The following is a 922,746-nucleotide window of genomic DNA, read 5'->3' on the forward strand; positions in this document are numbered from 1 at the left end:
TGCTGCTGGATTTTGATCGCATCCTGGGCTTTGATCTCTATACCTATCTATTTAGCGAGGCGCCACGACAGGAGCGCGATCCGGCTTTCTCGCTTTCGCTGCTGGCCAACAACGTGAAGGCGACGGTGCTACAGCGCGACCAGTTACGCCAGCAGAGAGAGTACGCCCGTGCCGACCAGTTGCGACAGGAGGTTAATCAGGCGGGCTATGCGCTGCGCGATACACGGACGGGTACGCAGGTCCTGCCGCGCCGTCTGGAGGATGAGTTCCACGTTCTCTCCAGTTCACGCGATGTGCCCGACGAGAGCCTGCAACCGGATCTCTACGATTTTTCTATCAACCTGATAGCCCACAACAATCGGGCGGACCTGGAGCGCTGCATTCAGAGTATCTGTCAGCATGCCAGTGATCAGAAGATTGAGATCGTGATCATCGAGAATGGCTCGACCGATGATACGCTGGCCTATCTCCAGCACCTGACCCGCCAGCAGGCTCTAATCGACCGCAAAGATCAATCAGTGACCATCACGGTGCTTTTTGTCGATCATAATATGGGCTTCGGCGCCGGAAGAAACGTGACGCTGCGGGCCAGCCGTGGCAAGTATATCGTTCTGCTAGACACCTCGATTGAACTTAAAGCAGCGATCTGGCCGCTGCTGCGCCATACGCTGGACGATCCACAGGTGGGGCTGGCCGGACCCTATGGTCTGGTAACCACGGACCTGCGCGAGTTCGAGAAGGCTGCGGGACCCGCCGTAGATGCGATTGAGGGCTACCTGATGGCGTTCCGCCGCTCTCTGCTACACGAGGTCGGCTGGTTCAATGAGAAGTTTCGCTTCTATCGCCTGGCCGATGTCTATTATAGCTTTATGTTTAAGACCTCCGGCTACCAGGTCGTGACGATCCTGCAATTACAGGAGCAGATCATCAAGCATCCCCATCGTGAGTGGTACAGCCTCAACGAGGAGGAGCAGCGCACGAAAAGTAAGAAGAACTACGATATCTTTCGTACGCGCTGGCACCATGGTCAGAGCCTGCTGACCGCGAACTATCAGCCAGAGCAGCGCTGGTTCGGCCACGATCATCCCTATCACCTGGAAGGAGACCATACCCATTCCGCTGAGGAACTTCCGGCCCCGGGCACAATGCATAGCCACAAACACCAGCACTGGCCCGACCACGACCACGAGCATCCCCATTATCACACGTATAAATAATGGGTACATGCTCCTCGTCTGGACCACCTCGCGCGGCGGGCGGCCCAAACAACCGTGAATTCGTAGGCTACAGGCGCAGGGTGAAGCCGGACTCCTCCCTGGCTTTGCTGAAGATCTCTTCGTCCAGAACCAGACCAAAACCGGGCGTGGCGGGCACGTGGACCTTCCCTTCCTGGAGGCTATAACCGGGGGCACTCAGGCCGGGCGTGGTAGCCTCGTCCCATTCGAGATAGAGAAAGTTTTGAATGGCTCCCGCCAGGTGGGCTCCGACATAGTTGCCGTAATGGGTACCATAGTGATGGGGGGCGACACGCGCGCCCCAGCGATCAAGCTGGCTACCGGTGGCGAGCCAGGAGGTAAAGCCATGGCTGAAGAGATCATACTGGATCACGTCGACCAGTCCGATGCGCGCCCATTCCAGCAGGTGGGGATCGGCGGCCCCTTCACCGTCGCTGATCAAAACCGGGAGTTGCCGGTCCTCCAGCCATTCACGCAGATCCTCATATAAAATGGCGTCTTCGTGGAAGGGTTCTTCGATCCAGAAAATGGTGTCTTGCGCCGTTTCCTGCAAAACACGTTTGAGAATATTCAAGTTGTAGCCGTTATTGGCATCGATCATGATTGGCAGGTCCGGCCCGATCTCCTTCCGCACCGCGTGTATGACGGCGATGTCACGCCGGGTACCCTGCTCCAGGGGCATATGCCGCGCTCCGCGTCCGATCTTGATCTTAAAGGCGCGGTGCCCGCGTTCATATCCCTCGCGTGCCTCACGGGCGATCAATTGTGCCGCCTCGCTATCATCGGCAATCTGCAGATCATCCATATACAGCGAGGTATCATAACAGAGAACACGCAGTGGTTCATTCACCCTGGCGCCCGTGACAGCGGCGGCCAGGGCATACACCGGTTGCCGTTGGCGCTGCCCCACCAGGTCCCAAAGCGCATAGTCAAAGGCCTGCCATGCGATGGCGGTCCCGTGTCGGGCATCAAACACATCGTTCACCCGGCGGCCCAGCAAGGCCGCGGCCTGCTCTTCGTCAGCATGGCACAGGCCAAAGCCACGAGCCCCATCTTCAGTGGTCAGACGAACTAATGGTACACGCACACGGCTCCCATGAGCTCCCAGACGTGCATTATTCCCGACCATCCTGGGACGTTCTCCCTCCAATGAACCCCATTCAATCGCTGCGATGCGTGGATTTTCCATGTGAATGCCCTCCCAGACTTCAAAACAGTATCTGTGCTGCCTGTAATGCCATATAGTTACAACCACAGCTTACCATATCAGGCCGTCGTTCATTTCCTACCTTCTATTATGAGCCATGATCAGAAACAGGCGCCACCTGCACCATATCACCGCCTGGCAAGCAATGCATAGTCCGGGCTGATGTATCACTAAATGGTTGTTAAAGGTGTACTGGATTGGCTGTTGCCTCACCTCACTCAACCTATCTATACTCGCTGTAACGATACTTCAGCTTGCTAGAAGATCTACTTCTCGGGAGGATTCTCAGATACCATGACCGTAACCATACGCACACTATATGACTCAGACCTGGATGCGGCAGACGCAGTGCAGATGGCCGCCTATAACATTCCCAATAGCAGGAAGAGCGCACTCCAGACATACCTGCGCCTGCAGCCTGATGGGTGGATGCTGGCTTTGCAGGACAACGAACCGGTGGGATTGGGTGGATTGGTCGATTACGGTCCCTTTGCCTACCTGGGCATGATGTCGGTCTTACCGGCGGCCCAGGGCAAAGGGATAGGCAAACAACTGGTGAGCCATCTACTGAGGTGGGCCATAGATAGGCAGTGTCCCGCGATCCTACTCGATGCGACGCCTGCCGGCTCCTATCTCTATAAGTCTTTCGATTTTGTGGAGATCGACAGAAGCCAGCATTGGCGACGCCTGGACATTGATAAGATGATTCTGCCCTCCCAGGCCAACGATGCTGTGACAGCCATTAGCGCCAATGACCTGCCCGCCCTGGCGGCATTTGATACTCCCTACTTTGGCGCGTCACGCATCCATGTACTTGAAGCGATGCTTGGCCAATATCCTCAGCGCGCATTCGCTGTATGGGATAAAGCCGACCGGGTCAATGGCTATCTGTTCGCTCAGGAGAGGAGTATCGGCCCCTGGGTCGCGCGTACTATGGAGGATGCGGAACATCTGCTGGCGGCGGCGCTGAAACTGCCATTTATAGGGAATGCTATATCAGTAAATGTATCCTCGATCACCAATCAGGATGCGATCCAATTATTGGAGCGCTATGGTTTTAAGCTCCAACGTACGCTCAGCCATATGCGAAGGGGAAGGGCCGTGGAACGCGATCTGCGAAATATATATGGACAGACCGCCTTCGCGCTTGGATAGGCGTTCCCTACCGAACAGGTTGCATCATGCAAGTATAATATGATAGCCCCAGGGTAATACTTTCGCTCGTAGCCGTATGTGACGATAGTAAATAGGTATGACGTCAGGTTGTCGGACATCATCAATAGGTGCCCATATATGGTAGTTGTCAGGCTAGCGCATTGGAGTTCAGAGGCTATGAAAAAGCTGGGACATTATTTCGCCCTTTCTTCGTTGTGTGTATGCACCCTGGCAACTAATCTGGTCGCCTGTGGTCCCTCAACAGTCGTCCACCATTTTCCGAGGCACCTATCTGCCAGCCTGAACCACGCTATCAAGGCTACCGACGGTTTTAGTCCGCATAGCGGGGATGGCTATACGATTAACTATCCCGATGGCTGGCAGTTCGGTACCAATCCCAATATCGGCAATTATACAGGCGACTTTTTCACGGACCCTACGGGGAGCTATATCTTCCATGTCTACCCCAGCCAGGATCAAAGCTCGGCCGCAACGATCCTGAATCAGTTTATGACCGGTGATATCCATAGCCGCCTGCAGCCAATTGCTCCTACGATTACGGTTAACGGCATCGTCTGGCAACAGGGGAAGGCCTTGACCACTGATCCAGTAACGGGCAAGCCGATCGAAAAAATTGGCTGGGTGACGAGGAATACGGTCAACCCGCAGCGTATCCCCTATTTCGTGCTGCACGCCGATGGTGATCCCGCTGCTTTCGATCAGTATACCAATACATACTTCCTGCCTATGTTGCGCTCCTTTCAGTTTACTCAGTAGCGCACACACCATTTCTCGCCTGGGATAAAGGCATGCCATCCCGGGTATAAAGATGTTTATCAGTTACTATCTCAACAAGATTAGAAATCTTAAAGCTCATTTTAGGAAATGATTAAAATTCCCGCGATGCTGCAAAAATATGTATCCCTTTCCATTTACGTATCCGTATAATACTCAGAACGGAGAAACAAATAAAAGCTTCTCCAGATTGAATAATCTTTTAATAACCGAATGCTATTCTCATAAGTGAAGAAAAAGGAGAAACAACATATGTTTGCTGCTACAACTCTTGCTCTTGGCGCTATTGATGCTACTGGTATTATCTGGTGGCTGGTGGTTGGTCTGATCGCTGGTGCCCTGGCTGGCCTGGTCATGCGCGGCGGTGGTTATGGTATCGTCGGCGACATCATCGTTGGTCTGGTTGGCGCCCTGGTTGGCGGTTTCCTGGCTAGCTTGATTGGCCTGGGTAGCAGTGGCTTGATCGGTACGATCATCATCGCGTTCATCGGCGCCTGTGTCTTCATCGCTATTCTGCGTGCCGTTAGTGGTGGCGCCCGCCGCGTATAACTTACGCTGCAATATTCAGAACTACCAAAAGCGGAGAGCTACGGGACTGCAAGTCCCGTAGCTCTCCGCTTTTGGTAGTTCTCCTCCTATTTTTCCCAGCGCAGGGAGCGTTCAACGGCGCGCTTCCAGTTGTTGTAGTTGTGGTCACGCTGATCCTGGCTCATCTTTGGCTCGAAGGTGCGATCGACGGCCCAGTATTTGGAAACCTCCTGCATACTACCCCAGAAGCCAACGGCCAGACCCGCCAGGTAGGCCGCCCCTAAGGCGGTAGTCTCGGCGACCTGGGGACGCTGCACCGGCACGCCCAGGATGTCAGCCTGAAATTGCATGAGCAGGTTGTTGGCGACGGCCCCACCATCTACACGCAGGGTCTTGAGATGGGTACCGCTATCAGCGATCATGGCTTCGAGTACATCACGGGTCTGATAGCACATCGATTCCAGCGTGGCGCGCGCGACGTGCCCGATAGTTGAGCCACGTGTCAGGCCCACAATGGTGCCACGGGCATAGGGATCCCAGTGGGGAGCCCCCAGACCCACGAAAGCCGGTACCAGATATACACCACCATTATCTTCTTCCGTCGCGGCCAGGGCCTCGACCTCAACACTACTCTGGATAGCCCGCAAGCCATCACGCAGCCATTGGACCGCCGCACCGGTTACAAAGATACTACCTTCCAGGGCATAGGTGATATCCGCGTGCCTGGGGTCTCCCAGGCCCCAGGCGATGGTTGTCAGCAAACCGTTCTTCGATGGAACATCTCTGGAACCGGTGTTCATTAACATAAAGCTACCGGTGCCGTAGGTGTTCTTGGCCATGCCAACTTCATAACAGGCCTGCCCAAAGGTTGCCGCCTGCTGGTCACCGGCGATACCGGCCATTTTGATCGGACCCCCAAAGAACTCAGGATCGGTCTCACCGTAGATGGTACTGGAAGGCATGACGGTCGGCAACATGGAACGTGGCACGCCAAGCTCCTTGAGCAACACATCATCCCATTCGCCGGTATGAATGTTAAACATCAGGGTGCGCGATGCGTTGGTATAGTCGGTGACATGAATGCGACCTTTGGAGAGTCGCCACTGTAAGAAGGTATCAACGGTTCCAAAGAGCAGCTCGCCACGCTCAGCCTTGTCGCGCGCGCCCTCAACATTGTCGAGAATCCACTTCACTTTGGTGCCAGAAAAATAAGCATCGGTCACCAGGCCCGTGCGTTCTCGGATCTCTTTGTCGAAGCCTTTGGCTGTAAGCTCATCGCAAATCGGGGCGGTCAGGCGGCTCTGCCATACAATAGCATTAAAGACTGGCTTCCCCGTAGCTTTCTCCCATACCAGAGCGGTCTCACGCTGGTTGGTAATACCTAAAGCCGCGATATCGGCCGCGGAGGCGCCAACTTTCTTCATCACCTCCTGAGCAACTGCCAGCTGACTGGACCAGATAGCCTCAGGATCGTGCTCTACCAATCCAGGAGCGGGATAGATCTGGGGAAATTCCTGCTGCGCCACGCCTACAATGGCTCCATCATGGTCGAAAATAATCGCGCGCGAACTGGTTGTGCCTTGATCCAATGCTAAAATGTACTTTGCCATCTAACCCTTCTTTCTCAAGAACATCTCTCTCAACAACAACGTAGCAATAAGCGCAGGCAGCGGTGTCTCCGCTTACCTAATAAAATAACTGTACTTCCACTTAATTGATAAAAGTAGGTAAGATCTACTATCAATCTCTATGCTAGCATTGATCAGTGTATACCAGATAGAGAAGGAAACGCATTTGTACATTATATGCCCTGAAAAGCTTCCTTAGCTACGCGAAGCATCCTACATGGGCGGCCGCTGGCGCGGCCACCCGGTTTGTTTTGTGTTGGTGCATGGCGGCGCGAAGGCTCACATATGCACCAACGCAAAGCTGGCTGTTGATCATCATGGAACCGAAAACGTAGACATGCAGCAGGAGCGCGTTTGCGCTCCTGCTGCACTATAGGGGACAAACGCAGCCGTTAATCTACGGAGAAGGAGAGAGCAGGTCCAAAGACCTCGTAGTGGATATGCTCCATGGGATGGCCCTGACGCAGCAGAGTTGAGATCATGACCTGCATGAAGGGACGCGGACCGCATACATAGACTTCTGCATTGCCAGGAATATGCTGCTCAAGCCAGGCGGCATTGATGCGCCCGATATAGGAACAGCGCCGCTGCTCAACGTCTTCTTCAGTCCCATTTTCGTAAAAAATGGTGCTGGACACTGTGGGAGCCCCCTCTGCGAGTTGCTTGAGGTCATCAGCAAAGGCATGGAAGTGATGATCGCGCACCGCGTAGGCCAGTTGTACTTCACGATCCGGCTGCTGCTCAGCTACAGTGCGCAACATGCTCATGATCGGAGTAATACCAACGCCTCCGGCGAGCAACGCGACCGGGTTGGTCAGCGTGGTATCCAGCGTAAACACTCCCGCTGGCGCACTGACCAGCAATGTATCTCCAGCACGGACATGATAATGTATATATGATGAGACAAGGCCAGCCCGCTGTAGCTCTCGACTGGTATCCTCGAACTTGACCGCGATACGATAGGTATGGTGAGAGCCGGGCACGTCGCAGAGGCTATACTGACGCAGATGCTCAAAACCATCCTTCTCAATTTTAACCGTTACATATTGTCCGGGAAGGTAATCCTCAATAATGGGTTGTCCATCGGCGGCCTCAAGTTCCAGGGCAACAATATCCTCGGCTACCTGTTGCCGGCTTTTGACGGTAAAGGGACGGAAACCAGCCCAGCCGCCACGGCACTGCTCCTCTTCCTGATATATCTGCTGCTCAAGCTGAATAAAAGCGTCCGAGATCATCGTGTAAGCCTTCTTCCAGGCAGAGAGAAGCTCGGGTGTCACCACATCACCCAATACATCCTGAATGGCCAGTGTCAGGTATTTGCCCACGATCGGATAATGCTCTGGCTTCACACCCAGACTACAATGCTTGTTAGCGATATGCTTAACCGCAGGCAGAATCGCAGTCAGGTCGTCAATATTGGCGGCCGCCGCGTATACCGAGGTGGCCAGCGCCTGCTGTTGTAAACCGTCGCGTTGATTGGAGTGGTTAAAAATGTTGAGCAGTTCGGGATGGGCTTCAAACATCTTCGCGTAAAAGCGCGTTGTGATTTCGCTGCCATGTTCCTGTAACGCCGGAACCAGCGATTTTACTATGCCTATTGTCGGTGTATCCATGATCATCTACAATTATCTCCTTACAGGATCATTATTTATCAGATTCGTTTCTAAAGTAGTAGGCAAGTGCCTGCCAAAAGATGTATATTAAATACATCTTTAATATACACTGCAATGAAGAAAAATGCAACCTGCAAAAAAGACAGAAGGAGATGCTCTATGCGTTTAACACAATATACCGACTATGCCTTACGCACCCTGATGTATCTCGCGAACCTGCCTGAGGGCCACCTATCGAACATTCAGGAAATCACAACGGCCTACAATATTTCAAACAATCACCTGGTAAAGGTGGTACATCAGCTGGGAAAGTTGGGCTATATCGAGACGTTACGTGGACGTGGTGGCGGCATCCGGCTGGCCCAGGTGCCGCAGGAGATCAATATAGGTCAGTTAGTGCGGCAGACCGAGGAGGATTTCTACCTGGTAGAATGCTTCAATGCAGATAAAAATCACTGCTTTATCACGCCCGAGTGCCAGCTACGTTCCGTCTTCGCGGAAGCGACGCAGGCCTTCCTGGCAGTTCTCGATAGCTACACCCTGGCTGATATCGCTCGTAATCAACTACTGGCTCAACACATTATCCAGATCGAGCCAACCCGGCGTAAACCGGCCTCCAGTCAGGCGGATGCACTATAAATAACACCGAACCAACAACTAAAAGTCGCCATCATCTCACCGGATTTGCATATATCTTTACAACTCTTTTACAAACAACTTAATCATTTCTGATAGAAGCATTCTATACTCCTATTCAGGTACCTGAAGGGCTTTCTCCTGATTTTGATTGGGGAAGCCTGTTTTGAGTTCCACTAATCATCAACAAAAGGATGTAGGGAATATGGACATCATCATACGCGGCATGAGGAACGTGCTGCGTAATCCGTTACGATTGTTGCTGGTGGTGCTTCTGCTGGGAGCGAGCCTGATGCTGGTGGCAGCGATGGTCAGCCTGAATAGCAGCGCGCAGCAACAATTGACCAATGTGCATAAAGAAGTAGGTACGGCCATCACGATCAACTACACGGCCAACGAGAGTCAAAACGACACGCCCGCAGCCGGCGGCCCGGGCTCCACCAATAGAGGTGGCAATGGCGGCGGCTCCTTCAATCGACAGTCCCCTACCCCAATCCCCAATAGCGTCATCACGACCGTGTCACATCTCTCAGGTGTCAGCAGTGTCGAGACAAATCTGAGGCGCACTGATACAAACAGTACACTCAAGACCAGCTCAATCCAGACCCCCAATGGCCGCTCGATCTCTATCCCTCCGACGGTCAATGGTATTTCTACTGGCGCCACCCATTTTACTCTCACCGGTGGCAGCACGCCTACGCTGGTGTCGGGACGCAGTTTCCAGACCAACGACGCCAATACAAATGTGGCAATGGTGAGCCAGACGCTGGCCAGCAGCAACAATCTGTCGGTTGGCTCTACCTTTACCTTGCAGGGAAAGACATTTACCGTCATTGGTCTCTTCACCACCGATCAGCAGTTTGCCAATAGCGCACTGGTGATCCCGATGTCGACCATGCAGAGCGTCTTCTCGGTGAATGGCGTAGATTCGATCACGGTTTACGCGCAAACCTATGAACAGGCCGATGCCGTGGCGGCCAAAATACGCACCACCCTTGGCAAGTCTTATGACGTCGTTACTGAAGCTTCAACCTATACCAGCACCATTAGCGCGCTCAACGCCGCCCAGAACAGCAGCAAGCTAGCGCTCATTGTGGCGATCGTCACCGCGACCCTGGTCATTATCTTCGCTGTCTTTATCACGGTCCACGAGCGTACAGTCGAAATTGGTACCCTCAAAGCGATTGGAGCCTCGCACTGGCAGGTAATTCGCCAGTTCTGGGGTGAAGTGCTGGCACTGAGCGTGGTAGCGGCATTGATCGCGGTATTTTTGCTGGCGACGCTGGGATCAGTCATCACGCGAGCCTTTGATGTCTCCTCACCGACCGCAGCGACAACACCTACTCCAGGAGGCTTCGGCCGGGGCGGCTTCGGCGCTGGACGTGCTCTGTTCGCGCAACAGGCCGCCAACCTCAACGTGCACCTGTCTTCCGCCACCTTAAATGTGCAGACGCTGTTGATCATTGTGGGGCTCGGCATGGGACTGGCGGTGCTCACGAGCGTTATCCCGGCCTGGTACGTGGCGCGTATCAAACCGGCCGAAGTGTTGCGCAGGATGTAATCGAGCCGAAGAAAGACGAAGGGGAATACACATGGATACAGACCTGACCCCCATAGATGATCAGGAAGACATTGAGTTCAATGAGGCGTTGACACCGCTGCAATCGGAAGCACAAGATGGCCGGCGCGTTACAGTTACCGCCAGCGGCTTGAGCAAGATCTTCATCCACAAAGGTGGTGAGATCAAGGCGGTCGATGATGTCAGCTTCACGTTTACCGAGCGGCAGTTTATTACCATCATGGGTCCCAGTGGTTCTGGAAAATCGACGCTGCTGTATCTCCTGGGTGGCATGGACCAGGCTACTGGCGGAGAACTGCATATCGATGGTGTCGATGTCCGGCATCTCTCCGAGCAGCAGGAGCATACGTTCAGACGTGAGAAGCTGGGCTTTGTCTTCCAATCCTTCCACCTGATCTCCAATCTGACAGCATTGGAAAATGTAATGCTGCCCATGCAGCTGGCGGGAGGACATACACCTGCGTATATGCGTGAACGGGCGCGTTCGCTCCTGCTAGAGGTGGGATTGAATGAGGACCGCCACAGCCACCTGCCTGGCAAATTGTCCGGCGGACAGCAGCAGCGCGTCGCCATCGCCCGCGCCTTAGCCAATGATCCCAGCGTTATCCTGGCCGACGAACCAACCGGCAATCTGGATGCACGCACGGGGGCGCGCATCATCGAGCTACTGAAAAAGCTGGCGGAGCAGGGCAAGACCGTTGTGGTGGTAACCCACGATCGTGGCATCGCACGCCTGGCCGATGTGCGTCTGGAAATGGACAACGGCCAGCTTAAGCCAATGCCAAAATACGTTGGCGCGCAGGATGCCAGCACCAGAACAGCGGTGGTGAAATCGTGGGACGACCTTCCGATAACAGTTAGCGCCGAGGGACTGAGCAAGTATTTCACGTACCGCAACCAGACCATCAAAGCGGTCGACAAGGTAAACTTCGCGTTTAAAGAACAACAGTTTATCAGTATTACCGGCCCCAGTGGCTCAGGTAAATCGACGCTGCTGTACATCATAAGTGGATTGGATCAGGCTACCAGCGGCGATCTGCTCGTCGATGGCGTGGAAGTCAGAAGCCTCTTCGGACGCAAAGAGAATCACTTCAGGCGCGAAAAGGTCGGCTTTGTCTTCCAGTCCTATCATCTGCTCTCCAATCTGACGGCACTGGAGAATGTGATGCTGCCTATGCAGATGGTGCGCGGCAAGTCGGCGGAAGAAATACGCGAGCGGGCCCGCAATCTGCTCTTCCAGGTAGGATTAAACGAGGATCGCCACAGCCATCTGCCCGGCAAATTGTCCGGCGGACAGCAGCAGCGCGTCGCCATCGCCCGCGCCCTGGCCAACGATCCTCGCGTCATCCTGGCCGACGAACCAACCGGCAACCTGGACGCCTATAACAGCAAGCGCATCATCGAATTGCTCAAGCAACTGGCCGAACAGGGCAAGACCGTCGTGGTCGTGACCCACGATCGCAGCATCGCGCGCGTGGCGGATATCCGCCTGGAGATGGAAGGTGGTCGGCTCACAGGGATGGGTAGCCAGATCGCTCCGGTCCGTCCCGTCACCACTGTGCGCAAGAAAAAAAGCAAAAAGAAATAAAAGTAAGCCCATCCATGTCAAAGATCATCTTTGACATGGATGGGCTTACTAGCTTAAGCCTGCGCGACATCAACCTCATGATCTTTGAAGAAGGTGTGCCAGGGGCCGCAGTCAACGATGAAAGGCTGCATCAGCGCGCGCTCCGCCTGGACAGTGTGGTTCAGGTCGTGCGCGGCCCACGTGCGCAGCATCTGCGCCAGGAATACCGTTCCCAGCTTTGGATGCTGCACCGTTCGCTGCAGGTCTTCCTCCTTCAACTGCGCGATCATGGCCAGATTTTCCTGCCGGTAGCGCGTGAAGGCGGCCACCTGCTGTTCAGGTGTCTGCAGGTCGGCATCTTCGATCCGCTGCTGGGGATCGAAATCAGTGAAGTTTTGTCCCGCCAGAAAAGAGCGCACACGGACAGGAAAGAGCGCGCGCTCTGCGTTCAATATGTGCTGTAAGCAATCAAGCGCCGACCACTCGCCTGGGGCGGGTGGACGCGACAGTAGATCAGCGGGCAGCGTGCTGATCAGTCTCTGCCAGCGCTCGGGGGTAGTAGAGAGGATTGCCTGTACATGTTCTAAAGTGGTAAGCAATAGATACCTCCTTCTAGCTTTTCCAACAAAGCCAGACCGGTCTAAGAAACGGTTTCTCTGTGCTCAAACGGCCTGAAAATCTGATTGCCAGAGCGAAAATAAAGATACTGCTTGGCAGGAAAGCGCTCATATGCTACCATTCTGCCATGAATAGAACAGTTCTGCCAGTGGCAGAAAGGACAAGGAGCATCAAAAAACTGCCATGCATACCGTTGCGGTCCTCATTTATGATTCCGTTAATCCCTTTGAGCTGGCAGTAGCGACAGAGGTCTTTGGCTTCGACCGGCCCGAGTTGGCTGTGCCCTGGTACCGCTTTCTGGTCTGTGCCTGCGAGCCGCGTCCTATCCGCTCCGCAGCCGGCTTTCTGCTCACAACACCCTATACACTTGAACAGGTTGAGGAGGCGGATACCATCATTATTCCCGGTTCACGCCCCGGTGTTGTCCCTGTTCCAGAACCGCTGCTCGCCACACTGCGCCGATCCTATCAGCGTGGCGCGCGCATCATCACACTCTGCACCGCAACGTTTATCCTGGCAGCCGCCGGTCTGCTGGATGGTCGCTGCGTCACCACCCATTGGGCCTGGGCAGCCGAGCTGGCCGCGCGCTATCCCAGGGTACAGGTCGATCCCAAAAGACTATATACCGACGATGGCCAGATCCTTACCTCGGCCGGAACTGCGGCGGCGATCGATCTCTCGCTCCACGTGGTGCGCCAGGACTATGGGGCCGAGGTAGCTGCGGCCGTCGCCCGGCGCATGGTCGTGCCACCGCACCGCGATGGCGGCCAGGCACAATACATTCAGACGCCACTACTCTCTCTCCGTGAGCAGCATGAACCATTTGTAACCACACTCGAGTGGATCACCGCCAACCTGCATGAAGACCTTACGGTGGAACAGATGGCAAAGCGGGCGGCTATGAGCCCACGCACCTTCGCACGCCGCTTCCAGGCGACCATCGGCACCACACCCTATCAGTGGCTACTCCAGCAACGCATCACACTCGCTCAACGTCAGTTAGAAACCACCGATGAAACCATCGAACGCATAGCCACCTGCTGCGGCTTCAGATCGGCGGCCACATTCCGTCTGCACTTCCAGCACCTCCTTCACGTGTCCCCCCAGAGATACCGTCAGTCCTTCCATTATGCCAGGTAAAGTATCTTTGGCATCAAAATAATACCAAAGGAATAATTGGTTATTAAATTGATTTGAAGGATAGATAACCTTTACTTAACAAAAAAGAAGTACACTGGACATTAGTGTTCAATGAACACGCTCCTACCATTCATGTCGGCGCCTGGGTAAGAGCTTCTTTTTGCGCCGCGTATTTCTTCATATTTACTGGGTAGGAAATCTTGTATGTTTCAGGGAAGACATTGTCTTGAAAAAACATCAAGGCAAACCAAATGGCAAAAGCACACTATCTTCAGTGTAATTTTTATCCCACTTATTTTCACACTGCTGGGCAACAACGCTGCTTATGCCCGGACAAGCATAACCCATAGTCAGCATCAGGACCCGGCACATCTTGCCAACACATCCTGGCTCCCTTCAACTCCTCCTAACTGGCCCGTTGTGGTGGATGAACACACTAGTCTTCAACAACAACAGGTCACCAATGGAGTGACTGTCTCCAGCGATCTGCTGGAGACGGTCGGTGGTCCGGAACAAACTCATCAGCTCAACATCGACCTTGCCAACCCCAATGTGCGCCTTGGCGTTGTGCAAGCCCACGATACCCTGTTCAGTCAGGATGAGCCGGTCAGTTCGATGGCCAATCGCACGCATGCGGTGGCGGGCATCAACTCCGATTTCTTTGAGATCTACGGGACCGGTGACCCGATCGGTATGGTCGAGATCAATCATCGGATCATCCAGAGCCCCGCCTCATATGCGGTTCTGGGCATCACTGCCTCCGGCAAGCTGAGCATCGCCGACGAGAGCTTCTCCGGTACCGTCACAGATGGCAGCGCCAGCCATGCACTGAGCTCGGTCAACCGCTATAACGATACCAAAGGGGATCGCCTGGCCCTGTTTACGCCGGATCTGGGCAGCGCGCTGACCCTGAGCGGAAATACGGTCGCGTTCCTCAAGGCCGTGACTGGCAGTAGTGATACCTACACGGTCCAGTCGATCCAGGCGAACAACAATTCATTGCCGGCACTGAGCGGTGAAGATGCCCTGGTCGCCAGCGGTAGCTCGGCCAGCTGGCTCTCGACCAGCGTTCACGCCGGTGACAAGATCACCCTGTCCGAGCAAATCTCGCCCGATACGAACCTGGTCCACGCCGTCGGAGGTGGAAATATCCTGGTCAAGGATGGCGCCTATTTCGACGATCCTCAGAGTGTATCGAAGGGAGAGAGGGACGTTCAAAATCCGATTACCGCCCTCGGTATCACCAGAGATGGCAATCATGCCTTCATGGCTGTGATCGATGGTCATGAGGCGGGCCCTAACAAGAGCCGTGGCGTGACACAGCCTGAAATGGCCGGCTACATGATCGCTCATGGCGCCTATCAGGCCATTATGTTTGATAGTGGCGGCTCTTCTGAAATGGTCGCGCGCCTTCCGGGCCAGCAGCAGGTCTCAGTCATCAATACGCCATCAGATGGTCATGAGCGCCCGGTCGCTAACGGCCTGTTTGTTTATAGCACCGAAAGCGCCCCTGCTCCCGCAGCAAAAGTAGTGGTGAATAATGGTCAACCCCTGACGATGCTCTCCAACACGAGCATTCCCCTGGCCAGCTACGCCCTCGACGCGCAGGGCAATCCAGCCTCCACGCCAGTTGAGGTGAGCGTCTCTCCATCCAATCTGGCCAGTGTGAGCAACGGCACCATCACGGCCAAAGGGACGGGACATGGCGTCCTGAAGATCCAATCGGGCAATGCTCGTTCGTTCGAACCGTTGACCGTTGTGGATCACCTGTCTTCGCTCACCATTTCACCAGATAGCGTCGATCTGGCTAATAAGCAGACCCAGCAGTTCCAGATCACGGGCAAGGCCAGCAACGGCGCCAGCGTACCCATACCAACCAGCGCTGTGCAGTGGAGCGTTGATCCATCTTCCATGGGCGGGGTCGATCCGAACGGGCTCTTCACGGCTTCCGATACGGCGAACGCTCTGGGTAAAGTAACGCCCACCATTGGAGGAACCAGCGCATCCGCCAGTGTGGCGGTTGGGCAGGTATCGAAGAATATCGCACCACTGACCGATGTGGATAAGTGGAGCGTGACCGATAAGTATATGAGCAATTATCCCAGGGCCGTTCCCAGTCCGGGGCCGCAAACGACGTCAACCGGCAGCATCTCATTAAGCACTACTGAGAAGCATGCGCCAGGCGATAGTGGTTCGCTCGATCTTCACTATACTCTGGCTGGCGGCAAGCACGTTTTGGACCTCAATGCCTATCCCAATGATCTCAATGAGATTCAGGTTCCTACATTGGATAATAATCAGGCACCTACCTCGATCGGTATGTGGATCAAAGGGAATGCGGACCTTGCCAAAGGCTCGGGTAAGCCGCTTGATCCGGGGACGCTGACCTTTACGCTAGGTCTCTTTGGCTCCGATAATCAGACCGTCAAATTCTATCCGACGGCCCTGACTTTCGATGGCTGGCAATTCGTGACCGCTCAACTCCCGGCGGGACAATCGTATCCACTACGCTTCAATTACCTGGGAGTGGTGATTATCAATCCGGCGACCACGATGATCGGTGATATCTATATCAGCGACTTCCAGGCGCTGTATTCACCGCGTCCGCCTAAGCCATATGTGTATCAGCCTATCCCCAACAATCCATCCTGGCTCCAGTACACCGAGAATCCGGCTGATTTCAAGCAGGAAGGAACCACCATCGCCAGCCTGGACGATGCTCACGTTCACGCCGACGATCCCGGCTCGACGGGCAGCGTGGCTCTGCAGCAGGTAGGCCAACAGTTCAAGCAACTTCCAACGCAGGCGCAGCCCTCGGCGGTACAGACACAGGGTGACATGGTCGACGCCGGAACAGTGCCGAATCTGCAGTACCTGAAGTCGATGCTGGATGGCTTCGGAGTCCCCTATCACGAGGCGGTCGGCAACCACGAGATTACGCAGGGGGCCGATCCAGAAACGAAGAACTACGCGTCCGTCTTTGGCCCGACGCACTACGCGTATACGGCCGGAAAGGCGAACTTCGTGGTCCTGGATAGCGCGCATATCGGTATCCTGCCCTCAAACAACTTCCAGACGCCAGCAGAGGAACAATACCAGTGGTTGATCAACCAGCTGAACTCCAATACATCTCCAGTGGTCTTTATCACCACCCACGTTCCGGCATACGATCCACACCCGGTCAAGACCAGCCAGTTCGCGGATAGCTACGAGGCTCAGATGTACGAGCTGCTGGCGGAGCGCTATCAGCAGTTCCATCCCAACGTTCACGTCATTATGCTGCTCGGCCACGCGCGTGGCTTCTCCGAGAACCTGCTCGATCAGTATGGGAACAACGATGTTCATGGTCTACCCAACTTCGTGATCGCCGACGTTGGCGTACCAGCATACGCGCCAGCTGATCAGGGTGGATTCTACAACTACGCACTCTTCCACGTCCTGCCCGATGGGAAGGTGCAGTTCTCGGTCATGCCCCTGCTCAACAAGATCGACGTCACAAGCCCATCTTCAACCCTGGCAAAGGGGAAAACCCTGCAGTTGACCGCGCTGGGAACCGAACCCAACGGTAACGACCTGGCCCCGCTCCAGTTGCCGATCAGCGATCCAGCCTCGCACTACTGGATCAGCTCAGACCCCCACATCGCCAGCGTTGACCGCAATAGTGGCAAAGTAACGGCACACCAGGCAGGAACCGTCACCATCACCTGCACATCAGACCTGATCAGCGGATCAACAAAACTGACTGTTACCCCGTAGCGCAAAAAACGATATACAACAAACCATCTTTCTCCCGCGCCGGGCTGCTCAACGTTGAGCAGCCCGGCGTCTTTTAATCGACAACCAACATCCGCCAGGAAACGTGAAGAATGTAGTGAGATAATTCGTTTAGCGTGGGGTATGGGCCCTACCATAGGAATTCGCGCCAACGCAACTCGTCATCCAAAGAGAGGAGCGGGAAAATGAAACCCAACATTGATCAGACAGCCTTCGGCTCTATCACCATTGAAGGCACCACCTTCGACCACGATGTGATTATCAGGCTGGATGGCCAGGTCAAAAAGCGGAAGAAAAGGCTTTCAAAGGCAATCTACGGCACGTCACATATCCTTTCACTTGATGAAGCCAGGCACGTCTATGAACCAGAAGTTAAACGATTGATCATTGGAAGTGGACAGCAAGGAAACGTTCGACTTTCAGAAGAAGCCGCGGCATACTTCAAACAAAAACAATGCCAGATCGATCTTCTGCCAACACCCGAAGCGATCCATGTCTGGGATGAAGCCGCAGGCCCTACTATCGGCCTGTTCCACGTTACCTGCTAGCAAAAAACACTTTCAATGGCAGATTCCGCATAATATCGCGGAGCCTTGACAGCAGCGAAAGTAGTCAGTTATACTCTCTTTACGAGTAAGTTAAGAAACTTACTTAACTTACTCGATGTCCATTCAGGCAGTGACGAAAGATAGAGAGCAATGACATCGTTTCTTGAGATACCAGCCATTCCTGGCAGCTTGCGGCAGATCAATCGCCTGACCGTCTTGCGGCTGTTGCGCAGATTTGGCCCTATCACCAAGCCTGCGCTGGCCGAATATAGCAGGATCAGTCGTCCGACTATCAGCAAGCTGGTCGACGAGCTGGAAGAGCAGGGATTGGCGGAATGCGTTGGCGTGGCTGTGCCGACCCCCAGCGGGGGTAAGCCCGGTGCGCTCTATCGCTTTAACGCGGAGGGCGTGCGGAGCGCGGGAGTTTTCCTCACCGTAGATACCGTACGCGTCGCGCTGGTCAATGGAAACGGACGAGTGTCGGGGAGCCTCGAGCGCCCACTGGGTCAGGATCGACGACCGGAACCGGTCATCAATGCAATCGTTGAGACCTTGCAGGAACTCCTGACCTCTCAGCAGGTTATCCTGGCACAATTGCTCGGTATCGGAGTCGGGGTACCCGGTCTGACCTCGTTCGCGACCGGGGTGGTGCATTTCGCTCCTCATTTCCCGCAGTGGCAGGATGTGCCGGTGCGAGATCTGCTCAAAGCCAGGCTCGGCATAGAGGTATGGGTGGACAATGACTGCCATGTGCAGGCGCTGGCCGAACGTCATTTCGGCGCAGGCCAGGCCTGTACCGACTTTGTCACAGTGGAAAGCGGCATCGGCGTCTCCGCCGCCTTCTATTTACAGGATACGCTCTATCGTGGCGTGGGGGAGACCGCCGGCGAGATCGGCCATATGACGATCCAGGAAGATGGGCCACTATGCGAGTGCGGCAATCACGGCTGCTGGGAGACCCTGGCTTCAACCACCTGGATGGTCGAGCAGGCCTCGGGCCTGGCTCTGTTCAGCCACTCCTATGATGAGCTGATTGAAAAGCTGGAGCCTGATGTTATCAATACCCTCGCACACACGATCTTTCGCGCCGCGCAGGATGGACAAGCCGATGCCATCGAGCTTGTTCGCCAGCACGCCATGCACTTTGGTGTCGGGCTTGCCGCCCTCATCAATGTGCTCAATCCACAGCGTATTATTATCTGGGGCGACTCCATCAACGGCGGCGAACTCTTTCTGGAGACCGTGCGTGCCGTCGTAGCGCAGCGCGCCATGGCACGTCCACGTGAAATGTGTAGCATCATCTTTTCATCGTTTATCCAGGATGTCGGCGTGATTGGCGCGGCGAGCCTCGTCATAGACGCGCTGTTCACCCACTATCAGCTAGCAGCATAATATATGTAAGCGCACGATCCGGCAAAGCTCCATGGTGGAACTTTGCATTATATAGTTCAGAGAGGATAGGAGAAAACATGACTCAGACCAAAGAAGCAACCAGCAATCAGTATACTCCAACGAAGGCAGACAAATTTAGTTTTGGCCTGTGGACCGTCGGCAACCAGGGACGCGATCCCTTCGGTGATGTCGTCCGACCCGCACTTAAACCAACGTACAGCGTACAAAAACTGTCCGAACTGGGAGCCTGGGGCATCAACCTGCACGATAACGACCTGGTCCCCTTTGACGCTACGCTCCAGGAGCGCGATCGCATCGTGCGCGAATTTAAGCAGGCCCTCAACGACTATGACATGGTTGTTCCGATGGCGACCACCAACCTCTTCTTCCATCCCGTCTTCAGAGACGGTGCCTTTACCTCGGTGGATCCCAGCGTACGCGCCTTTGCTCTGCAAAAGACCATGAAAGCTATTGACCTGGGCGCGGAACTGGGCGCGAGCACGTATGTCTTCTGGGGCGGCCGTGAAGGTGTGGATGCCGAGGCAAGCAAAAATCCCGTCGACGCGCTCAAACGCATGCGCGATGCCATCAACTTCCTGTCCGAATACGCCATCGATAATGGCTACAATATGCGCTTCGCTCTTGAACCCAAGCCCAACGAGCCCCGTTCCGACACCTACTTCGCGACCATCGGCCATATGCTGGCCTTCATCTATACCCTTGACCACCCCGATATGATGGGCGTTAATCCCGAGGTAGCCCATGAACATATGTCGGGACTCAATTTTGTCCACGGCGTAGCCCAGGCATTGGAAGCTGGCAAACTCTTCCATATCGACCTGAACGACCAGAAGGGTCCGCGCTACGACCAGGATCTGCGCTTCGGCAGCGAAAGCATCAAGAGCATGTTCTTCCTGGTCAAGTTGCTGGAAGACAACGGATACACGGGTCCGCGTCACTTCGATGCCCATGCCTATCGTACCGAGGATGAGCAGGGAGTGTGGGACTTCGCGGCTGGCTGTATGCGTACCTATAACATCTTCAAAGAGAAGGCACGTCGCTTCAACACCGATCCTGAGATCCAAGCCTTGCTGCAGGAGATCAACGGCGGCGACGCCAGCCATGCCTCCCTCTTCAGCGGCGGCTACAGCAAAGAAGCCGTCAATCAGCTTAAATCCATCGACTTCCAGCCCGACACACTGGCGCAGCGTGGCTTCAAATACGAGAAGCTCGACCAGCTCACCATCGAACTCCTGCTTGGCATCCGCTAAGCCTAAAACATCTACGCAGAGCGACGGAGGCTCACGTCCTCCGCCGCTCTTTTTCCTGGTACGTTCGCTCTACATACCCACGAACATGCTCCGCATCATGAACCGGTGCTGTACACTCCTCAAGAATTTCACGCCTTCCATGCATTCTTTATGCATATATGCTACAGTAGTATCAGATGCTCTATAATTCCCTTTCACGAAAGGAACTCACAGCATCCATCAAGCGTATCTCTTTTTGAGGATATCGTAATGCGTCGTCCATCAACATCTTTAATCTGAACATTTCATCCGTGTGGCCTTAGATATACAAAAAAGAAAGGTTCCTAAGATGATCCCAACCCTCTCGACTGTGGAAGATAGCCAGAAAATGTATCAGTGGTTTGAGCAGATGCGCCAGACGCTACCTGTCTGGCTGGACGAGGAGAGCAACTGCTGGCATGTGTTTCGCTATGATGATGTGAACACGGTCATCACCGATTACCAGCGTTTTTCGTCCGAGCGCAGGATGCAGCGCGAAGCGATCGTAGCAACTGCTCGCTCTAACAATGAGCGTCCACCACGCACCGGGCGAAGTATCATTGCGATGGACCCACCCCAGCATCGGCAATATCGCAACCTGGTTACATCCGCCTTTACACCACGTGCGATCGATAAGCTGCGCGGCCGCGTCGCCCAGATTACGCAAGAGCTACTTGACAAGGCGACCGCCAGTGGCAGCATGGATTTCGCCAACGATATCGCCTATCCACTCCCGACGATCGTGATCGCCGAGATGCTGGGCGTACCCGTCAGCGATCGGCCGCTCTTCCAGAGTTGGGCCGATGGCCTGCTCAGACGCCAGTTGAGCGATGCCGAGGTGTTCCGACCGACCGACGAGCGGCGCAACAATCCAGAGCTGCAGCGCTTCACGCGCGTATTTGAGGAGATGTCGGACTACTTTGAGCGCATGCTTGAAGAACGCAAGCGGGAGCCACGCGATGATATGATGAGCGCTCTGCTGCAAGCCGAGGTTGATGGTCAGCATCTGAGCATGGATGACACCATCAGCTTCTGCACGCTCCTGCTTCTGGCCGGACATGTCACCACCACCAACCTCCTGGGTCAGGCCATCCGCTGCTTCGATGAGCATCCCGACGCGCTGGCACAGCTCTATAGAGAGCCTGAACTGATACCGTCCGCGGTGGAAGAGGTCCTGCGCTACGCCTCACCCGTCTGGCGCCTGATCCGAACCACGAAAGAAGAGGTAACGCTTTCAGGGATAACCATCCCGAAGGATGCCGCCGTTTTCGCCTGGCTGGCCTCGGCCAACCGTGATCCCCAGCAGTTCACCGAACCGGAACGCTTTGACATCACGCGCACACCCAACAAGCACGTCGCCTTTGGCCACGGCATCCACTTCTGCATCGGTGCGCCACTTTCAAGGATGGAGGCAGCGGTCGCGTTGCCAATCATCCTCAAGCAGCTGCCCAACCTGCATGTTAACCGCAGAGGTGCCCGGCTATTTGAAGGCCGTTTTCTCTTCGGCTTCAAGCACCTGCCCATCACCTTCGACGTAAAGACGACGAAAACAGCCTGAGTAATCAAACACCTTGCGAAATCCCCGACACCCATACGGTATAGACTGGTAGTCATAAACGCTACCAGTCTATGAAAAACCATACATCATTGCGCTTTTGCCTCTCCACTCGCCTGCGAAGCACGATCCGCCTCCCAGACAGAGCGAAGAATGGCCATAACCAGTTTGTTATGATAGGCACCATCGCGATAGCATGCATCGCGCAAGATACCCTCTTGCTGGAAACCGGCCTTCGTATACGCTCTCACCCCGGCGGTATTTGGTTCAGAAACCGTCAGCATGATCCGGTGCAGATTCAAGCTGGCGAATCCATAGTCAACGATCAGGCGCGTCACCTCCGTCCCATACCCTCTGCCCCAACTCTCTTTCGCCCCCAGAAAAATGTAGTATTCACCCGAGCGATTCATCAGACTTATCGAGGCAATCCCGGCATAACCAACCAGGGAGCCTCTTTCTTTTTCCACCACACCAAGCGAGAGCGTCTCTTTATCCAGCAGCGTGCGCTTCAACCACTGTTCCGTTTCATATCTCGACCACGGAAACAACCATACACCCATCGAATATCTTGTGGCCTCCCGATCCGCGAACCACCCCACAAATGCCTCCAGATCATCCATCTCAAGTGGACGGAGCAGAACGCGCTCCCCGGCCAGAAATACATTCATCCTTATAATGTTCCTCTATTGTATTTCCTTATGTAGATAGAGCATAACACAACAGGAGCAGTAGGGAAAACGGCCTTTGCTCGAAAAACCACCCAAGCTCAGCATTATTACTAGCAATACATTACATAGGCTTAACGTCACATTAAATTCCGAGTGTTATGCTTCAGCGAGAAGTTAGAGGTAGACAATAAATGGATCCTTAATCAAGTAATTTCTTTTATTCTGCCTTTACAGCAAACTTACTATTTTATTTTCCTTTATATACCTGGAGGTATCCTAATGAGTAGCTCCGAACAAGAGCTCATGCGTAATTTATTCGGCCCGCAGGATCGTCGCGGTTTTCTGAAACAGGCCGGGGCGCTAGGTCTTTCTGCATCTGCCTTCGCTACATTCCTGGCGGCATGCGGTAACACAAATACAAGCAGTACAAACGCTGCTCCTAATGTTAATATGTCTGGTCCTACTGACATGAAGACCCTCATCGCGAATGCGAAAAAAGAAGGTGGCATGCAGGCAGTTGGTATCCCACCGGAATGGGCTGACTATGCTGATATCTTGAAAAACTACGCATCCAAATACGTGCCGGTGGACTACAAAGCTGATGCAGAATATTCCTCCGCACAGGAGATCCAGGTATTCAAGCAGTCAAAGAATCATCCCTATGGGGATATCGGAGATGTCGGTTTTTCCTTTGGTCCCACGGTAATTAAGCAGGGTCTTGTTAGCCCATACAAACATGCCCACTGGGACGACATTCCCGCCGAATTAAAGGATCCCAAGGGTAACTGGTGTACGGAGTACTGGGGCGCGCAATCCTTTGTGGTCAATACCGATATTGTGAAGAATCCACCAACGTCGTTTAAAGATCTGCTCAATAACAACTACAAAAATATGGTTGGTATTGATGGCGATCCCCGCCAGGCTACCGATGCGCTCTATGCGGTCTATTCTGCCGCCCTGGCTCAGACTGGAAACGTTGATAGCATTCAACCCGGTATCGATTTCTTCGCGCAATTGAAGAAAAAAGGCAACTTTACTCCTGCGCGTTCCAGTGAAGCAAACATCGTTAAAGGCGAGGTTGCCATCGGCGTAATGTGGGACTACCTGGGCCTGGGCTTCCGTGATAAATATGCCTCAAGCCACCCGAATCTGAAAGTTATTATTCCAACCGATGGCTCAATCGCGGGACCTTATATCTCGATCATCAATAAATACGCTCCACATCCCTACGCGGCCCGCCTCTGGAATGAGTATATCTTCTCGGATGAGGGTCAGCTTTTCTACCTGAGGGGTTATGCCCATCCGGCACGCTACCAGAAATTGCAGGCCGCGGGCAAGATTCCAGCCGACCTGGCGGCGAAGCTTCCTTCGGCTGATGAGTATAAGAATGTGAAGTTTGTGAGCGACACAACGAAACTGAGTGCCGCGACCCAGGCATTGAGCCAGAACTGGCAATCTCAGGTCCTTGGTCAGTAATGTCTCTATCCACTTCATTTCTACTCCAAAAGAAACAATGCTATCTCTGGTTGCGACAACCAGAGATAGCATGCCTTGCGGCGTTCGATTTCAGGAGAAAGCATAATGCAACTACCCGGCTCCACTGATAGAGCTGAAACGGAGGCCACCACACCATCATTGGCAGCCAGTTCCAAACGATCCACGATAAATAGAAACCAGCCATGGAGTGTCGCTTTTACAAACTGGTTGGGATTTGTCCCATTCGCGCTCTTCTGCTTGCTCTTTGAGATTCTGCCGGCCGTTATGGTGATTGAGGGCAGCTTTGCCGATAGTGATACTGGTGCGTTTACCTGGAATAACTATCAGCGTATATTCTCACAGCCCAGCAATTTACACGCCTTCCAGACCAGCATTTCACTATCCCTGGTTACGGCTGTGATCAGCGCGGTGCTCGGTTTTTTCGCGGCCTACGGACTCTATCAAGTGCGTGCGAACTGGGTACGCAATATCGTTGTCGCGTTTTCAAGTATCGCCGCCAATTTCGCGGGCGTCCCGCTGGCCTTCGCTTTTATTTCGACACTCGGCGTTACTGGTTTTGTGACCGTGTTCTTGCTGAACTGGTTCCACATCGATCTGTATCATACCCTTAATTTCAGTGTCTATTCATTCTGGGGCCTGGTACTAACATATAGCTATTTTGAACTACCTCTGATGATATTGATCACACTACCAGCGCTCGATGCCTTACGTCCAGAATGGCGCGAAGCGGCAACCAGCCTGGGAGCGTCAAACATAACCTACTGGTTCAGGATCGCTCTCCCTATCCTGTTTCCGTCTTTGATCGCTGCCGCCATGCTGCTCTTCGCCAATGCATTCGCTGCGTTCGCGACCGCCTATGCGCTGGCACAGGGTGCAATCAATCTGGTACCCATTCTGATCAGCTTTGTTGTCAATGGCAATGTGAATATCGATACCGGGCTCGGCGATGCCCTGGCGGTTGGCATGATTGTCATTCTCCTTGTTGCATTCTCATTCTATACAGCGATGTTGCGCCGGGTGGGTCGATGGCAAGGGAGATAAAAAACGTATATATGAATGAAGAGGAGAAGGTATATTAAATGAGTCTTTCCGCACGCAAAGCCTCTCCATCACTACCTGAGATGAGTGCCAGGCCCCGAAAACATGTATACTTTGGTATCGATACGCTGGTACTCATTCTGGTCTTGCTGTATCTGTTGATACCCCTGGGTACGGCGTTCGCCTTTGGTATTTCCAATGGAAAAAGTATCGATCTTAGCTCATATCAACAGATTTTCAGCGATGGTGATTTTTATCAGACATTGTTGTTCTCACTTGGACTTTCACTGGCGACGACCTTTCTGACGATTATCGTCGTGACTCCAACTGCGTACTGGGTACAGACACGCCTTCCCCAGGCTCGTCCCATCATGGATATACTGGCACTCATCCCTTTCGCGATGCCCGCGATCGTGATGGCACTGGGGCTGGTTCAGGTCTATGGTACCCCCAATACGCTGATCAGCATTCTCTCGTTTGGACTGGTACCGCTGTTGAGCAATCCACCATTCAACGTTATTAATACACCTCCCCTACTGGTGTGCGCGTACCTTATTATCTCCCTCCCCTTCGTCTATCGTCCGATTGACAATAGCTTGCGCGCCATCAATACGCAAACATTGACGGAGGCAGCCTATAGCCTTGGCTGTGGCTGGTGGAAAACGTTCTTCGCTATTATTCTCCCGAATATTCTACCGGGCGTGATTAGCGCCTCACTCCTGACCTTTTCTACCGCTATGGGTGAATTCACGCTGGCCAGTTTGTTTAGCATTACGACATTTCCCATTTATTTGAATGTGACGGGACAGAGTGATCCACATAAAGCTGCCTCGCTGACGATAGTAAGCTTCATGCTAACACTGATCTGTGTGCTTGCCATGCTTCTCCTGGTGAGACGCAGGTCCAGCGGTACAAAAGAGAGCGCCAGTCTAGACATTGTTGCAACAAAATAAGAAGGAACATCTCATGGCATTTCTTGCTTTAGAACATATTACAAAACACTTCGGCCGCAACATAGCCGTTGACCAGGTAGATCTCCAGGTTGAGCAGGGGGAGTTCTTGACGCTGCTTGGACCCAGCGGCTGCGGCAAGACGACCATATTGCGCATGATCGCGGGTTTTGAAACGCCAGGCGCGGGTACTATCTCACTCGATGGTTCCGATATTACCAGGACGCCTGCCAATAAACGGCCGATAGGCATGGTTTTTCAGTCATACGCTCTGTTCCCACATATGACTGCGGCGCAAAATATCGCGTTCGGCATGAGTATCAGACGCCAGCCTCAGAATGTTATTCGACAGCGTTGCGCTGAATTGCTGGAACTGGTTGGTCTGAGCGAGAAGGGCGAAAATTTTCCACATCAACTCTCCGGTGGTCAGCAGCAACGCATCGCGATCGCACGGGCACTGGCTGTCGAACCCAGCCTCCTTTTGCTCGATGAACCCCTTTCGGCACTCGATGCCAGGGTGCGCGTTTCGCTCCGCAATGAGATCCGCCGCATCCAGCAACAATTGAAGATCACGGCTATCTATGTGACACATGACCAGGAGGAGGCTCTGGCTATTTCAGATCGTATCGCCGTCATCTCCAAGGGCAAAATCGAACAACTGGATCAGCCTGAAACCATCTACAATCAACCTCGCTCGGTCTTCGCTGCCACATTTGTTGGCATCAGTAATCGCTTTGAGGGACTGGTTGAGTCCGCAGAGGATGGGGTTTGCCGTATCGGCGATCAACTGCTGCATGTTCCAGCACCGTTACAGCTCACAAAAAACGAGCCGGCACTAATTCTTGTGCGTCCAGAGGCTGTCACATTGCAGCAAGCTCCTGGAGCCACAGCAAGTACGCCAGGCACGCTAAACCAGATCTCTGGTACCATCACGCTGCGTACATTTCTGGGTCCATTCACACGCTTCCATGTCCAGACCTCTGGAACCGATACGCTCCTTGCTGATATTCCGAACCAACAGGCACACAACTTCCATACGGACCAGCAGGTAACGCTCTCGTTCCCGCCTTCGGCCTGCCAGGTACTCCCGCTGCACGAACCCACCCTGGTTGTATAAAACCGGAGGTTCGCTAAAGCTGCTTGCCTTAGCGTGATTGTAACTGCTCCTCGTACAGGCGCGAATAAAGGCCGCCTTGCTGGAGCAGTTCGGCATAAGTACCACGCTCGACGATGCGGCCAGCCTCCATGACCAGGATCAGGTCGGCTGAGAGGATCGTCGAGGCAAGTGTTACTTATCCACCTGACTATGTCAGCTCCAATATATATGAAAAGCCTGATTATCCCTGCGCTGTGGGGCGGATGATAATCTCACCGACATCTATATCGGCTGGCTGCTCGATGGCGTAGGCGATAGCACGAGCGACCGCATCCGGCGGCATAGCGAATCTGTCTCGCTGGGCGACCAGTTGCGCTTGCATCTCGGGATTCGTTACGCCTTCCGCGAAGTTCGTATGGACAAAGCCTGGCGAGACAATCGTTACGCGCAGCTTATCACCGGCCTCCTGACGTAAACCCTCGGAGATGGCGCGCACAGCGAACTTCGTTCCGGAATAGACCGACTGGTTCGGGACCGTCTTATACCCTGCGGTCGAAGCGATATTGACGAAATGCCCAGATCCCTGCTCACGAAAGATCGGTAGTGCCGCCGCGATGCCATAGAGAACACCTTTGATGTTGACGTCGATCATCTCCTCCCAATCCTCAACGCGTAGCTCATCAAGTGGAGATATCGGCATTACACCGGCATTATTGATGAGCACGTCAAGCTTGCCATACCGCTCGTACGCCAATCTGACAAGATTGGAGAGGTCATCACGCCGCTTTACATTGGTGGATGCATAGGCAATTTTTCCACCAGCATCTGTGATGCGTGCCGCCAGAGCCTCAAGGCGGTCGGCCCGGCGCGCCCCAAGGACGACTGTCGCGCCACGTTCAGCGAGCAGAAGCGCGGTCGCCTCACCAATTCCACTACTCGCGCCCGTGATAACGACAACTTTTCCACTGATATTTGACATATGCTATCTCCTGTTTCTCTATCGATTCTTTCTCAATGTCGTCGAAGAAGGCAGATCCCTCACTGGTCTTTGCCTCTTCGATGGCTCCCCCTCACCTCAACCGTCGATAGTGTATAATGAGGAACAGGCCTTAACGAGACAGGTGTTAATCAGTCCGACCTTGCGAGACTTCCTCGATCAGCTTGACATAATCCCAGCGTGCGTCGTTGACCCTCGTTTAAATATCGTGGCGTGGAATAAAGCCTTTTGTGTTGTCTTTGGCGACTATGCAAAAATGTCGGAGAGAGAAAGAAATATCATCTGGAGACTTTTCACATTACCTTCCAGCCAATCCGGCGAGGAGTGGGAGGCGCATACACGTGCGTACCTGGCTCAATTTCGTGCTGAATACGGTCGTTTTATTAAAGATCCCTGGTGGACTCAACAGATCGAGGAATTGAGCCAGGTTAGTCCCGAGTTTCGAGCACTGTGGGCGCGTCATGATGTACTCAATGTTCCCGAAGGTCAGAAATCAATGCACCATCCGCTCGTGGGGGAAATGACCTTCGATTTTCTCTTTTTCCAAGCTGTTGATGCTAGCGACCTTCGGCTACTGATCCATACTCCACACCGCGACTCCGCAACCGCCACTAAAATCAAGCAGCTTCTAGCCCTTGGACATGGTCAGATATAACCTCAAGTGAACCATAACAATCATAGGTGCTGGGCTTGCCTCAGCTTTGCTGCAAAACGGCCCCGTTGATCATGTCCCCAACATGCTCGCCCACGTGTGCACATTCCACCAACGACCATATCATTCAGCCAGAAGTATGCGAACGTGTCAAGTTGAAGATATTAGCCCTTACGGCTGATTGGAGCCGTAAGGGGAGCGTTAGAACTGGTGACGGGTGTGGCTGAAGGACCCCTTGCCGAAGGCGAGGATTTTTGTGGGTTTGACCGCGAATACCAGGGATCTACCACCCTCAGAATGGTAAAAGGCGCCGTCGCGCACCTCGAATTTCCAGCTTCCTTCCCATTTGGTGGCCCACGCCTCGGCGAGGCGTTGCAACATGGCGTTATCGGTACACGGCACGGCGTCACCCTCAACCATGACATCAAGCCCTTCCTTCCAGTCGTTACAGCCGGTCGTCAACACCACGTGCGGATTCTGGCGCAGGTTGATGGCCTTCTGTTCTTCGGGGCCGGTCGAGAAGTGGAGCACCCCATCCAGCCATACCGCGACAAGCGGGGTAACATGAGGACGTCCATCGCTCCGCATCGTTGAAATCCAGAACAGCTGGGCCGTTTCGAGCACCTGCTGCGTCTTCTCCCATGGAGTTGCAACAGCCTGGGGATCGCTAAAGCGCGGATCAATTTTTGTGACAGGTTCTTTCATCAACAACGTTCCTTTCGATCACTCGATCAGTAGTTCTCATACTTCATGCCTGCGAGCATAGCATACAGGCCTGCAAAAAACTTCTTTTCCTTTGCTCATCCTGAGAGGCCGCCGCTTTTCCATATCTGAATCCAATGGTTTATCTACCTCATATACCTTTCCCTATATCAAGGAAAACTTTCCTTTAACAATCGTTGTTTGTGGAAAGGGATTTTGGGAATAATGCTTATTCCCGTAGATTTGGTGGCTTTTATGCTTGACTTCATGGCGTACATTGGGTAATCTTCGATTATGATATTGGTGTGTTTCTATTTAATCAGGAAACATTTCCTTTGCACTAATAACTAAAGGGAAGTAATGAACTCGTGTCTGAACCGGATGAACAATTATTTGATTTAGCGCCGCAGCCGGGGCAAAACGTCACTTTGCGCGATGTCGCGCAAGCCGCGGGTGTGACGTTGGGGACAGCCTCTAAAGCTATTAATGGGCGTGGAAAATTAAGTTCCGAAACGCGTGAGCGTGTGCGTGCCGAAGCTCTGCGCCTGGGCTTTCGCTTTTTTAGCCTGCAAGAGGATGTTCCAGCGACTCAAGGCGTTATGGTGGGGGTGTTGACCACCGACAGCTATGGACGCTTTAGCCTTCCACTCTTGATGGGCATTGAAGATGCTTTCGGGGCACGTCCGGTCTCAGCTATGCTCTGCAATTCACGCGATCAAAGCCGCGAGCAACAGCATCTGCAACTGTTACTGGCGCGCAAAGTTGACGGCATCGTGGTATCGGCCCGGCGCGAGGATGCGCGCCCTCCCATCGATCTCGGGAGGCCAAACATACCGGTCGTCTATGCCTTTACCCATGTTACAGATTCTAACGCTCTGTGCGTCCTACCCGATGATGCGCAGGGCGCCCGGCTGGCAACCGAGCACCTGATCAGCCTGGGGCGGCGCCAGTTCGCCCATATTACCGGCCCCGGCTATTTTGAAGCGGCCCGCTTACGCGAGGGTGCCATGCGCCAGGTGCTCACGGAACATGGTATTGCGCTTCCCGACTACCGTGTCCTGTCGGGTCCCTGGCAGGAAAGCTGGGGATATACAGCGACGAATTACCTCTTTGATCAGGATGCCTCGATCGACGCACTTTTTTGTGGCAGCGATCAACTGGCAAGGGGCGCGATCGATGCGTTGCATGCACGCAACATCCGTGTTCCAGCCGATGTCTCGGTCGTAGGTTTTGACAATTGGGAGCCGATGGCCTGCGCCACGCGCCCCCCATTGACGACGGTAGACATGAATCTCTCACAGGTAGGGCGCTATGTAGGCGAGAGCCTGCTGGCATTGTTTGCCGGTGAGCAACGCTCCGGCGTTGTGCGCCTCCCCTGTAGTCTGGTTATACGCGGTTCGAGCGATCCTTTACAGCAAAGTTAGCAAACAAGAAGGGAGGCGCACGCAACAGGATTTGATGGTGGAACATACCTCGTTATAATTGGTTTTTCTGAATGATAACAACATCCCTCAATGGAAGAGGATGAGATACCCCTCTGAGAGAGTTTCGGTAGCTATCATCATGATAAGGAGGTCGTAGATGACCCACAATCAACGAGCACACCTGGCAGATATGATCACCGAAGTTAGTGCGGGGCGCATGAGCCGTCGCACCTTTATGGGCAGAGCCGCAGCTATAGGGATTGGTTCCAGCGCGGCATTTACACTCCTGGAGGCGTGCGGTGGTACCTCTGCTGGCAGCGCCAGCCCCAGTTCTGGACCCGTAACGCTGACTATCTGGGACTATTCTAACCCGCCCGGCGCCGGCTATTTAAAGATTTTGTCCGACTATCCTAAAGTCAAACCAAATGTAAAGATTCAGCGTACGGCCATTCCTTTCGCAGACCTCAAACAGAAGATTATTCAGGGGGCAGCGGCCCGCCAGCTTCCTGATATCGTGATCATCGATAATCCCGACCATCAGGCATTTTCTTCGATGGGCATCCTCGCCGACTTGACCTCACAGATCTCTACCTGGGGACAGGGCAATGACTATCTGAAGGGCCCCTGGACATCAACCACGTGGAAGGGGAAAAATTACGGCGTTCCCAACAATAGTAACTGCCTGGCACTCTACTATAATGTGGATATGCTGAAGAAGGCCGGTGTCAAGCCTCCCACAAACTGGGATGAATTGCATAGCGCGGCTCAGAAGCTGACCACCAAAGGGGTTTACGGGCTATCCATGGCCCTGGTACAGAGTGAAGAGGGCACGTTCCAGTTCCTGCCATTCCTGTGGGAAGCTGGCGCGGACCTGAACACGCTGGATAGTCCTGAGGCCACAACCGCCCTCCAATACCTGGTCGATCTCACCAAACAAGGACTGCTCTCACGCGATGCCCTCAACTGGACGCAGCAGGACGCGATGACGCAGTGGACCGCCGGCAAATCCGCCCTGTGTATCAATGGCCCCTGGAACCTGCCCGCGGCCCGCTCGAATGCTAAGTTCAACTGGGACGTTGTTCCTCTGCCACAGGGCAAACAAGCGGCATCTATCCTGGGTGGCGAGAATTGGGCCATCACCACGACGAGCCAGCATCAGGCCGATGCGTGGGAGTTTATCAAGTGGACGCAGGAGCAGTCTGTTCTTAAAAACTACCTGCTGGGCAACGGAACACTACCCAGTCGTACGGACCTGGGCGGCGACCCGGCCTTCATCAAAGATCCCAAACAGGCTGTGTTTGTGAAGGCTCTGACAACTGCCAAGCCTCGCGCCTATGGCCCTAACTATCCAAAGATCTCCAATTATGTTCAGCAGGCCTTCCAATCCGCGATTAGCGGACAAAAATCAGCTTCCGCTGCTCTTCAAACGGCCAGCCAGGCTGTGAAGCCTTTACTACCATCCTAATGATCCTGCTCACTTTGGATAAAGAGCTGGCGTATTTCTCTACGGTGAGAAAGCGCTTACTCTTTATCCCGCGCCTGACTCGATCATAGTAAGGAGGATTTTTACCGTGTCTACGCTCGTCAACTCCTCTCCATCCGTGTCGGAGACTATGACTCAGCGTCCGGTGAGGCGGCGTATCTTTAAATCGCTGGGCCCATATCTGTTCTTGCTACCCGCGATCCTGTTCCTGCTTGGCTTTCTGGTGTATCCGGTTATCACGATGATCATCTATAGCTTTGAGCAGGTGAATGTGGGAAGTCTGTTGACTGGCAATACGCCATTTGTTGGCCTGGATAATTATCATACCGTGCTCTCTGACCCTGGTTTCCGCTCTTCGCTGATCGTCTCGCTGATCTTTACCATTGTCTCGCTGATCTTTCAATATGTGATCGGCTTCGCGATGGCGTTATTGTTCAATCGGCGTATCCCGCTGGTTGGCGTGATGCGTGGTTCGGTCATGATCGCCTGGATGCTGCCAGTGATTGTTAGCGCGACGATCTTCAAATGGATGCTGCAGAGCGACTCTGGCATCGTGAACTACATCTTGCAGAGCCTGCACATAATCTCCTCTCCCATTAGCTGGCTGACAAGTCCGCAACTGGCCCTGTGGGCCGTGATCATCGCCAATATCTGGATCGGTATCCCTTTTAACATGTCGCTGCTCTTAGCCGGTCTGCAGAGTATCTCAGATTCGCTGTACGAGGCGGCGGTGGTTGATGGAGCAAACGGGTTCGGACGCTTCTGGCATATCACGGTCCCCCTGATGCGTTCAACCAGCCTGACGGTTCTGATGCTGGGTTTCATTTATACATTGAACGTGTTTGATCTGATCTATGTGCTGACCGGCGGTGGCCCGGTTAACGCGACTGAAGCCATGCCGTTGTATGCCTATCGTATCGCCTTCGGCCAGTTTGATCTGGGCTCGGGCGCGGCCATCGCGACGCTGATGTTCCTGCTCCTATTGGGCGTGAGCGCGATCTATCTGTTCCTGCTGCGACGAGAGGAGGTAGCCTGATGATTACCACGCAAAATTCATATCGCGGCACGAAGAGGCCCGCCCTCAACCGCCGATCCTGGAACACGATCATGCTGACGGTGCTGGGAATCTTCTTTACGGTGGTGATGATCTTTCCTCTCTACTGGGTAATCGTCAGTTCACTTAAAAATACGTCGGAATTGTTCAGCACACCACCGACCTTCTTTCCACACCAGATCGATTGGAGCCCGTATATCTCCAATTTTATTCAGAATACGGATATGTGGCACTATATGGGCAATAGTCTGCAGATTGCGCTGGGCACGATGATATTAACGCTGGTACTGGCCGCGCCGATGGCCTATGGCCTGGCACGCTTGCCGATCAAGGGAAAACAGGGTCTGCTGCTGGTCTTCCTGGTGGTGCAGATGTTTCCCAGTATCATGCTCGCCCTGCCGCTGTTCGTGATTTTTTCGCAGATCGGCCTCGTCAATTCTATCCCGGCGGTGATCCTGGCAATCACGACGCGTACACTACCATTTGCCACGCTCGTGATACGCCCCTACTTTTTAAGCCTGCCGCGCGACCTGGAGGATGCGGCCTTTATCGATGGCTGTAATCTATGGGGCGCATTCTACCGCATCATCTTGCCGCTTTCACGTCCCGGCATGTTGACCGTGGGCGCCCTCACCTTCCTGATGGGCTGGAGCGACTTTCTGTTCCCGCTGACGCTGATCTCCGACGATAGCAGACGTCCCCTGACGCTGGGTATCTACAAGTTTATCGGCGAATACGGGGTGCGTTGGAACGATCTGATGGCGGTCTCAGTGATCGCGGCCCTGCCGATTATCCTGGTGTTTATCTTTGGCCAGCGCTACATCACTTCCGGACTGGTGGCCGGCGCGGTGAAGGAATAAAAGATGATAGGGCGGTCATGGATGACTGCCTACACAATCTGCGTTTGGTACACACTTAGCAATGAAGGGAATGGACAATGACACTATCTTCTCCATCATCGGCTCAACAGGCGGAGGCGAGGCGCAGTTCCAACGCGCTCGCGCATACGGCGGTCACCATCGAGGATGCCTTCTGGGCCCCTCGCCTGCGCACGGTGCGTGAAAATACGCTACCAACCATGTATGAGCAGATGAAGCTGAATCACTATTTTGATTCTGAGAAGCGGGGATGGAAACGGGGCATGCATCCCATCCCCTACGTTTTCTGGGAGACAGATATTACGAAGTGGGTTGAGGCGACAAGTTTGAGCCTGGCCACGCATCCAGACGCGAAACTGGATGCGCTGCTCGATGAGACGATCGAGTTTATTCGTTCCATTCAGCAGCCGGATGGCTATCTCAATATCTGGTTTACCGAAGTGGAACCGGATAAGCGCTGGTCGAATATGCGCGATCTGCATGAGCTCTATTGCGCAGGACATCTGATTGAGGCCGCTGTGGCGCACTTCCAGGGGACCGGCAAGCGCTCGCTGCTGGAGATCGTGTGCCGCTACGCCGATTACTTGGATCGCACCTTCGGCCTTGAAGAGGGAAAGAAGCGGGGATACAGCGGACATCCGGAGATCGAACTGGCATTGGTCAAGCTCTATCGCGCCACCGGCGAGCAGCGCTACCTGAAGCTGAGCCAGTACTTTGTTGATGAGCGTGGCAAACAGCCTCATTACTTTGATCAGGAAGCACGCGAGCGCGGCGATACTCCAGATAAATTTTGGGCGAGGACATATGAGTACAACCAGTCGCACCTGCCCGTACGCGAGCAGACCGAGGTGGTTGGTCATGCCGTGCGCGCCATGTATCTGTATAGCGCGGTCGCCGACCTGGTTAAGGAACAGTATGACGAGGCACTATTCCAGGCGGGTGAGCGCCTCTGGCACCATCTCGTAAGCAAGCGGCTCTATATCACCGGTGGCATCGGCTCAACCGCGAAGAACGAGGGCTTCACGGAAGACTATGATCTGCCGAACCTGACGGCCTATGCGGAGTCCTGCGCCTCAATTGGTCTGGCGATGTGGAACCACCGCCTGCTACAGCTCGACGCCAATAGCCGCTACGCGGATCTGCTTGAGCGCGCGTTGTACAACGGGATGCTGAGCGGTATCTCGCTCGACGGCAGTAAATACTTCTATGTCAATCCGCTGGAGAGCAAGGGCGACCATCACCGCGTCGGCTGGTTCAAGTGCGCCTGCTGTCCTCCCAATATAGCGCGCACATTGATGTCGCTGGGCCAGTATGTCTATACGGCAAACGATACTGACATCTTCACGCATCTCTATATTCAGGGGACAGGCAAGCTGTCAGTCGCCGGTCGCGACGTGACGCTACGGCAGGAGACACAGTATCCCTGGGATGGCGCAATCCGCCTGACGGTGGCGCTCGATGAGCCAGTTGCATTTGGCCTGAATCTGCGCATCCCCGGTTGGTGCCAGGATGCACAACTCTCTGTGAATAGCGAGGCCGTCTCGCTCGATCAACTGCAAAAGGGCTATGTGCGTATCGAGCGACGCTGGCAGAGTGGCGACCAGGTTATCCTCAACCTGGCGATGCCCGCGACGCGCGTCTATGCCCATCCTGATGTGCGCAAAGATATCGACTCCATCGCTCTGCAGCGCGGCCCACTGGTCTACTGCCTGGAAGGCGCGGATAACGCAGTACCCCTGCATCACATCCGCCTGCCCGAAACGGCGACACTGGAGAGCCACTTTGAACCAGAGCTCTTAGGAGGCATCGCCGTCATCCAGGCTCCAGCCACCGCGGTAGACAGCACGGACTGGTCGGATACACTGTATAAAACGACGCCGCCGCAATCTCACCCACACACCCTCACCGCCATCCCCTACTACGTCTGGGATCAACGCCAGCCCGGCGAGATGCGTGTCTGGATCTACACGAAATAACTGACGAGCCAAACATCACTGAGACCCTCTGTTATATCGTGACAGGGGGTCTCATAAACTTCCATTACCAGAAAGTATGGTACTAACTGCCATTTTTACCAGGATTACTTCCCCATTAAGGAATGCCTCTTATACAGGATTATTTGATTGTTCTGTAATAAATTTACGCAAAAGAGGAAATCATCCATGGGAAAGGATTCATGGATTTATTATGCTCCTTATCAAGACAATATCTATCAGGCATTTATCGATCTCAAGAGAGCCGAAACTATTGTAGATATTGAGAGTCTCTCTCTATTTCCTCAGCGTTACGCTGGCTGTACACTGGACGAACATCTGGTTGAACGCTTCTATGAAGCTGATAAACGTTACCATATTTCTTTTGGCGAATTACCATTTGACCTGGCAGCAGAACTACCGCAGCATGATGCCATCTGGGGATACGTACAGATGTATATCGAGATGACCATCCAATGGGAGCAAACCGATCCTCAACAACCTCGTTCACTACCGCCCCAGCTATATGCAATTTCACCCATCACCCTTTCACGAGAAGAAATACTTGCATACTTTTCTCAACATGTTTCCGCTCAGCGACAATTAATCTTCTGGATTAGCATCTTTCTCTATCAAGCACCATTTAATGATCAAACCGTCATCTGGCCTTTATCAGCAGAGCAGATTCTCGAGTTCTTTGGCACCTCGACGCCTACGAAAGAACTAGCACGCTCTCTGGAAAACCGTCTGTGGGATCTTCCACTGTGCTGGTATACGATCCTTTATGACGGTGATCGCCCCTCAGAGATCCTGTTCGTTGGCGCCTCTGGAGATTGAGTTCTTCTCGATAACCGGCCAACGCACTTCTTTAAATATTTTCTTGTCTTGACAAGAGCTTTTTTTAGGTATGCTGATTCCGTAAACGATTACGGAAAATACTTACGCTCATCAATTATATTTTCCGCTTGTGATTGCGTAATCGGTTACGCGTAGGATAATGGCAGCGGTACAGTCTCAATCCAGTTCACCGCAGTCGTCAACTATGCCAAAATCTGTGGCATTGAGGTTATCCCACAATAGAGCGCGACCGTCTGCCCACCTTGCATATCGGACGGGCAGGCAACGACTCAAACACTGGCATGTTATCTATCAAGGTAGGCCCGGGGAAGGTTCTGGGCCTACCCTGTGCTTTAACCCGAGACGGCTTGCTTGTGGCGATCAGGAGTCTGGAGAGCTCGTTTTGAGAGCTTTTTGCAGGTATCACGAATCATCAGGTTGGTGGGCAGTTGAATGCGTGGGGCGTATTCGGTCAAATCCTGCTTTTTATCTTCAGGTTGTTGTCGATAATAGAGATGCGGCTCTTCTATCAGCTGAAGCAAGAGCTCAATCGCCTGCTGGCCCATCTCGGTGCACGGCTGCTGGACCGTGGTCAGGGCCGGCTGCATATGCGCGGATGAGGGATTATCATCAAAACCCATCAACGAAATGTCTTTCGGGATACTTAAGCCAAATTCAGCCGCCGCCGACATCACCCCATACGCCATCAGATCGCTCTGGGCGAAGATGGCGGTTGGGCGTTCCGCCTTCGGACGCGCCAGCAATTCTCGGGCACCCTGGCGACCACCAGACGGCATAAAATCGCCCTCCAGCACTAGTACAGAATCGAGCGGGATGCCAGCGTCCCGCAGTGCATCCTGGTATCCCTGGTAGCGATCGCGCGAGACCTTATACTTCATGGGACCTTGAATGCAGGCGATACGTTGGTGCCCCAGAGCGATAAGGTAGCGCGTCGCCTCATACGCGCCTCCACGGTTATCCGCCCCGATCCAGGGAACGCCTTCCACCGGAGCATGCTGGTCATCGATCAAAACCACAGGAAAACCCTGTCGCTGCAGGTGGGTGAGATGCTGCGCCGATTGGCCCGGAAAGATCGCCAACATGCCCGCTGTCAGTCGCGTCGCCAGAATGCGGTCGATTACCTTGCCACAATCACTCAGGTGATTCGAGCTACTGATACTATACAGCACGATTTCATACGGGGTGCCCTCCACAATTTCGGCCACCTTCACCATCATCTCCGGGATCAGCGGCCACGTCAGCGCCGGCACCAGCACGCTGATTAAGCGGCTCCGTCCTGATACCAATCCAATCGCTGTACTACTGGGGACATATCCCTGTTCCTCCACGATGCGCAAGATACGTTCGCGTGTCGCCGGACTGACATCGGGTTTGTTATTTAACACACGCGAAACTGTGCCCGTCGAGACGTTGGCCAGGCGCGCAATATCCTGGATGTTGAGTTTTTCAGACATGAGATCCTTTCAGGCGCAAGTGTGTGTATGCCATCACCCCGGGAAAGTAGAAATGGTAAAAATAACTATTACCCCGCGACTTCATGAAAAGGGTATAGTTATTCGCATTTTATCACAAATAAGCTATACCAATGGTTCAGAGGTCTGTTCTTCTTCTTCAATCAGGAGGCGATCCTTTTCTTGTTGTGCTTTCTCCTGTTGCAACATCCAGCGTAGGAACAGCACGCTGGTGACCACAACCAGTAGAAAAACCCCACCAACCACCCACATCAGCAATCCACCCAGCTGCTGATCGGTCGCCGACACTGCCATCTGCATAGCGGGATTGGACATCGTAAACGTGTAGAGGGGCGGAGAAAAGGTCATGCCCGCTCCCAGAAGCATCATCGGCATATCGCTGAAGAACAGATAGGCCAGTTTACCCGCCAGAGGGAGATCCTTGCGCCCGAACGTCAGCCCCAACAAGGGGCACCAGAATAAAAAGCCGGTAACCAGGTAGAGAAGATTGGTCGCATCGTGAATAAATGCACTACTCATCATTGCTCGCATCAGCACAGGAGCGTGCCAGAGCCAGATATTGCCATTAAAAATGAGGGAGGCAACCACCGGAATCGTTAAGAGTGCCAGGCAACGCTGGAGCAGGGAATGGCGATCCAGGAAATTTTGCAGGCTTTCTCGGTGAAGACCCAGGAGAATCAGGGGCGGCGCCACAAGCGAAAGCAAGAGGTGCTGTGACATGTGAACACTAAACATGTATGACATGCCAAATATATCCATCGGTATTAAAAATGCCACGATCGCAATCAACCATCCCACAAGCAATAAGATGGTCCACTTGCCCATCAATGGTTTTTCTCTTACACTCGCCCGCATCATTCTATATCCTTTCAGAGGTGAATCGCTTTAATTCAGGATCACATCGTCTTGCCCCTTTCGAAGAAGGAAGATCCTATCTTCCGATTCTATATCCTTCACTTCCCCCCGGTCAAGATCGCTTCATTCGCTATACGCTTTCCCGCCTCAGCACGGCAGTAAAAAAGTGTGCCCGGCACATTTATAAATCATATATGCATTAATATTTTTTTATTGTTTAATTCCCTCAGTTTCTACAATATAAATTAAATATTCAATCAGCATAGTACACAAATAAGCTCAGCATAGCATTAAAAACCAACATTGACTTCCTTGTATTAATCTGGTACATTTTACGTATCCTGTATTTTATGTTCATTGACAATGCTGTCAACGTGTTTCATCGCTACATCCACGGTGCCCATTACTGGTGGAGGTCTACATGACAGGGATCCATGGTATACTGGCTGGTTGTCGTCTCGTACAGCCTACTGGCATTATCTTAATGGGCCACATTCTCATTGTATAAGCAATACATTTCCTGTCTCAGCCCCCTTTCAGTAAGAGCCCCCCGATCTTTATGCGTATCGCAATCGCAATGCAGATTGCTGATACGCTTGACGGTGAAAGGAGATCGCCATGACAGATCGCTTTACATTTTCGAAGGTGAAAATTGTACCGCTGCTATTGCTAGCCGCGCTGTGCCTCGGCATGCTGGCCGGGTGTGACAGTGGAACTGGTTCTAGTACTAGTTCAACTGACAATAGTACATCCGGAGGAGGAGGTCAGATCACCCTGACATTTTGGAACTGGGTCACCGGAGTTGATAAGGCGGCGGCCGAGTACACTAAGCTCCATCCAAATATTCATGTGAACGTTATCAATGTAGGTGGTGGCACGAACGAATACAACAAGCTCTACACGGCGATCAAAGCCAATAACGAGCCCGATCTGGCACAGATCGAGTATCAGGTCTTGCCAACATTTGAAACAACCGGCTCCCTGATCGATCTATCCAAATATGGCGCAAACGACATTAAAGATCAGTTTGTACCATGGACCTGGAACCAGGTCTCACTGGGTAACTCGGTCTACGCAATCCCTCAGGATACAGGTCCCCTGGTCCTCTATTATCGCGAGGATCTCTTCCAGAAATATAATCTGCCCATACCAACCACCTGGGCTCAGTACGCCGATGACGCCGTCAAACTGCATGCCGCTGACCCCAGCGCATACATTACCGATTTCCCTGCCAGGGATCCGGGATGGTTCAATGGACTCGTGTGGCAGGCGGGCGGACAGATGTTCAACATCGATGGCCAGTCCTGGAAAGTAGACATCAATAACCCCCAGGCTCAGAAGGTTGCATCTTACTGGCAGGGACTGCTCGGCAAGAACCTCGTCAAAACCGAGCCAGACTTCGCGGATGCCTGGTACCATGACATTGGCTCCGGTACTCTGGCCACCTGGATCTCTGCCGCCTGGGGCGCGGGTACCATCAAACCTAATGCTCCTCAGACGGCTGGTAAGTGGCGCGTGGCCCCTCTTCCACAATGGCAGGAAGGTCAGTATGCCAACGGAAACTGGGGTGGCTCTACCACCGCTGTGTTCACCAGTTCCAAACATCCTAAAGAGGCCGCCGATTTCGCCCAGTGGCTCAATACGAACAAACAAGGCGTTGAAGAGATGATCAAGGGGAACGCCATTTACCCCGCAAGCCTGTCAAATCTGGACTCGCCCCTGGTGAACGGCCGGCAGTCTTTCTTTGGGAATCAGAACGTCGGCGCTTTGTTTAAAGTTGCCTCGCAGCATGTGAATCCCAAATATCAATGGGGCCCTACCATCAACCAGGTATACAACGACTTCGGTGACGATTTTGCTGGTGCCGTCAACAATCAAGGTACTCTACCGAGCAGCCTGAACTCAGTTCAGCAGAGCACCATCCAGTTCATGCAAAATCAGGGCTTTACTGTCAAATACTGAGCAAGAGAGGAGAAAAAGCAATGGCGCTCGCAGCAAGCTCCCGTGCGTCCACGAGTAGACGCCAACATTCTATTGCATGGAAGCGGGTACTCACGCCCTACCTGTTTATACTTCCATTCGGGGTGCTTTTCATCCTGTTCTTTCTCGCCCCTATCGTCTATGCCATTGTGCAGAGTACCTTCCATTTCCAGCGTACAGGACTGGGATTGAGCGGGGCGACCGTCGGTTTCAGCGGCTTGAGCAACTATTTGGCTGTGCTTAGTGACGCGAAATTCTATGCCAGCATCGGTCGTATGTTGCTCTATGGCGTAGTCCAGGTCCCGATAATGCTGATTCTGGCACTCGTGCTGGCTCTCTTGCTGGATTCGACCGTGGTGCGCTTCAAGGCCTTTTTCCGCCTGGCCTTCTTCGTGCCATACGCCGTCCCGGGCATTATCGCAGCTCTGCTTTGGGGCTATCTCTATGATCCAGCCCTCTCACCTATCGTCAAGGGATTGCAGACGATGCATCTGCCAGCACCAGATTTCCTCGGCTATAGCACTGTGCTCTGGTCAATCGCGAATATCGCGGTCTGGGCCTGGACAGGCTACAATATGCTGATTATCTTCGCGGCCCTGCAGGCCATCCCTCAGGACATTTATGAGTCCGCGCGCCTGGATGGCTGTTCGGGCTTGAACATTGCCTGGTTTATCAAGGTGCCTCTGGTGGCTCCGGCCCTGGTTCTGACGGGCGTTTTCTCGATCATCGGGACCCTGCAGCTCTTTGCTGAGCCACAGGTGCTCGCGTCGATCTCGAACAACATTTCAACGTCCTTCACACCGGTGCTCTATGCCTATAACAGCGCCTTTGCTTACAACAATTACTACTATGCGGCCGCGCTATCGGTTATCCTGGCCCTGGTAACCTTTGTCTTTTCTTTCGGTTTCTTGCGCGTGACACGCCGACAGGCAGGAGTGTAAATATGAGTCAACAAACCGCTTCGGCTCCGGTATCGATCAATCAGGAACAAAGAAACTCGCAGGTCAAAAGGCATGGTTCCCGCCAGTTTTCCGGTAGCGGCCTGATAGCTATGGCGTTCTTGATCATCTGCACGCTGTACTTCCTGATCCCGTTCTTCTGGCTGATCGTCTCGGCTACCAAAAATACAGGAGATCTGTTCAACACCTTTGGCCTCTGGTTCGCTTCCAGCTTTAACCTGTGGAGCAACCTGCAACAGTTGTTCACCTACAGCGATGGTCTCTACGTGCACTGGCTGCTCAATACACTGCTCTATGCGGGGGTAGGCTCAGTTGTGGGCACATTCCTGGCGACCATGGCTGGCTACGCCCTGGCCAAGTATAATTTCCGCGGACGCGATCTCATCTTCGCGGCGATCCTGGGTGCCATCCTGGTCCCGGCAACAGCCCTGGCGCTGCCATTGTACCTGATGATGAGCGGAGTAGGCCTGACCAACACCATCTGGTCGGTGCTCTTGCCCAGTCTCGTCAGTCCGTTTGGAGTCTATCTCTCACGTATCTATGCGTCGTCTTCCGTACCCGATGAACTTGTAGAAGCGGCCCGCATCGACGGAGCTGGCGAGTTTCGTACCTTCTCAACGGTTGCCATGCGGCTCATGGTCCCTGCGCTGGTGACGATCCTGCTCTTCCAGTTTGTGGCAATCTGGAACAACTACTTCCTCCCGTTGATCATGCTGAGCGACCAGAATCTCTTCCCGATCTCGGTCGGACTGGAAACCTGGAATATCACCACGGGTGGAGCGAATAACTTCCTCTATCCCTTGATCGTGGCGGGAGCTCTGGTCTCCTCGATCCCGCTGCTGATCGGTTGTATCCTTCTGCAGCGCTTCTGGCGCGGCGGTCTGGGAGCCGGCAGCGTCAAAGGATAAGTCATACTGCAATAAATCACCATCAAAGCAGCAGGAGGTGCGGCGTGTAAATACGCCGCACCTCCTGCTGCTTTGATGGTGATTTATTGCAGTATAATAGCCAATAGTATGTATACGCGCATATGTATCAATATAATCAGAATCACAAACGGACACACAATGAAGGTTTATGCTATTAGTGATCTGCATCTCGGTGTTCCAGTCAATCGACAGGCACTGGCAGAACTCCCTTTCTATCCAGAAGACTGGCTTATTGTTGCGGGAGACGTTGGAGAGACAACAGAACACCTCCACTATGCTCTTTCAATCCTGACGGCTCGCTTCGCCAGGGTAATCTGGACACCTGGAAACCATGATCTGTGGACAATTCCTTCGTCAGGAGAGAATGCTTTTGCAGGCGAGGAAAAGTATCGCGCCCTGGTCGCCATTTGCCGTTCCTACAACGTTGCCACCCCGGAAGATCCCTATCCTGTCTGGCCGGGCAGCGACGAATCAACAGTTCTGGCACCACTTTTTCTCCTCTATGATTACAGCTTTCGTCCAGCCCATGTCCCTATGGAACAGGCTGTCGCCTGGGCAGAAGAGTCAGGAGTGGTGTGCAATGATGAATTCATTTTGCATTCAACCCCCTATTCCTCGCGCAGTGAGTGGTGCAGGGTACGCACAGCTTATACAGAAAAACGCCTGGCTTCTCTTCCTCCCACATCCTCTATTGTTCTGATTAACCATTTTCCTCTGCGACAAGAATTTGCTCGCGTCAAAAATATTCCGCGTTTTTCTCTCTGGTGTGGCACGACCCAAACAGAAAACTGGCACACTCGCTTCCCTGTTACTGTAGTCGTCTATGGTCATGTACATGTTCGGGCTACGGACTACCGGGATGGGGTGCGCTTTGAGGAGGTTTCGCTTGGCTACCAGCAAAACTGGCAACGAGAGAAAGGTGTACGAGCATATCTACGCGAAATTTTACCTGGCCCTCAGGCACCCACCAATGTGACAGAAACACAGTGGTATCGATAAACATGCCTCAGTACAGAAAACAGCCTGGCTTTCATTTAAAGAGAGCGTGGTGTGGACGTGATCCTCTTCGTGAAGAGGATCACGTCCATCCCTGGGACAGTTATACCCAGAGCATCCTGCTACCTGGCGACCACATGTACGCGGGCGGTAGATCCACAGGAGGTCGAAACAACCACCTGGAGCCCGGCATTGGTGTTGCGCAGGGTGTACGCGACTTTCTGACCGTTGAGGGTGACGTTCAAGATGCGGCTCCCTGCTGGCAACGTCGCGCCAACATGCGGCGTCGCGCTCAGGTGAGACGTTACCGTGGTTGTCCAGCTACTTCCATGGTGGGTAGCCTCGACGTCGATCGAGCCGGTGCCAACGCGGATGTTTTGGGCCGCAACAGTCGATTGGCCGTTTGGAACACTCGGGAGCACCTCGAGCAATCCGTTACCAAGCTGGGGATCAACCCCGAGCTGCTGGTGTACAACAGGCCACAAGATGCCATAGGTGCCTCATGCCTGCTCAAGTGACGAGCGCTCATTAAACGGCTGATCGATGTTGGCGGTGAAGTCCGGCGAGGGTCCAATCTCTGGCATCGCGCCGGGCTGCTCGGCGACCGAACCGAGCTGAAGCTGGGCCAAGTCGTCGGTATAGCGCTGCTGCTGACCAGGACCATACAGACCATAGTTCCTGAGCGCGACGGCCATTACGGCGGTGTTGAGCGTATACGCTTGCTGTGACTTCCCTGGTACGTGCCTGGATCACACCCTGGCTAGAGATGCAATTCATACTGATGAGTTAATAGATGGATTAATGAGGAGCTGATTTCACCGCCGCAGGAATATTGAAACCTTGTTTCCCACTACTCCGTGCCAGAGGATGAAGTGATTCGACTAAAAAAAGGAGTCCCATCCTATGAATAACACCATCAATGCCGCGGCCAGTGGTCAGTTCACCATTGGCGGCGACATTACTATACATCGTCTTGGCTATGGAGCTATGCGCATCACCGGTAAAGGCATCTGGGGAGAACCAGAGGATCGTGAGGAGGCGCTGCGTACACTGAAACGGCTGCCAGAGCTTGGCATAAACTTTATTGATACCGCGGATAGCTATGGTCCTGAGGTCAGTGAGAACCTGATTCACGAGGCGCTCTATCCCTATCAGGGAATGCTTATCGCGACCAAAGGTGGTTTAACCCGTCATGGACCAGATATCTGGCCTCCGCTGGGGCGGCCAGAATACCTGCGGCAGTGTGTACTGATGAGCTTGCGCCGCCTGGGCCTGGAGCGCATCGATCTCTGGCAACTGCATCGTATCGATCCCAAGGTACCGCGCGATGAGCAATTTGATGCCATCAAGCAGATGCAGCAGGAAGGCTTGATTCGCCACGTTGGTCTCAGTGAGGTCAACGTTGAAGAAATTGAGGCGGCCCAGAAGTTCTTCAAGGTAGTAACGGTACAGAATCTATATAATCTGGTGACCCGTCAGAGCGAGGATGTTCTTGATTATTGTACCAATCATAATATTGGTTTTATACCGTGGTTTCCGCTGGCTTCCGGCGATCTGGCACAGCCAGGAACCCTCCTCGATACCCTCGCCAAAAAACACAATACCACGCCCAGTGGCATCGCTCTCGCCTGGATCCTAAAGCGTAGCCCTGTTATGCTACCAATTCCTGGTACCAGCAGCGTGAAACACCTGGAGGAAAACGTCGCCGCAGTAAACATCCAACTCAGCGACGAAGACTTTAAGCAGCTCGACCAGCAAGGTCGCAAATCCCAATAAAAGGTGATTTGCGATGTATGGGTGCATATGGTGCGCAGATGCGCACCATATGCACCCATACATCACTGACCTGGAGTAAGACCCGTGGCAGGAGTTATTTGCGGATTTTTGAAAAATCCGCAAATAACTCCTGCCACGAGGAAACCTTGTTAAAGGTTCCGCAACCTGGGGAGAACATCACGTGCATAATCCTGGATAAAGGCCCGCTGATCAGGACCAGCGGTATGGAAGATGAGGCAATCAAATCCCAGGTCGATGTATTGTTTGGCAGAGGCAACGTGATCATCGGGGTTTGCAGAAAAACAGCCCATCTTCTTGAGGGTGTCGGGCCCAACCACTTCGCCATTTTCTTGCGACATCTCTGGCGTATAGATCTTCTGATCAAACAGCGCCGGGACATGACCACCCGCCCAGTACTTTAGACGCTCCTGAATAGAGGCATCGATATCCTGTGTGTAGCCGACCATCAGTTCGATGCAGCGTGGCATCCGTTTGGGATCTTTTCCAGCCTCACGGGCGCCCTGCTCAAAACTACTGATGACATCCTGATATATCTGCGGCTGCTTTCCACCAACGCTCCACAACCCATCGCCGTACTGGCCCGCGAAATGGGCGCTATGGGGAACGAGGGCAGAGATGATGATAGGAATCGGTCCCGTGGGCGGGGTATACAGCTTCGCTTTCTCTGTCTGATAGTACTTGCCTCGAAAGCTCACCTCTTCTCCGCTCCACAGGGCGCGTATCAATTCGATGGCTTCCGCCAGGCGGTCACGGCGCTCGGCATACTCGGGCCATTGTCCGGTCGCGGCATACTCGTTGAGCGCTTCTCCGGTTCCCAGGCCGAGCGCGAAGCGGTTGGGGGCGAAGTGCGTCACGGTGGCGGAGGCCTGGGCGATGATTGATGGATGGTAGCGCAGAATAGGACAGGTAACGCCGGGGCTCAAAGTGATGCGCTGTGTCTGGATCGCAGCCGCTCCGAACCACGTCCAGGTGAAGCTCGCCTGCCCCTCTGGACTCCAGGGTTGAAAATGATCGCTGGCGTCAAGAAAATCAAACCCGGCCTTATCAGCTTCAACCGCGTATTGCAGTAATTCGACGGGAGGATACTGTTCAGGACCGGCTTTCCAACCAAATTGTACCATGTGCCTTTTCCTCTCTAAAAAAATGAGAATATCTTCCTTATAATTGTTTGAATCTAGTATGGGGGCATTCTGATGCTATCTAACAACTCACGCTTTCAGCTCGTTAAAGGTAACAGGAAAGAGTTCATCAGCAAGCGATGAGAAGCTATAGTTTCTGAAGCCAGACGTGCTGAAACCAGTATCTTCAAGGGAAAGCCAGATTAACATTTTGATGCTCTATTTTGATGCTATATAAGGAATTTCACAGTGATAGAAGTTATAATTTAAATAGAGCGCATAGTTTTTTTAGTGGATACGCGCCAAAAATATTATCATGCATTTATTTTCAGCTGGCCCTGACGCTTAACGGGGCCACAGCATGCACGCCAAGAACGCAAGGAGTAGCATCTCGTGCAAAGCACCATCTTTTTACATACAGAGATCCCTATCTTCAAGATCTGGACACCCGCGTCAACCGGGAGCCTCACATATAGCGTGGCCGATCGCAGCGGTACAAAAGTGGTAGAGGGCCAGGTCGATGTGCAAAGCGATCAAACGATCATATCATTGCAGCAATGCCGTCCGGAATACTATGTACTGACGGTCACCAACCATACCGCGAATGAGACATCGGTACGCACAATCCCATTTGTGGTAATCACGTCTACAGCGCTACCGGTCGATAGCAGGTTCGGTGTCAGCGCCCACTTTTCCGGCAAAAATCCGTTGAATGGGACGCGGGAACTTATCGCCATGGGAGCCAGCATGGTGAGGGAGGATGCTCTCTGGGCCGATGTCGAGGCCAGCCCGGGAGAGTATGATTTTACGCCTATTGATAGATACATGAGCGCGTTTCAACGTAGTGGCTTGCATCCGTTGCTCATTATCGATTACAACAATCCTTTGTATGATGGTGGCCTGACACCCCATGATGAGGTTGGTTTTGCCGCTTATGCTAATTACGCGCGAGCGCTTGTCAGTCACTATCCGCAGCTACACGCGGTCGAGCTGTACAATGAATATAATGGCAAGTTCTCAACCGGACCGGGCGAGCATGATCCGGCCAATTACGCGCGCATGGTCAGCGCGGCCTACCAGGCGATCAAAGCCGTGCGTCCCGATGTCACGGTGGTGGTTGGAGCGACCTTTGGTATTGACCTGGATTGGTTGAAAAGGCTTTTCACAACGGGCGCATTGACATACGCCGATGCGATCTCGGTTCATCCCTACTCTATCGTTTCCGTCGATCCACCAGAATTCCGCAATCTAGCGCAGCACCTGCAGGCATTGCAGGACCTGATCAAGGCACACAATAACGGTCAGGCAAAACCGATCTGGATTACCGAACTGGGCTGGTCGGATGCCTTCAACATCACCAACGAAGTTGAACAGGCGCACTACCTTGTGCGCAGCATCGTGCTCAGCCTATCAGTCGGGGTGGATACATATTTCTGGTACGACTTCATTAACGATGGAACGAATAGCTTTGATCTGGAACAGAATTTTGGCTTGATCAGATTGCCCGACGCGGACGGATACTATACACCCAAACCCTCCTATATCGCCTTTGCGGTACTTACGCGTCTGCTAGCGGGTCGTTCATTCCTGGGCCGCGAGATAGCAGAATTTAATGTGTATCATATGTGCTTCAGCAACAATCTACATGTGCTCTGGTCAACGCCGTTTAATCAAAAAATCGAACTGGCCTCAAATGGTCCCTTGACCTCCATCAGCATGACGGGCAAAACTCAGATACTTCAGCCCACAGGTGGCAAGGTAACGCTGCGCCTGACGCCAGAGCCCATCTATATCCTGACGGAGACTGAACAGTTCACGATGCATCCATTGGAACAAGAGCGGCCATCATGAGCGTGATCCACTGTTTTATACGAACGGGGCGTAAAACCCCTGTGTTTTAACCAGGGGATAGAAGCCCGTTCCTTCTGGTGGCGCGATGGGTTGGGTATACTGTTGAATTTTTACACAGTACGTGCTACAATGTAACGTATGAGTATACAGAAACGCGCCTACAAATACAGATGTTATCCGACCGATGAGCAAAAACAGATCTTTGCTCGGACGTTTGGCTGTGTACGATTTACCTACAATTGGGCGTTGCGCCTCAAAACGGACGCCTTCTACAAAGAACAGACGCGCCTGTATTACAAAGACCTTTCTTCGATGCTCACCGACCTCAAAAAGCAGGATGAGTATCGCTGGTTGAATGACGTGTCCAGTGTTCCCGTCCAACAGGCATTGCGCCATCTGGACAAAGCCTTCATCAATTTCTTTGAGGGTCGTGGAAAGTATCCAACGTTCAAAAAGAAGCGCAATAAACAGTCGGCTACGTACACCTCGAGCGCCTTTACATTTCGCAATGGCACCCTGACACTGGCAAAAATGAGAGAGCCGCTGGCTCTTGTGTGGTCACGTCCCTTGCCTGAAGGAGTTACCCCATCCAGTGTCACCGTCAGTAAAGACGCCAGTAACCGCTATTTCGTCAGTTTGCTGGTAGAAGAGAGTATCGCGCACCTGACCCCCTGTGGAACCGCTATTGGTGCCGATCTGGGCTTGAAGTCGTTCGTGGTGCTCTCTGATGGAGAAATCGTTGGCAATCCCAAATTCTTCCACAAGGACGAACAAAAACTGGCAAAGGCGCAACGCCGACACGCGAAAAAGAAAAAAGGGTCCAAGAATCGGGACAAAGCGCGCCACCACGTTGCCAGAATCCACGCCCGGATTGTTGACCGACGTTCTGACTTCCTCCACAAGCTCTCCACACGGCTGATCCGTGAAAATCAAACGATCTGTGTAGAGAGCCTTCAGGTCAAGAACATGGTCAAGAATCGTTCTCTCAGCAAAGCGATCTCGGATATGGGGTGGAGTCAATTTGTGTCCCTGTTGGAATACAAAGCAGACTGGTACGGTCGAAATCTGGTCAACATTGACAAATGGTACCCATCCAGTAAACGCTGTTTCGACTGTGGATATATCTTCGACTCCCTCACGCTCGACGTACGCCAGTGGACGTGTCCAGAATGTGGCGTGCATCATGACCGAGATCGCAATGCAGCAAAGAATATCAGGTCCGTGGGGCTCACGGTCCTCAATGCCTGTGGAGAGTCCGTAAGACCGGGGGCGGTGAAAACCAACTCCGGCACGTCTCAGCGAAGCAGGAAACCCAAGAAGTGATTCTTGGAATCCCCCGCCTTTTCAGCGGGGGAGGATGTCAATTAATGGCCTGATATCTGTAGAGGAGTCGTAATGTAGCAGACCTGCTGGGAGGTCGCCTAGACCTCATGTGTCCGCGTTGTTTCGTTCCAGGTCAGTTGAAAGCCCAGGTCATTGACCAGCATGGCCTGAAAATGTGCCAGGTGCCGGGGAGTATTGCGTACCTGTCGCGGAATTACCCCGTTCTCCAGGCAATAGACCGCCAGCGCCCCGGCTGCTTCGCCGACGTTCCATTCGACGGGGTGGAGACGATAGCAGCCATTGGTTATGTGCGTCACTCCCAGATTTTTATTCGCTGGAAGCAGATTCTCAACCCGTTGCGGGATGAGAGCTCCTAGTGGAATCTGAAAAGGATAACTACTTATATCTACATAGTTGCGTTGCCCAGTACCAGGGTGAAGGTCAATGCGATAGGAGCCAACACCAACACTATCATCAAACAACTCAGACCCTTCAGGCAACCCCATCACTGCACGCGCCTGGACGCCTACATGCTGTTCCAATACTGTGAATTCTGCCTTAATGCGTCGGCTTTCTCTAATATAGAGAGATTTTGCTAACCCATCGGTGGTTCCCATGATATCATTTCGTAAGCGCAAACCCCGATACCCATATCCTCCATCCAGACGTGGAGCCTCAGTTTGCATCCAGTAGAGCATGGATAGGCTAAGTTGGCGTGCGCCCCTCACATGTTTTTGCTTTTCTTCATCCGAAACCCCCAACAAGGGACCAAGCCAGTAATCAATCTGGGGCCAGTTTACCAGGGTGATATCGCTGGGGTAGCGGCCCTGACGGTAGTGCTGGCGGTAGAAAATACGCCGATAGTGCCAGAGGTCTTGCCCCTGCTCACGGTCAGTATCACCATCAAAGATGGCACGGTGACGCGTTTTCAGCGTAACGGGATCGCAATCAATCCAACCAAGCTGGGGTCCCGGCCAGAAGTCTGCCTGGTAGCGTCGCCAGAACTCATAATCTTCTGGCCGCGCAATGGTATGATCCTCATCGGGGAGATAGTCGAGTGCAAAGCACCAGCTCACAGCTTGCTGATCAAGCGGCTGCGCCTCACCTACAAGCGCGTGTAGTTCACCAGTCTGCGCCTGACTCTCGGCTCCGATCACATATTCTATATCCGCCAGGGGCAGGACATCGCCCAATTCCGTTGCATCCAAAATATAGGGGGCATGAATGACCGTTTGTTCACCTGTTTGATCATCCTGGATGGTCAATGCCTCTAAACGATCCCCATCACGCTCCGCTGCCACCAGTCGATGGTGCAAGAACACTTCTATCTGGCGACTGGCACGGTAGGGCGCGAGCATCTCTTCCAACACGGCCAGAGCGACGCGTGGCTCGTGGCAAAGGCGGCTCACTCCCCCCTGACCAGGATTGAGCGTTGATTGATCTTTAATTACGGGTCGCAGCGGATAATTCCGCCGATAGTACGCGCGAATGCCTTCGCGTAGACAACGGTAGCTTGCTGTACAACCTTCCTGTTCAATCCAGCGATTCTCATCTGGCGGCACCGCCTGCGCAGTGAGTTGGCCCCCGATCCAGTCAGTCTCCTCAGTCAGAATCACGCGCTTCCCCAGACGCAAAGCGGCAAGGGCCGCAGCGACACCTCCTAGCCCACCACCTGCAATCAGAATATCCGTCTGTCGTTCTCGCATCAATAATACTCCTTATGGGCAGGCGTCCTAGCGGTTGAGGAGCGGCAACACCTCATGGGCTAACATTTTGAGCGTAGTCAGGTTGGGAAAGTCGCTGGTGTCGATAATAAAGTGATCGAAACCCAGATCAATGAAGGGACGCAATTGCTCAACGATCTGCGCGGGTGTGCCAGAGAGAGACCAGTTGGGATTCACCTTTTTGTCGCCGATGATCTGCCTGAGCTCTGTTTCGGTTGGTGCGCAGTAGCAGCCTAACTGCAGGAGACGTTTGATGCTTGTTTGCTCACGGCCGATTCTATCGCATGCCTCATTTAAGGACGCGACCTGCGCAGCGATTTTTGGTATCTCCGTTCCCTGAGTCACCCACCAATCGGCATGACGAGCAGTAAGACGCATCATGCGTGGTTGGAAAGCGGCAACCATGATAGGGGGAATCGGATCAGGCTTTGGCTGGCAGTTCGCATCCTTCACGCTGTAATGTTTGCCCTCGAACGTCACATGATCCTCACGCCACAGCGCTTTGACAATCTGAATCGTCTCTTCGAGCTCCTCAATACGCACACCAGGGGTTGGAAACTCAAAGTTATAGGAATCGCACTCTTCTTGGTGCCATCCGGTGCCCAATCCAAGAACAAACCGTCCTTCGCTCATATACTGTAGGGTTGCGGCCATTTTTGCCAGCAAGGCAGGATTGCGAAAGAGTTGGCAGAGAACGAGATGTCCAAATGTGATAGTTGAAGATCGTGCCGCCAGGTAGCTCATAGCGGTCCACGCTTCAAGGATAGATTTCTCGCCGAATTGCACATGATCGCCCATCCAGGCAGTATCAAAATGGCCAGAGATAATATCGAGGCCCTGTTGATAAGCCGTGAGTTGCTCTGTGCGAGATCGATCGCCATCTTCAAATGGGATACACCAGCCAAATTGAATATGAGCCATTATATCTCTTTCTAGTTACTGGGAACGAATATCAGGAGCACGTAAACGGGCGAAATCATGTGGGTGACACAAGCTATCCCGTACCAAAACACAACGTTTATTTTATAAAGTATAGCATATGCATATTGTGCATGCAGAAAGATCCACTCGCGCCGCCACGCTCGTCAATATGCACCATCAGGCAGATCGTCTCCTTGACGGTGTAGAGCAATCTATCGCTTTTTAATGTTAATATTATATATGCTGTAGTATATCAGGAGTAAAAGGAAATCAGCCTTGTGGCATAGCGGCCAGTTGAAAGGGGAAGCGATGAAAATTGTCGAAATGCGAATCGTACCGGTCGCGATCGCCGATCCGCCGCTGCGGAGTGCCTTCGGTTTGCACGCGCCTTATGCGCTGCGCACCATTGTCCAGTTGAAAACCGATGACGGATTGACCGGGCTGGGTGAAACCTTCGGCGGCAGTATTCCGCTGGGGGACCTGGAAGCGGCACGGCCCCTGGTCCTTGGTCAGGACCCCTACCGCCTTACGCGACTTGAGGAGGCCATCGTCGGCGATCCTGTAGCCGCGCGCAACGCGGACCGCCCATGGGAAGGGAGGCTCACGGTTCCGGCACAGACCTTCGCGGCCATCGAGGTGGCCTGCTACGACATTATTGGGAAGGCCACCGGCCGGCCGGTAGCAGATCTGCTTGGAGGCCGCTTTCGTGACCAGGTTCCTTTCTGCGCCTATCTTTTCTACAAACATGCGGGCATTGGGGGAAGCGATGGCCTGGCGCACGCATCTTCCGCTGCCAGAGAGCGGGATGACTACCTGGCACGTGAAGCTCTTTCGCCCGAGGGGATCGTCCGACAGGCACAGGATTTCGTCCGGCTGTTTGGCTTCAAGAGCATCAAGCTCAAAGGAGGGGTGCTCGAGCCCGCGCAGGAGGCCGCGACCATCCATGCGCTTCGGGAAGCCTTTGGGACGGATATTCCCTTGCGTCTCGATCCCAACGGCTTCTGGAGCGTAAAAACGTCCGTTAATGTTGGGCATGAGCTTGCCGGAGCATTGGAATATCTGGAAGATCCAACATCGGGGAAGGTCGCGATGGCAGAGGTCGCCAGACAGGTGCCAATGCCTCTGGCCACCAATATGTGTACCACGACCTGGGCGGACATACCCGAGACGGTCGCGCGCGGGTCCATACAAATTCTGCTGACGGATCTGCACCTGTGGGGTGGCCTGGCGGCAACCGTCAGGCTTGCCCATCTGTGCCGCGTCTTTGGCTGGGGAGTTTCGATGCATTCCAATTCGCACCTTGGCATCAGCCTGATGGCCATGGCCCACGTCGCGGCCGCTATCCCCAATCTTACTTACGCCTGCGATACCCACTATCCCTGGCAGGCGGAGGAGGTCATCGCTGGAGGCAAGCGTCAGTTTACGGATGGCGCGCTGCGCATAGATGACACCCCGGGATTAGGCGTGGAACTGGATGACGCGGCCCTGGAGCAACTCCACGCACAGTACCTGGCCGCCGGCTTGAGCAAGCGGGACGATGTCGCTGAGATGCAAAAAATTCAACCCGGTTGGAGTCCTGTTTACTGGTAACAGGCAATGGAGGGAACGTGGCGCGCGCTATGTCACCGTTACCCTGGAGTCCTTACTTGTCCCGGCGATGCGAACCTACCTGCATGGGGTTCACGAATAGTGACGCCAAAAACTGGTGAGGCTCTCCGGAAAGACCTTACCAGGAGAGACCGAAACGAGTACCTGTACTCCTTCGGCAGTATTGAGAAGGGAAGACTGATGACGGATTTTCAACAACTCTTTCGCGACCCACCCATAGATTATCGCCTGGTGCCATTCTGGTTCTGGAACGATGCCATGGAGGAAGAAGAGATTATCCAGCAGATCAAAGAAATGGCGGAGAAGGGGGTGGGTGGTTTTTTCATCTGCGCACGTCAGGGGCTGGAGGTTGCGTACTTATCTGAACAGTGGTTTCAACGTGTCGCCGTGGCGGTAGAGGCGGCCCGGCGCTATGGACTACACACCTGGCTCTACGATGAATATCCCTATCCCAGTGGCATGAGTGGCGGCGAGGTCACCCTTGAGCATCCCGATGCCAGGCATCGCCAGTTACTACATCAGTCCCTCATCATTGAGGGACCGCAAGAGCTTTCCCACGCGCTGCCCTGGACAAAGGTGCTCTTCGCCAGGGCGCTTCCCCTGAACTCACAGGAAGGAACGCTCGACTGGTCGCGCGCGCACGATCTGATGCCTCACGTTGGGAGCGTTCCGGCGGCGTCTATCTTTCAGTCCACTGGCCTCACCGCCTACACCAGGAAACGCTTCTTCACCGCCTCTCCCCACAAACAGCTGACCTGGAGCGTCCCGCCCGGCCGCTGGCAGCTCGTTTTTTTCCTCGAAGATGAGATCCATAATTTCAAATACTTCGGAACCTATGTAGACCCCTGCCATAAAGAGGCCGTCCAGACGTTTCTTCAGACCACCCACGAGCGTTACGCCAGTCATTTTCAGGAGCACTTCGGACAAGCGATCAAAGGCGTTTTTACTGATGAGGTTGGCCTGCTGGGTCATATCCCCTGGTCGGCACAGCTCTCAAACGCTGTACAAGAGCAAGATGGCAGCTCATTGATCGAGAGCCTGCCGGCGGTCTTTTATCCACCAGACGAGCAAAGCAAACAGGCTCGCTATCGCTTTTTTCAACGCCTGCACCAGTTGCTCAGGGAGAGCTATCATCAACAAATAAGCAGCTGGTGCGAGCAACACCATTTACAGTACATGACCGAAGTACCATCTATGCGTATGACGACACAGCTCTTCAGCCACATTCCCGGTGGCGATAGCGCCCATGAGAAAATCGGACGTTCGCTGGAGTGGATTCTTGATGAGAATGCCGCCAATCTGCGCGCTGACCCGAAGATCGCCAGCTCCCTGGCCAATCAGCTGGGAACTGAACGGACGATGATCGAGTGCTTTCATAGCCTGGGCTGGTCTATGACCTTGCAGGACGCGAAGTGGATGCTGGACCGGCTCGCCGCCATGGGAATCAATTTTTATGTCTTTCATGCCTTCTTCTCCTCGATCGATGGTCTGCGCAAACATGACGCGCCCCCGTCGCAGTTCCAGCAAAATCCCTACTGGCCACATTTTCGGCAGCTTGCCGATTACGCGGGACGGCTTGGCTACGTCATGAGTCAGGGGAGCCCAGGCATCTCTGTCGCGGTTGTGCATCCCGCGACCAGCTTCTGGACCCATATGGGCAATCCATTCCATCAGTTTCGCTACTGTGGCAATGATCCAGCGGAAGAGCAGGCCCTGCAACGCCTGAAAGGGGATTGGACCTTTCTGTGCAAACAATTGTTGCTCCACCAGATCGACTATGATCATCTGGACCCGGAACTGCTGGCACAGGCGACGATTGAAGATGGGCACCTGGTGATCGGCCACGCCCATTACGAGACACTCATTTTGCCGCCGTTGACGAATCTCGAGGTCGCGGCCTGGTCGCAGGTGAAAGCCTTTTTACAGGCCGGTGGCAAAGTGATTAGTGTAGGATTATTGCCGTATGAGCAGATTGAGCCGGGAGAGGATATTGAAAGAGAGGTACTGCAATGGTTTGGCCTGACAACGTCCCCGCGCCAGAGTTACTGGCAAGACGCTTCTGCTTCTCAGGAGGAAGGCCCGGCAACAACCGGAAGCGAGAGATTTCCCCAGACAAAAGGGGCCCACACGGCCTATTTTCTCCCCAGCGCAGGCAAATTCCAGCATACACAGGTAATCGATCGCTTGCTTGATCTTCTGCGGCAATGCACCTCTCCGGAGATGGATCTGGAGCCTGTTATAGGAGACCGTGGCTCATTTCTGGTCCGGCAGAGAAGTCTGCCTGATGGGACACAGATTGTCTTTATCACCCACCAGGAAGGGATGGAGAAAGTGCTGCGTCTACATCTGCTACGCCGTCCCGCCGGGCAGGTTGTAGAACGCCTGGATCTCACATCGGGACACATAACCCCTCTGCCCGTAGAGCAGACGGACCGTGGCTGGACTATTACCCTGCCCTTTGCATCCTATGAAGCTCATCTCATTCGCTACCAGACTCGGGAAGAGACCCAGCCAGCGAAAGCGGCACCGACCACGCAGCAAGCATGGGCATGGTCGCTCGCGATCCAACAGCCGTGGAAGATCAGGGCTCAACAGGACAATATCCTGCGTTTGGGGAAGTTTCACTTCCTGGCTGACTACAATCACACAGGCTCAACACATCACGGTGCTGAAGGAGAAACATGGCCAGTAGTGGAGGTCAAGCCGCTGATCAATCAGTGCGCCGATGTCGCGTCGTCCCACACCATGCCCATACAATTCACGCAGTCCTTTGGCCTGCCTGTACAAAGTTCCCTGGCCTATCCACTCCACTGCTGGTATCACACCACCTTCGTGGTCGAACAGGCACCGTTGGGATGCAAGCTTTTGATGGATAAGAGCGCGATCGGTGGAGATTACACCTGTTACCTGAATGACCATCCAATCACCGCGCAAGATTTTACGGATCTCTCCCTCCATGGGTTCCCACAACAAGGATGCGAGGTAGGACCATGGCTGCAGCCGGGCCTCAATCGCCTGGCCGTCCGCGTGGAAGGGCAACGCGATGAAGATGGATTGCGCGATCCGCTCTATCTCAGCGGTGACTTTGGGGTTTCGTTTGATCCCGCTGGCACGCCAGTGATCGGCCCAATCCCCGAAACCGGGGAACCCAAAAGCGGCATCCAGGTCGGCTATCCCTATTTCGCGGGCACCCTCTGCTTTACACGTGAAGCAGTTCTCGATGCACTGCCTCGCGAACGAACATTCGCCCTCGCATTCGATGGTTGGGATCAGCACCTGCATGATTGTGTTGAAGTGCTGGTCAATGGGCATTCTCTCGGCGTGTGTTGCTGGTCACCGTATCATTGGGAGGGAGAGTCCGACATCTTGCGCCAGGGACAAAATGAGATTGAGGTCCGCGTAACCAACACTTTGAGCGGTATGCTGGAAGGCTCGTATTTTGAGCCTGCCACTCATCAAATAGTTACGATATAAAGGAGGGGAGACATTATGCCAGAGGTACATCCAATGTCGATCAGTGATGATCAATACCCATCTGGATACTCGTACAAGGGGGAAGCGACTCGTCATGTAGCAATGCCGCTGGGCGGGATTGCTGCTGGCCAGATTGCATTAGGCGGCGATGGGGGACTGAGGCAATGGCAGATCGTCAATCAGATCAATCACCAGGGATTTGTCCCCGATAGCTTCTTCGCGATTCGCGCAACCTGTACCGAGCCACCAGTAAACGAGATACGTATCCTGCAATCAGGTGAGCTCGCGAACCAATCACAGGAACGCACGCCCCTGGTCACCGATAATGAGATTCCCGCGGATCAGCTGGCCCTGCTGCAGCAGATACCGGGTGTAGAGCGTACAACATTTACCGGCAACTATCCCTTTGCCCGTATCGCCTATGAAGATGCGCAATTGCCCGTGGAAGTCTCGCTAGAGGCCTACTCTCCCTTCGTTCCCCTGGATGCTGAGAGCAGTGGGCTCCCGGCCATCCTCTTTACCTTCACCATCCGCAATCGCTGGGCACAGGCGGTGTATGGCAAGCTTGGAGCAACACTACAAAACGCCGTTGGTTGGGATGGCCTGACGCCTATCTCCGGCACTCGCTGTCCGCTATATGGTGGCAATGTGAATCGCGTGCAACGACGAGATAGCTATACCGCTATTGTCATGGAGAATGCGGCCCTGCCAGATGATCATCCGGGTGAGGGGCAGATGGTACTCTCCTGCCTTGCTCCGGGAGGCGAGCCCTTTGAGAACTGGACAACACCCGCCCAGTTCATCCAATTCATGCAGGGTCCCCAGCCACCGCTGGAGCAAAATACCATACGGCCCCGCGCGAGCAAAAACCGGCTGATGGGAGCCACGGGAGCCAGCCCGGCCGGAGAAACCTGGAATGGGGGCCTGGCGGCGCCTTTTCATATCGCGCCCGGCGAGACAACCACCATCACCTTCGTGTATAGCTGGTATTTCCCAAATCGCTACTTGAACTTTGACCAGTTCGGCCCGCGGCGAGACTATGGCAAGAGCCGCTTCTGGCTGGGAAATGCCTACGCGACCCGTTTCGCCGATGCCCTGGCGGTAACAGAGTATCTCATAGAGCATCGTCAGAAGCTGGAGGAGGCATCGCGCAAGTGGGCCGAGGGCATCTACACCAGCACATTACCGGATTGGGTCGCAGAGGCACTTGGCGCGCAGGGGACGCTCATGCGCAGTCCAACCTGCTTTTGGACCGAAGATGGCAGGTTCTATGGTTTCGAAGGGTCGCTCGGGGCCTCGACGGCGATGTGGAATGCGACCTATGGCGGCTCGTGTCCGCTCAATTGCACGCATGTGTGGAACTATGAGATGGCGCTCTCCAAACTCTTTCCGGCTTTGGAACGGAGTATGCGCGAGACCGATCTTGAACATGCACAGGCCCCGGAGGGATATATCCCGCATCGAACCGTCCTGCCTCTCTATTTGCCCCAGTTCTGGGATGAGCCTATTGGTGGCCCGACCAACCCGGCGCTAGACGGTATGCTGGGTACGGTCCTGAAAGTGTATCGCGAGGTGCGTCAGGGCGCGGGCCAGGATTGGTTCAACCGGCTCTGGCCACGCGTGAAGCGCCTGGTCAACTACATCGTCGCCCATTGGGATGAGAACAAGGATGGGGTATTAGAGGGGGAACAGCCCAACACCTACGACATCGCCTTCTTTGGTCCCAATATGTATATCGGTGCGCTCTGGCTGGCGGCGCTCCGCGCCGCTGAGGAGATGGCGAAACTACAGGAAGATCGGGACCTGGCGCAAGAGCTGCGACATCTCTTTGAGCGAGGGAGCGCTCGCTATGATGAATTGCTGTGGAATGGCGAGTACTATATCCAGATCATCGATCAGTCGATGCCATTGGAGAACCAGTTCGGTGAGGGCTGTCTTGCCGATCAGTTGTTTGGGCAATGGTGGGCACACCTGCTCGATCTGGGCTATATTCTACCTGAAGAGCATGTGAAAACTACCCTGCGCTCGATCGTGAAGTATAATCTGCGTCACGGCTTCCGCGATTTTCAACATGGTTACCGTGTCTTTGCCGATAACGACGATACGGGCCTCATCGTCTGTACCTGGCCCCACGGAGGGCGTCCGGAGATACCCGTGCGCTATTGCGATGAAGTCTGGACCGGCATGGAATACCAGGTAGGCACGCATTGCCTGCTGGAAGGTCTGACAGAAGAAGGCATGAGCATTCTGTCAGCATTACGGCAGCGCTATAACGGCACACGACGCAATCCGTACAACGAGATCGAGTGCGGCGATCACTATGCCAGGGCAATGGCAGGCTGGTCGATGCTAGAAGCGCTCAGCGGCTTCACGTATGACGCCAGCACAGGTGAGCTTGCCTTCTCACCTCCAGACGGAAACGAACCATTTCGCGTACCTTTCATCACAGGTTCGGGCTGGGGTACCTTCGAGCAGGACAGCACCGGCAAGGAGACGCGCATATCCCTGACCTGCGCATACGGCGATGTGCGTATACAGCGCCTCTACCTGGGCACACGCAATCATGAAAACGCAAAGCTCATGCTGGATGGCCAGCAGATCAAGGCGCAACGTCAGCCAGGGGCAACGGTGCTCTCCCTGACCTTTGATCAGCCCTGTGTGCTCAAAACAAACGCAACGTTGGAAATTGTGCTGGAGCCATAGGCAATCTCCAGGTCAAAGCCCAAAAGCGAAATCAACATTCTGTTGCGATACGACGCGGCGGATCGATGGAGTCATGTCAGACATTGACGTTTCTCCATCAGATCTCGCCGCGCACAGGAACGCAGCTCGCAAAAGACAATTTGAATGGCAAGCGGCGGTTAAAAGAAGGTAAAGGAGAACAGAGCATGAAAGCAGTCCGACTGATTGAGGCTCAGAGCCCCCTGCAAATGCAGGAGATCCCCATGCCCTCCATTGGCGAAAGAGATGTGTTGATACGAGTGCGAGCAGCAGGCATTTGCCACAGCGATGTTCACTATCGAACAGGGCAATCGCCTGTGCAGCCCTTGCCCAGGACGCTGGGACATGAAATTGCGGGCGTCGTTGAGCAAGTAGGCAGCCAGGTGACGACTGTCAGGGTTGGTAGCCGCGTCTGTGTGCATTATGTTTTAAGCTGCGGTGAGTGCTCATACTGCAACGCCGGTCATGAGCAATTTTGCACACGAGGGTCCATGGTAGGACGTTTTGTCGATGGTGGCTATGCCGAATACGTGGCGGTACCTGAGCACAATACCGTGCATCTGCCAGATGAAATCCCTTTTGAACAGGGCGCGATCCTGATGTGTTCGTCAGCGACCGCCTTTCACGCCTTGCGCAAGTCCAGGCTCAAGGGAAGCGAGACGGTCGCCATCTTCGGGATAGGTGGATTGGGAGCATCAGCAATACAGCTTGCCTATGCCTTCGGCGCACTCGATGTCTACGCCGTCGATATCAATGCGGATAAATGCAAAATCGCCGAACAATATGGCGCGATTGCGGTGAATGCCAGCACAAGTGATCCGGTCGCCGAGATTCGCAGACGTACTCAGGGCAAAGGAGTGGATGTCGCGCTTGAGGTCATCGGCCTCCCTCAAACGATGAAGCAAGCGGTACAATCTCTGGCGGTCATGGGGCGCGCCGTTGTGGCAGGGATCAGCCACAGGCCCCTTGAGATAGATACCTATCGGGAACTGATTGGCAGAGAAGGTGAAGTGATCGGCGCGAGCGATCACCTGCTTCATGAACTGCCACTCCTGCTCGAATTGGCGCGGTGTGGAAAACTCACTGTTTCAGAAACCGTCACGCGCACGATCCCATTGGATGCCGGTGCAATTAACCAGGTACTAGATAAGCTCGAACAGTTCCGGAGTGATGTGCGCACGGTGATCGTGCCATGAGCAATATAAGGTCAACCCAGAATGACCGAGTCAAGGGTTTTAGCCCGCCGCAAACCGCAGGGTTTTAACCCAAGCGGTTAGGCGTCGTGGTTTTACCCAGAAACCTCTTGACAGATGGTCTAATTCATGGTCTAATTAGACCATGAAACAGCCACTTGAGTATCAGAGAGATGAGCATCACGTTCATCTCATTGTTTATCATCTCATCTGGTGTCCAAGGAGAAGGAAACCCGTTCTGGCTGGAAACGTTGCAGAGAGGTGTCAGCAGCTCATTGAGGAGAAGTGTGAAGAGAAAGGGTGGACCATTCTCACGCTGGCTATCCAACCAGACCATATCCATCTCTTTGTGAGGTGTTTCCCCTCTACAAGTGCAGCAGAAGTTGTGAAAGAGTGTAAAGGCAAAACTTCCTTGGTGTTGCGAAAGGAATTTCCTTCCCTCCTGAAACTCCCTTCAATGTGGACAAGATCTTACTTTGCAAGTACAGCAGAAACTATTAGCCACGATACTATTCAGAAGTATAGAGATGCACAGAAAGGAAGGCGCTAGAACCATGGCAAAAGCAACGACTACCATTCGGCACGTTTTGAACCATAAAGCGGCTCATGGTGAGTGGTTGCACGCCAATCAAGCTCTTTTCAATCGGGTTGCATCCTTCTACTTTGATGTGATCCAGGCGCATAGCAACATCTTGGATCTTTCTCAGAAAGAAGCACTCACCGCCCTTGAGAAGCTCACTCATACCACCGAACTCAATCCTCACCCAGTGATGCCTCTTTGCGAGATTGAAGAAGATATTCCAGCCATGTTCCGACGAGCTGCTATCAATGCGGCTCTTGGGTCGGCCCATTCGTTTTACGGCAATCGAGCACGATGGCAACGGGCCAAAGCGAAAGCAGAGGCAAAAGGCAAGAAATGTCACGAGCGACCTCCCGTCCCCCCACGAACTTGGAACAAATCGGTGACGCTCTATGCTAGCATGTGGAAAGAACGAGTCGGTTCCTCTGTCACGATCAAGGTCTGGACAGGGATGTGTTGGAGTTGGATTAGAGTGCGCAGTACAGGGCGTGAAATTCCAGAAGGGTTTGATCTATGTAGCCCTCAATTGGTGTATCGTGGCGGTCACTGGTACCTGCATACTCCTGTCGAGAAGAAGATCAAGAACCCCGTCAAAATCGAAAAGCAGATCAAGACAAGAAGCGACACACGTCTCTGTGCAGTCGATTTGAATATTAAAGAACAATTAGCTGTGTGTACGATACGAGATGTTGAAGGTTCGACTCTTGCCACGCTCTTTATTGGAGGTGGGCAACGAGTATCCGGCTTTAGGAAGAAACAGCTCGGTCGTATCGCACGCAATCGTCATCTCACTGGCAACATTGCAGAGAACGAACAGGACAATGCAGATATATGGGCAAAGATCAGAAATGGAGATGATCATATGGCTCATCTGATCTCCCGCCGCATTGTCCAGTTCGCTCAGAAACACGAAGCAACGGTGCTCGTGTTTGAGCACCTGGGCAACCTTCAACCAGCCAAAGGGAAGTACAGCAAACGAGGGAACGAGAAACGGGCGTATTGGATGAAAGGCCGTATCTTCAACTATTCCAAATACAAAGCCTACAATGCTGGTATACTCACAAGTCGAGTGAGCCCGAGGAATACCAGCCGTGAATGCGCGTGCTGTGGTGGGATGGTCGCTCGCTATGCAGAAGGGCAAGAACCCAAGGGGTACACCTATGGTGCTCCACTGGTCTATTGTGCAACATGTAATATGCGTGGCAATGCAGACAGAAATGCCAGTTTAATGATCGGAAACAGACTCTTCGCACGCTTCCAGGAAAAGCCTCAAACGAGCACTCGTGCTCGGGTAGAGCAATCTACGGGTGTTGTTGTTCTCCAAGAGCCGAACGTCCAAGTTGTGGGCCAGCTATCCCTTTGGACGAGGCATGAGAGCAACAACGGGCATGGCACCGCCCAGAGCAGTATCCCAGGGTTGGCTGGGTCTGCTCGCGATTTCACCGATCCACTACACTGCCCAGGGAGCCATGGCTACGCCACACCTGCTCAGGACAGCGACTACGTCGGGGAGTCAGAAGCCGCTGGTCTTTAGGCCTGCGAAGTGTCACAGCATAGCCCTATACTGGTATACTTGCTCTATATATGCAGCGCACCGTCTCCCTTGTAAACAGGCGGGCAGGCAAAGGATGCGACTGCAACTTTAAAACTTCGGAGGTATCCGATCTATGGGTTCTATGGAACAGCCAGCACAGGAGGCGAATGTTCCGCAACATGCGGCGTCATCTCATTCGCCTGGATCCACACAGGTGACAAAAACACCCAGCCCTGGTTCAGCCGATACAGCGGAGGACCAGGAGAAGATCCGGAGCACAGCCGCCTTTCGCGCGTTATGGACGCGACGATTGATCGTTGGCGCGGCAATCCTGATCTGGGGTCTTATCTTCTACTTCTTTTTTATGGCCGTGGCGCGTGTCGGAGCAGCGCTTACACTGATCTTCGCAGGTGCGCTCCTGGCATACCTCATTTATCCGATTGTGCTCTTTCTCCAACGTTTCATTCCACGTGCTATCGCAATCGTGCTCGTCTTTGTGATACTACTCATCGCTTTATGCCTGTTGGTTGCCAGCGTTGGGCAGGCGGTCTTTAATCAAGTCGCCACATTACCAGGTTTTATCAGCTGGTTGCAAGGCAAAGAAGGACAACAGCAGATTCAAGGCATCTTGAATAACCTGAACAAGATTGGCGTTTCGAGCACTCAGATCAACGCAGTAGGCGACCAGATCTTTGTGCAACTCCAACATTTCCTGTATGGCCTTATCCCATTCTGGCAAGGGACATTTAATATCCTGATCGATATTATTGTGGTGGCAACCCTGGCGGTCTACTTTATCCAGGCTGGCCCTCGTATGATCCGCTGGATGCGTGAGCAATCCTTTTTCTCGTATCAGAAAGAGGTCAATTTTCTGCTCGATGAAATCGATCGCGCCATCGGGGGCTACTTTCGCGGACTCTTTATCGTAGGAGCTATCGCTGGCGTGCTGACCGGGCTGGTCCTCTGGTGGCTGGGCGTCCCCTATGCTATCTTATTAGGCTTGATCGTCTTTGTCTCCAATTTTATCCCGGTGATTGGTGGCTATATCGGTGGACCCCTCTGCATCCTGATGGCAATTCCGCAGGGTTGGGTCACCGTCCTGATTGTAGCGGTCTTTGTGGTTCTGCTTCAGGGAGTCTTTCTGGGCCAAATCCTGAGCCCGCGCATTCTGGGAGACGCGGTCGGCATCCATCCTATCCTGGCTATCTTCGCGTTGTTCGCGGGCAGTGAGCTCTTCGGAATCGTCGGTGGTATCCTGGCCGTCCCCATAGTCGGAATCATTCAACATATCATTGTGGCCGCCTGGAGTAAGCGTAAGCAACTCCATCCAGAAGAGATCATCCAGGAGCTCATCTCCTGACGATACCCTCTTTGCTTCAGGGCACACATATATGGCTATACACAGGCTAGCACTAATATATATGTGTGCCCTACCATAAGGTAGAGCACCTGACTATAAGTAGCGCGACCAGCCAAAGGATAACGAATAACTGCTTTTGGGGACGCGTTAAAGCAAGGTCACACTTACTCCTTACCTGCTCTGGAGCTTGCCTGAGATGAACTGGAGAGTTGTGTCCACCTGCGCTTCGGCCAGGCCATGAATGATCAAAGGGCCGGGAAAAGCCCTGGCCTGAAGCAGGCGCAGATAGTGGTCATAGTCGAGAATCCCCTCTCCAGCCGCGCGGAAGGTATCGTCCGCGCTCCGATCTTTGGCGTGGGCGATGACGATCTGCTCTCCCAGTAGGTCAAAGGCCTCATCGAGCACCTGGCGCATCGGTCGTTCGCCGCCTGGGACGATCAGATTGGCGGGATCGACCACCACCTTCAAGTGTGAGGACCCCATGGTGGCAAGCAAAGCGTGGCCGCGCGCGGCGGTATTCACCACATTGGCTCGCTCCGGCTCAAAGGCAAGGGTCACCTGCTCTTCCTCGGCGATGCGCAGGGCCGCCTCCATCGCGTGTAAGAGATCAGACCAGGCCTCGGGAGATGCGTTTTCTGGATGCCAGTGCCACATGTCGAGGGGATCGCGTGTCCCTGTACACAGCGTGATAACGGTCGTTCCCAGATCCTGACAGGCGGCCGCTAACGTACGCAAGCGGCGCAGTCCCTGCTGGCGCACCGCTGGATCGGGGTGGATCATGTTGTAGGTACCAGAGACAGCCGCGATCTCGATGTCTCTGCTCTGCGCGGCCTCGCGAATACGCCTGCTGAGGGAAGGAACGATCTCCTCTGGCAGGGACGGCACACCCGCGCAGGCCAGATTAAACTGCACATACCTCAAGCCATGTGCCCTCACCGCGTCGAACACCTCTTCAACGCTCGGACGCGCAAACGTTTTGGCAAAGATCCCCAGCTGCATCATACGCCTCCTGTCACATCGGACACAGAGATCCACGCGCCGGTTTCGACGGAACGTGAGATAGCCACCAGGGTCCGTATAGCCGCGACACCGTCTTCGATCCCCGCCCCATGCTGTGGCGCTCCCTGCAGAATCGTCTCGGCGAAGCCCTCGATCTGTCGCTTGTAGACATGTCCATCGGCACCTAGAACGCGATGATATTGTCCATCGTGTGCACTGAAACACTCCACTTCACTGGAGCGCAGATGCCAGGGATTGAAGGTCTTACCAATCACGCTGCCATGTTCGCCATACACCTGAAAGCCTTCATGCCAATCCATGCGCACAGCGATCGTCAGGTCGAGATGACCGAGACTGCCATCGGCGAACTCGGTGTCGACAAACCAGCAATAGGCGCCAAACTTCTCGACGAGTCTGGCCTGGACACGGATGATCTCACCACCCAGAAAGCGGGCCGTATCGACCAGGTGGCTGGCATGCCCCAATAAGTAGTAGCGCTGCCGGTCTGCCTTCGGATTGCCTGCTGGTCGTCTGGCATGGGTGCTGCTGATCATCATGGGCTGAAGGTTGTCCGTCACCGTGTACCGATACGTCGAGTCGCAGTACCAGGCTTTGAGCGCGAGAAGTTGGCCGATCTCTTCCTGGATAAACTGGTGGGCAAAGGCGATGCCGGGATCAAAGCGCTTCATCGTCCCGACCTGGAGTACGAGCCCCGACGACCGCACCTGCTCACGGAGCGCCTCGCACTCCTCAACGCTGACCCCCAGTGGTTTTTCCACCAGCACATGCTTCCCGGCGGCAAGAGCCTGAGCGGCCATGGCGACATGGAACTGATCGGCGGTCGCCACAATGACCGCTTCGACCTGCGGATCTGCCAGCATCTCGTTGTAGTCGAGATAGGTGACGCGGGGATGGTGGATGGCGGCCATATTCGTGACCAGGTCTTCCGCCAGGTCGCAGATGGCATACAGTTCGGCATTGCGCGCTCTGCGACAGGACTCAAAATGAGCGGCCTGCGCGATCTGGCCTGCTCCGACAACCCCAATTCTCAGTAATCGTGCTTCTTTCTCGATCATCTTCTTCCTCCACCTGATCTGTTACAAATACTTACTCGTCAGCGAATGCTCAGCACCGAGGAGCTCTCGCGGTGTTCCTTCGAAGATGACCATGCCACCCTTATTGCCACCTTCCGGACCCATATCAATGATCCAGTCGGCGTTGCGAATCACATCAAGATGGTGCTCAATCACAATCACGGTGTTGCCGCCATCGACCAGCCGGTTCATGATGGTGAGCAGGCGGCCAATGTCCGAGAGGTGTAGACCCGTGGTGGGCTCGTCCATGACGTAGATGCTGCCCCGCTTGTGGAGTTCGCTGGCCAGTTTGATACGCTGGCACTCACCACCTGAGAGAGTGCTCATGGGCTGACCGAGGGTCAGGTAGTCCAGGCCCACATCGCTCAAGGCCTGCAGCTTTGGCCGCACTTCTTTGATCTGCAAAAACGCCAGGGCCTGCTGAACGGTCATATTCAAGACATCGGCAATGGATTTGCCGTTCAATGTGTAGGCCAGCACCTCGTCCTTGAAGCGCCTACCACCACACACGTCGCAAGGAAGCTTGACCCCTTCAAGGAAGCCGAGGTCGGTGTAGGTCACACCCAGACCCTGACAGTTAGGGCAGGCGCCTTTTGAGTTAAAGCTAAACAGGCCGGCATCAACCTTGTTGGCTGAGGCGAAGGCCTTGCGCACATCATCCATGATGCCGGTATAGGTGGCAGGATTGGAGCGGCTGGAAGTGCTCAGGGATGCCTGGTCAATCACCACAGCTTCCGGATGCTGACTGAGAAAGGCTTCATTGATAAGCGAGCTTTTGCCTGAACCAGCCACGCCGGTGATGACCGTCAGCACGCCGGCGGGAATATTCACGCTGACATCCCGTAAATTATGCACCGTCGCGTGGACGATTGGCAGCGTCCCGGTCGCCTGGCGGAAGCTCTCCTTCAGCGGCCTCTGACGCAGCAAATGATTCCCGGTCAGCGTATCGGCCTTGAGCAGACCGCTGTAATCGCCTTCATAGACAATCTGGCCTCCTTCGCTCCCGGCGTATGGTCCCATATCTACCACGTAGTCGGCGATTTTGATCACATCAGGATCGTGCTCCACGACAATGACCGTGTTCCCTTTGTCACGCAATTTTTCCAGCAGTTCGTTCAGACGATGGACATCGCGCGGATGCAGTCCGACGCTGGGCTCGTCAAAGATGTACATGACATCCACCAGGCTGCCGTTGAGCTGTTTGACTATTTTTACACGCTGCGACTCACCGCCGGATAGTGTATCTGTGGTTCGATCCAGGCTGAGATATTCCAGGCCAATCTCCACCAGGTGCTGCAGACGGTCGGTCAACGTGCGCACAAGAGGCGCCGCAGCCGGTTCCGTGATACCCTTGACGACCTCTAGCAACTCATCAATCTCCATCGTGTCCATATCAGCGATATTATACCCATTGATCTTACAGTGTAAGGCGGCCTGGTTGAGCCGGGCACCCTTGCAGAGCGGACAGAGGCCGAGCTTCAAAAACGGCTCGACCTTTTGCCGGATACGAGGCGAGAGCGTCTGGATGTCGCGCGCGATAAACTTGCGATTGAACTTGTACACCAGGCCCTCATAGGTATTATAGGGCAGATCAGTATGCCTGCGCGGTTCGCTGTAGAGAAGCAGGTCCAGTTCCTCCGGAGGATAATCGGCGATCTTCTTATCGTTGTCAAAGTAGCCAGAACGCGCATAGATATCGCTTTCCATATTGGTCAATCCTGGGGCGATGACAGCTCCCGCGTTCAGCGATTTTGTCATGTCAATCAGCGCTTCAAGGCCAATGCCGATCTTGCGGCCTACACCACCACACTCGGGACATATACCCTGTGGATCGTTAAAGGAAAAGGCATTGGCGGAGCCCACATAGGGTTGGCCAATGCGTGAAAAGAGCAGGCGCAACACGGGCGCGATATCGGTAACAGTACCCACCGTCGATTGCGATCCCCCACCCAGGCGTTTCTGATCCACAAGCACCGCCATGCTCAGGTTCTCAATCGCATCGGCGTCTGGCTGGGGATAGCGTGGCAAAAAGTTGCGAACAAACATGCTAAAATTCTCGAATAGCAGCCGCTGTGCTTCGTTGGCGATGGTATCAAACACCACCGATGACTTCCCCGAGCCCGATACGCCGGTAAAAATGGTGATTTCGCGCCTGGGCAGCCTCAGCGAAACATTCTTGAGGTTGTTCTCGCGGGCGCCGCGAATCTCGATATATTCTTGAACCATGCGGATAGAGGTTCCCTCCAGATCTTTTAATCACGTATTTCTTTACCGAATTGCTGAGCATACTCAGAATTGAGCCGGGGCCAATCGAACTTCATCGCCTCGCCGGCAACGATGCGACCGAGGGGGGTTCCACTGAGAAGATGATTCAGAACATCAAAACAAATGTGCCACCCGGCAGCACCCATTGAGATGAAGCGACGATCGATGTTGTGCCATAGCGTCAGGCGCGTGCCGCCACCAGCGGCTTCGAGTTCCCACCGCATATCGTTGCCACCCCAATTGTATTCAAGCAGCCTGGGAGCCTCGGCTCGCGTCACCCGTGTTTCGGACACCTGCGGCGTGGGAGCGCCCACCGTGGTGAGCTTCACCGTGGCGCCGGGCGTGCCCAGGCTCTTATCAGCATCAAAGGGTGCCCACTCGCGCAGATGCGCGGGGTCGGTCAGTGCCTGCCAGACCTTCTCCGGCGCGTGGCGCAGTTCTCTGACGAGAATGAGCGTCCACTGCTCTCCATCCTTGCGTATCTGCGCCCCGCAGGCCGGACCCGGTGTGTACTGCTCGCGATCGGTCGTCATCTTCTTCTCCTTGTCTTCCTATTCGTTGGTGGTAATTAATCCATGCGGTCGAGGTGGCGTTCGAGGGCATCCACGTGGGTGGACCAGAACCGACGGAACGGAGCCAGCCAGGCATCCACATCCTGAAGCGGTTCCGGTCGCAGCCGGTAGACACGGCGCTGCGCGTCCACCGTGGATTCCACAAAACCGGCCTCGCGCAGCACGCGCAAGTGCTTTGACACGGTTGGCTGCGACATATGAAGTTGACGCCCGATATCTCCAACCGACTGTTGTGATGAGGCCAGCAGGCTCAATATCGCGCGGCGGTTCGGTTCCGCAATGATTTCGAACACGGTTTCCATATTTTAGTATACTCCACAGCGCAGCCGAGCGACCGTTCTTAGTAGCGTGCCAGCTGCGCAAGCTGAATGAGGTTGCCACAGGTGTCGTTCAGCATCGAAATGGTTGAGCCGGTCACGTCGGTAGGCGGCATCGTGAACTCAGCGCCACGGGCCTTGATCCGCTCGTAGTCCCCTTTGACGTCGTCGGTAAAGAACATAACTGCAGGCTGGCCCTGTTGAAAGATCGCCTGCTGATACGCTTTGGCCGCGGGATTGTCGTTGAGCGCCAGCTGTAACTCGGTGCCGTCCGGCTCCTCGGGGGAGGCCACGGTCAGCCAGCGATAGGGGCCCTGACTGAAATCAGCCTTCTTAGCAAAGCCCAGTACCTCCGTATAGAAGCGCAGTGCCTTGTCCTGGTCGTCTACGTATACCGTGGTCAATTTGATCTTCATCTCATTTCTCCTTTGTCATGCTCGCGGTTTGGGCCGCATCATCCAATGATTCGAACATAAGTTCCACTTCCATAGTATACCCCATTGGTTATATACGTGTCAAGGCATATACAAGCCATTACTCTGATAACGAGTATACATATGCTTTCGCTCTCCATGAAATTGTGGCAAGTTCAGACACCTTCTCGCGCCTCGCGCAAATGCTTGTCTCACATGGGCTGGTATGCTACACTGGATGAGGTTGTTTTCTCCGCTGCTTATCCAACATAACCCGCTCGGAGCACAAACGCATGATTTTCTTTGATGAGCAAAGACCCTCGAGCTCGCCTTTTGTCGAACTGATCTGGCGCAGCCATAGTGAAGACACGCACCCATTCCTCTCTATCGCCGTCAACCGCATTGAGTTGGTCGTGAGCAAACTCCAGGGCAAGACCACTCTGACGGTGCGAGGACCAGAAACCAGAGCTACCCCAGTTGGAGACTGTCCAGCCGATGGAGAATGGCTTGGCATTTTGCTGAAGCCAGGGGTGTTTTTATCTCACCTGCCCATAAGGTCGCTGGTGGATGACTCGGTAGATCTGGAAGCCGCGTCCACGAAGACCTTCTGGTTAGGTGGATCAACCTGGCAATTTCCGACCTATGAGAATGCCGATACATTTGTCGACTGGCTGGTACATGAGGGACTGCTGGTTCGTGATCCCCTCATCGAGGCAATCCTTCAAGGTCGCTGCAACGATCTGACCCCGCGCTCGGTCCAGTATCGGTTCTTGCGCTCTACCGGAATCACACAGAACGCGGTCCGGCAAATCGAACGGGCGCGTTCCGCTACGTTCCTTTTACAACACGGCGTCTCCATTGCCGACACCATTGTGCAGACTGGCTATTACGATCAACCACATCTCACCAGATCACTGAGGCACTTCATCGGACAAACACCCGCTCAACTGCTTCATCATAGCCAGCCTGAACAGCTTTCGCTTTTGTACAAGACAATCCCTTTTCCTTGAGGCATACTATTCGTGTCTGGGGAATCACATACACATATTCCAATAAAATACTGGATAGAAACAATACGGAGGGAATCATGCGAAAAATTGTTGTCTCAGAGTTTGTATCGTTGGACAATGTCATACAAGCACCTGGCGGGGCAGAAGAAGACACCGAGGGCGGCTTCACCCAGGGTGGATGGACACATCCATTCTGGCACGATGACATTGGCGCGCACTTCTTCGAAGCAATGAATCAGAGCGACGCCCTGCTTCTGGGGCGCAAAACATGGCAGATCCACGGTGGAGCATTTGAACCAATGCCAGATGGAGATCCCTTCGGCGATGCCATGAACGCAAGGCAAAAATACGTTGTCTCCACAACCCTGACTACAACCTCGGCCTGGCGCAATTCAACCTTGATTCGTGAGAATGTCGTCGAGGAAATACGCGCCCTGAAAGCACAACCCGGCAAGAACATCGTCATCGATGGCAGCAGCGTACTGGTGCATACCCTGGCCAGACACGACCTCATCGACGAATATAGCCTGTTGGTATATCCGATAATTCTCGGCGGCGGCAAAAAACTGTTCCCCGAAGGACTACATCTTCCGCTGCGCCTGATTGAGTCCAAACCACTACCATCAGGCGTTGTTCTCATGCGCTACACACGCGCATAACTGCACTGCGATCGTTCCTGCTTTCTGGCTGTTCTACAGTTTAGAATCAACCAGCATAGCAAGGATCGATCTTTTTTTCATTTCTCTCGATTTTCAAAAAGCCCTGATTATCCGTACCGCGTTCACTCTATATCCGAACGAGCAGTTTATACCGCTTGCGGAGGACGCGGTACGCATGCACGATGGCCTCGAATCCTCAGAAAAGACATCCTCTGCACTCCTCACGATGAAGCGAAATTGGTAAGACTGGTATAAGACCAGGTACATCTTGTTGTATTTCTTCACAAAAAAGAAGAGCCCCGCTGTGTTTTGCGCTAGAAAAATTTGGTTGTATCTCTCTTTTTGTCAAACAGATGCTTAAGACGGCATTAAAAACACAGAAAAAACGGCGTGCGCGTTGGGAAGTTCTGTGGGAGATCGTAGAAAGCTCCTCCACGTATACTCAGTTTCATCAGAGGCCAATAAAACCCAAATAGAGTGGAGGATGTCCAGATGAAAAACACGACGTTAACCGACGCGGCACAGACCAAAACGATAGAAGCAATGCGCATTGAGGCGGACCCGGAAGTGCTTAGCCTGAATGATTCTTCTCGTTTTTATCGCTATGAGATCGGGCAGGTGGATCTACTTTCTTCAGACGAAGTGAAAAATCTAGCCCAGCGGATCGAAAAGGCTCGGGTAGTGACAGGGAAGCGGCAGCGCGGTCTACAGCGTACCCCGAAGGAGCCAACAGAGGTCGCGGCAGCTCGTGAGGCCGAGGAAGCTAAACGACAGCTGGTCGAGGCGAATCTTCGCCTGGTCATGCATATCGCCCGCAAGTACAAAGGCTTCGGTGTTGACCTGATGGACCTCGTCCAGGAGGGCAATATTGGACTGATGCATGCCGTGGAGAAGTTTGATTATCGCAAGGGCTATCGTTTCAGTACTTATGCGACCTGGTGGATTCGCCAGTATATTACACGCGCTCTGGTTGAGCAGGCCCATATGATTCGCGTGCCTCTCTATAAAGTAGAGGAGATCAAGCGCCTGGGCCGTGTACGCCGCCGCATTCAGCAAGAGCATGGGCTGGAGAGTGAGCCAACATTGGAGCAGTTGGCCAACCAGATGGAGGTCAGCGTGCAACAGGTTATTTCACTGCTCTCAACCCATCAGGAAACGATCAGCCTGGATATGCCTCGTAAAGGAGGCGACGACGAGATTTCCTTGAGCGATGTCCTGGAGGATGATCCTATTTATTCGCCCGAACGTGTCGTCATCACCGAAACGTTGAGAGAACATATTCACGACCTGCTTGGCGAGTTATCCCAGCGTGAGAGGAGGGTCCTACAACTCAGGTACGGCCTGAATGGTCAGGGTGAACATAGTTTATCGGAGACTGGTAAAAAGTTAGGCCTGAGCCATGAGGCGGTGAGACAGGTGGAGTTTCGCGCCCTGCGTAAGCTAGACCCACCCAGTCGCAGCAAAATGCTTCAGGACTTTTTGGGGTGATGCGATTGAGCCATTTCGATGATGAGGAACAGGAACATAGCTAGTTCCTGGATGAGACAAGGTTGAGCCACTTTAGCGCCCGCCAAGCGCACCAGGCTCGACCTTTTTTTTATGCCTTCATTCCCTTGAAACAAAAATAAACATGATTCGTGTAAAGTTGTGGCGAATGATGCCAATAGTGCCCAATGGCGCACTATTGGCATCATTCGCCACAACATATTTTCTGGGATGCCTGGTCAGGTTTCCGCGTTGTACTCAACCGCACAATTCCTTGCCAGGGAATCTCCCACTCTGACCAGGCATCACTCGATGATGAGTGATTCTAGTCTACCATAGCCTCTGTTCCAGGTGAATGAAAAAAACATTAAATAAAATATTGACATATTCTGACCTATATGATAAAATAATGACTACAGAGTCATAAAATTACTCAATATCCAATACATATTCATCATGGTCACAAAAGGACAAGGAAGTCACAAAATTGTCATGTGGTCATACAGTAAAGGAAGTTTATTAATGCCATCGGTTCATACACATACTTCGCTTAAAGAGCGGCAGCGTGAGCAGCGTGAGCAGCTTATTCTGCAGGTCGCGGAGGAGGTGCTACTTGAGAAGGGGTATTATGAAACTTCGATGGAGGAAATTGCTGCCCGTGTTGGTATCAGCAAAGGTACAATCTATCTACACTTTCGGAGCAAAGAAGAACTCATTACAGCGATCCTGCAACGAGATTTGCGTATTGTGCTCGATAATCTAGATGCAACCATTGCCCGCTATACAACAGCAAAATCAAAATTCGAAGCATTACTCACGTATCTCAATGCTGGCCTCCTGTGCAAAAATTCACAGTTGTTTTCTTCAATCTACAGCGGTGTAGATTTACAGCGCAAGCTGAAAGAGCAGTCGAGCTTCTTCAGGGAAGTGATTGAGTTCCTTTTTCAGCGAATCACCAGAATTATAGATGAGGGCAAAGAGGCAGGAGAGATTACGAAGGAGATTTCAACGCCGATTATGGCGCGTACATTTCTGTCTTTGATCGCTCCAAGAAGCTATGATGCATTGCTGCAACAACAATATCATATATCTATGAACTCTGATGAAGCACTCAAGCAAATAGGAAAGATCTTTTTCGACGGAATTGTAATTCAAAAGTAAGTTAGCGTAATAAAAAAAGTGGGAAGTTTATAGAATGAAGAGTCCGACACAAGCAAAGCCAATGGATGGGGTTGCCGTCGAGCGCAATGCGATTCCTCCATTGTCTGTTGAAACACCAAACGTGGATCAACCACGTTACACGCAAAAAGAGACACTCCTGACGATGCTGGGTGTGCTGCTGGTCATGCTCCTGGCTTCGCTGGACCAGACGATTGTCTCAACGGCTATGCCGCGTATCATCTCCGAGCTGCAAGGCTTTGATCGCTATACCTGGGTCACCACGGCGTATATGCTGACATCGACCGTGATGGTACCCATCTACGGAAAACTATCAGACCTCTTCGGACGTAAATCGATTTTCTTGATCGGGGTCAGCATTTTCCTATTCGGCTCGGCCCTCTCGGGTGCGGCCCAGACTATGAATCAGCTGATCGCCTTCCGTGCCCTGCAGGGTCTGGGAGCCGCCGCCCTGCTCCCGATCGCCATCGCGGTCGTCGGAGACCTCTTCACACCGCGAGAGCGCGGCAAATGGCAGGGTGTCACCACCGCGGTCTTTGGACTCTCGTCGATCCTGGGTCCGGCAGTCGGCGGATGGATCACAGAAAATACAACGTGGCGCTGGGTCTTCTATGTCAATCTCCCTATCGGCCTGATCGCGCTGGGAGTACTGATCTTCCTGATGCCCACCCTGCATAGAAAAGTAGCAAAGACAAAGATTGACTATATCGGTGCCGTGCTGCTGGTACTGGGAACGGTGCCAATGTTGCTGGGTTTCACGTGGGCTGGAGGAGATCTGCCCTGGCTGTCGGCACAGATTATCGGCCTCTTTGGCTTCTCGCTGGTAGCACTTGTCGGCTTCTTCGTCTATGAGATGAGGCTGGCGCATCGTGGAGAGCAGCCCATTATCGATCCACGCCTGTTCAAAAATAGCATCTTCAGCATCTCGATCCTGGTCACCATGATCACGAACATGGGCATGTTTGGCAGCATCTTCTTCCTGCCACTCTTCGCACAGGGCGTAATGGGCGTATCCGCCACCAATAGCGGTCTGCTGCTCTCGCCGATGATGATCGCCTTGATGATCAGTAGCATCATCTCGGGTCAATTGATTTCGCGCTTCGGCAAATATAAATGGGTCGCCATCGTTGGTCTGCTGATCACCATCGCTGGTATGTACCTCCTGTATCGCCTGAATGTGCATTCGGTGAATCTGGATCTCTCGATCGCGATGATCGCCGTTGGCCTGGGACTGGGCTTTGGTATGTCGACCTACACCATCGCCGTGCAGAATGTGATGCCGGACAAAATTGGTGAGTCAACTTCGGCCCTGACCTTCTTCCGCTCGATTGGTAGTACGGTGGCGCTGGCGGCCATGGGCTCGCTGATGTCATCGGCCTATGTGCCAGCGTTCCATAATGCTCTGCCCGCCAGCCTGAAGCAGATGCTGCCTGCGAAGCTGATCAGTGCGCTCGATAATCCAAACATCCTGCTCTCACCCGATGCGCAAAAACAGCTGCTACAGCAATTCAGCAAATATGGCCCACAGGGGAAGGTCATCTACAATCAGTTGATCGAAGCGGTAAAGGTTGGATTAACCCAGGGCATCCACAACGTCTTTATCCTCAGCCTGGTGCTGATGGTGATCGGCCTGGTCGCTGCTCTCTTCTTGAAAGAGGTGCCGCTACGCGGTAGCCGAAGTAGAAAAAAGACGCAGGACGTCGATGATTTCACAACGGATATTGAGAGTGTCAGCCCATCAATGCTACACTAGGTATAAAAATTGCCGGGCCAAAGGCCTTGATTTTCGCCCGGTAATCAGTTATACTTTATAGGTAAGTTTAAAGGAGCCGCAAAAGTGGCTCCTTTTTTTTGAGCCATTTACAAACACCACAGTTAATATTTATACCTGCATATTTGTGATTGGATTGTGAGACTTCACTCCCGCGTTGAGAGGTTGCAGAGAAGCAGTGTTGCTTCTCGGCTGCCAAACAGCGACAACGGCCCCTGAAGTCCCAGGGAGGAATACAGGCATGTTTACCCATATTCTTGTTCCTCTAGATGGATCAATGCTAGCTGAACGCGCACTTCCCGTCGCTGCACGCCTTGTCCGCGCCTCCGGTGGACGTATCACGCTGCTGCAGGTACTCGACACAACCGATGAACTAAAATCAGAGGAACCACCCAGATTGTTAGACTGTACCGAGGCCACCCACTATCTAACACAGCTTGCAGCGTCTCCTATCTTACGCAATATCCAGGTCGAACAGCTTACAACTGTCGGTGATGCAGCCTCAACCATTCTGTCAACAGCCCTCTCTTCGCAAGCTGACGTGATCGTGATCAGCAGGCACTGTAAAACCAATCCACGGCAGTGGCGTTTAGGCAACGTCGCGGAGCAGATCGCGCGCTACTCTTCGGTTCCAATCTTTCTTCTACGTGAGAATGCATCATCACCCATAGAAGCCCCATGCGACCTCACGCAACCCTTACGTATGCTGGTTCCACTCGATGGAACTGCACATGCGAAGGTCGCACTCAAGCCAGCAATCTCATTGATCACGGCACTCGCGCATCCCGCCCCGGGAGCACTCCACCTCGCCATGGTTTTGAAACCACTCGCGACATATCAACGCAAGGAACACAATACAGCTATGCAACAGGCGAAGCAATATCTTTGTCATGTGCAGGCAAGCATTCAGGATCAACTTGCGGTCCCGCTGCAAAACAAGAGGCATACTTTTCCAACAATTACCTGGTCCATCACCTTCGCGACGGATGTGGCAGTTACCATTCTTGAAATAGCAGAGATCGGCGCGAGCATCGGCGGAACCGGCATTCCTGGTGGTTGCGATGCCATCGCCATGTCTACCCACGGGCTACACGGCCTGCAGTTGTGGACAATAGGAAGCGTAACCGACTGTGTTCTGCATACAACAAAATTGCCAATCCTCGTGATGCATCCTAAAAAGCATCCCTTCCCTTGAAAAATGATCTGGGAAGGGATAACCAGTTACCCGAGCAGGGTGCCATTGAGGGCACGATCCAGGTTATAGCATGCGCTAATTAATGCAAGGTGGGTAAAGGCCTGGGGGAAATTACCGAGCGCCTCGCCAACCTGGCTGGTCTCTTCCGCGTATAAACCAACATGGTTGGCATAGCTCAGCATCTTCTCCAGAACCAGGCGTGCCTCGCTCAGGCGTCCCGCGCGAGCCAGCGTCTCAACCAGCCAGAAACTGCAGGGGCTGAAGGTTCCTTCGTTCCCGACCAGACCATCGTTGGCGGCCCTGGCCGGAATATAGCGATAGACGTGGGAATCAGTCGTCAGTTCTTTCAGGATGCGATCAAGAGTACTGAGCATCTGGGGATCAGTCGGGCCGCAGAACTTGGTCAGGACCATGAGCAGGGAGCTGGCATCTACTTCCTCGCTGCCATAATATTGTACGAAGCTCTTTTTGCCGGCATGCCAGCCATTCTCCATCACATCATCATAAATTTCAGCACTGATAGCCGTCCAATCAGCGATGGGGGCGGGCAGGCCCCGGTGGCGCGCGATACGCAGGGCACGATCAAACGCGACCCAGCTCGTCACCCGCGAATGCAGGAATGGTTTGGGGCCTCCACGCACCTCCCAAATTCCTTCGTCTGGCTCACGCCAGTGATCCTCCAGCCACCCCAATAGATGCCGTAGCTGCTTCCACAGATCATAGGAGATGTCCTGGTGGCGATTAAAGATATAGATGGAATCAAGCAGCTCGCCATAGATATCCAGCTGCTTCTGCCGGTACGCTCCGTTGCCGATACGGACGGGACCACTCTGGCGATACCCTTCGAGATGATCGAGGGTGAACTCCTCCAATTGGGCACGACCATCAATACCGTATATGGGCTGCAATGAGCCATTGGGTCCCAGGTCGTGGCAGCGATCATCCAGCCAGCCCATAAAGGCTTCTGCCTCGTCACAAAAGCCGAGCGTTAGCAGGCCGTAGAGGGTAAACGCGGCGTCGCGCAGCCACGCATAGCGGTAATCCCAGTTGCGCGGCCCCCCGATACTTTCCGGCAGGCTGGCCGTAGGAGCCGCCACGATCGCCCCTGTTGGCGCGTATGTCAACAGCTTAAGCACCAGGGCCGATCGTTGTACCATCTCGCGCCAGCGGCCCTGATAGGTGCACTTAGAGAGCCAGCGCTGCCAGAAATCCATCGTTTCCTGAAAATCATCCTGGAAGTGCCGTGTCGTCATGGGATGCAAGCTGACATCGCTCTCACTTGTACATTCCAGCAAGAAGTACGCCCGGTGGTGGGCATGCAGCGTAAAATGCGCGTGTACGCCACCCTGTCCATCCTCGGTTAATGGGATATGGGTCGCCAGGCCCAGGCAGAGATCCTTGCTATAGAATACAGCACCATGGTCAAAGAGGCGCACGGTATGCTCGTCACGGGCATAATTGAAGCGGGGGCGGCAGATCATTTCAAACGGCAACGATCCCTGTATAACCGCAACAGAGCGAATAATGTGATGCGGGTGACCGACATCCCATGACTGCCTGATCGGCATAAAGTCAATAATTTCACCGATACCATTGCTGGTCAAAAAACGTGTCACCAGGATATTCGTCTCAGGTAAATACATCTGCCGTGTCCGCACATCGACGGCAGGCAGGTCAGGGGCAATCTTAAAAAAGCCACCCTTCTGCGCATCCAATATGGCCCCAAAGACGCTGGGAGAATCAAAGCGGGGGATACAGCACCAGTCGATAGAGCCATTCTTCCCGACCAGGGCGACGGTATGCAGGTCACCAATGACACCATAATCCTCAATGGGCTGATATGCCGCAGATCGTACCTGTTCCATCATTATTCCTTCCACAACTCTGGTGAGATTGCCTCTCACCAGGCAACCAACAACAACTCGCTACAAGGTGATGAATAAACAAAGCACGTCTAGAAAATCAGACGCCCACAGTATCAATCGTACCATGTTGTACAACAAAACCGGCCCCACTTCCAAATAAACTGAACAATGATCTTCAATCAAGAAGAATAAACTCTCTTCCGGCAATGCCGCAGCGATAGCCCATTTGGAGCGACTTAGATTATTCATGCAAACTGTCCGTATAAGACAATGAGGCCTCCAATATAACGGCCACATCCATCTGTATGCCTTATTGCGCTGGCCTGCAATCAAAAAAAAATGAAGATAAAGGTATGACGTATGCTTATTCATTCACAGATTGTTGAATTTAAGGCGGCGGGAAGATCAACATTTGGTTACCTGGCTCACCCCAAAGGGGAAGGGGCGTTTCCGGGTGTTGTCGTGCTGCAAGAGTGGTGGGGCATCGATACCCATATGCAGCAGGTAATCGAACGACTGGCCCAGGAAGGTTTTGTAGCGCTGTCCCCTGATCTGTATCATGGCCAGGTGGTCACAGATGCGGAGGAGGCCCAGCAGCTCGCGCAACAGCTTGATCGGCAGAGCGCCCTGCAGGAAATAGAGCAATCCATCGCATATTTAGAGAACTCGCCCCTGGTTGATCCCAAAAAAATTGGCCTGCTCGGTTTCGGCATCGGAGGCAGCCTGGCCGCCATGCTCGCTTCGACCGGGCACGCCAATCGGGTAGGCGCACTGATTATCTTCTATGGCGGCCAGGCTGATCCCGATAATCCCAGCCATGAGCAAGCCATTCAGGCGACCGTGGCCCCCTTCCTGGGCATCTATGGTGGCGAAGACGAAACGATCTCTCAGGACTACATCCGCTGGCTACAGGAGAAACTGGCCACGCATGAGAAGAAACACCATATTATCGTTTATCCACAGGCCAGGCGTTCATTTTTCCATACCAACCGCGACACCTACCGGGCGGATGACTCTGCCGACGCCTGGGAGCATACCTTATCCTGGCTCAAAAAATATCTCGTCAAAGCCTGATCCCATCGCTATAGTGATCGTGCCGGGCCGACGAGGTGTCCGGTACGGTCGCCAGCTAAACATCAATCACCACCACGCTAATATTGTCACAGCCACCACCACGCAACGCCATCTGCACAAGCCGATCGGACGCCGCAGGGGCGCTATCACTTGCCCGCAGCACGCGCTCAATAGCTGGATCACGTACCATCTCCCATAGCCCATCTGAACACAACAGCAGGCGATCGTGCGGCTGAAGATCAACCACGAACGAATCTATGTGCAGTTCCTCGCCCTGACCAACGCTACGGTAAATCTTGCTGCGCTCGGGGTGGGTATAGATCTCATCCGGGGTAATCTCACCAAATGCCACCAGGGACGCCACCAGCGAATGATCGCGCGTCACCTGCGTCAGGCCGCTGCGATCACGAAACAGGTAAGTACGGCTATCGCCCACATTCACCACATAGGCCCGCATGTTTATCACCAGCGCGGCCGTCAGGGTGGTGCCCATTTCGGTGCCATCGGCCTGCGCCCGCTGGAAAATGGCCATGTTGGCCCACTCGACCCCGCCCACCAGCATATCGATAAAGAACTCGTTGCTCAATTCGCGTCCCATGATGATGTTCTGCAAAACGGTATGCGACATACTCTGCATGGCGATGCGGCTGGCCAGCAGACCATCCGCGTGACCACCCATGCCGTCGGCGACCACAAACAGGCCAAACGGCAATAAATGGCCCTGGTATGTATACATTCCCTGGAACGCCACGATATTGTCTTCATTGGGAGAGTCACGGCGCACCAGGCCCGTATGCCAGCCGACGCCAACGCGCAAAGGAAGCGCCGCCGGATACTCAGAGGGCAGCGCTTCCAGCGGCACGGTCAGACGAGCAGGCTCAGCTGCCGGACGCGTTGGCACATCCGCCACGTCTCTGGCTACCGGGCCGCGTGGCAAGACCAGCGATCCAGAGTCACCAGAGAGAGGAGAACGCTGTGGCAGACGTAAACGCGGTACCGTTATTCCCAGGCTATCACTACCACCGTGTAGCTGAGGTGAGACCGCCAGCGATAACTGGTTAGCTGGCAACCAGGATCCGCTTAACTGCCGGGCCATTTGCGCCGACAGCTGCTGATGATGCTGAAACAGGGCCTTGCAGACTCTTAACGCCACGTACCACAGACATCCCCAGATCACCGACCAGATCAACGGGTTCACCACATGTGTCAGGGCAGAGATACCATGAGCAGGCCACAGAGCCGGTAACATCGATACGCTCTGGATCAAAACCAGCCAGGACTGTGGGGGAAGGCCGCCTTCAGCCACCAGAAAAAAAATGAACAGCAAGCCCAGGCCGAGCCAGGACACATAGCGTAGCCAGCGATGAATATCATACATTGTCAAAAACTCTGCAAACATGCTCTTTTCCTCTGGTGTGCTCAAAACGTCGCAAGCCATACATACCGGGATGAATCGCAAAACAAGCATCTACAAGCAAGCACTACAGAGCGATAACATTCACACACTACACGGTCTCAGCCACACGCTCCATCTCTTCCATCGTCTGGATATACAGTTCACACACCACCAGCGTCGCGTCGCTCTCGCCCAGATGATGGGCCAGCCGGTCCTGGCACACACCCACACGATCCATGCGCGCGCGAATAAAGGCGTGACGAGCATCGCCACAAGACAGCCCTGACAGACCACGGCGCATCGCCACCAGTTCCAACTCGATTTGCTGACGCAGCTTAGCAACCTCACTCATAACAAGTAGATCCCTTCTGAACACACACAGTTCCTGGCAAAGCACAGCTCAAAAAATGAATAGATAGACAATTCAAAGCGAAAGGACGATACAAAATGTTTCAACATAGCTTGCAATATACACTGCAATGCAAAGAACATGTTCAAAGTATAAACAGAGAACATTTCTACAAACTCCCAAATCGCTTTTCAAATAAAAATCCAGTACAGAGGAGATGAAAAGCTCTTCGCACCAACGCCATCACCACTAGCTCCAAAAATGATTGGCATAATGGGCATGGACAGTAAAGAGTATATTAATTGGTAATAAAAACGTATGGGCTAGAAAAATTGTCGAACTTGATGAAGAATCTTAGAGGAATCTGTTGACAGTCCTATGCTTCTAGAGTGAAGCAGGTTTTACACTACTGGATAGGAGATATAAAAAAGTGATGTGGAAAAAAACACAAAAAAAGATTAAAAAGGGCCCGACCCGTCAGCAATAGCTCTTTTTCTCTTACCTGGTTAAATGTCTTGTACATCTTATACCATGTCTTATCATTTTGCTTTCCTGGAAAAGACATGTTAAGGTCAGAAAGCATTTTATGCTTCTATTCTTGTAAGAGGGGCCGGCTATTGCCACCAGAACTTTCTACGTCACATAATGGGAAGATAATAACGCAACGAGAAAGAGGTAACAGGGATGGAACTCATACTCGCCCAGCAATCAGATTATCAAGTTCATGTAACATGCGATGGCCAGTTTTCCCATACATTTGATCTGCAACCGCTACGGCTCCTCGGTCACTGGCTTGAACGCATCACCAACGACCCAATCAGATATGGGCAACTCCTCTTTCAAGCACTCTTCCCACCAGAAGCTAAAGCATGGCAGGCATTGAATGCTCATCCTGAACGCATCGTGCTGATCAACATGGATGATGAGCTGGATACGCTTCCCTGGGAATATCTCTATGGGCTCGATGGTTTCCTGGTACTCGGCATTCCATTTGTCCGTGGTCTGCCGAATGAACAACGCATTCCAGCGCCGACACTTGATATGTCCTTGCATATCGTCGCCATCCCCTCCAATCCTTTGAGCAATCTGGTTGAGCCACTCAATATCGATGCGGAATGGCAACATCTCACCGAGGTGATCACTCCATTGCCGTTTGATATCACCCTGGAGCGCGTTCGCCCTCCTACCCTGGAACAGGTACGTCATCTGATCGCCAATACACAGCAGCGAGTTATCCACTTCATGGGCCATGGAGGGCAATTTGACAATGGAGCGTTTCTCTGCTTTGAAAGAGAAAACGGAGAACTGGATCTCATTGAAGCCCAACAGCTCCTGCCAGAAATAGAGGGCTCGCCTTTTTTGATCTCGCTCAACGCCTGTGTCAGCGCATCGCCCGGACCAACGGAATTCAGCAACCTGGCGGCCTCCATCGTCAAAGCAAAGGTTCCTTATGCGCTCGGCATGCGCTTCCGCATCTATGATGATGATGCCCTCGTCTTCTCCCGCATGCTCTATACTGAACTGGCGCAAGGCGCGCCCATCGAGACAGCTCTGTTGCACGTCCGCCGTTCGCTGGCCCAGAGGCCACGAACGTGGACCGTTGGCGTCCCCGTTCTCTACACGTCTCTGGCCACACCAGCAGGTGGCTTTGTACAACGCACAGGTGCCTCGCACATCGACGAGCATCAGCCTCCTATCGATGCAAGCAGCATCGTCCGGGCTAGGGGCACTTTCCAGGGGCGCATAGAGGATCTGAAACGTCTGGGCGATTTACTCACGGGAGAGCACCGACCACCCATCCTTACCATCCACGGAGGTGGAGGACAGGGCAAGACCGCTCTGGCCCGTGAAGCCATGGAACGCTTTGCTTATGCATGGCCAGGGGGCATCTGGGGGACCATGCTGGATCCCCTGCCAGAACGTTCACAGTTTGTAAACCAGCTGGCACAATTTTTAGGGGTTCCCATACAGGAGGTCACCAATCCAAAAGATCTGGAAGGCCAGGTCTTATGTTCCCTTGGCTCAAGGCGCACTCTGCTGGTACTGGATAATGCTGAAACACTCGTTCATGCAATGGAGAGCAATGATTCCGCAGCCATAGCCCTGGCTGAGTTTTTGCACCAACTGCCTGCTACAACGACCAGCCTGCTCGTCACCTCACGAGTCCAGCTCGGCTGGTCTGGTGAAATCACCCATGAACTTGGTGGATTGACAGCAAAAGAAGGGGCGTTTCTTTTCCAGCAATATGCACCTGAACGTCTGGCAAACATCTCGATACAGGAAGCTCAAACGCTTAGTCAGAAAGTTGAAGGGCATCCATTGGGTCTGCGTCTGCTCGCGGGCGCCTTCAATGCCAGTGATCTTTCTTTGCAGCATTTTATTCAGAGTTATGAGCAGCAGTTAAGCCAGGCCGAAAACGCATATGTCGGCAAGGAACATCGGCATCGCAAGCTCTACGCCAGCATTGAAACCAGTATTCGCTATCTGAACAATGATCTACGTGCTATCCTTGGCAATCTCTGGATCTTTCAGGCCCCCTTCTTACCAGGTATCGCGCGCTCCATCTTTGATCCAGACACGGAAGAAACAGATAACAGGTCCTCTCCAGTGGATACTCAGCTAAAGGTCCTCTGGCAGCGTGGATTATTGGCGCATATGGCAGTGACAGCACACGACGGCTCAGCCGAGCTTTATTATCTCTTGCCCACCACGCGTCCATACATCGAAAAACACCTAACGGGAACGATCCCTCGCGAACAACTTCAACAGCGCTACGGAGAAGCCTATAGAACATTTATAAATGAGGCATACGCTATACTCGAGTACAATACCCTTCTCATCACAGTAGCACGCTACATGGAAAAAGACCTGGAGCGAAGTATCCACTATATAGCTGATCCAGAATACAGGCGTGATAGAGCACACTGCGCGTGGATTCTCTTCCGCTTAGGAAAATTACGCGAAGCCCGGATGATCTTCGAAGATATTCTGGAGCAAGCACAGGGGCAGGATCAATTACTCGAATTAGAGGTAAGCAATCTCTTAGGCCAGCTATATCAGGCGGCTGGCCAACACCAGCACGCGCTCACCCTCTTTCAACACATCCTTCCTTCTATCGGTAAGGTGGGTAATCAAGCAGATGAAGCGGGCGTCCTCTACAATATGGCAAAGGTATATCAGGCTATCGGCCAACCCCAACGCGCGCTTGAACTCTATGAACGAGCACTTCCCATCTTACATGAAACAGGGCGCCTGGCAGATGAGGCGGCCACCATTAGCAATATAGCCATGGTATACCAGACCACCGGCCAGCCTCAGCGTGCACTCGAGCTCTACGAGCAAGCTCTACCTATATTGCGCGACGTAGGGCGCCGGGCGGATGAAGCAGCTGCCATCAGCAATATAGCCATGATATACCAGACCACGGGTCAACCTCAGCGTGCACTTGAACTCTACGAATATGCGCTCTCTATTCAGCGTGAAATCGGTAATCGTGGTGGCGAAGCTATCGCATTGAGCAATATAGCAGCAATCCATCAAAACGATGGACACCTCCAACGCGCTCTCTTACTCTTTGAACAGGCACTCTCTATTCAACGAGCAATTGGCGATCGTGGCGGCGAAGCTACCACTCTCAGCAATATTGGTCTGGCATACAAAGATCAAGGTCAGCCTCAACACGCGCTTACTCTAATGGAACAGGCCCTCTCTATCAGGCGTGAAGTGGGTGATCGCACTGGTGAAGCTGCTACTCTCAATAACATAGCATCGGTATACATGGATCTTAGACACCTCCAACGCGCTCTTGAACTCTTTGAACAGGCACTCCCAATCAGGCGTGAAGTGGGGAATCGAGCCGGTGAAGCTGCCACGTTGCATAATATGGCTGGTATATATGAAAACATGGATCAAACTCAACAGGCTCTCTCATTGTATGAGCAGGCCCTCTCTATCAGGCATGAAGTAGGTGATCGCACTGGTGAAGCCATCACGCTCCATAATATAGCTGGCATACATTATCGTGACAATAACCAACCTCAACATGCGCTCTCACTGTATGAGCAGGCACTGGCTCTATTACAAGAGGTACATGACCATGATGGCGAAGCCCGCACACTTATTTCTATGGCACATATCTATCAAACGATGAATCAACCACAGCGCGCACTGTCTTTGTACGAACAAGCCCTTTTTAGCACACGTAAAACAACCGATCATGTTAGAGAAGCCACTGTTCTACTGAATATGGCTGAGATTTATCAGGCCATAGGTCAAAATCAACGAGCGCTCGAACTCCTTGAACAGATACCTTCTATCACACACAAAACTGATAGCCGTACAGATGAGGCTACTATTCTCAATAGAATGGGCAGAACGTATCATCAGTGCCATCAACCACAACATGCGCTCGCTCTTTTTGAACAGGCACTCGCCATCTCGCGTGAAGTCAATGACCGATTAGGGGAAGCTACCGCCCTCAGCAATATCGGTCTGGCATATCGAGCACTCAACCAGCCGAAGAAGGCAATCTCGTTTTATGAGCAGGCGCTCCCCATCTTGCGCGAATGTAACTACCGGGTACAAGAAGCAAATGTGCTGAGCAACATGGCCATGGCTTATTATGTTATTGGTCAATTGCAGCGAGCCATTGAGCTCTTTGAGCAAGCCATTCCCGTCCTTAAGGATGTGGATGATCATGTGGGCCAGATCACCGCACTCAACAATCTGGGACTGATCTATCAGGATAGCGGTCAACCACAGCGAGCTCTCTCACTCTATGAGCAGGCACTTTCCATTGCACAACAGATAGGACGCCGGGCCAATGAAGCATCTATCCTCAATAGCATGGTCATAGCATATCAGGCCCTTGGTCAGCCGCAATACATTATGGCTCTTCTTGAGCAAGCTCTTTCTATATTTCGCGAATTGGGTGATCATATGAGTGAAGCCGCAACACTCAATAGCATGGCTGTTATTCTCTATGCAGACCTGAAGCGTCCGGCAGAAGCATTGCACCGTCTACAACAGGCCCGGCACATATTCGAGCAATATGGCCTTGTGCAGGATACAGCCAGAAATACATTAGAAAAAATGAACAGCTTCCAGTGGGTAATACACCAGGGATTACCGCCAGGACCACTAAACATTCAACGATCGACGCTTATGCCATCTGAAAGACAACGGCAAATGATGGTCAACACCATTGCCGTTATGACGAAATCGCCAGAGCGCCACCAGGCATGGCGTCAACGAGTGATGACGTTTCTTGAGGAGTCACAGGCAAAAAGGCAAGGCAACAATATAGAAGCGGATTTTTATCGATCACTACTTGATATTCTAGATGGCAAAGCCCTCTCCCTCTCTCCCGATCATCCTTATATTTCAGCTCTAACAACGGTCCAAAATAGCATCACAAAGAAACAGGACATGGCTGCTAAAAACACACAGGATGAAGCATCGTTCCTAGAAACAAACAGTAAAGAGATAATAACGATTATAAATAACACACTTGCTGTATTGAGCCAGGCAAAAAATCAGAAACAAGAATGGAGGACACATCTAGCTGCCATGCGGCAAGCACTCGCACAGCAACAAGAAATCAGCGATTTCATAATATTTCTTGATACCCTCATAACGCTGTTGGATACAAATGGGGATCCAACAGGCCTGGGAAAAACATTGACCAGCACCTATATACCAATCTGGCGAGAACTACTGTACCAGCTTGAGACCATCAGGCAACAAGATAACTGATTATATGAAAAAGAAAGCGAACAAAACACAATGACCCCACGTATTTTTGTTTTATCAGTTCCAGAAGATGCTGCCTGCGCACAACAGATCCAGCGCGGCTGCGCGGATGCAGGCTATCAAGTCTGGACGCCATCATCATCGTTCCAGGCATCTGGAATCCTTTCTCCCGTAAGCCAGGATTACATGATTATCGGTAGCGCCGCCATCATCTTGATCTGGAGCCAGGCAACAGCGAGAATAGCAGAGGTGGGGCGGCTCCTGCTTTTTGCTCAGCGGCTACGGAAAAACATCATTGTTTTGACCCTGGATTCCACTCCACTTCCAACACCAATGGCAACGCTGAAACCAATCGCGGTACACCGTCCCTGCGATCACTGCATGGACCAGATCGCGCCGCTGCTGCCGCCAGCGAGCAGCCAGGATGCGTTGCAAGCGCTGGTAGAGCGAGCTGCGCATGAGTATATCCGTGAGCGCAAAGCCGCCATTGAGCAGGCAGCCGCGATGCTTCAGCGCAACGAGCAGAGGGAAGCGGTATTAGCCTTGCTCGAGCAGATCGCGCAACATGATACGATCACCAGTGTGCGCGACAAGGCACAGGAAATATTGAATGCATATACCCAACCAGCGGCACAGCTATCGACCAGTCCGCCTCAAAATATGGACCCGAACGCCATTTTTGGCGTGCGCTGCAAAAACGGGCATGTCTCCTATTTTAATAAACGCTCCGTCTGCAAAGCCACCTACGATGTGCCACGAGGCATGAGCCAGCATGATAGCAAAAATCTGGACGAGTTGATCCTTTCCTGTACAACTTGCGGAGTAACCATCGTTGCCTATGTGGATTGTGAAGGGTACAAATAATGAGCAATCAGCAAGATCCGATCGAGATCCAGGATAGCCAGGAGTTATCGGGGGAAGGGAAACAACTGGTCCAGATCTTCACCGATATGAGAAGCAAACAGCTGGAGTTTCTCGACGACTCCGGCAAAAGCATGATCGAACGCATCGCCACCTTCCTGGCGATTCTCTTTGCCATCACCGCCTTTAGCGGCAACTTTCCACCTCCCTATCTCAAAGGCAATCTACCAGCAAAAATCATGGTCATCGTCACCATGATTCTGTACCTGCTCGCAATGGCTAGCGCCATCCTGACCATCCAACCACGCATGTACGATATTCCGCGCTATAACGTCACGGAGATGGGCAAAAAATTAAGGGATATCACCACCTATAAGATGCGCCATCTACAAATAGCCGGCGTCTTATTCGCGCTCGGCTCAATTGCGCTGGCGATCCTGATTATTGTCATCATCATAGGGATATAAGTTGCGTGTAGTGCGAATGCACTTTGTTTGAAGAGACATGAAAGAGCGCATCTGGATTTCTAGAAATAGAACTTGAAGCCGTACAAATACTTGACATCACATCTGGCTACAACATATGCTTTGTGTGATGAAGATAAGTACTCCGGGTAACCCAATTGGGCTGTGCTCTTTCGGTTCAAACAGCTTGTTGAGCGCTAACGCACCTCGCCAACATGGCCATCGCGTGCGGAAAGGGAACATTGGCGCAACGTGGGAACATTTAGCGTTCTCTCTTGAACATGCTGGCACTAACATCGCGACATAGAATGGACTGTATCGATTTCATATGTATAGTGATTGTTGTATCGACATTCGGAGCCGAGACACGTCAACGGCCCGCTGAAACACTCACGGAGGCATAGAAATGGATCTTAAGTTCGAAGCCGTCATTATCCCTGTCTCGGACGTGGATCGTGCGAAAAAGTTCTACAAAGAAGCCCTGGGTTGGAGGGAAGATATCGACTATCGCGCCCCTGCCTACGAGAAGGCCATAGGCTTCAGGCTTCGCGGCGCAGAGAGCTATCGCATCGTGCAACTGACCCCGCCGGGATCGGAATGCGCGATCTTGATCGGCACAGGGATCACACAGGTGACGCCAGGAACATACCAGGGAATGCATCTGACCACATCCGACATCGAGGCCATGAGGACCGAACTCGTCAATCGCGGAGTAGAGGTAAGCGAACCCTTTCACTTCGGACCTCAGGGGCAAACACCCGGTCTCGAACCCGGCAGGGCCGACTACAACAGTTACATGTCGTTCCGCGACCCCGATGGCAACGGCTGGCTGATTCAGGAAATCAAGCAGCGCGCTCCCGGGCGGTAACCCCTTTTAGCAAGGATCTACAGGCACGTCGAGAAGATTTAGAACAAACACCCCCCTTCATCGAGTAGTGCAACTTGAGGATGTGGCAAAACTGGTTGTTCATTTGATGCTGATAAGCGGAGCAAGTTTCTATTCAAATTGCGCAAGAATAAAGGCGATAGTGAATTTCTTCTCAGGTATCCTTATAGCAAGAGAAAGGGATTATCTTCTTTTCCTTCAAGGACAAATATTTTACCACCAGGGATGGAGCCGTGGAGAATGGCTTATGGAGAGGGACATGCCTATGTATCAAATGAATGATTCCCAGCAAATGGAAGAGCTCCACCTTATCGTCGAAATGACTCCCAACCTGATCTGGGTCGCAGCTCCCGATGCTTCTATCACCTTTTGTAATCAGCCCCTGGCTGATTATACCGGATTGAGGTGCGAGCAGATCATAACAGAGAACTGGTTACACTTGATACATCCCGATGAACAACGCGCTGCCGCCGCCGCATGGAATGAAGCCGTACACACTGATTCAGCGTATGAGGGGAAGTATCGTCTCGGCAATAGTGCTGGAGGAGCGTACGACTGGTTCCTGGTGAGAGCCGTTCCGCTCAAAAAAGCGGGAGGGGGCACCATCAAATGGCTTGGAGTCTGCACAAATATTGAGAAGCAGGCGCGCCTGGAAAAGAGTTTACGTGTCAGTGACGCTTGTTTCAGAGCATTGTTTCAGTCCAATATTCTTGGGTTGACGATCTCTGACCACGAGGGCCTTATTCTCGATGCGAATGAGAATTTTCTCTCCATGCTCGGCTATACCCGAGATGAGCTGCTTAATGGTGCGTTACGTGTAGAGGTCGTGAGCCCACCGGAGTCTCGTTCCCTGGACGAACAACTGGTGCACGACCTGCTAGAAACGGGCTTTGTCTCAGCAATAGAAAAAGACCATCTAAGCAAAGACGGCAATCGTGTTCCCGCTCTTGTGGGGGCTGCACTGCTTGACAGTGAACAGCGCCAACACATTACATTTCTGCTCGATCTGACGGAACGCAAGGAGTTGGAGCGACGCAAAGATGAATTTATCAGTATCGCTAGCCATGAGTTGAAAGTGCCATTGACGGCCTTGACACTCTTATCCTCTCGTCTGAAAAAGAAACTGGCTGGACATGATAATTTGGCGGCAGAACAAATGCTCACACGGATGGATGAGCAGGTGCGAACACTGACCCATTTGATCAATGACTTGTTAGATGTCTCCAAAATTCAGATGGGGAGATTTGATTACGTGGATGAACCACTCGATCTAGGCCCCCTCATTCATGACATTGTTGCAGAATGCCAGCACACTACCACTACCCACACCCTAAAAGTGCATGGATCTCTCTCGGGCTCATTTGTAGGAGACCAAGATCGATTGAGGCAGGTGGTAATGAATCTTTTGATAAACGCGGTGAAATATTCTCCTCAGGCCAATGGCGTAGATATTCACCTGGATTACTCATCCGGCTATGCGCGTATTCACATCCAGGACTACGGGGTAGGTATTCCTAAAGAACACCAACGAAATATCTTTGAACGCTTCAACCGGGGCACCTACTCTCGCAAAGAGCGAGCCTTCCCAGGGTTGGGTATGGGCCTGTATATTTCGCAAGAAATCGTCAAACATTATCAAGGAGAGATTCTGGTAGAAAGTGAAGTGGGAAAAGGAACCATCTTTACTATTTCACTTCCAATGGCGTCATGATCCAATCTTTTCAATCTCCACCCGCAATCAGGCAACCTACGTCAGCTAAAGAAAAGAAAGGACAGCATCCCTGACGGGATGCTGTCCTCTGTGTGAAGGTTACTGGCGAATCAGTCCTCGTTGAGGCGCAGGGCCTGCCCGAGGGTGGGGCGCGAGACAACGCTGACCATAGTGATCAGGGCGATCGCATACAGCCCGATCAACGCGACCAGAGCCCAGATGAGGGTGGAAGGAAAGATGATCCGGGTAGGAAAGGCCGACTGTAGCGAGTAGAGCTGATCATTATTGGCCAGAGTGCTGTTCAAGTCAGTAAAGGACAGCGCGGGTATCATGGTATTGGCCAGCACCAGTCCAAAGCCAACGCCCAACAACAATCCAATGCTATAGACGATGGCCTGCTCCCAGGTAAGCATGCTGGCGACTTCGCGCGGCGTCGTGCCGATGGCGCGCAGGATGGCGAAGTTGGTCAGGCGCATACGCGCGCTCAACCAGGATGCCAGTAGATCACCAACCAGGGCCAGCAAGAGGGCCGTAATCGTGCCCACTATCATTAATCCGGTCAGGATCAGGTAGAGGGGATCGGTGTTGAGGGAGGCCAGGATCTGCCAGCGATCCTGCATATTCTGCAGCCCATACTGCGGCTGCTTCAACGCCGTTCGCACACTGATCAACGAAGCATCATCAGATTTTGTGTGCAGCCAGACGTGATTGATGGCCGGAACATCGGGTATGACGATACTCTTGTTTGCCTTATGCAATTTATTGTTGTAAATCGTCGTGTAGGTCGTGTAATCCATCAAGACACCACCGGGAATGATACTGCCCTTACCACCCACAGCGATACGATCGTTGATGGTGGGGATATGCGGCACAATCCCAACCACGACACAGGTCATATCAGAGACATTCAGGCCATTGATGCGCACCGTCAGGTCAGAATTATTATGCAGCAAAAGTGCATTGGCGGTATTCCTATCAATAATAACTGGCACCACCCCTAGCTTGATCGAAAACGAGCTTTTGGAGAGCAACTGCTTCAGGAGAGCATCACCCTTTTGCGCCTCCTGCTGGGAGGGCCAGATGACCGTCGAGCCAAAGGTGCGGGAATCGACCGCGCGCAATTCCATGGTGATGCCACCGCCACGGCCACCAACCGCCTGCGTCTGATAGCCGGAACTGGCCGATATTACGCCGGGAACGCTCGTGTAACGGCTCGTCAGTTTGGCTGGATCATGCATATTGACCTGTGTGTAGGTTTCACCGCTGATGTCGGCACCAACCTGGTAGATGGAGATATCCTGAATATGCTGGGCCTGGGTCGCCATATAGACCAGCGTAAACAGGGCAAAGGCCGTCGCTAGCGCCAGCAACAGCGTCATGCGAATCGACTGCCGTGGCGTACGTCCAATCTGCGCCAGCGCCAACATAGAGACGGCACCGCGCCCACGGGTCACTATTGAGGCCATCAGGCGCAACAACAACGGGAACACACGCAGGAACAGGAACATTAAGCCAACAATCAAAAAGAACGGCGCGATGATGGAGAGCGGCGTCGCAATCAAGGTTTTCGCATCACCCTGGATAACATTGCTCAGACTGGTCAGGTAGTATGAAACCCCATAGCCAGCCAGCGCGATGATGGCCGCGATTACATCCAGATTCAAACGCTGCCACAACGGTCGCTTGTTGCTGCGACTAGACTGACGACGAATAGCCAGCACATCCGAGCGTGAGGCACCAAAGATGGAGAGGCTCATCGTCAACCAGACCACCAGGATCACCGCCAGCGCATACCAGATACCCCGTTCCAGCGCGGCAAGCGGGCTGTTGGTAATCACATTTAAAGCATCGCGAGAAGCCTGTGGCAGGATGCGCCCCGAAATCGGAACAATCAGGAAGACCGCCAGGGGCAGGCCGATCAGCAACGCCAGAATGCCCAGTCCGATACATTGCGTCATCAATGCCCAGAAAATCTGACTGCTACTGGCGCCACGCGATCGCAGGACCGCGATCGCCTCGGACTGGCGATCGACCAGCAGATTAGTCATCAAGCTCACGAAAAAGAGGATCAGTACCATGATCATAATCGTCAACACGGCCGCGGGGATCTGCGCCACCGAGATGCGGCTACGAAAACGTTCAAGGTTGCTGGGACTATCCGAATAGCTAAATAGCGTACTCTGCAGATCCATCTTGGATACATACGGAAAGGTATTGCCCGCATCCTGGACAAAGGTGCTATCGCCATAATTAGCCTGATACTGATTCTGTAGCAAAGCCAGTTGATTGATCAGGTTATCAAGGTTGCCAACTGTAGCCATGGAGGGATTCAGATGATAGGACCACAGACACGAATAGGCACCCAGGGTAGAGAAGACGCCGTTCGCCTTATTCAGGGTGAGCACCTGCTCTATAATGGAGAGCAGACGATCCTCAGAAACCATAAAGTTATAGGAATAGGCGGTATGGCCCTGAGCAGAAGAACTGGTCGGCTGAAAGGTGTTGCCATGCCAGTAGGCACTGTTGGCGGGATCGATATCAAAGGTCCCTACGACGCGCCCGGTAATAAGGAACTTCCGTTGCGGGGGTGCAGGATCATTAGAATATGGGCCGGGCTGTGGCTTTGCGTAATAATTCAGATACAGCGGAATAGTAGAGCCAATCTTTACACCCAGACGCTTAGCCGTCAGAGGCGTCAGCATCACATCGATAGTATTAGCCTGGGTATTGGTAGTCGCAGCCATTTGTCCTTTTAAATGAGCGACGTGAGACGCTGTATGGGCCGTATTCACAGCACTCACAATCAACGAACGATCCTCCTTTGAGGGTGTAGCGAATGACAGATCACCACTCACAAAGGAGAATTCAGGATCCTGCACAAATGAGCCCAGCGCGGGCTTCACCAACGATTGAAATTGATCATGAACGGCAGCAACAGAAGCGGACGACAAAGCAACCACATTCGCCGTGGCCATAATCTCCGAATCATCTGGAGTCGAACGCAGCGTTGTACGTAATCCCGCCGTCGACATCACATCCGAAAAGAGCGGAATAGCACCCGCGATCAATACAGCGGCGATCATGCCGAGGGCAATGATGCTCATCAAAAAACCAGTTTGTCTCCAACGCCACAATGCCAGTGTCACCACAGACGAAAAAGGGGAAAGGCGACGACTGCCTCGTTGGGATCGTGTTGAATCAGCCATGAAATCCTCTTCTTAACTCAGGGACAAATAAATAGTAGATTGAAATGTACTTATATCCACTTTAAATGTTTGTGCTCTCTAGTATGCACCGTCTTATTTAGATAGGTCAATGCCTATAATAAAGCAGGCAGCGGAGATATTCCTTTCTTCTTCGTATCGCCTGCCAAAGGTGCACGTAAATCAGCAGGTAGAATCTCTCAGCCTTATATCGAGCAAAATAAATCCCATCATAAGATATATAGCAAAAAAATGGAACAGGAGTCCCATCATAATGTACAGTCTCCACATGCGATCTATAGACGTAAAGTACAGGCGCAAAGTACCTGAGCACAAACACAAGAAGCTATATACTCCCGGTTAAGCAGAACAGCTAGAGAAAAAAACAAATAAAGCAGGTGCTCCACACATAAACAAGATGAGTTACACTATCAAATATCAGAACAATCAGGAGGAGAGAGCATTATGGTACCGCTTGTGGTTGTTGATGGTCATAATTTGTTGTTCAGGGCCGCCTTCGGCTTTCCAGCCCCTATTAAAAGCCGTTCCGGTGTGGATCGAACGGCCATCTTTGGTTTCTTTGCTATCGCGCGTAAAGCGGCACAGGAGATTGGAGAAGCCGAATGGGTGATCTTCTTCGATGGCATACACGGGACCAGCAGTCGCCTGGCGGAACATGAGGAGTACAAGGCGCAGCGTGTACTCAAGGATCCAACTATCTTCACCGCCATGCCCGATATTAAAGCTGGCCTGGACGCGCTACAGATTCGCTGGATAGAACAAGAGACGCGTGAGGCAGATGACCTTATTTCAACGCTGGTTACCGATGAGGCGCAGAAGGGCCGAGATATCTACATTATGTCGACCGATAAGGATTTCTATCAACTGGTCAATGAGACTATAAGAATTCTCAATACCGCCCGTAAGAGAGCGCAGTGGATCATCCAGCACGAAGATATCCTGACCCAGTTTGGCATAGTCCCCGCGCAGTGGTGCGATTTCAGAGCCCTTACCGGCGATCCATCCGACAACATCAAAGGGATCTCGGGCATTGGGCCACGCACGGCGGCGCGCCTGCTGGCCGATGGACTCCAGCTAGAAGAGTTAGTAGCAAGCGGTAGGTTAAGCAAGACGTTAGAAGCAAAGGTACTGGACAGTTGGGAAAAGATCGAGTTGAACCGCAGGCTGCTCAAAATGCGCTACATCACCGATCCTGTATTCAGTAACCTCACCACAGGAATGGTCAGCAACTGGCCGCCGGCCCAGGATGTGCTAAGGCAACTTCAGCTCTGGGACTGACCTCGCGAGCGACAAAAAAACCGATCATTTTTCAAGGGGATGGCGGATCCGCGATGGATAAGGTGCGTTCCTGGTATACCTGGGAACCTGCTTCAACAGAGAGCGCGCCGGGCGCGTTATGTCTGAGATCACAATCAGCAATGATGCCCCGCCCACCCTGAAAAACAGCGATCCCTGGATACGTATGATGATGAATCGAGCAGCGGCGAATAATGGGATTGCTTTCCCACATCACCTCGATACCAGCCATCGCATTATCAAAGATCTCACAATCCTCGATAATACCCTGGCTCACGTCGCTCACCAGAATACCAGACCACTTGCCTTTATATATCCTGCACGAGCGAATAATGGGAGAACTATGATGCTTAATCTCAATCGCGGAGCTGAGATTGGCGTACACTTCACAATCCTGTACCAGCCCACGAGCCTGCTGATAGAACGTCACGCCACTCCCCCAACCATGATGCAGTTTACAATCCGAGACATCAGCGATGCTCTCCTGAAACACAGCCACCCCTGCCTGAGAGTTGGCATAAATATCGCAGCGCAAGAGGCGCCCCTGGCTACAATCTTGAATCAGGACACCATAGCCTTTCCCCTCACACAACGTACAATCCTGCAACGACAAATCGCTGTTCTGGAACGCAGCCGCCTCAGCCAGCCCATTACGCTGGATGGTACATTGCTCAAGCCTACAACTCCCCACAGTGCTCACAAGCACCCCATAACCATCACAATCATGGATGCGGCAATTTCGCACGTGGGCAGTCACCTCGGGTCCGGAAACAGCCAGACAGGCGTAGGAAGCTGATGAGAGATCACAGTCCACAAGCTCCACCTGTCCACACGACACATCCACCGCCCCGTAATGACTTGGCTGTACCGCCAGGTGATTGCGCACAGTAATGCCCTCAATGCGCACGTCATGCGCCTGTAGAGAGAGGCAGGGAAGATCGATACTTTCAATGGTGACCGCCGTAGGACCACCACATCCAACCAGGCAGACGTCTTTATCAATAACCACAGACTCACGATAAATACCGGGCTCAACCAGAATGGTATCGCCATTCATAGCAGCCTGTAAAGCGGCCGTTATAGAAGTATAAAAAGCAGGATTCTGGGATGATAAAGATACTATACGTAATTCTAAAGTATCATCCATATCAGAGAATGATTGTGAATACAAAGCATATTGCTCCAAAAAGCACCTCCAACACCTCAACCACATTAGTGCAACAATTAGAGAATTTTACATGAATGTATATGTTTTATATGAATCAATGATTTTCAAAGTACAACGTAAAACTTGTACCCTCAAATGATTTATATACGGTAGCATAATTCAAGTGAGCTTAATTTGTCAAGAAGTTGATCAGAAATAACCAGTACGGATTATTTCCGATCAACTCCCTATTTTACAGAGGCAGGCTGGATTTGAAGCGTTGCCAGTTGTCCACTACCATGACTTCCAGGGATACGGGATACGTAAACTTATATGTATGGGCGAGTTCCCGGCCAACACGACCAATAATAGAGCGATGAAGTTCAATAGCAGAACAAAGTTCAGGCAAATCGCGAATCGGCGCCCCCAGCATCCTCAAAGCATCTGGTCCAAGAGACCGCTCAATGGTACGAGCAATGTGAGAAAAGCTATGAATTGTCTGCTGGCGCTGATCTCCACAATCCTCGCCGCTCACCTGAATATACCAGAGTCGCATGATCATGTTGGTCTCAATAGAAAGCCCTAAAGGCGCCATAAGAGAGAGATCGCGAAAAAGGACTTTGCGATGCTTATGGGTGCTAATCCAGAAATCTACCAATAATTGTTCCACCGCAGCCGCTACCACAGGCAAGGGTTTCCGGACGGTCAATCGATTCTGCTCAGCTAACTTGAGCTGAAGCGGTTGAGCGCGGCACCCCAACACCAGCAAGGGTTCCGCCGTGGGAAGCCTCTCGGTACTCTGGACAAAGAAATCAAAGATCTCGCCATTTGAAAAGACGAGATGATGAAGGAACGCATCATCCCCAAACTGAATAAAAGAGTGACCCAGCACAGCAATCTGCGTAAACAATTGCTCAAATGCGGGCTGACGCCAGTTATCCAGATCAGAAGGGGAGACAGCGACACGGAAATCGACATCGCTCATGACATCACCAGCGCCACTCGCCAGACTCCCTCCAATCCAGAGAGCAAGCACATCATCTCGTTCCCAGAGCATAGAGGCCACCTGTACAATCGTTGCGCATTGAGGGAGGTCGGGCAACGCATCAAGAGACAGAGATTGCATCTTCAAGCACCTTTTTTGAGAGTATTGCTCCTCAATAAAATACAGTACCGTTTTTTATGCATTGTACCTGAAAAAGAGCAAATAAAAAAGGGCATCAACTTGTGATACTATAAACTCAGTCTAATAAATGTTACTCCCTAACGAATAGCATCTCTACCAGATTCATTTCTATTCCAGAAGAAGGCAACAGGGGTATATCATGGCAAATATCGAGAGTATCGTGGACAATACCAACAACGAATTTGAGCGCGTCTATCCAACGCAACCGATACCAGAGGGGCAGGTGCTCTGGTTCCCCTTTCAAGGCCAGAAGCTCATGCTGAAAACCGAGGATCAGGATGCGGCCATATTGCAAGCGGATCAGACACTGCTGGATAATATAAAACACGAAGAAATACTGTACATCGGACGTTACAGGGGCCAGCCGTGCCTGGCCAGCGCGCTCGATCCCGAGGCATCGCTACCAGGTAAGTGGAAGGCCGTTGGCTTACGCGAGCTCTATAACCTGATGCCGGGCAGCGAATACAACATCGCCACCTATGCATCCCAGCTCATCAACTGGTACCAGACCAGCCGCTACTGTCCGGTCTGTGGCTCGCCCATGGAGCCGGTTGAAGGAGGGTGGGGCAGAAGCTGCGTGAAGGGCCACTATACCGGCTACCCCGCCGTGGTTCCGGCCATCATCATCTTGATCCACGATGGCAAGCGCGTTCTCATGGCCCACAAAACCGGTTGGGGAAAACGCTACGGACTCATCGCGGGCTTTGTTGAGCCAGGCGAGACGCTCGAAGAATGCGTTCGCCGGGAAGTGAAAGAGGAGGCGGGCATTGAAATCGAAGACCTGGAATATAGATGCAGCCAGCCATGGCCATTTCCCAGCCAGTTAATGATCGGTTTCATGGCACGCTATAAAAGTGGGACCGTTCATCCTCAGGACAACGAGCTCGACGACGTGCACTGGTTTAGTCCCGATACACTGCCTGAACTTCCACCGCCTTCCAGTCTGGCCTATATGCTCATTTCCAGCTGGCTCCAGCAATACGGCAATCAACAATAACCTCTGCCAGCAAGCTTTATCTGACCGGTTCAAAAAAGTTACCGGGTCGTATCACGTATCGCGATACGACCCGGTAACTTTTTGAACCAGGGCAATCATAGATGCACAAAATACACAATTATCGATGTTTAAGCTATCTATTAGGATATAATAGCTATATATATCTCTATATTCTTCAAAAGCTCCCCGCATTTTTATAATGGATACAGCGTGTGCTCTCGCAAAATCAAAATTGTAGCAATAACAAAAATAGATTCATAGGAACCTTTTGCTGTTGCTCACGATACCCATCGATGAAAAATTTCTTTCATCAAAGAGCCGCGCGTCAACCGCTGAAAACCAGAAGCTTTTTGAGGATATATGAAAGCAGAGATTATTACCGATCGCCAACAATGGAACGACTTTATCGCATCATCCAGTGGATGTAATATCACCCAGACGTATGAATGGGGAGAGCTGCTGTCAACGCACAACAGGCAAGCACTCCCGATAGGAGTCATCAACGCCGAGGGACAGTTATGCGCCGCCATATTAATCCTCATCGTGCGCATCTCAATCCTGCCATTCCCCTACTTCTATGCGCCGCGTGGTCCCCTGATCGATGATCCGACCGGACCTGCCATGGATATCTTACTGGCATGTGTTGAGGCCGAGGCGAAGAAGCGCCACGCATTTATGCTCAAGATAGAGCCTGGCATCCCGGAACAGGACCAGGCATGGCAGGATGCACTGAAAAAGGCTGGCTTCTGTACCAATCCAGAGGCGCGCCATCTCAGACATGAATGGGTACTCGACATCCGTCCCGAGGAGTCAGAACTGCTGGCCGGCATGAGAAAAACCTGGCGCTATTGTATTCGACTGGCCGGCCGCAGGGGAGTCCAGGTTCGCGACGGACAGGGACAGGCAGATCTGGATACCTTTTACCAGCTCTTGCGCACAACCAGTGAGCGCGATAATTTCTTTATCTATGGTAAAGATTTTTACGCAAGGCTGCTGGCACTCTATGGGGAACGAGCCAGGCTATTGATCGCAGAGCACGAAGGAAAAGCCCTGGGCGCGGCCCTGCTCATCGCGCATGGGCGCTGGTGCTGGTACATGTATGGAGCCTCCAGCAACGAGCAGAGAGAATGCATGCCCAACCATTTACTGCAATGGAACGCCTTTCAATGGGCCAGGCAACAGGGCTGCTGGTACTATAACTTTCGCGGCATTCCCGATCAGTTAGAAGCAGGTCAGCCCATGTGGGGAGTCTACGTTTTCAAAAGCGGCTTCGGCGGCTATCCAATGCGCGCCATAGAAACCCATGATCTACCTTACAACCCTGCCATCTACCAGATGTACCGGACCCTCTTAAAGACGCGCACGTGGTATAGCAGCCAGAAAGAGCTGAAACGGTCCACAACGATTATAGGCGAACCAACAAAGGAACGGCAACCGGCCGAGCGCGTCGCGCCAGCACACCGTCAAACAACAGCTATCAGCGACGCATCCGTGGAAGTTCAAAAAGAGAATGCGTTCATCACAACCAGAACAGCGCATTCCCAGAAGCCATAACGCCATTCTTGTTGATACCAATCGTGCGCCGTATATACGATTGGTATCAACATAGCATACGCTCTTGGCTAGGAAGGCTGCTTCGCGATCCCACGAAAAAAGATTTTTTGCACGCAAGAGAGTACCTCTTGACGCGTATACCCCTCCTCCAGAAACAGCCGGCGATGGGCGCGTGGAGACAGCACGCTGAAAAAGCTATTGAGTAAGATATCGGTAGGAATGTTGGGATCAAACTCGCCACGCGCCTTCCCCTCCTCCAGGTACGCCCTGACTTTATCAGAGATGCGCCGCAAGGTATCCAGGGATTTCTGCTGCAACGTAATTTTAAAATCCTCGCTATTAAAAAGGATAAAGAGGAGATTGGCCCGCTTGCCAGAAGCGTCCTTATGCATAATATTGACAATAGCCTCTAGCTTTGCCCGAGCACTCATCTCTGCGGTAACAGGCAGTTGCTCAATGGTCTGGAGAATCTTCTGCATTTCCCGTTCAAAAAACGCCAGCATCAGATCCTCTTTTCTGGCAAAATGCAGATAGAGCGTTCCCTTAGCAATGCCAACGCGCGCCGCAATCTCATCCATAGAGGTATCGCGGTACCCCTTCTCCAATACAACATCTTGCGCAACCTGCAGGATAAGTTCTTCACGTTCAAGGCGTTGCTTTTCCTTGAGCGATCGATGCTCCGGCACCTTCATACGGCTGCCTCCTTGCTTAATCGGCCAAATCTGATCGTTTTCGTGACTATCTGTTTTAATTTATGACTTCTCAGTCAACATTTTAACTATTCAGTCATAAAATGTCAAGGAGCAGAAGAAAGTTCAGTTCCATAGGAGAGTTGTCCTTTGTCAGTTGACAAGTATTCTGAACAGCAAGTACAATCGCAATATCTTTTGTAGCCTCCAGTGAAATTTCGTATTTCATGAACGAATGTCAGTATACATATCAATATATTAGCCACTACCATATACAGCAACTGTTAGGTAAAAGTGACCTATCAGAGGTTTACCTTGCCGAAAATATGAACGATCAAACGCGGGTGGCCTTAAAATTGCTTTATGGGGATTGGAAGGGCGAAAGCGCGGAAAGGTTCCTGACGCAAACTGGCACGTTAACACATCTTAACCACCCAAACATCGTCCCTATCCTTGACTTTGGTGTAGAAGATAATGTCGCCTTCATAGCCATGCGCTACATTCCACATGGAAGCCTGCGCCAGCGCCACCCACGTGGAACGCAGATCGATTTAGCGACCGTGATCAGCTATGTTCAGCAGATCAGTGTCGCCATTCAGTATATCCATGATTTAGGGTTTGTCCACCGCGATATCAAGCCCCACAACCTTCTCTTAGACAAAAACGCTGGCATTATGCTCAGCGACTTCGGAACAACCATCGTATCACACAGCCTGAGCCCGATTCATGTATCTTTGCGCGAATTTGAGGGAACCGCCCCATACGCGGCCCCCGAACAGCTTCAGGGCAAGCCGTGTAGGAACAGCGATCAATACGCGCTGGGCATCATGATCTACGAGTGGCTCAGTGGAGACTGGCCATTTAACGGATCTTTTTACGAGGTGACCCACCAGCATCTGTTTGTAAAGCCTCCAGCCTTCAAAGAACGTGGACTAAACTGTCCTCCTAATGTCGAACAGGTCATCTTCCGTAGCCTGGAAAAAGAGCCAGCCAGGCGCTTTCCAAGCGTCAAACGCTTCGCCGAAGAATTAGCCTGGTCCGCCAGGGTCGCTCAGGCCAAAGGGCTAACCGTTGGCCCCATCACCATGGCGCCAGCAGATGCTTCCCCACAGATAGTTCAAAGCAAACGCCAATTTCGATCGCCCTTCACATTTAAGCCTGAATAACTTGTACCGCAGCAAGATCAACTAAAACCTGTAACCTCAAAAAAAAATGTAAATCCTCAACTTATTAGTACCAATTATCTAGCGCCAGTTAAGTATGGTTAAGATATCTTAACCAAAACTGGTACTTTTATATCAATTCTTTACCATAGTACGCCAATCCCTTATGAAACGTGCTACTATCCTAAACAGAGCCTCATCAAAAGGCATCAGCACAGTCCAAACTGTTTCAAAGCATGCGAACATATAAATATATTTACTCGCTCACCTGTTGCAGTGGAAGAAAGAGGATCCCGGCATGCAAAACGAGAGAGTGTACAGAGAGAAACATCTCGATAAACAAGAGCCAGCGATGAGGGAGATAAGCTAGCTGAAGAGAGATCATGACAGTCGGCTCACCTGTACAATATTTTCTGAGGCAGGCTGACAGGAAGTAATTCAGCTATACAAGCGAACAAACGGTTGTCTATACCTAACCCGATCAAGTCAGGGAAGCGGACGTCAAAAAACCAGGATTCTTACAATTTAAAAACGAGGTTCAAAACCGTGCAAACACCAACCAAGCCAAAGCGTAGTGTGGGTCCCGATACCTTACTCAAGCGCAAACATCAGAAACGTTTCTCGCCACTGATGCTCATTGGCATTAGCGTGCCCTTGCTCGTGATCATCGTCGCGGGTATCATCTTTGTCGTCCCACGCATCAACTCTCATGCGGCGGATGCCAACGCAAACTGTTCACTGATTGTGCCACCCAATCCTCTAAGTGCTCAAGGATTGGCCACGCCATATCAACTGGTTGCGACCGATCCCAACGCGGGCCCCTGCAATGAAGCCAACGTTGGGCAGGCGGCCTTTGTCCAGGGCGCGATCATTGATCCGGCAACCGGCCAGATCTCCCTGTACAATCCACTTGTGGTCGATAAAGGGACGCAACCTGCAGTTAAGCCAACCGCACCGACACTGCCTGCCCACGCAGTCGTTGGCCTCTGGTTTGGCTTTAACGGCGACAATCTGACACTGCAAAACAACAACCGTAGCCTGGCGATGGGACGCTGTACCAACGGAGCCGACAACTCCATCTTCGGTCAGTTCGCCTACTGTAATGCGAAGGAATTCTTCGCCGTAGCCAACTTCGCCATTCGCCGTGGTCAGCTCAAGGTGCCAGCCCTGGGCATGGCCGCTGATGGTATGACATGCCCTACGCTTCGCGATTTCAGTGTCATCGACATGGACCAGAGCGACAATGTCACCACGACCTATCTCGTCACCAACAATGGCATTGCTCAGAATACGGCCGCCAACGCGGCAGCGCTGCAGAACGCCCAGGCTCAGACCAACGCCAGCGACAACCGCCTGCTAGATGTTGCGCTGGATGGCGCGCTCAACTGCCAGCCATGGATGGCGCCTGACCTGGCCGATAATGGCAAAATGGAGCCATCGCTGCCACTCAATGAATTACAGGCGGCGGCTCATCCTCCAACCCCCATGGCTGTTGTTCCATTGGGAGATCCAATGACACTCAATAACGGCAACCGCGATCAGAATAAAACCAATCAGTACCGCCTTGGTGTCGATCAGAATCCCATTAACCGGGCAGATAACGGCAGTACTACAACCTATTGTCAAAACTACCTTAACATCGCGCCAGCACGCATCCAGTTAGATGCCCAGTTCACCAAGAATCGAGCCTCGCCAGATCCAGCTGCCGCCAACTCACTGTTCACCTTCCTGGCCCAGCGCTTCAACCAGGCCTTTGGTGATCAAGGTCTAAATTGCACCAAGCTGCTAAATAAGCAAAGCCCGATTCAACTGACCACGGATGGTAATGGCATCGTTACCGATGCGACTTTCAACCTTGGTAATGGCAATAATGGTGGCGGCAACGGCGGCAACAATGGTGGAAATGCCGCGGCGCCAAATTGCTCGGTCAATGGCACCGTTATCAACGGCTGCACAGGTACCACAACCATCAATAACCAGACCTGCCAGGTATCGTTTGATAAAGCTACCAACCAGGTAAACATTAACTGTGGTGGCAATCAGACACCACCTGGACAGAATCAACCCACACCGGTACCGCCGACGCAACAGACTCCTGTACCACAGGGTCAGCCGACGCCCACGCCACAGGTTCAACCCACACCGGTACCGCCGACGCAACAGACTCCTACGCCACAGGGTCAGCCGACGCCCACAGCTCAGAATCCACAGCCACAGAGCCAGCAGCAGTCCTCGACGACCCAGGCGATGCAGGTACAGAATCAGCAGGTTCCTACAAACACAACAGTGCAGACTCAGAGCTTGCAGATCCCAGCCAATCCGTCTAACCAGACACAAACACAACAGCAGACAATCACCAATACTACTCAGGTATCGGCTGAAGGTACTACAACCACCAGCCACAAGCAGATGCTCAAAATAAACTAGCCGAGCGACAAAAGGAAGAGGCCCGCCACCTTTCAATCAATTGAAAGGTGGCGGGCCTCTTCCTTTTTCATGTACGTCATCATCGCGCAACACTAAAAAAATAAGTCCCACACTCGTAAAGAGCAATGGGACTGTAAAGTCTGATAAGCCTTACGCTTTCTGGCTAGAAAGGATGCGAGTCAGCTTGGTACCGCAGACTGCGCACGTACCCTGCAAGGCAGGTTTACCATTCTTCATCGTAATCTGGTGGGCCTCTTTCATGTCGCGTTTTTCTTTACACTTAACGCAATATGCGATATCTGCCATGAGCTATATCTCCTCACTAATAATCTTGAGATTTCTGGTCTGCATGAGCCTGATGTTAAGAGGCAATCATGCGCTTCTCTTGTTGTAACGGTTCACAACCGCAACGAGACTCACTTCCAGAATTTTCACATTCCAAATGGACAAAATAATGCGTAGCAGAAGCCGTTTTAAGGCCGCATCATATTGCCAAAATTTGTGAAACTCCTCCTGGCTATTCGGGCAACAACACACTAAAAGGTAAATGGTGCACTAGCTCTAATTATACTGCTGAACCACCGTTTTTCAACAAGCAGGCTATTCAACACGGATAAAACAGCCAATCAGTACTATGAGAGCGGAATGCCACACGCGGTCAAGCTATGTCATGACGGTGCACACGCATATAGAGCACACTGATCAAAGAAAGTATGCCCAGCACCACGGAAAAACCCATCAAGCCGTAGAAACCAGCCAGGTCTACCATCAACCCACCAATCGAAGCACCAATAAATTGTCCCAGGCCAAGAACCACTGAATACAACCCCATAACCGCTCCCCGTTTCCCTGGCATACGCTCTGAAATTGACGCCATCTGTGTCAAGGAGGCGGGTGTAAAGCCACTGAGCAATACAACGCCAAAGACAACGAGCGGCAACAGGGTCCATAGGATGGTCCATGAGCTTCCCGTCAAAGTGGACATATTTTCACCCAGGCCATTAATGATGGTGAGCGCAATCACACACAGGCTCAGGCCAATCAGACCAATAATCATGACGGTCGTGCGACGCATACGAGGTAAAATTAACATCCAGATCCCCATACCAACCAGGAAGAATAGCGCGAAGCCTCCCAGAGCCAGCGTGGCACTATCTTTCCCAAAACCACCATACAAGAGCTGGTGCGGATGGCGAAGATCGGCGGCCGGATTGGGATAGGTCAGCATAATGATGATCAACGTAATCCAGGCTCCGACCAGTGTATTAATAGATAACCAGGCAGGCAAAAAGGTAAAGATATATTTATTGCGCAACAACTTCAAGCTCTCCACAAGCGAGCCATGGCGCCTGGATAGCCGGGATCGATAATGGCTCTCTTCTATGCCGAAGAGAACGATCAGCAAGTTCAGCACATGTAGACCAATCACAACCAGAAATCCCCAGTAACCAAACCACTTGCTGAGCTGACCACCACATGGAATTGCCAGGGCCAGACCACCCACTGTGGCAACCTCAAAAGCCGTCATTACACGGGCACGTAAGCGGTCAGAGCCCACAGTCATATCAGTAATGTATCCCAGGCAGGCCGGCGCATTCAGGGCGGTCATAGCGCCTTCTAATAGCCGCCCACACAGGATAAACAGCAGTAGCAATACCAGATGCATATCTATATGCGCAGCGTCCGGTCGAGGGAAAAAGCAGGCAGCCAACAAGAGGCAGAAAGCCGCGAAAGCTCCCATCACAGGAGCCAGGATCAAAAATGGCTTTCTCCCCAAACGATCAGATAGGCTTCCGGCAATCGGGGCTAATATCAGCTCGCTAATATAGAATGCCTCCAACACCAGGGCAACCAGCGTGGCCGAAGAAAAATGCTCGCCCAGGTAAAAACCAAGCAATACAAAGCTGAGACGACTGGCAGCACGCAAAAGCAGGGTTGAAAAGATATTTGAACTGATAGATAAGTAAGACTTACGACTATATGATATAGAGAGCGCAGTACCTTCCTGCACAGCCGAAGATTGGTAAGAAGGAGGCGCTGCCGATTTTATTGTATCGTCTTTCTGCATAATATTTTGCTTCATAAAATGTTCCACCTACCTCGCTTATGCACACAGTTGATCGATATTCATTAGAAACCATCACATAAACAATGATAAAATAAGCATGTCATAGCAGTGTCACAAGAATGTGACAAAAATGTCGCAAAACTGTCTTTTCGCCAACAACACTTGTTCTAGGTTCAACAATCGTATCAATAATTTACTATACCTGCTCAGGATAATATCTTCATGAAGGGTGTAAATCATATATAGGCTATAAAGAATGCGTCTTGCTCTCGTTACCTTGGTGGACACGGGATAGCCCCCGCACGCGCGTCCGCGCTGGTTTTTGTGTTGGTGCGGCAGGAGCGCATCTGCGCTCCTGCCGCACCAACACACCATGGAAACATCTACCTCCTACTACGGCTTACGATAGCATCCATAACTGAAGTAGGACTTATCAGGTAATTCATCTTCTGCATGATACACTCTATTGGAAAAGGTAATTCCCTGTATGAAAAATCCAGACCCCAACCAACATATAGAGATGCGGGTAGAACCGCTACAGGCTCAAGCCGATCAGAAAATAGATATCCAACTCAGCAGGCTGGCTCCGTACCAGGAAGTAACCGTTACAGCCAGCACGCGAGACGACAGCGGCATGCTCTGGCGCTCAACAGCCACCTTTCAAGCCAACGCACAAGGAATAGTCCAACTAGCCAACCAACGTCCACTCAGAGGTACCTATCAGCAGAGGGATCCGATGGGACTTATCTGGTCTATGTATCCCAGCAACGATAAACAGGATCTCACGCTGTTTGCCAAAAAGGATGTAGAGCCTTTATATATTTATTTCAAGGCAGAAATAGCAGGCTATACCAGCGACGAAATAAGACATAAGCGTATGTTCCTGGGACAGGGCGTCAGGAGAGAGCGAGTTGAAGGAGAGGGATTCATTGGAACGCTGTATGCGCCTGAAGTTGGAGGTCCATATCCAGGTATCATCCTGCTCAGCGGCTCCAGCGGGGTCAGCAAAGATCAAGAGGCGGCCTTGCTAGCGGCCCATGGATATAACGCGCTCACCCTAACCTACTTTGGTGTCTCGCCATTACCAATCAGCCTGCAGGAGATTCCATTAGAATATTTTAAAAGAGCCATTGACTGGCTACGTAGCCGATCATCGGTTCAACCGACCCAGATAGTGCTCTTAGGATTATCCAAAGGCGCGGAGGCGGCTCTGCTCGTAGCGGCTACGTATCCCGAGGTCAAGGCCGTCATTGCGTATGCGCCCAGCGCATTCGTCCATCAAGGATTAGGAGCCACCGCAGAGGACAGCAGAGAGCGCTCCTCCTGGACTTACCGGGGGAAGCAGTTGCCTTTCCTACCCTACCGTCCCACTGCAGCCTTTCAGGAATACATTACGAAGCAGCGCCAGGCTGGATTACCCGTAGCCTTTCGGCGCGCGTACATGGAGAGTCTGCAAAACCAGCCATATCTCCTACCGGCCACAATCGCGGTTGAAAAGATCCGAGGGCCCATCTTAATCCTTTCGGGACAGGATGATCAGATGTGGCCATCAACGCTCTTCGGGGAGATGATCGATGAACGACTCACTAAATATCAATATCCCTATCTCCATCAGCATATCAGCTATGCTGATGCCGGCCACAAAATTGGCTATCCATACATGCCAACAACTATTGATCAGGCGCGTGGAAACGCCTATGGAGGGACGCCGGCAGGCAATGCCTATGCGACAGAGCAGTCCTGGCAGGCGGTGCTCACTTTTCTGAAACTCATATTCTCCTGATAAGCTCTCATAAAAAAGATTCAACCACTTCACAAGGCGCATGCAATATGCTACCCTTACCCATAAAGCACCAATATAGGCAAAAAGATAATAGCAATTTGTATCGATCATCTACCCGCTATTATCAAAGGGGCACATAAAGAAACGCGAAGTCACCCGGTACAATACTAATATGACCAACCGCTTTCGCAGGCATATAAAAATGTGTGTCATTCTACAGCAAGCATCCTGAAGGGGATTCTGATGGAAAAACATCAACAGCAGGAACTCAATCTCGTTCCAACTGAAGACAATGAAGCATTCATTACGGAAGAAATCGAAAGCGATAGCGAACTCTCGACCCTCCTTGATCAGACCCTTGCAGGTATCACTGATTATATGACCGAGGAAGAGGCGACAGAGTACATCGCTCGTATCCTGGATGGCGTGGAGATCGAGAGTGAGAACACGCTCTTTGAGAACGTCACCCCGTATATTCCCGAAAATATTAAAGTTACCAACTATCGACCAGATCAGGCGGTACGCGAAGCATCACTGGCCCAAAAAGCATGTGGAAGCCTGGAGATGGGGAGATATCGTATCTGGCTTCTAATACACTTGAGGTCTATCTAGGCACACCTGAGCGTCCGTTGGAGATCCCCCAGGCCCTCAAGCAGATTCGTCAACTAAGCGAAAGCACGGTGCTGACAGCACGCATCGTCCTGGGATTGTGGAATATCCGCCGCCACAACGATCGTGTCTCCAAAAATGGGAGCGTAGCAATCCTGTTAGAAGAGATTCTGCAATGGCAGGGCGTACAGAAGCATAGCAGGGTCGCCCATCCTGGCACCAACAAGCGCTATACAGATGGATACCGCACCGAACAAAAGCAGCGCGTCCTCCAGGATCTGGCGCTCCTGGCCTCCTGTAATGTACGGGGGAACTGCACGATCACCGTCAAAGGCAAATCGGTCTCGATTCAGGTGGATGGGACCTACATGCGCTATTCGGTTGTCAGCCGCAAGACGCTGCTCAATGAAAGGATCATCGTTGGCTTCCTGGTATCGCCCGGAGACTGGATCAGCACTTATGAGCAACATCAAAACTACTACCTGGCAGAGGTTGATACCCAAATCTTCAAGCTCAATCCTCAGAATGATCGTTATGCGCTGCGTATGGCCCTCTATCTCACCGAGCGCTGGCGTGAACAAGCCAAACAGGGTGATTTTAGCACCCCGCTTATGATGTCAGAGCTCCTGGCAGCCAGCATGATCGAGGTAGATGAACGGCATATGACCTCGCGTTTCGTGCCACGTATCGAGGCATCGCTGGAAAAACTGGAAAAGATGGGCATTATTGGCAAGCAACAGTGCCTGACCGAGGTTGACAGAAATCAGACACGTTGGAGCAAGGATTGGTTGGCTTCGCGTTGGGAAATCTTGCCACCCCTCAAACTGATTCAGGAATATCAGGCGATGAATAATAACTTGCGCAAACGCTTACGCAATAAAGCACGCACACGTGAGCGCGAGCAAACACAACAGCATTAATTGGTCAGGGAATATCCCCCATCTCATGAGTATCATATTGAGCTCAATAAGGGCCGATATCCCGACTAGCAGCGCTACACCCCACCAGGGTGTGGCGCATTTTTTATAGTAAAGCCAGCAGAACCCCACCATGGCATGGTGCATTTTGTATTCTGCAGTCATCTTATCCCCACCAGGGTCTGGTGCAAATATATGTAAATACAGAAAAAAGATCTGCCGAAAGTTACCCAAACAGTATCTGAGAATGGAACCGTACCCCCACCAGGGTCCGGTGCATTTCTGGTGGTGAAATCTGGCATATCCCCACCAGAGTTCGGTGCATTTTAGTTCGCCGTACTACCACTTATCCCCACCAGGGTCCGGTGCATTTTCCTCTGGCACAACAGTATTTATCCCCACCAGGGTCCGGTGCATTTTTCAGTTATCAAAGCCTCATTACCCCCACCAGGGCCCGGTGCATTTTTGAAAAGCCTATTGGCCATTACCCCCACCATGGTTCGGCGCATTTTAGCTGGCCGCACTATCATTTACCCCCACCAGGGTCCGGTGCATTTTTTCACGTCAGCAAAATTCCAATTTTATATTTGCCAGCAAAAATATAAAACCCGCGTCAAACAGCATATACCTATATATAAGAACTCATTAAATGTATATTCATAAATCAACCCCACCGGAGTATGGAGCATTTTTGAAAAGACCTCATTCATAAAATACGGATATTCCTACCTTTAGCTATGGGCATATCAAAATTGAAAAACAACATTGTTCAACACGTACATATATATAAGTAGGGAAAGGCTAAAATATCTTCACATGATATCCCCACCAGGGTTTGGTGCATTTTGGTCTCAGACAAGAGAAAAAACCACCTTACAAATCCCAATGGATAAGTAACATACCCCCACCAGGGTCCGGTGCATTTTCATTGCGACCGTGATAAATATCCCCACCAGGGTCCGGTGCATTTTGGTCAGATATATCACTACTTACCCCCACCAGGGTTCGGTGCATTTTGGTTAGTCCCGCTGATAAATACCCCCACCAGGGTTCGGTGCATTTTTCTCGTCATCAGCGATAGATACCCCCACCAGGGTTCGGTGCATTTTCGTTGTGCAAACAGAAAAATACCCCCACCGAGGTCTGGTGCATCTAGACTAGCAATACTTTGACATACCCCCACCAGGGTTCGGCGCAAATTCTACCTAATGTGATAAATGGTCAAAGAGGAGGCTAAATAATTTGTATAACATTGGAGGCCATAAAATCGATAAATATCGATTTTAACATTTGGGCCATAAGGATCAACATGTGTAGTTGGGAACGCAAAGAGGGCGATAAAAGAAGCGATCCTGTTCAGGCAAACAGTAAAGCCAGGCAGCTAATACACTAACGATCGACGTTTATACCAGAAGTACTGTGCTCAAAAACGTCATCCCCACCAGGGTTAGGTGAAAACCCCACCGGGGTTAGGTGAAAACCCCACCATTGTTAGGTGCATTTTTGAGCGTAAAACCATCAGAGTAATAAGTAATTACTAAAAGACACTGCCACTAGTAAAATGCGATTTCGCAAGGTACTATGTACATCACGACTTGAAGTGCGTGCACCAGAGCGAATACACAATAGGTTTACAAAGAAATTTAGTCTCTGTACCCCATGGGGGGAAACCAATATTTTTATAGCGGTTTCTTGCTCATCAGGCAAGCAAGCGATAAAAGCCAATAAATAAAAAAATATGTGGAAGGTGTAGGAAAGATGGGGGGTATTGCAAACGAATATTCCAATGTTATGCCACCAAAATTTTTTAGTGAGGAAGCGGCAACGTATATGCAGCAAAGTACGATAGAATTTCAAAACATGCATAGCCAGGCGATGAACCAGCCTGAGCAAGTGCTGTCTACTGATGCTGCCCAATTTACAAACTACGAGCGAGTAGATCCATCCACGCTAAAGGTTATCTCCACCCTCTTCCCAAGCGGTGGATTAGAATTTCTTGCTCGGTTATTACAACACGCGACAATCAAACAGGCGACGTTGCCAGGGATAGGAAGATTCGGAGAATATGTTGCGGTCATCAACGCACGTACGCTACGCGCACTGGCCAAGACCATCAAATGGGGATACGACACAACTCACAAATATGTGTCACTGTTCGATGCTGTAAATCTGCTAAGCAGGGTTAAAGACGGCAAAGAGCTCAAAATCGTTGTCCATATGGGTTCATACCAATCACCTAAAAATTTACAAAGGCTTGATAAGTTAATCAGCAAGAGCCGCCCAAAGGTTCAACAATTCGCCAGGAACGTCAAGGGACGCCTTCTAAGGCATAATCTGCTATCTACGTCACCTATGCCCTCAGACGAGGCTCAGGCGTTCTCAGAATGCGATCCACAGCTGCAACAAAAATTCTATGATCCTATGTTAGACATTATGGAGTCAGAGGGCATAGACCGCGCAAAGGGGCAACACGTTCTATTTCGTATGGTCAACGAAGTACTGGGAAAAATGTTGTTTCCCAAACTGGCCGATGAGGCTAAACAATCACTCACGTCCACCATGACCACACAATCAAAGTCAGGAGTCTACCACTCCCAGAGCCCAAAGGACTCAGAAGTCTACCACCCTCAGAGCTCAAAAAACTCAAAAGTCTACCTTTCTCAGAATGTAGGACACACAAAATATCAGGGATATACTCAGTCAGAGTCTACCAGGTCTACCAATTTGCAGCAAAAAGTCTACCCGGAAGGTAGACTTTCACCAGAAAATAAAATAAGTCCATCTGAAAAGTCTACCGACCTTGAAAAGTATTCCTCATCAGAGCAAAAAGTCTACCTGGAACCGCAAAATGAGTCTACCTTACAACCTTTAAGGGTAGACTCGATGTCAGAGCTCCTTTCTGTCTATGGTGATTTACTCAATGATCAAACGGTAGACTGGGAACAAATGGGTCTACCGAAACAGTTTTTTGAAGACGTCTATGAGCAGATATATGCTTACTATGTTCGTTTGCATAATACAGGACTACTTACGCGTACAGTGCGCAATGTCTGGCAGTCTGTAGAGGTCAGTATTATAAAAAAACAGTCTGTAGTCTATGAGGTAGATAGCACAGCAGCCTGTATATATGTCTTCCAGTGCACAGGACGCGAGTATCATCCACCAGTAACACAATCCGAAAAAGTCTACCCTGCTCCTGCTTCTCAATCTGTAACGACAAAAAAGCGCTTCTCACGTGATGAGTATCCGGACGACTGGTATCAGCCGCCTACTCATCGCGATGATCGTAAGGTAGACTGGTTGCAGCTCAAAGTAGACCCCCAGAAAACATTGGTAGACCTGGAGGCCGAGCAAGAAGTAGACTATGAGAATGAAAAGTCTACCACTCAGGAGACTTTTTCAGATAACTGCGACGCTGAGTCTACCATCAATGCAGATAATCACAGCAGTGAGTCTACCGCCAACGAGCCACAAATTGAAAAGTCTACCCGGACGGGAGACTTTTTCGAGCAAGAACCTAAAAAAGTCTCCCGTTTGAACGCCGAGATAGACCTGAAAGCTTATGGAGATGAATTCTATAACGTAATACGTAACGGTAATATATATATATTATTTAGTAATATATATAATAACGTTACGTTACGTAATAGCGCAGCCAGGTTTTTAGCACGCTTATTTGACAATAATGAGAGCGAGAAGATTTGCAAAATAAATAGGGCTCTCTTGAAGAAATACAGTCCTGAAAATATTACAACGGCTTTTATCGAAACTGTTTTGTCGATGCATGAACCTGGTTATGACTCACTACAAAATCCAGGTGCCTATTTCACGTCTCGCTGCAAATATTATAGCGGTCAGAGTGCCAATGAAGAGATATCACGTATCGTTGAAATTTATTCAAGCATGACGTATGAGAAGTTGATGGTAGAAATGAAGTCAGTCCTCAACAGCGGAAAGAGATTGCGCGAAAAGGTTTACCATAGCCGTGAAAAGTTTTGATCTTCTCTGAGCGACTTTTTTATCCCATGGAGCTCTGATAGCTCTTTGTTGCCTGCTTTTTGTGCCCTGCGGTCTTCTACCATCGGTTTCTGTGCCAACTTGTAATACAAGGTTCGCTGTGAGGCTGATTAGCGACCATCAGGATAAGAAGACTAGTAATGACTGCTAAAAAGTACCTGAGGCTATTTCTTGAGCCTCTCAGGGCCAAATAAGATAGGTTAAAGTGATTATCCTATCCGTTAAGCAACTACGCTATTGCAAAATGGTAGATTAAACGGCTATAACAACTCTCGCTTTATCGTCCCTTTTCGTGTACAATTTTTCTGGCAATAAAATGGACCTTGGTCCATTTTATTGCCAGAAAAAGCAATTCTAGAAGGGTATTTACATGGCTGGATTCTCAGGATCTGATCAACCAGAAACGCTCAATGATATGTGTGTCGTTCAAGAGGCTGCTCAACTGCTAGGTATAAAAACCAGCCGTATCCATGCGATGATTGAAGACGAAACTTTACCTTCTCGTCTGGCGTCGCTGGAAGAGATCGCGCAGCTGCTCTTCAGCAAACGTATCAAAGGCGTACCTGGCTCTGGTATTCGACTTATTCCCCAGTCGGCCGTCGCTGCAGCTGTTGGGCGTCGAAAAAGAGGTTGGCCAAAGGGTGTTGCACGTCATCAACATAACATATAGATAACGTGTACGTGTACGTGTACGTAGATGTGTACGTCTACGTACACGTACACGTTATTTGAGCTCAAAACAACTAAAAAATCTCCCTTTAACGCCTGAAAAAGCCTTTTATTAGCTCACTAATATATGTTACAATGCTCGTGGCTATGCGTTTTTATTGTAGGACGTGTACGTATACGTATACGTGTACATCTACGTATACGTGTGCCACGAATCGGCAAAAGAGGAATAATTACGGACCTTTTAAGAGACAAACCGTTCCTTATATATAAAGGATGACTATGAGCCGGGGTGGAGTCAATGAAAAGGCGACCGGGACATATGTGGATGCTTGCATGGAGAAAAGATGTCCCTATATATATAAGGAACGGTTTGTCTCCGTATGAGCGGTAGTAGGAGGGGCCAGATAACCGGTGGTGCCTTTAGATATTGAAGCAGGTCTTTAATCGCGATCGAAATGGATAGATCACGTTATTTGAAAGGAATAAACGAAGAAGCATGACAAGAATATTTGCACTCTGCAATAACAAAGGTGGAGTGACGGTGCGTCCGTAAGGCGCTCTTTGTATTGCCCCCAAGGGGGTCACGGGTGGAGAGAACCCGTGTGATCGACGAGCTTACCGGAGATGGAAACGTCACAAGGGAACACAGCATGCTCGTAACGCGTCGAGCCTGGAAGTCAGCCTACAGGCGGTGATGCAAGATCAAGAAGTGGCATGGCTAAAGCTGGATTGCTTTAAACCCAGTTCCTTGGCCCTAACCAGCCGGGGTGCGCGAACGCTGATTGATAACGCGCACAGAGGAGTTTACAGGAGCTATTTGTGACGACACCTGTACTCTCCAACATCCTCTCAGCGTACCAGAAAGTACGTTAAAGGAATGAACGGGAGCCTAAACCACTTGAAGAGACAAAGAGAGAGCTAAACGGAGATCACCTACGTCGGGATGCCAGGACTTTCTGGCTATGGAGGTAGCTCCTGAAAACTCGATATGGTGACGGAGCTTCCATAGTAGTCCGAGATGGGTAATAACCATTACATGGCGAAGGGAAGCAGGTCATTCAATTGATAGCACGCGGAGGTATGCGCAATGCAAGAAGCCGAAGTGGTTCTGTCAATGCTAGGTCGAAAATCAACCGAAAACAGTGAGTTTGTTTTTGACAGGCTGTACAGAAACTTGTTCAATTCGGATTTTTACCAGCTGGCATATAGCAACATCTATGCCAGGGAAGGAAATATGACCCAGGGGATAGACGATAGTACGATCGATGGTTTCAACAAAGCCAGGGTAGAGAAGCTCATTTCTTTACTCAGGCAGGAAACCTACTATCCAAAACCGGTCAGACGAACATACATTCCTAAAAAGAATGGTGGTCAGAGGCCGCTGGGAATACCTTCATTCGAGGACAAGCTCGTGCAAGAAGTCATCCGGCTCCTGTTGCAAGCGATCTACGAACCAGTGTTTCAAGACACTTCCCATGGGTTTCGACCCAACCGAAGCTGTCATACAGCACTGATGCAGATCAAAACAACCTGTAAAGGAACGAATTGGGCCATTGAGGGAGATATTAAGGGGTTCTTTGACGACATCAATCACAAGATACTCTTAACACTTCTCTCTCGAAAAATCAGTGATGGAAGATTGCTCAACCTGATTGAGCGTTTTCTCAAAGCGGGATACATGGAATTTAAGCAGGTTCACAATACACTCACAGGAACTCCGCAGGGAGGAATCGTGAGTCCAATACTGGCCAACATCTACTTGCATGAGTTGGATCTGTTCATGAAAAAAATCTGTGAGCAGTATACAACAGCAAAGAGAATCCGTAAAAAGTATCAGCCCTACCAGGAGCTGAACATGCAACGGTACTACGCCAGAAAAAACGGAGACTACGTACACGCCCAGGCACTGCTCAGACAAATGCGAACCATGCCATCCATAGACCCACTCGACCGAGAGTATATCAGAGTCAACTACATGAGGTACGCAGACGATTTTGTGGTTATGATCAATGGGAGTAAGAGCTTAGCGGAACAGATACGGAAGGAAATTGGTGCATTTCTCCAGCAGGAACTCCAGTTGGAGTTAAGCATGGAGAAAACACTGATCACGAACGTATCTGACCAAAAAGTGCGCTTTCTAGGATACGAGATAGCCAAGTCCCTGGAAAATACGGCTATCACAACGGACGCCAGAGGCCGAAAAAAGCGAACTGCCAATGGGGCCATACAACTGCTCGTACCAGGCGATGTAGTAAGAGAAAAGCTTAAGCCATTTGTGGCGAATGGAAAAGCAGTCCATCACAACGCCCGAATCAACGTTCCAGCACTCGACCTCCTCCAGCAATACAATGCGGAGATACGGGGGCTCTACGAGTACTACAGCCTTGCAACAGACGTAAGCACGAAAATGAGCAAGTTCAGGTATTACCACTACTACAGTCTGTTAAAGACAGTCGCCCGTAAGGAAAAATGCTCGATAAAGAAAGTCTTAGACAAGTATGGCGTGAGCGCGAAGGTGAAACAAGGAACCGGCACCAGGAAAATCTTTGGCGTCATCTATGAAACCAAAGAAGGTCTAAAGACCATGACCTATTTCAATGAACCGCTCAAGAAGAAGGACAAACCACACGAGGGAAGAAACGCCAATGGCATCATTGAAACAGTCATCCCTCAGAGGCATCAAATTCTGGATAGGATGAATGCCGGAAAGTGCGAGCTCTGTGAGCATGAATCAGCAGATCTGACCGAATTTGAGGTCCATCACGTCAGAAAACTCAAAGACATCAAGCAGAAATACGCGAAACGGGGAAGCCATATACCCAACTGGGTGCTGGCAATGAGCAGCCTGAACCGGAAAACCCTCGTGGTATGCAAACCATGCCACGATGCTATCCACGCAGGCACCAATGCTCACAGTATCAAGAACACTGTTAAGGGGAAAAATGAGAACTAGGAATGGCTGGAGAGCCGGATACATTGAAAGGTGTACGTCCGGTTCGGAGGGGGGTTCACGCAAACCTGCTGTAGCGATACAGCAAGGCGGCGGGTTCCTACCCTACAAGACGACAACAACTGTTAATCTTGGGCATGGCCTGGCGCGTGCTGGCAAGCGTGTGCTGGTGATTGATACAGATGCTCAGAGCAATAGTACATATAGCCTTTTAGGCAGCCTGGATCAAGAGCAGACCCTGTTTGATGTCTTAACGCAAGGTGCTCGCATGGCTGATATTATTGTGGAGTCTGTTGGACAGAAAAGATTATTTGTTGCTCCTGGCTCGATTAATTTGAGTGCCGCCGATCTGTTGATGGCTTCCGCACCTGGCCGTGAGCGCAAACTTGCCCGTGCCCTCAATCAGGTAAAAGATGACTTTGATTATGTCTTGATTGACACTCCGCCCAATCTGGGCGTATTGACAGTAAATTCATTTATTGCTTGCACCGATGTCATAATTCCTATCGCTTTAACGACGTATGCTTTGATTGGTATTAGCATTCTCGAAACTACTATGCAAGAGCTTCGCGAAAATCTGGATGTTTCATTGCCAATTTTTGGTGTAGTGGCTAATTTAGATGACCATACACGTTTGAGCGCCGATGTCCTGAGTGCCGTGCGCGAACACTTTGGGAACATGGTGTTTGATACAGTAATTCCTCGTAATATTAAAGTAGAGGAAGCCCACAACCAGATCGCTTGTCTTTTCGATTATGCCCCCACCAGTACGGGAGCAATAGCCTATTCAAAACTGGTGAAGGAGGTACTCCAGCGTGCCGAAGGAAACTAAAAAGTTTATTAATCCCTTACTTCGTCCAAGTCCGAACGCAGACGGCAAGTCTGCGCAGTCCTCTCAGTCCGCGGTTGTTGAGGACACAGAAGAAAAACTCATAAGCGAGCCTTCAGCAAAGCGCTTGGAAGCACAGCCCGAATCGGCTCAGATAGAGGATGCTCAATTGCCTGCCGCAACTACCAGGCAGATGCGTGCTAATGAAAAAAATGCTGAAAACGCTCCTTCCGCGGTAGAATCCTCGTCGGGCTCTGCACGCCGTAACTCGGCAACCAGGTCTCAGTCTCCCCGAGAGGAAACACAGGCTCGTTCAAACCAATCAGCTCCGAATGAAGACACCATACCCGATGTGAGGAGCCGATCCCTGGCTGAGCCAATCAATCTCTCTTCAGAGGACTATGCACTGGAAGAAGCCTTCGCGAACTATGATCCAACAACCTTTACAGAGGATAGCCGCGCGGCAGCCCGTCGTCGCCGTAATCCACAACAACCCTTTGAGACGACCCATGAACGCATTACCCTCTGGATGGATAAGCAGTTGAAGCAGCGCTTTGAAGCTCTGGCCTCCCAGCGAGAATTGCCAAAAACAGCCCTGATCAACGAAGCTGTCACTGCCTTGCTTAAAAAATATGAAGCCCGTTAGCGACGGATAATAAAGAATGGCTGGCTCTTTTTGCGAGCCAGCCATTCTTTATTATCCGTCGCTCTTTGATAATGAAGAACGGTTCTCAGAGCGTAAAAAAACTCCGCCAAAAACTATATGAATTGTATTGATGATATAGAATTTAGACTCAGATAAGTAACTACTGATATAGCCGCTGTTGTGCATCGCCTATAAAATAATTAATTTTAAATTTATCAAGTAGGGTAGGGAGCGTTTCTATGTACACGTAGACGTACACGTAAACGTAGACGTACACGTACACGTAAACGTAGACGTACACGTACACGTACACGTACACGTACACGTACACGTACACGTACACGTACACGTACACGTAGACGTACACGTAGACGTACACGTAGACGTACACGTACACGTACACGTAGACGTACACGTAGACGTACACGTAGACGTACACGTAGACGTAGACGTACACGTAGACGTAGACGTAGACGTAGACGTACACGTAGACGTACACGTAGACGTACACGTAGACGTAGACGTACACGTAGACGTACACGTAGACGTACACGTAGACGTAGACGTACACGTAGACGTACACGTAGACGTACACGTAGACGTACACGTACACGTACACGTACACGTACACGTAGACGTACACGTAGACGTACACGTAGACGTACACGTAGACGTACACGTAGACGTACACGTAGACGTAGACGTAGACGTAGACGTACACGTAGACGTACACGTACACGTAGACGTACACGTAGACGTACACGTAGACGTAGACGTACACGTAGACGTACACGTAGACGTACACGTAGACGTAGACGTACACGTAGACGTACACGTAGACGTACACGTAGACGTACACGTACACGTACACGTACACGTACACGTAGACGTACACGTAGACGTACACGTAGACGTACACGTAGACGTACACGTAGACGTACACGTAGACGTACACGTAGACGTACACGTAGACGTACACGTAGACGTACACGTAGACGTACACGTAGACGTACACGTAGACGTACACGTAGACGTACACGTAGACGTACACGTAGACGTACACGTAGACGTACACGTTTTCGCTGCGATTTTGCATAAATTCGATAGAGGCATGAAACGGGGGAGCCGTGACTCTTGGAAATGCCGCTATTTGTAATTCTAAGGCTCTTCAGCGGCCTTTAGGCTATGGAGATATAAAAGTATACCTTTTATCCGCTTAAAGCCCTTTCTTGATTCTCTGAATCCATTTTAGCTCAAGCATAGTGGTGAATTTTGATGTAGGGCTGACGGCGCTCGATCTGGAGTCTCTGATGATTAACTAGACGATGATATAACTTACGTAGACGTACACGTACACGTGTACGTAAAATAATTTCTTATATACATTTTACCGTGCGATTATTTTATATTTATCATGATGAATGAAGATCTTTTCGTTTTCTTTATGCCTTTATCAGAAATAGAGTAAGAGTTTATATTCGTATCAGTATGAAAGGGGTTATGGCTATGCAGGCGGAAGCTTTGATTAATATTATAGTTGAGCGTGTTAATCATATTAAAAGTGTAAAGGCTATTGTATTGGGAGGTTCTTACGCGAGCAATACACAGCGGCCTGATTCTGATATCGATATCGGTCTGTACTATGGATCTGATCAACTTTTGGATGTTGAGGAGGTGCGCGCTGTGGCGCAGGAGCTGAACGATTTTCCAGATCCTACTGTGACCGCATTAGGTGGCTGGGGTACCTGGGTGAATGGAGGTGCCTGGTTAACTATCCAGGGGCAGCGTGTCGATTTTCTTTACCGCGATCTCAATTTTGTGGTGGCTGCCATTGATGATTGTCTGCATGGCAAGGTCGTTTCTGATTACTGGCAGCAGCCTGCCTATGGCTTTCATAATTTTATGTATTGTACTGAAACGGCCATATGTAAGCCGCTGTATGATCCAGAGCACATCATTGAGCCCTTAAAGGCCAGGGTTACTCCTTATCCTTCACAGCTCCAAAAAGCGATTATTAAGAATTTTCTCTGGAGCGCGCGTTTTACACTGGAAAACATGTATAAGCCAGCGAGGCGCGGGGAAGTCTATATGGTTGCTGGCGGATTGGCGCGGGCTATGCATTGTCTGGTACAGGTGTTGTATGCTCTCAATAAAGTCTACTATTTGAGTGAAAAGAGATTAGCGGCAGATGTCGCTACTTTCGCTATTAAACCAGACAATTTTATAGAATGCATTACAGTTTTACTTGGTAAGGTTGGTACCACTAGCGAACAGTTACAGGCATCCATTGTTGCGGCGGAAGAATTATATGCGCAGGTTGATCAATTAGGGAGTGATGTTCTCAATCAAGTCGCGGATACTGATCATTGAGCGACTTGATTGAGAATTGTGGGCATATGCGCAGCGGATACGGATTATTCAGGACAGCTCTGGCCATGCTACCAGGGGCAAGTGTGTCTCGTTTTCGATTTCTAATAACCGATTATACTTTGCCAGACGCTCACCATGGGTAATTGAACCTATCTTGATCTGGTCGCCGGACCAGCCAACCGCGAGATCAGCCAACCAGTTGTCCTCAGTCTCGCCGCTGCGTGCGCTGATGGTGACACGCCAGCCAGCTGAATGCGCTAACTGATAAGAGCGCGCAGCTTCGCTGAGTGTGCCGATCTGGTTGACTTTCAAGAGCAAGGCGTTGGCGGCTTGATTGGCGATGGCGCGTTGGATGCGCGTAGGATTGGTACACAGGAAGTCGTCGCCCAGTATGAGGGTTTGTGCGGCAAGACGATTATGCAGCTCTGACCAGTTATCCCAGTCATCCTCGGCCAATCCATCTTCAATGCTGACCAGGGGATAGCGCGATGACCAGTCAGTCAGGCGCTCGATCATGGCTGCGCTCGATAATTGTTGCCCGTCGAGATGATATTGTCCCTGCTGAAAAAAGTGGCTGGATGCCACATCGATCGCCAGCGCGACATCTTTTCCCGCTGTATATCCGGCCATCTCTATCGCTTCGACGGCATCGGCCAGCATTGTCTCAGTGTTGGGAAAGGGAGGAGCCAGGCCACCTTCGTCCGCCGTCAGGCTACGAGTACCATATTTTTTATAGGTTAGCTCGGCGGCGGATTGATAGACAGCGAAGGTTACGGCCAGTGCCTCATCCATCGTTTGCGCCGCCGATGGTACCAGCAGTACATCCTGGATGTCTACCTGTCCACCGGCATGTTTGCCTCCGCTAAAAAGGTTAATGGTGGGTCGTGGCAGCGTACGCAAAGAAAGTTCCTGGATATCGGCGAAGTGATGATAGAGTGGACGTTGTTGCTCCATAGCTACTGCGCGCGCGAAAGCCAGGGAGACGGCCAGGATGGCATTGGCTCCTAGACGAGATTTATTCGGTGTGCCATCCAGTTCAATTAACATGGTGTCCAGTTCTTGCTGACCGACCAATGGACGTCCACTTAGCGCTTTATGTATCTCTCCATTGATATTCGCGACTGCCTTACGGCATCCCAGACCCCGATAGCGGGCGGGATCATTATCGCGCAATTCATGCGCCTCGGCCGCTCCCGTTGAGGCTCCCGATGGGACGGAGACGGTGCCGGTTGCTCCGCTATCTAATGTACACCGGGCCTTGACCGTTGGACGCCCCCGGCTATCCAGAATTTCCCAGGCGCTAAGCTGTTTGATCGTTGTCGTCATACTGATTGATCCTCTCTATAAATTGCTCGATAAGTGCGTTGATAGTGGCCGGCTGGTCAGCTATGAGGCTTAAGATGACCTGGCGCTGCCGTAGGCGCTGCTGGGGAGAGAAATATTCTAGCGTGGAGCGGCCAGCGACCCGGGCCAGCATGCAGGCCAGTGTATGACGAACCGCCCGTGCTTCCAACGGCTGCGACCAGGGTACATCGCCAAGTGACTTCTTATAGTTTTGCCAGTACATGTTGGCGGCCCGCGCAAAATCCTCTCTTTGAACGGTTAGGTGATGTGCTTTGCTTAAGAGATGAGTGAGTGAAAAACCGAGATCGAAGGCGGGATCGCCAAAGTGGATGACTTCGTGATCCAATAAAATAAGTTTGTTGTCATGTACCAGAATGTTTTTGGGGCTGTAGTCGCCATGTACCAGCGTTAAATGGTTGGCGCGGGTCTCCTGAACCAGTCCCTCGATAAAGGCGTTGGCCTCTGGAACCTGCGTGGCGGTATAGAGATAATATGGTTCAATGCGCAGTGATTCAAAAAATGAGGTATCGTCGAATACACGGGCGATCTCCTCTTGTTGTTCGTAGGCATGACGATGGATATTGCCCAGCAATTCACCAAATTGCACGATGTGTTGATCCTGTAACTGTCCTCCTAGCAGCAGCATTTTCCAGTTGGCGTGTGGCTGAGGCACAGCCTGCATCGCTAGCAAATGCTGGGTATGGTCCTCAAACACAAAGGGGGTAATCGTACCTGAGGGTGCCAGTTGTGAGAGCCAACGGATGCCGAGCGCCTCGCGATGGATACGCTCGGGACTGCTAAACCAGTCCGTGGCTACGCGCAGCTTTGCCAGCGCCTGCTTGATGACCCAACTCTCTCCGTTGGCGCGCTGCACCAGTACGGTACGATTCGAGATTCCTCCGGCCAGTACCTGAATAATTGGTTCTTCTCCGGGCTCTATACGTCCATGGGTCTGTAAGTAACGCTGAAGCACTCCTGGTTGCTCAATGTCTAGAGCACCATCATCGATATTCTGTTGCATAAGTGCCCTCCCTGCAAGTGTGTTAATTTCAGTGGAAATGTAAGAGAACAGTTCTGGATGCGATGGAAATGAGGCGCGATATGCAGTGTAGACGGACAAAGATGATTATCAACGCAGCATTCACAAGAGATGTTTCGCCCTTGTGGATGCTGCATCTGATCTAATTATTGGGCAGCTGGTCGTTCAGCCTGCCGATACTGCCAATCCTGCTTGAAGAGATCAAAGAAGACATCTTTATGTGGATGTGTGGCGATGAAGTCTTCGTTCAGCTTGATGCCCAGTCCTGGTCCCGAGGGTAACGGGAAGCTACCATCAGCTGGATCAACTTCGGGCATACCGGTGACTACGTCCTTCACCCAGGCGTCGGCGAAGTCGTTAAAGTGCTCCTGGATTTTGAAGTTGGTGGTACTGGCTGCCAGGTGCAGGGCCGCCGCTGTTCCAACCGGACCACATACATTATGTGGCGCGATCAGCATATAATACGCATCCGCCCAGGCGGCGATCTTTTTGGTTGCCAGCAGGCCACCGGTATGCGTAATATCCGCCTGGACGATGTCCGCCGCCTGTAGTTCAAATAGTTCGCGGAACTCGTATGGCGTATGCAGACGTTCGCCGGTGGCGATGGGAATTCCCAGTGGACCGGTGGCGTCGCTAACCTTCTTGAGAACCGCCAGATTTTCGGGTGGTACTGGCTCTTCAAACCAGCCGGGAGTAAAGTGTGCCAGTTCCCGCATCATTTCCGTCGCGGTGGCGGCGTTGAAGCGTCCGTGCATCTCTATAAATATCTCTATCTCTTCACCAACGGCCGCGCGTATGGCCTCGATGAGTGAGATGGCGCGCCGTTTCTCACTACGACTCAGCTCATAGAAGCCGGCACCGAATGGATCAACCTTCAGCGCGCGATAGCCGCGTGCCGCGACCCTTTTCGCGGCCGCGTGGAATTCCTCCGGCGAGCGTTCTACCGTATACCACCCGTTGGCATAAGCCGGGATGCGCTCTCGTACGGCGCCTCCCAGCAATTGGTAAACCGGAACGTTGAGCGCCTGCCCCATGATGTCCCAGCAGGCGATCTCAACGGCGGCGATCGCCGACATCATGATCTCGCTGGGCCGCGCGAAGTCACGTCTGAACATCCGCTGCGTGAGATCCTCGATCCTGAAGGGATCCGAGCCCAGTATGTGGTGCCTGGCCGCTTCATTTAGATAGCCCAGGAGCGACTCGGTATGGTTAACCATGCGCACCTCTCCCACACCACGCAGCCCTTCATCCGTCTCGACGACGACATAGGTTAGATTACGCCAGGGCGTACCAAGAACAAGCGGACGTACCGCACTGATTTTCATCCTATACATCCTTTTTTGTATCGCTTCATTCTACACGCAGGACGATTTTTGTGGCCGCCACACTGCCGGCGATCAATTCGGCGAATGCGTCGGCGCCAGCGGCCAGCGGACGTTCCTCCAGCCAATCTGTTTCAGCCTGCAGCAGACCCTGCTTCAGGTACCCGAAGGAGAGGTCAAAATCGGCTGGCGTGTAGCTAAAGCTTCCGCTGATGGTTACCTCTTGTCGGACCAGGTAGTTCGCTTCCAGCGGAGAAGATTCGTGATGGAGACCAATAAAGACGACCTGCCCACCGGGAACCACAGCCTGGACCGCCTGCGCGCGTGTGCTGTTCAATCCTACCGCGTCGATGACTGCGTCGACACCACCCGGAAAGAACTGCTGGATGGTTTCCAACACGTTTTGCTCGCCCGCGTTGATGGTCGCCTGCGCACCCCAACGGCTCGCGATAGCCAACCGGGATGGTGACATGTCGCTGATCACGATGTTCTGTATTCCCAGCGCCTTCGCGGCGGCCAGACAGAAGAGTCCAATGGGTCCCGCGCCCAGAATGAAGAGGCTCTGCTCCGGCTGGAGATGCGCGATAGAGACGGCTCTTACGGAACAGGCCAGTGGCTCGGCCAGGGAGGCGATCGAGGTCGACATGCTATCTGGTAAGGGATAGCAGAGTTGAGCGGGCACGGCCACATAACCCGCGAAGGCGCCCGGACGATGGATGCCAATGATCTGGCGGGTGCGGCAGAGATTTGGTCGATTGGCTCGGCAGCGATCACAGCGTCCGCAGGTGATCAAGGGATTGAATGTGACCCGCGTATCTATGCTGACCAGGCTACCATCGTGAAAAGTTCCATCCGTTACCTGCACAACCCGTCCGGCGGCTTCATGTCCCATCACTAATGGGGGTTTACGCAGGCTATTTTCACCCAGGTAGCCGCTCAGCTCTGAGCCGCAGATACCGGCTGCGCTTACTTTGATCAATACCTCGCCCGTTTTGGGTTCAGGTATCCCGGTCGCGCGCATCTCCATCATACGCGGACCCAGCCAGGTCAACGCTTCCATCTGTTGCGTTGTACTCATCCCTCTATCCTTTCACTGTATTTGTTTCTGCTGTATCCGAAAAGACAGGCTTTAGCGTAGGACGTTCGTCAATCTACCCAGGTTGCCGACCTCGATCGCGATCTGGTCGCCCGCCTTGAGCCATTGGGGTTCGGCATAGCCCGAGATGACCCCTTCAGGTGTACCGGTGACGATCGTGTCGCCCGGCTCTAGCGTAATATACTGGCTCAGGTAGCTCACGAGATAGGGGACCGAGAAGATCATGTCTGAGGTATTGGATTGCTGGCGTACTTCGCCATTGAGCCAGAGCTTAATGCTCAGGTTTTGTGGATCACCGACTTCGTCGGGAGTAACCAGGTATGGGCCGATGGGCAGGAATTTGTCTACCGTCTTGCCAAGCATCCACTGCGAGGTACGGAACTGGAGGTCGCGCGCGCTCAGGTCGTGTCCGTTACAATAGCCCAATACGTAATTAAGGGACTCTTGCTCCGAGACATTGTGGGCGCGGCGTCCGATGACCAGCGCCAGCTCCGCTTCATAGTCATATTGCGTGGCGTTAGTGGGCAGCGGAATCTCTTCACCAGAGCCCGCCAGTGTGTTGGCATATTTGGGGAAGAGCACCGGCGATTCTGGTACGGGCATCTTCGACTCAGCCGCGTGGCGGCGGTAGTTCAATCCGACGCAGATGATCTTGCCATAGCGTGAGGCGCTGGGACCATATTGGATGCTGTCCTCTGGTAGGAGCCAGTCGCCACTTTTGCCTTCGGCAGCGCTAACCAGCTGGCGTAATCCCTGCAGATCAACAGCTTCCCCACTGCAAAGCTCCTCAAAAGTAGCGGGGACTCCCTGTATATTGAACTCCGTACTGGCGGCGGCCACATCAATGATGCCGCGCTCAGTTTTGATTCCTAACTTTAAACCTGCCGGCGAATGAAACGTTAATAAACGCATGGAAGATCCTTTCCTTAAAACTATGCAGGTGCATAGTGACAACACTACTAGAGCTATTCACGAACGTTCAGCATGCCTGCCTGATTAAGGTTGTTCCTCAAGCAGGCGTTGCTCAATATGTTCGAGGTGGGTAAGCATCGCATTATGGGCGGCCTGAGCATCGTGAGCCTGCAAGGCGTTGATGATCCCCTGGTGGTCTTGAATGGTCTGGGCAAAAACCCCAGGCAGCGTCGATGTGCGCTGACGACTGGCGCGGCCAAGGCTGCGAATACTGACCATGAAGCGCTTTAAAAGGGATTACGCGCGGCTTGCGTGATGATTTCGTGTAGATCCAGGTCGGCCTGGAGATATGCTTCTGGATTGTCGGGACCCACTTTAGAGCGTTCGACGCAGGCCTCGAGTTGGGTGAGCTCTTCTTCAGTAATGTGCCGGGCCGCCAGTGCGCAAATACCAGGCTCCAGAATCTTGCGGGTCTGAAAGAGCTGTAAATATGTGGAGTCATCCAGCGAAAAGACGAAATCAAGATGCTCAACCAGTGCTGATGGCTCGAGCGCTGTAATGTATGTGCCTGACCCATGGCGCAGCTCAACAACCCGCATGATCGATAGCGTACGTAACGCTTCACGCAGAGAGGGCCGACTCACCTGCATCATCGCGGCCAGTTCCCGTTCAGGAGGCAGTTTATCTCCAGGCCGCAACTTTTTTTCTCGAATCAGCAGCAGCAGATGACTGACAATATCTTCCGCTACCGCGGATTTTGGTATAACCTGGAATGATGACATCACATACCCTATCCGTCATAAAACTAAAATTGGTAAGATGACTTGTCCAAAACGTACCATGACAAAATCTTATTGTCAAGTAATGCGAGAGCAGAAACAGAGCTTTTTCATCTTCGTGCAGAAGATCGTTGGGAGTGTGGAGTGTGTGTGGTGGGCGGCCGCGGCCGCCCACCACACACACTCCACACTCCTAACCCGGCGCCGTAGGCGCCAAAGAGGAAGATTTAAAAGCTCTGGAGCGGAAATGCTGGAAGCGAGCAGGAGGACGCTCCTGTGTATTTAAAGGGTTGTGACGCGAACAGAGCTCAAACGCAAGATAACTTTGCTACCGGTGATACGAATGGGACCATCTGATAGCGTATCGGTTTTGATACTGAGCGCATCGCTGATGGATCTATCGTCGATTAAAAGGCTGGCCCGCGAGCCCGAGACCTCTACGCGGAATATATGCCACTGGGTACCCGGTTCGTAATCCATGGTTTCAAAGCTTCCTCGATCCATAGAACCACTGGGATCAATATAGGCCTGCACCTGGGGATGGCTGCCATTTGGGCGAACGTTCGTCTGGAGGAGATTAAGAATTCCCGCGCGATATCCATCTTTATTGGGTTGTCTATCGGCACTGATGAGCACCTTACCACCATTACTTGCGACATGCACAATCTGCAGCCGCGCTTCAACCGCGTAATTAGAGACCTTAGGTTGGTAAGGGATGGTCAGCGATAGATTATCCATAGGCTCGGTCTGTAAATTCTTACCGAGTATTTTCCAACCCGGTGAAGCGTGCCAGTGGTCCAGGCCCAGGGACCAGTTGGATTCATAGAGTAGGGTATTGGCGGGCACCGGTGTCGCGGTGGGCTGGCGCGGGGTTGGAGTAGGTTTGGCTGATGTCGTTTCTCCGATGGTTCCGCAACTGGCAACGTAGAAAGACAAAAAAGCAACGAGGGCTATACTCATAAAAACTTTAATGTGTTTGATCGAGTAGTACATTATCCTTCCACTTCCTTGTGAGTCTATCTGAAGACAGGTAAAGCTACCGATGAGAAGTAGGTCTCTTCTTTTTCCTGTGCTTTACGCACCCTGAAAGGAGATACCACATCTTCTCTGCATATGTATACGACGCTGGTCTAGCGGATCTCCCATAGCAAACTTGTCTGTTTTGCCCGACCTCGTTATACTGATTGCATACCTTTGTGTTGATAATAGATGGTGAGCCAGGCCGCTGCGGGCCGGTGGTGATGGGATGGCGGTGTGTGTGGAGGACCAGTTTGGTGAGCAGGCCGGTGTATGGTGTGAGCAGGTACGGGCGGCGGTAGAGCTACTGCTAGCAGCTATAGATGGCGTTCCCCCGGATGATAAACAGCACTTGTTTAAGACGATCGGGCGCGAGGTTGATGGTACATCCCTTTCTTTGCGTGATACGCTAGATGCGCTTTACCAGGCCAGCATCACTATCATTATGCGGTTGGTCGTACTTCTCTATATGCGGTCGCGCTATCTCCGGCCTCTTTCAGGGATGATGAATCAGCTATCTGGCGGTCTCAACATACTTGATCAGGTATTGCACTACCCGGCCCCGCCAGGACGATATGATGCCTGGAACCACCTGAAGCAGTTTTTTCTTCTCTGTGATCAGCCTTTAGATCCCTGCTCCGGTGACCTTGCTACCCATTACACTCGCCTCTTTTTGCCAGGAGATCGGCATAGTACCCGCGCGCTGCGGCGGGCGCTGGCTGTTTTGGAGTCGTGGGATATGTGCTTTTCCGATTCCTGCGTCAAACAGTTGCTAGTTGTCCTACAAACCACCTGTTCCAGCGTACCTCCTGCCCCTGGTGGCTTCAAAGATTTCCCTGTAGAAGCAATCGGCCTGGCGCATCAACATCTGCTGGACTGGCAGCTTTGCTGGGATGATCAGCAACTGTACCTGCAGCAGAGGGAGGGGGCGCGCAAAGCTTCGGGTACCTTCTATACTCCACCTACATTGGTGAGGACATTGACTGAACGCACCCTGGAGTCGCTGATGTATAGACGTGATAAGCAGGGAATGCTTGTTCCGAGGACGCCAGAAGAGATTTTGAGCGTGAAGGTCTGCGATCCAGCCTGCGGGTCCGGTTTTTTTCTACTGGCCGCCTTACGCTATATGACCGATGCTCTCTGTAAAGCTTATCGGCTTTATCGTTGTTCACCTGTCGCGATGCCCGAACAGCAGCGATCCGGGGCGGCCGTATCGGTGGCGCAACAATGCCTGTATGGCGTCGACCTCAATCTGTTTACGGTTGAGCTGGCCCGCGTCAGCCTGTGGCTTGAGGTGCGTGATGATCGTACCCCTTTGCATTTTATCGACCACAAGATCAAGTCCGGAAATGTTCTGGTCGGCACCTGGTCTCACTTGTATCAGGAATATCCCGTTATGGCCTGGCAGCGCGAGGAAGGGGACGAGAACCATACCCATGGTGTACACTATCGCGCGCGTCAATGGGGCGCCGATCGATTAAAGGTGCGTAGAGAGGTTGTGAAACCAGAGCTCCAGCAGATGCTGCTTCACGATCAGGAGAAGATTGTCGGCGCGGTCTGTCCTGAGGATGGTACCCTGGAAGACTATGAGGGCCAGAAGCGTCTTTACGATCGCTGGTGCGCGCTCTGGTTCTGGCCGCCCGAACACCTCGATATCGCTCCCACCCCGGCTACCTTTGCTCGGAGCAGTGCGGCGGTAGAGCGGATCGTAGCGACCGTGGCCGAAAAAATAGGCTTTTTCCACTGGGAGCTAGAATTTCCGGCTGTCTTTCAATCGGGAGGTGGCGGCTTTAGCGCCATGCTGTCCAATCCTCCCTGGGAAACGTTAAAGCCCTGTTCGCGCGAGTTCTTTCAGCGCTATGATCCGCACTACTTGAGCTACAATAAACAGGAAGCTTTGTTGGTCCAGCAGCAGCTGTTCGCGCGAGACAAAAAGATTGAACAGGACTGGCTGGCATACCAGGCGCATTTCAAGTATATGGCCAACTGGGTCAGGCATGTGGCCTCTCCATTTGGGGATTCCTCGATGTCTGATGGTGGCGCTTCTTTCAAGCTGGTTTCTGGTCCTCTGAACGAACAATTGCACGCTATCTGGCGTGAGCGGCGCGCGCGGCCAGCACACGACATGCCTTCTCCTTTCCGTTACCAGGGCAGCGCTGATCTGAATAACTACAAGCTCTTTTTAGAACTGGCCCACTACCTGCTCCGGCCTGAGGGACAATTGGGTATGCTGGTGCCCGCCGCTATCTATACGGATCAGGGGACGGCCGCGCTCCGGCAATTATTTTTGGAGCGCTGCCAGTGGCGGCTGCTGTTTGGTTTTGTGAATCGGCGGCGCATTTTTGCCATCCATAGCTCTTTTAAGTTTGCCGCTATTCTGCTAACGAAGGGCGGTCGCACCACGCAGGTCGCGCTAACCTTTAATCAAGAGGCGGCGCAGGCATTGACCGCTCTGCGTGAGCCACAACTGTTATCCATGTCGCGTCAGCAGATTCTCTCACTCAGCCCGGCATCGCAGTCTATCCTGGAGATTCAAGACCCGCGTGATCTGGAGATCCTGGAGAGGATATATCCACATAGCGTGTTGTTGGGTGCGCAGCATGAGCAGAGCTGGCGACTGCGTTACGCGCGCGAATTTGATATGACCAATGACTCTCATCTTTTTGCTCCGGTGTCGCACTGGCAGTCGCGCGGCTATGCGCCCGATGTATCAGGACGCTGGATCAATCGTGAGGGGAAGATGGCCCTGCCTTTGTATGAGGGGCGCATGATCGGCGCCTTTGATCCCGCCCTCAAAGGCTGGGTGCGCGGTAGAGGACGGAGCGCGCAGTGGCGGGATCTGCCCTGGACACACAAGCAGTTGCAACCTCAATTTCTGATGGCGGCCGAGATCTATCGGGATAGCTCGACGGCTGTCAGGGGCAATAAGCTGGCGTTTATGGATGTCTGTTCTCCCAGTAATGCGCGTTCGATGTATGCCAGTATCGTGAATGGCTTACCCTGTGGCAATGTGACGCCGGTGCTGCAGCCGGTGAACAGCAGTATCATCAGCGTGGCGGCGCTGGCGGCCAATCTAAACTCGTTTGTGTATGATTATTTGCTGCGCTGTCGCCTGGGTGGCGTCCATCTGAATTATTTTATTATCGCCGAGACACCTCTGCTATCTCCCGAACGATTATGCGCGACCTGCTGCCCCCTGATGGCGGCCCGGCTTAATTTGATTCTGCCTGGATGCGCGCCGCAATGGCTGGAGCTGCGATTCCTGCTGCCAGAACTGGGTCAGCAGAACTGGCGTCAGCTCTGGGCAGTGACCCAGCATGAGCGTCTGCGCTTGCGCTGTATGCTGGATGCCATTGTGGCCGACCTGTATGGACTCGACTACGCGGATCTCTGCTGGATTCTGCGCTTAGATCCTCGGCACATCAAAGGCTTCTGGCGTATCGATAAAGAGAAGCCAGAGCCACTGCGCCAGACTACCCTGACGTTGCGGGCTTTTAAGCACCTCAGGTGCGTGGGGCGAGAAGCATTTGAAAGGGAAGGCTGGCAACTCCCGGCCGATGTTGCCCACCACCTGGGACCACGCTTTACATCCTGGCAATGCGAGGGAAGTATCGCGGAGAGTTGGCGGGAGTGTGAAATTCTGGCCGATCTGATCTGTAAATCAGAGGTAAACAGGTGCCAGCAGGTAGGGTTATAAAACTTTGTCCCCATGTAATGGCCCGATCGCATATACTTATATTATCGAATAAAGAGATGTAGTCAGAGACTATGGCTGAGCAGTTGAGGGATCACCGGGCTGATTGGCAATGAAGGGAGCGATATTCTATGTATAGCGATCAAGCACATGGGCAAGCCGTTAAACAGACCGCTTACCTGTGGACGTGGTGGCAAGATGATCCCGTACCGTCCTTCCCCGAGATTCAGGGTTGGCACGTAGAGACCTCGGACGATGTATCTATGGTGGCCAGATTGTCGAATATCAGCAAGAAAAGTGCCGAGGCGCGTTTCCAGATGGGGCATCTGCCATACCTTGCGTATCTGGATAAGAATCTGGTGGCCTACGGGTGGTCCGCTGTTCGCGAGGCTGAATTTGGTAGCCCCAGCGTCCATTTCCGTCTTCCCCCTCATAACCTTTATCTTTACCACTTTATGACGCTGTTGCCGTGGCGTGGTCACGGTTTCTATCCACGCCTGATACAAGAAGTCATCAAGCGCTCTCAGGCGGACTATCAGCGTTTCTGGATTATCCATCAGATCTCCAACCAGGCCTCAAGAAATGGCATCGCCAGGGCTGGCTTCTACATCGCTAATAGCATTGTGCAGGTGGCGAAAAGTGGTCCGGCTCTCTTACCCGACGACAATGAAGAGCGATCACGGGCCGGCGCGGAATTGCTGGGCCTGCCATTGCTGGCGAGACGTTGAGTTTTTCCTGTTCTATGTTATGCTGTGTTTTCAGAATGAAGATATTGAACGGAGACACAGCCTATGCAAAAAACGATAGAATTCGATCAGTTGACCATTCGCAGCGCCACGCGTGCCGATGTGCCCACTATCGTTCATCTGCTGGCCGACGACGTGCTGGGTCGGCAGCGCGAATGCGATCAAGATCCGTTGCCCCAGGCGTACTATACAGCTTTTGAACAGATTGATCGCGATCCAAATAATGAGCTGATCGTGGTCGAACTGGCTGGAGAAGTGATTGGCGTCCTTCAATTTACCCTTATCCCGTCGCTCAGTTTCCAGGGTGGGACCCGCGCCCAGATTGAATCGGTCCGTGTAGATCAGCGCTATCGTAGCCACGGCATCGGCCGCTATCTATTTGAATGGGCGATTGAGCGGGCTCGCCAGTCCGACTGTCGCATGGTGCAGTTGACGACCAACGCCAGCCGTGGTGATGCGCACCGCTTCTATGAGCGCCTTGGTTTTGTCAGCTCACACGTTGGAATGAAGCTGGATCTCGCCAGAACGCTATCTACTCATCAGGCAGGATAGCAGATGCGCCTGGCCGGGTTGTAGATATGATGATCAGCCTGGTTGGCTGGCGTAGCTGGTGGAATATGGGCCAGCTACTCCGGCGAGGTTATAGCCTTGAACTCGGCACCAGGCAGATCCTTTGGGAACTGTCTTGTTTGTCCAGGGTGTGGTGTTATCGGTCGCGCATTGATCGCAGATGACCTGCCAGGGTCCATTGGCACCAGCTGTGGAGCGTTCCACACTATATTTAACGGCCAGGTCGGCACCATCTTATATCTCTTCTGCACTATTTCCTCCCTGAAAGCGTGTCTTATGGCACAAAAGGAATTGCCCTCAGTTTAACATAAGAGCAAGCTGGAAAGGAAGGTAATGTTTATAGAAGACAAAAAAGGATTGCGCCATCCATCCATAGAAATGCACAATCCCTAAGTTTGTACACTATCCATCCATAGAAATGCACAATCTTTGTCCTGTATATGTAGCCGCGCAAGAGACCCCTACACCAACCCGAATTACTACATCCGTGTGGCATTCTGGAGAGCGCGTGAGCCGTTTTCCTCACCCGGCCAGATACAGCGTAACGAGGTAAATAGAATGAACCGCAATGCTCTGTATGCTCCTCCCAGAAGCTCTACAGCACATACTTATGGCAGCCCAACTATATGACCAGGCCTTGTAAATACAAGTGCTTCCCTCATCCCTGAAGGATAGTGGTAAAAGATAACTGAATGGCTGATTTGCTTCTGCGTCAGATACCAGCGTTCCACACTGAACAGAGATAGCAGACGTGCCACAAAATAAGATATGCCATTAGTTGCTTTACCTGATAAAAATATACACTAAAAATATCAGGATGTCAATATAATTGAAGATATTTTTCCTCACTTTAATGTAATAGTCATAAGTTTTGTTTATAGTGTTCGCGAGCTCGTAAAAATGGCGTGAATAGCTAACACTTCTGAAGATGCGAGCGAATAGCTCACAAATGCAGAAAGAAACATCAGGCCAACCACGCTGTTTCATCCCACAGTGTTAGAGGGACAATGTACGGTGCCTGTGCGGCGGCATGGCTGCTCAGTAGATGAGAGACTGTGACGCCGACCAGGCGCACGCGTCTGGGCTCTCTGCTGAACTGTTCATACACAATGGGAGTGAGGAGCGCGACCATAGTGTCTGCGTCCTGTAGCGCGTGGGGAACGGTGATGCGCCGCGTCATCAACTGGAAGTTGTTCCAGCGTAGTTTTAGGACGACCGTCTTTCCATACAGGTCCAGTTCCCGCAAACGGCGTTCGACCTGCTCCGCCATCTGGCGCATGATCTGGATGACGCGTTCGGGATCGCTGATGTCGTCCACCAGGGTGGTTTCTTTGCCGACCGATTTGCGGATGCGCGTCGGCTGAACGGGACGTTCGTCTTCACCGCGTACGTAGTGGTAGAGGATGCTGCCCTGTTTGTGTAAGAGCCTTTGTAGTTCTGGTTCGGTCAGGCGTTTCAAGTCGGCGCCGGTCTCGATCTCCATTTCGTGTAACCTGGCGGCCGTTACTTTTCCGACCCCAAAGAACTTATCGATCGGCGTCTGTTCCAGAAACTCGATGGCATGCTCAGGAGGAACCACCGTCAGGCCATCGGGTTTGCGGTAATCGGAGGCGAGCTTGGCAATAAATTTGTTGAACGAGACGCCGGCTGAGGCGGTGAGATGTGTTTCGGCGTAGATCTGCTGTTTGATGGCGCGCGCCACCACGGTGGCCGAGGCAATGCCCTGGCGATTATTGGTGACGTCCAGGTACGCTTCATCCAGCGAGAGGGGCTCGACCAGTTCAGTGTAGCTGCGGAAGATCTGCATGATCTGATTGGAGACCGCGTGGTAGATGTCGAAGCGTGGTCGTATAAAGATGGCATGGGGACAGCGTTGATACGCCTTCTGCGCCGACATGGCGGAATGGATGCCATATTTACGCGCCTCATAGGAGCAGGTGGCCACGACCCCTCGGCGCTGTGGATCTCCTCCCACCACTACCGGTTTGCCGCGCAGCTCGGGATGATCGCGTTGCTCGATCGAGGCATAGAATGCATCCATATCTATGTGTATAATTTTTCGTGTTGGCTGCATCCTCGTCTCCAGCTCTTGAAGCTCCTTATCATCATTGCTAGCTCGTCTATAGTGCTATTATAGCAACAGATCCCATAATATCATGTGTGATTTTCCATTGCTAGAGTTTGTGTTTACTCGTGCGTTTGCGTAATTCTTCATATTTGCTGCGCGCCACCGGATCGTGTGGGTCCAGTTGTTGCGCACGTTCATAAGCCATGAGCGCTTCTTGATGGCGACCGAGGCGCCGCAGTATGGTTCCCCGGTCACTATAGGTCTGCGCCAGCATTGGATTAAAGCGCAGGGATTGATCGTAGGCTTCCAGCGCTTCCTCGTATCGCTTCAGGCTATAGAGAATTTTGCCTTTATTGATGTAGGCTGTGGCATCTGTTGGTGATAGGCGGATAATATGCTCAAAGACCGCCAGTGCTTCCTCATAGCGATAGAGCTTGCGCAGCGTTATGCCCTGGTGATAATAGAAAAGCGTGTTTTTGGGATCGAACTGGATGGCTTGCGCATAGATGTCCAGGGCGGCCTCATAATGCTTGAGTTCATGTAGTACTTCGCCGTGCTGTTCTAGCAGGTTGAGATAGCTTGAGTAGATACTCTCGTGTTCTGGATGGTGTTTGAGCCAGGCCGCGGTCGCCTGTAGCGCTTGCGCGATCTGTTCGCTATTGCCATATTGCTTCATGATGGTCAGATAGGTTATCCATACTGGGGGCTGTTCTGTATGTTGCTCAAGCCACGTGGTTAACTCTTGCAGCATGTTGTTGCGTTGTTCTTCGCTGCCGTGCTGTTTGAGGAGCTTCAGATAGGCGGTCCAGACATGGATACAATCTTTGTGTCGGGATAGCCAGTTGCGGGTGCGGACGATCTGCTGCTCAATAGTGCTGGTTGTTCCATGATGCTCAAGCAGGCGTAGGTAGGCCGCGCGCACAAAGATATTATTCTGGTGCTCGTCCAGCCATGAAACGGTAAAGTTGAGCATCATCTGTATCTGGTTTTCAGTTCCGTAGTACTTCAGGAGCTTTAAATAGACAGCCGGGATAGCGATCTCTTTTTCGTTTGCCATCGATAGCAGGTAATTGGTGGTGGTGTTCAGGGCACGCAGGATCTGCGGCGTAGAGCCACAGTATTCTACCAGGTCCAGGTACGTTTCCAGCACAAAGGCGTCCAGGCAATTTGTATCGAGCCAGGCCGTTGTTATATCAAGCGCGCTCAATATCTGTTCGCGGGAGCTATAGCGCCTGATCAGGCTGAGATACATGGTGAGCAGATAACCGTCGGACGCCTCGGTGGTCAGCCATTCGGTTGTAAAGCATAGCGCTTCATAGATCTGTTCGTCCGTACCGTGGTATTTGATCTGTTGTAGGTACACGGTGAGCAGGTAAGGATTGGCGCTATGCAGTGTGAGCCAGCTGCTGGTGAAATTCAGGATGCGCTGAACCTGGGCTATCGATCCATGGCGTCCGATAAGATTCAAGTAGGCTGAGAGCAGATACGCGCTGGTGTCTGCCAGCGTTAAAAGCTGCTCGGTAAAACCCAACAGCTCTTGAATGGTTTTCTTCCCTCCATGTTTGCTAACGAAGTTCAGGTAGTGCACCAGGAGATTATCATCCGGCGTATTGTCTTGTAGCCAGTTTTCCATCAAAGAGATGAGCTCCTGGATCTGTTCTCTATTTCCGGCATGCTCGATCAGCTCGACCAGGTGCGTCAGGGCGTTACTGCTCTGCTGTAGCAGTGGAGACCAGTTGGACAGCGCGGCCAGAAATGCCGCGATCTGTGTGGGAGTACCGGCATGGTCCAGCAACCTGATATATGTGGTGAGGATATGCATGTTTTTTGTGTGTCCAGCCAGCCATTCTGTCAGGGCGTTAATCAAAGCTCTGAGCTGCGCCGGGGAGGCATGGTGCTCGGCCAGCTCTAGATACGCTTTGACTTCGCTGCTCTGGCGCCTGGGCGTTAACCAGTTAATAGCTTGCTCGATCGCCAGCGTGGTATGCCCTGCATTGCCCCGGTGCAGTACCAGGCTCATATATGCTATGCGCACCACCGAATCCTGGCTGTGGACCGCTGGCAACGTGGTCGTCGCGACAATGGCTGTGTCGACCTGCTGGGTGTCTCCGTAGCGCTCGACCAGTTTGAGATAGGTGGCCCTGAGCCGGGTTTCGTCGGGATGGATCGCCAGCCAGCTGATTGTGGCATCGATTACCTGCTGAATAGTCTCCGGTTCTCCATAGCGATAGAGGAGTTTAAGATAGGCGTTGCGGACGTAGGGATCCTGTGGATGGGCGATCAGCCAGCTGGCCGTCTGCTTCAGTGCGTCTGTGATTGCTTCTTGCGATCCCCATTGTCCTATCAAATTGAGGTACAGGGCGCGCGTGTTGACGCTCTGTGGGTTCATCTGCAGCCAGGTCTGGGTGGTGTCAATGGCGCGTTGCACCTGTTCGGTCGTACCATACTGCTCGACTATCTTGAGATATGTGGCGCGGATGGCGCTGACCTGGGCGTTGTTCTCCAGCCAGGTCGCAGTTTCATCGATCACCTGCGCGATCTGTTCGGGATGGGCGTAATGGCTGATCAGTTCTAAATGGGTTGTGCGGATGGCATGGTTGTGGGGATGGGTAGCCATGGCATTGGTGGTTAGCTCGATGGCGGCCACAATCTGTTCCTCGGTCCCGTAGTGCCGCATGAGATCCAGATAGGTACGCAGAACATTGGTATCTGGGATATTCATGATAACCTGAAATTCCTCTACATTGAGGATGGTACTGATGAGCTCTTTATTGCCACGGCGTTCCAGCGATTTCAAGTAAACCTGGCGTACATAACAGTCCTGGGGATTGGCGGCCAGCCAATCGGTGGTATTGGCGAGCAGGGCCATGACCTGTTCGTGGGCACCACAGTGCTCTATAAATTTAAAATATGCCTGCCGAATATTGGAGCAGGTGGGATGCTGTTCGAGCCAGCGGGCTGTGCTCTCAATCAGATTGGTGATCTGTTCGGCGCTGCCGCAGCGTTCAACAAAGGTGAGATAGGCCTGACGCACATGGGTATCTTCTCTGTGTAGCGAGAGCCAGTTGGAGGTCTGCTCAATAACGTGCGCGATGGTTTCTGGTGAGCCGTTGCGCTCGACCAGGCCGAGATAGGTCTGACGAACCTGCGTATCGTCGGGATTTTCCTGTAACCATTGCTCGGTTGACCGCAGCAGGTCCTCCATCTGTTCTGCGGTTCCCCAGTGTTCGATAAATTTCAGGTAGATCTGGCGCACGTTGACGTTTTGGGGATTGGCGTCTAACCAGGATGCGATCTCTTGAATCAGATGGGAGATGTCGGCCAGCGTTCCATGGCGCTCAATAAAGCCCAGGTAGGCATGGCGTACATTGGTATCTTGCGGATTGGCTTCCAGCCAGCATTCAACCCTATTTATGAGCTCTGATGTTTGCTCCGCGCTGCCTTTCTGCTCCGTCTGCTTGATGGCGGCTACCCAGTCTAATTCGGACTCTGGCATCCTGTCCAGACCCATCTGGGTAACCTGTTCGGCTCTGTCGTTATCCCCTGCCATGCTATAGAGCTGTGCCCAGTTGATTAATTCGGCGTTACTGCAGGACTCGATCAATGCTTGTAGGCGGTCTTCGTGTTTGGACAGCATATGGTGCACAGCCGAAAGCGAGGTTTCGCGTGCCACATGCTCCAGCAGACGTTGCAGAAACATGCGTTGCTCACGTTTGTGTATGCTGGTGGCCACAATACAACTGTCGAGTAGCCGCTCCGCATCCGACTGGTAAAAACAAATAGCGCTATGGGCGACACGAGGACTTACGGTGCGGATGAGTCCGGGAACATTGCTGTCACGAAAGATAAGCCCCTGGTTGGCGCTATGTGCCAGGGCGCTATCAATGAATAGCCTGGGGTTCAATTGCGCCAGCAAAGATTCCGGCATAGCCAGTTCGTATTGACCGGCAAAATAAATGTATTCAAACAACTGGTAGAGTTGCTTATGATAACACTGCAATAGCGACAGACTCTCGTATACGCTAGAGGCGAAGTCTTCTTCCGTTAGGGGGCCAGCAATGGCAGATAAGTAAGCAAGAGGTGCTGCATTTGTCAGGTGATCAAGCGGCATGTTTATAATCGAATCACTATTGTCGTTCATGGGCCAGTACCTTCTCTTGCTAAATCCAACCAATGTCGCTGGTATTTTGTTAATCTTCGATTGTTTCCGCCTACGGCGGAAACAATCGAAGATTAACCGACTATCATATTGCAAATTAGTGATGTTTAATATACTAGAAATTTACTGACAATACAATAAAAATAAAACAAAGAAAATATTTTTGTTGCCTTTTACACAAGGAATATGGGTAAACAGAACTGAAGAGCTAAAAGATGAAAATGGGCGATACCCCGCGGACTTATGAGGTGTCGCCCAGAATAAGATCGAAAAAATAATTGGCTGCAATTAATCAGCGATGACCGGGAGCTTACGCAAGTACTGGGTATCGGTTAATTCTTTGAGCATGAAGGCGGCCAGGTCGGTGCGGCGCGTTCTCTGGTCTTTGGACGTTGGACGCAGCGAAATGCGATATTCATCGGTGCGTGGATAATCTGATAGGCGCGCTGGTCGTACTACGACCCAATCCAGATTACTTTTGCTGATCTCTCGCTGCATCAATTTCATATCTTCATGTGTTTTTCTCCAGATAAGCGGAATCTGAATGGTGCCATACAATCCCTGCGGGGTGTATTGATCGTCGGCAGCGGCCGCCGTAACGCAGACCAGGCGGCGAATGCCATTTTTTTGCATCGCCTGTAAAATATTTTTGATACCCTGTGAGTATAAGCCCTGGGGCTTGTAGGCGCCTAGCAATCCTCGTTTGCGGGGGCCGACCGTAGATAGGACCGCGTTTTTGCCCTGCATCGCGGCATCTACCGAAGGCAGGTCAAAGACATCTGCCTTGACGACATGCAAGCGTTCATGCCGTAGTGGAAAGTTGTCCGGATTGCGTACGCCGGCCGTGACATCATGCCCCGCTTCGAGCGCTTGCTCAACTAGAGCCCTGCCAGTTCTTCCTGAGGCTCCAAAGATTACCAGTTTCATGCGTTTCAATCGTGCGGAACCTCCTGCCGCAGAGGAACGGGGAGGAAGCACGCCTCCTTCTTTCTAAATAATCGCTGGGAACGCGTTTCTGCTTCATTATACATGATTGCATACATGATTGTGGATTTTTTTGTTTCCGCAGGAATACGACCTGAGATCGATGCTTGCGATCACGATAGTGTGTGCTTTGCTCTCACATTTCCCATGGAGATGCTTTTGTTTTTGTCTGTGGTGTCACATTTGTTATTCTGAGGGCGTGTTGATATATAGTCAGAAATGGTTGAATCATACTCGTTGCGTAAACGATGGAACATACAAAGCCGTGAAGGATGTGACGTGCGTGCCCGCCTGCCTGCACCTATGCTGGCAGCGTGCGCGCATGGCCCACAACCGGAAAGGGATTTGATATATGCGTAATGATAGCGAAGCGGCACACATTGCCCGCATGTTAGCAAGTATCGGACAGCGTACATTGTCTAGTTGTGAAGTACTGCCAGACGATCTATTGCAGTATTCTCCACCTTTTTCAGACATCGGTTCCCCGCTGGCAACCGCTATTGACCTGGCCCGCGATATTGAAAAGTGGGTGCTCGTCCCTGTTGGTGGAAGGGAGCCACTCCTCAATCACTCGCTTGAGATGAAACCGATCGGTTCATTGTTGGCCCTCTCGCGTTGTTATAGCCAGTGGATGAAAAGCGTCCACACTATTTTAGATAATATGCCCGATTCTTTTATGGGCCTGCTGGTAGAGGCGCGCTCTTTACAGGGGAAGATGCGTGGCAGGCAACGCCCGACTGTGCGCGCCTGCCTGCTGACCGCGGTTGAGAGGAGCGCGTACCATCTGGGTCGAATCGAGACAATCAGCCAGATGGTAAACCAAAACAGTATGCCCCTCTCGCCCGCTAATCTGGTTCACCTGCGCGGTATCCACAATACTACCGTTAGCATCCATCGCTCATAGTGTATCGCCAGGCAGATAGCTACTTTAAATGCTAGCTATCTGCATGCGCATGAGCTGTCGATAAGACGAGCTCGCACTTCTCTTTTAGTGCTGGCGTGATCTATTGCCAGGGTTCTTCTGTGTCGTGGTATTTATGTTATGTCTGCTTTGATGACTTAGATTCTTGTCGGGATTTTCTGTACTGGTCGAAGGTGGTGCGGTTCGTTTGGGGGCGCGCTCATGTTCTGGATTGCCCGCCTTGCTTTCTTCAAATGTTTCAACTGGCAAATTCAGGGGCTCATAATCCATCTCTTCTGGCGTGCTCTCATATTTGTAGAGCCTGGTGTGCGTTGCCGGCTGAGAGGATGGTTGCCTGCCTGTTGTAGATGTGTTGAGCGGTAATGTAATAGGTTCATTGTCTCTCTGACTTTGAGATTGTTGTGTGTAGCGACCGCCAGACGTACCGGTTGAGCTCTGTCCGAGCTTTGAATTTGATGCTCTCTCCTGCAACTGTTTGAAGCGCTCCTTGAGCTTGCCACGCAACTCTTCACCACGCATAGGTGCGATCAACAGGCCTATCGCGGTCCCAATAAATAGGCCTCGGAGAAACTTTCCCATCTTGTTTGCCTTTCTATGCAACTGTATCTACCTGTGTAGTTTATGGCACAGGTGTGAGTCATTCCTATCAAAAACACGTTTTGTCCTGCGATGAAGTTTCATGGATCCCGTGTTGTAATAGCAGCCTTAGACTTTGGAAGCTCTGCCGCATGGACTTCTACCAGGGCGCTCTAGCCAAACTGTTGCTCACCTAGCTGAACCTTGACCGCCATTTGCTGATTGTCGCGATAGATCTGTAGCGTTACGGTCTGACCTGGAGTCTTGTTGATCAGGAAATCCTGCAGCGTGGCCGTATCCTGGATGGATTGATTGTTGGCTTCGACAATGATATCACCCCGCTTTAAGCCTGCCATGGCGGCGGCGCTATCGGGTTTTACATTGACGATTAACGCTCCATGATTCACCGGTAACTGGGCCTGATCCGCGATGTCCGAATCGACGCTGACGACGTTGACCCCTATATCGGCGCGTCCAGATTGGACGACATGACCCGAGTTAATCAACTGTGGTACGATGAATTTAACGCGATTAGATGGGATGGCGAAGCCGACGCCGGACGCCGGCGTTTTAAATTCGGGATCGATGGGCACGAGTGTGGGGATGCCAACCAGGTTCCCCTGCATGTTTACCAGGGCTCCGCCACTGTTGCCGGGATTGATGGCGGCGTCGGTCTGGATGGCGTTGATGATGAGGTTATTCTGGCCCTCATTAATATTGCGGCCCAGCGCGCTGACGATGCCACTCGTGACAGTCTGCGTAATGCCAAGCGGATTCCCGATGGCCAGTACCGGTTGTCCCACCTGCAGGCGCGACGAGTCTCCAATATTTGCTACCGATAGATGTTTGGGCGGAGTGATCTTTACGACCGCCAGGTCATCGTTGGGATCGGTGCCGACTACGTTCGCGGGCAGCCTGGTATTGTCGTAGAGTACGACCTGGTAGTTGAGGCCGTTGTTAACCACGTGATTGTTGGTGACGATATAGCCGCGTGGATCAATGATGACGCCCGATCCCAGTCCTCCTCCTGCCTGGGTCTCGACGTTGATCTGTACTACCGATGTGCGAAATTTGGCGGCGACCTGCTCAATCGATTGGCTGGCGCCCGGGAAGACGGCGCTGGCGGAATGGGTGGCGGCCCCGGCGGCGAGCCAGCCGCCCAGCGCACCCATCAGGAGCGCGATCAATGGCAGGGCGATGAACTTCATTTTGTTGTTTGTGCCGGTCCGCTGGCCGGGTGTGCCTCCAGGAGGTGGAAAACCTTGGGGCGCCGTACCCTGTGCCTGGTAAGCGTACTGCCCTGGCGGTGGTGTGGCTGGCGCGTTGGGCGGCGGCATGCTTGATGGCACATTGCCGGGAGGGGTACCCGCGCCGGCCCCTGGCGTTGGCGGCCAATCGGGCGGATAGTAAGAGCGATATGTCGGTTCCGCGTAAGGCGATGGCCTGCTGGTTGGCGGTTGTCCCTGGGCCTCATTGGATCGATAGATATCTGCTTCCGCGTCGAGCGGTGCGTATCCGGCAGGCCGTTCAGTCGGGCCGCGATATGGTGGCGGTTGCGTTGGCCCACCCTCTGTACCACCCCTGGACGGATCGTTTAGAAAGGGTGGCGTGTACGACCTGGACTTGTTCTGCTCAACGGGTTGTTCTGAAGATGCGTCTGTTGCTCGCTGTGGTATATTGGATGATTCGGAAGGATCTGGCTTTTGATCTGGATGTGACATGTGGAAATCCTCCTCAATCAGGATCGGTTAGAAGCACAAGAATGACGATAAGTCCACGAAAATAACTATAGCGTGTAAGCCCCTATTTGTACTCCCCCAAAAGATGGATTGCTGGTAACCCTCCATTGCGTGTCCGCTGAAGCAGCACGCGTTATCAGGGACTGGCATTCATCAAACGCGATGAGCATGATATAGTATGGATAATTACTGATCACATTCTGTTTTGAAAATAAGGATAACCATGGTACAAAAGCACTCTCTATCATCTGCACCCGGCACGGTTGCTCTTCTGGGATCTGGCGAATATTTACCCGTGATGAATGAGACCGATACCTACTTACTCGCTACCCTCGGAGAAGCTGAGCAGACACACATTGCGTTATTGCCGACGGCCAGTGGACTTGAGCCGGGCCGGCCTCAGTATTGGAACTCTCTGGGTTTTGAGCACTTCAAGCAACTGGGCGTGCAGGATATCCGCTTATCGTCCATTATTGACCATACGGGCAGCAACGATCCTGAGCAGGTTGCGCTGCTACAAGGGGCGAATTTCTATTATTTTTCTGGCGGCAATCCGCGCCATATTTTAGAGAGTCTGCGTGCCACGACTGCCTGGGAAGTTATCGCGGCCGCCTATCGACGCGGCGCCATCCTGGCTGGCTGTAGCGCCGGAGCCATGGCGCTTGGTTCCGTCTTGATCTCGCCCCGTGACGTCTACGCCGACCAGGCCCCCCAATGGCTGCCCGGACTCGGTATTGTGCCGAAGATCGCTGTTTTTCCACATTTTGATCGCATGCAGGGTAATGAGATCTGGGCCAGCGGATTTAAGCGTATCCTGGCCTCTTTACCCGAGGATCATCGTGGCCTGGGTATTGATGAGGATACCGCCCTGGTTAGAATGCCGGTTGAGGCGGAGGCAGGACTTGCCACCTGGAAGGTGATGGGCCTGCGTAGCGTTACGCTCTTCGAAAGAAATGGGTGCGCCCGCGTCTTCCACGTTGGCGAAACCATTGTTGATCTTTAAAACCCGTCAACTGCATATAGTCATTTTGCCAATGAGATCTGGTTTGTCTGGTGGCATTGGCGCGACCGGCTATTAGAAGTGCTGACGCAACTCCGAGAAGCTTTTCAGGGTAAGGTGTTTACCAGGACCAGATGTCTCGATGGCCTGGAACTCCACCGACCAGGTATGTGGATGGGGAATGTATACCGTGTTGAGATTGGCGGCGCGCGCCGAATTGATATCTGAGCGCGGCGAGTTCCCAACCATCCAGGTGCTGGCTGTCTGTAGTTCGAGCTCTTGTACCAGTTGAATATAGGCGGCGGGATCCTTCTCGGGCACGACAATCGCATGCTCAAAGTAGCCCGCCAGGCCGGAGCGCTCAATTTTTAATTGCTGCTCTTCGGCATGCCCCTTGGTGAGCAGAATAAGCTGATGTCGATGCGTCAGATCGACCAGCGTCTCCTCAACACCAGGCATGATCTCTAAAGGATGGCTGGATAGTTGCTGGCCAAAGTCGCGAATCTGCTCTATGTCAGCCTCGCTTACCTCGCGTTCCGCCAGTTGCTTATATACGGCGATCAGGCTGCGCGTGAAATTGGCGAAGCCATAACCTGTCTTTAACTCAACCTCATTAATCACAGCCTGTATCTCCGCCGGCTGGAGCGAAGAATGATTCAAGAAGCGGATAAAACTGCTGGTGGCCTGTTCGAAGTAGATGTTATTCTCCCACAACGTATCGTCAGCATCAATGAAAAGTGTATATGACATAAGTGTTCCTGATTTATATATAAGGTTGTATAGAATGAGCTGGTTCTCTACCTCAGATAGATCGTACCCAGGCATATGAAACTCTATCAAAGTACAACCATTTCCGCAAGAGCGGCTCTTCCTCTGTGTTGGCGAACGTGAGCGCCCCCGCACAGGCGCTCGCATGCGCGGCCGCACTCGTGTTTGTGTTGGCGAACGTGAGCGCCCCCGCACAGGCGTCCGCATGCGCGGTCGCACTCGTGTTTGTGTTAGTGCAACAGGGGCGCGGATGCGCCCCTGTTGCACTAACACAAACACGGCTATCTGAGCACCGTAGGTGCGTAGTGTCAGGGGCCGAAGGCGTGAACCTTCCTTTTGAATAAATGTAGCCGCTATATATACGTCCTTCTATATAGAGAAGGAAAAATGCAGCTTGAAAAGCAATTTCTGCATAGGTTGATGCTTTTACTATAGTGAGGGCGGCCATCAAGAGACCGCCGCGAACGGGCGGTAGATGTAAAGAACAGGTACATAAGTATCCTGGAATACTGGCTACAGTTATGATTACGAGCGACATCGTTGTATACTAGACTACGGTAAGATGAAGGATGAGATATGCTGTGCATAGGGTGCCAGGTTAGCGAGAATTTGTGATGGCTTACAGAGAAGAGATGACTGCGCGCTACAAGGGGATTACCATCTGGGTCGAAAAAATATCTGAGCATGAGTACGATGGTGTCTTCAAATGGAATGAGCGCGTTATCAAAACGGATCCTGCTTATGAATATTCCGCGACCCCGTCGGAGGCCATTGAGAGCGCTAAAGGAGTTATCGATATTCTGATCGAGCTGCGGCGTAGCGGTATCAATGTGGCCGGGGAGGATGAGGAGTAGTTTGTTGTATAGATTGCTGCCAATCACGGACGGGCTTGACGCCCGTCCGTGTTGCTATTATGTGGGATTGGGAGGAGGTGCCAGCGGTAACGTAAACCAGAAGGTTGAGCCATGACCCGGGGTGCTTGTTACGCCGACCTCTCCATGATGACGCTGAATGATCGTCTGGCAAATGTAGAGCCCCAGGCCCAATCCTTGCTGATTATTGGCGAGCGTGGACGTCTCTTTGATCTGGTAGAAGCGGCGCCAGATGCGTTTCTGCGCATCTGCGGTGAGCCCCGGCCCTTCGTCCTGCACCCAGACCGATACCTGCTTTTCCTTCTGCTCCAGGCCAACGCGAATAGGGCGTCCCGGTTCCGAATATTTCATCGCGTTGGTCACATAGTTGTTAATGACCTGCCCGATGCGATCGGGATCTACCTGCACATAGATCTCTGTATCCCGCGGAGTGAGCATCTGCAAGGCGTGCCCGGTCGTGGTGGCCTGTAGATCCTCAATAGTTTCCTGGATAATTTTGATCAGGTTACAGCGCCTCAGATGTAGCTCTAGTTTATCCACCGCGATGCGTGAGACATCGAGCAGATCATTAACCAGGCGCGCCTGCACATCGATCTGGCGCAGCGCATTGTTCATGTCATCCTCATTTTTCTGCCAGATCGTTGCGATGTCGGCCGGAGTGGCATCGGGGGAGGACGCTATACGTTTCATGCGGCGCTGAATGAGCTGGAGGGAGCCTTTGAGGATAGTGAGTGGGGTGCGCAATTCGTGGCTGGCGATACTCAGGAAGACATCTTTTTGTTTTTCTACTTCTTTACGCGCGCTGATATCCAGTACGATGGCTACGCCCAGGGTAGAGGAGCTCTTGAGTTGGGCAATAGCCATCATGATTGGAACCTGCTGCCTCTGCTTATTAAGAATGGCGATCTCAAACGGCTTACTGACGCCGGTTGAGAGGAACTCCTCGATCGCCTGGGCCTGGCGCGGCAGATATTGCTGGGTGGTCATGGCGGTCCATTGCAGATTTCGTTGCTGGATCTCTTCCTCGCTATAGCCAGTAATGTCTCGATAGGCCTGGTTCGTTTCGTAAATGTTGCCATAGATGTCGGCGACCAGTACGCCAATGATGTTGGATTCTACGAAGCGACGGAACTTGAGCTCGCTTTCACGCAGGGCTCGCTCGATGCGCTTGCGCTCGGTGATGTCCTGGTAGTAGACCGATAGCCCCTCGGACGTGGGATAGGCGTGCACCTCGAACCACTTTTTTTGTGGCAGAGAAAACGCTTCAAAGTGATTGGCCTGCTGCTTTGTAATCGCTTGTCGGAACTTGCGTGTAAAGAAAGGATCGGCAAAGGCCGGCGTGACGTCCGCGATGGGCTGGCCCAGGAGATCGGCTAGCTTTTTGCCCAGAAGCTTTTCGGCGTGAGGATTGACATAGGTGTAGCGCCATTCGCTATCAATAGTGAAAAAGGCGTCGCTGATGCTTTCGAGAATTGAGGTCATCTTGCTGGCGGTCGCCAGTTGCTGCGCCTCAGCTTCTTTGAGGGCGGTAATATCCATGACCGCTGCGATCATGCGTACCGCGACACCCTGCTCATCATACAGCCAGCGCCCTCGTAATGTGAGCCAGCGGATCGATTGATCGGGACAGATGTGGCGATACTCGATACTATATTCTGTTTTTTCCCTCAGCGCTTCCTGGATCGCGTGATCTCGCTGGTCCAGATCTTCGGGATGAATAGCGGCCATCAGTTGCTCGTAACTGACCGTATGCCGAGGGGAAAAGCCAAACAGGATCTTGCACTGCTCATTAAGCGTCAGATGATTGGTGCGCGTATCCCAATCACATAGACCAATCTTGGCGGCACCTACAGCCAGGCGCATCTGTTCCTCGCTCATCTGCTGATAGTGCCGCTGCTCGGTAATATCTTTACCGTGAGCAATGATCTGGGAGAGCTGACCTTTGCTATCCTGGACAGGAACAAAATGAAGTCGGATCAGTCGGTAGCTGCTATCACTTCTACGCATCCTGCATTCTGTCTCAGCCGCTTGCCCGGATTGAACCGCCTGCGTAAAGGCGGATTGCGCACAGTCGTTGTCTAGAGGATGGACACAGTCCAGCCAGCTTTGCTGTTGTTCCTGTCGTGCACCGACAAAAATCTTCCAGTTGGAGGAATCCAGAGAGTCAAAATCACCATAGGGCGTCATGAGCCAGAAGATATCGGCGCTGTTATGAGCCAGTGCCAGGAAGAGATCTGCACTCGTCTGTTGTATGTGCGCCCCTCGCTCGAGAGGCATAGACTCTTGTGTTCCGGACGTACGTTGGTCAGATTCCATTGACTGAACCTCCACGTAAAAAAACGTTCCTCTTTCTATATACTATATATACCTCGTTATAGACGCTCTGAAGGGAAACCGTGAACAGGTTGTGTTGGTGTAGATTGCCTTTGGAAGCGGCGCCAATCAGTTCTGTTAAAGAAAGCATTTCGCCTCGTGTCACCACGAGGCGAAATGCTTTCTTTATGTGCGAACTTCAAGATTTGACCTTGTAGATAGTGACATCCTGGTTGTGATAGACGACTTGCATAAATGACCCAAAACGATTCAGATTGGCCTTGCTATAGGTGCTGCGTTCTAACGTGCCAACGTAGAGATACTGCGCATGATAGCGCGCCATCGTGGCCAGCACATTCTGCGGATTGGGATCGGTATAAATCTCGGTGACCTCGTCTTTGCGGCTATTAAATTCGGCGGCGTTGGCCGGATTGCGATTGAACCATTGGACGCGCCACTGGTATTCGTGCCCGATCCAGCCCATAATGGTCGGCAGGCCGGTTAAGCCTGAGACGCGAGCGTAGTAGGTATAGTCATCGCCCACCGCTTCCACGATGACCGGTGAGCCGCTAATGTTGGCGTTCAGCCAGCGGATCGCGTTGTAGTCCCCGACCGAGGCCGGGTCCCTCTGCAAGTAGTTCAGACCATCCAGACTGTTGGTGCGGAACATCCCGGTCTGTTGTGTTGCCGGATCAAAGCGGACAAAGCGGTAGTAGGGCGCGACAATGGGATAGATGGAACTGGTCAGCACCAGGACCAGCAGGATGGCGCCCCAGACAATCTTTCCTCCCGTTACCACGTAGCGCAATGAGCCCTGCAGGCGTTCTTTGATCTGGAAATTCTCCAGGATGTAGTAGAAGCCGGCACCACCGGCGATCGAGAGCAGGATCCAGGCCTGAAAGTAGAATTTGAAGACGCTATTCATGCGTGGATTGCTATCGACAAAGACGTCGCGCAGGAAAAAGATTTCACAGCCCGCGATCAGGGCGAAGGCGACCGCGCCCAGCAGGAGTGTAAAGGCGTGCGCCCGGTCATCTATCTTCTGCATGATGGCGACGATGGCCGTGATCGTGATGCCCAGCGCGATGAAGAGTGTTACATTGGCGGGATCGAAGAACTGGCAGGCCAGTCCGATGACGATAAAGCCCAGACCCGTCATTGTGCCGATAAAGGGCCAGGAGAGATATGCTTCCTGCGGCGCCGTTTCCGACCCATCAGACTCTGGCTCTGTAGTAGCCTCTATATTGGAGGTGGGCGCCGGTCTAAATGTACGTGTAATGATATCGCTGAAGAGCAGCGAGAGAAAGACAAAGGCCAGAAAGGTGTAGATCAAGAGCTCATTGCGTAAAGATGTGCGTTCCGACAGTGGAGCGATCCCGATGCCCTGTGAGGGAGAGATGAAGGTGAGATGGAAGGGTACAAATAGCAAGATCGCCAGTACGGCCAGGGCCAGCGAGGGCGCGGCGACATCGAGGACGAGCCGCCAGCTGAAGCGGCGCTTATTCAGCAACCACTGTTGTAGCGCGATACATACGATGACCAGCCCCATATAGGTTGGCAGATCCCAGCCATTCATCACAAAGAGTCCGCCGAGAGAGAGGCTTGTAGCGCCCAGTGTCAGGGGGAGACGCCAGCCACGCCCAAAGAGGAAGATCCCTTTGCCTTCATGCTCCAGCAGCAGGTTTAACGCCAGGCCGATGGCCATAATGGTAAACGCCAGCGAGAGCACGTGGGCGTGAAAATCTGAGAGCAGGAAGCTGAAGGCCGGGAATTCATTAATGGTGCGTGGGATGATACGCGTCGGGTTGAACCAGTCATAGCCGTTCGCGCTCCCTCGATCGTGGAACCACTGAAACGCCGAAGCCAGATTGCCAAACATCAGGGCCATGATCACGGTAATCAGCCCGAACGGAATCCCTATTTTGAGGGCGCCAGGGATGGCGTGAATCGGTTGCTCTTGTGGCTCATCCTGCTCCTTGTCGACGACTATCTGCCGCTGCCGGCGCAGGTGGCGCGACCAGGAGACCAGGTTGCTGGAGACACCGAACAGGCTGACCGCTGTGAGGCCATAGAGCATGCTGATACCGGTGTTAAAGGCTACCGATGGCAGTTGCCCCAGCAGTTTGGCCAGGAAGCCAACGATATAGTGGGCATAGTAGTAATAATTGATCGAGTAGCCGGCATACCACATGTCTGGTGGCGGAAAATGCTGGCTGCGCATGATGGAGGCGAGAAAGCCTTCATCCATGAACATCTCGTAGGAATGAATATCAGGTCCAAAGGAACGCAACCAGCCTAGCAGGAAGACCATAACCAGGAAGACCGCTTCAGTAGCAATAATATACAGGCTATTAGAGCGCACCATCCTGAGTATGGTCTGGCGCGTACGCAGGAAGCCAACCACATTCAATGCCAGCAGCACCAGCACTACCGTGAGGATGAAGATCCTGCTGAATGGGAGCGCCTGGATAACCATCAAGGGCCACCAGACACAGAAGGAGGTTACCAGGACTGCCAGAGCCTTACTCCAGGCCCAGCCCCGATCAGGAATATTGTGGAAAACCGTGACGGTGAGCGGTAGAAAGATGATCCCAAGGACCTCTACCAGTGCCCACATCTGCAATAACTCTAACATATATGCTCATCTCTACCAGAATATCTGTCCTGCATATGGACAGGGCCGTTCTCAGCCCTGTAAACCTATTATACTTGCTTCAGGCTATTCTCTGCATTGTTTAAACTTTATCATATTCTAGCGTTGTTTGGATGAGGTGGGACCCGTAATAGGGCTTTTGGCTAGTGCTCTATATAACCCAGTGGCCGGTAATAAACTGGGTGAGCAGAAAAAAGAAGAGCGAGCCGGAAACGAGCAGGTAACATTGGTTGACCAGGCGATTTTTGCCGATGATAGCCAGCGTTATAAAGGCCGGGAATATTTCAAGGAGATAGCGCGATAATGCTTCCAACGGTGGTGTCATAGGGCGAAATGTAGGATACATCTGCACATAGGCGAACACGATGAGACCATAGACGACGTATACCATCTGATCGCGTCGTAAACGCCATGGCCCAACGATGGCGAGTATCAGCACTATAAATATGAAGATATCTGGTAACGCGTCCGTGAGCGTGCGTAAGGTTATAAAACTCAAGATGCCGCCCCCGTGTTCCAACATGAATTGAAAGCCGAGCCAGAGGTTATAGCCGGGGAATACCAGTTGTCGATACCAGTTCTGTTGCGCGGTCGCGAATGAGAAGAAAGAGCCAAAATACAGGTAGCAGTAGCAGCCATAGGCGATCAGGGCCGCAGGAATGAGTGCCACGCTGAGGATGTCAAAGCGGATGTTGCGGATCTGAAAGTGCCTCTGCCTTAGATATTCATAGAGAAACGGAAAGACCAGCAGGATACCAACCGAGCGGCTGAGCATAGCGAAGATCCCGCAGATGCCCGCTAACCACCATCTCCGATGTCGCATGCAGTAGAACAGCATGATGGTAAAGCATAAAAATAAGGATTCATTGTACGCTGCCAGGTAGAAGAACGCCGTTGGAAAGATCGATATGTAGAGCACAGCCCTGCGCGCCTGCTCCTGACCCACTTCCTCGTAGACTAATTGGTACAGCACAATGAGCATTACCAGGTCGGCTATACTGGAGATGAGCAGACCGGCCAGCAGCCCGTCATTGAAGGTAATGATCTGTACATATTTTATTAACAATGGATAGAGGGGGAAGAATGCAGTATTGACCTTTTCGATATAGCCCTGATTGGCAAAACGTATGAAATTACCTGTATCCCATCGGTTCCATTCTCCCCATATCGTGTACAATGGAAAGACCTGAGAAGAATAATCCTTGACCGTGAATAATATGGCCATGCAACTGGCTACAAAGACAGCCAGGTGGATGGCGATGAAGGTCGGTAATGTGTCGATGGTGGCGTGCCGCCATTTTTTCCATGTAGATAATCTTTGATCTTCTTCCTGTGTATCCTCCTGCTTGCTTTTTAACTCATTATCGGGTGGTGATTGTTCACCTGGTACAGTTAATGGGTCTGATGTCATATTTGATGATTTATTCTCCACATGCATTTTTTCCATCACCACTCCTATAATGAGAAATATGTTGCAATTAACTTATTAATTCATACATTAGAATGCATGAATTAATATTCGTAAGTCGGTGTCTGACTCTTTAATCTTTACACGAATGTATGTTATTTTTAGGACACTTTATTGTATTTTTTTGTGTTCTTTGCATAAAAGTGGCTTCCTTTGAGTGAGAAGGCAAAAAAACAATGGGAGGTTCTGCCAGTTTCAAAAGACTTGCTATAGACTATATGGGTCCATAGTTCTCGACTCTCATTTGAGAGATGAAGAAGCGCGCGATGTCCATCAGAATATAGATGGAGATTATACTAATAGAATAATTGACGCCTCTATGCAGGAGGCTGTAATCACCCGCTCGCGGCTTATAATTTCTAGCCCGGCTGATGAGTGTTCACCGAGGTGCTTTGACTATTCTATCAAGGAGCTACGCGTTGATATAAAAAAGCATCTGAATGGGCTATTTAAATCATGGGATAAGCGGGCAGGCAGCGGTATTTTGTGTTTGCATTTCTGGATTTTCTTTTCATTTGCTAATATTTATATTGACTTTTTTTAATAAAGCAGTTACACTCGATATGATTTTATTCCTCAATTATCAATCGCGCAATTATGTAACCTGTTTTAGCTCAATAAGAAAGGGCGAATCTTGTTATATGGTGCCTGCACCCGGTGAACCACCTTCGTTTGATTCTGCTGATGTTTTAAAAAAAGCACGCGAGCATGTTCTTTTGATCATTGATACAAACGAAGTTCGGTCTCAGTACCTGGCTCGCCTCCTTACGCTGGCCGGGCTACGAGCAATTATTACCTCGACTTCCTACCAGGCGTTTGACCGTTTCCTGAAAGAGCATTTCGTTCCCCGTCTCATTTTGCTAGGTCAACAGGAAGAGACAACAGGCCCTATTTTTACCCGCCTCCTGCAGCGTTTAAACCACGAAATACAGCGAGACGTTCCCGTTATGCCGCTATCTTTCATATATCTGCCTGATGGTCTGCTTCTATCGGCCGAGGATACGATTTCAAATACCATGCACTGTATCTCTCCACCAAATAGCCTGATTTTACGGCGCATCTGGCAATTTTTACCGTCGGCGCAGATACCGCTGAAGACGGCGGAACATACCATGGTGCTGGAGTCTTTGCCGAAGCTAGGCTTTAAGCCACGCGTGGCCCGCTCCAGGCGGTCGTTTTCTTCGCATATGCATCTTGAGTTGAAGGCGGCCAGGCAGGTTATCCCTGCCGACCAATGGAATACTTTGTTGACCGATGTCGGTCTGGCCCAATTTTGTAAAGAAGAACAATGGCCACCTGAGGTCGATCAATTTACAATTCCGCCTCAATATTTTTCATTACTGATGCGGGCGGTGATGTTTTCGGCGCCTACGCAGCCTCTGCGGCAGGTATATCGCTGGGCGGGACAGGTCGAAGCGGATACCTTGCAAAAGGCTATCTTCCTCTTTCTTATGCAGCAGATCCCTAAAGTGATTGGTGCTGATCGCACGATGCGCACGCTATTGACCATCCTGGCGAATGAGGTCGATAGCCGGCGCGGCGAAAAGCTGACCGAATGGAAGCGCTTCGACGATGGCTCATTTGTTTTTGTGTTCTACAGCAATATATTTGCCTATAGTGTCATGGGGGCTGAGCAGCCATTGTGTATGCCGTGGCAGTATTCGTTTGACCTGATGTTGCGTCTGGTGAAACAAGAGCGGCAGTGGGAGATACGCGAGGTGGAGTGCAGCGCCCAGACGCATACCGGGCACTGCGTCTTCCTTATTTCACCCAGAAAAAGTTAGCCGGTTTTAATTGGTCTTGCATCCCATGGTGCTGGCGCGCGCATGCAGATGAAATGGTACATAGATTGACTCTGGCTCCTGCGTGCGTCGTCCCGTAATACGTTCGAGCAGCAAGTGTACCGCTATGCGTGCTATCTCATGCTTGTCTGGCTCGATGGTGCTGAGGGGCGGGTTGGCGTAGCGGCCATCTTCAATGTCATCAATACCGATGACGGCGATATCCTCTGGAATACGACACCCAGCTGCTCCTAGTACAGAGATAGCGCCGAGAGCCATCAGGTCGTTGAAGCAGAAGATGGCATCGGGCCACTCTTCGCGGGGACGTGCGAGCAGCGCTTGCATTGCTGCCGCACCATCGGGCCGGTGCCAGAGTCCCCCATCCATGAAAAGCGATTGATCTATAGGTAGATGAGCTTCCGTTAGCGCCTGCATAAAGCCCTGCAGACGTAGCGATGGGGCCTCACTACGTGCCTTCTGGACTCCGATGGCGGCGATCTTGCGTTTCCCCTGTTCGATCAGGTGCCTGGTGGCTGTATATGCCGCCGCTGTATTGTCGATGAGCACGTGGTCTAGCGGCGCGCCAAACAGTCTTTCACCAAGCAGGACAATTGGACCACTCGTTTGTATCTGGCTCATGTCTTCTACGTCAAGCGCGTGTGAGTCCAGAATCAAGCCATCGATGAGATGGGGGCTCATCCCGGCCAATATATTGAGCTCTTTGTCGCGTTCAGAGAAGGTGTAATCCAACAGGACCGTGTAGTTGCGCCCGGCGGCCTCGGTGGCGATGGCGTGACCAATATCGGCAAAATAGGGGTTGGAGAGATCCGGGAAGGCGTAGGCCAGCACATTTACCTGGGCCTTACGCAGATGGCGGGCCGCGTTATTCGGCTGATAATTCAATTTTTTGATGGCATCAAGTACCAGCGCCCGCGTCTCCGGTCCTACGTGATCATAATTGCCGTTGACCACATTGGAGACAGTCTTTATCGAGACGCCGGTATAAGCCGCGATATCTTTTAAATGCACTGCCACGGTCGTTTTGCCATTCCTTCTCTTACTCAGCTTTATGTTTTTGTTCAAAATAGTAGCACCCCAATTTACCTCATGTCAACTTATCACTTTCCCTAAGAGGTGCGTCAGACTCCCCGGCGAGAAATTTGTTTCACGGAATCCTTGACAGGCACGTTTTTTGGATGTTATACTACGTTCAACGTTGAACGAACTCAACTGATCAGCGGTACATATCAGCCAATGACATTGTCTGTCTGCCAGCTTTTCGTTTATTGTGCAGCATAAGCATGACCACAATATCACGTTATGTCTGGACATCAGTATGAGTTTGCCTCTTTTTTTGATGAATTCGTCTTTATTTATGCATTGTAGCATGGAGCTTCCAGTATTTCTCGTTATGAGAAAGGGGATGAACACGGATGTCGAAACAACAGGATATTTTCAAGCAATGGGATGCTCTCTCGTCTCAGTATGCTATCTCGCGACGCTCTTTTATTAAGTCTTCCGCTACTGTTGGAGCGTTCGCCGCTGCCGGCGGCTTGCTGGCCGCCTGCGGGTCGCCTTCAACTGGAGGGGCCGCTAGCGGCAATGCGACCGCCAATGAAGGTACCGTGACTATCTGGGATCGCTCGGGCGATCTGTTCCAGGTGTTTGACGCTACCATTGAGAGCTTCAATAAGAAGTATCCCAAGATCAAGGTGAAGCATGTATCGGTAGATGTCGATGCGAAGCTGCCCACAACCCTCAATACCGGCGTTAATGTGCCGGATGGCTCTTTCTACGAGGATAATAACCTGCCAACGCTGGCTTCGCACTACTACGATATTACGGACTGGATTCAGCCGTACGTGAAAGACATCGTGCCGTTTAAGCTGCGCGTCAATACCCATAATAATCGCATCGTTGGTATCCCCTGGGACCTTGATCCAGGGCTGCTGTACTATCGCGAAGATATGTTACAGGAGGCCGGCGTCGATCCTACATCGATTCAGACCTATGACGATCTGCTCGCGGCCGCCAAAAAGGTGCAGACGAAGTTCGGCCCCTCCTGTAAGCCGATACACCTGGAACAGGATCCTGGTCTGACGCAGCTGTGGGTTGAGATGTTTGCCAACCAGCAGGGAACCAGCATGGTGGATGCCAGCGGTAAGCTGCAGATTAATACGCCGGCCTACCTCAATATTATGAAATTCTTGAAGGCGGTACGCGATCAGAACCTGGGGACGCGTGCGCAATATTATGGACCTGGCGACGTGGCGGCGATCGAGAATAATCAGGTGGCGTTCTATCCCTGGGCGGTCTGGGCTGTGTATGGTCCTGATCTGCTCTTTAAGAAGACCAAAGGGAAGTGGCGCGCGATGCCTCTGCCCGCCTGGACTACAGGTGGGGCTCGTGGGGCCGTGATGGGTGGTAGCTCGTTTATCATCCCGAAAAAGGCGAAAAATCCTCATCTGGCGTGGCTCTTCTATGAGCACCTCGTCTTCAGTAAAGAGGGCTATACCTCCGTCTATGGACCCAATAAAGTCTATCCCGGCGGTATCAATACCTCGATCCCTTCGTATATGCCCGCGCTTGGGACACAGCTGTATAAAAATTCCGAGGGCCTGGGTGGACAGAATCTGTGGCAGACGGTGACCGGTACCGTCAAAGATATTCCTGGCAATTTCTATATTGCCCCCTGGTACAACCAGGCTGTACCCTACTTTGGCACCAATGTTCAGCGTATGCTGGATGGGCAGTTGACGCCGCAACAGGTGCTGCAGAAGTCTTCGGATGATATTCAGACCAAACTGGTTGCCCGCCAGTAGGAGCTGCGTGCTTATCTACAGGTCATGGCCCGGGAGGGCTCATATCGTTATGAGCCCTCTTTATCCTCAGGGAGGAGTTTTTCTGTTATGGCTGTCGCTACATCCCAGCCAGGCTCTGCTACCCCTTCTCCTATGCCTTCTCGTTCGCCGTTGGAACGGTTGCGTCGCTGGCTAGGTGGTAGCTTCTCGCCCTATCTATTTATCGCGCCTTTTGTGATTTTCTTTTGCGCTTTTTCACTGTTTCCGTTTCTCTATTCGTTCTTTTTGAGCTTTACCCATTGGCATGGTGATGCTGATCCTCGCTTCATCGGCCTGGATAACTATACCTTTTTATTGACGGATAGCTCGTTCTGGCAGTCGTTGGGAAATTCGGCCGTGCTGTGGTTTTTGATTGTGCCGGTGCGCGTGCTGGTGGCTGTGGTGATCGCTGCCCTGCTGTCCTTGCCTGGACTGCGTCTGCGCGGTTTTTTCCGTACCTCTATGCTGCTGTCCTATGTGGTGCCTCTGGTGGCGATTGCCCAGGTCTGGCTGGTGCTGTTTGACCAGGATTTTGGGGCGGTCAATACGCTCTTGCATATAGTACATCTGCCCTCGATCGGTTGGTTGACGACCAGTATGTGGGCCAAGCCGACGTTGGCGTTGTTGGTGCTGTGGGGCGGGAGCGCCTTCGCGATGTTGACGATGCTGGCCGCGATCCAGGCGATTCCGGTGGAATATTATGAGGCCGCCTCGATCGATGGCGCCGGAGCGGTACGACAGTTCTTTTCACTTACGCTGCCGCTGCTGCGCCGCACCGTTGGTTTCCTGGTTGTCTTTAGCACGCTGGGTGTGGTGCAGATGTTTGCTGAGCCAAAGGTGTTGACGAATGGTGGTCCCTATAATTCGACGACGACCGCCGGTTATCTGCTCAATTCCTACATTGCCAATTCTGATTTTGGTACCGGCGCCGCCAATTCGTTTCTGCTGACAATTTTATTGGTTCTGCTTTCGCTGTTTATGCTGCGCTTCTTGCGGGCTGGAGAGGAGAGGTAGGATGGCTGTAACAACTTCACAGTCCCATGACAAGACGGCTCGCCAGATGCTCACTGGCTCGTCAGGTATACGCCGTCGTCACTTCCGGTTCAGTAGTGTACTGGTCTATATTATGCTGGCTATCGCCGCGTTGGTAACGATCTTCCCACTGGCCTGGATGTTTGTTTCGTCTTTGAAGCCGGGTAGCGAGATCGCTACGACGCCGCTGGGCCTGGATCTGCATACGCTCTCTTTTCATAACTATACCGCTTTGCTCGCTGCCGTGCCGATGTGGGTCGGATTTCAGAATACCTTTATTGTGCTGATTCTGCAGGGAGGCGCGACTATGCTCTTTTGTCCCCTGGCCGGCTTTGCCTTTGCCAAGTTTCAATTTCGGGGCAAGAAATTTCTGTTCGCGTTTGTACTCTCGACCATGATGGTCCCCGCCATCGCGATGATCCTTCCCCTCTTGCTGGAGATGGGCGCCCTCAACTGGGTTGATACCTACCAGGGATTGATCGCGCCCGGACTGGTCAACGCTTTCGCCATTTTCTGGACGCGGCAGCAGATCGCGGATGTGCCGGATGAACTGTTGGAGGCGGCCAAAGTGGATGGGTGTACCCCGTTCGGTATGTACTGGCGTATCGTTCTTCCGCTGATGCGACCCGCATTGGCGGCGCTGGCGATCATGACCTTCCTGGGCGCCTACAATGATTTTGTCTGGCCGGTGATCGTTACGGGGTCCGATTCGATGCAGACCCTGCAGGTGATGCTGTCAAACCTGGCAACTCAGATCAATAATTCGAGCCCAGGCACGACCGGCCATGATGCCTGGGGTATGATTATGGCCGCCAGTACGGTGGCTACGTTTCCTGTTCTGGTTCTGTTTATCGCGCTGCAGCGCCAATTTGTCAGCGGCATGCTGGCCGGGGGTGTCAAGGGATAGCTTATGCATATATCTTCTAAACAAGAAAACAGATCACGGCTGGCCTGTGGGCAGCGTTCAGCCTATCCTCGTCCGGATTTTGATCGGTCACATCGCTGGCTGTGCTTAAATGGTTCCTGGGATTTTTTGCCCGATCCCGATCAGCAGGGATTGGCGGAGCACTGGGAAGAACCCTGCCATGCCAGTTGGGCGCAACAAATTCAGGTTCCCTTTGCCTGGGAGACGGTGGCCTCCGGGATTGGACAGGAATGGTTGCCAGTTGGCTGGTACCGTCTGCGCATACAGCGCCCTTCGGAATGGAGCGGTGAACGGACCATCCTGCACTTTGGCGCGGTGCACTATCTGTGTCAGGTGTGGGTGAATGGTCTATGGATCGGCGAGCACCGTGGTGGCTACCTTCCTTTCAGTTTCGATATTACCGAGGCGTTGCGCGATGGGGCTGGTGAGCTGATCGTGCGCGTTGAGGCGCCATTGGATAAGCTCGCTATCCCACATGGTAAGCAGCGTAGTCGTCCCAATGATGATTATTATGAATGTCAGTTTACAGCGAACAGTGGCATCTGGCAGTCGGTCTGGCTGGAGGGGCGCCCAGAGACGTTTATCCAGCATGTGCGCCTGTTGCCGTCTCAGGATTTAACGGCTATTGAGGTCCAGATGGAACTGCAGGGCGATGCGTTGGATGGCATCACGCTTTCCGTCCAAATCGAAGGTATGCCAGAGCAGGTTGTTTCCATTCAGGATCGTATCGTGCGCTTGACCTTGCCTGTCGAGCAGCCTCGCCTCTGGTCGCCGGAGGATCCGCACCTCTACTATGTGACGTTCAAGCTGACGAGCGGCGCTGGCGTCGATCAGGTGAAGTGCTATACCGGGCTGCGCTCGATTGAGACGCGGGGCAACCGACTGTTGCTGAACGGTGAGCCGCTTTATGTGCGTGGTGCGTTGGAGCAGGGTTACTGGCCGGAAAGCGGCTATAGCGCTCCCAATGATGATGCCCTGCGCCTGGATGTTGAGCTATCGCTGCAGGCGGGCTTTAATCTGATGCGCAAACATATCAAGCTGGAGGATCCGCTCTGGCTCTACTGGGCCGATCGGCTGGGCCTGCTGGTGTGGGCTGAACCTCCCTGCTATGGTCGTTTCTCTGAGGAGGCCGCCGCCCTGTTTGAGTCGCAACTGCCGCTGATGGTGGAGCGCGACCATAACCATCCCGCCATTATTCTGTGGGGTATCTATAACGAGGAATGGGGACTGGATTGGCGCAGCGGCCAGGATATAGAGAAGCAGGAGGCGGTGATCCGGGCATACGATCTGCTGGTCGCCCACGATCATAGCCGTCCCATTCTTGATGATTCCGGCTGGAATCACGTCAAGACCGATGTGCTGGACTGGCATTATTACGATGAGGATAATCAGCGCTGGCGCGATGTGACGGCGGCCCTGGCCAGCGATAATACAACGTGGTTTGGTCACCAACTGGGCGTGGACCACTGGTATGAGACGCAGCTGTGTGTTACCGGCCATGAGCATCAAGAGATTCCTCTATTAAATGGCGAATATGGCGCGGGCCGGACCGATGAGGAGCGCGGCTGGTATTTTCGCTGGCAGACGCAGGAGCTGCGGCGGCACGCGGCTATCAGTGGCTACATCTATACCGAGCTCTATGATGTTGAAAACGAGCTTTGTGGCCTCTATGATGCCTGGCGCCAGCTTAAGCCGCTGGGTTATGATCCCCGCATCGTCAATGCCGATACGCTCATTATCTTTGACCTGGTGCCGCATCAGCCCGGCCTGGACTACCTGGTGGAACAGGCCGAACTATCCATCCCGTATCAGATCTCGCATCAGGGCGCGCAGGCTATCCATGGTCATCTCCTCTGCTGGTGGAATGATGATAGCACGCATGGGAGCCGGGCAGACATACACATAGAGCCCTATACGATCACCGCCCGACAACTATTACACTTTACCCTGCCGTCTGGGCCTGCCAGTGGTCGTTTGCATGTCCAGTTACAGGATGAGCATGGCCATAGCTGCGCCTATGCTTTTTGGATCTGGCCCCAATCAGCCAGTATCCATCCAAGGAAAATCAGCAGGCGTCGCAAGAGAATTATGCCCTCTCTGAAAAAGACCTGCCGCAGGTCACCAGAGAATAGCAAGCATGAGCTCCCACGAGTTGAGAGCTCGTCCCTATCTCCATTGGTTGGTGCATGGAGCGCGAACGCGCCCCACGCACCAACCAAAAACGATGCAGCCGTGTATGCGGACGACTGTACAGGAGCACTCAAGATAGAGACATTTTTTCCGTATGAGCTCCCACGAGTTGAAAGCTCACCCAAACCTTAATCTGTTGGTGCACGGGGCACAGTCGCGCCCATGCACCAACCAAAAAACGAATGCGGCCGCACATGCGGACGCCCGTACGGGGGCGCTCAAGCCCCCGGTAAAAAGTATGTCTGACATTTAAATAACCATGAAAGGAAAAGATGCATATGGCCTCTGGTGGACAGAAGAATAGGGGGCACAAAATATATTTGCTCGCCTTGTGGTTGCTGTGCTTTTTCATGATCGCCTGTGCATCATCTACGAAGCCCATGTCAAAATCTGTTGTCGCTCTCCATAACCCATTGGCCCCTGTGGCCGATCCTTTTATTGTCTATCACAATAAGAGCTACTATTTAACCGGTACCCATACCGGCAATTCGCTGGAAATCTGGCATGCGCCACGTCTGGAAGATGTGAGCCATACCTCAAAGACCATATGGAGCCCGGCTTCTGGTGAGCCCGCCTTCCAGGTCTGGTCTCCTTCCATGTTTTTGCTGGATTATCAGGGGAGCCGCCACTGGTTTGTGTATTTCACGGCGGCCCTTACCAATACGAATGAAGACCATCGCATCTATGTCTTGCAGAGCCAGGGGGAAGATCCTCTGGGACCATATACATATAAAGGCCAGTTGACCGGGACCGATAGTACCACGGCCATCGATGCCTCAATTCTACAACTGCATGGCCAACTCTATATGATGTATGTGCTGGAGAAAGGAACCAATGCGACCTACCTGGCTCCTATGCGCGATGCGCTAACCGTCAGCGGGGCGCCACGCCTGATCATCGATCCCGATCAACCCTGGGAGCAGGGATTCCAGGCCCACTCCACCTACCCGGTAGCGGAAGGACCCGAGGCCCTGTATCACGACGGCAAGACGTTTATCGTCTATTCGGCCAGCGATACCGGCAACTATAATTATTGTCTGGGGCTGATGACGTATGTGGGCGGTGATCCACTTGAGCGTAGTTCCTGGCAGAAAAAGGGGCCGGTCTTTGAATACAATAGCGACAACGGTGTATTTGGTCCCGGACGCGCCCACTTCACGACCTCACCTGACGGCAAGCAGTCCTGGATGGTCTATCACGCCAAGACCAGTTCTGACTTTACCTACGCGGGACGTGAGGTACGCGCCCAGCCTTTTACCTGGAATGCCGATGGCAGCCCCAATTTCGGTACCCCGGTTAGCCTGAAAACTCCTCTGGCGCCGCCCTCTGGAGAATAACGGGCAATAGCCAATAGCCGGTATATAAAAGTGGCTCCCCGACTCGTCGGGGAGCCACTTTTATATACCGGCTATTATAACTTCAAGACGCGTTCGGCGTTCAGGTGACTGATCTTTTCTTTATCGGCGGGACTGATGGCGGCGTGATCCAGAAATGCGCGTCCCTGTTCATTGCTGCTATAGGGATAGTCGACGGAGAAGATGATGCGGTCGGCCCCGACCGTCTGCAGGGCGAGCAGTAGCGGAGGATCTGAGAAGAAGCCGCTGGTCGTGATGGTGAAGTTGTTCAGGAAGTACTCAAGCAGCGGCCGTTTGAGATTCTTGACCAGCGGGGCCAGGGTATTGCTGATGCGATCCAGCATGAAAGGCAGCATCTCTCCCATATGCCCGATGATGATCTGTAAATTGGGGAAGCGATCAAATACGCCTGCCAGGATCAGGCGCAAGGAGTGAATACCGACCTCTGAGTGCCAGCCCCAGCCAGCCGTAGCCAGCGAGAATGAAACAGCCGGGTCGAAGCCGCCATAATAAGCGTCTCTTACCACCGTGGGTGGCTCGCCAGGATGAATATAGATCGGCACTCTCAGGGCGGCGGCCTGTTCCAGGATGGGGCGGAATTGCGGATCATCCAGGAAGCGCCCCTGCGTCGTCCCATTAATCATGGCGGCCTTAAAGCCGGGCAAGCGTAGCGCTCGTGCTAATTCATCAGCCGCGGCGGCCGGACTCCTCATTGGGAGGGTGGCAAAGCCCGCGAAGTGCTCTGGATGTGCGGCGATGGCCGTGGCCAACTGATTATTGGCCTCCCGCACCAGTTCGATCTCCTGTTCCTGTGGAACTGATAATACGCCCATGGCGGTATGAGAGATGACCTGCAGATCAATGCCGTTGGCGTCCATATCTTTGAGACGTGCGTCGCCAAGGTCACTGAGCTTTTCCTGTATCTGGGATAGCATGGTTGGCGTTGGGCTGGAGCCCTGTGCGGCGTGTAGCGCCGCTTTAAAGCTGGTTGACAAAAAGTGTTCTTCGATAGTGATTGTACGCATAAGCAGTCCTCACGATATTTCGTGCCAGCACTGCTCTTCCCTGAATCACTGTGCACGACCTGATAATCGATTCCGAGCACGTAAAAATAATGCTCTCTCCCGGCATCTTGATAATCAGTTGCCACGATCAGGAACGATATGTATGTATGTTTTATCTACTGAGAAATTTTAGCTTTATAAGCGTTCCATTGCCGTTCATTGAATCCCAGTTCGCGTTTGAGCATGCTTAGCTCTTCACTATCAAGAAACTCCTCGGCCAGGAAGCAGCAACGACCAATATGCTCTTCTTTGACGATGCGTGACATGGGGAGGACAAACCAACCGCGTTTGCGTAACTGTCGGAGCGCTTGTAGATCCTGCACAAAGAGGGTCTGCAGGGTATCAAATGCATTATTCGTCTTCATCGCCTTTGCCTTTCCTTCTCAGCAGTGAGCAGGTTAAAAGATGCCGGTGCGTTATTTCTGCCTCTAATATATCACACGGAAGTTTGCAGGTGGAATAGAAAAAGGGGTGAAGTTCTAAGATCACATATGGATACTATATCCATGTGTGATTATGTTTTTACATGGCTCGCACCTGTGGTGCTCAAGTCATTTATATATTGCTGCATGGGGGGCGCATCCGCGCCCCCCATGCAGCAATATATAAACGCGGCCGCGTAGCGGACGCGCGTGTGGGGGGGCACACATTCCTAATGTGGATGAGAAAAAAAGTTCTTAATTGTATAACGCGGGATCGAGTTGATTGATTTTTACCAGCATGCCATCTGGATCTTCTAGCTGTAGCTGGTAGCCAAAGCCTTCATCTCCCGTGGGACGCGCGATGGTGACGCCGTCGGCGCGCAGCCGTTTCTCTAACTCTTCTAACGATGCGCCATATTCAAAGTTGAGCTCAACCCGGCCCTCGTTCTGTTCGGGATTGGCCGGATGCGCCAGTAGTCCCAGTTCGGTCTTGCCAATTCGCAACAACGCCCAGTCTCCATCCCGGCTCCCATGAACGATGGTTGCACCGAGCTTGCTATAAAAATCTAGCGCCCGCCCCATCTCCTCGACATGTAGCATAGGCTGCAGGCGTAACGTCTCTTCTGACTGCTCAACTTCAGACGCTTGTTGTGCACGATGATTCTCGCCTGTGTCAGCCAGGTATGCGCTAAAAACTTTTTCTACCAGGTCGGATAAAGACAACTGCTCATCAATGGAACGATGTTTCATCTTTTTAACGGTCTCAGGGGTGAGGTACACATTAAATTGCTGCTTCGCTTCTTTCATCCTTGGCCTTCTTTCCTGACAACTAGAATGCTAGCATACTACCATGGTAGTATGCTAGCATTCTAGTTGTCAATAGCGTATCGCTGTGGAGGACAGAGCGTTTATTGTACCGTCAGCGCAACATCATCCACATAGAAACTAGAGGTAAGCTGAGCGTCGTTCGTACCTAAGAAGGCGACTTGAACCTGTTGTCCTTTGTAGCTTGATAGAGACGATGTCACATCAAACGTATACTGTGTCCAACCCTGTGCATCGATATTACACTTTGTCTGGACCGTTGAGATCGTTGATCCGCTGGTTGTGCGCAGGCGGGCACGGAAGTAATCGTAGCAGGTACTGCCGGTCTCATTGGTTGTGATATTGATCCAGTAGCTCAGCGTAATTTTGGTTGCACTCGATGGAATGGTGACTGTTTGATAGATCGTATCAGAACAGGTGTTGTAGCCACACAGATAAGCGCTATTGCTACCTGTGTGAGGATTGTTGTTATCGACGATCTCATACCCACCTGAAGAGCTTTCTGTCCACGAGGTTGATCCACTCTCAAAACCACCATTGGTCAGGATATTGCCACCACCAGTAATTGGTGTCGGTGTGGGTGTCGCGGCGGGAGTGGGCGTGGGTGTCTTGCCTGGAGTGGGTGTGGGCGTGGGCGTTCCTCCGGTCCCGAACTGAATGTCGAGTATAGCGTGTAGCTCTATGCCGTTGGGTGCAACGCCCGCCTGACCATGCAGGAAGTCGAAGAAGCCTACACCGGTTACGGTCACAGGTACGTTCGCGGTCTGAAATGAACTATTGGGCGTGTAGCGGGCATCAAATTCCGCACGTGCCTTTTTGATGCTGGACAGCAAAGGGCTGGATGATCCAACGCAGGCCGGATCTGGAATCTCGACGATCATGGTCTTGCCGGAACTATCGGCAAGAATCAGGTGGTAGTCAGAATCGGTCTCAAGTTTGTACTGCGTGAGGGTGTCCTGCAGTTGGAATACGGTTGTCTCGGTTGGCTGAATGCGGTTGTTGGAAGGAAGGCTACTGGGAGCGGTTAACGCTCTCAGTGCTGAAATTGTGGTTGGTGTCACAGATTGGAGATTGATCTTGCTCACATCGGCATCCGTGCCGGTTTTGACGGCCCATCGTTCGACTCCACAGGATCCACTGGTGCTCTGCGGATTGGTATGGAGTGCTTCCTGGTCCGTATCTGTGTCTTTAATTGGTCCTGGATGAGGGTCGGGCGGGGTTTGTGGCTGTGTGGCATATGCTGAACCTATCCCTACAAGGATCAATAAGATGACAGCTGCAAGGGCCAGAAGAACGCGTCTTCGCATGTTGAAGCTCCTTCTCACTGAACAAAATATATGAGTCGCTTAACGCATGTGAATCTTCCCGGCAGCAGATAAGAAGATTCGTAATTATAAGTATGATTATGCTGCCAGAAAAAGTATACACTAAAATTGTTATTTTTTTATTATCTAGTCTTTATATGCATATTATGTTGACTATTTTATTAGGTTAGATAAAGTGGAAGTTGGGGCAGTAGGGGCGCACCCGCGCCCCTACTGCCCCAACTTCCACTTTATCTAACTATTATGAATAACCTTGACGTTAACGTTAATCTTGTTGTATACTTAGAGCGTGGTGGAAAACGTTTCCTCGATTCACCATGACTACTTTTGACTTCAAAGCTATAAATGATGCTTTTATGCCATTGTTAATTCGCACTATTCTTTTAAGAATAGAAAAGGATGGTTCGTATAGCGGAAATTATATTCAAACTCAAAAATCTATAGATCGGAACTGTTCTGAATGCAAACTACCAAACAAGAAAATATGCAACTCTCTTCTGGCCCTTTGATGGAGCCACAGACCGGGAAATTCCTGCAGATGTTTCCCGCCTTACGCCAGCGCAACTTCAGATTATTCTGGTTTGGGCAGTTTATCTCATTGATTGGCACCTGGATGCAAACTACCGGTCAGGCCTGGCTGGTGTTGCAGTTGACGCATAACGACCTGGCTTTGGGAACCGTTGGCGCGTTGCAATTTTTGCCAGTGTTGCTATTCACCCTGTTCGGCGGAGTAATCGCCGATAGACTACCCAAGCGTAGGGTGCTCTTAGGTACGCAAACATTTGCCTGTCTGCTGGCATCTACCCTCTTTATCCTCTATGTGACACATACTATACAGATCTGGCATATCTATATCCTGGCTTTCTTGCTGGGTATCAATAATTCGCTGGATATGCCGACACGACAGGCTTTCGTTGTGGAGATGGTCGGTCGTGATGCGCTGGCCAATGCTGTGGCTCTGAACTCTTCAGTCTTTAATATGGCCAAAATTGTGGGACCTGGCATCGCCGGGCTGATTATCGCACGCTTCGGCGAAGGACCTCTGTTCCTGGGTAACGCGATCAGCTTTATCCCGGTTCTGTTCAGCTTGATTTTGCTCGATCCGACGAAGCTCTTTGCTGTACAGCGCAAGACTTCGGCGACCCCGATTGGACCACTTCAGAGCCTGAACAATGGTCTGAAATACGTGTGGAAGACGCCGGCAATCTTCTTGATTATCGCGGTGGTTAGTATCGTCTCGCTGTTTGGCATTAACTTCAATGTGGTTGAGCCGCTGGTTGGTACCGAACTGCTGCATCAGGGCGCGCAGGGCTTTGGCTTGATCTCGTCATCCTTCGGTGTGGGTGCTCTGATCGGCGCTCTCTCCATCGCGACCGGCAATAAGGTGCCCAGCTTTAAGAAGATGCTGACACGCGCGGCGATGTTCTGCCTTGGACTTGCGCTGGTCGGTCTCTCGCATAACTACCTGTTATCGCTGGGTCTGGCGATGTTTACTGGTTTCAGCATGATTACCTTTACCGCGACCGCTAATACAACCTTGCAGACGATCGCACCTGATCACCTGCGTGGTCGCGTGATGAGCGTCTACATGCTGGTCTTCAATGGTACCACACCGATCGGCAATCTCTTTACCGGCTGGCTGGCTGGTCTGGCTGGTATCTCGATTGCCCTGGTCGTTAATGCTCTGGCCAGCTTCATCGCTGTGCTGGTCGGCTGGATCAAGCGTGGACCCGCCGAAGCCGATTTGAAGCAGTCCCTCTCTCCTAAAGAATTATAATCATATACATACAAAGAGGCCGCTCCCCACAACCGGGAGCGGCCTCTTTGTATGTATATTGACCCAAATTTCCAATTGTACCTATGCTGACACGATTTATGGCTGTGCTCCATATTACAATTGATATGGTCTGTATACGACGATTTTATCTCTTGGTAGGCCGGATGTATAGAAAGACGCCCGGCTTGAAAGGTTGATCATTCATGCAAGCGGCTAACGTTTCATTGCAGCAAGCGGCGGATCTGCTGGTGCATAAGAGGACGCATTTCGCCTTATGGCGGCCATCGGTGACCGATCCCGCTCCTGAATTGGTAATCGGGAGCTTTGCACCGGGCGATCCGCCGACGCTCGCGAACACACAAACATTTCCGTTATCTCCTTCGGCAAAGGGGCCTGATTTGTGGGATATTGCAGCCAGAGATTGCCTGCTTGAGAATGGTAAAGTCTATCACTACTGGTTTAAGGTAACGGATAGCAATCTGTATAAAGAGAGCCATCCGCGCATCCTGTGTACCGATCCTTTTGCTACCAGCGTCGATTGGCGCCTGATGGGTCCGCGTCCCGATGATCCCGCGTTTGGCGAGGAGGATCGTTATCCGGCCAGCGTGGTGCTATATAAGGATGGCGAACTGCTGCCATGCGATCCCGATGGACAGCAGCCCGACTGGCGCAATGATACTCCGCTGGAGCAGCTGCCGGTCAATACACAGCTGGTTATTTATGAGCTACCAACAGCCTGGGCGCGTACGCGTAAGGAGGGAGGGATCATGGTGGCGGGCGGCACCTTCCGCGATGTGCTGGCCCTGGTCGATCCGGCGGCGGTCCCCTTTAGCTTCTTCGGCCTGGCCGTGCTGCAGGAGGGACGGGCGCATCTACGTGACCTGGGAATTACCGCGCTGGAACTGCTTCCGCCAGCGGATAGCTTTGTCCACGGCGGCTGGGGATACGCGACCACCAACTACCTGGCCGCCGATCACGATCTGGGAATCTATGGCAGAGATCGCAAGTCGGCGCCTATGACCGAACTGGCGCGCCTGATTCGTGCCTGCCACCAGATGGGTATTCGTTTCTTCTCCGATATGGTCATGGCCTTTTCGGCCCGCAATCCCTATCGCTCCATTAATTTTCCTGATTTCTTTGTGAAGGCCGATGCTGGCGATCCTGAGGAATACTCAAACGGGGAGCGGCGCGATGGCTTCGGGAGCGATCTCTTCAAGTATCATTATGAAGTCGAAACCTACGATCCATTTTCAGGTGAGAAGCAGAAGCTGGTGCCGGCCAGTGCGTTTATGGTGACGTATCTTGATCACTGGATGCGCTTCTATCGTATCGATGGGGTGCGCATCGATAGCATCGTCAATATCGCCAGCTGGGATTTCATCCAGCACTTTAAAAACATTGGGCACCGCATCTACCAGGAGCGATGGAGCGCGCAGGGACATAATCCCGATGAGGCGGGGGCACGCTACCTGGTCACGGGCGAGGAACTGGCTATGCCGCTGGACCTGATCCATCAGCAGCGCATCGATAGCCTGTGGAATGAATACTTTAAGCGCTATGTGCGGGCCGCTATTCTGGGCCACAACCATCCCAACGAACAGAACTTTGAGGATACTGTGAAGAAGATGGTTGATTGCCGCCTGCTTGGCTATGGTGATGGCTCGCAGGCGATCAATTATGTCACTTCGCACGATGTGGAGGGGTACGGCAATGAGCGCCTCTATGATTTTCTGGAGAATAGCGGGATTGCCGAGAAGGAGCAGCGCATCAAGCTGGCTTTTAGCTGCCTGATTACTTCCGTGGGCGTACCTATGATCTTTGCTGGCGAGGAGTTTGCCGACCGGCACGATGTACCGGCTGAGGGACCCGATAAGCAGCTGGATGCCGTCAATTTTGAGCGGCGTGACGATCCCTGGCGAGCGCGCATCGTAGACCATGTGACGCGGCTGGTACATCTGCGTACTTATTATGAAGCGTTATGGACTAATGATACGACCTTTATCCACAGTGATTTCTCCGATGGGAAACGCGTCATGGCCTGGGTGCGAGGCCAGCCTGGCAGTCGCGATATGGTGGTGATCGTGGCTAACTTTAGCGATTATATGACTCCCAATGCGCGCGATAAACATTCCGAATACGTTGTCAATAACTGGCCCCAGTTGCCCGAGGGCTTGCGCTGGTACGAGGTCACTCAGGATCGCACCGTCTCCATACAATGGGCCGGCCGTGAGCCTATCTTCCCCTGGGAAGCCAAAGTGTACGCCGCGGTTTAACCTTCGCAACAGCAGTGGAGCCCGGGTGCGTGTATGCACCGGGCTCCACTGCTGTGTATTTCACTCTCTGTATTAAGAGCGCTGGAGCTTTAAGGCGATTACGAGGTCATTCAGGAATGAATTTTCGTTTGGAGATATCTGCTCTCCTCCAAAGAAACCCAGGAAGCCGCCTTCGCGCCCGGCCGCGGCAACGTTGTAGGCGAAGGAGTAGACGAACTGCTTGAACGACATGGCATCGCGCGGCGAGGTTTTTTCAAGGATGGATGCGCTACGCTGGCAGGATGCCAGTGCGGTGTTGCGCGCTATTTCTGGATTCTGGGACAGCTGCCGGATGTCGCCAAATGGACTTTGTCGTCCACTACGCATGTCCTCTAACCCCTTGGTCAGTTGCTGGCCGATCTGTGTCAGCATTGGACTGAGGCTACCCTGAGTTTGCAGGGCCTGCACACTCTTTCCGATCGCCATCGCTTCCTGGATCAGGCCAAGGAAGCCAGAGGGGGCTATGGCCATCATTGCCAGGCTGACCTGTATGGGCGTGGCGACCAGCGTCTGCCACTCTTGCTGATTAAATGGTAGGCCAGTGGGAACCGAATAGTCGGCGGCCGTAACCTGTCCAGGCTGGCCCGCTACTCCGCCACCCACGGTGGCTCCCTGACCGGGTTGGCCCGTGGGTGTCCCGCGATACTGCTCCTGCCCCGGCTGACCCCAGACTGGTTGTTGTTGCGCACCTTGCTGCCTATATTGCTCTTGTTCCGGTGTAGGTGCGGCCTCTCGTCTAAATGGCTCCTGACCAGGCTGGGTGGGTTGAAACGGATTTTGATTGGGAGGATTCATGTCGCTCTGCCGATAAGGACCCTGCCCCATATTTTCCGGTGTCCCGCCTTGCAAGGGGTTCTGATTAGGATTGTCCATCCCTTTATTTGGATTCTGCATGTCATACTCCCTGGCCAGTCCCTGCCCACGCTAAGATCCATTTGTACGTAACTGATGTAACCCATATACATATATGTACTGTCTATCCTACGCTTGATCGTACTCCAGGGCCAGGTTTGCTCCCCTCTATTATAATCGTCCAATGCAAACTCTTGCATCAATCAATGTACTAACTCCTCAAAAATAAGGATGATTTTTTGACTTTTTGGTGTTCCAATAATTAGAAGAATATAAAAATATGTAGTTAGATGGTCTGGAGTCCAATGAATGCCTCGTCTTCACATGAACCCCAAAATTTCTGTTAGTGTTGTCTTTGTTGCCGCGATGTTTATGAGTATTATGGATGGAACGATTGTTACCGTCGCTCTACCTTCGCTGGCGCGGCAGTTTGGTGTGTCTGGTACCGGGATTGATGCGGTGGTGGTGGGCTACCTGGTAAGCCTGGCGGTGGTGATCCCGGCTTCGGGTTGGTTGGGTGATCGCTTTGGAAACAAGCGTATCTTCTTAAGCGCCCTGGCGCTGTTTAGTGTTACTTCTGCGATGTGCGGGCTGGCGCCAAGTTTGCCGATGCTTATCCTATTTCGTGTCTTGCAGGGACTGGCAGGTGGTGCGTTGACCCCTGTTGGTACGGCCCTTCTGTATCGCACCTTCCCGCCTGCGGAACGTGTACAGGTTTCGCGTATCCTGAATATTCCTACCGTATTTGCTCCCGCGATGGGGCCCGTTCTGGGTGGCTTATTGATCACCCAGTTCTCATGGCGCTGGGTCTTCTTTGTCAATGTTCCCATCGGTATTCTGACCGCGCTGTTTGGCCTGCTTTTCCTTGATGAGTATTACGAGAAGTCGGTGGGCGGCTTTGATGTGATGGGCTTCTTTCTGGCCGGCATTGGTCTGGGATTGGCCATGTACGCCTTGAGTGAAGGACCAAACTATGGCTGGACCTCGATTGGCATCCTGAGCAGCGGCGTGGCTGGCGTGCTTGTTCTGGTGGCCTTCGTTTTTGTCGAATTGCGAGCTTCACATCCAATGCTCGACCTGCGGCTGCTGCGTAACCGCTCTTTCCGCACCTGTAATATGCTATCTCTCTTCTCGGGCGCGGGCTTCCTGGGACTGCTGTACGCGGCACCTTTGTTCTTGCAGGAGGGACGCGGTGTGTCGCCCCTTACTTCAGGTCTGACCACGTTCCCTGAGGCGCTTGGTGTGCTGGTTATGACCCAGATCGCGGCCCGCCTCTATCCATATGTGGGACCTCGACGCTTGATCGTCTATGGCCTGGGGGGCGTAACCGTTTTTATGCTGCTGATGAACCTGATGGGCCAGGATACCAGCCTGTGGCTGATGCGTGGATTGATGTTTCTGATTGGAGCGGGTATGGCCAACTCATTCCTACCGGTGCAGGCGGCCGCCTTCGCTACCATCTCTCCCGCCGCGACCGGTCAGGCATCCGCGCTGAGCAATGCTCAGCGTCAGATCGGTTCCTCGCTTGGAGTCGCTATCATCAGCACCGTGATCAGCCTTGTTGGCATCACCCAGATGAACGCCCATGGCGTGGCTGTTCCCAATCTGAATGCCTACCATGCGGCCTTTATTACCTCCGCCATCCTGGTCCTGATCGCTGCCCTGATCGGACTCACGGTTCGCGATAGCGATGCCGCCTCCACCATGCAGCGCACCGGATCATCAACCCGGCAAAAAGCTGTTATCGAAGCTACAGCTAGCGCCGAGGCCGGTATGTAAATAGTCGTCATAAAGTTATTGAGGGAATGGGACAATGCCATGGGTGGGTGCATTCGCACCCACCCATGGCATTGTCCCATTCCCTCAATAACTCTTACTTTTGCTTTCTTATGCGCTTACGCAAGAATGGCATCTGATGATAGCCATCCGCGACGACCTGGTAACCGCAGGAGCTGGAGATCATACACACAAACATGTATGCCTCTAGCGCTGGCTTGTAGGGAGGTTCCAGAATGTTATAACTGGTGCCATATGTCGCCTGAACCGCTTCGACATAATTTATATAGGCCGTTCGATGTCTGAGACGCAAGATATTCTCTTCTTCTGGCGTCAGATCGAAATCCATTTCGTCTAACAATTCGCGTGATGCGGGGACCCCTCGGCTGACCCATGGGGAGAAGCATCACGCGCTCCTTCATATATGAAGTTTATTTATAACACTCTTTAACAATTGTTGAGGCAACTAGGCATATTGAGATTTTTTGCTTTTATAAATGATTATATCTTATTTTATATATCTGAACAAGCATATTAATTGTATACCTCTGCTTTTAATAACGCTCGTTTAATTGTATTGATATGGCATAGAGAACAAAAAGGAAAACAAAACTAGCAGAAGCGCCATGGCTTCTCCTATACACAGGAGAAGCCATGGCGCTTTATAGATGGGCTATATTGTGTAGAACGTGTCAGGGATTATGGTTACTGCTGTGCTTAGCAGATGTGGCAAACATCATTTTCCCACCATACATGGTGATGATGGTGGAAGTGGAAGCGATGGTAGAACTGGCCATAGCAGCAAGTCTCTAATTCTATTCCACAGCAGCCGCCAATGTGCCCAAGAGCTCCCGTTACTTCCGTGAGGTCCTGGTCGTTCAGCTCGATTACATTTGACTGTGCGTTTTCTGCCTGCGTTACATTGTTCATGTGAAAATCCTTTCCTTTATTACATGTTGTAAGAGTCATCATAGGCATTGACTACTATTGCGATAGGGATTGGCTATTGTTCTAAGAACGTGCTGGTTAGCTGCGTTTCTTATGGGGCTATTTTATGCGAGAAGAATATGGGAATCCATGGATTGGGTCACAAATTTACCGTGTGCCATATTATAGAATTTTAATTAGGCAATATGTTATAATAGCACTCTAGTGCATTAAATAAATGCATATGAATATACTGTTGAAGATGGATGGCGGCACGTCAGGTTGTTGGACAGGTTAAGGCCTGATCGGGCGACCGATGATAGTGGCGAGCATGGTGGCGCAGACCTGTTCGCGATTATCGTTGAGGGTGATGACCTCTCCCTGGCAAACGGTGATGGTGCGTCCGGGTTTGAGGACTCGTCCATGTGCGATCGCTAGCGTGCCGCGCGCAGGTGCCATAAAGTTGACTTTATACTCGATTGTTAGCACGTCCGTGTCTGGAGGCATGAGCGTGAGGGCAGCATAGCCGCAGGCCGAGTCTACGATGCTGGTGATGGCTCCGGCATGGAAGTAGCCGTGTTGCTGGGTGAGACTGTGCTGATAAGGCATCTGGATACGAACGTAACCCGGTTGGACGTCTTCCAGCGTTGCTCCCAGGTGTTGCATTAATCCCTGACGCATAAAATTGGCGCGTACGATCTGCGGAAACTCGTCGTTGGTGACCTGAAAATCAGCCATGATGCTTCTGTTCCTCCTTGAGTAGGTAGTGCTGTTTCAGAAAACTGGTGAAGGCCAGCATCTCTGCCTGGTAGCGCTGTAGATTGCGAGCCTGAATTTCTGATGGGTATTGAGGCTGGTATTCGAGGCCATGGGATTGCAGGCGACTATAGCCGAAGCTGTCGTTATGCAGGTAAAGCTGTTGATCGTAGGGCGCGTGGTGAGCTTCATAGAAGGCGATCAGCGCCTGGTGTACCAGCCGGGAGCCGCGATAGTAGGCGATATTCTCATCACGGGCCAGTCTGAACATCTCTTCGTTTAGCTTGCTTAATACTTCTGGCGCGGCCTGCTGTTCCTCGGCTTCCTGCAGACGCCTGGTTGCCTCGCGGGCCTGGCGGCGTATTGTCTCGGTCCCTACGGCGTGAAAATCGACCCACGGTCCGGCATAGCCATGGTTTAGATGTCCCTCACAGGAGGCGTTGGTCTCGACCCCCAGCACGTTAAGCGCGATCACCGTCTCCATGATGCCCGGGTCAATGGGTGCGCCCGTTGGATCGGTGGCGTCGGCCAGCTTGTGAGCCCATGCGGACCAGCCCTCTGGCAGTGGTGCCGATTGATCTGGCATGCTTTCTTTATCCTTCTTTCACGCAATTTCTGCTGATATCTATTTCCGCTATTGTGGACCAATCTTCGCGCCACTGTCAACTCGCGCCGTATGCTCCCCTGCCATGAAGATATAGATAGGGCGGATCTCGTTGTTCTTGATGCTCTATGACAACGAGGTCCGCCCTGTGAAAATGTGATAGGTAGGTGAGGATGTGCGAATTAATCGACGGCGATCAGGAAATCACGGATCTCGTAGCCGGTGACGAGATCACTCCAGCTGACCTTTGGTTTCTGCTTGATGTGCAGTGTTGGCAGTGCCAGCAGGCGGGTCAGGAAGATATCGGTCTCCTGAATGGCCACATAGGCGCCGGGACAGCGATGGACGCCATCTCCAAAGCTCATCAGCATTTCGGGAACCTTGTCTCCCTGCAATTCGCGACCGGGGCAGATGACACGTGGATAGTCCCCGACCACCTTTTCGTCGCTGTTAGATCCGTGAAGGTGAATATTGATCATTGCATTGTTGGGGATGGTGATCTCTTCGCCGTTATGCTTCAGGGTGATGTCTGTGGTGGCGCGCCGCTGCAGGTTACCAACGATCGGCTCCAGGCGCAGAATCTCGTGCAGGATCGCGTAGCGCTCTTCTTCTGGCGCGGCCAGGTAGCGCTGGCGCAGTTCTGGCTGTTCCAGCAGGTGCCAGGCGGCTACGCTAATGAATTCGCGCGTTGTAATCATGCCGGCGGCCCCGTAGGTGACACACTCGGTCAGAATCTCTACCTCGCTATATTTCTGTTCGAGCAGATGCGAGATCACGTCCTGCTTTGGATTGCGCTTGCGCGCCTCGATGGCCGGCTTGACATCCAGATAGAAGAAGTTGAACATTTTGCGCTGCGACCAGATGGCGCGTATCTTCTCGCTCAGCTTGCCGGTCCCCTGCTCGAAGCCACCATCAAAGAAAGCCTCGATGCGGCGGTCCAGACCCGGGATGCGGCTATCGGTCAGACCCACGATCTCACCGGCTACGCGTACGGCCAGCCTCATGCTTAGCTTGCTGAGGTCAACCTCTTTTTTGCGCTTGAGCTTTCTGACCAACTCGTCGCTTAGATTCTCCATCAGTTGGCGATAGTTATCGCTCACAGCTTTCGGCGTGAAGAAGCGCGCCGTCTGCTTGCGCTGCTGCTGGTGGACCTTGCCCTCTTGATAGAGGATGGGAGTGTTCTGCTGGCCTGGGATACGCGTGATCAGCTCGGCATTGAAGCCGGCCTGCTTTGTATTAGGGCTGCGCAAAATCGTGCGCGCGGCCTCGAAGCTACGCACGTGCCAGATGTTGGCTGCCTCATCGTATTCAATCGCCGCGCCGACCGGCTCGATTAATTTTGGCGTCTTCTGCTGCGAGATCGCGCTATGATCAATTGGACAACGGGCCGGCATGTCATTCGCACCTTGCTCCGTGGCCCCTTCAATCGTCTTCTGCATTATTATTGCTCCAACTTATACATACCCGTTTACATAAAATCCTTACATGCCTGGGAACTTATGGTATATCATGTATCATATGATATACTGTAGATCATAAAGTGGCACACGTCAAGAGGTATGACCAATCACCTTATGTAAATACTACGATTCAATGGATTCTATCGGCTAATCCCATCCTTCAACCACACATCTTTAGGGAAGATGTTTATTCATGACGATGAGCAGATGGCATTGATGGCGTTGAGTTCAAGGGGACTAAACTCGAGGTTCTGCAGGGCGGCCACGTTCTCTTCGATCTGTTCGACGCGGGAGGCGCCGATCAGGATGCTGGTGACGGCAGGATGATAGAGGCTCCAGGCGATGGCCATCTGGGCCAGGGTCTGGCCACGCTGTTGCGCCAGCAGGTTGAGTTGCTGGACCTTATCGAGCTTGGCCCGGCTGCTGACCTCGTGCAGGCTTTTCTTGCCCCAGACGTTGAAAGCGCGCGAGTCCTGTGGAAGTTGGCTTCCCAGGTACTTGTCTGAGAGGACGCCTTTGGCGAGCGGGCTGAAGGCGATGACGCCGATGCCGTTGCGTTCGGTATGCCCAAAAAGGTCTTGCTCACAACTGCGATCGAGCAGATTGTAGCGTTGCTGGTCGATAGTGATCGGACACAGGTTCATACGCTGCCTGACCTGTATGGCCTGCTCAAGTTGCGCGCCTGAAAAATTGCTGACGCCAATGTATAGGGCTTTGCCCTGGCGCACGATCAGGTCCAGGGCCGCCATGGTCTCTTCCAACGGCGTTTGTGGATCGGGCCGGTGAGCATAGAAGATATCCACATAATCAAGCTTGAGACGCCGCAGTGATTGGTCCAGGCTGGCTATCAGGGACTTTTTCGAGAGCCATTCCCCGTATGGCCCTTCCCACATATGGTAGCCAGCTTTGGATGAGATGATCAGTTCGTCGCGCGGCATGCTTTTGAGGATCTTGCCAACGATCAGTTCAGCTGTTCCCGGTGGTCGTCCATAGTTGTTGGCCAGGTCAAAATGGGTGATGCCCAGATCGAAGGAGCGATACAGACAGGCTCGCGTGATGTCTTCATCTCGATAGCTGCCGAAGGTTTCATGTGCTCCCAGTGAGATGGCGGGTAGCATGAGACCCGAGTTTCCGCATCTGTTGTAGAGCATCCTGTCATAGCGGTCATCCATAAAAGACATAAGATGTTCATTCATGGCCGTTTCGCTCCTCTCCAATCACTATATTCATCAGGGGCACTACAAGCACCGATGTCGCCTCTTCTTATAGTTTACACCGTCAAAAAAATATATGTGCTACCCGGTGTGACTCTTTATTGATGTCCTTTTTAGGGTATAGTTATGCTATGACATGCATCAATTTGAGCGTTTAAGTATGATGTCTGGAGGTTCTGCTATGGTTCAATGGACGGATAGAGATATCCCCGATTTGCAGGGGCGCGTGGCGCTGGTAACCGGCGCGAATAGTGGGCTTGGATTGGAGACGGTGCGGGCGCTGGCGGCGAAGCGGGCGCATGTGATCATGGCCTGCCGCAATCTAGAAAAAGGTAGTCAGGCGCGCGACGAGCTGTCGCAGGCTTTTCCCCAGGCCTCCCTGGAACTGATGGAGCTCGATCTGGCTTCATTGGAAGCGGTAAGGACATTCGCGCGTAATTTGGCTGCAAATCACGCCCGGCTGGATCTGCTATTTAATAACGCGGGTGTAATGGCGATTCCGCGCCGTGAGACCCGCGATGGTTTTGAGATGCAGTTTGGTACCAATCACCTGGCCCACTTTGCCCTGACGGGCCTGCTGTTGCCGACCCTGCTGGCTACCTCGCGCAGCCGTATTATCTGCACGACCAGCGCCGCCCGCGCCATGGGGAAGATCCGCATTGACGATCTCAATCGCACGCGTTCGTATGGCCGCTGGGAAGCGTATGGGCAGAGCAAGCTATCGAATCTGCTCTTTGCCTTCGAGCTCCAGCGACGTCTGGAGGCAGCGGGAGCCGAAACCATCTGCGTAGCGGCCCATCCCGGCTACGCGGTTACAAACCTGCAGACCACCAGCGCTACCCTTTCCAATGCCACCCTTGAAACCCTCCTCTACACGAAGCTCGGTCCACTCGTCGGTCAGACCGCGCAGATGGGTGCCCTTCCCCAACTCTACGCGGCCTTCTCCCCAGATATCCATGGTGGCGAACTGGTTGGTCCCGGCAGCCTGGGTGGACTGCGTGGCTATCCCCGCGTCGAAACCAAAGCCCAGAAAGAATACGACAGGGCCACCGCCCGGCGCCTCTGGGACGCCTCCGTCAAACTCACCAGCGTCGATTACTCCGCCCTCCAATCCCCCGTCGTCTAACGCCATATGGCGAGAGTCTTCTCCTCCCCATATGGCGCGCCCCCCTCACCATATGGGGGGCTCCCTTTCCATAAATGAGGAGGTCGCAGGCGCGTCAAGCACCCCCTTCGCTCTATGATGAGCCCCTCCCCCGCCATAGGGCGAGCCCCTCTTTCCATAAATGAGGAGGTCGCAGGCGCGCCGAGCCCACCCCTTTCCTCATAGGGCGAGCCCCCTTTCCATATATGAAGAGGTCGCGGGCACGTCAAGCGCCCCCTTTTCCCCATAGGGCGAGCCCCCTTTCCATATATGAAGAGGTCGCGGGCGCGTCAAGCGCCCGCGACCTCTTCATAAAAAAACGTGCGGCCGCGTACGCGGCCGCCTGTGCGGGGGCGCTTAACTCTCCCCACAACTCACACCCACACACACGAGTGGAATCATGCACCATGCATGATTCCACTCGCAATCTCCACCTTTTGGTTGACGGTACATCTCCCCTTATCAGCTATATTCGAGTAGCGGCGAATATTGTGCATTGACGAGTATTAGCTGATTAAAGGAGAACGTGAATGTCTACGAAGCCCAATAAAAATAATATGCTGGTAGTCGGCGTGTTTGAGGATGTAGCGAAGGCAAAGCAGGCCCAGAAAGAGATCGAGGTCTGGGACGAGACTCAGTCGGACATTAAGCTGGGTGGCAGCACCGTGATCTATAAAGACGAGAAGGGCAAGATCAAGGATGAGCGCAGCAGTAAGTTCGATTGGAAGAAGGGGGCCCTGATAGGTCTATTGCTGGTTCCTCTGACTGGTGGATTGCTGCTCCCTGTTTACGGCGCGGTAGCCGGCCTGGCCGTAACCTGGTTGAAGGGTATCAAGCGTGAGGATGCCGACCAGGTGGCCTCGGCGATCAAGCAGGGGAACGCGGCCCTGGCGGTTCTGTGCGATGAATACGAAATTAAGCCGGTGTCGGAAGAGCTGAAGCGGCTGGGCAGCAAGAATGTGGTCGGCTACGCGGTACCGGAGTCGACATCTGCCCAGGTTGAGCATGCCGTAAATGAGGCGGCCTCCAAGGGTGAAATCACACCCGAACGCCAGGTGAGCCAGTAAGATAAGGTCGACAAAACAAAAAGTGTGATTCCTTCTCTCATTGGGAAGGAATCACCATATTATGAGAGATGAATGCGGTCGCCTGCCAGGTGAAAGTGTAAGCTTATTGGACCTATTTAATCCCGCTCGTTTTTCCATTGCATCTGTGCCTGTTGCAATCCCAGCAATTGCTGCTCCAGCGCCATGATCTCTTGCTGTAGGCGCTGCTTTTGTTGCTGTGGACCCATTAGCCGCATGTCCTCTGTGATTTTATAGCCACGCCTCAGTAAGCCATGCGGCACGAAGGCCGCCGTCTGATTATACTGGGCCCGCGTTTTGGACATGCCGGTATTGATCTGCTTCAGGTCCAGCTTTAGCTGCCTGATCTGCAGCTTTAACTGGCTGATCTGATCTTTGTAGGGATCAGCCTGCTTTCTCAGCCCACTCCGGCCAAAAGATACTTTAGACGATCCATACGGCGTAATGGCGCCGGGCTCTTGTAGCGGTGCGCCACAGTGCTCACAAAATCGTGCTCCATCTTTGACACTCTGACCGCAGACAGAACAGAACATATTCGCAACTCCCTTCCTCACATTTTATCTATCTATGATACGGTTGAGGTGCTGAAAAAGTCGACTGTTCGAATTTCCCTCCTCCCGCTGCAGGCGGGAACTGGTAAGGATGAAGAATCTCAATTATTGAATTGATGATGCTTTTGTAGTATATTCTCACTATTGTAGAGTGCCAGATAGGATTATGCATGGCTTTCTTAAGTGTGTGTAAGATACTTTCTATGCGCAAAATGTCGGTCATGGAGAGGAGCAAAATATCTATGCTTGAGGATGATGATTTGGATACGCTGCGCGACGGATTGATTGTTACGAATTCACAGCCTGACGAAGACGAGGAGGATGGCACGCGAGGCATAGGAAGTGGTAACGTGTTGCGCTGTCCGCGCTGCCGTCGTACGCGGGGATACCGGCCCATTAACGTTCTCAATGACATCAAAGGGCTGCTTTGCTTGAGTTGCGGAGCTGAACTGTTACAATGCCCTTTTTGTAGTCAATTCAATATCCTACCACGTAGAGGCGGCAAAGCCGCGCTGACCTGTCAGCATTGTGGAAAACCACTGGCATGCTAACATTCCCCACACAGCCCGAGCAATCCTGGGTCAAGGGACGTGGCCTCTCGCTCTATATCCTGTGGAGGCGCAGTAGCGCAATCTCTCCTGTTCTGCCCGAGCATGATGCTATCTGGAGCCATCAAACACCGGTTAATCTCTGGATGGTGACACAGTGCCAATGGACTCCCGATGTACAGGCAGCAGATGCATGGCTATCTCTGACATCCCTGCTGGAAGGCTGTGACGCCCTGCATTCCTATCTGGCGACTGTACGCCAGTCGCTCAATGATGTGGCCTACGTGATTTTGCATCTGGAAGAGACACAGGTAAATGTCCCGGCGGATGTGGTGAGGAGCATGCGGAAGCAGAAGCAGCATCGCAAGCGGGCGCTGATCGAGAGCATGGATGGCGCGGTCGAAGAGATGCTGGATCTGCTGCAGCAGCGACTGCGTTTGAACGAGAACGCTCTGGAACAGGGCTGGGCCCCCGGTCGCTTCATCCATTTCGATCGCGAGACCGGGCGGCGTGGCTGGCTGATCGTTTCGCCCCGTGAAGCCATCGCCGTACGCCTCTCGGTGCAACAGATCTACAACTTTAGTAGCCTGCTGCAGCCGCAGGATATCGAGTGGCCTGATCAGCAGGAGGCGCGTATCAGCGCGCAGCGCTATGGTCCGTTCTATGAGCGCGTGATGCAATGGAACGCCACCAACGATATTTTTGAGACCGTGGCCCAACTGGAGGCGATAGTGGAGGATAGCCAGAAATCGACCGATGGCCAGCTCTGGCTCAATTTTGCCCTGGCTGGAATCGGCGTCTTATTGTCCCTCTTCTCCATCTCCCAGTTCAGCTGGTTCCCTATCCTGGCGATCAGTGGATTGGCGATCGCCTCGATTTTTCATGCCTTGTATGCTCGCTCTGGTAAATATCCATTTCAGGTTGCGGGCTGGCTCTTCTTCGCGGCCTCTCTATTGCTTGTAGTATTGCTCTACATTCTAAAACAGCCGGTCCTGAAGTAATCTTGGAAAGAGAATGGGCCAGAGCCGCCCTTAAGAAGCAATGTTAGATCACCTCGGCCCTCTCAGGGTATGCATCATATTTTTGCAGAGAGAAATGCGACAAGAAAAATGGAAATGCCCCCGTAGGTGCTGGGGCAAAGCCCAGCACCTACGCGAGCACATTCTTGTTTCTTGTCGCCTTGTCTTTTTGCAAGAATATAAATTATGCTCCCTCTCTATTTATGAGAGCATAAAGTGGAGATCCCGGCGCAGGATCTCCAGTTGATGTTGGGTGTACCAGCTGGGCGGCCGTTTCTGCAGGCTGCGCGAGAGTATCCTGATATTGATCAGGATGCTGTCAAAGCAGATGCGCTGTTGATAATCTGCTGGTAGCGCTTTGACGCTATCGTAACCCTGGAGGAGGGGTGTCTGCAGATCAAGGGGCAGGCGCTCTCCTTCACGCAGATGGAAGTGGGCAAGATCATACCACTGATGTGCCCCTCGGATCTCACCAAAGTCAATGATGCCGCTATAATGGCCGCCTAGCTGATAGATATGCGTGCTATCAAAGTCTCCGTGGGCTATGTAGCCCTGTTCAGCGTTGAGATAGGCATCGTAGCGCCTCAGCAGTTGCGCGAGCATGGCCGTCTCTGTTTGAGAGAGCATGCCGTATTGAGCCAGGAAGGCCAGATCTGCATCCCAATATTCAAGGGCGAAGGCGCGCTGTCCGGACCATTGGGCCCGCAGATCATGGCCCACCTGCGGATCACGCTGTATCCAGCCAAACCCAGCGACCGGCACGCTATTGATCATAGCCAGGTCTCGGCCTGCCTCGCGTACTATCTCCTCCAGTTTTTCCCTGCCGAGCTCTGTGGATTGGCTAAGTGGCTGACCTTTGATCTCACTGGTTGCCATAATGGAGCGCTGTAATGTCTCATTGTATGGCTCAACATGGATGACGGCGGGAGCTTTGATGCCCCTGGCTCGCAGTTCCCCATGAAGCGCGGCCTCTGGGACGAGGCTTGCATCCTCTTCTGGCAAAACCCGCAGATATAGCGTCTCTGACTCGGTAGTTATGCGATAGACGCAGGTCGACATCCCTTCCGTCATCCTTTCCACCTGCAATGGATCGATCTTCAAGTTGTGGCGGATCACGGTCTCGACGAGCGCTTGATCTTCATATGGATAAGGCGTGCTCTCCTCCTTCCTTACATTCCAGAACCAGGTCCTGGTTCTGACGTGTTAGTGTTGAGCTCACGACGCTGAAAGGGTGATGAGGAGAGCGGATAGGTTGGTTGTGAAAGATTGCAGCCGAGCAGTTCGCTGATCAGGGGATCCATGTCGGTGCCCCCGGGCATGAGATAAAAGTTGTTGTGATTGCGCTTGCTTTCACGCACGTTCTGGATTACTCGTCGAAGCTCTTCTTTGATCCTGGTGAGTTCCTGTTCGTTCATAGTGGTACGCTGCAGACGCGATACGAGCATGTTGACCGCACTACCAACCTGCCAGAGAACATTTTCTTGCGAATAAGGGGCTCGTATATTAAGATTGCCATTGGCCGCTTCAACCAGCGTTTGTAAGAGTTGTTGGATGCCTGTATCTAGCTCCCTCTTTTGCTGGGCCATGTCGCGCTCTAACTGCGCGATAAGCTCGGCCTGGTTGGCTTTCTCAATCGCCCGATTGGCATTGCGCACCCAGATATAGGTGACGAGGGCTACGATAATTTGAATGGCCAGCGGTCGGAGGAGGATGGTGTAGTTGGTTGTAGTGAGGGCGTTCTGCAGATCGGCGGTGTGCGGCTGGAAAATCATATCAATGGTTATAAATAAGCAATTAAATAAGGTGGTAAAGACTACTCCTTGTCCTGGGAGGAAAGAGACCGCGATAATCACTGAGAGCACAAATAGGTCATAGATAGGCATGGCATTCTGGGGGAGCACAAATTGTGGATAGGTGAGCAAAACCGCGATCAGTGTAGCGTTGACCGCGACCGCGATCAGCGCTCCCAGTGCCTGCACTTTCCCCTGCCGATTGAGAAATATGGCTACGAGGGTCACTGCCAGTAAACCCAGTACGGGCGGCAGCACATGGTAATTCGTACTTGATAACCCGGCGGGTATGAATGCTATACACGTCAGGAGGGATATAAGGAGCAAGATGCTTGCTACCCTTGTACGATGTAAAGGATCATTTTGAGCAAGGGTAATGCTATCCCTGGGCTCCACCAGCTGATACCACCATGACAACATAAAGTTTCTCTCCTCTTTAAATTCTGGATAGAATATGTAGTTTGTAGAATTGCGGGGATATTGGGGTATACCTGATAGTGCGTTTCATCTCCTGCGGCCTGCCTGTGTTTTTGCACCTGCGGTGCTCACGAGTTCATTGTATGTTGTTGCATGCAGCAACATACAAAAACAGTACGGCCGCATAGCGGACGCATGTGGGAGTGCTCGCGTGTCTCCCACGATGACGGGAGTAAGACACGCTCTTATCTATATATAAATAGAAAGATTTATATATAGTTGTGTTTATAACCAGGCGATATAGTATCTCTAAAACGGAGGTGCCAGAAAAATTGGTTCTGTTTTGAATAGTAACAATAAACTATGTATTTGTCAATAGATACATATTTGAATGCGTAATTGCTCTATGTGTATGTTGCACTATGTATCATCGTTTGCCTCAATGATTATATGCTATCATGTCTTTGTTGAGCTTACTGCTGCTGAGCGTTCTTTTCGGGATTCATGGCGGGTAGTAAGGATCTGATTCATTGTTTGCAGGTTGGTGATGATACGGCGGGAGGCATGCAAGACAAAGCTGAGCGTGGTGAAGGTAGCCGGATCTGTCTGCCGTATCTCTTTGCGCATCTCTTCAAGTTCCTGAATTTGCTGCTGGATATCTTGTATCGATGGCGCTGGCTGTTCGGTATAGATGGCGCGAGCAAATAAGCGCATTGCCCGGGCGATGTTTCGTGAAAGTTGCTCGACCATGGGCAGGGGTGGTCGGTCGGAGATCGACAATAAATATGCTTCAAGTGAAAGCACGGTTTCCGCGATATGATCGGATTCGGTGAGCAGGCACTGTGCCATATTTTTATCAAATGGATGAAGCTCGGGCTCACTTAATGCGCGCTCAACCGAGGCATCGACATTGGTGCGCTCCAGGTGCGCGGCGTGCCGACGTTGTTCGATGCGGCCCGCATCATACCTCTCTGGTGCTATATAGGTATCCATCACCTCCAGGTAGTATCTCTGTAGCGCCTCCAACCGCCTGGCGATGTTCTCTCCGACCCGCTGATGCTCCCAGGTCGGCCAGAGCAGATAGATCGATAGTGCCAGGCTACCACCGATGATGGTATCAATGGTGCGCAAGAATTCTAGTTGAGGTAGAGGCAGGTCGACAAAAGAGAGCAGGATGATGATCACCATGGTGATAAAAAAGGAGAAGAGGCTGTAATTGGCAAAGAGGAGCGCATAGGCGCAGAAGGTGAGGACGGCTTCTAAGATGATCAATATGAAGTGGGATGGGGCCACAAAGTGCAAGAGCAGGGCGATCGCCAGCGCGCCGCATGTTGTTCCGATCATGCGAGCGAATCCGCGTGTGATGGTTGAGGTAAAGTCGGGGCGCAGGACGAACAGGGCCGAGATCGGTATCCAGTAGCCGCGTCCGATCGGCGCGAAGCGATAGATGCTGGCGGCAATGACCATCACGACCGTCAGACGGATGGCGTGGCGGAATGCTGTTGATTCCAGCGAGAGATTGGCCTTCAATGTCGCCAGCGGACTTCTCATATCCAGTCGGGGACGCCGGGGTACAAAGATGCGCCATGACAACGATGGTCGCCCCGGACGCAGCGAACTGGCCAGCTTTTCCGCTGATCTTAGATGTGAACGGAGCGTTTTGTAGTAACGTTCGATAGCCTGTAACTTATAATTCGATTTGTCTTCCTTTACTACCTCTTGTATTAATCTATCGAGGTTCTGATAACTGGCGGATAAATCGCCCGCCTTTTGATACGTTTTGATGTTTTGTGCGATGGCGCGCAAGATATGTTCTATTTGTTGCTGAATATGCTCCACTCGCTGTGCATAGCGTTCACGATCCTGATTCGCTATGACGTTGAGAATATCGAGAAAGAGGGTGAGTGCCAGACGAATATCGATGGCCTGCTGGAGTAGCTGGGCTGATTTGCGTGTTTTGTTGCGGCTCGATTGGCTATTCTCCAGTGCGTCCTCGGTGCGTTTTAATTCAACTTTGATCTGCCGGATATAACTGATGTTGTCGGCATCCATGGCATAATCAGCTAGCGCCTGGTAGGCATTGGCGAGCATGTTGCGCTCCGATCCCACGGTCTGCCAGAGTGGGATAACCGAGAGCAGGACCTGAAATAGCGCTCCACTAAACATGAGCAGGGCTTCCAGCAGCGCCTGCGTTGGACTGAGATTAAAGTGCGTCAGGATGATCAGGGCCAGCGTCGATTGCAGACCAATGATCATTGCTCGCTGGCTGATAACTACCAGGAGTCCCGCTATAAAGCTCCATAAACCAATAGCGATAATCGAAGGCCAGGGATAAGGATTCATCAGGGCGCCGACACATGCTGATACGGCTATGCCCAGACTGGCCATAATCATGGTGCGCACGCGAGCCCTGTGCGTCGCGTTCAGACTAACTCCTCCCAGGCTGGACGCACCACCGGCAATTATTACCCCTTCAATAACGTGCCCGCTGGCTACGCCGATCGCCAATGGCAGGATAAAGCCAAAGGTACTCACCAGTGAGCGCACAATTATGAGCTGTGAGCGATCAAAGTGAAACGTCATCCTCAAGGCGTGCTGTATCGCTTCTAACCAGGTGGCCCGTTTACTGCCTGCTGCTCGCCTATTGGGTGTGGCTTCGTCCCTGTAGGTAGTTTGTGCCATAATTATCCATATTCTCTATAATAGCCACAACATAATGTGTTACGGATAGGTTTTCTATACTCACGGCTATCTACTATCCATGGATACATCTAGAGTATCATTTATCGATAAAACTCGCTCATCTATTTACCTGTTTCGCCCGTATATTAAGAAAACCGGCTTTACATCATGTTGGGCCGTAAATTTTTGTATTTCAAGAAATGTCATCGCTGTTCATCGTCTTTCAGAATGTGTCTTATTCTCATGATCATCGCCTGGGTCTGCATGCGTTTTCGCACCTGGGGTGCTCACAAGTTCGTGTTATATTGGTGCATGGGTGCGCGGATGCGCACCCATGCACCAATATAACAAACGAGTGCGTCTGCTACGCGGCCGCCTGTGCGGGGCGCTCGCGTGCCCCCGCAATAACGGGAGTTTTCGCACTGGGTTGCTCACGAGCCACCTTTATGTTGGTGCATGGGTGCGCATCCGCGCACCCATGCACCAACATAAAAAAACGAGTGCGGCCGCGTAGCGGACGCGCGTGCGGGGGCGCTCACATGCTCCAAGGTGACGAGAGTAAGGCCCATTCTCAGAATGAGCGATGACTTTATATGGGCTAGAGGAGTCAGCTACCATGCCAACGGATACCACAGGTTTTACGCTAGGCATTGAAGAGGAATATTTGATCGTTGATCCTGAAACGCGTGAGCTGGACTCAGCGGCGGCACGCGTCTTGCCACGGGCCCAACGGGTGCTGGGAGAGCAGATTCAGCCGGAGCTACAGCTCTCGCAGGTCGAGAGCGTCTCCCCTGTCTGCCATAGTCTGGCCGAAATCCGTCAGTCTTTGATCCAGCAGCGACGTTCCTTGATCGAGGCTACGGCGGCCATCGATAAAAAGCTTGCCGCCACGGCCACCCACCCTTTTTCGCACTGGAGCGATCAGCAGGTGCATCCTAAGGAACGCTATCAGTCGCTCTTGCGCGAATTCCGACAGCTAGCTCGTGAACAGGGTATTCAGGGCTGTCATGTGCATGTGGGATTTCCCGATCCCGAGCGCGCGCACTCTGTCTTTAGTCGGTTGCGTGGCTGGCTGACTCCTTTGCTGGCTCTGACCGCCAATTCGCCTTTCTGGCTTGGTGAAGATAGCGGCTATGCCAGTTTCCGCACCGAGGTCTGGATGCGCTGGCCGCTGTCGGGTCCGCCTCCGGCATTTGCCTCATTGGAGGAGTATCGTGAACTGGTGCAATCGCTGGTGTCCGTCAAAGGGATCGAAGACGCGACCAAGATTTACTGGGATCTGCGCCTCTCGGAGCGCTATCCAACCATCGAGTTTCGCGTGGCCGATGTCTGTCTGACGGTTGATGAAGCGGTGATGATGGCTGGCCTGGCACGCGCCCTGGTGCGTACCTGTGATGAACAGGCGCAGCAGGATACGCCCTTCACCCATATTCATCAGGAGCTTCTGCGTGCCGCCCACTGGCGCGCCGCCCGCTACGGTCTGGATGGCGAATTGGTCGATGTACATACCCGCGAGGTCGTCCCCGCGCCTGAACTAGTCGAGCGTTTAATGACGCTGGTGCGTCCGGCTCTGGAGGCGGAAGGCGACTGGGACGAGATTTCGGCCCTGGTGCAGCAGACTTTGCGGCAGGGCAATGGGGCCAGTCGGCAGCGCGCCGTCTACCAGCGTACAGGCGATATGTTCGCGCTGGTCGATTTCATCATCAACGAGACCGCCTGTGGCGTCCTCTAAGTATCGTCTATGACGCGGAGCTGACTCTATTGGCAATCTGTTAGCGGGCTGGTATACTCTTTGCATTGGGATAGGTAGGAACGAAGAAGGCGAGCAGTATTGTGTCGGTACCGCAAGAAGACGTTGGCAAACACGTTGTTCAAACGAACAATACAGAACATATCCAGGGTATTGTTGAGCGGGTAACATACCATGCCGAAGATTCGGGCTATACCGTTGCGCGCATGAAATTGCCATCGGCGCGTGACCTGGTAACGATTGTGGGTAGCTTTCCTGAGATCCATGCCGGTCAGACGCTGCGCCTGACCGGCTACTGGCGCGAACACTTGAAGTACGGTCAGCAGTTCCAGGTGGTGCACGCGCAGGAGACAAAGCCGGCGACTCTGACGGGGCTGGAGAAATATCTGGGTAGCGGCCTGATCAAGGGGATCGGACCGGTAACGGCGAAGCGTATCGTGGCCCATTTCGGTATGGATACGCTGGATGTTATCGAGCAGCATAGCGAGCGTCTCTCCGAAGTGCCGGGTATCGCGCAGAAGCGCATCACCATGATCGCCCAGGCCTGGCAGGCGCAGAAAGCCATCAAGGAAGTGATGATCTTTCTACAGGGCCATAAGGTCTCCACCACCTACGCGGTAAAGATCTTCAAGCACTATGGCGATAGCGCCATCGATAAGGTGTCGCAGAATCCCTACCAGCTGGCGACCGATATTTATGGCATCGGTTTTATTACCGCCGATACCATCGCGCGCTCTTTAGGCATCGCGCCCGATTCCTCTTTCCGCTACCAGGCGGGCATCCTGCACATTCTTCAGCAGGCCTCCGACGATGGTCACTGCTTCTTACCACAGACCACCCTGGTTGAGCAGGTGGTTGAGCGGCTGGCGCTGCCAGATTGTCCCGTTGACGCTGATAAGGTTACCGCTTTGATCACTGAGATGACCGAGAGCGGCCAGCTGATCAGTCAGCCCGGCTACGATGAACTGGCCGAGCAGACCATCTGCTACGCGCCGGCTTTTTACCATACCGAGGTGGCGCTGGCCAAACGGCTGGCGGGCTTTGTCCAGGAGCCAATCGAGGTCGATGCGCAACGTGTGCAGCGCTGGATCGATGGATACACGCAGAAGAAGGGCATCCAGCTTTCTGAGGAGCAGCGCCGGGCCGTTGAACTGGCGGCCTCCTCACGCATGTTGATCCTGACTGGCGGCCCCGGCTGCGGGAAGACCTTTACCACCCGTACCATCGTAGCTTTATGGAAAGCCATGGGCAAGTCTATCGTGCTGGCTGCCCCCACCGGGCGCGCAGCCCAGCGGCTGGCTGAGATGACGGGCCGCGAAGCCAAGACCGTGCATCGCCTGCTGGCCTTTGATCCCAAGACTATGCAGTTTCGCTACAATGAACATAATCCGCTGGAGGCGGATGCGCTGGTGGTGGATGAGACATCAATGCTCGACCTGTTTTTGGCCCATTCGCTGGTTAAAGCCATTTCAACGCGCGCGCAGGTCCTCTTTGTGGGCGATATCGACCAGCTGCCAAGCGTCGGACCTGGCATGGTGCTGCGTGACCTGATTACGTCGGGACGTCTTCCGGTGGTGCGCCTGACCTCTATCTTCCGCCAGGCGGCTGAGAGCCACATTATTACCAACGCCCATCGCATCAATTCCGGCCAGTTTCCCCATCTTACACCTACGACGAAGTTCGCCAGTTCCGATTGCCTCTGGCTGGAGGCGCCGGAGCCCGAGTTGGGGGCCGAAGGGATCAGCCACCTGGTCAGCCACTATCTGCCCGCGCACGGAATAGATGCTGTACGGCAGGTGCAGGTGCTCTGTCCCGCCACGCGCGGTGAAGCGGGCACCCGCAATATGAATACCCGACTCCAGCAGCTCCTCAATCCCTTAAAGCCGGGCGGCGTTGAACTGACGCGTGGCGGCCACACCCTGCGTGTCGGAGATCGCGTCATTCAGCAGGTCAACGATTATCAGCGCGAGGTCTTTAATGGTGACCTGGGCACGATTACGACGCTGAACCTGGAGGATCAGGAGGTCAGGGTGCGCTTCGCCGAGCGCGAAGTCAGCTATGACTACGCCGACCTCTCAGAGCTGTCTCTGGCCTGGGCTATCACCATCCACAAATCCCAGGGGAGCGAGTACCCCATTGTGATTATCCCTATTTTTATGCAGCACTATATGCTCTTAAGCCGCAACCTCGTCTACACCGGATTGACGCGCGCCAAAAAGCTGGCCATCCTGGTTGGACCCACCAAAGCGATCGCGACCGCCATCCATCGCGTCACCGATCGCGAGCGCTATACCGCCCTCGCCAACCGTTTGTGAAAATCGGAGGCGTGCTTCGAATCTATAATGCATATGGGGAGAACTTTTCTTTTGCTTGAAACGTGTACTCCATGAAGTGTGTTAGTGATATTAGCATAAGAAAAATAATTTCTGAAAGTCAGGTAGAGATATGGCTGGCCAGGATATTGTGGTGGTAGGGGCATCAGCCGGAGGCGTTGAGGCGTTAATGACTCTGGTGAGCGGTTTGCCACGGAACCTTTCGGCAGCGTTGTTTGTTGCGTTGCATCTATCGTCTGACGGTCCGAGCCGCCTGCCAGAGATTTTGAGTCGCGCTGGCGTTTTACCGGCGGTGCACCCGGCCGATGGTGAACCTATTGAGTATGGAAAAATTTACGTTGCCCCCCCGGACTATCATCTGTTGCTTGAGCGCGGATGCGTCAAGTTGATACGGGGTCCTAAAGAGAACCGCAATCGGCCCGCGATTGACCCGCTATTTCGTTCCGCCGCCCATGCCTATGGGAGGCGTGCTGCCGGGGTTATTCTTACAGGTGGGTTGGATGATGGAACATCCGGACTCTTTACGATCAAGCAAAAACGTGGACTAGCGGTTGTGCAGGATCCGCAGGAAGCTCTCTATTCAAGTATGCCTCGGAGTGCTCTGGCACATGTCGATGTTGATTATGTACTCCCATTACATGAGATCGCCCCACTTTTGACGCGCCTGGCGAATGAGCATCGCGATGGCGAAGATCTGCGCGCTACGGATCCATCCCAGGATGAGTGCCAGGCAGAAGACAAGGTAACCAACATGGAGAACAATGACCTTCAGCGGGAAGAGCTCAAAGGCGATCCGTCTGCCTTTTCCTGCCCTGAATGCGGTGGTGTCCTTTGGGAAATGAAGAATGGCACCTTGCAACGGTTTCGCTGTCGCGTAGGTCATGCCTTTTCGGCGGAAAGTATGCTTGTTGAGCAATCTGAAGAATTGGATAAAGCGCTCTGGATGGCGTTAAAGACCATGGAAGAGAAGGCGGAATTGCTGCAGCGGATGAGGGATAATGCGCATCAGCATAGTAACTCGTGGCTGGCACAGAGCCTGGAGACACGGTTTGTGGAAGCTCAGAGGCATTCGCAGACGTTACGCCAATTGTTGGTGGAAGGGGGGCTCAAATTATCCGAACCCGGATTTGATCAAGAACTTCAAGTACCGCCTTCCAGGGAATAAAGGCACTACGTTCCTTTTCCTCTGCAGTGCATTTCTTACCATGAAATAGTTGACAATCCTGTTTGATCGTCCTATAGTAAATAAGCATCGCGCATTGTCAACGCTGGTTTACGTCGTCTTTTTAATGGGAAGAAATCTTTCATGAGTGAAGCTGGAACGCAGGACGAGCCTGTCTCTAAAAGTTTGATTACCGTGGGCTCATCTGCCGGGGGGGTAGAAGCGCTATCTATCTTTGTTAGCACCCTGACTGTCGATTTTCCTGCTCCTATCGTACTTGCGCAGCATCTTGATCCAGATCGCGTAAGTTCACTTGATACTATCCTGCAGCACCGGACCCAACTTCCTGTGGAGGTGGTGACGTCTCGCAGTCAGTTGCAGGCAGGCAGAATTTACGTTATACCGTCTAATCGCCTGGCCTCTATCCACGATCATTATGTCGAGGTAAAGGAAAATCACGCAAGGGGCCCGCGTCCATCGGTGGATACCTTGTTTTCTACCGCATCCGAGGCGTACGGTGAAAATTTGATTGCTGTGATTTTGACCGGCTCCGGCACGGATGGATCAGTTGGCGCTGTCGATGTGAAAGATAAGGGTGGTATGGTGATTGTGCAAGATCCACAGACAGCCCGCTATCCTTCTATGCCCGCTTCATTGCCCCCTACTGTAGTTGATTTCGAGCTTCCTATCGAGCGGATCGGCCCTTTTCTCCAGGAACTGTTGCACGATGAGCATATCCATCAAACTGAAGAGAAGGCGGAAGATGTTTTACGCGATATCCTTGAACTGGTAAGCAGGCAAGCGAGCATTGATTTTCGACCATATAAAACATCAACTATCCTGCGTCGCGTGGCCAGGCGCATGGCTGTCACGCATAGTCGGAGCATGCGCGAATATGCCCAGTACCTCAAGACCACCCCAGAAGAGGTGGGCGAGCTGGTCAAGGCCTTCCTGATTAATGTGACGCAGTTCTTTCGCGATGCTGAGGCTTTCTCCTACCTGAGAAATGAAATTCTTCCCAAACTGATCGCACGCGCGCGCACGCGCAATCGTGTCCTGCGCTTCTGGACCGCCGGGTGCGCGACCGGTGAAGAGCCTTATTCACTGGCCATGTTGCTGACCGATATGCTGGGGGCGGAACTGCTGGAGTGGAGCGTGAAGATTTTCGCGACCGACCTGGACGAGGCCGCGATCAACTTCGCTCGTCGCGGCGTCTACGCGGAAAGCCTGCTGAAAGGGATACCAAAGGAGTATCGCGAGCGTTTCTTTGAGCCGATCGATAACGGCTATCGCATCTCGAAAGCGTTGCGCCAGATGGTCATCTTCGGTCAGCAAGATCTCAGTCGGAGCGCCCCTTTCCCACGTATCGACCTGGTCTTGTGCCGCAATGTCCTGATCTATTTTACCCCTGAACTCCAGGAGTATGTGCTCAATCAATTCGCCTTCTCCCTCTCGCCCGATGGTTATCTCTTTTTAGGGAAGGCCGAGACTGTACGTCCCGTACAATCGTTTTATGAACTTATCAATAAACAGTGGAAGGTGTATCGCTGCATTGGCAATGGATTACCCTCAATGCGCCATCAGCTTCTTTCCGAGCGCATAAGTCCTTACGTGGAAAGACAAGCCATGAAGCAGCAAAATATGATGTCAGGAAAATCAAACAACGAGCAGGATTCACCAAATCTGGCATTGGATGTAGGTCAGTTACGCCGTTTCAACGAATTGCTGCTGCGTTTCTTACCCATTGGCATTGTGGTCATCGATCGCTCGTATCGCATTTTGACCGCTAATGGATCAGCCCGGCGTCTGCTGGGGTTACGTGAGATTGGCGCAGAACAGGATTTCCTTCACGCCGTACGCGGCATTCCCTATCACGATACACGGGCCGCTATCGATAGTGTCTTTCGAGAACGTAATTCGGTTAGCCCTATGGAGGTTGAACTGGATATGGCCTCCGGCGGTAACGGGCGCTATGTGAGCCTTTCAATCTCTTTGATGCAGCTTGAGTCAGACTCCCCTACCCTGGCCGTGATCAGTATCGCTGATGTCACCCAGCAGGTACAGTTTCGGCGTCAGCTGGAGACGGTGCAGGCGGAACAGACCCAGTTGATGAATGAGCTGAGCACCGCCAATAAGCGTCTGAGTGATGTCAATAAAGAACTGGTGGATGCGAACGAGGAATTGCAGGTTACCAATGAAGAGCTGATGCTGACACACGAGGAGCTGCAGGCCAGCATTGAGGAGTTCGAGACGACCAACGAGGAACTGCAGGCGACCAATGAAGAGCTAGAGACTAATAATGAGGAGCTGCAGGCGACCAATGAAGAGCTAGAGACGACCAATGACGAGTTGCGCGCGCGGAGCAGTGAACTGCAGGAGATGACCGCTACCATGGAAAGTGAGCGCGGTCGGCTGGCGAAAATGATTGAACTGGCTCCCTTCTATATCCTGGTTTTGCGCGGCCCCACCCTGATCGTCGATGCGTATAGCCCGCGCTACGCGCGCCTACTTTCTACACGCTCTGTCTATGGACACGCTCTCGACGAGGTGCTTGACATCTTCTGGGACAAAGGTATAGAGATACTGAATCTGGCTCGCGATGCCTACCGGCTTGATGAGCCGCGCACATTGGATCACGTGGTGACCCCGTTGCCACAGGGTGATGCTGGTGGACCTGTCGAGGCTTATTTCTCATACACGTTAATCCCTTCACATGATACCAATGGCAAGGTCGATGGCGTTATCATCTACGCAGTTGATGAGACCGAGAAACGCCTGCTAGATGTCGAGCATGAGCGCGAGCAATTCGAGCTCATCTTCCGAAATTTCCCTGCGGGCGCCCTGGCCCTCTTCGATGCACAGAGCCAGCAGCTCTTGCTCGCCAGTTCACGCTACCTTGAGAGCGTTGCTCGCGTGACCGGTTTGCCACAGGATACGTTAATAGGTCGTCTCTGGGGAGATCTGCGTCTGGCATTACCGGAGGAGAGGCGCCAGGCTATCTGGGAACAGGCTTTGACACATCGCCAATCCGTGCACATCGCTGATCTATCGGTGGTTGAGTATGATGATCACCGGATTGTCTGGGACTACACGCTTCTTCCGGTTATGGATACGATGAATGCTGAGCGCGTGCGCTACATGCTCGTCGTTGCCATCGAGATGACCGACCAGGTGCTGGCCCGTGAAGAACTTGAGAAGGTCGATCAGTTGAAAGATGAGTTTATCTCACTGGTCACCCATGAACTGCGGAACCCGCTGTCTTTGATCCTGGCTAATGTGCAACGGGTACAGCGAATGCTCAGCAAACGCTCGACAGATGGAACCCGGCATGCAGAGCAATCATTTGAACCAGAGGTGGCCCTGCTTGAAAAGATGACCTACCAGGTAGGAAGAATGAACAAACTGATCTCTGAAATGTTTGACGTGGCCCGTATTCGCGGTGAAGTCTTTGAATTGCATGGGAAGGAAGAGGTCAACCTGGTGGAGTTGATACGGCAGATTTGTGAGCAATATGCCAGCGGAGAGCAACAAGATCGCATTCTCGTACAATCGCAGGAAGATGTGATCAATGTTGTGATCGACAAAAGCTACATCGAGCAGGTTTTGCATAATCTCATCTCCAATGCGTTAAAATACAGTTCTCAACAGTCTGAAGTGAGGATTGAGGTGCAGAATATGCCGAATGAGGTTGTGGTGGCGGTCCATGATAAGGGACGGGGCATCTCTAAAGAAGATCAGAAGCACCTCTTTGAGCGTTTCTACCGCAGCCACGATGAGAACGAGCGCGTGGAAGGATTGGGCCTGGGCCTGTATATCGCCCATGCTATCATCACCCAGCATGGCGGTCGCCTCTGGCTGGAAAGCGAGCCGGGCAAGGGCAGTAGCTTCTACTTCTCCCTCCCTCTTCATCCCTCTTTGTAGTTATAACAATGGTGGTGCGATGCGCGTGCGTTCGCACCACCATTGTTATAACTCCCTACATCTTTTATGTTATAGTAAAGAAGACGTTTTCTTTTTTGTAAGGAGATCTTTGTATGATCACAGCTTGCCTTATTGGGGTATCGGGCTTTGGAAATGTTCACTATCAGGATCTGATGCGTGCGGTGGAGCGCGATGAGGTTCGCTTGCTGGGCGCGACCGTTATCAATCAGGATGAGGAGGCCGAGAAATGTCAGCATTTGCGCTCCACCGGCTGCCAGATATTTACCGATTTTACGCAGATGCTGGAACAGTTTCGGGGTCAGTGCGACATTTGTTTCATTCCTACTGGTATCCCTTTGCATACACCGATGACGCTGGCGGCGCTGCGCGCGGGAGCAAATGTTTTTGTGGAGAAGCCGGCGGCGGCAACCATTCAGGATGTGCTGGCTATGCGCGCCTGTTCTGAAGAGGTGGGACGCTTTGTGGCGGTCGGTTTTCAGACGATGTATGCACATGAGACGTTCTGGATGAAGCGGGCGATCCTGGAACAGCAGATTGGGAAGCTACAGAGCATCAAGTGCTATGCCCTCTGGCCTCGTCTGGATGAGTATTATGCGCGCAACGGCTGGGCGGGTCGCCTGCAGGTACATGGCGCGTGGGTGCTGGATTCGCCATTTAGCAATGCCGTTTCCCATCAGTTGAATATGATTTGTTTCCTGGCGGGTAGCGAACTGACGCGTTCCGCCACCCTGCGCAGCGTCGAGGCTGAGCTCTATCGCGGACACGAGATCGAAAGCACGGATACCGCTTGCATCCGCGTCACTACAGAGTCCGATGTTCCACTCTATTTTTATGTCACCCATTGTTCTGTCCAACTGGCCGGGCCCGAGATTATCGTGCGTGGCGATCGCGGCAGCATCCATTGGACGACGGATCGCGTGGAGATTACCCGCGCTGATGGTACGCATGAGGAGATGGATTGCGATACCGGTCTGCAGCTTCGTAATCGCTTGATGCAGCACCTCTATCGTAAGGTGGCTGACCCACAAAGCTTTGTCTGTGATCTGGATATCGCCGGCGCCCATGTTCTCGCCTTCGACGGAGCGCATGAATCCTCCTCCATTCATCAACTGGAACCAGCCCTGCTGAGCCGCTTTGAAGAGTCCGGCTCGATCAAGACGGTCATCGAAGGTATCGACGACATCATCAAGCAGGCATTTACGCAAGAAAAGCTGTTTAGCGAACTGGCAACCGTGCCCTGGGCCCGGCCCGGAAAAGTGATTCCCCTGTCCAACTACACCCATTTCCCCTCATCTAATTATTAAAGAGGTAGAACACAGCACCAGGGGTGAGTGCATCAGCACTCACCCCTGGTGCTGTGTTCTACCTCTTTAATAAGAAAAATAGCTAAAGTTGCTTTTATTTTTATACTGATAGTATAGGCCCAAATAATAATGTATTTCTTGAAAGGTCGTGCTAACAGTATGATGAAAAACACCAGCGGCGCTCTATGGAACGTGCAACGGCTTACCGGAAGGCAAAAGCTATGCCTGTCACTCTTTCTGGGTTTCCTCTTCATTTTTGCCTGCGCATTCCGCAGTGCCGGCGCTCCTGTTACCCTCACACAGGCGAACAATGGGAGCCTGGTTACCGTGGCGCCCAATACACTTATTGTTGTGCGACTGCCTTCTAATGCAAGTACAGGTTATTCCTGGAGTGTCGCGCCTCCGCTCAGCCCTCTGCTGCGCTTCCAGGGTCAGCATTATATCGCCCCTACGCCGACTGTACCTCCTCGGGTGGGAGCCCCTGGTACGGAGGAGTTTACCTTCCTTGCTCAAAGCCTTGGCACCGCGCAGTTACGCCTTGTCTATAAACACCCCTGGGAAACCATGCAGCCTCCGGCCCAGACTTTCTCTGTGACCATTCATATTCAGACCTTTCCCTACTGTATTACTCCCGGCAGTAAGCCCAAACTTGTATGGCCATTATCCTGTAGCTAACGCCAGGATTGCCACGACAGGGAGCACTATAGGAGAAGAAACAGGTTCCCGAGTTTTTTATGTTGATGCATCGCGTGCTCATCCGCGCACGCGATGCATCAACATAAAAAAAACAGCGCGGCCGCCTATACGACAGCGATGGGGTCTCCAACAGGGATGAAGGTGATTTTGATATCGGGAACCTTTGGTTGTAGCCAGTCGACCAGGTAGTGCATGCCGGCCTCTTCGCTGGTGGCGTGGCCCAGGATGATCAGGGCTTTCTTCTGACCGGCGGTGATGGCGTCGCGGATATATTCGGCGGTCTGCCACTCGGTCGTCTCACCACATAGTGCTACGTCCAGATTCGCCAGATGGAAGGCTTTAATCTGGTTGGTTCCACCGATCGCTCCCAGGAGCATGCCGATACGCTGACATGGCATCGCCATATCCCCGATGACGCGCATCGTGTTTGTACCGAGCTTCTGCTTGAGGTGATCAATCAAATCTCCAACCGTGGTGGGCGGAATATGGATGATGTAGCGGTTGTCGGTATGCTCATATTGTTCCCAACCCAGCACTTTTTCGACTCCAACCTGGATGCCGTCCGGATCGTGCATGTGCCAGTAATCGTGGAAGCGCCAGATAGTCAACCTGTGCTCCTCGATAAAGGTACGCTTGGCGGCGTAGACCGGGTCATCATCCAGCCAGTCGGTGTTATCGCGGTGATCGTAAAATGTGGGTTCATGGGTAATGATCAGGTTGGCTCCCAGTTCGACCGCGCGCCGCAGTACATCTAGTGTCGCTGTAAACGTTGTGACTATACCGCTGACCTCTTGTCTGGGATCGCCGCATTTGAACGTGTCAACCGAATCTTCTAATGGTGCATTGGGAATCTCCGCAATGATGAGATCAATAACTTCTTGAATCGTTTTTGCCATAAACGTTATTCTCTCTTCCTCATCGAATATTTGCCCCTAAGCTGGTCTTTTATTTGTCTAAAGCATAGCATATTATGAAATGGAACAGCATATGGTTGTTTATTAACAAGAAGGAGATGCTAGATGGCATCATCAACTGAGGCAAAGGTGCAGGTAGGCGACGAGGCGCCTGACTTTACATTACCGACCCAGGATGGGAAACAGGTGAGCTTAAAGGATTATCGCGGCCAGAAGGCCGTGGTGCTCTACTTCTATCCAAAGGATGAGACACCGGGATGCACGGTGGAGGCCTGCGCCTTCCGCGATAGCTATGAGGTCTTTAAGGAGGTGGGCGCCGAGGTGCTTGGTGTCAGTTCCGATTCGGTGGAGGCGCATCAGAAATTTTCGACCAGGCATCGACTGCCGTTTATATTATTAAGCGATAAAGGTGGCGCGATCAGAAAACGCTATGGTGCTGTCTCCGCTTTTGGCTTGATACCGGGGCGCGTCACCTATATTATCGATAAAGAGGGCATTGTACGCCATGTGTTCTCATCGCAACTGGCGGCCGAGCGCCACATCGATGAAGCCTTAAAGACCCTGCGTGCCGCTCGCTAAGATCCGTGTTGTATTGGTGCGGCAGGGCGCAGCTGCGCCCTGCCGCACCAATACAACACGGTAAGAACCTTATGGTTTGCTGGCTTCCACCGTAGGTGGCTCTTCTTGCAGCGGTATTGCTGGCGCGTCATGGACGCTGGCGGTAACGCCAGCTTTTTGTGATTGTTGTACGCGTTCCACGCGCTCCATTTCTGTCTGCGAGCGCTCTTTGCGGCGTCGGGCTCGGCGCATATCCAGCAACATATTCCAGATCTTATACGGTAATGGCCTGTAGACATAATCCTGGGTGTTGATGATCATGCGTGAGAAGCCGCCGAAGCCCTTTTTAAACTCGTAAACGCCCCACATCTCTTCGCCCGGTTTAAGGACGTTGGGGATGGCGCGGAAGTCAAAAAAGCTACAGCCCTGCTCTTTTGCCCATAGGAAACAGTGGTACTGGATCAGGTAGGTCGCTCTGAGGTTGCGTTTGTTGTTGCTTGAGCCTCCAAACATGTCCCAGCACCAGTCCCCCATTTTGATGAGCATCTTGGCGGCGAGCGCCTCCTCCTCATGTTCAACCAAAAGGATGATCGCTTGTTCGTTCTGCTTGTAGCGCGTGAACATCTCTTTATGATAGTTCTTGCTGTGAATAAAGAAGTCGTCGCGCTCGCCGGTGAGCGAGAGGATGTGGTAGTAGGTGTCAAAGTCGGCGTCGCTGGTCGCTTCGCGAATGGTGACGCCTTTGCGTTGTGATGAGCGCACATTTTGCCGCCAGGTGGTTTTGAAGTTGGCCAGCAGCTCCTCTGCGGTTGGACGGAGATCCAGCACCCAGCTACGGCGCGAGACGCTGGTATGGGTGTTGGTGTGAAAGCTTAGACGCTGAAAGGCCTGCCGCCAATCGGTCACCTGCGCATCATCGTCTGGAATGTTTGGATCGATGCGTAATACTACCGCGTGTTCTTTACGTGCGATTGTCTGGGCGTGCTTGACCAGGGCGGCCAGGGCCGGAGAGTCAGGCGACTCCAGTACAGGTCCACGGATGCAGTACAGATAGTTGAGACGCAGTAGAGGTAGTGGAATAGATACCACGTGCAACTGCATCGCACCAATCAACTGGCCATCCAGCAGGGCACCAAGGCGATAGATGCGGGCTCCCAGATATTGGTTGAGCTCTCCCCATTCGTAGGATTGCATGATGTGCGCGTAGCGCTGCTGACGTACGAATGTGTCCCACTGTTCCCGGTCGGTGATGGTTTGAATAACGATGTTTGTCGATATGCTCATGGTTATCTGTACTTTCCGTTGTATTGTGTTGAGATGGTTCCTTTGTGTTTTGCAGCCCATCTTTTCGCGCTGCAGAGCACTGCGTCTCTAAAGCATGTTCATTGTATACCATACTTTAGAGCCAGCCTATCCATAGCCAGTGCTTATTGACTAGCCCAATGGATGGACATATGCGCTTTTGGGGAAGTTAAAAAAAGCTTTTTTCAATACAGCCATTGCTTTGTCCTGCTTCTTCTTCGAGGATGCTACGCCTTGCTTATGGTGCCGCGCTGCCTGGGGAAGTTACCGTTATGATGAAGTGTCGGTACAAAATATAAACTTTCTCGGAAATCCATTGGCGTTCATACAGATACGCCGCTTAAGCCACTTTATTGTATCCTCCTCTCTTGTGTCCAGGTAATAACTTGTAGTAATTCTTTACCCTAAAACGTTATATTCAACGTCTAGATTCTATAAATTGAACTGTGTATGCATTTCTAGTGTTTTTAGGATAGATGCATTGGCGTAAAAATAATCAACTTGTTTTTATGCGTTGCATATCCTTAGGAATGCGATCACTATGCAGGTAGTGTCCAAACCTGCTTCCAGTTCGGACATTGGACCAGGGTTTCGGTTACCTTCGGTCGCTGCATTGAGAGCGCGCGCAGTTTGATTTGCGGAGATGTGCTTGTTGAAACACGCACTTTGTTCTATAGTAGAGGCGTATTTGTTCAGTGATAAAGGAGGTCAGTGATGGCCCGACACAAACAAACAGATATTAAAGAAGAGCGCAACGTAAATGAACCTGAGATGGGCGGTGATCTGCTGACGGTTCGCGAAGTTGCACGTCACTTGCGGGTGGATGATACAACTGTGCGTCGCTGGATTAAGTCTGGCGCGCTGGAAGCGGTTGCCCTTCCGCATAGTGGGAAGCGGTGCGGATATCGTGTACGCAAGCACACACTTGATGCGTTATTCAACACGGGAACACCATCAACGGTTTAGCGTGAAATGTGAAACAGGAGAGTGGCGCACATTGCGCCACTCTTTTTTTGATTTGATATTTTGAAATTGCTAACGTTTAACTATCTGTCCCATAATATATGGGGCATGGTTCCCTATGGCCTTTTTGGGAATCATATCGGCTGGGTTGGGGATTTATGTGGATGTTGCGTCGACTATACTTTGTTAAGGAGCGACTGGATGTTTCATTGGTTTACTGCGATTGGCGGCATCGTATTGTCGGATCTGGTATTGAGTGGCGATAATGCCCTGGTTATCGGGGCGGCGGCGGCCGGTTTGCCGCGCCATCAGCGGCACTGGGCTATCTTATTGGGGGGCGGTGGCGCGATTATCTTGCGCATTATTTTTTCTATCGCGGCCACCATGCTGTTGCAGGTGCCTTTCCTGGGCGTCTTTGGCGGCATTATTTTGATTGTGATCGCCATTCGCTTACTTACCGATCGTAGTAAAGATGCGCTCAAGACAGATGATGAGAAGCAGTTGGAGCAGGAAAAGCTAACCAGGCGCGGCTCAAACGGTATCTGGGCCTCTCTCCTCACAATTCTGGTGGCGGATGCGACGATGAGCCTGGATAACGTACTGGCGGTTGGTGCCCTGGCGGAGGGTAATATTGTTTTTCTGGTTATCGGTCTGCTGTTGAGCATTGCTATTTTGTTGCTGGGAAGCTCACTGATAGCGAACCTGATGGATCATTTGCCCTGGCTGCTCGATGTGGCATGTCTGATCCTGGCCTGGACGGCATCCCGTATTTTCCTGGGCGATGATAGTCTGGGACCTTTTTTTAATAGCCATCCATGGGTGCAGTTTGTGGCACCTGTCGTCACCGTTCTTATTGTGCTGTGCGCCGATCTCTATTTGCGCCGACGAGACCGCAAAGTTCAGCAGTCGTTGACATGACAACACGTATCTCACGTAAAGAGATACGTGTTGTCATGTCAACGGCCGATGTATGGCCGGCCGTTCAGGATATATGCGGAACGATCAGGGATATTTTGTTGGGCCCGGCTGCGAGAGATGTACCCCTTCGGTGGGGAACTGAGGGTAGACGGTCTCTTTCTGTGATAGCGGCGATTGTGTGTAGGCCAGTGTTTTGCCCTGTAGTACCGCGATCAGTGGATCGATGGCCGTCTGGGTAAAGGCGAGGCGCGGTGACCGGTGTTGCAGTTCAGCATGCTGGACTGCACGCACCGAAGCCGAGACCGCCTGTTCGACGCGTTGTAGCTCTTTCTCCGCGAGCACGGCGCGCTGAAGCCGTACCAGCAGGGTATTGAGGGCCCGGGCGATCTGCCAGAGCGCGTTGTCCTGCGTTAGCGGCGCACGCGCGTTGTAGTGACCATTGGCGACCGCGACATGGGTCTGCAGAATCTGTTCGATCCCTTCCTCCAACTCCCGTTTTTGATCTCCTAGAGCGTGCTCCAGTTTCGCTACCATCTCGGCACGGTCGGCACGCGCAATGGCTTTGGTCGTGCTCTTTACCCATACATATGAGACACCGGCGACGATAAATTGGAGCGCGACCGGCCTGATAAGCGTAGGGATGAACTGGGTCTGCATATCTATATTGAAGAATGCGGTATGCGGCTGGTACAGCAGGCTGGCTATGATGATCAAGCAGTTGCAGAACGCGAAGATGAATACGCTGCGCGCGGGTAAGAGGGAGACTGCCAGGAGCTCACCCATGATATAGAGATCGTAGAGCTGGATGCTTGGTTCATCCAGCGGTGTGATAAGCCCCAGGGCAAGGGTGAGCATCAATTCAAACATGACTACGACCGTTAAGGCCGCGATCAGCGCGTATCCTTTGCGGTTCAGGAAGAGTGCGCCAATGCTTGAGATTACCAGCCCGGCATCAGCCCAGACAATGGCCGGTTGGGGGAGCAGCAGGCAGCAAGGCAGAAACACTATGACGACGATGATGTAGTAGAATAAGACAGTACTGAGCAACTGCGATCTGCGCACCGTTTCACGCTTGACGAAGCTTGCATCCGGGCCAACCTCTGGCATGGCGGTGGTTCTATACCACCAGCGAACAAGAGAGTTTCCGTTGGGTGTGTCTTTCTGGACGACCTCGGTAGGCGACCAGTTTTTTCCAGGCTGCGGGGTTTCAGGGGATGAAAAGTTTGCCATGATAAGCTTCCCTCCTACATTACACCGAGATAACTATCAATTTCATTGCCAGTAAAACACGCAGGGCCTCTTCGGTCATCGATGGCGGCAGAGGCGAATTGGATTTGATTTCTTCGATGTTGGCGGTACCATTGATCAAACCATAGACAATAGATAGCATTAACTTTTGCTTCGATGTCCACCCTTCTAACCCGTCAAGGTCAAGAGGTGCAACGGTCTTTGGTACCGGTGAGTTTGGTATAGGACGAGCAGGTATGGCCGTCCTGGGATCTGAGGAAGGCGGTGCTGGATGCGGTGATAGCATCCATTCAAATGGGCCGTGCTCGCTATCAACCTTGACGAGGATGGTACTGCTCGATGCGTGACGATGACCCTCTTTGTCTTCGATATAGCAAGCCACGACTTTCCCCTCAACCAGGTGCAAAAATCCCTTACAACGTCCACGGATACCTGGTACATGATGCACTTCGGCGTGTAACAGCCCGTTTTTTCGATACTTTTCGAACAGCGCAAGGCTAAAGGCCAGGCCCAGGCTCGCATCGATATGTTCTTTACCCACAATGCACCTTTGTTTTGCTACTACGTATGACAATCAGTTCTATAGCATACCTTTTCTACCCACTATATCTTGTGATACTCTCTTTATAGGATGGGGCAGCCATATTTATACTAAGCATACTATAAAGCTAATTGGCTCTGTAGAATAAAATCTACCATATAATTGTGTATTAAGTCTATTAATTCTGTGTTAATAACGGGAATATGTCAAGAATCTGAACATTTTGGCCTATCATTGCAATTGCAATGATAGGCCAAAATGTTCGCTATGTATGCATATAGATCTAGCAATGTATAGGGCGCGAAGCCTTGCGAGCGGTTAATAGAAGATATGCTATACTAAAAAGTACTTATAGGCATCTAGTAGGTCATGGACCCCGGTTTGAAAACCGGGGCGTGTAGCAATCCGAGCGATTGACACACGCCTCACCATTTTTCGACCGCAACATGAGCAGACTTGGCCCGAAAGGGCTCCGTTGGGGGCGAATACAACATTAGGTACCGGTGGGTGCGCGGCCAGCCCACCGCGTGCGACCCGTTCACGTGAAACCGTGGCAACATGGGGGATACGTGGCAAAGTTTGTACTTTGACAACTTGATGTTCGATGTTGGGTGAGACAACCGCCAATCCCCAACCCTTTGTGAATGAGGAAATGCTCCTTCCCCAGGGTAGCGACTGACCCTCAATCCCTGAAGCGGGAAGGATGTAAAGGAAACCTGAATCCAACAGGACTCCTCTACATGCAGGTCGTCATGGAAAGCGAAAGCGAAGTACGTTGATTCATCGTCACTGGCACCAAGCCTACGTGGATTATTGGCTTGCCCAAAATGGGAAAGGATAGGGGCCTGGCTCAGCGGTAAAGACCAGGATTCACCCCCATTAAACCCGGTGAAAAGTACTCTCCTAAAACGACGCAAAACGAACATCAGGAACGGGATAACCAGCATTGAAGCTCTCCCAGATGGTCGATACTGGGAGTAGGGAGTCACCCGCAAGCGCAATGCTGGCAGGATTGTCTCAGAAGCAAAGGCTCAGAGTAATGTCTGAGATATGCTGACAGAGACACGATAGTTTGGACGATAGAGGCTCAAGTAGGAGTCAAGAAGCTATGAGCATGACAATGTATAGATGGGAAGACTTGCCGTGGGAAACCATTGAACGGCAGGTATTCAAGCTCCAAAAGCGCATTTATCAAGCCTCACAGCGTGGCGATGTCAAGACAGTCCACAGTTTGCAAAAACTTTTGATGAAATCCTGGTCAGCCAAATGCCTTGCGGTACGTCGGGTAACGCAGGACAATCAGGGCAAGAAAACCGCCGGAGTAGATGGAGTGAAATCCCTCACGCCACCACAACGATTGGCACTTGTCAGAGGATTGGAACTGGTCCCGAAAACGCGCCCTGTACGAAGGGTATGGATACCAAAACCTGGAACACAGGAAAAACGCGGTTTAGGGATACCCACCATGTACGAAAGGGCATTACAAGGACTAGTCAAGCTCGCACTGGAACCCGAATGGGAAGCCAAGTTCGAGCCAAATTCCTACGGCTTTCGACCAGGACGCTCATGCCACGATGCGATGACGGCCATTTGGATCGGTATCAACAAACTGGATAAATATGTCCTGGATGCGGATATCGCCAAATGCTTTGATCTCATCAACCATCAAGCCCTCTTGGACAAACTCTCGACTACGCCGAAAGTCAGACGAATCATTAAAGCCTGGCTCAAAGCGGGAGTCATGGAAGGGGAAACCCTCTTTCCAACAGAAGAAGGCACACCTCAAGGTGGCGTGGTGTCACCTTTGCTTGCCAATATCGCCTTACATGGACTGGAAACCGCAGTAAGAGACGCCTTTTCCGACACGAAAACGGTGAAGGGAAAGAAGATCTACAACTGGAAACCATTGGTCATCCGGTATGCCGACGATTTCCTGATTGTGCATAGGGATAAAGCGGTCATAGAGGAGGCTAAACAAGTAGCGGCAAGATGGCTTGCAGGCATGGGTCTCGAACTGAAACCGAGTAAAACGAGAATTACCCACACCCTTCATACTCATGAAGGAAATGTCGGGTTTGATTTCTTGGGATGGCACATCCGCCAATATCCTGTAGGCAAAACGCATACCGGAGAAACAGGCGGACCAGCCTCTCGACCACTTGGTTTCAAAACAATCATCAAACCGAGCAAAGAAGCGGTACACAGGCATCTCCTGAAGATTAAGGAAGAGATCCAGAAGCACCAGTCTCACAAACAGGAGCATCTCATTGGAGGTTTAAACCGAATTATCAGGGGGTGGTGTAATTATCATTGTAGAGTAAGCGCAGGCGAAACGTTCGCAAAGGTAACACACCTGACCTGCCTAAAGCTTCTGCGTTGGGGCAAACGCCGTCACAACCATAAATCTGCCCAATGGCGACACAGGAAATACTGGTCGGCAGGGACAGAATGGCGATTTGGGATACCTGGTGGAGAACAATTGCTGAAGCACTCAGATTTCCACCAGGTAGACCACATCAAAGTAGCAGGGAACAGAAGCCCCTTTGACGGCGATTGGAGTTATTGGGCGACCAGAATGGGACACCACCCTGATCTGCCTGCCAATAAAGCCAAACTGCTTAAGCAACAGCAAGGCAAATGTGCAAAGTGTGGGCTGTACTTTAAAGATGGAGATTTGCTGGAAATCGATCATATCATCCCAAAATCGCAAGGTGGCAAGGATGAATACAAGAATATGCAATTGCTCCACCGACACTGCCATGACCAAAAGACAGCAGAAGATAGTTCGGCTGCCAGAGGTACTCATGACAAGAACCAAATTATTGAGGAGCTGGATGAGTCGAAAGGCTCCCGTCCAGTTTTGAAGACGAGCGAGAAAGGCGACGAACTCGCTTAGTTTAACTCTACGGCCAGTGGTTAAACAGATCGAGGGTACGGTCAGTGCTTCTGGCACACAAACCGCTTCCAACATTGTCGAGGCCACCATTACCCGCGCAAGCGGAGGCTCCGCAAGGAGCATACGGAGCTGCTATGTCTCACGTGTTTGTCGTGGATACCAACAAAGAGCCACTGGCCCCGGTCCATCCCGGGCATGCCCGCCTGCTCTTAAGGCAGGGCCGAGCCGCGGTGTGGCGACGCTATCCCTTCACCGTAATGTTGAAAGGTGTTGTCGCTGCCCAGGAGGGGCAATCGTTGCGCCTCAAGATCGATCCAGGCAGCAAGACCACCGGCCTCGCGCTGGTCAACGACGAGAGCGGGGTGGTCGTTTTTGCTGCAGAGTTGGCCCACCGGGGGCAGCAGATCACGAAGGACCTCAACACCCGAAGAGGAGCCCGGCGGGGACGCCGCCAACGCAAGACCCGCTACCGCCCTCCCCGCTGGCGCAATCGCAGGCGAGAGCGGGGCTGGTTGCCGCCCTCGCTTTTGAGCCGTATCCACAACGTGGTCACCTGGGTCGAGCGTCTGCGCCGTCTGGCTCCCATCCAGGCGATCAGCATGGAACTGGTCCGCTTCGATATGCAAACCATGCAGAACCCGGACATCAGCGGCACGCAATACCAACAAGGCACCCTCGCAGGGTACGAGATCCGCGAATATGTGCTGGAAAAGTGGCAGCGGACATGCGCCTATTGCGGGAAAGAAGGGGTTCCTCTGCAGGTGGAACATATCGTGCCACGCGCCAAGGGAGGCAGCAACCGCGTGAGCAACTTGACGCTTGCGTGCGCCGCCTGTAACACGAAGAAAGGCACGCTGGATCTCTCTGTGTTCCTCAAGAAGAAGCCTGAGGTGGTGAAACGCATCCAGGCACAGGCCAAAGCTCCCTTGAAGGATGCTGCCGCCGTCAACGCCACACGCTTGGCGTTGCTCGAACGGTTGAAAGCGGTGGGTCTGCCGATCGAGTGTGGCAGTGGGGGACGCACCAAATACAACCGTGTCATGCGCAACCTGCCGAAAACGCACTGGCTCGATGCGGCATGCGTGGGGGCCAGTACGCCCGACGTCTTGCAGGTCGCAGGGGTCCATCCCTTCCGCATCGAGGCGTGTGGGCATGGTTGCCGGCGCATGCGCAACGTTAATAAGATCGGTCTGCCGTGTTCAGCTCCCAAAGGGCCGAAAAAAGTCCAGGGCTTTCAGACGGGCGATATCACCAGGGCCATCGTCACGAGGGGCAAAAAGCAGGGGATCTATGTGGGCCGGGTCCTGGTGCGTGCGACGGGTTCGTTTGATATCACCACCCGGCGTGGGCGTATTGCCGGGCTGGATGTGCGCTTTTTCAGCCATCTCCACCGTTCAGATGGCTATAACTACGCGTAAGGAGAAGGTTATGCACATCTCCCTGTCCAATCCATCCCGAAATCGAAATAAATAAGGGACGGCCATTCCTCCCCCGCGTAAAAGACGGGGGCATCCTGGCCCAGTCTAGTGAATAAGGAGGCAATCTCTATGACACAGTGGCGTGAAGAGACGATGAACGTCAATGGTATTAACATCCATTATCACCTGACGGGTGATGCACAGCAGAAGCCGGCTATTGTCCTTTTACATGGGGCGACCGATAGCGGATTGTGCTGGACGCATATCGCGCATGCATTAGAAGATGAGTACGCGCTTGTTATGCCGGACGCACGTGGCCATGGTCATTCTGAGAGGGGAGAGGCGGGATTGGATCAAGAGAGCCTGGCGGCCGACGTGGCGGGACTGATTCAGGAGCTGCGCCTGGATCGCCCATATCTGCTCGGCCATTCTATGGGAGGCTCGACGGCCCTGATGGTGGCGGCCCGCTATCCAAAACTTGTGCGCGCTATTTTGCTGGAAGATCCTCCTTTGATAGATCGAAGCGAGAATACGGCCGATAATCAGCGGCCGCCCGCTGGGATGCCGCCCTGGCTGGCACGTTTAAAGCCAATGACGAAGGATGAGATGTTGACGCATATCCGTGCTGAAAGCCCCCAATGGGATGAAGAGGAGTACGAGCCGTGGGTCGATTCAAAGATTGACGTTGATCCAACTATTTTTGAGCACCGGAGATCGCTGCCTTCCTGGCGCGAACTGGCAGCTAAGATCCATTGTCCGGTGCTTTTGATCACGGGCGATCCCTCTGCGCATGCCATCGTGACTCCTCAAATAGCTGTGGATGCTTTGCACTACTGGCCGGAGGGACAGTTGATTCAGGTGGCGGGCGCCGGCCATAACATTCGTCGCGATAAGTACCCCGAGTTTATACGGGCGGTCAAGGCTTTTCTGCAGCAGATGCAGACCCAGCAAGCTCATCAGTAATCGTATCGCTGTTTGGCGAACATAAAAAAGCGACATCACGGTCCGGATCTTTCTCTTTATGATCCTGAGGTGATGTCGCTTTTATCGCCGCGTTGCTATCGATCTCTACCTCTCCTTTGAAGGGCCACAAGTAGCCTGCTGTAACATAGTATCACTGCTATCGATACTAGATGTGCTGCTGCAGGCGCCTTAACCATTCAGGACTATTGAGGCTGTCCCGACTATCAATTCCCCAGCGCAGTGCCGCTACATCCAGTACAATAATTCCAAGCAGTAAAAACAGGATCTCCATGATTTTTCCTCTCGCTTTTGCCTATAGTTATGAATAAACTATAATTGCTATACAACTACTTTTATCTTCTTGTATTTAGTATAGCCGTGTGTTATTATCGAGTCAAGGAATTGTTTTTGATGCCATGGATCAAAAAAATCGATAAGAGGATAGGCTATGGAGTTACGCCAGCTGGTGACATTTCGTATGGTTGCCACCACTCTGAGCTTTAGTCGCACGGCTCAATCGCTGAACTATGTACAATCCAGTGTTACGGCCCAGATGCAGGCGCTGGAGGAAGAATTAGGGGTGCGTCTGTTTGATCGTCTCGGCAAGCGTATCGCGTTGACCGATGCGGGGAAGCGTTTTCTACCGTATGTGGAGAAGATTCTAGGCCTCACTGAAGAGGCGCGTGAGGTTGTGACTGATGAAGATGTGCCCAGCGGGTCTCTGGTTATCAGCGCCCCTGAGACGCTGTGCATCTATCGTTTGCCGACGCTGCTGCGCCTGTTTCGCGATCGCTTTCCCCAGGTAAAAGTGATCTTTAAACCCTCCCCCTATGAAGAACTGCGGCGCAGGGTCAGTGATGGTATGGTGGATGTCGCTTTTGTGATCGATGAGCCACAGCGCTCGACGGCGCTGATGGTTGAAGAATTGATCATGGAGCCCCTATTGATCCTGGTTTCGCCGGATCATGACCTGGCGCGCCTGCCATCTCTCCAGGCACAAGACCTGGATGGGGAATCGTTCTTGCTCACAGAGACCGGGTGCGGCTATCGCGTCCTGTTTGAGCGCGCCCTCAACGAACAGGGGGTCCATCCAACCACCAATCTAGAATTTACCAGTGTGGAAGCGATCAAACAGTGTGTGATGGCCTCGATGGGTGTCGCGTTCCTCCCCGAGGTAACGGTGGCCAGAGAAATTGCCCAGGGGCGGCTTGTGGCGCTGAACTGGATCGGTCACAGCTTCCATGTCCACACCCAGATCCTATGGCATAAAGAAAAGTGGCTCTCCCCAGCCCTCAATGCCTTCCTGGAGGTGACCCGCGAATGCATGTCCAAATCCCCCACCCCCGTCCACTCCTGACCTATACCTGGTCAAACAGTAACCGATCAAAATGAAGATGGGGCGGCATAAAATGTTTTATGCCGCCCCATCTTCATTTTGATCCCAAAAAGCCTTGACAAAGAACGATCGCCGATATATTATAGATATATCGATGACATATCGATATAGAAAAACAGAGGAGTGTTAACATTTATGAGAACTTTTGAATTGAGCCGGGGACCCTGGTTTGGGCCGGCAAGAGGTTTACATTCACGAACCATGCATATGTCGCGTGAGCATGGTGATCCGCGTGGTGAAGGCTTTGGAGAATCTAGACATCCCGGCCGTCGGGGAGGTCGCAGGGAGCGCCCAGAGGAGTTTGGGCGCCATGAGCAACGTAGCCACCGTGGATTTCACGGCGAAGAGTTTGGAGAGATAGGTCCCCGTGAGCACCCTGGGAGACACCATACCGGTCCTCTTGGGCCGGAACACCGGGGACCCCGAGGACGCCGTGGTGAGCGTGGCGGCCCACGCATCGGACGCGGTGATGTGCGTTCGGCAACCCTGTTGTTGTTGTCAGAACAGCCATCGCACGGTTATCAGATTATTCAGCAGGTTGGTGAGCGCAGTGGCGGCCTCTGGCAGCCCAGCCCTGGCTCGGTCTATCCAGCCTTACAGATGCTTGAGGATGAGGGGGCTGGTGCGCTCAGAAGAGCAGGAAGGTCGCCGCGTCTTCAAATTGACTGATGAGGGACAGGCGTATGTGGCGGCGCATAAAGATGAGCTCTCTGGCGTCTGGAAGTCGGTCAGTGATACAGTCGATAGCAGTCAGATGGAGCTGCAAGATCTTTTCCACCAGGTTGGCAAGGCGGTCAGGACGGTGGCACAGGAGGGCACAGCCGGACAACTGGCCGCGGCCCGCGAACTGCTCAGCACCACCCGTCGCCAGCTCTACCTGATCCTGGCGGGCGAGGATAACACCTCCGATACTGATCGCCCATAACTAATTTTGTTCCAGGCACGAGATGACGCGCATATCGCCATCGATATACGCGCCACCCCAGGGTCATAAAAAAGGCGGGTTCCTTCCCTTTCCTCGGCAAATGGGTTTTATGAGACTTTCGTCATTTTGCCTTTATCGGTCGCGCTGGCATTGGCCTGCGCTTCCGCTCGATTGCTGGCCATCTCTTCAACCGTTTTAACGTGCAGGCGGGCCGCCCCTTCGGTCTCGACGGTTTTGACGCGGGTGCCATTTTTGACCGCCGCCTCAAGTCGAGCCTGTGCCTGGGGGATCTCCGCCTGGTACTGAGGCAGCCACTGCGCCTGCGCGATCAGCAGCTCGTCGGTCATCTGCCAGACTTCCTCGGGATTGCAGACGGCTCCTACCAGTGGATCATGCAGCATAGCTTGCTTGAGCAGCGTGACGTCACCATGTACCGCCGCCTCCATACCCATCTGCTGCACGCGCACGCTGGCGGAACAGGTGGTCGCGCAGGCCATGGGCAGGTCTCCCACCACCGGCATATTGATGCCGTTCTTATCGACGTACCCCGGAATCTCGATCACACAACCGTTAGGCAGGTTAGTGATGTGATTCTGATTTACTACGTTGAAGTGGCCGCGATAGATGCGACCGGTCTCCAGCGCCTCGATGATGTAAGAGCCATGTTCCTCACTACGCCTGTCCGCCGTAATGGGTTTGGGCTCTTCTTTCAACCAGTTCGGAAAATCTGTCTCGAACCAGTTGCGCCCTTCCGTGCAGACCCGCAGGTAGCCGCCGGTCTCACCGTTGATCCAGCTGGAGAGATCGATCCACTGGGAGATTTCATTGGTTCGTTTGCGATACCAGGGCAGGTATTCACTCAGGTGCCCGTTCGATTCGGTGCTGTAGTAGCCGAAACGGCGCAGGACATCGATGCGCACCTTTTCCGTCTGCGGAAACTTTGGATGGGCCTCGAATAGTTCCAGCAGTTTCGGCAGCATATCCATGCCGCGCCACTGCACCTTGATGAACCAGGTCTGGTGGTTGATGCCGGCGGCGATCACATCGACGTCGCGCCGGTGGAGATGCTCATCTTCTTTGAGCAGACCCTCTTTGTGCGCCCACAGTTCGATGCACTGTGTAATCTGCCAGTGCGCGCCCTGCACCCCGTGGCAGAGGCCAATGGTCTTCACGCCACCATACTGATTGCAGGCCCACACGTTCATAGCCATTGGGTTAGAGTAATTGAGGAACAGCGCCCCCGGTTTGGCGACCTCGCGAATATCGGTACAGAAATCCAGCAGCGCCGGAATGGTGCGCTGCGCGTACATCAGGCCGCCCGCGCACAACGTATCACCAACGCATTGATCGACACCATACTTCAGCGGAATATCGATGTCTGTCTGAAAGGCTGCCAGGCCTCCTTGTCGGATGGTACTGATAACATAATCACTATCTGCGATGGCCGCGCGCCGGTCTGTGGTCGTCTCAATTTTTGCCGGTAACTTGCTGGCCGTGATCTCTCGCTCACAGAGTTGCCTGACCATGTCAAGGTTCTGCTCAGATATATCAGTGAAAGCGAATGTGGTGTCCGCCAGCTCTGGCACCGCCAGAATATCGCGCAACAACGTACGCGTAAAGCCAATCGATCCAGCACCAACCATCGCAATTTTAATCGCCACGCTATTCTTCTCCTTTGAATTAAGTGGGGTGAATGGCTTAAATAATTGTAAAAGCGTAACATTTAGAAAGGATATGATGAAGATATTATTCGGATGAAACAATTGTAACCTCTATATGCTATATATGTCAATGCTTTGATGCTTGACAATCGATTTGATTTTGTGTAATAGTGGTATCTGCGATGTTACATGTGTACATACGCGCATATGGATCAATTATAGGGACAAAAATAAACAGGCTGACGCGGCAGGAGAATATATTTCTATATGGTTACCAGTGAACAGGTTGCACGATTGGCTGGTGTATCGCGGGCAACGGTATCCCGCGTTCTCAATGGTTCTGCAAAGGTGAGTGAGGAGACGCGGCAGCGCATCTATGCCGCCATTACCACGCTTGGCTATGGCTCCAATATTTTTACGAAGGCGCTACCTCCCGGCCGTTCGCGCTTGATCGCGCTGGCGATGTTTGGTGGTGAAGGTGGCTTAAACTTTGCCCAGCTTTCTCTGACACAGTGCCATTATTACCTGGAACTGCTGCGCTTTATTGAGCAGGCGGTAGCTGAGGCTGGTTATGACCTCTTCCTGCCGACTCGTCCGTACACCGCCTTTGACAGTGAGAGCGATCCCACCTTGAATTACGTGTTGTCGCTGCAGGCGCGCGGTGTCGAGGGGGTGATTACCATGGCGCTGGGCGTGGACGATCCTCGTACGCAGGGATTGTACAGCTCGGCGATGCCAACGGTCTTTATCGATAACCTGTTTCAAGGGAGCCACACCACCTATGTGAAGTCGGACTACAAAAGGGGGGCGATCCAGGCGACCGAGCATCTTTTGCGGCTTGGTCATCGGCGCATCGCTTTTTTCCCCGGTTCACTCTTCTCCATTACCGGGACCGAGCGCTTCATGGGCTATCAGCAGGCCATGGCCAGTGCCGGGCTCTCGGTTGATCAGCGCCTGGTCTGCCAATCTGGCTGGGAGATACAAGATGCCTATCAGGCGGCACTTGCCCTGCTCGCCGAGCGACGCGACTTCACCGCTATCGTGGCCAATAGTGATATGATGGCCTTCGGCATCTTGCGAGCGCTCAAAGAGCATAATCTTCGCGTACCAGGCGATGTCTCTCTTATCGGTTTCGACAATATCGATCACAGCCAGCACTCCGATCCACCCCTGACTACTATCCACCAGGATAAGCAGGCGATCGGCAATGGAGCAGTCGCACGGCTGCTGCAACTAATCAGCGGCGAAGAAACCATCTCACCGTTGATCGTACCAACTCAACTTGTTGTACGTGCCTCAACCTCAGCCCTCAACCCCGCGCGCTAGAGCAGGAGGCTGTACTATTGTGACCCGCGGCTTAAAAAAGATAGAATACATAGAGAGATCTCTTTGAACCGTTTACTGGTTCAGCGTATTTATTCAGCGTGGCTGGATCTATAAATGGGGAGCAGGTTGCGTAAACAGGCAAAAATCGGCATCAAGGTTGGCATTATCATTGTTCTGTTGCTTATTCTGGAAGCGACAGTGACGCAGGAGTGGTCTATTAACGATGTTGTGCGGCTAATTCGGGGCGCGCAGGAGGCAAGCTTATCGCTGGCGGGCGAAAATTCATTCTTTTTTCAAATGTCACCGCCGTGGGGAAAAGCTGTGCTGGATGGTAAGCCCGTGGATCATCTGCCGCAGGCAACCACGGAGACGCCCCTTAGTCTTGCTCCTGGACAGCATACCCTGCAGTGGAATGCCTATCCTTTTCCTTCTCAGAGCTGTACCTTTACGGTCCCTGTCCACACATTGCCCGCACAAAACTGTGTGCTGGGTGAGGTGACGGATGGCTCGCAGGCGAATGCTACCTATATCGTCAGTTTTTCATCGCGTCCCTCGTTAACATCACTGGCTCCTGAGCAGCGGCAAGCGCTACTGCAGGCCACCCAGGCTTACCTGGACACGTTGCAATCACAGGAGACGGTTCGTGCTGGTGAACCATTTACTTACAATGCTAGCTCACCTGTTCATACTGCCACCCATCCCCTGACCGCCAACCTGCGTTTTCTGCTGGATACCGACGTAAGCGCCCCGGCAGCCTGTCAGGGTCCCTTGATTGGTATCTCTTGCCAGAATAGCCTGGGGAACGATTGTCGCCTGTTCTGTACCCAGTACTCTTCCCAGCCAGAAACCTGGCACGGCATCCCCGCATGGGAGGTATTCGTGATTACGCGTCCCACCTGGACCTATCGTGATCCTGGCGTACCCTCCACGTCTCAAAACAACCTGGAGGGACCGCCTGGAGATCAGCAGTATACCTTTCTCCAGGTTTTTTGGGACCAGGATCAGCATGGCTGGCATGTGACGGCCCATCGGGCGGGGGATAGTTCCTTTGATGATCCTAATTGTACGCTGATGATTAGCAAGGTGCTTGCGCTGCCTGAAACGGTTACCGCGCAGTCCTCGGGCGCCAGACGTTCGCTGTCGCCTATCCAGCAGCATTGGTCGTTTACGTCGACCCGGAACCGGGCGTTGGGCTGCCTTGCCACCGTCCCGCTTCTATCCACGGTTACTGGTAAAGCCGCACCCGCACAGCAGGAAAACGCCTATTTTCTCTGGCGCTTTAGTGTGTTTAGCGCGGCCGATACCCTGGCTCACCAGCTCCAGCCACAAGATCCGGTTGTCCCGCCCGCGCTCCAACCAACCATTGAGCAGATTAAACAAAATCCCGCCATCATCTCATAGGCGTTGAACATGGATGGCGCCTCCTCTGCGTGCAGAGGAGGCGCCATCCGTTGAAACTGGTATGTCAGTCTGCCTCTACCAGCCGCCATGATGGTGGTGATGACCGTGATGATGGTGGTGACCATAGAAGCCACCGTCATAATAACCGCGGCGCACATATGGACTGCGGAAGAAGAACCATGGTCGGTATGGACGATAGTAGCCATAACCCATCCAGCGTCGGGGCCGTAATAGTCTGCCCAGACTGGCAAAAAGGATAATCATAAAGAAGATTATGAGTAGAAAAAACATACTGGTCTCCTTATATCTGCTGACCGTTTATCTTCAAGTTATGTACAGAACAATTTCTCTTTATATCTGTATGAACGTAGAAATAGCACCAGCATCAAATAGTTACACTGCTGGCCCCTGGCTCGATCACAGAATAACATTCATGCGTTGGTGCCTCGGGGGCGCTCATCCACACCAGTAAAAAGTGTACCTGACATTTTCTATAAACCTATTGATATAATTTATCCGCTGTATGGTTAAGGAGAATAGAAATAGCGTATTTACATCTACTCTCTTCTTCCTATTGTTGTTTCCATATATTTAGTTTTATTCATTTGCAAGGTATAATAAAAAAAAGCAGGGTAAAAGAAAATTAAGGATGTAAATAGTGTCTGATATGGGTTTGCCAGAACAATCCAGGGTTCGTCCCCTGGCACGTCATGGATCGACATTGGTCTATGTTGGTCAGCTTCCGCGCTCGGAGCGTGAGGTCGTTCTCAAAATATGCTTCACGCCATTTATGACACCTTTACAGCAGCAGCAGGCATATCTCCACCTGCGCCAGGAAGTCAGTCGTCTTCAGACATTAAAAAATTCGCATATACTGACCCCGTTGATGGTACGGAAAACGTGGCAGGGGCTGGTGTTCGTTAGCGCGTATGCGCCCGCGGGTTCTCTGCAGCAGCTTTTGCCGGGGCCACTGCCACAGTATAGAGCGCTGACGATTATACGCCAGATTGGTGAGGCACTGCAGGCCGCGCATCAACAAGGCATTGTCCATGGCAATCTGATGCCCAACAATGTGCTATTTATGCAGCGCGCACCCGAAAAGGCAGTTGACGACGCGTCCAGAGATCAAGGTCAGCTATCCGGACCGGAGCAGAAGGATCACATAGTCCTGTCAGATTTCTATTTACCTTCGCTGGCTTCGACGCAGATTGTCAGTAGTGGCAATGAGCAGCCGCAGTTACGCCATTATATGGCGCCAGAGCAATTCATGGGCCAGCGGAGCGCGTTGGCCGATCAATATGCGCTGGCGGCCATCGCTTACGAGCTGTTTACAGGCAAGGCACCCTTTGACGGGGCGGCGCGCACCACGCTTCAGCACAAACATACATACGTTACGCCACCCGCTCCCGATATGCTTAACCCTGATCTGCCAGCCGTTATCTCGCGCGCCATTAGCAAGGGGCTATCCAAAGATCCTGCCGCCCGTTTCGCTTCCGTGCAGGATTTTTTGAACGTCCTCGATGCTATTGAGCCGCCGGTGGTGGATGCTGTTGCTACATTACCTATTGGGGCAAAGATCACCGGTTCACCATCTCCAGTTGGAAGTGCCGGTGTGGCTCAATCGCTGAACGCGCCGCGCCGATCACGTACACGTATACGTAAACGTTTGTTGCTGATGTCGGCCGCACTGCTGGTTTTACTGCTGGCGACCGGCGCTTTTTTCGCCACTGGTGCGTCTCTTTTTAACGGCAGATCCGAGGTGAAGGTTGTTCCTACCAGGTTGGCAACCACCAGCCCAACTATAACGCAGCAGGCGCGGATCCAGACCACGGCTATCGCGACTCTGTCTCCGACGCCGATGCCGACGTTTCGGCCCACTATCGGCGTTACCTCCACTCCGACCGCGACCCCTGTGCCTCTATCGACCGCGACCCCTACTACCCCGGCGCCCACGCCGGTAATACAGGCCGCGCCAGCGTCCACGCCAACGCCCGTCCCCACCAGCAATCCAGTTAGTTCGCCGGTTGCACCCGGCACCGTCAAGCCGATTCTTGAATGCGTGCATCTACAGGGAGCAAACGGCTATGTAGCCAAATTTGGTTATCTCAATATCAGCAATGATAATGTAACCATCCCGGTTGGGGACAATAATATGATTGTCCCTTCCCAGTATAGTGGCTCGCTCCCCACAGATTTTGTGCCGGGTCGGCAGTACGCGGTGATGCAGATTAATGCCCGCAGCAGCGATGTGTTGGTCTGGGCGCTCAACGGTGCGACCGCGACCGCCAGCACCCTTTCACCTCGCTGTTAGCGAACCAGCTGTGGTGGTTCCGAGGTTACGAGCTGACCATCTTTTAACTCCCAGATGATGCCGCCGATGCGCTGCATAAACCAGCGATCGTGGGTAATGGCGATCACAGGGCCCGGAAAGTTCTGGAGGGCGTGCTCAAAGGCCTCCAGGATGTCCAGGCTGATATAGTTGGTGGGCTCATCCAGTAGCAGTACGTTGGGATTGCGCGCCATCAGCCGGGCGATCTCAAGCTTGCGCTTCTGGCCCAAACTGAGTTGCGCGATCTTCTTTGGCATGTCTTCGAGTTTGAAGAGCCCGTAGCCGATCAGCCGTCCCGTAAGCTCATCCTCGAAACCTATCTGGTCATAGCGATAGGTTTCGATCACCGTTTTTTTCGGGATCAAGCAAGGGATCTTGCGGCAGGTAACCGATGCGTGCGCTGGGCGAGAACTGGATCTCACCGCCGTCTGGCGCTTCCAGTCCCATGATCATTTTGAAGAGCGTGGTCTTGCCGGCTCCGTTCTCCCCGGTCAGCAGGATACGTGCATCGGCATTCACTTCCGCGTTGATGTGTTGCAAGATCGCTCGCTCTCCAAAGCTTTTAGAGATCTGTGAGAGTCGGATGACGACCTCCGATTGTATGGTCTGCTCCGGATTAAACTGGGAGTTGACCCGCAAGATCTTAGGCGGCCTGGGTAGCGCTTCCGCCTCTAACTGCTTGAGCTGCTGTTCCGCGCCGCGCAGCCGACTGGCCGATGAGTTTTGCTTGCTCTGGGTATGACCGTAGAGCGCATTCTTGTCGTTGTCGCGTGGGGGACCAAAGCTGCCGCGGCTGGCGCTTTGCCTGAGCTCTCGGATGCGCTTGCGCAGCTGCTGCATCTCTTCCTGCTGCCGCTCGTACGTTTCCTCCCATTGGATGCGCTCAGCTTTTTTGGCCTCCACATAGGCGTCGTAGTTGCCGGTATACATCTTGAGCTGGTGCTGATGGTCATCGATCTCGAAGATATGGTTGACGGCCTTATTTAAAAAATGGCGATCATGTGAGACAACCAGCAGGGCGCCATGGTAATCAGCCAGGTAACCTTCCAGCCAATCTATGCTGGCGAAATCCAGGTGATTGGTGGGCTCGTCCAAAAGGAGCACGTCGGGTGAGCGCAGGAGCAGGGCCGCCAGGCCGACGCGTGCCTTTTCACCTCCCGATAGCGTACTTACCGGTTGTGTGCGTGGAAGATAATCGATGCGCAGACCAGCCAAAACCCGGTCGATACGATGATCGAGCTCATACCCTCCCCGCTCTACAAACTGCGTTGAGACGGTGTTGTACTCTTCCAGCAACTGATCCAGCTCTTCCTGCTCGCCGACCTGCGCCATCAACTGCTCCAACTGATGCATGCGTGTCTCCAATTGACGCAGGTTGCCCACTGATTCTAGCAGTAGATCATCGATGGTGCGTCCATAGAAATTGGGAGTGCTCTGAGCCAGAAAGCCGTACTCAACGCCATGAGCATACGAGACGCTACCCTGGTCAGCGTTTTCCTGCCTGGTAAGAATATGCAGTAGTGTGGATTTTCCGACCCCGTTCGGCCCCACCAGGCCGATGCGCTCCTGGCGGTTGAGCACAAAAGAGATATCATTGAGAACCGTAATAATGCCATATGTCTTGCTAATATTTTTGACTGCTAACAGCATAAAACCGCGCTTATCTACATGCTTTTTCAGCATGGGTAGTGCTAAAAGCGTGCTATGCCTGCGCATAGTCGCCCATATGTAAACAGTGCAAATGAAAAAATGTAGGCAGGACAACGTCACGCGGTATCTGGGATGCGATGCATATTAGCTATGCGACCAGAGCGAATAATTCTACTACAGTTGCGCGGTTAAAGTCTCTGAAGAACAGCAATACATACTGGCGCTGAGGTAGCAAACGAAAAACGGTGAATCTGTGATAGAGAAGAGAGGAGGAGTGCTACCCTGCTCATGAGCACAATAACACAGGCAACAATAATGAGTAGAAGCTTCGTCAATGGTAAAAAACAAGGAAGTGACGATGCCTTATTGCCTGATAATTGCGATCACCAAGGGTCTGTTCTCCTGATTGAAGTATAAAACGTAATTTCTATGCATCATTATAGCGGACCTGCTTATCATTGTCAACAGCACGCCAGACCTGAAAAAAGACAGGGCCGCAGCATCATAAGCAGAGCTTCTATGGGATATACTTAGAGCGTGCCCAATTCTTGTTTGTGTTGGTGCACGGGCCGCGCATTTGCGCGGCCCGTGCACCAACACAAACAACCAGTGCATCTTTTTTTGAGGATACGTTTCGCGAGTAAAAGGATAGCTGTACGTGGACGAGAAAGATACCAATCGCCTGGAGGCATTTAGCGATGGGGTGTTTGCTGTGGCCATCACATTGCTGGTGCTGGATATAAAGTTCTCTCCTTTTGATGCCAACCATTTGAGGGATGATTGGGCAATGTGGAGAGAAATCGGGCAGCAGGGGCCGACGCTGTTCGCCTTTGTGACCAGCTTTTTTACCATTGGCGTGATGTGGTTGAATCATCATCGTGTCTTCAAGCACATCAAGCGCACGGATACCACTCTGCTTTTTCTCAATATTCTGTTATTGATGATCATCGTCTTTATCCCTGTGCCTACCACCCTTCTGGCTGAGTATATTACTGAACCTCAGTATCATACCGCCGCTATTTTATATGGCATCACCTTTTTAGCTATGGCGACCTGCTTTAATCTCATCTGGCGCTATGCCTCGCATAAGGGTCGTCTGCTGGGCAACAAGGTAGATGTGCATGAAGTAAACAAGATCAGCCGGCAGTATTCCTTTGGTCCGCTGCTGTACGTGGTCTCGATCGCCATTGCGCTGTTCAGCGCGCCTTTGAGCGTGGCCTTTAGCTTTTTACTGGCCGTCTTTTTTGCTTTGCCTGAAATATCTCCACGCCGCCGCAAGCAGCCTGATCGGCTTGCGGATAGCGATACTGTAGCTGAATAAGGATCATTGGTTGCTTTTTGACTGGAAGTGGTACAATGAATGAAGTTCATTCAATAGGGAGGTGGGTATATATGGATCAGGGCAAATTATCTGCGGAATCGCGCTCAAAGCGTGAAGCTATCCTGGCGGCCGCGCGCACACTGTTTGTGCAGAAGGGCTACGAGGAGACCACCATCGCCGATATCGCCAGGGAGGCGAATACCGCGGTTGGTACGGTCTACCTCTATTTTCGCAATAAGCGCGATGTGTATACAGCCGTGGCGGTTGACGTGGGCGAGATGATTGCCGCATCGTTTCTGGATCCAAAGCTACAAAGCCTGCCTTTTGCCCAGATTCCAAGGGCGCTGGTGGATGGTATTTTTCGGGTCAGTCGCGAACAGAGAAACTTGATCACTTTTTTGCAGACCGATATGCAGTCTTCAGAAGAGATGTTGCAGCATAAAGATTCCAATGATCGCATCAGCACGATACTGGCCGAGATTTTTCAGCGCGCCATTGATCGTGGCGAACTGGCCCCGTTTCATACAGAGATGTATTCACGGCTGCTATGTTTATTGGGCGACAATGTGATGTATCAGTGCTTCGCGGTCGAAAATGGCGAGCGTGAGGAACTCTACCATGACTATCTTATTGAGATGGTTGAGCGCCTGTTCCTGGGCCCCTCTTTACGTGAAGGCCCGAAGCGATCCTCAGCAGATAGCTAAATGCTCGTATCTAAAAACTACAACCTTTTCCGCTATGCGGCGTAATCTCTAATGAATGAAGTTCATTCATTAGAGTCATTGCCCGCGTACTGCATGTGCGTGCGCGCAAGCGGACGCCCGTGCGTACCCCTGTAGATCCATTCTAAATATTATTGATGGCTATTGGTGAATGAACTTCATTCACCAATGAAGGAGTAGAATTATGAATTCGGTAGACCAGCAAGCACAGGCTCTCCCATACGATGCTATTCCCTATGTAACTATGCCAGATGATTACCAATTGCACCTTGGACAATTGCTGGCCGAGGCCTATACAAAGCATGGACCCATCTTTCGCTCAGGGTTCTTCGATATGCCGGATATCGTCTATATGGTTGGACCGGAGGCGAATCGTTTTGTGATGGTGAGCAATCGTCAGAAGTTCTCTAATTTTGTGGGCTGGGGAACGATCTTCTCGGTGGTGGATATGTTCGGACGTGGCCTGCTGAGCATGGATGGGGCCGAGCACGACCAGCAGCGCAAGGTGATGAATCCGGCCTTTACCGTGAGCTATATGGATCGTTACCTGCCCTTGATGAATCGGGTGATTCGTGAACAGGTGGCGAGCTGGGCCGAGCGTCCCGAGGTCAACGTATATGAGGAGACGCGTAAGCTAACCTTTGAGGTGGCGGCCGAGGCGTTGACCAGCCTGAAGCCAGGAGCGGAAGTTGATCGTTTCCGTGAGCTCTACATGTCTTTGCTGGAAGCACCAGAGACGATCACCACGCAGGAAGAGTTTATACAGCATCTGAAGCGTACCAATTATGAGATCGCCCAGTTGCTGCATCCAAAGATCGAGGAGCGCCGTCGCCATCCTGGGGACGATGTCTTTAGCCTGCTGGTCAATGCCCGCGATGCCGCCGGCAATGCTATGAGCGAGGAGCAGATCATCGCCCACGTCAACATTCTGCTGATTGCCGGCCATGAAACTTCGACCAGCCTGAGCGCCTGGCTGCTTTACCTGCTGACGCAGTATCCCGACTACACACAGCGCATCCTGCGCGAGCAGGAGCAGATCCTGGGGCAGAAGGCTGATCCAGGTTTAGAGGATATCAAGCGTATGAAGGTGCTGGAGAACGCGCTCAGCGAGGCCGAGCGACTCTACGCTCCAGTTCCCAATGGACCACGCGGCGTGACCGAGGACTTTGTCTTCAACGGCTATCACGTGCCGGCTGGTTCATTCCTGTTCTACTCCATCATTGGCTCACACATGTTGCCACAGATCTTCAAAGATCCTGAGAAATTTGACCCCGATCGCTTCGCGGCTCCTCGTGAGGAGCATAAGAAGAATCCATACGCCCTGGTTGGCTTTGGTGGTGGACCACGCATCTGCATCGGCATCAACTTCGCCCAGGTGGAGATCAAAGCCATGGCCTCCCACATCCTACGCAACTATAACCTGGAGCTTATCCCCGGCCAGACCATCGTCCAGGCCTATGGTGTTACCGGCATGCCCCTGCACGGCATCTACATGCGCGTGACCCGCCAATAGAGGGTCCATTTTAAGTTGGTGCATGGAGGTGCGAAGGCGCACCTCCATGCACCAACTTAAAAAAAGAGTGCGACTGCCTGCGGACGCTATGCGTTTTTGCACCTCCAGTGCTCAGCAGCCCATGTTATGTATGTGGTGCAGCAGGGGTGTGCTTTCGCACACCCCTGCTGCACCACATACATAACAACCAGCGCGGCCGCGTAGCGGCCGCGCGTGTGGGGGGCGCTTACGTCCACCGGATTTATAGTACCTTCTGGTAATTTACCCCCAATATAATTTTAAATGCTTATATGCTTATGAAGCTGCTCCTCACCTTACTTGAGCATATGGCTGTATGAAAATCTTTATGGGTTTCTTATATCAATGATTGTGTATACTGTGTGTGGATATCTGGCATGAACATGTTGGTAGATCTGGTAAGGGGGTACCATGAAGATGGAAATGGGTGTATCTACGCCATATCGTATGTTTCTGCAGTTTTTAAACGGTCCGCTGGCTCGCCAGAGATATGAGATCTCTTCCTCGCTCTCGATTTCAATTGGTAGCTCATTGAATGATACGATTCGCATACCCGGCCTGCAGCCCGGCCACGCGCATATCTGGCAGGATCATGAACATTTGATGATAGGCGTTTCCAATGTGGCCAGTTACCTGGCGATTAATCAGAAGCGAACACATCGCGGTGAATTACACGATGGAGATACGATTACGCTGGGTGACTTTGGGGTGAGGTTTCAGTTAGTGGCGGTGCGGCAGACTGCCAATGAGCAACCGCCCACCAGCAGGCATGCTACCGGCCGGCGACCTATCAGTGAGTTCGTGGCTACCGCGCAACCTTTCCCAAGGGCCGACGCCGTCGAGATGGAGATAGAACAGGCGCGGGTCCCACCCATGATGCCAGGGCATAGTATTCCCCGTGTCCCATCTGTCGAGGCCGAGACACCGCCGCCTGAAATGACCTTTCCCGGCTCTGCCGAGGTCACGCGCTATCTCTGTATGGCCGCTTATAGCGATGAGGCGTTTTGTAACTATGTCAATAACAATATTATCCATGAGAATGTGCGTGCCTTTGGTGATACTTCTGGCATCAGCGTGTATACGATTGCTCGCTGGGCGCTGGCGGCCCGGCGACGTTTCATCTTGCGCGACATGGCGCTACTGGTCGCTTTTGTGTTGGGATGTTGGCTGATTATTCCGGCCTTTTCAGTTGTAAGTTTTATCGCCTATGTCATACCGTTCGTGCTGGCCTGGATTGTGATTATGTTCGAGCGTTGCTGGTGCTATTATGGGCCCGATGTGTATAAGCTCCGCCGGAATAACTTTGTCCTTGATACTGGGAGCACGGCCTTACCACCGGCGATCGAATGGAATCTTAATACAGGTCTGTCAGAGAATCCAGCCAATGTAGTGGTTTACAGTGGGTTTTCGCCGTTCGCTGGTTCGGGCGTGCACGTGAAGAGCTGGTCGTTCGTGATCGATATCTCTCGTGGGAAGACACTGCTGGGGAAGAATGCTCATCCGCGGGCCTTTACATTAAGCGAGCTCTATGACACTCTGGGCAACGATATGGCGAAATTGAATCTAAGCAATCTGCTGGTGGAGGATCGGTTGTATGTCGATGGGAAAGCGATTAGTGAACGCAGGGAATTTCTGCCCAACCCCTTTGCCCATCCGGTGACGTGGCTGGAGGATGAAATTGTGCGCATGTATAAAGATGGGACCGCTTCTGAGCTTACCAGTCCATGCGACCAGATGAGCGATGATGCAGTTCGTTATTATCAATGCTATCGCATAGATTCCTGGCAGGGGGACCTGGTGTTATCTTTTTTCCTGCGCTTCCATCGTAGCGGCAATAATCTGTTGATTGAGGGCCACTATCATGTTCTGCCACCGATCGATGCGCGCTATCGGGAGATCGATGAGCTGCGCACGCGACTCGACCTGCGTTGCCTCTGGAAACTATTTGGTCAGGTCGCGGTTCCCGCGTACGCGCTGCTGATCTTGCTAACCCCATTTCGCCTGGTGGGACATATGCTGAAGGACTGGCTGTGGATCAGGCGGCGACGTACCCAACAGGAGATTGAACATAAGCCCACGTTTGACTATGGGGCCGCCACCAGTCTGCGCGAGATGGCTTGCTCCACAAATTATCAGCGCCACTTTCAGCAATTGGACAAGGAGCACTATCTCAAGCTGATTGAATATCAGCTCTTTGTTTCACTTACGGCCTTTCTGGATGCCCATGCTATTGATAGCATGCAGTTCCGTGAGCGGCAAAAAACGATGTTGAATACCAGCATCATTACGCCGTGATCCGTACGCTTCATGCCCTTACGTTTGTGGCTTGCGTATACCCGCGATACCATGCGACGGTGGCGCGGATCGCATCCTCAAAGGGGGTGGGCTGCAGATCAAATGTCTGTGTGAACGTGCGTGAGTCAACGATCTGTGGTTCGGTGTACTGGTAAAACAGCTCGGCGTACTCGCGTGCGAAGGTCTCATCCATGATGCCCATGGTCTGGATCTGCTCCATAGTTGGCACGTTGAAGATCTGTGGCTGTTGTCCGATGACCTCGCCTATGATGCGGAACACCTCGCGGGTCGAGATAGCTGGATTGACCGGTAAGAGCCAGTCGCGTCCCAGTGCTTGTTCGCGCTCACCCAGCGTTGCCAGGCCTCTGGCGATATCCGGCATATAACTGTAGCTATGGGGAAGGTCAATGTTACCCATCGTCAGCGCGGGCTGATCGGACAGGATGGTCGGGAAGACATATTCCCCGAGCGACGAGTTGAGGACGCGGGGTCCAAAGAAGTCGGCGGCCCGACCGATGGCTACGCGTGCCTTGCCGGTGCGATATGCCTGCAGATAGCCCCAGGCCAGTTCGGCGCGCAGACGGCCTTTGCGCGATGTGGCGATATGTGGCGTAGCCTCGGTCATCGGTTCACCATGGGTCTCTCCATACATATAGAGCGTGTCGATTACTATCAGCCTGGCTCCCGTTGTCGCGGCCCCCTCGATCATGTTTTCTTGTAGACGGGGAAGCGTCTCCGGCCAGGTGTGATAGGGCGCGTGGGTGCAATTGTACATTACGGCGGCCCCCTGGGCCAGCTCCTGAACCTGTTCCAACTTCGATGCATCACCAACTACCAGTTCAACCCCATCTGTTACCTGCCCTTTTCCACTGCGATTGACGATGCGAACCTGTTTGCCCCGCGCCAGTAACTCGTCGGCCAGCGTCGTTCCAACGGGTCCGCTACCAAAAATGACGTGTAATTCCTTAGCTATATTGTTCATGTCTCTTCCTCTTTCTGAATAAAGTAAAAAAATTTAACAACGTTCGATAATACGTAAAAAAAGACCGATTGATGCTTTTACGAAACTTTCCAGCCTGCGAGTTGGCTTTGAATAGCGTGGTGCATCATATTTCTGGCGCGTTCCTTCCCCTTCTCGACACGGTCAACCAGCGTAAGGCTCACCAGTCCATGTAGCAGGCTCCAGATGATCTCTGTTGCCCCCAAAGGATCTGATATGGCGACGTTGTGCTCTTCAGCCCAATCAACTATGGCTTCTTGCGCGACTGTACAGCTCGCCTGTACAGCCTGTGCGATCACTGTTTTGTCCAGTGACACTCCTGCCAGACCGTGCATGAGTTGGTAGAGTTCCGGGTTGTTCATGGCAAACTGCCAGTACGCATCCGCTATCTCCAACAGGCGGCGCTCTTCATCGTCTGCGGTTGAGATGCTGGCTTGCTGCATGCTGGCCGTCAATTGACGGAACCCATCTTGCAGAAGTTCCAGCAGCATATCTTCTTTGTTTTTGAAGTACTCATAAACCATGGGGGCGCTATATTCGATATGCTCGCCAACCTTGCGAATGGTGAGCGCGGACCATCCATCTTGCCGTGCGATCTCTAACGCAGCAGCCAGAATAGCCTGTCTGGTAATGTATTTCTCGCGTTCGCGTCGCTCTTTGATCCCCATGGTTTTATCCCCGATAAAAAATTTAACAACGTTCGATAAAGTATATATACCAGACATATCGTGCGCTGTCAAGCCTCACCGACAATTCGACAGGGCGCCTACTATTTTATTCATTAAAATTGTGCTTTCGATCGAAGATATAGCTAGTAGATCGTCTAGGAATTTTTACCTATCAATTTTTTGCAAAGGCAGTAAAATGAAAATATACTGTAGTTTGCAGCTATATTGTTTTTTATTGGTATTTTGGCCCCGTTAAGGCGACTATTGGATGCGGTAGTGTTGGCGGGAGGAGTATATGTATGTCGCTAATACGTGCTCGCAAGCGATTAGCCCGGCACGGTCATCAATCTCGGCTGGCTGATCATGGTGGCGATGTACGTATCGATAACGTACTGGTTGCTGAGTGTGTGCGACCTGAGCCAGTGACATCTGTGGTTCCGGCATCGATGTCGGAAGAATTGATGGCTCTCTGTATAGATATGAGCGAGGTCGTGGGTGGTGGTACCGTTGTCAGCGCGGGCTATCTTGGATCGACGCTGATTCGCTATGTTGCGAACATACTGATGGCTCGCATGGTTTCACCGGCTGTCTATGGCATGTTTGGTGAAATATTTAGCCTGACCTATATTCTGGGCTGGATCGCTAAATCAGGCTTTGACATTGTCTTTGTCCGCCTCCTTCCTCGTTATCTCTTAAAGAGTGAGCTGAGATTGGTTGTGGGCCTGACCCGCTTTATTCTGTTGATTACTACAGCCCTGGGCCTGTTCTCTGGCCTGCTCTTCTTTGTTTATGCTCCCCAGATCGCGCGGTTCTTTTATCATGATGCTTCCTGTACCCTGTTGTTGCGCGAGGTGACCGTACTGATACCATTGATCGCCCTGCAGACGGTGATCGCGGCGGGTCTGCAGGCTTTTAAAGCAGTGCTCTGGAAGATGTATATCGAGCGCATGTTACAGCCGATTCTGACCCTGATCATGCTAGCGCTGGCTTTTCTTCTGGATTGGAAGGTGGAGGGGCTCAGCTTCTCAACCATTGTGGGCTATATATTCGCGGTGGGGATTGGCTACGTGGTGCTGAGGCGTATCGTGAAGCGGCATACGCCGCATGGCGTGTCTGCCAGCTACCAGGCGCGCCGCTGGTTGGCGTTGAGCTTGCCTATGTTTTTTAATGGACTGATCTACGCGTTAGCGGATACGCTCAATGCCTTGCTGCTTGGATTGCTGGCTACCCCTAGCCAGGCAGCTGGCTACCTGGTCGCCGAACGGGCCGCGATATTTGTCACCATGCCGCTGGCGGCGCTCTCTGTCCGTTATACCCCTTTGATTGCCGAGTATCACTATCACGGCCTGCCAGTGCGCATCACGCGGATGTATGCCGCGGTAACGCGCTGGTCTCTTTCGTTGAGTCTGCCTGTCTTTCTCTGGCTCCTGATCTTCCGGCAGGCAGTGCTGCAAGGCTTTGGGTCCGCCTATGCCGGTTGCGAAACGGTGTTGATCATTATCTGCGCTGGCTTTTTGATTTATGCCGTGCTGGGACCCGCCTCGTACATCTTCGTTATGGTGGCGCCACCGCGCCTGATTATGATCAATAGCACGCTTTCTATCGGTGCTAACATCTTTCTTTCATATATCCTGATTCAGCTTTATGCTGCCCTGGGAGCGGCGCTCAGCATCTTTCTTTCCTCGCTTGTTACCTATGGGCTGAGCTTTTGTTGGGTCAACTGGTACCTGAAGATGCAGCCGTTGCGCTGGAAATTGTATAAACCAGTACTGGCCGGTGGCCTGGCAGCGCTGGTCTGTTACCTTCTCCTGCACTGTGTTCAATTTGAGTCAGATGTGCTTCGCATTCTGGTTACCCTTGGCACAATGATCCTTTTCATTATCATCTACTGTTCCGTCCTCATCCTCCTCCGCTTCTCTCCTGAGGATCTGTTTGTCTTTGCCCGCCTGCTCGGTAAATTCAGTTTGCGCCCGGCCTCGTGATATCTGATGTATCTTGTCGCGGGAAAATAAAAGGGTGTTTTGGAGCTAATATGGTATTATTGCATAAACCGATAAAAATGTAGCGCATCCTCTCATGCATCTGCCACGCCGTTGTGTGGAGATGCAAGCACCCACTGTCGGAGGTTTTCATATGGCTTTTGGCCCATATCGAGATACCTATCAATTATTTTCTTCTGTCCCTCTGCCGCCGTTGCAGTTGTTGCGGCAGCGGTTCCCGCGACCTCGCGTTGAGGATATCGCCGGCGCTGTCGTAGAGGCCATCGAGTCCCGAAATTTAAGGGAGCAGATCAGGCCGGGGGCGCGTATCGCGATCACGGCAGGCAGCCGGGGCATCGCGAATCTGGCGTTAGTTGTGCGTACCGTGGCTGAGACTTTGAAGCACTACGGTGCCGAGCCCTTTATCGTGCCGGCCATGGGTAGCCATGGCGGGGCGACACCCGAGGGCCAGCGTGAGATTGTGGAGAGCCTGGGCGTGACCGAGGACTATTGCGGAGCACCCATCATCTCTTCACTGGAAGTGGATCTGCTGGGTACCCTGCCCAATGGACTGCCAGTCCACATAGATCGCGCCGCCAATGCTGCGGATGGCATTATCGTGCTCAATCGCGTCAAGCCGCACACCGATTTCACCGCTCCTATCGAGAGCGGCCTGTCCAAGATGCTGGCTATCGGCCTGGGCAAGCATAAGGGCGCGTTGACGCTACACTCCTGGGGGCTGGATGGCCTGTGCGTGCAACTCCCAGAGGTGGCGCGGTTCTCGGTCTCCCATGCGGCTATCCTGTGTGGATTGGCGATCGTTGAGAATGCCTACGATGAGGTGGCGGAGATCGCCTGTGTCCCTCCCGAGGGCATCGGTGGCGAGCCTGAGCGCCTGCTTTTGGGGCGTGCCCGCGCCTTGATGCCACGTCTGCCATGGGATGAGCTGGATGTTCTGGTGGTGGATGAGATAGGGAAAAATATCAGTGGGGCCGGCATGGACCCCAATATTGTCGGCCGCATGCGCTGGGGACCCCAGAAGGGGACGGCGGTGGAGGCGACGGCGATCGCTGTGCTGCGCGTTACCGAGGCTTCGCACGGTAACGCGATCGGTATGGGAATGGCCGATTTTACGACCGCCCGACTCTATGAGCAGCTGGATAGCCAGTCGTTTTATATTAATAGTCTGACAGCCGGCGTGATCGCTTTAAACTCTACCAAGCTGCCTCCGATAATGGAGACCGAGCGCGAAGCCGTGGCGGCCGCGATCCGCAGCTGCGGCAGACCGGATCTGACCCAGGTCCGCCTGGCGCGCATCAAGAATACCTTGAGCCTGGAATACCTGCTCGCTAGCCCGGCCAATCTGGAGCACCTGCGCTCTGATTGCGACATTGAGCTGTTGGGAACCGCCGAGCCATTTTATGTAGCGGATGATAATACCCTGACACCTTTTGAACATATTTTGCGCTCTTACGCCTGATTGTTGTAGAAAAGATCGTCGCCCGGATTGCAGGGATTGAAGCTTTATCGAATATAGAATAGAACATATAGAAATAGAATGGAGCCTATCTAATGGATACGAGAGAAGTATCGACAACGTCTGCGCCATTACACACCATTCAGACCGGTGTGGCGGCGCGTGGAGAACCGGTTGATTTGAATGAGGTGGCGATCTTACTGCATCCGCAAGATGATGTGGCCATCGCGCGTGTCCCGCTGAGCCGGGGCGTGGTTTTGCGCCTGCCGGGCGAGTTGGGGGGACAGGTAGAGGTGGTGCAGCGGGTGCTCTCTGGCCATAAAGTGGCGCTGCACGCCGTGGCCGAGGGTCAGCCAGTGCGTCGCTATGGATCGGTGATCGGTTTTGCCTCGCGACCTATCCAGCCGGGCGAGCATGTACATAGCCACAATCTGTCGGTTGGCGAGTTGAAGCAGGACTATCAATATGGGGTGGATGTACACCCCGTGGATTATGTGCCGGAGGCGCAGCGCCGTACGTTTATGGGCTATCGACGTCCCGATGGTCGGGTGGGGACGCGCAACTATGTGGCGATTATCAGCTCGGTAAATTGTTCGGCCTCGACGGTCCGCGCTATTGAGCGGCACTTTGGTTCTGAGATTATGCAGGCCTATCCCAATATCGATGGGGTCATCGGCCTGACGCATAAGAGTGGCTGCGGCATGCGTACGGGGAGCGCGGCGGTCGAGCAGCTGCAGCGGGTGCTGGCCGGCATGGCCCTGCATCCCAATGTGGGCGCCTACCTCCTGGTTGGTCTGGGTTGTGAGAGCAATCAGCTACAGGAGATGATCCAGGCCATGCGATTGGACGACGCGCAGCAGTGGAAACAGCCGCACTTTTTAACCCTGCAGGAGAATCATGGCGTCGCGCGTACCATCGCCGAGGGGGTGCGTATCATCGAAGGGCTGCTGCCACAGGTGAACGCTGTGCAGCGCGAAGAGGTTCCCATCTCCGAACTGAAGCTGGCACTGCAGTGCGGTGGTAGCGACGGCTGGAGCGGCATCACCTCGAATCCCGGCCTGGGCTTCTGTGTTGATGAACTGGTGCGCCAGGGTGGGACCGCGGTGTTAAGTGAGACCCCCGAGATTTACGGTGCTGAACATATCCTGCTGCGGCGCGCGCGCAGCCGCGAGATCGGTGAGAGCTTCGTGGAGCGTCTGCGTTGGTGGGAGCACTATACGGCTATCAACGACATGGAGATGAACAACAATCCATCACCCGGTAATAAACTCGGTGGCCTGACCACTATCTACGAGAAGTCGCTGGGGGCGACCGCCAAGGGCGGCACGACACCCCTCAACGCGGTTTATAACTATGCTCAGCCCATCACGGAGCGCGGCCTGGTCGTGATGGACACTCCCGGTTATGATCCGGTTTCGGCTACCGGCCAGGTAGCTGGTGGCTGCAACATCATCGTCTTTACTACCGGTCGCGGTTCGATGTTTGGCTTTAAGCCGGCCCCCTCGATTAAGGTCTCTTCCAATACCGCCCTGTACGAAAATATGCCCGACGATATCGATATCGACGCGGGCGTCGTGCTCGATGGTGTTAGCCTTGAAGAGGTTGGGCGGCGTATCCTGGATGAGGTGATCGCCGTGGCCAGCGGCAGGCCCAGCAAGAGTGAGGCTCAAGACCTGGGTGAAGAGGAGTTCGCCCCATGGATTCTTGGGGCTACTATGTAGTGTTTATATATGGGAAGACATCGGGTGCGCCTCGGCGCACCCGATGTCTTCCCATATATTGAGATAGATTTTTTGGCAATAGAAGCGCTTATGCCAGTGTTGTTACTGATTGTTCTGTGGAACATTGGCTTTGCCAGTGCCGGGGGAGCAAGGGGACTTCGATGACGGTTGGGCCGGCATGGCGGGTGGCGTTTTGGATGGCCTGGCTCAGTTCCTCGGGTGAGTTGACGCGGATGCCTTCGGCGTGGAAGGCTTTCGCCAGGGCTACATAGTCGGGGGCCAGCAGGTCGGTGGCGATATAGTGGCCGTTGTAATTGCGCCGCTGGTCGGTTTTGACCCTGGTGTAGGTTGCGTCGTTGAAAAGGACGACTATGATCGGGAGCTTTTCCTGGGCCGCGGTGGCCAGCTCGCTGCTATTTAAGAGGAAGCCACCATCGCCGCATAAGGCGATGACCGGGCGTCCTGGATGCGCGATCTGGGCTCCAATGGCCAGGGGCAGGCCGCTTCCGATGGTGCAGAGCTCGGCTGGATGGATAAAGGTGCGTGGCTGGCGCATGGTGAGATGCTGGGCCGCGGCATAACCGAGCATGGTCATGTCCGCTACCACCATGGTGTCGGACGGCAATTGTGATAGCGCGTCCTGGACGCCCTCCAGCATGGTGAAGTTCTCTCCCTGGAACGCTACCGTATGCAGATAGAGGGCCTCGCGCAGGTCATCCAGGGCGCTATATGGCGCGGTACGTTCGTGGGGATATTCTTTCAAGAACTTGTAGAGCGCCTCCAGGGCTACCCGGGCGTCTGAGATGATGCCGACCTGGGTGCGGTAGTTGTGTCCAATCTCTGTGGGATCGATATCGATATGGATCATGCGCTCTGGCAGTGGCAGGCGCCGATCGGCGGTCCTCTCCGCGCCCAGTTTGCTGCCCACGACCAGTACCGCGTCACGGGTCGCTGTAAAGGCATCTAAATCCAGCGGCAGATTGTCATTGGTCGCCAGTACCAGTGGATGATTGGTTGGTAGTACGTCGTGGCTCTTGCTGCCGAGCAAGACCGGTGCCTGCAGGAACTCGGCCAGCTGCAGTAGCTGTTGATTGGCGTTGGCTGCTGTAACTCCGGCTCCCGCCACGATCAGTGGACGTTCTGCTTCACGTAAGATCTCTACCGCCTCCGTCAGTGATTCAATAGAGGGGAGTGGACGCTCGAAGGGACCGGGGATCGTAATGTCTACATCGGCCTGCAAGCTGAGCAGATCGCAAGGGATCTGAATGTAGGCGCCGCGCGGCCGTCCCTGCTGCATGACGCGGAAGGCATCATGCACCGCTTCCGAAATCTCTTCAACATAGTTGACGGAGCGCGTCCAGCCTACCAGCGATTGCATCAGGCCCAGCTGGTCCTTCACCTCGTGTAGCTCACCGCGTCCGTGGCCCTGTGACGCACGCGACTGGGAGCTACTGATAATTAATAATGGGATAGAGTCGGCATAGGCACTGGCAGCCGGAGTGGTGGCGTTGGTGGCGCCGGGCCCAGTGATGGTAAGGACCACACCGGGACGTCCTGTAGCTCGTGCGTAGCCTTCGGCCATAAAGCCAGCACCTTGCTCGTGGCGTGCCAGGATATGACGCATTCCAGGTTCATTATAGATCGCGTCATAGATCGGTAATGTATGTACACCTGGAATACCAAAAACGGTATCCACGTTGTTTGCGCGTAGTGCTGCGATGACTGCTTGAGCGCCAGTAAGATGCTGCCTGTTGGTCACGCGAGAGACTCCTCAATAATAAAAATTAACAATCATTATATATAAACACAGTGATAGGACGTCCAGCCAGACGTCCCATTGATATATGTGATGCTCTTCTTTTTTACTAGCTTACCACATTCTGGATGATCGGGCACCTTCAATGGGACTGGTATCTTATTGCTCGAGAGACGCGACGATTGTTCTTTTTCAGAAGTTGGCCATGATAAACATCCACACGTGTCATTTTCTCTATGTAAGGTACCCAAAAGAACTGTTTTTCGCTTCTGGTTGCGCTTATTATTGTGACTTTTGGGGGAACATGATATATAGATAGAGTGAAAAATATAAACTATATTGCAACAATAAAAGTAGAGGAAAAACCGACTTTCTGGCTATTCTTCTCTTTTTTTGGTATCTTTAACCGAATATTATCTATGTTTTGAACGTGATATATGTAGCCGGAGTTGTCAATTTATGAAGAAAAGCGGTAGAGAAAGGTTCTTGTAGCACCTTATGAAATCACTATTCAACTTAAAGCGTCTCCGTATTGGAAAATACGAAAAAAACCTGTTGTGTATCATTGTTTTTGCTACAGCGCTGCGCTTTATCCTCATCTATTTGAACTGGCCTGGAATGAATAGCGACGAGGCTAATATGGGCCTGGTTGCCCGCCATATCGCCTATAATGGAGAGTGGCCGATCTTCTTTTTTGGTCAGCCTTATATGGGTCCGGTGGAGGCGTACCTGGCCGCGCCCCTGTTTCACCTGTTAGGTCCCTCATTGTTTGCTTTGCGGCTGGAGCTCTTGCTTTTCTTTGTCTTATTTCTGGCTGGCATGTATGCTCTGACCGCTTTGTTGCATACCCCAAAATTCGGATTGTTTATCTGCTTGCTCTTTAGTTTTGGAACGACGGATGTCATTGGCCGGCAGCTGAGGGCCGTGGGCGAGTATCCAGAAACCGAATTTTTCGCCGTAGCCATTTGTGTGATTACCATCTGGCTGGCGCTATACGCGTATCGAATTGAGCCTTCCCGGCGTACTAATACGGGCCGCATCTGCCTCTATGCTCTGCTTGGGTTTATCATTGGTGTATCGATATGGGTAGATATGCTGATATTGCCATTTGTGTGTATGGGGTTGTTCTTCCTCTTGCTATTTTGCCGTCGTGAATGCTTTTCCTGGGCGGGCGTGGCCCTGGTATGTGGTACACTTATCGGCCTTATTCCCCTCATTATCTACAACGTGAGTGTTCCATTTAGCCAGAACTCTATTGCTGTACTGCTGCATATCCACAATACCGGCACAATTGGTCATCCATCGCTGCGGCAGCAGTTCATCGGCGCCTTTGGCATCGGTATGCCGTCCGGCCTGGGCTATGATGCGAGCTGTACCCAGGGTCAGTTTCCTTACTTCGGACATACTGTGTTGTCATGTGTGGTGGCACATCTCAGTTGGAGTATGGGTTATCTTGTTCTGTGCTGCATCGCTGCCGCGCTATCGCTAATAACTATCTGGAAGATCTGGCGTGCGCGACCGGGCACATCATTGTGGCATCCTGAGTGGACATTTGAGCAGAGCCGTCAGCTGATTATTGCGTGTGGGCGTCTGATGGTATTAATTTGCGCCATTGGAACCCTGTTCCTGTTCGTGACCAGTCCGGCGGCTGGTTCAGCACCTGGACCCACCGCACGGTATCTTACCTGTATGCTTATCTCCATACCGATGATTTTGTGGCCTCTGTGGGACGGCCTGGGTGAGTTGCTGATCAAGTTGAAAGCCAGGGCGATGTTTTCCCTGTTTGTGCGGCTGGCGATCCTTGGATTGGTACTCTTCACTTATGTAAATGGTACGATCAAGCTTTTTGTGCATGATGTACCAGTGGTCCAGTCCGAGTACCAGCGTCAACAGCAGACGGTTCAGAGTTTAGAGCGGCTGCACCTGAATTATGTCTATTCGGAATACTGGACCTGTAATAACCTGATGTTTCTCAGCAATGAGAAGATTATCTGTGCCGTGGTAGACGATCACCTGAACGATGGCTATAACCGCTATCCTGCTTTCCTGACCAGGGTGAAAAATGCATCGCAGGTGGCATATATCCTCCCACTGGGTACAGACGCCGATAAATACCTGTTCAAGCTGGCGAATACGAAGAATCTGCCAGCGGCGTACCGGGTTATACGTATTCCTGGCTATCACATTTTTGTGCCAGTCTAGCTGCACCACCTCTCAGTTCCTTCGTTATGATGACGGCAAAATGGGTAATTGATTTTTATGCCCTTGAATAGATATATTTTGATGGTACGGATGCCGATTGTTCATAATGAAGCTGGTTATAGGGCCAGGATACGGTACAGGTGAATTGAGGGGGTGTTGTTTGTATGGAATGGATGCGTTTTCATAAATATGGGTATATGTGGATGTGGCGCAGATGGTGCCGTGTCTGGAGTGGAACTGCGCGTGTGCTGTCAGCTTTGATAGCCATTATCGTGACTGGTTATTTCCCAGCGCTGGCGCTGGCAAGCTCCACACCAGCCACGTACGCGGAATATGTCAATTCCAATCCCACTATGAATGCCCTCTTGCCGCAGCCACCGACCACCGTTGCTGTCCATTTCTCTGCTCCCGTAGATATCCAGCATAGCACGCTGGCGGTTCTGGATGTTAGCGGCAAGCGGGTCGATACGGGCTCCATGCGCGTAGATAAGGCCGATCCTGCCACCCTGGTAATTGCCATGCAAGGAGATCAGTCGGAGCTCTACATTGTGAACTGGCATACCATGTCCGCGCAGGGCAGCTATCGTGATGGTGGCAGCTTTCGCTTTTTTGTTCACATCAGCCCTGTCCTGAAAAATACGCTGCTCAGCACTCCATCCGGCCCGCCATCTTCCACGGTGGTATCACGTCCCGATCGTATCGGCGTTCCCCTCTGGGTGACCGGCCTGATTGGGCTAGTGGGATTGCTAATGGGTGCCGGTGTTATGTGGTCATTCTCACAGCAGGCGGTGTATCGCCGTTCCATCGCTTTGATTCCGCCAGTTGATGATGAGTGAGATATGCCACCCCCTATATTCTTCGTCGCAGGGTGGTTCGCCGGGCACCGTTGTCCGTATACTCGATGGTTTCGAAACCTAGCCGCTGCCAGAAGCGCAACGCCTGCGTGTTTTGCGCGAGCACGGCCAGGCTGATCGTTTGCGCGCCCTGCCTCGCCGCCCACTCCGCGAAGATATGATAGATCTTTTCCCCCAATCCTCTATGGCGTTCTTGCGGATCAAGTAATAACAGGTTGAGATACCATTCTTGCGTGGTGGGATAGTCGCGAATGGCATCGATGATGCCGATCAATCTGTCGTCTGGCGTGAAAATACCGATAAGCAATTTGTCATTATATGTTTTGCCGGCGGGAATTTCTGTGAAGATCCGCTGGGCCGCGACCGATTCTGGTTTGTGGCCGCTTACCAGCTCTACATAATCCGCGCAACGCTCATAGAGGTCCTGCACGCTGGACGTATCTGCCAGCGTCAGATAGCGGAACGCGTAATCGGTGATCAGAGGGAGTGTTTCTTTTCTCATTCGATCATTACCTCTACTTTTTATCTCATCTTTTATCAGTACCACTTCTACGATACACCATAAAGCGTGCTCTTACCAGATGGCAGTGGTTCTTGCTTCTAGCGGCCGTAGCGAAAAACTTGATTGTAACTGTTTTCATTCGTCTATTTAATGCAGCCTTAATATAGCCATTTTTATGGTGTTACGCTCTTCTTTGGAGAGGGAAAAGGAGTTTCCAGATGACAGATATGTCTGCTCAAAATCCTCAGTCTGACCCCAATGTTACAAGAGCGATTCAATGTACGAATTGTAAGAAGACTTTTATGATTGGTCTTGCCGATGGTGGCAAAGATATTCATTTCTTAAATATGATTAGCTGGGACTGTCCGTCCTGTAAGAAGCGCAATCTGACGCCTTTCCTCACTACCGTTGCCTCTTAATGCTTAGAAGGTATCTTACTCCTGTCATCACGGGGCACGTGATAGCCCCTGCACGCGCGTCCGCTGCGCGGCCGCGCTGATTTTGTGTGTTGGTGCATCGGGGGCGCATCCGCGCCCCCGATGCACCAACACATGGAAGAGCACTGAGCATCTAAGTGCTCACGAGTCAGTTGTATGTTGGTGCATGAGGCACGCATCCGCGCCCCCGATGCACCAACATATGGAAGAGCACTGAGCATCTAAGTGCTCACGAGTCAGTTTTGTGTTGGTGCGTGAGGCGCACATCCGCGCGCCTCACGCACCAACACAAAATAACAGCGCGGCCCCGCGCAGCGGACGCACGTGTGGGGGCGCTCACATGCGCCAGAAAGACGAGAGAAATACCCTCCCCCCTCTGCCCACGCCGAAAACTTGAGCAAGCCAATTGTTTATCTTGCTTCCACCCTTTTGTTGATTTATAATCTAGCAATACTCCAACTCATGTGAATATATACTGTACTATTGTGGTGCAGATATGCATGAGAAAAAGTGGTTTTCCCCGAACAAACAGGCTTTAACGGGTTATCATCTGGTATTTAGCCAGCAAGCAGTTGAGAGGAGGAGAAGCGTGAGTATGGCCGGCACTACCTCTATGTTTTCTGTTGATCTAGCAACCTGCGATCAAGAACCTATTCACATTCCCGGTTCTATTCAGCCGCATGGTGTTTTGTTGGCGCTTGGTGGGCCTGACTTGACTATAGTACAGGTGAGCAATAATAGCCGGGACATACTGGGTGTGGACCCGGAGGCTATGCTGGGTACACCTCTGAAAAATTGGTTGGCCGCCGAACATGTTGCGGCACTCCATAGGCTTCAGTTGGAGCAACTAGAGCAGAATCCTGTCTATCTATTTACCGTGACGTTGTTCAATGTGCCGCGGCGTTTCGATAGTATTGTTCACCGCGTGAATGATGTGCTGGTCCTTGAGTTGGAGCCGATCGAGGAGACAGGGCTGCCCGCTAATGTTACATCCTCAAAAGATGTCTATTATACTATTCAGACCGCCTTCGCGCGGCTTCAGCAGGCATCTTCAGTCTCGATGCTATCACAACAGGTAGCCGAGCACGTACGTGCACTGACCGGTTTCGATCGCGTGATGATCTATCGTTTTGAGGCCGATGGACACGGTGTCGTGTACGCGGAGGCTAGACGCGAAGATCTGAGCCCGTATCTTAACCTGCATTATCCGGCCTCCGATATTCCTGCCCAGGCCCGGCGGCTGTATCAGTTGAACTGGCTGCGCCTCATTCCTGATCGCAACTACAGACCTGCCGCGCTCATTCCATCTGTGAATCCGCTGACCAATCAGCCTCTGGACATGAGCCAGGCCGTGTTGCGTAGCGTTTCTCCTATTCACCTTGAATATCTCGGTAACATGGGTGTAGCGGCCTCTATGTCGATCTCGTTGATTGTTGAGGATACGTTGTGGGGCCTGATCGCCTGCCATCATTATACTCCCAGGTACGTCCCATACGATCTGCGTACCGCCTGCGAACTGATTGGGCGTATTATGTCTCTACAGTTGCCGTTGGTGGAGGAGCGTGAGGAGCGTGAATATGTGGTACGTCTTCAAAACAGGCATAGTCAATTGATCGAAGCGATCTCTACCGAGAAGTTGCCGCTGGCCGATGCCTTTACACGCCACGCTCCCACGGCGCTGGAGTTTATCGCGGCCGGTGGGGTGGCTGTATGTGTGGATGGGACGTGCCGGATATCGGGTCAGACGCCATCGCCTTCTCAGATTGAGAAACTGCTCGACTGGCTCATGCAGCAACCGGAGGATCAGATACTGGTTACCGATAAGCTTCCCTCGCTCTATCCCGCGGCTGCGGCGTTTCAAACGGTGGCCAGTGGCTTGCTGGCGCTTGTGCTTTCCAGGTCGTTGCGTCACTATATACTCTGGTTCCGCCCCGAAATCGTGCAGACGGTTCACTGGGGGGGAGATCCGCATAAACCGGTCGAGGTAGCACGACCGGGCTTTCAACTCTCGCCGCGCCGTTCCTTTGAAGTATGGAAGCAGCAGGTGTATGGCATGTCCCAGCCCTGGCAGCACTGCGAAGTAGAGGCCGTCGATCGGCTGCGATCCGCGATTATTCATGCGTTGCTCCGGCAGGCTGAGGAGTTGGCTCGGGTGAACCGCGAGCTAGAGCGTAGCAATATCGAGCTGGATACGTTTGCTTACGCGGCCTCTCATGACCTGAAAGAGCCTCTGCGCGGTATTCATAATTATGCCCATTTTCTGCTGGAGGATTACGGTGAGCAGCTAGACGAAGAAGGGGTTCATAAGCTGCGCACGCTGGTCTCTTTGTCCCAGCGTATGGAAGATTTGATGAACTCATTGCTGTACTATTCACGCGTGGGACGTGGGGATCTATCGATGCGTGAGACGGATTTGAATCTCGTGTTGCAGCAGGCGATGGCATTATTGCAGGCTCGTATTGAAGAGAGCGGCGCCTGTATTCGCGTTCGGGCCCCTCTGCCATCGGTGGTTTGCGATGGTTCCCGCGTCGGCGAGGTGTTCATGAATCTCATCGGCAATGCGATCAAATATGCGGGTGAGCAGATACCCCAGATTGAGATTGGCGTGCTTTCAGCTCGTGAGCAGCGAGAGCATCTGGCCTATCTGAAGGCCAGGGGACAGTTAACGCCGCAAGCAGAACAGGCGCTTGGTCATGGCCTACCCGTCTTTTATATTCGTGATAATGGTATTGGCATCTCCTCCGAGCATTTTGAAACCATTTTCCGTATCTTCAAACGCCTGCATGGCCGTGATGCGTTCGGTGGAGGGACAGGCGCGGGCTTGACCATCGTGAAAAAAATAGTTGAGCTCCATGGAGGAACGATCTGGGTCGAGTCAGTTGAGGGCCAGGGCTCGACATTCTTCTGGACCCTGCGTTCGATAGAGAAGGAGGTGTGATGAACGCGCCATCGATCCTGATCGCTGAGGATAGCGATGAAGATTTCTTTACGTTAAATCGCATCTTCAAGAAACTTGCCATCTCTTATCCCATTGTGCGCTGCGCCGGAGGAGAAGAAACGCTGGACTTTCTCTATCGGCGTGGCAAATACACTTACCTGTCGGATACCTCTTTGCCATCATTAGTTTTGTTGGACCTGAATTTGATTGGCCTGGATGGACGCGTTGTGCTGGAACGCATAAAGCAAGATCCGGTCCTGAAGCGGCTTCCCGTGGTAATTCTGACAACTTCTTCTAATCCCCGGGATGTTGCGTTCTGTTATGAGTGTGGTGCGAACAGCTATGTGCTTAAACCTGTGCATCTTGATCATTTTACGCGAACGATGCAGTTGCTCGTTGGCTACTGGTTCGAAGCAGTCCTTCTGCCATGAAGTCTGGAGCCGTCCCGATGTCGCAATCACAACAGTACAGACAGATTCTGATCGTTGATGATAGCCCGGAAGATTGTGTGACGATACGCCGCTATCTCTCGCGCGATCAGAGCATGCTTTACACGATCCATGAGGCCCATGATGGGAAGCAGGGATTGAGCCTGTGCCAGGAGGTCGCGCTTGATTGTGTGCTCCTGGACTATAATTTGCCTGATATGAATGGCGTCGCCTTTCTTGATCGACTCCATACATTGTTCAAGCAGCCATTGTTGCCGGTGGTGGTTCTTACAGGCGGTGGTAGCGAGATGATTGCTGTGGAGTCGATGAAGAGTGGTGCGTTAGATTATGTGCTCAAAAAGCAACTTACACCTGAACTGCTGCGACATTCCATCACCAATGCGATAGAGAAGATGCGCATGCAGCAACAGGTAGAGGCTCAGCATGTAGAACTGATGCGGCAGCGTCACGCCTTTCAGACGCTGGCTGAAAACGCCTCCGATATTATTTCCCGTTACGATCCAGCATTACGGCATATTTATGTTAATCCTGCGGTAACGAAGATAACGGGCCTGCCTGTGGAAGCTTTCTTGAACAAAACGAAATGCGAGATGGGTTTCCCCGAAGATTTTTGCGCGACGTGGGAAAAAAATCTGCGCGAAGTATTCGCCACCGGTAAGATCACTCAAATCGAATTCAGCTATTCCTCAACCATTGGCCTGCGCATCTTCCAGGCAAAGCTGACCCCCGAGTTCGACAGCGCCGGGCAGGTGATCTCCGTTCTGAGCATCAGCCGCGATGTGACAGAACTAAAAGAGACGGAGGCCGCTCTGCGCGAAAGCGACGAGCGGCTGCACCTGGCGTTCTCTGCCGCCAGTATGGGGACGTGGGATTGGAATATCAAAACAGGAAAAGTTTTCTGGTCTGAAGACATGGAAGCCTTGTTGGGGATGGCGCCCGGAACGTTCAGTGGTACCTACGAGGCGTTCTGCGATCTGGTTCATCCCGATGATCTCGTCCGGGTTACCGCGCCGTTGCAGCAGGCGCTGCAACAAAAAAGTTTGTACCAGGCAGATTTTCGTATGCTGCGTGTGGATGGCAGTGTTCGCTGGGTTACCTCTCGTGGGCACGCCTTCTATGATGATGATGGTCAGCCTGTGCGCATGATAGGCGTTGACCTGGATATTACGGAGCGTAAGCAGTCAGAGCAGCAGGCTACCGAGCGGGCCAGTGAGCTAGAAGCATTTTTTGAAGCCATCGGCGACGGCCTGTTTATACTGGATACTCAGGGTAATCCGGTACGCCTGAATCGAGCAGCACGAGGCCTCATGGGGGTAAAAACCGGTATGCTGAGCGAACGGCTCTCTATCCCCCCGCTCCCGTTTGTAGATGAGCAGGGCCGGCCCTTGCCTGATGAGCAGCGTCCGGAAACCAGGCTATTGCGGGGAGAGCATCTGGCGGGCCCTACAGCATCTGATATGCGCCTGCGCCGCGCGACAGGATCTGAGGTAGAGCTGAGTGTGACAGGAACACCGCTCCTGACCGAAGATGGAGAGGTGGGTGGCGCGATTATGGTAACGCATGATGTGACGAGGCGTCGCCGCCTGGAACGGCGTACCCATGCCGCGCTCGATGCCCTGTTGATGATGGCTAAAAGCCTTATCTCCACTGAAGGGCCGTCCGTACAAACCGAGCAGACCGGCCGTGCCGTGATGCAACGCCTGGCCGAGCTAACCTGCCGTGTTCTGGATTGTGAGGGGGCCCTGTTATTTGTGCTAGCACCTGGGACCGAGAGGATCGAATACAGCGTGGGTACTGGCTTTGATGCTTCTCTGCTCTCCCCCCTGCTCAATCGTGTTCAGGGAATGTCCCTGAAAGATTTGTTCCAGATACCTGCCGTCAGGCAGTTGCGCGAGGGTGGCGTGGTCTCGCTGGATGTGAGCCAGCCCCCCTACCATGAATATCAATTGCACCCCCACCTGCACCGGGCCATACTGGCCCCGCTTTGCCTGCATTCCGATCTGATTGGTATGGCTATCGTTTATCCAATGGATGTATATCATCGCTATCTGACAGAAGAAGTGACCCTGGTGACGGCGGTTGGGCAGTTAGCCGTGCTGGTGATCGAGCGCGAGAGGTTATTGCGTGAACGGGAAGAGGCCCGCGTCAGAGAACTGACGGCGCTTGAAACCACGCGTCGTATCGATGATTTCATCGGCATCGTCAGCCATGAGCTTAAATCCCCGCTGACGGCGGTGCGTGCGAATGTTCAACTGGCCAAGCGGCAACTGAACCGTATTTTATCCTATCAAGGCGAGCCGGACGGCGGAGCCGTGCCAGATATCGCGACCATCGGCAATTTCCTTGAGCGCGCGGAGCGGCAGATCATGACCCAGACCAGGTTGGTAAACGACCTTGTGGACTCTACACGCGTCCGGATGGAAAAGTTGGATCTACAGGTTACCCGCTGTGACCTGCAAAAAGTTGTACAGGAGACTATTGAGGATCAGCGCCAGGCTTCCCTGAAGCATGCCATTCAGTTTAGCGGCGTCGAAGGGGAGGTCTTTGTATGGGCGGATGCCCAGCGTGTTGGCCAGGTCATAACCAATTACCTCTCCAATGCCATCAAGTACTCGGATGAGGATACCATGATCACTGTGCGCCTTGAGCGATGCGGCTCATCTGTGAAGGTATCAGTGTGCGATCAGGGACCGGGCCTGCCGCTGGACGTGCAGCAGCATATCTGGGATCGCTTCTATCGCGTTCCCGGCGTTGAGGTCAAAAGTGGCACCGGCGTTGGCCTGGGATTGGGATTACATATCTGCCGCACCATTATTGAGCGCCAGGGAGGAACCGTGGGCGTATCCAGCACACTAAACCAGGGCTCGACCTTTTGGTTTACCCTACCACTCTACGCGAACGCAAACGAACTCCCATTGAAGGAGGAGCATACCCCTATCCCAAATTAATCACCAAATGCCAACTTTTCGTATATATGCCTGAACCAGCGGTACTCGACAACCCATTTTTATATTGGTGCGAAAGGGGCGCATCGCGCCCCTTTTGCACCAATATAAAAAAACCTGCGGCCGCGCATGCGGCCGCCCGTGCGGGGGCGCTCACGCCCGCTGACTATGATTGGCGCATATGCTATCAGCATATGCGCCAATCATAGCTATGCTTTCAGCATTTTTGTCTACTTCCCTGTACTCCGGAAGTGCTGGTATGATAGTGGCAGAGATAAAGAAAAGGATGTGGCATGTATGAAACTTCTTCTTCTAGGTGGAACAGTTTTTCTGGGACGTGCTCTGGTTGATAGTGCCCTGGCGGCCGGTCACAAGGTGACGCTCTTCAACCGTGGTACCCACCCCGATGTGGAATACTCTGGCGTTGAGCAATTGCACGGCGATCGAACGCGCGATCTCTCCCTTCTTGAGGGAAGGGAGTGGGATGCCGCCATTGATACCAGTGGTTACCATCCCGATGTGGTACGGGCTTCGGCCCGCTTGCTGGCGGGGAGCGTGAAGCATTATACCTTCGTCTCCAGTAAATCGGTCTATGCCGATTTTTCTCAGCCGGGCGTGGATGAGTCGTCTCCGCTGGCGACTGTGACGGATGAGCAACTGGCCTCTACTGAGCAGATGCAGCCTCCATATGGTGAGCTCTATGGACCTCTCAAGGCTCTGTGCGAGCAGGCGGCGGAGGAAGAGATGCCAGGTCGCGTGTTCAATGTTCGCTCGGGCTTGCTCGTGGGACCATACGACGGTACCGATCGCTTTACATACTGGCCGGTACGCGTAGCTCGTGGCGGAGAAGTGCTGGCTCCTGGACGTCCCGATAAGATGATCCAATTCATCGATGTGCGCGATATGGCCGATTGGATTGTGCGCATGGTTGAGGCGGGTCAAACAGGTACGTATAACGCTAATGGGCCGGTTGGCCAGCTGACTATGCGGCAGTTTTTAGAGCAGTGCAAGTCTGTCAGTGATAGCGATGCCACCTTTACCTGGATCGATGATGCTTTTTTGAACGAGCACAAGGTTGGCATGTGGATGGAACTGCCGCTCTGGATTCCTGATAGCGAGGCCGATATGGCCGGTTTTATGCTAGCGAGCGTAGATCGTGCCCAGGCCGCCGGATTAACCTATCGACCGCTGGCTACCACTATCAGGGATACTCTGGCCTGGAATCAGACCCGTCCCACTGGTCCGCGCCGCGCCGGTATGGATCCCGAGCGTGAAGCGCAGCTATTGGAGCTCTGGCATCGGCGCCCCTCGGCCTGATGGGCATAAAGGGCACTATCAGGCTCATCTGATAGTGCCCTTTATGCATGTTTATGCGTATAAAATAACGATGGTTAGACGTGAATCAGGGCCACGATTACAAAGACGACGGCGGTGATGACGTGCCAGAGGCGGATATTTTTGTGCAACGTTCTATTGCGCAGAGCGGACTGATAGCGCAGTCCGAATACAACCAGGCAGGCCAGGATAATCCAGGCCACTATCCCGGTCTGCATGCGCGGAGTGAGCCGCGTGAAGGGCAGGAAATAGTAGGCTGCGTGAATGGTCGCGGTCGTCAGCACGATCCAGCCCCATAAAGGATGTGATTTGCGGAAGAAGAGAAAGAACTGGCGCAGAATGCCCTGAAAAGGCCTGATATTCCTCTTTTTGATCAAAATATACAGTTGCCTACATACCCAGAGTGCCAGCGAAGCTAGCATTACAATAACCGCCACCTTCCCCGCCAGGTTGCTAACCTTACCTAACCAGAAGCTTTCATCGTGTGGTAGTAACAGAGAAGCAATAGCAATGGCATTTACAAGCATATGAATACGTATTCCTCTTGGCATTTATTAAATTACATAACGTTACTTCAAATAAGATTATTTTCCCTAAATGAGAGCAAGATGAAAATAGCAGCGAATTAAAGTGGAGCTTTAATTTTTCTCTTACATTGACATGTGCAATTCTATATGCTACATTTTTTTTTATATCCAGAATAGCGTAATAAGATGAGTTAAGCTTGAGATTATCGGTGAGATCCAAAATCGCATCGCGCTTGTTTTAAATCTCAAGCACTTAAAAATCCTGTGGACTGTGCTGAAAAGCGTCCCTGTAGCTTTGTTGTTCCGATGGAGCGCGCAACCCTCTGCGTAGCGATCGTACCTTTCCTTAATGGCCGGCCAACCACCGAATAGAGAAGATTTTTGTCCAAAGAAGGAGAAAATTATATGGCAGGCAATAAATGTGTCGTATACATCGAACCGGGGAAAGTTAAGGTTGAAAATATCGAGTATCCCAGGCTAGAACTCGAGGCACAGCATCGTAAGTGCGAGCATGGCGTGATTCTGCGTGTGATCGCTACTAACATCTGTGGCAGCGATCAGCATATGGTACGTGGACGTACTACGGCACCAAAGGGACAGACCCTGGGCCATGAAATTACCGGCGAGGTAATCGAGACGGGACGCGATGTCGAGTTCATTAAAGTCGGGGATATCGTATCGGTTCCGTTCAATATCGCCTGTGGACGCTGCCGCATGTGTAAGGCTGGTCACACCGGCGTCTGTCTGAACGTCAACCCCGCTCGCCCAGGCGCTGCTTATGGTTATGTCGATATGGGCGGCTGGGTCGGTGGGCAGGCCGAATACGTGATGGTGCCCTATGCCGACTGGAACCTGCTGAAGTTCCCGGATAAACAGCAGGCGATGGAGAAGATGACAGATCTGACCATGCTTTCAGACATCTTCCCCACTGGCTACCATGGGGCTTTTACCGCCGGCGTAACAACCGGATCGACCGTGTACATCGCTGGGGCGGGGCCCGTCGGACTGGCCTGCGCGGCTTCCAGCTTGCTTTTGGGCGCGGCCGTCGTTATCGTGGGTGATGTGAATCCCGAGCGTCTGGCCCAGGCGAAAAGCTTCGGCTGCGAAACGGTCGACCTGCGTAAAGATGCCGAGCTACCCGATATGATTGCGCAGATTGTTGGCGAGCCGCTTGTCGATGCCGCCATAGACTGTGTTGGCTTTGAAGCAAAAGGCCATGGACAAGGAGCTACCGAGGCGCCGGCCACCGTTTTGAATGACGTGATGACCATTACACGCGCTGCCGGACGCGTGGGCATTCCAGGCCTGTACGTGACCGGCGATCCTGGGGGCATCGATGAGAGTGCGAAGAAGGGCCGCCTGGGTGTCGATATAGGTCTGGGCTGGGCCAAGTCCCTCTCATTCACCACCGGTCAGACGCCGGTGATGCGCTACCATCGGCAACTGATGATGGCCATTTTGAACGATAAGGTTCAGATCGCTAAAGCGGTGAACGCCACTGTTATCCCGCTGTCCGACGCTCCTCAAGGCTACCAGGACTTTGACAAGGGCGCCGCGAAAAAGTTCGTGCTGGATCCCCACGGGTTGATCAAAAAATAACCTGGTTTGTAAGGAGATAGCGCAACACCACGGGCGCATGCATGCGCCCGTGGTGTTGCGCTATCTCCTTACAAACCAGGTTGCATTCTTACATAATACGTATTTATAATCCATATTTATGCAATTTTTGAAATTGATAAATAGTCATTTTATTTTAATAGTTACAACTTTATGCCTCCGTGATTCGTGTAATGGGGAGAGGAGGATACAATGATAAATAAACAAGTAGCTAGAATAGGCGTGGTGGGGATGGTTGCGTTTTTGTTCGCGATGCTGTTTATGGTAAGCCCGGCTGGTACATTCTCTGCCAGGGCGGCAACCACGGATACCGGTGGAAGTAAAGTGATCGATGTCAATCTTACGCAGCAGAAGTTGACGGCATTTGAAGGTGGTAAGGTGGTCTACACGACCCTGATACTGACGGGGCGCGCCGGCCTGCAAACTCCGGTCGGCACCTATCACGTCTTTGCCAAGGAGAGTCCGACCACATTTTATTCTCCATGGCCGGCAACTTCGCCCAACTACTATCCTCCGACCCATATTAATTATGCACTGGAGTGGAAAGCGGGTGGCTACTTCTTACATGATTCCTGGTGGCATAGCGCCTATGGACCGGGTACCAACGGTTGGCATGACGATCCAACCTATGGCTGGCAGGATGGGTCCCATGGCTGCATCTCTATGCCGAACGTGGCCGCGCAGTGGCTTTATAATTGGGCTCCTATCGGGACAATGGTACAGATCCATTCCTGATAGCGAGATCATTGAATAAAAAGCTTTTATCAAGATGAGCTTGTTTCGAGCCAAATAAGCTTCCATGAATTGAGGCATCGGGTACGCATAGCGCACCCGATGCCTCAATTCATAAATTCGTGCGGCTGTGCATGCGGACGCCCATGCGGGGCGCTCACGCACGCCAGAAAAAAGTGTGCCTGACACTCTTAATGTTTATTTAGGGTGACGGTGCCGGAGGCTGGCACGTTGAGTACGTGCAGGCCAGAACTCAGGGCCAGTTCTGCTTGCTGGATGCTCTGGCCGCGGCAGTCGCGAATATGCAACTGGCGCGATCCACTATCCGCTGTGACCTCCAGAACGAGCCGCTGTTCCTGACTGCCATTGATGACGATGAGCTCCTCCGGCATGGAGTCTGGCAGCGTTATGACGTTGTCTTGATAAGATACGATCAGGTGTTTATCCTCGGTGGCGGCGCTGACCATAGGATAGAGCACTTCTGGATGCGCGGGCATGAGCGTTCCATCCATCAGGATGTCACGATGTTGACGCCAGAAGGCCAGCCAGTAGCGTACCACTTCGAGATGCATGGCTGGTAGCTTATCAAGCAGAACCGATATCTGCGGGACCGAGAAGAGAACGTTGATTAATTGCTGGGCTACGACCTCGGCCGGTTCATTCGGATGCCACATCAGCATATCGGCATGGGCGGCGGTCTGTCCGCACAGCAGGCGAATATCCAGTGTGCGCACGCGGTTGGTGATGAACTCGTAAGGACAATCTCCTGCGCGGAACATGTTGCCATACTTGCGCATCAGCGGTCCCACATACGACTGTCGGAACTCAATCAAGATGTCGGGTTTGATGGCTCTGAGGCGTACCATGACATCGGTGAGCAGGCGATCCACGGCCTTATCGATCGATTGTTCGTCGCGCCCCTCCTCCGGGGTGGCCGGGGACGTTGAGGCCAGTGGAGGCTGGGGGAAGCGCGGCTCGGCCCGGAAAGCATCTACGAAGTCCAGTTTGAAGCCGTCCAGATCCCATTCGACCAGGGCTTTTTCGTAGAGCTGGATAAGATATTCGCGCACCTCGGGGTAGCGCGGATCAAGTACACCAGCCCCCAGGCGCTCGATGGTGTGCAGCATGCGGTTGTTGAAACGCGACCACGCCTTGCTGTGCTGGCCCACGAAGGGGACCGAGTACCATAGGACGTATTTCATGCCCAGTTCATGCACCCTGGCGACGTGGGCCTTCATGTCTGGTATCTTCTCTGTGGCTACTTCCCAGTCACCACAGTAGGCGTAACCACGCTCGTTATTGATCGTTTGCCAGCCATCATCCACGATGACCGCCTCACAGCCAAGCTCTTTGGCGATGCGGCACTGGGCCTCGATGGCGGCGGGCTCTAGCTGCTGGTGGAAGCTATACCAGGTGGAGTACATGGGAAGGCGCGCCGGCTCTGGTACCGGGGCCGGTTCGTATCCTGGTTGCTCGGCCCACCACCGCTGAACATTGTCCAGGGCTGTGTAGTAAGGGATGGCACGCGTATCCAGGCGTAGCGTGGCTGTATAGTCAGCCAGCTCGGGTGAAGATTCCACAAACAGATTGAGGGAGCAATGCAGCTCGCCAGTCTCTTCACTTACCCCCGCCTTGATCTCGACGGCCTCTAGCGCGTCTGAGAAGGCCGCGGTCAGCCGGTTTTCTCCATGGTAGCTATAGAAGCTGACAACCGGCATCTGCGACGTCACCTTCGCGATGTTCCCACGCGACCAGTCGGCCGGAATATTTTTGTTGCGATCGCTGCCCGAATGCCAGAGGCTATAGATATCGTGCATGGGCAGCGACCAGCTGACGCTGATGCGCGGAGCCGGCCGCGCTTGCCCATCGTTGGCCGTAATATGTAGTTCGATCAACGACAAACCGGCGTTTACCTCTGTCACCGTGTGCCGTGCCGAAAAGTTGTCTCCCGTACCCGTGATAGAAATTGTCGATGCCACACCAGAAATAGTTGTCATAATATTTAACTCCATCGTTGTACAATACATTATGGAAAGTCTACCATATCTATGCGTCCTTTATCTATCCAGATCACAACGGTGTGGGCACAATTATAGCCAGGATTTGATTCTATGGGTATACTATAAAGAGGATTTGTTGCATTTTGCTCACATGGGGAATTTGCTTCGACTGCATTGTTTTATTTACAATAGCATCTGGCAAAGGATATAGCGCGCTGATTGATGATCCTCGCTTTGAGACGCGCTGCACAAAGGAGACTACGTGGATAGTGTTGAGTTCGTCGATTACATCGAACCTTATATCGAAGCATCTGTAGATTTTATTATGTTGCACATGCAGCGGCGGCAATTGGATCCAGGCCCTCGCAATGGCACGTTCTGGCATGGGCTGTTTGAAGAGATCAGGCACTTTCTGATACGGACGTATGATACCTATGAAGTTGAAGAGCTGATCGAGACGGATGGTACGATGTGCTGGGCCTTTGGCTACAACGACTCTATCGGGGGCTGGAGCTGGATACGAGGCGAAGAGCAGCACGCGCGCCGTGAAGGTGGGCCGATCTTGCCCGCCCTGGTTACTGCCCGGCTCAATGTGCTGGCATTTGATACACGATTCCCCAAACAGCATTGGGTTGAGATCTGGTACGGTCCAGGCACGGTCAAGTTGATCAAGCACGAAGGTGAGCGCGCACAGGTAGCGCTACCGACCTTTATCGAGGCGCATATCGATCTGCTCCAGCGCCAGCTTAACGCCTACTACGTCAAAAATCATCAGCAAGAACGGGAACTCGAAGCGGAAAATGCCGAAGGCATGGTGGTCAAAATTCGCCAGAGGCAGCTCGACGATCAGCAAGGATTTCAGTACACATGCCAGATCGAGCGGCCGCGTGGACTGGTCCAGTTCAGTAGCGCCAGATTCCCCTCCAGATCGCTGGACGAACTGATATTGATGCTCTGCTCAGATGTGCCGGGCTTCGAGCGCTTCTTCACGCGCAATCGCTTTGAAGAGCTGGTCGGCCCCCACGAGCCGGGACACAAAGTTTTCAATCCAGGCTGGCAGGTGCTCGCGCAGGCCCAGCAAAAGGTAGCCGAACGCATCAAAAAGCAAAAAGACGACGACCGCCGGGCATAACCGCATACCCCCCGTAGGTGCCGGGCTTGCCCCCAATACCTTCAATTTAAAAAAATGAGAAAATGAAAGCCAAAGGAAACGAACATCGTAGGTTCGGCCCTTGCGGCCGATTTCTCCTTCACGCACGAACACGCCCATCGTAGGTTCGGCCCTTGCGGCCGATTTCTCCTCGCCGCATGAACAGGTATCCCACATGTGTTTTCGTGGCCCTCGCCCCGGCTTTGTCGCGAAGCGATCCCATGCCCTGAATACGCGGTACCCGGCGGTCCGCCATTTAATAAGCCGGTTGCCTGTCGAGGGTTCGCTGCTCACGCATGAGCCAGACATAGCCATCTTCCAGTCCCGGTTCGGTTGGCGTAACGCTGATACCCGCCAGTTGACGGATGGCGCTTTCCTCACCGACCACGCGGTACTGCATGCCTTGCGCCATATGCAGGGTTGAGACTACAATAAAGTCCCCCTGTGGCTTCTGTCCCTGTGTGGCGGTGAGCAGCCAGATCTTGTCGGTCGTTTGCTGTATCAGGTCGGCTGTGGTGCCGTGGAAGATGATTTCGCCCGCGCGCATGACGGCCAGTTTATGGCATGTCTGCGCGATGTCTTCCACGATATGGGTCGAAAGTAACACGGTACGATTGCCTCCCAGGTCGCTGAGGAGATTACGAAAGCGGATGCGCTCCTCTGGATCGAGTCCAGCTGTAGGCTCATCAACGATTAAGATCTGTGGATTGTTGAGCAGAGCCTGCGCGATGCCGACGCGGCGTTTCATACCGCCTGAAAAGGTTTTGATCTTGCGCCGGGCGACATCGCTCAATGCAACCATCTCAAGCAGCTCTTCGACCCGAGCCTTACGCTGCTGACGCTGATCTAAACCCTTCAGGATAGCCACGTAATCTAGAAACTCGCGCGCGCTGAGATCGGGATACATACCGAGATCCTGGGGGAGATATCCTAACATGCGCTTGATCTCTGTACGCCCTCGCTCGGTCGTTCCATCGTATGGCCCCACCTGGATGCTGCCCGAGGAGGGATAGAGGATGCCAGCCAGCAGACGCATGAGGGTCGTTTTGCCAGCCCCGTTGGGTCCGAGCAGACCAAACATACCGCTCTCAATCGTTAAATCTACCCCTTTTAATGCCTGTACATTGCCTCGATAGTTCTTGGTCAGGTCTTCAATCACTATTTGCATGCTGAAAAGCTCCTTGTCGTGTGATAGCTATAACGTTATTGCCGGGCCTGCTGCCAGCGCAGCACCAGCCATAGTACGCACAGAGCCAGCCCCGCCAGGCCAATCAGTAGCGAGAGGCTCTCCCAGCCCTGGATTGGAGAGGCAATTATCCCGCTATGCTTTGGATCCAGGCCGAAGATGCCGGCCGCCATGAGTTTGCCTGACGGTGTCAGGATGGTATCGCTGAGGGTTGGAATACCGTTTCTCGGACCCAGGAAGTTGCCCCAGAACCAGTAGCCAACAAAACAGAACTGATAGAGAGGCACCCACATGATGGCGGGACAGGCCAACGAGAAGGCGCTGATGAAGAGGATTCCGGGCAGGATGATGACGGCAAAAGCCGCGAGCGCTAGCGGTATACACGCCATGTCCCCTGAGTGGTAGAGGACAAAGCCTGTGCCGAGCAAAAAGAAAACAAGCACCGGTATCAGGGTGGCGCAGACGCTGCCAAGGTATTTTCCGATCAGCCGTACACCTGAGGACTGTGGCATGGTCATCAATAGTTCTTCCACCCTGGTGCGCCGATCTCGCGGGAGGCGATCGGCGATCAGACAACCAAAGGCGGCCGGCAAAAGGGTATTCACCATCAGAGCCAGCTCGGCCATGGTCTGGTTGATCGGTATTTGAAAGTAGAGATTGATGAGCGCGTTCAGGTGCGGTACATAGATCATGATCTGAAGTAGCCCTACGAGCAGTAGACTGATCCATAAAGAGCGCCGCCGTATCTGCATCAAGAATTCATAGCGAAAGGCGCCTCCGCACGCAGTTATACCGTTATTCATTCTTCTGTACTTCCTTTCAACATTCTTTCGGCGTTACGCAAAAGGAGCCAACCTATAATCAGGATGAGGGTAGTGATGGCGAGCAGCTCGTAATGCGGCTGCAAAAAGTACATGTTGTATTGCTCTGGTGTCGCGTTGGTGGGTGGAAAACCAACCAGTGTAGCGGGAAAAAGCAGGAAGGGACGTAGCCAGTTGTTTAAAGCAATAAAGTCTTTAAAGACGATCTCTGCGATCCAGATGGCGCATAAGAGCGCGACCCCGGCCGTACGGCTTTGCAGAAGAAGCGAGAAGCAACCACCAGCCGCCATACACCAGAGTAAGGGGGCCAGCCAGATCAATTGTATGACCAGAAAGATGCTGAGCGGCGACCACTGCTGGGTGAATTTTGGCAGGTAGAGCATGTGTACGGCCGCCAGTGTGTTGATGTAAATCACCGATAGTACCACACCCAGTACGAGCAGGCATAAAAAGCGCAGGATGCCGGTGTGATGATATTTGCGCGGCACCGTCAACTGCAGCTCCAGAGCCGGATCCTGAGCAATGACGGTCCCAACCATAGAGCCGATGGCGATCGGTATCATCATTTCCACTCCACCCTGTAAGGTGCGCGCGGGATCAACGTGCCTGGCATTAAGTATAAATGCCAGCAGCACAAAGCCGATGACTAAGAGAAGAGGTGTGAGCAGTGCCTTCTTCCCTAAAAGTTTGATCTCATAGTAGAGCCGATCAACGAACATAGTTCTTCCTCATAAAGCTGGTGATCATATTTCTAATTACATTTCCACCAGGCGTGGTTGCCGGGGCGCATAGACGATCGCCACCAGCAATAAGGCTGCGGCGACCACAAAGAACATTGGATTGATCTGCCAGTTCGCGGGTGCGGCCAGGTAGATACTGAAGACGCCCGTATCTATGTGCAGATTCAATGCCCGCGAGGCGTTGATGAGTAGCGTAATCAGTACTGCGACCCAGGAACCCAACAATAACGAGATAGAGAAGGCCGTCATAGCGAACAGTATCATGGGAGCCAGCCAGAGATGGATGATGCCCCAGATGTTTCCACCTTGCAGCAGGGCCAGGATGCCAGATGCTAGCAGGGAGAGGAGCAGGTTATAGCCCACAAGCAGCAGAAAGCGGAACAGCATCACAACACGTATCGATGTCGGCGTGGCCATAGTTAATTCTAAACCCGCGTCGTTCTCGCCGCCGTACAGGAAGGCGGTCCCCGAACTGGCGGAAATACAGGCGAATAGAGCCAGGTAGAAGGTGGTGTTGTGCATGCCCGTTTTCTCTAGCGCTACAATGCTCAAGATGGTGCCGAACAGGATGATTACGAACGACCAGAGCCAGATGGTCTTATGCAGCAGGGCGCACTGCCTGTGCAGTAACAGAACATAGTGCCAGCATGGATTTCCTATATTCTTGCTGATGCTGCTAATGTGTAAGGATGGTGGTGCTATCCTGGTTGTTTCTGCTTCCTCGATTGCGGAAGTGTCGGATACATCAGCGGTTGCCCGGGATGCCTGTTCGCTATGATTGCAGGACAGGGCATAGCGGGCGGCATCGCGAACAACCCCATCGGAATCGTGTTGAGCTACACGTAGCAAAGCGGGGAACAGATCCACCGTCTGTGTCTGAAGCTCTCCCAGTGCCAGTACGGCCATCTCGCGGACCTCCCAATCCCTGTCCGACAGTGCGCGCAACAGATATTCCAGTGGGATATGCTTTTTCATATGACCTGCCACGTGTAAGGCCGCGACCCGCACCAGGCGATGCTCATCCTCTAATGCTGTACGCAGCAACTCAAGTGTGGGCGCATCGTCTTTCCCATCCAGCGCGCGTACGGTGGCGGCGCGTATCTCCCAGGCCGGGTGGATGAGTCCGGCTCGCTGCTCTGCGAGCGCTAAATCGGATTGTAGATAAGGCTGCCGCTGTTCGAGCCGTGCCAGTACATCGGCTAGAAGGGTTTCTGGAGCTTGTTTCTGGGCGCGCCAGGTGGCCTGGTTTTCTCGTGCATCATGATCTTGTGGATTCATCGTTTCTCCTTTCTCCCTTCCTGTTGTGATGTTGCCTCAAAGAGCGTACGTAGCTGGCGTATTCCGCGCGAGACAGAGGACTTCACCGTTCCGAGAGGTTGATCCAGCAGCTCCGCGATCTCCTGGTATGTGAAATGCTCGAAATAGTAGCAGGTAATGCAGATGCGATATTTATCTGGTAGCCGTGCGAGCAAGCATGCCAATTCTCGCTGCTGCTCTATCTGCTCGAAGAGGCATTCCGGCTGCTCCTCGGGGCGATCCGCGATCTCTAGCATAGGACTGTCCCCAGTGGTGTCCAGCGGAACGACGTGCAGGCGTGTGCCACGCAGTGAGTGTGTATAAACATTCAGCGTGACCCGGTAGAGCCAGGCACGGAGCTTTAGCGTACGTATACGTTCAGGCGTATAATTTTCGAGTGAAACATACGCGTTAACGAATGCTTCCTGCACAATATCTTCTGCATTCTGCTGGCCGGCGCATAAACGATAGGCAAAGGTATAGAGGCGATGTTGATAGCACAACACCAGCTGCTGAAAATGTTGATGCAGATTTGCGGCGAGCAGTATCGGCAATTCTTCTTCCGTCACGTTCATGGTTATGTTATCCCAGGCGATCAGTATTGCTGGCCTATGCCTGACTGTATGCAACACGCCTGATCTGATAGCGTCCTTTCTTACCAGATTTGTCTTTCCACCCTGTAAATACCAGAACATTGATCAATGGTTGCACTTTAGCGCAGATGTTTTTATAATTGGGCTTAATGCATTGTTCAACGTCTATATATTCGTCCCGAAATTTTGTATGCGTTCCGCGTTTTTATGATGTGGGGCCAAACATCAATCTTCCATGGCATGAAGTCCAATCAGCAACAAATGTATCGAAATTCTCATATATATTGTGGTGAAAATCATATTCTTTTAAAACTATATGAGGTAAGCTAACATTTGTCATCGTTCTCATACTTTGTGGATTTATTTTAGGTATTCTGAAAAAATCAGGTGAGGAGAAAGTATATGCAGTGTCGTGTTTGTGGAGCGCCCATTCCCCCTGGTGCTAATGCGTGCCCTTCGTGCGGTTCAGCAGTGCCACCATCGAATGACAATCAGCAGGGACAGTTGCCGCCAACCGCTTACGCGGGGCCAACGCCCCCAACGAGCTATGGTAGTACACCTGTACCACCACCACCCAGCTATGGCGGCGGCTCCTACCAATCAGGTCAGCAGAGTTCATCGCCCTATAACCAGAATTATTCGTCGGCACCATATAATCAGCCGGGACAGCAGCAGTATCCGCCCTATAATCAGCCTGCGAATAATTTCCAGCAAGGTAGTGGCTATCCTGGTGCTCCCGGACCTCAGCCACCTTACTCGCCCCCACGCAAAAAATCAAAGGTAGGCCTGATTATCGGTATCGTAGCGTTGCTGCTGGTGGTGGCCTGTATCGCTTCTGTGGTTTTCGCCACTAAGTTTTCGGGTGTAAGTCAAACCGACTCAACCCCGACCGCCGTCGCGACCAAGACGCCGACGCCAGCCGGTGTTACACCAACCCCGACAACGGGCACCACTACCCAGACCAACAATAACAATACGCCTTCTGGCAATCCAATTGATCCGGTGGCCGCATCGATCATTATCCATCCACAGACGGCCAGCGACGTTGATAAAGATACGTTGGAGCCCAAGGCGGGCACGGTCGGCACGACCTTCAAAATCAATCAGCCGATCTATGTCACGTTCCACCTCGATCCCGGTAAGTATGATATTACCAAAGAACAAGATTGGGTGAATGTGCGCTTCTATCGCGGCAGTGAGAGCATCTTAAAGGATGATCCTCTGAAATTGGATAAACAAGAGACAGTGGGTTACTTTGGCGCGAAATATTATCTGGCGACCACAGATGGGGCGGCGGAGATATACTGGTGCCATACCTCCACCTGTAGCGATGGGAAACTGGCCCAGGTCGTCCATTTTACCGTCACCAATTAAATGTCTTCGCGGAAGGAGCGCCCTCCAGGGCGCTTCTGACCCGCCTCTGATTGATAATTATCCCCGCGTCATACGTTGCTGACAGTGTTTGTATGGTGGATGTGGATGCTATGGGTGACATGCACGTCGGCGTTGAGCATAGCTCCGACGGAGCAATACTTCTTTTCTACCAGTTCAAGCGCCCTCCGAACCACGTCTTCATCTATGCCAGGCCCGCTAAAGTGGTGCTCGACCGTAATGGTGTGAAAGATATATGGTGGCTGTAGTGTTTTTTCTCCGCTAACCTGTATGGTATAGCTTTCGATGCCCTGCTTCATTTTTTGCAGGATCGGTGTAATAGCCATGCCGGCGCAGCCTGCCAGGGCCGCTAGCAGCAACTCGGTTGGGCAGGGACCAGCGCTCTCTCCCGGCTCAAGATCAACTGTATCCAGCAGCATACTATGGCCCGAACCTGTATCGATGGCGAAGTTAAGCCCTGTTCCACGCGTGGCCTGAACATGCATTGTTGTCTTCATTATGTAGATTCCTCCTATTTAATTATCTTTACGCTTCGGGGAGAGGCAGGTTATCAACTGTTTACCTGGAAGGACGATTTTCTTAATTTTGTGAGTGGTATGGCTCACGAATGAAAAAGTGGATCTTCGCATGCGCTTGCCTGTTACGTATAATCTGCTTGAACCATTTGAGCGGAAAGGATGCGAGAACGTTTATGATGCAGATTGAGCCGGTCACATTGACAGGAAATGTGATACGTTTAGAGCTGCTACAGTTGAGTCATGCGGAAGATTTGTTTGAGGCGGCCCAGGAGCCTGAAACATGGTTGTATATGTCCTTCAATCCGAGCACCTCGCTACAGGCTATGCGGCATTGGATCGACGAGGCTTTGCAGTTGCAGCAGTCGGGTTCGGTTTTGCCCTTCGCCATCATCGATCAGCGCAGCGGGCGCGCCATTGGCTCGACACGCTACCTGGCCATTATGCCGAAGGATTACGGTTTGGAGATTGGCTGGACCTGGATCGCTCCATCTGTCCGGCGTACCGGCGTTAATACCGAGTGTAAGTATCTATTGTTGCGTTACGCCTTTGAACAGGCGCACGCGATCCGCGTGCAATTGAAGACCGATAGCCGCAACCTGCGCTCCCAGCGCGCCATCGAACGCATCGGCGGTGCCAAAGAGGGAGTGCTGCGCAACCATATGATCATGCCCGATGGCCATTATCGCCATTCGGTCTACTACAGCATCATCAATACCGAATGGAAGCAGGTAAAAGAGAACTTGGAAGAGAAAATGCGTTAAAAACGCATTTTCTCTTCCAAATTTGGGGCTAGAAATCAGGGGTGTTTTTCCCGTGCGCCCGGCGCACGGGAAAAACACCCCTGATTGATTAGGGTCAGCAACCCTGGATACCTTTTAGGATACTTTTTGCAGGTGCAGGATGCAGCTGGCGTAGGAGCTGCGGCTCAGCGGGAGTGCGATTCCCTGGTGCATGAGGGAGGCTCCTGAGTATTGCTGCGGTTCTGCGTCGGGCTGTCCCATGAGCTGGACGCGGTAGGTGCTGTTGGGCGTCAGTCCTTGCAAGCGCAACCTGGGCGTGGTTTCCCAGAAGGGATTGGTGCGCCGATAGACGAAGACGACCGCTTCACTGGCGTCTGGTGCGACGCTCTCCACGGCGGCCCAGTCTCCCGCTGTGGCGCTTGGCGAGATTAGCCAGTACTGATCACCGTCCTGTACCAGCGGCCGGATCTGCTTGTAGACGGCGATCCAGCGTCTGGCCTCAGCCAGGTCCTCTTCACTCCAGTGCAGCAGGTGACCGCCGATGCCGAGCATACCCATCATTGCGACGTGGAAGCGGTAGGTGAGCGGGATCTCATTCTGGACGCGGTCGCTGGGGGTGTCGGTGACCCAGTCACCCATGACGCGGCCCGGCAGGATGTGCGAGATGCCTTCCTGGATGAAGAGGCGGGCGTCGGGATGGGTGTTGTCGCTGGACCAGACCTGGTCGGTGCGCTCCAGGATGCCCAGGTCGGCGCGACTGCCGCCGCTTGCGCAGGATTCGATGCTCAGGTTGGGATGGCGTGCCCTGAGCGTATCCATGATGGTGTAGACACCTTCAACGTGGCGCACCCAGATTTCGCGCGCGTTATGGCCGGCGGCGACATATTCGGGCCAGCCAGGCTCGGAGATGGGACGATTCATGTCCCACTTGATGAAGTCGACGCCATGATCACCAATTAATTTGTCTAGCAGATCAATCAGGTATTCCTGCACGTCCTGGCGACCAACGTTGAGCACCAGCTGGTTGCGTGCCTCGCTGCGTGAACGCGTGGGGAAATGGTAGATCCAGTCGGGATGAGCGCGGTAGAGGTCGCTATCGGGATTGACCATCTCTGGCTCGACCCAGATGCCGAACTGCATGCCCAGTCCATGCACACGATCCACCAGCGGCTGCAGGCCATTGGGAAACTTCTGCGGATCGACGCGCCAGTCGCCCAGCCCGGCGTGGTCGTGGTTGCGCGCTGGAAACCAGCCGTCATCAACCACGAACAGCTCGACCCCCAGGGCGGCCGCGTGTTCAGCCAGCTTGCTCTGTCCCTCTTCGCTGACATCAAAGGTGGTGGCCTCCCAGGAATTATAGAGGACCGGCCGGGGCTGGCTGGCCTGTGGCTGTGGTAGCACATGCTGCCGCACATAGTTGTGGAGGCGATGGCGCCCTCCATTAAATCCGTCCTCGGCGAAGCCGGCGACGAAGTCAGGTGTGGTAAAGCTCTGTTTGCCCGCCAGCACCCAGGCGAAATCATGCTCATGAATGCCGCCAGCGATGGTGGTTTCGCCGGTGATGCGGGTGCTGATGCGCAGGTTCCAGTTGCCGCTCCATGCGATGGTGCCGAAATAAACCTCGCCCTGCTGCTCGGTGGCCTGGGTATCGATGGCGAACCAGGGATAGGCCGTGGATCCGGTTACACCTTTGCGCGACTCGATCTGTACTGAGCCGGCCACGATGGGCTGTTGCTGGACGCGGCTCTCGCCCGCCCAGTGTCCGGCCAGCGTGGTCAGACGGCGCGAGGAGAATTGCTGTGGTAGATGCCAGGCCGCCGAAAAGGCCCGCTCCAGCAGGATCTCTTCGTCGCCCAGATTGTGAAAGCTGGCGGCGCGGATAATCAGATCATTTTTGCTATCGACCCGGTAGCTAAGGGTCACTTCTAAAGGGTAGGCAGCGTCGCGCAGATGCAGACGCAGCTCTGGTAATCCTTGTTTCTCTCCTATCTCCGCGCTGGCGAAGCGTAAATCAATGTCGCGCGTGCCGTCGGAGAAGACCGCCTGGGCCGCGATCTCCCCGTAACGTAGTCCACCCATCACGGGATAAACCTCGGGCGCCAGCGTCAGGGCGACATCCTGTGAGCTGCGTTCCCTGGGGAGACGGGCCGCCGCGATATCGGTCCCAAGAGGCAGGCGTGCCCCCCAATAAAGTTGCAGGAGTAAGCCTTCTTCGCTGACTCCCAGCGCATAGGTGCTATATTCGGTGACCAGCAACCAGCTCTTCCCGTCGGGCTGCTGATGAATTCCAGACGTAACTCCCTGGATAATCTGATCGGTCTGCATATGGAACTTCTATCCTTCTGTTTGTAAAGTATAACTATTTTTATATAAGGTAGCTTCTCTACCGTAACCTGTCAATGCCCGCTTGTTTTTGCACAGGGAACGATATCACCTTTGGTGGAGCGTGAGCGTTCGGGAGCCGGGCGCTTCGCGACAAGTCGGGGCAAGCCCGACACCTACGTGTATGTTTCCTTGCGAGGCAATATTCCATCTTTTATGCTATACTTTGAATAACTCTTCTGTGATGGCAGATGCAGGTTGTTGGGTCATGCAGACCTGAAGAGGGAAGTTGGTGGGAGAATGTGGTGGAACGGAGGGGAACATGCTTCCTGAGCAACATGGTGCCATTGTAATTCCCAATAACAACTTTTTTGCTCATCGCGATGGCTTTCGCCCGCGCTATGTCATTCTCCATGGATCGGCAGGCGGCCGCCGGGCGCAGGATCTCGCAGCCTATTTGGCCTCCACCGAGGGCACATTAAATCCTGTGAGCTGTCACTATATTATTGGTCAGGATGGCGCCCTCGTACAATGTGTATCCGAGCGCGATGGTGCCTGGTCCAATGGTCAGTTAACACGGGGACACGATAACTTTTGGAACACCTCTATCAATCCTAATCTCCTCACTATTGCGATTGAGCATTGCAAACCATCGCTTGACAATTCAGATGCTCTGACCGAGCCGCAGCAGCTTACCAGCTTTGTGCTTGTATACAGCATCTGTCAGCGCTGGGGTATCCCTATGCGTAAAGCTGACGCCGGGGGTGGCATTACCGGTCATTTTTCGCTTGATCCTATCAATCGCAGACGTTGCCCGGGAAACTATCCCTGGGAACGTCTGTGGACATTTCTGGAGGACAAAAAGATGCTCGACCTGAATGATCCAGTTGTCAGGCTATTCTTTACCGATGGTGGTCACGGGACCTGGCGCTGTAAAAACGGTGTCATATTGCAGGGAGCAAATCTGACCTTCTATCGTAGCCATGGTGGCCCTTCTATATTTGGTCTCCCCCTTGCCAATGAAATACACCTGCCCCAATACCCGAATACGGCCATTGTTCCCTGTGAACGCGCGCTGATCGCGTACGACCCCGAGCGTAAAATTGATTCCCCACCGATCCATGGCCCCTGCTATCTCCTCCATATCGATTCTGGCCTGGGACAGCAGCTCCTGCTCCAACGCTCAAATGCCCTCATCCATACCCTATCTACCAAACTGACCCAGATCCACTCCCTCTCTGAAATATAAAGACACGAGATGTTTTCATGCCGCATTGCAGCATGAAAACATCTCGTGTACATAATTGCCATAACCTTGACTAATTAGAGCTTTAGATGGTATCTTCTAGAAGAATATGGTTGACATATAAACAGTTGCCATGCCAACATTATGGTTGACATTATTTAATGCAGATGGACATAGCAGGATCATCGTCTGGCGTTATTGCTTCTTTGCCTCATCCATGATGTGGGTAACGCGATCCTACCACAGTATTTTCCAAGGAAGGGAAACCCATGACCACTGGAGTGAATGGCTTCAATGCGAAGAAAGCATTGAAAGCCTGCGTTACTACTGTGCTGCTCGTGCTGCTGACGACGGCTATCTTTGCCCAATCGGCACCTGTTAAAGCGGCTGGAACAGTTCCCAATGTCTCTGTGACCGTGCATTATTTCAGGCCAGATAATACCTACGATCAATGGAATCTCTGGATGTGGAATATTGATACCGCTGGTAATGGTCACAACGGGGCGAGCTACAATTTTACCTCTCAGGACAGCTACGGTGCTGTCGCGACCCTGTCGATTCCTCCGGACACAACTCAGACCCTGAATACCGCCCAGGTTGGTTTTATTGTGCGTAAAGGTGATTGGCAGGAGAAGGATATCGACGCCAATCGCTTTATCAATATTACCAATGGTAAGGGTGAGGTCTGGCTCGTTTCGGGTGATCCCAACGTGTATACGACGTTGAACGACGCGCTGGACGCGCGCAAGCCGCATGTGGTGAACGCGTTTCTAGAGGATAATCGGACCGTGGTGGCACAGCTCTCGAACCCGATTAATTTTCCCTATGCCCCTGCCGATGCCAGTGTGGTCGATATCACCAGCGGCAAATCCATCTCCGTCAATAGCGTGACACCTTATGATCCTACCAAAACGACGTCATCCAGCCTGGTAACCCTTAAGCTGAATGGCGTGCCGGATGTCACACATAGTGTGAATGTAGCGCTCAAGGACGTTAAGGCAAAAACGATTATTCCACGCAACGTCTTAAATCTTCCACAGTATACCTATAAGGGCGACGATCTCGGCAACCGCTATGATGAGTCAGCAACGGCGTTCCGTGTCTGGGCACCGACCGCTTCGGATGTGAATCTCCAACTCTTTAATAGCGAGAGTGGACCGCTGACGCAGACGGTAGCCATGCATAAAGGCGATAAGGGAACCTGGCAGGCGCGTGTGCGCGGCAACCTGAAGAACTGGTACTATCTCTACCAGGTGACCGTGCAGGGCCAGACGCAGACGGCGGTCGATCCCTACGCGACGGCCATCGCCGTTAATGGCACACGTACGATGATCGTTGATCTGCATGATACCAATCCCGCCGGCTGGCGCTTCGATACGCATAAGACACCGGCCCAGCCGGAAGACGCGGTGATCTATGAGGTCCATACGCGCGACTTCACTATCAATCCGAACTCTGGTGTGAAGAACAACGGGAAATTCCTGGCCTTCACCGAAACGGGAACAAAGGGACCCGGCGGCGTTTCTACAGGCGTGGATAGCCTGAAGGAACTGGGCGTGACCGATGTGCAAGTTATGCCTGCCTACGGTTTCGCCAGCATTGACGAGAATAATCCCGACCAGTATAACTGGGGCTATGATCCACGCAACTACAATGTGCCCGAGGGTGCCTACGCTACTACTCCCCACGGTACCACGCGCATCACCGAGTTTAAACAGATGGTGCAGGGCCTGCACAAACAGGGCCTTGGCGTGATCATGGATGTGGTCTATAACCATACCTTCACCACCAAGATCAGCGATTTCGATAAGATCGTGCCGGGCTACTACTACCGTACCGATTTCTCGGGCGCCTATACCAACGGCTCTGGCACCGGCAACGAGATCGCGGCCGAGCGTCCCATGGTGCAGAAGTTCATCCTGGACTCGGTCAAGTACTGGGTTAACGAGTATCATGTCGATGGCTTCCGCTTCGATCTGATGGCCCTGCTGGGCGTCGATACCATGAAGAAGATTTCGACTGAGCTGCATGAGATCAATCCTGGCATCCTTATCCATGGCGAGCCATGGACCGGGGGCACCTCCGCGCTGCCGGCCAATCAGTTGCTTACCAAGGGTCAGCAGAAGGGGCTTAACCTGGCCGTCTTCAACGATAACCTGCGCAATGGTCTCGACGGCAACGTCTTTGACAAGAGCGCCCAGGGCTTTGCTACCGGGGCGACCGGTCTGACGGATGTGATCAAAAAGGGCGTGGAGGGCAGTATCAACGACTTTACCGCCTCCCCGCGTGAGACGATCAACTACGTTACCAGCCACGACAACATGACGTTGTGGGATAAGATCGCGGCCAGCAATCCCAATGATAGCGCCAGCGATCGCATCAAGATGGATGAATTGGCCCAGGCTGTTGTTATGACCTCGCAGGGCATTCCATTCATGCAGGGTGGCGAGGAGATGCTGCGCTCAAAGGGTGGCAACGACAATAGCTATAACGCCGGAGATGCCGTCAATCAGTTCGATTGGTCCCTGAAGGAGCAGCATAAAGATGTCTTTAGCTACTATGCGGGCCTGATCAAACTGCGCGACAGCCATCCAGCCTTCCGCATGACGACCGCCGACCAGATCAAGAACGACCTGGTGTTCTTGAACAGCTCGGATAATACCGTGGCTTTCATGCTTAAGGACCATGCCAACCATGATGCCTGGAAAAACATTATGGTTGTCTACAATCCTAACAAGACCGCCGCCAATGTGACGCTACCCGCTGGCAACTGGAACATCGTCGGCACCGCGAACACCATGGGACAGCAGGTGCTTGGCCAGGCAACGGCCAGCGCCACCGTTCCGCCGATTACTACCATGGTCCTCTACCAGAAATAATCTCTGTTCGGGATTCCTCCGAGAAGGAGGAATCCCATCTATGACCTTCCCCTCGCCAATGCCCGGCAACATTGATATCCCGAACATATCCCTCTTTTTTTCCTATCTTTTCTGGTTCTTACCGGGTGCTGTCATCTGGAAATTATGCCGCGCGTGTACAATGTATAAAAACATGATGTAGAAATTTACTTATCAGCTTACTTTTTGAGGATGAACTGTGTGAGTGATATAGAAATGCATTGGAAAGGAGGTGTACCAGTTTTTTAGCGTTCCCTTGTATTGTATATGCTCTCTTTGTTGATGGGTGGAAGTAGATGTGGTTGTGACGACAAAGGGTGGTGTGGCTGGTTGATAGTGAGTAAATTGTGGTCTCGTTACCACAAGGGAGGAGTAGTACAATATGAAACAGATGACACTGACACGCATACATATTGGCCCGGTTCAACTCGGTATTATCGTGTGTACCCTGGCTACGGCACTGATTCATCTTTATGAGGCCGTACAGCCTGGGGAAGATTTACGCAACTGGTTTATCCTCAATTGTATCGGCTACCTGGTTCTGCTGGTGGCATGGTTTCTTCCACAGTTGTCGGGCTTTCATCGCCTGGTTCGCTATGCCTTGATCATTTATGCCGCAATCACTATTCTGATGTGGCTCTTGATAGGTCAGCCCTCTGAGCCGATTGGATACGTGACCAAGGCTATTGAAGTGCTCTTGATTATATTCCTGGTGACAGAGGATGTGCAGGACCGGCGGCACTCCTTAAGCTATTCTGCATCATAAAATGACCTTACATCTATCATATGATATCGGTTATTAAGGGATTAATGCACTATTGGGCGCAGGGATGCATCGCCTCCTTTTCATCCAGTGTTAATGGCAGGGATATGTGGAATTGGGGAAGGACAAAGGGTAGATATTGAGCGCTGAAGGATGTATCCTAATCTCGACTTTCTTGATAGCGATTATCGGTGTAGCGCCTGACTACTTTGCGCCAGAAGGCCTGCGCAGCCTCATTCTCGACATCTTGCCGTACGCGCCAGCGGCCCGGAAACATATCAAAGATATGGTGCGCGACCACCTGCCCTAATCCCTGTTGCCGATATTTGCGTAGTATAAAGAATTCGACCATGCTATAGGTAGCGGGTTCCTCATCTAGTTTTTGCACCAGTACAAAACCAGCCAGCTTCTGATCCACGCGAATTAAAAAGGGGAAGCGGTTCTCGTCGGTCCAGTAGTGATCTAAATAGGGATAGTCGAAGAGACCGTGGTCGCCAATATTCCTGGAGGTGAATTCAGTGTAATCGTACTGACAGAGCTCTAGCAGGTTTCGGACGATAAATTTTTCCTCGCGTGCCGCAAGATTGATTTCAACCTTCATACTATAGGCGCCTTTTCATATATCTATTCAGACAGTGTGGATGCGAATCTGGCAAAGGCTGATTGTGGTTGTTGCTGGATGCGCTATGTAGCACATCCAGCAACAACCATACCTATGGGTAGGATGTTAGGCTTCCCTGGCCTGGCGCATGATTTCTTTGAGCTGATCATAGTGCATCTGGCCATGCAGAATGCCAAGCACGTAGCAGCCAATGGCGTTCATGGGACCGATGAATGGTATGCGCGTGACTGTTGCGCTGAGATCGGGATTGTCGGGCCACGCGTCCAGATAGGCGTTGCAGAGGCGGTTGCATTCGCGCAGACGCGCCTGTAGCTGCTCAACCGTTGTGATGCTTTCCCAGGGTGTTTCGGTGTGGAAGCGTTGTTCAAGGGTAAAGCCGCGTGCGAGCAAGGCGGACGTGGTTGCCTGTTCCTCTAGCGAGGCTGTCAGGTGGGCGATCACATGTCCCAGGGTCCAGCCGTGCTCACCTTCGCCGGCCTGGGAATCCTCTGGTACCAGCGTGACGGCCGCGTCCGTCGCGTTTGCGATAATGGTCTGGATGTTGTTAAATAATTCGCTGGTTTCGGTACGTAGATCGGCGTGGCTGATGGCACTGGTAAGATCAGTGTACGAGGCCGTCCCTGCGCGTAAAGTTGCAAGATCGATTTGTAACATATACAAAGCTCCATCATTAAAGGTTGTAGTGTTAATGAATAGATTTTATTCTGATTAGCACTACCTCTCTTATATATGCACAAAAAGCGCCGCATTGCCAAATACTCCGGGGAGTAGGGAACGCAGGCGTCCCTATACTCTGTTTTTGTAGTGGTGTATCAGAGGCGCATTCACGCCGCAGGTGCACTACTACAAAAACGGCCTCTGCGCGCCGTAGGTGTCCAGAAATAATATGTACGGTAACAGGGGCGCGATGTGCCCCTGTTACCGTACATATTATTTCTGGATGGGCGTTGGTGTTGGCGTGGGCGCCTTTAGTGGCAGGTTGAATCCCCAGTCAAGCAGTTGAGGGGCATCTGTGAAGCGATCGTTTTTGTCTTTTCCCTGTAAGAGTACGCCGATCAGGGTGTGCCTGGCATTTTTGGCGGCAAATACCAGGCAGGAGCCGGCTTCAAGGGTGAAGCCCGTTTTGACACCGATAGTGCCTGGATAGGCTTGCAGCAGGTCATCGGTGGTGTCCCAGTTGTAGGCTCCGTGGTCGGCGGTGGCCGGCAAATGGTAGTGCTGGATCTGTACGATCTGGGCGAATATGGGATTGCGCAGGGCGTAGCGGGTGAGCTGGGCCAGATCGGCCGCGGTACTGTATTCGTTGGGATCGGGCTTTTTATCGGTCCCGGTGTAGTATGTCAACCCGTCTGGATTGATGTAGTGCGTGTTGTTCAGGTGTAACTTGTGGGCATAGGTGTTCATGACCTTGACAAAGTTGGCGGGTGAGCCGCTGATGGTGTCGGCGATGGCGATGGCCGCGTCATCCCCGGAAGGGAGCAGCAGGCCGTAAAGGAGATCGATCATGCGTACCTTGTCGCCTGCCTTGAGGTCGGCGGTACTGCCAAAATTGTCTTTTACCTCTTTGACCGCATCATCTTTGACGGTGACTATCTGGTCCGGTTGGCTCTTCTCCAGCGCGATGACCGCGGTCATGATCTTTGTCGTACTGGCCACGGGCAGGCGTTCATTGCCACGGACGTTGTCCAGCACGTCGTTGGTATCGGCATCCAGTAGATAGGAAACCGGCGATTTAAGCGTGGGGGGCGTCTGCCCGCTGGCGCTTAAAACCGGCTGTGGAGTAGGTGTCGGGGTGGGATTAAGGCTGCCCAGTATGGTAGGGCCGATGGGAGTAAGAAGCATCAGCGGGATAGTTAGAAGGAGTTCCAGGGCGAGCATAATTAAGACTGTTGCAACGACGACTCGTTTCATCAGAAAATATTAACCTCGTATTCTAGCCATTTTATTTATAAGCGTGATTTGACTTCATCTTGCAGGGCACATGAGCGGCCGCGCTGGTTATGAGAGTTGGTGCGACAGGGCGCATTCGCGCCCTGTCGCACCAACTCTCAATATGGCTGTGAAGCACCGCAGGTACGAAACATGACTGTGGCGCGCCGCAGGTGCGAAAGCCTGGTTTTATAGATACTTATATATACTCTATAACGAGCATGATTTTGCTTGTCGATCCTACATCATAAAGCGTAGAGGGGCTAGAATATGCTCACTAAGTTTGGTATACCAGGGCCGGTGATGCCAGTCTTCAGCGCGAAGCTCGATCACATCTTCTGTATCGCAGGCGAAAAGACGCTCCATCTGTTGCGCGAAATCTGAACTATAGATCTCCAGGTTAATCTCGTAGTTGCCGATGGAACTCAGGCGATCCAGGTTGGCGGTTCCGATAGTGGACCACTGTCCATCGATGGTACAGGTTTTCGCGTGCAGCATGGCGTGGCGATAGCCCAGAATGTGGATGCCTGCGTCTAAACACTCGCTGAAGTAGCTATGCGAGATCCAGTCGGTGACCACGTGGTTAGATGTCCAGGGGACGAGGATGCGCACATCGACGCCACGCTGGGCGGCCGTTTTTAATGAGTCCAGCAGCGATCCATCGGGTACGAAATAGGCGTTGGAGAGGTAGATCGAGTGTTCGGCACGATTAATGGCCTCGATATACATATCGCGAATGGGGAAGGTCAGGCGCAGGGCATCGTTGCCATGCAGATTGATCAAGGGATCAAATCTGCGCTGATAGTGATGCCGGATGGGATCGTGCCTGGGACCAAAGCGGTTCCAGAAATCAACAAATGAGTGAGCAAGCTCAACTGAGGCTGGCCCCTGGATGCGCACGTGGGTGTCACGCCAGTAATCGGCGTACAGGCTGCCGATGTTGTAGCCGCCGATAAAGCCTGTCTTGCCATCTACGATCAGCAATTTGCGGTGATCCAATGCGTAGTGGCGTGGATCAACAACGTGCCGATACGTGCCGAACGCCTGGTATTGCATCAAATGGATAGAGGGATCAAAGGACTTTTTAAACTGGCGTGGCACTACCAGGTTCCCGATCATATCAAAAATAACATAGACCTCGACGCCTTCGGCCGCCTTGCGGGCCAGGTGCGTCTTGAAGTCCCAACCGGCCTGGTCATCTTTCCAGATATACGATTCGATGTAGATGCTTTCTTCGGCCTGGTCAATGGCCTCTAACATCGCTTTATAGAGGTCCTTCCCATAGCCATACAACTGCAGACGGTTGGCACCGATCTGCACCTCTTTGAGCTCTATGGTGGGGAATTTGCGTTGCTTTTTGTTGTGGTCACGGATGGCCGAGATCGCGAGCAAAATTCCTGCTGTCAGGACCTGGGCCGAGAAGATGCCGATTATAATGTTGCGAATCAGCCTGGTGAATGAGAAGTTTTGCCACCAGCGCTCCCACACAGATATATTGAGCTGTATTTTTTTTGTTGGGATGCGGCGCCTGCGCCTTTGTATCTTCATCCCGATTTTTTGCATTTTCATTTAATTCATCAATCTATTATGGATGTATAGCGACAATAATATAAGGTCATTAGTTGCTATTATAGCATGGAGTAGCAGGCCGGGCGCACAAATAAGGGATAGGAGGGGGAAGAATAGGTAACATAAACCACCCACAGTTTCTCTATGAAAGTGTGTCTGACGCACTCTAACTATTAGAGAACTGCATGACCAGCTACATTATTGGATACGTTGAATGGGCCAGACCAGTACGTCGAGGCGTTTGGAATAATAAAGCAAGGGAGCTGTGTCGGGTAGATGAATCTTGTGCGAGGCGGCCATGGTGTCGCGGGTGACCTCCATTTCGGCTGGCTGGAGCGGCCACGGGAGATGGTGGATATCGGCCCGGTAGAGGTGAGAGCCCAGATTGGTGTAGAGGCAATAGCGATCGGTGAGCCAGGATTCGATCGAGTGCGGCTGCGCATAGTTGACCTCGCCGGTGGGTCGGTAGCGGCCGATGAAGTCGGCGGGCGGGGCGCCTCTGTGAGTGCGCTGGCTGCGGTAGTAGATGGTATCATCGATGCGCTGCGTTCGCATCAAGGCATTGTAGTATGGTAGATGGAAGATTGAGCGCGCCAGGGCCACGGCGATCGGATTGCCTGCCTCCAGACTAAAAAAGTAGACGCCGGGCCGTCCATCTAGTGATACATAGGTGCGCACATTTAGCTCTGGAAATGCCGAGAGCGCGGGCACCGCGAAAAGTCCCCGTGGCCGGACACCACTCATGCGGAAAGGAACGACCCCTACCCAGGCCTTGCCCTCAAAGGTATCAACCTTAAAGGCTGAAGGCATCAAGGCCTGCAGGTTTGCCGGGGCGATCGGCCAGTGCGCGAAGAGCAGTTCATGCCAGTTCTGCTTCATGATCCAGGGTCCCGCTGGCAATGGATAGTTGCGATGCTGAGTCGTATGGAGAATCTCTTCTGTGCGCACGTGTTATTCCTCTCATTGGTCGGGGGATACCAGGGATTCCCTCCTGTAGCTGGACGCGAGGCAGGCATGCCGTGAACATGACTCTCCTCGCTCCATCCCCCCTATTTCTGTTGTGCCTAGCGAATCTGTGGCTGGTAAGGACCGCTGATGCGCTCAAAGCGTGGGCGATAGCGCTCCTCGTGGTAGTCGGCTGGATCGACACGACGGGCCGGAATATCCTTGCCGGGAATATCTGTGACGATGTAGTCTCCATTGCGGTGCGCAGCCATCACATTATGCATCCCTTCGCTGACCTTACTCATGACCAGGTTGGCAAAGTGGATCGCGATATCTTTGTCATACACCTCTGGCTCGCCACTTCTCAAGAAGTAGGTCAGATCGATCGGCAAGAAGCGTACCCCCGAGATGCGCTCGGTTAGCTGGTCCGCCAGGAACTCCGCCACATTGGCTTTTTTCTTGTGACCATAGGCATCGGCCTCACCGACGGTAGGCACCGGAACACCCATGTTGGCACCTTCGGACATGACGACGAATGAATATCCTTCGGGATTCTGCCGGTCCTTCATTACCAGGTCAGCCAGGCGATCAATGTTGATGGGAACTTCAGGGATGATCAGGCGGTCGGCCCAGGTCACGGCCGCCGTTTCGAGCGCGGTAAAGCCCGCATCTCGCCCGAACATCCGGAACAGCACGGTCTGCCGATGAGAGCCCGCGGTTGAGCGGATACGGTTAATAAACTCTCCGGCGCGGCTGATGGCGGTCTGGAAGCCGATGCAGTAATCGGTGCCGGGTACATCATTATCCATTGTTTTGGGGATCGCCCAGACGGGAATGCCGACGGCGGCTAGTTTGGAGCCGTAACTCAACGTGTCGTCACCACCGATCGCCACCAGGCCATCAAGGCCCAGAAACTCCAGGTTGGCGATAACCTCTTTCGTCAGGTCGACGCGATCCTCTGGTTTGTGTCCTTCGCCATAAGATTTCAGATGGGGAGGTAGCTCGCTCACACGCATATTGGCAGGATTGGTACGTGAAGACTGCAGTATCGTGCCTCCCTGGCGGTCGATGCTGCGGGTATTCAGGCGTGTCAGGGGCATCAAATAGCCATGCTTCCAGGTGCTGGGGTCTTCATCCTGGAAGATCAGAGCCTCCTGTCCCTGTGACCGATCCAGGAAGGTGATCCCTTCCCAACCGGCGCGTAAGCCCATAACGCGAATACCCATTGTCTCTGCGCGGTATACTAATGCTTTAATTGCCACGTTGAGCCCTGGCACGTCGCCGCCACCGGTTAGCACGCCGAGCGAGCGAATGGGGCTTGATACATGTCCTGGCATGGGAAACCTCTTTTCAACTGAGACTTACTCTCTATTACTTACGACCCCCGGCCGCTCGTGATGGCGGCCCGGGGGCGTTTTCCGTCCACTCTTGATGGTGAGAAGCGCTTCCCCACCACAAAGATGTATAGAGAAAATTATATCACTCGTGTCGATCCGAAACCTGCTATCGGCATAGAACTATATCACGATTCATTGCCGCTTCTATGTGTGGTATTCACACATTTGATCGCGGCCCGAATTTTTTTGTATTTGCGTTTCTTCTATGACTGTTGTATCTGTCCCTTGCAGGTATATAGTATCAATGTCCCCCTGTTTTCTATGGTACCCGGTATTCCAAAAGTCTATTGAATATTAATGGGTTGGCGCAGTACAGCGGGTGGATGCGAATGCATCCACCCGCTGTACTGCGCCAACCCATTAATATTAGGCTCGTTGAGAGGAGTGGTTGTGTTGTAGTGCCTGCCAGGTGGGACCGTCAGGATAAGCATACTCTTGCAGAGAGGAGGAATGCATGGTGATGCTATAGCCGGGGGCGGTAGGGGGCATGTAGTGTCCGTTGTGAATAGCGACGGGATGCTCGAAGTGCTCGTGCAGGTGGTCGACGTATTCCAGGATACGGTTCTCCAGGCTGCCGCTGATGCAGATATAGTCGAGTAGCGAGAGATGCTGGACATATTCACACAGGCCGACGCCGCCGGCGTGGGGGCAGACCGGGATGCCGAATTTCGCCGCCAGCAGCAGCACGGCCAGTACCTCGTTGACTCCACCCAGCCGACAGGCGTCGATCTGACAGAAGTCGATCGCTTTTGCCTGCAATAGCTGTTTGAAGATGATGCGATTCTGGACATGCTCGCCGGTGGCTACTTTTATAGGCGCGATGGCACGAGCGATTGCGGCGTGCCCCAGGATGTCGTCTGGGCTGGTCGGTTCTTCGATCCACCAGGGATCGAACGGCGCCAGCTGTCGCATGTAGGCGATCGCCTCTGGGACATCCCAGTACTGGTTGGCGTCCATCATCAATCTGCGTTCTGGGCCGATGATGCCGCGCATGATGCGGGCGCGCCGGACATCGTCGGTTAGACTGGAGCCCACCTTGAGCTTGAAATGCGTCCATCCCTGCCCGATCGCCTCGCGGCAGAGCGCCTCGATCTTCTCATCGCTATAGCCGAGCCAGCCGGCCGAGGTGGTATAGGCCGGATATCCTATCTGTCGCATCTCTTGTTCGCGTTCAGTTTTGGTCTGTGCCCGCTCTTGCAGGATGTGTAACGCCTCATCGGGGGTCAGGGCATCGGTGATATAGCGGAAATCGATGCAGGCAACCAGCTGTTCTGGTGTCATATCCACCAGCAACTTCCACAATGGCTTCCCTTCCGCCTTCGCATAGAGGTCCCAGACCGCGTTAATCACGGCCGCCGTTGCCAGGTGGATGGCCCCTTTTTCCGGACCGATCCAGCGCAACTGACTATCCCCGGTCAGCAGGCGCCAGCAGGCGGCCATGTCGGCGGTCAACGATTCCAGCGTCAGCCCAACCAGCATGGGCGCCAGCGCCTCTATAGCGGCCACGCAGACCTCATTGCCCCGGCCAATGGTGAAGGTGAGGCCGTGACCTTCCAGTCCTGGCTGGTCGGTATAGAGAATCACGTAGGCGGCCGAATAGTCCGGATTTTTGTTCATGGCATCCGATCCGTCAAGTGCCAGCGAGGTGGGGAAGCGAATATCGTGTGTCTTGAAGTGGGTAATGGTGATCGGGGTGGTGGCCACGAGCTTTATTCCCTTCACTAAAATAAGTATGACTCATTTTTTAGCATGGCTGTGAATTGATAAATAATTATATGCGCTATGTTTTCCACATGCTATATCGGAAGAGCTTGCATGAGCCACACTCAATGCACGTTTATTTTTCATATACTACCATATGGATGTGGATGCTGACAAGCTAAATGCGGAGTCTGCCGTTAAGGTGGTTCTAGATTTGCATGGCTGGATCAATTTTATTGACATATAATAAGTATGTCTTATTTCTATATTAAGGATCGTTTTTTACGCGTGCTCAGGCGGCGGGGAGCAGAATGTGGAAGACGCTGCCTTTGCCCATTTCGCTTTCGGCCCAGATGGTGCCGTTGTGGAGCTCTATGATACGCTTGCTGATGGCCAATCCCAGTCCCAGTCCCCTCACTTCGCGTGTCAGACGCGTATCGATGCGGTGAAACACCTCAAAAATTTCGTTCAGATGTTGAGGCTCAATGCCTATGCCGTGATCGCGAACCCAGATCTCGACCATACGTTGACTATGGGTGGCGGTGGTACCATGTGCCTGAACCTGGTTCCGGGCGTTGGTGGGCGGCATGATTGGCAGTATTTGGTCCATGCTTATCGTGCGGACTCCCACCTCGATGCTTCCCCCACGCGGCGAATAGAGCAGGGCATTTTCTAAGATGTTCCTGAGCACTTCCCTCAGGCGTTCGCGGTCCGCATAGATGAACTGGTGTGAAGTTTCCTGCCTTTCTGTGCAGCCGGTAATCTCGAACTGAAAGACGGGATAGGGGTCTGCGGGATGGTTGTGTTGAAAGCGCAGTGAGTGCTGAGCTGCATGCCGGGCATCGTCCACTGCTTCGTTGATAAGCTGGCAGAGATTTACCTGCCTCTGTTCCAGGATGATAGGCTCCGCCTCAAGCTGTTGAACTTCGATGATCTGATTTATCAACACCTCCAACTGCTCACTGGCCTGCTGGATCGCCTGCAGAAATTCCAGGCGTTCCCTCTTTCTCAGATGTTGTTCATGCCGTACCAGAGTCGACGTATAGCCTTTGATAGCTGTCAGAGGGGTCCTTAATTCATGGCTCAGGGTCGTGAGCAGATCTATGGCGGATCGGTTTTTTTCTTCTATCATATCTCTCATCCACCGCCTCCTTCTCGTGTTACTTTTTTGCTTGCTTTAATCCTCAAGGTTGACCATTGGTGGAGCGGTAACAATGACATCTTTATGGGCTGCGAAAATTTTATTTGCTGATATGGCCTAGTATAGATTTCAGCACTCACAAAGAGAGCACAGAGCGTATTACACTATCACAATGGCATCACAGAAAATGTAGCGGTCGAATATTGGTAAATGTATACTGTTAAGCTTGCTCTAGTAATGATTTATAGTGTTACATACATATTAGAAGTAATGTCGTGCTGAGTTTAATGGGGAGGGAGCGGTACTGTTGCCGCGCTATACGAGGTGAGTTGTTATGGCTTCAACGGCGATCAATAATTCTGATTGGAATGTGGATACATCCAGGCGCGGCGCTGCCTTTGCCCGCACAGGCATGGCGTTGATGCGCGAAACCGATGAAGGACGATTAATCGAGCATATAACCAGTACCTGTTGCGCGGTCGCAACGGCGGAGATGGCGGCCTGCTCTTTGTGTGATGTCGATGCGGATGGAAAACCGGTTGATCCAGGGGATGAGAGTTTTTTCCATATCGCCAGTGCGGTGGGTGTGAGTGATGAGCAGCGTGCATTTGCCCGCTCCGTTCCTCTTGGGAGTATCGGTCTGTTACGCCCTATTTTTAAGCATGGTTTCCCGGTACGCATCGATGATATTTTTGCTCCTGATCTGACGGCCTATTGCTCATATTTGACGGAGAGTGAGGCTAGCGGCGAGATGTTTAGTCCACATGTGCGCGATCCCCGCTGTGCCGAGTCATTGCAGACCCCCTTGCCTCCCGAACATCCTCCTATACGTAGCTTTCTTGGCGTCCCTCTGCTAAATTATGATGGTGCCGTTATCGGCGCTTTACTGCTAGGGCATTCGCAGCCGGGACATTTCTCTGTCTGTGATGAACTGCTGGTGACTGGCCTGGGGACGGTGGCGTCCGTGTCTCTTGAAAACATTCGTTCATGCCATCGTGCGCAGTTGTGCACTACGAACCAGCAGGTGCCGCAGGAATTAGAGGCGCAAAGGTCCGTTTTGCAACTCATCCTCGATGAGATGCCCGGCCGCGTCTATCTGGTGCATGGGCCTGAAGCGCGCCTGGTATTGATGAATCGCGCGGCGTCTGCTTTGTGGCAAGGTCAATGGATGCCTGGACAGCCGTGGGGTGAGTTTTTGCGGCAGAGCCAGATTACGATCTTCGATGAAAATGGCGTGCCCATTTCTTTGGAACAACTGGCTATTATGCGAGCGATACAGCAAAGGAAAACGACGTATCGGCGACTGGAAAAAGTGCATTATGCCGATGGTCGCTATGTACCCATGAATGTGAGCACCTCTTTGATCGGTATCCCACGCTGGCTGTGGCCGACAATGCGCAACGTTCTTTCTTTGCAAGATCGGGGACCTTTAGCTGTTGTTGTGCATCAAGATATAACCTTATCGATCGATGTCGAGCGTTTGAAGGATGAGTTTATTGATATCGCGGCCCGTGAGCTCCTCTCTCCCCTGTCAACCCTACGCGGTTGCACGCAAACCCTGGTGCAGCAGATTAAGCGCGGCCGTGGGGCTGCGCTGACGAATCGGCAGCTGGAGGCTATTGAAGGTATTGAGCAGGCGACCGTCAGAATGACCGAGCTTTCTGATCATTTGTTGGACGTTACACGCCTGCAGGCGGGCTGTCTGAACATACAGCCGGAGCCACATGATCTACTCGCCCTGGTACGCCGGGTTGTTCAGCGTGTCCAGCCAACCGTTGCCAGGCATCAACTCAACATCCGTACCGTGCCGGATCACCTGCTAGTGGAGGTTGATGTCGAGCGTATAGAGCAGGTGCTGACCAATTTGCTTCATTATGCGATCACCTATAGTCCCACCGGTGGCCCCATCGATCTGGACATCTCGGTAGGTCTTGAATCGGCCCAGGTCGGTGTCGCAGTTGTGAGCATACAAAATCCTGGACTGCGCATCCCTGTCGAGCAGCAAGCAGGAATGTTTAAGCGTTTCAATAGCACCCCTGATGCTCACAACTGTGCTGGTACCGGACTCGAGCTCTATCTCTGCCGCGCCCTGATAGAACTGCATCGCGGTCAAATCTGGTTTGAGTCATTTGAAGAAGATCGCCCTACCTGTACCTTCTACATTACCCTGCCTATTTATTGTGAAGAAAGATCTACCACCTGCCGCCTGCCAGACATACTTTAACCCATCAGGCACCCTCTCTTGCTGATTGGTGCTGCCTGCCAAATATATGTTTAGCTATCAGCATCCTCTCTGGTTTTTTTGATTAGTGCAGCGGGGGGCGCATCCGCCCCCGCTGCACTAATCAAAAAACCAGTGCGGACGCCCATGCGGGGGCGCCCACTTCCCCCTCATCGTCTGCGGCTTGCCTGTATGTTCGCACCCACAGTGCTCAACAGCCCCTAGTATGTAGGTGCAACATTCAAACCAGAAGCACTTACCGATGGGCAAACAACCCCACAGTGCTCAACAGCCCCTAGTATGTAGGTGCGACAGGGGCGCATCCGCGCCCCTGTCGCACCTACATAAAAAACCAGTGCGGAGGCGCACGCGGCCGCCCGTGCGGAGGCGCCCACTTCCCCCTGCAAAAAGAGAAGTACAATCACATTCTTACCGCATTCTAACCCCTGGCTGGTATCTTTCTTGCGAGATGATGAGTGGTATCGATAAACAATGACTCCTTCCCATCAGAGACGTTTTTTACGGCATCACGCCGATGTGATCGTCATGCAACAGCAATCGCATCTCAAGGACATGCTATATATGTTGCGGCAAGCGCATTGATGAGCGCGAGCATTAGAAATACGAAGGATCTATGATGAAAGAACAGAATGTAGTCGCGGTCAATGCCGAGGCTCTGCCAACGAGCCGTTGGGCGCACCTGATGCCCCTGGCATTTATTACGTATAGTCTTGCCTACCTTGACCGCGCAAACTTTAGCTTTGGAGCGGCGGGAGGATTGGAGAAAACGTTAGGGATTACTTCGTTTATTTCTTCCTGGCTAGGAGCGCTTTTCTTTTTAGGATACTTCTTTTTTCAGATTCCTGGTGCCAATTTCGCGGAGCGCAGGAGTGCCAGAATGCTGGTCTTCTGGGCCCTGATCGCCTGGAGTATCCTGGCGGCTCTGACCGGGATTATCACCAATGTGCCGCTGCTGATGATCGACCGCTTCCTTCTGGGCGTTGCTGAGAGCGTCGTCTTCCCGGCGATGCTGGTCTTTCTGACGCACTGGTTTACCAAGCGCGAACGTTCCCGTGCCAATACCTTTCTGATCCTTGGTAACCCGATAACGGTCTTATGGATGTCGGTTATTTCTGGCTATCTGATTCAGGCCCTGGGCTGGCAGTGGATGTTTATCCTGGAGGGAGTTCCTTCGCTGATCTGGGCTTTCATCTGGCTCAAGCTCGTTGATGATCGGCCGAGGGATGCCGCCTGGCTCTCACGTCCGCAGGCGCAAAGCGTCGAGCAAACGCTGGCGGACGAGCAGCAGGGATTGAGCCAGGTCAAAAATTACTGGGCCGCCTTCCGCACGGGACGCGTTATCCTGCTCGCGCTTCAGTACTTCTTCTGGAGCATTGGCGTGTATGGTTTTGTCCTCTGGCTGCCCTCGATCATCAAAGCGGGCTCGAATCTCAAGCTCGGTGTGACAGGGTTACTCTCGGCATTGCCTTATCTGCTGGCGGCTATTCTTATGCTTGTTGCTTCGTACTTTTCTGATCGCACATTACAACGCAAGCTGTATGTCTGGCCCTTCTTGCTGATAGGTGCCGTGGCCTTCATGATATCGTATTTTGCCGGACCCGGAAATTTCTGGCTGGCCTTTCTGTTCCTCGTCATCGCTGGCGGGTGTATGTACGCCCCATATGGTCCATTCTTTGCCATTGTGCCCGAGATTCTGCCCAGTAACGCAGCTGGTGAATCGATGGCACTGATCAATGCCATGGGCGCGCTGGGTTCATTTGTCGGCGCCTTCTTCGTAGGCTGGCTCAATGGTGTAACGGGCAGCTCTGGTGCCGGCTTCATCTTTATGGCCGCCTCACTGATCCTGGCAGTGATACTGACCATACTGGTGAGAATGCCCAAACAACGCAACCTTGAAGTAGCTCCTGGCGACGCAATGGAATCGCAAGCCTCCAGACTTGCTTAATTGACAGGTGAAAAATGAGCCCTGGCGCCAGACAAAAGAAAGGACCCACTCGGAATATGTTCCGAGTGGGTCCTTTCCTCAGGGGGAGGAGAGAGACCTTCAAAGAAGGATTGATCTTTTTAGAGAGTGTATTTATTTTTTAGGCTTTACACTGCCACTGGGTCCAGCGGAAGCCATCGTTTTTAAACAGTTCATAAGCAGCGCGAGCATTGGCCTGTGGATCAAACGGTGACTTGCCGGCCTGCGAGGTACCGTTCCAGGTGCTGGGATAGAGGATCTGGAACAGACCAGAGGCGTAGCTGCCGCCGATGGCCATGCTGTTGCGCGCATTTGGATTCATAGTTGATTCACATTGCGCGATGCGCATCGCCTGGCCAGAATATTGACCAAACACGCTGTGAATAATGCTGGCCAGGTAGGTCTCATTGGTCGCCGCATGCGTGGTACTGGCTTGCATGCCCATAAATGTCCCGGCCAGTGTAAAGGCAAACATCACGGCCAATGCGATTCCCAGGATACGCTGTTTGAAGGATCGGTTTTTATGTGTTGTATTCATAGTGTTTTTATGTGTATTGTTCATGGTTTCTCCAGTGTATTTGTTTGAAATCAATGTATATGCTCCTCTTTACAGCTCGATATACAGTCCCGGTAACCTGTCAGGACATACATACATAATTATGTATGTACCAAAGCTTTCCTTCTGTTGTCTATCCGTCGCAGCGGCGGACACGACTAATTAGGGTTTATGGCATATTGGAAAAGGATTCCCTGTTGTTGTCTAAACAGGAAGATGAAATCCTGTGGTTTTTATCTTAACTTTGGAAACTACTGGTAGCGTCGGGGGATGCCGTAACACCTACCGGGTCATGCATACGAACTTACTGGATTACTACAACACCGACTTAGCGTCCCTGTGTGTATCTGCTTACTGGTTATCGATATTCTGTGGATGGGAAACTGGTATTTCCCTGTGAATGTCTATACCCTGGTCCAGATCCGTCGCGTCCTACAGTCAAATCCTGGGGGCAAATGGTCTACTACTACTGCGTGCTCTACGATAACGGACTACTCTGAGTATGACTCAAATTTGTTTTCAATCAACAAACTGTATCGATATCTGGTATCTGTTGGATACCTCTGGAGGATTTGTGTTTTCACTTCTAGTTGAGTGATATCAACAGTATGCAATCAATGATTTATACAGTCAAATCTTATAGGTACTTGGTACTATTTTTTTTAATTTCCAGGCCTTCTCTGTGCTCCGAAGCACCTGTAAACTTTTAACAGTATGCAATCGTAAAAGCAAGCTGTCAATTTTATAGCTACTTAGTACCTGTCAATGTTTTTTTCGTGGTTCGCTCACGCTCAAAAACATTTGTAAACTGTTACCAGTATGCAATCGTAGAAGCAAGCTGTCAATTTTACAGGTACTTAAGTAATGGAGCTTTGTAGTGTGGCCTGGACACCGCAAGGCCACACTACAAAACAAAAAAGATGCGGCCGCGTATGCGGCCACACGACACAAAAAGAACGAGGTCCTATTTTCCATAGGACCTCGTTCTTTTTGTGCCTCGTAAAGCTATGCTTACTGGAGCAAGCCTTCGCTGCCCAAAACTTTGTTCAGGGTTTCGCGTTTGATGCGATAGGCCTGACGTGCATTGACGTGGGGAAGCACAACAGCTTCGAGCGCACCCTGTTTGACCCAGCGGCGAACAGTAGTGTCATCCACACGAAGAATCTCGGCCACTTCTGATACGGTTAAAAGATCACTCATTTATTTAAGACTCCCTTTTGGTTTTGTATATTCGTTCACTCATTTTTATCTATATTAGATCAAAATGGTGTGAAACAATGTTGTAATTTATTATTACGTGCACATTGTATAACAATGTTATGGAATTGTAAAGCCGTGATAACTTATGTCGAACGGGACTTGCTACATCCTCCCTTTCGTGACTTAGAAGTGCAAGGAATGGTATGCCAATGGGGTAACGCGCAATGATCGTTAAAACGACTTTATAAGCGCAATCATAACCTCTTCGACATATCTTAGCAAAGCACTCTATCCTGGCTGAAAGACGGGTGTATGAATCGAATATGCCATACCATATGGGGGGGTATGTTTCTTCAAGGAATGTCACCATGGGGAACTGATCGTAGCTGTATTTCATTATATCACATTCTTTGTTGATTAGCGTTCTATGCCTCTGGGAAATACTTTTTTGGCAGGAATATCTTACATGCAGAATAAATTTTATAATTACGTAATATTATGCGATGTTGTGAAGAAGCAGGCGCCCGGGCGCCTGCTTCTTCACAACATCGCATAAATAAAAAACGACTCGGGCGCGTCAGCGTCCGAGTCACAAGAAGACACGTTGTATCCCGGCACACCGGGATACAACCTTCCTCCCTTTATTTGTACTGGCTGGTGTTAGCGCAGGTCGAATTATTGTTGATATAGATGGAGCCCCAGTCATCCGGTGGGGTCAATCCCTGCGCATTATCAACCACACCCACTACGCAAGGTTTTCTCACCGAGGTGGAGATCTCCTGGGCGGTGGGAATCCAGGCTACATCGTTGATCAGCGCCTGCTCGGCGGTATTGTACTGCTGCATGCGCTCGGTGGTGTTGGCATTGGCGTCCGCCTTCACCATCAGGGCTTGATTGGCCTGCTGCTCAGCGGCGTATGATTGCTTGTTCTGACCATAGTTCATGCCATTTTTGGAGGCACCGTTCCCAAAGAGCAGCGTCAGCCAGTCCTGTGGATCTGGATAGTCGGCGTACCAGTCGGCATACCACATCTGGATGCCCTTTGGATTGTTGGCGGCCGCATTGGCCTGGTCCAGCAGGGTATTAAAGTCGGTATCGCGTACCTTGACATCGATGCCCAGTGCGTTTTTCCACATCTGCTGCATGGCGCTGAAGGCATTGGCGGCATCCGAAGATCCTTCGGTCGCGACCGTGAAGACCACTGGAGGGAAGTTGGCCCGGGTATATCCTGCCTCTTTCATCCCTTCCTCAAACAGCTGTTTGGCTTTGGTGGCATCTCCTTTGGTATCTTTGACGCCTTGTGGACCGGTCAGGTTTTCATTATAACCGGGCATACCCTGCGGCACGATATGGTTGGTGGCGACGTTGGCGTCTTTCCCAACGTTATGTGCCAGAGCGTATTTGTCCAATGCCAGGGCGAAGGCCTGACGAATCTTGATATTATCAAAAGGCTTGGTCAGGTAGTTCATCGCGATGAAGTCGATAGCCAGGATCGGTATCTGATGATACTGATTGTCGGGTAGCGTTTTGGCGGTCGCGACCAGTGATGAGGGAACACCAGTGATGTGGACCTGGCCATTCTGATAGGCCTGATACGCTGTCTGGCTATCTTTGTAGAAAGGCACGACAATCTTTTTCAACTTGGGAGCGGTCCCGTAGTAATTCGTGTTTGGCACAAACACGATCTGTTTGCCGTGGTCAAACTTTTGTACCTTCCAGGGACCAGCGCCGCCGCCCTCGTCCAGGTGGTCGGTCCAGTTTTTGCCGTATTTGTCGACGAGCTTGCGCTCGACCACAAATGAAGTGTTATATGTCAGGGCTTCCAGAAAATAGGCCGCCTTCTGCGTGGTTTTCAAGATAACCGTCTGATCATCAGGGGTAAGGATGCTATCATTGATCAGGGTATTGATCTTGCCCGCGCCGCGCTTGTCCGAATCTTTGATCAGTCCCAGATAGGTGCTGGCAACGCCCGAGCCCACCTGGGGGTCCAGTGCCCGGTCAATGCTGTACGCGACATCTTTGGAGGTAAGGGGGGTTCCATCGCTAAACTTCAGACCGGGTTTTAACTTGAAGGTCCACGTCAGCCCATCCGGACTGGCTTCATAAGATTGAGCGAGCTGCTTTTGCACCTCAAGCTTGTCGTTAAGGGATACCAGGCCGGTAAAAACCTTGCTGATGGCATTGATGGAGGGGATATCGCCAGCCAGCGCTGGATCAAAGGTTTTGAGGTCCGCGCGACCAGTGATGGGTTGGATTAAAATCTGTTTGTCATCTGAGGCTTTGCTACTGTTGGTATTCGAATTGGTGGTAGCCGGTGCCGTACCGCCGCAGGCTGCGAGCAGCACAGCTATGATACATAGCAGGGCTGGAAGCAAACGGCGACTGGACAATGCATGTGATTTCATGAGTGTCTCCTGACTCTACGAGGTGAAAATTTCGGGCTGAAATAATTCCTTTACCAAAACTCTTCACTGTATACTACGCTTTTGCCCGATTAAATCTCTCACGTAATATAAATACATATAGAAGTATAGACAACATAGCCACTGCATGTGCTCAAAAAATGGAGCTATTTTCTATCCTGCCGCCTCTCTTCACTCTCAATGCGGGAGAACCCTGCACCCCTTAAGTTAGTACATAGGGCCGGGTGCTATAATAGAGCCAAAAATAATATAGAAAAGGTATATATATGAAGATTAGTAGAGAGGATATTGAGCAGGCGGCCCGGCGCGTGGCCGCTTATGTGCGGCAAACCCCTGTCATCTCGCTTGAGCGCGGTATCTGGAACTGTCCCGGCCATCTTTCATTGAAGTTGGAGCAGCTCCAGCATTCGGGCTCGTTCAAGGCGCGGGGAGCCTTTAACCGGCTTCTGTCGCAGCCGGTTCCTCAGGCGGGCGTGATCGCTGCCTCCGGTGGCAACCACGGCGCGGCGGTGGCTTACGCGGCCCAGCAGCTGGGATATCACGCAGAGATATTTGTACCTGAGATCTCGGCGCGCGTGAAGGTGGAGCGTCTGCGCTCGTATGGGGCTGATGTGCATATTGTTGGGGCGACATATGCCGATGCATGGCTGGCCAGTGAGCAGCGGGCCAGGGAGACGGGCGCGCTGGTGGTTCATGCCTACAATCAACCAGAGGTGGTGGCGGGCCAGGGAACGGTGGGTTATGAGTTGTCGCGGCAACTGCCGGATCTGGATACACTGCTGGTGGCTGTGGGCGGTGGAGGTCTGATTGGTGGGATCGCCAGCTGGTTTCAAAATACGGTGCGCGTGATTGGCGTTGAGACCGGAGGAACCGCCAGTATGTATCGGGCTTTACAGTCCGGCGCCCCGGTCGATGTAGAAATTCATGGCCTGGCGGCGGATGCGCTGGGGGCGAGACGCGTGGGCGAACTGGCCTTCGAGATCGCGCAGCGCTATGTGGAACGCGTTGTGCTGGTGGACGATGAGGCCGTGGCCCGCGCTCAGCTGTCTCTGTGGAACGATCTGCGTCTGGTCGCTGAACCCTCGGCGGCGGCCGGCATCGCGGCCCTGCAGGCCGGTGCTTATAAGCCCGCGCCCGATGAGCACGTCGGCGTCCTCATCTGCGGCGGCAATGCCCAGCTGGAAGCCTTTCTAATCAAGTGAGCATCTCTGTATCAAAAGAGCGGTACCAGGAAGTTATTTCTGTATTAGTACAATACAGAAATAACTTCCTGTTCACGTTAGCCAATTTCTTGCTGAGCACCTTCTTGTGGGATGGAGTCTTCTTCTGGCCTGGATAGCCATTCTGTTCCCCAGCGTTCGATGGCTTCAACAACCTCGCTGAGGGCTTTGCCCTTCTCGGTCAGTTCATATTCAATGCGTACCGGTATCTCATTGAAGACCGTTCTTTTGATGATCTCCTGCTCTTCCAATTCTCGCAAACGTAGGGATAGCACCCGGTCACTGATATGACCAACCATGCGCGCGATTTCACTGTAGTGGCACGGTCCCATCAGCAATACTCTAAGGATGAGTGGCGTCCAGCGCTTGCTTATCAGGTTGGCCGCCTGCTGATAGCGTGTGCACATCGGCCTGTCTTCTGCCATGATTTATAAGTCCCCTACATATTTTTTATCCTGGCTATTCTGCCATTATACTAACATAAAATTAGTAACTTGACAAATATTAGATCGTAGTGTATCATACTTTCATCGTAGACGTTACTAACAATAAGTAAGTATAGATTCCATCTCCTGGAGTCGAAAGGAAATAGCATAATGTCTTTATCAATTGGCCTTCTTATCTTGCGCCTTGTGGTTGGCCTGTTGTTGATGGGCCATGGTGCGCAGAAGCTTTTTGGCTGGTTTGGCGGACATGGCTTTGCCGGAACGACGGGCTGGTTGAAGTCACAGGGTTTTGTCCCGGCCGCGTTCTGGACTGTGCTGGGCGCTGGCGGTGAGTTCGTGGGTGGCCTGCTCTTTGTTCTGGGATTGCTGACGCCTCTGGCCGCGATTGCGATTATTGCCAGCATGTTGATGGCGGTGGTTCGTTTCCACTGGTCAAGTGGCCTGTGGTCGACCCAGGGTGGCTATGAGTATCCTCTGGTGCTGATGTTCGTAGGTCTGGCTGTCGCTTTAACCGGACCAGGTGCCTATGCGCTTGATGCCCTGATCGGTTTCGCGCTCCCTGCGGTGCTGTTCTGGATTTTGTTGCTGGTGGCTATCGTAGTGGTTGTCGTTGGCACGATCAGCAGTAATCGGCAGGCCGCGCAACAGGTTTCGCGCCAAAAGGTTGCCTGATAGGCAGACTGGCTACATAATTTGACTGGTTAAAAAGGTCATCTTCAAGGCATGGTCACATGCCACGGGGATGGCTTTTTTTATCAAAGCGCGCCGTAAAACCCCTGGCTTTAGCCATGAGGAGAGAAGGCGCGTTCCTTTTGGTGGCGCGATGGGGGCATGGTACTGTTGACTTTTTACACAGTATAGGTTACCATGTAAAGTATGAGTACACAGAAACGCGCCTACAAATTCAGATGCTACCCGACCGACGAGCAAAAACAGATGCTTGCTCGGACGTTTGGCTGTGTACGCTTTACCTACAACTGGGCCTTACGCCTCAAAACGGATGCCTTTTACAAAGAACACACGCGTCTGTACTACAAAGACCTTTCTTCGCTGCTCACTGAGCTCAAAAAACAGGATGACTATCGCTGGCTGAATGAGGTATCCAGTGTTCCCGTCCAACAGGCATTGCGCCACCTCGACAAGGCATTCATCAATTTCTTTGAGGGTCGCGGCAAGTATCCGACCTTTAAAAAGAAACGGATGTGGATATATCTTCGCATCCCTCACGCTCGACGTACGCCAGTGGACGTGTCCAGAATGTGACGTGCATCATGAGCGAGATATGAATGCGGCAAAAAATATAAGGTCCGTGGGGCTCACGGTCCTCAATGCCTGTGGAGAGGCCGTCAGACCGGGGGCGGTGAAAACCAACCCCGGCAAGTCTCAGCGAAGCAGGAAACCCCGCAAGTGATTGTGGGAATCCCCCGGCGAGAGCCGTGGGGAGGATGTCAAGTGGATTACGCGGTGATCGGCAGTGAGAACCAGAAAGTTGAACCTTTTCCCTGTTTGCTAATGAGGCCGATCTTGCCATGGTGGCGTTCAACAATCGTACGGCAGATATAGAGTCCCAATCCCAGTCCCGTACCTGAGCCATACTGTACTTCGATGCCTTTGGCGCGGTAGAAGCGCTCCCAGACATGCTCCTGAGCCTCTGGCGAAAGACCTGGACCCTCATCGTGTACCTCTACACGCGCCTGCCCCCGACCGGTCTTCAGATAGACATCCACCTGGCATTCCAGGGGAGAATATTTAAGCGCGTTGGTAACGTAGTTATGAATGACCATGCTGATGCGATCGACATCAGCATGGATGGGTATGGATTTGGTGGCTGGCAGGCATAGGTTGATCCGCCTGTCTGGCGTTACTTTCTGTAGATCTTCAACTGTGGTGCATACGATCTCTTTCAAGTCGCATGGCTGTGTGGTAATGATAAATTTATCGGCGCGGATGCGTGATGCGTCTAACAGGTCGCCGATCATACGGTCTAGCGTTAGAGAGCGGTTTAAGGCATCCTGAAGTGGTTGTTGAATACGTTCATTCTCGCTCAACATAGATACTTCGATGGTCTCGACGCCTTGCTTCTTGAGCTTCTCTATGCGGCGTAACACTAGCTGTACATTGCCATAAATACCGGTGAGGGGGGTACGTAACTCGTGGCTGGCGATTCCGAGGAATGTGTCAAAGCGGTGATTGAGCTCCTGCAGGGCTATCTCATTGGAATGCGCCTGGGCCCATTCATCTGAGATCCGTACCCGTTCGATAGCCAGCGCATTCAGCTTGGCGATGGCTTTGATCACGGCGATTTCTTCCTGTGTATACGGGCGCTTCTCATCCCTATCGATAAAGCAGATCCCAATCAGCTGCGTGCCCATTACCATCGGCGCCGTGAGCAGGTTAGACATGCCGAAGGTAGATCGTCCTTTAAAGGGTTGTTGTCTTACATTGTGTACGATAGCGCGGTTGGCATAGAGGTTATGGATATCCGCGTCATCGAAATAGTCCGCCAGCATTGATTTGCTGACTTCCTTTTGGGCCGCCTTTGCCTGTTCAAGGGGGAGCCCGCTAATACCCAGCAGTTGTAGTCGCTGGGATGGGGCCACGGACGAGATTCCCACCAGGCGACATTCAAGAACCTGGTGGAGAATCTCTGCCAGGTATTGTGCGGTGGAGTTGCTGCCTGGAAAAAGATCAGCATTTGTTTTGTGCGTGCTAGAGCCCTGTTCGGGGATGCGTACGATCTCTTCTGCGACCACGAGTAGCGATGCCAGGGTCTGCAGAGCCTGGCGCGATTGTTGGCGCTGCTCTGTAACGTCTCGGAAGACACATACGCCCCCTACCATCTTTCCATGCTGATCAAGAACCTGTGAGGCTGCTATGTTGAGCTGTTTCTCGCTGCCAGATGGCATCTGTATGATGATATCCCGCGTTTGATCGCTGTTATAACTGTCCGAGTTGCTCATGGCATGGTCGAGCCAGAGTTGCTGCGCGACGAGCTGATTTCTATTTTCATCAAAAATGTGGTGGTGATCAAAAAGCTGGAAGCACTTATGACCTATCACGCTTTGTGCTGAATCACATTCAAAGAGGGACAGCGCGGCCGGATTAATGTGGAGTATCGCTCCGTCCAGATCGTAGACAAAAACCGCATCTGTAATAGCTTTGAATACGGCTTCGAGCCACTGGGCTAACCCCTTTACTTCGGAAGGTTCACCTGCTGTATTGTCCATCGTCTCTCTTCTCTCGTGTAACGCGTAAAGTAGTCAGATTGATCTACCATATTATTGATGGGATTTATGACCTTCGCGTAGTGATACATAAATGCTACTTCGCAGATAGCATTTATTGCTGTACACAATTGACCTACGATGCATCAAAGTGACATAAATAATAATAATGTATCTACTTTGATTATGCATACATTTGACAGTACATCATATTCGTGAAGTGGTAGAGGATGTCAAGCTTATCCATGCAAGAACCGCACTCGCGCTATATCGATGCGGCACAGACAACATCCATAGCTCGTGTGCTGTATCGATGCGGCACAGACAACATCCATATGTGAGTTGGTGCGACATGAGCGCATTCGCGCTCATGTCGCACCAACTCACGTAAACCAAAGGCGGCCGCGTATGCGGCCGCCCGTTCGGGAGCGCGTACGCTCCCTCATTCTAATACGATTCTTTGGCGTGCACGCCAACCATCATCCCTTTTTTGAACATACGATCGCGCGTCTCCTGTGGCTGCCGCATGCGTGTGGTGAGTACGACACGTTGCTGAGCAGCCTGACCCCGCTGCAGGTCGCCAGCTGTCTCGATCTGCTTGAAGATCATCATACCCTTTTTGAACTGTACCATACTTTCACCTCTTCGCCTGAATGTCTGTTTAATGACGTTAGATTTCTAACACAGACCCTTGACGGTCGAGCCAACCATCATCCCTTTTTTGAACATACGACCATTGGACTGACGGACCTGCTGGATCTGCGTGCCGAGCACAACGCGCTGCTGAGCAGCCTGGTTGAATTTTAAACCTGTTGTCTGCTCAACCTGATTAAAGACCATCATACCTTTCTTGAATTGGATCATATGTTCACCTCATTCTCACTTGTGGCCGGATGCCGATTTACACTATTGCTACGGCTAGCGGGGCGGTCGTTGCGTTCACGACTTCGGTATTTTCGCTTTACCTGTTTCTCTGTTCTACTAAACTATTCTGTTTTGCCCGCTCAAAAACGGTAATTTTTCCAGCATTTCTATCACCTTTTTCGATTTCTCCTCCGCTTTCACCTGGCCGCGGAAGGCATCTCAATTGAGCGCGAAAGAGTACCAGATTACACTATAAGTGTAAAAAGTTGCGTGTATAGATCGATCCATGATACGCAATTATTGCGGCATAGATCGTCTACCGGCCTGCAGTTAGCGTTGATGTGCTGACTGTAGCGAGCGGTTCTCTTTTCTAGCGGGCATTAAAAAACAAAATTGGGAAAATGTACCTCAGACACCATTCAGGTCGTCACACGAGGCAAAGACATAAGAGAGCTGACGAAGTCGCCTTTATAGGTTCGAGCAACCGGCGTCCGATTGATAGATGCCTTTACCACTCAGGTCTGTCAGACATCTTTCAGCAAAGAGGTATAAGTGATGGGATATCAAGACAGACGAGGTGCGCCAACTAAAAAGCATTGATGCCTTCATGTGGTTTTCCCCTCTCTTTCTATCTTGATACTTAAAAAGTAGCAGAATCTTTTCTTTCGTTATTGTATAGTACAAAGATAGCATAAGGCACAACCATTGTCAAGCTAATTACGGACAAAATTGACAAATATTTCACTTATGTAAAAAAATGTCGTCACATTCATTTCATAAAATGGGGTTTATTTTGTAATGTTGAATGGAGCATTACAAAATAAACAGTTATCCTTTTAGGTAGTAGCGCATGAGGTGGCGGCCAGCAGGGCGTCTAAGGCTGAGCATTGGCGGGCGGCATCGCTGCTATCGGGCGGTTCGGACCACTTGAGCCCAAACTGGTAGTTGCCGGGGGGATTGTTGGAGACGATGGCTCTGGCATTGTTGTGCATGAAGCGCTGGTAGCTGGCCTTTGGCAGTACCGTATAGAGGTTGGCCAGGTTGCGCATAAAGATGCCTTTGAATTGAGGTCCGTCCGCTCCGCAGTCACCATCTTCGCAGGGTTCACGCAGGATGCCATTGCGATCTACCAGGATGGCTATGGTGGCGTCGGCGATGCGTTCGGCCACGTCAAGATAGGCATGGTCGTTCGTGATGCGATACATCTCCGTCAGGCCACCCAGAATGACGCCCTGATTGTAGGTCCAGGTGACGTCGCCGTTGTTCTGGCAGAATTCATCCAAGCCGTCGTTGACCAGGTAGTTGTGATTAATGAGGCCGCTGCGCCAGAACCAGAGCCAACTCTGATAGGCGCGTCCGAGGTAGTAGGTGCGCGCGACCTCATCCGCTACACGGTGCTGGAGGTAGGCGGCGACCGTAAAGAAGAGCTCATTGGCGATGGCATTTTTATACGTGCGTTCCTTGGACCACCAGATGCCACCTCCACAGTAGCCATCCCAACCGCCCTCCATATCCGCGAAAATAGTGCGGGCCATCGCTAAATATGCTGGCTCTCCGATCTGGTCATAGGCTTTAATCCAGGCCAGCGCCCACCAGCCTTCGTCATCATAAAAGTCGTTGATGAAATTGCCGCCGCGGTGCTTTGCAAAGATCTCGCGTATAGTATTCAGGTAGACGGGATTATGGGTACGTCCCAGGTAGTCAGAAAGCGTCCAGACTATGTTGGCGGCATTCCACCATCCGGTACTCTCCCATAAGCCGCGTTTGGGATTATACCACTGCTGAAGCGCGGTTAGTCCACCCTCTATATGCGATTGATAGTTATACATGGAAGCGCCCCCTGTAATACCTGTGCGTTACTCTGATATGCATTGCCCCTACCCTCTGTTCACGCCCCAGCCCCGGTCGCGTTACAGGGCACTGCATGAACGTGCGCTGCCCATAAATTTTTCCTGTTATGTCGATAGCGGAGCTTTTTTGCTTGACACAGGAAAATGGGAATGGTACACTCTTGCTATATCAATGCACTCAAAGGAGGTAAAGATGAAATTGTTCACCGTCATGATTACACCCTCCGCTCGTTCTGGGCGTGCGTTCCTGCCCGTGAGGTCGGGGTCCGCCCGGAGGTAAGTGCATCTTTTCACCACCATCATCCATATCATTCCCCTTGTGATGACGCGGAGATAGGGATACTTTGTGCCCGGCGCAGGTATCGCTGTCTTCAGATCGCACGCGCGCTACTTGATGGACCACTGCTGCACTTTGCCGCCTGTGGTTTTTTATGAGCAGTAGATCACAGGTACAGAGCTTCCCAGGTGTGTGCCGTGGTCGCGCTGTGCCCGCGTGAATCCCATTTCCTTGTTGTGCATGTCCGCTCTCTATGCGCCTGCGCTTCAAGCGACCACCAGCCAGTGTCCTTGTGCCACACCAATCTGCTCCCAGCTTCCACTATTCAGTACCCGCATGGGTATAGAGGATCAACTATGCATGTTTTTTGTGTGCTCACACGTCGCATGTGTGATGTACCCGCCGCCGGATGTGGCAACGTTGTTTTGTGTGTAAACAGGGAAAAGGAGCATGGGTTATGGTAAAGAAATATTCAAAGCAGCACTATCAAGATCATATTGACCTGGAAGGAGATGAGGAGGTGCCGGCGCGTTGGGAGCCCATTCGGCGTCCCGAGGTCCATGTGAAGCAGACAAAGAAGAGCAGCTATGAGAGCAACGCCGACGTGCAGCGCTGGCTGAAGGAGCAGGGGATCGATGTTAACCAGCCTACGGTCTTCAATCCTACTTTCCTTTCCTCCCAGCGCGATGCTCCCTGGATTCTGTCGTCGTTGACTCCTCTCTACGAGCAGAAGTTGATCCTGGATATCCTGCACGTGGTCAAGAGTGGTAAGGAGGCGACCGTCTTTTGCTGCTCGGGCCATCCTGATACCGATCGCCAATACCTGGCGGTCAAGGTGTATCGTCCGCGCATGTTTCGCAGCCTGAAGAACGACGCCGATTATCGCAATAATCGTACCCAGCGCGATGAGCAGGGCCAGGTGGCTCATGGTGAGAACCGCCTGCGCGGTGTGGCCCGTAAAACCGCGCGCGGTCACGCGGCCCGCGTGCAGTCCTGGATCGAGTACGAGTTTGAGACCCAGCTCAGACTCTTCCAGGCCGGCGTCCATGTACCTCGTCCGCTGGCATACGTCGGCAACGCTGTCCTGATGGATTACATCGGCAGTGAGGGGAACGCGGCTCCGTTGCTGCGCGATGTCAGACTGGCTGAGCAAGAGGTACAACCATTATTCGACCGTCTGCTGGCGGATATCGAGCTGTGCCTGGCTCATGGCCGTATCCATGGCGACCTTTCGGAATACAATATCCTCTACTGGCAGGGAGATGTAACGATCATCGACTTCGCCCAGGCCGTGGATACCATTCACGACGAGGTCTTCCCCATCTTTGCCCGTGACGTCGCTCGCGTCTGCCAGTACTTTGCCCGTTACGGCCTCGAACGCGACGCCGAACAGCTCGCCGCCCAGATCTGGACGCGCCACCTCGGCGGTCGCGTAGAAGACATAGTTCTATAAATAAAAGTTATGGTGTTTCACATGCCATGCGCTAATGCGCATAGCATGTAAAACACCTAAAAAATATTGGAGTCGTCAGCGCCTTTATGCATATAAAATTTGGAGGAGGGTGCAGTATGGGGGGCGTTCACGCCCCCCATACTGCACCCTCCTCCAATAAAAGATTAGGGGCATCAGCGCCCCCAGGCTGGCTCTATGGAAAAAAGCCCGCGCTGTGCGCGTCTCTATTCAGAGACCGCCAGCGCAATCTCATTCTCTTCTTCAGTGTCGATGATGCTCAGGAGTTTGAGCGAGGGAATCCAGAGTTCGGCGCTTTTCAGCTCGGCGCGCGGATGGGTGTTACCGACCGCGATGGCCGGGATGTGGGCGGTATGGGCCGCCTCAATGCCCGGCAGAGAATCTTCGATCACCAGGCACTCCTCGGGCTCAGCCCGCATCAGTTCAGCCGCTTTCAGATAGCCTTCTGGATCGGGTTTGCCTTGCTTGACGTCATGGGCCGAGATGAGCAGGCGCGGCAATGGCAGTTTTGCGGCTCGCAAGCGTGCCCGGGCCAGTGTGGCCGGACCCGAGGTGACGATGGCCCATTGCTCGGGCGCCAGCTGTGCTAACAGCTCAGTTGCCCCCTCCGTGGCTACGACGCCATTGGTGTCCAGCGTCTGTATATCATCCAGGTAGCGTGCCTCGTTGTCGGCTTGCAATTTCGGCGCCACCAGGCGAATCGTATCAATGGTGCGGCGTCCATGGATCGACGACAGTACTTGCTGAACGTCTAATTGATGCCGCTTGGCCCATTCACTCCAATGACGCTCTACGTTGGCGATCGAGTCGACCAGTACACCATCCAGATCAAATAGAAGTATACGGCAGATGAGAACTTTACTGTAATCTTTTTTTCTTTGTCATAGGTAAATGTGCTTGGATTATCCTTTCTATTGCCTCGGGTCGTTTTGTTTGTAGTCTTTTAAGTTCATTGAATAAGTGAACGGGATATATGTTTGACTGTGGGGCTTCCAACCAGGACCATAGCGGAGCGGAGCTCTTGCTGCAAGATTTGCAGGACGTGTTTGACTCCTTCAGATCCTCCGACCGCCAGTCCCCATAAGATGGGCCGTCCAATCATGACCGCCTGGGCTCCCAGCGCCAGGGCCTTCAAAACATCGGTTCCGCGCCGTATCCCTCCATCCAGATAGACCGGGCACCGACCATCGACGGCCGCGACGATCTCTGGCAGGGCTTCGATGGGAGCAATGGCTCCGTCTAGCTGTCTCCCTCCGTGATTGGAGACGATAATACCTTCGACCCCGTGCTGTACCGCCAGCACGGCATCTTCCGCCGTCAAAATGCCTTTGAGTATGATCGGCAGGCTGGTCTGCGTGCGCAGCCAGGCGATGATGTCCCAACTCAGTGTGTGTCCCACATAGGCGGCACGCTCATCATCGTCGATACTGCCGTTAAGGCTATTGTGAACATTGCCAGTAAATGCCCCCGGATAATAGATTCGTTGGAAGCTGCCCATCTTGTTGCGTATATCACGCTCGCGCCGCGACAGCAGCGGCGTATCTACGGTCAGAACAATCGCCTGGTAGCCCGCTGCCTCGGCGCGCTTAACTAGCTGTCGCGCTTCGGGTTGGGAACGGATATAAAGCTGATACCAGCGCAATCCCTGGCTGACCTTGGCGACCTCTTCCATGCTGCGTGAGGCATCGTTGCTGACAATCATGCCACTACCCACCGCGTCGGCACCCTGTATGGTCTCACACTCTCCCTTGCTATGGGCCATGCCATGCGCCGCTGTGGGGGCGACCAGGATGGGCATCGAGAGCTCTCTTGTTAGTACGGATGTCGCGGTATTGCAGTTGTTGACATCTACCAGGACGCGAGGTCGCAAGCGCAGTTGGGCAAAGGCGGCGCGATTGTTCCGTAGAGAGATTTCGTCGTCGCTGCCCCCTTGATAGTAATCCCATACGGGTCTCTGTAGACGTTTCTGGGCGAGCATCTCATAATCATGCAGGTTGATCGGTTGCATCATACACTACTCCTAATCATCTTGAACGCTCTGAAGGCTGAGTTTTTTCTGCCTTTTACCTGCAGGGATACATTAGCGTGGGGCCCAGAGATAGGTCTGGATGCTGCAGCATTCCTGGAAGCCAAGTCGGGCATAGATGCTATAGCCGGTTGGCGAGGTCTGCAACACACCAATATTGTATCCTAAAGTGCGTGCGACTGATAGAGGGGCTAAAGAGATGGCGCTGCCGATGCCTTGCCCGCGCGCTTCTGGAAGGGTGCCAACGGAAAAGATGCCCGCGACTCCCGCGCCCAGAAAAATGGAAGAGGTGGCGACCGCTTTTCCGTGCAGGCGGCCGAGGAAACGCCGGTATGGCAGGTCTTTTCCCCAGCCCAGACATTGTTCAAATTTAATGTACTCGGGATCAATGTTGCTGGCGGCACCTCCAAAGGCAATGGAGGAGACCTCTATCCATTCGCTCAGGGCGGTGGCATTTTCTACTTCTTCGAGGCTAAAGCCATCGATGGCGGGCAGATCGGTTGGGAGTCGAGAGAGGTCGATCATCATTCCGGGCTCGCTGCCGTTATATTGCAATCCGCTACGTTTGAGATAATAGCCTAAATTGGCAGGTTGAGCATGGGGGAAAATCAACCACAACATTGGAATCTGACGCGCCTGAAATGGGAGCATGACCTCTTTGATACGGGTCATAATCGTCTGCTCATCCATCTTTACGCCCATCACAACATTGAGGGATGGTTGCGGTATGCCAGTAATGGCGGCAATATGATCAACGCTCTGATAGGCCTGAGCCCCGGGTATACAGCTACAGTACATAATAAATTCAATCAGGTTCTTCTCCATGGCCGCAATGACGCCTGGATAGCTGTTTTGCTGAAAAATCCTACCGCTCATGCTCATGCAGTGGTCCGTTCTTGAAGATAATAGATTGTCATGGCTTCCCTTTGTATCCTACCATGCTGCTTTCTCTACAAGCAAGGAGGGGATCAGGTGAGGAGATAGCCTCCATCTACGGTGAGCAGGCTGCCCGTCATGTAGCTGGCGGCCTCGCTAGCGAGGAAGAGAACCACCCTGGCGATATCATCGGGTATGCCCAGACGGTTGAGTGGAATCTGCTGCAGGAAATCGCTGGTGTTCATATCGGTGACGCCCGCCTGGTCCAGTGTTTCTGGTGAGACGGCGGAGGTGCCCGGCGTGATGATCTCTCCTGGCGCGATGGCGTTGACGTTGATGTGGTGTGGCCCTAATTCGAGGGCCAGCGTCCTGTTGAGGGCGATCATGCCTCCTTTAGAGGCGTCATAATGACTTAAGAACCGGGTAGGAGCCAGACCGTTGATTGAGGATATGTTGATGATGCGCCCGCCGCGCCCCGCCTTGATCATCTGTCGCGCTGCCTTCTGGGCGTAGAAGAATGCGCCTTTAAGATTAATGTCCAGCACTTGATCCCAGGCGGCTTCCGTCATTTCCAGGACAGATGAAAAAGGATAAATGCCGGCGTTGTTGACCAGAATATCCAGACTGCCAAATGTTTCTACCGTTGCCTGAATGATCGTATTGATGCTCTGTACCTCGCTGACATCTCCATAGAGTGTAGAGGCCCGACCGCCCCGCGCCTGGATGTCTTGCGCCGTTGTCCGGGCGGCCTCTAGATTAATGTCGACCAGCATGGTTGCGGCCCCCGCTTCCGCGAGTCGCCGGGCGCAAGCCTGCCCGATGCCCAGCGCGCCACCGGTAATCAGCGCGGTCTTTCCATGCAGATCAAACAGGCTGACAATACTTTGTTGTTCCACCGTATGTTCCTATTCCTGGCCGCCCGGACCTTTCAGGAATCCGACCTGCGGTAAGTGGCCGTAAAATCAAAGCTATGTCCTACAGCGATTAACCAGCGCTCTCCTTCCTGGACGACAAGGCATCTCTTTCTATAGTGAATTTGTTGCATCTATGAATAAAACGTTTCACCCTGCATTATGGTGGACTAATTAGCTCAGGAATAGTATACTTATTTTCCATGCAATGTTTTTTTTCACGTTATCTGTGGTAAGTTATTCGTTATAAAAGCTATAAGGGGTATGTCATCTTAGGATGAATGTGTTGTATTTTTTCAGCACTAGGCACCTACGTAGGTGCAATATAGGAAATTGTCGATGGCCAATACTGTAATGCATGAAATACCGTTTTCCTTTGATCAACCGGATCAAGTTTTGAATTCTTTACTCAAGCTCTTGCAGCAAAGGCTAAGACAGCCTCTCGCGACGAAAACATCAAAGGAGATTGTTGTTCGTAATGCACTTACTGTTCTCATTATTGATGCATACCAGGAGCGCGCCCAGTATATTGGTGGCTTGTTAACCGCTGTTGGTTATCGGCCTGTGGCGGTGTCGAATGAGCTTGATGCATTTACCGCGTTTCTGCGCGGCAGTTGTCTGCCCCTGGCTATTGTGCTTGGACGGGAAGATGGATCGAATCGCTTATTTGTAAATCGCCTGCTGCAGCAGTTGTTACAGCGCTATGATTGGGAGCCCCTGATGATTCGCCTGCAGGACTCGCGTCCCGCTGCCTTTGGTTCTTCCCCCTCGGGTGAGTTTCTCCCTCCATCTGTACAACCTGGTAGTAGCCCCTCTCAATCGCGCACCCCTTATCCACACACAACCAGACCCTTATATAACCGTTTTGGGGAACAGAAAGAGGGCTCTGGCCAGCCTGCGCGGCCAGCTATGCATGATAGCCGTTCTCTGCTTGAACCTCCCCCGAGTAGCGGTCCTTTGCCCAAGGGGCCCACTTCTATGCCCACGCGTGGTCCTGCTTCAGACGCTTCGCATCCCCCTATAACGCCACCATCTTTTACGGTATCAAAGGGGGATCAGGCCACATCCCCATCTGGTACTAGTTGGCCTTCTATGAATTCGGTGCATACGGAGCCGCCTGTTTCCAGGGATGTGAAAAGCGAGTCTCGTACGGATAAAGCTGAACTTCCTAAAAAGGAGAAGGTGTATCTGGATGGGCAGAGCCTGGGGCGCTATCAGATTCGGGCTCGCCTGGGGAGCAGTATGTATAGTGAAGTGTATCGTACCTATGATCGCTTGCGCGAGCAGGAGAGCGCGTTGAAGGCGATTCAGGTGGATATGGTACCGTTTTATGTGATGAAGGATTCGGTTGAGGAGGTGACCGTCTTTCAACAAGAGTCGGAACTGTTGGGCCCCCTGCAACATCCTCATATCTTGCCCGTGCTGAACTGCGGTAAATCATACATCAGCGGCACGAATTTTATTTATAAAAATATGCCTTTTTGCGCTGAGGGCTCACTGGCTACCTGGATACGCCGCTATGGTGGTGGAAACCCGTTTACGCTGAAGGATGCATTGCCAATCATCCTGCAACTGGCCGATGCGTTGCAGTTTGCGCATAATTATCATGTAACTTACCAGAACTTTAAGCTTTCGAATATTCTGGTACTGAATCAGAGTAAGAAGATAGCTAAAGTGGAAGTGGCCCTGGCCGACTTTTCTGTCGTGCAGGACGGCTCATATTTCTCGAAACTACCCGAGGGTTTTCCTTATATGGCCCCCGAACGCTGGGATGGAGCGATTTACCCGGCTTCTGATCAGTATGGTCTCGCCGCCATCACTTATGAGTTGTTGACCGGACGTCCCCCATTTCAGGGTAATGCCGAGCACGTAATGAAGATTCTGCACACCACGAAGTTCCCCCGCCACCTACGACCTTCAATCCTAAATTGCCTTCGTCTGTCAATGCGGTACTGGCGGCCGCCATGGCGAAGAAGCCGACGGAGCGTTTCGGTTCGGTATCCCTGTTCGTACAGACCCTCCAGCGCTGCTGAGCCACCCTCGTTACAGACTCCCGCACATGTTTTAGGTAATGAATAATACAAATGATGCGCAATGCGCATCATTTGTATTATTCATTACCTAAAACATACTTCCTTCGCAAGTTGAAAAGAACGGATATCCTTTGTAGGATATCCGTTCTTTTCAACTTGCGGTCAACTACTCATGCTGTGGCATAGTTGATCATACGTACGTACGTTACACAAATCAGACGTGTGTCAGTTCGCTCTGACCGGTCAGCAGCTTGTCGAGGGTCTCGCGTTTGATACGATAAGCCTGGCGCTCATTCACATGCGGAAGAATGATCGCCTCCAGCGCACCCTGCTTCACCCAGCGACGAACCGTGGTGTCATCTACCCTTAAGATATTTGCAACTTCCGATACAGTTAATAGCTCGCTCATGTGGTATTTCTCCTTCGCAAATGTTCTACTATTTAGATGCCGTTTCAAAACGGCGCTTTATTCAAAAACAGAAAGACTATCAAAATTATCTGCTAATGAATAAACTATGTGGAATTTGTTTTTATATTGTATCGCAAGTAAAGACATTTGTAAATATCTATCTATGGAAAATAATATTGATTAACGTCTTTATAGCGATGAATTGTCTCCTGTTGTATTCTGAACAATAACGGCAATGAAGAGAAATTTTCTCCTGGCCACTATTAAATTTAATAGTTTATTGCCTCATATTTATTACACGTGTGAATAGGCGAATAGGTTACGCGAATATTTCAATTATGTTGGCATGGTTCGGCGGCTAGGAGATATAAAAGAGAGATGTTATTGTGCCGCAGGTGACAGTTAAATGTATATTCTTTATAGAATTATACTAAGGGCAAACCATTTTTATTGCGATAGTGAATAGAACATCAGTTTTACCCCAAAAGGGTTCTCTCTGTTTCTTTTGTCCTTAGATATGAGTCGGGCTAGAAGATGTTGGCGACGCGGCTGATCAGGACCGCGACAATCATAAATGAGATTAGCCCCTCTAACATCATCAATACTTTGGCCCGACGACTGAGTGGGGAGGTATCGGTGGGACTGAACGCGGTGGCTCCCGTAAAGGCGACAAAGAGGTAATCAAAGAAGTGCGCCTCCCACGAGGCTCCATTCGCTTGCTGCGGGAACAGGAAGTCGCTGGCCTGGTGCGCGTTTTCGTGCCGCTTGCGTGGACCTCCACCATCGATGTTCCAGTACCATACCGCGAAGACGAGCACATTGCTGATCCATAGCAGCGTCGCTGAGCGTAGCAGGATAAAGCCGCTGTTGAAGGTCGATATTTTGATGATGAGCAGCGCCATTTCAACGATCAGGGCCAGCGTGACAAATCCCATCGCGGCCAGGGTGAGCGGTCGCGCAATGCGATGGGGAATAGCATGCCCGGTGACCCAGTATTGCCACATAGGAATGAGCAGGAGGATTTCTATCGCCAGCAATGACCATTCTGGCCCGATCCTGAGCGTGGGTGGCAGAAAAAAATAGCAGATCCCGATCAACAGCAATGTGAGCGATACAAGTAGTTTTGGCACCTGCCCTACCAGTTGATGCTCTGCTACCCTGTGCTTTTGCGCTATTGAGGATTTGTGATCCGCCTTTTCTTGTTCCATCTTTCCCTTCTATTCCATTACGCTTGCTTGAGATATTATAATTGTGGCAGGTTTGAAAAGCAATTGTGGGTTTCATTCGGCTTTGCGGCCAGCCTGAGAAAGTAGATTTGTATAATTTTTATGCAGCAGAATATAGATGATCAACAATTCTATGATAAGCAGAGAGCGCGAACCACTATTCGGAGAGAGTATCGCTTGCAGCGCTGGGCCTTTCGACTCTATCTTGCTATCGTCGCGCTTCTGTTGCTATGTATTGTGATCGGTGCTATCGGCATCAAGACTTCGTGGGGCGCCTTTATCGTTGATGGCTCGGTACCCTGGAAATGGATCTTACCGTGCGCCCTGGTGCTGGGCTTCGCGTTTATCTTTACAGATACTTTTATCCAGAATCAGGAAGAGGGTTGGTTTCGCAGGTATGGCACCCAGATCATGGCGACGGTGGTGGCGTTTGAAGAGGTGCGTATCTGGCGCTGGCCGCGCCGTTTCTTCTCCGGTGGGAGTGAGTATCGGCTGCAATTAGAGTGGACCTCTCCTCAGAATGGCAAAATCTATACCTTCTCACGTCGCGTGCGCGATAGCAAGCTGCCTGTGTCAGGCTCTCAGATTCCCGTTATTATCGATGCCGCCGATCCAACCGATTATCTGCAAGAAGATTTTAAACGCTCCTATGATTGGTAGCCCACTCGGACGCCCTGTGTTGTACTTAATAGGAGTTGGTGCGAGAGCAGGGATGGCTGTATTCGCGGCCATCCCTGCTCTCGCACCAACTCCTATTAAGAGAGTATTTTGACCATCGTGTAGTAACAAGATCCGGGGGGATAGTCCTCGACAACTCCTACCACTTTGTAGCCATGGCGCTCGTAGAAGGGGCGAGCGTGGAATTCAAATGTGGTGAGCAAAACTTTTTGCGCTCCGTTCTCGCGCCCTAGCTGTTCGACCTGTGCCAGTAAAGAGCTGCCCAATCCATGCCCACGCAACTCTTCGGGGAGCCAGAAATCATTGATCTCCAGCCAGTTCCAGTATTGTTCGGCGGCGATGCCGCCCAGCCATTGTCCCTGTTCATCGGTCACTATGGCGCTAATCTGCTTGACGGCACCTTTGGCACGGGCCGCCTTGTGATGTGGTGAGTGCTGATTATTGAACTCTCTGATTCGCTCATGGATGAAGCTCGCGAATTGTTCCTGCTCTCCCTGCGTAACTGAAACGTTGTAATTCATATATTCAACCTTCTGGAAAATTTTCATCCCTGAGTATACCTGTTGCGCCGTTTGAAGACAAGCGGGAAACCGCGACGGGCTGCTCTGCTGCGATCTTTTTTTTGTCTGTGGCGTTATTTACTTAGAGAACCTCGCTTTGTGGCAGGTTTCTTCGTATTGATCTGATGTGGATGTATGGTTATGTAGAAAGTTGAGGATGAAGCTATGTCAGGTGTAAGGAGAGCGTCTGTCTCCCGTTTTTTTCCGATCTTATCAGGTATCGCGCTGGTGCTGTGTTTGTTCTCGGGCAGCAGCGCGGCCGCGTCTGTCCCAAAGGCGACTCTGGTCTCTCATTTCGTTCCCTCTGGCGTGCGTGCTAATTTAACTTCGACGGCGGACTGCTGGGTAACCTCGCTGGCTGCGCCCCGTAAGGACGCTTGGCGTTGTGCTGTGGAGAGTATTATTTATGACCCCTGCTTTAGCTCGGCCAACTATCCGAATGCTGTCATCTGCGATGCCAATCCCGCAAGGTATACGCGCGGGCTGAAGGCTACGCTGGCGGGTAAACTTCCCGTGACTACGGCTGCCGAGGCGAGCGCGCAGCCCTGGGTGTTGCAACTGCCAAATAATGTGTACTGTACGTTTGCGACTGGTGCTACCTGGATTGTTAATAATGAGCGCGTCGATTATGGCTGCACCGACAATACTGTTATTGCTGGATTGCCTAAACAGGGAACCATCTGGACCGCCAATGTGGTTCCCCAGGGACAGATGACGCGTACGGTGGTGACAACCGTCGTTCACGCCTGGTATTGATCGATTGCTCCTCTATTTATTCCTCCTCCTGCGTGGCCGCCAGAGTATCCATAATGGTGTTGATAAAGTGACGTGCGGGCTGTGCTATGCGGCGGAAGCGAGGATAGACCAGGGCGAAGACAAATTCTTCGCTGAGATCCTCGATAGGTAACAGGACAACCTCGCGATCGATCTCAGATGAATAGAGCAGGGCGGGCAGCATAAAGGTGATGCCCCTGCCCTGCCTGACCAGTTCTTTGAGGCCGGCCAGGGATTCGATCTCTACCACGGGTTGAATGGTGATGCGGCGGGCCGTGAAGGCACGATCTACCGCCCGCCGTAGACGCGAGGTCTCCCCCAGCAAGAATAACGGTTCCTGCAGAATTTGAGCCAGCGTGACGGGGACCGTTTTATGCTGCGCCAGGGGATGATCTGCCGCGACCATGATCTGTAGCGGTTGGCGAAAAAGCTCTTTGACGACCAGAACTTCGGGATGTACGTTGGGATTAAAGATGAGCCCGAGGTCCAGTTCACCATGCTCGATGAGCCGGAGCAGATCGTCGGTGCGGCTGACGCGTACCTTGAGCTGGATGTTGGGGTAGCGTTGGTGGAAGATGGGGAAGATGGTAGGCAGAAATACCGTGGTGAGAGGCTCGATGCTGCCGATGTGGATCGTGCCATGCTCACCGTCCTGCAGACGCGCCATAGCCTGCTGTCCCTGCTGCAGGTGATCCAGGGCGTCACGCACGTAGGCGGCGAACTCCTGTCCCGCCGGAGTAAGCACCACGCGCTGCTTCACGCGACGAAAGAGCTCTACCCCCAGTTCGTCTTCCAGCGCGGCGATCTGGCGACTCAGTGCTGGCTGCGCCACCAGGCAGATCTCGGCCGCCTTGCGAAAGTTCTGGGTCTGCGCAGCCGTTAGAAAATAGGTGAGCTGTCGTAGTTCCATCTCCCCCCTTTATGTTGATAACCTACAGGCATCAACCTTAGCTATAATAGGTATTAGACATATCAATTGTATGTTATTATACTTCACATAATAACTGTCGCGCACGCCTCTATGCGCGCGCTGTGGTCCCTGTTTTCGCCAGGGGACGTTGGTACTCAGGAGAAGAGGTACATATGGTAGCTGACAAGCAAGCAGTGGATAGCAATACGACGCGACGTCCACAAACCCTGTTTGATAAAATCTGGCAGTCCCATGTAGTCAAGGATCAGCCCGGTGAGGCCACTCTTATCTATATCGATCGTCACCTTGTGCATGAGGTGACTTCTCCCCAGGCGTTTGCGGGCCTGCGTTCTGCCGGATTGCCGGTGCGGCGTCCGGATGCGACGGTGGCGGTGCTGGACCATAATATTCCGACTACCCAGGGGCGCCGTAAGCTGGATATCGTTGATACGGCGATCTCTACCACCATTACGACCCTGGAGCAGAATACACGCGACTTCGGGCTGACCTTATTTGATATGCAGGATGCGCGGCAGGGGATCGTGCATATTATCGGTCCGGATCTAGGCCTGACGCTGCCCGGCATGACGATTGTATGTGGCGATTCCCATACCTCGACCCATGGGGCCTTTGGCGCCCTGGCGTTCGGCATCGGGACCAGCGAGGTTGAGCATGTGCTGGCCACGCAGTGTCTATGGCAGGAAAAGCCGAAGACGATGAATATTCGCGTCGAGGGTAAGCTTTCGGAGGGCGTAACGGCGAAGGATCTGGCGCTGGCGATTATTGGTAAACTGGGGACGGGCGTTGGAACCGGCTACGTGATCGAGTTCAGCGGCCCGGCCATTCGCGCTCTATCGATGGAAGGCCGCATGACGCTGTGTAATATGGCCATTGAGGCGGGCGCGCGCATGGGTATGGTAGCTCCCGATGATACGACGTTTGAATATATCAAGGGTCGTCGCTATGCCCCACGGGGCGAGCAGTTTGAGCAGGCGGTCGCGGCCTGGCGTCAACTGGCGAGTGATCCTGGAGCGCAGTACGACGCGGTCCACGAAGTAAATGTGGAGGGTTTGGGACCCCAGGTGACGTGGGGCATTAATCCTGGCATGGTGCTGGATGTCACCGGTAACGTGCCCGATCCCGCGCAGCAGTCTGACCCTCAGGTACGCGAGAGCTATGAGCGCGCCCTGAAGTATATGGGCCTGAACGCGGGCCAGAAAGTGACCGATATCCAGGTGGATACGGTCTTTATCGGCTCCTGTACCAATTCACGCCTGGATGATCTGCGCATGGCGGCTCAGTATGTCAAGGGCAAGCATGTGGCTCCCAATGTGCGTGCGCTGGTGGTTCCTGGTTCAACCAATGTGCGCCGCATCGCCGAGGAGGAGGGTCTGGCCGATATCTTCCGCGAGGCGGGTTTTGAGTGGCGCGAGGCCGGTTGTAGCATGTGTATCGCTATGAATGGCGATCGCCTGAGCGAGGGCGAGCGCTGCGCCTCCACCAGCAACCGTAACTTTGAGGGACGCCAGGGACGCGGTGGCCGTACCCACCTGGTCAGTCCAGCTATGGCGGCCGCGGCCGCTGTCACCGGCCATTTTGTTGATATCCGTTCCTGGTAGTGAAGAGGAGCTAAGAAGAGATATGCAACCATTTACCACGCATAGCGGGCTGGTGCTGCCCCTGAATCGTGTGAACGTCAATACCGATGAGATCCTGCCCGCGCGCTTCCTGAAGACGGTCAAGCGTACCGGCCTCGGCGAAGCCCTGTTCGCTAACTGGCGCTACCTGGATGAGCAGCAGACGCCCAATCCAGAGTTCGTGCTGAATGAGCCGCGCTATCAGGGGGCCAGTATCCTGGTGGCCGGTGATAACTTCGGCTGCGGCTCATCGCGTGAGCACGCTCCCTGGGCGTTGGCCGAGTACGGATTTCGCGCCATTATCGCCCCTAGCTTCGCCGATATCTTCTACAACAACTGCTTCAGCAACAGCATCCTGCCGATCGCGGTCCCTGAGGCGGTGGTCAACGCATTGATGACGGAGGTCGAGGCCAATCCCGGCTATTCGCTGGACATCGACCTGGCCGCCCAGACCGTGACGCGTCCCAACGGTGAGGTGATCCGTTTCGAGATCGATGCCTTCAGGAAAGAGCGTCTGCTGAAGGGACTGGACATGGTCGGCTGGACCCTGCAGATGAAAGACGATATTGCCAGCTATGAGCAGCGTCGTCGGCAGGAGGCTCCCTGGCTCTTTTCCGATTCGCTGATCGCGCGCTAACTGCTTATTCTCTCGTTATAAAGCATGCGGCCCTTTGTTTTCGGAAACAAAGGGCCGCATGCTTTGTTCCTGTTACAGATCCGGTCAGGAAGAGTCGCCTTAAGCCGGTGTGTTTGCAATCTTTGATTATGACCAGGTACCGGCTTCCCGAAATACTGCTGAAGCCAGCACGGCTATTCTCGTCGCCATTTTCCCAGGCGTATACGCTTGTCCCTGCTCCAGCCACCAGGTGATCGCCTCTACCAGCATCGCGGCAACCAGATCTGGCACAAACGTATCAGGAAATGGATGGGCCATCTGCGCGGCATGCTTGGAATCAGCCGCTTCTGGCGCTTCCTCTAAACTTCCATGTTGCTGGATCAGCTCGGCAAGACGTGCGCGCATCTTTTGCGCGAACCAGGGGCTGCCTTTTTTGCCCAGCAGCGCCCGATAGAGCCGATCATACCGGGCGATTTGCTCAAAGAAGCGCACCCATACGTCTGTGGGATGCTCGCGCCCGAATTCACCGATCGCATGAAACAATGTATTCATGGCCTCGTCAAAGATCTGCTCGACCAGGTCGTATTTATCCTGGTAATGGCGATAGAACGCGGCCCGGCTGACCATCGCCCGCTCGGTCAATTCGCCAACCGTGAGATTATCGAAGCTACGCTCCTCGATCAGGGCAATGAGCGCTTCTCGCAGCAGGATTCTGGTGCGTCTCACACGCAGATTCTCAGCCTTCTGAGTCATTTTCCGCTCCTTGTCTCATTCGAGACAGATCTTGCTGATTGATGCTTGTACTCTGCCAAGCGCCGGACTACACTTTTTCTTAGATACGATAGTCCATATGAGACAGTATGTCTCTTCTCAGCTATACTGTCAACATATAAAGGAAGATATGATGAGAACGAACGTGATGGGCTCCTGGAAAGCAATCTGTTATTGGGTGGCGACTTTTATTACCGTGCTAGAGCTTCTGGCGGGTGGGGTGGCGGATCTGACCCATGGGAAGGCCGCGCTGGTGGCTAGTGAGCCGGTTACCGAGGTTCTGGCGCACCTCGGCTACCCGGTGTACCTGCTCACGCTTCTCGGCGTATGGAAACTCCTTGGCGCCATCGCCTTGCTCGTCCCGCGTTTTCCGCGACTCAAAGAGTGGACTTATGCCGGCGCCCTCTTCGATTATACGGGCGCCATTGTATCGAGTCTGATGGTAGGCGACTCGCTTGCCTCTACTTTGCCACCTCTTATGCTGGCCATCTTTGCACTCGCTTCGTGGGCGCTTCGACCGCAGAGCCGTATGCTGGGCGTTCTCTGGCCGGAGAACCGCCCACGTCGCGCATCGGTTTCCTCTCCTCAGCCCACAATGCGCTGAGAAAGTAAGGAGCAAGAGCACGGCCTGTTTCTGGATGTGTGCTCTAGCGGGTGAGGGTGATCTTGTTCAGACCACGAGGCGTGTCTGGCTGCAGTCGCTTGGTCAGGGTCAGGTGCAGCCCAAATAACTGACCTGGGATGATGGCGGTGATCGGGCTGAGCCATTCAGGTATGCCGGCGGGCATGGCGAAGGGCGTCTGGGCCATTTTGAGCGCCTCCTGGACGTCGGAGATGATCAGCAGCTCGGCCTGGCGCTTCTGGAGATCCTGGGCCAGTTCGACCATGTCGGCGTAGGCGGCCCCGCCTGGCATGACCAGGATGGTTGGCAGCTCCTCCTCGACGGTGGCGATGGGACCGTGCCGGAAGTCCGCCGATGAGTAGGCGGTGGCCATGACATAGGTGAGCTCCTTTAATTTGAGTGCCAGCTCGAAGGAGGTAGCGTAGTTGTAGCCGCGCCCCACCACAACGCACTGGTTCATGTAGCGATAGCGCTCTGTGCGCTGCGCGATCTCAGGCGCGTTCTGCAGCGCTTTCGCGATGGCTTCCGGTACCTGCTGTAGCTCGGCCAGTCGCTGCTGGTCGCCGCTCCAGGCGGCCGCGAAGAGCATCATGATAGCCAGCTGCGCAGTATACGTTTTGGTGGCGGCGACGCTCTTCTCCTGCCCGGCGTGCAACTCTACCACATGTTCGGCCGCCATGGCCAGTGCTGAATTGCTATCATTGGTGATGGCGATGGTCGGACGTCCCTGGCGCTTGCCCTCTTCCAGCACCGCCACAATGTCCGGCGATTGACCGGATTGTGAGATGCCCACGACCAGCGCGTTATTCATCCGTGGAGGCGCGGCATACAGTGTATGTACGGATGGCGCAGCCAGCGCGACCGGATAGCGACCCATTGTCTCCCAGGCATAATTAGCATAGGTCGCCGCGTGATCCGATGAACCACGGGCCGCGATCAAAATATAATCAAATGCCGGCAACTGCGCCACAATCTGCTGGATGTGCCGCGTCTCCTTATCCAATAGCCCCGCAATAACCTCGGGCTGACTCAGGATCTCCTGCTCTAACAATGATGACATCTGTAATCCCCTTTTATAATTGAAAATGAACGGCGAATATGGACGTGCGTCGACGGGAAATCGGCCACAAGGGCCGAACCTACGGTTTGGGTTTACCCTATATCTGTCTTCCTTTTACGATTCATTTTGCTTTTTCTTACTATACCATATTTTCTGGTATAGTGGTCTAGACGACTTGATCACCTTATTACCTCATATTTTCCCGTACGCCGTTTTACCATGCAAAACAATAATAAAGGTGATCACACCGTAGGTTCGGCCCTCGCGGCCAATACTTTCAATTTTAGAGCAAGCAACAAGAAAAGAGACAAGAGTACGTGCGGGGCTTGCCCCCGCTTGCTTCCTCGCCGCGCGAAAAAGCAACAAACATGATGTGGTGCATCACATGCAATCGTCCTTGATCGCTTTGAGGTGCCTTTCCTTTTGGGGTGCAAAGAAGCGGGGGCAAGCCCCGCACGTACTGTGGTCGTTTTTCTTCATGCCTTTTCTTAAGTTGAACGTATGGGTCCTCGCGGCCGATTTCCCTTGATGCATGTCCATGTCGGCCGTGGAGCGGCCCTCTCGGCCGATTTTTCGTTGATCGGGTATATCTATTGACAAAGCACAACATATTGGGTAATTTATGCGTATAAAGAAGAATAGCAGTGTGGCATTGAACAAGGAAAGTAGGGTTGTTGGGGATTGCAGAGAGTCGGCGGCTGGTGAGAGCCGATATCTGAGGCAACCTGAAGCTCCCTTGTGAGCCGTGCCGGTGAAACATTCCGCAGGATAAAAGTAGCTGGTTCCGGGTACTCCCGTTATAGGGTTCGGGTGTGTTGGCACCCAAAAGGCCGTCGTCGCGAGACGATGGTGAACAAGGTGGTACCGCGAAAGTGGGTTTGTGCGCACTTTTCGCCCTTGCCAGGGCGGAGGGCGCTTTTTTGATGCCTGCATTGCGGCCGCATCACTGATCCCTGTCCTCCGCGCAATGTTCTCTCTACGTTCATTAAGGAGGATCTTGTGTCTGAAGCGAGATTTCCCGCCGCTGTTACTGGCGCAGCATCAACTTCTACCGAAGCCGCCGCTGAGCAGGCTGTTAGGCGTATTCGCGCTCCCCGCTATGATTTTGCCCGCTTTGAAGCTAAGTGGCGTGCCCGTTGGGAAGAGCAGAAGATCTATCAGGTAGACCTGCGGCAGGCGCCACGCCCCTACTACAATTTGATGATGTTTCCCTATCCCTCCGCCGAGGGCCTGCACGTGGGCAATTTTTATTCCTATGTGGGCTCGGATCTGCATGGTCGCTTGATGGCGATGCAGGGCCACTCCGTCTTTGAGCCGATCGGTTTTGATGCCTTTGGCATCCATAGCGAGAACTTCGCTATCAAGCGTGGCATCCATCCGCGCATTCTGACGGCCCATAACGTTGAGCATTTCCGTGAGCAACAATTGAAGCGTATGGGCAATCGCTTTGACTGGTCGCATGAGCTGAATACCACTGATCCTGATTATTACCGTTGGACGCAGTGGATCTTTGTGCAGCTGTTTAAGGGTGGACTGGCCGAGCGTAAGGCCGCGCCCGTCAACTGGTGTCCCCATGATAAAACCGTGCTGGCCGATGAGCAGGTAATCAATGGCCATTGCGAGCGCTGCGACTCTATCGTTGAGCGGCGCTGGCTGGAGCAGTGGTTTCTGAAGCTGACCAATTACGCGGGACGCCTGCTGGACAACCTGGATAGCCTGGACTGGAGTGAGCGTGTGAAGGCCAGCCAGCGCAACTGGATCGGTCGTTCGCAGGGGCTGGAGTTCCGCATGGAGATCGAGGGGAAGCCTGGTAGTTATGTCGAGGTCTATACGACGCGGCCCGATACCATCTCTGGCATGACCTTTGTGGCGCTGGCCCCTCATCACGCGCTGGTGACTGAAATTACGGCTCCCGCTTATCGCGATCGCGTCAGGGCATACCAGGAGACGGTGAACAGCCTGCGCACGCAGCAGGAGCAGACGATGACCGGCGCCTTTACGGGCGCGTATGCCATTCATCCGTTCTCGGGTGAGCGCATTCCAATCTGGATCGCTGATTTTGTGCTGGAAGGCTATGGGGCTGGTGCCGTGATGGGTGTGCCGGCGCACGATGAGCGTGACTTCACCTTTGCGCGCCAGGAGGACCTGCCGGTACGTGTGGTGGTGCAGCCCTCTTCGGGGCCGGCAATCGATGCCGCGACCATGACAGAGGCGTTCACGCAGGCGGGCGTGCTGGTGGACTCGGGCGCGTATACTGGCATGTCCTCGATACAGGCCCAGGAGGCCATCAGCGATTGGTTTGAGCAGCGGCCCCTGGGAAGGCGCAGCGTAAAATATCGCCTGCGCGACTGGCTGATCAGCCGCCAGCGCTACTGGGGACCGCCCATCCCGATCATCTATTGTCCTGAGCACGGAGCGGTGCCGGTCCCCGAGGACCAGCTGCCGGTAGTGCTGCCAGACGTGGAGCAGTGGATGCCAACCGGCACCGGTGTCTCTCCTCTGGCCGCCATCGAGGATTTCGTCAACACCACCTGTCCTGTTTGCGGCCAGCCGGCCCGGCGCGAGATCGATGTCAGCGATAACTTCCTGGATTCCGCCTGGTACTACCTGCGCTATCCCTCTTCAGATGATCAGCAGCAGGCCTGGAATCCCGAGATGACGAGGCGCTGGCTGCCGGTGGATATGTGCATTGGGGGCGCCGACCATAGCGTGCTGCACCTGATGTATGTACGCTTCATCGCCATGGCCCTGCACGATCTGGGTCTGCTGGATTTTAGCGAGCCGTTCCGGCGCTTTCGCGCCAACGGCACCATTACCCGTGATGGTGCCAAGATCTCCAAGTCGCGCGGTAATATGATCAATCCCGATCACTACGTCGAGCACCTGGGCGCGGACGCCTTCCGCATGTACCTGATGTTCATGGGACCCTACGAGGCCGATGGCGATTTCAGCGATCGCAATATCGGTGGCGTGGTGCGCTTCCTGGATCGTGTCTGGCAGCTGGTACAGCAGCACCGGCAGTTGACCGCGGCCCAACAATCGGTGACGCGCGAAGATCGGCGTATGCTGCATGTCACAATTAAGCGCGTCACCGAAGATCTGCAGACCTTCAAGTACAATACCGCCATCGCCACCCTGATGGAGTATCTGAACACCCTGACGCGTAGAGCCCATGCCACAGACCAGGAGATCGAGACGCTGCTGCTGCTGCTGGCCCCGATCGCTCCCTTCATCAGCGAAGAATTGTGGGAGCAGACCGGCCATACCAGTTCCATCCATACGGCTCCCTGGCCTGTTTACGATCCCGAGGCCATCCAACAAGAGACGTTCTGGCTGCCCATCCAGGTCGATGGACGCGTCCGCGACCGTATCGAGGTGCCTGCTGATACCTCTGAAGAGGCCATCAAGCAACAGGCGATTGGTACCGCTCGCATCCAGCGCTATATCACTGATCGTTCTATCCAGAATATCATCTATGTACCCGGCCGCCTGGTTAACATTGTCACCCAATAGCTAGCATATAGATGTCTCCAGTGCGCAAAAGCCGCTTCTAGGATGGTGCAACAGGGGCGCAAAAGCCGCTTCTAGGATGGTGCAACAGGGGCGCAAAAGCCGCTTCTAGAATGGTGGGTGCAGAGGGGCACAAAAACCGTTTCTAGGATGGTGCAACAGGGGCGCTCTCGCGCCCCTGTTGCACCATCCTAGAAAACACGGGCGGCCGCGCAGCGGCCGCCCGTGCGTGGACGCCAAATTCTGCTGGCGCCCACGTTTTATTATAAAGTACTCATTTGCTTATTTGTTATGAACTTTGTATCATTGTGTGCTATATTGATGATAGTGTTTTCATTAGGTCGATAGGCGCTGGTAATATTCGGGCGTTGATCCTCTGATAATTCCAGGGAGAGAGAAGTGATATGGCGTTAGAAGGAACATACCTTGGTCGCTATCGCCTGCAGCAGCAGTTGGGAAGTGGCGGTATGGGTGAGGTCTACCTGGCGGATGATACTCGTATTAAGAGACGTGTGGCGGTAAAAGTGGTGCGGAACGATTCTCCTATGTATCACACATCAGGAAACGTTCAGAAGTCGACCCGGCTTTTTGAGCGCGAGATGCATGCTATCGCTGGCCTGGATCATCCAGCGATCCTGCCTCTGTTCGATTATGGAGAGCAAGAGGTCAACGGCGCTACCCTGACCTATATGGTGATGCCCTATCGACCTGAGGGCTCGCTCTATCAATGGGTAAGGGACCGCGATGATCACGATTTATTGCCGCCGTTAGAGGTGGCACGCTTTATTTCTCAGGCCGCGGGCGCCCTGCAGCATGCGCACAGCCAGGGCATCGTGCACCAGGATGTGAAGCCTGATAACTTTCTTTTGCGCATCCGGCCTGAGCAGCCCTCACAGCCGGATCTGCTGCTGGCGGACTTCGGCGTGGCCCGTTCGCTGCTGGTCACTTCGCATACCAGCCAGACCATTCGTGGCACATTGACATATATGGCTCCAGAGCAGTGGGATGGTCATCCTGTCTTCGCTACCGACCAGTATGCACTGGCAATTATGGCCTATGAACTGCTGGTTGGTCAGCCGCCCTTTGATGGCGCGCCGGGCCAGATCATGTATAAGCATATGCACGTGCCGCCGGAGCCGCCATCACGCTTGAATCCCGCGCTCCCTCCCGGCGTTGATGCTGTTTTACTGCGTGCACTGGCCAAGCGGCCTGAGGATCGTTTCCCCTCGGTGTTCGATTTTGCCCAGGCTCTTCAGAAGTCTCTGCAGGCCAGCGCCTCCGGCAGACTTCCCTGGCTGATGCCCAACCGGGACCCTGCTGAAGACAATGCTGCCTCCGTGCGCCTTGCGCTCATGGATCATAGCACCCCCACTATAGCTATTTCTGGTGGAGGTCCTTCGCAGCGGCAGGATGCTGTCATGCCTTTGCCGTATCGGCGTTTCCAGCCCGCGCAAGATTTCTCGACGCGTAAGATGACCTTGATTTTTCTGGTCGCGCTGGTTCTGCTGGTAGGCGGCGCCGGTTGGGCCTATGCCTTTACCTTAAGCCACCCTTTAGGGAAACTAGATCTTTTTGCCACACCCGATCATGCGGCGACGCAGACGGCAGTGGCCAGGTCACTGCATAATATCAGCGCTACCCAGACGGCGGTGACGCAGCGCGATGTCGCCGGGACCGCGCAGGCCCAGTCCCATCTCAATGCCACGGCGACGGCGGTGACGCAGCAGCATATTGCCGCCACAGCGACGGCGGTCGCTGTCTCTCAGCTATTGCAGGCGGATAAGACCTCATTTCAAAACCTGGATGGCTGCTCGACCATGGGTTTCGGCCTGGCAAGCTGCCCGATTACCTTAACCAACCGTAGCAATAACGATGTGCACTGGGTTGCTACCTCGAATCTTCCGAACTATCTCGGCTCGATTAATTCTGAGAATGGAGATAATAATCAAGGGACTGTGGGGGCCCAGGATTCACAGATGGTGAATGCTAACGTGGCTTTGCGCTGCGGCTTCGGGAACGGCGGTCAGACCAGCCAGCGCGCGCGTTTCACCATTCAGGGCCCACACAATGCTATCACCATCACCATCACCTGGCAGTGCCGATAACATGAATAACTCCTCTATACTCAAGCGGGAAGCAAGGAAGCGCCCGCGGCTTTTGATCTTATCAGCCTTGATCGCGTTCCGCTTTATTATCCGGCACCAGGGTTTTCCATGGTGCGTCGATGTTTCCGGTACTCATCTCTTCTTCGCTGATGGGCTCATATGGATTGGGCATATCAGCTGGCGGTAAGTTCCCGGTAAAGATGGGCTGTTTGTTCTCTTCGATCCTGGCCCGTAGCTGATCGCGACGCATCGGCTGGGTCTCCTGCTTTTCCAGTGCCAGGCGATTATCGACCTCATTCAAGAGGATAACGATTTCAGGCCGTAGTTTGCGGTTGCGTTCAGGGATGCGGCTCCATTGGGCCATGGCGGCTGGATAGTAGCCCGCGCGATAGCAATAGAGCCCGAGCATGGCGCGCGCATCAAAGATCGTCATGCGCTGCCATAGGGCCAGCTCTTCGGCCGGTGTCTCGATTACATCTTCACTGGCTTCGATGCTCTCAACGTGATGATAAAGGTTGATGCCCATGATGCTCAAGGGATAGCCATAGTACAGGGCCAGGCGGCGGTGCCGGTTGCGTCCAGCTATCGATTGTTTGCCGACAAAGTAGCACTTGGACCAGGTGCCGCTGGACCAGATAACCCCCATCAGAACGAAGCCCAGAAAGCGGGCCAGGTAGCGCTGCCAGCTGATGGTATCGACCGAAATCAGCACGCTCAGTCCCGCGAAGATGGCTCCCAGCGTCCATGCACAGTAGACGAGCCGCTTTCTGTCCCATCCTAGCAGATCGAAGTGATGGTGCAGGGGCGCGGCCAGGAATGGCAGCGGAAACTCGGTGTGCGGGACGAATTCCTTTTTATTCTCGAAGCGCAGAATCCTTAAGCGGCGACGGTAGAATGGTGTGAGGACGCGGGTGGAGACGATGACTGAGAGAGCCTCCAGTACGAAGACTCCTCCAATGGTGGTGAGCAGCAGGATTTCGTTGCGCGAGAAGAGGGCGATGATGGCCAGCAGGCCGCCCAGCGCCAGCGCTCCACTATCTCCCATGATGATGCGTGCGCGCCGCTTGACAATGCCGCTACGCCTGGCCGCCCACGACGAGGGCCAGCACCAGGGCAGGAATCCCAGCACCCCTCCTGCGCAGACCAGGGCCAGTAGCTCCAGTACGATACCCTCAGGATGCGTCCCCAGATCACTTAAACGACCGGTAATGGCCAGGGCTAGCGCGATGGCGGCGCTGACCACCAGCCCACCGGAAAGCCCATCAAAGCCATCGCTGAAATCGACCGATACGGCGGTTGCCGTGCCGGTGAAGCCTACCAGCAGGACCAGGAAGATAAACCAGCCAAAGTAGGCCAGCTGTGGGAAAACGACCCGGCAGGGCTGGTCGATTGCGACCGAACTGCTACAGATCAGCCGTCCCAGAATCGGCAAATCTTTCCACAGGCTGTAGGATTCTTGTCCCGCCGAAAACAGGAAGAAGTAGCAAACGGCCGCGGCCACCGAGACCAGGAAGACGCCGGCAAATTTCGCCGATTCGGATAAACCTTGATTACTATAGACTTTACGCCAGTCATCCAGAAAGCCAACCATAGCGTAGCCGATGGTTGCCCCTAAAGCGATCAAGAGAAGGTTCCATTGATTTTGATTTAAATGTAAAATGTAACCGGCGCTGATACCGCTGCCGACAATGGCTATGGTGAAGGCCGGCCCACCGACCAGCGGGAGCTCGACTGTTTTAATGGCGCGTCCACTGCTCGTCGGCATGTCTGTGCGATGCGTGCCCGGCTTATGCTCACCACTGCGAAACGTGGGGAAGAGCTTGCGGGCCAGGCCGCATAAGAGCAGGCTGCCCGCGAAGCAGAGTAGAAAGGCGAGCAATAACCAGCAGATCTGATCAAATTGTATTGAATTCATAATTTAAACAACTCTCAAGATCGATTTATAGGCTTAAAAATATTTTTTCCTAACGACTTGGAACGACTGGTTTTATATGTATGTAACTTTATCTCTTTGATACTAGGAGAAAGGTACGTACTTGCTGGCCATTGATACTGCCTTTTCTCTTACTAACCTGCATGTTTATGCAAGCTGCTTCCTACTCTATAAGTACGCACGAACCCCCCGAAATTACGGCCTGCTTTTGTATGCTGGTGTATGAGATGCTCACAAGTCCTTTTTGTGCTGGTGCATGGGGTGGCGTGCGCGGCCGCGCACGCCACCCCATGCACCAGCACAAAAAACAATTGCGGCCGCGCAGCGGACGCGCGTGCGGGGGCGCTCATGTGCCACCAACATGACGGAAGTCAAACACATTCTTTATACACAATCAGCCCCTGAATCAGGATGTCCCCATCAATAATTTGAGAGCGTTGATTGGCTAATGTAAGGGCGTGCTTCATTGTGGAGAGGCCCATGCCTCCGATGGGGGACGGAGCACCGTGACCACCGATCAGGCGTGGAGCGATAAAAGCGGCCACCTGATCGATCAGGCGTTGATCAAAGGCCCGGCCTAAGAGCTGGCTCCCGCCTTCAATCAGCACATGCATGAGACCCTTTTCCTCCAGCAGCGAACTGAGCGTCTGCATATCGATGAGGCCCTCCTGATTCACTTCGGCGCGCATGACCTCGGCGCCGCTGGCGCGCAGGCGATCGATGTTCTCAGGGGGAGCGCCCTCTCCAACGATGATGCAGGTACCGTTGGCAAGTGCTGGTTGTAGCAGCTTGAGATGCGCCGGAAGATCACCATGAGTGGAAACGACCACCCGCAGTGGTCCACCGGGGCGATTGGTGCGGGGATACCAGTGTTGATGCGGCTCAAGCCGCACGGTTAATTGTGGATCGTCGAGGCGCGCCGTCGCACTACCGATGATAATCGCATCGACCTCCTCGCGGAAGTTATGGACCCAGACGCGGGATGCTTCATTACTGATCCAATACGCGTCGCCGGTATAGGTCGCGATCTTACCGTCAAGGGTCATCGCCCACTTGGCGCTAAAATGGGGGCGATGCCGGGTGATAAAGGTCGAGAACGGGCGTATAATTTCCTGCGCTTCAGCCGATCCGGGACCAACAGTTATCTCTACTCCGGCCTCGCGCAGTTGCGCCACGCCACGTCCAGCGACCAGGGGATTGGGGTCGAGCGTCGCCACTACAACGCGGCGTATGCCGGCCTCCAGAATGGCGCGTGTGCAGGGAGGGGTATGGATCGTTACGCAACATGGCTCAAGCGTCACATACAGATCCGCCCCTCCGGACAGCTCACCAGCCTGCCGGAGCGCGTTCACTTCCGCGTGTGGACCATAGGGCGGATCGGTCGCGCCCACGCCGACTACAGCGCCATCCCGCACGACCACCGCCCCCACGGGGGGACGAGGACTGGTGCGGCCGATAACCGAACGGGCGCGGGCAAGTGCCTGCGCCATAAATTCAGCGTCCCCGGTATTGTTATGTATAGGCAATGGCTCTTGCATTGCTACTGAGAATCATCCTTTCTAGATTTATCCACCTGCAAGAATTATATACCCATAATTTGATAATTTCTTGTTGAAAAAATATGCTCGCGCCCATAGACTGCTCAGGCCCGGAGCAATTCCCTGGCGCTGCTGATTACCTCGTCGCTGCTGATATCTGTAATTAGCGAGGCCAGGTGGCCACAGTGCCCATAGAGTTGGTTGTGATCGCATGTGGGGCAGTGAAGTTGCCATGAGATAAAGGGGAGGTGGCGCTGACGATTGAGTGGTCCGCTGGAGAGCATGTTGACGCACCAGTAGAGGCCAATGGTGGCTGTCCCTACACAACTGGCCAGTTGTTGGATGGCGGCATCATTGGCGATGACGAGGCGACAGCGGGAGAGCAGGCCGCAGAGACCGGCGTATGACAGCTTTCCCGCTACGTTTAGTGCAGGAGCCCTCATTTGCCGCGCGACACCGGTGGCGAGGTCGACTTCCTGCTCGCTGCCCGTGATTGCAATGCGCATTCCTTCACGGGCCAGGGCGTCTCCTACGGCGGCGAAGTGCTGACCGGGCCAGCGACAACGTGGGTCGTCGCTACCCGGATGGAGCACTACCAGGGGGCGTGGATCTGCCGCTACCACTCGCAGTGATTCTTCCAGGTCTTTTGCTATCACGACCAGCTCAGGTTGTGTGCAGGCCTCTTTGGCAACTCCCACCAGAGTGGCGACCTCCTGCCAGCGCAGAATCTCATGCTGAAATGGTGTGTATAGAAGACTGCGATCCAGTTGAGGGCCATCGGATGTGGCGTAGCCGGCGCTAACGCGAGCTTGTAGCCTGAGCAGGAAGGTGCTGACGTCTCGACCACCACGCTGCATCTGTAGGGCCAGGTCGAAGCGCTCCGCCTGCATGCGTGCAAAAAAACATGTCAGCTCGTTCACTTCTTGATCACTAAGATCTGTCTCGTGCGCGCCACAGTAGTCTGGCACAACCACGACCCGGTCGATCGGTGAGGGGCGACCATGCAAAAATGTGGCGTGCCATTCCTGGCCGAGCAGGACGAATTCGGCCCTGGGATAAGTATGGCGTAACGCTTCCAACGCTGGCAGCGTGAAGATGAAGTCTCCTGGTGCACTGGCCTGTAGGATAGCTATTTTCCTGACCCGAGCGAGCTTGCCAGCTATCTTAATTGCCTGGCGTGACCTGTCGTGGTACTTCATGTTCACTGCGTTCCTTTCCTCGCGCCCGGCCCTGTTTGCGAGCACAAAAAACAAACCCCTGGTCTGTCTGGAGCCACTGATCACATTGTGGTAAGCACCTGGAAGTATGCCCGATGGGGATGGCATATCGAGCTAGCGAGCGGCTCAATCCATAAATTGAGCCTTTAGTAATTGTTACGCCTGACAATAGCAAAGGTGGACTCTGCTGTTATCCAATTTCTTGTTTTGCTACGATCCAGCCTATCAGGAGCGGCAGGCCTCGCAGCGCCCAAAGAGGGAGAGGGAATGCCCCTCGATTTCAAAGTTGGTCTGATTACCAATGGCGTTGAGTTGTTCGGGAGGGAGGCAGAGGTCAACTTCGACCACTCGGTGACATTGGGTGCAGGTCAGGTGATGGTGGTGGCTCCCTCCGCAGACCCGGTAGTGATGCGTACCATCGGCGAACTCGATGCGGTCGAGCAACTCTTTGTCGACCAGCTTTTCAATCGAGCGAAAGACGGTGGCGCGACCAATCTTTGGCTCGATGGCACGCAGTTCTTGCCAGAGATCATCGGTGGTGAAGTCGTGTCCCGAGTTGGCTAGTTGGACGAGCCGCTCAGCGATGATCCGGCGTGGACGGGTGTTGCGCTGACTCATCTCGTCAAACGCTGTATAGATTTTATCCGTTATCTCCTTTGACATTGCACTTCTCCGTTTAATATCTGCGCTCTTGTGCTGTTATCTTGCTTCCTCCATACACCATCAGTTTCTAATGATGTTCCCCGTTTGCAACGCCGCAAGTATGTTTGTGGTTATTATAGTTTACCACAACAGCCATAAGCTAACTACTCTTTATCTATTGTGTTGATACTTATTGATAATCTGGCTGCATTCGCTCTTTACAATCGGTACAGCGAACAAATTTTTCCACGCGTTGAGGTGTATGAACAATCCCCAGGCGACTGATGATGATCGAGATAAAGTAGAATGCCGCGGCTATGGCTGAGATATAGAAGCCTACCGGCAACTGCTTGCCGAAGCTACCCGTGAAGGCCAGTATGAGCCCACTCCAGGTACAGGCCAGGCTGAGGATGATGGATAGGATCAGCGAGTGACGCGGCTGATGGGTCAGGCGGAGCGCGGTGGCGGCGGGCGCGATCAGCAGCGCGATGATCAGCAGGACCCCCACAACCAGGATGGAGATGGAGACCGTGACCGAGAGCATGAGCAGGAAGATGATCGAGAGGGTGCGTACCGGCACGCCTCGCGTCTGTGCTACCTCTGGATCGATGGATGCGAAGAGGAGTGGACGATACAGGACCATCAACAAAATTAATAAGCAGATCCCACAGCCCAGCGCTATCAAGACATCCGAGCGTCTGACGCTCAGAATCGAGCCGAAGAGGATGCCCACACCCGAGTTGACGCCCGCGCTGCCGGTCTGGGTGTAGATGCTCAGGAAGAGCACGCCCAGGCCCAGGGCGAACGAGAGCACCATCCCGATCTCAACATCGCGTCCTCGGATACGTTCTCCCAGCGCACCCATGCCGAGTGCGGATAGCATGGAGAAGACGAGCATGCCGATCAGCGAGCTGAAGCCGAAGATGATGGCTCCGGTGGCCCCGGCAAACCCGATATCAGAGAGCGCTTCACTGGCAAACGTCTGTGAGCGCAGCACAACAAAATAGCCGATGCAGGCAGCGATGATCGCTACAATGGTTCCAGCGCCAAATGCGTTCTGGACGATTTCGTAATTAAAAAGTTCTAGCATATTCTGTTTCCGGTGCCTTGATTGATTGATCAACTGGCGGTCGTTCGCGACGACCGCGCTTCCCCAGCCAGCGTGGCGATAAAACGCGCACGGGCAGATAGACAGCAAATGAGATGGTGGCGATAAAGAAACTGGCCGGCCAGAGCCCGTTGGCGACCGACAGGAAGATACCCGCCCACATATAGAGCAGCCCGAGTCCAATCGCGATCATGATGGCTGTGATCGGACGCTGGGCGATGCGGATGGCGGTCGCGGCAGGTCCAACCAGCATGGTAAATATCAGGAGCGCGCCGACGATCTGGATGGCGATCGAGACCGCCATGGCGACCAGGACCAGGAAGAGGACGGCGATGCCGCGAATGGGAACGCCACGGGCCTGCGCCACCATTGGATCAAACGAGCTAAATAAGAGCGGGCGATACAGGGCGATGATGGCGATGATGGTCAGTAGACAGGTGATCATCATGGTCCACACGTCGTTTACACTGATGCCGAGGATGGTGCCAAATAGCACGCTGTAAACTCGTTCAGCATAGCCCGAGTAGAGCGAGAGAAACATCAGCCCCAGCCCGAGGGCGCTGGTCATGATGATGCCAATGGAGATATCCCGCTCGCGTACCTCTTTGCCCAGCAATCCGATGATGATGCCCGCGCCGATGGTAAAGGCGAACAGACCATAGACCGGACTGAGCCCGAGTAAAACCGCTCCGGCGGCGCCCCCGAAGCCAATATTCGGTAGCGCGTGACCGGCGAAGGTCAGGCCGCGCGCGATCAAGAAGTAGCCCGTGATGGCTGCTACGATCGCAATGCATGAGCCGGCAAGCAGAGCGTTGCGCACGAATTCGTATTGTAGGGAGTCCATGATGGAATACAGCATTTATATCTCCGCTCCAACTACAAACACTCGCCCGAGCGCTCTGACTACTTCTACCGGTGATCCATAGAGGCGTGTCAGGGTTTCACTGGTAATAACTTCCTCCGGCGTTCCGATGGTGCAATGCTGGTTCGCCACATAGATAACCTTGTCCACCACATGCAGCAATGGATTGACGTCATGCGCGACTAGCAGGACCGCCACGTTGCGTGCGCGGCAGAGGTTATTGACCAGGGTGACGATCTCCTGTCCGCGCGCGATGTCCAGGTTAGAGAGCGGCTCATCGAGCAGCAACAGACGCGGATTGGTTAGGAGCGCCTGCGCGATCAGGAGCCGCTGCTGCTCGCCGCCCGAGAGCTGTCCCACCGGGGCGTCGGCGAAATGCAGGGCGTCAACCTCTTGCAGCGCCTTTTCGATGGTCGCGGTGCGCTTGCGGCTGGGCCAGCCGGGACCCCAACGATGACCGTCGAGCCCAAAGCCGACGACGTCGCGGGCGCGCAGCGCCAGGTCCGCTTCCAGTACCCGGTGCTGTGGCGCATAGCCGATATCTGTATTTCCCCGGCGCGGCGGCCGTCCCATGATCCGAACCGTGCCCGCTTCCGCCTTGATTAAACCCAGTAGCAGCTTGAGCAGGGTGCTCTTGCCCGCTCCGTTTGGACCCAGGATGGCGACAAACTCGCCCGCATTGATGGACAGGTTGATATTTTCCTGGATCGTACGCTTCCCCAATTGGATGCGCACGTTCTCCAGTGAAATTATCGGGGTTCCCCGTTCCACAATAGTATTATTCACATTCATTTCTACCCATTTTTTCATCATCCATTATTGGCGCTGGCCCAGACTTTGTTCCAGTGTATTTAGCTGTCCTATCATCCAGCTCTGATACGTTTGATTGCCCGGCATTGTTTCGGTTACGGCCATCGTAGGGATGTGCTGTGCCTGCGCCTCACTCTGTAGCCTGCTGGTGATAGTCGATTGGGCCTGTTGGTTATAGATAAGCACTTTGATCTGACGCCTGGTGATCTGATTTTCAGCGGTAATCACCGTATTAGCCGGGGGATCATTGTTCTCGGCCATCGCTTTTTGGAACTCGGTGGGTGTCAGCACGTTGAGACCCATCGGGCCGGTTTGATAGAGAAAGATGGTCTCGGTTAAACCAATTGGCGTCCCAGCGTATTTCGCTTTAATGGTCGCTAGCTTCTGATCGATCTTCATGCTCTCACTTTTGAAGCGTTGAAGATTGGCCTCGTACTCGGCCGCGTGGTGGGCGTCGATCGCCTTTAGATTATCGGCGATGGCGGTGGCAATGGTTCTGGCGTTGGCTGAACTATACCAGATGTGCTCGTTGTCGGGCAGCTTTACCGTGGCCAGGTCAAAGCCTTTGAGTACCCGGCGACTCTCATCTGGTGTGCTGGATATGAGCTTGTCCATCCAATCGTCATACCCACCGCCATTGGCCACGATCAACCTGGCTTTAGCAACAGCTTTTACCTGATTGACATTGCTCTCATACGTATGCGGATCTACATTGGGATCTGATAATATACTTGTTACACTGACATGCTTGCCGCCAATCTGGCTGACGATATCCCCATAAAAATTTTCGGCCGCCACCACAGGAATCGTCCCGTTGCTCGTCTGTCCCCCTGTATTGCCAGTAGCTGGATTGCTGCAGGCGCTCAGCAAAAATAACCCCACCAGCGCCACAATCAAACCCGCAGCCTTGCTACGTTTGATAATCATAAAATAAATGCTCCATCGTGGGCACTATCAATACTATTTACCAGTACCAGGTATCATTATTAATGATACACAATCTCTATATGCTGAGAGGATACCATAAGCGGGGATTTTTTGTCAATGAGATATATTCTCATTAACGTTGCGTAATCTCATATCATCCTCTGTCCATCTCTTCAAAACAGCGTCGCCACACGCTTTATTTCTGTTTTGGCATCATAATTATAATTAAGACATAGTATCATTAGCATCGTTAAATGACATGATGCTTGTCATGATCGTAACGAGCCATTTGCGTAGGTGCCGGGCTTGCCCCGGCTTAAAAGAAAGGATTTAGATATGTCGCTCAATGTACCATCCACACTGCTTGAGCAGGCTGAGGCCGGCGAGATACGGGCCAGCGATTTCCTTCAGTGCATCAAAGAGTCGCTCCCCTATGCCTGGGAACTGGTGGCACAGCTGGCCATGCGTCTGCAGCAGGGAGGAGCCGCTTTCGTCGATAACCAGGTGCCACCACCCAGCGAGCAGGCGCGGGGGCAACTTTTGCGCCTGCTCGCCAGCGACTCTATGCGCAACGCTATAGAGCAGCACTACGGGGTGAAGCTCGCGTTTCAAAACTGCCATCGCGTGGCGCTCTTCCCCCGAGAAGCCCTGGGAGAGGAATACACAGAGTTCATCACGCCGCGCAGCCAGATTCTCAATCAAAGTCCTGAATTGCGCGATTGTTAGTCTCCAGTAATTTAGATCAGGAGCCAGGCGATGGTTGTCTGGTTCCTGATCCACCGGGTTGGTGGCTTGTCCCCTTGTTTTGCTAGGAATTCGTGTAAGAAGGAGAATTGATGTTTTGTTAAATATGGTTGCGCCTGTCGTAGGACCAGAATAGTCGGCATCCGCTGGTGGGCAGGCAGCACTAGCGAGGGGGAAAGGACAACCTGTATGGCTGAGGGAATCTTGTTTGCGAGCACTAATCCGGGCTGTTATGCGCTTGGTTCGGCTGCGGGCCCCGATATTGTGAATGGGCAGGCGCTGGAGATATTCCTGGGTGGACACTGGGTCGTCGGTCGCGTGCGACATAGCCGCAAGCCTGTAGACGTTCCGGACCTGGGTACCCAGCACGCGGGTACATACAATACGGTTGCCGGGGATGAGGATACGGTGACCGAGGCTTCCGAAGAATCGTTTCCCGCCAGCGATGCACCGGCCTGGGCGGGCATGCGGGATAGTTCGTTGCATGCTCAAGACGCGGTTAAAGCTTTAAATGGCCTCTTTTTTGTGTCCGACGAGGATGGTAGTATCTGTGGCCTATGCGTTGGGATGAAGGTGCGCTCAAAGTAGTGATGCATCTTTAAATGAGTTGCCTGGCATCGCGCAGCCACTATGTATGCATGGATTGAGAGACGGCCATGTGATCAAAAAGCGACCTCTGCATTATACATAGCAAAACATGGTAAAATATCGCAGAGGTCGCTTTTTGATCGCGGTATTAAAGGGATTCCTGGAGGGCAGGCGCTTCCAGACGCTCTTCTTCAATGTGCAGACCCAGTCGTGTCAGGCGGCGAATAATTGAGCTGTAGCCGCGCTCGATCATCTGGGCGTTATCGATGATGGTTTCTCCTTCCGCCACCGAGCCAGCGATGATCAGTGCGCTACCGGCGCGCAGGTCATGTGCCCATACGGTGGTACCGGTTAATGGCGTGGGACCCGCGATGACGGCCGAGCCATCTTCGAGCTTGATATTCGCACCCATGTTGTTGAGGTCATTGGCCACGCCGAAGCGCTGGTCAAACAGCGTCTCACGAATGTAGGAGGTTCCTGAGGCCATACAGGCCAGGGCCATAAGCGGCGATTGCAGATCGGTCGGGTAGCCCGGGAACGGCCAGGTAATCACGTTGACGGGACGCAGGGCGCCACGGCGCTGCACCCGAATGACCGGACCATCTTCCTGCAACTCTACCCCCATCTGCTCCAGCTTGGCGCGTACGACCGCAAAGTGGCGCAGGTTGGCTCCGATCAGAGCTACATCACCCTGCGTGGCGGCCGCCAGGATGGCCATGGTTCCGGCATCGATGCGATCGGGCATGATGGTATATTCGACAGCTGAAAGCTCTTTGACCCCTTCAATCTGGATGACGCCCGTGCCAACTCCCGAGATTTTTGCTCCCATCAGATTCAGGAAATTGGCCACGTTGGCGATCTCTGGCTCCAGAGCGGCGTTTTCGATAATGGTCGTTCCCTCTGCCAGACATGCAGCCGTCATCAAGTTCTCTGTACCTGTGTGGCTGGGCGTGTCCAGGTAAAGGTAGGCGCCCTTTGGTTTCTCCATGCGTACAGAAATGGCGCGCTCATCCTCGACCACTTCAGCTCCCAGGCGTACAAAACCACGATAATGGAAATCCAGGCTGCGCTTGCCCAGGTTACAGCCTCCCACCTTCTCGATGCTTACCTGGCCCGTGCGCATCATGACAGGTGGCAGGAACAGGACCGAGCCCCGGATCAGGTTGGTAAGCTCGGGTGAAAGGTTACTGGTGGTGATGTTTGACGCATCAATGACCATCACCTGCTCTTCTTCATGCAATTTTATTTTCGCGCCTAGCGCGCGAGCAATCTCGATGGCTACATATACATCGTTGATCAACGGCACGTTATGTAAGATGGTCTGCCCTCTTTTCGCGAGCAGAGAGGCGGCAATAATTGGTAATGCGGCATTTTTAGCCCCCTGTATAATAACCGTTCCTTCAAGGCGTTGGCCGCCACGCACGTGATAGCGAACTGGTTGGCGTATCGACATAGAATTAGATTCCCCTTTAATGTATGTGCATAATCTATGCGTAATTAGCATATCATATCGTTAGGGGTTCGATAGGAATGCCAGTATAAAGGACTAGTAGGGGTCCCATCTGGCGACAACCTTATGGGTGAACAAGTCGTAAATGAATAGAAAAAGAGAATTTTCTCTGCGTTTTAAAGATATATGCGCAAAAATATGGTCGCTTTTGTGATTAAATAGGTACAAAGTACTGTGACTTTACCTGCTGATGCCTGGAGGCTGTGTCAAAAGCACGGGTTATTGGCGCTATTTATAAGGAGTTGATGAGGATGTTGCTGGCATCGTTGATTTCGCTACAGGCATTGCAAGACGCTTTACACGTGATTGGGTATCCTGCCATTGCTTTATTTATTATGATTGAGTGCATCGGCATCCCGATACCGGGCGAAACTATGCTGCTGCTGGCCTCTTTTTATGCCGCTACCGATAGTCGATTGCAGATTCCAATCGTTATTGCCTGCGCGGCCTTCGGCGCGATTATGGGCGACAATATCGGCTACTATGTTGGCCGCACTGGTGGCCGTACCTTTGTGAGCCGTTTTGGTCGCTACTTTTTTATCAAGCTCAATCACCTGGACTACGCGGAGCGCTTCTTTCAGCGTCATGGGGCCAAGACGGTTTTCTTTGGGCGCTTTATTTCTATCTTGCGTATCTTCTCCGCCTTTCTGGCCGGCGTCAATCGGATGGAGTGGCGTACATTCCTGGTTTATAATGGCCTGGGAGGTGTGATCTGGGCTACCTACGTTGGCTTGCTCGGATACATCGCCGGCCATTATTTTCACGAACATTTTGACCAGGTGGAGTCGATGGCCAGAACGGTAGGCTGGGTGGGCTTTGCTATCGCGATTATCATTACTGTTGCCGCCGTTATCTTCGTTAAGAAGCGCATCGCGCACACCATTGCTTCCTCCGAAGTCGCCGATGAGTCAAAAGAGCACTCCCTCCGCTAGAATCACTTTTTATGGTGGTGTACCAGCGGTGCTCTACGGTTGTATGAGAGTGTCTTACTCCCACGATCATCGCCTGTGGCCTGCATGAGTTTTCACACCAGCGATGCTCAGAAGTCAGTTTTATGGTGATGCATGGGGGCGCAATCGCGCCCCCATCCGCACTAACTTAAGCAGAGAGTAGCCTCTCTGCGCTCTCAAAGCGGGAGAACCCTGCACCCCTTAAGTTGGTGCATGGGGGCGCAATCGCGCCCCCATGCACCAACTTAAAAAACCAGTGCGGCCGCGTAGCGGACGCCTGTGCGGAGGCGCTCACGTATCCCAATAAGGCGAAAGTAAGGTTCATTTTGAATGTAGAGATGTTTTTTTGTTATAATGCAAAAAAAGAATAAAAAAATTGTTAGTGGTTGTTGGATCAGGAGGTTAAGGATGAAAACGCGTATTATCACTATTGTGTTGCTATGTGCGGTTATGCTGGTGGCTGGTGTGCTATGGACCAGTTGTGCCCTCTCGAAACCGGGTGAGACGGTGCCGCAGGCCGTAATCGCCCAGACGAGACTTCCGCATCCAGATCACGTGGTGGTTGTTATTGAAGAAAATCATAGCTATTCGGATATCATTGGTTCTTCCGAGGCTCCTTATATTAATTCCCTGGCCCGCAGTGGGGCCGTCTTTACCAACTTCCATGCTGAAACCCATCCGAGCCAGCCGAATTACCTGGCGCTGTACTCGGGTTCAACGCAGGACGTGAGCAGTGATGCCTGCCCCAATACATTTTCGGGACCCAACCTGGGCCGCGCGCTGCTCAGCGCTCATCTCAGTTTTGCGGGCTATTCGGAGGATATGCCCTCGGTGGGCTATACGGGGTGCGCCGCCCCCAGTTACAACAATGCCCTGTACGCGCGCAAGCACAATCCCTGGACCAACTTTACCAATGTCCCCACCGGCAGCAATCTGCCGTACACCCGGTTTCCCACCGACTACAGCAAGCTTCCTACCGTTTCCTTTGTTATTCCCAACCAGATCCATGATATGCATTCCGCCTCGGTTGCGGATGGCGACATATGGCTCAAAAATAATCTGGATCCCTATGCCCGCTGGGCCAACACCCATAATAGCCTGCTGATTGTCACCTGGGATGAAGATGATGGCTCCGATGTCAATCAGATCCCGACCATCGTTAGTGGCTCAATGGTCAAAACTGGCCGCTACTCTGAAAATGTGAATCACTACCACCTGCTGCGCACGCTGGAAGATATGTACAAACTTCCCCGCCATCAACCAGAGCGCCACCGTTCCCTCCATCACCGACATCTGGCGCTAGTGTCTTGTTAGATTCAATTAAATACGGGGAAAGATCGTCCGACGCTGCCGGACGATCTTTCCCCGTATTTAATTTTTTTTCTTAATTCTTTATGAGATTTTGAGACAAAAAGGCACGGTTTTCAAGTAAACTAGAGGGAGGTGAGGCAATATATATAAAAATAAGGGGTGGTGTATGAATAAAAGCGCATTTCTTTCCGGCGTGGAAAAAACCATTTTAGAATTGAAACATACGACTGACTCTATACGGGAGACAGCCGTCTATTACAGCATGGCATTGGATGCCGATCAAATTGTAGAGCCGCTCATCGCCGCCTTTGCCGCTGAAGGCAACGCAACCATTCGGGCAACGATGGCGAGAGCCCTGGGAATTCTGAAAGACAGACGAGCTATCGAACCTTTGCTGCTGGCTGTAACGACCGACAGAAGCCCTGTCGTACGTCATGAAGCAGCCAATGCTCTTGGAGAACTAGACGGTAGGGAGGAGGTGGTTGAGCCGCTCATTGCTGTCCTTTCAGCTCCAAATGAACACAAAGGTAATAAGATGGATGTAAACGTTGTCTCGAGTATTGTGTTCGCATTGCGGAAGTTGAACGATGCGCGCGCGGTTGAGCCATTGATCGATGCGCTTGAGCGAAAGGACGAGCAGACGCGTGCCGTGATCGCGCTCTCCCTGGGCAGCTTTGGTGATATTCGCGCGGTTGAACCCTTGCTCAACCTTCTGTATGATGATGAGCCCTTGATCCGCCGCGCCGCTGCCTGTGCCCTGGGCGACCTGAGTGATCAGCGCGCTGTCCTCCCCTTGATTGACGCGCTTACTGATCCAGACTTCGAGACGCGCAGCGGCGCGATCAAATCCCTGGGGCTACTCGGCGATCGGCGCGCTATTGAGCCCTTATGTTCGCTGTTGCAACAGGACCGCATACCTTATCGGCGCGTCTTTATTATTGGGGCCCTGGATCGTCTGGGCGCTACGCAGGCGGTGAGGCCGCTGATCGCTCTGCTGCAGAATTCGTTGGAAGAAGAAGAGGTGCGCGCGGCCTCTATCGAAACCCTCGGCCATTTAGGTGATAAAAGCGCTACCCCTTTCCTGCTCAACTTTGTTACAGATTTTGTGGCGGGCGATGCCAATGAGCTCCGCTGGCGCGCCGTCGTCGCTTTAGGACAACTTGGCGATACCCGTGCCATCGACAGGCTTAGCAGATATCGCACTGATCCGGAGCCTGTTATGCGCATGGCTGTCATCTCCGCCTTACGTCAGTTGAAAACGGCTCAAACCGCCGAATTGCTTCCCGATCACCCATAACACAAAAAACTGAGCCAGAACTGGTGACTATCTCTTTCTGTAAACCGTCTATGGATGTGAGCGATATAAAAAGCTCTCTAAATTTTTATTTTTTTTGTATAGAAATGTCTGCGCGATGAGCATAGTTAAAGCCTGGCGTCGCGCCATTCTTTAAATCGCCTAAAAGTGGAATTGGAAGATAGCTCTGAGGATATAGACCATTAAGGTGCAATGGATGCCCCTTCTTCTGCAGTGAATTGCTCGTACTTATCCCTTCTCTCCATCTCCTACTTGTCTGAAGCAGCAAAAGAGAGATATGAAAAATACCACTGTATCTACGTGGCGACAGCCGTTTGTGCGCGATCGCTTTACCGTGCTGGCTTATGCCTTGCTGGCAAGTTTCTGCTATTTACAGGCCTCGCCTGGCTCGCTGGTCCCATTTTTGCATGCGGAGATGCACCTCAACTATACCATTGATAGCCTGCATATGAGTGGTATCGCGCTTGGCATGATCGTGGCCGGTCTGCTGGCGGACCGCGTTTCCGGCCGCTGGGGCCGTCGATTAACGCTTTGGGGTGGTGCCTCTGGCCTACTGGTTGGTGCCTTGTTGCTCATGTTCAGTCACCATCCCGCGATCAGTATTTTCGGTATGTTTGTGATTGGTCTGCTGGGCACCTTTTTGATGGTGACGGTCCAGGCCTCCTTGTCCGATCACCATGCTGAGCATCGGGCGACAGCGATTACCGAGGCCAATATGATCGCCAGCCTGGGGGCGGGTCTGGCCCCGATCTGCCTGGGCGGCATGGTACTACTGGGTGCTGGCTGGCGCGGTATGCTCTTTGTGCCGATGGTGATCGTACTGCTGCTGGCTCTCTGCTTTTTCAAGGTTTCGGTGCCGGAGGCGCGGGCGTTCGCGCGTAAGCAAGAGGCCGGTGGACGTGTGAAGGCGCCGGGCGCTTTCTGGCTCTACTGGCTGGCGATGGTGATGGGTGTGGCCGCCGAGTGGAGCGTCTCTTTCTGGGGCTCCGGCTACCTGACCAACGTGGTCGGCATCGAGCGTACCAGTGCCGCGACCCTCATGAGCCTGTTCTTCCTGGCCGCCGTGATCGGTCGCTTTATCGGGAGCCATCTGACCCGGCGCATCGCCGTCGAAAGGTTGCTGCTGCCTGTGCTGATCGTGGCGATACTGGGCTTTACCCTGTTCTGGCTTGGCCCATCGGTTCCATTGCATGTGGTTGGATTGTTCGTGGCTGGCCTGGGCATCTGCAATCTCTTCCCTTTTACCTTCTCCGCCTCGGCCAATCGCATTCCACAGTACGCGGACCTGGCCAGTGCTCGTTCCGCCCTTGGTGGCGGATTGGCCATATTCTGTGCTCCTCTAGTGCTGGGACGCCTGGGGGACATGGTGGGTCTGCGCAGCGCTTATAGCGTGATCTTAGGCCTGTTTGTGCTGATGGGTGTATTCATGGTGCTGGCCGCTCGCGCCACTGTGGATCGGTCCACCACACAGACCGTGATCGCCGAAGATATGCTGGCAAGTGATACGCTCACAGAGGATTCCACCAACCTCATTGTAGATCCTGTATAATTCATCAATTTATAAAGCATTGGCGCGAACATAACACACGATATTATGTTCGCGCCAATGCTTTATAAGCTGCGTCTCATCTCTATAAATTCTCGCTCGCCATAACGTTCGCTTTTCTGTATATAGCTTCCACTTCGCTTGAAGCCGACCTTCTCGTATAGGCGAATGGCCCGCTGATTAAAGGGCAGTACAAAGAGGCGTACCTGCTCCGGGGCAAAGCGTTCTCTGGCGAATTCCAATATGGCCGTCACGAATGCCGTCCCCAATCCCTGACCGGTCAAATCTGGTCGCATCCCCAGACCAATGGCGATCGTCTTCTGATCCTCGTCGTAAATGGCTGGGGTAGTGCTCGACCAGACCAGGGCAGAGGTGCCAAAGCTGGCAAAGCCGATCAATTGCTCTTCTTCATCCCTGACCGTGTAGTGTGGGCTGCGCGGGTCCAGCATTTCAGCCAGAGCATCATCGACATCAGCATCCACCATATTATAGATGTCATATGGTTCTTCATAACGCCATTGAGCTATGAGACGCACATCCTGTTCAGTCATGGGTACGAATTTAAAGGTCATCTCCACTTACTTTCTAACAATCATTTCTATCTTGAATATCTTCAATAGTATGCTAAAATTCGCAGCCTTTTTCAAGAAAAGTTTTTTGAGGATGCTGCTGCTATGCTCCTGCGGTTCTACCTCTCTGTCGTTGATGGCGGTAAGAAGTAAATGTGTAAAGCTCTGGTCTGGTCAATCTCCTGCTTGACTTTTTGAATCAACATATGGTATTGTTGCATCTGTAATTACTACATGTTGTGCACTATCGCAATAAAATACAGAAAAGCTCATAGGGCCAGGCTGTCGTGGTCTGGGTACAATGGGGAAAGTCCGGTGTGATTCCGGCGCTGTCGCGCAACGGTAAGGCGGAGGATATGTGATCCGCTAAGCCCGAATGCCCACCTGTGATGCTATGGATTGATCCCTTCGCGTGAAAGGGTAAGACCAGCAGGGGCCTGTGTCTGCTTTGTTTGCATACCTGTCAGACAGTTTTCGCCTTGTTGCCTGTCGGCCTGTTCTCGCGTGGGAACAGGTTTTTTGTTGTCTGTGGAGGTATGTGTTATGATTCCAAGCCGGTTTTCCGAGTCATTCTCGGCGCCGAATATGCCATCGATTACTCTTGATGTGCCCATGCTTATCACCGAGGCATGTCGCGACCTCGCTCCCGATGTGGATGAGGTACGACTGCTTGCCAGTGTGCAGGCTACCATCTATCCAGGAGCATCGCAAGACGAGGTGTGGCAGGCGCTGGTAATGTCAGCGCGGGCCTGTATCGAGTTGGAGCCCGCCTATACGTTTGTGGCGGCCCGTTTTTTGCTGCTTTCCCTTTACAATACGCTCCAGCCTGAGGAATCCCCTCAATTGGGACTGAGTGATGCCTCTGCGTTCTATGCCGATTATTTTGGAACCTATGTGCGACGAGGCATTGAAACACATCTGCTCGATCCTCGCCTGGCTGAATTTGACTTGCCCAGGCTTGCGGGTGCGATCAGACCTGAGCGCGATCTATTCTTTGCTTATCCTGGACTGCAAACGTTGTATGATCGCTATCTATTGCAGTACGAAGGCCGACGCTTTGAGCTTCCTCAATTGCTCTGGATGCGTGTGGCGATGGGCCTGGCCCTGCGCGAAGAGCACAAGGAGGCGCGGGCGATCGAGTTTTATGAGCTGATCTCGCAGTTTCATTTTACGCCCGCTACGCCTACACTCTTTAATGCTGGTACCTCTCATCCTCAACTGTCATCCTGCTATCTGACCACTGTGCAGGATGACCTGCGGTATATCTTCAAGAGTATTCAGGATAATGCTTTGCTTTCCAAATGGGCAGGTGGACTGGGAAATGATTGGACAAATGTACGGGCATCAGGTTCTCATATCAAAGGTACCAATGGCACCAGTCAGGGAATTATACCGTTTCTCAAGGTGGCGAACGATACTGCGGTCGCTGTCAATCAGGGCGGTAAGCGTAAGGGGGCCGTCTGCGCGTATCTGGAGAACTGGCACCTGGATATCGAGGATTTTCTGGATCTGCGCCGTAATACCGGTGATGAACGGCGGCGCGCCCACGATATGAATACCGCCTGCTGGATCTCTGATGAGTTTATGCGCCGTGTACAACAGGGTGATAATTGGACCCTGTTTAGCCCTGATGAGGTGTCTGACCTGCACAATCTCTATGGAGAGGCGTTCGCCCGGCGCTATCGGGAGTATGAACAGCTGGCGGATGAGGGCGGCGTGAGGCAGTTCAGACGCCTGCCGGCACTGGATCTGTGGCGTAAGATGTTGACCCGGCTGTTTGAGACAGGTCATCCGTGGTTGACGTGGAAGGACGCGGCCAATGTGCGCTCGACCCAGGATCATGCAGGGGTGATTCATAGCAGCAATCTTTGTACCGAGATCTTGCTTAATACTTCAGCAGAAGAGACGGCTGTCTGCAACCTTGGTTCGCTCAATCTGGCGGCCCACCTTGTCGGTAATCAATTGGATCTGCCCCGACTGCGTTCAACTATCTCGACTGCGGTGCGTATGCTGGATAATGTAATTGATATCAACTATTATCCTACGCCGGAGGCGCGCCAGGCCAATCTGCGCCATCGTCCGATTGGCCTGGGGTTGATGGGCTTTCAGGATGCTCTCTATCGTCTGGGTATGAGCTATGCCAGCCACGAGGCGGTCGAGTTCGCCGATCATAGTATGGAGGCTATCTCCTACTATGCCATTCTGGCCTCTACGGAACTGGCGGCCGAGCGTGGGTGCTATGCCAGTTATCAGGGCTCTAAATGGCAGCGTGGCCTGCTGCCATTGGATAGCATTGCCCTGCTTGAGCAGGAGCGTGGCGAGCCGCTTGAGATGGATCGTAGTACGCGTCTGGATTGGTGGGTTGTGCGCACTGCCATCCAGCGGTATGGCATGCGCAATAGCAACGTGCTGGCTATCGCTCCCACTGCTACCATCTCTACCATTGTCGGCATTAGTCAATCAATCGAGCCAGAATACAAAAATTTGTACGTCAAGAGCAATCTCTCTGGTGAATTTACCACTATTAATACGTTCCTGGTCAATGATCTGAAGCAGGCGGGTCTGTGGAACGCTGATCTGCTGGAGATGCTGAAGTATTACGATGGCTCGCTGGCGGCGATGACGCCGTTGCCTGTGGAGCTCAAACTGCGCTACCAGACCGCGTTCGAGATCGATGCTTCCTGGCTGATTGAGTGCTCCAGCCGCCGGCAAAAATGGATCGATATGGGGCAGTCGCTGAATCTCTATCTGGTCGAGCCGGGCGGCAAGAAACTACACGATATCTATACCCTGGCCTGGCGCAAAGGGTTAAAGACCACTTACTATTTGCGTACGGTGGCGGCGACCCAGATTGAAAAATCAACTATTGATGTCAATCGCTGGGGCATTCAACCACGCTGGATGAAGAACAGCAGCCCCTCTAGCACCATTCAGGTAACTCGCGAATCCGCGGCTAAACCGTTTGCCTGCTCACTCGATGATCAGTGCGAGGCGTGCCAGTAATTTGGCAATCAGAAATGAGGTTAAAGTATGAGCATTTCGTTTGAAGATGAATCAGCCGTGGAGCAGAAGCGATTATTGAATGGTCGCCAGGTGACCGTGAATCAACTGTTGCCGCTGAAGTATCACTGGGCCTGGGAGCACTATCTGAATGGTTGCGCCAATCATTGGATGCCCAATGAGGTTCCCATGAATAAGGATATTGAGATCTGGCGTGGCGCGTCCCTTAGCGAGGCTGAGCGCCTGGTTATTATACGCAACCTTGGCTTTTTTGCGACCGCTGAAAGCCTGGTGGGCAATAACCTGGTACTGGCAATCTTTAAGCATGTGACCAATGCCGAGTGTCGACAATACCTGCTGCGCCAGGCCTTTGAAGAGGCGGTCCATTCGCATGCTTTTCTGTATATAGTTGAAAGTCTGGGGCTCGATGAGCGCGAAATCTTTACCATGTATCACACTATCCCTGCGATCGCGCGTAAAGATGGTTTCGAGATGAAGTTGACCTCGGCGCTGCTGGACCCCAGTTTTTCAACGGAGACACTAGAGGGGGCACAGACCTTTCTGCAGAATCTGATCGGTTACTATGTCATTATGGAGGGCATCTTTTTCTATAGCGGCTTCGCTATGATCCTTTCGTTTCATCGCCGTAATAAAATGACCGGTATTGGCGAGCAGTTCCAGTATATCTTGCGTGATGAGACTATTCATCTGAACTTCGGCATTGATTTGATCAATGGTATCAAAGCTGAGCAGCCGGAGATCTGGACCCCTGTGTTCCAGCGGCATATCCTGACCTTGATTCAAGAAGCAGTGGAACTGGAGATCGCTTACGCGCAGGATTGTTTGCCGCAGGGTATCCTGGGACTGCAGCCGGACGCGTTCCGCCACTATGTACAGCATATCGCCGATCGTCGCCTGGAGCGTATTGGTCTGCCAGTGCACTATCATTCACCCCATCCTTTTCCCTGGATGAGTGAGACCATTGATTTGAGCAAAGAAAAGAACTTCTTTGAAACCCGGGTGACTGAATATCAGTCCGGGGCCACATTGCGCTGGGACTAGGTTATATTGCGCATACCAGCGAGGTCCTCCCCATCATGGGAGGACCTCGCTCTTTGCTTAATCTCCGCGCATAGCGTGATCGATGGTAGAAGGGGTGGAGGGCAGGAAATGATCCCAGGCGCTGGTCTGCCAGTCGTCAACGCGCTCACCCCTTTGGATCCAGTCGGGTAGTGGTATCAGTAGATGTTCGGAGAGGGAGACGAGGAACGGTTCATAGGTGCTGCGAATCTCCGCCAGTCGTCGCTCTGCTGTCTCCTCATTCGTGAAGACCAGCCCCGCTTCGGCTAGCTGCTCGCGCAGTGCAATGAAGTCTTCTGACGATAGCCTTTTGCCGTCACGGGTTGGTGGTGTGCCATAGGTCTGCGCCAGGTCGACCGCGGCATGGCGCGCGATGGCAAAGGTAAATTTCATCGGTTTGACCGGCAACTGCTCAATGCCGACCAGGGCCAGGGCGCCGGCATCCAGTACGGTTGTGAGGGCGGCTAACCAGGACTGGCGTTCATGCTGCGAACGGTAGTAGGTCAGGACCGGGTATGAAATATGGCTTTCGAGCAGCTCGGCGCACCATTTTTCCCAATCGCGCATAAACTGGAGGAGCTCGTCTGGAAAGTGACTGTGAGAGTGCCTCCTGAGCAGCTCCAGCGCCGTTGGAGGGGAGCCCGCTCGCGCGTCTAGCAGGGTGATATTTGTTTCGCGGCGCGAAAAAGCCTGATAGATAACGGGAAGATAGCCGATAATCAAGGCCAGAAAGGCCAGTCCAAATCCTGCTTCTATGGCGACCAGCCCTCTACCCATGCTGGAAAGGGGGATGACATCTCCCAATCCGAGCGTCACAAAGGTGGTGCCGCTCATGTAGACATAGGTTGCGAAGGAAATGGATGTATCGGGTGAGTGGAGCGGCGAGGCCAGGCCCCATTGTAGCAAAGCAAAGCTAAAGACGAAGCCAGAGGCCCATACCGCCAGCAGGAGCAGCAGGGAGAGCGGGCCGTAATAACTTAAATATTGGCCGCGTCGGCCATTGGGACGCATTTTGCGCGCCAGGGCCGACCATAGCTGCCATGTAGCGCTGTAAAAGAGCCGGGCCAGACGAAACTTTCGTGCTACTCGCCTCGGCAGAACCACGGTCTCAAAGCCATCTTGCGCAATCACCACAATAAGTAGTATGCCGATAATGATTGCAATAATCCGCATAAGTTGTCCTCATCTTAAAACTCGGTTTTGTGGAGACCCCTGACTTCAGTCATGGGGAGGAAACAAAGCCGCCCCATACGCATTAAGTTAAGACCCAGTCGAGTCCTTCAAGGAGGATCTGAGCCAGACAGGGTTCAGCTACTCGACGATGGACCCGACAGCCCGATTGCATCATGGCACGCCCTTTGCGGATCACCTGATGCAAGTGACGAGTGCCAGAGAGCACCTCCAAGAGATCTAAAGCGAGAGCGCGAACGACGGCAGCAGCTTTGAACAAACTGCGCCAGGGATCGTGCCAGCAGCCAAACAAGAGGAGCCAATGTTGAATGACTACGGCAATCAATTTCGCGTACAGTTCGCACAACGCCTGCCAGGGCAGAGCCGAGCGCCAGGTGTCAAGGTGACCATGACTCTTCCAGAGTTTGAAAAGCAACTCGATCAGCCAGCGTTGGCGCAGCAAGATGAGCGCCTGCTCGGCAGAGATCTGCCTGGCCGAAGTATTGGTGACAATCAAGGTCCACTCGGCCAGCTTCCACTGCACCTCGCTCACGATTTTCCCTTTGTCGGTAGCCTCCTTCTTCAGGTGCTCACGCCGCTGCTCGGCGACCTCGGGTGGCACGCGCATCATGATCAAGCGCACCGGCAGAGGTTCCTGTTTGCCCAGCGACACGTACAGAATCTTGATCTGTCCACACGTTCGAGGCAAAGCGGTTTCCAGATCGATACGGTGGCCTTGCCGATCATAGAACACGGTGTTGGCCTTTGGATGCAGGCAAAAGCGCACACCCTGCTCGGACAACTCGCGCAAGCGAGCGAGACTCCAATATCCGCGGTCGGCCACATACAAACTTCCAGCCGACACGATCTGCTCTCTCAGTGGCCCATGCAGTTCATGCACGCGCCCAGCCGACAGATACGGACCAAGGAGCCAGCCATGTTTGAGGTCCAAGCGCACATGCAACTTGAGAGCAGAAGCCGTATGTGCCGTCGTAGTCGCACTGCCTCCCCCGCATCCGGGCCACAGATCCGCCAGTTCTTCCGGCAGGACGATGGTCGAGGCATCTTCCAGAATCACGTGCTTAAAGCGCTTGAACATGGCCACGGGGACCGCTTTGACCGTGACCACCTGCTGCACCAACTCCCAGAGGACTGCTTGCAGAAAGGTCGCTGCTGCTTGGGTGCACCGTTGGTGCAGGCCCGATGCACTGATCTGTACCCCGCAAATGTGCGCACCTTGCGTCAATTGTTCCAAGCTCGCTTCCGGCTGATGCAGATGGCCCAATGCCATCACCTGCACAAACGTGGCTCCTGTCAGTTTGCGCTCGCGTTTGACAAAGCCAGTTTCTTTGGCCAGCACGTTCGCTCGCTCATTCAAGATCTGGTTCAACATGGCTTCACACTGTGTTACACTCGTCGTCATAGGGCTCCTCGGCTGATGAAATGTTTGATTTCTTCATCTTCCGCTCAGGAGCTTTCTTTTGTCAGCAGACCTAAACTTAATGCCTATGGGGCTACGAGGAGACCACCATCGCCGATATCGCCAGGGAGGCGAATACCGCGGTTGGTACGGTCTACCTCTATTTTCGCAATAAGCGCGATGTGTATACAGCCGTGGCGGTTGACGTGGGCGAGATGATTGCCGCATCGTTTCTGGATCCAAAGCTACAAAGCCTGCCTTTTGCCCAGATTCCAAGGGCGCTGGTGGATGGTATTTTTCGGGTCAGTCGCGAACAGAGAAACTTGATCACTTTTTTGCAGACCGATATGCAGTCTTCAGAAGAGATGTTGCAGCATAAAGATTCCAATGATCGCATCAGCACGATACTGGCCGAGATTTTTCAGCGCGCCATTGATCGTGGCGAACTGGCCCCGTTTCATACAGAGATGTATTCACGGCTGCTATGTTTATTGGGCGACAATGTGATGTATCAGTGCTTCGCGGTCGAAAATGGCGAGCGTGAGGAACTCTACCATGACTATCTTATTGAGATGGTTGAGCGCCTGTTCCTGGGCCCCTCTTTACGTGAAGGCCCGAAGCGATCCTCAGCAGATAGCTAAATGCTCGTATCTAAAAACTACAACCTTTTCCGCTATGCGGCGTAATCTCTAATGAATGAAGTTCATTCATTAGAGTCATTGCCCGCGTACTGCATGTGCGTGCGCGCAAGCGGACGCCCGTGCGTACCCCTGTAGATCCATTCTAAATATTATTGATGGCTATTGGTGAATGAACTTCATTCACCAATGAAGGAGTAGAATTATGAATTCGGTAGACCAGCAAGCACAGGCTCTCCCATACGATGCTATTCCCTATGTAACTATGCCAGATGATTACCAATTGCACCTTGGTGATGGCATTGATGGAGGGGATATCGCCAGCCAGCGCTGGATCAAAGGTTTTGAGGTCCGCGCGACCAGTGATGGGTTGGATTAAAATCTGTTTGTCATCTGAGGCTTTGCTACTGTTGGTATTCGAATTGGTGGTAGCCGGTGCCGTACCGCCGCAGGCTGCGAGCAGCACAGCTATGATACATAGCAGGGCTGGAAGCAAACGGCGACTGGACAATGCATGTGATTTCATGAGTGTCTCCTGACTCTACGAGGTGAAAATTTCGGGCTGAAATAATTCCTTTACCAAAACTCTTCACTGTATACTACGCTTTTGCCCGATTAAATCTCTCACGTAATATAAATACATATAGAAGTATAGACAACATAGCCACTGCATGTGCTCAAAAAATGGAGCTATTTTCTATCCTGCCGCCTCTCTTCACTCTCAATGCGGGAGAACCCTGCACCCCTTAAGTTAGTACATAGGGCCGGGTGCTATAATAGAGCCAAAAATAATATAGAAAAGGTATATATATGAAGATTAGTAGAGAGGATATTGAGCAGGCGGCCCGGCGCGTGGCCGCTTATGTGCGGCAAACCCCTGTCATCTCGCTTGAGCGCGGTATCTGGAACTGTCCCGGCCATCTTTCATTGAAGTTGGAGCAGCTCCAGCATTCGGGCTCGTTCAAGGCGCGGGGAGCCTTTAACCGGCTTCTGTCGCAGCCGGTTCCTCAGGCGGGCGTGATCGCTGCCTCCGGTGGCAACCACGGCGCGGCGGTGGCTTACGCGGCCCAGCAGCTGGGATATCACGCAGAGATATTTGTACCTGAGATCTCGGCGCGCGTGAAGGTGGAGCGTCTGCGCTCGTATGGGGCTGATGTGCATATTGTTGGGGCGACATATGCCGATGCATGGCTGGCCAGTGAGCAGCGGGCCAGGGAGACGGGCGCGCTGGTGGTTCATGCCTACAATCAACCAGAGGTGGTGGCGGGCCAGGGAACGGTGGGTTATGAGTTGTCGCGGCAACTGCCGGATCTGGATACACTGCTGGTGGCTGTGGGCGGTGGAGGTCTGATTGGTGGGATCGCCAGCTGGTTTCAAAATACGGTGCGCGTGATTGGCGTTGAGACCGGAGGAACCGCCAGTATGTATCGGGCTTTACAGTCCGGCGCCCCGGTCGATGTAGAAATTCATGGCCTGGCGGCGGATGCGCTGGGGGCGAGACGCGTGGGCGAACTGGCCTTCGAGATCGCGCAGCGCTATGTGGAACGCGTTGTGCTGGTGGACGATGAGGCCGTGGCCCGCGCTCAGCTGTCTCTGTGGAACGATCTGCGTCTGGTCGCTGAACCCTCGGCGGCGGCCGGCATCGCGGCCCTGCAGGCCGGTGCTTATAAGCCCGCGCCCGATGAGCACGTCGGCGTCCTCATCTGCGGCGGCAATGCCCAGCTGGAAGCCTTTCTAATCAAGTGAGCATCTCTGTATCAAAAGAGCGGTACCAGGAAGTTATTTCTGTATTAGTACAATACAGAAATAACTTCCTGTTCACGTTAGCCAATTTCTTGCTGAGCACCTTCTTGTGGGATGGAGTCTTCTTCTGGCCTGGATAGCCATTCTGTTCCCCAGCGTTCGATGGCTTCAACAACCTCGCTGAGGGCTTTGCCCTTCTCGGTCAGTTCATATTCAATGCGTACCGGTATCTCATTGAAGACCGTTCTTTTGATGATCTCCTGCTCTTCCAATTCTCGCAAACGTAGGGATAGCACCCGGTCACTGATATGACCAACCATGCGCGCGATTTCACTGTAGTGGCACGGTCCCATCAGCAATACTCTAAGGATGAGTGGCGTCCAGCGCTTGCTTATCAGGTTGGCCGCCTGCTGATAGCGTGTGCACATCGGCCTGTCTTCTGCCATGATTTATAAGTCCCCTACATATTTTTTATCCTGGCTATTCTGCCATTATACTAACATAAAATTAGTAACTTGACAAATATTAGATCGTAGTGTATCATACTTTCATCGTAGACGTTACTAACAATAAGTAAGTATAGATTCCATCTCCTGGAGTCGAAAGGAAATAGCATAATGTCTTTATCAATTGGCCTTCTTATCTTGCGCCTTGTGGTTGGCCTGTTGTTGATGGGCCATGGTGCGCAGAAGCTTTTTGGCTGGTTTGGCGGACATGGCTTTGCCGGAACGACGGGCTGGTTGAAGTCACAGGGTTTTGTCCCGGCCGCGTTCTGGACTGTGCTGGGCGCTGGCGGTGAGTTCGTGGGTGGCCTGCTCTTTGTTCTGGGATTGCTGACGCCTCTGGCCGCGATTGCGATTATTGCCAGCATGTTGATGGCGGTGGTTCGTTTCCACTGGTCAAGTGGCCTGTGGTCGACCCAGGGTGGCTATGAGTATCCTCTGGTGCTGATGTTCGTAGGTCTGGCTGTCGCTTTAACCGGACCAGGTGCCTATGCGCTTGATGCCCTGATCGGTTTCGCGCTCCCTGCGGTGCTGTTCTGGATTTTGTTGCTGGTGGCTATCGTAGTGGTTGTCGTTGGCACGATCAGCAGTAATCGGCAGGCCGCGCAACAGGTTTCGCGCCAAAAGGTTGCCTGATAGGCAGACTGGCTACATAATTTGACTGGTTAAAAAGGTCATCTTCAAGGCATGGTCACATGCCACGGGGATGGCTTTTTTTATCAAAGCGCGCCGTAAAACCCCTGGCTTTAGCCATGAGGAGAGAAGGCGCGTTCCTTTTGGTGGCGCGATGGGGGCATGGTACTGTTGACTTTTTACACAGTATAGGTTACCATGTAAAGTATGAGTACACAGAAACGCGCCTACAAATTCAGATGCTACCCGACCGACGAGCAAAAACAGATGCTTGCTCGGACGTTTGGCTGTGTACGCTTTACCTACAACTGGGCCTTACGCCTCAAAACGGATGCCTTTTACAAAGAACACACGCGTCTGTACTACAAAGACCTTTCTTCGCTGCTCACTGAGCTCAAAAAACAGGATGACTATCGCTGGCTGAATGAGGTATCCAGTGTTCCCGTCCAACAGGCATTGCGCCACCTCGACAAGGCATTCATCAATTTCTTTGAGGGTCGCGGCAAGTATCCGACCTTTAAAAAGAAACGGATGTGGATATATCTTCGCATCCCTCACGCTCGACGTACGCCAGTGGACGTGTCCAGAATGTGACGTGCATCATGAGCGAGATATGAATGCGGCAAAAAATATAAGGTCCGTGGGGCTCACGGTCCTCAATGCCTGTGGAGAGGCCGTCAGACCGGGGGCGGTGAAAACCAACCCCGGCAAGTCTCAGCGAAGCAGGAAACCCCGCAAGTGATTGTGGGAATCCCCCGGCGAGAGCCGTGGGGAGGATGTCAAGTGGATTACGCGGTGATCGGCAGTGAGAACCAGAAAGTTGAACCTTTTCCCTGTTTGCTAATGAGGCCGATCTTGCCATGGTGGCGTTCAACAATCGTACGGCAGATATAGAGTCCCAATCCCAGTCCCGTACCTGAGCCATACTGTACTTCGATGCCTTTGGCGCGGTAGAAGCGCTCCCAGACATGCTCCTGAGCCTCTGGCGAAAGACCTGGACCCTCATCGTGTACCTCTACACGCGCCTGCCCCCGACCGGTCTTCAGATAGACATCCACCTGGCATTCCAGGGGAGAATATTTAAGCGCGTTGGTAACGTAGTTATGAATGACCATGCTGATGCGATCGACATCAGCATGGATGGGTATGGATTTGGTGGCTGGCAGGCATAGGTTGATCCGCCTGTCTGGCGTTACTTTCTGTAGATCTTCAACTGTGGTGCATACGATCTCTTTCAAGTCGCATGGCTGTGTGGTAATGATAAATTTATCGGCGCGGATGCGTGATGCGTCTAACAGGTCGCCGATCATACGGTCTAGCGTTAGAGAGCGGTTTAAGGCATCCTGAAGTGGTTGTTGAATACGTTCATTCTCGCTCAACATAGATACTTCGATGGTCTCGACGCCTTGCTTCTTGAGCTTCTCTATGCGGCGTAACACTAGCTGTACATTGCCATAAATACCGGTGAGGGGGGTACGTAACTCGTGGCTGGCGATTCCGAGGAATGTGTCAAAGCGGTGATTGAGCTCCTGCAGGGCTATCTCATTGGAATGCGCCTGGGCCCATTCATCTGAGATCCGTACCCGTTCGATAGCCAGCGCATTCAGCTTGGCGATGGCTTTGATCACGGCGATTTCTTCCTGTGTATACGGGCGCTTCTCATCCCTATCGATAAAGCAGATCCCAATCAGCTGCGTGCCCATTACCATCGGCGCCGTGAGCAGGTTAGACATGCCGAAGGTAGATCGTCCTTTAAAGGGTTGTTGTCTTACATTGTGTACGATAGCGCGGTTGGCATAGAGGTTATGGATATCCGCGTCATCGAAATAGTCCGCCAGCATTGATTTGCTGACTTCCTTTTGGGCCGCCTTTGCCTGTTCAAGGGGGAGCCCGCTAATACCCAGCAGTTGTAGTCGCTGGGATGGGGCCACGGACGAGATTCCCACCAGGCGACATTCAAGAACCTGGTGGAGAATCTCTGCCAGGTATTGTGCGGTGGAGTTGCTGCCTGGAAAAAGATCAGCATTTGTTTTGTGCGTGCTAGAGCCCTGTTCGGGGATGCGTACGATCTCTTCTGCGACCACGAGTAGCGATGCCAGGGTCTGCAGAGCCTGGCGCGATTGTTGGCGCTGCTCTGTAACGTCTCGGAAGACACATACGCCCCCTACCATCTTTCCATGCTGATCAAGAACCTGTGAGGCTGCTATGTTGAGCTGTTTCTCGCTGCCAGATGGCATCTGTATGATGATATCCCGCGTTTGATCGCTGTTATAACTGTCCGAGTTGCTCATGGCATGGTCGAGCCAGAGTTGCTGCGCGACGAGCTGATTTCTATTTTCATCAAAAATGTGGTGGTGATCAAAAAGCTGGAAGCACTTATGACCTATCACGCTTTGTGCTGAATCACATTCAAAGAGGGACAGCGCGGCCGGATTAATGTGGAGTATCGCTCCGTCCAGATCGTAGACAAAAACCGCATCTGTAATAGCTTTGAATACGGCTTCGAGCCACTGGGCTAACCCCTTTACTTCGGAAGGTTCACCTGCTGTATTGTCCATCGTCTCTCTTCTCTCGTGTAACGCGTAAAGTAGTCAGATTGATCTACCATATTATTGATGGGATTTATGACCTTCGCGTAGTGATACATAAATGCTACTTCGCAGATAGCATTTATTGCTGTACACAATTGACCTACGATGCATCAAAGTGACATAAATAATAATAATGTATCTACTTTGATTATGCATACATTTGACAGTACATCATATTCGTGAAGTGGTAGAGGATGTCAAGCTTATCCATGCAAGAACCGCACTCGCGCTATATCGATGCGGCACAGACAACATCCATAGCTCGTGTGCTGTATCGATGCGGCACAGACAACATCCATATGTGAGTTGGTGCGACATGAGCGCATTCGCGCTCATGTCGCACCAACTCACGTAAACCAAAGGCGGCCGCGTATGCGGCCGCCCGTTCGGGAGCGCGTACGCTCCCTCATTCTAATACGATTCTTTGGCGTGCACGCCAACCATCATCCCTTTTTTGAACATACGATCGCGCGTCTCCTGTGGCTGCCGCATGCGTGTGGTGAGTACGACACGTTGCTGAGCAGCCTGACCCCGCTGCAGGTCGCCAGCTGTCTCGATCTGCTTGAAGATCATCATACCCTTTTTGAACTGTACCATACTTTCACCTCTTCGCCTGAATGTCTGTTTAATGACGTTAGATTTCTAACACAGACCCTTGACGGTCGAGCCAACCATCATCCCTTTTTTGAACATACGACCATTGGACTGACGGACCTGCTGGATCTGCGTGCCGAGCACAACGCGCTGCTGAGCAGCCTGGTTGAATTTTAAACCTGTTGTCTGCTCAACCTGATTAAAGACCATCATACCTTTCTTGAATTGGATCATATGTTCACCTCATTCTCACTTGTGGCCGGATGCCGATTTACACTATTGCTACGGCTAGCGGGGCGGTCGTTGCGTTCACGACTTCGGTATTTTCGCTTTACCTGTTTCTCTGTTCTACTAAACTATTCTGTTTTGCCCGCTCAAAAACGGTAATTTTTCCAGCATTTCTATCACCTTTTTCGATTTCTCCTCCGCTTTCACCTGGCCGCGGAAGGCATCTCAATTGAGCGCGAAAGAGTACCAGATTACACTATAAGTGTAAAAAGTTGCGTGTATAGATCGATCCATGATACGCAATTATTGCGGCATAGATCGTCTACCGGCCTGCAGTTAGCGTTGATGTGCTGACTGTAGCGAGCGGTTCTCTTTTCTAGCGGGCATTAAAAAACAAAATTGGGAAAATGTACCTCAGACACCATTCAGGTCGTCACACGAGGCAAAGACATAAGAGAGCTGACGAAGTCGCCTTTATAGGTTCGAGCAACCGGCGTCCGATTGATAGATGCCTTTACCACTCAGGTCTGTCAGACATCTTTCAGCAAAGAGGTATAAGTGATGGGATATCAAGACAGACGAGGTGCGCCAACTAAAAAGCATTGATGCCTTCATGTGGTTTTCCCCTCTCTTTCTATCTTGATACTTAAAAAGTAGCAGAATCTTTTCTTTCGTTATTGTATAGTACAAAGATAGCATAAGGCACAACCATTGTCAAGCTAATTACGGACAAAATTGACAAATATTTCACTTATGTAAAAAAATGTCGTCACATTCATTTCATAAAATGGGGTTTATTTTGTAATGTTGAATGGAGCATTACAAAATAAACAGTTATCCTTTTAGGTAGTAGCGCATGAGGTGGCGGCCAGCAGGGCGTCTAAGGCTGAGCATTGGCGGGCGGCATCGCTGCTATCGGGCGGTTCGGACCACTTGAGCCCAAACTGGTAGTTGCCGGGGGGATTGTTGGAGACGATGGCTCTGGCATTGTTGTGCATGAAGCGCTGGTAGCTGGCCTTTGGCAGTACCGTATAGAGGTTGGCCAGGTTGCGCATAAAGATGCCTTTGAATTGAGGTCCGTCCGCTCCGCAGTCACCATCTTCGCAGGGTTCACGCAGGATGCCATTGCGATCTACCAGGATGGCTATGGTGGCGTCGGCGATGCGTTCGGCCACGTCAAGATAGGCATGGTCGTTCGTGATGCGATACATCTCCGTCAGGCCACCCAGAATGACGCCCTGATTGTAGGTCCAGGTGACGTCGCCGTTGTTCTGGCAGAATTCATCCAAGCCGTCGTTGACCAGGTAGTTGTGATTAATGAGGCCGCTGCGCCAGAACCAGAGCCAACTCTGATAGGCGCGTCCGAGGTAGTAGGTGCGCGCGACCTCATCCGCTACACGGTGCTGGAGGTAGGCGGCGACCGTAAAGAAGAGCTCATTGGCGATGGCATTTTTATACGTGCGTTCCTTGGACCACCAGATGCCACCTCCACAGTAGCCATCCCAACCGCCCTCCATATCCGCGAAAATAGTGCGGGCCATCGCTAAATATGCTGGCTCTCCGATCTGGTCATAGGCTTTAATCCAGGCCAGCGCCCACCAGCCTTCGTCATCATAAAAGTCGTTGATGAAATTGCCGCCGCGGTGCTTTGCAAAGATCTCGCGTATAGTATTCAGGTAGACGGGATTATGGGTACGTCCCAGGTAGTCAGAAAGCGTCCAGACTATGTTGGCGGCATTCCACCATCCGGTACTCTCCCATAAGCCGCGTTTGGGATTATACCACTGCTGAAGCGCGGTTAGTCCACCCTCTATATGCGATTGATAGTTATACATGGAAGCGCCCCCTGTAATACCTGTGCGTTACTCTGATATGCATTGCCCCTACCCTCTGTTCACGCCCCAGCCCCGGTCGCGTTACAGGGCACTGCATGAACGTGCGCTGCCCATAAATTTTTCCTGTTATGTCGATAGCGGAGCTTTTTTGCTTGACACAGGAAAATGGGAATGGTACACTCTTGCTATATCAATGCACTCAAAGGAGGTAAAGATGAAATTGTTCACCGTCATGATTACACCCTCCGCTCGTTCTGGGCGTGCGTTCCTGCCCGTGAGGTCGGGGTCCGCCCGGAGGTAAGTGCATCTTTTCACCACCATCATCCATATCATTCCCCTTGTGATGACGCGGAGATAGGGATACTTTGTGCCCGGCGCAGGTATCGCTGTCTTCAGATCGCACGCGCGCTACTTGATGGACCACTGCTGCACTTTGCCGCCTGTGGTTTTTTATGAGCAGTAGATCACAGGTACAGAGCTTCCCAGGTGTGTGCCGTGGTCGCGCTGTGCCCGCGTGAATCCCATTTCCTTGTTGTGCATGTCCGCTCTCTATGCGCCTGCGCTTCAAGCGACCACCAGCCAGTGTCCTTGTGCCACACCAATCTGCTCCCAGCTTCCACTATTCAGTACCCGCATGGGTATAGAGGATCAACTATGCATGTTTTTTGTGTGCTCACACGTCGCATGTGTGATGTACCCGCCGCCGGATGTGGCAACGTTGTTTTGTGTGTAAACAGGGAAAAGGAGCATGGGTTATGGTAAAGAAATATTCAAAGCAGCACTATCAAGATCATATTGACCTGGAAGGAGATGAGGAGGTGCCGGCGCGTTGGGAGCCCATTCGGCGTCCCGAGGTCCATGTGAAGCAGACAAAGAAGAGCAGCTATGAGAGCAACGCCGACGTGCAGCGCTGGCTGAAGGAGCAGGGGATCGATGTTAACCAGCCTACGGTCTTCAATCCTACTTTCCTTTCCTCCCAGCGCGATGCTCCCTGGATTCTGTCGTCGTTGACTCCTCTCTACGAGCAGAAGTTGATCCTGGATATCCTGCACGTGGTCAAGAGTGGTAAGGAGGCGACCGTCTTTTGCTGCTCGGGCCATCCTGATACCGATCGCCAATACCTGGCGGTCAAGGTGTATCGTCCGCGCATGTTTCGCAGCCTGAAGAACGACGCCGATTATCGCAATAATCGTACCCAGCGCGATGAGCAGGGCCAGGTGGCTCATGGTGAGAACCGCCTGCGCGGTGTGGCCCGTAAAACCGCGCGCGGTCACGCGGCCCGCGTGCAGTCCTGGATCGAGTACGAGTTTGAGACCCAGCTCAGACTCTTCCAGGCCGGCGTCCATGTACCTCGTCCGCTGGCATACGTCGGCAACGCTGTCCTGATGGATTACATCGGCAGTGAGGGGAACGCGGCTCCGTTGCTGCGCGATGTCAGACTGGCTGAGCAAGAGGTACAACCATTATTCGACCGTCTGCTGGCGGATATCGAGCTGTGCCTGGCTCATGGCCGTATCCATGGCGACCTTTCGGAATACAATATCCTCTACTGGCAGGGAGATGTAACGATCATCGACTTCGCCCAGGCCGTGGATACCATTCACGACGAGGTCTTCCCCATCTTTGCCCGTGACGTCGCTCGCGTCTGCCAGTACTTTGCCCGTTACGGCCTCGAACGCGACGCCGAACAGCTCGCCGCCCAGATCTGGACGCGCCACCTCGGCGGTCGCGTAGAAGACATAGTTCTATAAATAAAAGTTATGGTGTTTCACATGCCATGCGCTAATGCGCATAGCATGTAAAACACCTAAAAATATTGGAGTCGTCAGCGCCTTTATGCATATAAAATTTGGAGGAGGGTGCAGTATGGGGGGCGTTCACGCCCCCATACTGCACCCTCCTCAATAAAAGATTAGGGGCATCAGCGCCCCCAGGCTGGCTCTATGGAAAAAAAGCCCGCGCTGTGCGCGTCTCTATTCAGAGACCGCCAGCGCAATCTCATTCTCTTCTTCAGTGTCGATGATGCTCAGGAGTTTGAGCGAGGGAATCCAGAGTTCGGCGCTTTTCAGCTCGGCGCGCGGATGGGTGTTACCGACCGCGATGGCCGGGATGTGGGCGGTATGGGCCGCCTCAATGCCCGGCAGAGAATCTTCGATCACCAGGCACTCCTCGGGCTCAGCCCGCATCAGTTCAGCCGCTTTCAGATAGCCTTCTGGATCGGGTTTGCCTTGCTTGACGTCATGGGCCGAGATGAGCAGGCGCGGCAATGGCAGTTTTGCGGCTCGCAAGCGTGCCCGGGCCAGTGTGGCCGGACCCGAGGTGACGATGGCCCATTGCTCGGGCGCCAGCTGTGCTAACAGCTCAGTTGCCCCCTCCGTGGCTACGACGCCATTGGTGTCCAGCGTCTGTATATCATCCAGGTAGCGTGCCTCGTTGTCGGCTTGCAATTTCGGCGCCACCAGGCGAATCGTATCAATGGTGCGGCGTCCATGGATCGACGACAGTACTTGCTGAACGTCTAATTGATGCCGCTTGGCCCATTCACTCCAATGACGCTCTACGTTGGCGATCGAGTCGACCAGTACACCATCCAGATCAAATAGAAGTATACGGCAGATGAGAACTTTACTGTAATCTTTTTTCTTTGTCATAGGTAAATGTGCTTGGATTATCCTTTCTATTGCCTCGGGTCGTTTTGTTTGTAGTCTTTTAAGTTCATTGAATAAGTGAACGGGATATATGTTTGACTGTGGGGCTTCCAACCAGGACCATAGCGGAGCGGAGCTCTTGCTGCAAGATTTGCAGGACGTGTTTGACTCCTTCAGATCCTCCGACCGCCAGTCCCCATAAGATGGGCCGTCCAATCATGACCGCCTGGGCTCCCAGCGCCAGGGCCTTCAAAACATCGGTTCCGCGCCGTATCCCTCCATCCAGATAGACCGGGCACCGACCATCGACGGCCGCGACGATCTCTGGCAGGGCTTCGATGGGAGCAATGGCTCCGTCTAGCTGTCTCCCTCCGTGATTGGAGACGATAATACCTTCGACCCCGTGCTGTACCGCCAGCACGGCATCTTCCGCCGTCAAAATGCCTTTGAGTATGATCGGCAGGCTGGTCTGCGTGCGCAGCCAGGCGATGATGTCCCAACTCAGTGTGTGTCCCACATAGGCGGCACGCTCATCATCGTCGATACTGCCGTTAAGGCTATTGTGAACATTGCCAGTAAATGCCCCCGGATAATAGATTCGTTGGAAGCTGCCCATCTTGTTGCGTATATCACGCTCGCGCCGCGACAGCAGCGGCGTATCTACGGTCAGAACAATCGCCTGGTAGCCCGCTGCCTCGGCGCGCTTAACTAGCTGTCGCGCTTCGGGTTGGGAACGGATATAAAGCTGATACCAGCGCAATCCCTGGCTGACCTTGGCGACCTCTTCCATGCTGCGTGAGGCATCGTTGCTGACAATCATGCCACTACCCACCGCGTCGGCACCCTGTATGGTCTCACACTCTCCCTTGCTATGGGCCATGCCATGCGCCGCTGTGGGGGCGACCAGGATGGGCATCGAGAGCTCTCTTGTTAGTACGGATGTCGCGGTATTGCAGTTGTTGACATCTACCAGGACGCGAGGTCGCAAGCGCAGTTGGGCAAAGGCGGCGCGATTGTTCCGTAGAGAGATTTCGTCGTCGCTGCCCCCTTGATAGTAATCCCATACGGGTCTCTGTAGACGTTTCTGGGCGAGCATCTCATAATCATGCAGGTTGATCGGTTGCATCATACACTACTCCTAATCATCTTGAACGCTCTGAAGGCTGAGTTTTTTCTGCCTTTTACCTGCAGGGATACATTAGCGTGGGGCCCAGAGATAGGTCTGGATGCTGCAGCATTCCTGGAAGCCAAGTCGGGCATAGATGCTATAGCCGGTTGGCGAGGTCTGCAACACACCAATATTGTATCCTAAAGTGCGTGCGACTGATAGAGGGGCTAAAGAGATGGCGCTGCCGATGCCTTGCCCGCGCGCTTCTGGAAGGGTGCCAACGGAAAAGATGCCCGCGACTCCCGCGCCCAGAAAAATGGAAGAGGTGGCGACCGCTTTTCCGTGCAGGCGGCCGAGGAAACGCCGGTATGGCAGGTCTTTTCCCCAGCCCAGACATTGTTCAAATTTAATGTACTCGGGATCAATGTTGCTGGCGGCACCTCCAAAGGCAATGGAGGAGACCTCTATCCATTCGCTCAGGGCGGTGGCATTTTCTACTTCTTCGAGGCTAAAGCCATCGATGGCGGGCAGATCGGTTGGGAGTCGAGAGAGGTCGATCATCATTCCGGGCTCGCTGCCGTTATATTGCAATCCGCTACGTTTGAGATAATAGCCTAAATTGGCAGGTTGAGCATGGGGGAAAATCAACCACAACATTGGAATCTGACGCGCCTGAAATGGGAGCATGACCTCTTTGATACGGGTCATAATCGTCTGCTCATCCATCTTTACGCCCATCACAACATTGAGGGATGGTTGCGGTATGCCAGTAATGGCGGCAATATGATCAACGCTCTGATAGGCCTGAGCCCCGGGTATACAGCTACAGTACATAATAAATTCAATCAGGTTCTTCTCCATGGCCGCAATGACGCCTGGATAGCTGTTTTGCTGAAAAATCCTACCGCTCATGCTCATGCAGTGGTCCGTTCTTGAAGATAATAGATTGTCATGGCTTCCCTTTGTATCCTACCATGCTGCTTTCTCTACAAGCAAGGAGGGGATCAGGTGAGGAGATAGCCTCCATCTACGGTGAGCAGGCTGCCCGTCATGTAGCTGGCGGCCTCGCTAGCGAGGAAGAGAACCACCCTGGCGATATCATCGGGTATGCCCAGACGGTTGAGTGGAATCTGCTGCAGGAAATCGCTGGTGTTCATATCGGTGACGCCCGCCTGGTCCAGTGTTTCTGGTGAGACGGCGGAGGTGCCCGGCGTGATGATCTCTCCTGGCGCGATGGCGTTGACGTTGATGTGGTGTGGCCCTAATTCGAGGGCCAGCGTCCTGTTGAGGGCGATCATGCCTCCTTTAGAGGCGTCATAATGACTTAAGAACCGGGTAGGAGCCAGACCGTTGATTGAGGATATGTTGATGATGCGCCCGCCGCGCCCCGCCTTGATCATCTGTCGCGCTGCCTTCTGGGCGTAGAAGAATGCGCCTTTAAGATTAATGTCCAGCACTTGATCCCAGGCGGCTTCCGTCATTTCCAGGACAGATGAAAAAGGATAAATGCCGGCGTTGTTGACCAGAATATCCAGACTGCCAAATGTTTCTACCGTTGCCTGAATGATCGTATTGATGCTCTGTACCTCGCTGACATCTCCATAGAGTGTAGAGGCCCGACCGCCCCGCGCCTGGATGTCTTGCGCCGTTGTCCGGGCGGCCTCTAGATTAATGTCGACCAGCATGGTTGCGGCCCCCGCTTCCGCGAGTCGCCGGGCGCAAGCCTGCCCGATGCCCAGCGCGCCACCGGTAATCAGCGCGGTCTTTCCATGCAGATCAAACAGGCTGACAATACTTTGTTGTTCCACCGTATGTTCCTATTCCTGGCCGCCCGGACCTTTCAGGAATCCGACCTGCGGTAAGTGGCCGTAAAATCAAAGCTATGTCCTACAGCGATTAACCAGCGCTCTCCTTCCTGGACGACAAGGCATCTCTTTCTATAGTGAATTTGTTGCATCTATGAATAAAACGTTTCACCCTGCATTATGGTGGACTAATTAGCTCAGGAATAGTATACTTATTTTCCATGCAATGTTTTTTTCACGTTATCTGTGGTAAGTTATTCGTTATAAAAGCTATAAGGGGTATGTCATCTTAGGATGAATGTGTTGTATTTTTTCAGCACTAGGCACCTACGTAGGTGCAATATAGGAAATTGTCGATGGCCAATACTGTAATGCATGAAATACCGTTTTCCTTTGATCAACCGGATCAAGTTTTGAATTCTTTACTCAAGCTCTTGCAGCAAAGGCTAAGACAGCCTCTCGCGACGAAAACATCAAAGGAGATTGTTGTTCGTAATGCACTTACTGTTCTCATTATTGATGCATACCAGGAGCGCGCCCAGTATATTGGTGGCTTGTTAACCGCTGTTGGTTATCGGCCTGTGGCGGTGTCGAATGAGCTTGATGCATTTACCGCGTTTCTGCGCGGCAGTTGTCTGCCCCTGGCTATTGTGCTTGGACGGGAAGATGGATCGAATCGCTTATTTGTAAATCGCCTGCTGCAGCAGTTGTTACAGCGCTATGATTGGGAGCCCCTGATGATTCGCCTGCAGGACTCGCGTCCCGCTGCCTTTGGTTCTTCCCCCTCGGGTGAGTTTCTCCCTCCATCTGTACAACCTGGTAGTAGCCCCTCTCAATCGCGCACCCCTTATCCACACACAACCAGACCCTTATATAACCGTTTTGGGGAACAGAAAGAGGGCTCTGGCCAGCCTGCGCGGCCAGCTATGCATGATAGCCGTTCTCTGCTTGAACCTCCCCCGAGTAGCGGTCCTTTGCCCAAGGGGCCCACTTCTATGCCCACGCGTGGTCCTGCTTCAGACGCTTCGCATCCCCCTATAACGCCACCATCTTTTACGGTATCAAAGGGGGATCAGGCCACATCCCCATCTGGTACTAGTTGGCCTTCTATGAATTCGGTGCATACGGAGCCGCCTGTTTCCAGGGATGTGAAAAGCGAGTCTCGTACGGATAAAGCTGAACTTCCTAAAAAGGAGAAGGTGTATCTGGATGGGCAGAGCCTGGGGCGCTATCAGATTCGGGCTCGCCTGGGGAGCAGTATGTATAGTGAAGTGTATCGTACCTATGATCGCTTGCGCGAGCAGGAGAGCGCGTTGAAGGCGATTCAGGTGGATATGGTACCGTTTTATGTGATGAAGGATTCGGTTGAGGAGGTGACCGTCTTTCAACAAGAGTCGGAACTGTTGGGCCCCCTGCAACATCCTCATATCTTGCCCGTGCTGAACTGCGGTAAATCATACATCAGCGGCACGAATTTTATTTATAAAAATATGCCTTTTTGCGCTGAGGGCTCACTGGCTACCTGGATACGCCGCTATGGTGGTGGAAACCCGTTTACGCTGAAGGATGCATTGCCAATCATCCTGCAACTGGCCGATGCGTTGCAGTTTGCGCATAATTATCATGTAACTTACCAGAACTTTAAGCTTTCGAATATTCTGGTACTGAATCAGAGTAAGAAGATAGCTAAAGTGGAAGTGGCCCTGGCCGACTTTTCTGTCGTGCAGGACGGCTCATATTTCTCGAAACTACCCGAGGGTTTTCCTTATATGGCCCCCGAACGCTGGGATGGAGCGATTTACCCGGCTTCTGATCAGTATGGTCTCGCCGCCATCACTTATGAGTTGTTGACCGGACGTCCCCCATTTCAGGGTAATGCCGAGCACGTAATGAAGATTCTGCACACCACGAAGTTCCCCCCGCCACCTACGACCTTCAATCCTAAATTGCCTTCGTCTGTCAATGCGGTACTGGCGGCCGCCATGGCGAAGAAGCCGACGGAGCGTTTCGGTTCGGTATCCCTGTTCGTACAGACCCTCCAGCGCTGCTGAGCCACCCTCGTTACAGACTCCCGCACATGTTTTAGGTAATGAATAATACAAATGATGCGCAATGCGCATCATTTGTATTATTCATTACCTAAAACATACTTCCTTCGCAAGTTGAAAAGAACGGATATCCTTTGTAGGATATCCGTTCTTTTCAACTTGCGGTCAACTACTCATGCTGTGGCATAGTTGATCATACGTACGTACGTTACACAAATCAGACGTGTGTCAGTTCGCTCTGACCGGTCAGCAGCTTGTCGAGGGTCTCGCGTTTGATACGATAAGCCTGGCGCTCATTCACATGCGGAAGAATGATCGCCTCCAGCGCACCCTGCTTCACCCAGCGACGAACCGTGGTGTCATCTACCCTTAAGATATTTGCAACTTCCGATACAGTTAATAGCTCGCTCATGTGGTATTTCTCCTTCGCAAATGTTCTACTATTTAGATGCCGTTTCAAAACGGCGCTTTATTCAAAAACAGAAAGACTATCAAAATTATCTGCTAATGAATAAACTATGTGGAATTTGTTTTTATATTGTATCGCAAGTAAAGACATTTGTAAATATCTATCTATGGAAAATAATATTGATTAACGTCTTTATAGCGATGAATTGTCTCCTGTTGTATTCTGAACAATAACGGCAATGAAGAGAAATTTTCTCCTGGCCACTATTAAATTTAATAGTTTATTGCCTCATATTTATTACACGTGTGAATAGGCGAATAGGTTACGCGAATATTTCAATTATGTTGGCATGGTTCGGCGGCTAGGAGATATAAAAGAGAGATGTTATTGTGCCGCAGGTGACAGTTAAATGTATATTCTTTATAGAATTATACTAAGGGCAAACCATTTTTATTGCGATAGTGAATAGAACATCAGTTTTACCCCAAAAGGGTTCTCTCTGTTTCTTTTGTCCTTAGATATGAGTCGGGCTAGAAGATGTTGGCGACGCGGCTGATCAGGACCGCGACAATCATAAATGAGATTAGCCCCTCTAACATCATCAATACTTTGGCCCGACGACTGAGTGGGGAGGTATCGGTGGGACTGAACGCGGTGGCTCCCGTAAAGGCGACAAAGAGGTAATCAAAGAAGTGCGCCTCCCACGAGGCTCCATTCGCTTGCTGCGGGAACAGGAAGTCGCTGGCCTGGTGCGCGTTTTCGTGCCGCTTGCGTGGACCTCCACCATCGATGTTCCAGTACCATACCGCGAAGACGAGCACATTGCTGATCCATAGCAGCGTCGCTGAGCGTAGCAGGATAAAGCCGCTGTTGAAGGTCGATATTTTGATGATGAGCAGCGCCATTTCAACGATCAGGGCCAGCGTGACAAATCCCATCGCGGCCAGGGTGAGCGGTCGCGCAATGCGATGGGGAATAGCATGCCCGGTGACCCAGTATTGCCACATAGGAATGAGCAGGAGGATTTCTATCGCCAGCAATGACCATTCTGGCCCGATCCTGAGCGTGGGTGGCAGAAAAAAATAGCAGATCCCGATCAACAGCAATGTGAGCGATACAAGTAGTTTTGGCACCTGCCCTACCAGTTGATGCTCTGCTACCCTGTGCTTTTGCGCTATTGAGGATTTGTGATCCGCCTTTTCTTGTTCCATCTTTCCCTTCTATTCCATTACGCTTGCTTGAGATATTATAATTGTGGCAGGTTTGAAAAGCAATTGTGGGTTTCATTCGGCTTTGCGGCCAGCCTGAGAAAGTAGATTTGTATAATTTTTATGCAGCAGAATATAGATGATCAACAATTCTATGATAAGCAGAGAGCGCGAACCACTATTCGGAGAGAGTATCGCTTGCAGCGCTGGGCCTTTCGACTCTATCTTGCTATCGTCGCGCTTCTGTTGCTATGTATTGTGATCGGTGCTATCGGCATCAAGACTTCGTGGGGCGCCTTTATCGTTGATGGCTCGGTACCCTGGAAATGGATCTTACCGTGCGCCCTGGTGCTGGGCTTCGCGTTTATCTTTACAGATACTTTTATCCAGAATCAGGAAGAGGGTTGGTTTCGCAGGTATGGCACCCAGATCATGGCGACGGTGGTGGCGTTTGAAGAGGTGCGTATCTGGCGCTGGCCGCGCCGTTTCTTCTCCGGTGGGAGTGAGTATCGGCTGCAATTAGAGTGGACCTCTCCTCAGAATGGCAAAATCTATACCTTCTCACGTCGCGTGCGCGATAGCAAGCTGCCTGTGTCAGGCTCTCAGATTCCCGTTATTATCGATGCCGCCGATCCAACCGATTATCTGCAAGAAGATTTTAAACGCTCCTATGATTGGTAGCCCACTCGGACGCCCTGTGTTGTACTTAATAGGAGTTGGTGCGAGAGCAGGGATGGCTGTATTCGCGGCCATCCCTGCTCTCGCACCAACTCCTATTAAGAGAGTATTTTGACCATCGTGTAGTAACAAGATCCGGGGGGATAGTCCTCGACAACTCCTACCACTTTGTAGCCATGGCGCTCGTAGAAGGGGCGAGCGTGGAATTCAAATGTGGTGAGCAAAACTTTTGCGCTCCGTTCTCGCGCCCTAGCTGTTCGACCTGTGCCAGTAAAGAGCTGCCCAATCCATGCCCACGCAACTCTTCGGGGAGCCAGAAATCATTGATCTCCAGCCAGTTCCAGTATTGTTCGGCGGCGATGCCGCCCAGCCATTGTCCCTGTTCATCGGTCACTATGGCGCTAATCTGCTTGACGGCACCTTTGGCACGGGCCGCCTTGTGATGTGGTGAGTGCTGATTATTGAACTCTCTGATTCGCTCATGGATGAAGCTCGCGAATTGTTCCTGCTCTCCCTGCGTAACTGAAACGTTGTAATTCATATATTCAACCTTCTGGAAAATTTTCATCCCTGAGTATACCTGTTGCGCCGTTTGAAGACAAGCGGGAAACCGCGACGGGCTGCTCTGCTGCGATCTTTTTTTTGTCTGTGGCGTTATTTACTTAGAGAACCTCGCTTTGTGGCAGGTTTCTTCGTATTGATCTGATGTGGATGTATGGTTATGTAGAAAGTTGAGGATGAAGCTATGTCAGGTGTAAGGAGAGCGTCTGTCTCCCGTTTTTTTCCGATCTTATCAGGTATCGCGCTGGTGCTGTGTTTGTTCTCGGGCAGCAGCGCGGCCGCGTCTGTCCCAAAGGCGACTCTGGTCTCTCATTTCGTTCCCTCTGGCGTGCGTGCTAATTTAACTTCGACGGCGGACTGCTGGGTAACCTCGCTGGCTGCGCCCCGTAAGGACGCTTGGCGTTGTGCTGTGGAGAGTATTATTTATGACCCCTGCTTTAGCTCGGCCAACTATCCGAATGCTGTCATCTGCGATGCCAATCCCGCAAGGTATACGCGCGGGCTGAAGGCTACGCTGGCGGGTAAACTTCCCGTGACTACGGCTGCCGAGGCGAGCGCGCAGCCCTGGGTGTTGCAACTGCCAAATAATGTGTACTGTACGTTTGCGACTGGTGCTACCTGGATTGTTAATAATGAGCGCGTCGATTATGGCTGCACCGACAATACTGTTATTGCTGGATTGCCTAAACAGGGAACCATCTGGACCGCCAATGTGGTTCCCCAGGGACAGATGACGCGTACGGTGGTGACAACCGTCGTTCACGCCTGGTATTGATCGATTGCTCCTCTATTTATTCCTCCTCCTGCGTGGCCGCCAGAGTATCCATAATGGTGTTGATAAAGTGACGTGCGGGCTGTGCTATGCGGCGGAAGCGAGGATAGACCAGGGCGAAGACAAATTCTTCGCTGAGATCCTCGATAGGTAACAGGACAACCTCGCGATCGATCTCAGATGAATAGAGCAGGGCGGGCAGCATAAAGGTGATGCCCCTGCCCTGCCTGACCAGTTCTTTGAGGCCGGCCAGGGATTCGATCTCTACCACGGGTTGAATGGTGATGCGGCGGGCCGTGAAGGCACGATCTACCGCCCGCCGTAGACGCGAGGTCTCCCCCAGCAAGAATAACGGTTCCTGCAGAATTTGAGCCAGCGTGACGGGGACCGTTTTATGCTGCGCCAGGGGATGATCTGCCGCGACCATGATCTGTAGCGGTTGGCGAAAAAGCTCTTTGACGACCAGAACTTCGGGATGTACGTTGGGATTAAAGATGAGCCCGAGGTCCAGTTCACCATGCTCGATGAGCCGGAGCAGATCGTCGGTGCGGCTGACGCGTACCTTGAGCTGGATGTTGGGGTAGCGTTGGTGGAAGATGGGGAAGATGGTAGGCAGAAATACCGTGGTGAGAGGCTCGATGCTGCCGATGTGGATCGTGCCATGCTCACCGTCCTGCAGACGCGCCATAGCCTGCTGTCCCTGCTGCAGGTGATCCAGGGCGTCACGCACGTAGGCGGCGAACTCCTGTCCCGCCGGAGTAAGCACCACGCGCTGCTTCACGCGACGAAAGAGCTCTACCCCCAGTTCGTCTTCCAGCGCGGCGATCTGGCGACTCAGTGCTGGCTGCGCCACCAGGCAGATCTCGGCCGCCTTGCGAAAGTTCTGGGTCTGCGCAGCCGTTAGAAAATAGGTGAGCTGTCGTAGTTCCATCTCCCCCCTTTATGTTGATAACCTACAGGCATCAACCTTAGCTATAATAGGTATTAGACATATCAATTGTATGTTATTATACTTCACATAATAACTGTCGCGCACGCCTCTATGCGCGCGCTGTGGTCCCTGTTTTCGCCAGGGGACGTTGGTACTCAGGAGAAGAGGTACATATGGTAGCTGACAAGCAAGCAGTGGATAGCAATACGACGCGACGTCCACAAACCCTGTTTGATAAAATCTGGCAGTCCCATGTAGTCAAGGATCAGCCCGGTGAGGCCACTCTTATCTATATCGATCGTCACCTTGTGCATGAGGTGACTTCTCCCCAGGCGTTTGCGGGCCTGCGTTCTGCCGGATTGCCGGTGCGGCGTCCGGATGCGACGGTGGCGGTGCTGGACCATAATATTCCGACTACCCAGGGGCGCCGTAAGCTGGATATCGTTGATACGGCGATCTCTACCACCATTACGACCCTGGAGCAGAATACACGCGACTTCGGGCTGACCTTATTTGATATGCAGGATGCGCGGCAGGGGATCGTGCATATTATCGGTCCGGATCTAGGCCTGACGCTGCCCGGCATGACGATTGTATGTGGCGATTCCCATACCTCGACCCATGGGGCCTTTGGCGCCCTGGCGTTCGGCATCGGGACCAGCGAGGTTGAGCATGTGCTGGCCACGCAGTGTCTATGGCAGGAAAAGCCGAAGACGATGAATATTCGCGTCGAGGGTAAGCTTTCGGAGGGCGTAACGGCGAAGGATCTGGCGCTGGCGATTATTGGTAAACTGGGGACGGGCGTTGGAACCGGCTACGTGATCGAGTTCAGCGGCCCGGCCATTCGCGCTCTATCGATGGAAGGCCGCATGACGCTGTGTAATATGGCCATTGAGGCGGGCGCGCGCATGGGTATGGTAGCTCCCGATGATACGACGTTTGAATATATCAAGGGTCGTCGCTATGCCCCACGGGGCGAGCAGTTTGAGCAGGCGGTCGCGGCCTGGCGTCAACTGGCGAGTGATCCTGGAGCGCAGTACGACGCGGTCCACGAAGTAAATGTGGAGGGTTTGGGACCCCAGGTGACGTGGGGCATTAATCCTGGCATGGTGCTGGATGTCACCGGTAACGTGCCCGATCCCGCGCAGCAGTCTGACCCTCAGGTACGCGAGAGCTATGAGCGCGCCCTGAAGTATATGGGCCTGAACGCGGGCCAGAAAGTGACCGATATCCAGGTGGATACGGTCTTTATCGGCTCCTGTACCAATTCACGCCTGGATGATCTGCGCATGGCGGCTCAGTATGTCAAGGGCAAGCATGTGGCTCCCAATGTGCGTGCGCTGGTGGTTCCTGGTTCAACCAATGTGCGCCGCATCGCCGAGGAGGAGGGTCTGGCCGATATCTTCCGCGAGGCGGGTTTTGAGTGGCGCGAGGCCGGTTGTAGCATGTGTATCGCTATGAATGGCGATCGCCTGAGCGAGGGCGAGCGCTGCGCCTCCACCAGCAACCGTAACTTTGAGGGACGCCAGGGACGCGGTGGCCGTACCCACCTGGTCAGTCCAGCTATGGCGGCCGCGGCCGCTGTCACCGGCCATTTTGTTGATATCCGTTCCTGGTAGTGAAGAGGAGCTAAGAAGAGATATGCAACCATTTACCACGCATAGCGGGCTGGTGCTGCCCCTGAATCGTGTGAACGTCAATACCGATGAGATCCTGCCCGCGCGCTTCCTGAAGACGGTCAAGCGTACCGGCCTCGGCGAAGCCCTGTTCGCTAACTGGCGCTACCTGGATGAGCAGCAGACGCCCAATCCAGAGTTCGTGCTGAATGAGCCGCGCTATCAGGGGGCCAGTATCCTGGTGGCCGGTGATAACTTCGGCTGCGGCTCATCGCGTGAGCACGCTCCCTGGGCGTTGGCCGAGTACGGATTTCGCGCCATTATCGCCCCTAGCTTCGCCGATATCTTCTACAACAACTGCTTCAGCAACAGCATCCTGCCGATCGCGGTCCCTGAGGCGGTGGTCAACGCATTGATGACGGAGGTCGAGGCCAATCCCGGCTATTCGCTGGACATCGACCTGGCCGCCCAGACCGTGACGCGTCCCAACGGTGAGGTGATCCGTTTCGAGATCGATGCCTTCAGGAAAGAGCGTCTGCTGAAGGGACTGGACATGGTCGGCTGGACCCTGCAGATGAAAGACGATATTGCCAGCTATGAGCAGCGTCGTCGGCAGGAGGCTCCCTGGCTCTTTTCCGATTCGCTGATCGCGCGCTAACTGCTTATTCTCTCGTTATAAAGCATGCGGCCCTTTGTTTTCGGAAACAAAGGGCCGCATGCTTTGTTCCTGTTACAGATCCGGTCAGGAAGAGTCGCCTTAAGCCGGTGTGTTTGCAATCTTTGATTATGACCAGGTACCGGCTTCCCGAAATACTGCTGAAGCCAGCACGGCTATTCTCGTCGCCATTTTCCCAGGCGTATACGCTTGTCCCTGCTCCAGCCACCAGGTGATCGCCTCTACCAGCATCGCGGCAACCAGATCTGGCACAAACGTATCAGGAAATGGATGGGCCATCTGCGCGGCATGCTTGGAATCAGCCGCTTCTGGCGCTTCCTCTAAACTTCCATGTTGCTGGATCAGCTCGGCAAGACGTGCGCGCATCTTTTGCGCGAACCAGGGGCTGCCTTTTTTGCCCAGCAGCGCCCGATAGAGCCGATCATACCGGGCGATTTGCTCAAAGAAGCGCACCCATACGTCTGTGGGATGCTCGCGCCCGAATTCACCGATCGCATGAAACAATGTATTCATGGCCTCGTCAAAGATCTGCTCGACCAGGTCGTATTTATCCTGGTAATGGCGATAGAACGCGGCCCGGCTGACCATCGCCCGCTCGGTCAATTCGCCAACCGTGAGATTATCGAAGCTACGCTCCTCGATCAGGGCAATGAGCGCTTCTCGCAGCAGGATTCTGGTGCGTCTCACACGCAGATTCTCAGCCTTCTGAGTCATTTTCCGCTCCTTGTCTCATTCGAGACAGATCTTGCTGATTGATGCTTGTACTCTGCCAAGCGCCGGACTACACTTTTTCTTAGATACGATAGTCCATATGAGACAGTATGTCTCTTCTCAGCTATACTGTCAACATATAAAGGAAGATATGATGAGAACGAACGTGATGGGCTCCTGGAAAGCAATCTGTTATTGGGTGGCGACTTTTATTACCGTGCTAGAGCTTCTGGCGGGTGGGGTGGCGGATCTGACCCATGGGAAGGCCGCGCTGGTGGCTAGTGAGCCGGTTACCGAGGTTCTGGCGCACCTCGGCTACCCGGTGTACCTGCTCACGCTTCTCGGCGTATGGAAACTCCTTGGCGCCATCGCCTTGCTCGTCCCGCGTTTTCCGCGACTCAAAGAGTGGACTTATGCCGGCGCCCTCTTCGATTATACGGGCGCCATTGTATCGAGTCTGATGGTAGGCGACTCGCTTGCCTCTACTTTGCCACCTCTTATGCTGGCCATCTTTGCACTCGCTTCGTGGGCGCTTCGACCGCAGAGCCGTATGCTGGGCGTTCTCTGGCCGGAGAACCGCCCACGTCGCGCATCGGTTTCCTCTCCTCAGCCCACAATGCGCTGAGAAAGTAAGGAGCAAGAGCACGGCCTGTTTCTGGATGTGTGCTCTAGCGGGTGAGGGTGATCTTGTTCAGACCACGAGGCGTGTCTGGCTGCAGTCGCTTGGTCAGGGTCAGGTGCAGCCCAAATAACTGACCTGGGATGATGGCGGTGATCGGGCTGAGCCATTCAGGTATGCCGGCGGGCATGGCGAAGGGCGTCTGGGCCATTTTGAGCGCCTCCTGGACGTCGGAGATGATCAGCAGCTCGGCCTGGCGCTTCTGGAGATCCTGGGCCAGTTCGACCATGTCGGCGTAGGCGGCCCCGCCTGGCATGACCAGGATGGTTGGCAGCTCCTCCTCGACGGTGGCGATGGGACCGTGCCGGAAGTCCGCCGATGAGTAGGCGGTGGCCATGACATAGGTGAGCTCCTTTAATTTGAGTGCCAGCTCGAAGGAGGTAGCGTAGTTGTAGCCGCGCCCCACCACAACGCACTGGTTCATGTAGCGATAGCGCTCTGTGCGCTGCGCGATCTCAGGCGCGTTCTGCAGCGCTTTCGCGATGGCTTCCGGTACCTGCTGTAGCTCGGCCAGTCGCTGCTGGTCGCCGCTCCAGGCGGCCGCGAAGAGCATCATGATAGCCAGCTGCGCAGTATACGTTTTGGTGGCGGCGACGCTCTTCTCCTGCCCGGCGTGCAACTCTACCACATGTTCGGCCGCCATGGCCAGTGCTGAATTGCTATCATTGGTGATGGCGATGGTCGGACGTCCCTGGCGCTTGCCCTCTTCCAGCACCGCCACAATGTCCGGCGATTGACCGGATTGTGAGATGCCCACGACCAGCGCGTTATTCATCCGTGGAGGCGCGGCATACAGTGTATGTACGGATGGCGCAGCCAGCGCGACCGGATAGCGACCCATTGTCTCCCAGGCATAATTAGCATAGGTCGCCGCGTGATCCGATGAACCACGGGCCGCGATCAAAATATAATCAAATGCCGGCAACTGCGCCACAATCTGCTGGATGTGCCGCGTCTCCTTATCCAATAGCCCCGCAATAACCTCGGGCTGACTCAGGATCTCCTGCTCTAACAATGATGACATCTGTAATCCCTTTTATAATTGAAAATGAACGGCGAATATGGACGTGCGTCGACGGGAAATCGGCCACAAGGGCCGAACCTACGGTTTGGGTTTACCCTATATCTGTCTTCCTTTTACGATTCATTTTGCTTTTTCTTACTATACCATATTTTCTGGTATAGTGGTCTAGACGACTTGATCACCTTATTACCTCATATTTTCCCGTACGCCGTTTTACCATGCAAAACAATAATAAAGGTGATCACACCGTAGGTTCGGCCCTCGCGGCCAATACTTTCAATTTTAGAGCAAGCAACAAGAAAAGAGACAAGAGTACGTGCGGGGCTTGCCCCCGCTTGCTTCCTCGCCGCGCGAAAAAGCAACAAACATGATGTGGTGCATCACATGCAATCGTCCTTGATCGCTTTGAGGTGCCTTTCCTTTTGGGGTGCAAAGAAGCGGGGGCAAGCCCCGCACGTACTGTGGTCGTTTTTCTTCATGCCTTTTCTTAAGTTGAACGTATGGGTCCTCGCGGCCGATTTCCCTTGATGCATGTCCATGTCGGCCGTGGAGCGGCCCTCTCGGCCGATTTTTCGTTGATCGGGTATATCTATTGACAAAGCACAACATATTGGGTAATTTATGCGTATAAAGAAGAATAGCAGTGTGGCATTGAACAAGGAAAGTAGGGTTGTTGGGGATTGCAGAGAGTCGGCGGCTGGTGAGAGCCGATATCTGAGGCAACCTGAAGCTCCCTTGTGAGCCGTGCCGGTGAAACATTCCGCAGGATAAAAGTAGCTGGTTCCGGGTACTCCCGTTATAGGGTTCGGGTGTGTTGGCACCCAAAAGGCCGTCGTCGCGAGACGATGGTGAACAAGGTGGTACCGCGAAAGTGGGTTTGTGCGCACTTTTCGCCCTTGCCAGGGCGGAGGGCGCTTTTTTGATGCCTGCATTGCGGCCGCATCACTGATCCCTGTCCTCCGCGCAATGTTCTCTCTACGTTCATTAAGGAGGATCTTGTGTCTGAAGCGAGATTTCCCGCCGCTGTTACTGGCGCAGCATCAACTTCTACCGAAGCCGCCGCTGAGCAGGCTGTTAGGCGTATTCGCGCTCCCCGCTATGATTTTGCCCGCTTTGAAGCTAAGTGGCGTGCCCGTTGGGAAGAGCAGAAGATCTATCAGGTAGACCTGCGGCAGGCGCCACGCCCCTACTACAATTTGATGATGTTTCCCTATCCCTCCGCCGAGGGCCTGCACGTGGGCAATTTTTATTCCTATGTGGGCTCGGATCTGCATGGTCGCTTGATGGCGATGCAGGGCCACTCCGTCTTTGAGCCGATCGGTTTTGATGCCTTTGGCATCCATAGCGAGAACTTCGCTATCAAGCGTGGCATCCATCCGCGCATTCTGACGGCCCATAACGTTGAGCATTTCCGTGAGCAACAATTGAAGCGTATGGGCAATCGCTTTGACTGGTCGCATGAGCTGAATACCACTGATCCTGATTATTACCGTTGGACGCAGTGGATCTTTGTGCAGCTGTTTAAGGGTGGACTGGCCGAGCGTAAGGCCGCGCCCGTCAACTGGTGTCCCCATGATAAAACCGTGCTGGCCGATGAGCAGGTAATCAATGGCCATTGCGAGCGCTGCGACTCTATCGTTGAGCGGCGCTGGCTGGAGCAGTGGTTTCTGAAGCTGACCAATTACGCGGGACGCCTGCTGGACAACCTGGATAGCCTGGACTGGAGTGAGCGTGTGAAGGCCAGCCAGCGCAACTGGATCGGTCGTTCGCAGGGGCTGGAGTTCCGCATGGAGATCGAGGGGAAGCCTGGTAGTTATGTCGAGGTCTATACGACGCGGCCCGATACCATCTCTGGCATGACCTTTGTGGCGCTGGCCCCTCATCACGCGCTGGTGACTGAAATTACGGCTCCCGCTTATCGCGATCGCGTCAGGGCATACCAGGAGACGGTGAACAGCCTGCGCACGCAGCAGGAGCAGACGATGACCGGCGCCTTTACGGGCGCGTATGCCATTCATCCGTTCTCGGGTGAGCGCATTCCAATCTGGATCGCTGATTTTGTGCTGGAAGGCTATGGGGCTGGTGCCGTGATGGGTGTGCCGGCGCACGATGAGCGTGACTTCACCTTTGCGCGCCAGGAGGACCTGCCGGTACGTGTGGTGGTGCAGCCCTCTTCGGGGCCGGCAATCGATGCCGCGACCATGACAGAGGCGTTCACGCAGGCGGGCGTGCTGGTGGACTCGGGCGCGTATACTGGCATGTCCTCGATACAGGCCCAGGAGGCCATCAGCGATTGGTTTGAGCAGCGGCCCCTGGGAAGGCGCAGCGTAAAATATCGCCTGCGCGACTGGCTGATCAGCCGCCAGCGCTACTGGGGACCGCCCATCCCGATCATCTATTGTCCTGAGCACGGAGCGGTGCCGGTCCCCGAGGACCAGCTGCCGGTAGTGCTGCCAGACGTGGAGCAGTGGATGCCAACCGGCACCGGTGTCTCTCCTCTGGCCGCCATCGAGGATTTCGTCAACACCACCTGTCCTGTTTGCGGCCAGCCGGCCCGGCGCGAGATCGATGTCAGCGATAACTTCCTGGATTCCGCCTGGTACTACCTGCGCTATCCCTCTTCAGATGATCAGCAGCAGGCCTGGAATCCCGAGATGACGAGGCGCTGGCTGCCGGTGGATATGTGCATTGGGGGCGCCGACCATAGCGTGCTGCACCTGATGTATGTACGCTTCATCGCCATGGCCCTGCACGATCTGGGTCTGCTGGATTTTAGCGAGCCGTTCCGGCGCTTTCGCGCCAACGGCACCATTACCCGTGATGGTGCCAAGATCTCCAAGTCGCGCGGTAATATGATCAATCCCGATCACTACGTCGAGCACCTGGGCGCGGACGCCTTCCGCATGTACCTGATGTTCATGGGACCCTACGAGGCCGATGGCGATTTCAGCGATCGCAATATCGGTGGCGTGGTGCGCTTCCTGGATCGTGTCTGGCAGCTGGTACAGCAGCACCGGCAGTTGACCGCGGCCCAACAATCGGTGACGCGCGAAGATCGGCGTATGCTGCATGTCACAATTAAGCGCGTCACCGAAGATCTGCAGACCTTCAAGTACAATACCGCCATCGCCACCCTGATGGAGTATCTGAACACCCTGACGCGTAGAGCCCATGCCACAGACCAGGAGATCGAGACGCTGCTGCTGCTGCTGGCCCCGATCGCTCCCTTCATCAGCGAAGAATTGTGGGAGCAGACCGGCCATACCAGTTCCATCCATACGGCTCCCTGGCCTGTTTACGATCCCGAGGCCATCCAACAAGAGACGTTCTGGCTGCCCATCCAGGTCGATGGACGCGTCCGCGACCGTATCGAGGTGCCTGCTGATACCTCTGAAGAGGCCATCAAGCAACAGGCGATTGGTACCGCTCGCATCCAGCGCTATATCACTGATCGTTCTATCCAGAATATCATCTATGTACCCGGCCGCCTGGTTAACATTGTCACCCAATAGCTAGCATATAGATGTCTCCAGTGCGCAAAAGCCGCTTCTAGGATGGTGCAACAGGGGCGCAAAAGCCGCTTCTAGGATGGTGCAACAGGGGCGCAAAAGCCGCTTCTAGAATGGTGGGTGCAGAGGGGCACAAAAACCGTTTCTAGGATGGTGCAACAGGGGCGCTCTCGCGCCCCTGTTGCACCATCCTAGAAACACGGGCGGCCGCGCAGCTGCGCCGTGCGTGGACGCCAAATTCTGCTGGCGCCCACGTTTTATTATAAAGTACTCATTTGCTTATTTGTTATGAACTTTGTATCATTGTGTGCTATATTGATGATAGTGTTTTCATTAGGTCGATAGGCGCTGGTAATATTCGGGCGTTGATCCTCTGATAATTCCAGGGAGAGAGAAGTGATATGGCGTTAGAAGGAACATACCTTGGTCGCTATCGCCTGCAGCAGCAGTTGGGAAGTGGCGGTATGGGTGAGGTCTACCTGGCGGATGATACTCGTATTAAGAGACGTGTGGCGGTAAAAGTGGTGCGGAACGATTCTCCTATGTATCACACATCAGGAAACGTTCAGAAGTCGACCCGGCTTTTTGAGCGCGAGATGCATGCTATCGCTGGCCTGGATCATCCAGCGATCCTGCCTCTGTTCGATTATGGAGAGCAAGAGGTCAACGGCGCTACCCTGACCTATATGGTGATGCCCTATCGACCTGAGGGCTCGCTCTATCAATGGGTAAGGGACCGCGATGATCACGATTTATTGCCGCCGTTAGAGGTGGCACGCTTTATTTCTCAGGCCGCGGGCGCCCTGCAGCATGCGCACAGCCAGGGCATCGTGCACCAGGATGTGAAGCCTGATAACTTTCTTTTGCGCATCCGGCCTGAGCAGCCCTCACAGCCGGATCTGCTGCTGGCGGACTTCGGCGTGGCCCGTTCGCTGCTGGTCACTTCGCATACCAGCCAGACCATTCGTGGCACATTGACATATATGGCTCCAGAGCAGTGGGATGGTCATCCTGTCTTCGCTACCGACCAGTATGCACTGGCAATTATGGCCTATGAACTGCTGGTTGGTCAGCCGCCCTTTGATGGCGCGCCGGGCCAGATCATGTATAAGCATATGCACGTGCCGCCGGAGCCGCCATCACGCTTGAATCCCGCGCTCCCTCCCGGCGTTGATGCTGTTTTACTGCGTGCACTGGCCAAGCGGCCTGAGGATCGTTTCCCCTCGGTGTTCGATTTTGCCCAGGCTCTTCAGAAGTCTCTGCAGGCCAGCGCCTCCGGCAGACTTCCCTGGCTGATGCCCAACCGGGACCCTGCTGAAGACAATGCTGCCTCCGTGCGCCTTGCGCTCATGGATCATAGCACCCCCACTATAGCTATTTCTGGTGGAGGTCCTTCGCAGCGGCAGGATGCTGTCATGCCTTTGCCGTATCGGCGTTTCCAGCCCCGCGCAAGATTTCTCGACGCGTAAGATGACCTTGATTTTTCTGGTCGCGCTGGTTCTGCTGGTAGGCGGCGCCGGTTGGGCCTATGCCTTTACCTTAAGCCACCCTTTAGGGAAACTAGATCTTTTTGCCACACCCGATCATGCGGCGACGCAGACGGCAGTGGCCAGGTCACTGCATAATATCAGCGCTACCCAGACGGCGGTGACGCAGCGCGATGTCGCCGGGACCGCGCAGGCCCAGTCCCATCTCAATGCCACGGCGACGGCGGTGACGCAGCAGCATATTGCCGCCACAGCGACGGCGGTCGCTGTCTCTCAGCTATTGCAGGCGGATAAGACCTCATTTCAAAACCTGGATGGCTGCTCGACCATGGGTTTCGGCCTGGCAAGCTGCCCGATTACCTTAACCAACCGTAGCAATAACGATGTGCACTGGGTTGCTACCTCGAATCTTCCGAACTATCTCGGCTCGATTAATTCTGAGAATGGAGATAATAATCAAGGGACTGTGGGGGCCCAGGATTCACAGATGGTGAATGCTAACGTGGCTTTGCGCTGCGGCTTCGGGAACGGCGGTCAGACCAGCCAGCGCGCGCGTTTCACCATTCAGGGCCCACACAATGCTATCACCATCACCATCACCTGGCAGTGCCGATAACATGAATAACTCCTCTATACTCAAGCGGGAAGCAAGGAAGCGCCCGCGGCTTTTGATCTTATCAGCCTTGATCGCGTTCCGCTTTATTATCCGGCACCAGGGTTTTCCATGGTGCGTCGATGTTTCCGGTACTCATCTCTTCTTCGCTGATGGGCTCATATGGATTGGGCATATCAGCTGGCGGTAAGTTCCCGGTAAAGATGGGCTGTTTGTTCTCTTCGATCCTGGCCCGTAGCTGATCGCGACGCATCGGCTGGGTCTCCTGCTTTTCCAGTGCCAGGCGATTATCGACCTCATTCAAGAGGATAACGATTTCAGGCCGTAGTTTGCGGTTGCGTTCAGGGATGCGGCTCCATTGGGCCATGGCGGCTGGATAGTAGCCCGCGCGATAGCAATAGAGCCCGAGCATGGCGCGCGCATCAAAGATCGTCATGCGCTGCCATAGGGCCAGCTCTTCGGCCGGTGTCTCGATTACATCTTCACTGGCTTCGATGCTCTCAACGTGATGATAAAGGTTGATGCCCATGATGCTCAAGGGATAGCCATAGTACAGGGCCAGGCGGCGGTGCCGGTTGCGTCCAGCTATCGATTGTTTGCCGACAAAGTAGCACTTGGACCAGGTGCCGCTGGACCAGATAACCCCCATCAGAACGAAGCCCAGAAAGCGGGCCAGGTAGCGCTGCCAGCTGATGGTATCGACCGAAATCAGCACGCTCAGTCCCGCGAAGATGGCTCCCAGCGTCCATGCACAGTAGACGAGCCGCTTTCTGTCCCATCCTAGCAGATCGAAGTGATGGTGCAGGGGCGCGGCCAGGAATGGCAGCGGAAACTCGGTGTGCGGGACGAATTCCTTTTTATTCTCGAAGCGCAGAATCCTTAAGCGGCGACGGTAGAATGGTGTGAGGACGCGGGTGGAGACGATGACTGAGAGAGCCTCCAGTACGAAGACTCCTCCAATGGTGGTGAGCAGCAGGATTTCGTTGCGCGAGAAGAGGGCGATGATGGCCAGCAGGCCGCCCAGCGCCAGCGCTCCACTATCTCCCATGATGATGCGTGCGCGCCGCTTGACAATGCCGCTACGCCTGGCCGCCCACGACGAGGGCCAGCACCAGGGCAGGAATCCCAGCACCCCTCCTGCGCAGACCAGGGCCAGTAGCTCCAGTACGATACCCTCAGGATGCGTCCCCAGATCACTTAAACGACCGGTAATGGCCAGGGCTAGCGCGATGGCGGCGCTGACCACCAGCCCACCGGAAAGCCCATCAAAGCCATCGCTGAAATCGACCGATACGGCGGTTGCCGTGCCGGTGAAGCCTACCAGCAGGACCAGGAAGATAAACCAGCCAAAGTAGGCCAGCTGTGGGAAAACGACCCGGCAGGGCTGGTCGATTGCGACCGAACTGCTACAGATCAGCCGTCCCAGAATCGGCAAATCTTTCCACAGGCTGTAGGATTCTTGTCCCGCCGAAAACAGGAAGAAGTAGCAAACGGCCGCGGCCACCGAGACCAGGAAGACGCCGGCAAATTTCGCCGATTCGGATAAACCTTGATTACTATAGACTTTACGCCAGTCATCCAGAAAGCCAACCATAGCGTAGCCGATGGTTGCCCCTAAAGCGATCAAGAGAAGGTTCCATTGATTTTGATTTAAATGTAAAATGTAACCGGCGCTGATACCGCTGCCGACAATGGCTATGGTGAAGGCCGGCCCACCGACCAGCGGGAGCTCGACTGTTTTAATGGCGCGTCCACTGCTCGTCGGCATGTCTGTGCGATGCGTGCCCGGCTTATGCTCACCACTGCGAAACGTGGGGAAGAGCTTGCGGGCCAGGCCGCATAAGAGCAGGCTGCCCGCGAAGCAGAGTAGAAAGGCGAGCAATAACCAGCAGATCTGATCAAATTGTATTGAATTCATAATTTAAACAACTCTCAAGATCGATTTATAGGCTTAAAAATATTTTTTCCTAACGACTTGGAACGACTGGTTTTATATGTATGTAACTTTATCTCTTTGATACTAGGAGAAAGGTACGTACTTGCTGGCCATTGATACTGCCTTTTCTCTTACTAACCTGCATGTTTATGCAAGCTGCTTCCTACTCTATAAGTACGCACGAACCCCCCGAAATTACGGCCTGCTTTTGTATGCTGGTGTATGAGATGCTCACAAGTCCTTTTTGTGCTGGTGCATGGGGTGGCGTGCGCGGCCGCGCACGCCACCCCATGCACCAGCACAAAAAACAATTGCGGCCGCGCAGCGGACGCGCGTGCGAGGGCGCTCATGTGCCACCAACATGACGGAAGTCAAACACATTCTTTATACACAATCAGCCCCTGAATCAGGATGTCCCCATCAATAATTTGAGAGCGTTGATTGGCTAATGTAAGGGCGTGCTTCATTGTGGAGAGGCCCATGCCTCCGATGGGGGACGGAGCACCGTGACCACCGATCAGGCGTGGAGCGATAAAAGCGGCCACCTGATCGATCAGGCGTTGATCAAAGGCCCGGCCTAAGAGCTGGCTCCCGCCTTCAATCAGCACATGCATGAGACCCTTTTCCTCCAGCAGCGAACTGAGCGTCTGCATATCGATGAGGCCCTCCTGATTCACTTCGGCGCGCATGACCTCGGCGCCGCTGGCGCGCAGGCGATCGATGTTCTCAGGGGGAGCGCCCTCTCCAACGATGATGCAGGTACCGTTGGCAAGTGCTGGTTGTAGCAGCTTGAGATGCGCCGGAAGATCACCATGAGTGGAAACGACCACCCGCAGTGGTCCACCGGGGCGATTGGTGCGGGGATACCAGTGTTGATGCGGCTCAAGCCGCACGGTTAATTGTGGATCGTCGAGGCGCGCCGTCGCACTACCGATGATAATCGCATCGACCTCCTCGCGGAAGTTATGGACCCAGACGCGGGATGCTTCATTACTGATCCAATACGCGTCGCCGGTATAGGTCGCGATCTTACCGTCAAGGGTCATCGCCCACTTGGCGCTAAAATGGGGGCGATGCCGGGTGATAAAGGTCGAGAACGGGCGTATAATTTCCTGCGCTTCAGCCGATCCGGGACCAACAGTTATCTCTACTCCGGCCTCGCGCAGTTGCGCCACGCCACGTCCAGCGACCAGGGGATTGGGGTCGAGCGTCGCCACTACAACGCGGCGTATGCCGGCCTCCAGAATGGCGCGTGTGCAGGGAGGGGTATGGATCGTTACGCAACATGGCTCAAGCGTCACATACAGATCCGCCCCTCCGGACAGCTCACCAGCCTGCCGGAGCGCGTTCACTTCCGCGTGTGGACCATAGGGCGGATCGGTCGCGCCCACGCCGACTACAGCGCCATCCCGCACGACCACCGCCCCCACGGGGGGACGAGGACTGGTGCGGCCGATAACCGAACGGGCGCGGGCAAGTGCCTGCGCCATAAATTCAGCGTCCCCGGTATTGTTATGTATAGGCAATGGCTCTTGCATTGCTACTGAGAATCATCCTTTCTAGATTTATCCACCTGCAAGAATTATATACCCATAATTTGATAATTTCTTGTTGAAAAAATATGCTCGCGCCCATAGACTGCTCAGGCCCGGAGCAATTCCCTGGCGCTGCTGATTACCTCGTCGCTGCTGATATCTGTAATTAGCGAGGCCAGGTGGCCACAGTGCCCATAGAGTTGGTTGTGATCGCATGTGGGGCAGTGAAGTTGCCATGAGATAAAGGGGAGGTGGCGCTGACGATTGAGTGGTCCGCTGGAGAGCATGTTGACGCACCAGTAGAGGCCAATGGTGGCTGTCCCTACACAACTGGCCAGTTGTTGGATGGCGGCATCATTGGCGATGACGAGGCGACAGCGGGAGAGCAGGCCGCAGAGACCGGCGTATGACAGCTTTCCCGCTACGTTTAGTGCAGGAGCCCTCATTTGCCGCGCGACACCGGTGGCGAGGTCGACTTCCTGCTCGCTGCCCGTGATTGCAATGCGCATTCCTTCACGGGCCAGGGCGTCTCCTACGGCGGCGAAGTGCTGACCGGGCCAGCGACAACGTGGGTCGTCGCTACCCGGATGGAGCACTACCAGGGGGCGTGGATCTGCCGCTACCACTCGCAGTGATTCTTCCAGGTCTTTTGCTATCACGACCAGCTCAGGTTGTGTGCAGGCCTCTTTGGCAACTCCCACCAGAGTGGCGACCTCCTGCCAGCGCAGAATCTCATGCTGAAATGGTGTGTATAGAAGACTGCGATCCAGTTGAGGGCCATCGGATGTGGCGTAGCCGGCGCTAACGCGAGCTTGTAGCCTGAGCAGGAAGGTGCTGACGTCTCGACCACCACGCTGCATCTGTAGGGCCAGGTCGAAGCGCTCCGCCTGCATGCGTGCAAAAAAACATGTCAGCTCGTTCACTTCTTGATCACTAAGATCTGTCTCGTGCGCGCCACAGTAGTCTGGCACAACCACGACCCGGTCGATCGGTGAGGGGCGACCATGCAAAAATGTGGCGTGCCATTCCTGGCCGAGCAGGACGAATTCGGCCCTGGGATAAGTATGGCGTAACGCTTCCAACGCTGGCAGCGTGAAGATGAAGTCTCCTGGTGCACTGGCCTGTAGGATAGCTATTTTCCTGACCCGAGCGAGCTTGCCAGCTATCTTAATTGCCTGGCGTGACCTGTCGTGGTACTTCATGTTCACTGCGTTCCTTTCCTCGCGCCCGGCCCTGTTTGCGAGCACAAAAAACAAACCCCTGGTCTGTCTGGAGCCACTGATCACATTGTGGTAAGCACCTGGAAGTATGCCCGATGGGGATGGCATATCGAGCTAGCGAGCGGCTCAATCCATAAATTGAGCCTTTAGTAATTGTTACGCCTGACAATAGCAAAGGTGGACTCTGCTGTTATCCAATTTCTTGTTTTGCTACGATCCAGCCTATCAGGAGCGGCAGGCCTCGCAGCGCCCAAAGAGGGAGAGGGAATGCCCCTCGATTTCAAAGTTGGTCTGATTACCAATGGCGTTGAGTTGTTCGGGAGGGAGGCAGAGGTCAACTTCGACCACTCGGTGACATTGGGTGCAGGTCAGGTGATGGTGGTGGCTCCCTCCGCAGACCCGGTAGTGATGCGTACCATCGGCGAACTCGATGCGGTCGAGCAACTCTTTGTCGACCAGCTTTTCAATCGAGCGAAAGACGGTGGCGCGACCAATCTTTGGCTCGATGGCACGCAGTTCTTGCCAGAGATCATCGGTGGTGAAGTCGTGTCCCGAGTTGGCTAGTTGGACGAGCCGCTCAGCGATGATCCGGCGTGGACGGGTGTTGCGCTGACTCATCTCGTCAAACGCTGTATAGATTTTATCCGTTATCTCCTTTGACATTGCACTTCTCCGTTTAATATCTGCGCTCTTGTGCTGTTATCTTGCTTCCTCCATACACCATCAGTTTCTAATGATGTTCCCCGTTTGCAACGCCGCAAGTATGTTTGTGGTTATTATAGTTTACCACAACAGCCATAAGCTAACTACTCTTTATCTATTGTGTTGATACTTATTGATAATCTGGCTGCATTCGCTCTTTACAATCGGTACAGCGAACAAATTTTTCCACGCGTTGAGGTGTATGAACAATCCCCAGGCGACTGATGATGATCGAGATAAAGTAGAATGCCGCGGCTATGGCTGAGATATAGAAGCCTACCGGCAACTGCTTGCCGAAGCTACCCGTGAAGGCCAGTATGAGCCCACTCCAGGTACAGGCCAGGCTGAGGATGATGGATAGGATCAGCGAGTGACGCGGCTGATGGGTCAGGCGGAGCGCGGTGGCGGCGGGCGCGATCAGCAGCGCGATGATCAGCAGGACCCCCACAACCAGGATGGAGATGGAGACCGTGACCGAGAGCATGAGCAGGAAGATGATCGAGAGGGTGCGTACCGGCACGCCTCGCGTCTGTGCTACCTCTGGATCGATGGATGCGAAGAGGAGTGGACGATACAGGACCATCAACAAAATTAATAAGCAGATCCCACAGCCCAGCGCTATCAAGACATCCGAGCGTCTGACGCTCAGAATCGAGCCGAAGAGGATGCCCACACCCGAGTTGACGCCCGCGCTGCCGGTCTGGGTGTAGATGCTCAGGAAGAGCACGCCCAGGCCCAGGGCGAACGAGAGCACCATCCCGATCTCAACATCGCGTCCTCGGATACGTTCTCCCAGCGCACCCATGCCGAGTGCGGATAGCATGGAGAAGACGAGCATGCCGATCAGCGAGCTGAAGCCGAAGATGATGGCTCCGGTGGCCCCGGCAAACCCGATATCAGAGAGCGCTTCACTGGCAAACGTCTGTGAGCGCAGCACAACAAAATAGCCGATGCAGGCAGCGATGATCGCTACAATGGTTCCAGCGCCAAATGCGTTCTGGACGATTTCGTAATTAAAAAGTTCTAGCATATTCTGTTTCCGGTGCCTTGATTGATTGATCAACTGGCGGTCGTTCGCGACGACCGCGCTTCCCCAGCCAGCGTGGCGATAAAACGCGCACGGGCAGATAGACAGCAAATGAGATGGTGGCGATAAAGAAACTGGCCGGCCAGAGCCCGTTGGCGACCGACAGGAAGATACCCGCCCACATATAGAGCAGCCCGAGTCCAATCGCGATCATGATGGCTGTGATCGGACGCTGGGCGATGCGGATGGCGGTCGCGGCAGGTCCAACCAGCATGGTAAATATCAGGAGCGCGCCGACGATCTGGATGGCGATCGAGACCGCCATGGCGACCAGGACCAGGAAGAGGACGGCGATGCCGCGAATGGGAACGCCACGGGCCTGCGCCACCATTGGATCAAACGAGCTAAATAAGAGCGGGCGATACAGGGCGATGATGGCGATGATGGTCAGTAGACAGGTGATCATCATGGTCCACACGTCGTTTACACTGATGCCGAGGATGGTGCCAAATAGCACGCTGTAAACTCGTTCAGCATAGCCCGAGTAGAGCGAGAGAAACATCAGCCCCAGCCCGAGGGCGCTGGTCATGATGATGCCAATGGAGATATCCCGCTCGCGTACCTCTTTGCCCAGCAATCCGATGATGATGCCCGCGCCGATGGTAAAGGCGAACAGACCATAGACCGGACTGAGCCCGAGTAAAACCGCTCCGGCGGCGCCCCCGAAGCCAATATTCGGTAGCGCGTGACCGGCGAAGGTCAGGCCGCGCGCGATCAAGAAGTAGCCCGTGATGGCTGCTACGATCGCAATGCATGAGCCGGCAAGCAGAGCGTTGCGCACGAATTCGTATTGTAGGGAGTCCATGATGGAATACAGCATTTATATCTCCGCTCCAACTACAAACACTCGCCCGAGCGCTCTGACTACTTCTACCGGTGATCCATAGAGGCGTGTCAGGGTTTCACTGGTAATAACTTCCTCCGGCGTTCCGATGGTGCAATGCTGGTTCGCCACATAGATAACCTTGTCCACCACATGCAGCAATGGATTGACGTCATGCGCGACTAGCAGGACCGCCACGTTGCGTGCGCGGCAGAGGTTATTGACCAGGGTGACGATCTCCTGTCCGCGCGCGATGTCCAGGTTAGAGAGCGGCTCATCGAGCAGCAACAGACGCGGATTGGTTAGGAGCGCCTGCGCGATCAGGAGCCGCTGCTGCTCGCCGCCCGAGAGCTGTCCCACCGGGGCGTCGGCGAAATGCAGGGCGTCAACCTCTTGCAGCGCCTTTTCGATGGTCGCGGTGCGCTTGCGGCTGGGCCAGCCGGGACCCCAACGATGACCGTCGAGCCCAAAGCCGACGACGTCGCGGGCGCGCAGCGCCAGGTCCGCTTCCAGTACCCGGTGCTGTGGCGCATAGCCGATATCTGTATTTCCCCGGCGCGGCGGCCGTCCCATGATCCGAACCGTGCCCGCTTCCGCCTTGATTAAACCCAGTAGCAGCTTGAGCAGGGTGCTCTTGCCCGCTCCGTTTGGACCCAGGATGGCGACAAACTCGCCCGCATTGATGGACAGGTTGATATTTTCCTGGATCGTACGCTTCCCCAATTGGATGCGCACGTTCTCCAGTGAAATTATCGGGGTTCCCCGTTCCACAATAGTATTATTCACATTCATTTCTACCCATTTTTTCATCATCCATTATTGGCGCTGGCCCAGACTTTGTTCCAGTGTATTTAGCTGTCCTATCATCCAGCTCTGATACGTTTGATTGCCCGGCATTGTTTCGGTTACGGCCATCGTAGGGATGTGCTGTGCCTGCGCCTCACTCTGTAGCCTGCTGGTGATAGTCGATTGGGCCTGTTGGTTATAGATAAGCACTTTGATCTGACGCCTGGTGATCTGATTTTCAGCGGTAATCACCGTATTAGCCGGGGGATCATTGTTCTCGGCCATCGCTTTTTGGAACTCGGTGGGTGTCAGCACGTTGAGACCCATCGGGCCGGTTTGATAGAGAAAGATGGTCTCGGTTAAACCAATTGGCGTCCCAGCGTATTTCGCTTTAATGGTCGCTAGCTTCTGATCGATCTTCATGCTCTCACTTTTGAAGCGTTGAAGATTGGCCTCGTACTCGGCCGCGTGGTGGGCGTCGATCGCCTTTAGATTATCGGCGATGGCGGTGGCAATGGTTCTGGCGTTGGCTGAACTATACCAGATGTGCTCGTTGTCGGGCAGCTTTACCGTGGCCAGGTCAAAGCCTTTGAGTACCCGGCGACTCTCATCTGGTGTGCTGGATATGAGCTTGTCCATCCAATCGTCATACCCACCGCCATTGGCCACGATCAACCTGGCTTTAGCAACAGCTTTTACCTGATTGACATTGCTCTCATACGTATGCGGATCTACATTGGGATCTGATAATATACTTGTTACACTGACATGCTTGCCGCCAATCTGGCTGACGATATCCCCATAAAAATTTTCGGCCGCCACCACAGGAATCGTCCCGTTGCTCGTCTGTCCCCCTGTATTGCCAGTAGCTGGATTGCTGCAGGCGCTCAGCAAAAATAACCCCACCAGCGCCACAATCAAACCCGCAGCCTTGCTACGTTTGATAATCATAAAATAAATGCTCCATCGTGGGCACTATCAATACTATTTACCAGTACCAGGTATCATTATTAATGATACACAATCTCTATATGCTGAGAGGATACCATAAGCGGGGATTTTTTGTCAATGAGATATATTCTCATTAACGTTGCGTAATCTCATATCATCCTCTGTCCATCTCTTCAAAACAGCGTCGCCACACGCTTTATTTCTGTTTTGGCATCATAATTATAATTAAGACATAGTATCATTAGCATCGTTAAATGACATGATGCTTGTCATGATCGTAACGAGCCATTTGCGTAGGTGCCGGGCTTGCCCCGGCTTAAAAGAAAGGATTTAGATATGTCGCTCAATGTACCATCCACACTGCTTGAGCAGGCTGAGGCCGGCGAGATACGGGCCAGCGATTTCCTTCAGTGCATCAAAGAGTCGCTCCCCTATGCCTGGGAACTGGTGGCACAGCTGGCCATGCGTCTGCAGCAGGGAGGAGCCGCTTTCGTCGATAACCAGGTGCCACCACCCAGCGAGCAGGCGCGGGGGCAACTTTTGCGCCTGCTCGCCAGCGACTCTATGCGCAACGCTATAGAGCAGCACTACGGGGTGAAGCTCGCGTTTCAAAACTGCCATCGCGTGGCGCTCTTCCCCCGAGAAGCCCTGGGAGAGGAATACACAGAGTTCATCACGCCGCGCAGCCAGATTCTCAATCAAAGTCCTGAATTGCGCGATTGTTAGTCTCCAGTAATTTAGATCAGGAGCCAGGCGATGGTTGTCTGGTTCCTGATCCACCGGGTTGGTGGCTTGTCCCCTTGTTTTGCTAGGAATTCGTGTAAGAAGGAGAATTGATGTTTTGTTAAATATGGTTGCGCCTGTCGTAGGACCAGAATAGTCGGCATCCGCTGGTGGGCAGGCAGCACTAGCGAGGGGGAAAGGACAACCTGTATGGCTGAGGGAATCTTGTTTGCGAGCACTAATCCGGGCTGTTATGCGCTTGGTTCGGCTGCGGGCCCCGATATTGTGAATGGGCAGGCGCTGGAGATATTCCTGGGTGGACACTGGGTCGTCGGTCGCGTGCGACATAGCCGCAAGCCTGTAGACGTTCCGGACCTGGGTACCCAGCACGCGGGTACATACAATACGGTTGCCGGGGATGAGGATACGGTGACCGAGGCTTCCGAAGAATCGTTTCCCGCCAGCGATGCACCGGCCTGGGCGGGCATGCGGGATAGTTCGTTGCATGCTCAAGACGCGGTTAAAGCTTTAAATGGCCTCTTTTTTGTGTCCGACGAGGATGGTAGTATCTGTGGCCTATGCGTTGGGATGAAGGTGCGCTCAAAGTAGTGATGCATCTTTAAATGAGTTGCCTGGCATCGCGCAGCCACTATGTATGCATGGATTGAGAGACGGCCATGTGATCAAAAAGCGACCTCTGCATTATACATAGCAAAACATGGTAAAATATCGCAGAGGTCGCTTTTTGATCGCGGTATTAAAGGGATTCCTGGAGGGCAGGCGCTTCCAGACGCTCTTCTTCAATGTGCAGACCCAGTCGTGTCAGGCGGCGAATAATTGAGCTGTAGCCGCGCTCGATCATCTGGGCGTTATCGATGATGGTTTCTCCTTCCGCCACCGAGCCAGCGATGATCAGTGCGCTACCGGCGCGCAGGTCATGTGCCCATACGGTGGTACCGGTTAATGGCGTGGGACCCGCGATGACGGCCGAGCCATCTTCGAGCTTGATATTCGCACCCATGTTGTTGAGGTCATTGGCCACGCCGAAGCGCTGGTCAAACAGCGTCTCACGAATGTAGGAGGTTCCTGAGGCCATACAGGCCAGGGCCATAAGCGGCGATTGCAGATCGGTCGGGTAGCCCGGGAACGGCCAGGTAATCACGTTGACGGGACGCAGGGCGCCACGGCGCTGCACCCGAATGACCGGACCATCTTCCTGCAACTCTACCCCCATCTGCTCCAGCTTGGCGCGTACGACCGCAAAGTGGCGCAGGTTGGCTCCGATCAGAGCTACATCACCCTGCGTGGCGGCCGCCAGGATGGCCATGGTTCCGGCATCGATGCGATCGGGCATGATGGTATATTCGACAGCTGAAAGCTCTTTGACCCCTTCAATCTGGATGACGCCCGTGCCAACTCCCGAGATTTTTGCTCCCATCAGATTCAGGAAATTGGCCACGTTGGCGATCTCTGGCTCCAGAGCGGCGTTTTCGATAATGGTCGTTCCCTCTGCCAGACATGCAGCCGTCATCAAGTTCTCTGTACCTGTGTGGCTGGGCGTGTCCAGGTAAAGGTAGGCGCCCTTTGGTTTCTCCATGCGTACAGAAATGGCGCGCTCATCCTCGACCACTTCAGCTCCCAGGCGTACAAAACCACGATAATGGAAATCCAGGCTGCGCTTGCCCAGGTTACAGCCTCCCACCTTCTCGATGCTTACCTGGCCCGTGCGCATCATGACAGGTGGCAGGAACAGGACCGAGCCCCGGATCAGGTTGGTAAGCTCGGGTGAAAGGTTACTGGTGGTGATGTTTGACGCATCAATGACCATCACCTGCTCTTCTTCATGCAATTTTATTTTCGCGCCTAGCGCGCGAGCAATCTCGATGGCTACATATACATCGTTGATCAACGGCACGTTATGTAAGATGGTCTGCCCTCTTTTCGCGAGCAGAGAGGCGGCAATAATTGGTAATGCGGCATTTTTAGCCCCCTGTATAATAACCGTTCCTTCAAGGCGTTGGCCGCCACGCACGTGATAGCGAACTGGTTGGCGTATCGACATAGAATTAGATTCCCCTTTAATGTATGTGCATAATCTATGCGTAATTAGCATATCATATCGTTAGGGGTTCGATAGGAATGCCAGTATAAAGGACTAGTAGGGGTCCCATCTGGCGACAACCTTATGGGTGAACAAGTCGTAAATGAATAGAAAAAGAGAATTTTCTCTGCGTTTTAAAGATATATGCGCAAAAATATGGTCGCTTTTGTGATTAAATAGGTACAAAGTACTGTGACTTTACCTGCTGATGCCTGGAGGCTGTGTCAAAAGCACGGGTTATTGGCGCTATTTATAAGGAGTTGATGAGGATGTTGCTGGCATCGTTGATTTCGCTACAGGCATTGCAAGACGCTTTACACGTGATTGGGTATCCTGCCATTGCTTTATTTATTATGATTGAGTGCATCGGCATCCCGATACCGGGCGAAACTATGCTGCTGCTGGCCTCTTTTTATGCCGCTACCGATAGTCGATTGCAGATTCCAATCGTTATTGCCTGCGCGGCCTTCGGCGCGATTATGGGCGACAATATCGGCTACTATGTTGGCCGCACTGGTGGCCGTACCTTTGTGAGCCGTTTTGGTCGCTACTTTTTTATCAAGCTCAATCACCTGGACTACGCGGAGCGCTTCTTTCAGCGTCATGGGGCCAAGACGGTTTTCTTTGGGCGCTTTATTTCTATCTTGCGTATCTTCTCCGCCTTTCTGGCCGGCGTCAATCGGATGGAGTGGCGTACATTCCTGGTTTATAATGGCCTGGGAGGTGTGATCTGGGCTACCTACGTTGGCTTGCTCGGATACATCGCCGGCCATTATTTTCACGAACATTTTGACCAGGTGGAGTCGATGGCCAGAACGGTAGGCTGGGTGGGCTTTGCTATCGCGATTATCATTACTGTTGCCGCCGTTATCTTCGTTAAGAAGCGCATCGCGCACACCATTGCTTCCTCCGAAGTCGCCGATGAGTCAAAAGAGCACTCCCTCCGCTAGAATCACTTTTTATGGTGGTGTACCAGCGGTGCTCTACGGTTGTATGAGAGTGTCTTACTCCCACGATCATCGCCTGTGGCCTGCATGAGTTTTCACACCAGCGATGCTCAGAAGTCAGTTTTATGGTGATGCATGGGGGCGCAATCGCGCCCCCATCCGCACTAACTTAAGCAGAGAGTAGCCTCTCTGCGCTCTCAAAGCGGGAGAACCCTGCACCCCTTAAGTTGGTGCATGGGGGCGCAATCGCGCCCCCATGCACCAACTTAAAAAACCAGTGCGGCCGCGTAGCGGACGCCTGTGCGGAGGCGCTCACGTATCCCAATAAGGCGAAAGTAAGGTTCATTTTGAATGTAGAGATGTTTTTTTGTTATAATGCAAAAAAAGAATAAAAAAATTGTTAGTGGTTGTTGGATCAGGAGGTTAAGGATGAAAACGCGTATTATCACTATTGTGTTGCTATGTGCGGTTATGCTGGTGGCTGGTGTGCTATGGACCAGTTGTGCCCTCTCGAAACCGGGTGAGACGGTGCCGCAGGCCGTAATCGCCCAGACGAGACTTCCGCATCCAGATCACGTGGTGGTTGTTATTGAAGAAAATCATAGCTATTCGGATATCATTGGTTCTTCCGAGGCTCCTTATATTAATTCCCTGGCCCGCAGTGGGGCCGTCTTTACCAACTTCCATGCTGAAACCCATCCGAGCCAGCCGAATTACCTGGCGCTGTACTCGGGTTCAACGCAGGACGTGAGCAGTGATGCCTGCCCCAATACATTTTCGGGACCCAACCTGGGCCGCGCGCTGCTCAGCGCTCATCTCAGTTTTGCGGGCTATTCGGAGGATATGCCCTCGGTGGGCTATACGGGGTGCGCCGCCCCCAGTTACAACAATGCCCTGTACGCGCGCAAGCACAATCCCTGGACCAACTTTACCAATGTCCCCACCGGCAGCAATCTGCCGTACACCCGGTTTCCCACCGACTACAGCAAGCTTCCTACCGTTTCCTTTGTTATTCCCAACCAGATCCATGATATGCATTCCGCCTCGGTTGCGGATGGCGACATATGGCTCAAAAATAATCTGGATCCCTATGCCCGCTGGGCCAACACCCATAATAGCCTGCTGATTGTCACCTGGGATGAAGATGATGGCTCCGATGTCAATCAGATCCCGACCATCGTTAGTGGCTCAATGGTCAAAACTGGCCGCTACTCTGAAAATGTGAATCACTACCACCTGCTGCGCACGCTGGAAGATATGTACAAACTCCCCGCCATCAACCAGAGCGCCACCGTTCCCTCCATCACCGACATCTGGCGCTAGTGTCTTGTTAGATTCAATTAAATACGGGGAAAGATCGTCCGACGCTGCCGGACGATCTTTCCCCGTATTTAATTTTTTTTCTTAATTCTTTATGAGATTTTGAGACAAAAAGGCACGGTTTTCAAGTAAACTAGAGGGAGGTGAGGCAATATATATAAAAATAAGGGGTGGTGTATGAATAAAAGCGCATTTCTTTCCGGCGTGGAAAAAACCATTTTAGAATTGAAACATACGACTGACTCTATACGGGAGACAGCCGTCTATTACAGCATGGCATTGGATGCCGATCAAATTGTAGAGCCGCTCATCGCCGCCTTTGCCGCTGAAGGCAACGCAACCATTCGGGCAACGATGGCGAGAGCCCTGGGAATTCTGAAAGACAGACGAGCTATCGAACCTTTGCTGCTGGCTGTAACGACCGACAGAAGCCCTGTCGTACGTCATGAAGCAGCCAATGCTCTTGGAGAACTAGACGGTAGGGAGGAGGTGGTTGAGCCGCTCATTGCTGTCCTTTCAGCTCCAAATGAACACAAAGGTAATAAGATGGATGTAAACGTTGTCTCGAGTATTGTGTTCGCATTGCGGAAGTTGAACGATGCGCGCGCGGTTGAGCCATTGATCGATGCGCTTGAGCGAAAGGACGAGCAGACGCGTGCCGTGATCGCGCTCTCCCTGGGCAGCTTTGGTGATATTCGCGCGGTTGAACCCTTGCTCAACCTTCTGTATGATGATGAGCCCTTGATCCGCCGCGCCGCTGCCTGTGCCCTGGGCGACCTGAGTGATCAGCGCGCTGTCCTCCCCTTGATTGACGCGCTTACTGATCCAGACTTCGAGACGCGCAGCGGCGCGATCAAATCCCTGGGGCTACTCGGCGATCGGCGCGCTATTGAGCCCTTATGTTCGCTGTTGCAACAGGACCGCATACCTTATCGGCGCGTCTTTATTATTGGGGCCCTGGATCGTCTGGGCGCTACGCAGGCGGTGAGGCCGCTGATCGCTCTGCTGCAGAATTCGTTGGAAGAAGAAGAGGTGCGCGCGGCCTCTATCGAAACCCTCGGCCATTTAGGTGATAAAAGCGCTACCCCTTTCCTGCTCAACTTTGTTACAGATTTTGTGGCGGGCGATGCCAATGAGCTCCGCTGGCGCGCCGTCGTCGCTTTAGGACAACTTGGCGATACCCGTGCCATCGACAGGCTTAGCAGATATCGCACTGATCCGGAGCCTGTTATGCGCATGGCTGTCATCTCCGCCTTACGTCAGTTGAAAACGGCTCAAACCGCCGAATTGCTTCCCGATCACCCATAACACAAAAAACTGAGCCAGAACTGGTGACTATCTCTTTCTGTAAACCGTCTATGGATGTGAGCGATATAAAAAGCTCTCTAAATTTTTATTTTTTTTGTATAGAAATGTCTGCGCGATGAGCATAGTTAAAGCCTGGCGTCGCGCCATTCTTTAAATCGCCTAAAAGTGGAATTGGAAGATAGCTCTGAGGATATAGACCATTAAGGTGCAATGGATGCCCCTTCTTCTGCAGTGAATTGCTCGTACTTATCCCTTCTCTCCATCTCCTACTTGTCTGAAGCAGCAAAAGAGAGATATGAAAAATACCACTGTATCTACGTGGCGACAGCCGTTTGTGCGCGATCGCTTTACCGTGCTGGCTTATGCCTTGCTGGCAAGTTTCTGCTATTTACAGGCCTCGCCTGGCTCGCTGGTCCCATTTTTGCATGCGGAGATGCACCTCAACTATACCATTGATAGCCTGCATATGAGTGGTATCGCGCTTGGCATGATCGTGGCCGGTCTGCTGGCGGACCGCGTTTCCGGCCGCTGGGGCCGTCGATTAACGCTTTGGGGTGGTGCCTCTGGCCTACTGGTTGGTGCCTTGTTGCTCATGTTCAGTCACCATCCCGCGATCAGTATTTTCGGTATGTTTGTGATTGGTCTGCTGGGCACCTTTTTGATGGTGACGGTCCAGGCCTCCTTGTCCGATCACCATGCTGAGCATCGGGCGACAGCGATTACCGAGGCCAATATGATCGCCAGCCTGGGGGCGGGTCTGGCCCCGATCTGCCTGGGCGGCATGGTACTACTGGGTGCTGGCTGGCGCGGTATGCTCTTTGTGCCGATGGTGATCGTACTGCTGCTGGCTCTCTGCTTTTTCAAGGTTTCGGTGCCGGAGGCGCGGGCGTTCGCGCGTAAGCAAGAGGCCGGTGGACGTGTGAAGGCGCCGGGCGCTTTCTGGCTCTACTGGCTGGCGATGGTGATGGGTGTGGCCGCCGAGTGGAGCGTCTCTTTCTGGGGCTCCGGCTACCTGACCAACGTGGTCGGCATCGAGCGTACCAGTGCCGCGACCCTCATGAGCCTGTTCTTCCTGGCCGCCGTGATCGGTCGCTTTATCGGGAGCCATCTGACCCGGCGCATCGCCGTCGAAAGGTTGCTGCTGCCTGTGCTGATCGTGGCGATACTGGGCTTTACCCTGTTCTGGCTTGGCCCATCGGTTCCATTGCATGTGGTTGGATTGTTCGTGGCTGGCCTGGGCATCTGCAATCTCTTCCCTTTTACCTTCTCCGCCTCGGCCAATCGCATTCCACAGTACGCGGACCTGGCCAGTGCTCGTTCCGCCCTTGGTGGCGGATTGGCCATATTCTGTGCTCCTCTAGTGCTGGGACGCCTGGGGGACATGGTGGGTCTGCGCAGCGCTTATAGCGTGATCTTAGGCCTGTTTGTGCTGATGGGTGTATTCATGGTGCTGGCCGCTCGCGCCACTGTGGATCGGTCCACCACACAGACCGTGATCGCCGAAGATATGCTGGCAAGTGATACGCTCACAGAGGATTCCACCAACCTCATTGTAGATCCTGTATAATTCATCAATTTATAAAGCATTGGCGCGAACATAACACACGATATTATGTTCGCGCCAATGCTTTATAAGCTGCGTCTCATCTCTATAAATTCTCGCTCGCCATAACGTTCGCTTTTCTGTATATAGCTTCCACTTCGCTTGAAGCCGACCTTCTCGTATAGGCGAATGGCCCGCTGATTAAAGGGCAGTACAAAGAGGCGTACCTGCTCCGGGGCAAAGCGTTCTCTGGCGAATTCCAATATGGCCGTCACGAATGCCGTCCCCAATCCCTGACCGGTCAAATCTGGTCGCATCCCCAGACCAATGGCGATCGTCTTCTGATCCTCGTCGTAAATGGCTGGGGTAGTGCTCGACCAGACCAGGGCAGAGGTGCCAAAGCTGGCAAAGCCGATCAATTGCTCTTCTTCATCCCTGACCGTGTAGTGTGGGCTGCGCGGGTCCAGCATTTCAGCCAGAGCATCATCGACATCAGCATCCACCATATTATAGATGTCATATGGTTCTTCATAACGCCATTGAGCTATGAGACGCACATCCTGTTCAGTCATGGGTACGAATTTAAAGGTCATCTCCACTTACTTTCTAACAATCATTTCTATCTTGAATATCTTCAATAGTATGCTAAAATTCGCAGCCTTTTTCAAGAAAAGTTTTTTGAGGATGCTGCTGCTATGCTCCTGCGGTTCTACCTCTCTGTCGTTGATGGCGGTAAGAAGTAAATGTGTAAAGCTCTGGTCTGGTCAATCTCCTGCTTGACTTTTTGAATCAACATATGGTATTGTTGCATCTGTAATTACTACATGTTGTGCACTATCGCAATAAAATACAGAAAAGCTCATAGGGCCAGGCTGTCGTGGTCTGGGTACAATGGGGAAAGTCCGGTGTGATTCCGGCGCTGTCGCGCAACGGTAAGGCGGAGGATATGTGATCCGCTAAGCCCGAATGCCCACCTGTGATGCTATGGATTGATCCCTTCGCGTGAAAGGGTAAGACCAGCAGGGGCCTGTGTCTGCTTTGTTTGCATACCTGTCAGACAGTTTTCGCCTTGTTGCCTGTCGGCCTGTTCTCGCGTGGGAACAGGTTTTTTGTTGTCTGTGGAGGTATGTGTTATGATTCCAAGCCGGTTTTCCGAGTCATTCTCGGCGCCGAATATGCCATCGATTACTCTTGATGTGCCCATGCTTATCACCGAGGCATGTCGCGACCTCGCTCCCGATGTGGATGAGGTACGACTGCTTGCCAGTGTGCAGGCTACCATCTATCCAGGAGCATCGCAAGACGAGGTGTGGCAGGCGCTGGTAATGTCAGCGCGGGCCTGTATCGAGTTGGAGCCCGCCTATACGTTTGTGGCGGCCCGTTTTTTGCTGCTTTCCCTTTACAATACGCTCCAGCCTGAGGAATCCCCTCAATTGGGACTGAGTGATGCCTCTGCGTTCTATGCCGATTATTTTGGAACCTATGTGCGACGAGGCATTGAAACACATCTGCTCGATCCTCGCCTGGCTGAATTTGACTTGCCCAGGCTTGCGGGTGCGATCAGACCTGAGCGCGATCTATTCTTTGCTTATCCTGGACTGCAAACGTTGTATGATCGCTATCTATTGCAGTACGAAGGCCGACGCTTTGAGCTTCCTCAATTGCTCTGGATGCGTGTGGCGATGGGCCTGGCCCTGCGCGAAGAGCACAAGGAGGCGCGGGCGATCGAGTTTTATGAGCTGATCTCGCAGTTTCATTTTACGCCCGCTACGCCTACACTCTTTAATGCTGGTACCTCTCATCCTCAACTGTCATCCTGCTATCTGACCACTGTGCAGGATGACCTGCGGTATATCTTCAAGAGTATTCAGGATAATGCTTTGCTTTCCAAATGGGCAGGTGGACTGGGAAATGATTGGACAAATGTACGGGCATCAGGTTCTCATATCAAAGGTACCAATGGCACCAGTCAGGGAATTATACCGTTTCTCAAGGTGGCGAACGATACTGCGGTCGCTGTCAATCAGGGCGGTAAGCGTAAGGGGGCCGTCTGCGCGTATCTGGAGAACTGGCACCTGGATATCGAGGATTTTCTGGATCTGCGCCGTAATACCGGTGATGAACGGCGGCGCGCCCACGATATGAATACCGCCTGCTGGATCTCTGATGAGTTTATGCGCCGTGTACAACAGGGTGATAATTGGACCCTGTTTAGCCCTGATGAGGTGTCTGACCTGCACAATCTCTATGGAGAGGCGTTCGCCCGGCGCTATCGGGAGTATGAACAGCTGGCGGATGAGGGCGGCGTGAGGCAGTTCAGACGCCTGCCGGCACTGGATCTGTGGCGTAAGATGTTGACCCGGCTGTTTGAGACAGGTCATCCGTGGTTGACGTGGAAGGACGCGGCCAATGTGCGCTCGACCCAGGATCATGCAGGGGTGATTCATAGCAGCAATCTTTGTACCGAGATCTTGCTTAATACTTCAGCAGAAGAGACGGCTGTCTGCAACCTTGGTTCGCTCAATCTGGCGGCCCACCTTGTCGGTAATCAATTGGATCTGCCCCGACTGCGTTCAACTATCTCGACTGCGGTGCGTATGCTGGATAATGTAATTGATATCAACTATTATCCTACGCCGGAGGCGCGCCAGGCCAATCTGCGCCATCGTCCGATTGGCCTGGGGTTGATGGGCTTTCAGGATGCTCTCTATCGTCTGGGTATGAGCTATGCCAGCCACGAGGCGGTCGAGTTCGCCGATCATAGTATGGAGGCTATCTCCTACTATGCCATTCTGGCCTCTACGGAACTGGCGGCCGAGCGTGGGTGCTATGCCAGTTATCAGGGCTCTAAATGGCAGCGTGGCCTGCTGCCATTGGATAGCATTGCCCTGCTTGAGCAGGAGCGTGGCGAGCCGCTTGAGATGGATCGTAGTACGCGTCTGGATTGGTGGGTTGTGCGCACTGCCATCCAGCGGTATGGCATGCGCAATAGCAACGTGCTGGCTATCGCTCCCACTGCTACCATCTCTACCATTGTCGGCATTAGTCAATCAATCGAGCCAGAATACAAAAATTTGTACGTCAAGAGCAATCTCTCTGGTGAATTTACCACTATTAATACGTTCCTGGTCAATGATCTGAAGCAGGCGGGTCTGTGGAACGCTGATCTGCTGGAGATGCTGAAGTATTACGATGGCTCGCTGGCGGCGATGACGCCGTTGCCTGTGGAGCTCAAACTGCGCTACCAGACCGCGTTCGAGATCGATGCTTCCTGGCTGATTGAGTGCTCCAGCCGCCGGCAAAAATGGATCGATATGGGGCAGTCGCTGAATCTCTATCTGGTCGAGCCGGGCGGCAAGAAACTACACGATATCTATACCCTGGCCTGGCGCAAAGGGTTAAAGACCACTTACTATTTGCGTACGGTGGCGGCGACCCAGATTGAAAAATCAACTATTGATGTCAATCGCTGGGGCATTCAACCACGCTGGATGAAGAACAGCAGCCCCTCTAGCACCATTCAGGTAACTCGCGAATCCGCGGCTAAACCGTTTGCCTGCTCACTCGATGATCAGTGCGAGGCGTGCCAGTAATTTGGCAATCAGAAATGAGGTTAAAGTATGAGCATTTCGTTTGAAGATGAATCAGCCGTGGAGCAGAAGCGATTATTGAATGGTCGCCAGGTGACCGTGAATCAACTGTTGCCGCTGAAGTATCACTGGGCCTGGGAGCACTATCTGAATGGTTGCGCCAATCATTGGATGCCCAATGAGGTTCCCATGAATAAGGATATTGAGATCTGGCGTGGCGCGTCCCTTAGCGAGGCTGAGCGCCTGGTTATTATACGCAACCTTGGCTTTTTTGCGACCGCTGAAAGCCTGGTGGGCAATAACCTGGTACTGGCAATCTTTAAGCATGTGACCAATGCCGAGTGTCGACAATACCTGCTGCGCCAGGCCTTTGAAGAGGCGGTCCATTCGCATGCTTTTCTGTATATAGTTGAAAGTCTGGGGCTCGATGAGCGCGAAATCTTTACCATGTATCACACTATCCCTGCGATCGCGCGTAAAGATGGTTTCGAGATGAAGTTGACCTCGGCGCTGCTGGACCCCAGTTTTTCAACGGAGACACTAGAGGGGGCACAGACCTTTCTGCAGAATCTGATCGGTTACTATGTCATTATGGAGGGCATCTTTTTCTATAGCGGCTTCGCTATGATCCTTTCGTTTCATCGCCGTAATAAAATGACCGGTATTGGCGAGCAGTTCCAGTATATCTTGCGTGATGAGACTATTCATCTGAACTTCGGCATTGATTTGATCAATGGTATCAAAGCTGAGCAGCCGGAGATCTGGACCCCTGTGTTCCAGCGGCATATCCTGACCTTGATTCAAGAAGCAGTGGAACTGGAGATCGCTTACGCGCAGGATTGTTTGCCGCAGGGTATCCTGGGACTGCAGCCGGACGCGTTCCGCCACTATGTACAGCATATCGCCGATCGTCGCCTGGAGCGTATTGGTCTGCCAGTGCACTATCATTCACCCCATCCTTTTCCCTGGATGAGTGAGACCATTGATTTGAGCAAAGAAAAGAACTTCTTTGAAACCCGGGTGACTGAATATCAGTCCGGGGCCACATTGCGCTGGGACTAGGTTATATTGCGCATACCAGCGAGGTCCTCCCCATCATGGGAGGACCTCGCTCTTTGCTTAATCTCCGCGCATAGCGTGATCGATGGTAGAAGGGGTGGAGGGCAGGAAATGATCCCAGGCGCTGGTCTGCCAGTCGTCAACGCGCTCACCCCTTTGGATCCAGTCGGGTAGTGGTATCAGTAGATGTTCGGAGAGGGAGACGAGGAACGGTTCATAGGTGCTGCGAATCTCCGCCAGTCGTCGCTCTGCTGTCTCCTCATTCGTGAAGACCAGCCCCGCTTCGGCTAGCTGCTCGCGCAGTGCAATGAAGTCTTCTGACGATAGCCTTTTGCCGTCACGGGTTGGTGGTGTGCCATAGGTCTGCGCCAGGTCGACCGCGGCATGGCGCGCGATGGCAAAGGTAAATTTCATCGGTTTGACCGGCAACTGCTCAATGCCGACCAGGGCCAGGGCGCCGGCATCCAGTACGGTTGTGAGGGCGGCTAACCAGGACTGGCGTTCATGCTGCGAACGGTAGTAGGTCAGGACCGGGTATGAAATATGGCTTTCGAGCAGCTCGGCGCACCATTTTTCCCAATCGCGCATAAACTGGAGGAGCTCGTCTGGAAAGTGACTGTGAGAGTGCCTCCTGAGCAGCTCCAGCGCCGTTGGAGGGGAGCCCGCTCGCGCGTCTAGCAGGGTGATATTTGTTTCGCGGCGCGAAAAAGCCTGATAGATAACGGGAAGATAGCCGATAATCAAGGCCAGAAAGGCCAGTCCAAATCCTGCTTCTATGGCGACCAGCCCTCTACCCATGCTGGAAAGGGGGATGACATCTCCCAATCCGAGCGTCACAAAGGTGGTGCCGCTCATGTAGACATAGGTTGCGAAGGAAATGGATGTATCGGGTGAGTGGAGCGGCGAGGCCAGGCCCCATTGTAGCAAAGCAAAGCTAAAGACGAAGCCAGAGGCCCATACCGCCAGCAGGAGCAGCAGGGAGAGCGGGCCGTAATAACTTAAATATTGGCCGCGTCGGCCATTGGGACGCATTTTGCGCGCCAGGGCCGACCATAGCTGCCATGTAGCGCTGTAAAAGAGCCGGGCCAGACGAAACTTTCGTGCTACTCGCCTCGGCAGAACCACGGTCTCAAAGCCATCTTGCGCAATCACCACAATAAGTAGTATGCCGATAATGATTGCAATAATCCGCATAAGTTGTCCTCATCTTAAAACTCGGTTTTGTGGAGACCCCTGACTTCAGTCATGGGGAGGAAACAAAGCCGCCCCATACGCATTAAGTTAAGACCCAGTCGAGTCCTTCAAGGAGGATCTGAGCCAGACAGGGTTCAGCTACTCGACGATGGACCCGACAGCCCGATTGCATCATGGCACGCCCTTTGCGGATCACCTGATGCAAGTGACGAGTGCCAGAGAGCACCTCCAAGAGATCTAAAGCGAGAGCGCGAACGACGGCAGCAGCTTTGAACAAACTGCGCCAGGGATCGTGCCAGCAGCCAAACAAGAGGAGCCAATGTTGAATGACTACGGCAATCAATTTCGCGTACAGTTCGCACAACGCCTGCCAGGGCAGAGCCGAGCGCCAGGTGTCAAGGTGACCATGACTCTTCCAGAGTTTGAAAAGCAACTCGATCAGCCAGCGTTGGCGCAGCAAGATGAGCGCCTGCTCGGCAGAGATCTGCCTGGCCGAAGTATTGGTGACAATCAAGGTCCACTCGGCCAGCTTCCACTGCACCTCGCTCACGATTTTCCCTTTGTCGGTAGCCTCCTTCTTCAGGTGCTCACGCCGCTGCTCGGCGACCTCGGGTGGCACGCGCATCATGATCAAGCGCACCGGCAGAGGTTCCTGTTTGCCCAGCGACACGTACAGAATCTTGATCTGTCCACACGTTCGAGGCAAAGCGGTTTCCAGATCGATACGGTGGCCTTGCCGATCATAGAACACGGTGTTGGCCTTTGGATGCAGGCAAAAGCGCACACCCTGCTCGGACAACTCGCGCAAGCGAGCGAGACTCCAATATCCGCGGTCGGCCACATACAAACTTCCAGCCGACACGATCTGCTCTCTCAGTGGCCCATGCAGTTCATGCACGCGCCCAGCCGACAGATACGGACCAAGGAGCCAGCCATGTTTGAGGTCCAAGCGCACATGCAACTTGAGAGCAGAAGCCGTATGTGCCGTCGTAGTCGCACTGCCTCCCCCGCATCCGGGCCACAGATCCGCCAGTTCTTCCGGCAGGACGATGGTCGAGGCATCTTCCAGAATCACGTGCTTAAAGCGCTTGAACATGGCCACGGGGACCGCTTTGACCGTGACCACCTGCTGCACCAACTCCCAGAGGACTGCTTGCAGAAAGGTCGCTGCTGCTTGGGTGCACCGTTGGTGCAGGCCCGATGCACTGATCTGTACCCCGCAAATGTGCGCACCTTGCGTCAATTGTTCCAAGCTCGCTTCCGGCTGATGCAGATGGCCCAATGCCATCACCTGCACAAACGTGGCTCCTGTCAGTTTGCGCTCGCGTTTGACAAAGCCAGTTTCTTTGGCCAGCACGTTCGCTCGCTCATTCAAGATCTGGTTCAACATGGCTTCACACTGTGTTACACTCGTCGTCATAGGGCTCCTCGGCTGATGAAATGTTTGATTTCTTCATCTTCCGCTCAGGAGCTTTCTTTTGTCAGCAGACCTAAACTTAATGCCTATGGGGAGGAAACAAAGCCGCCCCTTTCTTTATGTTTGGGGGACAAGCCAACTACGCCATGCAACCCATGTTTTGACGTTGCATGTCGCAGGCTTCGCTCCCTGTGTCAGGCGTGTATTCGTTCGATAGGCATGTAAGCTCACCGTTTGCTTTTTGCGGTCAAAGCCACCTACCGTACAGAGGCCATATTTGGCGTGATGCACCAACGTTCCCCGCTTCAAGCCAAGTGAACGCGTGCCCCCATAGGGCTTGCGCACACCTCCTTTTGAGGCTTGCAAACGATGGAGTTGGCGACGGTGCAACACGGCTCCAATCACATACCAGAGCCGTTGGCAGGTCGGTTTTTCTGCCCCACTCTCTGAAGCTGCTAAGACCCAACTATCGACGCAATGCGAATCAAAGCTTCGTTTGGCTTTCTGGTTTGTTTTTTTGAGGCCATACTTCTCGCGCAATTGTTTGGTTTCCCATCCTTGCTTGAGATGCACCTGCAGGCCCATATCAGTGAGCAGCCGATACAGATGGTCTTTGCCAACCTGGACCGGACTAAAGGAAAGATTCCATGTGCCTTCTTTCCCAGTTCTGGTGACCGCTTGCACATCCTCTACCACCGCATCCGTTAGGGGGAGCAGATGTGTAAGATGCGCCACAATGCGAGCCTTGGCTTCCCATCGGCTTCGTGTCGATGGTGGGATGCGTTTTCTCCGATTGAGACGATTGTGTGAACGCATGGGACGACGCCATTTGCGATGCCGACGTGCTCGGCGCATCGTTCTGCGGGTTTCCACGGCATCTTTGACATGCGTAGGCGCTTCGACCATGACATTGAGCACTGTATCATGCGTGCCAACCACGCTAAAACCCTCGAATGTACTGCCGGGATCAACCCCGACGACAAGAAGTTGGTTATTGGGTTCCTGCTCATAGCACAACTGGACAAAGAACATGCCAAGCCGATTGCGCTTTGGACGAGCATGACCGCTCTTGAATAATTGTCGTGCTTTCGCAGAGGTGCAAGGCATCAATACTACGCCTCGACAATCAACTACAGGTATACGCATACGTGAAGGATTCCCTTCCCTCCTGGTCAAAGCCAGGGTAATATTCCCCTTCGTGAGAGCGAGGACGGGCTTAACCCCAAAGGGTGCCAGCTTGGGCGCGGCTAGAAGAGGTTCAAGCGAGGGGGGTACTCGAACGTTCTTGAAAAGTAGCCCATCCCGCGGCTGCTACCGAAGTAGCCCACTAGACATAACTTACGTTGTCTTAGCCCTTCGACAAGCCCCTGCCTTTAGGCCTGATTCTTACCCACATTTACAAATGGAATCTGTGAAACGGCCATCAGGGTTTCTTGCCACTGTTGACTGTTTCACAAGCCCATCTCTTGCGATTGGCTTTTCAAGCTTGATCAAAAAGATGTGGGTAAGAATCAGGCCTTTAGGCATGGGGTTCATGACTTACACTGCTTGAGTTATTGGTTACGTCTCTTTCGAGCCTACTATCTTTAACCAATTTCAGATGTATTGTATTCACTTGAGGATAGCTTGTCTAGTGGCTCAAGTGAGATCACTTTGTGATGCCAGGACAGGGTTTTTGAGCGTCACGGATCGTCTTTTCTAGTAAAGACGGTAATTTCTAGCTACTTGAGGGATGCTATGACTACCTGGTGTGATGCCGCTACCGCCGTACAGGCCGTTTCATCTGGCGACCGCGTCTTCATTCATGGCGCGTGTATGACGCCGGGCCCCTTGATCGATGCCCTGGTTGCCCGTGGCGATGAGTTGTTTGATGTCGAGTTGACCCATCTGCATACGTATGGCCCGGTTGCCTATACTGATGAGAAGTGGCGTGGCCACTTTTCGACCCGCGCACTCTTCGTCGGCGAGAATATGCGCCAGGCGGCGAATAATGGACGCGCAAGCTATACACCCGTTTTCCTGTCGGATATTCCGGCGCTGTTTGAGCCGTCTGGCTCTCTGCCCATCGATGTGGCGTTTATCCAGGTCTCGCCTCCCGATAGCCATGGCTATTGTTCGCTGGGCGCTTCCGTGGATGTGGCGCTGGCGGCGACCAGCCATGCCCGCGTGGTGGTGGCGCTGATCAATCCTCGTGCGCCGCGTACGCATGGTAGCGGCTTTGTACACATCTCGACCATTGATTACGCGGTTGAATGGGATGGACCTCTATATGAGGTGATGCGGCGCCGGCCCGATGAGGTGCAACTACAGATTGGGCGCCACGTGGCCAGCTTAATTGAAGACGGTGCTACGCTGCAGCTAGGCATCGGCGCTATCCCGGACGCTGTTCTGCAGGCTATCAGCGATCATCGCGCGTTGGGCGTGCATACGGAGATGTTCTCAGATGGCATTCTGGATCTGGTGGAACGTGGAGTGATCACGGGCGAAAAGAAGATTATCGATCGTGACAAGATTGTGGCCAGCTTCGTGGTGGGCTCGCGCCGCCTGCTGGACTTTATCGATGATAACCCCACCGTCGAGATGCGACCTGCTGATTATACGAATAATACGGCTACTATTCGCCAGTTCGAGCGTATGGCGACGATTAATAGCGCACTCCAGGTGGATCTGACGGGCCAGGTCTGCGCGGAGTCGATCGGTACCCGTTTCTATAGCGGAGTGGGCGGGCAGATGGATTTTATGCGCGGGGCCGCCCTGGCGAAGCGGGGTCGTCCCATCATCGCCTTGCCGGCTACGGCGCGCGTTCCACGCGGCAACGAACTGTCGGCCGCCGTGCTGGATACGCTGCCGGGCCTGCTGAAGCCGATCGATAATGTGGCATCGCGCATCGTCCCCATCTTGACGCCTGGAGCGGCTGTAACGACCTCGCGCGCCCACGTGCATTATGTTGTCACTGAATATGGCGTGGCTGCCTTACATGGCCGTGATCTCGCCGAACGGGCGCGGAGCCTGATCTCGATCGCCGCCCCACAGTTCCGTGAAGAACTGGAGCGCGCCGCCTATAACCTCCACCTGTTGAACTAAACACACAATGATCCCCGGCTGTCCAACTGATTAAGGAAGCCGGGGATAGATTTTGGCTGTTTGTGATCGCTAACCGGCGTTATTCTGTCCCTGCACGACTTCAAACAGGAACCACTTGCGGCGTTCGGCCTGATCCAGTAAATCCTCCAGCGCGTTGGCGGTCGCAGTATCGTGATTGTCTTCCACAATCTTGACCGCGGCGCGTAGCATCTGCGCCGAATGGGCGTTGTCGTCCATTAAACGTTTGGCCATCTCGCCGGGCGGCACAAACTCATCGTTGTCGTCCTGAATCGTTTGTAGCTGGCTGATATGTTTGATACTGCGGATCGTGGTGCCGCCGATGCGTCTGACACGCTCCGCCATCACGTCGATCGATTTCAGAATGTCTTTCGCCTGCTTGTCGAACAGGAGATGGTAATCTCGGAAGTGTGAACCGGACAGGTGCCAATGGTAATTCTTGGTCTTGGTGTAGAGGGCAAACGCATCAGCGACCAATGGATTGATGACCGTAGTTACGGACTGCACCTCTTCTGGCGTCAGGTCGGTTACGGTCGCGAGCTGAGGCGCGATCGCTTTTTGCTGGGTAGCGGTATGTCTGCTGGTTGGTTTCTCTCTTGTTGTCATCGGTGTTACCCTTTCTCAACCTTCAGATGTAAATCCTGTGAATCGGTTTTTTCTTATCTTGCTATCAGCCTTCGACATGTGTTCATTACACGACCTCAAAATGAGATGGGTAACAGGGGGCTTCTTGCTCCTTTGATCCAGGGGATGTCACCACTAAATGTAGTGGCTTAACAGGCAGGTGCAGAGCAGGGCCAGGATCGCAATGCTCAACAATGCCTGCTGAATCGGTAATGCTAGCAGCGAGCCGTTTATATATAATCCTCCATAACAGAAGATCCCTGCCAGTACTTCAAGAAAAAAGAGATGGGTCCAGCGTCTGATTAATGCGTGACTGATAGGCGAATTCTCTGTTGAGGACATGGTGCGCGCCACGATGCGTGGTCCCAACAAGAAGAGGAGAACCCCACAGCAGAGCGTCAGTAACGAGCATACTATCTTTAAACTAGCGGGCAGTGCCGTAAAGTCGTTTATCATCATCATGATCTCCTCCTATCCTGATTGAGCAGGAAAAGAACTTTGTCTTCCGTTTTCGTTTGCTGTTCATAGCATAGATTTTATATGTCGCCCTTGTATCGCTAGATTGTCGCAACTTTGTCGCAAAGTCTGAAAGAGCCATTTCAAATAGGGGACAGGTGTTTATCCCCTGCTGTTTTAAGGTTATAATTGTGTTAACACAACAGGAAAAGATTGAGAGAGGGATAGATGCCAACAATATTGCTGGTTGAAGACGAGGCTGACCTGGCCCAGGTCGTTTTGCGCGAACTGATCGCCTCTGGCTATGCGACGCTCCATGCCAGTGATGGCCTCAACGCGGTCAAGATGCATAATAACTCGCAGGTGGACCTGGTAATTCTAGACTGGATGCTGCCAGGATTGAATGGCCTGGATGTATTGAGGCAGATCAGGCAGGTGGCCTCTACCCCGGTGCTGATGTTGACGGCCCGTAGTGAAGAGGCGGATCGCGTAGTCGGCCTTGAGGTCGGGGCGGACGACTATCTGACGAAGCCTTTCAGTGTACGTGAGCTCATTGCCCGTGTGCGCGCGCTTCTGCGCCGCAACGAACTGATCCTACAGACGCTGAATGCCGATCGGAGCGTTGCCGCTGCCATGCTGGTGCGGGGACCGCTCCGGCTTAATCCGCAGACGCACGTAGCGACCCTGAATGGCTCGACCCTGGATCTGAGCCCGACCGAGTTCAACCTGTTGCAACTTTTGCTGCGCAGCCCCGGCCGGGCCTTCAGCCGGGCCTATCTCATCGAAACCATTTGGAGCGAAACCTACATCGGCGGCGACCGCTCGGTAGACAACGTCGTGCTGCGCCTGCGCAAAAAACTCGGCAAAGTCGGAGACGCCATCGAAACCGTCTGGGGCGTCGGCTACCGCCTCAAACAAGAAAGCCTCACATAAAATTGCGGGGAGGTGCAGGAGGGGCGGCGAGCCCCTCCTGCCGGGGTGCGGGGTGTCCCCGCCCTTCTCTCTCTAGCAAGGGAAAATTTGGTGCCTTATGATGAATAAGCAAGCATGGCGACAAAACCCTTTGACGCACGCCACAGTGGGGCGGGCTTTTTTAGAGATGCTGATTATTCAAAGCGCGATGGCACTGATCCTTCCGGCGATCTCACCGCTTACAGATAGCCGCAATATCCCGATCAATGGATACGGAATCCAGTTTTTCACACTCTATTGCCTGTTCTCGGTTCTCTGCCTGGCTTTCCGCTGGCGCCTGCGGCCTGCCCGGCGTACCGTCTGGCAGCAGCTACTGACCGAGATCGAGGTCACGGGTGTCTTATTATGTGAGCTATTGTTTAGCGCCTGGTTTTTTCTCTGGTTCTTTCATCAGCTCAATTTTCTCTCCCTGGTGAGCATTTCGGAGGGTAGCCGGATCGGTTTCTTCGCCGTTACTTTACTGGGCTGTATAGGTTTCTTCTTGCTACGTATCGTGCTGCACGCGTTGGCGTTCTGGGATCGCCTACGTCTGAAGCGTTTGCGCTGGGAAGTCACACACTCACATCTGATGGTCGTGGTTATTGGTGCGGGTATTATCAGTGCCGTGATTGTGTTGATCCTTCTGGCGGTTGATTTCGGCACACTCTTTACAGATACACGCCCGCTCTATCTTATCATCTCTTTCCTGTTCGTCATGTTTATCTGTACTGTTTTTACTATCGCCTGTGTCTTGCCGCCCTCCATCCTGTCCTCCTATATCTTTACCCGCCGCATTACCAGGAGGATCGAGCAGCTGGCACGGGCTACCAGCATGCTGCGTAGCGGTGATTATAGCATTCGTGTGAACATTGAGGGTGAGGACGAGATCGCCCATCTGCAGGCTGACTTTAACGCGATGGCTTCAGCTCTTGAGCGGACCATGCGGGAGTTGAAGGAGGAGCGCGACAATGTGCAGACGCTTCTCAATGCGCGCCGTGAGTTGATCGCCAGCGTGTCTCATGAACTGCGCACTCCGGTGGCGACTGTACGGAGCTACCTGGAGTCTAGCCTGGCGAACTGGCAGCAGGATCAGCCTCCGGCTACGCTCAAGCAGGATATGCAGACGATTGAGCAGCAGACGATACGTCTGCAGTCATTGATCAATGACCTGTTTACGCTGGCACGGGCCGAGGTGGGTCGGCTGGAGATGCGCTGTCAGCCGACCAATATTGAGCTCCTGGTGACGCGCGTGGTAGAGACGATCGCTCCTATCGCGTGGCGTGGTAGCCGGGTGGAGGTTGTCGCTGAAGTGGAATCTATCAGCCCATCCTTCCCATATGCCCTGGTGGACGGTGACCGGCTGGAGCAGATCCTGCATAACCTGATCCACAATGGCGTTCGGCATACGTCTCCCGGCGGCATTATCGCCGTCGCGACCCAGGCCAATGAACGGCAGATCATTTTGCAGGTGAAGGATACCGGGGAAGGCATCGCGCCAGACGATCTCGCCAGGATCTGGGATCGCTTTTACCGCGCCTCGAATGCCCAGTACGGCAGTGGGACCGGACTGGGCCTGGCGATCGTCAAAGAGCTCTCCGAGGCGATGGGAGGCTCGGTCGCGGTCGAAAGCGTGCTCGGCCAGGGATCTTGCTTTACCATCTGCATCCCCCGTGCCCAGGCCGCCACCGAGTCAATTTCCGACGACGTCTTTATGCCCACACAGGACATTAAAACGCGCCCCCTGCCAATGCCTTGACGGTTTGTCTATCATCTTCTCTCGTGCGTTTTCGACTGATCCCAATATTCTAACGGCCGCGCCAGAGGAACCATGGCCGCGAAGTAGTCAAGCAGGAGTCGATGCACGAAGATGTAGCCGCCGCCGACTTTGCGCAGCAGGATACGCTCCGTGGCGAAATCAAGAAATCTGGCGTAATTGCGCGGCATAGCCTGGCTACGCCAGAGCAGAATGCGCAGGACGATATGCTGGATGCAGGCCCAGCCACCAATTAAGAGCCCCACCAGCAAGCCACAGGATGGCCCGATGTAGAGGGCATTGTGTAGCCCAAAGCTCAAGACCTCGTTGACCCCATCATCAAGCAGCATGTTGAGCTGCTGTCCTGGATCGCTGCTTAACATCATGGCCAGGCCCTGACTGAACAGGTAGTAAGCCCTGGTGAAGATGAGCAGCATTAAGATCTGGATGCTCCAGGTAGCGAATGTGCAGATGAGCCCAACGATAAAGCCGTTGCGCGCCGAGCGTCCAATTCCCTGGTTGGGGGTCAGTCTACGATGTTCCTCAAGCCTGTGATTGGAGAGACCATTTAATAGGCCTAAAATAAAGCCATAACTCAATCCAATGCTTAATCCGGTACTGAGTCCAAAGCCGAGGCCGACGAGGGCGCGATAAATAAGTTCGGCGTCGTTTCCAAGGGTGAGCAGGTTTTTGAGCTCAAAGCTCAGACTGCGCGCCAGCGCTACGCTGGGACCAAAGATCAAGGCGTTGCTGAGACCAATGCTCAATCCGACCAGCCCACTTACCAGCAGACTTTGCTTGATATAGCGAGTGCTCAATAGCCCTTTGAGCAGGTTCCTTGGATGCCAGGTGATGATCTCTGTGAGCTGGATGGTTGGACTCCTCTGTGAGAAGAAGAGCAGCAGGAGCAGAGAGATCAGCGCGAAGCTGATGCCGATGATCGAGCCAAAGCCTATCCCGATGATTGGTCCGATCAGGAAGCCAAAGCTGAGCCCGGTGCTCAGGCCAATTAAGGTGCCGATCAGGACACTTTGTTTAATGAGCGTATAGGTTCTATGCGTGCTTTTGGTGCTGGGTACAGGCGCCAGTAAAATACTTAACAGCGTGCTGGTGATGCCAAGGGCCCCTCCAACTATGATGCCTTTGAGCGGATCATACCATGTATAGCCTCCAGGAATGAGAATGGTGATCAGGGTAATACCTACGCCATTGCGCGTGGGCCCATTGCTGATGAGCCTGTTCAGCCAGCCGGATACGCCCCGCCTGAACGGTGGGATGGTCGATTCTGGTAGCGGCTCAAGTGTTCTGCCGCTCAGCAGACCTCCCAGGAGCCCCCCCATCAAGCCATAGATGGCGCGTATGGTGATGGTTAAGCTTCCCAGAAACAGGAGGCTGACAACCAGGCTGATCAGGACTCCGACGCAACTGCCAATCAGCTGTATGGCCAGGCGTTCGTAGATGCGCTGCGTGCGCGGCTCCTCCAGCCAATCTGGTTGGATATGTTCGATATAAAAGACACTTTGATTCTGTCGCTTCATCTGGCGGGCGAGATAGGACAGCCAGTGGATGGTCTGGGCCGGTGGATGACTGGTGGATGTGCCCCGGCGTGTAAGCATGCGCTGGACATAGGTGGCGAAGATCTGCCGCCGCTTGTTTTCTAGTGTATCGTTTTGCAGGATCTCGTCCAGTGGCATGCCGTGATAGGCCAGGGCGAGTACGCTGAGCATCAGGGGCGTTGTCGCCAGCTCTTGTAGATAGAAGTCCTGCTGCAGCGCGATTCTTAATGCTTCCAGGGGCCGGCCGACGTTTTTGAGATATTGTTCGATCTGCCGAGGAGTCAATGGTTGTATGACCACGGCCATCTGCAGGCTCAGTTGTGTGGATAGACTGTGGTACTCTGCGCTGCGACTGCATACTACTATCGGCACCATCCCATGTTTCTGGCGGAATGTGTTGATGGCATCGATGCAGGTGCCCCTGTGGGTGGCGTTGACCTCGTCAAGACCGTCCAGAAGGAGCAGAATATCTTCGGTGTCGATCCAGCTTTGTCCGACTTTGCGTGGTACCTGGTATTTGTCATGAAGCTCATCAATTAACCAGTCACGTAGCGGCAGGCGCCTGGCGGCCCACGATGAGAGGTTGAAAACGACGGGCAGGAGATGAGTCTCGTCTTGCTCGGCCCTGTTGAGCAGGTGACGCGTGAGTTCCAGCAGCAGGGTGGTTTTCCCTGCTCCCGGCTCACCCAGTATGAGCAGGGCGCCATCGGCCTCGTCGTAGACCTGCGTAATCGATGTGTGCGCGGGTAGTGTTCTTTTGGCCTGCGCCGATTCTTGTAAAAGATGCCAGGGGTTAATCAACGCATCTGGCCTCGTCTGCAATCCTAGCTCGATCAGCGTGGCATGATGCAGCGAATGTTCGAGCACATCTGTAATCCAGAAGCGTCTGACACGCTTGAGGAGATGCAGGCGGTTATTTTTCTCCTGCGGTGAGTGGGCGGCTCTTGTATTTCTGAATATTGTGTGATCAATGCCTGGCGGGGCATAATACAGCGGTGGCATCTCTCTTTCTGGTGTGAGCGGTTGATGCTGAACGCTGTGATGCTGTGGATATCGTCCCAATAGTCCTGTGCGTGGTATCGCTGGCCTTTTTGCATCGCCAGGTATTCGTAGCAAGGTCTCCTCACCACCTGCTACTGTTTTGTACAGATCGTCTTCTCCCATCCCTTTCTCCCTCCTTACACATTATCCTCGAGGTGCTCCTCCACCCTGCGCCCTTCTGCTGTACGGCGTTTTCCTACGCACTCATTGAACGATGCAAGAACATTATAACATGCTAACCGTTGTTTCGTCTTTGTTGTTCCTATTTTTCCTATATAATATCACTTTTATATCTTGTATAACTGGTATAATATTCCTACTCACTTATGAAATCGTTTTGAATTATTGTATATTGTATTCAAGCGCCAGAAGTGTATTGATCAATTAATGTATGCCAAAAATGAATTTCGTCAAAAATTATAATGTTATAAGTAGTTTGTGATCTTTTTAAAGGGGATGTGTGCGATGATAGGAGAGGGGCATAAGACGACGGTTGGCATACCTCAGCAGGCAATTCCAGCCTCGTGGTATCGCGCCCTGACATTGCCTGAGCGCATTGCGTTATGGCGGGCTGATGATGAGAAGAAGATTCCCTTGGATCAGCTCAATACCGATCTGGCGGCGAGTAAGTTGCGCTGGTGGAAGGAACTGCCAGCCTTTCAGCAGGGAGACCAGTTTGCTCAGCGTCTGGCAATTGATGGGTTGGTAGAAGAAGATCTCCTCTATCTGCTGGCCGAACCTATCGAGGCGGTGCAGCAGCGATTTTCGGGCGACCTGATCTGGCTGGATAAGTTGCAGCAGGCCTTCTCTATGGATGATAAGGATATGCCGTGCGCCCTTCCCCCTCTGCAACAGGAAGAAGGTATAGACTTACTCATTCGTGCGATTCTACCCCTTTTGCGTAGCGCGTGGAAGCGCGTCTATGTAGAGATGCAGATCCTGTTGCAGCGTCAGCAGAATCCTCCGTTTGAGCCCCTGGTTGTGATGACCCAGCTGTTTCAGCGCCTACCAGGTCAGCTGTTTCTCAAGGTGAGCAAGGTGCTGGCCCTTGAACTGAACGTCATGCGTCTGGAGGGGCGCCTGCGCGGCGCAACACCCGAGGAGCGCTTCGCTTTTTTCGCTGATTGGTGTAGTCAGCCGCAGGTGATGCTTTCGATCCTGGCCCGCTATCCCGTGCTGGCGCGTCAGCTGATGACCCATCTTGATCAGTGGCGTGAGACGTCGCTGGAGTTTTTGCAGCGCTTATGTGCCGACTGGAAAGAGATCCGTGCCCTCTTTTCGCCTGATGCCGATCCTGGCTTTCTGATCGAGGTGCTCAGTGGAACGGGAGATGTTCACCGGGGAGGCCGCAGTGTTTTTCTCCTGCGCTTCCATTCTGGCTTGCGGCTGGTCTATAAGCCCAGATCTCTTTCGATCGATACCCATTTTCAGACCCTGCTCCAGTGGTTGAATGTGAGAAGCAAGTTGCCACCATTCCGCTTATCGCGTTTGCTGGATAAAGGTACATATGGATGGTGTGAGTTTATTGAAGCCCATGATTGTAGCGAGCCCGAACAGGTAGAGCGCTTTTATATCCGGCAGGGAGCATACCTGGCCCTGTTGTATATGCTGTCGGCGACCGATGTACACGCGGAAAATCTGGTAGCTGCCGGCGAGCAGCCAGTATTGGTTGATTTAGAGGCGCTGTTTTGTCCACGTATCCGTCGGCAAGAAGATCAGCCATCTGCCTGGACCGAGGTCGATGATGCGTTGCAGTCGTCGGTGCTCTCGGTGGGTTTGCTGCCCTACCGCTTCTGGTCAAGTGAGCGCGCGCCCGGCATGGATATGAGTGGTATGAGTGAGCTACAGGGCCAGGTAGTTCCGGTGGCGATGCCCCGGTGGGCCCAGGTGGGAACGGATCAGATGCGCATCGTGCGTGATTTCGCGACCATGGGGGGGCGTCAGAATCGCCCGCGTTTACGGGGCCAGCCGGTAGATCTCTGCTCTTACCAGCACTGTATCGTGTTTGGTTTTGTTTCTCTGTATCGATTGCTGGTTGAATGCCGCGAAGAGCTGCTGCAGACCGTGCTGCCCGGCTTTGCGCGTGATGAGATACGCGTGATTTTACGACCGACGATGGCCTATAGCCTGGTATTGCAGGAGAGCTTCCATCCCGATGTGCTGCGCGATGCGCTCGATCTCTATCGTTATATGGATCGCTTGTGGACGATTACGCGTCAGCAGCCATATATGGCCAGCGTTATAGCGGCCGAACAGGCGGATCTTCTCTCTGGCGATATCCCTTTCTTTCTGACGCGGGTCTCCAGCTATGATCTGTATACGAGTCGGGGTGAACGGGTGACAGACTTCTGTTCCCATAGCGGGATGGATATGGCCGTGCGGCGCCTGCAAAAGCTGGACGATACCGATTTGATGCGACAGGTATGGATTATTCAGGCTTCACTGGCTTCTATTACAGAGCAGGAGCTGCATTTTCAACCTCCTACCCTGCAGTTGCGCGAGCCTGCCGCGCCTGCGACCCCTGAGCATTTGCAAACGGCGGCTCGTGCGATTGGCCGTCGCCTGGATACCCTTTCCTTTCATCAAGGGGACATGCTGAGCTGGTTGACCCTGACTCCGGGACGGCATCGCGAGTGGTATATTGGCGCCGTTGGCTGTGATCTCTATAATGGTCTGGCGGGCCTGGCCCTGTTCCTCGCCTACCTGGACAAGTGCGACGGGCATGAGGAATCGACCACCCTGGCGCGCACTATTGTATCCTCCCTACGCCAGCAGTTGGAGTCGTCATCGTCGGTACCTCTGTTGATGCAGGGCGTAGGAGCGTTCGCGGGCTGGGGATCGCTGCTCTATCTCTTCTCCCACCTGATTGTGCTTTGGAACGAGCCATGGCTTGTAAGCGGGGTGGAGCGCGTGCTTGAGCAGATCGAGCCATTGATTGAGCATGATCAGCAGCTCGATGTTGTTCATGGTTCCGCTGGCTGCCTGTTAGCCTTGCTGAGCCTGTACCAGGTTCTGCCTACGGCACGTGTGCTGGCGAACGCGATTCGTTGCGGTGATCATCTGCTGCAAGCTCTGCATTTAACCTCGCCAACACCATCAGTAGCTGCTCTGCTCCAGAGGGGTCTGTTAACCGGATACGCGCATGGGGCTGCTGGTATGGCTTTAAGCCTGATGAAGCTCTCCGCCGTCTGCCAGCAGGAACGATTTCGTATAGCTGCTAACGCCTTGCTCTCTTTTGAGCGCCAGCTGTTCTCAAGCACCCACAATAACTGGCCCGATCTGCGACCTGAGTCGGCTGCGCGGGGAGCGAGTGAGCCGAACGAGGACGCCGCGTCACGTTTTGTGGTGGCATGGTGCCACGGCGCCGCCGGCCTGGGCTTGAGCCGAATGGAGCTGTTGCATTATGACGATACCGCTGTAATGCGCCAGGAGGTGGAGATAGCGCTTAAAACAACATTGAAGGAGGGATTTGGCTTTAATCATTCACTCTGTCATGGGGATCTAGGCAATCTAGAATTGCTCCTGACTGCGACACAACGTCTGGGCATGACTGAATATTTGGAGCCACTGGCCCAACTGACCGCGATGCTGCTGGAATGCGGCGAGCGTACAGGTTGGACAAGTGGTCTTCCTCTCGGTGTCGAAACTCCAGGGATGATGCTGGGGCTGGCTGGTATCGGTTACGAATTGTTGCGCCTGGCGCAACCTCAGTCCGTTCCAAACCTGCTTCTTCTGTCTCCTCCCACGCGTACGGTGGCTGAATGAGGTCATCGTCATGGGGATTCGACGCATTTCTTGTTTGTGTCTCTGGCTGTAAAGCCACTGGTTGTACGTACTGTTGTAGCCCATATGTTGTAGTGGTGGAATACTTTGTTTATTTCCACACAGAAAGGATGTTCCCATGTCTTCTATAGACGTTGTGCGTGCCTGGACGGATGAAGCATATCGCCGCAGTCTGGAACCCGCTGAATTAGCGCAGCTACCGGCCAATCCGGCGGGCGAGATCGAGCTGATCGATGCTGATCTGGCGGCGATCTGTGGCGGGGACGGCATCAGCCTTGGCATCGGCGTTGGCCTCGGCATCGGTATGAATCGTCCGCATGAACAGCAGTTTTCTCTTGGTTGCTCGGCTGACTGCCTGAAATCGTCTTATTGCTTTACATTTGGACCCTGTTGTTAGCATGTGGCCGTGCCGATCTGTTCCGGAGATCAATGTATTGCATCTGTGGTATCGTTCATTTTGTTCTGTGCGGATGCACCCCGTGGCAGCCGCACAGGTCTTTATTGTGTGCATGTTATCCATGTGCCAGAGAGAGATTCCCTCTTTTTAGATTAGAACATGGCCTCGTCGGCCTGCCCAGAATGCAAGAAGTTGAGCACATGTTTATTGAATAAGGGGGCCTGCTCAAACATACAGACATGTCCCGCGCGGGCCAGTACGATAAGTTGGGCCTGAGGAATCTCTTTGATGAGCAACTGCCCCAGTTCCGCCGGCACGAGGGTATCGTGCTGACCCCATACAAGCAGGGTCGGCATGCTGAGGGCGCTGATATGCTCATGATCCCCCTGGGCCATGAGTTGACGGGCTGCGTTAAGCAGGGTCAGGGGACCGGTACGCATGGCATCGTAGGTGAGGATCGGCCAGAAGGCCGGTGAGGTATGGGTGATACCCAGGCATAATGGAAGGAGATAATGGCGCACCTGGCGCGCGGGCGGCATAAACGCCGGCGCTACCAGAACCAACTTCCCCACCACTTCTGGACGCCGCGCGGCAAGTTCAGCACAGATAAAGCCTCCCATGGAGTGGCCGATAAAATGCGCCTTCGTCAACTCGACCTTCTCCATCCATTGTATGAGCCACGAGGCGGTCTGCCTCAGATGGAAGTGCTGACGATGCTGGCGCATCGAACCAAATCCAGGCAGATCGATAAGGTAGAGGCGGTAATGTTGTGCCAGCGGCGCGATATTGCGCGTCCACCAGTAGCTGGAGGCACTGAGCCCATGCACCAGCACAATCGCTTCCCTCGACGTCCCCTGCCTATCCCCCGGCGTATCTACCACCTGATAGCGCACAGGACGCCCCTCCACAAAAACCGTATGATTGCTGATCTCGCGATACATCTTCATACTATATATGTACACCCGCGCATATTAAAATGCAAGCATCCTGCAAAAAGACCCTGTTTTTTTTATGAGCCATCCCGGATTTTTCAAAAATCCGGAATGACTCATAAGTTTTTTGAGGTATGAGTGCAACACAGTGAATGGGTGCATTAGCACCCATTCACTGTGTTGCACTCATACCTCAAAAAATCAAGTTGAGCGCCGTAGGCGCGTAGAGTCATCGCCGAAGGCACCAAAAGCAGACATAAGAGCGCCGCACATCGCTATGTGCCGCCCTCCATCAAAGGCAACGAAAACCAAAACGTAGACCCCTTCCCCTTCTTGCTGGTAACTCCTACCTGGCCTTGATGTCGTTCTATCAACACCTGGCAGATATGCAGACCAAGACCGAGGTTGACCCCCGTAGTCTTTTTACCCCTGGCGTGGTTGGTACGATAGTAGCGATTCCAGATATGCTTTTGTTCTTCCTTCGACATCCCTTCGCCGCGATCGTGTACCCATACATGCGCCTGCGCGTCGTCCACTGTTATCTCTACGGTAATGGGCTCTTCGGGGTCTGAATATTTGAGCGCGTTGCTGATATAGTTCGCCACTACCTGGCTGATGCGATCACTATCCATGAGTGCCGGTATGTATCGCTGCTCTGGCAGTACCAGGTAGATGGGATGGTTGCCCTCGGTGTAGCGCAGATCTTCGACCGTTTCCTTAACGACGCTGATCAGATTGCCGGGCTGCATAAATAATTCAAGCTTATCGATTGCCAGTCTGGAAACATCCAGCATATCGTTGATCAGACGGTTTTGCACGCGTGTCTGGCGTAATGATTGTTCCAGCAGCTTGCACAGTTTGTCGATCATCACCTCTACATCAGATGGTAATTTGTCGGGACGATCCTGTAAGAAGCGTTGGATACGGCGCTGGGCGAGTTGGATACTGCCATTAATGGCGGTCAGCGGTGTGCGTAATTCGTGTCCCACAATGCTCATGAAAGTATCTTTTTGCTTTTCTAATTCTTTCTGGGTCCTTAAATCAACGATGATGGCAGCGCAGAGAGGACGGGTATTTTCCACTATGGTACCGGTCATCAGTACGGGCACCCGCTGCCCGTGCTTGTTGCGGTATTCTTTTTCGACGGGCATGAAAACGCCGGTCTCTAGCAAATCTTTGACCGCCTGGTAATCAATGCCCCTGTATTCATCAGGTGTGACCTCGCGCCAGTTTAGGCGACCGGCCGCGAGGTCTGCTTTCGTGTACTCAAGCATTTTAAGCAGTTTGTCGTTGGCCTCGATAATTTTTCCATCCAGTTCGGCCAGTGTAAAGCCGATGATATTGGCATCGATCAATGCTTTGAATTTGTGTTCGCTGGTGCGTAACGCGATTTCTGTTCGCTTGTAGGCTGTAACATCATTATAATTGACGGATAGACCCTCTGCCGTGGGATGGAGATGAACGTCGTACCAATGCCGGTTGGGGGCGAAGAAAGCCTCGAATTGGATGGCTTTCTGGGTCTGAACGGCTTCGTAGGCTTTCTCTTCGAAGATGGTGTTTTTTAAGCCCGGAACTTTTTCCCAGATATTGTGCCCGATCAGGTCATCAGCCGAATAGTGGACCAGTCTGGCGGCCTGCTGATTCACATAGATGAGGTGCCATTGTTTATCAACGAGAAAGAAGGCATCCTTGAGACTCTCCAGGATGGTGTGAAGATAGTGGTTTGAGGCATGGAGCCTGTGCTCTTTCTGCTTTTGCCTGGTGACATCGATAGCTATCCCCATCATTTTGATGGGGTTGCATTGTTCGTCAAAGTAAACGCGGCCCTGGACCTCGATCCAGTGCTTGTGCTTACTGGCGTCGGTAAGTATGTATTCATCTATGTATTTGTGCCCGGTTTTTAAAGCTTGCTGCAGGACACGTTTTGTGTTAGCTGGATTGGCAGCCTGGACCGTCTGCATCACCTGCGCGCCATTAGGAGGGTCTTCACGCGGCTGGTGATCGAACGCGGATAGTATCTGGTCGCTAAGACTCTGCTGGTCGTCAAGGACGTTCCAGGACCAAAAGCCAATGTTCTGGACGCAAGCCGTCACGCTAACCTGGTCCTGTAGACTTTGTTCCGGTTTTTTTGAGGTAGTGATATCCTGATTGACTATTAAAATATGATCAGGGTAGTCGGTGTCGTCCTTGAGAATGCTTTGACGGCTTTTGACTACTACCAGTTTGCCATCACACTTGGTCTGGAGTAACTCGCCTTCCCACTGGTCTTCTTGCAATAACTGGAACATACTATCAGCATCTTGTTTGCTGGGCCTGCTTTGGAGCAATTCATGATAGAGGCACCCGATAGCTTCTTGCTTTGCCCAGCCGTATAGTTCTTCTGCGCTACCGTTCCATAGTTGAATGTGCTGTTGAGGATCGCAAATGATCATTGCCTCATGCGACATCTCGATGAGCCTGATGTATGTCTGGTCTTCAATGTGATGGCATGGAGCCTGTTCACATGTGTCCCCATTGTGTTGACCTGGTTTGATTCCCGCTTGCGAAGGAGCAAGGGGTGTTTTTTCTTGCTTCAATGCTTGCCTCAAAAATATATCTGATACAGGATATATATGAACCAGTTATTACCAACGTATTGTACCATGAAATTACCAGTCTATGTACTTTCCATTGCTCTATAAGTTGTGCTTTATGTGTAGAATATACATATAAATACTCCGGATTGACCCCGTTGGCGAGTGCCTTCCAAATTAAAACCCTCTATTGTTTTAGAAGCTGATTGATGAATTATATAAGCTATAAATCTCTTTCTGTTATTTGGTATTACCTGCTTATGATTTCTTTTAGTACTAGTACTTTAATTTATGCTGTTGATGAGGTATGATAGAGATGATTCAATTGGTTTCCGGCTATGGTGGGTAGCGCAGCCTTGTTGGGCGCTCGCTTGATTATTCGTATTTTGCAGAGGATTCTTATGAGTGTTCAGAATATGTTTCCCTGGCATTCTCAATATTAAGCTAATAAAGAGTGCGCAATGATCAATATTTTACAGCCTCAGAAACGGCAGAATAGGCAGCAGCGTAGTTTAATTGTGCATTTGCGCAGGCGGCTCTTCATATCGATAGTTTTCCTGGTATGCTTCCTGCTTCTGAGCTCCTCAGCCAGCTTCTATGTTGCCCAGAATCAGCAGCAGCTGGGTGATCAGCGTGTGGCATGGCATGATAACGTTAATGGCCTTTTGCAGGCGATGATCGACCAGGAGACCGGCCTACGTGGCTATATCGCTACAGGTGATGCGTCGTTTCTGCAACCATTTAATGATGGTCAGCGGCATTTTGCCTCCTACTTGCAGCAATTAAAAAATGCGAGCGCGTCTGAGGGTTTTCATCCAACCGAACTGGCCGTGACACGTGTGGAGGATCGCGTAACGCATTGGACCAACCAGTATGCTAATCCACAGCTGCAAAATATGCGTAAGGGTGACCTGAAGGCGGCTCGTGCCGATAAGATTAACGCTCTGGGCAAGGGATATTTCGATGGTGTGCGCTCAGCGGTGGCATCGCTGCAGGCGACCAGCGATCATGATCTGGGGGCACTGCAAAGTCAGGTTATTACCCGGAACTGGATGTTTTTGAGTATATTGATTGCGTTGACGCTTATCGTTTTTGCTTTTCTCTGGAATACTTTTCGCCTCTATATGGCTGTGCAACGAGAGCAGCTGGATGATTTTAAGGTTGCGGCTACCGCTTTTCGGGATGGCGATCTGACGGCACGGGTAAAGGAGAGCCGGGATAGCGAGTTTAACGAAATTGTACAGACCTTTAATGGGATGGCGGATGTGTTGCAGGAGCAGCAAAGTGTGTTGAAGGATCGCGATATTCTGGAGCAGGTGATGCAGATGAATACGTTGCTGGCCGGAAGTCTCGATCTCGCTGATCTGATGCGGCATTTCTTTCAAAAGTTGTTGGAACTGCTGGATGTGCAGATCGCGGCCCTGTATTTGTACGATGATGAGCAGAAGCAGCTGAATCTCTTCTCTTCACGTGGCCTCCAATTCTCGGGCAGGCAGAGTTGTTTCGCCGTGGGAGAGGGCCTGGTCGGGCAGGTGGCGCTGGCGCGTGAGCCCTTGCTGGTGACCCGGCATAGTCCCGCGACCGAGGTTTTTTCCATCAAGACTATGGTTGGCGAGGTGCTGCCTTCGACGCTCTATCAGGTGCCGCTTGTGCAGGGGAATGAACTGCTGGGGGTGCTGGCCGTTGGCTCCGTTTTTACGATGAGCGAACGGGCACGCAATGTGATTCAGGTCGTGGCCAGCAGTCTGGCGACCGCTGTACGCAATACGCAGACGTATGCGCATACGCAGCGGCAGGCGCAGGAACTGGCTGAATATGCGCACCAACAGGCGGAGAACAATCGGGCTCTGCGTCAGCAGCGCGATGAGCTCACCGTGCTGAACGCCGCGCTGGAAGAAGCCAATCGGGTACGCAGCCAGTTCTTATCTACTATGTCGCATGAACTGCGCACCCCGCTGGCCTCGATCATCGGTTTTAGCCAGATTATCATGCGCTCGGAACAGAAGTCACCCTTGACCAGCCGCCAGCATGACAATATCGAGCGCATCCTGAAGAACGCGCAGCATCTGCTGAGTTTGATCAATGATGTGCTGGACCTCGCCAAGATTGAAGCCGGCCGCATGGATATCAAGGCCTCCGAAGTGAATGTAGAAGAACTGCTGAGCTCTGTGATGGATGAGACGCGCTCGATGGCGCTCGATCGCCATTTGAAGCTGGTTACCTCTGTGGAAGAGGGGATCTCGACTATTGAAACCGATGCGCGCAAGTTGCGCCAGATCCTGCTGAACCTGATCTCGAATGCGCTGAAATTTACAGAGAATGGCTCGGTCACCGTGTCCGCCGTGCACCGGCCTGTCGCCAATGCCAATGATGGTATCAGCGGGCAGATCGCTATCTCGGTGACGGACACCGGTATTGGTATCGATCGCGAGCGCCAGGAACATATTTTTGAAGCATTCTATCAGGTGGATAGTAGCAATAGCCGTAGCTACGGTGGGACCGGTCTGGGGCTCTCGATTGTCCGTGAGCTGGCGGTGTTGCTGGGCGGTAAGGTTGAGATCCAGAGTGAGAAGGGGGTCGGCTCTACGTTCACGATCGTGTTGCCTACCCGCCTGCGCGACCAGCGCCTTATTCAAGATATGCGCCTGAATACGTTGCCGGATCAGAAGAATACTACCAGTACGTTACCGAAAAATGAATTGCCGTTGATCACCGATTCCGGCACATTGCGGGTGGTGCGCAATGCGGAGCCTCTTACGGACGATTCCTATCTGGTGGTTGCGGTTGATGATAATCCTGATGTGCTGCAGTTGATCTCAGCGTCTTTAGAGCAGACCCCCTATCGTGTGGTTGGTGTGCAGGATTCTAGTAAAGCGATCAAGGTTATTCAGGAACTTCGCCCCAAGGTGATCACGCTGGATATTATGATGCCCCGCATCAATGGTTGGCAGATTCTGCAGCAATTGAAATCGAATCCTATTACCGCTTCTATCCCGGTCATTTTGCTGACTGTGTTGGAGGATCACTCGGCTGGCTATGTGTTGGGTGCCGATGAGTATCTGGTTAAGCCGGTTGCGCGCGATTCCCTTTTGCGTGTGCTGCAGCAATTGACCGCTAGAGAGCCAGCGCCATTGCAGCATGCGGCGGCCGCGTCTCAGATCCCGGAAGTACTATCTACAATCCCATCTATCAATGCTGAGGCCCTTGTGCCCGGGCAGGATACCGGTGTCGGTTTGAGAAAGCCAATTTTACTGGTGCATAATGAACCCGATATCCATGGGCTCGTTGATAAATTGAGGGAGAAAACCGGCTATGTATTGCATAAAACATCTGAGGGACAGGATCTGCTAGCTCTGATCGAAAAGACGCATCCGGACCTCCTGATGATGTTGCTGCATGCTGATGATGGTAAATTCCTGGGAGATCGGATAAAATCTGCTATAGAGCAATCCTCCTCTTCACCACTTACAGACGATTCTACTGGTTCTGGTGTATAGCGAAATATTTGAGATAAGGATGAGTTATGGATAATCTTGCGCGGGTGCCAGCACGGAAGCGCATTCTGATCGTTGATGATAGTGAAGATATGCGCCAATTGATGCGGCAAATTCTAGAGGAAGAAGAGATCTATGATCTTTTTTTTGCTGAAAACGGCTCGCATGCCATTGAGCAGGCCCTCAAGCAACTTCCTGATCTGATTTTGATGGATATGTCGTTGCCGGGCATGAGTGGCTGGGACGCGGTCGTGCACCTGCGTAAACTTTCGACCTTTCGCGAGATACCCATTATTGCCGTGACAGCCCACGTGACACAGGCTGATCAAGAACGAGCGCAGGCGATCGGCTGCACATCTCATCTTGGCAAACCTTTTGATGTGAATGCCGTGCTGGATATGATCGCCTGTTTTCTGGCTTAGCCGCGTTTCCCTCCGCATAAATAATGGTCAATCATGTGATTGCTGCCCCTTTTTTGTTAAAGTATCCTCCTCCTTTTGGATGATGGGAGAAGAGAACGTCTGGTCTGTGATAAATGCTCTTTTTGGGCGATGGCATTCTGTGCCTCTGTGATTTACACTGAACGTATTCGAATCTATGCTATCTGGTTATGGTCTGCTGGAGAAAGGATGCGTTTGATGGCACAACAGCTTTCAGGACCACGCCTAAATACGGCCTCTGCTGACCTCTTTGTTCATGGGTGGTTGCCACAAACCTGGCAATTGGTGCTGTGGGACCTCTTTCACCTGCGGCAACGTGGTATGTCCAGGTGGTTGGCTGGCCTCTTCTTCGGCGGCTATGCCTTGCTCTTGCTACTGACGATTATTTCCCATCTGTTCCTGGCATCCAGTTCGGGTCCGCGCGTGGGCTCCGATCCTGTGGTCGCCCTGGTCTTTCCTGGTTCGCTACAATTCGCCCTGGGCTACCTGGGCTTGCTGGCACCTATCTTCCTCTGCATCGTGGCCGGGTCCCTGGTTGGTGGTGACTATACCTATGGCATGCATCGTCAGATGCTGACGCGGGGCCTGAGTCGGGGCCAGGTCTTTACCGCCCAGGCCGTAACTCTGGCGCTGGTGGCTTTGCTGGTGGTTGCGTTTGTCATGCTCCTCTCGACGCTGCTTGGTTTTTTGCTTGGCCCGTTGTTTGGCTTGCGGCCCACGTTGCTGCCACCTTTAGGCTGGATCGGCTTTGTACTGACCTGGGTGATGCAATCGCTGCGCTATTTTATCTATATGCTCATCGCTGTGCTTGCCGCCACTATTGGTCGCTCTGCCATTGCCGGTATTGGCTTTTCGATCGGCTATGTCTTTATCGAGTTTCTGGCCACTAATCTTCTTTTTAGCCTGGTAGGCGGATTGAGCGCTCCTATTGGCCGTGCGATCGTGGCCTTTGTCAACAGCCTTCCGGGTACGGTATCTAACTCGCTCAACACTTACGCAACTACCTTGATCGCTGGACAGCCGATGCCAGGCCTTGACCAACTCCCCCTGCAACTTGTTATGACCCTGGCATACGGTCTCATCCTGCTCGCCCTTAGCTATATTATCTACCTGCACAGCGATATCTTCGACTAAGTGGTGCTATTTATATACATTAAATGAAAATATCCTGATAAATGAATTCTCCGATATAAAGATATTTTAACAAATTATTAATGCCAAAGAGCGGCCTGTGGACAGCAAAGAGTTTATAATCTTTTTATGCTGCTTTAGATATATTAAGATGCACAAAGCCGCATAAGGAAGGTACAATTGATGCAAAATTATCTTAAATGTTTTACATATACTTCTGCTACACGCCTCTCACGCCGCTCTCTATGTCTGGCGGGTCTGGGAATGATATCGGTAGGTGCCAGCCTCAATATCAGGCATGTTGTTGGTGCGAGCAGCCGGGCTGCTTCACCCGATAACCACCTGCTGCTGACGCGACAGAACAGCCATAGTACCGCGCTGGCGTGGTCTCGTGATGGTGGTTGGATCGTTTCGGGAGGTAAGACGTCGCCCGTTGAAGTCTGGGATGTGTCTACTGGAAAGACGCGGGCTTCTCTGACCGCCAGAGATGGAGTGTTGCTCGACTGCTCGCCCGATGGTCGTCACATTGTAACGGCCGGCGGCATCGAGGTTGGAGATGCGTCCAGTTCGACGGCAGGATTGCCACAAACCTTTTCAGAAGTTGTGATCTGGGATGCCGCCAGTGGCGCGCGCCTGGTTACCTACAATGGTATGTCGTATATCAATGCGGTGGCCTGGTCGCCCGATGGTACGCGTATCGCTCTCGTCGGCAGCGACGCGGATGGAGCCACGATCCATGTATGCGATGCGCTGGCGGGGACGTTGCTGCTGGCGTATCGGCAGCATGTGGCTTCGCGCCTGGCCTGGTCTCCCGATAGCCGCCAGATTGTCTCAAGCATCGATAGTATCATCGGTGGCGTTTTTACCCGTACGACGCGGATATGGGATAGTGTTACCGGCCACGACTCCGTCGTGCTGAACAATAGCGCCAATGCCTTATCCTGGTCACCTGATGGTCGCTTTATTGCCTGTGGCGATGCGGAGGTGATTACTTTGCGCGACGCCCGGACAGGATCTGTGACCACTTCCTACAAAACCAATAACGATCAAGCGCCGGTATTGGGCGTGGCCTGGTCTCCGGATGGCCGCTTTATCGCCTGTGTCGGTGGCAGCCCCCAATTTCCCGATCCCAAGGGCTTTGTGCAAGTACTCGAGCAGGCCACAGGACAGGTTACCTCCTTCCATGGGCATAAGGTTACCGTAGCAGCCCTGGCCTGGTCTCCCGACAGCTCTCGCCTGGCGAGCAGCTCTTATGATGAAACGATTCGCATCTGGCACATCTGATCAACACGTTGGAGTATCCCCCAGGATTGCCTGAGGTGCGCTCTCCATGCTGCACCTCAGGCAATCCTGGGGGATACTTCTATAATCCAAACTTTCCTCCCACAAGTGAGTACAGTGTGATATTATTTTGTGGTACCTTGAATGAGTGCTTGCCTGAACATCAGGCAGATCTTACTGTGAAGGTGCTGTTTACCTTTATTTTTATGTGCAAAGGTCGATTAGATATAGGCATATATAGATATCTTTTCGGATTTATCTGTCGCGGACAAAGCATCACTATGTCTACGACCGTTACAATGAAGTGTGCTGTTTTAGACAGTACTTATCGAAAGGTTGCGCTTAATCATGTTACTGGCTGGTGACATTGGAGGAACCAAAACCAATCTGGCTCTATATGCCTCGAAAGAGGATCTTCGTTCGCCAACGAGAGAAGCAACACTGCCGAGTGCGCAGTATCCTACGTTGGCCGCCCTGGTTAACGACTTTCTCAAGAAGATCGATCTTCCTAAAGTTACTATTGATCGAGCTGTCTTTGGAGTGGCTGGACCAGTCGTTGGAGGCAAGGCGAAGATCACCAATCTCCCCTGGCACATGGAAGAAAAGCAACTGCAGCAGACATTGAATATTCCTTCTGTGACCTTGCTGAATGACCTGGCCGCTATGGCAACGGCTATCCCTCTCCTGAAGCCGTCTGATCTGCATACGCTCAACGCGGGAAAGTCCGCCAAGCATGGCACCCTGGCCGTGGTTGCTCCTGGCACCGGTTTAGGGGAAGCAATTTTGACCTGGGATGGCGCTCATTATCGCGTGCATCCTTCGGAGGGCGGCCATGTAGACTTTGCTCCTACCAATCCCTTCGAAGTTGGTTTGCTGGTGTATCTGCTCGAACGCATGCAGCATGTCAGCTATGAACATGTGTGTTCAGGTATTGGAGTACCCAATATTTACGCCTATGCCAAAGCATCGGGCCTGTTCGATGAACCTCGCTGGCTGTCGGACAAGCTATCTCAGGTTAAAGATATAACACCCATTATTGTGCAATCCGCCATGGCACCCAAAGACACCGAGGCTGACTCGAATGCCGAAGGTAGCTACTCGGCTATCTGTGCCGCTACCGTCAGGGTCTTTGCTTCGATTCTGGCCGCTGAAGCTGGCAACATGGCGTTAAAAACGCTGGCCACCGGTGGCATCTATCTCGGTGGAGGATTGCCACCACGTATCCGCCCCTTCCTGGAGGACCCCGAGTTTATACACGTCTTCCAGAGCAAAGGTCGTTTCTCCGAAATGCTGGCCGACGTGCCCGTACACGTCATCCTGAACAGCAAAGTGGCTCTGCTCGGCGCAGCCTCCTACGGCTTCGAACAATAATCTAGTTGAATGAAGTGTTGGGGACCTGGTCGCTGTGCGACCAGGTCCCCAACACTTCATTCAACTAGATTGTGCCATACACCTTCTAAAAGGTGTATGGCACAATCTCATCGATCGCCTTCAATTCTTCGGCGCTGAAGTCGAGATTTTTGAGGGCGGCGACGTTCTCGTCGATCTGCTCAACTTTGGAGGCGCCGATCAGGACGCTGGTAACGGCCGGCAGGCGCAGATTCCAGGCCAGCGCCATCTGGGCCAGCGTCTGACCGCGTTCCTTAGCGATGGAGTTCAAGCGATTCAGCTTGTCCTGGACCTCGCCCTGCACCACTTCCTCGTTATTCTTACGACCCCACCAGGCGGCCGCGCGTGAATCCTCGGGCAGATTGCTGCCGAGATACTTGTCGCTCAGGAGTCCCTGGGCCAGCGGACTGTAGGTGATGACGCCGATACCGTTGCGCACGGTATGATCGAACAGATTATGTTCGGGCTTGCGGTCCAGCATGTTGTAGCGTGGCTGGTGGATGGTAATCGGCGCCAGACCCATCTGCTTCGTAATCTGTACCGCCTGCTCCAGATGATCGCCCGGAAAGTTACTGACGCCCACGTACAGAGCTTTGCCCTGGCGAACAATCAGATCAAGGGCGGCCATCGTCTCTTCCAGCGGCGTCTCAGGATCGGGACGGTGGGCATAGAAGATATCGACATATTCCAGACCCAGGCGTTTGAGGGACTGATCCAGGCTGGCGACCAGGTATTTCTTCGAGAGCCCGTCGCCATAGGGGCCCGGCCACATGTAGTAACCCGCTTTACTGGAGATGATCAGTTCATCGCGTGGCATGTCTTTCAACACTTTACCCACGACCTTTTCGGCATTGCCTGGTGGGCGCCCGTAATTGTTGGCCAGGTCGAAATGAGTGATACCTAGATCAAATGCGCGATAAAGACAGGCACGCGCAATCTCTTCGCCGCGATACCCACCAAAGGTCTCCCAGGCTCCCAGCGAAATAGCTGGCAACTGCAATCCTGAGCGACCAGAGCGGCGATACTGCATGCTATCATACCGGTTTTCAGCAAACTGCTGTGTATCCTGTTCTGGCATGGTAAACGTTCTCTTTCTTGCTTAAATAACAAATAATACATATGTATTGGTGCGAATGGGGCGCACAATTGCGCGCCCCATTCGCACCAATACACAATCAGTGCGGCCGCGCATGCGGACGCCTGTGTGGGGTGCTCACGCACCCTGGAAAAAGTGTGTCTGACACGCTTTAAAGCTATTTTTCCAGGGCAGGGGTGTTGCCGCGAATCAGCTTGCGGGTCGCGGTCGGATTGGCCCAGCGCACGGCGTTGCTAATAACGAGCTGAACCTCTGGATGATGATAGGTGGGCAGCGTCTCGTGACCGGGACGGAAATAGAAGATTCTGCCCTGCCCACGCGTGTAGCAGCAGCCGCTACGGAAAACCTCTCCACCGGTGAACCAGCTGACAAAGACCAGCGTGTCCGGTTCGGGAATACCAAATGGCTCGCCGTACATCTCTTCATGCTCGATCTCGATGTAGTCGCCGATGCCTTCGGTGATAGGATGGTTGGGCGCAACGACCCACATGCGCTCCTTATCATTGGTCTCGCGCCACTTGAGATCACAATCTGTGCCGAGTAGCTTTTTGAAAATCTTGGAGAAGTGGCCGGAGTGCAGGACTACCAGGCCCATTCCGTCCAGTACGCGTTTGTGCACCTTCTCAACAATTTCGTCGCGCACCTCTCCATGGGCCATATGACCCCACCAGAGCATGACATCGGTATTTTCCAGCACTTCATCGGTTAATCCATGTTCCGGCTCATCCAGGGTGGCGGTGCGTACGGTATAGCCCTTTTCGCTGAGCACTTTGGCCAGCGTGCCATGAATCCCCTCTGGATAAATCTTTGCGACCTCTGGTGATTTGCGCTCGTGGCGGTATTCATTCCAGATGGTGACACGGATGTTTGCTGTCATTGTATGCCTCTTTCTAAGTCGTTACAGTGGCACTGTTGTCGCCTCATCGGGATGTATCTATCTTGCTCATGTCTTCTAGCAGATAGATGAGAAGAAGATGGCTGACCAGAATTGACACTTCAGAGCAAGCACATCTTAGTTCGCTTTTATTGTAACACGTGCTTCCTGAAATTGCATGGCGCTCACATCGTTTTTTCATTTTTTAAGATGTTTCTGACATTTGGCCTGTGTTTGTATGCTGATTATGTAATTCTATTTGTGTCATGATGTGCTTTATGAAGGGATAAGTTTATGAGTCAGATACAGGAGAAACCACCGCAAAGGGAATCTGAACAATCACTGTGGCGACGCTATCGTAGCTCGAAAAAGGCGCGCCGCATTACCGCCATTGTTTTATATCTGTTGCCCGTCGTGGTGCTGGTGACATTGATGTACACCGTGTTTATTCGGCCCCCCTTTAATCCCAATGAGGGAAAGCCGACGCCACAACCGGTGACGAAAAACCATCAACCAACGGCGCAACCGACTCCCTCCAGGACGCGTATCAAAGATCTGGATACTATCGCAACCCAGGTGCTCAATGATATGAACGCGCATAGCTGGGATGATCAGCTGCACACCACTTTGATCAACTGGCGTAAAAGCGATGTTCACCAGGTGAACTGTAGCCCTGATCGCTGTGATCAGCGTGGACATTCCACCCGCCGCGATAGCCTTAATGACCTGCGTATCCTGGACAATATGTACTGGTATAAGATGCGTCATCCCGATGATAAGTCAATTGACCAGTATATCGCTCGTATGCTGCCGACTACGCAGCGTGAATGGGGCCATACCGTCCTGAACAAGGGCTGGGTCTACTTTACGTTGCTGCATATGCGAGACTTCAGCCATGATACCGATTACTGGAATCACACCATGATTGGTTGGGCTACATCCGAGTTTAAGAGCATTGACTCCAACCTGGGCGTGCAGCATGGCGATCTGGATACCAGCGCCGGCGGTGGCAACGTTCATCTTCATGATGGTTATCGCGTCGATCACGCGCTGGAGACCAGCCTGGCTCTGGTTGATGCGGGAACACGCTTCCAGCACCCCGAATGGGTGGCCGCCGGCAACCGGGGAGCGGAAGCCGTCATCAAGCAGGCATATAATCAGCGCTACCACCTTTTTGGTCGTATCTACCTGCTGAGCGATTCCCGCTATGGCACCAACAAACTGCTGGACACGCAGGCGCGTATGGGCGAGACCGGTCAGGAACTCGAAGCACTGATCAGGACCGGCGCTTATACGCACAACCAGACCTATCTGAATCTGGCTAAAGAGATGCTGGACGGCCTTGAGACCTCGCCGTTACGCGACCGGACCAATGGTGGCTTCTACTTCAAGCTGTACCTGGGACCCTATCAAGGCTTTAATACAGGCTATGTTGATAAAAGCATCAAAGAGACTCGTCAGATGCACGTTCTGATCGCTGTTCACCTGGCCAATCTGGTCTTCAACGACCGCTGGGCTGATTTAGAGAAAGATCTCATCCAGGTCGCGACCCAGCGCCTGTTCTTACCCGCGCCTGTACCTGGCTTCAGCTATCGGGTACTCCCCAACGGCGATATGTATCCCTGCCCTTCCTGTACCGTAGCCCCCAAACTGGAAGACTGGGTTACCTCTGAGGCCGACAACATCAGCCTCGAAGCCTTCCAGACGGTCCTCTCGCACCGCCAATGGCTCTTCCCTACCAAATAGCTGGTAGTGCACTTCCCATGGGGAATGGGAAGTGCACTATTATGCTTATATATTGTGGTCAATGATGCAAATGACGCGCATTGCGCGTCATTTGCATCATTGACCACAATATATAAGCAAGGGCGGCCGCGTATGCGGACGCCCGCGAGGGGGCTACCCGCGCCCACCCACACCAGTAAAAAGGGTGTCAGACACCCTCCTAACCGCGTAGATTAATGCGGAAGTGATATTCGTTGTTGTGGTTGCCGTAGGTGCCGTCGAGATAGTTGCTGAGCGGATTTCCTCCACGCGGTACGATAAATGTGGGTGCGTGGCAGAAGTCGTCATCGGTGCAGCCGGGGAACTTCGATATGTCCAGGTGGATTGGTGCTTCCAACTGGGTCCCGTCGGTATCGCTGGCTGTTCCCGGATAGATGTTGATGCTCTGCCCCTGATCGTCCATTGAGATGAGATAGAAATGGCCGATGGCATCCTGAATAATACGTACCTTATTGGGGGCCGTCACATTCTGAATCACATTTTTAATGATGGTGCCATGATCGACGATGACATGATGGACGCCGTCATATTGATTGCTGTAAATGATATGGGTACGCCCCTGCGTATCCATATAGGCATCCGTAAGGTAGGTGACGTCGGAGTCATCATTGCTGCGTGGCTGTATCTGCGTTAATGGCAGCTGCAGCATGACAGGATTATAGACGTTGCCGATATAAAAGTACCTGATCTCATTGAAGATATAGTTAAAGTCCTGAGAGCTGGGATAGCCCAGGCGTGGACGCAGCACGTCACGCATGGCGACCATGGTCAGATCGTTGTTATAGCCGGGAAAGAAGAAGGCGTAGGTATGGCGATAATCCATCTGACTGGTATGAAAGGTCCAGGTATTGGTATTTGGCGAATAGTAGGTCCAATAAAAGATGCCCGGCACGTCATCGCCGGTCTGAAAGAAGACAATGTCTCCCAGTGGATTGATGGCGGCTCCGCTATAGCCCTGATCGCTGGACCATTGTCCTTGTAAGATCTCCTCTTTAAAGGTCTGGCCCAGGTTGGTTGATACAAAGTGATGGGCTTCCTGGTTCGTGCCAGGCCAGGAGAACAGGTGAATCTCATCGTGGGGGCCACGGATAATATTGATAGGTTCACTGCCAGCATTGCCCTGCTTTAGCTCGGTCCAGGTGCTGCTGCCGGGTGCCTGGTGCATGAGATGCCAGGTGCGGTTCTGCTGATCGCTTCCTTCCGAAATAAATACCGTAAATAGATCGCCGGAGGTTGTGCGGATAATACGTAGTTTGTGTGCGCCCCAGCTGTTGGGTACATAGTCGCCTTCATTGCCAAAGGCCTGGTCCGTTACCTGGTCCAGCTGGTTTAGCGTAGGTACCCCTGGTATGGTCGGCTGAATGATCGTAGATGTTGGGGCGGATGTGGCCTTTGGCTTTGGCTGTGGTTTCGTGACCGGAGTCGTTGCGTGCGGAGGTACCTGGAATCCAATACCAGTGGGTGCTGGCGTTGCGGTCGGCGCTGAGTTCTCCGCTGGCTGCGGATGCGAATGGGTCTTTTGCGTATAGATAGATATGGAGACGGCGATAACCAGTATGGCTGCGAGTGAGTATATAATGGCCCTTTTTCTACCGCTGATGGCACTACTTCCTTTGAACTTATCTAAAAGTGGCACTTTCAATATCCCAAACCCCCTTATTGAGCTTTTCGATGGAAAAGCCATATCTATCTATATTAAGAATATTGACGTTGTGTTGAAAACACAATAATCTCCAGATATATTAAACGAGAGCCACACGCCTTTCTATCCTGCTTATGACTTTCTGCCTATTACACCTTTCATAATACGGCAAAGCCTTTTTCTGTCAACAATGTTTAGCATAATTGAAGAGCATGATAAGCAGATTAAAAATCTGGTCGTACAGCATCTGCTGCATCCATTTTCGATTGTACTGACACTATGAAAGTGGATTGTTCTGTCATTGTGGGGCACATAAGCATCTTCACATGCGCGTTTACGCTTGTTTTTAGGTTGGAGCAGCAAGTGCGCGCATGCGCGCACTTGCTGCTCCAACCTAAAATGGACTCATGGGCACGGCAAGTGCGACACCTCGTGCTGGTTATGCTTGCCGTGCTTAGATGTCATGTGTGGATGTACCAGGGGCGCATCCGCGCCCCTGGTACATCCACACAAAATCCAATGTGGCCGCGTAGCGGACGCGCATGCGGGAGCGCTCACGTACCCTGACAAGAAGTGCGTCTGGCACTCCCCAACTAAGGAGTCGAAATGTATGGCCTGTACGTCAATAAAGAAAGAAGACTTTATATTTACTTTTTGACAAGGATCGATTAATGGATAAAAAAGTAGAGATTCTGGAGCAGCGGGTGCTGCTGAATGATTTCTTTAAAATCGAGGAGGCCCGTCTACGCTTCAGGCGTTTTGATGGGCAGATGAGCGATCCAGTTCGTCGGCTGGTATTGGAGCGTGGTGACGCTGTGGCGGCTCTACTGGTGAATACCGATACCCGCAAAGTGTTGATGACCAATCAATTCCGCTACCCGACCTGGGACAAAGGACCCGGCTGGCTGCATGAGGTGGTTGCCGGTATGATCGATGAAAATGAGCAGCCGGAGGATGCAGTCAGGCGCGAGATTCATGAAGAGATCGGCTACCAGGTTCATGAGCTGACGCCGATTGCTACCTTTTATGTTTCGCCCGGTGGCTCCTCGGAGCGTATATTCCTCTTTTACGCCGAGGTGACCAGCGCCGATCGTGTCTCAAATGGAGGCGGTCTGGCCACCGAACACGAAGATATCGAGTTAATCGAGGTATCCTTTGATGAATTGTGGGACGTACTTAAAAGAGGAGAGATCCGCGACGCCAAAACCCTGATCGCGGTCCAATGGCTGCAGCATAAGTGGCAGACCAGTTCCCAGGCATAGATAAGATTGTGAGGAGTTGGTGCAATACAGGAATGGGTGCAAATGCACCCATTCCTGTATTGCACCAACTCCTCACAACAGTTCATTCAGGGAATCGATATAGAATTTTGCGAATTCGCATATATAATACTCATAGATGCTTGCTATGAACTATCTTCTCCTTTCTGTTCTTTAGTAGAACAGCGGGGTGCAGGGGCGGCAGCCCCTGACGGAGCGCGAGGTGTCCTCGCACTCCTCTCTCTCCGTCCCTTCCGGAGGAAGGAAGGAGAGCAAAAATTTTTCCTTTTGACTAGAGGTTGTGACGTTTGTAGGGTATTGGTTGATTTATATATTATAGATGAGTTGTTTTTGTGTTTGTATTGAGTAAAGAACAGGGGCCATTTTGAGTACATTGATCTGTGAATTTACGTCGGTAACAGCGACACTACCTGGCAATAACACCGTGGAGAGTTTCCATTATGCGGGAGCAACGCAGCAGTTTTCTACCCTGATGGCTAAATCGACCCCTAAAGCTGTGAATGCCCACCAGTCAACGTCAGCGGTAAGGCATGCCCCGGTCGGCGTCGCTTCGACGGTGGCTACGACCGGTGGCGCCGGCAATACAGATATGGCGGTCAGCGTCTCCTTTAATCCGACGCTGTTTTTTCTCGGCCTCTTCCTGCTGGCGATCTCTATCGCCATGGTCTGGTTCATCTTGAAGCGCGCCGGGCAGAATAAGATCGATCTCAACGAGATCGTTTCATAAGCTGGACCAGTAAGCCCTTTTATATAGCATGCACAAATAAAAAGGTCCAAAGTGGGAGACCTCCCACCTTGGACCTTTTTATTTGTGCATAACCCTTATGCCATCAGGGTTTGGTCGCGGTTGGGACCGACGCCGACGCTGTGGATGCGTACGCCAACCAGTTCCGACAGACGATCCAGGTAGGCGCGGGCGTTGCGGGGCAGGTCCTCTAGCGTTCTGGCCTGCTGGGTGGATTGCTGCCAGCCGGGAAGTACCTCGTAGACGGGCTCACATTTTTCGTGGATGACGGGATCAGGCAGGTGCTCGATCATCTCGCCTTTATAACGATAGCCGGTGCAGACCAGGATCTCGGCTAGCGTGTCCAATACGTCCAGCTTGGTGATGTTGAGGTCCGTGCAGCCGTTGATCTCGGTGACGTAGCGGGTGACGACGGCATCAAACCAGCCGATGCGACGGGGCCGACCGGTGGTGGCGCCAAATTCTCCTCCCAGGGTGCGCAGATTTGTTCCCATCTCGTCGTGTAGCTCGGTTGGCATGGGCCCTGTGCCGACCTGGGTACTGTACGCTTTGGCTACGCCGATGACGCGGTTGATGTAGCGCGGCGGTATACCCGATCCGGCGGAGGCGCCCGCGGCGGTGGGGGAAGAACTGGTGACAAACGGATAGGAGCCCCAGTCGATGTCTTTCATGGCGCTGAGCTGGCCTTCGAGTAAAATATTTTTGCCTTCCTGCAGCGCTTTGCGTACGATCGGCATCGTGTCTACAATGCGCGGTTTGAGCTGCTGCCCCCAGGAGAGCGCGGACGCGATCAGTTCCTCGGCGTCAAATGGCTGCTGCCCGTAGACGTGCGTGAGGATGGCGTTATGCTTTTTGATGACGGCGCTGAGCTTGACGCGGAGAATCTCCTCATGGAGCAGATCATGGAAGCGAATACCAATGCGCCCAACTTTATCGGTATAGGCTGGTCCGATACCGCGTCCGGTCGTATCGACGCGATACGCTCCTCGAGCCTCATCTTCTACTTTGTCGAGTAACTTATGATAGGGCATAACGACATGCGCCCGATCTGAAATCAGCAGTTGATCAACGGAAACGCCTTTGCTGGCGATGGCTTCCATCTCTGTGATCAGATCTTGCGGATCGATGGCGGTTCCTGTCCCCATGACGCAGATACAATCGGTGTTAAAAATGCCGCAGGGTACAAGGTGGAGCTTGAATTCACCATAGTTATTGACGACTGTATGGCCTGCGTTGCCACCGCCCTGGAAGCGCATGCATAGGTCGGCCTCGTTGCTCAGAAGGTCTACAAGCTTCCCTTTCCCCTCATCTCCCCATTGTGTGCCTACAACTACGGTTACTGTTCCAGCCATGACGGCTACTCCTCTCCAAGATGCAAGGCATCTCGCGTTGATGTATGTAAATTTGATGGTAGGTTGATTGGTTGCGATCCCATGGTTGCGATAGCGACGAGCTGTTCGGCGTCCTGCGCGGGCAGCAGGCTGCGGCGCAGATTGACCATATGCGGACCAAAGGTGGCCTCTAGCTCGGGCGAGAGCTGCTCATAGATGGCCGCCAGGTAGGCTTCGTCGCGAATGAATTTTTCCACCATGCGAACCATGGTGCGGTTCTGGGTGACGACGCCGGTGGCCGGAGCATCCAGCGAAGCGACCAGAGCCTCTTCGAAGTCGATTGCCAGCGCGATTACATGGCCTCCTACTACCTTTTCGGGTCCCTCGTGCTGATAGATCATGGCGTAATCGGCGCTGGCCTCACCAAATAAGTTCAGAATTATCGTGCAGCCCCGGTCTCGCGCCTGCTGTAAGACGTCGCTCAGACGGTCGAGGTCCTCGGCCCAGAGACTGGCCGCGATCCGCTGCCGGGCCGATGTGATCAGTTCGCGCAGACGCGCCTCAATCCGACTGTACTCATTGAGCTCCCAGAAGTGTCCTACGTTATCTGGCTGCTCCAGCGCGGTCAGCTGCTGCTCCAGGCTCTGGCAGCGTTGGGCGGTCTCCTCCTCAATGCGCTTCAGCAGCCGTGCCGGTGAGACGGGCGCGTAGCGCACCGGGTCAGCGCTAACAGCTGTAACACGTTCCTTGGCGGTCAGAGTTTCAAGGGCCTGGTAGGTATTGGCTCTGGGCAATCCAGCCCCCTTGCTGATCTCATAGCCCGTCGAGAGTGGGTGCTGGAGCAAGAAGATATAGATCTGTGCTTCGGCGCCGGTAAATCCGAGATGCTTCATCTCCTCAACGGTCGACATCGTCACAACCCTCTCCTTCTTTCTCTTACATTAGTAGTAGCTCCAACTACTACTATAATAATCGGCTCCCCAATTGTCAAGAGTTAGAGAGTGTCAGACACACTTTTTACCGGGCGTGAGCGTCCCCGCACGGGCGTCCGCTACGCGGCCGCAGTGATTTTTTATGTTAACGTATGGAGTGCGCATTTGCGCACTCCATACGTTAACATAATTTGACAGATTTTGTTGGTTGGTGCGGCAGGAGCGCATTCGCGCACTCCATACGTTAACATAATTTGACAGATTTTGTTGGTTGGTGCGGCAGGAGCGCATTCGCGCACTCCATACGTTAACATAATTTGACAGATTTTGTTGGTTGGTGCGGCAGGAGTGCGAATGCGCTCCTGCCGCACCAACCAACAAAAGACTGTTGCTTTTGCGTGCGATGGGTGGTAGTCTGTTCAGGTTGTGAATAGAAAGGGGATAATGGGTTTATGTCTGAGGAGAAGGTTGTGAGGGAGAGCGCCAGGCTGTGTACGCGTGAGAGCCTGGCCCACGATTTGCGGGAATTGGGGTTGCGGCCGGGGATGACGGTGCTGGTCCATTCATCGTTGAGTTCTTTGGGTTGGGTCTGCGGGGGACCGGTGGCGCTGGTGGAGGCATTGATGGATGTTGTTACGGATGCGGGTACCCTGGTGATGCCGACGCAGACCGGCAATTATTCTGATCCGGCCAACTGGCAGCATCCGCCGGTGCCGCAGCCCTGGTGGGATATTATCTATGAGGCGATGCCGGCCTTTCGGCCCGAGGTGACGCCATCCTATAAGATGGGTGTTGTCGTGGAGGCGTTTCGGACCTATCCCGGTGTGCTGCGCAGCAATCATCCGCAGGTTTCGTTCGCGGCCTGGGGCCGGCATGCCCGTCAGATTATTGACGATCATGGACTGGAATATGGTCTGGGCGAGCGGTCGCCCCTGGCACGCATGTATGAGCTGAATGGCTGGGCATTGTTGCTTGGGGTTGGCTACGATAGCAATACCACTTTCCACCTGGCTGAGTATCGCATTCCAGGCGCGCAAGAGGTGACGCTGGGTGCTCCGATCATCGAAAATGATCGGCGTATCTGGAAGCGCTTTAAAGATATCGAGCTTGATGCCGATATCTTTCCGGCCATCGGCCTGGATTTTGAGCAGACCCGGCAGGTGTTGTGTGGCAGTGTCGGGCAGGCGCCTTGCCGTCTTTTTCAGCAGCGGCCCGCCGTCGACTTCGCGGCCGCGTGGCTAAAGCGCCAGCGAGGATTGTAATTCCGCGCGGCGCTCTAGTCGTTTGCCGGGTTACCGCTGTTCGTTCCAGCGTTCTACGACCTCATCGATACCTCCGACCATATAGAACAAGCTCTCAGGAATATCGTCGTGCTCACCGGCCATGATCGCCCTGGCCCCGCGCAGCGTTTCGGCGATCGTGACGTAGCGCCCCTCCATATTGGTGAAAATCTGGGCGACGCTGAGTGGTTGCGTCAGGAAGCGCTGCATCTTGCGGGCGCGTGTGACCGTGAGCTTGTCTTCGTCCGAGAGCTCTTCGACTCCCATGATGTTGATGATGTCCTGCAACTCACGATAGCGCTGCAGTAATCGCTGTACGTCGCGCGCGGTGTTATAGTGTTCCTCGCCTACCACGCTGGGATCCATGATGCGGCTGGTTGATGCCAGGGGATCTATGGCTGGATAGAGCCCTTGCTCAAACAGGGAGCGTTCCAGCGAGACGTTGGCGTCCAGGTGGGCGAAGGTTGTGGCCGGGGCGGGATCGGTGTAGTCGTCCGCTGGTACGAAGACGGCCTGCAGCGAGGTGATCGAACCGTCCGCGGTGCTGGTGATGCGTTCCTGCAGATCCCCCATCTCTTCCGCCAGGTTGGGCTGATAGCCTACCGCCGATGGCATCCGCCCAAGCAGCGCCGAGACCTCGGCGCCGGCCTGCGAGAAGCGGAAGATGTTGTCGATGAAGAGCAGCACGTCTTTGTGCTCTGCGTCGCGGAAGTATTCTGCCATGGTCAGACCCGTCAGGGCGACGCGCAGCCGTGATCCCGGCGGTTCGTTCATTTGCCCATAGACCATCGAGACGCGATCGATGACGCCGCGTTCGATCATTTCGTGATAGAGCTCGTTGCCCTCGCGCGTGCGCTCTCCGACGCCGACAAAGACGCTGTTGCCCTGGTGCTGTTTTCCAATGTTGTTGATGAGCTCTTGAATAATCACCGTTTTGCCGACGCCAGCACCGCCGAAGGCGCCGATCTTGCCGCCTTTGACGAAGGGGCAGATCAGATCGATAATTTTGATGCCGGTTTCGAGGATCTCTGCCTTGATGGTCTGGTCCTCTAAAATGGGCGCTTCGCGGTGGATGGGCCAGAGCGGCGCATCGGTGATCGGCTCACCGTTGTCGACGGTCTGTCCCAGCACGTTGAAGATGCGCCCCTGCGTCTGAGGTCCTACCGGCACCGAAATGGGATGCCCCATGCTGATGACCTCGGCCCCTCGCTGCAAGCCATCCGTCGCTCCCAGCGCGATACAGCGCACCCAGTTATTGCCCAGATGCTGCTCGACCTCAAACGCCAGCGCCTGCTCGATGTCTGGTTGCTTTAAGCGCAGCTCATCATAGATCTTTGGCATCTCGGCGGCCTCAAATTCGATATCGACGACCGCGCCCAATACCTGCACAATTTTTCCGATTGGATATGACACCACTGCCATATGCTGCCTCCTTCATGGCTCTCTTCACTTTTTTCTTCTGTCCCTACTGTACCGAAAAAAGGAGGGCCGCATATGACTTATATAACGTAGTTTTGGGGGTGTAGAAAATGGGATATTGAGTCCTGAGAGGTAGGCAAAATAACGTAGGTGTTGGGTTTGCCTCGACTTTGTCGCGAATCGACCGGTCCCGGGCGAGCACGTTCCACCAACGGTGATATCGTTTCTTGCAAGCGTCGATCAACGCAAGCGTGGACCATCTCTTGATGCATCCTTTTCTGGGAACGCTCGTGTCTTGGAAGAAACGTCTGCGACGGCGTACGGGGCCGCTGCGCGGCAATCGGCCGCAAGGGCCGAACCTACGTGTACGTTTCTTTGTTTTGTCTCGGTTGCTTTTCGCAAAAAAATGCATGGCACTTGATGACCACCATTGCATTTTTCATGCGGGCCGCATATTCTATGATTGAATATCATCGATCCAATTGCGGCTATGTGATGGAAGGAGAAACACATGCCCCGTGAGCATGAATATGTGAAATTCTGGCAAGATGCCACCTTAAGTAACCTTGAACTGCTTCACGCGACCTATGTCAGGCATTCGTTTGCTCCCCATACCCATGAGGGTTATGCGATTGGAGTCATTGAGCAGGGGGCGGAGCAGTTCGCGTATCGGAGACGTCAGCATGTAGCGCCGGTCGGGAGCATTGTGTTTATCAATCCTGGTGAGGTGCATACCGGTTCGGCGGCGGCCGAGCATGGCTGGACCTACAGGATGCTCTATCCATCAACCGAGCTTTTACAACAGGCGGTTTCTGATCTTACTGGCCGGTCACGCGATATCCCCTTCTTCACCGAACCGGTGGTGCATGATCCTGACCTGGGAGCCGAAATCTCTCTTACTCATCGAGCTCTGGAAGAACACGCGTCGACTCTTGAGCGGGAATCGCGGATGTTGTGGACCCTCGCGCGCCTGATTTTGCGCTACGCCGATGATCATCCGCGCCCACGCCTGTTCACCAAAGAGCATATGGGCATACAGCGCGTTCGTTCCTACCTTGAAGAAAACTACGCCGAGAATATCTCGCTCGACCAGCTGGCCGCGATCGCCTGCCTCAGTCCATTCCACCTGCTGCGCTCATTTCGAGATCAGGTCGGCCTGCCTCCTCATGCCTATCAGATCCAGACACGCATATGCCACGCGAAGTCTTTGTTAAGCGTCGGTGTATCCTGTGTGGACACCGCCATCACCGTAGGCTTTGCCGACCAGAGCCACTTTACCAAAAACTTTAAACGCATCGTTGGTGTCCCCCCAGGGCTCTACGGCTCAATCCTCCATTCATAATCTTTAATTTAAGAGTGTGCCTTAATCTTTTGTGTTGGTGGGTGGGGTGCGCATTCGCGCACCCCACCCACCAACACAAAAAACAGTGCGGCCGCGTAGCGGACGCGCGTGCGGGAGCGCTCATGTACCCCTGTAAGACGAGAGTAAGAAAAATAGCAATATCAGACAAGACGGGCGCCGTTTTTATTCTCTATAATGGCTCCATGAAAAAAGTATCACATTTTGAGTTCCTACACGGGGTCAGGGACGAACTGCCAATCTTACTCGGCGTGGTCCCCTTTGGGATGATCTATGGGGTGTCGGCGATCAGTGCGGGCATCCCGGCGAGCATCGCGCAGGCCATGTCGTGCATCGTCTTCGCAGGCTCGGCACAATTTGTGATCGCTCAACTCATCGCGGCCGGCACGCCCGCGCTGGTTGTGATCCTGACCGCCTTTATCGTGAATATCCGCCATGTGCTCTATAGCGCGTCGGTCTCTCCCTATACGCACAGGCTTCACATGCTCTGGAAGTGGCTGCTGGCATACCTGCTGACCGATGAGGCGTACGCGGTGACCATCTTGCATTATCAGAAGCCGGGCGACGACGGGCGGAAGCACCTGTATTTCCTGGGGGCCGGACTGGCTCTGTGGACAACCTGGCAACTGAGCACCGCCGCGGGCATCTTCCTTGGCGGACATATCCCGGCGAGCTGGTCGCTTGATTTCACCTCTACATTGACGTTTATCGCCCTGGTTGTGCCAGCGCTTAAAGACCGCGTGAGCACAGCTTCTGCGCTGGCCGCCGCGCTGACCGCGCTGCTCGTCATCGCCTTGCCCTTGAAACTGGGGATCGCGGTCGCTGCCCTGGTTGGCATCGCGGTCGGCCTCATCCTGGAGTTGAAGAGAAGAACATCGCTATAGCAAGCAAGGAACTGGATATGTCACAGCAATGGCTCTGGATCACTATCATCATTATCGGCTTGTTAACCCTGGCTACTCGCCTGTCATTTATCGTTTTCATGGGTAAGATGCAGGTCGCACCCATTGTTCAGCAGGCTTTGCGCTTCGTGCCGATCGCGGTCCTCTCGGCGCTCATCGCGCCCACGCTCTTTTTCCCGACCGGCTCGCTGGATATATCGCTAAGCAATGCTCGCCTCATCTCTGGCATCCTCGCCATCCTGATCGCCTGGCGCACCAAAAACGTCTTGCTCACCATCGGCGGCGGCATGGCCTGCTTGCTCATCTTACAAATGTTGGTTTTGCATCATTGAATCGCTTCTCTAAACCAATTTGTGTTCGAAGGCGAAGCGGCTGGCGGCCGTGCGTGAGGTGACGCCGAGCTTGGCATAGATTGAGCGTAGATGGGTGTTGACGGTGCGTGGACTCAGGACCAGCTTCTGCGCGATCAGTACATCAGTCAGTCCTTCGGCCAGGAGCCGCAGGACATCTACTTCGCGTGTCGTTAGTCCCGCGGGATAGGCCGCCCTGGATTTTTCCGCAACCGCTTCGTGCTTTTTGTGCAGGTGGATGTTGGCGATCATGCCCAGGGTCTGGGGCAGACTCATGTTGCGGCCAACGCTCCAGTTTTCGCTGAATGCTTTTTCGCTGATGTTTTTCTTATAGCTATCTATCTGTTCCGTATAGCTGGCCTGGTGTACTTTCTCGATGGGGGCGGACACCCCTTCGCGCAGGATAGATGCGGTACCCAGAAATTGGACGGCGCGTTCAGGCAGGTCTACCTGCTGGCATATCTGGGCGAATCCTTCCAGAGCGATGGCCATGCCGAGCAAGTCCCCGTGCTGAAATGCGTGGTGTAGCGCCTTGCGAATCTCTATGCCTGCCTGCTCGTAATCTTGTTTTGCCAGTGCCACGCATCCCAGCCCGTAGAAGATGGAGATCTTAGAGACCTGGTTGCCCATGCCGGCCATCATACTCATACTCTCTTCATAGTGGGCGCGGGCGTCATCATACTGGCCGTTCAGGCGGGCCAGGTCGCCGAGACTGCTCAGGACGGCTACGATGCCGGAGGGATAGTTTATCTCTCGGGTGATGTGCAGACTTTCTTTGAGGCGCTGGCTGGCTCGCGCGAGGGAGCCGGTACTGATGTCTAGCTTGCCCAGTCCCAGCAAAGCATTGGCCCGTTCACGCCTGGTACCCAGGGCCGTCGCCAGCCCCAGGCAGGCGTTCAGCGCCTGCTGCGCTCCCTCGTAGTCACCGCGCAGGCGTAGCGCGTTCCCGATACTGCTCAGGCAGACCACCTGGCCCCAGCGATCATTGAGTTGTTGATAGAGCGGCAGACCTTTCTGATAGAGGAAGACGGCGGTAATCAATTTGCTGCGCTGACTCATGACGTCGCCTACGTTGATCAGAACATCGGCCTGACTGCGGATATCTCCGGCCTGGCGTAAGAGGCGTAGACTCAAGGCGTAGCGCACCTGGGCGGCGGTAAAATCGCTTTGCTGGCTGGCGATATTGCCGCAGATGCTATAGAGCATGCCGCGACACCAGATGTCGGATGAGTCGCGTAGCGTCTCCAGGCTGTCTTCCGCCAGCTGGCGCGCGCGTTCGTAGTGACCCCGGTGTAGATCGAGCAGGGCCAGCGCTCCCTGCGCCAGGGCGTGGGTGCGTATGTCACCAGTCTGGGCGGCTATGCGGTTGCACTCCTCTAATCTGCTGCGAGCCAGGGCCAGGTTCCCGTGCAGGTGGGCCATGGTGCCCGCGCTATAGTAGATGCGGGCCAGAAAGTGGTTGGGCTGCGTGCTAGAAGATATGGCGATAACCTCTTCTAGCCAGCTGTAGCTCTCATTTAAGGAACCGCGCAATTGCAGGAAACGACCGAGATTGCTGGCCAGTTGCTGCGCAATATCGACTTCGAGCTGATCAATGACCCGGCGCAGCGCCAGCCAGATGTTGGCCGCCTCAAGATCGAGTCGGGCCAGCCATAGTGGCTGTTCGTTGCCATACAGGTATGGCTCGCAGCGCTCGACCAGCGCTGTGAAGAAGCGCGCGTGACGCTTCTGGGCCTCGAGCAGTTCCCGGTTCTGTTTCAGGCAGTCCAGCGCGTACTCACGAATCGTTTCGAGCAGGCTGAAGCGGGTCTCTGGCCCCGTATCGTCGGCGACGCGCACCAGGCTCTTGTCGACCAGCGAACCGAGCAGGATTAGCGTGTCTTCTTCAAATACCGCTTCAGACCGGGCGATGGCCGTTGCGGCTTCCAGCGTCCAGTTGCCCGTCAAGATGCCGAGCTGCCGAAAAAAGTATCTCTCCTCTTCATTCAGTAGATTATAGCTCCAGTCCAGCGTGGCGCGCAGGGTCTGCTGGCGTGGCGAGAGGTTGCGTGCGCCACCGACTAATGTGCGCAGACGGCTATGCAAACGTTCAAGCAGTTCCTGCAAACTCAATAGCTTGCAGCGGGCGGCGGCCAGTTCAATGGCCAGCGGCAGGCCATCTAGTTGAATACAGATCTCCGCGATGGTCTGGATGTTGTCTTGTTTGAGGGTGAAGCCGGGTTTAATGGCCTGCGCGCGCTCTACAAACAGCCGCATGGCGTCTGATGGTTCGTCTAGTTCTATCTCCTGCTGTTGGTTGGTCGCGGGCAACGCCAGTGGGAGGACCTCGAACTCATGCTCGCCATAGATGTGCAGGGCTTCGCGGCTGGTTGCCAGAATTTTGAGATCAGGGGCAGCCGCCAGCAGATCGGCGATGGCGATGTTGGCCGCCATCACATGCTCAAAGTTGTCCACTATCAGCAGCATGTGCTTGTTGTGTAGATATGCCTGGAGCTCGTCGCTGATAGAGTATTGGCCCGTCTCTTCGATGCCGATGGATCGCGCGATGGTGGGGAGCACGAACGTATGATCGCGCAGCGGGGCCAGCTGTACAAAAAAGACCTCTTCAGAAAAGAACGCGCGCATCTGCCGGCCGATCTCCAGGGCCAGACGCGTCTTGCCCACGCCACCGGGGCCGGTCAAGGTCAGCAGGCGTATGTGTTCGTTGCGCAGTAATGAAGTCGCCTGGAGCATATCAGCGTCACGGCCGATCGTCGTATTCATCTGAGCGGGTAAGTAGCGGTGTGTCTGGACTCTGTGAGATGGATTGTGCTGGTTCATCATCTTATCCTTGCTGCAGTCCGGGGGCGCGGCCGTTCTATACTCAACTATCATTCCTATTTTAACAGGTCATGACAACGTATGCATGCCGCTGTGATCGAATTGTGATGTGTTTAAGCTGAAGTGTGAGGGTGTCGTGATTGACACGGGCTATAATCGCTTAAGATGGAACAAGAGATTTAGCCCACTGGAATCTTTCTCCGTGCGTCTAATACGGTACTCATCTTGTTTTATCTTTGCCTTCTGGAAGCGAATTGTGTGCCCTCCAAGCTACATGACTTGCATCCGGGATTTGATGTTCGATCGTACCCATTATGACAATGAAGTTATGAGGGGTACGATCGAACATTTTTTATATGAAATACAAAAAACATCTCTGTGAGCAGTCCTTTCCATACAGCGTGCATGCAACAATCCATCAAACGAAGTTTGACAAAAAAGCACTAGTACTACTAGACATAAACATAAAAGAGATAGACATAAATAAAGAAAGAAAGTATACTGATGTCGCTTTTTGGTATTTTTTTGAAGAGAGGTATTATGAATGGATAGGGATAGGATGTACCTTTCCTCTCACGTACATGTTCCTGAAAAACTGATAGAGGAAGAAGGGCTTCCACCAGATCACGTCAATGCCGCTCGTCGCAAGCAAGCACCGGCCTGGTGGATGAGTTGGGAGTTCTATCTTATTGTTTTATTAGCAGTTGGATTACGACTCTATCGTATTGATACTGCTCAATATATGACTGACCACAATACGTTTTATCAGATGGCTCATGACGCGGTGGCGCACGGATTATGGCCCATTAGCGGCAACCGATCGTCGACGGGTCCATTGATTCCACCTCTGTTTATCTATATCATGATGCTTCCTGCTGCTATTACTGCTGATCCTGTCGCTGGAAATATTCTTATTGCGCTCTGTAATAGTGCGGCGGTGATATTGACGTATCTGTTTGTGCGGCGCTATTATGGACGGCTTGCCGGGACGATTTCGGCTCTGTTGTACGCGACGGCGGTCAATGTCATTATCTTCAGCCGCGATATCTGGCAGCCGGATCTGTTGCCGCTCTTATCGGTTTTGTTGCTGTTCCTGCTGTTTCGGGGAGTGGTACAGAGGAAGCCGTATTGGTTTGCCCCGGCGGTCTTGCTGCTCGCGGCGATGTATCAGCTCCATTCTACTGCGGTCTATCTCGCCATCCCTTTTCTGGTGGCGCTGGTCCTGGCCTTCAAAACGATTCGCTGGCGCGAGCTGCCATTAACGGTTCTGGGACTCCTGTTGCTCTTCGCGCCCTATCTCTACCTGGAACGTCGCCGACATTATCAAGATATTGTTGATTTGTTCCGTGTAGCTACTAAGCCCCCTGTTTTTAGCAAAGATGCGCTATTAATGTATGATACGTGGATTCATTCTTTTGTGCGCAACCAATTCTATAGCGTTATGCCATCACACCAAAGCGCTGATACACATCTCATTCCCAGTAATGCGCATTCTATCTTGCTGAACACACCACTACAACTGATCGCGCAATTGAGCCAGCCAGAGAGTCTCCTGATGAGTGTGTTGCTTGTGGGTGCATGGTTGATGGCGGCTGTACTGATCCTCTGGCCATTCGGCTCTGCTCAGAAACAACCTGGATTGATGGGCTGGTGGAAAAATCTGTGGCACTCACCACAACGCCATGGATTGCTCCTTTTGCTGGTCTGGCAAGGAACAGTCCTGCTTCTGCTGCGTCACTCGTCAAATGTTTATATTTATATCCACTATCTGATCTATCTTTTGCCCGGCCCTTTTATCCTCATCGGGCTCTTGCTGGCAAGGATAATTCAGTGGGTGCGCCACCTGCGTATTTCCTGGCAGTGGCCGCTAAGGTCGGGCTTCTACGTGCTTGTCGGCTTGATTGTTCTCGTACAAACGGCTGGAAGTGCCGGCTGGTTGATTGATCATGCGCGCGGCAATTTCGATAATACGTATGCCTTTCCGCAATATTTTGATCTGGCAACCATGCAGCGGATCGTGCACCAATCCGACCAGCTGGCGCAACAACATCAGCTTTCGCGTGTCTACATCAATATTCATGGGGACGATGTCCCTTCGGTAACGTACCTGGCACAATTCGCGCATACGCCAATCTCTGTCACTGATGCGGCTCAGTGCCTGACGATCCCCGATGTAGCGAGTGGTCCGGTGGTGTATGTTACCGATCCCAACCGGCCAGACATCGATGCCTTATTGAAGCGTTATACGACCATAACGTCGGTTGATACAATCCAACATCCAGGAGGTGCGCCCCTCAAGATGTATGTCCTGAGCGCGAAGCCAGAATCGCAGCCCGCTCTACACTTGAGCGAGGGTCTGCAATTACTTTCACAGCAGGCGGATGTCGTATCAGCGGGAGATGGCAATCCACACACGCTGGTGACGCGTTGGAAGATACAGAACTCGACGGTTCCTGAGCCACGTAAGAGCTATAATTATCGCTTTCAGGTACCGGAGAATCTGGGGTTAATGGCGCGTGACTTTCGCAATACCTATGGTGCTAATAGCGCACCATCCTGTAGTTTGTCAAGAAACTGGTCCGGCGATGAGCTCATCCCGTTAGTCGCGTTTAACGGCCCTGAGCCACAACATCTCAGCATGGAGATTGAGAAGTTCGTCACGACACCGCAGCATTATGATCATGGTGCTCTCAAGATGGTTACCTTTGATGTCGTCAATGGACCACATATCTCTTTACAAACGGCAGATGGGACAGGCACGATCCCATTTTCGGTCACAGATCAAACATAGAAAACGGTACAGCGGTTTCCGCTGTACCGTTTTCTATGTTTGATTTATTGACCATGCAACTCTACGTTGAGCTCCAGATTGACGTTGAATTTCTCTTGGACGCGGCGGTGCATCTCTTTGATTACATTCAGAATATCGCTGGTTGTAGCTCCGCCATTATTGACGATATAATTGGCATTGCGATCCGAGACCTGGACCGGACCCATGCGAAGTCCCTTCATGCCCACCTGCTCTATCAGCTGGCTGGCCGGCTGGCCGAGAGGATCTTTGAAGATGGAGCCAGTGTGATTGTGTAGCGGCTCATGTTCCTTGCGCTCCTGCTGATATTGCCTGAGCTTCTCTTCTAGCCGCTGGGGCTCCTCGTGGTATAGTTGGATGCCTAGCGTCATTACTATTTCCGCTGGCTCGATCAGGCGATGTGGAACCGACAGGATATTGCCCTGCTCATCAAATACGCTTTCATGTCCAGCACGGAAGCGACTATAGCGATAGCTAAGATCCAGTTCCTCCCTGGTGTAATGGCGTCTGAGAGGGAGGGAGAGCGCGTCCCCTTCGAGGTTACAGCCACGAGCATCCAGAACATCGATCGATTCCAATACTTCGCCCAGATCGTGGTTGTGAGCGCCCGCATTGCTGACGATGCCGCCGCCTAACGTACCAGGAATGCCGATCCCAAACTCTACACCCCCCAACCCAGTGGAGCCAGTTCATGGGCGATGCGCGGCCAGTTTGAGCCCGCGCTCACATTCAAAATGACCTTGCCGTCGGGCTCCTTATTGATCTGATACTCATGACCCGCCATCCTGGCCACAATACCGCGCACACCGGCATCGGTAAAAATAATATTTGAACCATTACCAATGAGCAGCAGGGGCCAGTGCTCTTCAGCGCACAGGTTAACCAGCCCGATCAGTTCGTCTCGCGACTCTACCGTAACCCAGATGTCGGCCGTTCCCCCAACTCCAAAGGCGCTATGTGGCGCGAGCGGCTCATCTCGGTGCACCCGCGACCCGAAACGCTTCTGCAAATGCTGATAGACCATATCCGCCTTAAAGGCCGCGCTATGTGCCAGGTCAAACAGCGGTACGTTGCCCGCCGGGTAGTTGTTATGAGGTGTCATATCTTGCATGTAACCCAGCTCCCTTTTATATATAAACCTATAAACCACATCGGTAAAATAGATGGATCATCTGCACAGTCAGGCAACGGCGGTAGCGAGAAACCGTAGAACGTTATTCCTGTTCACGGCAGCCAGGATCAATGCCGGTGATAATTCTACAGGTCTATCTCTTATTCTGCGCTTCTATGCACCCGCCGTTGTTTCTTCTATCATAGCCCTGCCCCATCACAGAGCTATCACTGCAGTTCCCCTCTATATCACAGGGATATCACGCCCCCCCAAACCCCAAAGTTACGTCTACGCATAAAGAATCTGGATGGTTAGTTGTGTGGTTGGGCGCGCATCCGCGCCCAACCACACAACTAACCATCCAGATTCTTTATGCTCCTCTCAATAATGAGGGGGTTGTGAGTGTGGTGGGTGGCGCGGATGCGCCCCCACCACACTCATAACTAACCATCCAGGTTCTTTATGCTCCTCTCAATTATGAACAAGGCGCGGTGAGGCGCATCCGCGCCCCACCCACCCACGACCAACTGTCCAGGTTCTTTATGCTCCTCTCAATTATGAATAAGGCGTGGTGAGGGGCATTGGCGCCCCCACCGTACACCTCTGAGATGATTAAGTCCATGCCGTAGAAGCCCCAACCCCACCAATAATGAGGGTGATGTGAGTGTGGTGGGGGGCGCATCCGCGCCCCCCACCACACTCACATCACCCTCATTATTATTAGCCCGCGCCGCAGGCGCGGGCCATGCCTTCAGGCACCATGACGAAAGTCATGGTGCCATATCCCTTTTTGGACTTTATTTCTTCTATATATGCACGTTATACTTTGCATGAGCTTGAGAGAGCGGCACAACTTTCGGCTATGAGGAGCGTTTATGCAGGAATCAATAGAATCAATATCAACAAATATCAATGGAAATATGAGGGAAGCGATCCACCTGCCGGACGGTGGACGAGAGGTTGCCGTCGAGGTACAGCACCTGGTCAAGACCTTCGGCAAACATGAGGCGGTGAAAGATGTCTCGTTCACCATCGGCAAAGGTGAAATCTTTGGCCTGCTGGGTCCCAATGGGGCGGGCAAAAGTACGACCATCAATATGATGTGTGGATACCTGAAGCCTACATCTGGTGATGTGAGCGTGAATGGGCTCTCGTTGTCCAGCCATATCCGCGAGGTGAAGCGTATCATCGGGGTGGTGCCGCAGGAGATCGCGCTCTATAAAGATCTGAATTCACTGGAAAATCTGGAGTTCTTTGGCAAGATCTATGGTTTATCGAAAAAAGAATGCCAGCAACGATCCGAACAATTATTGAATTTTGTGGGACTTTATGAGCGGCGTAAGGATGAGGTGAAGACGTTTTCAGGTGGTATGCAGCGGCGTATCAATATGGCTATCGGCCTGATCAATAATCCCGACTTTCTGATGATGGATGAGCCGACCGTCGGCGTCGATCCTCAGTCCCGTGAGCACATCTTCGCTACGATCGAGCAGATTCGCGATCAGGGGACCACACTCCTCTACACCACACATTATATGGAAGAGGCCGAGCGACTCTGTGATCGTATCGCTATTATGGATGAGGGCCAGATTATCGCTCTGGGAACGCTTGACCAGTTATTGGCGCTACGCGATCAGCGGCAGCAGGTGCAGCGACCCCATGGTCTGCAAGAGCTGTTTATTCAATTGACCGGAAAAACGTTGCGCGACTAAAGGTAAAGAAAATAATGAAGACACTCTGGTATATTGCGAAAAAAGACCTGTTGCAGGTTGTGAAGGATAGAAACGCGCTTGTCTTGATGCTGGTCGTTCCACTGGTGTTGATCACAGTGGTTGGCTTTGCTCTGGGCAATCTTTATGGTAATAACTCCTCCCAGATCAAGATCAAGGTGGCCCTGAGCAATCATGATGCAGGTATCGGTACAGTTATCGCCCGTTCACTCAAGGTAGATACAAAGAATCTCTTGATTACCGTCAGTGAGTATCCCGATACCGCTCAGGTGACCGCCAGTGTTAATGCCTCCAATGACGCGGCGGATGTTGGGATCGTTATCCCCGCTGGCGCCAGCCAGGCTATACTGGATGCCGGTCAGCCTGCCGGCACGACGAAAAATTTGATCCAGTTTTATACCTTGCCTAATGCGACTGGCACCTCCGTTACCATCGTGCGCAGTATCGTCGATAATGTTGTGCAGGAGCAGCGTATCGCCAGTGTCTCGGCGCGCCAGGTGCACCAGGTGTGTGGCCAGCCGGGAAATACATGCGCGCCACAGACCATCAATGACGCTGCGATTAGCGGCGCGGTCGTTAAAGCCAGTCAGACCAGCGATCAGACTATCGTTGCGCAGACGGTGGGACAGGCCTCGAAAGCGAGCGCGTTTGACCAGGTGGTGCCCGGTTACGCCATCTTCTTTTCGCTCTTTGGCCTGAACGCGGTGGCCGCCACGATCCTGCAGGAGCAGGAGGACGGGACCTTCCGCCGGCTGTTGATCGCGCCGATCCAGAAATACGCGCTACTGGGCGGCAAGATGCTGGCGCAGTTTCTGCTTACCCTGGCTCAGCTCACCGTCCTGTTCTTGGTCGGCTACTTTGTCTTCAAAATGCATATCCCTTCCTGGCCAGCCGTTATTCTGCTCTTGATCGCCACCAGCTTTGCCGCTACAGGATTGGGCATCCTGCTGGTGTCGGTGATCAAATCGCGGCGCCAGATCAATCCCGTGGTTAGCCTGGTGACTCTTATCACCTCGGCCATTGGTGGCGCGTGGTGGCCACTTTATACCGAGCCAACCTGGATGCAGCAGCTGGCCAAAGTCGGCATCACCGCCTGGGCCATGGAGGGTCTGAACGGCAGCATGCTCTTTGGCAAGAGCCTTTCGGGAGTGCTTCCTGATATCCTGGGATTGATGATCTACGGCGGCATCTGCTTCGTGATCGCCCTGCGCCTGTTTAGTTTTCAGCCCAAAACCGCTGTGGCCTGATCTCTCTATAAATTATAAGGGAAGATGATCTGGCGGTTTGACAGAACCATCTTCCTCATTAATAATGGATGAGCATAACAGAGCCAATGCACACGAAAGATACGACACTATGACCAATGATATTACTATCCTGATCTGTGAAGACCAGACCTTGATGCGCCATGGCCTGCGCACGATCCTTGAACTGGAGCTGGGCATGAAGGTAATTGGTGAGGCGGCCGATGGGGAAGAGGCGGTCGCATCCTATCAAGCTTTACGTGCCAGAAATACAGCCCCGGATATTGTGTTGATGGATGTAGAGATGCCACGCATGAACGGCGTGCAGGCTACCACTGCGCTGATCGCCAGCCATCCGCAGGCCCACATCATTATCCTGACGACTTTCGACTATGAGGATTATGTGTTTGATGCTATCAAAGCCGGCGCCATGGGTTACCTGCTCAAAGATGTGCCAGCTACTGATCTGATGGCTACCATTCGCAAGGTACACTCCGGTGAACCCTTTATCCAGCCCAGGCTCGCCAACAAGCTGCTGATCGAATTTGGGCGCAAAGGGCGTAACCCCGCCAGGCCGCAATCTTACCATTCCTCAGATGATTTAAGTCCCCGTGAAATTGAGATTCTCAAGCTATTGGCCGAAGGTGCCAGCAATCGTAAGATAGCGGAGCAACTGGGACTGGCAGAAGGCACGGTCAAAAATCATGTCTCAAATATTTTGAGCAAACTTCAGATCGAGAATCGAACGCAGGCTGCCCACCTGGCACGTGAACGTAAGTTGTTCTGATACTTTGATGCTACATGCGATCAGGAATGCGCAGAGTTGAGAGAGGAAAAAGCACCATGAGCTCCGAAATAGAGACAGGTGATATTGTATTTTATCGTTCTTTTAATCGGACAATGCTGGGCTTCGTTATTCTATGTTTTTTCTATCTATCCACCATAACTTCGATTGTACTTATAAGTGAGCCCGTTTATTGGCACGATTGGAGGGGGGGGCCTGCGTTGGACTTTCGATTGTTGCATTTCTTCTGTACGCAATTCACATCCTGTTCAAGAGCCCGCGCCAGCAGAGTTGGCCCCCATCCTTACCCTATGCCTTGTCTATATGGAGCGGCATGTATCTGTCGGTTTTCCTGCTCGTCTTAATTAATCGCAATTTCGTCTGGAATTTCTATATGGTCTTTGGCCTGTGTTTTGGCCTGTTTAGTTCCCGTCGCTTGCTTTTGATGGTGAGCCTGATTGCCCTTACCATCTTTGCGTTTCAAGGATTATTGGCATGGCCTGTAAATGCGGTAGGATTTTTCAATATTGTTAGCCAGGGACTGACTATTTATAGTCTTACGTGTATGAGTATGCTGTTCCAGAAACTGATTGCGGAACGTTTTACCCGCGAAAGACTCTTTCGAGAACTTCAACATACCAACACCCGGTTAGAGGAGGCCCACCGGCGTCTGGAACAATCGGTGGCGCAGGAGCAGGAACTGGCGGTCTTGCGTGAGCGGACGCGGCTGGCGCGCGAGATGCATGATACGCTGGGCCACGCACTGGTGCTGATCGCTGTCAAATTGGAGGCGGCGCAGCGCCTGCGTGAGCGCGATCCCAACCGCTGTAATCAGGAGTTGGAATCTACTAAAGCTATTGCGCGCGAGAGCATGGCGGGTCTGCGCGCCAGTATTGCTGACTTGCGCTCACCGGTGCTGGAGCATGAACGCTTTCAGCAGGTTCTTGAGCGTTCGGTGAGCGAATTGAGGCGACGTGCTGGTTTGCATGTGACCTACACCCTGGAAACAGATGTGACCAGCTTGCCTGAAGCATTAGAAGAGGTGCTATGGAAGGTGAGCCAGGAGGCACTGACAAATATTGAGAAGCATGCCGATGCTACACATGTTGATCTGCGTATCGGCCAGCAAGGGGATCAATTAACGTTGCTGATTCATGATGATGGGATTGGCCTGCCCGGTGCTTACTACAAATATCGTGAGGATGGTCACCTTGTCTGCCTGAGTCCGCAGGGGCATTATGGGTTACGGGGTATGTTTGAGCGCGTCGAGCATGCTGGAGGACGATTCGCTGTGCGTTCGACGCCCGGTGGGGGCACAAGCATAGAAGTTACGTTGCCGATCATGGCTGTAGAGAATCAAGTTGATAGCAAAAAAGCACAGGAGACGCAGCTATAAGCTGATCATGTGCTTTTTTATGTTCGTCTCGTATCCGTATTTATGAGAGGTGCAGCAGCTCTCTCTGCGTGTGCGCGTTGATGGCTACGTTAGTGTGATGACTCGAGCAATGTACGCAATAGGAATGTAGCACCGAACTGTGGTTACGCTTGATCGCGCAGGCGTGGCGGCTGCAGATAATCTTGCCGCAATCCATACAGGACTGGCTATTCCACCATTTTAATGGGGCATTGCAAAGGGCGCATGTATGTTCACCACGTAATTGCTTCATCGTTCTCTTCTCCCTTGAACGAGCGCTATCAACTTATACATTTAAGCCTGGCGATATATAAAAGCGTCAAACTGTATATAAAATATCATCTCATTGCTGTTATCTATCGGTCACTTGATGAGAAGTGTTAGCACATGCTAATATCCGACGGATCTACTAAGATATTAGCACGTACTAACACCGAAGTCAATATTAATTGTAACGAAAAGTTGCTATTGCCTGCAATAATACTATCTCAATTAGTGAGATCTTTATTGAAGCGCAGATAGGTATGGCCATCTCTTACCGCGTTGCCCGCCGCCGCGAAGCCTGCTCGCGTAACTACTCCGATGGATTGGGTGTTGTCGGGTTCTACCATGGCATATAGCCGTCGAAATCCAGCGCTCCGGGCGCTTTCGCAGAGCGCTATCACCGCGTTGGTCATGATACCACGGCTCTTGCTGCTGGCCCAGTAACCTATCTCCGCTTCATCGGCATTATTGGATTTGATATCGATGGCGGCGGCGACATGGTCCAGGGGATCAAGGATGAGGAAGACGAACCAGCCGTGGTTGCGCCAGCCGTCCCGGGCCCAGCTGAAGAAGTAGCGGGCGTTCTCCACATTGTATGGCTGCCCCTGCAGTCGCTCGCGGAAGAGCCGGTTATAGAGCAATGGCTCATTGCAGATGGCGATGATCTCTTGTTGAAGCTCGGGGGGGTTGGGAAAGCTATCATCGATGGAGCGCAGACCATAGGGCTGGTTGTCTGGAAAATGTAAGACGATACGCCTGAACGGGGCAAAAAAGTTTGCGGTTGTCATCTAACGGTCCCTTCTCGTTGTGGTTGAGTATCTGACTATTCTACTCTTCCGTACCACATATGAAAAGTCTTTTTTATCCTGGAGTGCCGTTCGATGAAAAAATCTAAACAACTGGACCAATATGTCTCTTTAGTGGGTGAAGATATCCTAAATGTTATCTACGAGAAGGCATCAAAGTTACGTGGATTGCATATACTGCATATCAATACTACTGCGAAGGGTGGCGGTGTGGCGGAGATTCTGGAAGGTTTGGACCCGATCGCGCACGAGTTTGGATTTACCCAGAGCAGAAAAGTCATCCAGCTGGATGAGAGCACCAGCCATTTTATATCCCACCTGGTGGATATGCTGCAGGGGAGCGAGCCGGGAGAGATTTCAGACAGGGAACGTGATCGGTTTTTAGACTGGCTCGGTCAGTCCAGACTGTCCAAACATGACGATCACGCTGATGTCTACGTGGTGCACGACTACCAGCTCGCCCCGCTGGCCCAGCTCTATCCGTGGCTACGACCGGCTATCTGGTTCTGTCATGTCGATACCGCCCAACCCAATCCACACGCTAAAAGCTACATACAGGATTTTCTGGATGCCTATGAGCTCTGCGTTTTTAATAGCGCGCCATCGGTTTTTCCCGAGATCCGGCCAGAGCGGGCCCACGTGATGACACTCGGAATCGATCCATTCCGACGCAAGAATGCTCCGCTGGAGCATGAGCGTGGGTTACAGCTCTTACACAAATGTGGTATCGACGTTCGGCGTCCACTCATCACCCAGGTGGCGCGCTTCGATCGTTGGAAAGATCCCTGGCAGGCAGTCGATGCGTATCGCCTGGTGAAACAGCAGATGCCAGAGGTCCAGCTCGCCTTTGTTGGCGCGATGGAGGCGACCGATGACAAGGGGGCGGTCGAGGTGCTGCACGATCTGCAGCGCTATGCGGGAGATGATAAAGATGTTCACCTGCTGTCCGACCCTGCCGTTATCGGCGATGATGAGGTTAATGCCTTCCAGCGCTATTCAAGCGTGATCCTGCAGCGCTCAACGCGCGAGGGCTTTGGCCTGACGGCGACGGAGGCGATGTGGAAAAATCAGCCAGTCATAGGTACATCAGCAACCGGCCTGAAGATTCAACTGGTCGATGGAGAGAACGGTTATATCGTGGATGATACGCAGTCCTGTGCTGAACGTACGCTGGAACTTCTGCGAGACCGTGATCGCTGGCATCAGTTGGGACGCAATGCGCACGAGCATGTACGCAAACACTATCTTCTTCCCATGATGGTGCTTAGCTATCTGGATGCCCTGGAAAAGGTGCATCAGCGCTCACTTCAACCGTCAGGCGTTGAGCAATCCTCCAGGTCAAGTGATAGTGCGGCCGCTGATTAACTATTACCCCCTGCTGGGGCCGTTTGTAGTACGAGAACACTATTTTGCCGGAAACCCTCGGAGCGAGGTTGTTTCCGGCAAAATAGTGGATATTGATAGCTGCTCTAACTAGCGGCGATCCCGGGAATCACATTCACAGTAGGTGAATGTATTGGAACAGGATGGGCAGTAGTACTGCAGGTTGCCGTCGTCATCCGTCTCGGGTATCACCTCTTCCAGGTCAGTAAGTAAAATGCCTTCTTCTTGATCATAGGGACATGTCTGATACTTAATGCGCTCTAGATTCATGACGTTCTCCCTTATTGATGTTGCTTGCCTCGCCACAATGTAAGCTTCCGCGAGGTGATATTCTTCAACCGTCCAAGCGCGAAACCCTGTTTCATCGCTTTCAATGGTGACTTTATATGATGTTTTTCATATCCTCAATTTTTGGTACCATTTGCCCATGAAGTACTACCTTCTATCAGCGAAATCATAAATATAAAAAATTGTATCTCTTGTTGGCTGGACTTCCGTATACTTTATTAGAATATAGAATAAGTGTTCTATATGGAAATGTATCTGACATCCCTCTTTTCTGGCGCATGAGAGCCCCCGCACGCGCGTCCGCTGCGTGGCCGCACTTATTTTTTGGTGTTGATGCATCGCGGGCGCGTCCGCGATGCATCAACACCAAACGGACCCGTGAGTACCGCAAGTGCGAAACCTCATGCGGGCAGCAGAGATGATCCTGGGAGTCAGGCACGTTTTGACGTAGTAGCGCAGTGGGGGCGCATCCGCGCCCGCGATGCATCAACACCAAACGGACTCGTGAGCACCGCAAGTGCGAAACCTCATGCGGGCAGCAGAGATGATCCTGGGAGTCAGGCACGTTTTGACGTAGTAGCGCAGTGGGGGCGCATCCGCGCCCGCGATGCATCAACACCAAACGGACTCGTGAGCACCGCAAGTGCGAAACCTCATGCGGGCAGCAGGCGATGATCCTGGGAGTTAGACACGCTCTGACGTAGTGGTGCAGTGGGGGCGCATCTGCGCCCTCACTGCACCACTACAAACCAGCGCGGCTGCGCAGCGGACGCGCGTGTGGGGGCGCTCACGTATCCCTACGATGACGGGAGTCAGACACGCGCTGGTTTGACATAAAGAGTTGATTACTGTAGTTCTGTTTTACGTTTGAAACCATATAGTGTGTTTCTCTTTAGAGAAAGTGGAACACGATGAACTGGCCTGTATCGGCCCTTAAATAGTACATTCTACTCATAAATGAGTAGTAAAATATAAAAAAGCCCGTAAAAATGTTAGAGTAATATTAATGGAATGATAATAGGTGGCCCGTATTGTCTCCCGATGTATAGCTGCTTTCGTATTATTCTCTACATAGTAGTGCTGTCTGATATATAGAAAGACGCAATATTGGTTTGTTGGATTTGGAATATGAAATATTGGTAGTGCTGTTCGGCGAGTACATGTTGGACAGATGTAGTCCTGATTGTGAATATGCTGAACAATTACATGGGAAATACAGATGATACGTGTATTGATGGGTCGGCCGTTGTTGCCTAGCAGGAAAGAAGTGGGACGATGACAAAGCATTTACATAAGCCGGTGCCGCTGAAGATGGTTAGTGCCTGCCTGGCGGGCGTACAGTGCCGCTATAACGGCAAGGCGAAAACGGTTCCGATGCTGAAGAACATGGTGCAGCGAGGCGATGCCATCGCCCTGTGCCCTGAACGGCTGGCAGGGCTGGCTACGCCACGACGGCCGGCCGAAATAGTGGGCGGAGATGGCTATGCGGTTCTGGATGGCAAGGCACGCGTGTACAACGATCGTGGCGAGGATCTGACCGGCGCTTTCATTATGGCCGCGTATAGAACTTTACACATATTACAGGCGGCCGGTATCAGCGAGGTGGTGCTGAAGGAGGGGAGCCCTTCCTGTGGCAGCCGGGAAATTTATGATGGAACTTTTTCAGGCACCAAAAGAGATGGCGTCGGCGTCACGACCGCGCTCCTGCTGCGTTCGGGTATCCGGGTCTACTCTGAACAGACGCTTCTGGGCGATTCTCAACCTGAGCCGATTTTGAGCAAGATGTAGCTCTTGACCTCTCTGGTAATCAGCGGCAATAGCAGCGATGCATAGATGCGGTCATCCGATCTCCTATCGCTCTTTGCCGCTGGCGTTCTCCTGTATTTCTTCACACTTGCTCCCTCCTGATGTGTCTTTCTTTGTTACTCCCGATGTGATGGGATCGTGATGTGTGCATAGATACGTGCTGTCATATTTGTGTTATAAAGAAATGTATCCAGAGTTAGAAAAAAGTGGCTTAAAGTCGGTCCCTGGTAAGCAACTGACTGTAAGGGGACTTTTAGATATCTTCGGAGGCTGGTTGTATCTATGACTCAAACAAAAGCATATGCTTTAGCTACAGAAACAAAAGAGGACGAGGTCAGGCGTCTGACCGAAAAACTGGGGACGCTGGTAAATCTGCGCGCCATTAATACTACGCTCGACGAGGTGCCGCTGGCGGAACTGCGCGATGTGGAGGTTCTGCTGCCTTTTATCCATTCTAAAGTTGGTCCGACCGAGCTCGATGCGATGCCCAATTTGAAGATCATTGCTACGCGATCGACGGGCTTTGACCATATCGATTTGAACGAGACCGAGGAGCGTGGCATAACGGTTTGTAATGTGCCGGGCTATGGCGAGACCGCGGTTGCCGAGTATACGTTTGCTCTCCTGCTGAATATTTCGCGTAAGGTTCACCTGGCCGATTCGCGTACCAAGCGTGGCGACTATACCCTTGAGGGGTTGCGCGGCTTTGATCTCTATGGGCGCACGATCGGCGTGATCGGTGCGGGTGCCATTGGCCTGCGGGTAATCCGTATCGCGACCGGCTTTGGGATGCGTGTGTTGGTCTATGATGAAGTCCAGCGTAAGCGCAATCGCTTGCTGGCCGAGGTGCTGGGCTTTAACTTTGTGCAGCTGGACGAGCTATTGAGGGAAGCTGACGTGGTGACCCTGCACGCGCCGAGCTTGCCCAGCACGTATCACATGATTAATCGTGAGGCTCTATCGAAAATGAAGCGTGGGTCGTATCTGGTTAATACCGCCCGTGGTACGCTGGTGGATACCCACGCGGTCGCCTGGGCTCTGGATACAGGTATTCTGGCGGGCGTGGGCCTGGATACCTTTGAGGGCGAGGAATTTCTGCAGCGCGAGGAAGAACTGCTGGGAGAGAGCGGCGCCGAGGAGAAGTTGCGCATGCTGGTACAAAATAATATGCTGCAGCGCCGTCCCAACGTTATTATTACCCCCCATATGGCCTTTAACTCCAATGAGGCGCTGCTGCGCATTCTAGATACCACCATTGAAAACGTGCAGGCCTTTCTGACTGGTGATCCACAGAACGTGGTTCGACCTCGCAGATAAGAACACATAATTTAGCAGGTAGAGTAACGCGGTGAGCGGGTGCCCATGCACCCGCTCACCGCGTTACTCTACCTGCTAAATTATGTGTAGCCCATAAGTACGTGGAGAAATGATTTTCTGCAACCTTCGCCGTTTATCTGGTTATAAAGAGAATAAGGATAGATATAATGGATAGGATAAGATTATAGTATACCGCATGCCTCTTTTAGATACTCTCTGTGCCCGATTGTTCTTTCCATGGTGAAAGGAGCAAAGGATTGCTTAAGATGTATTTATTCCCGCGGCTATTAAAACAATTGCCTCTTGATGGTGCCTGGCGTCTATGCGCCTTGAGCTCTTTGTTATGCCTGGTTGTTTTAATGTCTGGCCTGTTAGTGCCATTTCATCAAATCGCTCTATCTTTACTGATTATCTCTGTGGCGTCTCTAGCCTGGTATTTTCACCTCCCCTTTCCTTATCTCTGTGTTGGTGGCGTCATCTGCGCGCTGCTCTTATTTTTGATCTGGATGATGACTCTGTTCTGGCCCCGGTTGCTGCCGCTGAATGTGCTGCTTGAGATCGCATCATTTTTTTTGGCGGCGTTCGTGGTAAGCTGTATCCGCACCGCCTTTAACGCCGTCCAACTCGCGCACCACAAAACCGAGCTGGCGGAACAACAACTGGCACTGGCGGCCGCCCGGCACCAGCGCCTCAACGATCTCAAAGATCAATTCTTGCTGAATGTAAGTCATGAGTTGCGCACCCCGCTCACCGAGGTCAAGGGCTACCTGGAGCTCTTGCGCGAAAATTACCCGCAGCTCGATGCGGATAGCGCCGCGAACTTTCTTGACCATGCGTGCCATGGATGCGGCGAATTAGAGTCACTGATCGATAATATCCTTGAAGCTACGCAACTGGACATCAGTATATCCTCTGCTGATATAGCTGTTATTTCGCTGGCCGAAATTGCTCAAGGGGTGATTGATCGGCTGGATAGTCAGCAGCACGAGATACAACTGGATATCTCTGATGACCTGGCCGCGCGTGCCAGCCGCCAGCAATTGGAGCGCGTACTGCACAACCTGCTATCGAATGCGATCAAATATTCACCGGCCGATACCAGGATAACGGTGAGCGCCACCTTGATCTCTAACCGGCTACCTGCCTGTCCTGATATCTGTATCCGGGTACAGGACATGGGAGAGGGTGTTCCGGCAGCCGATATGCCGATGCTTTTTCAGAAAGTAATGCGCCTGAAGCGTGATATGACCGGCTCGGTCCGTGGTACCGGTCTTGGGCTGTTTATCTGCAAACACCTGGTAGAAACAATGGGCGGACGCATATGGGTAGAAAGTACTGGTGTCCCGGGACAGGGCAGTTGCTTCTGCTTCACCCTTCCCGGTGTCCCCATCACCCTCCTCCCCCTATCCCTGACCACCTGATTAGCGTCTGCAGCAGCACGTTTGGCGTGGCGGCCAGGTGCCCAACCCTCTCTTATGCTTGCTGTTGGATCGGGTGCGCGTACCGCGCAACGCCAGCCGCCCAATCCTCTCTTCTGTTGATGGATGGGTCGCGTACCGCGCAGCAGCCAGCCGTCCAATCCTCTCTTCTGTTGATGGATGGGTCGCGTACCGCGCAGCAGCCAGCCGTCCAACCCTCTCTTCCGTTGATGGATCGGGTGCGCGTTCGCGCACCCGATCCATCAACCCAAAAATAGGGCGGCCGCCCGTGCGGGGGCGCTCAAGCTCCCATCAGCATAAGAGCTCAAACCAAAACCAGAAGGCAGGTCCCCGCTCTGGGGGCCTGCCTTCTATAGCATAGCATCGTAAAAAAGAACTGATATGTACTTATTTTAGACACCATTCATATGTATTTGTATTGAGAAGTTCCTTGAAGCCGCCTAGTAGCCCCACTTCCAGCCTCTCATAGTATCCTCGGCGACTGTTCTCCACCCACGGGCGGACGCCTCAGACTTGAGACCAGCCTGTTCGGCTAACTCGGCATCGCTAATATTCGGATTCTTCTTCAGAATTTGAATAATTTTGTCTGTAACCTTGTGCGTTGATGTTGACTTTTGTTCGGATGTGTTCACTACCAAACCTCCCTTACAATGCGGAATACCTTAAGAATAACAACGCTCTACAGGGATGTAACCGTACCACGTACGCTTTCTTTCCTTCCTGTCCGATGGCAGTTGGTGCGTATATTTAAAAGCACCTATGTAATAGGGCATAGGGGCATGTAATTTTTTCGTGGTACCCCTATTGTACAACTTTTGATGGCCGCTAGCCACTCTTTTCTCCCTTTTACCAAATTGGGTGAAAATTATTCAGGAATTGGGCGACACCACCGGTGGGTGCATCCGCACCCACCGGTGGTGTCGCCCAATTCCTGAATAAAAAAAGTGTGCATCCGCGTCCTTGCTTCACCGACACACCAATAGTCCCCAGCATTTACCGTGCTCAAAAGTTATTAAGCTCCCCAGCATCTACTGTGCCCAAAATTCTTAAGGGAGGTAGTGCGGCCGCGCACGCGGACGCCCGTGCGGGGGCGATCACGTACCCCTGTACGACAAAAATAAAAATATTCAAAAAAAAGCTTTTTAGTGACCAGAGACGATGGTAGTTCGTCAGAATAAGTGGGATGGACACTATAGAAAATCCATCTTGCTTGTTTTGAAGCTATGTCCTCGTTTTATCCATGTAAAATTGGGCCGGAATGGACCGGCAAGGAAGTGGGGAAGCATCAATATATGATTATAAAAATTATTCTGGTTCGCCAAGGCAGTAGATCAATGTAGTTCTTGCAGCAGTGTGGTTACTTGGTGTGCCCTCTTTGAAAAAAGAAGGAATCATCATGAACCTGTTCGGATTTTGGAAACGTCAATCTTTTGGAGCACCCGTAGAAGTTATTCAAGCCGCTTGTGATTTTTATGGCACCTCACCGGAACGTGTCCCGGCCGTCAAAGCTGAAAAGCTGAAGGCCCTTTCTGATAACGTCTGGGTAGTAAAATTGAACGAAAAGGCAAGTGCCGTGGTTGCCTACACACCCAAGGAAAAAGAGCATACCATTACCGCTCCCTGGTATGGTGAGTAAGTAGTCAAGGTACTTCTTAAGATAAAGCGACATTCACCTGGTCATCGGAACGATCCGATGGGCCAGGTTTTTTAATATAGGTTGGGGATGATGGTCAGATTGCGCAGTTGCGCAATCTGACCATCATCCCCAACCTATATTGGCTTTTTTCCGCCCTGATTAAGACGATATGTATTGTAATAGCAGGATCAACATATTATACATTTGCGTGCCGATTGGGGGAAGCTGGTATGGTGAAGAGTTTTAAGCGGGGCTGCTTTATTTTATGTCTCCTTGTGCTTGTGTTAACCGCGTGCCGGGGTCCGGCTTTTTTGCCTATGCTCGGTACTGATAGCGATGGCAGGATTACGATGACGCTCTGGTACTGGAATCGGGCCATCGATGATCGGCTGCTGGCCCAGGTGGAACGGCACTTCCCTCACGTGCGCTTTCAGGCGCTGAAGATCGGTGGGGGCTATGATGCGAAGCTGCGCACGGCCCTGGCCGGCCACGCGAATATACCGGATATCGTGGGCATCAATGCCAATATCGCTACCTATTTTCCTGATGCCGATCAATTCGCTGATCTGCGTTTGCTGGGAGTGAGCCGGATCAGCCAGGCGTACCTGGATTGGAAGTGGCAGCAAGGGATTGCCCCCGGTGGACGAGTGATCGCGCTGCCGATGGATACGGGCCCGACCGCTCTGTTCTATCGTGCCGATCTATTCAAGCGGGCCGGCCTGCCGTCCGATCCCGCTGCTGTGGCCGCGCGGCTGAAGACATGGGATGACTATCTCCAGGCGGGCGTGCGGATGCGACAGGCCACCGGTGGCAGGGTGCATATGTTTGATAACATCAACAATGTTTTTACGCAGATCATGGGTCAGAGCAGGCAGCAATATTTTGACGCGGCCAATCATTATATCGGGGATCAGCCGGCGGTCAGGCGGGCGTGGGATTACGCGGCCAGGGTTCACCAGCTGGATCTGAGCGCGAAGGCGACCTCATATTCGACCGATTGGAGCGCCGCCATCAGCAATAGCTCGATTGCGTCCTTCGTGGGCGCGGTCTGGATGAAGCATCGCCTGAAGGATGCTGGTCCAGAGACGGCCGGCCTGTGGCGCATCGCCCCGGCTCCCGGTGGACCTGGCAATGCTGGCGGCTCGTTCCTGGCCGTGACGGCGGCCTCGCCGCATCCACAACTGGCCTTTGCTATCGCCAGTTGGTTGATGTCGGCCCGCAATCAGCTCACAGCCTACCTTGACACCGGACTCTATCCCTCCGCGCGTGCCAGCCTGGATAGCCCTCAATTACAGCGTCCCGAACCATTTTTCGGGGGACAGGTGACCACGAAGATCTTTAGCCAGGCGGCGGCCAATGTTCAACCGGTGCCGAATAGTCCCGATGCCGATGTGGTACAAAACGTGCTGCAGCGCGGGCTGACCCTGATTGAGATGCAGAACATGAATGCGCAGGCGGCCTGGAACGCGGCCCAGCAGCAGGTACAGCGAGAGCTCTCTCATTAGTCTTGTGAGCGGAAAGGAGTGCCGGGTTATGAATGTGATGAGTCGTCCACCGGTGATGGCGCCGCCTCCGGTGCCCGTTTCCGCGCCCAGGTCCCGCCGGAAGAGCGAGCTACTCCGTAGCTTGCCCCTGTACCTGTCGGTGGCCCCGTTCTTTGTGCTATTCGCCATCTTTGGCCTGTTCCCGCTGGCCTTCTCCCTCTATCTCTCCTTTCAGAAATGGGATGGCATCGGGCCAATGCGCTTCGTGGGCTGGAATCAGTTCGCTTACCTGCTGACAGATAGCTATTTCTGGCAGGCGATCGTCAATACGCTGGAGATCTGGCTGCTGGCGACCTTTCCCATGATCTGCATATCGGTGGTGCTGGCCTTCTTGCTCTCCTCACCACTCGTCAAGGCCAGGGGCCTGTACCAGATCGCGTTTTTCCTGCCCCACATCACCTCGATCGTGGCTATCGCGCTCGTCTTTGGTTCGCTGTTCAGCAATCAGTTTGGCCTGCTCAATGCATTGTTGACCGCGCTGGGGCTGGGACGAGTAGCATGGCTGAGCCAGCCGTGGGGAATGAAGTGCGCGATCGCCGCGATGATCCTGTGGCGCACGATTGGCTATCACGCGCTGATCTTCCTGGCAGGTATTCAGAGTATTCCCTCCACCCTGTATGAGGCGGCACGCATCGATGGCGCGGGCTCACGGCAGATCTTCCTGAGTATCACGCTTCCGCTCCTGCGCCCCGTGATGCTGTTTACCGTCATCACCTCGACCATCAGCGGCATGCAGGTCTTCACCGAGCCACAGGTACTGCTGGGCAACGACGGTGGACCCGGCCGCGAAGGCATGACCATCGTACTCTATCTCTACCAGCAGGCCTTCGGCAGCTACCACTTCGGCTACGGAGCCGCCATCGGCTGGGGACTCTTCGTACTGATCGCCCTATTCTCCCTCCTCAACTGGCTCCTGTTCCAGCGATCCTAAGTAAATGTATGTGTCTGTTGGTGCAGGTCGCTATGCGACCTGCACCAACAGACACATACATTTACTTTTTTGAGCACCGTAGGTGCGTAGTGTCAAGGGCCGAAGGCACAAACCTCCAACCTCTTCGGCAGAAAGGAACACAAAACAGCATGATCGGATCATGGACCAAACACAAATATATCCTTAAAAAAACAGCCCCGCGCACGCGGACTAAAACAGCTCTCGCTGCACCTCATCTTGCTACTGGTCACAGCCATCTCATTCTTCCCATTTTACTGGCTGCTGGCTATGGCCACCAACAGGACCAGCGACATCTTCGCCTATCCACCCAGGTTAGCCTTTGGCTCCCGCCTGGTCGAGAATATCAGCAATGTGCTGACAAACATCGATTTCTTCGCAGCTTTCGCCAATACCGTGTTCGTGGCCGGCGTAGAGACCACGCTGGTGCTCTTCTTTTGCTCCCTGGCAGGCTTTACCTTCGCCAAATTTAGCTTTCGCGGTCGCAGACTGCTGTTCGTGCTGCTGCTCGGGACCATGATGATTCCTTCGCAGCTCTCAGCTGTGCCGTCGTTTGTGCTGATGGCGAGGCTGGGCTGGGTCGGCAGCTTTAAGGCGTTGATTGTGCCGGGCATGGTGAGCGCCTTTGGCGTGTTCTGGATGCGGCAGTACGCGGAATCAGCGGTGCCGGGCGAACTGGTGGATGCTGGACGCATCGATGGCTGCGGCCACCTGCGTCTCTACTGGCACGTGGCGCTGCCGATCTTGCGACCAGCCCTGGCCTTCCTGGGCATCTTTACCTTTATCCGTGTCTGGAACGATTATATGTGGCCTTTGATTATCCTCAATGATCCGGCTAAATATACCCTGCAGGTCGCGCTCTCGCAGCTTGACAACGTCTATGGCTCCGATTATGGTATGGTCATGGCTGGGACGCTGATGGCGACGGTACCTCTGCTCCTGGTCTTTTTAATTGGCAGCCGCCACTTTATCGCCAATATCGCCGTCGGCGCCCTGAAAGAGTAACACAATCAGCTATTGTCAGGAGGAATCTTCAACGCATGGAAGCATCTTTACTGGTCAGGCCGGCACGGCCCAATGAAGTCTCGTATATCGTTGATCTGATCGATCGTGTACAGCAGAGGCTGATCGACATGGGGAGCCTGCAGGTGATCGGTCCTATTCCGCAAGAGCAGGTCTGTGAGTATGTCGCGTCGCGCACGGCTTTTGTGCTCGAAGAAGACGGTGGCAACTTGCTGGGTAGCGTATTTGTCAGCCCTGTGACGGTTGAGACCTTTCCCTTCCTGGTGAAGTGGCAACTGGCGGATACATTGGAGCATCCGTGGTTTTTACGTACGCTGGCGCTTGAGCCAGCCCAGCAGGGACGCGGGCTCGGCCTGCAGTTTCTCATTGGATTGAAGAACCTGCTTGCCCGGTCGGATCCCCGTGCCATGATCTTTCTGGATTGCTGGGCGGCCAATACCAATCTGCGCGCTTTCTATACCCGCGCCGGCTTCAAGCTCCACGGCGTCTTCCCCGAGCATGACTACAGCGTGGCCGTCTTTACCTCTCCCGTTGTATAGGCGCATGGTTCTCACAATGTTGCCCTCGCGTGTTGATGTTATGCCGACAATCATTTTGCATTCGCAGCGAAATATTTAACATCATAGCATTTTTGCCGCTACATTTTATATCACAGGTGAGTTATTCGTCTTTAAGGATAGAGTTCGATGGCATGTATTGTGTTCGATAGCATTTGATGGTATTCGATGGTGTTTGTCAATGATGTGGGACATTTACAATAGCACCAGATAGTATGTATAGAACAAAAGTTCCAATAGCGGTTTTGTGTGTGGCACAGAAATGAGGACAACTAATGAATGCGTACCCTCCAAAAGAGCATCAATGTAAGCATGGCCATGGTAAGGGAGTATTACTGGTAGATATCGAAACCGAGACCAGGCCGGTTCTCGACACCCATGGTCACTGGCAATATTATTGCCTGCATGGGCGTCATGTATTCGCGGTACGGCCGGCCATGGCCGAGAGCGCGGAAGAGGAAAAGCAAAAAGTTATCAGCATGGCTTAACCGATGCCTCCTCCCTTCTACTTCATCAACATCATGATGTGACTATAGGGCGCTTTGATCCTATAGTTTACATGCCTCGTTATGCCTCCGATCTGCTTTTTTCATCGGCACATCCAGATATGTTGCTATACGCGTATCATATATAAATATATAAAGTATGTGCCTTAAAACCGTAAGTTTCGCGCCTGTGGCGCTCAATTGGTTTTTTGTTGGTGCAATACCGGGGCGGGTGCAGTCGCACCCGCCCCGGTATTGCACCAACAAAAAAACGAATGTGGCCGTGCACACGGGCGCCTGTGTGGTGACGCTCACGTACCTCTGTAAGACGAGGGAAAGACACATTCTAATGCGGAGGTCACAATGCTCAAGCAGGACCCAAATATCTGGCGCTTACGCATCGAGTCTGTTATATATCTCTTGCTCATTGGTAGTTTTCTATGGAGTGTCTTCAATAATTTATTTCATGGGGAAAATGCTGAAAACACTACATTAATTGCTAGCCTTCTCTATTCAGTGGCCTTTTTATATGCGCTTTACAACGTATTTGTACGCCGTGAACGCTACTGGCGGCGCTTGAATTGGGTGCGACAGGATGCGGCTGATCACAATGCTTCTTACGCGGCGGCAAAGCAACCTGACATCGATGGATCTTCGCTAGATCTGCCTGCGACAATCACAACGCGTCCAGTGCGCTTTTATGGACTATTTTGTGCGTGCTGGGTATCGGGTCTGCCATCGCGTTGCTGGTCATCGCAATAATCACTATTATGCAGCAAGGTCAATTGGATATTGTGCAGTTCATCATTGGTATTATTTGCGTTCTGGCATTGGCAATATTGATAATAGTATGGATGTTATTCCTTGAGCCCTCCAACAATTATTGCCCGAAATTTGTCATCAATGATGAGGGGATAACGGCGCACTATTCGTTGCGCAGGGCTTCGCTGCACTGGAATGAGGCTCGGCTCTTTGCCAGTTATTATACTTACGGTAAACCTCTCTTTACTTCGTATATCCGTGTCAATGAGCTCTCCGGCGAACACGCCTTTATTAGCTGGTCCTGGAGTGTTCTCAATAGCCCCTGGTGGTCCGTGCGCGTGAACGGACGGGCCGTCGATGCCGGCTATAGCAAGCTGTTTGTCAAACAGTTCAATCGGACTATTGTTGGACATAGCAAGTTGCCACTATGCGAGCTTGTCATTACCGGCATAAAGACGCCCGGAACTAATCCTGCGCGTCCACTGCATGGATCTTCATCTGTTCGGGAAAAAGGACATTCGTAGAGAACACAGCGCCCCAATCTGTTGTGCTTACCCAAATGCCGCCGCTGAAAGCCCCTGAGCTTGCAGCCACGGGGATGAAAGCGGCGTTCTTTGCGTTGCGGGCTGGGGCTTGGGAATACCCATAAGGAACGCATGTTCTTGACACGAAGCGTTTCTGGGCGTACACTGCTGGGGCAAGGAACCTGATCAACACGATCACTGAGCCATGAGGAAGGGATCACGTGAGCAACCTACGCACGTCCAAGCGCAAGCCCACGATCAGAACGAAACCATCCACGAGAACCTATCAGTTTCGGCTCTATCCCACGCGCAAGCAACAACGCGTGTTGGAGCACTGGTTGCGGCTGTGCTGTGAGACCTACAATGCCGCCCTTGATGAGCGCAAAAGCGCCTATCGGATGGCAGGGGTCTCGCTCTCGTTTGAAGATCAATGCGCCGAATTGCCCGCATGCAAAGCGGTGCGCCCCGATCTGGCTGAAGTGCCAGCCCAGGTCCTACAGGATGTGGTCAAGCGCGTGGATCTGGCCTTTCAAGCCTTCTTTGGGCGCGTGGCTCAGGGCAAGACTCCAGGCTTTCCGCGCTTCAAATCGAGTGGGCGGTATCATTCGTTGACCTTCAAGCAGTATGGCAATAGCTTCAAGATCCATCCGCAGGACCAGCACAAGCGAGGCATCCTGGAATTGGCCAAGCTCGGTTACATCAAAATGGTGCTGCATCGTGCGGTCATCGGAACGCCGAAAACCGCCAGTGTCAAACGCACGCCGACCGGCAAATGGTTCGTGAGTATCACGGTAGAGCTCTCAGAGCAGCAAGCCCAGCAGAAGCGCTTGCCGGTATGCGCGGAAGCCGTGGGCATTGATGTCGGTTTGCATTCCTTTGCGTACTTGAGTACCGAAGAAGCGATTGCCAATCCCCGCTTTTTCCGCCAGGAGGAGGCGAAACTGGCACGAGCCTCTCGCAAGCTGTCCCGGGCTGCCAAAGGTACCAATGCACGAGCGAAACGACGCAAGGTCGTCGCTCGCATCCATGAACGTATTGCCAATCGGCGCAAGAACTTTATTGAGCAGGAAGTCAGGAAGCTGGTCGCCCGCTTTGGGTTGATTGCCGTGGAAGCGCTCGTCGTGCGTAATATGGTCAAGAACCCGCGTTTGTCAAAGTCCATTGCCGATGCATCGTGGTCACAGTTTTTCATACGTCTGCAGGCCAAAGCGGAAGAAGCTGGGAGGCAGGTCGTGAAAGTGGACCCGGCGTATACATCTCAGACCTGCTCGGCTTGCCGATATCGGCAACCGATGCCGTTGTCAGTGCGGGTGTATGAGTGTCCCCACTGTGGTCTGGTCATCCACCGTGACCACAATGGGAGTCTCAATATCTTAGCGGAGGCGTTTCAAGCCTGTGGACGAGCAGGCCGAGTCATTGTGCGCCGTTGCGCTTTCATGGCCCCTACTGGAGCATCCAGTGTTACTAGGGCAAAGGTAACTAAAGCATCACCTGACCTTCGACCCGAAAGGGAACGGGGGGGACTGTAGCATGGTGAGAAAAGGCAATTGAGGGAGAATGTCCACTCCCGAGAAGGATTGTCAGCTAGGCCGTATATGGTTAGACCTGAAGGGTCGAACTCTCGGTGAGCCGGGGCTGTCGGCCACCCCTCTCGTAGGGACATTGTTACGGGAGACACGGGATTATTAGTTCAGGAATGACGAGCTAGTAAATGCCCTTCCTGTGGGCGCTCGTAGGGAGCGAGGAAACCACCCAAGAGAGGACCTAAGTACGGAGCGGGACCATGAAAGAACTACGGGATCGCCTAAACGCCGTGAGGCGCAAGGCGACGGAGGAGTCGCAGTACTCAAATGCTCACCGTAATGGGTGAGACACGGGGAAGGACTCTAGAGAACACATTCCACTTGAAAGGGGTTGACTTGGATGAGTCAAAAGATCCCAGAGAGACTGGAAGCTTTACGAAAGCTCAATAGTAGCAGACAGTGGGTAAACAATGATCTCTATAGGTTGATGTTCAAAGAAGACTTGTACATCATTGCCTACGAACGGATTAAATCAAAACCCGGAAACATGACTCCCGGAACAGACGGAGAGACCATTGACGGTTTCTCACTCTCAACCGTTAGGGAGATTATCGAAGCGATGAGATCCGAGTCATTCCGATTCCAACCCGTACGCCAGAGTTTCATACCAAAGGCCAACGGAAAAATGAGGAAACTCGGTATCCCAAGCGCCAAAGATAAAATCGTACAACAGGCTATCTACACGATCTTGGAGGCGATCTATGATAGCCCTCAAACTCCCTACTTCTGTGAAACGAGTCATGGATTCCGACCTAACCACAGTTGCCATACGGCCCTACGAGAAATCAGAGAAGCATGGTCAGCCGTCAATTGGTTCATTGAGGGAGACATACGCTCCTGCTTCGACGAAGTGGACCACCAAACCCTGGTCTCTATTCTGCGCAAAAAGATCAAGGATGAACGTTTTCTCAACCTCATCTGGAAACTCTTGAACGCAGGATACATGGACCTGCACGGAGCAAGAAAGGATAGTCTTGTTGGAACTCCACAAGGCTCAATTGCTAGCCCAATTCTCGCCAATGTGTATCTCCATGAACTGGATGAATTTGTAGAAACGCTACGCACAAAACGAGAAAAAGGCAAGGTAAAAGCCCGAAATCCTCTCTATCATCAACTCTCTGAAAAAAAACGGAGAATGGCGAAGCAAGGCAAAACCAGAACCCGTGAATTCAGAGAATTGGTAAAGCGCCTGCGCACGCTCCCATCAGTGGTAGTGGATGATCCACACTTCACTCGCCTCAAATACCTGAGATATGCCGACGACTGGATTATCGGACTCTGCGGAAGCCGAAAGCTCGCAGATGAAATCAAGCAGGAAATGAAGGACTTCCTGAAAGAGAAGCTCAAGCTCACTCTCAGTGAAGAGAAGACCCGTATAACCAATGCCAAGGCCGAAGAAGCATTCTTTCTAGGAACGATCCTCAAGATCGGGAACGGAGAAAATGCCAAGGTAACACTCTGCACCAGCCGATCAGGAAAGAAAGTCAAACGTCGATCCACCGGATGGGAAACGGTTATGGAAGCCCCAATGCCTAAACTCACCAAGAGATTAAGCGAGCGAGGCTTCTGTACAGCAGAAGGTTTCCCTATTGCAAAAGCAGGTTGGGCGTACCTGGACACAGACCAGATCATTAACCTGTACAGCAGTATCAACCGAGGCATACAGAACTACTACGCGTTCGTAGACAATTGGTCCAAACTCAGCCGCATCCAATATATACTCAGGTACTCGTTAGCAAAAACCCTGGCTATGAAGCATAAGATCTCACTTCCCAAAGTCTTCAAACGTTTTGGAAAGAATCTCACCATCGTCATCAAGGGAAAAGAGGGTAAGAAAGACAGAGAAGTCTCTTTCCACTCTAACCAGAACTGGTCTAAGGACAGGGATGCCTTCCAGGGCAGCACAGCTCCAAACGTAGATCGAGTACGAATGGCGACACAGATGAGAACACGATCCAAGCTAGGGTTGCCGTGCTGCATTTGTGGAGAAAGTGCAGAACAAATCGTAATGCACCATGTTCGGCATATACGGAAGCTCTCTCATCGAAGAGAACCAACAGGCTTCAACCGGATACTCCGAAAAATCAATCGAAAACAAATCCCTGTCTGCGGGAGCTGTCACGGGAAAATCCATCGAGGCGAATACGACGCAGTAAAGCTCACGGACCTGGCATACATCCCAAGCTAAAGAGAACGAAAAGTGTTCTTGGCGAGCCGTGTGCATGGAAATCGTGCCCGCACGGTTCTGAGGGAGACCGTTGGAAAAGGACCATATCTTCACGGTTCATGGACAAAAGGATATGGCACCTCGCTGGCGGTCTACCCTACCCAGAAGCCCTCGGCTTGTAGCCGTAGGGAGTCGTCACTCGATTGGTTGAATATTGCGGGCGCTTAATCCATGCTGGCCCGAGATGATCTCGAAGCGCACCGCTGCTCCTGGCTTGATGGTGCGATAGCCCTGGCCTGGAATCGCTGTGAAGTGGAAGAATACATCCGGCCCTGCATCGCCTCGGGCCAGCATGCCCACACCTGTATCAACGTCAAACCAGCGCACGGTTCCCTGTGCGACTGGGAGCCCATTTGCCCCTGGTGTGGGCGCGCCATGCTCCCATTCCTGCTGGGGAATGCGAATCTGGCGTATGGCCGGATCGGCGTACGCTTCATAGCGATAATCAGCACGCATCTCCATGATGGCGCGCAGGTCGTGACGCAGTTCCTCTAGGGTTGGCCGACCCACGAAGAACCAGCCGTTATAAATGGTGTGAATCTGGAGTGAAGGGCGCAGCACAAATGTATATGGCTGCGCCCGATAGGCATATTCGCCCTCCGTTTCGTCCAGGATATTGATCTGTTTGATGAGTTGCCTGGACTCGTCGGACAAAAAAGGCCAGCGCGCATTGAGGCCGACGCGAAAGGCCGCATTGACCTGCGGAGGGTCCGCGCTGATCGTGACTACCCTGGCGTAGTTGACGGCCAGTTCCGCCTGGAATTCCACCATCTGACGCATCTGCTGCTGATCGCGAGGACAGAAGAAGCCGCGCAGAAAAATGAGAATGAGGGGACTACCCTCTTGAAAGCCTAGATACTGATCCAGGAGGCCAGGCCGGGTCAGGTGCGAAAGCTGGATCATTTCATTTTGATGATCGGGCAGGACAACATCCGGAAATTGATCGTTTACGCGCAACGACGTTGCCATGGCAGTGCTCCTTTCATTGGATACCTGGCTGTTTATTTGTCAGACCCTGCGGTTCTATATCATACTATGTGAGCTTGAGAATATGATCAGCGACCTCGCTTAAATTGTGCCCATTGATGATTGGGGCCGGGAAGAGCGGATTCAGAACCATGCCGGGTCGGGCGACAAAGGCGGTGGTATAGCCGACGTTCGATGCGCCTGCGATATCCCAGGCATGGGCAGCGATCAGCATGAGCTCGCTAGTCGGGACTTGCAACCGGGCGGCAACCATCTGATATGTCTCAGGGGCTGGTTTCAGGCGCTGCACGCTATCAACTGAAAAAATGTGCTCAAAGTATTGGGCCAGTCCCGCATTGGTGATCTGCATGGTTGCTACTTGCCGAGTAGAGTTGGTGAGTGTGACCAGACGCCGGCCAGCGTGCTGCAGGCGCGCCAGGCTTTCCGGTACCTCTGGATGAGCGGGCAGGTGACGCATGGTATCCAGGATGGCGCTGCGTTCCTGGGCTGAGATGGTCACTCCCTGCTGTTCCGCCAGCATATCCAGGGCCGAGGCGCCCAGGGTTCCAAAATCACTGTATTGACCGATGATAGTAGAGACGAAAGCGTTCTGGAGCATCTGGTTAAACCAGTTCCGGCGCAGATTGCTATCGCCGAAAGCCTGCTCGAAGAGGGGATCGAGCACATGTAGATCGAGCAGCGTTTCATTGACATCAAAGACACAGATCGGGGCCATTTCGTATATCCTTTCCACTGAGACTATATCACGTGGGTTACTGTTTGGTGGCTGCGCAAAGAGAGCAGGCGCTTTAGCGCACGATGGGAAAGCCATGGCTGTCAGCCGGGCGCACCAGCAGAACGGGGCAGGGAGCGTGATCGAGGACAAAGCGGGCGATGTGACCGACCGATTTGGGGCCGATGGCGGGCGCCAGGTGCTGGAAAGAGCGGGTCCCGATTACGATCAGATCGGCGTTCCAGGCGGCTGCCGTATTGACGATCTCCAGCTCTGGTCGTCCCTGCCGCTGTATGGTCTCGGCCCGCGACAGGTTGATCTTGCTCTCGTAGAAGATATCCTGGGCCGCCGCCAGTTCCGCCGCCTCAATGCGCTCTTCTTGCGGTCCGGGTGATCTTAGCGGCCTCAACAACTGTGAGCGCTTGCGTCCGATCTCGTCGCGCGGACGTGTGTCTATGACATAGATTAACCCGATCACTGCCTCACTGCTATTGACCAGCGTGTTGATGGCTCGCTGTATCTGTTCGCTATTTGTTCCATCCAGACAACCGAGAATACGCATCTGATCCCCCTTTGCATTGTTGGACATTACTGCGCTGTATGTATCTGTGTACGACGTTGTTATTTTGAATACGGATAATCGGTGGATATAGTGTTGCTGTCAATCTTGTTTAGAGCAAGAGCCAGATGGTCAGTGCCCCCACGATGAGTAGAAGCGGGGTCGTAATAATGCCGACTTTAAAATAATCCCAGCCGGAAACGTCCAGGTTGCGCTGGCGCAGGATGAGCAGCCAGAGCACGGTAGCCAGCGAGCCCACGGTCGTCAGGTTGGGTCCCAGGTCGCAGCCAAAGATGGTGGCGGCCACGAAGCCATGCTGGACGGCCAGCGAGGAGTGCTGCACGCTCTGCAGCGATGACGTGAGTACGACGGCCATTGGCACGTTGTTGATCAGGTTGGTGCCCAGCGCCGAGCCCAGCGTCCCCACCATCACCGCACCCAAGGGCGTGTTGCCCGAGAGGTGGAGCAGGAGCTGTCCAAACTGTGTCGTCAGTCCAGTGCTTTCCAGCGCCTGCACGACGATGAACATGCCGGCGATAAAGCCAAAGATGCTCCATGAGAGCTGCTTCCCCAGCTTTGATATGGTGATCTGCTTCCAGCCGAGCGCGCCGATGAGCAGCAGCAGGGCGCCCCCCAGCGTGACGAGCGAGAGGGGAAACTGGGTGGCGGACGCCACGATATAAGCGACGCCAACGCAGATCAGCACTCCGCAGGTATAGCGGAAATAGGTCTTGTGTCCGATGGTCTCCTCTAAGTTAGGGAGACGCTTGAGATCGAAGTGTCCGCTTAACTGGCGGCGATAGAGCAGGAAGAAGATGCCGATGTTGAGCCCGATCACCAGCAGCGATGGCAGGAAGAGCAGGCGCAGAAAGGCCCACAGATCCAGCGGGAAGCGAGATGTGACGATGATGTTGATCGGATTGCTGACCGGCAATAAGAAGGACGCGGTGTCGGCAATAAATGTGCAGGCAAAGAGAAAGGGCAGGATCGGTAGCCTGAGCCGGGTTACCAGCGTGTAGACGATCGGCGTCAGGATCAGGGCGGTAGCGTCGTTTGAGAGAAACATCGAGATCAGGGTGCCCAGTAAGAAGGTATTAAAGAAGAGGCGCCGGGCGCTGCTGCCTGAGAGTCGGGCCGCCTGAAAAGCCAGCCAGTCGAATAAGCCAGCCACCTCGGCCAGCGCGGAAAGGCTCATCATGCCCAGAAAGAAGAAGAAGGTATTCCAATCGCCGACCAGCGTGAAGAGCGCCTTTTGCGGCGTAATTAACCCTAGTAGCAATAAAAGAGCGGCCCCCAGCAGGGCCACCTGAGCTTCATTCATTTTCCAGGGTCGCAGCATAATACCAAGCAGGGTAACGACCGTAATGATGGCGATGAGTATCGTACGCACCTGGTTCGACAGATGAAAGAGAAGTGCCATGTTTTTTTATTCCTTACAGCACAGGTTATTGGATTATGTCTATAACACGCCAATCTCATGAAAAAAGTTGGAATTTGTGCCTACTCGTGCCTATAGGAGGTTATCACGGTCCGGTTCCGGGTATCACAATTGGGTAGTTGCCTGCTGGTGACGTAGTTGGGTGGGTGAAATCCCGAAGGCCCGATGTATGGTCTTGTTGAAGAGGTGAAGATCGCTGATACCAACTTCGATGGCAATGGATTTGATGGAGCGGGTAGAGGTGGTGAGCAGGTGATGCGCCCTGTTGATGCGCCGCTTTTGGATATAGCCAGAGATGGTGCAACCTAAAGAGGTCTGGAAGAGACGCGCCAGGTGGTTATGCGAGAGCCCTACCTCCCGTGCCAGGTCCGAGATATAGATGCGCTCGCCGATGCGCAGCTCGATCATTTGTATGACCTGCTCGACGGCGGGATGCACGCTCGGTTGCGCGGTCGAGATGACCGGCGTTCGCTCGCTGATCTGCCAGAGGATGTCCCAAAGCCTGGCCGTGGCCCGTGCTGGTCGCGTCGGCCAACTCACGACTGCATGGGTGAAGTCGGACTGGAGCGGCCTGAACTCGTCCTCCAGATCTTGCATGGCTAAGATCGAAATAGTGCTCTGTCCCGTGGGCCGGCTGGAAAACGAAAAATGGGCATACAGGTGCTCCGAGCGCCCCAGGTAGTGGTACTCCAGGCGGGCATCTGGTGGGGTGATACTAATGTAGCCGGGGCGAATGGGGAACGTGGTCCCATCGATCCATAACTCTCCGATATACTCGTAGAGATGCATACACCATAATCCCTCCAGTTGATAGCGCTCAACCGGCAGAGAGCCATGGACGGCGTAGCCCATATTCAGAACCTGCGGCTGGCACTCCAGTGGGATCGGCCAGCGCCTTTCAGATGCAAACATGGTGATATTGTACCAACAATCATAAATGTGGGCAATTGTTCCTCGGCCGGTTCATGGGTATATTTGATCTTAACGGTGATGATACGTGTCGCCAGTGGAATGCTGGAGTAGATCATGATGTTGCGTTAGAAGGAGGCCGGTCTCATGACGAGCGAACAACGTATAGCTGGTAGCCTGACCGAAGAACAGGTCGCTTTTTATGAACGTGAGGGCTACCTGGTCTTGCCCCAATTTCTGACCGCCGAGGACCTGGCACCTGTGCGTGCCGCCTTAGCCGAGAAAGTTTCCTGGATCGCTGACGACCTTTATCACGATGGGCTGATCGCCGATAAGCTCGAACAGCGTCCGTTTGAGACGCGCCTGGCGGATCTCTTCGCGGACTTAACGGATAAAGAATTCTTGCGCTATGGCCGTGGCTGGCGCGATCGGCAGCCTGGCCTCTTTCACCTGATCAGCCAGCCAAAAATTTTGGATGCCATTGAATCCTTGATTGGCGCTGAGATCTTTGCCAATCCTGTCTATAACGTGCGCCCGAAAGTGCCCCACGTGGCGGCAGGCGCCGTGCCGTGGCATCAGGATAAGTCGTACTGGCCCGATGCCAACTCGAATCCGGTGATCACCGCCTGGGTGGCGCTGGTCGATGCCAATGAGGAAAATGGCTGTTTACAGATCATGCCCCGTACCCATAGGCAGCGGGTGCTTTCCTACCATGCCGAAACCTATTCTGGTACCGGCTATACCGAATTAGATGAGCAGCATGTGGCTAAGAAAAATCAGGTCATCAGCCTGCCCCTGGCGGCGGGTGGAGTCATCCTGTTTAATGATCGCTGCATCCATATGTCCACCATGAACAACTCTCAGGTCGTGCGCTGGAGCGTGGACCTGCGCTACCAGCCAACGGATCAAGATCCCATGCCACAGCACGGCATCGGTTTTCTGGCCCGCAGCCACCAGCATCCCGAGCAGGTCGCGACCCTGGAGGACTGGCTGGCGCAACGGCCAACCCATGAGCTACCTGGAGTAGCCAGTTGATAGGAGAATCCATGTAATTCCTCACCACACGCGGGATGAGTTCGTATGCATAGAGCGCACTTTTAGTGCGCTTTTTTGCGTTTGACAATCGGACTGTTTGAACGTTGACACAAATTGTGAAGGGGTTCATATGTTAGTAGATCGATGCAGTGTTACAATAACGAATAGCAAGCAACTGAACCATTTCTACACTATCGCGATAAAAAAAGACGTATTGTAGATCCTCAGAAAAGCAAGGCACGCGTCTGAGGTGATAGGAGGTTATGTATGCCTGGCATCCGTAACGTGGTTTCAACTTTGACCGACAATGGCGAGGAAATGATGGGGCCGGATATTCTCCTCTGGCACTATCCTCACAATGGGATCATGAACGGTTCGCTGCTGACCGTCGAGAGCAACCACTTCTGTGTCCTTAAATCACGCGGAGCGATCCTCAATGTCTATGAGACGGGGCAATATACCATCCAGACGCCCGATCACCCTCTGTTTGGCTCTATGCAACAGGCTTTCTATGGAGGGCAGAGTCCATGGCAGTACGAGGCGCTCTACATCAACCGCGCCAAACTGGTGCTAAAGACCAGTGGTATGGCGCTCTCGCGCGAAATGGCCGAGATGGTGTACAGCGTCGACTACTATATTCACGTTGAGACGCGCGAGGCCGCAGTACAGCTTGTCCAGCACATGCCCTACCGGGGGCATGCGTTGACGACGCAGGAGATCAACGCGTACGCCGGACCCGTTATCGAGCAGGCCGTCAACCAGATCGTGCAGGTCACTCCTCTTGAAGCCGTCAATGAAAAGATTCACGATCTTTCGCAGATTGTATTTCAGCACCTGCAACAGTTTCTGTCCATTTATGGGATCGCGCTGAACACAGTGAAGGTCCTGGTGTTCCCCCGCGATGAGCGCATGAAGGCACTTATCTCGCTGAAAGCGTTCGGCTTGAGCGAAATAGATGCGGTACGCTACTATACCGCGATGTTGATGGCGGAGAAAGGGATCGTTTCGGCTCCCAATATGGCGATCGGCCAGCCCTTCAACGTCAACGGAGTGCAGGCCACCACGAACGCTGATCACTACGTCTCCCCCAATTCTGTAAGGGCGCCGGCATCTTCACAGGTATCCGCGTCAAATCCTCCGCACCCACCAGCACAGCCACCGCGCTAAACCAATTATCGTCATTACAGGTAATGGGCAAGGAGTATACATGATACACTTGCCCATCTGTCAGGAGAAAGCAAGATGAGTTCTCAACCATCCAACAACGTGCTTGTCCAGCAACTCCAATTGTTACTCACCGGCTACGGGTATAACTTTTATAACCGGACCAATCAAGCACGCGCGGATGATCTGCTGGTGCGTGAGCGTGCCTCCTATTTTCTTGCGCAGGCGGTATCCGCGCTCGCGCAGTTGCGCAACGACTACCACACCCGCTTTATCCCTCCTCTGACGCGGGCCAATCCCGATCCACCTCAGGAGGCGATGACACAACTGCGAACCATCGAGGCCGCCCAGCAGGCGCTGGCTAAAGTTGAATCCGGCATTCGCGGCATGGCGGTCCCTTCTCAGGATCGTATCTGGTGGCGTTTCCGCCAGGAGCAGGCCTTGTTGATGCAGTTGCTCAACTTTGACCTGGCCCTTGTGCGTGATAGCGAGCAGATCTATCAATATGTTTCGCGCATGACCCCTGAGGATTGGTCGCAGCAGAGCGGCGCGTTGCAGCAGATGACGCGGCAACTGGCCCATACTGTGACCGAGCGTGAGCGCTTCTTGCTGTTGCCGCTTTGATACAAAAAACCTGAGGACAGAGGCTGGCCTTCAGATTTACTTTTTCTGCAGGTAGGGCGAGAGCTTCAACATCTGGCGCCGAACTGTCGGGCGCAGAAGTGGCATGAGCAGGGCCACTACGCCTTTGGGACGCGTGGCATCGGCCACATCGCGCATGATCTCGTCGAAGGTGTGACGCTGGTATTGTAGGAGCGCCTGACTCTCGGTGGTGTCGAGCCAGTCGGTGCAATAGGGCTTGCTATCGGGCGCGAAGGCTTCGTCGGGCGGCGGCTGTATGCCCACCTGGGCCAGTGAACGATAGAGGTAGTCACGATAGCGGATCTGACACTCAGGGCCGCCGCCGATCAGCCACACCTTGCCCCAGATAGGACTGCGCATGCCATTGGCGATGGCCAGGCCCACATCATGTGTATGGATCATTTCCAGGCGCGTGTTCAGGGGAATGGTGTACATGATTGGATGTATCTGGCGCGGCTCCAGCGGCGGCACATCCCCGAAACGGTAAATGGCCCACTCCAATCCGGAGCTCTTCAGCATCTCTTCTCCGGCTAGCTTGTGTTTCGTATATTCATCGGTCGCCATGACAGGGTCGGTCACATGGCGTGGCGGCTCCTTATCCTGCGTCGGACCGAAGACGTCGAGGCTAGAGCTGAAGAGAACCTTCGGTGGCTGCGGCTGCGCTTTGGCGGCTTCGATCACATTACGTGTCCCCTCAACGTTGACCTGTTGGGCCAGCGTAGGATTCTCATCAACGGCGGGAGGAATGATATAGGCCAGGTGGACGATTACTTCCTGTCCCTTTACGGCTTCGGCGACGGACTGGGAATCGCGGATATCGCCCCAGATAGTTTCGACTTTGCCATGGACACGGTTGGCCTTCTTCTCCGTCGCTTTGGTGCGCCGATCAAAGGCGCGCACTGTATGTCCCTGCTCTATCAGCGCCTGGATCGCGCTAAATCCAACATTGCCAAAGGCTCCAGTAACTAGAATACGCATAAATATTACTATTCCTTCTAATATCTAATATGTAGAAATATGAAAACTAACACACTCTAGTAGAGTGTATCTTACGCTCATGACATCGCCTGCGGCCTGCATGCGTTTTCGCACCTGCGGTGCTCAAAAGCCAGGTTTATGTTGGTGCATGGGGTGGGCATCCGCCCACCCCATGCACCAACATAAACAACCAGTGCGGCCGCGCACGCCGACGCCCGTGCGGGGGCGCTCATGTACCCCAGTATGACGAGAGTAAGATGCTCTGTTAAAAATGTTGCTCTGAAGAGACTCTAAAGTGAGATTGTGGATGTGTAACGGTACTACGCGCCGCATTGTTGAGCTCGATAATGATTGGATCGAGTGGAGTACCTGTCGTTGGTAGATGCAAGTTGGCGAAATTCCCTGTTGCGGTGGCCTGATGAAGTATATTTGAGACCTGGTAGGCTGCCTGGCGTGTCATCGCCAGCGTATCCGCATCTGTTTTCATGCGCTGCATGCGGTTGAGCAGATTATTCAGCGACCCGGCGACGTTCCAGAGCATATTTCCCTCATCCAGATTCACGCGCACATTCAAATCGCCATTGCTGATACGCGCGTGTGTCTCGGCAATCTTATAAAAGCCCTCTTCAAGTTGCTGCTTCTGTTGCATCTGAGCACGAACGTGCTGCGCGATCTCTTGCTGCAGCGAGACAATCTCCTCAGCTCGGTCGGCACGCCGGATGGTCTCGATCAGGTTGCGCATAATAATGTAGGTCACAATACCAGTTATCAGTTGCACCATAATGGGTACGATCAGCGTGACCGTAAACAGGCCCTGATCTACCATTTTCTGATAAGCGGCGGTGTGTGGAACAAATATGCTAATCAGGACGATATCCACACAGCACAAAATACCAACGATCAGCGCCGCGATTGGCGGCATGAGCGCACCCGCAAAGATAATAGAGATAGTAAAGATACCAAAGAGAGGCAGCAGCGATGGATCCAAAGGATTCGTCATCATCACGGCGGTGATGCCAAGTATGTTATAGCTGACGATACAGGCCGCGGACAGAATGTTTCGCCCCCATTTGCCGAAAAAAAACGAGCACAGGAACAGAGAAATCATCATGAGAGCGATCGGGGGCGACGATGGACTGTTAGGCGAATCAAAGATCATGATTGGCGCGACAGGCAAAAATAACAGACCAAGGATCAGGAGAAAGCCACTTGTCAAGCGCGCATAGCGTGTGCGCTCTCGCTCACCTGGTGTCTTATCCGGCCCTCGCTTTGGCAGCGAAAAGGCATACCACCAGGCCAGAAACCATTTCATAGCGTAATACCTCCACATTTATTCAATAATATTTAGGGCGCGCAAATACTCCAGAACGCTCTCGACCGTTCCTGGAGAGAGTTGCAATTGTGCTTTGATCTCCTCGACGTTTCTCCTTCCATTCACCATTGTTAATACCATGCGTATAACCATGCGTTGACGAGAGGGAATCGCCATAAACTCCTCTTGCGAAAATCCGCGCTTCATCACCGGGAACCAGTTCATGGGCACGTTCGATCTCTGTTGTCCCGGCCTTTGACCATCCGGCGTGTACGGCCGTTGTGTGGGTGACTGGTTATTTGGTGGACTCGGATATAGCGGAGGTCCCTGTCCGCTTATAGGACCACGCCTGAACGTGGGCAACGGCCCGCTCGGCGATCCGGGTTTGGGCGCGGGTGACTGCTCAGCGGAAAAGTTTGGCCCTGGCGCGGGCGCTAGCGGACCCGATTTTATGGGTGGGAGGGGTTGGCTGTAAGATGTCGCAGGAGGAGGGCCAGGCGAGGATACCGATGGAGGAGGCATGGCCTGCTGTTCATTCTGTAATTGCATATGCCACTCGGAGTATTGCTTTAATATTTTATAGGCCGGCTCGCCTTGTCGCACAACCTTTTCACCCTCAATGATGTAACAGGTAGCCATGACACCACCGCGCACAACAACGTAACCCATCTGCTTCCGCTCCTTCAGAACCGTGCTCAATATGCAAGATTCTCCATGTACAGAGAGATTGTCAAGCAGCGTTTGCAGGTCGAGATAGTAGGCCTTCCCGTTCATCAATGGCTACTCTCCTAATGCTTACTGATTGGGATGATGCAAAGATACGATCAAAGCCAGTGCTCTCCTTGCGGGTGAAGTCTTTATCGGGTAGTATCTCTTTCAGCCTCAGCGGCCATTCTATCATTATAGATTGATATAGGTCAAATTGCCAATTAAAGGTTAGTACGTTTAGTTTATATTAATGCGCAAGGCCATAACGTTCTATATTATAAAGAAATATATAAATGGTGGTGGATATGGGTGCGCCGGGCGCACCCATATCCACCACCATTTAATTACAAGCGAGCGCCGCAGGCGCTCGCATCCCGATTGTATCGGAATCATCTCCCCATCCGTAATCAAAAATAAGACAACCTCACTTATAAGGCATCCTTAGTGGAAAAGCCGAGAAGATTAGAATTTTCTCAGGTTCCATTAAGGATGTTTTTAATTTCTTAAGTTTATGCTTAGACTGCCTTATAGCAGAGCTTATAAGGCCCAAAAATGCTTGCATTATGCTCACAAAAAATCTATGCTAAGGGGGACGAAAGAAAGTGAGGTTGATGAAATGCAAGTTCGGGAACATACAAAAAATAATATGCAAAATACGGAATTTTCTGATGGAACTCTGGTAAAACAAACTCTGGCAGGCGAGCAGGCCGCGTTTGAAATGCTAGTTCGCCGCTATAATACGCCTATCTTTAATTTTATCTGCCATTTACTCAATGATTATGATCTGGCATGTGATGTATCTCAGCAGGTGTTTACACAACTGTATATTTCAATGCCCACACTGCGAACCGGTGAGCCTTTGAAAGCCTGGCTGTTCCAGGTAGCCCGCAATCGTTGTCTGGATGAACTACGCCGCAAACGCGCCATCCACTTCTCCGAATTAGAGTCCGCGCATGACGAAGAGGATCTCTCTCCATTGGCTATTATCCCTGATGGTGGTCCGCTGCCCGATGAACTGGCCGAGCGCAGCGATTTAAAATCTAAATTGCGTGAGGCGATTGATGCGCTCCCTCCCAAATTTCGCATGGTGGTGTTGCTGCGATACACTTCTCAGTTAAGCTTTGCTGAGATCGGCAAGACGCTAAGCATGCCTGAGGCTACCGCGAAGACATACTTCCAGCGTGCCCGTCCACTGCTGCGTGCTTCAATGTCCCAGCACTGGCAGCCTAGGACCGCGCACTCAGCATCTTAATTTTCTCTGACATTTTTAAGTTTTCTAATCTTAAGCTTGGAAATCTGAAACTTCCTTCTTATGTTTATCGTATTAAAACCAGACGATTACAACGATGAGCATAAGAGGGAAGGTTAGTATGAACAACGTTTCTTTAGATTTCTTAAATAACGATGTAGAGTTAAACGATGCTGAGTTAGATGAACTGTTTATGAATGGCTTGCACGTAAATCCACCTGAAGATATGGTTGCGCGTGTTATGAACGCGGTATCTATCTTGCCGCAGCCTAAGCCCTTACCTCAATGGCAAGGTTTTGACTTCTTCGTCGCCGACGATACCCACGATCAGCTTTCTTAGAAACACAGGTAAACACACCTGTGTTTTTTTTATGCCGTTGATCCCGCTGTCCTATTCCCAACTATCCACTCAGTACAAATTAAGCCAACTGATGGATCGTCACCTCAGATATTTATCAAGGATGCGCAGCGCGTTGTGCATATAACTCTCATAGTCTTTCCCCCCTTCAAAGCCAATAGTGATAAGTCTTTCCCTCCTTCAAAGCCAATAGTGATAAGTCTTTCCCTCCTTCAAAGCCAATAGTGATAGTCTTTTCCCCTTTCAAAGCCAATAGTGATAGTCTTTTCCCCTTTCAAAGCCAATAGTGATAGTCTTTTCCCCTTTCAAAGCCAATAGTGATAGTCTTTTCCCCTTTCAAAGCCAATAGTGATAGTCTTTTTTGGCGAGCCTCCCCTCTCACTTTCTATCGAAAATAGAGCTGAAGCTCCATTACATTCTTTATTATAGAGAGCGGGTGCACTGTCACATGGGGTGCATTCGCACCCCATGTGACAGTGCACCCGCTCTCTATAATAATAGCTGAGCGCCGTAGGCGCGTAGTGTCATGGCCGAAGGCACTAAACCTCCAACTTCCAGAAAAAAACAGCTTATTAGCATGTTTGTCTTTAATCAGTCTTCTTATAAGAGGACCTTAGAGCTATATCTTTGCGTGCTTTACCGAAACAATATATAAATTTATGGGTATATAGCGTTCTTGTTTTTGAGAGTGCGGTATTTCCCCATATCTGATTTTGATAGCTTTTTCAGAAACTTTCTGATCACCATAATTAATGAAGAAGAGAAGGATTTAAAACATGAAGGCGCAAATCATTACTGATCGCCAGCAATGGAATGACTTTGTGGCGGCGTCGGAATTATGTAATCTTACCCAGACATATGAGTGGGGTGAGCTGATGAGTAAGCGCCATGCCGATTCGTTGCACGTCGGAGTGGTGAATGAAGATAGCTCGCTCTGCGCGGCCATGCTGGTGCTTGTATCTACCGTCCCCGGCCTGCGTGTCCCTTATTTTTACGCTCCGCGTGGTCCCATTATTGACAACCCCGCGTCGCCAGCGATGACGATTCTGCTTAATTTTGTCAAGGCGGAGGCGCATAAGCGTGGCGCCTGTATGCTGAAGATAGAGCCGGGTGTGCCCGATGAGGATAAGACCTGGCTGAACGCGTTGCGCCACTATGGTTTCCGCTCCATCCCTTATGCCCATCACCTGCGCCACGAGTGGGTGACAGATATCCGTGGTGATGAGCAGGAATTGATGTCCAAAATGCACAAGAAGACGCGCCAGTACATTCGTACATCGGCACGTACCGGCACGGTTATTCGCGAGAGCCATGAGCAGTCCGCCCTCGATGCCTTTTACCGCATCTATCGCGATACCGGCGAGCGTAGCGAATTCATGGTGCTCGGCAAAGAATATTATGAGAATTTCTTGCGCCTGTACAAAGACAACGCCGCCCTGCTGATCGCGGAATACGACAACCGCATCATCGCCGCCGCCATCGTGGTACGCCTGGGACGCTGGAGCTGGAATATGTACGAGGCGGCCTCCGATGAGTCCCGCGAAATGCGCGTCAACTACTTGTTGCAGTGGGAGCGCATTCGCTGGGCCAAATCCCATGGCTGCTGGTATTTCAATTCACGCGGTATCCCCGATGTATTGGAAGAAGGCAACGAGCTCTATGGCGTCTATAACTTCAAACGCGGCTTTGGTGGCTACGCCATGCGCTCCCTGGAGACGCAAGATCTCGTCTACCGTCCTCTTGTCTATCAAACCTATCGCAAGCTGCTGGACGGCAAGCACTGGTACGACAGCCAACAGGCCGCGAGGAGAAAAGCCAAAGAATTGAAGGAGGCCGAGGAGAAAAAAGCTGCCCGCGAAGCCGCCCAAAAACCGCCGCCGCATCCTCTCCTGTCGCCGGCCCGGAGGTTGCCCCTGAGGCACCTAAAACACCGACGAAATCAGCCAAAGCCACGAAGACGGCCCCCGCAGTACCTAAAACACCAGCTATCAGCGCCGACTTTGCCGCCGAGGTACCTAAAACACCAGCTATCGGCGCTGACTTTGCTACCGATGTCCCCAAAACACCGGCTATTGGTGCGGACATTGATGCCGATGCTCCCACAACACCACTCCCAGCGATCAAAAAGCCCAAAAACAGAAAAAGGTGGCTGAGCAACCTGAAATATAATCCCTCGCAGAGGTGGTATCGCGTATCTCTCGCGATACCACCTCTGCTTTTTTTGCCCCAGACCTGGCAACGCTTTTAATGGGCCAGCGCGTGTTCGTCATACATGTGGCGGATGCGCTCAGGATTCGTGACGTCCGCCAGGCTAACGGGATGCAGGGCCTGGAAACCGGTCCGGGGGAGAATGAAGAGCCAGGCGCTCAGGACGAAGGGGCCCGTTAATGCGGGCATACCAAGTGGTGAGAGCAGGACACTGATCGCGGCCATCGCAATCGCCGAGATCAAGGCACACAACAGGGCATAAATTGCTGATTGCCAGCTCAGAACATAGAAGACACCACCGATGGCAATTGCGCTCAGAACAGCGTTAAAACCATACAGGCCATGATAGATCCAGTGCCCGTTACCACCCAGCAGGAAGAGCGCGGTCAGCATTCCCACCAGCGAGCCTAGCGCGGCAAAGAGTGCTGAGATGCGTGAGTTGATGAGGATGGCGACCAGAAATATGATGCCTGTAAGGAGATTGTCCTGAAAGAAGACCTCTCCGATGCCGCGGAAAAAGGCCTCCACGAGATTGAGCGGTGTCAGACCCGCGCCTGTCAGCGACATTGGCAGCGGCCTGAGGTCGGTCTGTACCGCTGCGCTGGGCTTTAGCAAAGCGGGCTGTATCGCCTGCGTCGGCTGCAGATGGTTAAACAGAAAGACGGCGAACAGAAAGATCCAGCCTGTAATCACGAAGGGGGCGGTCAGCGCTGGTACATCGCGCGGTCCCAGCATATTGATCAGTCCCATCATCACGATACTGCTGAGGATGCTGGCCAGAATAATATACACCGGTAAGGTAAGGTTCCACTTGAGGAAGAAGGCGATCCCGATGCCAGTCAGGATGCCATTGTAGCCGAAGAGGCCCGCGCGAACGGCACCACGGTCCGCATTGAGCACCACCGCCGTTAAGGTACTCACCACCACCCCGATGATTCCAGCTAGTCCCAGCAGCGCTGAATTAACAAAGATTCCAACCAAAAATAAGAGGCCGGTGAGAGGATTGTTCTGGAACATTACCTGTCCGCAACCACGCAGGAGCGAATCTATAAAGCGGAGTAGCCAGTTCTCATTCGTCATTCGCTCCCAGGGAGTGGTCAGGCGCTCCATGGATATTGCGTGTTCCATCTTTATCACCTCCATATGGCCCGGATGCTGTCGGTAGCAGCATCCGGGCTGGAGAAAAAGCATGACCACAGAGCAAACTTGCGTTTAGCTGGTGACAGCTACCTGCCTTTTCTGAGAAACCGAGTGCTTCATGGGTTCAACATCGCGCTCGAAAATCTCGGTTGGCAGGTACAGCGAGCAGCAGGCATTCGGAATATCCACAATACCGCTGACGCGGCCCTCGATTGGCGCGGCGCCCAGGATGATGTAGGCCTGCTCGCCGGTATAACCACATTTTTCGAGGTAGCTAATCGCGCTCAGACACGCGTTTCGATAGGCGATATGGGCATCCATGTAATACTGTTTGCCTGCCTCGTCGACCGATATACCCTCAAAGACCAGGAAGTTAGAGTAGCGGGGTTCCAGCGGACTACTCCTGAAAATGGGACTCAGCATGCCGTAGGTGTTGACACCGCCTTTAATCAGATCTACCTGCAGGTCAATATAGCCGGCCATCTCGATCGCTCCGCAGAAGGTGATCTCACCATCTCCCTGCGAGAAGTGGAGATCGCCCAGCGACAGATTGGCGCCTTTGATATAAACCGGGAAGTAGACGCGTGAGCCACGGGTAAGGTTTTTAATATCGCAGTTGCCGCCATGCTCGCGCGGTGGTACGGTGCGAGCCGCTTCACGCGCCGCATTCTGCATGTCGCTTCCCTTAAGCGAGCCCATCACCGCGTTCTTCTCCTCTGGTGGGAGGGCCAGCGGTGGAACGCGATTGGGATCGGTCGCGATCAGATCGGCCTCGCGCCTGTTCCAGGCGTTGAGGAGGTCGTGAGATGGGGCGCAGCCGATCAGCCCTGGATGCGGAATGCCTACAAAACGTACGTCAGGAACGTGCCGTGATGTGGCCACCACCCCGTTGAGGTCCCAGATGGCCTTGTGCGCATCGGGAAAATGATCCGTCAGGAAGCCACCACCATTGTCATGGGAGAAGATGCCGGTGAAGCCCCAGGAAGTCGCTTTACCCGGGAATGGAGCTACGTCGAGAATGTCGACGACAAGCACGTCTCCAGGCTCCGCACCCTCAACGGCGACCGGGCCACTAAGCACGTGGGGGACTGAAAGATCAATATCGCGTACATCGTTCGCACTATCGTTGTTCTTAATCTGTCCATCCGTCCAGTCCTTACATTCCATCCTGAAGATTGTCCCTGGCTTTACCGAAGCTATCGCGGGGATGTCTGGATGCCAGCGGTTATGGCCAACTAGTTGTTGCTGGCTCATAGGTTTGTCCAGATCTATGCCAAATAACACTTCAGGTCTCATCGTTGTGGTCGTCGTCATGATCGTTTTCCTTTACATGTGCTATCTAGTAACGCAGAAAGGTGCATCAATCTAAAGCTTGACGTGGTCCATACGATTGAACTATTACGTGATGCTGGCATCCTATATATTGATATGTAGAAAAAGGAATCCGCATGGGTAGTACCCCTAAACATAGCTGAAACCCAGGTTTACACTTCCTTTTCTTTCGCCGCGTACGCTAATACGGTAGTCTAAAAAAAGTTCTCTGTCAAGCTAAAGCAAGCGTTTTTTAACTTATCAATAGAAAGATGGTTTGCAAATAGTCAACGAATTTATATACTATCTTTGTGTGGATGGATCGATATATTGAAGAAGAGTAAGCAGTATGGAGAATGAGTATGCCAAGATATGAATTTTGCTGCGAGCAGTGTGGTTCATTCGAGTGCTGGCGCTCGCTGATCGATGCTGCCACTCCCATGTACTGTCCTGTCTGCCAGCAGGAGGCCAGGCGGGTTTACACTGCTCCGGGACTGGTGCGTACGCCACCAGCACTGGCCCGGGCCCGTTATCGTGCCGAGAAGAGCGCTTTCGAGCCAGAAGTTGTGCGCAAAGAGGCAGGAAAGCCGCGCGAACTGACCGCTCCCTCTATCATTCAACGCTCGCATGGACGCCCCTGGATGCTTGAGTAGCGATGCGTGCCCGGCATACCTTTCTGGTCCTGGCACCCGGTGCCGCGTGAAGGCACTGAAAAACACAGGTGCCCGCGATTCTACACGTAGAGTCGCGGACACCTGTGTTTTTGGGTAGGTTAAAAGCGAAGTTGTCTATAACTGGATTAAAAACAACAAAATTATTTAATTCTATCCCGGGACGCTATGCTATTGGCACGTCCATTCACGCCAGCTATAGCCGTCACGCACGAATATATCGTGGGCGGCAATGATATTAGCCCGGGCGTTATATGGGGATGCACCAGCCTGCGAGGTGGTGTACCATGTGCTTGGATACAGGACCTGGAAGAGACCCGCGGCGTGACTTCCACCAACCGAATAGGAATTGGTGGCACCGGGATTCATACCTGACTCACACATGGCAATATGTTTGGCACCCGCAGCATAGGGCCCAAATATTTCATCAATCATGCCATTGATGTCGCCGCTTTGCGTGGTTGCGGGGGCTGGCGCGACTGGTGCCGGAGCCTGCTGTACCGGAGCGGGGGCTGGCGTTGGTGCCGGAGCCTGCTGCACCGGAGCGGGGGCTGGCGTTGGTGCCGGAGCCTGCTGTACCGGAGCGGGGGCTGGCGCGGGCGCACTCTGAGGAGTTGCCGGGGCGCTCTTAGCTACCTTACTGACAGCTGTATGGTCGATACAAATTTGTTGATCTACAAAAATGAGATTTGGATTGGCAATGCTATTGACTGCTGCCAGCGCTAACCAGCTGACCGAGTAACGTTGACCAATCTGACTCAATGTGTCACCAGCTACCACTGTGTAGACTTTGGGGCAAGCAGAAGCCGCCTGTGTCGTGCTAACCGTAGCTGTGTGCGCTGTACTTGTTGCCGCGTGCGCCACATTAGGAGTTACTGCATTTACTCCCAGAGTAGCACCGAGCAAACCTACTGTTCCCATAACCGCAATAAAATGACTTTTCTTCGACTGCTTTGACTTTTCCGATTGTAAGAGATTCCTAAGGGTCTGATATACCTGCAATGTTTCCTCATTTCAAGTAGACAACTTCCTGTACCGCTCGCTTACGCGGTGTTCCTCATCCACATAACCAATGGATATAACCAGTAGCCTGTTGCTCAGGCGTTGCGGGAACATTAGTAGAATACCATGAAATGCAGTGGTATACCTAGAAATACAATGTAAATTAGCCCTAATTACCTAGTTGCGTAGTTAATAATATGTAAAAGGACTGCAGATAGTATTTTCAATAAGCGCATTAAAGAAGCCAATTCGATTATTTGCCTGTATACTTGTGTTATTCTCTATGACCATGTATCGCACCATACATGCTATACACTTGTAATAGATACTACATCTTTGTTGGATTACTGTAGGTGTAAAATTTTAATAGTGAAATATTACCTTTTCAGACTGTTAACAAATTAGCTCTTCAATCGATAGTGTTATTGGATGTATCTTATAAAAAAATTTCTGTTATTAGACGGGAGCTTGTGCATGGAACGCCGTGTTTTCGCCATTGTCATAGTGGTTATTCTTTTACTCTTTGGATCTACCTGCCATATCTTTACATTTACACCTGTGAATGGTCAGATTATGGATGCGTTGGGGTCTTTAAATCCGACGCCGACGCCAACCCCTACTCCGACACCGGAGCCAACGCCGACGCCGGAGCCGACGCCGACCCCTATCCCAACCCCGACGCCGACTCCTCGTGGTATGATGCCTCAGGCCCAGGCCGATGCTATCTACATGGTGGATGGCAATACGAATACTGTGCTGTCCAACGTAAATGGAACCAAAGTGATGCCGATAGCCAGTACCACCAAGATCATGACCGCCATCTTGACTATTGAGAGCGACGTGAATTTAAACACCAAAATCACCATTTCGCAGGATGCGGTTGATCGTACCGCTGATGGTACCGCCAGTACCGCGCAGCTCCACCTGGGCGATGTCATCAGGATCAGGGATCTCTTGTATGGCGCGTTGCTGCCCTCCGGAGCTGATGCTGCGACCGCGCTGGCCGATTATGTTGGCGGTTCCACGCCGAATTTTGTGGTGATGATGAATAATAAAGCGGCTAACCTGGGCTTGACACAGACGCATTTTGTGGATCCCGACGGCCTGACGATTGATGGCGCTGTCAGTACGAGTAGCGCGGCCGATCTGACAAAACTGGCTGAATATGCCATGACGAATCAGACCTTTGCCAGCATTGTTGCGCAGACATCTTATAGTCTGGCACCGACGATGTATCATCGCAAATATGACTGGACGAACACAAACGGCCTGCTTTCGACGTATCCCGGCATGCTGGGCGTGAAAACCGGCCATTCCAGCATCGCTGGCTATTGCCTGGCCTTTGCCGCCGCGCGCGATGGACACTATATCGTTGGCGCTATCCTCAATAGCGCGGATGAGGCACAGCGCAATACCGATGTCTCAAATCTCCTGGACTGGGGCTTTCTGAAATTGGAGGGCAAACTTTAGCCGGGTTGTTTGTACAACAAAATAACGTGAGGGCAGAAAAAGTCTCAAAATAGCTGGCCTGAGACCCCCAATGTTTCTCCACCGGTAAGTTTAGATATTATGTAGCTGCCGTTGATGCTACTCATATGACCACAAATTGCGTTGTGGCTTATTGTGGTTTATTATGATATATGTATTGACCGGTTGTGTTTGCGTGCAGTCGCATGCGTATTTGGTGTGTTCTGGCTGAGTATTATGGGGGTATATTTTCAATCGGATTCTCTCCTGACTTTGTCTCAGCACTCATCTCTCTATCTACGTTTCGAAAAGCGAGGTTTTAAACTATGTCTGCCCGTATCTTGGTCATCAACGATGAGGAATCGATCCTTGACTTATTTCGTATGCTGCTTGAAGGCGAGGGATATGAGGCTGTGACCTCCGTGGAAACGATGGAGAATGTTGCAGATGTTGAGCGTATCAAACCTGATCTCGTCATTCTTGACTTAAAAATGGGGGTACAGCAAGAGGGCTGGACCATGATGCAGAAGCTACGCATGTATCCTCCCACCAAGGCGATCCCTATCATTCTCTGTACCGCCGCCCTCAATGAGGTGCGCGAGCAGGAATCGGTGCTGGAGGATAAAGGTATCCCGGTGGTTTATAAGCCCTTCGATGTTGATGAAATTCTGCACGCGATTCACAGCGTGCTGCCCGACTCTGACAAAAAAGCTTCTTCACAGAAGAAAGCATAGGGACTTTCGTTTTTGCAGGCGGTCGCGCATGCGCGACCGCCTGCAGTGGGGATAGGGCATGGGGGACACCCCCAACCCCGGCAGGAGGGGCTCGCCGCCCCTCCTGCACCTCCCCGCTTTACTGTGCTTCGAAATTAAAATTTCAGGGCGCCGGCCGAGATGTTGGCGATGAATTGGCGCGCGCCGATGAAGAAGATGATGATCAGAGGGATCGTTGCCATGAGGGTTCCGGCCATGACCATGCTGTAGTCGGTGCTATAGACGCCGTTTAATTGTGCCAGGGCGATCTGCAGGGTATACGTCTTGGGATCGTTGAGCACAATCAAAGGCCAGAGGTAGTCATTCCAGGCGTTGATGAAGGTGATGACGCCCAGGAAGCCTAGCGCGGGCCTTAGGGTTGGCAGGGCCACGTTCCAGTAGAGGCGCAGGTGGCTGCAGCCATCGAGGCGGCCCGCGTCGATCAGATCGCTCTGGATCGCCGAGAGCGAGTACTGGCGCATCCAGAAGATGCCGAAGGCGGTTACCATGCTGGGTATGATCAGGGGCAGGAAGGTGCCGATCCAGCCCAGGTCGGCCATGATGACGAACGAGGCTACCAGCGAGCCGGCCGAGGGGATGATCATGGTGCCCAGCAGGATGACGAACAGTACCTTTTTGCCGGGAAACTCGAATTTGGCGAATGTAAAGCCCGCCAGTGAGCAGAAGAAGAGGACCAGCACCGTGACGCTGACGGCGATCAGCAGGGTGTTGCCAAAGTTGGTGAAAAAGTCAATATTCTGCAGCACATGCGAAATGTTGACCCATAATTGACCGCCAAAGATGATCTTTGGTGGAATGCGATAGATGTCGCTGGTCATGTTGGTTGACATCACGATCATCCAGTAAAATGGGAAGATGGACGCGACCAGGAATATTAATAGGATGATATGTGTGATGATACGCTGGGTACGTGTGCCATAATCTTTCATTGATCGACTCCTCTGTCTTCTTAGTTATCGCCGCGCTGTACGATCTTCCAGTTGATAAAGGTAAAGGCCAGCAAGATGAAGAACATGATCCAACTGACGGCCGCACCGTATCCATAATGGTAGGTGGAGAAGGATTGCCAGTACTGATACAGCGACATGGTCAAGCCCTGGTTGCCGACGCCTCCGTTATCGCCGTAGAGGATCTTTGGCTCGGTAAAGAGGGTCAGACCTCCCAGGGTGGAGGAGATGACGGTAAAGAGAATGACCGGTCTGAGCAGCGGAACTGTGATGCGGGTGAAGATGTTGATGGTGTTCGCACCATCCATGCGGGCGGCCTCGTAGAAGTCGCTTGGGATGCTTTGCAGACCCGCCATGTAGACCAGGGCGTTATAGCCGACCCAGCGCCAGATGACGAGGATGGCGATGGCCCACTTCATGGCCCAGAAGCCGCTGAGCCACTGTACGGCTGGCAGGTGCATGGCGGTCAGCACCGTGTTGATGAGGCCGAACTGCTCGCCAAATAACGAGTTGAAGATCAGTGTAATGGCCACAATCGATGTGATGTTCGGCAGGAAGTAGGCGATCTGATAGGCGAACTTGGAGCGGGTCCGCTGGTTGAGCAGGAAGGCCATGATCAACGCCAGGAAGAGCATAGGAATGGTTGACATAAACCAGATCTCAAAGGTGTTGAGGATGGCGATGCCAAACTTGGGATCGGAGAGAGCAAAGGTGAAATTGTTGAAGCCAATAAAGCTCATCTGACCGATGCCATCCCACTTCTGGAAGGCCAGGTACAGCGAGAAGATGGTGGGTATGATGCTGAATGCCAGGAAGATGATAAAGTATGGCGCGATCGACAGGTACATGGGTAGATATTTGCGGAATGCGCTCTTGGGCTTCATCACAGCATCTGGCCGGGCCTGACGTTGGGGGACCGCGATGGGACTGACACTACTCATGTGTCTCTCCTTCTTCTAGATAATGAATAACAGGGGTAACAGCAGATGCTTGCTACTACCGTAACAGTTGTCTCTGAATTTCTGTTTGAGCGTCATTCCAGGCCTGCTGCGGATCTTTGTTTTGCTGTGCAATCAGGCTTAGTTGATCGCTATACGCTCCGCCGACGATGTCGCTGTACTCATTGAAGTAGAAGCGAGGAATGTCTTTGGCGGCCACCGAAAAGATCTGGTTGGTGTCCTGCCCGCCGTAAAAGTCTTCTTTCGCGCTCATACCGGGTTGATCGAGCGTGCTGATGGTCGAGGGAAAGAGCTGGAGTGACTTGTACGAGGTCAGCTGGTTGGTAGGATTTTCAAGCCATTTGATCACTTCAAAGGCCTCTTTGGGATGGGCGCTGGCTTTGGTTACGGCCAGGAAAGAGCCGCCGGAGTTGCCGTCTCCACCAGGGTTGCGGGCAATGCGCCATTTGCCTTTGGTGTTGGGTGCGGCATCCTGCAATACCTGCTTCATCCAGACGGCCCCCACAAATGAGGCGATCGTGCCGTTACTGACGCCCGCGTTCCATTCAGTGCTCCAGTTAGTGATGTTGGCGCTGATGCCGGCCTTGTTTACCTTACTGGCGAGTGCCCATGCCTGCTTAACGCTATCCTGGGTGCCGATGTATTTATCGGAGCGATCAAAATATTGTAGTGCTTGCTGACCGACCGTCTGACTGAAGACGTTGTTGATGTTGTCAAACATAAACACCTTGCCGTTGGTAGCCTGCTTCATTTTTACGCCCGCCTGGATATAGTCATCCCAGCTTTTTAACTGGTCGGTGACCTGCTGCGGATCGGTTGGCAGTCCGGCTTTGGCGAAGAGGTCCTCGCGATAGAAGAGGGCGGTCGGACCCGTGTCCATCGGTAGCGCGATCAGCTTGCCACCGGGCGCCACACCCAGATTCCATTTCCAGTCCAGATATTGCGATTTGATGGAATCGGCACCCAGGGTGCGCAGGTCGACAAACTGGTCCTCATCGGGAAAATAGGTGGCGATGTTGGAGTTGATGCCCAGAATGTCAGGGACCCCATGATGTCCCGCCATGGACGTTCTGACTTTGCTATCGTAATCGGTGATCTTTTCAGCTTGCAGATCGATATTGGGGAATATCTTGCCCACCTGTTGGATGAGCGAGTCATCGATTGAGCGGTTCCAATACCACAGGGTGAGCTGAATCTTTGGACTGGAGCCTGGACCCGAGCAGGCGCTTAGCATGACCGCGAAGAGCGATAATAAGCATGCGATGCTTACCATCGAGATCGCGACCTTGCGCGAAGGACGATTCGGAGTGTGCTTCATGCAGAACCTCACTTTCGTGAAACTTGAACCCATTTATTCCTGGTAGTGGGAGAAAACGTTTTCTCCTGTAGAAAGAACTATCTATGTTCCCCCCTTTCACAGATTTTGTTTATAGAAGAAGTGGACCCGTTGACGCGCCTTCAAGGAGCGTGGCGGGTAACACAATCGACTGCGAAGATGTGGGATGATCGATGTTGTGTAGCAAAAGATTGATCGCCTCCGCCGCCAGCATCTCTCTATCAACTTTGATGGTGGTGAGTGGCGGCGTGGTGTAGAGTGCAATAGAGATGCCGTCAAAGCCGATGATCGATAGATCGCGTGGAATCTGAATATTCAGTTCCCAGGCGGCCGCCATCAGGCCGAGAGCCATCATGTCATTGGTCGCGAATACCGCGCTTGGACGGTCGGGCTGCGTCAGGAGTTCATAGCCCGCGCTCTTGCCTATCTCTACATCGGATCGCCCGTTTTTGATCAGGCGGCTATCAAGCATCAGGTTGTAAGCGGCCAGCGCCGCCTGCAATCCTTTGACGCGGGCTACGTGGCAATACTGATCTTGATCGCCAAGGTCGGTAAGCAGACCGATATGCCGATGTCCTAATGATAGAAGATGCTCTCCTGCTAATTTGCCACCCTGGAAGAAGTCATAGGAAAGAGCTGGAAAAGGACAGGGTTGCATCTCTTCTTCCAGACAATAGATGATCGGTAGATGCGGCAAGGACAGCGACTGAATAATATCAAGGGAGATGGCGGCCGAGAAGATAATCACGCCATCCACACGTCGTAGGGCCAGATCTTTGAGCATCTCCTGCCCGGTCTGGTCGCCATTAGAGAATGTCGAGACAAAAATACGGAAGCCAGCCTGGTAGGCCAGCCGCTCCATCGCTGCTGTGATTTCCGCGTAGAAAGGGTTATCGATTGATGGGAATGCCAGTCCCAGTACGCCTGTTCTCCCTTTGATCAGGCTGCGCGCAACCAGATTCGGACTGTACTTCAGCTCTTCTGCGCATTGCATCACCCTTGCGCGCGTGGCCGAACTTACCGAACCTTTGCCCGACAACACATTGGAAACGGTTGTCGCCGTCACACCTGCGGCCCTGGCAATATCATAAATAGTTGTCATGGAGCTCCTTCATCCTTGTAGAAGCCAACGCAAGTTAATCGATAAACGTAATGTTAAATTGTAATTAACATATTTTTCCCGCCAAGTCAATACTTAACTTATCAGGAATGATTTTCATGCTGGTGCCTCGGGTGTGCATTGCACACCCGAGGCACCAGCATGAAAATCATTCCTGTGTGATACTCCAAAGTCGTTTGAGTAGAGAGCAAGAGGTGCGTATCCGCGCACCTCTTGCTCTCTACTCAAAAAGAGAATGGGGGCGCCTGCGTCCCCCGAGCTACACATAGACAAATCCATCATTGTTGGGTACAATTATTAACTGAAGTTTACATTCATAATATCGCCTTAATATTTTTTGCCCCTGCGATTCATGCATATAAAAGCTATATGGTAAATAGGATTTTAAAGGAGTTATAATGTTACGCATGCCTGCCCTGATTTCACGCATAGAAGATCTGCCGCGCGCACAGGTCTACCTCGTTGCCGGGCCAGCCGCTTCAGGTAAGACCACCTTTTCGACACAATTGGCACAGTACTTTGATGCCGCGGTGCTCTCGATGGATCACTATTTCGTGGATGAGGCAGATATCACGATCGAGCAGGACGAGATCTATGGGGCGGCCCCCCAGTGGGAGAGCCCGGAAGCCTACGACATGCGTGCAATAGGACGTAACATTAAAGAGCTCTTGCAACAGGGGCAGACATTGATTCCTCAATATAGCTTTGTTGCCAACCGCCGTGTCGGCTATCAGCCGATGCATCTACGCCCACAACAAAAATTAGTCATCGAGGGACTGTATACGATTCGCAGCGAACAATTCTTTCGTGATTACGCGCACTCCATCGTCAAGATTTTTGTGGTGGCCGACCTGGAGATTCGACGTGCGCGGGCGCGCGTACGCGATGTGGAAGAGCGCGGCAAGCCGATCGAAGTCTTTGATGCACGCCGCCACTTTGTCGAGCTCGGCGAACGCCGCTGGATCCTCCAGCAGGAGCGCGACGCCGATTTCATGCTCGAAATCCACGACACCTTCTCCTACGACACCTTCTTCAACCGCGACGCATAACATCTTATGCGTCAATCCCTATACGCCTTTCAAACATAAATCATCATATAATGCAACAATACACACGACCCCGTAGGTTCGGCCCTTGCGGCCGATTTCTGTTGACGCACGAGAATGCCGGCCCTTGCGGCCAATTTCTCCTCTCCGCTCGAAAAAGGAGAAATTGGCCGCAAGGGCCGAACCTACGTTGATCCGCTTTTATTCGGGGCGTTGCAGGGTTGGTAATTGGCCGGCAGGCACCTCTTTAAAATCGGGCGCCGTCTCCAGGACTCGTTCGGCTCCGGCTGGATTGTACAGGGCGATCAGGCGCAGCGGCTCCCAGCCTGTGTTCAGGGTGGAGTGATAGACGCCGAGGGAGACATAGATGGTGTCACCAGCCTTAATTGGGAACGGCTCTCCATCATTGATCATCTGCTCTCCCTCGCCCGAGAGTACATACAGGATCTCTTCAGATTCAGGATGATTGTGGCGTGCGTGTCCCTTGCCTGGCAGCAAGATGACCTCGCCGAAGGTCAGGCCTGTGCCCACGGTGTATTCAGGCTTGACCAGCCATTTGATAATGCCCCAGTCAAATGTCTGTGTGGGGACGCTGCGGGGATCAATGGGCTTTTCCATGCTTTTATTCTCCTCTCTGAATGGCCTTAAAGCGGCGGGTGTTCTCGGTGATGGCGATCTCTGTGGGGAGGCGCTCCATGCTGGATGCGCCAAAGAAACCGGCGATGCCCCTGGTACGTTGCAGAACATATGCGGCATCCTCTGGTTCGGCGATGGGACCACCATGGCAGAGGACCAGCACTTCAGGGTTGACTTTTTTGGCCGCGTCATGCATGACCTGGATGCGCGTGACCGCGTCGTCCAGAGTAACAGCGGTCTGCGCGCCGATCGAGCCCTTGGTGGTCAGTCCCATGTGGGGCACCAGGATATCGGCGCCCGCCTCAGCCATGGCGCGCGCCTCATTGGGATTAAAGACATAAGGGGCGGTGAGCAGATCCAGCTCGTGCGCGGCATGGATCATGTCGACCTCCAGCCCGAAGCCCATACCGGTCTCTTCCAGATTCTGGCGGAACGTACCATCAAACAGCCCTACGGTAGGAAAGTTCTGCACGCCGGCGAAGCCCATCTCTTTTAGCTGGCGCAAGAAATAGGGCATCATGCGAAACGGATCGGTGCCGCAGACACCGGCCAGCACGGGGGTATTTTTGACCACCGGCAAGACCTCGTTGGCCATCTCGACCACGATGGCATTGGCGTCCCCGTAGGGCAGTAATCCGGCCAGGGAGCCACGACCGGCCATACGGTAGCGACCCGAATTATAAATGATGATCAGATCGACTCCACCCGCCTCCACGCACTTGGCAGAGAGTCCGGTTCCGGCTCCCGCCCCCACGATCACTCCACCCTGCTTGACTGTCTGTTGAAGTCGCGTCAGTGCCTCTGTTCTTTGCACAGTTCTCCTCTTTCGTTTATCGCTCTGCTCATCATGACGCGCTGGTCACATGTCCCGGCTGCTTGAGCCGGGGCTGGACATATTCATCCAGGCGGCTGGCCATGGCGCGGGCAAAGCGCGGATCGTTGATGTCCATATCAAGCTTATGCACCTCTATCTCCGGTTTGAGATTGGTGGTGAGGTTGTCGATCAGTGCCTGGTCCGCCTGTGGATCATGGAAGGGGCCGCCCTCAACGTCGATCAGCGAGACGCCCCGCAGGGGGATAAAGACCACGACTGGTCCACTGGCTTGATTGAGCTTGCGCGCTATGATGCGTCCCAGTTCGACATTCTCTTCAACGGTGGTGCGCATCAGCGTGACGGTCTCATTATGCTTGTACAGGTTGCGCTGTTTGAACTTCTCGGGCACGCTATCCATCGGTCCAAAATTGACCATGTCCAGCGCTCCCAGAGAGACCACCTGGGGGATGCCCTGGGCGCCCGTAGCCTCCAGGCGATGTGGGCCGGCACTCAGGACGCCACCCACCAGTTCATCGGCCAGTTCGGTGGTGGTGCAATCCAGCACACCCGCCAGGAAGCCATCTTTGACCAGTGTCTCCATCGATTGGCCTCCGGTACCCGTGGCGTGAAAGACCAGCACCTCGTAGCCGCGCGCCTCCAGATACTTACGCGCCTCATCTACGCATGGCGTGGTGACCCCGAACATGGTGGCGCCGATCAACGGCTTGCCGCTACTGGCCGCCTTAAAGCTCTCATAGGCATGGGCCATCCCGCTGATGCCGGCGGCCGCGTTGGTCAGGATGCGCTCAGAGATGCGATTGATGCCCGCGATATCCACCACCGAATACATCATCGTGATATCGGCCGATCCCACATAGGGACGTGTATCGCCGGCGGCCATCGTCGAGACGACCAGTTTGGGCACGCCGATCGGCAGCGCGCGCATTACCTGTGACACGATGGCGGAGCCGCCGGAGCCACCCAGACCAAATATGCCATGCACCCGACCCTGCTTGAATAGATCCAGCACAATCTGCGTCGCGCCACGTGCCATCGCCGTTACGGCCGCGCCCCGATCACCTTGCGCCGCCAGCTGAGCCACGTCGATGCCCGCCGCCTGCGCCACCTGCTCATGAGGAATATCCGGTTGCACCTGGGGTGAACCTCTGACGCCCGCGTCGATCAAAATAACTTCGCAGCCCAATTGCTGCACACGCTGGCGCAAGTAATCATATTCCACGCCCTTAGTATCCAAAGTTCCCAGAAGTATAACAGTAGCCATGATATCCATCCTTTAATCTCTACAAGTGAACACATCATCGTATAGCGAATATCATGCCCATAGTATAACTTATAAACATGAGCCAATGAATCTACCGTAGGTGCCGGGCTTGCCCCGGCTTCATGCGCGCTCAGGGACGGGGTCCTTACAGGTATAGGTTTTTTGGAGCGGGGTCCAGGGGCGGTAGCCCATGGCGGAGTTTCAGGGGTGTCCCCTGATTTCCTCTCTCCTTGTGCCGCCGTCAGGCGGCACAAGCGGGTTCAAGGGGCAAGCCCCTGAAAACCTATACTTGAAAGGGGACGGGGTCGCCTTCGGCTCCAAGCCGGAGCGAGCCCGGCATCTCCTTACCCTTTTTGTTTGTGGACGTCGTCTTATGTGATTGGACACAAACTGGTATACTGGGTATACCTTTCCAATGAGATATCTGACGAGGCACCCGGTTCATGGAGCAAACTACATCACAACCTTTTCCATATATCGATCCACCAGATAAGCATATACATTTTCCGCTTGAGGCACCACGGGATGATGCGCATCTCGTGACCGGCACCCTGGCTGAGCAGCAGGCTACCATGGTAAGTGAGCTTGAAACCGTGCTGGAAGCGATTCCAGATGCTATTTTTCAACTGGACCTGCAGGGGGCTATCGAGTCCTACAATATGGCGGCGCAGTCTTTTTGTGCGCGCATCCTGCCGGCGTTTCCACAACATTTATCCGAGGTGATGGACGTTTGTCGTCAGGATGCGGATGGGGAGTCAGGGCAGCTATTTGCGTCTGATAGCATGCCGCTGGCACGTTTGCTGCGGGGCGAGACCCTGCTGGGCTCGGTTGCTCCCACGGTGCGCGCTCGGGACCTGGATGGACAGGAGATGTATTTGCAGATCAGTGGTAAGCCGTTGCAGGATGAGCAGGGGAGATTGAGTAGCATCCTGGTCGTGGTGCGCGATGTGACGGCTCCTCATCAACTGCGGCGCGACCTTGAGCATACGCTGGAGCGGCGTTTGCTGGAGCAGCGCCACCTGCAGGAGCGCCAGCAGCGGGTGCTGCACCTTTCCAGCTCCCTGGCCGAGTATGCCTATGTGTGTCAGATCGCACCCGATGGCCAGTTGCGTCGCGAGTGGGTCTCTGATACGTTGCTGAACCTGCTTGAATATAGCGGAGAAGAGCTGGATGCCATGGGATGGAATATCGTGCAGTTATGTCATCCCGATGATCTGCCAAAGGCCGCCGCGCGCATCGCCGCCATGCATGCTGGCCTGGCTGATGAGCAGGAGTGGCGCGTCATCTCTAAATCTGGCGCCATGTACTGGCTGCATGACATTTGCTATTGTGTGAAGGATGAGGCGGCCGGTTTTACGATGGTCTACGCGGTGGCGAAAAATATTACCGAGCGTAAAGAGGCGGAACAACAGGTGTGGCAGCTACGCCAGCAGCTGGATATCACCTTTGAGGCGATCGCTGATGGCATTATCGTCATGGGGCCGGATGGCGAAATTATACGCTTGAATCCGGCGGCTCGCGACCTGATACACCAGGTTTCGCCGGATGCTGATTTTTTTAGCTATCCACTGGAGAATCGCCTGGCGATATTGCGCTTGCAGGATGCGCATGGCCAGCCTTTATCTCTGGAACAGACGCCACATTATCGTGTTTTGCATGGCGAAGTGTTGGAAAAAGCGGGCACCGAGGATATGCATATGGCGGCTCTGGATGGGCGCGATCTGACCGTGAATATCGGTGGCTCACCTATTTATGCCGCCGATGGCCAGCTCCTGGGCGGGGTCCTGATCTTGCGCGACGTCTCTTTCCGTTATCAGCAGGCGCGCCGCAAACGTGAAGCATTGCTCACCCTGTTACATATGGCCGAGTCCCTGGCTCGCTTCCCCGATCAAGGTGATTTTTCCGGAGACGCGAGGAGCTATAGTGATAGCCGTGAAGTCGCCATCGAGATGCTGACATTGACCCGCGATCTCTTTGAGAGCCAGCTTGGCTGTATCGTGACGATTGACGCGCATACCGGACGCTTCCAGCCGCTGGCAGTCAGCGGGAGGAGCGCGATTGAGCGCGCGAATATGTATGAGCGTCTCTCAGCCTACCACCTGGCGACGTTTTTCGAGTTGGAGCAACTGGCAGCGTTACAGGCGGGTGAGGCTATGGCATTAGAGGTCGAGCGCTCTCCGGCTCTGACCACCATTCTGGCGGCCTGCAGCGTCAAAACAGTTATGATCGCTCCGCTGTATGTCAGTGGAAGCTATCCCGGTCTGATCTGTATCGATGGGAGCGACGTCGAGGAGATGTATCCTCTTCATGAGGCCCTGGCACTGTTAAAGGCGGTTGGCAAGCTAATTGCCCTGTTGATTGAGCGTGAACGGCTCATGCGCGAGCGAACGGCGGCCGAGGCTCGTGCCGTGGCTGAAGACGAGGTGAGCCGCCAGCAAGATGAGTTTATCAACCTGGCCAGGCATGAATTGCGGTCTCCCCTGGCGACCATCAAGGCCAGCATCCAGATCACCCGCCGCCGCATTAAGCGTCTTAAAGAGGTGGTATCGATCAAGGATAACGAGCAGGCCATGCTGCTAATGGGACAGGTTGTTGATATGCTGGAGCGTGGCGAGCGACAGGTGACGCTGGAGCATCGCCTTATCGACGATATCCTGGATGCATCCTATATTCAGGGGCAGTGCCTGGATCTGCATCCCACACTCTTTAATCTAATCGATCTTGTAAAACGTATAGTAATTTTAGCGACGGTTGAAGATGATGCTCAACCCATCATTCTGCACTCGTCGGACACCCAACAGCCGATTTTTGTCATCGCCGACGAAAAGCGTATCGAGCAGGTTCTATTAAATTACATCAATAACGCCAGTAAATACAGCCCTGCTGATGCTCCTATTGGGATACGCATCTGTGTCATGGAGGACGTAGTAAAGATAGAGGTGCAGGACCAGGGACCCGGTGTGCTACTGCAAGAGCAGGCGCGCATCTGGGAACGCTTTTACCAGATACCCAGGCGGATTATCTATCACGGATCACCCGGTATGGGTCTGGGACTCTATATCTGCCGTGGTATCATCTTGCAACACCATGGCCAGGTCGGTGTGGATAGCACCCCACCCTCAGGCTCAACGTTCTGGTTCATGTTACCATTAGTGCATAAACCGTAATTATATTTATATGCTGTGGCGAATGATGCGCATCGTGCATCATTCGCCACAGCATATAAATCATACAGATAAAAATGATACAATGACTAAAAAACTAGAAAAGAGCGTTTTATGAATGCTGGCTCCGAAGCCCCTATCTTGCTGGTGGAAGATAGTGAGGAAGACGTAGAACTAATCAAATGGGCCTTCAGAAAAGTGAATATTCTCGTGCCTATGATACGCTGCTCCGATGGCAATGAGGCACTGGATTATCTCTATCACCGTGAAGAATTTAGCGACCCCAGCTCTTTTCCACGTCCCTCCCTCATTTTGCTGGACCTGGATCTGGTCTCTGTTGATGGCTTTGAGGTTCTGCAAGAGATTAAGAAGAGCGAGGATCTACGTATGATCCCGATCGTGATCTGGACTACGTTCTCCGATGCTCAGTATGTTACTGAAACGATGCTGCAGGGAGCCAGTAGCTACATTTTGAAGCCTATGAATATTAATCACTTGCTGGCTGTGGTTAAGACGTTGAAGCTTTACTGGTTTGATTGTGGTATCCTGCCTAAAACTCTGCCTGATTACCTGTGACATCACAGCCATTTTTGTGTTATACTACTATATGGAACTATGAGTTAAAGTCGTTTTGCCTCATATGCCAGTGCTACGCCGTCCTTTGGTAGCACCCGCGTTTCCAGAGCATTTATTTTTCAGCGCCGAAAACTCCTGCTGCTTTTACCCATCAATGTCCTGATGTTTCTTCCGCTGCCCGGTATGCATTGCCTCTACATGCGCAATGCTTTTTTATGCGCAAAATTTTATTATTATTTGGCATGGGAAAATGAATGAAGTATTCTGACGTATTGCTTACCTATATTACGACTAATCTACGCCTTGACCGCTCGTCTGTCATTAGTGGCGTGCGTATTACCGCCATTACCGTTATTCCGCTTCTACTGGGGATGGTGCTGCATAAAGCCGAGTTGGGGATGATGTGCTTCTTGAGCGGACTGTATGTGGTGCTGGCCGATGTGGGTGGTCTTTATCGGACCCGCGCGTTCGCGATGGGTGCGGCCACCCTGGGTGTGGCTGTGGCCGCTTTTGTGGCGACGCTCTCTGGCGGCATCTTCTGGCTGGCCGTTCCTCTGATGTTTCTCTGCGCCTTTGGCTTTAGCATGCTGGGTATCTTCGGCAATATGGGCTCGAAGGTTGGCTTTGTCGTGATCGGCATCTTTATCCTCCTGCTGGGGCAACCGGGCTCTCTGGCGGTAGCGGCTGAACGCCTGGTGGCGTTTCTGGGTGGTGGCCTGTGGGCCATGCTTCTGACGCTGTGCCTGTGGCCCTTGCAGCCACACCAGCCGGTCAGGCAGGCTATCTTTAACTACTATCAGTCTCTGAGCACCTTCCTGACCGGTGCCTGTGTCCTGCCGGGTGAGCAGGAGCGGACAACGTTTGAGCGCTGGAATCAACGTGTCGCGCGCGAGCGGGGGCTGGTGCTGGCCGCGCACGATGTGGCGCACTCGACGATCATCACGTTCCGCGCGGCGCGCCAGGGATCCAGTCCGATCGGCCAGCGCTTCTTCTTGCTGATCCTGACCGCCGACCGCTTATTTAACGCATCGATCGCGCTGGCCGAGGGGATCGAGATCGCCAACAATCAGACGCGTGTCGCCCAGGTGGGGATGTCGCTGGATGAGTGTATCCGCTATGTTGCCGCGATGGTGGCTCGTTTTGCCGCCATGATCAGGGCGGGCCGTTCTCTGGATGCCGCCGATCTGCAGCGTGACCTGCAGTGGCTGGAGGAGCGCGAAGCCCTGCTGCGCGATACCCTGCCGCGCTTCATCGATGACTATGCCGCCCTGGTAAGCGTGCGCAACGTGTTGCGCCTGCTGCAGGCTGTGATCGAAGAGGTTCGCGTTGCGGGTGGTCACCTGTGCCAGTTAAATGAGGGGCTATTGAGCGATGCCATCGTCGAGGAGTCCGTGCCTACCTTCACCGTACGGGTACAGAGAATGTTGGCCGCCACCAGAAACTCATGGGAACTGCTGAAAGATAACCTGACGGCACAATCGCTGGTCTACCGGCACGCGCTCCGCCTGGCCCTTTCCAGCGCGCTGGCCGTGTCCATCTACATGTTGTTCAATATCCCCCATGGCTTCTGGATACCTCTGACCATCCTGTTTATCCTCAAGCCAGACTTTGGCGGGACGCGTAAGCGCGCCCATCAGCGCGTCTTTGGCACGGTCTTTGGTGGCATGGTGGCGGCCCTGCTGGCGGCCGCAATCCATAACGAACTGCTTCTCGTCGTCCTGCTGATATTGATGGGTTTTTATGCCTTTGCACTCTTGAACGGCAACTATGGGGCCTTCGTCGCTTTCCTGACCCTATTCGTAGTACTGCTTCTGGACATATCGATGCCTGGGAACTGGCAGATCGCTTGCATACGTATCATGAATACCATTCTTGGTGGCCTGATCGCGCTTGCGGCCGGTTACCTGATCACTCCCCTCTGGGAGCGCGAACGCCTCCCGGTGCAACTGGCCCGCACGATCGCGGCCAATCGCGTCTACTTCCAGCACGTGCTGGCCGCTTACCTGGGTCAGACCGGGATGGATGAGCAGATCCGCCAGGCCAGTAAAAAGGCGCACCTGGAAAACGCCAACGCGGCGGCGGCCTTCCAGCGCATGCTGGGCGAACCCAAAACCAAGCAAGGCGATGTCGAACGCTTCTACGCGCTGGTCACCTACAACCAGCATTTCAGCGATCGCATCACCACGCTAGCCACCTATCTCCACTCCCTGAGCGGCAAGCACCGTTTGCCTGGACTCGCTAGCTTCACTCGCCAGACCGAGCAGGCGTTGCAAGCCATCGAAGGAGCGGCCCTCTCGGGCCATCATCTCAGCCAGTTTGACTCATTGGAAGAGAGCCTGAAGACGGTGCAGGAATCCCTGCAAACCCTGCTGCAGCAGCGCACCCACGAACTGGCCGAGCAGAAGATTGACACCCCCAACCGCGAAGCCGTTCGCGACTTCATCCTGGTCGGCTCACAACTCGATCGCCTGACCAACGACATCTCCGCCATGTCCCGCTTATAAACAAATTGGAGCAAGTAGAAAGTGGGAGGTGCAGGAGGGCGACTAGCCCTCCTGCCGGGGCGCGGGCGAGCATGCTGGGGGCATGATCAAGTCCCCGCACCCCCTTTTTTATCTTCGCCGCCGCAGGCGGCACCTCTTACTGGAAAATAATGGGGATTAACTCTTTGAGGATCAGCGCGTTATCCACATCGGCCGTAAGCACCTCAAACCAGGGATGATCATGATCCTCTTTGCTGTAGACGCGTGTATAGGTTTCGCCTACCTCGATCGATTCCACCTCATCCCATGGAAGCTGTTCCTCTTCGTCGCTATTGGGGCGTACATGGCTGATCTCTTCTCGATTGATGATCAGATCGCCGAACTCCAGGTCCTCGCCCAGGCGATAGAGCTCAAGCATCCCTGGATAGCGATAATTGGTGTAGGCGCGCTCAATCGTATCACAGAGCTCGGAGCGCTGCTGCACCTTTGGCTCCAGGAGTAGCTGGACATCCTTATCAGTGATGAACGAGAGGGTATCGCCGATGATGTGGCTGGGATGCTTGGGATCGAGGGTGCCGCGCATGAGGCTTTCAATGTTGTCCCAGCGTAGCACATGGCTCTGTTGCCGTCCCTGCAGGAAGACAAAGCCATCCTCAAATATGTGCACCTGCTCACGGTGGCGATAGCGATATTCGCGCAGGTTGCGCCAACCCTGCAAAAAGCAGCCAAGGAGGATAATCAGACTGATTACCCCGATGGCACCGATGGAGCGCAGGGTAGGAGGATCGGCCAGCGTCTGACTGAGCGTGATCTTGCGCGCAGCATCGATCAGAAAGAGGAGACCAATGACACTGATGACGAACCAGACAATGGCGTTAATGAGTAATCGCGCGCCATTAATTGTGGATTGGGTGTAAGATGAACGCCTCTCTCCCAACGCATAGGCGGTTGCCAGTCGTTGTACTTCGGCGTAGTATGGTGATGATAACTCATTATCAATATTTTGTGTATCTTGTTGTGACTTCACGCTTTTGTCTGGCCTCCGTTCAATGTCCTTTGCTTTGTCGTATTATACATTATATATCCCACCTCTGAGTATGCATATACATACGCTGGGTGGCGTCCATATGCGCGTGCGCAAGACACGACCGGATTTTTCACAACAGAAGGAACTAGTACTGTGGGGTTCTCAGGGGCTGAGCAGCCCCTGAGAACCCCACAGTACTAGTTCCTTCTGTTCCCTTTTAGCTATTAATTGGTCGTTTGACCCACCTTGCCTGGATTGAGGGCGAATTGATAGCCGATGCCGATCTTGGTCAGGATATAGTTGGGGTGGCTGGGATCTGGCTCAACCTTGCGGCGCAGGCGGTTGACGTTGACCTGGAGCATATGGCTCTCACCGATATATTCATTGCCCCAGACGTGCTCAAGGAGCAGGTCCTGGGTGATGACGCGCCCGGCGTTCTGCGTCAGATAGGCCAGGATGCGATATTCGGTCGGTGTTAGAATGATCTCTTTTTCACCCATCATGACTTTTCGCTGTGCGTAATCGATGCTCATCTCGCCGATCTGGGTGACGGTGCGGACCGCGTGTGTCTGCTCTTGCGACATAAACTGTGTGCGCCGCAGGACAGCGCGGACCCGTGCCAACAGTTCCTCGATACTAAATGGCTTGGTCAGATAGTCGTCGGCCCCCAGATCGAGCCCTTTTACTTTATCATTGTCCTGCCCGCGCGCCGTAATGATGATGATCGGCACCGCCGAAAACTCACGTACGTGCTGGCAGACGGTCAAACCGTCCATACGCGGCATCATCACATCGAGTAGAATCAGGTCGGGATGATGCGCCCCGATCAACTCCAGGGCCTCCTGTCCATCACGGGCGGTTATCACCTCGTAGCCATCAAACTCCAGGTTGCGCGAGACGAGTCGGAGTAACTGTGGATCATCGTCGGCCGTCAGGATTCTGGTCTTTTTTGAAGTCATAGGGTCTAATCCTTTTAATAAATACTATATTAGGGATAATGGCTTTACGCTAATGAACTGCTCGTGGGCAAAAGGATATGCATGGTGGTCCCACCTCCAACCGTGCTTTCCGCCCAGATGCTACCCTGGTGAAGCTCGATCAGGTGCTTACTGATCGTTAATCCCAGGCCCAATCCATTGACCTGACGTGTCAGACCCAGGTCAACGCGCTGGAAACGGCCAAAGATCTGTTCGAGCTTATCTGCTGGGATGCCTGTGCCGTAATCGCGTATAGTAACGGCGACCATCTGGCTGGCATCCACATCCTTGTACGCCGTCAGGTGTTCTTTTTCCTCATCCGTACATACAGGTGAAAGCGTAATCTCGATTGCGCTATCCGAATATTTGAGCGCGTTATCAAGAATGTTTTCAAAGGCGATCAATAGACGAGATTGATCCGCCTGAAGTAGTATATCATGTTCGAAGGGCGAAAAGTCACAGGAGATTTGTGAGAAGTGAAATTGACGCCCTGGAACCGTACGTTCAAATTTTGTAATGACTGTACGAAGAAGATGAGGTAGGCTGATGGTCGTGGGATGAAGCGCGATGGCGCCACTCTCCATCTGCGCCAGTTCCATTAACTGATCGATACTGGCGGCCAGACGATCGCTTCCCTCATCGATGGCTTTGAGGAAATCAGCGCGTTCAGCCTGGTCGATCATGTGATCGTAGCGTAAAAGCGTGGTTACATAACCTTTTATAACGGCCAGTGGACCGCGTAATTCATGGCTGAGCGTTGCAAGTACTTCCGCCTGTAAGAACTGTGCCGAATAATGCTGGTCTAGATAGATTCTGGGTTGTTTATTTCCTATATGCTCATCGGTCATGAAGACTAAATTCCTTGCCGCTTTTATTATCAAATCCTGATCTTTCCCTGGCATGACTTCTCTATTATTTCCACCTCTATGTGTTGCCCGTGTTAGTCCGTTAGTGGTGGTGCATGGGATAGGGTGCGCAACCGCGCACCCTATCCCATGCACCACCACTAAAACCAGTGCGGCCGCGCTCAGGAGTCACCGCAATAACGGGAGGTTTCTCACTTGCAGTGGCTCTCAGGTCAGTTTTATGTTGGTGTATGGGATGGGGTGCGCGGTTGCGCACCCCATCCCATACACCACCACAAAAACCAGTGCGGCCGCGTAGCGGACGCCCGTGCGGGGGCGCTTATGTGCCACACTGTGACGAGAGTCAGGCACATTCAAGTCCAAACCCCTTGTCAGTAGTAAGCTTGTGCTTTACTATAGATTATAGATTGGAATGCTCTAAAGAGAAAGAGTAGGATGCCCACTGGCATCACAATACAGTCACAATGTACGTGGCCGGAGCGTGATAATACATATGTTCATGTGGAAAAGGGCGATGTCATGGAACAATTTCAGAAGAAGGTGCTCTCAGAAGTAGAGCGTTTTGATGCTCTCAGTCGGGTAAGTGTAGCCCTGATGAGTGAAAAGAACGAGTCACGCCTTCTTCACCTTATTGCTCAGACGGCAACAGATCTGACCGGGGCGGCCTATGCGGCCTTTACGCTGCGGCCTGTGAATGAACAGGGTGTGGCGCTGGTGCCTTCGGAGGGGAATCTTTTCTACCTGGCGGCCGTAATCGGAGTAAGCAAAGAGCAAGAAGAGTTTTTTCGCAAGATTCACCTGGGTGGCGAAGGACTACTGGCCCCCATCTTTCGCTATGGGGTGCCTGTGCGCGTAGGCGATGCCATGAAGATGGCGTCCGTGCATACTGATCGTCCTACCTACTCGCATGAAGAGGCGCGCGAGGCGGCTCTGCGCTTCGCCCATGGCAATATGCCCGTCGATGAACTGCGCCAGGTGGGGGTGCCATCGATGCATCCCGTGATCTGCAGCTTCCTTGGCGTGCCTCTACTCGATAGCAATAACGAGGTACGCGGTGGCCTGCTGCTGGGACATCCAGAACCTGATCGTTTTAGCGCGGACGACGAGCGGCTCCTGCAGGGTCTGGCCGCCCAGGCGGCGGTCGCTCTGGAGAACGCGCGCCTCTACCAGGCCATGCAGATGCGCGCCCGTGAGATGGATGCGCTCTTCCAGAGTATCGCCGATGGGGTGATCCTGGTTGATCAGCGTGGCAACATTATCCGTGAGAATGAGCGTGCCCGCGATCTGCGCCAGCAGCTACTGCAATTGCCCGATGGAAAACAGATCATGGAGCAGATGCTCTACCAGCCGGCGGCCACTGTCCTGAGCAGACAGATGAAGGAAGAGACCACGGTTACCGTCATCGATGGCTCCCATGAGCAGCGCGATTACGTGATCAATGCGGCACCTCTCCCCTTGAGCGAGCTGTATAAAAATTCCGCTCTGCTGGGCGATGCGAGCCATGATGCGGAACAGGATGCCCATTCCGAGGCGGTCGTGGTCTGGCACGATGCGACCGAGGCGCAGCGACTGCTGCATGAGCGCCAGGTCCATGCCGATACCGAGGCCAGGCGTTCCCTGCTGCAGATGATTCTGGATGAACTGCCCACCAGCGTATACCTGGTACGCGGTAAAGATGCTCGGCTCGTGATGTCTAACCACGCCTCGCGCACGGTCTTTGGGGCGGAATGGAAGCCGGGGCAGTCGATGCTCGAATTTCTGGGTGAGCACCAGATCCGCATCTTTATGAACGATGGCCGTATCCTGCCCAATGAACAACTGGCTACCTTGCGCGCGGTTCAGAAGGGTGAGACGGTCTACCAGCACCAGGAGGTTATCCGTCACGCCGATGGCACCACGTTGCCCGTACTGGTCAACGCGATCGCGCTCCCACCGAATAAGTTTCGGGTTCCGTCGCTGGTCGCTTCGGGAATAGAGGAGCCGGAGCTATCGGCGATCGTGGTCCACCAGGATGTGACCGCGCTCAAAGAGGCGGAATATTTAAAGGATGAATTTATCGGGATCGCGGCCCATGAGCTGCGCACCCCCCTGGCCGTTCTGCATGGCTGCGCGCAGACGTTAATCGTGCAGACCGCACGCGGCAATGGCTCGACCCTTGCGGACTGGCAGATGGAATCCATCCAGGATATCGATCAGGCCACCAGGCGCCTGGTAGAACTGACGGAAGACCTGTTGGATGTGTCGCGTCTGCACGCTGGTCATCTGGAACTACAGATGGAGGCCATCGACATGGTTGCTCTGGCACGGCGCGTCATTAAACGCACGCAACTGACGACGGAGCAGCATCAGTTAAAGGCAACATACGGGGCTGAATACCTCGTTGTTAATGCCGATAGCCGACGCCTGGAGCAGGTCCTGACCAATGTACTCAACAACGCCATCAAATATTCTCCCGCCGGCGGTGTCATCGAAATCGCCCTGGCGAAATCCCCCGACCAACAGCACTGCCTGCTTGCCGTCAAAGATTCGGGTATAGGTATCCCTGTGCAGCAACAGGCCCGCATCTTTGGCCGCTTTATGCGCGCCGATAACGTGCGCGGCATCAGCGGCACCGGGCTTGGCCTTTATCTTTGCCGGGAGCTGGTTGAGCGCCACAATGGTCGCATCTGGTTCGAATCGATTGAAAATGTCGGCACCACATTTTATATATCATTGCCTCTTGTCGATGATATACATATGGCGTAGGCTCGTCCCTCGCGACCAATACGTTCAATTTTAGAGCAAGCAACAAGAAACACAACCCCAGTACGTGCGGGGCTTGCCCCCGCTTTCTTCTTCGCTGCTCGAAAAAGTAGCATCGCATGCAACCGTCCTTGATCGCTTTGAGGGTGCCTTTCCTTTTGGGATGCAAGGAAGCGGGGGCAAGCCCCGCACGTACTGGGGTCTTTTCTCGTTTTGCCGGGCCTATTATCTTCCAGGCCGGTAACACGACTATAAATCAACGATCAGCTTGACTGTGAATCGCTTATAGGGTACTAATTAAGCTGTAATCATAAATCTTCAGTGCAAGAGCTTTAGAGGGATAGCGTTTTTGTATGGGTGTAATCCTGCAGCAAGTTGAATAAGGGCACAGGAGCAATTTCTATGTGTGCATGTTGAGTGGGGTGGATCTGGCACGGTGCATAGATAATCTGGCTTCTGTGTTTTTGTCATATGACTGCTCTCAATGTGGCGGGGTAATCAACAAACCTATGATGCAACAGAAAAAACGACCTCTTTTCCGGGAGCACGCGTTACAGCATTATATGCGCAGGCGCGAAGAAGATATTTTACCGCGCATCGTCTCACCACCGATCTTCCTCTTTGTCTGGGTGTTGTTTCTGCTGGTACTGGGAAGTGGGATTATTGCCTGGATGGAACGTATCCCTGTCTATGTCAATGGCGCGGGCATTGTTCAGCAAAACTCGCATAGCATCAATGCGCAGCAAAGCGAGGTTGATGTCCTGGTCTTTGTGCCCGTCTATTCCAGCGACCATGTTCGTCCTGGTATTAGCGGGCAGGCACAGTTCGCCTCGGGGGCGCACTATTATGATAGCCGGGTAACCAGCCTGGAGCCCCTGGTGCTTACTCCAGAGGCGATCCAGACGCACTATCAACTCAGTTGTAGTGCCGCGCAGATCGTCACGGCTCCTTCGGTGGCGGTACATATGAAGGTAATAGTGCCGGCGCAGTACCACGTCTTTAGTGGCACACTGTTGCAGGCGCGCATCCAGACCGGTACGCAACGGGTACTGTCGCTCATGCCTGGTTTTGATAGGCTGATGGGAGGTTCCTAAATGCAACGGACACAAAATGATGTTCAGCCAGATCCTCAATCACAACCCGAACGCCCTTTCATACCCCCTCCAGCCCCGTGGGAGCCGCCGGCCTTTCTACCGCTCTGGCTGCAGCATACGCTGCTCTTTCTGTATGGTATGCGGCGGAAAAAAGTACCCGTTATTCTCCAGATGAACGCTGTAGAGTGTGGCGCCGCCTGTCTTGCCATACTCCTGACCTACTACGGACGCAAAACGAATGTGGCCGACATCCGGAATCTTTATAATATCGGACGCGACGGTCTCTCGGCTCGCAGCATCGTGCAGGCGGCACGCAACTATGGGCTGCGCGTGCGCGCGATCTCGATGCAGAGCACCGATTTTCGTTTCGTGAGCTTGCCCGCCATCGTACACTGGGAATTTAACCACTTTATCGTGGTTGAGCGCTGGACGCCGCAGCATGTCGACGTGGTTGATCCGTCGATTGGCCGCAAACGCCTCACCGCCTCCCAGTTCAACGACGGCTTTACCGGCATCGTGCTGATGATGGAGCCCAGCCCTACGTTCTCGCGAGCATCCGAGCCGCGCGTGCTGACGCTGAGAAGCTATGCACGCCAATACCTGAAGCGCGCGCCGATGGTCTTCTTTCAGATTCTGCTGGCCTCAATCGTGCTGCAGGTCTTTGGACTGATTATTCCGTTGCTCACCAAAGTCATTATCGACCAGATCCTGCCCCTGCGCCTGACCAGCGTCATGCCCATCATCGGCATTGGTATGCTGGTGTTAATTCTGACTGAAAGCCTGATCACGTTGCTACGCTCTTTTCTGCTGGTCTATCTGCAGAACCGCATCGACACCAAGGTTTTTCCTGATTTCTTCGAGCATATGCTACACTTGCCATTGAGCTTTTTCCAGCAGCGCTCCAGCGGCGATATTATGACGCGTATCTCAAGTAACGCTGTGGTGCGTCAGACCGTTAGCTCGCAACTGGTCTCTAGCTTGCTGGATGGCGGCCTGGTCATCGTCTATATGTTCATCCTCTTCGGACTCTCCTGGGCCTTTGGCGTGCTAGTGCTGGTCATTGGTGGTCTGGAGATAATCATTATGCTCGCCTCCAACAAGACCAATATGCAGTTCGCCACCCAGGAACTGGAGGCAACCGGTAAATCCCAGGGTTACGTTACAGAATTGCTGACCAGTATGGAGACCGTTAAATCGGCTGGCTACGAGATGCAGGCCTTCCACCAATGGCTCAACTACTTCTATAATCAGTTGAATATCTCCAATCGGCACAACATCTATACGTCCATCATCAGTAGCTTCGTGTCTCTCCTGGAGATCGCGGCACCTCTCTTCTTACTCTGGTTAGGTACCGTGCAGGTGTTGAACGGACAGCTGGAGCTGGGCACCATGCTGGCCCTGAATTCGCTGGCCGCCACCTTCCTGTCCCCTCTGACCTCGCTGGTGAGCAGCGCCATGCAGCTGCAGGTGGTGCGCTCGCATATTAACCGTATCAGCGACGTCTATAGTGCGGGCGTTGAGCAAAACGTCTACGAGGTCGAGCCTCCACCGGTCCTGACGGGCCATATTGTGGTGGATAACGTGAGCTTCCGCTATGATCCCCAGCTACCGGATGTGCTCACAGACATCTCCCTCACCATCGAGCCGGGGCAGAGAATCGCCCTGGTGGGTCAGACCGGTTCGGGCAAGAGCACGCTGGGCAAACTGATGCTCGGCCTGTATCCGCCAACCGGTGGCGACATTCTCTACGATGGCATCTCGCTGCAGACGATGAATTATCAGGCTGTACGTGAACAGCTTGGCGTTGTTATTCAGGAGTCGGGTGTCTTCAGCGGCTCTATTCGTCAGAATATCTCCTTTGCCCATCCAGATGTCGACATGGAGCAGATCATCGAAGCCTCAAAAAAAGCCTGCCTGCACGAAGAGATCTCGATGATGCCGATGCGCTACGAAACCTATGTGGCCGAAGGCGGCAACGCCCTGTCGGGTGGACAACGTCAGCGTCTGGCCCTGGCGCGTGCCCTGGTGCATCAACCACGCATTCTGCTGCTGGACGAGGCCACCAGTTCCCTGGACGTGGTCACCGAGCGCGAGGTCGAAAAAAATCTGTCTGAGCTTGCTTGCACCCAGATCATCATCGCCCACCGCCTGAGCACGATCCGCAACGCGGACACCATCATCGTGCTCGACGCGGGACATATCGTAGAGCGCGGTACCCACAACGACCTGCTCAAACTGAACGGCTACTACGCCCACCTGGTACACAACCAGATCGAAGAAGAGCTGTCCTTCTAAAGAAGAAGGGCGCTTAATGAGTGTTTAGTGAGGCAGCAATGCCTCACTAAACACTAAGGGCGGCTGCGTATGAGGATTGCTGTAAGGGAGCGCTCAGCCTCCAGTACGGTGTATGGTAATATCTCCTCGATATATTTGATCTATAGAATATATTTGCGTGCTATATATTATAGGTATTATGGGAGAGCTTATCGATGAATAATCAGGAATCTATGTTTTCGCCTCACGAGGAGACAGAAAAGCAGCCGGTGCCTGATATGACATATCAGCCGCGCATCATTAATAACGATCCTCACGAACAGGAACCAGCTATTCAGCAGCCCTGGCTGCCGCCACTGTCCTCTGATCCTGACTCCTCTGAGCATTCATATGGAGAGGGCTATGCTAACTCCCAGCAGCAGGAGTCGATGGGCGAGAAACTTCGGCCACAGCAATTTAAACGGAACGAAAAATGGATCTACCTGCTGGTCGGTATCGGCATCGGCATCGTTATCGCATCGTCATCGGGCGCCAGCGTGAAGGGACTCTTTCCGCTCATCTTCCTGCTTATTGGAGGATTAGCGTTCTGGGTCTTTACAGGTAAGCGTGAGATGGAGGAAGAGCCGATCAGGACATTTTCAGTTCAGAATATGGCAGGGCTGGTTGTTGATAATCCTGTTGGCACTATGCGTATTCGTCGTGGCGACTCTAACAATATCGTGGTCAAAGCCACGAAGAGGACCCAGGGACGCTACGCGCGTATGGAAGATCTCAATGTGGTATATATTCAGGAAGGCGACCGCTTAACGATCAAGGGTGGAAATAACGCCAGGCATACTGGCGTCTCCATGCTATCTGGCATCGACCTGGATATTGCCGTCCCTCAGAACTGCGATGTTCAGGCGTATCAGCACATCGGTTCGATAGAACTGGATGGTGTCAATGGACAGTTCCAGCTCAAATTGAATATCGGTTCGATAGAAGCCAGGGATGTTGTCCTGCGCCGCCAGAGCTCTATCACCAATAATATTGGCGAGTTTAAGCTCTTTGGCGAGCTTGATTCAACCGGTACATATGAGTGTCACACCAACATTGGTGACATCCAACTGCATCTGCCGTCAACATCCGCTTTTGAGGTGCATTCACATACTAACATAGGATCTTTTGAAAACCAGTTTGCCAGCAACGTCGTTGGCGAAGCGCCCCGCGCCCGCATCAATACGCACGTCAATGTAGGCGCCGTCAACATCTACAAAATCCTCTAAACACCATATGTACGGACCTCGCGTCCGATTATATCAGGAAAGGGACAGGGATGATCTCCTTTTATAGCGTGCGAGAGGAGCCGTATGGCTGCTTCTCCAATTTTTCCAGGCATGGCTTCAAGATTGATGGTGTCTGGTGGCCGACCAGCGAGCATTACTTCCAGGCTCAGAAGTTCGCGGGCACCCCGCATGAGGAGTCGGTGCGCCGGGCCTATAGTCCCAAACTGGCGGCCGAGATGGGCCGCGATCGCAAGCGCCCCTTGCGTCCCGATTGGGAGAGCGTGAAGGATGACATCATGCGGAGTGCCGTGCTGCGCAAGTTCGAGACCCACGCCGAAATTCGGGATCTGCTGTTGTCCACCAGCGACGAAGAGATCGTTGAGAACGCCCCCGGCGATTACTACTGGGGCATCGGGCGCGACGGCAGCGGCCGCAACAAGCTCGGCCAAATCTTGATGGAGGTACGCTCAATATTACGGGAGCGCGCCCAATAAAGCATAAAGAAAGAAGAGGCGCGGTCATTCGACCGCGCCTCCGTCGTGTTTAAACCGCGGGTACGGGTTCTTCGGCTGTGTTTTGCTCTTCGATGGCTGGCGTGGGGAGGGCTCCGCCGGAGCGGCCACGGATGCTTTCGACGATGACGTACAGCGTTGGGACCAGTAGCAGGGTGAGGATGGTGGAGGTGGTCAGTCCTCCGATGACCACGATAGCCAGTGGCTGCGAGATGAAGCCGCCGGAACCACCAAAGCCAAGCGCCATCGGTAGCAGGGCCAGGATGGTGGCGATGGCTGTCATCAGGATGGGGCGCAGGCGATGGCGTCCACCCTCGACGACCGCCGATTGCGCGTCCATGCCTTGCGTGCGATACTGCCGCACCAGGTCAAGCAGGACGATGGCGTTGGTGACGACGATACCGACCAGCATCAGGAAGCCGATCAGGGCGGCCGCACCCAGCGGGGTCCTGGTGATCAGCAGCAGGACGAACGAGCCGGTCGCCGCGAACGGGATCGAGATCAGCAGGATGAGCGGCTGCAGCAGGCTGCGGAAGGTAGCTACCATGATACAGTAGACCAGCATGATGGCGACGGCCATCGCCAGCAGCAGGTTTCTGAAGGTGTCGGACTGCTGCGAGGTGACACCACCCAGCGAATAGGTCGCGCCGTTGGGCAGGGTCAGTTTGGACAGGCGCTGCTGTACCGTGCTACTGACGGCGCCCACGTTGGGGTCGGTGATGGTGGCGGTAACCGAAGCGGTGCGATTGCCGTCGATATGGGTGATCTGCGTGGGACCGTTGGCGCTCTGTACGGTTGCCAGGTCGCCTACTTTGGCGCTACCCAGCGTGGTCGGGATGGTCAGGTCACGGATCTTATCGACCGTGTTGACCGGGGTACCGTAGTAGAGGTTGACGTCGAGCTGGGTACCATTGATCGTCAGTTTGGTCACGCCGGGGGTACCACTATAGATCGCGCGCAGATTCTGAGCGACCTGGGCGGCCGTCATACCATATTTTAGCGCCTTCTGCGGATCAACGTTAATCTCGATCTGCGGCACGGCGTCGGACAGGTTGCTGGAGACGTCGGTGAGACCCGAGATCTTTGCTACCTCGTCTTTGACCTGCTGCGATGCCGCGCGCAGGGTGGTGTCGTCAGATGCTTTGACGTCGACCTCCAGGTTGGAGCCGTTGAAGCCGCCACCACCACCGGACGAGACCGTCAGGGCACCAACATTTTTGAGCCCGTTGATGCGATCGCGCAGATCCTTCTCAAATGTCGCCTGGTCCGCGTTCTCGTCCGTGGCCAGGGCGAAGGTCGCCGTGTTGGTGCCACCGCCGCCAAAGAAGCTGGAGAGGCCACCATTCGAGCCCACCACGGTCTGCCGGGTAGCAACGTGTGGCAGTCCCTGCAGGGTCTGCTCTACCTGCTTCGCGGCCTCATCGGTCTTCTGCAGGCTGGTCGCTGGCGGCATGGTCAGGGTGACCGAATAGGTGTTCTGCCCGGAAGAGCCGAACAGGTTGGTCTGCAAGCGACCGAGCAGACTAAAGGTGCCGACCAGGATAGCCAGGGCCAGAACCAGCGTGAGGGCACGCTGCCAGCCGCGACCCGTAACCCAGCGTACCAGGGCGGTATAGCCACGCTCTAGCCACGCGACCTTTTCCGCTTTGTGCTCCTTGCCGGGTTTGGGTGATTTCAGGAACCAGTAGGCCAGTACCGGGATAATGGTCAGGGCCACGAACAGCGATGCCAGCAGGGCGATGGTGACCGCGACCGAGAAGGAGCGGAACAGCTCTCCTACAATGCCGCCGGTAAAGGCGATGGGCAGGAAGACGGCTACTGTGGTCAACGTTGACGCGGTGACGGCACCAGCCACCTCGCGAACCGCCGCGGGAATGGCTATGTCTTTCCTCTCCCCCTGTTGCAGGTGGCGATAAATGTTTTCAAGTACCACAATCGAGTCATCGACCACGCGACCGATGGCGATGGTCAGGCCGCCCAGCGTTAAAATGTTCAGCGTATAGTTGCCGACGTAGATACCGATCAATGCGATCACGATCGACAGCGGGATAGAGATCGCCGTTACCAGGGTAGAACGGACCGACAGCAGGAAGATCAGGATCACGATGATGGCGAAGACGGCGCCGATCAGACCCTCGCGCGTCAGATCCTGGATGGATTTGCTGATCGACGGTGCCTGGTCAGAGACGATCGAGATGCTGGCGTTGTGTCCCAGATTATTCTGCAGGGTCTTGAGCTGGTCGCGTACCGCGTTAGAAATGGAGACGGTATTGCCACTGGGCGATTTGACGATGGAGAGTCCCAGGCTGGGCTTGCCATTGGTGCGCGTCAATGATGTCGAAGGAGCAAGCACCTCTTCGACGGTCGCGACATCTTTCAGTTTGACCAGCGTGACCTGGGGAACGGCAGCCCCTGTGGTTGGCGTAGCAGCGCCAAAGCCCGTGCTACCGGAACCCTGATAGCTGCTGCTACCACCGGCACTACCAGCGCCGCCAGCACCAGAATAGCTACCGCCGGTCCCACCGGTGCCACCGGCGCCGGGAAAACTACCAGTGCCACCTGTACTGCCAGCGCCTCCGGCTCCAGGATAGCTGCCAGTGCCACCGGTCGCGCCACCGACGCCAGGGGTACCCGTGACACCTGTGGTATGCGTGCCCACTACCAGATTTTTCAGATCATCCAGCGAATTGAGCGTATTGCCAACTTTGATAGGGACCGTTTTGTCATTGGCGGTTACATCACCGGCCGGGATGCTCAGGTTGTTGGCCTGCAGCGCGCCTGAAACCTGCGTGGAGCTGATGCCATCGGCCTTCATTTTGGCGGGATCAAGCGTAATGCTGACGATCTGGTTGCGCACACCAGTTACATTGACGGTTCCAACGCCATCGATGCGCTCCAGGCTGGGCACCACGTTTTGTTTCAGCTGCGTCGCCAGGGTCTGGGCATCAGCATCGGAGGTCACGGCCAGCTGCATAATGGGCAGGTCGGCGATGCTAAATGACTGCACCTGGGGCGTTGTGTTGCTGGGCAGACTCGACTGCGCCTGCGAGATACGCTGCGAGAGCGTCTGGCGCGCCTTATCGAGATCGGTTCCGTAATCGAATGAAACGGAGATGATCGATGCACCCTCGTTTGAATACGAGGTTATCGTCTGCACGCCCGCGATCCCTTGAAAGTTCTGTTCAAGTGGATTGGTGACGTCATGCTCAACGATCGACGGCGAGGCACCCTGGTAGATGGTGACTACTGAGACCGTAGGAAATGAAATGGACGGGAATAGCTCTTGCTTAATCGAGGGGATCGTTAAGCCACCAAAGACAAGGATCGCAATGGTGACCAGCGCTACTATACTTTTATTGGCAAGGCTAATCCTCGATAAAAAGGACATTACCGTTGCTCCTTTCGGATGATCTGGATATGGCTTGATAGCTGTACTTATTAAACGTTTATTAAGTTCGCATTATAATAGACGGGTTTATCGGGTTATCAGGGTATGCGTTTAGCGATCAGTTTATCAATCTGCTTTTTTGACGATACCATCTAAGAGGCAGCTGACCACCATCTCCGCCATGAAGGGAACATCAACCGGGGCCTCATCTTCTTGATCGACGTTAAAGTGCCGTTTGAATTGTATGCCCATCATAATGCCTTCGAACATAGAGATATATGTCTCGGCTGGTACATCCGCCCTCAGCTCTCCGCTATCGATTCCCTGCTGGAAAATATCCTGGAGGTACTTGCGGTCCTGACGATTTTTCCTGAATAGCTCTCTTTTCCCTGGTTTATCCCCACAAAACTCTTCAATATCTCGGATGAGCGCGAAAAAGTTGCTGAATTGACGTGAGAAAAAGGCCTCCGCTACCCTGGTAAGTTTGGCGCGCGTGCCTTCAACACGAGAAACAGCCTCAAAGGTCTGCCTGGTCCAGTTGTCGATCCATTGCTGGACCATATTGATGAATAGCTCCTGCTTGCCGCCGGGAAAGTAATAGTAGAGCGCAGCGGCCGTGACCTGGACTTCATCGGCGATCTCTTTCATCGATACGCCCTTGAAGCCTTTGGCGAGGAAGAGGCGTTCGGCGACTGCCAGAATGCGGCGCTGCGTTTCCGGGTCTCGCTCCGTATGGCGCTTGTCTCCATTGGCGCTTCTTTGATCAAAAATCATGTATATTTACCAATAGCTGAGTCACTTAATGAACATTAAATAAGTGCCATACAGAATATACCTGTGGCAGAGAAAAAATGTCAAGAGGGATAAGTACACTACCTGAATCTCCTATGCCACACCTCTTTTGAAACAAAAGCACCGGTTTTTTTATCTCAAGAGTGATGTCCTTTTTAGGAACAAGCATCTGGACATTCAAATATGCTGTTGCATAAAAGAACAATTGCCTGTTCTCCGCCCTTTAGGAGGAAAGCGGGGTGCAGGGGCGGCAGCCCCTGACGGAGCGCGAGGTGCCCTCGCACTCCTCTCTCTCTGTCCTTCCTCTGGTTGGAAGGACAGAGAGAACAATTGCCTTGCCGACCGGATGCCATAAACACATCAGTTGATTCGACACATGATATTGATTTCAATATCACAAGTTATACATTTTGTGTATTAAGGAAACCGTGAATGAAGAAGACTGCATTGCTCACCTTACCTGGCAATGACACCTCTCTGGAACAGTACACCTCTGAAACCTCTAACCGTGATTTTGCTGAGTTAAAGCGCATCGTGAAAAGACGCGGCCTGTTAGCTAAGCAGCCAGTTTACTATACGTATCGCGTGCTGTTGCTGATCGGTTTACTGGCACTCAGTATGGTCTTTCTCCTCGTTGTTCATTCTTTCTGGCTACAACTCATCAACGCCATTTTTATGGCCTTTGTCTTCGCTCAAATCGGTTTGCTCAGTCACGAGGCTGGTCATCGTCAGATGTTTCAGCGCTCCTGGAAGCATGATCTGATCGGGTTGATTGGCGGAAATTTATGTATCGGCATGAGTTATGCCTGGTGGCTTGATAAGCATAACAGTCACCATAGCCATCCCAATCAGGTTGATATGGATCCGGATATCGAAATTCCTTTTCTTGAATTTACCGGGAAAGAGGACCTGGCACAGATTGGCAAATTCAGGCAATTTCTGGTGAAGCATCAGGCCTTTATCTTTTTGCCAGCGTTAATGACTGTGTCATTGGGCTTGCAATATAACAGCGTGGTCTTTCTGCTGCGCAACAGGACCAGGTTTTATGCATTTGAATGGGCCACGATGCTCGCTCATTTTATTCTGTATTTCGCGGCTATCTTTTATAGCATGAATGTCTGGCAGGCAATTATCTTTATTGCTTTGAACCAGGCAGTCGCTGGTTTTTACCTTGGCTCTATCTTCGCGCCCAATCATAAGGGCATGCCAGTTCTGGATAAAGAGAGCCAGGTGGGTTTCCTGCATCGCCAGGTGTTGACCTCGCGCAACATCTACGGCAATCCCGTCATCGATTTTATTTATGGCGGCTTAAACTACCAGATCGAGCATCATCTCTTCCCCAGTATGCCTCGCAACAAGTTAAAAGAGGCGCGCGGCGTAGTGAAGCTCTTCTGTGAGGAGCGCGAGATTCCCTACCACGAGACCCATGTTTTGCAGTCCCTTAAAGAAATTCTTCAGCACCTGCATCAGATAGGCGCCCCCCTGCGCCACATCTCTTAGCATGGGTCTTACTCCCGTTACCCTGGAGGGGCACGTGAGTGCCCCCGCACGCGCGTCCGCACTAGTTTTTTGAGTTGGTGCATCGGTGCGCATCCGCGCACCCGATGCACCAACTCAAAACAGACTCGTAAGCGCTGCTAGTGCGAAAGCTCATGCGAGCAGCAGGCGATGATCATGAGAGTTAGACACATTCCTGGAGAACGCATGAACCATATACGATTACAGGTCGGTATGATCTATCTCCTGCAGAGCCTGCTGAACGAGATCATATCTGTCTTTTAGGATACTGTTGAGGTCCCGTAATTTTTCCAGGGTCTGGACATCAAATGTGTCGCTGATCCACTGCTCTACCTGGTTAAGCTGGCTCTGCTGTTCAAGAATCCAGAAGCGGATGCGCTGTAGCAAAAAGGGGAGATCGCTATTTTGGGCCGGAATATAGCCGATAAATAGTTCATCTGTATCATTTTGTTCGAGCGAGATCTGCAGCATTTCTAGAGGTGGCTGATCCGCTGGCATCTGTACCTCACGCACATGGAACTTCCCGTATTGCTTGATAGTAATACCTGTTTTGGGTAAAGCTTGCATAAAACCCTCCCTGACTGATCCCGATCTTCTATTTTCATTATATGTGTAGCCTTAAATGCTATTTTGAGATGCTTATATATGGCCTACCCCGCTGAGAATATTTAAAACATACCTTAAAAACTTATACGTGAAGGGGTGCTCACACGCACTAGGAAAAAGTGTGTTTGACACTTGTTTAGATGTTACTTAATATAGTATTCTAGCGTATGAATAAATATCTCCCTGCTTTCTATCCCGCTGGTTTTTCTATGCTCGGGAGCTGAAACAAAGATGTTATTATACATACTTGATTGCATACAAGACCCGATCATCATAAATGAGTTTATGTTTGAGGAATAATATATGATGCAACATTCAGAACAAACTTCTTTCTCCCATACCACTGCCTTGCCTGCTGATTTGACTTCTCAATATCAGGTTGAGAATGATAATATCTTTGTGGGGCCGGACAAACATAAAAAGACTCTGACCTTTATTAAGTATGCTCTGCAACTGGAAGCTATTGATGAAGGCTGGTTGTATGAGCAGCAGGGCTGGATGTTTAATCAACTCCAGCGCTATCGCGAGGCTTTGGAGGCTTTTGAGCGGGCACGCCACCTGGGCTATGGCAACGATGGCTGGCTCTACAAGCAGAAGTCCTATGCCCTGACTCGCCTGGATCGCGTTGAAGAGGCGTCGGAGGCTGGAGAACGGGCGCGCAAATTAGGCTACGTGAACGAAGAATAAATCACCTGCCCCACGTATTTAAGCGCATGTTTGAGGCGGTAGGCATTTTTGTGCCTTCTGGCTAAGTGATGCGTTTTTGTCGACGTAAGTACTAGTTCGAGCTCGGAATAACTGACAATGGCCGCGCAAGTTTTTATACTAAGGGGAGGGGCTGGATGTTCTCAATTTAGCGTGATAGGGTGAGCTATGGATTCTGCGTGGTCTGTAATAGAGTTTCTGGTGGCGAACCATTTGACCTTGCTGCTCGGAGGCGTGGCCGCATTTATATTAACCTATGTGGCGACGTATGCTGTGCTGGCATTATGCCGGAAGATGAACTGGTTTGAGCCGGTGGTGGCGCATAAGATACATAAGAAGGCGCTCCCTCGCCTGGGTGGGCTGGCCATTTTCGCGGCATTTCTGCTGGCTTCCTGGCTCTTCTATCTGCCTACCCTGGCGGTGCAGCCAGGTGCGACCGAAACGATCTTTGGCCACCCGGTCTCAAAAGAACTGGTTATCTATAGCCTATTTTTGGCAGCATCGCTGCTGATTGTGCTGGTGCATGCCTATGACGATATTAAGGGTATGAAGCCGTTGCCAAAGATGCTGGCTCAGACGGTGGCGGTATTGATCTTGATGGGCCCCGGCCTGCACAATTTTCATGGCATCCTCTTCTTTGGCTTCCACAATCCCTTTGTTCACCAGTCGTCCGTGGCGGGCGTCCCGCTTCCCTGGTATCAGCAGAGCGAGCTGACATTATTTATTCGCGAGCCCGTTGTGTCCTGGCTGGCCATCCCGGCCATTCTGTTTACCTGGTTCTGGTTCGTTGGTATGATGAACGCCGTCAACTTTATGGATGGTCTGGATGGGCTGGCCGGCGGCATCGTCGCTATCGCGGGCCTGTTTATTACGGTTATCAGCCTGGAGCTCTCCCAGTATACCATCGCTACCCTGGCCGCTATCTTTACCGGTGCCGTAGCCGGCTTCCTGCCGCATAACTGGCATCCCTCACGCATCATTATGGGGGATAGCGGCTCCCAGTTTTTAGGGATCACGCTGGCCATGTTATCGATTATGGGCGGCGCCAAGTTCGCCCTGATTCTGATGATCCTGGGCATCCCCATCCTGGATATCGCCTGGGTCGCGGTGAATCGCCTGCGCCGTGGACAGAATCCGATGCAGCGCGATCTGTTGCCACAATATGCCCATAAGACCCACCTCCACTACCGCTTAGCGTTTGGGGGGCTCAGCGCCCGCCAGATCTGCTACGTCTTTTATGGGATTACCGCCCTGTTCGGCCTGAGCGCGCTATTTTTGACCGGCATCTTTAAATTTCTTGGCTTCGGACTGGTTGGTCTGAGCGTATGTGTGCTGTTCTGGATTAGCATTTACCTGCAATACAAGACGGAGCGCACCAGGCAGCATCAGGCCTGATTACTGGTTGCCTGGTTGGTATGACTTTTGTGCACGCAAAATGATATAGCTTGACAAACAAATGAATGCTTACTACACTTTGAACTAACTGGAAATTATTTAACCTGTAATTAGACAGTCTGATTATTGATTTTAACAGGGGCGCTCGTTGGAGGATCGACAAGAAAATTCTCGTGTACGCGAATCTCGTGCACTCATATGGGATGTGGCCCGCAAATCGGGTGTTTCTATCTCAACGGTCTCAAGGGTATTGAATGGTCGCCCGGATGTATCTGTGGCGACGCGCGATAAGGTCCTGGCGCATGTACGGGACCTGGGATATAACTCTCATCGCAATACCCATACCGTCGTGCGCGCGCCTCTGCAGCGGGTCGGGGTCAGTATTCCTAACGAAGAGCATTTCATGGGCATGCTCCATGGCATTACCGATGCCCTTAACAAGCAAAAGGTTCAGCTGTCTTTCTGCTCGCGTTCATCCTGCGGACCCACGCAAACGTTGAAGGAGCGCCTGCAAGCCGATGGCGCGGATGCCGCCTTGCTGGTTCTGCCCAGGGAATCGGATGAAGAGTTGCTGGAATTGTGCCACGCCGGATTTCCCTTTGTCGTCATTGATCCCCGTACCCCTTTGAGTGATGATATTCCAACGGTTACCGCGGCCAATATCGGTGGCGCCCGCGCGGCCACCAAGCATCTGCTGTCGCTTGGACACCGCCGCATCGGTCTGCTGGTCGGAGATGCGCGCTGGTGCATGAGCATCGATCGGCTGGCTGGTTATCAGGCTGTCATGTTTGCTACCGGACTACCCCATGATCCGGCGTTGATCCGTGAGAGCGATTTTACGCTGGAAGGTGGCTACCAGGCCGCCATGGAACTGCTCAGCCTGCCTGAGCGGCCGACTGCCATCTTTGCCTTTAGCGATGATATGGCTGTGGGTGTGCTGCACGCGGCGCTTGAACTGGGTCTGTCGGTTCCGCGCGATCTCTCGGTGGTTGGTTTTGACGACGCGCGCTTTGCCTCGTTTGTCACCCCCGCTCTCACCACCGTGCATCAGCCGCGCTACGAGCTTGGCTATACCGGCGTCGATGTCCTCTTCCGCAACCGCGCCGAAGCACGCCTGGATGCTATCCACACCTCCCTCTCCACTCGCCTTGTCGTACGCCACTCCACCGGTCCCAGTCCCGAATCTTTTTGAATCCCTTCGGCGGGAACTTGTAGCAGTTCTGCGGCGTCTACTCCTGTAGAGTAAGTTTTATGTGTGTTCATTACATGTGCTGAGTGAACAATACTTTAAAAATACGTGATGATTGTTTTGCTTACCCCGAACAATTTATATCCTCTAAAGGAGCGGATCTATGCTGCGCATATGGGTATCTTATCAAAGATTGTGGCTGTCTGGTTGTGCCCTGCTGTTGGCTGCTTTGCTGGTCGCTTGCAGTTCAGGTGCCGCAAGTAGCGGCACTTCCAACTCGGTGCCGGCTCAAAATTCGTCTGTTCACCAGGCACCTAATACCACCGGAAGCAATGGTGCCAGCAATTCTAGTTCTTCCTCTTCGACAGCTTCCAATCAAAAGAGCACAGCGGGAAGCTCTACGGCGGATGCGGGTCCTCAATACCTGATTAAAACGTTGAATGTGACTATGCAGGTAAAGGATACGCGCAAAGTCGCCAGCGATATCCAGGCCTGGATATCGGCTACCGATCCGCGTTCCAGTTCAGCTGGTGCCGATTATACCCAGGTTGGCGACAAATACTATAATGTCTCGCTCACCTTTTCGGTCCAGGCCACCATGTATCCACAGATCTACAACTACCTGCGCGACTATAATGTGCAGGGCTCAACCGGGGGGAAACTGGTTGCATTTAAAGAGACGGTGCAGGATGTGTCAAATGACTATGTCGATACGCAGTCACGCATCAAGAATTATAAAGGAGAGCAGACGCGCCTGCTGACCCTGTTAAGTCATGCACAGGCGGTTGGCGATATTGTGACGATCGATCAGAAGTTAACCGAGGTAGAGAGCAATATCGAGACGTCCGAGGCGCACCTGAAATTGCTCTCCGGCCAGGTGACCTTCTATACCGTTAACCTCTACCTGCAACCGATCATCCCCAATGTGCCCGCACCGGCTCCACAGACCGATACCGGCTGGTCGTTCAGCAGCGCTTTCGGTGGGGCTTTCGCGGCCTCGCTCAGCTTCGGACGCGCCCTGCTAACGTTCCTGATATGGTTGCTGGCGTTCAGCATCTATGTGGTTCCGGCCGTGATCATTGCCTGGTTGATCAGGAGGTATCGCGTAGCGATCGGGCGCTTCGTCTCGCCGCTGCTGGCTACCTCCAGACCCACACCGCCCGCACAGCCACATTCATAAGGATGGGTCTTACTCTCGTGTTCATCTCATGTGGCCTGCATGAGGCTCCGCATCTGCGTAGCTCACGTATCAATTTTATATGAGTGCATGGGGTGCGCATTCGCGCACCCCATGCACTCATATAAAAACCAATGCGGCCGCGCAGCGGACGCGCGTGCGGGGGCTATCACATTTCCCCCTGATGATAGTAGCTGTATAACTATAGCGGGGGCAATGGGGTTCAGCTACTCATCACCGGCGCGTTTCAGCTCCGCTGCAAGCTGATCTGGCGTGACGCTTTCGTAATCTGGATGGAGCTTGAACGTGATCGCGTGGATATTTTTTATGCGCCGGGAATATTCTATACCCGATAGGCGTGAAAGAGATGCCAGCAGCCGGTCGACATGCTCAGGAGTTCCCTGATTCTGCTGATCCAGCAGGATGACAGCTCGTGGATCAATGTTTGTATCTTTAATCAACAGGTTGAGCGTAATATTGTGCCGCAAGCGGGCTTCCCTGAATGTCATATGTATTTGATTCATCATTTTCCCTTACCATCTTCCCATATAGCAAGACGAGCGGTACATTCCATATAATAGTTTTATACACATCCGCCCTCATTTATTTAGACGATTTAAAAGTCTAAACACATGCTAAATCATCAAGAATGAACCAAAAATACTTTATGAGCGTATCTGGTGGACTGTGGGGACCAGGCGACCTCCGCAGCTGCCGCAGAAGGTGTCGCTTAAGTGGAGGGGACCATGGCAAGTGGGACAGAGATAGTCGGGATCATCGATGGTGTTGTAGCTGTCTGTGGTATATCTGACCCGCGGGGCCGCTAGCATGGGAACGTTAACGATTGGTGGCCGGCTGATAGGGGGCCGACTGGCCGCTGGCCATGCGGCAGGTGGCCGATAGACGGTGGACGTTGAAGGGAGCGCCTGTTGCCTGATATTTGCTGGAGGACCGCTATAGACGGTGGATGTTGAAGGGAGCGCCTGCTGCCTGATATTTGCTGGAGGACCGCTATAGACGGTGGATGTTGAAGGGAGCGCCTGCTGCCTGATATTTGCTGGAGGACCACTGTAGACGGTCGGCGGAGCGGGCGTGAAGACCGCATGGGTCGCGGTCCCGCAGTAGTGGCAGTAATTATCGCTGCGACGCAAGCGTTTTAAACAGACTGCACACTGCTTGCTCCCGATCCATTGGAATATGATGAGCGTGAGCAGAAAAACGACCAGACCGCACAGGAACAGGGCAATATAGATAAGGCTGATTGATACCAGCGTAATGGTTGCTTCTGTCAGATAGGACGCTTGAGCCAACGTGTACCTCCAGATCAGGTAAGCCTGTAGAGCCAGGGTCTCGCGTATGTGTTCTTCACCTCTGCTCACACGAGTGATAGGCACTTTATGCTGTTGATGAATATATTACATGCAAAATACCTGCTGGTCAATACGGCAGACTTATAATGTGAACTACTTCACAATTTAGCCTGAGAGGGCAGAGATGGCTACCATCAGTTCTGAAGCCAGTTTATTGCAATACCATGCATATAAGAGGAGAAAAATAAATTCTCCTCAGGATTGGGGTGTAGATGCCTTGTTTTGAGTTTGATTGCAGTAAGCCTGTAGAAATTGGGCGTTCTGTAAAAAGTTCTCTCGCTTGGTTGGCTTGATCATATAACTATTCGCGCCCTGCTGGAAGCAATCGGTGATCCTGTCGTCGTTGCCTGAAGACGTCCAGATAATGACGGGAATGTGTTTCAAACGCTCATCAGACTTGATCTCGTACAGGATCTCTAGGCCGTCCATATCCTGTAGTGTCAGGTCAAGCAGGATAACGGCTGGCTGTGCGAACTGTTCTGGCTGGCTGCTAATGGAATGTAGGAAGTCCAGAGCCTGTGTCCCATTCCTGAAGTGTTGCAGGGGTGTTTGATTGCCTGATTTAGTGAATGCCCACTGCAAAATTTCAAAGTCATACGTATTATCTTCAATGACCATGACCGCAGCCTTGTTTGCGCTGTGCATCTGTATTTCCTTTCTGGCTAGCGAAGCAAGAAAAGCTCTTTCCTTTTTCACACCGATACCATGGTGCGTGCTTTTATGTTGTTACTGATCGAGAAGTTGATTGACAGTATCCAGTAACTCGTCGAGATCGAATGGTTTGGCGACCCCGATTACCTTGAGTTGTGCAAATTCGCCGTGTGGCAGATTCGCACTCATCAGTATAATGGGGGTCTCGCAGAAATCCTGTTGCATGCGAAGTTCATGACAGAGCCGCAAGCCATCCATTTCAGGAAGTTGATAGTCCAGGATGAACAGGTCTGGCTTGACGGATTCAATGACCTTCAGCGCCCGTTCGGCTGTGGGGACAAGAATTGAGCGATACGGTGTCTCCTCGGAAAAGGCCAGGGTGAGGAATAAGCCAATCGAATTATCGTCCTCGACAATGACTATCGTTGTTTGCGTATTTTTTGTGTCTTCGGTTTTCTGTAGCTCAAGATGAGGCACAAATCTCCTCCCGGATACGCTTCAGTTCATAAATCAAAAAAGCCACTGCTTCGCCGGCAACGTGTAAGGGTACCGGAAAAGGTGTCTGCTGGGTTTGTTGCTCAGGAAGTTTTGATGGGAGAGATGGCGAGCAACTTTTTTACCACCCTTAAGAGATCCTCGACATCGAACGGTTTGAATACGATGTCGATGGTCGGCGTTTTTAGCGCGTCAATCTTATCTCTCAATTCATGCTCCGCAGCCGTGCATAGCAGGAGTGGAATGGAGGCGGTCCTGGTGTCTTTTTGTAGTGATTCTAAGAATTTCCATCCTTCTTGCTTGAACCCAATCATTAAATCTAGCATAATTAATTGCGGTTGCATACGCTCTACTTCAGTCAGATCTTTGTAGACAGTATCGGTTGCATATATTTCATACCCTTCGCCCTCAAGGAGCAAGCGGTAGAGCTCTAAAATATCTGGTTCGTCTTCTATGACAAGAATGCGTGCGGTCACGTTTATACCTCATTATTTGAATGCGTACAATGTTATCACAAGTGAGCTTATTGTGCACAGCGAAATGGCTAAGATAACTTATTATAATACCAGGAGGTAGTACAACACAACGGGCGGATGCACCCGCCCGTTGTGTTGTACTACCTCCTGGTATTATAAAATTGGTACCTTCTATGTACATAGCAGGGTATTTATGTTATGGTTGTGACATGGTCTGGACGGTGGAGACTGGTAGCTTCATTTTATTGTCATCGGTGCATGCTGCTGCTGGATATTGCTACCAGCAATGCCTGCTGGATATAACACCTGCAGCCGTCGATTCAGATATATAAGGAGCACTGATTGTGCTGGTACCTTTGTGCATAAAGCGGTTACCTCTGTAATACTTTATCGTATTAGACAAGTGTAGCGTTTATGTAACCCGGATTGCGAGCATCTGAAAATGCAGACATATTGAGTGTAGAATAATTTATGAGTAAAACGATAGAAACAGGGCGATCAACACCTGATCAGGTAGCGGATCAAAAAAATGCTCGGCCATGGCTTATAATTTTTTGTGTTCTGGCTTTCGTCGTATGCATTTTGTTAACCACCACGCCTATCGCTCGTCTGAAGAATGTCGGCTATACCAGTTTGACCGAGGATATCGCGACTCCTCGGAACTTTACGCCGCCTGCGATGCCGTTTTTGACCGGCTGGGGCCGTTGGCTGCCGATGCATTTTTCGCACGCGGACAATGTAGCGATCTATCTGACGGGCAACCTTGAGGTATTGGTGTTGCTGGGGCTGGCCTTTGTCATTTATACGCTGGCCGCCTATTTTATTGCTCGGCGCGTGAGCGATGAGCAGATGCGGATTGTGCGCCGCTGGATGTGGATCGGCACTATTATCGCGGGCGTGATTTTTGTGCTGACGCCGGGCATGGCTTCCAAAGATCTTTTTGTGTATGCCGACTATGGCAATCTGGTGGGGGCGCATGGAGCCAATCCCTATTTTTCTACTCCCAGGCAGGTCGCTTACAATGATCTGCTGACGCACATCGATGGCTGGAGCGATGCCCCATCCGCCTATGGACCTGTATGGGTCTACCTGTCTGGCCTGCTCTCGCTTATCTTCGGTGATAATCCCCTGCCGTACTTTTATATCTATCGCGGCCTGGGACTGCTCTGCCATGTGTTGAATGTGCTGCTGATCGGGCGCATCCTGCGGATGAATGGCCGCTCGGAGCGTACCGTGACGCTGGGTATGTTCCTCTACGCGTTAAATCCTTTGATGCTGTTCGAGGGGCCGCTGGGGGCCCATAACGATGTCTTTATGAGTACGCTGCTGCTGTATGGCTTCGCCCTTTGCTTTCGCGCCAATCAGCTCGGCTTTACGCGTCTGAAAAACTATTGGCCGGCGCTGGTGATGTTGACGCTGGCGGTGCTGGTCAAGTTTACCTCGATCCCGGTGATCATTTTTTTCCTGTTTGTGCTGGCGGCGCAAACATTGGGCGCCCCACGCAAGCTGACGCGGGATCTGCCCTGGGGGGCCGCCCTCAAAAATGTCGCCATCGCGGGGGGACTCTTCGTGGCGATTACACTGGTAGCATATTTACCGTTCTGGATCGGTCATGGACCGGGCGAGATCGTGCGTAGCTTTGGTACGCCGCCGTCCTCCAGTGGCGCTCAAAACTCTTTGATGCGCGTGGCGATGAACTGGCTTTTCGTCCACCCGCATACCTCAATTCCGGTGGTTACCTTTGTCGCCCACGCGTTGGCCAATCGTGGCTTCTGGAGCAAAGTTGATATCCTGGCGATGGGCGTGGCTGTGCTGGTAGGAGCCTGGTATACCTGGCGTTCACCCTCGATGCGCACGCTGGTGGTTGGTAGTCTGACAACCATGACAATTATCCTGGTGGTTACCCCCTGGTTCTATTCCTGGTACGTTGTCTGGCTGGTCGCGCTGGCCCCCATCATGCTGGCCTTTTCAATGGGCCGCTTCACACGCGCGCTGGTGGCTTTCTGCTTCGTTTTCTCGGCCAGTGCTGTTATCACGTACATGAATCTGGCCTTCTTCCACGTCTCCGGCTACCAACTGGCGATCCGCTATGTGTTGATGATGGCGCCGCCAATTATCGCCGCGCTGGTCGTGTACTTCTATGTCCGGGCGCGCCAGAAGCGGGCCCCTCAGGCGGAAGAGCTTTCCTCGCCTGCGGGATCTGAAGACGCCAGTATCATGCCCAGATAAACATCCACATATCACGCACAAAACAAGCGGCCTTGCCTCCAAGACCGCTTGTTTTGTGCGTGTAAATCCGTAAGTGGCAGGCGTGCCCCGGCTTGTTTTGTGCGCGTACATCGGTCCTGAGAGGTTTTCTTTATCGTTATTGGCATGATAGACTTTTGATGGTGAACAAAAATATTATGTAAAGGTTGCCTGTATTTATGAAAATCTGTACCTGTGGAAATTGTGAAGAATGTCATGTGCGTGGAGCGTTGCTGGAATTTGCGCGTCAACGTGAGTATGCTGCCTTTGAATGGTTGCCAAGTTCGACCATCGTAGGCAGCGAAAAAGGATGGCATGCTTTCGCGCGTACGCATACGGTACGCGAGCTGTTCTGGGTCCTGCACGTCGCTAAAGAGTCCGAAGGTTATATAGCCGCGCTCGAGTCCACAGCCCAGTAAAATAAATATCTATATCGCCGCACGTAGCTGACCGCATACATGGAAAGGATTATCCTTGATGCCTGAATTTTATCAATCTACTCCGCGCGTGCCTGTGACGTATGAAAATTATCTTCATCTGCGTTATCCCTCCGATCCCGTGATCTCTCCCGATGGGAAGCAGGCGGCTTTTGTGGTGATGATGCGTGAGCCCGATTCCACCAAATGGCGCCGCCGTATCTGGCTGACGAATACGTCGGATGCGGAGCCGCGTCAGTGGACGCGCGAGGAGCGCAATGAGCGAGAGCCGCGCTGGTCGCCTGATGGAACGCAACTGGCTTTTGTGGGGGAAGAGAATGGGAAGTTTCAGCTGTTTGTGCGTTCGCTGGATAGTGAACACTCCAGGCGCGTCTGTACGCTGCCTGGCGGCGTGAGCGACATCTCCTGGTCACCGGATGGGAAGCGGCTGGCCTTTATCTCTCAGGATCAGCAGGAGAAGACCAGCGATCCGATCGTGCTGGGGCCTGGACCTGTTCGCCGCCTGTGGACGGTCCAGGTGGAGAGCGACCAGCCCGCTCCGGTGACGCCCGATGGGGTTACCGTGTGGGAATATCGCTGGTCGCCCGCTGGCCAGTCGTTCGCGCTGTATTTCTCGTACGGCTCGGATGAGACCGATTGGTATAACGGTCAGGTCGGCATCGTGTCAACGCTGGGCGGCATGGTCGGGCAGATTACGCAGTTGATGCGCCAGGCGAGCTCCCTTGCCTGGTCACCCGATAGCCAGCAGATCGCCTATATCTCTGGCGAATGGAGCGATCCTGATCAGGGCGGGGGCGATATCTATGTTGTGCCCGCCGTGGGTGGTGAGCCGCGCAACCTCACGCCGGGCATCGATGCCAGCCCCAACTGGTGTCGCTGGTTGCCTGATGGTGAGCGCCTGCTCTTCCTGGCCCTGCATGGTGTAACCTGCCAGCTAGGGATTGTGCATGCTCAGGATGGGACAATTACCATGTTGGATCCAGATTTCGCGGTCGATGTTTATGAGGCCCGCCTCTCTGTCACGACCGATCTAGGTCAGTGTGTGACGGTGCACTCGACCTCTCAGCAGCCACCAGATGTGTGGCATGGTGAACTGGTGCTCTCTGATGCGCACAGAGAGGGGATGCACTGGCGGCGGCTCTCGCGTTTGAATGTGCTGGCTGAAGAGTCGTTCGCGCTCTCACCCAACCGGCGCTTGCGCTATCCAGGCGCGGATGCGTGGCTGATCGATGCCCTGTTCACTCCACCTCTCAATTATCAGGGTGACGGCCTGCCTCCATTGTATGTTGATGTACATGGCGGACCCTCGGGCGCCTCGCTGGATAGCTGGTACCCTTCCGCCCAGATTCTTGCCTCGGCCGGTTACGCGGTGCTACGGCCGAATATGCGTGGTAGCTGGGGGCGTGGCGTCGCTTTCGCCGATGCGGTGCTGGGTGACATGGGCGGCAAAGACTTCCAGGACATCATGCACGGCGTCGATTTCCTGATCGAGCAGGGCCTGGTGGATGCCAGCAGGATCGCCATCGGTGGCTGGAGCAATGGTGGCTTCCTGACCGCCTGGGCCATCACGCAGACGGGACGCTTTAAGGCCGCGATGGTCGGTGCTGGTATCACTGACTGGCACAACATGCACGCGCAGACCAACATCGCAGACGCCGATGTGCGCCTGCTCAAGGCCAATCCTCTGGAGAATCCAGATGCCTATCGGCGCTGCTCGCCGCTGACCTATGCTGGCAAGGTAACGACACCCACCCTGATCGTCCATGGAGAGAATGATCCTGCTGTCCCGGTCGCTCAGGCCTATGCGTTCTATCGCGCCCTGCGTGAGGTCTCGATCCCGGTTGAATGCGTCATCTATCCCCGCGAGGGCCATGGCCTGAGCGAGCCCGAGCATAACCGTGATTATTATAAACGCCTACTGGCGTGGCTCGACCGGTACGTATAATCGGACGCGAGGTCCGAACCTATGGAGGGCATGGCGCGCATAGGTTCGGACCTCGCGTCCGATTTCACATCTGGGGGCGGAGGGTGAGCTGTTCGGCGGGGGAGAAGATGGTTGTGCGTAGCAGCAGCCCGCCGAGGAGTCCGGTGAGGGTGCTGGCGGCAAAGAGCATGGCGATGGCGGCGAACTGGTATTCGGCGGCATAGATCGGGTTGGCGCCCGCCAGGAGCATGCCGCTGGCCAGTCCTGGGATGAAGACGATGCCCAGCGAGCGCATGGTGTCGACCGCCGGGATGATGCTGGCATAGACGGTGTTGTTCATATAGCTTGCGATGACCATGTTCGGAGGCGCGCCCAGGGAGAGTCCCGCTTCGATCTGACCGGTGTGCGCTTCGATCTCGGCGCGAAAGCGGTTGAGAGCCAGCGAGTTGGTGCGCATGGAACTGGAGATGATCATGCTGCCAACGGGGATGAGGGTGGCAATCCTGGGCTCGATCACTCCTACCAGTGCCATAATCACGACGGTAATGCCGGAGCCTATCCCGATGGCGAGCAGCGAGATCTTGAACGCGCCCGGCAGACCTTTGGCGCGCCGCTGGGAGAGGACGGCGGCGAAGACGATCATCATGGCCAGTACCAGGTAGCCGAAGATGATCGATGCGTTAATGATCATGACCAGGATGAGGCCCACGATCAGGATCTGGATGAGGCCGCGCACCATCGAGGTGACGGTCTCTGTGGCGAGCTTGACCTTGTTAAACTGGGCGATCACTACGACCGCCAGGACCAGCACGGTGGCGGCCGCGATCTGGAGCAGACCGTTGATGACCTGGGGCGTGGTCAGCGATATGAGCATGTTACGCAATAGGTTCATTGAGCACCTCTTCTGCCGTCCCGATGCGTTTTAGCCGGGCCGCCTGGATGACGGCGATGCGATCGGCCATGCGTGTGGCCTGGGCCATGTCGTGAGTGACGATGATGTTGGTCAGACCCTGGCTGTGCATGATCGTGTTGATCAGCTCTTCAACGCCCGCGCGCGTGGTCTCATCCAGGGCCGAGGTCGGCTCGTCCAGCAGCAGTACCTCGGGATCGTTGACCAGCGTGCGCGCCAGCGAGACGCGCTGCGCCTCACCACCCGAGAGCCCACTGATGTCGCGTTGCTGGTAGCCCGCCAACTGCACGTGTTCGAGCAACTCTTCGATCCGTTCACTGGAGACTTGCTCGCCGCGTGAGCGCGGGCCGAAGCTGATATTTTCGGCCACCGTGCCCGGAAAGAGATAGGCCGACTGCATGACCATCCCGACCTTGCGGCGCAGGGTACGTGGGGAGATGGTGGTGTAGTCAACCCCATTCAGCAAAACGGTGCCGCTGGTCGGCTCATCCAGCCGATTGAGCAGACGCAGGAACGACGATTTGCCCGAGCCTGATGGTCCCACGATCGCCAGCGTCTCACCCTTGCGCACCGCCAGTGAGATGTCGTTGATGATAACTTTATCCTTATCCACCACGCGCCTTAAATTTCTGGTCTCTAACACAATTTCTGACTGATCTGCGGATGTAGCTTTATCCATATAAACGATAATCCCTGTTCTGTGTGAATTTTGAATTGAGGACTGGTCGTCTTATTACGCAACTTACGCGATCATTCCCCGGTTTTTCAGGGCATCCATTACTATCTGTAACACGTTTGAGCAGCGATCGCGCTCCTGGTAGCTCAGCAATGCTACCTCCTCGATCTCGTTGGCGGCCTGTAACTGACCCGTGTAGTCAGCCTGATAGCAGGTAGAGATGACGATCGTTCCCTCAGCTTTCCCATGGGCCTGTGCCGTGAAGGTATCAAGGTAGCTGACTGTCTCAGGTTCTAAGTCTACGCTCAATTCCTCTCGCACCTCACGTACCAGGGCCGCCCGATCAGTTTCACCCGGCTCACGTTTCCCACCCGGCAAATAAAACAGATCCTTCCCCTTTGAACGTGTTGCCAGCAGGCGCTTATCGTCAATATGTATCCAGGCCAATTTATCAATGGTGTTGGTCATAAAATTGTATCTATCCTATCCATGCTTATACTATCTGTTTATAGGCATACAGCTATCTATTGTATCCACCTGGTATGATATGGTCAAATCGAACCCGTCACCGAGCAAAAAAAGGAGCCGTTAGTGATCACAATTTATGGTTTTCTAGAAGGGCCGGCCCCAACCGGCGGCTGGGAAGTCACCGTTACCTGTCAATGCGGGACGCGCCTGCTCCGGCATATCTCAATGAAAGCGGAAGACGCTCAACACGATATTGGTGTGACCTCGCAAGAGCAGCATGATCTCTATCAGGCTCATTGTTCTGAGCGGCATCAAGGGGAAGCATTTAACGTAAGGTGGGTTGATGATCCATCAAATTATCAAGGGGTACGCCAGTCTGACGTCGAGGTCGTGGCCTGGAGCGAGGATGATCTCGCCTCCCTGGCCAACCAATTCAAAAAAACATTTCCAGTCAACCACGAAAGCTCGGCAACACCCCCGGAAGAGGATCGCTAACCGTCCCACGTATGGGCATGCGGGTTTTCCAAAATTTCGCCCCCCATACGCGAACGGGGGCTTTCGACGATCGCGTTCCCCGTAGGCGGCATAGGCCTGCTGCTTGTTCATGAATTAAGCGTGTTTAATGGGCCGCAGGCCTATGCTGCCTACGGAGACAAAATCGTGTTGAGGAGACGTTTCGCATGGGGCCGATTTCGAGTTATCCTGAAACGTTCCCTCAGGTTTACGCATGCCGCTCTCGTATATCATTAATTACGTTTCGCACGTCTTGTACAATGGACACCATCGCACTATCTTCATCTTTCCATGCTGATACTGGTTTCTTCTGGCGTGGCAATGCAAAAAGGTTTCCAAAGAGCTTATCTTTGTCCCAATCAGCGGTTTCAGAGACAATGATTGGGATAACGCGACTCAAGCCCTTCTCACGCCTATCTATAGCTGGCCGAATTTCATTCTCGTAAATACTATCTGAAGAAAGGAAATCTTTACTAACTAGTAGTAGGACAATGTCTGCACTATTCAAATAATGTACTTTCTCAATGATGTCATCTCCGGCTGCTGTACTATTAGCATGCCAGATTGTAATGTCACCATTTCTTCTCATGGTCGTGAAGTGTTTTTCCAGGCTCGCTCTGAATTTTTCATCTTCGGGAGCGTAAGATATAACAATCGAAACGGGTTCTTTGGTAGTGTTTGATGTGGATGAACCTGTTGCCGAGGATCTTTGCGTTTTTTGTTGCGAAGATGGGGTGGTTGGGGCTATGAGATAACGCCAATCTGCCTGGTTGGCGTCCAAACCTGGGCGCACAAAAAGCTGAGGAATATGCGCGGCTGGGATATTTTTGATTTGAAGTTGAGCGATTCCCTGTTCAAATGAATTTTGAATAGAATTGCCAAAAGCTAATGCCTGATAAAAAGCCGAAATAAAATTTATGGCCGCTCCATCTCCGATGAGATCTTCCATCCCAATTACGAAATCTACTTCTTGCGCAATCATTTCTGCCTGTATTGATGAATTACAAGCGTTTAAAACAACAAGTCTGGCATCATTTTTAAATATACGCATGAGAGATTGTAGTGATTCTCCCGCGACAGGTCTGAGGGATCGATCTTGCCCTTCTAAAATTAATTCACCTGTACTTGTACCATGACCGCTAAAATGCACAATTTGAGGGTGATGCATATTCATAAGATAGAGCAAATCGCTATCTCTAACTGCCCACTCGCTCTCTATTTTAAAATTCTCACGGTACGTAGAGCGCTGAATAAATTCTTTGATGGATCGATTCTCAAGGTCTAACTGTAATCGTTTTGTTTCTTTTGGGGAGGCAGCCAGGAAGAGTATTTTGACAATGTCATTGTTGCCCACAAGCATTTTCCTCTCAAAGACTATGATGCTGAATTTGCAGCATTATTGTAGGTCACAGTGAATACGAAGTCAAGAATTGAAATATATCAATTTGAATGGTGTGAATCGTTGAGAGGAGGCAGGTGAGAGGGTAGAAACGCTACGTTGTCACAAATAGACGGGTCAATATGAATATATAGAAAAAGGTGGCCGGGAAAAAACACGGCCACCCTTTTTGTTGAAATTTTAGCATTGCGCGTTGGCTAGCGGCTTCTGACAACCACTGTGTGAGCAATTTTGTCACCCAGACGCTGTTTTTGTGAAGAGGTCCAGATTACAATCGCACCTATGATATAAGCAGTTGGCAGTAGATCAATTATGCGTACTAGGTTGCGGATGATTGATTCATTCCAGCTAATGGGCGCGCCATCTTCGCGCACAACGCGCAGGCCGAGTATTTTCTTACCCAGTGTAGCGCCCCCCATAGTCGCTTCCAGGATAAGGAAATAGAGAATGTAGATAATTCCGCTTACACTAATCCCTAGTACAGCTTGTTTTGTACCTAGAATCGCCGTAATGAGGGCGGTAACAATGCCGATAAGAATTCCATCAATGAGTACGGCAAGGAAGCGTGGTCCCACGCCAACGCGCTCTTGAGAGACAGCCTGGGGTGCGTATGGTGCTTGCATCGAAGACCTCCAATGTTTTTCTATTGGTAAACTGAAAAACGGCTAGTAATCTCTTCTTTTAAGATACATTAAAATATATGTAATTGTCAATTATATTGATTGTGCCATGTTATGTCATTAATGTTTTGTACGCATTAATATTTAATGAAGATAAATTTTATTTATAGGCAAGCGGTTTTTGCTGCAAATATATGTAAATATTTTTACACATAGTTATCATAATTGCTCTGGACCTGATTTTTATACTTGAGGAAGCATAGAGATAATGGTTGAGATTGTGATGGTGGGCTAATACGTATATGCGGGCTGGTTCGTGATAAGATAACATAGCGCCCATTGTTGTGGGCTGGCTATCTTCTATATAAAGTGATATTTCAAACGAAGGAGTGCGAGCTATGCAGATTAAGCGTCTCGGTGGTACGGGTCTGAAGGTGAGCGAGGTTTGCCTGGGCACGATGACATTTGGCAATCAGGCGGACGAGGCGAGGGCGTTTGAGATTATGGATACGGCCGAGCAGGGCGGCATCAATTTTTTTGATACGGCCGATGTCTATCCTGGTGGCGAGAAGGCGTTGACAGGCACGACTGAGGAGATTGTGGGGAACTGGCTGCGCGAGCGCAACGCGCGCGATCGCATCGTGCTGGCGACCAAGTGCTTCGGTAAGATGGGGTCTAACCCCAACGATCAGGGGTTGAGCCGCCGCCATATCATCGCGGCCTGCGAGGCCAGCCTGAAGCGCCTGAAGACCGACTATATCGATCTCTACCAGATGCACCAGTTTGATGCGCAGACCCCGATCGAGGAGTCCCTGCGCGCGATGGACGACCTGGTGCGTGCCGGTAAGGTACGCTACGTGGGCTGCTCGAACTTTCCCGCCTGGCGCTTGGCCGATGCCCTGTGGATTAGTAAGGTCAATGGGCTTGAGCGTATCGTCTGCGTGCAGCCGCGCTACAACATAGCCTTCCGCATGATTGAAGATGAGCTGTTGCCGCTGTGCCAGGAGCATGGCGTGGGCGTCATCGTCTACAATCCGCTGGCCGCCGGCGTCCTGACCGGCCGCTATGTGGAAAAACCAGAGGCCGAGTCGGGGACACGCTTTAAATCCCAGAATCCCAACGATCTGTATCGTCGTCGCTACTGGAACGAGACGCTGCACGACCAGGTGCGGCAGCTCGCCGAATTCATGAAGGGACGTAACAAGTCGCTGACGCATGTGGCCGTGGCCTGGGTCTTGTCCCAGCCAGCTGTTACCTCGGCCATCCTCGGTGCCAGCCGCCCCGATCAGCTCAAAGACAGCCTGGGCGGCGTCGGCCTGACCCTGGATGAAGAGGAACTGCGCGCCTGCGACGACCTCTGGTATAATCTGCCGCGCATCCGCGACAAAGAGATCGCCCGACGTTAATGTCATAAACGCGTGATATTACCTGACTGACATATATTATAACCGGCCTGGATATCGACGTTCTATAGAGAATTTTAGAGATACCTCATCCAATGTATCCGAATTTCTCTGTGGAGCGTCTTATCTATGGGTTCCACCTGATGTATGCGGGCTATTTCGAGAGAAAGCGCCGCGAAAGGAAGCTCAGTCAGTATGAATATTCATAGCTGTGTTATCAGCCCGCGCCTTAAGAGTGCGTTGTCACCCCACGCTCAGTCGGTTGAAGGTACCCAGAGTAAGTATGGCCGTTTGTTTCCGAGCCTGCCGTCTCTAACTGTCGATGAAGCTCTCTTGCTAAAATTGGGACGTGCCGATTCTGCCATGGATCTTGCTGCCCACCCATCTGACGATCGCGACACACTGACCGATAATCCTCGCATCCCGGCCGGTTTTACGTTTCTTGGTCAATTTATCGCTCACGACATTACGGCGGATCGTAGCCTCCTGTTGCATCATGCCCGTTTGAATGAATTGCGCAATTTCCGTCAACCAAGATTGGACCTGGAGTGTGTCTATGGTGCCGGCCCATCGGGTGATCCCTTTCTCTATGATCTAGAGGATCCCGATAAATTTTTGCTGGGCATCAATGACGCTGGCAATTCTGATGACGTGCCGCGTAACCAGCAAGGAAGGGCGCTGGTTGCAGATCCTCGCAATGACGTACATCTGTTTATTTCACAACTGCACCTGGCTTTGCTCAAGTTTCACAATCGCGTCGTGGACTATCTGCGTCTGCAGGGAACGCCAGCGGCCTCTGTGTTTGAGGAGGCCAGGCGCCTGGTGCGCTGGCACTATCAGTGGCTGATCGTACATGAATTTCTTCCCCTGACGGTTGGCGAAGAACTGGTTGAAGAGATACTGAAGGTGGGGCCGCGCTTCTTCGCTGCCGAAGAGGAGCAGCAGGTTTACATCCCTGTCGAGTTCGCGGATGCGGCTTATCGTTTTGGTCATAGCCAGATTCGTCCTCGTTACATGCTTAATAGCCGGGGAGCGAGCGGACAGGTTTTCCCTGATTGTGCCGGCACCTGCCCGGTTGAAGCTGTGCGTACCCTTGAGTGGTCCTATTACTTTACTATTCCTGGACGCTCTGCTCCACAGGCCAGTAAACGGATCGATAGCTGGATGGCGCATCCTTTGCTGGATCTGCCGGTGCGCGTGGTGGGTGAGACGGATATCCCTGAGCAGAAGTCGCTGGCTTATCGCGACCTTGAACGTGGCGAGGCCCTGGAGCTGCCATCGGGTGAAGCTGTCGCTAGATTGATGAATGTACGCCCATTGACACCCCAGGAAGCAGGATTGAGCAATCTGGGCTGGCAAGGCGAGACCCCCCTCTGGTATTATCTGCTGAAAGAGGCAGAAGTGTATCATCAGGGTCAGTATATGGGTCCGGTTGGAGGACGTATCATCGCCGAAGTTCTGCTGGGTCTGATGCTCTACGATCCCACATCGTACTGGCAGGCTCCCGAAGAATGGACCCCCACACTACCGTCCGCCGAGCCACAACAATTTACCATGGCCGACCTGTTGCTTTTTGCTGATGTCGCATAGCACTTTTGGAGAAGTAGCCATATCATGAAATGGATGATTGATATCACTTTTAAAGAGGGTTCACAGGCCGAATTGGGACAGTTAGTGCAACGGGAGCGCCAGCATGTAGCTGAAGGCAAAGCGCAGGGGTTGATACACGAACTCTACATCAGTTCGCCTGATGTCTCGCGTCCCCAGGTCTGGTTGATCGTCAACGGCGACACAGAAGAACAGGTGCGGCAATACCTGTCCACCTTTCCAATGTTTCCTTATATGACGCCAACCATCATAAAATTGGCATAATCATAATACGTTGGTGTCGTAACCTCCTTATTTACGACTAACGACCAAAAGCAATGTGTAGCTCGTGTGGCGCTGGCGCCACACGAGCTACACATTGCTTTTGGTCGTTGTTTTTTAATCCTTCAGGCCACCGGCGAGACCGGCGACGATCTGGCGTTGGAAGATGACGAAGACGATGACAGCTGGCAGGCCACCCAGGATGGCGGAGGCCATGATCTGGGCGTAGCGGATGCCGTAGGAGGTCTGGACAGTGGCCAGACCCACGGGAACGGTCATCATGTCGGTCCCGGTGACGACCAGGAAGGGCCAGATGAAGTTGTTCCAGGCGGCCACAAAGGTTGAGATGGCGATGGTGGCGATGGCCGGCCGCGCCAGCGGCATCCAGATCTGCCAGTAGATGCGCCAGGGACTGGCGCCGTCCATGCGCGCCGCCTCCTCGTATTCGTGCGGGATACCATCAAAGAACTGCTTGAAGATAAAGACCGCGAACGGCGAGAAGATCTGTGGCAGGATAATGCCCCAGTAGGTGTCGATCATCTGGAACGACTGCATGAGCGAGAACAGGGGGACCAGCAGGACCTGTCCGGGAATCATCAGTCCGCAGAGGATGAGCCAGAAGACGACCGAGCGTCCCTTAAAGGGGATGCGCGAGATGGAGAAGGAGGCCATGCTGGCCAGCAGCACGACGGCCACCGAGATGATGACCGAGGTAAAGACGCTATTGAAGTACCAGCGCGGCAGATCGCTGGCCGAGAGTACGCTGATATATGCCTGGATATTGAAGGCCGACGAGAGCCATGTCAGCGGTAGAATCGTCGTTTCGGCCTCGGGCTTAAACGAGGTGTCCAGCACCCAGGCGATCGGCAGTAGCCAGATAACCGCGAAGATGAGCAGGATGGCAAAGGCGCCCCATTTGCTGACCTGGCGCGGCAGATTTAGCGGGCGTTTGGTCGTTGTTGCGTCGGTATTTTGGATGCTCTGTGTGGCCATTATGCCCTCCTCTGTGGACGCTGGAAAAAGACGAACTGCATGACGGTGATGACCAGCATCAGGATAAAGAGAATATAGGATGCCGCCGAGGCAAAGCCCATGCGGAAGGATGAGAAGCCGGTCTCATACATGTATTCCACCACGGAGCGCGTGGCGAAGTTAGGTCCGCCGCCAGTGAGCAGGTACATCTGACCGAAGACCTGCAGGGAGGCGATAACCTGTAGGATGACTACCAGCATCGTGATGCGGCTCAACTGCGGCAGGGTGATCGAGATGGTTTTAGCCCATGAGCCAGCGCCATCGATGGCGGCCGCTTCATAGAGTTCTGCGGGTACCTGTTGCAGGCCCGCCAGGTAGAGAAGGAAATTGCTTCCCACGGTCCACCAGACGGTCATAATGACGATTGAGATCATGGCGACGTGGGCGTCGTTAAGCCAGTCGACGGGTCCCAGGCCAATGCCGGCCAGCATGTTATTGATCAGGCCAAAGCCAGGCTGATAGAGCCAGTTCCAGATGATAGCGGTTACCGCGATTGGCAGGGCCACCGGGATAAAGAATGCTGTGCGGAAAATCCAGCGGCCGGGCATCTGCCGGTTGGCCAGCAGGGCCAGGAAGAAGGCCAGAATCACCAGAATCGGTGTACTCAGAATGGTGAAATAGATGGTGTGCCAGAGTGAGTTCCAGAAATCGGCATCGCTCAGCAATTCCTGATAGTTGCCCAATCCCAGAAAACGCGTCACGCCGTTCAGGCTCCAGTTGTAGAAGCTCATACGGAAGCCGAGGATGACCGGCCAGAGCGTGAAGATAGCATAGCCAATCAGGAAGGGGAGCACAAAGCCCCAGCCCGTCAATTGAGTGCGCCAGTTGACCTTCCCCTGCGGCGCGGTACGAGCCTGTCTGGCAGATTGGGCCGCCTCTTGTTGAATAAGCATTTCAGACATGGATATGCCTTTCTTTGAGTAAAGAAACTTGCTTGCGCATCAGATTGGCGATGGTGTGTCGATGAGCTTTTGGATAGCCTTCTTGAACTGCTGGACTCCCTGCTGGGGTGTCAGTTGACCCAGCAGCACGGTCTGGAAGGCGCCATTGGCCTGGGTTTCAAAGTCGGAACCCGCGCCACTAAACCAGGCCGCCGGGTCGGCAACGACATCGGCCGCCGCGTTGGCGTAGTTAGATTGTGGTTTGAGCTGCTTGTAGGCGTCGCTGGTAGCGACCGGTAGATAAGCGGGGATATGCCCACCCTCGGCCCAGATCTGACCTTCTTTGAGCATGCTGGCCATAAACTCGTAGGTGGCGCGCTGGCGACCTTTGTCGGGATAGGCCTGGTGAGGCAAGATAAAGGAGTGCGAGTCACCCCAGACGCGTGTATTGCCGAAAACATTGGGGAAGGGGATCATGTTGAAGGGGGTCTTCTGGGTGATAAAGGTTGTGACCTCCCATTCACCGTTCCAGAGGAAGCCTGATTTGCCGCTGCCGAAGACGGCTACCGAGTCGATGTTGGCCGGCATCACCTTCGACTTCTGGGTCAGGTCAGCCATAAAGTTCAATGCTTGCTCTGCCTTGGCGTCATCCAGCACGATCTCTTTAGCATCCGGCGACAGGATCTGGCCTCCCAGCTGACCATACAGCGAATCGAAGAGTCGCCAGGAATCGAGGAAGGCGATGCCGGTAAAGCCGGTGACCTTTTGCGCCGCCTTAAAGGCGCTGATCAACTGATCCGGACCCTGTAGCGGCTTCAGGTTGCCGTTGTCATCCAGCAGGTCGGCTTTTTTACAGACATCGGTGTTGTAGTACATCACGTAGGGGTGCGTGTCCAGAGGTAGGGCATAGAGCTTGCCATTGTAGGTCGCGCGCTGCCAGACCGCGGGCAGGAAGTCTTGCTGGTTGATGCCTACCTGTGACAGCAGATCAAGGTCGAATGGGTCCAGGAACTTCATGGCGGCGAATGTTGAGAGTCGTGAGAGGTGGCAGATGCCCACGTCGGGCGCCCGACCTCCAGCCGCCGACATGGCGACTTTCGTGTAGTAAGGTTGCCCCCATGACAGGGTTACAGCCTTTAGCGGGATAGTGGGATGGTTTTTGGTGAATAGATCCTGCATCTGGATCATGCGCGCGCCATCGCCGCCGCCAAAGAGGTTCCAATAGGTCACGCCGGATGCGGCACTGGCCGAGGTGCCGCAGGCACTCAATAGTGAGAGCGCGGCGCTACCACCAACGCCGAGCGCCAGAGATTTTTCGAGGAAGGCGCGCCGGTTCATGCGCCCTCCGGAGCTTCTCTCTGACTCCGTGCCTGGCTCATACGTCATTGTCGATTCCTTTCCTGAGGTAAATGAGGGTCTACGATTGTTGATTGGGACCACAGCGTTATATACAACCTCGTCATGTTGACTGTTCGTCCGATAGACATTATGCCCCTTCAGATGGCACCGTTTAAAGGTGCAAGCCGGTGAGCATTAACGTTTATTGCAGGCAACACGTAAGCTTGTCAGTGATAGAAAAGAAGAGGATCGGGAACTGATATACATATGGAGGAGAGGTTTGAGCGTGCATCCATACTGTAGACGTTGTCATCGACGTATGGGATAACTGGCTCAGATTCTGCAAAGTCTGCATATGACACCCCTTAAGACGAATGTGACCATTGCACGAATGGCACAATGATTGGCTGAACTTTCATTGCTTCTCTTTACGTACTCAAGGATAAAGATAAGCTACCCAGCGTTCATGAGCGTTTACCGCTGCTCCCGATCGGGTTACCCCATTTGTAAACATTTCTTTATGTTTGTTGCCATCAGGAGCGTTTTCGTCTGTCGAGCTAATTGTAACATAATTATTTAAAAAATTCGATACAACGTTGTATTTATTTTTGGGATTGCCCAAACATTTCAAATATTATTTAGTTTTGTAGGAATTGGTACAACCCAACGGTGAGTGCGAATGCACTCACCGTTGGGTTGTACCAATTCCTACAAAACGATAAAGTCCATATTAAGCACATAAATATGTTATATTGATAGATATTAAGGATAAAAGTGTTGTTATAGAGAGGTAGTCAGGAGCTGTCGCGTGCAATCACAGAACATTGTCTTTACAGGAAAAAATCAGGTTGAGGTGTATGATGAAGTTGTGCCTGAGTTGGGGCCGGATGAATTTTTGTTGCGGGCTACAAAATCTTTGATCAGTACGGGGACCGAGGGTATCTGCCTGGGACGGCTGTTTGATCCCGGTACGCACTGGGATCAGTGGGTGAAGTATCCATTTCATACCGGCTATAGCCTGGTGGGGCAGGTGGCCGCGGTGGGCAGAGATGTGCGGCGCGTGCATGAGGGTGATCGCGTCGCTATCAGGCAGAGCCATAACCAGTATAAGGTGGTGCCGGCACATGAGCCGGTGTATCGCATTCCGGACGCTGTGTCCGACGAGGATGCCACCTGGTTTCACCTGGCGACGATTGTGCAGAATGGCGTGCGCAGGGCGCAGCATCAACTGGGTGATACGGTGGCGGTGATTGGCCTGGGTTTGCTTGGGCAGTTGGTCGTGCAGTATACCCGATTGCTGGGAGCGCAGCAGGTGATCGCCATCGACGTGGCCGAGAAGCGGCTGGAGATGGCGCGTAGCCACGGCGCAACCACTATTTTGAAGATGGGTGCCGATGAGGCGCGTGAGCACGTGCTGGCGCTGACCGAGGGGCAGGGCGTCAACGTGGTCTACGATGTCACGGGCGCGGCTCCTGTATTTCCGCTGGCCCTGGGCCTGGCGCGTCCCCTGGGCCGAGTGGTGTTGCTGGGCGATACCGGCACGCCGGCGGCTCAGCAGCTCACCGGTGATGTGATCAGGAATGGGCTGACCATCGTGGGCGCCCACGATGGCAATCCTCCCGCCACCTCGACCAACCATGCCTACTGGTCGCATCTGCGCATGGGCGAGTTATTTTTTGACTATGTCGAACGTGGTGATATGCGTGTCAATGATTTAGTGACTCACCGGTACGCTCCCAGCGATGCCGTTGAAGCGTATCGCATGTTGCATGAGGAACGGGCGACCGCGATGGGTGTCATCTTTGATTGGACCCGTTTGCAGTAGTCCGGGCGACGCGCGGGCCGGCCTGTTTTCGTGGGACGGCCCGTATGAGGAGAAATGATGGTTACACGTATCGCCGTTGCGCAGCTGGCTTCGCAGGCTGATCCCGAGCAGAATCTGGCCCGAGCCAGCGCGGCCATCAGGCAGGCAGCTGATGCGGGCGCGCAGCTGATCGTTTTGCCAGAAATATTTATGGCCCTGCTGGCGAAAGAGAATTTCAATGCCGCCTATGCGCGCGGCGTCTCGCAGCCGTTGGATGGACCCTATGTCTCCGGTCTGCGCCAGGCGGCCGCGCAGGCGAATATCTGGGTGGTCAGTGGGATGCTAGAAACGGCGCACAGGGTCGCTGATCGCACTTACAATACCACTGTCGTCATTGATGATTCTGGCGACCTGCTCGCTTTTTATCGCAAGACCCATCTCTACGATGCGTTTGGCTTTCGCGAGTCGGAGGTGTTCGCGGCCGGTGAGCAGCTCTTTACACCACTGGAAACACCTTTTGGACGCATGGGACTGTTTGTGTGCTACGAGCTGCGCTTCCCCGAGATCGCGCGCCACCAGGCCGAGCAGGGAGTGGACTTTTTTGTGATGCCGTCGGCCTGGGTGGTGGGCTCCTTAAAAGAGATGCACTGGCAGCACCTGGTAAAGGCACGAGCCATCGAAAATACCGCCTATATGTTTGCCTGTGACCAGGTTGGACATAACTATCTGGGCCGCTCCCTTCTGGTCGATCCCCTTGGCGTGGTGCTGGCGGAGGGCACCGAGGACGAATGCATGCTCTATGCCGATCTCGATCCACAGCGCCTGCAAATTGCCCGCCAGACGCTGCCCGCGCTTACGCATCGGCGGCCGGATCTGTTTGCGCGTTCGTGATGGGGATGATCGGACGCGGGATAAGCGGAGGCAAGCCCCAATCCTTTCAACATAACGAGCGCAACAAGAAAAGAAACAAACGTAGGTTCGGCCCTTGCGGCCGATTTTCCGTTCCCTATCCAATCATGTCCCTTACACATGCCATGTGTGTTGACTTCACGTTCGGCGGGTATTATCGTGCGTGGACGGGGAAATCGGCCGCAAGGGCCGAACCTACGCGCGGGCGGTGAGGGTGAAGGTTTTGGGGATGCCGATGTCGTCGATTTTGGTGTTGGGTTCTTCGTCGAGGCGTTGAATGACAAGTCCGGTGGCCGCGAAGGCGGTGACGATCTCTCCTAAGTTCCAGTAGCGCTGGTAGACGCGTCCGGTTTCGGTCGCGTCTTTTTCGGTCAGGTGCTTGCTGAAGGCTACGTTGGTGACGTGCAGGCTTTTATCGAAGTAGTTGCCGCTGACCCTGTGCTTCTTGCCTTTGGAGCTGATCAGCTTGGTCGAGACGGGATGAAAGTCTTGCAGGATCAGGCAACCGCCAGGACGCAGGAGCTGCCGCACGATGTGGGCCAGGGGCGCGAGATCCACAAAGTAGTGTAGGATGCCCATCTCCATAAAGACGAGGTCATAGCTACCATCCAGTTCCTGTGGGGATAGCTGGAGGACGTCTGTGACGAGGTAGCGCAGCGGGACCCCGGCGGCCGCGGCGACCTCCCGCGCGTAGTGCGCGTTCTCCTGCGATATGTCTACGATGGTGACCTGCGCTCCCAGCAGGGCCAGCGCGATCGCTTTGCTGCCATGCGAGCCGAGTAGATTCATGACCTTCGCGCCTTCGATCGGCGGTAGATATCTGTTGAGCGAGGCCAGCCGCGCCCGTGGATCTTGCTGGATGCGCGCCGCGTGCGTAGCGGGCTCTCCATGGCGTTGCACCCAGGCATCGTAGGCCGCCTGATTCCATGCCCGCTGATTGAGCTCGCTGTTGTGCTGCTGAAGATGCTGAAAATAGCTCTGTACGGCGCGGTTCACTGCATGCTCCTGCGGATATGCGTGCAGATAATAATCTAGCGCTTTAACCCAGACTGCTCTGCCCTTGTGTTCTATCTGCAGACGATTTGGATCGGTGACCACCACCGTATTGAAATAAATATAGAATGTGAGCTTGAGTCCCTGGTACGTGAGAGCGAGACGTTCATAGCCGTTCTGGCGCCCCGACTTCTCACGCGCCCCGAACGTTTCGGCGACCCGCTGTGCCAGGTCCCATTGAATCGAAAGCTCCAGGTGGTCGGGCGCCTCGTTTAGCGCCTGCTCTTGCTCTGCCCCCGGTACAACTCCCTGCGCGAACAGGGCCGAAGATTCCACCAATGTATAGTCAACATCGATGCCCTCCAGGGTTGAGAGTATAGAAAAAAGGGTCGCCCACCAGGTCTCAGCAGATACCAAAACGTTCACCTCACTATGTAGTGGCTACCATTTTATCCCACCCCACCAGGAATAGTAAAGTGTAAATTATGAGCCTTAACAACGTTTAGTATAGTGCGATAAGATGTAATGGCTATGTAGACTATGACTGGTAATGTGCTTGTATTCATTGCTACATTCAGTTATACTACAATTTGATTGAAACATGACAATGTATAGTTGTGCCATTCAATGGTCATGTTGCTTTGTTATTATTGGAGAGGATTATAACCTTCTTATGAGCCAAAATCCCGAGCAGCCGCAGCAGCCGAATAACTATACTCAGTATCCGTATGATCCGACGCAAGCTGCGCCACCCCCATATGATCCCACCCAGCTGGCCTCACCGCCATATCAGGGAAATCAGGGATATTCTTCGCCGTCTTATCCGACTCCCTCGACGGCGGGAAATAGTTCACCCGATTATTTACAGCAGTCACCGTATGCACCCCAGTCACCGTATGCACCCCAGTCGCCCTATCCAACGCCGAATGCACAGCCAAATCAGGGAGGATATCCCGCACCGGGTAATTTCGCGCCCCCTCCAGGCGCGCCGCAATATCCCGGCTATCCGCCTGCTCCCAAGAAGAATCGCACCTGGCTGTGGGTTACCCTGGGTATCGTTGGTGTTCTGCTGGTAGGCCTGATCGCATCCTGCGCGATCTTCTCGAATACAATAACTAATATCGCTAAATCGACGGCTACGACGACCTCCACGACCTCTACTCCTACGACGGCTACGGATGCCACGCCTACCACCACGGATTCAAATAATGGCGGTTCTAAGCCTGTAGGTGGTGGCGATTCCGGCAAGACGCTTACTTTGCAGGGCGTGAATTGCACGATGTCGCAGGTGCGTATCATTCCGGGGGACGATTATGCGAAGCCCAAGGCCGGCAACCAGTTTGTGCAGCTGCATGTCAAAATTGTCAATAACACCAATGAGAAGCAACACTATAATCCCCTCGACTTCAAGGTATTGACCTCGGACGGCCGGTCGCTGACCCACTCATATATCGTGCCGACGGATTACGATACCCAGTTGAGCTTTGGCGATGTCGCTCCCGGCAAATCTGTGGAGGGCAACCTGGTTTTTGAGTTACCGACCAATGATCATAACCTGGTCCTCAGCTGGGATCCCACGTTTAACATGTTTGCCGACAATCCCGGTGAAGCCAAATGGAATCTGGGCCTGTAGCATCGTTCATAGAGTGTATAAAAAGGACCGGCAAGAGCTGTGGCTCCCGCCGGTCCTTTTTTTCTTTGCGTTTGATAACTGGCGTTACTAGTGGATCGACATGCGCGTCAGGGCGTTTTCGAAGGAGACGTCGATGTTATCGTCTCCAGTGACGTAGCGCCAGAGTTTGGCGCGCTGCATATGCTCGAGCCGCGCCTCATTGCCCTGCCATGCCTGGCTGCCTTTTCTGATGATCTGTTCTACATCGGGGCTGGTATAGTCGTCGGTGTTGAACAGTCCACGCTGTACCTGCCCTGGCCGTAAGCGCAGCTTGAAGACATAGCGGGTCTGATCGGTGTGGTTGGGCTGGGCGCAGTGCCAGATGCCATGGTGCATAAAGACGATGGTGCCGCCCTTCGCTTCGAGCTGGCGCTGCCCGATGATGTTTTTGTAGCGATCGATGCTGGCCGTGTTGGTTTTGCGCAGGTGCGAGCCCGGCAGGACCAGTGTGGGCCCCATCTCGGCGGGCGCGTCGTGGGCAAAATAGAAGGCCTGCACGTCGAACGCGTATGGGCGCACATCGATGATTGAGTCCGCGTGCCACCCCTGGGCCTTGAGATGGCGTGCCTTTACGATATGCAGGAATGAATGATCATAGGCCGGGTTGACGCCCACAAAGCTCTGGATGATCCCCTTGACCTGCGGCTCCTCGAAGACCTGGCGCAACACCTCGGTCTGATGCCAGAAATTATACCCCGGCCCATCCCAACTGCGCTCGGCTTCCAGGACCGCCGCGTTCAGGTCGTGAGGAACGATATTCTCAACGATGAGAAAGCCGTCGGTGACAAAGCGGGCCATTTGTTCCGCCGTCAGCAGATGATGTCGTTCTACGTTACTCATTGATGGCCACCTTTCGTTCCAGAACGTATTCATACGGGAGATAGCTGCTTTCATGTTCATGGCCGGGGATGATCTGTGGTAGCGTGGCCAGCTGGATTACGTTCCAGCCCGCGCGCATCGCGGCCACGACCGAATTATACGGCGGCTCCTTCTCATCACCGGATTGCATGGGTAGCGCGTCTTCCTCGCTGGCTCCGTCATAAAGCGCCCAGGCAACCGTCTTAGATGCCAGGTCGGACGACGCCAGATGGAGTATGAGTATCTGCTGTCGCTGCTCACTCATCTTCGAGACCTCCTCATTATATTGACTTTTACTCTGCTAATCTGTATTAAATACCGCGCGGCTTCATCTGCTTTTAAGATACCTGTTCCTGCTGCGAAATCCTATCCTGAGATCCGAACTTTTTGTGTCTCATCCCGACTTTCTGTGTTTTCGGCCCGCTTGATCCCTATTTGCTTGTATACTTTTAATGGTACCTATCAATTATCCAGGAGGGGACGTAGATAGCAGATGGCTGATACGATTCATATTCGTTTGCTTAATTATCAGGTGTTGATGTTGCAACCGGCCCGGTGGCGGTTGCCACGTGTTCAGAGCCACTTCTGGCGCTTTTACATGAATGATCGCGATGGCGCGCAGCTCGATTTTCAAGGGACGCCCTATCCTCTGCTGGGTGAGCACCTGTATGTGATACCGGCCGAGGTGCGCTTTAGTACCCAGCTGGCCCATACCCTCAGGCATTTTTTTGTGCACTTTGATGTGTTAGGCCTCTCGCCGATCATTTATCGTGAAATTTTTGCCACCCCGATCTGCCTGCCCGCTTCTCCGCCGTTAAAGCAGATGGTGCATAGCTGTATCCAGGAGATGAGGACGGCGCAGCCGGAAGGATTGGTGCTGGAGTTTCGTTTGAAGGCGATCCTCTATACCGGGCTGACGCAATATCTGCAGCAGATAGAGCCCGCGACGTTGCAGCGCTATTTCCAGCTGACCAGCGCCCTGGAGCCGGTGCGGCCCGCCATTGAATACGTTGATGCGCACCTGTCTGAATCTCTGCTGTGCAAAGACCTGGCCTCGCTCTGTCACATGAACGTGGATTATTTCAGTCGTCGCTTTCGCGAATGCGTGGGCCAGACGCCAAATGCCTATATCCAGCTGCAGCGCGTCAAGCGCGCGGAGCAGCAGCTTCTGCTGACCGATGCCAGCATTGAGCAGATCGCGGCCCACCAGGGCTTCGGGAGCCGACATTATTTCTCCCGCATCTTCGCCCGCCACACCGGCGTCTCCCCCGCCGCCTACCGCAAAGGATTGTTGGGGAGTTAAAAAGGGAGGATGAAAACGCTCCTTATGCGTTTTCATCCTCCCTTTTTAACTTGTGTTTGAATGCTGGAAGGATTTGCGCCTTCGGCCCCTGACTATACGCGCCTACGGCGCTCACATGGTTTTTAAGGGCTGGGGCAATGTCATGGGGGTGCATCCGCACCCCCATGACATTGCCCCAGCCCTAAAAAGATGAAGGAGTTAGAACCTGTTTTAATCAGGAGTTGGTGTGATCCCATGGCGGCATTCGCCGCCATGGGATCACACCAACTCCTGATTAACTCCTTTAACTTCTTGGCTGGGTGTGCAGAGTGAGGGGAGATATTGTATACTTCAGGCGTTGTAGGGGGCGGGCTTTGTGCCGCCAGATTGTATCGATAGATTTGAGAGGAATATATTTGTATGATGCGTGTCCGATCGTCACGCTTATCTCTGGAACCTTTGACCGCGTCGCTGATCAGGAGCTTTTTTCGTGATCGTCGAGAGATGGCCGAGGCCCTGAATGCGAGGGTTCCCGCCGATTGGCCGGGCCCCGATTTTGAGCCGGTGCTGCCACTATTGCTTGATGGTTTTATGCGCGAACCCGGCCATGACTCCTGGGATGGAGCTATCATATTGGAGGGTGGGGAGCGCGTGGTGATTGGCGCTATGGGGCTGAAGGGTGGCCCCGATAAAGAGGGGACCGTAGATATCGGCTATAATATCCTGCCCGCCTACCAGAATCAGGGCTATGCGAGCGAGATGGCGCGTGCCCTGGTGGCCTGGGCCTTTGAGCGGGGCGATATACAGAAGGTGATTGCTGATTGCCTTTACGATAACCAGGGTTCTATCCGCGTGCTGGAAAAAGTGGGAATGAAGCGCCTGTACCAGGATGGAAATTTGTTGCACTGGAGTCTCACCAGAGAGGAATGGGAGGCTGCTCAGCACCAGTCGTGACGCCGCTTGCGGCTTTCTTCCTATTCCTGGTGATGGCCCCCTTTCTCTGTGTTAAAATCTGTATATTGCAATATATGCATTGTTCGGTAATGTGTATATCGGTATTTGCATGTGTACCAGCAGAAGTCTTTCTAATGTAAGGAATATATATGGCTAAACAGAAACAGTCCCCGTCGGCCTCTAAACGTCGTGAGCAGATGCGCCAGCAACGGACATCGCAATCTCGGTCGGCTCAGCAGTCGCGTAGTCGCAATCAGCAGAGGCAGAAATCGAATCGATCAAGCTGGTGGCTGATTGGCGGTATCATCGCCATGGTAGTTGTGATCGTGGGTGCCTTTATCTTTATCGCCAACTACGAGGCTCAGCAGTCAAAAGTCGGTAGCGATACGGCTTTGAAGACTATTTCCAGCATCAAGCCAGACGTTTTCGCGCGTGTGGATAAGGGAACCTTTAATGGTCAAATCAGCGCGGTTAAGAACGCTCCTGTGTTAAAGGGACCCAGCGGCAAGCCCGAGGTTTTTTATGTGGGTGGCGAATATTGTCCTTATTGCGCGGCCCAGCGTTGGGCGATTGTTTCATCACTCAGCCGCTTTGGCTCGTTTAGCCCGCTGACACCGATTCTATCGGCGGAAGGCCAGGTTCCGACCTTTTCTTTCTATAAGGCAACCTACCATAGCAACTACATCGATTTTGTGTCAAGAGAGACCGCGGATAACAACTCTCCTAATCCGGGTCCGTTGGAGTCGTTAACACCCGCCGATCAGCAGATCGTCAACCAGTATGAGCGGCCTCCCTATGCACAGCAGCAGGGTATTCCATTTATGTCGATTGGAAATCAATACGTTTCAGTCGGCCCATACTATTCGAACAATGTCCTGACTGGCAAATCATACAGTGATATCGCCACAGCGGTCACCGATCCCAACAGCGACATCTCGCGTGGCATTGTGGGAGCGGCCAACATGCTTACGGCGGCCGTGTGTAAGGCTACCAATAACCAGCCCGCCAATGTCTGTACCGCGGACCCTATTCCGTCGCTGCAGCAGTCGTTGCCTCAACCCACCGCGTCGGCAGCCAGTCCAACCCAGCTAGCTCAGGCCTGGCAGATGCCTGAATGGGATGTGCGGCGGCGTAACTAATCCTATACCCTACACGTATCCTGTTTAGAGCGTGTCTGACGCTCATGATCATCGCCTGCGATATGCACGAGGCTTCGCGCCTGCGATGCTCAGGAGTCAGTGTTATGTTGTGGCATGAGGTGCGCGAATGCGCACCTCATGCCACAACATAAAAAACAGTGCGGCCGCGCAGCGGACGCCCGTGCGGGGGTGCTCACGTACCCCACAATGACGAGAGTATCAATGCCAAAACTACGCTTTCAAACCATCATCCAGCGCCAGCCTGATGCTATTTACCAGGCGTTGCTGGATCTGCCGGGCTATCGATCCTGGCTGCCTTCCTCAAATCTATATGCGGAGACCATGCTGACATCTGATCCTCCTATCCGCGTGGGTAGCACCTACGTTGATCATGGCCGCTCCAGCGTGATGCAGGGCGAAGTAGTTGATCTGGAGCCTTCCAGGCGCCTCGTGTTCCGCCAGCTTACCAATTCCCGGCGGGGTGGTGGACTGGAGATCACCATTCGCTATACCCTGCAGCCGGTCGAGCAGGGGACACGCGTCACGCGTGAGCTTATCCTGCGCGCCCGTGGCCTCTTTTTTTGTGCTGCAACCAATCCTGCTCCGTCTGATTCGTTCCGAGAATGAACGTATCCTGGCCGCCCTCAAAAATTATATGGATGCCCGCGTGGCGTGAAACGGGATGCGAGATCCAAATCGGACGAGATCCAAACTGGACGCGAGGTCCGAACATATGGGGGCGGTTATGGTTCGATGGGGGTTTCGGTTTGTTCGGCGGTTTCAGGTATGATGGTGGGTTGCGCGTTTTCCATGATTCTTTTGAGCCGCGAGACCAGGATGTAATCTACAATGGCGTAGATGACGGCGAGCAGCCAGCCGCTGGAGAGCAGGATGAGCAGCGCTACCCAGGCCCAGGTGAGGATGTTGCCCTGGCGCGCGAAGATCACGGCCAGCAGGCTTGTGATGATGGGATAGATCAACAAACCGGTGCCGAGTCCGATCAGGATTCCTCTGGTGCGCGTTGGCTTGCGTGGACTCAGGATGACGAATAACCAGAGAAATGTATGCAGCATGGTGGCTAGGATAGCTCCCGCAAAGGTGCTGACATTGATCAGGGGACTGTGGAAGCTGCTGTTGGAAACGTACAGAGCGATCAGGGTTGTGGCAATCGCCAGGATGACCAGGATCAGTGAATAGAGTGCTCCGCTCAGGTTGGCCCGTATTTTTGTTGACATCTGTAAAACGACCTTCCTTTAGTATTTGCTCAATTATATCAATTATTATCTATATATCGAAAAAATGGAAGGTTTTGAATTGGCTGTTGTTGGTGTCAGGGTTTGGCTGTTGTATCGTGGTGTGGCGTTCTCTATAGTTGAGGTGTAAGCTTTTTTATATTGACGCAGCCCCATTATCAAAAAGGAATTTTGTTCATGCATAGGTTTTCCTGGCGTACAGTTTTTTGCTGGCAGTACCTGGTGCGCTTCGTTGTGCTGGTTGTTGGCCTGTTTTTTTATTCGACCGGCATTGTGTTTCTGTATCGCTCCGATTTTGGCCTGGACCCCTGGGACGTGTTTCACCAGGGCATTAGCTTTCATGCACCCATTTCTTTTGGGACGGCCAGCATTGTGGTCGGAGCCGCTATCATTATCCTGGGACTGTGCCTGAAGGTGATTCCTGGCGTCGGTACAGTGCTTAATATGCTCTTGATCGGCGCATTTGTTGATTTAAATATCTGGCTTGGCTGGCTTCCGGACCTGGGGCATGCGTCCTGGCCGGTGCGGGTGGCAGCTAATGTGCTGGGGGTGGCTATCATTGGTATGGGAACGGCGCTCTATATCGCTCCTCGCATGGGGGCCGGTCCACGCGATGGATTGATGTTGCGATTGCAGGTCCTGACGAAGCTGCGCGTCTCTATTGTACGTACCGCCATCGAGTGTACCGTGTTGCTGATCGGCTTTTTATTGGGCGGTACCGTTGGCCTGGGAACGTTGATCTTCGCTCTGGGCATCGGCCCCGCCTTTGAGATGAGCCAGACGTTGCTCAAGAGGTTCTATATCAGCGCCTGGCTGGAAAAACTGGCGGCCCTCCCTACAACCACCGAGATGCTGCGACCGGCTGACGACAGCTTGCTGCAGCCTGTGCCGGAAAATATTAAATAGCTCAAAAAAATACATAAATATAGGTATACGCTGTTTATAAATTTGCTTTATAGTTATCTGCATGGGGCGACACCGTATCCATTAGCTGCTCTGCTGAACCAGGTATCGTGTTGCTGCCTTCACCAGTTCTGCCAGTCCGTTCAAAGAAGAAACTGACAGAACTGGTGTTTTTCTTCACTTTTTTGATTTTTCTCGTAAGGGTTGACAGCGGGGCTTTTTTTATGTCATTCTATGTGTACACGTGTACATGTACACGTGTACACAGCCTGGGAAGAGGGAAGTAACATGGTTACAAGTGAGCAGGTTGCCCGACTGGCTGGCGTATCGCGAGCTACGGTTTCGCGGGCGCTCAACGGGTCGCCACGTGTCAGCGCGGAAGCGCGCAAGCGCATCCAGGAGGCGATTGTTTCGCTCGGCTATGAGCCTGATATGGTGGCTCAGAGCCTGGTGCGACAGCGTTCACGGACGATTGCGCTCGGCCTGTTCTATGGAGACCAGAAATCGACGGTGCTCTCTAGCATCAGCAAGACGCAGCACTATTTCTATCTGGATCTGCTGCGGGACGTCGAGCAGGAAATCGCCGCCGCTCAATATGATCTGCTGCTCCCTTCTATATCTCATGCCCAGAAAAACTACATTCGTAGTCTACAGATGCGCCACGTAGCCGGTACCCTGGCTATCGCGATGCATCCCGCCGACGAGCGCGTGAAAGCGTTGCTGGAGGCAGAGATCCCGACTGTGTTTATCGATAGCCTCAGTCAGGGGAGGAGTTCAACCTATGTGACCTCCGATAACCAGGATGGGGCGAGGCAGGCGACCGAGCACCTGATACAGCTCGGACACCGGCGCATCGTGACGCTGGTGTCAGGATTCTCGGGCCAGATCGGCCCTGTACGTCAGGCCGGTTATCGCCAGGCCCTGCAGCGGGCGGGTCTGCCGATTGATGAGGACCTGATGTATACCTCGGGTTGGAATACCGAGGAGGCGTACCAGGCGACGTTGCGCTTGCTGCAAGAGCGGCAGCCGCGAGATTTCACCGCTATTGTGGCGGGCAGTGATTTGATGGCCATCGGCGTGTTGCGCGCTTTACATCAGCATGGATTACATGTACCCGGCGACGTGTCCGTGGTTGGCTTCGACGATGTGGACCTGTGCCGCTACACCGAGCCACCCCTGACAACTATACGCCAGGATCGTTCCGCCATGGTGCAGGGAGCCATTCAACGGCTCATCCGCATGATCGAGTCTGATGGCGAGTACGACGAATCCATGCTAGCACCAATTATTATCCCTACCCAACTGATCACGCGAGCGTCCACCGGACCCGCAACAGGGTCCTGCTAACGCTGATCACTGGATAGCGAAAACCTAGTAGTTCAAAGGAATGAATGAACCAGCTCCGAGGGAGCAAGGAGTTTTCAACGATGACAAAAATTACTTTTATGGGGGCGGGCAGCACAGTCTTCGCGCGCCAGCTGATGACGGATATCCTGCATATCGAAGGCTTACAGGAAGGCACATTTGCCCTGGTGGATATCGATGCTGAGCGCCTGGAACTGGCGCATAAGATCGCGGAGAAGCTGGTTGCCCATAGCGGTCTCAACTGGAAGGTTGAATCTTCGACACAGCGGCGCGAGGTGCTGCCCGGCACCGATTTCCTCATCAACACGATTGAGGTTGCGGGCATGGCTAACGTGCGCCACGACTTCGATATTCCCATGAAGTACGGTGTTGACCAGTGTATCGGCGACACCATCGGACCAGGTGGTATCTTCAAGGCGTTACGCACCGGTCCCGCGTGGTTGGAGATCCTGCACGATGCCGAGGAGCTGTGCCCCAATGCCCTGGTGCTGAACTACACCAATCCCATGTCGATCCTGACCTATGCCGCCCTCACCGGCACCGCCATGAAGACGGTTGGCCTGTGCCATAGCGTGCAGGGAACGTCCAAGCAGCTGGCCACCTACCTGGATGTGCCATATGAGGAGCTGGAGTGGCGTTGCGCGGGCATCAACCACAACGCCTGGTTCACCGTTCTGCGCCACAATGGCGAAGATATGTATCCCCGCCTGCGCGAGCGCATGAATGATCCCGAGGTCTACGAAAAAGATCCTGTGCGCCTGGAGATCATGAAGTACCTGGGCGCCTTCGTAACCGAGAGTAGCGGCCATTTTTCGGAGTATGTGCCCTATTTCCGCAAGCGTCCCGAGCTGATCGAGAAGTATTGCCGCCCTGGCTACCTGGGTGAGACCGGCTTCTATGCCAACAACTGGCCCGAATGGCGCGCCAAAAACGAGCAGTACATCAAAGATCTGCTGGATGGCACCAAGGAGCTGCCCTTCAAGCGCAGCCACGAGTATGGATCGGACATCATCGAGGCAGTGACCCAGCATCGTACCAAGGTCATCTATGGCAACGTGCGCAACGAAGGCCTGATCGATAACCTGCCCGATGGTTGTGTCGAAGTTGCCTGCCTGGTCGACCGCAACGGCATCCAGCCCACCCACTTTGGCAAGCTGCCCGAGCAGCTGGCGGCCCTGAATAAGGCCCACATGAGTGTCCACTCGCTGGTCACCGAAGCCCTGTTCACCCACGACAAAGAGGCGGCCCGTTACGCCCTGATGATCGATCCCCTGACGGCTGCCGTCTGCTCGCCCGCCGAGATCAGCTCCCTCTTCGACGAGCTCTGGGAGGCCCAGCGCGAATACCTGCCATCGTTCTCCTAAACATAATATACCTGAGTATACGGATTGAGAAGAGCAGTCCACCTGAGAACTTAATTCAGGTGGACTGCTCGCTTGTAATCAGGACCTCTACGTATCCTTCATTTACCCGAACTCTCTGTCCATCTTTAACTAGTTTGTTCGCATTCTATAATCTTGTTTAATCTGTCGCCTCGCCAACCTGAATCGCCCGAGAAATGTCGGAATGCTGGCCCTTCTCCACTAAGGGAACGTCCTACGCATGAGCGACGCGGCGAATCTCCTCAAACTCATCCTGACTCAGTCTGATCCTGGTGGCTTCAACGTTCTCTTCAAGGTGCTTGATCGAGGCGGTGCCGGGGATAGGCAGGATAGTTGGTGAGCGTTGCAGCAACCATGCCAGGGCAATCTGGCCAGGTTGCGCGTTGTAGCGCCTGGCAATCTGATCCAGGATACCCTCTGGACGTGCCAGCTTACCGACTGAGCGAGGATGCCAGGGAATAAAGCCGATATTCTCGCGCGCGCATAGGTCAATCAATGCTGCGGTCTGCTGGATATCCATCCCTAGGGCCTGTGGTTGCTCTAGATTGTAATGGTTTTGTACCGTCACAATGGGCACAAGCTTCTGAGCTGCCTTAAGCTGATCAATAGTCACATTGGAGAGACCAACGTGGCGGATCTTACCCTCCGTGCGCATCCTGGCGATCTCACCTACTGAGTCTTCAAATGGTACCTTCGGATCAGGATAATGCAATTGATACAAATCGATATGATCAACGCGCAGACGCCGCAAGCTTCCCTCCAGATCCTGGCGCAAGCGCTTTGGACGCCCATCCGGTTGAAACTGGTTGGGGCCAGGACGGAGCAACCCTCCCTTTGTGGCAATCACCAGATCCTTTGGATAAGGGTAGAGCGCTTCGGCAATCAAGGACTCATTGATCTCAGGCCCATACGCTTCAGCAGTATCGATCAGGTTTATCCCAAGATCCAGTGTGCGTTTCAAGACGGTGATTGCTTCATCCTTATCCCTTGGCGGTCCCCAAATGCCGTCGCCTGTGAGGCGCATTGCTCCAAAGCCAATACGAGAAACTGGCAAATCAGCACCAATTGCAAAGATACCGCTTGCCGCTGCGATTTGCTTGTTTATGTTCTCCATCTATCCTTTTCCTTCCCAGAAAGCAGAATAAAATTATAAAAACGCATGATAGTAGAAAATGCAAATCAAATGTGCGTCTGTTACACAACTGGCGATGCATTTGACTGGTTGCGTTCCTCTTTCACATGTCGCTGAATCAAAGGCTACACCTTAGAGCGCACTCTCAGTCAAGAGGGACAAGGACCTCCCTCTTGACTGAGAGTGCGCTCTAAGGTGTATGTTTAATAGGGATAATATTGTGTATCTCCTTCTCTGAAGGAGTCAAAAGTGATTGCCTGAAAGGGAAAGCAATGGAACAGCAGGCTGTGGAGAGAGTGTTCACTATCCAGGAAATGGCACAGGCAACAAGACTAAGCGCTCATACTTTGCGGTATTACGAACGTGCTGGATTAATGCTCCAGCGCATTGGGCGGGATGAGGGAAATGGCTATCGCTTCTATAGCCAGGAAGATTTGGACTGGGTTGAGTTCCTTAAGCGTTTGCGAGCCACAGGGATGCCTATTCGTGATATCCAGCGGTATACCAACCTCCTCCGCCAGGGTGAGGAGACTATACCCGAACGCTTGCAGTTGCTCAAACAGCATCAACGCCGAGTCGAAGAGCATCTAAAGGAGAGCGAACGCCATCTTGAAGTGATTACCTTTAAGATTGACTGCTATGAACAACTGCATACCCAACATAAAACAGCATCATGGGGTGAGTATCTCCTCGAACCCGGCGATGAATGAAAAGGCTCTAGCGGGAGAAGAGCTTTTTGAAGATGAAGTTGAGGCTGCCGAGGACGATGGCTCCTATAATAAAGACTTTGAACAGGGTGCCTTTAAAAAGGACCGCAATGAGCAGGACCAGCAGGATCAGCAGCAGGGGATTGCGGTACCAGAGTTGGGCAGCGCGCCTGGTCATAAAATAGAGTCCGACCAGCAGGGCCAGGTAGAGTGGGAGCAGAAATACAATGGGGATGTGGAAGAGCACTACCGGGCTGACGAAGACGACGACCAATGGGAGGAGGTTCCAGGCATTGCTGTGCCATGGCGCGCTCCTTCTTTTGTTATAAGCGATCCAGCAGGCGCCGATGAAGCCAGCCAGCAGGGCCAGGGCAGAAACGATCAGCCGCGCCGATCCATCCCATAGGGCCGTCTGGCCGGTAGCAGCGCATAGAATGAGCAGGCCGGTAGTGTTATACATAAAGTTTTCCTTTGAAATGTATGTATCCTGATGCTATACTATACAAGCTCTTCAAAGTAAAATGCAAGACCCCCCGGAAAACTCAACGCGCACCCGTGTCCAGGGTGCGGAAATGCTTGACCGCCTCTACAATTGGTGGTGTGCCCTGCTCGATCTCTTCTTCCTGTAGTTCAAACATCAGGGTAGTGCTCTGTCCTGCTGCGCCCAGGATTATCCTGCACTCGAAGGTAGCCGTATCCCAGTCCTGTTTGCGTGGTTGCTCGATGAGCTGTGGCACGGTCGCGCTGGCCAGCGTGAAGAGTACACGGCACATATCGGGCTCGATTTTCTGCAGCGTGACGTGGCGCGCGAGTTGCTGGCGGCGATCCTCGCGCTCGAGCCTGGCGTAGCCGTCGCCGGAGAGCGCATACTTTTCATCGACCCATTTCTCCGGATTACCGCCGCGAAAGAGCTGGATACCCAGTTCGAGCCTGCTATCCATCTGGACCGCATCGACCTGCTGGCGAAAGTGAGTGATCACGGATGCTCGTCGGCGCTGAGCCGCGTTGGCGCCCGCCTCAAAGGCAGCGTGCGCCTCCTCGAAGCGATCCAGGTCGCGCAGCACATTGTTGCGCATATAATAAGGATCTGGCTCGTCCGGATCGAGCTGGATGGCCTGCTCAAAGGCCTCCAGGGCCTCGCTCTCGCGATACAGCTCCGCCAGGCTGAGTCCTTTATAATAATACGCCATGGCGTCGCCGGGATCATGCTGGATAGCCTGCTCGGCTGCGGCCAGCGCCTCCGGATGCAGCTTGAGTTGCCAGAGCGCATGGCTCTTGTCCCTCCATGTATTGGCGCTGTCTGGCTGCAACTGTAGCGCCAGCTCGAATGCCTCTAATGCCCCGACCGGATTATCAAAGTGCCGGGCCAGCAGATCCCCTTTCATTTGATAGAGTTGAGCGTTATCAGGTTCTAGTTGTAATGCTTGCTTACAGGCCGCCAGGGCCTCTTCATAGTGTTTTTGCTGAATTAATATGGATAAAAAAGCGAGGTTTTCCGGAAGTGTTGATCGATCATTGGCATATCTATCATCTGTCATTGTGTAGCATCTCCTGGAATACAAGGGCAGGGACGTCATCAAAGACGCTAAATAGATCATATCACCCGTCTACAAAGTCATCAATATTTCTATGCATGATATAATGCTTCACCTCCCACGTAGGTCCGACCCTCACGGTCGATTTCCCTCATGCAAACAAAAAGAATAAATAAGGCAGTACGTGCGGGGCTTGCCCCCGCTTTCTTGTTTCCTAAAAGAGATGGCTCCTTCAAAGCGATCAGAGGCGGTTGCATGCGATGCATCGCATCATTTCCGTTGCTGCTTCGAGCAGCGAGGAAGCAAGCGGGGGCAAGCCCCGCACGTACTGCGGTATCTGCTCTTCTTGCAGGATATTAAATCGACCGCGAGGGCCGAACTTATGCTTCTGGTTGGCCGGCGTGTGGCTCCTCGCTTGTTTGTTGTGGATTGTGGATCACGCGGTAGAAGTGGACCGGTGGCTTGCGCCGGATGAAGCGCGTGATCTGATCGCTCTTTTGAATGGTTACGGTGGTGCCGTCCTGTACCGCGCAGTTCCATTGGCCGTCGGCGGAGAAGACGCCATCCTGGTCATTGGTTGAGATCTGGAAGCGAATGGTCGATTGCAGCGGGATGACCAGGGCGCGATTGGATGATAGGTGGGGCGCGATGGGATTGAGGATGCTGGCCTCGATTTTGGGATGCATGATTGGGCCCCCGACGGAGAGATTGTAGGCCGTGGAACCGGTGGCCGTTGAGAGGATGATACCATCGCCATAGAAGGTGTCGAGAAATTGATCATCGATCCAGGTCTTGACGTAGACGCCACGGGGCCAGGTGCCGCGCGCGATCATCATGTCGTTGAGCGCGACGAACTCTTGCTTTTCATCCCCTTGCTGGAGGGTGGCATGCAGCATGGTACGTTCGTCCGTCCAGATCGATTTGTCGCCATTGAGATAATACGGCAGCTCATGCGCCAGTTCATCAGGCTCCAGTTCGGTCAGATAGCCGACGCGACCAAAGTTGACGCCCAGAATCGGCGTATGCTGCGCGGAACAGAGGTGGGCGGTGTGCAGGATCGAGCCATCGCCACCCAGCACGATCAGCATCTGGCAATTTTGGAGCGCAGGATCGGAACATTCCAGCCCTTCCTGATTGAGATTGACGATCTCTGTTTCATAGTCATGCTGCTTCATGATCGCTGCCAATTCAGGTATAAACTGCAGCGTCTCGGGCTGGGATTCCTCATAAAGCAGGGCAATCTTCTTCATCGTATTTTCCTTTACTTTCTTACTTAATGTCTTGTTGGTAACTTGCTTCAAATTCCTCTTCCTTTTCATCCCAGTGCTTTTCCCTATCGAGAACCTCTCTATCTAATACTATGACAGAATCTGGCAATAGTACATTGCTAGAGCACCTGCTCACGTTATTTTGAGCTGGCATCCTTTCCTTTATAGATTGTACGTTTATGGGGGACTCTCTTTATGTGAACACATTGGAAGCCAGAACAGGCAACGCTCAGATTGACACTCAAACATAGAATGAGAGATGCCAGTTCCGTCTGCCAGATCCAATACTTTAGCAGAATCATCCTGGTTGGAATTACTCGTGAGAACTTGAGGATAATTGGAGAAGAACATGTCTACCGAACAGAACGAGAGGGGTCAGACCGCATTGCTGTTGGTCGATCCTTATAACGACTTTCTTTCGCCCGGAGGCAAATTGTATCTTACCTTCAAAGAGGTTGCTGAGTCCGTGGATCTCCTGACGCATCTGCGTGAGATTGTAGGCGCGGCACGCCAGGCCAACATTCCCATTTTCTTTGTGCCTCATCATCGCTGGGATCCAGGAGACTACACGACCTGGAAGTATCCATCGCCAACCCAGCTTGCCTCGATGAAGCGCGAGACGTTTGCCAGAGGAAGTTGGGGTGGGGAATTCCATCCCGATTTTTCCGTCCAGAAAGGCGACATTGTGATCAAAGAGCATTGGGCGCAAAGCGGTTTTGCGAATACGGACCTGGACCAGCAGCTCAAGCAACATGGTATCCAACGCCTGGTGCTCATTGGTTTGATCGCCAATACCTGTATAGAATCGACGGGCCGCTTTGGCATGGAGCTGGGGTACCATGTAACCCTGGTCAAAGATGCGACGGCGGCTGCTAGCCAGGAAGCTATGCATTCAGCGCACGAGATTAACGGGCCGACGTTTGCTCATGCTATTCTCACGACGAGTGAGGTGGTTGCCCACTTCCGCTCTCTTGAGAAGAGTAAGTCATTTACCACTTAGCTACAGCTAAGTATAATCCGTTCGGCCAACGTTTCCCAGGGACGCGCCTCTAATACCGGCAGATGCAGCCTGCTGGCCTCGGCTATCAACCACTGGCTATACAGCCACTTGGCCCTGGCCTCCGTTTGCAGTTCTGTGGGAGAAAACTGCGCTGTGCCTCGTGCGCGCGCCTCGATATTGGTTCGCAGCCTGTTCGCATCGCTTTCTCTCAGAAAGACCGTGCGTAACAGTCCGTTTTCCACATATGGTTGCAGCCGTGAACGCTCTATTAGCTCGGGGAGGATGTTATCGCCCTCTATAATCAGTGGCGCGTTGGTATCGATATGGTTGGCGATCACAATCTCAAGCGCGGGCAGCAGCGCCCGGCTGCTGGCGATTAAGCCAGCGCGCAACGCCTCCGCGCCCTGACGCCAGACGTGGGTGGTCTCAGCGAAGAAGTACAGATTACGCGTCGCCTGTGGATCTGGCAGCGCCACCTGGCTATGCTGAAACGCCAGCCGCAGATCATCGACCTGCAGCCATGGCAGCCCCAGGCGCAATCCTGCCTGGCGTGCCGCCTCGGTTTTGCCCGCGCCAGAAGCGCCGCCGATCAATAATACCTTCCAGTTCATGGTTTTGTTCAAATCAGAGACAGGCCACCGAAGAGGCGGGCATGCTCGACTTTGATGCATCTATTCTCTACATAAAGGAGCCCGGTGGCCTGGGCGCGCCGCTTTGTCTCTTCGTTGGCGATGCCCAACTGGAGCCAGAGCGCCTTTGCTCCTACTCCGGCGGCCTCGTCGGCAAAGGGAGGGGTCTGCTCGGGACGGCGAAAGACGTTGACGATCTCGATCTGCTCACCTGCGGCGGCCGCATCCGCCAGCGTCGCGTAGACGCGCTGGCCCAGGATCTGCTGGCCCGCGTAGAGCGGATTGATCGGGATGATAGCGTAGCCCGCCTCCTGCATATACGCCGACACGTCCCGGCTGGGCCGATGCGGCTTCGCAGATAGACCGACCACCGCGATATGATGATAGTCTCCCAGAATCTTGATCAGCACATCCGGCGTCATATCTTTGCCCTCGTTAAACATAATCCCTCCTCACTAAAATCTTCCTGCTTTGCATGATCCTTAAAGCTTGCGCGAAAGGATCACGCCTGTGTTCAGGCCGATGGTATGCAGGCCGCCAAAGAAGCGGGCGTGCTCCATCTTGACACAGCGATCCTGGACAAAGATCAGACCCGCCTCACGGGCCAGCCTGCCGGTCTCATCGTTGCGCACGCCTAGCTGGAGCCAGAGCACTTTGGCGCCGATCTCCACGGCCTCCGCCACAAACGGTGGCGTATCCGCGGCCTTGCGGAAGATATCGACGATCTCGATCTGCTCTCCGGCCGCTCGGGCCTCTTTCAGGGAGGCGTAGACACGTTTGCCCAGGATGGTCTTGCCCGCGTAGCGCGGGTTGATCGGGATGATATCGTAGCCTTCGGCCTGCAGATAGATGGCCACAAAGTGGCTGGGCCGATAGGGATCGGCCGAGAGCCCTACGATGGCGACGTGTCGATACTGTTTGAGCAGCTTTAATCGCTCGTACATGTCGGGCGTGGCTGAATACGCTGTACTGTCACCCATTATTCTGCCCCTTTCTCTGTCGCTTGCGTCCCTGCCTGTACGCTGGCCGTTGCCTTAGCCAGCGCCTGGTCCAGGTCCCAGAGGATGTCTTCGATGTTCTCCAGGCCGATGGAGAGGCGGATCAGGTCGGGCGTCACGCCGCCAGCGATCAGGTGTTCTTCTGAGAGTTGCTGATGCGTGGTGCTGGCCGGATGGATGATCAGGCTGCGCGCGTCTCCGACGTTGGCCAGGTGGGCGAAGAGCCGAACGTTGTTGATGACGGCCTTGCCAGCTTCGTAGCCGCCTTTGACGCCAAAGGTAAAGATGGCGCCGCCCCCACGGGGCAGATAGCGTTTGGCCAGTTCATGCGAGCGATCCTCGGGCAGACCCGAATAGCGCACCCAGCTGACGGCTGGATGCTCCTGCAGGAATCTAGCCACCTGCAGCGCATTCTGGCAGTGGCGATCCATGCGCAGCGAGAGCGTCTCCAGTCCCTGCAAAAGGAGGAACGAATTGAACGGGCTCAGGCTAGGACCGGTGTCGCGCACTGTCTCCACGCGCGCCTTCATCACAAAACAGAAGTCCCCGAAGGTCTCGTAGAAGCGCACGCCGTGGTAGCCCGGCGAGGGATCGACGATGTGGGCGAACTTCCCGTTGTCCCAGGGGAACTTGCCGTTTTCGATCAAGACGCCGCCGATAGAGGTGCCATGACCTCCGATGAACTTGGTGGCCGAATGCACCACAATATCCGCGCCATGCTCAAAGGGACGGCACAGGTACGGCGTGGCGAAAGTGTTATCTATGATTAGCGGCACGCCCGCCTCGTGCGCGATGTCGGACACGGCCCGCATATCCAGCACGTCTCCACCGGGATTGCCGATGGTCTCGCCGTAGAACGCACGAGTCTTCGGTGTGAGCGCGCGGCGGAAGTTCTCGGGATCGGTGCTATCGACAAAAATGGTATTGATGCCCCACGTACGCAGCGTAAGATCGAACTGCGTATGGGTGCCGCCATAGAGATTGCTAGCCGCCACCAGTTCATCGCCCGGCCGCAGCAGCGTCATCATCACGGCCATCTGGGCCGCCATACCGGATGCTGTGGCGACCGCGCCCGTTCCACCTTCAAGGGCGGCGATGCGCTCCTCAAACGCGGCCGTGGTCGGATTCATGATGCGTGTATAGATGTTGCCAAAGCGCTGCAGCGCGAAGAGGTGGGCCGCGTGATCGGTGTCATCAAAGATATAAGATGTTGTCTGATAGATAGGGACCGCCTGGGCCCCTGTCGTCGGATCGGGCCGCTGGCCCGCATGCAGGGCTAGCGTATCAAACCCAAATACGTGATCGCCATCGATTTCTGGCATCGTTCTATGTTCTCCTGCCGAATGTATAGATATCTTCTCTTCATAGCATATGAGTTCTGCTAGTTAAATAGCAAGTCTGCTCCAGGTCGCCATTTGATAGATGTGTCATAATGCATCGATCAAATGCTGCTCGTTGGTGATGAGCTGGTCGATGACAACGGCGACCTCCGGCCAGCGGTTGTGCATGCCCAGATATTGGGCCTGCCCCACCAGAAGGGCCTGCTGTTCCATGGCGTGCGCCGCGGCTGGGAGGTGGGCCTCGTCCAGAAAGGCGGCCGCATCAAGCGAACGTTTGCCGGCCAGCGGAAAGACGAACGCGGTTAACATCTCCAGTAGCTCTTCTGGCCTGTGGCCGTCGCGCAACTGCTCGGCCAGCATGCGCAGCGCCGCCACGCCATTATATACCTGGGGACCATCCAGTTCCAGGCAGATATGCCTGCGAATCAGCGGCAGGGCACGCTCAATCATCTCCAGGCGCGTTAGCTTCTCTTGCCGCTGGAAACGGTCTCGCAAGGTATAGGGACCCCATTTATAGCTGATGCGTTCGGCGCGCCAGGCCTTCATGAATTCTGAAATAGAGAGACGAGCATAGGGATATTTCCGGGGATCATGCATGAGCACGTGATCGTTCTCGACGGCCAGTGCCATAACGAAGTGGTCGGTGCCCTCCAGGTACTTATGAGAAGGATTATATGTGAGATAGCCGGCATCGAGGGGACCAACCAGGGCAGGTGCTTGCTTGAGCGCCTCTCGCAGACGAGCCAGCGCCAGGTGCGACGGTCCGCCGCGCTGCTCACGACAGCTCCACCCCAGCGCGTGTATCGCCAGCGTCAGCCCATTGTCTGGATCGACCTCGGCACTGTTAAAGAAAGCCAGGGGGCCGGTATCCAGTTGCAGGTACATCTTACCAAACGGCATCGTGGTCAGGCATTCCAGAAAGCCGGTCTCAGGTAGCTCTTGCTTGCTGGCTCCGGTCGCCAGCAAGCTCATATGCAGGCTATTCGTAAAGCAGTAATCACTATTCCCGGTGAAAGCAACAAAAGACATAACGGCAAGCTCCCTCTCTCTTATGTATCCATTCGGCCTGTCTCTAATAAGCACTTCAGTCCCTTACCACGCAATCATAGCATAAAAAAAGAGGGCCCTTCGTCCTTCGCCTGGAAGGACAAAAAATCTCCCCCTTCAGAAGGAAGGAGGGAGACGTATACCTGGAATTAGAAGTCGCGCTTGCCACTCTGGGCTTTGTCAGCTGAGCCAGAATTGAGAACCTTGCAGACCTCGCTGGAGGAGTTGTACTGCTGCTGTGCATTCAGCATGCGCAGCGCATTGCAAACCTGCTCATCGGCGCCCTGCTGGCGGACATGAGCGATGATTTCGTCGCGCTTGGCCGGCCAATGCATATTTTTCAAATGTTTCTCAATATTGAGTGATTCTGCTGTAGCCATGTAATTTCTCCTTAAAACGTTCGTAAAGATACGAACACAACTTACGAAATACACCAAACTTGTAATGCTACAAATTTGGATAACTTCTGTTATTAGACTACTCTCACCTAGAAGCTACGCATGTTCATCTGTAAATATTTTTACGGGCTTGTCTATGACAATGACATATTCCCGAGGGCGCGCGTGAGCACCCGCTCTCAGGCGTCCGCATGCGCGGCCGCACTGGTTTTTTTTAGTGATGCAGCAGGGGCGCACCCGCGCCCCTGCTGCATCACTAAAAAAAGACTTTGAGCACCGCAGGTGCGAAAGCTCAGGCATGAGGCAGTGATGATCCTGTGAAGCAAACTTATGTTTTAACAAACATGAACGATGGAGGGCAGACCAGGGAAGGGGCGGAATGATTTGACACTTTTGACATCCATGTCATGTCTCTTTGGGCCAACGTTAACTCGAATTCGAATTCGAAATATTTACTTAAAGATAAACTTTAAAATAAATATATAACTCGAACTCGAAATTCGAGTCGCGAGGCAAAAAAATATTCATTGCCATTCATGTCATTTTCATGTCACAAATGTCATTTTTGAGCTTAACCGTATTGCTGCGACCCTGCCGCATGAATTTATTGTAACTATACTGTAATGAGATTGTAATTTTTGGTCATGCCAGGCATATATGCTGGACATATCCGTCATGTCGGTCGCGACATTTCTGTGTCATCTCTGACAATCATGTCAGCGTTGCCATGACAGGTTTGCTGCCATGTCTGACAGCCTTGTCCTTTGTACTATGGACCCATACAAGAGCTTTGGTGGCGACCAGCGCGATATCGCCGACTCTCTCTTATGCTTTTATATATGCTGCATAGACAAATTCCTTTTCATCATAGCTGCTTCTAGCTGACGCGGCAAGCCCCGAACTAAGTATTTGTGCTCGAATTTATACGTATAAATGTGCATTGTGAAGCGTTCTGTTTGCCTGTATAGTATGCTCGAAGAGCCAGGGAACGCATATTTATATGTTGAAGAAGCTTTCCAGGGGTCTCTTGTAGTGGGAGCATTTATGCGGTGTTTCCCCTCCTCCAGGTGATTGTATGTTTCTTTTGTACCTGCCAGATGGCGAGGACAGATGTGTCAGGGAAAGAGGTTTTGTAGATAGATGTGTCGTGACAGGCTTGAATGCCAGAGGACGGTTGTGTCAGACAGTGATGTCATAAAGATGATTATGACAGATGTGTCAGGACATGATTGTCAGATTGTCAGATCTGTCCACGTGTGGGTTATGACACAGGTGTCCATACTGAGAATAAAATGTGGGGCTGTGTTGTTGTGATAAGTAGATAAAGGAGGAGGAATGTATGAAAGTAGAGATCTGGTCCGATGTGGCCTGTCCCTGGTGTTATATAGGTAAACGTCGTTTCGAGGCAGCCCTGGCCGACTTCAAGCATAAAGATCAGGTCGAGGTGATCTGGCGCAGCTATCAGCTCGATCCGTCGGCGCCACGTACGTCTGAGACGAAAATGACCGAGGTACTGGCACAAAAATACGGCGTGAGCCCCCAGCAGGCCGAGGCCATGAACGAGCGTGTGAGCAAGTTGGCCGCTGAAGTAGGACTCGACTACCATATGGGCGATATCCGTCACAGCAACACCTTTGACGCCCACCGTCTGATCCATCTGGCGGCGCATCATAATGTGCAGGATGCCGCCAAAGAGCGTCTATTGAAGGCCTATTTTACCGAGGGCGCCCCCGTCGGCGACACGGAGACGCTGGTGAAGCTGGCTTCCGAAGTTGGTATCGACGCCGAAGAGGCACGTTCTATGCTGGCCAGCAACGCATATACTGATGAGGTGAGGGCCGACATCGAGCGCGCCCGCATGTTCGGCATTGAGGGTGTCCCCTTCTTCGCCATCGACGAAAAGTACGGCATCTCCGGTGCCCAGCCCACCGAAGTCTTCAAACAAGTCCTCGACCAGGCCTGGGCCGAATCCCACCCCCTCATCAAAATCGGCGCCGACAACACCGACAGCGGCTACTGCGAAGGCGACAGCTGCATCATCCCCCAGCAATAAAAAATTTTATACAGCAATCGGGTAAACAGTGGGGAGGTGCAGGAGGGGCGGTCAGCCCCTCTTGCCGGGGTTTGGGGTGTCCCCAACACTATCACATTATACAGCAACCGGGTAAACAGAGAGGCGGCCCTGCTTCGCGCAGGGCCGCCTCTCTGTTTACCCGGTTGCTGTATTTTTATTATCCTTTGACGCCGGTGAGGGTGATACCCTGGATAAAGGTTTTCTGCGCGAAGAAGAAAAGAATGATCACAGGGATCAACATGACGGTACTGGCCGCCATCAGGGCGCCGAACTCGGTGCTGTACTGTCCCTGGAAGAAAGAGAGGCCCAGGGAGACGGTGTAGCGCTGCGAGTCGCTGAGATAGATCAGGGGTCCCAGGAAGTCGCTCCACGATCCCAGGAACTGGAAGAGCGCCACGGTGGCGAGGGCCGGTTTGGCGAGTGGCAGGATCACCCGCCAGTAGATGGCCAGCTCGTTGGCCCCATCGATGCGTGCCGCCTCGGACAATTCTTTAGGAATGGTCATGAAGAACTGGCGCAGCAGGAAAATATAGATGGGGACGCCACAGTAGGTCGGGATGATCAGTGGCATATAGGTGTTGACCCAGCCCCAGGACTTGAACAGCGTGAAGAGGGGCACCATCGTGACATAAAAGGGGATCATGGTGGTGGCCAGGATAATGATAAACAGCGGTGTGCGCAGCGGCCAGTCGATGCGTGCCAGCCCATATGCTACGAACGAGCAGGAGAAGACCGCCCCGATAACGGCGAACAGGCAGATGACCAGCGTGTTGAACACATACAGCCCGAAGGGGACCGCCTGCAGCCCATAGATGTAGTGTTCCAGCGTAATGGGATCAGGGAACCAGACGATCGGGAAGGCGCTCAGTTGCGAGTCGATCTTGAGCGATCCGGTAACCATCCAGAAAAACGGGATGATAAAGAGGATGCTCAGGACAATCAGGGCGATATGCGCCAGAATCTGGGTACGCGGTTTGGCCTTGAGGTTCGTGTCATCGCGCTGCGTGGTGCCCGGTCGGATGACTTCCAGGTCCTGGGAGTAAATGTTTTCTTGAATGGCCATGATTTATGCTCCTCCATAATAAACGCGTCTGGCAACTATGCGGAAGGTAAGCGCCGTACACAGTAAGATGATGATGAAGAGGACCCAGGCCATCGCGTTGGCGTAGCCAACCTTGAAGTAGCGGAAGGCGTTCTGATAGAGGTACAGCGCCGCGATGAGGGTGGAGCCCGCAGGATCACCATTGCCGTTGGTGAGCACGAAGACCGGGGAGAAGTATTGGAATCCAGCGATCAGGCCGGTGACCAGCGCAAAGAACAGGTGCGGACTCAGAAAGGGCAGCGTGACATGGCGGAAGCGATTCCAGGAGGTGGCGCCGTCAACCTGGGCGGCATCCTGCAGATCGCGCGGCACGTCCTGCAATCCTGCCAGTAGAATGATCATCAGATTCCCCACGCCCCACAGGCTGAGAATGATCAGGGTCGGCTTCGCCCAGTCCGGACTGGACAGCCAGCCGGGTCCCGTAATGCCGAAGATCTGCAGGATGTTGTTGAGGACCCCATACTGCGGGTTAAAGACATAACCGAACACGACGGCCGAGGCCACGATCGGCACAATGCTTGGCAGGTAAAAGATGGTGCGATAAACGGCGATGCCTTTCGTTTTGACATTCAGCAGCAGCGCCAGCGTAAGCGCAACAATGATGCCCAGGGGCACCGAAAAAATGAGGATATACACGGTGTTGTAGAGCGAGCTCCACCAGTTGTCATCTCCAAACAGATCGATATAGTTGGTCAGGCCGAGAAACTTGTAGGGCCCGAACATCGAATATGAGGTGAAGCTATAGTAAAAGGACATGATTAACGGGTAGGCAGTAAATAAGAGGAGGCCGATAATGGCCGGTGAGGTGAAGAAGAGGCCCCACAGAAAATTGCGGCGCTGCAGGGGGCTCAATTTTCGTTTCTGGACACTTTGCACATTTATGGTAGACACCAGAACCTCCTTGTTGTGCTATAGCTGTGCATTGTCAGGAGTTACAGGCCATGTTCGCGGTTGAAGTCATCCCATTCTTTGGTGGTGCGTCTTTTGACTTCTTTGAGGGCCTCCAGTGGAGTCATCTTGCCATAGACGGCATCTCCAACCAGGTCGTTGAGGATTCCTGCATAGAATGAGCCAACTGGAATCGCGGGCCGCGAATGTTTGGCGTTGACCAGCGTGGTGTAGTACGGGGCCATCACCGGATCATTTTTGATTTTTTGCAGTACGGGGGCTTTGCTGTAGCCAGGTGGGAAACCAACCGTGTCCCACTGGGCCTGTGTGCCCTCATCGCTGGTGCTGACCCACTTGATGAACTCCCAGGCCGCATCGGGATTTTTCGCGCCGGTGGGGATAAAGAGGCTCCAACCGCCCAGCCAGCCTCCCGCGCCTGGCTGCGTGGCTCCGGGTCCCTGCGAGGGCAGCAGTCCAGCCCCGATTTTCATTTTCGGTAGAGCTTTCACGATGTCACGATAGTTGGGAGCCACCAGCGGAGCCATCCCTATGTTGCCGGTCGAGAATGGATGTAATTGCAGGTTTGGAGGCGTGACGGCGACCCGGTCCGCGCCACCAACGTTTTTGGCATACTGCACGATCCATTCCAATGCCTTCACAACGTATTCGTTGTCGGGCGTTACCACCTGCTTCTCGCGATCATAGAACTCGCCACCAAAGGCCCAGCCCCAGGTAAAGATGGAATTGCTGGCTCCATAACTGTCCCAGGGGATCATGCCGATGCGGGAAATATTGCCATTGGTTCTCTTATTGATCTTCTGCGAGAACTCATTGACCTCATCAATGGTCTGCGGACCCTTGTTGGGATCGAGTCCCGCCTCTTCAAAGATCTGTTTGTTCCAGAAGAAAGGAAAGTTAGCGTCGGCATCCCACTGCACCTGCCAGACCTTCCCGTTCCAATTCATGTCGTTCCAGGCGGCGGGCCAGAAGTCATCTCCCGTTATTCCTGACGCCTTGATGTAGGGAGTCAGGTCTGTCATAATGCCCTGCGCGGCCCATTGGGGGGTACTAAATGGAGTCAGTTGCGCCAGGTCGGGTGGATTGCCGCCGGCGATAGCGGTTAGCAACTTGGGATTATCACCGCCGCCGCCGCCACCGGCTGGCGCATAGGTGATCTTGACGCCGATCTCAGTTTGAGACTCCTCAAACTTGCGGGCCAGACTGACCCAGTGATCATTATCAACACCACCGAATACATTATAGAGCTCGATGACGGTCTTGCGTCCCTGCGCAGCCTCTTTACCTTGCGCAGATAGCGTGGGTGAGGGCGCTCCCAGAATGACGCCACAGCCTGAAAGGCCGAGCGCCGTTGTCCCTAACCCTATGGTTTTTAAGGCCGTTCGGCGACTGAGCCGACGTGCCACAGTGCGCTGAAGATTGTTGGTCAATGCCTTCTCCTTTGAGGTGATAGACGAACTCTCTTAGCCAGGCAACCGGGTTACATATATATGACGATCATGAGCGTATGCTTTTAACATATTTCTTTAGCAATTTCTTTGCCTTTGCAAAGCTTTCACTTAATCGTCCTATATGTTACATGATTATCTAAAAATATAACATAAATATAACCAAAAGAAAATATATTGAAAGCATACGAAATATGGAAGGGGTTTGATTTCCTGCGCCCTCATACGAGAGGGCGCAGGAAATCAAACCCCTTCCATAATACTGGCCCCTTGACAGGGAAACTGGTTATCATATATGTTATGCCTGTGGCGTGAAAAACTATCTGAAAGTTTCCTGTACAGCTTTTTTCTTTTTTGTCGCTGATGAGATAACCATGATCAATGGGAGGTTTCAGGACCATGCCAGAGCAAGAGCGTCCGCAAGATGTGAATGCGCAGCCGCAAAATCCCGAGCAGTTTCAGGCTGCGCGTGAAACGGCTGAACAAAAGATCCGCCAGGCGATCGACCAGTACGCGTCTAAGATTCCTGGTGGGGAACAGTTTGCCAGCCAGGCTAAAGATGCCGCGACAAACGTGCTGAATACGCTGGAGAAGGAGGCGGGGAATCGGTTGGGTGGCATTGTGAGTGGCGCGGGAGGTATTCTCGGAGGGTTGTTTGGGAAGCGCAAACAGGAGGATGAGCCTCCACCCAGTTAGTTGCAGGCACGGTACTGTGCAAGCTGTCGTAGTGCGCAGCGGCATTCTGGTAGTCGGGTACCTCTTATGTGCTCGCTACTGGAATGCCAGTTTTTTTGTGCCTGCCTTCGCCTCTGATCAGGATTCCAGGCTGGCCAGGACCAGTAGGAGCTGTCTGATGGCCTCTGCATTTTCGCTGGCCCGCTGATCTCCTGTTCCAATGCCAAACTCACCGCAAGCCTCGCTGAGATCGTGGAGCTTATATTCTCGCTCCGAGATCTTTTCTCCGGCATAGAGCGCGTATTTGGTCATCATACAGTGCGAGACGATGGCCGGCAGCGCCAGTTGATAGCGGGCCGCCTCCTGGCGCAGGCTACGCAGATAGAAAGCCGCGTTGTAGATGATTAATTCATTCTGGATCAGCAATGGATAGATCTGTGGCCAGATCTCTGGAAAGTTTGGAGCCTGTGCCAGCTGATTGGTGGGGATTCCCTGTAGATCTCCCTCGGTTACCGTGAGAGGCTGGCCCGGCTTGATAAGGGAATTAAAGACGATCTGACCGTAGATATCGACGATGGCCAGTTCAATGATTTCTTCGTTGCTCGCGATGGTAAGTGTCTTGCTGGCGAGGATCAGTGGTCGGCGCCGAACGATCTGTTGGGCCCAGCGCAGTACGGCCAGCCGTTCATTGGTAAGATTGACGGACTGAGTGGGAGGAGGCGTCACAGGTGGCTGCGCTTTCCGATTGTGGATGGCCTGCATGGCCTTTTCTGGCGTGGTCGTCTTCCCCTGCGGATCCTTTAAAATCCACTGACTATTTTCCTTGGCCCAACGATAGCCATGGCGTTTGAGCGTCGCATTCTGTTGAGCTCTCTCCTCGTTGTCCAGCGCCATTTCATTCGCTCTCCTCTCAACCAATCGATGATCTAGGTGCAATATACCATACTCTTCTTTTGAGGGCAATAAACAGAAAAATTTTATGAAAACGCTATTTGTCCTTATTGATCGCTTTATTTATACGCGTGCAGCACGTTTATTATCAATTAGAACTGTATCTATCTAACGTTGTTGTGCAACCGTAGATAGATCATGTTTGCAATGCCGATGTTTCGCACCTACAGTGCTCACGAGTTCGTTTTGTGTTGGTGCATGGGGCGCGCATCCGTGCCCCATGCACCAACACAAAAAAACAATAATGATGAAGACGAGGAAATAAAGAAGCTATGACCATTCAATTACAGGTGACACCTGAGAGGGCGCTGGTCGATGTTCCGGTTGAGATTGTTTGTACTGGTTGTCAGCCGGGACAACAGGTGACGCTGCGCGCCAGGACGCTGGATAGTGATCAGAATTCATGGGAGGCGTATGCTACCTACCGGGCCGATGAGCAGGGCGAGGTGCGGCCCGCGTCACAGGAGGCGCTTTCTGGTACCTACCAGGGCGTTGACGCGATGGGCCTGTTCTGGTCGCTGCAGCCAAAAGGGAAGAGGCGCAGGCCATCCTCTTTGAGCTGGCGTTCTGAAGAACCCCTTCACGTTCAACTGGTGGCCGAGATCGATGGGCAGGCGGTGGCACAGTTCGATGTCGAGCGCGTCCTTATCTCACCAGATGTCGAGAAGGTCGACTTGAACGAGCAGGGGCTGGTCGGAACCCTCTATCATCCAAAGGCAGAGGGACGCTATCCCGCCGTGCTCATCCTCAGTGGTTCCGATGGCTTACCACGTCCCAACCAGGCCGCTGTACTGGCCTCGCATGGTTACGCGGCGCTCTCACTGGTCTACTTCAATGCTCCGGAATTGCCCCGGACGCTGGCCAATATACCACTGGAATACTTCGAGAAGGCGATCGGCTGGCTGCAGGAGCAATCTTTTGTGGACGAGGAAAAGATCGGCGTCATCGGCCTGTCGCGTGGTGGTGAGCTAGCCCTGCTGCTGGGCGCGACGTTTCCGGCCATTAAGGCTGTGGTTGCTGGTTCTCCCAGTGGTATGACCCATGCTGGCTTCGGTGGGCGCGGCGGTTACGACGTCCCTTCCTGGACATATCATGGTGAGCCTCTCTCTTATCCGAAGTCTCACATCACTTTCTGGCAGGTGCTCTCCTGGACGGTCAACGGATTAAGAAGGCGCCCCTTTGAGATGAAGAGCATTTTTGTGCAGATGTTGCAAGATCAGGAAAACATAAAGGCGGCCACCATTGCGGTGGAAAAGACGCAAGGCCCTATCCTGCTCATTTCTGGCGATGATGATCGGATGTGGCCATCGAACCTGTTTTCTGAAATGGTGGTTGAGCAGCTGCGCGAGCAGCAGTTTCCGTATGCTTATGAGCACCTGGATTACGCTGGTGCCGGCCACTTTGTCTGTTTCCCCTATGGCTATCCCTACTTCCCGCCGACCTACCTTCCTTTGAATGGTATGGCCTTTGGTGGAAGCGCCGCCGCCAATGCCGCCGCGCTCAAAGACTCCTGGCCAAAGATCCTGGCCTTTTTCGAGCGGCATTGGCAGCCCACTTAGTACTAGGACTAATGGTCATACAAGTGTTGATCTGGCCTCTCTGTAAGTTGTTATATGTAGATGGAGTTGTGCTTGTATCTTCGCGCATATATAGCATACCTCTGCTTCAAGCTTATTTTGAACGCTATCATATATTTCTTATAGGAAGGTTTTATCCACATATGAAATCAACCAAGCTGATGCTGATGGGCATCTTGTTGATGTTGCTGGCTGTATGCCTGGCCACTAGCATCTCCCAGGCGCTCTTTAATATGTCCGCCAGCAATCCTCCAATTATTCTGAAGTTTTTTCCAGGTATCGAAGCATTTCTGGTCGTGATTGGTTTTGTGATGGGGGTGGTGGGCTTTTTTCAAAGAGAGAACATGACCCGGTAGGTGCCAGGCTTGCCCTGGCTTGCTGCGAAGCGGCCCCGTACCCGGACGCTTAAGTTCCACCAAGGATGATCTCTTTCTCAGCGTTCTCTGGGAATGATCACGTTGTGGTGGAACTTAAGCGTCCGGGTACGGGGCCGCTTCGCGGCAAGCGCCCGCAAGGGGCGCACCTACGATATATGTGTGCCGCTTAATAGGGGATCACGGGCATCTCGGTCTGTTGTAATGCGTCGAGAGCCAGACCCATGGCCTCGGTTGTAAAGTAGTTCTCCTGCTGTGGCTGCCCACTGGCATCGTTTGAGACGTAGATCTGGAAATCTGGCGTTACCCGGTAGAAGTAGCCGTGGTAGTTCGGCTCATAGAATCTGGTAGCCAGTAACGAGACCAACTGCTGCTGCTTATCCAGAAACACCTGCGGTCTGCCGATGGCGCGCATCACCTGGTTAAAGCGATAGAGGCCGATCAGGGTATGTGCCTGTGCCCGCGTCTCCTTATATTTTTGCTCCAGCTTGCCGCTATTCAAGTCCAGGGCGAAGTAGAGCCCTCCATTGCTTTGATCCCACAGTCCACTGCTGACCAGCAGACTCTGTAATACCTGGCTGGCGACGTCTAGATACTGTTGATCATGGGTCAGCATATAGGCTTCCATCAAGGCCTCGACGACGCTCCCCTGGGTACTGGCTTTCGCCTGGTCATTGGTGACGACCTCGGTTCCGTCGCTATTCACCATCATGTTGTTATAAAAGAGGTGCGATTGCAGATTGTACGAGGCCGCCAGCGCGGTCGTCAGGGTGGATTTGCCCGCCTGGATCCAGGCAGGTTGGTGCCAGCGCGTGCCCGCGTCCATCAGCGCGGCCCCGGCGGTAATGGAATGCTCAACGCTATAGACGCCGGGCGTATGCGACTTATTGTAGAGCAGATTCAGCGCTGGATCGAACCAGTGGGTATAGTAGTTGCTGGCCGCCATGCTGGCCTCCTGGGTCAGCACCGGATCATTCAGGAAAAAGCCGTCGCGCAACAGATAGAAGTAGACCCATCCCTTCGGCAGGTTATAGTTGAAGAATTCGTAATGGACAATGGGAGTTATCTTCTGGATCTCCAGGTCGTAGCGTGTATCTCCACGGTGAAGAAATTTGTATTCCGCCAGCGCGTTAAGATAGAAGAGATCTGTCTGTATATCATGGCTGGTGGGCGGATCGTCGTTGGTATTGGGGTTGACCTTGTTGATCTGGGTGGGATTGTTCATCATCCAGTTGACGTAGAGCCCACCGGTCGTGAGCGATTTGGTCTTCGCGTTTGGATTAAAGCCGTTGACACTGATATTGAGCAGGACCTGCTGGGCCACCTGGTCAATGGCCTGGTCCAGTCCACCGCTTTTGAGCTTGCCATGAGCCGCCCGAGCCTGCATCCCGGTCAGCAGCATACTACTTACGCTATAAAACAGCACAAATAGAACCACCAGAGATACTTTACACCTTTTCTGCATCAGCCACCTCCCACTTCTCTATCTATGGTTATGATACCTACTTGTATTGTACGGGATGCCATGAAATCTCTGGTTGACCAGAGATTTCATGGCATCCCGTTATCATTAATATAAAAGGGCAGCAGGAGATGAACCTACCCCTTGCCGATAATAATTCTCGTAGGTGCCGGGCTTGCCCTGGCTTTCTGACTCCAATACTTTCAACATAACATGTGTTGGTGCATGGGGGCGCTGATGCGCCCCCATGCACCAACACAAAAATGAGTGCGGCCGCGTAGCGGCCGCGCATGTGGGTGCGCTCGCGCCTCCCCAGGGTGATGCGAGTAAGACCCACGCTCAAAGATATAAAAAAGAAGAAAAGGACAATGCTTATGACTCACGTTCAGCGGTCTTTTGCGCCTCCGGCAACTCAGCCTTCGCTGATTGAGCCGTTATTGTTCGAAGTAAAGCGTTTGATTGTGGGACAGGATCATCTTTTGGAGCGCCTTCTGGTGGCGCTGTTAGCGCGCGGCCATGTGCTGCTGGAGGGGGTGCCAGGACTGGCAAAGACGGCGACCATTAAGGCGCTGGCCCAGGTTGTAGGTGGCAGCTTTGGGCGTGTGCAGTTTACCCCTGACCTGGTGCCGGCTGACCTGGTGGGAACGCGTATCTATAACGCCAAAAGCGCTGAATTTGTGACTGAACTGGGTCCTATTTTCGTCAACCTCCTGCTGGCCGATGAGATCAATCGCTCGCCCGCTAAAGTTCAATCTGCCCTGCTCGAAGTGATGCAGGAGCGCCAGGTCACGATCGGCAAGCAGACTCACTTTGTGCCCGATCCATTTTTAGTGCTGGCCACTCAAAATCCGATCGAATCGGATGGCACATATCCCCTCCCCGAGGCGCAGCTGGATCGCTTTATGTTTAAGGTGCTGGTCAACTATCCCTCCTATGAGGACGAAATTGTGATTGTCGAGCGTGTGACAGGCACCAATATCACGCTCAAGACCTTGTTGACCCCGGAGCATCTGCGGGCCTTTCAGCAGCAGGTGGATCAGATCTATGTCGACCCGCATGTGGTGTTCTACGCGGCTACCCTGGTGCACGCGACGCGTGAGCCGGCACAGCATGGACTACAGCACCTGCAACATATGCTACTCTATGGCGCTAGTCCCCGCGCCTCTATTAACCTGATCACGGGCGCGCGGGCGCTGGCTTTTATGCGTGGTCGACCATATGTGCTGCCCAGGGATGTAGCGGACCTGGCGTTGGATGTGCTGCGCCATCGTCTCGTGCTGAGCTATGAGGCGGTGGCCGATGGGGTCTCGCCCGACACCATTGTGGGTGACCTGTTGCGGCGTTTCCCACCTCCACATATTGATCTGGGAGATCGCTATGTGGCCTGATTCCCTCATCAAGCTCTGCAAGTCCCTGCTGGCTCGCGAAGAGCCCGATGCTCGGCCTTCACAGAGCCGGTCCGCGCCATCTGCCCACGTGTTGCGGCGGCTGGACTGGCACTTGATGCGTCCACTGGCCAGCTCTCTAGGTGGCAGCGAACGCTCGCCATTTCTGGGACCAGGCGTCGAGTTCTCAGAGATTCGCGCCTATCAGCCGGGCGACGATATTCGCTTTATCGATTGGAACATCTCAGCGCGCTCGGAGCAGCCGATGCTGCGCGAGGCCTACGTCGAGCGTGCGGCCGATGTCTGGTTTTTGCTGGACCTGAGCGCCTCGACCCGCTGGGGGACGGCCGATTGCCTCAAGCTGGATCGTGCCCTTGAGTTTGTGACTCTGGCTGGCCAGCTCTTGAATCGAGCGGGCAATCGCCTGGGGGCGCTGTTATTCGCCGCGCGACCACTGGTCGTCATCCCGCCCTCGGTAGGACAACTGCACCTTCAGCAGCTGTTGGTGCGTGCGCGCCAGGCACAGTCAGGCGAGGATGTGGGACCCACCGATCTGTCGGCGGCCATCACAAAGGTCCAGGCGGTAATGCGGCGGCGTGCCCTGGTAATCATCGTCTCTGATTTTCTGGTGATGGCCGGCTGGCAGGGTGCGCTCAGCAAATTAGCCCGGCGCCACGAGGTGATCGCCGTGCGCCTGTCGGACCCACGCGAAGGATTGCTCCCGGATATAGGACTGGTGACGCTGGAAGATCCAGAAACGGGCCGGCAGTTGTTTGTGGATACAGCTGATGCCCGCTTGCGTGGGCGATTTGTACAGGCGGCCCAACAGCAGAGTGAACAGTTGCGGACCGACCTGCTGAAGTGTGGAGCCGAACTCCTTCAGATCAGTACCGATGAAGATGCGTTGAGCAGCCTGATCCGCTTTTTACGCACCAGGCATGCGCGTCGGCCACAGGCGGCGCTGGCCGCGACCCGTGGGAAAGGGGATGTGTGATGACTTTTCAGTGGCCCCTCTGTCTTATAGCCTTGATAATCGTGCCGGTGCTCACCTGGCTCTATGTGGCCGCGCAGAAGCGGCGCCGTACCTATGCCATACGCTTTACCAATCTGTCTCTGCTTGAGCGCGTGGCTGGGAAGGGACCTGGTATGCGGCGGCATATCCCACCTGTCATTTTCGGACTGGCCCTGATCGCTTTGATAACAGGGATGGCGCGTCCGATGGCCGTGATCGCGTTGCCGCGTGATCGCGCCAATGTCATGCTGGTGTTCGATGTGTCTGGCTCTATGAGATCGACGGATATGACACCCAGCCGTATCATGGCGGCGCGGCAGGCGGCCCATCTATTCGTCAATGCCCTGCCAGCCAGCGTGCAGGTCGGCGTGATCAGCTTTAATAACGTGGCCGAGGTGCGGGCTCCGCTCACCTCGGATCACAGTCTGATCCAGCACTCAATCGATACCTTGCAGCCCGGTGGGGGGACCGCCATTGGCGATGGATTGAATGCGGCCCTGGACCAGTTGCGGCAGCAGGCGAAGGATAATAACGGCAATATTATTCCCGCCACGATTGTGTTGCTCTCCGATGGTGCCAGCAATTCGGGTTCCGATCCGATGCAGGCAGCCCAGCGCGCTCATCAGCAACATATCAGAGTCAACACGGTCGGCGTGGGGGCGCGCAGCAGCGTATCAGTTGGTGAGGGGCGTGCGTCATCTGCCCTGGATGAGGCGGCCCTGAAAGCGATCGCCGACCAGACCGGTGGCCGCTACTTCTACGCCGGAGCCACGAAGACGCTGCACCAGGTCTATACAGATCTCAGCCGGCAGATTAGCTGGATGACCGAGACTACCGAGATTTCAGCCTTGCTTAGCGCCCTCGGTGTGATACTTTTTCTGCTTGCCGGTTGCCTTAGCTTGCGCTGGTTCCAGCATTTCCCCTAGTCCTGTCCCTGGTTTACTAGAAAACGTATTCTTTTCTACTGCTACTATAGCTTCTTTAATGCCTGTAAATGTATAATATAAATATGCTGCTATTGTTTGTGTAGCTGGCAACCGTCATCGTATAGTGTCTTGTAACTTCGACTCATTGCAGAGAGAAAGCAGGCAAACAGAAGATGGCCAACCTGATGCAACATTCAACCTTCCAGACCACCGGTAGTGTGGGGCTACGCCATGATACCCTCCCGATGCGCCTCTATCATAAAGCCAAGAAGCTGGGTACCTGGGACCCGCGCAGCCTTGATTTCACACAGGATGTCCTGGACTGGCAGCGCTGCAGTCCCGAGGAGCAGGAGACGCTGCTGACGCTGACCTCCCTCTTTCAGGCGGGTGAAGAGAGCGTAACGCTGGACCTGCTGCCCTTGATTACCGCCGTGGCCCAGCAGGGACCGCTGGAAGAGGAGATGTTCCTGACCACGTTCCTGTTTGAGGAAGCCAAGCACACGGAATTTTTCCGGCGCTTTCTGGATGATGTGGCGAGTGTCAAAAAAGATCTGCATATGTATCATTCCACCAGCTACCGCAAAATATTTTACGAGGAACTTCCCCAGACGATGTCGGCTCTGCTGACCGATACCTCCCCGGCCGCCCAGGTGCGCGCCTCCGTGACCTACAACATGATCGTTGAAGGGGTGCTGGCCGAGACCGGCTACCAGGCTTATTTTGATATGCTGGAACGCAACCAGATCATGCCTGGCCTCAAGCAGGGCATTACCTACGTCAAGCGCGACGAGTCTCGCCACATCGCCTATGGCATCTTCCTGATCTCGCGCCTGGTCCTGCAGCAGCCGGAGCTATGGGATATGATTGAGGTGCGCATGAATGAACTGCTGCCCTATGCCCTGGGCGTCATTCAGGAAACAGACTCCTCTTTGCCCGCCGGTGAAGAGAATCGTTTCGGCATCCGATTGACCGACTATGCCGGATTTGCTATGGACCAGTTCGATAAGCGCATGCAGAAGATTGCGAAGGCGCGCCAGCAGACCCTTGATCAGCTCTTCCATGAGCAGGATGATCTCTCCTAGGTTTTATATGCTAATACAACAGGGACGTGAGTGCGTCCCTGTTGTATTAGCATATAATGGACTCTGAACATCGTAAATGCGAAAGCTCAGACCTGATTGGCAGCGATTATTTTATGAGAAGGATGTATATGGATACGTTACCTACCGGTATTTCGGCGAACGAGATTGATCGTTACGTGGAGCATGGTTACGCGGAGAATCAGGGCGTTAAGATTCACTACGCGGCGCTGGGAAGCGGTCCGCTGGTTGTGATGGTGCATGGCTTCCCCGATTTCTGGTATAGCTGGCGCCACCAGATGCTGGCTCTGGCCCCGCAGTATCGCGTGGTGGCGCTGGATCTACGCGGCTACAACTTGAGCGACAAGCCAAAAGATGGCGCGCTGTATTCCATGCGGTACCTGGTTGGAGACATCCAGGCGGTGATCCAGGCTCAGGGACAGCAGCGTGCGATCGTCATCGGACATGACTGGGGCGGCGCTATCTCCTGGCAGTTCGCGATCCATGTTCCTCAGATGACCGAGCGCCTGGTTATCCTTAATCTCCCACATCCACAGAGCTTTTCGCGTGAGCTGGCCAATAATCCTCAGCAGCAGGAAAATAGCCAGTACGCGCGCAACTTCCAGATGGAGGGGGCGCACACAAAGCTTTCGGCCGAAGCGCTCAGCGAATGGGTGAAGGACCCTGAGGCGCGCGCGCACTATATCGAAGCCTTCCAGCGCTCGGACTTTGAAGGCATGCTGCAATACTACAAACAGAACTATCCACGTCCTCCCTATCAGGAGATCACCACCCCCATGCCTAAAGTTCAGACCTCCGTGCTGCAGATCCACGGCCTGCAGGATCGCTATCTGCTGCCCGGCGCCCTGAACGGCGCCTGGCAATACATCGAAAAAGACTGGACCCTGATGACGGTCCCCGAGGCTGGCCACTTTGTCCAGCATGACGCTGCCGACCTCGTCTCCCGAACCATCCTCAGCTGGCTCAACCGTTAATCCGCCGCGCCCCGGCACCTCATGCATGATAACACCCATTCCCCTCCCCGTAGGTGCCGGGCTCGCCCCGGCTTCCCGTACCCATGCCGCCCGTTCCCCCCGTAGGTGCCGAGCTCGTCCCGGCTTATAGTACTTTCGCACCGATTTTCTTATAGTGGAAAAGTAGTAGCGGCCTTTCATGGTAAAATGATATTGCTCATGTAACTTGTAAGGACAGGAGGAGACGGCGCGATGACCTACGATGTCAGTAAGAAGCTTGGGAATTATCGGCTGCTGGAGGTGCTCGGACAGGGCGGCTTCGCCGATGTATACCTGGGTGAACATGTATATTTGAAGACATCGGCGGCCATTAAAGTGTTGCGTCTGCAGTTGAGTCAGGATGCGCTGGCGCGCTTTCTGGGTGAAGCGCGTACGATCGCGCGCCTGGGTCATCCAAACATAGTGCCGGTGCACGATTTCGGCATCGAGAATGATGTTCCCTTCCTGGTAATGGGCTATGCCCCATATGGCTCTCTGCGCCAGTTGCATCCCATCAATAGTATTGTGCCCCTGTCGACGGTAGTTGGGTATGCGAAGCAGATGGCCCAGGCCCTGCAGTATGCGCATGAGCGCAAGATTATTCATCGCGACGTGAAGCCGGAAAATATGTTGCTGGGTGAGCAGCAGCAGTTGATGTTGAGCGATTTTGGGATCGCCGTGACCACGCAGAGCATGCCCAGTAATCCGATGCTGCCCAGGGCGGATCATGGCCAGGCGATTGGCACGACAACCTATATGGCCCCCGAACTGTTTACCTCCGAGGCCGTGTTCGCCAGCGATCAATATTCGCTGGGCGTGGCGATCTATGAATGGCTGTGTGGTGCGCCGCCCTTCAGCGGTTCCGATATGGAGATCGCCCTGCAGCACGTCCATATCACGCCACCCGCGCTGATCGATAAGGTTGCTATCCCGGCCGAGGTCGAGCAGGTGGTCATGAGGGCGCTGGCCAAGCGCCCCGAAGATCGGTACCCTTCGATGCTCGATTTCGCTGCCGCCTTTGAACAGGCCGCGCTGGGCTCTACTCCCCATGCCTCGTCCGAGGTGATCTCTTCGACCCTGCTGTCATCTGCTATCGAGCAGACACCTCTTGCCGTGCCGCCTCCATCTACGCCGTCAGTAGAGCCTAAGGGGTCAGGTGAGGATGTGAGGTCGCGGGCTGAAGTGCCTGTGGAGACGTCGCCTGCTTCATCTGTCGGCCCCGCCAAAAAGACTGAGATTGTGCGCTCATCGCTGGGTCTGCCGTATTCTGTCAGGTCAAAGGCTCTGCAATTGCCAGCCAAAGAAGTTAGCCCGGCGGCACCGGCAAAAAATGTGCCGCTGGTCTCGTTAAAATTACCAGCGCATAGTGCGGGGGTGTCCAGGCGGCTTACCGATTATCGCGCCGATTCTCAGGGGCCTGTTGCCGATGGTGCCTCTGACGAACGACCATTGCGCCTCTGGTCTTTTGCCTCTGCCGGTGAAGGATCGGCCGATGATGCGGCGGTTGTGGATACCTCGGTGTCTCCTGCTGACCATGATCGATCGGCGCTTGCCTCTTTAAAGCAGCGCTGGTCTGAGCAGGCGGCTCCGGCGCTCAAGCACCTGTGGATGGATCAAGCGGCTCCGGCGCTCAGGCATCTGTGGGTGGATCAGACGGTGCCAGCGGTACATAAGATGGTGCAGACGCAGTCAGCGCCCGCAATTCCACCTTCTATGCAGCGGCCTCCGCAGGGGGTCTCGCGCCGCGTAGTCCTCGGCGCCCTGGGCGGAGTGATTGTGGCCAGTGTTGCGGGCGGCGTGACTATGATCAGCTGGCAACAGGCTTTTCAGGGGCAGCACAATTCATCCTCAACACCGCTACCCGCCCATCATCCTACCCCGACTGTACAGTCCACGCCTACTCAGCAGGCGCCTTCGCCAACGGCGGTGCCTCAGAACGCCGTGGTGCTGGGATCGACGCGACCGGCCATCGCATCCTGGGGTCCCAATCAACTGGATCTGTTCGTGCGTGGGACCGATAATGGCTTATGGCAGCGCCACTACGATGGTACCTGGCATGATTGGATGCGCGTGCTTGATGGCCTGGCCTTTGATCCTACCGTGGCCGCGTGGAGTCCCGGTCGCTTCGATGTCTTTGCCCGTGGTCTTGACGGCACCCTGCAGCATGCGTGGTACGACGGCAGCTGGCATCCGTGGGAATCGCTTGGGGGTTCGCTCACCTCGGACCCGTCCGTTGCCTCATGGGGACCGAATCAGTTAGATGTTTTTGTGCGCAGCGTCGATAACGCCCTCTGGCATAAAGGTTTTAATGGTGCCTGGCATGACTGGGAACACCTCGACGGCGTCCTGCTCGCCAGCCCTTCGGCGACCACCTGGGGACCGAATCGGTTGGACGTTTTTGTGCGCGGCGCTGATAGCGCGCTCTGGCATCGTGGCTATGATGGCAACTGGCACGACTGGGAATCGCTCGGCGGCTCCTTTGAGTCAGACCCGGCCGCTGTCTCGATCGCCCCCAATCACCTGGATGTTTTTGTGCGCGGAGCCGGAAACATCCTGCAGCAGCGCAGCTTCGATGGCGCCTGGCACGACTGGCAGACCCTGACTGGCGTGCTGACCACCAGCCCATCCGCCACCACCTGGGGCAATGGCCGCATCGATGTCTTCTCCCGTACCGCCAATAACGTCCTGCAGGAAACCTGGTATCAAAACGGCGCCTGGCAGCCCTGGCTCTCCCTCAGCTAGCCACCTTTTTGTGATAACATTTTGCATGTTATGAATGATCAGCGGAAACAGTCTCAGCGCACCCATATAACGAATCCAGACACCCTCAATGCAATCGTGCGAAAAGCCATGGGTACGGACATTGAGCGGGCTACTCGTATCAACAAGGGCCAGTCTAACGAAGTTTATCTCATCAACATGAAGAATAGCTCATTTGTCCTGCGTATTGCGAGAGGATTTGACTACGATATATTCGCCGTTGAACGATGGGCAATGCAGGCAGTGGGCCGCCGTGGAGTGCCTGTTGTTGCCATTCTGGCACAGGGCTCCCTGGCTGATGGAGATGGAGCGATCTCCTACCAGATCCAGGAGAAGTTAATCGGAGAGCCGATGGATAGTCTGCTGGCACAAGGTAAGGTGGGACGTGAGCGCTCTGAAAGACTTACTGAGCGGGCTGGCGAGCTACTTGCGGCTATTCATTCGGTGTCGCCAGTTGGGTGGGGAAGGATCATCCAACCCGATCATGGGATATACAGGTCGTTTGAACAGTGGATGCTCGCTCTTCACGAAGGCACCGAGCAGTTCGACACAGCCCTCGCCCCCTTCAATGCTCTTGGCGTGCCCCGCTTTGAAGAAGTGTGGCAGGCATTGCGTTATCTGCAATCATTCGCAGTCGCTAAACCCGTTTTATTGCATTATGACCTGACGCCTGACCATATCTTTATTGATAGCGATGATAGGATCACTGGTATTATTGACTGGGGCGCGGTTCACAGTGGCGATCCTATACGAGATCTTGTTCGCTGGAACTATTGGGATAGCTATGAGTTCTCGATCGACTGGCTCGCCTCCACCTACGGTCGATCTCTCGTTAGCAGTAAAGGCTTTGCGGAACGTATGCAACTGGCGCGGATAATTGATGCATTACTCTTGTTGGATAGCTCTACCTATAAAATACCAGATGCCGCCGATGCCAGGCATGCCGCACTGGTCATCAGAGACTGTCTTAAATGAGGTACAGTGCAGACAAGTACGTGTCATACTATGAAACTTTGCTCTTGCCGAAGCTCATGTGATTGGGCATAATGACGCGATGATGAGAAAGGCCAGGCTCCGTACCCTATGAATAGGGACGGAGACGCTGGCCTGAAGTGAGCAGAGGTGCTTTATGGTTGATAATGGTAGATCTGATTGATGTTGTTGGCTGGTATCGGCTGCGCAGGTATCTGAATGGTGACGGGCTGGTTGAATTGACTGCAGTTGAAGGTCAGCGTCTGCTGCATAGTCACCGTCGGCATAGCGTCGTTCTCGGTTGTCTTATAGACAACGGTGCTACTGGCGCGATAGACGTAGCCAGTGGCGGGATCGATCCAGAAGTCGCTGCTGCCACTGGTATTCTGAGTCTGGATCGAGGCGAAGAATGGGCTATAGTTCTCCACATCGATGGCGCGCAGGGCTGTGCGGTCTTCCTCATCGAAGGTAGCGTGGATGTGGAGTAGCTGGCTGCCGTTCATCTTCTCCAATCCCTTATCGCTCACCTTTCCCGCCTGCATGGTCAGTTGAAGCAGGTTTCTGATCTGCGACATGCCCGAGAGCACGTAGATCTGCGTGGCGTTCTGTTTGACCAGCGTGTGCGAGCTAATCACGTACCACTTCTGGTTGGCGATTGGTTCTCCGAGCAGGTAGGTGCTATCATCGGCCTGTTGGCGTTGATCCATGGTGAAAGCATAGCCAGAGCCGGGCTGGAACAGGGGCGGATCTGTTTGTTCCTTCAGGTGTATCTGCGAGCCATGGGTCCCTGCGTCATCACCTGCACCCTCTTTCCAGCTATTATATGCAGCCGCGCCGGGCAGCGGCACCAGGGTCTGCAACGTCTGCAGGATGTTGCCGGATGGATTGGGTGTTGTGCCGCTCGGTGTAATGTTCTGACGTTTGGCGTCTAGCGTAAAGTGCACTCCCGTCAGATTATTCATCGCATTACTGCTTTTCTGTAGGATCTGCTGTGGAGTGAGCGCCTCTGGCGTCGGCCTCTTCTTTTGTTGATCCAGCGTCTTCGTCTGCGCCTGTACATTATTATGAGTAGTTGTGAGGGGCATGACATTGCTGCAGGCGCTCGCCAGTAAAATGAGCAGCAGCGCTACACAGCAGCTAAGACCGATACGCATACCTTTTCGCATATGTTTTTGTTCCTTCTTCATCCATTCATTTTTTTAGATTTTCAATATAGAAAAGTGTTATCGTGTCTTTAGTATGGGCTGCTTTGGCTGCTAATCCCACCTCATCTTCACATCATTTCCTCATCGTTTCCTCATCATCTACCTTTGGCGGATAAAAAAAAGAGCCGCTTCCCTGTCATTGACGGAGAAGCGGCTCTTTTGATATTGCTAATAAGGGATGCGCGTTTTTTAGGCGGCGATCTCTTCGGCGCTGAGCATGGCCAGGGCTTTGACCCACTGGTAGTTTCCCGGTAGGGTCTCACCCTCCAGCATGGTGGTGGCCAGGTAGAGCCAGCAGAGGGCGTTCGGAATGGTCAGGTAGTCGCGGTTGGCCAGGGCCGCGGCGGCCGAGCTCATGCTGGTATAGAGTATGTCGTCTGTCATCAGGTTGTAGAGATGCTGCGCAACCTGGTCGGTTTCGCCGGTCTCTACCAGGTAGCCGTTGACGTTGTCATGGATCTGCAGCGGAATACCACCGACCCGGTACGCTACGACCGGTTTACCTTTGTGCAGAGCCTCGGTCACCTTGATCTCAAAACCCTCTTTAATCGAGAGCTGCAGAACGACCGCGCTCCTGCGCAGTAGCGTATTTAGAATCTGGTCGCGGTGCGGCAGGCGTGCCACCTTGACATCGTGGGCGAAGCCGATGTACGGCTCGGTCTGCAGGATGCGTTTGATCAGGCTATAGACCGGAACGCCATCGGGATCATCGATTGAGCCATTGCCGGCGATAACGAGCTGTGGCACAGGCCGCTGCTGCTCTTCCAGCATCTGGCGCAACTGCCGGTATGCATCCAGCACGTCAGGAATACCTTTAGATGGATCAAAGCGCGCGATCTGAACGATGTATGGACGCTGGCTATCCAATGGGGTCTGACTCTCCTGGATCAGGATCTTGTTGAATAGCTTGATATATGTGTCCATCTGCTGCTCGCTCAGTGGCTTGTTCAGACCATCGACCGGATCGGTGGTGGCGGGCATATACAGCACTTTTTCGTCCGGCACGTTCGAGGGTACGAACATCTTCATAGGATGGCTGATAAAGTAGTCTGCCTGTCGGATGAAGTTCCACAGGAAGCTCCATGTGGTATGCTGGGGCGTGTCCTCCTGGGTAGCCAGGTCCGCTACGATCTGAATGTGTGAGCGATACAGGATCTTACAGTCTGGATTGGCCTCTTTGATATAGGGAATCAGGCCAGCGGGTTGTGGATCATCAATGACGATGACGTCGGCCTGCTTGAACACAGGGTCTAGCACCACGGCGTTCTCTTGCGTCCAATCCAGGTAGACCTGCTTGTCGTCTTCCGTCAGCTCGGTGGATGGGCTGGCCACGTTCTGCAACACGTTATGAACTTTAGTTTTGGTAATATCAAAAACTTCTTTTTTGGGCAGTAGAATATGCCAATGGGCATCTACACCCAGCAGTTTGAGTAGACGGATCAGGGCATGGCGCATCAGAGCTACGCCGCCACCCTGTGGGGTAGCATTGATAAAGACCAGGCGTTTCCCCTCAAATTTGTGTGCCAGATGCTGGACCATTTCAAAGTCCTCGGCCGTTACCGTGGAGCGATACTCTTCGAGGGTGGTCAACTCACTGACAACCACCTCGCGATCGGCCGTCAGGGGCACTATCGCCAGGTCATTCTGATCAAATTGAAGACGTGCGTAGCGAACCAGGTCCTCGGCCGTTGCCGGCTGATCTGCCCGGCGCTCGGCGCGCAGCGGTACGATATCTTCCTGCATCCACAACCGGGCTCCCATCTCAGGAGTAAAGTCTCCATCGCGGAGAGCGGCGGCAATAAATTGCTGGTTATGCTCTTCCGACGCCTGTTTGAGCCAGTTCAGGGCATCCTCGCCAGCATCCGTATCAGTGACAGCCTTTTCAAATGACATGCTATTAAGATTACTGTCTGATTCAGCTATTTGTAAATTGCCATCTTGTAATTGTAGACTGGCATAGGTTGCGGCAGGAATCGCAAGCTGCTCGATCTGCGTGGCATGCGACTGTTGCTCCTCTGATATATTATTTCCAGAGGGTGTAGCAGGCATGTCTTCTATAAGTGTTTTGGTTGGTTTGCTATAAGACGAATAAGACAATTCATTTACCTCAAGGAATGATATTAGTGCTAACACTTACAGGTGTATCGAATAGTTCCCTATCAGACGTGAGACCCTGTTGCTTATGATAACAATACTCCACCACATTCTATTTCGGCTTTTGACCTCTGTTTAGACGTAACATTAGCTTGATGAACAGGTCTGGCGTCTGACACGATGTGAAACCTTGCTACTGGATCAATAACACATTCTACGCTTGACATATAGGCTGAACTAGAAGGTTTACATCTATTTTCTACTATGGGTATTATACATCCCTCGAGGCAGGATTTCTGTGCCAGATGCCACACTATTAGCACCTATGGATATGTGACCAGGCCCACAATTCAAGCTTGTTCACCTCCATTATCGTCTCCTGTTCCCCTGTAATTAGGAGGCTTTTCCATCATTCGACGGGTAGTACAAAATTGCTACATAAATTTCACACTAGGTGGCGACAAATAACATATATTTATTCTCTATCTTTTAGCGGCTCACATGATCTTTCCAACCTCGGATTAAGCCATCAAATGTAGTATTCTTGCATTTTCTATTAAGTCAGCCATTCAATCAATAGTACAATATTATACTCGATTTTATTATAGAGCCAGCTGTCGTTTGTGCACGGTCCGCTGTATGGTGATACAAGTGCGCCCCCGTACGTACGCCCGCACTTGTTTATGGTATGTTGGCGCGGCAGGGGGCGCGAATGCGCCTAATACTTTAAACTTTAGAGCAAGTAACTATAAAAACGACCACAATACGTGCGGGGCTTGCCCCCGCTTTTGTCCTTTCCGCTCGAAAAAGCAACAAGAAAGACGTTCTGCATCAGCAGAAGCCTGCATTGATAAGCGGCGAGGAAACAAGCGGAGGCAAGCCCCGCACGTACTGTGGTCGTTTCTCGTTCTGAGTTGCTGCATGCGGCGCGCATCCGCGCGCCGCATGCAGCAACTCAAAAACCCAGCGCGGCCGCGTAGCGGACGCGTGTACGGGAGCGCTTACGCTCGCTAACATCATGCTCCAGAAAATGTGGTAAATTACAGGAAAGTTCCTCCTGTTTCAGGACACGGAAGTTCTTTATTTAAGCTATATCGCACAGATGCTGGTAATACATGTTATGTACTGGCTTGAAGGGATTTGAGATGCAGAAGTTTGTGGATAATCATCAACTGGCCTCGTTGCTGCCGAAGGATTTTGTGTTCGGGGCGGCGACCGCTTCGTACCAGATTGAGGGGGCGACGCATGAGGATGGGCGTGGCACCTCGATCTGGGATACCTTCGCGGCCACCCCCGGCAAGGTGTTTGGCGGACATACCGGGGATGTCGCCGACGATCACTATCATCGTATGCCCCAGGATGTGGATCTGATGTCGCAACTGGGTCTGGATGCCTATCGTTTCTCGATCGCCTGGCCCCGTATCTTGCCACAGGGCCGAGGGGATGTCAATCAGTCGGGCCTGGATTTTTATGATCGCCTGGTCGATGCGTTGCTGGCCAAAGGCATTACGCCGTTCGCGACCCTCTATCACTGGGATATGCCCCAGACTTTGGAGGATGCCGGTGGCTGGACCAATCGCGAGACCGCCTATGCCTTTGCAGACTATGCTGAGATTGTCGCGCGTCGTCTGGGTGATCGTGTTGCCGGTTGGATTACCCTCAATGAACCCTGGTGTTCGGCGTATCTTGGTTATGGCATTGGCGTGCACGCGCCGGGCGTGCGGAATCGGCAGGCCGCGATTGATTCCGCCCACCATCTCCTGCTGGCCCACGGTCTGGCTGTGCCACGCATCCGCGCCGCCGTTGCTCCCGATAAGCAGGTCGGCATTACCCTTAATGTCTATCCTGTCTATGGCGAAGACGAGCGCCCTGAGACGCTGCGGGACATGGCCCTGCAGGATGCCTTCTCCAACCGCTGGTTTCTCGATCCTCTCTTTCAAGGCCACTATCCCGAGACCTTTTTTGCCGATATGGGGTTGAATCCCCCTCCCATCCAGGGAGATGATCTGGCGACGATCAACGTTCCGGTCGATTTCCTGGGCATTAATCTCTATTCCCGCAACCTGGTACGTGGCACGGCGGGCCAGGCGCCGCTGGCCGACGCGGTTGCCACGGTCTCCCCTGTTCCTGAGGCCTGCTACACCGATATGGCCTGGGAGATCTATCCGAACGCTCTGAAGGATATGCTGCTGCGCCTGCATCATGACTATAACGTCAAGGCGCTGTATGTGACCGAGAATGGAGCCGCCTTCAGCGATAAGTGGGATGGCAAGAGCGAGGTGGTCAGCGATCCGCGCCGCGTCTCCTTCTTGCAGGAATATATTACCGCCGCCGCTGGGGCCGCCCATGAGGGAGTGCCCCTGAAGGGCTACTTCGTCTGGTCCTTGATGGATAATTACGAATGGGCCGAAGGCTATCGCAAGCGCTTCGGCGTCGTCTACGTCGATTACGAGACCCAGCGGCGCATCCCCAAAGAGAGCGTGCTCTGGTATTCCTCGCTGATCAAAGATCACCACGCCGCTCGCTAAAGCATGCTTCCCTTGCACCCCGCAGGTGTGCAATTGCTTTTGTAGGGATTGGAGCAATACTACGGGTGGGTGCATTCGCACCCACCCGTAGTATTGCTCCAATCCCTACAAAATAGGGCGACCGCGTATGCGGGTGCCCGAAAGGGGCGCTTAAGTGTGCTAGCAAAAGAAGAGCCTGATGCCGCGTCAGATATCGGACTGCGCGGTGAGTGCGATCTGCGTGTAGGGGAGATCGGTTGGTGGAGTGGCCCGCGAACCTTCGATCCGTTTGAGGATGCTGGGGACGCCCGGTACGGTCTTGCCCGCGAGGAGTGTGGTGGCCAGTGTCTTTAACTCTTTGGGCCATAGGGGTAGCTGAGGAACGCTGGAGAGTGGTACCCAGGCCGGCTGCGGAAAATCGGGTCCCTCCTGCCGCAGTGGCTGATCGGGGCTGATGGGATGGGCGTAGATATGCACTTCCAGCGTGTAGCCGTACTGCATACGTTTGCGGGGACAGGGGGCATAGGTAGGATAGACCCATTCTCCCAGGAAGGCGACGCTGGTGGCTTCAACCTCAATGCCGGTCTCCTCATAAACCTCGCGCGCGGCGCATTCCAGTAAGCTCTCATACGGCTCTAACCCACCTCCCGGCAGTCTCCACGCGCCCTCATCGTTTAACAATAATAGCTGATTCTCTTGCAGGACGATCACCCGCGTGCGGATATTGTCATAAACATTCTGGCTCATCTCCACTCCTTTCTCTCGCCAAATTTAAGGACGGCATGCACTGCTGCTAGTTGTACCATACCAGCGCCTGAAACGCTAGAGATAGGTCGTGAATGGATAGACCCTGCCTGCCCCCGTTGGAAAGAGGTAGACAGGCGAGGCCGTGAGCGTGTTACGCGCTTTCCCGCTGACTGTTTTGCGGTAGCGGGCGCTTCATGGATTTGCCGGTGATGATGCGTTGCTGCGAGATGAAGATGCCGAACAGGATCAATAGCACGCCCATCCATTGCGTTAGAGTGACCTGTTCGTGCAGCACCAGTGTTGAGCAGGTAATCACTACCGGGAGCTCGATCGAGCCAAGAATCGAGGCCATGGCGGAACCAACCACCGGGATGCCGCGCGCATACAGATAGAGCGGGATTACCGCGCCAAAGAGGCCCAGCAGGGCGGCGAAGATCCACAGATTTGCTCCGGGGAGCCCATGCGCCAGAAAGAAGGGCGGCAGAGAGATAAAGGTGATGATGACCGAGCCGCTTACCATCAGGGCGCTGCGCAGAATAGAGGGGACCTGCGTCTCAACCCGACCATTGACGGTCAGATTGAGGGTATAGCTGGCGGCGGCCAGCAATCCCAGGATAACACCGACCAGGCTGACATGCTCGAAGCGTAGCGCCTCATAGCCAGCCGCCAGCACTGTACCGATCAGGACAACCACGATGGCGATCCACTGATTGGTCGTTGGCCGCCGTCTGTCGATCAGCCAGTCCACCACAAAGCCCATCCAGACAAATTGAAAGAGGAGGATTACTCCAAAGGAGGCCGACAGCGACTGCAGGGCCAGGTAGTAAAAGACCCCGACCAGTCCACCGAAAATACCGCTGGCAAGCAACTTGCCGATGCTGACCAATGAGATGGTGCGCAAATATTTCAATGAAGGAATGCTGCAGAGCCAGAGACAGAGGCAGCCGAGCAGGATCTGGCTATCTGTAATCTCGGCCGTCGAAAAGCCCTGGCTATAGCTGATCTTCACAATCGTCGATAAAATGCCGAAGGATGCGGCGCCTGCCAGAACCAGCAAGCTGGCGGTTAATCTCTTCAAAACGAACTTCCTCCTGTCTACAAATCCTGAAACAGGTAGAGCCGGCAACAGTCATAACAACCCACCCATGCCCACACGGGCACAAAAAAAAGCCCTACCCTCATAACATAGATTCAATCTAGCTAGAGTGAGCCGATACTGCCGGTCAGGAAACCCGTATTTGTTATATAAAGCGACGGCGCCACGCGCCCATGCTTCTCTACTCAATCCGCAACTTTAAGCGGTCCGATTATACCATCCCCACCAAAACCATGTCAACGCTACCGCCCCCATTCCGCAATCGAGCGCTTGACAGTAGCTTTTCTCCAGAGTATGATACTCTTGTAAATTAATCAACTCAGTTGATTATCAACTCGATTAATCAATTCTTTCATGGACGATCGATTACGTTTTTTATGAATGCAAAAGGCAATATGATGTTGAAACAGATTACTATTATCGGCGCTGGTCTGGGTGGTCTCACCCTCGCCAGCATACTGCACAAACATGGGATCGAGGTTGCCATTTACGATCTTGAAGCATCACCGGATGTCCGTCATCAGGGAAGCATTCTGGACATGCATGAGGAGTCGGGTCAGCTTGCTTTGCGGAGGGCGGGGCTGTTTGAAGCTTTTCGGCAGAAGGTTGTCCCGTCGGGCGACGATATGCTTATTCTTGACAAGGACGCGACTGTTCGCTGGAAAGATCAGGGGAACGGCACGCGACCAGAGATTGATCGTGGCTCCCTCCGCGACATGTTGCTCCAATCGTTGCCAGCTGAGAGTATTCATTGGGGCAGTAAAGTGGCCGGTGTCGTCAAACTGGAAGCGGGAGGATATGAGGTACGACTGGCGAGTGGAGCAACGTTCACTACGGAGCTATTGATTGGCGCGGATGGTGCCTGGTCGAAAGTCCGGCCACTGCTGTCGGATGCGCAGCCCACTTACCTGGGCGTCTCATTCTTTGAAACATACCTCTTTGACGCCGATATACGTCATCCTGTGGTTGCTGACCTGGTTGGCCGAGGCTCGATGTTTGCACTCTCTGACGAAAAGGGTCTGCTGACCCACCGCGATGGGGAGGCACGGCTCACCGTTTATATCGCGCTAAAGGTGCCTGTGGACTGGATGGCCTCCAATGGCATCGGTGCGAACGATACCGAGGCAATCAGGCAGCGCCTGCTCAGCCAGTTTTCTGACTGGGATGACCGTTTACGCGCCCTCATCTCTGAAAGCGATGCGGAATTTATTCATCGTGGCATCTATGCTCTACCGGTTGGGCATCGCTGGGAGCGCGTGCCAGGGGTTACGTTGCTTGGTGATTCCGCCCACCTGATGTCGCCGTTCGCTGGGGAGGGTGCCAATTTAGCTCTGCTGGATGCCGTCGAATTGGCGGACGCTCTGCTGGCTTATCCCGACGATGTGGAAGCGGCCCTCGCGGAGTATGAAACCGCCATGTTCACGCGGAGCGAAATCTCCGCCACCGAATCCGCCACCAACCTTGTTGACTGCTTCCGTCCCGACGCTCCTCAAAGTATGGTTGACCAGATGATACGCTATACTTCGCAGGAACAAACAGAATAGTGCTCTTGGATGATAGAAGAAAGGCCCTAAGATGAGTAAGGAACTGCCCTTGCCCGCTCTGATCCTTCATCTCTCGCGCGATCAAGCGCGTCTCTATGAGAGGCATGTTGGAATGAGTCAATCTCGTCAGATGCTCTTACTTGAACTGAAGCAGAACGGCGAACTAAGCCAGGCCGAACTGGTGCAGCGTTTGGGAATGGAAGGGACGCTGGTAACGCGCTTCGTTAAGCAGATGGAAGGTTCAGGATTGCTGACCCGTCGGAGCGATCCACGCGATAATCGCTTTACCCTGGTCACTCTCACCCCTGCTGGAGAGCAGATTGCCCGGCAGATGGCGGACTTCACCCATACGCTGGAGGCTCAAATTTTGGAGGGTCTTGATGAGGAGATGAGAGCAACCATCAGGCAGGGGCTCGAACAGATCTATGAGAAATATGAGCAGTTGAAGGCTGCTGATCCCACGGTTTAAAAACATCATGCCCGCGCTATTAAGAAGCATGGGGGTAGATCGTGCCTTTTCAGCGGGAGGCACTTCTACCCACGCTATGAATCCGCCAGTGTAGCTTTCCTGGTGGCCGCCGGCTGTTCCTGCATACGGATGACCAGGAGCGGCAGGCGCGTCTCTCCCAGCATGTGTTCGCTCACGTGAGCGCCAAACCAGTAGCTCAGGCCATGATTGCAGTGCGTCACCAGGGCGATGGCGCTATAACCCATGGTGGAGCCGTCTGGTGCGCTCAAGCCCTGTTCCGCCGTCTGGATAATGGTCTCGGGCACGTTGATGTCCAGCACCACCGAGGAGGTAATCTCCATTGGGATCTTCCCACTGAGCCGCTGCTGGACGCCGACTTTAATCTTCCTGAGATACTCTAAGCTCTCGTCGATCTTGCGTTGATTGACCTGGTTGGTGAGGAGCGGATCCTGTTTATTGCCAGCGTGGCGTGGTTTGACGATATGCAGTAGGTGCAGCCTGCTCACACCATCTGTTGAGAATGCCGCGCTGATGCGGGCGGCCGGGAGCAGCGCGTCTTCGGCTCCTTCCGAGCCGTCCAGGGCCACCAGGATGCGGAACTGTTGTTGGCCTGCCCGGTTGAATGCGGCCATGTCGGCGCAGCCTTTGCGCAGGATAAAGACGGGGACCGTGCTATGGCGGATCAATTCCTGTGCCAGGCTACCCAGTACCAGGCGTTTGATGCCGGTGGCGCCCCGGCTGCACATCACGATCATGTCGCTATGTTTTCTGCGCGCCAGCGATGGCAGGATCTGATTCGGCAGTCCAACCAGCAGTTCATTCTGGATCGCGATGCCGCGCAGCGTCTCTGAATAAATCACTTTCTCCAGATAATCGGTCGCCTCGCTTACCTCCTGGTAGTAGCACTCTTCCATGGCCGGATAGCCATCTACCAGTGAGTATGGATACTCCTGAGTCTGGGCGAGTATGCGCACGACTGTGATGGTTGCTCCGTTGGCACGCGCCAGCCTGGAGGCCACTGGTAGAGCCTCTTCCGCACAGGTTGATCCATCCAACGGCACGAGTATATGCTGAAACATAGTCATTTCCCTTTAGTCTCGTGAAGGTATCTGTATGTGCCTTTAGCATAAAGTTGGTGCCTCACAAGGAGGTCTCCATGCTTTCCCCATAGATCACATTCCTATCACAGCAAACTTATGCATTCGTGCCTTCGGTCCCTGACTCTACGCGCCTACGGCGCTCAACCTTTTTTAATAAGGAGTTGGTGCAACACAGTAGGTGGCGCGTACGCGCCACCTACTGTGTTGCACCAACTCCTTATTAAAAAAGAAAGTAGTGTACCAGCTCCTCATAAAATATGGAAAATGAACATTCAATATATTGTTGATGCCGATATGGCATCGGTTTTTTATAAATTTGGTATTAGACATATCATCATGTGAACTTTATACTCTTTGTATGGGGTTACATGGTGGCAATACCTTTCAATGAAGAGGAAACGGAGCCTCAAAGAGACGAGTGCACCGTAGGTTCGGCCCTTGCGGCCGATTTTCTCTCCACGCCACCCATGTTCCCTAAACGTGAGGAGCACGGGAACAAACATTCCATGTGTAAATGGGAAAGTCACAAACCACAATAGGAAGAGGTATGTAGGTATGACACAGCATTCAACCTATGGAGATGGATCTCAGTTGGAGGGGCAGGAGAAAAACCAGCTGATTCGGCAGCGCTTTGGGGCGGTGGCCGGCGCGTATGTTGGTAGCGCGGTCCACGCGCAGGGGCCCGACCTGCCGTGGCTGGTGGAGGCGGCGGCTTTAGATGGGAGCGAGACGGTAGTGGATCTGGCGACCGGGGCTGGACACGCCGCTTATGCCCTGGCCCCGTTCGCGCGCGAGGTGATCGCGATCGACTTTACCGTCCCTATGTTGGAGGCATCTGAGAAGCAGGCGCAGGAACTGAACCTCACCAATATCCATTTTGTCGAGGGCGATGCTCATGCTTTGCCTCTGATGAATCAGAGTGTAGAGGTGCTGGTCTGCCGCCTGGCCGCCCATCACTTTATCGATGTGGCCCTGGCCGTACGCGAGTGGGCGCGTGTCCTCAAGCCGGGCGGCAAACTGCTCTTGATCGATTCCATCGGCGCTGAAGATCCGGCTGTGGATGAATACGTGAACGAGATTGAAGTCTTGCGCGATCCTTCGCATGTGCGCAATCATAGTGTCTCCGCGTGGCTGGATCTGCTCAAACAGGCCGGTATCGAGGGTCGCCATCAGCGCACCTGGGGTATTCACATGGATGTACCTACGTGGACGCAGCGCCAGCGCACGCCAGCTCCCAACGTCGAGCGCATCCTCCATCTCTTCGCCACCGCGACCCCCGAGGCGCGCTCTTTCCTCAACATCGAACAGGATAACGACGGTGTCTACACCTTTGATCTGCCCGCCGCCCTCATCACTGGTATTCGGGTGTAATCGCGGGCATCCCTTTGCGCGCTTTCAAGCGCTGGTAGAGCAGGGCATCAAGCGACCAGCTACCAGCGCCTGAAATGATCAGGGCAAGGATCAGGCCAGCGGCGAGGATGAAGTACTCGATCCCCTCGCCTCGCTGCTGTCCCGTCCAGTTCATAAAAAAGCCATTGCGCAGATGAACGGTAGCAACGGCCACCACGAATATACATGCCAATCCCAGGGCCGCCAGGCGTGTCAGCAACCCGATCAGCAGAGCCAGCGGTGCCAGAAACTCGGTAAAAATGGCTAGCAGCGCCAGCATAAGAGGGATATGCAACCCATGCGTAAATCCGTTCAGCGTAGCTGGGAAGCCATAACCACCAAACCATCCCAATACTTTTTGCGATCCATGCACGATAAAGACGGTGAACAACGCCAGGCGCACCAGCAACAGGCTGGTCGCCACCATCGGACTCGTGGGTGGACTAAACAATCTCATCCCCGGCTCCCTTCTTCTCATCTCTAATCGGAAGCCTCCCTGCCCATCAACCACCCTCCCTGAACGGCGCCAAAAGAACCTGTTGACGCCCCGCCACTACTTGATGCTTTAACATACATTATAATCGTTTATTTGCCTTTTCCAAATTACAAATAAAAACGATAAAAACCCGTAGGTTCGGCCCTTGTGGCCTATTTTGCCCTTGCGGCCGATTTCTATTCCTTTTTGGGCAATGTCAATGTGGCGTTAATAGGAATTGGATTAAGAAGAGGACGGCGAAAATGTAGACCAGCGGGTGTACTTCGCGCCAGCGACCGCTGACCAGCTTGGGGAGTGGATAGAAGATGAAGCCTAGCGCGATACCGACGGCGATACTTGAGGTCAGGGGCATGATCAGGATAGTGATGAATGCCGGGAAGGCCTCCTCGAATTTGTCCCACTGGATGTATTGGACCTGCCCCACCATCAATGAGCCGACGATGACCAGCGCGGGTCCCGTGATAGCGGCGACCCCTGAGATAGCGCTGACCAACGGACTAAAAAAGGCTGTGAGGATAAACAGGATCGAGACGGTTAAGGTGGTCAGGCCGGTGCGTCCGCCCACGGCGACGCCGGCGGCCGACTCGATATAGGCGGAGGTCGGACTGGTGCCGAAGATGGAGCCGATCAGGGTCGCGATCGAGTCCGAGACGAAGGCACGATCGGCACGCGGCAGCGTATTCCCTTCCATCAGTCCCGCCTGCCGGCTTACGCCGAGTACGGTGCCAGTGGTGTCAAAGATCGTTACCAGCACAAACGAAAAGATAGCCCCGTAGAGTCCATAGCGGATCGTATCGGCCACCGCGTTGACGGGATTGTAGGCCAACAAACCCTCGGGTAACGAGGGGAGCGCGACCGCCCCATGGAAGGCCAGTTGTCCGGTGATTAGCGCGACGATGGTAATGAAGACAATACCGATGAAGATCGCCCCCGGCACGTTGAGGAACATCAGGATGGCGGTAAATACCAGTCCCAGCAATGCCAGCAGTACCTTACCCGAGTGCAGATCGCCCAGGGCCACCAGGTTGGTGGGATCGGCCTGTATGATGCCGGTCAGGCGTAGGCCAATGAAGGCGATAAAGAGGCCGATGCCCGCCGTGATCGCGTGCTTAAGATTTTCAGGAATCGCTTCGATCAGGCGTGAACGCAGGGGCGTCAGGGAGAGCAATACAAAGATGATGGCCGCCAGGAAGACGGCTGAGAAGGCCACACGATAATCCATCCCCTGGTGACCACGCGTCACCGAATAGGCGAAATAAGCATTCAATCCCATTCCGGGCGCGATCGCGATTGGATAGTTGGCGTAGAGCGCCATCAAGAGCGTCCCCGCCACCGTCGCGATGATCGTCGCCGTAAACGCCTGTTGAAACGGTACGCCCGCCGCTCCCAGCACAATCGGATTAACCACGGAGATATACGCCATAGTAACGAACGTCGTTACCCCGGCTAGAACCTCCTGCTGCACAAAGGCCCTGGTGATTTTTGCACCGAACATGAAAAAACCTCTGATAAACACAAACATCTGGCGGCACGCCAGATGGAACCAGAACGAAGGCTTGCCGTTTGATTGTATGTTATCCCCGAAGAAGAGGGCAAGGACATGCATTAGCTTTCAGTTTTGTAGGAGTTGGTGCCATAGCGGGAAGGGATGCATCCCTTCCCGCTATGGCACCAACTCCTACAAAACTATTTATGATAAATTTATAATCGATAAAGAGAAAGATTCTATTTTTGATGGTCGTTATAATAAATTCTAAGGCTTATCTGGCCGCGTATGTGACCAGTTACGCGCTGACGAGAGCTATACAACGGCGTTGTTGTATTGGGCCCCGTTCTTCTGCAATGGTGTGGGGAGGGGAAGATGATCCTGGTCTTGCACGTTACCCTGGCTCTGGGAAAATTTTGGACGGGGGTGGTGCTCGTGCTCTATGGAGTACGGCTGATCACCGAGGCGGTACGACACGTCGCGGATACACATATGCGTGGAAGACTGACCTCTCTGATGCGCTATCCCGTTATCGCTCTGATCGTGGGGATGATCGTGACCGCGTTGATGCAGAGCTCCAATGCCATGTCCTCCTTGCTGGTGGGATTTGTGAGCACAGATCTCCTTTCGCTCTCTGAGGCCATCGCGGTGCTGCTGGGATCAAATATCGGCTCCACGCTGGCCGTTCAATGTATCTCTCTTCATGTTACAGAGCATGTATTTATATTTATCGGTATCGCCGCCACTGTTGCGCTCTGGACCCATCGTACACCCTATCGTTATCTGGGACGTCTCTGTTTCGCCTTTGGGGTGATCATGTTCGGTTTATCAGAGCTGGTAACAGCGAGCGCTCCCCTTGTCACCTATCCGGTCATCATTATGATATTGCAGGCGCTGGCGACCGTGCCGATCGTGCTTTTTGTCTGTGGTGCGCTTCTCACTATATTACTAAATTCCAGTACGGCGTTCATTGGACTGGTGATCATGCTGGCTACGACCGGGGCGCTTCCCACCTCAGCTGCCCTGGCCTTGATGTTGGGGGCGAACGTCAGAACCACCGTGATGGCCCTATTCCTGGCGATGCATGAAGGAACCATAACGGGACGCCGCCTGGCCGTGGTCCATTTCGGTACCAAACTCGCGGGTGCGCTCATAGCCTTGATCTGGCTCGTTCCGCTGACCGCTGTGCTATCACACCTCTGGACCAACGCCGGCACCCGTGTGGCCATGGCCCACCTTGGACTCAACATCCTGATCGCGCTCTTCTTCCTGCCCCTGATCTGCACGATAGAACGCCTGATGCAGCACTGGATGCCTGAGCGCCCGGAGCCAAAGGATACCCTATTGGCTCAACCCAAAGTATTACCAACATGAATGGACTGCACCTTCAGGAAGCAACTTCCTATGGCTAGTGTCCAGTGGCATACATGGCAACAAACATGATCAGAAGCCCGGCGGCTATAAGCGACTGTCCAATGGTTACTGACAATCCGTTCCGTTGTCTGGTTGCTCTCCACTTTCGCCAGGAGAGAATTGATACGGCAAATAGGCCTATGGCGCAGGCTAATAGAATAAATGAAGCTCTCAATGGTTTTCCTTTTCACATAAGATAAGTAGGTGTGGATCAGTATATCTGCTATGAGCCAGACCCGCAATATACCACACTTTGGAAAGGTGCCATTCATTTTTTGCGAAAAGAAACCACGAAAAAACAAAGAAACGTACGGGCACATGCCCGCTTTTCTTGTTGCCTTATATGTTACTTACTCTTTGTAAAAAAATGAATGACACCCGCTTTGGAGAAATAGCGTTCTTGAACCGATTGTCTGCTCCAAACGCAGATTTCTTCTCCATCTCCTTTAATGGTTATGATCCTTAATTAGGGGGCAAGGAGTTTTTGGAGTTCGGGGACGAGTCCGACGCGAGGCTCGATGCGACGATAGTCGATGCCAAAGGAGCGGATGCGCCGGCCGCAATCTTCGCCGCTGTCATCGATGAGGACGCTCTGGCCCGGTTCTAGTCCCTGGGATTTCAGATATGTGCCGAAGAAGGCACTACGGCCACTCTCATTAATATCTTCTTTGAGCGCCTGCAGATCATACGAGTTGAGGACATCGTCGAAGAGGGTGCGCAACTGCAGAGCGGGTACGGTCCAGCGTGTGAAGGTATCCATGTTGTCGGTGGCGATGACGACCTTGATGCCCCTGGCCTGTAGTTGGGCTACATAGGTGGGAATCTGCGGAGATACAAATTGCATCTTGCTGCAGCTGAGTGCCAGTTCGTCCAACATCATCCGGGGATCTAGCGCTGCATCGTGCTGGCAGAGCGCGGCGATAACATCTTCGCTGGTGAACCTGCCGCGCATCCAGTCGAGGAGCATCTGTGAGAAAGCCGGGTCTTGAAATAGCGTCCGCTGAATCATCTGAAAGGTCTGGAAATGCGCGTGCTCGGGATCATTGAAGTGTTCCCAGAACAACGAGTTGGATAACGTCAGCGCCCAGTCCAAAAAAACGCATTTATAGCTATTCATTGTGGCTACTTCCTTGCTGCATATAGTGTTCGGAGCTGTTACCCGGTTCGTTTCCATCCTAAGAATGGAAACAGGCCACGCTTCTCCCGGCTTCAGTTTACGATATCTGGCGCCTGCCTCATCAGCCATCTTGTATCTTCTCTTGAGCCTTACATGCCCAATGCTCGCAGATAGCGATCCGCTGAACGGATGACGGCATTTTTAGCGTCTTCGACAACCAGGCTATCAAACCAGCCGCCGTACAAGCGCTCGAAGTCGTAAGGCATGATAGCGTTGCATATCCTGCTGACTTCTGAGGCTGGAAGAGGGATCATGTTCGGATAGCTATACATGAAGCTGACCCAGCGCCGATCCATGGCGACCGCAATCGTGTCGCCAGTAAGCAGGCACCCTCGACCATTCGCACCACCTTTCCAGTGCAGAACGGTACTTCCGGGAAAATGACCACCCAGGCGTATCAGTTGCAAATTGTGCGTCAGGGGGAATGTCTCGCCCGACCAAAAAGCGATGCGTTCACTTGGTCGCATGACCCACGCACGGTCTGTCTCGTGGAGGTAGATCTGTGCGTCAAAGTGTTTAGACCACTCCACCATGCTGCTATAAAGGTGTGGGTGCGAGATGGCGATGGCTTTAATACCACCGAGCCGCTCAATAGCCGCTATGGCTTCATCACCTAAGTAGCTTATGCAGTCCCAGAGAATGTTGCCCTCCTCCGACTGTATAAGCAGTGCTCGTTGTCCAATGGCGAAGGATGGCTCTATGCCGATTCCTGTCAGGTGCAACTCATGCTCCCTTATGACATTACGAAAACCATCGGCATACATTTTTGCCTGCGTTGTCCACTGCTGTCCATTATCACCAACATATTCGCGCTCATCTTCACTGATAGGACATCCGTGCGGTGGCTCTTCGCTTGATGCGAATTGTACCCCACAGGTGACACAAATCCAGGTATCCATTTGTTCTACCTTTCACGTCTCCATTTGGAACAGGGAGAGGCTTCTCCATTACTCAATTACTAGTCTAACCACAGGGAAATGCTTATGAACTGTCCGAGAGGACAGTTTTTGCTAGCTGAAGGAGAGGTTTCTCCAGCTTGATCGATTGCTGGCTTGGAATGGAAATATAGGTTCTGTCATTATGTATGGCTCGCAATGGATATGTTCGGTTTCTGGTAGCATTTGTGATAAGGTTAACTGGTGCTTTTGCTTATACACGGTTGTAGGCGGATTATCAATGAAGTAAGGAGTTGTGGGCATGGCTGCTGCAATTGTAGAGACGCGCTATGGAAAAGTCGAGGGCCTGACACAGGAGGGCATGCAGGTATGGAAGGGGATTCCATACGCGCGGCCGCCGCTGGGGTCGTTGCGACTGCGGGCACCTCAACCGCCACAGGCCTGGTCCGGGGTGCGCGAGGCCAAAGAATTTAGTGCTATCGCGGCCCAACCGGTCAATGCGATGGGTGGCTTTCTCGGGAGGAACGCTACTCCACCACCTTCAGGCGAGGATTGCCTTTATCTGAATATCTGGTCTCCGGCGGCCGATGGTCAGAAGCGCCCCGTGCTGGTCTGGATCCATGGTGGGGCGTTTATCGCCGGTTCGGGCGCCGATCCCTGGTATGATGGTGCATCCTTTGCGCGCAATGGAGATGTTGTTGTAGTGACGTTCAATTATCGCCTGGGGATGCCGGGTTTCCTCTATCTGGATGAGTTGGGCGGTAAGGATTATGGGTATTCCGCCAACTGTGGGTTGCTGGATCAGATCGCGGCCCTGGAGTGGGTGTGTGACAACATCGAGCAGTTCGGCGGCGATCCCGCCAACGTGACGCTGGCCGGGGAGTCGGCGGGCGCGATGAGTATCGGAATCTTGCTGGCTATGCCGCGTGCGCGAGGCCTCTTCCAGCGCGCCATCCTGGAGAGTGGCGCGGCGCATAATATTCAGACTCCTGAGGAGGCGACCAGCCAGGCACGCGCCTTTCTTGAGCAGCTTGGCCTCAGAGAAAATCAACTGGCGGAACTTGAGAACCTACCGGTAGACAAGATTCTGGAGGCCCAGCAGCTCAGCATTCGTAATATGCGGGGCGCACCCGTCATTGACGGTCATCTGGTACCCGGCAAGCCGCTGGATCAGATCGCCTCCGGTTCGGCCGCGCAAGTTCCGCTCTTGATCGGTACCAATCGGGACGAGGCCCGGCTCTTCACGTTTATGAGCGGTCGTCAGCCTACCGTTAACCAGCAGGAGCAGGAGCACCTCTTTGGGTCTCGTGCCCTGGAGGTCTTTGCCACCTATCTACAGGCCAGGGATGACCACTCCGAGGCGAACGCCTGGATGGATATCGTGACCGATCGCGTCTTTCGCATACCAGCCCTGCGCCTGGCTGAGAAGCAGTTGCCGCACGCACCGGCCATCTGGATGTATCGCTTCGACTGGCCCTCGCCCGCCTTTGGTGGTCGCCTGGGAGCCTGCCACGCGCTGGAGATCCCTTTCGTCTGGCATAGCCTGCATATCGAGCTATCACAGCTCTTCATCGAGGAGTCACCGGCCGCGTCTCCTATCGCCGATACCATGCATGCCGTCTGGACCGCCTTTATCCGCGACGGCAATCCTCAGACAGACGCTTTGCCAGACTGGCCGCGCTACCAGTTGGACGAGCGTCTCACTATGCTCTTTAATGAGCAGCAACAGTTGGCGTACGATCCCCAGGGCGCCGAGCGCCAGTACTGGGATGATATCCTCTAGCGGCTACTTCTTTGTGTGCGACACCACTGCGGCCGTCAGGCGCATTGATGAACTGACGGTCACAGCTGGTCGTGTGTTATGCCCCGGTTGCTTAGGGCCAGCGTTATGGGATGAAGCGTGAGTCAATATCAAAATGAGGATCACGATAGCGACCAGGGCTGCCCCGGCAATCCAGATCAGCCGCGATGCCTTCAACGCATTAGATTTTTGTTTTGGCGTCGTGGAAGTTGGCATTACCTGGATCGTGGGAAGGTTTTGCAGTGAACTGTGCTGCACGTTCGCCACTGGTTCTGGCGCGGCATTCACCTGGTAGGCCTGGCGGAAGGCGTTGGCCAGCGCCTTTGGCGTGCGAAAGCGGCGCATGGGATCTTTCTCCAACGTCTGCAGGATGACGCGCTCAACGTCAGGCGTAATGGCTCGATTCAGGTGTGAGGGAGGCTGCGGCTGCTCACGGAGATGCTTCATGACGATGTTGACCGGATTTGCTCCCTTGAACGGAACGCTTCCGGTGACCATCTGGTACAATAGCACCCCCAGGGCGTAGATGTCGCTGGCTGGCGTGGCCGAATCTTCGACCAGTTCGGGCGCCATATACTCCGGTGTCCCGATCAGGAAGCCGGAACGCGTCAGGCTATAGTTGTCCTCGATGCTCTTCACCAGGCCAAAATCTGTCAGGTAGGCATAATTTCCATCGCGCAACAAGACATTTGAGGCCTTGATATCGCGATGCAGCATGCCATGTTCATGGGCGAATTGCAGGGCGCTGGCCACCTGAAACAGGATATTGCCCGCCTCCTCCAGCGGCAGGGGACCCTCGGACACGCGGCGGCTGAGCGTCCCATACTCAATATAGGGGGAGACCATATAGGCCCAGTGATCGTATTCGCCGTAATCAAGGACCGGCAGGATGTGTGGATGGTGCAACTGCACCATCGCACGCGCCTCGCGTCGGAAACGTTCATAATATTCGCCGGCGCTGCGCCTGACCATCTTCATAGCCACTATGTCCTGATTACGCTGATCGCGCGCCAGATAAACCTCTGACATCCCCCCTTTGGCGAGACCGCGTTCTATGTAATAGTTGCCGATCGTTTTATGTACAAGCTCTTGCATGAGCATTATAAACTCCTTGCATCCCAGCGTAAATGAGAGATGAATTATAGAAGGTATACGTATATATCGTGGTTTTTGGTCGAGTTTGCCAGGTTCAATGAGTAGTATATGAGAATATAGTAACCGTGAATGAATAGGTTTGACCGTTGTTGAGGCCAGATACGTTTGAATCATAGCGATGAGTGAAATAGAGGGCATGTCATCCCTCTGTGGTATCTGGCAGAATAATGTACCCTTATCATATCCCCCGGCAGCCGGGTTTCGCAAGCGTATATGACCGCCCTTTTTTATTTCTGCCTCTCAAAAGTTCGGGATGACTCATATCCTAACCCGGCGCCTGAGGCGCCAATGAGGAACATGAAAAAGTCCTGAGCAGGAGACGAGCTGATTGCAGTTGTGATTAAGTATGGTTATACTTGATCATAATGATCTAAATTTGCACAGATTGTTTTATTTTACCTTCTTTACAAGGGATTATTTTATATATTATGAATGTAGAACAACCGTTTCCGGAAGAACCAAAGCGCAAGTTTTTCGCGTTTGGTCGCGCGTTCTCTGCGTTCGTGCAGCCCGGCGTTTATTATAAAAAGATGGAGAAGTATCTGCGCAGGCAGCTACGTTCTCAAACGTTTGCGCCCACCTTTTTGCCTGCCAACCTGCAAAAACCGATCGCGGGTTATCTGATTGCCCTCATCAGCCAGTCACTGGTAGTGGTGGGGATGACATTGGTGATGCAGCGTTTCGGTAACTTCCGCTTTCTGGAGGCGCCGACCTTGCTGGTTGGCCTGTTGATTACCCTGGGGTGGGGTGTGTTTCCGGGCCTGCTGGCGATCTTGATGGGCACCGGCTGGACCGTCTACCAGGCTTTGCCGGCCTTCTTTCCTTTCTTACGTGCCTACACTGAGGATATAACCAGCGTTATCTTCTACCTGGTGGTTGGTGCCACCCTCTGTGTCGTTGCCGGTCAGACCCAGCGTGCGCGCCTGCGGGCCGAGCAACTGGCTGATCGTCTGAGCACCTCTGAGCAGGACGCGGCTGCGCGAGCTGGACAACTGGAGGCGGTGTATGAAGCGATGGTCGATGGCGTCATCCTCTATGATAGCGTTGGACATATCGTGCGCATGAACGCTGCCTATCGGCGTATGCTGGTGCTGGATCTTGATTCCTCCCATGCGTTGCTGACACCCGAGCAGCGGGGCCGAGCGCTTCATATTCGCGACGAAAAGGGACAGCTATTGCGTGCGGATCAGATGCCGGTGCAGCGTGCCCTGGGGGGCGAAGTGTTTACCTCTACGAATTCCCTGGACATTCGGGTTCGTGCCCTGGATGGACGCGATGTGCAGCTGAACATTACGGGCTCGCCTCTCTATGATTGTATGGGCAGTTTGACGGGTGGTGTATTGATCTTCCGTGATGTCACTGAACGCCGTTCCCTGGAACGTAAGACGCAGCAAGCCCTGGCTTCGCTCCTGTCACTGGCCGAGGAACTGGTGCAGACGCCAGCATCGGACTCCTCTTTGAGCTCCAGCCGCCTCTCTGGCTCTACGACGATCGCTTACCGTCTGCTCGAACACATCGGCTTGATCACCGGCTGCACGCGTAGTGGTCTGACCCTGATCGACCAGGCGACCGGCACGGTTTTTCCGGTGGCGGCCGTCGGTTTGGCCGCAGACATGCAGCAGAAATGGTTGGAGCAGCGCCAGGATTATCCGGTGGAGCAGCTGTTGCAGAATCCGGTCATCGGATCTATCCTGCGCACGCGTGATATCGGTATATTAGATTATACGCAGCCGCCATTGAGCGATGCCGTCAATATCTTTGGCATTTCACAGGCTGCGGTGGCCCCGATGTATATTGAGGACCGCCTGGTGGGTTTTCTCTTTGCCGATCATGGTGGTGAACCCCATACCTATTCTAAATCTGAACTGGCCTTACTCAAGACGGTATCTGAATTGACCGTCTTGGTGCTGGAGCGCGAACGGCTGGTGGCCGATCAGGCGGAGGCGCAGGCCAATATACTGGCGGCACGCGAGGCCAATGCGATGATGGAGGAGTTCCTGGGCATCGCGGGCCATGAACTGCGTACGCCGCTGACTACTATCAAGGCCAGCGTTCAGCTGGCGCAGCGGCAGACGTTGCGCCTTGCTGGCCGATCCCCGTCGCCCGATCTTCAACTTCTACAGGGTATCAATGCCGTGCGCGACCTGTTGAATCGGACCGAGAGGCAGATTGGTACGCAGAGCCGTCTGATCAATGATCTGCTGGATGTGTCGCGCATTCAGATCGGTTTCCTGGATCTGCAGCCTGATCTGCAGGATCTGGCCCTTCTCGTGCGGCAGGTGGTTGAGGATCAGCGCCTGCTGAATCCAGATCGTCACATTGAGCTGGACTTGCCCGCGACCAGAGAACTGCTGGCGATCGTGGATACTGATCGTATCCGCCAGGTTGTCAGCAATTATCTGTCAAACGCTCTCAAGTATTCTGAGGCTGATCAGCCCGTGTCTGTGCAGGTAACCCATGATGTACCTTCAAAAATCGTGCGCGTGGCCGTCAGCGACTCTGGCCCCGGCCTGACCGAAGCTCAACAACAGCATATCTGGGAACGCTTCTATCGCGTCCCCGGCATTGATGTACGCAGTGGTTCAGGCGTCGGTCTGGGACTGGGCCTGCATATCAGCAAAATGATTATCGAGCGCCTGGATGGCTCGGTCGGTATCGATAGCACCCCCGGCCAGGGTTCAACCTTCTGGTTTACTCTGCCACTGGAGGCCGTGCTGGACAAATGATATGATATGAGTAATTGCAACAAGGAGGTATTGCATGCAACTTACCGAGGAAGAACTGTTGTTACTGCCAACGGATGAAGAGGTCGCATTCTATCGCACGCATGGCTACTATAAGTCCCGCAAGCTCTTTACAGATGCGGAGATCGATGCGGCCATCGCGGGAAGCGAGCGCTACTACGCAGGTGAGCGTGACTTTCCTTTGCCGGCGGAGGTGCGCGGCTGGCGGCCCGAGCATGGAAACGTCCTGCGCAAAAATGACTATGCCTCGCTGCAGAATCGCGAGCTGTCCGGGCTGGTGCGCAAGCCGCTGCTGGCCGCGGTCGCGGCCCGCTTATGTGGCGCCCCCATTCGCCTCTGGCACGACCAGTTGCTCTACAAGCCCACCAGCAATCCCGACAAGGCCGTCAACGTTGGCTGGCATACCGATCGCGGATACTGGAAGACCTGCTCTTCCGAAAATATGCTGACCGCCTGGATCCCCTTCCACGATTGCGATGAGCGCATGGGCACCATCACCATGATCGATCAGAGCCATGAATGGTCCGACAACACCGAGGGCCTGGACTTCTTCAGCAACGACTTGCAGGGACTGGAGAAGAAATTCAACACCGGTGGTCGTCCCGTCGTCAAGGTCCCGATCGAACTGGCCAAAGGCGAAGTCAGCTTTCACTCCTGTCTGACCATTCATGGTAGCGGCCCCAACCTCACTCCTGATCCGCGCCGCTCCATCGCCGTTCACCTGCAGGACGAAAGCAACCACTATCAGCCCCATCGCTTCGCCGACGGCACCCTGGCACGCCATCCCAACGACAGCCTTTGCCGCCGCATCGAACACAACGGCCAGAGCTACCCCGACTACACCGATCCCGCCATCTGCCCCCAGCTCTGGCCCCGCTAACCTGCCGGGTACGGCGTTGTGGGGTGAGGATAAATCGGCCGTGAGGGCCGAATCGATGGGATATGGTATCGTGGGGCGAGGGGAAATCGGCCGCAAGGGCCGAACCTACGGTTTCCTCTCTTCCCCTCCTCTCGCCGCCGAAGGTGGCACCAAACGAAGCGGGGTGCAGGGGCGGCAGCCCCTGACTGGGGGCTCCGGGGGCTGTACCCCCGCTCTCCCCCTTCCCTCCTCTCGCCGCCGAAGGCGGCCTCACCATAAAAGCAAGCAAACTTGCATAGTAAATTCGGCACACAAATAGCTTTTTTCATCCACAATTTGCTATAGTAGATTGTGAGAAATATACACATCCTTACGTATATAACTATTGGAAATGGCGAATCTCCCGATCTATGTTCACAACCGCCGTCGGACGTATGCGATACATATGTATTGCGCCGCGCATGGTGGCTGGTGGTAGAATATGGTCATTGCCGGGTAACAAGCCTTATTCCTTTAGTACAGGCATATATCGCAGCACGATCGTATGTCTAATCTATTATCGTCTGTTAGGATTTATAAAGTAACAGAAACACCTCTTTTGCCGGCTAGTGTTTTCGGCATGGTATTGTAAAGAGCGTTTGTTTTCATCTCTTTATAGAGACAACGTACAGGTGCCGTTCGCACGTCGTACGTATAGATGACATTATTTTTTTCGCAATCTCTTTGGAGAGCAAAGAAAGGATCCTACCTCTATGAGAAGGTCTGGCATTCCGAGCCTGCTTGTCTCGCTACTCGTTTTATGCGGCGTCTTGCTATCCGCCTGTGGTGGTAGCACGCCCTCTACTTCAACCGGTGGCGGCAACTCTACTTCGTCCGCCCCGAAATCTGTGACTCTGGTTACCGACATTGGCGGTCTTAATGACCAGAGCTTCAACCAGTCAGCTGCTGTTGGTTATACCAAAGCGATGAATGAGCTGAAGTTCCGCCGCCAGGTTATCGAATCAAAGTCGCAGAACGACTATGTTGGGAACCTGACCCGTGCCGCCCAGACTTCTGATCTGGTGATCGGTGTTGGCTTCTTGATGGCTACCGCCATGGACCAGGTCGCGAAGGCCAACCCGACCAAATCCTTTGCTTTGATTGATGCCTGTCCGTCAGATGCCAAGGGAAACTGCGATCCTTTGAAAAACGTTGCTCCCCTGTACTTTAAAGAGCAGCAGGCCGGCTGTCTGGCTGGCGTGGTTGCCGGTGAGATGGAGACACTGGGCAAGAGCAAGGCCAGCAAACTGCTGGGCAACGACACCATTGGTGCTGTTGGTGGTCAGTCCATTCCCCCCGTCGACCACTATATCGCTGGTTATCAGTTCTGCGCCAAGAAGGTTGATCCCAAAGTTACCGTCAAGGTAAACTACTCAAATTCCTTCGACAATACCGCCGCGTGTCAGGATATCGCCAACAACCAGATCGGCGCCTCTAAAGCCGACATCATCTTCCAGGTGGCTGGCGGTTGTGGCGTTGGCGCCCTGCAGGCTGCCAAGGCTAAAGGCGTTTACAGCATCGGTGTGGACAGCGACCAGGCTCATGTGAACGATAGCGTGATCACCAGCGCCATCAAGCGTGTTGATCAGGCCGTCTACGTCACCATCAAAAATTTCGAGGCTGGCAAATTCAGCAACAATCCTGCTCCTTTCGACCTCACCAATGACGGCGTTGGCTATGCTCCCCTGAGCAGTCAGGTTCCCGCCGAAGTGAAACCGATCGTCGACAAGTACATCCAGGACATCAAATCGGGTGCCCTGCAGGTACCGGACACCGTCCAGAAGTAGGTCAGGCATCTGAAATCACCGTAGATGTGGCATGGCTGGCGTTGACTTTCTCTCCCTATCCATGGCTAGAAATGTCGACGCCCCTGCCCTCTACGGTGATGTTTCGTTTGATGGAAAATCGGATGCGAGGCCCGAACCCACGATGGGCGTTGATGGATGGGGCCAGAAAATCGGACGCGAGGCCCGAACCTATGATGCACCTTTCCGGGCGGGGAGGTGCAGGAGGGGCGGCGAGCCCCTCCTGCCGGGGGCGTGGGGCGAGCATGCTGGGGGCATGCTCAAGTCCCCCACCCCTCCTCCCCCCTCTCCCCGCCGCAGGCGGGGATAATGGGGTATAATTTCTACAATACCATCTCTCTTTCTTATATGTATTGCGCGCAGGAGGAGCCATATGGCAATGCCAACAGTGCAGCGCAGGACTTCGGCTCCTGCGTCACGGTTAGCCAGGTGGATGCGAGCTTTCAGGGCCGCGCTGGGGCGACCGCTGATCGCGATTCTGGTCGCCTTTGTGCTGGGTGGGATCATCGTGATGATTACCACGCCGGGGCCACTGGATAACCGTTTTATTACAGCCGTTTCAAGCTACTATTATCTTGTATTGGGATCCTTTGGTAGTATTCAAAGTATCTCTTTTACCCTGGCTAAGGCGACCCCGCTGATCTTCGCGGGCCTGGCGGTGGCTATCGCCTTTCGCGCCGGACTCTTTAATATCGGCGCGGCCGGCCAGTTAACGGTTGGCTCGATGGCTGCTGGCGCGATTGCTCTACGTATGCCGAATATGCCCGGTTGGGTGCTGGTGCCGCTGATGTTGCTGGCCAGTATCGTGGCCGGTGGCATCTGGGGTGGCATCGTCGGGGTGCTGAAGGCATGGCGCGGCGCCCATGAGGTGGTGACCTCGATCATGTTGAACTGGGTGGCGTTCTATTTTTGTGCCTACCTGGTTGAGGGTCCCTTCCAGGCTCCCAAGCTGTCGCAGCAGACGCTGCCGCTGCCCAGTCAGGCGACCATCCCATCGCTGGCCGTGTTTTATAACGAGACCCTGGGTAGCTTCCTGCCGCAGATTCCTGAGCCGGCTCAGTATACCGTTGATGTCGGCCTGCTCTTTGCCTTTATCGCCCTGGTCATTTACTGGTTCATTACGGCGCGTACCACCTTTGGCTATGAGCTGCGCGTGATCGGTCAGAATCCGAAGGCCGCTCGCTACGCGGGCATCTCGGTCAAGAAGAACATTATCATGGCTATGGTGCTGGCGGGTGCTTTCGCCGGACTGGCTGGCTCGGTACGCCTGATGGGCCAGGCCCCCTACCAGTTGATCAGCTCAGCCTTCGCCACCGACTCGACCGGCTTTGATGCCATCGGTGTCGCCCTGCTGGGGCGCACGACCTCGATAGGCGTCTTGCTGGCCTCGCTGCTCTTCGGCGGCCTGCAGGAGGCGGGCCCCTATTTACAGGGATATGTCAATGTGCCCGGCGATATCATTACGATTATGCAGTCGCTGGTTCTGTTTAGTATCGCGGTTGAGTATCTGCCTTCATTCCAGCGTTTCATCCCCAATTTCCTGTCCAGAAGCTCCAAACCTGCCCTGGTTCCAGGTGCGATTGATGTGAAAACACCAGATATTCCCGCTGGCGGCACTGTTACATCCGGTTCGGCGAATACGAATGGTAATGAAGCGACAGGTGAGGGTGCCGAAACGGCGGGTTCGGCCCGCGCACCCCTGGGTCAGGAGGAATAGCGTGTTTTTCCAAATATTAATGAGGGTTTTACTATCGTCCGACTTCTGGCAGGCAGCCCTGCAATTTGGGGCCCTGCTCCTGCTCCCGGCCCTGGGTGGCCTGATTTCCGAACGTAGCGGCGTCATCAATATCGCCCTGGAAGGGTTGATGCTGATTGGGGCCTATGTTGGTGTAATGATGGCGATCGCCACCAATAACGTCTGGCTGGGCCTGCTGGGCGCGATGATCGCTGGTGGCCTGCTGGCCCTGATACACGCCATCGTCTCGATCCATTTTATGGCTAATCAGACCGTCAGCGGCATCGCCATCAACCTGGCGGCGCTGGGATTGACGAACTTTCTGCTCCCTATTCAGACACAGGGACAGGGTGTGAGGGCGCTGGGTGATGCGCTGCGCCTGCCCCAACTTCACTGGGGACCTCTGGCGAACATCCCTTTTATCGGTCCGGTGCTTTTCCAGCAAAATATCCTCTTTTACCTGGCCCTGCTTATCCTGGTCGGCATCCATTTCCTGCTGTTCCGCACTAACATCGGACTGCGCATCCGGGCCGTCGGTGAGCATCCACACGCGGCCGATACCGCCGGCGTCAATGTGCGCCTGATCCGCTACCTGTGTGTCGTGAGCAGTGGCCTGCTTTCAGGTATGGCCGGAGCCTTCCTGTCGCTGGGTATCGCCGGTATCTTCAACCAGAATATGACCGCCGGACAGGGCTATATCGCCCTGGCGGCCATGATCTTCGGTAAGTATACCCCGGTTGGTGCCGCTGGAGCCTGTCTGATTTTCGGTGTCGGAGAAGCTTTGAGCTCACGCCTGCAGGATACCGGCGTCTCGGCTAATCTGCTCAGCATTTTGCCGTATGTGTTGACCCTGATCGCCCTGGTGGGCCTGGTGGGCCGCACGACAGCGCCCGCCGCCGATGGCATACCTTACGAGCCAGCATCAGAGTAGAAGGGATAGATCTATGCAAGAGAGTACTGTAGCTGATCGCCGTGAGGAGGTTTCGACCCCCTATGCGGTGGAGATGCGCGATATCTATAAGGCCTGGCCGGGTGTGGTGGCGAGCAATCATGTGAACCTGCTGGTGAAGAAGGGCGAGATCCACGCCCTGGTGGGTGAGAATGGCGCCGGCAAGTCGACGTTGATGAATATTCTTTATGGCATCGTCAAGCCTGATAGCGGCGAGGTGCTCATCAACGGCCAGCCGGTCCAGATCTCTGGACCACGCGACGCGATCCGCCTGGGCATCGGTATGGTGCACCAGCATTTTATGCTGATCCCGCCCCTGACCGTGGCCGAGAATATCGTGCTGGGACACGAGCCCGGTGGCCTGCGCGCGACCTATGATCGTCAGCGGGCGCGCAAAGAGATTAAGAATCTGAGCGCGCAGTATGGCCTGCCCATTGATCCGGATCTGCGCATCGGGCAGCTTTCCGTGGGACAGCAGCAGCGCGTCGAGATCCTTAAGATGCTCTATCGCGGCGCCGACATCCTGGTCATGGACGAGCCCACGGGCGTCTTGACACCACAGGAGACCGATGAGCTGTTTATGGTGTTGCGCGACCTGGTCAAGCAGGGGAAGACGATTATCTTTATCACCCACAAGCTGCGCGAGGTGCTGTCCGTGACGGACTCGATTACCGTCCTGCGCCGTGGACAGAATGTGGGCGAACTGATTACAAAGGAGACCAACCAGCGCGAGATCGCCCGCGCCATGGTGGGACGCGACGTGCTGCTGCGCGTCGAGAAATCCCCCGCCAATCCAGGCCCCGTGATCCTGCACGTGCAGGATCTGGAGGCTAAGTCTGATCGTGGTCTACCGATTCTGCGCGACGTGAGCTTTGATGTGCGCGCCGGTGAGATTCTGGGCATCGCTGGTGTCGAGGGCAACGGCCAGACCGAACTGGTGGAGGTGCTGACCGGGATGCGTAAGCCGTCGGGCGGCCAGATTACCATGACGCCCACGGTCAATGGTAAGCCTGGTCGGGCGCGCGATATCACCGAGATGGGCGCGCGCGGCGTACGTATCGCCGGTATGGGCCACATTCCCGAAGATCGACGCGATAGTGGTCTGGTGATCACCGAATCCATCGAGGACAACTCGATCCTGGGTCGTCACCGCTGGAAGCAGTTCGCCTGGCGTGGTATGGTCATGCAATTGAAGAGTATCGCCAGTTGGGCCGAGAAGCTGATCAAAGAGTTCGATGTACGCACCCCCTCGTCCACGGTCGCCATGCGCACACTCTCCGGCGGTAACCAGCAGAAGCTGATCATCGCGCGCGAGCTGAGTACCGATCCCATCGTACTGGTCGCCTCGCAGCCCACGCGCGGCGTCGACATCGGTGCCATCGAGTTCATTCACCGCCAGTTGATCGAGCAGCGCGACGCCGGCAAAGCCGTCCTGCTCGTCTCGGCCGAACTCGACGAGATCCGCTCCCTCTCTGACCGCATCGCCGTCATGTATGAAGGGCAGATCGTTGACATCGTCTCATCCGACGCCACCGAAGAGGAACTCGGCATTCTCATGACCGGCGGCCATCAAGAAGCCGCCTCATAGCTTTAGAGTGTGTCAGACACACTTTTTTCGTGGCTCTTGATAGCTCCCATACGGGCGTCCGCTTGCGCGGCCGCCCGTTTTTTGTTGGTGCATGGGTTGCGCATTTGCGCAACCCATGCACCAACTCATAAATGAGGTTGATCTTATTCTGTAGGAGGCTGCGGCTCATCGTTGCGTGCTAATAGACATGCCCTGGGTGTAGATACGTCGTAGCCCTGCCAGGATCTGTTCTGGCGTATAGCCGCGCCTCTGGCGTTGAAAGAGATAGAGGGCCGGATCGGAGGTGGCGATGATCGCATCGGCGGTGTAGATGGTGTCCAGTGGTTCCAGTTCTCCCTGGGCAATGGCCTCCTCAAGCAGATGTGAGATGAGGCTATGGGAGGCACGGTAGTACGGCGTGCTAAACTTCATCTCGCGCCTCTCGGCCGACGACGCATCCATGATGGCAGCCAGAAATACCCCTTCCTCCTCAATGAAGGCCAGAGATCTGCGGAGGACGCTGTCCAGGCGCTGTAAGGCTGACCGTGTTTCTTTATCCTCGGCATAGGTCTGGGTCTCTTCTACGAAGCGTTGGGCGCTCTCACTCAGCAGATCCAGAATCAATTCGCCCTTGTGGGCGTAGCGGCGATAGAGCGTTCCCTGCCCAATGCCCGCCTCCTGGGCAATCTGGTGCATACTGACATCCTCAATGCCTCGCTCGGCGAACAACCGCCGGGCCACCCGCAGGATGCGCTGGTCAAAATCGGCAGCCTGACGCCGTTCCGGCCTCCTGCGCATCCCTGCATCTTTTTTACCAGGCTCTGTCGTGGCGACATGTTCCTGCCGATTTCCTGCTTTCATAGCGCCTCTCTTTATCTGATCCACTCTTGACAAGAGGACAAATGTCCCTTAAGCTATGTTTTATTGATAGGGACAATTGTCCTCATCGGAAGTATAAGACCTCCCGCGACCCTCGTCAAGTACTGATGAAGCTCGTGGCATGCTGTAAAATAGCATCTGTATTTGTTTTGAAGGTTCGGGCATCGCATCGCACGTTTGTGCTTCTGCTGAAAATAGCTGCCACATGACTTGTTTTCCGTCATTGACTAGAGGAAGGAAGAATACATTGACAACCAGACATCTTGTTGATCCCGAGCTTGTTGCTCTTTTGGACTTGATCCCTGCCACGGCACCCAACGCGGAAAACCTGGGGCAGATACGCGCCATGAGCCCGCGACCGCCTGTGAACCTGACCCAATCCTCTACTCTGTCTGTGAGTGAGCGTGTTATTCCCGGTCCAGCAGGGGCGCCCGATGTACGGGTGCTGCTCTACCGGCCGATCTCGGCGCAGGGACCGCTCCCCGTCCTGCTCTGGATTCATGGTGGTGGATATATTATGGGCTCGGCCAACGCGGAAGATCCTCTGGTCACCAGTATGGTATCGGTTGCCGGGTGTGCGGCCGTCTCGGTGGATTATCGCCTGGCCCCTGAGACGCCCTATCCCGGTCCGGTCGAGGATTGTTACGCAGCCTTGAAATGGCTCTCTACTCATGCCGACGAGCTGGGTATCGATTCCCAGCGGATCGCGGTTGGCGGCAGTAGCGCGGGCGGCGGACTAGCCGCTGCGCTAGCGCTCCTGGCGCGCGATCGTGGGGAGGTCTCCCTGCTGTTCCAGCTCCTGATGGCTCCCATGATCGATGATCGCACATGTACGCAGGAGGAACCACATCCGTACACCGGAGAATTCATCTGGACGCGGGAGGCCAATCGCTTTGGCTGGACCTCGTTGCTGGGACAGGAACCCGGAGGACCCGATGTTTCGCCCTATGCCGCGGCGGCACGTGCCGAGCATCTGGAGGGTTTGCCCGCCACTTTTATCAACGTGGGCTCTATCGATCTGTTTGTGGATGAAGATGTGGAATATGCTCGCCGCCTGATGCGCGCGGGCGTGCCCGTAGAGTTGCATGTCTATCCTGGAGCCTACCACGGCTTCCGCATGGTCGCCAGCGCCCAGGTGACCGAGACATCCACGCGAGATCAATTAACCGCCTTAAAACGCGCGTTTGATCGACCTGTCTGACAGGTATCAAGGGAGGCAATAACGTAGATTCGGGCCTTGCGCCCGATTTTTTCTCATTTGATCATATACCAAAAACACGATTTTTGGGGGGTGACATGCGCGGAAAGGAAATCGGGCGCAAGGTCTGAACCTATGGAGACATTATGTGCGAGGAATGAGAAATTAGGTGAAAGGCTCGAATTATGGAGATATTATGTGTGGTCTCTGGCCTTCTTTATCCAGGGTGTGGCCTTCGCTTGCCTGGGACTGGCCTGGACCAGCTCGCTGCAGGAGTTTGTGCCCCCCGACCTGCTGGGGCGCGTCTCCAGCATCGATATGCTGGTCTCGTCGGGCCTATTGCCCATTGGCTATGGACTGGCTGGTATCGCCGCCGATCATCTCGGCGCCGCGCCGGTCTTTCTGCTGGGTGGTGCCATTGCCGCCGCCATCATCGCCCTGGGACTGCTCCACCCGGCTATTCGTGCGGTGGACTAGTATGCTCGCATGGTGATATGTGGCCGATCTTGAATGGATAGGCTACATATCACCATAGACACCTGGCAGGCTATAGTTGCCGAGGGCCAGCGAGAGCTCGCCGCCGTGGTGGATCTCGTGCTCAAGAGTGTGCCAGATGATCCATTGTCGTGAGAACGCGGGCCAGTTCGCACGCTCCTCTTCTCCCAATGCGGCTGGAGGCTGGAAGACCTGCTCCAGGTCGGAGGCGGTCCAGCGCCCGAGGGCATCGGCGATCATGTTCCAGGTGGATTCCAGCCCGGCTACCAGTTCAGCCGCGTTCAGTGGAGCGATCTCCACCTTATCCGATGGATCCCAGTGGGCGATAGGGGCCAGCTCGGGGCTGCCCTCGCCCATCCATACCTGAAACCACCACACGCGGTTACCTACGATATGCTGGGCTATCTGCCCGATCGTCCATTGATGTCCCGGCGCCGGTGAAGCCAACTGCTCGACCGTCAAAGGGGCGATCATCTCGATAAGCCCGCGCTGGTAGGACTTCCAGCCTTTATAGAACGTAATCAGTGGCAGTGCTTGCTCCGTCATGCATGTAACTCCTTCTATGTGTTCCCATAAGTGATAGCTTGCTTATTTTAACATAGAGAAGAGCTAAGAAACTTCTTCTATCTTGCTTTTTTTAGCTCTACCCAGTGACTGAGTGCCTGGGCAAGGCGGTTCCCCGGTGTTTTTTCCTTGATGGTGGCGGTAATTAATGCGCCGGTGAATTGATCGCCGCGTTGGATGAGATCCAGCCAGAGATGGTGGGGGTAGCGGCTCGCATCGGTGGTCCCGATGTCTCCCACCATGGTGCCCGTGAAGGAGCGCTCCTTAAACTCCACTTCGTTGACAAGGGCCTTCAATTGCTTGCCGAGTTGAGCATGTACGTCTCCGTCCTCTTTGAACCAGAGTGTAAATGGAATATCACCCTCGTAAGTATGCACATGTCCGCTCCACTGTCCCAGCAGGTGAGGATCGGGCTTGCACTCTGCTTCGGTCACGTCCTTTTGCTCTTGCTGCCGCTGCTTTATGCCCCGGGCGCGCTTCTCGGCGTAAGTAGGAATCAGGGCCGAGAAGATATCCGCGATGATCTGCTCCTGAAGATCTTTGTTGCCATTGGTGTTGGTCAGAATCGCCACCGCTACTCCAGCCGCTGGAACTATCTTCAAGAGCGTGCTTACACCATCCATGCCGCCACTGTGCCCGATGGTGTAATGATCTTCAACGTCATCGTAGATCCGCCAGCCGATTCCATAGCGTGTGAGTTCGCCCTGACGCGCACTGGGAGCATGCATCTCGTCCAGCGCTTCATCCGAGAGGGTCACTTTTTGATCAGGCAGCGGCTGCTTGTAATGGAACATGCTGAAGCGCATCAGATCATGCGCGCTGCAGTATACCTCACCAGCCCCTGGATGATTGCTTTCATAAAAGGGATAGGGCATCCCGTTGGACCCGTAGCGCTGTGCCTGATATGGCTCCAGACCCGGCCCAACGTTGATGGAGGCGCGCAGCATGCCCAGCGGCAGAAAGACCTCCTCACGCATGAAGGCGGCGTAACTTTTGCCGGAGAGCCGCTCGATGACTTCGTTCAGCAGGCCGTATCCCAGGTTGGAGTACATAAAGCGCTCGCCAGGAGGTGTTATCAGATGGCCGTAGCGTCGAATTGTCGCGTCCACCGAAGGTAGCTGGTATGCTGGTTCGTCCCGATAGAAAAACTGGTAGTGGAGCGGCAGGCCCGAGGTATGGTTGGCGACACGCCGCACGGTGGCCTCCCCGGCGTCTCCTACCCATGCGTGTAGTTTGCTATCTTCCAGGTAGTCGTTGATGGGATGATCAAGCTCAAGCAGTCCGCGCTCCTTGAGAACCATCAGCGCGGTCGCGGTAATCGGCTTGGAGATGGAGGCCAGCGAATAGAGCGTATGCGGGGTGGCGGGAATCCTGCGCTCCCGATCGGCCCAGCCGAATCCCTCTTCCCAGAGGATCTCATTTCCGTGTGCGACCGCGATGGCGATAGATGGGATGCCGCGCTCGACCATCTCCCGCTGGATACGTTCGCGCGCCTGGTGAAATATCTCACGTCCCTGTTGCGTTTCTGTCATGACGTATTTCCTCTATAGCGTCGTAATCTACATGTTTATATTGTTGCCAACTCTTGTTGACGGGCTACGACAATTTACATCATACTATATAAATAGCTCAGGCTAGAGGCGCGAGAAGCATCGATCATTATAGAGAACATAGATGGGGTAAATATGACAAATCCAACTGATCAGGTTATAAGGACCGAGCAGAACATTTCCTGGTTGCCGCAACCCAATGAGAGCTGGCACGTTCTTTCCTCTGTACCGCCACCACAGGAGGCAATTACCACCGCCTTTATCTTTGCCTTTGAGGGTGAGCAACTGGTGATGAGCCACCTGGTCAGGCGGGGCTGGGATATTCCGGGTGGGCACATCGAGCCTGGCGAAACGCCCGAGGAGGCGGCGCGTCGTGAAATATATGAAGAGACCGGGACGCGAGTGGGAGCACTGCGATTCTTCGGTTATCAACATCTGCATATGTCAGGACCTATGCCCGACGGCTATGGCTATCCCTATCCTGATAGTTACCAGGTCTTTTATCTCGCCCGTGTAACCGCGCTGGACGACTTCTCAAGCACATTTGAATCACATGGGCGCGGCCTCTTCTCTCCCAATGAGGCGCGCCAGCTCTCCTGGATCCGCGAGAACCTCGATTTCTATGAAGCCGCCCTGCAAGCCATTCGGCAGCTACACTGACGTATACGTGTACGTATACGTATACTGGAAGCACTTTTATGGATTGTCTCCAGGCCCTATCCGATTACGTGGACCTGAGTGCTTGTTCTTTCTATGGGCGTCTGTTATAACTTGTGTCAGCGGGCTGATAGCAGGTCGCCTGTTAGTATTTATGAACCTGATCTTGTAGGCTGATGTTGTACAGAGCACATGGATAAGGGAGCGCAGGGATGTTGTATGGAGACTGAAGATAGACTCTCTGTGCCGGTGGAACCGGCTGAAAGGCGGCCCCAGGGAACGTTTCTAGAAGTGTTGAGGGTCTTCGCTAAGTTGGGATTGACCTCGTTTGGTGGGCCGGTGGCGCACCTGGGATACTTTCGGCAGGAGCTGGTGGTGCGCCGCCAGTGGTTGGATGAGCATAACTATGCCGATCTGCTGGCACTGTGTCAGTTTTTGCCGGGACCTTCGAGCAGCCAGATGGGGATCGCGCTGGGTATCACGCGTGCGGGTGTCTGGGGTGGCCTGGCGGCCTGGCTGGGCTTTACACTGCCCTCTGCGATCGCGCTCGTGCTCTTCGCCTATGCGACCACGCTGTTTCATGCCACGGCCAGCACCGGCTGGCTACATGGATTGTTGATCGCGGCGGTCGCCGTGGTGGCGCAGGCGGTGTGGGGTATGGCAACCACGCTCTGCCCCGATAAAAAGCGCGCGACCATCGCTATCCTGGCGTCCATTATGATCTTGCTCTGGCCGGTAGCGCTCGCTCAGATCCTTATCCTGATCGTTTCGGGCCTGGTTGGCTGGCGCTGGCTGCGGAATATAAAGCAGAACGTGGCCGCCGATGATCTGCATATCGCGGTGCCACGGCGGCTATCTATCCTCTGCGCGGTCCTCTTCTTTGTGCTGCTGCTGGGACTACCCCTCTCGCGCCTGGTGATCCACAATCAGGGCCTGGCGCTGTTCGACACCTTTTTCCGCGTTGGCTCGCTGGTATTTGGTGGGGGACATGTGGTGCTGCCACTGCTGCAGCGCGAAGTGGTGCCAGCTGGCTGGGTCAGTAATGACCAGTTTATCACTGGCTATGCGGCGGCCCAGGCGGTTCCCGGCCCCCTCTTTACCTTCTCCGCCTATCTGGGAGCGGTCTCGCATCCCAGTCCCAATGGTTGGCAGGGGGCAATCATCGCCCTGGTGGCCATCTTTCTGCCCTCGTTCTTTTTTGTGATCGGGATCCTGCCGTTCTGGAATCGCCTGCGCACATATCAATCTTTTCAATCGGCCCTGCGTGGCATCAATGCCGCTGTGGTCGGCATCCTGTTGGCCGCCCTCTATCAGCCGGTCTGGACCAGTGCCATCCATGCGCCAGCTGATTTCGCCCTGGCTCTGCTGGCCTTCGGCCTGCTGGTCATCTGGAGGTTTCCTCCCTGGGCGGTCGTCCTGATCGCGGCCGTGCTGGGCAGCATTATCCAGCTCCTCTAGCGCTAGAGGAGCTGGAATGAAGTTGTCTGTTGGGATCGCTGATGGTCAAATGTAGAGTAGAGTATATGCCTGGGATTATAGCTTTAAATAGACATAATCGGTGAGATTGAAAAGCTGCTCGGTTTTGGTACCGGTGGAAGGATCGGTGTAGCTAACGAACACATCGTCACCATCCTGGCGTACTCCCAGGACACGCACCTCTTGCTGCATGATAATAATCACGTTATCGCGTGCCACCGACCGCACATTCCTCCAGGTGTAGGTTGTCTGCTGGCGCGCAAACAGCAATTGTTGCTGTTGCTCCTGACGCTGTCGTGAGGTTCTCTTCTCGACCATTCATCTGCGCTTTCTGGCTGAATATGGTACAGATTTTTACTTCTTATATATTATAGTTCCGTCACGACTAGCGAATCCTGACCAGTGCCAGGATTTTCACGTGAGCAGCTTTGTGAGGGAACGATTTCCTCACGGGATGGACTACCGGCAGATGGACCCTGCTCTCCCCATCCGCTACTCCCTCCGCCTCAAAGGCATCAGGAGCTGCTTTTCGAATGATGTTATATGATCCGTTGCAATCGGCGTTGATGAGTCGGCCATCTTTGGCCCGATAGAGGCCCCGTGCGATGCGTTTTCCGCTGAATACTGGCTGTTTTTCCTGGCCAGGCGTATAGGTGGGCAGGGGATCACGGTCCAGGAAACTGGCCTTGCTGGTATAGGCCTCTTCCGTGAGCAGCACCCGGATGCCTTTGTGTTCCGCTTTATAGGTGAGCATCTGGATCAAGCGTGCGTGGGGAAGCTGGACAAAGTGCTGGTTGTTGCGTGTGCCCAGCTTGATTTCCTGCTTCCAGCCTGCGTTACGACCAATCACCAGAGTGCCAATGCCCTCGGCGACGAGCACATCCACCACAAAACGGGAGATGGTATGCAGATCATGTTCAATGCGCCGATTGCGCCAGACGGCCAGGCGCTGCATGCGCCGAGTACAGCCAGGGTGACCGAGGGCCTGTTGCAGATCAGCCATCGTCTTGTTGTAGAACTGGTTCGTACTTTTGAGACCGCGTCCGTTAACGACGACCGGGACAAAGCCCGGCTTGTTTGAAGTTAACGCGATCACATTGTCGACACCAGCATCGATGCCCGCGATGAGGGAAGGGTTAACGGCAGATCCGGCTGGTTCCTGTTCATAAATGATCTCCACGACAGCAAAGCCATGTTTGGGAACCACCCGGACCTGCGAGATCGCCTTGGGGTCTTGCCGGGTTTTGATCTGAATGCCCAATCCCGAAGGCGCAATGATGCGTCGTCCCAGAGTCCGTTTGCTGCGACTGACTGCCTGTATCGTATAGATGAGCACGTTGCGGCCGGTTGTTTTGTGCTTGTACGTGGGCAGTTGGGGACGACGACGGAACTTTGAGGGATCGGCCTTGTAGGCTTTGAGTGCCTCAAAGAACGATTTCCAGTTACGTTCGAGCAGCAGGAGCACCTGTTGGGCCACTTTCGCAGGAAGCGCTTTGTACGCTTCATGCGACTGCATGCGCCGATCCATTTCCTGGTAGTTGAGATATTTCCCTTCAAAGAGAAAGGCCTGCCGGATTTCATACAGTGCCGTATTGTAAAGATTTTTAGAAGCGAAGCAGGCTGCGTCAAGCGTGGCATAGCGTGGATCATTCCGGTCAATGATGTGCTTTTCAACCAGTTGCATGATCAGCTCCCCCTTCCTGCACAAGACGCTCTGTTTTGTGTTTGGCATGCCGTTGCCCATAAAGTTTGGCGCAAAACGCGTACACGATGCTGGTGAGATCTGCGACCAAGTCTTCTGTGCTATTACATTATACCAGTTTTTCCAATAAATTACTCTATTTTTTGCTACTGTCCTCCCTCTTGATGCTTACTCCGACACTGTATATTAAAGCTTCACTATGTTGCCTGGTTGTGAGTATCCCCGCCCTGTTGGCTTACACAGCGCTTGCTCTGTAACTAGTGAGCCAGGCCGAGAGGGAAGGTGAGCAGCGTGCTGGTCAAGATAAAAATAGCCAGGGTTAGCAACGATGTACCAAGCACACGCCACCCATGACGGCGCAACTTACTGACGTCTACCAACAATCCCATGGCCGCCATCGCCATGACCATTAAAAAGATACTGGCCTGTAGGACGAGATTGGCGATATCTTTTGAAAACCAGCCGAAGGAGTTGATGGCGCCCACCAACAGGAAGCCCAGAACAAACCAGGGGATTGGCAGCTTGCTCAGCTTCAGATGCCCCTGGCTCCCATCTGTTGCCTGCCGTTGCGCTTTATAGGTGAACAAGAAGGCCAGTACGAGGGCGACAGGCGCCAGGTATACCACACGCGTCAGTTTAACCACAGTAGCTACCTCGGCTGCCCCTGGGCCACCGGCGGGACCTGCCGCTATTACCTGAGCGATCTCGTGCAGCGTTGAGCCGGATAGGATACCGTACCAGGTGCCATGCAGGTGGATGAGGGGAGCGATAAAGGTGAAGCCCAGTACTCCAATGGTGCCGACAATGCCACAAACTGCGACCGCCAGCGAGGTATCCTCTTCATCATTCTCTGGCATCAAAGCGGCGATCGCTCCTACTGCCGACGCTCCACAGATAGATTGCCCCACGCTCAGCAAGAAGGCGAAGTTTTTTGATAATCCAAGCAGACGGCCGATACGTGGCAGGACCGTCAGACCAAATAGGATGAGCAGGCCGTCCAGAACCAGGATCTGTAGTCCACTGGAGGCGATGAGCTGGAAGTTCAGTCGTACACCTGTCAGGATGATGCCCAGGCGCAGGATTTTTTGCGCCGAAAATCTTACACCTGATGTCAGGTTCATCGGCAGCTTGAGCGTGACACGCCAGGCGAGGCCCAGAATGAGCGCGATGGTCAGGCTTCCCATGATGGCCAGTCCTGGCAGTGGAGCCAGCCAGTACGCCACCAGTCCGATAAGCGCGGTCAAGGCTATACCAGCCCAGAAGGACCAGCGTGGTGCCTGACGATCGGGTTCTCTGACCCGCGAGGATGTGTTACTAGCACTTTGTATGTCAATGCCGTTCGTCTGCTCTTGAATCTGCATGCGATGAGCCTCTTTCTACTGCCAGATTGTTCGCTGATAGCGGGCAAATGCAATATATATATGCATGTAATTATTTAATCGTGAAAAGTATACTGTGATTTGCGTGATAACTCCAATACATGCTATATATAAAGGTGATAACTTAAAGTTATACTGCAGAAAGCAGAGTTGGGCGGCGCGATGAACTTTAATCATTTACAGATCTTCTACAAGGTAGCTCAGCTGCAACATTTTACCCGAGCTGCAGAAGCGTTATTTATTAGTCAGCCAGCAGTCTCCAAGCAGATCCATGAGCTAGAAAAGAGCCTCGGGCAATCACTTTTTACCAGAACCGGGCAGAAGGTGTACCTGACCGAGGCGGGCAGGTTATTATATGAATATGCTGAGCGTATCTTCACTTTAACAGCGGAGGCAGAGATCGCCCTGGATGAATTGCAGGGTCTGCTACGCGGTCATCTCTCTGTGGGGGCCAGTACCACGATCGGCACCTATCTGCTACCAGATCTGCTGGGACAGTATACGAGCCTCTATCCGCAGATCCATCTCTCGGTGAAGGTTGAGAATACCAGCGCGATTGAGGAGGCCGTGCTCAGTCATCAATTGGAACTGGGATTGGTTGAGGGGAAGGTCAATCACGCTGAACTGGAGGTGCGTCCATGGCGCTACGATGCGTTGGTGCTGGTCAGTGCCTGTGATAAGGCTTTAGAGTGGCCAGAGGCTATGACCTTGCAGCAATTCATGGACCTGAACCTGCCGCTGGTGGTACGTGAGTCCGGTTCGGGTACGCGCACTGTGCTAGAGGAGGCTTTGCTTGCGCATGGCGTTCAACTCCCTGTGCCATTAATGGAACTGGGGAGTACCGAAGCCATCAAGCGCGTTGTCTCGGCCGGTCTGGGCTATGCCTTTATCTCGCAACTGACTATCGAGCTCGAAGTGGCTGCCCAACGCTTAAGACAGATTCCCTTATCCGATTTTGAGTTGCGGCGTCCACTCTATCTGATTTTCCCACGTCGTCAGCGGTTCTCGAAAGCGGCCGAGGCTTTTCTACAGTTACTTTGATGGAAGCTCTTTGGGGAGCAGGGCCGCTTCGCTGGTGGGACGCGCGATGAGCTCTTCATAGATGTTACCCATTAGCTCGATGGGATACGGCATGTTGTGGTCCAGCCACCATTCGATCAGTGCGATGGAGGAGGCTACAATATGATAAGAGGCGATCTCAAGCGGAACGATGCTGCCGGGTCGTGGTCCCGTCTCGTTGAGGGTGGTGTCTGTGGCCGCCTTGAGGATCTGCTGGCGCACATTATAGGTGCCCAGGAGCGCGCGAATCGCCTCATGGTGCTCCTGCACATAGCGGAATATCAGGACGCCTGTGCGGTCAGGACCACTGGCGGGCCGGGCGGAGCGCAGCAGTTCAACCAGTTCGACCAGGACCACGTCCAGTACGTCTTTGAGCAGTTCATGTTTATCTTTATAGTGGCGGAAGAAGGTCGCGTAGCCGACGTCGGCCCGTTCGGTAATATCCCGGATCGTTACAGCATCAAATCCCTTTTCCAGCGTTAACTCGATTAATGCTGAGGCCAGACGACGTTGGGTTCGTTTGACTCTGCGATCCTGCATGCCCATGTTATTCCCCACCTCATTGTATGTTTGTGCTTATTTAGCATACCACATTCATGCATAAAGAGGATAATCTGACAAGAATAAAAGACTGTTGCACCTTTTTGCGTAATTACGCAAAAAGGTGCAACAGTCTTTTATTCTTGTCAGATTAGCGGCTGGCCCAGAGCATGCCGCGCTGCATAATGGTGAGCGCTTCGGGGACGTCGAAGTCGGTGCGTACATGTCCCAGGGAGGAGTAGAAGACGCGACCTTTGCCCCAGCGTTTCTTCCAGGCGACCGGGACGACGCTGCCTTCGATCCAGTCGGCGTACTGGCCGCCGAAGGTGGTGGTGGCCAGGACCTCGATCTGGGGATCGATGTGCATATAGTATTGCTCGGAATGCATCTTGAAGTCGGAGAGACCGGCGGTAATGGGATCTTCGTGGTTGGTGATGTTGACGGTATAGTCGATGATATTGCCGGGATGGGCCACCCACTGGCCTCCGACCATAAACTGGTATTCTGTATTGTTGCGGAAAGAGTCTGCCATGCAGCCATGCCAGCCAGCGATGCCAGTCCCATTTTTAACCGCCGTGAGCAACCCCTGCTCTTGCTCACGGGTGATGGTTCCCATGGTCCAGATCGGCACAATTAGATCCAAGGCCTGCATCTTTGCTTCATCCTGGTAAACGTCCAGGTCGGTGGCTACTTCTACTTCGTAGCCTTGCTCGCGCAAGAAAGGTGCGAAGAGATTCGCTCCTTTCTCTGGCTCGTGTCCTTCCCATCCTCCCCAGACAATCAGTGCTGATTTCATCTGCTCTTTTCCTATTCTATCAAGTTTTTTCGTTGAACTTGAAATATAGCTTCTGTTAAAAAGTATAGGTTTTCTTTCACCTGTTTGTCAACGCGATGATCAGCGTTTGCTGGTGTGGATCAGGATGAGCATTCCTTGCTGGATGGCGACGCTGGCCTGTTCGTGCACGAGTTCGTTGCTGATGCCACGTGGGGTGCCGAGCCGCAGGCTTTCACCGCGCAGGGGATAGAGCAGGTTGGTGGTGGTGATGGCCGTTACCTCGGGCGTGATGGGGAAGAGAGAGAGGAAGTCGCCCGCCTCGCCCACGATCTCGCTCTGACCGGGACCCCGCAGTAGCCAGCAGATAGTGGGCCCGTCGATGATGCGAATGGAGAGCTCGGGAAAGCCCGTGAGCAGGAAGGTGTTGGCCAGGGTATGCTCGAAGCGTTGCCCTCCCAGCGCGCCGAGCAAGGTAACAGTGCGGGCGCCGATTTTTTTTGCCTCTAGTAGCGCCAGTTCGGTGTCCGTTTCGTCTTTCTGAGCGGAGACACGTACGATCTGGCTTCCCAACTGCTGTAGCCGCGCCAGTTGCTCGCTGGCCAGAGAGTCGAAATCTCCCAGGATCATGGTGGGGACGCAGCCGTACTCCAATGCGGTGGCCGCCCCGCTATCGGCGGCCAGAATCAGATCGGCGCTCTCAATGGCCTGGCGAACCGCCACGCTCGCACGCACCGTGCCACCCGCGAAAATAACAATATGCATCCCATCTCCCTGCGTTAGCTGTGATATTTTTCTCAAGAATGTAGCACAGGATCGATGCCGCTGTCCAGTATGGATTGGTGAGAGACAAAAAGCTGAGCCAGACGTTTAATTTAACGACAGGATTCGTGCGACGAGCACGTTCTATGGACTTACTTTTTAGACCAGAAAGGATGCAGGCATGGATACGGTTCCGAATAAAACCAGGGTAGGATTGTCAACCACGAAGCAGGAGCAGGCGCTTCGCTCTCCTTTTCCCCATCTCGATGTTGCGCAGTGGCGCTTCCCTAAATTCACGCATAAGCATGCCCCGATCATTAACGTCAATGAGGCGCACGATGAAAAAATGTCCAGGGGCGCTAAAATCGCCGACGCGGTCGCCACGACCGTTGGCAGCTGGCCCTTTATTATTGTGCAGTCGATTATCTTGTTGAGCTGGATTGTTCTAAATGTTATTGGTTGGATCAAAGCCTGGGACCCCTATCCCTTTATCTTGTTGAACCTGGCGCTGTCGTTTCAGGCGGCTTACTCGGCCCCCTTTGTGATGATGAGCCAGAACCGGCAGGCGCAGAAGGATCGCCTGACGGCTGAGAACGACTACCTGACTGATTGCAAAGGTGAGGAAGAGCTGCGCAATGTGATGGAGCACCTGGATCATCAAGACCATATGATTATCCAGCTGTTGGAGCACATCGAAGCTCAGCATGAGCGCATTGAAGCCCTGCACCAACTCATTTTGCAACGTCTGGAGCAGGCGCCCGCTGAAGTCGTCAAATCCGCGATAACGATAGATGCTCCTACTCCCCAGCCCACTGCGGATCAACAGCAGTGATCTGACCTACCTGCTATGGTTGTTTCTTATTTGTTCACGCTCTTTATACTGAATGTGGATTGCCCTGTCCATTCTTTGGGTTGTGGTGGATATTGAAGGTAGAAAGAAAGAGTAGTGTAATGAAGCAACCAGAGCATGTAACATGTAAATCGCGTGGCAGGCGTCCCCTACCACTTATACTTTTACTTATTTGTGTTGTATGTCTTTTATCGTTAGGAAGTCAGTTGCTGGCGGGTAATGGTCTGCTACCCCAGGCCGCGAGCGCGCGCAGGATAACCAGGCAGACCCATGTTCGGCACGCGATCAAGATTCCTGGTCACGCCCATCATCTTGCCAGGAAGGGGTCGCAACTGGTTAAGCATGCGGCTAAAACGGGAGCCCGGCATGAGAAAACAAAAAAGCAGGTGAAGATGGGCGTGCCAACGGCGACCGCGACCGCCACTAAGACGCCATCAGAACCGACTCCTAACTTGTATATTCGACAGTTCCGTATGGGAGGGCCCCACCTGGATGTGGGTAAGAAGCTGATGTATGTCCTGTTTTCTGGCAATAACGAGGGCGCAGCCAGCGTGAAGAAGCACGATTCTATTGTGATCATGGATGTGGTACCACTGGGTCTGAAAGACTTGAAGGTACAGGCAAAGCACTGGAAAATCACCCTCAGCGACACGGTCAGTCCAGCCGTCTTGACGGCCACGTACGATGGTTCCTATCCAGTTAAGGCCGGCGCCGTGTTGTCACCGATTTTCCTCACCGGGACTGTGACGGCGGACGCCGCGCCCTCTATTACGACAACCGCCACGGTCGATGCGCCAAACAATACCAATCCACTCGATAGCATGGTCTCGGACACTGTTTATGTGGGATCGAATGCTTCGTCGCCCTATGCGCCGATCTCCGATACACTTGCTGGTACCCCGGCTTTAGCCTTACCATCAGCAGAGCCGTTAGCGACGGCTCTGCTTACGCCGACGACGATGGCAACCGCTTCGCCATCAGTGGTGCCGTCAGTGACGGTTCTACTCACGCCGACGGCCACGGTTGCCCCTTATCCATCCCCCACCCCCTCACCGAGGGCGATGACGATGGTTACTCCCACACTTGTGGCGACAGCCACGGCCAATCCGACGCTAACGGCGACGGCGATGCCGAGTCCCATGCCGTCCGCAACATCTACCGTGATGGCGGGTCCGACGCCTCGTGTATCCTTGACACCCGTTACAACACCACTGGCTACGGGGACCGCGACAGCTACCCCGGCTATGGGACCTCGCCTGTCCATCTCGATCAGTAGATCGGGCGCCCCGGCTGGTGATACCTATGCCGTTGGTCAGCAGGTGAGCTATGTGCTACAAGTCACAAACGCCCAGGTGCCCGAGAAGCAGATTGTGTCGGTGTTTGATATCGCCGCGGTTGGCATCAGCAACGTCACCTTTACGGCTCCTGGATGGACGCTCGGGGCCTCGAATACGGTCGGGCCGGTCGCCCTATCAGGCACATTCAACGGACCCTATCCTATCGCGGCTGGCGCGAATCTGCCCCCGATCACCATCAGCGGCACGCTGACCAGTACCGCGGGACCCCTGTTCTCCAACGCCGCCGCTGTGATATCCAGCGACGATCCCGATTCGCCGAGCAATATCTGTGTTGACTCGATCGCGGTACAGGCTGCTGTTACTCCCACAGTGACGGCAACCGCGCCATCTATGGGTACCACGACTCCCACCGTTGTGAGTGGCACGACCCCAACCGCTGTAGCGATCGCGACTCCAACGGCCGGAAGGAGCGTGCCTCCAACCTTTGTTGCTGAACCGGCAGCAACCGCGACGGCACCCACCACCGGGTCGACCGCGACGGCGATGCCAGCTACCACACCAGCGGCGACGAGCAGCGCAGCCACGGCCACCGGCACTTACAATCAAGGGATGGCCGCCAGACCCTTTTTAAAGCGGCGATCGGGGCTCGCCCTGGCTATCGTCAATTCCAATCTGTATGGAAGTCATGCCTCGGTACAGGGTCGGGTGAAGCTGGCCCTGGTGGTGGCGAATACGAGCACCATCAGAACAACTGCGGACCCTGGCTCTATCGTTGTTGACGAGGTCATTCCACTGGGATTGAGCCAGATCGCGGCGCAGGGTAAAGACTGGCGTATCTCTCTCAGCGATACCGTCAGTCCCGCGATCGTCCATGCACAATACACCGGAAAGGCTGAACTGGGACCAGATATGGCCTTGCCTCCGATCTCTATCACCGGTGTGCTGAACCGGGATGCTGTGCCCATCCTGACCTCGACCGCGGCGGTTAACCTGTCCGGTAGCAGTGATAGCAACAATGCGATCACCGCTTCAGATACCCTGCTGGTGCGCGACTCCTGGCAGCAGCTCCGCTAAACATCTCTGCCATCCGCTCCCCTCTTAAAAACTGGTGCTATCCACGCTCTACACAAAGCGTGGATAGCACCGGTGGCGTTCCACGATCAATATGTTGAGTTGGTGCGACAGGGCGCGAATGCGCCCTGTCGCACCAACTCAAAAAACCGTGCGGCCGCGCTAGCGGACGCCTGTGCGGGGGCGATCAAGTTCGCCAGCAAGAAGAAGGCGCATTCTCTTTTTATGTCTTCTGCCAATCGCGAATGTACTTATCCATGTAGGCGGCAAACTTATTCAGCAGGTCGAGATCAAAATCACGTTCGTTAGAACGGCCGCGATAGATATCCAGCGCATGCGTGATCAGGCCAATGAACTCCGCCGGTAGGGTAGTCAGGCCATAGACGCCCCCCTCATCTTTTGAATAAATATGGCTACCTTGCAGATAGGCATAGACCCGGCAGGCATTGAGTATAAAATAGACGCTATGGCTGTTTTTCGCTTTATTCGCCCCCTGGTAGTCCTCAATGATGGAGTCAATATAATACCTGACTGGTATCTCGGGGAAGGTGGGTGGAATCTCCTCTCCATAAAGGGTGACGCCACGTTTGCGCAGGATGGTGATATGCGCGTCCAGGTCGATATCGTGGACCTGCCTGTCATTCCAACGTTGCCACGTCCCATTCTCTAGCTCGTCCTGCATCTTCTGGCGCCAATCCTCGCTATAGTGCAGATCAAATGGGAGTGGATGCTGGTAGGGATTGATCTGATCGGCGACCAGGAAACTGATCTCTATAGGATGGGGCTGTCCTGAGGATTGCAAGAGCTGTAGCATAAGCTGGCGCTTCACGAAGACACTCAGGGGCTGGTGGGTTACTACCAGTATATCGACATCGCTGATGGTAGGATTAAAGCATCCCATCGCCAGCGAGCCATGGAGATAGATCCCGAGCAACTGAGTGTCAAGGATGGTGCGCAAATTTTCGCATAACATATTCACCTGCACACGAGTGGAGGTCGGGCAGTTTGCCCAGCTATATTGAGCCAAAGCGGTACGCCGATCCTTTCATCTTCGATTTTTTAAGCACTGCCAACGCGTATATGTACACTATAAGCTATCTATTGGCATCCTGTAAATGATGAAGACAAAAGAATGGTACACAGGTTTTTGTAGTGTGGGATGCGGAACATGGCCAGACTGGCCGACCATGTTCCGCATCCCACACTACAAAAACCTGGATGAGAATATCAGCACCGGCATATAAAAAATTCATAAGGTACTTCGGGCCTGAGATGTGTTATAATAGCCTGCAATATCAGGTAATACTGATGGTTTCTATTAAAAAACGTAGCTTGCCGTAAAAAGCATACTATGAATTTGAATATATTAAAAGTGGTTTCGTGAGGGGGGACAATATGGTAAATGGAAGTTCAGACGATTTTTCGATCAGCGGCCAGGAAGAAGATGAGCTGGCCCAATCGATACAGGATAATCCGCAATCTTCGATCTCAAAAACGTTGCCCGATCTTTCTCAGGCGCAGGTGCGCGCGGCGACTGGCCGCCTGCATCCGGCGTTTTCGTCGGCGGCCAATCAAGAGGCGCAGCTATATGATCCAATGCTTATGCGCAGTCCATGGCTGGAACAGTATGCAGGAAAAATAGTGGCGTCCCTGGCGCTCATCTTTTGCTCTACCTGGCTACTCCTTTTTATATCTCTTCCGCTGCCGGCTAACAGCCCGCTGATTACGTATGTGGAATGTGCTTTGCAGGGGATCGGTGGTGGAATTGCCCTGCTATTTCTGCTGCGCATGCTGGCGTTGAAACATGGGCTCAGGCGTAAAGTACGCCACCTGCTGGTGGAGACAATGCTGTCGGAGGAGACCGCGCTTGCGTTACATGTTGAGGCGCAGTCATTGCGTATGGCGAACATGATATGGACCCTGTTTGCGTTCGGCCTGCTGTTATCCCTCAGTGGTCAACTGCTCTGGCTGGGGACGGTACGGGGTTTGATCCCTTTCCCCGATAGCTATCGTGCGCCGCTGATCCTGATGTATTTCGTTTTTTATGCCGCGATCACGCTGCTGGCGCGCAGGCACGCGACGTTATTGGGGCATTTTCGCGTCCTGCTGGATCTGTTACTGATTGGTGGCGCGGTCCTGGCCCTGGCCTGGTTTTTTGTCCTGAACCAGCTGTTTGGGTCGCCGCAGGACACGTTGCTGGCCCGCGTGTGGCTGGCCTGCTTGCCGGTGAATGACATTGTGCTGGTGACGCTGAGCTCCTTTTGCCTCTGCAGCCTCACGGTCTCAGAGGAGATGGAGCGGGTGTTCGTGCGACTCTTCTGGGGTATGTGTTTGCTGGCGTTCAGCGATAGCCTCTGGATCTATGAGGTTTTGCGTCACGATACCCACCTGGAAGTGATTCGCGCCATCAGCAATCCGCTGGGCCTGCTCTTGATCGCGCTGGCGGCTGTCAAGCATCCACAAATGATACTGGAGGAGCGCCTGCGCCTGCAGCAGCGGGTGCGTAGCTATGGACGGTCGCTGGCTTTTTCGCTGCGCTCTATCTCTCCTTCCCTGTTGATCCTGACGACCTGCGCCCTGTTAAATACCGTGATTGCCGCGCGTGGTGGTCAGACCCTGTTACTGGCCATCGGGAGTGCGTTTGTGCTGATGGTGGGTTTGGTGACGCGCCAGTCCCTGAGCCTGATGGAACATGGCCGGATGATACGGCAGCTGCAGCATGCCCTGTTGCTTACGCAGCAGGAGCTCAATGAGTCGAGACACGTCATCGATCAGGTTTCACGGGAGGCCCGGGAGAAGCGGGCCGTTGAAGAGGCGATCGGCATCCTGCGCAATGCCCATGCCATGCTGGCCCGTGGCGACTTTTCCGCCCGCGCGATCGTCACTTCTGGCCCCCTGCTGCCCATCGCCATGAGCTTTAATCTTATGGTCGAACGCCTGAGCACGCTGAAGCAGCAGACGGAGGCCTATGAGCATCTACGCAACGAATGCCAGATGTTGCGTGGCGTGGTTGAGCATCTCTCTATGGGTGGACCCCTGGCGCCCATGCAAAAGATCAGCCAGAAGTCGCCGGAGCTGCGGCCGATCTTTCTGACCCTCGTCTACTTTCAGCGCCAGCAGCAGCAGCAGTGGCATGCCCAGATGCAGACGCTGGAGATGATCAAGGCGCAACTGCAATATCTCTCCGAGGGCATAAGAGCGCTGGACGAGTATTCATTTACCTCCGCCACCGATCGCGTGATCTTTGGTCGCTTGAAAGGCTCCTTTGAGCAGCTCAAGCATCCTCTGGAACAGCTGAAGCAGCGCGTAGAGTATCTGCATATGCAGTTCGTCTCACGTGACCTGCGCTCGGCCGCCGTGTGCGCGACTCCAACAGAGATGGATGTCCAGCCCGATGCTGCTAATCAATAAGCAATATATGAGTCATCCCGGATTTTTCAAAAATCCGAAAAATGGGTTCCTCGCTCTCAGAGCGGGAGGACCCTGCACCCCCAGTTTTGGGAACTTTTGAGAAAGTTCGGGATGACTCATGACAGCCAGCCGTTAGATACGAAGCTTGCCGCGTGTCTCTTCGCGCAGGATGCGCAGAAATTCATTGGCGGCCATGGAGAGGGTGCCGGTCCGTTGATGCTGGATGACGACGCTCTCTCTATGCAGATCTGGATCGGGCTGAAGCGTGAGCTCGACCAGGGTGCCCATCTTGAGCCCGTAGCGCGCGAATGAGCGCGTCATAAAGGCCACCCCGATCTCGTTGAGCAGCAAATCATAGGCGGTCTGCGGGGGCACCTCGATGACCGCGCCCTGGGTTGCCAGGTTGTGTGCCTGCCAGTAGCGCGATGCCAGGCTCCAATCGATGACCAGGAAGGGATCGCTTTGGGCCGCCAGTTCCGCGATGCTCACCTGTTGTTGCCGGGCCAGTGGATGGGTGGCGTGGGCCATAGCAATCAACGGCTCGTGTATCTGAAAAATAGTCTGCATCTCGGGTGAGAAAAAGGGTCCGGTGACCAGTCCAAACTGGATAAAGCCCTCGTGGAGCATCTCGACAATCTGCTGGTTGTGGCCCGTATGTACCGCGATATCCAGCTTGGGCTGTTCTCTATGCAGACGCGCCAGGGCGGTGGCGAAAAAGCCCGTGGCCTGCGTGGGCGACAGTCCCAGCATCAGCTGTCCCCTTTTACCTTGCAACGTATGCTGGGCGCTCTCCAGGCCGGCGGACATCGCTTGCAACGCCTGCCGCGCATGCGGCGCGAAATTCTTGCCCAGCTCGGTCAGTTGGAGACGCTGGCCCCCACGAATGAAGAGCGCGCCCCCAACCTCCTGCTCCAGCGCCTGGATGCGCAGACTGATCGACGGCTGTGAAATATTCAGGCGCCGCGCCGCCTTGCTAAAGCTCCCCTGCAACAGAATCTGGTCGAACGCCTGCAACTGATTTAGATCCAATGTTTCGGCCTCACATCCCCAAAAATTCTTCTGCTCTACCAGGGTGCGGCTGGTCAGGCAGGCTGCATGATGTGGTGGGTGGTGACCTTGTGGGTAGCTTTTTTGTGCATGAGGATGCGAGATCCGCAGAAGATGTTGCGGCGCGTGAAAGGTGGTGGGGTCTCGCGTTCATAGCGCTCACGGACCGCCGGATTATGCAGGGCGGTTGGCACAAAGAACCACGGCTCAGCCAGCGGAGTGGCGTACAGAGGATCATGTACCCAGTCGGGACAATCCAGTTCATATTGCTGGCACAGATATTCTATCGCCGCCACGCAGAAGAGGGCCCAGCGCCAGTGCTCCGGCTGTGACTGCTCCTCGACAACAATAGGATCAACCATCAAGGCCTGGCGTGCTTCCGCGTGATAGTCAAAGAAGTCGTTGAGGAAAGTACCCACAGCGTAGCGAGGGTCATCCCCTTGCGTGATCCCCTGATAGATGTTTTTAATCGTATGCAGTTCATCTGTAAATGTGAGTACCATATTCATTGTGGCATATCCCCCGTGCTTATAAAATGCTTTCATTGGTAGTATACCATTACTACCTTGTTGCGCACGCTACAGAGAGAGTGCCTTACTCTCATTTTACAGAGGTACGTGCGCGCCCCTGCACAGGCGTCCGCGTGCGCGGCCGCACTGGTTTTGATGTTGGTGCAACAGGGGCGCAGATGCGCCCCTGTTGCACCAACATCAAAAGACTCCTGAGCATCGCAGGTGCGAAAACTCACAAACCAGCAAGACATATTATCCAAAGAGGTCCATCAGGGTTTCGTCGACCAGGTTCTCTTGTTGCCAGGAGGCTGGGACGTAGCGATCGAGGATGGCCTGCGCTTCTTCGGCGGTTGTAACGTTGAGGGCCTGGCATAGGTGAAGCGTGTCGTCCAGGTCCTGCAGGGGGCGGAACGCGGTCAATTTGAGGGCTAGCATACAGGCGAGCTCGGGCAGCCAGATCTCAAGCATCTGAAATGTCTTCCAGTGGACCAGTTCACCTTTCTGGATGATCTCTTCGACAAAGAGGGCGCCATCGTCGTTGATCCAGTTGCGTGGCAGGCCATGGCGCGACGCCACGGCATTGCTGGCCTGCCTGAAGATCTTGCGCCGCCTGTCCTCTTGCCGGGGATCAGTACTCGCGGCCAGCGGAACGATATCCACATCATGGGTTGAGGGACGATTGCCGATCTGCATCAGCATATAGACGCCGCCAAATACAATGATCTGGACCGGTGATTCGATGCCACGGGCCGCCAGTTCAGCCCCTAATTCTTCCAACAAGGCCATAACCTCGTCTCGTTGCAGCCTGACCTCCGGCATTGCGGCGCCTCCTTCCTCATAAGTAATAGTAGTAATTGATTGTACCACATGTCGGGAGGCATTTTGCCTGCTCGCTCTATAGAAGTTATCTCCGCTTTTTTAGAACCTGTTAGAGCATGGATGGAGAAAAACTGGTAAAATAGTTGACAAACTCTTTCTGTTAGGAATATTTTTATGAGAGCAACAAACAATTAAAAGATCTCTCTTTCAAGAGGTCATCCCTTTTTTCGTCAAAATCCCGTTGCAAACGTGGATTGAGAAAAGACAAGAGGAAAAGCATGGTTCAAAGAGTCCAGGGCAAAGTGGCTATCGTTACTGGCGCGGCTCAGGGTATTGGGCGAGCATGTGCCCAGATGCTGGCACGCGAGGGCGCGCGAGTAGTGATTGGAGATATCCAGGAGACTGCGGGGCAGGCCGCGGCAGCCGCTATTTGTGAAGCTGGAGGCGAAGCGATCTTCCAGAAAGTGGATGTGATGGAGGAGAAGGATTGCGCCGAGTTAATAGAGGCGGCTGTGCGTAGCTATGGGCGGCTCGATGTGCTGGTCAATAATGCTGGCTGGTACCCGCGTGCTACGCTGGAAGAAACCTCATCTGATCTATGGGACCGCATCCAGGCTATCAATTTGCGAGGCCCTTTCTTCTGCTGTAAGTATGCTGTACCCCGCATGCGCGAAATGGGAGGTGGCAGTATTATCAATATTGGATCGATCCACGGTATTCAGGGACAGGCGAATCTCGTCGCCTATGCCTCGGCGAAAGGGGGCCTCCTTGCGCTGACAAGAACACTGGCAGGGGCGTATGCAGCAGACATGGTCCGTGTCAACTACATTATTCCTGGCTGGGTGCTGAGCGAGGGAGAACTGGCCTTGCGTAGAAGCCAGGGAACCAGCGAAGAGGATCTCGTGCAGATTGGAAAAAACTTGCCTTTTGGACGCCACCAGACGCCTGAAGATACGGCCTATGCGGTTATATATCTCGCATCTGATGAGTCTTCACAGATTACAGGCAGTACCTTTCATATTGATGGCGGCGCATCAATTTTGCCCATTAAGCCCAAAACAAGCCATCCCACATAATGACGAAAACCCACTCCATTGAAAAGGGGTGAGATATCAGTGGCCGTTGCGGGAAGCCAGTCGCTCGTAATCCTTCGCTTCCCGCATCGATGATCAATGTACGATGACGGTCAGATTCATGCCGCTGTGGATAGTGCAATAGAGCTTGAACGTACCCGCCGTGTTGAAGGGACCGATCTCACCGGAGCTATTGCCGCCGATGGCTACGTTATCAACTCTGGGCGCCCCCGGTTCTTGCGCTGGCTGACCGGCCCCATCTTTCCAGGTGCCATTAGCGATAGTATGCCCGACCAGCGTATCCGATACCAGCGTGATGCTCTCACCCTTTTTGATGGTAACGGACGATTGCACGAAACTGGTGTTGTCCATATGCACCTGGTTGGGACCCGTACTGGCGGCTCCCCCCAGGCTACAGGCGGTCAGCACCAGCGTTAGCAGCGCGGCGCAAACTATAATGATACTTACTCGTTTTAACATGGTGATCTACCTATCTATCTTTTATGCATTAGCGTACTATCTGAGATCTGGTCGCGGCACCGTTGCTGCCCATCCGTTTAAGCGCCAGTGAACGCGTAACGAGATTGCCGGCCAGCGCGATGGCACCAAGACCGACCAGCAGATGCGCCGTCTGAATCAGCCAGTGCAGACCGCCCGGCAGAATACCGAATTGTGTCACCCCAAAGACTGGTACAATCAGAGCGTATATGATGCCGACGATGCCCCAGATTCTCAACTCCCGCGTCGTAACGGCCAGGATGCCGCCGACCAGCAGCGTCAGTGCCACGATCAATCCAAACAACATATGAATCGCGTACACGTTCAGGCCCATCGTCCAGATCAATATCCCCAACGCGAGTGCTCCCAGACCGGCTACTCCTAGAATAACCTGCAAAATCCGTGTTGCCATATCTTTCCTCTTTTCCTCATGGTAATAAATGTGTTTTTATGTATAAACAGTACGTGCTGTTTTGTGCTCACAATACCTCCAATTTAAGGAAATGTGTAAAGAGAAAGAGAAGCAGTACGTGCGGGGCTTGCCCCCGCTTCCTTCGTCGCTGCTCGAAAAAGTAACACGCGTGATGCGATGCATCGCATGCAACCGTTCCTGGTCGTGTTGAAGGAGCCTTCCCTTTTGGGAAGCAAGCAAGCGGGGGCAAGCCCCGCACGTACTGTGGTCTTTTCTCGTTTTGCACGTTCTTAAATTGAAGGCATTGGGGCTCGCCCCGGCTTTGCCGTGCAACGGCTCCCGTACCCCGGCGCGCACGTTCTACCAATCATGTCATCCTCACATCTGCCCTGTATTGTAGGGATCACAAATGACGAAAGCGTGAAAAACTCTCCTCTTTTTTGTCATCAATCTGTCATCTTGTTGTGCGATAATCGTTGTAATGTAAGAGTTCCAGATGGAGAGTTGCGCACGCAGATAAGATGTCGTGATGTTTGCGCTTATTTATGAGGGGTGCCCCTATGCGTATCCTGGTTGTTGAAGATAATCATCGCTTGAATAGTTCGTTGCAAATGAATCTGACCCATGAGGGATATAGTGTCGATACTGCTTTTGATGGACAGGAGGGGCAGGACCTGGCGGAACTGACGCCGTATGACCTGATTATTCTGGATATCTTGCTGCCCGCAAAGAATGGTCTTGAGGTATGCCGCGATCTGCGTCGCAGGCGCATTCATACGCCGATCCTGCTGTTGACCGCGCGCGATAGTGTCAATGATCGCGTGCAGGGACTGGACTACGGCGCGGACGATTACCTGGTCAAGCCCTTCGCGATGCGCGAGTTGCTGGCCCGTCTGCGCGCCCTGCTGCGCCGTAACCATCCCTATACCAGTGGTCGCCTGGAATTTGGTGACCTGATCGTAGATCCAGTTACCCATATCGTGGAGCGCGACCGGCGCACCATCGATCTGACACCCAAAGAGTTCGCCCTGCTGGAATACTTTATGTATCATCCCGACCAGGTGGTGACGCGCGAGATGATTGAGCAGCATATCTGGAACTATGATTTTGAGTGTAGCTCCAATGTCATCGATGTTTATGTGCGCCGTCTGCGCCGCAAGATTGATGATCCATTTGAGGTTAAGCTGTTGACGACTATTCGCGGGATCGGCTATCGGCTGGCCCAGCCACAGCGGGAGCGCGTATGAGACGACGAGGTTTTTTACATGCGTTCATGACCTTCTGGTCGAGCGTGCGCGTGCGCCTGATGTTGAGCTACCTGGTGGTGATGGCCATTATCATGGTGATCTTCGGTGGTAGCCTCTACGCCACCCAGATCATATTTAATCCCGCGACGGCCGAGAGCAATCTGGAGACGCAGGTCTACCAGGAGGCGCAGCGCCTGAGTACAGATTATCGCAGGGCTCTGTCACAGCACCAGGCGCCCGGCGCTCTCTCCGAAAAGCTGAGTTCCGGTGAAATTGTGCTGCTGCTTGATACCTCGGGCAACGCCATCCTCGATCAGCGCGGAACGTTGCCAGCCATCAGCATTCAGCAACTGCGGGATAAGGTCCGCCAGGGTCAGACGCTCAGCGATCTGACTATTTCACAGACCCAGACGCAGAATCAGCACTGGAACTGGTGGCATAGCGCGACAAGTGATAGCTATCGCGTTCTCATTACACCTGTTCTGGATCAGAACAAGCGTGTGGCGGTCCTGGTGGTTGGTCTGCCTAAACAGACCGTGATGCCGCTGTTCTTTATCTGGCTGTTCCACGGCACCATGGGACTGCTGGCGGCGGCCATCGGTGGCTACTGGCTGGCTGGCAGGGCACTGCGCCCCGTTAAGATGATCACACGCATGGCCAACGAGATCAACGCTACCGATCTGCGTCGCCGCCTGAATCTGCATCTCCGGGACGAGTTCGGCGAGTTGGCGGCGACCTTTGATCAGATGCTCGGTCGCCTGGACGCGGCCTTCCGGCGGCAGACGCAGTTTACCGCTGATGCCAGCCACGAGCTGCGCACCCCGCTGACCATCATCGACCTGGAGCTGAATCGTGCCCTGACGCAGCCGCATAACTGTGATGAGCACAGGCAGATCCTGGAACTGGTGCAGTCCGAGAATGTGCACATGACAAATATTGTCAATAGCCTGCTGCTGCTGGCGCGGGCCGATACCGGGCAACTTGCCCTGCAGCGGCAGCAGGTAGACCTGAGCGATCTCGCCCTGGAATGCGTCGAGCGCCTCCTGCCGCTCGCGCGCGAGAACGATATTATCCTGGCCACCGGAGACCTGCCTGAACTGCTCGTCAACGGCGATCCTCACTACCTGACCCGCATGATGCTCAACCTGATTGAGAACGCCATCAAATATACCCACGGCAGCGGCCAGCGCGTCCACGTCGAGTTAACCGCTGAATCTGACAAATGGGGAGTGCTGCGCGTGCAGGACGATGGGCCGGGCATCTCCGAAGAGCATCTGCCCTATCTCTTCAACCGTTTTTATCGCGTCGACCGCGCGCGTTCACACAACCCCTCACCATCTAGCGGCCCCCAGAAAGAAGTAGGAGGTACCGGCCTGGGACTCTCCATCGTCCAATGGATCGCCCATGCCCACGGCGGCGAAATCAGCGTCGAAAGCCAGCCAGGAAGAGGTACCCTCTTCGAAGTGCGCCTGCCATTGACGCGCTCCACCGTAGGTGCTGGGCTTGCCCCAGCTTGCCGCGAAGCGGCCCCGTACCCAGGCACGCGCGATCACCAAAGATGACATCGTTCCCTGCGAGCGCCGCATCAATGCAATAACTTGCCATTCATTGGTGCATTATTCTATGGGAACGCTCACGTGTTTGATGACACGCCTGCGCCCGGGCACGGGGCCGCTTCGCGGCAAGCGCCCGCAAGGGGCGCACCTACGATGGTCTTATTATTTGTGCTCAAATGAGGCCTGGCGCTTTTCAAGGAAAGCGCGCATCCCTTCGCTGGCGTCGGGTATCTGCGAGGCCGAGGCCATGATGCCTTGCGCATACTCATAGGCCTGGGACTGTGGCAGGTCGATCTGGTTATAGAAGGCGTGCTTGCCGATGCTGCGGGCATTGAAGCTGTTGCAACTGGCGGCCCTGAGCAGTCGCAGCGCCTCCTCGCGTAGCTGTTCGGCCGGCACGACGCGGTTCACCAGTCCCCAGTCGGCGGCCGTGCGGGCGTCGATCGGATCACCAGTAAGCAGCATCTCCATAGCGCGCTTGCGTCCGATGTTACGGCTCAGGGCGATCATTGGCGTGGTGCAGAACCAGCCGATCTTGACGCCGGGTGTGGCGAAGCTGGCGTTTTCCGCCGCCACCGCCAGGTCGCACGTGGCGACCAGCTGGCAGCCGGCGGCTGTCGCCACCCCCTGTACGCAGGCCAGCACCGGCTGCGGGATCTCCTGGATCGTGTTCATCAGTGTCGTACAGGTTTCCAGCAGATTGGTCATAAATGGCAGATCCTGGTCCACCATTTCGGACAGGTCGTGTCCCGAGCAGAAGACCGCTCCGTTGGCCGCCAGCATGACGCCGCTGGCCTGGCTGGCTCCCACCTCGCGAAAGGCGCTGATCAGCTCCTGCATGTGAGCCAGCGACAGGGCGTTGCGGCGCTTGACGTTATTCATGGTGATGGTAGCTATATCTTGCTCATAGCTTAGTTCGATCAATTGATACGGCATAGGAACCTCCTCCCTTCTATTTTACCAGCGCGGCTGGCTAGTGTATGTATTTCTGCTGGCCCGCCCAGGCTTTATCACGCAAGACATACTTCTGGATCTTGCCTGTCGAGGTCTTGGGCAAGGGACCAAACTCGACGGCGACCGGACACTTGAAGTGGGCCAGCCGCTCCCGGCAGAAGCTGATCAGCTCGGCCTCGCTCAGATTTTGATCTGGCTTCAAGGTCACAAAGGCTTTGGGCCGTTCGCCCCACGTCTCATCCGGAATGGCGATGACCGCGCTCTCCAGGACGGCCGGGTGCTGCACGATGGTCTGTTCGACCTCGATGGTCGAGATATTTTCGCCGCCCGAAATGATGATGTCTTTGGCGCGGTCGCGCAGCTCTATATAACTATCACTATACCAGACTCCGATATCGCCTGAATGGAACCAGCCACCCTCAAAGGCCCGGCTGGTGGCGGCCTCGTTTGCATAGTAGCCCCTGGCGATGGTATTGCCGCGCATCATGACCTCGCCCATCGTTTGTCCGTCTTGTGGCACCTCCTGCAGCGTTGGGCCCAGGACCCGCGTCTGGCTTGCCGTGACGTGTACCTGTCCCTGGCGCGCCTTTAGTCGGGCTTGCTCGTCCTCCGATAGCGTGTCCCACTCGGGATGCCACTCGCAGACCGTGTTGGGGCCATAGGTCTCGGTCAATCCATAGAGGTGGATGGGATGGATGTTGAACTGCCGCATCTGTGCCAGCAGCGTGGGCGATGGCGGCGCGCCACCAATGGCGACGGTGGCGGGTTGCTCCAATCGGTGCGCTTTGGCGTGATTGACCAGGAAGATATGCACGGTCGGTGCCCCGTTGTAGTGCGTCACGTGCTCCCGATCCAGAATGTCCCAGACCAGTCCGGGATCGAGCTGGCGCAGGCAGATATGCGTGCCGCCAACGGCGGTGACGGCCCAGGTGAAGCACCAGCCGTTGCAGTGGAACATCGGCAGCGTCCACAGGCAGGCGCTCTGGCTGGTCAGCTGCGTCTCAATGACGACGCTCAGGGAGTTGAGGTAGGCGCCGCGATAGGTGTACATGACGCCTTTGGGATTGCCGGTGGTCCCGGAGGTGTAGTTGATCGAGATCGTCTCCTCCTCATCCTCCAACCAGCTCTCTATCGGCTCGGGCGAGCCCTCCGCCAGAAACTGTTCGTAGGGATCGTCGGACTGGCCGGTGTCCTGAATATGGATGGTCTGGATACCGCTCAAATCCGCGTTGCTGACCAGGTGGGCCAGTTCATGATCCACAAACAGGAACGAGCAGCTCGCGTGCCGCAGGATAAACTCAACCTCGGAGCTGTTCAGTCGTGTGTTGATGGCGACCAGGATGCCACCGGCGGCCGGAACGGCGTAGTGCGCCTCCAGCAGGGCGGGAGTATTGGGGCAGAGGAAGGCCACACGCTCGTGCTTCTGCAATCCTAGCGCCCTCAGACGCGAGGCCAGTCGGTAGACGCGCTCGGCGAACTCGCGATAGCTATAGCGCCGCTCCTCATGAATGATGGCCGTCTTCTCCGGGAAGACCAGGGCGCTGCGCTGCAGAAAACTAACGGGTGACAACTCGGTACGATAGACTTTTTGCATCATTGCACATGCCTTTCACCGTTGTATTGTTGTTCTCTTCCTTTGAGATTAATTGATCCGCTTCTCGCGTCCTGCCCAGGCCTTATCGCGCAGGACATACTTCTGGACCTTGCCGGTCGAGGTTTTGGGCAGGGGACCGAACTCGACGGCGACCGGGCACTTGAAGTGGGCCAGCCGTTGCTTGCAGAAGTCGATAATCTCCTGCTCCGTCGCTGTCTGATCGGGCTTCAGCGTCACGAAGGCTTTGGGACGCTCTCCCCAGACCTCGTCGGGGATGGCCACGACGGCGCACTCCAATACCGCTGGATGTTTGACGATGGTCTGCTCGACCTCGATGGTCGAGATATTCTCGCCGCCCGAGATAATCACATCTTTAGCTCGGTCGCGCAGCTCGATATAGCTGTCAGGATGCCAGACGCCGATGTCGCCGGAGTGGAACCAGCCGCCCGCGAAGGACCGCTCGGTCGCCTCTGGATTGTCAAAATAGCCCTTGGCCACGTTGTTGCCACGCATGAGCACCTCACCCATCGTCTGACCATCCCATGGCACATCCTCCATGTTAGGATTGACGACGCGCGCCCGCTCGGCGGTCACGTAGCCCTGTCCCTGTCGCGCCAGCAGACGGGCCTGCTCCTCCTCGGGCAGGTTTTCCCATTCTTCATGCCACTCACAGACCGTGTAGGGACCATAGGTCTCGGTCAGTCCGTAGACATGGATGGGTCGCATGTTGAGCCGCTTGAGCTGGGCCAGCAGGGTCGGTGATGGTGGGGCGCCCGCGATGGTCACAGTGATCTGCTGCTCAAGGCGATGGGCCTTGGGATGATGGGCCAGGAAGATATGCACGGTCGGCGCCCCGTTGTAGTGGGTCACCCTCTCGCTTTCGAACAGATCCCAGACTCGCGCCGGATCGACCTTGCGCAGGCAGACGTGGGTGGCACCCACGGCGGTGACGGCCCAGGTAAAGCACCAGCCGTTGCAGTGGAACATCGGCAGCGTCCATAAATAGATGCTCTGGCTGGTCAGACCGCTCTCGATCACTTCCGACAGGGCATTGAGATAGGCGCCGCGATAGGTGTACATGACGCCCTTAGGATTGCCGGTAGTTCCGGAGGTATAGTTGATGGAGATCGTCTCTTCCTCATCCTCCAGCCAGCTCTCCACAAGCTCGGGTGAGCCTTCCGCCAGAAACTGCTCGTAGGGATCATCGGGCGAGCCGCTGTCGGCGATACGAATAATCTGCAGTGGCTGTTCCAATTGTAAGGATTCCACCAGGGGGGAAAATTCGTCGTCGACGAACAGATAATGGCTGCCAGAATGCTGCAGGATAAAGCCGATCTCGTTGCTGCTCAACCGATTGTTGATGGCAACCAGGATGCCACCAGCGGCCGGGACGGCGTAGTGTGCCTCCAGCAGGGCAGGGATATTGGGACACAGGAACGCCACGCGCTCGTGCTTCTGCAGTCCCAGATTGCGCAGATGCGAGGCCAGCCGATTGACTCGCTCGGCGAACTCGCGATAGCTATAGCTCCTCTCCTCATGAATGATGGCCGTCTTCTCCGGAAAAATCAGAGCACTGCGCTCCAGAAAACTCAGTGGGGTAAGTTCGGTACGATAGACTTTTTGCTCCATCTCTTTTACCTTTCACCGGGAGAACCTAATTCAATCAGCGCTGTGTCATTATTATACGATATATGCCACTGCCTTTTTTACCAGCAATCGATGGAGAAGTGTCTCTACTCTGCATTTTGCGATGCCGCCTGTACCCGTGTACAGGCATTCCAACGTCTTGTGAACGGTCGCCTGTCTATGCTAGAGTTTTCAATTACAAAAGCAAGCGACTGCTATTGCTTTGCCTATAAATAAAGATTTAATAAGAGGAGTGTCATACTTATGGCCATGTCAGATACCAATGTCCAGGATCCCTTCGCCTTTTTAGCGCCCCACGAGTTTATGCTGCTAACTACTTATCGCAGGGATGGTCGCGCTGTCCCCACCACCGTCTGGTTCGCATACGAGCAGGGGAAGGTCTATGTTACAACCTCTCAGACCGCGGGCAAGATCAAGCGCGTTCGCGCCACCGGCCGCGTCAGCATGTCCCCCTCCGATCGCATCGGCAACTTGAAGGGCGAGTCTACCGTGGAGGGCGTCGGCCGCGATGCCAGCCTCGAAGAGCGACCGGCCGCTCGCGCTGCCCTGGCCAACAAATACGGCGAAGCCTTCCAGCGCATCGCCGGCGAAGAGACCCCCAGCCGCGTCTACATAGTCATCGAGCTAGCCACCAGATAAAGACCTGCCTTATCTGGTTTGGCTCTTGCGGTCGACCGCCTTCAATCAGGATCATACATCAAGAACAAAAGAAACAGCTGTAGCCCGCGATCTTCATAATCGCAGGCTACAACTGTATACTGGTTACGTATTGTCTATAGAACTCTACTGGCGTGCATCTGAGTCTCCAGTGTCCAGGTTGACCCCTTATCCCATGAGACCTCTCCCAACCAGGTGAAAGACTCGCTAGTGATGTCAACGAAGCGCCAGCGCCGTACAAGACCGTTGCGATCCTCACCGACCTGTACAATCTCGCCGTGGGCGGCTCGACCGATCTGGTGTAGTTCAACTGCCCGGCTGGGATCTAACCAGGTGATGTGCCATGCATCAATGGCGGGGTCATACCAGCGAAATGTGGAGCCATAGCGATACCATGGTTCAGTCGCAGTTTCGCCTGTACGAAACTGCCGTGTTGGGTAGATCCAGGTGTCTTGAATAGCCCTTCCTTCAAGGACCCAATCGAAATGCACCTCGCCTTCCGTGTGTCTGTGCGATCCGTCCAGAGAATACAGGTCTATATCCAGGTGCCAGGACCCCACGAATTGGCCGTAAAGATGCAACTTCTCAGCGAGAGCCTCATCGGGCTGTACGGCATGGAGCGCTTCTAGCATGGGAGTGCTTTCTGCTGTGGTTTGAGTTGTACGCTTTGTTTCATCCATAGGAACTGCTCTCTTTCTCTGTGTTGACAAGAATTATGGTCGCCAGATGTGACCGCCAGCGTTTCGCCGAGCGCCTTGTTAAGCTTCTTCATATCCAAAGCATACAATTCAAATTTTGCCATCTGTCTGTCATATTAAAGCGGGTGATCTATAATATTGACTGAATCTATGAACTCCTTGTAGGATAACAATAATCGCGTGACGAAGGTACGGAGCGGGGTGTCACTCTGCTATAGTTTCGGAAAGGGGAAGTAGAGAGCGTATGCAACGTTTCGACCGCGTGTTTGGTATTCTGCTCTTCTTGCGCAGTAAGCCATCGGTCCCGGCTTCAGAGTTGGCGCGTCATTTTGAAGTTTCGACGCGAACGATTTACCGGGACCTGGAGACACTCAGCGTGTCAGGGGTACCGCTCTATGCTCAGCGGGGACGGCAAGGAGGAGTTCGGCTCTTGCCAGGCTATTTTCTGCCTCCCCTGATGTTCACCCAGAGCGAAGCGATTGCCTTGCTGCTAGGATTGACGCTGCAAAAGAGCTTGCGGGCGATCCCTTTTCCAGCCGAGAGAGAAATGGCAGAGAAAAAGCTTTTAGCAGCCCTTCCCGATCCGTTGCGTTCTGTACTGACAAAAGCAGAGAGGCTCGTTGGTTTTGAGAAGACCCCCAACGATATCTTTCATCCTGAACTCGCGCAGCACGAGTCTCCGTTACCTTCCACCCCGCAAGAACAGCCAGAGATCCCTCAAAGCCGCACGATCACGATCTTTTTTCAGGCTGTCCTTGAGAGTAAACGGGTGCTGATGCAGTATGCTTCTCCCTATCGTTCGCATGCCAGTGAAGTACTGATGGAGCCGCAGGGACTTTTCTGGGACCGTGATCGCTGGTATCTTGCTGGCAATCCAGTGAAGCATGAGCAGGTGTTGAGATTCTGGCGGGCAGATCGCGTGCTGGATATCAAACCACTTCAGCCAATGAGCAGGGTCCACAACGATTTTGATGTACGAGCACATCTTGGAAGGAACTGGCTCCAATCAGCAATGGAACAGTGGAGGCAGCGATCACCCGTCAAAATTCGTCTTTCACGCGCGCAGGCGGAACGGTTGGGTCAGGATTGGTATTATCGGCATGCCCATTTTGAGCCAGTCGCGCAAGATCAGATGATCATGACCTTCGGGGAGCAAGATCCTGAGATTGTCCTGGAACTGGTGCGCTGGTTAGGTCCGGGGGCAGAATTACTGGAACCGTTGATATGGCGAGAAAGGATGCGGGAAGAGTTAAGGCAGATGCTAACCTCTTATACCTCACAATGACCGTACCCGATACCTTGCTGTATTAAGGAGAAGCACCCTTCAGAAAGGGCTACTTCTCACAAATTGAATGATCTTATAAATATTGCTGGACCGCTAACCGGAGCTTACTCTACAATTTCTGAGTCAAACCGGCGCATGATCGCGTTATGCTCCTGGAAAGGAGCTGTTTGCAAGGTCGCGATCAATTCACGCAACCGTGGAGTCATGATGATAAGGTAACGGGTAGGCCCCCCGGCCTCATAATAGTCGTGCGCAACTCCAGCGGGAGCGAATACGGTCGTCCCTGCCGGTGCTTCAACGGTTCGATCACGAAATCGGAATGTCAATGTTCCCTCTAGGACGTGCCATGCTTCATCGTCTGAGTGGTGGACATGCAGGTAGCCGGGGCCACTCCCACTCCACTCCTGAACATCAAAAGTCTTCCCTGTCGCCATAATGGGAGATTGGCCCTCGGCCCGTGCTTGTTTCTCTGGAACGATAATAGGATGATCCATAGTCGCGGTACCTCTCTCTCGTGCATATAAATACTTTACTCGCTATCTAGAACATTTATTCTATGGTAAAGGCTCTATTCTGTCAAGGCCTATTTCTGGGCGCCGAGCGTATGAGGGAAAGCTATTCAGTCAAATCATTGGCAATTTACGATATATCTTCTATATTTAGAAATACTTAGCATTTGCCTTCTTCCTAACGGCTGTGGCACTGAATCTGGCCGCTCACGCTCATTGAGGTCTGCTACCTGCACCTGAATATACAATTTATGCTGTATGCTCTTTTTTACTCTGGTCTAACGAAGAGGATGGGCTCAGTCACAAAGGCTGAGCCCATCCTCTTCGTTTCTAGCCAATGGCGCGCCTTCTGAAACCAAGCAGGCCGATAGCACCGAATGCAGCCGCGATGAGGCTCAGCCAGAGCAGGGAGAGCAGGGATGAGTCCCCAACGAGCAGCTTGGGAATATGGATAAACGGCGAGAGATTCAAGATGGCCTGGTTCACCTGCTGCAGTTCGCCACCGAGGTCGAGTAGCAGACAGGCTACCAGTAGCGCCCAGCTTACATAAGCGACCAGGCGTGGCAGCAGGCCGAACAGCACGACCGCCAGCCCGGCCAGCACCCAGACCGCGGGCAGGTATGCCAGGGTCGCGTAGAGGATGCGTGGCAGTGTGCTTTCAACCGTGCCCTGGCTGATGCCATAGGTCAGGCCAGCAGTTAGCCCAAAGGCCAGCAGCACGAGTGCCGGACCTAGGATGGCGAAGAGCAGGTGACTGATCGCCCATGTGATACGCCCAACAGCGTTGGCGAGTACTGGTTCAGCACGCCCACTCGTTTCCTCCGTGCGCAGGCGCAGCGTGGCCAGGATGGCGTATGCGGCGGCCACCTCGCCGAAGATCTCCAGCGATAGGGTAAAGAAGCCTTCGCCGGGGTCCACATTGTGTCCCATATGCGCGAACAACTGCATCATCTGTGGATTGGTGCTGAGCTGTGCGGCGACCGTGCTGGCGACATAGCCGAAGGCGCCCCCAACGATGGCGAAGCTGATAATCCAGACCAACAGCGTGCCACGTTGCAGCCGCCATGCCAGCGCGAATGGATTGCTCAGTCCCGGTGCGGCTGTGGCGGATCCGAGCCGTGGAGGCAAGAAGCCAGCGCCCAGATCGCGCCGTGCCGCCAGCCTGTAGGCGAGAATTGAGAGGACCGCGACTAGTCCGATGAAGAGCGCGAAGATCCACCAGCGCTCAGCGGCGAATGGACGGATGAAGCGCATCCATCCCAGTGGTGAAAGCCAGGAGAGCCAGGATAACCCCATGTCACCGATGGTGCGCAAGAGATAGCAGAGGCCCAGCAGTCCTCCTGCCATGCCATTCGCGCTCCCCGCGCTCTCCGCGAGCTGGCCGGTCACTGCCGCCAGCGCCGCGAATGTCCAGCCGACGGCGGCCAGGGACAATCCCAGCGCGCATGATCCGGCGACCGGAAAGCCAATCCCGATCAATGCGCCCGCCACCAGGAGCGCGATCAGCAGGTTGGCCGCGCCGGTCACAATCAGGACCGCTGATAGCGCGGCATGCCGACCAACCACCGCCGAGCCAAGCAGCTCACGTCGCCCCGCTTCCTCTTCAGTACGTGTATGCCGGGTGACGGTGAAGAGATTCGCCAGGGCGACGAGGATCGCTCCCATGAAGCTTAAGCGCCAGACCGTTATCCCGGCCAGCGTGGGAGCATATATCGGTCCCAGCAGCGCGACCTCTGCCGGATTGCCCGCGACCTCGTTGGCGAACGCCTGCAGTAAAGCGGGCGTGTGGTAGAGCTGCGCGAAGCTAGATTCAATCCCAAGCGCCAGAAGTGCCGGAAGGACTATCCAGATGGGCAAGACGATCCGATCGCGCCTTAGAATCAGGCGGATCAGGGCGCCTGTGCCTTTCATCGTATTCATCGGGTTACCTCTATCTGTTTACTGTGCTGCTCCTGTGTCGTCTGATAGTGGCGCATGAAGAGCTCTTCCAACGTGGGTGGCTGGCTGATCAGGCTGCGCACCCCGAGATCCGTGAGGTAGTGGAGCACCTCGTTCAGCCTGTTCGTATCTACCTCGCAATGTATCCGCGTGCCCTCAGCCCGTATGTTATAGACGCCCGGGAGCGTGTCGAGGCCAGCAGGAGGACGTGATAGATCGGCTGTGAGCGAGGTCCGGGTCAGGTGACGCATCTCAGCCAGCGTCCCACTCTCCACCGTGCGACCGTTTCTGATGATGCTGACCCGGTCGCAGAGCGCCTCCACCTCCGCCAGGATATGGCTAGAGAGCAGCACCGTGCGCCCACGGCGGCGCTCTTCAGCGATAGACTGCTGGAAAACGCTCTCCATCAAAGGATCCAGACCCGACGTAGGCTCATCAAGGATAAGCAACTCGACGTTGGATGCCAGCGCCGCTACCAGGGCCACCTTCTGCCGATTCCCTTTTGAGTAGGCGCGCGCCTTCTTTCTAGGATCAAGCTCAAAGCGTTCCAGTAGCTCGGCACGGCGGCGCTGATCAAGTCCCCCGCGTAGGCGTCCCAGCAGATCGATAATCTCACCACCCGAGAGGTTCGGCCATAGCGTGACATCTCCGGGGACGTAAGCCAGGCGGCGATGCAGTTCAGTCGCCTCCCGCCAGGGATCACCGCCAAGCAATGTCGCCGATCCACCATCGGCGCGCAGCAGACCAAGCAAGATGCGGATAGTCGTTGTTTTCCCGGCCCCATTAGGACCCAGGAAGCCATGAACCTCACCAGTCTGAACAGCTAGATCGAGTCCATCAAGGGCGCGCGTGCGCCCAAACGATTTTACCAGGCCCGACACTGAAATTGCGCTAGTCATATCTCAAAACGTCCTTTCCCCTCAGCATAGTAGTCTATCAATGTTCAATTGATGAGAGAGCGGGGATGCAAGCGAGCATGCCGGGGGCATGATCAAGCGGCGAGCCCCAAGCTGGGGCAAGCCCAGCACCTACGGGGATCGGGGGCTGTGCCCCCGGCAACTCCCCCTCTCGCCCGCGTAGCGGGTGAACTATCAAACGAAGTTTGACAAAGTAATAGATTGGCAAAACAAAAACAAACGAGCAAACATTAAAAAATTCTTTGTTCATAGATAGGCCGAAGTGTGCCTATTAATCGATTAAGAAAATCATCTAAGGTGCGTGTAACCTTCTCAACCGCTTCAGGAGCGTATGGCTCATCCGGTTCAACGGCACGGTGGAGCGTGTAAGCCAGGGACTCCGCCATCTCTTCTGGCCGAAACCGGGCGTTAGCCGGCAAAAACTGGTCGACCATGAAAAAGCCCATAAAGATGGCTGAGATTATCTTCAACTGCGTCGCTGGCTCGATATCCGTGCGCAGCAGACCTGTCTGGCGCAACTGCTCAAGGTAGCCTGTGACCATCTCCATGCGCAACGGCAGCGTAGTTTGTCCGACACGTGTGTGAGTCAGATCGCCCAGCATCTCGCGATCCTGAAGCAGCGTAGCCCGGAACAATGGATTGTTGATCGTGATGTAGACGACGTGGCGGGCGAGGGAACTGATGGTGGCGCCAGCGGGATCAGCCGCGAGGCGCTGCTTGAGCTCCTCAATCGTTGCCAGCCACTCCCGCAGGAGTAGCGTCTCAAAGAGCTCCTCACGCGACTTCCAATGCAGATACACCGTTTTCTTGACTACGCCCGCCTGTTTTGCGATATCCTCCATCGTTGTCTTTTTATAGCCCCAGCGCTGTATCAATTCCAGCGCCGCGTTCAAGAACCGATCCGAACTTAGCTTGCGTCTTGATCGCTCCTGGCCTCGTTCTACTTCCTCCCTTTTGCCCTTTGACAATCTTTCTACCTGCCCTCTTTCTGTGTCTCTATTGTTTGTGACTAAATTCTCTTAATTAGTCATAAAGTGTATGTAGTCAAATTCTAGAGCCTAAAGTGAGAAAAGTCAAGGGTAAACAACGAAAACACAGCAACCTCTGTGCTGGCCTTAAAGACCAGCACAGAGGTTGCTGTGTTTTCGCTGAGATGTTGTTTAGCGCTTAAACGACTTTAGCCCATAGATAGTAGATGGAGGGTGATGCCGAATTGTTGGGAGAGCCGCTGCCATTTGTCGGCCGCTTCAGGTGAGATGTGTCCTGGCCGTACCTGTTCTTGTTGAAGGAGCTGTGCCATGCGGGCGAAGTAGTTCTCCAGACCGGAGGGCAGGATAAAGATCAGGAAGCGGGCGCTGGCGGAATCGATCTCAAATGAGTGCCGCGTTCTGCGCGGCAGCCAGGTGAATGATCCGGGTGAGACTGTGAAGGTCTGCTCGCCTACATGGATGGTGGCCGCGCCATCCAGCAGATAGAACGCCTCATCTTCGTGTGTATGGGTATGCGGTGGCGGTTCCTCTCCCTTCCGGATAGTAACCTCGTACAGGGTCAATTGTCCTGCCGTATCTTCTGTGCGAGCCAGGTAGGAGGTGTGCTGTGCTTCACCTTCGGGGCCCTCATCGCGCATGTTACGTGTATAGGGCACGGCCTGATCCCGCTGATCGCTGTTGCTATATGCTGTCATCGCTCTGCCTTTCAATGGGAGGGAACGTGATTATTTCTATGCCTTTTCAGACTTAGTATACCATCTGCATCTAGATACGCAATTTTTGTTGTATGCTCTTTTTTTCTCTTGAGCCTTATACTCTGTGCATATCGAAAGGCAGAGCGAACAGTTACTCCTGAGTGGCCGACATCATGGGCGGCGGACTCGGCCTGGCGTGCGCGTGCCGTAGGCGGAGCGACCGCCGGATCAGGAGGACGCCGATCACAATCGCGCTGACGCAGACGATAAAGGGCACGGCTATCGCGACCGTCGTCAGAGATACGGCCAGGAAGCCGCCTACCGGCACCATCAGAAACAGCAGTGCGATGCCGATGATGGTGCTCAGCACGCCGATGCCGATGTCATCCCACTGTCTGTTGCTGCTGCCATGGATGATTTCGCTGACGCCGTAGATGATGCCCAGAATCGATCCCATCAGGAAGATTGTGGGTGGTAGTACGCTCAGGCTCCAGATGCGGAAGATCATCAGCAGCAGGCCGGCGACGATACCGATGATGGCGGCGACGATCTTGAACTTTGGATACGACCTGGTGCGAATCATGTTGAAGAATAGGAGGATGCCAGAGATAAAAAGATACGCTCCTAGTAAGCGAACCAGAAGAGTAGCCAGCTTAAAGGGTGCCAGCAAGACCAGCAGACCAAGGATGATGGCGATAATTCCCTGTATCATGACAATCCACCAGGTGGTGGTGGCGCGAACACTGTGAACCAGATGCTGCATATGCTTTCTCCTCGTGAACCGGCGATCTTCGCCTCGATGTCTCAATCTGGTAGGGTGAATATAGCACGCGCCCCGCTGCGGGACATCCCCCAAAGGGATGAAATATTGTATGGGATTCTGTGAAGGTGCCACAGGGACGCAGATGCGTCCCTGTGGCACCTTCACAGATGATTATTGGTAGCGTTGGAAGATCAGGCTGGTGTTGTGGCCCCCAAAGCCCATCGAGTTTGAGAGGGCGACGTCGACTTTGCCGGGACGCGCCTGGTTGGGGATGTAATCCAGGTCGCACTCGGGATCGGGCTGGTGCAGGTTGATGGTGGGCGGCATCAGGTTGTGCACGATGCTGAGCACCGAGATCGCGGCCTCGATGGCTCCGGCGGCCCCAAAGGTGTGTCCGATCATGGACTTGGTTGAGCTGATGGCGACCTTGTAGGCGTGCTCCCCAAAGCAGGTTTTGATGGCCTCGGTCTCGCGGGCATCGTTGAGATGGGTCGAGGTGCCGTGGGCGTTGATATAGTCGATCTGCTCGGGTCGCAGATCCGCGACCTGCAGAGCTTGCTGCATGGCCATCACCAGGCCCGAGCCGCCGGGGGCTGGTTCGGTGATGTGATGAGCATCGGCGGTCGAGCCATAGCCGACCAGTTCGGCCAGGATGGTCGCGCCGCGCTCCTGGGCCAGTTCCAGGTCTTCGAGCAGCAGTACGCCGGCGCCCTCACCCATCACAAAGCCATCGCGCGTGGCATCGAATGGGCGGCTAGCCCCCTGTGGATCCTCGTTGCGCCGCGAGAGGGCTTGCATCCTGGCGAACGAGGCCATGCCCAGCGGGGTAACGGCCTTCTCCGATCCGCCTGCCAGCATGGCGCGTGCCGTACCGCGCCGGATCGTTTCCCAGGCCTCACCGATGGCGTTGCCGCTGGTCGCGCAGGCCGAGACCGCTGCCCAGGATGGTCCACGCGCCCCAACTGTCTGCGAGACCACACCGGGGGCCGCGTTGATCATCATCATGGGTATCAGGAAAGGGCTGACGCGGTCCGGACCCTTTTCGTACAGGACCTTGAACTGATCGTGCAGGGTGATAAAGCCGCCGACGCCGCTGCCGATACATACCCCGATCTCTGGTGACAACTCTTTGCTGATCTCCAGTCCCGCGTGGTCCAGTGCGTGGCGCGAAGCGGCCACCGCCAGGTGCGTAAAAGGATCAGTGCGACGGATCTCCTTGCGATCCATATACGGGCTGGCATCAAAGTTCTTGACCTCGCCGGCGAATCGCACCGGGTAATCGCTGGCATCAAAATTGCTGATCGGACTGATGCCCGAGCGGCCCTGGCTTAGCCCCTCCCACGTCTCCTCCACCGTATGTCCCAGCGACGTCACCAATCCAATGCCCGTAACAACGACACGCTTCATGATACGATGCTCCTTCTTATATTCGTCTATTTACTCATCAATGGAAGATAGTCTTTGTCTTGATAATGCATCAAAGCCAGTATACCTGGACGCAGGGTAGCGATCAGAGCAGGATTGTTCTGTCCCTTGGCCAGTAGCAGCACGCCCTCAAAATACGCCAGCAACATCTGGGCGGTGGTAGTTGTATCAATATCAGATGGTATGAGCCTCTCGGCCCTGGCATCATCCAATGCCTGCTCAAAATAGGCGAGCCATTGCTGAAAAAGCTGCTGCAGACGGAGGCGGATCGGCTCATTTTGCGTGCTGAGCTCCAGCGTCAGGTTGCCCGCTGGGCAGCCGCGCATATGTTCGTGCCGCTGCTGTAGCTCCATCTGCTGCTGTAGCGTCAGCTCGAAGAAGCGCAAGAATCGCTCTGGCGGAGGTATGTGACTGGCAAAGGTCTGTATGAGAGTGGTCTCCAATGACTGCCATTGTGTCTCTATGGCCGCCAGCATCAGTTCCTGCTTGGAGGCGAAGAAATGATAGAAACTGCTCTTATGGACGCCCGCCGCCGCGCATAGCTCATCGATGCTGACGCTCTCATAGCTGTGAGTAAAAATGACCGTACGTGCCGCCTCGATCAGCCGCTTCCTGGCATCGCTGGGTCTACCCATAAACGCTCTTTCCCTTCTCCCAATCATTGTGTACTATATAGTACACAATACCACAGCACCTCCAACACCGTCAACCACCCCCCTTAAATCACAACGCCACCAACCTGCAACACATCCTAAAACCCGCAACGTCACAAAAAAACTGAATGTGAAATGTTCCCTCCAACGAGAAACGTCTCCCCAAAAGCGAAAACGCCCCTGTCGCGGCGCCCCTCGAGGGCGCCTGACCGCTTGCGGCCCCGTACCCCCACGAAAATGTATCCCCAATAAAAATTGCGTTACAATAGAGGTGAAACTCTCCTTTAAAGGATGTATTGATGATGATGATGCAGGCACAGAATGTGTTGAAGATTATACAGATGTTGGCGTCCGTGGGCGTGCAGCTCTGGCTGGATGGCGGCTGGGGCGTGGATGCCTTGCTGGGCAGGCAGACGCGTGAGCACAGCGACGTGGATGTGGTGATCAGGCTGGATCAGGTGGGGCTGGTGCGACGGAGTTTGGAGGATGCTGACTATACCATGGTGGAAGATGAGCTGCCAACGCGCTTTGTCATGCAGCATACGAGCGGTCTGAGCATCGATTTCCATCCTGTGTATTTTGATGATCAGGGTGATGGCATTCAGCAGCTGCAGGATGGGACGCCCTTCCACTATCCCGCCGACGGCTTCGCGGGACATGGTACAATCTCCGGCGTGACCGTGCCCTGCGTGACGGCCGAGGCGCAGCTCTTATGCCACCTGGGATACGAGCCCACTGCCAGGGATCAACGCGATATGCGCCTCTTGGGCGAGGCTTTCCAGCTCTCGTTGCCAGCGCAATTTCAGGCATAACACTGTTGCGAACGCTTGAGAGGCAGGTCTTTCCTCTAAATGGACCTGCCTCTCAATGTCGTTATTGGACGATGCGTGGATAGAGCGCGGCGCCGATCGATACCAGTACGACGGTGACGACCAGCAGGATGCCGAAGTCTCGGCCGACGCTGGCTATATCAATGGCGGTATCGGCCAGCATCAGGGAGCGTAGTCCATCCACGACATAGGTGAGTGGATTGATGTGGGCGATGGCCTGTAGCCAGCCTGGCATGATGGCGATGGGATAGATGGCGTTACTGGCGAAGAACATCGGCATCGTCAGGACCTGTCCAATACCCATCACGCGATCGCGCGTTTTGAGCAGGCAGGCGATGATCAGAGAGAAGGTGGAGAAGCAGCCCGCTCCCATGACGACGAATACAAGCACGCCGAGCAGGGCCAGTGGATTAAAGTTCATCTTGACGCCCAGGATCAGAGCGAGCAGGTAGATTACGACGGCCTGTGGCAGGGCGCGGATACCGGAGGAGAGCGCCTTACCCAGCACCAGTGAGCCGCGTGGCGTGGGGCTGGCCAGAAACTTATGAATGACGCCCAGGTCTCGTTCCCAGATAATCGCGATTCCGGCGAAGATCGAGATAAAGAGGACGCTCTGTGCCAGGATGCCTGGGGCCATGAACTCCAGATAGCTTACATTCTTGCTGCCAGTGGGGATGGCGCGGATGCGGGTGAAGACCTCGCCAAAGACCAGGATCCACAGCGCGGGCTGCACCGCGCGTGTAATCAGGTCCGTGAAGTCGTGACGGATCTTACGTGCTTCCCATTCTGCGATCGTCAGGGTCTTGCCGAAGAAGTTGGCCAGCAAGGCCAGTGGCGAGGTGGGTGCCTGGTATGGCTGGGACTGGGCATTGGCTTTAGCCAAGTCTTCGTGCTGTACGTCGTGCTCGTGAAGCGTCACGGTAGGTTCCTCCTGACTCAAGGGCATCGCCCGCGAAATGAACAAATACATCGTTCAGGGTTACGTTCTCGCCACCTACGGCCGCCTTGAGCTCATCTGGCGTGCCGATCGCGGCGATCTTGCCTCGATGCATGATGCCGATGCGTGTGCACAGGCTATCGGCCTCCTCCATCGAGTGGGTGGTCAAAAAGACGGTCATGTTGGATTCTTCCCGTAGCTGCATCAGGTGCTCCCAGATCGCCTGGCGCGCAATGGGATCGAGTCCCACCGTTGGTTCGTCCAGGAAGAGGACGTGCGGTTGGTGGAGCAGTGCCTGGGCAACCTCCAGACGACGAATCATGCCGCCCGAATACTGGCGCACCAGCTGTGCCCCCGCGTCGCTCAGCCCCACGAACGACAGCACCTCCTTCACGCGGGCATCGCGGATGCTGCGCGGCAGATCATAGAGCTTGGCGAAGATCAGCAGGTTCTCATAGCCGGTCAGATTTCCGTCGGCCGACAGAGCCTGCGGCACATAGCCCAGACTATGGCGGACCGCCGTCGTCTGATGGGCGATATCAAAGCCATCGACGTTCGCTCGTCCTGATGTAGGACTGAGCAGCGTTGTGAGCATCTTGATGGTCGTACTTTTACCGGCACCGTTTGGCCCCAGAAGACCAAATACCTCGCCTTTTTCCACCTCAAAGCTCACATCATTGACGGCCGCGTAGTCCCCAAATTTTTTTACAAGATGAGATACTTCAATGATGGGTGTCATTTCTTTTCCATTTCTCCAAATCCTTGAGCTTCTGCCGCGTCCAGCAGGCGCTCGATCAGCCGCTGTAGCTCCTGCTGCTCTGGCTCATCAAGTACCTGCAATAAATGGGTCAACGATTTGCGCCTCTGTTGGAGGACTTCATCAATCTGTGTGCGACCCGGTTCGGTTAACGCGACCTGTACTACCCGCTCATCCTCGGCCTGCCGTTCGCGCGTGATCAGCCCCGCCTTTTCCAGGCGCTTGCAGGCCACGGTCGCAGAACCGGTGGTGATCCCCAGCGCCTGCGCCAGCTCCCCGATGCTCTGTGGGCCTGAGTAGCGCAGGTGGCGCAGCAGCCAGTATTGCTGCGGCGTCATATCCGTGTGCCGTGATGGCCGTAGCAGACGCACCAGTAGTAGTAAGTCTTCCGTCAAACGTTCCGTTGCCATACATGATCCTTTGATGATGAATTGTTTTGATGTTCAAAATAATTATACATCAAAATATAGCGTTTTATCAATTCATTTTGTATCCCCGCCGCAGGCGGGGAGAGGGGGAGGGAGGTTTATGGGGACACCCCAAACCCCGGCTGGAGGGGCTCGCCGCCCCTCCAGCACCTCCCTGCTTTATGTGTCAATAAGATATGAGTTGGAGCACCGGGGGCGCGGTCGCGCCCCCGGTGCTCCAACTCATATCTTATTGTTTTTATTTGATCTGGAAGGTGCCGGTTACTTGCTGGGTGGTGTTGAGGAGGGCGTTGGGTAAGAAGATGAAGGTGAAATCGGTTGAGTCGGCGGGCATGATGAACACGCACGCTCCCTGAGAGTTGGTCTGGCCTGGGGCGATGCTTGATTCCAGGGTGTTTGAGTCGGGCTTGTTGACGGTGTTGCCGGATTGGAGCCGCATTATGTCCGAAGGGAAGGGATAGACGGTCTTCTCTGAGTTGTTGTCGATCTTGAGGTTCACTACTACAAAAACGTTGCCTTTATCGACCTGCTTGCCGCCATAGCTGGTCTGTTTGGTGGCCCTGGTGATGGTCCAGTTCGCGCCCGCGTATTGCAGGACCTTGTTGGGCGTGCTACTCACCGGCTGATATTTGGAGACGTCGGTCTCGCTCTTGAGCGGAATATCCATCTGCGATTCATTGGCCGTACCGATGCGCAGGGTTAACTGGTCGGGTTTGATGCTGGTAGAAACAGGAAAATCGATCCAGTTGCTGCGCTTGACGGATGCGTCAGGCGCCGAGTAGTGCTGTTCTTTGTTCGGATGAACGCTTGTACTATCCGGTAATAATAAGAGCATTGAATCAGAGTATGAGTAGAAGGACGAGTTTGTGGACGTGTTTTCTTCGCTGAGCGTGATGCGCAGGACGCCTGAATTGTTGTTATCGTCGTCTGTAAAGCTGCTCGCCTGCTGGACATTCTGAATGGTGAACTTTACGCTGGAATAGGTGATCGGTTGGATGTTCAGGGTTGTAACTACAGGGGTTGAGACAGTTTTTGTGTCGGTGGTGCTTGTGTCGCCATTAGTGTAGGTGCTGGTCGTGTGCTGGGTGCTGGCCTGCTGGACCGCGCCCGCTACCTGGTGATAGACAAAGTAGCCAGCGCCTCCGCAGAGTCCCAGGATGAGCAGGGCGACCACTAGAAAGCCGCATCCCACCTGTCGCAAGACGCTGCGTGATGAGTCTTTGGTTGGCGTGGCATAGGCAGGAACCTGGCTTTGTGCCATCGGTGGTGGCCCATCTGGGCGATAGCCAGACTGTGGTTGGTAGACAGGGGTATCCGCTTGATAATTCTGTGCCTGGTAGCCTGCTCGCTGCCCACTTTCATAAGAAGCGGGAGGTGGTGGTGGAGGCGTTTGTGGACGCTGACCTGGGAGGGCTGTATCTTCCGCGTCGACTGAACGCTCTGTCGGTTGGTTGATATTGCCCTCCGTTGTTCGCCCACAATTTGAGCAAAAACGCTGTCCTGACTGCACAGGAGTTCCGCAATATCGGCATAAGGGTGTTTGTGGGTCCTGCATGTTCCTCTCCTTTAATCTGGAGCTGAAAAAGTGCTTCTGCCTGATCGATTGAATAACCGAACGCTTGTCAGCTTTACACTATCTAATGAACGATAAACACAGCCGATTCTTTGGTATCAAATTAGACGCCCGTGAATGAGGTTGTAGATATAACGGACAACGGAATGCTACACGTATGCTGGCAAAGCTTTCAGGCAATGCCACACTATCTACATGCAGAAGTAGTGTATGTAGGAGATGAAATGTATGTTCCCAATAGTTACCACATACTGTGTCAAAATGCACCAAACCCTGGTGGGGATGATGAAAAAGGTGGAGGTTCTGGAATATATTGTGTTTCCAGTGCCTCCGCCTGTTGCCTGTTTCAGGACGCGATAAGGGCTTGCATCATGGCGTTCACATGTGCGATCTCATCGTCGTTGACGGTGTGGCCCATGCGGGGGTAGATGCGTTTGGAGACGGTTGCCCCCATGCGCTGCAGCACATCGGCCGACAGGTCGACGCGCTCCTTCGGGATGTGGGGATCGTGATCGCTGCAGCCCAGAAAGGCGGGTGTGTCCGCCAGTGAGCCTGGATAGTCGCGCGGGAGCGTATTTGGTCCGATCAGCCCACCGCTGAGGGCCGCGATTCCACCATAGCGGCGGGCGTTGCGTGCCGCGAACTCAAGCGAGAGGCAGGCACCCTGTGAGAAGCCCAGCAGGATTGTGCGCTCGGGCGCGATGCCCGCCTCGCGCAGGCTATCCAGTAGCTGCCCAATCACCGATAGGGCTGAGGAGAGATCCGGTTCGTTGCTGCTGAGCGGGGCCAGGAAACTGGTGGGATACCATGTGCTTCCGGCCGCCTGCGGGGCGATATAGACGAAGCCTGACGGCTGCAATTCGGTGGTTAAGCCAAGAATATCACGCGCGGAGGCGCCACGTCCATGCATCATAATCATGGCCGCCCGCGCCTGATCCAGCTGTTCGCCCGCCATCAGTACGGGTTGACCACGGTGTATACCGGTAATTTTATTAACAGGTGGATTGTCCAATCTATTTTCTCCCTGGGTTGAAGGCCCTGACGCCTCCAGATGAATATGTGGTGATAGCATAAGCATGTGCATAAGAGTATAACGCTTACGGATCTGAAAGTCATTATTAGCCTCACCGTTTACTTTGGCAACAGGACTTCTCAGCTCATTGAATATTTGACATCGCTTGAAAAAATGTGACTTAATAAGAAGAGAAAAATTATACCTAAATTTTTCCTCTCAGGGGATATGCCGAAGTTTGGTTCTCCCCGTACAACTCAATCGTATCCTGGGATGCTACGACTCTTCCGATAACACAGAAGTGCGCGGAAGCTGTTGTTTGCGTTTATCTACATCATATATATTCCAATAAGCTATCATAAAGAGCATGTCGACGCCACTCGATCGCAATTAACTCTGTCTTACGGCGCAGTCGTTGTGCTAGCGTCACACGACCAGTCATTCTCTCAGGTGGCTGCGCTCATATAGTTTAAGTGGTATACCTGCCTGTCTGCTTGCCTGCGGTTGTGCTAATTGAAAGCAGTTCACCAGGCGGAATGGTATATCTGCCGTAGAGGAGCCTGAACATCATGACCTACACACGCCGAAATCTGGTTGAGGAACAACAAGAGGCCAGCCAGAAAATTAAGCAACTCGCTGCTATCTGTGAGCAGCTTCACTTCCACCTGGATCCTGTGGACTGGAAACAACATGGAATGCGAGCTATAGTATATATCAATGGGATTGAGATTGCTCCTCTGATCGAGTTTAACCAGTTCGAGGCCGATTCTGTCTTGCGGCGTGTGCGCATTAATTTGCTGGCCCATGCGGCCCTGCAAAGTGTGCATGACGATGCAGACCTCAAAGTGCTGATGTGGAGTCCCGTGGATGTCACGAAGCCAGAAGAATTTTTGAGCCTGTGGATCGTTACGCTGGAGACCGATGAGCGCATCGCTATCGCCGAGCGCATCAAGGATGGACAGCGTGTCTATGAGCCCTATCCGTTCAATGGCAACGATAGAGAGCAGTGCGCCCGGCTATTCGGACCGGCCAGCGAGGGTGATTATCAGCCCGGTGAGACGGTAACCCTGAAAGAGCGCGAACGCGAATTTACAGGTGAGGTCCTGTATAGTATCCCTCCTGGTAAGGTAGTCACCAGCCGCAAACCCAATTCCAGGGGATACCATGCGTCCTCCGGAGCATCCTCAGCCAGCACTATCGCCGCCCGCTATATCGTCGACTGCAAAGATGGCTTCCCCCACATCGTCAACCAGACCCAGGTAAGCCGCCAGGCCTCCTGATAACATACGCCCTGCGCAAAAGATGTGTTTATATGGATGCAGGGGCGCGATTGCGCCCCTGCATCCGCTTTTTCTCAAGAATGTGTCTGACACGCAAGATCATTGCCTGCGCGTGCTGTGGATTTCGCATCGGTGGTGCTCAGAGTACTTTGTATATAGGTGCAACAGGGGCGCGATTGCGCCCCTGTTGCACCTATACACAAAAACCAGTGCGGCCGCGTAGCGGACGCCCGTGCGGGGGCGCATACCTCCATCTGTAAAAAGTGTGTCTGACACCCCCCTGACTCTTCATGCTGTTTTCGGACGTTTTTTGTGTGTTGAAGTGTCTACCTGCAATCATGGATGTAGGCAATACGCATGTTTTCAACTTCTTGATACGTCTAGAAAATCATGGAGAAAAAAGGTGCAATCATATGCAAAGCTTTTTCTGTGCGTTTTTCCCCATCTCCCCCCGTGCTACGTATTCCTTCTGGCATACATCCGCGTTTGGTTATCTCGCTAGCATCTTGCTGATCGCCGCGATGATTATGCTGAAGAATATGGATGTGTTCCTGGCAAAGGCTCCCTACTTCGCGATTGCTCCTCTTGGGTTGGTCTCGATTGTGATCGCTCTGACCTGGGGTATCGGACCGGGTCTGTTTTCGCTGGTACTGGGATTGGTGGCCGCGCAATATTTTATCGTGCCCGGTGTTTTTACATCCGATGTTGGTCGCGATAGCGCGATCGGTGGTCCTTTTGTGATCAGCGATCTGCTGGTTGTTGTGCTGGTTGCCAGGTTGTCGATGGTTACCCGGCAGCTCAAGCAGGCGAACCAGGAGCTTGAGCAAGCTTCACGTATAAAAGATCAGTTTATTGCGCGCGCGACGCACGAACTGCGTACGCCATTGACGACGATTCGGGGACAGGCACAACTGGCCCTGCGTCGTTTACGAAATTTCACGGACAGCGTTTCTCAAGCCACTCTCCAGAAGCATTTCGAGAAGGTGTCTGCGCGGGCGGCAGACATGCAACTCTTGCTGGATGATCTGCTGGATCTCAATAGCCTGCGCGTTGGGACGCTGTCCATGCACTTTGATAGCTGTGATATAGTGGATGTCTGTCGCGAGGTGGTGGTGGAACAGCGCGAGGTTTCAGGCCGCGATATTACTTTCACTGAGACGGGAGAGCATGGCCTTCTCTATGCCGACCAGAAGCGGTTAGCACAGGTAGTTACGAACCTGCTCAACAACGCGATCAAGTATTCGACAGAGGATACCATTATTAGCGTCGCCCTGAACCAGGAACCACGCGAGGTCGTGCTCCAGGTCCACAATGAGGGTCCTCAGCTATCGGAAGCGTCTCTGAGAAGGGTCTTTGACCTCTTTTACCGTGCTCCCGAGGCTGAAGCGACCCAATCAGGATGGGGTATTGGCCTGACGATCTGCCGCGAGATCGTTGAGCAGCATCATGGCCGTATCTGGGCCGAGGCCTCACCCAATGGCGGCGCCACCTTTTTTGTCTCCCTCCCCGTCCAATAGCATCGTTGACAAAATTCGTGCGACCCAGTTCCCTGTGAATAAACGCAAGAGGAATAAAAAGATAAGCCCGCGGCGTTTTAACTAAGGCAACATCTGAATCTTCAATACATACGTGAAACGTATAGATAAACTGCGCGGGACAGAGGCGACTGTCTGTCCGACATTGCTACCTGGATAGGTCTGTGTGCCGCCGTTATGGTTGTGCTATAATTGCGATTTTCTCAGGGTATCATGTTTCAACGTATCTGTAACAGAAAGCGAGTACTTATTTATGTCTGCATGGCGGAGCCAACTTCCGCGTTCACTTTCCTTGCTCTTGCTGACGGCCGTTGTTGTGCTGCTCAGCGCCTGCGGTGGAGCGACCAGCACGCCTTCCAAGAGCAATAATTCTTCTACCCCTGCCACCAACCAGGTGCTGCGTTTCCCCAATGTGGGAACCGCCGATATCGGTAAACTTGATCCCGCCAGTGGTCCCGATGCCAATTCTAACCAGGCCGTGAATATGATTTTCAGCGGGCTGGTGCGCGCGGATCAGAATCTGAAGGCACAGCCTGACCAGGCCACCTCGTGGGATGTGTCGAAAGATAATCGGGTCTATACATTTCATCTACGCAATGATATTACCTTTTCTGATGGCACCCCGATTACGGCGCAGTCTTATGTCTACACCTGGACGCGCGCCTTACTGCCAGAGGTGAAATCGCCGGTTGGCCCGGTTCTGGAAGAAGCTATTCAGGGCGCCAGCGATGTCATTAATGGTAAGACCAAAACCCTGACCGGCGTGAAGGCGCTGGATGATCATACCTTGCAGGTTACACTGGTTCGCCCCACCTCCTATTTCCTGCAGCTGCTGACGGTCTCCATGTTCCGGCCTCTAAACCAGAAGGTGATCGAGCAGTATGGGCAGACGGACTGGGTGAACCACGTCGCGGGCAGCGCTATTGGCTCCGGCCCGTTCATGGTCAAATCGTGGCAGCATGGGGTGAAGATGGTTTTTGCCCCCAATCCACACTATTATGGTAAGAAGACGCAGCTCAAAGAAGTACAGATGTCCTTCGTGAACGACGCCTCGACCGCGTTCAAGGCCTATCAGGCCGGCCAGTACGATCTGGTGTGGGGATTGACTACCAATGACCAGCTGCAGGCGCAGAGTATGCCTGGTTTTGTGCGCAAGCCGGTCTTGGAGAGCGATCTGCTGTTCTTTAACAATAAGATGGCCCCCTTCGATAAGACAGCGGTGCGCCAGGCATTCGCCGCCGCCATCAATAAGCAGGCGCTGGCCAAAACCATCTTCCATGACACGGTAACGCCGGCCAGCACTATCATCCCGCCCGGCATGCCCGGTTCGCAGGCCGACTATCCCGGCATCCCATTTAATCCAGACAAGGCGAAGTCCCTGCTCAAGAGCGCCTATCCTGACGTGAGCAAGATACCGCCGATTACCTTCTCCTATCCATCGTCGCAGGTTACGCCTGAACTGGCTGAAGCCCTGCAGCAGATGTGGCAGGATAATCTGGGTGTGAAGGTAAAGCTCAATTCGGTGGAGTTGACCAGCTATAACGCTGAGACGACCAAGCGTACCATCCAGTTTGGCTTTACGCAATGGGGCGTCTACTTCCCGGACCCCTATGAGTGGTTGGATCTCAGCCTGCTCTCGAACTCCGCCAATAACAACGGCAACTGGAGCAATCCGCAGTTCGATCAGACCGTGGCCCAGGCCGAACAGACCTCCGGTGATGCTCGTCTGGCCCTGTATGCCAAAGCTGAGCGGATCGCCATCGATAATGTTGGCTGGTTGCCGATCGACCACCAGTCAGCCGCGGCGATCATTCCGTCCAAAATCCATGGTGTCACCATGAACAGCAACGGACTCTACTTCGGCGACTGGTCCGATGTCTACCTGACCAAATAGCCTGTCTTGGCGTTCCAAACCCCGGTGACTCAGCCTGAGTCGCCGGGGTTTTTTTGTGTTGTTGCATGGGGACGCGAATACGCCCCCATGCAACAACACAAAACTGACTCCTGAGCACCGCAGGTGCGAAAACTCTCGCAGGCATGGTTGAAGAACACTATGAAAAAATGTTAAGCTTATGCATAAACAACGCAACTGGCTAGAAAAGAGGAAGTATGCCAAACATCACCATCAGGGATGTGCGTGTCATCCTGACGATGCCAGACACCAGTCGTCTGGTAATCGTTAAAGTTGAGACAAGCGAACCGGGACTCTATGGCGTTGGCTGCGCGACCTTCACGCAGCGTCCATTGACGGTACGCTCCGCTGTTGTGGATTACCTCAAGCCCTTTCTGCTGGGCAAAGATGTGATGAGGATTGAAGACCTCTGGCAGACGATGTATCAGAATTCGTACTGGCGCAATGGTCCAACCCTCAACAATGCTATTTCCGGGGTGGATATGGCGCTGTGGGATATCAAGGGCAAACTGGCGAATATGCCGGTCTATGAGCTACTGGGCGGCAAGTGCCGCGAGGGAGCCGCCGTCTATCGCCACGCCGATGGACGTGATGAGGCGCAGGTGCTGGAAAGCGTGCAGGCGTACATGGAGCAGGGCTATCAGCATATCCGCTGCCAGTGGGGCGGCTATGGTGGGCGCACGGAGCTCAAGGTTCCGCCAGATCAGGCGCTGCCGGGCGTCTATTATGATCCCGAAGCCTATGCACGCAGCGTGCCGCGCCTGTTTGACTATTTGCGCGGCCACCTGGGATACGCCATTGAGCTCCTGCACGACGTGCACGAGCGCCTGCCACCCATCGAGGCCATCCGGCTGGCTAAACAGCTTGAGCCCTATCGGCTCTTCTTTCTGGAGGATCCTTTGCCGCCTGAGCAGAATGGCTATTTCTCCATGTTGCGCCAGCAATGCGCCACGCCGATCGCCATGGGTGAGCTGTTCAACAATCCCCACGAATGGATCCCTCTGATCACCAATCGCTGGATCGACTTTATCCGCGTGCACATCAGCCAGATCGGTGGTCTGACGCCCGCGAAAAAGCTGGCCACGCTCGGCGAAGCCTTTGGGGTGCGCACCGCCTGGCATGGTCCTGGAGATACCTCTCCGGTGGGACACGCCGCCAACCTGCACCTTGATCTCAGCAGCCACAACTTTGGCATTCAGGAAGGCCACGCCTTCAGCGAGCAGGAGCAAGAGGTCTTCCCCGGTTGTCCTGAGCTGCGCGGTGGCTATATGTACGCCAACGACAGGCCTGGCCTGGGCATCGACATCGACGAACAGCAGGCCGCCCGCTATCCCTGCACCGAGGGGCCACCCGAATGGACCCTGGCCCGCTCCTGGGATGGCACCGCCGCCCGCCCGTAATCCCACGCGAACCAACGTGTTCCATAGGTTCGGGCCTCGCGCCCCGCGATTACGTGATTATGGGTGTCATTCACGTTTTTGCAAAAATCGGAACGCCCATGTAGGGTCGACCTTCAACGGTCGACCGGGCCGCGATCGTCAGCGATTGCGGCCCCGTGCCCGGCCGGTTCGGCTTCTCGTGGAGAACATCTCGCCCCACGTGGTACCCCAGGAGGAACGTTCGTTTTTGGGTACGCCAGCGCAACGTTGCGGGTGGGTACAGCGCGGGCCGCCATGAAAGAGAGGGGAAGCGGTGTCGTGGGGGTACGGGGGCTGCCGTCGCTGGCGCTGGCAGCCCGGTCGACCGTTGAAGGCATCTGTTGATACTAAATCACGATGAAGGTGAAAAAACGAGGCACAAAGTCGGGTCGATCCGAACGTGACTGATGGATACGATGGGCGTAGCGTGGCGTGCGGATGGTCGGCAGATCAGGTGGGGCCGGGGCGTAGGACCGAAGCAGCGCTGGGACGACTGGCTCAATGCGCCGCGAGGGCCGGATCAAGCCCTGGCGCCGACCCACCTCGAGCAGTCGCTGGATCAGGGGCTGCCCATCCGATCGCGTAGGCGCCTGAGCAAGCAAGGTGGCAAGCACGGGCAAGGACACGTCGAAGAGGGGGACCTGGGCGGCGAAGGCCACCTGAGCATGGAGCGCATGGAGCACCTGAGCCAGGATGAAGGCGGCGAAGAGCTGCTGAAGCACCAGGAGGGGATCGCAGGACCACCACACGCGAATGCCCAGCGTGCATTTGAGCGCTTTGAAGGCCAGCTCGATCTCCCAGCGCCGCGCGTAGAGGCGAGCGGCCTCGCTCATGCTCAAGCGATCGGGTTCGCAGATGTTGGTCAGATACTGGTACAGCTTGCCGTGATGCTCAAACTGGATCAGGCGCACCCGGTGGGCACAGCGATCGGCGCGGTAGGCTCCCAGCCAGATGAGGGCGTCTAGCGTGGTGCCGTGTTGCACAAAGACGTGCAGGATCTGGTAGGAGGTTTTCTCCCGCATCCGCGAGAGCCAGAAAAAGCCCTGGTCCGTCAGCCAGTCAAACCAGGGAAAGCTGAAGTAGCCCAGGTCGGCCAGCAGCAGGCTGCCAGCGGGCAACCCGCGCACCACGTCCTGGACGAGGAGTTTTTCATTGGCAAAGACGTCCTCACGAAAGAGGATACGGACCCATTGCTGGCGGCGGACATCAAAGAGGGCGGCCAGTCTGCCGACCAGCAGGCGTGGACTGTCCACGGCTTCATCGCGCACATCCTGCATGCGCCGCTGGACAGCATCGAGCGTCGTTTGATCAAGAGCGAAGATATGGGAAACCCAGGGAAGCAGATCGCACTGGGCTACCGCCTGGGTTTGGGCATGCAAGCCGGTGCTCACGCGCAGCAAGGAGGCGCTGCCAGACGTCGAGGGAGGTGTGCAACAGGCGTTTGCGGATGGCGTCACGAGTATGGGGCAAGAGAGGAAAGTGGCCGACTCCCGACCAGGTGATCAGGCGCCAGACGCAGGCATAGCTCTTCAAGCCGCGCAGCAGCGCCAGCAGGACCGCCAGACACAGATGCTCGGGGGAGAGCACCGCGGGTCGTCCACGAGGGCGGCTCACTGCAGCAGCAGGGGGATCAGGAGGGGCGATGATGCGTTGCAAGCAGTCAACCATCTGTTGTGAGAGCGAATCGGCATTCGCCTCTTCTGGCTGAGATGCGGTATGATAAGGCATACGAGGAAGATCCTTTCGAAAACGTGTGAAGACAATTTCTTTGGATTTTCCTCGATGTTTGCCACGCTGGCAAGTCTCCCCCCAATCCAGAGACCTTTTGGCTATTTAGTATCAACAGATGCCGTTGAAGGTCGACCCTACATGGGCGTATCGTGTTGGTGGGGGCGTGCCGGTTTTCGGGGCGTGCTCTTTTTGCAACAACATGAATGACACCCCGTGATTATTGTATGCTTGACTTTTATGTGGGGGGCCTGTATACTGACCAGGTAACCTCGATTTCTAGAAAGGGATTTTATGCAAGTCCTCTCATTTACATTTGTGGCGGGTGCGCACTAATCACGACTGTACTCTTTGTCTGTACAGTGTTTCTTTTGCTTTGTGGCTCTCTCTGTGTAACAGATTGATGATAGGCCACAGCACGCATAGTTATTACAACAGCCCCTCCACAAATCCTTCCACATCTTTTCCTTAATTTCTAATTCTCTGTGCACTTTTTTGGTATGCATGCGCCCGGACATCTTTATGCCTTTGCGGAACCCATGCGCGTGCATGGGTGCACAGCATCTCCACTGTTGAATTTGCCGTCGGGCTCTGAAGCCGTCCGGCATTAGAAGGGAAGCTATTCATGGGTATCAGTATGTTAACAATACGTCCTGTCCTCTCTCTGGTTTTTTGCGCCACCGTACAGACTGCATCGCGGGCAGTGGTGGCGCCATGGCGTTCAAACAAACTTTTTGTTGACAGAAAAGAAGAGGACAACCATTGCGTACAACACGTAGGCATACCACCCATAACGATTACCGGGAATATTCGACCCATAAGCCCACCCGCCAGCATCGACATAACCGATCCACGAACGATGTCTTTAAATGCAGGAACTGCCGCCGCTTTATTGGTCCCTTGCCATATGGCGGCCACCATCGGAACCACTGTCCATTCTGCCTGTACTCGCGGCATGTCGATGAGAGTAAGGGGGACCGTCTGAACGCGTGTGGCTCAAAGATGGCCCCGATTGGCTACTTTCAGCGGCCAAATGGTGAGTATGTGCTGGTTCATCGCTGCCTGGGCTGCGACTTTGAGCGTTTCAATCGCATCGCGGGCGATGACAATTTTGATCTGGTGCTTACCCTGCCAGAGTTGTCGCCACGCACCGGACGCGATGTGAAGCTGCAACGTATGCTACAACAACTGGAAGTTTCAGACCTGACCGAGACCGAGTAGCTCGCCTGATTTCCTGTGCGCGATCGCACCGTTTTTTCTAATGATGCACGGAATGCGCATTCGCGCATTCCGTGCATCATTAGAAAAATGATTCCTGAGTACCGCAGGTGCGAAAACTCATGACGAAAATTTTTGTAGTGAGAAGCGATGGACGAGACAAAACAGGCATGAAGAATGTATAATACTCAAAAGTCATGTGTAACAAAACACATAGCGGAAGGTCTGTAGGATGTTTAAGAGGGATCATTTGTTTATCCTGTTTATTTTGTTGGGCGCGATGTTCGTCATGTATACGCTCTTAAATACTCATCTGCTTTACATCACACGCTACATTGTTGCCATCGAGTCGGTCTTATTTATCGTTATCTTTTTTGTAGAAAGTTGGAAGAGCAGCGTCTCCTGGCGCCTGAAAGGCCAGATGATTCTCTGTCTCGTCCCTTTGATTGGCCTTTTGATTGTACTCTTCCCTTTTCTTGGGAGCGGTGGCGCCTACGTGCAGGCACCTTCCCAGGATCCAACGGTGAAGGTTCTGGATGCAATCAGCAGCTACTGGGAGGCTGGTGGAGGCTGCATACTGCTCTGCTGCGTGACGCTTTTTGCGCTTAAGGTGCAAAAATTCTATCGCGAGCTAGGACGCATCAGAGTCGCCGACATACCTCAGCCAGCGCCTCAGGAGCCGCGCCGGCGACGTGTCTATTTCGCTGAGGATTCCGAATACTGAATGACCTTCCCTTTTTGTTTGGAAGAAGGTGGTATAACACAACAGGTGGGTGCACCCCGCCTGTTGTGTTGTGCTGCGATCCACAATGACATATTTTTAACCGAGATTCAACAAAATCACATATTTATGATGTAAACTATAATAGGAGATATGATGAATTTTAGTTGTCAACAATGTGCTTATGGTCGACAACGCCGCTGCAAGTATTTCTTGTATAGTTGTTCAGGCGGCTTTCTGTCTTGCTTTGATCATATGGTTCGTGTAAAAATAGGAGGCAGATTTAGTCGTATTGAAGGAGTGGGGGATTGATGTCTACAGCAACCAGAAAGAAACCTCAAACTGACAATGGTCAATTATCTATAGATGCTGACCGTCTTATTATTGCTACCAATCGTGGACCCGTTGAGTACTTCAAAACGAAGGAAGGTCAGGTCAAGTCACGCCGTGGATCAGGCGGCGTGGTTACGGCTCTGACGAGTACCGTCAGTAAGGTCAATTCCACCTGGGTTGCCCTGGCGATGACCGATGCTGATCGCGAGGCGCTCAAAGCGGCGCAAGATGGCATCATGCCATCACCGATCAAGGATATCGATGTGCGCCTGCGTTACGTGACGGTCCCAAAGACGATGTATCGCAAGCACTATGATATGGTCAGCAATCGCGTGCTCTGGTTTACGCAGCATTACCTGTTGGAGCAGGCAGCGGATATCATTCCGTTTAAGCAGCTGCAAGATATCTGGAATAATGGTTACTATAGGGTGAATAAGGCTATCGCGGATGCCGTGAACGCGGAGATTGCCAGCCAGGATTCCAAGGCGCTGGTGATGCTGCACGATTATCATCTGTACCTGGTCTCGGGCATGATCCGTGAGCAGCACCCCTCGGTGGCGATGCAGCAATTTATTCATATTCCCTGGCCCGAGCATCGTTACTGGGCCTCTTCGTTGCCGACTGATATCACCGGCGATATTTTCCGGGGCCTGCTGGGCAACGATATCCTTGGTTTTCAGACGCGAGGGGATGCGCATAATTTCCTGGATGGTGTGCGTGCCTTTATTGAGGATGCCGAGGTCAGTTTTGATGAGCGCCATGTAACTTTTCACGGTCATCAGACCCATGTGCGCGATTATCCCATCTCTATATCGGTCTCCGATGAGCTCCGCCTGGTGAATAGCAACGCGGGCAAGCGGGCCGCCGAGAATATCAAGCCGCTGCTGAATAAATATAACCTGATGCGCGTCGACCGCATCGAGCCGACCAAGAACATCGTGCAGGGCTTCCTGGCATACGAAACCTTGCTGGAGCAGCATCCAGAGCTACACGGGCAAACGACCTTCCTGGCTTTCCTGATTCCTTCGCGCCAGTCTCTTCCTCTCTATCGAGAATACCATGACGAGACTATGAAAGCGATCGAGCAGATCAATCAGAAATACGGCAACAAGGATTGGGAGCCGATCCATACCTTTGTGCAGAATGATCGCACCACCGCGCTGGCTGCGCTGCAATTCTATGATGTCCTGCTTGTGAACTCGCTGATCGATGGGATGAACCTGGTGGCGAAAGAGGGTGCAGCCGTCAATCGCAATGATGGCGTGCTGGTGCTGTCCCGCAGTAGCGGTGCTTTCCAGCAGCTAGAGAATGCCTCGATCGCTATCTCGCCGGCGGGACGCAACGAGACCGCCGAGGCGCTCTACAAAGCGCTGACTCTTCCTAAAGAAGAGCGCCATGAGCTGGCCGAGCGCGCCCACCACGAGGTAGAGACTGATAATCTGCGCACCTGGATGACCCAGCAGATTAACGACATCAATGATCTGCTCAAGAGCCGTGACTAAGCAGTTTTAAGCGCATAACACAAAAGAGGAGGCCAGTCTCACACTGGCCTCCTCTTTTGTGTTATGCGCTGTTTTTGCCTGGACCTTTGCGTATATTTGCCGGGTGAGACGCAGCGGCGAGCTGGTGCCTCAGCAGTCATAGCAGACAATGAATGCCTGGAGATGTATATTGATATATATTACTGAGTGGTTGCCCTGACGATTAGGAGATATCGATATGGAACACGACTCAACAATCGGCTATACGTCTTTAAATGAAGAGATTGCTCTGGACCAGCTTCCGATCCAGGGTTCCATTCCGGTGTGGCTCAGCGGTTCTCTCGTGCGCAATGGGCCCGCGAAGTTCGAGGTGGGCACGGAATCCTTTCAGCACTGGTTTGATGGCTTTGCTATGCTGCATCGCTTTACCTTTGAGCGGGGCCGGGTCTCGTATGCCAACAAGTTTCTGCAGAGCGATAGCTACCGGCAGTCGATGGAGCAGGGACGCATTGTTGGCGCGTCCTTCGGCACCGATCCCTGCAAAGCGGTCTTCAAGCCGTCGATGACGGAGGTTGTCAACGCCAATGTCAGCATCAACCATGTGGCGGGCGAGTACGTGGCGATGACCGAGACCCCGCTGCCGGTGGTGTTTGATCCGCGTACTCTGGAAACGCTGGGCGTGATGGAGTTTGGTGACCGCTTAACCGGTCATCATGGCTCAGCCCATCCGCACCACGACGCCAGCAATCGCAGGACGATTAGCTATATGACCGAGTTCGGCATGGAGAGCCAGTTCAAGGTCTTCGCTATCAAAGAGGGCCGACCGGAACGTACGCTGATCGGATCCTATCCCGTCATGCTGCCTTCATATATCCATAGTTTTAGCATCAGTGAACAGTATGTGATCATCGCCGAGTACCCATATCGCGTCAACCCTATGGAACTGTTGATGCGCAACCGGCCCTTTATTGAGAATTTCAAGTGGTATCCTGAGCAGGGCACGCAGTTGCTCGTGATGGATAAGCGCAATGGTTCGATCGTGGGCAGGTTCAGTACCGACGCCTTTTTTTCCTTCCACCACATCAACGCTTTTGAACAAGATGGCGATGTCTTCGTTGATCTGTCGGCTTATCCCGATGCCTCAATCGTCACCGATCTCTACCTGGAGCAGTTGCGCAATAACAGGGGGCGAGTCGACGGTACGAACGAGAGCGAGTTCAGACGCTACCACCTCCCGCTCGGCCATCCCGCCGATCCCGTGACATACGAGATGTTGTCATGGCAGGGGATCGAACTGCCGACCATCAATTACCGGCGCAGCAACGCGCGTGAGTATGGGGTTGCCTACGGGATAAGCGTGGACAAGCAGCGTCCCGAGGCGGTCTCCAATCAACTGGTGCGGGTCGATGTCGATACGCGCACCACCACCATCTGGTCTGAGCAGGATTGCTATCCGGGCGAGCCGATCCTGGTCGAGGCGCCTGATGCGCGTGCCGAGGATGACGGCGTCGTGCTCTCCGTGGTCTTAAACGCTCGCAAGGGCAACTCGTTCCTGCTGGTGCTGGATGCCCATACCTTTGCCGAGATAGGTCGCGCCGAGGTGCCGCATCATGTGCCGTTCGGCTTCCACGGCTGGTTCTTCCCGACATAGGTGCCAGGTTTGATCCTTAGATGCTGGGTTTGACCCCAATATCTTCAACTTTGTATCAAGCTAAAATGACAAATAAGGCAGTACGTGCGGGGCTTGCCCCCGCTTCCTTGCTCGCTGTTCGAAAAAGCAACCAGCATGATGCGATGCATTGTATGCAATCGCCCTTGTTCGCTTTGAAGGACCCTTTCCTTTGGAGGGGCAAGGAAGCGGGGGCAAGCCCCGCACGTACCGTGGTAATTTTCATTTATGCATGTTCTAAAGTTGAAGGTGTGTGTTACGTGGCAAGTATCAGGCTGTGAGATCGGGAGGCTGCTGCATGGGAGCGTTCTGGTCATCTAGCTGGCTGGTCTGATGCAGGGTCTCGAAGATGGCGCTGGCCACCAGTTCATTGGTCCAGTAGCTATTGTGCGCGTTGCCGCCGAAGAGGGCGATCTCGGCAACCTCCCCCACCAGTTGCGTGTTGAGCAGGGGATCCAACAGGCCCGGTTCCTGGGTCAGTATGTCATTGATGTCCAGCAAAAGCTGCTGGGGATCGATCATGCTATAGAGCAGGTCTTCCAGGGGATACGCTACGGGATCATCGGGATGGATGTAGTTGCGCCATGAAAGCTTGCGTCCCAGGATCGTGTACAGGGCAGCCAGCATCTGTTGCAGCCGTGGCGTGATGTCATGGGTGTTTGGCATGCTCTCCATGATGCCGTTGCCGTTTTTAATCATGATCAGGCTGAAGATGCTAATGGGCGAGCCCAGGGTATGGATGCTGCAGAGGGGCAGACCCTGCCCTGGCTGCGCGCCCAGGCCGAAGATGGCCTCGCGGATCTGCTCAACTCCCTGGTAGTCGGAGGTCTTGGCGGGATCCCAGCGGGCACTGAAGAGCGCGTCGAACAGGATGATAGTCCCCATGCTATGCGTGACCAGGTGCAGACGATCGCCCGGACGCGGACCGGTCCCGCCTTGCTGCTGCAGACCCGCTATGGCCTGCAGACGCAGGCGTTCAATTACTTTAATGCCGTCAAAGCGGCTGATGTAGAGGGCCAGGTCACCGGTAAACTGTAGGAGCTGATTGCTACGAATGCCGGTGAAGTTCATCTTTTTCCACAGGGGAGATCGCTGGTAGCTCTGCAACAGCGCTGCCTCGTCCTCTTTGCCCACATCTCCCCAATAGAGCGGAATCATATTCAGGTCTAAGGGGTTGTCCAGTGCTTCGTTTTTGCGGTACAGTTGTTTAATCAAGTCGTCGGCATAGGTTGGCGTAACACCTGTCTCGCGGGTGTTAACGCCGTGGATAAAGATGATATGGTCCGTCATGGCCGCGTTCCCTTTGATACAGCTTCCGCTGCTCCGAATAGGGGTGAAAGATGCTACTTCTACCAGGTTGTATCGCTACATACATACCTATAAAATAGACGTAAAACGGGCCATTTTTTAGGGCTATTAGTCTGCTCTTTATAGTGGTCAATCGTCCCTGGTTGTTCATGTGACTTTCGATGTTCTATGATAGAAGAGACAACAATTTGTATGTGTGCATCGAGCATTCGAATGGTGAGGGACGCGATGACAACAGTTGCTAACGATACTGAAACGAAGACGCTGCCAGCGTTGCCACCAGGACCACGGCCGTGGCCGATGATCGGCAATATGCTGGCCTTCCGGCAGGATCCTCTGGGCTACCTGCAGCAGTTGCAGCGTGCCTATGGCGATATGGCGACCGTGTATCTGGGCCGCATGCCGCTGGTATTCCTTTTCAAGCCCGAGTATGTGCGCTATGTTTTGATCGAGCATCCGCGCGATTTTACTTCGCGCGAGGTGTCGCAGCCGGATGAGACAACCGCCAGCGAGGGCCTGCTGACCATCGATGGCGAGAAGCATCGGCAGCAGCGTCGGGCCGTGCAGCCTGCCTTCCATAAGAAGCAGGTTGAAGGCTACGCTTCCGTGATTATGCAGTATACAGAGGAGGCGCTGGCGCAGTGGCATATCGGGGATACCGTTGATCTCAATCACGACATGCAGGAGCTGACGCTGCGCATCATCGGCAAGTGCCTGTTCGATATCGATTTCGCGTCCCAGCTTGATGCCCTCGGCAGAACTTTTGATGAGATGATTGGTAGCCAGGCCGGTATCCTGGATACCCTCTTTAATCTGCGCATCGATAATCCTGTGACGGCCTATGGCAAGCGCCTGGCGGCCATGCGCAAGATGAATATGTCGATCTATACCTTGATCGCGCAGCGGCGCGGTGATGCGAGCGAGCACAACGACGTTCTCTCCATGCTGCTCAAGGCCGAGGATGGCGCTACACCAGGCAAGCTTCTGACCGATAAGCAGATCCACGACCATATCCTGACCTTTATCGCCGCCGGTCATGAAACGACGGCCATCGCCCTGGCCTGGAGCTTCTACCTGCTCTCGCAACATCCTCATGTGCGTGAAAAGCTGCAGGGCGAGCTGCGCACGGTCCTGGCGGGACGCGCGCCGACGCTCGAAGATCTTCCTAAGCTCACCTACACCGATTGGGTGCTCAGCGAGTCGATGCGCCTCTATCCGCCCGCCTGGATTCAGGGACGCTTTGCCGCCACCGACTTCGAACTGGACGGCGTACGCTTTCAGGCCGGGACCCGCATCATGCTGAGTCAGTGGGTCATGCATCGCCTGCCGGAGATCTGGGGCGATCCGCTGGTCTTCCGTCCCGAGCGTTGGGATCCCGAGCACGGACAGCAGGTGCCGTCGGGGACCTACTTCCCGTTTGGGGGCGGTCCGCGCACCTGCATCGGCATGCCGCTGGCGCAGCTAGAGGCGCGCCTGATCCTGGCCACCATCATGCAGCGCTTTCAGCCGGAGGTTCCCGCCAGCTATCAGCCCGGCTTCAATCCCGTCATCACCCTGCGACCAAAGCATAATGTTAAAGCACGCCTGATGCCTGTGTCCGCTAAAGAGGAGGGACGCGGCGGAGAGCGGCGCGTCGTGGTGTCACCAGCGACTCTCCCCCTCGATGAGCGCCGTGGCTGCCGCACAGCCCTGCTGGACTGGCTCAGCTTCTTCCGCCTTTAAGCTTGGGATCTTTACCTATTGATGTACCGATCTGGCCTCCAGCGAGGTGGCGATGGAGGCCGTAATGATCAGGAGCATGGCTAGCAGGTCGCGCGCGGTGATGATCTCGTGCAGAAAGAGGAAGCCGATCGTGGCAGCCATGGCCGGCTCCACGCTCATAAAGATGCCAAAGACCCTGGATGGCAGGCGGCGCAGCGCCTCCAACTCCAGCGTAAACGGGATGATGGTTGAAAGCGCGGAGACGGCCAGCCCGATCAATAAGATATGGGGGTCAAAGACCGTTGGGCCGCCTGAGGCAATACCTATAGGTGCGATCAGGATGGCCGAGACCAGCATTGAGAGCGCCAGTCCGCCGCCACCGGTGAAGGCGCGTCCGAGCTGTACGTTGACAAGAATATAGACACCCCAGAAGATGCCCGCGACGAGCGCAAAGCCGGCTCCGATGAGATCGACATTGGACGCCGCGCCCAGCGGGGCCAGCAGGATGATACCCGCCGCGGCCAGTGCCGCCCACAGTAGATCCCTCAGTCGCCGCGACTGCAAGAGCGCCACCCCTAGTGGTCCTACAAATTCCAGCGTCACCGCGATCCCCAGGGGGATGCGATTGATGGCGACGTAAAAGGCGGCATTCATCAGGGCGGTAGTGGCCCCAAAGATAATCACCACCCCGATCTGCCGCCGTGTAAGGTGGCGCACATCGGGACGCCAGAAGAGCAGCAGCAGAATGGCCGCGAATCCCAGTCGCAAAAAGGTTGTTCCCAGCGGCCCAATGCTCTGAAATAAACCTTTTCCCACCGCCGCCCCGGATTGCACCGAGACCATCGCCAGCAGCGCAAAGACCTGCGGTGGCACCTTCCTCATAAAAGTGCCGGCCTGTTGCGGCTGCAAATGCGTAACCTCATCATTCATGGTGGGAAGGTTATAGACTGGTTCCTGCTGCATGCTATCCTCAATTTCTGCGGTGGAAAAAACTTCTATTATGTCCATGGAAAGAGCCGCCTATTCGCGGCTCTTAAACTCATATTTTTATCTCATTCTTTATTATTATGCCATATCTGGAAGATATGATAACACCCCTCTATCTTTCGCACCTTCGGTGCTCAAATTTGGGATGTATGGTGCAGATGTGGCGCATTTGCGCCACATCTGCACCATACATCCCAAATTCAATGGAAGTGCGCACACCTGCACCATACACCCAAAATTCAATGGAAATGCGCTATACACCCCAAAATTCAATGGCAGTGCGCATCCCTGCGCTATACACCCAAATTCAATGTAAGTGCGCATCTCTGCGCTATACACCCCAAAATTCAATGGCAGTGCGCATCCCTGCGCTATACACCCCAAAATTCAATGGCAGTGCGCATCCCTGCGCTATACGCTCTAAATTCAATGGTGGAGCAAGTGGTGCGCACGTGCGCACCACTTGCTCCACCATTGAATTTAAGGGTGGGGCGCCTGCGCTCCCCAGTCATGCCGGCCTACGGATTGACAGATCATCTTATGACTTCTATGATGGTAGAAACCATATTTATACACATCAACTTCAGGTGGGGGATACACCTGTTGGACTATTATTTACCTGTTGCGGGGGAGAAAATATATGTTTGGACCATTGCGCTTCAATAAACTGCTGAAAGCTGTTCCGGGTTTGAGCCATCTGAGCCTGACACCTCAGGCCGCCCACCATGCGAAGTCGCGTGTCTATGAGCACGTGAAAGAAGAGATCGAGGTCGATAAGGTTCAGCGTTCGGGCCATGGTAAGAAAGAGACGCATATTCACGAAGACGTGGTCAAGAAGGTGGCCGTCGAGCCGCGCAAGGGCGGTCATGGCGCCGCCGACCAGAAAAAGATCACCACCGATATCAAGGTCAAGAAGATTGAGCGGGGCGATGGTGAAACGACGGAGACGCTGACCCACGTCCATGCCACCATCTTTGGCGTGGCCGAGATCGAGATGACGCCCCCGCATGCACCACGAGAAGAGACGCCCCTATATATCCAGACCCATAACCGCCTGGTCAATAAACTGGATACCCCCTGCGCCATCTGTGGTGTGCGCAAATCCACGCTGAAGGATCCACGCGAGAATCCTTTCGGAGCCAGCGCCATCGAGACGCATCACTATCCTATCGAGCGTAGCCTGCTCAATGCCTGCGATCCCAAAAAGCTGCATATCACTTTCCCCCAGATCAATAACTACAAGACCCTGGAAGAGTTTATCGACTCGGAAGACAATATCATGGTGCTCTGCGACATCCATCATCGCCATCCGCACTACGGCATCCATCATCTGCTGGCTCAGGACTTCTTTATCCAGCCTTATCTCTATAGCGGCTACCAGGTTGTGGCGGAAACGGAAGAACAGGTGAAAATAATGGCGGCCAATGAACGTGTAATTAAAAAACATATCACAAAGAAGTAACCTGTCTCATCTATAGTGAAACATATATGGTCGTTGATTCGTGCTGCTGAAGGACAGAAAATTTTTATTATTGTTCACAGTACCTATTCACGGTCAAGAACGCGGTTAGTCTTAGCGATGATCCGCGTATACATACCAGCGACAGGACAACCGTACAATAGCGCGGCTGCAGTCGCATAAAGGAGTCATCGATCCCTATGTTTCCATATAATAATCAGATGATGACGTTAATGTTCGTTCGTATCCTCGTCGAGGAGCCCGAACAGGAACCACATGTAGCAGACAGAAAATTTTCATGGCAGCGGGCTACTAGAAAGAGTGTAAGAAGGCTGGGCATCACCTTGATGCGCGCCGGAACCTATCAAACAAACGACTATGTGTCTGGAACGACATGTGTAAGAAGGCTGGGCATCACCTTGATGCGCGCCGGAGGCAAAATGGTTTATTGGGGCACCGGAGAGCCGGAGATTGAGCCCGAGGCATCCAACGTAAGCGAGTAAGAGAGAAACCATCCACCGGGAAGCGCGTAGGTGCTGGACTTACCCCAGCTTCCTTGCTTCCCAAGAGGAAAGGCCCTTTAATGCTTGTTGCTTTTCCTATACCTTCCCCTCCACAAGATCAACCGCAAACAGATCAGTTACATCGCGCTCCCAACCCGCATACAGGCTTGACAGCCGAAAGGTCAGCGGATAGCCTCTTGAGAGACGTATCAATAAGAGAGTGTCCGAATTCATCGGTTTGAAGAGAGGAGCGATTGCTATGCGTGCAGTTATTATTGAGCGACCTGGAACGATCCGCGTTGGTGAGAAGCCGGAGCCTACGCCGGGGGCGGATGATTTGATCATTCGTGTTGGGGCCTGCGGCATCTGTGGCACTGATCTGCATATCTCTGAGGGATCATTCCCTCCCACTCCCTATCCAATCGTGCCTGGACATGAATTCGCTGGCGAAGTAGTGGCGGTGGGCAATAATATACAGCAGGGGAAAGATCCGGTGACGGCGAAGTTCAAGCCAGGACTACGCGTCGCGGTCGATCCATCGCTGTTTTGTGGCAAATGCGAGTTTTGTCGTTCCGGCCATGGCAATCTTTGTCTGAACTGGGGGGCTATCGGGGATACTGTGGACGGGGCCTTCGCGGAATATGTAAAGGTGCCAGCGGCCAACGCCTATCTGTTGCCGGATAACATCTCGTATCGCGAAGCGGCCCTGATCGAACCCGTGTCCTGTGCGGTCCATGGCGTTCACCGCCTCAATCCACGCCTGGGTGATAAATGTCTGATTGTCGGGGCCGGCACGATGGGACTGATCTTATTACAGCTCCTGTTGCGCGGCGGGGCCTCGCAGGTGGTGGTCAACGATACCAACACGCAGCGTTTGAAGCGGGCAGAGCAGCTGGGAGCTTCTCGCACCGCGACAGATATCGCCGCGCTGCTGAAAGATGAGCCACTGGGCTTCGATTGCGTGATCGATGCCACCGGCGTCGCACAGGCTATGGAAGGAGCCTTTAACGCGGTCCGCCGGGGTGGGAAGTTCATGGTCTTTGGCGTGGCTCCCCAGGAAGCGCGTATCTCGCTATCACCTTTCCGCATCTACAACGATGAGATTACCGTCCTTGGCTCGATGGCTGTCCTTTTTTCCTATGCTGCCGCGGTCGATCTAATGAGCAGCGGAGCCATCGATACCGGGGCCATGTTAACGCAGGCCTTGCCGCTCGCAGATTTTTCGGAGGCGCTGGAGAAGGTCAGGCGGGGCGAGGGCGTCAAAACCCAGATCCTCCCAAATGGAGACATCTGAGTCAGTTTCGTTTATAATAAGTTACATTTCGAAGCCATTGAGGCCCTTTTCGGCGTATCAAATATACACCCTGCGAGATTCATCAATGAGATATTCTCCAGCCTGATGGTTATTGTCTTTATGTAGCAGTGATTATTGTCTTTGTGTATGGGAATATATCTTTTGTTTGAAGCAAGCGGTGTAACCAGAAATCATTTTATTGTGTTTTCTCCTAAGAGAAGCAAGAACACACTGGAGTGTTATGGATGTGAGCGGTGAGAAGAGCCTGGCTCAGTTTGCCAATGAGATCGATGTCTATTACGAGCATCTGGTAGCGCTCTACTGGCAGCCATTGAAGGCGTTTGTAACGGCGCGTCTTGGCAACCCTCAGGATGCCGAGGATATCGTTCAAGAAGTATTTATCCGAGCATACGTAGCGTTAGAGCGATACTCGGTTCGGCAACGGCAGGAACTCAAGGCACGTGCCTGGCTCTATAAGATTACCTGGAACCTTTATTATAATTTTGTCAGTCGTTCACCTGAGCAGCAAGGTTTATCTATCGCCCTGGAAGAGAGACAAGAGCACATATGGTCTGAGTCAGATGAGGAGAACGGTGTTAATCCAGAAGAGGTTTTCGAACAGCTGGAGCGCCGGCAGGAGTTAGAGGCATTGGTAGCCTCGCTTCCGCGACAGTACCAGGCCGTGGTCAGTCTATACTATTTTGAAGAGCTGAGCCTGCAAGAGGTGGCTGAAGTGCTTAACCAGCCACTGGGCACCGTCAAGGTGTATGTACGGCGTGGCATTCAGCAGTTGAGGAAGATGTTGCAGATGCAGGTGAACATGGTAGGATAAGTTCAAATGGCCAAAGACGAGAGCGATCACCAGGGATTTCCAGAGGACGAAACTGCCTCTGGACAAGGACGCCGCGGCAAGAATGATGATGCGCCCGGGTTGTCGCTTCCACCTTTAACTTATTTTGGTCTGGGCAGTAGCGAAGCAGATGGCGCGCGCTCAGATGAGCAACTGCTGGTTGATTTGCAGCATCCTGATTGGCCCGTACGTGTCAGTGCCTTGAAGCAACTGGGGCGACGCGAGAGGCGAGCTCCGTTGGATGCACTACTAACCTCTCTACAGGATGAACATAAAGCTGTGCGGGCCGCCGCCGCCCGGATACTGGGTACAATGAAAGAAGACATTCCCCTGGCCCCCCTCCTGACCGCCCTCTATGATACTGATTGGCATGTGCGCTCTTGCGTTGTGCAGGCGCTGGCACAACACGTCCGGCGCGTGCCATTGGATGCGCTGGTATATGCCCTGGGAGATCAGGATGAGACGGTTCGCGCCGCCGCCGTGACAGCCCTGGGCAAGCTGGGAGAGCGTGCTCCCCTGGATGCTTTAAGCGCCTGCCTGCATGATCGTTCCTGGATGGTGCGCGAGGCTACAGTACTGGCGCTGGGTGATCTGGGGGAGCGCGTTCCTCGTTCACTGCTGCTGCGCGCGCTGGCGGATAATGATACCAGTGTGCAGCAGGCGGCGGAAGATGTGCTGGGCGATCTGGCCGGTGCATCCCTGCAAAGCCGGGCAAGCCAGCAGCAGAGTGCGAAGGATACGTTTTTGCCCGCAAGTGAAGCAAACGTTTTCCATGTCCACGAAGAGCATACGGAGACCAGTTCGCACGCTGCGGATGGTTCTCAGCCGCTCCATTTTTTGTCCAGACTATACAATGTCGGCCGGGCGGTACGGCCCATGGGCCTGAGTATTCTGATCGGCATGCTATTGATCTGCGTGTTTGCGATCCTGCCCCCGCCGTTGATGGCTCCCGCTGAGAGCAACCACATCATTGAATATGCTCATTATCACGACATCGGTGGCAAAAGTTCGGGCATCACCTGGCTGGACAAGGGGCAGTTTGCCTGGGCGGACGGCCGGGGGGCCGTGCAGATAGCCAGCGCCGTCGCGCCCCAGTCGATGACCATGTATGATACCTCGTCCACCATCCTTGACCTGACGCGTATGAGCCATTCATTTTATACTGCTGAGCTGCAACAAGGGTCTGTCAGATTGCGCAAAGATAATAAGCAGACCATTCTGGCCATTCCGACCAGTTCGCAGATTCCGATCGCGTCGTTTTCCCCTGATGGTCACTACGTTGCCCTGGCCCTCAACGATGTCAGCGCCGTCACCACTATCTCTATCTGGGACACCGCGACAGGAAGTTATCTGACCAGCTATACCGCCCAGCAGGGGACGATTACAGCGATTGCCTGGCCGCCCAGAGGGAATGTACTGGCATCGGTGAGTGTTTCTGCAGATCATGATGGCCATCAGAGCTGGAAGATTGAAATGTGGGATGTACGCACGGGCCATTCGACCCTGGCGCAAGAGTTTATACCGTATCTGAGCTTATCCCAGACCGTCATCGGGCTGTCCTGGTCGCCTGACGGGATGCGCCTGGCCTATACCCTGGCCGATGGCGTGATCCATATCCATGATCGGGTAACCTTGATCGATGGCACCTATAACGCTGGCAACCTCACCAGAGGCGACTGGCGTGGCGCGATTGCCTGGTCGCCTGATGGTCGTTACCTGGCCTCAACCAATCAGAATGGCGAAGTACAGGTCTGGAACGTCTCAGGCGATAACAACGATGGCCAGCTAGTCTGCACATATATGCGCCACAAAACGCTGGTGGACGCCATCTCCTGGGCCCCTAACGGTAGCGTGGATCGCATTCTCTCAACCGACATCAGTGGCAACCTCTTTGTCTGGGACGTAAAAGAGCACTGATGGCTGAACCATATGTGTGCCCTCTGGAGACACCAGAGACTGTTTGATACACGGTAGAATACTTCTTTACCTATTCCCCTTATCCAGCCGCCCCTCCGGCGGCTGAACCCTTTATTTGAAGGTCACTTCTTAATCCGGCCATCGGGTGGCCCTCTTTTCTAGTCTCTACAATACTATTTATGGAAGAGACTCTTTTTGCCAGTCCCTTTGTTTTCTGATAGCCATGGATGCTAATGGCTTGAATTCGCATGTGTGAATGTATTTTAGTCCATAATAATTGGTAATAGAGGGAATTACAACAATAGGAATTCTATTTCTGGCTGTCTTTCTTTTAACAGATTTGCCCCTCATATGGACCCGTTAAAAAGGTCATCATCACCTATTGTCTGGCTTTTGACGCTAGACTTTCGCTTCGGCTTATCGTGGATTCCTATATACCGCTGCTAATTCCATGTGCATAAGCAACGATAGATTAACTTATTATTAAATTTACTGAATTCGTAAATTATAGTAGGCTTGACATATAAATCACTATAGGGTACATATGAAGTGGCACATAGCCAACTGGAATTTTTCCAGTGAGACTTCCTGATACTTGATGAAAGGATGAATCTGATGTTTGACAGCAAAAAAGATCAGCATGTGGATGTTCAGTCATATCCAGCGTTTCTGGTAAGTGTAGATGCAGAGGAATTGTCTGATGGACAGTTGCAGAGCGTCTACGGCGGTTGCTGTGGCTGCGGCGGCTATGGTGGCTACGGTGGCTTCGGCTGGGGAGGTTGGGGTGGCTGGGGTGGCTGGGGTGGCTGTGGCGGTTGGGGTGGTGGCTATGGCGGTTGGGGTGGCTACGGCGGTGGTTGGGGAGGTTGGGGTGGCCCAGGTTGGGGCAGCTGGGGTTTCAGCAGCTTCAGCAGCAACAACAACAACGGTGGCCATCACCACGGCGGACACCACCACCACTAGTCATACGTATGGCCATACAGCCGACAGTATAACCATACTACAATCATCACTCTGTTGGTTGCGCAGAAGTCTGAAACCTTCTGCGCAGCCCGCAGCAGGAGTATAGGATCTGTACTTTCTATGCATCGCATTGCTAAAGATCACACATCCTATACTCGACTATTTATGAACAAGCTCATCGGCTGCGAGCATAAAGGCACGATTATTGAAGCGCACCACCTCATACTGATTAGCAATAAAGGAAGTTGCATCGGTAGGAGTTTTATTTTTGGTTGCTTTCTTTTCTTTCATTTTCGCCTCTAACCTGGCCTGCTATCATCCTTCTATGTATCCATCAGTGAGCTTTTCACTCTGGAAAATCCCTTTATACAAGCGGTAGATTCCTGCACATCGCTTTTAGATCAACATGCGATGGCAACGATAGATTAACTTATTATTAAATTTGTTGAATTCGTAAATAATAGCAGACTTGACATATAAATCACTATAGGGTACATATGAAGTGGCACATGGCCACCTGGAATTTTCCAGTGAGACTTCCTGATACTTTACGAAAGGATGAACGTGATGTTTGATAGCAAAAAAGATCAGCGCGTAGATGTCCTGAGTGAGACCGCTTATCCAGCATTTCTGGCCAATGTAGATGTAGAGGAATTGTCTGACGCAGAGCTGCAGACAGTCGATGGTGGCTGTGGTGGTTGGGGCGGCTGGGGTGGCTGCGGTGGAGGTTATGGTGGCTGGGGTGGCTGGGGTGGCTGGGGTGGCTGGGGCGGCTACGGAGGCTGTGGTTGCGGAGGTTGGGGCGGCTGGGGTGGCTGGGGTGGTTGGGGCGGCTGGGGTGGCTGGGGCGGCTACGGAGGCTTCGGCCGTGGCCGTGGCCGTCACCGTCATGGTCATCACCACGGTGGTCATCACCACCACTAGCAACTTGTATGCTCATACTCTTGAAGATATAACAGTACATAGGTTTGATTGGGGAGCAGCGCCTTTTCCAGGTTGCTGCTCTCTTCTTTATGCCGGTAAGAGATGTAAAGAACGATGACTGGTAATTATTAAAAGTATTGCTCTATCAGAGGTTTTACTTTTTTCCCGCCCTGTGTAGATCTTCTTTCTCTTTGTTTGCATCCTTAAAATAGGCCCTTCCAGCAGCAGGTTGCGCTTTCAATTGCGATGCTTATTTTACAGCCAGCTGTCTCTAGTATATTTTTTAGCAGTTAGATATATACACAACAAATAGAGATTAGTATATTATTAAATTATAATGAATGAGATATATATAGTAGACTTGACATAAAAAATATAATCGAGTACATATGAAGTGGCACACGGCCATCCGTAGTTTTCCTGGTAGAATTTCTTGATACTTGATGAAAGGACAAACCCGATGTTTAGCAACAAAACAGATCAGCGCGTAGCTGTCCTGGCCGAACAAACATATCTCGCGTTTCTAGACAAGGTAGACGCCAGGGAAATGTCTGATATGGACCTGCAGGCCGTGAATGGCACCTGGGGAGGCTGGGGATGGGGAGGAGGCTGGGGCAGCGGTGCTTATGGAGGTTATGGTTGGGGAGGCTGGGGCTGGGGCTGGGGCTGGGGCAGCGGTTGGGGAGGTTGGGGTTGGGGTTGGGGCAGCGGCTGGGGTTGGGGCTGGGGCCATCGTAGATGGCGCCGTTAGCAGCTCGTACGCGAATGTCCTTAGCAGCATGGCAACTCACGCGGTTGAATGGAGGCAGCAAGTCTTCCGCTTGCTGCCTCCATTGTGTCGTGGGACAGGCTAGTAATAGAGAGATGCAGCTAACATGATAAATGCATTTGCATTATCATGGGTTTTATTTTTCGGTCTGATTTTTTGTATCTTTCTTCCCCTCTCTCTGATCCATTGAAAAGCTCATTTGTAGTCTTCGGACAGCATTTTTTGACTATTGATGCCCGCCCAGCAGCCAGCAAGCTCTAACATATTTTACATGAGTAACATCTCCTCAATAAATAGAGATTAATTTATGATTAAATTACGTGAAAAATGAAACTTATAGTAGACTTGACATAGAAAACATAATCGAATATATATGAAGTGGCACATGGCCACCCGGAGTTTTATCCAGTAGGACTTCCTGATACTTTACGAAAGGATGAACGTGATGTTTAGTGGCAAAACCGATCAGCGTGTAGACGTCCTGAGTGAAACTTCGTATCCAGCATTGTTAGCAAAGATGGATGCTCAGGAACTGTCTGACATGGAATTGCAAAACGTCAATGGAGGCTGGGGAGGCTGGGGAGGCTGGGGATGGGGCAGCGGTTGGGGAGGTTGGGGAGGTTGCGGTGGTGGTTGCGGAGGCTGGGGTGGTGGTTGCGGAGGCTGGGGAGGCTGGGGTGGCGGCTGGGGAGGCTGGGGAGGCTGGGGAGGCTGGGGAGGCTTCGGCCGTGGTCGCTTCGGTCATCGCCGCTTCGGTCATCGCCGCTTCGGGCATCATCGCCGTTAGTCGATGAGCGGGTGGCCATGCATTTACCATTTGTATGGCCACCTATTTTTTATGTGTAGGACCAGGGTGACCGGAGCTATCTTCTGTTGGAAGGAGCAGCTGATTACTTGGTGTATCTGGCCACCGCCACCGCGATCTGCCCCAGACTCAGTCCTCCGTCATTAGTGGGCACCTTCTGGTTGAGATAGACCTTATAAGAGCATTGTAGCAATCGTGGTATGAGCTCCTCTAACAATACTTGATTTTGAAATACTCCTCCTCCCAGCACCACATTGCGTAGTCCATTCTGATAGCGAATCTCGTCACAGGCCGCGACGAGCAGGTGAGCGATAGTGCTATGAAATCGGCGCGCGATGGTGGCTGCCGTTATATTTTGTTCAATGTCTCTGGCGATGGTGCGGATCATAGGGAGTACGTCCAGCTCTCCTGTTGAACAGGAGATACGGTAGGGATAGCATGGCTGGCTGGCTGGAGACGCCATGGCCAGCTGTTCTAGCTCGATGGCGGCCTGCCCTTCGTACTGCACCTGTGACTGGATGCCCAGCAACGCAGCCACTGCGTCAAATAACCTGCCCATGCTAGAGGTGAACGGACAATTCAGGCCGCGCTTAATCATTTGCTCCAATGTTTTCCAGCTCTGGATGGGTAGCTGCCGGGTAAAAGGAATGTCTAGCCGCTGGAAATCTGTGCCATAGGCCGCGTAGAGATAGACGGCGGCCATGCGCCAGGGCTGCCGGATAGCCTGTTCGCCACCTGGCAATGGCAAATATGCCAGGTGGAAGCAGCGCTCAAAATCACTCAGGTCCGCCCGCAATATCTCTCCACCCCAGATAGCGTTATCCGGACCGTATCCCGATCCATCCAGAGCGATACCAATCACGGGCTCAGTCAATCCATGCTCAATCATGACGCTGGCGATATGGGCGTGATGATGCTGTACCCCGATTGTTGGTAGATCCAGCTCCAACGCGTAACGGGTAGCGAGATAATCAGGATGGAGATCGTGCGCGACCACCTCGGGCTGGATATCAAAAAGCTGTTGGAAGTGATTGATGCCTTCTTTAAATGAGAGCAGGGTCTCAAGGTTTTCCAGGTCGCCGATATGATGGCTGATGAAGGCCTGTTTTTCTTTGGCCAGGCAGAAGGTGTTTTTTAGATGGGCGCCGCAGGCCAGCATCGGTGCTGGCACTGGCCAGGGTAGCGTGATGGGTTCCGGCACATAGCCGCGCGAGCGACGCAAGAACTGCTGACCCGCCCTGCTAACGCGCACGACCGAGTCGTCGCAGCGTATGAAGATGTCCCGGTTATGTGCCAGGATGCCGTCGCTGATGGCGGTCAGACGCGTGCGAGCATCTTCATCGCGATAGGCGATCGGCTCATCGCTGACATTACCGCTGGTCATGACCAGTACAACGGGCCGATCGGACCTGAAGTGTTTCTGGCAGGTGGCCAGGAGCAGGTGGTGGAGAGGTGTGTATGGAAGCATCACCCCCAGGGTATGTTGTCCGGGTGCCACGGCGGACGCGACCTGCCGATCTTCTCGCTGCCACAATAGTACGATAGGACGTCGATGGGATTCCAGTAACGCCTCCTCTGCGGCGCTGATGTGGCAGAGCTGACGCGCGTGATCCGTGCTGGCAACCATCAAGGCGAAGGGCCTGGCCTCTCGCTGCTTGCGCTGGCGTAGACACTGGACCGCCTGCTCATTAAAGGCATCGCAGGCCAGGTGGTAGCCTCCCAGCCCCTTTATCGCCAGGATCATGCCAGCGGCCAGGTTGGCGGCTGCCCGCTCGATGGCGGCGGTGTCTCTCTCCAGCGACCCCTTTTCACCGCCCGCGTGCATCGTTAGTTGCACCTGGGGGCCACAAAGAGCGCAGGCATCCGGTTGCGCATGGAAGCGCCGGTTTAGAGGATCGTCATATTCCTGCTGACACTGTGGACACATCTGGAAGGCGCGCATAGTTGTGTTGGCGCGATCATAGGGAACATCCTGAATAATGGTGAAGCGGGGACCGCAATTGGTGCAGTTGATGAATGGATAGCGGTAGCGCCGATCCTGCGCATCAAATAGCTCGCGCAAGCAATCATCACAGGTGGCGCTATCTGGTGAGATCAAGGCATGTTTGGTGTCCTGGCGCTGGCTCTCAATGATCACAAAAGAGTTCTCTCCATGGGCCTCCATCCGCGCAACCTGGAGCTCATCGATCCGCGCCAGTGGTGGAAGCTCCGAATGCAGAGCCTGCTCAAACGCTCGCAGCGCCATGGGTGCTCCCTCGACCTCGATCTGCACCCCCATGCTATTATTCAGCACAAAGCCGCCCAGCTGCCAGCGCTGAGCCAATCCATACACAAAGGGACGAAAGCCCACTCCCTGCACAATTCCTTGTACCAGCAGACGCCATCGTTCTCTCTCCATCCTCACAACCTCTATTTTCAAACCATACCTACAACGTACCTCCCCTCCCATCACGTCTCCCCAACCCCATTCGTAACTGCCATCTCCTATCGTTGTTGGCTCCACCTGCAACGTGCGCGACAAAAAAGCCGGAGCGAGCCCGGCACCTATGATTGCATTATTAATTGGCGGAAAATGGCTTCCCCCCTCCATTAAATGGATGGAAAATGGCTTCTCCATCCATTTAATGGATGGAATGGTTTCCCTTCCAGTAATTTAATAGAAGGGTTTCCCCTCATTAAATGGATGGAATGGCTTCCTCCCTCATTAAATGGATGGAATGGTTTTCCTCCCATTAAATTAATGTGGAGGTTGGGTGCGCGCCAAGCGCACCCAACCTCCACATTAATTTAACTTTGTGAGCGCCGAAGGCGCGTAGAGTCAAGGGCCGAAGGCGCGACTCCTCCCCCCAAAACAGGCAAAAAAATAGGCCATTGCATAAACCCTGCAATGGCCTCCCTCGAACTCTTAGTCGAGATAGTCCTGTAGATGATGGGTGGTGCTCAGCTGGCGCAGCTTGCGCAACGCCTTCGCCTCAATCTGGCGGATGCGCTCGCGGGTAACGTTAAACGTCTTCCCCACCTCTTCCAGCGAATGGCTCTGGCCATCTACAAAGCCAAAGCGAATCTGGATGATCTTGCGCTCGCGCTCAGAGAGATTCGAGAGTACCTGATTGATCTGCTCTTTGAGCAATTGACGGTCCGCGCCCTCGGTAGGAGTGGCGGTTGTCTCGTCTTCGACATAGTCGCCAAGATTGCGATCGCTATCCTCGCCAATTGGTGTCTCCAGGCTAACCGGCTTCTGATTGACATGGATGATCTCAAGCACCTTCTCTGTTGAGATGCCCATTCTTTCGGCGATCTCCGCGGGAGATGGCTCACGACCCAGCTCCTGGACGAGCGCGCGACTGACACGGCCCATGCGGTTGATGGTCTCAGCCAGGTGCACTGGCAGGCGAATCGTACGCGCCTGGTTGGCGATCGAACGGCTGACCGCCTGGCGGATCCACCAGGTGGCATAGGTGCTAAACTTGTAGCCCTTGGTATAGTCGAATTTATCGACGGCCCCGATCAGGCCAGTGTTGCCTTCCTGGATCAGGTCCTGGAGGGACATACCGCGACCGGTATATTTTTTGGCGACGCTTACGACCAGGCGTAGATTGGCTTCGATCAGATGACGATGGGCTTCGTTGGCGCGTTCAATGATCGCACGATCGGGCGCGACGTGGAGCCGCTCGGCTCGCATGCGCTCGAGCTTACCTCGCTCAATTGCTTGAGCCAGGCGTACCTCTGCCTCTGCGGTCAGCAAAGGGGCACGGCCAATTTCTCGCAGATACATGGCCACAGAATCATCCACCTCGCTGGTGCCGGAGGCCAGCAGGCTTTGTCCTCGCAGAGGAGTGTCGAGACGGGTATTTTCTGCCTCATCTTCCTCGTTTTCCTCTTCCAGGAATACTTCGCGATCTATTTCATGATCATGAATATCACTTATTGCGTCGAAATCGGGATCCACTTGCATATCGTCAATCTCAAATGGCAGAGATGTCGAGGTCCCTTCTTTATCTTGTTCTTTCAGCATAGTCGCCATCTAGAAATCTCCATCGTATAGAATAAGTACTGCGTATAAAATGGGTGTTGATGTGATATTCAAGCCAGCTTTACCAGCTGCACTTCCTGGTACAGGCGTTAACAATGATAAACGACCGACTGGAATAAATTCAAAGCATGCTTATGAAGTATTCAGCGTGACCGCGTTCGCGGTTTAACTGAATAAAGATCTACAGGGTAACCTGTTTTGAGCAGCTTGACTCGTCTGACTGCACTGGCATTACGGTTAGTCGTATAAATGAACGAGCGTTGTCGGAGAAATCCAGGAGTGTGTTCAATACCTACATCAAGCACATGCAGTATCATATATCATTTTATCTCTGTCTATGATAACACAATTGTGTGCTTTTTTCTTCCCATTTCGTACCCCTATTTATCAAATCTGGAGCTGTAGGCGTGCTCGCCATGCCATCTGAATGAGTGGTCTTGCCTGTTCATCCATAGCATTTTAAGCACGGAAATCCAGAATTTGTGCTCGCTTTAACTTTACTACGTATCGCCTGCGTACAAGGTGACAAAAAAATAATTTTTGAAAAAAGTCAATGCCATATCTCTATCTAGGACTAAAACCTTCCAATGTACGCAGGTATGCCCGCTGCTCACTATCCATCAAGGATCAAGCATCTTATCCTGGAGTAAGAGGAGCGGTCATCATGCCGTGCTGTCAGATTGATAGAGTTTACAGTCATGAATAGCGAGAGCTGATTCATGCGTTCCTCGCGCTAACACTACGTTTCTCTATCAAAACAAAAGGCATAGAAAAAGTATAATAGCAAATTATTTGTCGTTTTATCATTGCCGGGCGCGTTTCATTTACGCGCTCGGGCTGGCGTTGAATGTGACAAATTCTCTTGCGAGTATACCATACCGACTCTCGCGGAGAGGGCAATTTCTGGCCTTGTTAGTACCATCAGGCTAGCCCGACCGTTCGCATCGTCATTTCCACTGCTTTTGAGCATGGATTTATGTATTTGGTCATACCTGATTGACTTTTCGCGCACTGCCTTTATATTTTATACTAAATGGATAAGCGCCATTTATATTATAAACAGGAGTGCAAAGAATAACGTTCTAGAGTACAACAAGGAGAATATGTATGCCTGATAATGTCCGGCCTCGCCGCTTTAGCGCGGACGTACCCGATCGCCAGGGTACCCAGATTAATCGCCTGCATAGCAAGTTCTCTACCCAGCCGTTTCGTCCCCTTCCCCGACCAACCGGAAATCCCCCTTATCATCTTGAACTAGCCCAGGTTCTGCCTGCCGATGTGATGCAGCGTATGATCGATGCCAAAAAGATGGTTTTCCATACCATTGGTGATACTGGGGGCGTGAAGAACCCGGCCGACCAGCAACTGGTGGTCAACCATATGGAGAATGATCTTCAGGCCACCGATCCGGTTGATCGTCCCGCTTTCTTTTATAATCTAGGCGATGTCGTGTATTTCTATGGAGAGGAGAGTGAGTATTACGCGCAGTTTTATGAGCCGAACTCACATTATGCCGCGCCCATCTTTGCCATTCCCGGCAACCACGATGGCGATGTCCAGGATCAGTCGGTGCCATCGTTGCAGGCTTTCGTAACCAATTTCTGCGCGCCCGAGGCACGTATCGCGCCCTCTTCGGGCGATGCGCCGCGTGATACGATGACGCAGCCAAACGTCTACTGGACGCTGGATACACCGTTCGCGACCTTTATCGGTCTGTATACCAATGTGCCCGAAGGTGGCGCGCTCGACGCGACCCAGATCAGCTGGTTTCATAGCGAACTGTCCCAGGCACCGACCGATAAGGCCTTGATCGTGGCGACGCACCACCCCATCTACTCGGGCGACTCATATCACTCGGGTAGCCAGTATATGGATGGTATCCTGGACGCTGCGATGCAGGCGACCGGTCGTATCCCCCACCTGGTATTGACCGGCCACGTGCACAATTATCAACGCTTTACGCGTCAGTATAATGATAAGCCGATCACCTACCTGGTGGCGGGCTCCGGTGGCTACTGGAATCTGCACAGCATGCTCCCGGCCATCAAACATCCTCCTACCCCGATCGAATTTCCCTATCCTATGCCCGACCGGCCCGATGTCAGCTTAAACATGTTCAGCGACGATCGGCACGGATACCTGAAGATGACCGTCACGCCAGACGCCATCCAGGGCGAATACTATACCGTTCCCCGGATACAGGAATCCTGGAGCGCCCCCGCGGCTCTCCTAGACCAGTTCAATATCCCTCTTCATTAGCTGGCGGATGCTCATCAGCCATCTCAGGGTCAAACAGCATTGCTTGAGATGGTTGATGAGCTATAAACCTGTGTATAACAGGCAGACCTGTCGGGATCTGTTCCGACGACAATTTTAGCAGCCAGAGTATTCTTTTCAGGCGTTAGATGAGGTGCTGTTCTCCCCTCTTAATGAGGAGGCCTGACCTCCTGGGGTGGATGGCGTTTTCGCCTGCATCGATGGGGGTAGGTGAGCCAGCGTTTCCCTGTTATAGGCGAAGTAGTCGATGACGAACTGGCGGAACTGACGCGCGGCCAGCGAGAGATAGCGCTCTTGCGACCAGGCCAGCCCGATGGTGCGCCGACAGATCGGCCTCTCGATGCGCAAAACGCTGAATGAAGGATCGGGCTGTTGAATGATCGTCTGCCAGCTGACGGCCGAGGTAAAGGTGATGCCCAGTCCCGCCCGCACCAGACCACGGATGGCGGCGGGTTCGTCGCCCTCAAAGATGATCTTTGGCGTAAAGCCGGCCTGCTGGCAGTATTGATCGCTAATGTCGCGCAGCCCATAGCCGGGCTTGACGCTCACAAAGGCGTCGTTGGCTACCTCGCTCAGATCGATGCTTTCCCGCTCGGCTAATCGATGGTTGCTGGGAACGATCAGGAAGATCTCTTCGGTCATCAGGGCGATCCAGCCGATGCCCGCACGCTCGACGGGAGGTGAGGCGAGGCAGATATCGATCTCGCCATGCTCCAACTGCTCGATCATCGCCAGGTTCGGCTGTTGAAAGAGGCGGAAGCTGATCGCGGGATAGCGGGCGCAGAAGACGCTCAAAATCTCGGCCAGCAGATTGACGTTGGCCGTACCAATGCCTATCGAGCCATGTTCGAGTCCCGCCATATCCTGCAGCTCCCGCTTCCCCTCATCCAGCTCAAAAAAAGCGCGCTCCACCCGCTGCAGAAAGATCTGGCCGAACTTATTGAGGCGTATCTGCCGCCCATGCCGATCGAACAGCGGCACCCCCAGCTCCTTCTCCAGGTGCGCGATCATCTTACTCAACGAAGGCTGCGCGATCGTCAACTCCTCCGCTGCCCTCGTCATATGCTCATGCCGCGCCACCGTCTGAAAATAGCGCAATTGTAATAAATCCATGGTTTGACTCCCTGGTGCATCTCACGTTGGTGGGGCGTGCGCGTCTGGGGACGGGGTCGCTTCGCTCCAAGTCGGGGCAAGCCCGACACCTACGATGGGGTTTCACGTTGGTGAAACATCCTCACATTGGTTGGTGAAGCATCCTCACATTGGTTGACGAAGCATCCTCACATTGGTTGGTGAAGCATTCTTACATTGGTGGTGCGGCGGGCGCGTACAGCGCCCGCCGCACCACCAATAAAAACTCTGCGGCCGCGCAGCGGCCGCCTGTGCGGGGGCACCCAACTTCCCATCGCCATGGGACGCAAAACCAACTCATAGACAAAAAGGAATGAATATATAGAAAATTATATATTGGAAATTATCAATATTCAAGGGTACACTTTAAGTATACAAAAGCGCGCGCCATCATACTTTCTTCTCGGCGTGACGTCAGTCAGGCTCACAGCCAAAAGCATATCGAATGTTATTATTCCCTTCTGAAAATGAAATGTGGAGGAGACACGCTGTGGTGTGGGTGATACAGAGTGGTATGGAGTAAAAAGGATACAATATGTCTCAAACAAGGGTCCCAAGGTCTGCTCGTCCGATAGGTCCAAATTACAAATGGATTGCGTTGTCCAACACAACGCTTGGTATGTTGATGGCCACCATCAACTCTAGTATTGTTCTGATTTCTTTGCCTGCTATCTTTACAGGTGTTGGCGTCAATCCCCTGGCTCCCGGCGAAACGAATTACCTGCTGTGGATGTTGATGGGATATATGATTATCACGGCTACCCTGGTGGTAACTTTTGGGCGCATCGGTGATATCTATGGACGCGTTAAACTCTATAATCTGGGCTTTGCTATCTTTACTGTTGGTAGTATTTTACTGTATCTGACCCCTGGTTCTGGCGATAGCGCCATTATCATGATGATCTTGTTCCGCCTGGTGCAAGGTGTGGGCGCCGGCTTCTTGATGGCGAACAGTACGGCTATCTTGACGGATGCCTTCCCGGCCCATCAGCGCGGTATGGCTCTGGGCATCAACCAGATGGTGGCCATCCTGGGCTCGATCCTGGGCCTGATCGTCGGTGGCCTGCTCTCTGTGGTGAGCTGGCGCGCCGTCTTCCTGGTCAGCGTGCCGTTCGGTATTCTTGGTACGGTCTGGGCGTATTTGAAGCTGCGTGAGACCTCGACGGTGAGCACGAAGCATCAGGGTATCGACTGGTTCGGCAATATCACGTTCTTCCTGGGTCTGACCATCCTGCTGATCGGCCTGACCTACGGTATCGAGCCATACGGCTCATCCGCTATGGGCTGGGGCAACCCGATGGTGATCGCGGCCCTGGTGATTGGTGCTCTGCTGCTGGTTGCTTTTGTCTGGATCGAGATGCATGTCGCGGCTCCGATGTTCCAGCTGTCCCTGTTCAGAATCCCGGCTTTTACTACCGGTAATATCAGTGGCCTTCTATCCGGTCTGGCCCGTGGTGGTCTGCAGTTTATCCTCATCATCTGGCTGCAGGGTATCTGGCTGCCGTTGCACGGCTACAACTTTGAGGATACCCCGCTGTGGGCTGGTATCTATATGTTGCCATTGATGGTTGGTTTTGTGATCATGGGACCATTGAGTGGCTGGCTCTCTGATCGCTTTGGCGCTCGCATCTTTTCAGCGGTCGGTATGTTCCTGCAGGCGATTGGCTTTGTGCTGCTGACAATACTGCCCACCAACTTTGTCTATCTGCCGTTCGCGCTTATTCTGTTTGTGATGGGCATTGGACAGGGCATGTTCGCTTCGCCCAATACGACCGATATCATGAATAGCGTGCCGGCCTCCGCCCGTGGCGCCGGTTCCGGTATGCGTAGCACTTTCCAGAACGCGGCCACCGTCATCAGTATGGGCATGTTCTTCAGCATCGTGACGGCTGGTCTGGCCGCTTCGCTGCCCGGTGTCCTGTACGGTGGTTTGACGAAGGCGGGCCTGCCAGCCAGCGTTGCCAACGGTGTGGCGCACCTGCCACCGGTCGCGGCCCTCTTCGCCGCCTTCCTGGGCTTTAATCCTATGCAGACCATGCTGCCTCCGGCGGTTCTGAACGCTCTGCCTCAGGCCAGCCGGGCTCAGCTGCTGGGCAAGAGCTTCTTCCCCAATCTGATCTCTGGCCCCTTTGTGGATGGCCTGCATATCGCCTTCTACATAGCCGCCGCTATGTGCCTGGTCGCGGGCTGCGTCTCGCTGATTCGTACCCGTCGCGCGCAGCTGGCCGCTAACGAGGCCGAACACATCGAGGTCATCGCCCCCGAGGTCGAGGCCGTCGCCGAAATGGCCGGCGAACAATAAATTACAATAAGATATGTTGTAAAGGCCGTGCGGACGCACGGCCTTTACAACATATCTTATTAAATACCTCTAGCAAACATGCTGTTTTTGCCACCTAAATATAGACACTTTTTCCTTGACACCAGAATTCTCACTCATTAGACTTATCTGTAATGAATATATTTCAATGGGGAAATTGATTCAGCAGGCACAATACTAATCCTCCTGTGATGATAGATCCTCTTTTCGCACCTGCGTGGCTCACGTGTTAGTTTGAGTGATGTAGTGGCAGGTGCGCATTCGTACACCTGCCACTACATCACTCAAAAAGAACTTGTGTTTATGATTATTCTCCCACGAAATCGTTGTTGGTAGATGGTGTTATGAAAGGAGAAGCCATGTATTTAGAGAAGTTTAAACTGCAGGGGCGCGTGGCCCTGGTGACCGGTGGTAATCGGGGGCTGGGATTGGTGATGGCGCAGGCGCTGGCGGAGGCGGGCGCGGATGTGGTGGTGACCAGCCGTGAGCGTGCGCGGGCCGAGGAGTGCGCGGCGCAACTGGCACGAGATTTCAGTTGCCGCGCGCTGGGCCTCGCCGTAGATGTGACGCAGCCGCAGCAGGTTGAGGATATGGTGCAGACGATTGTGAAAGATCTGGGACGCATCGATATCCTGATCAACAACGCTGGCATCAATATTCGTAAGCCGCTGGAGTCGTTCGATGAGGAGAGCTGGGATCTCGTTCAGTCTACGAATCTAAAGGCACCTTTCCTGTGTGCTAAAGCGGTGGCGCCTGTGATGAAGCAGCAGCGGTATGGGCGTATCATCAATGTGGCTTCGATGCTGGGCCAGGTGGGTCTGGCGGAGCGCAGCGCCTACTGCTCCAGCAAGGGCGGCGTCATCCAGCTAACCCGCGTGCTGGCCCTGGAGCTGGCTGACTACAATATTACCGTCAACGCGCTCTGCCCCGGCCCCTTCATGACGGAGCTCAATAAACCTGTACTGAATAATCCCGAGGCCAATCAGTTTTTTATCAATCATGTCGCGCTACATCGCTGGGGCGATCCCCAGGAGCTGGGTGGCGCGGCCCTTTTCCTGGCCTCCGATGCCTCCAGCTTTATGACGGGCTCCACATTGACTGTGGATGGTGGCTGGACGGCCGAGTAAGCTTTAGCTAGCGACGCGATGAGTGATGAAAGCGAGGATGCTATGCGCGTTGGACTTTCTGTGTATGGTACGACCTTTAGCATGGGGGTACACCCCGCTTCAGGTCGTCCGACTATACGTCCCCAGCAGTTGATGGAGCAGGCGCAGGCGCTGGGGCTAGAGGGCGTTGAACTGCCCTTTGTATTTCTGAATGGAGTCGATATCGAGGCGCTCAGACGCTACGCTGAGGAGCGCCAGCTCGCCATTACACTGGATACCTATGGCTGTGATGCAGGCCATTTGAGTGAAGTGCTCGAACTGGGATCGCGCCTGGGCGCCAGGACGGTGCGTACGCTGGTGGGCGGCGCCAAACTGGGTGGCGACCGCCGCGAGATGGTCGGCCACTGGCAAGATTATCTGCAGCAGGTGCTGACCGGTTTCCAGCAGGCGACCACGGTGGCCGAACGGCTCGGCGTCAACCTGGCGGTCGAAAATCACCAGGATATTGCCTCGGAGGAACTGCTCTGGCTCTGCACAACCATTAACTCAGAGAACTTTGGTATCATCTTTGACACCGGCAATCCGCTGGCGACGGCCGAGGAGCCAATAGATTTCACGCGGCGCATCGCCCCCTATGTCAAGCACATGCATCTTAAAGACTACTGGATCTACCTGAGCGAAGAAGGCTATCGCCTGGTGCGCTGTCCCCTGGGACAGGGCGTGATCGACTTCCCGGCCATGCTGGAGATTCTGGCGGGGACGGGACATGAGATTACGAAGGCGGTGGAGCTGGGCGCTTTGGAGGGACGGCATGTACGCGTGCTGGCCGACGATTATTGGCCGGAATATCCACCACGCACGGCACCCCAGTTCGCACAGCTCTGGCGCTTCGTCCAGCATCACGCCCGGCCCGTCGGCGAGTGGCGTACCCCCTTTGAACTGGGCCAGCCCGTAGAGGAGATTGTCGCCTATGAGCAGCGCCAGCTGGTCTCTAGCCTGGCATATCTGCGTGCGCTGTTTGGAGAGCCCCACCAGCAGGAAATATTGAATGGACACCTTTGATCAAAGGTGCCATCGGATGGTAGTGCTTCTAGTGATGTAAGGAAAGAGGTTTCACGCATGGCTGCAGAAGATCTCACAGGAAAAGTTGCCCTGGTTACCGGTTCTAGCCGGGGCCTGGGCCGTCATTATGCTTTACACCTGGCTCGTGCCGGTGCGGATGTGATCGTCCACGATGTCCACGCACAGGCCGCCTCCGAGTTTGGCGAGGCCCCCTCCGGCGAGGCCGTGGTTGAAGAGATACAGTCCCTGGGACGCCGGGCGGCCTTCTTTACCGCCGACCTGACGGATGCCGCGCAGGTCGAGGGCTTTGTGCGCCAGTCCCTGGAAAAGCTGGGCCAGATCGATATCCTGGTCAACAACGCCGGCGGCGACATCGGAGCGCACACCCCACGTCCAGAGCCCAACGACGCCCTGGACATCGATCCGGAAGATATCCGCTCGGTGGTCGAGCGCAACCTGTTGACGACCATGTTTACCTGCAAGTATGTCGGCGCCCACATGCGCGAGCGCGGCTCGGGCAAGATCATCAACGTCGGCTCGGCGGCCGGACACGTCGCGGCCCGCACTGGGCTCATCTACGCCGCCGCCAAAGCGGGCGTCTCGCATTACACCCGCTGCCTGGCCGAGGAACTGCGCCCATCGGGCATCAACGTCAACTGCCTCTCGCCCGCGCCCACCTACACCGGACGCTTCCTGGCCACCCGCAGTGTCGGCAGCGAAGAAGGGCGCTCACGCCTGCAACGCATCGCCCAGCCTGAAGACATGGCCAAAATCGTCCTCTTCCTCGCCAGCACCCAATCCGACATCCTGACCGGCGAAACCATCGTCTGCTGGTTCGGTTGATCAAGATATCGTAGGTGCCCGGGCTTGTCGCGAAGCGACAAGCCCGGGCACCTACGATATAACGTACAATAAAGAATGAGGATGTATGGCCGAATTGAACTTGAACAGACGCGCGCATCTCCCTATCTTTGATAGCCATATGCACATCATCGATCCACGCTTTCCCTTGGTTGCTAATCAAGGCTATCTGCCGGAGACCTTTACCGTTGAGGATTACCGTGCCCGCACAGCGCAATTTCCCATCATCGGGGGGGCGGTCGTTTCGGGTTCGTTCCAGGGAGAGGATCAGACCTATCTGATTGATGCGCTTGAGCGTTTGGGTCCTGGCTTCGTTGGCGTGACCCAGTTACCGGTTACTGTTCCCGATCAGGAGATTCTGCAATTGCATGCCGCGGGTGTACGGGCTGTACGCTTTAATTTCAGGCGAGGGGGTGCCGATGTATTGGAAAAGCTGGAGACGCTGGCCCGGCGCGTCTATGACCTGGCGGCCTGGCATGCCGAGCTCTACATCGACTCAAAGTACCTGGCTGAACTGGCTCCTCTGCTGACATCGCTGCCACGCGTCTGCATCGATCATCTCGGCCTCTCGCAGGCTGGCTTTAATGATCTGCTGCACCTGGTTGAGCGGGGCGCCTACGTCAAGGCCACCGGTTTCGGACGCGTCGATTTCGACGTTCCCCAGGCGCTGAAGGCCATCGCAGCCGTCAACCCCGCCGCCCTCGTGTTCGCTACCGACTTTCCCTGTCCCCGAGCGCCGCGCCCTTTTCAGGATAGCGACGTCGAACTCGTTATAGACGCTCTCGGTGAATCCCTTGCCCGGCACGTCTTCTCCGAAAACGCTATCGCTCTCTACCATCCCGATATTTGAGCATGATGAACGTCCCTCAAGACACGAATGGACGCGCCGTCGTATGCGCGGGTGCGTTATATGTTTGCACTCCGGCATACAACGTTGCGTATGCGTTTGTTATGCGTGGACGTATGGTGCGACAACCTGGCGTTCGCGGCTCAGGCCATTCCATTCGTCGGGATTGGGGCCGTCGTAGATGAGGGTGTAGGGACCCGAGAAGCCAGCCTCGCGCGTGATGTCGAGGCAGCGTACATAGTCGTCGCTATCCAGCTCATCATTTTCTGAGAAGTGGGCCTTGGTATGACAGGATTCCGCGTAAGGCGCGATGGAGGTCAGGGCCTCGTATTTGGTGGGGCCTGACCAGTTGCCGAAGTCGAAGCAGAGTCCGAGGCGACCATTTAACTGCTCGAACACGGTGTGCACAGCGACCGGCTGTGAGAGCAGGCCGAACCAGTTTTCGGTCATCAGGCGTACGCCATTGGCTTCGGCCGTATTGGCCAGATCACGCAGTCTCTGTACGCTGATCTGCAGATTTTCGGCTGTCGGCGATGATTTGCCCGCGATCACGCGCGACCGTTTAGCGCCGAGCTGACCCGCGACCTCGATCCACGAGTTGATCCAGGACTGGTCGCGTTCGCCATGCTCGGGATGTGTGATGTCGCCCGAATCGATCAACAGTGAGAACAGCTCGACGTTCTCATGCTCTAGCGTGGCGCGCAACTCTTTGAGATAGCCGCTATCCAGGCTGGGTAGATGAAAATGGCAGATCTCCAGGGTTGAAATACCAAATGCCGCTAGCCGGGCCGGTAGCTCTAGTAGAGTGATCTCTCCGCGTTTATCTGCCGCTCCTGTCAGAGGGTTTTCAGCGTCGGGGCCGTAAACGGAATAGTCCCCTAGCGTGCGATGCAGGCTCCAGGTGGAGACTGAAAGACGAAGAGGACTGGTCGATTTGTCTGTAGGCGTCATGCCGAAGCTCCTTTGATGCATAGATAAGTGAGAAAAGTTCTTTTCCCTCCTTCGTGATGCGCACAAGCGAAGGGATCATGAACTCTCCTCCACAATGTTCTTCTATCATTGTAGCCTATTTAAACTTTTTTCGCAGGAGCAAAAGCTATGAGATCAGGGCTCGTCTACCGCGTAATCAGGGTCATCGAAATCGGTAATCGGCGCGCTTGTCTCTTCCTCCAGAATTTCGGGCACCGGATTAACCTGATGGGCCCTGGCCGCGGCTACTAGCGTCTTCTTGTGCTGGTTGAGCCAGTTGAGAAAGTCAACGGCCTCGTGCGGCGACAGTGTCAGGCGCGTTCCTTCACCGGTAATGGCGAGCATTCCCTCTTCATGCAGTTCCACAACGTGTTTGCCTAAATCGCGTGTGCTCACTATGTGTTCCTTTCCATATCGCAAAATAAAGATAGCAATCAAGAGTAACTTCTATACTTCCCACATGGTTCTCGTTCTAGTGTTTTAAGCATAGCGCTGGCGGGAAGATCACTCTATCATTAATATATACCATGTTCCTTTATATACGCACGGATGTTTTTATTGGCTACAGATTATGCGCGGTCGCGTTCAGTCCTGTCCGGCGTATCGGAGAGCAGGTATGGCCTCATTCCATGCCCACCTGCTCCATTGATGTCGCTTGATGCGGTTACTGGCCGCGTTCGCCCCTGAGATGTTTGTTGAAGAAGTTGATGGCCAGTCGATAGATGTCTGGCCAGCTCTGAGGCTGCCTGGAGAAGACGTGATCCTCACCTTCAATGGGATGCAAGGTGACATCTGCCTGTGCCTGTCTGAGGGCGGCATAGAGTGCCTCGCTCTGGTTAAAAGGCACAACGGTATCGTTTGTCCCATGTATAATGAGGAAAGGAGGAAGCTTGCCAGACTGGATATACGTAATTGGATTGGCGCGTCGTGCCAACTCTTTGTCTTCCTGTAGCGGTGCGCCGACCAGGCGTGCCTCGGGTGAGTCGGGCTCATCGTGCGTGCCACCCATGGTCAACAGATCGCTGGGTCCGCTCAGGACCACCACGGCCTGTACGCTGCTGGTATAGGTGGATGCTGCCTCGGGACTCTCCAGTTCGGGCACTCCTGCCGTTGTGCCTACCATGGCGGCCAGGTGTCCGCCGGCCGAGTGTCCCCAGACGCCAATGTGCTCGGGATCGATATGATAGCGGGTGGCGTTGGAGCGCAGCCAGCGGATGGCGCTCTTTACGTCTTGCAACTGGGCCGGGAAAGTAGCCTGTCCGCTCAGACGGTACTGCACGTTGACGGTGAAGAAGCCTTGCTCGGCCAGCTCGACATTTTCGCTGCCCATGTGGTCGCCCGCTTCCCATCCACCGCCATGGATGTAGACAACCACTGGCATTGGCTCTGTCGGTACGGGATCGGGCTGGATAATATTGAGATACAGCGGTATACCTTTCGCGTTTGTATAGAGGACTTCTGGCATGCTTTTCGTTGCGTAACGGTTGTTCGATGTTTCTGTCATAGAAATGTCCCATCTTTTCTAGCAAGGTTGCATCTGCTTCGATTTAACTGACGTCTTTACAAGTATACAAGTAGTAAACGAAAGGATGTAAGGATGCAGATGAATATTGCGCTCCTCAGCGATTTTGTGGTGCGACCGGCACGGCTGGCTGATGCCGAATCGGTGGTTAATCTGTTGACCGCGATCGCCTGTGCCGAAGAGCCCGAGCAGGCCGCGCGCCTCTCGCTGGCTGAGGAGGACTCCGAGCGGACAGTGGAGGCCACACTGGCTTTCTGGCGTACTCTGGATCTACCCCATGACACGCAGGTGGTGGTGGCGCCTGACGAGAGCATCGTTGGCTACATCGATGTGGGGATGATGTTCAGGGATGCTGAGCATACCGATCGCTGCGTACGAATTCGCCATGTGTCCGGTGTACATCCCGACTATACGGGCCGGGGGATCGGTACCTGGCTGCTACACTTCGCCCAGTGGTGGGCGCAACAGCATTCTAGCGGCGATCCTATGCGCATCGTGGCCTGGATCCACCATCGTAATGAGCGGGCCAGCCACCTCTTTACGCGTGAGGGCTATGTCTGCAAGGGCGACTATACCTATCGAGCGCTTCAACTGGATGAGCGGGCCAACCAGCGCCTGGTCAGCCAGTATACCAGCTATAGCAAAATTGTGACCCCTGATATGCTGATCGTTTTGTGCCACGGTGTGAAAGGCGAGCCGCAAGATACCCTGAATAGCTAACCCGTCCTACTTTTAAACCCAGATATTTGATATTTGCGAAAAAGTCCGTTTATAGTTACCGTATTAGCACTCGTGAATTGGAACTGCTAAATATGGGAATAAACCGCTTCATGGGTGCGTTTATATAGATGATTAGCAATCATTCGAAAAGAGTGCTAACCCCGGGAATAAAAAGACCCGGGCCATCGTTTATATAAGTGATTAGCAGTGACCTGTCGAGAGTGCTAACATTCTCCCGTGCCGCTGATAAAAACCAGAAAACTCCCTGAAGGGAGTCTGCAAGAAGTAGATTCCCTGCTTCAAATAAATGATTAGAGTAGGAGCATACCTATAATGAAATGTGAACGTTGCCAGAAAAACCCCGCTCAGGTCCGCGTTGATCAGTTAGTGGATGGTCGTCGTGAGTCTCATTTCCTCTGTCAGTCCTGTGTCAATGAACTGATGAGTGTGATGGAACAGGCTTCGGGTTTTGATGGCCCCGAAACCTCTGGTGCTCCCTTCGGCTTTACAGGCAATAACAATGCAAACTCCTCTGCGGCCAGCGCTCGTACCAGTACTGCTACTGCTGAGCGCCAGGAGGCCCAGAGTAAAACTCCAACTTTGGATAAATATGGCCGCGACCTGACGGGTGAGGCTGCGGAAGGCAAGCTTGATCCAGCCGCCGGCCGCGAGCGCGAACTGCGCCGCATGATCACCGTCCTGGGCCGTCGCCAGAAGAACAATCCGGTCCTGATCGGTGAGCCGGGCGTCGGTAAGACGGCGATCGTTGAGGGACTGGCTCGCAAGATCGTCAGCGGTGATGTGCCCGCTAACTTGCAGGGCAAACGCATCGTCTCGTTGAATATCGGTGGCATGGTCGCTGGTGCCTCGTTCCGTGGTCAGTTTGAGCAGCGCATCAAATCGATCCTGGAGGAGCTGCGCAACGCGCCCGAGATCATCGTCTTCATCGACGAGCTGCATACGGTGGTCGGCGCAGGTGCCGCCGAGGGTTCGGTTGGCGCTTCCGACATGATCAAGCCGGCGCTGGCCCGTGGCGAGCTGCGCTGTATCGGCGCCACCACGCTGGACGAGTACCGCAAACATGTCGAGAAAGACGCTGCGTTGGAGCGCCGTTTCCAGCCGGTCAAGGTTGATGAGCCCTCGGTCGATGAGGCCATCGCGATGCTGAAGTTGCTGCGGCCCAACTATGAGGCGCACCACAATGTGAGCATCACCGACGAGGCGATCGAGGCGGCCGTCAAGCTGTCGGACCGCTACATCAATGATCGCTTCCTGCCTGACAAAGCCATCGACGTGATGGATGAGGCGGGTTCGGCCCTGGTGCTTGAGGCGACCGAGAAAGGCATGGTCAGTCCTTCGGTGCTGGAGAAAGAACTGGCAGACATTCAGGCGCAGAAAGAGGCCGCCGCTGAGGCCGAGGATTACGAGAAGGCCGCGAAGCTGCGCCAACAGGAGCTACTCACCCTGCAGAAACTGGAGAAGGCCCGTTCCGAGGCTGACACCAGCATGTCCCTGCTGGTGACGCCAGAGCAGATCGCGCAGGTAGTAGAGCTGTGGACCGGGGTGCCGGTGACGCAGATGCTGGAGAGCGAGCGCAAGAATCTGCTCACCCTGGAAAGCGACCTGCGCCAGCGGGTGATTGGTCAGGATGAGGCGATCAGCGCGGTAGCCCGTTCCATCCGTCGTTCGCGGGCGGGACTCAAAGATCCCAAACGCCCCATCGGCTCGTTCCTGTTCTTAGGACCCACCGGTGTTGGGAAGACCGAACTGGCCAAGGCTCTCTCCGCTGAACTGTTCGGTGGTGAGGACCACATGATCCGGCTGGATATGTCGGAGTACATGGAGCCGCATACCGTCTCGCGTCTGTTCGGGAGCCCTCCGGGATATGTGGGACACGAGGATGGTGGACAGCTCACCGAGCAGGTGCGGCGCCGTCCCTACAGTGTGATCCTGCTCGACGAGATCGAGAAGGCGCATCCTGAGGTCTTCAACTCCTTGTTGCAGATCCTCGACGATGGTCGGCTGACCGATGGACAGGGTCGAACCGTGGACTTCAAGAACACGGTGGTGATCATGACCAGTAACGCGGGCAGTTCAGATCTCAAGCGTGCGGTGAACATGGGCTTCAACACCCGTAAAGGTGATGAGGTGAAGAACGAGCAGCACGAGGTGATGCGCTCCAAAGCGATGGAGGGCTTGAAGCGAGCGTTCCGGCCAGAGTTCATCAACCGTATCGACCAGATTGTGGTCTTCCACACGTTGGGACGTCAGGAGCTCTACCAGATCGTCGATCTGATGCTGGAGCAGGTGCGCGGCCGGTTGGCCGAGCAGCAGATCGAGCTGAGCGTGAACGACGAGGTGCGCGACTACCTGTTGCAGGTGGGCTTCGACGAGGAGTATGGAGCGCGTCCGCTGCGCCGGGCGATCCAGAGCTACGTCGATGACGCATTGGCCGACGCCATCCTCGATGGCACCGTCGCCAGCGGCCAGCAGGCCCAGTTAGCCATGGAAGACGGCAAGATCGTCGTCCAACTGGCCGATAGGCTAGCGGCGTAACATAAAGCTACGATTCCCCTTAGCTTAAGGCGGGCGAGATCATTCAAGATCTCGCCCGCCTTTTCGTTTGTTTTATACTCTATTTAAGGGAAAGATGCGCGCTGCGCCCGGTCTGCCCAAATCGATAGCACACCAGGAGGGGACGCAGCCGTTCTCCGGACACGAAAATAAACTTATCTCTTCCCATTATTATTATAACACCTTCTGTCCAATAGCACACTGCCTTTTTGGACGATTTTTTTTTGTATTCTTTCCTCTATACTCTGGTAGAAACGACGCGCGTCTTTCGCACCCACGGTGAAATCTTTTCTCTGAATGTGTCTTACTCTCGTTACCCTGGGGGACCGTGATCGCCCCCGCACTAACACACCATGGACTCGTGAGCACCTGAGGTGCTCACATGTCAGTTTTATGTTGGTGTATCGAGTGCGCATCTGCGCACTCGATACACCAACATAAAAAATAAGCGCGGCCGCGCAGTGGCCGCGAGGGCGGGGGCGATCACGGTCCCCCAGGGTGAGGAGAGTAAGGTACATTCTCCGAGAAAAGATATCTTTTGTGTTTGTGCTCAAAGAGCACACGCTTCATCAGGCGTGTGCCAGACCCTCGTCGTGTGCGAAAAGAGTCACCTAGAGGTGAAAGGACAAGAGATATCATGGCGGTAAGCAAGAAATCTGTGCTAGCACCGGAACGCGTCTCCTTTGCGCGTATTCCAGACATACGGCCGATGCCAGGGCTGATTCAGATCCAGCTCGACTCTTTTGAATGGTTTAAGAAGGAGGGTCTGCGCGAGCTTTTCGAAGAGATCTCGCCGATCGAAGACTTTACCGGCAAAAACCTGAGCTTAGAATTTATTGTACCTCCAGAACCGTTTGGCAAACCCAAATACAGCGAAGACGAGTGCCGCGATCGCGATGCGACGTACGCTGCTCCTCTGACAGTGAAGGCGCGGTTGGTGAACAAAGAGACGGGTGAGATCATCGAGAAAGATGTCTTCATGGGTGATTTCCCGTTGATGACGACGAATGGTACGTTTATTATCAACGGCACCGAGCGCGTGGTGGTGAGCCAACTGGTGCGCTCCGCCGGTGTCTACTATACCGCCGACGAGGATGCCACTACGGGCCGCAGGCTCTTCTCGGCCAAGCTGATTCCCGGCCGTGGTGCCTGGTTGGAGTTCGAGACCAGCAATAAAAATCTCTTAACCGTCAAGATTGACCGCAAACGTAAGATTCCGGTGACTACGCTGTTGCGGGCGATATCTAGCCTGGCTAAAGAACAGTGGCATGCCGAAAATGTAGATCTATCGACCGATCAGGGGATCCTGGACGCCTTCGCCGGCGTCGATAACGATCCCGTGGTGCGCTACATTCAGGCCACCCTGGACCGTGATCCGGTGAGGAAAGAGGACGAGGCGCTACTCGAACTGTACAAGAAGCTGCGCCCCGGTGATCCCGCTACCTTAGATAATGCGCGTTCGCTGGCCAGGAATCTCTTCTTTAGTTCACGCCGGTATGACCTGGGCGGTGTCGGTCGCTACAAGCTCAATCGCAAGCTGGACCTGGCGATTCCGCAGAGCCAGCGCATCCTGACGCAGGACGACCTGGTCAACATCATTCGGCGCCTGGTGTCATTGAATAATGGCCGTGGCCGTAAGGATGACATCGACCATCTGGGCAACCGCCGCGTGCGCTGTGTGGGCGAGCTGATCCAGACGCAGTTCCGCGTAGGTCTGCTGCGCATGGAGCGCGTCGTCAAGGAGCGCATGAGCATTCAGGAGCCGGGACAGGCCACCCCGAACGCCCTCATCAACATCCGCCCGGTAGTGGCGGCGATGAAGGAGTTCTTTGGCGGTAGCCAGCTTTCGCAGTTCATGGAGCAGACCAACGCTCTGGCAGAGGTTGGTGTCAAGCGCCGCCTCTCGGCGCTGGGTCCCGGCGGTCTCTCGCGTGATCGTGCGGGCTTCGATGTCCGTGACGTTCACGAATCTCACTATGGTCGTATCTGCCCGATTGAGACGCCTGAGGGTCCCAACATTGGTCTGATCGGTAACCTGGCGACGTATGCGCAGATCAACCCCTATGGGTTCATCGAGACACCGTACCGCAAGGTCTACAAACGCCTGAAGGCCAATGATCCCAACCTGATCGGGCGCGAGTTCCGCGGGGTGTTTGGACGTGAGCGCGACGCCATCACCGACACGGATGGCACCGTGTTGATCCCGGCGCGTGAGCGTGTGCGTATCGACGAGACGCTATTCCAGAAACTGTCGTCCTTGCTGGGTGACGCGCAGGTTCGCGTGAAGCCCTTCGTGACCGAGGTGGTGGATTACCATACCGCCGATGACGAAGAGAACTTCTGGATCGCGCAGGCCAACGCCAAACTCTCCGACAACGATGAGTTCGAAGAGGATCGTGTTCTGGCGCGCTATCAGGGTGAGTTTTTCATGGAGAACTCGGACAACATCGACTACATGGACGTTTCGCCGCGCCAGACGGTTTCAGTGGCGACCGCCCTGATCCCCTTCCTGGAGCATGACGACGTCAACCGCGCCCTGATGGGCGCCAACATGCAGCGCCAGGCGGTGCCGTTGCTGCGTCCGCAGTCCCCCATCTGTGGGACCGGCATTGAGCGCCAGATCGCCATCGACTCCGGCCAGGTCATCGTCAGTCAGACCAGTGGCGAAGTCGTTTCTTCCACCGCGCGTCGCATTGAAGTCATCGATGAGCAGGGAGAACTGCACATCTATCGCCTGCGCAAGTTTGTGCGTTCCAATGCGGGTACCTGTATTAACCAACGACCGATCGTCAAAAAAGGCGACTATGTCACCGCGGGGCAGGTGCTTGCGGACAATACCTCGACCCAGGACGGCGAGTTGGCGTTAGGCCAGAACATCCTGGTGGCCTTCATGAGCTGGGAGGGTGGCAACTTCGAGGACGCCATTCTGATCAGTGAACGCATCGCGCACGAGGATCTCTTCACCTCGATCCACATCGAGAAGTATGAGATCGACGCCCGCGACACCAAACTGGGACCCGAAGAGATCACGCGTGATATTCCGAATGTGGGTGAAGAGGGTCTGCGCAACCTGGATGAGCGCGGCATCATCTATGTCGGGGCCGAAGTAGGACCACAGGATATCCTGGTCGGCAAGATTACGCCCAAGGGCGAGACCGAGCTGACGGCGGAAGAGAAGCTGCTGCGTGCCATCTTCGGTGAAAAGGCCCGTGAAGTCAAAGACACCTCGCTGCGTGTGCCCCATGGTGAGCGCGGCAAGATCATCGAGGTCAAGGTCTTCTCACGCGAGGCCGGTGATGAACTACCTCCAGGCGTCAACCAGCTGGTGCGCGTCAGTATCGCGCAGAAGCGTAAGATCGGCGCGGGCGACAAGATGGCCGGACGCCACGGCAACAAGGGTGTGATCTCCCGCGTGTTGCCGATCGAGGACATGCCCTTCCTGCCTGACGGCACGCCGGTGGACATCATCCTGAACCCGCTGGGCGTCCCGCACCGTATGAATATCGGTCAGATTATGGAGACCCACCTTGGCTGGGCGGCGGAAGCGCTGGGCTTTAAGATCGCCACGCCCGTCTTCGACGGCGCCACCGAAGATGATATCGAAGAGTTCCTGCGTCGGGCAGGACTGCCCGAAACCGGCAAAGTCCAGCTTTATGATGGACGGACCGGCGAGCCATTTGACCATCCCATCACGGTTGGCTACAACTACATGTTGAAACTGGCCCACCTGGTAGAAGATAAAGTGCACGCCCGTTCAACCGGCCCCTACAGCTTGATCACACAGCAGCCGCTGGGTGGTAAGGCGCAATTCGGTGGACAGCGGTTCGGTGAAATGGAAGTGTGGGCGCTGGAAGCCTATGGAGCCGCCAATATCCTCCAGGAGATTCTGACGGTAAAGTCGGATGATGTGGTGGGCCGTGTCAAAACCTACGAGGCGATCGTGAAAGGTGAGCATATCATGGAGCCGGGCGTTCCAGAATCCTTTAAAGTGCTCGTAAAAGAATTGCAGAGCCTGGGCATTAATGTAGAGGTCCTCAACGAAGACGAGCAAAAGATCCAATTCGTCGAAGACACCTCGAACGATGTAATGCCGGAACTGGGTATTAATTTATCCGGCTTCGAGGGGGATCAGTAAGGTGTAAATTTCCCGATTAAACTGCCCCTGGACCGAAGTTGGCTTCTTTCTTGAAGGCGTTGCCAGCAGGGGCCACATCTAAATCGGCGGTAGGCGCGTACAACATAAACAGCGAGCTCTTTAAAAGCGAGGATGGAGGGAATAAGTATCTCCATCCTCCTGTTATTATCAGTACTTAGCAATCTTGAAAAGAGAGTGCTAAAAGCGGGAATAAGCAGGCCCGCCATACCGTTATCATATATGAATAAACAAATACGAAATGCGAGTGCTAGAAGTGGAGGCCTCGGTTGCATTCATTGGTCTCGCCAATCATTTGTTAGCATAGAAAGATTCCGCGGAGATCGCGCTTTATCCCAGGTGCTGGTTGAGGAAGCGTGACTCCATCGAGATATATAGTGAGGAGCATACCTGATAATGAAGTGTGAACGCTGTCAGAAGAATCCTGCCCAGGTCCGCGTTGAAGCTATGGTCAACGGTAAACGTGAAGCCCACTTCCTCTGCCAGTCCTGTGTAGAAGAACTTATGGACTCGTTGAATCAGATGGGCGGCCTCGGTGACGATTCTGAAAACGCTGGTGCTCCCTTTGGTTTTGCTGCCAATAACAATACAAACTTTTTCAACTCCACCAGCCGTGGCAACGGTAGAAATACCGCGACCGCCGAGAAGTCTGCCAGGCAGAGTAAGACCCCGACCCTTGATCAGTATGGTCGTGATCTGACGGGCGAGGCTGCAGAAGGCAAGCTTGATCCAGCCGCCGGCCGCGAGCGCGAACTGCGCCGCATGATCACCATTCTGGGCCGTCGCCAGAAGAACAATCCGGTCCTGATCGGTGAGCCGGGCGTCGGTAAGACGGCGATCGTTGAGGGACTGGCCCGTAAGATCGTCAGCGGTGATGTGCCCGCTAACCTGCAGGGCAAACGCATCGTCTCATTGAATATGGGTGGCATGGTCGCTGGTGCCTCGTTCCGTGGTCAGTTTGAGCAGCGCATCAAATCGATCCTGGAGGAACTGCGCAACGCGCCCGAGATCATCGTCTTCATCGACGAGCTGCATACGGTGGTCGGCGCGGGTGCCGCCGAAGGTTCGGTAGGTGCCGCCGACATGATCAAGCCGGCGCTGGCCCGTGGCGAGCTGCGTTGTATCGGCGCCACCACACTGGATGAGTACCGCAAACACATCGAGAAAGACGCCGCGTTGGAGCGCCGTTTCCAGCCGGTCAAGGTTGATGAGCCCTCGGTTGATGAAGCCATCGCGATGCTGAAATTGCTGCGACCCAACTATGAGGCGCACCACAATGTGAGCATCACCGACGAGGCGATCGAGGCGGCCGTCAAGCTGTCGGACCGCTACATCAATGATCGCTTCCTGCCTGACAAAGCCATCGATGTGATGGATGAGGCGGGCTCGGCCCTGGTGCTTGAGGCGACCGAGAAAGGCATGGTCAGTCCTTCGGTGCTGGAGAAAGAGCTGGCCGATATTCAGGCGCAGAAAGAGGCCGCCGCTGAGGCCGAGGATTACGCGAAGGCTGCAAAGCTGCGCCAGCAAGAACTGGTGACGCTTGAGAAGCTGGAGAAGGCCCGCTCCCAGTCGGGGGCGACCGTATCCTTGCTGGTGACGCCAGAGCAGATTGCGCAGGTGGTCGAGCTGTGGACCGGGGTGCCGGTGACGCAGATGCTGGAGAGCGAGCGCAAGAATCTGCTCACCCTGGAGAGCGATCTGCGCCAGCGGGTGATTGGTCAGGATGAGGCGATCAGCGCGGTAGCCCGTTCCATCCGCCGTTCGCGGGCGGGACTCAAAGATCCCAAACGCCCCATCGGCTCGTTCCTGTTCTTAGGACCCACCGGTGTTGGGAAGACCGAACTGGCCAAGGCTCTCTCCGCTGAACTGTTCGGTGGTGAGGACCACATGATCCGGCTGGATATGTCGGAGTACATGGAGCCGCATACCGTCTCGCGTCTGTTTGGCAGCCCTCCGGGATATGTGGGGCATGACGATGGTGGACAGCTCACCGAGCAGGTGCGGCGTCGTCCCTACAGCGTGATCCTGCTCGACGAGGTCGAGAAGGCGCATCCTGAGGTCTTCAACTCCTTGTTGCAGATCCTCGACGATGGTCGGCTGACCGATGGACAGGGTCGAACCGTGGACTTCAAGAACACGGTGGTGATCATGACCAGTAACGCGGGCAGCGCGGATCTCAAGCGGGCGGTGAACATGGGCTTCAACAATCGCAAAGGTGATGAGGCGAAGGATGAGCAGCACGAGGTGATGCGCTCCAAGGCGATGGAGGGCTTGAAGCGAGCGTTCCGGCCAGAGTTCATCAACCGCATCGACCAGATTGTGGTCTTCCACACGTTGGGACGCCAGGAGCTCTATCAGATCGTGGACCTGATGCTGGAGCAGGTGCGCGGACGCCTGGCCGAGCAGCAGATCGAGCTGAGCGTGAGCGATGAGGTGCGCGACTACCTGTTGCAGGTCGGCTTCGACGAGGAGTATGGAGCACGTCCGCTGCGCCGGGCGATCCAGAGCTACGTCGATGACGCATTGGCCGACGCCATCCTCGATGGCACCATCGCCAGCGGTCAGCAGGCCCAACTGGCCATGGAAGACGGCAAGATCGTCGTACAGCAGGTCGACAGTCTCGCGGCGTAAGCCTGATCATCAAAAGAACTATCCGCAATGTATGCGGGAGCCAGGTTGTTTTAAAACAGCCTGGCTTTTTTTGCAAAATTTGATTCTAAAGTAGGCTCGGGTCTATAATCTTTAACGAAATAAGAAGAGATAAAGCGGGGAGGTGCAGGAGGGGCGGCGAGCCCCTCCTGCCGGGGTTTGGGGTGTCTCCAAAAGCTCCTCCTCTCTCCTTCCCCGCCGAAGGCGGCAGAAATTTCCATTCTGTCAACTCGCTCGGGCGAGTTGACAGAATGGAAATACCCATGTATACTTTTTGTAAACGTTTACTTAGTGTTTTCATTGAGGAAAATTATGGCCGAAGGTTTGGAAGAGATTGCTGCGAGAGCAGGGGTATCAATCGCTACGGCATCACGTGCTCTTAACGGCAAGGGTGGTGTAAAAGAAGAGACAAGGCAGCGCGTGCTAATGGTGGCGCAGGATCTGCAGTATGCTGCGTCAATGGCCGGTCGTGGATTGTCAACATCACGTACAGAGACGATCAGTTTTGTGGTCAGCCGCAAGTCAGATTCATTCAACGATGATCCATTTTATCCGATTATCATGCGCGGCCTGGAGTCCGAATTATCTAACCACGGCTATCATTTGCTCATGTCTACGATCGATGTTACACAGAGTAAGTCGGCTAGCGATTTTCGGCCTGTCATGGAGCGGCGCGTTGATGGTGTAATTCTAGTGGGTCCGGATATTCCATCACGTTTGATCGTTAGCTTGCAGCAGCGGGGCATACCGGTGCTGCTGATCGACAACGATCTGGCGGCTCTGTCGATTGATGCGGTGAACATTGACAATAAGCAAGGGAGCAGACAGGCGACCGAGCATCTTATTCAGCATGGTCACCGCACGATTGTCTCTTTGTTAGGACCCGAGAATTGGCATAGTTCACTTATGCGTGGGCAGGGATATCTCGAGGCGATGGCTGCCGCTAACCTTACTCCACACATTTTTCGCGTCGATGCTACGACCGCGAAGACGGGTGCGCTGGCGATGCGTCAGGCGTTAGAATCTGTGCCGGATCTGACAGCGATTTTTGCCGCGAACGATGCCATGGCGGTAGGTGCTATCCGTGAGCTGCTGCAGCGGCAACGGCGCGTACCCGAAGACGTGGCGGTCATTGGTTTTGACGACGTGGCTATGAGTGAGCTCTATGAGCCACCCCTAACCACAATTGGCGTGTTTAAGCGTGAAATCGGCAGACAGGCGGCCCGTCAGATGCTTGATATGCTGAACGAGTATGGCAGTCCCGATCGAGCTCCGATGAAGATTTCGCTCTCGACCGAACTGGTGCTCCGCCGTTCTTGTGGTTGTCAGCCGACCCCTGAGCATTAGTGGTTCTTATCTACAATTTTTGCGTGTTGTTTGTTTTATTTGATATCGTTCACCATTAGTATTCTCTATCATCCTTTTGACTGGACAAGAGGCGCTAATGGTTGAGCAGTAGTGAAGGAGTCTAGCGATGAAGCTGACCAAACTTTTTTCTGGTTTAGCAATATTTATCGTTGTTGCCCTCTCCCTGGCTGGCTGCGGGGGTGATCAGAGCGGCAGTAGCTCTAGTGGTGGTAGTACTAATATAACGTTTTGGTCCGGATCCAATCCTCCTGAAGTGGCTTTCTGGACACAGATGGCTAAAGCGTATACCGCTAAAAACCCTTCCGTTAAGGTTTCGGTGAAAACTATCCCTGAGTCTCCTACTTCGGAGGCTGGTATCCAGGCCGCCCTGGCTGGGAATACCGCCCCAACCGCTTCAGAGGGTATCTTTACTGGTTTTGGTAGCCAACTTTCGCAGTCGCAGGCTTTGGTACCATTAGATCAGATGCCTGGGTGGGATAATGTATTAAAAACTCGCCATATGGATAACACCATGCAGGGCTGGAAGTTTTCTGACGGTCACTCTTATATTTTGCCAGTATATTCGAATGCTATCATGGTTGCCTGGCGTATGGATATCCTGAAACAACTTGGTTATAGTCAGCCCCCACGGACATATAGCCAGGTGCTGGAACTGGGTCAGAAGTTAAAAGCCAAATTCCCGGATAAATATGTCTGGGCACGCCCTGAACTGGCAAAGGATACCTGGTATGAGCGCTGGTTTGATTTCTTCACCCTTTATGATGCTGCTACGAGTGGAAATTCGTTTATCAGCGGCAGCAAGTTGACGGCTGATGATTCGGCCGCTGTCTCGACTCTGTCATGGTTGCAGCAGATGTCACAGAAAAAATACCTCCTGGCGCAGACGATTACCGATCCGTTTGAGAATGGTAACTCTGTGATGAGCATCATTGGTCCCTGGGCCTTTACGACCTGGCAGCAGAAATATCCCAATCTGCAACTGAACAAGTCCTATGTTTTAACCTCTCCTGTGGTGCCCGATAATATGGCGAGTACACAGAATGTCAAGACGTTTGCTGACTCCAAGGGTATCGTCATCTACAAACAGGCTTCTGAAGCACAGCAGCAGGCTGCCTGGAAATTTATCACATGGGTCTATTCTGATCCACAGAATGATCTGACGTGGTTGAAGACCACCGCGCTTCCCCCTGCTCGTGACGATCTCAGCACGAATCCAACCTTTACGTCCTACCTGAAGCAGCATCCTGAACTGGTGGCGTTCACTGACAATATCGGTAACGGCGTACCACCAATTAAGAATGGAAAATATGCTGATATTCAGCAGAAGTTGGGCGCTGATGCCGTCATCCCGGTGATCAAAGGCCAGGCTAGTCCGCAGAATGGCTGGAATGCTTTTAAATCGGATATACAGTCATCCCTGGGCGGAAGTCAGTAATTTCTGATTGGTATGGCCCTCCTTTTTCCGGTGCCGCTTGTCTGTCCGGATGAAAAGGAGTGGCCTGCCAATCTCCTCTTGATAAACATAAACGAACTGTATCCCCTTTTCCTGGAATGAGAGTACATTCCCCGTTCCATATAACATACATGATCTATTGCTGGTTTTTTCTGGTTCAGAATGAGCTTTGCTATGGGTGCTCATCGATATAGTTCTGTTTACCAGTGTAACGTGAGGATTTTGCAATGATACACACGCAAGGTGGACAAGAAATGGCCAATGTCCCGGCTGAGCGCCAGCCCAGGACCAGGCGAACAGCAGCCAGGAGACGCGGGCGAGCTGGAAGAAAATACTGGCTCTATCTCGTCGCGATACCAGTGGCGCTGCTAATGATCATCCCTTATTTATATCTCCTGCTGCAATCGCTGGCACCCTGGGATCAGGTTGACAAGACTTTTATCCCCGCTGGCCTGACGTTGAAATCATATCAGTGGCTCTGGACCGGTGGTGGCTATGAGGCGCAGCCGTGGCTTAGCGCGCTTTTCAATAGTGTGCTGGTATCGGCGGTGGACAGCTTCTGTATGGTTGCTATTGGCGCGATTGTGGGTTATGGCCTGGCGATTCTGGAATTTCGTGGGAAGAGGTTTATCAACGGCTTTATCCTTTTCCAGATGTTCTATCCTGGCATCATTTTGCTGGTGCCAACCTTTCTGGTTGTGCGTTTCCTGGGATTGTACAACTCCGTCTGGGCAATGATTATCCCGAGGATGGTTGGTTTGTGGGCGATCTTTATGTACACAGGTTTCTTTCGCGCAACCAATATGGAGATCATCGAGGCCGCGCGCCTGGATGGGGCCAGCGAGTTGTCGATTATCTTTCGCATTATGATACCGATCTCGCGTTCAATCACTTCGGTTATCTTCTTGTTCGTGTTTATGGATCGCTGGACCGAGTTAATGTGGGACTTGATTGTGGTGAAGGATCCTGCGCATCAGACATTGAATGTGCTGCTGTCAACAATGTTCGGCCCATATGGTTCCTATCCGGGTCCGTTGTATGCGGCGGGCGCGTTATTGACATTCCCGATCCTTGTGCTGTTCATGATCTTTAGCCGCAACTTTGTCAAGGGTGTTCAGTTTGTCCTGCGCTAGGCCAGGCATACCTATTATCTGTGAGGGGAAGCGATATGATTGGTGCTCATAAGGTGAATCGGGGAGGTCGTGAACGGGGTGCTGTCAAGCGGGAGATCCAGGGCTGGCTGTTTTCGAGTCCGTACCTGGTGTTTACGATAATCTTCTTCCTGATTCCATTGGTCTATAGTATTTACCTGGTATTCCAGGATTGGAACTTGATTTCGCCAACGCCTGTTTTTGTAGGCCTGGCAAACTTTAAAGAGGCATTAGCGAGCTCGCGTGTCTGGGCCGCCTTCTGGGTATCTTACAAGTTTATGCTTGGTTTTATCCCGTTGGTCCTGGTTGCATCCATCTGCCTGGCGCTGGTGGTGCATCATCTGCCCAGGTGGAAGAGTCTCTTCGCGGTGGCCTTCTTCCTACCATACCTGGCTTCCGGCGTGGTGTCATCGCTGGTGGTGAAAGGTGTATTGTCCTATTCGGGTCCGTTGAATGCATTTTTGCGCGCGACTTTTGGGAACTCTCCAGATTGGTTGGGCAATCCGACACTGGCAATGGGTGTAATCATCGCCATGGTTGTTTGGAAGATGGCCGGTTACTATGCGTTGATTTTCCTGTCAGGGCTACAAGGTATCCCGATTGAAATCTATGAGGCCGCGGCGATTGATGGTGCGGGACCCTGGAAAGCCTTCTGGCGGGTGACACTGCCGATGCTCTATCCCGCTTTTTACACCGTGTTGATTCTGGCCGTTGGTATCGCGTTATCGATCTTTACCGAGCCATATACGTTGACGCATGGGGGTCCCGAGATGGCGACGCAGACCTGGCAACTTGAAATTTATTACCAGGCGTTCGATCAGTTCCGCTCTGGATATGGCGCGACGGTCGCCTTGCTCAATGCGGTCGTAACCTTGATTACGATCCTGGTTATTCGCAGGATTGTTGAGGCCTGGGGCCATCAAAATGGTTGGAATTAATCTGGTGCATCACCTATTGGGGATGTGACGGCACTGATCTTCCTGTCAGGCTGTCCGTGCCCTCATATCCTCAATTTCAGCGCTGTCCCTGGCGGGGATGCGCAATGAGAACTGTTATTTAAGGAGCTATCTGTCATGGCTGATATTGCCAAAAGATTTGGAAACAATCCTTTATTGCATCCACGCGATGTAACACCCAGTATGGATGGGCTGGTGGTTGAGTGCCTCTTGAATCCAGGCGCCTTCAGATTTCAAGGCAAGACCTATTTATTATTGCGCGTTGCTGAGCGTCCGGCGCAGAATGATGATACTGTAAGCGCCCTGGTGCTTGATCCGAGCGCGCCTAAAGGATTACGTATTCTCTCCTGTAAAAAGGGGGATCCAGAACTGGAGTATACATCTGATCCTCGCAGTTTTACATATCGAGGCGATACCTATCTGACCACGTTGTCTCACCTGCGCCTGGCCTCAAGCTCGGATGGTATACATTTCCAGGTGGAGGAGGAGCCTACGCTACTTGGCGAGGGTCCGCTGGAAACCTTTGGCATTGAGGATGCCCGTGTGACGCAGATCGGGGATGTCTACTATCTGACGTTTACCTCTGTTTCGGCTGATGGGTTTGGCGTTGGCCTGGTTAGCACGCGTGATTGGCAGCACTTTGAGCGCCATGGCATGATGATCTCTCCGAATAACAAGGATTGTACGCCTTTTAGTGAACGCATCAATGGCAGGTATTATGCCTTGCATCGTCCTTCAATGGCATCCGGTGGCCTGGGTGGTAATTACATCTGGATGGCTGAGTCGCCAGATATGGTCCATTGGGGCAAGCACAAATGTATTGTGCGCACGCGCCCGGGCAAGTGGGACTCCGCTCGTATTGGCTGTGGCGCGGCCCCCACACGTACCCCCGAGGGATGGTTGGAGATCTATCATGGCGCCGATGAGCATAATCGCTATTGCCTGGGTGCCCTGCTATTTGATCTGAACGATCCGACGAAAGTGCTGGCGCGTTCCGAGGAACCAATTATGGAGCCGCTAACCGAGTATGAGACCAATGGTTTCTTCGGGAGCGTCATCTTCACCAACGGTATCGTTGAGGAGGGCGACCAGATCACCGTTTACTATGGAGCCTCCGACCTGGTTGTCTGCGGTGCTACGCTCTCGATTCAGGAGATCCTGGGTACCCTGAAGTAGAAATGCGCGGAGTAAAGGAGAGCATTCAATGGAAAAACAAATTGGTCTGGGGATCGTTGGGTATGGTGGCTTTGGTGAGTTTACCGCGCAGGCCTATGCCTCCATGCCGCAGGTACGCATTGTGGCTATCACTGATGTCGATGCCGCAAGGCGTGGTAGCGCGGCCGAGCTCTATCATGCGCGCGCGTATGAAGATCTGACGGCGTTGCTGGCCGATCCCGAGGTGGATATCGTCGCCATTAATACCCCTCCCTGGTTGCATGCGTCACAGGCTATGGCGGCGGCGGAAGCCGGAAAGCATATCTTTCTGGAAAAGCCACTGGCGGTAGAGCTGGATGATGCCGATACCCTGCTTGTGAAGCTCAAGGAGAGACGGGTGCATCTCACTATTGATTATGTGCTGCGCCATGTTCCTGTTTATGAGACGCTGCTAAAGGTGACCAACAGTGGCCTGCTTGGAGCGGTAACCTATATGCGGCTGGAAAATGTCGCCTCAAACGAGGCACTGCATGATCAGCACTGGTTCTGGCAGCGCTCGCGCAGTGGTGGTATCTTCATTGAGCACGGTGTCCATTTCTTTGATCTGTGTAACCAGATCAGTGGCGCCCGCCCTGTCCACGTGTCAGGCGCGGCTCACCTGGGACCCAATGGCCGCCAGGACCGTGTGATGGCGGCGGTTACCTATGCCAATGGGACCCTGGCCAACTTTTATCATGCCTTTGATCGTCCCGCGATCCTTGAGCAAACGGTTTTGCGGGTTGTTTTGGAGCGCGGCTCAATTGTTGTGAGCGGCTGGATTCCCGACCATCTTGAGCTAGAGGGTACTGTACCGGCTGAGCAACGTGATCAGCTCGAGTCCTTGCTCGGCGTGGCTTTGACGATACGTGATATACCGGCCCCCGTGGGTATTACCGGCGCGACGCCTGGTCAACTGGTTCAGGCAACGCTTAATCGTGCGGACCGCAATGCCGATTATGTTGAAGCAGTGACGCGCGGTATGGCTGATTTTGTGACGCAGATCCAGCAGCCCCATTACACTCCCCTGGTTACACTGCAGGATGCATATGAGAGCTTTCGCCTGGCGTTCCTGGCTCAACGTTCCATCGATGATGGCTGTAGTCTCGAGATTTGCTAGATCGCGCATTACCAAAAACATATCATACTCTGGGTCCATACGTTCATGCGTCCGTTTTGTGTTGATGCATGGGGGGCGCATCCGCGCCCCCCATGCATCAACACAAAATAACAATGCGTCCTCTCCAGATTGCCTGCAGCCAGACAATCTGTCTCTTTTTTGTTCGTGGTATCTGTCTCATCATATGGTGAGCGAGATGTCAGATATATTGATACATTTGCATTGAATGATACTTTTTTCCCTGTTTGTTGCGATTATCCACCCATAAAAGTACACTAATGTGTAGTTCCCTTTTTTGAAGCATTTTTTGATAGGAAAGATGTGTTTTTTTACATGGAGGGAGTCATGGTTCGCGAAGACACGTATGCCGCTGATCCTGAGGATGCTTTAGAGATGACCAGGATCATGGAGCAAGATCAACTGGTAACTAAAGGAATGGGGGGAATCTTTCCGGAGGGGGATATCCCGGATGATATCCAGCATATTCTCGATGTTGGATGTGGCTCCGGGGGTTGGGTATTGGACGTCGCTTATCGTTACCCTGAGTGCGAAGTCGTTGGATTGGATGTGAGTGAGCCATTGCTGGCTTACGCGCGGGCGCGGGCAAGCGTTCAGCAGCGCCACAACGCCTGTTTTGTGCAGGGTAATGTTCTATCGGACCTCAATTTTGCCGAGGGCGAATTCGACCTGGTCAATATCCGTTTCGCAACGGCATTTCTCTTGCGCGATGTCTGGGTCCCGGTGTTGAAAAAGCTATATCATATCTTACGACCGGGCGGCATCATTCGCGTCAGTGAGATTGATACCATGGGGATCACGAATAGCCTGGCCGTGGAAAATCTCTTGAGTTACTTATACCGGACACTGGGCAAGATGGGATACGGCTTTTCTCCCGACCACAAAACTATGGGCATGACGGCCGCTCTCAAAGGACTCTTTACAGCCGCCGGCTTTGAGCAGGTGAAGCTCTTTCCCTGGGTCATTGATTTTTCGTGTGGTACCGAACTACATCAGAAGCAGTATGAAAACTACATCGCCACCTTTGATACCCTGAAGGGTTTGGCGGCGAAGACTGGCATCGCGACCGAAGAGGAGTTCCAGGCCCAACTTAACCAGATGCATGTAGACATGGTGCAGGAAGATTTTCAGGGTGTATGGCATATCCTCACCGCCCGTGGTATCAAGCCTCTATAATTGTTTTTCCAAAGAGACATCCTCGCCTCCTACCATCGCTGTCTCTTTGGAAAAACAATATTTTTTATGCTTCTTCACAAATAGATGTCTATGGGGTATACTCAAAGGGCGAAGATTTAACACGTATCTATATACAAACACTATTTCATGCACATCGGTTGTTTACCAATAGAATAAAGCCAATTTGCTGCTAGGGGAGTCTTCGGACTGAGATGCTGGCGCATATATAAGCATATGCGCCACGACCCTTGAACCTGATCTTGGATCATACCAGCGTAGGGAAGTAGCAGATCTGATTGTCAGCTGACGTTGCTGCAGGCACTATTGTCCTGTCCATACCAGGCTGCTTCACTATTCCGATCTGATTACCGCTACTCCCTGTGTTGGGGTAGCGGTTTTTTGTATGCCCTGAGCCGATATGTAGAAGCGGTGGTCTTATAGTCTTTTGAGGTGTACGGATGCAGAACAAACATGAGGATGCGCCGAAGCTGATCGTTAAAGGTGTCAGCAGGACGTATCGGGATGGGAAGCGGTTGCTGGATGTATTGGAGCCGCTGGATCTGACGGTGGGACGGGGCGAGTTCGTCTCGCTGATCGGCCCTAGCGGCTGCGGGAAGAGTACGCTCTTCAATATTGTGGCCGGCGTGGATGAGCCAACCAGTGGCACGCTGGCTATCGATGGCGACTGGCAGGGGAAGCGCGCCGGCTGTGTCGGCTATATGCCCCAGCAGCCGCTGCTGCTGCCGTGGCGTACGGTGGAGGAGAACGTGCTTCTGGGACTGGATGTGCTTCGTCTGCCACGTCGTGAATCGCAGCAGCAGGCACGCGATGTTCTCAAGCGCTTTGGCCTGCATGAGTTCGCCGATAGCTACCCAGATACGCTCTCGGGTGGCATGCGTCAGCGCATCGCCCTGCTGCGCACCGTCTTATTCAATTCATCATTTCTGCTGCTGGATGAGCCCTTTGGCGCGCTCGACGCCCTGACGCGGATCACGCTGCAGATGTGGCTGTTGGACCTGCTGCAGATGTATCACTCCAGCGTCCTTTTTATCACTCATGACGTACGAGAGGCCATTTTGTTGTCCGATCGTATCTACGTCCTGAGCGCGCGCCCGGCCTCGGTGCTCCGCGTCGTGGATATCGACCTGCCGCGACCACGTCGGCAGGAGATGCTGACCGAGGACACCGCCATCCATCTGGAGCGTGAACTTCTCTCCCAGCTGGTGAAGGAGCAACCGCTATGACCCTGAAACGCCTGGCGGGCTACGGTCCCGCCTTTGTGCTGGCCGTCAGCCTCTTTCTCATCTGGGAGCTGGTGGTGCGTGCTGGATTGATAGCCAGCAATCTATTGCCCACGCCGGTCGCGATTGTGCGCGCCCTGTATGATAACTGGGATGTCATCTTTGGCCACACGGTACAGACCAGTCTGGAGACCGTCATCGGCCTGCTGATCGCGACCGTACTGGGCCTGGGACTGGCCATCCTGCTGGATCTCTCCGAGGGTGTCAAGCGGGCTGTCTATCCGCTCTTGATTACTTCGCAGACCATCCCGATGGTGGCGCTGGCTCCCTTGCTGGTGATCTGGTTCGGCTTTGAGTTGACGCCCAAGATTATCGTGGTCACCCTCTACTGCTTCTTTCCAATCGTGGTGGCGTGCCTGGATGGGCTGCTGAGCACAGATCCCCAGCTGATGAAGCTATTGCACAGCATGAAGGCCTCGCGCTGGCAGACGTTGTGGCTGGTGCGCTTACCCGGGGCGATGCCCTCGTTCTTCTCGGGACTGCGCATAGCCGCGACGTATAGCGTGACCGGCGCCATCGTGGGCGAGTATGTGGCGGCACAGCAGGGCCTGGGACTCTACATGAAGACCGCCGCCAGCTCGAACGCGATCGTGCTGGTCTTCGCCGCCATCGTGATTACCGCTGTATTAAGCTTATTGCTCTTCGGACTGGTCTCGGTGATCGAGGGGATCGCCCTGCCATGGCATCAGCGCCAGGGGCGTAAGTGCTAACCTGGATAGTTTATAGAAAGGTCTTTCTATTTATATGAAAGCTCGCACGCGTTTATTACTCAGCATCGGCATTCCGCTGCTGGTGGTCCTGGTCGTGGTCGGCCTTTACCTGGCGCAGCAGCGCAGCAACGCGCCCGCCCAGTCAACGACAACGTCTAAGCAACCCCTGACGACGGTGAAACTGGCCCTTGACTGGACCCCGAACACCAACCATACCGGCGTCTATGTGGCTATGAACAAGAAGTGGTACCAGGATGAGGGCATCAATCTGCAGATCCTGCCCTATTCTTCGAACGTGACGCCGGATGTGTTGGTGAGCAATGGCAAGGCCGATGTGGGCATCAGTTCAACCGAGTCCATTGTCGCTGACGCGGCTGTGGGTCAGCCGACCGTTTCGATCGCGGCCATCGTGCAGCACAATACCTCGGAGTTCGCCGCCCTGGCCAGTTCGGGCATCAAGCGCCCCCGCGACCTGGATGGCAAGACCTACGGAGCCTTTGGCGCTCCTTATGAGAATGCCGTGGTCAGCCAGATCATCAAGCACGATGGCGGCAAGGGCAATTTCAAGAGCATCACCCTGGACATTGATCCCCTGCAGGCTTTGCAGAGCCATCGCGTCGATTTTGTCTGGATCTATCAGGGGGCCGAGGGTATCCAGGCCAAACATCAGGGGATGCAGCTAAACACCTTCCCTCTCATTAACTCTGGGATTGCTGATTACTATACACCTAATTTTATTGCCAGCCCGGCCGCGATTAAAGCCAAACCAGACCTGCTGCACAGGTTTATGAAGGCCACTGCCCGTGGCTACGAGTACGCGCGCACGCATGCCAGCGAGTCGGCCCAGATCTTGATCCAGGAGACCCCGAAGGGCACCTTCCCCGACCCTTCCTACCTCCAGGACAGCCAGCAGTACCTGAGCGAACACTACGCCGATCCCGGACGCCGCTGGGGATTGCAGGATGCCGCCGCCTGGCATGGCTATCCTGAATTCATCCTCAACTCCGGCGGCGTCAAAGATGCCAGCGGCAAGAATGTAACCAGTCTCGACCTCAACTCCCTCTACACCAATCAGTTTATCTCCTCCTAAATAAATGATCTAAACGCAGTTGGTACAAAACAGGAGGTGCGGCAGGGTTTTCAGCCCTGCCGCACCTCCTGTTTTGTACCAACTGCGTTGTTGTTACTTTTTTTGGGTGGGTAAACGTGCCATAGATGTGAGGTATGGGGTATGAACATGATATTGTTGGAAGTGAGGATAAGCAGGATGAATAATTTCCAGACAACAGATAATGCTGTAATAACTTCAACACGACATGACAGGCAGTCTGTTACCTCGCCAGCAGTCGTATATCCGTTGTGGCCGACGTCAGTGCCCGGGCCTTTACGCTCTTTGCCCCCACAGAACGAACGGCCGGTCAATCGGTATCGCAGCGAGCAGATGGCTGTTGTTGACTATAATCAGGAGACTGGTAGCTCTGTACCGGTAGGTGAGTTATGAAAGATATTGATGATCTGTTGCTTTCACGCACAACGCGCTTCACGTTTCTTAATCTGCACACTATGCTGACGGCGTGCGGTCTGAATGCGGATCTGCAGAATTACGCCGACAACACGACCCTGTTTGCGCCACCCGATGGGGCCTTTGAGAGTTTGAAAGAGAAGGATCTTTTCGATCTGACCAAAGATATCGATAATCTGCGGCGCTTGCTAACTTTCCATCTGGTGCCGCTGCGACTGACGCATGCGGACCTGACATCTCTGGTTCAGCAGGAGCGAACGTCCGGAAGCGCCGGTTCCGCGCTGGAACTGGAGACCATCTCCGGCCATCCGTTGCACGTTACACTGGCGGACCATTTAACGGTTGAGAACGCAAACGTATTGCATGCCGATCTGGTTGCCGACAATGGCATCGTCCATGTGATTGACCATGTCCTGTGGCCTCCGGGATTGACTGAAGAGTCCTTCCATGCCAGCGCGCCATTTCATAGACCGCACGACGCGAGCATTTAATCGATGTCGTCTGTGTAGATAGCGACTATTCCACGTCAGCGTCCACCTACAAGGAATAAAATCCATGTGTGGACGCTGGTACAACGAATCGTGTAGAAGGGGGAATGGCCTATGATTGGGCTGAAAAGGCGGCGCTATTGCTCTCGATTTGACGTACATGGATGAGGTCGTGTTCGATCCAATATCCAACCCATCTTTCGGCCGTGAAATGGTCGTATTCGGGGTGGTACGCGGTCCGTTCCCACTCTTCAGCGCGGAAAAGCCTGAGGATGCCCAGGCTGGCTGCACGCTGAGTAGCAAAGTCGCTCAAGAGCTCATCAACCGAATCACGGGCCGTATTGCGCTGGCGATACCACTTCTTCTCGTCGTGCGAAGCCAGAACTGGATTCTCCTCTTTGACCATCCGCTCCAGGCGCGTGCGCATGACAAACATCTCGTCGTCTACCAGGTGGGCTAATATCTCACGTGTACTCCAGGCCTCCGGGTCAGGCCGAAAATCCAACTCAGTATCCGAAAGGTGGGACGTCAAACGAACCAGCGTCGGATGGGTCTGTTCCAGTGTATCGATCAACTGTACGCGGTTAGCAACCATCTCTTTCTCCGTTCATTGTGTATGTATGCAGGATAAGTGGTAGGTGTAGTCCATACTCTACCAGAAACGGATTCAGAGGTGGTAGCTATAGTTTTTGATAATAGCTATCAAAATTATCGAACGATCAGAAAACAACACATTCAACTTTAGAGCATGTAAAAAGGAATATGACCCCAGTACGTGCAGGGCTTGCCCCCGCTTGCTTTCTCGCCGCTCGAAAGAGCAACGAGCATGATGAGATGCATCGCGTTCAACCGTCCTTGATCGCTTTGAGGATACCTTTCCTTTTGGAAGGCAAAGAAGCGGGGGCAAGCCCCGCACGTACTGGGGTCTTTTCTCGTTTTGCATGCCCTTAATGTATTGGGGGCATGCCCAGCACCTACAGTCCGCCGGTGTTGCGCATCAGGCCACCGTCGATGAAGAAGGTGGAGCCGGTTACGTAGGCGGCGGCATCGGAGGCCAGATAGAGCGCGAGCTTGCCGATCTCTTCTGGCTGGCCCATGCGGTGCAGCGGGATCTCGTCCAGTAGGGCCTGGTACTTCTTGGGATCCGCCTTCACGTCGGCGTCGATCGGCGTATCGATGGCGCCGGGTCCGATGTTATTGACGGTAATGTTGTGCTGGGCCAGTTCCAGGCAGATGGTGCGCATCAGCATGCGCATGCCGCCCTTGGCGCAGCAGTAGGGGACGTTCTCTGGCATCGGCAGATCCTCATGCACCGATGAGATGTTAATGATGCGGCCAGCGATCTTGCGCTTGATCATCTCGCGTGCCGCGGCCTGGGCGCAGAAAAATGAACCTTTGAGATCCACACCCATCACACGATCAAACTGCTCCTCGGTCACATCCAGAAACGGACTGTGAATCTCCATACCAGCGTTGTTGACCATGATATCGACGCGATCAAAATGCTCAACTGTCTGCTGGATCAGACCAACGGCCTGCTGGTATTGCGAGACGTCGGCCTGTACCACCAGGGCCTTCCCTGACTTCTGTTCGATCTGCTGGCGGACCTCTTCCGCTTTATCTTTGGCGTGCGCGTAATTGATGACAACCGTGGCGCCCGCTTCGGCGAGTGTGAGAGCGATTCCCCGCCCGATGCCGCTATCAGCGCCAGTAACTACCGCAACTTTCTGGTCGAGCTGTCCCATATCTGTATCTTGATCCTTTCTGTGTATAAGGTACTACAAATATATGTCAGACATACCTCTACATAACAAGCACCTATAGATACCACGATTGCTCGACCTAAAAAGTTGTTGAGGACTACTTGATGGCGTGGCGGCTCTATAAACCTGGTTGCGGTTGTATAAATTCCTAGAAGGACTCCTCTCGGGCCGATGGCTGGGTATGCTCGATTGAGATTGGTGATTGCCGAGCCGGGTTGGAGGCTTCCTCGTGCTCTTTGTTGGCGTGCTGGGTGGCGCGATAGACCGCGAACATGCGCTCGATCGCGGTGATATTGGAGAAAACGGCCAGGAGCAGCAGGGCCCACATGGTCAGGCCGAAGAGCAGGCCCACGGCCAGGACGACGACACGCTCCGGACGCGCCAGCAGGCCGGTCTTACATTCGATGTCCAGTCCTTCGGCGCGCGCTTTTGTGTAACTAACCATCAGAGAGCCCACGATCGAGATATAAATGAGCGCGATCATCCACACCTGCGCCGATCCTGTAAACCATAGGTTGGCCTGCATCGTGGGATGAAAAAGGGCGTAGAACAGTAGACCTCCCAGGATAATTGCCTCTGAATAGCGATCCAGGGTGGAGTCCAGAAAGGCACCAAAGGTGGTCTCAATGTTGCGCAGACGGGCGGTGGCGCCATCGAAGAGATCGAAGATGCCTGTGAATAGCACCAGCAGACCACCAATCAAGAAGAGCCCCTGGCTGATGACGACCGCCGTGACTATGCTGAAGAAGAGGCCAATGAGCGTAAGGGTATTGGGGGTGATGCCCAGGTTGGCCAATGGGCGGATAATCTGAGCCGCAAGTTGCCGTGCCCATTTCTGTATATCTTTGTTGAACATTTATATCCTACCATTTTGTGTTAGTCTACTCAATCAAACTCGTGAAGAGATGGATCGTATTTATTATTGTAGCATCTTAAAACTCATAAATGTCAGCATTGACTGCGTGGCGTATAGTAATAGAAAATTTGTGCATGGCGTATTTTATCTTTCCTTCATTTGGATAGCACGATTGAACTAGATGGAAAGTGTCATTTTACGCTTAGTGAAAGAGAGGTGTTGTGATGGCGATGACACAGAACTCTATCGTGGTGGGAGTGTTCGCCAGTCAGGATCAGGCTCGTAAAGCGATTGATGAGTTAAAGGGTGCGGGCTATAACGATGATCGGATAGGCTTTTTAGTGCGGGCCGATGCCAATCCAGATGTTGGGGTTGAGGATGTGGGACGGCCGGCGGCGACCGGCGCCGTCAGTGGTGGCGTGCTGGGCGGCCTGCTGGGTGCCGCAGCTTCTTTGTTGATTCCTGGCTTTGGTCCTGCGATCGCCGGTGGTGTGCTGGCGGCGACGCTAGGTGGCGTGGCGCTGGGGGCTACGGCGGGCGGCGCCCTTGGTATCTTGAGCAGTATCGGTTTTTCGCAGGAGGATGCCAAATTCTATCAGCGTGCGCTGGAGAACGGGAACACGATCGTTACCGTCAAGTCTGATTATGATCAGGATGAGGCACTCGCTATTTTGATGCGCAACGGCGCCTCTAATGCTGATATCAAGTATAGCGCGTTCAATGCGCCCCCTACGTTGCGGCCTCGTCCTGATGATGAAAATCGGGGCGATAATGCCTTATAATAGAGCTATTAAGAGCAAGCAGACGGTTGGCTGCTTCCGGTCTGCCCATGCCAGGGCCCAGATGATTGTTATCGCTGTTTGAGAAACACAGGCGCGCCTATGATACCAATGGTTTCTGTCGTTGTTCCGACTTATAAGCGCTATGATTACCTGGAGCGGTGCCTGCGGGCACTGCTCAGTCTGGAGTTCACGCCGGGCGAGTATGAGATTATCATCGTTGATGATGCCAATAGTCAGCAGACGCGCCAGCAGATTGAGGAGTGGCGGCAGCGGACGCAGTCGGATGGGTATGCGATCGTGTATGTACCCGTAGAGGGGGCGCCACATGGACCCGCCGCCGCCCGTAACGCTGGCTGGCAGCAGGCCCGCGGCGAACTGATCGCCTTTATCGACGACGACTGTATCCCCGAACTGAACTGGCTAAAGGCTGGTGTGGCCTCCTTTAGCGACGATGTCGCCGCGGTCTCTGGTAAGATCGTGGTCCCCTTGCAGCACGAATACACCGAATACGAATACAGCGTCTCCCAGTTGAGCCAGTCCGAATTTGTGACGGCCAACTGCTTTTATCGACGCAGCGTCCTGCAGCAACTGGATGGTTTCGATACCCGCTTCCGAGCCTCCTGGTGCGAGGATAACGACCTCTACTTTACCCTGCTTGAACATAGCCTGCGTGGCATCAAAGCGTCTGATGCCATCGTCATGCATCCTGTGCGCCCGGCGCATTGGGGCATGAGCCTGCGGCTGCAAAAGAAGGCTCTGTATGATGCCTTGCTGTTCAAGAAACATCCCGATCTCTATCGGAAGCGCATCCAGCCCCGACCGTTGTGGAACTACTACTGCATCCTTGGCGTCTTACTCCTGTTGCTGGCGTCCCTCGTCCTGGGACTGTGGCCCCTGGCATTAATCTGCGTGGCCGCCTGGCTCTATATGACCGCGCGCCTGTGCATCCAGCGTTTGCAGAAGACGACGCGCACCCCGCGCCACGTACTGGAGATGATACTGACCTCCGCGCTCCTGCCGCCGCTGGCGGTTTTCTGGCGCTGCTGCGGCATGCTCAGGTTTCGCGTCGCTTTCTTATAGTTTATTGTGCGCCCTTTGATGTGTGTTGCCATGCTTCAGATGTAGCTTTGAGCGACAATTGACGTGTTACACTTTCGGCTGTGTGGACGTGATGCGATAAGTAGGGTAATTACATGCCAGTTATAAATGAGTTGTGCGGCCCCCTCTATCGCGTGCGTGCTGTGCATTGCTTGCATTGAATGCTTGTAAAAGAAGATGGGTGGGGGAATAGATTGTCAAGGAGGCAGCAATGGTCGAAAGTATACAGGAGCAGGAGCATGTGGCTCTTGCCCCCGAGATTGATGCCGTAATTGAGGGTGCCCGGCGTGAAGCGGCACGAATGCAGGCCCCTGAATATTATCCAGAGCATCTTTTGCTCAGTATTTTGCGTCTCAAGGATGACACGATTGAAACAATCTTTAGCCTGCTGGGGATGGATATGCGCGCCTTGCGGCGTGCGGCGGCCGATATCGTGGGTACGGGGAGAGAACAGGTAGCTGGATATGCTGCGCTTCCTCCTTCAGCGGCGGCCCAGGAGTGTCTGGACTGGGCTACGAACTTCGCGACGCTGCGACGCTGCTTGCAGGTGCGCCCCGATCATATGGCGCTGGCCGTACTGCGCCATCCCCAGGTGCAGCCTTTGCTGTCGCTGTTGCATTCACCCTCGGATGCCATCCCGTCATATTTGATAGAAGAAAGCGGTGTCGCGTATACCAACACGATGGATCAATTGATTCAGGCCAAGGTTCGTGAATATAAGCGTTCGGGTAAACACTTTTCTAACCTGCCGATCATCAAGTGTGAGCGACCGACCATTACCTTCGCGGATATACAGGGGGTCAATACGACCAAGCAGGAGTTGCGTCGGCTGGTGAAGTATCTGCGCTGGTCACAGCTCTATCAGCGCGCCCATGTCGTTGATGTAAATGAAACGTTGCTGATCGGCCATCCCTGTACCGAGCGTAGCCTGCTGGTCCAGGCCATTGCCGGAGAGGCTGGCATCTCAATGGTTTCGCTCTCGTTGCCGAGGCTGGTTGACCTGATCAATGCCCAGGTGCATGGTCGCGTAGGTGAGGATGATCTGGCGTGGCTAGAGCAGGAGTATCCCACCTTTGTGCGCTCTGACCTTGTGAAGACATGCCGCAATATGGTAAAGGCGACCTTTGAACTGGGGCAGCGCTGGCATCCCTGCCTGGTGGTGCTGGAAGACCTGGATGCGGTGGCGCGCTTTGATTTGCCCGAGCATGGCGTGGCGGTGCAGCGCCAGTTGCTGGTTGAACTGGACGGCTACGACCGGCTGGGATCAATGGTGGTGGTGGCCACTGCTCATCAGCCAGAGGTGCTCGATCCTGAATTGTTGCAGATGGGGCACTTTGGTCACCATATTTCCCTGGGCGAGAGCTACGCGGTACATCCGGCGGCGCAGACCCGGCTCTGCCTTTCCTGTAAGCATGAGGTATTAGCCAACTGGACCTATTGTGTCTATTGCGGCGCCAGGCTGGTCAAGCTGTGTCCAAAATGTGGCTCGCCGCACGTTGAGGTCGAGGGGGCGCGTTACTGCTTCTCCTGCGGCAGCGATAACTGGTCGGAGGGATAATACATATTTAGCGATAGCTCGCAGAGCGGGGGCACAACGATATGCTGAGAACGCTTTTTGATGTGCGGTCGGTGGCGGTGATTGGGGCTTCAGGGAACCCACAAAAGCTAGGCTATACCATCGTTAAAAATCTGGTGCAGTATCATTTTCGGGGTGCCATCTATCCAATCAGTCTGCATGCGCAGACCATTCTGGGCATCAAGACCTATGCGCGGGTGAGCGAGGTGCCCAGGGACATCGATCTGGCGGTGATCGCAGTGCCGGGGGAGGCTGTTCCCCCGGTACTGCGCGAGTGCGTCAGCAAGGCGATCCCGCTGGTGATCGTGATCTCGGCGGGCTTTAAAGAAACTGGTGAGCCGGGAGCCGGCCGCGAACGAGAGCTGCGGGAGATCATCGAGGGGTCCGGCACGCGCCTGCTGGGTCCCAACTGCCTGGGCCTGATCGACGCCGCCAGTTCCCTCAATGCCTCTTTCGCCGCCAGCTTTCCCGCCTACGAGCCCATCTCCTTTATCTCGCAATCAGGTGCGCTGGGGACCTCTTTTTTGGACTGGATCGGCGCCAATCACCTGGGCCTGCATTGCTTTGTCTCGTTGGGCAACAAGGCGGATCTGGATGAGAATTACTTTCTGGAGCGCTTGCGCGACGACAGGTTGGTCGCCTGCTACCTGGAGGATATCAAGGATGGCAGACGCTTTCTGCAGCTTGGCCAGCAATATAACTGCCGGCGGCCGGCGATCGTCTTGAAGGCGGGACGCAGCGAGGCGGCATCCGAGGCCATCCGATCCCATACAGGCGCCCTGGCCGCTGGCTATCCATTGACGAAGGCGGCCCTCCAGCAATACGGCTACATCGTGGTCGAGACGATCGGGGACCTGTTCCATACGCTCAAGGCCTTTGCCTGGCTGCCGCTGCCGACCTTTAACCGGGTCGCCATCGTCAGCAACGCCGGCGGGGCCGCTGTGGTGGCGACCGATACCCTGATCGAGAAAGGATTGGAACTGGCCGACCTGAGCCCGGCGACACAGGATGTGCTGCACCAACTGTTGCCACGGGCCGCCAGCATCCACAATCCCGTTGATGTAATCGGCGACGCCCTCTCGGAGCGCTATCTGCAGGCCATGGAGGCGGTTCTGCAGGAGGAAGACGTCTCCTCGCTGCTCGTGATTCTGACACCCCAGGTGATGACCGAGATCGAGAAGACGGCCGCCTATATCGGGGCCATGAAGAAGCACGGCAAGCCGATTGTGGCCGCGTTTATCGGTGGCACCCTGGTTGAGAAGGGGCTCCAATTGCTGGCCGAAAAAAGGTCCCCGCCTACCACTTTCCAGAAACGGCGCTCGATGTGCTGGCCGCCATGACCTGGTACGCGAGTTATCGGCAGCGAACGGCATATAACCTGCCCATGCCACCACTCAAGAGCCCCTATTATGAGCAGCAGCACGCCGCTATTAATGATCTCTACCAGCAGGCCCGCGTCCTGAACCTCGCCACCTTGCCGCAGGCCAGCGTGGACGAAATGGCGCGCCGCTATCATATCGCGATCCCCGAAAGCTATGTCTGTCGTCAGGTGGACCAGGCAGTGCTCTGCGTGAGATCGTCCATCGGCTATCCATGCGTACTCAAAATCGTCGCGCCCACCCTGCTGCATAGATCTGATATCGGCGCTGTCATTACCGACATCAACAATGAAATAGAATTGCGTGAAGGGTTCAACCACCTGGAGGCGCTGATACGCGAGCACCACATCGTGGACGGCGCCATCTGCGTCCAGAAATGTGTTGAGTGCGGCCTCCCTCTGATCGTTGGTGCCACGCGTGACCCCAACTTTGGCACCATCCTGCTCTTCGGCAGCGGCGGCATCTACGCCGAGCTTCTAGGCGACGTCGCCAGGTGCGTCGCTCCTCTCGAACGCGGCGCGATGCTTGACATGATCCTCGCAACGCGCATCGCCCCTATTCTCAAAGGCGCGCGTGGCCAGCAGCCCATCGACCTCCAGCGCATCATCGACATCCTCAAAGCCATCGAATACCTGATGCAAGACTACGACTTCATCCAATCCATCGACATCAACCCCCTGCTCGCCAGCCCCCAGGACATATGTGCCGTCGACATCAAAATCGCCCTGCAGTAGGCGCGCCCCTTGTGGGCAATACCTTCAACTTAAAAAAGTGCAGAAATAAAAAAGAGATGCAGTACGTGCGAGGCTTGCCCCCGCTTGCATGTTTCCAAAAAGAGAAGGCACCTTCAAAGCGACCAAGACGGTTGCTTTTTCGAATAGCGAGGAAGGAAAGCGGGGGCAAGCCCCGCACGTACTCTGGTCTTTTCTCTTTTTGCACAGTCTTAAATTATATGTATGACATTAAATAGATGAGAATTTATGCATGAGGCGGTTCTTGACATTGTGGGAGGCGTAGTGTAATGTCTTTTTGTACGCTTGCTTTCGTTGTAAATATGAACCGAGCAGTTTCCTCTTCTGTTCTCTCTTGTGGTAAAAATTGAAGGAAATAACCACTTAATCGCGTCCATTGTAGCTCGGCAGCGATTCATTATCTGTACAGGTAATGTCATACGCTCAACAGTACAAATACCCACGGCGAGTTTCGTTTCACGTACGTTTGCGTCTATGTGGATGAGTATGTGTGACAGCGAAAGAGGATTGATAGATCATGGTCACCAGAGCTCGTGTGGAAGAAGTACACATCATCTGGATGACGGCCGGTCTGAGCTGTGATGGAGATACCATCTCGGTCACCGCCGCCAGCCAGCCAGCCATCGAAGATGTGCTCCTGGGTGCGATCCCCGGTTTACCGAAAGTGTATTTGCACAATCCCGTGCTGGCCTATGAGACCGGCGAGAATTTCTTGTCCTGGTGGTATAAGGCCGAGCGCGGTGAGTTGGACCCCTTTGTGCTGGTGGTCGAGGGATCGATCCCGAATGAGAAGATTAAAGCGGAGGGATACTGGGCCGCGCTGGGCACGGATGTAAACGGCCAGCCGATTCCGACCACGCAGTGGGTCGATCGTCTGGCTCCGAGGGCCTGGGCGGTGATCGCCGCCGGTACCTGCGCGACCTATGGTGGCATCCATGCTATGGAGGGCAATCCTACGGGCGCCATGGGCCTGCCCGATTACCTGGGCTGGGACTGGAAATCAACGGCCGGCAACCCGATCGTGTGCGTCCCGGGCTGTCCTGTTCAGCCCGATAACTTTATGGAGACTCTCCTCTACCTGCTCTACCAGGCCGCCGGACTCGCGCCTACTATTCCTCTGGATGATGCTCTACGTCCGAAGTGGCTGTTTGAAAAGACGGTCCATGAGGGTTGCGATCGCGCGGGCTACTTTGAGCAGGGCGATTTCGCTACCGAATATGGTTCTCCCAAGTGCATCGTGCGGTTGGGCTGCTGGGGACCCGTCGTGCAGTGCAACGTCCCCAAGCGTGGCTGGATGGCTGGCATAGGCGGCTGTCCGAACGTGGGCGGCATCTGCATCGGCTGCACCATGCCGGGCTTCCCTGACAAGTTTATGCCATTTATGGATGAGCCACCGGGGAGCAAGCTCTCTTCGAATGTTACACGCTCCTATGGCCGCGTGATCCGCTCACTGCGCCAGTTCACCAATGATACGCTGAACAAAGAGCCGTCGTGGCGTCGTCCGGGTCTGGAGCTCAGGACAGGCTATCAACCAGTGTGGAAGTAGTGCTTAAGATGCTCCACGCAAGTGCGGATAAAAGGAGAAAACAGCAACGTGAGCACCGAATTTAAACGACGAGAACCACATGTCGTTCCACCTCAGCTGGTGGAGATGTCCTGGGACCCGATTACGCGTATCGTTGGTAGCCTGGGCATCTATACCAAGATCGATTTTAAGCAGCGCCAGGTGGTGGAATGCCATAGCACCTCCTCGATCTTTAGAGGATATAGCCTGTTCATGCAGGGCAAAGATCCGCGCGACGCGCACTTTATTACCAGCCGCATCTGTGGCATCTGCGGCGATAACCATGCGACCTGCGCGGTCTACGCGCAGAATATGGCCTTCGGCGTCAAACCACCACCGATCGGCGATTGGATCCTCAACCTGGGCGAGGCGGCCGAGTATATGTTTGACCACTGCATCTACCAGGATAACCTGGTGGGCGTGGACTTCTGCGAGCAGATGGTGAAGGAGACGAATCCGTCGGTGCTGGCCAAAGCTGAGAAGGCCGAGGCGCCGCACGCTCATCTGCACGGCTATCGCACCATCGCCGACATCATGCGCTCGCTCAATCCTTTTAGCGGCGAGTTCTATCGCGAGTCGCTGCAGATGAGCCGTATGACGCGTGAGAAGTTCTGCCTGATGGAGGGGCGCCACGTCCATCCTTCGACGCTCTATCCCGGCGGCGTCGGTACCGTGGCTACCGTCCAGGTGTTTACCGATTACCTCGTCAGGCTGATGAAATATGTAGAGTTCATGAAGAAGGTTGTGCCGATGCACGATGATCTGTTCGACTTCTTCTACGAGGCCCTGCCTGGTTATGAAAAGGTGGGACAGCGCCAGGTGCTGCTGGGCTGCTGGGGTGCTTTCCAGGATCCATCTGTCTGCGATTATAAATATGAGCATATGCAGGATTGGGGCCGGGCCATGTATGTGACGCCGGGCATCGTCATCGATGGCAAGCTGCGCACAACCAGCCTGCTCGATATCAACCTGGGCATACGTATCCTGCTAGGCAGCTCCTACTATGACGACTGGGAGAATATGCCGACCTTCGTCAGCCACGATCCGCTGGGCAATCCGATCGATAAGCGTCATCCCTGGAACCAGACGACGCTGCCGCATCCGCAGAAGCGCGATTTCGAGGGCAACTATAGCTGGGTGATGTCGCCGCGCTGGTACGATAACCAGACCGGCAAGTACCTGGCCCTCGATACGGGGGGCGGCCCCATCGCTCGCCTGTGGACGACTGCCCTGGCCGGACTGGTCAATATCGATGGTATCCAGGCGACCGGCCATAGCGTGAAGATTACGCTGCCGAAGACGGCCCTTAAGCCCGAGATGGAGCTGGAGTGGAAGATTCCGCAGTGGAGCAACGCGCTGGAGCGCGATCGCGCCCGCACCTACTTCCAGGCCTACGCGGCGGCGGCGGCCCTCTACTTTGTCGAGAAGGCGCTGACCGAGGTACGCGCCGGTCGCACCAAGACGTGGTCGGACTTCAAGGTGCCGCAGGAGTCTATCGGTTGCGGTTTCCATGAAGCGGTACGCGGTGTTCTCTCCCATCACGTGGTCATTCGTGATGGCAAGATCGCCAACTACCATCCCTATCCGCCCACGCCCTGGAACGCCAATCCGCGCGACGTTTATGGCACACCGGGACCATACGAAGATGCCGTACAGAATACGCCCATCTTTGAGGAGAATGGGCCCGACAACTTCAAAGGCATTGATATTATGCGCACTGTGCGCAGCTTCGATCCCTGCCTGCCATGTGGTGTTCACATGTACCTGGGCAAAGGGAGGGAGTTGCAGGTTGTGCATTCGCCAACCTTTGGTATGGCGCCGCCGGCGCCGTAATGCCCCTGCGGGGGGCTTCCCCGCCTACGGCAGGGGGATTAAGAAAAGAGGGTTTGGGAGGGGACTTGATCATGCCCCGGCATGCTCGCCCTCCGACCCCGGCAGGAGGGCCTCGCCGGCCCTCCTGCACCTCCCGCTTATAAGGGGATAATGCCCGTAGGTGCGCCCCTTGCGGGCGCTTCGGACCTCGCCTTACGAGGAGAAAACGTAGGTGCGCCCCTTGCGGGCGCTTCGGACCTCGCCTCACGATAATGTTGGGAAAAAGGATGGTAACATGCAACAGGATAAGGAGCAGCAGCAGGTTGAGCGTATGGAGTCGTTGATCCAGCAGGTGGCGGCCTTTGAGGATCAGGGGGTGCGTGCTGCGGTGCAGGAACTGGTTCAGTGTACGATGGCGATGTATGGGGAGGGTCTGACGCGTATGCTGGCGTTGATCGGGCGGCATGGGGAGTGTGGCGCGGCCATCATCGATCAGTTTGGCGCGGACGAACTGGTGGGTCCTTTGCTGCTGTTGCATGGTTTGCATCCCGTCGATACGCGTACGCGCGTCCTGGGCGCGCTGGAGGATATGCGTCCCTCACTGCGGGCGCATGGGGGGGATGTTGAGCTGGTGCGGATCGAGCAGGGCGTGGCCTATTTCAAAATGATGGGAAGCTGTAATGGCTGTTCGGCCTCCAATACCCATCTGGCGCGTGATGTCGAGGACGCGGTCTACAAAGTGGCTCCTGAACTGGATGATGTGATCGTGAGCACCGAGGAGCAGGGCCCTTCGCATCCCGTTACCTTTATGCCGAAGCGTCGCCGTAAGCCGGAGAAGGCCGCATCAAGTGGATCGAGGGAGGATTAGCCATGGATATGGAGCAGGCGCGTGCGCCTCTGTACAGGTTGCGCCAGTTTATGCGCGATCCCATCGAGCGATCCGCTTCGGCGGCCGGGCCATGCGAGCTGTGTGGCGAGGGGCTGGCGGAGCAGCATCGGCACCTGTGGGAGCGCTCAAGCCATACCGTGCGCTGCGTCTGCACCGCCTGTTCTCTGCTGATGAGTCGGGAGGGTGCCGGGGCTGGCAGGTACCTGCTGATCCCTGAGCGCTATCTGCTATTGGAGGACTTTGTGCTCAGTGATAGCGCCTGGAATGAGCTGCTGATCCCGGTCAACATGGCTTTTCTCGTCCGAACGCATGCAGATTCAGATCAGCGCTTGGCCGCCTTCTATCCGGGACCTGCCGGGGCTACCGAGTCGTTGCTGGACGAGAGTCAGTGGCTACCTTTGCAGTACGACAATCCGCTGCTGGCCGAGATACGGCCTGAGGTCGAGGCTCTGCTCATCCAGCGCATCACGGCTCCGTATCGCTATTACCTGGTGCCGATCGATAGCTGCTATCAGCTGGTTGGGCTGATCCGCCGTAGCTGGCGCGGCTTCAGCGGTGGCGCCACCGTATGGCAAGATATCAACACCTATTTTGAGACCATTCAGGCGAAGGCGACCGTATGGAGACATCCTTCAAAGTCGAAAGGATCATTGCATGCCAGATCTCGCATTTGAAGTCATAGCGGCCGAAATTATCCCGTTCGCGGCTGTACCAACGCTGGGTTTTACGCTGGCGATCACTAATCAGGTCCCCTGCGAGCCGATCTCCAGTATCTCGCTGCGCTGCCAGCTGCAGATCGTCGCGCCCCAGCGGCGCTATGGTCATGAGGAGCAGGAGCGCCTGCAGGATGTGTTTGGCATCCCCGGACGCTGGCACGAGACCCTGCGCAGCCTGCTCTGGCAGCACATCAACATCGTCGTTCCCGCCTTTGACGAGCATATCACGGTTACGCTTCCGGTTACCTGCACCTATGATTTTGAGGTAGTGAGCACCAAATACCTGGATGCTTTGCAGGAGGGTCGTGTCCCGCTCCTCTTCCTGTTCAGCGGCACCATTTTCTACCAGGATGAACGGCACCAACTGCAGGTCAGCCGCGTCCCGTGGTCTAAAGAGGCCAGCTATCGCATGCCGGTCACGCTCTGGCGCGATATGATCGGGCACTACTACCCCAATAGCGCCTGGATACGCATGCGCAAAGATGTCTTTGATCAGCTCTATCGCTACAAGGTGGAACATGGGCAATCCAGCTGGGAGGAGACGCTGACTATGCTGCTGGCGCAGGCCGGCCAGGAGGTGCAGCCATGAAGATAGAACAGATCAAAGAGATCGCCGATGCCGTGCTCTATGAGGGCTATCTGCTCTATCCCTATCGCCGCTCGGCCATTAAGAATCGCCAGCGCTGGAACTTCGGCGTGCTCTATCCGCGTGCCTATAGCATGGCGAAGCGTGGGAAAGAACCATGGCATATGCAGACCGAGTGTCTGTTGCAGGGAGGTCCGCAGACCCGGCTGACTATCTCGGCGCGCTTCCTACATCTCCTGTTGAATAGTGTGGTGCAGGATGATCATCCATCATCTTTAACACCGCATGGGTCTTCGGTTGAGCGACAGATGCAGGATGAATGGGAGGAGGGTGTGGCGCGAGAAGTGGTGCTATCAGAGATCAAGTTGCAGGATATCATGAGTCAGCCGCTGCTGGCGCCGATTAATTTTTCTGGACGCTATGTTTCGTCTACCTCCTGTGATGCTGCCATTATTTCCGCGACGCGCGAGCAACAAGATATCTGTGGCCGGATGCGTATCGTGGCCTATCCGATTGAGGACGCGGTCTACAGGCTGCGTGTCGGCATTGAAAATACTACCCCGCTGATCGGTGTCGATCCTGAACAGCGTGAAGCGGTTCTACTCCACTCGTTTGTCTCTACCCATACCATTTTGCAGATTGAACAGGGGCAGTTTTTTTCCATGTTGGACTCACCCGCGCATGTACAGGCAGCGGCTCAGTCCTGCCAGAACGAGCATACCTGGCCGGTTCTGATCGGTGATGCCGGCGAGCATAGCGCCATTCTCTCATCACCCATTATCCTGTATGACTATCCACAGATCGCGCCCGAAAGCACGGGTCCCTTCTTCGATGGTACCGAGATCGATGAACTGCTGACCTTGCGCATGATGACCCTTTCGGAGGATGAGAAAGAGGAGCTCAGGCATGGCGATGAGCGCGCACGCGCCATCTTAGAACGGACCGAGTCGCTGTCAACGGAACAGTTGCTGAAGCTTCACGGTGTGATTCGGAAGTACGAAGGCTTGCAGCCCGATGAGGGAGGAAAAGATAAATGATGAATCAATTTGAACCTATTGTGAGCGTCATTGGCGGCGTGGCCAGGCCTGGGGATCGCGTACGACTACATCCCCGGGCCAAAGCCGACGCGTTTGATATGCTGCTGGAAAGCAGGATGGCACGTGTCGAAGAGATCAAGCAGGACTTCGAGGATCGTATGTACCTGGTGGTCACGCTGGAAGATGATCCGGGCAATGAGCAGGAAGAGGATCGTGTCCTGCCCGGCCATCGCTTCTTCTTTTATCCATCCGAAGTTGAGCTGGTGGAGGAGGAGTTCGTATGAACGAACAGACCCATGCTGAGCAGCGGAGAAAAATCCTGGTCGCCGGCATCGGCAATATCTTCTTCGGCGATGATGGCTTTGGCGTTGAGGTCGCCCAGCGTCTGCTGGCCCGGCAAAATCCCGCCAATATTACGGTTGTAGATTTTGGTATTCGCGGCCTGGATCTGGCCTATACCTTGCTGGAAGACTACGACGAATTGATACTGGTGGACGCGGTGCCGCGCGGTGGGCAGCCGGGCACGCTCTATCTGATCGAGCCCAATCACCTGTCCGCCGGGCGATCCGAGGTGGGTGAAAGTTTCCTGGACGCACACAGCATGGATCCGTTGAAGGTGCTGGCCTTCGCGCGCACCATGGGGGCGCGTCCCATCCACACCCTGCTTGTTGGCTGTGAGCCGGTCACGCTGAATACTATCGACGAGGATCTCGCCATGGGCCTGAGCGAGCCCGTTCAATCCATGATCCCGGCTGCTATGGCCATAATAGATCAACTTATCGATAACCTGAGTGTTACTTCAAACCTCGTTCTGCCCTTGAAGGAGGCGTATTATGGTTACACTTCGCCTTAACATACCGCTACTGATAATGGTGCTGCTGGGTCTTGCCCTGTTTATCCTAGGTATTCAATTGCCAGATATCCGGCGTTATTTACGTATACGATCCATGTAATCACGTAACATTGTAGTCTATACAGGTGATAGCTAGAGAAAATGTTATGCATGAACTTTCAATTGCCGACGCTATTGCTGGCGTTGTGACCGAACAGGCCGCGCTCTACCAGGCAACAAATATCAAAAGCATCCATGTCAGGATCGGCGAGGCCAATGCTGTCGATACCGATGCACTGCGTTTCTGCTTTGATGTCGTTGCCGACGCGCAGCCCCTTCTGAACGGGGCGCGGCTGGCGATCGATATCGTGCCGCACCGGGCGCGCTGTCGTTACTGTGGCCAGGAATTCCATGTCGTGCAATGCATCATGCAGTGTCCGACCTGCGACCGCTGGGAGGCCGATGTGCTCTCGGGCACCGAATTTATGATCCAGGACATGGAGATTGACAACTCCACTACGCAAGAGGGAGGCGATAGCTAGCATGCCCAACGTGCCGATCGTGCAGAACATCCTGGCCGCCAATGAGCGCATCGCTCGCGACATCCATCGTCAGCTGGCCGAGCGGCAGATTCGTACGCTCAACCTGATGAGCTCGGCCGGAGCGGGCAAGACCACGCTGCTGGAGCAGACTATCCGGCGCCTGCGTTCGCGGCTCGCCATTGGTGTGATCGAGGGCGACGTTGAGACCAGCGCCGACGCCGAGCGCATCAAGGAGACCGGCGCCCAGGCGGTGCAGATCATCACGCAGGGCATCTGCCACCTGGAGGCACATATGATTCAGCTGGCGCTGCAGGAGCTCGACCTGAACACTCTAGACTTGCTGGTGATCGAAAACGTCGGCAACCTGGTCTGTCCCGCCGACTGGAATCTGGGTGAGGACCTCAAGGTGACCGTGGTCAGCACCACCGAGGGTGACGACAAGCCGGCCAAATATCCGGCCATGTTCGCCTCGTCGCAGGTCATGGTCATCAACAAGATCGACCTGTTGCCCTATGTCGATTATGACATGGAGACCGTCAAGCGTTTCGCTCTGGCCGTCAACCCCCGGCTCCAGATTTTCGAGCTCAGTTGCCGCACCGGCGAGGGGCTTGACGCATGGTGCGATTGGTTGGAGACGATCGGAAGCGAACCGAAGCGGGGACAAGCCCCGCACGTACATACATGAACATGAAGGAGGAAGGTTATGTGTCTTGGGATTCCGGGGCGCATCGTGGAGATTGTGGATGATAATCTGGACATCGCGAAGGTCGAGGTATCGGGGGTGAAGCGCAACGTCAGCGTGGCTCTGGTGCGCCTGGAAGGGATCGAGCCCGGCGACTGGGTGCTGGTCCACGTTGGCTTCGCCATGAGCAAGATCAACGAGAAAGAGGCGCAGGAGACGCAAAAGGCGCTGCAGCTGATGGGCGATCCCTATACAGATGAACTGGCGATGTTCAATAAGAGCCAGATCTAGTGAGGAAGGTGGAGCGACTATGGCAGTCAATCTATCCGCTATTCTGGACGCGCGTGTGAGCCAGAGCACGACCATTCCAGAGACCTTTTTTACGGCCGAGGCCGGGCATATCTCCGAGGCTTGCTGGTCGATGGCGCGCCGCTTCCACCAGAGCGGTCGCTTGCTGGCCTTCGGCAACGGTTCCTGGGCCACCGACGCGCAGCACGTGGCGGTGGAGTTCGTGCACCCGGTAATCGTTGGCAAGCGGGCGTTGCCGGCTCTGGCTCTGACCAATGATAGCGCCACCCTCAGCGGCATGCATGCCATGACCGAGCATCCTGAGGGGGCTTTCGCCCGTCTCATCGGGGTGCTGGCGCGCCCACAGGATATCGCCATGGGCTTTTCGCTTGATGGCAACTGCGCCAACGTGAATAGCGCCCTGTACAAGGCTCATGAGATGGGCCTGCTGACCATCGGACTCTGTGGCAACGGCGACGGCGGTGGCCACATGGCACGCCACGTGATTATATCCGGCGAGGAGAGCATGCCGACAACGGCCAGAGACGCCTTTCTCGACTACTGCTTTGTGGTTCCCAGCTCCGACCCCCTGGCCATTCAGGAGACCCACGAGACCCTTTATCACGTGTTGTGGGAGCTCGTACACGTCTTTTTTGAGCATGAAGGAGTACTGCAATGAGTGAACATGACCATGCTCATCGTGCCAACGCGCGGCCCGAAGAGAACTGCGTACTGGATGAGGAGGGGCACTGCCTCACCTGTTCGGATGAAGCCCGCCAGGCGCGGGTCGTCACTGTAAATTCCGCGACAGCTACAGCCAGGGTGGCGGTTGACCTGCTCAACATTGAAGAGGTTGATATCAGCCTGCTGGAGCAGGTGTGCCCGGGCGATCTGCTGCTGGTTCACGCCGGCGTGGCCCTTGAACGCTGTTCCGCGGAGGAGGGTAGGGAGGAGGCCAATCATGCCTGAAGGAGGTAGCCGCTACGACCAGATGTTTTATCCTTATCTGTTTGAAGGTGAGAAGGTCGATCGTGCCGCGGTTATTGAGCAGGTGCGCTATTCAACGCTGGACAAGTGCCACGAGATAGTCACCCTGCGCCATCAGATGCGGGCCCTCTCGGGTGAGCGCATCGTAGAGGCCGGCGCGGCGATGGCCCGCGCCTTCCGTCTTGGTGCCACCCTCTTCGCCTTCGGCAACGGCGGCAGCGCCACCGACGCCCAGGACATGGTGACCGAACTGGTTAACCCGCCGTTCGCGCACTGGCGTCCCCTGCCGGCCGTGTCCCTGACCAATGACATCGCGGTGATTACCGCTCTGGGCAACGACGTTGGTTTCCCCACCATATTTACGCGCCAGATCATCGCCCTGGGAAAACCGGGTGATATCGCCGTGGGCATCTCAACTAGCGGCAACTCGGCCAATATCTTGCAGGCGCTTGAGCAGGCGAAGCGGCAGGAGATGCTGACCGTCGCCATGTCTGGCTACGATGGTGGCAAGGTCTCGCGTTCGCCCGACGTCGACATCTGTATTACCGCTCCCTGCGACCATATCCCGCGCATCCAGGAGGCGCAGGCCACGGCCTATCACGCCATCTTAGAAATGGTACAGGCCTTACTCGACCAGCCTGATGATACATAGACGAGCATAGGTTTCTTTTATGCGAGGCTGCCCGGCCCAATGTGGATAGATAAGGAGAAGGATCAGTGAAGTACGTTGATGAATATCGCGACTCAAAGCTGGCGAAGCGTATCGCTGATGATATCGCACGCCTGAGCGATGGTCGGAACCTGAAGTTTATGGAGGTCTGTGGCGGCCATACGCATACAATCTATAAGCATGGCATCGAAGATATCCTGCCGCCGACCATCGACCTCATCCATGGTCCTGGCTGCCCTGTCTGCGTGCTGCCGATGGGGCGCGTCGACGACGCCATCGCCATCGCCCACATGGAGAACGTCATCTTTACCACCTTTGGGGATATGATGCGCGTTCCCGGCTCGCATGGCAGTCTGCTGGATGCCAGGGCCGAGGGGGCCGATGTACGCTTTGTCTATTCGCCGCTGGACGCCCTCAAGCTGGCGCGTCAGTATCCCGATAAGCAGGTCGTCTTTTTCGCCATTGGCTTTGAGACGACCGCTCCCTCCACGGCCGTGACGCTGCTGCGGGCACAGGCCGAAGGGATCAAGAACTTCTCGGTGTTCTGCAATCACGTCACTATCATCCCTGCCATCAAGGCGATCCTGGATTCGCCGGATCTGCGCCTGGATGGCTTTGTGGGGCCGGGGCACGTCACGATGGTGATCGGCCTGCGTCCCTACACCTTCATCGCGCGTCAGCACCGCAAGCCGATCGTCGTGGCCGGATTTGAGCCGCTAGACATCATCCAGTCTGTGCATATGCTGGTGCAACAGATCTGCGAGGGGCGTTCGGCGGTCGAGAATCAATACGCGCGCGTAGTACAGCCCGAGGGGAACGTCAAGGCGCTTGAGTCGATGGCGCGCACGATGGAGCTGCGACCATTCTTTGAGTGGCGCGGCCTGGGCTTTATCACGCAGAGCGCGTTGAAGCTGCGGCCGGAGTTTGCGGAATGGGATGCCGAGCTGCGCTTCCAGGTGCCGGGTCTGCGCGTCGCCGATCCCAAGGCCTGCCAGTGTGGTGAGGTACTCAAAGGTGTCATCAAGCCGTGGGAGTGCAAGGTCTTCGGCACCGCCTGTACTCCGGAGACGCCGATCGGGACCTGTATGGTCTCTCCTGAGGGAGCCTGCGCGGCCTACTTCAACTATGGCCGCTTCTCAATGGCCGCCGAGCGACACCGGCTCAATGTCATGCCCGCCATGTCCACACAGGAAAGCTAGTGGAGGGCAATAAAGATAGGTTGTCAAATAGCGCATTGTTCGCTGAAGCGACGAATGCAGCACGATATCAGAGAGTGGCCTGGCCGGATGGAGGTGTAAACAATGGGCAAGCAGTCCACACAGAGCAGTGAGGTCCTGTCAAAGATTGAGCGGGCGCGGCAGGCGCGGCGGCATAAGTTCTATCTGCGCGACGACCATGTCACGCTCAGCCACGGCAGCGGCGGCAAGGCTACGCACAATCTGATCGAGGGCATCTTCGCGCCCGCCTTCGCCAATACCATCCTGGATCGCATGGAAGATTCCGCCACCATCGTGCTCGGCGACCAGCGGCTGGCCTTTACCACCGACTCCTACGTGGTCAATCCACTCTTCTTCGCCGGTGGCGATATCGGCCGGCTGGCCGTGCACGGCACCATCAACGACCTGGCCATGGCGGGGGCGGACCCGCTGTACCTCTCGGCTGGCATCATTCTGGAGGAGGGGTTCGCGATCGAGCATCTGCAGCGCATCGTGGACTCGATGGCGCTGGCCGCCCATGAGGCGGGTGTGCTGATCGTGACGGGGGATACCAAGGTGGTGCAGCGCGCCAAGGCCGATGGCATCTTCATCAATACGGCCGGGGTCGGCAGCGTGCGCGCCTCCGCTAACCTGGGACAGGCTCTGGTGGCACCAGGTGATCGCGTCCTGTTAAGCGGTTCGGTCGGCGATCACGGCATCGCCATCATGCTGGCCCGTGAAGAGCTGGACATCGAGACCGAGGTCAGCAGCGATAGCGCCGCCCTGCATACGCTGGTGGCTGCCTTGCTTGATCGCATCGGTACCAGGTTGCACTGTCTGAAGGATCCCACGCGTGGAGGAGTGGCGACCGCCCTCAACGAGGTTGCGCTCGGCGCCGAAGTCTCCATCGCCCTCGACGAGCAGGCCATCCCGGTTCATGAAGGTGTGCGCGGCGCCTGCGAGATCCTGGGACTCGACGCGCTCACCATCGCCAACGAAGGCAAGTTGCTGGCCTTCGTGGCACCCGAAGCCGAGCAGGAGGCCCTCCGAGCCTTGCGCGCCCACCCCCTGGGACGAGAAGCCGCGGTCATCGGCACCGTCCGGGCCGAATTCCCCGGCATGGTCTTCCTACGCACCGATATCGGGGGCACCCGCGTCCTCGACATGCTTGTCGGCGATCCCTTGCCGCGTATCTGTTGATCGGACGCGAGGTCCGAACCTATGGGAGGGGGTTATGGTTCGGAGCGTGGGAACGCCTCCCATTACTCTTTTCCTCCCCTATCCCCGCCAAAGGCGGGGATACAACAGGTCATTATGTTCTTAATCTGGTGAGGGTGCGGTGATAATGATTGTGATGGTGGTATCGGCGCTAATGGGATAGTCTTTGAGATGGGCCTTGAAGGTTCCTGTACGATGGAAGACGAGATCTATGGTGGAGTCATGCGCGATCGTAAACGGCTCAAAACCCATGGGCGTATCGCTTACCAGCGTCATAGGGTTGGCCGAGTCATTCTGAATATATACTACTCCTTTGGCCTGTGGAGGCACGTTTAACAGGGTGCGCGTAAAATTAGCTACTGGACGATCGACCGGCGAGTGAATGGTCGTCAGATTGTTACCCTCGGCTGTCCGGTTAACAGGATTCCCACTACTGCCCACGGTCGCCGCAAATGCGCTCTGGGGCCCGATCGGAGTAGCCGTAGCTGTAGGCATTATTGCTGTCGGTGTGGTTATAGCGGTAGGTGTGATAACAATAGGTGTGGCTGTGGCGGTAGGCGTTTTAGCAGGTTGCTCGACGATAGATGTGTCGCTGGTTGGCGTACAGGCAGCCGTGAGAAGCAGGATGCCTGTACAGCTAATTGCCATCAACAGGTGTAAAAATGTTTTTTTCATCATTGCCATAAAACCTCTGAAGGACCATCATAGCGTGCTCGACCTTCTCCATTTTGATTTCCGCCCGCATTCTTTGCAACGCATATATATATGACTATATATGGCAAGAACCAGGCTTCATATCTTCAGTTTAGATGACAATTGATGTATTTGCTGTGTAGTGGTTCACTCTGATGTGGTGAGATTGTAGAAAATTTCCCAGCGATTGCCCGGCAATGACAATGATCTAATATTTTCCCTCCCGCGTCTCAAGAATCTTCCCGTGGGGAATCTATCGGCTTATTGGCGGCATTCTCATTGGTCTGCTCGGCGAGTTCTTTCTCTCCAGGGAATTGGTCGGGATGGCGTGAGCGCCACTCGGACCACAGGGCGATGATGATCGCCTGAATGACGCCTGCGACTGGTGATGCGAAGAGGGCTCCCCAGATGCCGAAGAGCTCCGCGCCAGCGACCAGGGCCGCCAGCGACACCACCGGATGGAGTCCGACGGCCTTACCTACGATGCGTGGTCCGACAATATCGCCCTCAAGCACATGCACAACGATAAAGTATGCCAGCACTCCCAGCGCGATCAGCCAGCCCTGGGTCAGCGCCAGCAGCACGCAGATGGCGCCCGAGACCAGTGTGCCCAGTACAGGGATGAATTCCAGGATAAACGCCAGCACGCCCAGTAAGACGGCGTAGGGAACGTGAAACAGCGTCATGCCAATGCCGACCAGCAGACCGATCAGCGTAGAAAGAAGCAACTGCCCACGAATATATCCTCCTACAATGCGTTGCAGGGTATCGAGCAGAAAGTTGACGCGGTTACGCTCCATCACTGGCATATGGGTGCGCAGCCAACCATTTATCCTTCCGCCATCGATGAGCAGGTAGATGCTCATGACCGCGATGATAATCGTATCCAGCAGGAAGTCAAAAAAGCTCAATAGAATTGGTACTGCGCTACTGGCCGCGCCACCGACGCGTGAAAAAATCTGTTGCGGCAGCGCATTTAGCTGGTCGGCGGAAATTCCTAATGAGATAAGTGGTTGCTCTAATGCGCGCAACTGCTGTTGTCCACCAGGCCCAAACAGATCGCGCGCCTGCTTAGCGAGCGATATTCCTTGATGAATCGCTGTACTCACGACCAGGTAGAGTAGCAGGCTGATGCCACCAAGCACCAGCAAATAAACGATCAGGATAGCCAGGAAACGTGGCATTACCCGCTGGAATATCTTGACCATGGGCGCGATGGCAAAGGCCAGCAAGGCCGCAATCGCCAGCAGCAGCAGCGTGCGCGCCACATGCCCGGCACCCCACAGGACCAGAGCGACCACCGCCACCCATGCCAGGATCGACAGCGGAATTCCACATCTCCTGACCCATTTAGCAATGATGGCGGTAGAGTTCGTTCTTTGTGTATCGGTGTCCTCACCAGTTCTATCGTTCAGACGTGTTTCGAGCGACATCCTCTTCCTTCCTTTTCCCTACTTTTTACTTCCCTCTGACACGGCTGAGATCATCTAAAAGTGACAGAATGTTCCATTTTTCTGTCAGGCTGGCGGGGGCGTGCTCGTCTTTCTTTAAACGTGTTCGAGGTAGCGGCGCTTCATGATATCGAGTACGTCGTCGCCGGGCAGGTTCCAGATGGCCCGGTTGAAGATCTCGACCTCGATGGGACCCTGGTAGCCGGCGGCGTCGACAGCCTGGCGCAGCTTGCGCAGCTCGATGACGCCGTCGCCTATCATGCCGCGCCCCATCAGGACGTCGGGCAGGGGGACCAGCCAGTCGCTGACGTGGAAGCCGAGGATGTGGCCGCTGGCACGGGCGATCTGCTCATACACGGCGACGTCCCACCAGACGTGGAAGGCGTCGATGACGACCCCCAGGTGCGAGTCGTTGAACTTTTCGACGATCTGGTTGGCCTCTGCCAGGCTGGTGATGACCGAGCGGTCGGCGGCATACACGGGATGCAGCGGCTCGATACCCAGCGAGATGTCATGCTGGTGGGCGAAGGGTAGGATCTGCGTCAGGGCATCTTCGACCATTCCCCGCGCGGCCTGGATATCGCGATCGGCGGCGGGACCACACACCAGCACCAGCACCTTCGTCTGTAGTTCGGCGGCCTCCTCGATGGCTCTTTTGTTATCATCGATGCGGGCCTGGCGTTCGGTTGCCGTGGCGGCTGGAAACCAGCCACCGCGACAGAGGCTGGAGACCTGGATGCCGGTCTCGCGCACCAGACGCGCCGTCTCAGCCAGTCCGGTGCGGGCCACCTTGTCGCGCCATAAGCTGATCCAGGGAATCCCGGCACGCAGGCAGCCCTCGATGGCGGTCCGCGCATCCCACTGGTCGATGGTGGCCTGGTTCAGGCTTAAGCGTGTCAGATCGTGTAGCTCGTGTTGCTGTGTCATCAGAATGCCTCCCCTTCCTGTTCGATGCCGGCCTGGAGCAAGATGGTGCGCATGCGTTCGCTAGCCAGATCTGGATCAACCAGTAGCCGGGCCTGGTCCGCCAGCACAAACAGTCGCGCCAGGTGCGGCAGCGAGCGCGCACTTTCTAGTCCCGCCACCATCTTGAAGTGGTCCTGGTGACCGTTGAGGTAGGCCAGGAAGACAATGCCGGCCTTATAGTTATAGGTGGGTGCCTGGAAGATATGACGCGACAGAGGCACGGTCGGGGCGAGTATCTCCATATATCGTTCGATGTTGCCCGCGTCCAACTGCTGCAGGGCGGCCGAGGCGGCGGGCGCGATGGCGTCGAAGATGCCCAGCAGCGCGTGGCTATGTCCCTGCTCATCCCCCAGCATCAGGTCGGCGTAGTTGAAGTCGTCGCCGGTATACATCTTGACGCCCTCGGGGAGCAGGCGGCGCATGCTGATCTCCCGCTCGGCATCCAGCAACGAGATTTTGATGCCATCGACCTTTGTGGCGTGGCTTTGGATGATCGCCAGGCAGCTCTCCATGGCCGCGTCCACGTCGGATGAGCCCCAGTAACCGGCCAGTGCGGGATCAAACATGTCCCCTAGCCAGTGGATGATCACCGGCTGCGCCACCTGTGAGAGGATGTGGTCGTAGGCCTGCATATAGTCTTCTGGCGTACGCGCGCAGGCGGCCAGGGCGCGGCTAGCCATCAGGATGATGCGCCCGCCAGCGGACTCGACGAAGCCGCACTGCTCCTCGTAGGCCTGCCTGACCTGTTCAAGCGTGACCGATGAGGATGGCGCCAGCTGGTCGGTTCCGGCCCCACAGGCGACGCGTGCTCCCGGTTGGGCGCGTGCCTCACCGATCGAGCGCTGGATCAACTGCTGCGCCTGCGCCCAGCTCAGTCCCATGCCGCGCTGCGAGGTATCCATCGCCTCGGCCACGGCCAATCCCAGTGACCACAGATGGTGGCGATAGGCCAGCGTGGCCTCCCAATCGATCTGTTCGGGCTCGGACGCCTGTGCATCCAGCACCACATGGGCAGCGGCATAGGCCACGCGGCTGCGCGGCACCGGGGCCGTCTTTGGAAACGGACTGGCTTCTCCGGCGCTGTACGTGAGCAGTGTACCGTCTTCGGCGGGAAATAGCAGTTTTCTGGCCATCGCTTACGCCTCCTTCGTGCCGGCGAGCTGCGGGATATCCAGCCAGCGGCGCTCGGCCCAGGATTGCAGGGCCAGCTCCGCCAGCTGTACGCCTTTGGCTCCCTCATATAGATTCCAGCGGAACGGCTCGTCAAGAGCCACATGTCTCAAGAAGAGCTCCCACTGCGCCTTGAAGCCGTTCTCGAAGGTACCATTATCGGGAACATCCATCCAGTTCTCGCGGAAATTGATGGGATTGGGCACATCGGGATTCCAGACGGCGCGCGGCGTGTTGACGCGGCTCTGCACTTTGCACTCGCGCAGACCGGCGACCGCGCTGCCGTGGGTGCCGTCCACCTGGATGCTCAGCAACTCGTCGCGGTAGACGCGTACCGCCCAGGAGGAATTGAAGTGGGCGATGATGCCATTTTCGATCCCGAAGGTGCTATAGGCTGCGTCATCGGCCGTGCTGGCGTAGGACTGGCCCTGCTCGTCAACGCGCTCGGGGATATGGGTCGTTCCCAGGCAGGAGACGCCGGTGATGCGGCCAAAAAGATTGCTGAGTACATATTGCCAGTGGCAGACCATGTCGACGATGATGCCGCCGCCCTCTTCCTTGCGGTAGTTCCAGGAGGGACGTTGGGCAGTCTGCCAGTCACCCTCAAAGACCCAGTAGCCGAACTCGCCGCGCACCGACAGGATGCGTCCGAAGAAGCCGCTATCAATGACGCGCTTGAGCTTGAGCAGGCCGGGCAGGAAGAGCTTATCCTGCACCACGCCATGCTTGACCCCGGCGCGATCGGCCATCTGGGCCAATTCCAGCGCCGTCGCGGTATCGGTGGCGATGGGTTTCTCACAATAGATATGCTTGCCCGCCTGGATGGCCGCGCGGATCGCCTCGGCACGGCGCGTGGTGGTCTGGGCATCGAAATAGATCGTATCCTCGGCATTAGCCAGGCAGGCGTCCAGGTCCGTGCTCCAGCGCTCGATGCCGTGGTCCTCGGCCAGTGTCCGCAGTTTATGCTCGGAGCGTCCCACCAGAATGGGATCTGGCATCAGCGTATCGCCGCCGGGCAGGACGATCCCACCCTGCGCACGTATCGCCACGATCGAACGAACCAGATGTTGATTGGTTCCCATGCGTCCCGTGACACCATTCATAATGATGCCTATTCTTTGCGTAGCCATGATTTTTTTACCTCTCCTTCTTGTATTGCGATAACCACCAGTATTCTGTCACATAACCGTGATAGTTAATCTTTGCCCTCGGCTGTTATCAGTGTTTTCGCTTGGACGGCCTCGATTGGCTCCCCCGCGAAGTTCATATCGCGCGCCTCTCTGCCGAGCGCGGTGACCACGATGGTCACGACCAGTGCGATCGCCGTCACCAGGGCCAGCGCCAGCGAATAATTGCCGCCATTCGCAACGGCGATCCCGGCCTGAATGGTCGTGTTGGCTGAAGCAAACAGGTTCCCCAACTGGTAGGTCAGGCCGGGAAACGTGCCACGGACCGAGCCCGGTGATAGCTCGTTCAGGTGGGCCGGGATCACGCCGAAGGCGCCCTGGATCACGAACTGCATCAAGAACGCGCTCAGCCCCAGCAGAAAGAGCGAGGGCGCGAACGCCCACAGCGGGATCAGCAGCAGGGCGATCACCTCGGCGATAATAATGGCGCGCTTGCGTCCGATGCGCTGTGAATAGGTACCAAAGATGATGCAGCCGATGATCGCGCCAACGTTATAGATGATGCCGATGGTACCCACGGTCTGCGGGGACAGCTTATGCTGCACGCTCAAGAAGGTGGGATAGAGGTCCTGCGTCCCATGGCTCATAAAGTTAAAGGCCGTCATCAGGACCACCAGGTAGATAAAAAGCGGGAAATTTCTCCAGATCGCCGTCCAGATGCTGCGTTCGGCCCGACGCTCCCGATGTTGACGCACCTCGCGTTCCCGCTCCCAGGTCGGTGACTCCTTGACACCAAGGCGGATGAAGATCACCAGGACCGCCGGCAGTGCGCCGATAATGAACATGCCGCGCCAGCCAACCAGTGGAAAGAAGATGGCAAAGACCGCCGACGCCAGCAGGTTACCAAAGACGTAGCCACTCTGCAGGACGCCCGAGAAGAAGCCACGCGACTCATCGGGTATCGTCTCCATCGCCAGCGAGGCTCCCACACCCCACTCGCCACCCATGGCGATCCCAAACAGCGCCCGCAGCACCAGCAGAATCGTTAACGACGGCGCAAAGCCTGAGAGCAGTTCAAGCAGCGAAAATAAGATGATATCGATCATCAATGCTGAACGCCTGCCATAGGCATCGGCCATAATCCCAAAGAGAAAGGCCCCTACCGGACGCATCGCCAGCGTCAGCAGGACCGCCACCGTCACGGCAGGGATCGGAACATGAAAATCGCGCGCGATATACGGGATCGAAAAGACGAGGATAAAATAATCGAAGGCATCCAGCGTCCAACCCAGAAAGCTCGCAACCAAAGCATTGCGCTGATCACGGGTCAGTGCTCGAATATGACCAACGGCCATCTGCATATACTAACCTCTTTTCACCGGTAAAAATCTTTCCCCATGTAAATAGAAAACGTTTACTATCAAGTGTAAATGGTCGAGCATAATTTGTCAACAGGTAAATTGGGGAGGTGCAGCGGGGGCAATTGCCCCCGCTGCACCTCCCCAATTTACCTGTTGACAAAGACACATGGCACAGATGCCAAATATCCCCTATAATAGTAGAAGGCTACGATTAAGAAAGAGCATCGGCTGGTATCGTTGTGAGCATGTAGCAGAGCGATGGTAGATGTGGCAGAGGGGCTTTGATCCTCGCAAGGCATGTTTCCGTGCGCAGCAGACGAACAAAAAAGAGATGTAGATATGCTATTTCTTAATTTTTCTCATGGAGGATCATAACTTGTTGAAGCATCGTTTGATGAGCATCTTAGCTATTATAACCTCATTTGGGGCTTACATAATGTTGCTCCTGGGCGCGGCTGTTACCCAGACTGACTCGGGGCAGGGGTGTGGGAACTCCTGGCCATTTTGTCATGGGCAGTTGATCCCAGAATCATTACCGATTACTACCGTCTATGAATATAGCCACCGTATCATGTCGGGGGCGGATTCATTCTTGATTTTTGTGCTGGTGGCCTGGTCCTGGTGGACCTATCGCCGCGACTTCCGAATCAAGTTATTTGGCTTTATGAGCCTCTTCTTTGTCGTTTTGCAGGCGATTCTGGGCGCGTTGACCGTGGTCTACGAGGGCACCTACGCCAAAGAGGGGCTACTCTCATTGCACTTTGGCTTCTCGCTGATCTCATTCGCCAGCGTGATCCTGCTGACCATGCGCATCATGCAGATGCAGAAGCTTGTCCCTGGACAGCCCGAGCGTACGGCGCAGCAAGTCGCGCCGGTCTCCAAGTGGATACAGATCGTGGTGTGGTGCCTGGCGGCCTATACCTATCTCGTTGTCTATACCGGTGCGCTGGTGGGTCACGCCTCGGCCACCCTGGCCTGTGGACAGCAATTCCCAACCTGTGGCTCGACCTATGTTCCCAGCTTCCTGACCGCTCCGGGCATTCAGGTCCTGCACCGTTACTCGGCGGCCAGCATCTGGTTCTTGCTGCTGGCCTTAATGGTCGTCATAATTCGCGTCGCCCGTGATCGACGCGACCTGATCTGGGGCAGCCTGTGGGCGTTTGTGCTGGTCTCCCTACAGGCCCTGAGCGGCATGGCCACCGTCTTAAGCGGAGCTCAACTGATGGTTGCCCTGCTGCACACCACCATCATCGCCGGCCTCTACTCCGTCATCTGCTACCTCTGCATGCAGGTCGAGTGGCCCTGGCGCAAACGCCGCGCCGAGCAAACACCCCTGGTGAGCACCGACAAATCTCCTCTCTATCAACACGAAACAGTCTAAACAAGATGGAAAGAGAAGATGCCAGGACCGCGCAGTGGCGCGGTCCTGGCATCTTCTCTTTCCATCTTTATTGACCTTGCGCCAGCAAAGATGAGAATCTGAGACACATTCAGACAATCCTGGCTATCCACATTCCCCTCATTTCGGGTTATTCTTTACATATCAATCACAAGATTATATGCATCTTGCAATAGGATAGAGTGAAAGGATAAAAAGAATATGATCGCCGATGAAGTCAAACAATTCTTTGATGAAAATGGCTATGTGGTGGTAAAGCAGCTGTTCAGTCCCGAGGAAGTCGCGCATTACCGGGATCACTATATGGATCTGCGCCTGAAAGGCAGCTATCCTGGAGACCTGGTTGGGGCTGATCCTGAAAATGATGATCCGTTGAAGCGCTATCCGCGCATGATTCATATGCACCACTGGGATGCCGATGGTCTGCAGTATCTGACCGATCAGCGCATCAATAACGTGCTGACCGGACTGCTGGGACGCGAGCCGTACGCGGTGCAGACTATGCTGTACTTTAAGCCTCCCAAGGCGCGTGGCCAGGCGCTGCACCAGGATAACTATTTCCTGCGCGCCAAACCGGGCACCTGCATGGCGGCCTGGATGGCCCTCGATCCCTGTGACGAGGAAAACGGCTGCATGAAGGTCGTTCCCGGTAGTCAGAAGTGGCCGCTCCTCTGTACCACTAAGGCCGATACCAAAGAGAGCTTCTCTGATATCGCGGTACCTCTTCCTGAGACGCAGAACGTGCAATCCGTGATCATGGAGCCGGGCGATGTGCTGTTCTTTGGTGGTACACTGGTCCATGGCAGCTATCCCAATACCTCCAGCGATCGCTTCCGCCGCGCGCTGATCGGTCACTACATCTCCGGCGAGGCCGAGACGGTGACAAAGTATATGAAGCCGATCTATCGCATGGATGGCACTACGCTGGACCTGAACTATAGCAGTGAGGGCGGCCCCTGTGGTGTCTGGGTGGAATCGGACAAAGGTGAGCCCGAGATCGCCATGACCGGCGCGCTCTCATCCTTTGGCGGCACCGAATAATCCTGTTGAACGATCAGATCCTGTATAGAGGAGAATGTATATATTATGCAGCTACAGCTTGTTCGTCACCTGTGGGGAATAGGTGGCACCCACGAAGAGGCCTTCCCGCGCATCAAGGCGCAGGGCTATGCCGCGATTGAAACTGGATTGCCCGAGCCGGGACAGGTGTCCCACTTCCAGGATCTGCTGCAAGAGCACGGCCTGGGCTATATTCCACAGATCTTCACCAGCGGCGCCAGCGTGGAGGAACACCTGGCTACGTTCCGCCAGCAGGTCGAGCAGGCTGCACCGTTCCAGCCTGCAAAGATCAACTGCCATAGCGGTAAGGATCTGTGGAGCCTCGATCAGAGTCTGCGCTTCTATCGTGAAGCGTTGAAGATCGAGGCCGACGCCGGTATCGCGGTGGCGCACGAGACCCATCGCGGGCGCGTCTTCTTCTATCCCGGCATTACTGCGCAGGTTCTGGAGCGTGTTGAGGGACTCAAGCTGTGCTGCGATCTGAGCCACTGGGTCTGCGTCGGCGAGCGCCTGATCGATGATCAACTGGATGTGGTGCGCCTGTGCGCCAGCTGCTGCATCCACCTGCACGCGCGCGTAGGCTATGAGGAGGGACCGCAGGTACCAGATCCGCGCGCCCCCGAGTACCTGCCCTACGTCGAGGCCCATGAGCGCTGGTGGAGCATCATCTGGGACGAGCAGGAGCGGCAGGGCATGCAGATCTCGACCCTGACGCCCGAGTATGGCCCTCCCGGCTACCTGCACACCCTGCCCTACACGCAGGAGCCCGTAGCCGATCTGGAAGCGATCTGCAACTGGCAGACACAGCGAGAGGCGGAGCTGTTTGCCCGCCGCCAGCACTAATAATGGCAAAATGTCAGAAGTAGCTATGATTCTTGTTCCTGCTGTTGCATCTTCCTGGTTTCGGCTTGCAGGACGCGGCTGCTGCGCCGCACAAAATCGAGGATCAGGGCCATTTCCTGGTCGCTGTAGGCTGCCTGGAACTCGCTGGCCATGGCCTGCTGGAACGAGGTAAAGATGGGGTTAAGTCTGGCGGCGATCTGTTCTGGCCGGGCGTGGATGCTGATTTTGCGTCGATCGATGCTGTCTCGCCTGCGCTGGGCGTAGCCCGCCGCTTCTAAGCGATCGACGATGCCGGTAACGGCACCGGTCGTCAGTCCCATCAACTTTGCCAGTTGACCTGGCGTCAGACCGTCTGACTCCCTGACCAGGTCCAGACATTTAAGATCGGTCGTGTTCAATCTCAAGGAGTCCGCGATGGCCTGGTGGAAGAGGATCGAACTTTCACTATATTTGCGACCGGCCTGTTCCAGCGCGATCAGAAGTTCGCTACGATCCGATGGCTCTGTTGACATGGATTGTCTCTTTCGTTTAGAGGCTAAATATCTGCAGCGTTAAGCTATTTACTGCCGATAAATATGTAAGGGCTACATGTTTTGGTATGGTAAGCATTATAGCATACGCTGGCCTTGCTGGTTGGTGTGAGGACAGCTACACGGATCGCTCTGGTCGTAGCTGGCTATGGATACACGATCTTTAACTGTGGCCAATGTTCACTGAGCAGGCTGCCGAGGTCACGCAGGCCCCGTTGCTCGCAGATAGCATGACCAATGGTGGCGACGGTCATTCTGGTCTGCTGGGCAGCGGCGCGGGCGGGCTGGCGAAATTGTCCAGTGATGTATACCTGCGCTCCCAGGTCAGCGGTCTCATGGATAGAGGCGTCGTTCATCGCTCCCACGACCGCGATGCGTTGCACACTGTTGGTGTATTCGGGCGTGATGGCCGGTGGATGCCCAAATATAGCGGTCAGGTCATTGATCAGCACTTTGAGGGGTGTGGGTGGGATCTCTCCCAGCATGCCGTACGCGATGCCCTCACGAAACACGCAGGGGACCACGTTGTGCATCCCCAGGATCTCCGCCAGCCGTGGATTATATCCCAGTGTCAGGCCGAGGTCGAACGCCAGGTGGTAGGCGAGAATTCCCACACCGGCTGGTAACGTCTGCAGCCTGACATGCCAGGGACGATGCAGAAAGATGGCATCAAGCTCCTGCTCCTGCGCCCATTGTCCAATGGCTGGCCAGGGCTCGATGGCCAGCCCCAGACTTTCTATGGTGCGGCTTCCCGCATGGTAGATTCCATGTTCATCGCTGGGAAAGCGTTCCGCGCCGAGATAGCTATCCAGAAAAGCTGCTAGCCCTTCCATAGTCAATGCTGCTGGCATGCTCAATCCTCCTCAGAGTGCGTTTTCTCTTCTGATTTTTTTGGATGAATAGTATGATCATAACGCAAGATTGCCCTCAAACAAAAGTTCGTTTGTTTTTTAGAGATGGCGCAACACAACGGCGGATGCGGATGCACCCGCCGTTGTGTTGCGCCATCTCTAAAAACAGTAATCATAAATTTTTAATTTCTGAAAAAATCTGGGGAATCAGGGAATAGAATATTTCGTGAGTGTGTTATAAGTGATGTATGACATCAGAAAGAGAATTGTAGCGCTTCTGTGAGAAATGGTTTCTTCGAGCGTCAATCTGAGAGGCGATGTCAGCGCAGGAGCGTACAAAATGAGACTTTATGTTGGTGGACTTCCATACCAGACCGATGAGCAGGAACTGCGTGAGGTATTTGGACAGATCGGCACAGTGACCTTTGCAACCGTGATCACTGATCGTGATACCGGCCGCAGCAAGGGTTTTGGCTTTGTCGAATTTGAGGATGATGAGCAGGCTCGTGCCGCTATCGATCAGTTGAATGGTACCACTTTAGGCAACCGTACTATTACCGTCAATGAGGCGCGTGAGCGTCCCGCCGGCGGTGGCAATCGCGGCGGCGGCTATCAGGATCGTCGTGGCCAGGGTGGTGGCTATCGCGATCGCCGCTACTAGTAGGTATCCTTTTTATTAAAGTAACGGAAAGAGGCCAGTCGAGCAATCGGCTGGCCTCTTTTTGATTGTAAACGTCTTGAAACTATGAGATTTTGATCACGATAGCCGTGATGTTGTCGAGTCCACCACTTTCGTTGGCGCGCTCGATCAGCCGTTTCGTGCTCTCCTCGGGTGGATATGCGGTGACGATCTCGCGCATCTCGTCCTCCGAGACCGGCCCGTGTAAACCATCGGTACACAGCACCAGTGTATCTCCCGGCTGCGCATCCGTGGTGGTCAGGGAGACCTCTTCCTCTTCCTTGGTACCCAGGGCGCGCGTAATGACGTTGCGCTTCTCGCTGGTACGCGCATCCTCTTCGCTCATCAGGCCCAGGCGCACCTGCTCCACCACCCATGAGTGATTTTCCGCCAGCTGCCGAATCTCCTGATCATTGATAAGGTAGGCCAGGCTATCTCCTACATTGGCAATATAGAGGGTCCGATCCTTAATCACCGCAGCCACGCAGGTCGTGCCCATGCCGGTACCTTTATTATCGGGGGATGGCTTGCTATGCGCCTCCTGATAGATGGCGGCATTGGCCTGCTTGATGGCGTTGGTTAACGCGGTGGGAATATCGGAGGACGTATCTTGATAGTAGACTTCACGGATCTGGTCGATCGCTATCTGGCTGGCAATCTCGCCATATGAATGGCCGCCCATGCCATCGGCGACCACAAAGAGGGCACCCTTCTGCTCTAGAATAGAATGGTCTTCGGGTAATACCGTAATCAAGTTATCTTCATTGGAGGGACGTTTACGACCGATGTCAGTAAGCTGCGCGACCTGTAGCTGTAACGGTGCATTGAGCATGCTGTACTCCTTGTCGTGTAGAAACATATTTTTTACATTGAGAAGATGTTCGATGGATACACTTTTCATAAAATCATAAAAGACGGTGCCCCAGAGAGGGATGAGTCGAGGAATCCCGCCCGCTCGTAACTCCTCCCGGCAGCAATCGCGGAAGGCCTGCGCCATCTCCTGACCAAATTCGCGCCTGAACTCGGATGGATACGCCAGGAGAAGCCATTGATAGAGCCGTTCGGACCAGGATTGCATCCAGTGGAATGACGCCATGTTACGCTTCTCCTTGTATCAGATGCTTCACCTGCGCGATCTGCACCAGATTGGCTAGCCGCCTGGCCTCAGCCCGTACCACGCGCTGTCCGAAGTCGGTCAGGCGGTAGTAGCGGCGGCGCTCATCATCGAGCTCAGGATCGGGTCGTGAGCCGGATTCCTCCAGCAACCCATCCTTCATCATGCGCTTGATCGAGCCATAGAGGGTACCCGGTCCCATATGCATCTGGTTATTGGTGCGCCAGGCCACCTCCTGCATGATGCCGTAGCCGTGGCGCTCCTTATCGCTGAGCGCGAGCAGGATGTGAAAGACCGCGGGCGTCAATGGGAGCAACTCTTCTGGCTCCCTGTGATTGGTCTTGATTGTTCCCACCTCCGTTTTAAATTACTATATCAGCAACGGATATATCCGTTGCTGATATAGTAACCCGAATCCCCCTGCTTTGTCAAGGGGATATCATGGAAGGAATATTATTTATTTTTGCGCATCGCGTAGCGCGGCCAGTTCTGGATCGCTCTGTGAGAGCTCCTGAAGGCGAGGAGCGAGCGTGAGAGCTTGCTGTAAGAGGGTAGATGCCTTGTCAAACTGCTTCAACTTCGTGTAGAAGCAGGCCAGGTTATAGAGGAAGTAACCTTTGATCCAATCCGGCACTACCTGCGTCTGCAGGATGTGATTGGCGCAACGCTCGCGGATCTCGATGGCACGCGGGAGGTTGTCATGGTCGAAGTAGTACTGCGCCAGGTGTTCCTGCTCGTGCTCGTAGCAACTGCCCAGGAAGGCCACATACAGTGGTCGCTCTCCCATGAACCAGGGGAAGCGATTGGGAGTTGTCAGATCTTCTTCGCTAAGCTGTTCGGTCAGCGCGATGAGTTCGGCGTAGGTCTGTTCAGACTCGGCAAGAATGTCTGACCAGGGACGCTGCTGTTGCGCGAAATTCTGCGCATTGAGCTTTTCCTCGTCCTCTTCGTCCTGCGCCAGTTCTTGATGCTGCAAGACAGCCGTCAGCTTCCTGATGAGATTCCTGCGCCAGAAGTTCCGATGGGCCAGGTGATCTTTGGCAGCCCAGCGCTCCCACGTCCCGCTGGCGGTCCGTTCGCTCTCACTGAGGTCCTGCACAAAAACTTCTTCATCATGATGACCCCGCTGCAACAGGTCGAGGACAAGAGTCTTAAAAGGCTGTGTGGACATTACTGTTCCCTTTCATCGTTCCTCACAATAATATATGTTCTATTGAGAGTATCCCATGAAAAGTGGTCAAATTTCGTCCGCATAGGGATCAGATTCTCAATGTCGCGTGAGGTATGTCGTTCATTTTGCAAATCAAATGTAACCGTAGGTGCCGGGCTTGTCCTCAATACGTTCAACTTAAGAGCAAGCGGCAAGAAAAGAAACCACAGTACGTGCGGGGCTTGCCCCCGCTTGTTCCCTCGCCGCTCGAAAAAGCAACAGAAAGAGTGTGATGCATCGCATGCAAACCGTCCTTGATCGCTTTGAAGGGGCCTTTCCTTTTGAGAAGCAAACAAGCGGGGGCAAGCCCCGCACGTACTGTGATTTTTCTCTCGTTTTGCACGGCCTTAAGTTGAACGTATTAAGATTTGCTCCGGCACCTACGTTGGTGTGTTTTTACATGATGGTTTTGATGTATTGCGCGGCCTGGTGGGCCAGCCCCATGATGCTGAGCATGGGATTGACGCCGCTGGCGGCCGGAAAGACGCTGCCGTCGCAGACGAAGAGTCCCTGGACGCCATGGACCTGGCTGTGGGCGTCGGTCACCGCCTGAGCGGGATCTTTGCCCATGCGGCAGGTGCCCATCTGGTGGGCGCTATACATGATCAGGTGGTTGACGCCCAGACCGTGGCGTTCCAGTTGGCGATCAAATTGCTGCCAGGCGCGCTCACCCAACTGGTCCAGTTGGGGACGCGTGAGCTGGGTGCGCTTGCTTTGCAGGGAGGTGACCTCACTGGCGCCAGCGGCCATGTGGACGCGGGCCGCCTGCCTTAGTCCGTGCAGGATATGGCGGCGATCAAAGACAGAGGTGACATAGTCGATGACCGGTTCCCCGTGGCGGTCCAGCGTCACCCTGCCCTCACCCTTATCGCGCGTCAGGATGATGATGGTGGCCAGGTAGGCCGCGTAGGACATGTTCTCGCGATAATCGCGGGCGGAATGCCAGGGGGAGCCCATACCCAGCAGGCCCGGATGCGTTGGCGCCACCTCCAGTTTATAGCCGTAGACGCCGTTGAGATGTCCAAACTCGTCGCTGTAGGCCGATTGCATCACGCCCTGCCACGGATAGACTTGCTCGGGATAGCGCCCGCTGATGGTGGTGGTTGGATGCAGGTGCAGGTGCTGCCCGATGTGCGGATTGCTCAGTCCCGAACGTAGCAGGATGGCTGGTGAATGGATCGAGCCCGCCGCTACCACGACGGTGCGCGCGCGTATCGTCAACCGCCTGGTGGTGTTTGTTGCTGGATCATAAACGCTGGCCTCGACGCCTGTGGCTCGCCCCTGTTCGATCAAGACGCGTTGGGCGTTGCAGCGCACGATGATGCGCGCGCCGTGCTCGTAGGCGTCCTGCAGATAGGTCTTCAGCGTGGACTGCTTGCAGCCGTAGCGGCAGCCAAAGCCGCAGGTGCCACAGCGCTGCTCGCAGCCGACCGCGTTGCGGCGCAGGCTGTCGGCATGATAACCAAGGGCGTGCGCCCCTTCATAGAGCAGCTGATTTTGACGATTGTGGGCGCTATTGTCCGTGTTGATCTGGATGCGCCGCTCAACCGCCGCAAAGCTCTCCTGCAGTGCGGGGCCTGTGAACACGTCGGATAGACCCGACAACTGCTCCCATTCGGCCAGGGTGTCCGGTGGAGTGCGGAACGAGGTATCCCAGTTGACGATGGTACCTCCTCCCAGCGTGCTGCCGGCCAGGATCGCCACGCCCAGGTCTTTGGAGCTGAGCAGGCCGCGCTTGAGATAGAGCTCGTTCATCGCCTGGGCCTCTTGCAGCGTGAAGTCGGACTCGTCCTGGTAACCGCCTTTCTCCAGCACAATCACGTTCTTGCCCGCCAGCGCCAGCTCGCCCGTCACCACGCCGCCGCCAGCACCTGAACCGATCACGACCGCGTCACACTCCAGCGTCGTATCTTCTTGTATTGCCAGTGGTTGCAGCCGTCGTGGCGCGGTGGATGCTGCTGGTGGATCGGCCGGATGGTACTCAATGGCGGCCCAGGTGGGATTGTGCCCCTGGGGATCGGATGTGGCATAGAATAGGAAGCCCGTGAGCCGTTTAAATAATTGGTAGCCCTGTCTCAACTGTGCCAGGGGACTATGGGCCATGGCCAGCAGATATTTTTCACGTTGCTCAAAGGGAAGCACTCTGAAGGGACGGCCCTTGCCTACCAGCAGCAGTCCGGTGGCGGGGCTGCGCAGCAGTGCCAGCAGACGCTTCACATCGGCCCGGCTCTCTTCATCCTCGCGACCCAGCGTCTCCGCGATCAAGAGCGCCAGGTGCAGATCGCCGGCGTTGGCGCGATAATAGGCCACCTGAGACTGGTCGCTATCGGGTGGTGGGTCCAGAGAAGGAAAGAACGTCTCACAAATAGCCTCTAAAACCTGAAGCTCATCATCTGAAAGCCAGCCGGCTCCTGGCGACTGCGTATCGGTCCGCGGTGAAGACGAGGTGACATCCATGGCGCCCCCTTTCAGGCAATGCTATCCGCTTTGTATTTAAAATAAGTAATCTGATTAATTGAGACTAACGCAAGTATAGCATATGAGGTTTATATGGGGGTTCACACCTACGGTGCTTAGAAATCTATTGTGAGTTGGTGCAGGGGGCGTGGATGCGCACCCCCTGCACCAACTCACAATAACCAGTGCGCCCTGTATAAGCTTTCGCACCTGCGTTGCTTGTGAGTCCTTTTTATAGTGGTGCAGGGGTGCGCATCCGCGCACCCCTGCACCACTATAAAAAACCAGTGCGGCCGTGCAGCGGACGCCCGTGCGGGGGCGCTCACCTTCCTCTACAGAGTAAAGCTATTTCAGCTATGGGATAACCCTGCGCCTGCGCAAATCTTCAAAGATGTTCATGAACATCGCCTCTGTATCGACGAACTCATGGAAGCCGAAGCGGCGGGCCTTTGATCCATCGGCAAACATGTCATAGTCCCAGGAGAACACCACGTCCCCAAAGTTCCAGGAAGACACTTCCTGGTATGAATGCCGCTCAAGCCTATATTTTTCTATCATCTCATGCCAGAGCGGCTCTTTATCGACCATGACGATGTTGAGGGACATTGGCAGTGGTGGGGCTACCTCAAGATCAAAGAAACGGGCGATTTTCGGCCACATCTCGCTCCAGCGGAAGAGGTCGCCGTTGTTGATGTTGAAGGCCTGGTTGGCGCAGGTTTCGTTAGTGGCCGCCCAGACGGTTGCGTGAGCTAGCAACGTGGCGTCCGTCATTTCGAGCAGCGAGTGATACGCGCCCGGCTTACCTGGAAAGCGCAGCGGCAAGCCCAGTTCTTTCGAGATCGAGGCGTAGATCGCGATCACCATCGCCAGATTCATTGGATTGCCGAGCGCGAAGCCCGCCACCACCGATGGCCGGATCGCCGACCAGGTCCAGCTTTTGCCTCGCTGGCGCTGTTCAAGAAAGTTCTGCTGGTCGACGTTGAACTCGGGAGGCATGTGGGGTGCATCCGTCTCGCGCGCCGGTGTCTTGAAGGGTCCCAGGTGCGCGCCATAGACTTTGTAGCCCTGCATCAGGCTAATGTGTTGTAACCCCGGCGCAACTGCCTCGACCACCTCCACCACGTTCATGAGCATGGTCAGGTTTGGTGGCACCAGCTCGGCCCACGTCGGGCGATCCTGATATGCCGCGTAGAAGATGTGCGTCACCTGTGTCAGCTCTCCCAATTTCTCCTGGCTATCATCGCGATCAAGTAGATCGACCGCGATATATTGGACGCGCTCGGTTGTCTCACCACCGCGGCGCGCCAGGCCGATAATATCCCAATCAGGAAGCGTCAGCAGATAATTAATGAGGTTGCGCCCGATTACTCCCTGCGCCCCCACGACCAGAGCTACCTTACGCCGTTCCAAAGCTGAAGCGAGATCTTTTTTATCCTGCTGTATCATTGTATCTTCTCCCGTTTTTTATTTGTTACTTACTTTTTACTGGTCTGCTTTGATACCTATAAGATAGCCTTCTGTCAGGAGCTCTACAAGTACGCACTTTGAAGTAACCTGGAGACGCGCGGTTATGCTATACTGATGGCATGGAAAAAACCCTTCAACCGTCTTCACCCCATAGTGTGCTGATCGCTCATTGTCCCTCGCGGCAGGTGCTTGACTTGATCGCCGATAAATGGACCGCCATGATCTTTGCTCTGCTGGAGCAACGGCCCACGCGCTTCAATGAGATGGAGCGTGCTATTGAAGGGATCTCACACAAGATGCTGACGCAGACACTGCGCAGCCTGGAGCAACGGGGGATTGTGACGCGCACGATTACGCCAACTATCCCGCCAGCCGTAGAATACGCGCTTTCTCCGTTGGGGGTTACGTTGATCCCGCTTATGGCCGCCCTAAGACAGTGGGCTGAAGAACATATGGATGAAGTTGAGCAAGCCCGTCAGGCATACGAAGAAAAGGTAATCTAGACATTATGATACAAAAAGTAGAGCATGGCACGATCTTCCCTCGTGAGGATGGCAAGATCATCGATGAACACTTTGGTGTTTTAAATACAAAGAAGGATGACTTCAGCCTGGCGCACATGTTTGCGCCTGCCGCCTGGCGCGAGCCCGCGCAGATCGCCGAGTTTGATGAGGTAGTGATCGGCGTAAAGGGCGTACTGGCCGTGGAGGCCGATGGACAGCGCATCGAGGTCGCCGCCGGCGAGAGTTGCCTGGTGGGCCGTGGCACGCGCGTCATCTACAGCAACGCCAGCCAGGATGACCAGTGCGAATACTGGTCCCTCTGCATGCCGGCCTTCCGCCCCGAGCGCACCAAAATGGAAGGGTAAAAGCCCCGCTCCACATGTGAAATGCATCTCAAAGAAAAGAAGCGGGCACAGACGCCCGCTTCTTTGTATATTGCCACAGAAAAACCTTCAATGCCTCATAGCATATAGTTACCGTTTTCGTTCTTCGGCGTCTCTATAACAATGTCCCTGTTTCGATGTCATAGTTAAAGAAAGCGAGGAGAACTTATTCATGTCGGTTCAAAGAGAGGCGTATGCGCAGGCGCGCAGCGCCCTATTGGGACAGATTACCCGTGTGTTGCAAAATGATGAGCGTTTTGTGGCTGCGTGGCTGGGCGGCAGCTTTGGACGCGGGGAGCAGACGTGGTTGAGCGATCTGGATCTGTACGTCGTGGTAGCGGATGCTTTTAGTGCGTCTTTGTGTGCTACTCCCTGGCAGACCGGCGCGAAAACAACGGCCGAGCGCCTGGCCTTATTTCAACAGTTTGGAACGCCGGGCCTCATCTTTGAGCGTAATACCCACGCGAACCAGATGGGTGGCATCCTGACCAACGTGGTTTATCAGGAGTCCGCACAGAGCGTCGACTGGATGTTGATTCCACAGGCAAAAGCCTATCGCGAATACCCTTCTCTCCTATTGTTCGATAAAGTTGGTCTTCCTGAACCGCCCACACCAGAGCCCGAGAGCCTGGAGCAGCGTATTGAACGTGCATCGACACAGGTGGGCTTCTTCTGGATCATTGCCTGTGGATGTGCGCGGGCCCTGGTAGCAAACAAGCTCCCGCTCTTCTACTTCTCTCTGCTCGACCTGGAAAGGGCGCTCGGAGAAGTAAGGGCCGCGCGGCGTGGCGAACAAGCTCCATATCTCAAGTCCAGCAATCAGCCAATATATTCAACCGCGAAGCAGTGTGCGGCTATCCTGCTCGCCTTGTGCGATGAAATGGAGAGCATGATGCCTGGGGTCGTTCATCTGGGTGGTTATGTCCCGGCTTCACCGCGTTCACTGATTGAAATGCGGCTCTCGCTGCTCTCATCCGAAGAATAAGGCGCATTGTCGTATTGTTGTAGCAGCCTGCGTCGCAGCGGCTGGAGCTGTGGCAGGCTGCTGGCCAGGATGAACTGGGTCGCCAGTCCGATGGCGGCCAGGTGCATGGCCTGTAGCTCGTAGCCGCCCCGCCATGTCTGCCGGTTGAACTCGGCGAGATCCTGCAATACGATTTCAATGTCCTCGGTCTCGTCCAGGGATTGCTCGTGGGTTTTTTGCACGTCGATGGCGAGGAAGGACCAGATAATATTATTCTGGTTGGCGGGATTGGCGTAGCTGTGGCCCACCTCGAAGAACTGGCCGCCGCCATAGCCGGTCTCCTCCAGCAGCTCGCGCTGTATTGCCTCCACGGGCCTGGCATCGCTGGGCTCGGTCCCGCCTCCGGGCAGGCCGACCAGTATCCGGCCCGCGCCATGGCGGTATTCGCGCACCAGCACCACGTGTCCCTCCGTCGTGACCGCCAGCACATTGACCCAGTTCGAGTATTCCAGTACATGATACGGCTCAATGATCAGGCCGTGAGCGTTCTGGCAGCGATCCGAGCGCACCTTCAGCCAGCGATCCTCATACGTAATCGTACTCCCCAGCACTTTCCAGGGCTTTAATCTATCTTCCATTAAATAGCCTCTCTCTTGCTTCAGAATACTATCATCATAGCGCATCACGCCCACGAGGGCTAGCAATCACATTGTAAAATTTCATGCATGGCTCGTTTATGCTCTTGGATGGATGAGGTAATTGGTTAACTATCGTTGGAAAACTGGTTATCCGTAACCGTAAAGGAGCATATATGGGCCAGTGGCTCGTTCTATCTGTATTTGTCTTGCTCGGTATTATCGGTATTATTGAGCTTGTGTTTGGTATCTATTGCGCTGTGATGGCCGTCTCTCAGTTTATTCGGGCACGCCGAGAGCGGCGCAGGCTGGTTGATGTGAGCTGGCAGGAGCGGCAACATGCCAGTTTATTGCGTAAAGGTGGCTCCACGGCCTTCTTCTTTTCGATGGGCGCGGTCTGGCTGCTGGCTTCAACCTTCTTCCTCGGCGCCTTCCTGGGCAGCATCGCTTATGCCAACGCCTTTCAGCCGGGTCGCTGTACGATTGTCTCTACCCGGCTGGTGCGTGAGAAGATCACCAAAGTTGTCGGCTCCCACGAGGAATACAACTCCAGCACCGATAGATGGGAAACCGTCGATGATACCTGGGATGTCCTGGGCTATCGACCCTATTATACGGTCAGGTTGAATACGGACCAGGATAGTGTTGATGTCAATGGACCCGATGTCTATCAGGATGCTCAGGAGGACGCGTCTTCTGCTCAAGCTATCCTCAAGCAGTACCAGCGCGGAACCGTGTATAGCTGCTGGTATTTCCCGCCGGATAAGCAGCAGATTACGTTCAACGAGCCGCCCCGTTCCAATCTAAGCCTCGCTTTCATACTTATCCCGGTCACGGTCACCGGGCTGATTGGAACCGTCTTTACCATACTGGCCTTTAGACGCAGGCGTAAAGCCCGGCAAGGCTGAACATTGTTATGTCCATGATTGTGTGATCCATCTCTGGCGGTTGTTTTGGATGAACTGGGCGAGGGTGGTGCCGGGATGCCCGAGGATCTGCTGGAGCGTCTCGGTCTTCTCCTCTCCCAGGTGCAGACGGGTGGCGCTGTATTCAATCGACATAAAGATGATCAGGAAGAGTGAGACCCCGCGCCGGTGCATGCGCCACCAGAAGCGGGGGAGCGAAGGATGTGTGTAGCGGATAGGGGTCTGTAGAACCTCGCTGAAGATGCTGGCGATCTCAAAGAAGTTGAGCAGTTGCGGCCCGGTGAGGTTGTAGGCCCGATTTTTGTGTGGCGCCGGTTGTTCAGCGATCCTGACCACCATCTCGGCGATGTCGCGCGTATCGATCAGAGCCATGCTGCCCTTGCCCGCCGGGATAAAGATCTCATGGCGTGTGGCGATATCGATACCATGCGTGGGCGCTTTGCGGATAAAGTTCTGCATAAAGTAGCCGGGACGCAGAATGGTATAGGCGATGCTACATCGCTCCAGGTAGCGTTCAATTGTATAGTGTGGGACCAGCTTTAGAGTACCTCCGACGGGTACTGAGAGGAAGATAATATGCTGGCAACCGGCGGAGATCGCCGCGTCGATGAATGGAATAGTCCGGGTGCGTGCCGCGTTGGGAGATCCCTGCGAGAGGACCAGAAACAGTATTTGCACGTCCTCGAGGGCGGTTGACCAGCTTGAGGGATCGGCGAAGTCGAACTTGACGCTCTCTATCGCCTGTTCAAACTCTGCCTGGATGATTTCTGGACGGCGTGAGACTGTGCGGAATGGGAGAGGAGGGTCGTGCTTCATTAGCTGACGCACAACTTCAGATCCCACATTTCCTGTGGGTCCCGTGATGATAAACATGACAAATCCTTCTGCCAGTGTATGGCCCTATTATCGCTGTAGCGTACTTTAGGTTTAGGATTGGTGGAGATCGATGCGCATCATGGTGAAGCGTTGGGCCGCTTCGTGCATGGCGCTACGATCAAGCTCCCCAGAGGAGTTTTTCTGGACCTGGAAGGCGCGCGCCGCGTTCGGCAGGCGACCAAGATACCGCTGCATTTCTTGTTCGGTGATGGTTTTGTCCAGGATCGCGTTGGAGCTTCCCTGATAGGTCTTGCCCTTGACCACTACCGAAACCGGGGCGTTATCACGCAGATTGCGCCACCACTGGTGGTCTGTGAACAGGGTGATGTGCTCGCCATCCTGCATATAACCCACCGGCGTCGTATACTGCTTGCCGCTCTTGCGACCCGTGAAGGTGATGAGCATAAGCTGTGAGCTCACCATGCGATGCAGCGGACTACGCAGCACGACTTTTAATAGCGCATTGGCAATGCCGGGAACGCGGCCCGGGGGGATGTTCGAATTACTGGTGGCCTCGACCGTCATGGTCATTCTCTCTTTCTCGCCCATAGTAGTCTGCCGTAGCGATCTGATGCGATACTATAACCAGGTAAGTTGTACTTGATGGGTTTGTATTATGACTTTTTTAGCTTACATTTATGTGGACACATGTCCGCTTATATTCTTGTTCTAGCATAGTGGACATGTGTCCACTTGTCAAGATGAAGATCGATGTAGGGTGTACGTCAATTTTTTGCAAGGAGACACGGCGAAAAGAAACACAGAATGCCTAGTAGGTTCGGCCCTTGCGGCCGATTTCCTCTCCACGCACGACCATGACCACCAAACGCGAGGACCACGGAAACGTATGTGAGATGCATGTTCATGCGGCGAGGAGAAATCGGCCGCAAGGGCCGAACCTACGGAAGCATGTTCGTTTTTTTCGGTGCGGTTCTCTGTGCAAAAAATTGACGGCCACCCATCGATGTAGACCAGGAGAAAAAAGATGGGTGAGCAGAAAGGCGGCGACCTGCCTCCTTATCCTTCCGTGTTATCGTTTGCTACTGTGACGGAGAGGAGGGATGCCGCCGAGCACCGGCGACATATCTTGCAGGTCGCCCGGCATTTATTTCTTGAGCAGGGGGTTGATCAGGTGGGTATGTACCAGATCGCGCGTGTCTCGCAGGTGGGACAGGGGACCCTCTACCGGCGCTTCGCCCATAAGGGAGCGCTCTGCCAGGCGTTACTGGAGGAGAGCTGTGTGCATTTTCAGACCGGCGTCCTTGCTTATCTGGAGCGCACAGATGCTGAAGGTGCACCGGTATTTGAACAGATCAACGCGATTTTGCAGCAGCTTATCGATTATACGGAAGAGAACGCGTCTCTGCTTGGCGCGATGCTGGACGCTTCCAACGGCAACTATCATAGACAATCCTATCATAGCCCCTTTTACCGCTGGCTGCGCCAGCTCTTTCTGGTTTTGCTGACGCGAGGCGTCATGCGACACGAGCTGGCCGAGCAGGACCTGGAGTATGTCGTCGATGTTGTACTCGCTCCGCTCGACGTCGGCTTCTACCACTATCAACGCCATGAGCTCGGTTTCAGTCAGCAGCGCATCGCCACCAATCTACGTCAGTTTCTTGCCCATGGTCTGAATGTAGAGCACTAAATCTTCCTATTCCTTTCAGGCTTCGGCCATGCGTTGGACGATGCCGGTCAGTTCGTGCTTGGCGTGCTCGATGTCGCCGGCGAAGATGATGCCCATGGGATGTTTGGCCATGCGGCAGATGATGCGGGTACCGCTGGCCTTGAGCTCCTCATCCTTGTCGGCGATGCGCGCGCGTAACTGGCGCGGATCGATCTGTTTAGGAATGTAGTATTTGTCGATGGCCTGGATGCGATTGCCAATGGTGGAGCGCATAGTGTTGATGGTGGGCTGCAGGCGATTGGCCCCGATAATGTTGAGGATGGCATCGGTATAGTTGGTCCAGCGGGGATTGCTCTCGGCGACATAGAACGCGGAGGGCTGGTCCCGTTTCTTCTGCAACTCAGCCTCCAGGGGACTGGGAATCATGATGTCGATATTGGCGACGCCGCGCAATGTCGTAAAATCGTAGCCGCAACGCTCGGCGGTGAGCCTGAGAATCTGCTCGAAGTAGGCGATGGTCTGATCTTCGTAGCGTTTCTGCATGCGCGCGATGGTCTCGTTTTTCGGCCGGTAGTTGCCGGTACCGATGCAGGCTTTGCTCCCCTTCTCCTGCAATTGTCCATTCCAGCGCAGGGTCTCGATCTGTCCGTTCATAATCACGACCGACATGCCCGGCGAGTCGCTGAAATCGATGCAGCGGCTCATGACCACGCGCGTCTCCTTCTCAGGGTCCATGGTATCTAGCAGGATAGCTTGCGCGGCCTCCAGCGCCTCGCGCCAGCCGCGATAGTTCTGTATCAGGTCCGCTTCTCCATTGGGAATCAGGTGGACGGCGTTCTGATCGCTGTAGAGCAGGCTGCTGCCAAAGTTACCATCCGACTCGGATGTACGCAGCATAATTCCTGGAGGATAACTGTGCAGGCCCGCCTGCGCATAAATATCTTCGATGTCCGCCAGGAAGCGCAGCGCCTCGCCCGGAAGGGTATGGATGCTGGCGATGCGATAGTCAGGAGGTTGAAAGTCGGGTAGCGCGTATTCGTCGAGCAGCTGATAGAAATTGGCCTTATTCTTTAACTGCGAAACCATGGCGCCCGGCAGGCCCCAGGAGATGCCTCCCATCTCGGTCTGAATGGTGCGCTCCGATTCCGGCACGTTGATATAGGGGACCACCAGCGTGGCTGCCTGTGGGAGCCCCTGTTGCTCCTGGCGCAGCTCGGGGCTGGTGGCCGCTTTGATATTTTTGCCAAAGAGCGCGCCCAGATAGGCGATATGTGCATGGAGATCAGCGGTATGCTCGGTGACATGGATACGAACTTTCTCAGCATTGAGGGGGAGATGGCCGCAGCGCTCCCCGTATTGCGCCTCTAATTTGCGAATCAAATTACTATGTGAGGCGCGCAGGATGCCACTGCCAATATTATGGAATCCGACCCCGATTGTAGCAGGTGGCTCTAAGCAGAATAAAGAGGTATCGAGTGTTGTCATCGTCCTGTTTTTTCCCCCATCGCATCGATCTTATGCAGGTTGATACGTGTTCGGCTGTGTCTGCGCGTTCTTGCGAACGCTGGAAAGCGGTGGCAGAGCTAACCGCCAGCCAGCGGGATCATCTACAGCATAATAGCATACGCGGAGAATGGAAAAAAGCTCATCCTTTGGCCGCTAGGGAAAAGTACTCCCTACGCGTTCTATAAACATCTGGATGAAGCGCTCCGCATCTACTTCAATCGAGGCCAGTACGTTGGGCGTGGCGGCCTGCTCACCCCTGAAATAAGCCACGGTCTCTCCCATTGTCAGTGCTCCCTGTAGCTCGACCTCCACGTAGGCGGGCTGCCAGGTGATCAGGTCGGGCTGAAAGACGCTGGCCAGGCAGAGCGGATCGTGCATGTGGAAATCCGGCTGCCCATAGAGGGGTGCATAGATATCGAAATAGTGGGCGAACATCTGCCGCATGCAGGTCTTGACGGCGCTCTCGCCCTGCGCGAACTCCGTGGCCTGGATCTGTGTGAACGGTGTGCGATTGGTGGTGTCCAGCGAGACCAGGCGAATGGGCCAGCCGGCCTTGAAGACCACGTGGGCGGCATGCGGATCGGCGTAAATATTAAATTCAGCGCTGGGCGTGACGTTGCCGGGTGAGAGCAGGGCTCCTCCCATGATAACGACCTCGCGTACAGTCTGCACGATGCGCGGCTCGCGGCGCAGGGCCATCGCCAGGTTCGTCAGGGGTCCGATGGCGACCAGCGTGATCTCACCGGGATTGCCCATGATCTTCTCGATGATCAGATCGACGGCATGTTGCTCTACCGGCTGGATGCCCGGCTGTGGGAGTCTGGCCTGCCCCAGGCCATGCTCACCATGGACGTGGGCGGCGTGGAGACGATTGCCAACCAGCGGCTCTCGACAGCCACGCGCCACCGGAATATCGGTGCGGCCCACCAGGGTCAAAAGCGCCAGCGCGTTATGTGTTGTGTGCTCGACATCCACGTTGCCGGTGACGGTCGTGATGGCCTCCAGCTGAATTTCGGGCGAGGACAGGGCCAGGAAGAGCGCGAGGGCGTCATCGATACCAGGATCGGTATCCAGGATAATACGATACAAAGGGAACCTCCATTGCGATGAGATCTGCTATAAATTCATCCCTATTATATCGCAAGCTGCCTGCTTATCGATGACGCATTACAAGGCGTTCGCACTCCTCTCGCGGTGGTGTGGTAGATCGCCGGCTAGCTAATCCTGGTACGCGCTTCGGTCTGGGCGATGCTGGTCACAGCCAGGACGTATGAGACACTGTGCCGCGTCGCCATGTGCCTGGCCGTCTCAAAGCTTGCCAAAGCCCTGGTGGGCTGCTCCCGGGCGAGATGCAGGTAGCCGATGCTGAGCAGGGCGAAGATATAGGGGATCGGCAGTTCCATCTCCTGCGCCAGCATTGCAGCTTTCCGATAGTACAGTTCAGCCTGTTCCATATTTGTCATCACCTGCTCCAGGTCGCCCATATTCATGTAGGTGAATGGCAGGTCGACTCGTATATTGAGTTCTTCCCGCATCGTCATGCCGAGCATCAGCGAGCTGCGGGCCTCCTCCAGTTTGCCCATCTCCTGAATGCAGACGCCCAGGTGTAACAGGATCTCGGCCATCAAGATCTGGTGATTCTGTACTTCCGCGATCTCCAGCGCCTTCGCGAAATGGGTATATGCCTGGCTGTTGTCTCCACTATTTTGATGAACGCGACCGATATTAAAGATAGATTCACAGATGCCCCATGCATCATTGCTCTGCTGCCGCCGATCCAGGGCATCGTTGAAATGCTGGAGCGAGGTTTGAAAATCGGCTTCATCTTCATGGGTATTGAGGGCCTGAAAATAGAGTGCCTGTCCGGTCCAGTCGATGATGTTGATCAGTAGCTTCTCATCATCAATTGTTTCCGCCAGTTCGCGAGCCCGCGACAGGGTCGCCAGCGCCGTGGCCGCTTTATGTCCCAGGTAGATGATGCTTTTGGCCTGCAAGATGCCCGCATGGAGCAGAAAGCTGCTTCTGGACTGCGGGGATACCCCGGTTTCCTCCTTGATCAATTGCATTCCCTTTTCCAGCAGTTGGTGCGCCTGGTGAAGCTTGCCCTGAAAAAGGTAAGATATAATAAGATCGCTTAAATTTTGCAGTAAAAAGGTATATTGTTCAGTAATAATTTCTTGATTTTGCTTCTGATTAAACATAAAAAGACCTCCTCACAGTACATGGGTAGAGCGAGGAGGGCAGGTTCTTTTGAAGCCTTATTCTCTACTATTCTATATTCAGCCGAATTATATTATATAATTATCTGATTACCTGTAAAAAGGGTCGGAATCAAGCTGATTATAGCCGTTTGCCTGCTTGAGAACCTGCCTCCCTGCGGCGTCGCGGCCTCCCCAATTGTCTGTTTACTGGTTATACCCATGTTCATCCGGGTTGATGCGTGTATTTTTGTCTGTGCGTGAACTGGTAGTACGATTATGTTCTCCTGGTCCGGCCAGGGGAGCTTCTAGCCCATACAGGGCGTCGGGATCGGGATCTACGCCTGCCGTGGTCTCTTGCGACTCCCCGTCGCTATCATCCAGATTAGAATATGGATCCTGTCCGTCTATATCACCAAACTGGTCCTGTAGACCATAATCGTCTTTAGGATCTTCACCGAATGGTTGCTCATTCTGCGTATCATCGATATTAGGATCAGGGCTGAACGTCTCGCGCTCATCCGCGCCGCTTTCTTTCGTATAGTTGTCATCACCGTAGAGCTCTTGCTGGCCCTGAATATGTGTTCTGGTTTTTGCCTCTAAGGCTCGATCGTTATCCTGTCCTCTATTCTTATTAGGATCTGCCATCCTATCCTCCTCTATATTTCACTTCAATATCTGGTTATCTTCTCGTGTTCTATCGTTTACCCACTTCAGGGGTGATAGAGATAGTACGCAAGAGCGACCCGAAAAGTGTCTACATGAGGTATCATTAGGGTGTCAAATGTCGATCAATGTAGAGGAGACATATTATGAGAATTGTGATTTCGGACGATTATCAGGATGCTGTGCGTGGCCTGGATTGCTTTGACCGGCTGGTCGATCAGCAGGTGACGATCTACCATGATACTGTGAGGGATATCGATACGCTGGCGAAACGCTTCCAGGGTGCGGAGGCGCTGGTGCTGATCCGTGAGCGTACCCCGATTACCTCTGATCTGCTGGATCGCCTGCCAGATCTGAAGTTGATCAGTCAGACGGGTCGAGGCATCGCGCATATCGATCTTGATGCCTGTACGAGACATGGTGTAGCGGTGGCGGCTAGCGGCGGCTCGCCCTACGCGACAGCCGAACTGACCTGGGGCTTGATCCTGGCCGCTATGCGGCACATTCCATACGAGGTGGCGCGTCTGAAATCCGGTCACTGGCAATCTACACTCGGTACGGGATTGCATGGGCGTATACTGGGTATCTTTGGCTACGGCAATATCGGTCGCCTGGTGGCCAGCTATGGACGTGCCTTCGGTATGGAGGTTGTGATATGGGGACGCCAGAGCTCGCTGGATCACGCGATCTCGGATGGTTTTGCAACAGCCGAGAGCCAGGAGGAGCTGTTTCGCCAGTCGGACGTGTTGAGTCTGCATATCAAGATGAGCCCGGAGACGCGCGGTATCGTGAGGGCGTCCGATCTGGCATTGATGAAGCCTACGGCTTTGCTGGTCAATACCAGTCGGGCAGGTCTGATCGAGCCGGGCGCCCTGGAGCAGGCGCTGCGCGCGGGGCGTCCCGGTTTAGCGGCCGTCGATGTCTACGAGTCCGAACCCGCGACGGAACATCCTTTGCTGCAGATGGATAATGTGGTCTGTACGCCGCACCTGGGCTATGTGGAGAAAGATAGCTACGAAATGTATTTTTCGATCGCCTTTGACCAGATACTGGCCTACGCGGCCGGACAGCCCGAGAACATCCTCAATCCCGAAGTGTTGAAGCGTTCCCCAACGTGAAACGCCCCCTTAAAAAAGGAACGTTATTGTAGGGACGAGCTTCAACGGTCGTCCGGGCTGCCAGCGACAGCGACGGCAGCCCACGTCCCCCACGACCCCGTTTCTCCTGTCTTCCATGCTCGCCAACGTCGTCCCCCCACGTCAACGTACCACACACGTACCCAAACGCACTGCATGGGGCGAAATACCATACACGGGAAGCCGAACCGGCCGGGTACGGGGGCCGCAAGCGGCCCGGTCGACCGTTGAAGGTCGACCCTACAGGGGCGTTCTTTTTGGAGGGGACATTTCACCACGATGAAATAAATGTTGTGTGTATTACTGTTGTTATGCGTAAACCATAAACATCGCTTCGACTCAACAAAATACTATACTACAGGAGTATGAGATGCAGATAGGTGTAACATTTCCACAGACAGAGATTGGTGCTGATCCCCAGGTTATTCGCGATTATGCCCAGGCCGTAGAGGAGATGGGCTATGAGCACGTGTTGATTTATGATCATGTGCTGGGCGCGAACTCCGCCAGTCGTCCGGGTTGGTCCGGCTATACCCATACCGAGATGTTTCATGAGCCGTTTGTGCTCTTTGGCTACCTGGCGGCTCTGACGAAGCTTGAGCTGGTGACCGGTGTGATTATTCTGCCCCAACGTCAGACGACTCTGGTGGCCAAGCAGGCGGCCGAAGTTGATGTGCTGAGCGGCGGCAAATTCCGCCTTGGCATCGGTGTTGGCTGGAATCCGGTCGAGTACGAGGCGTTGGGCATGGATTTCAATATCCGTGGCCGCGTGGTCGAGGAGCAGATAGAGTTGATGCGCCAGCTATGGGGCCAGGAACTGATTACCTTTAAGGGCAAGTACCATACCGTGACCGACGCGGGCCTCAATCCCCTGCCGGTGCGTCGCTCGATCCCCGTCTGGATCGGTGGCAGTTCCGATGTGACGCTGAAGCGTGCCGCGCGCATCGCCGATGGCTGGTTCCCACTGGGAAGGCCAGACGACAAGATGCGCGGGTTGCTGGACCGCCTGAACGGCTACCTGCAGGAGAGTGGCCGCGAACGCCAAACCTTTGGGATCGAGTCGCGTGTCAGTGCGTCCGAAGGCAACCTGGATCAGCAGGTGCGTGAAACCGAGCTATGGCGTTCCTATGGGGCCACGCACATCTCCTTCAATACAATGAACGCCGGCTTTACCTCCCTCGATCAGCACCTGCAGGCTTTGCGACGCTACAAAGAAGCCGTCAAAACGTTGTAACCGACAACGGGGCCGCCAATCGGCCGCAAGGGCCGAACCTACGGTGATGATGATGAGACGCGGTGGATGTTGATGCTGGCGAGACCGGCGATCTGGTTACATAGCGTCGCTACCCCTGGATTGGCCTGGTGTGTAGCCGGATCGGTCCAGCCGGTTTTGGAGATGCTGGAGTCGCCTAGCTGGTCCAGCTGGTTGCGCTGATTCTGGGCCGCTTTCAATTGGTCCTTGGTTAGCTTGCCAAGCTGGAGGACCTGGTCATGCATTCTGGTGATCAGGCCGGTGAAGGCGACCATGTGCGCGTCGATCGCGTTGGCCGACGAGGTCTGGCTTGAGCTGGCGCCGGGGGACGCGACAATCCCCGCCAGGTGCAGCCTGATGTGTTGCAGATGGCCATGGATATTGGCGAGCTGCTTGCATTCCAGCAAGCCGATCTTGCTTTCGTTCAGGATATTCTTGTCGGGCGCGGCCGGCAGATGTCCTGTCGCCTGCGTCTCAGTGGCCGCGCAGGGACCATCCATGTAATAGAGCATATCGGTCAGCTTCTGGCGCATGAGTACGGGGTCCTGCAGATTCTTGACGCTCGCGGCCTCTTGCTGTATCTGCTCCACGTCGTGCTGGAACCAGAAATCGATGCCATTATGTAACCCACGACTGTCCAGTGTCGGGTCACTGGCCAGCAGGTGCCGCAGATGATCCAGTTGGCTGAAGTGCTCCGGATCGCTAGCTAGTGACTGATCGGGAATGCTGCCCGAGTAGCGCCACGTTTTGGTGTCCAAAACCGGGGTGACGGGCTGATCATTGGGTGCGTTCTCGGTAATCACAAAGGCGCTCATACTGGCCAGCAGGTTCTGGTGATTAGGACTCTTGTAATTGAGCGTGCCCGCTCCATTGTTGATGGAGATGTTCCCCAACAAAAGCGCGTCATTTTCTGGTTGCTGCTTGTCGTAGAGCCAGGCCTTGTAGACTTTGCCTGCCGCCGGCGGGGCCACGTTCTTGAGGTTGATCATGACGCCATCATTGATGGTCGGATTATTGCTGTCGAGCGCGTTGCCGGTGTTGTAGAAGGACATCTGCCCCACAATTGGATTGGTGGGACTGGCCGCCCCCGAAGGGAACAGGGTCAGGACTCTGTTCAGCAGGGTTGCGCCGATGACTAGCAAGACCAGGACCGCGAGGGCAATGGGCCACAGGCTGCGCCAGACGCGGTTGCCTGATGTAGAAGGTGCCGGCGCCTTTGGTGGCGTGGTGGGCTCTGTTGTCCCTGGCTTTGATGGTGCTACGACCTGCTGGGTCGCAGGTAATGCAGTCCGGGTGGTATTCGCGTGCGATGCGAAGGTCGTCTGCGCTTCCGCGGCCCCCACGGAGATGATCGTTGGCAGCGAGGACTCGCTGCCAACGATCGGCGGTAGGGCCAGTTCAGGCGGTAGCGACGGCTGGCTATGGCTACTTTTTACCCGTAGTCGCTCGGGGATGGGGACGTGGAAGGCGTTCGCCACGGCTATCGTCATCGAGGTGGCGGTAGTAAAGCGTTCGGCCGGATCTTTGGCCATGGCGTGCTTGATGACGAAATCTATTTCAGGCGGGAGCATGGGGTTAATCAGCGTGGGCGGCGTCGGCTCATCCTGCATATGCTGGCGCATGACCGTGTAGGCATTATCACCCCGGAATGGTGGCGTGCCGGTACAGATCTCGTAGAGGATCACTCCCAGCGAGTACAGGTCGCTTTTGGGCGTGATCTCGCCGCCTTGAACCTGCTCGGGCGCGATATACAAGGGCGTGCCCATCAATGCCCCCATCTCGGTTGGTCCCTGGGCACCAATGATCTTGACCAGGCCAAAATCGCTGAGAATCGGCTCGCCCATCGCATTGATCTCGGTATTGGTGCTGTCCAGCAGAATGTTGGAGGGCTTGATATCGCGGTGCACGATGTTTTTTCGGTGCGCGTAATCGAGTGCCTGGCTGATCGAGGCAAAGAGCTCAACAATCTCTTCGGGAGTCGGAAACTGGCTGGCGCGTGAGGTGCGCTGGATATACTTGTCCAGCGTGGGGCCGTCAACGAATTCCATCACCAGGTAGGGATCACACCCTTCTTCTTCGGGACCCGGGATATGCAGGTCGAAGACCTGCACGATATTTGGATGATGCAGCTGGGCGATGGCCTGACCTTCATTGATGAAGCGCGTCATCGATCCAGGGGTGACGTACCGGAGATCCGCGTGCAGGATCTTTACCGCCACAAAGCGGCGTAGTTCCGGGTGAAGCGCCTTCCAGACCTGAGCCATGCCGCCGGTGCCGATCGGCTCCAGCAATTCATACTTCCCAAAACAATTTGGCTCTTTATTCATGAACTTTCCTTGCCCCTAACAGAATGTAGTGCATTTTGAAAGATAAAATAAGTACATTGCGCCACTTTATCATACACGCTGGTCAACTGCGTGTCAAAAAGAGAAGTGAGGTGCCATACATGTGATGGTGCGGGGGATGCACCTTGCGCATCCCCCGCACCATCACATGTATGCTATTGAGCGCATCTATGTCTTTTACTTTCTAATATACATAGACGCGCCGCTGGGGGATTTTTTGACCGCGGGTGGTCTTTCTATAGCAGAGAGAGGGCGATGGACCTGGCCATAGCCTGGCTACGGCTCTGCACACCTAGCTTGCTGCAGATGTTGAAGACATGCTTCTTGACCGTGCCCTCGCTGATGATTAGAGAGCGGGCGATGTCGCGATTGGAGGCGCCATTGAGGAGCTGCCGCAATACCTGTTGCTCGCGCCGCGTCAGGGGCTCCAGCATAGCGCCAGATTTTGGTCCGACGTGTTCTGACAATGTTATGGATTGTCTGGGCGCCTGTTGCTCATACCACTGGCTGGCGCGCTGATGGAGCTGCTGAACCTGCTGCGCGTCTGTGCGCTGCAGCAGGTAGAGGAGCGTCTCGCGCAGCAATGGCGCGTAGCTATACCAGCTCCCGTGCTGATCTGTGAGCGGCTGACAGAGGTTGGCGCGCTCCAGTTGCTCAAGCAGCAGCTGGCTGTCGCCGGCCTGGCGCAACGTATCGCAGAGCCCGGCATTCAGGCGTGTGACAATCGAGGTCCGCAGCATAAACTGCTGCACCTCGGTCGTCTGCTGCTGAATGACCTCTTCGATCAGGTAGTCGCGGATATAGCGGTTGTGGTTGAGGTATGTATCGACATGCTGCTTATCGCTTATGGAGAGCAAGGCTAGCTGCAGGCCCGCGATCCAGCCCTCGGTACGGACCGTCAGGGCCGCGCACTCGCTGTCATCGAGTGTGATGCCCTGCGTTCTCCTGAAGAAGGCGCCGGCCTCATCTTCTGTGAAGCGTAGCTGGTGCTGGCGTATCTCGGTCAGCGCGCCCTGGACGCGCAGCCGGGCCAGCGGCAGGGGCGGCATCGTGCGGCTGCTGATTATGACATGCAGGCGCGCGGGCAGGTGATCCAGGAAGAAGCTGAGCGATCGATGGATCTCCGCTGCCTGGATGGCCTGGTAGTTGTCGATAATGATGATCGTATCCATCGTCAATTGCTGGCAGGCATTGAGCAGCGTCTTGATGACCATATGTATGGTCTCGTCTTCTGGATGGACCAGCAGAGTTCGAGACTGTGCGGCGATGCCCGTGTGAAGGAGATCGAGCGCCGCTAAGATGTTGCTCCAGAAGCTCTGTATGTCGTTGTCGTGGCTGTCGAGCGTGATCCAGCCATGTGGCCAGTGTGGCGCGTGGTGACTGGCACACCAGCTGCTGAGCAGGATGGTCTTGCCCCAGCCAGCTGGAGCTGAGATAAGCGTTAGCTTGCCCCTGGCTCCGCTGGTGAGAAATGTGAACAACCGTGGCCGCTCGACCGGGTTCCCGGCCATGGTTGGGAAGGCGAATTTTTCGGCCAGCACGACCTGTGGCCGCTGTCCCCGCGCTGTACACACCTGGATGGCCTGTGGCGCGTCCCGATTCGGCGGCTCAACCCTGGCTGCCAGTACGCACGCGGCATGCTCTAGCCGCTGCAGGCTCATCTCGGCTGGACGACCCAGGTATATTTTGTGTATGCGACCGCCTCGTTTACGATAGGCGTACCAGTACCAGCCGTTGCGCTGTCGCTCGTGGCGCGCGGTAAAGTTGCCGCTGCTCTGCTTAAAGGCGAACGAAGTATGCTGATCATCCGCTAGCCAGGCATACCAATCATGGGAGCCCACAATGATGGCAGGAGATGTTTTGTCTGTTTGATCAGCCAACCATAAATATTCGTCGACAACGACCGGAATGAAATTGCGGGTCATGGTATACGAACCTCTCTCTGGCCTTTTTCTTCGTTGAAATAAGAGTGCGTACCCATGACTGTACCTGATTTCAGGCCTGATTACATCGGCGAAAGCGTGTATTTTCTCGGCCTCCATATATTGATGTACACATTTCCGCCTAAGCCAGATGGCTGAGATAGCTGGCGATTGTGTGTCAGTCGAGGTGATGTTCGATGGCGTAGCGCGTAGCGGCGCTGCGGCTGCTCAGACCAAGCTTGTTGTAGATGGCGCTGAGATGGGTCTGGATGGTGCGTGGGCTGACGACCAGCCTTTTGGCGATCTGCCCATTGGTAAAGCCTTGCGCGACCAGTTTCAGGACCTCTTTTTCGCGGCTGGTCAGGTTGGCTGCGCTTCCATTATCTGGCCGGCTATGGCCCGCGCTAGCTGTGGATACCGGTTGGGCAGGTTGGGTTTCTGGGATGGCCAGGACCTGCTCTGGCGTCTGGTTGTAGCCGCTGCTCCAGCAGGCGGAGAAGCGTTCGTTGCCGAGCTGCTGGCGCGCGATGGCGATGGCGTTCTGGTAGGGGGCACGCTCTATAGGTGGGATGGGGGCGCCGATTTTTTCGCGCATGGCGGCGGCGGCCCCCCATAGTTGCGCGGCGCGCTCGGGCTGGCCCTGACGTACGACAACCTCACCCAGGCGTTCCAGGCATGAAGGGATAAACCAGCGATCACCGACGCGGGTACAGAGGGACAGGCTCTCCTCGATCAGCGCCTGGGCTTTGCTGATCGCTTCCTGTTGGATCGCCAGTAGACCAAGGTCCGCCAGGATATAAGATCGGCTGGAGCCGCTGCGCTTGTCGCTATTGAGGGCCAGGCAGCGCTGAAACAGGTTCTCGGCCTGTGTGTAGTTGTGCTCGTTGAGGGCGAGCAGCCCCATCACATGTGTGGCCTCGGCGATATAGCGCTGGTCCCCAATTGCTCTGGCGACCACCATGCTCTCTTCGATCAGGTTGCGCGCCTGCCAGTGGTTGCCCTGATTGAGGGAGATCAGCCCGAGCTGGCTCAAGCGCGAAGACAGGGTCCAGCGATCTTCGCTGGCGCGTGTCAGTGCCAGGCTCTCCTCCATGACCGTGTGGGCCGCCGCGTAATTGCCCTGGCGGGCCTCCAGGTGCCCCTGCATGTTGAATACGCCCGCGATCATGACGCGGTTGTTGAGCTGTTTGAACATCTTCAGGCTCTCGGCCAACGATTGGCGGGCGGCGGCAAAGTTTGCCTGCGAGAACTCGATACAGCCGAGGGCGAATAGCCTGGTGGCGACCCCTTCATCCTTGCCGGCTTCGCGAAAGATGGTAATGCTCTCCTCCAGCAACCGGCTCACCAGCACCTCCTCAGACTCCCGCAGGACCGTGCTCTCCGCGTGTATTTCCAGGTAGTGGGCCAACGGCTGCTTGCTCCCTAGTTCCCTGGAAACGGCTACGCATTCTTCCAGCAAGGTGTGCGCCCGGCTGTAGTTGCCCTGGTAGAGAGTCACGATCGCCAGGGGCAGCAGGGCCAGGGTGATGCCGACGCGATCATTGATCTGACGGTGCAGGTCCAGGCATTCGCGCAGCAGCGTATTGGCCTGCGCGTAGTTGCCCTGGTGGGCCGCCAGCTGACCCAGGCCATCCAGACAGTAGGCGATGGAGCGCGTATCGCCCAACTGCCTGGCGATGCTGAGCCGCTCCTCAATAAAGATCTTTGCCTCGTTCAGAAATCCCAGCGCGAAGGCTTCATCGGCCAGTGAGGCCAGGGCGTCGCTGATACCGTACTGATCGTGCTGGGCGCGGGCCAGCGCCAGGCTGCGCTCATAGAGGGTATGGGCCTCCGAGGGCGCGTTGCGCGCGTAGGCGGTGCCCAGCTTATTGAGCGTGGCGACGATGCCCGATTGATGCTGTAGCGTCTCAAAAAGCGCCAGGCTCTGCTGCCAGAGCTCGATGCTGCGTGCGTATTGCCCCTGACTATCGGCCAGGGCCGCCGTGGCAAAGCAGGCCTCGGCCCATAGCTGATCCCCGATCTGCTGGCCTTTGCTTAGTGCCAGCGCCCGTTCGGCCAGCTCATAGCCTTCGCGATGGCGATTGCGGATCAGCCAGAAGCGCCAGAGGGCGTTACAGAGACGCAGGGCATATGCGGGTGCCTCTTGTTCTAGCAGCCAGCGTAAGGCGGACCGCAGATTGTCGTAGTCCTGCTCCAATCGGTTCAGCCAGTAGGCCTGTGTTGAGCACCGCAATTGTGGAGCCGCCATCTCCGCCAGATTCAGGTAATGGAGCGCGTGGGCCTGGTAGGAGCCGCTAGACTCACCGGTGTTGAAGAGGCAGTCCAGCCCGTATTCGCGCACGGTCTCCAGCATGCTCAGGCGCATCTCGCCGTTGGCCTGTTCGCTCTGCTGGAGCAGGCTCTTGTCGATCAGCGAACTGATTGTATCGAATACGCTCACTCCCGCCCCATCTTCGGACGGTTCCAGGAGCGCGCAGACGTCTTCTGCGGCCTCCAGGGCGCAGCCACGTACAAAAACCGCCAGGTGGCGAAAGATCTTTTGCTCGGCTGGCGTCAGCAGGTTATAGCTCCAGTCAAGCGTGGCGCGCAACGTTTGCTGGCGCGGCGGCAGATCACGGGGTCCACTGGTCAGAACCTGCAGCCGGTGCTCCAGCCGGTTCAATAACGCCGAGGGTGACAGATGCTTGATGCGGGCCGCCGCCAGCTCAATGGCCAGCGGCAGCCCGTCCAGTCGGCGGCAGATCTCCGCGATCGTCTCCGCGTTTTCAGGTGTCAGCGTGAAATTGACCCTGACGGCGCTTGCTCGCTGTATAAAGAGCTCTATGGCGGCGTAGCGCGCCAGCGTCTCGCACTCAGAGCGCTGCTGACCTTCTGGCAGCGCCAGCGGGGGGACATTCAGCTCGTATTCGCCACGCACATGCAGCATCTCTCGACTGGTTACGAGTATCTTGAGCAGCGGACAGCTTGCCAGCAGCTCGGAGAGCACGGGGGCGGCCGGCATGATCTGCTCAAAGTTATCCAACACCAGCAGTGTGTGCTTGGGGCGCAGAAAAGCCTTCAGGCGCTCGATCAGCGGCTCGTTCCCGGCCTCTATGAAGCCAAGCTCGCGGGCGATGGTCGGCACGACGAACTCGGATTCAGTGATGGGACCCAGTGAGACGATCGAGACGCCGCCGGGGAATGTATCCACGAGTAAGCAGGCCATCTCCAGCGCCAGACGCGTTTTGCCGACCCCACCGGGACCGGTTATGCTGAGCAGGCGCACATCTGGACGCTGGAGCAGCGTGCAGGCCGCGTGGATCTCCTGCTCACGTCCAATCAACACATCCGGTTGTACCGGAAGCACCACCTGTGCCTCCTCGCCGCTGGATATGGTGGCTGTTGGGGAACCCTTGACCTGCGCATCCAGCGCTTTCCGGCTTATCTCCTGCGCCGCCTCTTGGAGCCGTTCGATTGTCAGCAGCTCCGATTTTCCCAGGTACGCGTGCAGCAACCTCCCTTTGCGCTTACTATAGGCCTTCCAGTACCAGCCACCGCGCTTATTGCTGGCCTGCTCTTTGCGCGCCGTATAGCCGCCGCTGGTGCCGTAAAACGTAAAGGTGGTCGCTGTCTGCAGCCACTCATACCAGGCCGCACCGCCCACGGCGAGCCTGAGTTCCTGTCCCTCATGCTGATAAGATAACGTATCGCTGCGTACAGTGGGCGTTGCATCTGCCATTGTAATCGGCTCACCCCTATATACTTATTTATATGTATATGCACGCTTAATAAAGGAAAGTTCCCCAACAACTCCTTGCACCTTCATGGTCATGTTCGGTAACTTTTGTGCGGCCAATTTATACCCCTATATTAATCTGCCTGGAAACAGCCTCCATTTGAATTATCAGCCATATTATACAATGGAACCGCTGTAATATGTTAGTGGATGGTGCAACGTCATGGCTGGGTGCAAATGCACCCAGCCATGACGTTGCACCATCCACTAACATCCATCGAGCGCCGCAGGCGCGTAGTGTCAGGGGCCGAAGGCACGAACCTTCGACCGTTAGGTAACCCATGTGATACCTGGAACCAGCCGTCAGGCGTGAAAAGTAGTAGAAAAATAAACTGCCAAAATACTACTTTCGTTCGCTTCAAATTCAGGTTATCCATTTTACACTTCTGACATGAAATCGTTTCCGAAACCGATAACGGTAACGTAAACGGTAGTGATTCCGGCCGCTGGGACATCGGCGCATCGCGCACATTCACGGGCCGCGCAAATATCAAGTATCCCTTGATCGCCATCAGGGTTATTGCGATGCTCTGGCTGAGGAGGGCATCGCATAGGCCCGGCGCGCTGTCGGCGGTGGTCTACTGCGCTCTGCGCGTGCCCGAGGCCCTGGCGGTCGTTGGTTATGATGATTTCTCTCTCTCCATTTCCAACCTCCACTGCCAACTGTGTGCCAGCTTCTTGATGAGATGGGCAAGCGTTCCATTGAGCCGCGCTCAACCTGTTGCTGGTACGACAGCCTATCATCCTGGCGATCGTAAAGAACTGCAGGAGGAGCCCATGTCATATGCTCCTCCATCCAACTCGATGATTCAAGCTGCCAGTATTCGTAATGCGAAAACGTTGAAAAAAGAAGAGATTAGATGAACAATAAACAGGATCAACAGATACAGAGTGCCAGCGATACCGATCTCGCCTCGCGCTTTCCCGCGGATTTTCTGTGGGGCGCGGCCACCTCGGCGTATCAGATTGAGGGCGCGACCAGAGAAGATGGACGCGGCCCCTCGATCTGGGATCGTTTCGCGACCACTCCGGGTTGCACCTTTCAAGGCGAGACGGGTGAGGTAGCGGCGGATCACTATCATCGTATGGAGCAGGACGTGGCGTTGATGGCCGAGATGGGTCTGCGCGCCTATCGCTTCTCGATCTCCTGGTCGCGCATCTTTCCAACCGGCACAGGAGAGGTCAATCAGTGTGGGTTGGATTTCTATGGCCGGTTGGTAGATACACTGCTGGCCCATAATATCCAGCCGGTGGCGACCCTCTTCCACTGGGACCTGCCGGCCGCCCTGCAGGACCAGGGAGGCTGGACCAATCGCGCCACCGCCTATGCCTTCGCCGATTACGCGGCCCGCGTGGTCGAGTACCTGGGCGATCGCGTCGGCCACTGGATTACCCACAATGAGCCCTGGTGCTCAGCCTACCTGGGCCATGGCCTGGGCATTCATGCCCCCGGCATCCAGGATGTGCAGGCGGCCGTCACGGCTGCTCACCACATTCTGCTCTCACATGGACTGGCGATGCCGCGCCTGCGAGCCCTGCTCCCACCTACCGCGCAGATTGGGATCTCGCTCAACCTCTTTCCCGTCTATAGCGTCGATAAGACGCCCGGCGCCTCTGAACGCGTGGAGCGGGAGATCGATTTCAGGAATCGCTGGTTCCTTGATCCTGTTTTTAAAGGCCACTATCCCGCTGATCTGTTCTCATTCATGGGCTGTCAGCCACCAGAGGTCCAACCGGGCGACCTGGAACTGATCTCAGCTCCTCTGGATTTTCTGGGCATCAATTACTATAACCCGTTGCGTGTGGGTATGACGCCCGTAAAGGATAAAAAAGGCGGCGTGCGGCATGATTACGAGGTACTGAACATGTCGGCCAGCGTGCCCAGCACCGCTATGGGATGGGAGATCTATGCCCAGGGGCTGGCCGATCTCATTAGCTGGCTGCGTTACGAGTATGTGATCCCCGCTATACTGATTACAGAAAATGGTGCGGCCTTTGATGATTGTATCGAGGCGAGCGGAAGGATCGCCGATGTGCGCCGTCTTCAGTATTTACGCGAGCATATCGAGGTCATCGGCCGTAGTATCCAGCAATCGGACCTAGCTCCCGTTCAGGGTTATTTCGCCTGGTCGCTACTGGATAACTTTGAGTGGGCCGAAGGATATAGTAAACGCTTCGGCTTAGTCTACATCGATTATGATACCCAGACCCGTATTATAAAAGATAGTGGCCTCTGGTATGCATCCTTTTTGGCATTGTACAATGCCCAACATTATGACTAGACAACAACATGTTCTTTAGCTCAAAAATGTTTCTTATGAGTCATCCTGGATTTTTGAAGAATCCAACCCAATGCGGGAGGTGCAGGAGGGCATGCTCGCCCTGCACCCCGGTTTTGGGAACTTTTGCAAAAGTTCGGGATGACTCATACATCACAAAAGGCATATACTATGAGTGAGGTAGAAAAATTGCGCCAGCGAATCGCTCTGGAGTGCCAGGCTATGCATCGCCTGATGTATGATTTTGCGGCTGTCTCAAGGCATGAGATTATCGCCCATCACTATGATGCGATTGGCGCGTATCAAAACCAACTGGAATTGCTGGTAGGTAATGTGGAGGCCTCTCTGATTACCGCCGAAACCTATATCAAGGCGATCGAAGCGCCCAGCATTCAGCCCTGATAGCGGGGAGCGACCGCGTTTCCATCCGGTCACATTCGTGCTACAATATCCTGAAAGTATCGTAACAAGATTGGACCCTGGCGAATGGAATGCCGTATTGGCTGTGGCGCCTGCTGTATCGCGCCCTCGATCTCAACCCCTATCCCTGGCATGCCCGAAGGCAAGCCAGCAGGAGTCCGCTGCGTCAATTTGAGCAGCGATAACCGCTGCCAGCTGTTTGGCAAACCAGAACGGCCAGCTGTCTGCTCCGCTTTTCAACCCCAGGAAGATATTTGTGGACGCTCTTCTCAGGAGGCTCTGCAGATTATTACTACCCTCGAACGAGCTACCGCCCCCACCAACAAAAAGAATTGCTAGCTGCTGGCCGCTTGCTACTCTTTACTCGTTATTCTTCTTCACTAAAATCGAGCTCAACCTGGTCGACATAGCACCAGCCCCAGTCTTCGCCCTGCTCAAATGAGGCTATGATTGGATGCTGGGTGCTGTGAAAATGTCTGGTTGCATGCTTGTTCTTTGATGAGTCGCAACAACCTACATGCCCACAGGTCAGGCAGATGCGTAGATGGACCCAGCTATCGCCGGTCTTCAGGCAATCTTCGCAGCCGCGCGCGCTGGGGGTGACCTCTTGAATCTGGTCAACGTGCGTACATTCTATCGCCATGATCATCTCCTTAAAAACGCTACTTTTCAGATGATGCATACTCAACCGCCAGGGGCGCACGTATGTTTCCCTGGCGCACATCGCTCATCCTCTGTCACTATATCATGCAGGTTGAAATGATGACAGGTCGCTTTACTATTTTTCAGCACCACTACTGATAGCGGTTAGATCCGCTTTTTTGTCCCACTCCGTTCGATAAGCATACATCCAATCCGAAGCTTTGGGATTGGCGAAGAGTTTGAGGAAGATCGGCGTGGTGAGATCGCGGAACCACTGCTTGCGAGGACCCATGACGAATTTTCCCGAGTCACCCCGCTTTCCAGCATCATACATCTTGATCGTGCGTTCGCGGCGCAACCGTTCGTAGACGCTGAAAGCCTGCTCCAGATCGGGAATGTCGCGCAGGCACTTCGCCAGTATGGCCGCATCCTCCAGCGCCATCGAGGCTCCCTGCCCGGAACTGGGCGAGATGGCATGGGCAGCGTCGCCTGATAACACAACTGGACCTCTATGCCAGCTGATCGGTTGTTCGGGTAGGGTATAGGAAGCGAAGTAAGGGAAGGTTTCGTCGGCCCGCTGGATGATCTCGCGGATGAGCGGCTGATCATCCTTGTATATCGCTAGCATCTGCTGCTTGCGCTCGGCATCGGTCATCTGATCGAACGCTCCTCTAGCCGCCTCCTCGTCCTGTACCCAGTTAGTGAACCAGTAGATGTAGCCAGTTGGCGTGACATGATAGCCAAAGAAGGCGCGCCTGCAAAAGATGAAATTGATGGTTTCGGGTGGTCCGGATACAGTGACCCCGGAGGTATAGCCGCCGCTATTAATCAGCCTGGTATAGGTTATGCTATTGAAGGTGGGAGCAACAAACTTGCGCGTCTGTGAATGAACACCATCGGCCCCGATGAGTAGATCGCCGCTGGCCGTGCTTCCATCACTGAACGCTGCCACAACGCCTCCCTGCTCGGTGGTTTTAATATCCTGTAGTTTCTTGCCCCGCATGATACGTATCCCCTGGCGTTCGGCCTCATCGATGATGATTTTTCCCAGAGGGATGCGTTTGATGAAGACGCTCTTGAGGCCTCCGCCAGCCAGGACACCCCGACCCAAAAATTTGTTTTTGCTGTTCCACATTGACCACCGGGTTATGGCCGATCCTTCGGCGTAGATGGCCTGATCGAGTCCTAGTTCCTGCAGAACCGCCACGCCATTGCATGAAAGCGACAGTGAATAGCCATCAAGTGTCTCGCGCGCCTCGTAGATCTCAGCCTCAATGCCTGCGCGCTTTAAAAACAGAGCCAGCGTGGGGCCCGCGATCCCACAGCCGATAATCAAAGCTTTTCTTGCCCGCATCGTTCAAATCCTTTCTTAGATGTTTTTTCTTATAGTTTTTTTGCGCCTGCTGTTAGCGATCCTGGGATTGGTCATCAGGGGTTTCGTTGGATGTTTGTTCGCTACCGAGAAGAGCAAGATCCTGGCGTTGAATCTTCCATTGGAGATGTCCATCGCGAATCTCGGTCAAGGTACCATCGTGGATCTCCTGAATGAGCTGTTGTACAAAGGTGGACCTGGTTTCAAGCAAGGTGAGGGCATAGCGATCCTCGACCAGGAAGAGGCGGTCCACCCCTAGCTGCGAGCCCCGTTCCAGATTCGACTTCGCCTGGTCGATCTCCGGTTGCAGATGTTGCAGGTATTCCTGCAACAGCGTGACAACCTCGTCGGGAGGAAGATTGCCCAGGAAGGCCAGTCCGGCCGCGAACTGCGTATATTCGGTGGCGGGCTGGCGGATGAGTGAGCGCAACCAGTCCGCCAGTTCGGCCCGCCCGGCCTCGGTTGTGGTATAGATGGTGCGCTCGGGATAGCGTCCCTCGCGCTGTGTCTCTACCGGCATGATCCATTGCTCCCGCTGTAGCGCGTCGATCACCGCGTAGAGCGAGCTTTGATTAAGTTTGATTACCGACGAGAGCTCGCGCTGCCGCATGACCGCCGACATCTCATAAGGATGCATAGGACGCTCGGTCAACAATGACAGCACGGCCAGCGCCAGCAGGTTGGAAACTTTACGCCTGGCCATGGCTTTATATTCCTCGTTATACTAGTATATATCTAACTATTCCTGATTTGACTAGTTTACATTGGAATAGTAACCTGTAGTTTAATAAATGTCAATGGTTTGGCAACGTAATACCTGCTATCTGATTGTCGAGGAAATCATACCTTTCAGCGCCGCTTAGATGCTGGAGGGCTGGCGCGTATGCAGATGCTGGAGGATGGCGTCGACGGCGGCATGGACACCTCCCGTTTCCGCGATCGTGCGCTGCATCCGCCGCACGCGCAGGCGGATGCCTGACTGGTGGGCGAGATAGTTCACCGTTTCTCGCAGGAGCGCGGCTGTAACCTGCTCCGGTTTCAGTGAGACGCCGAGCTCCAGTTCCACTATCCTACGCGCGGTGAGCTCTTGTTCCTGGGTTCGCGGGATGATGATTGAGGGTACCCCGTACGAGAGCGCCTCGATGGTGCTGTTCATGCCGCCCTGCCCGATAAAGATGCTGGAGTGAGCCAGGACATCAAGCTGAGGCACCTCGGGATGAATGATAAAGTTTTGCGGGAGCGGGGCGCCCAGCGCGGCTAGCGGGACGTGTGGACCAATCGCCATCACGACCTGCCAGGGCAGACACGCAAAGGCCTGTATACATGTCCGGTAGAAGTCTGGTTGCTGGGTGAAGGCGGTTCCCAGCGAGATGTAGAGCGTCGGCTGTGTACGCAGGCGTTGCAGTGGAAAGTCATGCGCATTATAGCGGGGTAGCAGGCAGGGTCCAACGAAGTTAAAGCGATCATCAAACGTCTCACCCGCGTATTGAAACGCGCGCGGCAGCGTCACCAGCGTGAGAGGTTCCGCGTGGGTGAGAAAATCTTTGAAGTCAAAAGTGGGTACCTGGTACATGGCGCAGAGCGCATGGAGTTGCGTGTTCAGGGCGGCTAGATGTTCACCCATCTTATCCACATCGGTGAGGGGTAGTGATTGATGCATGAGGGAGCAGAACTGAAAGTATTCGTTGCAGGCGTAGGTCGGGTGGACGAGAATGGCCGGGATATGCAGGATCTGGGCCAGCAGGCGGCCCCAGAGCGCGGCCGGCGTATAGATAATGCCGGTGGGCCGCTGATGACCAGGCAGCGTCTCTAAAATCTGTGGTAGGAGCTGGCGACACTCCTTGATGATCTGCCAGCCGATCACAGCTAGGCGTTCAGGGCCGCTCTGACCATTGATCCATCGGGTAAGCTGCTCAACGTCCAGATCCGAGATATAGCCACGAAAGAGAGCTCCCGTGGCCTCGATCGGATGGCGAAATGTGTCCGTTTGATAATACGTGACCTGCTCGCCACGCGTTATCAGACCCTGAACGATGGCCAGTGTAGGATTGATGTTTCCTTGCTGCGGGATGTTGAAACAAAGATATGTTGACATTACAGACACTCCCTCTGCCAGGCCAGCTTACCCGGAACGATACCTCTACTACTTCGGTACACCAGAGCATATCAACACATCCTGTGTCTGTTAATTTCTTTCTTCTCTCTAAAGAGATAGCATACTGGTCTGGTACTGTCAACATAGAAAAGGCAGGAGTCAGCTGTATGCTGGTGCATGGGGGCGCATTCGCGCCTCCATGCACCAGCATACAATAGCTCTAATTCTTAGCTGACGGGTGTGCGTGTGGGCTCGTTGGCGGCGGGCGCGGGTTGACGTGAGCGGCCCAGGCCGAAGCCGGCTCCCAGACCTACCAGCAGGGCGATCACACCAGAGATGACGGCGGTCCAGATGGAGGAGCCACCATTGCTGGAGCTGGCCGCTCCGGCCGCGGGTGCGCTCGCCTTGGGCGCGGGCGTAGGTTGAGCCTGCTGTGTGCTGCTACCGGCTGCCGAACCGACCGTAAAGACAAAGGCGCCCTGAGCAGGATCGTTGTCGTCGGATGAAACGGTGATCCAGCGTACCACGTAGATGCCGTTTTTCTCGGGTTTGATGTTGACCGACATCTTCATCGGATTGTTCAAGTCAACTTTGGCGTCCCCCTGGCTGATGAGCTCGCCGCTGGGTCCATAGACGAAAAGGTTGCTGTTGGTTGGACCCGGCTTCATATTTTCCGCCGTGGTGACGGTGACCTTGTCGGGTGCCTTTGCAATAGTCGAGTTAATGCCTGGATTAGAGGATGAGACTTTGGCGTGATTGGGCATCGCGAAGGACGTGCCTGTGAGCGCGAAGAATATGCCCAGGCTGAGGATCGCCACGCATATCATGCACAGACGTTGTCGAAGTAAGCGCATAATGAGTACATTCGCCTTTCTTGCTTGTCAGGATTCTATGATAAAGAATAGTACATAAAGGTACTACTTTTTTTTATTATCAGGGTTGCCCGCTATTAATCTCTACCCAGAGCATAAAGCTTGCATTGAGCCATGTCTATTGGGGCAATTCCCTATTTTTTCCCTAGGGTATTTTCCGCTTCGGGAAGCGAGGCTCTATGCTGCTGCTGATGCCGGGTCATCATAAAGGTGGCCGCGCTACCCGCCAGTAGACCGATGATGCCAGCCAGGAGCACCTTGAGCCAGCCGGGTAGCGGTGTGGTGGGCGTATTCTGGGTTGGTGTGATCTTCTTTATGCTGACCATCATTGGATGTCCCGCTAGCTCACCTTTCACCATACCCTTGAGCATAGGACTGATATTGACGAAGAAGCGGAAGCTCCCGCTGTCCCGGTGCCCTTCATCGGTGGAGGTATTATGCCAGGTGACGAGGTAGATTTCGGAATTATCCGCCTGCATCGGCACCACCATCGTCTGGCGATCGCTACCGTTGAGTTTAGCCGGCGCTGTATTTACCAGCCTGCCGGTGACATCATAGACCTGGATATCGCTTAGATTGGGATCGACCGGCTCTGAGAAGCGCACCGTAACCGTGGACGGCGCTTTGGTCAGCATAGCGTTGGCGGCCGGTACGGAGCTGACATATTCGCCATGGACAGGTTGCGCCAGCGCACTCCCTGTGTATATCAGCATGGATAGTATACCCAAAAAAATGCTTAAACCGATGATAGAATATCTCCCTGCTCGTGTGCTCATATGTATAAACATCCTCTCTACGAATGATGAGCGGCAACTATGCGGCGCAGGATCAGAGGTGACTACAGTAGAACATCTCCACCCCACATTTCCACATCTTTTCTTATCGTCTTCTATCCTTATCGGATGTACAAAGTTATATTAGAGCAGAACTCTACTTATGTCCATTGGGCGTTGGCCCTATGCTTTTTTGCGCTGCCCCATTATAATCCTTTAGATATATAATAGCACTCCTCAAAATATATAGTACTTATTTGCGTACATAGGGAGATATACTCAATCCAGTTTGCATCACCTGAAAAATAATCAGGTAGCAGGAAAGGATAATTCTGCTACAATACGTGTAATAAGCTTTCAGTGATACACTGAAATAGAATCTTTTTACATGGGAGCAATCTGCATCATGAAACGATATCCATATCGTTGTCTGCTTTTTTTTGGTGTGCTGATCGCTATGCTGGGGCTACTCGCGGCCTGTGGCGCCTCAAATCAGAATCAGGTCCATATGAACGAGACAAATTTTGAGCAGAAATCTATTAGCATTCAAAAAGGTGATAGCGTGACGCTGGTCAATGATAGTCCGGCGATCCATGTGATTGAGAATGGGAGCTGGGTGGATGGGATGCAGGTGCCGAAAGATGAGGCCGGGGCGCCACAGGTTGATGCCAGCGTGAATGGCAATATCAGCCAGATTATCGGTCCCTTTAATACCGCCGGAACCTTCCATCTCTACTGTACCGTCCATCCTGATATGAACCTCACCGTCAACGTTCATTGAGAATGTGTCTGACGCTCATGAGCATTGGCTGCAGGCTGCTTGAGCCTTTGCATCTATGGTGCTTACGAATCAGTTTTGAGTTAGTGCATGAGGGTGCGCGAATGCGCACCCTCATGCACTAACTCAAAACAAACAGTGCGGCCGCGTAGCGGACGCGCGTATGGGGGCGCTTACGTGCCCCGGGTGACGGGAGCCAGACTCATTCTGGGATGATGACCTTTGGTCATCTAGAAGGTGATGACGGCCTTGATGATGCCGCTATCACGATCGAACCAGTGGGGAAACGCTTCAACCACGGTCTCTGGCGTGGCGCGATGTGTAATCCACGGATCCAGCCGGATCTGTCCCGCTTCAAGATAGGCGATGATCTGGCGGAACTCTTTGCCGGTGGAGTTGCGGCTGCTGAGCAGCGTAAGCTCATGGCTGTGGAAGTAGGGATCGTTGAAGGTGACGTCCCCCTGGAAGAGTCCGACAAAGATCAGGCGACCACCATGGGCGACGTAGTGAAAGGCGGCCTGCATAGAATGTTGATTGCCGGTGGCGTCAAAGACGGCCGTCGGAAGATCATCCCCAAATATGGCCTGCAGACCGGCCTGGGCGTCCTGGCCTGGATTGATGCAGGTGACCTCTGGCCATTGCTGGCGACAGAAGTCCAGGCGACTGGCACTGATATCCATGACAAAGACCTGTGCGCCCGCCAGCCGGGCGAACTGGGTGACCGCCAGCCCGATGGGGCCCGCGCCCACCACCAGCACGCGTTCATTATTGGCCAGCTGCGCACGATCTACCGCGTGGGCGCCAATCGAGAGCGGCTCAACCAGCGCCAGGTGCTCGAAAGAGAGATCTCGGGCGGGATGAAGGTGGTCGGCAGGCACCAGCAGATATTCGCTCATCCCACCATCAATATGCACCCCCAGCACATGCAGATTCAGGCAGCAATTCGTTTTGCCGCGCCGACAGGGGGGACACGTACCACAGTTGAGGTAGGGCTCGACCGCGCAACGCATCCCCACGCTGATCCTCTGCACCTGCTCTCCGATCGCTACCACCTCCACTCCCATTTCATGACCCAGCACACGTGGATATTCAAAGAAGGGTTGCTCCCCGCGAAAGGCATGCAGGTCGGTGCCGCATACCCCGATTGCTCGCACCCGCACCAGCGCCTCGTTTGGCCCCGGCGTCTGCGGCTCGGTCGCCTGCAGTAACCGTAACTGTCCCGGCGTTTCCAGCTGTATCGTCTTCATCATTTCTTCTCTTTACTTTCTCCTATATACGACTGCGCAGGGCCTGTAACCACCTAATCAGTGTGAAAAATAGCTTTCATATTGGTCCACCATTCACCTTCCCCACCCCCTTCAACCGGCTCCTGCATCGGATCTGTATGCGACCACCACTCCTGCGTCTTCGGGTCCGCCGCCATCTTTTTCTGATCGGCCGCATAATCGTTGCCAATGTATTCAAAATAAGCAAATAAGAGGGTCCCATGGCGGAAAATAGTATAGTTGCGCATGTTACAGGCCCGAATCGTTTCCAACACCTCCGGCCAAACAGCGGCATGAATACGCTCATAATCTTCAACACGGTCCGGCTTTATCCGAATAACTTGACCAAATCTGCGCATAAACATTCTCCCTCCCGTTAATTGTATCGCGGCCGAGCATACGGTTCCCATAAATTATTTATATGTTGGTGCGACAGGGGCACGATGCGCCCCTGTCGCACCAACATATAAACCAGTGCGGCCGCGCATGAGGACGCCCGAAAGGGGCGCTCAACTACCCCTTCAAAGTGAAAATATAGCACCTACTCTTATGGAGAAAGCGCTTTCTCCATAAGAGTAGGAAAAAACCCTGCTTTTGTCAAGGGAATATACTGTATTTATATTCAGGAGAATCAAAAGAGGCTGGCCCTTTTCATTGGAGAATCGAAAGGGCCAGCCAGTAGTCGCTCGCTGTGACATCCAATTGAGAGGAGATGGGTCGGAGGATAGCGTAACGCGGGCAGGCGGCGCGAGCCGTTGGATGACTGACCGACCAGCGACTCACGCACCCACTACCAGGGATATCAGGATGAGAAAGAGAGTTTTTATCAGACGCTTCCCTTCGTCAATTATCAGGCGCTTAAAATCGTATAAAGGACAGGTGTATGCAGTTGATGTGTACCGAGTGTTGCCAGTGATCTATAAGCGGTAAAGGCGTTTACATGACTACTATCATTGTCTTTTGAAGCCGCTTATCTATCACACTATTATTGATCGCCACATTCTACAAGTGAATAAGGCTTTTTACTGGCAATATTTGTTTCGAAGATGTTGTATCGAGTAAAAAGCATATATCGATCCGAATATGACGCATCGAGCATACCTGTAAATGCTCCAACCTATGGGCCAATGTGTACAAGATCTTTTTTATTGTAGAGGCGTTGTGGCACAATATGTATATGATGTGGATAGCTGAGCAAGCTACCGGGATTGGAGGAGATGTGACAACGGCGATGGAACTGGTGAATGGGATGCAGGCGCTACAGGTAGCGGCGGGCTGGACCTTTGGGGAGCATGCGCATAATGGGATTGAACTGGTGGGCATTCTGCAGGGGCAAGTGGTATTGGAGGCCGCCCGCTGCCAATGGCAGGTCAAAACGGGGCAGGTAGTCTCGATTCCTCCACATTTGCCGCATCGCTGGTGGTGCCATGAGCCATCGCGGCTGAACGTTTTGCACCTCGACTATACGCCGCTCGACCTGGCCCAGCGCCTGGTTCCAGGCAACGCACCCCGCCTGATTACGCTGACAAAAAAACAGGTGATCGAATACGAGGGCCTGTTTCAGCGTCTGTTGGACCTGGTCGCCCAATCGCCCTCCAAACAGGAGCGTCTCCTGAAGGCCTACCTGGAGGTATTCGTGCTGACCCTGCTGGAGGGTGATCAGGTTCAGGACCCGACGACCATCGCCATGTATGAGGTCGCGGCCTACATGCAGACCCATCTGGATCAGCCGATCGCCATTGCACGCCTGGCTCAGCAGTTCTTGATGGCGGAAGTGACGCTGCGCCGCCATTTCCGCGCCGTCTTTGGCGTTTCGCCGAAACAATATCTACTGGACCTGCGGCTGAAAGAAGCCCAGCATCTGCTGGCGACCACGCGCCTGACTCTGCAGGAGGTCGCGGCCCAGACCTGCTTTTTTGACCTGGCTCACTTCTCCTCAACCTTTCGCCAGCACTATCACGTCTCACCCTCCCAGTGGCGCGCCCAGCACCTGGATCTCTCCTCACCCGCCTCCGATTGATAATCATCAGCGAGAATGTGATCGTTTTTTACAAATTGCAGATTGCTTTCTCCCAGGACATGGGCGGCCCGCCTGCGTATACTTATCTGTACATGGTGGAAGGGATGATATGGTGCTTATAGCGAGTCGAACCGCGATTGTCTTGCATCGTGGACGCATCGGTTCCGAAGGAGAAAGATTTTGAGCACACGGACGCGCGAATTTACATTGATGAGCAATGGCTATCAACTATCACAGACACCACAGCGTCTGGGCTGGCTGGAGCCTACCGATCCCACCTTACCGATGGAACAACTGCGGCAAAAGTACCGCGCAGACGGCTATCTATGGCTAAAGGGTATCCTGAACCGCGAGGCGGTTCAGACGTTTCGCCGCCGTTTCTTTGCCGCCATGCAGGTAAGCGGACTGCTGGCCGCTGGTAGCGATCCCGAAGAGGGGATCTACTCGGGGGAGACCACGCAGAAGGAACTGGCCCACAGGATCTTCATGGAGGCGCACCGCTGGCCCGAGTATGAGGCTTTCTGTACCGCCCCCGAGATCGTACACTTTTATGAAGAATTTCTTGGCGGCGAGATCTACCTGCACAAGCGCAAGCTTATCCGCTACAACGTACCCGGTGATGCCAGGACTACGGGGGCGCACTATGACCTCGTCTACCTGCGCGGTGGCACCGATCATCTCTGCAGCAGCTGGATCCCTATCGGTGACATCCCTGTTGAGATGGGGGGCCTGACTTACCTGGAAGGCTCGGATGCCTGGGGACGGAAGATGGAGGCCGAATTTTCCCTGAAAAATGCTGATCTTCCCCCCGAGGAGCGCATCAGCGCGTATAATAAAAATATGCGCGAGGGCTGGCTGACCAATGATCTGCCAGAACTGGCCGAGCGCGTCAATAGTCGCTGGCTGATTGCCGATTATGAATGTGGAGATATGGTCGTACATAGTCCTTATATGATTCATGCCGCCACGGTCAACTATAATTCCGGACAGCGCATTCGTCTCTCAACTGATATTCGCTATCAGCGTAAAGATGATGATATCGATATGCGCTGGACCAACCATTGGTACCCTGGCGATAAGCTCTAGTTTTTTGTACACCTTCTCTCCTTTTTAATCGTGTTTTCTACAGCAATGGAATGAATCCTTAACTCCATTGCTGTAATTTTAAGTTTTGGACACGTTTGTTCTTCGCATCTCTTTTCGAGAGATTTGAACTGATATAGGATTGAAGAGGTGGATTGTTATGAGCCGGAATGATGCAAAAAAGTCAAAGGAAAAGGATGTCCAACCCGATACTACTGTGGTGGAGGGAGAGGTGGTGACGCCGGAGGAGGAGACGCAGGGCCAGCAGGAAGAGGTAACCCCTGGAGCGCCTTCTCTTGAGCAGCAGTTGGCGGGAGAACAACAGAAAAGCGCCGAATATCTTGATCAATTGAAGCGTTCACAGGCCGATTTCATCAATTACAGGCGCCGGAGCCGCCAGGAGCAGGTGGAGGCACGCGCCAGTGGCGAGATGGCCCTGCTTGAACGCATCCTCCCCGTTCTGGATGACCTGGGACGCGCCATGGCGTCTGTACCCTCGGAACTGACGGACAATGCATGGGTTGAAGGCGTCATGCTGACCTCGCGACAGTTGACGAATACGCTTGAGCAACTGGGGGTGACGCCGGTGGGAGAGCCGGGTGAGCCCTTTGATCCCTATAAACACGATGCTATTCTACGCATGCCCAGCCCGCAGCATGACGAGGGGACCATTATCCAGGTGGTACGACCCGGCTACATGCTGAAGGACCGGGTGTTACGTCCGGCGCAGGTTGTGGTTGCCAGCGCGCCTTCCCAGGAGGAAAACTCCTAGAGATCGGCTGACCAGGCGTCGTTACTTTGGAGTAACGCAGTCAGAGAGTGAGATGTTCCATGGCAGTTGATTACAAGGATTATTATAAAATCCTCGGGGTGAGCAAAGATGCCGACCAGAAGGAGATCCAACGCGCCTTTCGGCGGCTGGCCCGCAAATACCATCCCGATGTGAATCCCGATAATAAAGAGGCCGAGAATAAATTCAAGGAGATTAACGAGGCTAACGAGGTCTTATCTGATCCAGAGAAGCGCAAGAAATATGATGAGATGGGCGCGTACTATCAGCAGTATGGCGCGTGGCCGGGAGCGGGTGGGACCACGGACGCGCGGGCGCGCTATGGTGGGGGGCAGTATCAATACCGAACTATGAACGAAGAGGATCTGGAGGATCTGTTCGGGGGAAGCTCTCCCTTCTCCGATTTCTTTGAGACCTATTTCCATTCGGGCTTCACCGGCGCACAAGCGCGTCGCGCTGGCGCCGGAACCGGCCAGCGCGCCCGGCAGGCCGTGGCTGGCCGTGACGTGGAAGCCGAGGTGGAGATAACAGTGGCGGAAGCGTATCAGGGGACGCAACGAGTGCTCGAATTGGGTCAACCAGACGGGAGCACACGTCGCCTGGAGGTCAAGATTCCGGCGGGCGTTGGCGAGGGGTCCCGCGTGCGTATCTCGGGCCAGGGCATGCCCGGTACGCCGCGTGGCAACCTCTATCTCAACGTCCATCTGCGGCCCGATCCTCAGTATACGCGTGAAGGCAGTACGTTGCGCACCCGCATCTCTGTCCCATTGACCACGGCCATGCTCGGCGGAGAGGTCCCCGTCCCCATTCCTGATGGACGCCGCCTGATGTTGCGCATCCCCGCCGGTACCAATGATGGCCGCTCTTTTCGTCTGCGTGGTCAGGGCATGCCTGAAAAAATTGGACACCCAGAGCAGCGCGGCGACCTGTACGCCGAGGTACACGTCGACCTGCCGACCCAATTAACCGATGAACAGAAGCGCCTCTTTGAGGCTTTTGCCAGCTCACTAAATCCGATCCACTAAGACGGAAGAGGAGTGATGTATTTATGAATGATCCACAACCCTCGCGGCAGTTCATAAAAATTATTGTGCCTGGTCAGAACGAATCTTACAGCTATAGTGAATCAGAGATCCTGGAATGGTGCCGCCTGGAACGACCATTTGTGTCGCAGCTGGCCGAAGAAGGGCTGGTGGGACGTCTGGAAAGCGTCAGCATGCAATACTATTACTGTGATCGCGACCTGCTTCTCTTGCGCCGGGCATATCGACTGCAGCGCGACCTCGACATCAACCAGGCAGGCATTGAGGTCATCCTGCGCCTGCTCATGCATATCGATGAGCTACAACGTGCCCATCCCCAACCCGATCACCCCCCCGAACCCCAACCATAGACGCATCCGTGAACGCATCCAGATCTTCCTATGTTGATGCAGCGGGGCGCTGGTAATTAAGAGCGGAGAGTGATCAGATTTTCGGGGTCTTGTTCACTTTCGGTAGAGCCTGTTCAGTTTCTACAAGTGCTGCCACTGCCCTCTCCAACTCATGGTGCACCAGCTTCTCTATACTGAGCCCGTCAAGTATTTTGGATCTGCGCCACTTTTCGTGCTCCTTCAAACGGACTTTAGGACATTTGACAGAGAAGAGAAAATCTGTTTATCAGGCGCATCCGCGCCTCGCTGCATCAACAAAAACAGTGCGGACGCCCGTGCGGGGACGCTTATGTACCCCCTCCCTCTTCCTCATGCGTATACTCATTAGTAGAACTATAATCTCGTGAAGGAAGAAGGTTAATATGAAGTTTAGCGTTGAAATTCCTAATGGTTGGAAGATGAATCTGGCCGCCATCAAAGATCCGGTGGAGGCCTACGAGGCAATGACCAACGTGGCCAAAGCCGCCGATGATGATGGCTATGAATCCATCTGGATGGTTGATCACTTCCACACCGTTCCCGAACCATCGCAGGAAGTGACCTTTGAAACCTGGATGTCGCTGGCGGGCATTGCGCGCGACACGAAGCGTGTGCGCATCGGCCAGATCGTAACCTGTAACGGCTACCGCAATCCCGCCCTGCTCGCCAAGATGGCCAGCACCTTCGATGTCCTGTCGCATGGTCGTCTGAACTTTGGCATCGGCGCCGGCTGGTACGAGCACGAATACCGGGCCTATGGCTATCCGTATCCCGACGCCCCCGAGCGCCTGCGCATGCTGCGTGAAGCCCTGCAGGTGATCCATGCCATGTGGGAGCAGGATGAGGCCCATTTTGAGGGCAAATACTACCAGATCCGGGGCGCCATCAACCAGCCCAAGGGCGTGCAGAAGCCGCATATTCCCATCCTCATTGGTGGTGGTGGCGAAAAGGTTACTCTCAAATTGGTCGCCCAATATGGCGACGCCAGCAACATCCTTGGTGACCAGCAGACCATCAAGCACAAAATCGGCGTACTCAAGCAGCACTGCGAGAACCTGGGCCGCGACTTCTCGACGATCCACAACACCACTGGTTCCGTCTGCGCCATCGCCGACAGCGACGACGAGGCCCGAGCCTCCCTGCCTGAAAACGTCCGGAAACAACTGAGGGACACCGCACTGGTCGGTAGTCCAGAAACGATTCGCCAGCGTGTCGCCGAACTTGAAGCCCTCGGCATCCACGAACTGATCCTGGACTTCCCCACCTGCGCCACCGACCTCACACCCATCCACCGCTTCGCCCAGGAATTCGTCAAATAATAAGATCCAATAAAATAGATGGTTGCAGAACCGTGCGCACCGCGCACGGTTCTGCAACCATCTATTTTATTGGATATAGATAAAATAACCTTGACAGAGCAATTGCTTTCATGTTAAGAATATCAAAAGAGTTTGAAACTAGATGAAATGTAGCAAAACATAACAATGGTTTTAACTCTTTAGCGCCCACCATGTCATAATTAGTATGAGTAATTTGTAGGTAAACAGACCGCTAACTATTTCCAGTTTATCGGTGGTAATAGGGAAGGACAACTGCAATGAGGCTTGGTTGTAACACGGTACTGTTCTCTAAGCTCGACCTGCCCGAGGCTCTGAGGCGGGTTGAGTGGTGTGGTTTTAAGGAAGTTGAGCTGGCCGCGATTCCGGGCATGTGTGAACACGTGTCACCTGAACGTGATGATCCAGCGCGTGTGCAAGCATTACTGGATGAGACGGGTCTGCGGGCCGTCGCCATGGAGGCGGCCACCAACCTGACCAATCCCGATAACCTGCCGCGTTTTATTTCGGTCCTGCGCTTTGCGTCGGCGCTGGGAGTGGAAGTCGTTAATACCGGTAGCGGTGGCAAGACCGGGGATGCTGTATCCGAGCAGGCGGCCTACGCGGCCATTCGACAACTGGCTCCGATCGCGGCCGACCTGGGTGTGCGTCTTGGCGTCAAAGCGCATGTCAATCAGGCCATCGATAATACCGCCAGGGCGCTCCAGGCCCTGGATGCCATCCCGATCGATGGCTGGGGCATCAACTTCGATGCCAGTCATCTCTACCGACTGGGCGATGACGTTGTCGAATCGGCCAGACAGCTGGCTCCTCGCCTGGCCTCGGTTCATATCCGCGACACCCTGGAGCTGGTAATCCCCATTGGACCCCCACAGACCCAGATTGCCGGTCGTGGTAGCATCGATCTGCCCGGCGTCCTGCAGGCGCTGCAGCAGGCGAACTACAGTGGTCCCATCAATCTCGAAGTCATCGGTGGTGCCAACCTGGAAGATTGGCAGGCCAGTGCCGTCGCCGCTGAGAGCCATGGTTATCTATCGCGTATTATGCGCACATTGGATGCCTGATCATTTATATAATGCTGAAAATTTTCGTTCCTCAATGCAGGGTTGCAAGAAAGGGGCAGCATGAGCAAATTAAAAGTAGCTGTTATCGGGCTTGGAAATATCGGAAAAAATCATGCCAACTGGTATAGTAAAAATCCAGATGCCGAAATAGTAGCGTTTTGCGATCTTTTAGCTGACCGTGTAGACCCGGTGGCGCAGCAGTATGGCGTGAAGGCGTATCATTCGATCGATGAGATGTTGAGTTCTGAGGAGATCGATGCCGTCAGTGTGGCTACGGCGGGCACAGAGAACGGCAGCCACCACTATGAGCCGACGATGCAGTGTCTGCGCGCGGGCAAGCATGTGCTGGTAGAGAAGCCGATCTCGAACAACATCGAGCAGGCGCGCGAGATGGTAAGTTTCGCCAAAGAGCGCGGCGTGCTGCTGGGTGTGGATCTCAATCATCGCTTTACACCCGCCGCCGATCGTGTCAAGCAATTGTTGAACGATGGCGAGCTGGGTGAAGTATTATTTATCAATATGGCGCTTTGGATCAACAATCCCAACGAGTCGTCCCCCTGGTTTCACATGCGTGCCCTGCATCCCCACTCCATTGATGTGATGCGCACCTTTGGTGGACCGATTAAACGCGTGCAGGCCTTTATGTATAAGGGTCCGGGCCGCGCGATCTGGTCGAACGCCTCGGTGAACATGCAGTTCGCCAGTGGGGCGATCGGCCACCTGACCGGTAGCTACGATGCCAGTTCGTTCCATCCCATTGAGCGTTGTGAGGTTGGCGGCAGCAAGGGACGCGCCGTGATCGAGAACGTCTTTCAGCGCATGGAATTCTTGCCGCGTCAGAGCCGCGAGAAGATCGTGCTGGAGAATCCGATCATGGGTGGGGGCATGGGCAATTTTGATGATACCTTCCGCAATCGCATCAATGCGTTTGTACAGCAGGTGTTGCAGGGTGGTCCGCTCGATGCCTCCGGTGATGATGGCCTGGCCGCTCAGGAGGTGATTGAGGCCGCCATCCGTTCCTGGGAGAATGGCACCATCGAGGAGGTGCCCAACGGATGAACATTGTCTTGATCGCTCTGGATACCCAGCGCGCCGACCATCTGGGCTGTTACGGCTATTCCAAGCCGACCAGCCCCTTTCTCGATAGCATTGCCGAGCGGGGCGTGCTGTTCGAGCGCTGCTACGCGCCCAACATCCCGACCCACCCCAGCTTTACGACGATGCTGACGGGCAAGGAGGCCATCACCCATGATATCGTCAACATCGGGGGGGGCGTGCCGATCGCCGAGGGTGTGCGCCTGCTGCCCGAGATCCTCAAGGAGCACGGCTACGTGACGGCGGCCGTCGATAGCATGGAACGGCACTTCCCACGTGGCTTCGATGAGTACGTCACCTATGCCTGGGATCGCTCGGTGCCGACCGTGTTGCGCAAGGCCGAGACGGTCACCGAGAAGGCCTTGCCGGTGATCGAGCGTCTACGCGGGCAGGACCAGCCCTTCTTCCTGTTCCTGCACTACTGGGATCCCCATACGCCCTACCTGCCACCGCCGGGATATACGCATAAATTCTATCCTGAGGGGCGCGATCCATACGCCCTGGATAATCATAGCATGGATGAGGCCTGGAGCTGGGAGCCGTTCCGCTGGTATTTCCACGAGTGGATGCCCGGCGTGACTGATTCTGAGTACGTGATCAATCTCTATGATGGCGAGACCGCCTACATGGACGAACATCTGCGCCGCATCTTTGCCGCCCTGGAGCCCGTGCAGGAGGATACGCTGGTCATTGTGACCGCCGACCATGGCGAGATCCTGGATGAGCAGCAGGGGTACTTTGACCACCATGGCCTCTACGAGGGGAACGTGCATGTGCCGCTGATCTTCTACTGGCCGGGCAAGCTGCCGGCGGGCCAGCGTGTGCCCGGCTTTGTGCAGAACGTGGATCTGGCCCCGACGCTGCTGGACCTGGTTGGACTGCCCGATCGCGACGCCATGGAGGGTGTGAGCCTGCTGCCTCCCATCTTTGGATTGCGCGACGGCAACTACGACGAGCTCTACCTGTCCGAGGCCACCTGGGAGGTCAAGCGAGCGATCCGCAATACGCGCTGGAAATTGATCGATTCCATCGAGCAAGATCCCCATGGGCGGCCGATGCAGGAACTGTTCGATCTGCAGACCGATCCGCAGGAGCAGCATAATCTGATCGATGAGCAGCCAGAGATCGCCAGTGAGCTCAAGCGACGCCTGGACGCATGGGTGGCCCGACGCCTGCAGGAGACTGGTCGCTCGGTCGATCCTTTGCGCGCGCAGGGACATTGCGGTGTCAGAATTGGCACGCCCAGACCCGACGAGGTTATCGGGCCCGGAGCCACGCCGCTGTCTCAACGTACCCACGGCGAGGCGGCTACCATCCCTTCACCCGAGGCTCTGACCGTTCCCAATGAGTTACAAGATCAGGACAAAGGAGTGCGCCTGCATGGCTACGTCAAGGATGAATAAGATTCGCCTGGGCGTCATCAGTTTCGCCCATGCGCACGTCAATGCCTACCTGGATACGATACGCAATTTTGATGACGCCGAAGCGGTGGCTGGCTGGGACGCTGACCAGGAGCGCGGCCGAACGCAGTGCCAGAAGTATGGTCTGGATTTTGAGGCCGACCTTGACCATCTCTTGCAGCGCTCGGATATCGATGCCGTCTTTGTGACCAGTCCGACCAATCAGCACGCGGCCCATGTTCAGGCCGCCGCGCAGGCTGGCAAGCACGTTCTGCTGCAGAAGCCGATGGCGCTGACACTGGATGATTGCGACGCGATCATCGAGGCGGTGCGGCGCTATGGCATCAAGTTCAGCCTGTGCTATCAGATGCGCGCGGACCCGGTTAACCAGAAGATCAAGGCGCTGCTGGACGAAGGTGCCCTGGGCAATATCGCCATCGTGCGCCGCCGCCATGCCATCGGTTTGCTGCTCAATCCCGACTTCGCGCGGCCCGGTAACTGGCATATCGATCCCGTGCAGAACATGGGTATGTTCATGGACGACGCCTCGCATGCCGCGGACTGGTTCTACTGGATGCTGGGGCGGCCCACCAGTGTCATCGCCGAGATCGACAACGTACTGACAAACACGGCGCCGGACGATAACGGGGTCGCGGTCTACCGCTTTGGCAAGCGCGAGATGGGTATTCTGCTCAATAGCTCGACCATGCTGGCGGCGACCTCCACCACCGAGATCTACGGCGACAAGGGAACGTTGATCCAGGATTATGGTGACCTGGTCTCTTCGTCCCTGCCACGACCGCCCGGCGCTACGGCCCTCAAGATCTACCGCGCTGGCGCCGCCGATTGGGAGCGCTTCGATTTCCCGGCCGATGTGCCGCATGGCAACCGCATCCGGGCCGTCCCCCGTCCCTTGATCGATTACCTGCGCGGCCAGGGCGCTCCCATGGCTACCGCCGAAGATGGACGCGTATGCATCGAAATGGTTTTGGGCGCCTATCAAGCCGCCCGCGAAGGAAGACGCATCCCGTTGTCGTCGTCGTCGTAGGTGCGCCCCTTGGGGGTAATACTTTCAACTTTAGAGCAAGCAAAAAGAGAAATGGTCAGAGTACGTGCGGGGGCTTGCCCCCGCTTTCTTCCTCACCGCTCGAAAAAGCAACAGGAATGATGCGATGCGTCGCATGCAACCGTCCTTGATCGCTTTGAAGGCGCTTTTCCTCTTGGGAAGCAAACAAGCGGGGGCAAGCCCCGCACGTACTGTGGATTTTTCTCTTTTTGCCCGATATTAAATGGGAGATATCGCCCCTTGCGGGCGCTTCCTGCGTCGGCCCACGAAAAAGGAACAGGAGATAATACAACATGACCGTTCCAGCGAAGTTGCCCAACATCGTGGTTGTGGCGATCGATAGTCTGCGCGCTGACCATCTGGGCTGTTATGGCTATGCACGGCCAACTTCGCCGCATATTGATGCCCTGGCCGCCGAGAGCCAGGTCTTTGAGCAGGCATTCGCCGCCGGTATCCCGACCATGCCTTCTTTTACGACCCTTTACACGGGACTGCATCCCTATCGCCATGGTGTGGTGGCGCATACGGGCCAGCGGCGCCTTTCTTCTTCGATCCAGATGCTACCACAGATGCTCAAGCAGCGTGGATATGTGACGGCGGCCTGCGATAACCTGGCCGTGCAGGGCGATGGGCGCGGCAGCTGGTTCGCGCGCGGCTACGATTACTATTCCGGCTTTCTTTATAAGCCGTTCGGTGATCAGAGCCAGCAATTGACTGAACGGGCGCTTAATCTCTTGCAAGAGTACGCCGATCAGCCGCTGTTCCTGTTCCTGCACTACTGGGACCCCCATACGCCGTACGGTCCGTTGCCGCCCTATGATACCATGCACTATGAGCCCAATTCTGGCCCTATCGACCTGGCCGAGGTACGCAAGCTGCGGCCGGAATACTACAATGCCTTCCTGGGTGATATGCATCTGCGCCACCCGGATGACTATGCCTATGTGGTTGCTCAGTATGATGGAGAGATCAGCCAGGTGGACGCCGAGGTGGGCCGTCTGACGCAGGCCCTCAAGGCGCAGGCGTTATGGGAGAATACCATCTTTGTGTTGCTCTCCGATCATGGAGAATGCTTTGGGGAGGGCGACTTCTATTTCGATCACCATGGTCTGTATGATGCCGTGACCCGTATCGCGTTCATGCTCCATCTGCCCGGCAAGTCCGCCGGACGTCTCACCCCCATGGTCTCGCACCTGGATATCGTGCCGACGCTGGGGGCGTTGGTAGGATTACCTCCTCTCCCATACGCCCTGGATGGGAAGAGCCTGCTCCCGCTGCTGAACGGCTCCACTTCTACCTCACCCCATCCCTATATCGTCTCCGCTGAGTCTTCGCGCCAGGCCTCGCTGGCCCTGCGTACCCCCGAATGGAAGGTCATTCTCCCGATCGTAGAGGACCTGCATGGTCAGCCGCTGCCCGATTTCTATGGCCGGCCGCGCTCACCACAACCCCTGCTCTTTGATCTATGCAACGACCCCGCTGAGCAGCACGATCTCAGCCAGCAGAGGCCGGAGAAGTTGGCCGAGATGCTTGATCTGTTGCGCTCCTGGCGCGCGCGCATGGCGGCGATGACCGGTGAGCCCGATCCCATTCAAGCGCAGGGCTTAAGCCTGTCCTACGAACGCTTCATGAAGCGCCTGCTGGCCCGCCAGAAAGCATAAATTTTAGTAGTGGGTGCAACGCCACGGCTCGTGCATTCGCACGAGCCGTGGCGTTGCACCCACTTAAATACTTAAGGGAAATAGAGATTGGCAAATACTTTGCTATGTCGTACAATAGTATATGGCAGGGATTACTATAGTTAGCATGCTCTATGCCAGAAAGCATGTGAAAGGAGGATGCAGGGCACTGTTATTACCGGAAAGCTGTTTCCAGAATTCATTTTCCTTTACCTTTTCACTCTTACTAGACTGGTGATGAGGCCAGTTTACTTTCCAAGTATGTATGCGTAAAGAGTAGCGCTCGCCCAGAGTTTTGTGCAGCGACGTGTGTAAGAAACATACCAGGAAAGGTGGGAACATATAATGGCCCAGTTTTCTTTAAAAAGAGATGCAGCGGCAACTGAAGAGGTTGCGGCCGCCGTTAATCCAGCTCCCCTTGGATTATGTGCTTTTGCCCTGACGACGTTTGTTTTGAGTGCGGCCAACGCTAACTTGTTTACAGGTGCCAGTATCGTTATTGGCCTGGCCCTGTTCTATGGCGGCCTGGGACAACTGCTGGCCGGCATGTGGGAATTCCGCATGGGCAACACCTTTGGCGCGACGGCATTTTCGTCTTTTGGAGCCTTCTGGCTGGCTGTAGCGGCCACTTTACAGCTCAAATTAGTCCCCAACGAGACCGCCATGGGTTTCTTCTTCCTCGGTTGGACAATTTTTACCGGCCTTATGCTTATCGCTTCCTTGCGTACCAACTTCGCATTGATCGGAGTGTTTCTATTCCTCTTCCTGACCTTACTGGCCTTGACTATCGGCGCCCTGGGAGGCGGATCTGCCTTCACCGTCATTGGCGGCTGGCTCGGTATCATCACGGCCCTTGTCGCCTGGTACACGGCCCTGGCTGGCCTGTTGACGACCGTTAAGGCTCCCTTCGGGCTACCAGTTGGCCCCCGTCCCTGATATACTCATCACATAGTCCATTGTATATTGGTGTGGCAGGTGCGCAAATGCGCACCTGCCACACCAATATACAAATATATTCTAAAGTTATCCAGCATATGTATTTCTATCTGTGGGCGAGCACACAGTAGATGCGCCACTTTTCATGATAGCCATCGGACTGTTTGAGGGCGGCCATCCGCTTAAATACTTCGGCCTTGAAGCGTTCCAACATCAGGGGCGGCATGTTTTCCAGGGGATAGCGTTCGCCGTGGGTCCAGCGTGCCTCCCACCATTCTTGCTCGCTGGCATAGACAAACTCGGCTTCTTCTACGCTGTGGTGTACGGAGGTAAAGCCGATCTGGCCCATCAACTGTGTGAAGCTGCCCAGGTCCGGCAATGGTTGTGCATTGGCCAGCAGAGGCGGTAGATCGATCTGCTCCTGCTGGTAGTAGGTACCGATCATCTCATTGTACCAGCGCCAGCGGGGATCTCCACCACCCGGAAGGGTTACCGCGAAGGTGCCGCCCGGCCGCAGAACGCGTAAGAATTCCGTGAGCGCCTGCTGCAGATGGGGAAAGAAGAAGATGGCGAAGTTGCAGAGCACATAGTCAAAGCTGGCATCCGCGAATGTGAGCTGTTCGGCATCCATCAATTGCATCGCTGCCTGCGTCAGTCCACGCAACCTGATGCTCTCTTGCACCTGCTGGACCATGGCGGGCGCGATATCTATGCCGATGACCTGCCCCGTTGGACCCACTTTTTCGGCGGCGGCGAACAGGTTGGCCCCTTTCCCGGCTGCGATATCTAGCACGCGCGCTCCCGGTGGGATGGCCGCACGTTCTATGACGCGCTGCCCGAATGTGGCAAAGACAGCTGGACCTATTTCATCATATGTCGTGGCCACACGGCTATAAAAATCGGCGACCCGCGCCTTGGGATTCGCATGGGACTCATTCATCGTACCCGATCCTCTCATTGTAATCACCTTATATCAATTGATTGGTGATGGAGTATGCATTCCCAGTGTGAGCTATTGCATAGATACTCTGTGTTATGCCGAAGATAATGAACACAGTGTCTATGTGTTCACCAATATGTGGTCATGCGACGTTGTATGTAATATACGGTAAATGAACGTTCCTGTTGCGCTTGAGGAAGCTTCGATCCCTGATCTGGTGCCTTTTAAATCATGCTATCCATTTTAACATTTGTTATTCGTATGTAGTGCTAATAGTTTTACATTGTTGATGAGAAACGTACCAAAAAAGTCCTGAACGCTTGACAGGCCGGCTCGGTCGACTGTAAAACTAATAGTAAACATAGTTTTCCTCAGTACGGCATTCTGAAAAAGTCACCGCAGACAAGAGTTTACCGTGCGTTTCTCCATAGTTTAGATGTAAACCCTTGTAGCGCTTTCTGATTAATGGTTTCGATATTTGAAGTGGTGGTAGTTGTAGGATTGGGTATCTCCAACGCATACATGGCCGCCGGTGTCGCGTGTCAATGCAATCCAATGCGGAATAATCATGAAAGTTACTATGTTATCAAAAGTATAGATAGGAGTGGTGAGAATGCGACCGTTAATTGGTATACCATGTCGGACCGGGGTTAGAGGTGCGAACGCTGAAAAACCTGTATATTATAGCAATCAATCTTATATCCATGCTGTGGAAAGTGCGGGGGGAGTGCCTGTTCTTATTCCTATAATGAATGACTATGACAATCTCCGTTCGTTGCTTTCTCGCCTTGATGGTTTATTGCTCTCGGGTGGCATTGATGTACACCCCAGTACCTATAAAGAAGAAGTTATCGCAGCTATTGAAGAGACGGATCCGGCATTAGACAAATTAGAATTACACCTGGCTCGTTGGGCCTATCAAGAAGATATCCCCACGCTTGGCATCTGCCGTGGCATGCAGTTGATGAATGTTTCGCGCGGCGGCACCCTTTATCAGGATCTGGATAGCCTGTACGAGAATGGTTTGCGGCATGCCAACTGGCATCTACCCCGCAACCAGACTATTCATAGCGTGAGCGTAGACCCGGATAGCAAGATGTATCAGATCCTGGGCTCTGATACCGTGCTGGTAAATAGCCTGCATCACCAGGCGGTCAAAAAACTGGGTGATGGCATTATCGCCAGCGGACTGGCCGAGGATGGGATCATCGAACTATTGGAGTTCCCCGAGCGCACATTTATGCTGGCGACACAGTGTCATCCAGAAGAACTGTACCGGGATAACGCGACCTGGTCACGTCTGTTCCGCTCGTTTGTGGAAGCCTCCATTGACAAGATGAGTCAGCAGGTAGGCGTGGTATCACATGTCTGGTCAGCCAGCGCATAAAAGCGCATAAAAAAGAACTGAAAAGAGAAACACAGGAGTCCAGCCGCGGCGGCTGGACTCCTGTGTTTCTCTTTTCAGTTCTTTTTTATTCAATCGTCGTATGAGGTTCCGGCGCGCTGGCGATAATGTTGCCCCAGTCTTGGTCGGCGGCGCGGCGGAAGGCTTCGCGTTCGCTTTTGGGAACGTGTAGCTCGACGATGCCCTGATCGCTGCAGACGGTGAGGCCGACGTCCCGCTTGGATTTGTGGGGTTGGTGAATCAGTCTTCCCCAGATGGGATGGTGTGCCTGGAAGCGGGCCAGCGCGGCATATGAGAACTTGCCCTCTTCCCAACTCGCGGTCCCACCCTTGGCCAGGCGCTGGAATGAGGGACGTTCCAGGCGCTGCGGGAAGTGGCACCAGTCATCAACCAGGGGGCAGTCCAGGCTATGAGCGCAAGGGGCCAGCATATGGGCCTCCTCCATGCCAAGCAGGTAGGCGCGCGTCGCTTTGATGATGGGGAAGGCCGCGGACGTGCCGGGTTCGACGATCAGCAGGACGCCCGAGCAGTGTTGCCAGGCCAGCTTAATAATCTCCTGGCGCAACGCCTCGGGTAGTTCATTAAGGACATGTCCGAGCACGATGAGATCATAGGTTTCTATCTGTCCCGGTAGCTTGCCTCCGATGGTCGCTCTGTGCCAGTTCGTTTGCTTGAGGGCTGCTTTATCGCTTCCCCGGACGAGCTGGCGTCCCAGCTCGATGAAGGAGGGCTCGCGCTCCCAGGCGGTCAGGCGTTGCAGTGATGGCCACTGTTCGCTGGCGGCCCAGAGGGCGGTTCCTGGTCCGCTTCCTATATCCAGCATGGTTGTAGGCTGCCAGTCGGGGATACGTGCGCTGACTGCTGCCATGGCGCCACTGAGCTGGGCGTAGGCGGCCGGCATGATGATCGCCGCGTAACCAAGCGCGGCATCAGCACCACGGGCCAGCGAGGATTCCTGCCCCGTGCGCTGTGTGCGATAGCGTTCGCTCAGAGCCTTCGCCGCGCTCTTCCACTTTGAGGCGGGCACGCTCTGCAACGCATGCTCGATCGCGCTCTCCAACTGCTCGGGTAAAGATAACATTGGCATATTTTCTGTTAAGATCCCTCTTGAGATACATCTTTTATCCCTGCTACTTTAGCAGATAAACCTGAAGCGGTGCAACAAGCTGGCACTTTTGCCGCCTGCGACAGCGAGGAGGAAATCAAGAGTTGGTATAACACAACAGGTGGGTGCATTTGCACCCACCTGTTGTGTTATACCAACTCTTGATAAAGCTGTGGCGTGCTTAGCGCGCCTGCCACAGGTTGGTGTTGGGGCAGTAGGGTTCTGACGTCAACGGAGCCGGCATATTGGTCTTGACATACCCTTTGGCGAAGATGTCGTTGTACATCTTCCAGATGGCGGGGCCGATTGTGTAGGCGCCCTCACCGCCGTTCTCACGCATGCCGACAATGGTGACCGCGGGCATCTGGTCGGTGCTGTGCAGTGTAAAGGGAGCCTGCGTAATCATCCAGCCATGCGCTGGTAGACCACCTCCGACCTCACCGGTACCGGTTTTGCCGACGATGTCTGATTGATACCCATAGTTCTGGCCCAGGTGCCAGCCACCACCACAGACGGCGACCGCTGCCATGGCCTGCCTGACCTGGTACGCGGTATCCTTACTCACCACCGTATTGAGCTGCTGAGGATCGATCGTCTGCAGCGGATTTTTATCCTTGTCGGTGATCTTTGATACCAGCATGGGGCGCATCAAGACGCCGTTGTTGGCGACGGTATTATCGATGAGCGACATCTGCAGTGGTGACATGTTCACCACGCCCTGTCCAAAGGCGTTTGAGGCCAGCTGCAGGGTCGATAGCGGCTTGCCATCTGCATTCAAGACGCTACTCTTCGCCGTCGGTAAGTCGAAAGGAATCTGCTGGTCGATGTAGAGCCGTTTGGCGTACTCTAGCCACTTATCCATGCCGGTTCTGACGCCGAGCTGGGCGAATACGAGGTTATCTGAGTTCGCGTAGGCATACTCGGTCGTGATCGGGAAGTGGAACGTAAACTCTCCATAGGCCAGATTATCACCTATGATCTGGCTTCCATCATAGTAGAGTGGACCCATGGCCCCTTTTTTATCCCATTGTTGATCCAGCGTGGTGGTGCCGCTGTCGAGCGCGGCTAGCAAGGTCATCGTCTTAAATGTCGATCCTGGCGAATAGAGTTCTTTCAACGGCCGCACATAGAGCGGATGGTCAGGGTCCTTGTTCATCTGATCATAGTAGCCATAATCGCCCTTGGACAACGTCTGCACCATCGTATTGGGATCGTAACCGGGAGCGCTGACCATGGCCAGAATATCACCGGTATGGGGATCTGAAATAACGACCGATCCCTTCTTGGTCGGCAAGGCCATGTCGTGTGCGTATGATTGCTGATAGAAGGGGTCCGTCTCAGGATTGTAGTCGTTAAATTCCTGTACAGCGATCTTTTGGATGCGCTCATCGATGGTGAGATAGATGTCGTTACCAACCGGAGATTTGTGCAGTGTCTTATTGACCTCATTATCCAGGGCGGTGCGACCCGAGTTGCCGGTGAGCACATCATTGTATTGCCCTTCAATGCCGGGCACAAACGCACCGGGAACATAATAGCCGATCAGCGCGGCCAGTGAGGGGTCGGTATAGTGACGGATAAACCCACCACATACATTGGCGTCGGGCACCGATTCTGCCAGCAAGACGCCGTTGCGATCAAAGATGCGACCACGCACCGGCGAATTTTCCGCCGAACAGCGCCGGGGATTGTGGATCGTTGCGTCGACGTTATCCGCCTTCACTACTTGCCAATATACCAATCCACCGCTCAAACCGATGAATAGAATTACAAAGATATAGGTTAATTTCCGTATGCTAGAGCTAATATTCATGAAAGGCACCCTTCTACGATACCTGCGGTATGTCCGATATATACGATCTTTGCCAGTGTATCATTCGTGTTCAACGTCGGCAAGAAACGGCCCGCTTTTCTGCCCGGTTTTCCTATTCCGATAGGACAAAAAGTGCTATTGCACCTGATAGAGATACGTTGCTGCTAAAAGCAGGTTGTTGTTTTGTGACATTTGTACCTTATATACACGACCAATAGAGGCGGAATTTTCTGATGGAAATTGTGATATGCGCTGGCAATGCGCTGGAAAGGATGGCAGGCGAATTTTTCGTTGGCCCGGCCGGTATAGATTTACCTGCCCGCCAGGCATAGCTTTCAATTATCCCTTTATCCTATGACCTTCTCATCGATTGTAATAAATGTATGCTTGCTTATGTATCGAGCACCTGCTTATAGCGAGAGGGGATGGTATGCGACTGATGCCACAAATGCGCGGAAAGAGCCGTGCCGTACGTTCATCCAGGCGACGGCTCAACCTGTTTCTGGTAACGATCCCGGTGTTGTTGATTATCGCTGTCTCTACATCTGTGGCTGGCGCTTGCATCGTCCCTTCGCGGGAATCGCTGTTTCTGGTGGCGCATCCGGGTCCCCAGGCGGGTGGGACGCGCCTGGTTGATACCTGGACCATTACACCGGCCGGCAGCCAGTTGACGCTGGGCGATCTGCCTTTGAACTCGATCCTTTCTCCCGATGGTCGCCACCTGTTGATCTCCAATGGAGGGGCGGGCATCCAATCCCTGCAGGTTGTTTCTACGGCCGATCATAAGCTTATGCAGACCATCTCCTATACCTCTCCGCACAGCGTCTTTGTGGGTCTGGCCTATAGTCCTGATGGCAGGGCCGCGTACGCGGCAGGTGGCGGCGAGAACATCATCCATACCTATTCGGTCTCGGCCGATGGACTCCTGCATGAAGGTGACGCGATCAGCCTGCTTGCCGATCCCTCTTCGCATCGCAATCTCTTCCCGACGGGCTTGAGCCTGAGTCCCGATGGGAAACGATTGTACGTGGCCAACAATCTATCTGACAATATGGACGTGGTGGATACAGACAGCAAGGCGGTGCTGGCCAGCCCACAGGTTGGGGCCTTTCCTTATACCACGCTTGTGAGCAAGGATGGCAAGGTGGTATACGTCAGCAACTGGGGGGAAGCCACTATTTCGGTCATTGACGCGGCGACCAATACGGAGACGGGCAGTATCGCGGTCGGTCAGCATCCTACCGCTATGGCCCTCAACCCGGACAACCACTATCTCTATGTCACCGATGCCAATAGTGATGCTGTCTCTATTGTTGATACGGGGGCCCGGCGCGAGGTGGGACGCATCTCGGTGGCACCGCGCCCCCACGCTCAGCTGAGTAGTAGCCCTCAGGGATTGGCGCTCAGCGCGAATGGAAAGGCGCTCTACGTGGTTGACGCGGGCAATAACGAGGTGGTTGTGATCAATCTGCAAGGCAGCAAGGGGCAGGTGATGGGGCGTATCCCGACGGCCTGGTATCCTACTTCGGTGAATGTGGATGCCGCCAATGCGACCCTGTATGTGACCAACGGCAAGGGGACCGGCGCTGGCCCCAATGATAAACGCCTGTATGCCGATCCCATACGTGCGCGTCCACCAATCGTCGATGCCGTCAGCGGCTTTAACAATCAATACTGCAATTGCGCGTTTGATGGTTTTACCGGCAGCATGATCAGGGGTACCCTGTCCATTATCGAGATTCCAGGCGCGCAGCGTTTGAAGCTGTATACCGATCAGGTGGCGCGCAACGATGGCAAGTCGGATGCGGTTCTCAACGAGCGTAGTCCTGGCAATCCCATTCCTCGGCCGGGTGGAACATCGCCGATCAAGCACGTGATCTACGTGATCAGGGAGAATCGTACCTATGACCAGGTGCTGGGAGATGAGAGGCAGGCCAATGGGGATGCCAGGCTGGTTCTGTTTCCGCGCAGGAATACGCCCAATGGGCACGCGCTGGCCGAGCGTTTTGGCCTGTTCGATAATTTCTATGCCGACGCCGAGGTGAGCGCGGATGGCCATAACTGGATCAACTCGGCCAATGCCAACGACTATATCGAGAAGATGTGGCCACAGAACTATTCGGCGGGTCCCGCTGGTCGTCATCGCCTGGCGGACTTCAGTGGGGAGAGCGAGGTTGGCCTGTCACCCGGCGGCTATATCTGGGATGCGGCGGCCGAGGCGCATATTACCTATCGTGACTATGGCGAGTTCTATCAACTGCATGGCTATGAGCCACCGCACCTGTTGCCGGCGGCTCAGGAGCCGAGCTGTCCCGGACCGGTCGCCCACACGTATGTGAGCAAGCAGTCTATCCCGCGCGGCCAGGTGCTTTGTTTTGCCCCGATGCAGGTTACGAACCATGTGCGCAGTCACCTGGCGAACCATTATGATCCCCGCTACCGCTCGTTCGACCTCGACTATATGGATGCCGATCGGGTCAGAGAATGGAAGCGTGAGTTTACGCAGTTTGTGGCCCACAATAATCTGCCACAACTGGAGATTGTCTGGCTGCCCAATGACCATACGCAAGGGACGAGAGCGGGCAAGTTGACGCCGCAGGCCATGGTGGCTGATAACGACTCCGCGCTGGGCCAGCTGGTTGATACGGTCAGCCACAGCAAATACTGGGCCAGTACCGCTATCTTTGTGACTGAGGATGATTCGCAGAACGGGCCCGATCATGTGGATGCGCATCGCACGGAGTCACTGGTGATCAGCCCCTATACCTCCTGGCGGCAGGTGCATGTGGATCATACCCTGTATGACACGGCCGCGATGCTGCGTACTATCGAGCTCATCCTTGGATTGCGCGCGCTGAGCCAGTATGACGCCAACGCAGTGCCGATGTGGCGCGCCTTTACCAGCTATGCCAATCTTACCCCGTACACGCTGCACGCGGAAAACCTCTCGACTACCGCCCGCAATGGCCCTAATGCCTACGGGTCCGCCACCTCGGCGGGCATGGACTTCTCGACCGAGGACCGCATCCCGATGGATCGGCTCAATCAGGTCCTCTGGTACGAGATCAAGGGTACCCACGTCCCTTATCCAGGCATCAAACAGGCTTCGGCTACCGGACATGATGACGATGACGGATAGGAGGTAAGTGCACCCAATTTTGTGAAATTATACCATTAGACTGCCGGGTTAAAATCGGGTAATATAAGTATTATGTAGCAGAGGGCTCACTATTATGTATGCGATCGAGCCGCCTGTAGCGTGTGGCATGGAATGTATTAATAGTATAATTCTCTAAGGAAAGGGTATAATGAAATTTCGACGCGATAATAAAGCTGAACGCGCCACGGCGCCAGCGGTTGGGACCACAACACTATCTATGAAAGAGTTGCTGGCTATTATGATCCCGCTTGCCACAATGGTCAATTCTATTACCTGGGCGATTGCTGTCTGCCTGATCGTACGTGAAAAAGAACGCGCCCGTGTCGAGATCGCTCGCCTCGATTCGGAGGGAAGCGGCGGCTCCCTGCTCGAATCTGCCACCATCGACCATTTCCCCGCCGAACAGATCTTACGCGAACGTTACCGCCAGTAGCTGCGCCCCTTGCGGGCGATACCTTCAATTTAAGATCGTGCAAAACGAGAAAAGACCCCGGTACGTGCGGGGCTTGCCCCCGCTTGCTTGCTTCCTAAGGGGAAAGGCTCTTTCAAAGCGATCAAGGAAGGTTGAAGGCGATGCATAGCATCATTTCCGTTGTTTTTTCGAGCGACGAGGCAGGAAAGCGGGGGCAAGCCCCGCACGTACTGCTTCTCTTTCTCTCCATGCATTTTCTTGAGTTGAAGGTATTGGCCGCGAGGGCCGAACCTACGGGGATCGTTTCCATGCGCGAGGTCACAGGACGGTGGCAGTGAGGGAGTAGATCGTTGGCAGGCCGCTGCCGATCAGGCGCCATCTGTCGCCATTGTCGGCGGAGGCGAAGATATTGCCGTTTCTGGTGCCGACGTAGATGCCGCAGGGATCATGGCCGTCTGTGCACATGCCGTGGCGCAGGACCTTCTGACGCGCCTGCTCGCCCGCTGGCAGACCACGGGTGCAGCCTTCCCAGTGTTCGCCGCCGTTGTGGCTGCGATAGACGGTCAGTTGATCTCCAATGGGAAAGCGGTCGTTCTTATCCACGACCATTGTGAACAGTGTGTCCGGTCGATTGGGGTCCATGGTGAGCGCGAAGCCGAAGGTTGAGGGCAGACCATGGCTGATGCCGGTCCAGCTATCTCCGGCGTTGGTACTGCGAAAGAGGCCGCAGCGGCTCTGCTGGTACAGCGTGTCTGGCCGATAGGTATGCTGGAGCAGGCGATGGGTGCTGGTGCAGATGGTATCCCAGCCCTCAACCTGCTGTGGTTGCTGCAATTGATTGATGACCTGCCAGTTGATCCCATTATCATCTGTGCGTACGCTCCCGGCGCCGGAGATGCCCAGCCACATGCGCGCGGGCCGTTGGGGATCCGCCACGATGCTATGGACGCAGGTTCCGACGTCACCGTTTTCCCATTGTTCGCGCCGGGCTTTCTCTTCCAGGGAGGCGTTGCGCTGCCATGTGATGCCGCTATCGTGGCTGAGCCAGAGGCCAACGGGACCCGTTCCGGCATAGAGGGTGCGTGGATCGTCGGGGCGTCCCGGTTCGATATACCAGATTTCAGCCTGCTGGTTGGGACCCGGCTCGTCAAACGTGATGCTCTGTTTCGGCTCTCGCCAGTTGACGCCAAAATCATCGCTATAGCGTAGGAAGGCGGCCCCATGGCGGTTATCGGCCGCGAACAGGCGGTAGTGATTATGGGGATCAAACATGGCGTAGAAGATGTTTGCCCCCTCTTGCCGCAGGCTGGTAGCCTGCAGATCCCAGCGCACACGATCGCCCGACGTCAGCAAGAATAATCCCTGCTCTGTTCCCGCCAGCAGTAAAACGGTACCAGGTGGATAGGGTATGGTCGCCATGAGTTGCTGCCTCCTATGCATCTATGCTCGTCGCGTCCGCTGCGCGTCAGTCATGGGCCGCTATTGTCACTGTGCCGGCTTTTCCCATGCCTGTTTGCGGCCGCGTCCAAAACGTCTATAAAGGAAATACACGGTTGGAGCGATGAGCATAACCGCGAGTAACGCGTCCGCCCCTATGGTTATGAGTATACCAGAAAGCGTGGCTTCTTGTGGATTAAGCGGAGCCAGCGGTGGATACAGGCCGGTAATGATGAAGCGCGGCGCTCCCCCTACATGCAGATTGATGACCGTCTGCTTGCCCGGTAGATCGAGCATGGCGACCTGGCCGCCAGCCAGCGCCACAAAGCCGAGCTGCCCATCATTGGTAATGGCGACCGACTGCGGGGCCGAGGCAAAGCTCCAGGTGCGCTCGGGCTCATGGGGATGTTTATATCCGACGACGACCGGGGAGAGCACGTCCAGTTGATCATGTAGGGCATCGGGCACATATACCTCGCCTGTTGACTCGTCAAAATCCATCGGACCATAGGAGCCGCCGGTGATGACGTTTGTGTTCTGGTAACTGTTGGTATCGATGGCTATAATGTTTCCCTGCCTGGTGGTGATATAGGCTGTCCTTCCAGGAGGAATCGCCAGAGCGCGCGGCTCATCCTGCAGGGAGATGTAGCGCAGGCTCTTTCCGTTCTGCGCGTTAAAGATTGCGATGCCGTGGGTGGTGGTGGCCCAGAGCTGCGTGTCCTGTCCATCGGCCAGGTTGATCTGCGCTAGGGCCAGCGCCACTCCGGCAATGGGAGCAGGCGCCTGAAACACGCGCCTGCTCTTGCAGTTGCCGGTGTCCAGATCGGTCACGCGGTCGCTGCCGCTACCCCCAACGTAGAGGCTGCTGCTATTGACATCCAGGGCCAAAAATTGCGGCTGACCCGGCAGCGCCGCCGTACAGATGGTATTGCCGGTGCCGGCGGCCAGGATCATGACCTGTCCCAGCTGTGGCTGGGTAACGTACAGGTAGCGCCCATCTGGACTCAGCAGAACCGTGTGCGGATCGCTTTTGACGGCAATGGTACGCGAGACGGCTTTCTGGGCCACATCGATCACGCTGATGCCAGCGGCCGAGCCCGCGACATAGGCCAGATTAGGAGCACCGCCATCGGCCCGCGCCGGAGACGGTGCCGCCACTAGAAGAAAGCAGAGTAGCAACCCATAAATACACGCCAGCGGCGGGAATGTTTTCTGTGGATAAATGCAATTGTTAGAGGGCGTTCTTGTTTGCTGTTGTCTCATAACTGTATCTCTTCACTAAACTATCCAAAAACGAGCATAAAATACTCTTTTTTTTTCAGTATAGAAAGAGAGACAAAGCGCGCTTTCGCCCACCCACCGTAGGTTCGTGCCTTGCGCCCGATTTTATCTTCCGTGCCCGAAAATACGTTATCCCTTTTATTGTTGCATGGTAAAAAGGGAAATTGGGGCGTTTAATCGAGCCGTTGATGCAAGAACTCGATGGTGCGTTCCCAGGCAAGGCGAGCCGCCTCGGCGTTATACTCAGGCCGATTCTCCTCGAAGAACCAATGCCGGGTCCCCGGATACGTAAAGAAGGTGACCTGTTTCCCGGCGGAACGCAGGGCCTCCTCAAATTCACGAACCTGATCGACGGGTTCAAAATCGTCATCTTCGGCAAAATGACCCTGTATATTGCCTTCGGATCTGACCGCCTCGGGTGAGTTCGTGCCATAGAAGGTGACGATGGCCCCCACCTGATCCCGCAATTCCAGCGCTACGTTTCCCCCTAATGAGAAACCGATCGCACCCAGGGCTCTGCCAGGTCTCCCTGATTGTTTAAGTAGATAGTCGATGGACGCGCTAACATCCTGAGCAGTCTCGCTCTCTACCATTGCTGAGGCCAGTTTGTGGGCCTCCTCGATAGAAGTGGTAGTCTTCCCATGATAGAGGTCGGGAGCCAGCGCGACGAATCCCTCACGTGCAAGGCGGTCGCAGACCTGTTTGAAGACATTGGTGAGTCCCCACCATGCATGCAGGACCAGTACCCCTGGTCCGCTTCCCCGTTCGGGAACGGCAAGATAAGCGTTAGTTGTTCTTCCATTAACCTGAATTTCTTCCATATTATCCTCCTTGAACATCTCAAAAAATACTATATGTACGTGCGGTAATACGCATAACGAACCATTCTCCTGGAGAGAATTAAATGCGGTAATAGACATACCGGCTAGGAACGCCAGAGCATTCTCAGCCGGTATGTCTATTACCGATGTTTATCTTTCCTGGGCCAGGTCGAGGGCGGTATAGCCGGCGGCCACGATGTCGTCGGTGCTGATGCCGACCGCCTGATAGAGCTCCGACATGCTGCCGGATTGTCCAAACTCGTCGACGCCCAGCGAGATGCAGGGGACACCGTGGATGCCGCTGAGGAAGGCCAGGCTGTGGGCCGAGGCGTCCTGCACGGTGACGATGGGTGCCAGCCGTTCGGAGCGCGGGAAGAGCGTCCTCAGATGCGCCGCGCTGGCCGGCTCGGTCTGACCCTGGCTCTGGCTGCGCCGGAAACCGTTATACGTGCTGAAGATCTTCCTGGGACTGGTCAGGTGGATGACGTTGGCGGCGATCCCCTCGCGGGCCAGGATGCGCGCGGCCGCCAGTGCCTCGGGGACCATGACGCCCGTGGTGACGATCTGGATGACTTCGTCTTCGTTGGCCTCGGGCGCCAGGTCGCGTCCCTCCAGTAGCCGATAGCCGCCGGCCAGTACGTGCTGGCGCAGACGCTCCTCGCCCAGGCGCTGCAGGGCCTCCTCCAGCAGTTGCTGGTCGATCTTCTTCGTCGAGAGACGCAGATATGTTGAGCGGCCTTCGTCCCGGTCGCAGCACTCGCGTAGCGCCTCCAGCAGGATCCACTCTACTTCGTGGGCGAACACGGGTTCATAGTAGTTGAGCTCGGGCAGCTCAACTCCCAACGAAGCTGTGACCGTGGATTGGTGGGCGCCCCCTTCCGGACTCAAACTGACGCCCGAGGGGGTACCGGCGAAGATCATCTTGCTATGGTTGTAGAGGCCATAGATCAGAGCGTCCAGGCCACGGCAGATAAATGGATCGTACACGGTCCCGATCGGGAAGAGGAGCTGGCCGGAGTGCTCATAGCTCAGGCCGAGCTGGCCGAGCAGCATGAATAGGTTCATCTCTGAGATGCCCAGCTCGATGTGCTGTCCCTGTGGATTGGGCTGCCAGCGCAGGGTACGCTGGATGCCGTCCTGATAGTCGGGATGCATTGTTGGCGAGAAGACGCCGGTCTTGTTGACCCAGCCGATTAAATGGGTGGATATAGCCACGTCCGGCGCGGCCGTCACGATGCGTTCACCGATGCCTTCGAGCGTGGCCAGCCGAGTCAGGATGCGTCCCAGCGCCTCCTGGGTCGACAGCTTGCCGGGGAAGGACATATCCAGGCTACCAGGGATCTTTTCTGCTGGTATCAGTGGCGCCGGCTGTAGCTGGCCTCGGCTGAGTCGCTCGGCGCTCTGACGACACCATGCGGCTTCCGCGCTCCCGCTTGCGAACGCCTCCCACTCGGCCCCTTCAGGAATATTCATCGCGCGCTGGAGCTCGCGTACCTGCTCGCCACTGAGATGCATCGAGTGGTTCATGGCATCTCCGGCAAATGGCAGTCCCCAGCCTTTAATCGTGTAGGCAAAGACAATGGTGGGTGCATCGTGACGCTGATCCGCCTGCGCGAAAACATCTAGCAGGGTATTCAGGTCATGGCCGCCCAGGTTGGCCAGCAGTTCTTTGAGGTTTTCATCGGGCACATCTTGCAGGACCTTGCAGATATCCGCGTCCGCCGGCTGGTCGAGTCCTCCGGGATGAGTCAGGCGCGCCCGCATGTCCGCGCCCTGGCGCCGCAGCAGGCTCTGGTATTCTTCGTTGCTCATTTCGTCGATGCGCTGGCGCAGCGCGGCACCCCCTGGTTGCGCGAAGACCTTTTCCAGCAGGCGCCCATACTTTGCTTCCAGCGTATGCCAGCCGGCGGCGGCGAAGAGATTCTTGAGTTGCCGCGCACGGATGCCCGGAACGACGCGGTCCAGGCTCTGCCGGTTGAGGTCGACGATAATCAGGACGTTGCCGGCCCCATGCAGCGTCTCATCGATGGCGGCCTCCCAGATGTTGCCCTCGTCCAGCTCGGCGTCCCCGATGACCGCCACAAAGCGTTGCGCGGTCACCTCTCCAAAGTGCTGCTGCGCGTAGCGCTGTGCCACGGCCGCGAAGGCCGGCGCGACCGCCCCCAGGCCCACAGAACCAGTACTAAAATCGACCGGATCTGGATCTTTGGTGCGGCTGGGATAGGCCTGCAGTCCTTTGAATTCACGCAGGGTCTGTAAATAGTGCTGGTCCAGGTTGCCCAGTAGATATTGGATGGCATGGTACGCCGGCGAGGCATGCGGCTTGATGCTGACACGGTCGCCTGCGTGCAAATAATGAAAGTAGAGTGCCGTCAATATGCTCACCATCGAGGCCGATGAAGCCTGGTGTCCCCCCACCTTCAGATCATCTGCATTGGGACGCGTATTGGCGTGATGCACGATCAGCGTCGAGAGCCAGAGCACACGGCGCTGGATAGAATCAAGTACCTGGTATTCATCAGCCTCTAAGGGTGCCGGTCGTAGCTCCATTGCCGACGGCGTCGCGGCTGACCTGACCTGTTTCTGTTGCTTGCTGCTATTCTTTGCAGTCGTAGAGATCTTCCTCTGCATGCAGAAACTCCTTCTATATTATTGAAAAGTGAAATTATCAAAGAACGGCTTATTTGTCAAAGACATTGTACCATCAATTTCAGCTAAATATGTAAGTTATTAAGGAGTTGGTGCCATACGGCAGGGGGTGCATTCGCACCCCCTGCCGTATGGCACCAACTCCTTAATAACTGGGTGGACTTCAGGCCCATTCATACATCAATGTATATAATTACCCATGCATTTCGTGTTATACTTTAAAGGCGTAAATAACGCAGCATCTTGTCAAACTAATAAAGCTCTTTGTGCTGTTCAAGTGGTATGCTTTGTACGACGTACAACCTGGTGGTTTGAGGCAGAGACATGGGAAAGGGAGTTTGCGGTGGAATTCACATTTCTTGGTGGCGCGTCAGAGGTTGGAGGATCATGTACCCTGTTTCGTGTGGCGGGTCGTTGTGTGTTGATTGATGGAGGAATGCGACCGGCAGCTCGTGATGGCCAGTCGCGCATACCAGATCTGGCTTTGTTAGATGATAACCCCCCGGAAGCGTTGTTGATTACACATGCTCATATCGATCATACGGGCTCGCTCCCGTTGATTGCATCACTTTATCCACATATTCCCATTTATGCAACTGAGAGTACACGTGTCTTGACGGAGATCCTGCTGCGCGACTCTGTGCGCATCATGGAGCAGGAAGGTCTGAAGCCCGATGGGGAGACGCCCCTCTATAACGCGGAGCAGGTGGATGCCCTGCTGGGCCGAATTCAGCCTATTGGCTTTCACCAGGCTTTTGCCCCTATTCCCATGGCCCCCGAGATTCGCGTGAGCTACCTGCCCGCGGGCCATATCCTGGGGGCGGCCATGCTCTACTTTGTGACGCCCGAAGGGACGCTGTTGCATACCGGCGATATATCGGTGACCGATCAACGGACGATCCGGGGACTCGATATCTCATCGTTGCCTGGCGCGGATGTGATGATCTGCGAGGGAACCTATGGCAACCGGGCGCACAGTAGCCGCCGTGAGGAGGAGCGTAAGTTCGCCGAGGCGGTCCAGGCGACGGTCGCACGCAATGGGCGCGTGCTGTGTCCCGCTTTCGCCGTTGGTCGCGCGCAGGAGATCGTGCTGATCCTGAAGTCGTACCGTGCCAGCGGCCACATTTCTCCGGTCCCTATCTACCTGGATGGCATGGTGCGTTCGGTCTGCGCGGCTTACCAGGGACAGTCCCACGATCTGCACCCCCATCTGCAGCGCTATCTCAAGAATGCGCGCCGGCCATTGTTTGTCGATCCAGACCTGCATATCTTTGCCGTGCGCAGCCATGAGCGGGCCGCGCTGATCGCGCGCAAGGAACCGGCCATCATCATCAGTAGCTCGGGTATGCTGTCGGGTGGCGCTTCTCCACTGTATGGGGCCACCATCGCGACCCGTGAGCAGGATGCGTTATTGCTTACTGGCTATCAGGATGAGGAGAGTCCGGGGGCGGCTCTGCTGCGGGCCAGGCCCGGTATGCCGCTGCAGATCGGCTCGCAGCGGGTGCTGTTGTCCTGCAAGGTCGAGAAGTATAATCTATCGGGCCACGCCGATGCCGAGCAGATTAGCCAGGTGGTCACAAAGGTGGGTCCGCGCTGCTTGATCCTGGTGCATGGCGCGCCCGAGGCTTTGGAGGCGCTAAAGCAGCGCTTTAGTGAGATGCGCGTTGAGATTCCGGTTGTGGGCAGCAAGCTTACGCTCCACACGGTGCGCCATGGGATGTTGTCCCGTGCTTCCAGTTCCATGGCCATTTTGCCCCAGGCCCCTCTGACGGCGCCGGATCTGGCCTTTTTAGACAGCAGCGAGTCGATGGCGCTTCCCTCGATTGAGAGCCTCTGGCTGCTGGCCAGGAAACTCGGTCCATTACGTCCCTGGACGGTGGTTGAGCTGGGACAGGCTTACTATGGTAGTGCCTATCGACCGGCTCTACGTCCTTTGATTGAGCAGATCTTCAAAAGCGATACATCTGCCTATTTCAAGCGCAGTCGCATCGGGGCCCAATCGATCTATCAGCCCTGCGAGACCGTGCTGGGACTTTCATTTTCTACGACGCTGCCCGGTGAATTGCCGGTGGGTCGAGGCGGCGGCCCTACCTCTCTGACGCTGCCTCGTGTCCCGGCCACCGAACTCTCCCGGCGCATACCGGGTGCAGGCGCGGTAGTAATTGTGCAGGGGCAGAAGAATTCCGCTCCTTACCTGGCATTGACGCTATCGCCGGAGCGCAACGGGGGGATCCGCATGATCGCCGATGGCTGGAAGGCCGCCACCCGTCCACTGTCGATGATTCAGCTTCTTCCGGATGTGCAGCGCCAGGAGTGGCTGCACCTGCCCGAGGAAACCATCAAGGCTCATCTCAAGCAATGGCGCCAGAAGCTGGACCGGGCCTGGGTGGATCTCTTTGCCTGGTGGCGCAACTGTCAACGATCCTCTTTTTCTTTTACCTCGCTGTGCCGCGACCTGGAGTTGCGGCAGGCCGACGAGCGGCTAGCCTGGAGCCTTGAGCTCTTGACCCATGGCCTGCTCCTGTTTCGCCATCATGGTGAAATGTGGCATCCCCTTGATGAGATGCGTATCTATGCCAATGAAGGCTTCGCCCACCATCTGCATCTGCTGGAAGCGGGCGCGGGGAGCGCGATTGAGGCGAATGGCCGCGCTGGCCGCCTGACCGGACGCAGTAGCTGGCGCCTCTTTGAGGTCTGCTGGGATGAACTGTTAGAAACAGAGGATGAGGTGGACCGTCTCGCGCAGGTGCGTGCCGCGACTATACGCCTGCTCTCCTGATAAACGATGATGGCGGAGCACGTCTCTGCTCCGCCATCAGGTGATATTGGTAATGTTTAGTTGTGGCGTCCAGAAATCTGTTCGACCAGCGTGTCCGGTTGACTGCTGTCCTGGAGACCTTCGTCGATCCGGCCGTTCTGTTCATCGTGCCGCCGTTCCGCCCGACCCCACAGGTAGAAGATGGTTGTCAGCAGGATAATCGCGCCCAGTGCTATAAGCTGGGTTAGCTCATAGGTCATGCGTGTAACGCCCGAGCTCTTGATCGTGCCGTCATCCGGAAAGATCAAAAAGTAACTGACGATGACGGTATAGAACATGGAGAGAATGGTGACGAGCCAGGCTCCCCCTATGCCACCTGGAACCCGGTATGGGCGCCGTACCCCTGGTTGTTTGCGGCGCAGGAGCAAGAGATCGGGAAAGATGAACAGGTAGGCCAGGGTATTGACCGAGATGGTGAAGCCAAGCACCAGCGTGAACAGCGATTGCAGGGTGCCAGCCCCAAAGCTGTTGATCAGCACCGCAAGAACCATGGCGCAGGTGGCGATCAGGCCGCTGACGATGATGGCGGTGCTGGGCGCATTGGTGCGTGGATTGAAGCGAGCCAGGCTGCGGGGCGCCACATGATCTCTGGCGGCTACAGCATAGGCGCGATTGGCGCTGACCATCCAGGTTGAGCCGCTGGCTCCCAGCGCGACGATTAGTAGTGGCACCAGCAGCCATTTTAATGGGAGCGCCAGCACGTTGGGTAGCACAATCGTCACATTGGAGATGGCCTGTAGCAATCCGCTACTGGTGCTGACCTGCGATTTATTGAGCGCGAAGATGGTCACAAGAATCGGGATGACATAGGCCAGGAAGGCCAGTCCGCCGGTGGTAAGCATGGAGCGCGGCACGGTTCGCTGTGGATCCTCGATCTCGTCTCCGACGTTGACCTGAACCTCAAAACCCTGCCATTTAAAGACCATGACAGGAATGATTCCGCTGACAATAATACCTAATGCGCTACTGGGTAACAGGTCGGCAGGACCCATGTGGACGCCGCTGGCATGGTTGGTCAGAAAGAAGATCAGGGCCAGCACCACAAAGAGTGCAATCAGCAGGAGCTTAAAGGCGGCTCCGATATTGGAGAGTCGTTTGTTAATATTTATGGGTAATAGTGCGGCCCCCATAATGCTCCAGATGAAGACCGCGGCGATGGCGATCGTAATCCACACATCGGCGACCTTATTGCCTCCAAACAGATAATCGGTGCGTCCAAACCAGAGCACCTTGATGGCGGTAATGATGGTGACAAACATGGTACCACCAATCCACAGCGGATTGGCGATCCAGTAGAGCATGGCCGCGATGGCGGCATAGAAGCGTCCACCACTCATCTTTCCCCATTCATAGATGCCGCCCGCGCGTGGAAATGTACTGCCCAGCTCGGCCATCAATAGCTGATAAGGAATAAAAAAGGTCAGGCCAACCAGCAGAATCCAGAATAGTGCCTGCCCACCATATGAGGCGGCCGCTCCCAGAGTATCCAGGCCTAGCGCGCCAGCGATTGTATAAAAAACCAGGTCTCGCACCTTGAGGTTGCTGCTCCCCAACCGGGTGCGCCTGCTAGATGTAACTGATGAATGCTCATCCATAGATCATGATCTCCTTAACAAATAGAGAAAACCTCTCTATCTTTATCACCTATACCAACACATTAGCAGTTACTAATAATTCCATAGGGTAGGTTTTACTCCCTTTATCCTGGGGGCACGTGAGCGCCCCCATTCGCGCAGCTGCTGCGCGGCCGCATTAGTTTTTTGAGTTGGAGCATCGGGGGCGCGGCTGCGCCCCCGATGCTCCAACTCAAAATGGATTCGTGGGTCTCCGCAGTGCTTCACAATCATAGGTGAGTTGGTGTAACAGGGGCGCGGCTGCGCCCCTGTTACACCAACTCACCTAAAACTCAGTGCGGACGCGCATGCGGGGGCGCCCACGTGTCACTTTCAAAAAAACAACCTGGCCGTCTCTCACGCTTCACAGTGAGAGACGGCCAGGTGTTCAAACAAGTTGGTTAGAAGTAGGACTATATATAAATTTTTATATATAGGGGAGGATGTTGGCGCGTGGCGCGCTTAGCCCATGATGCTGCGGACGTAGTTCTGGGTCTCCGCTGGAAGCTGAGCCAGCCAGTTGCCGCCACCGGCATTCACGGCGCCCTGTACCGCGCCAGGACCGGCGTTGTAGGCAGCCAGGGCTTTGCCGTAGTCACCACCGAACTGCTTGGTCAGGCTGGACATCCAGCGGGCCGCGCCGGTCAGAGATGACTGTGGGTCCGAAGCGTTGACGCCCATTTCGGCCGCGGTCGCTGGCATGAACTGCGCGATACCGATGGCTCCGACTGGTGACACCGCATTGGGATTGAAGCCGCTCTCTTGATTGATCTGGCGTACGAAATAGTCAGGGCTGATACCTGCCGCGATCGCCGCACTTCGAGCCATATCGACATACGAATGTGGCATTGAGGCTGATGACTGATGGCGATGGTTGTCATGTTGTGCTGTCGACGGGGCGTTATGTTGCGTGGTCGACGCTATGCTGTGTTGTTGGTGATTAGCTGACGAGCCAAAAGTGTCAACCTGCGTATAATGTGTGGCTGCGAAGCCTGAAAGAAGAAGAGCTCCGCAGGCAGCTCCAACTGCGATACCTTTGCGTAGATTTGAGATGCGCCGTGGTGTGCGTGCTGCTGTCACCGGACGATTATAGGTAGGGATAGCCACAGCGGCGAGGTTGATTTCTGTTGTTTCTTTAGTATTGTTCTCTAGCAGTAAGGTATTGGTGTTTTTCAATGTGGAAGTGCTCCGTGTCTCTTGTGAATCTACAGTTGCCGTCATAGTTGGGTCAGAATAAAAACGCTTGTTCAATTGTGTTCCTTTCAGGTGAAAACGAAGCTCTGCTTTCACACTCTCACTTCGTATGTCGAGTCCTCGTTTCTAGGCGATGTGTGAGCCGACCAGTAAGATCTATTACTTTCGACCCACGCGCTATGTATTGACGAAGGTCAGTGTAGCACATGCTATGCAGCCTGCCAGCTTAAGCATAAAAAAAGTAGCCCAAAGGTAATATGCTTCAATTTGTATCAGAGTGTTTCATAGTGTGTCATACTGTACCGGATAAGGCCCCAAAATTGGGATAAATTGGGGGGGAGGGCTATTGGTCGCACCATAAAAAATAGCAGGCCGCGTTTCAATGCGACCTGCTATTTCTGACCAGGGAAAGGATTATTAGCTGTTCAAAGTGTCAAGCATTGACACATCATCCAGTAAGAAACCGCTACTGGAAGTACGGTTGGTGGTACTTGTGAAGTAGAGGATAACCTGCTGACCTTTGTAGTTTAACAACTGTGGGGTGACGTCAAAGGTGTAGTGAACCCATTGGCGCGAGTTCGAGCTACATTTGGTTACTACTACACCGATAGGAGTAATATTGGTCGTCAATAATGAGACCGAGAATCTACCGGCGCAGGCGTTCGTGCCTGGAGTTGTGGTTACGCTATACAGCCAGTAGCTCAGGGTGATCTTACTGCTGTTAGTAGGGATCGTCACGACTTGATAAATGGCTTCATTACAGCCTCTATAGCCACACGGGAACGCGCTATATTTTCCACTATGGGCCGCTATATTCGTGATCAGCTCATAGCCGCTGCTGGAATATTCTACCCATGGGCTCCTACCGTTCTCGAAGCCTCCATTCACTATCAATTCCGTCGTACCACCCGGAGGAGGGGTCGGAGTGATAGTTGGTGTGGGCGTGGGGGTCGGCGTAGGAGTCTTTGTGGGGGTAGGGGTAGGTGTTGTTGTGGGCGTAGGTGTGGGTGTAACGGTAGGGGTCGGCGTGGTACCGCCGGCGAGGGCGCTGGCGAGCTGCCCCGCGTTGGGGGTACCAATTCCGGTGGCCATATCATAGTTTGCGCTGGCCTGATAGTACAGATTGTTGCCCGTGGTTACGTCGTGAAATGAGGTATATGGTTGGCTGCCATTATAGATGCTGTAGAAAGGTTGATGGGCATTTCCCAGTGTTGGCTTGTTCTGCGCCGCCAGGTACTGATTGAGGTCGATAGCTATACTCGCCCACAGGGGAGCCGCCGCGCTTGTTCCTCCGACCGATAGCCATCCGGAGCAGTGAGAGCTAGAGCTGGTGCAGTAAACGGAGTAGCCGGTCTGGGGGTCAGCATCGGCCGAGACATCCGGAACCATGCGATTGGCGTTGGTCAGGTTGGTGCCTGTCTGGTAGCTGGGCCGCTTGAAGTATGAGCTGACGCCACCGCCGCTACCTGAGTTATTGCTGGAGGTGCCCCAGGCTGATTCGCTGCCATAGGTGTTGTCGCTGCCTAGCTTTAGATTGGTACCACCAACCCCGACCACGTTGGGATCACCGGCGGGCGAATCGACACCCAGTGGCGATCCGCTGCCACCACCACCGTTACAGCCATATGCTCCCGAGTCACCGGAGGCGGCAAAGAAGGCCTGTCCTTGAGCGGCCCCTTGCGTGAAGATAGTATTTAACGCGGCCAACTCAGAGTTGCCTGAAGACGCTTCGCACAGTATCCAGCTGGTCGTCGTTACTTTGACCAGGTTGTCCATGACGATGCGGTTATAAGTGTCGTTGAGGCCGGTCGTTGTGTTAGGGCCGATATAAATCCTCTGGGAGGCGCCGGGGGCGATGGCGGAGACAACCTCCATGTCCAGTACGACCTCAATCGCGCCACTGCCGGGATTGGTGGTGGCGCCGTCCACCAGCACATTGGTATATTTGCCGGTGCCCAGGCCATAATTGCTGCGATAATTGTCGATGTCGGAGGCTTTATAGCCGTCCAATTCAAACACGCCGATCGTTTGGCCTGTTCCATCACTGCCAGCGCTGATGAGGGGGTTGACGTTGTAGGCGCCGCGCAATTCGGTCGGCGTATAGCCGCCACCCGGGCCAATCAGTGGCCTAGACGTATGCTTCGCCACATTATCTATGGATGGCTTGCTCGCGGGTCGCGCACCACTACCCTTATGCAGTATGTGCGCGTAGTGGTTACGCGTAATGTTGTTCAGCCCAGCAATATTCTGGATATCCGCTGCCAGATAACTCGGTACAGAGGGATTTCTATCGGGTGCATAGATATAAATAGGGGGAGAGACACTATACACATAGTTATTCAGGGTGACGTTAAAGGCTCTTTCCGCGTTGGCTACCGTGCCAACGGCGTTGATAATTAACCGATTGGATGATACTCCCGTTACGGTCAGGCCCTGGTTGCGTAAGTACGCCGATACCTGGTCAACGGTGCTCTGCGTAGGCCCAAACATGCTTGTAAACTGTTGCGGAGTCAGGTAGTGATGATAGAGTGGAGAAGAAGGATTCTCCTGGGCGGCTCGTAAAGTATCTAAGTAAGTCTTGTTGCGCAGATTCAAGCTGACCGCCAGTTGCAGCATATTGCTCAGCGCCGTGTGTCCCGTCGGAGTCAGATGCTGGACAGAGGGGATCACATGTCCGGGGATGGTCTGTAGCGCGGTTTGTGGCTTTGGGGTCGCAGCCAGCGTAATTGAGCCCCTGGCCATAATGCTCTGTGTAATCAGTGCCAGGAGCAGCGCACAAATAAGAAGCGCAAGGCTTGATTGCCATTTCTGGCGCAATGTCTTTTTCACGTGTCCCTCCCAAAGAACCAGTGGCTAAGCGTAAGCAAGAGAGACAATGCAGCAGTACCCGGTGCCGCTGGTACATCCTTGTCAAGGAAAAAACCTTGAAGCTACATCCACTATTGAGCATCTACACTGGCTGGCATGCTAATTGTCGCTTACTTACACAATACATAAGTAAATCATACAAAATACATTTATAACTGCCATATAGTAATTATACATTTAACACATAATTTTCATAAATTTATTATAAATACATTAATATACGCTTAAATGAATAAAAAAAAAGGAGTTAGTGCAACATTTGGGATGGGGGCATTCGCCCCCATCCCAAATGTTGCACTAACTCCTAAATAACCCCTTATGGGCTATGGCGCGATTGATGGCGCGTGGGCGCGCTGGCGCATGCGCTGGGTTTCAGCGAACTCGGTCGCCAGCCGTGTATAGAGCTCCTCCCACTGATCCAAAACATTGTCTTTATCATGGGCGGCGATGATATTCAAGCTTTCGGACCCCATGCTCTGCTGCAGGTTGTGATCCTGCAGTATTCTGTCCATATAGGCGGCCATTTCGTCGCTGTTGCCGGGCTCAAAGAGGAAGCCATTCTGATTGTGGTGGACCAGTTCTGGCAGGGCATATGAGTTGGCGGCAACCACCGGCAGGCCGCAGGCCATCGCTTCCATCATGGCCAGGCTTTGCAGGTCGGCCTCAGACGGAATCACAAAGAGCTGCACCGAGCGGCGCAATGGGATCAGATCCTCGTTGCGTACGAAGCCCAGGAAGCTGACACGATCCTGTATATTGAGCCGTTCAACCTGCGCGCGCAGGGCTGCCTCGGCTGGACCGGTGCTGGTTAGAATCAGGTGGGCTGGCGTACGAAGCCCGGCCATCGCGTCTAGCAGAACATCGATGCGTTTCTCCTCGCTCAAGCGATTCACATGGATGATCAGGGGCCGGTCCTCCGGCAATCCCAGGCGGCGTATCAATTCTGCATCGGCGGGTCCGGGCGTGTAGCGCGTGAGGTCGATGCCGTTCGAGATCACTTTACTGGGTGCATGCAGCCCATGATCACTCAAGAGATCCAGCGCGGTCTGGGTGGGAGAGGTGACGTAGTCGCAGCGATTATAGAAGTAGACGAGGTAGGAGTAGATCAGCGCGCTGAGTGGCTTGCCCAGGACCGGATCGGTCAGGATCGAGCGACTGAGCATGTTGCTAGGCAGGTAGTGGTTGGTGGCGATGAGCGGCTTGTGCAGGCCGGGGGCCAGGATATGGGCGATGTTGCCCAGCACGATCGGCGAATGCACATGAATGACGTCCGGATCACTCTGCTTGAGCAGTTTGTGGATCGGCCCGAAGGGAAGCAGGGGGATGCGCAGGTCTTTATAGGTCGGCCATTCAAATGAGGAAAAGCGTGAGACGTGTACCCCCTCCTCTGTGCGCTGGATATCCCGCGTTCCATAACTGGGAGCGACCACCCAGACCTGGTGCCCCCGATTGGTGAAATCAACGGCCAGGCCATGGGCCACGTTGGGGACCCCTCCTACCATGGGCGGATACTGATCGGTAACAATCATGATTCGCATCGCTTCTACTCACTTTCCCTTATTAGCTGACTTTTCCTCGTGACTGGCTCCATGACTGAAACCAGGCGTACCGCCGGTGTGCTTGCTCTCAGGGTGTGCCGCATAGTAGCTCAGGTGGCGTTTTAGATCGTTGAGCAGCAGGGTCGCCATATCCTGACTGAAGCCATCCTTTACCACGATGCGCATTACAGCCAGATCCTCCAGGTTTTTGGGATAGGTATAGGCGGGAACGATCCAGCCGCGATCCCGCAGACGTTGCGATAAATCGAAAACGGTAAAGTTGGTCTCTTCTTTTAAGGTAAAGGCGAATACTGGCAGGTCGCTACCATCGCTGAGCAACTCAAATGGTCCCAGCCGGGCGATCTCTCCCGATAGGTAGTGAGCCGTATCCTGGCAGGCCTGCTGGATGCGTCGATAGCCGTCTTTGCCGAGCCGTACGAAATTGTAATATTGGGCCACGATCTGACTACCGGGCCGCGAGAAGTTCAGGGCAAAGGTTGGCGTCTGCCCTCCCAGGTAGTTTACCGAGAAGATCAGTTCTTCCGGCAGGTCACTGTGATTGTGCCAGACCACCCAGCCGACGCCCGGATAGACCAGGCCGTATTTGTGTCCCGATGTGTTGATGGACTTGACGCGCGGCAGCCGGAAGTCCCACACGATATCGGGCTGGATAAACGGCGCGACCAGCCCGCCACTGGCGGCGTCCACGTGAAGCGGAATGTCCAGTCCTCGTTCGCTCTGCAGACGATCCAGTGCCTGGCTGATGGCCTCAACCGGTTCGTAGCTACCATCCATTGTGCTTCCCATAATAGCCACGACGCCGATGGTGTTTTCGTCACAGAGCTTGACCGCCTCTTCAGCGGTCAGGTGATACCGTCCGGGCTCCATGGGAACCAGGCGCGGCTCGACATCCCAATAGCGGCAGAACTTTTCCCAACAGATCTGAATGTTGATGCCCATGACCAGATTGGGACGCTCGGTCGACTTGCCGGCGGCACGCTGGCGTTCCCGCCACTTCCACTTTAAGGCCATGCCGGCCAGCATACAGGCTTCGCTGGAGCCGATTGTTGAGCAGCCAATCGTCTCTTTTTCGTCTTTGGCATGCCAGAGATTGGCCAGAATATTGACGCAGCGGCGCTCCAGCTCGGCCGTCTGGGGATACTCGTCTTTGTCGATCATGTTTTTATCAAAGGTCTCGGCCATGAGCTGCCGCGCCTCCGGCTCCATCCAGGTGGTGACAAAGGTGGCCAGGTTCTGACGGGCATTGCCATCCAGAATCAGCTCATCGCTTACGATCTGGTAGGCTGTTTGTGGCAGCATCTCCTCCTCGGGCATTTCATTGCGTGGGATAGACCTATCCAATGGGATGCGGCTATACACCGGATTCAACACTTGCTCTGACTCGTTCCCGGTTGTACGCTTCGCTTTTTTATGCAGCATGCCTCTGACTCCTACAAAAAATCGTTCTCTTTTTTAGCCCTCTCTGGTGAAGCACGTTCAGACGAACCACCAGGATACAGCGTTGGTCTGGGCATATATGATATACTGCTTACTATGGTTCTATAGATGCATGGTTTCGAATAAGGGGATTTTCTATGGCTGAACAGAAGGGTACCTCCAGGACGCTGTTTTCGCTGCCCGAACGTGGCACAGGGCGCAAACTCTTCTTATGGGCCTGGCATCTCTTGCTGTGCGTGGCTATCGTCTTACTCATCGCGTGCTGGCAAACGCCGCTCTGGCTGATTGGGAGCGCCGGCGATTTCGCGCGCATGATGGAGAAGATCGAGATCGTTCTCTTTATCCTTTTGCTGACCAGCCCTTTAACGCGCACGCTCAGGCAGCGCCTCTTCCCACGTAACTCTGCGCCCCGCATGTAATCCGCCCGCCTGCTTATGCCTGTGTAGAGATCCCCATCACGAGAATGCAAAGAGGTAGTTTTATGTTAACGGTGATGACGTTTAATATCCGTGGCGCGTTAAATGCGGATGGACCCAATGTCTGGCCGCAGCGTGCCTCCTTAAACGTGCAGACCATCCAGGCGGCTGATCCGGCCGTGATCGGTTTCCAGGAGGTTCAGGCTGGCAACCTGGAGGTCTATCGGCAGCAACTCCCCTCCTATGCTTATGAGATTGGCCCCTCAGCCAATGCCGAGGAGCCGCATCAATATACATCTATTTTGTGGAAGCCCGACGTGCTGGAAAAGTTGGACGCGGGCGGCTTCTGGCTCAGTGAGACGCCGGAGGTGCTTTCTGGAAGCTGGGAGACGGCCTGTATGCGTACCGCCACCTGGGTTCATTTTCGCATGTTGGATAATGGTCGCGAATTTATTCATCTCAATACCCACCTGGACCACGTTTCCGCGCAGGCGCGGTTGGCCGGGAGCGCTTTGATTATCCAGAAGCTGCAGGATATTACCCATGATGGTGCATTACCTGTGCTGGCGACAGGGGACTTTAACTGTGATCCCGCTTCTCCTCCCCATCGTTTATGGTTGCAGCACGGCTTTATCGATAGCTTCCTGGAGACGGGGCACGAAGACAGCATGCAGAACAATACCTTCCATGGTTTTAACTGGAGCAAGCCGTCCTCTTCGGGAGAGAGGCATGGGGATGACATTCTGCGCATGGATTGGATCCTGCTGCGCGACCCGGACCACAAGATCCACCCTATGACCTGTGAGATTGTGCGTACGGCCCAACCACCGATCTACCCCAGCGACCATTATCCGGTCGTTGCTCAACTGGCGGGCTTGTAAGTGGCTTCCTGCTGTCGCTGCAGATAACTTATGATGCCCCTGGGATAGCGGGCGGCCCACTCTTCGCGCAGGATGCCATAGCCGAGGCCATCGTAGTAGACACCATTGACGGTGCGCGCCTTGCGAAAACGGGCCTCCAGTTGATAGCCGAGCTTTTCGGCCAGCCTCATCATGCCTTTGTTGCCGGACCACGTGCGCAGATCGAGGCGGGCGATGGTTGGGAGTGCGTAGAAAAGGTAGTCGCACCACAGTCCCAGGGCTTCAAAGCCCAACCCCTGATTCCAGTAAGTGGGATCAAAGATAATGATGCCAACCGTGGGCCAGTGTGTCTCCGCGCTTTCCCAGTTCCAGGAAACGATACCCAGAAATTCGTCTGTGTCCCGGTCGCTGATGACAAGTACCGAGCGAATGGTGGGATAGCTATTGCTGGTGATCTGCGCGCGCATCTGTTCTACATAGATCTCTATCTTCTCTTGTGGAGGGAGCGCGTAGTAGGGGCTGTCCAGCGCTTTCCAGTGCTGCCTGGGGACCATCCACGACCGATATCGCTCTAAATCTGTCAATTGCCAATCGCGTAAAGAAATGCGCAAACCAGGGATACGTACTTGCATAGATACTCGTTTTTCTCTCTATCACAGTGAAAGATCGTACTTTGTCGCTGTCTGTCTATTCAATGCATACAGGGAAACATATACCTCCGCATGTGCCTTCTACACGAATCTCCGCCATCTCTAGCATCTCTGATAGGACTATTCGGTAGTGTCCAGCCTTTCGTATATCCACTGCCGCGTATCTTCAAGCGTCTGCTCCAGCGTGACGCCTGTTGTATCGTACAGTGTCATGGGTGGCTCGGTTTCGGCCCCGTGTTCTTTATGCCAGCGGTTAAACTTCACCATCTGATTCTGCGTCTCTTCATCGCAGCCGCGCCAGGCGGGACGCTCCTTTAGCCGCTGCACCAGCACGTCATCATCGCAGACCAGCGCAAGGATATGGATGGCCGAAAAGTAGCGATGTTCGGGACTGCCCATGATGCGCTCGGGCATCGTGGTGCCACAGAGCACGACCGGGCGTCCATTCTGCGCGATATGCTTCGCCAGTTGGAGCCAGCGATCCTGATAATCGACGTAATCCTTTTCGGCCGTAGCCGGCAGCACCCCCCACAGAATATCGGTATCTAACGTCACGCACTCCGGCAGGCGCTCTGGCAGGTAGCGCGCCAGCGTCGTCTTCCCCGTACCGCTCGCGCCCGTAATCACAAACAGCGGCAGACGCAAAAACGGTTCCCCATACTGACAATGGGGACAGATCACGGCTGGCACCGTGAAATCAATCGGCTCCTCCTCACACCACGCGCCACATTGTGGACAAACCCTTGCCATATTTCAGAGTCCTTTCATTTATAGGTTATGAGGAGTTGGTGCAAGACCACGGGCGGGTGCGGATGCACCCGCCCGTGGTTTTGCACCAACTCCTCATAAAACATGCGGCCGCGTAAGCGGACGCGCGAGCGGGGGCGATCAAATTCCCTAAAGCTTATTGTATGTCACTACCTTACTCCTTGACAAACAGACCTGGATGTAATTATAATGCTTACATTGAGTGTAACAAAGTTAGTTACAGTGCATACATGAGCGTTTGAAGGAATGAAGGAGGCAGCGATGAGTGCCAATAGTCGTTTATCGTTAGCCGTCCATACCCTGGTCTGGATGGCCGAGTTTGGTGAGGAGCACGATTATGCTCCTTCAGAGCGTATTGCGCGTAGCGTCAAGGCAAATCCTGTGGTCTTGCGCGGGTTGCTGGGTCTGATGGAGAAACAGCACCTGGTATGCGTTCAGCGCGGCAGCAATGCTGGCTGGAAGCTGGCGCGCCGACCTGAGGAGATTACATTGCTGGAGGTCTATCGCGCGGTCGAATCAGGCACCTTGTTTTCTCTGCATCATACGCCTCCTGATCAGCGTTGTCGGGTGGGGTGTGGCATCATTCCTACCCTTGAAAATGTTTACGAGCAGATTCAGGATACCATGGAGCAGGAGATGGCGCGTACCACGATCGCCGATATCCTGCGCGATACCCTGGCGCATACGGCGGAGGTCCTGCGGCGAGGGGCCGCCGAAGCCTCAACGGAAACTCAGCCGGGAGGGGCGCAGCCGTAAAAAACAGATTGCAGGTCTTGCTGACTGAGCGATAATTCACTCGCATGCAGGACCTTCATTTTTACCATGCGATGTAATAACTTTTGTTACATCGAGCATGTTCTGGGCTGCTTCATTGATGTTCATTTTTTTTGAGAGCGGATGTAATAAAAATTGTTACAGCAGCTGAAAAGGAGTTCTATTTCACATGTCACAATCGCTACAACAGTCCTCGGCAACAGTGCCGCAGGGGAGACAACGTATTAATCCGCGCATCCTCTTGCTGGCGTTGGGGATGTTCGCGCTGGGCACCGATGCTTTTGTCGTGGCCGGCGTTCTACCGACGATTGCGAAAGAGACCGGCGTAACGGAGAGCGTGGCTGGCCAACTGGTAACGGTCTTTTCGTTGACCTATGGCCTGGGCGCTCCCTTGTTCGCGGCGCTGGCTGGACGCTGGCGGCCCACGCGCGTCCTGATTGGATCGCTGGGTCTGTTCTTCCTGGCCAATGTGGCTTCAGCCCTCTCTCCTTCATTTCTATTGCTGCTGTTGACACGTGTGCTGGCCGGCTGCTTCGCCGCCACCTATGCTCCCCTGGCCTATACGGTTGGTATCTCTCTGGCGCCTCCGGCCAAACGCGGCCAGGCGCTGGCACTGGTCGTGATCGGGCTTACGGTGGCGACCGCTTTGGGTTCTCCTCTGGGAACCTGGGTCGGCGAGCACTTTGGCTGGCGTATGTCTTTCGCGCTGGTCGCCTTGCTGGCCGGCATCGCGGTTCTATCCCTGCTCATCGGTGGTCTGCCTGAGGTTGCCGCGCCCAAATCCCTTCCGCTGAAGACGCGCCTGGCACCGATCGCGCAGCCACGTGTAGTGATGGCTCTCTTGCCATCTCTGTTGTGGAATATCGGCGGCTTCACCGTCTACACCTACATTGCGATCTTGCTACTGCACAATCTACACATCAGTGATATCAGCGGCTTACTGGTCGCTTACGGCGCGGGAGTCGTGGCCGGAAACTGGTCTGGAGGCTTGATGGCGGATCGCTTCGGTACCCGCCGCCTGCTGGTCTTTTACCTGGTGGCGCTGGTAATCATTGAGGCCGTGCTCTCGCTGCTCATCTCCAATATGATTGCGGGTATCGTGATGCTCTTCCTCCTCGGACTGGGGATCTCACAGCTCTTTATTCCCCAGCAGCATCGCCTGTTGAGCGTGGCGCCTGAGCATGCCAATGTTATCCTGGCCCTCAATAATTCGGCCTTCTACCTGGGTATCGCCGGTGGAGCATTGGTAGGCGGCCTGGCCCTGCGCGTGGTCCCGGTCTCCCAACTCGGCTGGATCGGTTCCGCCTTTGTCCTGCTCGCCCTGCTCTTATTCCTTCTCAGCCTGCGCGCGGGCAAAAGCCGACCCCTGGCCACCGCCGACAAAGAAACACAGAAGGTGCTGATAGCGCCCGAGTAAGCTATCTCTTGCATTTCGGTAAGGGGTTGAGGCAATAGCACAGGTGGGTGCATCCGCACCCACCTGTGCTATTGCCTCAACCCCTTACAAACAGGGCGGCCGCATCTATTGGTTGGTGCGGGTGAGGTAGACCTGGATGGTGTCGCCGTCGCGTTGCCAGCTGTAGTGATAGTTCATGGAGGTGGCGATGGGCTCGAAGACGCTCCACCAGGCATCTCCCTCTTGCTCGGAGAGGCCGAAGGCGCTGGCCTGTTCGTGCGAGATCCAGTCGTGGAAGACGGCTTTGGCGCGCTGCTCATCTCCTTCGATCGTTTGCAGTTTGCCGCCAAGAGAGGTGATGTTCAGGGCGATAGCCTGGGTGAACTCGAGTGCTCCTCCATTTCCGAGCGCCTGCCAGCTCTGCGCCAGGCGATTGCCGGCCATCGTCACGAACTCCTCGGGCGCCTGCCCCTGCTTCTTGATATAGGCCAGCGATAGCAGCGCGAAGGCAACGGCGTTTTCACGCGCGGTCTCATGCAATTTTTCCGCTGTATAGCTCTGTTCGTTCATCTATCTTTCCTTTCATTTGCTCAATATCGCTAGATCTGGAATTTCCTATTGACGGAAGATTATTGTGACGATCAATGGTGGTATGAAGTAACAATGGGTATGTTGCCTGGAAAAAAATATCGGGGTACAAAGTGGGAATATCGTATCCACCCCCCATACGCATTAAGTTAAGACCCAGTCGAGTCCTTCAAGGAGGATCTGAGCCAGACAGGGTTCAGCTACTCGACGATGGACCCGACAGCCCGATTGCATCATGGCACGCCCTTTGCGGATCACCTGATGCAAGTGACGAGTGCCAGAGAGCACCTCCAAGAGATCTAAAGCGAGAGCGCGAACGACGGCAGCAGCTTTGAACAAACTGCGCCAGGGATCGTGCCAGCAGCCAAACAAGAGGAGCCAATGTTGAATGACTACGGCAATCAATTTCGCGTACAGTTCGCACAACGCCTGCCAGGGCAGAGCCGAGCGCCAGGTGTCAAGGTGACCATGACTCTTCCAGAGTTTGAAAAGCAACTCGATCAGCCAGCGTTGGCGCAGCAAGATGAGCGCCTGCTCGGCAGAGATCTGCCTGGCCGAAGTATTGGTGACAATCAAGGTCCACTCGGCCAGCTTCCACTGCACCTCGCTCACGATTTTCCCTTTGTCGGTAGCCTCCTTCTTCAGGTGCTCACGCCGCTGCTCGGCGACCTCGGGTGGCACGCGCATCATGATCAAGCGCACCGGCAGAGGTTCCTGTTTGCCCAGCGACACGTACAGAATCTTGATCTGTCCACACGTTCGAGGCAAAGCGGTTTCCAGATCGATACGGTGGCCTTGCCGATCATAGAACACGGTGTTGGCCTTTGGATGCAGGCAAAAGCGCACACCCTGCTCGGACAACTCGCGCAAGCGAGCGAGACTCCAATATCCGCGGTCGGCCACATACAAACTTCCAGCCGACACGATCTGCTCTCTCAGTGGCCCATGCAGTTCATGCACGCGCCCAGCCGACAGATACGGACCAAGGAGCCAGCCATGTTTGAGGTCCAAGCGCACATGCAACTTGAGAGCAGAAGCCGTATGTGCCGTCGTAGTCGCACTGCCTCCCCCGCATCCGGGCCACAGATCCGCCAGTTCTTCCGGCAGGACGATGGTCGAGGCATCTTCCAGAATCACGTGCTTAAAGCGCTTGAACATGGCCACGGGGACCGCTTTGACCGTGACCACCTGCTGCACCAACTCCCAGAGGACTGCTTGCAGAAAGGTCGCTGCTGCTTGGGTGCACCGTTGGTGCAGGCCCGATGCACTGATCTGTACCCCGCAAATGTGCGCACCTTGCGTCAATTGTTCCAAGCTCGCTTCCGGCTGATGCAGATGGCCCAATGCCATCACCTGCACAAACGTGGCTCCTGTCAGTTTGCGCTCGCGTTTGACAAAGCCAGTTTCTTTGGCCAGCACGTTCGCTCGCTCATTCAAGATCTGGTTCAACATGGCTTCACACTGTGTTACACTCGTCGTCATAGGGCTCCTCGGCTGATGAAATGTTTGATTTCTTCATCTTCCGCTCAGGAGCTTTCTTTTGTCAGCAGACCTAAACTTAATGCCTATGGGGAATATCGTATCCACCCCCCTTGTTTATACTAGTGAAATACGAATTCCCCATCCACTATTCTAGACAAGCTTAGTTGGTCCAATGGATATGCGATATCCGTTTCGCTCCCACTCTGTCTGTCACTTCATCCCGTACCCCAAACGTGTAGGAAACGGAATGACGCTATCTATCGCACTGGAAAAGAGACGCTATTTACTTTACCTATTTTACTCCCTGCTTTTCTTCTATAAGAGATACATGTCAGCGAAAGGAGAAAGGTGCGATCATTAATAGGGATCGTGCCCCTCAACTCTATGAAAAACACCCACTCTGTTATGAATACGCAAGCGATGCCCGATCCCGATGATCGTCAGCAGTCGTTTCGCTCATTTGTACATTCGAATACTGAATCATTTGATCGTACGCTGAACCGACAGACACCGATCGAAATGCGCCAGCCGGCGACGGCCCTTACGGATCAAGAACTGGCCGTACCAGGTGAGGGCGTGCTGGATATCGTTGAGGATGGCTATGGCTTTCTGCGCCCGGATCGCTATCTGCCGGGCCCAAAGGATATCTATGTGTCGCATTCTCAGATTCGTCGCTTTAATTTGCGGCAGGGCGACCATGTTTCGGGACAGGTGCGGCCGCCGAAGGATCGTGAGCAGTATGGTGGCATGCTCCGGGTAGAGCAGGTCAATGGTCGACCCGCCGATGCGGTGGGACCGCGCCCGCGCTTTGATGCCCTGACCCCGGTCTTTCCACAGCAGATGTTCGACCTGGAGAGCAGCGCCTCCAATCTATCCGGTCGCTTGATCAATCTGGTTTCTCCCATGGGACGCGGTCAGCGTGGCCTGGTTGTGGCTCCTCCAAAGGCTGGTAAGACGATGCTGCTGATGGCTATCGCCAACGCTATCTCCACCAACTATCCCAACGTGCATCTGTTGATTACCCTGATCGGCGAGCGACCAGAAGAGGTGACCGACATGAAGCGGCTGGTTAATGGAGAAGTGATCAGCTCGACCTTTGATGAGCCCGCCTATGTGCATACGCACCTGGCCGAGATGGTGCTGGAGCGTGCCAAGCGCCTGGTTGAGGAGGGCAAAGATGTCGTGGTCCTGCTCGATAGCCTGACCCGCCTCTCCCGTGCCTACAACCTGACGGTTGAATCGAGCGGTCGCAGCCTGTCTGGTGGCCTGGATCCCAGTGCCATGATTATGCCCAAGCGCTTCTTTGGCGCCGCCCGCAAACTGGAAGAGGGTGGGAGCCTGACGGTCATCGCCACGGCCCTGATCGAGACCGGCAGCCGCATGGACGACGTGATCTATGAAGAGCTCAAGGGAACAGGCAACATGGAGCTGGTCTTGAGCCGCAAACTGGCCGAGCGACGTCTCTTCCCGGCCATCGATATCTCCCTCTCCGGTACCCGCCGTGAGGAACTGCTTTACGATCAGCCAACCTATCAGGCTGTCGTGACCATGCGCCGCATGTTTGCCCAACTGTCTGATCAGCAAGGACAGGATGCGATGGATGCCTTTATTCAGCAGCTGGCCAAAACCAAAAACAACCAGGAATTTCTATCCACCCTGAGTAAGCGCGCGATGTAGTATGTTTACTCGCTTGTTCGGATGGATGCTCATCAACAAAAGGACAGGACTAGAAAGGATACTTTCTGTCTCTGTCCTTTTGTCGTCTGGTCTGGATCTGTCTTTATTTCATATTTCTATTATGGGTTGACGTGCGAGAGCGGTCCCGCGTTATCGGGGAAATTTGCTGTATTGAGAACCTGAATACCGGCGTGCTGCTCGCCGTTGAAGGGTGTGATGGTTGGCGATGTCTGCCCCGGTTCACAGCCTTGATCAAAAGGGACTTGAGGATCGTTGAACCATAATCCCAGGTGGAACTGGTGCGTGAAGGCTAGCGGCGCTTCGTTGGTAATCGTGAAGGTTTCGCTGTTGAAGATGCCCTGGACGAAGACGCTACCATTGCCATACCGATCAGTTTCCAGATCGCTCTGATACCAGGCAACCCCAAATGGTTTGTTGGGTACTTGAATCACGAACAGGTCGTAGCCCGTATTTGGAACAAGACCTCTGACACTGACATGCATGAGGTCGTTCTGACTACCACGGGTAATAGTGACAAATCCGCTTGCATGTGGCAGACACCCATTGATATTAGGTGATGATGGAACCATATTGAAGGCAAAATCGGGCCTGGGCGGTTTAAAGTGCCCGCTGGAAGCCTCGGTTGTCTGCACTCGCAATAGCGATATACTGCCTGTCGCCAGACTGACTAGCATGGCTAGAACGAAGATGCGAGCCAAAAATGAATGCCGTAGCCGGTAAGTGCTCATCATATGCTTTTCCTTATATATGCTTTTTCTTAGTTGCACTGACTGTGAGAAAGGATATCACTCCTTTTTTCATAGCATCGGCTAATGGCGCAATATATATGAATACATATGTAGTGATACAAAGGTGTTAGCTGGTGCCAGATAGTGAATAAGGTGGTTAGAAGGGTGGGCTGCTATTAGCAAAAATAAGAGGGGCACAGATACATTTCTCGCTTTTGTATCTACGCCCCTTTTATTATGACTGCATAAAAGAAAATTGTTAATGGTAATCTCAGGCGATGGCCTGAATTTCCTCTCTGCATGGGGTGCAGGGGCCTCCCTGCCGGGGTGTGGGGTGTCCCCACAAAACTTCTTTTTCTTCTTTTTCGCGCCGCCTCAGGCGGCGCGAGAGGAGAAGAGAGAATGTGGGGACACCCCACACCCCGGCAGGAGGGCTCGCCGCCCTCCTGCACCTCCCGCATTGGGAGTGCGGAACCAACCCATAAAGCCAGCCTGGCGGCTAAACACTTTCGAGCAAGGAGAGGCGGAGAATCTTATAATTTTCGACTGCTACGAGGGCCAGGAGTCTGCTAATCTGCTCATCTTCGAGTGGCAACAGTCCCTGTGGTAGTAGCTGTTGAGCCTGTGCGCGATCCTGCTGCAGGTTCCGCTTCTCTTCACTTGCACGCAGGCTATCATTTTTCAGGGTATTTTTTGTTGTGAGCATGTCTTTCGTCCTCGTGCTACTTTAAGTAAAAATCTTCTCATTATATATAGTCTGTTTTTGGTCCCAAAACGTGACACTTTTTAGTACCAATTTTTGGTTTTATATGCCTATAATAAAAATCTGTATGGTATAGATGTCTAACAATAGATTGAGGGATTGATGGTTGCTCGTGGACAAAAGATGGCTGTGCTGGCGTTGTTATGTATGGCGCAATTTATGGTGGTGTTAGATTTTTCGATTGTGAATGTGGCATTGCCTTCGATGCAAAAAGATCTGGCGATGTCGACGCAGAATTTGCAGTGGGTGGTGAGTGCCTATTCTCTGACTTTTGGTGGTTTCCTCTTATTGGGTGGCCGCGCCTCCGATCTCTTTGGGCGGCGGCGCCTTTTCCTGGCGGGCCTGGTTGTGTTCTCCCTTGCTTCCCTGTTTGGTGGCCTGGCTCAATCCGAGTCCTGGTTGATCGCGGCCCGCGCGGTCCAGGGACTGGGCGCGTCGGTGGTGGCACCGACATCGCTCTCGCTGGTCACGTCGATCTTTGCGGAGGGGCCGGAGCGCAACAAGGCGCTGGGCGTGATGGGTGCGGTGGCCTCAACCGGCTTCGCCGTCGGCGCTATCCTGGGTGGTCTACTGACGGCTGGCCCTGGTTGGCGCTGGGTCATGTTTGTCAATGTGCCGGTCGGCATTCTGGCCTGCGTGCTGACGCCTTTTTTTATCCTCAAAAGCCCGACGCCGGAGCGGCGGCCGAAACTGGACATTCTGGGCGCGTTGATGATCACGGTGGCTATAGTAATACTTGTCTATACGCTGGCGCGTGGCAATGATCTGGGCTGGCTCTCCTGGCAGACCTGGAGCTTGCTGGCTGTGGTGGTGGTTTTGCTGGCGGCCTTTATCTGGATCGAGCTACGGGCTCAGGACCCGCTGGTACGCTTGAACATTTTCCGCCTGCCTGTGCTGGCTGGTGGCAATCTGGTCAGCCTGTTGCTGCCCGGAACCTTTGGGGCGATCATCTTTATCCTGACCCTCTTTATGCAGCAGGTCCTGCACTATTCAGCCATTCAGACCGGGATGGCCTTTCTGCCGATGGCTGCGGTGCTGCTGATCCTCTCCAACATAGCCTCGCGTATGTTCTCGCATCTCAGCCTCAAGCTGTTGCTGGTCGCCAGCATTGTGGTGGTCGGCTGTGGACAACTGCTGTTCCTGCTGATCTCGGCGACTGCGACCTATCAGGGCGCGCTCCTGCCGGGGATGCTGGTGGTGGGATTGGGTATGGGCTTTGTGTTTCCGGCCATTACGATCGCGGCCACAACCGGCGTGCGCAACGAGGAGCAGGGCCTGGCCTCCGGTCTGCTCAATACCAGCCAGCAGGTGGGTTCAAGTGTGGTGCTGGCCATCGTTACTTCGCTCGCGACCGCGCAGACCGCCGGACTGCAGTCCCAGGGCGTTGATGGCGCTTCGGCTCTGGCGGGCGGCTTTCACGTCGCAATCTGGGCCTGTTTCGCCTGTGCCGTCTGCGGACTACTCATCGCCCTCTTCGTCATCCGCGAGCAGCGTCCAGTCGTTGCCGCCCATGAAGAAGAGCCCGTCATGACCGAGCGGCCATTCGGCGAATCTACGGCAGCATGCCTCGAAGTCGAAAACGATGACGTCAAATTATAATCCATAGATACAGAAAAGGTGTGGCTGCCTGCCACACCTTTTCTGTATCTATGGATTATATCAGTGCTCCTGGTTGATCGCGTAGAGGCGGAAGTGCTGGCCCCACTGATCGACATCGCGCTCGTAGCTCATGCCGATCTTTTCCGCGATATGGATTGAAACGGTGTTATCGGGTGGAATTAATGAAATAATACGCTGGAAGCCCAGCTTTTGGAAGCCGTAGTTCTTCAGGGCCTCGGTTCCCTCCATGGCCAGGTTGTTCTGCCAGTAGGGGCGTGCCAGCACATAGGCCAGCTCGATCTCCTCCTGTCCCTGAACCTCCTGCTTCAGCAGGCCGCAATGTCCGATAAAGCTCCGGTCGCTTTTACGGATGGTGGCGAAAAACGAGTGGCCGTAGATCTGGTATTCGCGGATATAGCCTTTGAGTACCCGCTGCACTTCGTCCCGGCTGCGTGGACCGCCCAGGAAGCGCGTAACCTCGGGATCGGTATAAAGCGCGGTCATATCATCCAGGTCGTCCATCGTCAGGGGCCGGAACTCCAAATGTTCCGTCTCTAAAATAATCATCTTATCCTCACAATATCATAAAAAATGAAGCGTTTTGCCTCATCTTTTCACCTCATTGCCTCACCCATTATATGCCGTTGGAGTGATTGTGACAAATATTGCGCCGTAAGGTTGGTTTATGTGAGCTGATACGGTGAAATGATACATCTTCGTATAGTTCAAATAACCGTATTTCTGGTTTTCTTCAGAGGAAGTGGTGAGTCGAGCGAGGAACCGTGCTATACTTGGTGCCTACTGGTATTTTTGGGAATAATATGCTGCTATAACCAGAAAGTAAGACGCAAACCATCAGCGCGGATGGCGCCGACTTCCCCCACCTCAATGCTGACGCCCGTAGGGGAGATTTATCATGTTCACGATTCTTAATAAAGAAAACTTTCAATGCAACTACTGCGGGGTGGGAACGAACTCCTATCTCCCTTAAGGAGGCGCAATGCGTTCAGATCAGATTAAGCTCGGCTTCGAGCGCGCTCCTCACCGAGGCCTGCTGCGTGCGACCGGTGTCGTAGGTGAAGATGATTTCAAAAAGCCCTTTATCGCTGTGTGTAATTCCTACATCGATGTTGTGCCCGGCCACGTGCATCTCCAGGCGTTTGGCAAGCTGGTGAAGGAGGCCATTCGCGAGGCCGGCGGTGTGCCGTTCGAGTTCAATACGATCGGTGTCGATGATGGTATCGCGATGGGCCATATCGGTATGAAGTATTCCCTTCCCAGCCGTGAACTGATCGCTGACTGCGTCGAGACCGTGATTGAGGCCCATCGCTTTGATGGCATGGTGTGTATCCCCAACTGCGATAAGATCGTGCCGGGCATGCTGATGGGTGCTATGCGCCTGGATATCCCGACTATTTTTGTCAGTGGTGGTCCGATGGCGGCCGGCAAGCTGCCCGATGGCCGTAGCTCCGACCTGATCACTATTTTTGAGGGCGTCGGCGCCTACCAGGCGGGCAAGATCAACGATGCCCAGCTGCTGGAGCTAGAGCAGTTGAGCTGCCCCTCGTGCGGCTCGTGCTCGGGCATGTTTACCGCCAACTCGATGAACTGCCTGATGGAGGCGCTGGGACTCGCCTTGCCGGGCAACGGCTCGAAGCTGGCGACCTCTGAGGAGCGGCGTGAACTGGCGCGGGCGGCGGGCCGGCAGATCCTGAACCTGGTCAAGGCCAATGTGACGCCCCGGCAGATCGTGAATGTGGATAGCATCGACAACGCCTTCGCGCTGGATATGGCGATGGGCGGTTCGACCAATACGGTGCTGCATACGCTGGCCCTGGCCCGCGAGGGTGGCATCGAGTATTCGCTTGAGCGTATCAACCAGGTCGCGGCGCGCACGCCGCATCTGTGTAAGGTCAGCCCGGCTGGCCAGTGGCATATGGAGGACGTGGACCGCGCCGGCGGCATCAGCGCCATCCTCAAAGAGCTGTCGCGCAAAGAGGGTTCGCTCAACCTGGAGCGTCCGACCGTGACGCTGCGCACGCTGGGCGAGAATATCGCCGAGGCCGAGGTGCTGGATAAAGCGGTCGTCCATCCTATCGAGGAGGCCTATAGCGAGCAGGGTGGCCTGGCCATCCTCTTCGGTAACCTGGCTCCCGAGGGCGCGGTGGTCAAGGTGGCGGCTGTCGCCCCGGCCATGATGAAGCATACGGGCCCCGCCCGCATCTATAATTCACAGGAAGAGGCCAGCGCCGGCATCCTCAACAAGCAGGTTAAAGAGGGCGATGTCGTCGTCATTCGCTATGAGGGACCCCGTGGTGGACCCGGCATGCAGGAGATGCTGGCGCCGACCGCCAACATCATGGGCATGGGCCTGGGCGAGAAGGTGGCCCTGATTACCGATGGACGCTTCTCCGGTGGTACGCGTGGTGCCTGTATCGGCCATGTCTCCCCCGAGGCGGCCGCCAATGGTCCCATCGCTGCCCTGGTCGATGGCGACATGATCCATATCGATCTCGCCGAGCGCCGCCTGGAGGTACAGCTCACACCCGAGGAGATCGAGCAGCGCCTGAGCGAGGTGACCCACGTCAAAGGACGCGTCAAGAGCTCCTGGCTGCGCCGCTACGCCTCCCTCGTCACGTCCGCTAACACGGGCGCCGTCCTCAAAGTCCCCGAAATCTAAACCAATGAAAAAGGGACGCCTCATCACCGATGAGGCGTCCCTGACAGATCAAAGCCGGGGCGAGCGCGAAGCCGGGGTGAGCCCGGCACCTACGAGTAGCGGAACGGTGGAATATTCTTTTGTGGTCGCGGCGCGAAGATCTTGCCGATCAGGCCCCCGATCAGCCCCAGCAGTGCACCCAGACCCAGCCAGGGTATCAGCAGCACCAGGTCAACCAGCACGATGCCTGTGTAGCTGGTTGGCGCGCTATTGTTGATCTGTAGCGTTTGCACCGAGATCTGAATGCCCCCCTGCGCCAGGAAATCCTGTACCTGCTTGATAATATCCGGCGCGACCTTCGTCGGAACATTATTTTCCAGCACCAGAAACTGATACACCCCCATAAATATACCCACAAAAAGACCATTCCAGACGCCAGCGGCCATCCCCGTATCGATGCGACTGGTGCTCAGGGTACCGATCATGCCGGCCAGAAAAGGCGTACCGATAAAGGCGATCAGGAACACCATCTCAATCCAGGTGGTATTGGTAATGTCGTTCTGAAAGTTGGTCCAGAAGCCGATACCAAAAATGATCAGGCCCGCGATCAGCGCAAGAATGAAGCCAGAGGGAAAGGCCCTGCTGCGTTCACGTCGCGTATGGCTCTGGTAATATGATTGCTGCATAGATGTCCCCTTCATGAGTAATGTTTTTGGTAGCTCTATCTGAGTAGCGGATGAGCAAGCTTATTAGATGTTGCACTAGCTCTTTTGGTTGATAGCCGTAGTTATCTCCGCGCAAGTGTTGTACAATCGCCTTTTAATATTTACGTCTTTCTGACTATAATGTGACATATATATGTATCAACGACTGCAACGTGAGAAGTAGTAGAAGTGGTTCGCCTGGACGCGGCATTGAATAGTATGGCAGCAAAAATTTGATTGCCTATGTTAAATAGTATATCTGACAGAAGTAATTATTTCTAGAGAAGCAAAAAATAAGTTCCCTCGTAGGTGCGCCCCTTGCGGGCGCTTGCCGCGCAGCGGCCCCTTGCGGGCGCTTGCCGCGCAGCGGCCCCGTGCCCGGGCGCGCACGTTCCACCAATGATACCATCTCCCCTCTCAAAGATGCGCCAGAATGTTAAGTTGGACGTATTGGGGCTTGCTCCGACTTCGGCCGAAGTCGAAGCAAGCCCGACACCTACGGATATGGTATGTCATTTTATGATGATGGTGACGCCGTTGGGGTCCTGGACCGTGGCGGCTTGGAGATCTGGACGCCGGATCTCGTAGAAGTCGATGCCGTACATGTCTGGCTCGACGGGTCGCACGTTGCGACCGGCCCATAGGTTGGTCCCCAGATGGTGATGATAGCCGTCCCAGGAGAGGAAGTACGCCTGCTGCTCGATGCCGATCATGCGCTCCATGCCAAAGTGTTCTCTGTAGAAGGCAAAGGTCTGGTCAAGATCGCTGACGTTCAGGTGCATGTGGCCCAGGCGCAGACCCCGTGAGAAGCCCTTGAATTCATGAGCCTGTTCCAGCAGATGCGGAGCATTCAGCGGTAGTGTGTCCATCGCTACCCTGCCGTTTTGTATGGGCCACTGCTCGCGTGGCCGGTCCACATAGACCTCGATGCCATTGCCCTCTGGATCGGTCAGGTAGAGAGCCTGGCTGACCAGGTGGTCGGAGGCGCCACCCAGCGGGACATTGTTGTTGCGGTCGAGGACGTGACGCAGAAACGAGCCCAGCTCCGGCTCGTCGGGCACCAGCAGGGCGAAGTGGAACAGCCCGGCGGTGTGGTGCGGACGCGGACGCCCACCCGCCAGCGTGCGCAGCTGCAGCACCTCGCTGCCGTCTGCCGCACCCAATCCAACACTCCCGTTGCCATCCGCGTCGCGCTCATCGCGCACCACGGAGAGGCCCAGGCGCCCATAATAATCGATGCTGCGCTGCATATTCTGCACGCGCAATCCCACGCGCCTCAATGGCCAACTGGCCACCTGCGCATCCCACTGCTCTGTCTGTGTATTGGTGATAGCCATATGCTCTCTCTGCTCCATATCTCTCTAATCTGCCGCTATTTTTGTTTACTTACTTATTATCAGTATGTAACAATAGTATAGCATATTTTTACCCACCTGAATACCTTCTCACCCCGTAAAGATATCATCTTCAACCTTCCAAAGGAAAATGAGAAAGGAAAATGAAGGCAACGTCGTAGGTGCGCCCCTTGCGGGCGCTTGCCGCGCAGCGGCCCCGTATCCGGGCTCCTACGCTCCATTAAAAACGACCTCTTTCCTATTGCATGTAAAATAATAAATTATTTGCAGTAGATGGAATGGAGTATAAATAGCAATGCATAACGCCGCTATACCTCAGATGTTGCAGCCTTTGCTGGAAGCATACCTACATATCTTGGAGCCGGTGCATGGTCGTATCTATGGCGTGTACGTCTGTGGCTCTACGGCCCTGGGCGCCTTTGAAGAACTGACCAGCGATATCGATGTCGTCGTTTTGACGAGCGGTGAATGGAGCACATCTGAATTGGACTCTCTCGCCGCCGCGCATAGCCGCTTGCTGGGGGAGCAGCCGCTGGCCCGGCGACTGGAGGTGGCATATATGCCGCTGGAGGCGCTTGGAAAGTCACGTCAGGAGGTTGCCTCCTATCCACACTTCCAGAATGGCGTGTTTAATCCGGCGCGCTATGGAGATCAAAACGCGGTGACGTGGTGGATTCTTCAGCACAAGGCCATTGCGCTCCTGGGACCCGACCGTGCTACTCTGCCCCTGGTGGTGGACTGGTCGCAGGTAGTCGATGCGATGTCCTATAACCTGAACACGTATTGGGCTGGACTGGCCCGGAACCGTCCTTTCCTCTATCTTGACGATGAGTCGGTGATGTTCGCGGTGACGACACTCTGCCGCATCCTGACCACCCTGGAAGATGGTGAGATTATCGCCAAATCTCCGGCTTTGCAGCGCTGGCGTAAGCGTCTGCCCGCTAGCTGGCACCGCCTGCTGGACGAGGCATGGCGCTTGCGTCGCCATCCCGAACAGCCTTCCCGCTATCACTCGCGCCTATCACGTATGCTGATCACACTGGCCTTTATCAGATATGTACGCATACGTGGCAATCACATCCTTCGACCTGTCTGATTGCTCAAAATAAGGCAGCTTGTTGTCAATATTGAAAAAAATGTTGTATCTATGCTACATTATATATAAGTTATGATAATCATGGTTGGCTTTCTACTATGGAGGTAGGTATGCCTGAGCAGATTACGATCTACAATCAGCTGGCGGTGCTGAGGGCCGAGCGGGGCCTGTCGCGCCTGGCACTGGCCAATGCGCTAGGTATCAACTATCAGACCATCGGCTATCTTGAGCGGGGCGAGTATAATCCGAGCCTGGAACTGGCTTTTCGCATTAGCCTCTTTTTTGATCTACCCATCGAGGCCATCTTTTCGCCGCGTCCCTTCAAGCCCTTGAGTGAGAAGGTGTATACGCGTCCTTCTAGCGATGAAAGGAAGCCAGGACATGAATAAGCATATTGATGTTCTGGCGGATGGCCGTTTGCGTCCCCATATATGGAATCAACGCCTGGCCTTTAAGGGCTATGCGCTGCACCTGTCGGTGAGCCGTGACGCGGTTCAGGACCGCTCCCGGGCCGCATCCGCCATGCATAATCGCCTGGCCGCTTATCGTGTGGAGCGCGGCATCTCGCGCCAGCATCTCGCGGACCAGCTCAATATCCGCCTGTCTACGCTGGATGCATTGGAGAACCAGTAATATACTCCGAGTCTGCCACTTGCCCTGCGTATCTGCGCCCTGTTCTCCGTACCTGTTGAACAACTCTTCTCCCTTCCTGATAACCAGGTTTGAAACATCTAATGCTAGCCTGCTTTAATGACTATATAGATGATGATAAAGAATGTTTACCTGTTAGAAGGAGATTTCTGGCATGAGCCAATACCTGGAAATGTCTATGGATGGACCCGAAGAAATAGTGCCACGGCCACCGTCTCTGCGCCGTCGCCGCATCCTCTATCAACGGTGCGGGTTCTACCTTAGCCATTGTAGATAGGTTTAGTAAGGGGGCAATTTATATAGGTTTCCCTCTGGGCGAACAGACTCTATCGCCTATTCCAGGTGGTGGTGCGGCCTGGCCGGTTGATCCGCTGCATATGGTGCTCTATTATGGTACCTTGCTGGCCTGCATCTTTCTACTGCTGATGGTGTTGCCGATTTCAATCGCGCTTTGGAAGAAAGATCCATCGCGGGCGGCGGCTGGCTTGAAATAGACTCACCTTAATGTGGGCGACGGCGGCGCCCGTATCCATTGAGCAATGGATACGGAACAGGCGCGCCGCTCAACTGTTGGCGATCTTAAAGGTGCCGTTCACGTTCTTCAACAGGATCTGCGTGTCCTGAATGTGGACCAGCATATCGGGATGGTGCGTGTGGTTGGAGTCCACGAACTCCAGCGTGACGGGGATGCTGGCGGCCGTCGGACCCGATAGCTGCGTCACCTGGTAGCGCTGCACCTTATTCTGGTCGCCACCCGGCATTTCGATGACCTGGATATCACCGTTGAGATTCAAGACGATAAAGTGGCTGGGGGTGGTCGCCACCGTCTCGTGTCCCACGAAGGCATCGATCTGAAACGTGCGCGGATTTCCATAGCGCCAATCGTTGTAGGCGGTGGTCGCGCGTGGCAGCACAAACTGCCAGGCGGCTACCAGGAGTAGCATGAGGATCATGCCCAGGCCCAGCGATACCAGCCAGTGCCCGGGTGGTCGCCTCTGTTGCACACGCGGGCGCGTCTCCTGCGTCCTGGTCGTCGGCAACACCTTGTCCGTATGCCGCGCCTGCGCCTGTCGGGGTTGGGTCTGTCGCGAGCTGCGTGTTACCCTGGGCCCATTGATCGATGCGAATATATGCCCGAATGCCGGATAGCGGGGGGCGCTACGTGTGCCGAGTAAGGATATAAAGGTTGTTGGCATGGAGCTCCTCCTTTGCCATCGTCGTCGTGGGTGCGCTCTTGCGGGCGCTTGCTTGCTACAATATAGGGTAAAATTTCATGATCACACGCCGCTAATTTGGTACAAGATGGAACAGTAAACATTCTATTTATGGTATTGCACCTAGGGAGCCATATGCGCAATTATATCAAATTAAACGCTCCATGACCAGCTTTTTACGAGCTCAACTGTAAAGATATTGTAAAGGATATGTAGATTTTTAGTGGTGATCAAGAAGGCAGAGGGAGACAGGACAGGATACATTATTTTGTTATATGGATGTTTGAAGGAGTGCGCTAATGCGCACTCCTTCAAACATCCATATAACAAAATAAGTGCGGCCGCACACGCGGCCGCCCGTGCGGGGGCGCTAACGCCCCCCGTAAAAAGTGTGTCTGACACCCCCTACCCTTTGAGTCCGCCGCTGATGCCTTTGACGAAGAAGCGCGAGACCAGGGTGTAGAGCGCCACGGCCGGCAGAGCATAGAGCATGGCGTAGGCGGCCAACTGTCCATAGTTGACCTGTCCATAGCTGCCAAAGAAGGTGTAGATATTGACCGAGGCCGGCTCCAGCTCCTGTGTCTGCAGCAGGATGAGCGGGACGAAGAAGTTGGTCCACGCGCCCAGGAAGCTCCAGACCGCCACCACCGAGATGCCGGGGGCGCAGATCGGCAGCACCACGCGGATCAGGGCCGTGAAGGTCGAGGCGCCATCGATCCAGGCGGCTTCCTCCAGCTCATAGGGTACCGAGTCCAGAAAGTTCTTCATCAGCCAGATGCTGAACGGCAGCGCGCTGGCCACAAAGAAGAGGATGACACCCTGCAGGGTATCGACCAGGTTGAGGGTGACATACATGGCGTAGAGCGGCGTGACCAGCGCCAGGATCGGGAGCGCGCTGGCGAAGAGCACGCCCAGCATCAGGGTGTTTTTGAAGCGAAACTGGAAGCGCGATAATGGATAGGCGGCCAGCCCCGAGAGGATGACGACCAGGATCATGGTGCTGATGGCCATGATGGCGCTATTGGTGAAGGGCGGGATGACCACGCCATTGGTCAGAATCGTCGCATAGTTGCTCAGGCTGGGCGCGCCGGGCCACTTTACCGCCAGCGTCGCCGCCGGATTGATACTGGCCAGTACCGGCCACAGCAGAGGGACCAGAAAGAAGAGCCCCAGCAGGGTCAGAAAGATATAAATGATCGTGGAAATAATAGCTCTACGAAACATGCGAACCTCTCTTCACAACTATAAATCCACGCGCAGGATGCGTGTATAGATTAAGGATAGAATGGCTCCGGCCGCGATGATCAGCAATGCGATGGCGCTGCCATACCCGATCTGATAGAACTGGAAGGCTTGCCGGTATTGATAGATCGTCATCAACTCTGTATTCATATTGCTGCCCGCGGTCAGCACATAGACCAGTGTGAAGTCCGAGAGGGTGGCCAGGGTGATTAGCAGGAGATCGGTGCCGATGGCGCCCCGGATCAAGGGGATAATAACGTAGCGCAGTGTGTTCCAGCTGTTGGCGCCATCGATGGCGGAGGCCTCCAGCAGCTCCTGGGGAATGCTTTCGAGCGCGGACGCGTACAGCAGCATCGAGAAGGCCGTGCCGCGCCAGATGTTGGCGATGATAACCATGACCATCGGATATTCTTGCAGCCACGCATGTTTGGGGAGTCCGAAGGTGGAGAAGATGGTGTTGAGCAGACCGGGGTCCAGCACGCTCTGTGGACCACCGGCCAGGAAGGCGCTCCACACGAAGCCCGCGACCACGTCTGGAATCACCCAGGCGGCTACGATGATCGCGCCCAGCACCGACTTAAAGACGACGTTACGCCGGCGCATCAGCAGGGCCAGCAGCAGCCCCAACCCCGCCTGCCCGATCAGGGCCGAGAAGACCAGGTAGGTCAGTGAGACGCGGAAGGCGTTGTAAAATTCGCTATCATGAAAGATATGGACAAAGTTATCCAGGCCCACGAATTGAGGGGTGGCCGCCCCCACGCCTGTCAGAGCCATATTTGTCAGAGAAACGTAGACCGACCAGATCGCCGGTCCCAGCATAAAAATGAGGATGACCAGGAATGCGGGCGCCATAAACAACAGGCTGATGCGTAGCTGCCGGTTGCGTTTGCGCCTGATGGTGCGCGCCGAGACCTCGATTGCCCGTGCTGGCGTTTGGGTGTCCACCTGCATACAAATTCTCCTGCATCAATGGGAAGGGCGATAGGCCAGACGATCTCTATCGATCCTGGCCCATCGCCGTTACTGCCATAGGGATTGGCTGTGGCTGAAAGGAGAGAAGGGTGATTCTTCTCTCCTTTCAGATACCTCGTCACGGATGTTTTTCTGTTTTATCGGCACCTCCTGCTATCGTTTCGACTGATTGCGAGAAGGCCGACATGGCGTCGTCCGATGACTTGCCACTCATCACCTGCTGCATCGCGTTGTCGATCTGCACCGAGATCTTGGGATAGGCCGGGAAGCCAGGGCGGAACTGCGTGAAGTTTACCAGCTGTGTGAAGAATGGGAAGTTAGGCAGTGCGCTGTATTCGGGCAGGCTCACGATGTCCTTGCGCGGCGCGATGCCGTTGGTCTGAATATCGTATTTGCCCAGCAGGTCTTTAGCGAAGGCCTCCTGGATGACGGTAAATGCCTGATCTTTGTGGGCGGAACGGGCCGCGATCGAGTAGGCCCAGCCACCGGAGAGCGTGACGTATTTGGGATCCTGCCCATTCTGGGTTGGCATCTTGGCCAGTCCCAGGGTGTCTTTCCACTGCGGCCACGGGGCGGCGCCGCCGGTCTCCCAGTTGCCTCCTAGCCATGAGCCGTCGATGTCGATAGCCAGTTTGCCCTGCGGGATCAACTGCTGGGCCACGGTATTGCCGGCGGTGGTGCTCAGGGTAATATCATTGGTGGGTCCCAGTAGATTCGACGGATTGTAGACCTGCTTGACGAAGTTCAATGCATCCTTAAAGCCTGTGCTGGAGGAGACCCATTTGCCGGTCTGGTAATTGTAGAGGGTATCCTTGGTGCCGTAGAGCAGCATCTCGAAGCCCTGCATGGTTGAAGCCTCGTCCATGGGCACACCGGAGTACAGGTTCATAGGAATGACGTTGGGCACCCTCTTTTTAATGGTGTTGGCGGCAGTGAGGATATCGGCCCAGCTGTTTGGCTGCCAGGTGGTGGGCAGACCGGCCTTTTTGAAGATATCCTTGTTGTACCAGATGGCGCGTACATCGGTGCCATCCATGACTCCATAATTCTTGCCGTTGAAGGTGGTAATCTTCTGCATGCTGGGGAACCACTGGTTCTTGTAATCTGACCAGTTGTTCAGATAGGAATCCAGGGGAGCCAGGTAGCCGGCGGTGACGTCGGAACCAACCAGGAAGCTATCCTCGCGCACAATGTCGGGAGCGTTATTTGAACGCAACATCAGATCCAATTTGGTATAATAGCTGCCTTCATCGGCGATAATCGGCATCAGCTTGATTTTGATGTTGGGGTGCGCGGCCTCAATCTTGGTCTTGGCGCTCTGCCACCACTGCTGTTCATAATAAGGTGGCGGGCCAAACTGCTGATAGGCAACCGTAATGGTGACCGGTCCATTGCCACTGCTTGAACCGCTTGAGCCGCCACAGGCCTGGAGTAGAGGCACCAGGCAGAAGAACAGGGCGACGAATGAAAAGAGATGTAGTGATCGCGTTGATTTCTTCACGAGACACTCCTTTGCCCGGGAAATACATGAATCATCTAGTACAACGATGTTCCTGATACTACGCGAATGAGGTGTGGTGGGCGTCAATAGATCCACACCAGAGGAATGATGACTGTCTCCTCCTTTCATACAGAGTTATCTAGCTTTCGACAATGATTGAGATATCGAATTGACCATTGTCGATGGCAACCGCGTGCTGAGATATATTGGAATGCCCGGCCGGCAGGATCGGGCAGATGAATTGTCCACGCATATGGTTGATGCCAGGGCTTGTCGTCGGTATATCCGACTGAATGATAAGTGAGCAAGAGAGCGATGGGATGAGCGCCAGGTCCCAGTATTGCTTGCCTGACGTAATCCTGACATCACCGCCATTGACCTGGTTGGTGAGTGTATAGGTCGCAGGTCCGCTATAGCCGTAAAACACAATAATAAGGGAGCGTTCCGCATCTACAATATCAATGGTAAACTCTTTATGTCCGTGCCTGAGTTTAGAAATAGTGGCCGTTGACCGCAGGCGATAGCTTTGTGGCGTTGTGCCCGCGAACGAAAAAGTGGCCTGTGACCACGTGACTGCCGTAGTGTACAGGGTAGTGGGAGTGACTACAGGACTGGCGGCTACACCCTTTGTGCCGTCCGTGCAGGAAGTGAAACATGCGATAGATACAATCAAACACAAGTAGAGACGCCATTGGTCCTTCATCGGTGCCGCTCCAGTTCAACCTGTGATGCATGCTTATCGGTTGAGCAATGTATATAAGCGAACATCATTGTCCACCTATATACATCAGCTTATAGATGAGATAATACACTAGTGTATATTCGTATGTCAAGTGAACGCCGCATCAATTTATCGGAAAAAGGTTTCTTCGCTTAAAATATAACATATATTGGAGCAAGGCAAGGCAACAAAAAGCACGCAATGTCTCCAAAACCGAACCGCCCCCGTATGCCAGCGCCAGCAATGGCAGCCCCGTCCCCCCACGACACCGCTTCCCCTGTCTTTCACGCCGGCCCCCGTTGTCCCTGCCCGCAACGTTCCACACACGAACCCAAAAGCAAACGTTCCTCATGTGGTACCACGTGGGGCGAGATGTTTTCCATGGGAAGCCGAACCGGCCTGGTACGTGGCCCGCAATTGCTGGCGCTGGCGGCCCGGTCGACCGTTGAAGGTCGATCCTACGATTACATTCCTTTTTTAAGGGGGCGTTGGCGGTGTTCCCACATTCTCGCCTGGGGATACATTCTCTCTTCTTCATGCTTTCCTGCATGCTTGCAACATTTTGAATTATACCCAAGCAAAAGGGGTGTATTGACGCTTCTACACTCTATAGTATATACTCTATATAACACCATTGGTAGAGCTAATTTATAACGCACAAGGAAAAATCTTTGAGTGCAGCGCACGGACAAGAGCCACAACTACCCTTGTATCGCCGAATTGCTCAAAGTATCCGTCAGGATATTGTTCAACGCGGCCTGGCGGCCCATACGAAAATAGCCTCTGAAGTTGAGCTTGCCCGGCAGTTTGGCGTCAGTCATGGGACCATCACGAAAGCGTTAGAAGCACTGGTGCGCGAGGGGGTGCTCTATCGTCGGCGACCGCAGGGCACTTTTGTGGCCGAGATTGCGCCGTCTCACGCGGAGATCGCCCCCGTATCCGTCCCCTCCACTGGTATTGAAGAGAAGCCTGTTGATTTATCCTTGCCGGCGTTCCACATGCCCGGACATACCGCGTTTGTGGGCATTGTTATTCCTCATTTTGGCACTGATTTTCTGGATGGGATCGTGCTGGGCGTTGAGTCGATGACGCGGTCCTTCGGTTATGGTTTGAGTTTTGCTTATTCGGAAGATGACGAGGGGTTGGAGCGCTACCATATCGAGCAATTCCTGCGCCAGAACGTGGCCGGCATGATTATCTATCCCTGCGATCACCGCGTGCTTGAGCGCGATGGTGGCTATGTTTCAACCCCTGAAGGCAAAGATCGTATCGCCCTCTTGCAGACCCTGCAGGCGCGTCAGATTCCTTTCGTGCTGCTGGACCGCTATGTGCCCGAGATCGAGGCCAGCTATGTGGTCTCGGATGATTTTATGGCCGGCTATGCGTCTACGCAGCATCTGATTAAGCTAGGTCATCGGCGTGTGGGCTTCGTGTCCGTCAATTACCTGGTTACCAGTAGCGCGGCGCGGCGCGCGGGCTATCTGCAGTGCATGCAAGATCATCAGTTACCGGTGGATGAGCACCTGCTCCTGGATACGCTGCGGCACGCCTATCCAGGAGCGCATGACCATAGCGCCGTAATTGAAGTCTGTTGCCCTGAGGATGCGCAGCGACTGCTTGCCTATCTTCAGCATCCTCGTCGGCCCACGGCGGTGGTGACGATGAACGATTACCTGGCGGTACAGGTTTTGTGCGCGCTCGAACAAACCTCACTGCGCATACCCGAAGATCTGGCGCTGGTGTGTGGGGGAGGCAGTAGCCGCCTGGGCTCAATGATGCGCGTGCCCCTGACCACTATCGTACAGCCCGTGGGTGAGCTAGGTCGTCAGAGCGCTCACCTCCTGCATAATCGCATTTCGCAGCGCTTCTCCACCAATCGCCATCTCAAGTTGCCCGTCAGCCTGCTGGTCCGCAAAAGCTGCGGCTCGACCGCCAACGCCATCGTCCAGACCCTCCCGATGACCGCCGAACGCTAAAACACACACATTTAACCGGAATACGTGTCAGGCTTGCCCCGGCTTACGACAAATCTTGCAACAACGCGGTAAAGCTTTCAAAAGCGGCACGGCCGCTGGGGCGCCCCAGGCGCTCATTCTGGTAGATGGCCTGTACCTGTTGCAGCAGGGGACGATATTGTTCTGGCAGGTGGGTAAGGCCCCAGGTACCTCCATCGCGCTTCGACAGGAAGAGACCCTCGCGCAGGTATGCGAGTCCACGACTGGTGTCGAGCACGAAGCTAATCGGGTCCTGCAATGGATGGGCTTTGATGTCCTGTAGATACCGGATGAGGGCGCTACGGAAAACCTCTTGCGGCACCGCTGGAATGGCCTCAGCTACCGGTTCTCCATACAGGCAGATGCCGTACTGACGCAGGGTGGCCAGCTCTATGATCAGACGATCATTTGGGGGCGTGGTCCCGTTCCATTGTGTGTCGCCTGTATTATGCAGGGCGTGTTTGTAATCCTCGCGCAGACTCTCATCATAATGCCAGTCAACGGGCAGCGGTTGCGGCAGATTGTGGATCGCCTGCTCAACTACAAAGGTGATGTCCAGAGGCGCGGGCGTGCGTGAAACGCGCAGCAGCAACTCGATGATCTTACGCTTGTTTTCGGCCTCCAACTCGCGCGCGGTTACCACCAGCAGATTGATATCGCTACGTTCGGGATTAAAGCCACCAGCGGCCAGCGAGCCGCCGAGATAGATTCCCAGCAGGTTGTCACCAAGGATGTGCTGAAACTCATCCAGCACGGTCTTCACTTCTGCCTTCACAACTTTAGAACAGTTTATCCAGTTATAATCCATATTTTATTTTATTGCCTTTCAGGGGCGTATATGCAGCGTGATGATGCTTGTCGCGCCTGCAGGGGACGCAAGCAGTTGCATCGCATCTTCCTTGCTTGATAATCATCCTTCAATTCTACGAGATGAGGTGGAGCTATAGCAAGACGCCTATGCACCAGGGCATCGCATATGTGCACATGAGTGACTTAGCTATCCATTATGGTTGGCTATTTTGCGGACCTTCGCCGACATCGTAGTTCTTGGCGAAAAAGGTGCTCTTCCAGATGCGGGCCGAGGCGGTTGTGCAACCAACGGCTCGGGCTAATTCCTGAGGGGTAAGAGAAGGATTTTCACGGAGCAGCGCATGTAGGCGTTGTTTGGCATTGAGTTTTGTGGGCTGCCAGCGTCTTGGATATCTGTTACTCGTCATCTCAAGTGTGTCTCCTGCTGCAATATTGCCTGTATATTGACATATCCAGAGGAAAATAGCAAGAGAAGAATAAACGGCATATCTTGTGTTGCCTGAAGGTTGGTATCTTGAACACCCTGGCATCTCCCCTTGCTTTAGCTATGGGGAGATGCCAATTCCTAGATCTAAATCATCTATGATAGCATTGGAGACGTCTCCTGGGCCTTCCTTATGAGAGGTGATGTAACTTGTATTTTGACTCGCGGTTTCGGACAGCTACAGGGGCCGATCCGCTAAGGGACGGACAGGCTGGAGCGGGAAGCGGACCCCGGTGAACTGCTCGGAGACAGCCCAGAGGTGGCGAGCTATATCGGCGTTCTGTGCGGCGGCGGAGCGTCCGATGAGCATAGGCGCGCCGCGCATGTGCGCGAAGTGGCGGGGTCCGACGAAGCTGTTGCCGGGGATGTCGGCGACAGCAGCATACAGGGTAGGCAGCGCGCCCATATCGGCGTCCTGCGCCAGTAGTCGGATCATGGTTGCGGACAGACCGGATGGGCGAACACCTGCATGGTTGTAGATGTTCGTGGCGACGAAGCCGGGATGCGCCGCGATCGCGAGCACGCTCGATCCTGCGGCGTCCAGCCGACGTTGCAGCTCCGCGGTGAACAGCAGGTTCGCCAGTTTTGACTGCGCATAGGCAGGAGACTCTTTGTAGGGTTTGTGCTCCCAGTTGAGGTCGTCAAAGTCAAGGCGACCAAGCCGCTCAGCCTGCGAGGCAACGGTTACGACCCGGCCGGTGATGTGCGGCAGGAGCAGGTTCGTCAGGGCGAAGTGGCCGAGATGGTTGGTGCCGAATGTCATCTCGAACCCATCGGCGGTGCGGGAAAGCTCTTTCTCCGACACGCCCGCGTTGTTGATCAGCAAGTCGATTCCCCCATCCCAACCAGCGGCAAACGCTTGCACGGAGTCTAGGCTGGCTAGGTCGAGCTGGCGAACCTCGGTCACGCCAGTTATAGCATTTGCGGCCACGCTGCCCTTCTCAATATTGCGCACCGCGAATACGACGCGTGCGCCGGCCTCTGCCAGCGCGCGTGCCGAGACCAGCCCGATACCGCTGTTGGCGCCGGTCACGATCACCGTCTTACCAGCCATATTAGGAATGTCAGCGACACTGAAAGTACTCATGAGAAATTCCTCCAGAAATGTAGAGTGGGGGTGCGGTGGTATGCTTGCTCCCTGTTCCGATCTTTTTAGCAACATACTGTTGCAAATGCATCAAGGTGTTACAATAGACAGTGTAGTCTGGACGGGAACAGGGGGCAAGCATCAATGTTTGTCTTTTGTTACGTATGCAACACAGAAAGAAAAATGTCGCACTTGCGTATTCGGTGTGCCCATCGTGCCGAAGCAGCCAGTTTTGTGAGAGCAGTTATGCGGCTGACGTTCTAAGTACAGCTTTCTATGCCGTAAAGTGCTATAATCTCCTCTTAAAGATGTTCCTGTGCTTTTCGTGGAGGGAGTGTGTGGTGGAAACAATTCTTGTCGATCTCGATGGTGTCCTGGCCAAAAAGAACCTTCCCCGTTTACTGGCTATGTACAATGACGTGCTGAACCTTGCCATCCCGGCCGAGCAACTCGCGCGGGTCATGAGCCTGGAAGCATTTCATGCCCTACCCCAGGCCCGGTCCCACTATGAAACAGTGGGGGCTGCTCGCTATCAGTATCAATTAGAACTGCTACGATTTCACCCCTATCATATCGCGAGTTGTCAGCTCGTCGATGGCGCGCTGCAGAGTGTTCATTATCTTACCAGGCGCTGCGATGCACTCAGGTACTGTACAGCGAGGGTGATCAATTTTCATCCGCAATGGAACTCCGATATTGCGCGGTGCACCCAGATCTGGCTGAAAAATAGCGGTTTCCCCAACGCCGATAAGATCTTCTTCTGCGATGGTCCCAAAGTGAAGTTGACAATGATTGCCGCGATGGTGCGCAAGCAAGCCCAGCGTGTGCTTTTAATCGATGACAGCCTGGAAAAGCTTTTGGACGCATTTGATGAATTGCCTGAAGATGATCAACGTCTTTTGCGCGAGTATCTTACTTTGGCCGCATTTGGATACGACTACGATGAATGCGACCTGGAGGGTACGTTGCCTGTGATCCCGTTCCCAAATTGGTCAGAAGTTCACAATTTAGCCGTCAACAGGCCGGTCGGAAAGGAGGCCAATAGACTATGACACGAGGCAGAAACGGCCGCGATAATGAAGGGATGAAGAAGCAGCATTATACTGATACGTCAAATTGCGAATACTGCTCAAATGGGCTCACGTGCCCTTACTGGTGGCAAGACCCCGATGATGGCGTCTGGTACCACAACCCATCTGGATCTCGTCGGTATATTCAAGATGCCCTGATTGAAGGCCAATTTGGCGAAATTCCTCATACTCCAGATGGTAAGGATGACAAAGGGAAAGGGAAAGGTGGAGATGACGATGGGCCAACCCAGTATCCCAGGCGTAAACGAGGATTGCGGTAGGTGACGTGATTCTTAATATCATAGGTGAACAAAAAACTGGCGGCATAGACGCTGTCGTAAGCGCCTGTGCCGCCAGTTGATATACTTGCCAGTGGCAGTTAGATGGAGGGGCCGCCGCTTCCGTTGTCGTAGAGCGCAACATGCGATAATTCTAGTCTTGCTGGTGTGCCGCTGCCGCTGCCCTGCAATAAGAGATCAACTGAGCCGGTATCATAGGGCGAGGTAGAACTGTTGTCGTCGCAGGTAGTGATCTGTTTCCCGTTCACATAAAATGTCATTTTGGTTCCTTGTATGGTGAGCGTAGTCTGAATGGACCTGTTAAGCGGTACCGAATCATCCAGGATGCCCGAGGCTAGATTGATTGCCGCATTACCTGTGTTAGAGGGATTGCTGGCTGATGGATCAACGATCTTACGGATGGAATAGCGTCCCGAACCGGGTGCTATCATCAGCACATAGCCGCGCAGTTTCTGGCTGCCCGCCGCAGATTGGCGTCGGAAGAGGACGCCAACATAGGCTTGGTCGCCATTTTGCAGGATATATGTCATGTCTATCTGGAAATCTGTCATCGCTCGCGCGCCCGGAACATGTTCCAGGAACATTTTGCCGTTGCCCTCGGTCATCACCAGCGTATGTTGCTGGATGGCGGCACTGTAACCCGAACGCTGAAAAAGATCCCAGTTGTTTGTGTTGTCCCCGAAGTTGTCGTCAAGAACTGGTTTGCCCGTCGGGGTCGGTAGCGCGGTCGGAGTCGCGGCTACGGTATCACCGGAGGGCGTACGGCTAACCGGTGCCAGCGCAGAGTTCAGGGTGTACGCGAGGACGCCGCATAATACCACTATCACCACCAGGACGATGCCCAGAGCGATGAATAGAGGGTTGATGCGCTTCTTCGGTGCGGCAGGCGCCATATAGGGCGGATAGCCAACCGGTGGATAGCCAACCGGCGGTTGCTGCTGTCCATAGGCAGATGGATGCGCATAGGGCACCGGACTATTATAGCCAGTCGTTCCAGTCGCGGGCGGCGGGCTGCCCGCTGGCATGAAAACGGGACCATTGACAGGAGGTCCATCGGGTCTGTTGACCGGAGTGAAGGCGGTTTCGTTGACGGGGGACATTGATGAATTCATTGGCGGGAAGACGGATCCATTGGCGGCAGGGCTGCTGACCGGAGTGAAGGCGGGTTCATTGGCGTGAGGATATGAAGCGCCTGCGTGTGGAAACTCTATCTGGCCCCGTTGGACTGCGTTCCCCTGCGCGGCTTCCACGTTACCAGGAAGCGGCCTTCTGGGAATCTGATACGCTGATCGTGATGGCGTCGGCTGCGATGCCGAAGGGCGTACCCGCACGGTTGCCTCTCCCGCTGGATCTGCCTGTTGCGATAATGCTGGCCGCGCGTCTGCTTGCTGCATCGGTGGTAGCGCCATTGGCATGTTCGCTTCGGGGCGAGCCGCCGATGGCGGTTCACTATAAGGGGTTCCGCAGTTGCCACAGAAGTTTTGCCCCGGCTGAACCTGCGTTCCACATTGAGGGCACAGACGGTTCGTGATGCTCAATGAGATTACTCCTGACTATTTCTACGAGTCATTAGAAAAATATGCTTTATAAGTCCTGATGCGTATACACGTTTACTGTAAAATGATGAGATAAACATTTATGATTATAGCAAACAAACCGTAAAAATAATAGCTAAAGTACTTTTCGCATGTATAAAATGCGGACCGCATGCCCGTTTTTCATACATACATCTAATTCTAATAGCTATTTGGCATGGTTTCTGGTATTCTAAGAGCACCTGTTCATGGTTTTTGTTGACGCGGGCCATGAATGGAGATGCTGGAATGATATACGGGCGCGGACCCGTTGTGCGCTGAATGCGCTATATTGAGGAAGGAAAAAGTTTCATGGGCACGAATAAGGATGCTATGCTGGAGCGTGTGCGCGCTCAGCTTCAGAAGTCGGTCGAGCGTTTGCAGTCGTTACAGGCACGCCCCTCGAATGATCAGGCGCAGAAGCAGGCGATGGAGCATGAATTGCTATCCGCTCTGTCGGCCGTGAAAGAGATGTTGCCTCCTGACATACAGGCCCAGGTGCAACAGTTATTGACGCTGCATACCGAGCTGAGTAGCCCTTATATCGGGCGCGCGACCTCGATGACGCAACTGCACCAGCGCAACGCCGAACGTTCAGACCTGCCAGGCTGGGCCCAGCCCGAGTAGGTTCGGGCCTTGCGCCCGATTTTTCCTCCATGCATATCAAATTCCTCAAATCGTATTTTAGGCACATAATCAAAGGGGAAGGAAAAATCGGGCGCAAGGCCCGAACCTACGGTATTGCTTTTCTTGATACATGATAGAATGGAGAGGAAAAAAATCGGGCGCAAGACCCGAACCTGCGTCTCTCTTTTTGTCATCTCTACAGCTTACCCGTAGATCAGGACTAGCGAAGGAGGAAGCGCCAGTATGTCGGAGCACATATCGCCATCCCACATCCACGATCAGCATGAGCATCCTCACGATCATCACGATCATCATGAGCACCCCCACGGCCAGCATGATCATGACCATCATGCCTCTGGTGAGCACGGACACGACCACAGCGAGCACGGACATGATCATGAACATGATCATGGTCGTTTTGGCTGGCTGCTGGAGGCTATTCCTTTTCTGCATGGCCATAGCCATGGGGATGCGCATATCGATTCGGCGCTGGACTCCAGCGCGCGCGGCCTGTGGGCCCTGAAGATCTCTTTGCTGGGACTGGGGGTGACCGCGCTCTTTCAATTGGTGATCGTGCTGCTGAGCGGGAGCGTCGGGTTGCTGGCCGATACCATCCATAATTTCTCCGATGCCCTGACGGCGATCCCGCTGGGTCTGGCCTTTGTGCTGGGACGTCGCCTGGCGACCAGGCGCTATACCTATGGTTTTGGACGCGCCGAGGACCTGGCCGGCGTGGTAATTATCCTGATGATCTTTATCAGCGCGATCGTGGCTGGCTACGAGAGCATCTTCAAGTTGCTGCATCCCGAGCCACTGCGCAATGTCTGGTGGGTGATGCTGGCGGCTATCGTCGGCTTTCTGGGCAACGAAGGCGTGGCTGTCTTCCGTATCCGGGTGGGAAACGAGATCGGTTCGGCGGCGCTGGTGGCCGATGGTCAGCATGCGCGCATCGACGGTTTGACCTCCCTGGCCGTGCTCTTTGGCGCTGCGGGCAGCCTGCTGGGCCTGCCCCTGGTCGACCCCATCATCGGTCTGCTGATTACGGTGGCGATCCTCTTTATCGTCAAGGATACGGTGGTGACGATGTGGCATCGTCTGATGGACGCAGTCGATCCAGCGATCGTGGATCGGCTGGAGCAGACGGCGCGAGAGACGCCGGGTGTGCGCAAGGTGCAGCGAGTACGCGCCCGCTGGGTTGGTCATACGCTGACCGCGGAGGTCCAGATCCTGGTCGACGAAAATCTATCTCTGCGCGATAGCCACCAACTGGTGGAGGAGGTGCGCCACAATCTCTATCACGCGCAGCCGCGCCTGGCTAATGTCGTGGTGCATGCGCAGCCGCAACGCGCGGATGGAACGATTGCTGAGAGTGTGGCCGCTCATCACGATCTGCAGGCCAACCAGGCTTGAGCGGCGCTACTGGCTATCCCGGTCTAACTGGCGCCAGCGATAGACGACGCTGAGCAGCGTCATGGGGAACAGGCCCAGAAAGAAATAGAATATCGGCTGCTGCAGCCACGCGATCAAGGCGCCGCCGACCGCGCAGACAAAGGTGATGATGGCCAGTACATTCCAGAGCGCGTGACTGTCCCGATATACTTCGATGGCCGCGTCAAAGCTCAGACAGCCAAATAGAATCAGACAATCTAGAAACTGGACTAGAAATCTATAGGGAAAAGATGGATTCTCCAGTGATAGGAGATACACGATCAGAGCCATGAAAAACATCAGCGGTGCCAGCCAGATATAGCCGTTCTTAAACCAGCTTTTATGTCGCGATTGCCCCTGGCTATAGTGTTGGCGCAAATAGGTGGATGGCTGAACCGAGACAAACTGCGGTTGACTGATAAATTCCTGAATCCGCGTGCGTGGCGGCTGCCGTGGCAGGCGCTGGCTACTGGTGCGTGGAGGACGCGTCGGCGGATACCTCTCTGGCCGATTGCGCACGACCGGGTCATTTATCCGCTGCGCGTGACCCTCAATGCGCTGTGGTGGCGGCTGGCGAACCGGATGGCTTTGAGATCCAGGTTGATAAATACGGCTGGCGCGGCGGATGGTCAGGGGCCGATCAGGGTTCCATGTGGGGATGTGGGACTCGTTCGCATCGTCATCGCGGGAGCGCCAGTTCCCGGTACGAAATGCTAATTTCAGCATCTTTACAAATTCTGCGGTCGTTGCATAGCGATCGTAGCGATTCTTCGCCATCCCTTTGAGGATGACTTTGCACACAGCATCCGGAATCTCAGGATTATATCTATCGGGCGATAAAGGTTGTTTTTCCAGGTGTTGATACATCAAGGTATGGGAACTGGTGATATCGAAGGGATGCCGGCCTGCCAGAAGTTCGTAAGTGACGCATGCCAGCGCGTATTGATCGCAGCGTTTGCTCACTTTGCCCCTGAACTGTTCTGGCGCCATGTAAGCATAGGTGCCGAGGATGCCATCCTCACTTGTATGCGTAGCAACCAGTACATCAGCGATCCCCAGATCCGCCAGCCAGACGTGTTCACGCGTCTTAAATAAGATGTTTTCTGGCTTGATATCCCGGTGGGCGACATTATTTTCATGCGCGTAGTGCAGCGCTTCACCAACCTGGATGATAATCATCAATGCCAGTTGCTTTGGCAGGGGACCATTGGTTCGATTAAGAAGGTCGCGCAGTGAGCCTTCAGGCGCCAGTTCCGTGATCAGGAAGGGAAGGGAGGCCTCCTGGCTTTTCATATATTTTATGCCATGGGCGATGATGGGGACGATATGCTCATGTCGTAGCCTTTTTAGGATGCGCACCTCGCTCTCAAATTTTTCATGGGCCTTAGGCGTCTCTACATACTCATGAAAAATTTTGATGGCAACCACTTTGTTTCTTTGCCAGATGTGTCTCGCCCGGTATACACGGCTATAGCCCCCTCCTCCGATTTTTGCCTCGATGCGGTAGTTACCGATTATTTCGTTGGTCATCAGGCTGTGTGCTCCTGCCCCTGGCATAGGTTGCTATCTGTCCTCACCTTATATACATATTTTACCACAATAGTGCCCTTTTTATGGGCATTTGTGCCTGTATCCCTGGTTACTACTCACATTTTTGACCAGGCTAAAGTGCTACCAACGGTTAAGCGCTCGTTTGCCATCAGTCACGTCTCTCTTTATATAGACGGAGCGTTAGAGCATCGACGGACAGTGTCGGCTCTGTTTTGATGCTTTGCTCACCAGCCGCCCGGTTGCGATAGATCCGATCTGGCTGGTGAATCTTCATGACGAGGAAGATGATATAAAGAAGAATGCGTGCATCCTTTGCACGCATTCTTCTTTATATGTAATTGCTCAATGTCCATCTATTCGCAAAGATGGTATTGATGATCAGACAATTAAATAAACTGTTCTGGTACAGCAGTGGTGGGATCTCCTGTATTTGGCGTGCCCATCGGCTCGACGAGGAGGATGTGCGTCTCCTCTTCCGCAAAGGGTTGATGTTCTATTCCGCGAGGAACCACAAAGAGTTCTCCCGGCCCAAGAACCACGTCCCGATCACGCAGCCGTATTGTCAGTCGCCCCTTGAGGACAAGAAAGAAGTCATCGGTCTCATCGTGTTTGTGCCAGACAAATTCATTCTGCACCTTTGCTACCATCACCTTGTAATCATTTAAGCGGGCAACCGTCCGTGGAGACCAATATTCTGAAAAGAGGCTGAGCTTCTCTGCAAGGTTAATGCTATCGTTCATCGTTCTCTCTTCCTTTTCTCTTCCTGAAAGATACAATTAATCTTCACAATGAGTATAGAGAGGCTTGAGGTGAGCCTTTACAGCGCCTGACCTCCATCAATGAATGAGTATACCCGGGTGTCTGCCAATGCGCAAGCTTCACCAATGGCCGGCATATCCCTGTCATGTTTTCGGCGGCCATCAGCGATAGGCGACGCTGAGCAGCGTCATGGGGAACAGGCCAAGGGAAAAAACACGAAACGCCCCGCGGAAATATGAACCGCTCCTCCGAAATGGACGCCCCGCGGAAATATGAACCGCCCCTCCAAAATGAACCGCCCGTGTAGCGCCGGCCTTCAATGGTCGCCCGGGTTGCCAGCGACAGCGACGGCAGCCCACGTGCCCCCACGACACCGCTTCTCGTGGCGCCCATCTCGCCCCACGTGGTACCTACACGTCAACGTCGCGCACACGCACCCAAAAGCGAACGCTCCTTTTTTTCGGGGACGTTCCTTGTGAGCCACCACGCGGGGCGACGTGTCATCCACGAGAAGCCGAATCGGCCGTGGATGGGCGTGTTCGTGTTTGGCGCGGCGTGAGACCAAACCTGCGCTTGAAGGCGCGCTCAAAGTGCGATAGGGTCTGAAATCCGGCGGCGGCATAGACGTGCGAGATGGGGACGCTGCTGCTGGTGAGCAGGGAGTGCGCGAAGCGCAGGCGCAGATCCTGCAGGTATTGCTGGAAGGTGATGCCGTAGACCTGGTGGAAGTATTCGCTGAAATAGGTTGGCGAGAGATGAACCTGCTGCGCAACCTCTTGCAGGGTCAATGGTTCGCGAAAATGGTGGTGCAGATAGATCAGGCTCATGCTCAACTTCTGGTGCTGCGTCGTCGCCGCGTTCTCCCCGGCTGGCTTCTGGATCTGATGCTGGCTATGGCGCAGCAGATCGATCAGGATGCGTTCCAGCGTGCCGATCATGATCAATTCTGACCCTACCTGGTGGGTGTTGGATTCGTCATAGAGGCGCTGGAGCTCCTGCTCAATGCGTTGCGCCTCCTCCTGGGAGAAGTCGACGCGATAGCTGTGCAGGGCGTGGAAGAGCAGCCGGTAGACCGCTCCCTGCAGCACGTCGGCCAGAAAGACCACGTCGAACAGCTCCAGCGTCTCGCCGCTGGCGGGCCTGAGATCGTGGAAGTCAGCGGGCGTCAGCAGGAAGCAGCTACCGCGCTGAACGCGATGCGCCGTGCCATTGAGGATGTGCCGTCCCTGGCCCTCCAGGATAAAGCCGACCTCGTAGAACTCGTGCCAGTGGACACCACCGGCTCCATTGGCATCATGCAGCGATTGCCGGTAGATGTGCAGCGGCAGATCCGGACCCATGTGGTCGGTACTGCTCAACCGTCGCAGTGGCGTGTGGCGCATCTTGCTCCGTTGAAGAGGAGGCTACGCCTCGCGGCAGCCCCCTCTTTCCTTTCTATCAGGCATTCATATAGCTATTGCCTGCTCGATCCTGGCCGCGTGCCAGCCACAGCTTATGCCCGGCGTTGCGCTCAGGAATGATTCTGGTATCGGCCGACATGTAGCGCATCGTGTAACCACAGCGCCGGTACTGGCTGGTATTGGCGTTGGCCCCATGCATGATGCGCGAGTCGTGCAGCGAGCACTCGCCGGGCTCCAGCACGAACGAGACCGCTCGCGAGTCATCCAGATTTTTAATCTGGCTCCCGAAGGTGTTGGTCGCTGAGTCAACCTTCTCATATTCCGAGAAGCCATTGTTGTGGCTGCCGGGAATGACGCGCATGCAGCCGTTCTCATCGTTGCTGCGATCCAGAGCCAGCCAGACCGTGATGATCTTCTCATAGTTGTTGACCCGGCCCTCCCAGTAGGAGGAATCCTCGTGCCAGGGCGTCGGGCGGCCCGTATACGGATCCTTACAGATAAAATGGCTGGACCACAGAAAGATGTCTGGCCCGATGATCGGCTCGACCAGGTCCAGCACCTCGTCGCTCAGCAAGAAGTCCAGCAGCCTGGGATCGCGAAAATGCGGCGTGTCCAGTTCATCGGACAGCTTTGAGCCTTTATGTGCCAGGTGTTCCTCGAAGATAGCCTGCAAGCGAGCAAACTTTTCTTCGGAAAAGAGTTGATGGTGATAGAGCAGGTAGCCGTTCTCTCGATAGTATGCCACATCCTGAGATGTGAGGGGGGTAGCTAGCTGTGCCATTGATATATCCTCCTTGAGCTCACATGACTGTATCTGTGTCATTCCTTGATACTTCACAGTATACCTATGGATACTCAAAAATACTCCCCCTATTTTGGGAAGGAGTATGCATATCTTTAGCAATTATGCGTAGGCGCCGGGCTTGTCCCGGCTTTGCTTGAGCGCCCCCGCACGGGCGTCCGCGTGCGCGGCCGCACATGTGTTTTATATATTGATGCCCGGGTGCGCATTCGCGCACCCGGGCATCAATATATAAATGATCATGGTGTCGGGCCAACGTGGAAACGACCGATCGTAGGTGCGCTCCTTGCGGGCGCTTGCCGCGAAGCGGCCCCGTGCCCGGGCGCGCAAGTTCCACCAATGACAAGACCTTGCCGTTATCTGTTGGCGACGCTGGTGGCGGCGACTTCTTCCACTACGATCTCCGCGACCGGCTCGGGAGCGGTCGAGACCACCAGGTCGTCGTAGCGTTTGACCTTATAGATGACGGTCGATACCAGCCAGCTGACGACGAAGATGCCGATAATCAGGTAGCCGATGAAGCCGAAGTTCTCATTCAGGTTGCCGACCTGGTCCCAGAAGGGCCCGGACAGCTTGAGGGCGTTGCTCATGATGCCCAGCACCTCGATTGTGCCGACGACGAAGGCGACCAGGACCGAGATCAGGGTGATGTTGAGATTGTAGTAGAGTTTGCGCACCGGTTTGACGAAGGCCCAGCCGTAGGCGCCCAGCATCAGGATGCCGTCGGTGGTGTCGATCAGGCACATGCCCGCCATGAATAGCAGCGGGAAGATCAAGATGCTCCAGATGGGCAGGTGTCCCTGCGTGGCCAGCAGCGCCGTCAGGCTCATGATACCCACCTCGGTGGCGGTGTCGAAGCCCAGGCCGAACAGCAGGCCGATCGGATACATCTTCCAGCTCTTGTCGGTGGCGCGCAGCAGGGGACCAAAGAAGCGGGCCATCAGACCGCGCTGGTTGAGGGTATCATTTAATGTCTGCTCGTTGTACTCTTCGCCGCGCTTCACCTTCTGGAAGGTCTTGAAGATGTCCCATAGGATGACCACGTTGAGCAGGGCGATGAGGTAGAGGAAGACGGCGGATACCGAGGCGCCGATGAAGCCACCGATGTTCTTGAGCGCGTCAAAGTCTTTGATCACGCTGGCCGTGATGGCGATGACGATGCAGAGCCCCAGCACGATCGTGGAGTGGCCCAGGCCGAAGAAGAAACCGACCGAGATGGGCCGCTTGTCTTCCTGCATGAGCTTGCGCGTGACGTTATCGACCGCCGAGATATGGTCGGCGTCAACCGCGTGGCGCAGGCCGAACGTGTAGGCGGTAACCGCCAGTCCCAGCGTCGCCATGGCGCCGCTAAAGGCCACCACCGCCAGCGCCCAGATAATGATATTGAACAGGATGAGAAATGTATAAATACCGATGATCTTGCTGCGCACATCCTGTGAGCTGTCGTTAAATACATGTGTCAGGGCCGAAAAGCCAAAGCTGCTCTTGACGGCACCACGGGTACGACTCATGAAATGTCCTCCCTTACGTTTCTAAACCCATGAACTGACTGCTGGCTGTGTTATTAATGGGAAAGGATGACTACACCCCGGTAGACGGCTCCCCAGTTCATGCGCTCACGCGATCTGTTCTATTGCGATATAGCTCTCAAAGTATACTCGCTAAACAGTGGTAATTGCAAATCTTTCGCAATTACTATTGTTTATCACTCCTATAGAGACGTTGGATGCTCTGGTATTCAGGTAATACTTTCATTAAGTTCTTTCTGAGGTGTACAATAGCGGAATACATGAATGACTGGCCTGGCCGCCAGCTGATCCTGATGGGATCGTACTGATATGATTAGGAGTGAAGAAGGCATGGCAAACCTGCTGGTTGGGGTTGATACCGGTGGCACATTTACCGATATCGTGCTGCTACAGGATGGGGACTTCAAGGTTCACAAGGTGCTCTCGACGCCGGATGACCCTTCGCGGGCGATTCTGCAGGGATTGAACGATCTGGGCATCCTGCAGGATGTGGTTGTGCTGGTGCATGGTTCGACAGTGGCGACCAACGCGGTGCTGGAGCACAAGGGAGTTTCCACCGGCCTGATTACGACGGCGGGCTTTCGTGATGTCCTGGAGATCGGCCGGCAGACGCGTCCGAAGCTCTATAGCCTGTCGGCTCGCAAGGTGTCCCCACTGGTGCCGCGCGAGCTGCGCGTGGAGGTGGTTGAGCGTCTGGATGAGCGCGGCGAGGTGATGACCGAGCTGGACGAAGCATCTTTGACAGGGGCCATCGAGACCCTGCGCGCGGCGGGCGTTGAAGCAGTGGCGATCTCGCTGCTCTTCAGCTTCGCCAATCCCGCCCATGAGCGGCGGGTCGCCCAGATGGCCGAGGAGGCCGGCTTTTACGTGTCTGCCTCATCCAGCGTCCTGCCGGAGTTTCGCGAGTACGAGCGTACCAGCACGACGGTGTTGAACGCCTATATCGGTCCGTTGATCGCGCGCTACCTGGAGCGGCTGGAGCAGGAACTGGCGCGGCGCACGCGCCTGCGCATCATGCAGTCCAACGGCGGCTCTATCTCAAGCGCGATGGCGCGGCGCGAGGCGGCGCGCACCGTGCTGTCCGGACCCGCGGCGGGCGTGGTCGGGGCGGTCTTCGCGGCCCAGGCCTCCGGCTTTGAGCAGTCGATCTCGTTCGATATCGGCGGTACCTCGACCGATGTGGCCCTGATCAATGGCATGGCGAGCGAGACGACCGACGGTATGGTCGGCGGCTATCCGATCAAGCTGCCGATGATCGATATCCACACGGTAGGAGCCGGTGGTGGGAGCATCGCCTGGTTTGATACCGGCGGCGCCCTGCGTGTGGGACCTCGTTCGGCGGGGGCCAGTCCGGGTCCGGCCGCCTATGGCCGTGGCGGCACGGAGGCCACCGTGACCGACGCCAACGTGGTGCTGGGTCGACTGGTTCCCGAGGCCTTTCTGGGCGGCACGATGTCGCTGGATCAGCGGGCGGCCCGGCGGGCGGTAGAGAAGATCGCCAACAGGCTCGACTCAAGTCCGCAGGAGGCCGCGCTGGGCATCATTCGCGTGGTCAACGCTAATATGGAGGCAGCCATCCGCGTCATCTCCGTTGAGCGCGGCTGCGATCCCCGCGACTTCGCCCTGGTGGCCTTTGGCGGGGCTGGACCCCTGCACGCCTGCGAGCTGGCGGCCGCCCTGCGCATCCCGCGCGTGCTGGTCCCGACCGTCCCCGGCGTGCTCTCGGCCCTCGGCACCCTGGTCGCCGATACCCTCAAGGACTATGTGCGCACCGTCATGGTGCCTTCTGAGGAGGCCGAAGAGACGGTGGGGTCCGTGCTGAAAGATCTGGAGCAGCAGGGACACCGGGACCTGGCCGACGAGGGCATCGCTCCCCATAATATCCGCATCGAGCGCTACCTGGATCTACGCTATGTCGGTCAGTCCTACGAGTTGCGCATCCCCTATGAGCAGAATGTCGAGCAGGCGGTGCGTGATTTCCATGCCGCCCACGGCCAGCGCTTTGGCTATAACGATCCCAACGAGCGGGTGCAGGTGGTCAATGTGCGCCTCAAGGCGCGCGGCGTCACCAGCAAACCAGAGCAGCGCCGCCAGCAGGTGGTCCACGATGCTCAGTCTGAAGCGCTCTCCCGGCGATCGGTCATCTTTGCCGGAACTAAAGGTGAGGCCGTAGCGTATGATGCCCCCGTCTATGCGCGGGCCGACCTGCAATCTGGCACTTTATTTATGGGTCCCGCCATCGTCGTACAATATGATACCACCACGGTCCTGCCGCCTGGATGGCACTGTTACGTCGATGAGGTCAGCAACCTCATCCTTGAGCAGGTAGAAGGGAGATAAGGCCATGAGCGAGACGACACATGTAACGCCTATTAGCCTGGAGATCTTTCGCAGCGCCCTGACGGCTATCGCGGAGGAGATGGGCACGGTGCTGATGCTCAGCAGCTACTCGCCCAATATCAAGGAGCGGCGCGATTTTTCCTGCGCCCTCTTCGATACGCAGGGACGCCTGGTGGCGCAGGCGGCGCACATCCCGGTGCACCTGGGCGCCATGCCCGATTCGGTGGCCTCCGCGCTCAGCAGCTTTGACGACTTCGCGCCCGGCGATATCATCGCCCTCAACGATCCCTTCCTGGGTGGTTCGCACCTGCCCGATATAACGCTGATCGCCCCGATCTATGTGGAGATCGAGCACGAGCCGCGCCTGGTTGGCTTCGCGGCCAATCGCGCCCACCACTCCGATGTGGGTGGTATGTCTCCCGGCTCGATGCCGCTGGCCAACGAGATCTACCAGGAGGGTATCATCATCCCTCCGGTCAAGCTATGGGAGGCGGGACAACCCAATCAACCACTGCTGACCCTGCTGCTGCGCAATGTGCGCACCCCGCATGAGCGGCGCGGCGATCTGACGGCCCAGGTGGCCGCCAACCGCACGGCCATCCGCCGCATGCAGGAACTGGTCGAGCGCTGGAGCCTGCCCGTGCTCGATGAACACGTCGAGGCCCTGATCGAGTACGCCCGGCGCATTACCCATGCCACCATCGGCTCCATCCCCGATGGTTCCTATAGTTTTGAAGATTACCTGGATAACGATGGGATCAGCGACGAGCCGGTGAAGATCTCGGTAGAGGTGACCGTCGATGGTGATAGCCTGAGCGTCGATTTTTCGGGGAGCAGTCCCCAGGTGCGCGGCAACATCAACACGGTGGCGGCCGTCGCCCGCTCGGCCGCCTATTACGTGGTACGCTGCCTGATGCCCGATGATGCTCCCATGAACCATGGTACTTTCGCGCCCGTGACCGTCATCGCCCCTGAAGGGACCGTGGTTAACGCGCGCCCGCCGGCCGGTGTGGCCCAGGGCAACGTCGAGACCTCGCAGCGCGTCACCGACGCCATCTTTGGCGCCCTGGCCCAGGCGCTGCCGGACGTCATCGCGTCCGCCGGTCAGGGGACTATGAACAACATTACCGCTGGCGGCATCGATCCGCGCAGCCAGCAGCCCTTTGCCTACTACGAAACGATGGGTGGTGGCATGGGCGCGGGACCCCGGCAGGACGGCCTCTCCGGCGTGCATGTGCATATGAGCAACACCCTCAATACACCGGTCGAGGCCTTCGAATACGCCTATCCCATGCGCATCAGCCGCTACCAGCTGCGCGACAACTCGGGCGGAGAGGGTCAGCAGCGTGGCGGCGACGGCCTGGTGCGCGAAATCACCTTCGAGGTCCCCACCGACGTCACCCTGCTCAGCGAGCGCCGCCGCTTCGCACCCTATGGTCTTCGCGGCGGCCTGCCCGGCCAGCGCGGCGAGAACCGCCTGCTCCATGACGGCCAGGAGACCATCCTCCCTGGCAAGGCCCGCATCCAGGCCGCCCCCGGCGATCGCCTGATCATCGCCTCCCCCGGCGGCGGCGGCTGGGGTGCACCTTCATCTATCGACAAGACCGCAAAATGATCAACTGAATAAATACAGAAGCTTATTTTTAAGAAGGAATATGGTATAATTCATGAATAAATATGTTTCGCATGCCCTGGCTGCGGCGGGCGGCTACCTCACTGGTAGTGCATCGATCGTCGCCATTTTTGGTTTCATGTTCTATTCGCTTTATCGCATGCTAACGCTGCAGCAGGACGGTATTCGTATAGAGGCCACTGTAGTAGGCATACGGGAACAGAAGGTGCGCCTTTCCAGACGAGGGATCGGGGAAAGCCCGCAGGATGTGATCCGCACAAACTATCGTGTCGTGGCACGCTGGCAAAATCCTCGCAATGGGAAAACCTATACCTTAAAAACCATGATTCAACATCCCGAGAAGTATCCAACAGGAAGTACCATCTCGCTGCTCGTTGATGCGCGCCATCCTCGTTTGTGGCATCGCGTCGCCAACCTGCAAGATATGTAAAGAGTTTTTTAAAGGTGGAAAAGTTTGAGTCCAGAGAAAAGGAGCAAGCTGTGACCTTTCTACATCTCCTTCCCCACCTGGCGTATCGGTTGCGCGTCCCTTTAGGAAGCTGTGTCTGCCTGCTGGCAGCGCTGTTGCTCGTAAGCTGTTCATCTACGAACCCCAATCCAGTCACCTTGCGCCCGACCCCCACCGCGCCCGGCCCTGCTGCTACTGCGACGGCAGGCCCTGCTCCTGTTACCACGCCGCTGGCGGCTCCGCCACAGAATTGTAATACGAGTCTGCCACCTCAACAGAAACACCTTGCTACCCTGGGTTCGAACAGTAACGTGCAACTGCTCGGTGGCGGTCCCTTCTGGATCAATGACGTTTTTTACCATCGTGTTTTCCACATGGCTCAATACGATAACCTGCCATGGCCAACGATAAAGCTGATCGTGGAGGTCGAGCCGAATTATAATCAGCCAGTCACGCTACGCCTGCGCAATACCGATACGGGAGCGCTGGCATGGTGGACCGACGCCGGGTCGCCCCCTCATGCCATCACCCAGACGTTGGTTTTGAAACGGCAGGAGAATAAAGGGGATGAGGGTCCCGTTCATGGGGTGGCATACATTCCCCATGGGGTATCAGAGACGGGCTGGAGTGAATGGGGACTCTTTCCTGTCTTTTCAACTGCAGGCTGTTACTCCCTGGAGGTAAGCTGGGCGGGCGGCTCCTGGCAGAGCCGCTTCGCCGTCGGCAATTAACCGGAGCCATCTTTCAATTCGCCCACAAGAAAAAAAGAGAAATGAAGCCCGACCGTAGGTGCCGGGCTTGCCCCGGCTTGTCGCGAAGCGACCCCGTACCCAGACGCTCACGTTCCACCAACGATGATATCCTTCTTTGGGAACATCACGTGTTTGACGAAACGCATGCGCCCGGGCACGGGGCCGCTTTGCGGCAAAGCCGGGACAAGCCCGGCACCTACGATCTTCGTTTTTTACGGCAGGTCGCTGCGGTTGACGATCTCGGTCTGGAGACGCTCAGCGAGCTCGGCGATGGGCAGGGTGCCGAGGTCGCCGCCGCTGCGACGGCGCACAGCGATGGTGCCGTTCTCGGCCTCTTTGTCGCCGACGACCAGCATGTAGGGGATCTTCTGCATCTGGGCGTTGCGGATCTTCTTCTGCATCGATTCACGGGCCTCGTCGATCTCTACGCGCATGGTGCGGCCATTCGGGAGGCTGACCTCCTGCAGGGCCTTCTTGACCTCGTAGGCATAGTCCAGATGGCGGTCGGCAATCGGGACGACCACAGCCTGTACGGGTGCCAGCCAGGTGGGGAAGGCGCCCGCGTAGTGCTCAATCAGCACCGACATGAAGCGCTCGACCGAGCCCAGGATGGCGCGGTGTAGCATCACCGGACGGGTAGGATGACCATCAGGTCCTGTATATTCCAGGTTGAAGCGTTCGGGCAGGTTGAAGTCCAGCTGGATGGTTGCCAGCTGCCAGACGCGATCCAGGGCATCTTTGGCGGTAAAGTCGATCTTGGGACCATAGAAGGCGGCCTCGCCCGCCTCTTCAACCCAGCTGGCATTTCTGTCGCGCAGGACCTGGCGCAGCTGATCCTGGGCGCTGTTCCAGGTTTCGGGTGTGCCCAGGTACTTCTCTGGATGCTTCTCGTCCCACAGCGAGAGCCGGATCGAGAGCTCCATGCCAAAGGGTTTATAGAAGCCATCGACGATCTCGAAGATGCGCAAGGCCTCTTCCGCCACCTGGTCGGGACGGCAGAAGACGTGGGCGTCATCCTGCGTGATGGCGCGCACGCGCGAGAGCCCCTGCAGGGTGCCCGGCAGCTCGTCGCGATAGACGGCTGTGACCTCGCTCAGGCGGATCGGCAGCTCACGGTAGCTGCGCATGCGGCTGGCGTAGATCTGGGTGTGGTGTGGGCAGTTCATCGGCTTCATGCAGAAGTCTTCTTCGCTCTTGCCGCTGACATGGAAGATGTCTTCCTGGAACTTGGCCCAGTGTCCCGAGACCTTGTACAGATCGCTCTTGGTGATGTGCGGGATGCGCACACGCTGATAGCCATGGGGCTTCTCCAGCGACTGCACGAACTCCTCCAGCAGGTCGCGGATAACGGTGCCCTTGGGTGTGAAGAGCGGCAGACCGGCTCCCACCAGATCTGAGAACGTGAACAGATCCAGTTCCTGTCCCAGGCGGCGATGGTCACGCTTCTTGGCCTCTTCCAGGAACCAGAGGTAGTGGTCCAGTTCCTCTTTGGTGTTGAAGGCGGTGCCATACAGGCGCTGCAGCTGCGGATTCTTCTCGTCGCCACGCCAGTAGGCGCCGGCGATGCTCATCAGCTTGAACGCCCCGATCTGGCTGGTTGTATCTACGTGTGGTCCACGGCACAGATCGACAAAGGGTCCGGTCTCATAGAACGAGACCTTTTCCGCGCCCTGCTGGTCGCTGCTGACACCGACCGCGTCGCTATCGCCGGTCTCCTCGACCACAGCGGTGCTGCCGCGCTCCTTCAGCAGGCGCAAGAGCTCCACCTTATAGGGCTGGTTGCGCTGGCTCATATCCTCGATGGCGGCATCGATATCCATCTCGATACGCTGATAGGGGAGCTTCTTATTCTTCAGCTCGCGCATCTTCTTCTCGATCCGCTCCAGATCCTTGGTGGTCAGGGCAACTGGTAGCTCGATATCGTAATAAAAGCCATTTTTGATCGCCGGACCCACGCCGAATTTCGCATCGGGCCACAGCTGTTGCACTGCCGCCGCCATCAGGTGGGCTGTGGAGTGGCGCATGCGATCCAGTTCGTACTGTGCCTGCTCCTCTGATACTTCCATTGAAGCACTCATGCATGTTTCCCTTTCTCACTAAACAGTATGATGTATCGTAAGCAGTAGTAGCATGGCTACTAGTGCCGAGTTTTATGCCAATAAAAAAAACTCCCTCATCCCGCGCACCGGGGACGAAAGAGCTTACTCATCCGTGGTTCCACCCACAATTCATTCATTCAGCCAGCCTGATCGGTCGGCACAATGAACCTCTACAGCCCGTTAACGGTGGCTTTCCGCTCTCAGCCTGACCTGGAAGAGAAGCTTCTTGAGTGGTATCCATCGGATGTGTTCAGGACAACTTGCAGCCTCGATTGTCCCTCTCTGTCAACACGAAAAGCGATGACGTTGTCTCAAGCAATGCCGATTTTTTATTGTAGTGGTATAGCTTACATATATGTATTGAAGCGACTATAGCATAAAACAGCAGCAGTGTCTACTGTTTTATCCTGGTGGCAGGACTTTCCAATGCTAAGGCCAGCTGTAACCTTCACTGGCGGGAGGACGTGCCATGCGCTGAAGAGAGGTTTGTAATAGTTGTTGTATCTGGATAGCGTGCATAAGAGGAGGTAGGGCCATGGGTGTGAAGCAGCGGGTAGTGCTGATTACAGGGGCCACATCAGGTATCGGGGCCGGTATCGCCCATCGTTTTGGTCAATGCGGGGCACTGGTCGCCGTGGCAGGACGCAACGTCGAGCGGGGCATGGAGGTGGTGGAGTCGATCCAGCGGATGGGTACCCGGGCCATGTTCGTCGAGCATGAGCTTAAAGATGAGCTGGCGCCCTTACGCGTCATTTCCGAGGTCGAGGCATCTTTAGGACCGGTCGAGATCCTGGTCCATTCCGCCGGCTGGTCCGTCTTCAAGCCGACCACCGACGTGACGCCAGACCTGTTTGATCAGATCTTCCAGCGTAACGTTAAAGGACTATATTTCCTGACCGCAGCGGCCCTGCCGGGGATGATCAGGCGGCGCCATGGCCGCGTCATCCTCATCTCCAGCATCGCCGCCTTGCGTGGCATCAATGGACATTCGCTCTATTGCGCCAGCAAAGCCGCGCTGGATCAATTGGCTTGTGCCTGGGCCGCCGAATATGCGCGTTACGGCATCAACTTCAACACAGTAGCCCCCGGCATGGTGGCGACGCCGATGACGGCCGAGCTCACCGCAGATCCCCAATTGGTTGCCGCTGTCAAGGCCGCCACCCCCGACGGACGCCTCGGCACCCCTGAAGACATCGCCCACGCCGTCCTTTTCCTGGCCGACGATAACGCCCTGCACGTCCAGGGCAATACCATCGTCGTCGACGGAGGCTGGATCGTTCCACCCGGCGGATTCGCATAAAAACGAAACGACCACGTAGGTTCGGCCCTCGCGGCCGATTTTTCTGCCACGCATGATTGCACGTCTCAAAATGAAATGTTCGTTCCGTGGTCCTCGCGTTCGGTGGGCATGGGTGTGCGGGAAGAGGAAATCGGCCGCGAGGGCCGAACCTACGGCCTTTATCTCTCTCCTGTCTTTTATTTGAGATGGCGTTTGAACACCCGCATTATGATATAACCCTGTAACGCAGGGCTGTTCTATACAGTGGATGGTTATTACAGAGAGGAATGAAGAATATCCATGGGAGTCTCCTCATTAGAAAAGGATGGGCGGCGGCGTGCGGTTATGGATGCCATCTTCCGTGAGCATTTCGCGGAGGTGCATGCATTTATCTTCAGCCGGGTTCGGCAGCCAGAGGCCGCCGATGACCTGACCAGCATGGTCTTTCTGAAGGCGTTTCGCTGGCTACTGGAAGATCGGGGCCTACGTCAGGTACGCAGCTGGCTTTACTCCACTGCCCGTACCACCATCGCCGATTACTGGCGCGAGCAGTTGATCACCCTGCCCCTGGATGCGATCGCCGACAGCGCCGCTGCCCCTTCTGGGGGGACATTGGATGGACGCCTGCAGGAGCGCGTTCAGGACCTGCTCTCTCAGTTGCCCGTCCGCGAACGAGAGGTTCTTCTGCTGCGCTATCTGCGGGGCTATAGCGCGGCCGAGACCGGGCAGGCGTTGGGCCTGACCGCCGGCCACGTGCGCGTCCTGCAGCTGCGAGCTTTGCGCCAGGCAGCGCGCTTTGAAGAAATGAACGACGTGAAGGAAGAAAGGAAGCTTTCACACATGCAGACAGTAGATTTTACCTGCACCGAACAGGGTCAGCGCGTTCTCATGCTGGCGAAAGAGGAGGCGCTCGCGCTGGATCATCACTATATTGGCACCGAGCATCTCCTGCTTGGCATCCTGGCTGAGGGGAGCGCCGCCGCGCCCCTGCTCGAACAGGGGACGACGCTTGAGCGTGTCCGGGCCGGACTGCTGTTCCTGGTTGGTCGGGATCAGGGCGATACCCAGGCCGAGGCCCCCCTTACACCATATGCGCGCCAGATTCTGGCTTGTGCGGATCAGGAAGCCCGTGAGAGCGGCGAGCAGGCGATCGGCCCACAGCATATCTTATATGCCCTGCAGGGCGCGGATGGTGAATATGGGATCAGCTATGGCATGCTGCAATCGCTGGGCGTCGAACGCCGTCCAGGCCAGCTAGAGCAGACCATAGACGAGGAGGTTAACAGGAGTGCCCTGGCCCAGCAAGAGTTGTTGGTCGAGCTTTATCCCACGCTGAGTTCCGAGGAAGAGCTGCACCTGGCACACCTGGTACAGCAAGCCGAAAAGGATAAGCGTCGCGCCGCCTACCTCAACAGTAGCCCCGATAGCAGCATCGCTGAGGAGGGAAAACTTGCTTACTTCCGCCTGTTCATGGCCAGCCAGCAACTCGTACTGACCGCCGCCAGAGAATATATGGAGTCTTGTAAGGATGTGGGCAGGCTGCTCGAAGCTGGCAACAAGGGTCTTAGCTACGCCATCCACAAATTCGGCCTCAAGACCCAGGTACCGTTCCGCCAATACGCCACGCACTGGATTCACCTGGAGATCATGGAATCAATGTTTGATTGACGGCAAAGAATGGCGCTTTCTCCGCTCTGTTCTGTTACGTCTTTCTTTAACCATTTGATTGGATTGTCCCACCCGGCGGATGCGCATCGTAGTGGTAACCTTTAAGGGTTGCCTGGGCCGCTAGCGAAGCGACCGCGGCCCTAAGTAGGAGCAAGCCCCCAATACATTCAACTTAAGGGAATGTACAAAGAGAAAGAGAAGCAGTACGTGCGGGGCTTGCCCCCGCTTGCTTGCTCGCCGCTCGAAAAAGCAGCAAGCAGAATGCGATGCATCGTATACAGCCGTTCCTGGTCGCTTTGAATAAGCTTTCCGCTCGGGGGACAAGCAAGCGGGGGCAAGCCCCGCACGTACTGTGATCTTTTCTCTTGTTGCTCGCGCTAAAGTTGAATGTATTGGGAATTGTCTGTCACCTACGTTTAGCGTACTTCCAGCATGACTTCTTCTTCGCTGGCGACCGGGTCGGTGACCTCGCCGATGCGCCAGAAGGTGACTTCGGGGGCGCGCTCGGCTAGCTGCGGCCAGACGGCCGGATCGATGGCGGCGAAGAGCCCACCGGAGGTCTGGGGATCCCAGAGGATGGCCTGGTCGATCGGGTCGATGCCCTCGCGGATGCGTACGTGGGCCTCTAAGAAGGATTTGTTGCGCTGGGCGCCGCCCGGGATGCAGCCGAGCTCGGCGTAGTGGCGGGCGTTCTGCAGTAGCGGGAAGGAGCCAAGATCGAAGCGCATATTGGTGCGGCTCTGCATGGCCATCTCGCGCGCGTGCCCCATGATGCCGAAGCCGGTAATGTCGGTGGCTGCATGCACTCCCTTCCCGGCCGCGACCAGGGCTTCGCTGGCCTTGAGGTTCAGACGCGTCATCGAGGCGATGGCGGCCTGGATATCTTCTTCCTCCACTTTGTTGCGTTTCTGGGCGGTTGTGAGCAGTCCCGCGCCCAGCGGCTTGCTCAGGACCAGGATGTCGCCGGGCTTCGCCCCGCCCTTGGTCAGGATATGGTCGGGATGCACCATGCCGGTGACCGAGAGACCATATTTGGGCTCGTTGTCGATGATGGTGTGCCCACCGGCGATGGCGCCGCCGGCCTGGGTCATGATGTCTGATCCGCCGCGCAACACCTCGCGCAGGATGGCTGGATCAAGATCGTCAGGCCACGCCACCAGGTTGATAGCCATCAGGACCTTGCCGCCCATGGCGTAGATATCGCTGACCGCGTTGGCGGCCGCGATGGCGCCATAGCTGTAAGGATCATCCACCACCGGCGGGAAGAAGTCAGCGGTACTGATGACGGCCTGCTGGTCATTCAGACGATAGACGGCGGCATCATCGATGGCGTCCAGTCCGACCAGCAGATCCACTGGCACTCCTACCTGCTTCAACGGACTCACCACCTGTGCCAGGCTCTGCGGACCCATCTTGGCCGCGCAGCCCGCGCTCCCGGCCAGGGTTGTCAAACGAATTGGGGGTATATCTATACTCATAAATAAGCTCTTTCTCTAAAAATCATCCACATCTTCTACCACGATTGTACTACGTTGTCCGTAGCTACTTCCAATCAGGCCAGCCATTTTGTGCCTATGTATCCGATTCGCTTCTCGATATCGTATATCGTATCGTATATCGGGTGTGGGCCTGTTCGCCATCTTGTCCTGTTGAGGACAGCTGTTGAGCTGGTATCCCGCGTCAAAGAGGTTGGCCTGGATAGGTACATCTTATATAATCAAAGGAAGTGCGGATCACTTTTTGCCTGATCCTTTGCTTATATAGAGCCGTTTTATCTGAAGATGACAGGGGGCAGACTATGGGTATTGATAGGCTAGCAGGAACGGGGCGATCCGGCGCTCGCCTGACGCGCGAGGACGTTGAGCAGCTTTTGAGCAAAGTGGAGAGCTCGGCACAGTTGAACTTGAGTTCCCGGCACATGGAGGACAGCAATCTGTCCTATCTGGATTTGCGTGGCGCGAACCTGCGCGGAGCCAACTTCCAGGGGGCGAACCTGCGCGGCACCAATCTCAGCGGCGCCTATCTCCAGGCGGCCAACCTGTGTGGAGCCGACCTTGATGGCGCTGATATGACCGGCGCGCACCTGGGCGACGTGGCGGCTGAGCGCGCCAATCTGCGCCAGGCACGGCTGAGTTATGCCACCCTCAAGGATCTGAATCTGCGCGAATTCGATCTGTCCGACCTCGACCTGCACAATGCTGACCTGAATGGGAGCGACCTGCGTGACGCCGTATTGCACGGCACCAATCTGCGCGGCGCGGACCTGAGTACGGCCCGGCTCTATGGACCCGAGTTGAGACGAGCCATTTTACATGGCGGCGCCCTGCTCAGCGATCGGATGTCGTCTGAGCGCCGAGCCAGGTCTGCTACCCGGCCCCTGCCTCCTCATGCATCGTCCGCGTCCGCGCGACCTCCACTCTCTGACCAGCAAGCCATGCGATTGGGCGAGCAGGCCCTGTCAACCGAGGCCGATCCCGGCGAGATACAAAAGCTGTTCCCGCAGGGCTTCACCTTTACCCAGGCGCGCACGCTCTTTGACACCTGGCTCACGCAGTCCGGCACCCGCTACAGTGAACGCGAGATCCAGGCCCTCTGGATCGGCTTCGCCCACCGTCTCTGCACCATCTATCAGCAAGCGAACGCGCCAGACTGATCGCCCGGCGCCCGGAATAAAACTCTCTTTTTTACGGCCAGGATGTTGGCGGATTGGGCCAGAAAAGCAAGACTCGAGAAGTTTTTTTGAGTTTTCATGCTATGCTGTTGCTGAAAGAACATATGGCGGCCGGGCATTGCCGTGCATGGAAAGGTAGCAAGCTCATGCGGAAACTTATCGTCTGCAACATGATGTCACTGGACGGTTATTACGAGGGGAAAGATAGGAGCCTCGACGCACTCTTCGACTATTTCCACAAAGATTATTCAGGGGACGAGAACTTCGATCATTATAATACTGAACGGCTGCGGGCCGCCGATACCCTGATATTGAGTGGTCGCACGTCCTTTTTGGGCAACAAGTCGTATTGGACGGGGGTGCCGCATGACCCGAACGCCACCGCGATCAGGCGTGAATATGCTGGACTGATAAGCTCCGTCGAGAAGATCGTAATCTCCGATACCATCTCTCAGGAGGATTTAGCGCCCTGGGAGGATACCACACGCATCGTGCGAGGAACAGACCTGTACCAGGAGGTCGCCGCCCTGAAACAGCAGCCGGGCAGGGACATCCTGGTGATATTAAGCCGCATGCTCTGGAACGATCTGCTCCTGCACGATCTGGTTGATGAACTGCACCTCATGGTTTTTCCGGTAATCGCGGGTGAGGGAACACCGCTATTCACAGGCAGGCCCCCGGTCTCCCTCAAGCTCATTTCCACCCGCACCTGGCAAGGCTCCGGCAACATCCTCGCCTGTTATCAGATAGATCGGAATTAGAAAACGTAACCACCAAAAAATCATCCTCGTATGTTCGGCCCTTGCGGCCGAACATACGAGGATGATTTTTTTCCCTTTGTGCTCTTAAATTGAAGGCATTGAGGCTTGCTCTGGCTTAAGGTGGCCCCATGCCCATCTGAGACAAGAGGTTATTTTCGCCGCCGAGAAGAGCCATGCCTCCTGTTGCGGCGCCTGGGTTTTGGAGCCTGGGATTGTGTTCTCTGTTCGGCCTGTTGAATGAATCCGGTTGCCTGAGCGAGAGCTGGTGTGACTTTGTTTCCTCCCCAGTGTGAGACAATATATTGCTGGCCGATATTCATGAGCAGAGAGACGATGCGGTAGAGCGCCAGGCCAGCCGCGAAGCGCCAGGCAATGACGACTGTAATAATCGCAGGTATCACGAAAAACAACCATTGCATGTTCTGGTTGATATGCTGCATTCCCTCGCGCGCCTCGACGGAGGCAAGTGGTTGCGCCACCCAGGTCTGGATAAGAGTGAGAACACCGGTCAGGATTGGGAGAATCGCTGTGGGATCAGGTGCTCCCAGCGAGATATGCCAGGTAGCATTCAGTATGGTGAACCAGGTGAGATGAAGATTGGGCATGGTCGCCAGGTGGGTGACAAAGGGATAGAGATAGTCATTGAGGGTAGAGACCGAAGATGCCTGCAGGATCATATTAAGGGCAAAGTATAGTCCCGAATAGATGGGAGCTTGAATCAGGAGCAAGAGGAAGGTTGAGCGGGTGCGAATGCCATGGGCCTTATACAGTTCTTGCAATGCCTGTGCCTGTGCTTGATGGTCCGAGGCATGTTGCTTCCTCAGGGCCTGGATTTGTGGCTGGATCTGCCTCATCATTCTAGCCTGGCGCAATTGCCGCAGCGTGAAGGGTAGCAAGAGCAATGAGATGCCAACCGTCAACGCGACCAGGGCCACACTAAAATCTCCCAACCAGCTATATAGCTGGAGTAGAGCGTTAAGAATTGGATACGTAAAGAGTGTATTAAAGAGTGTCGCGATAATGGACATAATTCCTCCTCATAAAGTAAATAAGTAAAATTCTCTTATTGCTTTTTACGTATAGAAAAGCAGAAAGTTGAAAAAGGTGGTGGGATCGTGGACGAAGGCATGTTAAAGTGCCGTTTTGGATGATCAAGAATAGAGCCTTGACAAAATAGACAACTAAGTTTACTATATCAATATAGTAAACTTAGTTGTCTATTTTGTAGATAGAGGAAAAGTTGTTAAGGAGAATATGATGAAGCTACAGGCGGGGATGATTGCGCCTCATTTTGAGGTCGAGGATATTTTCGGTGGGCGGATCGATCTGGGTGATTACGCGGGTCGGTTCGTGCTGCTCTCTTTTCTGCGCAATGGCGGTTGCGCGCTGTGCAATCTGCGCGTCCATCAGTTGATACAACGCTATCCGGAGCTGCACGCGCGAGGATTAGAGATGCTGGCCGTCTTTGAATCTCCGGTGAGTAGTATCAGGCAGCATGTGACATCCAGACAGGATGTTCCGTTCCCTATCATCGCTGATCCAGCCGCGTGGTTGTATGATCTCTACGATGTTGAGGTTTCGCAGGAGAAGGTGGGGGCTAGCATGGCTCGTATGGGGACGCCTGTGATGCAGCAGATGATCCAGGATGCCGCCGCGATCGGCTATCAACTGGCTCACGAGGATGGCTCCAACTTCAATCGCATTCCAGCTGATTTCCTGATCGATCCCGACCAGCGGATCAGGCTGGCCTTCTACTCGGATCTCGTCGGCGATCATCTCCCGCTGTCCGAGGTCAACGAGGCTATGGCGGCTGCGGCGCTATGATTTTTGGTCGTCTTCGATATGCGCTAGCAGGTCGGTGAGGGTCTCGCGCAGCTGCTCATAGCGTTCCCGGCCCAGGATGTCGGTGAATTCCGCTTCGATCTCGCCTTTAAGCTCATAGGCGTCGTGGAGGAAGCGCCAGCCCACCTCTGTAAACGTGACCAGCACGGCGCGCCGGTCGCTTGGATCGGGGGCGCTGGCGATGTAGCCCTTTTCCACCAGGTCCGCTACCAGGTGGCCCGCTGCCTGTTTGGTGATAAACAGGCGTTCAGCCAGCGTCGTGATGCGCGTCCCCTCGGTATCGATGTGGGAGATGAGAGTCGCGTGGGCGGGCGCCAGCCCGATGTGGCCGCGCGCCGCCATCTTGCGCACCGATATCTCCACAAAGGCGCGGTGCGCGCGCCAGAAATAGCGGCCGATATTCTCCTGCCGTCTCTGCACCAGCGCATCGTACTGGGCTGATTCTTCGCTCATGCTCTCTTTTTCTCCAGTTCCGCTCTGTTGCCTGTCACTCCAGTTCTCTACATGCTGCCACATCAGTATAGCACGATCAAGGTTTTCTGCTCACCGAGATATTTGCTATTTACTATATTGCTGCGCTACATAGCGTGATGTAGGATAATAGAATGAACATGTGATGTAGATTGGAGCTACCATGAGTGAAGTCGTGACGCTGTTCCGCCCGGTGGGCGCGGAGGAACTGGCCTTGATTCAGCAGAGTGGTATGAAGTCTTTCCCCCCGCGTCTGTACTGGCAACCGATCTTTTATCCCGTCTTGAACGAGGAGTACGCGACCCAGATCGCGCGGGACTGGAACGCGCGCGACGGCCACTCTGGCTACGTGACGCGCTTTCGAGTTGCAAAGGCGTTCCTGGATCACTACGAAGTGCACCGGGTCGGCGGCACCCTGCACCTGGAATACTGGATACCCTCCGAGGACCTGGACGAGTTCAATCGCCAGCTTGTCGGCCCAATTGAAGTCATCTCCGAATTCCACTCCTGACGGTAAGAGAGCAAGATCGAAGAAGTTTTGTTCATTATCCTGTGCTACATTAATCCTTGTCGAGAGTATCTACTGGCCCATGATATGGCACTCTACTTCAACTTTTAAGAGCATGAGTGCCGGCTCGACCTATAAAGAAAGGGTGCAGCAATGATTAACAGGATAGTTGCGACCGTTGTGTTTGTGCGTGACCTCGCCACCAGCATGGCGTTTTATCGTGACACGCTCGGGCTGAAGATGACCTTTAGCGACGCCGTCTCCGCCACGTTCCAACTCGGCGATCTCTATTTTCTCCTGCTGGATGTTTCGTCGGCAGCGGAGTTGATCGGTGTAAATGTCAGTGAGCTAAAAGCGGATGGTGGACCGCGTGGTCTGTTTGCCGCCGGTGTTGAAGATGTCGATGCCGCCTACGAAGCATTCAAGGCCAGAGGCGTCACCTTCCTCAAACCTCCCATCGACCAGCATTGGGGACTGCGCACCGCGCACTTTGCCGATCCCGAAGGCAACGTCTGGGAGATCAACCAGCCCGTCGAGGCGAAATCCAAAGGCTAAGCTAAAGCGCCCTCACCCGCTTTCTTTTGAACCTACTGCCTCCGATAGGTTCAAAAGAAAGCATCCTCACAAACATCCCTCTTATCATTTGATGCTCCAAATTTGTCTAACATTCATTCACGTCTTACGTATCCATAGATGAGCGTCCACTCATGGCGGCTTAATAACACACTAAAGCGGTTTTATGCAGGCAAAGAGGCTCCATCATGAGTAGTGTGTTCAGGGAGGATACTATGGTATTGTTGTCAGCTCAACCTATTCGAGCCAATCCATTGATTACGACCTTCAAAAGCCAATTCAGATTTAATTTAATCGTTGCGATCCTGTTTTTTGTTCTGACATTTGCCTTTCTGCTTGCTGTGTGTATATATGTGCATTTTGATCAGGCTAAAATGCCTCAACTCATCAGGAACGAGCTTTATATACTGTTTCCTGTGCTTGTGATGGTGTTGAATAGTGTACGGGGTTTTCGTCAGTGGCGTTACTGGCAACGGATAGAGTCGCTTCGTGTCGCGGTCGCTAACGGGGATCTCGCATCGACGGCGGCTGAGCAGCCGGACGCCAATGCGACCGCGCTTCCGTTGCCTTACAAGATGAAGTTGAGCTATAACTGGGACTCCATATAGAGGTTTATCGGCATAGTCTTGATCTTCTTCATCGTATATATGAGTTTTGTGGCCTGGATGAATAATACCTTGCTGGACCTGATCACCAAGTATCCTGCCGTGTTTATTGTGGTGGCAGTGGTGATAATCTGCCTTCTGTTGATCCTGTTTATCTCCGCTTTGCGTGAACAGAGGCGCACCATCGAGGTTAGCCAGTCAGGTATAACGACATATGGAGGAGGCGAGTCAGGGTATGTACCCTGGCAGGATGCGCGCCTCTTCGCCGTCTATCGCAGCTTTAACGCGCGCGATGATCAGTTCTCGTTGACCTACGAACTCTCCAGCGCGACCGACATTGTGCGCTGGACCGCAGTTGTCCGCCATCCGGTCCTGAGCCTGCTTCACATGACACCCGATATCTCACAGCAAGAGTACCAACAGCAGATCCAGGCGCTCAACGCCCTGGTGGTCGCCCGCACGAGCCTGTCGCTCTACGATCTGCGCAACGAGTTCGCGTTGGATAATCTCCCACAAAAACGTTGACCCATGATAGATAGCTGATTTTAAACTAAGCTTCATGAAATGAGAACTCATATGCTATAAGGAATATTCAATGCGAGATGTATCGGCAAGCCCTATTAAAAAGAATCCCGATCTCAGAAGATACAGGCTAAACTGCACCATGAGTATGGTCACCATTGTCTGTTGCTCAACTATCTTGCTGGCTTATGTCGTTGTTTTTTTTCTGCTGAGGCCACCACTTGAGGATTTCCTGGCCCATAACAGGTCGATTTTCTGGTGGCTATTTATTGAGTTCATGTTTATTTTCTCATATGTTTCGACCAGGGCGACCCTTTTCTACTGGCAGTGGATCGAGCAGCGTCGCCAGGCGGCGGTTCTTAATGATCATGTCTGGGATGCCGCTGAGCAGCCGGTCGCCAACCTTGAGGCTCTCGATTTACCCGCGACTATAACGTTGCGCGCCTATACACCGCCGAAGGGTAGGGAACGCTTCAAGATTATCGGGTCGGTGCTGGCCTACATTATCGTTATCTCCGCGTTATGTGCCTGGAGCGGTGATCTACTTACAGTTATTTCGCAGAATCGTTTGTATGATTTCCTGTTTATGTTCGTGCTTCTTATCCTGCTTGCATGGCTCCTGTTTAGATGGCTACGTTCCGCTGCTGCCAGGATCAAGATCGTAGCAACCGAACAAGGGATAAGGATGGATAGCAGCCTGGTAAAGTGGGAGGAGGCGCGCCTGTTTGCTATGTATAAAAACCTGAATGCATCGGGGGCGACGTATGAGCTATCCAGCGCCAGAGATATCGTGCGCTGGACCGTCTTTCCCAGCCCTGCGGGTCTGTCTACAGAGGAGAGTCCGTACACGGTACCTGCTGATGAGTCATCGCAGCAGGTGCGGGCGCTCAATGAACTGATCGTCGCCCGCACAGGTTTGCCGCTGTCCGATCTGCGCTAGCTAGATTCCCTACCTGGTCCCATCATAAAAAGTGTGTTCAAGGAGGATACTATGGTGTCATCGTCGTTCATGCCCATTCGCGCTAATCCGTTGCTTTCGACTTTCAAAATGCTATTCATCTTATACTCAGTTTTTATGGCTATGCTTCTTCTATTTTTCATTGTATTATTAGCGATGGCTTTTGCGAGTCTCCAATCCCATGAAGATATGGCTATCAAAATTTTAGCTGGTGAGGTTCCATTCATAGGTATTTTATTGATTAATTCACTCAATTTTGTATTGAACTTCCAGCAGTGGCGCTATTGGAGACGTATTGAGCAGCGTCGCATCGCGACCGTCAGGGGAGATCGATCGCTGCTGGCGAACGAGCAACCTGTTGCTAATGCGGCTGCTCTGGCGCTGCCCTGTACATTTACGCTGGGCTACAAATTGCGGCCCATGGCGCGGCTCATTGCGCTGATATGGGTTTTCTTCTTTCTATATTGTGGCTTTCTGGGCTGGTGGGTAACTGTCGTCTGTTCTGGCTACCAGATTACTTTCCCCAGTCCACTGCTCATTGGTGGGACTTTCGTGGCCGCCTGTGTTATTGCCCTTTTGCCGGTTTTGTTGATGCGTAGCCAACATCATGTCGTTGAGGTGAGCGAAGTAGGGATAGAGATGAACATGGGGAGGCAACACAGTTTTGTGCGCTGGCAGGATGCGCGCCTCTTTGCCGTTTATTACAGCCTGGGAGCGCAGCGCAACCAGTCCTCGCTAACCTATGAGCTGTCCAGCATGACCGATATCGTGCGCTGGACCGATATCGTCCACCATTCATCTGCCATTCTGCCGCAGATGACGCCCACCATTCCACTGACGCAATATCAACAGCAGATTCAGGATCTCAACGCCCTGGTGGTTGCCCGCACGGGTCTGCCGCTGTCCGATCTGTGTTAGTTGGTTTCCCCTATTCTAGGGTGCATCGCTCAGCTATACAACGCGCATGCTCTCAAAACCGATGGGTAAGTGGAGGGGACCACGCAGGATCGGGCTTTCGCGATAGGTTGGCGGGTCCTGCAGCAGCCTGGGACTCTGCAGGCGCCGGGCCAGAGATCTGAGGGCAATATAGGTTTCGAGCCTTGCCAGGGGCGCCCCGAGACAGTAATGGATGCCGCCACCAAAGCCGAAGTGCTCGATGTTCTGGCGCTGCGGATCAAAGCGATCCGGATTTTCAAACCGCGCCGGGTCGCGGTTGGCCGCCGCGGTCATGACCATGACGATGGCCCCTTTGGGGATCTTTACCCCGCCCAGCGTGACGTCGATCAACGGCGTGCGAAGCGTGAATTGAACGGGCGGCTCGTAGCGCAGCACCTCCTCGATCAGGTTGGGGAGAATCTCTTCAGGTTGACGGCGCAGCAATTCGAACGCCTGCGGATGACGCAGGAGCGTGAGCATGCTGTTGGTGATCAGGTTGACCGTGGTTTCGTGCCCGGCGATCAGCAGCAGCACCGCCGTTGTGATCAGCTCGGCTCTACTCATGTGCTGCTTGTGGTCGGTATCGTGAATGATGGCCGAGAGCAGGCCGGGACCCGGTTGGCGCTGCAGCTTATCGATCAGCTCTCCCATATACTGGTTGAGCGCGTCCCTCCCCTGTCTGGCCTCCTGCGCGGCGGCGGTATCTCTGCCAAGATGGGTGCCTTTGATGAACATGCGGGACCAGGTGTGGAACCTGGGCTCGTCGGCGCGCGGCACGCCGAGCAGCTCGCAAATGGCGGTTACCGGCAGCGGATAGGCCAGGTCATCCACAATATCCATGCGCTGATTGGCGCTCTGTGCGTTCAGCAGCTGCGTAACAATCTCCTCCAGTCGCGGTTGCATGCTATCGATCAAGCCGGGCGTAAACTTGCTCGCTACCAGCTGGCGCAGCCAATCATGTTTAGGGGGATCGAGAAAGACAAAGGGGGGCTCCTCCTGCTCTAAACGGATGCCCGGTTCATTGCTCTTGCGCATATCCACGCTCATCTGTGGATCGTGGAAGACCATATCCACCAGCGGGTAGCTGCTCACAATATAGCGCCCATCCGCCTGTAGCTGGACCGGATGCTCACGCATCCTGGCATAAATGGGATAGGGATTGGCGCGATTAGTGTAGTTGAGCACCTGCTCTAAAAGATTTACAGACGATACAGCCATGGTACATCGCTCCTTTGTGAACTGGTTTCCATCTCTGATCTCTCACCTCAACCACAATATATATAACCATCTCTTGAGTACTCGCCAAGTCATCACAACTCAACCGATACATTGCACATATTGATCCCACAAATAATCAACGCCATAGACAGCATGGATGTATAAGTGGTAATCATGTCCAGGTCAGCGTCAATAACAAATAAATAGAAAGCCTGTTAGCTACGAGGATATGGTAGCTAGCAGGCTTTCTATTTATTTGACTGAGGAGTTTTAACTGCCTCGTACGCACAGTACCCAGGCGGTTATTGGTTGATTAACACCTGATGCATTTTCCACAATAACGTGCCATCCTGTGGGATTATTCACAGTTGTCGCGGGAAATGGGCCGGTCGTGGAGAGAAATATCCCTGCGCCTCCACCTGCTCCGATAGCGCCACCCCCACCTGTGGCGATCCGGCCTGCCGGACATGTAACAGGTAAATCCACAGCAACATTGTTGGGAATCGTGGATGTGGCGGTTTGTACGATGATAAAGCCATTCTGTTGCAAGCCGCCTGGGGGGTGATTGCTCGGAGGGAAGTTGCCCGGCGGAAAATGACCCGGAGAAAATGTGCCTGGCGAGAGTCTATACTCATGCGCAAATGCAACCCCGGATGTCATCATCACAGCACTGCATAATAGCGCCAGGAGCAACCGCAAAAGAATATATCGCATTTGATCTCTCCTATTCATGACAAGATATGAGATATCTCTATTTGGATGATGAAATGACTATTCATCACTTTTTTCAGTATAAATATGCCCTTCAAATATATTTTTCAATAAATGAAACATTTTATCTGCGCTACTTCCCACTGCTATATTCTTTGTCGTTGGTAGAGGGGATGGCTATAACAGCCCTGGAGAACAAAATTGGGTATCCGCCTTTTTTTGCATAGAGAAAGGCAACAAGAAAAACGCAAATGCCCCGTAGGTGCTGGGCTTGCCCCAGCTTTCCGTACCTGGGCGCATACGTCTCTTTAAACATATAACCGTTCCCAGAGAAGGATGGATCAATGGATGGCAAGCTTTTGCGTTGATGCGGCTCTTGTAGGGAAAGATGTTATCTTTTTTAACGATTTATAGGTTATTATGTGTAAAAAAATTGTATGTGCATTGAAAAGGAATCCAAAGCATGCATGAACCTGACTATTATGAGAAGCTGATTCTGACCACCGATGCGTATAACAGAAAGTTTCCCGCCGGCAATGATCCTTTTCAGATCATCACGCGTTTGTGTGAGGAGTCCGGTGAATTGGCCAGCGCGGTCAATCACTTTGAAGCCAGTGGTGTCAAGCATCAGAAGCATGGTCCACCCGACAAGGCGGCCCTGGCCAAAGAGGTGCAGGACGTGATCCGTAGCGCGCTCACCATCGCCCGCTACTATGGTGTCGAGCAGGAGCTCAAGGACGCCATCGATTATTCCTATCAGGTCAAGTTGCGCGAGGGCTTCATCTCCGAATCATAGATAAGTACCGATGGGACGCATCCTTGCGGTCCCGGTGGGGTCTTTCTGTTTAGATGGTGGGCTAAGACCGCGTCTCGGGGGGATAGACTTCGGCCTCTTCGGGCTGTTCAAAGCGTCCCGTTTTCTCACTGAGCTTGATGCGATAAATGATGATCGCACGAGGCATGCCGTGATTATCACTTGCGCGCATCTCGTGGAGGGCGTAGCCGCTGGCGATCAGGCTGGTGAACTGTTTGCCGAGCTGGTGGCAGACCTTCGCGGCCTCTTCTCCCGACAATTCCTGAAAAGTGCCCCAGGCCAGGACACTCTGCCAGGTTGAGCCGTTCTTGATTTTGTCTACCTGCAGGCATACCTCTGGATTGCTGCGCATCAATTGCAGCTTGGTGCCCGGTAGGGTGTGTGCATATATGTAGGTGCCGTCAAAAATATAATTAATGGGAATGATGTAGACCCTGTTCTGATCGGAGACACCAATGCGCCCGAAGGTCTGGCTGCCTAACAAGCGATCGATCTGGTCCTGGTTGAGTTCGCCTAGCATCGTTTTGTCCTTTCTGTACTATATATGGATACTATGCCGTGCTGGCTTCTCATTTGACTCACAAACCAGTTGAGGACATCACAAAATAATCACTATATCGTCATGGATTAATGCGTATTATTGCTCGCTTATTCAGGATGTTTCTGATATACTCATCTTTAAGAAGAATAGGCGAATAGGAATAGCGCTTCTATTTTCTATATAGTACTTGCGCAAACAGGGAGGTAAGAAGCGCCAGATTGCCGATGAAACGACAAGTACTCTTCACTTTTACAATTGTTATTGTACTCTTCGTATTTGGTGCATATGTCTATCATGATTTTCCCTCTATAGGCATCCCTATGTGGATGTCAGCCATGGTGATGCTTTTGTGCATGAGCATCCAATCGATCAAGACAAACGCTGGTGAGCAGAAACCCGTACCAGATCCATATGCAGGATTGGCCACTGCTGGATATATCTTCGGCACGGTCAGTTTTTTCTTTGTCAACACGATCTATCTCTTCAGTCCACCATTCGCAATTGTTGGTCTTCTCTTATCCCTGTTTGGTCGCAAATCATTTACCCACAGAATACGGGCGAGCTGGGGGTTTGGGTTCTCCGTGATCGGTGTCCTGGCACCAATTATGGTGATTGTGATCAGTATGACGCTCAGTCACTGCTCTGGTTGGCCTTTATTGAACTGTTCTATCCCTCTTGGAATTGAAGAGCTTTTTCATTGATTGCATACTTAATTCAGTGTTAATTTGTCGATTCAGTAAAAGTAGCAGACAGGGGGAATGTAACATGGATGAGCAGCGTGCCGCGCAGCTGCGGCGGTCTATTCAGCGATGTTTTCAGCCGCTCCATGGATGTTCGGTGGCTGACATCAGCCTGACCCGGTATCGAGCCGCCTTTGAGGCGCTGTCAGAGCTGATTGAGCCGATTGATACTGTGGCTATTGAACCATTGAGCATCGATGCTATGCCAGCTGAATGGTTTGTGCCCGCGCAGGCCGAGGAGGGACGTGCGATCCTGTATCTCCACAGCGGTACCTATGTGTGCGGATCGATGAGGACGGATCGCGCTGCCGTGACCCGGCTGGCCGAGCTATCTAGGACATGTGTGCTGCAGTTTGCCTATCGGCTGGCACCCGAGCATCCCTTTCCAGCCGCTCTTGATGACGCATTGGCCGCGTATCGCTGGCTTATCTCTCAGGGGTTCGCGCCCCGGCGGATCGCGCTGGTGGGCTCTGGCGCGGGTGGTGGCCTGCTGCTGGCGCTGCTGCAGGTGCTGCGCGATCAGGATGCACCACTGCCGATAGTAGGCGCTTGCTTTTCACCCTTGCTGGATCTGACGCCGGCGCATTTGCAATCCAGATCGGATATAGCCACCGATATCGTGCTCAACTCGGCAATGCTGGAGTTTGTCGCCCAGCACTATTGCCAGCCGTCTGAGCGGAGTCATCCACTGATCTCTCCGCTGCACGCGGATCTGCATGGTCTTCCGCCCCTTTTGTTGATCGTGGCGCAGAACGAGCTCGTGCATGATGATGCCGACCGATTATGGGAGCGGGCCCGCGCTCAGAGAGTGCGGGCTCACGCGTTAAGCTGGTCTGACGTGTGCCATGGCTGGCAACTATTTCCCGCAGCCTTCCGCGAAGGAGAACGTGCGCTGGACCAGGCCGCGGCCTACTGCGAGAAATATTTTGATATGGGCAAAGCCTAGTCCTGGGCCGCCCTGACTGGATAACCGGGACGGCGGCTACGCCTGCGACGCAGGCTTGCGGGCACGGATAAAGGCGCTGACGAACTTGCCCTCCGTCTGCTGCCGCTCCTCATCGTTCAGGGCTGAGATGGACGCGCGGGCACCGCCCGAGGCTATCTCCTCCAGGGTATAGCGGCGCGTCACCTCTACCTCGATGTCTGTGAAGCCGGCCTGTTGGAGGAGCTGGCGATAGACATTCTCTTCCAGCGCGCCGGCTATGCAGCCGGCCCAGGACTCTAAATCGGAGCGTAGCGCGGGCGGGATCTGTCCCTGGAAGATGATGTCGGAGACGGCGAAGCGTCCACCAGGGACCAGCACGCGTTGGGCCTCGCGTAGCACCTGGCCTTTATCCGCCGCCAGGTTGATGACGCAGTTGGAGATGACGACGTCGATACTGTTGTCCGGCAGTGGAATATCTTCGATGATGCCCTTGAGAAACTGTACATTCTGGATGCCAGCTTCCTGTCGGTTGCGCTCGGCGATGGCGAGCATATCATCTGTCATATCCAATCCATAAGCGAAACCGCCCGGACCCACGCGCCGGGCTGAGAGCAGGACGTCGATGCCGCCACCGCTCCCCAGGTCTAGCACCTTTTCTCCTTCTTTGAGCTCGGCCAACGCTGTGGGATTGCCGCATCCGCGTGAGGCCAGCACTGCGGCGATCGGCAGCGTGCCCAGCTCGGCTGCGTTATAGAGATCGCCTGTGATGGGATCTGCCTGGCTGGTACTACAACAGTCAGTGCTACAACAGCCAGTGCTGGCCGCATCTCCGGCGTTCTGTATAGATGGCGGGGTTGAGCAGCAGCTATTGATGCTGTCCGACTGATTAGTGAGAATGGAGCCGACGGAACGGCTATATCTCTCGCGTACGGCAGCGCGCAACTGCTCCCCATCTTCTGGTACTGTGTTATTCATTCCTTGCATCCTTTCCTGGCAATGCATTGTTGCATCGCGCTCATCTGTGTACTTTACTGCTGGTATAGACGGCAATTCTGCTAAAAGGACGCAAGTCTTACGGGCTCTTTACCGGACTTAACGAGGAACGGAAACCTGTATGAGGGCGCTCTGTGGCTCACAGCAGGTACAGCGCGGCTGGTAGTCGATCAGACGCCCGAGGCGGTCGAACTCGAAGTGGCAGCAATCGAGCAACATCTGGCGTAGCTTTTCACGGGCGCGCTGGACGCGTGATTTTGCTCCCGATACCGAGATGCCCAGCCGGCTTGCCAGCTCTTTTTGCGATAGTCCCTTGTAATCGGTCAGGTAGAGCGCCTGGCGATACGGTTCCGGCAGGTTGAGTAGCATCGCCATCATGGAAGGAATGATCTGCGCCCGCACGTCCTCTTCTGGTATTTCGCTATATACCAGTTGCATGTCTGACTCGCTCACCGTTTCAAGTGCGATGCCTGGCGCCCGCGTGCGGTAATAATCGATGATGCGATGGCGGGCGATCTGGTAGACCCAACCCTCAAGCTTCTCTTCCGCCTTTAATGAGGCGATATGGGTATGGATCTTCAAGAAAATATCCTGCAGCAGGTCCTCAACGCTTGCCTCGTCGCTGACGCGCTGGCGAATAAAGTTTCTCAATGGCTCATGGAGCGCATACCACGCCATCTCGGTGGATAGCCGCGGCGCGTGTCGGCTGTGGGGTATTTCACTCATGACTGTCAAAGCCTCTCTCTGTAGCTGCTTATCTTTTGTATGTATAGACGAACATAGAATAGAAAAGACGCATACAGTATGTAAGGATTAACTGAGTTCAGCATAATTAGACAAATAGCATGAGCTTTTTAACCTATACATCTTTTCGTTACCAAATTGGCTACATCAGGCTCTCAGATCTTGTAGAAGATAGTAGGTACGGACCCGGCTTTGGCGCGGTGGTGCAAAAAAGCCGGGTCGCGTGTTCAGCCGTTACTTCCTCATGCTCAGGGCCAATGCCATCTGGTAGGTTTCACGCAGGGTCGCTTCGATCGAGTTCGTTCTACGAAAGGCCTGTACCATCTGGTGGGCAGGTGTGATCTGGTGCCGGAGGAGGTGGAAAAGCGGCGCGAGGAAGCGCATATCAGGATCACTGCCCAGGGCTTCTGCTGACGCGTTCAAGACTGTTTGCGCCCCTGTGAACAGATCATGCTGCGCGAAGCCAAAACGCGCGGCACGCTGATGAAGCCCCCGATCCGGGACCGTTGCGCGCCCTGGAAGTGTCCGGTCAAGGACCAGCCCCTTGAGCAACGTCAACAACGCCGCGTAGAGGGAAAAATCCGCGCAACTGTCGCAGGCCTTGAACTCAATCCGACCAATTTCTGCCGGGCAACGAGCCAACTTGGTCAGCGAGGGATCGCTTTCGATGAGGTCAGTCGGCTGATCCAGGAACACTTGCACCGCAGGGCGCCTGCCTGTGCGCTGAAACGTTCTCACCGAGAATCCTTCCCACAGGTGCCCATTATAGAATGGAGAGCTAAAACTCCATGGTACGATATACGGGCTGTAATAGGTGAGCTTGCGTCCAAGATCGATCATACGCTCAACCGGCAGCGCTTCGATCGAAAAGTTTAAGTCCGGCCCGTATGTTACCATCGAGAGCAGCGCGCTCAGGTCCTCAGGAGATTGGTGCAACAACTGCTGCTCATAGGCACACAGGGGAGGATCGGGGACAAAACTGGTCTGGTAGGGATTATGGCTCGTTAATACTGGAAGGAAACCGTGGCGCGCCGCCACAGCCTGGAGCAAGTGAAAATTGGTCCGGAGCTCATTGACCGCTGCTTCAATACTCGAGTGGATTGTGGTGCGAATCTCAATGCCCTTTGGCAGGCAATCTGTCAGTTCGCCGCCCTCACTGAAGCGCTCGAATCCCTCAATATACCAGCGTTTGACGCGAATACCCGCGTCCCCTATCCGCAGATGCTTTTCATCTCCTCCATATTGCGGAAGCTCATCCACGATTGCCTGAAGTGTCGCAAACGGGGTCGAGAGAAAGTCCACAAAATGCCCTTGCCGATCGAGAAAAGCGACCTCGTGCTCAATGCCAAAGCGAAACATCGGTTTTTCCCTTCTACATAACACATCCACACAGAAGAATGACGGCGGCTATCTCTTATCACTGCGTGGCAGCAACCGCCGCGCGATCAACATCATGTCGTCGCCAATGAAGCCCATGATATCCAGATTCGTTACCGCGCGATAGTAGCACGCCCTGAAATAGAAAGTCAAGCGAAGAAATTGAATACCAAAAAGCTTCTTGAACGTGACTACCAGGAGCTTCGCCCTGTGTGTTGTTGGGTACGCTTTTTTGTTTTCTTTGACCTAATCAGTCCCCCTCAAGTATGGACGTTTTTTACCTATGATAGTATAACGCTATCGGGTAGGCGAGGGATAGGCGATTTCCCATTATTGCAAGATTGCTTTAAACGCGGCCTCATAGTTTTTGGCCTTGCCTGGTGGCAGTTCATTGGAGACGCGCAGTATCGTTGTGCCAGATAGGTATTCGTATGTGTTTTGAATTGAGAAAGGGATTTGGAGATGTGATTAATGCGATAAGTCACAAAGGATGCTCTTCATCATTGAGCTGTGATAGGATCCAGCTGAGCAGATTTAGGGTAAGCTGGATGCGCTGCGGGGTTTCGGAGCAGAAGAGTTGGGTGAGCTGCTCTTCCACATCCGGGGGACCCAGCGTCAGATCTTTAAGATGAGGCCAGATCGAGCTGTTGGGGGGTAGCGGCCTGTCGTTGGCGGCCCAGAGACCCTCGATAATCTGCCAGGAAACCGTCCCGCTGACAAACGCGGCCTTCACCTGCTGACCGGCTTTGAGGGCCAGCTGGATTTTGAAGCGAGACGATTCCAGCCAGGTGATGATCTTCACCCGTTCTTGCTCTGGCAATCTGTAACCATCAAAGCGTTGTTGCGCCTGCTCTTTCAGACAAGCGAGAACGCCCTGGGGATCATACAGGATGCGCCCATCCAGATAGGCGTAGACCTGCATGGCGTCGGCTTTAAGTTTCGCCTGCGCGGATGCTTCGTCCGTATATCCTTGCTCAACCACGACGCCCTGGCGCACCTCTGATCGAAACTCTCGTTTGATACCCGGCTTCAGAATGAAGCGGAGATCCAGATCGGTCCCCTCCACAGCGTCGCCTCTAGCAACCGAGCCGGTCAGCAGGACTCCGATGATCTCTTCCTGCTGATGTGCTTCCTCAACAATCTCTTGCTGCAATGTCTGGTATAGCAAATCGAACTCCTTAATAGCTATGTAGATCCAGGCTCTCACGGACCGTGTTGAGCGCTTGCGCGACATCGTATTCCACTGGTAGCAGGGTTAGTGTATCATAGATTAACTGGATGCAGGCCGCAATGCGCTGCTTTGCATCGTTCTCGGTGAAGATGGCCGTGCTGCGCTCCATCAGATGATGCGGTTTGAGCGCGAGAGCACCGCTGCTCTGGCTGATCCACTTCCATTCGGGTTCCCATTGGTGGTTTAGCGCGAAGAGCACGCGCAAGATATTGTGCAGTTCTCTGAGGAGTACCTCGGCCAGGCGCCATGGTTCGTGGCGTTGAGCCAGTGCCCAGCGCGCTTCGAGGAGATGGGGAAATTGCCAGAGATCCGTGGCGTTCGCTATCAGGCGCTGTGCCAGTTGTGGCGGATATTGTGTGAGCTGCTGTCGCCAGCGAGGAAGATGACCTTCACCGCGCAGTGAGAGCGCATGCGATGTGATCTCACCAAGGATCAAGCGATGATGGTCGAGTACCTGCGCGGCCAGTATCTGACGCAGCAGTTCTTCCTGTTGCCTGAAGGTTTGCCAGCCCGCTTCAATCCATATCTCTCCGAAGCGAAAGGTTGACCAGAGCGAGCCATCTTCGATCGTTGTCTCATCATGGATGATCGCGCTGGCCCCAATCTGGCGCAGCCAGGTATCGCGTGCCTGTACGCCTGGAATCTCCTGTACGTAGAAGACCTGCTCGATGTCTGAAGGGTCGTCAGCCAGCCCTTTGGATACCGATCCGGTAATGGCGATCTCTTGTCCCAGCACGGGCGGACAGAGCTCTGAGAGTTCCTGAGCTATGCGATAGCGTGTATGGCTGGCGGCTGTTGCTCGTGGCGGCAGGCTATCCATGGAGCGGTTCATTCCCATCTATGCGGCCTCGATAAGGGGGAGCCGAAACCAGAAGGTGGAGCCCTCCCCCAGGGCGCTCTCAATACCGACGGTGCCCCCGTGCAGAGCAATCAGGGCCTGACAGATATAAAGGCCCAGGCCCAACCCACTGGAGCTCGACGTTTGCACCTGGTAGAAGCGGTTCCAGATGCGCTCCTGGTCCTGTTCGCTCAGTCCCCGTCCCCGGTCTTTGACCCAGACTTTTACCTGTTCAGGCTCCTCATTGACGCCCACCATCACGGGCTCTGTCTTATCGGAATACTTGAGCGCGTTCGTAATGTAGTTGTCGATCACCTGGCCGATCCGGTTCTGATCGATGTTTACCAGCGGTGGGGATGAAACCGTGGAGAGGTCTAATTCGATTGTGCGGTTGACGGCGTTGGCGCGTTGATCTTCGACCACTTCTTGTACGACATCCAGAAGATTGTGTGGGGTGGCTTGAATCTCGATCTTGCTGCGCTGCAGGCGCGCAACATCCAGTAGATCATTGATCAGCCGGTTCTGTAATCCTAGTCGATGCACCGCTCGCTGCAGCAGGGTAATGATCTGGTCCAGCGCCGGCTGGAGCTCGCCTGGCTGCGCTTTGCCCGGCATCTTTTTGAGCAGGCGCATCGCCAGTTGAATGTTCGCCTTCGTAACCGTCAGGGGCGTGCGTAACTCATGGCTGACCAGGCTGATAAAATCATCTTTGCTCTGTATCTGCTCGCGGTACTGGGTAATATCGCGTGTGAAACCCAGGATAGATACGACGTTTTGCTGGGTGTCGAACTCGGGGACGAACCGCGTCTGGCAATAGTGCGTGCTGCCCTGCGCCTGTACGGGATATTCTATGGTTTGCGCCTGCTTGCTGGTGATGACCTCCGCCAGCGTCTGTTCCCAGACCTGACTATTATCGGGCGATAGACCCAGTTCCTGATTCGTTTTGCCCGGAAATCTCTCCGGTGCCAGGCCCGTCAGAAGAGCGATGGCAGGATTGGCATACATATAGCGCAGATTCTGGTCTATACGCGTGATGATGTCAGGTGAGTTCTCGGCCAGGATGCGAAAGCTCTCGTTCTGCTGATGCAGTTGCTGCAAAAGTTCCATCTTGCCGATCGCGTTCAGGCAGGCGTGCTGGAGAATCTGCGGCGTAATATTGTCCTTGATCAGGTAATCCTGCACTCCCTGTTTCATGGCGTTTACCGCGATCTCTTCATCACCGCTACCGGTTAAAATGATGACCGCGGTCATGGGCGGATGAGGAAGTTGCTGGAGGTGTTGAAGAAACATGATACCGGTCATATCTGGCAGCCCATAGTCGAGTAGGATGCAATCGGGGCGCGTCTCCTCATAGCGGGTCAGCGCCTCTTCCCCGGTCTTCGCCTCATAAAATTGATAAGAGTTAGAAGAGTTGCGCTGCAGATAGCGACGGAAAATCATTCTATCCTCAGGGCTATCATCAATAATCAATATTTTAATCTGGCGATCAAGCATATGTTATCTGTCTTTCTCGGGCAAGCGAACCAGGCGAAACCAGTAATCGAAAATACGTTGTATCTGCTCTCCCAGGGTTTCGAATGGCACTATTTTCAGGATATAGCTATTGGCGCCCTGAGCGTAGCAATAATCGATGTCGCGCGGATCGGCCGACGTCGTATAAATGACAACGGGGATCTGTTTTACTTTGTCACTTTGCTTTATATCCGCGAGAACGGCTCGCCCGTCCAGACCAATGATATTCAGATCCAGCAGGATCAAGGAGGGGAGCCTTCCCGGATTAGAGACCGTTTGCACAAATTTTCCGCGCTGATGTAGAAAATCGAGCGCCTCTTCTCCTTTTTGGCAACGTACAAGTGGGTACCTGAGGGCCCGCTTCCTCAGGATGCGCTGGAAGGTGAAGTAGTCTTCATCGCTATCTTCGACGACCAGAATGGATTGTTCTTGTTCCATGTCCGTTATCCCCCTTTTTTATCGACAGCTTGATGTCACAGAATTCAACCCACGGTGAAGTAGAATGTTGTTCCTTCCCCTTCCCGGGATTCAAGCCAGATCGCGCCTTTATGGAGCGCGATAATCTTTTTTACGACCGCCAGGCCGACGCCGGTTCCGCCACCAAACTCATCGCGACCGTGCAAGCGCTTATAGATATGAAAGATAGTTTCATAATGATGCGCGGGAATCCCGATGCCATTATCACGAACGTACAGGACGGGAGGATGTACTCCTTCGGGTATGGGCGCGCTTTCGGAGAGAACCCCAATCTCAATCCGCGCCTCGCCTTCCTTGCCGTATTTGAGCGCGTTGCTGATCAGATTGAGAAAGACCTCGCTGATCCTGCTGCTATCGCAGTAAACCGTGGGCAGCGGACCCGCGACATGGATGTGGGTTCCACTCTTCTCTATGCTGTATCTCAACAGCGACAGCGCGTCTGCCAGCACCTCGTTGAGGTCATTCTCTCGCATCGGCAGCTCTGTGCGACCGAGACGCGAATAGTACAGGAGTGAGTTCATCAGGCTCTCCATGCGCGTCGAGAGATTGATCAGCGTTTCGACCTGATAGGTCCCATTCTGGTCGAGCAGGTGGCCGTAGTCCTCCTTGAGGAAGTTCGCGTAATTACGGATGCCCCGCAGCGGCTCTTTCAGATCATGGGATGCGATATAGGTAAACGCGTCTAGCTCCTGGTTGCTGCGCTCAAGTTCCCTGTTCATCTCGGCCAGCTGTTCGGCTTTATGGACGAGGACGTTCATCAGCGCCGCACGCAGGCTGCCCATCTGGCGCACCTCGCTCTCGTTCCAGGGCTGGGCATGCCCCTGGACGATCTGGCTCCATTTTTCAAACGATTTGCGCGGTGAGAGGCGCACCCCCTGTTCCGTTTGGGTTGCTATCTTCGTCGGCTCACCCGCCCATTGCACGGTTTGTTTCACCTCTGGTCGGAACCAGAGCAGATACTGCTTCGCGTTTTTCGAGAGGATGAGCGCCAGTACGCCACTGGCGGTCGCCGTCCATGCCTGGGCGTCGGGATAACGGGCTGAGAGACAATCGCTACTGAATATCTCGTCCTCAGGCTGGTGCTCAAGCCAGGATAGCAGGTCATGGATCTGCTCGGTGGTGGGCGTCTGCCCAAGAAGGTGGCAGGTATCCCCCATGCAGATGGCGGCGCCGGTGGCTGCGACGGCGTCAAGGATCGTGGGCGTCGAGGTGGTCAGCGCATCTACCAGGTTCATGTGCGTCGAAGCCTGTTCAATGAGCCGGGCGCGCACCTCCGCCAGCCGCGAGCGATAGGCGGTATCCTCTTGCTCGGCGACCGTGGGTAATTGCAGTGACATGACGCGCCCAAGCAGCTCGCAGGCCGTGCGCACGTTGTAGGGCACATATTTAGGCGCGTAGTGATGACAGGCGATCAGGCCCCAGAGGCGCTCATCCTTCACGATCGAGATCGACATCGAGGATTCAACACCCATATTTTTCAGATATTCGATATGGATGGGGGAGACGCTGCGCAAGACAGAGTGGCTCATGTCCACCGTCTGTTGTGTCAGAGGATTGACCGTCGGTAGCAGGGGCGCGGGCGTATAATCAACATTCGCGATTAGACGCAGCCAGTTCAGAACATAGAGCCGACGCGCCTGCGCTGGAATGTCCGATTCGGGATAGTGGAGGTCCAGAAAGGTCTCCAGGTCTGCTCGCTTGCTTTCGGCGATGACAACTCCGTGGTCGTCGGCCTCAAAACGATACATCATGACGCGATCGAAGCCCGTAAACTGGCGTATCTTCTCGACAATGAGCTGCGACATGGTTTTGACCGAGGGCAGGTGCCGCAGACTGCTGAAGACGGTCTGCGTCGCGGCGTAGAGATCTTCTGTGGTGACAGCAGAGGCGCCATTTTTCGCGCTGGGCTCTAACTCCAGGATCAGCAGCGGACCAACGGTGTGCACAATGCCATCGAATTGCTGCGTACTGCCTTGCAGCGTAACGGTGAAGAGATAGAGCGGATTGTTCTCCAGCTGGCTCTGTTCGGTTGAACGCAGCAGTTCCATATGTTCCGGCGCCAGCAGCTCCTCAAGTGACTCTCCGAGCAACGCATCTGCCGCTCTCCCAATCACTTCCCGGCTATTGCTGCTTACTTGCAGAATACGGTAGCTGTGACTATCCAGTATAAGCATGACTCCGTGAGGCTGAATGGCGCCCGGAATATGGATCGGTTCGCGCGCGCAGTCTTGCAGGTCAATCGGTTCTGGTTGTTCGGGTAAAAATGTCATGCCAGTCTACGTTTCCCTTGCTATACGGTTGGGTACCAATACTGAGATGATGCGCTGGTAGAGGTGTCCCTTTGGCTTCATGCCTGGACAGGCGCACTATACCTCTCTGATATTACGGGCTACATCTGCTTATCAATGACCTTTATTGTATCACGTGATACTCCGCAGGAGCTACAAGCCTCTTCTTATCTGGCACCTTGCATCGTTGGCGCTTGAACCTCATAACCGAGGACTGCGAGATAGCCATAGAAGGCGAAGCGGTGAAACCAGGTAGCCATTTGCAGGGGCGTATAGCTTTTTTCGCTCTCCAGCCACCAGACGATGGTGCCGATGAGGACATATGAGAGCTGGGTGACCGGCAGTTCCTGGGGCATGGTCGGATCGGTCGGCTGCGTGGGTGTTATCTGCTGTTTCAACTGTCGCCCGCTCTCAAGCAGGAGCTTGATGGTGTGCTCGCGCATCCTGTCCGCGAACCATGGGCTCCCGTTCTTCCCCAGCATCGCCCTGTACAGGCGGTCATTATCAGCCACGTGCTCAAAGAATTGTACCCAGATCTCTGGTGTGTTTTGCTTGCTACTATTCTTTTCTTTGTGTATGGGCAGTAGTTTCTCCACCAGGTAATTGGCTGTCTCCTCGAAGATCTTTGCCACCAGGTCGTACTTATCCTGGTAATGGCGGTAGAACGTGGCCCGGTTGATCATGGCCCGTTCGGCGATATCGCCTACCGTGATGGCCTCAAACCCTTTCTCGGTGATCAGTTCGACCATCGCTTCTTGCAGGAATTTATGGGTGCGCCGAACGCGCAGGTCGGTCTGTTCTTCGTGCGACATTTTCCCCTCCGTGTTGCATACGTAACAAAAGGCCACTATTGATGCTTGTCCAGCGCGACGGCCGGGTTTACACTATCTATTGTAACAGGTTGATGCCTTTGCAACAATGTGTCGCTACGATAGATAAAATATGGGCGTGATCAGAGCATCCCTCACTCCTGGAGGATCTCGATCAGGGTCACTACTTCAACAACGAACGATGGTCATCTGGCGCGGCGTTTCTTGTAAGGAAAGTTCTATACATATAATGCTTATAACATGAGGAGGATTTTATGCCCGAGATACATGATGTGAACGAGTTGGATCGTCAGGTGATCGAGGAGTTTCGTGCCAATGGGGGCAACGTTGGCGGCTACCTGGCTGGCGCCCCCGTGCTGCTGCTGACAACGACGGGTGCCAGGAGCGGTCAGCAGCGTACCACTCCGCTGGTCTACCTGTCCGAAGGCGGTCAGATCTACATTTTCGCCGGCAACAGGGGCGCGCCGACCAATCCCGCCTGGTATCACAATCTGCTGGCGCATCCCGATGTGACCGTCGAAGTCGGCGCTGAGAAGTTCGCGGCCCGTGCCATCGTCCTCGACAGCGCGGAGGCCGAGCGGCTCGGCCGCATCCAGATTCAAAAGATACCCTCCCTGGCCGAACTGCTGGAGAAGATGACCCGCAAGGTCCCCGCGATTCTGCTGCAACGCACAGTGTAAAACACGCTCTTACACTCATGGTCATCGCCTGCGTTCTGTATGAGCTTCTGCACCTGCGGTGTTCACGAGTCCGTCGTATGTTGGTGCATGGGGGCGCGGATGCACCCCCATGCACCAACATACAAAATCAATGCGGACGCGAGTGTGGGGGCGCTTGCGTTCGCCAACATCAGACCCAGTGGTGATGAAAACGTAGCTGAGCTCCGACGCCGCCCATTTCCTGGAATGCCGCATGGTTGGTGACGTTTTCTATCTGGGCGTCCGTTTGGGCCGCCAGGCGCACCAGTTCATTGCGTTGCGTTTCGTCGAGTGGCGCCTGCTGGTCGAGCAGCAAGACATCAACCTGCCCATGTTTGAGCGCATCCAACGTCTCCTGCATGCCGCTGATGGCCAGGCCGTTCGCGCGTATGCGTTCGACCATGGTATCCGCTAGCTGATGCGACTCTTCTCTCTGTATGTACTCGATGACCGGCTTGATCTGCTCTTGAACCTCGTGACGCGGGGTGCGAATATCCATGCGCAAGACCTCTTCATGCACCAGTGGCTCAATGGCAGGAGAGATCTGTTGATGCAGGAGAGGAATAGAGACCTCGTCGCCTGCCAGGATGACCCTGCGAGCACCTTCCTGCAGGACGAGGTCTTCGATCGCCGATGCGGCCTCGCGCGCGAAGGCTTTGCGCTTATTCTCGACCTTACGGTGGTAGCGCGCCTGATTTAAGCAGGTGGTGTTGCGCTTGCTGTAGCCGCGTGGTGAGTCATCGGGTCCGGCTACCTCATCCAGAAAACCGTAGCGCGTCACAAAGAGGCGCGTGGTATTGGTATCTACGACGGCCGTGACGGTGGTCTCTTGCTCATCGAGTAGCCGGGCTAGCTGAAACAGATCCGGGTAGGGTTCATACATTATCTGGTCATGAAATGAGACGCCCGTTTCTATATATTCAAACAACTGGTGCGCGTCGCAGGCGAAGATGGCCACGCCCTGTAGCCAGGGTTCCGCGTGGTGTTCGAGATATGCCTGCACCTTCTCCTTATCCCGTCGAAAACCTTCCAGTGCCGGGTGACGCGGCAGCAGGGTCTCCTCGATTTGGCGGAAACGCTCTCTGAGCGTAATGGCGGAGATACGTCTCCACGGCTGCTTGCCAGACATATGTGGGCTCATATCCAGATATACGCTCAGCACATAGGCTCCATCGGGCTCAAAGTCTGCCAGCCTATGAAAAAGCTCTTGGGCAGTATGCATCTTTGACTCCTTCCTGTATAGCTTATCTTGATGCCCTTCTAACGGTTGATCATCCTTTGCTTGCGTGAGTTGCTTCGGAACGCGCTAATATACTCCGGGAACAAAGTTATAAGCTCGGGCGGGCTCTACATAGCCATTGGCCGGCTGGCGCGGCGGCAGCTCTACAGGTTGACGCGGCGCTTCTTGATATGGAATCTTGCTCAGGAAGTGGGCGATACAGTTGAGGCGCGCCCGCCGCTTGTCATCTGCGTCTACCACATACCAGGGAGATTCCGGTGTATCCGTGGCCTCGAACATGATGTCTTTGGCTCGCGAGTAGTCGTACCAGCGCTTGTGCGCCTCCAGGTCGATTGGACTGAGCTTCCAGGTTTTGCGCCCGTCTGCAATTCTGGATTGGAAGCGTCGCTCCTGTTCATCCTGGCTGACCTCGAACCAGTATTTGATCAGGATGACGCCCGAGTTGATGATCTCGTGCTCCATTAGCGGCGCGTCGTGCAGGAACTTTTTGTGCTGCTGTGGTGTGCAGAAGCCCATCACTACCTCAACGCCGGCGCGGTTATACCAGCTACGATCAAAGAGCACGACCTCGCCTGCCGCCGGCAGCTCGGCTATGTAGCGTTGAAAATACATCTGGGTCTTCTCGCGCTCGGTTGGCGTCGGCAGCGCCACGATGCGAAAAATACGCGGGCTGACTCGCTCGGTGATCTGCTTGATCACGCCCCCTTTACCCGCCGCGTCGCGCCCCTCAAAGAGGACCACGATCTTCAGCCCTTTATGCACCACCCATGATTGCAACTTTACCAGTTCAACCTGCAGGTGTTTGAGCTCTTTCTCAAACTGCTTGCGACTGAGCTTGTCGGCAGGCCGTCGCTGCGCCTGCATATTATCTGTGTGGCCCGATGAAGCGGAGGTCGGCTTCGTTTTTACCATGTATGCCCTCAACTTTCTCCCACTTATCTCCCCACTACTTCAACTAGATGGCGAGAGAATCAGGGATTTGCCATATCTGCCATACACACGTCCGCCCATCCAGCCATGGGGACTCTACTTATGAAAGAAATTGGGTGGACCATTTTGTGTTGGTGCAGCAGGGGGGCATGTGGGGGGGCGCTCGCCTGCCTCTACGATGACGGGAGTCAGACACGCTCTAAATTTTTCTCGCTTTTGCGCAGACAATCTGCATGGTTATGATTTTTACAATGATCCGAGTCCTACTCTTTGAGCACGTTTACATGCGCGATTTTGTATCGTAGTATGTATATGTACAATATATGCTATCCCTATCGTTTCAAATGGGCATATGGGTGCAGAATCTATTTTATTTTCTCACTGTATTGTCTGCATCATAGGCTCATGAGTTCTTCCCCGAAAGGACTGTTACTATGAGTCGTACCCTATGGCCTTTTTCCCGCCGCCGCCGTGATCTTCCCGTGGAGCAGGTAGCGGCACCGCAGCCCGTGAACTCTATCTCTGTCGATGATCGCGAGCGCCTGACCCATGCGCCTTATTTCTTACCCAAGGATGCTGAAGAGGACTCCCGTCTGAATTTTCAACACCGCGCGCTTTATGCTGCTATCGGCAACCACTATCTCGCGCCACTCAAACCAGAAACGGACACGATACTTGATGTCGGTACCGGCACAGGTATCTGGCCAGCTGAGATGAGCCGCCTCTTTCCAAAGGCACATATTACTGGTCTGGATGTCGCATCCTCGTCCTTTCAGTATTCATCGACAGCGGCATACACGCTCATGCTCGGAAATATCTTGCAAGGACTTCCATTTCCAGAGAAACAGTTTGAGTTTGTCCATCAACGGCTGCTGGTTGCGGCTATCCCGACTGCGAATTGGCCCTCTGTCATCAATGAGCTCATCCGTGTGACGCGTCCTGGTGGATGGATCGAGGTCCTGGAAATTGGGGTCACGATCAAGAATTCCGGAGCAGAAACCGCGCGGCTCCTTGAATGGATGGGGGACCGCAGCAAAGAGCGCGGTTTTGACATGGGCATGGTATCTCAGTTGGGCCAGTTACTCATCGATGCGGGGTTACAGAATGTCGAGATCCACCATATTCCTGCGCCGTTAGGAGTCTGGGGAGGGCATGTCGGATCAATGCTCAAGGCGAACGTGTTGAGTGCTTTCGGCGCGCTGAAAGGAGCCTATTGTAGCCAGGCACAGATGAGACCAGAGCAATTTGATGCCTGGGTGCAGGACGTCGCTGAGGAGTGGGAGACGTTTCACGCTTCCTACATTTTTCATGCAGCCTATGGGAGAAGAGCGCCAGCATGAACAATTCACCGCTCCCGCGTGGCCTCAGCCTGACATCTAAGCAACTGCAACATTTGATACATTGTATCCAGGTATACCGCCGTTTTGCCTGGGAAAACATGGAGCCGACAGCAGAGCGTAATGCGGCGCTACGAGTACTGCAGGCGCTTCATGGCAGGATCATGAGCGACCTGGAGCAGCCTAACGGAAGTATCACTATCATGCTCCCGATCACACCCGACGAGCGCATTGCGATGACGATGATGATCAGTTATATCCTTGACCAGTATAAGGGAGGTGCCCCGAACAAGGAGCGCACCCTCCTAATCGCAGATCTTACTGGATTAAAGTCCATTCTCGACGGTGACTTTTTCTCCAGATAACCAGGATACCATCCCATGGCCCCGGAGAGGGTGTCAGATGCAATATCATTGTTGCCAGAAGCACGAAAAGTGGTTCTGGCAACACGTTGAGCGTAAGCGATAAAAGGGCGAAGGAGAAAACGTCCCCCCCAACGCGACACGCCCCTGTAGGGTCGCGTTGGGGGGGGACGTTTCGTATTCGGGGGGCGCGTGTTTTTTGTCGCGTTGCCTTTTTGCAAACATTTGAATGTGGGTTTCCTTCCGGTTGACATGCATTTCAGGACAGAATGGTTTAAAATACAAATATATTGTATTTATTTTCAGGATCGGAACAGGGCACTTTTGCTTGCCACTAGAAGGTGGATTTGATAGATGAGTGAACATCATGCTCTCCCGGCGGGTTTGGAACGCCGCACAGAAGATTATCGGCTGATTACGGGTCATGCCGCCTATGTTGATGATGTACGCCTCGCGGCAGGCAGGCCCGCGCCGCTGCAGATGGCCGTTGTTCGTAGCCCATATGCGCATGCTCGCATCAACTCAATCCAACTCGATGCGGCGCGGGCGGTCCCCGGCGTGGTGGCTGCCTACGCGGGCGATGAACTGGTTGAGCATCTGCCCTTGATGGAGTTTATGTTCGCCCAGATGGCGTCGGAACTGAAGACGCCGGCGCGTCATCCGCTGGCGGTCGGCAAAGTGCGCTACGTGGGCGATCCGGTCGCGGTGGTGCTGGCGGAAGATATCTATGCCGCGCTCGATGGACGCGACCTGGTTGAGGTCGATTACGAGCCGTTGTCCTCGGTTACCGATCCTGAGCAGGCGCTGGCGGCCGATGCCCCCTTGCTGTATGAAGAACTGGGGAGCAATGTGGTGTTGCGCAGCGGGACGCAGGGCGGCGATGTCGCGGCCGCTTTCGCCCAGGCGGATCACACCGTCACGCTGCGGCTGGAGAATCAGCGCCTGGCCCCGGCGTCGATGGAGCCGCGCGCCTGTCTGTTCGATTTTGACGCCGAGCAGCAGCGCTTGACCGCCTGGCTCTCATCGCAATCCGTCTTTCAGGCTCGCAATACGCTGGCCCGCTTCCTGGCTCTACCTCCGGAGCAGATCCAGGTGTATAACGCGGATGTCGGCGGCGCCTTCGGCGCCAAGACGCTCTTCCTGGGCGAGGAGATTATCACGGCTGTGCTGGCCAAACAGCTGGCGCGCCCGGTCAAATGGATCGAGGATCGCAGTGAGAATCTGCAGGCGCATATGCATGGGCGCGGGCAGATCAATTATGTCGCGGCTGCCTGCACATCTGAGGGACGCCTGCTTGGCCTGCGGGTCTGCACCATCGGTGATGTGGGCGCTTTCCTCTATAGCATCGGACCCCTGCTGCCCCTGTTTTCAGCCAATATGCTGAGTGGTGCCTATCAGATCCCGGCCATCGAGTGCCAGGTCGCCTCCGTTCTC

The 922,746-nt window shown here is 54.1% G+C and carries 773 protein-coding genes, 7 pseudogenes, 3 riboswitches and 2 other annotated features (2 of these 785 only partly in view); of the genes and pseudogenes, 416 read left to right on the forward strand and 364 right to left on the reverse strand.

The window, feature by feature from the left end; translation table 11 throughout:
- Positions 1–1,217: the 3' portion of a cysteine--tRNA ligase gene (gene cysS, locus AABA21_RS06880; RefSeq protein WP_338248242.1), read on the forward strand. It extends 1,189 nt beyond the left edge of the window; only the last 1,217 of its 2,406 coding nucleotides appear in the window; its start codon lies off the left edge, out of view; its stop codon occupies positions 1,215–1,217.
- A 67-nt stretch (positions 1,218–1,284) separates the two neighbouring features.
- On the opposite strand, the gene AABA21_RS06885 is transcribed toward cysS, so the two are convergent.
- A complete protein-coding gene (locus tag AABA21_RS06885) occupies positions 1,285–2,424 on the reverse strand; it encodes a mandelate racemase/muconate lactonizing enzyme family protein (protein ID WP_338248243.1) in 1,140 nt (379 codons plus the stop codon).
- Positions 2,425–2,736: 312 nt separating this feature from the next.
- Between AABA21_RS06885 and AABA21_RS06890 the strand changes: the two genes are divergently transcribed.
- From AABA21_RS06890 to AABA21_RS06900, 3 genes are all read left to right on the forward strand, one after another.
- The gene (locus AABA21_RS06890; RefSeq protein ID WP_338248244.1) at positions 2,737–3,597 is read left to right on the forward strand and encodes a GNAT family N-acetyltransferase; all 861 of its coding nucleotides are present in this window, start codon (positions 2,737–2,739) and stop codon (positions 3,595–3,597) included.
- Positions 3,598–3,774: 177 nt separating this feature from the next.
- Positions 3,775–4,374, forward strand: a complete 600-nt coding sequence (locus tag AABA21_RS06895) for a hypothetical protein (protein ID WP_338248245.1) — start codon at positions 3,775–3,777, stop codon at positions 4,372–4,374.
- A 270-nt stretch (positions 4,375–4,644) separates the two neighbouring features.
- Positions 4,645–4,941: a GlsB/YeaQ/YmgE family stress response membrane protein gene (locus AABA21_RS06900; RefSeq protein ID WP_338248246.1), complete on the forward strand. Its 297-nt coding sequence runs from the start codon at positions 4,645–4,647 to the stop codon at positions 4,939–4,941.
- An 86-nt stretch (positions 4,942–5,027) separates the two neighbouring features.
- On the opposite strand, the gene glpK is transcribed toward AABA21_RS06900, so the two are convergent.
- Together glpK and hmpA are read right to left on the reverse strand one after the other, a co-directional pair.
- A complete protein-coding gene (glpK, locus tag AABA21_RS06905; protein ID WP_338248247.1) occupies positions 5,028–6,530 on the reverse strand; it encodes a glycerol kinase GlpK in 1,503 nt (500 codons plus the stop codon).
- 410 nt (positions 6,531–6,940) lie between these two features.
- Positions 6,941–8,167, reverse strand: a complete 1,227-nt coding sequence (gene hmpA, locus AABA21_RS06910) for an NO-inducible flavohemoprotein (protein ID WP_338248248.1) — start codon at positions 8,165–8,167, stop codon at positions 6,941–6,943.
- A 153-nt stretch (positions 8,168–8,320) separates the two neighbouring features.
- Here hmpA and AABA21_RS06915 point away from each other — a divergent pair, with 153 nt between their 5' ends.
- The 3 genes from AABA21_RS06915 to AABA21_RS06925 all read left to right on the forward strand — a co-directional run bounded on the left by AABA21_RS06915 (position 8,321) and on the right by AABA21_RS06925 (position 11,964).
- Positions 8,321–8,800 carry an Rrf2 family transcriptional regulator gene (locus AABA21_RS06915; protein ID WP_338248249.1) on the forward strand — a complete coding sequence of 160 codons (480 nt, stop codon included), beginning with the start codon at positions 8,321–8,323 and terminating at the stop codon, positions 8,798–8,800.
- Between the two features lie 202 nt (positions 8,801–9,002).
- Positions 9,003–10,358: an ABC transporter permease gene (locus tag AABA21_RS06920; protein ID WP_338248250.1), complete on the forward strand. Its 1,356-nt coding sequence runs from the start codon at positions 9,003–9,005 to the stop codon at positions 10,356–10,358.
- A 31-nt stretch (positions 10,359–10,389) separates the two neighbouring features.
- Positions 10,390–11,964 carry an ABC transporter ATP-binding protein gene (locus AABA21_RS06925; RefSeq protein WP_338248251.1) on the forward strand — a complete coding sequence of 525 codons (1,575 nt, stop codon included), beginning with the start codon at positions 10,390–10,392 and terminating at the stop codon, positions 11,962–11,964.
- A 53-nt stretch (positions 11,965–12,017) separates the two neighbouring features.
- Here AABA21_RS06925 and AABA21_RS06930 read toward each other — a convergent pair whose 3' ends face one another.
- Positions 12,018–12,542, reverse strand: a complete 525-nt coding sequence (locus AABA21_RS06930; RefSeq protein ID WP_338248252.1) for a DinB family protein — start codon at positions 12,540–12,542, stop codon at positions 12,018–12,020.
- 202 nt (positions 12,543–12,744) lie between these two features.
- Here AABA21_RS06930 and AABA21_RS06935 point away from each other — a divergent pair, with 202 nt between their 5' ends.
- The 6 genes from AABA21_RS06935 to AABA21_RS06960 all read left to right on the forward strand — a co-directional run bounded on the left by AABA21_RS06935 (position 12,745) and on the right by AABA21_RS06960 (position 22,262).
- On the forward strand, positions 12,745–13,701 hold the full coding sequence (locus AABA21_RS06935; protein ID WP_338248254.1) for a helix-turn-helix domain-containing protein: 957 nt from the start codon (positions 12,745–12,747) through the stop codon (positions 13,699–13,701).
- A gap of 204 nt (positions 13,702–13,905) precedes the next feature.
- Entirely contained in the window at positions 13,906–17,457 is a 3,552-nt protein-coding gene (locus tag AABA21_RS06940; protein WP_338248256.1) for a phosphodiester glycosidase family protein, read from the forward strand.
- 203 nt (positions 17,458–17,660) lie between these two features.
- Positions 17,661–18,023 (forward strand): Mth938-like domain-containing protein, encoded by a 363-nt coding sequence (locus AABA21_RS06945; protein WP_338248257.1) that lies wholly within the window; start codon positions 17,661–17,663, stop codon positions 18,021–18,023.
- A 150-nt stretch (positions 18,024–18,173) separates the two neighbouring features.
- Positions 18,174–19,415 (forward strand): ROK family transcriptional regulator, encoded by a 1,242-nt coding sequence (locus tag AABA21_RS06950; RefSeq protein ID WP_338248259.1) that lies wholly within the window; start codon positions 18,174–18,176, stop codon positions 19,413–19,415.
- A 77-nt stretch (positions 19,416–19,492) separates the two neighbouring features.
- Positions 19,493–20,686, forward strand: a complete 1,194-nt coding sequence (xylA, locus tag AABA21_RS06955; RefSeq protein WP_338248261.1) for a xylose isomerase — start codon at positions 19,493–19,495, stop codon at positions 20,684–20,686.
- 328 nt (positions 20,687–21,014) lie between these two features.
- Entirely contained in the window at positions 21,015–22,262 is a 1,248-nt protein-coding gene (locus tag AABA21_RS06960; RefSeq protein ID WP_338248263.1) for a cytochrome P450, read from the forward strand.
- An 86-nt stretch (positions 22,263–22,348) separates the two neighbouring features.
- Here AABA21_RS06960 and AABA21_RS06965 read toward each other — a convergent pair whose 3' ends face one another.
- The gene (locus AABA21_RS06965) at positions 22,349–22,927 is read right to left on the reverse strand and encodes a GNAT family N-acetyltransferase (protein ID WP_338248265.1); all 579 of its coding nucleotides are present in this window, start codon (positions 22,925–22,927) and stop codon (positions 22,349–22,351) included.
- A gap of 279 nt (positions 22,928–23,206) precedes the next feature.
- Between AABA21_RS06965 and AABA21_RS06970 the strand changes: the two genes are divergently transcribed.
- From AABA21_RS06970 to AABA21_RS06985, 4 genes are all read left to right on the forward strand, one after another.
- The gene (locus tag AABA21_RS06970; RefSeq protein ID WP_338248267.1) at positions 23,207–24,403 is read left to right on the forward strand and encodes an ABC transporter substrate-binding protein; all 1,197 of its coding nucleotides are present in this window, start codon (positions 23,207–23,209) and stop codon (positions 24,401–24,403) included.
- Positions 24,404–24,508: 105 nt separating this feature from the next.
- Positions 24,509–25,465 (forward strand): ABC transporter permease, encoded by a 957-nt coding sequence (locus tag AABA21_RS06975; RefSeq protein WP_338248269.1) that lies wholly within the window; start codon positions 24,509–24,511, stop codon positions 25,463–25,465.
- Between the two features lie 38 nt (positions 25,466–25,503).
- Positions 25,504–26,415 carry an ABC transporter permease gene (locus tag AABA21_RS06980; protein ID WP_338248272.1) on the forward strand — a complete coding sequence of 304 codons (912 nt, stop codon included), beginning with the start codon at positions 25,504–25,506 and terminating at the stop codon, positions 26,413–26,415.
- Positions 26,416–26,428: 13 nt separating this feature from the next.
- Entirely contained in the window at positions 26,429–27,529 is a 1,101-nt protein-coding gene (locus tag AABA21_RS06985) for an ABC transporter ATP-binding protein (protein WP_338248274.1), read from the forward strand.
- A 220-nt stretch (positions 27,530–27,749) separates the two neighbouring features.
- Here AABA21_RS06985 and AABA21_RS06990 read toward each other — a convergent pair whose 3' ends face one another.
- Positions 27,750–28,487, reverse strand: coding sequence for an SDR family oxidoreductase (locus tag AABA21_RS06990; protein WP_338248275.1), 738 nt, complete (start codon positions 28,485–28,487; stop codon positions 27,750–27,752).
- Between the two features lie 142 nt (positions 28,488–28,629).
- Between AABA21_RS06990 and AABA21_RS06995 the strand changes: the two genes are divergently transcribed.
- Positions 28,630–29,160 (forward strand): MmyB family transcriptional regulator, encoded by a 531-nt coding sequence (locus AABA21_RS06995; RefSeq protein WP_338248277.1) that lies wholly within the window; start codon positions 28,630–28,632, stop codon positions 29,158–29,160.
- 198 nt (positions 29,161–29,358) lie between these two features.
- Here AABA21_RS06995 and AABA21_RS07000 read toward each other — a convergent pair whose 3' ends face one another.
- On the reverse strand, positions 29,359–29,862 hold the full coding sequence (locus AABA21_RS07000; protein WP_338248278.1) for a pyridoxamine 5'-phosphate oxidase family protein: 504 nt from the start codon (positions 29,860–29,862) through the stop codon (positions 29,359–29,361).
- 365 nt (positions 29,863–30,227) lie between these two features.
- On the opposite strand from AABA21_RS07000, the gene AABA21_RS07005 reads away from it, so the two are divergent.
- From AABA21_RS07005 to AABA21_RS07030, 6 genes are all read left to right on the forward strand, one after another.
- Complete coding sequence (locus AABA21_RS07005) at positions 30,228–31,283, forward strand: LacI family DNA-binding transcriptional regulator (protein ID WP_338248280.1); 1,056 nt, start codon at positions 30,228–30,230, stop codon at positions 31,281–31,283.
- Between the two features lie 157 nt (positions 31,284–31,440).
- On the forward strand, positions 31,441–32,748 hold the full coding sequence (locus AABA21_RS07010; RefSeq protein ID WP_338248282.1) for an ABC transporter substrate-binding protein: 1,308 nt from the start codon (positions 31,441–31,443) through the stop codon (positions 32,746–32,748).
- A 106-nt stretch (positions 32,749–32,854) separates the two neighbouring features.
- The gene (locus AABA21_RS07015) at positions 32,855–33,802 is read left to right on the forward strand and encodes a carbohydrate ABC transporter permease (protein WP_338248284.1); all 948 of its coding nucleotides are present in this window, start codon (positions 32,855–32,857) and stop codon (positions 33,800–33,802) included.
- A complete protein-coding gene (locus AABA21_RS07020) occupies positions 33,802–34,680 on the forward strand; it encodes a carbohydrate ABC transporter permease (RefSeq protein ID WP_338248285.1) in 879 nt (292 codons plus the stop codon). The genes AABA21_RS07015 and AABA21_RS07020 overlap by 1 nt, the downstream gene beginning before the upstream one ends.
- Positions 34,681–34,757: 77 nt before the next feature.
- Entirely contained in the window at positions 34,758–36,674 is a 1,917-nt protein-coding gene (locus AABA21_RS07025) for a glycoside hydrolase family 127 protein (RefSeq protein WP_338248287.1), read from the forward strand.
- 186 nt (positions 36,675–36,860) lie between these two features.
- Positions 36,861–37,508, forward strand: a complete 648-nt coding sequence (locus AABA21_RS07030; protein ID WP_338248289.1) for a hypothetical protein — start codon at positions 36,861–36,863, stop codon at positions 37,506–37,508.
- Between the two features lie 353 nt (positions 37,509–37,861).
- Here AABA21_RS07030 and AABA21_RS07035 read toward each other — a convergent pair whose 3' ends face one another.
- Positions 37,862–38,983, reverse strand: a complete 1,122-nt coding sequence (locus tag AABA21_RS07035; RefSeq protein ID WP_338248290.1) for a LacI family DNA-binding transcriptional regulator — start codon at positions 38,981–38,983, stop codon at positions 37,862–37,864.
- 123 nt (positions 38,984–39,106) lie between these two features.
- Positions 39,107–39,859, reverse strand: coding sequence for a cytochrome c oxidase assembly protein (locus tag AABA21_RS07040; RefSeq protein WP_338248292.1), 753 nt, complete (start codon positions 39,857–39,859; stop codon positions 39,107–39,109).
- Positions 39,860–40,474: 615 nt separating this feature from the next.
- Here AABA21_RS07040 and AABA21_RS07045 point away from each other — a divergent pair.
- From AABA21_RS07045 to AABA21_RS07060, 4 genes are all read left to right on the forward strand, one after another.
- Complete coding sequence (locus AABA21_RS07045; protein ID WP_338248294.1) at positions 40,475–41,818, forward strand: ABC transporter substrate-binding protein; 1,344 nt, start codon at positions 40,475–40,477, stop codon at positions 41,816–41,818.
- A gap of 20 nt (positions 41,819–41,838) precedes the next feature.
- Complete coding sequence (locus AABA21_RS07050) at positions 41,839–42,777, forward strand: carbohydrate ABC transporter permease (protein ID WP_338248296.1); 939 nt, start codon at positions 41,839–41,841, stop codon at positions 42,775–42,777.
- 2 nt (positions 42,778–42,779) lie between these two features.
- Positions 42,780–43,703, forward strand: coding sequence for a carbohydrate ABC transporter permease (locus tag AABA21_RS07055; protein WP_338248298.1), 924 nt, complete (start codon positions 42,780–42,782; stop codon positions 43,701–43,703).
- Positions 43,704–43,862: 159 nt separating this feature from the next.
- Positions 43,863–44,723, forward strand: coding sequence for a metallophosphoesterase family protein (locus AABA21_RS07060; RefSeq protein WP_338248300.1), 861 nt, complete (start codon positions 43,863–43,865; stop codon positions 44,721–44,723).
- A 119-nt stretch (positions 44,724–44,842) separates the two neighbouring features.
- Here AABA21_RS07060 and AABA21_RS07065 read toward each other — a convergent pair whose 3' ends face one another.
- Positions 44,843–45,205: a hypothetical protein gene (locus AABA21_RS07065; protein WP_338248302.1), complete on the reverse strand. Its 363-nt coding sequence runs from the start codon at positions 45,203–45,205 to the stop codon at positions 44,843–44,845.
- Between the two features lie 15 nt (positions 45,206–45,220).
- On the reverse strand, positions 45,221–45,415 hold the full coding sequence (locus AABA21_RS07070; protein WP_338248304.1) for a hypothetical protein: 195 nt from the start codon (positions 45,413–45,415) through the stop codon (positions 45,221–45,223).
- Positions 45,416–45,623: 208 nt separating this feature from the next.
- Here AABA21_RS07070 and AABA21_RS07075 point away from each other — a divergent pair, with 208 nt between their 5' ends.
- Complete coding sequence (locus AABA21_RS07075) at positions 45,624–46,496, forward strand: aldo/keto reductase (RefSeq protein ID WP_338248306.1); 873 nt, start codon at positions 45,624–45,626, stop codon at positions 46,494–46,496.
- Positions 46,497–46,645: 149 nt separating this feature from the next.
- On the opposite strand, the gene AABA21_RS07080 is transcribed toward AABA21_RS07075, so the two are convergent.
- Positions 46,646–47,638, reverse strand: coding sequence for a TIGR03557 family F420-dependent LLM class oxidoreductase (locus tag AABA21_RS07080; RefSeq protein WP_338248308.1), 993 nt, complete (start codon positions 47,636–47,638; stop codon positions 46,646–46,648).
- A gap of 390 nt (positions 47,639–48,028) precedes the next feature.
- Here AABA21_RS07080 and AABA21_RS07085 point away from each other — a divergent pair, with 390 nt between their 5' ends.
- On the forward strand, positions 48,029–49,486 hold the full coding sequence (locus AABA21_RS07085) for a glycosyl hydrolase (RefSeq protein ID WP_338248310.1): 1,458 nt from the start codon (positions 48,029–48,031) through the stop codon (positions 49,484–49,486).
- Between the two features lie 138 nt (positions 49,487–49,624).
- Complete coding sequence (locus AABA21_RS07090) at positions 49,625–50,809, forward strand: RNA-guided endonuclease TnpB family protein (RefSeq protein WP_338248312.1); 1,185 nt, start codon at positions 49,625–49,627, stop codon at positions 50,807–50,809.
- A gap of 98 nt (positions 50,810–50,907) precedes the next feature.
- Here the strand turns inward: AABA21_RS07090 and AABA21_RS07095 are convergent, their stop codons facing one another.
- Together AABA21_RS07095 and AABA21_RS07100 are read right to left on the reverse strand one after the other, a co-directional pair.
- Positions 50,908–52,515: an FAD-dependent oxidoreductase gene (locus AABA21_RS07095; RefSeq protein WP_338248314.1), complete on the reverse strand. Its 1,608-nt coding sequence runs from the start codon at positions 52,513–52,515 to the stop codon at positions 50,908–50,910.
- 27 nt (positions 52,516–52,542) lie between these two features.
- Positions 52,543–53,454 carry an LLM class flavin-dependent oxidoreductase gene (locus AABA21_RS07100; RefSeq protein WP_338248316.1) on the reverse strand — a complete coding sequence of 304 codons (912 nt, stop codon included), beginning with the start codon at positions 53,452–53,454 and terminating at the stop codon, positions 52,543–52,545.
- A 309-nt stretch (positions 53,455–53,763) separates the two neighbouring features.
- Between AABA21_RS07100 and AABA21_RS07105 the strand changes: the two genes are divergently transcribed.
- The 7 genes from AABA21_RS07105 (at position 53,764) to AABA21_RS07135 (ending at position 65,924) form a co-directional block, all read left to right on the forward strand.
- Positions 53,764–55,044 carry an enolase C-terminal domain-like protein gene (locus tag AABA21_RS07105; protein WP_338248318.1) on the forward strand — a complete coding sequence of 427 codons (1,281 nt, stop codon included), beginning with the start codon at positions 53,764–53,766 and terminating at the stop codon, positions 55,042–55,044.
- A 198-nt stretch (positions 55,045–55,242) separates the two neighbouring features.
- A complete protein-coding gene (locus tag AABA21_RS07110) occupies positions 55,243–58,536 on the forward strand; it encodes a glycosyl hydrolase (RefSeq protein WP_338248320.1) in 3,294 nt (1,097 codons plus the stop codon).
- Between the two features lie 15 nt (positions 58,537–58,551).
- Positions 58,552–61,239: a GH116 family glycosyl hydrolase gene (locus AABA21_RS07115; RefSeq protein ID WP_338248322.1), complete on the forward strand. Its 2,688-nt coding sequence runs from the start codon at positions 58,552–58,554 to the stop codon at positions 61,237–61,239.
- Positions 61,240–61,424: 185 nt separating this feature from the next.
- Positions 61,425–62,453 (forward strand): alcohol dehydrogenase catalytic domain-containing protein, encoded by a 1,029-nt coding sequence (locus AABA21_RS07120; protein WP_338248323.1) that lies wholly within the window; start codon positions 61,425–61,427, stop codon positions 62,451–62,453.
- Between the two features lie 142 nt (positions 62,454–62,595).
- Complete coding sequence (gene tnpA, locus AABA21_RS07125) at positions 62,596–63,000, forward strand: IS200/IS605 family transposase (RefSeq protein ID WP_338248326.1); 405 nt, start codon at positions 62,596–62,598, stop codon at positions 62,998–63,000.
- 4 nt (positions 63,001–63,004) lie between these two features.
- Entirely contained in the window at positions 63,005–64,564 is a 1,560-nt protein-coding gene (locus AABA21_RS07130; protein ID WP_338248327.1) for an RNA-guided endonuclease TnpB family protein, read from the forward strand.
- Positions 64,565–64,697: 133 nt separating this feature from the next.
- Entirely contained in the window at positions 64,698–65,924 is a 1,227-nt protein-coding gene (locus tag AABA21_RS07135) for an AI-2E family transporter (protein WP_338248329.1), read from the forward strand.
- Between the two features lie 171 nt (positions 65,925–66,095).
- On the opposite strand, the gene AABA21_RS07140 is transcribed toward AABA21_RS07135, so the two are convergent.
- The 6 genes from AABA21_RS07140 to AABA21_RS07165 are packed head-to-tail and all read right to left on the reverse strand — an operon-like array spanning position 66,096 to position 71,587.
- Positions 66,096–66,926: a sugar phosphate isomerase/epimerase family protein gene (locus AABA21_RS07140; RefSeq protein WP_338248331.1), complete on the reverse strand. Its 831-nt coding sequence runs from the start codon at positions 66,924–66,926 to the stop codon at positions 66,096–66,098.
- On the reverse strand, positions 66,923–67,999 hold the full coding sequence (locus AABA21_RS07145; protein WP_338248333.1) for a Gfo/Idh/MocA family protein: 1,077 nt from the start codon (positions 67,997–67,999) through the stop codon (positions 66,923–66,925). The genes AABA21_RS07140 and AABA21_RS07145 overlap by 4 nt, the downstream gene beginning before the upstream one ends.
- Positions 68,000–68,020: 21 nt before the next feature.
- Positions 68,021–70,243, reverse strand: coding sequence for an ATP-binding cassette domain-containing protein (locus tag AABA21_RS07150; protein WP_338248335.1), 2,223 nt, complete (start codon positions 70,241–70,243; stop codon positions 68,021–68,023).
- A 26-nt stretch (positions 70,244–70,269) separates the two neighbouring features.
- A complete protein-coding gene (locus AABA21_RS07155) occupies positions 70,270–70,815 on the reverse strand; it encodes an SRPBCC family protein (RefSeq protein WP_338248337.1) in 546 nt (181 codons plus the stop codon).
- A gap of 35 nt (positions 70,816–70,850) precedes the next feature.
- Positions 70,851–71,156, reverse strand: coding sequence for an ArsR/SmtB family transcription factor (locus AABA21_RS07160; protein ID WP_420917101.1), 306 nt, complete (start codon positions 71,154–71,156; stop codon positions 70,851–70,853).
- A 38-nt stretch (positions 71,157–71,194) separates the two neighbouring features.
- Positions 71,195–71,587 carry a VOC family protein gene (locus AABA21_RS07165; RefSeq protein WP_420917102.1) on the reverse strand — a complete coding sequence of 131 codons (393 nt, stop codon included), beginning with the start codon at positions 71,585–71,587 and terminating at the stop codon, positions 71,195–71,197.
- A 290-nt stretch (positions 71,588–71,877) separates the two neighbouring features.
- Here AABA21_RS07165 and AABA21_RS07170 point away from each other — a divergent pair, with 290 nt between their 5' ends.
- The 6 genes from AABA21_RS07170 to AABA21_RS07195 all read left to right on the forward strand — a co-directional run bounded on the left by AABA21_RS07170 (position 71,878) and on the right by AABA21_RS07195 (position 78,883).
- Positions 71,878–72,594 carry a helix-turn-helix domain-containing protein gene (locus tag AABA21_RS07170; RefSeq protein ID WP_338248343.1) on the forward strand — a complete coding sequence of 239 codons (717 nt, stop codon included), beginning with the start codon at positions 71,878–71,880 and terminating at the stop codon, positions 72,592–72,594.
- Between the two features lie 77 nt (positions 72,595–72,671).
- A complete protein-coding gene (locus tag AABA21_RS07175) occupies positions 72,672–73,253 on the forward strand; it encodes a dihydrofolate reductase family protein (RefSeq protein WP_338248345.1) in 582 nt (193 codons plus the stop codon).
- A gap of 492 nt (positions 73,254–73,745) precedes the next feature.
- The gene (locus AABA21_RS07180; protein WP_338248347.1) at positions 73,746–74,741 is read left to right on the forward strand and encodes a sigma-70 family RNA polymerase sigma factor; all 996 of its coding nucleotides are present in this window, start codon (positions 73,746–73,748) and stop codon (positions 74,739–74,741) included.
- 519 nt (positions 74,742–75,260) lie between these two features.
- Entirely contained in the window at positions 75,261–75,899 is a 639-nt protein-coding gene (locus AABA21_RS07185; RefSeq protein WP_338248349.1) for a TetR/AcrR family transcriptional regulator, read from the forward strand.
- Between the two features lie 34 nt (positions 75,900–75,933).
- Complete coding sequence (locus AABA21_RS07190) at positions 75,934–77,670, forward strand: MDR family MFS transporter (RefSeq protein WP_338248350.1); 1,737 nt, start codon at positions 75,934–75,936, stop codon at positions 77,668–77,670.
- Positions 77,671–77,929: 259 nt separating this feature from the next.
- Positions 77,930–78,883, forward strand: a complete 954-nt coding sequence (locus AABA21_RS07195; RefSeq protein ID WP_338248353.1) for a universal stress protein — start codon at positions 77,930–77,932, stop codon at positions 78,881–78,883.
- Between the two features lie 26 nt (positions 78,884–78,909).
- On the opposite strand, the gene AABA21_RS07200 is transcribed toward AABA21_RS07195, so the two are convergent.
- Positions 78,910–80,751, reverse strand: a complete 1,842-nt coding sequence (locus tag AABA21_RS07200) for a glycoside hydrolase family 15 protein (protein ID WP_338248355.1) — start codon at positions 80,749–80,751, stop codon at positions 78,910–78,912.
- A 357-nt stretch (positions 80,752–81,108) separates the two neighbouring features.
- On the opposite strand from AABA21_RS07200, the gene AABA21_RS07205 reads away from it, so the two are divergent.
- Positions 81,109–81,822: a dienelactone hydrolase family protein gene (locus AABA21_RS07205; RefSeq protein ID WP_338248357.1), complete on the forward strand. Its 714-nt coding sequence runs from the start codon at positions 81,109–81,111 to the stop codon at positions 81,820–81,822.
- Between the two features lie 55 nt (positions 81,823–81,877).
- On the opposite strand, the gene AABA21_RS07210 is transcribed toward AABA21_RS07205, so the two are convergent.
- Positions 81,878–83,221 carry a PP2C family protein-serine/threonine phosphatase gene (locus AABA21_RS07210; protein ID WP_338248359.1) on the reverse strand — a complete coding sequence of 448 codons (1,344 nt, stop codon included), beginning with the start codon at positions 83,219–83,221 and terminating at the stop codon, positions 81,878–81,880.
- A gap of 106 nt (positions 83,222–83,327) precedes the next feature.
- Positions 83,328–83,570, reverse strand: coding sequence for a hypothetical protein (locus AABA21_RS07215; RefSeq protein ID WP_126601376.1), 243 nt, complete (start codon positions 83,568–83,570; stop codon positions 83,328–83,330).
- A gap of 681 nt (positions 83,571–84,251) precedes the next feature.
- Between AABA21_RS07215 and AABA21_RS07220 the strand changes: the two genes are divergently transcribed.
- The 5 genes from AABA21_RS07220 to AABA21_RS07240 all read left to right on the forward strand — a co-directional run bounded on the left by AABA21_RS07220 (position 84,252) and on the right by AABA21_RS07240 (position 93,240).
- The gene (locus tag AABA21_RS07220; RefSeq protein ID WP_338248363.1) at positions 84,252–89,321 is read left to right on the forward strand and encodes a tetratricopeptide repeat protein; all 5,070 of its coding nucleotides are present in this window, start codon (positions 84,252–84,254) and stop codon (positions 89,319–89,321) included.
- Positions 89,322–89,351: 30 nt separating this feature from the next.
- Positions 89,352–90,182, forward strand: coding sequence for a hypothetical protein (locus tag AABA21_RS07225; RefSeq protein ID WP_338248366.1), 831 nt, complete (start codon positions 89,352–89,354; stop codon positions 90,180–90,182).
- Positions 90,182–90,646, forward strand: coding sequence for a hypothetical protein (locus AABA21_RS07230; protein ID WP_338248368.1), 465 nt, complete (start codon positions 90,182–90,184; stop codon positions 90,644–90,646). The genes AABA21_RS07225 and AABA21_RS07230 overlap by 1 nt, the downstream gene beginning before the upstream one ends.
- A 403-nt stretch (positions 90,647–91,049) precedes the next feature.
- Positions 91,050–91,511: a VOC family protein gene (locus AABA21_RS07235; protein WP_338248370.1), complete on the forward strand. Its 462-nt coding sequence runs from the start codon at positions 91,050–91,052 to the stop codon at positions 91,509–91,511.
- 82 nt (positions 91,512–91,593) lie between these two features.
- The gene (locus AABA21_RS07240; RefSeq protein ID WP_338248371.1) at positions 91,594–93,240 is read left to right on the forward strand and encodes a PAS domain-containing sensor histidine kinase; all 1,647 of its coding nucleotides are present in this window, start codon (positions 91,594–91,596) and stop codon (positions 93,238–93,240) included.
- 110 nt (positions 93,241–93,350) lie between these two features.
- Here AABA21_RS07240 and AABA21_RS07245 read toward each other — a convergent pair whose 3' ends face one another.
- Positions 93,351–96,446 carry an FtsX-like permease family protein gene (locus AABA21_RS07245; RefSeq protein WP_338248373.1) on the reverse strand — a complete coding sequence of 1,032 codons (3,096 nt, stop codon included), beginning with the start codon at positions 96,444–96,446 and terminating at the stop codon, positions 93,351–93,353.
- Between the two features lie 462 nt (positions 96,447–96,908).
- Here AABA21_RS07245 and AABA21_RS07250 point away from each other — a divergent pair, with 462 nt between their 5' ends.
- Positions 96,909–97,742 (forward strand): 5'-3' exonuclease, encoded by an 834-nt coding sequence (locus tag AABA21_RS07250; protein ID WP_338248375.1) that lies wholly within the window; start codon positions 96,909–96,911, stop codon positions 97,740–97,742.
- 31 nt (positions 97,743–97,773) lie between these two features.
- On the opposite strand, the gene AABA21_RS07255 is transcribed toward AABA21_RS07250, so the two are convergent.
- Together AABA21_RS07255 and AABA21_RS07260 are read right to left on the reverse strand one after the other, a co-directional pair.
- Entirely contained in the window at positions 97,774–98,817 is a 1,044-nt protein-coding gene (locus tag AABA21_RS07255) for a right-handed parallel beta-helix repeat-containing protein (protein WP_338248378.1), read from the reverse strand.
- A 343-nt stretch (positions 98,818–99,160) separates the two neighbouring features.
- Positions 99,161–100,033: a hypothetical protein gene (locus AABA21_RS07260; RefSeq protein ID WP_338248379.1), complete on the reverse strand. Its 873-nt coding sequence runs from the start codon at positions 100,031–100,033 to the stop codon at positions 99,161–99,163.
- 199 nt (positions 100,034–100,232) lie between these two features.
- On the opposite strand from AABA21_RS07260, the gene nudC reads away from it, so the two are divergent.
- Both nudC and AABA21_RS07270 read left to right on the forward strand, forming a co-directional pair.
- Positions 100,233–101,090, forward strand: a complete 858-nt coding sequence (nudC, locus tag AABA21_RS07265; RefSeq protein WP_338248381.1) for an NAD(+) diphosphatase — start codon at positions 100,233–100,235, stop codon at positions 101,088–101,090.
- 360 nt (positions 101,091–101,450) lie between these two features.
- On the forward strand, positions 101,451–102,644 hold the full coding sequence (locus AABA21_RS07270; protein ID WP_338248383.1) for a lipid II:glycine glycyltransferase FemX: 1,194 nt from the start codon (positions 101,451–101,453) through the stop codon (positions 102,642–102,644).
- A 68-nt stretch (positions 102,645–102,712) separates the two neighbouring features.
- On the opposite strand, the gene AABA21_RS07275 is transcribed toward AABA21_RS07270, so the two are convergent.
- Positions 102,713–103,336 carry a TetR/AcrR family transcriptional regulator gene (locus AABA21_RS07275; protein ID WP_338248385.1) on the reverse strand — a complete coding sequence of 208 codons (624 nt, stop codon included), beginning with the start codon at positions 103,334–103,336 and terminating at the stop codon, positions 102,713–102,715.
- A gap of 224 nt (positions 103,337–103,560) precedes the next feature.
- Here AABA21_RS07275 and AABA21_RS07280 point away from each other — a divergent pair, with 224 nt between their 5' ends.
- Together AABA21_RS07280 and AABA21_RS07285 are read left to right on the forward strand one after the other, a co-directional pair.
- Positions 103,561–104,499, forward strand: a complete 939-nt coding sequence (locus AABA21_RS07280) for a serine/threonine protein kinase (protein ID WP_338248386.1) — start codon at positions 103,561–103,563, stop codon at positions 104,497–104,499.
- A 543-nt stretch (positions 104,500–105,042) separates the two neighbouring features.
- Positions 105,043–106,923, forward strand: coding sequence for a hypothetical protein (locus AABA21_RS07285; protein ID WP_338248387.1), 1,881 nt, complete (start codon positions 105,043–105,045; stop codon positions 106,921–106,923).
- 150 nt (positions 106,924–107,073) lie between these two features.
- Here AABA21_RS07285 and AABA21_RS07290 read toward each other — a convergent pair whose 3' ends face one another.
- Both AABA21_RS07290 and AABA21_RS07295 read right to left on the reverse strand, forming a co-directional pair.
- Positions 107,074–107,229 (reverse strand): DUF5679 domain-containing protein, encoded by a 156-nt coding sequence (locus tag AABA21_RS07290; RefSeq protein WP_170207753.1) that lies wholly within the window; start codon positions 107,227–107,229, stop codon positions 107,074–107,076.
- 352 nt (positions 107,230–107,581) lie between these two features.
- The gene (locus AABA21_RS07295) at positions 107,582–109,006 is read right to left on the reverse strand and encodes an MFS transporter (RefSeq protein WP_338248393.1); all 1,425 of its coding nucleotides are present in this window, start codon (positions 109,004–109,006) and stop codon (positions 107,582–107,584) included.
- A gap of 472 nt (positions 109,007–109,478) precedes the next feature.
- Here AABA21_RS07295 and AABA21_RS07300 point away from each other — a divergent pair, with 472 nt between their 5' ends.
- The 8 genes from AABA21_RS07300 (at position 109,479) to AABA21_RS07335 (ending at position 121,414) form a co-directional block, all read left to right on the forward strand.
- Positions 109,479–110,774: an acyl-CoA thioesterase/bile acid-CoA:amino acid N-acyltransferase family protein gene (locus AABA21_RS07300; RefSeq protein WP_338248395.1), complete on the forward strand. Its 1,296-nt coding sequence runs from the start codon at positions 109,479–109,481 to the stop codon at positions 110,772–110,774.
- 243 nt (positions 110,775–111,017) lie between these two features.
- Positions 111,018–111,386: a hypothetical protein gene (locus AABA21_RS07305; protein WP_338248397.1), complete on the forward strand. Its 369-nt coding sequence runs from the start codon at positions 111,018–111,020 to the stop codon at positions 111,384–111,386.
- Positions 111,323–112,303, forward strand: coding sequence for a hypothetical protein (locus AABA21_RS07310; RefSeq protein ID WP_338248398.1), 981 nt, complete (start codon positions 111,323–111,325; stop codon positions 112,301–112,303). Before AABA21_RS07305 ends, AABA21_RS07310 begins: the two co-directional genes overlap by 64 nt.
- A gap of 1,755 nt (positions 112,304–114,058) precedes the next feature.
- Entirely contained in the window at positions 114,059–116,299 is a 2,241-nt protein-coding gene (locus tag AABA21_RS07315; protein ID WP_338248400.1) for a hypothetical protein, read from the forward strand.
- A 388-nt stretch (positions 116,300–116,687) separates the two neighbouring features.
- Positions 116,688–116,987 carry a hypothetical protein gene (locus AABA21_RS07320; protein ID WP_338248402.1) on the forward strand — a complete coding sequence of 100 codons (300 nt, stop codon included), beginning with the start codon at positions 116,688–116,690 and terminating at the stop codon, positions 116,985–116,987.
- A gap of 1,089 nt (positions 116,988–118,076) precedes the next feature.
- Positions 118,077–119,942: a group II intron reverse transcriptase/maturase gene (ltrA, locus tag AABA21_RS07325; RefSeq protein ID WP_338248405.1), complete on the forward strand. Its 1,866-nt coding sequence runs from the start codon at positions 118,077–118,079 to the stop codon at positions 119,940–119,942.
- Positions 119,932–120,771, forward strand: a complete 840-nt coding sequence (locus AABA21_RS07330; protein WP_338248407.1) for a ParA family protein — start codon at positions 119,932–119,934, stop codon at positions 120,769–120,771. The genes ltrA (AABA21_RS07325) and AABA21_RS07330 overlap by 11 nt, the downstream gene beginning before the upstream one ends.
- A complete protein-coding gene (locus AABA21_RS07335) occupies positions 120,755–121,414 on the forward strand; it encodes a hypothetical protein (RefSeq protein WP_338248409.1) in 660 nt (219 codons plus the stop codon). Before AABA21_RS07330 ends, AABA21_RS07335 begins: the two co-directional genes overlap by 17 nt.
- Positions 121,415–121,574: 160 nt before the next feature.
- Here the strand turns inward: AABA21_RS07335 and AABA21_RS07340 are convergent, their stop codons facing one another.
- The gene (locus AABA21_RS07340) at positions 121,575–122,510 is read right to left on the reverse strand and encodes a hypothetical protein (RefSeq protein ID WP_338248410.1); all 936 of its coding nucleotides are present in this window, start codon (positions 122,508–122,510) and stop codon (positions 121,575–121,577) included.
- Positions 122,511–122,920: 410 nt separating this feature from the next.
- On the opposite strand from AABA21_RS07340, the gene AABA21_RS07345 reads away from it, so the two are divergent.
- Positions 122,921–123,784 carry a nucleotidyltransferase domain-containing protein gene (locus AABA21_RS07345; RefSeq protein ID WP_338248412.1) on the forward strand — a complete coding sequence of 288 codons (864 nt, stop codon included), beginning with the start codon at positions 122,921–122,923 and terminating at the stop codon, positions 123,782–123,784.
- A 48-nt stretch (positions 123,785–123,832) separates the two neighbouring features.
- Here the strand turns inward: AABA21_RS07345 and eno are convergent, their stop codons facing one another.
- The 7 genes and pseudogenes from eno to AABA21_RS07385 form a co-directional block, all read right to left on the reverse strand.
- On the reverse strand, positions 123,833–125,110 hold the full coding sequence (gene eno, locus AABA21_RS07350; protein ID WP_338248414.1) for a phosphopyruvate hydratase: 1,278 nt from the start codon (positions 125,108–125,110) through the stop codon (positions 123,833–123,835).
- Entirely contained in the window at positions 125,085–126,149 is a 1,065-nt protein-coding gene (locus AABA21_RS07355; protein ID WP_338248416.1) for a phosphotransferase family protein, read from the reverse strand. Before AABA21_RS07355 ends, eno begins: the two co-directional genes overlap by 26 nt.
- A 164-nt stretch (positions 126,150–126,313) precedes the next feature.
- On the reverse strand, positions 126,314–127,492 hold the full coding sequence (locus AABA21_RS07360; protein ID WP_338248417.1) for a mandelate racemase/muconate lactonizing enzyme family protein: 1,179 nt from the start codon (positions 127,490–127,492) through the stop codon (positions 126,314–126,316).
- Positions 127,493–127,517: 25 nt separating this feature from the next.
- Positions 127,518–128,567, reverse strand: coding sequence for a galactitol-1-phosphate 5-dehydrogenase (locus AABA21_RS07365; RefSeq protein WP_338248419.1), 1,050 nt, complete (start codon positions 128,565–128,567; stop codon positions 127,518–127,520).
- A gap of 51 nt (positions 128,568–128,618) precedes the next feature.
- Positions 128,619–129,497: a fumarylacetoacetate hydrolase family protein gene (locus tag AABA21_RS07370; RefSeq protein WP_338248421.1), complete on the reverse strand. Its 879-nt coding sequence runs from the start codon at positions 129,495–129,497 to the stop codon at positions 128,619–128,621.
- 84 nt (positions 129,498–129,581) lie between these two features.
- Positions 129,582–130,279, reverse strand: a pseudogene (locus AABA21_RS07380) (FadR/GntR family transcriptional regulator).
- Positions 130,280–130,558: 279 nt separating this feature from the next.
- Positions 130,559–131,269 carry a hypothetical protein gene (locus tag AABA21_RS07385; RefSeq protein WP_338248427.1) on the reverse strand — a complete coding sequence of 237 codons (711 nt, stop codon included), beginning with the start codon at positions 131,267–131,269 and terminating at the stop codon, positions 130,559–130,561.
- Positions 131,270–131,534: 265 nt separating this feature from the next.
- Here AABA21_RS07385 and AABA21_RS07390 point away from each other — a divergent pair, with 265 nt between their 5' ends.
- The 3 genes from AABA21_RS07390 (at position 131,535) to AABA21_RS07400 (ending at position 136,285) form a co-directional block, all read left to right on the forward strand.
- Positions 131,535–134,990 carry an Eco57I restriction-modification methylase domain-containing protein gene (locus AABA21_RS07390; RefSeq protein WP_338248429.1) on the forward strand — a complete coding sequence of 1,152 codons (3,456 nt, stop codon included), beginning with the start codon at positions 131,535–131,537 and terminating at the stop codon, positions 134,988–134,990.
- Positions 134,991–135,118: 128 nt separating this feature from the next.
- Positions 135,119–135,715, forward strand: coding sequence for a hypothetical protein (locus tag AABA21_RS07395; RefSeq protein WP_338248431.1), 597 nt, complete (start codon positions 135,119–135,121; stop codon positions 135,713–135,715).
- Between the two features lie 63 nt (positions 135,716–135,778).
- The gene (locus AABA21_RS07400) at positions 135,779–136,285 is read left to right on the forward strand and encodes a GNAT family N-acetyltransferase (protein WP_338248432.1); all 507 of its coding nucleotides are present in this window, start codon (positions 135,779–135,781) and stop codon (positions 136,283–136,285) included.
- Positions 136,286–137,267: 982 nt separating this feature from the next.
- On the opposite strand, the gene dinB is transcribed toward AABA21_RS07400, so the two are convergent.
- From dinB to AABA21_RS07415, 3 genes are all read right to left on the reverse strand, one after another.
- Entirely contained in the window at positions 137,268–138,377 is a 1,110-nt protein-coding gene (gene dinB / locus AABA21_RS07405; protein WP_338248434.1) for a DNA polymerase IV, read from the reverse strand.
- A 100-nt stretch (positions 138,378–138,477) separates the two neighbouring features.
- Positions 138,478–142,512 (reverse strand): tetratricopeptide repeat protein, encoded by a 4,035-nt coding sequence (locus tag AABA21_RS07410; protein WP_338248436.1) that lies wholly within the window; start codon positions 142,510–142,512, stop codon positions 138,478–138,480.
- A gap of 306 nt (positions 142,513–142,818) precedes the next feature.
- Positions 142,819–143,457 carry an NAD(P)-dependent oxidoreductase gene (locus tag AABA21_RS07415; protein WP_338251007.1) on the reverse strand — a complete coding sequence of 213 codons (639 nt, stop codon included), beginning with the start codon at positions 143,455–143,457 and terminating at the stop codon, positions 142,819–142,821.
- Positions 143,458–143,866: 409 nt separating this feature from the next.
- Here AABA21_RS07415 and AABA21_RS07420 point away from each other — a divergent pair, with 409 nt between their 5' ends.
- Positions 143,867–144,418: a hypothetical protein gene (locus AABA21_RS07420; protein ID WP_338248438.1), complete on the forward strand. Its 552-nt coding sequence runs from the start codon at positions 143,867–143,869 to the stop codon at positions 144,416–144,418.
- An 84-nt stretch (positions 144,419–144,502) separates the two neighbouring features.
- On the opposite strand, the gene AABA21_RS07425 is transcribed toward AABA21_RS07420, so the two are convergent.
- Both AABA21_RS07425 and AABA21_RS07430 read right to left on the reverse strand, forming a co-directional pair.
- Complete coding sequence (locus AABA21_RS07425; RefSeq protein ID WP_338248440.1) at positions 144,503–145,015, reverse strand: YtxH domain-containing protein; 513 nt, start codon at positions 145,013–145,015, stop codon at positions 144,503–144,505.
- Between the two features lie 170 nt (positions 145,016–145,185).
- A complete protein-coding gene (locus AABA21_RS07430) occupies positions 145,186–146,733 on the reverse strand; it encodes a S1C family serine protease (protein ID WP_338248441.1) in 1,548 nt (515 codons plus the stop codon).
- Positions 146,734–146,974: 241 nt separating this feature from the next.
- On the opposite strand from AABA21_RS07430, the gene AABA21_RS07435 reads away from it, so the two are divergent.
- Entirely contained in the window at positions 146,975–147,754 is a 780-nt protein-coding gene (locus AABA21_RS07435) for a Type 1 glutamine amidotransferase-like domain-containing protein (RefSeq protein WP_338248443.1), read from the forward strand.
- A 72-nt stretch (positions 147,755–147,826) separates the two neighbouring features.
- Here AABA21_RS07435 and AABA21_RS07440 read toward each other — a convergent pair whose 3' ends face one another.
- The gene (locus tag AABA21_RS07440) at positions 147,827–148,501 is read right to left on the reverse strand and encodes an HAD family hydrolase (protein ID WP_338248445.1); all 675 of its coding nucleotides are present in this window, start codon (positions 148,499–148,501) and stop codon (positions 147,827–147,829) included.
- A 632-nt stretch (positions 148,502–149,133) separates the two neighbouring features.
- On the opposite strand from AABA21_RS07440, the gene AABA21_RS07445 reads away from it, so the two are divergent.
- The gene (locus AABA21_RS07445) at positions 149,134–149,373 is read left to right on the forward strand and encodes a hypothetical protein (RefSeq protein WP_338248447.1); all 240 of its coding nucleotides are present in this window, start codon (positions 149,134–149,136) and stop codon (positions 149,371–149,373) included.
- A gap of 57 nt (positions 149,374–149,430) precedes the next feature.
- On the opposite strand, the gene AABA21_RS07450 is transcribed toward AABA21_RS07445, so the two are convergent.
- From AABA21_RS07450 to AABA21_RS07460, 3 genes are all read right to left on the reverse strand, one after another.
- Entirely contained in the window at positions 149,431–151,707 is a 2,277-nt protein-coding gene (locus AABA21_RS07450; protein ID WP_338248449.1) for a PAS domain S-box protein, read from the reverse strand.
- 196 nt (positions 151,708–151,903) lie between these two features.
- Positions 151,904–154,339 carry a DUF2298 domain-containing protein gene (locus AABA21_RS07455; RefSeq protein WP_338248451.1) on the reverse strand — a complete coding sequence of 812 codons (2,436 nt, stop codon included), beginning with the start codon at positions 154,337–154,339 and terminating at the stop codon, positions 151,904–151,906.
- A 169-nt stretch (positions 154,340–154,508) separates the two neighbouring features.
- Positions 154,509–155,768, reverse strand: a complete 1,260-nt coding sequence (locus AABA21_RS07460) for a glycosyltransferase family 39 protein (RefSeq protein WP_338248452.1) — start codon at positions 155,766–155,768, stop codon at positions 154,509–154,511.
- Positions 155,769–156,541: 773 nt separating this feature from the next.
- Between AABA21_RS07460 and AABA21_RS07465 the strand changes: the two genes are divergently transcribed.
- A complete protein-coding gene (locus AABA21_RS07465; protein ID WP_338248454.1) occupies positions 156,542–157,609 on the forward strand; it encodes a hypothetical protein in 1,068 nt (355 codons plus the stop codon).
- Between the two features lie 6 nt (positions 157,610–157,615).
- Here the strand turns inward: AABA21_RS07465 and AABA21_RS07470 are convergent, their stop codons facing one another.
- Positions 157,616–158,641, reverse strand: a complete 1,026-nt coding sequence (locus AABA21_RS07470; protein ID WP_338248456.1) for a LacI family DNA-binding transcriptional regulator — start codon at positions 158,639–158,641, stop codon at positions 157,616–157,618.
- A gap of 398 nt (positions 158,642–159,039) precedes the next feature.
- Here AABA21_RS07470 and AABA21_RS07475 point away from each other — a divergent pair, with 398 nt between their 5' ends.
- The 5 genes from AABA21_RS07475 to AABA21_RS07495 all read left to right on the forward strand — a co-directional run bounded on the left by AABA21_RS07475 (position 159,040) and on the right by AABA21_RS07495 (position 165,930).
- A complete protein-coding gene (locus tag AABA21_RS07475) occupies positions 159,040–160,428 on the forward strand; it encodes an ABC transporter substrate-binding protein (protein ID WP_338248458.1) in 1,389 nt (462 codons plus the stop codon).
- Positions 160,429–160,515: 87 nt separating this feature from the next.
- A complete protein-coding gene (locus AABA21_RS07480) occupies positions 160,516–161,460 on the forward strand; it encodes a carbohydrate ABC transporter permease (protein WP_338248461.1) in 945 nt (314 codons plus the stop codon).
- A 1-nt stretch (position 161,461) separates the two neighbouring features.
- Complete coding sequence (locus AABA21_RS07485) at positions 161,462–162,385, forward strand: carbohydrate ABC transporter permease (protein ID WP_338248463.1); 924 nt, start codon at positions 161,462–161,464, stop codon at positions 162,383–162,385.
- Between the two features lie 3 nt (positions 162,386–162,388).
- Positions 162,389–164,725: a glycoside hydrolase family 2 protein gene (locus AABA21_RS07490; protein ID WP_338248465.1), complete on the forward strand. Its 2,337-nt coding sequence runs from the start codon at positions 162,389–162,391 to the stop codon at positions 164,723–164,725.
- A 248-nt stretch (positions 164,726–164,973) separates the two neighbouring features.
- Complete coding sequence (locus tag AABA21_RS07495) at positions 164,974–165,930, forward strand: glycoside hydrolase family 43 protein (protein ID WP_338248467.1); 957 nt, start codon at positions 164,974–164,976, stop codon at positions 165,928–165,930.
- A 74-nt stretch (positions 165,931–166,004) separates the two neighbouring features.
- Here AABA21_RS07495 and AABA21_RS07500 read toward each other — a convergent pair whose 3' ends face one another.
- The 4 genes from AABA21_RS07500 to AABA21_RS07515 form a co-directional block, all read right to left on the reverse strand.
- A complete protein-coding gene (locus AABA21_RS07500; RefSeq protein WP_338248468.1) occupies positions 166,005–166,973 on the reverse strand; it encodes an amidohydrolase family protein in 969 nt (322 codons plus the stop codon).
- Between the two features lie 155 nt (positions 166,974–167,128).
- Positions 167,129–167,377 carry a hypothetical protein gene (locus tag AABA21_RS07505; RefSeq protein WP_338248471.1) on the reverse strand — a complete coding sequence of 83 codons (249 nt, stop codon included), beginning with the start codon at positions 167,375–167,377 and terminating at the stop codon, positions 167,129–167,131.
- 312 nt (positions 167,378–167,689) lie between these two features.
- Complete coding sequence (locus AABA21_RS07510; protein ID WP_338248473.1) at positions 167,690–168,241, reverse strand: VOC family protein; 552 nt, start codon at positions 168,239–168,241, stop codon at positions 167,690–167,692.
- Positions 168,242–168,342: 101 nt separating this feature from the next.
- Positions 168,343–169,566, reverse strand: coding sequence for a hypothetical protein (locus AABA21_RS07515; protein ID WP_338248475.1), 1,224 nt, complete (start codon positions 169,564–169,566; stop codon positions 168,343–168,345).
- A gap of 478 nt (positions 169,567–170,044) precedes the next feature.
- Here AABA21_RS07515 and AABA21_RS07520 point away from each other — a divergent pair, with 478 nt between their 5' ends.
- Together AABA21_RS07520 and AABA21_RS07525 are read left to right on the forward strand one after the other, a co-directional pair.
- Entirely contained in the window at positions 170,045–171,361 is a 1,317-nt protein-coding gene (locus tag AABA21_RS07520; RefSeq protein WP_338248476.1) for an MFS transporter, read from the forward strand.
- 203 nt (positions 171,362–171,564) lie between these two features.
- A complete protein-coding gene (locus AABA21_RS07525) occupies positions 171,565–173,634 on the forward strand; it encodes an alpha-amylase family glycosyl hydrolase (RefSeq protein WP_338248478.1) in 2,070 nt (689 codons plus the stop codon).
- Between the two features lie 72 nt (positions 173,635–173,706).
- On the opposite strand, the gene AABA21_RS07530 is transcribed toward AABA21_RS07525, so the two are convergent.
- Complete coding sequence (locus AABA21_RS07530; RefSeq protein WP_338248479.1) at positions 173,707–174,567, reverse strand: hypothetical protein; 861 nt, start codon at positions 174,565–174,567, stop codon at positions 173,707–173,709.
- Between the two features lie 267 nt (positions 174,568–174,834).
- Between AABA21_RS07530 and AABA21_RS07535 the strand changes: the two genes are divergently transcribed.
- On the forward strand, positions 174,835–176,304 hold the full coding sequence (locus AABA21_RS07535) for an MDR family MFS transporter (RefSeq protein ID WP_338248481.1): 1,470 nt from the start codon (positions 174,835–174,837) through the stop codon (positions 176,302–176,304).
- Positions 176,305–176,398: 94 nt separating this feature from the next.
- Here AABA21_RS07535 and AABA21_RS07540 read toward each other — a convergent pair whose 3' ends face one another.
- The 6 genes from AABA21_RS07540 to AABA21_RS07565 form a co-directional block, all read right to left on the reverse strand.
- On the reverse strand, positions 176,399–176,614 hold the full coding sequence (locus tag AABA21_RS07540; RefSeq protein WP_338248483.1) for a hypothetical protein: 216 nt from the start codon (positions 176,612–176,614) through the stop codon (positions 176,399–176,401).
- A gap of 404 nt (positions 176,615–177,018) precedes the next feature.
- A complete protein-coding gene (locus AABA21_RS07545) occupies positions 177,019–177,231 on the reverse strand; it encodes a hypothetical protein (RefSeq protein ID WP_338248485.1) in 213 nt (70 codons plus the stop codon).
- Between the two features lie 291 nt (positions 177,232–177,522).
- On the reverse strand, positions 177,523–177,966 hold the full coding sequence (locus AABA21_RS07550) for a PaaI family thioesterase (RefSeq protein ID WP_338248487.1): 444 nt from the start codon (positions 177,964–177,966) through the stop codon (positions 177,523–177,525).
- Positions 177,959–178,570 carry a hypothetical protein gene (locus AABA21_RS07555; RefSeq protein ID WP_338248489.1) on the reverse strand — a complete coding sequence of 204 codons (612 nt, stop codon included), beginning with the start codon at positions 178,568–178,570 and terminating at the stop codon, positions 177,959–177,961. The genes AABA21_RS07550 and AABA21_RS07555 overlap by 8 nt, the downstream gene beginning before the upstream one ends.
- A gap of 200 nt (positions 178,571–178,770) precedes the next feature.
- On the reverse strand, positions 178,771–180,027 hold the full coding sequence (locus AABA21_RS07560) for a cytochrome P450 (RefSeq protein WP_338248492.1): 1,257 nt from the start codon (positions 180,025–180,027) through the stop codon (positions 178,771–178,773).
- Between the two features lie 212 nt (positions 180,028–180,239).
- Positions 180,240–181,244, reverse strand: coding sequence for an aldo/keto reductase (locus AABA21_RS07565; RefSeq protein WP_338248494.1), 1,005 nt, complete (start codon positions 181,242–181,244; stop codon positions 180,240–180,242).
- Between the two features lie 199 nt (positions 181,245–181,443).
- Between AABA21_RS07565 and AABA21_RS07570 the strand changes: the two genes are divergently transcribed.
- Together AABA21_RS07570 and AABA21_RS07575 are read left to right on the forward strand one after the other, a co-directional pair.
- The gene (locus AABA21_RS07570) at positions 181,444–182,388 is read left to right on the forward strand and encodes an oxidoreductase (protein WP_338248496.1); all 945 of its coding nucleotides are present in this window, start codon (positions 181,444–181,446) and stop codon (positions 182,386–182,388) included.
- 548 nt (positions 182,389–182,936) lie between these two features.
- Positions 182,937–183,473 (forward strand): DUF1269 domain-containing protein, encoded by a 537-nt coding sequence (locus tag AABA21_RS07575; RefSeq protein ID WP_338248498.1) that lies wholly within the window; start codon positions 182,937–182,939, stop codon positions 183,471–183,473.
- Between the two features lie 116 nt (positions 183,474–183,589).
- On the opposite strand, the gene AABA21_RS07580 is transcribed toward AABA21_RS07575, so the two are convergent.
- Positions 183,590–184,024 carry a zinc ribbon domain-containing protein gene (locus AABA21_RS07580; RefSeq protein WP_338248500.1) on the reverse strand — a complete coding sequence of 145 codons (435 nt, stop codon included), beginning with the start codon at positions 184,022–184,024 and terminating at the stop codon, positions 183,590–183,592.
- A gap of 260 nt (positions 184,025–184,284) precedes the next feature.
- Here AABA21_RS07580 and AABA21_RS07585 point away from each other — a divergent pair, with 260 nt between their 5' ends.
- Both AABA21_RS07585 and AABA21_RS07590 read left to right on the forward strand, forming a co-directional pair.
- Positions 184,285–184,593, forward strand: coding sequence for a hypothetical protein (locus AABA21_RS07585; protein WP_338248502.1), 309 nt, complete (start codon positions 184,285–184,287; stop codon positions 184,591–184,593).
- Positions 184,587–185,591 carry a hypothetical protein gene (locus AABA21_RS07590; RefSeq protein WP_338248504.1) on the forward strand — a complete coding sequence of 335 codons (1,005 nt, stop codon included), beginning with the start codon at positions 184,587–184,589 and terminating at the stop codon, positions 185,589–185,591. Before AABA21_RS07585 ends, AABA21_RS07590 begins: the two co-directional genes overlap by 7 nt.
- 219 nt (positions 185,592–185,810) lie before the next feature.
- Here the strand turns inward: AABA21_RS07590 and AABA21_RS07595 are convergent, their stop codons facing one another.
- The 3 genes from AABA21_RS07595 to AABA21_RS07605 form a co-directional block, all read right to left on the reverse strand.
- Positions 185,811–186,680 carry a phosphotransferase family protein gene (locus AABA21_RS07595; protein WP_338248506.1) on the reverse strand — a complete coding sequence of 290 codons (870 nt, stop codon included), beginning with the start codon at positions 186,678–186,680 and terminating at the stop codon, positions 185,811–185,813.
- Between the two features lie 98 nt (positions 186,681–186,778).
- Positions 186,779–187,819 (reverse strand): methyl-accepting chemotaxis protein, encoded by a 1,041-nt coding sequence (locus tag AABA21_RS07600; protein WP_338248508.1) that lies wholly within the window; start codon positions 187,817–187,819, stop codon positions 186,779–186,781.
- Between the two features lie 453 nt (positions 187,820–188,272).
- Complete coding sequence (locus AABA21_RS07605; RefSeq protein WP_338248510.1) at positions 188,273–190,498, reverse strand: FUSC family protein; 2,226 nt, start codon at positions 190,496–190,498, stop codon at positions 188,273–188,275.
- A gap of 616 nt (positions 190,499–191,114) precedes the next feature.
- Between AABA21_RS07605 and AABA21_RS07610 the strand changes: the two genes are divergently transcribed.
- The 6 genes from AABA21_RS07610 (at position 191,115) to AABA21_RS07635 (ending at position 201,664) form a co-directional block, all read left to right on the forward strand.
- Positions 191,115–192,230, forward strand: a complete 1,116-nt coding sequence (locus AABA21_RS07610) for a carboxylate-amine ligase (protein ID WP_338248512.1) — start codon at positions 191,115–191,117, stop codon at positions 192,228–192,230.
- A 101-nt stretch (positions 192,231–192,331) separates the two neighbouring features.
- The gene (recD2, locus tag AABA21_RS07615; RefSeq protein ID WP_338248514.1) at positions 192,332–194,563 is read left to right on the forward strand and encodes an SF1B family DNA helicase RecD2; all 2,232 of its coding nucleotides are present in this window, start codon (positions 192,332–192,334) and stop codon (positions 194,561–194,563) included.
- 130 nt (positions 194,564–194,693) lie between these two features.
- Complete coding sequence (locus AABA21_RS07620) at positions 194,694–195,746, forward strand: chemotaxis protein CheB (RefSeq protein WP_338248516.1); 1,053 nt, start codon at positions 194,694–194,696, stop codon at positions 195,744–195,746.
- A 141-nt stretch (positions 195,747–195,887) separates the two neighbouring features.
- Positions 195,888–199,664 carry a CheR family methyltransferase gene (locus tag AABA21_RS07625; RefSeq protein ID WP_338248518.1) on the forward strand — a complete coding sequence of 1,259 codons (3,777 nt, stop codon included), beginning with the start codon at positions 195,888–195,890 and terminating at the stop codon, positions 199,662–199,664.
- Positions 199,665–199,777: 113 nt separating this feature from the next.
- Positions 199,778–200,989 (forward strand): Gfo/Idh/MocA family protein, encoded by a 1,212-nt coding sequence (locus tag AABA21_RS07630; RefSeq protein ID WP_338248520.1) that lies wholly within the window; start codon positions 199,778–199,780, stop codon positions 200,987–200,989.
- A gap of 159 nt (positions 200,990–201,148) precedes the next feature.
- Positions 201,149–201,664, forward strand: coding sequence for a protease inhibitor I42 family protein (locus AABA21_RS07635; RefSeq protein WP_338248522.1), 516 nt, complete (start codon positions 201,149–201,151; stop codon positions 201,662–201,664).
- Positions 201,665–201,789: 125 nt separating this feature from the next.
- Here AABA21_RS07635 and AABA21_RS07640 read toward each other — a convergent pair whose 3' ends face one another.
- Positions 201,790–202,581 (reverse strand): Nif3-like dinuclear metal center hexameric protein, encoded by a 792-nt coding sequence (locus AABA21_RS07640; RefSeq protein ID WP_338248525.1) that lies wholly within the window; start codon positions 202,579–202,581, stop codon positions 201,790–201,792.
- Between the two features lie 123 nt (positions 202,582–202,704).
- Between AABA21_RS07640 and AABA21_RS07645 the strand changes: the two genes are divergently transcribed.
- Positions 202,705–203,178 (forward strand): peroxiredoxin, encoded by a 474-nt coding sequence (locus AABA21_RS07645; RefSeq protein WP_338248526.1) that lies wholly within the window; start codon positions 202,705–202,707, stop codon positions 203,176–203,178.
- Positions 203,179–203,247: 69 nt separating this feature from the next.
- Here AABA21_RS07645 and AABA21_RS07650 read toward each other — a convergent pair whose 3' ends face one another.
- Positions 203,248–204,441 carry a lipid II:glycine glycyltransferase FemX gene (locus AABA21_RS07650; RefSeq protein WP_338248528.1) on the reverse strand — a complete coding sequence of 398 codons (1,194 nt, stop codon included), beginning with the start codon at positions 204,439–204,441 and terminating at the stop codon, positions 203,248–203,250.
- Positions 204,442–205,173: 732 nt separating this feature from the next.
- Between AABA21_RS07650 and AABA21_RS07655 the strand changes: the two genes are divergently transcribed.
- Positions 205,174–205,425 (forward strand): helix-turn-helix domain-containing protein, encoded by a 252-nt coding sequence (locus AABA21_RS07655; RefSeq protein WP_235845914.1) that lies wholly within the window; start codon positions 205,174–205,176, stop codon positions 205,423–205,425.
- Between the two features lie 198 nt (positions 205,426–205,623).
- Positions 205,624–206,340 (forward strand): YjbE family putative metal transport protein, encoded by a 717-nt coding sequence (locus AABA21_RS07660; protein ID WP_338248532.1) that lies wholly within the window; start codon positions 205,624–205,626, stop codon positions 206,338–206,340.
- Between the two features lie 84 nt (positions 206,341–206,424).
- Here the strand turns inward: AABA21_RS07660 and AABA21_RS07665 are convergent, their stop codons facing one another.
- Both AABA21_RS07665 and AABA21_RS07670 read right to left on the reverse strand, forming a co-directional pair.
- Positions 206,425–207,570 (reverse strand): flotillin family protein, encoded by a 1,146-nt coding sequence (locus tag AABA21_RS07665; RefSeq protein WP_338248534.1) that lies wholly within the window; start codon positions 207,568–207,570, stop codon positions 206,425–206,427.
- A gap of 19 nt (positions 207,571–207,589) precedes the next feature.
- On the reverse strand, positions 207,590–208,129 hold the full coding sequence (locus tag AABA21_RS07670) for a hypothetical protein (protein ID WP_338248536.1): 540 nt from the start codon (positions 208,127–208,129) through the stop codon (positions 207,590–207,592).
- Positions 208,130–209,237: 1,108 nt separating this feature from the next.
- On the opposite strand from AABA21_RS07670, the gene ltrA (AABA21_RS07675) reads away from it, so the two are divergent.
- From ltrA (AABA21_RS07675) to AABA21_RS07685, 3 genes are all read left to right on the forward strand, one after another.
- Entirely contained in the window at positions 209,238–211,025 is a 1,788-nt protein-coding gene (gene ltrA / locus AABA21_RS07675) for a group II intron reverse transcriptase/maturase (RefSeq protein ID WP_338248538.1), read from the forward strand.
- A 134-nt stretch (positions 211,026–211,159) separates the two neighbouring features.
- Positions 211,160–212,443: an RNA-guided endonuclease IscB gene (gene iscB, locus AABA21_RS07680; protein WP_338248540.1), complete on the forward strand. Its 1,284-nt coding sequence runs from the start codon at positions 211,160–211,162 to the stop codon at positions 212,441–212,443.
- 129 nt (positions 212,444–212,572) lie between these two features.
- Positions 212,573–213,406, forward strand: a complete 834-nt coding sequence (locus tag AABA21_RS07685) for an alpha/beta fold hydrolase (protein WP_338248543.1) — start codon at positions 212,573–212,575, stop codon at positions 213,404–213,406.
- Between the two features lie 166 nt (positions 213,407–213,572).
- On the opposite strand, the gene AABA21_RS07690 is transcribed toward AABA21_RS07685, so the two are convergent.
- Positions 213,573–213,698, reverse strand: a complete 126-nt coding sequence (locus AABA21_RS07690) for a hypothetical protein (protein ID WP_338248545.1) — start codon at positions 213,696–213,698, stop codon at positions 213,573–213,575.
- Positions 213,699–213,854: 156 nt separating this feature from the next.
- Between AABA21_RS07690 and AABA21_RS07695 the strand changes: the two genes are divergently transcribed.
- From AABA21_RS07695 to AABA21_RS07705, 3 genes are all read left to right on the forward strand, one after another.
- Positions 213,855–214,763: a LysR family transcriptional regulator gene (locus AABA21_RS07695; RefSeq protein WP_338248548.1), complete on the forward strand. Its 909-nt coding sequence runs from the start codon at positions 213,855–213,857 to the stop codon at positions 214,761–214,763.
- A gap of 174 nt (positions 214,764–214,937) precedes the next feature.
- On the forward strand, positions 214,938–215,471 hold the full coding sequence (locus tag AABA21_RS07700; protein WP_338248551.1) for a PadR family transcriptional regulator: 534 nt from the start codon (positions 214,938–214,940) through the stop codon (positions 215,469–215,471).
- Positions 215,425–215,727, forward strand: a complete 303-nt coding sequence (locus tag AABA21_RS07705; protein WP_338248553.1) for a hypothetical protein — start codon at positions 215,425–215,427, stop codon at positions 215,725–215,727. Before AABA21_RS07700 ends, AABA21_RS07705 begins: the two co-directional genes overlap by 47 nt.
- A 107-nt stretch (positions 215,728–215,834) precedes the next feature.
- Here AABA21_RS07705 and melA (AABA21_RS07710) read toward each other — a convergent pair whose 3' ends face one another.
- On the reverse strand, positions 215,835–217,388 hold the full coding sequence (gene melA, locus AABA21_RS07710; RefSeq protein WP_338248555.1) for an alpha-glucosidase/alpha-galactosidase: 1,554 nt from the start codon (positions 217,386–217,388) through the stop codon (positions 215,835–215,837).
- Positions 217,389–217,655: 267 nt separating this feature from the next.
- Between melA (AABA21_RS07710) and AABA21_RS07715 the strand changes: the two genes are divergently transcribed.
- Complete coding sequence (locus AABA21_RS07715) at positions 217,656–218,714, forward strand: LacI family DNA-binding transcriptional regulator (RefSeq protein ID WP_338248557.1); 1,059 nt, start codon at positions 217,656–217,658, stop codon at positions 218,712–218,714.
- A 126-nt stretch (positions 218,715–218,840) separates the two neighbouring features.
- A complete protein-coding gene (locus AABA21_RS07720) occupies positions 218,841–220,115 on the forward strand; it encodes a hypothetical protein (protein ID WP_338248560.1) in 1,275 nt (424 codons plus the stop codon).
- Between the two features lie 75 nt (positions 220,116–220,190).
- Here the strand turns inward: AABA21_RS07720 and AABA21_RS07725 are convergent, their stop codons facing one another.
- Positions 220,191–220,406 (reverse strand): hypothetical protein, encoded by a 216-nt coding sequence (locus AABA21_RS07725; protein WP_338248562.1) that lies wholly within the window; start codon positions 220,404–220,406, stop codon positions 220,191–220,193.
- Positions 220,407–220,782: 376 nt separating this feature from the next.
- On the opposite strand from AABA21_RS07725, the gene AABA21_RS07730 reads away from it, so the two are divergent.
- Entirely contained in the window at positions 220,783–222,426 is a 1,644-nt protein-coding gene (locus AABA21_RS07730) for a serine/threonine protein kinase (RefSeq protein WP_338251009.1), read from the forward strand.
- On the opposite strand, the pseudogene abc-f reads toward AABA21_RS07730, so the two are convergent.
- Positions 222,423–224,160, reverse strand: a pseudogene (gene abc-f, locus AABA21_RS07740) (ribosomal protection-like ABC-F family protein). The gene AABA21_RS07730 and the pseudogene abc-f overlap by 4 nt on opposite strands.
- 592 nt (positions 224,161–224,752) lie before the next feature.
- Between abc-f and AABA21_RS07745 the strand changes: the two are divergent.
- From AABA21_RS07745 to AABA21_RS07760, 4 genes are all read left to right on the forward strand, one after another.
- On the forward strand, positions 224,753–225,415 hold the full coding sequence (locus AABA21_RS07745) for a TMEM175 family protein (protein ID WP_338248569.1): 663 nt from the start codon (positions 224,753–224,755) through the stop codon (positions 225,413–225,415).
- A gap of 71 nt (positions 225,416–225,486) precedes the next feature.
- Positions 225,487–226,119 carry a TetR/AcrR family transcriptional regulator gene (locus AABA21_RS07750; RefSeq protein ID WP_338248571.1) on the forward strand — a complete coding sequence of 211 codons (633 nt, stop codon included), beginning with the start codon at positions 225,487–225,489 and terminating at the stop codon, positions 226,117–226,119.
- A gap of 202 nt (positions 226,120–226,321) precedes the next feature.
- Positions 226,322–227,650 (forward strand): cytochrome P450, encoded by a 1,329-nt coding sequence (locus AABA21_RS07755; RefSeq protein WP_338248573.1) that lies wholly within the window; start codon positions 226,322–226,324, stop codon positions 227,648–227,650.
- A gap of 429 nt (positions 227,651–228,079) precedes the next feature.
- Entirely contained in the window at positions 228,080–229,963 is a 1,884-nt protein-coding gene (locus AABA21_RS07760) for a hypothetical protein (RefSeq protein WP_338248575.1), read from the forward strand.
- A 10-nt stretch (positions 229,964–229,973) separates the two neighbouring features.
- Here the strand turns inward: AABA21_RS07760 and AABA21_RS07765 are convergent, their stop codons facing one another.
- Together AABA21_RS07765 and AABA21_RS07770 are read right to left on the reverse strand one after the other, a co-directional pair.
- Positions 229,974–230,945: an NAD-dependent epimerase/dehydratase family protein gene (locus tag AABA21_RS07765; protein ID WP_338248577.1), complete on the reverse strand. Its 972-nt coding sequence runs from the start codon at positions 230,943–230,945 to the stop codon at positions 229,974–229,976.
- A 77-nt stretch (positions 230,946–231,022) separates the two neighbouring features.
- On the reverse strand, positions 231,023–231,631 hold the full coding sequence (locus AABA21_RS07770) for a TetR/AcrR family transcriptional regulator (protein WP_338248579.1): 609 nt from the start codon (positions 231,629–231,631) through the stop codon (positions 231,023–231,025).
- 299 nt (positions 231,632–231,930) lie between these two features.
- Here AABA21_RS07770 and AABA21_RS07775 point away from each other — a divergent pair, with 299 nt between their 5' ends.
- The 3 genes from AABA21_RS07775 to AABA21_RS07785 all read left to right on the forward strand — a co-directional run bounded on the left by AABA21_RS07775 (position 231,931) and on the right by AABA21_RS07785 (position 236,808).
- The gene (locus AABA21_RS07775) at positions 231,931–233,613 is read left to right on the forward strand and encodes an oligosaccharide flippase family protein (RefSeq protein WP_338248581.1); all 1,683 of its coding nucleotides are present in this window, start codon (positions 231,931–231,933) and stop codon (positions 233,611–233,613) included.
- 151 nt (positions 233,614–233,764) lie between these two features.
- Entirely contained in the window at positions 233,765–235,090 is a 1,326-nt protein-coding gene (locus AABA21_RS07780; protein ID WP_338248583.1) for a nickel pincer cofactor-dependent isomerase, group 22, read from the forward strand.
- A 92-nt stretch (positions 235,091–235,182) separates the two neighbouring features.
- On the forward strand, positions 235,183–236,808 hold the full coding sequence (locus tag AABA21_RS07785) for a UxaA family hydrolase (RefSeq protein WP_338248585.1): 1,626 nt from the start codon (positions 235,183–235,185) through the stop codon (positions 236,806–236,808).
- An 88-nt stretch (positions 236,809–236,896) separates the two neighbouring features.
- Here the strand turns inward: AABA21_RS07785 and AABA21_RS07790 are convergent, their stop codons facing one another.
- Complete coding sequence (locus AABA21_RS07790; protein ID WP_338248588.1) at positions 236,897–238,567, reverse strand: thiamine pyrophosphate-binding protein; 1,671 nt, start codon at positions 238,565–238,567, stop codon at positions 236,897–236,899.
- 552 nt (positions 238,568–239,119) lie between these two features.
- On the opposite strand from AABA21_RS07790, the gene AABA21_RS07795 reads away from it, so the two are divergent.
- Both AABA21_RS07795 and AABA21_RS07800 read left to right on the forward strand, forming a co-directional pair.
- Positions 239,120–240,766, forward strand: a complete 1,647-nt coding sequence (locus tag AABA21_RS07795; protein WP_338248590.1) for a hypothetical protein — start codon at positions 239,120–239,122, stop codon at positions 240,764–240,766.
- Positions 240,767–240,930: 164 nt separating this feature from the next.
- Positions 240,931–241,602, forward strand: a complete 672-nt coding sequence (locus AABA21_RS07800; protein ID WP_338248592.1) for a copper resistance CopC family protein — start codon at positions 240,931–240,933, stop codon at positions 241,600–241,602.
- Between the two features lie 13 nt (positions 241,603–241,615).
- Here AABA21_RS07800 and AABA21_RS07805 read toward each other — a convergent pair whose 3' ends face one another.
- Entirely contained in the window at positions 241,616–242,122 is a 507-nt protein-coding gene (locus AABA21_RS07805) for a GNAT family N-acetyltransferase (protein ID WP_338248594.1), read from the reverse strand.
- A 218-nt stretch (positions 242,123–242,340) separates the two neighbouring features.
- Between AABA21_RS07805 and AABA21_RS07810 the strand changes: the two genes are divergently transcribed.
- The 5 genes from AABA21_RS07810 to AABA21_RS07830 all read left to right on the forward strand — a co-directional run bounded on the left by AABA21_RS07810 (position 242,341) and on the right by AABA21_RS07830 (position 250,208).
- On the forward strand, positions 242,341–242,541 hold the full coding sequence (locus AABA21_RS07810) for a hypothetical protein (RefSeq protein ID WP_338248596.1): 201 nt from the start codon (positions 242,341–242,343) through the stop codon (positions 242,539–242,541).
- Positions 242,542–243,154: 613 nt separating this feature from the next.
- Positions 243,155–245,497 (forward strand): ATP-binding protein, encoded by a 2,343-nt coding sequence (locus AABA21_RS07815; protein WP_338248599.1) that lies wholly within the window; start codon positions 243,155–243,157, stop codon positions 245,495–245,497.
- On the forward strand, positions 245,497–245,928 hold the full coding sequence (locus AABA21_RS07820) for a response regulator (protein ID WP_338248601.1): 432 nt from the start codon (positions 245,497–245,499) through the stop codon (positions 245,926–245,928). Before AABA21_RS07815 ends, AABA21_RS07820 begins: the two co-directional genes overlap by 1 nt.
- A gap of 17 nt (positions 245,929–245,945) precedes the next feature.
- Positions 245,946–248,894 carry a PAS domain S-box protein gene (locus tag AABA21_RS07825; RefSeq protein ID WP_338248603.1) on the forward strand — a complete coding sequence of 983 codons (2,949 nt, stop codon included), beginning with the start codon at positions 245,946–245,948 and terminating at the stop codon, positions 248,892–248,894.
- A 294-nt stretch (positions 248,895–249,188) separates the two neighbouring features.
- Positions 249,189–250,208 (forward strand): NAD-dependent epimerase/dehydratase family protein, encoded by a 1,020-nt coding sequence (locus AABA21_RS07830; protein WP_338248605.1) that lies wholly within the window; start codon positions 249,189–249,191, stop codon positions 250,206–250,208.
- Positions 250,209–250,282: 74 nt separating this feature from the next.
- Here the strand turns inward: AABA21_RS07830 and AABA21_RS07835 are convergent, their stop codons facing one another.
- Positions 250,283–250,753: a hypothetical protein gene (locus tag AABA21_RS07835; protein WP_338248607.1), complete on the reverse strand. Its 471-nt coding sequence runs from the start codon at positions 250,751–250,753 to the stop codon at positions 250,283–250,285.
- A 405-nt stretch (positions 250,754–251,158) separates the two neighbouring features.
- Here AABA21_RS07835 and fdhA point away from each other — a divergent pair, with 405 nt between their 5' ends.
- The gene (fdhA, locus tag AABA21_RS07840; RefSeq protein WP_338248609.1) at positions 251,159–252,352 is read left to right on the forward strand and encodes a formaldehyde dehydrogenase, glutathione-independent; all 1,194 of its coding nucleotides are present in this window, start codon (positions 251,159–251,161) and stop codon (positions 252,350–252,352) included.
- Positions 252,353–252,562: 210 nt separating this feature from the next.
- On the forward strand, positions 252,563–253,105 hold the full coding sequence (locus tag AABA21_RS07845) for a L,D-transpeptidase (RefSeq protein WP_338248611.1): 543 nt from the start codon (positions 252,563–252,565) through the stop codon (positions 253,103–253,105).
- A 188-nt stretch (positions 253,106–253,293) separates the two neighbouring features.
- Here the strand turns inward: AABA21_RS07845 and AABA21_RS07850 are convergent, their stop codons facing one another.
- The gene (locus AABA21_RS07850; protein ID WP_338248614.1) at positions 253,294–255,099 is read right to left on the reverse strand and encodes a glycoside hydrolase family 36 protein; all 1,806 of its coding nucleotides are present in this window, start codon (positions 255,097–255,099) and stop codon (positions 253,294–253,296) included.
- 265 nt (positions 255,100–255,364) lie between these two features.
- Here AABA21_RS07850 and AABA21_RS07855 point away from each other — a divergent pair, with 265 nt between their 5' ends.
- Positions 255,365–256,234 (forward strand): hypothetical protein, encoded by an 870-nt coding sequence (locus AABA21_RS07855; RefSeq protein WP_338248616.1) that lies wholly within the window; start codon positions 255,365–255,367, stop codon positions 256,232–256,234.
- Between the two features lie 274 nt (positions 256,235–256,508).
- Here AABA21_RS07855 and AABA21_RS07860 read toward each other — a convergent pair whose 3' ends face one another.
- Genes AABA21_RS07860 through AABA21_RS07880 form a run of 5 tightly spaced genes read right to left on the reverse strand, consistent with a single transcriptional unit; the run spans position 256,509 to position 260,870 of the window.
- Complete coding sequence (locus tag AABA21_RS07860; protein WP_338248618.1) at positions 256,509–257,420, reverse strand: ABC transporter ATP-binding protein; 912 nt, start codon at positions 257,418–257,420, stop codon at positions 256,509–256,511.
- A 35-nt stretch (positions 257,421–257,455) separates the two neighbouring features.
- Positions 257,456–258,241, reverse strand: a complete 786-nt coding sequence (locus AABA21_RS07865; protein ID WP_338248620.1) for an ABC transporter permease — start codon at positions 258,239–258,241, stop codon at positions 257,456–257,458.
- A complete protein-coding gene (locus AABA21_RS07870; protein ID WP_338248621.1) occupies positions 258,238–258,978 on the reverse strand; it encodes a hypothetical protein in 741 nt (246 codons plus the stop codon). The genes AABA21_RS07865 and AABA21_RS07870 overlap by 4 nt, the downstream gene beginning before the upstream one ends.
- A gap of 36 nt (positions 258,979–259,014) precedes the next feature.
- Complete coding sequence (locus tag AABA21_RS07875; RefSeq protein WP_338248623.1) at positions 259,015–260,277, reverse strand: HEAT repeat domain-containing protein; 1,263 nt, start codon at positions 260,275–260,277, stop codon at positions 259,015–259,017.
- Positions 260,274–260,870: an RNA polymerase sigma factor gene (locus tag AABA21_RS07880; RefSeq protein ID WP_338248625.1), complete on the reverse strand. Its 597-nt coding sequence runs from the start codon at positions 260,868–260,870 to the stop codon at positions 260,274–260,276. The genes AABA21_RS07875 and AABA21_RS07880 overlap by 4 nt, the downstream gene beginning before the upstream one ends.
- 420 nt (positions 260,871–261,290) lie before the next feature.
- Here AABA21_RS07880 and AABA21_RS07885 point away from each other — a divergent pair, with 420 nt between their 5' ends.
- Positions 261,291–262,262, forward strand: coding sequence for a zinc-ribbon domain-containing protein (locus AABA21_RS07885; RefSeq protein WP_338248626.1), 972 nt, complete (start codon positions 261,291–261,293; stop codon positions 262,260–262,262).
- A 68-nt stretch (positions 262,263–262,330) separates the two neighbouring features.
- On the opposite strand, the gene AABA21_RS07890 is transcribed toward AABA21_RS07885, so the two are convergent.
- Positions 262,331–262,777: an OsmC family protein gene (locus AABA21_RS07890; protein WP_338248628.1), complete on the reverse strand. Its 447-nt coding sequence runs from the start codon at positions 262,775–262,777 to the stop codon at positions 262,331–262,333.
- Between the two features lie 194 nt (positions 262,778–262,971).
- On the opposite strand from AABA21_RS07890, the gene AABA21_RS07895 reads away from it, so the two are divergent.
- Positions 262,972–263,559: a GNAT family N-acetyltransferase gene (locus AABA21_RS07895; RefSeq protein WP_338248630.1), complete on the forward strand. Its 588-nt coding sequence runs from the start codon at positions 262,972–262,974 to the stop codon at positions 263,557–263,559.
- Between the two features lie 114 nt (positions 263,560–263,673).
- Here AABA21_RS07895 and AABA21_RS07900 read toward each other — a convergent pair whose 3' ends face one another.
- Positions 263,674–265,863: an alpha-galactosidase gene (locus tag AABA21_RS07900; protein ID WP_338248633.1), complete on the reverse strand. Its 2,190-nt coding sequence runs from the start codon at positions 265,861–265,863 to the stop codon at positions 263,674–263,676.
- A gap of 319 nt (positions 265,864–266,182) precedes the next feature.
- Here AABA21_RS07900 and AABA21_RS07905 point away from each other — a divergent pair, with 319 nt between their 5' ends.
- The 3 genes from AABA21_RS07905 to AABA21_RS07915 all read left to right on the forward strand — a co-directional run bounded on the left by AABA21_RS07905 (position 266,183) and on the right by AABA21_RS07915 (position 270,769).
- Positions 266,183–267,109 carry an N-acetylmuramoyl-L-alanine amidase gene (locus tag AABA21_RS07905; RefSeq protein WP_338248636.1) on the forward strand — a complete coding sequence of 309 codons (927 nt, stop codon included), beginning with the start codon at positions 266,183–266,185 and terminating at the stop codon, positions 267,107–267,109.
- A gap of 266 nt (positions 267,110–267,375) precedes the next feature.
- Positions 267,376–269,985: a type I pullulanase gene (gene pulA / locus AABA21_RS07910; protein WP_338248638.1), complete on the forward strand. Its 2,610-nt coding sequence runs from the start codon at positions 267,376–267,378 to the stop codon at positions 269,983–269,985.
- A 400-nt stretch (positions 269,986–270,385) separates the two neighbouring features.
- Entirely contained in the window at positions 270,386–270,769 is a 384-nt protein-coding gene (locus AABA21_RS07915; RefSeq protein ID WP_338248641.1) for a hypothetical protein, read from the forward strand.
- Between the two features lie 157 nt (positions 270,770–270,926).
- Here the strand turns inward: AABA21_RS07915 and AABA21_RS07920 are convergent, their stop codons facing one another.
- From AABA21_RS07920 to AABA21_RS07955, 8 genes are all read right to left on the reverse strand, one after another.
- Positions 270,927–271,367, reverse strand: coding sequence for a GNAT family N-acetyltransferase (locus tag AABA21_RS07920; RefSeq protein ID WP_338248643.1), 441 nt, complete (start codon positions 271,365–271,367; stop codon positions 270,927–270,929).
- A 126-nt stretch (positions 271,368–271,493) separates the two neighbouring features.
- Complete coding sequence (locus AABA21_RS07925) at positions 271,494–272,042, reverse strand: DinB family protein (protein ID WP_338248645.1); 549 nt, start codon at positions 272,040–272,042, stop codon at positions 271,494–271,496.
- A 276-nt stretch (positions 272,043–272,318) separates the two neighbouring features.
- A complete protein-coding gene (locus tag AABA21_RS07930; protein ID WP_338248647.1) occupies positions 272,319–273,299 on the reverse strand; it encodes a D-alanyl-D-alanine carboxypeptidase family protein in 981 nt (326 codons plus the stop codon).
- Between the two features lie 258 nt (positions 273,300–273,557).
- Entirely contained in the window at positions 273,558–274,865 is a 1,308-nt protein-coding gene (locus AABA21_RS07935; RefSeq protein ID WP_338248650.1) for a phospholipase D-like domain-containing protein, read from the reverse strand.
- Positions 274,866–275,084: 219 nt separating this feature from the next.
- Positions 275,085–275,834, reverse strand: a complete 750-nt coding sequence (locus AABA21_RS07940; RefSeq protein ID WP_338248652.1) for a YqjF family protein — start codon at positions 275,832–275,834, stop codon at positions 275,085–275,087.
- A gap of 116 nt (positions 275,835–275,950) precedes the next feature.
- Complete coding sequence (locus tag AABA21_RS07945) at positions 275,951–277,168, reverse strand: 6-phosphofructokinase (RefSeq protein ID WP_338248653.1); 1,218 nt, start codon at positions 277,166–277,168, stop codon at positions 275,951–275,953.
- A 426-nt stretch (positions 277,169–277,594) separates the two neighbouring features.
- Positions 277,595–278,932 (reverse strand): L-fuconate dehydratase, encoded by a 1,338-nt coding sequence (locus tag AABA21_RS07950; protein WP_338248655.1) that lies wholly within the window; start codon positions 278,930–278,932, stop codon positions 277,595–277,597.
- Positions 278,933–279,221: 289 nt separating this feature from the next.
- Complete coding sequence (locus tag AABA21_RS07955) at positions 279,222–280,070, reverse strand: sensor histidine kinase (RefSeq protein WP_338248657.1); 849 nt, start codon at positions 280,068–280,070, stop codon at positions 279,222–279,224.
- A gap of 334 nt (positions 280,071–280,404) precedes the next feature.
- Between AABA21_RS07955 and AABA21_RS07960 the strand changes: the two genes are divergently transcribed.
- Positions 280,405–282,294, forward strand: a complete 1,890-nt coding sequence (locus tag AABA21_RS07960) for a GAF domain-containing sensor histidine kinase (RefSeq protein ID WP_338248658.1) — start codon at positions 280,405–280,407, stop codon at positions 282,292–282,294.
- A 631-nt stretch (positions 282,295–282,925) separates the two neighbouring features.
- Positions 282,926–284,257 (forward strand): MFS transporter, encoded by a 1,332-nt coding sequence (locus tag AABA21_RS07965; protein WP_338248661.1) that lies wholly within the window; start codon positions 282,926–282,928, stop codon positions 284,255–284,257.
- Between the two features lie 139 nt (positions 284,258–284,396).
- On the opposite strand, the gene AABA21_RS07970 is transcribed toward AABA21_RS07965, so the two are convergent.
- From AABA21_RS07970 to AABA21_RS07980, 3 genes are all read right to left on the reverse strand, one after another.
- Positions 284,397–284,837 (reverse strand): transglycosylase SLT domain-containing protein, encoded by a 441-nt coding sequence (locus AABA21_RS07970; protein WP_338248663.1) that lies wholly within the window; start codon positions 284,835–284,837, stop codon positions 284,397–284,399.
- Positions 284,838–285,842: 1,005 nt separating this feature from the next.
- Positions 285,843–286,031 (reverse strand): helix-turn-helix domain-containing protein, encoded by a 189-nt coding sequence (locus AABA21_RS07975; protein WP_126601246.1) that lies wholly within the window; start codon positions 286,029–286,031, stop codon positions 285,843–285,845.
- A gap of 641 nt (positions 286,032–286,672) precedes the next feature.
- Positions 286,673–288,436 carry a peptide ABC transporter substrate-binding protein gene (locus tag AABA21_RS07980; protein WP_338248666.1) on the reverse strand — a complete coding sequence of 588 codons (1,764 nt, stop codon included), beginning with the start codon at positions 288,434–288,436 and terminating at the stop codon, positions 286,673–286,675.
- Positions 288,437–288,720: 284 nt separating this feature from the next.
- On the opposite strand from AABA21_RS07980, the gene AABA21_RS07985 reads away from it, so the two are divergent.
- A complete protein-coding gene (locus tag AABA21_RS07985; protein ID WP_338248668.1) occupies positions 288,721–289,656 on the forward strand; it encodes a threonine/serine dehydratase in 936 nt (311 codons plus the stop codon).
- Positions 289,657–289,733: 77 nt separating this feature from the next.
- Here AABA21_RS07985 and AABA21_RS07990 read toward each other — a convergent pair whose 3' ends face one another.
- On the reverse strand, positions 289,734–290,099 hold the full coding sequence (locus AABA21_RS07990) for a winged helix-turn-helix transcriptional regulator (RefSeq protein WP_338248670.1): 366 nt from the start codon (positions 290,097–290,099) through the stop codon (positions 289,734–289,736).
- 171 nt (positions 290,100–290,270) lie between these two features.
- Between AABA21_RS07990 and AABA21_RS07995 the strand changes: the two genes are divergently transcribed.
- From AABA21_RS07995 to AABA21_RS08005, 3 genes and pseudogenes are all read left to right on the forward strand, one after another.
- On the forward strand, positions 290,271–290,792 hold the full coding sequence (locus AABA21_RS07995) for a DoxX family protein (RefSeq protein WP_338248671.1): 522 nt from the start codon (positions 290,271–290,273) through the stop codon (positions 290,790–290,792).
- A 204-nt stretch (positions 290,793–290,996) separates the two neighbouring features.
- Positions 290,997–291,320, forward strand: a pseudogene (locus AABA21_RS08000) (RNA-guided endonuclease InsQ/TnpB family protein); the annotation flags it as partial.
- Complete coding sequence (locus AABA21_RS08005) at positions 291,214–291,531, forward strand: zinc ribbon domain-containing protein (protein ID WP_479430355.1); 318 nt, start codon at positions 291,214–291,216, stop codon at positions 291,529–291,531. The pseudogene AABA21_RS08000 and the gene AABA21_RS08005, both read left to right, overlap by 107 nt.
- A 46-nt stretch (positions 291,532–291,577) precedes the next feature.
- On the opposite strand, the gene AABA21_RS08010 is transcribed toward AABA21_RS08005, so the two are convergent.
- From AABA21_RS08010 to AABA21_RS08025, 4 genes are all read right to left on the reverse strand, one after another.
- A complete protein-coding gene (locus AABA21_RS08010; protein ID WP_338248679.1) occupies positions 291,578–293,347 on the reverse strand; it encodes a sensor histidine kinase in 1,770 nt (589 codons plus the stop codon).
- Positions 293,348–293,791: 444 nt separating this feature from the next.
- The gene (locus tag AABA21_RS08015) at positions 293,792–293,977 is read right to left on the reverse strand and encodes a hypothetical protein (RefSeq protein WP_338248681.1); all 186 of its coding nucleotides are present in this window, start codon (positions 293,975–293,977) and stop codon (positions 293,792–293,794) included.
- Between the two features lie 45 nt (positions 293,978–294,022).
- A complete protein-coding gene (locus tag AABA21_RS08020; protein ID WP_126601241.1) occupies positions 294,023–294,208 on the reverse strand; it encodes a hypothetical protein in 186 nt (61 codons plus the stop codon).
- Between the two features lie 836 nt (positions 294,209–295,044).
- Positions 295,045–296,037, reverse strand: coding sequence for a glycoside hydrolase family 76 protein (locus tag AABA21_RS08025; RefSeq protein WP_338248685.1), 993 nt, complete (start codon positions 296,035–296,037; stop codon positions 295,045–295,047).
- Between the two features lie 755 nt (positions 296,038–296,792).
- On the opposite strand from AABA21_RS08025, the gene AABA21_RS08030 reads away from it, so the two are divergent.
- Positions 296,793–297,788: an RIO1 family regulatory kinase/ATPase domain-containing protein gene (locus tag AABA21_RS08030; RefSeq protein WP_338248687.1), complete on the forward strand. Its 996-nt coding sequence runs from the start codon at positions 296,793–296,795 to the stop codon at positions 297,786–297,788.
- Positions 297,789–298,012: 224 nt separating this feature from the next.
- On the opposite strand, the gene AABA21_RS08035 is transcribed toward AABA21_RS08030, so the two are convergent.
- The 4 genes from AABA21_RS08035 to AABA21_RS08050 form a co-directional block, all read right to left on the reverse strand.
- Positions 298,013–298,657: an HAD-IA family hydrolase gene (locus AABA21_RS08035; RefSeq protein WP_338251011.1), complete on the reverse strand. Its 645-nt coding sequence runs from the start codon at positions 298,655–298,657 to the stop codon at positions 298,013–298,015.
- Between the two features lie 98 nt (positions 298,658–298,755).
- Complete coding sequence (locus AABA21_RS08040; protein WP_338248689.1) at positions 298,756–299,817, reverse strand: alpha-hydroxy acid oxidase; 1,062 nt, start codon at positions 299,815–299,817, stop codon at positions 298,756–298,758.
- A gap of 69 nt (positions 299,818–299,886) precedes the next feature.
- Complete coding sequence (locus AABA21_RS08045; protein WP_338248691.1) at positions 299,887–300,708, reverse strand: GNAT family N-acetyltransferase; 822 nt, start codon at positions 300,706–300,708, stop codon at positions 299,887–299,889.
- A gap of 92 nt (positions 300,709–300,800) precedes the next feature.
- On the reverse strand, positions 300,801–301,604 hold the full coding sequence (locus tag AABA21_RS08050) for an SDR family NAD(P)-dependent oxidoreductase (RefSeq protein WP_338248693.1): 804 nt from the start codon (positions 301,602–301,604) through the stop codon (positions 300,801–300,803).
- A gap of 354 nt (positions 301,605–301,958) precedes the next feature.
- Between AABA21_RS08050 and AABA21_RS08055 the strand changes: the two genes are divergently transcribed.
- Positions 301,959–303,698: a serine/threonine protein kinase gene (locus AABA21_RS08055; RefSeq protein WP_338248695.1), complete on the forward strand. Its 1,740-nt coding sequence runs from the start codon at positions 301,959–301,961 to the stop codon at positions 303,696–303,698.
- Between the two features lie 168 nt (positions 303,699–303,866).
- Here the strand turns inward: AABA21_RS08055 and AABA21_RS08060 are convergent, their stop codons facing one another.
- Both AABA21_RS08060 and AABA21_RS08065 read right to left on the reverse strand, forming a co-directional pair.
- The gene (locus tag AABA21_RS08060; RefSeq protein WP_338248697.1) at positions 303,867–304,061 is read right to left on the reverse strand and encodes a helix-turn-helix domain-containing protein; all 195 of its coding nucleotides are present in this window, start codon (positions 304,059–304,061) and stop codon (positions 303,867–303,869) included.
- Positions 304,062–304,588: 527 nt separating this feature from the next.
- A complete protein-coding gene (locus tag AABA21_RS08065; RefSeq protein WP_338248700.1) occupies positions 304,589–305,269 on the reverse strand; it encodes a hypothetical protein in 681 nt (226 codons plus the stop codon).
- Between the two features lie 120 nt (positions 305,270–305,389).
- Between AABA21_RS08065 and AABA21_RS08070 the strand changes: the two genes are divergently transcribed.
- Positions 305,390–305,947 carry a hypothetical protein gene (locus AABA21_RS08070; protein ID WP_338248702.1) on the forward strand — a complete coding sequence of 186 codons (558 nt, stop codon included), beginning with the start codon at positions 305,390–305,392 and terminating at the stop codon, positions 305,945–305,947.
- Between the two features lie 95 nt (positions 305,948–306,042).
- Here AABA21_RS08070 and AABA21_RS08075 read toward each other — a convergent pair whose 3' ends face one another.
- Positions 306,043–306,486, reverse strand: coding sequence for a GNAT family N-acetyltransferase (locus tag AABA21_RS08075; RefSeq protein ID WP_338248704.1), 444 nt, complete (start codon positions 306,484–306,486; stop codon positions 306,043–306,045).
- A gap of 204 nt (positions 306,487–306,690) precedes the next feature.
- Here AABA21_RS08075 and AABA21_RS08080 point away from each other — a divergent pair, with 204 nt between their 5' ends.
- A complete protein-coding gene (locus AABA21_RS08080; protein WP_338248706.1) occupies positions 306,691–307,281 on the forward strand; it encodes a hypothetical protein in 591 nt (196 codons plus the stop codon).
- Positions 307,282–307,297: 16 nt separating this feature from the next.
- Here the strand turns inward: AABA21_RS08080 and AABA21_RS08085 are convergent, their stop codons facing one another.
- Positions 307,298–308,209: a LysR family transcriptional regulator gene (locus tag AABA21_RS08085; protein WP_338248708.1), complete on the reverse strand. Its 912-nt coding sequence runs from the start codon at positions 308,207–308,209 to the stop codon at positions 307,298–307,300.
- A gap of 173 nt (positions 308,210–308,382) precedes the next feature.
- On the opposite strand from AABA21_RS08085, the gene leuC (AABA21_RS08090) reads away from it, so the two are divergent.
- Both leuC (AABA21_RS08090) and leuD (AABA21_RS08095) read left to right on the forward strand, forming a co-directional pair.
- Entirely contained in the window at positions 308,383–309,828 is a 1,446-nt protein-coding gene (gene leuC / locus AABA21_RS08090; RefSeq protein WP_338248710.1) for a 3-isopropylmalate dehydratase large subunit, read from the forward strand.
- Positions 309,829–309,850: 22 nt separating this feature from the next.
- Complete coding sequence (leuD, locus tag AABA21_RS08095) at positions 309,851–310,483, forward strand: 3-isopropylmalate dehydratase small subunit (RefSeq protein ID WP_338248712.1); 633 nt, start codon at positions 309,851–309,853, stop codon at positions 310,481–310,483.
- 126 nt (positions 310,484–310,609) lie between these two features.
- Here the strand turns inward: leuD (AABA21_RS08095) and AABA21_RS08100 are convergent, their stop codons facing one another.
- Positions 310,610–311,215 carry a TetR/AcrR family transcriptional regulator gene (locus tag AABA21_RS08100; RefSeq protein WP_338248714.1) on the reverse strand — a complete coding sequence of 202 codons (606 nt, stop codon included), beginning with the start codon at positions 311,213–311,215 and terminating at the stop codon, positions 310,610–310,612.
- A gap of 148 nt (positions 311,216–311,363) precedes the next feature.
- Between AABA21_RS08100 and AABA21_RS08105 the strand changes: the two genes are divergently transcribed.
- Positions 311,364–311,837, forward strand: coding sequence for a DoxX family protein (locus AABA21_RS08105; RefSeq protein WP_338248716.1), 474 nt, complete (start codon positions 311,364–311,366; stop codon positions 311,835–311,837).
- Positions 311,838–311,880: 43 nt separating this feature from the next.
- On the opposite strand, the gene AABA21_RS08110 is transcribed toward AABA21_RS08105, so the two are convergent.
- A complete protein-coding gene (locus AABA21_RS08110) occupies positions 311,881–312,915 on the reverse strand; it encodes an SIS domain-containing protein (RefSeq protein ID WP_338248718.1) in 1,035 nt (344 codons plus the stop codon).
- 643 nt (positions 312,916–313,558) lie between these two features.
- Positions 313,559–313,817: a binding site (T-box leader), on the forward strand.
- 97 nt (positions 313,818–313,914) lie between these two features.
- Here AABA21_RS08110 and leuS (AABA21_RS08115) point away from each other — a divergent pair.
- Positions 313,915–316,428 carry a leucine--tRNA ligase gene (leuS, locus tag AABA21_RS08115; protein ID WP_338248721.1) on the forward strand — a complete coding sequence of 838 codons (2,514 nt, stop codon included), beginning with the start codon at positions 313,915–313,917 and terminating at the stop codon, positions 316,426–316,428.
- 401 nt (positions 316,429–316,829) lie between these two features.
- Positions 316,830–318,530: a serine/threonine protein kinase gene (locus tag AABA21_RS08120; protein WP_338248723.1), complete on the forward strand. Its 1,701-nt coding sequence runs from the start codon at positions 316,830–316,832 to the stop codon at positions 318,528–318,530.
- A 61-nt stretch (positions 318,531–318,591) separates the two neighbouring features.
- On the opposite strand, the gene AABA21_RS08125 is transcribed toward AABA21_RS08120, so the two are convergent.
- The 8 genes from AABA21_RS08125 to AABA21_RS08160 form a co-directional block, all read right to left on the reverse strand.
- Positions 318,592–320,445, reverse strand: coding sequence for an MraY family glycosyltransferase (locus AABA21_RS08125; RefSeq protein ID WP_338248725.1), 1,854 nt, complete (start codon positions 320,443–320,445; stop codon positions 318,592–318,594).
- Between the two features lie 389 nt (positions 320,446–320,834).
- Positions 320,835–322,001 (reverse strand): bifunctional diaminohydroxyphosphoribosylaminopyrimidine deaminase/5-amino-6-(5-phosphoribosylamino)uracil reductase RibD, encoded by a 1,167-nt coding sequence (gene ribD / locus AABA21_RS08130; RefSeq protein ID WP_338248727.1) that lies wholly within the window; start codon positions 321,999–322,001, stop codon positions 320,835–320,837.
- A 104-nt stretch (positions 322,002–322,105) separates the two neighbouring features.
- Positions 322,106–323,200, reverse strand: a complete 1,095-nt coding sequence (locus tag AABA21_RS08135) for a glycosyltransferase family 9 protein (protein WP_338248729.1) — start codon at positions 323,198–323,200, stop codon at positions 322,106–322,108.
- 243 nt (positions 323,201–323,443) lie between these two features.
- Entirely contained in the window at positions 323,444–323,881 is a 438-nt protein-coding gene (locus AABA21_RS08140) for a Fur family transcriptional regulator (RefSeq protein ID WP_338248731.1), read from the reverse strand.
- Between the two features lie 169 nt (positions 323,882–324,050).
- Positions 324,051–324,950: a metal ABC transporter permease gene (locus AABA21_RS08145; protein WP_338248733.1), complete on the reverse strand. Its 900-nt coding sequence runs from the start codon at positions 324,948–324,950 to the stop codon at positions 324,051–324,053.
- Entirely contained in the window at positions 324,934–325,827 is an 894-nt protein-coding gene (locus AABA21_RS08150) for a metal ABC transporter permease (RefSeq protein WP_338248735.1), read from the reverse strand. The genes AABA21_RS08145 and AABA21_RS08150 overlap by 17 nt, the downstream gene beginning before the upstream one ends.
- The gene (locus AABA21_RS08155; RefSeq protein WP_338248737.1) at positions 325,828–326,616 is read right to left on the reverse strand and encodes a metal ABC transporter ATP-binding protein; all 789 of its coding nucleotides are present in this window, start codon (positions 326,614–326,616) and stop codon (positions 325,828–325,830) included.
- Positions 326,617–326,646: 30 nt separating this feature from the next.
- Positions 326,647–327,567, reverse strand: coding sequence for a metal ABC transporter solute-binding protein, Zn/Mn family (locus AABA21_RS08160; protein WP_338248739.1), 921 nt, complete (start codon positions 327,565–327,567; stop codon positions 326,647–326,649).
- Between the two features lie 336 nt (positions 327,568–327,903).
- Between AABA21_RS08160 and AABA21_RS08165 the strand changes: the two genes are divergently transcribed.
- Together AABA21_RS08165 and AABA21_RS08170 are read left to right on the forward strand one after the other, a co-directional pair.
- On the forward strand, positions 327,904–328,293 hold the full coding sequence (locus AABA21_RS08165; protein WP_338248741.1) for an SCO5389 family protein: 390 nt from the start codon (positions 327,904–327,906) through the stop codon (positions 328,291–328,293).
- A gap of 207 nt (positions 328,294–328,500) precedes the next feature.
- On the forward strand, positions 328,501–328,899 hold the full coding sequence (locus tag AABA21_RS08170) for a hypothetical protein (protein ID WP_338248743.1): 399 nt from the start codon (positions 328,501–328,503) through the stop codon (positions 328,897–328,899).
- Positions 328,900–329,047: 148 nt separating this feature from the next.
- On the opposite strand, the gene murA (AABA21_RS08175) is transcribed toward AABA21_RS08170, so the two are convergent.
- Positions 329,048–330,346, reverse strand: coding sequence for a UDP-N-acetylglucosamine 1-carboxyvinyltransferase (gene murA / locus AABA21_RS08175; RefSeq protein WP_420917139.1), 1,299 nt, complete (start codon positions 330,344–330,346; stop codon positions 329,048–329,050).
- Between the two features lie 314 nt (positions 330,347–330,660).
- Here murA (AABA21_RS08175) and AABA21_RS08180 point away from each other — a divergent pair, with 314 nt between their 5' ends.
- The 4 genes and pseudogenes from AABA21_RS08180 to AABA21_RS08195 all read left to right on the forward strand — a co-directional run bounded on the left by AABA21_RS08180 (position 330,661) and on the right by AABA21_RS08195 (position 335,534).
- A complete protein-coding gene (locus tag AABA21_RS08180; RefSeq protein ID WP_338248748.1) occupies positions 330,661–331,341 on the forward strand; it encodes a DedA family protein in 681 nt (226 codons plus the stop codon).
- Between the two features lie 468 nt (positions 331,342–331,809).
- Positions 331,810–332,662, forward strand: a pseudogene (locus AABA21_RS08185) (alkaline phosphatase family protein).
- Positions 332,663–332,836: 174 nt separating this feature from the next.
- Positions 332,837–333,967 carry a HEAT repeat domain-containing protein gene (locus tag AABA21_RS08190; RefSeq protein WP_338248752.1) on the forward strand — a complete coding sequence of 377 codons (1,131 nt, stop codon included), beginning with the start codon at positions 332,837–332,839 and terminating at the stop codon, positions 333,965–333,967.
- Between the two features lie 295 nt (positions 333,968–334,262).
- Positions 334,263–335,534 carry an MFS transporter gene (locus AABA21_RS08195; protein WP_338248754.1) on the forward strand — a complete coding sequence of 424 codons (1,272 nt, stop codon included), beginning with the start codon at positions 334,263–334,265 and terminating at the stop codon, positions 335,532–335,534.
- A gap of 62 nt (positions 335,535–335,596) precedes the next feature.
- Here AABA21_RS08195 and AABA21_RS08200 read toward each other — a convergent pair whose 3' ends face one another.
- The gene (locus AABA21_RS08200; RefSeq protein WP_338248757.1) at positions 335,597–336,103 is read right to left on the reverse strand and encodes a GNAT family N-acetyltransferase; all 507 of its coding nucleotides are present in this window, start codon (positions 336,101–336,103) and stop codon (positions 335,597–335,599) included.
- A gap of 253 nt (positions 336,104–336,356) precedes the next feature.
- Positions 336,357–336,502: riboswitch (cobalamin riboswitch) on the forward strand.
- Positions 336,503–336,643: 141 nt separating this feature from the next.
- Between AABA21_RS08200 and AABA21_RS08205 the strand changes: the two genes are divergently transcribed.
- On the forward strand, positions 336,644–339,103 hold the full coding sequence (locus tag AABA21_RS08205; protein WP_338248759.1) for a ribonucleoside-diphosphate reductase subunit alpha: 2,460 nt from the start codon (positions 336,644–336,646) through the stop codon (positions 339,101–339,103).
- A 27-nt stretch (positions 339,104–339,130) separates the two neighbouring features.
- A complete protein-coding gene (locus AABA21_RS08210) occupies positions 339,131–340,162 on the forward strand; it encodes a ribonucleotide-diphosphate reductase subunit beta (RefSeq protein WP_338248761.1) in 1,032 nt (343 codons plus the stop codon).
- A 57-nt stretch (positions 340,163–340,219) separates the two neighbouring features.
- Here the strand turns inward: AABA21_RS08210 and AABA21_RS08215 are convergent, their stop codons facing one another.
- A complete protein-coding gene (locus AABA21_RS08215) occupies positions 340,220–341,353 on the reverse strand; it encodes a potassium channel family protein (RefSeq protein ID WP_338248763.1) in 1,134 nt (377 codons plus the stop codon).
- 82 nt (positions 341,354–341,435) lie between these two features.
- Positions 341,436–342,773, reverse strand: a complete 1,338-nt coding sequence (locus tag AABA21_RS08220) for an IS4 family transposase (protein ID WP_338248766.1) — start codon at positions 342,771–342,773, stop codon at positions 341,436–341,438.
- 101 nt (positions 342,774–342,874) lie between these two features.
- Here AABA21_RS08220 and AABA21_RS08225 point away from each other — a divergent pair.
- The 3 genes and pseudogenes from AABA21_RS08225 to AABA21_RS08235 form a co-directional block, all read left to right on the forward strand.
- A pseudogene (locus tag AABA21_RS08225) lies at positions 342,875–343,411 on the forward strand (TetR/AcrR family transcriptional regulator); the annotation flags it as partial.
- Between the two features lie 202 nt (positions 343,412–343,613).
- Entirely contained in the window at positions 343,614–343,787 is a 174-nt protein-coding gene (locus AABA21_RS08230) for a hypothetical protein (RefSeq protein ID WP_338248768.1), read from the forward strand.
- A gap of 431 nt (positions 343,788–344,218) precedes the next feature.
- The gene (locus AABA21_RS08235; protein ID WP_338248668.1) at positions 344,219–345,154 is read left to right on the forward strand and encodes a threonine/serine dehydratase; all 936 of its coding nucleotides are present in this window, start codon (positions 344,219–344,221) and stop codon (positions 345,152–345,154) included.
- A gap of 77 nt (positions 345,155–345,231) precedes the next feature.
- On the opposite strand, the gene AABA21_RS08240 is transcribed toward AABA21_RS08235, so the two are convergent.
- Positions 345,232–345,597: a winged helix-turn-helix transcriptional regulator gene (locus AABA21_RS08240; RefSeq protein ID WP_338248670.1), complete on the reverse strand. Its 366-nt coding sequence runs from the start codon at positions 345,595–345,597 to the stop codon at positions 345,232–345,234.
- 171 nt (positions 345,598–345,768) lie between these two features.
- On the opposite strand from AABA21_RS08240, the gene AABA21_RS08245 reads away from it, so the two are divergent.
- From AABA21_RS08245 to AABA21_RS08255, 3 genes and pseudogenes are all read left to right on the forward strand, one after another.
- Positions 345,769–346,290 carry a DoxX family protein gene (locus AABA21_RS08245; RefSeq protein ID WP_338248671.1) on the forward strand — a complete coding sequence of 174 codons (522 nt, stop codon included), beginning with the start codon at positions 345,769–345,771 and terminating at the stop codon, positions 346,288–346,290.
- Positions 346,291–346,494: 204 nt separating this feature from the next.
- Positions 346,495–346,818, forward strand: a pseudogene (locus tag AABA21_RS08250) (RNA-guided endonuclease InsQ/TnpB family protein); the annotation flags it as partial.
- Positions 346,712–347,029: a zinc ribbon domain-containing protein gene (locus AABA21_RS08255; RefSeq protein ID WP_479430355.1), complete on the forward strand. Its 318-nt coding sequence runs from the start codon at positions 346,712–346,714 to the stop codon at positions 347,027–347,029. The pseudogene AABA21_RS08250 and the gene AABA21_RS08255, both read left to right, overlap by 107 nt.
- Before the next feature lie 46 nt (positions 347,030–347,075).
- Here AABA21_RS08255 and AABA21_RS08260 read toward each other — a convergent pair whose 3' ends face one another.
- The 4 genes from AABA21_RS08260 to AABA21_RS08275 form a co-directional block, all read right to left on the reverse strand.
- Positions 347,076–348,845 (reverse strand): sensor histidine kinase, encoded by a 1,770-nt coding sequence (locus tag AABA21_RS08260; protein ID WP_338248679.1) that lies wholly within the window; start codon positions 348,843–348,845, stop codon positions 347,076–347,078.
- Between the two features lie 444 nt (positions 348,846–349,289).
- Positions 349,290–349,475: a hypothetical protein gene (locus AABA21_RS08265; protein WP_338248681.1), complete on the reverse strand. Its 186-nt coding sequence runs from the start codon at positions 349,473–349,475 to the stop codon at positions 349,290–349,292.
- A gap of 45 nt (positions 349,476–349,520) precedes the next feature.
- The gene (locus AABA21_RS08270) at positions 349,521–349,706 is read right to left on the reverse strand and encodes a hypothetical protein (RefSeq protein WP_126601241.1); all 186 of its coding nucleotides are present in this window, start codon (positions 349,704–349,706) and stop codon (positions 349,521–349,523) included.
- A gap of 836 nt (positions 349,707–350,542) precedes the next feature.
- Positions 350,543–351,535: a glycoside hydrolase family 76 protein gene (locus AABA21_RS08275; protein WP_338248685.1), complete on the reverse strand. Its 993-nt coding sequence runs from the start codon at positions 351,533–351,535 to the stop codon at positions 350,543–350,545.
- A gap of 755 nt (positions 351,536–352,290) precedes the next feature.
- Between AABA21_RS08275 and AABA21_RS08280 the strand changes: the two genes are divergently transcribed.
- Entirely contained in the window at positions 352,291–353,286 is a 996-nt protein-coding gene (locus AABA21_RS08280; RefSeq protein WP_338248687.1) for an RIO1 family regulatory kinase/ATPase domain-containing protein, read from the forward strand.
- 222 nt (positions 353,287–353,508) lie between these two features.
- Here the strand turns inward: AABA21_RS08280 and AABA21_RS08285 are convergent, their stop codons facing one another.
- From AABA21_RS08285 to AABA21_RS08300, 4 genes are all read right to left on the reverse strand, one after another.
- On the reverse strand, positions 353,509–354,186 hold the full coding sequence (locus tag AABA21_RS08285) for an HAD-IA family hydrolase (protein WP_338248771.1): 678 nt from the start codon (positions 354,184–354,186) through the stop codon (positions 353,509–353,511).
- Between the two features lie 64 nt (positions 354,187–354,250).
- A complete protein-coding gene (locus tag AABA21_RS08290; RefSeq protein ID WP_338248689.1) occupies positions 354,251–355,312 on the reverse strand; it encodes an alpha-hydroxy acid oxidase in 1,062 nt (353 codons plus the stop codon).
- Between the two features lie 69 nt (positions 355,313–355,381).
- On the reverse strand, positions 355,382–356,203 hold the full coding sequence (locus tag AABA21_RS08295; RefSeq protein ID WP_338248691.1) for a GNAT family N-acetyltransferase: 822 nt from the start codon (positions 356,201–356,203) through the stop codon (positions 355,382–355,384).
- Positions 356,204–356,295: 92 nt separating this feature from the next.
- Positions 356,296–357,099 carry an SDR family NAD(P)-dependent oxidoreductase gene (locus tag AABA21_RS08300; protein WP_338248693.1) on the reverse strand — a complete coding sequence of 268 codons (804 nt, stop codon included), beginning with the start codon at positions 357,097–357,099 and terminating at the stop codon, positions 356,296–356,298.
- Between the two features lie 353 nt (positions 357,100–357,452).
- Here AABA21_RS08300 and AABA21_RS08305 point away from each other — a divergent pair, with 353 nt between their 5' ends.
- The gene (locus AABA21_RS08305; protein ID WP_338248773.1) at positions 357,453–359,147 is read left to right on the forward strand and encodes a serine/threonine protein kinase; all 1,695 of its coding nucleotides are present in this window, start codon (positions 357,453–357,455) and stop codon (positions 359,145–359,147) included.
- Between the two features lie 214 nt (positions 359,148–359,361).
- Here the strand turns inward: AABA21_RS08305 and AABA21_RS08310 are convergent, their stop codons facing one another.
- Together AABA21_RS08310 and AABA21_RS08315 are read right to left on the reverse strand one after the other, a co-directional pair.
- Entirely contained in the window at positions 359,362–359,556 is a 195-nt protein-coding gene (locus AABA21_RS08310) for a helix-turn-helix domain-containing protein (protein WP_338248697.1), read from the reverse strand.
- A gap of 527 nt (positions 359,557–360,083) precedes the next feature.
- On the reverse strand, positions 360,084–360,764 hold the full coding sequence (locus AABA21_RS08315) for a hypothetical protein (protein ID WP_338248700.1): 681 nt from the start codon (positions 360,762–360,764) through the stop codon (positions 360,084–360,086).
- A 120-nt stretch (positions 360,765–360,884) separates the two neighbouring features.
- Here AABA21_RS08315 and AABA21_RS08320 point away from each other — a divergent pair, with 120 nt between their 5' ends.
- Positions 360,885–361,442, forward strand: a complete 558-nt coding sequence (locus tag AABA21_RS08320) for a hypothetical protein (protein ID WP_338248702.1) — start codon at positions 360,885–360,887, stop codon at positions 361,440–361,442.
- A gap of 157 nt (positions 361,443–361,599) precedes the next feature.
- Here AABA21_RS08320 and AABA21_RS08325 read toward each other — a convergent pair whose 3' ends face one another.
- Positions 361,600–361,980 (reverse strand): GNAT family N-acetyltransferase, encoded by a 381-nt coding sequence (locus AABA21_RS08325; RefSeq protein ID WP_338248775.1) that lies wholly within the window; start codon positions 361,978–361,980, stop codon positions 361,600–361,602.
- 204 nt (positions 361,981–362,184) lie between these two features.
- Between AABA21_RS08325 and AABA21_RS08330 the strand changes: the two genes are divergently transcribed.
- Positions 362,185–362,775, forward strand: a complete 591-nt coding sequence (locus AABA21_RS08330; protein WP_338248706.1) for a hypothetical protein — start codon at positions 362,185–362,187, stop codon at positions 362,773–362,775.
- Positions 362,776–362,791: 16 nt separating this feature from the next.
- On the opposite strand, the gene AABA21_RS08335 is transcribed toward AABA21_RS08330, so the two are convergent.
- Positions 362,792–363,703, reverse strand: coding sequence for a LysR family transcriptional regulator (locus AABA21_RS08335; protein WP_338248708.1), 912 nt, complete (start codon positions 363,701–363,703; stop codon positions 362,792–362,794).
- Positions 363,704–363,876: 173 nt separating this feature from the next.
- On the opposite strand from AABA21_RS08335, the gene leuC (AABA21_RS08340) reads away from it, so the two are divergent.
- Both leuC (AABA21_RS08340) and leuD (AABA21_RS08345) read left to right on the forward strand, forming a co-directional pair.
- Positions 363,877–365,322, forward strand: coding sequence for a 3-isopropylmalate dehydratase large subunit (gene leuC / locus AABA21_RS08340; protein ID WP_338248710.1), 1,446 nt, complete (start codon positions 363,877–363,879; stop codon positions 365,320–365,322).
- Positions 365,323–365,344: 22 nt separating this feature from the next.
- On the forward strand, positions 365,345–365,977 hold the full coding sequence (gene leuD, locus AABA21_RS08345) for a 3-isopropylmalate dehydratase small subunit (RefSeq protein ID WP_338248712.1): 633 nt from the start codon (positions 365,345–365,347) through the stop codon (positions 365,975–365,977).
- A 126-nt stretch (positions 365,978–366,103) separates the two neighbouring features.
- Here the strand turns inward: leuD (AABA21_RS08345) and AABA21_RS08350 are convergent, their stop codons facing one another.
- On the reverse strand, positions 366,104–366,709 hold the full coding sequence (locus AABA21_RS08350; protein ID WP_338248714.1) for a TetR/AcrR family transcriptional regulator: 606 nt from the start codon (positions 366,707–366,709) through the stop codon (positions 366,104–366,106).
- Between the two features lie 148 nt (positions 366,710–366,857).
- Between AABA21_RS08350 and AABA21_RS08355 the strand changes: the two genes are divergently transcribed.
- A complete protein-coding gene (locus AABA21_RS08355; protein ID WP_338248716.1) occupies positions 366,858–367,331 on the forward strand; it encodes a DoxX family protein in 474 nt (157 codons plus the stop codon).
- Positions 367,332–367,374: 43 nt separating this feature from the next.
- Here the strand turns inward: AABA21_RS08355 and AABA21_RS08360 are convergent, their stop codons facing one another.
- Positions 367,375–368,409, reverse strand: a complete 1,035-nt coding sequence (locus AABA21_RS08360) for an SIS domain-containing protein (protein WP_338248718.1) — start codon at positions 368,407–368,409, stop codon at positions 367,375–367,377.
- 642 nt (positions 368,410–369,051) lie between these two features.
- Positions 369,052–369,310: a binding site (T-box leader), on the forward strand.
- Positions 369,311–369,407: 97 nt separating this feature from the next.
- On the opposite strand from AABA21_RS08360, the gene leuS (AABA21_RS08365) reads away from it, so the two are divergent.
- From leuS (AABA21_RS08365) to AABA21_RS08375, 3 genes are all read left to right on the forward strand, one after another.
- On the forward strand, positions 369,408–371,921 hold the full coding sequence (gene leuS / locus AABA21_RS08365) for a leucine--tRNA ligase (protein ID WP_338248721.1): 2,514 nt from the start codon (positions 369,408–369,410) through the stop codon (positions 371,919–371,921).
- Positions 371,922–372,319: 398 nt separating this feature from the next.
- The gene (locus AABA21_RS08370; RefSeq protein WP_338248777.1) at positions 372,320–373,387 is read left to right on the forward strand and encodes a serine/threonine-protein kinase; all 1,068 of its coding nucleotides are present in this window, start codon (positions 372,320–372,322) and stop codon (positions 373,385–373,387) included.
- Position 373,388: 1 nt separating this feature from the next.
- Positions 373,389–374,021: a hypothetical protein gene (locus AABA21_RS08375; RefSeq protein ID WP_338248779.1), complete on the forward strand. Its 633-nt coding sequence runs from the start codon at positions 373,389–373,391 to the stop codon at positions 374,019–374,021.
- 61 nt (positions 374,022–374,082) lie between these two features.
- Here AABA21_RS08375 and AABA21_RS08380 read toward each other — a convergent pair whose 3' ends face one another.
- The 8 genes from AABA21_RS08380 to AABA21_RS08415 all read right to left on the reverse strand — a co-directional run bounded on the left by AABA21_RS08380 (position 374,083) and on the right by AABA21_RS08415 (position 383,058).
- Positions 374,083–375,936, reverse strand: coding sequence for an MraY family glycosyltransferase (locus tag AABA21_RS08380; RefSeq protein ID WP_338248725.1), 1,854 nt, complete (start codon positions 375,934–375,936; stop codon positions 374,083–374,085).
- Between the two features lie 389 nt (positions 375,937–376,325).
- Positions 376,326–377,492, reverse strand: a complete 1,167-nt coding sequence (ribD, locus tag AABA21_RS08385) for a bifunctional diaminohydroxyphosphoribosylaminopyrimidine deaminase/5-amino-6-(5-phosphoribosylamino)uracil reductase RibD (RefSeq protein ID WP_338248727.1) — start codon at positions 377,490–377,492, stop codon at positions 376,326–376,328.
- A gap of 104 nt (positions 377,493–377,596) precedes the next feature.
- Complete coding sequence (locus AABA21_RS08390) at positions 377,597–378,691, reverse strand: glycosyltransferase family 9 protein (protein ID WP_338248729.1); 1,095 nt, start codon at positions 378,689–378,691, stop codon at positions 377,597–377,599.
- Between the two features lie 243 nt (positions 378,692–378,934).
- The gene (locus tag AABA21_RS08395; protein WP_338248731.1) at positions 378,935–379,372 is read right to left on the reverse strand and encodes a Fur family transcriptional regulator; all 438 of its coding nucleotides are present in this window, start codon (positions 379,370–379,372) and stop codon (positions 378,935–378,937) included.
- Between the two features lie 169 nt (positions 379,373–379,541).
- Positions 379,542–380,441 carry a metal ABC transporter permease gene (locus AABA21_RS08400; protein WP_338248733.1) on the reverse strand — a complete coding sequence of 300 codons (900 nt, stop codon included), beginning with the start codon at positions 380,439–380,441 and terminating at the stop codon, positions 379,542–379,544.
- Positions 380,425–381,318, reverse strand: a complete 894-nt coding sequence (locus tag AABA21_RS08405) for a metal ABC transporter permease (RefSeq protein WP_338248735.1) — start codon at positions 381,316–381,318, stop codon at positions 380,425–380,427. The genes AABA21_RS08400 and AABA21_RS08405 overlap by 17 nt, the downstream gene beginning before the upstream one ends.
- A complete protein-coding gene (locus tag AABA21_RS08410) occupies positions 381,319–382,107 on the reverse strand; it encodes a metal ABC transporter ATP-binding protein (RefSeq protein ID WP_338248737.1) in 789 nt (262 codons plus the stop codon).
- A 30-nt stretch (positions 382,108–382,137) separates the two neighbouring features.
- Entirely contained in the window at positions 382,138–383,058 is a 921-nt protein-coding gene (locus AABA21_RS08415; RefSeq protein ID WP_338248739.1) for a metal ABC transporter solute-binding protein, Zn/Mn family, read from the reverse strand.
- A gap of 336 nt (positions 383,059–383,394) precedes the next feature.
- Between AABA21_RS08415 and AABA21_RS08420 the strand changes: the two genes are divergently transcribed.
- A complete protein-coding gene (locus AABA21_RS08420; protein WP_338248741.1) occupies positions 383,395–383,784 on the forward strand; it encodes an SCO5389 family protein in 390 nt (129 codons plus the stop codon).
- A 207-nt stretch (positions 383,785–383,991) separates the two neighbouring features.
- The gene (locus tag AABA21_RS08425) at positions 383,992–384,390 is read left to right on the forward strand and encodes a hypothetical protein (protein WP_338248743.1); all 399 of its coding nucleotides are present in this window, start codon (positions 383,992–383,994) and stop codon (positions 384,388–384,390) included.
- 148 nt (positions 384,391–384,538) lie between these two features.
- Here AABA21_RS08425 and murA (AABA21_RS08430) read toward each other — a convergent pair whose 3' ends face one another.
- Complete coding sequence (murA, locus tag AABA21_RS08430; protein ID WP_420917139.1) at positions 384,539–385,837, reverse strand: UDP-N-acetylglucosamine 1-carboxyvinyltransferase; 1,299 nt, start codon at positions 385,835–385,837, stop codon at positions 384,539–384,541.
- 314 nt (positions 385,838–386,151) lie between these two features.
- Between murA (AABA21_RS08430) and AABA21_RS08435 the strand changes: the two genes are divergently transcribed.
- The 4 genes from AABA21_RS08435 (at position 386,152) to AABA21_RS08450 (ending at position 391,024) form a co-directional block, all read left to right on the forward strand.
- Entirely contained in the window at positions 386,152–386,832 is a 681-nt protein-coding gene (locus AABA21_RS08435; protein WP_338248748.1) for a DedA family protein, read from the forward strand.
- A 426-nt stretch (positions 386,833–387,258) separates the two neighbouring features.
- Entirely contained in the window at positions 387,259–388,152 is an 894-nt protein-coding gene (locus AABA21_RS08440) for an alkaline phosphatase family protein (protein ID WP_338248781.1), read from the forward strand.
- A 174-nt stretch (positions 388,153–388,326) separates the two neighbouring features.
- The gene (locus AABA21_RS08445) at positions 388,327–389,457 is read left to right on the forward strand and encodes a HEAT repeat domain-containing protein (protein WP_338248752.1); all 1,131 of its coding nucleotides are present in this window, start codon (positions 388,327–388,329) and stop codon (positions 389,455–389,457) included.
- A gap of 295 nt (positions 389,458–389,752) precedes the next feature.
- Positions 389,753–391,024: an MFS transporter gene (locus tag AABA21_RS08450; RefSeq protein ID WP_338248754.1), complete on the forward strand. Its 1,272-nt coding sequence runs from the start codon at positions 389,753–389,755 to the stop codon at positions 391,022–391,024.
- 62 nt (positions 391,025–391,086) lie between these two features.
- On the opposite strand, the gene AABA21_RS08455 is transcribed toward AABA21_RS08450, so the two are convergent.
- Positions 391,087–391,593 (reverse strand): GNAT family N-acetyltransferase, encoded by a 507-nt coding sequence (locus AABA21_RS08455; protein WP_338248757.1) that lies wholly within the window; start codon positions 391,591–391,593, stop codon positions 391,087–391,089.
- Between the two features lie 253 nt (positions 391,594–391,846).
- A riboswitch (cobalamin riboswitch) is annotated at positions 391,847–391,992 on the forward strand.
- A gap of 141 nt (positions 391,993–392,133) precedes the next feature.
- On the opposite strand from AABA21_RS08455, the gene AABA21_RS08460 reads away from it, so the two are divergent.
- Entirely contained in the window at positions 392,134–394,593 is a 2,460-nt protein-coding gene (locus tag AABA21_RS08460) for a ribonucleoside-diphosphate reductase subunit alpha (protein WP_338248759.1), read from the forward strand.
- Between the two features lie 27 nt (positions 394,594–394,620).
- Positions 394,621–395,652 (forward strand): ribonucleotide-diphosphate reductase subunit beta, encoded by a 1,032-nt coding sequence (locus AABA21_RS08465; protein WP_338248761.1) that lies wholly within the window; start codon positions 394,621–394,623, stop codon positions 395,650–395,652.
- A 57-nt stretch (positions 395,653–395,709) separates the two neighbouring features.
- Here the strand turns inward: AABA21_RS08465 and AABA21_RS08470 are convergent, their stop codons facing one another.
- The 3 genes from AABA21_RS08470 to AABA21_RS08480 form a co-directional block, all read right to left on the reverse strand.
- A complete protein-coding gene (locus AABA21_RS08470) occupies positions 395,710–396,843 on the reverse strand; it encodes a potassium channel family protein (protein ID WP_338248763.1) in 1,134 nt (377 codons plus the stop codon).
- Positions 396,844–396,925: 82 nt separating this feature from the next.
- Positions 396,926–398,263: an IS4 family transposase gene (locus tag AABA21_RS08475; protein ID WP_338248766.1), complete on the reverse strand. Its 1,338-nt coding sequence runs from the start codon at positions 398,261–398,263 to the stop codon at positions 396,926–396,928.
- Between the two features lie 114 nt (positions 398,264–398,377).
- Positions 398,378–399,406 (reverse strand): RRXRR domain-containing protein, encoded by a 1,029-nt coding sequence (locus AABA21_RS08480; RefSeq protein ID WP_338248782.1) that lies wholly within the window; start codon positions 399,404–399,406, stop codon positions 398,378–398,380.
- 591 nt (positions 399,407–399,997) lie between these two features.
- Between AABA21_RS08480 and AABA21_RS08485 the strand changes: the two genes are divergently transcribed.
- Positions 399,998–401,344, forward strand: a complete 1,347-nt coding sequence (locus AABA21_RS08485; protein WP_338248784.1) for an acetyl-CoA hydrolase/transferase family protein — start codon at positions 399,998–400,000, stop codon at positions 401,342–401,344.
- 69 nt (positions 401,345–401,413) lie between these two features.
- Here the strand turns inward: AABA21_RS08485 and AABA21_RS08490 are convergent, their stop codons facing one another.
- Positions 401,414–401,968, reverse strand: a complete 555-nt coding sequence (locus AABA21_RS08490; protein WP_338248786.1) for a Dps family protein — start codon at positions 401,966–401,968, stop codon at positions 401,414–401,416.
- 153 nt (positions 401,969–402,121) lie between these two features.
- Positions 402,122–402,448 (reverse strand): hypothetical protein, encoded by a 327-nt coding sequence (locus AABA21_RS08495; protein WP_338248788.1) that lies wholly within the window; start codon positions 402,446–402,448, stop codon positions 402,122–402,124.
- 222 nt (positions 402,449–402,670) lie between these two features.
- Between AABA21_RS08495 and AABA21_RS08500 the strand changes: the two genes are divergently transcribed.
- A complete protein-coding gene (locus tag AABA21_RS08500; protein ID WP_338248790.1) occupies positions 402,671–403,375 on the forward strand; it encodes a response regulator transcription factor in 705 nt (234 codons plus the stop codon).
- A 97-nt stretch (positions 403,376–403,472) separates the two neighbouring features.
- Positions 403,473–405,149 (forward strand): sensor histidine kinase, encoded by a 1,677-nt coding sequence (locus AABA21_RS08505; RefSeq protein WP_338248792.1) that lies wholly within the window; start codon positions 403,473–403,475, stop codon positions 405,147–405,149.
- Positions 405,150–405,160: 11 nt separating this feature from the next.
- On the opposite strand, the gene AABA21_RS08510 is transcribed toward AABA21_RS08505, so the two are convergent.
- Positions 405,161–407,866, reverse strand: a complete 2,706-nt coding sequence (locus AABA21_RS08510; RefSeq protein WP_338248793.1) for an NACHT domain-containing protein — start codon at positions 407,864–407,866, stop codon at positions 405,161–405,163.
- Between the two features lie 342 nt (positions 407,867–408,208).
- Here AABA21_RS08510 and AABA21_RS08515 point away from each other — a divergent pair, with 342 nt between their 5' ends.
- Complete coding sequence (locus AABA21_RS08515) at positions 408,209–411,508, forward strand: type 2 lanthipeptide synthetase LanM family protein (protein WP_338248795.1); 3,300 nt, start codon at positions 408,209–408,211, stop codon at positions 411,506–411,508.
- Between the two features lie 136 nt (positions 411,509–411,644).
- Complete coding sequence (locus tag AABA21_RS08520; RefSeq protein WP_338248797.1) at positions 411,645–411,923, forward strand: mersacidin/lichenicidin family type 2 lantibiotic; 279 nt, start codon at positions 411,645–411,647, stop codon at positions 411,921–411,923.
- 152 nt (positions 411,924–412,075) lie between these two features.
- Here AABA21_RS08520 and AABA21_RS08525 read toward each other — a convergent pair whose 3' ends face one another.
- Positions 412,076–412,870 (reverse strand): alpha/beta fold hydrolase, encoded by a 795-nt coding sequence (locus tag AABA21_RS08525; RefSeq protein ID WP_338248799.1) that lies wholly within the window; start codon positions 412,868–412,870, stop codon positions 412,076–412,078.
- A 260-nt stretch (positions 412,871–413,130) separates the two neighbouring features.
- The gene (locus AABA21_RS08530) at positions 413,131–415,443 is read right to left on the reverse strand and encodes a PAS domain-containing sensor histidine kinase (protein WP_338248801.1); all 2,313 of its coding nucleotides are present in this window, start codon (positions 415,441–415,443) and stop codon (positions 413,131–413,133) included.
- A gap of 446 nt (positions 415,444–415,889) precedes the next feature.
- Here AABA21_RS08530 and AABA21_RS08535 point away from each other — a divergent pair, with 446 nt between their 5' ends.
- From AABA21_RS08535 to glk, 5 genes are all read left to right on the forward strand, one after another.
- The gene (locus tag AABA21_RS08535) at positions 415,890–418,925 is read left to right on the forward strand and encodes an ATP-binding protein (protein WP_338248802.1); all 3,036 of its coding nucleotides are present in this window, start codon (positions 415,890–415,892) and stop codon (positions 418,923–418,925) included.
- A gap of 26 nt (positions 418,926–418,951) precedes the next feature.
- Positions 418,952–419,344: a response regulator gene (locus AABA21_RS08540; protein WP_338248804.1), complete on the forward strand. Its 393-nt coding sequence runs from the start codon at positions 418,952–418,954 to the stop codon at positions 419,342–419,344.
- A 216-nt stretch (positions 419,345–419,560) separates the two neighbouring features.
- Positions 419,561–420,496: a hypothetical protein gene (locus AABA21_RS08545; RefSeq protein WP_338248806.1), complete on the forward strand. Its 936-nt coding sequence runs from the start codon at positions 419,561–419,563 to the stop codon at positions 420,494–420,496.
- Between the two features lie 180 nt (positions 420,497–420,676).
- Positions 420,677–421,777 (forward strand): WD40 repeat domain-containing protein, encoded by a 1,101-nt coding sequence (locus tag AABA21_RS08550; RefSeq protein ID WP_338248808.1) that lies wholly within the window; start codon positions 420,677–420,679, stop codon positions 421,775–421,777.
- A 345-nt stretch (positions 421,778–422,122) separates the two neighbouring features.
- Complete coding sequence (glk, locus tag AABA21_RS08555; RefSeq protein WP_338248810.1) at positions 422,123–423,145, forward strand: glucokinase; 1,023 nt, start codon at positions 422,123–422,125, stop codon at positions 423,143–423,145.
- A gap of 85 nt (positions 423,146–423,230) precedes the next feature.
- On the opposite strand, the gene AABA21_RS08560 is transcribed toward glk, so the two are convergent.
- On the reverse strand, positions 423,231–424,241 hold the full coding sequence (locus AABA21_RS08560; protein ID WP_338248812.1) for an aldo/keto reductase: 1,011 nt from the start codon (positions 424,239–424,241) through the stop codon (positions 423,231–423,233).
- A 175-nt stretch (positions 424,242–424,416) separates the two neighbouring features.
- Positions 424,417–425,136: a ThuA domain-containing protein gene (locus AABA21_RS08565; protein WP_338248814.1), complete on the reverse strand. Its 720-nt coding sequence runs from the start codon at positions 425,134–425,136 to the stop codon at positions 424,417–424,419.
- A gap of 291 nt (positions 425,137–425,427) precedes the next feature.
- Between AABA21_RS08565 and AABA21_RS08570 the strand changes: the two genes are divergently transcribed.
- The gene (locus tag AABA21_RS08570) at positions 425,428–426,879 is read left to right on the forward strand and encodes a hypothetical protein (RefSeq protein ID WP_338248816.1); all 1,452 of its coding nucleotides are present in this window, start codon (positions 425,428–425,430) and stop codon (positions 426,877–426,879) included.
- Between the two features lie 199 nt (positions 426,880–427,078).
- Here AABA21_RS08570 and AABA21_RS08575 read toward each other — a convergent pair whose 3' ends face one another.
- Positions 427,079–428,560, reverse strand: a complete 1,482-nt coding sequence (locus AABA21_RS08575; protein ID WP_338248819.1) for a superantigen-like protein SSL4 — start codon at positions 428,558–428,560, stop codon at positions 427,079–427,081.
- A gap of 671 nt (positions 428,561–429,231) precedes the next feature.
- Between AABA21_RS08575 and AABA21_RS08580 the strand changes: the two genes are divergently transcribed.
- Positions 429,232–429,822 carry an NUDIX domain-containing protein gene (locus AABA21_RS08580; protein ID WP_338248820.1) on the forward strand — a complete coding sequence of 197 codons (591 nt, stop codon included), beginning with the start codon at positions 429,232–429,234 and terminating at the stop codon, positions 429,820–429,822.
- A 382-nt stretch (positions 429,823–430,204) separates the two neighbouring features.
- A complete protein-coding gene (locus AABA21_RS08585; RefSeq protein ID WP_338248822.1) occupies positions 430,205–430,567 on the forward strand; it encodes a hypothetical protein in 363 nt (120 codons plus the stop codon).
- A gap of 95 nt (positions 430,568–430,662) precedes the next feature.
- Here AABA21_RS08585 and AABA21_RS08590 read toward each other — a convergent pair whose 3' ends face one another.
- Together AABA21_RS08590 and AABA21_RS08595 are read right to left on the reverse strand one after the other, a co-directional pair.
- A complete protein-coding gene (locus AABA21_RS08590) occupies positions 430,663–431,937 on the reverse strand; it encodes an adenylosuccinate synthase (protein ID WP_338248824.1) in 1,275 nt (424 codons plus the stop codon).
- A gap of 5 nt (positions 431,938–431,942) precedes the next feature.
- Complete coding sequence (locus tag AABA21_RS08595) at positions 431,943–432,827, reverse strand: TrmB family transcriptional regulator (RefSeq protein WP_338251012.1); 885 nt, start codon at positions 432,825–432,827, stop codon at positions 431,943–431,945.
- Positions 432,828–433,300: 473 nt separating this feature from the next.
- Between AABA21_RS08595 and AABA21_RS08600 the strand changes: the two genes are divergently transcribed.
- Entirely contained in the window at positions 433,301–434,110 is an 810-nt protein-coding gene (locus AABA21_RS08600) for an AAC(3) family N-acetyltransferase (protein WP_338248826.1), read from the forward strand.
- A 30-nt stretch (positions 434,111–434,140) separates the two neighbouring features.
- On the opposite strand, the gene atpD is transcribed toward AABA21_RS08600, so the two are convergent.
- Positions 434,141–435,550, reverse strand: coding sequence for a F0F1 ATP synthase subunit beta (gene atpD, locus AABA21_RS08605; RefSeq protein ID WP_338248828.1), 1,410 nt, complete (start codon positions 435,548–435,550; stop codon positions 434,141–434,143).
- 508 nt (positions 435,551–436,058) lie between these two features.
- On the opposite strand from atpD, the gene AABA21_RS08610 reads away from it, so the two are divergent.
- The 3 genes from AABA21_RS08610 (at position 436,059) to AABA21_RS08620 (ending at position 438,141) form a co-directional block, all read left to right on the forward strand.
- Complete coding sequence (locus AABA21_RS08610; protein ID WP_338248830.1) at positions 436,059–436,889, forward strand: AraC family transcriptional regulator; 831 nt, start codon at positions 436,059–436,061, stop codon at positions 436,887–436,889.
- 203 nt (positions 436,890–437,092) lie between these two features.
- Complete coding sequence (locus AABA21_RS08615) at positions 437,093–437,791, forward strand: AzlC family ABC transporter permease (protein ID WP_338248832.1); 699 nt, start codon at positions 437,093–437,095, stop codon at positions 437,789–437,791.
- A 17-nt stretch (positions 437,792–437,808) separates the two neighbouring features.
- Positions 437,809–438,141, forward strand: a complete 333-nt coding sequence (locus AABA21_RS08620) for an AzlD domain-containing protein (protein ID WP_338248834.1) — start codon at positions 437,809–437,811, stop codon at positions 438,139–438,141.
- Between the two features lie 9 nt (positions 438,142–438,150).
- On the opposite strand, the gene AABA21_RS08625 is transcribed toward AABA21_RS08620, so the two are convergent.
- Complete coding sequence (locus tag AABA21_RS08625) at positions 438,151–440,982, reverse strand: LuxR C-terminal-related transcriptional regulator (protein ID WP_338248836.1); 2,832 nt, start codon at positions 440,980–440,982, stop codon at positions 438,151–438,153.
- 541 nt (positions 440,983–441,523) lie between these two features.
- Between AABA21_RS08625 and AABA21_RS08630 the strand changes: the two genes are divergently transcribed.
- The gene (locus AABA21_RS08630) at positions 441,524–443,770 is read left to right on the forward strand and encodes an ArnT family glycosyltransferase (protein WP_338248838.1); all 2,247 of its coding nucleotides are present in this window, start codon (positions 441,524–441,526) and stop codon (positions 443,768–443,770) included.
- A 44-nt stretch (positions 443,771–443,814) separates the two neighbouring features.
- On the opposite strand, the gene AABA21_RS08635 is transcribed toward AABA21_RS08630, so the two are convergent.
- Positions 443,815–444,462, reverse strand: a complete 648-nt coding sequence (locus AABA21_RS08635; RefSeq protein ID WP_338248840.1) for a UDP-N-acetylmuramate dehydrogenase — start codon at positions 444,460–444,462, stop codon at positions 443,815–443,817.
- A complete protein-coding gene (locus AABA21_RS08640; protein ID WP_338248842.1) occupies positions 444,450–444,899 on the reverse strand; it encodes an FAD-binding protein in 450 nt (149 codons plus the stop codon). Before AABA21_RS08640 ends, AABA21_RS08635 begins: the two co-directional genes overlap by 13 nt.
- An 875-nt stretch (positions 444,900–445,774) precedes the next feature.
- On the opposite strand from AABA21_RS08640, the gene AABA21_RS08645 reads away from it, so the two are divergent.
- The 4 genes from AABA21_RS08645 (at position 445,775) to AABA21_RS08660 (ending at position 450,053) form a co-directional block, all read left to right on the forward strand.
- A complete protein-coding gene (locus AABA21_RS08645; RefSeq protein WP_338248845.1) occupies positions 445,775–446,611 on the forward strand; it encodes an ABC transporter ATP-binding protein in 837 nt (278 codons plus the stop codon).
- Between the two features lie 14 nt (positions 446,612–446,625).
- A complete protein-coding gene (locus AABA21_RS08650; protein WP_338248847.1) occupies positions 446,626–447,876 on the forward strand; it encodes an ABC transporter permease in 1,251 nt (416 codons plus the stop codon).
- A gap of 109 nt (positions 447,877–447,985) precedes the next feature.
- The gene (locus AABA21_RS08655) at positions 447,986–448,660 is read left to right on the forward strand and encodes a response regulator (protein WP_338248849.1); all 675 of its coding nucleotides are present in this window, start codon (positions 447,986–447,988) and stop codon (positions 448,658–448,660) included.
- Positions 448,661–448,991: 331 nt separating this feature from the next.
- Positions 448,992–450,053 carry a sensor histidine kinase gene (locus AABA21_RS08660; protein ID WP_338248852.1) on the forward strand — a complete coding sequence of 354 codons (1,062 nt, stop codon included), beginning with the start codon at positions 448,992–448,994 and terminating at the stop codon, positions 450,051–450,053.
- 506 nt (positions 450,054–450,559) lie between these two features.
- On the opposite strand, the gene AABA21_RS08665 is transcribed toward AABA21_RS08660, so the two are convergent.
- Positions 450,560–451,123 (reverse strand): GNAT family N-acetyltransferase, encoded by a 564-nt coding sequence (locus AABA21_RS08665; protein WP_338248855.1) that lies wholly within the window; start codon positions 451,121–451,123, stop codon positions 450,560–450,562.
- Positions 451,124–451,216: 93 nt separating this feature from the next.
- Between AABA21_RS08665 and AABA21_RS08670 the strand changes: the two genes are divergently transcribed.
- Positions 451,217–452,506: a glycosyltransferase gene (locus AABA21_RS08670; RefSeq protein WP_338248857.1), complete on the forward strand. Its 1,290-nt coding sequence runs from the start codon at positions 451,217–451,219 to the stop codon at positions 452,504–452,506.
- A gap of 108 nt (positions 452,507–452,614) precedes the next feature.
- Here the strand turns inward: AABA21_RS08670 and AABA21_RS08675 are convergent, their stop codons facing one another.
- Positions 452,615–452,794, reverse strand: coding sequence for a hypothetical protein (locus AABA21_RS08675; protein WP_338248859.1), 180 nt, complete (start codon positions 452,792–452,794; stop codon positions 452,615–452,617).
- Positions 452,795–454,087: 1,293 nt separating this feature from the next.
- Between AABA21_RS08675 and AABA21_RS08680 the strand changes: the two genes are divergently transcribed.
- From AABA21_RS08680 to AABA21_RS08695, 4 genes are all read left to right on the forward strand, one after another.
- A complete protein-coding gene (locus tag AABA21_RS08680; RefSeq protein WP_338248860.1) occupies positions 454,088–454,600 on the forward strand; it encodes a 2-thiouracil desulfurase family protein in 513 nt (170 codons plus the stop codon).
- A gap of 300 nt (positions 454,601–454,900) precedes the next feature.
- Positions 454,901–455,935 carry an NAD(P)-dependent oxidoreductase gene (locus AABA21_RS08685; RefSeq protein WP_338248862.1) on the forward strand — a complete coding sequence of 345 codons (1,035 nt, stop codon included), beginning with the start codon at positions 454,901–454,903 and terminating at the stop codon, positions 455,933–455,935.
- A 266-nt stretch (positions 455,936–456,201) separates the two neighbouring features.
- Positions 456,202–457,356 (forward strand): sensor histidine kinase, encoded by a 1,155-nt coding sequence (locus AABA21_RS08690; protein ID WP_338248864.1) that lies wholly within the window; start codon positions 456,202–456,204, stop codon positions 457,354–457,356.
- A gap of 26 nt (positions 457,357–457,382) precedes the next feature.
- The gene (locus AABA21_RS08695) at positions 457,383–457,631 is read left to right on the forward strand and encodes a hypothetical protein (protein ID WP_338248866.1); all 249 of its coding nucleotides are present in this window, start codon (positions 457,383–457,385) and stop codon (positions 457,629–457,631) included.
- Between the two features lie 183 nt (positions 457,632–457,814).
- Here the strand turns inward: AABA21_RS08695 and AABA21_RS39320 are convergent, their stop codons facing one another.
- Positions 457,815–458,006 (reverse strand): AsnC family protein, encoded by a 192-nt coding sequence (locus tag AABA21_RS39320; RefSeq protein ID WP_126601175.1) that lies wholly within the window; start codon positions 458,004–458,006, stop codon positions 457,815–457,817.
- A gap of 764 nt (positions 458,007–458,770) precedes the next feature.
- On the opposite strand from AABA21_RS39320, the gene AABA21_RS08700 reads away from it, so the two are divergent.
- The 10 genes from AABA21_RS08700 to AABA21_RS08745 all read left to right on the forward strand — a co-directional run bounded on the left by AABA21_RS08700 (position 458,771) and on the right by AABA21_RS08745 (position 468,625).
- Complete coding sequence (locus AABA21_RS08700) at positions 458,771–459,010, forward strand: hypothetical protein (protein ID WP_338248868.1); 240 nt, start codon at positions 458,771–458,773, stop codon at positions 459,008–459,010.
- A gap of 230 nt (positions 459,011–459,240) precedes the next feature.
- Positions 459,241–460,515, forward strand: coding sequence for an ABC transporter substrate-binding protein (locus tag AABA21_RS08705; protein ID WP_338248869.1), 1,275 nt, complete (start codon positions 459,241–459,243; stop codon positions 460,513–460,515).
- 28 nt (positions 460,516–460,543) lie between these two features.
- The gene (locus AABA21_RS08710) at positions 460,544–461,485 is read left to right on the forward strand and encodes a carbohydrate ABC transporter permease (protein WP_338248871.1); all 942 of its coding nucleotides are present in this window, start codon (positions 460,544–460,546) and stop codon (positions 461,483–461,485) included.
- A 237-nt stretch (positions 461,486–461,722) separates the two neighbouring features.
- The gene (locus AABA21_RS08715) at positions 461,723–462,508 is read left to right on the forward strand and encodes a carbohydrate ABC transporter permease (RefSeq protein WP_338248873.1); all 786 of its coding nucleotides are present in this window, start codon (positions 461,723–461,725) and stop codon (positions 462,506–462,508) included.
- A 35-nt stretch (positions 462,509–462,543) separates the two neighbouring features.
- Positions 462,544–463,065, forward strand: a complete 522-nt coding sequence (locus AABA21_RS08720; protein ID WP_338248876.1) for a GNAT family N-acetyltransferase — start codon at positions 462,544–462,546, stop codon at positions 463,063–463,065.
- 293 nt (positions 463,066–463,358) lie between these two features.
- Positions 463,359–463,571 carry a hypothetical protein gene (locus AABA21_RS08725; RefSeq protein WP_338248878.1) on the forward strand — a complete coding sequence of 71 codons (213 nt, stop codon included), beginning with the start codon at positions 463,359–463,361 and terminating at the stop codon, positions 463,569–463,571.
- A gap of 360 nt (positions 463,572–463,931) precedes the next feature.
- Complete coding sequence (locus AABA21_RS08730) at positions 463,932–464,330, forward strand: hypothetical protein (RefSeq protein WP_338248879.1); 399 nt, start codon at positions 463,932–463,934, stop codon at positions 464,328–464,330.
- Positions 464,285–464,854: a hypothetical protein gene (locus AABA21_RS08735; protein ID WP_338248882.1), complete on the forward strand. Its 570-nt coding sequence runs from the start codon at positions 464,285–464,287 to the stop codon at positions 464,852–464,854. The genes AABA21_RS08730 and AABA21_RS08735 overlap by 46 nt, the downstream gene beginning before the upstream one ends.
- A 221-nt stretch (positions 464,855–465,075) precedes the next feature.
- Positions 465,076–466,383: an RNA-guided endonuclease InsQ/TnpB family protein gene (locus AABA21_RS08740; protein ID WP_338248884.1), complete on the forward strand. Its 1,308-nt coding sequence runs from the start codon at positions 465,076–465,078 to the stop codon at positions 466,381–466,383.
- A 394-nt stretch (positions 466,384–466,777) separates the two neighbouring features.
- Positions 466,778–468,625, forward strand: a complete 1,848-nt coding sequence (locus AABA21_RS08745; RefSeq protein ID WP_338248886.1) for a group II intron reverse transcriptase/maturase — start codon at positions 466,778–466,780, stop codon at positions 468,623–468,625.
- Between the two features lie 174 nt (positions 468,626–468,799).
- Here AABA21_RS08745 and AABA21_RS08750 read toward each other — a convergent pair whose 3' ends face one another.
- The 5 genes from AABA21_RS08750 to AABA21_RS08770 all read right to left on the reverse strand — a co-directional run bounded on the left by AABA21_RS08750 (position 468,800) and on the right by AABA21_RS08770 (position 473,272).
- Entirely contained in the window at positions 468,800–469,633 is an 834-nt protein-coding gene (locus tag AABA21_RS08750; RefSeq protein WP_338248888.1) for a cold shock domain-containing protein, read from the reverse strand.
- Positions 469,634–469,697: 64 nt separating this feature from the next.
- Positions 469,698–470,366: a haloacid dehalogenase type II gene (locus AABA21_RS08755; protein WP_338248892.1), complete on the reverse strand. Its 669-nt coding sequence runs from the start codon at positions 470,364–470,366 to the stop codon at positions 469,698–469,700.
- A 73-nt stretch (positions 470,367–470,439) separates the two neighbouring features.
- Positions 470,440–470,925: a universal stress protein gene (locus tag AABA21_RS08760; RefSeq protein WP_338248894.1), complete on the reverse strand. Its 486-nt coding sequence runs from the start codon at positions 470,923–470,925 to the stop codon at positions 470,440–470,442.
- A gap of 109 nt (positions 470,926–471,034) precedes the next feature.
- Entirely contained in the window at positions 471,035–472,342 is a 1,308-nt protein-coding gene (locus AABA21_RS08765) for an ArsB/NhaD family transporter (protein WP_338248896.1), read from the reverse strand.
- A 123-nt stretch (positions 472,343–472,465) separates the two neighbouring features.
- Complete coding sequence (locus AABA21_RS08770; RefSeq protein WP_338248898.1) at positions 472,466–473,272, reverse strand: AraC family transcriptional regulator; 807 nt, start codon at positions 473,270–473,272, stop codon at positions 472,466–472,468.
- Between the two features lie 144 nt (positions 473,273–473,416).
- Between AABA21_RS08770 and AABA21_RS08775 the strand changes: the two genes are divergently transcribed.
- From AABA21_RS08775 to AABA21_RS08785, 3 genes are all read left to right on the forward strand, one after another.
- A complete protein-coding gene (locus AABA21_RS08775; RefSeq protein ID WP_338248900.1) occupies positions 473,417–474,304 on the forward strand; it encodes a phytanoyl-CoA dioxygenase family protein in 888 nt (295 codons plus the stop codon).
- Positions 474,305–474,571: 267 nt separating this feature from the next.
- Complete coding sequence (locus tag AABA21_RS08780; RefSeq protein ID WP_338248902.1) at positions 474,572–475,471, forward strand: SPFH domain-containing protein; 900 nt, start codon at positions 474,572–474,574, stop codon at positions 475,469–475,471.
- A gap of 75 nt (positions 475,472–475,546) precedes the next feature.
- Positions 475,547–476,092, forward strand: coding sequence for a hypothetical protein (locus tag AABA21_RS08785; protein ID WP_338248904.1), 546 nt, complete (start codon positions 475,547–475,549; stop codon positions 476,090–476,092).
- Positions 476,093–476,128: 36 nt separating this feature from the next.
- Here AABA21_RS08785 and AABA21_RS08790 read toward each other — a convergent pair whose 3' ends face one another.
- The 3 genes from AABA21_RS08790 to AABA21_RS08800 all read right to left on the reverse strand — a co-directional run bounded on the left by AABA21_RS08790 (position 476,129) and on the right by AABA21_RS08800 (position 479,069).
- Positions 476,129–477,088: an NAD-dependent epimerase/dehydratase family protein gene (locus AABA21_RS08790; RefSeq protein WP_338248906.1), complete on the reverse strand. Its 960-nt coding sequence runs from the start codon at positions 477,086–477,088 to the stop codon at positions 476,129–476,131.
- 265 nt (positions 477,089–477,353) lie between these two features.
- Positions 477,354–478,400 (reverse strand): hypothetical protein, encoded by a 1,047-nt coding sequence (locus AABA21_RS08795; protein ID WP_338248908.1) that lies wholly within the window; start codon positions 478,398–478,400, stop codon positions 477,354–477,356.
- An 18-nt stretch (positions 478,401–478,418) separates the two neighbouring features.
- Complete coding sequence (locus tag AABA21_RS08800) at positions 478,419–479,069, reverse strand: hypothetical protein (RefSeq protein ID WP_338248910.1); 651 nt, start codon at positions 479,067–479,069, stop codon at positions 478,419–478,421.
- Positions 479,070–479,754: 685 nt separating this feature from the next.
- Here AABA21_RS08800 and AABA21_RS08805 point away from each other — a divergent pair.
- From AABA21_RS08805 to AABA21_RS08815, 3 genes are all read left to right on the forward strand, one after another.
- Complete coding sequence (locus AABA21_RS08805; protein ID WP_338248912.1) at positions 479,755–480,360, forward strand: RNA polymerase sigma factor; 606 nt, start codon at positions 479,755–479,757, stop codon at positions 480,358–480,360.
- Positions 480,361–480,478: 118 nt separating this feature from the next.
- Complete coding sequence (locus AABA21_RS08810; protein ID WP_338248914.1) at positions 480,479–480,697, forward strand: hypothetical protein; 219 nt, start codon at positions 480,479–480,481, stop codon at positions 480,695–480,697.
- Between the two features lie 794 nt (positions 480,698–481,491).
- Complete coding sequence (locus tag AABA21_RS08815; RefSeq protein ID WP_338248915.1) at positions 481,492–482,868, forward strand: lipid II:glycine glycyltransferase FemX; 1,377 nt, start codon at positions 481,492–481,494, stop codon at positions 482,866–482,868.
- 91 nt (positions 482,869–482,959) lie between these two features.
- On the opposite strand, the gene AABA21_RS08820 is transcribed toward AABA21_RS08815, so the two are convergent.
- Both AABA21_RS08820 and fmdA read right to left on the reverse strand, forming a co-directional pair.
- The gene (locus AABA21_RS08820; protein WP_338248917.1) at positions 482,960–484,051 is read right to left on the reverse strand and encodes an urea transporter; all 1,092 of its coding nucleotides are present in this window, start codon (positions 484,049–484,051) and stop codon (positions 482,960–482,962) included.
- A gap of 84 nt (positions 484,052–484,135) precedes the next feature.
- Complete coding sequence (gene fmdA, locus AABA21_RS08825; protein WP_338248919.1) at positions 484,136–485,377, reverse strand: formamidase; 1,242 nt, start codon at positions 485,375–485,377, stop codon at positions 484,136–484,138.
- A gap of 359 nt (positions 485,378–485,736) precedes the next feature.
- On the opposite strand from fmdA, the gene AABA21_RS08830 reads away from it, so the two are divergent.
- Complete coding sequence (locus AABA21_RS08830; protein WP_338248921.1) at positions 485,737–486,027, forward strand: FmdB family zinc ribbon protein; 291 nt, start codon at positions 485,737–485,739, stop codon at positions 486,025–486,027.
- Positions 486,028–486,216: 189 nt separating this feature from the next.
- Here the strand turns inward: AABA21_RS08830 and AABA21_RS08835 are convergent, their stop codons facing one another.
- Entirely contained in the window at positions 486,217–486,966 is a 750-nt protein-coding gene (locus tag AABA21_RS08835) for a LysM peptidoglycan-binding domain-containing protein (protein WP_338248923.1), read from the reverse strand.
- A gap of 555 nt (positions 486,967–487,521) precedes the next feature.
- Here AABA21_RS08835 and AABA21_RS08840 point away from each other — a divergent pair.
- Together AABA21_RS08840 and AABA21_RS08845 are read left to right on the forward strand one after the other, a co-directional pair.
- On the forward strand, positions 487,522–488,517 hold the full coding sequence (locus tag AABA21_RS08840; protein ID WP_338248925.1) for a D-alanyl-D-alanine carboxypeptidase family protein: 996 nt from the start codon (positions 487,522–487,524) through the stop codon (positions 488,515–488,517).
- Between the two features lie 323 nt (positions 488,518–488,840).
- Positions 488,841–489,248: a response regulator gene (locus tag AABA21_RS08845; RefSeq protein WP_338248927.1), complete on the forward strand. Its 408-nt coding sequence runs from the start codon at positions 488,841–488,843 to the stop codon at positions 489,246–489,248.
- A 134-nt stretch (positions 489,249–489,382) separates the two neighbouring features.
- On the opposite strand, the gene AABA21_RS08850 is transcribed toward AABA21_RS08845, so the two are convergent.
- The 4 genes from AABA21_RS08850 to AABA21_RS08865 all read right to left on the reverse strand — a co-directional run bounded on the left by AABA21_RS08850 (position 489,383) and on the right by AABA21_RS08865 (position 493,631).
- Positions 489,383–490,216 carry a carbohydrate ABC transporter permease gene (locus AABA21_RS08850; protein WP_338248929.1) on the reverse strand — a complete coding sequence of 278 codons (834 nt, stop codon included), beginning with the start codon at positions 490,214–490,216 and terminating at the stop codon, positions 489,383–489,385.
- A 20-nt stretch (positions 490,217–490,236) separates the two neighbouring features.
- Positions 490,237–491,175 (reverse strand): carbohydrate ABC transporter permease, encoded by a 939-nt coding sequence (locus tag AABA21_RS08855; RefSeq protein WP_338248931.1) that lies wholly within the window; start codon positions 491,173–491,175, stop codon positions 490,237–490,239.
- A gap of 55 nt (positions 491,176–491,230) precedes the next feature.
- On the reverse strand, positions 491,231–492,511 hold the full coding sequence (locus AABA21_RS08860; protein ID WP_338248933.1) for an ABC transporter substrate-binding protein: 1,281 nt from the start codon (positions 492,509–492,511) through the stop codon (positions 491,231–491,233).
- A gap of 109 nt (positions 492,512–492,620) precedes the next feature.
- Positions 492,621–493,631: a LacI family DNA-binding transcriptional regulator gene (locus AABA21_RS08865; protein WP_338248935.1), complete on the reverse strand. Its 1,011-nt coding sequence runs from the start codon at positions 493,629–493,631 to the stop codon at positions 492,621–492,623.
- A gap of 416 nt (positions 493,632–494,047) precedes the next feature.
- Here AABA21_RS08865 and AABA21_RS08870 point away from each other — a divergent pair, with 416 nt between their 5' ends.
- On the forward strand, positions 494,048–494,698 hold the full coding sequence (locus AABA21_RS08870; RefSeq protein WP_338248937.1) for a uridine kinase family protein: 651 nt from the start codon (positions 494,048–494,050) through the stop codon (positions 494,696–494,698).
- 198 nt (positions 494,699–494,896) lie between these two features.
- Here the strand turns inward: AABA21_RS08870 and AABA21_RS08875 are convergent, their stop codons facing one another.
- Genes AABA21_RS08875 through AABA21_RS08885 form a run of 3 tightly spaced genes read right to left on the reverse strand, consistent with a single transcriptional unit; the run spans position 494,897 to position 497,427 of the window.
- Positions 494,897–495,313 (reverse strand): cupin domain-containing protein, encoded by a 417-nt coding sequence (locus AABA21_RS08875; RefSeq protein WP_338248947.1) that lies wholly within the window; start codon positions 495,311–495,313, stop codon positions 494,897–494,899.
- A gap of 4 nt (positions 495,314–495,317) precedes the next feature.
- Positions 495,318–496,145 carry a phosphoenolpyruvate hydrolase family protein gene (locus AABA21_RS08880; RefSeq protein ID WP_338248949.1) on the reverse strand — a complete coding sequence of 276 codons (828 nt, stop codon included), beginning with the start codon at positions 496,143–496,145 and terminating at the stop codon, positions 495,318–495,320.
- A gap of 31 nt (positions 496,146–496,176) precedes the next feature.
- Positions 496,177–497,427: a Tm-1-like ATP-binding domain-containing protein gene (locus AABA21_RS08885; protein ID WP_338248952.1), complete on the reverse strand. Its 1,251-nt coding sequence runs from the start codon at positions 497,425–497,427 to the stop codon at positions 496,177–496,179.
- A gap of 443 nt (positions 497,428–497,870) precedes the next feature.
- Between AABA21_RS08885 and AABA21_RS08890 the strand changes: the two genes are divergently transcribed.
- The 3 genes from AABA21_RS08890 to AABA21_RS08900 all read left to right on the forward strand — a co-directional run bounded on the left by AABA21_RS08890 (position 497,871) and on the right by AABA21_RS08900 (position 503,671).
- Positions 497,871–500,594 carry a PAS domain-containing sensor histidine kinase gene (locus tag AABA21_RS08890; protein WP_338248954.1) on the forward strand — a complete coding sequence of 908 codons (2,724 nt, stop codon included), beginning with the start codon at positions 497,871–497,873 and terminating at the stop codon, positions 500,592–500,594.
- Positions 500,595–500,705: 111 nt separating this feature from the next.
- On the forward strand, positions 500,706–501,167 hold the full coding sequence (locus AABA21_RS08895) for a response regulator (RefSeq protein ID WP_338248956.1): 462 nt from the start codon (positions 500,706–500,708) through the stop codon (positions 501,165–501,167).
- A gap of 254 nt (positions 501,168–501,421) precedes the next feature.
- Positions 501,422–503,671, forward strand: coding sequence for an FUSC family protein (locus AABA21_RS08900; protein WP_338248958.1), 2,250 nt, complete (start codon positions 501,422–501,424; stop codon positions 503,669–503,671).
- A gap of 136 nt (positions 503,672–503,807) precedes the next feature.
- Here AABA21_RS08900 and AABA21_RS08905 read toward each other — a convergent pair whose 3' ends face one another.
- From AABA21_RS08905 to AABA21_RS08915, 3 genes are all read right to left on the reverse strand, one after another.
- Positions 503,808–504,677: a DUF6585 family protein gene (locus AABA21_RS08905; RefSeq protein WP_338248959.1), complete on the reverse strand. Its 870-nt coding sequence runs from the start codon at positions 504,675–504,677 to the stop codon at positions 503,808–503,810.
- A 224-nt stretch (positions 504,678–504,901) separates the two neighbouring features.
- Complete coding sequence (locus tag AABA21_RS08910) at positions 504,902–505,636, reverse strand: response regulator transcription factor (RefSeq protein WP_338248961.1); 735 nt, start codon at positions 505,634–505,636, stop codon at positions 504,902–504,904.
- 44 nt (positions 505,637–505,680) lie between these two features.
- Positions 505,681–506,502, reverse strand: coding sequence for a sensor histidine kinase (locus AABA21_RS08915; RefSeq protein ID WP_338248963.1), 822 nt, complete (start codon positions 506,500–506,502; stop codon positions 505,681–505,683).
- A gap of 537 nt (positions 506,503–507,039) precedes the next feature.
- Here AABA21_RS08915 and AABA21_RS08920 point away from each other — a divergent pair.
- The 5 genes from AABA21_RS08920 (at position 507,040) to AABA21_RS08940 (ending at position 514,389) form a co-directional block, all read left to right on the forward strand.
- Positions 507,040–509,265 carry an ATP-binding protein gene (locus tag AABA21_RS08920; protein ID WP_338248965.1) on the forward strand — a complete coding sequence of 742 codons (2,226 nt, stop codon included), beginning with the start codon at positions 507,040–507,042 and terminating at the stop codon, positions 509,263–509,265.
- A 506-nt stretch (positions 509,266–509,771) separates the two neighbouring features.
- Complete coding sequence (locus tag AABA21_RS08925; protein ID WP_338248967.1) at positions 509,772–510,356, forward strand: hypothetical protein; 585 nt, start codon at positions 509,772–509,774, stop codon at positions 510,354–510,356.
- Positions 510,357–512,651, forward strand: a complete 2,295-nt coding sequence (locus AABA21_RS08930) for a peptidase domain-containing ABC transporter (protein WP_338248969.1) — start codon at positions 510,357–510,359, stop codon at positions 512,649–512,651.
- A gap of 194 nt (positions 512,652–512,845) precedes the next feature.
- A complete protein-coding gene (locus AABA21_RS08935; RefSeq protein WP_338248971.1) occupies positions 512,846–513,895 on the forward strand; it encodes a hypothetical protein in 1,050 nt (349 codons plus the stop codon).
- 50 nt (positions 513,896–513,945) lie between these two features.
- Positions 513,946–514,389 carry an NADAR family protein gene (locus AABA21_RS08940; RefSeq protein WP_338248972.1) on the forward strand — a complete coding sequence of 148 codons (444 nt, stop codon included), beginning with the start codon at positions 513,946–513,948 and terminating at the stop codon, positions 514,387–514,389.
- A gap of 49 nt (positions 514,390–514,438) precedes the next feature.
- Here the strand turns inward: AABA21_RS08940 and AABA21_RS08945 are convergent, their stop codons facing one another.
- Together AABA21_RS08945 and AABA21_RS08950 are read right to left on the reverse strand one after the other, a co-directional pair.
- Positions 514,439–517,795 carry an efflux RND transporter permease subunit gene (locus AABA21_RS08945; protein WP_338248974.1) on the reverse strand — a complete coding sequence of 1,119 codons (3,357 nt, stop codon included), beginning with the start codon at positions 517,793–517,795 and terminating at the stop codon, positions 514,439–514,441.
- Positions 517,796–517,921: 126 nt separating this feature from the next.
- Complete coding sequence (locus AABA21_RS08950; protein ID WP_338248976.1) at positions 517,922–518,569, reverse strand: TetR/AcrR family transcriptional regulator; 648 nt, start codon at positions 518,567–518,569, stop codon at positions 517,922–517,924.
- A gap of 450 nt (positions 518,570–519,019) precedes the next feature.
- Between AABA21_RS08950 and AABA21_RS08955 the strand changes: the two genes are divergently transcribed.
- On the forward strand, positions 519,020–520,087 hold the full coding sequence (locus AABA21_RS08955) for a fatty acid desaturase family protein (protein WP_338248977.1): 1,068 nt from the start codon (positions 519,020–519,022) through the stop codon (positions 520,085–520,087).
- Between the two features lie 219 nt (positions 520,088–520,306).
- Here the strand turns inward: AABA21_RS08955 and AABA21_RS08960 are convergent, their stop codons facing one another.
- Positions 520,307–520,672 (reverse strand): hypothetical protein, encoded by a 366-nt coding sequence (locus tag AABA21_RS08960; RefSeq protein WP_338248978.1) that lies wholly within the window; start codon positions 520,670–520,672, stop codon positions 520,307–520,309.
- Positions 520,673–521,014: 342 nt separating this feature from the next.
- Between AABA21_RS08960 and AABA21_RS08965 the strand changes: the two genes are divergently transcribed.
- The 4 genes from AABA21_RS08965 (at position 521,015) to AABA21_RS08980 (ending at position 525,180) form a co-directional block, all read left to right on the forward strand.
- The gene (locus AABA21_RS08965) at positions 521,015–521,398 is read left to right on the forward strand and encodes a hypothetical protein (protein WP_338248979.1); all 384 of its coding nucleotides are present in this window, start codon (positions 521,015–521,017) and stop codon (positions 521,396–521,398) included.
- Between the two features lie 186 nt (positions 521,399–521,584).
- Positions 521,585–522,811, forward strand: coding sequence for a glycosyltransferase family 4 protein (locus tag AABA21_RS08970; RefSeq protein WP_338248981.1), 1,227 nt, complete (start codon positions 521,585–521,587; stop codon positions 522,809–522,811).
- A 148-nt stretch (positions 522,812–522,959) separates the two neighbouring features.
- On the forward strand, positions 522,960–524,003 hold the full coding sequence (locus tag AABA21_RS08975; protein ID WP_338248983.1) for a LacI family DNA-binding transcriptional regulator: 1,044 nt from the start codon (positions 522,960–522,962) through the stop codon (positions 524,001–524,003).
- A 160-nt stretch (positions 524,004–524,163) separates the two neighbouring features.
- Positions 524,164–525,180, forward strand: a complete 1,017-nt coding sequence (locus AABA21_RS08980; RefSeq protein WP_338248985.1) for a DUF4349 domain-containing protein — start codon at positions 524,164–524,166, stop codon at positions 525,178–525,180.
- 224 nt (positions 525,181–525,404) lie between these two features.
- Here AABA21_RS08980 and AABA21_RS08985 read toward each other — a convergent pair whose 3' ends face one another.
- From AABA21_RS08985 to AABA21_RS09005, 5 genes are all read right to left on the reverse strand, one after another.
- Positions 525,405–525,686, reverse strand: a complete 282-nt coding sequence (locus tag AABA21_RS08985; protein ID WP_338248987.1) for a hypothetical protein — start codon at positions 525,684–525,686, stop codon at positions 525,405–525,407.
- Between the two features lie 156 nt (positions 525,687–525,842).
- Positions 525,843–526,556 (reverse strand): hypothetical protein, encoded by a 714-nt coding sequence (locus AABA21_RS08990; RefSeq protein ID WP_338248988.1) that lies wholly within the window; start codon positions 526,554–526,556, stop codon positions 525,843–525,845.
- A gap of 186 nt (positions 526,557–526,742) precedes the next feature.
- On the reverse strand, positions 526,743–527,192 hold the full coding sequence (locus AABA21_RS08995; protein WP_338248990.1) for a response regulator: 450 nt from the start codon (positions 527,190–527,192) through the stop codon (positions 526,743–526,745).
- A gap of 81 nt (positions 527,193–527,273) precedes the next feature.
- Positions 527,274–527,675 (reverse strand): response regulator, encoded by a 402-nt coding sequence (locus AABA21_RS09000; RefSeq protein ID WP_338248992.1) that lies wholly within the window; start codon positions 527,673–527,675, stop codon positions 527,274–527,276.
- Between the two features lie 101 nt (positions 527,676–527,776).
- Positions 527,777–528,169, reverse strand: a complete 393-nt coding sequence (locus tag AABA21_RS09005; protein WP_338248994.1) for a response regulator — start codon at positions 528,167–528,169, stop codon at positions 527,777–527,779.
- A gap of 471 nt (positions 528,170–528,640) precedes the next feature.
- On the opposite strand from AABA21_RS09005, the gene AABA21_RS09010 reads away from it, so the two are divergent.
- From AABA21_RS09010 to AABA21_RS09020, 3 genes are all read left to right on the forward strand, one after another.
- On the forward strand, positions 528,641–530,398 hold the full coding sequence (locus AABA21_RS09010) for an MptA/MptB family glycosyltransferase (RefSeq protein ID WP_338248996.1): 1,758 nt from the start codon (positions 528,641–528,643) through the stop codon (positions 530,396–530,398).
- A 197-nt stretch (positions 530,399–530,595) separates the two neighbouring features.
- Positions 530,596–530,835, forward strand: coding sequence for a hypothetical protein (locus AABA21_RS09015; RefSeq protein ID WP_338248997.1), 240 nt, complete (start codon positions 530,596–530,598; stop codon positions 530,833–530,835).
- A 58-nt stretch (positions 530,836–530,893) separates the two neighbouring features.
- Positions 530,894–532,798, forward strand: coding sequence for a S9 family peptidase (locus AABA21_RS09020; RefSeq protein ID WP_338249000.1), 1,905 nt, complete (start codon positions 530,894–530,896; stop codon positions 532,796–532,798).
- 64 nt (positions 532,799–532,862) lie between these two features.
- Here AABA21_RS09020 and AABA21_RS09025 read toward each other — a convergent pair whose 3' ends face one another.
- The 3 genes from AABA21_RS09025 to AABA21_RS09035 all read right to left on the reverse strand — a co-directional run bounded on the left by AABA21_RS09025 (position 532,863) and on the right by AABA21_RS09035 (position 534,831).
- Positions 532,863–533,669 carry an ABC transporter permease gene (locus AABA21_RS09025; protein WP_338249002.1) on the reverse strand — a complete coding sequence of 269 codons (807 nt, stop codon included), beginning with the start codon at positions 533,667–533,669 and terminating at the stop codon, positions 532,863–532,865.
- Entirely contained in the window at positions 533,653–534,366 is a 714-nt protein-coding gene (locus AABA21_RS09030; RefSeq protein ID WP_338249005.1) for an ABC transporter ATP-binding protein, read from the reverse strand. The genes AABA21_RS09025 and AABA21_RS09030 overlap by 17 nt, the downstream gene beginning before the upstream one ends.
- 63 nt (positions 534,367–534,429) lie before the next feature.
- The gene (locus AABA21_RS09035) at positions 534,430–534,831 is read right to left on the reverse strand and encodes an NUDIX hydrolase (RefSeq protein WP_338249007.1); all 402 of its coding nucleotides are present in this window, start codon (positions 534,829–534,831) and stop codon (positions 534,430–534,432) included.
- 123 nt (positions 534,832–534,954) lie between these two features.
- Here AABA21_RS09035 and AABA21_RS09040 point away from each other — a divergent pair, with 123 nt between their 5' ends.
- Positions 534,955–535,326, forward strand: a complete 372-nt coding sequence (locus AABA21_RS09040) for a hypothetical protein (RefSeq protein WP_338249009.1) — start codon at positions 534,955–534,957, stop codon at positions 535,324–535,326.
- 226 nt (positions 535,327–535,552) lie between these two features.
- Here the strand turns inward: AABA21_RS09040 and AABA21_RS09045 are convergent, their stop codons facing one another.
- Positions 535,553–536,698, reverse strand: coding sequence for a CHAT domain-containing protein (locus AABA21_RS09045; protein ID WP_338249011.1), 1,146 nt, complete (start codon positions 536,696–536,698; stop codon positions 535,553–535,555).
- A 242-nt stretch (positions 536,699–536,940) separates the two neighbouring features.
- Complete coding sequence (locus tag AABA21_RS09050) at positions 536,941–537,366, reverse strand: RDD family protein (RefSeq protein ID WP_338249013.1); 426 nt, start codon at positions 537,364–537,366, stop codon at positions 536,941–536,943.
- Between the two features lie 395 nt (positions 537,367–537,761).
- Between AABA21_RS09050 and AABA21_RS09055 the strand changes: the two genes are divergently transcribed.
- From AABA21_RS09055 to AABA21_RS09065, 3 genes are all read left to right on the forward strand, one after another.
- Positions 537,762–538,769: an aldo/keto reductase gene (locus AABA21_RS09055; RefSeq protein WP_338249015.1), complete on the forward strand. Its 1,008-nt coding sequence runs from the start codon at positions 537,762–537,764 to the stop codon at positions 538,767–538,769.
- 192 nt (positions 538,770–538,961) lie between these two features.
- On the forward strand, positions 538,962–540,356 hold the full coding sequence (locus AABA21_RS09060; RefSeq protein ID WP_338249017.1) for a peroxidase family protein: 1,395 nt from the start codon (positions 538,962–538,964) through the stop codon (positions 540,354–540,356).
- A 24-nt stretch (positions 540,357–540,380) separates the two neighbouring features.
- Complete coding sequence (locus AABA21_RS09065) at positions 540,381–540,638, forward strand: muconolactone Delta-isomerase family protein (protein WP_338249019.1); 258 nt, start codon at positions 540,381–540,383, stop codon at positions 540,636–540,638.
- A 114-nt stretch (positions 540,639–540,752) separates the two neighbouring features.
- Here AABA21_RS09065 and AABA21_RS09070 read toward each other — a convergent pair whose 3' ends face one another.
- Genes AABA21_RS09070 through AABA21_RS09080 form a run of 3 tightly spaced genes read right to left on the reverse strand, consistent with a single transcriptional unit; the run spans position 540,753 to position 543,934 of the window.
- Positions 540,753–541,628 carry a carbohydrate ABC transporter permease gene (locus AABA21_RS09070; protein WP_338249021.1) on the reverse strand — a complete coding sequence of 292 codons (876 nt, stop codon included), beginning with the start codon at positions 541,626–541,628 and terminating at the stop codon, positions 540,753–540,755.
- Positions 541,628–542,569: a carbohydrate ABC transporter permease gene (locus tag AABA21_RS09075; RefSeq protein ID WP_338249023.1), complete on the reverse strand. Its 942-nt coding sequence runs from the start codon at positions 542,567–542,569 to the stop codon at positions 541,628–541,630. Before AABA21_RS09075 ends, AABA21_RS09070 begins: the two co-directional genes overlap by 1 nt.
- A gap of 39 nt (positions 542,570–542,608) precedes the next feature.
- Positions 542,609–543,934 carry an extracellular solute-binding protein gene (locus AABA21_RS09080; RefSeq protein WP_338249024.1) on the reverse strand — a complete coding sequence of 442 codons (1,326 nt, stop codon included), beginning with the start codon at positions 543,932–543,934 and terminating at the stop codon, positions 542,609–542,611.
- Positions 543,935–544,694: 760 nt separating this feature from the next.
- Here AABA21_RS09080 and AABA21_RS09085 point away from each other — a divergent pair.
- Together AABA21_RS09085 and AABA21_RS09090 are read left to right on the forward strand one after the other, a co-directional pair.
- Positions 544,695–545,711 carry a zinc-dependent alcohol dehydrogenase gene (locus AABA21_RS09085; RefSeq protein ID WP_338249027.1) on the forward strand — a complete coding sequence of 339 codons (1,017 nt, stop codon included), beginning with the start codon at positions 544,695–544,697 and terminating at the stop codon, positions 545,709–545,711.
- Positions 545,712–545,765: 54 nt separating this feature from the next.
- Complete coding sequence (locus AABA21_RS09090; protein ID WP_338249029.1) at positions 545,766–546,581, forward strand: carbon-nitrogen hydrolase family protein; 816 nt, start codon at positions 545,766–545,768, stop codon at positions 546,579–546,581.
- A 213-nt stretch (positions 546,582–546,794) separates the two neighbouring features.
- On the opposite strand, the gene AABA21_RS09095 is transcribed toward AABA21_RS09090, so the two are convergent.
- Complete coding sequence (locus AABA21_RS09095) at positions 546,795–548,009, reverse strand: class I SAM-dependent methyltransferase (RefSeq protein ID WP_338249031.1); 1,215 nt, start codon at positions 548,007–548,009, stop codon at positions 546,795–546,797.
- A 256-nt stretch (positions 548,010–548,265) separates the two neighbouring features.
- Here AABA21_RS09095 and AABA21_RS09100 point away from each other — a divergent pair, with 256 nt between their 5' ends.
- Positions 548,266–549,225: a DUF4352 domain-containing protein gene (locus AABA21_RS09100; RefSeq protein ID WP_338249033.1), complete on the forward strand. Its 960-nt coding sequence runs from the start codon at positions 548,266–548,268 to the stop codon at positions 549,223–549,225.
- 87 nt (positions 549,226–549,312) lie between these two features.
- On the opposite strand, the gene AABA21_RS09105 is transcribed toward AABA21_RS09100, so the two are convergent.
- Both AABA21_RS09105 and AABA21_RS09110 read right to left on the reverse strand, forming a co-directional pair.
- Entirely contained in the window at positions 549,313–550,104 is a 792-nt protein-coding gene (locus AABA21_RS09105) for a phytanoyl-CoA dioxygenase family protein (protein ID WP_338249035.1), read from the reverse strand.
- Positions 550,097–550,387, reverse strand: coding sequence for a hypothetical protein (locus tag AABA21_RS09110; RefSeq protein WP_338249037.1), 291 nt, complete (start codon positions 550,385–550,387; stop codon positions 550,097–550,099). The genes AABA21_RS09105 and AABA21_RS09110 overlap by 8 nt, the downstream gene beginning before the upstream one ends.
- Positions 550,388–550,615: 228 nt before the next feature.
- Here AABA21_RS09110 and AABA21_RS09115 point away from each other — a divergent pair, with 228 nt between their 5' ends.
- The 4 genes from AABA21_RS09115 (at position 550,616) to AABA21_RS09130 (ending at position 554,124) form a co-directional block, all read left to right on the forward strand.
- Complete coding sequence (locus tag AABA21_RS09115; protein ID WP_338249038.1) at positions 550,616–551,425, forward strand: AraC family transcriptional regulator; 810 nt, start codon at positions 550,616–550,618, stop codon at positions 551,423–551,425.
- Between the two features lie 399 nt (positions 551,426–551,824).
- The gene (locus AABA21_RS09120; protein ID WP_338249040.1) at positions 551,825–552,358 is read left to right on the forward strand and encodes a GNAT family N-acetyltransferase; all 534 of its coding nucleotides are present in this window, start codon (positions 551,825–551,827) and stop codon (positions 552,356–552,358) included.
- 149 nt (positions 552,359–552,507) lie between these two features.
- On the forward strand, positions 552,508–553,497 hold the full coding sequence (locus tag AABA21_RS09125) for a DUF929 family protein (protein WP_338249042.1): 990 nt from the start codon (positions 552,508–552,510) through the stop codon (positions 553,495–553,497).
- Between the two features lie 222 nt (positions 553,498–553,719).
- Entirely contained in the window at positions 553,720–554,124 is a 405-nt protein-coding gene (locus AABA21_RS09130) for an SRPBCC family protein (RefSeq protein WP_338249045.1), read from the forward strand.
- A gap of 116 nt (positions 554,125–554,240) precedes the next feature.
- On the opposite strand, the gene AABA21_RS09135 is transcribed toward AABA21_RS09130, so the two are convergent.
- On the reverse strand, positions 554,241–554,732 hold the full coding sequence (locus AABA21_RS09135) for a hypothetical protein (RefSeq protein ID WP_338249046.1): 492 nt from the start codon (positions 554,730–554,732) through the stop codon (positions 554,241–554,243).
- Positions 554,733–554,927: 195 nt separating this feature from the next.
- On the opposite strand from AABA21_RS09135, the gene AABA21_RS09140 reads away from it, so the two are divergent.
- The 3 genes from AABA21_RS09140 (at position 554,928) to melA (AABA21_RS09150) (ending at position 558,382) form a co-directional block, all read left to right on the forward strand.
- Positions 554,928–555,656, forward strand: a complete 729-nt coding sequence (locus AABA21_RS09140; protein ID WP_338249048.1) for a YczE/YyaS/YitT family protein — start codon at positions 554,928–554,930, stop codon at positions 555,654–555,656.
- A gap of 285 nt (positions 555,657–555,941) precedes the next feature.
- Positions 555,942–557,000, forward strand: coding sequence for a LacI family DNA-binding transcriptional regulator (locus AABA21_RS09145; protein ID WP_338249050.1), 1,059 nt, complete (start codon positions 555,942–555,944; stop codon positions 556,998–557,000).
- An 80-nt stretch (positions 557,001–557,080) separates the two neighbouring features.
- Positions 557,081–558,382, forward strand: coding sequence for an alpha-galactosidase (gene melA / locus AABA21_RS09150; RefSeq protein ID WP_338249051.1), 1,302 nt, complete (start codon positions 557,081–557,083; stop codon positions 558,380–558,382).
- Between the two features lie 232 nt (positions 558,383–558,614).
- Here the strand turns inward: melA (AABA21_RS09150) and AABA21_RS09155 are convergent, their stop codons facing one another.
- Positions 558,615–559,514 (reverse strand): aldo/keto reductase, encoded by a 900-nt coding sequence (locus AABA21_RS09155; RefSeq protein WP_338249053.1) that lies wholly within the window; start codon positions 559,512–559,514, stop codon positions 558,615–558,617.
- A gap of 290 nt (positions 559,515–559,804) precedes the next feature.
- On the opposite strand from AABA21_RS09155, the gene AABA21_RS09160 reads away from it, so the two are divergent.
- On the forward strand, positions 559,805–560,242 hold the full coding sequence (locus AABA21_RS09160) for a MerR family transcriptional regulator (RefSeq protein WP_338249055.1): 438 nt from the start codon (positions 559,805–559,807) through the stop codon (positions 560,240–560,242).
- 7 nt (positions 560,243–560,249) lie between these two features.
- Here the strand turns inward: AABA21_RS09160 and AABA21_RS09165 are convergent, their stop codons facing one another.
- The 3 genes from AABA21_RS09165 to AABA21_RS09175 all read right to left on the reverse strand — a co-directional run bounded on the left by AABA21_RS09165 (position 560,250) and on the right by AABA21_RS09175 (position 563,024).
- Positions 560,250–560,699 carry a hypothetical protein gene (locus AABA21_RS09165; RefSeq protein ID WP_338249057.1) on the reverse strand — a complete coding sequence of 150 codons (450 nt, stop codon included), beginning with the start codon at positions 560,697–560,699 and terminating at the stop codon, positions 560,250–560,252.
- Positions 560,700–560,781: 82 nt separating this feature from the next.
- The gene (locus AABA21_RS09170) at positions 560,782–561,777 is read right to left on the reverse strand and encodes a tetratricopeptide repeat protein (RefSeq protein ID WP_338249059.1); all 996 of its coding nucleotides are present in this window, start codon (positions 561,775–561,777) and stop codon (positions 560,782–560,784) included.
- A 377-nt stretch (positions 561,778–562,154) separates the two neighbouring features.
- Positions 562,155–563,024 (reverse strand): NAD(+)/NADH kinase, encoded by an 870-nt coding sequence (locus tag AABA21_RS09175; protein WP_338249061.1) that lies wholly within the window; start codon positions 563,022–563,024, stop codon positions 562,155–562,157.
- Between the two features lie 367 nt (positions 563,025–563,391).
- On the opposite strand from AABA21_RS09175, the gene AABA21_RS09180 reads away from it, so the two are divergent.
- Positions 563,392–564,042 (forward strand): cysteine hydrolase family protein, encoded by a 651-nt coding sequence (locus AABA21_RS09180; protein ID WP_338249063.1) that lies wholly within the window; start codon positions 563,392–563,394, stop codon positions 564,040–564,042.
- Here AABA21_RS09180 and AABA21_RS09185 read toward each other — a convergent pair.
- The 6 genes from AABA21_RS09185 to AABA21_RS09210 form a co-directional block, all read right to left on the reverse strand.
- Positions 564,039–564,653: a hypothetical protein gene (locus AABA21_RS09185; RefSeq protein WP_338249065.1), complete on the reverse strand. Its 615-nt coding sequence runs from the start codon at positions 564,651–564,653 to the stop codon at positions 564,039–564,041. The genes AABA21_RS09180 and AABA21_RS09185 overlap by 4 nt on opposite strands.
- A gap of 8 nt (positions 564,654–564,661) precedes the next feature.
- On the reverse strand, positions 564,662–565,114 hold the full coding sequence (locus AABA21_RS09190; protein ID WP_338249067.1) for a CoA-binding protein: 453 nt from the start codon (positions 565,112–565,114) through the stop codon (positions 564,662–564,664).
- A 39-nt stretch (positions 565,115–565,153) separates the two neighbouring features.
- The gene (locus AABA21_RS09195) at positions 565,154–565,651 is read right to left on the reverse strand and encodes a CoA-binding protein (protein WP_338249069.1); all 498 of its coding nucleotides are present in this window, start codon (positions 565,649–565,651) and stop codon (positions 565,154–565,156) included.
- Positions 565,651–566,991 carry an O-acetylhomoserine aminocarboxypropyltransferase/cysteine synthase family protein gene (locus tag AABA21_RS09200; protein WP_338249071.1) on the reverse strand — a complete coding sequence of 447 codons (1,341 nt, stop codon included), beginning with the start codon at positions 566,989–566,991 and terminating at the stop codon, positions 565,651–565,653. Before AABA21_RS09200 ends, AABA21_RS09195 begins: the two co-directional genes overlap by 1 nt.
- Before the next feature lie 105 nt (positions 566,992–567,096).
- Positions 567,097–568,038, reverse strand: a complete 942-nt coding sequence (locus AABA21_RS09205) for a hypothetical protein (RefSeq protein ID WP_338249073.1) — start codon at positions 568,036–568,038, stop codon at positions 567,097–567,099.
- A 167-nt stretch (positions 568,039–568,205) separates the two neighbouring features.
- Complete coding sequence (locus tag AABA21_RS09210; protein ID WP_338249074.1) at positions 568,206–568,436, reverse strand: DUF2795 domain-containing protein; 231 nt, start codon at positions 568,434–568,436, stop codon at positions 568,206–568,208.
- Positions 568,437–569,793: 1,357 nt separating this feature from the next.
- On the opposite strand from AABA21_RS09210, the gene AABA21_RS09215 reads away from it, so the two are divergent.
- Positions 569,794–570,507: a DsbA family oxidoreductase gene (locus tag AABA21_RS09215; protein ID WP_338249075.1), complete on the forward strand. Its 714-nt coding sequence runs from the start codon at positions 569,794–569,796 to the stop codon at positions 570,505–570,507.
- A 178-nt stretch (positions 570,508–570,685) separates the two neighbouring features.
- On the opposite strand, the gene AABA21_RS09220 is transcribed toward AABA21_RS09215, so the two are convergent.
- From AABA21_RS09220 to AABA21_RS09230, 3 genes are read right to left on the reverse strand one after another with little or no spacing between them, the layout of a single operon-like run.
- The gene (locus AABA21_RS09220; protein WP_338249076.1) at positions 570,686–571,591 is read right to left on the reverse strand and encodes a carbohydrate ABC transporter permease; all 906 of its coding nucleotides are present in this window, start codon (positions 571,589–571,591) and stop codon (positions 570,686–570,688) included.
- 3 nt (positions 571,592–571,594) lie between these two features.
- Entirely contained in the window at positions 571,595–572,521 is a 927-nt protein-coding gene (locus AABA21_RS09225; protein WP_338249078.1) for a carbohydrate ABC transporter permease, read from the reverse strand.
- 41 nt (positions 572,522–572,562) lie between these two features.
- The gene (locus AABA21_RS09230; RefSeq protein WP_338249080.1) at positions 572,563–573,966 is read right to left on the reverse strand and encodes an ABC transporter substrate-binding protein; all 1,404 of its coding nucleotides are present in this window, start codon (positions 573,964–573,966) and stop codon (positions 572,563–572,565) included.
- Positions 573,967–574,383: 417 nt separating this feature from the next.
- On the opposite strand from AABA21_RS09230, the gene AABA21_RS09235 reads away from it, so the two are divergent.
- Entirely contained in the window at positions 574,384–574,680 is a 297-nt protein-coding gene (locus AABA21_RS09235) for a hypothetical protein (protein ID WP_338249082.1), read from the forward strand.
- A gap of 117 nt (positions 574,681–574,797) precedes the next feature.
- Here the strand turns inward: AABA21_RS09235 and AABA21_RS09240 are convergent, their stop codons facing one another.
- On the reverse strand, positions 574,798–575,553 hold the full coding sequence (locus tag AABA21_RS09240) for a 3'-5' exonuclease (RefSeq protein WP_338249084.1): 756 nt from the start codon (positions 575,551–575,553) through the stop codon (positions 574,798–574,800).
- A gap of 329 nt (positions 575,554–575,882) precedes the next feature.
- Between AABA21_RS09240 and AABA21_RS09245 the strand changes: the two genes are divergently transcribed.
- Both AABA21_RS09245 and AABA21_RS09250 read left to right on the forward strand, forming a co-directional pair.
- Positions 575,883–577,169 carry an acyl-CoA thioesterase/bile acid-CoA:amino acid N-acyltransferase family protein gene (locus AABA21_RS09245; RefSeq protein WP_338249086.1) on the forward strand — a complete coding sequence of 429 codons (1,287 nt, stop codon included), beginning with the start codon at positions 575,883–575,885 and terminating at the stop codon, positions 577,167–577,169.
- Positions 577,170–577,330: 161 nt separating this feature from the next.
- Positions 577,331–577,543, forward strand: coding sequence for a hypothetical protein (locus AABA21_RS09250; protein WP_338249088.1), 213 nt, complete (start codon positions 577,331–577,333; stop codon positions 577,541–577,543).
- 187 nt (positions 577,544–577,730) lie between these two features.
- On the opposite strand, the gene AABA21_RS09255 is transcribed toward AABA21_RS09250, so the two are convergent.
- Positions 577,731–579,026: a D-glucuronyl C5-epimerase family protein gene (locus tag AABA21_RS09255; RefSeq protein ID WP_338249090.1), complete on the reverse strand. Its 1,296-nt coding sequence runs from the start codon at positions 579,024–579,026 to the stop codon at positions 577,731–577,733.
- Between the two features lie 365 nt (positions 579,027–579,391).
- On the opposite strand from AABA21_RS09255, the gene AABA21_RS09260 reads away from it, so the two are divergent.
- From AABA21_RS09260 to AABA21_RS09290, 7 genes are all read left to right on the forward strand, one after another.
- Positions 579,392–580,411: an AAA family ATPase gene (locus AABA21_RS09260; RefSeq protein WP_420917105.1), complete on the forward strand. Its 1,020-nt coding sequence runs from the start codon at positions 579,392–579,394 to the stop codon at positions 580,409–580,411.
- On the forward strand, positions 580,401–581,402 hold the full coding sequence (locus tag AABA21_RS09265; protein ID WP_338249094.1) for a DUF58 domain-containing protein: 1,002 nt from the start codon (positions 580,401–580,403) through the stop codon (positions 581,400–581,402). The genes AABA21_RS09260 and AABA21_RS09265 overlap by 11 nt, the downstream gene beginning before the upstream one ends.
- Positions 581,402–582,346: a VWA domain-containing protein gene (locus AABA21_RS09270; RefSeq protein ID WP_338249096.1), complete on the forward strand. Its 945-nt coding sequence runs from the start codon at positions 581,402–581,404 to the stop codon at positions 582,344–582,346. Before AABA21_RS09265 ends, AABA21_RS09270 begins: the two co-directional genes overlap by 1 nt.
- 173 nt (positions 582,347–582,519) lie before the next feature.
- Positions 582,520–583,428, forward strand: coding sequence for a R2-like ligand-binding oxidase (locus AABA21_RS09275; protein ID WP_338249098.1), 909 nt, complete (start codon positions 582,520–582,522; stop codon positions 583,426–583,428).
- 128 nt (positions 583,429–583,556) lie between these two features.
- On the forward strand, positions 583,557–584,420 hold the full coding sequence (locus AABA21_RS09280; RefSeq protein WP_338249100.1) for an alpha/beta fold hydrolase: 864 nt from the start codon (positions 583,557–583,559) through the stop codon (positions 584,418–584,420).
- A 231-nt stretch (positions 584,421–584,651) separates the two neighbouring features.
- The gene (locus AABA21_RS09285) at positions 584,652–587,180 is read left to right on the forward strand and encodes a DUF8189 domain-containing protein (RefSeq protein ID WP_338249102.1); all 2,529 of its coding nucleotides are present in this window, start codon (positions 584,652–584,654) and stop codon (positions 587,178–587,180) included.
- A 108-nt stretch (positions 587,181–587,288) separates the two neighbouring features.
- Positions 587,289–588,173: a phosphotransferase family protein gene (locus AABA21_RS09290; protein WP_338249104.1), complete on the forward strand. Its 885-nt coding sequence runs from the start codon at positions 587,289–587,291 to the stop codon at positions 588,171–588,173.
- 152 nt (positions 588,174–588,325) lie between these two features.
- On the opposite strand, the gene AABA21_RS09295 is transcribed toward AABA21_RS09290, so the two are convergent.
- Both AABA21_RS09295 and AABA21_RS09300 read right to left on the reverse strand, forming a co-directional pair.
- Positions 588,326–589,336, reverse strand: a complete 1,011-nt coding sequence (locus AABA21_RS09295; protein WP_338249105.1) for a hypothetical protein — start codon at positions 589,334–589,336, stop codon at positions 588,326–588,328.
- A 228-nt stretch (positions 589,337–589,564) separates the two neighbouring features.
- A complete protein-coding gene (locus tag AABA21_RS09300; protein WP_338249107.1) occupies positions 589,565–591,424 on the reverse strand; it encodes a glycosyltransferase in 1,860 nt (619 codons plus the stop codon).
- A gap of 1,190 nt (positions 591,425–592,614) precedes the next feature.
- On the opposite strand from AABA21_RS09300, the gene AABA21_RS09305 reads away from it, so the two are divergent.
- A complete protein-coding gene (locus tag AABA21_RS09305) occupies positions 592,615–593,997 on the forward strand; it encodes a GH1 family beta-glucosidase (RefSeq protein ID WP_338249109.1) in 1,383 nt (460 codons plus the stop codon).
- Between the two features lie 186 nt (positions 593,998–594,183).
- Here AABA21_RS09305 and AABA21_RS09310 read toward each other — a convergent pair whose 3' ends face one another.
- Complete coding sequence (locus AABA21_RS09310) at positions 594,184–594,723, reverse strand: NUDIX hydrolase (protein WP_338249110.1); 540 nt, start codon at positions 594,721–594,723, stop codon at positions 594,184–594,186.
- Positions 594,724–594,874: 151 nt separating this feature from the next.
- Positions 594,875–595,801, reverse strand: a complete 927-nt coding sequence (locus tag AABA21_RS09315) for an EamA family transporter (RefSeq protein WP_338249113.1) — start codon at positions 595,799–595,801, stop codon at positions 594,875–594,877.
- A 416-nt stretch (positions 595,802–596,217) separates the two neighbouring features.
- Between AABA21_RS09315 and AABA21_RS09320 the strand changes: the two genes are divergently transcribed.
- Positions 596,218–597,363: an FAD-dependent oxidoreductase gene (locus AABA21_RS09320; protein ID WP_420917140.1), complete on the forward strand. Its 1,146-nt coding sequence runs from the start codon at positions 596,218–596,220 to the stop codon at positions 597,361–597,363.
- Between the two features lie 31 nt (positions 597,364–597,394).
- Positions 597,395–597,832, forward strand: a complete 438-nt coding sequence (locus tag AABA21_RS09325; protein WP_338249117.1) for a MarR family winged helix-turn-helix transcriptional regulator — start codon at positions 597,395–597,397, stop codon at positions 597,830–597,832.
- Between the two features lie 74 nt (positions 597,833–597,906).
- On the opposite strand, the gene AABA21_RS09330 is transcribed toward AABA21_RS09325, so the two are convergent.
- Positions 597,907–598,911: a universal stress protein gene (locus AABA21_RS09330; RefSeq protein ID WP_338249119.1), complete on the reverse strand. Its 1,005-nt coding sequence runs from the start codon at positions 598,909–598,911 to the stop codon at positions 597,907–597,909.
- 576 nt (positions 598,912–599,487) lie between these two features.
- On the opposite strand from AABA21_RS09330, the gene AABA21_RS09335 reads away from it, so the two are divergent.
- The gene (locus tag AABA21_RS09335; protein WP_338249121.1) at positions 599,488–600,303 is read left to right on the forward strand and encodes a class I SAM-dependent methyltransferase; all 816 of its coding nucleotides are present in this window, start codon (positions 599,488–599,490) and stop codon (positions 600,301–600,303) included.
- Here AABA21_RS09335 and AABA21_RS09340 read toward each other — a convergent pair.
- Together AABA21_RS09340 and AABA21_RS09345 are read right to left on the reverse strand one after the other, a co-directional pair.
- Entirely contained in the window at positions 600,284–600,778 is a 495-nt protein-coding gene (locus AABA21_RS09340) for a DoxX family protein (RefSeq protein ID WP_338249123.1), read from the reverse strand. The genes AABA21_RS09335 and AABA21_RS09340 overlap by 20 nt on opposite strands.
- A gap of 235 nt (positions 600,779–601,013) precedes the next feature.
- On the reverse strand, positions 601,014–602,312 hold the full coding sequence (locus tag AABA21_RS09345) for an NCS2 family permease (RefSeq protein WP_338249125.1): 1,299 nt from the start codon (positions 602,310–602,312) through the stop codon (positions 601,014–601,016).
- 366 nt (positions 602,313–602,678) lie between these two features.
- Here AABA21_RS09345 and AABA21_RS09350 point away from each other — a divergent pair, with 366 nt between their 5' ends.
- The gene (locus AABA21_RS09350; protein ID WP_338249127.1) at positions 602,679–603,677 is read left to right on the forward strand and encodes a Na/Pi cotransporter family protein; all 999 of its coding nucleotides are present in this window, start codon (positions 602,679–602,681) and stop codon (positions 603,675–603,677) included.
- A 505-nt stretch (positions 603,678–604,182) separates the two neighbouring features.
- Here AABA21_RS09350 and AABA21_RS09355 read toward each other — a convergent pair.
- Both AABA21_RS09355 and AABA21_RS09360 read right to left on the reverse strand, forming a co-directional pair.
- Positions 604,183–604,833: an HAD family hydrolase gene (locus AABA21_RS09355; protein ID WP_338249129.1), complete on the reverse strand. Its 651-nt coding sequence runs from the start codon at positions 604,831–604,833 to the stop codon at positions 604,183–604,185.
- A 149-nt stretch (positions 604,834–604,982) separates the two neighbouring features.
- Complete coding sequence (locus AABA21_RS09360; RefSeq protein WP_338249131.1) at positions 604,983–605,792, reverse strand: MBL fold metallo-hydrolase; 810 nt, start codon at positions 605,790–605,792, stop codon at positions 604,983–604,985.
- 298 nt (positions 605,793–606,090) lie between these two features.
- On the opposite strand from AABA21_RS09360, the gene AABA21_RS09365 reads away from it, so the two are divergent.
- Positions 606,091–607,572, forward strand: coding sequence for a carboxylesterase/lipase family protein (locus AABA21_RS09365; protein WP_338249133.1), 1,482 nt, complete (start codon positions 606,091–606,093; stop codon positions 607,570–607,572).
- Between the two features lie 3 nt (positions 607,573–607,575).
- Here the strand turns inward: AABA21_RS09365 and AABA21_RS09370 are convergent, their stop codons facing one another.
- A complete protein-coding gene (locus AABA21_RS09370) occupies positions 607,576–608,685 on the reverse strand; it encodes a serine/threonine protein kinase (protein ID WP_338249135.1) in 1,110 nt (369 codons plus the stop codon).
- Between the two features lie 488 nt (positions 608,686–609,173).
- Between AABA21_RS09370 and AABA21_RS09375 the strand changes: the two genes are divergently transcribed.
- From AABA21_RS09375 to AABA21_RS09400, 6 genes are all read left to right on the forward strand, one after another.
- Positions 609,174–611,471 (forward strand): ATP-binding protein, encoded by a 2,298-nt coding sequence (locus AABA21_RS09375; protein ID WP_338249137.1) that lies wholly within the window; start codon positions 609,174–609,176, stop codon positions 611,469–611,471.
- Positions 611,472–611,505: 34 nt separating this feature from the next.
- Positions 611,506–612,369 carry a phytanoyl-CoA dioxygenase family protein gene (locus tag AABA21_RS09380; protein WP_338249139.1) on the forward strand — a complete coding sequence of 288 codons (864 nt, stop codon included), beginning with the start codon at positions 611,506–611,508 and terminating at the stop codon, positions 612,367–612,369.
- 731 nt (positions 612,370–613,100) lie between these two features.
- On the forward strand, positions 613,101–614,174 hold the full coding sequence (locus tag AABA21_RS09385; RefSeq protein WP_338249142.1) for a BMP family lipoprotein: 1,074 nt from the start codon (positions 613,101–613,103) through the stop codon (positions 614,172–614,174).
- Between the two features lie 391 nt (positions 614,175–614,565).
- Positions 614,566–615,909 (forward strand): ABC transporter permease, encoded by a 1,344-nt coding sequence (locus AABA21_RS09390; protein WP_338249144.1) that lies wholly within the window; start codon positions 614,566–614,568, stop codon positions 615,907–615,909.
- A 1-nt stretch (position 615,910) separates the two neighbouring features.
- Complete coding sequence (locus AABA21_RS09395; RefSeq protein WP_338249145.1) at positions 615,911–616,858, forward strand: ABC transporter permease; 948 nt, start codon at positions 615,911–615,913, stop codon at positions 616,856–616,858.
- Between the two features lie 13 nt (positions 616,859–616,871).
- On the forward strand, positions 616,872–618,464 hold the full coding sequence (locus AABA21_RS09400) for an ABC transporter ATP-binding protein (RefSeq protein WP_338249148.1): 1,593 nt from the start codon (positions 616,872–616,874) through the stop codon (positions 618,462–618,464).
- A gap of 165 nt (positions 618,465–618,629) precedes the next feature.
- Here AABA21_RS09400 and AABA21_RS09405 read toward each other — a convergent pair whose 3' ends face one another.
- The gene (locus AABA21_RS09405) at positions 618,630–619,304 is read right to left on the reverse strand and encodes a TetR/AcrR family transcriptional regulator (protein WP_338249149.1); all 675 of its coding nucleotides are present in this window, start codon (positions 619,302–619,304) and stop codon (positions 618,630–618,632) included.
- A gap of 265 nt (positions 619,305–619,569) precedes the next feature.
- On the opposite strand from AABA21_RS09405, the gene AABA21_RS09410 reads away from it, so the two are divergent.
- Together AABA21_RS09410 and AABA21_RS09415 are read left to right on the forward strand one after the other, a co-directional pair.
- The gene (locus AABA21_RS09410) at positions 619,570–620,523 is read left to right on the forward strand and encodes an alpha/beta hydrolase (RefSeq protein WP_338249151.1); all 954 of its coding nucleotides are present in this window, start codon (positions 619,570–619,572) and stop codon (positions 620,521–620,523) included.
- A gap of 195 nt (positions 620,524–620,718) precedes the next feature.
- Positions 620,719–620,997, forward strand: coding sequence for a hypothetical protein (locus tag AABA21_RS09415; protein ID WP_338249152.1), 279 nt, complete (start codon positions 620,719–620,721; stop codon positions 620,995–620,997).
- A gap of 42 nt (positions 620,998–621,039) precedes the next feature.
- Here AABA21_RS09415 and AABA21_RS09420 read toward each other — a convergent pair whose 3' ends face one another.
- Complete coding sequence (locus tag AABA21_RS09420; RefSeq protein ID WP_338249154.1) at positions 621,040–621,561, reverse strand: DinB family protein; 522 nt, start codon at positions 621,559–621,561, stop codon at positions 621,040–621,042.
- Positions 621,562–621,638: 77 nt separating this feature from the next.
- Positions 621,639–623,111 carry a serine hydrolase domain-containing protein gene (locus AABA21_RS09425; RefSeq protein WP_338249156.1) on the reverse strand — a complete coding sequence of 491 codons (1,473 nt, stop codon included), beginning with the start codon at positions 623,109–623,111 and terminating at the stop codon, positions 621,639–621,641.
- A gap of 153 nt (positions 623,112–623,264) precedes the next feature.
- Between AABA21_RS09425 and AABA21_RS09430 the strand changes: the two genes are divergently transcribed.
- Together AABA21_RS09430 and chrA are read left to right on the forward strand one after the other, a co-directional pair.
- Positions 623,265–623,789, forward strand: a complete 525-nt coding sequence (locus tag AABA21_RS09430; protein WP_338249158.1) for an NUDIX domain-containing protein — start codon at positions 623,265–623,267, stop codon at positions 623,787–623,789.
- 216 nt (positions 623,790–624,005) lie between these two features.
- On the forward strand, positions 624,006–625,244 hold the full coding sequence (gene chrA / locus AABA21_RS09435; protein WP_338249160.1) for a chromate efflux transporter: 1,239 nt from the start codon (positions 624,006–624,008) through the stop codon (positions 625,242–625,244).
- A 75-nt stretch (positions 625,245–625,319) separates the two neighbouring features.
- Here the strand turns inward: chrA and AABA21_RS09440 are convergent, their stop codons facing one another.
- From AABA21_RS09440 to AABA21_RS09450, 3 genes are all read right to left on the reverse strand, one after another.
- Positions 625,320–625,580, reverse strand: coding sequence for a hypothetical protein (locus AABA21_RS09440; protein WP_338249162.1), 261 nt, complete (start codon positions 625,578–625,580; stop codon positions 625,320–625,322).
- Positions 625,581–625,647: 67 nt separating this feature from the next.
- Complete coding sequence (locus AABA21_RS09445; RefSeq protein WP_338249164.1) at positions 625,648–626,946, reverse strand: RNA-guided endonuclease InsQ/TnpB family protein; 1,299 nt, start codon at positions 626,944–626,946, stop codon at positions 625,648–625,650.
- A gap of 275 nt (positions 626,947–627,221) precedes the next feature.
- Positions 627,222–628,325: a YeiH family protein gene (locus AABA21_RS09450; protein ID WP_338249166.1), complete on the reverse strand. Its 1,104-nt coding sequence runs from the start codon at positions 628,323–628,325 to the stop codon at positions 627,222–627,224.
- Positions 628,326–628,505: 180 nt separating this feature from the next.
- Here AABA21_RS09450 and AABA21_RS09455 point away from each other — a divergent pair, with 180 nt between their 5' ends.
- A complete protein-coding gene (locus tag AABA21_RS09455) occupies positions 628,506–629,384 on the forward strand; it encodes a LysR substrate-binding domain-containing protein (RefSeq protein WP_338249168.1) in 879 nt (292 codons plus the stop codon).
- Here the strand turns inward: AABA21_RS09455 and AABA21_RS09460 are convergent.
- The 3 genes from AABA21_RS09460 to AABA21_RS09470 form a co-directional block, all read right to left on the reverse strand.
- Positions 629,376–629,942 carry a TetR/AcrR family transcriptional regulator gene (locus tag AABA21_RS09460; RefSeq protein WP_338249170.1) on the reverse strand — a complete coding sequence of 189 codons (567 nt, stop codon included), beginning with the start codon at positions 629,940–629,942 and terminating at the stop codon, positions 629,376–629,378. The genes AABA21_RS09455 and AABA21_RS09460 overlap by 9 nt on opposite strands.
- A gap of 151 nt (positions 629,943–630,093) precedes the next feature.
- Positions 630,094–630,738 carry a ThuA domain-containing protein gene (locus AABA21_RS09465; RefSeq protein WP_338249172.1) on the reverse strand — a complete coding sequence of 215 codons (645 nt, stop codon included), beginning with the start codon at positions 630,736–630,738 and terminating at the stop codon, positions 630,094–630,096.
- Between the two features lie 99 nt (positions 630,739–630,837).
- On the reverse strand, positions 630,838–631,479 hold the full coding sequence (locus AABA21_RS09470) for a thiamine diphosphokinase (RefSeq protein ID WP_338249175.1): 642 nt from the start codon (positions 631,477–631,479) through the stop codon (positions 630,838–630,840).
- Between the two features lie 178 nt (positions 631,480–631,657).
- On the opposite strand from AABA21_RS09470, the gene AABA21_RS09475 reads away from it, so the two are divergent.
- Complete coding sequence (locus AABA21_RS09475; protein ID WP_338249177.1) at positions 631,658–632,308, forward strand: DUF1003 domain-containing protein; 651 nt, start codon at positions 631,658–631,660, stop codon at positions 632,306–632,308.
- A gap of 224 nt (positions 632,309–632,532) precedes the next feature.
- Complete coding sequence (locus tag AABA21_RS09480) at positions 632,533–634,698, forward strand: hypothetical protein (RefSeq protein WP_338249179.1); 2,166 nt, start codon at positions 632,533–632,535, stop codon at positions 634,696–634,698.
- Between the two features lie 220 nt (positions 634,699–634,918).
- On the opposite strand, the gene AABA21_RS09485 is transcribed toward AABA21_RS09480, so the two are convergent.
- A complete protein-coding gene (locus AABA21_RS09485; RefSeq protein WP_338249182.1) occupies positions 634,919–635,722 on the reverse strand; it encodes an aminoglycoside adenylyltransferase domain-containing protein in 804 nt (267 codons plus the stop codon).
- 368 nt (positions 635,723–636,090) lie between these two features.
- Between AABA21_RS09485 and AABA21_RS09490 the strand changes: the two genes are divergently transcribed.
- Positions 636,091–638,106 carry a hypothetical protein gene (locus AABA21_RS09490; protein WP_338249184.1) on the forward strand — a complete coding sequence of 672 codons (2,016 nt, stop codon included), beginning with the start codon at positions 636,091–636,093 and terminating at the stop codon, positions 638,104–638,106.
- A 132-nt stretch (positions 638,107–638,238) separates the two neighbouring features.
- Here AABA21_RS09490 and AABA21_RS09495 read toward each other — a convergent pair whose 3' ends face one another.
- The 3 genes from AABA21_RS09495 to AABA21_RS09505 form a co-directional block, all read right to left on the reverse strand.
- Positions 638,239–639,135, reverse strand: coding sequence for a LysR family transcriptional regulator (locus AABA21_RS09495; protein ID WP_338249186.1), 897 nt, complete (start codon positions 639,133–639,135; stop codon positions 638,239–638,241).
- A 53-nt stretch (positions 639,136–639,188) separates the two neighbouring features.
- On the reverse strand, positions 639,189–639,662 hold the full coding sequence (locus tag AABA21_RS09500; RefSeq protein ID WP_338249188.1) for a hypothetical protein: 474 nt from the start codon (positions 639,660–639,662) through the stop codon (positions 639,189–639,191).
- Between the two features lie 255 nt (positions 639,663–639,917).
- Positions 639,918–640,484, reverse strand: coding sequence for a hypothetical protein (locus AABA21_RS09505; RefSeq protein WP_338249190.1), 567 nt, complete (start codon positions 640,482–640,484; stop codon positions 639,918–639,920).
- Positions 640,485–640,762: 278 nt separating this feature from the next.
- Between AABA21_RS09505 and AABA21_RS09510 the strand changes: the two genes are divergently transcribed.
- Entirely contained in the window at positions 640,763–641,560 is a 798-nt protein-coding gene (locus AABA21_RS09510) for an SDR family NAD(P)-dependent oxidoreductase (protein ID WP_338249191.1), read from the forward strand.
- 93 nt (positions 641,561–641,653) lie between these two features.
- Here the strand turns inward: AABA21_RS09510 and AABA21_RS09515 are convergent, their stop codons facing one another.
- Together AABA21_RS09515 and AABA21_RS09520 are read right to left on the reverse strand one after the other, a co-directional pair.
- The gene (locus tag AABA21_RS09515) at positions 641,654–642,037 is read right to left on the reverse strand and encodes a cupredoxin domain-containing protein (protein ID WP_338249193.1); all 384 of its coding nucleotides are present in this window, start codon (positions 642,035–642,037) and stop codon (positions 641,654–641,656) included.
- 28 nt (positions 642,038–642,065) lie between these two features.
- Complete coding sequence (locus AABA21_RS09520) at positions 642,066–642,467, reverse strand: hypothetical protein (RefSeq protein WP_338249195.1); 402 nt, start codon at positions 642,465–642,467, stop codon at positions 642,066–642,068.
- Positions 642,468–643,027: 560 nt separating this feature from the next.
- On the opposite strand from AABA21_RS09520, the gene AABA21_RS09525 reads away from it, so the two are divergent.
- Positions 643,028–643,714 carry a response regulator transcription factor gene (locus AABA21_RS09525; RefSeq protein ID WP_338249197.1) on the forward strand — a complete coding sequence of 229 codons (687 nt, stop codon included), beginning with the start codon at positions 643,028–643,030 and terminating at the stop codon, positions 643,712–643,714.
- Positions 643,711–645,276, forward strand: a complete 1,566-nt coding sequence (locus tag AABA21_RS09530; RefSeq protein WP_338249200.1) for a sensor histidine kinase — start codon at positions 643,711–643,713, stop codon at positions 645,274–645,276. The genes AABA21_RS09525 and AABA21_RS09530 overlap by 4 nt, the downstream gene beginning before the upstream one ends.
- Before the next feature lie 156 nt (positions 645,277–645,432).
- Here AABA21_RS09530 and AABA21_RS09535 read toward each other — a convergent pair whose 3' ends face one another.
- From AABA21_RS09535 to AABA21_RS09545, 3 genes are read right to left on the reverse strand one after another with little or no spacing between them, the layout of a single operon-like run.
- A complete protein-coding gene (locus tag AABA21_RS09535; RefSeq protein ID WP_338249202.1) occupies positions 645,433–646,206 on the reverse strand; it encodes an enoyl-CoA hydratase in 774 nt (257 codons plus the stop codon).
- Between the two features lie 37 nt (positions 646,207–646,243).
- Complete coding sequence (locus AABA21_RS09540) at positions 646,244–647,821, reverse strand: acyl--CoA ligase family protein (protein WP_338249204.1); 1,578 nt, start codon at positions 647,819–647,821, stop codon at positions 646,244–646,246.
- 45 nt (positions 647,822–647,866) lie between these two features.
- Positions 647,867–649,447: an acyl--CoA ligase family protein gene (locus AABA21_RS09545; RefSeq protein ID WP_338249206.1), complete on the reverse strand. Its 1,581-nt coding sequence runs from the start codon at positions 649,445–649,447 to the stop codon at positions 647,867–647,869.
- Between the two features lie 261 nt (positions 649,448–649,708).
- Between AABA21_RS09545 and AABA21_RS09550 the strand changes: the two genes are divergently transcribed.
- Positions 649,709–650,104 carry a PPOX class F420-dependent oxidoreductase gene (locus AABA21_RS09550; protein ID WP_338249208.1) on the forward strand — a complete coding sequence of 132 codons (396 nt, stop codon included), beginning with the start codon at positions 649,709–649,711 and terminating at the stop codon, positions 650,102–650,104.
- A 134-nt stretch (positions 650,105–650,238) separates the two neighbouring features.
- Here the strand turns inward: AABA21_RS09550 and AABA21_RS09555 are convergent, their stop codons facing one another.
- Positions 650,239–650,802: a hypothetical protein gene (locus AABA21_RS09555; protein WP_338249210.1), complete on the reverse strand. Its 564-nt coding sequence runs from the start codon at positions 650,800–650,802 to the stop codon at positions 650,239–650,241.
- A gap of 262 nt (positions 650,803–651,064) precedes the next feature.
- On the opposite strand from AABA21_RS09555, the gene AABA21_RS09560 reads away from it, so the two are divergent.
- On the forward strand, positions 651,065–652,105 hold the full coding sequence (locus AABA21_RS09560; protein WP_338249212.1) for a helix-turn-helix transcriptional regulator: 1,041 nt from the start codon (positions 651,065–651,067) through the stop codon (positions 652,103–652,105).
- Positions 652,106–652,209: 104 nt separating this feature from the next.
- Here the strand turns inward: AABA21_RS09560 and AABA21_RS09565 are convergent, their stop codons facing one another.
- From AABA21_RS09565 to AABA21_RS09600, 8 genes are all read right to left on the reverse strand, one after another.
- Positions 652,210–652,599: a cupin domain-containing protein gene (locus AABA21_RS09565; protein ID WP_338249215.1), complete on the reverse strand. Its 390-nt coding sequence runs from the start codon at positions 652,597–652,599 to the stop codon at positions 652,210–652,212.
- Positions 652,600–652,944: 345 nt separating this feature from the next.
- Positions 652,945–654,534 carry an ABC transporter permease gene (locus AABA21_RS09570; RefSeq protein WP_338249217.1) on the reverse strand — a complete coding sequence of 530 codons (1,590 nt, stop codon included), beginning with the start codon at positions 654,532–654,534 and terminating at the stop codon, positions 652,945–652,947.
- The gene (locus AABA21_RS09575) at positions 654,531–655,451 is read right to left on the reverse strand and encodes an ABC transporter ATP-binding protein (protein ID WP_338249218.1); all 921 of its coding nucleotides are present in this window, start codon (positions 655,449–655,451) and stop codon (positions 654,531–654,533) included. Before AABA21_RS09575 ends, AABA21_RS09570 begins: the two co-directional genes overlap by 4 nt.
- Before the next feature lie 248 nt (positions 655,452–655,699).
- The gene (locus AABA21_RS09580; RefSeq protein ID WP_338249220.1) at positions 655,700–656,437 is read right to left on the reverse strand and encodes a TetR/AcrR family transcriptional regulator; all 738 of its coding nucleotides are present in this window, start codon (positions 656,435–656,437) and stop codon (positions 655,700–655,702) included.
- Positions 656,438–656,646: 209 nt separating this feature from the next.
- A complete protein-coding gene (locus AABA21_RS09585; protein WP_338249222.1) occupies positions 656,647–657,153 on the reverse strand; it encodes a cupin domain-containing protein in 507 nt (168 codons plus the stop codon).
- 151 nt (positions 657,154–657,304) lie between these two features.
- Positions 657,305–657,916 (reverse strand): DUF308 domain-containing protein, encoded by a 612-nt coding sequence (locus AABA21_RS09590; RefSeq protein ID WP_338249224.1) that lies wholly within the window; start codon positions 657,914–657,916, stop codon positions 657,305–657,307.
- A gap of 171 nt (positions 657,917–658,087) precedes the next feature.
- Positions 658,088–659,323, reverse strand: coding sequence for a beta-ketoacyl-ACP synthase II (gene fabF, locus AABA21_RS09595; protein ID WP_338249226.1), 1,236 nt, complete (start codon positions 659,321–659,323; stop codon positions 658,088–658,090).
- A gap of 26 nt (positions 659,324–659,349) precedes the next feature.
- Entirely contained in the window at positions 659,350–659,976 is a 627-nt protein-coding gene (locus tag AABA21_RS09600) for a TetR/AcrR family transcriptional regulator (protein ID WP_338249228.1), read from the reverse strand.
- Positions 659,977–660,293: 317 nt separating this feature from the next.
- Here AABA21_RS09600 and AABA21_RS09605 point away from each other — a divergent pair, with 317 nt between their 5' ends.
- A complete protein-coding gene (locus AABA21_RS09605; protein WP_338249230.1) occupies positions 660,294–660,806 on the forward strand; it encodes a nucleotidyltransferase domain-containing protein in 513 nt (170 codons plus the stop codon).
- 61 nt (positions 660,807–660,867) lie between these two features.
- On the opposite strand, the gene AABA21_RS09610 is transcribed toward AABA21_RS09605, so the two are convergent.
- The 5 genes from AABA21_RS09610 to AABA21_RS09630 form a co-directional block, all read right to left on the reverse strand.
- On the reverse strand, positions 660,868–661,743 hold the full coding sequence (locus AABA21_RS09610) for an ABC transporter permease (RefSeq protein WP_338249232.1): 876 nt from the start codon (positions 661,741–661,743) through the stop codon (positions 660,868–660,870).
- The gene (locus AABA21_RS09615; protein WP_338249234.1) at positions 661,700–662,500 is read right to left on the reverse strand and encodes an ABC transporter ATP-binding protein; all 801 of its coding nucleotides are present in this window, start codon (positions 662,498–662,500) and stop codon (positions 661,700–661,702) included. Before AABA21_RS09615 ends, AABA21_RS09610 begins: the two co-directional genes overlap by 44 nt.
- Positions 662,497–662,928, reverse strand: a complete 432-nt coding sequence (locus AABA21_RS09620) for a MarR family winged helix-turn-helix transcriptional regulator (RefSeq protein ID WP_338249236.1) — start codon at positions 662,926–662,928, stop codon at positions 662,497–662,499. Before AABA21_RS09620 ends, AABA21_RS09615 begins: the two co-directional genes overlap by 4 nt.
- 256 nt (positions 662,929–663,184) lie before the next feature.
- Positions 663,185–664,501, reverse strand: coding sequence for a DUF4352 domain-containing protein (locus AABA21_RS09625; RefSeq protein ID WP_338249237.1), 1,317 nt, complete (start codon positions 664,499–664,501; stop codon positions 663,185–663,187).
- 364 nt (positions 664,502–664,865) lie between these two features.
- A complete protein-coding gene (locus AABA21_RS09630) occupies positions 664,866–665,531 on the reverse strand; it encodes an alpha/beta hydrolase (protein WP_338249238.1) in 666 nt (221 codons plus the stop codon).
- Between the two features lie 569 nt (positions 665,532–666,100).
- On the opposite strand from AABA21_RS09630, the gene AABA21_RS09635 reads away from it, so the two are divergent.
- The 4 genes from AABA21_RS09635 to AABA21_RS09650 all read left to right on the forward strand — a co-directional run bounded on the left by AABA21_RS09635 (position 666,101) and on the right by AABA21_RS09650 (position 671,658).
- Positions 666,101–666,811: a hypothetical protein gene (locus AABA21_RS09635; RefSeq protein WP_338249240.1), complete on the forward strand. Its 711-nt coding sequence runs from the start codon at positions 666,101–666,103 to the stop codon at positions 666,809–666,811.
- 413 nt (positions 666,812–667,224) lie between these two features.
- The gene (locus AABA21_RS09640) at positions 667,225–668,328 is read left to right on the forward strand and encodes a sensor histidine kinase (protein WP_338249242.1); all 1,104 of its coding nucleotides are present in this window, start codon (positions 667,225–667,227) and stop codon (positions 668,326–668,328) included.
- Between the two features lie 271 nt (positions 668,329–668,599).
- On the forward strand, positions 668,600–670,240 hold the full coding sequence (locus AABA21_RS09645) for a peptide ABC transporter substrate-binding protein (protein WP_338249244.1): 1,641 nt from the start codon (positions 668,600–668,602) through the stop codon (positions 670,238–670,240).
- Positions 670,241–670,455: 215 nt separating this feature from the next.
- Positions 670,456–671,658: an enolase C-terminal domain-like protein gene (locus tag AABA21_RS09650; RefSeq protein WP_338249246.1), complete on the forward strand. Its 1,203-nt coding sequence runs from the start codon at positions 670,456–670,458 to the stop codon at positions 671,656–671,658.
- Positions 671,659–671,771: 113 nt separating this feature from the next.
- Here the strand turns inward: AABA21_RS09650 and AABA21_RS09655 are convergent, their stop codons facing one another.
- The 3 genes from AABA21_RS09655 to AABA21_RS09665 are packed head-to-tail and all read right to left on the reverse strand — an operon-like array spanning position 671,772 to position 673,404.
- The gene (locus tag AABA21_RS09655; RefSeq protein ID WP_338249247.1) at positions 671,772–672,014 is read right to left on the reverse strand and encodes a hypothetical protein; all 243 of its coding nucleotides are present in this window, start codon (positions 672,012–672,014) and stop codon (positions 671,772–671,774) included.
- A 9-nt stretch (positions 672,015–672,023) separates the two neighbouring features.
- Positions 672,024–673,055, reverse strand: coding sequence for an IS4 family transposase (locus tag AABA21_RS09660; protein WP_420917106.1), 1,032 nt, complete (start codon positions 673,053–673,055; stop codon positions 672,024–672,026).
- Positions 672,985–673,404 (reverse strand): hypothetical protein, encoded by a 420-nt coding sequence (locus AABA21_RS09665; RefSeq protein WP_338249250.1) that lies wholly within the window; start codon positions 673,402–673,404, stop codon positions 672,985–672,987. The genes AABA21_RS09660 and AABA21_RS09665 overlap by 71 nt, the downstream gene beginning before the upstream one ends.
- Positions 673,405–674,166: 762 nt before the next feature.
- Here AABA21_RS09665 and AABA21_RS09670 point away from each other — a divergent pair.
- From AABA21_RS09670 to AABA21_RS09685, 4 genes are all read left to right on the forward strand, one after another.
- On the forward strand, positions 674,167–674,625 hold the full coding sequence (locus AABA21_RS09670) for an RNHCP domain-containing protein (RefSeq protein WP_338249252.1): 459 nt from the start codon (positions 674,167–674,169) through the stop codon (positions 674,623–674,625).
- Positions 674,626–674,854: 229 nt separating this feature from the next.
- Positions 674,855–675,346 carry a hypothetical protein gene (locus AABA21_RS09675; RefSeq protein WP_338249254.1) on the forward strand — a complete coding sequence of 164 codons (492 nt, stop codon included), beginning with the start codon at positions 674,855–674,857 and terminating at the stop codon, positions 675,344–675,346.
- A gap of 308 nt (positions 675,347–675,654) precedes the next feature.
- On the forward strand, positions 675,655–677,178 hold the full coding sequence (locus tag AABA21_RS09680; RefSeq protein WP_338249256.1) for an alpha,alpha-trehalose-phosphate synthase (UDP-forming): 1,524 nt from the start codon (positions 675,655–675,657) through the stop codon (positions 677,176–677,178).
- Between the two features lie 217 nt (positions 677,179–677,395).
- Positions 677,396–678,808: a carotenoid oxygenase family protein gene (locus AABA21_RS09685; RefSeq protein WP_338249258.1), complete on the forward strand. Its 1,413-nt coding sequence runs from the start codon at positions 677,396–677,398 to the stop codon at positions 678,806–678,808.
- 288 nt (positions 678,809–679,096) lie between these two features.
- Here the strand turns inward: AABA21_RS09685 and AABA21_RS09690 are convergent, their stop codons facing one another.
- Positions 679,097–680,116, reverse strand: a complete 1,020-nt coding sequence (locus AABA21_RS09690; protein WP_338249260.1) for a hypothetical protein — start codon at positions 680,114–680,116, stop codon at positions 679,097–679,099.
- Positions 680,117–680,362: 246 nt separating this feature from the next.
- Here AABA21_RS09690 and AABA21_RS09695 point away from each other — a divergent pair, with 246 nt between their 5' ends.
- Entirely contained in the window at positions 680,363–681,856 is a 1,494-nt protein-coding gene (locus tag AABA21_RS09695) for a cytochrome P450 (protein ID WP_338249262.1), read from the forward strand.
- Positions 681,857–681,871: 15 nt separating this feature from the next.
- Here the strand turns inward: AABA21_RS09695 and AABA21_RS09700 are convergent, their stop codons facing one another.
- Entirely contained in the window at positions 681,872–682,798 is a 927-nt protein-coding gene (locus tag AABA21_RS09700) for an EamA family transporter (protein ID WP_338249264.1), read from the reverse strand.
- A 664-nt stretch (positions 682,799–683,462) separates the two neighbouring features.
- Here AABA21_RS09700 and AABA21_RS09705 point away from each other — a divergent pair.
- The 6 genes from AABA21_RS09705 (at position 683,463) to AABA21_RS09730 (ending at position 689,808) form a co-directional block, all read left to right on the forward strand.
- Positions 683,463–684,284: a hypothetical protein gene (locus AABA21_RS09705; RefSeq protein WP_338249265.1), complete on the forward strand. Its 822-nt coding sequence runs from the start codon at positions 683,463–683,465 to the stop codon at positions 684,282–684,284.
- Between the two features lie 197 nt (positions 684,285–684,481).
- The gene (locus AABA21_RS09710) at positions 684,482–684,784 is read left to right on the forward strand and encodes a hypothetical protein (RefSeq protein WP_338249267.1); all 303 of its coding nucleotides are present in this window, start codon (positions 684,482–684,484) and stop codon (positions 684,782–684,784) included.
- Positions 684,785–685,043: 259 nt separating this feature from the next.
- Complete coding sequence (locus AABA21_RS09715) at positions 685,044–686,078, forward strand: zinc-dependent alcohol dehydrogenase family protein (protein WP_338249269.1); 1,035 nt, start codon at positions 685,044–685,046, stop codon at positions 686,076–686,078.
- Between the two features lie 241 nt (positions 686,079–686,319).
- Positions 686,320–686,910 carry an RNA polymerase sigma factor gene (locus AABA21_RS09720; RefSeq protein ID WP_338249270.1) on the forward strand — a complete coding sequence of 197 codons (591 nt, stop codon included), beginning with the start codon at positions 686,320–686,322 and terminating at the stop codon, positions 686,908–686,910.
- A gap of 6 nt (positions 686,911–686,916) precedes the next feature.
- A complete protein-coding gene (locus AABA21_RS09725; protein ID WP_338249272.1) occupies positions 686,917–688,845 on the forward strand; it encodes a HEAT repeat domain-containing protein in 1,929 nt (642 codons plus the stop codon).
- Positions 688,846–689,460: 615 nt separating this feature from the next.
- Positions 689,461–689,808, forward strand: a complete 348-nt coding sequence (locus AABA21_RS09730) for a hypothetical protein (RefSeq protein ID WP_338249274.1) — start codon at positions 689,461–689,463, stop codon at positions 689,806–689,808.
- Positions 689,809–689,967: 159 nt separating this feature from the next.
- Here the strand turns inward: AABA21_RS09730 and AABA21_RS09735 are convergent, their stop codons facing one another.
- Positions 689,968–690,099, reverse strand: a complete 132-nt coding sequence (locus AABA21_RS09735) for a hypothetical protein (RefSeq protein WP_338249276.1) — start codon at positions 690,097–690,099, stop codon at positions 689,968–689,970.
- Between the two features lie 276 nt (positions 690,100–690,375).
- Between AABA21_RS09735 and AABA21_RS09740 the strand changes: the two genes are divergently transcribed.
- The 3 genes from AABA21_RS09740 to AABA21_RS09750 all read left to right on the forward strand — a co-directional run bounded on the left by AABA21_RS09740 (position 690,376) and on the right by AABA21_RS09750 (position 692,288).
- A complete protein-coding gene (locus AABA21_RS09740) occupies positions 690,376–690,732 on the forward strand; it encodes a hypothetical protein (RefSeq protein WP_338249278.1) in 357 nt (118 codons plus the stop codon).
- Between the two features lie 460 nt (positions 690,733–691,192).
- Positions 691,193–691,483, forward strand: a complete 291-nt coding sequence (locus AABA21_RS09745; protein ID WP_338249280.1) for a hypothetical protein — start codon at positions 691,193–691,195, stop codon at positions 691,481–691,483.
- A 463-nt stretch (positions 691,484–691,946) separates the two neighbouring features.
- Positions 691,947–692,288, forward strand: coding sequence for a hypothetical protein (locus tag AABA21_RS09750; RefSeq protein WP_338249281.1), 342 nt, complete (start codon positions 691,947–691,949; stop codon positions 692,286–692,288).
- Positions 692,289–692,391: 103 nt separating this feature from the next.
- On the opposite strand, the gene hypF is transcribed toward AABA21_RS09750, so the two are convergent.
- Complete coding sequence (hypF, locus tag AABA21_RS09755) at positions 692,392–694,704, reverse strand: carbamoyltransferase HypF (protein ID WP_338249284.1); 2,313 nt, start codon at positions 694,702–694,704, stop codon at positions 692,392–692,394.
- Positions 694,705–695,211: 507 nt separating this feature from the next.
- On the reverse strand, positions 695,212–696,330 hold the full coding sequence (gene rpoD, locus AABA21_RS09760) for an RNA polymerase sigma factor RpoD (protein WP_338249285.1): 1,119 nt from the start codon (positions 696,328–696,330) through the stop codon (positions 695,212–695,214).
- A 1,116-nt stretch (positions 696,331–697,446) separates the two neighbouring features.
- On the opposite strand from rpoD, the gene AABA21_RS09765 reads away from it, so the two are divergent.
- A complete protein-coding gene (locus tag AABA21_RS09765) occupies positions 697,447–698,598 on the forward strand; it encodes a metallophosphoesterase family protein (protein WP_338249287.1) in 1,152 nt (383 codons plus the stop codon).
- Between the two features lie 252 nt (positions 698,599–698,850).
- Here AABA21_RS09765 and AABA21_RS09770 read toward each other — a convergent pair.
- A pseudogene (locus AABA21_RS09770) lies at positions 698,851–699,729 on the reverse strand (LysR family transcriptional regulator); the annotation flags it as partial.
- A 553-nt stretch (positions 699,730–700,282) separates the two neighbouring features.
- On the opposite strand from AABA21_RS09770, the gene AABA21_RS09775 reads away from it, so the two are divergent.
- The 5 genes from AABA21_RS09775 (at position 700,283) to AABA21_RS09795 (ending at position 705,946) form a co-directional block, all read left to right on the forward strand.
- A complete protein-coding gene (locus AABA21_RS09775) occupies positions 700,283–702,049 on the forward strand; it encodes an MFS transporter (RefSeq protein WP_338249291.1) in 1,767 nt (588 codons plus the stop codon).
- 377 nt (positions 702,050–702,426) lie between these two features.
- Positions 702,427–703,194 carry an SDR family NAD(P)-dependent oxidoreductase gene (locus tag AABA21_RS09780; protein WP_338249293.1) on the forward strand — a complete coding sequence of 256 codons (768 nt, stop codon included), beginning with the start codon at positions 702,427–702,429 and terminating at the stop codon, positions 703,192–703,194.
- A 42-nt stretch (positions 703,195–703,236) separates the two neighbouring features.
- Positions 703,237–704,235 carry a sugar phosphate isomerase/epimerase family protein gene (locus AABA21_RS09785; protein ID WP_338249295.1) on the forward strand — a complete coding sequence of 333 codons (999 nt, stop codon included), beginning with the start codon at positions 703,237–703,239 and terminating at the stop codon, positions 704,233–704,235.
- A gap of 57 nt (positions 704,236–704,292) precedes the next feature.
- Positions 704,293–705,078: an SDR family NAD(P)-dependent oxidoreductase gene (locus tag AABA21_RS09790; RefSeq protein WP_338249296.1), complete on the forward strand. Its 786-nt coding sequence runs from the start codon at positions 704,293–704,295 to the stop codon at positions 705,076–705,078.
- 85 nt (positions 705,079–705,163) lie between these two features.
- Positions 705,164–705,946, forward strand: coding sequence for an amidohydrolase family protein (locus AABA21_RS09795; RefSeq protein ID WP_338249298.1), 783 nt, complete (start codon positions 705,164–705,166; stop codon positions 705,944–705,946).
- Between the two features lie 99 nt (positions 705,947–706,045).
- Here the strand turns inward: AABA21_RS09795 and AABA21_RS09800 are convergent, their stop codons facing one another.
- The 3 genes from AABA21_RS09800 to AABA21_RS09810 all read right to left on the reverse strand — a co-directional run bounded on the left by AABA21_RS09800 (position 706,046) and on the right by AABA21_RS09810 (position 708,416).
- On the reverse strand, positions 706,046–706,894 hold the full coding sequence (locus AABA21_RS09800; RefSeq protein WP_338249300.1) for a sugar phosphate isomerase/epimerase family protein: 849 nt from the start codon (positions 706,892–706,894) through the stop codon (positions 706,046–706,048).
- Positions 706,895–707,047: 153 nt separating this feature from the next.
- The gene (locus tag AABA21_RS09805; RefSeq protein WP_338249302.1) at positions 707,048–707,308 is read right to left on the reverse strand and encodes a hypothetical protein; all 261 of its coding nucleotides are present in this window, start codon (positions 707,306–707,308) and stop codon (positions 707,048–707,050) included.
- Positions 707,309–707,576: 268 nt separating this feature from the next.
- Positions 707,577–708,416, reverse strand: coding sequence for an alpha/beta fold hydrolase (locus AABA21_RS09810; RefSeq protein ID WP_338249304.1), 840 nt, complete (start codon positions 708,414–708,416; stop codon positions 707,577–707,579).
- A 93-nt stretch (positions 708,417–708,509) separates the two neighbouring features.
- Here AABA21_RS09810 and AABA21_RS09815 point away from each other — a divergent pair, with 93 nt between their 5' ends.
- From AABA21_RS09815 to AABA21_RS09885, 15 genes are all read left to right on the forward strand, one after another.
- Positions 708,510–709,154 (forward strand): GNAT family N-acetyltransferase, encoded by a 645-nt coding sequence (locus tag AABA21_RS09815; RefSeq protein WP_338249306.1) that lies wholly within the window; start codon positions 708,510–708,512, stop codon positions 709,152–709,154.
- A 333-nt stretch (positions 709,155–709,487) separates the two neighbouring features.
- Positions 709,488–711,710, forward strand: a complete 2,223-nt coding sequence (locus AABA21_RS09820; RefSeq protein ID WP_338249308.1) for an ATP-dependent Clp protease ATP-binding subunit — start codon at positions 709,488–709,490, stop codon at positions 711,708–711,710.
- 655 nt (positions 711,711–712,365) lie between these two features.
- Positions 712,366–715,863, forward strand: a complete 3,498-nt coding sequence (gene rpoB, locus AABA21_RS09825) for a DNA-directed RNA polymerase subunit beta (protein WP_338249311.1) — start codon at positions 712,366–712,368, stop codon at positions 715,861–715,863.
- A 414-nt stretch (positions 715,864–716,277) separates the two neighbouring features.
- A complete protein-coding gene (locus AABA21_RS09830) occupies positions 716,278–718,512 on the forward strand; it encodes an ATP-dependent Clp protease ATP-binding subunit (RefSeq protein ID WP_338249313.1) in 2,235 nt (744 codons plus the stop codon).
- A gap of 330 nt (positions 718,513–718,842) precedes the next feature.
- On the forward strand, positions 718,843–719,877 hold the full coding sequence (locus tag AABA21_RS09835; protein ID WP_338249315.1) for a LacI family DNA-binding transcriptional regulator: 1,035 nt from the start codon (positions 718,843–718,845) through the stop codon (positions 719,875–719,877).
- A 127-nt stretch (positions 719,878–720,004) separates the two neighbouring features.
- Positions 720,005–721,333 carry an ABC transporter substrate-binding protein gene (locus tag AABA21_RS09840; protein ID WP_338249317.1) on the forward strand — a complete coding sequence of 443 codons (1,329 nt, stop codon included), beginning with the start codon at positions 720,005–720,007 and terminating at the stop codon, positions 721,331–721,333.
- A gap of 389 nt (positions 721,334–721,722) precedes the next feature.
- Positions 721,723–722,484 (forward strand): carbohydrate ABC transporter permease, encoded by a 762-nt coding sequence (locus AABA21_RS09845; RefSeq protein WP_420917141.1) that lies wholly within the window; start codon positions 721,723–721,725, stop codon positions 722,482–722,484.
- Positions 722,485–722,519: 35 nt separating this feature from the next.
- Entirely contained in the window at positions 722,520–723,440 is a 921-nt protein-coding gene (locus AABA21_RS09850) for a carbohydrate ABC transporter permease (RefSeq protein ID WP_338249321.1), read from the forward strand.
- Between the two features lie 135 nt (positions 723,441–723,575).
- Positions 723,576–724,634 carry a glycoside hydrolase family 130 protein gene (locus tag AABA21_RS09855; RefSeq protein ID WP_338249323.1) on the forward strand — a complete coding sequence of 353 codons (1,059 nt, stop codon included), beginning with the start codon at positions 723,576–723,578 and terminating at the stop codon, positions 724,632–724,634.
- Positions 724,635–724,662: 28 nt separating this feature from the next.
- Positions 724,663–725,769 carry a Gfo/Idh/MocA family oxidoreductase gene (locus AABA21_RS09860; RefSeq protein WP_338249325.1) on the forward strand — a complete coding sequence of 369 codons (1,107 nt, stop codon included), beginning with the start codon at positions 724,663–724,665 and terminating at the stop codon, positions 725,767–725,769.
- 333 nt (positions 725,770–726,102) lie between these two features.
- Positions 726,103–726,963 (forward strand): class I SAM-dependent methyltransferase, encoded by an 861-nt coding sequence (locus AABA21_RS09865; protein ID WP_338249326.1) that lies wholly within the window; start codon positions 726,103–726,105, stop codon positions 726,961–726,963.
- Between the two features lie 182 nt (positions 726,964–727,145).
- Positions 727,146–727,262: riboswitch (TPP riboswitch) on the forward strand.
- A 159-nt stretch (positions 727,263–727,421) separates the two neighbouring features.
- Entirely contained in the window at positions 727,422–728,207 is a 786-nt protein-coding gene (locus AABA21_RS09870; protein ID WP_338249328.1) for an ABC transporter ATP-binding protein, read from the forward strand.
- Positions 728,204–728,974 carry an ABC transporter permease gene (locus tag AABA21_RS09875; RefSeq protein ID WP_338249330.1) on the forward strand — a complete coding sequence of 257 codons (771 nt, stop codon included), beginning with the start codon at positions 728,204–728,206 and terminating at the stop codon, positions 728,972–728,974. Before AABA21_RS09870 ends, AABA21_RS09875 begins: the two co-directional genes overlap by 4 nt.
- A gap of 34 nt (positions 728,975–729,008) precedes the next feature.
- Positions 729,009–730,064, forward strand: a complete 1,056-nt coding sequence (locus AABA21_RS09880; protein ID WP_338249331.1) for an ABC transporter substrate-binding protein — start codon at positions 729,009–729,011, stop codon at positions 730,062–730,064.
- A gap of 407 nt (positions 730,065–730,471) precedes the next feature.
- On the forward strand, positions 730,472–730,987 hold the full coding sequence (locus AABA21_RS09885) for a fasciclin domain-containing protein (protein WP_338249332.1): 516 nt from the start codon (positions 730,472–730,474) through the stop codon (positions 730,985–730,987).
- Positions 730,988–731,096: 109 nt separating this feature from the next.
- Here AABA21_RS09885 and AABA21_RS09890 read toward each other — a convergent pair whose 3' ends face one another.
- The 3 genes from AABA21_RS09890 to AABA21_RS09900 all read right to left on the reverse strand — a co-directional run bounded on the left by AABA21_RS09890 (position 731,097) and on the right by AABA21_RS09900 (position 733,603).
- The gene (locus AABA21_RS09890; protein ID WP_338249334.1) at positions 731,097–731,579 is read right to left on the reverse strand and encodes a DinB family protein; all 483 of its coding nucleotides are present in this window, start codon (positions 731,577–731,579) and stop codon (positions 731,097–731,099) included.
- 379 nt (positions 731,580–731,958) lie between these two features.
- Positions 731,959–732,729 carry an SDR family oxidoreductase gene (locus tag AABA21_RS09895; protein WP_338249336.1) on the reverse strand — a complete coding sequence of 257 codons (771 nt, stop codon included), beginning with the start codon at positions 732,727–732,729 and terminating at the stop codon, positions 731,959–731,961.
- 166 nt (positions 732,730–732,895) lie between these two features.
- Positions 732,896–733,603, reverse strand: a complete 708-nt coding sequence (locus AABA21_RS09900; RefSeq protein WP_338249338.1) for a CDP-alcohol phosphatidyltransferase family protein — start codon at positions 733,601–733,603, stop codon at positions 732,896–732,898.
- Between the two features lie 224 nt (positions 733,604–733,827).
- On the opposite strand from AABA21_RS09900, the gene AABA21_RS09905 reads away from it, so the two are divergent.
- The 22 genes from AABA21_RS09905 (at position 733,828) to hypE (ending at position 752,191) form a co-directional block, all read left to right on the forward strand.
- Positions 733,828–734,385, forward strand: coding sequence for a hypothetical protein (locus AABA21_RS09905; protein WP_338249340.1), 558 nt, complete (start codon positions 733,828–733,830; stop codon positions 734,383–734,385).
- Between the two features lie 99 nt (positions 734,386–734,484).
- Positions 734,485–735,465, forward strand: coding sequence for a glycosyltransferase family 2 protein (locus tag AABA21_RS09910; protein WP_338249342.1), 981 nt, complete (start codon positions 734,485–734,487; stop codon positions 735,463–735,465).
- Between the two features lie 229 nt (positions 735,466–735,694).
- Complete coding sequence (locus tag AABA21_RS09915) at positions 735,695–737,041, forward strand: AAA family ATPase (RefSeq protein ID WP_338249344.1); 1,347 nt, start codon at positions 735,695–735,697, stop codon at positions 737,039–737,041.
- Positions 737,042–737,082: 41 nt separating this feature from the next.
- Positions 737,083–738,399 (forward strand): acetate--CoA ligase family protein, encoded by a 1,317-nt coding sequence (locus AABA21_RS09920; protein WP_338249346.1) that lies wholly within the window; start codon positions 737,083–737,085, stop codon positions 738,397–738,399.
- Positions 738,396–739,172: an acetate--CoA ligase family protein gene (locus AABA21_RS09925; protein ID WP_338249348.1), complete on the forward strand. Its 777-nt coding sequence runs from the start codon at positions 738,396–738,398 to the stop codon at positions 739,170–739,172. Before AABA21_RS09920 ends, AABA21_RS09925 begins: the two co-directional genes overlap by 4 nt.
- Before the next feature lie 535 nt (positions 739,173–739,707).
- Positions 739,708–740,736 carry an NADH-quinone oxidoreductase subunit B family protein gene (locus AABA21_RS09930; RefSeq protein WP_338249350.1) on the forward strand — a complete coding sequence of 343 codons (1,029 nt, stop codon included), beginning with the start codon at positions 739,708–739,710 and terminating at the stop codon, positions 740,734–740,736.
- A gap of 105 nt (positions 740,737–740,841) precedes the next feature.
- Positions 740,842–742,587 (forward strand): nickel-dependent hydrogenase large subunit, encoded by a 1,746-nt coding sequence (locus AABA21_RS09935; RefSeq protein ID WP_420917142.1) that lies wholly within the window; start codon positions 740,842–740,844, stop codon positions 742,585–742,587.
- Between the two features lie 274 nt (positions 742,588–742,861).
- Entirely contained in the window at positions 742,862–743,434 is a 573-nt protein-coding gene (locus AABA21_RS09940) for a NifU family protein (protein WP_338249354.1), read from the forward strand.
- 2 nt (positions 743,435–743,436) lie between these two features.
- Entirely contained in the window at positions 743,437–744,129 is a 693-nt protein-coding gene (locus AABA21_RS09945; RefSeq protein WP_338249356.1) for a DUF5947 family protein, read from the forward strand.
- Positions 744,110–744,760 (forward strand): DUF6084 family protein, encoded by a 651-nt coding sequence (locus tag AABA21_RS09950; protein WP_338249358.1) that lies wholly within the window; start codon positions 744,110–744,112, stop codon positions 744,758–744,760. The genes AABA21_RS09945 and AABA21_RS09950 overlap by 20 nt, the downstream gene beginning before the upstream one ends.
- Positions 744,757–745,794: a hypothetical protein gene (locus AABA21_RS09955; protein ID WP_338249359.1), complete on the forward strand. Its 1,038-nt coding sequence runs from the start codon at positions 744,757–744,759 to the stop codon at positions 745,792–745,794. Before AABA21_RS09950 ends, AABA21_RS09955 begins: the two co-directional genes overlap by 4 nt.
- Entirely contained in the window at positions 745,791–746,078 is a 288-nt protein-coding gene (locus AABA21_RS09960) for a hypothetical protein (RefSeq protein ID WP_126600970.1), read from the forward strand. Before AABA21_RS09955 ends, AABA21_RS09960 begins: the two co-directional genes overlap by 4 nt.
- Positions 746,075–746,647 carry a hydrogenase maturation protease gene (locus AABA21_RS09965; RefSeq protein WP_338249363.1) on the forward strand — a complete coding sequence of 191 codons (573 nt, stop codon included), beginning with the start codon at positions 746,075–746,077 and terminating at the stop codon, positions 746,645–746,647. The genes AABA21_RS09960 and AABA21_RS09965 overlap by 4 nt, the downstream gene beginning before the upstream one ends.
- A gap of 16 nt (positions 746,648–746,663) precedes the next feature.
- Positions 746,664–746,747 carry a DUF6893 family small protein gene (locus AABA21_RS39325; RefSeq protein WP_420917143.1) on the forward strand — a complete coding sequence of 28 codons (84 nt, stop codon included), beginning with the start codon at positions 746,664–746,666 and terminating at the stop codon, positions 746,745–746,747.
- A gap of 46 nt (positions 746,748–746,793) precedes the next feature.
- Positions 746,794–747,168 carry a hydrogenase maturation nickel metallochaperone HypA gene (hypA, locus tag AABA21_RS09970; protein ID WP_338249364.1) on the forward strand — a complete coding sequence of 125 codons (375 nt, stop codon included), beginning with the start codon at positions 746,794–746,796 and terminating at the stop codon, positions 747,166–747,168.
- The gene (gene hypB, locus AABA21_RS09975; protein ID WP_338249366.1) at positions 747,131–747,853 is read left to right on the forward strand and encodes a hydrogenase nickel incorporation protein HypB; all 723 of its coding nucleotides are present in this window, start codon (positions 747,131–747,133) and stop codon (positions 747,851–747,853) included. Before hypA ends, hypB begins: the two co-directional genes overlap by 38 nt.
- Before the next feature lie 18 nt (positions 747,854–747,871).
- A complete protein-coding gene (locus AABA21_RS09980) occupies positions 747,872–748,141 on the forward strand; it encodes a HypC/HybG/HupF family hydrogenase formation chaperone (protein WP_338249368.1) in 270 nt (89 codons plus the stop codon).
- 19 nt (positions 748,142–748,160) lie between these two features.
- Positions 748,161–748,817, forward strand: coding sequence for a D-sedoheptulose-7-phosphate isomerase (locus AABA21_RS09985; RefSeq protein ID WP_338249369.1), 657 nt, complete (start codon positions 748,161–748,163; stop codon positions 748,815–748,817).
- Positions 748,814–749,107, forward strand: coding sequence for a HypC/HybG/HupF family hydrogenase formation chaperone (locus AABA21_RS09990; protein WP_338249371.1), 294 nt, complete (start codon positions 748,814–748,816; stop codon positions 749,105–749,107). Before AABA21_RS09985 ends, AABA21_RS09990 begins: the two co-directional genes overlap by 4 nt.
- Positions 749,100–749,777: a D-sedoheptulose-7-phosphate isomerase gene (locus tag AABA21_RS09995; RefSeq protein ID WP_338249373.1), complete on the forward strand. Its 678-nt coding sequence runs from the start codon at positions 749,100–749,102 to the stop codon at positions 749,775–749,777. The genes AABA21_RS09990 and AABA21_RS09995 overlap by 8 nt, the downstream gene beginning before the upstream one ends.
- A 65-nt stretch (positions 749,778–749,842) precedes the next feature.
- The gene (gene hypD, locus AABA21_RS10000) at positions 749,843–750,994 is read left to right on the forward strand and encodes a hydrogenase formation protein HypD (protein ID WP_338249375.1); all 1,152 of its coding nucleotides are present in this window, start codon (positions 749,843–749,845) and stop codon (positions 750,992–750,994) included.
- A gap of 102 nt (positions 750,995–751,096) precedes the next feature.
- A complete protein-coding gene (gene hypE, locus AABA21_RS10005) occupies positions 751,097–752,191 on the forward strand; it encodes a hydrogenase expression/formation protein HypE (RefSeq protein ID WP_338249377.1) in 1,095 nt (364 codons plus the stop codon).
- Between the two features lie 120 nt (positions 752,192–752,311).
- Here hypE and AABA21_RS10010 read toward each other — a convergent pair whose 3' ends face one another.
- From AABA21_RS10010 to AABA21_RS10035, 6 genes are all read right to left on the reverse strand, one after another.
- Entirely contained in the window at positions 752,312–752,887 is a 576-nt protein-coding gene (locus tag AABA21_RS10010) for a hypothetical protein (protein WP_338249379.1), read from the reverse strand.
- A gap of 245 nt (positions 752,888–753,132) precedes the next feature.
- On the reverse strand, positions 753,133–754,335 hold the full coding sequence (locus tag AABA21_RS10015; RefSeq protein WP_338249381.1) for an AI-2E family transporter: 1,203 nt from the start codon (positions 754,333–754,335) through the stop codon (positions 753,133–753,135).
- Between the two features lie 114 nt (positions 754,336–754,449).
- Positions 754,450–755,280 (reverse strand): sugar phosphate isomerase/epimerase family protein, encoded by an 831-nt coding sequence (locus tag AABA21_RS10020; RefSeq protein WP_338249383.1) that lies wholly within the window; start codon positions 755,278–755,280, stop codon positions 754,450–754,452.
- Positions 755,280–756,452, reverse strand: coding sequence for a dihydrodipicolinate synthase family protein (locus tag AABA21_RS10025; protein WP_338249385.1), 1,173 nt, complete (start codon positions 756,450–756,452; stop codon positions 755,280–755,282). The genes AABA21_RS10020 and AABA21_RS10025 overlap by 1 nt, the downstream gene beginning before the upstream one ends.
- A 3-nt stretch (positions 756,453–756,455) precedes the next feature.
- Positions 756,456–757,619 carry a Gfo/Idh/MocA family protein gene (locus AABA21_RS10030; protein ID WP_338249388.1) on the reverse strand — a complete coding sequence of 388 codons (1,164 nt, stop codon included), beginning with the start codon at positions 757,617–757,619 and terminating at the stop codon, positions 756,456–756,458.
- Between the two features lie 65 nt (positions 757,620–757,684).
- Entirely contained in the window at positions 757,685–758,977 is a 1,293-nt protein-coding gene (locus tag AABA21_RS10035; protein ID WP_338249390.1) for an MFS transporter, read from the reverse strand.
- Between the two features lie 376 nt (positions 758,978–759,353).
- Here AABA21_RS10035 and AABA21_RS10040 point away from each other — a divergent pair, with 376 nt between their 5' ends.
- The 3 genes from AABA21_RS10040 to AABA21_RS10050 all read left to right on the forward strand — a co-directional run bounded on the left by AABA21_RS10040 (position 759,354) and on the right by AABA21_RS10050 (position 762,278).
- On the forward strand, positions 759,354–760,358 hold the full coding sequence (locus tag AABA21_RS10040) for a COX15/CtaA family protein (RefSeq protein WP_338249392.1): 1,005 nt from the start codon (positions 759,354–759,356) through the stop codon (positions 760,356–760,358).
- Between the two features lie 219 nt (positions 760,359–760,577).
- Positions 760,578–761,417, forward strand: coding sequence for a phytanoyl-CoA dioxygenase family protein (locus AABA21_RS10045; RefSeq protein ID WP_338249394.1), 840 nt, complete (start codon positions 760,578–760,580; stop codon positions 761,415–761,417).
- Positions 761,418–761,462: 45 nt separating this feature from the next.
- Positions 761,463–762,278 (forward strand): sugar phosphate isomerase/epimerase family protein, encoded by an 816-nt coding sequence (locus AABA21_RS10050; protein WP_338249396.1) that lies wholly within the window; start codon positions 761,463–761,465, stop codon positions 762,276–762,278.
- Positions 762,279–762,301: 23 nt separating this feature from the next.
- On the opposite strand, the gene AABA21_RS10055 is transcribed toward AABA21_RS10050, so the two are convergent.
- Both AABA21_RS10055 and AABA21_RS10060 read right to left on the reverse strand, forming a co-directional pair.
- A complete protein-coding gene (locus AABA21_RS10055) occupies positions 762,302–762,790 on the reverse strand; it encodes a MarR family winged helix-turn-helix transcriptional regulator (protein ID WP_338249398.1) in 489 nt (162 codons plus the stop codon).
- A gap of 164 nt (positions 762,791–762,954) precedes the next feature.
- The gene (locus AABA21_RS10060) at positions 762,955–763,659 is read right to left on the reverse strand and encodes a Nif3-like dinuclear metal center hexameric protein (protein ID WP_338249401.1); all 705 of its coding nucleotides are present in this window, start codon (positions 763,657–763,659) and stop codon (positions 762,955–762,957) included.
- A gap of 340 nt (positions 763,660–763,999) precedes the next feature.
- Here AABA21_RS10060 and AABA21_RS10065 point away from each other — a divergent pair, with 340 nt between their 5' ends.
- Entirely contained in the window at positions 764,000–764,320 is a 321-nt protein-coding gene (locus AABA21_RS10065; protein WP_338249404.1) for an RNA recognition motif domain-containing protein, read from the forward strand.
- Positions 764,321–764,402: 82 nt separating this feature from the next.
- On the opposite strand, the gene AABA21_RS10070 is transcribed toward AABA21_RS10065, so the two are convergent.
- The 5 genes from AABA21_RS10070 to AABA21_RS10090 form a co-directional block, all read right to left on the reverse strand.
- Positions 764,403–765,434, reverse strand: a complete 1,032-nt coding sequence (locus AABA21_RS10070) for a Stp1/IreP family PP2C-type Ser/Thr phosphatase (protein ID WP_338249406.1) — start codon at positions 765,432–765,434, stop codon at positions 764,403–764,405.
- 1 nt (position 765,435) lies between these two features.
- Complete coding sequence (locus tag AABA21_RS10075) at positions 765,436–765,807, reverse strand: PadR family transcriptional regulator (RefSeq protein ID WP_235845892.1); 372 nt, start codon at positions 765,805–765,807, stop codon at positions 765,436–765,438.
- A 102-nt stretch (positions 765,808–765,909) separates the two neighbouring features.
- Complete coding sequence (locus AABA21_RS10080; protein WP_338249409.1) at positions 765,910–766,623, reverse strand: TPR end-of-group domain-containing protein; 714 nt, start codon at positions 766,621–766,623, stop codon at positions 765,910–765,912.
- A gap of 435 nt (positions 766,624–767,058) precedes the next feature.
- Positions 767,059–769,119, reverse strand: a complete 2,061-nt coding sequence (locus AABA21_RS10085; protein ID WP_338249411.1) for a GMC family oxidoreductase — start codon at positions 769,117–769,119, stop codon at positions 767,059–767,061.
- Positions 769,120–769,473: 354 nt separating this feature from the next.
- Positions 769,474–770,565 (reverse strand): SDR family oxidoreductase, encoded by a 1,092-nt coding sequence (locus AABA21_RS10090; protein WP_338249412.1) that lies wholly within the window; start codon positions 770,563–770,565, stop codon positions 769,474–769,476.
- A 140-nt stretch (positions 770,566–770,705) separates the two neighbouring features.
- Here AABA21_RS10090 and AABA21_RS10095 point away from each other — a divergent pair, with 140 nt between their 5' ends.
- The 3 genes from AABA21_RS10095 to AABA21_RS10105 all read left to right on the forward strand — a co-directional run bounded on the left by AABA21_RS10095 (position 770,706) and on the right by AABA21_RS10105 (position 772,457).
- Positions 770,706–771,089 (forward strand): winged helix-turn-helix transcriptional regulator, encoded by a 384-nt coding sequence (locus AABA21_RS10095; RefSeq protein ID WP_338249414.1) that lies wholly within the window; start codon positions 770,706–770,708, stop codon positions 771,087–771,089.
- 5 nt (positions 771,090–771,094) lie between these two features.
- The gene (locus tag AABA21_RS10100; RefSeq protein ID WP_338249416.1) at positions 771,095–771,454 is read left to right on the forward strand and encodes a cupin domain-containing protein; all 360 of its coding nucleotides are present in this window, start codon (positions 771,095–771,097) and stop codon (positions 771,452–771,454) included.
- Between the two features lie 190 nt (positions 771,455–771,644).
- On the forward strand, positions 771,645–772,457 hold the full coding sequence (locus AABA21_RS10105; protein ID WP_338249419.1) for a hypothetical protein: 813 nt from the start codon (positions 771,645–771,647) through the stop codon (positions 772,455–772,457).
- Here the strand turns inward: AABA21_RS10105 and AABA21_RS10110 are convergent.
- A complete protein-coding gene (locus AABA21_RS10110) occupies positions 772,391–773,074 on the reverse strand; it encodes an NUDIX hydrolase (RefSeq protein WP_338249420.1) in 684 nt (227 codons plus the stop codon). The two genes, AABA21_RS10105 and AABA21_RS10110, sit on opposite strands and share 67 nt — an antisense overlap.
- A 173-nt stretch (positions 773,075–773,247) precedes the next feature.
- Here AABA21_RS10110 and AABA21_RS10115 point away from each other — a divergent pair, with 173 nt between their 5' ends.
- Positions 773,248–773,979: a hypothetical protein gene (locus tag AABA21_RS10115; RefSeq protein WP_338249422.1), complete on the forward strand. Its 732-nt coding sequence runs from the start codon at positions 773,248–773,250 to the stop codon at positions 773,977–773,979.
- A gap of 6 nt (positions 773,980–773,985) precedes the next feature.
- On the opposite strand, the gene AABA21_RS10120 is transcribed toward AABA21_RS10115, so the two are convergent.
- Positions 773,986–774,870 (reverse strand): NmrA family NAD(P)-binding protein, encoded by an 885-nt coding sequence (locus AABA21_RS10120; protein ID WP_338249423.1) that lies wholly within the window; start codon positions 774,868–774,870, stop codon positions 773,986–773,988.
- 54 nt (positions 774,871–774,924) lie between these two features.
- Positions 774,925–775,398, reverse strand: coding sequence for a nitroreductase/quinone reductase family protein (locus tag AABA21_RS10125; RefSeq protein ID WP_338249425.1), 474 nt, complete (start codon positions 775,396–775,398; stop codon positions 774,925–774,927).
- Positions 775,399–775,858: 460 nt separating this feature from the next.
- On the opposite strand from AABA21_RS10125, the gene AABA21_RS10130 reads away from it, so the two are divergent.
- Positions 775,859–776,521, forward strand: coding sequence for a TetR/AcrR family transcriptional regulator (locus AABA21_RS10130; RefSeq protein ID WP_338249427.1), 663 nt, complete (start codon positions 775,859–775,861; stop codon positions 776,519–776,521).
- A gap of 15 nt (positions 776,522–776,536) precedes the next feature.
- Here the strand turns inward: AABA21_RS10130 and AABA21_RS10135 are convergent, their stop codons facing one another.
- The 4 genes from AABA21_RS10135 to AABA21_RS10150 form a co-directional block, all read right to left on the reverse strand.
- Positions 776,537–777,985, reverse strand: coding sequence for a hypothetical protein (locus tag AABA21_RS10135; RefSeq protein WP_338249428.1), 1,449 nt, complete (start codon positions 777,983–777,985; stop codon positions 776,537–776,539).
- A gap of 174 nt (positions 777,986–778,159) precedes the next feature.
- Positions 778,160–779,095, reverse strand: a complete 936-nt coding sequence (locus AABA21_RS10140) for a nucleoside hydrolase (protein ID WP_338249430.1) — start codon at positions 779,093–779,095, stop codon at positions 778,160–778,162.
- A gap of 125 nt (positions 779,096–779,220) precedes the next feature.
- The gene (locus AABA21_RS10145) at positions 779,221–780,207 is read right to left on the reverse strand and encodes a tetratricopeptide repeat protein (RefSeq protein ID WP_338249433.1); all 987 of its coding nucleotides are present in this window, start codon (positions 780,205–780,207) and stop codon (positions 779,221–779,223) included.
- Between the two features lie 204 nt (positions 780,208–780,411).
- The gene (locus AABA21_RS10150) at positions 780,412–780,852 is read right to left on the reverse strand and encodes a hypothetical protein (protein ID WP_338249435.1); all 441 of its coding nucleotides are present in this window, start codon (positions 780,850–780,852) and stop codon (positions 780,412–780,414) included.
- A gap of 164 nt (positions 780,853–781,016) precedes the next feature.
- Between AABA21_RS10150 and AABA21_RS10155 the strand changes: the two genes are divergently transcribed.
- Entirely contained in the window at positions 781,017–781,988 is a 972-nt protein-coding gene (locus AABA21_RS10155; protein WP_338249437.1) for a D-2-hydroxyacid dehydrogenase family protein, read from the forward strand.
- Positions 781,989–782,376: 388 nt separating this feature from the next.
- Entirely contained in the window at positions 782,377–783,240 is an 864-nt protein-coding gene (locus AABA21_RS10160; protein ID WP_338249439.1) for an LLM class F420-dependent oxidoreductase, read from the forward strand.
- Between the two features lie 38 nt (positions 783,241–783,278).
- Here the strand turns inward: AABA21_RS10160 and AABA21_RS10165 are convergent, their stop codons facing one another.
- From AABA21_RS10165 to AABA21_RS10175, 3 genes are all read right to left on the reverse strand, one after another.
- The gene (locus AABA21_RS10165) at positions 783,279–785,585 is read right to left on the reverse strand and encodes a serine/threonine protein kinase (protein ID WP_338249441.1); all 2,307 of its coding nucleotides are present in this window, start codon (positions 785,583–785,585) and stop codon (positions 783,279–783,281) included.
- Between the two features lie 254 nt (positions 785,586–785,839).
- Complete coding sequence (locus AABA21_RS10170; protein ID WP_338249442.1) at positions 785,840–787,528, reverse strand: winged helix-turn-helix domain-containing protein; 1,689 nt, start codon at positions 787,526–787,528, stop codon at positions 785,840–785,842.
- Positions 787,529–787,703: 175 nt separating this feature from the next.
- Entirely contained in the window at positions 787,704–791,243 is a 3,540-nt protein-coding gene (locus AABA21_RS10175) for a tetratricopeptide repeat protein (RefSeq protein WP_338249444.1), read from the reverse strand.
- A gap of 582 nt (positions 791,244–791,825) precedes the next feature.
- Here AABA21_RS10175 and AABA21_RS10180 point away from each other — a divergent pair.
- From AABA21_RS10180 to AABA21_RS10195, 4 genes are all read left to right on the forward strand, one after another.
- Positions 791,826–792,164, forward strand: a complete 339-nt coding sequence (locus AABA21_RS10180) for a hypothetical protein (protein WP_338249446.1) — start codon at positions 791,826–791,828, stop codon at positions 792,162–792,164.
- Positions 792,161–793,582 carry a GH1 family beta-glucosidase gene (locus AABA21_RS10185; RefSeq protein ID WP_338249448.1) on the forward strand — a complete coding sequence of 474 codons (1,422 nt, stop codon included), beginning with the start codon at positions 792,161–792,163 and terminating at the stop codon, positions 793,580–793,582. The genes AABA21_RS10180 and AABA21_RS10185 overlap by 4 nt, the downstream gene beginning before the upstream one ends.
- A 168-nt stretch (positions 793,583–793,750) precedes the next feature.
- The gene (locus AABA21_RS10190; RefSeq protein ID WP_338249450.1) at positions 793,751–793,981 is read left to right on the forward strand and encodes a hypothetical protein; all 231 of its coding nucleotides are present in this window, start codon (positions 793,751–793,753) and stop codon (positions 793,979–793,981) included.
- An 84-nt stretch (positions 793,982–794,065) separates the two neighbouring features.
- Positions 794,066–794,338 carry a YkgJ family cysteine cluster protein gene (locus AABA21_RS10195; RefSeq protein WP_338249452.1) on the forward strand — a complete coding sequence of 91 codons (273 nt, stop codon included), beginning with the start codon at positions 794,066–794,068 and terminating at the stop codon, positions 794,336–794,338.
- A gap of 28 nt (positions 794,339–794,366) precedes the next feature.
- Here the strand turns inward: AABA21_RS10195 and AABA21_RS10200 are convergent, their stop codons facing one another.
- The 6 genes from AABA21_RS10200 to AABA21_RS10225 form a co-directional block, all read right to left on the reverse strand.
- Positions 794,367–794,642, reverse strand: a complete 276-nt coding sequence (locus AABA21_RS10200; protein ID WP_338249454.1) for a ubiquitin carboxyl-terminal hydrolase 14 — start codon at positions 794,640–794,642, stop codon at positions 794,367–794,369.
- 135 nt (positions 794,643–794,777) lie between these two features.
- Entirely contained in the window at positions 794,778–795,995 is a 1,218-nt protein-coding gene (locus AABA21_RS10205) for an FAD-dependent oxidoreductase (protein WP_338249455.1), read from the reverse strand.
- A 52-nt stretch (positions 795,996–796,047) separates the two neighbouring features.
- Positions 796,048–796,716 carry a PadR family transcriptional regulator gene (locus tag AABA21_RS10210; protein WP_338249457.1) on the reverse strand — a complete coding sequence of 223 codons (669 nt, stop codon included), beginning with the start codon at positions 796,714–796,716 and terminating at the stop codon, positions 796,048–796,050.
- Positions 796,717–796,872: 156 nt separating this feature from the next.
- Positions 796,873–798,108, reverse strand: coding sequence for a macrolide family glycosyltransferase (locus AABA21_RS10215; protein ID WP_338249459.1), 1,236 nt, complete (start codon positions 798,106–798,108; stop codon positions 796,873–796,875).
- Between the two features lie 227 nt (positions 798,109–798,335).
- Positions 798,336–798,962, reverse strand: coding sequence for a copper resistance CopC family protein (locus AABA21_RS10220; protein ID WP_338249460.1), 627 nt, complete (start codon positions 798,960–798,962; stop codon positions 798,336–798,338).
- A 152-nt stretch (positions 798,963–799,114) separates the two neighbouring features.
- On the reverse strand, positions 799,115–799,693 hold the full coding sequence (locus tag AABA21_RS10225) for a copper resistance CopC family protein (RefSeq protein WP_338249462.1): 579 nt from the start codon (positions 799,691–799,693) through the stop codon (positions 799,115–799,117).
- 466 nt (positions 799,694–800,159) lie between these two features.
- Between AABA21_RS10225 and AABA21_RS10230 the strand changes: the two genes are divergently transcribed.
- Positions 800,160–800,534: a cupredoxin domain-containing protein gene (locus AABA21_RS10230; protein ID WP_338249464.1), complete on the forward strand. Its 375-nt coding sequence runs from the start codon at positions 800,160–800,162 to the stop codon at positions 800,532–800,534.
- A gap of 227 nt (positions 800,535–800,761) precedes the next feature.
- On the opposite strand, the gene AABA21_RS10235 is transcribed toward AABA21_RS10230, so the two are convergent.
- Entirely contained in the window at positions 800,762–801,781 is a 1,020-nt protein-coding gene (locus tag AABA21_RS10235; RefSeq protein WP_338249466.1) for a zinc-binding alcohol dehydrogenase family protein, read from the reverse strand.
- A gap of 50 nt (positions 801,782–801,831) precedes the next feature.
- Positions 801,832–802,155, reverse strand: a complete 324-nt coding sequence (locus tag AABA21_RS10240; RefSeq protein ID WP_338249468.1) for an L-rhamnose mutarotase — start codon at positions 802,153–802,155, stop codon at positions 801,832–801,834.
- An 818-nt stretch (positions 802,156–802,973) separates the two neighbouring features.
- Here AABA21_RS10240 and AABA21_RS10245 point away from each other — a divergent pair.
- The 12 genes from AABA21_RS10245 (at position 802,974) to AABA21_RS10300 (ending at position 815,677) form a co-directional block, all read left to right on the forward strand.
- Positions 802,974–803,816 (forward strand): helix-turn-helix domain-containing protein, encoded by an 843-nt coding sequence (locus AABA21_RS10245; protein WP_338249470.1) that lies wholly within the window; start codon positions 802,974–802,976, stop codon positions 803,814–803,816.
- A gap of 180 nt (positions 803,817–803,996) precedes the next feature.
- Positions 803,997–804,902: a phytanoyl-CoA dioxygenase family protein gene (locus AABA21_RS10250; protein WP_338249472.1), complete on the forward strand. Its 906-nt coding sequence runs from the start codon at positions 803,997–803,999 to the stop codon at positions 804,900–804,902.
- Positions 804,903–805,059: 157 nt separating this feature from the next.
- Positions 805,060–805,671 carry a nucleotide exchange factor GrpE gene (locus tag AABA21_RS10255; RefSeq protein WP_338249474.1) on the forward strand — a complete coding sequence of 204 codons (612 nt, stop codon included), beginning with the start codon at positions 805,060–805,062 and terminating at the stop codon, positions 805,669–805,671.
- A 59-nt stretch (positions 805,672–805,730) separates the two neighbouring features.
- Positions 805,731–806,714 (forward strand): DnaJ C-terminal domain-containing protein, encoded by a 984-nt coding sequence (locus AABA21_RS10260; RefSeq protein WP_338249476.1) that lies wholly within the window; start codon positions 805,731–805,733, stop codon positions 806,712–806,714.
- A 23-nt stretch (positions 806,715–806,737) separates the two neighbouring features.
- On the forward strand, positions 806,738–807,082 hold the full coding sequence (locus tag AABA21_RS10265) for a chaperone modulator CbpM (RefSeq protein WP_338249478.1): 345 nt from the start codon (positions 806,738–806,740) through the stop codon (positions 807,080–807,082).
- A 401-nt stretch (positions 807,083–807,483) separates the two neighbouring features.
- Positions 807,484–808,419, forward strand: a complete 936-nt coding sequence (locus AABA21_RS10270) for an LLM class F420-dependent oxidoreductase (protein ID WP_338249479.1) — start codon at positions 807,484–807,486, stop codon at positions 808,417–808,419.
- Positions 808,420–808,697: 278 nt separating this feature from the next.
- Positions 808,698–809,501 (forward strand): sugar phosphate isomerase/epimerase family protein, encoded by an 804-nt coding sequence (locus tag AABA21_RS10275; RefSeq protein ID WP_338249481.1) that lies wholly within the window; start codon positions 808,698–808,700, stop codon positions 809,499–809,501.
- A 60-nt stretch (positions 809,502–809,561) separates the two neighbouring features.
- The gene (locus AABA21_RS10280) at positions 809,562–810,560 is read left to right on the forward strand and encodes a Gfo/Idh/MocA family protein (RefSeq protein WP_338249483.1); all 999 of its coding nucleotides are present in this window, start codon (positions 809,562–809,564) and stop codon (positions 810,558–810,560) included.
- Positions 810,557–811,999 (forward strand): sulfatase family protein, encoded by a 1,443-nt coding sequence (locus AABA21_RS10285; protein WP_338249485.1) that lies wholly within the window; start codon positions 810,557–810,559, stop codon positions 811,997–811,999. Before AABA21_RS10280 ends, AABA21_RS10285 begins: the two co-directional genes overlap by 4 nt.
- Positions 811,977–813,044, forward strand: coding sequence for a Gfo/Idh/MocA family protein (locus AABA21_RS10290; protein ID WP_338249488.1), 1,068 nt, complete (start codon positions 811,977–811,979; stop codon positions 813,042–813,044). Before AABA21_RS10285 ends, AABA21_RS10290 begins: the two co-directional genes overlap by 23 nt.
- A 311-nt stretch (positions 813,045–813,355) precedes the next feature.
- Entirely contained in the window at positions 813,356–814,723 is a 1,368-nt protein-coding gene (locus AABA21_RS10295) for a sulfatase family protein (protein WP_338249490.1), read from the forward strand.
- A 363-nt stretch (positions 814,724–815,086) separates the two neighbouring features.
- Entirely contained in the window at positions 815,087–815,677 is a 591-nt protein-coding gene (locus AABA21_RS10300) for an acetate uptake transporter (protein WP_338249491.1), read from the forward strand.
- A 106-nt stretch (positions 815,678–815,783) separates the two neighbouring features.
- Here the strand turns inward: AABA21_RS10300 and AABA21_RS10305 are convergent, their stop codons facing one another.
- Positions 815,784–816,617, reverse strand: a complete 834-nt coding sequence (locus tag AABA21_RS10305; RefSeq protein WP_338249493.1) for a class I SAM-dependent methyltransferase — start codon at positions 816,615–816,617, stop codon at positions 815,784–815,786.
- 613 nt (positions 816,618–817,230) lie between these two features.
- On the opposite strand from AABA21_RS10305, the gene AABA21_RS10310 reads away from it, so the two are divergent.
- Positions 817,231–818,004: a gamma-glutamyl-gamma-aminobutyrate hydrolase family protein gene (locus AABA21_RS10310; protein ID WP_338249495.1), complete on the forward strand. Its 774-nt coding sequence runs from the start codon at positions 817,231–817,233 to the stop codon at positions 818,002–818,004.
- A gap of 85 nt (positions 818,005–818,089) precedes the next feature.
- Here AABA21_RS10310 and AABA21_RS10315 read toward each other — a convergent pair whose 3' ends face one another.
- Both AABA21_RS10315 and AABA21_RS10320 read right to left on the reverse strand, forming a co-directional pair.
- Complete coding sequence (locus tag AABA21_RS10315) at positions 818,090–819,109, reverse strand: small ribosomal subunit Rsm22 family protein (RefSeq protein WP_338249497.1); 1,020 nt, start codon at positions 819,107–819,109, stop codon at positions 818,090–818,092.
- A 199-nt stretch (positions 819,110–819,308) separates the two neighbouring features.
- The gene (locus AABA21_RS10320; protein WP_338249498.1) at positions 819,309–820,940 is read right to left on the reverse strand and encodes a peptidoglycan D,D-transpeptidase FtsI family protein; all 1,632 of its coding nucleotides are present in this window, start codon (positions 820,938–820,940) and stop codon (positions 819,309–819,311) included.
- A gap of 430 nt (positions 820,941–821,370) precedes the next feature.
- Between AABA21_RS10320 and AABA21_RS10325 the strand changes: the two genes are divergently transcribed.
- Both AABA21_RS10325 and AABA21_RS10330 read left to right on the forward strand, forming a co-directional pair.
- Entirely contained in the window at positions 821,371–824,079 is a 2,709-nt protein-coding gene (locus AABA21_RS10325; RefSeq protein WP_338249500.1) for a beta-propeller fold lactonase family protein, read from the forward strand.
- A gap of 169 nt (positions 824,080–824,248) precedes the next feature.
- Positions 824,249–824,533, forward strand: coding sequence for a hypothetical protein (locus AABA21_RS10330; protein ID WP_338249502.1), 285 nt, complete (start codon positions 824,249–824,251; stop codon positions 824,531–824,533).
- Between the two features lie 297 nt (positions 824,534–824,830).
- On the opposite strand, the gene AABA21_RS10335 is transcribed toward AABA21_RS10330, so the two are convergent.
- From AABA21_RS10335 to AABA21_RS10350, 4 genes are all read right to left on the reverse strand, one after another.
- Positions 824,831–825,931 (reverse strand): hypothetical protein, encoded by a 1,101-nt coding sequence (locus tag AABA21_RS10335; RefSeq protein WP_338249504.1) that lies wholly within the window; start codon positions 825,929–825,931, stop codon positions 824,831–824,833.
- Positions 825,932–825,997: 66 nt separating this feature from the next.
- Positions 825,998–827,212: a YncE family protein gene (locus AABA21_RS10340; RefSeq protein ID WP_338249505.1), complete on the reverse strand. Its 1,215-nt coding sequence runs from the start codon at positions 827,210–827,212 to the stop codon at positions 825,998–826,000.
- Between the two features lie 191 nt (positions 827,213–827,403).
- Positions 827,404–828,051 (reverse strand): dienelactone hydrolase family protein, encoded by a 648-nt coding sequence (locus AABA21_RS10345; RefSeq protein ID WP_338249508.1) that lies wholly within the window; start codon positions 828,049–828,051, stop codon positions 827,404–827,406.
- A gap of 150 nt (positions 828,052–828,201) precedes the next feature.
- Positions 828,202–830,601 carry a 1-deoxy-D-xylulose-5-phosphate synthase N-terminal domain-containing protein gene (locus AABA21_RS10350; protein ID WP_420917144.1) on the reverse strand — a complete coding sequence of 800 codons (2,400 nt, stop codon included), beginning with the start codon at positions 830,599–830,601 and terminating at the stop codon, positions 828,202–828,204.
- 442 nt (positions 830,602–831,043) lie between these two features.
- On the opposite strand from AABA21_RS10350, the gene AABA21_RS10355 reads away from it, so the two are divergent.
- Positions 831,044–833,479, forward strand: a complete 2,436-nt coding sequence (locus AABA21_RS10355) for an MBL fold metallo-hydrolase (protein ID WP_338249511.1) — start codon at positions 831,044–831,046, stop codon at positions 833,477–833,479.
- A gap of 56 nt (positions 833,480–833,535) precedes the next feature.
- Here the strand turns inward: AABA21_RS10355 and AABA21_RS10360 are convergent, their stop codons facing one another.
- From AABA21_RS10360 to gad, 5 genes are all read right to left on the reverse strand, one after another.
- A complete protein-coding gene (locus tag AABA21_RS10360; RefSeq protein WP_338249513.1) occupies positions 833,536–835,113 on the reverse strand; it encodes an APC family permease in 1,578 nt (525 codons plus the stop codon).
- Between the two features lie 480 nt (positions 835,114–835,593).
- Positions 835,594–836,307 carry a lytic transglycosylase domain-containing protein gene (locus AABA21_RS10365; protein WP_338249514.1) on the reverse strand — a complete coding sequence of 238 codons (714 nt, stop codon included), beginning with the start codon at positions 836,305–836,307 and terminating at the stop codon, positions 835,594–835,596.
- A gap of 435 nt (positions 836,308–836,742) precedes the next feature.
- Complete coding sequence (locus tag AABA21_RS10370; RefSeq protein WP_338249516.1) at positions 836,743–839,154, reverse strand: protease pro-enzyme activation domain-containing protein; 2,412 nt, start codon at positions 839,152–839,154, stop codon at positions 836,743–836,745.
- A 362-nt stretch (positions 839,155–839,516) separates the two neighbouring features.
- Positions 839,517–840,731, reverse strand: coding sequence for a glycosyltransferase (locus AABA21_RS10375; protein ID WP_338249518.1), 1,215 nt, complete (start codon positions 840,729–840,731; stop codon positions 839,517–839,519).
- Between the two features lie 9 nt (positions 840,732–840,740).
- Positions 840,741–842,171: a glutamate decarboxylase gene (gene gad, locus AABA21_RS10380; RefSeq protein ID WP_338249520.1), complete on the reverse strand. Its 1,431-nt coding sequence runs from the start codon at positions 842,169–842,171 to the stop codon at positions 840,741–840,743.
- Between the two features lie 155 nt (positions 842,172–842,326).
- On the opposite strand from gad, the gene AABA21_RS10385 reads away from it, so the two are divergent.
- Positions 842,327–842,608, forward strand: a complete 282-nt coding sequence (locus tag AABA21_RS10385; RefSeq protein ID WP_338249522.1) for a hypothetical protein — start codon at positions 842,327–842,329, stop codon at positions 842,606–842,608.
- 62 nt (positions 842,609–842,670) lie between these two features.
- Entirely contained in the window at positions 842,671–843,486 is an 816-nt protein-coding gene (locus AABA21_RS10390; protein WP_338249524.1) for an endonuclease/exonuclease/phosphatase family protein, read from the forward strand.
- Here the strand turns inward: AABA21_RS10390 and AABA21_RS10395 are convergent.
- Both AABA21_RS10395 and AABA21_RS10400 read right to left on the reverse strand, forming a co-directional pair.
- Positions 843,468–844,097: a GNAT family N-acetyltransferase gene (locus AABA21_RS10395; RefSeq protein WP_338249525.1), complete on the reverse strand. Its 630-nt coding sequence runs from the start codon at positions 844,095–844,097 to the stop codon at positions 843,468–843,470. The two genes, AABA21_RS10390 and AABA21_RS10395, sit on opposite strands and share 19 nt — an antisense overlap.
- 138 nt (positions 844,098–844,235) lie before the next feature.
- A complete protein-coding gene (locus AABA21_RS10400; protein ID WP_338249527.1) occupies positions 844,236–844,865 on the reverse strand; it encodes a P-loop nucleotide/nucleoside kinase family protein in 630 nt (209 codons plus the stop codon).
- Positions 844,866–845,144: 279 nt separating this feature from the next.
- Between AABA21_RS10400 and AABA21_RS10405 the strand changes: the two genes are divergently transcribed.
- On the forward strand, positions 845,145–845,639 hold the full coding sequence (locus tag AABA21_RS10405) for an Rrf2 family transcriptional regulator (RefSeq protein ID WP_338249529.1): 495 nt from the start codon (positions 845,145–845,147) through the stop codon (positions 845,637–845,639).
- A gap of 187 nt (positions 845,640–845,826) precedes the next feature.
- Positions 845,827–847,074 (forward strand): MFS transporter, encoded by a 1,248-nt coding sequence (locus tag AABA21_RS10410; RefSeq protein ID WP_338249531.1) that lies wholly within the window; start codon positions 845,827–845,829, stop codon positions 847,072–847,074.
- Between the two features lie 105 nt (positions 847,075–847,179).
- Here AABA21_RS10410 and AABA21_RS10415 read toward each other — a convergent pair whose 3' ends face one another.
- Entirely contained in the window at positions 847,180–847,623 is a 444-nt protein-coding gene (locus AABA21_RS10415) for a hypothetical protein (RefSeq protein WP_338249533.1), read from the reverse strand.
- A 162-nt stretch (positions 847,624–847,785) separates the two neighbouring features.
- The gene (locus tag AABA21_RS10420) at positions 847,786–849,123 is read right to left on the reverse strand and encodes an IS4 family transposase (RefSeq protein ID WP_338248766.1); all 1,338 of its coding nucleotides are present in this window, start codon (positions 849,121–849,123) and stop codon (positions 847,786–847,788) included.
- Between the two features lie 348 nt (positions 849,124–849,471).
- Between AABA21_RS10420 and rho the strand changes: the two genes are divergently transcribed.
- Positions 849,472–850,800, forward strand: coding sequence for a transcription termination factor Rho (gene rho, locus AABA21_RS10425; RefSeq protein WP_338249535.1), 1,329 nt, complete (start codon positions 849,472–849,474; stop codon positions 850,798–850,800).
- 119 nt (positions 850,801–850,919) lie between these two features.
- Here rho and AABA21_RS10430 read toward each other — a convergent pair whose 3' ends face one another.
- Complete coding sequence (locus AABA21_RS10430; RefSeq protein ID WP_338249537.1) at positions 850,920–851,552, reverse strand: hypothetical protein; 633 nt, start codon at positions 851,550–851,552, stop codon at positions 850,920–850,922.
- 496 nt (positions 851,553–852,048) lie between these two features.
- Entirely contained in the window at positions 852,049–852,255 is a 207-nt protein-coding gene (locus AABA21_RS10435; RefSeq protein WP_338249539.1) for a hypothetical protein, read from the reverse strand.
- A gap of 159 nt (positions 852,256–852,414) precedes the next feature.
- On the opposite strand from AABA21_RS10435, the gene AABA21_RS10440 reads away from it, so the two are divergent.
- Positions 852,415–853,911, forward strand: coding sequence for an MFS transporter (locus AABA21_RS10440; protein WP_338249540.1), 1,497 nt, complete (start codon positions 852,415–852,417; stop codon positions 853,909–853,911).
- A gap of 60 nt (positions 853,912–853,971) precedes the next feature.
- Here AABA21_RS10440 and AABA21_RS10445 read toward each other — a convergent pair whose 3' ends face one another.
- Positions 853,972–854,478: a GNAT family N-acetyltransferase gene (locus AABA21_RS10445; RefSeq protein WP_338249542.1), complete on the reverse strand. Its 507-nt coding sequence runs from the start codon at positions 854,476–854,478 to the stop codon at positions 853,972–853,974.
- Between the two features lie 433 nt (positions 854,479–854,911).
- Here AABA21_RS10445 and ilvD point away from each other — a divergent pair, with 433 nt between their 5' ends.
- Positions 854,912–856,591: a dihydroxy-acid dehydratase gene (ilvD, locus tag AABA21_RS10450; protein WP_338249544.1), complete on the forward strand. Its 1,680-nt coding sequence runs from the start codon at positions 854,912–854,914 to the stop codon at positions 856,589–856,591.
- A gap of 89 nt (positions 856,592–856,680) precedes the next feature.
- On the opposite strand, the gene AABA21_RS10455 is transcribed toward ilvD, so the two are convergent.
- Positions 856,681–857,256, reverse strand: a complete 576-nt coding sequence (locus AABA21_RS10455; protein WP_338249546.1) for a hypothetical protein — start codon at positions 857,254–857,256, stop codon at positions 856,681–856,683.
- A 530-nt stretch (positions 857,257–857,786) separates the two neighbouring features.
- Positions 857,787–858,611, reverse strand: a complete 825-nt coding sequence (locus AABA21_RS10460) for a VOC family protein (protein WP_338249549.1) — start codon at positions 858,609–858,611, stop codon at positions 857,787–857,789.
- 313 nt (positions 858,612–858,924) lie between these two features.
- Here AABA21_RS10460 and AABA21_RS10465 point away from each other — a divergent pair, with 313 nt between their 5' ends.
- From AABA21_RS10465 to AABA21_RS10475, 3 genes are all read left to right on the forward strand, one after another.
- A complete protein-coding gene (locus AABA21_RS10465) occupies positions 858,925–859,725 on the forward strand; it encodes a nucleotidyltransferase domain-containing protein (RefSeq protein ID WP_338249551.1) in 801 nt (266 codons plus the stop codon).
- A gap of 110 nt (positions 859,726–859,835) precedes the next feature.
- Positions 859,836–860,114, forward strand: coding sequence for a helix-turn-helix transcriptional regulator (locus AABA21_RS10470; protein ID WP_338249553.1), 279 nt, complete (start codon positions 859,836–859,838; stop codon positions 860,112–860,114).
- The gene (locus tag AABA21_RS10475; RefSeq protein WP_338249556.1) at positions 860,107–860,358 is read left to right on the forward strand and encodes a helix-turn-helix domain-containing protein; all 252 of its coding nucleotides are present in this window, start codon (positions 860,107–860,109) and stop codon (positions 860,356–860,358) included. The genes AABA21_RS10470 and AABA21_RS10475 overlap by 8 nt, the downstream gene beginning before the upstream one ends.
- A 581-nt stretch (positions 860,359–860,939) precedes the next feature.
- Here AABA21_RS10475 and AABA21_RS10480 read toward each other — a convergent pair.
- From AABA21_RS10480 to AABA21_RS10500, 5 genes are all read right to left on the reverse strand, one after another.
- The gene (locus AABA21_RS10480; RefSeq protein WP_338249558.1) at positions 860,940–861,572 is read right to left on the reverse strand and encodes a hypothetical protein; all 633 of its coding nucleotides are present in this window, start codon (positions 861,570–861,572) and stop codon (positions 860,940–860,942) included.
- A gap of 423 nt (positions 861,573–861,995) precedes the next feature.
- On the reverse strand, positions 861,996–862,814 hold the full coding sequence (locus AABA21_RS10485; RefSeq protein WP_338249559.1) for a carbohydrate ABC transporter permease: 819 nt from the start codon (positions 862,812–862,814) through the stop codon (positions 861,996–861,998).
- 18 nt (positions 862,815–862,832) lie between these two features.
- Positions 862,833–863,783 carry a carbohydrate ABC transporter permease gene (locus AABA21_RS10490; protein WP_338249561.1) on the reverse strand — a complete coding sequence of 317 codons (951 nt, stop codon included), beginning with the start codon at positions 863,781–863,783 and terminating at the stop codon, positions 862,833–862,835.
- Between the two features lie 139 nt (positions 863,784–863,922).
- Complete coding sequence (locus tag AABA21_RS10495; RefSeq protein WP_338249564.1) at positions 863,923–865,305, reverse strand: extracellular solute-binding protein; 1,383 nt, start codon at positions 865,303–865,305, stop codon at positions 863,923–863,925.
- Positions 865,306–865,444: 139 nt separating this feature from the next.
- The gene (locus AABA21_RS10500; RefSeq protein ID WP_338249566.1) at positions 865,445–866,008 is read right to left on the reverse strand and encodes a hypothetical protein; all 564 of its coding nucleotides are present in this window, start codon (positions 866,006–866,008) and stop codon (positions 865,445–865,447) included.
- Between the two features lie 689 nt (positions 866,009–866,697).
- Between AABA21_RS10500 and AABA21_RS10505 the strand changes: the two genes are divergently transcribed.
- The gene (locus AABA21_RS10505; RefSeq protein ID WP_338249568.1) at positions 866,698–868,002 is read left to right on the forward strand and encodes a GntR family transcriptional regulator; all 1,305 of its coding nucleotides are present in this window, start codon (positions 866,698–866,700) and stop codon (positions 868,000–868,002) included.
- Between the two features lie 43 nt (positions 868,003–868,045).
- On the opposite strand, the gene AABA21_RS10510 is transcribed toward AABA21_RS10505, so the two are convergent.
- The 3 genes from AABA21_RS10510 to AABA21_RS10520 form a co-directional block, all read right to left on the reverse strand.
- The gene (locus tag AABA21_RS10510; protein WP_338249570.1) at positions 868,046–868,828 is read right to left on the reverse strand and encodes an aminoglycoside adenylyltransferase domain-containing protein; all 783 of its coding nucleotides are present in this window, start codon (positions 868,826–868,828) and stop codon (positions 868,046–868,048) included.
- Positions 868,829–869,024: 196 nt separating this feature from the next.
- Positions 869,025–869,237 carry a hypothetical protein gene (locus tag AABA21_RS10515; RefSeq protein WP_338249572.1) on the reverse strand — a complete coding sequence of 71 codons (213 nt, stop codon included), beginning with the start codon at positions 869,235–869,237 and terminating at the stop codon, positions 869,025–869,027.
- Between the two features lie 255 nt (positions 869,238–869,492).
- Positions 869,493–870,401, reverse strand: a complete 909-nt coding sequence (locus AABA21_RS10520) for an oxidoreductase (RefSeq protein ID WP_338249574.1) — start codon at positions 870,399–870,401, stop codon at positions 869,493–869,495.
- Between the two features lie 341 nt (positions 870,402–870,742).
- Here AABA21_RS10520 and AABA21_RS10525 point away from each other — a divergent pair, with 341 nt between their 5' ends.
- Both AABA21_RS10525 and AABA21_RS10530 read left to right on the forward strand, forming a co-directional pair.
- Positions 870,743–871,453 carry a hypothetical protein gene (locus tag AABA21_RS10525; RefSeq protein WP_338249576.1) on the forward strand — a complete coding sequence of 237 codons (711 nt, stop codon included), beginning with the start codon at positions 870,743–870,745 and terminating at the stop codon, positions 871,451–871,453.
- Positions 871,450–871,752 (forward strand): hypothetical protein, encoded by a 303-nt coding sequence (locus AABA21_RS10530; RefSeq protein ID WP_338249578.1) that lies wholly within the window; start codon positions 871,450–871,452, stop codon positions 871,750–871,752. The genes AABA21_RS10525 and AABA21_RS10530 overlap by 4 nt, the downstream gene beginning before the upstream one ends.
- 98 nt (positions 871,753–871,850) lie before the next feature.
- Here AABA21_RS10530 and AABA21_RS10535 read toward each other — a convergent pair whose 3' ends face one another.
- Positions 871,851–873,308, reverse strand: a complete 1,458-nt coding sequence (locus AABA21_RS10535; protein WP_338249580.1) for a zinc-ribbon domain-containing protein — start codon at positions 873,306–873,308, stop codon at positions 871,851–871,853.
- Between the two features lie 348 nt (positions 873,309–873,656).
- On the opposite strand from AABA21_RS10535, the gene AABA21_RS10540 reads away from it, so the two are divergent.
- Positions 873,657–873,971 (forward strand): hypothetical protein, encoded by a 315-nt coding sequence (locus AABA21_RS10540; RefSeq protein WP_338249582.1) that lies wholly within the window; start codon positions 873,657–873,659, stop codon positions 873,969–873,971.
- 243 nt (positions 873,972–874,214) lie between these two features.
- Positions 874,215–875,381 (forward strand): cation diffusion facilitator family transporter, encoded by a 1,167-nt coding sequence (locus tag AABA21_RS10545; protein ID WP_338249584.1) that lies wholly within the window; start codon positions 874,215–874,217, stop codon positions 875,379–875,381.
- Positions 875,382–875,387: 6 nt separating this feature from the next.
- On the opposite strand, the gene AABA21_RS10550 is transcribed toward AABA21_RS10545, so the two are convergent.
- From AABA21_RS10550 to AABA21_RS10575, 6 genes are all read right to left on the reverse strand, one after another.
- Entirely contained in the window at positions 875,388–876,929 is a 1,542-nt protein-coding gene (locus AABA21_RS10550) for a serine/threonine protein kinase (RefSeq protein ID WP_338249586.1), read from the reverse strand.
- A gap of 169 nt (positions 876,930–877,098) precedes the next feature.
- Positions 877,099–877,272 carry a hypothetical protein gene (locus tag AABA21_RS10555; RefSeq protein WP_338249588.1) on the reverse strand — a complete coding sequence of 58 codons (174 nt, stop codon included), beginning with the start codon at positions 877,270–877,272 and terminating at the stop codon, positions 877,099–877,101.
- Between the two features lie 64 nt (positions 877,273–877,336).
- Positions 877,337–877,690 carry a cupin domain-containing protein gene (locus AABA21_RS10560; RefSeq protein WP_338249589.1) on the reverse strand — a complete coding sequence of 118 codons (354 nt, stop codon included), beginning with the start codon at positions 877,688–877,690 and terminating at the stop codon, positions 877,337–877,339.
- 519 nt (positions 877,691–878,209) lie between these two features.
- Entirely contained in the window at positions 878,210–879,091 is an 882-nt protein-coding gene (locus AABA21_RS10565) for a helix-turn-helix transcriptional regulator (protein ID WP_338249592.1), read from the reverse strand.
- Between the two features lie 55 nt (positions 879,092–879,146).
- Positions 879,147–879,890, reverse strand: a complete 744-nt coding sequence (locus AABA21_RS10570) for a phytanoyl-CoA dioxygenase family protein (protein ID WP_338249594.1) — start codon at positions 879,888–879,890, stop codon at positions 879,147–879,149.
- A 377-nt stretch (positions 879,891–880,267) separates the two neighbouring features.
- Entirely contained in the window at positions 880,268–881,422 is a 1,155-nt protein-coding gene (locus tag AABA21_RS10575; protein ID WP_338249596.1) for a HoxN/HupN/NixA family nickel/cobalt transporter, read from the reverse strand.
- A 348-nt stretch (positions 881,423–881,770) separates the two neighbouring features.
- Between AABA21_RS10575 and AABA21_RS10580 the strand changes: the two genes are divergently transcribed.
- From AABA21_RS10580 to AABA21_RS10595, 4 genes are read left to right on the forward strand one after another with little or no spacing between them, the layout of a single operon-like run.
- Positions 881,771–883,780 (forward strand): hydantoinase/oxoprolinase family protein, encoded by a 2,010-nt coding sequence (locus AABA21_RS10580; RefSeq protein ID WP_338249597.1) that lies wholly within the window; start codon positions 881,771–881,773, stop codon positions 883,778–883,780.
- 4 nt (positions 883,781–883,784) lie between these two features.
- Positions 883,785–885,395: a hydantoinase B/oxoprolinase family protein gene (locus AABA21_RS10585; RefSeq protein WP_338249599.1), complete on the forward strand. Its 1,611-nt coding sequence runs from the start codon at positions 883,785–883,787 to the stop codon at positions 885,393–885,395.
- 52 nt (positions 885,396–885,447) lie between these two features.
- Complete coding sequence (locus AABA21_RS10590) at positions 885,448–885,843, forward strand: DUF3592 domain-containing protein (RefSeq protein WP_338249601.1); 396 nt, start codon at positions 885,448–885,450, stop codon at positions 885,841–885,843.
- A gap of 50 nt (positions 885,844–885,893) precedes the next feature.
- Entirely contained in the window at positions 885,894–886,592 is a 699-nt protein-coding gene (locus tag AABA21_RS10595) for a hypothetical protein (RefSeq protein WP_338249602.1), read from the forward strand.
- A 233-nt stretch (positions 886,593–886,825) separates the two neighbouring features.
- Here the strand turns inward: AABA21_RS10595 and thrS are convergent, their stop codons facing one another.
- Entirely contained in the window at positions 886,826–888,691 is a 1,866-nt protein-coding gene (gene thrS, locus AABA21_RS10600; RefSeq protein ID WP_338249604.1) for a threonine--tRNA ligase, read from the reverse strand.
- 556 nt (positions 888,692–889,247) lie between these two features.
- On the opposite strand from thrS, the gene AABA21_RS10605 reads away from it, so the two are divergent.
- Both AABA21_RS10605 and AABA21_RS10610 read left to right on the forward strand, forming a co-directional pair.
- Positions 889,248–890,012 (forward strand): SDR family NAD(P)-dependent oxidoreductase, encoded by a 765-nt coding sequence (locus AABA21_RS10605; RefSeq protein WP_338249606.1) that lies wholly within the window; start codon positions 889,248–889,250, stop codon positions 890,010–890,012.
- A 279-nt stretch (positions 890,013–890,291) separates the two neighbouring features.
- Positions 890,292–891,659, forward strand: a complete 1,368-nt coding sequence (locus tag AABA21_RS10610; protein WP_338249607.1) for a sigma-70 family RNA polymerase sigma factor — start codon at positions 890,292–890,294, stop codon at positions 891,657–891,659.
- Positions 891,660–892,075: 416 nt separating this feature from the next.
- On the opposite strand, the gene selD is transcribed toward AABA21_RS10610, so the two are convergent.
- Complete coding sequence (gene selD / locus AABA21_RS10615) at positions 892,076–893,137, reverse strand: selenide, water dikinase SelD (protein ID WP_338249609.1); 1,062 nt, start codon at positions 893,135–893,137, stop codon at positions 892,076–892,078.
- A 320-nt stretch (positions 893,138–893,457) separates the two neighbouring features.
- Here selD and AABA21_RS10620 point away from each other — a divergent pair, with 320 nt between their 5' ends.
- The gene (locus AABA21_RS10620) at positions 893,458–894,312 is read left to right on the forward strand and encodes a pentapeptide repeat-containing protein (RefSeq protein WP_338249611.1); all 855 of its coding nucleotides are present in this window, start codon (positions 893,458–893,460) and stop codon (positions 894,310–894,312) included.
- Positions 894,313–894,476: 164 nt separating this feature from the next.
- Positions 894,477–895,091: a dihydrofolate reductase family protein gene (locus AABA21_RS10625; protein ID WP_338249613.1), complete on the forward strand. Its 615-nt coding sequence runs from the start codon at positions 894,477–894,479 to the stop codon at positions 895,089–895,091.
- A 149-nt stretch (positions 895,092–895,240) separates the two neighbouring features.
- Here AABA21_RS10625 and AABA21_RS10630 read toward each other — a convergent pair whose 3' ends face one another.
- Positions 895,241–896,119, reverse strand: coding sequence for a YidC/Oxa1 family membrane protein insertase (locus AABA21_RS10630; RefSeq protein ID WP_338249615.1), 879 nt, complete (start codon positions 896,117–896,119; stop codon positions 895,241–895,243).
- Between the two features lie 226 nt (positions 896,120–896,345).
- Between AABA21_RS10630 and AABA21_RS10635 the strand changes: the two genes are divergently transcribed.
- Complete coding sequence (locus AABA21_RS10635) at positions 896,346–896,915, forward strand: redoxin domain-containing protein (protein WP_338249617.1); 570 nt, start codon at positions 896,346–896,348, stop codon at positions 896,913–896,915.
- On the opposite strand, the gene AABA21_RS10640 is transcribed toward AABA21_RS10635, so the two are convergent.
- Entirely contained in the window at positions 896,910–897,386 is a 477-nt protein-coding gene (locus AABA21_RS10640) for a MarR family winged helix-turn-helix transcriptional regulator (protein WP_338249619.1), read from the reverse strand. The genes AABA21_RS10635 and AABA21_RS10640 overlap by 6 nt on opposite strands.
- Positions 897,387–897,636: 250 nt before the next feature.
- Here AABA21_RS10640 and AABA21_RS10645 point away from each other — a divergent pair, with 250 nt between their 5' ends.
- The 6 genes from AABA21_RS10645 (at position 897,637) to AABA21_RS10670 (ending at position 901,488) form a co-directional block, all read left to right on the forward strand.
- Positions 897,637–897,915, forward strand: coding sequence for a hypothetical protein (locus AABA21_RS10645; protein WP_338249621.1), 279 nt, complete (start codon positions 897,637–897,639; stop codon positions 897,913–897,915).
- A gap of 150 nt (positions 897,916–898,065) precedes the next feature.
- Positions 898,066–898,467, forward strand: coding sequence for a VOC family protein (locus AABA21_RS10650; protein WP_338249622.1), 402 nt, complete (start codon positions 898,066–898,068; stop codon positions 898,465–898,467).
- A gap of 233 nt (positions 898,468–898,700) precedes the next feature.
- Positions 898,701–899,093 carry a hypothetical protein gene (locus tag AABA21_RS10655; RefSeq protein WP_338249625.1) on the forward strand — a complete coding sequence of 131 codons (393 nt, stop codon included), beginning with the start codon at positions 898,701–898,703 and terminating at the stop codon, positions 899,091–899,093.
- A 57-nt stretch (positions 899,094–899,150) separates the two neighbouring features.
- Positions 899,151–899,615, forward strand: coding sequence for a hypothetical protein (locus AABA21_RS10660; RefSeq protein ID WP_338249629.1), 465 nt, complete (start codon positions 899,151–899,153; stop codon positions 899,613–899,615).
- Between the two features lie 70 nt (positions 899,616–899,685).
- A complete protein-coding gene (locus AABA21_RS10665) occupies positions 899,686–900,552 on the forward strand; it encodes a hypothetical protein (RefSeq protein WP_338249631.1) in 867 nt (288 codons plus the stop codon).
- A 207-nt stretch (positions 900,553–900,759) separates the two neighbouring features.
- The gene (locus tag AABA21_RS10670) at positions 900,760–901,488 is read left to right on the forward strand and encodes a hypothetical protein (protein WP_338249633.1); all 729 of its coding nucleotides are present in this window, start codon (positions 900,760–900,762) and stop codon (positions 901,486–901,488) included.
- A 33-nt stretch (positions 901,489–901,521) separates the two neighbouring features.
- Here AABA21_RS10670 and AABA21_RS10675 read toward each other — a convergent pair whose 3' ends face one another.
- On the reverse strand, positions 901,522–902,724 hold the full coding sequence (locus AABA21_RS10675) for a cytochrome P450 (RefSeq protein WP_338249635.1): 1,203 nt from the start codon (positions 902,722–902,724) through the stop codon (positions 901,522–901,524).
- A gap of 362 nt (positions 902,725–903,086) precedes the next feature.
- The gene (locus AABA21_RS10680) at positions 903,087–903,218 is read right to left on the reverse strand and encodes a hypothetical protein (protein ID WP_338249637.1); all 132 of its coding nucleotides are present in this window, start codon (positions 903,216–903,218) and stop codon (positions 903,087–903,089) included.
- A gap of 680 nt (positions 903,219–903,898) precedes the next feature.
- Here AABA21_RS10680 and AABA21_RS10685 point away from each other — a divergent pair.
- The gene (locus AABA21_RS10685; RefSeq protein WP_338249638.1) at positions 903,899–904,231 is read left to right on the forward strand and encodes a nucleoside triphosphate pyrophosphohydrolase family protein; all 333 of its coding nucleotides are present in this window, start codon (positions 903,899–903,901) and stop codon (positions 904,229–904,231) included.
- A gap of 61 nt (positions 904,232–904,292) precedes the next feature.
- On the opposite strand, the gene AABA21_RS10690 is transcribed toward AABA21_RS10685, so the two are convergent.
- Positions 904,293–904,769, reverse strand: a complete 477-nt coding sequence (locus AABA21_RS10690; protein ID WP_338249641.1) for a pyridoxamine 5'-phosphate oxidase family protein — start codon at positions 904,767–904,769, stop codon at positions 904,293–904,295.
- 245 nt (positions 904,770–905,014) lie between these two features.
- Here AABA21_RS10690 and AABA21_RS10695 point away from each other — a divergent pair, with 245 nt between their 5' ends.
- Entirely contained in the window at positions 905,015–905,491 is a 477-nt protein-coding gene (locus AABA21_RS10695; protein WP_338249643.1) for a hypothetical protein, read from the forward strand.
- 64 nt (positions 905,492–905,555) lie between these two features.
- The gene (locus AABA21_RS10700; RefSeq protein ID WP_338249645.1) at positions 905,556–906,476 is read left to right on the forward strand and encodes an alpha/beta hydrolase fold domain-containing protein; all 921 of its coding nucleotides are present in this window, start codon (positions 905,556–905,558) and stop codon (positions 906,474–906,476) included.
- A gap of 36 nt (positions 906,477–906,512) precedes the next feature.
- Here the strand turns inward: AABA21_RS10700 and arsM are convergent, their stop codons facing one another.
- The 9 genes from arsM to AABA21_RS10745 form a co-directional block, all read right to left on the reverse strand.
- Positions 906,513–907,430, reverse strand: a complete 918-nt coding sequence (gene arsM, locus AABA21_RS10705; protein WP_338249647.1) for an arsenite methyltransferase — start codon at positions 907,428–907,430, stop codon at positions 906,513–906,515.
- 117 nt (positions 907,431–907,547) lie between these two features.
- Entirely contained in the window at positions 907,548–908,174 is a 627-nt protein-coding gene (gene sigZ, locus AABA21_RS10710) for an RNA polymerase sigma factor SigZ (RefSeq protein ID WP_338249649.1), read from the reverse strand.
- A 252-nt stretch (positions 908,175–908,426) separates the two neighbouring features.
- Positions 908,427–909,551, reverse strand: coding sequence for a glutamate--cysteine ligase (locus AABA21_RS10715; RefSeq protein ID WP_338249651.1), 1,125 nt, complete (start codon positions 909,549–909,551; stop codon positions 908,427–908,429).
- A 499-nt stretch (positions 909,552–910,050) separates the two neighbouring features.
- Entirely contained in the window at positions 910,051–910,737 is a 687-nt protein-coding gene (locus AABA21_RS10720; RefSeq protein ID WP_338249653.1) for a nucleotidyltransferase domain-containing protein, read from the reverse strand.
- A gap of 10 nt (positions 910,738–910,747) precedes the next feature.
- Positions 910,748–911,620: a DUF4037 domain-containing protein gene (locus tag AABA21_RS10725; RefSeq protein WP_338249656.1), complete on the reverse strand. Its 873-nt coding sequence runs from the start codon at positions 911,618–911,620 to the stop codon at positions 910,748–910,750.
- Positions 911,621–911,638: 18 nt separating this feature from the next.
- On the reverse strand, positions 911,639–913,132 hold the full coding sequence (locus tag AABA21_RS10730) for an ATP-binding response regulator (protein ID WP_338249658.1): 1,494 nt from the start codon (positions 913,130–913,132) through the stop codon (positions 911,639–911,641).
- A gap of 3 nt (positions 913,133–913,135) precedes the next feature.
- Positions 913,136–913,588: a response regulator gene (locus tag AABA21_RS10735; protein WP_338249661.1), complete on the reverse strand. Its 453-nt coding sequence runs from the start codon at positions 913,586–913,588 to the stop codon at positions 913,136–913,138.
- A 44-nt stretch (positions 913,589–913,632) separates the two neighbouring features.
- Positions 913,633–915,897, reverse strand: a complete 2,265-nt coding sequence (locus AABA21_RS10740; protein ID WP_338249663.1) for an ATP-binding protein — start codon at positions 915,895–915,897, stop codon at positions 913,633–913,635.
- 185 nt (positions 915,898–916,082) lie between these two features.
- Positions 916,083–916,727, reverse strand: coding sequence for a TetR/AcrR family transcriptional regulator (locus AABA21_RS10745; RefSeq protein ID WP_338249665.1), 645 nt, complete (start codon positions 916,725–916,727; stop codon positions 916,083–916,085).
- Between the two features lie 272 nt (positions 916,728–916,999).
- Here AABA21_RS10745 and AABA21_RS10750 point away from each other — a divergent pair, with 272 nt between their 5' ends.
- The gene (locus AABA21_RS10750) at positions 917,000–917,425 is read left to right on the forward strand and encodes a nitroreductase/quinone reductase family protein (protein ID WP_338249667.1); all 426 of its coding nucleotides are present in this window, start codon (positions 917,000–917,002) and stop codon (positions 917,423–917,425) included.
- Positions 917,426–917,594: 169 nt separating this feature from the next.
- Here AABA21_RS10750 and AABA21_RS10755 read toward each other — a convergent pair whose 3' ends face one another.
- Both AABA21_RS10755 and ppk2 read right to left on the reverse strand, forming a co-directional pair.
- Positions 917,595–918,665, reverse strand: coding sequence for a baeRF10 domain-containing protein (locus AABA21_RS10755; protein WP_338249670.1), 1,071 nt, complete (start codon positions 918,663–918,665; stop codon positions 917,595–917,597).
- An 84-nt stretch (positions 918,666–918,749) separates the two neighbouring features.
- The gene (gene ppk2, locus AABA21_RS10760) at positions 918,750–919,547 is read right to left on the reverse strand and encodes a polyphosphate kinase 2 (protein WP_420917145.1); all 798 of its coding nucleotides are present in this window, start codon (positions 919,545–919,547) and stop codon (positions 918,750–918,752) included.
- A gap of 500 nt (positions 919,548–920,047) precedes the next feature.
- On the opposite strand from ppk2, the gene AABA21_RS10765 reads away from it, so the two are divergent.
- The 3 genes from AABA21_RS10765 to AABA21_RS10775 form a co-directional block, all read left to right on the forward strand.
- On the forward strand, positions 920,048–920,953 hold the full coding sequence (locus AABA21_RS10765; protein ID WP_338249673.1) for a class I SAM-dependent methyltransferase: 906 nt from the start codon (positions 920,048–920,050) through the stop codon (positions 920,951–920,953).
- Positions 920,950–921,315, forward strand: a complete 366-nt coding sequence (locus tag AABA21_RS10770; protein WP_338249675.1) for a hypothetical protein — start codon at positions 920,950–920,952, stop codon at positions 921,313–921,315. The genes AABA21_RS10765 and AABA21_RS10770 overlap by 4 nt, the downstream gene beginning before the upstream one ends.
- Before the next feature lie 351 nt (positions 921,316–921,666).
- Positions 921,667–922,746: the 5' portion of a xanthine dehydrogenase family protein molybdopterin-binding subunit gene (locus AABA21_RS10775; RefSeq protein ID WP_338249677.1), read on the forward strand. 1,341 nt of this gene lie beyond the right edge of the window; only the first 1,080 of its 2,421 coding nucleotides appear in the window; its start codon is at positions 921,667–921,669; its stop codon lies beyond the right edge, outside the window.

The sequence above is a fragment of the Dictyobacter halimunensis genome, assembly GCF_036245075.1.

Excerpts from the sequence above, each read along its gene's own strand:
- AABA21_RS07875 (WP_338248623.1), bottom strand. The coding sequence starts at position 260,277 with ATGAATCCACAAGATCATGATGCACGAGAAAACCAGGCCACCTGGCGC.
- AABA21_RS10440 (WP_338249540.1), top strand. The coding sequence starts at position 852,415 with ATGGTTGCTCGTGGACAAAAGATGGCTGTGCTGGCGTTGTTATGTATG.
- AABA21_RS08915 (WP_338248963.1), bottom strand. The coding sequence starts at position 506,502 with ATGACCGATGAGCATATAGGAAATAAACAACCCAGAATCTATCTAGAC.
- AABA21_RS08400 (WP_338248733.1), bottom strand. The coding sequence starts at position 380,441 with ATGCTAGAACTTTTTAATTACGAAATCGTCCAGAACGCATTTGGCGCT.
- AABA21_RS10265 (WP_338249478.1), top strand. The coding sequence starts at position 806,738 with ATGAATGATCCACAACCCTCGCGGCAGTTCATAAAAATTATTGTGCCT.
- AABA21_RS07395 (WP_338248431.1), top strand. The coding sequence starts at position 135,119 with ATGTATAGCGATCAAGCACATGGGCAAGCCGTTAAACAGACCGCTTAC.
- leuC (WP_338248710.1), top strand. The coding sequence starts at position 308,383 with ATGGTAGCTGACAAGCAAGCAGTGGATAGCAATACGACGCGACGTCCA.
- AABA21_RS09170 (WP_338249059.1), bottom strand. The coding sequence starts at position 561,777 with ATGACAGATGATAGATATGCCAATGATCGATCAACACTTCCGGAAAAC.
- AABA21_RS06990 (WP_338248275.1), bottom strand. The coding sequence starts at position 28,487 with ATGTCAAATATCAGTGGAAAAGTTGTCGTTATCACGGGCGCGAGTAGT.
- AABA21_RS10455 (WP_338249546.1), bottom strand. The coding sequence starts at position 857,256 with ATGCAGCAATCATATTACCAGAGCCATACGCGACGTGAACGCAGCAGG.
- AABA21_RS08785 (WP_338248904.1), top strand. The coding sequence starts at position 475,547 with ATGAGTTCTCAACCATCCAACAACGTGCTTGTCCAGCAACTCCAATTG.
- AABA21_RS09195 (WP_338249069.1), bottom strand. The coding sequence starts at position 565,651 with ATGGGTGACAGTACAGCGTATTCAGCCACGCCCGACATGTACGAGCGA.
- AABA21_RS08570 (WP_338248816.1), top strand. The coding sequence starts at position 425,428 with ATGAGTCAGATACAGGAGAAACCACCGCAAAGGGAATCTGAACAATCA.
- thrS (WP_338249604.1), bottom strand. The coding sequence starts at position 888,691 with ATGAGTGCTTCAATGGAAGTATCAGAGGAGCAGGCACAGTACGAACTG.
- AABA21_RS07260 (WP_338248379.1), bottom strand. The coding sequence starts at position 100,033 with ATGCAATCTCTGTCTCTTGATGCGTTGCCCGACCTCCCTCAATGCGCA.
- AABA21_RS10540 (WP_338249582.1), top strand. The coding sequence starts at position 873,657 with ATGGGCACGAATAAGGATGCTATGCTGGAGCGTGTGCGCGCTCAGCTT.
- AABA21_RS07700 (WP_338248551.1), top strand. The coding sequence starts at position 214,938 with ATGAGAACTTTTGAATTGAGCCGGGGACCCTGGTTTGGGCCGGCAAGA.
- AABA21_RS08870 (WP_338248937.1), top strand. The coding sequence starts at position 494,048 with ATGTTACGCATGCCTGCCCTGATTTCACGCATAGAAGATCTGCCGCGC.
- AABA21_RS07315 (WP_338248400.1), top strand. The coding sequence starts at position 114,059 with ATGGGGGGTATTGCAAACGAATATTCCAATGTTATGCCACCAAAATTT.
- AABA21_RS10650 (WP_338249622.1), top strand. The coding sequence starts at position 898,066 with ATGATTAACAGGATAGTTGCGACCGTTGTGTTTGTGCGTGACCTCGCC.
- fmdA (WP_338248919.1), bottom strand. The coding sequence starts at position 485,377 with ATGACGACGACCACAACGATGAGACCTGAAGTGTTATTTGGCATAGAT.
- AABA21_RS08720 (WP_338248876.1), top strand. The coding sequence starts at position 462,544 with ATGGAAGCATCTTTACTGGTCAGGCCGGCACGGCCCAATGAAGTCTCG.
- AABA21_RS09090 (WP_338249029.1), top strand. The coding sequence starts at position 545,766 with ATGATGGTTACACGTATCGCCGTTGCGCAGCTGGCTTCGCAGGCTGAT.
- AABA21_RS07140 (WP_338248331.1), bottom strand. The coding sequence starts at position 66,926 with ATGATGCAGCTGGGGATCTTTGCCAAAACGTTTGCGCGTCCGAGCGTT.
- hypF (WP_338249284.1), bottom strand. The coding sequence starts at position 694,704 with ATGGAGAGAGAACGATGGCGTCTGCTGGTACAAGGAATTGTGCAGGGA.
- AABA21_RS07205 (WP_338248357.1), top strand. The coding sequence starts at position 81,109 with ATGCTTATTCATTCACAGATTGTTGAATTTAAGGCGGCGGGAAGATCA.
- melA (WP_338249051.1), top strand. The coding sequence starts at position 557,081 with ATGACAAAAATTACTTTTATGGGGGCGGGCAGCACAGTCTTCGCGCGC.
- AABA21_RS10050 (WP_338249396.1), top strand. The coding sequence starts at position 761,463 with ATGCAGCTACAGCTTGTTCGTCACCTGTGGGGAATAGGTGGCACCCAC.
- AABA21_RS09250 (WP_338249088.1), top strand. The coding sequence starts at position 577,331 with ATGAAATCAACCAAGCTGATGCTGATGGGCATCTTGTTGATGTTGCTG.
- AABA21_RS10755 (WP_338249670.1), bottom strand. The coding sequence starts at position 918,665 with ATGCATACTGCCCAAGAGCTTTTTCATAGGCTGGCAGACTTTGAGCCC.
- AABA21_RS10030 (WP_338249388.1), bottom strand. The coding sequence starts at position 757,619 with ATGGCTACGCAAAGAATAGGCATCATTATGAATGGTGTCACGGGACGC.
- AABA21_RS09910 (WP_338249342.1), top strand. The coding sequence starts at position 734,485 with ATGATACCAATGGTTTCTGTCGTTGTTCCGACTTATAAGCGCTATGAT.
- AABA21_RS10625 (WP_338249613.1), top strand. The coding sequence starts at position 894,477 with ATGCGGAAACTTATCGTCTGCAACATGATGTCACTGGACGGTTATTAC.
- AABA21_RS07770 (WP_338248579.1), bottom strand. The coding sequence starts at position 231,631 with ATGGGGATCAAAGAGCGACGCGAACGCGAGAAATACATTACCAGACAG.
- AABA21_RS10080 (WP_338249409.1), bottom strand. The coding sequence starts at position 766,623 with ATGTCCACACAGCCTTTTAAGACTCTTGTCCTCGACCTGTTGCAGCGG.
- AABA21_RS08055 (WP_338248695.1), top strand. The coding sequence starts at position 301,959 with ATGGCCAATACTGTAATGCATGAAATACCGTTTTCCTTTGATCAACCG.
- AABA21_RS07210 (WP_338248359.1), bottom strand. The coding sequence starts at position 83,221 with ATGTTTGCAGAGTTTTTGACAATGTATGATATTCATCGCTGGCTACGC.
- AABA21_RS07025 (WP_338248287.1), top strand. The coding sequence starts at position 34,758 with ATGACACTATCTTCTCCATCATCGGCTCAACAGGCGGAGGCGAGGCGC.
- nudC (WP_338248381.1), top strand. The coding sequence starts at position 100,233 with ATGGCAAATATCGAGAGTATCGTGGACAATACCAACAACGAATTTGAG.
- AABA21_RS07040 (WP_338248292.1), bottom strand. The coding sequence starts at position 39,859 with ATGATGCGGGCGAGTGTAAGAGAAAAACCATTGATGGGCAAGTGGACC.
- AABA21_RS07245 (WP_338248373.1), bottom strand. The coding sequence starts at position 96,446 with ATGGCTGATTCAACACGATCCCAACGAGGCAGTCGTCGCCTTTCCCCT.
- AABA21_RS09740 (WP_338249278.1), top strand. The coding sequence starts at position 690,376 with ATGTTTGATAGCAAAAAAGATCAGCGCGTAGATGTCCTGAGTGAGACC.
- AABA21_RS08510 (WP_338248793.1), bottom strand. The coding sequence starts at position 407,866 with ATGGGAGAAGACGATCTGTACAAAACAGTAGCAGGTGGTGAGGAGACC.
- AABA21_RS08180 (WP_338248748.1), top strand. The coding sequence starts at position 330,661 with ATGTTGCTGGCATCGTTGATTTCGCTACAGGCATTGCAAGACGCTTTA.
- AABA21_RS08470 (WP_338248763.1), bottom strand. The coding sequence starts at position 396,843 with ATGCGGATTATTGCAATCATTATCGGCATACTACTTATTGTGGTGATT.
- AABA21_RS08520 (WP_338248797.1), top strand. The coding sequence starts at position 411,645 with ATGTCTTCTATAGACGTTGTGCGTGCCTGGACGGATGAAGCATATCGC.
- AABA21_RS07455 (WP_338248451.1), bottom strand. The coding sequence starts at position 154,339 with ATGTTAGAGTTATTGCAGATGTGGGCACTGGTAGAGGTCCTTGGGATC.
- AABA21_RS09835 (WP_338249315.1), top strand. The coding sequence starts at position 718,843 with ATGGCCGAAGGTTTGGAAGAGATTGCTGCGAGAGCAGGGGTATCAATC.
- AABA21_RS09450 (WP_338249166.1), bottom strand. The coding sequence starts at position 628,325 with ATGCAGATTCAAGAGCAGACGAACGGCATTGACATACAAAGTGCTAGT.
- AABA21_RS09605 (WP_338249230.1), top strand. The coding sequence starts at position 660,294 with ATGATGATGATGCAGGCACAGAATGTGTTGAAGATTATACAGATGTTG.
- AABA21_RS07805 (WP_338248594.1), bottom strand. The coding sequence starts at position 242,122 with ATGAGAAAAGAAACACTCCCTCTGATCACCGATTACGCGTTCCGCTAT.
- AABA21_RS08855 (WP_338248931.1), bottom strand. The coding sequence starts at position 491,175 with ATGAGTAGTGTCAGTCCCATCGCGGTCCCCCAACGTCAGGCCCGGCCA.
- AABA21_RS07870 (WP_338248621.1), bottom strand. The coding sequence starts at position 258,978 with ATGTTCGTTGATCGGCTCTACTATGAGATCAAACTTTTAGGGAAGAAG.
- AABA21_RS09685 (WP_338249258.1), top strand. The coding sequence starts at position 677,396 with ATGGAACACGACTCAACAATCGGCTATACGTCTTTAAATGAAGAGATT.
- AABA21_RS08920 (WP_338248965.1), top strand. The coding sequence starts at position 507,040 with ATGGAACAATTTCAGAAGAAGGTGCTCTCAGAAGTAGAGCGTTTTGAT.
- AABA21_RS08085 (WP_338248708.1), bottom strand. The coding sequence starts at position 308,209 with ATGGAACTACGACAGCTCACCTATTTTCTAACGGCTGCGCAGACCCAG.
- AABA21_RS10235 (WP_338249466.1), bottom strand. The coding sequence starts at position 801,781 with ATGATGAAGACGATACAGCTGGAAACGCCGGGACAGTTACGGTTACTG.
- AABA21_RS07930 (WP_338248647.1), bottom strand. The coding sequence starts at position 273,299 with ATGAAACGAGTCGTCGTTGCAACAGTCTTAATTATGCTCGCCCTGGAA.
- AABA21_RS09505 (WP_338249190.1), bottom strand. The coding sequence starts at position 640,484 with ATGCCGGAGGTCAGGCTGCAACGAGACGAGGTTATGGCCTTGTTGGAA.
- fabF (WP_338249226.1), bottom strand. The coding sequence starts at position 659,323 with ATGAAGCGTGTCGTTGTTACGGGCATTGGATTGGTGACGTCGCTGGGA.
- AABA21_RS07780 (WP_338248583.1), top strand. The coding sequence starts at position 233,765 with ATGGCTTTTGGCCCATATCGAGATACCTATCAATTATTTTCTTCTGTC.
- AABA21_RS07550 (WP_338248487.1), bottom strand. The coding sequence starts at position 177,966 with ATGGCTGATTTTCAGGTCACCAACGACGAGTTTCCGCAGATCGTACGC.
- AABA21_RS09060 (WP_338249017.1), top strand. The coding sequence starts at position 538,962 with ATGAATATTCATAGCTGTGTTATCAGCCCGCGCCTTAAGAGTGCGTTG.
- AABA21_RS08045 (WP_338248691.1), bottom strand. The coding sequence starts at position 300,708 with ATGAGCGGTAGGATTTTTCAGCAAAACAGCTATCCAGGCGTCATTGCG.
- AABA21_RS10155 (WP_338249437.1), top strand. The coding sequence starts at position 781,017 with ATGAGAATTGTGATTTCGGACGATTATCAGGATGCTGTGCGTGGCCTG.
- AABA21_RS07850 (WP_338248614.1), bottom strand. The coding sequence starts at position 255,099 with ATGACAACTATTTCTGGTGTGGCATCGACAATTTCTATCACGGGTACG.
- AABA21_RS09260 (WP_420917105.1), top strand. The coding sequence starts at position 579,392 with ATGCTTATGACTCACGTTCAGCGGTCTTTTGCGCCTCCGGCAACTCAG.
- AABA21_RS10065 (WP_338249404.1), top strand. The coding sequence starts at position 764,000 with ATGAGACTTTATGTTGGTGGACTTCCATACCAGACCGATGAGCAGGAA.
- AABA21_RS08580 (WP_338248820.1), top strand. The coding sequence starts at position 429,232 with ATGGATAAAAAAGTAGAGATTCTGGAGCAGCGGGTGCTGCTGAATGAT.
- AABA21_RS07730 (WP_338251009.1), top strand. The coding sequence starts at position 220,783 with ATGGGTTTGCCAGAACAATCCAGGGTTCGTCCCCTGGCACGTCATGGA.
- AABA21_RS09200 (WP_338249071.1), bottom strand. The coding sequence starts at position 566,991 with ATGCCAGAAATCGATGGCGATCACGTATTTGGGTTTGATACGCTAGCC.
- AABA21_RS09905 (WP_338249340.1), top strand. The coding sequence starts at position 733,828 with ATGGCGATGACACAGAACTCTATCGTGGTGGGAGTGTTCGCCAGTCAG.
- AABA21_RS10410 (WP_338249531.1), top strand. The coding sequence starts at position 845,827 with ATGTCACAATCGCTACAACAGTCCTCGGCAACAGTGCCGCAGGGGAGA.
- AABA21_RS08255 (WP_479430355.1), top strand. The coding sequence starts at position 346,712 with ATGAGGTATCCAGTGTTCCCGTCCAACAGGCATTGCGCCACCTCGACA.
- AABA21_RS10285 (WP_338249485.1), top strand. The coding sequence starts at position 810,557 with ATGAACATTGTCTTGATCGCTCTGGATACCCAGCGCGCCGACCATCTG.
- selD (WP_338249609.1), bottom strand. The coding sequence starts at position 893,137 with ATGAGTATAGATATACCCCCAATTCGTTTGACAACCCTGGCCGGGAGC.
- AABA21_RS10270 (WP_338249479.1), top strand. The coding sequence starts at position 807,484 with ATGAAGTTTAGCGTTGAAATTCCTAATGGTTGGAAGATGAATCTGGCC.
- AABA21_RS07075 (WP_338248306.1), top strand. The coding sequence starts at position 45,624 with ATGAATAACACCATCAATGCCGCGGCCAGTGGTCAGTTCACCATTGGC.
- AABA21_RS09840 (WP_338249317.1), top strand. The coding sequence starts at position 720,005 with ATGAAGCTGACCAAACTTTTTTCTGGTTTAGCAATATTTATCGTTGTT.
- AABA21_RS09645 (WP_338249244.1), top strand. The coding sequence starts at position 668,600 with ATGTCTGCATGGCGGAGCCAACTTCCGCGTTCACTTTCCTTGCTCTTG.
- AABA21_RS10200 (WP_338249454.1), bottom strand. The coding sequence starts at position 794,642 with ATGGCGATAGAATGTACGCACGTTGACCAGATTCAAGAGGTCACCCCC.
- AABA21_RS10330 (WP_338249502.1), top strand. The coding sequence starts at position 824,249 with ATGAAATTTCGACGCGATAATAAAGCTGAACGCGCCACGGCGCCAGCG.
- AABA21_RS07585 (WP_338248502.1), top strand. The coding sequence starts at position 184,285 with ATGCTTGAGGATGATGATTTGGATACGCTGCGCGACGGATTGATTGTT.
- AABA21_RS08390 (WP_338248729.1), bottom strand. The coding sequence starts at position 378,691 with ATGAAGTACCACGACAGGTCACGCCAGGCAATTAAGATAGCTGGCAAG.
- AABA21_RS08360 (WP_338248718.1), bottom strand. The coding sequence starts at position 368,409 with ATGTCATCATTGTTAGAGCAGGAGATCCTGAGTCAGCCCGAGGTTATT.
- AABA21_RS08330 (WP_338248706.1), top strand. The coding sequence starts at position 362,185 with ATGTCAGGTGTAAGGAGAGCGTCTGTCTCCCGTTTTTTTCCGATCTTA.
- leuD (WP_338248712.1), top strand. The coding sequence starts at position 365,345 with ATGCAACCATTTACCACGCATAGCGGGCTGGTGCTGCCCCTGAATCGT.
- AABA21_RS07080 (WP_338248308.1), bottom strand. The coding sequence starts at position 47,638 with ATGGTACAATTTGGTTGGAAAGCCGGTCCTGAACAGTATCCTCCCGTC.
- AABA21_RS08435 (WP_338248748.1), top strand. The coding sequence starts at position 386,152 with ATGTTGCTGGCATCGTTGATTTCGCTACAGGCATTGCAAGACGCTTTA.
- AABA21_RS08595 (WP_338251012.1), bottom strand. The coding sequence starts at position 432,827 with ATGTCGACCGTTGAGGAGATGAAGCATCTCGGATTTACCGGCGCCGAA.
- AABA21_RS08730 (WP_338248879.1), top strand. The coding sequence starts at position 463,932 with ATGCTCAAGCAGGACCCAAATATCTGGCGCTTACGCATCGAGTCTGTT.
- AABA21_RS10375 (WP_338249518.1), bottom strand. The coding sequence starts at position 840,731 with ATGCGAATCATGATTGTTACCGATCAGTATCCGCCCATGGTAGGAGGG.
- AABA21_RS08840 (WP_338248925.1), top strand. The coding sequence starts at position 487,522 with ATGGAACGCCGTGTTTTCGCCATTGTCATAGTGGTTATTCTTTTACTC.
- AABA21_RS07400 (WP_338248432.1), top strand. The coding sequence starts at position 135,779 with ATGCAAAAAACGATAGAATTCGATCAGTTGACCATTCGCAGCGCCACG.
- ppk2 (WP_420917145.1), bottom strand. The coding sequence starts at position 919,547 with ATGCAGGCGCAGCGACGGCCTGCCGACAAGCTCAGTCGCAAGCAGTTT.
- AABA21_RS07510 (WP_338248473.1), bottom strand. The coding sequence starts at position 168,241 with ATGAAAGAAGCGAAGCAGCAATTTAATGTGTACCTCACCCCTGAGACC.
- AABA21_RS09145 (WP_338249050.1), top strand. The coding sequence starts at position 555,942 with ATGGTTACAAGTGAGCAGGTTGCCCGACTGGCTGGCGTATCGCGAGCT.
- AABA21_RS07495 (WP_338248467.1), top strand. The coding sequence starts at position 164,974 with ATGTCAAAATCTGTTGTCGCTCTCCATAACCCATTGGCCCCTGTGGCC.
- AABA21_RS10185 (WP_338249448.1), top strand. The coding sequence starts at position 792,161 with ATGAACAATAAACAGGATCAACAGATACAGAGTGCCAGCGATACCGAT.
- AABA21_RS07100 (WP_338248316.1), bottom strand. The coding sequence starts at position 53,454 with ATGGCTCATATTCAATTTGGCTGGTGTATCCCATTTGAAGATGGCGAT.
- AABA21_RS07965 (WP_338248661.1), top strand. The coding sequence starts at position 282,926 with ATGATGAAAGAACAGAATGTAGTCGCGGTCAATGCCGAGGCTCTGCCA.
- AABA21_RS09680 (WP_338249256.1), top strand. The coding sequence starts at position 675,655 with ATGTCTACAGCAACCAGAAAGAAACCTCAAACTGACAATGGTCAATTA.
- AABA21_RS08170 (WP_338248743.1), top strand. The coding sequence starts at position 328,501 with ATGGCTGAGGGAATCTTGTTTGCGAGCACTAATCCGGGCTGTTATGCG.
- AABA21_RS09520 (WP_338249195.1), bottom strand. The coding sequence starts at position 642,467 with ATGGCAACACGGATTTTGCAGGTTATTCTAGGAGTAGCCGGTCTGGGA.
- AABA21_RS08375 (WP_338248779.1), top strand. The coding sequence starts at position 373,389 with ATGACCTTGATTTTTCTGGTCGCGCTGGTTCTGCTGGTAGGCGGCGCC.
- AABA21_RS10345 (WP_338249508.1), bottom strand. The coding sequence starts at position 828,051 with ATGGAAGAAATTCAGGTTAATGGAAGAACAACTAACGCTTATCTTGCC.
- AABA21_RS08030 (WP_338248687.1), top strand. The coding sequence starts at position 296,793 with ATGGTAAAGAAATATTCAAAGCAGCACTATCAAGATCATATTGACCTG.
- AABA21_RS08350 (WP_338248714.1), bottom strand. The coding sequence starts at position 366,709 with ATGACTCAGAAGGCTGAGAATCTGCGTGTGAGACGCACCAGAATCCTG.
- AABA21_RS10130 (WP_338249427.1), top strand. The coding sequence starts at position 775,859 with ATGGGTGAGCAGAAAGGCGGCGACCTGCCTCCTTATCCTTCCGTGTTA.
- AABA21_RS10045 (WP_338249394.1), top strand. The coding sequence starts at position 760,578 with ATGATCGCCGATGAAGTCAAACAATTCTTTGATGAAAATGGCTATGTG.
- AABA21_RS07135 (WP_338248329.1), top strand. The coding sequence starts at position 64,698 with ATGGGTTCTATGGAACAGCCAGCACAGGAGGCGAATGTTCCGCAACAT.
- AABA21_RS09715 (WP_338249269.1), top strand. The coding sequence starts at position 685,044 with ATGCGTGCAGTTATTATTGAGCGACCTGGAACGATCCGCGTTGGTGAG.
- AABA21_RS10480 (WP_338249558.1), bottom strand. The coding sequence starts at position 861,572 with ATGCCAACAACCTTTATATCCTTACTCGGCACACGTAGCGCCCCCCGC.
- AABA21_RS08150 (WP_338248735.1), bottom strand. The coding sequence starts at position 325,827 with ATGCTGTATTCCATCATGGACTCCCTACAATACGAATTCGTGCGCAAC.
- AABA21_RS07480 (WP_338248461.1), top strand. The coding sequence starts at position 160,516 with ATGGCTGTCGCTACATCCCAGCCAGGCTCTGCTACCCCTTCTCCTATG.
- AABA21_RS09930 (WP_338249350.1), top strand. The coding sequence starts at position 739,708 with ATGGTCACCAGAGCTCGTGTGGAAGAAGTACACATCATCTGGATGACG.
- AABA21_RS08940 (WP_338248972.1), top strand. The coding sequence starts at position 513,946 with ATGATCTCCTTTTATAGCGTGCGAGAGGAGCCGTATGGCTGCTTCTCC.
- AABA21_RS09445 (WP_338249164.1), bottom strand. The coding sequence starts at position 626,946 with ATGCAACTGGTTGAAAAGCACATCATTGACCGGAATGATCCACGCTAT.
- AABA21_RS07590 (WP_338248504.1), top strand. The coding sequence starts at position 184,587 with ATGCTAACATTCCCCACACAGCCCGAGCAATCCTGGGTCAAGGGACGT.
- AABA21_RS07185 (WP_338248349.1), top strand. The coding sequence starts at position 75,261 with ATGCCATCGGTTCATACACATACTTCGCTTAAAGAGCGGCAGCGTGAG.
- AABA21_RS10675 (WP_338249635.1), bottom strand. The coding sequence starts at position 902,724 with ATGGCTGTATCGTCTGTAAATCTTTTAGAGCAGGTGCTCAACTACACT.
- AABA21_RS07460 (WP_338248452.1), bottom strand. The coding sequence starts at position 155,768 with ATGACATCAGACCCATTAACTGTACCAGGTGAACAATCACCACCCGAT.
- AABA21_RS09280 (WP_338249100.1), top strand. The coding sequence starts at position 583,557 with ATGGATACGTTACCTACCGGTATTTCGGCGAACGAGATTGATCGTTAC.
- AABA21_RS09035 (WP_338249007.1), bottom strand. The coding sequence starts at position 534,831 with ATGACCAACACCATTGATAAATTGGCCTGGATACATATTGACGATAAG.
- AABA21_RS07275 (WP_338248385.1), bottom strand. The coding sequence starts at position 103,336 with ATGAAGGTGCCGGAGCATCGATCGCTCAAGGAAAAGCAACGCCTTGAA.
- AABA21_RS09565 (WP_338249215.1), bottom strand. The coding sequence starts at position 652,599 with ATGGATCATCCTATTATCGTTCCAGAGAAACAAGCACGGGCCGAGGGC.
- AABA21_RS09185 (WP_338249065.1), bottom strand. The coding sequence starts at position 564,653 with ATGAACTGGAAGGTATTATTGATCGGCGGCGCTTCTGGCGCGGGCAAA.
- AABA21_RS08625 (WP_338248836.1), bottom strand. The coding sequence starts at position 440,982 with ATGATGAACCAGCACAATCCATCTCACAGAGTCCAGACACACCGCTAC.
- AABA21_RS07895 (WP_338248630.1), top strand. The coding sequence starts at position 262,972 with ATGATGCAGATTGAGCCGGTCACATTGACAGGAAATGTGATACGTTTA.
- AABA21_RS09420 (WP_338249154.1), bottom strand. The coding sequence starts at position 621,561 with ATGACGGAGCAAGCACTGCCACTGATTACGTTCTATAAAGGCTGGAAG.
- AABA21_RS10310 (WP_338249495.1), top strand. The coding sequence starts at position 817,231 with ATGCGACCGTTAATTGGTATACCATGTCGGACCGGGGTTAGAGGTGCG.
- AABA21_RS07665 (WP_338248534.1), bottom strand. The coding sequence starts at position 207,570 with ATGGCAAACTTTTCATCCCCTGAAACCCCGCAGCCTGGAAAAAACTGG.
- AABA21_RS07490 (WP_338248465.1), top strand. The coding sequence starts at position 162,389 with ATGCATATATCTTCTAAACAAGAAAACAGATCACGGCTGGCCTGTGGG.
- AABA21_RS09430 (WP_338249158.1), top strand. The coding sequence starts at position 623,265 with ATGACAAATCCAACTGATCAGGTTATAAGGACCGAGCAGAACATTTCC.
- AABA21_RS09160 (WP_338249055.1), top strand. The coding sequence starts at position 559,805 with ATGGAACAGCAGGCTGTGGAGAGAGTGTTCACTATCCAGGAAATGGCA.
- AABA21_RS09830 (WP_338249313.1), top strand. The coding sequence starts at position 716,278 with ATGAAGTGTGAACGCTGTCAGAAGAATCCTGCCCAGGTCCGCGTTGAA.
- AABA21_RS08230 (WP_338248768.1), top strand. The coding sequence starts at position 343,614 with ATGAATTCGGTAGACCAGCAAGCACAGGCTCTCCCATACGATGCTATT.
- AABA21_RS10275 (WP_338249481.1), top strand. The coding sequence starts at position 808,698 with ATGAGGCTTGGTTGTAACACGGTACTGTTCTCTAAGCTCGACCTGCCC.
- AABA21_RS09585 (WP_338249222.1), bottom strand. The coding sequence starts at position 657,153 with ATGACAGCATATAGCAACAGCGATCAGCGGGATCAGGCCGTGCCCTAT.
- AABA21_RS10070 (WP_338249406.1), bottom strand. The coding sequence starts at position 765,434 with ATGGCGTCATTCCACTGGATGCAATCCTGGTCCGAACGGCTCTATCAA.
- AABA21_RS09470 (WP_338249175.1), bottom strand. The coding sequence starts at position 631,479 with ATGCATATTGTTATTTTCGCGGGTGGCACGGTGCGTGCGAGCGTGGCG.
- AABA21_RS09030 (WP_338249005.1), bottom strand. The coding sequence starts at position 534,366 with ATGGATAAAGCTACATCCGCAGATCAGTCAGAAATTGTGTTAGAGACC.
- AABA21_RS10300 (WP_338249491.1), top strand. The coding sequence starts at position 815,087 with ATGGCCCAGTTTTCTTTAAAAAGAGATGCAGCGGCAACTGAAGAGGTT.
- AABA21_RS06965 (WP_338248265.1), bottom strand. The coding sequence starts at position 22,927 with ATGAATGTATTTCTGGCCGGGGAGCGCGTTCTGCTCCGTCCACTTGAG.
- AABA21_RS09390 (WP_338249144.1), top strand. The coding sequence starts at position 614,566 with ATGGCAATGCCAACAGTGCAGCGCAGGACTTCGGCTCCTGCGTCACGG.
- AABA21_RS10415 (WP_338249533.1), bottom strand. The coding sequence starts at position 847,623 with ATGAACGAACAGAGCTATACAGCGGAAAAATTGCATGAGACCGCGCGT.
- AABA21_RS08540 (WP_338248804.1), top strand. The coding sequence starts at position 418,952 with ATGGATAATCTTGCGCGGGTGCCAGCACGGAAGCGCATTCTGATCGTT.
- AABA21_RS07970 (WP_338248663.1), bottom strand. The coding sequence starts at position 284,837 with ATGAACAATACACATAAAAACACTATGAATACAACACATAAAAACCGA.
- AABA21_RS06950 (WP_338248259.1), top strand. The coding sequence starts at position 18,174 with ATGACATCGTTTCTTGAGATACCAGCCATTCCTGGCAGCTTGCGGCAG.
- AABA21_RS10435 (WP_338249539.1), bottom strand. The coding sequence starts at position 852,255 with ATGCTCACAACAAAAAATACCCTGAAAAATGATAGCCTGCGTGCAAGT.
- AABA21_RS07760 (WP_338248575.1), top strand. The coding sequence starts at position 228,080 with ATGAAGATGGAAATGGGTGTATCTACGCCATATCGTATGTTTCTGCAG.
- AABA21_RS10055 (WP_338249398.1), bottom strand. The coding sequence starts at position 762,790 with ATGTCAACAGAGCCATCGGATCGTAGCGAACTTCTGATCGCGCTGGAA.
- AABA21_RS08760 (WP_338248894.1), bottom strand. The coding sequence starts at position 470,925 with ATGCGTATTCTCGGTTGTCTGGATGGAACAAATAGCGAACAGATACAG.
- fdhA (WP_338248609.1), top strand. The coding sequence starts at position 251,159 with ATGGCAGGCAATAAATGTGTCGTATACATCGAACCGGGGAAAGTTAAG.
- AABA21_RS10090 (WP_338249412.1), bottom strand. The coding sequence starts at position 770,565 with ATGATACAGCAGGATAAAAAAGATCTCGCTTCAGCTTTGGAACGGCGT.
- AABA21_RS08215 (WP_338248763.1), bottom strand. The coding sequence starts at position 341,353 with ATGCGGATTATTGCAATCATTATCGGCATACTACTTATTGTGGTGATT.
- AABA21_RS07845 (WP_338248611.1), top strand. The coding sequence starts at position 252,563 with ATGATAAATAAACAAGTAGCTAGAATAGGCGTGGTGGGGATGGTTGCG.
- AABA21_RS07250 (WP_338248375.1), top strand. The coding sequence starts at position 96,909 with ATGGTACCGCTTGTGGTTGTTGATGGTCATAATTTGTTGTTCAGGGCC.
- AABA21_RS07535 (WP_338248481.1), top strand. The coding sequence starts at position 174,835 with ATGCCTCGTCTTCACATGAACCCCAAAATTTCTGTTAGTGTTGTCTTT.
- AABA21_RS08445 (WP_338248752.1), top strand. The coding sequence starts at position 388,327 with ATGAATAAAAGCGCATTTCTTTCCGGCGTGGAAAAAACCATTTTAGAA.
- AABA21_RS08240 (WP_338248670.1), bottom strand. The coding sequence starts at position 345,597 with ATGGCAGAAGACAGGCCGATGTGCACACGCTATCAGCAGGCGGCCAAC.
- arsM (WP_338249647.1), bottom strand. The coding sequence starts at position 907,430 with ATGAATAACACAGTACCAGAAGATGGGGAGCAGTTGCGCGCTGCCGTA.
- eno (WP_338248414.1), bottom strand. The coding sequence starts at position 125,110 with ATGACGACAACGATCAAACAGCTTAGCGCCTGGGAAATTCTGGATAGC.
- AABA21_RS07565 (WP_338248494.1), bottom strand. The coding sequence starts at position 181,244 with ATGAATGAACATCTTATGTCTTTTATGGATGACCGCTATGACAGGATG.
- AABA21_RS10105 (WP_338249419.1), top strand. The coding sequence starts at position 771,645 with ATGTCGGTTCAAAGAGAGGCGTATGCGCAGGCGCGCAGCGCCCTATTG.
- AABA21_RS10110 (WP_338249420.1), bottom strand. The coding sequence starts at position 773,074 with ATGGAAGATAGATTAAAGCCCTGGAAAGTGCTGGGGAGTACGATTACG.
- ribD (WP_338248727.1), bottom strand. The coding sequence starts at position 322,001 with ATGCAAGAGCCATTGCCTATACATAACAATACCGGGGACGCTGAATTT.
- AABA21_RS10220 (WP_338249460.1), bottom strand. The coding sequence starts at position 798,962 with ATGCGCTTACTTCGACAACGTCTGTGCATGATATGCGTGGCGATCCTC.
- AABA21_RS07640 (WP_338248525.1), bottom strand. The coding sequence starts at position 202,581 with ATGGCAAAAACGATTCAAGAAGTTATTGATCTCATCATTGCGGAGATT.
- glpK (WP_338248247.1), bottom strand. The coding sequence starts at position 6,530 with ATGGCAAAGTACATTTTAGCATTGGATCAAGGCACAACCAGTTCGCGC.
- AABA21_RS09730 (WP_338249274.1), top strand. The coding sequence starts at position 689,461 with ATGTTTGACAGCAAAAAAGATCAGCATGTGGATGTTCAGTCATATCCA.
- AABA21_RS07180 (WP_338248347.1), top strand. The coding sequence starts at position 73,746 with ATGAAAAACACGACGTTAACCGACGCGGCACAGACCAAAACGATAGAA.
- AABA21_RS07300 (WP_338248395.1), top strand. The coding sequence starts at position 109,479 with ATGAAAAATCCAGACCCCAACCAACATATAGAGATGCGGGTAGAACCG.
- AABA21_RS07280 (WP_338248386.1), top strand. The coding sequence starts at position 103,561 with ATGAACGAATGTCAGTATACATATCAATATATTAGCCACTACCATATA.
- AABA21_RS08675 (WP_338248859.1), bottom strand. The coding sequence starts at position 452,794 with ATGAATCTAGAGCGCATTAAGTATCAGACATGTCCCTATGATCAAGAA.
- AABA21_RS07625 (WP_338248518.1), top strand. The coding sequence starts at position 195,888 with ATGAGTGAAGCTGGAACGCAGGACGAGCCTGTCTCTAAAAGTTTGATT.
- AABA21_RS09965 (WP_338249363.1), top strand. The coding sequence starts at position 746,075 with ATGAACGAACAGACCCATGCTGAGCAGCGGAGAAAAATCCTGGTCGCC.
- AABA21_RS10390 (WP_338249524.1), top strand. The coding sequence starts at position 842,671 with ATGTTAACGGTGATGACGTTTAATATCCGTGGCGCGTTAAATGCGGAT.
- AABA21_RS10430 (WP_338249537.1), bottom strand. The coding sequence starts at position 851,552 with ATGATGAGCACTTACCGGCTACGGCATTCATTTTTGGCTCGCATCTTC.
- AABA21_RS08780 (WP_338248902.1), top strand. The coding sequence starts at position 474,572 with ATGCCTGGCATCCGTAACGTGGTTTCAACTTTGACCGACAATGGCGAG.
- AABA21_RS09765 (WP_338249287.1), top strand. The coding sequence starts at position 697,447 with ATGCCTGATAATGTCCGGCCTCGCCGCTTTAGCGCGGACGTACCCGAT.
- AABA21_RS10545 (WP_338249584.1), top strand. The coding sequence starts at position 874,215 with ATGTCGGAGCACATATCGCCATCCCACATCCACGATCAGCATGAGCAT.
- AABA21_RS09985 (WP_338249369.1), top strand. The coding sequence starts at position 748,161 with ATGGCAGTCAATCTATCCGCTATTCTGGACGCGCGTGTGAGCCAGAGC.
- AABA21_RS10655 (WP_338249625.1), top strand. The coding sequence starts at position 898,701 with ATGGTATTGTTGTCAGCTCAACCTATTCGAGCCAATCCATTGATTACG.
- AABA21_RS07150 (WP_338248335.1), bottom strand. The coding sequence starts at position 70,243 with ATGGTTCAAGAATATATCGAGATTCGCGGCGCCCGCGAGAACAACCTC.
- AABA21_RS09710 (WP_338249267.1), top strand. The coding sequence starts at position 684,482 with ATGTTTCCATATAATAATCAGATGATGACGTTAATGTTCGTTCGTATC.
- AABA21_RS08450 (WP_338248754.1), top strand. The coding sequence starts at position 389,753 with ATGAAAAATACCACTGTATCTACGTGGCGACAGCCGTTTGTGCGCGAT.
- AABA21_RS07230 (WP_338248368.1), top strand. The coding sequence starts at position 90,182 with ATGAGCAATCAGCAAGATCCGATCGAGATCCAGGATAGCCAGGAGTTA.
- AABA21_RS10160 (WP_338249439.1), top strand. The coding sequence starts at position 782,377 with ATGCAGATAGGTGTAACATTTCCACAGACAGAGATTGGTGCTGATCCC.
- AABA21_RS09980 (WP_338249368.1), top strand. The coding sequence starts at position 747,872 with ATGTGTCTTGGGATTCCGGGGCGCATCGTGGAGATTGTGGATGATAAT.
- AABA21_RS09955 (WP_338249359.1), top strand. The coding sequence starts at position 744,757 with ATGAAGATAGAACAGATCAAAGAGATCGCCGATGCCGTGCTCTATGAG.
- AABA21_RS06885 (WP_338248243.1), bottom strand. The coding sequence starts at position 2,424 with ATGGAAAATCCACGCATCGCAGCGATTGAATGGGGTTCATTGGAGGGA.
- AABA21_RS09640 (WP_338249242.1), top strand. The coding sequence starts at position 667,225 with ATGCAAAGCTTTTTCTGTGCGTTTTTCCCCATCTCCCCCCGTGCTACG.
- AABA21_RS08355 (WP_338248716.1), top strand. The coding sequence starts at position 366,858 with ATGATGAGAACGAACGTGATGGGCTCCTGGAAAGCAATCTGTTATTGG.
- AABA21_RS09115 (WP_338249038.1), top strand. The coding sequence starts at position 550,616 with ATGGCTGATACGATTCATATTCGTTTGCTTAATTATCAGGTGTTGATG.
- AABA21_RS08620 (WP_338248834.1), top strand. The coding sequence starts at position 437,809 with ATGTCACAGCAATGGCTCTGGATCACTATCATCATTATCGGCTTGTTA.
- AABA21_RS07175 (WP_338248345.1), top strand. The coding sequence starts at position 72,672 with ATGCGAAAAATTGTTGTCTCAGAGTTTGTATCGTTGGACAATGTCATA.
- AABA21_RS08935 (WP_338248971.1), top strand. The coding sequence starts at position 512,846 with ATGAATAATCAGGAATCTATGTTTTCGCCTCACGAGGAGACAGAAAAG.
- AABA21_RS09735 (WP_338249276.1), bottom strand. The coding sequence starts at position 690,099 with ATGAAAGAAAAGAAAGCAACCAAAAATAAAACTCCTACCGATGCAACT.
- AABA21_RS10180 (WP_338249446.1), top strand. The coding sequence starts at position 791,826 with ATGCTCTGGCTGAGGAGGGCATCGCATAGGCCCGGCGCGCTGTCGGCG.
- AABA21_RS09235 (WP_338249082.1), top strand. The coding sequence starts at position 574,384 with ATGCCAGAGCAAGAGCGTCCGCAAGATGTGAATGCGCAGCCGCAAAAT.
- AABA21_RS08305 (WP_338248773.1), top strand. The coding sequence starts at position 357,453 with ATGGCCAATACTGTAATGCATGAAATACCGTTTTCCTTTGATCAACCG.
- AABA21_RS10335 (WP_338249504.1), bottom strand. The coding sequence starts at position 825,931 with ATGGCGACCATACCCTATCCACCTGGTACCGTTTTACTGCTGGCGGGA.
- leuD (WP_338248712.1), top strand. The coding sequence starts at position 309,851 with ATGCAACCATTTACCACGCATAGCGGGCTGGTGCTGCCCCTGAATCGT.
- AABA21_RS09990 (WP_338249371.1), top strand. The coding sequence starts at position 748,814 with ATGAGTGAACATGACCATGCTCATCGTGCCAACGCGCGGCCCGAAGAG.
- hypE (WP_338249377.1), top strand. The coding sequence starts at position 751,097 with ATGGGCAAGCAGTCCACACAGAGCAGTGAGGTCCTGTCAAAGATTGAG.
- AABA21_RS09100 (WP_338249033.1), top strand. The coding sequence starts at position 548,266 with ATGAGCCAAAATCCCGAGCAGCCGCAGCAGCCGAATAACTATACTCAG.
- AABA21_RS08815 (WP_338248915.1), top strand. The coding sequence starts at position 481,492 with ATGAAGGCGCAAATCATTACTGATCGCCAGCAATGGAATGACTTTGTG.
- AABA21_RS08380 (WP_338248725.1), bottom strand. The coding sequence starts at position 375,936 with ATGAATTCAATACAATTTGATCAGATCTGCTGGTTATTGCTCGCCTTT.
- AABA21_RS10210 (WP_338249457.1), bottom strand. The coding sequence starts at position 796,716 with ATGGCCAGGCGTAAAGTTTCCAACCTGCTGGCGCTGGCCGTGCTGTCA.
- AABA21_RS07645 (WP_338248526.1), top strand. The coding sequence starts at position 202,705 with ATGGCATCATCAACTGAGGCAAAGGTGCAGGTAGGCGACGAGGCGCCT.
- AABA21_RS07475 (WP_338248458.1), top strand. The coding sequence starts at position 159,040 with ATGTCGAAACAACAGGATATTTTCAAGCAATGGGATGCTCTCTCGTCT.
- AABA21_RS08960 (WP_338248978.1), bottom strand. The coding sequence starts at position 520,672 with ATGCAAGCTTTACCCAAAACAGGTATTACTATCAAGCAATACGGGAAG.
- AABA21_RS07880 (WP_338248625.1), bottom strand. The coding sequence starts at position 260,870 with ATGAACGTGACGGAAGAAGAATTGCCGATACTGCTCGCCGCAAATCTG.
- AABA21_RS08070 (WP_338248702.1), top strand. The coding sequence starts at position 305,390 with ATGCAGCAGAATATAGATGATCAACAATTCTATGATAAGCAGAGAGCG.
- AABA21_RS09865 (WP_338249326.1), top strand. The coding sequence starts at position 726,103 with ATGGAGGGAGTCATGGTTCGCGAAGACACGTATGCCGCTGATCCTGAG.
- AABA21_RS09780 (WP_338249293.1), top strand. The coding sequence starts at position 702,427 with ATGTATTTAGAGAAGTTTAAACTGCAGGGGCGCGTGGCCCTGGTGACC.
- AABA21_RS08610 (WP_338248830.1), top strand. The coding sequence starts at position 436,059 with ATGCCCCGTGAGCATGAATATGTGAAATTCTGGCAAGATGCCACCTTA.
- AABA21_RS06945 (WP_338248257.1), top strand. The coding sequence starts at position 17,661 with ATGAAACCCAACATTGATCAGACAGCCTTCGGCTCTATCACCATTGAA.
- AABA21_RS10515 (WP_338249572.1), bottom strand. The coding sequence starts at position 869,237 with ATGACGAGTAACAGATATCCAAGACGCTGGCAGCCCACAAAACTCAAT.
- AABA21_RS08535 (WP_338248802.1), top strand. The coding sequence starts at position 415,890 with ATGATCAATATTTTACAGCCTCAGAAACGGCAGAATAGGCAGCAGCGT.
- AABA21_RS08515 (WP_338248795.1), top strand. The coding sequence starts at position 408,209 with ATGATAGGAGAGGGGCATAAGACGACGGTTGGCATACCTCAGCAGGCA.
- AABA21_RS07070 (WP_338248304.1), bottom strand. The coding sequence starts at position 45,415 with ATGGCCGTCGCGCTCAGGAACTATGGTCTGTATGGTCCTGGTCAGCAG.
- AABA21_RS07545 (WP_338248485.1), bottom strand. The coding sequence starts at position 177,231 with ATGAACAATGTAACGCAGGCAGAAAACGCACAGTCAAATGTAATCGAG.
- AABA21_RS08160 (WP_338248739.1), bottom strand. The coding sequence starts at position 327,567 with ATGATTATCAAACGTAGCAAGGCTGCGGGTTTGATTGTGGCGCTGGTG.
- AABA21_RS07660 (WP_338248532.1), top strand. The coding sequence starts at position 205,624 with ATGTTTCATTGGTTTACTGCGATTGGCGGCATCGTATTGTCGGATCTG.
- AABA21_RS08195 (WP_338248754.1), top strand. The coding sequence starts at position 334,263 with ATGAAAAATACCACTGTATCTACGTGGCGACAGCCGTTTGTGCGCGAT.
- AABA21_RS08600 (WP_338248826.1), top strand. The coding sequence starts at position 433,301 with ATGTCTGAGGAGAAGGTTGTGAGGGAGAGCGCCAGGCTGTGTACGCGT.
- AABA21_RS09205 (WP_338249073.1), bottom strand. The coding sequence starts at position 568,038 with ATGTCTTTTGTTGCTTTCACCGGGAATAGTGATTACTGCTTTACGAAT.
- AABA21_RS10635 (WP_338249617.1), top strand. The coding sequence starts at position 896,346 with ATGATGAAGCTACAGGCGGGGATGATTGCGCCTCATTTTGAGGTCGAG.
- AABA21_RS10500 (WP_338249566.1), bottom strand. The coding sequence starts at position 866,008 with ATGAAGGACCAATGGCGTCTCTACTTGTGTTTGATTGTATCTATCGCA.
- AABA21_RS07925 (WP_338248645.1), bottom strand. The coding sequence starts at position 272,042 with ATGTTACAAATCGATCTTGCAACTTTACGCGCAGGGACGGCCTCGTAC.
- AABA21_RS07885 (WP_338248626.1), top strand. The coding sequence starts at position 261,291 with ATGCAGTGTCGTGTTTGTGGAGCGCCCATTCCCCCTGGTGCTAATGCG.
- AABA21_RS08310 (WP_338248697.1), bottom strand. The coding sequence starts at position 359,556 with ATGAGCGAGCTATTAACTGTATCGGAAGTTGCAAATATCTTAAGGGTA.
- dinB (WP_338248434.1), bottom strand. The coding sequence starts at position 138,377 with ATGCAGCCAACACGAAAAATTATACACATAGATATGGATGCATTCTAT.
- AABA21_RS09570 (WP_338249217.1), bottom strand. The coding sequence starts at position 654,534 with ATGAATACGATGAAAGGCACAGGCGCCCTGATCCGCCTGATTCTAAGG.
- AABA21_RS07605 (WP_338248510.1), bottom strand. The coding sequence starts at position 190,498 with ATGGCACAAACTACCTACAGGGACGAAGCCACACCCAATAGGCGAGCA.
- AABA21_RS07960 (WP_338248658.1), top strand. The coding sequence starts at position 280,405 with ATGGCTTCAACGGCGATCAATAATTCTGATTGGAATGTGGATACATCC.
- AABA21_RS09915 (WP_338249344.1), top strand. The coding sequence starts at position 735,695 with ATGGTCGAAAGTATACAGGAGCAGGAGCATGTGGCTCTTGCCCCCGAG.
- AABA21_RS08965 (WP_338248979.1), top strand. The coding sequence starts at position 521,015 with ATGATGCAACATTCAGAACAAACTTCTTTCTCCCATACCACTGCCTTG.
- AABA21_RS08440 (WP_338248781.1), top strand. The coding sequence starts at position 387,259 with ATGAAAACGCGTATTATCACTATTGTGTTGCTATGTGCGGTTATGCTG.
- AABA21_RS09355 (WP_338249129.1), bottom strand. The coding sequence starts at position 604,833 with ATGAATAGCTATAAATGCGTTTTTTTGGACTGGGCGCTGACGTTATCC.
- AABA21_RS09440 (WP_338249162.1), bottom strand. The coding sequence starts at position 625,580 with ATGGTCGAGAAGAGAACCTCACGACAGCGTCAGGAGCAACAGCAACAA.
- AABA21_RS10010 (WP_338249379.1), bottom strand. The coding sequence starts at position 752,887 with ATGATGAAAAAAACATTTTTACACCTGTTGATGGCAATTAGCTGTACA.
- AABA21_RS09135 (WP_338249046.1), bottom strand. The coding sequence starts at position 554,732 with ATGTCAACAAAAATACGGGCCAACCTGAGCGGAGCACTCTATTCACTG.
- AABA21_RS07060 (WP_338248300.1), top strand. The coding sequence starts at position 43,863 with ATGAAGGTTTATGCTATTAGTGATCTGCATCTCGGTGTTCCAGTCAAT.
- AABA21_RS07865 (WP_338248620.1), bottom strand. The coding sequence starts at position 258,241 with ATGAATAACGGTATAACTGCGTGCGGAGGCGCCTTTCGCTATGAATTC.
- AABA21_RS08020 (WP_126601241.1), bottom strand. The coding sequence starts at position 294,208 with ATGATCCAATTCAAGAAAGGTATGATGGTCTTTAATCAGGTTGAGCAG.
- AABA21_RS09555 (WP_338249210.1), bottom strand. The coding sequence starts at position 650,802 with ATGGATGAAACAAAGCGTACAACTCAAACCACAGCAGAAAGCACTCCC.
- AABA21_RS10680 (WP_338249637.1), bottom strand. The coding sequence starts at position 903,218 with ATGTTGCTGTGGATTTACCTGTTACATGTCCGGCAGGCCGGATCGCCA.
- AABA21_RS08475 (WP_338248766.1), bottom strand. The coding sequence starts at position 398,263 with ATGACGACGAGTGTAACACAGTGTGAAGCCATGTTGAACCAGATCTTG.
- AABA21_RS06975 (WP_338248269.1), top strand. The coding sequence starts at position 24,509 with ATGCAACTACCCGGCTCCACTGATAGAGCTGAAACGGAGGCCACCACA.
- AABA21_RS09120 (WP_338249040.1), top strand. The coding sequence starts at position 551,825 with ATGATGCGTGTCCGATCGTCACGCTTATCTCTGGAACCTTTGACCGCG.
- leuC (WP_338248710.1), top strand. The coding sequence starts at position 363,877 with ATGGTAGCTGACAAGCAAGCAGTGGATAGCAATACGACGCGACGTCCA.
- AABA21_RS10555 (WP_338249588.1), bottom strand. The coding sequence starts at position 877,272 with ATGCGTGCAAAGGATGCACGCATTCTTCTTTATATCATCTTCCTCGTC.
- AABA21_RS08950 (WP_338248976.1), bottom strand. The coding sequence starts at position 518,569 with ATGATTTTTGATCAAAGAAGCGCCAATGGAGACAAGCGCCATACGGAG.
- AABA21_RS08140 (WP_338248731.1), bottom strand. The coding sequence starts at position 323,881 with ATGTCAAAGGAGATAACGGATAAAATCTATACAGCGTTTGACGAGATG.
- AABA21_RS07990 (WP_338248670.1), bottom strand. The coding sequence starts at position 290,099 with ATGGCAGAAGACAGGCCGATGTGCACACGCTATCAGCAGGCGGCCAAC.
- AABA21_RS09240 (WP_338249084.1), bottom strand. The coding sequence starts at position 575,553 with ATGGCGCTGGACAACGAGGAGAGAGCTCAACAGAATGCGACGCTCAAA.
- hypA (WP_338249364.1), top strand. The coding sequence starts at position 746,794 with ATGCATGAACTTTCAATTGCCGACGCTATTGCTGGCGTTGTGACCGAA.
- AABA21_RS09175 (WP_338249061.1), bottom strand. The coding sequence starts at position 563,024 with ATGAAGAAGATTGCCCTGCTTTATGAGGAATCCCAGCCCGAGACGCTG.
- AABA21_RS07110 (WP_338248320.1), top strand. The coding sequence starts at position 55,243 with ATGACGGATTTTCAACAACTCTTTCGCGACCCACCCATAGATTATCGC.
- AABA21_RS10170 (WP_338249442.1), bottom strand. The coding sequence starts at position 787,528 with ATGACCCGCAATTTCATTCCGGTCGTTGTCGACGAATATTTATGGTTG.
- atpD (WP_338248828.1), bottom strand. The coding sequence starts at position 435,550 with ATGGCAGTGGTGTCATATCCAATCGGAAAAATTGTGCAGGTATTGGGC.
- AABA21_RS07650 (WP_338248528.1), bottom strand. The coding sequence starts at position 204,441 with ATGAGCATATCGACAAACATCGTTATTCAAACCATCACCGACCGGGAA.
- AABA21_RS10690 (WP_338249641.1), bottom strand. The coding sequence starts at position 904,769 with ATGCTAGGCGAACTCAACCAGGACCAGATCGATCGCTTGTTAGGCAGC.
- AABA21_RS10240 (WP_338249468.1), bottom strand. The coding sequence starts at position 802,155 with ATGCGCAGATTTGGTCAAGTTATTCGGATAAAGCCGGACCGTGTTGAA.
- AABA21_RS09560 (WP_338249212.1), top strand. The coding sequence starts at position 651,065 with ATGCAACGTTTCGACCGCGTGTTTGGTATTCTGCTCTTCTTGCGCAGT.
- AABA21_RS08615 (WP_338248832.1), top strand. The coding sequence starts at position 437,093 with ATGAAAAAAGTATCACATTTTGAGTTCCTACACGGGGTCAGGGACGAA.
- AABA21_RS08135 (WP_338248729.1), bottom strand. The coding sequence starts at position 323,200 with ATGAAGTACCACGACAGGTCACGCCAGGCAATTAAGATAGCTGGCAAG.
- AABA21_RS07515 (WP_338248475.1), bottom strand. The coding sequence starts at position 169,566 with ATGCGAAGACGCGTTCTTCTGGCCCTTGCAGCTGTCATCTTATTGATC.
- AABA21_RS09800 (WP_338249300.1), bottom strand. The coding sequence starts at position 706,894 with ATGACGCCTACAGACAAATCGACCAGTCCTCTTCGTCTTTCAGTCTCC.
- AABA21_RS07120 (WP_338248323.1), top strand. The coding sequence starts at position 61,425 with ATGAAAGCAGTCCGACTGATTGAGGCTCAGAGCCCCCTGCAAATGCAG.
- AABA21_RS07130 (WP_338248327.1), top strand. The coding sequence starts at position 63,005 with ATGGCAAAAGCAACGACTACCATTCGGCACGTTTTGAACCATAAAGCG.
- AABA21_RS08955 (WP_338248977.1), top strand. The coding sequence starts at position 519,020 with ATGAAGAAGACTGCATTGCTCACCTTACCTGGCAATGACACCTCTCTG.
- AABA21_RS07530 (WP_338248479.1), bottom strand. The coding sequence starts at position 174,567 with ATGCAGAATCCAAATAAAGGGATGGACAATCCTAATCAGAACCCCTTG.
- AABA21_RS07725 (WP_338248562.1), bottom strand. The coding sequence starts at position 220,406 with ATGTTTTTTCTACTCATAATCTTCTTTATGATTATCCTTTTTGCCAGT.
- AABA21_RS08235 (WP_338248668.1), top strand. The coding sequence starts at position 344,219 with ATGAAGATTAGTAGAGAGGATATTGAGCAGGCGGCCCGGCGCGTGGCC.
- AABA21_RS09510 (WP_338249191.1), top strand. The coding sequence starts at position 640,763 with ATGGTTCAAAGAGTCCAGGGCAAAGTGGCTATCGTTACTGGCGCGGCT.
- AABA21_RS09960 (WP_126600970.1), top strand. The coding sequence starts at position 745,791 with ATGATGAATCAATTTGAACCTATTGTGAGCGTCATTGGCGGCGTGGCC.
- AABA21_RS07520 (WP_338248476.1), top strand. The coding sequence starts at position 170,045 with ATGCAAACTACCAAACAAGAAAATATGCAACTCTCTTCTGGCCCTTTG.
- AABA21_RS10320 (WP_338249498.1), bottom strand. The coding sequence starts at position 820,940 with ATGAATATTAGCTCTAGCATACGGAAATTAACCTATATCTTTGTAATT.
- AABA21_RS08075 (WP_338248704.1), bottom strand. The coding sequence starts at position 306,486 with ATGAATTACAACGTTTCAGTTACGCAGGGAGAGCAGGAACAATTCGCG.
- AABA21_RS10665 (WP_338249631.1), top strand. The coding sequence starts at position 899,686 with ATGCGAGATGTATCGGCAAGCCCTATTAAAAAGAATCCCGATCTCAGA.
- AABA21_RS09655 (WP_338249247.1), bottom strand. The coding sequence starts at position 672,014 with ATGCCTTCAACGGTCGACCGGGCTGCCAGCGCCAGCGACGGCAGCCCC.
- AABA21_RS07600 (WP_338248508.1), bottom strand. The coding sequence starts at position 187,819 with ATGTTGTCATGGTGGTATCAGCTGGTGGAGCCCAGGGATAGCATTACC.
- AABA21_RS08900 (WP_338248958.1), top strand. The coding sequence starts at position 501,422 with ATGAAGTATTCTGACGTATTGCTTACCTATATTACGACTAATCTACGC.
- AABA21_RS08205 (WP_338248759.1), top strand. The coding sequence starts at position 336,644 with ATGATTCCAAGCCGGTTTTCCGAGTCATTCTCGGCGCCGAATATGCCA.
- AABA21_RS08025 (WP_338248685.1), bottom strand. The coding sequence starts at position 296,037 with ATGTATAACTATCAATCGCATATAGAGGGTGGACTAACCGCGCTTCAG.
- AABA21_RS07900 (WP_338248633.1), bottom strand. The coding sequence starts at position 265,863 with ATGCAGACCGATCAGATTATCCAGGGAGTTACGTCTGGAATTCATCAG.
- AABA21_RS10510 (WP_338249570.1), bottom strand. The coding sequence starts at position 868,828 with ATGGATTATAACTGGATAAACTGTTCTAAAGTTGTGAAGGCAGAAGTG.
- AABA21_RS09940 (WP_338249354.1), top strand. The coding sequence starts at position 742,862 with ATGCAACAGGATAAGGAGCAGCAGCAGGTTGAGCGTATGGAGTCGTTG.
- AABA21_RS08560 (WP_338248812.1), bottom strand. The coding sequence starts at position 424,241 with ATGCCAGAACAGGATACACAGCAGTTTGCTGAAAACCGGTATGATAGC.
- AABA21_RS09515 (WP_338249193.1), bottom strand. The coding sequence starts at position 642,037 with ATGTTAAAACGAGTAAGTATCATTATAGTTTGCGCCGCGCTGCTAACG.
- AABA21_RS08290 (WP_338248689.1), bottom strand. The coding sequence starts at position 355,312 with ATGATGCAACCGATCAACCTGCATGATTATGAGATGCTCGCCCAGAAA.
- AABA21_RS10315 (WP_338249497.1), bottom strand. The coding sequence starts at position 819,109 with ATGCCAATGTTATCTTTACCCGAGCAGTTGGAGAGCGCGATCGAGCAT.
- AABA21_RS10735 (WP_338249661.1), bottom strand. The coding sequence starts at position 913,588 with ATGGAACAAGAACAATCCATTCTGGTCGTCGAAGATAGCGATGAAGAC.
- AABA21_RS10725 (WP_338249656.1), bottom strand. The coding sequence starts at position 911,620 with ATGGATAGCCTGCCGCCACGAGCAACAGCCGCCAGCCATACACGCTAT.
- AABA21_RS08270 (WP_126601241.1), bottom strand. The coding sequence starts at position 349,706 with ATGATCCAATTCAAGAAAGGTATGATGGTCTTTAATCAGGTTGAGCAG.
- AABA21_RS08745 (WP_338248886.1), top strand. The coding sequence starts at position 466,778 with ATGAGTCAAAAGATCCCAGAGAGACTGGAAGCTTTACGAAAGCTCAAT.
- AABA21_RS09695 (WP_338249262.1), top strand. The coding sequence starts at position 680,363 with ATGACAACAGTTGCTAACGATACTGAAACGAAGACGCTGCCAGCGTTG.
- AABA21_RS09465 (WP_338249172.1), bottom strand. The coding sequence starts at position 630,738 with ATGAAATCAGCACTGATTGTCTGGGGAGGATGGGAAGGACACGAGCCA.
- AABA21_RS10470 (WP_338249553.1), top strand. The coding sequence starts at position 859,836 with ATGCCTGAGCAGATTACGATCTACAATCAGCTGGCGGTGCTGAGGGCC.
- AABA21_RS08265 (WP_338248681.1), bottom strand. The coding sequence starts at position 349,475 with ATGGTACAGTTCAAAAAGGGTATGATGATCTTCAAGCAGATCGAGACA.
- AABA21_RS08495 (WP_338248788.1), bottom strand. The coding sequence starts at position 402,448 with ATGATGATGATAAACGACTTTACGGCACTGCCCGCTAGTTTAAAGATA.
- AABA21_RS09190 (WP_338249067.1), bottom strand. The coding sequence starts at position 565,114 with ATGTTTAACGAGGGCAAAGATATGACGCCGGATGTGCTGATCAAGATT.
- AABA21_RS07160 (WP_420917101.1), bottom strand. The coding sequence starts at position 71,156 with ATGGAAACCGTGTTCGAAATCATTGCGGAACCGAACCGCCGCGCGATA.
- AABA21_RS08670 (WP_338248857.1), top strand. The coding sequence starts at position 451,217 with ATGAAAAAATCTAAACAACTGGACCAATATGTCTCTTTAGTGGGTGAA.
- AABA21_RS07685 (WP_338248543.1), top strand. The coding sequence starts at position 212,573 with ATGACACAGTGGCGTGAAGAGACGATGAACGTCAATGGTATTAACATC.
- AABA21_RS07830 (WP_338248605.1), top strand. The coding sequence starts at position 249,189 with ATGAAACTTCTTCTTCTAGGTGGAACAGTTTTTCTGGGACGTGCTCTG.
- AABA21_RS09385 (WP_338249142.1), top strand. The coding sequence starts at position 613,101 with ATGAGAAGGTCTGGCATTCCGAGCCTGCTTGTCTCGCTACTCGTTTTA.
- AABA21_RS09165 (WP_338249057.1), bottom strand. The coding sequence starts at position 560,699 with ATGTATAACACTACCGGCCTGCTCATTCTATGCGCTGCTACCGGCCAG.
- AABA21_RS08680 (WP_338248860.1), top strand. The coding sequence starts at position 454,088 with ATGACAAAGCATTTACATAAGCCGGTGCCGCTGAAGATGGTTAGTGCC.
- AABA21_RS09295 (WP_338249105.1), bottom strand. The coding sequence starts at position 589,336 with ATGCGAAAAGGTATGCGTATCGGTCTTAGCTGCTGTGTAGCGCTGCTG.
- ltrA (WP_338248405.1), top strand. The coding sequence starts at position 118,077 with ATGCAAGAAGCCGAAGTGGTTCTGTCAATGCTAGGTCGAAAATCAACC.
- AABA21_RS07355 (WP_338248416.1), bottom strand. The coding sequence starts at position 126,149 with ATGCAACAGAATATCGATGATGGTGCTCTAGACATTGAGCAACCAGGA.
- AABA21_RS09105 (WP_338249035.1), bottom strand. The coding sequence starts at position 550,104 with ATGAGTAACGTAGAACGACATCATCTGCTGACGGCGGAACAAATGGCC.
- AABA21_RS09285 (WP_338249102.1), top strand. The coding sequence starts at position 584,652 with ATGACCTACGATGTCAGTAAGAAGCTTGGGAATTATCGGCTGCTGGAG.
- AABA21_RS07570 (WP_338248496.1), top strand. The coding sequence starts at position 181,444 with ATGGTTCAATGGACGGATAGAGATATCCCCGATTTGCAGGGGCGCGTG.
- AABA21_RS10580 (WP_338249597.1), top strand. The coding sequence starts at position 881,771 with ATGGCAAACCTGCTGGTTGGGGTTGATACCGGTGGCACATTTACCGAT.
- AABA21_RS09065 (WP_338249019.1), top strand. The coding sequence starts at position 540,381 with ATGAAATGGATGATTGATATCACTTTTAAAGAGGGTTCACAGGCCGAA.
- AABA21_RS06935 (WP_338248254.1), top strand. The coding sequence starts at position 12,745 with ATGCATACCGTTGCGGTCCTCATTTATGATTCCGTTAATCCCTTTGAG.
- AABA21_RS08765 (WP_338248896.1), bottom strand. The coding sequence starts at position 472,342 with ATGGCACTTCTCTTTCATCTGTCGAACCAGGTGCGTACGATACTCATC.
- AABA21_RS09300 (WP_338249107.1), bottom strand. The coding sequence starts at position 591,424 with ATGCCTGCTACACCCTCTGGAAATAATATATCAGAGGAGCAACAGTCG.
- AABA21_RS10460 (WP_338249549.1), bottom strand. The coding sequence starts at position 858,611 with ATGGCTATCACCAATACACAGACAGAGCAGTGGGATGCGCAGGTGGCC.
- AABA21_RS09950 (WP_338249358.1), top strand. The coding sequence starts at position 744,110 with ATGCCAGATCTCGCATTTGAAGTCATAGCGGCCGAAATTATCCCGTTC.
- AABA21_RS08895 (WP_338248956.1), top strand. The coding sequence starts at position 500,706 with ATGAATGCTGGCTCCGAAGCCCCTATCTTGCTGGTGGAAGATAGTGAG.
- AABA21_RS09815 (WP_338249306.1), top strand. The coding sequence starts at position 708,510 with ATGCAGATGAATATTGCGCTCCTCAGCGATTTTGTGGTGCGACCGGCA.
- AABA21_RS07595 (WP_338248506.1), bottom strand. The coding sequence starts at position 186,680 with ATGACGGAAGGGATGTCGACCTGCGTCTATCGCATAACTACCGAGTCA.
- AABA21_RS08865 (WP_338248935.1), bottom strand. The coding sequence starts at position 493,631 with ATGACAACTATTTATGATATTGCCAGGGCCGCAGGTGTGACGGCGACA.
- AABA21_RS08285 (WP_338248771.1), bottom strand. The coding sequence starts at position 354,186 with ATGACAAAGAAAAAAGATTACAGTAAAGTTCTCATCTGCCGTATACTT.
- AABA21_RS09925 (WP_338249348.1), top strand. The coding sequence starts at position 738,396 with ATGACCTGGTACGCGAGTTATCGGCAGCGAACGGCATATAACCTGCCC.
- AABA21_RS10565 (WP_338249592.1), bottom strand. The coding sequence starts at position 879,091 with ATGCGCCACACGCCACTGCGACGGTTGAGCAGTACCGACCACATGGGT.
- AABA21_RS10245 (WP_338249470.1), top strand. The coding sequence starts at position 802,974 with ATGATGTGGATAGCTGAGCAAGCTACCGGGATTGGAGGAGATGTGACA.
- AABA21_RS07340 (WP_338248410.1), bottom strand. The coding sequence starts at position 122,510 with ATGCAAAATCGCAGCGAAAACGTGTACGTCTACGTGTACGTCTACGTG.
- AABA21_RS07440 (WP_338248445.1), bottom strand. The coding sequence starts at position 148,501 with ATGTCATATACACTTTTCATTGATGCTGACGATACGTTGTGGGAGAAT.
- AABA21_RS10590 (WP_338249601.1), top strand. The coding sequence starts at position 885,448 with ATGAATAAATATGTTTCGCATGCCCTGGCTGCGGCGGGCGGCTACCTC.
- AABA21_RS10395 (WP_338249525.1), bottom strand. The coding sequence starts at position 844,097 with ATGCAAGTACGTATCCCTGGTTTGCGCATTTCTTTACGCGATTGGCAA.
- AABA21_RS08120 (WP_338248723.1), top strand. The coding sequence starts at position 316,830 with ATGGCGTTAGAAGGAACATACCTTGGTCGCTATCGCCTGCAGCAGCAG.
- AABA21_RS07755 (WP_338248573.1), top strand. The coding sequence starts at position 226,322 with ATGAATTCGGTAGACCAGCAAGCACAGGCTCTCCCATACGATGCTATT.
- AABA21_RS10715 (WP_338249651.1), bottom strand. The coding sequence starts at position 909,551 with ATGTTTCGCTTTGGCATTGAGCACGAGGTCGCTTTTCTCGATCGGCAA.
- AABA21_RS09880 (WP_338249331.1), top strand. The coding sequence starts at position 729,009 with ATGAAAGCTCGCACGCGTTTATTACTCAGCATCGGCATTCCGCTGCTG.
- AABA21_RS08710 (WP_338248871.1), top strand. The coding sequence starts at position 460,544 with ATGAATGTGATGAGTCGTCCACCGGTGATGGCGCCGCCTCCGGTGCCC.
- AABA21_RS09750 (WP_338249281.1), top strand. The coding sequence starts at position 691,947 with ATGTTTAGTGGCAAAACCGATCAGCGTGTAGACGTCCTGAGTGAAACT.
- xylA (WP_338248261.1), top strand. The coding sequence starts at position 19,493 with ATGACTCAGACCAAAGAAGCAACCAGCAATCAGTATACTCCAACGAAG.
- AABA21_RS07055 (WP_338248298.1), top strand. The coding sequence starts at position 42,780 with ATGAGTCAACAAACCGCTTCGGCTCCGGTATCGATCAATCAGGAACAA.
- AABA21_RS08830 (WP_338248921.1), top strand. The coding sequence starts at position 485,737 with ATGCCAAGATATGAATTTTGCTGCGAGCAGTGTGGTTCATTCGAGTGC.
- AABA21_RS10260 (WP_338249476.1), top strand. The coding sequence starts at position 805,731 with ATGGCAGTTGATTACAAGGATTATTATAAAATCCTCGGGGTGAGCAAA.
- AABA21_RS08465 (WP_338248761.1), top strand. The coding sequence starts at position 394,621 with ATGAGCATTTCGTTTGAAGATGAATCAGCCGTGGAGCAGAAGCGATTA.
- AABA21_RS08590 (WP_338248824.1), bottom strand. The coding sequence starts at position 431,937 with ATGGCTGGAACAGTAACCGTAGTTGTAGGCACACAATGGGGAGATGAG.
- AABA21_RS09125 (WP_338249042.1), top strand. The coding sequence starts at position 552,508 with ATGGCTAAACAGAAACAGTCCCCGTCGGCCTCTAAACGTCGTGAGCAG.
- AABA21_RS09935 (WP_420917142.1), top strand. The coding sequence starts at position 740,842 with ATGTCCTGGGACCCGATTACGCGTATCGTTGGTAGCCTGGGCATCTAT.
- AABA21_RS07560 (WP_338248492.1), bottom strand. The coding sequence starts at position 180,027 with ATGCAGAAGACGATTGAAGGGGCCACGGAGCAAGGTGCGAATGACATG.
- AABA21_RS10360 (WP_338249513.1), bottom strand. The coding sequence starts at position 835,113 with ATGGATGAGCATTCATCAGTTACATCTAGCAGGCGCACCCGGTTGGGG.
- AABA21_RS09275 (WP_338249098.1), top strand. The coding sequence starts at position 582,520 with ATGGCCAACCTGATGCAACATTCAACCTTCCAGACCACCGGTAGTGTG.
- AABA21_RS08810 (WP_338248914.1), top strand. The coding sequence starts at position 480,479 with ATGAACAACGTTTCTTTAGATTTCTTAAATAACGATGTAGAGTTAAAC.
- rpoB (WP_338249311.1), top strand. The coding sequence starts at position 712,366 with ATGGCGGTAAGCAAGAAATCTGTGCTAGCACCGGAACGCGTCTCCTTT.
- AABA21_RS07915 (WP_338248641.1), top strand. The coding sequence starts at position 270,386 with ATGAAACAGATGACACTGACACGCATACATATTGGCCCGGTTCAACTC.
- AABA21_RS09075 (WP_338249023.1), bottom strand. The coding sequence starts at position 542,569 with ATGTCTGAAATGCTTATTCAACAAGAGGCGGCCCAATCTGCCAGACAG.
- AABA21_RS08995 (WP_338248990.1), bottom strand. The coding sequence starts at position 527,192 with ATGCACAGCGCAAACAAGGCTGCGGTCATGGTCATTGAAGATAATACG.
- AABA21_RS08545 (WP_338248806.1), top strand. The coding sequence starts at position 419,561 with ATGGCACAACAGCTTTCAGGACCACGCCTAAATACGGCCTCTGCTGAC.
- AABA21_RS07435 (WP_338248443.1), top strand. The coding sequence starts at position 146,975 with ATGGTACAAAAGCACTCTCTATCATCTGCACCCGGCACGGTTGCTCTT.
- AABA21_RS08640 (WP_338248842.1), bottom strand. The coding sequence starts at position 444,899 with ATGCAAGATATGACACCTCATAACAACTACCCGGCGGGCAACGTACCG.
- AABA21_RS09050 (WP_338249013.1), bottom strand. The coding sequence starts at position 537,366 with ATGCAAGCACCATACGCACCCCAGGCTGTCTCTCAAGAGCGCGTTGGC.
- AABA21_RS07050 (WP_338248296.1), top strand. The coding sequence starts at position 41,839 with ATGGCGCTCGCAGCAAGCTCCCGTGCGTCCACGAGTAGACGCCAACAT.
- AABA21_RS07695 (WP_338248548.1), top strand. The coding sequence starts at position 213,855 with ATGGAGTTACGCCAGCTGGTGACATTTCGTATGGTTGCCACCACTCTG.
- AABA21_RS08100 (WP_338248714.1), bottom strand. The coding sequence starts at position 311,215 with ATGACTCAGAAGGCTGAGAATCTGCGTGTGAGACGCACCAGAATCCTG.
- AABA21_RS08275 (WP_338248685.1), bottom strand. The coding sequence starts at position 351,535 with ATGTATAACTATCAATCGCATATAGAGGGTGGACTAACCGCGCTTCAG.
- AABA21_RS09535 (WP_338249202.1), bottom strand. The coding sequence starts at position 646,206 with ATGCCGTATCAATTGATCGAACTAAGCTATGAGCAAGATATAGCTACC.
- hmpA (WP_338248248.1), bottom strand. The coding sequence starts at position 8,167 with ATGATCATGGATACACCGACAATAGGCATAGTAAAATCGCTGGTTCCG.
- AABA21_RS10145 (WP_338249433.1), bottom strand. The coding sequence starts at position 780,207 with ATGTTTAATCAGAAGCAAAATCAAGAAATTATTACTGAACAATATACC.
- AABA21_RS10020 (WP_338249383.1), bottom strand. The coding sequence starts at position 755,280 with ATGACACAGCAACACGAGCTACACGATCTGACACGCTTAAGCCTGAAC.
- iscB (WP_338248540.1), top strand. The coding sequence starts at position 211,160 with ATGTCTCACGTGTTTGTCGTGGATACCAACAAAGAGCCACTGGCCCCG.
- AABA21_RS09600 (WP_338249228.1), bottom strand. The coding sequence starts at position 659,976 with ATGGGTAGACCCAGCGATGCCAGGAAGCGGCTGATCGAGGCGGCACGT.
- AABA21_RS09345 (WP_338249125.1), bottom strand. The coding sequence starts at position 602,312 with ATGTTCGGTGCAAAAATCACCAGGGCCTTTGTGCAGCAGGAGGTTCTA.
- AABA21_RS10695 (WP_338249643.1), top strand. The coding sequence starts at position 905,015 with ATGAAACGACAAGTACTCTTCACTTTTACAATTGTTATTGTACTCTTC.
- AABA21_RS10530 (WP_338249578.1), top strand. The coding sequence starts at position 871,450 with ATGACACGAGGCAGAAACGGCCGCGATAATGAAGGGATGAAGAAGCAG.
- AABA21_RS08705 (WP_338248869.1), top strand. The coding sequence starts at position 459,241 with ATGGTGAAGAGTTTTAAGCGGGGCTGCTTTATTTTATGTCTCCTTGTG.
- AABA21_RS39325 (WP_420917143.1), top strand. The coding sequence starts at position 746,664 with ATGGTGCTGCTGGGTCTTGCCCTGTTTATCCTAGGTATTCAATTGCCA.
- AABA21_RS09615 (WP_338249234.1), bottom strand. The coding sequence starts at position 662,500 with ATGACACCCATCATTGAAGTATCTCATCTTGTAAAAAAATTTGGGGAC.
- AABA21_RS08890 (WP_338248954.1), top strand. The coding sequence starts at position 497,871 with ATGGAGCAAACTACATCACAACCTTTTCCATATATCGATCCACCAGAT.
- ltrA (WP_338248538.1), top strand. The coding sequence starts at position 209,238 with ATGAGCATGACAATGTATAGATGGGAAGACTTGCCGTGGGAAACCATT.
- AABA21_RS09015 (WP_338248997.1), top strand. The coding sequence starts at position 530,596 with ATGAAAATCTGTACCTGTGGAAATTGTGAAGAATGTCATGTGCGTGGA.
- AABA21_RS07820 (WP_338248601.1), top strand. The coding sequence starts at position 245,497 with ATGAACGCGCCATCGATCCTGATCGCTGAGGATAGCGATGAAGATTTC.
- AABA21_RS10305 (WP_338249493.1), bottom strand. The coding sequence starts at position 816,617 with ATGAATGAGTCCCATGCGAATCCCAAGGCGCGGGTCGCCGATTTTTAT.
- AABA21_RS08805 (WP_338248912.1), top strand. The coding sequence starts at position 479,755 with ATGCAAAATACGGAATTTTCTGATGGAACTCTGGTAAAACAAACTCTG.
- AABA21_RS07445 (WP_338248447.1), top strand. The coding sequence starts at position 149,134 with ATGGCTTACAGAGAAGAGATGACTGCGCGCTACAAGGGGATTACCATC.
- tnpA (WP_338248326.1), top strand. The coding sequence starts at position 62,596 with ATGAAACAGCCACTTGAGTATCAGAGAGATGAGCATCACGTTCATCTC.
- AABA21_RS09575 (WP_338249218.1), bottom strand. The coding sequence starts at position 655,451 with ATGACTAGCGCAATTTCAGTGTCGGGCCTGGTAAAATCGTTTGGGCGC.
- AABA21_RS08665 (WP_338248855.1), bottom strand. The coding sequence starts at position 451,123 with ATGACAACCGCAAACTTTTTTGCCCCGTTCAGGCGTATCGTCTTACAT.
- AABA21_RS10150 (WP_338249435.1), bottom strand. The coding sequence starts at position 780,852 with ATGGCAGATCCTAATAAGAATAGAGGACAGGATAACGATCGAGCCTTA.
- AABA21_RS09700 (WP_338249264.1), bottom strand. The coding sequence starts at position 682,798 with ATGCAGCAGGAACCAGTCTATAACCTTCCCACCATGAATGATGAGGTT.
- AABA21_RS09725 (WP_338249272.1), top strand. The coding sequence starts at position 686,917 with ATGGCCAAAGACGAGAGCGATCACCAGGGATTTCCAGAGGACGAAACT.
- AABA21_RS07810 (WP_338248596.1), top strand. The coding sequence starts at position 242,341 with ATGACAGATATGTCTGCTCAAAATCCTCAGTCTGACCCCAATGTTACA.
- AABA21_RS07115 (WP_338248322.1), top strand. The coding sequence starts at position 58,552 with ATGCCAGAGGTACATCCAATGTCGATCAGTGATGATCAATACCCATCT.
- AABA21_RS06925 (WP_338248251.1), top strand. The coding sequence starts at position 10,390 with ATGGATACAGACCTGACCCCCATAGATGATCAGGAAGACATTGAGTTC.
- AABA21_RS09850 (WP_338249321.1), top strand. The coding sequence starts at position 722,520 with ATGATTGGTGCTCATAAGGTGAATCGGGGAGGTCGTGAACGGGGTGCT.
- AABA21_RS10175 (WP_338249444.1), bottom strand. The coding sequence starts at position 791,243 with ATGGCAGATGCAACGCCCACTGTACGCAGCGATACGTTATCTTATCAG.
- AABA21_RS09255 (WP_338249090.1), bottom strand. The coding sequence starts at position 579,026 with ATGCAGAAAAGGTGTAAAGTATCTCTGGTGGTTCTATTTGTGCTGTTT.
- AABA21_RS07860 (WP_338248618.1), bottom strand. The coding sequence starts at position 257,420 with ATGCAAATAGTGATTGAAGACCTGACCAAGAACTATCGAGGCAATGTA.
- AABA21_RS08415 (WP_338248739.1), bottom strand. The coding sequence starts at position 383,058 with ATGATTATCAAACGTAGCAAGGCTGCGGGTTTGATTGTGGCGCTGGTG.
- AABA21_RS06985 (WP_338248274.1), top strand. The coding sequence starts at position 26,429 with ATGGCATTTCTTGCTTTAGAACATATTACAAAACACTTCGGCCGCAAC.
- AABA21_RS10575 (WP_338249596.1), bottom strand. The coding sequence starts at position 881,422 with ATGAGTCGTACCCGTGGTGCCGTCAAGAGCAGCTTTGGCTTTTCGGCC.
- AABA21_RS10645 (WP_338249621.1), top strand. The coding sequence starts at position 897,637 with ATGAAGTCTTTCCCCCCGCGTCTGTACTGGCAACCGATCTTTTATCCC.
- AABA21_RS06970 (WP_338248267.1), top strand. The coding sequence starts at position 23,207 with ATGAGTAGCTCCGAACAAGAGCTCATGCGTAATTTATTCGGCCCGCAG.
- AABA21_RS09290 (WP_338249104.1), top strand. The coding sequence starts at position 587,289 with ATGGGTACGGACATTGAGCGGGCTACTCGTATCAACAAGGGCCAGTCT.
- AABA21_RS09845 (WP_420917141.1), top strand. The coding sequence starts at position 721,723 with ATGATCATCCCTTATTTATATCTCCTGCTGCAATCGCTGGCACCCTGG.
- AABA21_RS09350 (WP_338249127.1), top strand. The coding sequence starts at position 602,679 with ATGATCCTGGTCTTGCACGTTACCCTGGCTCTGGGAAAATTTTGGACG.
- AABA21_RS08165 (WP_338248741.1), top strand. The coding sequence starts at position 327,904 with ATGTCGCTCAATGTACCATCCACACTGCTTGAGCAGGCTGAGGCCGGC.
- AABA21_RS08295 (WP_338248691.1), bottom strand. The coding sequence starts at position 356,203 with ATGAGCGGTAGGATTTTTCAGCAAAACAGCTATCCAGGCGTCATTGCG.
- AABA21_RS09775 (WP_338249291.1), top strand. The coding sequence starts at position 700,283 with ATGTCTCAAACAAGGGTCCCAAGGTCTGCTCGTCCGATAGGTCCAAAT.
- AABA21_RS07270 (WP_338248383.1), top strand. The coding sequence starts at position 101,451 with ATGAAAGCAGAGATTATTACCGATCGCCAACAATGGAACGACTTTATC.
- AABA21_RS10115 (WP_338249422.1), top strand. The coding sequence starts at position 773,248 with ATGGGCCAGTGGCTCGTTCTATCTGTATTTGTCTTGCTCGGTATTATC.
- AABA21_RS08220 (WP_338248766.1), bottom strand. The coding sequence starts at position 342,773 with ATGACGACGAGTGTAACACAGTGTGAAGCCATGTTGAACCAGATCTTG.
- AABA21_RS09920 (WP_338249346.1), top strand. The coding sequence starts at position 737,083 with ATGCTGAGAACGCTTTTTGATGTGCGGTCGGTGGCGGTGATTGGGGCT.
- AABA21_RS07985 (WP_338248668.1), top strand. The coding sequence starts at position 288,721 with ATGAAGATTAGTAGAGAGGATATTGAGCAGGCGGCCCGGCGCGTGGCC.
- AABA21_RS10165 (WP_338249441.1), bottom strand. The coding sequence starts at position 785,585 with ATGAATAAAGAGCCAAATTGTTTTGGGAAGTATGAATTGCTGGAGCCG.
- AABA21_RS07945 (WP_338248653.1), bottom strand. The coding sequence starts at position 277,168 with ATGCCAGGACATGTATCAAGCCCCATTCGCTCGCTCGGCGTGCTAACC.
- AABA21_RS08655 (WP_338248849.1), top strand. The coding sequence starts at position 447,986 with ATGACCAATGATATTACTATCCTGATCTGTGAAGACCAGACCTTGATG.
- AABA21_RS08145 (WP_338248733.1), bottom strand. The coding sequence starts at position 324,950 with ATGCTAGAACTTTTTAATTACGAAATCGTCCAGAACGCATTTGGCGCT.
- AABA21_RS08460 (WP_338248759.1), top strand. The coding sequence starts at position 392,134 with ATGATTCCAAGCCGGTTTTCCGAGTCATTCTCGGCGCCGAATATGCCA.
- AABA21_RS09365 (WP_338249133.1), top strand. The coding sequence starts at position 606,091 with ATGGCTGCTGCAATTGTAGAGACGCGCTATGGAAAAGTCGAGGGCCTG.
- AABA21_RS07485 (WP_338248463.1), top strand. The coding sequence starts at position 161,462 with ATGGCTGTAACAACTTCACAGTCCCATGACAAGACGGCTCGCCAGATG.
- AABA21_RS07575 (WP_338248498.1), top strand. The coding sequence starts at position 182,937 with ATGTCTACGAAGCCCAATAAAAATAATATGCTGGTAGTCGGCGTGTTT.
- AABA21_RS08725 (WP_338248878.1), top strand. The coding sequence starts at position 463,359 with ATGAATGCGTACCCTCCAAAAGAGCATCAATGTAAGCATGGCCATGGT.
- sigZ (WP_338249649.1), bottom strand. The coding sequence starts at position 908,174 with ATGAGTGAAATACCCCACAGCCGACACGCGCCGCGGCTATCCACCGAG.
- AABA21_RS07920 (WP_338248643.1), bottom strand. The coding sequence starts at position 271,367 with ATGAAGGTTGAAATCAATCTTGCGGCACGCGAGGAAAAATTTATCGTC.
- AABA21_RS10560 (WP_338249589.1), bottom strand. The coding sequence starts at position 877,690 with ATGAACGATAGCATTAACCTTGCAGAGAAGCTCAGCCTCTTTTCAGAA.
- AABA21_RS10520 (WP_338249574.1), bottom strand. The coding sequence starts at position 870,401 with ATGAGTACTTTCAGTGTCGCTGACATTCCTAATATGGCTGGTAAGACG.
- AABA21_RS09010 (WP_338248996.1), top strand. The coding sequence starts at position 528,641 with ATGAGTAAAACGATAGAAACAGGGCGATCAACACCTGATCAGGTAGCG.
- AABA21_RS07320 (WP_338248402.1), top strand. The coding sequence starts at position 116,688 with ATGGCTGGATTCTCAGGATCTGATCAACCAGAAACGCTCAATGATATG.
- AABA21_RS10485 (WP_338249559.1), bottom strand. The coding sequence starts at position 862,814 with ATGTTTCGTAGAGCTATTATTTCCACGATCATTTATATCTTTCTGACC.
- AABA21_RS10475 (WP_338249556.1), top strand. The coding sequence starts at position 860,107 with ATGAATAAGCATATTGATGTTCTGGCGGATGGCCGTTTGCGTCCCCAT.
- AABA21_RS08835 (WP_338248923.1), bottom strand. The coding sequence starts at position 486,966 with ATGGGAACAGTAGGTTTGCTCGGTGCTACTCTGGGAGTAAATGCAGTA.
- gad (WP_338249520.1), bottom strand. The coding sequence starts at position 842,171 with ATGCTGCATAAAAAAGCGAAGCGTACAACCGGGAACGAGTCAGAGCAA.
- AABA21_RS07905 (WP_338248636.1), top strand. The coding sequence starts at position 266,183 with ATGCTTCCTGAGCAACATGGTGCCATTGTAATTCCCAATAACAACTTT.
- AABA21_RS10660 (WP_338249629.1), top strand. The coding sequence starts at position 899,151 with ATGAATAATACCTTGCTGGACCTGATCACCAAGTATCCTGCCGTGTTT.
- AABA21_RS10745 (WP_338249665.1), bottom strand. The coding sequence starts at position 916,727 with ATGTCGCACGAAGAACAGACCGACCTGCGCGTTCGGCGCACCCATAAA.
- AABA21_RS09335 (WP_338249121.1), top strand. The coding sequence starts at position 599,488 with ATGACACAGCATTCAACCTATGGAGATGGATCTCAGTTGGAGGGGCAG.
- AABA21_RS07580 (WP_338248500.1), bottom strand. The coding sequence starts at position 184,024 with ATGTTCTGTTCTGTCTGCGGTCAGAGTGTCAAAGATGGAGCACGATTT.
- AABA21_RS09900 (WP_338249338.1), bottom strand. The coding sequence starts at position 733,603 with ATGTTCAACAAAGATATACAGAAATGGGCACGGCAACTTGCGGCTCAG.
- AABA21_RS07105 (WP_338248318.1), top strand. The coding sequence starts at position 53,764 with ATGAAAATTGTCGAAATGCGAATCGTACCGGTCGCGATCGCCGATCCG.
- AABA21_RS08425 (WP_338248743.1), top strand. The coding sequence starts at position 383,992 with ATGGCTGAGGGAATCTTGTTTGCGAGCACTAATCCGGGCTGTTATGCG.
- AABA21_RS09635 (WP_338249240.1), top strand. The coding sequence starts at position 666,101 with ATGACCTACACACGCCGAAATCTGGTTGAGGAACAACAAGAGGCCAGC.
- AABA21_RS06915 (WP_338248249.1), top strand. The coding sequence starts at position 8,321 with ATGCGTTTAACACAATATACCGACTATGCCTTACGCACCCTGATGTAT.
- AABA21_RS10190 (WP_338249450.1), top strand. The coding sequence starts at position 793,751 with ATGAGTGAGGTAGAAAAATTGCGCCAGCGAATCGCTCTGGAGTGCCAG.
- AABA21_RS08405 (WP_338248735.1), bottom strand. The coding sequence starts at position 381,318 with ATGCTGTATTCCATCATGGACTCCCTACAATACGAATTCGTGCGCAAC.
- AABA21_RS10630 (WP_338249615.1), bottom strand. The coding sequence starts at position 896,119 with ATGTCCATTATCGCGACACTCTTTAATACACTCTTTACGTATCCAATT.
- AABA21_RS09270 (WP_338249096.1), top strand. The coding sequence starts at position 581,402 with ATGACTTTTCAGTGGCCCCTCTGTCTTATAGCCTTGATAATCGTGCCG.
- AABA21_RS09020 (WP_338249000.1), top strand. The coding sequence starts at position 530,894 with ATGCCTGAATTTTATCAATCTACTCCGCGCGTGCCTGTGACGTATGAA.
- AABA21_RS09360 (WP_338249131.1), bottom strand. The coding sequence starts at position 605,792 with ATGGATACCTGGATTTGTGTCACCTGTGGGGTACAATTCGCATCAAGC.
- AABA21_RS10060 (WP_338249401.1), bottom strand. The coding sequence starts at position 763,659 with ATGCCAGCAGCATTGACTATGGAAGGGCTAGCAGCTTTTCTGGATAGC.
- AABA21_RS10255 (WP_338249474.1), top strand. The coding sequence starts at position 805,060 with ATGAGCCGGAATGATGCAAAAAAGTCAAAGGAAAAGGATGTCCAACCC.
- AABA21_RS09025 (WP_338249002.1), bottom strand. The coding sequence starts at position 533,669 with ATGAACCTATTGCGTAACATGCTCATATCGCTGACCACGCCCCAGGTC.
- AABA21_RS08480 (WP_338248782.1), bottom strand. The coding sequence starts at position 399,406 with ATGCGTATACCTGTAGTTGATTGTCGAGGCGTAGTATTGATGCCTTGC.
- AABA21_RS08850 (WP_338248929.1), bottom strand. The coding sequence starts at position 490,216 with ATGAAAGATTATGGCACACGTACCCAGCGTATCATCACACATATCATC.
- AABA21_RS08420 (WP_338248741.1), top strand. The coding sequence starts at position 383,395 with ATGTCGCTCAATGTACCATCCACACTGCTTGAGCAGGCTGAGGCCGGC.
- AABA21_RS07345 (WP_338248412.1), top strand. The coding sequence starts at position 122,921 with ATGCAGGCGGAAGCTTTGATTAATATTATAGTTGAGCGTGTTAATCAT.
- AABA21_RS07235 (WP_338248370.1), top strand. The coding sequence starts at position 91,050 with ATGGATCTTAAGTTCGAAGCCGTCATTATCCCTGTCTCGGACGTGGAT.
- AABA21_RS08325 (WP_338248775.1), bottom strand. The coding sequence starts at position 361,980 with ATGAATTACAACGTTTCAGTTACGCAGGGAGAGCAGGAACAATTCGCG.
- AABA21_RS09890 (WP_338249334.1), bottom strand. The coding sequence starts at position 731,579 with ATGGTTGCTAACCGCGTACAGTTGATCGATACACTGGAACAGACCCAT.
- ribD (WP_338248727.1), bottom strand. The coding sequence starts at position 377,492 with ATGCAAGAGCCATTGCCTATACATAACAATACCGGGGACGCTGAATTT.
- AABA21_RS08645 (WP_338248845.1), top strand. The coding sequence starts at position 445,775 with ATGCAGGAATCAATAGAATCAATATCAACAAATATCAATGGAAATATG.
- AABA21_RS08125 (WP_338248725.1), bottom strand. The coding sequence starts at position 320,445 with ATGAATTCAATACAATTTGATCAGATCTGCTGGTTATTGCTCGCCTTT.
- AABA21_RS09210 (WP_338249074.1), bottom strand. The coding sequence starts at position 568,436 with ATGGCTACAGCAGAATCACTCAATATTGAGAAACATTTGAAAAATATG.
- AABA21_RS08200 (WP_338248757.1), bottom strand. The coding sequence starts at position 336,103 with ATGACCTTTAAATTCGTACCCATGACTGAACAGGATGTGCGTCTCATA.
- AABA21_RS07090 (WP_338248312.1), top strand. The coding sequence starts at position 49,625 with ATGAGTATACAGAAACGCGCCTACAAATACAGATGTTATCCGACCGAT.
- AABA21_RS09215 (WP_338249075.1), top strand. The coding sequence starts at position 569,794 with ATGAAAGTAGAGATCTGGTCCGATGTGGCCTGTCCCTGGTGTTATATA.
- AABA21_RS09620 (WP_338249236.1), bottom strand. The coding sequence starts at position 662,928 with ATGGCAACGGAACGTTTGACGGAAGACTTACTACTACTGGTGCGTCTG.
- AABA21_RS10290 (WP_338249488.1), top strand. The coding sequence starts at position 811,977 with ATGGCTACGTCAAGGATGAATAAGATTCGCCTGGGCGTCATCAGTTTC.
- AABA21_RS09810 (WP_338249304.1), bottom strand. The coding sequence starts at position 708,416 with ATGACAGAAACATCGAACAACCGTTACGCAACGAAAAGCATGCCAGAA.
- AABA21_RS08005 (WP_479430355.1), top strand. The coding sequence starts at position 291,214 with ATGAGGTATCCAGTGTTCCCGTCCAACAGGCATTGCGCCACCTCGACA.
- AABA21_RS08980 (WP_338248985.1), top strand. The coding sequence starts at position 524,164 with ATGCTGCGCATATGGGTATCTTATCAAAGATTGTGGCTGTCTGGTTGT.
- AABA21_RS08685 (WP_338248862.1), top strand. The coding sequence starts at position 454,901 with ATGACTCAAACAAAAGCATATGCTTTAGCTACAGAAACAAAAGAGGAC.
- AABA21_RS10230 (WP_338249464.1), top strand. The coding sequence starts at position 800,160 with ATGAAACGATATCCATATCGTTGTCTGCTTTTTTTTGGTGTGCTGATC.
- AABA21_RS09155 (WP_338249053.1), bottom strand. The coding sequence starts at position 559,514 with ATGGAGAACATAAACAAGCAAATCGCAGCGGCAAGCGGTATCTTTGCA.
- AABA21_RS08875 (WP_338248947.1), bottom strand. The coding sequence starts at position 495,313 with ATGGAAAAGCCCATTGATCCCCGCAGCGTCCCCACACAGACATTTGAC.
- AABA21_RS06940 (WP_338248256.1), top strand. The coding sequence starts at position 13,906 with ATGTTTCAGGGAAGACATTGTCTTGAAAAAACATCAAGGCAAACCAAA.
- AABA21_RS08845 (WP_338248927.1), top strand. The coding sequence starts at position 488,841 with ATGTCTGCCCGTATCTTGGTCATCAACGATGAGGAATCGATCCTTGAC.
- AABA21_RS07635 (WP_338248522.1), top strand. The coding sequence starts at position 201,149 with ATGATGAAAAACACCAGCGGCGCTCTATGGAACGTGCAACGGCTTACC.
- AABA21_RS08065 (WP_338248700.1), bottom strand. The coding sequence starts at position 305,269 with ATGGAACAAGAAAAGGCGGATCACAAATCCTCAATAGCGCAAAAGCAC.
- AABA21_RS08930 (WP_338248969.1), top strand. The coding sequence starts at position 510,357 with ATGCAACGGACACAAAATGATGTTCAGCCAGATCCTCAATCACAACCC.
- AABA21_RS09080 (WP_338249024.1), bottom strand. The coding sequence starts at position 543,934 with ATGACGTATGAGCCAGGCACGGAGTCAGAGAGAAGCTCCGGAGGGCGC.
- AABA21_RS07630 (WP_338248520.1), top strand. The coding sequence starts at position 199,778 with ATGATCACAGCTTGCCTTATTGGGGTATCGGGCTTTGGAAATGTTCAC.
- AABA21_RS09370 (WP_338249135.1), bottom strand. The coding sequence starts at position 608,685 with ATGCAAGAGCTTGTACATAAAACGATCGGCAACTATTACATAGAACGC.
- AABA21_RS09220 (WP_338249076.1), bottom strand. The coding sequence starts at position 571,591 with ATGGCCATTCAAGAAAACATTTACTCCCAGGACCTGGAAGTCATCCGA.
- AABA21_RS09795 (WP_338249298.1), top strand. The coding sequence starts at position 705,164 with ATGGCCGAATTGAACTTGAACAGACGCGCGCATCTCCCTATCTTTGAT.
- AABA21_RS09895 (WP_338249336.1), bottom strand. The coding sequence starts at position 732,729 with ATGGGACAGCTCGACCAGAAAGTTGCGGTAGTTACTGGCGCTGATAGC.
- AABA21_RS10490 (WP_338249561.1), bottom strand. The coding sequence starts at position 863,783 with ATGCAGGTGGACACCCAAACGCCAGCACGGGCAATCGAGGTCTCGGCG.
- AABA21_RS09625 (WP_338249237.1), bottom strand. The coding sequence starts at position 664,501 with ATGCAGGACCCACAAACACCCTTATGCCGATATTGCGGAACTCCTGTG.
- AABA21_RS10135 (WP_338249428.1), bottom strand. The coding sequence starts at position 777,985 with ATGACAACACTCGATACCTCTTTATTCTGCTTAGAGCCACCTGCTACA.
- AABA21_RS09785 (WP_338249295.1), top strand. The coding sequence starts at position 703,237 with ATGCGCGTTGGACTTTCTGTGTATGGTACGACCTTTAGCATGGGGGTA.
- pulA (WP_338248638.1), top strand. The coding sequence starts at position 267,376 with ATGACCACTGGAGTGAATGGCTTCAATGCGAAGAAAGCATTGAAAGCC.
- AABA21_RS06895 (WP_338248245.1), top strand. The coding sequence starts at position 3,775 with ATGAAAAAGCTGGGACATTATTTCGCCCTTTCTTCGTTGTGTGTATGC.
- AABA21_RS07010 (WP_338248282.1), top strand. The coding sequence starts at position 31,441 with ATGACCCACAATCAACGAGCACACCTGGCAGATATGATCACCGAAGTT.
- AABA21_RS10420 (WP_338248766.1), bottom strand. The coding sequence starts at position 849,123 with ATGACGACGAGTGTAACACAGTGTGAAGCCATGTTGAACCAGATCTTG.
- AABA21_RS07785 (WP_338248585.1), top strand. The coding sequence starts at position 235,183 with ATGGATACGAGAGAAGTATCGACAACGTCTGCGCCATTACACACCATT.
- AABA21_RS07310 (WP_338248398.1), top strand. The coding sequence starts at position 111,323 with ATGTGGAAGCCTGGAGATGGGGAGATATCGTATCTGGCTTCTAATACA.
- AABA21_RS10035 (WP_338249390.1), bottom strand. The coding sequence starts at position 758,977 with ATGCAGATGGCCGTTGGTCATATTCGAGCACTGACCCGTGATCAGCGC.
- AABA21_RS07200 (WP_338248355.1), bottom strand. The coding sequence starts at position 80,751 with ATGATGGAACAGGTACGATCTGCGGCATATCAGCCCATTGAGGATTAT.
- AABA21_RS10350 (WP_420917144.1), bottom strand. The coding sequence starts at position 830,601 with ATGGAGCTACGACCGGCACCCTTAGAGGCTGATGAATACCAGGTACTT.
- AABA21_RS08660 (WP_338248852.1), top strand. The coding sequence starts at position 448,992 with ATGTATCTGTCGGTTTTCCTGCTCGTCTTAATTAATCGCAATTTCGTC.
- AABA21_RS09265 (WP_338249094.1), top strand. The coding sequence starts at position 580,401 with ATGTGGCCTGATTCCCTCATCAAGCTCTGCAAGTCCCTGCTGGCTCGC.
- AABA21_RS09855 (WP_338249323.1), top strand. The coding sequence starts at position 723,576 with ATGGCTGATATTGCCAAAAGATTTGGAAACAATCCTTTATTGCATCCA.
- AABA21_RS07890 (WP_338248628.1), bottom strand. The coding sequence starts at position 262,777 with ATGAAGACAACAATGCATGTTCAGGCCACGCGTGGAACAGGGCTTAAC.
- AABA21_RS09875 (WP_338249330.1), top strand. The coding sequence starts at position 728,204 with ATGACCCTGAAACGCCTGGCGGGCTACGGTCCCGCCTTTGTGCTGGCC.
- AABA21_RS08910 (WP_338248961.1), bottom strand. The coding sequence starts at position 505,636 with ATGACTTCAAAAAAGACCAGAATCCTGACGGCCGACGATGATCCACAG.
- AABA21_RS08010 (WP_338248679.1), bottom strand. The coding sequence starts at position 293,347 with ATGGACAATACAGCAGGTGAACCTTCCGAAGTAAAGGGGTTAGCCCAG.
- AABA21_RS07410 (WP_338248436.1), bottom strand. The coding sequence starts at position 142,512 with ATGAACGACAATAGTGATTCGATTATAAACATGCCGCTTGATCACCTG.
- AABA21_RS07505 (WP_338248471.1), bottom strand. The coding sequence starts at position 167,377 with ATGAAGACGAATAATGCATTTGATACCCTGCAGACCCTCTTTGTGCAG.
- AABA21_RS09070 (WP_338249021.1), bottom strand. The coding sequence starts at position 541,628 with ATGGCCACACAGAGCATCCAAAATACCGACGCAACAACGACCAAACGC.
- AABA21_RS10085 (WP_338249411.1), bottom strand. The coding sequence starts at position 769,119 with ATGGATGTCACCTCGTCTTCACCGCGGACCGATACGCAGTCGCCAGGA.
- AABA21_RS08630 (WP_338248838.1), top strand. The coding sequence starts at position 441,524 with ATGGATAGGGATAGGATGTACCTTTCCTCTCACGTACATGTTCCTGAA.
- AABA21_RS07255 (WP_338248378.1), bottom strand. The coding sequence starts at position 98,817 with ATGAATGGCGATACCATTCTGGTTGAGCCCGGTATTTATCGTGAGTCT.
- AABA21_RS10730 (WP_338249658.1), bottom strand. The coding sequence starts at position 913,132 with ATGCTTGATCGCCAGATTAAAATATTGATTATTGATGATAGCCCTGAG.
- AABA21_RS08755 (WP_338248892.1), bottom strand. The coding sequence starts at position 470,366 with ATGGCCCCGATCTGTGTCTTTGATGTCAATGAAACGCTGCTCGATCTA.
- AABA21_RS09325 (WP_338249117.1), top strand. The coding sequence starts at position 597,395 with ATGAGTAAGGAACTGCCCTTGCCCGCTCTGATCCTTCATCTCTCGCGC.
- AABA21_RS10550 (WP_338249586.1), bottom strand. The coding sequence starts at position 876,929 with ATGACCAACGAAATAATCGGTAACTACCGCATCGAGGCAAAAATCGGA.
- AABA21_RS08985 (WP_338248987.1), bottom strand. The coding sequence starts at position 525,686 with ATGACATTCAGGGAAGCCCGCTTGCGGCACAATATTACGCTCAACCTG.
- AABA21_RS10445 (WP_338249542.1), bottom strand. The coding sequence starts at position 854,478 with ATGATTATTTTAGAGACGGAACATTTGGAGTTCCGGCCCCTGACGATG.
- AABA21_RS10280 (WP_338249483.1), top strand. The coding sequence starts at position 809,562 with ATGAGCAAATTAAAAGTAGCTGTTATCGGGCTTGGAAATATCGGAAAA.
- AABA21_RS10750 (WP_338249667.1), top strand. The coding sequence starts at position 917,000 with ATGCCCGAGATACATGATGTGAACGAGTTGGATCGTCAGGTGATCGAG.
- AABA21_RS08790 (WP_338248906.1), bottom strand. The coding sequence starts at position 477,088 with ATGCGTATTCTAGTTACTGGAGCCTTTGGCAATGTTGGATTTAGCGCG.
- AABA21_RS07620 (WP_338248516.1), top strand. The coding sequence starts at position 194,694 with ATGGCTGGCCAGGATATTGTGGTGGTAGGGGCATCAGCCGGAGGCGTT.
- AABA21_RS10405 (WP_338249529.1), top strand. The coding sequence starts at position 845,145 with ATGAGTGCCAATAGTCGTTTATCGTTAGCCGTCCATACCCTGGTCTGG.
- AABA21_RS09140 (WP_338249048.1), top strand. The coding sequence starts at position 554,928 with ATGCATAGGTTTTCCTGGCGTACAGTTTTTTGCTGGCAGTACCTGGTG.
- AABA21_RS07555 (WP_338248489.1), bottom strand. The coding sequence starts at position 178,570 with ATGCCAGATCAATCGGCACCACTGCCAGAGGGCTGGTCCGCATGGGCT.
- AABA21_RS08770 (WP_338248898.1), bottom strand. The coding sequence starts at position 473,272 with ATGTTTGCATCTGAAAGGCGCTGGCCGATCCCACTGGAGTGCCAGCCG.
- AABA21_RS07825 (WP_338248603.1), top strand. The coding sequence starts at position 245,946 with ATGTCGCAATCACAACAGTACAGACAGATTCTGATCGTTGATGATAGC.
- AABA21_RS07170 (WP_338248343.1), top strand. The coding sequence starts at position 71,878 with ATGATTTTCTTTGATGAGCAAAGACCCTCGAGCTCGCCTTTTGTCGAA.
- AABA21_RS07020 (WP_338248285.1), top strand. The coding sequence starts at position 33,802 with ATGATTACCACGCAAAATTCATATCGCGGCACGAAGAGGCCCGCCCTC.
- AABA21_RS09885 (WP_338249332.1), top strand. The coding sequence starts at position 730,472 with ATGAAAGATATTGATGATCTGTTGCTTTCACGCACAACGCGCTTCACG.
- AABA21_RS07430 (WP_338248441.1), bottom strand. The coding sequence starts at position 146,733 with ATGTCACATCCAGATCAAAAGCCAGATCCTTCCGAATCATCCAATATA.
- AABA21_RS08485 (WP_338248784.1), top strand. The coding sequence starts at position 399,998 with ATGACTACCTGGTGTGATGCCGCTACCGCCGTACAGGCCGTTTCATCT.
- AABA21_RS07145 (WP_338248333.1), bottom strand. The coding sequence starts at position 67,999 with ATGATCGAGAAAGAAGCACGATTACTGAGAATTGGGGTTGTCGGAGCA.
- AABA21_RS08800 (WP_338248910.1), bottom strand. The coding sequence starts at position 479,069 with ATGGGTTACGTTGTTGTGCGCGGTGGTGTCATGGCTACCTGTTACATC.
- AABA21_RS09745 (WP_338249280.1), top strand. The coding sequence starts at position 691,193 with ATGTTTAGCAACAAAACAGATCAGCGCGTAGCTGTCCTGGCCGAACAA.
- AABA21_RS09590 (WP_338249224.1), bottom strand. The coding sequence starts at position 657,916 with ATGCAGCATCTGGTTCACAGTGTTCGCGCCACCACCACCTGGTGGATT.
- AABA21_RS09790 (WP_338249296.1), top strand. The coding sequence starts at position 704,293 with ATGGCTGCAGAAGATCTCACAGGAAAAGTTGCCCTGGTTACCGGTTCT.
- AABA21_RS07800 (WP_338248592.1), top strand. The coding sequence starts at position 240,931 with ATGGAATGGATGCGTTTTCATAAATATGGGTATATGTGGATGTGGCGC.
- AABA21_RS07095 (WP_338248314.1), bottom strand. The coding sequence starts at position 52,515 with ATGCGAGAACGACAGACGGATATTCTGATTGCAGGTGGTGGGCTAGGA.
- AABA21_RS08525 (WP_338248799.1), bottom strand. The coding sequence starts at position 412,870 with ATGAAGATGTATCGCGAGATCAGCAATCATACGGTTTTTGTGGAGGGG.
- AABA21_RS10765 (WP_338249673.1), top strand. The coding sequence starts at position 920,048 with ATGAGTCGTACCCTATGGCCTTTTTCCCGCCGCCGCCGTGATCTTCCC.
- AABA21_RS10640 (WP_338249619.1), bottom strand. The coding sequence starts at position 897,386 with ATGAGCGAAGAATCAGCCCAGTACGATGCGCTGGTGCAGAGACGGCAG.
- AABA21_RS07215 (WP_126601376.1), bottom strand. The coding sequence starts at position 83,570 with ATGAGTGAGGTTGCTAAGCTGCGTCAGCAAATCGAGTTGGAACTGGTG.
- AABA21_RS06890 (WP_338248244.1), top strand. The coding sequence starts at position 2,737 with ATGACCGTAACCATACGCACACTATATGACTCAGACCTGGATGCGGCA.
- AABA21_RS10585 (WP_338249599.1), top strand. The coding sequence starts at position 883,785 with ATGAGCGAGACGACACATGTAACGCCTATTAGCCTGGAGATCTTTCGC.
- AABA21_RS09500 (WP_338249188.1), bottom strand. The coding sequence starts at position 639,662 with ATGAATATGGTACTCACATTTACAGATGAACTGCATACGATTAAAAAC.
- AABA21_RS09180 (WP_338249063.1), top strand. The coding sequence starts at position 563,392 with ATGTCTACCGAACAGAACGAGAGGGGTCAGACCGCATTGCTGTTGGTC.
- AABA21_RS07195 (WP_338248353.1), top strand. The coding sequence starts at position 77,930 with ATGTTTACCCATATTCTTGTTCCTCTAGATGGATCAATGCTAGCTGAA.
- AABA21_RS07450 (WP_338248449.1), bottom strand. The coding sequence starts at position 151,707 with ATGGAATCTGACCAACGTACGTCCGGAACACAAGAGTCTATGCCTCTC.
- AABA21_RS08775 (WP_338248900.1), top strand. The coding sequence starts at position 473,417 with ATGACGAGCGAACAACGTATAGCTGGTAGCCTGACCGAAGAACAGGTC.
- rpoD (WP_338249285.1), bottom strand. The coding sequence starts at position 696,330 with ATGGCGACTATGCTGAAAGAACAAGATAAAGAAGGGACCTCGACATCT.
- AABA21_RS08040 (WP_338248689.1), bottom strand. The coding sequence starts at position 299,817 with ATGATGCAACCGATCAACCTGCATGATTATGAGATGCTCGCCCAGAAA.
- AABA21_RS10465 (WP_338249551.1), top strand. The coding sequence starts at position 858,925 with ATGCATAACGCCGCTATACCTCAGATGTTGCAGCCTTTGCTGGAAGCA.
- AABA21_RS08320 (WP_338248702.1), top strand. The coding sequence starts at position 360,885 with ATGCAGCAGAATATAGATGATCAACAATTCTATGATAAGCAGAGAGCG.
- AABA21_RS09995 (WP_338249373.1), top strand. The coding sequence starts at position 749,100 with ATGCCTGAAGGAGGTAGCCGCTACGACCAGATGTTTTATCCTTATCTG.
- AABA21_RS10740 (WP_338249663.1), bottom strand. The coding sequence starts at position 915,897 with ATGACATTTTTACCCGAACAACCAGAACCGATTGACCTGCAAGACTGC.
- AABA21_RS07815 (WP_338248599.1), top strand. The coding sequence starts at position 243,155 with ATGGCCGGCACTACCTCTATGTTTTCTGTTGATCTAGCAACCTGCGAT.
- AABA21_RS09375 (WP_338249137.1), top strand. The coding sequence starts at position 609,174 with ATGAATGTAGAACAACCGTTTCCGGAAGAACCAAAGCGCAAGTTTTTC.
- AABA21_RS10670 (WP_338249633.1), top strand. The coding sequence starts at position 900,760 with ATGGCTATCAAAATTTTAGCTGGTGAGGTTCCATTCATAGGTATTTTA.
- AABA21_RS10605 (WP_338249606.1), top strand. The coding sequence starts at position 889,248 with ATGGGTGTGAAGCAGCGGGTAGTGCTGATTACAGGGGCCACATCAGGT.
- AABA21_RS08060 (WP_338248697.1), bottom strand. The coding sequence starts at position 304,061 with ATGAGCGAGCTATTAACTGTATCGGAAGTTGCAAATATCTTAAGGGTA.
- AABA21_RS09545 (WP_338249206.1), bottom strand. The coding sequence starts at position 649,447 with ATGGAGCAAAAAGTCTATCGTACCGAACTTACCCCACTGAGTTTTCTG.
- AABA21_RS07415 (WP_338251007.1), bottom strand. The coding sequence starts at position 143,457 with ATGAAACTGGTAATCTTTGGAGCCTCAGGAAGAACTGGCAGGGCTCTA.
- AABA21_RS06960 (WP_338248263.1), top strand. The coding sequence starts at position 21,015 with ATGATCCCAACCCTCTCGACTGTGGAAGATAGCCAGAAAATGTATCAG.
- AABA21_RS09945 (WP_338249356.1), top strand. The coding sequence starts at position 743,437 with ATGGATATGGAGCAGGCGCGTGCGCCTCTGTACAGGTTGCGCCAGTTT.
- AABA21_RS07935 (WP_338248650.1), bottom strand. The coding sequence starts at position 274,865 with ATGAAGATACAAAGGCGCAGGCGCCGCATCCCAACAAAAAAAATACAG.
- AABA21_RS06900 (WP_338248246.1), top strand. The coding sequence starts at position 4,645 with ATGTTTGCTGCTACAACTCTTGCTCTTGGCGCTATTGATGCTACTGGT.
- AABA21_RS10400 (WP_338249527.1), bottom strand. The coding sequence starts at position 844,865 with ATGGCAAGGGTTTGTCCACAATGTGGCGCGTGGTGTGAGGAGGAGCCG.
- AABA21_RS08650 (WP_338248847.1), top strand. The coding sequence starts at position 446,626 with ATGAAGACACTCTGGTATATTGCGAAAAAAGACCTGTTGCAGGTTGTG.
- AABA21_RS08795 (WP_338248908.1), bottom strand. The coding sequence starts at position 478,400 with ATGAAATGGTTTCTGGCCTGGTGGTATGCCTTTTCGCTGCCAAAGCGA.
- AABA21_RS09455 (WP_338249168.1), top strand. The coding sequence starts at position 628,506 with ATGAACTTTAATCATTTACAGATCTTCTACAAGGTAGCTCAGCTGCAA.
- AABA21_RS07330 (WP_338248407.1), top strand. The coding sequence starts at position 119,932 with ATGAGAACTAGGAATGGCTGGAGAGCCGGATACATTGAAAGGTGTACG.
- AABA21_RS08455 (WP_338248757.1), bottom strand. The coding sequence starts at position 391,593 with ATGACCTTTAAATTCGTACCCATGACTGAACAGGATGTGCGTCTCATA.
- AABA21_RS08260 (WP_338248679.1), bottom strand. The coding sequence starts at position 348,845 with ATGGACAATACAGCAGGTGAACCTTCCGAAGTAAAGGGGTTAGCCCAG.
- AABA21_RS09720 (WP_338249270.1), top strand. The coding sequence starts at position 686,320 with ATGGATGTGAGCGGTGAGAAGAGCCTGGCTCAGTTTGCCAATGAGATC.
- AABA21_RS09405 (WP_338249149.1), bottom strand. The coding sequence starts at position 619,304 with ATGAAAGCAGGAAATCGGCAGGAACATGTCGCCACGACAGAGCCTGGT.
- AABA21_RS08505 (WP_338248792.1), top strand. The coding sequence starts at position 403,473 with ATGATGAATAAGCAAGCATGGCGACAAAACCCTTTGACGCACGCCACA.
- AABA21_RS10195 (WP_338249452.1), top strand. The coding sequence starts at position 794,066 with ATGGAATGCCGTATTGGCTGTGGCGCCTGCTGTATCGCGCCCTCGATC.
- AABA21_RS09055 (WP_338249015.1), top strand. The coding sequence starts at position 537,762 with ATGCAGATTAAGCGTCTCGGTGGTACGGGTCTGAAGGTGAGCGAGGTT.
- AABA21_RS08885 (WP_338248952.1), bottom strand. The coding sequence starts at position 497,427 with ATGGCTACTGTTATACTTCTGGGAACTTTGGATACTAAGGGCGTGGAA.
- AABA21_RS07500 (WP_338248468.1), bottom strand. The coding sequence starts at position 166,973 with ATGCGTACAATCACTATCGAAGAACACTTTTTGTCAACCAGCTTTAAA.
- AABA21_RS09540 (WP_338249204.1), bottom strand. The coding sequence starts at position 647,821 with ATGATGCAAAAAGTCTATCGTACCGAGTTGTCACCCGTTAGTTTTCTG.
- AABA21_RS09525 (WP_338249197.1), top strand. The coding sequence starts at position 643,028 with ATGCGTATCCTGGTTGTTGAAGATAATCATCGCTTGAATAGTTCGTTG.
- AABA21_RS10340 (WP_338249505.1), bottom strand. The coding sequence starts at position 827,212 with ATGAGACAACAGCAAACAAGAACGCCCTCTAACAATTGCATTTATCCA.
- AABA21_RS08690 (WP_338248864.1), top strand. The coding sequence starts at position 456,202 with ATGTATTTATTCCCGCGGCTATTAAAACAATTGCCTCTTGATGGTGCC.
- AABA21_RS07365 (WP_338248419.1), bottom strand. The coding sequence starts at position 128,567 with ATGAGTACAACGCAACAGATGGAAGCGTTGACCTGGCTGGGTCCGCGT.
- AABA21_RS09690 (WP_338249260.1), bottom strand. The coding sequence starts at position 680,116 with ATGACGGACCATATCATCTTTATCCACGGCGTTAACACCCGCGAGACA.
- AABA21_RS09550 (WP_338249208.1), top strand. The coding sequence starts at position 649,709 with ATGGCCATGTCAGATACCAATGTCCAGGATCCCTTCGCCTTTTTAGCG.
- AABA21_RS07420 (WP_338248438.1), top strand. The coding sequence starts at position 143,867 with ATGCGTAATGATAGCGAAGCGGCACACATTGCCCGCATGTTAGCAAGT.
- AABA21_RS07955 (WP_338248657.1), bottom strand. The coding sequence starts at position 280,070 with ATGAGAGATATGATAGAAGAAAAAAACCGATCCGCCATAGATCTGCTC.
- AABA21_RS07000 (WP_338248278.1), bottom strand. The coding sequence starts at position 29,862 with ATGAAAGAACCTGTCACAAAAATTGATCCGCGCTTTAGCGATCCCCAG.
- AABA21_RS07360 (WP_338248417.1), bottom strand. The coding sequence starts at position 127,492 with ATGAAAATCAGTGCGGTACGTCCGCTTGTTCTTGGTACGCCCTGGCGT.
- AABA21_RS07305 (WP_338248397.1), top strand. The coding sequence starts at position 111,018 with ATGGAAAAACATCAACAGCAGGAACTCAATCTCGTTCCAACTGAAGAC.
- AABA21_RS07295 (WP_338248393.1), bottom strand. The coding sequence starts at position 109,006 with ATGAAGCAAAATATTATGCAGAAAGACGATACAATAAAATCGGCAGCG.
- AABA21_RS07775 (WP_338248581.1), top strand. The coding sequence starts at position 231,931 with ATGTCGCTAATACGTGCTCGCAAGCGATTAGCCCGGCACGGTCATCAA.
- AABA21_RS07290 (WP_170207753.1), bottom strand. The coding sequence starts at position 107,229 with ATGGCAGATATCGCATATTGCGTTAAGTGTAAAGAAAAACGCGACATG.
- chrA (WP_338249160.1), top strand. The coding sequence starts at position 624,006 with ATGGAGACTGAAGATAGACTCTCTGTGCCGGTGGAACCGGCTGAAAGG.
- AABA21_RS08500 (WP_338248790.1), top strand. The coding sequence starts at position 402,671 with ATGCCAACAATATTGCTGGTTGAAGACGAGGCTGACCTGGCCCAGGTC.
- AABA21_RS08210 (WP_338248761.1), top strand. The coding sequence starts at position 339,131 with ATGAGCATTTCGTTTGAAGATGAATCAGCCGTGGAGCAGAAGCGATTA.
- AABA21_RS07690 (WP_338248545.1), bottom strand. The coding sequence starts at position 213,698 with ATGGAGATCCTGTTTTTACTGCTTGGAATTATTGTACTGGATGTAGCG.
- AABA21_RS09460 (WP_338249170.1), bottom strand. The coding sequence starts at position 629,942 with ATGCAGGATCGCAGAGTCAAACGAACCCAACGTCGTCTGGCCTCAGCA.
- AABA21_RS07220 (WP_338248363.1), top strand. The coding sequence starts at position 84,252 with ATGGAACTCATACTCGCCCAGCAATCAGATTATCAAGTTCATGTAACA.
- AABA21_RS10685 (WP_338249638.1), top strand. The coding sequence starts at position 903,899 with ATGCATGAACCTGACTATTATGAGAAGCTGATTCTGACCACCGATGCG.
- AABA21_RS07995 (WP_338248671.1), top strand. The coding sequence starts at position 290,271 with ATGTCTTTATCAATTGGCCTTCTTATCTTGCGCCTTGTGGTTGGCCTG.
- AABA21_RS07610 (WP_338248512.1), top strand. The coding sequence starts at position 191,115 with ATGCCAACGGATACCACAGGTTTTACGCTAGGCATTGAAGAGGAATAT.
- AABA21_RS08080 (WP_338248706.1), top strand. The coding sequence starts at position 306,691 with ATGTCAGGTGTAAGGAGAGCGTCTGTCTCCCGTTTTTTTCCGATCTTA.
- AABA21_RS07385 (WP_338248427.1), bottom strand. The coding sequence starts at position 131,269 with ATGTACTACTCGATCAAACACATTAAAGTTTTTATGAGTATAGCCCTC.
- AABA21_RS10295 (WP_338249490.1), top strand. The coding sequence starts at position 813,356 with ATGACCGTTCCAGCGAAGTTGCCCAACATCGTGGTTGTGGCGATCGAT.
- AABA21_RS07045 (WP_338248294.1), top strand. The coding sequence starts at position 40,475 with ATGACAGATCGCTTTACATTTTCGAAGGTGAAAATTGTACCGCTGCTA.
- AABA21_RS07425 (WP_338248440.1), bottom strand. The coding sequence starts at position 145,015 with ATGGGAAAGTTTCTCCGAGGCCTATTTATTGGGACCGCGATAGGCCTG.
- AABA21_RS10770 (WP_338249675.1), top strand. The coding sequence starts at position 920,950 with ATGAACAATTCACCGCTCCCGCGTGGCCTCAGCCTGACATCTAAGCAA.
- AABA21_RS08315 (WP_338248700.1), bottom strand. The coding sequence starts at position 360,764 with ATGGAACAAGAAAAGGCGGATCACAAATCCTCAATAGCGCAAAAGCAC.
- AABA21_RS09380 (WP_338249139.1), top strand. The coding sequence starts at position 611,506 with ATGCAACTTACCGAGGAAGAACTGTTGTTACTGCCAACGGATGAAGAG.
- AABA21_RS09650 (WP_338249246.1), top strand. The coding sequence starts at position 670,456 with ATGCCAAACATCACCATCAGGGATGTGCGTGTCATCCTGACGATGCCA.
- AABA21_RS08945 (WP_338248974.1), bottom strand. The coding sequence starts at position 517,795 with ATGTCCTTTTTATCGAGGATTAGCCTTGCCAATAAAAGTATAGTAGCG.
- AABA21_RS07835 (WP_338248607.1), bottom strand. The coding sequence starts at position 250,753 with ATGCTTGTAAATGCCATTGCTATTGCTTCTCTGTTACTACCACACGAT.
- AABA21_RS09490 (WP_338249184.1), top strand. The coding sequence starts at position 636,091 with ATGGTAAATGGAAGTTCAGACGATTTTTCGATCAGCGGCCAGGAAGAA.
- AABA21_RS10120 (WP_338249423.1), bottom strand. The coding sequence starts at position 774,870 with ATGTTTATCATCACGGGACCCACAGGAAATGTGGGATCTGAAGTTGTG.
- AABA21_RS09340 (WP_338249123.1), bottom strand. The coding sequence starts at position 600,778 with ATGAGATTGTTTAGTCCACCCACGAGTCCGATGGTGGCGACCAGCCTG.
- AABA21_RS07655 (WP_235845914.1), top strand. The coding sequence starts at position 205,174 with ATGGCCCGACACAAACAAACAGATATTAAAGAAGAGCGCAACGTAAAT.
- AABA21_RS09705 (WP_338249265.1), top strand. The coding sequence starts at position 683,463 with ATGTTTGGACCATTGCGCTTCAATAAACTGCTGAAAGCTGTTCCGGGT.
- AABA21_RS08550 (WP_338248808.1), top strand. The coding sequence starts at position 420,677 with ATGCAAAATTATCTTAAATGTTTTACATATACTTCTGCTACACGCCTC.
- AABA21_RS09665 (WP_338249250.1), bottom strand. The coding sequence starts at position 673,404 with ATGCCTTATCATACCGCATCTCAGCCAGAAGAGGCGAATGCCGATTCG.
- AABA21_RS08190 (WP_338248752.1), top strand. The coding sequence starts at position 332,837 with ATGAATAAAAGCGCATTTCTTTCCGGCGTGGAAAAAACCATTTTAGAA.
- AABA21_RS08750 (WP_338248888.1), bottom strand. The coding sequence starts at position 469,633 with ATGGCAACGTCGTTGCGCGTAAACGATCAATTTCCGGATGTTGTCCTG.
- AABA21_RS07370 (WP_338248421.1), bottom strand. The coding sequence starts at position 129,497 with ATGCGTTTATTAACGTTTCATTCGCCGGCAGGTTTAAAGTTAGGAATC.
- AABA21_RS08105 (WP_338248716.1), top strand. The coding sequence starts at position 311,364 with ATGATGAGAACGAACGTGATGGGCTCCTGGAAAGCAATCTGTTATTGG.
- AABA21_RS07225 (WP_338248366.1), top strand. The coding sequence starts at position 89,352 with ATGACCCCACGTATTTTTGTTTTATCAGTTCCAGAAGATGCTGCCTGC.
- AABA21_RS07715 (WP_338248557.1), top strand. The coding sequence starts at position 217,656 with ATGGTTACCAGTGAACAGGTTGCACGATTGGCTGGTGTATCGCGGGCA.
- AABA21_RS10015 (WP_338249381.1), bottom strand. The coding sequence starts at position 754,335 with ATGTCGCTCGAAACACGTCTGAACGATAGAACTGGTGAGGACACCGAT.
- AABA21_RS10620 (WP_338249611.1), top strand. The coding sequence starts at position 893,458 with ATGGGTATTGATAGGCTAGCAGGAACGGGGCGATCCGGCGCTCGCCTG.
- ilvD (WP_338249544.1), top strand. The coding sequence starts at position 854,912 with ATGCGTTCAGATCAGATTAAGCTCGGCTTCGAGCGCGCTCCTCACCGA.
- AABA21_RS07750 (WP_338248571.1), top strand. The coding sequence starts at position 225,487 with ATGGATCAGGGCAAATTATCTGCGGAATCGCGCTCAAAGCGTGAAGCT.
- AABA21_RS09330 (WP_338249119.1), bottom strand. The coding sequence starts at position 598,911 with ATGTTTCAGCATATACTCGTGCCGTTGGATGGATCAACCTGTGCGGAA.
- AABA21_RS07035 (WP_338248290.1), bottom strand. The coding sequence starts at position 38,983 with ATGTCTGAAAAACTCAACATCCAGGATATTGCGCGCCTGGCCAACGTC.
- AABA21_RS08820 (WP_338248917.1), bottom strand. The coding sequence starts at position 484,051 with ATGGAACACGCAATATCCATGGAGCGCCTGACCACTCCCTGGGAGCGA.
- AABA21_RS10700 (WP_338249645.1), top strand. The coding sequence starts at position 905,556 with ATGGATGAGCAGCGTGCCGCGCAGCTGCGGCGGTCTATTCAGCGATGT.
- AABA21_RS10215 (WP_338249459.1), bottom strand. The coding sequence starts at position 798,108 with ATGTCAACATATCTTTGTTTCAACATCCCGCAGCAAGGAAACATCAAT.
- AABA21_RS09305 (WP_338249109.1), top strand. The coding sequence starts at position 592,615 with ATGCAGAAGTTTGTGGATAATCATCAACTGGCCTCGTTGCTGCCGAAG.
- AABA21_RS08015 (WP_338248681.1), bottom strand. The coding sequence starts at position 293,977 with ATGGTACAGTTCAAAAAGGGTATGATGATCTTCAAGCAGATCGAGACA.
- AABA21_RS07030 (WP_338248289.1), top strand. The coding sequence starts at position 36,861 with ATGGGAAAGGATTCATGGATTTATTATGCTCCTTATCAAGACAATATC.
- AABA21_RS08970 (WP_338248981.1), top strand. The coding sequence starts at position 521,585 with ATGGATTCTGCGTGGTCTGTAATAGAGTTTCTGGTGGCGAACCATTTG.
- AABA21_RS08925 (WP_338248967.1), top strand. The coding sequence starts at position 509,772 with ATGATGCAACAGAAAAAACGACCTCTTTTCCGGGAGCACGCGTTACAG.
- AABA21_RS10385 (WP_338249522.1), top strand. The coding sequence starts at position 842,327 with ATGGCTGAACAGAAGGGTACCTCCAGGACGCTGTTTTCGCTGCCCGAA.
- AABA21_RS09245 (WP_338249086.1), top strand. The coding sequence starts at position 575,883 with ATGACCATTCAATTACAGGTGACACCTGAGAGGGCGCTGGTCGATGTT.
- AABA21_RS08700 (WP_338248868.1), top strand. The coding sequence starts at position 458,771 with ATGAACCTGTTCGGATTTTGGAAACGTCAATCTTTTGGAGCACCCGTA.
- AABA21_RS09310 (WP_338249110.1), bottom strand. The coding sequence starts at position 594,723 with ATGAGCCAGAATGTTTATGACAATATCCGCACGCGGGTGATCGTCCTG.
- AABA21_RS08860 (WP_338248933.1), bottom strand. The coding sequence starts at position 492,511 with ATGAAGCACACTCCGAATCGTCCTTCGCGCAAGGTCGCGATCTCGATG.
- AABA21_RS07155 (WP_338248337.1), bottom strand. The coding sequence starts at position 70,815 with ATGACGACCGATCGCGAGCAGTACACACCGGGTCCGGCCTGCGGGGCG.
- AABA21_RS10610 (WP_338249607.1), top strand. The coding sequence starts at position 890,292 with ATGGGAGTCTCCTCATTAGAAAAGGATGGGCGGCGGCGTGCGGTTATG.
- AABA21_RS09400 (WP_338249148.1), top strand. The coding sequence starts at position 616,872 with ATGCAAGAGAGTACTGTAGCTGATCGCCGTGAGGAGGTTTCGACCCCC.
- AABA21_RS09320 (WP_420917140.1), top strand. The coding sequence starts at position 596,218 with ATGTTGAAACAGATTACTATTATCGGCGCTGGTCTGGGTGGTCTCACC.
- AABA21_RS08370 (WP_338248777.1), top strand. The coding sequence starts at position 372,320 with ATGGCGTTAGAAGGAACATACCTTGGTCGCTATCGCCTGCAGCAGCAG.
- AABA21_RS09675 (WP_338249254.1), top strand. The coding sequence starts at position 674,855 with ATGTTTAAGAGGGATCATTTGTTTATCCTGTTTATTTTGTTGGGCGCG.
- AABA21_RS09820 (WP_338249308.1), top strand. The coding sequence starts at position 709,488 with ATGAAATGTGAACGTTGCCAGAAAAACCCCGCTCAGGTCCGCGTTGAT.
- AABA21_RS09475 (WP_338249177.1), top strand. The coding sequence starts at position 631,658 with ATGGATACGGTTCCGAATAAAACCAGGGTAGGATTGTCAACCACGAAG.
- AABA21_RS08490 (WP_338248786.1), bottom strand. The coding sequence starts at position 401,968 with ATGACAACAAGAGAGAAACCAACCAGCAGACATACCGCTACCCAGCAA.
- AABA21_RS08110 (WP_338248718.1), bottom strand. The coding sequence starts at position 312,915 with ATGTCATCATTGTTAGAGCAGGAGATCCTGAGTCAGCCCGAGGTTATT.
- AABA21_RS10205 (WP_338249455.1), bottom strand. The coding sequence starts at position 795,995 with ATGCGGGCAAGAAAAGCTTTGATTATCGGCTGTGGGATCGCGGGCCCC.
- AABA21_RS09110 (WP_338249037.1), bottom strand. The coding sequence starts at position 550,387 with ATGAGTGAGCAGCGACAGCAGATACTCATACTCCATCTGGCGTCGTCC.
- AABA21_RS10125 (WP_338249425.1), bottom strand. The coding sequence starts at position 775,398 with ATGACGGTCGAGGCCACCAGTAATTCGAACATCCCCCCGGGCCGCGTT.
- AABA21_RS10325 (WP_338249500.1), top strand. The coding sequence starts at position 821,371 with ATGCGACTGATGCCACAAATGCGCGGAAAGAGCCGTGCCGTACGTTCA.
- AABA21_RS08280 (WP_338248687.1), top strand. The coding sequence starts at position 352,291 with ATGGTAAAGAAATATTCAAAGCAGCACTATCAAGATCATATTGACCTG.
- AABA21_RS10095 (WP_338249414.1), top strand. The coding sequence starts at position 770,706 with ATGGAAAAAACCCTTCAACCGTCTTCACCCCATAGTGTGCTGATCGCT.
- AABA21_RS07975 (WP_126601246.1), bottom strand. The coding sequence starts at position 286,031 with ATGAGTGATCTTTTAACCGTATCAGAAGTGGCCGAGATTCTTCGTGTG.
- AABA21_RS08395 (WP_338248731.1), bottom strand. The coding sequence starts at position 379,372 with ATGTCAAAGGAGATAACGGATAAAATCTATACAGCGTTTGACGAGATG.
- AABA21_RS09530 (WP_338249200.1), top strand. The coding sequence starts at position 643,711 with ATGAGACGACGAGGTTTTTTACATGCGTTCATGACCTTCTGGTCGAGC.
- AABA21_RS10100 (WP_338249416.1), top strand. The coding sequence starts at position 771,095 with ATGATACAAAAAGTAGAGCATGGCACGATCTTCCCTCGTGAGGATGGC.
- AABA21_RS06980 (WP_338248272.1), top strand. The coding sequence starts at position 25,504 with ATGAGTCTTTCCGCACGCAAAGCCTCTCCATCACTACCTGAGATGAGT.
- AABA21_RS10225 (WP_338249462.1), bottom strand. The coding sequence starts at position 799,693 with ATGCTGATATACACAGGGAGTGCGCTGGCGCAACCTGTCCATGGCGAA.
- AABA21_RS08245 (WP_338248671.1), top strand. The coding sequence starts at position 345,769 with ATGTCTTTATCAATTGGCCTTCTTATCTTGCGCCTTGTGGTTGGCCTG.
- AABA21_RS08565 (WP_338248814.1), bottom strand. The coding sequence starts at position 425,136 with ATGACAGCAAACATCCGTGTCACCATCTGGAATGAATACCGCCACGAG.
- AABA21_RS06920 (WP_338248250.1), top strand. The coding sequence starts at position 9,003 with ATGGACATCATCATACGCGGCATGAGGAACGTGCTGCGTAATCCGTTA.
- AABA21_RS07165 (WP_420917102.1), bottom strand. The coding sequence starts at position 71,587 with ATGAAGATCAAATTGACCACGGTATACGTAGACGACCAGGACAAGGCA.
- AABA21_RS07980 (WP_338248666.1), bottom strand. The coding sequence starts at position 288,436 with ATGAAATCACATGCATTGTCCAGTCGCCGTTTGCTTCCAGCCCTGCTA.
- AABA21_RS09130 (WP_338249045.1), top strand. The coding sequence starts at position 553,720 with ATGCCAAAACTACGCTTTCAAACCATCATCCAGCGCCAGCCTGATGCT.
- AABA21_RS10570 (WP_338249594.1), bottom strand. The coding sequence starts at position 879,890 with ATGGCACAGCTAGCTACCCCCCTCACATCTCAGGATGTGGCATACTAT.
- glk (WP_338248810.1), top strand. The coding sequence starts at position 422,123 with ATGTTACTGGCTGGTGACATTGGAGGAACCAAAACCAATCTGGCTCTA.
- AABA21_RS07190 (WP_338248350.1), top strand. The coding sequence starts at position 75,934 with ATGAAGAGTCCGACACAAGCAAAGCCAATGGATGGGGTTGCCGTCGAG.
- AABA21_RS09860 (WP_338249325.1), top strand. The coding sequence starts at position 724,663 with ATGGAAAAACAAATTGGTCTGGGGATCGTTGGGTATGGTGGCTTTGGT.
- AABA21_RS09425 (WP_338249156.1), bottom strand. The coding sequence starts at position 623,111 with ATGACAGAAACGCAACAGGGACGTGAGATATTTCACCAGGCGCGCGAA.
- AABA21_RS09870 (WP_338249328.1), top strand. The coding sequence starts at position 727,422 with ATGCAGAACAAACATGAGGATGCGCCGAAGCTGATCGTTAAAGGTGTC.
- AABA21_RS07765 (WP_338248577.1), bottom strand. The coding sequence starts at position 230,945 with ATGAACAATATAGCTAAGGAATTACACGTCATTTTTGGTAGCGGACCC.
- AABA21_RS08335 (WP_338248708.1), bottom strand. The coding sequence starts at position 363,703 with ATGGAACTACGACAGCTCACCTATTTTCTAACGGCTGCGCAGACCCAG.
- AABA21_RS10025 (WP_338249385.1), bottom strand. The coding sequence starts at position 756,452 with ATGGCCAGAAAACTGCTATTTCCCGCCGAAGACGGTACACTGCTCACG.
- AABA21_RS07525 (WP_338248478.1), top strand. The coding sequence starts at position 171,565 with ATGCAAGCGGCTAACGTTTCATTGCAGCAAGCGGCGGATCTGCTGGTG.